903 protein-coding genes, 39 tRNA genes, 6 rRNA genes, 3 other RNA genes, 4 pseudogenes, 1 CRISPR repeat array, 6 riboswitches and 5 other annotated features (2 of these 967 only partly in view) are annotated in these 922,746 nt (G+C 29.6%); of the genes and pseudogenes, 347 read left to right on the plus strand and 608 right to left on the minus strand.

All coding sequences use genetic code 11. From position 1 onward, the window contains the following. From pfkA to AC4PG3_RS05780, 15 genes are all read left to right on the plus strand, one after another. Window positions 1-834, plus strand: the 3' portion of a protein-coding gene (gene pfkA / locus AC4PG3_RS05710) for a 6-phosphofructokinase (RefSeq protein ID WP_492198097.1). Its footprint begins 126 nt before the window's first position; the window shows 834 of its 960 coding nt (coding positions 127-960); the start codon falls outside the window, past its left edge; the stop codon is at window positions 832-834. Between the two features lie 7 nt (window positions 835-841). Continuing rightward, window positions 842-2,602, plus strand: a complete 1,761-nt coding sequence (gene pyk / locus AC4PG3_RS05715) for a pyruvate kinase (RefSeq protein ID WP_492198098.1) — start codon at window positions 842-844, stop codon at window positions 2,600-2,602. Window positions 2,603-2,735: 133 nt separating this feature from the next. Beyond that, entirely contained in the window at window positions 2,736-4,625 is a 1,890-nt protein-coding gene (locus AC4PG3_RS05720; RefSeq protein ID WP_492198099.1) for an ABC-F family ATP-binding cassette domain-containing protein, read from the plus strand. A 14-nt stretch (window positions 4,626-4,639) separates the two neighbouring features. After that, complete coding sequence (locus tag AC4PG3_RS05725; RefSeq protein ID WP_492198100.1) at window positions 4,640-6,817, plus strand: DNA topoisomerase III; 2,178 nt, start codon at window positions 4,640-4,642, stop codon at window positions 6,815-6,817. Between the two features lie 27 nt (window positions 6,818-6,844). Next, on the plus strand, window positions 6,845-7,681 hold the full coding sequence (locus AC4PG3_RS05730; RefSeq protein ID WP_492198101.1) for a CvfB family protein: 837 nt from the start codon (window positions 6,845-6,847) through the stop codon (window positions 7,679-7,681). Window positions 7,682-7,801: 120 nt separating this feature from the next. Then, a riboswitch (purine riboswitch) is annotated at window positions 7,802-7,903 on the plus strand. A gap of 130 nt (window positions 7,904-8,033) precedes the next feature. Continuing rightward, complete coding sequence (locus AC4PG3_RS05735) at window positions 8,034-9,101, plus strand: NCS2 family permease (RefSeq protein WP_492198102.1); 1,068 nt, start codon at window positions 8,034-8,036, stop codon at window positions 9,099-9,101. A gap of 21 nt (window positions 9,102-9,122) precedes the next feature. Beyond that, complete coding sequence (locus tag AC4PG3_RS05740) at window positions 9,123-9,668, plus strand: phosphoribosyltransferase family protein (protein WP_492198103.1); 546 nt, start codon at window positions 9,123-9,125, stop codon at window positions 9,666-9,668. A gap of 107 nt (window positions 9,669-9,775) precedes the next feature. After that, window positions 9,776-11,125, plus strand: coding sequence for an MATE family efflux transporter (locus AC4PG3_RS05745; RefSeq protein WP_492198104.1), 1,350 nt, complete (start codon window positions 9,776-9,778; stop codon window positions 11,123-11,125). Between the two features lie 160 nt (window positions 11,126-11,285). Then, on the plus strand, window positions 11,286-12,482 hold the full coding sequence (locus AC4PG3_RS05750) for an ABC transporter substrate-binding protein (protein WP_492198105.1): 1,197 nt from the start codon (window positions 11,286-11,288) through the stop codon (window positions 12,480-12,482). A 19-nt stretch (window positions 12,483-12,501) separates the two neighbouring features. Then, entirely contained in the window at window positions 12,502-13,401 is a 900-nt protein-coding gene (locus AC4PG3_RS05755; RefSeq protein WP_492198106.1) for a branched-chain amino acid ABC transporter permease, read from the plus strand. A 3-nt stretch (window positions 13,402-13,404) separates the two neighbouring features. Then, window positions 13,405-14,466, plus strand: a complete 1,062-nt coding sequence (locus AC4PG3_RS05760; RefSeq protein ID WP_492198107.1) for a branched-chain amino acid ABC transporter permease — start codon at window positions 13,405-13,407, stop codon at window positions 14,464-14,466. Further along, a complete protein-coding gene (locus tag AC4PG3_RS05765) occupies window positions 14,453-15,220 on the plus strand; it encodes an ABC transporter ATP-binding protein (protein ID WP_492198108.1) in 768 nt (255 codons plus the stop codon). Before AC4PG3_RS05760 ends, AC4PG3_RS05765 begins: the two co-directional genes overlap by 14 nt. After that, window positions 15,220-15,930 (plus strand): ABC transporter ATP-binding protein, encoded by a 711-nt coding sequence (locus AC4PG3_RS05770; RefSeq protein WP_492198109.1) that lies wholly within the window; start codon window positions 15,220-15,222, stop codon window positions 15,928-15,930. Before AC4PG3_RS05765 ends, AC4PG3_RS05770 begins: the two co-directional genes overlap by 1 nt. An 82-nt stretch (window positions 15,931-16,012) precedes the next feature. After that, window positions 16,013-17,449, plus strand: coding sequence for a 23S rRNA (uracil(1939)-C(5))-methyltransferase RlmD (gene rlmD, locus AC4PG3_RS05775; RefSeq protein WP_492198110.1), 1,437 nt, complete (start codon window positions 16,013-16,015; stop codon window positions 17,447-17,449). Window positions 17,450-17,579: 130 nt separating this feature from the next. Next, on the plus strand, window positions 17,580-18,800 hold the full coding sequence (locus AC4PG3_RS05780) for an IS256 family transposase (protein WP_492198111.1): 1,221 nt from the start codon (window positions 17,580-17,582) through the stop codon (window positions 18,798-18,800). Window positions 18,801-19,121: 321 nt separating this feature from the next. On the opposite strand, the gene istB (AC4PG3_RS05785) is transcribed toward AC4PG3_RS05780, so the two are convergent. Both istB (AC4PG3_RS05785) and istA (AC4PG3_RS05790) read right to left on the minus strand, forming a co-directional pair. Then, the gene (istB, locus tag AC4PG3_RS05785) at window positions 19,122-19,835 is read right to left on the minus strand and encodes an IS21-like element helper ATPase IstB (protein WP_492198112.1); all 714 of its coding nucleotides are present in this window, start codon (window positions 19,833-19,835) and stop codon (window positions 19,122-19,124) included. Between the two features lie 55 nt (window positions 19,836-19,890). Beyond that, on the minus strand, window positions 19,891-21,099 hold the full coding sequence (istA, locus tag AC4PG3_RS05790; RefSeq protein WP_492196213.1) for an IS21 family transposase: 1,209 nt from the start codon (window positions 21,097-21,099) through the stop codon (window positions 19,891-19,893). Window positions 21,100-21,483: 384 nt separating this feature from the next. On the opposite strand from istA (AC4PG3_RS05790), the gene AC4PG3_RS05795 reads away from it, so the two are divergent. The 4 genes from AC4PG3_RS05795 (at window position 21,484) to AC4PG3_RS05810 (ending at window position 23,348) form a co-directional block, all read left to right on the plus strand. After that, window positions 21,484-22,128: a hypothetical protein gene (locus AC4PG3_RS05795; protein WP_492198113.1), complete on the plus strand. Its 645-nt coding sequence runs from the start codon at window positions 21,484-21,486 to the stop codon at window positions 22,126-22,128. 259 nt (window positions 22,129-22,387) lie between these two features. After that, complete coding sequence (locus AC4PG3_RS05800) at window positions 22,388-22,588, plus strand: hypothetical protein (protein ID WP_492198114.1); 201 nt, start codon at window positions 22,388-22,390, stop codon at window positions 22,586-22,588. A gap of 319 nt (window positions 22,589-22,907) precedes the next feature. Next, window positions 22,908-23,126 (plus strand): helix-turn-helix transcriptional regulator, encoded by a 219-nt coding sequence (locus AC4PG3_RS05805; RefSeq protein WP_492198115.1) that lies wholly within the window; start codon window positions 22,908-22,910, stop codon window positions 23,124-23,126. 30 nt (window positions 23,127-23,156) lie between these two features. Continuing rightward, window positions 23,157-23,348: a recombinase zinc ribbon domain-containing protein gene (locus AC4PG3_RS05810; protein WP_492198116.1), complete on the plus strand. Its 192-nt coding sequence runs from the start codon at window positions 23,157-23,159 to the stop codon at window positions 23,346-23,348. A 265-nt stretch (window positions 23,349-23,613) separates the two neighbouring features. Here AC4PG3_RS05810 and AC4PG3_RS05815 read toward each other — a convergent pair whose 3' ends face one another. Further along, window positions 23,614-24,645, minus strand: coding sequence for a transposase (locus AC4PG3_RS05815; RefSeq protein ID WP_492198117.1), 1,032 nt, complete (start codon window positions 24,643-24,645; stop codon window positions 23,614-23,616). Window positions 24,646-25,081: 436 nt separating this feature from the next. On the opposite strand from AC4PG3_RS05815, the gene AC4PG3_RS05820 reads away from it, so the two are divergent. From AC4PG3_RS05820 to AC4PG3_RS05845, 6 genes are all read left to right on the plus strand, one after another. Next, entirely contained in the window at window positions 25,082-26,068 is a 987-nt protein-coding gene (locus tag AC4PG3_RS05820; RefSeq protein ID WP_492198118.1) for a DUF7669 domain-containing protein, read from the plus strand. An 85-nt stretch (window positions 26,069-26,153) separates the two neighbouring features. Further along, window positions 26,154-27,077 carry an HNH endonuclease gene (locus AC4PG3_RS05825; protein ID WP_492198119.1) on the plus strand — a complete coding sequence of 308 codons (924 nt, stop codon included), beginning with the start codon at window positions 26,154-26,156 and terminating at the stop codon, window positions 27,075-27,077. A gap of 106 nt (window positions 27,078-27,183) precedes the next feature. Beyond that, window positions 27,184-27,693: a hypothetical protein gene (locus tag AC4PG3_RS05830; RefSeq protein WP_492198120.1), complete on the plus strand. Its 510-nt coding sequence runs from the start codon at window positions 27,184-27,186 to the stop codon at window positions 27,691-27,693. Between the two features lie 722 nt (window positions 27,694-28,415). Beyond that, window positions 28,416-28,670 carry a helix-turn-helix domain-containing protein gene (locus tag AC4PG3_RS05835; protein WP_492198121.1) on the plus strand — a complete coding sequence of 85 codons (255 nt, stop codon included), beginning with the start codon at window positions 28,416-28,418 and terminating at the stop codon, window positions 28,668-28,670. Further along, window positions 28,657-31,593, plus strand: coding sequence for an HsdM family class I SAM-dependent methyltransferase (locus AC4PG3_RS05840; RefSeq protein WP_492198200.1), 2,937 nt, complete (start codon window positions 28,657-28,659; stop codon window positions 31,591-31,593). Before AC4PG3_RS05835 ends, AC4PG3_RS05840 begins: the two co-directional genes overlap by 14 nt. Further along, entirely contained in the window at window positions 31,590-32,285 is a 696-nt protein-coding gene (locus AC4PG3_RS05845; RefSeq protein ID WP_492198122.1) for a hypothetical protein, read from the plus strand. Before AC4PG3_RS05840 ends, AC4PG3_RS05845 begins: the two co-directional genes overlap by 4 nt. A 428-nt stretch (window positions 32,286-32,713) precedes the next feature. Here the strand turns inward: AC4PG3_RS05845 and tnpC (AC4PG3_RS05850) are convergent, their stop codons facing one another. The 3 genes from tnpC (AC4PG3_RS05850) to tnpA (AC4PG3_RS05860) all read right to left on the minus strand — a co-directional run bounded on the left by tnpC (AC4PG3_RS05850) (window position 32,714) and on the right by tnpA (AC4PG3_RS05860) (window position 35,142). After that, on the minus strand, window positions 32,714-34,273 hold the full coding sequence (gene tnpC / locus AC4PG3_RS05850) for an IS66 family transposase (RefSeq protein WP_492198183.1): 1,560 nt from the start codon (window positions 34,271-34,273) through the stop codon (window positions 32,714-32,716). 129 nt (window positions 34,274-34,402) lie between these two features. Next, window positions 34,403-34,759 (minus strand): IS66 family insertion sequence element accessory protein TnpB, encoded by a 357-nt coding sequence (gene tnpB / locus AC4PG3_RS05855; protein ID WP_492196141.1) that lies wholly within the window; start codon window positions 34,757-34,759, stop codon window positions 34,403-34,405. Window positions 34,760-34,761: 2 nt separating this feature from the next. Then, window positions 34,762-35,142 carry an IS66 family insertion sequence element accessory protein TnpA gene (gene tnpA, locus AC4PG3_RS05860; protein WP_492196142.1) on the minus strand — a complete coding sequence of 127 codons (381 nt, stop codon included), beginning with the start codon at window positions 35,140-35,142 and terminating at the stop codon, window positions 34,762-34,764. Between the two features lie 169 nt (window positions 35,143-35,311). Between tnpA (AC4PG3_RS05860) and AC4PG3_RS05865 the strand changes: the two genes are divergently transcribed. The 13 genes from AC4PG3_RS05865 (at window position 35,312) to AC4PG3_RS05925 (ending at window position 52,056) form a co-directional block, all read left to right on the plus strand. Then, on the plus strand, window positions 35,312-36,814 hold the full coding sequence (locus tag AC4PG3_RS05865; RefSeq protein WP_492198123.1) for a hypothetical protein: 1,503 nt from the start codon (window positions 35,312-35,314) through the stop codon (window positions 36,812-36,814). Window positions 36,815-36,883: 69 nt separating this feature from the next. After that, the gene (locus AC4PG3_RS05870) at window positions 36,884-37,252 is read left to right on the plus strand and encodes a hypothetical protein (protein ID WP_492198124.1); all 369 of its coding nucleotides are present in this window, start codon (window positions 36,884-36,886) and stop codon (window positions 37,250-37,252) included. A 1,120-nt stretch (window positions 37,253-38,372) separates the two neighbouring features. Then, a complete protein-coding gene (locus AC4PG3_RS05875; RefSeq protein WP_492198125.1) occupies window positions 38,373-39,434 on the plus strand; it encodes a hypothetical protein in 1,062 nt (353 codons plus the stop codon). A 186-nt stretch (window positions 39,435-39,620) separates the two neighbouring features. After that, window positions 39,621-40,772 (plus strand): hypothetical protein, encoded by a 1,152-nt coding sequence (locus AC4PG3_RS05880; RefSeq protein WP_492198126.1) that lies wholly within the window; start codon window positions 39,621-39,623, stop codon window positions 40,770-40,772. 923 nt (window positions 40,773-41,695) lie between these two features. After that, window positions 41,696-44,548 (plus strand): TrlF family AAA-like ATPase, encoded by a 2,853-nt coding sequence (locus tag AC4PG3_RS05885; protein ID WP_492198127.1) that lies wholly within the window; start codon window positions 41,696-41,698, stop codon window positions 44,546-44,548. A gap of 1,372 nt (window positions 44,549-45,920) precedes the next feature. Next, window positions 45,921-46,691 carry a hypothetical protein gene (locus tag AC4PG3_RS05890; RefSeq protein WP_492198128.1) on the plus strand — a complete coding sequence of 257 codons (771 nt, stop codon included), beginning with the start codon at window positions 45,921-45,923 and terminating at the stop codon, window positions 46,689-46,691. A gap of 85 nt (window positions 46,692-46,776) precedes the next feature. Beyond that, complete coding sequence (locus AC4PG3_RS05895; protein WP_492198129.1) at window positions 46,777-47,373, plus strand: hypothetical protein; 597 nt, start codon at window positions 46,777-46,779, stop codon at window positions 47,371-47,373. Window positions 47,374-47,589: 216 nt separating this feature from the next. Beyond that, a complete protein-coding gene (locus tag AC4PG3_RS05900) occupies window positions 47,590-48,153 on the plus strand; it encodes a hypothetical protein (protein ID WP_492198130.1) in 564 nt (187 codons plus the stop codon). A gap of 33 nt (window positions 48,154-48,186) precedes the next feature. Then, window positions 48,187-48,807, plus strand: coding sequence for a nucleotidyltransferase family protein (locus tag AC4PG3_RS05905; RefSeq protein ID WP_492198131.1), 621 nt, complete (start codon window positions 48,187-48,189; stop codon window positions 48,805-48,807). Beyond that, the gene (locus tag AC4PG3_RS05910) at window positions 48,779-49,000 is read left to right on the plus strand and encodes a DUF6718 family protein (RefSeq protein ID WP_492198132.1); all 222 of its coding nucleotides are present in this window, start codon (window positions 48,779-48,781) and stop codon (window positions 48,998-49,000) included. The genes AC4PG3_RS05905 and AC4PG3_RS05910 overlap by 29 nt, the downstream gene beginning before the upstream one ends. Window positions 49,001-49,275: 275 nt before the next feature. Beyond that, window positions 49,276-49,737, plus strand: a complete 462-nt coding sequence (locus AC4PG3_RS05915; RefSeq protein WP_492198201.1) for an HNH endonuclease — start codon at window positions 49,276-49,278, stop codon at window positions 49,735-49,737. Between the two features lie 252 nt (window positions 49,738-49,989). Further along, a complete protein-coding gene (locus AC4PG3_RS05920; protein WP_492198133.1) occupies window positions 49,990-50,829 on the plus strand; it encodes an AraC family transcriptional regulator in 840 nt (279 codons plus the stop codon). A gap of 9 nt (window positions 50,830-50,838) precedes the next feature. Continuing rightward, on the plus strand, window positions 50,839-52,056 hold the full coding sequence (locus tag AC4PG3_RS05925; protein WP_492198202.1) for an amidohydrolase: 1,218 nt from the start codon (window positions 50,839-50,841) through the stop codon (window positions 52,054-52,056). A gap of 92 nt (window positions 52,057-52,148) precedes the next feature. Here the strand turns inward: AC4PG3_RS05925 and AC4PG3_RS05930 are convergent, their stop codons facing one another. Beyond that, entirely contained in the window at window positions 52,149-52,517 is a 369-nt protein-coding gene (locus tag AC4PG3_RS05930; protein ID WP_492198134.1) for a helix-turn-helix transcriptional regulator, read from the minus strand. 166 nt (window positions 52,518-52,683) lie between these two features. Here AC4PG3_RS05930 and AC4PG3_RS05935 point away from each other — a divergent pair, with 166 nt between their 5' ends. The 7 genes from AC4PG3_RS05935 to AC4PG3_RS05965 all read left to right on the plus strand — a co-directional run bounded on the left by AC4PG3_RS05935 (window position 52,684) and on the right by AC4PG3_RS05965 (window position 58,035). Continuing rightward, window positions 52,684-52,845, plus strand: coding sequence for a Spo0E family sporulation regulatory protein-aspartic acid phosphatase (locus AC4PG3_RS05935; protein ID WP_492198135.1), 162 nt, complete (start codon window positions 52,684-52,686; stop codon window positions 52,843-52,845). Window positions 52,846-53,050: 205 nt separating this feature from the next. Continuing rightward, window positions 53,051-54,403: an alanine/glycine:cation symporter family protein gene (locus AC4PG3_RS05940; protein ID WP_492198136.1), complete on the plus strand. Its 1,353-nt coding sequence runs from the start codon at window positions 53,051-53,053 to the stop codon at window positions 54,401-54,403. Between the two features lie 276 nt (window positions 54,404-54,679). Beyond that, a complete protein-coding gene (locus tag AC4PG3_RS05945; RefSeq protein ID WP_492198137.1) occupies window positions 54,680-55,186 on the plus strand; it encodes an ECF transporter S component in 507 nt (168 codons plus the stop codon). 12 nt (window positions 55,187-55,198) lie between these two features. After that, complete coding sequence (locus tag AC4PG3_RS05950) at window positions 55,199-55,942, plus strand: AIR synthase related protein (protein ID WP_492198138.1); 744 nt, start codon at window positions 55,199-55,201, stop codon at window positions 55,940-55,942. 401 nt (window positions 55,943-56,343) lie between these two features. Continuing rightward, window positions 56,344-56,904 carry a hypothetical protein gene (locus tag AC4PG3_RS05955; RefSeq protein WP_492198139.1) on the plus strand — a complete coding sequence of 187 codons (561 nt, stop codon included), beginning with the start codon at window positions 56,344-56,346 and terminating at the stop codon, window positions 56,902-56,904. Window positions 56,905-56,914: 10 nt separating this feature from the next. Further along, window positions 56,915-57,295, plus strand: a complete 381-nt coding sequence (locus AC4PG3_RS05960) for a hypothetical protein (protein ID WP_492198140.1) — start codon at window positions 56,915-56,917, stop codon at window positions 57,293-57,295. A 17-nt stretch (window positions 57,296-57,312) separates the two neighbouring features. Continuing rightward, complete coding sequence (locus tag AC4PG3_RS05965) at window positions 57,313-58,035, plus strand: Cache 3/Cache 2 fusion domain-containing protein (RefSeq protein ID WP_492198141.1); 723 nt, start codon at window positions 57,313-57,315, stop codon at window positions 58,033-58,035. A 136-nt stretch (window positions 58,036-58,171) separates the two neighbouring features. Here the strand turns inward: AC4PG3_RS05965 and AC4PG3_RS05970 are convergent, their stop codons facing one another. Then, a complete protein-coding gene (locus AC4PG3_RS05970) occupies window positions 58,172-58,879 on the minus strand; it encodes a DUF421 domain-containing protein (RefSeq protein WP_492198142.1) in 708 nt (235 codons plus the stop codon). Between the two features lie 15 nt (window positions 58,880-58,894). Next, window positions 58,895-59,593 carry a DUF421 domain-containing protein gene (locus AC4PG3_RS05975; RefSeq protein WP_492198143.1) on the minus strand — a complete coding sequence of 233 codons (699 nt, stop codon included), beginning with the start codon at window positions 59,591-59,593 and terminating at the stop codon, window positions 58,895-58,897. 349 nt (window positions 59,594-59,942) lie between these two features. Between AC4PG3_RS05975 and AC4PG3_RS05980 the strand changes: the two genes are divergently transcribed. From AC4PG3_RS05980 to AC4PG3_RS06030, 11 genes are all read left to right on the plus strand, one after another. After that, window positions 59,943-60,611, plus strand: coding sequence for a response regulator transcription factor (locus tag AC4PG3_RS05980; protein ID WP_492198144.1), 669 nt, complete (start codon window positions 59,943-59,945; stop codon window positions 60,609-60,611). Continuing rightward, window positions 60,608-61,621: an ATP-binding protein gene (locus AC4PG3_RS05985; protein ID WP_492198145.1), complete on the plus strand. Its 1,014-nt coding sequence runs from the start codon at window positions 60,608-60,610 to the stop codon at window positions 61,619-61,621. Before AC4PG3_RS05980 ends, AC4PG3_RS05985 begins: the two co-directional genes overlap by 4 nt. A 225-nt stretch (window positions 61,622-61,846) precedes the next feature. After that, window positions 61,847-62,614 carry an ABC transporter ATP-binding protein gene (locus AC4PG3_RS05990; protein WP_492198146.1) on the plus strand — a complete coding sequence of 256 codons (768 nt, stop codon included), beginning with the start codon at window positions 61,847-61,849 and terminating at the stop codon, window positions 62,612-62,614. Further along, entirely contained in the window at window positions 62,604-64,607 is a 2,004-nt protein-coding gene (locus tag AC4PG3_RS05995) for an FtsX-like permease family protein (RefSeq protein WP_492198203.1), read from the plus strand. Before AC4PG3_RS05990 ends, AC4PG3_RS05995 begins: the two co-directional genes overlap by 11 nt. A 12-nt stretch (window positions 64,608-64,619) precedes the next feature. After that, complete coding sequence (locus AC4PG3_RS06000; protein WP_492198204.1) at window positions 64,620-64,736, plus strand: DUF3955 domain-containing protein; 117 nt, start codon at window positions 64,620-64,622, stop codon at window positions 64,734-64,736. Window positions 64,737-64,901: 165 nt separating this feature from the next. Continuing rightward, entirely contained in the window at window positions 64,902-66,293 is a 1,392-nt protein-coding gene (locus AC4PG3_RS06005) for an ISLre2 family transposase (RefSeq protein ID WP_492196315.1), read from the plus strand. A gap of 265 nt (window positions 66,294-66,558) precedes the next feature. Next, window positions 66,559-67,638 carry a ribosome small subunit-dependent GTPase A gene (rsgA, locus tag AC4PG3_RS06010; protein WP_492198147.1) on the plus strand — a complete coding sequence of 360 codons (1,080 nt, stop codon included), beginning with the start codon at window positions 66,559-66,561 and terminating at the stop codon, window positions 67,636-67,638. Between the two features lie 104 nt (window positions 67,639-67,742). Next, window positions 67,743-69,395: a hydroxylamine reductase gene (gene hcp, locus AC4PG3_RS06015; protein ID WP_492198148.1), complete on the plus strand. Its 1,653-nt coding sequence runs from the start codon at window positions 67,743-67,745 to the stop codon at window positions 69,393-69,395. Between the two features lie 125 nt (window positions 69,396-69,520). Continuing rightward, complete coding sequence (locus AC4PG3_RS06020; RefSeq protein WP_492198149.1) at window positions 69,521-70,009, plus strand: spore coat protein; 489 nt, start codon at window positions 69,521-69,523, stop codon at window positions 70,007-70,009. 229 nt (window positions 70,010-70,238) lie between these two features. Next, window positions 70,239-70,859: a TetR/AcrR family transcriptional regulator gene (locus AC4PG3_RS06025; RefSeq protein ID WP_492198150.1), complete on the plus strand. Its 621-nt coding sequence runs from the start codon at window positions 70,239-70,241 to the stop codon at window positions 70,857-70,859. Further along, window positions 70,859-72,121 (plus strand): cation:proton antiporter, encoded by a 1,263-nt coding sequence (locus tag AC4PG3_RS06030; protein ID WP_492198151.1) that lies wholly within the window; start codon window positions 70,859-70,861, stop codon window positions 72,119-72,121. The genes AC4PG3_RS06025 and AC4PG3_RS06030 overlap by 1 nt, the downstream gene beginning before the upstream one ends. Before the next feature lie 86 nt (window positions 72,122-72,207). On the opposite strand, the gene AC4PG3_RS06035 is transcribed toward AC4PG3_RS06030, so the two are convergent. Together AC4PG3_RS06035 and AC4PG3_RS06040 are read right to left on the minus strand one after the other, a co-directional pair. Then, a complete protein-coding gene (locus AC4PG3_RS06035; RefSeq protein WP_492198152.1) occupies window positions 72,208-72,702 on the minus strand; it encodes a rubrerythrin family protein in 495 nt (164 codons plus the stop codon). Between the two features lie 20 nt (window positions 72,703-72,722). Beyond that, on the minus strand, window positions 72,723-73,145 hold the full coding sequence (locus AC4PG3_RS06040) for a Fur family transcriptional regulator (RefSeq protein WP_492198153.1): 423 nt from the start codon (window positions 73,143-73,145) through the stop codon (window positions 72,723-72,725). 278 nt (window positions 73,146-73,423) lie between these two features. Between AC4PG3_RS06040 and AC4PG3_RS06045 the strand changes: the two genes are divergently transcribed. The 4 genes from AC4PG3_RS06045 (at window position 73,424) to AC4PG3_RS06060 (ending at window position 76,399) form a co-directional block, all read left to right on the plus strand. Next, the gene (locus AC4PG3_RS06045; RefSeq protein WP_492198154.1) at window positions 73,424-74,350 is read left to right on the plus strand and encodes an alpha/beta hydrolase; all 927 of its coding nucleotides are present in this window, start codon (window positions 73,424-73,426) and stop codon (window positions 74,348-74,350) included. Between the two features lie 151 nt (window positions 74,351-74,501). Further along, window positions 74,502-74,885: a GntR family transcriptional regulator gene (locus AC4PG3_RS06050; protein WP_492198155.1), complete on the plus strand. Its 384-nt coding sequence runs from the start codon at window positions 74,502-74,504 to the stop codon at window positions 74,883-74,885. Window positions 74,886-74,887: 2 nt separating this feature from the next. Beyond that, window positions 74,888-75,739, plus strand: coding sequence for an ABC transporter ATP-binding protein (locus AC4PG3_RS06055; RefSeq protein ID WP_492198156.1), 852 nt, complete (start codon window positions 74,888-74,890; stop codon window positions 75,737-75,739). Between the two features lie 3 nt (window positions 75,740-75,742). Further along, on the plus strand, window positions 75,743-76,399 hold the full coding sequence (locus AC4PG3_RS06060; RefSeq protein ID WP_492198157.1) for an ABC-2 transporter permease: 657 nt from the start codon (window positions 75,743-75,745) through the stop codon (window positions 76,397-76,399). A gap of 67 nt (window positions 76,400-76,466) precedes the next feature. Here the strand turns inward: AC4PG3_RS06060 and aroF are convergent, their stop codons facing one another. Next, entirely contained in the window at window positions 76,467-77,285 is an 819-nt protein-coding gene (gene aroF / locus AC4PG3_RS06065) for a 3-deoxy-7-phosphoheptulonate synthase (protein WP_492198158.1), read from the minus strand. A 182-nt stretch (window positions 77,286-77,467) separates the two neighbouring features. After that, window positions 77,468-78,007 (minus strand): DUF6512 family protein, encoded by a 540-nt coding sequence (locus AC4PG3_RS06070; RefSeq protein ID WP_492198159.1) that lies wholly within the window; start codon window positions 78,005-78,007, stop codon window positions 77,468-77,470. A gap of 214 nt (window positions 78,008-78,221) precedes the next feature. Between AC4PG3_RS06070 and AC4PG3_RS06075 the strand changes: the two genes are divergently transcribed. Then, the gene (locus tag AC4PG3_RS06075; RefSeq protein ID WP_492198160.1) at window positions 78,222-79,805 is read left to right on the plus strand and encodes an NAD(P)/FAD-dependent oxidoreductase; all 1,584 of its coding nucleotides are present in this window, start codon (window positions 78,222-78,224) and stop codon (window positions 79,803-79,805) included. A 67-nt stretch (window positions 79,806-79,872) separates the two neighbouring features. On the opposite strand, the gene AC4PG3_RS06080 is transcribed toward AC4PG3_RS06075, so the two are convergent. The 3 genes and pseudogenes from AC4PG3_RS06080 to AC4PG3_RS06090 all read right to left on the minus strand — a co-directional run. Continuing rightward, window positions 79,873-80,796 (minus strand): IS3 family transposase, encoded by a 924-nt coding sequence (locus tag AC4PG3_RS06080; protein WP_492198205.1) that lies wholly within the window; start codon window positions 80,794-80,796, stop codon window positions 79,873-79,875. Beyond that, complete coding sequence (locus AC4PG3_RS06085; RefSeq protein WP_492198161.1) at window positions 80,730-80,903, minus strand: hypothetical protein; 174 nt, start codon at window positions 80,901-80,903, stop codon at window positions 80,730-80,732. Before AC4PG3_RS06085 ends, AC4PG3_RS06080 begins: the two co-directional genes overlap by 67 nt. Before the next feature lie 18 nt (window positions 80,904-80,921). Then, window positions 80,922-81,005, minus strand: a pseudogene (locus AC4PG3_RS06090) (helix-turn-helix domain-containing protein); the annotation flags it as partial. A 103-nt stretch (window positions 81,006-81,108) separates the two neighbouring features. Here AC4PG3_RS06090 and istA (AC4PG3_RS06095) point away from each other — a divergent pair. Together istA (AC4PG3_RS06095) and istB (AC4PG3_RS06100) are read left to right on the plus strand one after the other, a co-directional pair. After that, entirely contained in the window at window positions 81,109-82,317 is a 1,209-nt protein-coding gene (gene istA, locus AC4PG3_RS06095; protein WP_492196213.1) for an IS21 family transposase, read from the plus strand. 55 nt (window positions 82,318-82,372) lie between these two features. After that, window positions 82,373-83,131, plus strand: a complete 759-nt coding sequence (istB, locus tag AC4PG3_RS06100; RefSeq protein WP_492196212.1) for an IS21-like element helper ATPase IstB — start codon at window positions 82,373-82,375, stop codon at window positions 83,129-83,131. On the opposite strand, the gene AC4PG3_RS06105 is transcribed toward istB (AC4PG3_RS06100), so the two are convergent. The 6 genes from AC4PG3_RS06105 to AC4PG3_RS06130 form a co-directional block, all read right to left on the minus strand. After that, on the minus strand, window positions 83,102-83,440 hold the full coding sequence (locus tag AC4PG3_RS06105; RefSeq protein ID WP_492198162.1) for a helix-turn-helix domain-containing protein: 339 nt from the start codon (window positions 83,438-83,440) through the stop codon (window positions 83,102-83,104). The two genes, istB (AC4PG3_RS06100) and AC4PG3_RS06105, sit on opposite strands and share 30 nt — an antisense overlap. 60 nt (window positions 83,441-83,500) lie before the next feature. Continuing rightward, entirely contained in the window at window positions 83,501-84,472 is a 972-nt protein-coding gene (locus AC4PG3_RS06110) for an ABC transporter ATP-binding protein (protein WP_492198206.1), read from the minus strand. Then, window positions 84,469-85,467, minus strand: coding sequence for an ABC transporter ATP-binding protein (locus AC4PG3_RS06115; RefSeq protein ID WP_492198163.1), 999 nt, complete (start codon window positions 85,465-85,467; stop codon window positions 84,469-84,471). The genes AC4PG3_RS06110 and AC4PG3_RS06115 overlap by 4 nt, the downstream gene beginning before the upstream one ends. Before the next feature lie 13 nt (window positions 85,468-85,480). Next, a complete protein-coding gene (locus AC4PG3_RS06120; protein ID WP_492198164.1) occupies window positions 85,481-86,458 on the minus strand; it encodes an ABC transporter permease in 978 nt (325 codons plus the stop codon). Between the two features lie 2 nt (window positions 86,459-86,460). Then, window positions 86,461-87,390, minus strand: a complete 930-nt coding sequence (locus tag AC4PG3_RS06125) for an ABC transporter permease (RefSeq protein WP_492198165.1) — start codon at window positions 87,388-87,390, stop codon at window positions 86,461-86,463. A 125-nt stretch (window positions 87,391-87,515) separates the two neighbouring features. Beyond that, window positions 87,516-89,324: a peptide ABC transporter substrate-binding protein gene (locus tag AC4PG3_RS06130; protein ID WP_492198166.1), complete on the minus strand. Its 1,809-nt coding sequence runs from the start codon at window positions 89,322-89,324 to the stop codon at window positions 87,516-87,518. Window positions 89,325-89,616: 292 nt separating this feature from the next. Here AC4PG3_RS06130 and AC4PG3_RS06135 point away from each other — a divergent pair, with 292 nt between their 5' ends. Continuing rightward, complete coding sequence (locus AC4PG3_RS06135; RefSeq protein ID WP_492198167.1) at window positions 89,617-89,874, plus strand: putative signal transducing protein; 258 nt, start codon at window positions 89,617-89,619, stop codon at window positions 89,872-89,874. Between the two features lie 343 nt (window positions 89,875-90,217). On the opposite strand, the gene AC4PG3_RS06140 is transcribed toward AC4PG3_RS06135, so the two are convergent. Together AC4PG3_RS06140 and AC4PG3_RS06145 are read right to left on the minus strand one after the other, a co-directional pair. Beyond that, window positions 90,218-90,580, minus strand: a complete 363-nt coding sequence (locus AC4PG3_RS06140; RefSeq protein ID WP_492198168.1) for a hypothetical protein — start codon at window positions 90,578-90,580, stop codon at window positions 90,218-90,220. Between the two features lie 79 nt (window positions 90,581-90,659). Then, window positions 90,660-91,331 (minus strand): BMQ_0737 family morphogenetic spore coat protein, encoded by a 672-nt coding sequence (locus AC4PG3_RS06145; RefSeq protein WP_492198169.1) that lies wholly within the window; start codon window positions 91,329-91,331, stop codon window positions 90,660-90,662. Between the two features lie 430 nt (window positions 91,332-91,761). On the opposite strand from AC4PG3_RS06145, the gene AC4PG3_RS06150 reads away from it, so the two are divergent. The 6 genes from AC4PG3_RS06150 (at window position 91,762) to prxU (ending at window position 96,865) form a co-directional block, all read left to right on the plus strand. Continuing rightward, on the plus strand, window positions 91,762-92,409 hold the full coding sequence (locus tag AC4PG3_RS06150) for an HAD family hydrolase (protein WP_492198170.1): 648 nt from the start codon (window positions 91,762-91,764) through the stop codon (window positions 92,407-92,409). A 285-nt stretch (window positions 92,410-92,694) separates the two neighbouring features. Further along, a complete protein-coding gene (locus AC4PG3_RS06155) occupies window positions 92,695-93,861 on the plus strand; it encodes a quaternary amine ABC transporter ATP-binding protein (protein ID WP_492198171.1) in 1,167 nt (388 codons plus the stop codon). A gap of 15 nt (window positions 93,862-93,876) precedes the next feature. Further along, complete coding sequence (locus AC4PG3_RS06160; protein ID WP_492198172.1) at window positions 93,877-94,707, plus strand: ABC transporter permease; 831 nt, start codon at window positions 93,877-93,879, stop codon at window positions 94,705-94,707. A gap of 81 nt (window positions 94,708-94,788) precedes the next feature. Next, window positions 94,789-95,622 (plus strand): glycine betaine ABC transporter substrate-binding protein, encoded by an 834-nt coding sequence (locus tag AC4PG3_RS06165; protein ID WP_492198173.1) that lies wholly within the window; start codon window positions 94,789-94,791, stop codon window positions 95,620-95,622. A 117-nt stretch (window positions 95,623-95,739) separates the two neighbouring features. After that, window positions 95,740-95,973, plus strand: coding sequence for a glutaredoxin family protein (locus tag AC4PG3_RS06170; protein ID WP_492198174.1), 234 nt, complete (start codon window positions 95,740-95,742; stop codon window positions 95,971-95,973). 280 nt (window positions 95,974-96,253) lie between these two features. Continuing rightward, complete coding sequence (gene prxU / locus AC4PG3_RS06175; protein WP_492198207.1) at window positions 96,254-96,865, plus strand: thioredoxin-dependent peroxiredoxin; 612 nt, start codon at window positions 96,254-96,256, stop codon at window positions 96,863-96,865. A 30-nt stretch (window positions 96,866-96,895) separates the two neighbouring features. Here prxU and AC4PG3_RS06180 read toward each other — a convergent pair whose 3' ends face one another. Continuing rightward, window positions 96,896-97,258 carry a DUF134 domain-containing protein gene (locus AC4PG3_RS06180; protein WP_492198175.1) on the minus strand — a complete coding sequence of 121 codons (363 nt, stop codon included), beginning with the start codon at window positions 97,256-97,258 and terminating at the stop codon, window positions 96,896-96,898. A 262-nt stretch (window positions 97,259-97,520) separates the two neighbouring features. Between AC4PG3_RS06180 and AC4PG3_RS06185 the strand changes: the two genes are divergently transcribed. The 49 genes from AC4PG3_RS06185 to AC4PG3_RS06425 all read left to right on the plus strand — a co-directional run bounded on the left by AC4PG3_RS06185 (window position 97,521) and on the right by AC4PG3_RS06425 (window position 139,615). Continuing rightward, window positions 97,521-97,901: a RidA family protein gene (locus AC4PG3_RS06185; RefSeq protein WP_492198176.1), complete on the plus strand. Its 381-nt coding sequence runs from the start codon at window positions 97,521-97,523 to the stop codon at window positions 97,899-97,901. 13 nt (window positions 97,902-97,914) lie between these two features. Continuing rightward, a complete protein-coding gene (locus AC4PG3_RS06190) occupies window positions 97,915-99,018 on the plus strand; it encodes an alanine racemase (RefSeq protein WP_492198177.1) in 1,104 nt (367 codons plus the stop codon). Window positions 99,019-99,215: 197 nt separating this feature from the next. Further along, window positions 99,216-100,406, plus strand: a complete 1,191-nt coding sequence (locus tag AC4PG3_RS06195; RefSeq protein WP_492195807.1) for a quaternary amine ABC transporter ATP-binding protein — start codon at window positions 99,216-99,218, stop codon at window positions 100,404-100,406. Then, complete coding sequence (locus AC4PG3_RS06200; protein ID WP_492195808.1) at window positions 100,406-101,254, plus strand: ABC transporter permease; 849 nt, start codon at window positions 100,406-100,408, stop codon at window positions 101,252-101,254. The genes AC4PG3_RS06195 and AC4PG3_RS06200 overlap by 1 nt, the downstream gene beginning before the upstream one ends. Window positions 101,255-101,300: 46 nt before the next feature. Continuing rightward, complete coding sequence (locus AC4PG3_RS06205) at window positions 101,301-102,224, plus strand: glycine betaine ABC transporter substrate-binding protein (RefSeq protein ID WP_492195809.1); 924 nt, start codon at window positions 101,301-101,303, stop codon at window positions 102,222-102,224. A gap of 186 nt (window positions 102,225-102,410) precedes the next feature. After that, window positions 102,411-102,929: an adenine phosphoribosyltransferase gene (locus tag AC4PG3_RS06210; protein ID WP_492195810.1), complete on the plus strand. Its 519-nt coding sequence runs from the start codon at window positions 102,411-102,413 to the stop codon at window positions 102,927-102,929. 15 nt (window positions 102,930-102,944) lie between these two features. After that, on the plus strand, window positions 102,945-104,030 hold the full coding sequence (locus tag AC4PG3_RS06215; RefSeq protein WP_492195811.1) for a DNA polymerase IV: 1,086 nt from the start codon (window positions 102,945-102,947) through the stop codon (window positions 104,028-104,030). Window positions 104,031-104,104: 74 nt separating this feature from the next. Next, complete coding sequence (locus AC4PG3_RS06220; RefSeq protein ID WP_492195812.1) at window positions 104,105-104,293, plus strand: ferredoxin; 189 nt, start codon at window positions 104,105-104,107, stop codon at window positions 104,291-104,293. Window positions 104,294-104,419: 126 nt separating this feature from the next. Continuing rightward, the gene (locus tag AC4PG3_RS06225; protein ID WP_492195813.1) at window positions 104,420-105,775 is read left to right on the plus strand and encodes a PTS galactitol transporter subunit IIC; all 1,356 of its coding nucleotides are present in this window, start codon (window positions 104,420-104,422) and stop codon (window positions 105,773-105,775) included. Between the two features lie 619 nt (window positions 105,776-106,394). Then, window positions 106,395-106,892: a PTS sugar transporter subunit IIA gene (locus AC4PG3_RS06230; RefSeq protein ID WP_492195814.1), complete on the plus strand. Its 498-nt coding sequence runs from the start codon at window positions 106,395-106,397 to the stop codon at window positions 106,890-106,892. A 98-nt stretch (window positions 106,893-106,990) separates the two neighbouring features. Beyond that, window positions 106,991-107,887 carry an N-acetylmuramic acid 6-phosphate etherase gene (gene murQ, locus AC4PG3_RS06235; RefSeq protein WP_492195815.1) on the plus strand — a complete coding sequence of 299 codons (897 nt, stop codon included), beginning with the start codon at window positions 106,991-106,993 and terminating at the stop codon, window positions 107,885-107,887. Window positions 107,888-107,897: 10 nt separating this feature from the next. Further along, complete coding sequence (locus AC4PG3_RS06240; RefSeq protein ID WP_492195816.1) at window positions 107,898-108,377, plus strand: methylglyoxal synthase; 480 nt, start codon at window positions 107,898-107,900, stop codon at window positions 108,375-108,377. A gap of 224 nt (window positions 108,378-108,601) precedes the next feature. Then, complete coding sequence (locus AC4PG3_RS06245; protein WP_492195817.1) at window positions 108,602-108,946, plus strand: BMC domain-containing protein; 345 nt, start codon at window positions 108,602-108,604, stop codon at window positions 108,944-108,946. Between the two features lie 16 nt (window positions 108,947-108,962). Beyond that, window positions 108,963-109,403, plus strand: a complete 441-nt coding sequence (locus tag AC4PG3_RS06250) for a EutP/PduV family microcompartment system protein (RefSeq protein WP_492195818.1) — start codon at window positions 108,963-108,965, stop codon at window positions 109,401-109,403. A gap of 2 nt (window positions 109,404-109,405) precedes the next feature. Next, complete coding sequence (locus tag AC4PG3_RS06255; protein WP_492195819.1) at window positions 109,406-109,984, plus strand: cob(I)yrinic acid a,c-diamide adenosyltransferase; 579 nt, start codon at window positions 109,406-109,408, stop codon at window positions 109,982-109,984. Between the two features lie 46 nt (window positions 109,985-110,030). Next, window positions 110,031-111,170: a 1-propanol dehydrogenase PduQ gene (locus tag AC4PG3_RS06260; RefSeq protein WP_492195820.1), complete on the plus strand. Its 1,140-nt coding sequence runs from the start codon at window positions 110,031-110,033 to the stop codon at window positions 111,168-111,170. 24 nt (window positions 111,171-111,194) lie between these two features. Next, window positions 111,195-111,539, plus strand: a complete 345-nt coding sequence (locus AC4PG3_RS06265; protein ID WP_492195821.1) for a BMC domain-containing protein — start codon at window positions 111,195-111,197, stop codon at window positions 111,537-111,539. A gap of 170 nt (window positions 111,540-111,709) precedes the next feature. Then, window positions 111,710-113,140, plus strand: a complete 1,431-nt coding sequence (gene eutA / locus AC4PG3_RS06270; protein WP_492195822.1) for an ethanolamine ammonia-lyase reactivating factor EutA — start codon at window positions 111,710-111,712, stop codon at window positions 113,138-113,140. A 20-nt stretch (window positions 113,141-113,160) separates the two neighbouring features. Then, window positions 113,161-114,528, plus strand: coding sequence for an ethanolamine ammonia-lyase subunit EutB (locus AC4PG3_RS06275; RefSeq protein WP_492195823.1), 1,368 nt, complete (start codon window positions 113,161-113,163; stop codon window positions 114,526-114,528). A gap of 24 nt (window positions 114,529-114,552) precedes the next feature. Continuing rightward, on the plus strand, window positions 114,553-115,458 hold the full coding sequence (gene eutC, locus AC4PG3_RS06280) for an ethanolamine ammonia-lyase subunit EutC (RefSeq protein WP_492195824.1): 906 nt from the start codon (window positions 114,553-114,555) through the stop codon (window positions 115,456-115,458). 31 nt (window positions 115,459-115,489) lie between these two features. Next, window positions 115,490-116,143, plus strand: coding sequence for an ethanolamine utilization microcompartment protein EutL (gene eutL / locus AC4PG3_RS06285; RefSeq protein WP_492195825.1), 654 nt, complete (start codon window positions 115,490-115,492; stop codon window positions 116,141-116,143). A gap of 12 nt (window positions 116,144-116,155) precedes the next feature. After that, window positions 116,156-116,761: a BMC domain-containing protein gene (locus AC4PG3_RS06290; RefSeq protein WP_492195826.1), complete on the plus strand. Its 606-nt coding sequence runs from the start codon at window positions 116,156-116,158 to the stop codon at window positions 116,759-116,761. Next, window positions 116,761-118,239 carry an acetaldehyde dehydrogenase (acetylating) gene (locus AC4PG3_RS06295; protein ID WP_492195827.1) on the plus strand — a complete coding sequence of 493 codons (1,479 nt, stop codon included), beginning with the start codon at window positions 116,761-116,763 and terminating at the stop codon, window positions 118,237-118,239. Before AC4PG3_RS06290 ends, AC4PG3_RS06295 begins: the two co-directional genes overlap by 1 nt. 65 nt (window positions 118,240-118,304) lie before the next feature. Beyond that, window positions 118,305-118,595, plus strand: coding sequence for a BMC domain-containing protein (locus AC4PG3_RS06300; protein WP_492195828.1), 291 nt, complete (start codon window positions 118,305-118,307; stop codon window positions 118,593-118,595). A gap of 113 nt (window positions 118,596-118,708) precedes the next feature. Further along, a complete protein-coding gene (locus tag AC4PG3_RS06305; RefSeq protein WP_492195829.1) occupies window positions 118,709-119,446 on the plus strand; it encodes a hypothetical protein in 738 nt (245 codons plus the stop codon). A gap of 9 nt (window positions 119,447-119,455) precedes the next feature. Next, a complete protein-coding gene (gene eutD, locus AC4PG3_RS06310; RefSeq protein WP_492195830.1) occupies window positions 119,456-120,091 on the plus strand; it encodes an ethanolamine utilization phosphate acetyltransferase EutD in 636 nt (211 codons plus the stop codon). A gap of 5 nt (window positions 120,092-120,096) precedes the next feature. Then, a complete protein-coding gene (locus AC4PG3_RS06315; protein ID WP_492195831.1) occupies window positions 120,097-120,714 on the plus strand; it encodes a hypothetical protein in 618 nt (205 codons plus the stop codon). A gap of 13 nt (window positions 120,715-120,727) precedes the next feature. Then, window positions 120,728-121,000, plus strand: a complete 273-nt coding sequence (locus AC4PG3_RS06320) for a EutN/CcmL family microcompartment protein (protein ID WP_492195832.1) — start codon at window positions 120,728-120,730, stop codon at window positions 120,998-121,000. A 102-nt stretch (window positions 121,001-121,102) separates the two neighbouring features. After that, on the plus strand, window positions 121,103-122,194 hold the full coding sequence (locus AC4PG3_RS06325) for an ethanolamine utilization protein EutH (protein ID WP_492195833.1): 1,092 nt from the start codon (window positions 121,103-121,105) through the stop codon (window positions 122,192-122,194). 33 nt (window positions 122,195-122,227) lie between these two features. Beyond that, entirely contained in the window at window positions 122,228-122,686 is a 459-nt protein-coding gene (locus tag AC4PG3_RS06330; protein WP_492195834.1) for an AraC family ligand binding domain-containing protein, read from the plus strand. Window positions 122,687-123,019: 333 nt separating this feature from the next. After that, window positions 123,020-123,217: a cold shock domain-containing protein gene (locus AC4PG3_RS06335; RefSeq protein ID WP_492195835.1), complete on the plus strand. Its 198-nt coding sequence runs from the start codon at window positions 123,020-123,022 to the stop codon at window positions 123,215-123,217. A gap of 92 nt (window positions 123,218-123,309) precedes the next feature. After that, window positions 123,310-124,056: a peptidylprolyl isomerase gene (locus AC4PG3_RS06340; protein ID WP_492195836.1), complete on the plus strand. Its 747-nt coding sequence runs from the start codon at window positions 123,310-123,312 to the stop codon at window positions 124,054-124,056. A 130-nt stretch (window positions 124,057-124,186) separates the two neighbouring features. Further along, window positions 124,187-125,167, plus strand: coding sequence for an RnfABCDGE type electron transport complex subunit D (locus AC4PG3_RS06345; RefSeq protein ID WP_492195837.1), 981 nt, complete (start codon window positions 124,187-124,189; stop codon window positions 125,165-125,167). Continuing rightward, window positions 125,164-125,769: an RnfABCDGE type electron transport complex subunit G gene (locus tag AC4PG3_RS06350; RefSeq protein ID WP_492195838.1), complete on the plus strand. Its 606-nt coding sequence runs from the start codon at window positions 125,164-125,166 to the stop codon at window positions 125,767-125,769. The genes AC4PG3_RS06345 and AC4PG3_RS06350 overlap by 4 nt, the downstream gene beginning before the upstream one ends. Next, window positions 125,770-126,390: an NADH:ubiquinone reductase (Na(+)-transporting) subunit D gene (locus AC4PG3_RS06355; protein WP_492195839.1), complete on the plus strand. Its 621-nt coding sequence runs from the start codon at window positions 125,770-125,772 to the stop codon at window positions 126,388-126,390. It abuts the gene before it with no gap. After that, window positions 126,387-126,977: an NADH:ubiquinone reductase (Na(+)-transporting) subunit E gene (locus AC4PG3_RS06360; RefSeq protein ID WP_492195840.1), complete on the plus strand. Its 591-nt coding sequence runs from the start codon at window positions 126,387-126,389 to the stop codon at window positions 126,975-126,977. Before AC4PG3_RS06355 ends, AC4PG3_RS06360 begins: the two co-directional genes overlap by 4 nt. 10 nt (window positions 126,978-126,987) lie before the next feature. Further along, the gene (locus tag AC4PG3_RS06365; protein ID WP_492195841.1) at window positions 126,988-128,088 is read left to right on the plus strand and encodes an NADH:ubiquinone reductase (Na(+)-transporting) subunit F; all 1,101 of its coding nucleotides are present in this window, start codon (window positions 126,988-126,990) and stop codon (window positions 128,086-128,088) included. A 94-nt stretch (window positions 128,089-128,182) separates the two neighbouring features. Beyond that, window positions 128,183-129,529 (plus strand): GTP pyrophosphokinase, encoded by a 1,347-nt coding sequence (locus AC4PG3_RS06370; protein ID WP_492195842.1) that lies wholly within the window; start codon window positions 128,183-128,185, stop codon window positions 129,527-129,529. A 132-nt stretch (window positions 129,530-129,661) separates the two neighbouring features. Continuing rightward, window positions 129,662-131,905 carry a formate C-acetyltransferase gene (gene pflB / locus AC4PG3_RS06375; protein ID WP_492195843.1) on the plus strand — a complete coding sequence of 748 codons (2,244 nt, stop codon included), beginning with the start codon at window positions 129,662-129,664 and terminating at the stop codon, window positions 131,903-131,905. Between the two features lie 18 nt (window positions 131,906-131,923). Continuing rightward, window positions 131,924-132,685: a pyruvate formate-lyase-activating protein gene (gene pflA / locus AC4PG3_RS06380; RefSeq protein ID WP_492195844.1), complete on the plus strand. Its 762-nt coding sequence runs from the start codon at window positions 131,924-131,926 to the stop codon at window positions 132,683-132,685. 27 nt (window positions 132,686-132,712) lie between these two features. Beyond that, a complete protein-coding gene (locus AC4PG3_RS06385) occupies window positions 132,713-133,432 on the plus strand; it encodes a Crp/Fnr family transcriptional regulator (protein ID WP_492195845.1) in 720 nt (239 codons plus the stop codon). A gap of 67 nt (window positions 133,433-133,499) precedes the next feature. After that, window positions 133,500-135,272, plus strand: coding sequence for a DUF4153 domain-containing protein (locus tag AC4PG3_RS06390; RefSeq protein ID WP_492195846.1), 1,773 nt, complete (start codon window positions 133,500-133,502; stop codon window positions 135,270-135,272). A gap of 24 nt (window positions 135,273-135,296) precedes the next feature. Further along, the gene (locus tag AC4PG3_RS06395; RefSeq protein WP_492195847.1) at window positions 135,297-135,671 is read left to right on the plus strand and encodes a CidA/LrgA family protein; all 375 of its coding nucleotides are present in this window, start codon (window positions 135,297-135,299) and stop codon (window positions 135,669-135,671) included. Then, entirely contained in the window at window positions 135,652-136,344 is a 693-nt protein-coding gene (locus AC4PG3_RS06400) for an LrgB family protein (protein ID WP_492195848.1), read from the plus strand. Before AC4PG3_RS06395 ends, AC4PG3_RS06400 begins: the two co-directional genes overlap by 20 nt. A gap of 18 nt (window positions 136,345-136,362) precedes the next feature. After that, on the plus strand, window positions 136,363-136,839 hold the full coding sequence (gene msrA / locus AC4PG3_RS06405; RefSeq protein WP_492195849.1) for a peptide-methionine (S)-S-oxide reductase MsrA: 477 nt from the start codon (window positions 136,363-136,365) through the stop codon (window positions 136,837-136,839). A 104-nt stretch (window positions 136,840-136,943) separates the two neighbouring features. Further along, on the plus strand, window positions 136,944-137,285 hold the full coding sequence (locus AC4PG3_RS06410) for a DUF1292 domain-containing protein (protein ID WP_492195850.1): 342 nt from the start codon (window positions 136,944-136,946) through the stop codon (window positions 137,283-137,285). 65 nt (window positions 137,286-137,350) lie between these two features. Beyond that, entirely contained in the window at window positions 137,351-138,193 is an 843-nt protein-coding gene (locus AC4PG3_RS06415; RefSeq protein ID WP_492195851.1) for a Cof-type HAD-IIB family hydrolase, read from the plus strand. Between the two features lie 9 nt (window positions 138,194-138,202). Further along, window positions 138,203-139,153 (plus strand): tRNA modification radical SAM protein MnmL/YtqA, encoded by a 951-nt coding sequence (gene mnmL, locus AC4PG3_RS06420; protein ID WP_492195852.1) that lies wholly within the window; start codon window positions 138,203-138,205, stop codon window positions 139,151-139,153. 39 nt (window positions 139,154-139,192) lie between these two features. Further along, window positions 139,193-139,615, plus strand: a complete 423-nt coding sequence (locus tag AC4PG3_RS06425; RefSeq protein WP_492195853.1) for a hypothetical protein — start codon at window positions 139,193-139,195, stop codon at window positions 139,613-139,615. Between the two features lie 36 nt (window positions 139,616-139,651). Here the strand turns inward: AC4PG3_RS06425 and AC4PG3_RS06430 are convergent, their stop codons facing one another. Continuing rightward, window positions 139,652-139,825 carry a DUF1540 domain-containing protein gene (locus tag AC4PG3_RS06430; protein ID WP_492195854.1) on the minus strand — a complete coding sequence of 58 codons (174 nt, stop codon included), beginning with the start codon at window positions 139,823-139,825 and terminating at the stop codon, window positions 139,652-139,654. An 89-nt stretch (window positions 139,826-139,914) separates the two neighbouring features. Between AC4PG3_RS06430 and AC4PG3_RS06435 the strand changes: the two genes are divergently transcribed. After that, a complete protein-coding gene (locus AC4PG3_RS06435; protein WP_492195855.1) occupies window positions 139,915-140,637 on the plus strand; it encodes a pseudouridine synthase in 723 nt (240 codons plus the stop codon). Between the two features lie 39 nt (window positions 140,638-140,676). Beyond that, window positions 140,677-141,237, plus strand: coding sequence for a DUF6648 family protein (locus tag AC4PG3_RS06440; protein ID WP_492195856.1), 561 nt, complete (start codon window positions 140,677-140,679; stop codon window positions 141,235-141,237). 9 nt (window positions 141,238-141,246) lie between these two features. Here the strand turns inward: AC4PG3_RS06440 and AC4PG3_RS06445 are convergent, their stop codons facing one another. Continuing rightward, window positions 141,247-141,789, minus strand: a complete 543-nt coding sequence (locus AC4PG3_RS06445) for a hypothetical protein (RefSeq protein ID WP_492195857.1) — start codon at window positions 141,787-141,789, stop codon at window positions 141,247-141,249. Window positions 141,790-141,883: 94 nt separating this feature from the next. Here AC4PG3_RS06445 and AC4PG3_RS06450 point away from each other — a divergent pair, with 94 nt between their 5' ends. The 16 genes from AC4PG3_RS06450 (at window position 141,884) to AC4PG3_RS06525 (ending at window position 163,136) form a co-directional block, all read left to right on the plus strand. After that, window positions 141,884-142,852 carry an RluA family pseudouridine synthase gene (locus AC4PG3_RS06450; RefSeq protein ID WP_492195858.1) on the plus strand — a complete coding sequence of 323 codons (969 nt, stop codon included), beginning with the start codon at window positions 141,884-141,886 and terminating at the stop codon, window positions 142,850-142,852. Window positions 142,853-142,861: 9 nt separating this feature from the next. After that, the gene (gene glsA, locus AC4PG3_RS06455; protein WP_492195859.1) at window positions 142,862-143,779 is read left to right on the plus strand and encodes a glutaminase A; all 918 of its coding nucleotides are present in this window, start codon (window positions 142,862-142,864) and stop codon (window positions 143,777-143,779) included. Between the two features lie 94 nt (window positions 143,780-143,873). Further along, window positions 143,874-145,706, plus strand: a complete 1,833-nt coding sequence (locus AC4PG3_RS06460) for a peptide ABC transporter substrate-binding protein (protein ID WP_492195860.1) — start codon at window positions 143,874-143,876, stop codon at window positions 145,704-145,706. 25 nt (window positions 145,707-145,731) lie between these two features. Next, the gene (locus AC4PG3_RS06465; protein WP_492195861.1) at window positions 145,732-146,676 is read left to right on the plus strand and encodes an ABC transporter permease; all 945 of its coding nucleotides are present in this window, start codon (window positions 145,732-145,734) and stop codon (window positions 146,674-146,676) included. Next, window positions 146,676-147,644: an ABC transporter permease gene (locus AC4PG3_RS06470; RefSeq protein WP_492195862.1), complete on the plus strand. Its 969-nt coding sequence runs from the start codon at window positions 146,676-146,678 to the stop codon at window positions 147,642-147,644. The genes AC4PG3_RS06465 and AC4PG3_RS06470 overlap by 1 nt, the downstream gene beginning before the upstream one ends. 10 nt (window positions 147,645-147,654) lie before the next feature. Further along, complete coding sequence (locus tag AC4PG3_RS06475) at window positions 147,655-148,698, plus strand: ABC transporter ATP-binding protein (RefSeq protein ID WP_492195863.1); 1,044 nt, start codon at window positions 147,655-147,657, stop codon at window positions 148,696-148,698. Continuing rightward, complete coding sequence (locus AC4PG3_RS06480) at window positions 148,695-149,630, plus strand: ATP-binding cassette domain-containing protein (RefSeq protein ID WP_492195864.1); 936 nt, start codon at window positions 148,695-148,697, stop codon at window positions 149,628-149,630. The genes AC4PG3_RS06475 and AC4PG3_RS06480 overlap by 4 nt, the downstream gene beginning before the upstream one ends. Window positions 149,631-149,775: 145 nt before the next feature. Further along, window positions 149,776-150,858, plus strand: coding sequence for a beta-N-acetylhexosaminidase (gene nagZ, locus AC4PG3_RS06485; RefSeq protein ID WP_492195865.1), 1,083 nt, complete (start codon window positions 149,776-149,778; stop codon window positions 150,856-150,858). A gap of 23 nt (window positions 150,859-150,881) precedes the next feature. Then, complete coding sequence (locus AC4PG3_RS06490) at window positions 150,882-151,781, plus strand: ROK family protein (protein WP_492195866.1); 900 nt, start codon at window positions 150,882-150,884, stop codon at window positions 151,779-151,781. 4 nt (window positions 151,782-151,785) lie between these two features. Further along, window positions 151,786-154,851, plus strand: coding sequence for a PD-(D/E)XK nuclease family protein (locus tag AC4PG3_RS06495; protein ID WP_492195867.1), 3,066 nt, complete (start codon window positions 151,786-151,788; stop codon window positions 154,849-154,851). After that, window positions 154,851-158,096: a UvrD-helicase domain-containing protein gene (locus AC4PG3_RS06500; protein WP_492195868.1), complete on the plus strand. Its 3,246-nt coding sequence runs from the start codon at window positions 154,851-154,853 to the stop codon at window positions 158,094-158,096. Before AC4PG3_RS06495 ends, AC4PG3_RS06500 begins: the two co-directional genes overlap by 1 nt. A gap of 202 nt (window positions 158,097-158,298) precedes the next feature. Then, window positions 158,299-159,171, plus strand: a complete 873-nt coding sequence (locus AC4PG3_RS06505) for a polysaccharide deacetylase family protein (RefSeq protein ID WP_492195869.1) — start codon at window positions 158,299-158,301, stop codon at window positions 159,169-159,171. Window positions 159,172-159,193: 22 nt separating this feature from the next. Next, window positions 159,194-159,889: a response regulator transcription factor gene (locus AC4PG3_RS06510; protein ID WP_492195870.1), complete on the plus strand. Its 696-nt coding sequence runs from the start codon at window positions 159,194-159,196 to the stop codon at window positions 159,887-159,889. A gap of 9 nt (window positions 159,890-159,898) precedes the next feature. Then, complete coding sequence (locus tag AC4PG3_RS06515) at window positions 159,899-161,299, plus strand: sensor histidine kinase (RefSeq protein ID WP_492195871.1); 1,401 nt, start codon at window positions 159,899-159,901, stop codon at window positions 161,297-161,299. After that, entirely contained in the window at window positions 161,296-162,792 is a 1,497-nt protein-coding gene (locus tag AC4PG3_RS06520) for a hypothetical protein (protein ID WP_492195872.1), read from the plus strand. The genes AC4PG3_RS06515 and AC4PG3_RS06520 overlap by 4 nt, the downstream gene beginning before the upstream one ends. A 23-nt stretch (window positions 162,793-162,815) precedes the next feature. After that, the gene (locus AC4PG3_RS06525) at window positions 162,816-163,136 is read left to right on the plus strand and encodes a hypothetical protein (protein ID WP_492195873.1); all 321 of its coding nucleotides are present in this window, start codon (window positions 162,816-162,818) and stop codon (window positions 163,134-163,136) included. A 54-nt stretch (window positions 163,137-163,190) separates the two neighbouring features. Here AC4PG3_RS06525 and AC4PG3_RS06530 read toward each other — a convergent pair whose 3' ends face one another. Genes AC4PG3_RS06530 through AC4PG3_RS06545 form a run of 4 tightly spaced genes read right to left on the minus strand, consistent with a single transcriptional unit; the run spans window position 163,191 to window position 165,099 of the window. Next, window positions 163,191-163,760 carry a glycerol-3-phosphate responsive antiterminator gene (locus AC4PG3_RS06530; protein ID WP_492195874.1) on the minus strand — a complete coding sequence of 190 codons (570 nt, stop codon included), beginning with the start codon at window positions 163,758-163,760 and terminating at the stop codon, window positions 163,191-163,193. Window positions 163,761-163,784: 24 nt separating this feature from the next. After that, window positions 163,785-164,030: a GIY-YIG nuclease family protein gene (locus AC4PG3_RS06535; RefSeq protein ID WP_492195875.1), complete on the minus strand. Its 246-nt coding sequence runs from the start codon at window positions 164,028-164,030 to the stop codon at window positions 163,785-163,787. Between the two features lie 10 nt (window positions 164,031-164,040). Then, complete coding sequence (locus AC4PG3_RS06540) at window positions 164,041-164,658, minus strand: RecX family transcriptional regulator (RefSeq protein WP_492195876.1); 618 nt, start codon at window positions 164,656-164,658, stop codon at window positions 164,041-164,043. A gap of 21 nt (window positions 164,659-164,679) precedes the next feature. After that, window positions 164,680-165,099, minus strand: coding sequence for a PspC domain-containing protein (locus AC4PG3_RS06545; protein ID WP_492195877.1), 420 nt, complete (start codon window positions 165,097-165,099; stop codon window positions 164,680-164,682). Between the two features lie 131 nt (window positions 165,100-165,230). On the opposite strand from AC4PG3_RS06545, the gene AC4PG3_RS06550 reads away from it, so the two are divergent. Genes AC4PG3_RS06550 through pepF form a run of 4 tightly spaced genes read left to right on the plus strand, consistent with a single transcriptional unit; the run spans window position 165,231 to window position 170,105 of the window. After that, window positions 165,231-165,662, plus strand: a complete 432-nt coding sequence (locus tag AC4PG3_RS06550) for an FHA domain-containing protein (protein ID WP_492195878.1) — start codon at window positions 165,231-165,233, stop codon at window positions 165,660-165,662. Between the two features lie 8 nt (window positions 165,663-165,670). Beyond that, on the plus strand, window positions 165,671-166,909 hold the full coding sequence (locus tag AC4PG3_RS06555; RefSeq protein ID WP_492195879.1) for an FtsW/RodA/SpoVE family cell cycle protein: 1,239 nt from the start codon (window positions 165,671-165,673) through the stop codon (window positions 166,907-166,909). After that, a complete protein-coding gene (locus AC4PG3_RS06560; RefSeq protein WP_492195880.1) occupies window positions 166,902-168,302 on the plus strand; it encodes a peptidoglycan D,D-transpeptidase FtsI family protein in 1,401 nt (466 codons plus the stop codon). Before AC4PG3_RS06555 ends, AC4PG3_RS06560 begins: the two co-directional genes overlap by 8 nt. 12 nt (window positions 168,303-168,314) lie before the next feature. Then, on the plus strand, window positions 168,315-170,105 hold the full coding sequence (gene pepF, locus AC4PG3_RS06565; protein WP_492195881.1) for an oligoendopeptidase F: 1,791 nt from the start codon (window positions 168,315-168,317) through the stop codon (window positions 170,103-170,105). 34 nt (window positions 170,106-170,139) lie between these two features. On the opposite strand, the gene AC4PG3_RS06570 is transcribed toward pepF, so the two are convergent. Next, window positions 170,140-170,952 (minus strand): NAD(+)/NADH kinase, encoded by an 813-nt coding sequence (locus AC4PG3_RS06570; RefSeq protein WP_492195882.1) that lies wholly within the window; start codon window positions 170,950-170,952, stop codon window positions 170,140-170,142. Between the two features lie 76 nt (window positions 170,953-171,028). Further along, complete coding sequence (locus tag AC4PG3_RS06575; RefSeq protein WP_492195883.1) at window positions 171,029-171,640, minus strand: hypothetical protein; 612 nt, start codon at window positions 171,638-171,640, stop codon at window positions 171,029-171,031. Between the two features lie 127 nt (window positions 171,641-171,767). Between AC4PG3_RS06575 and AC4PG3_RS06580 the strand changes: the two genes are divergently transcribed. The 3 genes from AC4PG3_RS06580 to ssrS all read left to right on the plus strand — a co-directional run bounded on the left by AC4PG3_RS06580 (window position 171,768) and on the right by ssrS (window position 174,149). Further along, the gene (locus tag AC4PG3_RS06580) at window positions 171,768-172,049 is read left to right on the plus strand and encodes a hypothetical protein (RefSeq protein WP_492195884.1); all 282 of its coding nucleotides are present in this window, start codon (window positions 171,768-171,770) and stop codon (window positions 172,047-172,049) included. 117 nt (window positions 172,050-172,166) lie between these two features. Then, window positions 172,167-173,903 (plus strand): ATP-dependent metallopeptidase FtsH/Yme1/Tma family protein, encoded by a 1,737-nt coding sequence (locus AC4PG3_RS06585; RefSeq protein ID WP_492195885.1) that lies wholly within the window; start codon window positions 172,167-172,169, stop codon window positions 173,901-173,903. A 72-nt stretch (window positions 173,904-173,975) separates the two neighbouring features. Continuing rightward, a non-coding RNA gene (gene ssrS, locus AC4PG3_RS06590) (6S RNA) lies at window positions 173,976-174,149 on the plus strand. A gap of 53 nt (window positions 174,150-174,202) precedes the next feature. Here the strand turns inward: ssrS and AC4PG3_RS06595 are convergent. Genes AC4PG3_RS06595 through AC4PG3_RS06605 form a run of 3 tightly spaced genes read right to left on the minus strand, consistent with a single transcriptional unit; the run spans window position 174,203 to window position 178,801 of the window. Further along, a complete protein-coding gene (locus tag AC4PG3_RS06595) occupies window positions 174,203-175,000 on the minus strand; it encodes a histidinol-phosphatase HisJ family protein (protein ID WP_492195886.1) in 798 nt (265 codons plus the stop codon). A 25-nt stretch (window positions 175,001-175,025) separates the two neighbouring features. Further along, complete coding sequence (locus tag AC4PG3_RS06600; RefSeq protein ID WP_492195887.1) at window positions 175,026-177,035, minus strand: ABC transporter ATP-binding protein; 2,010 nt, start codon at window positions 177,033-177,035, stop codon at window positions 175,026-175,028. A gap of 2 nt (window positions 177,036-177,037) precedes the next feature. Continuing rightward, window positions 177,038-178,801 carry an ABC transporter ATP-binding protein gene (locus tag AC4PG3_RS06605; protein ID WP_492195888.1) on the minus strand — a complete coding sequence of 588 codons (1,764 nt, stop codon included), beginning with the start codon at window positions 178,799-178,801 and terminating at the stop codon, window positions 177,038-177,040. Window positions 178,802-179,038: 237 nt separating this feature from the next. Here AC4PG3_RS06605 and AC4PG3_RS06610 point away from each other — a divergent pair, with 237 nt between their 5' ends. The 21 genes from AC4PG3_RS06610 (at window position 179,039) to AC4PG3_RS06710 (ending at window position 195,016) form a co-directional block, all read left to right on the plus strand. Next, window positions 179,039-179,491 (plus strand): YtxH domain-containing protein, encoded by a 453-nt coding sequence (locus AC4PG3_RS06610; protein ID WP_492195889.1) that lies wholly within the window; start codon window positions 179,039-179,041, stop codon window positions 179,489-179,491. 48 nt (window positions 179,492-179,539) lie between these two features. Further along, window positions 179,540-180,010, plus strand: a complete 471-nt coding sequence (locus AC4PG3_RS06615; RefSeq protein ID WP_492195890.1) for a hypothetical protein — start codon at window positions 179,540-179,542, stop codon at window positions 180,008-180,010. Window positions 180,011-180,153: 143 nt separating this feature from the next. Continuing rightward, on the plus strand, window positions 180,154-181,038 hold the full coding sequence (locus tag AC4PG3_RS06620; protein ID WP_492195891.1) for a diacylglycerol/lipid kinase family protein: 885 nt from the start codon (window positions 180,154-180,156) through the stop codon (window positions 181,036-181,038). A gap of 58 nt (window positions 181,039-181,096) precedes the next feature. After that, entirely contained in the window at window positions 181,097-186,514 is a 5,418-nt protein-coding gene (locus tag AC4PG3_RS06625; RefSeq protein ID WP_492195892.1) for a diguanylate cyclase, read from the plus strand. Beyond that, window positions 186,486-187,493 (plus strand): LacI family DNA-binding transcriptional regulator, encoded by a 1,008-nt coding sequence (locus AC4PG3_RS06630; protein WP_492195893.1) that lies wholly within the window; start codon window positions 186,486-186,488, stop codon window positions 187,491-187,493. Before AC4PG3_RS06625 ends, AC4PG3_RS06630 begins: the two co-directional genes overlap by 29 nt. Continuing rightward, window positions 187,490-188,161: a response regulator gene (locus AC4PG3_RS06635; protein WP_492195894.1), complete on the plus strand. Its 672-nt coding sequence runs from the start codon at window positions 187,490-187,492 to the stop codon at window positions 188,159-188,161. The genes AC4PG3_RS06630 and AC4PG3_RS06635 overlap by 4 nt, the downstream gene beginning before the upstream one ends. A 344-nt stretch (window positions 188,162-188,505) precedes the next feature. Continuing rightward, a 16S ribosomal RNA gene (locus tag AC4PG3_RS06640) occupies window positions 188,506-190,038 on the plus strand. A gap of 144 nt (window positions 190,039-190,182) precedes the next feature. Next, window positions 190,183-190,258 (plus strand) — tRNA-Ala (locus tag AC4PG3_RS06645). A 191-nt stretch (window positions 190,259-190,449) separates the two neighbouring features. Continuing rightward, window positions 190,450-193,368 (plus strand): 23S ribosomal RNA (locus AC4PG3_RS06650). 35 nt (window positions 193,369-193,403) lie between these two features. Further along, window positions 193,404-193,520: ribosomal RNA gene (gene rrf / locus AC4PG3_RS06655) — 5S ribosomal RNA — on the plus strand. Between the two features lie 110 nt (window positions 193,521-193,630). Then, window positions 193,631-193,705: transfer RNA gene (locus AC4PG3_RS06660), tRNA-Asn, on the plus strand. A 15-nt stretch (window positions 193,706-193,720) separates the two neighbouring features. Continuing rightward, a tRNA-Leu gene (locus AC4PG3_RS06665) sits at window positions 193,721-193,810 on the plus strand. A 36-nt stretch (window positions 193,811-193,846) separates the two neighbouring features. Continuing rightward, window positions 193,847-193,923, plus strand: a tRNA-Met gene (locus AC4PG3_RS06670). A gap of 67 nt (window positions 193,924-193,990) precedes the next feature. Continuing rightward, window positions 193,991-194,067, plus strand: a tRNA-Met gene (locus AC4PG3_RS06675). 37 nt (window positions 194,068-194,104) lie between these two features. Beyond that, window positions 194,105-194,179 (plus strand) — tRNA-Glu (locus AC4PG3_RS06680). Window positions 194,180-194,320: 141 nt separating this feature from the next. After that, window positions 194,321-194,396: transfer RNA gene (locus AC4PG3_RS06685), tRNA-Val, on the plus strand. A gap of 120 nt (window positions 194,397-194,516) precedes the next feature. Beyond that, window positions 194,517-194,593, plus strand: a tRNA-Asp gene (locus tag AC4PG3_RS06690). Between the two features lie 11 nt (window positions 194,594-194,604). Continuing rightward, window positions 194,605-194,680 (plus strand) — tRNA-Thr (locus AC4PG3_RS06695). A gap of 38 nt (window positions 194,681-194,718) precedes the next feature. Then, window positions 194,719-194,803 (plus strand) — tRNA-Tyr (locus AC4PG3_RS06700). A gap of 5 nt (window positions 194,804-194,808) precedes the next feature. Further along, window positions 194,809-194,883 (plus strand) — tRNA-Gly (locus AC4PG3_RS06705). A gap of 56 nt (window positions 194,884-194,939) precedes the next feature. After that, window positions 194,940-195,016, plus strand: a tRNA-Arg gene (locus AC4PG3_RS06710). 126 nt (window positions 195,017-195,142) lie between these two features. On the opposite strand, the gene AC4PG3_RS06715 is transcribed toward AC4PG3_RS06710, so the two are convergent. From AC4PG3_RS06715 to AC4PG3_RS06730, 4 genes are all read right to left on the minus strand, one after another. After that, complete coding sequence (locus AC4PG3_RS06715) at window positions 195,143-195,379, minus strand: hypothetical protein (RefSeq protein ID WP_492195895.1); 237 nt, start codon at window positions 195,377-195,379, stop codon at window positions 195,143-195,145. A 29-nt stretch (window positions 195,380-195,408) separates the two neighbouring features. Beyond that, a complete protein-coding gene (locus tag AC4PG3_RS06720; RefSeq protein WP_492195896.1) occupies window positions 195,409-196,554 on the minus strand; it encodes an IS91 family transposase in 1,146 nt (381 codons plus the stop codon). Window positions 196,555-196,740: 186 nt separating this feature from the next. Beyond that, window positions 196,741-196,977, minus strand: a complete 237-nt coding sequence (locus tag AC4PG3_RS06725) for a hypothetical protein (protein WP_492195895.1) — start codon at window positions 196,975-196,977, stop codon at window positions 196,741-196,743. A 29-nt stretch (window positions 196,978-197,006) separates the two neighbouring features. Continuing rightward, window positions 197,007-198,152: an IS91 family transposase gene (locus AC4PG3_RS06730; protein WP_492195896.1), complete on the minus strand. Its 1,146-nt coding sequence runs from the start codon at window positions 198,150-198,152 to the stop codon at window positions 197,007-197,009. 179 nt (window positions 198,153-198,331) lie between these two features. Between AC4PG3_RS06730 and AC4PG3_RS06735 the strand changes: the two genes are divergently transcribed. From AC4PG3_RS06735 to AC4PG3_RS06845, 23 genes are all read left to right on the plus strand, one after another. Then, complete coding sequence (locus tag AC4PG3_RS06735; RefSeq protein ID WP_492195897.1) at window positions 198,332-198,883, plus strand: O-acetyl-ADP-ribose deacetylase; 552 nt, start codon at window positions 198,332-198,334, stop codon at window positions 198,881-198,883. Window positions 198,884-198,952: 69 nt separating this feature from the next. Further along, entirely contained in the window at window positions 198,953-199,597 is a 645-nt protein-coding gene (locus AC4PG3_RS06740) for a zinc dependent phospholipase C family protein (protein ID WP_492195898.1), read from the plus strand. Between the two features lie 236 nt (window positions 199,598-199,833). Continuing rightward, window positions 199,834-200,568: a hypothetical protein gene (locus AC4PG3_RS06745; protein WP_492195899.1), complete on the plus strand. Its 735-nt coding sequence runs from the start codon at window positions 199,834-199,836 to the stop codon at window positions 200,566-200,568. A gap of 61 nt (window positions 200,569-200,629) precedes the next feature. Next, on the plus strand, window positions 200,630-201,232 hold the full coding sequence (locus tag AC4PG3_RS06750) for a BofC C-terminal domain-containing protein (RefSeq protein ID WP_492195900.1): 603 nt from the start codon (window positions 200,630-200,632) through the stop codon (window positions 201,230-201,232). A gap of 102 nt (window positions 201,233-201,334) precedes the next feature. After that, on the plus strand, window positions 201,335-201,829 hold the full coding sequence (gene ruvC, locus AC4PG3_RS06755) for a crossover junction endodeoxyribonuclease RuvC (protein WP_492195901.1): 495 nt from the start codon (window positions 201,335-201,337) through the stop codon (window positions 201,827-201,829). A gap of 18 nt (window positions 201,830-201,847) precedes the next feature. After that, window positions 201,848-202,438 carry a Holliday junction branch migration protein RuvA gene (ruvA, locus tag AC4PG3_RS06760; RefSeq protein WP_492195902.1) on the plus strand — a complete coding sequence of 197 codons (591 nt, stop codon included), beginning with the start codon at window positions 201,848-201,850 and terminating at the stop codon, window positions 202,436-202,438. Between the two features lie 13 nt (window positions 202,439-202,451). After that, window positions 202,452-203,462, plus strand: a complete 1,011-nt coding sequence (ruvB, locus tag AC4PG3_RS06765; protein WP_492195903.1) for a Holliday junction branch migration DNA helicase RuvB — start codon at window positions 202,452-202,454, stop codon at window positions 203,460-203,462. 24 nt (window positions 203,463-203,486) lie between these two features. Continuing rightward, entirely contained in the window at window positions 203,487-204,845 is a 1,359-nt protein-coding gene (locus AC4PG3_RS06770; RefSeq protein ID WP_492195904.1) for a SpoIID/LytB domain-containing protein, read from the plus strand. Between the two features lie 16 nt (window positions 204,846-204,861). Then, window positions 204,862-205,887: a tRNA preQ1(34) S-adenosylmethionine ribosyltransferase-isomerase QueA gene (gene queA / locus AC4PG3_RS06775; protein WP_492195905.1), complete on the plus strand. Its 1,026-nt coding sequence runs from the start codon at window positions 204,862-204,864 to the stop codon at window positions 205,885-205,887. A gap of 13 nt (window positions 205,888-205,900) precedes the next feature. After that, window positions 205,901-207,016 (plus strand): tRNA guanosine(34) transglycosylase Tgt, encoded by a 1,116-nt coding sequence (tgt, locus tag AC4PG3_RS06780; protein ID WP_492195906.1) that lies wholly within the window; start codon window positions 205,901-205,903, stop codon window positions 207,014-207,016. A gap of 61 nt (window positions 207,017-207,077) precedes the next feature. Next, on the plus strand, window positions 207,078-207,362 hold the full coding sequence (gene yajC / locus AC4PG3_RS06785) for a preprotein translocase subunit YajC (RefSeq protein ID WP_492195907.1): 285 nt from the start codon (window positions 207,078-207,080) through the stop codon (window positions 207,360-207,362). A gap of 124 nt (window positions 207,363-207,486) precedes the next feature. After that, window positions 207,487-207,864, plus strand: coding sequence for a TIGR04086 family membrane protein (locus AC4PG3_RS06790; protein ID WP_492195908.1), 378 nt, complete (start codon window positions 207,487-207,489; stop codon window positions 207,862-207,864). A gap of 267 nt (window positions 207,865-208,131) precedes the next feature. Then, window positions 208,132-209,415, plus strand: a complete 1,284-nt coding sequence (gene secD, locus AC4PG3_RS06795) for a protein translocase subunit SecD (RefSeq protein WP_492195909.1) — start codon at window positions 208,132-208,134, stop codon at window positions 209,413-209,415. Between the two features lie 14 nt (window positions 209,416-209,429). Next, window positions 209,430-210,296 carry a protein translocase subunit SecF gene (secF, locus tag AC4PG3_RS06800; RefSeq protein ID WP_492195910.1) on the plus strand — a complete coding sequence of 289 codons (867 nt, stop codon included), beginning with the start codon at window positions 209,430-209,432 and terminating at the stop codon, window positions 210,294-210,296. A 144-nt stretch (window positions 210,297-210,440) separates the two neighbouring features. Continuing rightward, window positions 210,441-212,174: a single-stranded-DNA-specific exonuclease RecJ gene (gene recJ, locus AC4PG3_RS06805; protein WP_492195911.1), complete on the plus strand. Its 1,734-nt coding sequence runs from the start codon at window positions 210,441-210,443 to the stop codon at window positions 212,172-212,174. Window positions 212,175-212,199: 25 nt separating this feature from the next. After that, window positions 212,200-214,362 (plus strand): RelA/SpoT family protein, encoded by a 2,163-nt coding sequence (locus AC4PG3_RS06810; protein ID WP_492195912.1) that lies wholly within the window; start codon window positions 212,200-212,202, stop codon window positions 214,360-214,362. An 11-nt stretch (window positions 214,363-214,373) separates the two neighbouring features. Continuing rightward, complete coding sequence (gene dtd / locus AC4PG3_RS06815; RefSeq protein WP_492195913.1) at window positions 214,374-214,823, plus strand: D-aminoacyl-tRNA deacylase; 450 nt, start codon at window positions 214,374-214,376, stop codon at window positions 214,821-214,823. 10 nt (window positions 214,824-214,833) lie between these two features. Next, a complete protein-coding gene (locus AC4PG3_RS06820) occupies window positions 214,834-215,454 on the plus strand; it encodes an MBL fold metallo-hydrolase (RefSeq protein WP_492195914.1) in 621 nt (206 codons plus the stop codon). A 130-nt stretch (window positions 215,455-215,584) separates the two neighbouring features. After that, the gene (locus tag AC4PG3_RS06825; RefSeq protein WP_492195915.1) at window positions 215,585-216,757 is read left to right on the plus strand and encodes an NAD(P)-dependent malic enzyme; all 1,173 of its coding nucleotides are present in this window, start codon (window positions 215,585-215,587) and stop codon (window positions 216,755-216,757) included. 46 nt (window positions 216,758-216,803) lie between these two features. Then, window positions 216,804-216,997, plus strand: a binding site (T-box leader). 43 nt (window positions 216,998-217,040) lie between these two features. Next, window positions 217,041-218,828, plus strand: a complete 1,788-nt coding sequence (aspS, locus tag AC4PG3_RS06830; protein WP_492195916.1) for an aspartate--tRNA ligase — start codon at window positions 217,041-217,043, stop codon at window positions 218,826-218,828. Further along, entirely contained in the window at window positions 218,821-219,531 is a 711-nt protein-coding gene (locus AC4PG3_RS06835) for a tRNA threonylcarbamoyladenosine dehydratase (RefSeq protein ID WP_492195917.1), read from the plus strand. The genes aspS and AC4PG3_RS06835 overlap by 8 nt, the downstream gene beginning before the upstream one ends. A 2-nt stretch (window positions 219,532-219,533) precedes the next feature. Further along, window positions 219,534-219,956 carry a SoxR reducing system RseC family protein gene (locus AC4PG3_RS06840; protein WP_492195918.1) on the plus strand — a complete coding sequence of 141 codons (423 nt, stop codon included), beginning with the start codon at window positions 219,534-219,536 and terminating at the stop codon, window positions 219,954-219,956. Between the two features lie 11 nt (window positions 219,957-219,967). Beyond that, window positions 219,968-220,234: a metal-sensitive transcriptional regulator gene (locus AC4PG3_RS06845; protein ID WP_492195919.1), complete on the plus strand. Its 267-nt coding sequence runs from the start codon at window positions 219,968-219,970 to the stop codon at window positions 220,232-220,234. A gap of 5 nt (window positions 220,235-220,239) precedes the next feature. On the opposite strand, the gene AC4PG3_RS06850 is transcribed toward AC4PG3_RS06845, so the two are convergent. Next, the gene (locus AC4PG3_RS06850) at window positions 220,240-220,674 is read right to left on the minus strand and encodes a threonine/serine exporter family protein (protein WP_492195920.1); all 435 of its coding nucleotides are present in this window, start codon (window positions 220,672-220,674) and stop codon (window positions 220,240-220,242) included. 12 nt (window positions 220,675-220,686) lie between these two features. After that, window positions 220,687-221,469, minus strand: coding sequence for a threonine/serine exporter family protein (locus AC4PG3_RS06855; protein ID WP_492198208.1), 783 nt, complete (start codon window positions 221,467-221,469; stop codon window positions 220,687-220,689). A 128-nt stretch (window positions 221,470-221,597) separates the two neighbouring features. Between AC4PG3_RS06855 and glyA the strand changes: the two genes are divergently transcribed. The 6 genes from glyA to spoIVA all read left to right on the plus strand — a co-directional run bounded on the left by glyA (window position 221,598) and on the right by spoIVA (window position 228,777). Beyond that, window positions 221,598-222,827, plus strand: a complete 1,230-nt coding sequence (glyA, locus tag AC4PG3_RS06860; RefSeq protein ID WP_492195921.1) for a serine hydroxymethyltransferase — start codon at window positions 221,598-221,600, stop codon at window positions 222,825-222,827. A gap of 76 nt (window positions 222,828-222,903) precedes the next feature. Continuing rightward, window positions 222,904-224,247 (plus strand): DUF512 domain-containing protein, encoded by a 1,344-nt coding sequence (locus AC4PG3_RS06865; RefSeq protein WP_492195922.1) that lies wholly within the window; start codon window positions 222,904-222,906, stop codon window positions 224,245-224,247. Then, complete coding sequence (gene der, locus AC4PG3_RS06870) at window positions 224,247-225,569, plus strand: ribosome biogenesis GTPase Der (protein ID WP_492195923.1); 1,323 nt, start codon at window positions 224,247-224,249, stop codon at window positions 225,567-225,569. The genes AC4PG3_RS06865 and der overlap by 1 nt, the downstream gene beginning before the upstream one ends. Beyond that, window positions 225,569-226,153: a glycerol-3-phosphate 1-O-acyltransferase PlsY gene (gene plsY / locus AC4PG3_RS06875; protein ID WP_492195924.1), complete on the plus strand. Its 585-nt coding sequence runs from the start codon at window positions 225,569-225,571 to the stop codon at window positions 226,151-226,153. Before der ends, plsY begins: the two co-directional genes overlap by 1 nt. Window positions 226,154-226,157: 4 nt before the next feature. After that, on the plus strand, window positions 226,158-227,186 hold the full coding sequence (locus tag AC4PG3_RS06880; protein WP_492195925.1) for an NAD(P)H-dependent glycerol-3-phosphate dehydrogenase: 1,029 nt from the start codon (window positions 226,158-226,160) through the stop codon (window positions 227,184-227,186). A 112-nt stretch (window positions 227,187-227,298) separates the two neighbouring features. Beyond that, window positions 227,299-228,777: a stage IV sporulation protein A gene (spoIVA, locus tag AC4PG3_RS06885; protein WP_492195926.1), complete on the plus strand. Its 1,479-nt coding sequence runs from the start codon at window positions 227,299-227,301 to the stop codon at window positions 228,775-228,777. 39 nt (window positions 228,778-228,816) lie between these two features. Here spoIVA and AC4PG3_RS06890 read toward each other — a convergent pair. Further along, a tRNA-Pro gene (locus AC4PG3_RS06890) sits at window positions 228,817-228,893 on the minus strand. A gap of 355 nt (window positions 228,894-229,248) precedes the next feature. On the opposite strand from AC4PG3_RS06890, the gene AC4PG3_RS06895 reads away from it, so the two are divergent. The 10 genes from AC4PG3_RS06895 to pyrR all read left to right on the plus strand — a co-directional run bounded on the left by AC4PG3_RS06895 (window position 229,249) and on the right by pyrR (window position 235,635). Beyond that, window positions 229,249-229,614: a hypothetical protein gene (locus tag AC4PG3_RS06895; protein WP_492195927.1), complete on the plus strand. Its 366-nt coding sequence runs from the start codon at window positions 229,249-229,251 to the stop codon at window positions 229,612-229,614. A gap of 13 nt (window positions 229,615-229,627) precedes the next feature. Next, the gene (locus AC4PG3_RS06900; RefSeq protein ID WP_492195928.1) at window positions 229,628-230,887 is read left to right on the plus strand and encodes a biotin/lipoyl attachment domain-containing protein; all 1,260 of its coding nucleotides are present in this window, start codon (window positions 229,628-229,630) and stop codon (window positions 230,885-230,887) included. Window positions 230,888-230,957: 70 nt separating this feature from the next. After that, window positions 230,958-231,590: a YggS family pyridoxal phosphate-dependent enzyme gene (locus AC4PG3_RS06905; RefSeq protein ID WP_492198209.1), complete on the plus strand. Its 633-nt coding sequence runs from the start codon at window positions 230,958-230,960 to the stop codon at window positions 231,588-231,590. Between the two features lie 11 nt (window positions 231,591-231,601). Beyond that, a complete protein-coding gene (locus AC4PG3_RS06910; protein WP_492195929.1) occupies window positions 231,602-232,018 on the plus strand; it encodes a cell division protein SepF in 417 nt (138 codons plus the stop codon). Between the two features lie 21 nt (window positions 232,019-232,039). Then, the gene (locus AC4PG3_RS06915; protein WP_492195930.1) at window positions 232,040-232,306 is read left to right on the plus strand and encodes a YggT family protein; all 267 of its coding nucleotides are present in this window, start codon (window positions 232,040-232,042) and stop codon (window positions 232,304-232,306) included. Beyond that, window positions 232,303-233,097 carry a YlmH family RNA-binding protein gene (locus tag AC4PG3_RS06920; RefSeq protein ID WP_492195931.1) on the plus strand — a complete coding sequence of 265 codons (795 nt, stop codon included), beginning with the start codon at window positions 232,303-232,305 and terminating at the stop codon, window positions 233,095-233,097. Before AC4PG3_RS06915 ends, AC4PG3_RS06920 begins: the two co-directional genes overlap by 4 nt. 13 nt (window positions 233,098-233,110) lie before the next feature. Next, a complete protein-coding gene (locus AC4PG3_RS06925) occupies window positions 233,111-233,638 on the plus strand; it encodes a DivIVA domain-containing protein (protein ID WP_492195932.1) in 528 nt (175 codons plus the stop codon). 86 nt (window positions 233,639-233,724) lie between these two features. Continuing rightward, window positions 233,725-234,180 (plus strand): signal peptidase II, encoded by a 456-nt coding sequence (lspA, locus tag AC4PG3_RS06930; protein WP_492195933.1) that lies wholly within the window; start codon window positions 233,725-233,727, stop codon window positions 234,178-234,180. 8 nt (window positions 234,181-234,188) lie between these two features. Next, a complete protein-coding gene (locus AC4PG3_RS06935; protein ID WP_492195934.1) occupies window positions 234,189-235,097 on the plus strand; it encodes an RluA family pseudouridine synthase in 909 nt (302 codons plus the stop codon). Between the two features lie 4 nt (window positions 235,098-235,101). Next, complete coding sequence (gene pyrR / locus AC4PG3_RS06940; protein ID WP_492195935.1) at window positions 235,102-235,635, plus strand: bifunctional pyr operon transcriptional regulator/uracil phosphoribosyltransferase PyrR; 534 nt, start codon at window positions 235,102-235,104, stop codon at window positions 235,633-235,635. Between the two features lie 4 nt (window positions 235,636-235,639). Here the strand turns inward: pyrR and AC4PG3_RS06945 are convergent, their stop codons facing one another. Then, entirely contained in the window at window positions 235,640-237,415 is a 1,776-nt protein-coding gene (locus AC4PG3_RS06945) for an Rqc2 family fibronectin-binding protein (RefSeq protein ID WP_492195936.1), read from the minus strand. Window positions 237,416-237,663: 248 nt separating this feature from the next. On the opposite strand from AC4PG3_RS06945, the gene AC4PG3_RS06950 reads away from it, so the two are divergent. The 17 genes from AC4PG3_RS06950 to AC4PG3_RS07030 all read left to right on the plus strand — a co-directional run bounded on the left by AC4PG3_RS06950 (window position 237,664) and on the right by AC4PG3_RS07030 (window position 253,236). Next, on the plus strand, window positions 237,664-238,545 hold the full coding sequence (locus AC4PG3_RS06950; RefSeq protein WP_492195937.1) for a YicC/YloC family endoribonuclease: 882 nt from the start codon (window positions 237,664-237,666) through the stop codon (window positions 238,543-238,545). Between the two features lie 12 nt (window positions 238,546-238,557). Beyond that, window positions 238,558-238,815, plus strand: a complete 258-nt coding sequence (remA, locus tag AC4PG3_RS06955) for an extracellular matrix/biofilm regulator RemA (protein ID WP_492195938.1) — start codon at window positions 238,558-238,560, stop codon at window positions 238,813-238,815. A 22-nt stretch (window positions 238,816-238,837) separates the two neighbouring features. Further along, the gene (gmk, locus tag AC4PG3_RS06960) at window positions 238,838-239,452 is read left to right on the plus strand and encodes a guanylate kinase (protein ID WP_492195939.1); all 615 of its coding nucleotides are present in this window, start codon (window positions 238,838-238,840) and stop codon (window positions 239,450-239,452) included. After that, window positions 239,453-239,662: a DNA-directed RNA polymerase subunit omega gene (gene rpoZ, locus AC4PG3_RS06965; protein WP_492195940.1), complete on the plus strand. Its 210-nt coding sequence runs from the start codon at window positions 239,453-239,455 to the stop codon at window positions 239,660-239,662. It abuts the gene before it with no gap. A gap of 8 nt (window positions 239,663-239,670) precedes the next feature. Continuing rightward, window positions 239,671-240,894 carry a bifunctional phosphopantothenoylcysteine decarboxylase/phosphopantothenate--cysteine ligase CoaBC gene (gene coaBC / locus AC4PG3_RS06970; protein WP_492195941.1) on the plus strand — a complete coding sequence of 408 codons (1,224 nt, stop codon included), beginning with the start codon at window positions 239,671-239,673 and terminating at the stop codon, window positions 240,892-240,894. Window positions 240,895-240,933: 39 nt separating this feature from the next. Next, complete coding sequence (priA, locus tag AC4PG3_RS06975; RefSeq protein ID WP_492195942.1) at window positions 240,934-243,396, plus strand: primosomal protein N'; 2,463 nt, start codon at window positions 240,934-240,936, stop codon at window positions 243,394-243,396. 11 nt (window positions 243,397-243,407) lie between these two features. Continuing rightward, entirely contained in the window at window positions 243,408-243,884 is a 477-nt protein-coding gene (gene def, locus AC4PG3_RS06980) for a peptide deformylase (RefSeq protein ID WP_492195943.1), read from the plus strand. 1 nt (window position 243,885) lies between these two features. Continuing rightward, window positions 243,886-244,818 carry a methionyl-tRNA formyltransferase gene (fmt, locus tag AC4PG3_RS06985; protein WP_492195944.1) on the plus strand — a complete coding sequence of 311 codons (933 nt, stop codon included), beginning with the start codon at window positions 243,886-243,888 and terminating at the stop codon, window positions 244,816-244,818. 19 nt (window positions 244,819-244,837) lie between these two features. After that, window positions 244,838-245,530 carry a zinc metallopeptidase gene (locus AC4PG3_RS06990; RefSeq protein ID WP_492195945.1) on the plus strand — a complete coding sequence of 231 codons (693 nt, stop codon included), beginning with the start codon at window positions 244,838-244,840 and terminating at the stop codon, window positions 245,528-245,530. 50 nt (window positions 245,531-245,580) lie between these two features. Beyond that, a complete protein-coding gene (rsmB, locus tag AC4PG3_RS06995) occupies window positions 245,581-246,921 on the plus strand; it encodes a 16S rRNA (cytosine(967)-C(5))-methyltransferase RsmB (protein WP_492195946.1) in 1,341 nt (446 codons plus the stop codon). Between the two features lie 117 nt (window positions 246,922-247,038). Next, window positions 247,039-248,055, plus strand: a complete 1,017-nt coding sequence (gene rlmN, locus AC4PG3_RS07000) for a dual-specificity RNA methyltransferase RlmN (protein WP_492198210.1) — start codon at window positions 247,039-247,041, stop codon at window positions 248,053-248,055. An 18-nt stretch (window positions 248,056-248,073) separates the two neighbouring features. Further along, window positions 248,074-248,802 carry a Stp1/IreP family PP2C-type Ser/Thr phosphatase gene (locus AC4PG3_RS07005; protein ID WP_492195947.1) on the plus strand — a complete coding sequence of 243 codons (729 nt, stop codon included), beginning with the start codon at window positions 248,074-248,076 and terminating at the stop codon, window positions 248,800-248,802. A 13-nt stretch (window positions 248,803-248,815) separates the two neighbouring features. Then, window positions 248,816-250,798, plus strand: coding sequence for a Stk1 family PASTA domain-containing Ser/Thr kinase (pknB, locus tag AC4PG3_RS07010; protein ID WP_492195948.1), 1,983 nt, complete (start codon window positions 248,816-248,818; stop codon window positions 250,796-250,798). 7 nt (window positions 250,799-250,805) lie between these two features. Next, window positions 250,806-251,681 carry a ribosome small subunit-dependent GTPase A gene (gene rsgA, locus AC4PG3_RS07015; RefSeq protein WP_492195949.1) on the plus strand — a complete coding sequence of 292 codons (876 nt, stop codon included), beginning with the start codon at window positions 250,806-250,808 and terminating at the stop codon, window positions 251,679-251,681. A gap of 1 nt (window position 251,682) precedes the next feature. Further along, window positions 251,683-252,336: a ribulose-phosphate 3-epimerase gene (gene rpe, locus AC4PG3_RS07020; protein WP_492195950.1), complete on the plus strand. Its 654-nt coding sequence runs from the start codon at window positions 251,683-251,685 to the stop codon at window positions 252,334-252,336. Between the two features lie 30 nt (window positions 252,337-252,366). Next, window positions 252,367-252,999 (plus strand): thiamine diphosphokinase, encoded by a 633-nt coding sequence (locus AC4PG3_RS07025; protein WP_492195951.1) that lies wholly within the window; start codon window positions 252,367-252,369, stop codon window positions 252,997-252,999. Window positions 253,000-253,068: 69 nt separating this feature from the next. Further along, the gene (locus AC4PG3_RS07030; RefSeq protein WP_492195952.1) at window positions 253,069-253,236 is read left to right on the plus strand and encodes a hypothetical protein; all 168 of its coding nucleotides are present in this window, start codon (window positions 253,069-253,071) and stop codon (window positions 253,234-253,236) included. Between the two features lie 65 nt (window positions 253,237-253,301). Here AC4PG3_RS07030 and rpmB read toward each other — a convergent pair whose 3' ends face one another. Beyond that, window positions 253,302-253,493 (minus strand): 50S ribosomal protein L28, encoded by a 192-nt coding sequence (gene rpmB, locus AC4PG3_RS07035; RefSeq protein WP_492195953.1) that lies wholly within the window; start codon window positions 253,491-253,493, stop codon window positions 253,302-253,304. 202 nt (window positions 253,494-253,695) lie between these two features. Between rpmB and AC4PG3_RS07040 the strand changes: the two genes are divergently transcribed. From AC4PG3_RS07040 to AC4PG3_RS07065, 6 genes are read left to right on the plus strand one after another with little or no spacing between them, the layout of a single operon-like run. Further along, entirely contained in the window at window positions 253,696-254,052 is a 357-nt protein-coding gene (locus tag AC4PG3_RS07040; RefSeq protein ID WP_492195954.1) for an Asp23/Gls24 family envelope stress response protein, read from the plus strand. Window positions 254,053-254,070: 18 nt separating this feature from the next. Then, window positions 254,071-255,717 carry a DAK2 domain-containing protein gene (locus AC4PG3_RS07045; protein WP_492195955.1) on the plus strand — a complete coding sequence of 549 codons (1,647 nt, stop codon included), beginning with the start codon at window positions 254,071-254,073 and terminating at the stop codon, window positions 255,715-255,717. A gap of 46 nt (window positions 255,718-255,763) precedes the next feature. Further along, window positions 255,764-257,824 (plus strand): ATP-dependent DNA helicase RecG, encoded by a 2,061-nt coding sequence (gene recG / locus AC4PG3_RS07050; RefSeq protein WP_492195956.1) that lies wholly within the window; start codon window positions 255,764-255,766, stop codon window positions 257,822-257,824. Window positions 257,825-257,884: 60 nt separating this feature from the next. Further along, window positions 257,885-258,475: a 16S rRNA (guanine(966)-N(2))-methyltransferase RsmD gene (gene rsmD, locus AC4PG3_RS07055; RefSeq protein WP_492195957.1), complete on the plus strand. Its 591-nt coding sequence runs from the start codon at window positions 257,885-257,887 to the stop codon at window positions 258,473-258,475. After that, complete coding sequence (gene coaD, locus AC4PG3_RS07060; RefSeq protein ID WP_492195958.1) at window positions 258,453-258,935, plus strand: pantetheine-phosphate adenylyltransferase; 483 nt, start codon at window positions 258,453-258,455, stop codon at window positions 258,933-258,935. The genes rsmD and coaD overlap by 23 nt, the downstream gene beginning before the upstream one ends. Before the next feature lie 2 nt (window positions 258,936-258,937). Further along, window positions 258,938-259,384, plus strand: a complete 447-nt coding sequence (locus AC4PG3_RS07065; protein WP_492195959.1) for an ATPase — start codon at window positions 258,938-258,940, stop codon at window positions 259,382-259,384. On the opposite strand, the gene ylbJ is transcribed toward AC4PG3_RS07065, so the two are convergent. Both ylbJ and AC4PG3_RS07075 read right to left on the minus strand, forming a co-directional pair. Beyond that, window positions 259,377-260,558 (minus strand): sporulation integral membrane protein YlbJ, encoded by a 1,182-nt coding sequence (gene ylbJ / locus AC4PG3_RS07070; RefSeq protein ID WP_492195960.1) that lies wholly within the window; start codon window positions 260,556-260,558, stop codon window positions 259,377-259,379. The two genes, AC4PG3_RS07065 and ylbJ, sit on opposite strands and share 8 nt — an antisense overlap. A gap of 147 nt (window positions 260,559-260,705) precedes the next feature. After that, window positions 260,706-261,947 carry a nucleotidyltransferase gene (locus AC4PG3_RS07075; RefSeq protein ID WP_492195961.1) on the minus strand — a complete coding sequence of 414 codons (1,242 nt, stop codon included), beginning with the start codon at window positions 261,945-261,947 and terminating at the stop codon, window positions 260,706-260,708. Window positions 261,948-262,088: 141 nt separating this feature from the next. Between AC4PG3_RS07075 and AC4PG3_RS07080 the strand changes: the two genes are divergently transcribed. The 60 genes from AC4PG3_RS07080 to AC4PG3_RS07375 all read left to right on the plus strand — a co-directional run bounded on the left by AC4PG3_RS07080 (window position 262,089) and on the right by AC4PG3_RS07375 (window position 321,967). Continuing rightward, window positions 262,089-263,647 (plus strand): IS3 family transposase gene (locus tag AC4PG3_RS07080; protein ID WP_492195962.1). Its coding sequence is split into 2 segments (ribosomal slippage): window positions 262,089-262,743 and window positions 262,743-263,647, totalling 1,560 coding nucleotides; the frame shifts between segments, so codons are not numbered across the junction. Between the two features lie 123 nt (window positions 263,648-263,770). Continuing rightward, window positions 263,771-264,970, plus strand: coding sequence for an acetate/propionate family kinase (locus AC4PG3_RS07085; RefSeq protein WP_492195963.1), 1,200 nt, complete (start codon window positions 263,771-263,773; stop codon window positions 264,968-264,970). A 59-nt stretch (window positions 264,971-265,029) separates the two neighbouring features. Beyond that, complete coding sequence (locus AC4PG3_RS07090; protein ID WP_492195964.1) at window positions 265,030-265,539, plus strand: YceD family protein; 510 nt, start codon at window positions 265,030-265,032, stop codon at window positions 265,537-265,539. A gap of 12 nt (window positions 265,540-265,551) precedes the next feature. Continuing rightward, entirely contained in the window at window positions 265,552-265,731 is a 180-nt protein-coding gene (gene rpmF / locus AC4PG3_RS07095) for a 50S ribosomal protein L32 (RefSeq protein WP_492195965.1), read from the plus strand. Between the two features lie 111 nt (window positions 265,732-265,842). Then, window positions 265,843-266,838 carry a phosphate acyltransferase PlsX gene (gene plsX / locus AC4PG3_RS07100; RefSeq protein ID WP_492195966.1) on the plus strand — a complete coding sequence of 332 codons (996 nt, stop codon included), beginning with the start codon at window positions 265,843-265,845 and terminating at the stop codon, window positions 266,836-266,838. Next, on the plus strand, window positions 266,831-267,064 hold the full coding sequence (gene acpP, locus AC4PG3_RS07105) for an acyl carrier protein (protein ID WP_492195967.1): 234 nt from the start codon (window positions 266,831-266,833) through the stop codon (window positions 267,062-267,064). The genes plsX and acpP overlap by 8 nt, the downstream gene beginning before the upstream one ends. A 20-nt stretch (window positions 267,065-267,084) precedes the next feature. Further along, entirely contained in the window at window positions 267,085-267,798 is a 714-nt protein-coding gene (gene rnc / locus AC4PG3_RS07110) for a ribonuclease III (RefSeq protein ID WP_492195968.1), read from the plus strand. Beyond that, the gene (locus AC4PG3_RS07115; RefSeq protein ID WP_492195969.1) at window positions 267,795-268,889 is read left to right on the plus strand and encodes an elongator complex protein 3; all 1,095 of its coding nucleotides are present in this window, start codon (window positions 267,795-267,797) and stop codon (window positions 268,887-268,889) included. Before rnc ends, AC4PG3_RS07115 begins: the two co-directional genes overlap by 4 nt. A 16-nt stretch (window positions 268,890-268,905) precedes the next feature. After that, window positions 268,906-272,478, plus strand: a complete 3,573-nt coding sequence (gene smc / locus AC4PG3_RS07120) for a chromosome segregation protein SMC (RefSeq protein ID WP_492195970.1) — start codon at window positions 268,906-268,908, stop codon at window positions 272,476-272,478. A gap of 10 nt (window positions 272,479-272,488) precedes the next feature. Then, complete coding sequence (ftsY, locus tag AC4PG3_RS07125) at window positions 272,489-273,628, plus strand: signal recognition particle-docking protein FtsY (RefSeq protein WP_492195971.1); 1,140 nt, start codon at window positions 272,489-272,491, stop codon at window positions 273,626-273,628. Between the two features lie 104 nt (window positions 273,629-273,732). Then, window positions 273,733-274,116, plus strand: a complete 384-nt coding sequence (gene ylxM / locus AC4PG3_RS07130) for a YlxM family DNA-binding protein (protein ID WP_492195972.1) — start codon at window positions 273,733-273,735, stop codon at window positions 274,114-274,116. Next, a complete protein-coding gene (gene ffh, locus AC4PG3_RS07135; RefSeq protein ID WP_492195973.1) occupies window positions 274,116-275,456 on the plus strand; it encodes a signal recognition particle protein in 1,341 nt (446 codons plus the stop codon). The genes ylxM and ffh overlap by 1 nt, the downstream gene beginning before the upstream one ends. 32 nt (window positions 275,457-275,488) lie before the next feature. Further along, window positions 275,489-275,761, plus strand: coding sequence for a 30S ribosomal protein S16 (rpsP, locus tag AC4PG3_RS07140; protein ID WP_492195974.1), 273 nt, complete (start codon window positions 275,489-275,491; stop codon window positions 275,759-275,761). A gap of 16 nt (window positions 275,762-275,777) precedes the next feature. Next, entirely contained in the window at window positions 275,778-276,008 is a 231-nt protein-coding gene (locus AC4PG3_RS07145; protein ID WP_492195975.1) for a KH domain-containing protein, read from the plus strand. A 12-nt stretch (window positions 276,009-276,020) separates the two neighbouring features. Further along, window positions 276,021-276,524 carry a ribosome maturation factor RimM gene (rimM, locus tag AC4PG3_RS07150; RefSeq protein ID WP_492195976.1) on the plus strand — a complete coding sequence of 168 codons (504 nt, stop codon included), beginning with the start codon at window positions 276,021-276,023 and terminating at the stop codon, window positions 276,522-276,524. After that, on the plus strand, window positions 276,521-277,255 hold the full coding sequence (gene trmD / locus AC4PG3_RS07155) for a tRNA (guanosine(37)-N1)-methyltransferase TrmD (RefSeq protein ID WP_492195977.1): 735 nt from the start codon (window positions 276,521-276,523) through the stop codon (window positions 277,253-277,255). Before rimM ends, trmD begins: the two co-directional genes overlap by 4 nt. Before the next feature lie 99 nt (window positions 277,256-277,354). After that, entirely contained in the window at window positions 277,355-277,702 is a 348-nt protein-coding gene (rplS, locus tag AC4PG3_RS07160) for a 50S ribosomal protein L19 (RefSeq protein ID WP_492195978.1), read from the plus strand. A gap of 51 nt (window positions 277,703-277,753) precedes the next feature. Next, the gene (gene ylqF / locus AC4PG3_RS07165; protein ID WP_492195979.1) at window positions 277,754-278,608 is read left to right on the plus strand and encodes a ribosome biogenesis GTPase YlqF; all 855 of its coding nucleotides are present in this window, start codon (window positions 277,754-277,756) and stop codon (window positions 278,606-278,608) included. Window positions 278,609-278,612: 4 nt separating this feature from the next. Then, the gene (gene rnhB / locus AC4PG3_RS07170) at window positions 278,613-279,221 is read left to right on the plus strand and encodes a ribonuclease HII (RefSeq protein ID WP_492195980.1); all 609 of its coding nucleotides are present in this window, start codon (window positions 278,613-278,615) and stop codon (window positions 279,219-279,221) included. A gap of 19 nt (window positions 279,222-279,240) precedes the next feature. Then, window positions 279,241-279,594 (plus strand): YraN family protein, encoded by a 354-nt coding sequence (locus AC4PG3_RS07175; protein WP_492195981.1) that lies wholly within the window; start codon window positions 279,241-279,243, stop codon window positions 279,592-279,594. 69 nt (window positions 279,595-279,663) lie between these two features. Then, window positions 279,664-281,190 carry a YifB family Mg chelatase-like AAA ATPase gene (locus AC4PG3_RS07180; RefSeq protein ID WP_492195982.1) on the plus strand — a complete coding sequence of 509 codons (1,527 nt, stop codon included), beginning with the start codon at window positions 279,664-279,666 and terminating at the stop codon, window positions 281,188-281,190. Between the two features lie 5 nt (window positions 281,191-281,195). Next, on the plus strand, window positions 281,196-282,287 hold the full coding sequence (gene dprA, locus AC4PG3_RS07185) for a DNA-processing protein DprA (protein ID WP_492195983.1): 1,092 nt from the start codon (window positions 281,196-281,198) through the stop codon (window positions 282,285-282,287). Between the two features lie 20 nt (window positions 282,288-282,307). After that, window positions 282,308-284,398, plus strand: coding sequence for a type I DNA topoisomerase (gene topA, locus AC4PG3_RS07190; RefSeq protein ID WP_492195984.1), 2,091 nt, complete (start codon window positions 282,308-282,310; stop codon window positions 284,396-284,398). Between the two features lie 134 nt (window positions 284,399-284,532). Next, window positions 284,533-285,312, plus strand: coding sequence for a GTP-sensing pleiotropic transcriptional regulator CodY (gene codY / locus AC4PG3_RS07195; protein WP_492195985.1), 780 nt, complete (start codon window positions 284,533-284,535; stop codon window positions 285,310-285,312). Between the two features lie 145 nt (window positions 285,313-285,457). Continuing rightward, complete coding sequence (gene rpsB, locus AC4PG3_RS07200; RefSeq protein WP_492195986.1) at window positions 285,458-286,174, plus strand: 30S ribosomal protein S2; 717 nt, start codon at window positions 285,458-285,460, stop codon at window positions 286,172-286,174. Between the two features lie 68 nt (window positions 286,175-286,242). Beyond that, a complete protein-coding gene (gene tsf / locus AC4PG3_RS07205) occupies window positions 286,243-286,890 on the plus strand; it encodes a translation elongation factor Ts (protein WP_492195987.1) in 648 nt (215 codons plus the stop codon). Between the two features lie 66 nt (window positions 286,891-286,956). Beyond that, complete coding sequence (gene pyrH / locus AC4PG3_RS07210; RefSeq protein WP_492195988.1) at window positions 286,957-287,670, plus strand: UMP kinase; 714 nt, start codon at window positions 286,957-286,959, stop codon at window positions 287,668-287,670. 2 nt (window positions 287,671-287,672) lie between these two features. Continuing rightward, window positions 287,673-288,230: a ribosome recycling factor gene (gene frr, locus AC4PG3_RS07215; protein WP_492195989.1), complete on the plus strand. Its 558-nt coding sequence runs from the start codon at window positions 287,673-287,675 to the stop codon at window positions 288,228-288,230. Between the two features lie 48 nt (window positions 288,231-288,278). Beyond that, window positions 288,279-289,010: an undecaprenyl pyrophosphate synthase gene (gene uppS / locus AC4PG3_RS07220; RefSeq protein WP_492195990.1), complete on the plus strand. Its 732-nt coding sequence runs from the start codon at window positions 288,279-288,281 to the stop codon at window positions 289,008-289,010. Next, the gene (locus AC4PG3_RS07225) at window positions 289,011-289,787 is read left to right on the plus strand and encodes a phosphatidate cytidylyltransferase (protein WP_492195991.1); all 777 of its coding nucleotides are present in this window, start codon (window positions 289,011-289,013) and stop codon (window positions 289,785-289,787) included. 18 nt (window positions 289,788-289,805) lie between these two features. Beyond that, a complete protein-coding gene (gene rseP / locus AC4PG3_RS07230; RefSeq protein WP_492195992.1) occupies window positions 289,806-290,813 on the plus strand; it encodes an RIP metalloprotease RseP in 1,008 nt (335 codons plus the stop codon). Between the two features lie 11 nt (window positions 290,814-290,824). After that, a complete protein-coding gene (ispG, locus tag AC4PG3_RS07235) occupies window positions 290,825-291,874 on the plus strand; it encodes a flavodoxin-dependent (E)-4-hydroxy-3-methylbut-2-enyl-diphosphate synthase (protein ID WP_492195993.1) in 1,050 nt (349 codons plus the stop codon). Between the two features lie 30 nt (window positions 291,875-291,904). Next, window positions 291,905-296,152, plus strand: coding sequence for a PolC-type DNA polymerase III (locus tag AC4PG3_RS07240; RefSeq protein ID WP_492195994.1), 4,248 nt, complete (start codon window positions 291,905-291,907; stop codon window positions 296,150-296,152). Between the two features lie 100 nt (window positions 296,153-296,252). Further along, window positions 296,253-296,717: a ribosome maturation factor RimP gene (rimP, locus tag AC4PG3_RS07245; protein WP_492195995.1), complete on the plus strand. Its 465-nt coding sequence runs from the start codon at window positions 296,253-296,255 to the stop codon at window positions 296,715-296,717. A 12-nt stretch (window positions 296,718-296,729) separates the two neighbouring features. Then, complete coding sequence (gene nusA / locus AC4PG3_RS07250) at window positions 296,730-297,845, plus strand: transcription termination factor NusA (protein WP_492195996.1); 1,116 nt, start codon at window positions 296,730-296,732, stop codon at window positions 297,843-297,845. 13 nt (window positions 297,846-297,858) lie between these two features. Continuing rightward, on the plus strand, window positions 297,859-298,119 hold the full coding sequence (gene rnpM, locus AC4PG3_RS07255; RefSeq protein WP_492195997.1) for an RNase P modulator RnpM: 261 nt from the start codon (window positions 297,859-297,861) through the stop codon (window positions 298,117-298,119). A gap of 37 nt (window positions 298,120-298,156) precedes the next feature. Then, the gene (infB, locus tag AC4PG3_RS07260; protein WP_492195998.1) at window positions 298,157-300,208 is read left to right on the plus strand and encodes a translation initiation factor IF-2; all 2,052 of its coding nucleotides are present in this window, start codon (window positions 298,157-298,159) and stop codon (window positions 300,206-300,208) included. An 11-nt stretch (window positions 300,209-300,219) separates the two neighbouring features. Further along, on the plus strand, window positions 300,220-300,597 hold the full coding sequence (rbfA, locus tag AC4PG3_RS07265) for a 30S ribosome-binding factor RbfA (RefSeq protein ID WP_492195999.1): 378 nt from the start codon (window positions 300,220-300,222) through the stop codon (window positions 300,595-300,597). Then, window positions 300,590-301,570, plus strand: coding sequence for a DHH family phosphoesterase (locus AC4PG3_RS07270; RefSeq protein ID WP_492196000.1), 981 nt, complete (start codon window positions 300,590-300,592; stop codon window positions 301,568-301,570). The genes rbfA and AC4PG3_RS07270 overlap by 8 nt, the downstream gene beginning before the upstream one ends. Beyond that, the gene (gene truB / locus AC4PG3_RS07275; protein ID WP_492196001.1) at window positions 301,571-302,458 is read left to right on the plus strand and encodes a tRNA pseudouridine(55) synthase TruB; all 888 of its coding nucleotides are present in this window, start codon (window positions 301,571-301,573) and stop codon (window positions 302,456-302,458) included. It begins immediately after the preceding gene. A 9-nt stretch (window positions 302,459-302,467) separates the two neighbouring features. Continuing rightward, window positions 302,468-303,376 (plus strand): bifunctional riboflavin kinase/FAD synthetase, encoded by a 909-nt coding sequence (locus tag AC4PG3_RS07280; protein WP_492196002.1) that lies wholly within the window; start codon window positions 302,468-302,470, stop codon window positions 303,374-303,376. A gap of 127 nt (window positions 303,377-303,503) precedes the next feature. Next, the gene (gene rpsO / locus AC4PG3_RS07285) at window positions 303,504-303,770 is read left to right on the plus strand and encodes a 30S ribosomal protein S15 (RefSeq protein WP_492196003.1); all 267 of its coding nucleotides are present in this window, start codon (window positions 303,504-303,506) and stop codon (window positions 303,768-303,770) included. Window positions 303,771-303,867: 97 nt separating this feature from the next. Continuing rightward, window positions 303,868-305,961: a polyribonucleotide nucleotidyltransferase gene (locus tag AC4PG3_RS07290; protein ID WP_492196004.1), complete on the plus strand. Its 2,094-nt coding sequence runs from the start codon at window positions 303,868-303,870 to the stop codon at window positions 305,959-305,961. A gap of 105 nt (window positions 305,962-306,066) precedes the next feature. Then, window positions 306,067-306,771, plus strand: a complete 705-nt coding sequence (locus AC4PG3_RS07295; protein ID WP_492196005.1) for a polysaccharide deacetylase family protein — start codon at window positions 306,067-306,069, stop codon at window positions 306,769-306,771. Window positions 306,772-306,791: 20 nt separating this feature from the next. Then, window positions 306,792-307,223 carry a dUTP diphosphatase gene (dut, locus tag AC4PG3_RS07300; protein ID WP_492196006.1) on the plus strand — a complete coding sequence of 144 codons (432 nt, stop codon included), beginning with the start codon at window positions 306,792-306,794 and terminating at the stop codon, window positions 307,221-307,223. A 94-nt stretch (window positions 307,224-307,317) separates the two neighbouring features. Further along, window positions 307,318-307,560 (plus strand): YlmC/YmxH family sporulation protein, encoded by a 243-nt coding sequence (locus tag AC4PG3_RS07305; RefSeq protein WP_492196007.1) that lies wholly within the window; start codon window positions 307,318-307,320, stop codon window positions 307,558-307,560. A gap of 108 nt (window positions 307,561-307,668) precedes the next feature. Further along, window positions 307,669-308,346: a ClpP family protease gene (locus AC4PG3_RS07310; RefSeq protein WP_492196008.1), complete on the plus strand. Its 678-nt coding sequence runs from the start codon at window positions 307,669-307,671 to the stop codon at window positions 308,344-308,346. Between the two features lie 208 nt (window positions 308,347-308,554). Then, window positions 308,555-310,762: a DNA translocase FtsK gene (locus tag AC4PG3_RS07315; RefSeq protein ID WP_492196009.1), complete on the plus strand. Its 2,208-nt coding sequence runs from the start codon at window positions 308,555-308,557 to the stop codon at window positions 310,760-310,762. A 31-nt stretch (window positions 310,763-310,793) separates the two neighbouring features. Further along, a complete protein-coding gene (gene pgsA / locus AC4PG3_RS07320; RefSeq protein WP_492196010.1) occupies window positions 310,794-311,339 on the plus strand; it encodes a CDP-diacylglycerol--glycerol-3-phosphate 3-phosphatidyltransferase in 546 nt (181 codons plus the stop codon). 14 nt (window positions 311,340-311,353) lie between these two features. After that, entirely contained in the window at window positions 311,354-312,580 is a 1,227-nt protein-coding gene (locus tag AC4PG3_RS07325) for a competence/damage-inducible protein A (RefSeq protein ID WP_492196011.1), read from the plus strand. 99 nt (window positions 312,581-312,679) lie between these two features. Then, the gene (gene recA, locus AC4PG3_RS07330; protein ID WP_492196012.1) at window positions 312,680-313,723 is read left to right on the plus strand and encodes a recombinase RecA; all 1,044 of its coding nucleotides are present in this window, start codon (window positions 312,680-312,682) and stop codon (window positions 313,721-313,723) included. 59 nt (window positions 313,724-313,782) lie between these two features. After that, on the plus strand, window positions 313,783-314,766 hold the full coding sequence (locus AC4PG3_RS07335; RefSeq protein WP_492196013.1) for a metallophosphoesterase family protein: 984 nt from the start codon (window positions 313,783-313,785) through the stop codon (window positions 314,764-314,766). Between the two features lie 2 nt (window positions 314,767-314,768). Continuing rightward, window positions 314,769-316,211: an AAA family ATPase gene (locus AC4PG3_RS07340; RefSeq protein ID WP_492196014.1), complete on the plus strand. Its 1,443-nt coding sequence runs from the start codon at window positions 314,769-314,771 to the stop codon at window positions 316,209-316,211. A gap of 22 nt (window positions 316,212-316,233) precedes the next feature. Then, a complete protein-coding gene (locus AC4PG3_RS07345; RefSeq protein ID WP_492196015.1) occupies window positions 316,234-316,482 on the plus strand; it encodes a hypothetical protein in 249 nt (82 codons plus the stop codon). 4 nt (window positions 316,483-316,486) lie between these two features. Then, window positions 316,487-317,140: an ATPase gene (locus tag AC4PG3_RS07350; protein WP_492196016.1), complete on the plus strand. Its 654-nt coding sequence runs from the start codon at window positions 316,487-316,489 to the stop codon at window positions 317,138-317,140. Between the two features lie 202 nt (window positions 317,141-317,342). Further along, window positions 317,343-318,872, plus strand: a complete 1,530-nt coding sequence (rny, locus tag AC4PG3_RS07355) for a ribonuclease Y (protein ID WP_492198211.1) — start codon at window positions 317,343-317,345, stop codon at window positions 318,870-318,872. Window positions 318,873-318,914: 42 nt separating this feature from the next. Next, complete coding sequence (locus AC4PG3_RS07360) at window positions 318,915-319,175, plus strand: stage V sporulation protein S (protein WP_492196017.1); 261 nt, start codon at window positions 318,915-318,917, stop codon at window positions 319,173-319,175. Between the two features lie 149 nt (window positions 319,176-319,324). Beyond that, entirely contained in the window at window positions 319,325-320,137 is an 813-nt protein-coding gene (locus AC4PG3_RS07365; protein ID WP_492196018.1) for a PHP domain-containing protein, read from the plus strand. After that, complete coding sequence (locus AC4PG3_RS07370; RefSeq protein WP_492196019.1) at window positions 320,138-320,521, plus strand: PadR family transcriptional regulator; 384 nt, start codon at window positions 320,138-320,140, stop codon at window positions 320,519-320,521. Between the two features lie 483 nt (window positions 320,522-321,004). Further along, window positions 321,005-321,967 (plus strand): tyrosine recombinase XerC, encoded by a 963-nt coding sequence (locus AC4PG3_RS07375; protein WP_492196020.1) that lies wholly within the window; start codon window positions 321,005-321,007, stop codon window positions 321,965-321,967. A gap of 90 nt (window positions 321,968-322,057) precedes the next feature. Here AC4PG3_RS07375 and yneA read toward each other — a convergent pair whose 3' ends face one another. Further along, on the minus strand, window positions 322,058-322,360 hold the full coding sequence (gene yneA / locus AC4PG3_RS07380) for a cell division suppressor protein YneA (RefSeq protein WP_492196021.1): 303 nt from the start codon (window positions 322,358-322,360) through the stop codon (window positions 322,058-322,060). 201 nt (window positions 322,361-322,561) lie between these two features. On the opposite strand from yneA, the gene lexA reads away from it, so the two are divergent. The 3 genes from lexA to AC4PG3_RS07395 all read left to right on the plus strand — a co-directional run bounded on the left by lexA (window position 322,562) and on the right by AC4PG3_RS07395 (window position 324,646). After that, window positions 322,562-323,179 (plus strand): transcriptional repressor LexA, encoded by a 618-nt coding sequence (gene lexA / locus AC4PG3_RS07385; protein ID WP_492196022.1) that lies wholly within the window; start codon window positions 322,562-322,564, stop codon window positions 323,177-323,179. A 73-nt stretch (window positions 323,180-323,252) separates the two neighbouring features. Further along, window positions 323,253-323,789 (plus strand): helix-turn-helix domain-containing protein, encoded by a 537-nt coding sequence (locus AC4PG3_RS07390; RefSeq protein ID WP_492196023.1) that lies wholly within the window; start codon window positions 323,253-323,255, stop codon window positions 323,787-323,789. Beyond that, window positions 323,723-324,646, plus strand: a complete 924-nt coding sequence (locus AC4PG3_RS07395; protein ID WP_492198205.1) for an IS3 family transposase — start codon at window positions 323,723-323,725, stop codon at window positions 324,644-324,646. Before AC4PG3_RS07390 ends, AC4PG3_RS07395 begins: the two co-directional genes overlap by 67 nt. A 56-nt stretch (window positions 324,647-324,702) precedes the next feature. On the opposite strand, the gene AC4PG3_RS07400 is transcribed toward AC4PG3_RS07395, so the two are convergent. From AC4PG3_RS07400 to AC4PG3_RS07700, 61 genes are all read right to left on the minus strand, one after another. Next, complete coding sequence (locus AC4PG3_RS07400; protein WP_492196024.1) at window positions 324,703-325,995, minus strand: methionine gamma-lyase family protein; 1,293 nt, start codon at window positions 325,993-325,995, stop codon at window positions 324,703-324,705. A 72-nt stretch (window positions 325,996-326,067) separates the two neighbouring features. Further along, window positions 326,068-326,283 (minus strand): RNA chaperone Hfq, encoded by a 216-nt coding sequence (hfq, locus tag AC4PG3_RS07405; protein ID WP_492196025.1) that lies wholly within the window; start codon window positions 326,281-326,283, stop codon window positions 326,068-326,070. A gap of 19 nt (window positions 326,284-326,302) precedes the next feature. Continuing rightward, window positions 326,303-327,226: a tRNA (adenosine(37)-N6)-dimethylallyltransferase MiaA gene (miaA, locus tag AC4PG3_RS07410; RefSeq protein ID WP_492196026.1), complete on the minus strand. Its 924-nt coding sequence runs from the start codon at window positions 327,224-327,226 to the stop codon at window positions 326,303-326,305. 14 nt (window positions 327,227-327,240) lie between these two features. Further along, on the minus strand, window positions 327,241-329,175 hold the full coding sequence (gene mutL / locus AC4PG3_RS07415; protein WP_492196027.1) for a DNA mismatch repair endonuclease MutL: 1,935 nt from the start codon (window positions 329,173-329,175) through the stop codon (window positions 327,241-327,243). Between the two features lie 2 nt (window positions 329,176-329,177). Next, window positions 329,178-331,787 carry a DNA mismatch repair protein MutS gene (gene mutS, locus AC4PG3_RS07420; RefSeq protein ID WP_492196028.1) on the minus strand — a complete coding sequence of 870 codons (2,610 nt, stop codon included), beginning with the start codon at window positions 331,785-331,787 and terminating at the stop codon, window positions 329,178-329,180. 18 nt (window positions 331,788-331,805) lie between these two features. Continuing rightward, window positions 331,806-333,122, minus strand: coding sequence for a tRNA (N6-isopentenyl adenosine(37)-C2)-methylthiotransferase MiaB (gene miaB / locus AC4PG3_RS07425; RefSeq protein WP_492196029.1), 1,317 nt, complete (start codon window positions 333,120-333,122; stop codon window positions 331,806-331,808). 116 nt (window positions 333,123-333,238) lie between these two features. After that, a complete protein-coding gene (locus AC4PG3_RS07430; RefSeq protein WP_492196030.1) occupies window positions 333,239-333,847 on the minus strand; it encodes a helix-turn-helix domain-containing protein in 609 nt (202 codons plus the stop codon). Between the two features lie 97 nt (window positions 333,848-333,944). Further along, complete coding sequence (locus AC4PG3_RS07435; RefSeq protein WP_492196031.1) at window positions 333,945-334,937, minus strand: M42 family metallopeptidase; 993 nt, start codon at window positions 334,935-334,937, stop codon at window positions 333,945-333,947. Beyond that, window positions 334,937-335,956, minus strand: a complete 1,020-nt coding sequence (locus AC4PG3_RS07440) for a M42 family metallopeptidase (RefSeq protein ID WP_492196032.1) — start codon at window positions 335,954-335,956, stop codon at window positions 334,937-334,939. Before AC4PG3_RS07440 ends, AC4PG3_RS07435 begins: the two co-directional genes overlap by 1 nt. Beyond that, the gene (locus tag AC4PG3_RS07445) at window positions 335,947-337,002 is read right to left on the minus strand and encodes a M42 family metallopeptidase (RefSeq protein WP_492196033.1); all 1,056 of its coding nucleotides are present in this window, start codon (window positions 337,000-337,002) and stop codon (window positions 335,947-335,949) included. The genes AC4PG3_RS07440 and AC4PG3_RS07445 overlap by 10 nt, the downstream gene beginning before the upstream one ends. A gap of 99 nt (window positions 337,003-337,101) precedes the next feature. After that, complete coding sequence (locus AC4PG3_RS07450; RefSeq protein WP_492196034.1) at window positions 337,102-339,069, minus strand: bifunctional 4-hydroxy-3-methylbut-2-enyl diphosphate reductase/30S ribosomal protein S1; 1,968 nt, start codon at window positions 339,067-339,069, stop codon at window positions 337,102-337,104. Then, entirely contained in the window at window positions 339,066-339,659 is a 594-nt protein-coding gene (locus tag AC4PG3_RS07455; RefSeq protein WP_492196035.1) for a lysophospholipid acyltransferase family protein, read from the minus strand. Before AC4PG3_RS07455 ends, AC4PG3_RS07450 begins: the two co-directional genes overlap by 4 nt. Before the next feature lies 1 nt (window position 339,660). Then, window positions 339,661-340,320, minus strand: coding sequence for a (d)CMP kinase (gene cmk, locus AC4PG3_RS07460; RefSeq protein ID WP_492196036.1), 660 nt, complete (start codon window positions 340,318-340,320; stop codon window positions 339,661-339,663). Between the two features lie 115 nt (window positions 340,321-340,435). Continuing rightward, window positions 340,436-341,656: a BaiN/RdsA family NAD(P)/FAD-dependent oxidoreductase gene (locus tag AC4PG3_RS07465; RefSeq protein WP_492196037.1), complete on the minus strand. Its 1,221-nt coding sequence runs from the start codon at window positions 341,654-341,656 to the stop codon at window positions 340,436-340,438. A gap of 60 nt (window positions 341,657-341,716) precedes the next feature. Further along, entirely contained in the window at window positions 341,717-342,586 is an 870-nt protein-coding gene (locus AC4PG3_RS07470; protein ID WP_492196038.1) for a MurR/RpiR family transcriptional regulator, read from the minus strand. Next, a complete protein-coding gene (mnmM, locus tag AC4PG3_RS07475; RefSeq protein WP_492196039.1) occupies window positions 342,570-343,172 on the minus strand; it encodes a tRNA 5-(aminomethyl)-2-thiouridylate-methyltransferase MnmM in 603 nt (200 codons plus the stop codon). The genes AC4PG3_RS07470 and mnmM overlap by 17 nt, the downstream gene beginning before the upstream one ends. Window positions 343,173-343,189: 17 nt before the next feature. After that, window positions 343,190-343,900: a pseudouridine synthase gene (locus tag AC4PG3_RS07480; RefSeq protein ID WP_492196040.1), complete on the minus strand. Its 711-nt coding sequence runs from the start codon at window positions 343,898-343,900 to the stop codon at window positions 343,190-343,192. Between the two features lie 43 nt (window positions 343,901-343,943). Beyond that, window positions 343,944-345,041, minus strand: a complete 1,098-nt coding sequence (locus tag AC4PG3_RS07485; protein WP_492198212.1) for a D-alanyl-D-alanine carboxypeptidase family protein — start codon at window positions 345,039-345,041, stop codon at window positions 343,944-343,946. Window positions 345,042-345,117: 76 nt separating this feature from the next. Beyond that, the gene (gene scpB / locus AC4PG3_RS07490) at window positions 345,118-345,660 is read right to left on the minus strand and encodes an SMC-Scp complex subunit ScpB (RefSeq protein ID WP_492196041.1); all 543 of its coding nucleotides are present in this window, start codon (window positions 345,658-345,660) and stop codon (window positions 345,118-345,120) included. A 17-nt stretch (window positions 345,661-345,677) separates the two neighbouring features. After that, a complete protein-coding gene (locus AC4PG3_RS07495; protein ID WP_492196042.1) occupies window positions 345,678-346,412 on the minus strand; it encodes a segregation and condensation protein A in 735 nt (244 codons plus the stop codon). Window positions 346,413-346,421: 9 nt separating this feature from the next. Further along, window positions 346,422-347,009, minus strand: coding sequence for a site-2 protease family protein (locus AC4PG3_RS07500; RefSeq protein WP_492196043.1), 588 nt, complete (start codon window positions 347,007-347,009; stop codon window positions 346,422-346,424). A gap of 76 nt (window positions 347,010-347,085) precedes the next feature. Continuing rightward, window positions 347,086-348,240, minus strand: coding sequence for a D-alanyl-D-alanine carboxypeptidase family protein (locus AC4PG3_RS07505; RefSeq protein WP_492196044.1), 1,155 nt, complete (start codon window positions 348,238-348,240; stop codon window positions 347,086-347,088). Between the two features lie 82 nt (window positions 348,241-348,322). Next, entirely contained in the window at window positions 348,323-349,633 is a 1,311-nt protein-coding gene (locus AC4PG3_RS07510; protein WP_492196045.1) for a pyrimidine-nucleoside phosphorylase, read from the minus strand. 13 nt (window positions 349,634-349,646) lie between these two features. Continuing rightward, on the minus strand, window positions 349,647-350,465 hold the full coding sequence (locus AC4PG3_RS07515) for a purine-nucleoside phosphorylase (protein WP_492196046.1): 819 nt from the start codon (window positions 350,463-350,465) through the stop codon (window positions 349,647-349,649). Between the two features lie 23 nt (window positions 350,466-350,488). Beyond that, window positions 350,489-351,109, minus strand: a complete 621-nt coding sequence (locus AC4PG3_RS07520) for a stage II sporulation protein M (RefSeq protein ID WP_492196047.1) — start codon at window positions 351,107-351,109, stop codon at window positions 350,489-350,491. 62 nt (window positions 351,110-351,171) lie between these two features. Next, window positions 351,172-351,714, minus strand: a complete 543-nt coding sequence (locus tag AC4PG3_RS07525; RefSeq protein WP_492196048.1) for an NUDIX hydrolase — start codon at window positions 351,712-351,714, stop codon at window positions 351,172-351,174. Between the two features lie 122 nt (window positions 351,715-351,836). After that, window positions 351,837-352,643: a sporulation transcription factor Spo0A gene (spo0A, locus tag AC4PG3_RS07530; RefSeq protein WP_492196049.1), complete on the minus strand. Its 807-nt coding sequence runs from the start codon at window positions 352,641-352,643 to the stop codon at window positions 351,837-351,839. A gap of 130 nt (window positions 352,644-352,773) precedes the next feature. Then, complete coding sequence (gene spoIVB / locus AC4PG3_RS07535; RefSeq protein ID WP_492196050.1) at window positions 352,774-354,045, minus strand: SpoIVB peptidase; 1,272 nt, start codon at window positions 354,043-354,045, stop codon at window positions 352,774-352,776. 189 nt (window positions 354,046-354,234) lie between these two features. Next, the gene (gene recN, locus AC4PG3_RS07540; protein ID WP_492196051.1) at window positions 354,235-355,911 is read right to left on the minus strand and encodes a DNA repair protein RecN; all 1,677 of its coding nucleotides are present in this window, start codon (window positions 355,909-355,911) and stop codon (window positions 354,235-354,237) included. 18 nt (window positions 355,912-355,929) lie between these two features. Further along, window positions 355,930-356,733, minus strand: coding sequence for a TlyA family RNA methyltransferase (locus tag AC4PG3_RS07545; protein ID WP_492196052.1), 804 nt, complete (start codon window positions 356,731-356,733; stop codon window positions 355,930-355,932). A gap of 10 nt (window positions 356,734-356,743) precedes the next feature. Next, window positions 356,744-357,352 carry a hypothetical protein gene (locus tag AC4PG3_RS07550; protein ID WP_492196053.1) on the minus strand — a complete coding sequence of 203 codons (609 nt, stop codon included), beginning with the start codon at window positions 357,350-357,352 and terminating at the stop codon, window positions 356,744-356,746. Between the two features lie 669 nt (window positions 357,353-358,021). Continuing rightward, window positions 358,022-358,858 carry a polyprenyl synthetase family protein gene (locus AC4PG3_RS07555; RefSeq protein WP_492196054.1) on the minus strand — a complete coding sequence of 279 codons (837 nt, stop codon included), beginning with the start codon at window positions 358,856-358,858 and terminating at the stop codon, window positions 358,022-358,024. A 22-nt stretch (window positions 358,859-358,880) separates the two neighbouring features. Then, window positions 358,881-359,126, minus strand: a complete 246-nt coding sequence (xseB, locus tag AC4PG3_RS07560) for an exodeoxyribonuclease VII small subunit (protein ID WP_492196055.1) — start codon at window positions 359,124-359,126, stop codon at window positions 358,881-358,883. Beyond that, window positions 359,116-360,333 carry an exodeoxyribonuclease VII large subunit gene (xseA, locus tag AC4PG3_RS07565; RefSeq protein ID WP_492196056.1) on the minus strand — a complete coding sequence of 406 codons (1,218 nt, stop codon included), beginning with the start codon at window positions 360,331-360,333 and terminating at the stop codon, window positions 359,116-359,118. Before xseA ends, xseB begins: the two co-directional genes overlap by 11 nt. Then, window positions 360,320-360,748, minus strand: coding sequence for a transcription antitermination factor NusB (gene nusB, locus AC4PG3_RS07570; RefSeq protein ID WP_492196057.1), 429 nt, complete (start codon window positions 360,746-360,748; stop codon window positions 360,320-360,322). Before nusB ends, xseA begins: the two co-directional genes overlap by 14 nt. A gap of 81 nt (window positions 360,749-360,829) precedes the next feature. Beyond that, the gene (locus AC4PG3_RS07575; protein WP_492196058.1) at window positions 360,830-361,222 is read right to left on the minus strand and encodes an Asp23/Gls24 family envelope stress response protein; all 393 of its coding nucleotides are present in this window, start codon (window positions 361,220-361,222) and stop codon (window positions 360,830-360,832) included. A 72-nt stretch (window positions 361,223-361,294) separates the two neighbouring features. Beyond that, window positions 361,295-361,948, minus strand: a complete 654-nt coding sequence (locus tag AC4PG3_RS07580; RefSeq protein WP_492196059.1) for a SpoIIIAH-like family protein — start codon at window positions 361,946-361,948, stop codon at window positions 361,295-361,297. Between the two features lie 12 nt (window positions 361,949-361,960). Then, window positions 361,961-362,533 (minus strand): SpoIIIAG-related protein, encoded by a 573-nt coding sequence (locus tag AC4PG3_RS07585; RefSeq protein WP_492196060.1) that lies wholly within the window; start codon window positions 362,531-362,533, stop codon window positions 361,961-361,963. After that, window positions 362,533-363,126, minus strand: a complete 594-nt coding sequence (gene spoIIIAF / locus AC4PG3_RS07590; protein ID WP_492198213.1) for a stage III sporulation protein AF — start codon at window positions 363,124-363,126, stop codon at window positions 362,533-362,535. Before spoIIIAF ends, AC4PG3_RS07585 begins: the two co-directional genes overlap by 1 nt. 14 nt (window positions 363,127-363,140) lie before the next feature. Continuing rightward, on the minus strand, window positions 363,141-364,298 hold the full coding sequence (spoIIIAE, locus tag AC4PG3_RS07595; protein ID WP_492196061.1) for a stage III sporulation protein AE: 1,158 nt from the start codon (window positions 364,296-364,298) through the stop codon (window positions 363,141-363,143). Window positions 364,299-364,303: 5 nt separating this feature from the next. Further along, complete coding sequence (gene spoIIIAD / locus AC4PG3_RS07600) at window positions 364,304-364,696, minus strand: stage III sporulation protein AD (protein WP_492196062.1); 393 nt, start codon at window positions 364,694-364,696, stop codon at window positions 364,304-364,306. A gap of 11 nt (window positions 364,697-364,707) precedes the next feature. Then, the gene (gene spoIIIAC, locus AC4PG3_RS07605; protein WP_492196063.1) at window positions 364,708-364,905 is read right to left on the minus strand and encodes a stage III sporulation protein AC; all 198 of its coding nucleotides are present in this window, start codon (window positions 364,903-364,905) and stop codon (window positions 364,708-364,710) included. A gap of 12 nt (window positions 364,906-364,917) precedes the next feature. After that, window positions 364,918-365,442 carry a stage III sporulation protein SpoIIIAB gene (locus AC4PG3_RS07610; protein WP_492196064.1) on the minus strand — a complete coding sequence of 175 codons (525 nt, stop codon included), beginning with the start codon at window positions 365,440-365,442 and terminating at the stop codon, window positions 364,918-364,920. Further along, a complete protein-coding gene (spoIIIAA, locus tag AC4PG3_RS07615) occupies window positions 365,429-366,424 on the minus strand; it encodes a stage III sporulation protein AA (protein ID WP_492196065.1) in 996 nt (331 codons plus the stop codon). The genes AC4PG3_RS07610 and spoIIIAA overlap by 14 nt, the downstream gene beginning before the upstream one ends. A 115-nt stretch (window positions 366,425-366,539) precedes the next feature. Next, on the minus strand, window positions 366,540-366,860 hold the full coding sequence (locus tag AC4PG3_RS07620; protein ID WP_492196066.1) for a CD1247 N-terminal domain-containing protein: 321 nt from the start codon (window positions 366,858-366,860) through the stop codon (window positions 366,540-366,542). A 31-nt stretch (window positions 366,861-366,891) separates the two neighbouring features. After that, window positions 366,892-367,449 (minus strand): elongation factor P, encoded by a 558-nt coding sequence (efp, locus tag AC4PG3_RS07625; protein WP_492196067.1) that lies wholly within the window; start codon window positions 367,447-367,449, stop codon window positions 366,892-366,894. Window positions 367,450-367,563: 114 nt separating this feature from the next. Then, on the minus strand, window positions 367,564-368,571 hold the full coding sequence (locus AC4PG3_RS07630) for a hypothetical protein (RefSeq protein WP_492196068.1): 1,008 nt from the start codon (window positions 368,569-368,571) through the stop codon (window positions 367,564-367,566). Beyond that, a complete protein-coding gene (locus tag AC4PG3_RS07635) occupies window positions 368,564-369,157 on the minus strand; it encodes a PilW family protein (RefSeq protein ID WP_492196069.1) in 594 nt (197 codons plus the stop codon). Before AC4PG3_RS07635 ends, AC4PG3_RS07630 begins: the two co-directional genes overlap by 8 nt. After that, window positions 369,126-369,512 carry a hypothetical protein gene (locus tag AC4PG3_RS07640; RefSeq protein ID WP_492196070.1) on the minus strand — a complete coding sequence of 129 codons (387 nt, stop codon included), beginning with the start codon at window positions 369,510-369,512 and terminating at the stop codon, window positions 369,126-369,128. The genes AC4PG3_RS07635 and AC4PG3_RS07640 overlap by 32 nt, the downstream gene beginning before the upstream one ends. A 10-nt stretch (window positions 369,513-369,522) precedes the next feature. Then, complete coding sequence (locus tag AC4PG3_RS07645) at window positions 369,523-369,963, minus strand: pilus assembly FimT family protein (protein WP_492196071.1); 441 nt, start codon at window positions 369,961-369,963, stop codon at window positions 369,523-369,525. A gap of 1 nt (window position 369,964) precedes the next feature. Next, complete coding sequence (locus AC4PG3_RS07650; protein WP_492196072.1) at window positions 369,965-371,965, minus strand: S-layer homology domain-containing protein; 2,001 nt, start codon at window positions 371,963-371,965, stop codon at window positions 369,965-369,967. Window positions 371,966-371,977: 12 nt separating this feature from the next. Further along, the gene (locus tag AC4PG3_RS07655) at window positions 371,978-373,408 is read right to left on the minus strand and encodes a LysM peptidoglycan-binding domain-containing protein (RefSeq protein WP_492196073.1); all 1,431 of its coding nucleotides are present in this window, start codon (window positions 373,406-373,408) and stop codon (window positions 371,978-371,980) included. Continuing rightward, the gene (locus AC4PG3_RS07660) at window positions 373,362-373,853 is read right to left on the minus strand and encodes a PilN domain-containing protein (RefSeq protein ID WP_492196074.1); all 492 of its coding nucleotides are present in this window, start codon (window positions 373,851-373,853) and stop codon (window positions 373,362-373,364) included. Before AC4PG3_RS07660 ends, AC4PG3_RS07655 begins: the two co-directional genes overlap by 47 nt. A gap of 100 nt (window positions 373,854-373,953) precedes the next feature. Beyond that, window positions 373,954-375,021 (minus strand): pilus assembly protein PilM, encoded by a 1,068-nt coding sequence (gene pilM, locus AC4PG3_RS07665; RefSeq protein ID WP_492196075.1) that lies wholly within the window; start codon window positions 375,019-375,021, stop codon window positions 373,954-373,956. 144 nt (window positions 375,022-375,165) lie between these two features. Next, entirely contained in the window at window positions 375,166-375,411 is a 246-nt protein-coding gene (locus tag AC4PG3_RS07670; RefSeq protein ID WP_492196076.1) for a hypothetical protein, read from the minus strand. Between the two features lie 702 nt (window positions 375,412-376,113). After that, window positions 376,114-376,425: a prepilin-type N-terminal cleavage/methylation domain-containing protein gene (locus tag AC4PG3_RS07675; RefSeq protein WP_492196077.1), complete on the minus strand. Its 312-nt coding sequence runs from the start codon at window positions 376,423-376,425 to the stop codon at window positions 376,114-376,116. A gap of 91 nt (window positions 376,426-376,516) precedes the next feature. Next, entirely contained in the window at window positions 376,517-377,278 is a 762-nt protein-coding gene (locus AC4PG3_RS07680) for a prepilin peptidase (protein WP_492196078.1), read from the minus strand. A gap of 168 nt (window positions 377,279-377,446) precedes the next feature. After that, the gene (locus AC4PG3_RS07685; RefSeq protein ID WP_492196079.1) at window positions 377,447-377,881 is read right to left on the minus strand and encodes a type II secretion system protein; all 435 of its coding nucleotides are present in this window, start codon (window positions 377,879-377,881) and stop codon (window positions 377,447-377,449) included. Between the two features lie 222 nt (window positions 377,882-378,103). Continuing rightward, window positions 378,104-378,191: riboswitch (cyclic di-GMP riboswitch) on the minus strand. Window positions 378,192-378,280: 89 nt separating this feature from the next. Further along, window positions 378,281-379,480, minus strand: coding sequence for a type II secretion system F family protein (locus AC4PG3_RS07690; RefSeq protein WP_492196080.1), 1,200 nt, complete (start codon window positions 379,478-379,480; stop codon window positions 378,281-378,283). A gap of 8 nt (window positions 379,481-379,488) precedes the next feature. Next, window positions 379,489-380,541, minus strand: a complete 1,053-nt coding sequence (locus AC4PG3_RS07695; RefSeq protein ID WP_492196081.1) for a type IV pilus twitching motility protein PilT — start codon at window positions 380,539-380,541, stop codon at window positions 379,489-379,491. A gap of 14 nt (window positions 380,542-380,555) precedes the next feature. Next, on the minus strand, window positions 380,556-382,238 hold the full coding sequence (locus AC4PG3_RS07700; protein ID WP_492196082.1) for a GspE/PulE family protein: 1,683 nt from the start codon (window positions 382,236-382,238) through the stop codon (window positions 380,556-380,558). A 235-nt stretch (window positions 382,239-382,473) separates the two neighbouring features. On the opposite strand from AC4PG3_RS07700, the gene AC4PG3_RS07705 reads away from it, so the two are divergent. Continuing rightward, window positions 382,474-383,127: a YhcN/YlaJ family sporulation lipoprotein gene (locus tag AC4PG3_RS07705; protein WP_492196083.1), complete on the plus strand. Its 654-nt coding sequence runs from the start codon at window positions 382,474-382,476 to the stop codon at window positions 383,125-383,127. 30 nt (window positions 383,128-383,157) lie between these two features. On the opposite strand, the gene sigK is transcribed toward AC4PG3_RS07705, so the two are convergent. The 18 genes from sigK to AC4PG3_RS07795 all read right to left on the minus strand — a co-directional run bounded on the left by sigK (window position 383,158) and on the right by AC4PG3_RS07795 (window position 399,811). Beyond that, on the minus strand, window positions 383,158-383,862 hold the full coding sequence (gene sigK, locus AC4PG3_RS07710; protein ID WP_492196084.1) for an RNA polymerase sporulation sigma factor SigK: 705 nt from the start codon (window positions 383,860-383,862) through the stop codon (window positions 383,158-383,160). 34 nt (window positions 383,863-383,896) lie between these two features. After that, window positions 383,897-385,555, minus strand: a complete 1,659-nt coding sequence (locus AC4PG3_RS07715; protein WP_492196085.1) for a peptidoglycan D,D-transpeptidase FtsI family protein — start codon at window positions 385,553-385,555, stop codon at window positions 383,897-383,899. A gap of 60 nt (window positions 385,556-385,615) precedes the next feature. Beyond that, window positions 385,616-386,248 (minus strand): uridine kinase, encoded by a 633-nt coding sequence (gene udk, locus AC4PG3_RS07720; RefSeq protein ID WP_492196086.1) that lies wholly within the window; start codon window positions 386,246-386,248, stop codon window positions 385,616-385,618. Window positions 386,249-386,250: 2 nt separating this feature from the next. Beyond that, window positions 386,251-387,480 carry a peptidase U32 family protein gene (locus tag AC4PG3_RS07725; protein WP_492196087.1) on the minus strand — a complete coding sequence of 410 codons (1,230 nt, stop codon included), beginning with the start codon at window positions 387,478-387,480 and terminating at the stop codon, window positions 386,251-386,253. Continuing rightward, window positions 387,477-388,127, minus strand: coding sequence for an O-methyltransferase (locus tag AC4PG3_RS07730; RefSeq protein WP_492196088.1), 651 nt, complete (start codon window positions 388,125-388,127; stop codon window positions 387,477-387,479). The genes AC4PG3_RS07725 and AC4PG3_RS07730 overlap by 4 nt, the downstream gene beginning before the upstream one ends. Before the next feature lie 37 nt (window positions 388,128-388,164). Then, a complete protein-coding gene (locus tag AC4PG3_RS07735; protein WP_492196089.1) occupies window positions 388,165-388,656 on the minus strand; it encodes a QueT transporter family protein in 492 nt (163 codons plus the stop codon). A 100-nt stretch (window positions 388,657-388,756) separates the two neighbouring features. Beyond that, complete coding sequence (locus AC4PG3_RS07740) at window positions 388,757-390,418, minus strand: ribonuclease J (protein WP_492196090.1); 1,662 nt, start codon at window positions 390,416-390,418, stop codon at window positions 388,757-388,759. Between the two features lie 81 nt (window positions 390,419-390,499). Then, window positions 390,500-390,937 (minus strand): Fur family transcriptional regulator, encoded by a 438-nt coding sequence (locus AC4PG3_RS07745; protein WP_492198214.1) that lies wholly within the window; start codon window positions 390,935-390,937, stop codon window positions 390,500-390,502. A 63-nt stretch (window positions 390,938-391,000) separates the two neighbouring features. Continuing rightward, window positions 391,001-391,249 carry a DUF1292 domain-containing protein gene (locus tag AC4PG3_RS07750; protein ID WP_492196091.1) on the minus strand — a complete coding sequence of 83 codons (249 nt, stop codon included), beginning with the start codon at window positions 391,247-391,249 and terminating at the stop codon, window positions 391,001-391,003. A 7-nt stretch (window positions 391,250-391,256) separates the two neighbouring features. Beyond that, a complete protein-coding gene (ruvX, locus tag AC4PG3_RS07755) occupies window positions 391,257-391,673 on the minus strand; it encodes a Holliday junction resolvase RuvX (RefSeq protein ID WP_492196092.1) in 417 nt (138 codons plus the stop codon). A gap of 13 nt (window positions 391,674-391,686) precedes the next feature. Continuing rightward, complete coding sequence (locus tag AC4PG3_RS07760) at window positions 391,687-392,634, minus strand: aldo/keto reductase (RefSeq protein WP_492196093.1); 948 nt, start codon at window positions 392,632-392,634, stop codon at window positions 391,687-391,689. A gap of 95 nt (window positions 392,635-392,729) precedes the next feature. After that, window positions 392,730-392,990: an IreB family regulatory phosphoprotein gene (locus AC4PG3_RS07765; RefSeq protein WP_492196094.1), complete on the minus strand. Its 261-nt coding sequence runs from the start codon at window positions 392,988-392,990 to the stop codon at window positions 392,730-392,732. A 45-nt stretch (window positions 392,991-393,035) separates the two neighbouring features. Continuing rightward, entirely contained in the window at window positions 393,036-395,672 is a 2,637-nt protein-coding gene (alaS, locus tag AC4PG3_RS07770) for an alanine--tRNA ligase (protein WP_492196095.1), read from the minus strand. A gap of 102 nt (window positions 395,673-395,774) precedes the next feature. Then, complete coding sequence (locus AC4PG3_RS07775; protein ID WP_492196096.1) at window positions 395,775-396,980, minus strand: AI-2E family transporter; 1,206 nt, start codon at window positions 396,978-396,980, stop codon at window positions 395,775-395,777. Window positions 396,981-397,031: 51 nt separating this feature from the next. Continuing rightward, window positions 397,032-397,469, minus strand: coding sequence for a Fe-S cluster assembly scaffold protein NifU (nifU, locus tag AC4PG3_RS07780; RefSeq protein WP_492196097.1), 438 nt, complete (start codon window positions 397,467-397,469; stop codon window positions 397,032-397,034). Further along, window positions 397,469-398,647: a cysteine desulfurase NifS gene (nifS, locus tag AC4PG3_RS07785; protein ID WP_492196098.1), complete on the minus strand. Its 1,179-nt coding sequence runs from the start codon at window positions 398,645-398,647 to the stop codon at window positions 397,469-397,471. The genes nifU and nifS overlap by 1 nt, the downstream gene beginning before the upstream one ends. Window positions 398,648-398,657: 10 nt before the next feature. Continuing rightward, complete coding sequence (locus AC4PG3_RS07790) at window positions 398,658-399,083, minus strand: RrF2 family transcriptional regulator (protein WP_492196099.1); 426 nt, start codon at window positions 399,081-399,083, stop codon at window positions 398,658-398,660. 122 nt (window positions 399,084-399,205) lie between these two features. Continuing rightward, on the minus strand, window positions 399,206-399,811 hold the full coding sequence (locus AC4PG3_RS07795) for a hypothetical protein (RefSeq protein WP_492196100.1): 606 nt from the start codon (window positions 399,809-399,811) through the stop codon (window positions 399,206-399,208). An 86-nt stretch (window positions 399,812-399,897) separates the two neighbouring features. Between AC4PG3_RS07795 and AC4PG3_RS07800 the strand changes: the two genes are divergently transcribed. Continuing rightward, entirely contained in the window at window positions 399,898-401,379 is a 1,482-nt protein-coding gene (locus AC4PG3_RS07800; protein WP_492196101.1) for a hypothetical protein, read from the plus strand. Window positions 401,380-401,412: 33 nt separating this feature from the next. Here the strand turns inward: AC4PG3_RS07800 and AC4PG3_RS07805 are convergent, their stop codons facing one another. From AC4PG3_RS07805 to AC4PG3_RS08025, 45 genes are all read right to left on the minus strand, one after another. Next, window positions 401,413-402,366 (minus strand): L-threonine 3-dehydrogenase, encoded by a 954-nt coding sequence (locus AC4PG3_RS07805; protein WP_492196102.1) that lies wholly within the window; start codon window positions 402,364-402,366, stop codon window positions 401,413-401,415. A gap of 93 nt (window positions 402,367-402,459) precedes the next feature. Next, on the minus strand, window positions 402,460-404,871 hold the full coding sequence (gene leuS / locus AC4PG3_RS07810; RefSeq protein WP_492196103.1) for a leucine--tRNA ligase: 2,412 nt from the start codon (window positions 404,869-404,871) through the stop codon (window positions 402,460-402,462). A gap of 48 nt (window positions 404,872-404,919) precedes the next feature. Beyond that, window positions 404,920-405,116: a binding site (T-box leader), on the minus strand. A gap of 45 nt (window positions 405,117-405,161) precedes the next feature. Further along, window positions 405,162-406,550 (minus strand): asparagine--tRNA ligase, encoded by a 1,389-nt coding sequence (gene asnS / locus AC4PG3_RS07815; RefSeq protein ID WP_492196104.1) that lies wholly within the window; start codon window positions 406,548-406,550, stop codon window positions 405,162-405,164. Window positions 406,551-406,622: 72 nt separating this feature from the next. Further along, window positions 406,623-407,948: a replication-associated recombination protein A gene (locus AC4PG3_RS07820; RefSeq protein ID WP_492196105.1), complete on the minus strand. Its 1,326-nt coding sequence runs from the start codon at window positions 407,946-407,948 to the stop codon at window positions 406,623-406,625. A 125-nt stretch (window positions 407,949-408,073) separates the two neighbouring features. Next, window positions 408,074-408,532 (minus strand): transcriptional regulator NrdR, encoded by a 459-nt coding sequence (nrdR, locus tag AC4PG3_RS07825; protein WP_492196106.1) that lies wholly within the window; start codon window positions 408,530-408,532, stop codon window positions 408,074-408,076. Window positions 408,533-408,597: 65 nt separating this feature from the next. Continuing rightward, entirely contained in the window at window positions 408,598-408,837 is a 240-nt protein-coding gene (locus AC4PG3_RS07830) for a YlmC/YmxH family sporulation protein (RefSeq protein WP_492196107.1), read from the minus strand. A gap of 83 nt (window positions 408,838-408,920) precedes the next feature. Further along, window positions 408,921-409,694, minus strand: coding sequence for an RNA polymerase sporulation sigma factor SigG (gene sigG / locus AC4PG3_RS07835; protein WP_492196108.1), 774 nt, complete (start codon window positions 409,692-409,694; stop codon window positions 408,921-408,923). A gap of 104 nt (window positions 409,695-409,798) precedes the next feature. Beyond that, window positions 409,799-410,524 (minus strand): RNA polymerase sporulation sigma factor SigE, encoded by a 726-nt coding sequence (sigE, locus tag AC4PG3_RS07840; RefSeq protein WP_492196109.1) that lies wholly within the window; start codon window positions 410,522-410,524, stop codon window positions 409,799-409,801. Continuing rightward, a complete protein-coding gene (locus tag AC4PG3_RS07845; protein WP_492196110.1) occupies window positions 410,524-411,429 on the minus strand; it encodes a sigma-E processing peptidase SpoIIGA in 906 nt (301 codons plus the stop codon). Before AC4PG3_RS07845 ends, sigE begins: the two co-directional genes overlap by 1 nt. Before the next feature lie 124 nt (window positions 411,430-411,553). Next, the gene (gene ftsZ / locus AC4PG3_RS07850; protein WP_492196111.1) at window positions 411,554-412,636 is read right to left on the minus strand and encodes a cell division protein FtsZ; all 1,083 of its coding nucleotides are present in this window, start codon (window positions 412,634-412,636) and stop codon (window positions 411,554-411,556) included. A 49-nt stretch (window positions 412,637-412,685) separates the two neighbouring features. Further along, entirely contained in the window at window positions 412,686-413,030 is a 345-nt protein-coding gene (locus tag AC4PG3_RS07855) for a small basic family protein (RefSeq protein WP_492196112.1), read from the minus strand. Then, window positions 413,030-413,755: a DUF881 domain-containing protein gene (locus AC4PG3_RS07860; protein WP_492196113.1), complete on the minus strand. Its 726-nt coding sequence runs from the start codon at window positions 413,753-413,755 to the stop codon at window positions 413,030-413,032. Before AC4PG3_RS07860 ends, AC4PG3_RS07855 begins: the two co-directional genes overlap by 1 nt. A gap of 17 nt (window positions 413,756-413,772) precedes the next feature. Continuing rightward, entirely contained in the window at window positions 413,773-414,501 is a 729-nt protein-coding gene (locus AC4PG3_RS07865) for a DUF881 domain-containing protein (RefSeq protein WP_492196114.1), read from the minus strand. A 14-nt stretch (window positions 414,502-414,515) separates the two neighbouring features. Further along, window positions 414,516-415,265, minus strand: coding sequence for a cell division protein FtsQ/DivIB (locus tag AC4PG3_RS07870; protein WP_492196115.1), 750 nt, complete (start codon window positions 415,263-415,265; stop codon window positions 414,516-414,518). Between the two features lie 11 nt (window positions 415,266-415,276). Continuing rightward, window positions 415,277-416,530, minus strand: a complete 1,254-nt coding sequence (murA, locus tag AC4PG3_RS07875; RefSeq protein WP_492196116.1) for a UDP-N-acetylglucosamine 1-carboxyvinyltransferase — start codon at window positions 416,528-416,530, stop codon at window positions 415,277-415,279. A gap of 70 nt (window positions 416,531-416,600) precedes the next feature. Next, entirely contained in the window at window positions 416,601-417,704 is a 1,104-nt protein-coding gene (murG, locus tag AC4PG3_RS07880; RefSeq protein WP_492196117.1) for an undecaprenyldiphospho-muramoylpentapeptide beta-N-acetylglucosaminyltransferase, read from the minus strand. A 10-nt stretch (window positions 417,705-417,714) separates the two neighbouring features. After that, entirely contained in the window at window positions 417,715-418,821 is a 1,107-nt protein-coding gene (gene ftsW, locus AC4PG3_RS07885; protein ID WP_492196118.1) for a putative lipid II flippase FtsW, read from the minus strand. After that, window positions 418,808-420,184, minus strand: coding sequence for a UDP-N-acetylmuramoyl-L-alanine--D-glutamate ligase (murD, locus tag AC4PG3_RS07890; protein WP_492196119.1), 1,377 nt, complete (start codon window positions 420,182-420,184; stop codon window positions 418,808-418,810). The genes ftsW and murD overlap by 14 nt, the downstream gene beginning before the upstream one ends. Before the next feature lie 16 nt (window positions 420,185-420,200). After that, window positions 420,201-421,172 carry a phospho-N-acetylmuramoyl-pentapeptide-transferase gene (gene mraY / locus AC4PG3_RS07895; protein WP_492196120.1) on the minus strand — a complete coding sequence of 324 codons (972 nt, stop codon included), beginning with the start codon at window positions 421,170-421,172 and terminating at the stop codon, window positions 420,201-420,203. Window positions 421,173-421,280: 108 nt separating this feature from the next. Continuing rightward, window positions 421,281-423,458 carry a stage V sporulation protein D gene (locus AC4PG3_RS07900; protein WP_492196121.1) on the minus strand — a complete coding sequence of 726 codons (2,178 nt, stop codon included), beginning with the start codon at window positions 423,456-423,458 and terminating at the stop codon, window positions 421,281-421,283. Between the two features lie 12 nt (window positions 423,459-423,470). Continuing rightward, on the minus strand, window positions 423,471-423,935 hold the full coding sequence (locus AC4PG3_RS07905; protein ID WP_492196122.1) for an FtsB/FtsL family cell division protein: 465 nt from the start codon (window positions 423,933-423,935) through the stop codon (window positions 423,471-423,473). Window positions 423,936-423,964: 29 nt separating this feature from the next. Next, the gene (rsmH, locus tag AC4PG3_RS07910; RefSeq protein WP_492196123.1) at window positions 423,965-424,897 is read right to left on the minus strand and encodes a 16S rRNA (cytosine(1402)-N(4))-methyltransferase RsmH; all 933 of its coding nucleotides are present in this window, start codon (window positions 424,895-424,897) and stop codon (window positions 423,965-423,967) included. A gap of 15 nt (window positions 424,898-424,912) precedes the next feature. Then, complete coding sequence (gene mraZ / locus AC4PG3_RS07915; protein ID WP_492196124.1) at window positions 424,913-425,344, minus strand: division/cell wall cluster transcriptional repressor MraZ; 432 nt, start codon at window positions 425,342-425,344, stop codon at window positions 424,913-424,915. Window positions 425,345-425,526: 182 nt separating this feature from the next. Beyond that, entirely contained in the window at window positions 425,527-426,255 is a 729-nt protein-coding gene (lgt, locus tag AC4PG3_RS07920; RefSeq protein ID WP_492196125.1) for a prolipoprotein diacylglyceryl transferase, read from the minus strand. Window positions 426,256-426,311: 56 nt separating this feature from the next. After that, window positions 426,312-427,604 (minus strand): EF-P 5-aminopentanol modification-associated protein YfmH, encoded by a 1,293-nt coding sequence (gene yfmH, locus AC4PG3_RS07925; RefSeq protein ID WP_492196126.1) that lies wholly within the window; start codon window positions 427,602-427,604, stop codon window positions 426,312-426,314. Between the two features lie 12 nt (window positions 427,605-427,616). After that, a complete protein-coding gene (gene yfmF, locus AC4PG3_RS07930; protein ID WP_492196127.1) occupies window positions 427,617-428,891 on the minus strand; it encodes an EF-P 5-aminopentanol modification-associated protein YfmF in 1,275 nt (424 codons plus the stop codon). 68 nt (window positions 428,892-428,959) lie between these two features. Then, on the minus strand, window positions 428,960-429,412 hold the full coding sequence (locus AC4PG3_RS07935) for a YhcN/YlaJ family sporulation lipoprotein (protein ID WP_492196128.1): 453 nt from the start codon (window positions 429,410-429,412) through the stop codon (window positions 428,960-428,962). A gap of 90 nt (window positions 429,413-429,502) precedes the next feature. Beyond that, complete coding sequence (gene deoC / locus AC4PG3_RS07940) at window positions 429,503-430,153, minus strand: deoxyribose-phosphate aldolase (protein ID WP_492196129.1); 651 nt, start codon at window positions 430,151-430,153, stop codon at window positions 429,503-429,505. An 11-nt stretch (window positions 430,154-430,164) separates the two neighbouring features. After that, window positions 430,165-430,737 (minus strand): phosphate propanoyltransferase, encoded by a 573-nt coding sequence (gene pduL, locus AC4PG3_RS07945; RefSeq protein ID WP_492196130.1) that lies wholly within the window; start codon window positions 430,735-430,737, stop codon window positions 430,165-430,167. An 80-nt stretch (window positions 430,738-430,817) separates the two neighbouring features. Beyond that, window positions 430,818-431,411, minus strand: coding sequence for a flavodoxin family protein (locus AC4PG3_RS07950; protein WP_492196131.1), 594 nt, complete (start codon window positions 431,409-431,411; stop codon window positions 430,818-430,820). Window positions 431,412-431,421: 10 nt separating this feature from the next. Further along, window positions 431,422-431,961: a folate family ECF transporter S component gene (locus tag AC4PG3_RS07955; protein WP_492196132.1), complete on the minus strand. Its 540-nt coding sequence runs from the start codon at window positions 431,959-431,961 to the stop codon at window positions 431,422-431,424. 63 nt (window positions 431,962-432,024) lie between these two features. Then, a riboswitch (THF riboswitch) is annotated at window positions 432,025-432,116 on the minus strand. 42 nt (window positions 432,117-432,158) lie between these two features. Continuing rightward, window positions 432,159-433,076 (minus strand): hypothetical protein, encoded by a 918-nt coding sequence (locus AC4PG3_RS07960; protein ID WP_492196133.1) that lies wholly within the window; start codon window positions 433,074-433,076, stop codon window positions 432,159-432,161. After that, window positions 433,030-433,719 (minus strand): TIGR01906 family membrane protein, encoded by a 690-nt coding sequence (locus AC4PG3_RS07965; RefSeq protein ID WP_492196134.1) that lies wholly within the window; start codon window positions 433,717-433,719, stop codon window positions 433,030-433,032. Before AC4PG3_RS07965 ends, AC4PG3_RS07960 begins: the two co-directional genes overlap by 47 nt. A 58-nt stretch (window positions 433,720-433,777) precedes the next feature. Then, window positions 433,778-433,951 (minus strand): hypothetical protein, encoded by a 174-nt coding sequence (locus AC4PG3_RS07970; protein ID WP_492196135.1) that lies wholly within the window; start codon window positions 433,949-433,951, stop codon window positions 433,778-433,780. A 225-nt stretch (window positions 433,952-434,176) separates the two neighbouring features. After that, the gene (locus tag AC4PG3_RS07975) at window positions 434,177-434,539 is read right to left on the minus strand and encodes a hypothetical protein (RefSeq protein WP_492196136.1); all 363 of its coding nucleotides are present in this window, start codon (window positions 434,537-434,539) and stop codon (window positions 434,177-434,179) included. Window positions 434,540-435,338: 799 nt separating this feature from the next. Further along, the gene (locus AC4PG3_RS07980; protein ID WP_492196137.1) at window positions 435,339-435,629 is read right to left on the minus strand and encodes a PH domain-containing protein; all 291 of its coding nucleotides are present in this window, start codon (window positions 435,627-435,629) and stop codon (window positions 435,339-435,341) included. 88 nt (window positions 435,630-435,717) lie between these two features. Continuing rightward, a complete protein-coding gene (locus AC4PG3_RS07985) occupies window positions 435,718-435,993 on the minus strand; it encodes a DUF3781 domain-containing protein (RefSeq protein WP_492196138.1) in 276 nt (91 codons plus the stop codon). Window positions 435,994-436,113: 120 nt separating this feature from the next. Continuing rightward, complete coding sequence (locus AC4PG3_RS07990) at window positions 436,114-436,647, minus strand: dihydrofolate reductase family protein (protein WP_492196139.1); 534 nt, start codon at window positions 436,645-436,647, stop codon at window positions 436,114-436,116. Between the two features lie 224 nt (window positions 436,648-436,871). Next, window positions 436,872-437,513 carry a lactate utilization protein gene (locus tag AC4PG3_RS07995; RefSeq protein WP_492196140.1) on the minus strand — a complete coding sequence of 214 codons (642 nt, stop codon included), beginning with the start codon at window positions 437,511-437,513 and terminating at the stop codon, window positions 436,872-436,874. A 197-nt stretch (window positions 437,514-437,710) separates the two neighbouring features. Further along, window positions 437,711-439,270, minus strand: coding sequence for an IS66 family transposase (tnpC, locus tag AC4PG3_RS08000; RefSeq protein WP_492198183.1), 1,560 nt, complete (start codon window positions 439,268-439,270; stop codon window positions 437,711-437,713). 129 nt (window positions 439,271-439,399) lie between these two features. Further along, the gene (tnpB, locus tag AC4PG3_RS08005; protein ID WP_492196141.1) at window positions 439,400-439,756 is read right to left on the minus strand and encodes an IS66 family insertion sequence element accessory protein TnpB; all 357 of its coding nucleotides are present in this window, start codon (window positions 439,754-439,756) and stop codon (window positions 439,400-439,402) included. Window positions 439,757-439,758: 2 nt separating this feature from the next. Next, window positions 439,759-440,139 carry an IS66 family insertion sequence element accessory protein TnpA gene (gene tnpA / locus AC4PG3_RS08010; RefSeq protein WP_492196142.1) on the minus strand — a complete coding sequence of 127 codons (381 nt, stop codon included), beginning with the start codon at window positions 440,137-440,139 and terminating at the stop codon, window positions 439,759-439,761. Window positions 440,140-440,489: 350 nt separating this feature from the next. After that, entirely contained in the window at window positions 440,490-440,885 is a 396-nt protein-coding gene (locus tag AC4PG3_RS08015) for a GNAT family N-acetyltransferase (RefSeq protein ID WP_492196143.1), read from the minus strand. A gap of 180 nt (window positions 440,886-441,065) precedes the next feature. Then, a complete protein-coding gene (locus tag AC4PG3_RS08020; protein ID WP_492196144.1) occupies window positions 441,066-441,554 on the minus strand; it encodes a GNAT family N-acetyltransferase in 489 nt (162 codons plus the stop codon). Window positions 441,555-441,976: 422 nt separating this feature from the next. Then, the gene (locus AC4PG3_RS08025) at window positions 441,977-442,705 is read right to left on the minus strand and encodes a YebC/PmpR family DNA-binding transcriptional regulator (protein ID WP_492196145.1); all 729 of its coding nucleotides are present in this window, start codon (window positions 442,703-442,705) and stop codon (window positions 441,977-441,979) included. 158 nt (window positions 442,706-442,863) lie between these two features. Between AC4PG3_RS08025 and AC4PG3_RS08030 the strand changes: the two genes are divergently transcribed. Both AC4PG3_RS08030 and AC4PG3_RS08035 read left to right on the plus strand, forming a co-directional pair. Then, complete coding sequence (locus AC4PG3_RS08030; protein ID WP_492196146.1) at window positions 442,864-443,223, plus strand: sulfite exporter TauE/SafE family protein; 360 nt, start codon at window positions 442,864-442,866, stop codon at window positions 443,221-443,223. Then, window positions 443,220-443,576, plus strand: coding sequence for a sulfite exporter TauE/SafE family protein (locus AC4PG3_RS08035; protein ID WP_492196147.1), 357 nt, complete (start codon window positions 443,220-443,222; stop codon window positions 443,574-443,576). Before AC4PG3_RS08030 ends, AC4PG3_RS08035 begins: the two co-directional genes overlap by 4 nt. Before the next feature lie 8 nt (window positions 443,577-443,584). Here the strand turns inward: AC4PG3_RS08035 and AC4PG3_RS08040 are convergent, their stop codons facing one another. Genes AC4PG3_RS08040 through hflX form a run of 4 tightly spaced genes read right to left on the minus strand, consistent with a single transcriptional unit; the run spans window position 443,585 to window position 446,455 of the window. Further along, a complete protein-coding gene (locus AC4PG3_RS08040; protein ID WP_492196148.1) occupies window positions 443,585-443,986 on the minus strand; it encodes a CoA-binding protein in 402 nt (133 codons plus the stop codon). Between the two features lie 43 nt (window positions 443,987-444,029). Beyond that, the gene (locus tag AC4PG3_RS08045; RefSeq protein ID WP_492196149.1) at window positions 444,030-444,686 is read right to left on the minus strand and encodes a YigZ family protein; all 657 of its coding nucleotides are present in this window, start codon (window positions 444,684-444,686) and stop codon (window positions 444,030-444,032) included. 32 nt (window positions 444,687-444,718) lie between these two features. Then, window positions 444,719-445,159, minus strand: coding sequence for an NUDIX hydrolase (locus AC4PG3_RS08050; protein ID WP_492196150.1), 441 nt, complete (start codon window positions 445,157-445,159; stop codon window positions 444,719-444,721). 15 nt (window positions 445,160-445,174) lie between these two features. Continuing rightward, entirely contained in the window at window positions 445,175-446,455 is a 1,281-nt protein-coding gene (hflX, locus tag AC4PG3_RS08055) for a GTPase HflX (RefSeq protein ID WP_492196151.1), read from the minus strand. A 197-nt stretch (window positions 446,456-446,652) separates the two neighbouring features. Here hflX and AC4PG3_RS08060 point away from each other — a divergent pair, with 197 nt between their 5' ends. Then, window positions 446,653-449,613, plus strand: a complete 2,961-nt coding sequence (locus tag AC4PG3_RS08060) for a penicillin-binding protein 1A (RefSeq protein ID WP_492196152.1) — start codon at window positions 446,653-446,655, stop codon at window positions 449,611-449,613. A gap of 23 nt (window positions 449,614-449,636) precedes the next feature. Here AC4PG3_RS08060 and spoVAE read toward each other — a convergent pair whose 3' ends face one another. From spoVAE to gpr, 50 genes are all read right to left on the minus strand, one after another. After that, the gene (gene spoVAE / locus AC4PG3_RS08065; protein ID WP_492196153.1) at window positions 449,637-449,993 is read right to left on the minus strand and encodes a stage V sporulation protein AE; all 357 of its coding nucleotides are present in this window, start codon (window positions 449,991-449,993) and stop codon (window positions 449,637-449,639) included. 15 nt (window positions 449,994-450,008) lie between these two features. After that, window positions 450,009-451,025 carry a stage V sporulation protein AD gene (gene spoVAD / locus AC4PG3_RS08070; RefSeq protein WP_492196154.1) on the minus strand — a complete coding sequence of 339 codons (1,017 nt, stop codon included), beginning with the start codon at window positions 451,023-451,025 and terminating at the stop codon, window positions 450,009-450,011. 8 nt (window positions 451,026-451,033) lie between these two features. Beyond that, window positions 451,034-451,477 (minus strand): stage V sporulation protein AC, encoded by a 444-nt coding sequence (spoVAC, locus tag AC4PG3_RS08075; protein ID WP_492196155.1) that lies wholly within the window; start codon window positions 451,475-451,477, stop codon window positions 451,034-451,036. Between the two features lie 14 nt (window positions 451,478-451,491). Next, on the minus strand, window positions 451,492-451,908 hold the full coding sequence (locus AC4PG3_RS08080; RefSeq protein WP_492196156.1) for a stage V sporulation protein AB: 417 nt from the start codon (window positions 451,906-451,908) through the stop codon (window positions 451,492-451,494). Window positions 451,909-451,912: 4 nt separating this feature from the next. Beyond that, window positions 451,913-452,542 (minus strand): stage V sporulation protein AA, encoded by a 630-nt coding sequence (locus tag AC4PG3_RS08085; RefSeq protein WP_492196157.1) that lies wholly within the window; start codon window positions 452,540-452,542, stop codon window positions 451,913-451,915. Next, entirely contained in the window at window positions 452,535-452,699 is a 165-nt protein-coding gene (locus AC4PG3_RS08090) for a hypothetical protein (protein ID WP_492196158.1), read from the minus strand. The genes AC4PG3_RS08085 and AC4PG3_RS08090 overlap by 8 nt, the downstream gene beginning before the upstream one ends. Window positions 452,700-452,767: 68 nt before the next feature. Next, window positions 452,768-453,526, minus strand: coding sequence for an RNA polymerase sporulation sigma factor SigF (sigF, locus tag AC4PG3_RS08095; RefSeq protein ID WP_492196159.1), 759 nt, complete (start codon window positions 453,524-453,526; stop codon window positions 452,768-452,770). Between the two features lie 2 nt (window positions 453,527-453,528). Then, window positions 453,529-453,969, minus strand: a complete 441-nt coding sequence (gene spoIIAB, locus AC4PG3_RS08100; protein ID WP_492198215.1) for an anti-sigma F factor — start codon at window positions 453,967-453,969, stop codon at window positions 453,529-453,531. A gap of 10 nt (window positions 453,970-453,979) precedes the next feature. Further along, complete coding sequence (locus AC4PG3_RS08105; protein ID WP_492196160.1) at window positions 453,980-454,315, minus strand: STAS domain-containing protein; 336 nt, start codon at window positions 454,313-454,315, stop codon at window positions 453,980-453,982. Window positions 454,316-454,421: 106 nt separating this feature from the next. Next, entirely contained in the window at window positions 454,422-455,270 is an 849-nt protein-coding gene (locus tag AC4PG3_RS08110) for a bifunctional 5,10-methylenetetrahydrofolate dehydrogenase/5,10-methenyltetrahydrofolate cyclohydrolase (RefSeq protein WP_492196161.1), read from the minus strand. 130 nt (window positions 455,271-455,400) lie between these two features. Beyond that, the gene (locus AC4PG3_RS08115) at window positions 455,401-456,042 is read right to left on the minus strand and encodes a C40 family peptidase (RefSeq protein WP_492196162.1); all 642 of its coding nucleotides are present in this window, start codon (window positions 456,040-456,042) and stop codon (window positions 455,401-455,403) included. Between the two features lie 203 nt (window positions 456,043-456,245). After that, an RNA gene (gene rnpB, locus AC4PG3_RS08120) (RNase P RNA component class A) lies at window positions 456,246-456,581 on the minus strand. Between the two features lie 51 nt (window positions 456,582-456,632). Next, window positions 456,633-457,346, minus strand: coding sequence for a zinc ribbon domain-containing protein (locus AC4PG3_RS08125; protein WP_492196163.1), 714 nt, complete (start codon window positions 457,344-457,346; stop codon window positions 456,633-456,635). Between the two features lie 15 nt (window positions 457,347-457,361). Then, entirely contained in the window at window positions 457,362-458,150 is a 789-nt protein-coding gene (locus AC4PG3_RS08130; protein ID WP_492196164.1) for a Nif3-like dinuclear metal center hexameric protein, read from the minus strand. Window positions 458,151-458,195: 45 nt separating this feature from the next. Beyond that, window positions 458,196-458,885 (minus strand): tRNA (adenine(22)-N(1))-methyltransferase, encoded by a 690-nt coding sequence (locus tag AC4PG3_RS08135; RefSeq protein WP_492196165.1) that lies wholly within the window; start codon window positions 458,883-458,885, stop codon window positions 458,196-458,198. Window positions 458,886-458,941: 56 nt separating this feature from the next. Next, a complete protein-coding gene (gene rpoD / locus AC4PG3_RS08140; protein WP_492198216.1) occupies window positions 458,942-460,024 on the minus strand; it encodes an RNA polymerase sigma factor RpoD in 1,083 nt (360 codons plus the stop codon). 37 nt (window positions 460,025-460,061) lie between these two features. Then, entirely contained in the window at window positions 460,062-461,891 is a 1,830-nt protein-coding gene (dnaG, locus tag AC4PG3_RS08145; RefSeq protein ID WP_492196166.1) for a DNA primase, read from the minus strand. A gap of 89 nt (window positions 461,892-461,980) precedes the next feature. Continuing rightward, the gene (locus AC4PG3_RS08150) at window positions 461,981-462,997 is read right to left on the minus strand and encodes a deoxyguanosinetriphosphate triphosphohydrolase (protein WP_492196167.1); all 1,017 of its coding nucleotides are present in this window, start codon (window positions 462,995-462,997) and stop codon (window positions 461,981-461,983) included. A gap of 130 nt (window positions 462,998-463,127) precedes the next feature. After that, window positions 463,128-463,955 (minus strand): pyruvate, water dikinase regulatory protein, encoded by an 828-nt coding sequence (locus AC4PG3_RS08155; protein WP_492196168.1) that lies wholly within the window; start codon window positions 463,953-463,955, stop codon window positions 463,128-463,130. Between the two features lie 11 nt (window positions 463,956-463,966). Further along, window positions 463,967-464,605, minus strand: coding sequence for a transcriptional regulator CcpN (gene ccpN, locus AC4PG3_RS08160; protein WP_492196169.1), 639 nt, complete (start codon window positions 464,603-464,605; stop codon window positions 463,967-463,969). An 18-nt stretch (window positions 464,606-464,623) separates the two neighbouring features. Continuing rightward, window positions 464,624-466,702 (minus strand): glycine--tRNA ligase subunit beta, encoded by a 2,079-nt coding sequence (gene glyS, locus AC4PG3_RS08165; protein ID WP_492196170.1) that lies wholly within the window; start codon window positions 466,700-466,702, stop codon window positions 464,624-464,626. Next, window positions 466,695-467,582, minus strand: coding sequence for a glycine--tRNA ligase subunit alpha (gene glyQ, locus AC4PG3_RS08170; protein ID WP_492196171.1), 888 nt, complete (start codon window positions 467,580-467,582; stop codon window positions 466,695-466,697). Before glyQ ends, glyS begins: the two co-directional genes overlap by 8 nt. A gap of 85 nt (window positions 467,583-467,667) precedes the next feature. Next, window positions 467,668-468,426: a DNA repair protein RecO gene (gene recO, locus AC4PG3_RS08175; RefSeq protein WP_492196172.1), complete on the minus strand. Its 759-nt coding sequence runs from the start codon at window positions 468,424-468,426 to the stop codon at window positions 467,668-467,670. Between the two features lie 11 nt (window positions 468,427-468,437). After that, window positions 468,438-469,322, minus strand: coding sequence for a GTPase Era (gene era / locus AC4PG3_RS08180; RefSeq protein WP_492196173.1), 885 nt, complete (start codon window positions 469,320-469,322; stop codon window positions 468,438-468,440). Then, entirely contained in the window at window positions 469,315-469,734 is a 420-nt protein-coding gene (locus tag AC4PG3_RS08185; RefSeq protein WP_492196174.1) for a cytidine deaminase, read from the minus strand. The genes era and AC4PG3_RS08185 overlap by 8 nt, the downstream gene beginning before the upstream one ends. A 12-nt stretch (window positions 469,735-469,746) precedes the next feature. After that, window positions 469,747-470,793, minus strand: coding sequence for a DUF3048 domain-containing protein (locus AC4PG3_RS08190; protein ID WP_492196175.1), 1,047 nt, complete (start codon window positions 470,791-470,793; stop codon window positions 469,747-469,749). Between the two features lie 11 nt (window positions 470,794-470,804). Then, complete coding sequence (locus AC4PG3_RS08195) at window positions 470,805-471,506, minus strand: diacylglycerol kinase (RefSeq protein WP_492196176.1); 702 nt, start codon at window positions 471,504-471,506, stop codon at window positions 470,805-470,807. A gap of 11 nt (window positions 471,507-471,517) precedes the next feature. Then, on the minus strand, window positions 471,518-471,967 hold the full coding sequence (ybeY, locus tag AC4PG3_RS08200) for an rRNA maturation RNase YbeY (protein ID WP_492196177.1): 450 nt from the start codon (window positions 471,965-471,967) through the stop codon (window positions 471,518-471,520). A 29-nt stretch (window positions 471,968-471,996) separates the two neighbouring features. Beyond that, window positions 471,997-472,965 carry a PhoH family protein gene (locus AC4PG3_RS08205; RefSeq protein WP_492196178.1) on the minus strand — a complete coding sequence of 323 codons (969 nt, stop codon included), beginning with the start codon at window positions 472,963-472,965 and terminating at the stop codon, window positions 471,997-471,999. A gap of 11 nt (window positions 472,966-472,976) precedes the next feature. Beyond that, window positions 472,977-474,170 carry a sporulation protein YqfD gene (gene yqfD / locus AC4PG3_RS08210; protein ID WP_492196179.1) on the minus strand — a complete coding sequence of 398 codons (1,194 nt, stop codon included), beginning with the start codon at window positions 474,168-474,170 and terminating at the stop codon, window positions 472,977-472,979. 10 nt (window positions 474,171-474,180) lie between these two features. After that, window positions 474,181-474,459: a sporulation protein YqfC gene (yqfC, locus tag AC4PG3_RS08215; RefSeq protein ID WP_492196180.1), complete on the minus strand. Its 279-nt coding sequence runs from the start codon at window positions 474,457-474,459 to the stop codon at window positions 474,181-474,183. Between the two features lie 85 nt (window positions 474,460-474,544). Beyond that, window positions 474,545-475,129, minus strand: coding sequence for a hypothetical protein (locus AC4PG3_RS08220; protein WP_492196181.1), 585 nt, complete (start codon window positions 475,127-475,129; stop codon window positions 474,545-474,547). A 27-nt stretch (window positions 475,130-475,156) separates the two neighbouring features. Beyond that, window positions 475,157-476,149, minus strand: a complete 993-nt coding sequence (gene floA, locus AC4PG3_RS08225; protein WP_492196182.1) for a flotillin-like protein FloA — start codon at window positions 476,147-476,149, stop codon at window positions 475,157-475,159. A gap of 2 nt (window positions 476,150-476,151) precedes the next feature. Continuing rightward, a complete protein-coding gene (locus AC4PG3_RS08230; RefSeq protein WP_492196183.1) occupies window positions 476,152-477,435 on the minus strand; it encodes an NfeD family protein in 1,284 nt (427 codons plus the stop codon). A gap of 91 nt (window positions 477,436-477,526) precedes the next feature. Further along, window positions 477,527-477,970: a GatB/YqeY domain-containing protein gene (locus AC4PG3_RS08235; protein ID WP_492196184.1), complete on the minus strand. Its 444-nt coding sequence runs from the start codon at window positions 477,968-477,970 to the stop codon at window positions 477,527-477,529. A 14-nt stretch (window positions 477,971-477,984) separates the two neighbouring features. Further along, window positions 477,985-478,167, minus strand: a complete 183-nt coding sequence (gene rpsU, locus AC4PG3_RS08240) for a 30S ribosomal protein S21 (protein ID WP_492196185.1) — start codon at window positions 478,165-478,167, stop codon at window positions 477,985-477,987. Window positions 478,168-478,277: 110 nt separating this feature from the next. Further along, window positions 478,278-478,619 carry a histidine triad nucleotide-binding protein gene (locus tag AC4PG3_RS08245; RefSeq protein WP_492196186.1) on the minus strand — a complete coding sequence of 114 codons (342 nt, stop codon included), beginning with the start codon at window positions 478,617-478,619 and terminating at the stop codon, window positions 478,278-478,280. Window positions 478,620-478,623: 4 nt separating this feature from the next. Further along, window positions 478,624-479,922: a tRNA (N(6)-L-threonylcarbamoyladenosine(37)-C(2))-methylthiotransferase MtaB gene (gene mtaB, locus AC4PG3_RS08250; protein WP_492196187.1), complete on the minus strand. Its 1,299-nt coding sequence runs from the start codon at window positions 479,920-479,922 to the stop codon at window positions 478,624-478,626. Then, the gene (locus AC4PG3_RS08255; RefSeq protein WP_492196188.1) at window positions 479,919-480,665 is read right to left on the minus strand and encodes an RsmE family RNA methyltransferase; all 747 of its coding nucleotides are present in this window, start codon (window positions 480,663-480,665) and stop codon (window positions 479,919-479,921) included. The genes mtaB and AC4PG3_RS08255 overlap by 4 nt, the downstream gene beginning before the upstream one ends. Before the next feature lie 9 nt (window positions 480,666-480,674). Further along, window positions 480,675-481,583: a 50S ribosomal protein L11 methyltransferase gene (prmA, locus tag AC4PG3_RS08260; protein ID WP_492196189.1), complete on the minus strand. Its 909-nt coding sequence runs from the start codon at window positions 481,581-481,583 to the stop codon at window positions 480,675-480,677. 112 nt (window positions 481,584-481,695) lie between these two features. Beyond that, a complete protein-coding gene (gene dnaJ, locus AC4PG3_RS08265) occupies window positions 481,696-482,808 on the minus strand; it encodes a molecular chaperone DnaJ (protein ID WP_492196190.1) in 1,113 nt (370 codons plus the stop codon). Between the two features lie 106 nt (window positions 482,809-482,914). Next, window positions 482,915-484,738, minus strand: coding sequence for a molecular chaperone DnaK (gene dnaK, locus AC4PG3_RS08270; RefSeq protein WP_492196191.1), 1,824 nt, complete (start codon window positions 484,736-484,738; stop codon window positions 482,915-482,917). Between the two features lie 34 nt (window positions 484,739-484,772). Next, window positions 484,773-485,303 (minus strand): nucleotide exchange factor GrpE, encoded by a 531-nt coding sequence (grpE, locus tag AC4PG3_RS08275; protein ID WP_492196192.1) that lies wholly within the window; start codon window positions 485,301-485,303, stop codon window positions 484,773-484,775. A 20-nt stretch (window positions 485,304-485,323) separates the two neighbouring features. Further along, a complete protein-coding gene (hrcA, locus tag AC4PG3_RS08280; protein WP_492196193.1) occupies window positions 485,324-486,352 on the minus strand; it encodes a heat-inducible transcriptional repressor HrcA in 1,029 nt (342 codons plus the stop codon). 124 nt (window positions 486,353-486,476) lie between these two features. Continuing rightward, window positions 486,477-487,613 carry a radical SAM family heme chaperone HemW gene (gene hemW, locus AC4PG3_RS08285; RefSeq protein WP_492196194.1) on the minus strand — a complete coding sequence of 379 codons (1,137 nt, stop codon included), beginning with the start codon at window positions 487,611-487,613 and terminating at the stop codon, window positions 486,477-486,479. Window positions 487,614-487,650: 37 nt separating this feature from the next. Further along, the gene (gene lepA / locus AC4PG3_RS08290; RefSeq protein ID WP_492196195.1) at window positions 487,651-489,456 is read right to left on the minus strand and encodes a translation elongation factor 4; all 1,806 of its coding nucleotides are present in this window, start codon (window positions 489,454-489,456) and stop codon (window positions 487,651-487,653) included. 98 nt (window positions 489,457-489,554) lie between these two features. Then, window positions 489,555-489,800: a hypothetical protein gene (locus tag AC4PG3_RS08295; protein WP_492196196.1), complete on the minus strand. Its 246-nt coding sequence runs from the start codon at window positions 489,798-489,800 to the stop codon at window positions 489,555-489,557. 44 nt (window positions 489,801-489,844) lie between these two features. After that, complete coding sequence (gene lepB, locus AC4PG3_RS08300) at window positions 489,845-490,414, minus strand: signal peptidase I (RefSeq protein ID WP_492196197.1); 570 nt, start codon at window positions 490,412-490,414, stop codon at window positions 489,845-489,847. A 63-nt stretch (window positions 490,415-490,477) separates the two neighbouring features. Further along, window positions 490,478-491,500: a stage II sporulation protein P gene (spoIIP, locus tag AC4PG3_RS08305; RefSeq protein ID WP_492196198.1), complete on the minus strand. Its 1,023-nt coding sequence runs from the start codon at window positions 491,498-491,500 to the stop codon at window positions 490,478-490,480. A gap of 65 nt (window positions 491,501-491,565) precedes the next feature. Then, window positions 491,566-492,537 (minus strand): GPR endopeptidase, encoded by a 972-nt coding sequence (gpr, locus tag AC4PG3_RS08310; protein WP_492196199.1) that lies wholly within the window; start codon window positions 492,535-492,537, stop codon window positions 491,566-491,568. A gap of 122 nt (window positions 492,538-492,659) precedes the next feature. On the opposite strand from gpr, the gene rpsT reads away from it, so the two are divergent. After that, a complete protein-coding gene (rpsT, locus tag AC4PG3_RS08315; protein ID WP_492196200.1) occupies window positions 492,660-492,923 on the plus strand; it encodes a 30S ribosomal protein S20 in 264 nt (87 codons plus the stop codon). Between the two features lie 26 nt (window positions 492,924-492,949). Here rpsT and holA read toward each other — a convergent pair whose 3' ends face one another. Continuing rightward, window positions 492,950-493,990 carry a DNA polymerase III subunit delta gene (holA, locus tag AC4PG3_RS08320; RefSeq protein WP_492196201.1) on the minus strand — a complete coding sequence of 347 codons (1,041 nt, stop codon included), beginning with the start codon at window positions 493,988-493,990 and terminating at the stop codon, window positions 492,950-492,952. Beyond that, window positions 493,977-496,373 (minus strand): DNA internalization-related competence protein ComEC/Rec2, encoded by a 2,397-nt coding sequence (locus tag AC4PG3_RS08325; RefSeq protein ID WP_492196202.1) that lies wholly within the window; start codon window positions 496,371-496,373, stop codon window positions 493,977-493,979. The genes holA and AC4PG3_RS08325 overlap by 14 nt, the downstream gene beginning before the upstream one ends. 84 nt (window positions 496,374-496,457) lie before the next feature. Here AC4PG3_RS08325 and AC4PG3_RS08330 point away from each other — a divergent pair, with 84 nt between their 5' ends. After that, window positions 496,458-497,615, plus strand: a complete 1,158-nt coding sequence (locus AC4PG3_RS08330; protein WP_492196203.1) for an alanyl-tRNA editing protein — start codon at window positions 496,458-496,460, stop codon at window positions 497,613-497,615. A 2-nt stretch (window positions 497,616-497,617) separates the two neighbouring features. Here the strand turns inward: AC4PG3_RS08330 and AC4PG3_RS08335 are convergent, their stop codons facing one another. Continuing rightward, on the minus strand, window positions 497,618-498,685 hold the full coding sequence (locus tag AC4PG3_RS08335; RefSeq protein ID WP_492196204.1) for a hypothetical protein: 1,068 nt from the start codon (window positions 498,683-498,685) through the stop codon (window positions 497,618-497,620). 552 nt (window positions 498,686-499,237) lie between these two features. Between AC4PG3_RS08335 and AC4PG3_RS08340 the strand changes: the two genes are divergently transcribed. From AC4PG3_RS08340 to AC4PG3_RS08355, 4 genes are all read left to right on the plus strand, one after another. Continuing rightward, window positions 499,238-500,383, plus strand: coding sequence for an IS91 family transposase (locus AC4PG3_RS08340; protein WP_492195896.1), 1,146 nt, complete (start codon window positions 499,238-499,240; stop codon window positions 500,381-500,383). Between the two features lie 29 nt (window positions 500,384-500,412). Next, window positions 500,413-500,649 carry a hypothetical protein gene (locus AC4PG3_RS08345; RefSeq protein WP_492195895.1) on the plus strand — a complete coding sequence of 79 codons (237 nt, stop codon included), beginning with the start codon at window positions 500,413-500,415 and terminating at the stop codon, window positions 500,647-500,649. A gap of 185 nt (window positions 500,650-500,834) precedes the next feature. Then, on the plus strand, window positions 500,835-501,980 hold the full coding sequence (locus tag AC4PG3_RS08350; RefSeq protein ID WP_492195896.1) for an IS91 family transposase: 1,146 nt from the start codon (window positions 500,835-500,837) through the stop codon (window positions 501,978-501,980). A gap of 29 nt (window positions 501,981-502,009) precedes the next feature. After that, window positions 502,010-502,246, plus strand: coding sequence for a hypothetical protein (locus AC4PG3_RS08355; protein ID WP_492195895.1), 237 nt, complete (start codon window positions 502,010-502,012; stop codon window positions 502,244-502,246). A gap of 224 nt (window positions 502,247-502,470) precedes the next feature. Here AC4PG3_RS08355 and AC4PG3_RS08360 read toward each other — a convergent pair whose 3' ends face one another. The 32 genes from AC4PG3_RS08360 to AC4PG3_RS08515 all read right to left on the minus strand — a co-directional run bounded on the left by AC4PG3_RS08360 (window position 502,471) and on the right by AC4PG3_RS08515 (window position 535,217). Next, window positions 502,471-504,030, minus strand: coding sequence for an RNA-directed DNA polymerase (locus tag AC4PG3_RS08360; protein ID WP_492196205.1), 1,560 nt, complete (start codon window positions 504,028-504,030; stop codon window positions 502,471-502,473). Between the two features lie 22 nt (window positions 504,031-504,052). After that, window positions 504,053-506,092, minus strand: a complete 2,040-nt coding sequence (locus tag AC4PG3_RS08365) for a UvrD-helicase domain-containing protein (protein ID WP_492196206.1) — start codon at window positions 506,090-506,092, stop codon at window positions 504,053-504,055. A 123-nt stretch (window positions 506,093-506,215) separates the two neighbouring features. Then, window positions 506,216-507,844: an ATP-dependent nuclease gene (locus AC4PG3_RS08370; protein ID WP_492196207.1), complete on the minus strand. Its 1,629-nt coding sequence runs from the start codon at window positions 507,842-507,844 to the stop codon at window positions 506,216-506,218. Window positions 507,845-507,991: 147 nt separating this feature from the next. Beyond that, window positions 507,992-508,558 carry a TraC-like domain-containing protein gene (locus tag AC4PG3_RS08375; protein WP_492198217.1) on the minus strand — a complete coding sequence of 189 codons (567 nt, stop codon included), beginning with the start codon at window positions 508,556-508,558 and terminating at the stop codon, window positions 507,992-507,994. Between the two features lie 203 nt (window positions 508,559-508,761). Then, a complete protein-coding gene (locus AC4PG3_RS08380) occupies window positions 508,762-508,860 on the minus strand; it encodes a ParA family protein (protein WP_492196208.1) in 99 nt (32 codons plus the stop codon). A gap of 147 nt (window positions 508,861-509,007) precedes the next feature. Then, on the minus strand, window positions 509,008-509,211 hold the full coding sequence (locus AC4PG3_RS08385; RefSeq protein ID WP_492196209.1) for a hypothetical protein: 204 nt from the start codon (window positions 509,209-509,211) through the stop codon (window positions 509,008-509,010). A gap of 228 nt (window positions 509,212-509,439) precedes the next feature. After that, entirely contained in the window at window positions 509,440-509,898 is a 459-nt protein-coding gene (locus AC4PG3_RS08390; protein ID WP_492196210.1) for a hypothetical protein, read from the minus strand. A gap of 227 nt (window positions 509,899-510,125) precedes the next feature. Further along, window positions 510,126-510,536, minus strand: a complete 411-nt coding sequence (locus AC4PG3_RS08395; protein ID WP_492196211.1) for a hypothetical protein — start codon at window positions 510,534-510,536, stop codon at window positions 510,126-510,128. Between the two features lie 31 nt (window positions 510,537-510,567). Continuing rightward, window positions 510,568-511,326, minus strand: a complete 759-nt coding sequence (gene istB, locus AC4PG3_RS08400; protein ID WP_492196212.1) for an IS21-like element helper ATPase IstB — start codon at window positions 511,324-511,326, stop codon at window positions 510,568-510,570. Between the two features lie 55 nt (window positions 511,327-511,381). Further along, the gene (istA, locus tag AC4PG3_RS08405; protein ID WP_492196213.1) at window positions 511,382-512,590 is read right to left on the minus strand and encodes an IS21 family transposase; all 1,209 of its coding nucleotides are present in this window, start codon (window positions 512,588-512,590) and stop codon (window positions 511,382-511,384) included. A gap of 78 nt (window positions 512,591-512,668) precedes the next feature. After that, window positions 512,669-512,797: a hypothetical protein gene (locus AC4PG3_RS08410; protein ID WP_492196214.1), complete on the minus strand. Its 129-nt coding sequence runs from the start codon at window positions 512,795-512,797 to the stop codon at window positions 512,669-512,671. Between the two features lie 149 nt (window positions 512,798-512,946). Continuing rightward, the gene (locus AC4PG3_RS08415) at window positions 512,947-513,183 is read right to left on the minus strand and encodes a hypothetical protein (RefSeq protein ID WP_492196215.1); all 237 of its coding nucleotides are present in this window, start codon (window positions 513,181-513,183) and stop codon (window positions 512,947-512,949) included. A gap of 191 nt (window positions 513,184-513,374) precedes the next feature. Continuing rightward, window positions 513,375-514,070: a hypothetical protein gene (locus tag AC4PG3_RS08420; protein ID WP_492196216.1), complete on the minus strand. Its 696-nt coding sequence runs from the start codon at window positions 514,068-514,070 to the stop codon at window positions 513,375-513,377. Window positions 514,071-514,073: 3 nt separating this feature from the next. Further along, the gene (locus AC4PG3_RS08425; protein ID WP_492196217.1) at window positions 514,074-515,450 is read right to left on the minus strand and encodes an AAA family ATPase; all 1,377 of its coding nucleotides are present in this window, start codon (window positions 515,448-515,450) and stop codon (window positions 514,074-514,076) included. Between the two features lie 626 nt (window positions 515,451-516,076). Next, window positions 516,077-516,271: a hypothetical protein gene (locus AC4PG3_RS08430; RefSeq protein WP_492196218.1), complete on the minus strand. Its 195-nt coding sequence runs from the start codon at window positions 516,269-516,271 to the stop codon at window positions 516,077-516,079. 121 nt (window positions 516,272-516,392) lie between these two features. Beyond that, a complete protein-coding gene (locus AC4PG3_RS08435; RefSeq protein ID WP_492196219.1) occupies window positions 516,393-516,596 on the minus strand; it encodes a hypothetical protein in 204 nt (67 codons plus the stop codon). Between the two features lie 519 nt (window positions 516,597-517,115). Further along, window positions 517,116-517,439: a flavodoxin domain-containing protein gene (locus tag AC4PG3_RS08440; RefSeq protein WP_492196220.1), complete on the minus strand. Its 324-nt coding sequence runs from the start codon at window positions 517,437-517,439 to the stop codon at window positions 517,116-517,118. A 57-nt stretch (window positions 517,440-517,496) separates the two neighbouring features. Further along, the gene (locus AC4PG3_RS08445; protein WP_492196221.1) at window positions 517,497-517,646 is read right to left on the minus strand and encodes a hypothetical protein; all 150 of its coding nucleotides are present in this window, start codon (window positions 517,644-517,646) and stop codon (window positions 517,497-517,499) included. Window positions 517,647-517,821: 175 nt separating this feature from the next. Further along, window positions 517,822-519,648: an FAD-dependent oxidoreductase gene (locus AC4PG3_RS08450; protein ID WP_492196222.1), complete on the minus strand. Its 1,827-nt coding sequence runs from the start codon at window positions 519,646-519,648 to the stop codon at window positions 517,822-517,824. 402 nt (window positions 519,649-520,050) lie between these two features. Continuing rightward, a complete protein-coding gene (locus AC4PG3_RS08455; protein WP_492196223.1) occupies window positions 520,051-520,905 on the minus strand; it encodes a helix-turn-helix domain-containing protein in 855 nt (284 codons plus the stop codon). 265 nt (window positions 520,906-521,170) lie between these two features. Further along, window positions 521,171-522,355 carry a M20 metallopeptidase family protein gene (locus AC4PG3_RS08460; protein WP_492196224.1) on the minus strand — a complete coding sequence of 395 codons (1,185 nt, stop codon included), beginning with the start codon at window positions 522,353-522,355 and terminating at the stop codon, window positions 521,171-521,173. 78 nt (window positions 522,356-522,433) lie between these two features. Next, window positions 522,434-523,651: an Nramp family divalent metal transporter gene (locus tag AC4PG3_RS08465; RefSeq protein ID WP_492196225.1), complete on the minus strand. Its 1,218-nt coding sequence runs from the start codon at window positions 523,649-523,651 to the stop codon at window positions 522,434-522,436. A gap of 12 nt (window positions 523,652-523,663) precedes the next feature. Next, a complete protein-coding gene (locus AC4PG3_RS08470) occupies window positions 523,664-524,896 on the minus strand; it encodes a beta/alpha barrel domain-containing protein (protein ID WP_492196226.1) in 1,233 nt (410 codons plus the stop codon). A gap of 15 nt (window positions 524,897-524,911) precedes the next feature. Next, window positions 524,912-525,877, minus strand: coding sequence for a dihydrodipicolinate synthase family protein (locus AC4PG3_RS08475; RefSeq protein ID WP_492196227.1), 966 nt, complete (start codon window positions 525,875-525,877; stop codon window positions 524,912-524,914). Window positions 525,878-525,945: 68 nt separating this feature from the next. Continuing rightward, complete coding sequence (locus AC4PG3_RS08480; protein WP_492196228.1) at window positions 525,946-527,250, minus strand: hypothetical protein; 1,305 nt, start codon at window positions 527,248-527,250, stop codon at window positions 525,946-525,948. A 26-nt stretch (window positions 527,251-527,276) separates the two neighbouring features. Further along, entirely contained in the window at window positions 527,277-528,458 is a 1,182-nt protein-coding gene (gene menC / locus AC4PG3_RS08485) for an o-succinylbenzoate synthase (RefSeq protein ID WP_492196229.1), read from the minus strand. Window positions 528,459-528,791: 333 nt separating this feature from the next. After that, window positions 528,792-529,964: an amidohydrolase gene (locus tag AC4PG3_RS08490; RefSeq protein ID WP_492196230.1), complete on the minus strand. Its 1,173-nt coding sequence runs from the start codon at window positions 529,962-529,964 to the stop codon at window positions 528,792-528,794. Next, on the minus strand, window positions 529,942-531,135 hold the full coding sequence (locus AC4PG3_RS08495) for an amidohydrolase (RefSeq protein WP_492196231.1): 1,194 nt from the start codon (window positions 531,133-531,135) through the stop codon (window positions 529,942-529,944). Before AC4PG3_RS08495 ends, AC4PG3_RS08490 begins: the two co-directional genes overlap by 23 nt. Before the next feature lie 156 nt (window positions 531,136-531,291). Then, window positions 531,292-532,809 (minus strand): AbgT family transporter, encoded by a 1,518-nt coding sequence (locus AC4PG3_RS08500; RefSeq protein WP_492198218.1) that lies wholly within the window; start codon window positions 532,807-532,809, stop codon window positions 531,292-531,294. Window positions 532,810-532,815: 6 nt separating this feature from the next. Next, window positions 532,816-533,760 (minus strand): IS3 family transposase, encoded by a 945-nt coding sequence (locus AC4PG3_RS08505; RefSeq protein ID WP_492198188.1) that lies wholly within the window; start codon window positions 533,758-533,760, stop codon window positions 532,816-532,818. Further along, window positions 533,673-534,209, minus strand: coding sequence for a helix-turn-helix domain-containing protein (locus AC4PG3_RS08510; protein ID WP_492196023.1), 537 nt, complete (start codon window positions 534,207-534,209; stop codon window positions 533,673-533,675). The genes AC4PG3_RS08505 and AC4PG3_RS08510 overlap by 88 nt, the downstream gene beginning before the upstream one ends. Before the next feature lie 486 nt (window positions 534,210-534,695). After that, window positions 534,696-535,217 (minus strand): cyclase family protein, encoded by a 522-nt coding sequence (locus tag AC4PG3_RS08515; protein WP_492196232.1) that lies wholly within the window; start codon window positions 535,215-535,217, stop codon window positions 534,696-534,698. A 255-nt stretch (window positions 535,218-535,472) separates the two neighbouring features. Between AC4PG3_RS08515 and AC4PG3_RS08520 the strand changes: the two genes are divergently transcribed. After that, entirely contained in the window at window positions 535,473-536,480 is a 1,008-nt protein-coding gene (locus AC4PG3_RS08520) for a CAP and S-layer homology domain-containing protein (RefSeq protein ID WP_492196233.1), read from the plus strand. A 338-nt stretch (window positions 536,481-536,818) separates the two neighbouring features. Here the strand turns inward: AC4PG3_RS08520 and abc-f are convergent, their stop codons facing one another. From abc-f to cas5, 7 genes are all read right to left on the minus strand, one after another. Beyond that, window positions 536,819-538,462, minus strand: coding sequence for a ribosomal protection-like ABC-F family protein (gene abc-f / locus AC4PG3_RS08525; RefSeq protein ID WP_492196234.1), 1,644 nt, complete (start codon window positions 538,460-538,462; stop codon window positions 536,819-536,821). Between the two features lie 810 nt (window positions 538,463-539,272). Beyond that, a complete protein-coding gene (locus AC4PG3_RS08530; protein ID WP_492196235.1) occupies window positions 539,273-539,620 on the minus strand; it encodes a hypothetical protein in 348 nt (115 codons plus the stop codon). 53 nt (window positions 539,621-539,673) lie between these two features. Then, a CRISPR array of direct repeats spans window positions 539,674-540,762; the repeat unit is 30 nt; unit sequence ATTTATATAGTACTTTACTTAGATTAAAAC. A gap of 193 nt (window positions 540,763-540,955) precedes the next feature. After that, window positions 540,956-542,953, minus strand: coding sequence for a CRISPR-associated helicase Cas3' (gene cas3, locus AC4PG3_RS08535; RefSeq protein ID WP_492196236.1), 1,998 nt, complete (start codon window positions 542,951-542,953; stop codon window positions 540,956-540,958). Between the two features lie 107 nt (window positions 542,954-543,060). Beyond that, window positions 543,061-544,143, minus strand: coding sequence for a DevR family CRISPR-associated autoregulator (locus tag AC4PG3_RS08540; RefSeq protein WP_492196237.1), 1,083 nt, complete (start codon window positions 544,141-544,143; stop codon window positions 543,061-543,063). Beyond that, window positions 544,133-545,284, minus strand: a complete 1,152-nt coding sequence (locus AC4PG3_RS08545) for a hypothetical protein (RefSeq protein WP_492196238.1) — start codon at window positions 545,282-545,284, stop codon at window positions 544,133-544,135. The genes AC4PG3_RS08540 and AC4PG3_RS08545 overlap by 11 nt, the downstream gene beginning before the upstream one ends. Beyond that, entirely contained in the window at window positions 545,277-546,032 is a 756-nt protein-coding gene (gene cas6, locus AC4PG3_RS08550) for a CRISPR-associated endoribonuclease Cas6 (RefSeq protein WP_492196239.1), read from the minus strand. Before cas6 ends, AC4PG3_RS08545 begins: the two co-directional genes overlap by 8 nt. Further along, complete coding sequence (gene cas5, locus AC4PG3_RS08555) at window positions 546,025-546,669, minus strand: CRISPR-associated protein Cas5 (protein WP_492196240.1); 645 nt, start codon at window positions 546,667-546,669, stop codon at window positions 546,025-546,027. The genes cas6 and cas5 overlap by 8 nt, the downstream gene beginning before the upstream one ends. A gap of 256 nt (window positions 546,670-546,925) precedes the next feature. Here cas5 and AC4PG3_RS08560 point away from each other — a divergent pair, with 256 nt between their 5' ends. Then, window positions 546,926-547,330 (plus strand): YoqH family protein, encoded by a 405-nt coding sequence (locus tag AC4PG3_RS08560; RefSeq protein ID WP_492196241.1) that lies wholly within the window; start codon window positions 546,926-546,928, stop codon window positions 547,328-547,330. A gap of 185 nt (window positions 547,331-547,515) precedes the next feature. Here the strand turns inward: AC4PG3_RS08560 and AC4PG3_RS08565 are convergent, their stop codons facing one another. The 16 genes from AC4PG3_RS08565 to AC4PG3_RS08640 form a co-directional block, all read right to left on the minus strand. Next, entirely contained in the window at window positions 547,516-548,259 is a 744-nt protein-coding gene (locus AC4PG3_RS08565) for a hypothetical protein (RefSeq protein WP_492196242.1), read from the minus strand. Window positions 548,260-548,324: 65 nt separating this feature from the next. Then, on the minus strand, window positions 548,325-548,711 hold the full coding sequence (locus tag AC4PG3_RS08570) for a DUF2812 domain-containing protein (RefSeq protein WP_492196243.1): 387 nt from the start codon (window positions 548,709-548,711) through the stop codon (window positions 548,325-548,327). A 229-nt stretch (window positions 548,712-548,940) separates the two neighbouring features. Next, window positions 548,941-550,230, minus strand: coding sequence for a glutamate-1-semialdehyde 2,1-aminomutase (hemL, locus tag AC4PG3_RS08575; RefSeq protein WP_492196244.1), 1,290 nt, complete (start codon window positions 550,228-550,230; stop codon window positions 548,941-548,943). A 20-nt stretch (window positions 550,231-550,250) separates the two neighbouring features. Beyond that, window positions 550,251-551,219 carry a porphobilinogen synthase gene (gene hemB, locus AC4PG3_RS08580; protein ID WP_492196245.1) on the minus strand — a complete coding sequence of 323 codons (969 nt, stop codon included), beginning with the start codon at window positions 551,217-551,219 and terminating at the stop codon, window positions 550,251-550,253. Next, complete coding sequence (cobA, locus tag AC4PG3_RS08585; protein WP_492196246.1) at window positions 551,203-552,723, minus strand: uroporphyrinogen-III C-methyltransferase; 1,521 nt, start codon at window positions 552,721-552,723, stop codon at window positions 551,203-551,205. The genes hemB and cobA overlap by 17 nt, the downstream gene beginning before the upstream one ends. After that, window positions 552,720-553,622, minus strand: a complete 903-nt coding sequence (gene hemC / locus AC4PG3_RS08590) for a hydroxymethylbilane synthase (protein WP_492196247.1) — start codon at window positions 553,620-553,622, stop codon at window positions 552,720-552,722. The genes cobA and hemC overlap by 4 nt, the downstream gene beginning before the upstream one ends. Next, window positions 553,600-554,241: a precorrin-2 dehydrogenase/sirohydrochlorin ferrochelatase family protein gene (locus AC4PG3_RS08595; protein ID WP_492196248.1), complete on the minus strand. Its 642-nt coding sequence runs from the start codon at window positions 554,239-554,241 to the stop codon at window positions 553,600-553,602. The genes hemC and AC4PG3_RS08595 overlap by 23 nt, the downstream gene beginning before the upstream one ends. A gap of 9 nt (window positions 554,242-554,250) precedes the next feature. Beyond that, entirely contained in the window at window positions 554,251-555,483 is a 1,233-nt protein-coding gene (gene hemA, locus AC4PG3_RS08600) for a glutamyl-tRNA reductase (protein ID WP_492196249.1), read from the minus strand. 113 nt (window positions 555,484-555,596) lie between these two features. Continuing rightward, a riboswitch (cobalamin riboswitch) is annotated at window positions 555,597-555,775 on the minus strand. A gap of 63 nt (window positions 555,776-555,838) precedes the next feature. Further along, entirely contained in the window at window positions 555,839-556,417 is a 579-nt protein-coding gene (locus tag AC4PG3_RS08605; protein WP_492196250.1) for a TraR/DksA C4-type zinc finger protein, read from the minus strand. 67 nt (window positions 556,418-556,484) lie between these two features. Then, window positions 556,485-558,236, minus strand: coding sequence for a serine hydrolase (locus AC4PG3_RS08610; RefSeq protein WP_492196251.1), 1,752 nt, complete (start codon window positions 558,234-558,236; stop codon window positions 556,485-556,487). A gap of 119 nt (window positions 558,237-558,355) precedes the next feature. Beyond that, window positions 558,356-558,452 (minus strand) — tRNA-Sec (locus tag AC4PG3_RS08615). A 69-nt stretch (window positions 558,453-558,521) separates the two neighbouring features. After that, entirely contained in the window at window positions 558,522-559,214 is a 693-nt protein-coding gene (locus AC4PG3_RS08620) for a response regulator transcription factor (protein ID WP_492196252.1), read from the minus strand. A gap of 23 nt (window positions 559,215-559,237) precedes the next feature. Further along, window positions 559,238-561,148: a selenocysteine-specific translation elongation factor gene (gene selB, locus AC4PG3_RS08625; protein ID WP_492196253.1), complete on the minus strand. Its 1,911-nt coding sequence runs from the start codon at window positions 561,146-561,148 to the stop codon at window positions 559,238-559,240. Beyond that, the gene (gene selA, locus AC4PG3_RS08630; RefSeq protein ID WP_492196254.1) at window positions 561,145-562,569 is read right to left on the minus strand and encodes an L-seryl-tRNA(Sec) selenium transferase; all 1,425 of its coding nucleotides are present in this window, start codon (window positions 562,567-562,569) and stop codon (window positions 561,145-561,147) included. Before selA ends, selB begins: the two co-directional genes overlap by 4 nt. A gap of 17 nt (window positions 562,570-562,586) precedes the next feature. Further along, window positions 562,587-563,621 carry a selenide, water dikinase SelD gene (gene selD / locus AC4PG3_RS08635; RefSeq protein WP_492196255.1) on the minus strand — a complete coding sequence of 345 codons (1,035 nt, stop codon included), beginning with the start codon at window positions 563,619-563,621 and terminating at the stop codon, window positions 562,587-562,589. A 12-nt stretch (window positions 563,622-563,633) separates the two neighbouring features. Next, window positions 563,634-564,281, minus strand: coding sequence for a helix-hairpin-helix domain-containing protein (locus AC4PG3_RS08640; protein WP_492196256.1), 648 nt, complete (start codon window positions 564,279-564,281; stop codon window positions 563,634-563,636). Window positions 564,282-564,413: 132 nt separating this feature from the next. Here AC4PG3_RS08640 and AC4PG3_RS08645 point away from each other — a divergent pair, with 132 nt between their 5' ends. Next, window positions 564,414-565,682 carry a D-alanyl-D-alanine carboxypeptidase family protein gene (locus AC4PG3_RS08645; RefSeq protein ID WP_492196257.1) on the plus strand — a complete coding sequence of 423 codons (1,269 nt, stop codon included), beginning with the start codon at window positions 564,414-564,416 and terminating at the stop codon, window positions 565,680-565,682. A gap of 181 nt (window positions 565,683-565,863) precedes the next feature. Here AC4PG3_RS08645 and AC4PG3_RS08650 read toward each other — a convergent pair whose 3' ends face one another. The 35 genes from AC4PG3_RS08650 to polA all read right to left on the minus strand — a co-directional run bounded on the left by AC4PG3_RS08650 (window position 565,864) and on the right by polA (window position 596,077). Then, complete coding sequence (locus AC4PG3_RS08650; RefSeq protein WP_492196258.1) at window positions 565,864-566,244, minus strand: RidA family protein; 381 nt, start codon at window positions 566,242-566,244, stop codon at window positions 565,864-565,866. Window positions 566,245-566,264: 20 nt separating this feature from the next. Next, window positions 566,265-566,603 carry a ribosome silencing factor gene (gene rsfS, locus AC4PG3_RS08655; RefSeq protein ID WP_492196259.1) on the minus strand — a complete coding sequence of 113 codons (339 nt, stop codon included), beginning with the start codon at window positions 566,601-566,603 and terminating at the stop codon, window positions 566,265-566,267. Continuing rightward, window positions 566,596-567,180 (minus strand): bis(5'-nucleosyl)-tetraphosphatase (symmetrical) YqeK, encoded by a 585-nt coding sequence (gene yqeK / locus AC4PG3_RS08660; RefSeq protein ID WP_492196260.1) that lies wholly within the window; start codon window positions 567,178-567,180, stop codon window positions 566,596-566,598. Before yqeK ends, rsfS begins: the two co-directional genes overlap by 8 nt. A 13-nt stretch (window positions 567,181-567,193) precedes the next feature. Continuing rightward, window positions 567,194-567,796 carry a nicotinate-nucleotide adenylyltransferase gene (nadD, locus tag AC4PG3_RS08665; RefSeq protein WP_492196261.1) on the minus strand — a complete coding sequence of 201 codons (603 nt, stop codon included), beginning with the start codon at window positions 567,794-567,796 and terminating at the stop codon, window positions 567,194-567,196. Between the two features lie 14 nt (window positions 567,797-567,810). Next, window positions 567,811-568,104: a ribosome assembly RNA-binding protein YhbY gene (yhbY, locus tag AC4PG3_RS08670; protein ID WP_492196262.1), complete on the minus strand. Its 294-nt coding sequence runs from the start codon at window positions 568,102-568,104 to the stop codon at window positions 567,811-567,813. 22 nt (window positions 568,105-568,126) lie between these two features. After that, entirely contained in the window at window positions 568,127-569,398 is a 1,272-nt protein-coding gene (obgE, locus tag AC4PG3_RS08675) for a GTPase ObgE (protein ID WP_492196263.1), read from the minus strand. Between the two features lie 101 nt (window positions 569,399-569,499). Further along, window positions 569,500-569,790 (minus strand): 50S ribosomal protein L27, encoded by a 291-nt coding sequence (gene rpmA / locus AC4PG3_RS08680; RefSeq protein WP_492196264.1) that lies wholly within the window; start codon window positions 569,788-569,790, stop codon window positions 569,500-569,502. 3 nt (window positions 569,791-569,793) lie between these two features. After that, window positions 569,794-570,141 carry a ribosomal-processing cysteine protease Prp gene (locus tag AC4PG3_RS08685; RefSeq protein WP_492196265.1) on the minus strand — a complete coding sequence of 116 codons (348 nt, stop codon included), beginning with the start codon at window positions 570,139-570,141 and terminating at the stop codon, window positions 569,794-569,796. Between the two features lies 1 nt (window position 570,142). Continuing rightward, on the minus strand, window positions 570,143-570,454 hold the full coding sequence (gene rplU, locus AC4PG3_RS08690; RefSeq protein WP_492196266.1) for a 50S ribosomal protein L21: 312 nt from the start codon (window positions 570,452-570,454) through the stop codon (window positions 570,143-570,145). A 109-nt stretch (window positions 570,455-570,563) separates the two neighbouring features. Next, on the minus strand, window positions 570,564-571,799 hold the full coding sequence (locus AC4PG3_RS08695; RefSeq protein WP_492196267.1) for an Rne/Rng family ribonuclease: 1,236 nt from the start codon (window positions 571,797-571,799) through the stop codon (window positions 570,564-570,566). Window positions 571,800-571,810: 11 nt separating this feature from the next. Then, window positions 571,811-572,512 carry a TIGR03936 family radical SAM-associated protein gene (locus tag AC4PG3_RS08700; protein WP_492196268.1) on the minus strand — a complete coding sequence of 234 codons (702 nt, stop codon included), beginning with the start codon at window positions 572,510-572,512 and terminating at the stop codon, window positions 571,811-571,813. Continuing rightward, window positions 572,509-574,353, minus strand: a complete 1,845-nt coding sequence (locus AC4PG3_RS08705; RefSeq protein WP_492196269.1) for a TIGR03960 family B12-binding radical SAM protein — start codon at window positions 574,351-574,353, stop codon at window positions 572,509-572,511. The genes AC4PG3_RS08700 and AC4PG3_RS08705 overlap by 4 nt, the downstream gene beginning before the upstream one ends. Before the next feature lie 86 nt (window positions 574,354-574,439). Further along, window positions 574,440-575,096: a peptidoglycan DD-metalloendopeptidase family protein gene (locus AC4PG3_RS08710; RefSeq protein ID WP_492196270.1), complete on the minus strand. Its 657-nt coding sequence runs from the start codon at window positions 575,094-575,096 to the stop codon at window positions 574,440-574,442. Between the two features lie 76 nt (window positions 575,097-575,172). After that, a complete protein-coding gene (gene minE / locus AC4PG3_RS08715; protein ID WP_492196271.1) occupies window positions 575,173-575,451 on the minus strand; it encodes a cell division topological specificity factor MinE in 279 nt (92 codons plus the stop codon). An 11-nt stretch (window positions 575,452-575,462) separates the two neighbouring features. Beyond that, a complete protein-coding gene (gene minD / locus AC4PG3_RS08720) occupies window positions 575,463-576,275 on the minus strand; it encodes a septum site-determining protein MinD (protein WP_492196272.1) in 813 nt (270 codons plus the stop codon). Between the two features lie 13 nt (window positions 576,276-576,288). Continuing rightward, the gene (minC, locus tag AC4PG3_RS08725) at window positions 576,289-576,918 is read right to left on the minus strand and encodes a septum site-determining protein MinC (RefSeq protein WP_492196273.1); all 630 of its coding nucleotides are present in this window, start codon (window positions 576,916-576,918) and stop codon (window positions 576,289-576,291) included. A gap of 86 nt (window positions 576,919-577,004) precedes the next feature. Next, the gene (locus AC4PG3_RS08730) at window positions 577,005-580,328 is read right to left on the minus strand and encodes a penicillin-binding transpeptidase domain-containing protein (RefSeq protein ID WP_492196274.1); all 3,324 of its coding nucleotides are present in this window, start codon (window positions 580,326-580,328) and stop codon (window positions 577,005-577,007) included. Window positions 580,329-580,339: 11 nt separating this feature from the next. Continuing rightward, window positions 580,340-580,840, minus strand: a complete 501-nt coding sequence (gene mreD / locus AC4PG3_RS08735; protein ID WP_492196275.1) for a rod shape-determining protein MreD — start codon at window positions 580,838-580,840, stop codon at window positions 580,340-580,342. 2 nt (window positions 580,841-580,842) lie between these two features. Next, window positions 580,843-581,691: a rod shape-determining protein MreC gene (mreC, locus tag AC4PG3_RS08740; RefSeq protein WP_492196276.1), complete on the minus strand. Its 849-nt coding sequence runs from the start codon at window positions 581,689-581,691 to the stop codon at window positions 580,843-580,845. Between the two features lie 11 nt (window positions 581,692-581,702). Next, on the minus strand, window positions 581,703-582,734 hold the full coding sequence (locus tag AC4PG3_RS08745) for a rod shape-determining protein (protein WP_492196277.1): 1,032 nt from the start codon (window positions 582,732-582,734) through the stop codon (window positions 581,703-581,705). A gap of 19 nt (window positions 582,735-582,753) precedes the next feature. Further along, entirely contained in the window at window positions 582,754-583,467 is a 714-nt protein-coding gene (radC, locus tag AC4PG3_RS08750; RefSeq protein ID WP_492196278.1) for a RadC family protein, read from the minus strand. A gap of 16 nt (window positions 583,468-583,483) precedes the next feature. After that, a complete protein-coding gene (locus AC4PG3_RS08755; RefSeq protein WP_492196279.1) occupies window positions 583,484-584,062 on the minus strand; it encodes a Maf family protein in 579 nt (192 codons plus the stop codon). A 10-nt stretch (window positions 584,063-584,072) separates the two neighbouring features. After that, window positions 584,073-584,591, minus strand: a complete 519-nt coding sequence (locus tag AC4PG3_RS08760) for a Gx transporter family protein (RefSeq protein ID WP_492196280.1) — start codon at window positions 584,589-584,591, stop codon at window positions 584,073-584,075. Between the two features lie 12 nt (window positions 584,592-584,603). Further along, on the minus strand, window positions 584,604-584,984 hold the full coding sequence (locus tag AC4PG3_RS08765) for a NusG domain II-containing protein (protein ID WP_492196281.1): 381 nt from the start codon (window positions 584,982-584,984) through the stop codon (window positions 584,604-584,606). A 137-nt stretch (window positions 584,985-585,121) separates the two neighbouring features. Then, window positions 585,122-585,934 (minus strand): RnfABCDGE type electron transport complex subunit B, encoded by an 813-nt coding sequence (locus AC4PG3_RS08770; protein WP_492196282.1) that lies wholly within the window; start codon window positions 585,932-585,934, stop codon window positions 585,122-585,124. A gap of 10 nt (window positions 585,935-585,944) precedes the next feature. Next, the gene (gene rsxA, locus AC4PG3_RS08775) at window positions 585,945-586,517 is read right to left on the minus strand and encodes an electron transport complex subunit RsxA (RefSeq protein ID WP_492196283.1); all 573 of its coding nucleotides are present in this window, start codon (window positions 586,515-586,517) and stop codon (window positions 585,945-585,947) included. A gap of 23 nt (window positions 586,518-586,540) precedes the next feature. Then, window positions 586,541-587,155: an electron transport complex subunit RsxE gene (rsxE, locus tag AC4PG3_RS08780; protein WP_492196284.1), complete on the minus strand. Its 615-nt coding sequence runs from the start codon at window positions 587,153-587,155 to the stop codon at window positions 586,541-586,543. A 19-nt stretch (window positions 587,156-587,174) separates the two neighbouring features. Next, a complete protein-coding gene (locus tag AC4PG3_RS08785; RefSeq protein WP_492196285.1) occupies window positions 587,175-587,750 on the minus strand; it encodes an RnfABCDGE type electron transport complex subunit G in 576 nt (191 codons plus the stop codon). Next, window positions 587,751-588,719 (minus strand): RnfABCDGE type electron transport complex subunit D, encoded by a 969-nt coding sequence (locus tag AC4PG3_RS08790; protein ID WP_492196286.1) that lies wholly within the window; start codon window positions 588,717-588,719, stop codon window positions 587,751-587,753. An 18-nt stretch (window positions 588,720-588,737) separates the two neighbouring features. After that, a complete protein-coding gene (gene rsxC / locus AC4PG3_RS08795; RefSeq protein ID WP_492196287.1) occupies window positions 588,738-590,081 on the minus strand; it encodes an electron transport complex subunit RsxC in 1,344 nt (447 codons plus the stop codon). 162 nt (window positions 590,082-590,243) lie between these two features. Further along, window positions 590,244-590,329: transfer RNA gene (locus AC4PG3_RS08800), tRNA-Leu, on the minus strand. 76 nt (window positions 590,330-590,405) lie between these two features. Continuing rightward, entirely contained in the window at window positions 590,406-592,121 is a 1,716-nt protein-coding gene (locus AC4PG3_RS08805; RefSeq protein WP_492196288.1) for a peptide ABC transporter substrate-binding protein, read from the minus strand. Between the two features lie 13 nt (window positions 592,122-592,134). Next, the gene (locus tag AC4PG3_RS08810; protein WP_492196289.1) at window positions 592,135-592,788 is read right to left on the minus strand and encodes a lytic transglycosylase domain-containing protein; all 654 of its coding nucleotides are present in this window, start codon (window positions 592,786-592,788) and stop codon (window positions 592,135-592,137) included. Between the two features lie 15 nt (window positions 592,789-592,803). Continuing rightward, a complete protein-coding gene (gene coaE / locus AC4PG3_RS08815) occupies window positions 592,804-593,421 on the minus strand; it encodes a dephospho-CoA kinase (protein ID WP_492196290.1) in 618 nt (205 codons plus the stop codon). After that, window positions 593,408-596,077, minus strand: coding sequence for a DNA polymerase I (polA, locus tag AC4PG3_RS08820; protein WP_492196291.1), 2,670 nt, complete (start codon window positions 596,075-596,077; stop codon window positions 593,408-593,410). Before polA ends, coaE begins: the two co-directional genes overlap by 14 nt. A 122-nt stretch (window positions 596,078-596,199) precedes the next feature. Between polA and AC4PG3_RS08825 the strand changes: the two genes are divergently transcribed. Then, window positions 596,200-596,286, plus strand: a tRNA-Leu gene (locus tag AC4PG3_RS08825). 106 nt (window positions 596,287-596,392) lie between these two features. Continuing rightward, window positions 596,393-596,563 (plus strand): aspartyl-phosphate phosphatase Spo0E family protein, encoded by a 171-nt coding sequence (locus AC4PG3_RS08830; protein ID WP_492196292.1) that lies wholly within the window; start codon window positions 596,393-596,395, stop codon window positions 596,561-596,563. A 119-nt stretch (window positions 596,564-596,682) separates the two neighbouring features. Here AC4PG3_RS08830 and AC4PG3_RS08835 read toward each other — a convergent pair whose 3' ends face one another. From AC4PG3_RS08835 to glmS, 13 genes are all read right to left on the minus strand, one after another. After that, complete coding sequence (locus AC4PG3_RS08835; protein WP_492196293.1) at window positions 596,683-598,110, minus strand: aspartate ammonia-lyase; 1,428 nt, start codon at window positions 598,108-598,110, stop codon at window positions 596,683-596,685. Window positions 598,111-598,273: 163 nt separating this feature from the next. Next, the gene (locus tag AC4PG3_RS08840) at window positions 598,274-600,646 is read right to left on the minus strand and encodes a glycogen/starch/alpha-glucan phosphorylase (protein WP_492196294.1); all 2,373 of its coding nucleotides are present in this window, start codon (window positions 600,644-600,646) and stop codon (window positions 598,274-598,276) included. Window positions 600,647-600,648: 2 nt separating this feature from the next. Continuing rightward, window positions 600,649-602,124 (minus strand): 4-alpha-glucanotransferase, encoded by a 1,476-nt coding sequence (gene malQ, locus AC4PG3_RS08845; RefSeq protein ID WP_492196295.1) that lies wholly within the window; start codon window positions 602,122-602,124, stop codon window positions 600,649-600,651. Window positions 602,125-602,150: 26 nt separating this feature from the next. Then, a complete protein-coding gene (locus tag AC4PG3_RS08850) occupies window positions 602,151-603,164 on the minus strand; it encodes an adenylyltransferase/cytidyltransferase family protein (RefSeq protein ID WP_492196296.1) in 1,014 nt (337 codons plus the stop codon). 91 nt (window positions 603,165-603,255) lie between these two features. Continuing rightward, a complete protein-coding gene (citF, locus tag AC4PG3_RS08855) occupies window positions 603,256-604,731 on the minus strand; it encodes a citrate lyase subunit alpha (RefSeq protein ID WP_492196297.1) in 1,476 nt (491 codons plus the stop codon). Then, window positions 604,715-605,575: an HpcH/HpaI aldolase/citrate lyase family protein gene (locus AC4PG3_RS08860; protein ID WP_492196298.1), complete on the minus strand. Its 861-nt coding sequence runs from the start codon at window positions 605,573-605,575 to the stop codon at window positions 604,715-604,717. Before AC4PG3_RS08860 ends, citF begins: the two co-directional genes overlap by 17 nt. Further along, complete coding sequence (citD, locus tag AC4PG3_RS08865) at window positions 605,565-605,852, minus strand: citrate lyase acyl carrier protein (RefSeq protein WP_492196299.1); 288 nt, start codon at window positions 605,850-605,852, stop codon at window positions 605,565-605,567. Before citD ends, AC4PG3_RS08860 begins: the two co-directional genes overlap by 11 nt. Next, entirely contained in the window at window positions 605,840-606,397 is a 558-nt protein-coding gene (locus AC4PG3_RS08870) for a Fe-S-containing hydro-lyase (RefSeq protein WP_492196300.1), read from the minus strand. Before AC4PG3_RS08870 ends, citD begins: the two co-directional genes overlap by 13 nt. 10 nt (window positions 606,398-606,407) lie before the next feature. Continuing rightward, window positions 606,408-607,250: a fumarate hydratase gene (locus AC4PG3_RS08875; protein WP_492196301.1), complete on the minus strand. Its 843-nt coding sequence runs from the start codon at window positions 607,248-607,250 to the stop codon at window positions 606,408-606,410. A 97-nt stretch (window positions 607,251-607,347) separates the two neighbouring features. Beyond that, window positions 607,348-608,589 carry a methylaspartate ammonia-lyase gene (locus AC4PG3_RS08880; protein ID WP_492196302.1) on the minus strand — a complete coding sequence of 414 codons (1,242 nt, stop codon included), beginning with the start codon at window positions 608,587-608,589 and terminating at the stop codon, window positions 607,348-607,350. Next, a complete protein-coding gene (locus AC4PG3_RS08885; RefSeq protein ID WP_492196303.1) occupies window positions 608,590-610,047 on the minus strand; it encodes a methylaspartate mutase subunit E in 1,458 nt (485 codons plus the stop codon). Further along, window positions 610,048-611,442, minus strand: coding sequence for a methylaspartate mutase accessory protein GlmL (gene glmL / locus AC4PG3_RS08890; protein ID WP_492196304.1), 1,395 nt, complete (start codon window positions 611,440-611,442; stop codon window positions 610,048-610,050). It abuts the gene before it with no gap. Window positions 611,443-611,452: 10 nt separating this feature from the next. Next, window positions 611,453-611,863, minus strand: a complete 411-nt coding sequence (gene glmS, locus AC4PG3_RS08895) for a methylaspartate mutase subunit S (protein ID WP_492196305.1) — start codon at window positions 611,861-611,863, stop codon at window positions 611,453-611,455. A 462-nt stretch (window positions 611,864-612,325) separates the two neighbouring features. Here glmS and AC4PG3_RS08900 point away from each other — a divergent pair, with 462 nt between their 5' ends. Continuing rightward, window positions 612,326-613,300, plus strand: coding sequence for an NlpC/P60 family protein (locus tag AC4PG3_RS08900; protein ID WP_492196306.1), 975 nt, complete (start codon window positions 612,326-612,328; stop codon window positions 613,298-613,300). A 44-nt stretch (window positions 613,301-613,344) separates the two neighbouring features. Here AC4PG3_RS08900 and lplA read toward each other — a convergent pair whose 3' ends face one another. The 9 genes from lplA to AC4PG3_RS08945 form a co-directional block, all read right to left on the minus strand. Then, complete coding sequence (gene lplA, locus AC4PG3_RS08905) at window positions 613,345-614,337, minus strand: lipoate--protein ligase (protein ID WP_492196307.1); 993 nt, start codon at window positions 614,335-614,337, stop codon at window positions 613,345-613,347. 10 nt (window positions 614,338-614,347) lie between these two features. Then, complete coding sequence (locus tag AC4PG3_RS08910; protein WP_492196308.1) at window positions 614,348-615,979, minus strand: MBL fold metallo-hydrolase RNA specificity domain-containing protein; 1,632 nt, start codon at window positions 615,977-615,979, stop codon at window positions 614,348-614,350. Window positions 615,980-616,121: 142 nt separating this feature from the next. Then, window positions 616,122-617,159 carry an ABC transporter substrate-binding protein gene (locus AC4PG3_RS08915; protein WP_492198219.1) on the minus strand — a complete coding sequence of 346 codons (1,038 nt, stop codon included), beginning with the start codon at window positions 617,157-617,159 and terminating at the stop codon, window positions 616,122-616,124. 7 nt (window positions 617,160-617,166) lie between these two features. Beyond that, on the minus strand, window positions 617,167-617,949 hold the full coding sequence (locus AC4PG3_RS08920) for an ABC transporter permease (RefSeq protein WP_492196309.1): 783 nt from the start codon (window positions 617,947-617,949) through the stop codon (window positions 617,167-617,169). Beyond that, entirely contained in the window at window positions 617,943-618,779 is an 837-nt protein-coding gene (locus AC4PG3_RS08925; RefSeq protein ID WP_492196310.1) for an ABC transporter permease, read from the minus strand. The genes AC4PG3_RS08920 and AC4PG3_RS08925 overlap by 7 nt, the downstream gene beginning before the upstream one ends. A 2-nt stretch (window positions 618,780-618,781) precedes the next feature. Then, window positions 618,782-619,816 carry a spermidine/putrescine ABC transporter ATP-binding protein gene (potA, locus tag AC4PG3_RS08930; RefSeq protein WP_492196311.1) on the minus strand — a complete coding sequence of 345 codons (1,035 nt, stop codon included), beginning with the start codon at window positions 619,814-619,816 and terminating at the stop codon, window positions 618,782-618,784. A 12-nt stretch (window positions 619,817-619,828) separates the two neighbouring features. Next, on the minus strand, window positions 619,829-620,368 hold the full coding sequence (locus tag AC4PG3_RS08935; protein WP_492196312.1) for a helix-turn-helix domain-containing protein: 540 nt from the start codon (window positions 620,366-620,368) through the stop codon (window positions 619,829-619,831). A 336-nt stretch (window positions 620,369-620,704) separates the two neighbouring features. Continuing rightward, window positions 620,705-621,871: a tRNA uracil 4-sulfurtransferase ThiI gene (gene thiI / locus AC4PG3_RS08940; protein WP_492196313.1), complete on the minus strand. Its 1,167-nt coding sequence runs from the start codon at window positions 621,869-621,871 to the stop codon at window positions 620,705-620,707. Between the two features lie 4 nt (window positions 621,872-621,875). Beyond that, the gene (locus AC4PG3_RS08945; RefSeq protein WP_492196314.1) at window positions 621,876-623,030 is read right to left on the minus strand and encodes a cysteine desulfurase family protein; all 1,155 of its coding nucleotides are present in this window, start codon (window positions 623,028-623,030) and stop codon (window positions 621,876-621,878) included. Window positions 623,031-623,246: 216 nt separating this feature from the next. Here AC4PG3_RS08945 and AC4PG3_RS08950 point away from each other — a divergent pair, with 216 nt between their 5' ends. After that, the gene (locus AC4PG3_RS08950; RefSeq protein ID WP_492196315.1) at window positions 623,247-624,638 is read left to right on the plus strand and encodes an ISLre2 family transposase; all 1,392 of its coding nucleotides are present in this window, start codon (window positions 623,247-623,249) and stop codon (window positions 624,636-624,638) included. 225 nt (window positions 624,639-624,863) lie between these two features. Here AC4PG3_RS08950 and AC4PG3_RS08955 read toward each other — a convergent pair whose 3' ends face one another. Together AC4PG3_RS08955 and AC4PG3_RS08960 are read right to left on the minus strand one after the other, a co-directional pair. Then, the gene (locus AC4PG3_RS08955; RefSeq protein ID WP_492196316.1) at window positions 624,864-625,043 is read right to left on the minus strand and encodes a hypothetical protein; all 180 of its coding nucleotides are present in this window, start codon (window positions 625,041-625,043) and stop codon (window positions 624,864-624,866) included. Between the two features lie 2 nt (window positions 625,044-625,045). After that, window positions 625,046-626,113: a hypothetical protein gene (locus AC4PG3_RS08960; RefSeq protein ID WP_492196317.1), complete on the minus strand. Its 1,068-nt coding sequence runs from the start codon at window positions 626,111-626,113 to the stop codon at window positions 625,046-625,048. Window positions 626,114-626,252: 139 nt separating this feature from the next. Between AC4PG3_RS08960 and AC4PG3_RS08965 the strand changes: the two genes are divergently transcribed. After that, window positions 626,253-627,221 (plus strand): hypothetical protein, encoded by a 969-nt coding sequence (locus AC4PG3_RS08965; protein ID WP_492196318.1) that lies wholly within the window; start codon window positions 626,253-626,255, stop codon window positions 627,219-627,221. 44 nt (window positions 627,222-627,265) lie between these two features. Here AC4PG3_RS08965 and AC4PG3_RS08970 read toward each other — a convergent pair whose 3' ends face one another. The 5 genes from AC4PG3_RS08970 to AC4PG3_RS08990 are packed head-to-tail and all read right to left on the minus strand — an operon-like array spanning window position 627,266 to window position 632,027. Then, the gene (locus AC4PG3_RS08970) at window positions 627,266-627,745 is read right to left on the minus strand and encodes a superoxide dismutase family protein (protein WP_492196319.1); all 480 of its coding nucleotides are present in this window, start codon (window positions 627,743-627,745) and stop codon (window positions 627,266-627,268) included. Window positions 627,746-627,798: 53 nt separating this feature from the next. Then, window positions 627,799-629,004: a threonine synthase gene (gene thrC / locus AC4PG3_RS08975; RefSeq protein ID WP_492196320.1), complete on the minus strand. Its 1,206-nt coding sequence runs from the start codon at window positions 629,002-629,004 to the stop codon at window positions 627,799-627,801. A gap of 51 nt (window positions 629,005-629,055) precedes the next feature. Beyond that, a complete protein-coding gene (locus AC4PG3_RS08980; protein ID WP_492196321.1) occupies window positions 629,056-630,006 on the minus strand; it encodes an acyl-CoA dehydratase activase in 951 nt (316 codons plus the stop codon). Then, window positions 629,999-631,090, minus strand: coding sequence for an acyl-CoA dehydratase activase-related protein (locus AC4PG3_RS08985; RefSeq protein WP_492196322.1), 1,092 nt, complete (start codon window positions 631,088-631,090; stop codon window positions 629,999-630,001). Before AC4PG3_RS08985 ends, AC4PG3_RS08980 begins: the two co-directional genes overlap by 8 nt. Next, complete coding sequence (locus AC4PG3_RS08990) at window positions 631,062-632,027, minus strand: acyl-CoA dehydratase activase-related protein (RefSeq protein ID WP_492196323.1); 966 nt, start codon at window positions 632,025-632,027, stop codon at window positions 631,062-631,064. The genes AC4PG3_RS08985 and AC4PG3_RS08990 overlap by 29 nt, the downstream gene beginning before the upstream one ends. 95 nt (window positions 632,028-632,122) lie before the next feature. On the opposite strand from AC4PG3_RS08990, the gene AC4PG3_RS08995 reads away from it, so the two are divergent. Further along, entirely contained in the window at window positions 632,123-633,082 is a 960-nt protein-coding gene (locus AC4PG3_RS08995) for a ribonuclease H-like domain-containing protein (protein ID WP_492196324.1), read from the plus strand. Window positions 633,083-633,184: 102 nt separating this feature from the next. After that, window positions 633,185-634,198 carry a nucleoid-associated protein gene (locus AC4PG3_RS09000; RefSeq protein ID WP_492196325.1) on the plus strand — a complete coding sequence of 338 codons (1,014 nt, stop codon included), beginning with the start codon at window positions 633,185-633,187 and terminating at the stop codon, window positions 634,196-634,198. 271 nt (window positions 634,199-634,469) lie between these two features. On the opposite strand, the gene AC4PG3_RS09005 is transcribed toward AC4PG3_RS09000, so the two are convergent. The 4 genes from AC4PG3_RS09005 to AC4PG3_RS09020 form a co-directional block, all read right to left on the minus strand. Continuing rightward, window positions 634,470-635,057, minus strand: a complete 588-nt coding sequence (locus AC4PG3_RS09005) for a DUF4184 family protein (protein ID WP_492196326.1) — start codon at window positions 635,055-635,057, stop codon at window positions 634,470-634,472. A gap of 193 nt (window positions 635,058-635,250) precedes the next feature. Further along, a complete protein-coding gene (locus AC4PG3_RS09010) occupies window positions 635,251-637,458 on the minus strand; it encodes a multicopper oxidase family protein (RefSeq protein WP_492196327.1) in 2,208 nt (735 codons plus the stop codon). A gap of 372 nt (window positions 637,459-637,830) precedes the next feature. Next, window positions 637,831-638,487, minus strand: coding sequence for a hypothetical protein (locus AC4PG3_RS09015; RefSeq protein WP_492196328.1), 657 nt, complete (start codon window positions 638,485-638,487; stop codon window positions 637,831-637,833). Between the two features lie 450 nt (window positions 638,488-638,937). Further along, window positions 638,938-640,284 (minus strand): MATE family efflux transporter, encoded by a 1,347-nt coding sequence (locus AC4PG3_RS09020; protein WP_492196329.1) that lies wholly within the window; start codon window positions 640,282-640,284, stop codon window positions 638,938-638,940. Window positions 640,285-640,576: 292 nt separating this feature from the next. Between AC4PG3_RS09020 and AC4PG3_RS09025 the strand changes: the two genes are divergently transcribed. Further along, window positions 640,577-641,557 carry a helix-turn-helix domain-containing protein gene (locus AC4PG3_RS09025; protein ID WP_492196330.1) on the plus strand — a complete coding sequence of 327 codons (981 nt, stop codon included), beginning with the start codon at window positions 640,577-640,579 and terminating at the stop codon, window positions 641,555-641,557. Here AC4PG3_RS09025 and AC4PG3_RS09030 read toward each other — a convergent pair. From AC4PG3_RS09030 to AC4PG3_RS09175, 30 genes and pseudogenes are all read right to left on the minus strand, one after another. Beyond that, the gene (locus tag AC4PG3_RS09030; RefSeq protein WP_492196331.1) at window positions 641,545-641,856 is read right to left on the minus strand and encodes an ATP-binding cassette domain-containing protein; all 312 of its coding nucleotides are present in this window, start codon (window positions 641,854-641,856) and stop codon (window positions 641,545-641,547) included. The genes AC4PG3_RS09025 and AC4PG3_RS09030 overlap by 13 nt on opposite strands. A gap of 292 nt (window positions 641,857-642,148) precedes the next feature. Next, a complete protein-coding gene (locus AC4PG3_RS09035; protein ID WP_492196332.1) occupies window positions 642,149-642,664 on the minus strand; it encodes a hypothetical protein in 516 nt (171 codons plus the stop codon). A 224-nt stretch (window positions 642,665-642,888) separates the two neighbouring features. Beyond that, complete coding sequence (yfcE, locus tag AC4PG3_RS09040; protein ID WP_492196333.1) at window positions 642,889-643,434, minus strand: phosphodiesterase; 546 nt, start codon at window positions 643,432-643,434, stop codon at window positions 642,889-642,891. Window positions 643,435-643,537: 103 nt separating this feature from the next. Next, window positions 643,538-643,849 (minus strand): YbjQ family protein, encoded by a 312-nt coding sequence (locus AC4PG3_RS09045; RefSeq protein WP_492196334.1) that lies wholly within the window; start codon window positions 643,847-643,849, stop codon window positions 643,538-643,540. A 131-nt stretch (window positions 643,850-643,980) separates the two neighbouring features. Next, complete coding sequence (locus tag AC4PG3_RS09050) at window positions 643,981-644,574, minus strand: MATE family efflux transporter (RefSeq protein WP_492198220.1); 594 nt, start codon at window positions 644,572-644,574, stop codon at window positions 643,981-643,983. A gap of 204 nt (window positions 644,575-644,778) precedes the next feature. Then, a pseudogene (locus AC4PG3_RS09055) lies at window positions 644,779-645,309 on the minus strand (MATE family efflux transporter); the annotation flags it as partial. Between the two features lie 79 nt (window positions 645,310-645,388). After that, window positions 645,389-646,222, minus strand: a complete 834-nt coding sequence (locus tag AC4PG3_RS09060) for an AraC family transcriptional regulator (protein ID WP_492196335.1) — start codon at window positions 646,220-646,222, stop codon at window positions 645,389-645,391. A 218-nt stretch (window positions 646,223-646,440) separates the two neighbouring features. Then, window positions 646,441-647,181 (minus strand): NADPH-dependent oxidoreductase, encoded by a 741-nt coding sequence (locus AC4PG3_RS09065; RefSeq protein ID WP_492196336.1) that lies wholly within the window; start codon window positions 647,179-647,181, stop codon window positions 646,441-646,443. 344 nt (window positions 647,182-647,525) lie between these two features. After that, window positions 647,526-648,644 carry a DUF3885 domain-containing protein gene (locus tag AC4PG3_RS09070; RefSeq protein WP_492196337.1) on the minus strand — a complete coding sequence of 373 codons (1,119 nt, stop codon included), beginning with the start codon at window positions 648,642-648,644 and terminating at the stop codon, window positions 647,526-647,528. 26 nt (window positions 648,645-648,670) lie between these two features. Further along, window positions 648,671-649,225, minus strand: coding sequence for a YggL 50S ribosome-binding family protein (locus tag AC4PG3_RS09075; RefSeq protein ID WP_492196338.1), 555 nt, complete (start codon window positions 649,223-649,225; stop codon window positions 648,671-648,673). A gap of 425 nt (window positions 649,226-649,650) precedes the next feature. Beyond that, the gene (locus AC4PG3_RS09080; protein WP_492196339.1) at window positions 649,651-652,044 is read right to left on the minus strand and encodes a heavy metal translocating P-type ATPase; all 2,394 of its coding nucleotides are present in this window, start codon (window positions 652,042-652,044) and stop codon (window positions 649,651-649,653) included. A gap of 307 nt (window positions 652,045-652,351) precedes the next feature. After that, window positions 652,352-653,413 (minus strand): stalk domain-containing protein, encoded by a 1,062-nt coding sequence (locus AC4PG3_RS09085; protein WP_492196340.1) that lies wholly within the window; start codon window positions 653,411-653,413, stop codon window positions 652,352-652,354. Window positions 653,414-653,701: 288 nt separating this feature from the next. After that, window positions 653,702-655,042 carry a DUF4830 domain-containing protein gene (locus AC4PG3_RS09090; RefSeq protein ID WP_492196341.1) on the minus strand — a complete coding sequence of 447 codons (1,341 nt, stop codon included), beginning with the start codon at window positions 655,040-655,042 and terminating at the stop codon, window positions 653,702-653,704. 479 nt (window positions 655,043-655,521) lie between these two features. Next, on the minus strand, window positions 655,522-656,208 hold the full coding sequence (locus tag AC4PG3_RS09095; protein ID WP_492196342.1) for a carbohydrate ABC transporter permease: 687 nt from the start codon (window positions 656,206-656,208) through the stop codon (window positions 655,522-655,524). Between the two features lie 44 nt (window positions 656,209-656,252). Beyond that, entirely contained in the window at window positions 656,253-657,254 is a 1,002-nt protein-coding gene (locus tag AC4PG3_RS09100) for a carbohydrate ABC transporter permease (protein WP_492196343.1), read from the minus strand. Between the two features lie 27 nt (window positions 657,255-657,281). After that, window positions 657,282-658,703: an ABC transporter substrate-binding protein gene (locus tag AC4PG3_RS09105; RefSeq protein WP_492196344.1), complete on the minus strand. Its 1,422-nt coding sequence runs from the start codon at window positions 658,701-658,703 to the stop codon at window positions 657,282-657,284. Window positions 658,704-658,770: 67 nt separating this feature from the next. Next, window positions 658,771-659,892: an ABC transporter ATP-binding protein gene (locus AC4PG3_RS09110; protein ID WP_492196345.1), complete on the minus strand. Its 1,122-nt coding sequence runs from the start codon at window positions 659,890-659,892 to the stop codon at window positions 658,771-658,773. Window positions 659,893-660,109: 217 nt separating this feature from the next. Next, the gene (locus AC4PG3_RS09115; RefSeq protein ID WP_492196346.1) at window positions 660,110-661,561 is read right to left on the minus strand and encodes a hypothetical protein; all 1,452 of its coding nucleotides are present in this window, start codon (window positions 661,559-661,561) and stop codon (window positions 660,110-660,112) included. Continuing rightward, on the minus strand, window positions 661,562-662,053 hold the full coding sequence (locus tag AC4PG3_RS09120) for an RNA polymerase sigma factor (RefSeq protein ID WP_492196347.1): 492 nt from the start codon (window positions 662,051-662,053) through the stop codon (window positions 661,562-661,564). Between the two features lie 280 nt (window positions 662,054-662,333). Further along, a complete protein-coding gene (locus AC4PG3_RS09125) occupies window positions 662,334-663,914 on the minus strand; it encodes an IS1182 family transposase (protein ID WP_492196348.1) in 1,581 nt (526 codons plus the stop codon). Between the two features lie 171 nt (window positions 663,915-664,085). Then, window positions 664,086-664,580 (minus strand): immunoglobulin-like domain-containing protein, encoded by a 495-nt coding sequence (locus AC4PG3_RS09130; protein WP_492196349.1) that lies wholly within the window; start codon window positions 664,578-664,580, stop codon window positions 664,086-664,088. A 329-nt stretch (window positions 664,581-664,909) separates the two neighbouring features. Beyond that, a complete protein-coding gene (locus AC4PG3_RS09135; RefSeq protein ID WP_492196350.1) occupies window positions 664,910-665,065 on the minus strand; it encodes a zinc ribbon domain-containing protein in 156 nt (51 codons plus the stop codon). Window positions 665,066-665,084: 19 nt separating this feature from the next. Further along, window positions 665,085-665,213, minus strand: coding sequence for a hypothetical protein (locus AC4PG3_RS09140; RefSeq protein ID WP_492196351.1), 129 nt, complete (start codon window positions 665,211-665,213; stop codon window positions 665,085-665,087). Next, the gene (locus AC4PG3_RS09145) at window positions 665,206-665,343 is read right to left on the minus strand and encodes a hypothetical protein (RefSeq protein ID WP_492196352.1); all 138 of its coding nucleotides are present in this window, start codon (window positions 665,341-665,343) and stop codon (window positions 665,206-665,208) included. Before AC4PG3_RS09145 ends, AC4PG3_RS09140 begins: the two co-directional genes overlap by 8 nt. Before the next feature lie 9 nt (window positions 665,344-665,352). Then, window positions 665,353-665,403, minus strand: a pseudogene (locus tag AC4PG3_RS09150) (hypothetical protein); the annotation flags it as partial. Then, on the minus strand, window positions 665,391-665,675 hold the full coding sequence (locus AC4PG3_RS09155) for an ATP-binding cassette domain-containing protein (RefSeq protein ID WP_492196353.1): 285 nt from the start codon (window positions 665,673-665,675) through the stop codon (window positions 665,391-665,393). The gene AC4PG3_RS09155 and the pseudogene AC4PG3_RS09150, both read right to left, overlap by 13 nt. A gap of 37 nt (window positions 665,676-665,712) precedes the next feature. Continuing rightward, window positions 665,713-666,330 (minus strand): hypothetical protein, encoded by a 618-nt coding sequence (locus AC4PG3_RS09160; RefSeq protein ID WP_492196354.1) that lies wholly within the window; start codon window positions 666,328-666,330, stop codon window positions 665,713-665,715. Between the two features lie 350 nt (window positions 666,331-666,680). Further along, the gene (locus AC4PG3_RS09165; RefSeq protein WP_492196355.1) at window positions 666,681-668,375 is read right to left on the minus strand and encodes a hypothetical protein; all 1,695 of its coding nucleotides are present in this window, start codon (window positions 668,373-668,375) and stop codon (window positions 666,681-666,683) included. Window positions 668,376-668,457: 82 nt separating this feature from the next. Next, window positions 668,458-669,792, minus strand: coding sequence for a sensor histidine kinase (locus AC4PG3_RS09170; RefSeq protein ID WP_492196356.1), 1,335 nt, complete (start codon window positions 669,790-669,792; stop codon window positions 668,458-668,460). Then, window positions 669,789-670,445 carry a response regulator transcription factor gene (locus AC4PG3_RS09175; RefSeq protein WP_492196357.1) on the minus strand — a complete coding sequence of 219 codons (657 nt, stop codon included), beginning with the start codon at window positions 670,443-670,445 and terminating at the stop codon, window positions 669,789-669,791. The genes AC4PG3_RS09170 and AC4PG3_RS09175 overlap by 4 nt, the downstream gene beginning before the upstream one ends. A 447-nt stretch (window positions 670,446-670,892) precedes the next feature. Here AC4PG3_RS09175 and AC4PG3_RS09180 point away from each other — a divergent pair, with 447 nt between their 5' ends. Then, on the plus strand, window positions 670,893-672,086 hold the full coding sequence (locus tag AC4PG3_RS09180) for an MFS transporter (RefSeq protein WP_492196358.1): 1,194 nt from the start codon (window positions 670,893-670,895) through the stop codon (window positions 672,084-672,086). 115 nt (window positions 672,087-672,201) lie between these two features. On the opposite strand, the gene AC4PG3_RS09185 is transcribed toward AC4PG3_RS09180, so the two are convergent. The 10 genes from AC4PG3_RS09185 to AC4PG3_RS09230 form a co-directional block, all read right to left on the minus strand. Continuing rightward, the gene (locus tag AC4PG3_RS09185; protein ID WP_492198188.1) at window positions 672,202-673,146 is read right to left on the minus strand and encodes an IS3 family transposase; all 945 of its coding nucleotides are present in this window, start codon (window positions 673,144-673,146) and stop codon (window positions 672,202-672,204) included. Beyond that, on the minus strand, window positions 673,059-673,595 hold the full coding sequence (locus tag AC4PG3_RS09190) for a helix-turn-helix domain-containing protein (protein WP_492196023.1): 537 nt from the start codon (window positions 673,593-673,595) through the stop codon (window positions 673,059-673,061). Before AC4PG3_RS09190 ends, AC4PG3_RS09185 begins: the two co-directional genes overlap by 88 nt. 80 nt (window positions 673,596-673,675) lie before the next feature. After that, entirely contained in the window at window positions 673,676-675,373 is a 1,698-nt protein-coding gene (locus AC4PG3_RS09195; RefSeq protein WP_492196359.1) for an S-layer homology domain-containing protein, read from the minus strand. A 179-nt stretch (window positions 675,374-675,552) separates the two neighbouring features. Further along, a complete protein-coding gene (preA, locus tag AC4PG3_RS09200; protein ID WP_492196360.1) occupies window positions 675,553-676,806 on the minus strand; it encodes an NAD-dependent dihydropyrimidine dehydrogenase subunit PreA in 1,254 nt (417 codons plus the stop codon). Window position 676,807: 1 nt separating this feature from the next. Further along, entirely contained in the window at window positions 676,808-678,037 is a 1,230-nt protein-coding gene (locus AC4PG3_RS09205) for an FAD-dependent oxidoreductase (RefSeq protein ID WP_492196361.1), read from the minus strand. Between the two features lie 179 nt (window positions 678,038-678,216). After that, entirely contained in the window at window positions 678,217-678,684 is a 468-nt protein-coding gene (locus AC4PG3_RS09210; protein WP_492196362.1) for a DUF1097 domain-containing protein, read from the minus strand. A gap of 498 nt (window positions 678,685-679,182) precedes the next feature. After that, a complete protein-coding gene (locus AC4PG3_RS09215; RefSeq protein ID WP_492196363.1) occupies window positions 679,183-680,721 on the minus strand; it encodes a YfcC family protein in 1,539 nt (512 codons plus the stop codon). Next, window positions 680,721-682,055, minus strand: a complete 1,335-nt coding sequence (locus AC4PG3_RS09220) for a Sapep family Mn(2+)-dependent dipeptidase (RefSeq protein ID WP_492196364.1) — start codon at window positions 682,053-682,055, stop codon at window positions 680,721-680,723. The genes AC4PG3_RS09215 and AC4PG3_RS09220 overlap by 1 nt, the downstream gene beginning before the upstream one ends. 327 nt (window positions 682,056-682,382) lie before the next feature. Continuing rightward, window positions 682,383-683,744, minus strand: coding sequence for an MATE family efflux transporter (locus AC4PG3_RS09225; protein ID WP_492196365.1), 1,362 nt, complete (start codon window positions 683,742-683,744; stop codon window positions 682,383-682,385). 243 nt (window positions 683,745-683,987) lie between these two features. After that, entirely contained in the window at window positions 683,988-684,575 is a 588-nt protein-coding gene (locus tag AC4PG3_RS09230) for a GrpB family protein (RefSeq protein ID WP_492196366.1), read from the minus strand. A gap of 165 nt (window positions 684,576-684,740) precedes the next feature. On the opposite strand from AC4PG3_RS09230, the gene AC4PG3_RS09235 reads away from it, so the two are divergent. The 5 genes from AC4PG3_RS09235 to AC4PG3_RS09255 all read left to right on the plus strand — a co-directional run bounded on the left by AC4PG3_RS09235 (window position 684,741) and on the right by AC4PG3_RS09255 (window position 687,055). Further along, entirely contained in the window at window positions 684,741-685,268 is a 528-nt protein-coding gene (locus AC4PG3_RS09235) for a GNAT family N-acetyltransferase (RefSeq protein WP_492196367.1), read from the plus strand. A gap of 346 nt (window positions 685,269-685,614) precedes the next feature. Next, the gene (locus AC4PG3_RS09240; protein ID WP_492196368.1) at window positions 685,615-685,818 is read left to right on the plus strand and encodes a helix-turn-helix transcriptional regulator; all 204 of its coding nucleotides are present in this window, start codon (window positions 685,615-685,617) and stop codon (window positions 685,816-685,818) included. After that, window positions 685,815-686,231 (plus strand): hypothetical protein, encoded by a 417-nt coding sequence (locus AC4PG3_RS09245; protein WP_492196369.1) that lies wholly within the window; start codon window positions 685,815-685,817, stop codon window positions 686,229-686,231. The genes AC4PG3_RS09240 and AC4PG3_RS09245 overlap by 4 nt, the downstream gene beginning before the upstream one ends. A 191-nt stretch (window positions 686,232-686,422) precedes the next feature. After that, window positions 686,423-686,623, plus strand: a complete 201-nt coding sequence (locus AC4PG3_RS09250; protein WP_492196370.1) for a helix-turn-helix domain-containing protein — start codon at window positions 686,423-686,425, stop codon at window positions 686,621-686,623. Window positions 686,624-686,713: 90 nt separating this feature from the next. Next, window positions 686,714-687,055: a hypothetical protein gene (locus AC4PG3_RS09255; protein ID WP_492196371.1), complete on the plus strand. Its 342-nt coding sequence runs from the start codon at window positions 686,714-686,716 to the stop codon at window positions 687,053-687,055. A 39-nt stretch (window positions 687,056-687,094) separates the two neighbouring features. Here AC4PG3_RS09255 and AC4PG3_RS09260 read toward each other — a convergent pair whose 3' ends face one another. From AC4PG3_RS09260 to AC4PG3_RS09290, 7 genes are all read right to left on the minus strand, one after another. Further along, window positions 687,095-687,838, minus strand: coding sequence for an ABC transporter permease (locus AC4PG3_RS09260; protein ID WP_492196372.1), 744 nt, complete (start codon window positions 687,836-687,838; stop codon window positions 687,095-687,097). Beyond that, window positions 687,825-688,553 carry an ABC transporter ATP-binding protein gene (locus AC4PG3_RS09265; RefSeq protein ID WP_492196373.1) on the minus strand — a complete coding sequence of 243 codons (729 nt, stop codon included), beginning with the start codon at window positions 688,551-688,553 and terminating at the stop codon, window positions 687,825-687,827. Before AC4PG3_RS09265 ends, AC4PG3_RS09260 begins: the two co-directional genes overlap by 14 nt. Before the next feature lie 64 nt (window positions 688,554-688,617). Continuing rightward, window positions 688,618-689,379 carry a MerR family transcriptional regulator gene (locus AC4PG3_RS09270; protein WP_492196374.1) on the minus strand — a complete coding sequence of 254 codons (762 nt, stop codon included), beginning with the start codon at window positions 689,377-689,379 and terminating at the stop codon, window positions 688,618-688,620. 76 nt (window positions 689,380-689,455) lie between these two features. Further along, window positions 689,456-690,136: an N-acetylmuramoyl-L-alanine amidase family protein gene (locus AC4PG3_RS09275; RefSeq protein WP_492196375.1), complete on the minus strand. Its 681-nt coding sequence runs from the start codon at window positions 690,134-690,136 to the stop codon at window positions 689,456-689,458. A gap of 264 nt (window positions 690,137-690,400) precedes the next feature. Next, a complete protein-coding gene (locus tag AC4PG3_RS09280) occupies window positions 690,401-691,351 on the minus strand; it encodes a hypothetical protein (protein WP_492196376.1) in 951 nt (316 codons plus the stop codon). Between the two features lie 169 nt (window positions 691,352-691,520). Further along, window positions 691,521-692,315 carry a hypothetical protein gene (locus AC4PG3_RS09285; RefSeq protein ID WP_492196377.1) on the minus strand — a complete coding sequence of 265 codons (795 nt, stop codon included), beginning with the start codon at window positions 692,313-692,315 and terminating at the stop codon, window positions 691,521-691,523. A gap of 211 nt (window positions 692,316-692,526) precedes the next feature. Beyond that, entirely contained in the window at window positions 692,527-692,772 is a 246-nt protein-coding gene (locus AC4PG3_RS09290) for a hypothetical protein (protein ID WP_492196378.1), read from the minus strand. A 39-nt stretch (window positions 692,773-692,811) separates the two neighbouring features. On the opposite strand from AC4PG3_RS09290, the gene istA (AC4PG3_RS09295) reads away from it, so the two are divergent. Both istA (AC4PG3_RS09295) and istB (AC4PG3_RS09300) read left to right on the plus strand, forming a co-directional pair. Further along, on the plus strand, window positions 692,812-694,020 hold the full coding sequence (gene istA, locus AC4PG3_RS09295; RefSeq protein WP_492196213.1) for an IS21 family transposase: 1,209 nt from the start codon (window positions 692,812-692,814) through the stop codon (window positions 694,018-694,020). Window positions 694,021-694,075: 55 nt separating this feature from the next. Further along, the gene (gene istB / locus AC4PG3_RS09300; protein WP_492196212.1) at window positions 694,076-694,834 is read left to right on the plus strand and encodes an IS21-like element helper ATPase IstB; all 759 of its coding nucleotides are present in this window, start codon (window positions 694,076-694,078) and stop codon (window positions 694,832-694,834) included. Here istB (AC4PG3_RS09300) and ltrA read toward each other — a convergent pair. The 27 genes from ltrA to AC4PG3_RS09435 all read right to left on the minus strand — a co-directional run bounded on the left by ltrA (window position 694,818) and on the right by AC4PG3_RS09435 (window position 707,609). Continuing rightward, entirely contained in the window at window positions 694,818-696,116 is a 1,299-nt protein-coding gene (gene ltrA / locus AC4PG3_RS09305) for a group II intron reverse transcriptase/maturase (protein WP_492196379.1), read from the minus strand. The two genes, istB (AC4PG3_RS09300) and ltrA, sit on opposite strands and share 17 nt — an antisense overlap. A 454-nt stretch (window positions 696,117-696,570) precedes the next feature. After that, window positions 696,571-696,647, minus strand: a tRNA-Ile gene (locus AC4PG3_RS09310). A 40-nt stretch (window positions 696,648-696,687) separates the two neighbouring features. After that, window positions 696,688-696,764: transfer RNA gene (locus AC4PG3_RS09315), tRNA-Ile, on the minus strand. Window positions 696,765-696,804: 40 nt separating this feature from the next. Beyond that, window positions 696,805-696,881, minus strand: a tRNA-Ile gene (locus tag AC4PG3_RS09320). Window positions 696,882-696,896: 15 nt separating this feature from the next. After that, window positions 696,897-696,971 (minus strand) — tRNA-Trp (locus tag AC4PG3_RS09325). Window positions 696,972-696,983: 12 nt separating this feature from the next. Further along, window positions 696,984-697,059: transfer RNA gene (locus tag AC4PG3_RS09330), tRNA-Phe, on the minus strand. 52 nt (window positions 697,060-697,111) lie between these two features. Then, window positions 697,112-697,188, minus strand: a tRNA-Ile gene (locus tag AC4PG3_RS09335). A 54-nt stretch (window positions 697,189-697,242) separates the two neighbouring features. Continuing rightward, window positions 697,243-697,333, minus strand: a tRNA-Ser gene (locus tag AC4PG3_RS09340). Between the two features lie 5 nt (window positions 697,334-697,338). Beyond that, a tRNA-Ser gene (locus AC4PG3_RS09345) sits at window positions 697,339-697,427 on the minus strand. 44 nt (window positions 697,428-697,471) lie between these two features. Further along, window positions 697,472-697,547 (minus strand) — tRNA-Lys (locus AC4PG3_RS09350). Window positions 697,548-697,580: 33 nt separating this feature from the next. Then, window positions 697,581-697,657, minus strand: a tRNA-Gln gene (locus AC4PG3_RS09355). A 4-nt stretch (window positions 697,658-697,661) separates the two neighbouring features. Further along, a tRNA-Arg gene (locus tag AC4PG3_RS09360) sits at window positions 697,662-697,738 on the minus strand. Window positions 697,739-697,760: 22 nt separating this feature from the next. Then, window positions 697,761-697,834, minus strand: a tRNA-Gly gene (locus tag AC4PG3_RS09365). Between the two features lie 9 nt (window positions 697,835-697,843). Further along, window positions 697,844-697,928 (minus strand) — tRNA-Tyr (locus AC4PG3_RS09370). A 36-nt stretch (window positions 697,929-697,964) separates the two neighbouring features. Then, window positions 697,965-698,040, minus strand: a tRNA-Thr gene (locus tag AC4PG3_RS09375). Between the two features lie 11 nt (window positions 698,041-698,051). Next, window positions 698,052-698,128, minus strand: a tRNA-Asp gene (locus AC4PG3_RS09380). 19 nt (window positions 698,129-698,147) lie between these two features. Beyond that, window positions 698,148-698,223: transfer RNA gene (locus tag AC4PG3_RS09385), tRNA-Val, on the minus strand. Window positions 698,224-698,246: 23 nt separating this feature from the next. Next, window positions 698,247-698,321: transfer RNA gene (locus AC4PG3_RS09390), tRNA-Glu, on the minus strand. Window positions 698,322-698,394: 73 nt separating this feature from the next. Beyond that, a tRNA-Met gene (locus AC4PG3_RS09395) sits at window positions 698,395-698,471 on the minus strand. Between the two features lie 36 nt (window positions 698,472-698,507). Further along, window positions 698,508-698,597 (minus strand) — tRNA-Leu (locus AC4PG3_RS09400). Window positions 698,598-698,613: 16 nt separating this feature from the next. Further along, window positions 698,614-698,688: transfer RNA gene (locus AC4PG3_RS09405), tRNA-Asn, on the minus strand. A gap of 110 nt (window positions 698,689-698,798) precedes the next feature. Next, window positions 698,799-698,915 (minus strand): 5S ribosomal RNA (gene rrf, locus AC4PG3_RS09410). 35 nt (window positions 698,916-698,950) lie between these two features. Next, window positions 698,951-701,877, minus strand: a 23S ribosomal RNA gene (locus tag AC4PG3_RS09415). Window positions 701,878-701,991: 114 nt separating this feature from the next. Then, window positions 701,992-703,524, minus strand: a 16S ribosomal RNA gene (locus tag AC4PG3_RS09420). A gap of 416 nt (window positions 703,525-703,940) precedes the next feature. After that, window positions 703,941-705,074 carry a tetratricopeptide repeat protein gene (locus tag AC4PG3_RS09425; protein ID WP_492196380.1) on the minus strand — a complete coding sequence of 378 codons (1,134 nt, stop codon included), beginning with the start codon at window positions 705,072-705,074 and terminating at the stop codon, window positions 703,941-703,943. A 15-nt stretch (window positions 705,075-705,089) separates the two neighbouring features. After that, window positions 705,090-705,842 (minus strand): hypothetical protein, encoded by a 753-nt coding sequence (locus tag AC4PG3_RS09430; RefSeq protein ID WP_492196381.1) that lies wholly within the window; start codon window positions 705,840-705,842, stop codon window positions 705,090-705,092. Beyond that, entirely contained in the window at window positions 705,843-707,609 is a 1,767-nt protein-coding gene (locus AC4PG3_RS09435) for a B12-binding domain-containing radical SAM protein (protein WP_492196382.1), read from the minus strand. 121 nt (window positions 707,610-707,730) lie between these two features. Here AC4PG3_RS09435 and AC4PG3_RS09440 point away from each other — a divergent pair, with 121 nt between their 5' ends. After that, complete coding sequence (locus tag AC4PG3_RS09440; protein WP_492196383.1) at window positions 707,731-707,940, plus strand: hypothetical protein; 210 nt, start codon at window positions 707,731-707,733, stop codon at window positions 707,938-707,940. Here AC4PG3_RS09440 and AC4PG3_RS09445 read toward each other — a convergent pair. From AC4PG3_RS09445 to pepV, 14 genes are all read right to left on the minus strand, one after another. Continuing rightward, window positions 707,937-708,917 (minus strand): hypothetical protein, encoded by a 981-nt coding sequence (locus AC4PG3_RS09445; protein WP_492196384.1) that lies wholly within the window; start codon window positions 708,915-708,917, stop codon window positions 707,937-707,939. The genes AC4PG3_RS09440 and AC4PG3_RS09445 overlap by 4 nt on opposite strands. Window positions 708,918-708,927: 10 nt before the next feature. Next, window positions 708,928-710,628 carry an arginine--tRNA ligase gene (gene argS / locus AC4PG3_RS09450; RefSeq protein ID WP_492196385.1) on the minus strand — a complete coding sequence of 567 codons (1,701 nt, stop codon included), beginning with the start codon at window positions 710,626-710,628 and terminating at the stop codon, window positions 708,928-708,930. 43 nt (window positions 710,629-710,671) lie between these two features. After that, a complete protein-coding gene (locus AC4PG3_RS09455; protein WP_492196386.1) occupies window positions 710,672-713,050 on the minus strand; it encodes an endonuclease MutS2 in 2,379 nt (792 codons plus the stop codon). Between the two features lie 14 nt (window positions 713,051-713,064). Next, window positions 713,065-715,476 carry a U32 family peptidase gene (locus tag AC4PG3_RS09460; RefSeq protein WP_492196387.1) on the minus strand — a complete coding sequence of 804 codons (2,412 nt, stop codon included), beginning with the start codon at window positions 715,474-715,476 and terminating at the stop codon, window positions 713,065-713,067. A gap of 11 nt (window positions 715,477-715,487) precedes the next feature. Next, window positions 715,488-716,045, minus strand: coding sequence for a cell division protein ZapA (locus AC4PG3_RS09465; RefSeq protein ID WP_492196388.1), 558 nt, complete (start codon window positions 716,043-716,045; stop codon window positions 715,488-715,490). 118 nt (window positions 716,046-716,163) lie between these two features. Further along, window positions 716,164-718,557: a phenylalanine--tRNA ligase subunit beta gene (gene pheT, locus AC4PG3_RS09470; protein ID WP_492196389.1), complete on the minus strand. Its 2,394-nt coding sequence runs from the start codon at window positions 718,555-718,557 to the stop codon at window positions 716,164-716,166. A gap of 16 nt (window positions 718,558-718,573) precedes the next feature. After that, window positions 718,574-719,596, minus strand: coding sequence for a phenylalanine--tRNA ligase subunit alpha (gene pheS / locus AC4PG3_RS09475; RefSeq protein ID WP_492196390.1), 1,023 nt, complete (start codon window positions 719,594-719,596; stop codon window positions 718,574-718,576). 32 nt (window positions 719,597-719,628) lie between these two features. Beyond that, window positions 719,629-720,423, minus strand: coding sequence for a 23S rRNA (guanosine(2251)-2'-O)-methyltransferase RlmB (gene rlmB, locus AC4PG3_RS09480; RefSeq protein ID WP_492196391.1), 795 nt, complete (start codon window positions 720,421-720,423; stop codon window positions 719,629-719,631). Between the two features lies 1 nt (window position 720,424). Continuing rightward, window positions 720,425-721,081, minus strand: coding sequence for a potassium channel family protein (locus tag AC4PG3_RS09485; RefSeq protein WP_492196392.1), 657 nt, complete (start codon window positions 721,079-721,081; stop codon window positions 720,425-720,427). A 15-nt stretch (window positions 721,082-721,096) separates the two neighbouring features. Next, on the minus strand, window positions 721,097-722,440 hold the full coding sequence (locus AC4PG3_RS09490) for a TrkH family potassium uptake protein (protein ID WP_492196393.1): 1,344 nt from the start codon (window positions 722,438-722,440) through the stop codon (window positions 721,097-721,099). A 70-nt stretch (window positions 722,441-722,510) separates the two neighbouring features. Further along, window positions 722,511-722,861, minus strand: coding sequence for a 50S ribosomal protein L20 (rplT, locus tag AC4PG3_RS09495; RefSeq protein ID WP_492196394.1), 351 nt, complete (start codon window positions 722,859-722,861; stop codon window positions 722,511-722,513). Between the two features lie 36 nt (window positions 722,862-722,897). Further along, complete coding sequence (rpmI, locus tag AC4PG3_RS09500; protein WP_492196395.1) at window positions 722,898-723,089, minus strand: 50S ribosomal protein L35; 192 nt, start codon at window positions 723,087-723,089, stop codon at window positions 722,898-722,900. An 18-nt stretch (window positions 723,090-723,107) separates the two neighbouring features. After that, window positions 723,108-723,680 (minus strand): translation initiation factor IF-3, encoded by a 573-nt coding sequence (gene infC / locus AC4PG3_RS09505; protein WP_492196396.1) that lies wholly within the window; start codon window positions 723,678-723,680, stop codon window positions 723,108-723,110. Then, window positions 723,642-723,778: a sequence feature (ribosomal protein L20 leader region), on the minus strand. (Overlaps the previous gene by 39 nt.) A gap of 65 nt (window positions 723,779-723,843) precedes the next feature. Next, window positions 723,844-725,229 carry a dipeptidase PepV gene (pepV, locus tag AC4PG3_RS09510; RefSeq protein WP_492196397.1) on the minus strand — a complete coding sequence of 462 codons (1,386 nt, stop codon included), beginning with the start codon at window positions 725,227-725,229 and terminating at the stop codon, window positions 723,844-723,846. 126 nt (window positions 725,230-725,355) lie between these two features. On the opposite strand from pepV, the gene AC4PG3_RS09515 reads away from it, so the two are divergent. Then, window positions 725,356-726,903 carry an ATP-dependent metallopeptidase FtsH/Yme1/Tma family protein gene (locus tag AC4PG3_RS09515; RefSeq protein ID WP_492196398.1) on the plus strand — a complete coding sequence of 516 codons (1,548 nt, stop codon included), beginning with the start codon at window positions 725,356-725,358 and terminating at the stop codon, window positions 726,901-726,903. Window positions 726,904-726,938: 35 nt separating this feature from the next. On the opposite strand, the gene thrS is transcribed toward AC4PG3_RS09515, so the two are convergent. The 17 genes from thrS to AC4PG3_RS09600 all read right to left on the minus strand — a co-directional run bounded on the left by thrS (window position 726,939) and on the right by AC4PG3_RS09600 (window position 739,129). Further along, the gene (gene thrS, locus AC4PG3_RS09520; protein ID WP_492196399.1) at window positions 726,939-728,852 is read right to left on the minus strand and encodes a threonine--tRNA ligase; all 1,914 of its coding nucleotides are present in this window, start codon (window positions 728,850-728,852) and stop codon (window positions 726,939-726,941) included. A gap of 147 nt (window positions 728,853-728,999) precedes the next feature. Beyond that, window positions 729,000-729,201 (minus strand) — a binding site (T-box leader). Window positions 729,202-729,242: 41 nt separating this feature from the next. After that, window positions 729,243-730,547, minus strand: coding sequence for a histidine--tRNA ligase (gene hisS, locus AC4PG3_RS09525; RefSeq protein WP_492196400.1), 1,305 nt, complete (start codon window positions 730,545-730,547; stop codon window positions 729,243-729,245). Window positions 730,548-730,630: 83 nt separating this feature from the next. After that, window positions 730,631-731,485 (minus strand): sporulation protein YtxC, encoded by an 855-nt coding sequence (gene ytxC / locus AC4PG3_RS09530; RefSeq protein ID WP_492196401.1) that lies wholly within the window; start codon window positions 731,483-731,485, stop codon window positions 730,631-730,633. A gap of 64 nt (window positions 731,486-731,549) precedes the next feature. Next, the gene (locus AC4PG3_RS09535) at window positions 731,550-732,296 is read right to left on the minus strand and encodes a DUF6873 family GME fold protein (protein ID WP_492196402.1); all 747 of its coding nucleotides are present in this window, start codon (window positions 732,294-732,296) and stop codon (window positions 731,550-731,552) included. A gap of 52 nt (window positions 732,297-732,348) precedes the next feature. Next, window positions 732,349-732,422 (minus strand) — tRNA-Cys (locus AC4PG3_RS09540). A gap of 52 nt (window positions 732,423-732,474) precedes the next feature. Further along, a tRNA-Gly gene (locus AC4PG3_RS09545) sits at window positions 732,475-732,549 on the minus strand. 16 nt (window positions 732,550-732,565) lie between these two features. After that, window positions 732,566-732,641 (minus strand) — tRNA-Phe (locus AC4PG3_RS09550). Between the two features lie 306 nt (window positions 732,642-732,947). Beyond that, on the minus strand, window positions 732,948-733,823 hold the full coding sequence (gene hslO / locus AC4PG3_RS09555; protein WP_492196403.1) for an Hsp33 family molecular chaperone HslO: 876 nt from the start codon (window positions 733,821-733,823) through the stop codon (window positions 732,948-732,950). A 74-nt stretch (window positions 733,824-733,897) separates the two neighbouring features. After that, window positions 733,898-734,098, minus strand: a complete 201-nt coding sequence (locus tag AC4PG3_RS09560; protein WP_492196404.1) for a cold-shock protein — start codon at window positions 734,096-734,098, stop codon at window positions 733,898-733,900. 129 nt (window positions 734,099-734,227) lie between these two features. Continuing rightward, window positions 734,228-734,968, minus strand: coding sequence for a class I SAM-dependent DNA methyltransferase (locus tag AC4PG3_RS09565; protein WP_492196405.1), 741 nt, complete (start codon window positions 734,966-734,968; stop codon window positions 734,228-734,230). Window positions 734,969-734,976: 8 nt separating this feature from the next. After that, window positions 734,977-735,174 (minus strand): alpha/beta-type small acid-soluble spore protein, encoded by a 198-nt coding sequence (locus AC4PG3_RS09570; protein ID WP_492196406.1) that lies wholly within the window; start codon window positions 735,172-735,174, stop codon window positions 734,977-734,979. Window positions 735,175-735,215: 41 nt separating this feature from the next. Continuing rightward, window positions 735,216-736,151: a CPBP family glutamic-type intramembrane protease gene (locus AC4PG3_RS09575; RefSeq protein WP_492196407.1), complete on the minus strand. Its 936-nt coding sequence runs from the start codon at window positions 736,149-736,151 to the stop codon at window positions 735,216-735,218. A gap of 54 nt (window positions 736,152-736,205) precedes the next feature. After that, window positions 736,206-736,730: a hypoxanthine phosphoribosyltransferase gene (hpt, locus tag AC4PG3_RS09580; RefSeq protein ID WP_492196408.1), complete on the minus strand. Its 525-nt coding sequence runs from the start codon at window positions 736,728-736,730 to the stop codon at window positions 736,206-736,208. A gap of 18 nt (window positions 736,731-736,748) precedes the next feature. Beyond that, entirely contained in the window at window positions 736,749-736,880 is a 132-nt protein-coding gene (locus tag AC4PG3_RS09585) for a hypothetical protein (protein WP_492196409.1), read from the minus strand. 24 nt (window positions 736,881-736,904) lie between these two features. Further along, entirely contained in the window at window positions 736,905-737,561 is a 657-nt protein-coding gene (locus tag AC4PG3_RS09590) for a single-stranded DNA-binding protein (RefSeq protein ID WP_492196410.1), read from the minus strand. Between the two features lie 139 nt (window positions 737,562-737,700). Continuing rightward, the gene (locus tag AC4PG3_RS09595) at window positions 737,701-738,336 is read right to left on the minus strand and encodes a hypothetical protein (protein WP_492196411.1); all 636 of its coding nucleotides are present in this window, start codon (window positions 738,334-738,336) and stop codon (window positions 737,701-737,703) included. A 22-nt stretch (window positions 738,337-738,358) separates the two neighbouring features. Then, window positions 738,359-739,129, minus strand: coding sequence for a polysaccharide deacetylase family protein (locus tag AC4PG3_RS09600; protein ID WP_492196412.1), 771 nt, complete (start codon window positions 739,127-739,129; stop codon window positions 738,359-738,361). 175 nt (window positions 739,130-739,304) lie between these two features. On the opposite strand from AC4PG3_RS09600, the gene AC4PG3_RS09605 reads away from it, so the two are divergent. Continuing rightward, the gene (locus tag AC4PG3_RS09605) at window positions 739,305-739,508 is read left to right on the plus strand and encodes an alpha/beta-type small acid-soluble spore protein (RefSeq protein WP_492196413.1); all 204 of its coding nucleotides are present in this window, start codon (window positions 739,305-739,307) and stop codon (window positions 739,506-739,508) included. Between the two features lie 79 nt (window positions 739,509-739,587). Next, window positions 739,588-740,115, plus strand: a complete 528-nt coding sequence (locus tag AC4PG3_RS09610; protein WP_492196414.1) for a DUF4364 family protein — start codon at window positions 739,588-739,590, stop codon at window positions 740,113-740,115. A gap of 4 nt (window positions 740,116-740,119) precedes the next feature. Here the strand turns inward: AC4PG3_RS09610 and AC4PG3_RS09615 are convergent, their stop codons facing one another. The 4 genes from AC4PG3_RS09615 to pgsA (AC4PG3_RS09630) all read right to left on the minus strand — a co-directional run bounded on the left by AC4PG3_RS09615 (window position 740,120) and on the right by pgsA (AC4PG3_RS09630) (window position 745,905). Beyond that, window positions 740,120-741,052: a YncE family protein gene (locus AC4PG3_RS09615; RefSeq protein ID WP_492196415.1), complete on the minus strand. Its 933-nt coding sequence runs from the start codon at window positions 741,050-741,052 to the stop codon at window positions 740,120-740,122. Between the two features lie 76 nt (window positions 741,053-741,128). Then, the gene (locus AC4PG3_RS09620) at window positions 741,129-742,427 is read right to left on the minus strand and encodes a bifunctional folylpolyglutamate synthase/dihydrofolate synthase (RefSeq protein ID WP_492196416.1); all 1,299 of its coding nucleotides are present in this window, start codon (window positions 742,425-742,427) and stop codon (window positions 741,129-741,131) included. A 12-nt stretch (window positions 742,428-742,439) separates the two neighbouring features. Beyond that, on the minus strand, window positions 742,440-745,088 hold the full coding sequence (locus tag AC4PG3_RS09625; RefSeq protein ID WP_492196417.1) for a valine--tRNA ligase: 2,649 nt from the start codon (window positions 745,086-745,088) through the stop codon (window positions 742,440-742,442). Window positions 745,089-745,123: 35 nt separating this feature from the next. Further along, window positions 745,124-745,333 (minus strand) — a binding site (T-box leader). 44 nt (window positions 745,334-745,377) lie between these two features. Next, window positions 745,378-745,905 (minus strand): CDP-diacylglycerol--glycerol-3-phosphate 3-phosphatidyltransferase, encoded by a 528-nt coding sequence (pgsA, locus tag AC4PG3_RS09630; protein WP_492196418.1) that lies wholly within the window; start codon window positions 745,903-745,905, stop codon window positions 745,378-745,380. A 104-nt stretch (window positions 745,906-746,009) separates the two neighbouring features. Here pgsA (AC4PG3_RS09630) and AC4PG3_RS09635 point away from each other — a divergent pair, with 104 nt between their 5' ends. Next, on the plus strand, window positions 746,010-747,008 hold the full coding sequence (locus AC4PG3_RS09635; protein WP_492196419.1) for an ABC transporter substrate-binding protein: 999 nt from the start codon (window positions 746,010-746,012) through the stop codon (window positions 747,006-747,008). An 87-nt stretch (window positions 747,009-747,095) separates the two neighbouring features. Next, window positions 747,096-748,654 (plus strand): IS3 family transposase gene (locus tag AC4PG3_RS09640; protein ID WP_492195962.1). Its coding sequence is split into 2 segments (ribosomal slippage): window positions 747,096-747,750 and window positions 747,750-748,654, totalling 1,560 coding nucleotides; the frame shifts between segments, so codons are not numbered across the junction. 66 nt (window positions 748,655-748,720) lie between these two features. On the opposite strand, the gene trpS is transcribed toward AC4PG3_RS09640, so the two are convergent. Further along, complete coding sequence (trpS, locus tag AC4PG3_RS09645; protein ID WP_492196420.1) at window positions 748,721-749,713, minus strand: tryptophan--tRNA ligase; 993 nt, start codon at window positions 749,711-749,713, stop codon at window positions 748,721-748,723. A 169-nt stretch (window positions 749,714-749,882) separates the two neighbouring features. On the opposite strand from trpS, the gene AC4PG3_RS09650 reads away from it, so the two are divergent. The 3 genes from AC4PG3_RS09650 (at window position 749,883) to gltS (ending at window position 753,328) form a co-directional block, all read left to right on the plus strand. Next, window positions 749,883-751,118, plus strand: a complete 1,236-nt coding sequence (locus AC4PG3_RS09650) for an ATP-binding protein (RefSeq protein WP_492196421.1) — start codon at window positions 749,883-749,885, stop codon at window positions 751,116-751,118. Between the two features lie 4 nt (window positions 751,119-751,122). Beyond that, window positions 751,123-751,989, plus strand: a complete 867-nt coding sequence (locus AC4PG3_RS09655; protein WP_492196422.1) for a response regulator — start codon at window positions 751,123-751,125, stop codon at window positions 751,987-751,989. Window positions 751,990-752,134: 145 nt separating this feature from the next. After that, complete coding sequence (gltS, locus tag AC4PG3_RS09660) at window positions 752,135-753,328, plus strand: sodium/glutamate symporter (protein WP_492196423.1); 1,194 nt, start codon at window positions 752,135-752,137, stop codon at window positions 753,326-753,328. A gap of 50 nt (window positions 753,329-753,378) precedes the next feature. On the opposite strand, the gene AC4PG3_RS09665 is transcribed toward gltS, so the two are convergent. The 4 genes from AC4PG3_RS09665 to AC4PG3_RS09680 all read right to left on the minus strand — a co-directional run bounded on the left by AC4PG3_RS09665 (window position 753,379) and on the right by AC4PG3_RS09680 (window position 756,588). Beyond that, the gene (locus AC4PG3_RS09665; RefSeq protein ID WP_492196424.1) at window positions 753,379-755,145 is read right to left on the minus strand and encodes a thioredoxin domain-containing protein; all 1,767 of its coding nucleotides are present in this window, start codon (window positions 755,143-755,145) and stop codon (window positions 753,379-753,381) included. A gap of 138 nt (window positions 755,146-755,283) precedes the next feature. Beyond that, window positions 755,284-755,592 (minus strand): hypothetical protein, encoded by a 309-nt coding sequence (locus tag AC4PG3_RS09670; RefSeq protein WP_492196425.1) that lies wholly within the window; start codon window positions 755,590-755,592, stop codon window positions 755,284-755,286. 115 nt (window positions 755,593-755,707) lie between these two features. Continuing rightward, on the minus strand, window positions 755,708-756,034 hold the full coding sequence (locus AC4PG3_RS09675) for a hypothetical protein (RefSeq protein WP_492196426.1): 327 nt from the start codon (window positions 756,032-756,034) through the stop codon (window positions 755,708-755,710). 86 nt (window positions 756,035-756,120) lie between these two features. Beyond that, complete coding sequence (locus tag AC4PG3_RS09680) at window positions 756,121-756,588, minus strand: hypothetical protein (protein WP_492196427.1); 468 nt, start codon at window positions 756,586-756,588, stop codon at window positions 756,121-756,123. A gap of 273 nt (window positions 756,589-756,861) precedes the next feature. Here AC4PG3_RS09680 and AC4PG3_RS09685 point away from each other — a divergent pair, with 273 nt between their 5' ends. Further along, complete coding sequence (locus AC4PG3_RS09685; protein WP_492196428.1) at window positions 756,862-758,040, plus strand: IS110 family RNA-guided transposase; 1,179 nt, start codon at window positions 756,862-756,864, stop codon at window positions 758,038-758,040. A 290-nt stretch (window positions 758,041-758,330) separates the two neighbouring features. On the opposite strand, the gene AC4PG3_RS09690 is transcribed toward AC4PG3_RS09685, so the two are convergent. The 3 genes from AC4PG3_RS09690 to AC4PG3_RS09700 all read right to left on the minus strand — a co-directional run bounded on the left by AC4PG3_RS09690 (window position 758,331) and on the right by AC4PG3_RS09700 (window position 761,606). Further along, window positions 758,331-759,734 carry a hypothetical protein gene (locus AC4PG3_RS09690; protein ID WP_492196429.1) on the minus strand — a complete coding sequence of 468 codons (1,404 nt, stop codon included), beginning with the start codon at window positions 759,732-759,734 and terminating at the stop codon, window positions 758,331-758,333. A 92-nt stretch (window positions 759,735-759,826) separates the two neighbouring features. Then, entirely contained in the window at window positions 759,827-760,822 is a 996-nt protein-coding gene (mltG, locus tag AC4PG3_RS09695) for an endolytic transglycosylase MltG (protein ID WP_492196430.1), read from the minus strand. Between the two features lie 148 nt (window positions 760,823-760,970). Beyond that, window positions 760,971-761,606 (minus strand): DUF3793 family protein, encoded by a 636-nt coding sequence (locus AC4PG3_RS09700; protein WP_492196431.1) that lies wholly within the window; start codon window positions 761,604-761,606, stop codon window positions 760,971-760,973. A 328-nt stretch (window positions 761,607-761,934) separates the two neighbouring features. On the opposite strand from AC4PG3_RS09700, the gene AC4PG3_RS09705 reads away from it, so the two are divergent. Both AC4PG3_RS09705 and AC4PG3_RS09710 read left to right on the plus strand, forming a co-directional pair. Then, window positions 761,935-762,654 carry a radical SAM protein gene (locus AC4PG3_RS09705; RefSeq protein ID WP_492196432.1) on the plus strand — a complete coding sequence of 240 codons (720 nt, stop codon included), beginning with the start codon at window positions 761,935-761,937 and terminating at the stop codon, window positions 762,652-762,654. Beyond that, window positions 762,632-763,117: a QueT transporter family protein gene (locus AC4PG3_RS09710; RefSeq protein ID WP_492196433.1), complete on the plus strand. Its 486-nt coding sequence runs from the start codon at window positions 762,632-762,634 to the stop codon at window positions 763,115-763,117. The genes AC4PG3_RS09705 and AC4PG3_RS09710 overlap by 23 nt, the downstream gene beginning before the upstream one ends. A 23-nt stretch (window positions 763,118-763,140) precedes the next feature. Here AC4PG3_RS09710 and AC4PG3_RS09715 read toward each other — a convergent pair whose 3' ends face one another. Together AC4PG3_RS09715 and mnmH are read right to left on the minus strand one after the other, a co-directional pair. Further along, window positions 763,141-763,410, minus strand: a complete 270-nt coding sequence (locus AC4PG3_RS09715) for a hypothetical protein (protein ID WP_492196434.1) — start codon at window positions 763,408-763,410, stop codon at window positions 763,141-763,143. A gap of 91 nt (window positions 763,411-763,501) precedes the next feature. Further along, window positions 763,502-764,533 (minus strand): tRNA 2-selenouridine(34) synthase MnmH, encoded by a 1,032-nt coding sequence (gene mnmH, locus AC4PG3_RS09720; RefSeq protein WP_492196435.1) that lies wholly within the window; start codon window positions 764,531-764,533, stop codon window positions 763,502-763,504. 168 nt (window positions 764,534-764,701) lie between these two features. On the opposite strand from mnmH, the gene AC4PG3_RS09725 reads away from it, so the two are divergent. Then, window positions 764,702-764,962, plus strand: coding sequence for a late competence development ComFB family protein (locus tag AC4PG3_RS09725; protein ID WP_492196436.1), 261 nt, complete (start codon window positions 764,702-764,704; stop codon window positions 764,960-764,962). 68 nt (window positions 764,963-765,030) lie between these two features. On the opposite strand, the gene AC4PG3_RS09730 is transcribed toward AC4PG3_RS09725, so the two are convergent. Beyond that, window positions 765,031-765,552, minus strand: a complete 522-nt coding sequence (locus tag AC4PG3_RS09730; protein ID WP_492196437.1) for a peroxiredoxin — start codon at window positions 765,550-765,552, stop codon at window positions 765,031-765,033. A gap of 149 nt (window positions 765,553-765,701) precedes the next feature. Here AC4PG3_RS09730 and AC4PG3_RS09735 point away from each other — a divergent pair, with 149 nt between their 5' ends. Next, entirely contained in the window at window positions 765,702-765,926 is a 225-nt protein-coding gene (locus tag AC4PG3_RS09735; protein WP_492196438.1) for a DUF896 domain-containing protein, read from the plus strand. Between the two features lie 38 nt (window positions 765,927-765,964). On the opposite strand, the gene tkt is transcribed toward AC4PG3_RS09735, so the two are convergent. From tkt to AC4PG3_RS09750, 3 genes are read right to left on the minus strand one after another with little or no spacing between them, the layout of a single operon-like run. Continuing rightward, entirely contained in the window at window positions 765,965-767,938 is a 1,974-nt protein-coding gene (tkt, locus tag AC4PG3_RS09740; protein ID WP_492196439.1) for a transketolase, read from the minus strand. Between the two features lie 30 nt (window positions 767,939-767,968). Further along, window positions 767,969-768,817, minus strand: a complete 849-nt coding sequence (locus AC4PG3_RS09745; RefSeq protein ID WP_492196440.1) for a 2-oxoacid:ferredoxin oxidoreductase subunit beta — start codon at window positions 768,815-768,817, stop codon at window positions 767,969-767,971. Then, a complete protein-coding gene (locus tag AC4PG3_RS09750; RefSeq protein ID WP_492196441.1) occupies window positions 768,817-770,490 on the minus strand; it encodes a 2-oxoacid:acceptor oxidoreductase subunit alpha in 1,674 nt (557 codons plus the stop codon). The genes AC4PG3_RS09745 and AC4PG3_RS09750 overlap by 1 nt, the downstream gene beginning before the upstream one ends. Window positions 770,491-770,611: 121 nt before the next feature. On the opposite strand from AC4PG3_RS09750, the gene AC4PG3_RS09755 reads away from it, so the two are divergent. Next, window positions 770,612-771,298, plus strand: coding sequence for a response regulator transcription factor (locus tag AC4PG3_RS09755; protein ID WP_492196442.1), 687 nt, complete (start codon window positions 770,612-770,614; stop codon window positions 771,296-771,298). Window positions 771,299-771,358: 60 nt separating this feature from the next. Here the strand turns inward: AC4PG3_RS09755 and AC4PG3_RS09760 are convergent, their stop codons facing one another. From AC4PG3_RS09760 to AC4PG3_RS09775, 4 genes are read right to left on the minus strand one after another with little or no spacing between them, the layout of a single operon-like run. Next, window positions 771,359-772,303 (minus strand): IS3 family transposase, encoded by a 945-nt coding sequence (locus AC4PG3_RS09760; RefSeq protein WP_492198188.1) that lies wholly within the window; start codon window positions 772,301-772,303, stop codon window positions 771,359-771,361. Beyond that, window positions 772,216-772,752, minus strand: coding sequence for a helix-turn-helix domain-containing protein (locus tag AC4PG3_RS09765; RefSeq protein WP_492196023.1), 537 nt, complete (start codon window positions 772,750-772,752; stop codon window positions 772,216-772,218). The genes AC4PG3_RS09760 and AC4PG3_RS09765 overlap by 88 nt, the downstream gene beginning before the upstream one ends. A 53-nt stretch (window positions 772,753-772,805) precedes the next feature. Continuing rightward, on the minus strand, window positions 772,806-772,934 hold the full coding sequence (locus tag AC4PG3_RS09770) for an LDCC motif putative metal-binding protein (RefSeq protein ID WP_492196443.1): 129 nt from the start codon (window positions 772,932-772,934) through the stop codon (window positions 772,806-772,808). A gap of 33 nt (window positions 772,935-772,967) precedes the next feature. Continuing rightward, on the minus strand, window positions 772,968-773,342 hold the full coding sequence (locus tag AC4PG3_RS09775) for a hypothetical protein (protein ID WP_492196444.1): 375 nt from the start codon (window positions 773,340-773,342) through the stop codon (window positions 772,968-772,970). Between the two features lie 117 nt (window positions 773,343-773,459). Here AC4PG3_RS09775 and AC4PG3_RS09780 point away from each other — a divergent pair, with 117 nt between their 5' ends. Then, a complete protein-coding gene (locus AC4PG3_RS09780; protein ID WP_492196445.1) occupies window positions 773,460-774,836 on the plus strand; it encodes a sensor histidine kinase in 1,377 nt (458 codons plus the stop codon). Window positions 774,837-774,908: 72 nt separating this feature from the next. On the opposite strand, the gene AC4PG3_RS09785 is transcribed toward AC4PG3_RS09780, so the two are convergent. From AC4PG3_RS09785 to AC4PG3_RS09795, 3 genes are read right to left on the minus strand one after another with little or no spacing between them, the layout of a single operon-like run. Continuing rightward, window positions 774,909-775,448: an ECF transporter S component gene (locus AC4PG3_RS09785; RefSeq protein WP_492196446.1), complete on the minus strand. Its 540-nt coding sequence runs from the start codon at window positions 775,446-775,448 to the stop codon at window positions 774,909-774,911. A gap of 14 nt (window positions 775,449-775,462) precedes the next feature. Beyond that, window positions 775,463-775,879, minus strand: a complete 417-nt coding sequence (locus AC4PG3_RS09790; RefSeq protein ID WP_492196447.1) for a DUF1893 domain-containing protein — start codon at window positions 775,877-775,879, stop codon at window positions 775,463-775,465. A gap of 12 nt (window positions 775,880-775,891) precedes the next feature. Then, window positions 775,892-776,326: a GNAT family N-acetyltransferase gene (locus tag AC4PG3_RS09795; protein WP_492196448.1), complete on the minus strand. Its 435-nt coding sequence runs from the start codon at window positions 776,324-776,326 to the stop codon at window positions 775,892-775,894. A gap of 194 nt (window positions 776,327-776,520) precedes the next feature. Between AC4PG3_RS09795 and rpsD the strand changes: the two genes are divergently transcribed. Next, window positions 776,521-777,120, plus strand: a complete 600-nt coding sequence (rpsD, locus tag AC4PG3_RS09800) for a 30S ribosomal protein S4 (RefSeq protein WP_492196449.1) — start codon at window positions 776,521-776,523, stop codon at window positions 777,118-777,120. 23 nt (window positions 777,121-777,143) lie between these two features. On the opposite strand, the gene AC4PG3_RS09805 is transcribed toward rpsD, so the two are convergent. The 12 genes from AC4PG3_RS09805 to AC4PG3_RS09860 all read right to left on the minus strand — a co-directional run bounded on the left by AC4PG3_RS09805 (window position 777,144) and on the right by AC4PG3_RS09860 (window position 791,043). Beyond that, window positions 777,144-778,781 carry a putative ABC transporter permease subunit gene (locus tag AC4PG3_RS09805; protein ID WP_492196450.1) on the minus strand — a complete coding sequence of 546 codons (1,638 nt, stop codon included), beginning with the start codon at window positions 778,779-778,781 and terminating at the stop codon, window positions 777,144-777,146. After that, a complete protein-coding gene (locus tag AC4PG3_RS09810) occupies window positions 778,778-779,500 on the minus strand; it encodes an ABC transporter ATP-binding protein (RefSeq protein ID WP_492196451.1) in 723 nt (240 codons plus the stop codon). The genes AC4PG3_RS09805 and AC4PG3_RS09810 overlap by 4 nt, the downstream gene beginning before the upstream one ends. Before the next feature lie 215 nt (window positions 779,501-779,715). Further along, complete coding sequence (ppsA, locus tag AC4PG3_RS09815; protein WP_492196452.1) at window positions 779,716-782,073, minus strand: phosphoenolpyruvate synthase; 2,358 nt, start codon at window positions 782,071-782,073, stop codon at window positions 779,716-779,718. Window positions 782,074-782,515: 442 nt separating this feature from the next. Next, the gene (locus AC4PG3_RS09820; RefSeq protein WP_492196453.1) at window positions 782,516-782,713 is read right to left on the minus strand and encodes a hypothetical protein; all 198 of its coding nucleotides are present in this window, start codon (window positions 782,711-782,713) and stop codon (window positions 782,516-782,518) included. Between the two features lie 55 nt (window positions 782,714-782,768). Continuing rightward, window positions 782,769-783,314, minus strand: coding sequence for a class IV adenylate cyclase (locus tag AC4PG3_RS09825; protein WP_492196454.1), 546 nt, complete (start codon window positions 783,312-783,314; stop codon window positions 782,769-782,771). Continuing rightward, window positions 783,299-784,465 (minus strand): N-acetylglucosamine-6-phosphate deacetylase, encoded by a 1,167-nt coding sequence (gene nagA / locus AC4PG3_RS09830; protein WP_492196455.1) that lies wholly within the window; start codon window positions 784,463-784,465, stop codon window positions 783,299-783,301. The genes AC4PG3_RS09825 and nagA overlap by 16 nt, the downstream gene beginning before the upstream one ends. After that, window positions 784,422-785,201, minus strand: a complete 780-nt coding sequence (gene nagB, locus AC4PG3_RS09835; RefSeq protein ID WP_492196456.1) for a glucosamine-6-phosphate deaminase — start codon at window positions 785,199-785,201, stop codon at window positions 784,422-784,424. Before nagB ends, nagA begins: the two co-directional genes overlap by 44 nt. Window positions 785,202-785,206: 5 nt before the next feature. After that, window positions 785,207-785,893, minus strand: a complete 687-nt coding sequence (locus AC4PG3_RS09840) for a metallophosphoesterase (RefSeq protein WP_492196457.1) — start codon at window positions 785,891-785,893, stop codon at window positions 785,207-785,209. Between the two features lie 82 nt (window positions 785,894-785,975). After that, window positions 785,976-788,411, minus strand: coding sequence for an ATP-binding protein (locus tag AC4PG3_RS09845; RefSeq protein WP_492196458.1), 2,436 nt, complete (start codon window positions 788,409-788,411; stop codon window positions 785,976-785,978). Next, a complete protein-coding gene (locus tag AC4PG3_RS09850) occupies window positions 788,408-789,496 on the minus strand; it encodes a metallophosphoesterase family protein (protein ID WP_492196459.1) in 1,089 nt (362 codons plus the stop codon). The genes AC4PG3_RS09845 and AC4PG3_RS09850 overlap by 4 nt, the downstream gene beginning before the upstream one ends. Window positions 789,497-789,553: 57 nt before the next feature. Next, window positions 789,554-790,102, minus strand: coding sequence for a hydrolase (locus tag AC4PG3_RS09855; protein ID WP_492196460.1), 549 nt, complete (start codon window positions 790,100-790,102; stop codon window positions 789,554-789,556). An 11-nt stretch (window positions 790,103-790,113) separates the two neighbouring features. Further along, window positions 790,114-791,043 carry a 1-phosphofructokinase family hexose kinase gene (locus AC4PG3_RS09860; RefSeq protein ID WP_492196461.1) on the minus strand — a complete coding sequence of 310 codons (930 nt, stop codon included), beginning with the start codon at window positions 791,041-791,043 and terminating at the stop codon, window positions 790,114-790,116. Window positions 791,044-791,195: 152 nt separating this feature from the next. On the opposite strand from AC4PG3_RS09860, the gene sdaAB reads away from it, so the two are divergent. Next, window positions 791,196-791,864 carry an L-serine ammonia-lyase, iron-sulfur-dependent subunit beta gene (gene sdaAB, locus AC4PG3_RS09865; RefSeq protein ID WP_492196462.1) on the plus strand — a complete coding sequence of 223 codons (669 nt, stop codon included), beginning with the start codon at window positions 791,196-791,198 and terminating at the stop codon, window positions 791,862-791,864. A 4-nt stretch (window positions 791,865-791,868) separates the two neighbouring features. Then, window positions 791,869-792,738, plus strand: a complete 870-nt coding sequence (gene sdaAA, locus AC4PG3_RS09870) for an L-serine ammonia-lyase, iron-sulfur-dependent, subunit alpha (RefSeq protein WP_492196463.1) — start codon at window positions 791,869-791,871, stop codon at window positions 792,736-792,738. Window positions 792,739-792,775: 37 nt separating this feature from the next. Here the strand turns inward: sdaAA and AC4PG3_RS09875 are convergent, their stop codons facing one another. The 4 genes from AC4PG3_RS09875 to AC4PG3_RS09890 form a co-directional block, all read right to left on the minus strand. After that, entirely contained in the window at window positions 792,776-794,464 is a 1,689-nt protein-coding gene (locus AC4PG3_RS09875) for a phospho-sugar mutase (RefSeq protein WP_492196464.1), read from the minus strand. A 10-nt stretch (window positions 794,465-794,474) separates the two neighbouring features. Continuing rightward, window positions 794,475-794,942 carry a Cys-tRNA(Pro) deacylase gene (gene ybaK / locus AC4PG3_RS09880; RefSeq protein ID WP_492196465.1) on the minus strand — a complete coding sequence of 156 codons (468 nt, stop codon included), beginning with the start codon at window positions 794,940-794,942 and terminating at the stop codon, window positions 794,475-794,477. 182 nt (window positions 794,943-795,124) lie between these two features. Continuing rightward, window positions 795,125-796,081: an alpha/beta hydrolase family protein gene (locus AC4PG3_RS09885; RefSeq protein ID WP_492196466.1), complete on the minus strand. Its 957-nt coding sequence runs from the start codon at window positions 796,079-796,081 to the stop codon at window positions 795,125-795,127. Window positions 796,082-796,181: 100 nt separating this feature from the next. Beyond that, complete coding sequence (locus AC4PG3_RS09890) at window positions 796,182-797,180, minus strand: AIR synthase family protein (RefSeq protein WP_492196467.1); 999 nt, start codon at window positions 797,178-797,180, stop codon at window positions 796,182-796,184. Window positions 797,181-797,353: 173 nt separating this feature from the next. Here AC4PG3_RS09890 and AC4PG3_RS09895 point away from each other — a divergent pair, with 173 nt between their 5' ends. The 3 genes from AC4PG3_RS09895 (at window position 797,354) to AC4PG3_RS09905 (ending at window position 800,352) form a co-directional block, all read left to right on the plus strand. Next, complete coding sequence (locus AC4PG3_RS09895) at window positions 797,354-797,788, plus strand: YaiI/YqxD family protein (protein ID WP_492196468.1); 435 nt, start codon at window positions 797,354-797,356, stop codon at window positions 797,786-797,788. Window positions 797,789-797,930: 142 nt separating this feature from the next. Next, entirely contained in the window at window positions 797,931-798,512 is a 582-nt protein-coding gene (locus AC4PG3_RS09900; RefSeq protein WP_492196469.1) for a metal-dependent hydrolase, read from the plus strand. A 220-nt stretch (window positions 798,513-798,732) separates the two neighbouring features. Beyond that, entirely contained in the window at window positions 798,733-800,352 is a 1,620-nt protein-coding gene (locus AC4PG3_RS09905) for a BCCT family transporter (protein ID WP_492196470.1), read from the plus strand. A 190-nt stretch (window positions 800,353-800,542) separates the two neighbouring features. On the opposite strand, the gene pgeF is transcribed toward AC4PG3_RS09905, so the two are convergent. The 4 genes from pgeF to AC4PG3_RS09925 form a co-directional block, all read right to left on the minus strand. After that, on the minus strand, window positions 800,543-801,316 hold the full coding sequence (pgeF, locus tag AC4PG3_RS09910; RefSeq protein ID WP_492196471.1) for a peptidoglycan editing factor PgeF: 774 nt from the start codon (window positions 801,314-801,316) through the stop codon (window positions 800,543-800,545). A 60-nt stretch (window positions 801,317-801,376) separates the two neighbouring features. Then, on the minus strand, window positions 801,377-801,946 hold the full coding sequence (locus AC4PG3_RS09915; RefSeq protein WP_492196472.1) for a xanthine phosphoribosyltransferase: 570 nt from the start codon (window positions 801,944-801,946) through the stop codon (window positions 801,377-801,379). Window positions 801,947-802,143: 197 nt separating this feature from the next. Further along, entirely contained in the window at window positions 802,144-802,797 is a 654-nt protein-coding gene (locus tag AC4PG3_RS09920; protein WP_492198221.1) for a peroxiredoxin, read from the minus strand. Window positions 802,798-802,855: 58 nt separating this feature from the next. After that, window positions 802,856-803,296, minus strand: a complete 441-nt coding sequence (locus AC4PG3_RS09925; RefSeq protein ID WP_492196473.1) for an OsmC family protein — start codon at window positions 803,294-803,296, stop codon at window positions 802,856-802,858. Window positions 803,297-803,503: 207 nt separating this feature from the next. Here AC4PG3_RS09925 and rpoD (AC4PG3_RS09930) point away from each other — a divergent pair. Further along, window positions 803,504-804,331, plus strand: a pseudogene (gene rpoD, locus AC4PG3_RS09930) (RNA polymerase sigma factor RpoD); the annotation flags it as partial. On the opposite strand, the gene AC4PG3_RS09935 reads toward rpoD (AC4PG3_RS09930), so the two are convergent. The 43 genes from AC4PG3_RS09935 to yaaA form a co-directional block, all read right to left on the minus strand. Beyond that, complete coding sequence (locus tag AC4PG3_RS09935; protein WP_492196474.1) at window positions 804,332-805,255, minus strand: FUSC family protein; 924 nt, start codon at window positions 805,253-805,255, stop codon at window positions 804,332-804,334. 60 nt (window positions 805,256-805,315) lie between these two features. Further along, the gene (gene ilvA, locus AC4PG3_RS09940) at window positions 805,316-806,527 is read right to left on the minus strand and encodes a threonine ammonia-lyase (protein ID WP_492196475.1); all 1,212 of its coding nucleotides are present in this window, start codon (window positions 806,525-806,527) and stop codon (window positions 805,316-805,318) included. Between the two features lie 389 nt (window positions 806,528-806,916). Then, complete coding sequence (locus AC4PG3_RS09945; RefSeq protein ID WP_492196476.1) at window positions 806,917-808,911, minus strand: sensor histidine kinase; 1,995 nt, start codon at window positions 808,909-808,911, stop codon at window positions 806,917-806,919. Between the two features lie 189 nt (window positions 808,912-809,100). Continuing rightward, window positions 809,101-811,887: a UPF0182 family membrane protein gene (locus tag AC4PG3_RS09950; protein ID WP_492196477.1), complete on the minus strand. Its 2,787-nt coding sequence runs from the start codon at window positions 811,885-811,887 to the stop codon at window positions 809,101-809,103. 115 nt (window positions 811,888-812,002) lie between these two features. Continuing rightward, window positions 812,003-813,007 (minus strand): questin oxidase family protein, encoded by a 1,005-nt coding sequence (locus AC4PG3_RS09955; RefSeq protein WP_492196478.1) that lies wholly within the window; start codon window positions 813,005-813,007, stop codon window positions 812,003-812,005. A 164-nt stretch (window positions 813,008-813,171) separates the two neighbouring features. Further along, entirely contained in the window at window positions 813,172-813,921 is a 750-nt protein-coding gene (locus tag AC4PG3_RS09960; protein ID WP_492196479.1) for a sugar phosphate isomerase/epimerase family protein, read from the minus strand. Window positions 813,922-813,965: 44 nt separating this feature from the next. Beyond that, the gene (locus AC4PG3_RS09965) at window positions 813,966-814,373 is read right to left on the minus strand and encodes a gamma-glutamylcyclotransferase family protein (protein ID WP_492196480.1); all 408 of its coding nucleotides are present in this window, start codon (window positions 814,371-814,373) and stop codon (window positions 813,966-813,968) included. Window positions 814,374-814,444: 71 nt separating this feature from the next. Continuing rightward, window positions 814,445-815,026, minus strand: a complete 582-nt coding sequence (locus AC4PG3_RS09970) for a histidine phosphatase family protein (RefSeq protein WP_492196481.1) — start codon at window positions 815,024-815,026, stop codon at window positions 814,445-814,447. After that, window positions 815,017-815,754 (minus strand): adenosylcobinamide-GDP ribazoletransferase, encoded by a 738-nt coding sequence (cobS, locus tag AC4PG3_RS09975; protein WP_492196482.1) that lies wholly within the window; start codon window positions 815,752-815,754, stop codon window positions 815,017-815,019. The genes AC4PG3_RS09970 and cobS overlap by 10 nt, the downstream gene beginning before the upstream one ends. After that, window positions 815,751-816,287 (minus strand): bifunctional adenosylcobinamide kinase/adenosylcobinamide-phosphate guanylyltransferase, encoded by a 537-nt coding sequence (cobU, locus tag AC4PG3_RS09980; RefSeq protein ID WP_492196483.1) that lies wholly within the window; start codon window positions 816,285-816,287, stop codon window positions 815,751-815,753. Before cobU ends, cobS begins: the two co-directional genes overlap by 4 nt. 18 nt (window positions 816,288-816,305) lie before the next feature. Further along, a complete protein-coding gene (gene cobT, locus AC4PG3_RS09985; protein ID WP_492196484.1) occupies window positions 816,306-817,379 on the minus strand; it encodes a nicotinate-nucleotide--dimethylbenzimidazole phosphoribosyltransferase in 1,074 nt (357 codons plus the stop codon). Window positions 817,380-817,388: 9 nt separating this feature from the next. After that, on the minus strand, window positions 817,389-818,117 hold the full coding sequence (gene cobK / locus AC4PG3_RS09990) for a precorrin-6A reductase (RefSeq protein ID WP_492196485.1): 729 nt from the start codon (window positions 818,115-818,117) through the stop codon (window positions 817,389-817,391). Beyond that, window positions 818,114-818,836, minus strand: coding sequence for a precorrin-3B C(17)-methyltransferase (gene cobJ / locus AC4PG3_RS09995; protein ID WP_492196486.1), 723 nt, complete (start codon window positions 818,834-818,836; stop codon window positions 818,114-818,116). The genes cobK and cobJ overlap by 4 nt, the downstream gene beginning before the upstream one ends. Window positions 818,837-819,023: 187 nt before the next feature. Continuing rightward, complete coding sequence (gene cbiG / locus AC4PG3_RS10000; RefSeq protein WP_492196487.1) at window positions 819,024-820,037, minus strand: cobalt-precorrin 5A hydrolase; 1,014 nt, start codon at window positions 820,035-820,037, stop codon at window positions 819,024-819,026. Beyond that, window positions 820,034-820,789 (minus strand): precorrin-4 C(11)-methyltransferase, encoded by a 756-nt coding sequence (gene cobM, locus AC4PG3_RS10005; protein ID WP_492196488.1) that lies wholly within the window; start codon window positions 820,787-820,789, stop codon window positions 820,034-820,036. The genes cbiG and cobM overlap by 4 nt, the downstream gene beginning before the upstream one ends. Next, window positions 820,786-821,337: a precorrin-6Y C5,15-methyltransferase (decarboxylating) subunit CbiT gene (gene cbiT, locus AC4PG3_RS10010; protein ID WP_492196489.1), complete on the minus strand. Its 552-nt coding sequence runs from the start codon at window positions 821,335-821,337 to the stop codon at window positions 820,786-820,788. Before cbiT ends, cobM begins: the two co-directional genes overlap by 4 nt. Beyond that, window positions 821,324-821,920, minus strand: a complete 597-nt coding sequence (cbiE, locus tag AC4PG3_RS10015) for a precorrin-6y C5,15-methyltransferase (decarboxylating) subunit CbiE (protein ID WP_492196490.1) — start codon at window positions 821,918-821,920, stop codon at window positions 821,324-821,326. Before cbiE ends, cbiT begins: the two co-directional genes overlap by 14 nt. Beyond that, window positions 821,914-822,990, minus strand: a complete 1,077-nt coding sequence (cbiD, locus tag AC4PG3_RS10020) for a cobalt-precorrin-5B (C(1))-methyltransferase CbiD (protein WP_492196491.1) — start codon at window positions 822,988-822,990, stop codon at window positions 821,914-821,916. Before cbiD ends, cbiE begins: the two co-directional genes overlap by 7 nt. Further along, window positions 822,987-823,607, minus strand: coding sequence for a precorrin-8X methylmutase (locus AC4PG3_RS10025; protein WP_492196492.1), 621 nt, complete (start codon window positions 823,605-823,607; stop codon window positions 822,987-822,989). Before AC4PG3_RS10025 ends, cbiD begins: the two co-directional genes overlap by 4 nt. Continuing rightward, complete coding sequence (locus AC4PG3_RS10030) at window positions 823,597-824,922, minus strand: cobyrinic acid a,c-diamide synthase CobB (RefSeq protein ID WP_492196493.1); 1,326 nt, start codon at window positions 824,920-824,922, stop codon at window positions 823,597-823,599. The genes AC4PG3_RS10025 and AC4PG3_RS10030 overlap by 11 nt, the downstream gene beginning before the upstream one ends. Next, window positions 824,922-825,692, minus strand: coding sequence for a sirohydrochlorin cobaltochelatase (locus AC4PG3_RS10035; protein WP_492196494.1), 771 nt, complete (start codon window positions 825,690-825,692; stop codon window positions 824,922-824,924). The genes AC4PG3_RS10030 and AC4PG3_RS10035 overlap by 1 nt, the downstream gene beginning before the upstream one ends. Then, on the minus strand, window positions 825,677-826,501 hold the full coding sequence (locus AC4PG3_RS10040; RefSeq protein WP_492196495.1) for an energy-coupling factor ABC transporter ATP-binding protein: 825 nt from the start codon (window positions 826,499-826,501) through the stop codon (window positions 825,677-825,679). The genes AC4PG3_RS10035 and AC4PG3_RS10040 overlap by 16 nt, the downstream gene beginning before the upstream one ends. Further along, a complete protein-coding gene (gene cbiQ, locus AC4PG3_RS10045) occupies window positions 826,502-827,185 on the minus strand; it encodes a cobalt ECF transporter T component CbiQ (RefSeq protein WP_492196496.1) in 684 nt (227 codons plus the stop codon). Further along, the gene (locus tag AC4PG3_RS10050; RefSeq protein ID WP_492196497.1) at window positions 827,169-827,462 is read right to left on the minus strand and encodes an energy-coupling factor ABC transporter substrate-binding protein; all 294 of its coding nucleotides are present in this window, start codon (window positions 827,460-827,462) and stop codon (window positions 827,169-827,171) included. Before AC4PG3_RS10050 ends, cbiQ begins: the two co-directional genes overlap by 17 nt. Further along, window positions 827,446-828,177: an energy-coupling factor ABC transporter permease gene (locus AC4PG3_RS10055; RefSeq protein WP_492196498.1), complete on the minus strand. Its 732-nt coding sequence runs from the start codon at window positions 828,175-828,177 to the stop codon at window positions 827,446-827,448. Before AC4PG3_RS10055 ends, AC4PG3_RS10050 begins: the two co-directional genes overlap by 17 nt. A gap of 14 nt (window positions 828,178-828,191) precedes the next feature. Continuing rightward, window positions 828,192-829,235, minus strand: a complete 1,044-nt coding sequence (locus AC4PG3_RS10060) for a pyridoxal phosphate-dependent aminotransferase (RefSeq protein ID WP_492196499.1) — start codon at window positions 829,233-829,235, stop codon at window positions 828,192-828,194. A gap of 11 nt (window positions 829,236-829,246) precedes the next feature. Next, complete coding sequence (locus tag AC4PG3_RS10065; protein WP_492196500.1) at window positions 829,247-830,026, minus strand: ABC transporter ATP-binding protein; 780 nt, start codon at window positions 830,024-830,026, stop codon at window positions 829,247-829,249. Continuing rightward, window positions 830,027-831,028 carry a FecCD family ABC transporter permease gene (locus AC4PG3_RS10070; RefSeq protein ID WP_492196501.1) on the minus strand — a complete coding sequence of 334 codons (1,002 nt, stop codon included), beginning with the start codon at window positions 831,026-831,028 and terminating at the stop codon, window positions 830,027-830,029. Window positions 831,029-831,048: 20 nt separating this feature from the next. After that, window positions 831,049-832,074: an ABC transporter substrate-binding protein gene (locus AC4PG3_RS10075; RefSeq protein ID WP_492196502.1), complete on the minus strand. Its 1,026-nt coding sequence runs from the start codon at window positions 832,072-832,074 to the stop codon at window positions 831,049-831,051. Beyond that, the gene (cobI, locus tag AC4PG3_RS10080; protein ID WP_492196503.1) at window positions 832,064-832,732 is read right to left on the minus strand and encodes a precorrin-2 C(20)-methyltransferase; all 669 of its coding nucleotides are present in this window, start codon (window positions 832,730-832,732) and stop codon (window positions 832,064-832,066) included. The genes AC4PG3_RS10075 and cobI overlap by 11 nt, the downstream gene beginning before the upstream one ends. Before the next feature lie 12 nt (window positions 832,733-832,744). After that, window positions 832,745-833,665 carry an adenosylcobinamide-phosphate synthase CbiB gene (gene cbiB, locus AC4PG3_RS10085; protein WP_492196504.1) on the minus strand — a complete coding sequence of 307 codons (921 nt, stop codon included), beginning with the start codon at window positions 833,663-833,665 and terminating at the stop codon, window positions 832,745-832,747. After that, entirely contained in the window at window positions 833,662-834,504 is an 843-nt protein-coding gene (locus AC4PG3_RS10090; protein ID WP_492196505.1) for a cobyric acid synthase, read from the minus strand. The genes cbiB and AC4PG3_RS10090 overlap by 4 nt, the downstream gene beginning before the upstream one ends. A 230-nt stretch (window positions 834,505-834,734) precedes the next feature. Further along, window positions 834,735-834,908: riboswitch (cobalamin riboswitch) on the minus strand. Between the two features lie 140 nt (window positions 834,909-835,048). Continuing rightward, on the minus strand, window positions 835,049-835,945 hold the full coding sequence (locus tag AC4PG3_RS10095; RefSeq protein WP_492196506.1) for a DMT family transporter: 897 nt from the start codon (window positions 835,943-835,945) through the stop codon (window positions 835,049-835,051). Window positions 835,946-835,969: 24 nt separating this feature from the next. After that, window positions 835,970-836,254 carry a cysteine-rich small domain-containing protein gene (locus AC4PG3_RS10100; protein ID WP_492196507.1) on the minus strand — a complete coding sequence of 95 codons (285 nt, stop codon included), beginning with the start codon at window positions 836,252-836,254 and terminating at the stop codon, window positions 835,970-835,972. Between the two features lie 25 nt (window positions 836,255-836,279). After that, the gene (locus AC4PG3_RS10105) at window positions 836,280-836,789 is read right to left on the minus strand and encodes a YkvA family protein (RefSeq protein WP_492196508.1); all 510 of its coding nucleotides are present in this window, start codon (window positions 836,787-836,789) and stop codon (window positions 836,280-836,282) included. Between the two features lie 42 nt (window positions 836,790-836,831). Beyond that, the gene (locus AC4PG3_RS10110) at window positions 836,832-837,410 is read right to left on the minus strand and encodes an HDIG domain-containing metalloprotein (protein WP_492196509.1); all 579 of its coding nucleotides are present in this window, start codon (window positions 837,408-837,410) and stop codon (window positions 836,832-836,834) included. Window positions 837,411-837,530: 120 nt separating this feature from the next. Then, window positions 837,531-837,872, minus strand: coding sequence for a LysM peptidoglycan-binding domain-containing protein (locus AC4PG3_RS10115; RefSeq protein WP_492196510.1), 342 nt, complete (start codon window positions 837,870-837,872; stop codon window positions 837,531-837,533). 76 nt (window positions 837,873-837,948) lie between these two features. After that, the gene (gene iadA, locus AC4PG3_RS10120; protein WP_492196511.1) at window positions 837,949-839,091 is read right to left on the minus strand and encodes a beta-aspartyl-peptidase; all 1,143 of its coding nucleotides are present in this window, start codon (window positions 839,089-839,091) and stop codon (window positions 837,949-837,951) included. 14 nt (window positions 839,092-839,105) lie between these two features. Next, window positions 839,106-840,539: a Na+/H+ antiporter NhaC gene (nhaC, locus tag AC4PG3_RS10125; RefSeq protein ID WP_492196512.1), complete on the minus strand. Its 1,434-nt coding sequence runs from the start codon at window positions 840,537-840,539 to the stop codon at window positions 839,106-839,108. Between the two features lie 195 nt (window positions 840,540-840,734). Then, the gene (locus AC4PG3_RS10130; RefSeq protein ID WP_492196513.1) at window positions 840,735-842,723 is read right to left on the minus strand and encodes a sigma-54 interaction domain-containing protein; all 1,989 of its coding nucleotides are present in this window, start codon (window positions 842,721-842,723) and stop codon (window positions 840,735-840,737) included. Between the two features lie 23 nt (window positions 842,724-842,746). After that, complete coding sequence (locus AC4PG3_RS10135) at window positions 842,747-843,121, minus strand: GGDEF domain-containing protein (RefSeq protein WP_492196514.1); 375 nt, start codon at window positions 843,119-843,121, stop codon at window positions 842,747-842,749. Between the two features lie 210 nt (window positions 843,122-843,331). Beyond that, complete coding sequence (locus tag AC4PG3_RS10140) at window positions 843,332-844,855, minus strand: copper amine oxidase N-terminal domain-containing protein (RefSeq protein ID WP_492196515.1); 1,524 nt, start codon at window positions 844,853-844,855, stop codon at window positions 843,332-843,334. Between the two features lie 210 nt (window positions 844,856-845,065). After that, window positions 845,066-845,824, minus strand: coding sequence for a peroxide stress protein YaaA (yaaA, locus tag AC4PG3_RS10145; RefSeq protein ID WP_492196516.1), 759 nt, complete (start codon window positions 845,822-845,824; stop codon window positions 845,066-845,068). A gap of 282 nt (window positions 845,825-846,106) precedes the next feature. Between yaaA and AC4PG3_RS10150 the strand changes: the two genes are divergently transcribed. Further along, the gene (locus AC4PG3_RS10150; protein WP_492196517.1) at window positions 846,107-846,514 is read left to right on the plus strand and encodes an LAGLIDADG family homing endonuclease; all 408 of its coding nucleotides are present in this window, start codon (window positions 846,107-846,109) and stop codon (window positions 846,512-846,514) included. A gap of 314 nt (window positions 846,515-846,828) precedes the next feature. Here the strand turns inward: AC4PG3_RS10150 and ssrA are convergent. The 51 genes from ssrA to AC4PG3_RS10405 form a co-directional block, all read right to left on the minus strand. Continuing rightward, window positions 846,829-847,157, minus strand: a transfer-messenger RNA (tmRNA) gene (gene ssrA, locus AC4PG3_RS10155). 116 nt (window positions 847,158-847,273) lie between these two features. Continuing rightward, entirely contained in the window at window positions 847,274-847,735 is a 462-nt protein-coding gene (locus AC4PG3_RS10160; protein WP_492196518.1) for a chemotaxis protein CheX, read from the minus strand. Further along, complete coding sequence (locus AC4PG3_RS10165; protein WP_492196519.1) at window positions 847,735-848,157, minus strand: bacteriohemerythrin; 423 nt, start codon at window positions 848,155-848,157, stop codon at window positions 847,735-847,737. Before AC4PG3_RS10165 ends, AC4PG3_RS10160 begins: the two co-directional genes overlap by 1 nt. A gap of 230 nt (window positions 848,158-848,387) precedes the next feature. Further along, window positions 848,388-848,852, minus strand: coding sequence for an SsrA-binding protein SmpB (gene smpB, locus AC4PG3_RS10170; protein WP_492196520.1), 465 nt, complete (start codon window positions 848,850-848,852; stop codon window positions 848,388-848,390). A gap of 166 nt (window positions 848,853-849,018) precedes the next feature. Further along, window positions 849,019-849,525, minus strand: a complete 507-nt coding sequence (locus AC4PG3_RS10175) for a hypothetical protein (RefSeq protein ID WP_492196521.1) — start codon at window positions 849,523-849,525, stop codon at window positions 849,019-849,021. A 5-nt stretch (window positions 849,526-849,530) separates the two neighbouring features. Continuing rightward, a complete protein-coding gene (locus AC4PG3_RS10180; protein ID WP_492196522.1) occupies window positions 849,531-851,627 on the minus strand; it encodes a DUF4430 domain-containing protein in 2,097 nt (698 codons plus the stop codon). Window positions 851,628-852,013: 386 nt separating this feature from the next. Further along, entirely contained in the window at window positions 852,014-854,143 is a 2,130-nt protein-coding gene (gene rnr, locus AC4PG3_RS10185) for a ribonuclease R (protein WP_492196523.1), read from the minus strand. Between the two features lie 93 nt (window positions 854,144-854,236). Next, window positions 854,237-855,397, minus strand: coding sequence for a D-alanine--D-alanine ligase family protein (locus AC4PG3_RS10190; RefSeq protein WP_492196524.1), 1,161 nt, complete (start codon window positions 855,395-855,397; stop codon window positions 854,237-854,239). 12 nt (window positions 855,398-855,409) lie between these two features. Then, entirely contained in the window at window positions 855,410-856,912 is a 1,503-nt protein-coding gene (locus tag AC4PG3_RS10195) for a UDP-N-acetylmuramoyl-tripeptide--D-alanyl-D-alanine ligase (RefSeq protein WP_492196525.1), read from the minus strand. 24 nt (window positions 856,913-856,936) lie between these two features. Then, a complete protein-coding gene (locus AC4PG3_RS10200; protein ID WP_492196526.1) occupies window positions 856,937-857,692 on the minus strand; it encodes an alpha/beta fold hydrolase in 756 nt (251 codons plus the stop codon). Window positions 857,693-857,904: 212 nt separating this feature from the next. Next, window positions 857,905-859,911: a sodium-translocating pyrophosphatase gene (locus AC4PG3_RS10205; protein ID WP_492196527.1), complete on the minus strand. Its 2,007-nt coding sequence runs from the start codon at window positions 859,909-859,911 to the stop codon at window positions 857,905-857,907. A 16-nt stretch (window positions 859,912-859,927) separates the two neighbouring features. Next, window positions 859,928-860,155 (minus strand): preprotein translocase subunit SecG, encoded by a 228-nt coding sequence (secG, locus tag AC4PG3_RS10210; RefSeq protein WP_492196528.1) that lies wholly within the window; start codon window positions 860,153-860,155, stop codon window positions 859,928-859,930. A gap of 253 nt (window positions 860,156-860,408) precedes the next feature. Further along, window positions 860,409-861,152, minus strand: a complete 744-nt coding sequence (locus AC4PG3_RS10215) for a phosphate ABC transporter ATP-binding protein (RefSeq protein WP_492196529.1) — start codon at window positions 861,150-861,152, stop codon at window positions 860,409-860,411. Beyond that, window positions 861,153-861,989: a PstA family ABC transporter permease gene (locus AC4PG3_RS10220; protein ID WP_492196530.1), complete on the minus strand. Its 837-nt coding sequence runs from the start codon at window positions 861,987-861,989 to the stop codon at window positions 861,153-861,155. A gap of 13 nt (window positions 861,990-862,002) precedes the next feature. Beyond that, window positions 862,003-862,863 carry a phosphate ABC transporter permease subunit PstC gene (gene pstC, locus AC4PG3_RS10225; RefSeq protein WP_492196531.1) on the minus strand — a complete coding sequence of 287 codons (861 nt, stop codon included), beginning with the start codon at window positions 862,861-862,863 and terminating at the stop codon, window positions 862,003-862,005. Window positions 862,864-862,901: 38 nt separating this feature from the next. After that, window positions 862,902-863,813 (minus strand): phosphate ABC transporter substrate-binding protein, encoded by a 912-nt coding sequence (locus AC4PG3_RS10230; protein ID WP_492196532.1) that lies wholly within the window; start codon window positions 863,811-863,813, stop codon window positions 862,902-862,904. A gap of 131 nt (window positions 863,814-863,944) precedes the next feature. Then, window positions 863,945-864,247, minus strand: a complete 303-nt coding sequence (locus tag AC4PG3_RS10235; protein ID WP_492196533.1) for a DUF4491 family protein — start codon at window positions 864,245-864,247, stop codon at window positions 863,945-863,947. A gap of 126 nt (window positions 864,248-864,373) precedes the next feature. Then, on the minus strand, window positions 864,374-865,669 hold the full coding sequence (locus AC4PG3_RS10240) for a nitrogenase component 1 (RefSeq protein ID WP_492196534.1): 1,296 nt from the start codon (window positions 865,667-865,669) through the stop codon (window positions 864,374-864,376). After that, complete coding sequence (locus AC4PG3_RS10245; protein WP_492196535.1) at window positions 865,632-867,842, minus strand: nitrogenase component 1; 2,211 nt, start codon at window positions 867,840-867,842, stop codon at window positions 865,632-865,634. Before AC4PG3_RS10245 ends, AC4PG3_RS10240 begins: the two co-directional genes overlap by 38 nt. Window positions 867,843-867,962: 120 nt before the next feature. Continuing rightward, the gene (gene eno / locus AC4PG3_RS10250) at window positions 867,963-869,252 is read right to left on the minus strand and encodes a phosphopyruvate hydratase (protein WP_492196536.1); all 1,290 of its coding nucleotides are present in this window, start codon (window positions 869,250-869,252) and stop codon (window positions 867,963-867,965) included. A gap of 27 nt (window positions 869,253-869,279) precedes the next feature. After that, a complete protein-coding gene (gene gpmI / locus AC4PG3_RS10255) occupies window positions 869,280-870,803 on the minus strand; it encodes a 2,3-bisphosphoglycerate-independent phosphoglycerate mutase (protein ID WP_492196537.1) in 1,524 nt (507 codons plus the stop codon). Between the two features lie 14 nt (window positions 870,804-870,817). Continuing rightward, window positions 870,818-871,564 (minus strand): triose-phosphate isomerase, encoded by a 747-nt coding sequence (gene tpiA, locus AC4PG3_RS10260; RefSeq protein WP_492196538.1) that lies wholly within the window; start codon window positions 871,562-871,564, stop codon window positions 870,818-870,820. A gap of 12 nt (window positions 871,565-871,576) precedes the next feature. Next, window positions 871,577-872,770 (minus strand): phosphoglycerate kinase, encoded by a 1,194-nt coding sequence (locus tag AC4PG3_RS10265; RefSeq protein WP_492196539.1) that lies wholly within the window; start codon window positions 872,768-872,770, stop codon window positions 871,577-871,579. Window positions 872,771-872,829: 59 nt separating this feature from the next. Beyond that, the gene (gap, locus tag AC4PG3_RS10270; protein ID WP_492196540.1) at window positions 872,830-873,834 is read right to left on the minus strand and encodes a type I glyceraldehyde-3-phosphate dehydrogenase; all 1,005 of its coding nucleotides are present in this window, start codon (window positions 873,832-873,834) and stop codon (window positions 872,830-872,832) included. Between the two features lie 41 nt (window positions 873,835-873,875). Beyond that, on the minus strand, window positions 873,876-874,856 hold the full coding sequence (locus AC4PG3_RS10275; protein ID WP_492198222.1) for a sugar-binding transcriptional regulator: 981 nt from the start codon (window positions 874,854-874,856) through the stop codon (window positions 873,876-873,878). 185 nt (window positions 874,857-875,041) lie between these two features. After that, a complete protein-coding gene (gene rpoN, locus AC4PG3_RS10280) occupies window positions 875,042-876,424 on the minus strand; it encodes an RNA polymerase factor sigma-54 (protein WP_492196541.1) in 1,383 nt (460 codons plus the stop codon). Window positions 876,425-876,525: 101 nt separating this feature from the next. Further along, window positions 876,526-877,458, minus strand: coding sequence for an ABC transporter permease (locus AC4PG3_RS10285; RefSeq protein ID WP_492196542.1), 933 nt, complete (start codon window positions 877,456-877,458; stop codon window positions 876,526-876,528). Beyond that, entirely contained in the window at window positions 877,451-878,557 is a 1,107-nt protein-coding gene (locus tag AC4PG3_RS10290) for an ABC transporter permease (RefSeq protein ID WP_492196543.1), read from the minus strand. The genes AC4PG3_RS10285 and AC4PG3_RS10290 overlap by 8 nt, the downstream gene beginning before the upstream one ends. Continuing rightward, window positions 878,544-880,049 (minus strand): ABC transporter ATP-binding protein, encoded by a 1,506-nt coding sequence (locus AC4PG3_RS10295; protein WP_492198223.1) that lies wholly within the window; start codon window positions 880,047-880,049, stop codon window positions 878,544-878,546. The genes AC4PG3_RS10290 and AC4PG3_RS10295 overlap by 14 nt, the downstream gene beginning before the upstream one ends. Before the next feature lie 104 nt (window positions 880,050-880,153). After that, window positions 880,154-881,269 (minus strand): BMP family lipoprotein, encoded by a 1,116-nt coding sequence (locus tag AC4PG3_RS10300; RefSeq protein WP_492196544.1) that lies wholly within the window; start codon window positions 881,267-881,269, stop codon window positions 880,154-880,156. Window positions 881,270-881,413: 144 nt separating this feature from the next. Further along, a complete protein-coding gene (gene grdD, locus AC4PG3_RS10305; protein ID WP_492196545.1) occupies window positions 881,414-882,589 on the minus strand; it encodes a glycine/sarcosine/betaine reductase complex component C subunit alpha in 1,176 nt (391 codons plus the stop codon). A 10-nt stretch (window positions 882,590-882,599) separates the two neighbouring features. Next, window positions 882,600-884,138 (minus strand): glycine/sarcosine/betaine reductase complex component C subunit beta, encoded by a 1,539-nt coding sequence (gene grdC / locus AC4PG3_RS10310; protein WP_492196546.1) that lies wholly within the window; start codon window positions 884,136-884,138, stop codon window positions 882,600-882,602. A gap of 75 nt (window positions 884,139-884,213) precedes the next feature. After that, complete coding sequence (grdB, locus tag AC4PG3_RS10315; protein WP_492196547.1) at window positions 884,214-885,524, minus strand: glycine reductase complex selenoprotein B; 1,311 nt, start codon at window positions 885,522-885,524, stop codon at window positions 884,214-884,216. A gap of 32 nt (window positions 885,525-885,556) precedes the next feature. Further along, the gene (grdA, locus tag AC4PG3_RS10320; protein WP_492196548.1) at window positions 885,557-886,036 is read right to left on the minus strand and encodes a glycine/sarcosine/betaine reductase complex selenoprotein A; all 480 of its coding nucleotides are present in this window, start codon (window positions 886,034-886,036) and stop codon (window positions 885,557-885,559) included. Between the two features lie 36 nt (window positions 886,037-886,072). Beyond that, on the minus strand, window positions 886,073-887,359 hold the full coding sequence (locus AC4PG3_RS10325; RefSeq protein WP_492196549.1) for a glycine/sarcosine/betaine reductase component B subunit: 1,287 nt from the start codon (window positions 887,357-887,359) through the stop codon (window positions 886,073-886,075). A 57-nt stretch (window positions 887,360-887,416) separates the two neighbouring features. Then, on the minus strand, window positions 887,417-887,734 hold the full coding sequence (trxA, locus tag AC4PG3_RS10330) for a thioredoxin TrxA (RefSeq protein WP_492196550.1): 318 nt from the start codon (window positions 887,732-887,734) through the stop codon (window positions 887,417-887,419). An 18-nt stretch (window positions 887,735-887,752) separates the two neighbouring features. Next, window positions 887,753-888,688, minus strand: coding sequence for a thioredoxin-disulfide reductase (gene trxB, locus AC4PG3_RS10335; protein ID WP_492198224.1), 936 nt, complete (start codon window positions 888,686-888,688; stop codon window positions 887,753-887,755). A 201-nt stretch (window positions 888,689-888,889) separates the two neighbouring features. Further along, window positions 888,890-888,987: riboswitch (glycine riboswitch) on the minus strand. Window positions 888,988-889,075: 88 nt separating this feature from the next. Beyond that, on the minus strand, window positions 889,076-889,447 hold the full coding sequence (locus AC4PG3_RS10340) for a DUF1622 domain-containing protein (RefSeq protein WP_492196551.1): 372 nt from the start codon (window positions 889,445-889,447) through the stop codon (window positions 889,076-889,078). Window positions 889,448-889,471: 24 nt separating this feature from the next. Next, window positions 889,472-891,079 (minus strand): Na/Pi cotransporter family protein, encoded by a 1,608-nt coding sequence (locus AC4PG3_RS10345; protein WP_492196552.1) that lies wholly within the window; start codon window positions 891,077-891,079, stop codon window positions 889,472-889,474. Window positions 891,080-891,124: 45 nt separating this feature from the next. Continuing rightward, window positions 891,125-891,592, minus strand: coding sequence for a tRNA (cytidine(34)-2'-O)-methyltransferase (locus tag AC4PG3_RS10350; RefSeq protein WP_492196553.1), 468 nt, complete (start codon window positions 891,590-891,592; stop codon window positions 891,125-891,127). Continuing rightward, window positions 891,593-892,426, minus strand: coding sequence for a Cof-type HAD-IIB family hydrolase (locus tag AC4PG3_RS10355; RefSeq protein ID WP_492196554.1), 834 nt, complete (start codon window positions 892,424-892,426; stop codon window positions 891,593-891,595). 93 nt (window positions 892,427-892,519) lie between these two features. After that, window positions 892,520-893,773 (minus strand): ABC transporter ATP-binding protein, encoded by a 1,254-nt coding sequence (locus AC4PG3_RS10360; RefSeq protein WP_492196555.1) that lies wholly within the window; start codon window positions 893,771-893,773, stop codon window positions 892,520-892,522. A gap of 32 nt (window positions 893,774-893,805) precedes the next feature. Continuing rightward, window positions 893,806-894,852 carry a FecCD family ABC transporter permease gene (locus tag AC4PG3_RS10365; RefSeq protein WP_492196556.1) on the minus strand — a complete coding sequence of 349 codons (1,047 nt, stop codon included), beginning with the start codon at window positions 894,850-894,852 and terminating at the stop codon, window positions 893,806-893,808. Between the two features lie 11 nt (window positions 894,853-894,863). Next, window positions 894,864-895,832 (minus strand): ABC transporter substrate-binding protein, encoded by a 969-nt coding sequence (locus AC4PG3_RS10370; RefSeq protein ID WP_492196557.1) that lies wholly within the window; start codon window positions 895,830-895,832, stop codon window positions 894,864-894,866. Between the two features lie 10 nt (window positions 895,833-895,842). Beyond that, window positions 895,843-896,346 (minus strand): methylated-DNA--[protein]-cysteine S-methyltransferase, encoded by a 504-nt coding sequence (locus AC4PG3_RS10375; protein WP_492196558.1) that lies wholly within the window; start codon window positions 896,344-896,346, stop codon window positions 895,843-895,845. A gap of 16 nt (window positions 896,347-896,362) precedes the next feature. Further along, complete coding sequence (locus tag AC4PG3_RS10380) at window positions 896,363-897,856, minus strand: VanW family protein (RefSeq protein WP_492196559.1); 1,494 nt, start codon at window positions 897,854-897,856, stop codon at window positions 896,363-896,365. Further along, entirely contained in the window at window positions 897,853-898,494 is a 642-nt protein-coding gene (nth, locus tag AC4PG3_RS10385) for an endonuclease III (RefSeq protein WP_492196560.1), read from the minus strand. The genes AC4PG3_RS10380 and nth overlap by 4 nt, the downstream gene beginning before the upstream one ends. Window positions 898,495-898,511: 17 nt before the next feature. Then, window positions 898,512-898,793: a DUF503 domain-containing protein gene (locus AC4PG3_RS10390; protein ID WP_492196561.1), complete on the minus strand. Its 282-nt coding sequence runs from the start codon at window positions 898,791-898,793 to the stop codon at window positions 898,512-898,514. Between the two features lie 58 nt (window positions 898,794-898,851). Further along, window positions 898,852-900,039 (minus strand): glycine C-acetyltransferase, encoded by a 1,188-nt coding sequence (locus AC4PG3_RS10395; protein WP_492196562.1) that lies wholly within the window; start codon window positions 900,037-900,039, stop codon window positions 898,852-898,854. A gap of 53 nt (window positions 900,040-900,092) precedes the next feature. Beyond that, window positions 900,093-901,106, minus strand: coding sequence for a tRNA epoxyqueuosine(34) reductase QueG (gene queG, locus AC4PG3_RS10400; protein ID WP_492196563.1), 1,014 nt, complete (start codon window positions 901,104-901,106; stop codon window positions 900,093-900,095). Next, window positions 901,096-901,935, minus strand: a complete 840-nt coding sequence (locus AC4PG3_RS10405; protein WP_492196564.1) for a deoxyribonuclease IV — start codon at window positions 901,933-901,935, stop codon at window positions 901,096-901,098. The genes queG and AC4PG3_RS10405 overlap by 11 nt, the downstream gene beginning before the upstream one ends. Window positions 901,936-902,044: 109 nt before the next feature. Between AC4PG3_RS10405 and rodA the strand changes: the two genes are divergently transcribed. Continuing rightward, entirely contained in the window at window positions 902,045-903,151 is a 1,107-nt protein-coding gene (gene rodA, locus AC4PG3_RS10410; RefSeq protein ID WP_492196565.1) for a rod shape-determining protein RodA, read from the plus strand. 96 nt (window positions 903,152-903,247) lie between these two features. On the opposite strand, the gene AC4PG3_RS10415 is transcribed toward rodA, so the two are convergent. From AC4PG3_RS10415 to AC4PG3_RS10470, 12 genes are all read right to left on the minus strand, one after another. Beyond that, window positions 903,248-908,629, minus strand: a complete 5,382-nt coding sequence (locus AC4PG3_RS10415; protein WP_492196566.1) for a collagen binding domain-containing protein — start codon at window positions 908,627-908,629, stop codon at window positions 903,248-903,250. 149 nt (window positions 908,630-908,778) lie between these two features. Then, entirely contained in the window at window positions 908,779-911,313 is a 2,535-nt protein-coding gene (locus AC4PG3_RS10420; protein WP_492196567.1) for a GH39 family glycosyl hydrolase, read from the minus strand. 186 nt (window positions 911,314-911,499) lie between these two features. Beyond that, window positions 911,500-912,588, minus strand: coding sequence for an Ldh family oxidoreductase (locus tag AC4PG3_RS10425; protein ID WP_492196568.1), 1,089 nt, complete (start codon window positions 912,586-912,588; stop codon window positions 911,500-911,502). An 81-nt stretch (window positions 912,589-912,669) separates the two neighbouring features. Beyond that, a complete protein-coding gene (locus AC4PG3_RS10430) occupies window positions 912,670-914,166 on the minus strand; it encodes a tripartite tricarboxylate transporter permease (protein WP_492196569.1) in 1,497 nt (498 codons plus the stop codon). Between the two features lie 13 nt (window positions 914,167-914,179). Then, entirely contained in the window at window positions 914,180-914,662 is a 483-nt protein-coding gene (locus AC4PG3_RS10435; RefSeq protein WP_492196570.1) for a tripartite tricarboxylate transporter TctB family protein, read from the minus strand. A 64-nt stretch (window positions 914,663-914,726) separates the two neighbouring features. After that, complete coding sequence (locus AC4PG3_RS10440; protein ID WP_492196571.1) at window positions 914,727-915,716, minus strand: Bug family tripartite tricarboxylate transporter substrate binding protein; 990 nt, start codon at window positions 915,714-915,716, stop codon at window positions 914,727-914,729. 20 nt (window positions 915,717-915,736) lie between these two features. After that, a complete protein-coding gene (locus AC4PG3_RS10445) occupies window positions 915,737-916,603 on the minus strand; it encodes a fumarate hydratase (RefSeq protein WP_492196572.1) in 867 nt (288 codons plus the stop codon). Between the two features lie 19 nt (window positions 916,604-916,622). Then, the gene (locus tag AC4PG3_RS10450) at window positions 916,623-917,132 is read right to left on the minus strand and encodes a fumarate hydratase C-terminal domain-containing protein (RefSeq protein WP_492196573.1); all 510 of its coding nucleotides are present in this window, start codon (window positions 917,130-917,132) and stop codon (window positions 916,623-916,625) included. 17 nt (window positions 917,133-917,149) lie between these two features. After that, window positions 917,150-917,860 carry an RraA family protein gene (locus AC4PG3_RS10455; RefSeq protein ID WP_492196574.1) on the minus strand — a complete coding sequence of 237 codons (711 nt, stop codon included), beginning with the start codon at window positions 917,858-917,860 and terminating at the stop codon, window positions 917,150-917,152. Beyond that, window positions 917,853-918,752 carry a DUF1932 domain-containing protein gene (locus AC4PG3_RS10460; RefSeq protein ID WP_492196575.1) on the minus strand — a complete coding sequence of 300 codons (900 nt, stop codon included), beginning with the start codon at window positions 918,750-918,752 and terminating at the stop codon, window positions 917,853-917,855. The genes AC4PG3_RS10455 and AC4PG3_RS10460 overlap by 8 nt, the downstream gene beginning before the upstream one ends. 320 nt (window positions 918,753-919,072) lie before the next feature. Then, the gene (locus tag AC4PG3_RS10465) at window positions 919,073-921,034 is read right to left on the minus strand and encodes a sigma 54-interacting transcriptional regulator (protein ID WP_492196576.1); all 1,962 of its coding nucleotides are present in this window, start codon (window positions 921,032-921,034) and stop codon (window positions 919,073-919,075) included. 66 nt (window positions 921,035-921,100) lie between these two features. After that, window positions 921,101-921,712, minus strand: coding sequence for a thymidine kinase (locus tag AC4PG3_RS10470; RefSeq protein ID WP_492196577.1), 612 nt, complete (start codon window positions 921,710-921,712; stop codon window positions 921,101-921,103). A 142-nt stretch (window positions 921,713-921,854) separates the two neighbouring features. Between AC4PG3_RS10470 and AC4PG3_RS10475 the strand changes: the two genes are divergently transcribed. Both AC4PG3_RS10475 and AC4PG3_RS10480 read left to right on the plus strand, forming a co-directional pair. Next, on the plus strand, window positions 921,855-922,631 hold the full coding sequence (locus AC4PG3_RS10475) for an ABC transporter ATP-binding protein (RefSeq protein WP_492196578.1): 777 nt from the start codon (window positions 921,855-921,857) through the stop codon (window positions 922,629-922,631). Then, window positions 922,624-922,746, plus strand: the 5' end (the start) of a protein-coding gene (locus AC4PG3_RS10480) for an ABC transporter permease (RefSeq protein ID WP_492196579.1). 684 nt of this gene lie beyond the right edge of the window; the window shows 123 of its 807 coding nt (coding positions 1-123); it begins with the start codon at window positions 922,624-922,626; its stop codon lies off the right edge, out of view. Before AC4PG3_RS10475 ends, AC4PG3_RS10480 begins: the two co-directional genes overlap by 8 nt.

Genomic DNA, 922,746 nt, shown 5'->3' on the forward strand with positions numbered 1-922,746 from the left:
GGTCTTATCAATGGAAATATAGATGATATGGACCTGTCTTCAGTGGCAGATATTATCCATAGAGGTGGAACTATGTTAAGGAGTAGTAGATCAGAGGAATTTATGACTGAAGAAGGATTTAAAAAGGCCTTAAATGTTTTAGATATATTTGGAATTGATGGTTTAGTAGTTCTAGGTGGAGATGGTACAATGAAAGGTGCCAGTGAATTATCTAAGGCAGGAATTCCTACTGTTGCTATACCTTGTACAATAGATAATGATTTAGGATATACAGATTATACAATTGGATTTTTTACTGCTGTGGATACGGCAGTAGATGCCATTGGAAAAATTAGAGATACCTCCACTTCTCATGGAAGAGCAAATATAGTAGAAGTGATGGGAAGAAACTGTGGAGACATAGCCCTTTATGCAGGACTTGCTGGAGGTGCTGAAAGTATTATAGTTCCAGAAATAGACCTAAATATGGATGAAGTAATCAAAAAAACAATTCAAGGTAAAAATAGAGGGAAATTACATCATATAATAATAGTAGCAGAAGGTGTAGGAAGTCCTTATGATATAGCAAAAAAAATAGAAGAAAGTGCACAAATAGACACTCGTGTAACTATTTTAGGATATATTCAAAGGGGAGGAACACCAGCAGTTTATGATAGAATACTTGCAAGTCAAATGGGTAGAAAGGCAGTAGAATTACTAATAGAGGAAAACTCTGGGAGAGCATTAGGTATTAAATGTAATGAAATCATAGATTTAGAAATTTCTACAGCACTAAAGATTAAAAAAGTCTTTAATAAACAAATGTTTGAGACAACCAAATTATTATCTATCTAGGAGGAATATGATGAAAAAAACTAAAATTGTGGCTACTATAGGTCCAGCTTCAGAATCAGAGGAAATATTAAGAGCATTATTTAAAAATGGGTTAAATGTATGTAGACTAAATTTTTCCCATGGAACCCATGAAGAACATCAAAAGAGAATTGACACCATAAAAAAAATAAGAAAAGAAATGGGATTGCCTATAGCTATAATGCTTGATACTAAAGGGCCTGAGATAAGATTAAAAGACTTTAGAGATGGTGTTATAGAATTAGAGCAGGGTGATATATTTACCTTAACTACAAGGGATATATTGGGAGATAAAAATATAGTAAGTATATCCTATGAAGGATTACCAAAGGATATAGAAGTTGGAAATATGATTTTAATAGATGATGGACTTGTAGAATTAGAAGTTCTTGAAATAATAGATGGCACAGATATAAAATGTATTGCATTAAATAATGGAACACTTAAAAATCATAAGGGAGTAAATGTACCTAATGTAAAGATTAATTTACCTGCAATAATCCAAAAAGATATAGATGATATAGTATTTGGAATAAAGAATGGCATAGATTTTATAGCAGCTTCATTTATCAGGAAACCAGAAGATGTAATGGAAATAAGGAGAATTTTAGAATCAAATGGAGGTCAAAATATCCACATTATATCTAAAATTGAAAATCAAGAAGGTGTGGACAATATGGATGATATACTATTAGCATCCGATGGTATAATGGTGGCTCGTGGAGATCTTGGAGTTGAAATACAAGCAGAAGTCATGCCTTTAGTTCAAAAAGAATTGATAAAGAAGGCCAATATGGCAGGGAAGCCTGTTATAACTGCAACTCAGATGTTAGACTCTATGATGAGAAATCCTCGTCCTACAAGAGCTGAAGTGACAGATGTTGCAAATGCTATATTAGATGGTACAAGTGCAATTATGTTATCTGGTGAGACAGCAGCAGGAAAATACCCTGTAAATTCAGTTAAGACTATGTATAAAATAGCTACTAAAACTGAAGAATCTTTTGACCATGAAAATTTACTTAAATCAAAGTCAAATCAATCAGATATAACAACAACAAATGCCATAGGAAAGGCAACTTGTTATACAGCACAGGATTTAAAAGCAGCAGCTATAGTAACTGCAACTTCTTCAGGACATACATCAAGATCTGTATCTAAGTTCAGACCAAAAGCTCCAATAGTAGCAGTTACAACTACAGAGGAAGTAAGAAGACAATTAGCCCTTGAGTGGGGAGTGTATCCTGTACTAGCAGTAGAGAGTAATTCTACAGATGAAGTAATAGATAATTCGGTAGAAGCAGCTATAGATGCAGGTTATGTAAAAGAGGGAGATCTAATAGTAATCACAGCAGGTATCCCTGTAGGACTATCAGGATCAACCAATTTAATCAAAGTGCATACAGTTGGAAAGATACTTTTAACTGGAAATGGAATAGGACAAAAATCTATATCAGGAAGAGTTTGTGTCATTAGAAATGAATCAGAGATGTTATCAAAGTTTTCTGATGGAGATATATTGGTCACTATAGGTACTGATAAGGATATGATAAGTGTAATGGAAAGGGCATCTGCAATAGTAGCTGAAGAAGGTGGACTAACATCTCATGCAGCTATAGTAGGGCTAAATCTTAATAAGCCAACTATAGTAGGTGCAGAAGATGCTACTACTATATTAAAAGATGGAGATATAGTTACAATAGATGGAACAACAGGACAGATATTTAAAGGCGAAGCAAGAGTGCTTTAGTTTTGATGCTTTAAAAGTTAGTTGAGAACTAGTTCTTAGCTAACTTTTTTATTTTTAATACTTTTTTAGGAGATTCTTTTATAAATGTTTAAATATGATATAATGATAATATCTTAAATAGAGAGGGAAAAAGATGAACCTTATAAATATAGAAAATTTATCAAAGAAATATAATGAAAAACAGATACTAAAAAATATAAACTTTTATATAGATGAAACCGATAAAATTGGACTTATAGGTATAAATGGAACTGGAAAATCTACACTTTTAAAATTAATTGTAGGATTAGAAAAACCAGATGAGGGAGAAATTATAAAAAGTAATAATCTTGATATAGAATATTTATTTCAAGATACAGATTTTGATCCAAAAGCTAGTGTAATAGAACAAGTATTTAATGGAAACTCGGAGAATATAAAAATACTTAGAGATTATACAAAGGCTATTAAAGATTGTAGTTCAAATGAGAAAATTATAAGACTTACAAAAAAGATGGATGAAATAGATGGTTGGAATTTAGAATCTCAAGCAAAATCTATATTGACTCAACTTGGAATTACCAACTTCAAAGAAGAGGTAGGAAAATTGTCAGGAGGGCAAAAAAAGAGGATAGCTTTGGCTTCTGCACTTATAAACCCTTCTAATCTCCTTATATTGGACGAACCTACAAACCATTTAGACAATGAAACAATAGAATGGCTAGAGGACTATTTGAAAAGGAGAAAGGGTGCTCTTTTGATGATCACTCATGATAGATACTTTCTAGATAGAGTAGTTTCTAGTATTGTAGAATTAAGTGATGGTAATCTTTATAAATATGATGGAAACTATAGTTACTTTTTACAAAAAAAGTTTGAAAGAGAAGAAATAGAATTAGCTAGTGAAAGAAAACGAAAATCGATTCTAAAAAAAGAACTAGCCTGGATGAAGCAAGGGGCAAAAGCTAGAAGTACCAAGCAAAAAGCCAGAATTGACCGTTTTCATAAATTAAATGAAACTTCTTTGGATATTTTTGATGAGAAAATTGATATAACAGTTGCAAATAGACGTTTAGGGAAAAAGATAATAGAAATAAGGAACATTAAAAAGGCTTTTAAAGATAAACTTTTAATAGATAAATTTAATTATACTTTCTTAAGAAATGACAGAGTAGGGATAATAGGCGCCAATGGAGCTGGGAAATCTACTCTCTTAAATATTATTTCTAGAAGAATAGAGCCAGATTCTGGTGATATAGATATAGGAGAAACTGTAAAAATAGGAGTATTTTCTCAAGACACAACATCTATGGAAGAAGATATGAGAGTTATAGAATATATAAAAGAAGGTGGAGAATATATATTGACAAATGATGGGGCTAAGATATCGGCTTCACAGATGTTAGAAAGATTTTTATTTACAGGAGAAGCTCAATGGACTCCCATAGAGAAACTCTCAGGTGGAGAAAAAAGAAGACTTCAACTTTTAAGAGTTTTAATAGAGTCTCCCAATGTACTTCTACTAGATGAACCTACAAATGATTTAGATATAGATACCATTAGAATCTTAGAAGATTATTTAGATGAATTTAAAGGTACAGTTGTGGTAGTATCCCATGACAGATACTTTTTAGATAGGACTGTTGAAAAGATATTTGTCTTAGAAGGAGAAGGGAAAATACAACAATACACAGGAAATTATTCATATTATAAAGAAAAAATAAAGGATAGAGAAGAAAAAATAGATACAAAACAAAAACAAGAAAAAACCAATATTAAAATTAAAGATAAACAAGAAAATCAAAATCTAAAATTCTCATACAATGAAAAGAGAGAGTGGGAGAATATAGATGAAAAGATAGCTAATCTTGAAAATGAAATAGACAGTATAGATGAAAAAATACAAGAATCTACCAGTGATTATGTAAAGTTAGAAGAGTTATTAAATGAAAAAAAAGATATGGAAAAGAAATTAGACTATCAAATGGAAAGATGGATATACTTAAGTGAATTAGAGGAAAAGATTGAAAGACAAAAAAGATGAGGAAGGATGTTTAAATGAGTAAAGCTTTAGTACTAGCTGAAAAGCCTTCAGTAGGTAGAGATATAGCGAAGGTATTAAAATGTAATAAAAAAAACAATGGATTTATAGAAGGGGATAAATATATAGTAACCTGGGCCTTAGGGCATTTAGTTACCCTAGGAGATCCAGAAGAATATGAAAAAAGATATAAGACATGGAATCTAGAAGATTTACCTATAATTCCTAGGGAGACTAAATTAGTTGTAATAAAAAATACCTCAAAACAATTTCATACAGTTAAAAAATTAATGTATAGAAAAGATATAAATGAGATAATAATAGCAACAGATGCTGGGAGAGAAGGTGAACTTGTAGCCCGTTGGATTATAGAAAAGTCAAATGTTCATAAAAAGATTAAAAGATTATGGATATCTTCAGTTACAGAAAAGGCAATAAAAGATGGATTTAACAATTTAAAAGATGGCAATAAATACAAAAACCTTTATAATGCAGCTAAAGCTCGTGCTGAAGCTGATTGGATTGTAGGAATAAATGCTACAAGAGCCTTAACAGTAAAGCATAACTCTAGTCTCTCCTGTGGTAGAGTTCAGAGTCCAACATTAAAGATGATATACGATAGGGTAGAAGATATAAAAAGATTTAAACCAAGAGAATATTTTGGTATTAGAGCAGTAACTAAAGATTTAAAATTAATATGGCAAGACAAAAACAACAATAGTAGAAGTTTTGATAAAGCTCTTATAGAAGACAAATTAGAAAATTTAAAGGATAAGGACTTACAAGTAGTAGAAATAAATAAAAAATTAAAAAAGCAGTATCCAAAGCCACTTTATGACTTAACAGATCTTCAAAGAGATGCAAATAAAATATTTAATTTTTCACCAAAAGAGACCCTATCAATAATGCAAAGTCTCTATGAAAGACACAAGATACTTACTTATCCAAGGACTGATTCTAAGTATTTGACTAAGGATATAATCCCTACATTGAAAGATAGATTAAAAGCTGTCAATATAGGACCCTATAAGGAAATGGTATCAAAGATAATAGATAAACCTATAAATTCAAAATTACCCTTTGTAGATGATAAAAAAGTAACTGATCACCATGGAATTATTCCTACTGAAGAAAGACTTTTACTTTCAGAACTTAGTAATAAGGAAAGAAAGGTATATGATTTAGTTATAAAAAGATTTTTAGCAGCAATGTATCCTCCTTTTGAATATGAGCAAACTACAATTATAGGTGAAATAAGTGGAGAAAAATTTATTGCTAAAGGTAAAAGAGTCTTAAAACAGGGTTGGAAATCCATTTATTCTGACATAGAAGATGAAGATTCAGATGAGGATATAAAGGATCAAAATCTTCCTTTGATTAAAAAGGGAGATATCATTAAAATAAAATCCTTAGAAAAGACAAATGACTATACTAAACCACCTGCATACTTCAATGAGGGAACTCTATTAATGGCCATGGAAAACCCTGTAAAACACATGGAAGGCGAGAACAAAGAAATAGCAAAAATATTAGGTGAAACCGGTGGAATAGGTACAGTGGCAACTAGGGCAGATATTATTGAAAAGCTATTTAAAACTTTTTTAATAGAAAATAGGGGAAAAGACATCCACATTACTGGAAAAGGAAGACAGCTTTTAGATTTAGTGCCTAAAGATTTACAGTCTCCTGAATTGACGGGAAAATGGGAAAAGAAGTTGAGCTTAATAGAAGAAGGCAATTTAGGCAAAGACAAATTTCTAGAAGAGATGAAAGTTTATACAAAAACTATTGTAGATGATATAAAGAAAAGTGAAAAGATTTACAAACATGAAAATTTAACTAGAACTAAATGTCCAGATTGTGGAAAATATATGTTGGAAGTGAAAAACAAAAGAGGTAAAATGTATATATGTCAAGATAGAGAATGTGGTAGTAAAATCAATATATCTCAAACTACAAATGCAAGATGTCCAAATTGTAAGAAAAAGTTAGAATTAAGAGGAGAAGGAGAAGGGAGAATATTTACATGTGTATGTGGGTATAGGGAAAAATTGTCTAGTTTTAATAAAAGAAAGAAAAATCAAAAGAATAGATTGAACAAAAAAGAAGTATCTAGATATCTGAAAAAGCAAAATAAACAAGACGAACCTATAAACACAGAACTTGCAGATGCTCTTTCCAAACTAAAATTTTAATTTAGAAAATACTCAAAGAGGTGGAAAATGATAAAATTAGGAGAAATACAAGAATTAGAAATAAAAAGATTTAAACAAATGGGAGCTTTTTTAAACGAAGAAAGTCCAGTAGAGGATGATATTTTATTACCTAAAGCACAAATTTCTAAAGGTGCAAAAGTAGGAGATAAAATAAAAGTATTTGTATACAATGATTCTAAAGATAGAATAATAGCTACAACTAATATGCCTAAGGCAACTGTAGGAGAGATTGTACATTTACCAGTAGTAAGCACTACAAAAATAGGTTCATTTTTAGATATGGGATTAGAAAAGGACTTATTCTTACCATTTTCTGAAACAGTTGGATCTATTCAAAATGGTAAAGAGTATTTAGTTGGTATATATATAGATAAATCAGATAGACTATGTGCTACTATGAAGATTAAAGACATGCTTAGCACAGACTCTCCTTATAAGGAGAATGATATAGTGGAGGGAACTATATATAGTATAAATAGAGATATAGGTGCCTTTGTAGCAGTAGAAGATAAGTATGATGGACTTATTCCTAAAAAAGAGATATTAGGTGCTCATGAAGTAGGAGAAACCATAGAAGTAAGAATAAATCAAGTCTTAGAAGATGGAAAATTAGATCTAAGTTTAAGACATAGATCATATTTACAGATGAATATAGATTCAGATGTAATCTTAGAAAAATTAAAGCAAAATGGTGGGGAATTAAAGCTTAATGATAAAAGTGACCCACAAAAAATCAAAAAACAATTACAAATGAGTAAATCAGGCTTTAAAAGAGCTATAGGTAGGCTTTTAAAAGAAGATATGATAGAGTTTACAAAAGATGGAATCAGATTGAAAGATTAATCTGATTGATTTATAGTCTTTCATCCTTTTATAGGATGGAAGACTTTTTAATTTAATTGGATAAAGAAATTAATGAAAAAATGTTGAAAAATGTCGAATATTTTGTTATAGTTATAAAGTAAAAAATAAAAAAATTGCTCTCATATAATCTCGATAATATGGTTCGAGAGTTTCTACAAGATAACCGTAAATTATTTTACTATGGGTAAGAATAACAGACAAGAACTAAAAAAAGGTAAGCTGGAAATCTTTACCTTATTTTTGCCCTTTAAAGCTGGAATTCTTTCCTAGGAAAGAATTCTAGCTTTTTATTATTACAAATTATTTGAGAGCTATATAAAGGAGAGTATCTATGGAATTATTAAAAGATTTACTTGCAGCCTTAAGTGTTATTCTTAATGGATTGCCTCAAGGACTTTTAGCTTTATCATTTGGATTTGCATCTGTACCAACAGCATTTGCATTTATAGTTGGAGCAATAGGATGCTTGGTTTTTGGTTTAGTAGCACCAGTATCATTTCAAGCAGAGACAATTACACTAGCAGGAACTATGGGAAAAAATATGAAAGAAAGAATTTCTATGGTAATGTTAGGAGCCATAGGTATGGCAATTATAGGTGCTTTAGGGTTATTAGAAAGGATAGTAGATTTTATAGGGCCTGCAATTACTAGTGGTATGATGGCAGGGGTTGGTATTATGTTAACACGTGTTGCAATTGATATGGCGAGAAAAAACAAGATAATAGGATTTACTTCTATAGGTATAAGTTTTATAACCTATATGTTTACACAGGATTTAGTATATACAATTGCATTATCAGTAATAATATCAAGTATTATTGCAATGTTACTAAAGCAAGAATCAGATATAAATATTAATGAAAGAGAAAAAATAGTATTTCAAAAACCAGTTATAAATTTAGAAGTTATGCGTGGAGCATTGGCTATGATTTGTCTAAATATTGGTGCCAATATTGCCTTTGGAAAGATTACTGGTAATATAGCAAATACTGATATAAATATTGACCATTTATCAATTGTAAGTAGTCTTGCAGACTTAGCATCTGCAATGTTTGGAGGAGGTCCAGTTGAATCAATTATTTCTGCAACAGGAGGAGCACCCAATCCATTATTTTCAGGTGTTTTAATGATGGGGATAATGGCAGCAATATTATTTGGGGGATTATTACCTAAGTTAGGAAAGTATATACCTAGTGAATCAATCGCAGGTTTCCTGTTTGTACTTGGAGGAATTGTGACTGTACCAGTTAATGCAATAGCTGCATTAAGTACTACAGGAGTACCTGGTGGTCCAATTGTTGGTGGAATAACTATGACTGTAACAGCCATAACCGATCCATTTCTAGGTATGTTATCAGGGATTATTTTGAAGACTATGGCATCATTTGTAGGGATGTAATAATTAAGGAGGATCAATTAAATGGATAAAACATATAGTTTAAATGTGGCAGGAGTAAGTAGAGAATTACCTATTATACAAATAAATGAAAAACTTAGCATTGCAAGTTTTGTAATACTTGGAGATACTGAACTTATATGTGCAGCAGCTCCAAAAATAGTAAATAGATTGCCAGAAATAGATTTAATAGTAACAGCTGAAGCAAAGGGAATTCCATTAGTGTTTGAAATGTCAAGAATAATGAATATGAAAAAATATATAGTAGCAAGAAAAAGTATAAAGCCCTATATGAACAAACCAGTTGTTGATGAAGTAGTATCAATTACTACACAAAAAGAACAGATATTATGCTTAGATGAAAAAGATGCTGATGAAATAAAAGGCAAGAGAGTAGCTATTGTTGACGATGTGATTAGTACTGGGGAATCTATTCAAGCATTAGAAAGACTTGTAGAGTCTCTAGGAGGTATTATTAGTGCAAAAGCAGCCATATTGGCAGAAGGAGAAGCTGCTGACAGAAAAGATATTATTTTTTTAGAAGCTTTACCTATTTTTGAAAATAAGTAGGTAGAAATCCAAGGGATAAATAAAAAATTAACAACTATATACAAAAAGATTCTAATGTGCTATTATAATATGATTGCATATTAGAATCTTTTTTTTAGGAGGTAAAAATGAAATTTTGGAAAGATAAAATATTTTTAAAATCTATGATAGCAATAGTTATACCTATTGCTTTACAAAACTTAATAACGTCGTCTTTAAACATGATAGATACCTTGATGATAAGTAATATAGGTCAATCTAGTATAGCGGCTGTAGGTCTTGCAAATCAAGTTTTTTTCTTTTTTATATTAATTAATTTTGGAATTAATAGTGGATCTTCAATATTTATCTCTCAATATTGGGGGAAAAGGGATATAGCTAATATAAGAAGAGTGCTAGGTTTTTCTGTTTCACTTAGCACATTTACAGCAATTATATTTACAATAGCTGCATTCTTTTTTCCAGAACATATAATGAGAATATTAATACCTGAACCAGAAGTAATAAGACTGGGAAGTCAATATTTAAAGATAATTTCACTGTCATATATAGTTACAGCTATAGGATTTTCATATGGTATAGCCCTAAGAAGTACTGGAAGAGCAAAAGTGCCTATGAAAGCATCAGCAATATCATTTGTAGTAAATACAGTATTTAACTACCTACTTATATTTGGTAAATTCGGATTTCCAGCTTTGGGAGTAAGAGGTGCAGCAATAGCAACTTTAATGGCTAGAGTTGTAGAATTATTACTTTTACTATATGCAGTATACCATGATATAGGACCTTTAAGTGCTAAATTTAAAGAGCTTATGGATTGGGACAAATCTTTTGTTAAAAAATATATGCAGACTGTATCTCCAGTTATAGTAAATGAAAGTTTTTGGGCCCTAGGTCAAGTTCTATATTCAATAGCATATGCTCGTATTGGAGAAGAAGCTGCAGCAGCAATTCAGCTTACAATAACAATTCAAAATATATTCTTCGTATTGATAAGAGGGCTTGGAAGTGCTTGTGCAGTAATGGTAGGCAACAATATAGGTAAAGGAGATATTAAAAAAACTTATGAATATGCAATGAAGTTTATAGTTATATCAGGAGGATTAGGCTTGGCTTTAGGAATAACAATGGCATTGACTCCAGATTTAATTTTAAAACTTTTTAATAATATAAATCCAAGCTTATATAAAACAGTTAGAAGCTTACTTGTAATAATGGGATTGAGCTTTTTCATAAGAGCAACAGTCTCAACAATTATAGTTGGAGTACTAAGAGGTGGAGGAGATACTAAATTTTCTATGTTCTTAGAAATGGGAGCAGTATGGCTAGTTGGTGTTCCAGCAGCATTTATAGGATCTATGCTTTTAAAATGGCCTATTCAATATGTAGTAATACTTGTTATGTTAGAGGAAATAGTAAAATTTGCAATTGGTGTACCTAGAGTTCTTTCTAAAAAGTGGATAAAACAAATAACTTAAAACACTTCTATTCGAAGTGTTTTTTAATTAACAAAGAATTCTTAATATTCGCAATTGACTTTAGCACATTAGGATAGTATAATAACTTAACAGGAAAATAGTATAATTAAATATATTCCTGTTGGGATATTAATATACTATCATTAAGGGGGAATGTAAAATGAAAAAAAGATTATTACTATTGATTTTATCCAGTATTTTAATCTTCACAACTTTTGTAGGATGTACAAATGAAAGCACTCCAGATGAAGGCGGATCAGAAAATACAGAGAATACAGAGAATACCGATGGAGGAGAAGATGTAATCAAAATTGGAGTATTTGAACCAATGACTGGAGTTGCAGCAGCAGGTGGAGAAATGACAGTAGAGGGTATAGAATTAGCTCATGAAAAGATAGGAGAAGTTTTAGGTAAGAAAATAGAATTAGTAGTATTAGATAATAAATCAGAAAAAGTAGAAGCTGCAAATGCAGTTTCAAGACTAATAGAAAAAAATGATGTAGCTGCAATAATAGGAAGTTATGGTAGCTCTTTATCAATGGCAGCAGGAGATATAGTTAAAAATCAGGAAGTACCTGCAGTAGGATGTTCACCTACAAATCCTCTTGTTACATTAAACAATGATTATTACTTCAGAGTATGCTTTATAGATCCATTCCAAGGAACAGTAATGGCAAATTATGCTATAAATGAACTAGGAGCAGAAACAGCAGCTATAATTCAAGATGTTCAACAGGATTACTCAGTAGGACTATCAAATTATTTTGAAAAGGCATTTACAGCAGAAAAAGGTGAGGAGGCTATACTTGGAAAAGCTTCTTATAATACAGGAGACCAGGACTTTACAGCACAACTTACAAATATTAAATCATTAAATCCAGATGTAATATTTGCCCCAGGAAACTATGGAGAGTCTGCATTACTTATTAAACAATCTAGAGACTTAGGAATGGATACTCCTATACTAGGTGGAGATACTTGGGAATCACCAGACTTTTTAGAAATAGGTGGAGAAGCAGTTGAGGGAGCAGTATATAGTACTCACTTTACAGCAGAAAAGCCAGTAACTGAAGTGTCTGAGACATTCTTAGAAGATTACAAAAATAAATATAATAAAGATGCAAATGCATTTGCAGCCTTAGGATATGATGCATATATGGTAATAGTTGAAGCTATTGACACAGCTGGTTCAGCAGATTCTATAGCCATTAGAGATGAAATAGCAAAAACTGAAGATTTTGTTGGTGCAACTGGAAATATAACATTAGATGAAAATGGAGATGCTGTAAAATCAGCTGTAATAAATAAGGTTGATAATGGAGAATTTGTATACCTTACAACAGTAGAACCAAAATAAATAATATGGAGGCATAAATATGGATATGAGCATACAAGAATTCCTACAACATTTAACTAATGGAATTTCCCTAGGAAGTCTTTATGCTCTTATTGCCATAGGATATACCATGGTATATGGGATACTTAGACTTATAAACTTTGCCCATGGAGATATATTTATGATAGGTGCTTATTTAACCTATTATGGACTTATATATACTCCCATACCATGGTATATAATATTTATATTGGCCCCAGTAATTACTGGGCTTTTGGGAGTATTACTTGAAAAGGCAGCCTATAAACCTCTAAGGGGTGCACCAAGGATAACTGTTTTAATATCAGCTATTGGAGCATCTTTTCTATTGCAAAATTTAGGTATACTTATATTTGGAGGTAGGCCAAAGGGCTTTCCTACTCCAGAAATATTTAATAAGATTGCAAATATAGGTGGAGTTTCTATAGGCCTAATCAATTTTATAATCCCGATTGTCACAGTAATTCTCTTAATTGGATTGAATTTCTTTATTTTAAAGACAAAAACGGGCATGGCAATGAGGGCATTATCAAAGGATTATGAGACCGCAAGTCTTATGGGAATAGATATAAATAAAAGTATATCTATTACATTTTTTATAGGATCTTTATTGGCGGCAGTGGGAGGTATTATGTGGGGAGTTAAATATCCACAACTTATACCACATATGGGTATGTTACCAGGACTTAAATGTTTTATAGCTGCAGTAGTAGGAGGAATAGGAAATATTACAGGTGCTGTATTAGGTGGATTTATTCTAGGACTTGGGGAGATACTGCTTATAGCATTCTTACCTAGTCTGACAGGATATAGAGATGCCTTTGCATTTGTGCTTCTTATACTAATACTTCTCATTAAACCAACAGGTTTGATGGGTGAAAAAATAGCAGAGAAGGTGTAACCCATGAAAAATAATAAAACTCTTTTTAAAATAATAGGAATTATATTAGCATTAATTGTCTTAATTATACTTAATTTATACTTGGATAGTTATCAAATAAGAATTTTAAATCTATGTGGAATTTATGTAATCTTAGCTTTGAGTATGAATCTTATAAATGGATTTACAGGTCTATTTTCTCTAGGTCATGCAGGGTTTATGGCAATAGGAGCATATACTGTAGGTATACTCACTATGCCTACTGCAGTTAAGGAAATGAACTTTTATATGGAGCCTATGGTTCCTAGTTTATTAAATATAAACTTACCCTTTATTGTAGCACTTTTAATAGGAGGACTAATAGCAGCAATATTTGGCTTCTTAGTTGGAGCACCAGTTTTAAAACTTACAGATGATTATTTGGCAATAGCAACTTTAGGATTTTCAGAAATAATAAGAATAGTTATTGTAAATCTTCAAAGTGTAACTAATGGTTCTCTAGGGCTTAAGGGAATTCCACAGGTGGAAAATACTTTTTTTGCTAATTTATTCAATATGAAGCCTAAAACAAATCTACTTTGGGCTTGGGGAATAGCAATACTAACTGTAATATTTCTAAAATTCCTAATGAAAGGTAGTTATGGTAAGGCATTTAAAGCCATTAGAGAAGATGAAATTGCAGCAAGAGCAATGGGGATAAATCTCTTTAAGCATAAAGTTATGAGTTTTACAATAGGTTCCTTTTTTGCAGGTGTTGGTGGTGGACTATTAGCCGCATCTTTAGGAACTATAGATCCTACAGTATTTAAATTTGTATTGACCTTTAATATCCTCCTTATGGTAGTCCTTGGTGGAATGGGAAATATAAATGGAACAGTAGTTGCTGCTATAGTAGTAACTGTTGCAATGGAATTTTTGAGATTCTTAGATGAACCTATAAACTTAGGTTTTACTACAACTTCAGCATTACCAGGACTTAGAATGGTGGTATTTTCTCTTACTTTAATGATAGTGGTAATATTTAAAAAGGACAATGTCTTAAAAGATACCATAGGGAAAGTGAGGAGAAAATATGCTAAAAATTGATAATATAACTATGAGATTTGGTGGAGTTGTAGCTGTAAATGAGTTTAGCACAGAGATAAAAAAAGGTGAAATAATTGGATTGATAGGTCCAAATGGAGCAGGTAAAACCACTGTATTTAATATGGTAACAGGAGTATACACTCCAACAGAGGGAAAGATATCTTTTAATCCAGGTGAAAAAGTTGAGATAATATCTGGGAAGCGTCCAGATCAAATAGCAAAACTTGGGATATGTAGAACATTTCAAAATATAAGACTGTTTAAAGAAATGTCTGTCTTAGAAAATGTATTTATAGGAAGTCATCTAAGACTAAAATCAAATATACTATCTTCTTTAATTAGAATACCAAGCTACACAAAAGAAGAAAAAAAGATGATGGAAAAGGCGGAGTATCTCCTGGAAAAAGTAGATCTATATGAAGAAAGAAATGAAAAATCATTTTCCTTGCCCTATGGTAAACAAAGAAGGCTTGAAATAGCAAGAGCCCTTGCAACTGATCCCAAATTACTCTTATTAGATGAGCCTGCAGCAGGGATGAATCCCCAAGAAACTCAAGATTTAATGGGCTTTATAAAGGATATAAAAAAAGAATTTGATCTTACAATATTTTTAATTGAGCATCATATGGAAGTAGTAATGGGAATTTGTGAGAGAATCCTAGTACTTGATCATGGCATGCTAATAGCTGAAGGAAACCCTGAAGAAATCCAAAAAAACCAAAAAGTTATAGAAGCCTATCTGGGGGTGGAATAATGCTAAATATAAAGGATCTCCATGTAAGCTATGGAGGAATAAAGGCAATTAGAGGAATCAATGTACACATTGAAGAAAATCAAATAGTTACATTGATAGGTGCCAATGGAGCAGGAAAATCATCCACCCTAAGGGCAATTATGAACTTAGAGAAAAAGGAACAAGGTGAAGTAAAATACTATGATGAAGATATAACTAATCTAAAGACTATGGATATAGTTAAAAAGGGAATAGTCTTATCACCAGAGGGGAGAAAGGTATTTGCTAATCTGACTGTAGAGGAAAATCTCATCCTAGGTGCCTATACTAGAAAAGATAAAGTAGAAATAAATAAGGATATGAATAAAATATATGATCTATTTCCAAGGCTTAAAGAAAGATCTTGGCAAAAATCTGGTACTCTATCTGGTGGAGAGCAGCAGATGTTGGCAGTAGGTAGAGCTATGATGATTAGACCTAAAATACTTATGTTAGATGAGCCATCTTTAGGTTTAGCTCCATTACTGGTAAAAGATATATTTGATATAATAAAAGAAATTCATAGTCAGGGAAATACAATACTCCTAGTAGAGCAAAATGCTAAAAAAGCCTTGGAAATAGCTGATTATGCCTATGTATTAGAGACTGGTTCCCTAGTACTTGAAGGTAAAGGAAAAGATCTGTTAAATAATGATAGGGTAAAACAAGCCTATCTAGGCGATAGTGTATAAAAAAGAAGAGAGATATCTCTTCTTTTTTTGTGGATTTTAGGATAAACTAATAGATGAAAAGAGAAAATATACGAGGTGAATTATGGATATAAAATTAGGAGACATACTTGAAGGAGAAATAATAGACTTTACCCATGAGGGAAATGGAGTACTAAAAATAGATAATTTGGCAGTATTTGTGAATGGAGGAGTAATAGGAGATAGGGTAAAAGTAAAAATAACAAAGAAGAAGAAAAACTATGCTCTAGCTAAATTAATAGAAATCATAGTGCCTTCAAAGGACAGAGTAGAATTAGATTTTAATATAGAAGAATCTAGGGGAAGTATACCATTAGTAGAATATGATTATAATAAGCAATTGGAATGGAAAAGACAAAAGGTTAAAAATGATTTAGAAAGAATAGGAGAAATTCAAGATCCCATAGTACATGAAACTATAGGAATGGATAATCCCTATAGATATAGAAACCATGTTCAAATTCCCATAGGAGAAAAGCATGGCAAAGCTAAAATAGGATTCTATAAAAGTGAAAGTAATGAAGTAATAGATATGGAAAAGAGTATACTACATCCTGATATTGGGGATAGGATTATAAAAATAGTTAGGACCTGGATGGACAAGTACAATATAAGGCCCTATAATAAGAAAAATAAAAAGGGGATAATGAGACATTTAGGTATAAGATTTAATAAAAAGGGAGAAGTAATGTTAATCCTAGTTTCCGGAAGTGACAATATTCCTCATAAGGAAGAATTACTGGGTTTATTAAAAGAGGAAAAAGTAATAAGCATATATCAAAATATAAACAAATTAAACTCATCAATTACTTATGGAAATAGATATAAAAAACTATTTGGAACTGACTATATTATAGACTCTATTGGTGAATTAGAATTTAAAATCTCACCAAATAGCTTTTTTCAAGTGAACAGGGTTCAAGCTGAAGCTCTATATAAAAAGGCTTTAGAATACTTAGAATTAAATAACGATGATATAGTCTATGACCTTTATAGTGGTATAGGAACTATTTCTCTATATATAGCGAAAAAAGTTAAAAAGGTAATAGGAATAGAAGTAGTAAAAAAAGCAATAGAAGATGCTAAGGATAATGCAGATTTAAATAATATAAAAAATGCAGAATTCATCTTAGGAAAAGCAGAAGAAGTATTTCCAGAAATGATGAAAAAAGGAATAAAGGCAAATAAATTAGTCCTAGACCCACCTAGAAAAGGGGTTGAAAAAGAAGTATTACAAGCTATTGTAGAGTTAAATCCAGAAAGGGTAGTCTATGTATCATGTAACCCTTCTACCATGGCTAGGGATATGAAGTATTTAGTTGAGAATGGATATAGGGTGGTGGAGGTGCAGCCAGTGGATATGTTTTGTCATACGGCGCACATTGAGTGTGTGGTTCTGATGACTTATTGTGGTCGGAAGGACAAATATATTAATGTCAAGATTATTTTGCATAAATGTGCCAATATTTCTATGTACAGTTTTGCTAATTATCTTTATTAGATATTTTAGATAGAGCAGTAGCTGTTCTATAAGAATTAGGTAGTGTAAAATAATCTGTGCTTTCGAGAAATAAAATTCTCTTTTCTGGCAAGAATCAAAATAAGATTTGAACCAGAAAGGAGAATTTTTTATGTCAACTTTACCAAAAGAAGTTTTAAGAAATATGATTAATGACGGAAATTTAAAAACAGCAGGAGATCTTCATTTGTATCTAAAAGATATGTTTAAAGACGCACTTCAAGAAATGTTGGAAGCAGAGTTAGATATGGAATTAGGATATTCTAAAGGTGATAAAAGAAATAAAAATACTGATAATCGCAGAAATGGATATACTCCAAAAACTGTAAAAACTCAATTTGGTGAGATTCCACTCGATGTACCAAGAGATAGAAAAGGCGAATTTGAGCCAATTGTAATACCTAAGAATAAAAGAGACATCTCTGGTATAGAAGAAAAAGTAATAGCTCTTTATGGTAGGGGTATGTCAACTAGAGATATTCATGAACAGATAAAGGAAATATACGGAATAGAAATATCAGCAGAGATGGTAAGTAAAATGACAGAGAGTATAATTCCACATATAAAAGAATGGCAAAATAGGCCATTAAATCCAATCTATCCTTTTGTTTTTATGGATGCAATACACTACAAGGTAAGAGAAGATGGACAAATAAAAAGCAAAGCAGCTTATGTAGTTTTAGGCGTTAATTTAGATGGATTTAAAGATGTTTTAGGAATTTGGATAGGTGAAAATGAATCTGCAAAGTTTTGGCTTGGAGTTTTAAATGATTTGAAAAATAGAGGTTTGCAAGATGTATTAATATTTAGTGTAGATGGATTAACAGGACTTAAAGAAGCAATAAATGCAGCATATCCTAAATCTGAAATACAAAGATGTGTAATTCATCAACTTAGAAATTCCTTTAAGTTTGTTAGCTATAAGCATTTAAGAGAGTTTGCTAATGACTTTAAATCAGTATATAAGGCCATAAATGAAGAAGAAGCTCTTGATAACCTAGGAGAACTTGAAAGTAAGTGGGGAGATAAATATCCTCATGCAATTAAAAGTTGGGAATCAAATTGGGATGTATTATCTCCATTTTTCAAGTATCCTCAGGAGATTAGAACTATAATGTACACTACAAATATAATAGAAGGTTTCCATAGACAGCTAAGAAAAGTAACCAAGACTAAAACTATGTTCCCATCTGATCAAGCTCTAGAAAAAATACTTTACCTAGCTAGTCAAAATACTATGAAAAAATGGACTCAAAGATATAAAAAATGGGATTTAATCATAAATCAGTTATCTATATTCTTTGAAGAACGAGTAAATATCTATCTTTCATAGAATTATATTAGTTCATGTATGAAAACCTTCTAAACTTGGAATTATGGGCCTTAAAACAGCCTGTAAGGCTGGTTTAAAGCCCATAATTCCAATTAAAAATAAAAAATCTTTTTGCAAAGGTAAGTCCAATATATGTTTACAAAAAGTCATAACATCACTTATATAAAATTATTGCCAAAACTATTGATTTTAATGCATAAAATAAAATAGTCTTGGCAAAGATAAAATTAAGATATTAATTTGTAAATTTTATCCATTTTAATATTTCTTGTCAATTTAGAGATAAGTAGTTCTCTCTGAAGCACAAAGTTATTTACATTCTCAAGAATTACCTAATATATTTACTATACTAGAATGATGGACTAATCTATCTAAGATGGCACTAGCTAACATATTGTCTACAAATATTTCACTCCAATCCGATAAATTTATATTGCTAGTAATTATTGTGCTTTTCTTTTCATATCTTTTATCTATTAGTTGGAAAAACATTTTAGCTTCCATCTCTCCAATAGGAAGATAGCCTATTTCATCAATTATTAACAATTTATATTTGCTAAAATGTTTTATTCTACTGTCTAATTTATTTTCTAAATATGCCTTTTTTAGTTGAGCAATTAAGTCTTGACATTTTATAAAATAAGTGCTAAATCGCTTTTTAGCAGCTGCCATACCAATGGAAGTAGCAAGATGAGTCTTGCCTACCCCACTATTTCCAATTAGTATTATATTACTATTGTTTTCTAAAAATCTTAAACTCTCAAAATCTAAAAATTGTTGTTTATTTATTTTAGGCTGAAACTCAAAATCGAAATCTTTCATTTCTTTTAAATGTGGAAATCCTGCTACTTTAACCATTGCATTTGTAGCATTAAAGTTTTTTATTTCTATTTCTTTTGTAGTAAGCTCATAAAGTGCGTCTACTAGACTTATTTTATCCTCATTTACTTTTGTAATATATTCATCTAGTCTCAAGCTTGTCTGAACTAACTTTAACTCTTTTAGGTTCTCACATAACTTTTGATAATTGTTCATTAAATTTCTCCAATTCTTTTAAATGTTTATCTGCATACTCTGAAACATCTTCTTTTCATTTAAATGTTAATCCTAACATCTTTAAATGATGATCATTGTGATAATTAATCTTTTTTTCTGTTATTCTATGGATTGTAATTAGTTTTTTGTTATAATATACATGTAAGTTATTTTCACTAACTTGTATTGTAACATTTTTACCAATTAAATCTGGTGGAGCTGAATACATATTATGCTTGTATTTAAATAGGCTATTGGTATTCACCTTTGCTTGTACAGTTTCATTTTTGTAAAAAGAACAGATTTTATCATGTGGGAGTGGTAATAGATGTTCTTTTTCTTTGTTAAAAACTAATATAGGTGGTAATCCTGTAGCTTGACATACTCTTGAATTAGCTTCATTTGTGATTACACTCATCTTTTCATGCAATTCTTGTAAATCTTCTAAAACACCATTGTAATTCATAATTTCATCAATTATTCTCATTGGATTTTCAACTTTTGCTTTAGTATTAGGTCTTGCTCTAACACAAGGATATATGCTAAATCCAAAGTCATCAGAAAGTTGCTTAAACTTACTATTTACTTTACCATCTGAACACTCGGTTCTAGCTTTATCCATCATAGTAGAAGCGTTATCAATTACTATTTCTTTTGGCACTCCACCTAATGATTCAAATGAATTAGATAAAAAATCAAATAGATGATTCTGACTTGTTGATGGATATATTGCCCATACCTTGAATCTAGAGGCAGATAAGACTAAGCTACCTACATTTAAAAGCATTTCACTATTATCTTTAAAAGAAAATTTTAATTTCTCTTTCCAATCAAACTGAGCTTGTTTACCAAAAGGTGTTTCAGATTTCACAGAATCTTTTTTTGCTTTTGGTTTAAAATACTCAGCAAATTCACTTTTCTTTAAAATGTAGTAATTAAAATTGCTACGAGAACATTCAAGCCCGTGCTCTCTTACCAGATATCTATAGAGATGAGATTTGTAGTAGAATATCTGCTTGCTTTTTGCTGATAGCAAAGAAGTGATAATATTGTGATAATCATCTATTTTAGATTTCTTCTCTTTTCTTTCTTTTTCCGTATTTCCTTCATAATATTTTTTAACTGTTCTCCTATCAACTCCCAACTCCCTTCCTATTTCACTGAAATTTGGTTTTTCCAAATTATTAACCTCCACTAATGTTTTTAATTTGTTTAAATCTTTTACAGTTTTTATCTCTATTTCTGTATTAATGTTTAAAATCACTTTCATCACCCATTAATACTATAGAGAATTTTGTAAATATTGTACATTAAAATATTGGCAACTTCCTACAATATTATTTTAGCATTTATACAAATAAGAAAGATTCACCACAATATGTAGTGGTTTAGGGATGAGGTTTGGGTCGAAAATAGGTTAAAAATACCTCTTTTTGACCCTTTAAAATTGGGCGTTTGACAGATGACATTGGATAACTTGGGATATTTGAAGAGCAATTGGTTAAATTTGCTTGATGTGATGATAGATAAACTATATACTATAGATTAACATTAGTATATTTATGTTCAATCGCGAAAAAAATATGGACTAATAATTGTTTGTCATACGGATAAATAGGAATTTCTAAAGGAAATGGGGATTATATAAATGAAACCAAAAGATTATATTACAATAACAATTTCATTGATTTCTCTGCTTTTTTCGTTTGGTAGTTTGATATTTACACTGTTAAATTTTAGAAGAAATATAACGAGATTAAAAATTAAACAGTTACATTTTGTTCCTAATCCATTTGCAACTACTGTTAGGCCAAATATATTATATTTAGATAGAGAACAAAGTCCAGATTTGTGGACAGTTATTCCTATGCTTCATTTAATTATGTATATAAAAATAGATAATTTGAGTCATACAGGTATAACAATAAGCAATTTTATAATTAACGATGAATTTCTAGTCTCAAAATTAAACATAGATGAAATGAAAAAAGAATTGACACTTAGTTTTTTTGCTAGTGAAGAATCTCAAAGTAGAGATTTTAAAAAATATGGAAATACAATCCCAGCATCCACCATGACTTTAGAACCTAATGATTATAATTTAATAAATATTGGTGATAGAATAGAATCTAAATCCAGTATAGAGGGTGTAATAATTATTTCAGGAAATTGGAATTTATATAATGCTGTTAACGACGGAATAAACAAGTTGACGATTGTCACACCTGATAAAAAGTTTGATACCAATATTGAAATTAATAAAACAGTTATTCCATATTTTTCTAAAAACTGATTTATAAATGTTTTTTTCAAATTTATAATTAAATGCTTATTGGGTGGTTGAATACATCATGTGAAAGTTAGTAAATTTCAATTTGTAGTGTAACTATTGCGTATAAGTAGATGAAAAGGATAGAAAAGCTTGTATCGAAGGAGCACTAAAACTATTAAAACCAAATGGTATTATAGTTGCTTCATTCCTATCAAATTACGCACCTATACAAAACTACTTAAAAAACTTATATCCAATTGACTCTATTGATGAATTGCTTGTGTTTTTAGATGATGGGATAAATGATGGATATAAGGGATTTATACAAGCATATTTTACTGATCCAAAGGAAGCAAGGGAATTAATGAATAGTTTTGGGTTACAAGAAATAATATTTGCTGGTGTTGAGAATATACTTAATTATAAAGAGAAAGAAATCAATATATTAGAAGAAGAGTATAAAAAATGGTTAGATATTTGATATAGATTAAGTAAAGATAACAATGTAATCGGAACTAGTGAACACTTTCTATATATTGGACGTAAATAAAATTTAAATTTGATAATTCATATAATTAATACTATGTTCACCCAACAAGTAGGAAATATATAAATATTATTTGTATAAACTAAAAACTAAATAATAAAATAAAAATGGCGAAGTTCAGGTCAAACAAAGACCAAATAAACTTCGTCATTTTCTTGTCTCAAAATAAAATATTAATATAATTGCTAAAATTCTTCTTATATAGGAGTTATTGTAAAGGTAAGGAACCTTGGCGAGGGAAGGGTGTGATTACTTGGAAAATAGGGTAGAGTTATTACGTAAAGAAAAAGGGCTCAGTCAGGAGGAATTTGCAAGGGAGGTTCACGTATCAAGGCAAACAATTAGCTTTATTGAAACAGGAAAATATAATCCTTCATTAGAATTAGCATTTGTTATTGCTGACTACTTTGGGAAGAAAATAGAAGAGATTTTTATTTATGAGGGGGAAAAGCAGAATGAGAAGGGAAGATAAATCTTGAAGGAATAAACCTTAAATATATCTATGTCTTTAACTGAAATTTTAATATGTGAAGAATGTGGATATCCCTATAGAAGGGAGGTATGGTCAAAGTATGGACATAAAAGTGCAGTTTGGAGATGCGAAAATAGGCTTAAGAATGGAACAAAATCAAACTGTAAACACTCCCCAACCTTTAAAGAAGAACAAGTCCATGATGCTATAATAAAGCTATAAATAGTGTAGTAGAAGATTCAGGAGGTTTTATAGGAGCATTCAGGGAGAATGTAACAAGGATAATAGGCTGACCTATTGACAGTAAATTGGATAAATCATAACAATAAGGAATAAAATCCATATATTACCTTATATTTACATCAGCAATATATGAATTATTATCCATTCTATCCTTGATATTTATATATATGGTATTTATGGAAATAAAAATAGACATACTTATCCTAAGTATAGCTTAAGTCCATATATCTACCTTTTATTTATACTAAATATCATAGAGGACAAAATTAAATTTTAAATTATATTTCTTTATATTTGAATCATAACATCTATTAAACCAGATCATTCCGCTACTAAATAAGCTATAGATTCTAGTAATTTTGTTTTTTATCTTCTTTGTAGATCCTATTATTTTACTTTTTTTATTTTTAGAACAATCTGTTCCTAATATTATTATCCAAGTATAGACTATACATAAACATAGATATAGATTTTCAAAGTATGTAATCCTTTCTGTCCAAGTATCTTCCATGTTAAAACCATTAGACTTTAAATCCCTAAACATCTCTTCTATATCAAATCTTTTTTTATATTCTTTTTTACTTAGTAAAATATCTTTAAATTTTTTTACTCTACTTTTAATAGGATTTATATCTTTAAGATATTTTACTTTTTTATTATCTTCAATTTTAATAATGATATCATTAGTACATCTTATACAATATTTCCAACCAAGCTCATCTATATATTTAAATAAATCTATGCTCTTAAACCCTCTGTCTGCCAATAACAAAACTTCATAATCATATGACTTGAATATGTCATTGAGTTCAGATATTCCTTGTTTTACATGTTCAAAGTTTCTATTTCCTTTTTCTTTGTAATTAAATATCTTATACCATAGGGGTATTGTTCTTTTTCCTACTTTTAAAGAAAATTGTAATATTAAAAATCTATCATCCAAAGTTGTATGGTCAAAAATTATTACTATTTTGTTAGAATTACTTCTTTTTACATATTTTTTTATTATTTCTTGGATAAAGCAGTAATATATATAATCTGATTTTATTGTTGAAGTTGAAAAGAATCTATATATTCTTTTTATTTTACTTTGCTCTGTTGCATCAGTAAAATTTTCTTTTGATTTTTGTGATATTTCTGAGATTATTACTGATTTAGATAACAATATTCCTGTAATAATTGCTACTAGGTTTTTCAATCTTTTATCTGATATGGGTAATATTTCATGTAGTATTTCTTCTAATTTTGATGTAATATATTCTTGATTGTTTAACATAGTTAAGCCTCCTAAAAATAAGTTTTTTGTGATAAATCTTATTTTAGGGCTTGGCTATGTTTTTTTCTACATATTTTTATTGGTAATTTTATGATAACTTTATATTTATTGCATTTAATGGATAAATTCTTCTTTTTACTGTCCATAGGTCAGGCTAAAGAGGATGAGTTGCTTGGAGAAAGTAAGCATATCTTTGATATAATAGTTGAGGATGAAATCTAATTATATTGGGAGTAAGTTAAAATTTTAAAAAGTTGTATCTTTATATAGAAAAAATTTATAATTAGATAAAAGGGTATAAAATATGAGCCAGTCGAGATGCAGTTTAGAAATCTTAACTGGCTTTGTTTTTGTTAAATTGTGTATTTTTCCAAATAATGCTATAATCTTATGTAAAAAGCACTTGAAAGTAATTACTAAGGTGAGGGGTGTATCTATGGGATTATACATGCTTAAGAATACGGAGACAGACATAGAAGATGGGATTGTTGAAAAAGTTAAGTCGGATTCAATAGATTATGAATGTTATTTTGAATCTTGGCTGGAAAATAGTTCATCATTGCTATTTGATGACGAGGATGATGGAAATACAGTATTATGGATAGGAAGGCAAGTTACAGCTAATGTAGGAGATGTTGGTAAGTTTCCAGATTTAATTGGTATTGATGCATCAGGGGATCTTCTGATAGTAGAGCTAAAAAAAGGAAAAACACCGAGAGAGGTAATCGCTCAAATATTAGAATATGCTGCGTGGGCTTCTAAGCTTGATTACAATGATCTTGATGATATTGCAAGAAGTTATTATGTTAATGATAAAAACAATTCAGGAAAATCTTTAAAAGAAATATTTCAAGAAGTATTTAATATTGAAGATGATGTAACTAGGGAAATTGATTTAAATAGAAGGCAAAAATTATTTATAGTTGCGGAGGAAGTTTCCCCAGTTGTTAGACAAGTTTCAGAATACTTAAAGGATACTTATAAAGTAAACATAAATCATTTAGAGTATCAAGTATTTAGAACAAAAGATGGTGAATATCTAATTAGTGTAGAAAAGACCCTAGGATTTGATATGAATCGAAATAATAATATTAAGTCAGGTATTAATGTATCAACTACTGGTTGGAACGGAAATGAAAAGGTTAAAGATATAATTTATAGAGAATTACTAGATTTCACTAGCGGAAATAAAACAATAACCTTTACTCCTAAAGATATTATTAAGTCACTGATAGAGAAATATCCTAATGTAAATAAATCAACAGTTAGATGTCAATTAATAATGGATTGTGTTAACCATACATCAAGAAAACATTATCCTAGCGGACAACAGGATTATTACTTTCTAGATAATGATTCTTATAGGTTATATGATTCTGATAAAGATGGTAAATGGGATTGGGAAGGAAAGCCGATAATATAATTGTTAATTTATGGGATGGGACAAATATTGAAAATAGGGCTGATTATTTTTTAGGTAGTAGAACAAACATTTATGGAGGTACAATATGGATGAGAAACTTAAAATTTTATTAGATGAATTACCCAAGTGGCAACACAATATTCTCGAATATTTACTTCAAACTGAGAAAGAATATCAGATGTTTATGGAGTTTTATTATAGCAAAGATAATAACTCCTCAGAATTTAGACGTGTATATAGAGCAATGCAAGAATATCGATTAAAACGGATAGATGATTTAAGTATGTCATATGAAGAATTTGAAATGTTATTTAAAGAAGATCCATATAAAGGATTAACTGTACTTTTTCAACACGGATTATCAAAATCACAACTAAAACATGCCCAGAAAAAATTATTATCAGGTGAACACTCTTTGAGAAAATATTATGAATGGGTTCAATATGAACCAGAGCAATTTTTACATCAAATCTTACTGTTGCGATTAGATGATGAATTTATGGATTCGTTAAAAAAGAGACATTGCCGGGAAATGGAAGCTTTTGAAGAACAATATGATGTAAGCATTATAGTACCTGAAGTGCATGGTGACATAGCTAAAACTAATCAAAGGATAAATGAAATTACACTTCAACGTTTAGTAAGAGATACTAAAATGTCCAAGAAAATTAAAAAGCTTTATAAAGGAATATGCCAACTTTGTAAATGTAACTTGAAAAGTGTAGATAACAACTATATTACAGAAGCACATCATATTAGACCTTACAATAAAGTTCATCAGGGTGATGATACTTTTCTTAATTTAATTGTCTTATGTCCTAATTGCCATTCTCGGTTTGATGACTTTTACTTTGCTATCAATCCAGAAACGAATATTGTACATTGTGTTAATCCGAAAGATGAATTGCATTTGACAGAGCTACACATGGAACCTGGGCATTTATTGGGTAGAGAGTATCTTAAGTATACTTGGGAAATCTTTAGTCAAATAAAATATACTAAGGCATAATAAGATTTTAAAAAGGTTATTCAATTTAATTAGGTTTAGAACTATAGAAATTCCTTGACAAATGGTTAATTTAGAGCAATTACTATTTGCCAAGGAGGTATGTAAAATGAATGATGAACAAAAGCAAAGAGTAAAAATATTACGTTTTCAGGGTTTAGGATATAAGCAAATAGCAAATGAAACTTGTCTATCAAGAGACACCATCAGAGGATATTGCGAAAGAAATGGATTAGATGGATTTGGAAAAGAAATATTTAAAGAATATAAGAAAACAATAGAAAAAGAATTTGTTTATATTCTATGCCTTAATTGTGGTGTGGAGCTTGAACAGAATAAGAGGGGTGCTAAGAAAAAGTATTGCTCAAAAAATTGTAAGATGGAATGGGACAATACCCATAGAAAAGAGTATAAATTTATTTGTGAATACTGTGGTAAAGAGTTCAAGGCATTGGGAACCACTAAGAGAAAGTACTGTGATAATACTTGTTATACTAGGGATAGATTCTGGAGAAAAGAAGATGCAGCTGAGGTAGCAGCTAAGATTTTAGAATTGAAGAAAGTGAATAATTTACCTATGTGGCTTAAGAATTTACTCCTAACAGATAAAGATGAGTAGGGGGAATATCTTATTCAATTCGCATAAGAAAAAGCTGGGGTGGGTATGTGCTAATAAGCATATGGGGGTATAAATTTTAATACGAATTGGTAATACCTTATGAAATCAAAGGATTGACAAAATATATGAATTTGGAGAGATTTAGAATTTAACGAAGGAGTCTTAAAAAAACAGAGGGGGGTACTATTTCACAAAACCCCATACTTCTGCGTATTATTATCATCTCTCTGCCCCAACCCATGTGGAGACAGTTGTATCGCTCTTCCACAAAAAGCAGACAGTCATATCAACCTAAATGTGGAGTTTGGTGGCGAGAAAGGACAGATTCCAGTAGACGATATAGCACGGAAAGCTGAAGATTATAGACCAAGTGAAAGAGTAACCTATAAGAAGTAAAGAGAGAGTTAGGCTTACTGATGTATGAAACTCTCAATGCTGTAGAAGAATTAAGCATGAACGAAAACATCCAACCCCTGAAAAAGTAGAGGCAATCAAAGGTGCTCTGAAGTATTTTGGTGTTATATAAGTCAAACAGTATGAATAAAGGTAACTTGTAGATTGTTTCACAGGAGGATAAAGATACTTAATTAAGAAATTAATAGATAATCATTTTATCATAACTAGGAAAACTGGATTTTTTATAAAATATCTTAATGTAACTTATTGTATGTTGACTGATAGTATTCAAATATTTAGAATTATGATAGAGGTGGTATACATTAATGAATATTATAAGTGTTTTTGCAAATAATGTAAAAAAATATAGAACTGAAAAAGGGTTATCGCAAGAAGCTTTTGCAGAAAAAGCTGGTTTGCATAGAACCTATATTAGTGCAATTGAATGTCAAAAGAGAAGTATTGCATTAGAAAACATTCAAAAAATAGCAGATGCTTTAGAGATAGAGTCATATTTATTATTTATTGATATTGAGACGACAAAAAAGAAAGGAGGCTTATTTGAAAATGGGAAGGTATGAACTACCAATAGAAACTGTTATTGCTAGACTTGGTTATAAAAATTCAGAAAACCTCATTTATTATAGTGAATTTAATTATTCTAACTATACTAATCATATAGCCAAAGTAGTTTCTGAAATTAAGCCGTATGCAATATATTTTGTAGATGAAAAACCATTTATTCTTTTTTTTGACAGCCTTTTTGATGATGCGTCCTTTAAAGTAATTAGTAAACAAGTTTGGAACGCTCAAGTTCCCGTTGCTATATTTAGTGATGATCAAACAGTTAAAATTTATAATGGAATGTCTTTAGATTTATCATCTTATATTTTAGAAAAGGCTACAGAAATACCTATAGATAATTGTTCTATTAGTGCAGAATTTTCATATATGGAAATAACTAATCCTCTATTTTGGGAAAAGTTCTCAAGAAAATTTTCAGCTGCTAAGTTAAATCACTTTTTATTATCTAACATTACTTACTTAACTGATCAATTGAAAAATACTTATCATATAGATTTTGCTACAAAGTTAGTTTTAAGACTTATTTTTATAAGATTTTTGATAGATCGAGGTGTTGATTTAGCATATGAAAACTTTTCGAGTAATATTGGGCAGTCCCAGAATGAACTTCTAAAATGCTTGAGGAATAAAGATTCTATATATGACTTGTTTGAACATCTTGGAACGAAATTTAATGGTAATCTTTTTGAACTAGATTATGAGCTTGAATGTCCTGAATTAACACAGGATGTATTTGATTTGCTTGCTAATTTTTTATCTGGAACAATATCAATGAGTGATGGTCAACTGTCATTATTTGCAATGTATGATTTTAATATTATTCCAGTAGAATTAATAAGTAATATTTATGAAATCTTGCTTGGACGGGAAGCTAGAATAAAGGATAATGCTTTTTATACTCCAAATTATCTTGCTGAGTATGTTCTAGATAAAACAACATTAGGGTTTTTGAAAGAACATTCAAAATATACAATCTTAGATCCAGCATGTGGTTCAGGTGTTTTTTTAGTGAATAGTTATCGTCGTATGGTAGAAGAAAATCTAGGTGGTAAAATGTATTGTGATGATAATGATTTACTGAAATCACTCTTAATTAATCATATTTATGGTATTGATATTAATGAAGAGGCGATTGATGTGACAATATTCTCGCTTTATTTAACGATTTTGGACTATAAAGATCCAAAATCATTATCAACTTTTACATTACCATATTTAAAAGGTACTAATTTATTAGTGAGTGATTTTTTTGATGATACGAAACTTAAAGACTTGAAAGCGTTAAAATTTGACTTTATTATTGGAAATCCACCTTGGGGAAATGTAAAATCAGGTCTTCATTTAAAATATTGTGAAGAGAATGGATATAAAGATAAACAACAGAATAATGAAATTTGCAAAAGTTTTGTTTTAAGGGCAAAAGATTTTAGCAATCCTCATACGACATGCTGTTTTATTTTGCATTCTAAACCCGTACTATACAACCAAAAACAGCCATCTAAAAGATTTAGACGCTTCTTATTAGGCGAAACAAAGATTCATAGTATAATTGAAATGTCATCTGTTAGAAAATTGGTCTTTGAAAATGCCGATGCTCCTGCAGTAATAATTTCTTTTAGTTATACAGAAGGAAACAATCTGGAGAATGTCATTAATTATACATCTATAAAGCCAAATATCTTTTTTAGATTGTTTAATATTATTGTTATTGAAAAAAATGATATAAAATATGTAACACAGGGTATGTTATATAAATTTGATTGGGCTTGGAAAACAATTGTATACGGATTTTCAAATGATTTAAGCTTATTAATGAGGCTTAAGAGGTGCTTCCATACAATCCTGGATGAAATAAAGGAACAGAACCCCCCTATTGTTAGGGGAGCAGGAGTGGAATATCATGATGGTGATAAGAAAGATGCCTCTCATTTATTAAATAAAAAATTACTTGAGTCGAAAAATGGAGTAGATCATTTTTTTGTGAACTCAAATAATACTACTCTTTTTTCTAAAAGTAAAGTACACCGTCCAAGGGAAGAAGCGTTATTTATTTCTCCGTATGTATTAATACCAACAGGGGTGAACTGCAACAATTATAAATTGAGAGCAGCTTTTAGTGATGATACATTTGTTTGTAAAAAGGCCATGTATATTATCAAGGGGGCAGAGGAACAAAGATCATTTTTAATGAATTTAGTTGGCTTACTAAACTCCTCATTTTATTCTTATTTGAACCTTATGTTAGGAACTTCAATAGGAATTGAACGAGAACAAAGGTTTATGGAAGAAATATTAAATTATCCCTATATATTTTCTGAAGATATAGTGAATAAGACTGAGAATATCCATAGAGAAAAAAAGAAAGAAGATGTTTTGTATTTTTCAGATATAGACTCAGAAATAATGAAACTTGATAATTTAGTTTTACAAGAGTTTGGATTAAAAAATAATAAATTCATTGATTATGCAATCAATATTCAGATACCAGAATTAACTAATACAAATAATAAAAATATCTATAGAAAAGTATCTATTGAGGAATTGGTAGAATATAGTGAGTGCTTTAAAAAACAATTCGCTTCTATTTATAGCCGTGTAGAGAAACATATTGGCATTAAATTTTATCAAAATCTACTAAACAAGTTTGTGGTATTTGAACTTTCGGTTTTAGATGGTACACCGGATAAGACTACAGATTTTATAGAAGATATTGATAAAGACAAAGAATTATTATCAAGATTTTGCGTGTTTTCACATAATGATAATTTCCATCAAATTAAAGATGTTATTCATTTTAGCGATGATTCATTTTTTATTATTAAACCTAATTTCTATAAGTATTGGCATCCTGCAATTGCAGAACTTGACCTTTCTGATGTTATTGATCAGATCATGAATAATTCGGGAGGTGGTGAATGATGGGGGGCTTTAAACTACAATCTATAAATGAAGATTTCAAAAAGGGGTTTTATGATTCTATTATAGAAACAATAGAAAAATGTTGTAGTCTAATGAAAAAAACTTGTATTTCTTCTGGTCGGAAAGTTAAAAATCATGAAGTGAATATACAAAACCATCTATTCTTTCATTACCTAGATAATAATTCTGCATTGGCTAAATTGGAATGTGATATGTTTCCTATTTCATTCCAAATTGAAACTCCTGAGACATATGATGAGGAAGCGGATAGATTTATGGGTAGGTGTGATATTAAGGTAACATCAAATAATTATTGGGTGAATAGAGATAAAGAAGATTATTATATTATTGAATGTAAACGAATTGATGGAAGCTCCAATCTGAATAATAAGTATATTGATGAAGGAGTTAGCCGTTTTGTAAATGAACCTCCTAAATATCCTTCTCACCATAATAAAAATATTATGTTTGGATTTGTTGTGAAAGATATTGACATTCATGATAATTCTCAAAAACTATCAAAAATCAACCAGGATAGATTTAAAAGAATAGCGCAGGGAGATTTAATTTCAATAAAAACTGATAAGGGTGAAGGATTCTATGAATACATAAGTAATTATGTTCTATCAGATAAGTCATTGGAATTGTTACACATATTTTTTGATTTTTCAAATATAATAAAACTATCATAATTATTTTAAGAATAAAGTGGTTTTTATGCTAAAAGAAAATATATCAAATAAATGTATAATATTAACTTACCATATTTTTATTGTTATCTTAAGGCGTGTGGAGACTATAGTGCCACTATACAAAAGGACTAATTGTACTTGCCCATATACCGCTAAAAAAACAAGTATTTTATGTTTAAGAAAGATATAGCAAATTATAACAATAAGGAACTGAAAGATGAAGTTGTTGTAAGACTTGACTTTTGAATGTGAAATGTAGGGATATAAAAAACTAAATAATGAATGTGAATCCGCTGGTGTAGAATCAGTGGATTTTTATTTGGAATTACTTTCAAATTAAGTTGGGTATGTATTATAATAGTAAGCGTTGAATAAAAGATGTATTGTATAAATATAGGGATATCGGTATGATATCCCTATAATAGTATTTATTCAGATTTACATGATTTTTGGACTAAATCATCCCAAGGCATCATTAGCTCTAGGATTTTAGGATTGGTTTTAAGATTGGATCCTGGTAATATTGACAGGATGTATTCTAAATATTTATAGGGGTTTAGTCCATTTGCTTTTGCTGTTTCTACTAGGGTGTAGACACAGGCACTTGCGTAGGCACCTTTTGGACTTCCGCAGAAGGTCCAATTTTTTCTACCTACTGTAAATGGTCTTATACTGTTTTCTGCAATATTATTGGATATGACACAGTTTCCATCTTCTAAGTAGGTTTCTAATTTTTCTTTATGATTTAGAGCATATTGTAATGCTTGTCCTATTTTAGATTTGGGAAGTACTTTATCATTATTATTTTCTACCCATAACCAAAAGGCCTCTAGAAGTGGTTTTTCTTTTTCTAGACGCTTAATTTTTCTTTTTTCTGGAGTGAGATCTTTAAACTTTCTTTCCCAATCAAAGAGTTTATTACAATATGCTATTCCTTTTGCTGGTAGACTTGCTTCTTCACTTTTTACATCTTTTGGAAGGGCATCTTTAAAGTATCTTCTAAGATGGGCCCAGCACAAACATTGGTGGATATCTTTTACCTTGTTATATCCTGAATATCCATCTGTATGGAGGTAGCCATTGAATCCTTTTAGGAAATCCTTGGCATTGTCTCCTGTTCTACCAGGTGCATATTTAAATATTCTTATTCCTCTCTTTGCATTAACTGAAGTAGAATACACCCACATATATGATTTTGTGGTATTTTTCTTACCTTCTTCATTTAATACTTGAACTGGAGTCTCATCAGCATGTAAATATTTATCTTTTAATAGTTCTTCCCTTAGCTTTTCTACTATGGGATTTAACCATTCTTCTGATGTTTTAATTATCCAGTTGGATAGGGTTGCTCTACTTATGGGAAAGCCCATCTGTTTCCAATCTTTTTCTTGCCTGTATAGTGGTACTGACTGTACAAACTTTTGATACATGGTCCAGGCTACTGATGATGCTGTGGCATAGGAATGCTGAAGTACAGGCTCGGGTGTATTTGGATTAAAGATTCCAGGTCTTCCTTCTTTTTTACATGTTCTACACTCATAATTTTCTTGATATATATTAATTACAGATATTTCTGCCGGTATGTATCTGATTTCTGATCTTACGAATTTTCTTCCTACAACTGAGAGTCTCTTTCCATCAATTGGGCAGATTTGCTGGGATTCTTCCAGCCTAAATATTTGATCTTGGCTAGGTAGGTTTTTAAACAAGTCTTTTCTCTTGTAGCCTTTTCTAGTTCTTTTAATAGGCTCTTCAAATGGAACAGGTTCTTGTATAGAGAAGTCGGCTTCTTTTTCAACTTCGTTAAATAGACCTAATTCCATATCATTAATGATTAATTGGCCGTCTATGGCAGAAGTCTTTTCTGTCTTTCTTCCATAGAGTTTCTTAATTAGGTATTCCATATTTTCATTAGCCTTTTTCAACTCTTCTCTAAGGCCTTCTATGGTTTTATTCTGTAATTCAATTGTATCTTGAAGTGTCTTTATCAAAGAGTTTTCATTCATTGGAATTTAGCCTTTCTAATATGTTTTATTTAAATATATTATATCATTTTCCTAACCTACAAACAACAAAAAAATACTTGAAACTATGTAATTTTGAGCAGTTTCAAGCATCTATATTATCCTTTTGTTATCTATCTTTTGAATGACCTTTTTTTGATCAATTGATAAACCCTCTATTAGCCATCTATATTGCTGAGGAGTAATTTCCCTAACATCTTCTTCAGTTCTTGGCCACTGAAACACCCCGCCTTCAAGCCTTTTGTAGAGAAGAAGAAATCCATCTCCCTCCCAAAGCAACGCTTTTATCCTATCTCTTTTACCTCCACAAAAGAGGAAAAGCGCATTTTCAAATGGATTTAGCTTAAAGTTTTGAGATACTATAGCGGAAAGACCGTCAATTGATTTTCTCATATCAGTCTTACCGCAGGCAATGTATATTCGTATATCATCCGGAAATTTAATTCTCATGATTATTTACCAATTAAATTAATTACTATACCTAATGTATTTGGATCTGCCCCATTTAGAATTTCAATTTCATTTCCATTTGAGCGCAAGATAGCACAGATACCTTTATTGTTAGATTTAGATCCTACTATATTGGCTTTAGCTTCACTTGGCTTAACTTCTATAAATTGAGTTTGACCTGTAACAGCTAGTGTTCCTGCTTTAATTAGGGCTTCTTGTCTGATTACTCGCTGCCAATAGTAGAATTTGGTTCTTGAAATATCATTTTCTTCACACCATTCTTTTATGGACTGGTCACTTTCACTATGCCTTTTAATGATTTCCGACCATTGAGCCTTAAGTATTTCATGTTTAGTAGCTTTCATAGTTGTAATGTTAATCATCTCCCTACACTTTCAATGTTGGCAAAGTTACTTTGTTAACTTTAAAAGTACTTTGTAGAGAGTATTATCTCATGTTACGTAACATTTGTGAATCCATGGGATTATTGATCGCTTACCGTTGAGTGTGTGGATGACATTCAATGGCTTAATTAATGTATAGGAGGTAACCATGGGTATTTTTTCAACAAGAGAAATAGCTACTAGTATTTGGACTATTATTGTTTTTATTGTTATGTTAATTAATAAAAATATTAGAAAATCTGTCATTAATGTTATAAAAATAGTATTTTCAACAAAAATTATTAAGCCATTTATAGTGATAATAATATACTTAGGTTTAATTTTATTATCTTGTTCAAAGTTAGGATTAGTTAAATATGTAAATTTAAAAGATATATTATTATGGGTATTGTTTTCAGGAGTTCCTCTTTGCTATGGCGTAATTAGTAAGATACCTGAAAAAAACTATTTTAGAGAGATTATCAAAGAAAACATAAAATTTATAATTCTTATAGAATTTGTTATAAGTACATTTACATTTTCATTGTTAATAGAAATTATAATAATACCACTATTTACTTTTTTATTTTTATTGGAGATTGTATCTGGTATGAAGGAAGAATATAAAGATGTTAATAAGCTCATTTCATATATTTTGTCAGTTTCAGGATTTATTATATTATACAAATCATTTTCTTTGGCAATACATAATTATAGAGTATTAAATTCAATAGAATCTTTAGTTACTATTGTAACACCAATTATTTTAACTATATTGTACATACCATTAATATTTATATTTAGGATATACTTTAACTACAATAATATTTTATATAGGCTAAAAATTAAGATTAAATTTAGGTTTAAAGTTATAAATAATAAAATTAGTAATAAAAAAAGTTGTAAATATGATTATGAAATAGAAAAAGTTGAAGATATATCAACAGGAGTGGCTAAAAGAAAAAGTATTGCATTGATATTAAAAGAAGAATATGAATATATAGATATAGAAAATATTTGTATAGAACAATTTGATTTATATAATTACAAAAATGATGTGGTATGGATATATGTTGCTACCAGCAAAGAAAATTATATAATATCAAATTGGATAATACAATCTCAATGGATAAATCCCAAATTAGATAATAGATGGAGACCTGGAGAGATAAATGGAGTTAATAAAAATGGAATTCTATTTAGATATAATGACTCATATTATGAAACTGAAAATTATTATAAAGAAAATATTTTTAAAGATAATAAGCTTCTTTTGATAAATAATTTTAAGTTATATGATAAAATTTCGGATAAAGTAGAGATACTATTAAGTTTATTTAATGATGGTAATTATATGGAGTTTTTAGACTCATGTAGGAAATATGAACATTATATAAATGAGGTCTATTTTCAATATGGAAATATAGGTATTTCAAAAGATATTGATTTTGAAGAATATTTACAAGAATTTCAAAACTTCATAGCAATTGTAGATAATATAATACTATATGCGTTAGATGAATCTAGAGAATCAAAAAATAAAGAATATCTAATAAATATGTCAGTTAAAGAGCTAGATAATATAATCAAAAAAATAGAAGATGAAAAAAATTACTGGATGAATAAGTTTAATATTACTGAAAATGAATATGACGAAGCAGTATTTATATAATAATGATTAAAGTAATCCTAATATATATGGATAGTTTTATTAAGAATTAATAAAGAAAATCGAGAAGAGTTGAGTATATTAAATAATAAAACAATCGAATTAAAAGAGCAGGGTCATATTCTAAGTAGAGTAGTATCGAAAGGTTATATAGACTCTGTTATTTTTATAGAGAAACAAAATGCTCTTACACTAGATAGAAGACAAGTATGGTCCAAATATGGACATAAGAGTGCAGTATGCAGATGTGAAACTAGACTTAAGAATGGAATAAAGTCTAGTTGTAAGAGCTCACCTATTTTAAAAAAAGAACCACTACATAATGCTATAATGTTAGCTATAAATAAAGTAGTAGAAAACAATGGAGATTTTATAGGAGCGTTTAGAGAGAATGTCATAAGAGTAATAGGAGGATATTCCATAAAATACATACCTACATAATATGATGAGAAAATGGAAATTTTATAGCAAGAGATGATAAGGTTAATCGAAGAAAACGCAAAACAAGGATCTGTATGAGGATTTTGACGACTAGTATAAAAGGATATCAGAAGAGATAAATGAGCTTAAAGAAGCAAGGATAAGGCTTGTACAGGAAAAGAAGCAGGCAGATAGATATAAGGAAAAGTTAAATGAAATGGATAATACTTTAAAGGATAAACTACCTCAGATAAAAGAATTTGATTAGGATTTAGTAAGAAGATTAATAAAGGCTATTATAGTAAATAAAGGAGAAAAATTGGAGGTACTGTTTGAATCAGGGATAATGATGGAATAGATAGCAGATTATTATGATTAGATATAGATAGTAACAGTAACATAGATATATAGATAGTTACTGCTCTTAAAATAAAGATAATATATCAACGGCAAAAATTTAAGTATTTTAGTGTTGGTGTATTTATTAGATATGGTCAAATGAAATAATTATATTATAGAATTAAGTCTGTATCGATTTATTTAGAAATAGATGTAAGCTTAGGGGAACTGTGCTATAATTCAAATTAAACGACATACGAGACTTATAAAATAAATGGATAGAATATGGAAAATTCAATTAAAAATATTACTTTCAGTGGAATTGTAATATCATTGATTACTGCATATATTTCTTTTATAGAAGTGATACAGGCAAAAAATAATATTAAAGAAATACGCAATGAAATAAATTATAAAAAATTATAGATAAATGAAAATTAGTCAAAAAATATCATGTAAGAACTCTAAAAACATTTATTCAGAGGGAAATATTGAGGTTTGCTGTGATATGAAATGATGATGAAAGAAAAATAAATTCTTTGATAAGGAAAGTATCTAGTGAATATGATAATGTTTCTGTTATTTTAGATGTGGATACTAATAGTAAGAAAATTACTAAGCATCATTGGATGAGAATAAATTAATTAGATAAATCTATCGCAAATGTTGAAGTACATTCATTACCAAGTAATGGGCAAAGTTTTTAAATGGCATCATTATTATCCACTTATAGTACATTGGGACAGTAGAATTGCTATGTTGATAATATTTTATATGCACAAGTATATCTAGGGGGAATTTGATGTTGGAAAAGTTTTTTAGGATAGTAAAAGAAAGTAGGTACTTTGAATGGCGTGAAGCTATTATCAATAATCCAGTAAAATTGATAATTAACGATATAATCTTTATTCTTACCATAATAATAACAATTGTTTCTATAAAGGATTCTTATATAAATTGGCATCAGCGGAGATATGAGACTGATACTGCTGCCTTGGAATATTATCGTATAGGAGAAAAATATTATGCAGACAAAAGCTATGAGGAATCATTAGTTAATTTTGAAAAAGCCTATAATATAAATAAGAATTTATTTGATGTTAAATATTATTATTCCATGTCTTTACTTCATATAAATGAAAAAGATAATTCACAATTTGTAAGGAAAATCTTATATGAAAACAGTGAATTTCTCAATGATAATGAAAAGGTTATCTTTGCATTATTAGAGGTAAACTCGAAAAATTATTCAAATTGTGTAGATATTCTGAATAGCATATCAGATCCTGTTGAATTAAAAAATGAAATATTTAATCACTATATAATAACATCTACAGTTGCAAACTTTGCATTAAATTTTGAAATAGGACAGAATAAAGTATTTAATAATAAAATGTTAATAGATAGAAAGATAAATTCTCTGGGACTTTTGCCTGACAACAATATAAAAAAATTTGATGATGTCACAATTACTTTTGATATGCAGGGTTATTTTAAAGATGAATTTTTCAAAATTAATCAAGGTGCTATGGAAATGTTTATTTTTTATTTAAATGAATGTATGCAACAAAAAGAATACGGAAGAATACTTCCTGTCATGGAAATTGCATCAAGCTATTTTAATGTTTTTTCTACAAAGGAAAGCGTAGCAAAGGATTATCTAAAGCATTTTTATGATTGTATTGGTATGTTTTCCGGATACAATCAAACACATTTAAAAAGCATAGATACAATTATAAAAAATATAGTAAGTAAATTGGAAAATGGTAATAGTGATATATGGGCAGAGGATTTAATTAAGTGTAAACAAATTTATAATAGTATAATTGATGATTATAATACTATATGGATTCCATACAATTAATACGGTAGTCCGCTAAGGCATATTAAATGGATATTTGAAATACCTATACAAGGTAGATTGAGATTATAATTTTGATGATGTATTTTAATTTAGTGGTAATTTTAAATCAAAAAAATGATATTGTTGCCCCTAAAAAGAGAAAATTATAGATGGAATTATTAACATTGTAACAAGGAGGTAATGAATGTGTCAGTTGAAATATCTGGACCTAAAGGATATGATTTTCAGTACTTAAATTCACTATTATTTGCATTAGAATACTTAGATAAAGACGAAGTAGAAATATATATAGAAAAGAAAAATGGTGAAGATGCCCAAATTATTTTTAGGCAGGAAGGAACAAAATATATAATTGATATTCAAGTGAAGAATAGAGATGAGGATATAGATTTACAAAGTTTCGCTAATTGGGTAAGTCATTTTGAAAGTAGGAGCATAAGTTACACTCTATTGAATAAGTTAGATGAGGATAATATAAGATATGCTGTATTTGTTTCTGACGCAAGAAGTAAAGATGATGTTAGCCTATTTGTTGATGAAGGAGAAGTTCACAGAGAATTAAATGTTGGATTTAATAATGAATACTTAAATAAGATAAAAGGATGTATAAAGAGTTGTTATTCAGAAACCAGTTCTATGAGTATATCAAGAAAGGCTTTTTTAGAAGAGTTTATAGATAATACAATAAATAGTAGGTTAAGGAATATATTGAAAAAAGTCAAGTTGAGAGAAAGATATACGGAAGTGTACTCAGCTGAAAAAATAAGATACTTGTTAAATAGAAAATTCTATATACCTCAGAGTAAAACAGATGATGTAAAAATTGAATTGATAGATAAGATAAGACATAGTAGGGGTACTGATTGTTCTATTGTAACTGACTTAATGCATATCATTGATAAGTATAGTGGGAAAATTATTTTTGGAAAGATTTATCCACGACTAGAAGTTGACAATCTTATAAAAAGCCTTAGCGAAAGTATTCTAACGTTATATAAAATGATAAACAATAGTAAAAATACCTTTGAAGGTTTTCCAGATAAAGAGCTAAGCTTATCTATCCAAAAGGTGAATGAAGAAGAAATATTAAAGAGAAATGATGAATTAGAAAAGCTTAAGAACAGTTTTATAGTAAGTATAACCAAGATATATAAGGATAATCCTCCACGATTGTTTTTAAGTAACGAATTTGTGAAGTTTGCTATGGAAGAAATAGAGATTAATTCTCTGGAACTTAAAAATTTAATTGAGAAAAATCGAGTGAGATTAATAGAAATTACAAGTGATTTGAGACAAAAATATGATGATCATTATGATTTAGTAGATTGGATTAGTTAGTGGATTGAGATAAATATTATTTATTTAAGATCAAGCATCCTTCTTTAGAAATATGCCTTTCCACCAAGGGATTAATATAACGCTTTGACATCATTATTGTACTCTCAAGGTATTGTGAGGTTGTATGTAAGTTAGAAAGACAATAAATAGAAAATAGCAATAGTTTAAGCCATTGAATGAATAGATGATGTTCAATGTCTTTCTGTATGTGGGGGACATGTCTACTTGATTTTTAAAATATAGCAGATTAATAAATGGATATAAAAAAGATTTTATTAAAATCGTATAGTATGAAGAATTTAAATGATGACATATTTTGTAGAAATAAGATGACAAAATAATCTATATATTTGGAGAATAATGGGTTTTTGGGTTGAGAAAAGATAGAGTATGCTATAAAATTAAAGTATGGCTATTTCATGCCATAGTCAGTCATTAATATTTATAGTGAGTCGAAAACAAGTTATATAGACTTAAATATTACATTAAATATAATGAATAGAACTAATATATTTAAAGTTCGGTTTGGTCTAAAGATTTACTTTGTGATTATTTGTACATTTTCATTTTACCACTTACAATTAATTTAGCATTTAAAAGACTTAAAGGTTAATATACTGAATTATAGAACAAGTATATTAGTGGAAAAAACAATCCCACTACTTCAAAAAGATAGAAATAGTGACTTTCTTAATGAAGTTTTAAACAACTTATACAAAGCATGCTCTGAATTCTTAGGATTCATAACAAATGAAAAAGAGAACCTACGTTAAGGGAGGAAGTATTGGGAACTTTAAATATAAAAATATTATGATGCTACATCTATAATAAAGGGTACAAGCTTTTTGTTTCAATATATTTAATAGAAAGACACTATAAAATAAAAAGATATTTGTTTTATATTTGTAATTGGAGGGGATATAATGTGTCATGAGATAGGATCAGAATGGAGAAAATGGGATTTACACTTACATACAGCTTCTTCTTATGATTATGAATATAAGGGGGAGAACGCAGATGAATTATTATGCGAAGCCTTAAAGAAGAATAATATAAGTGCTGTTGCTATAACAGATCATTTTTGTATAGATTCAAAAAGAATAGAAAATTTAAGAAATATAGCACCAGATATAATATTTTTTCCAGGAGTAGAGTTAAGAACTGATAAAGGTGCTAATAATATTCATGTTATTCTAATTTTTTCTAATGAATTAGACTTAATTGATTTAGAAAATGATTTTGAATCAATTATGATTAGACATAATGCAAAACCTAAACCTCAAAATGTAAATAGTATAGAAAATGACTCTATATATTGGGATTATAACGATATTATTGATTTTGCAAAAAGTAAAAATGCGATTATTACCATTCATGCAGGTACTAAAACAAATGGAGTAGATGATAAAATAGAAAATGATAACTCTATGAAGATGGCAATTAAATCAGAATATGCTGAAACAGTAGATATTTTCGAGGTTAATAGATTAAGAGATGCTGAGGTTTATAATAATATTATTTTTAAAAATATAACAGAAAGACCAGTAATAATATGTTCAGATAATCATGATTCTAGAAAATATAGTACAAGAGAAAACTTATGGTTTAAATGTGATTTAACATTTGAGGGCTTAAAACAATGCATCTATCATCCGAGCGAGAGAGTATTTGTTGGAGATAAGCCAGTAATATTAAATAACATGGAAAAAAATCCAAGAAATTATATTCAATCAATTTCAATAAATAGAGTTGGAAATCCTAAAAATTCAGAATATGAGTGGTTTGATATTCATATTCCAATAAACATAGGATTAACTTCCATAATTGGTAATAAAGGCAGCGGTAAAAGTGCATTGGCAGATATAATCGCATATACAGGTAATGCGAGTACCATGAAATATGCTTCATTTTTAAATGAAAACAGGTTTAATAAGCATCCTTATAATTTTGCAAATGATTATGAATCTAAATTAGTCTGGTTAGATTCAGAAATACATTATAAAGAGTCTTTGTGGAATAATGATTCGGCTTTACAAAACATTCAATATCTACCACAGAAGTATATAGAAATATTATGTAATGAGTTAGATTCAAGTTTTAAGGATGAAATAAATAATGTTATATTTTCATATTTAGATGAAACACAAAAACTAAATGCGAATAATATGGAAGAATTAATATCTAAAAAAAGTCGAACTTTAGAAAGTAAAATTTGTGAAAAAAAGGATTTAATTAGTCAAATTAATCAAGAAATTTTAAATATTGAACTAAAACTTACGACAGAATATAAAAATAATTTAAAACAAAAACTTGATAAAAAGATTAGTGATATTGATAGGCATAAAAGGAATAAACCCAAAGAGTTAATAGAGCCACAGGAAAACACAGATGCTAAAGAATGTATGAAGGAATTAGAAAAAAGAAAACAAGAATTAGAAGATAATATAAAGATTGCGAATAAAGATTTAACTAAATTGCAAGCTGAAAATATAAATTTGGAATTTTTAATCCAAAGATTAGAAACTTTTGAAAATGATATAGAAGGTTTAAATTATGAGATGAAGGAGATTGAAGGATTAACAAAAGGTGATAAAGAAGTATTTTTAACATCTAATTCATTAGATGTTAAAAAAATACTAGAAGAAAGAATAATTTTAAATAAAGAAAATATAAATAAGTTGTCTGATTTATTAGATATAGACAAAAGTAGTTCTTTGACAAAAAAGTTAGATGAAATTACTGAAAAAATAAATAATTTTATAATAGAGTCAGACCAAAATGAAAAAGCATTCTTCGAATATAAGGAAAATTTAAGAAATTGGGAGGATGAATTAAATATATTAGACGGAGGTTTAGAAAAAGCTGATACTCGAATATATTTAGAGAATGAATATAAATATTTAGAAGAACAGATATGGATAGATTATAAGAATTTATTGGAAGAGAGAAAACTAATAACAGAAAGTATATATTCATTAAAAGTAGAAAAAGTATCAATATATAATGATATATACGAAAAACCTAAAAAACAAATAAATGCAATAATAGGACAAGTTAATAAGGGAGAGAAGGATGGTTCTGATGAATTCATATTCAAACCAGAAATTGATCTAATAGATTTGGAGTTTTTAAAAAGTATATTTGAAGGTATAAACAAAAACTACGGTGGCCAATTTTCAGGAAATATAAAGGCTAATGAATTTTTAGAAACTCTGATGAAAGAAACCAACTTTAATGATAATCAGTCAATATTGAGCTTAATAACAAAAATATATAATGAAATATATTCATATCAGGATAAGGCACATAAAAAGATGAAAAAACCTAAAGAATTTCTAAATTATTTATATAGTTTAGATTATTTAGATGCAACCTATAATTTGAAAGTAGGAGAAAATGATTTAATTGAACTATCACCTGGTGAAAGAGGGATTATATTATTGATTTTTTATCTCGCTTTAAGTCAAGACAATATACCAATAATAATTGACCAACCAGAAGATAATCTTGATAATCAATCTGTTTATTCCAAATTAGTGGATTGTATTAAATTTGCTAAAAAAAGAAGGCAGGTAATAATTGTAACTCATAATCCTAATATAGCTATAGCATGTGATGCAGAGCAAATTATACATTGTAGCTTAGATAAAAAGAATAATGAATTTTATTATATAAGTGGTAGTATAGAAAATTCATTGATAAAGGATAAAGTCGTAGATATTTTAGAAGGAACTGAGCCTGCTTTCAATTTAAGGAAGTTGAAATATAATATATAAGTTGTAAAATCTATATGATTAAAATTTACACTAACATTTGGTTTTTTCATCAGAAAAGGCTTTATTTTTGTAAGAAGTAAAAGATTGTTAATTCAATCCTATCAAAACTAGTAAGAATATTAGATAAAAATAAAGCATCAGTGATGCCAAAAATAATAAACTACCTTATGTACTAAAGTAACATAGTCAGCTTGAAAAAGAAGAGTTAGCTGATGATGAGTATATTTATAAAATGATTAAAATAAAAGCAATAAAGTTTAGTTGCCTTCTAGTAAAGTGCCGTCCTTTTATAGATAGGAATAAGTGAATTGGGATTGATGACAATATTTCTAGAAATCAATGGAATTTAGATCATCTACACATATGAAAAATTAATTGATTAGGATTTAGGAGTCGCAGATGGAACAATTAATGACAACGATTTAATAAATCATAGTTAAATTTATAAGTCTAAGATTCCAGAAAGGGAGTAGTAGTGGCTTACGACATTTTTATTGTCACATCAAGGCATTGCGAGGTAATTGTGAAACTTGAAAAACTATAAGACTTAGTGATACTAATGGTTTGAGAAACTTTAAGGCATTGAATGGACAGATGACATTTAATGCCTTTTCTGTACTTGAGAATATGTCCATTAAAAATATGAGAGTTATGAAGAATCGAGTTTTGTTGTATTCAGGGATTCTTATGTAATCTAAAATTAGGTTACCATTTAACTTTTAAACTGTACAAACTTAGCGTTATGTGTAGATGGTTTTTATTGACTTGATCTTAATTCATTGTAATTTGGTATTTCACGACTTGCAGCTTTCATGGTAGTAATATTAATCATTTTAAACTATAAATTTATATGTAATGGTAGGATTAGATATAAACTTAAAAACATTCGTTCTTTCAGTGTTAATATGGTACAATATTTGTAAATATAAACGCTAGTTAAAAACATATCGTGGGGGAGAACTGCTATGGATAAAGAGAATGGAATTTAGTTATTTGAAAACAAGAAGTTCGTACTGCATGGGATGAAAAAAATGAAACGTACGATAAAATCGTACAGTTGAAAATGACAGTAGCAGATGGTAAAAACAGAATGATAGATGTTGCTAATCCAGAAGAACTTTTACATATAATTCAACCGATTCCTTCTCCAAACGCAGAACCTTTTAAAATGTGGCTTCCGAGGGTGGGCAGTGAAGGAATTTGATCCTATAGGGAAACGATAGCTGGTGTTATTAGAATGGCTTTAAAAAGGTATGCAGATGTGTAGAATTAATTGGGATGTATTGATTGTTTACTGAATTACTAAAAACTTAGGAACGGCATTTTAAATAGATTTGTACAAGTATTATGATAATAGGAAAGGAAATTTACCATGAATAATTTATTATATTATAATGAAAGAGAATTAGAGCTCATCAATGAAAGAGAGTTTGACGAAATTGCAAGGATTATAAGATTATTTATTGATGAAATTGACAAAAGTTTTGAGTCGTGCTTTACAGGTAATATATTTGGCTATCAATGGACAATCAATCTTTGGAGAGATCATGCTCTAGAACTTTCTAAAGAAGCAATGAATAATATGATTATTGGGAACTTTTTTTCTTTGGGTTCTTTAAATAGAACTATAATTGAGTGTTACATATATAGCTACTGTATTAAGAATTTTAAAGAAGAAAAACTATGGGAAACTTGGGTTAGTCACAATATAAATAAAAAGTTAAGTAATCATAAACTTCCAGATAGTAGAGAGAAAGGGTTTGCAAAAGAAGCTTTCAGCAAATTTAAAAGTCATGACATTAAAAAAGGCGAGAATGAATGGCTAAGAGATGTAATTGAAACACATAAAAATAAAAGAATATCCTTTAAGGACATTTGTAATTTAGTTGAATCAAAGGAAGAAAATACAAAGAATATTTATAGTGATTATCAGAAGATGTGTGATTATGTTCATGGGACAGATTTGTCTATCAAGTTGTTAAATTTTACATTTTATGATACATATTATCAGCTAATTATTATAATGTTTAAATATATTTCTAAAAGTTTGATAAACCTATCAGACAATAATGTATCAATAACAAAATTAAATAGAATTGAATTTGTTTTTTACGCACTAATGAATGATATTTTTAATAATTGAATTATAACTTTTGGTGGCATCTAAGGGATTATCGATTCATTTTAGAAAGATATATCCATTGATTATAAAAACAGGAGGATGAAAAATGTTTAAGGAGTTTGAATATACTTGGGAAGAAATTTATAAAGAATGGAATTATATATCTTATTATATTCCGACTATTAATAAAAAACTATATGTTAATAAGATTAAGGTCAATCAGTGGGAAATTGAGAATAAATATTTTTACGGATTAGATTGGGTATTAAATGAGAGTTTTGAAGGCAGAACCAATTATGTTACTGAGCAGCCAATAATGTTTATGTTGAATGGAGAGCATTTAAATAAGGGAACGCTGACTACACTAAGATATTTGATTGATGCAGAAGATAAAGAAACCAGAGCTGCCATATGGATATATGGCTTTATTCGAGATGTGTTGGAATATCAATTAAAAAATTGGCGAGGAGAAGCCTATAGAATGGCTTATGCAATAAAAATGGCAGCAAAGTTTTATTTGAAAGATAAAGGAATGAATTGGCATCATGCAATGAAGAAGTTATTGCCCGATGTTTATTTCACAAATACAATTCTAGGGGCGATTAATATTGAGAATAAAAGAATAGTTCTTGAACTAGCTGCGATGGCAGCAGACTATATTTATATGCATTATAAGGTAGCAGAATATGATTCACGAAAATAACCTTACATAAGCATATAATATATATATAAGCAATTTGAGTTCATTATGATTTTTGAAACGCTATGTTAAATTGATTTTGGTTCAAAAAAGGGTTATAAGAGATTATGAAGTGGATTATCAACCAATTTTTGGACAAAGCTTTTCCTAACATAGATTTTGTTAGATGCCTATGATGTAGCTTTACAACTGTGTTACTTAGAAAGGTGGTTATCGTTAATGGATAATAAGATGAAATTAAAGCAATGGATAGATGTTGATAAAAAGGATTTAGAGCATTTATATTATGAGCAAAACTTGTCAGATCGAGCTATTGCTGAATTATATGGAGTTACAAAAAATAAAGTTAGCTATAAACGCAGAAAATATGGTATTTCCATAAGACACAAAATTATTGATGACATTGCCTCCCATGATGGTGAACTTTTTAGAGATTTGAGTAATAATTCTAAAAATAGACTTTTAAAGTCAGAAAACATAGATGGCCTTGCTAAATCATTAACTCATCATATCTTTAGAAATGGACCTGTAGAGGATATGCATGCTGCTGGGCGATTATCAGAAGAAGATATGAAAACATTAAATAAATATATGGTAAATCGATTAGCAGGAATTTTGCTTGCAGTTTACGAGAACAAGTGGCTACAATTAGAATTGTTGCATGAATTTCTAAAAGGATTTGGTGATGAATGGGACCCAGCGGAACCAGATATGGAAGATTTAAATTTGATTTGGGAGAAAAATATCAATTTGATAAAAAACAACCTTAATATCAAAAAGTAACTTATAATTATATTTTATAGATGGGTGAATTATATGTATATATTAAATAAGTTTGGTTTAACAATTAAAATACTTGAATCATTATCATATAAATCTGAGTTAGGAATTAGCTTTAAGAGGTCCTTGGGAAGATTTAATAAAGATGATGTGATTGAGGAAATTAAAAAGGTTAGGTTATGGTATAACCAACAAAATATAATTGATAGCCTACCAATAGATTCAAGAATAAAAAGTATTGGTTCTGCAATAATAAAATTTGATAAGTATTATCCTGATGTAAACTTTAGTAGTGTTTTTAACGATGTTTTAGGGTTTAGGGCTATTTGTACTGATTATGAAGAAGTTTTTGAATTAGAGCTTGAAAAGAATATTAGAATTGTAGATATGTCAAAAGGAAAATCAAATGATGACGGATATCGTGGAGTTCATGCCTATTATCAAAAAGATAATCATCATTATCCTATAGAAATCCAATTAAATACATATTATGATAGGCAATTTAATGATTGGATGCATGATAAATTCTATAAAAGGGGATTTGATAATAAAATAGGACAGAAGTTGCGAAAAGATTATGAAGATGGTAAAATAAAATCAAGGAAAGAGTTTGAGGAGGTGCTTAAAAATGTGTTATCTAATTGCAAAAAAGTTTAATGAATCTGGTAGTATCGCACTTAAGACAACTAGAGGTGAAGAGTTAGCCTATTTTGTTGATGAACTTCAAGAAAAAATAGGATATGATATCCAATTAGTAACCATAACTAGGCCTTCAGCATACGGTGAATATGAGCCATATCATTTTGTAAATAGTTATGAAGAGTTCAAGAAAGAAGTAAATTTAATGTAATATAGAAGCCGGTTGGGATTAAAAGATATAATCCTGACTGGTTTTTTACTTTTTATAAATATATTCAATTATGTGGAAAATAAAGGTTGATACATATATAATGTAATTAATAATTATAAAAACAAACGAAATTTCTAATTTGATCAAGAAAATTATTTCATAGATGCTTTTGCGAATGAACTGGGTCTATTAGACCTCTAAGCATAAGGATATTTTCTATGGAGTGAATGTGAGAAATTCTAAGGAGATAGAATAGGAAAGGATTTAAAAAAAGTATTCAATTTAAATACTGTGATGAAACTCATGAAAGGTGTTGGAGATGTGGATGTAAAAGAACTTTAGGCAGGTGTCATATTGTTCCATCATCCTTGGGAGGAAGTGATAAACCCTCAAATTTAGTTTTACTTTGTAAAAGATGCCATTTGGAGAATTCAAATGTTACAGACCCTGAAATTATGTGGGATTGGATTCGTGCATATGGAACTACTCTTTATGATATATTTTGGACAATGCAAGGGATAAAAGAATATGAGTTTATCTATAAAAAGTCATTAGAGGAAGAGTTTGAAACAAGAAATATAAGTTATGATGATAATAAATTCGAAAAAATTATTAAAGAAGAAATAAAAAATGCGTCATATCATTATGGGGATCCATATCTAAATAGGGCAACAATAGCTGGTGTTATTAGAATGGCTTTTAAGAAGTATGAAGTGATACAAAATCAATTGGGATAAATAGACTTGTATATTATTTCCGTTGAACATTTTTAAAAGTAGTTTTAAGAATAGAAATTATATTATAAAAAGGATACAGAAATATTAGGATAGCAAGTTTTGTACCGTTTAGATTGATTATGCTCAATCTATTGACATTTTTGTCTTATAAGTATGTTTTATTATGTAAATACATTCTTATATCAATGAAGTATTGTGGTTGAAGGACAAATTTCGGGTCAAAAACTAGGGTTTAAAATGGAGTGAGTTATTATGGATAAAAATCAAATTCAAATTAGCTTAGGGAGTATAGAAAAAGCATTAGGTCATGTGCATAATGGATTTGTATGCTTGCTTGTTGTAAATGGAAGTATCGATGTTGAGGTAGATGGAAAGCCTTCATCCTTGGATACAGATGACATCATAGTTATAAATAGTAATCAATTCCATTCAGTACAAGGAAACATAGGAAATGTTGTTTTGAAATTAAAGGTAGGAAAACAATATTTAGAAAAAGAATGTCATGAGTTTTTAGAATATGATATAAAATGTGACTCCTCTAAATTAGAAGCAAGTGAGGAGCGTAAATACTTTGAGATAAAAAGAATGTTCACTCAGATGTTAATAGTTTACTTGAATAAGAAAGATGGTTATAATCTTGAGTTTAAATCTATATTTTTTAAATTTATCCATATTTTATTTCAGTACTTTAGAGTAGAGAAAAGCTATGATACAAAAATTAAATATAAAGAAAATACAAATTCAATCTCGGATATAATTACCTATATAAATGAGAATTATAAGGAAAATCTGTCCTTGAATGTAGTTGCCAATAAAGCCTACATGTCTCTCCAATACTTTTCAAAGTTCTTTAAAAGAAAAATAGGCATTGGTTTTCTTCAATACCTTACACAAATTAGGCTTGAACATTCAGTCGCAGATTTAACATATACTGATAATTCAATTTTTAAAATAGCTATGAAAAATGGTTTTGCCAATGGGAGATCTTTTGAAAGAATTAATTTGGATAACAGTTTAAACAAGCAATTCCATAAACCTGTAAAAATAATCAATATTGATAATATAAGATCTGCACTAAAGGCTGAAACCTAAGGTTTTACTATAGAAAAAGGTGTAGCAAATATGGATCATTCCTTTATAGCTACATATGGTAAAGGAAAACCTGTTATTGGTATTTTGGCAGAATATGATGCTCTAACAAATTTAAGTCAGGTATGTGATTTACCTAAAAAAGAATTTTTACATGATAATGGGAATGGACATGGATGTGGACATAATGCATTAGGCAGCGGAGCTGTAGCAGGTGCAGTGGGTATTAAAGACTATATGCAGGAAAACAACATGGAAGGAACTATAAAGCTTTTTGGATGCCCTGCTGAAGAGAGTGGATATGGAAAAGCATTTATGGCAAGAGAAGGACTATTTGATGGTTTAGATACAATCCTTACTTGGCATCCAATGGATGTATCAGCAGCTTGGTCTTCAACTTCATTAGCTGTATTCCAGTTGTATTTTAATTTTAAAGGAATATCAGCTCATGCTTCAGCAGCACCAGAGCACGGCAGAAGTGCATTGGATGCAGCAGAGTTGATGAACATTGGTGTGAATTTCCTAAGGGAGCATATGATTGATAGGGCAAGAATCCATTACGCATTTATAGATGCAGGTGGACAATCTGCAAATGTAGTTCAGCCTACAGCAAGTCTTCACTATTTTGTAAGAGCTCCAAAAACATCCCAGGTTCAAGAAATCTATGAGCGTTTAGTGAAGATAGCAGAAGGTGCAGCACTGATGACTGAAACTGAACTTGAGGTAGTATGGGATTCAGCATGCGCTGAATATATTCCAAACAGAGCACTTACAGAGGCTATGTACAATAACTTGAAAATGACATTACCTAAGTTTACAGAAGAAGAAATTGAGTATGAAAGACAATTCTTTAATACATTAAGTGAATCAGTAAGAGAAAGTCTAGGCAATAAGCCTATTAATGACGTATTATTACCGCTTGAATTCAATGGCGAACAATTAGGAGGTTCTACTGATGTAGGAGATACTAGCTGGGTTGCACCTACAGCTCAGGTTCTAGTGACTTCCGTTCCTAATGGAACACCACCTCACTCATGGCAATGGGTTGCAACAGGAAAGTCAAGCGTTATGCACAAAGGTCTTTTATCAGCAGGTCAGACAATCGCTTTAACAGCATATGATGTACTGACAAATCCAGAATTAGTTAAAAAAGCAAAAGAAGAGCATTTAGAAAATCTTGGAGGACAAACATACGAGAGTGCAATTCCAAGTGAAGTTCTACCTAGATAAATTTTTAAAGGAATAAAAAACTAAAAGACATGAGTAGCATTACTACAAGTAATGCTACTCATGTCTTTTTATAACTAATAAGAAATTAATTATTATAGATATTTGCTATTTTTAGAACTATTTTTTTCCATATCTCTAAATTTTAAGAAGTCTATAAAATCACTTAAATCTTTCAAGCTATCAGGAGACAAATTATTAATATCATCTAATAATTTATTGGAGCAGTATGTAGCTTCATTTTCTTTTATGTTTTCAATAGTTCGGCAATTGGACACACCAACTAAATAATCTAAACTAGTATTAAATAATTTTGTTATAATTATTGCATTTTCTAATGTAGGCATTTTCCTGCCATTTTCATAATATGCTATGGTACTTTGTGTTAAGTTAAGCATTTTTGCTAATTGATCTTGAGTTATACCCAAGTCTTCGCGTAGCTTTTTTAGCCGATAAGAAAACATTAAATCACCTCAGTGTTATTATAATATGATTTGATTAACTCATTTATACAATATGACATATAAAAATAATCATTGCATTTTATGACTATAAATCATACAATATATAATAAATGATTGATTATTTTCAAATATTCGAAATTGTTAAATTTATAAATGGAGGAATCAAATGTCACATAAATTAGAATCCTTAAGGAAGGACATTAATAAAATGATAGAATCAGGCTATTATGACAAAAATGAGTTAATAAAAAAGAGCCAAGAATTGGATATATATATAATTAAGTTTATAAAAGAAAAGTTATTGAATAGTAATGAAACTTTGGAATAATAGAGAGTCCCAATCTACAAACAAGATATAGATCCATTTAGCAGACTTGCCCAAGAAGGCAGGGTATTTTTATTAATATTTCAGCAAAACAATTTTGTTAATTGTTTTAATAACCGAAAAATGGTTTATTTTTTTCCTAAAATCATATAATATTAATTAGACGATGATATATCAATGTCTAATTAATTGAAGGGAGAGTTGATTAATGGAGACTATAGTAAAGATTGTGGACATAGTAAATGATTTTGTGTGGGGTTACTTTTTAATTTTTGCACTAATGGGAATTGGGATTCTTTATACTTTTTACTTAGGATTGCCTCAATTTACTAAGATTGGGCAAGCATTTAAGTTTACCTTTGGTGGAGTTTTTTCAAATAGAGAAAAAACAGGTGATGGACAAATGTCTTCGTTTCAGGCTCTAGCTACAGCTATTGCAGCACAAGTAGGAACAGGGAACCTTGCAGGTGTAGCATCAGCTATTTCAACAGGTGGACCAGGAGCAATATTTTGGATGTGGGTTAGTGCATTATTTGGAATGGGGACTATATTTGGAGAAGCAGTACTTGCTCAAAAATATAGTGAAAGAATAGATGGGGAAACTACAGGTGGACCAGCATACTATCTGGCTAAAGGGGTTAATAGTAAGTTTTTAGCTGTTACATTTGCGGTTTTAATAATAATTGCATTAGGATTTGTAGGAAATATGGTTCAATCAAACTCTATAGCTGACGCAGTTAATTCAGCTTTTGGAATAAATAAATTTGTAATTGGGATTGGAATAGCTATTTGTGCAGGGCTAATTCTTATAGGTGGATTAAATCGTATAGCTTCATTTGCTGAACTTGTGGTACCTTTTATGGCAGCTCTTTATATAATTGGTTCAATAGTAATATTAGCTAAAAATAGTTCAGCGATTCTTCCAGCATTTAAAAGTATTTTTGTAGGAGCTTTTAGTACTCAAGCAATTGGTGGAGGTATAGTTGGTGTTACAGTTAAAGAATCTGTAAGATATGGTATAGCAAGAGGTTTATTTTCAAATGAAGCTGGTATGGGTTCAACGCCTCATGCTCACGCAGTAGCAAAAGTAGATCATCCAGCACAACAGGGTATGGTTGCAATGGTTGGAGTAATTATAGATACGTTTGTAGTTTGTACTTTTACAGCACTTATAAACATAGTTACTGGAGCTTACACAGAGGGTTTTGAAGCAGCAGCTATGACTCAAAAAGCATTTGAACTAGGAATTGGTCGATTTGGTGCAATATTTATTGCCATAAGTTTATTTTTCTTTGCATTTACAACTATAATAGGTTGGACTTTCTTTGGAGATTCAAATATAAAGTATTTATTTGGTAAAAAAGGATCAAACCCATATAAATTATTAGTACTTGCGTTTATAGTTCTTGGAGCAACTTTAGACGTAGGATTTGTTTGGAAACTTGCAGATATGTTCAATGGACTTATGGTTATCCCAAACATTATAGGACTATTGATATTAGCTCCACAGGCAAGAAAAATATTAACAGATTATAATAAAAATTATTCAAGATTATCATAAAATAGAAAAAGGATTTGCAGGAAATAAAGTATCAGTGTCTGTCAATAACATATACTGATATATATAAAATCAAGGACCAAAATATACTACTATTGTTATTTAGTGAAAAATAATTAATAGTAGTAATTGTTTTCCAACAATTGCTTTACACTGTCTGGTTAAGATTAAAAATTGATTATATAAAAGCAAATATGATATAATTGAGTTCTCCGAAACCAACTTCAGAAACAATTATAAACAGTTTAACACTAAATATAAGAAACGAGGAGTGATAAGATGAATTCCAGACACATGAAATCAAAAAGTACTACGGTTAAGTTAGTATACATAGCTACATTAGTAGCAATTTCATTTATAGGATCCTTAATAAAAATACAGGGTACTATAGCTTTAGACTCGATGCCAGGATTTTTTGCATCGTTATTTTTAGGACCAATAGCTGGAGCGTTGGTTGGAGGTATGGGGCATTTATTAACTGCACTTACAAGTGGATTTCCCCTAACATTACCTATACATCTAATTATAACATTGCAAATGGCAGTAGTTGTCTATATATTTGGACTAATCTATGAAAAAACAAATGGAGTAGTTGCCTCTATAATTGCTATTATTTTAAATGGTATAGGAACGGTAATAATGTTAGCACCTGTTACTACATGGATGGGTTTCCCATTAAATGGTAAAGCATTTATCTACGCTATGGCTGGACCATTAACTCTAGCTTCTGCAGTAAATATAATTTTAGCATCTGTAATATATAAAATAATGAAAGCTAGAATCTAGCAAGGTGATTATATGAAAATAAGAAAGCATAGGGACTTAACATTAATAGATATAAACAAAGATCAGATTCTAGTAGTTTCATGTGATTCCTCAGGAGGAATAGGAAATAAAGAAAATGATATAGTACAAACCACTCCTGAAATTGTAGGACAATTTACGGCTCAAGTTGGCCTTATGGAGATACTTGCTTTTGGTGCCCAGCCAATTACAATAGTGGATACACTTTCCGTAGAGATGGAGGATACAGGAAGAAGAATACTAGAAGGTATTAAAAAGGCTTTAGAACCTTTAGATTTTGATTTAGACAATGTAATTACGGGAAGTACAGAAGAAAATTTCCCTGTAACTGTAACAGGAATAGGTATAACAATAATAGGAATTATAAATAAAGATAATTGGAAATCACCTATGACAGAAGCTGGATTAATTGCTTCTGTAGTTGGAATTCCAAAGCTTGGAAATGAAGCATTAGATGATAAAGACTCAATAATGGATATACAAAGATTATTAGAGTTAAAAGAAAAGGAATATATAAAAGAAATCCTACCAGTAGGTTCAAAGGGAATATTACATGAATTAGAACAAATGGCTAAAACAAATAATATTAACTTTCAATTAGAAGATAATCAATTGATAGATCTTAAAAAATCTGGTGGACCATCAACCTGTGTAATTGTTTCAATGGAAGAAAATGAGTATGAAAAGTTTAAAAGTGAATTTTCTATACCTGTAAATAGAATTGGTAGATTTATCTAAGTAAAAGTGACATAGGTGACTGTTACTTAACTTATTACAAATATTATAGCAGGGATTGTTTGTTTTGGGGTCTGATTAATAATACGGCTGCTTGGTTCTCCTTAAATGGAAAATCAGGCAGCTGTATTTTTGTTAAAAGGAATTTTTATCAGGTTGTCTAATTTGAAAAGTAATATTAAAAGTGATGATGAAGAATTTGGTAGGATTTGTCAATTGGCCTGGGTTTACATTGATAAATATTCGGAAATATCTTATAATTTAGATTAAGAGTATATATTCAGACAAGCAGCAGATTAAATTATATTTGCATTTAGAAAATATAAAATAAAAAAGGGGGGAGTTACCAAAGGATATATATTAAAAGTATATACTTTTAATATATATCCTTTGGTAGCGATTGAATGAATAAAAATTTATTTAGTAAAAGGGGTACAAGATTATTAGGGCTAATGGCTTTTATTGCAACTGGAGGAGGCTTAATTATTTCAACAGCAGTTAATGAAAGAAATTTATATAAGACAGAAATTTTAATAATTTTTGGATGTTTTTTTGCCATAAGTTTAGTAGATCACTTTAAAAAATTAATAAAAAATGATGTAGAAATCAAATTTAATAAGAGAAGTTTATATATTTTAATATGTTCATTTATAGGTGTTACTTTAACATGGTTTATAAATCATAAGATGGGATATGGAGCAGTTATTGCAAATGGATTAGTAGGTGTAATGGCAGCTATATTTCTTCCAAATGATTTGGCTGGTATAACATATACATCATCCTTTGTTGGAATGAGTTCGTTATCAGTAATACCCTCTATGCTAACAGCCGCAATAGGAAGTTTGATAGTAGGATTAATTCTTTTGACTACTGTGGAAATTTATGCAGGTATTGGAGGCAAAGGTGGAACTACAGCAGCATTGTCTACAATAATTACGAAAGCAATAATAAGGATTTTTATTTAGGAGGTATAATATGGAAGAAGTGATTATTTTAACAATATCAGTAATTGCAGGTATAGCTACTTATATAGTATCCCATATTTTAAAGAGAGGGGCAGTTATTGCTTCAGCCATCATAACATTAGTATCGGGACTTACACTTCCATATTTTTCCCCTCTAATGGGTGGTATGTTGGCAACAGCTGCAGCCTGCGCTTCTTATGCTGGGATGATTTCTATTGAGAATGCACTAAATCTTCTAGAAATGTCAGTAATATCTTTAATGACTGGAATATTGTTTATAGCAGCAATAAATGCATACCCAGGTATTGGTGGAAGACTTGGAACAATAGCGGCGATATCATGTTTCGCATGGCTAGGTTTTAAGAAGGTGTTTGTAGGTTTAGATGAATAATACAGGAGGAACAATTTATGAAAATTAACAAAACAAAATTAATAGCATATTCTGGGATGATAGCATTATTAGCTAGTATGATTGTAGGCCTATTAGGATTTTCAAATAGTGTAAAAGACATCAATGTTGTTAAAAATCGATTGTTAAGAAGGCATGTTGAAAATAATATAAATTTAAAAATGAGATATGTTAAAGATACTTATGGCACATTAACTCAAGGAGATGGAACCTTGCTTGATAGGGATGGCAAAAGTGTAGAAGGTAGCTTTGAAGTTGTCGACAGTATATTAGAAGATGTAGGAGATAAGTCTACTATTTTTGTTAAAGTTGGAGATGACTTTAAAAGAATTTCAACAAATATTATGTCAGATGAAAACGAAAGGGCAACAGATACATTCTTAGGTACTGATCATGCTGCATATAAAACAGTAATGAATGGTAATTTGTATGTAGGAGATGCAGAAATACTAGGTGAAAGCTATTATGCCGCCTATCAGCCTATAAAAGATAAAAATAGCAATGTAATAGGACTATTATTTGTAGGTACTCCAACAAAAATACTCGATGATATGATAAATGTACATGAGGAAGAAATGAGTAATATTGACATATCTATTATTGTATTAAGGACTATTTCATTAGGATCATTAATTGCATTAGTCAGTATGTCAGTAATGGATACAGAATTTAATAGTACTAAAAGACAAAGACCAGATGAGATTTCTGACATATCTGAATAACTATTTATAAGTTTCTATAAAATATAAGGATCTAATTATATTTAATTTAATAATTAGATCTTTCTATTTTTAGTAGCTTTTTAACTGTATTCTTTGATTGATTTATATCCTAAAAATATATGGAAATGAATATATATTAATTGTTTTTTAAAATATATATTTTTTGGGATTTGTCTATAGTTCCTATGAAAACTTCTTTTATATCATTTACATCTTGCATTGCTAATTTACCCATAAGCCATTTTTCATCTATTCCTATTTTAGTTAAATTTTCTTGTATTAATTTACCTTCATTTATTATTATTAATGGTATTTCAGTGGGATTAACTGTAAGATTCATATCTTTAGGAGTGACAGGAGAATGAGGCTCATATTTCATAATACTTATTTGACCATTTGTTTCTAATATTGCATATTTTACTTCAGATATATCAAAAATATTTTTCACTCTTAGCTCAGATAATAATAGATCTATACTTATAAAGTGCTTTTTTAGATTCTTTAGAACTACTTTTCCATTATCAATTAGTATAGCTGGCTTACCGTTAAAGAAGAAGCTAAATTTCCTGTTTTTTAGTGATATGACACTAAATAATATATGCCAGAAAAATAGAGTAAATAGAGGGACTAACATATAAGTAAATGATACTTTGCCATCTAATAGGGGGGATACGGTAATAGCACCTAGAATCCATATTAAAGCAAAGTCATAAGTAGTTAACTGATTAACTGCTCTCTTATAAACTACTCTACCAACAATAAATCCTATAACTCCTACTATTAAAGTTCTAATTAAATATCCAAATAATGTAATTTCACTTATACTTCCAAAAACTTTAGGCAATTAAAATCCTCCCATTTAATTAATATATAATTTATTATCAGTAGTCAAAAGGCCAATGTAAACATTATTTATATCTAATATATTTTGTCTTTTAAGCTCACTATACACCCAGTCCAAGTCAAGATTTTTATCTTTTAATATTCTTTTATCAATAGTTCCTTCATATATTAAAATTTTAGATAATTCTTGTGGTGTTGTCTGAATACCCATAGTAGATTTAGTAATTGGCAATTCATTGGTATTTGATGCTACACTAAAATCTCCATGGGGTTCTGCAATTAAATAATCAACATTTTGTAAATTAAAAACATTTTTTTGCCGTAGTATAGAAAACATATTATCTATGGTGAGCATAGATTTCTTTAAATTATCTTTTTTAACTTTTCCTTTTTCAACTAATATAGTTTGTTTCTTAGAAGTAAAATATGGTGATGCTTTTAAATAACCATAAGAAACTAATAAAACTATGCTTATATAGACAATTGTTATAGCCATTGCATCTACTAGTCGAGATTTAGGTTGCACCATGCGTGAAGCAGCTATGTGACTAATTCCAGCAGCCACTAAGAAATTATATGGAGTTACAATGCCAGGTTGCCTAAAGCCTAGTGATTTATCTGCCAAGAACAATAGAAAATAAAGTATTGTTGTCCGTAAAAATAATTCTATGAAATTTAGGTCTTGCGCTTCAAAAAATAAATTTCTCCAATCCAAAAGAATACTCATCTCCTTAATAGTTCATCTAAACTGTATATAAGAATAACATATTTCTTTTATTTTTCCCTTCATATTTTTAAATATACAGTTCTTGCTTAATAAATATATACTTCTTAGACTAAAAATAAGGTTAATAACTATCCATATTTCAAAAATGTTACATAAAGACTTATTGAAAAATGAATATATTCCATCGGCAGATAATCAACATTGGATCGACAATGAATCGTTAAGAAAATAAAAAAGCATATTTTAGTTGAGGTAATATTTATTAAATGATGATTTTTTAGTATAATATATAATAAGTAGCTAAATAGCTTTAAGCAAGTTGAATTGGAGGATAGATATGCAAAAAATTATTATAATAGAAGATACTGAAACCATAAGAGAAGAACTTAAAATATTTTTATCTAAATATGGTTACCAGGTTGATACTCCAGATGATTTTAACAATATAGTTGAGTATATATATAAATCCAATGCTAATCTAATTTTATTAGATATAAATTTACCTGCTTTTGATGGATATCATATATGTAGAGAAGTTAGAAGAAACTCGGATGTACCAATAATAGTAGTTACAAGTAGAGATAGTGAAACAGATGAACTTATGAGTATAAATTTAGGTGCAGATGATTTTATCACAAAACCATATAATACACAAATACTTTTAGCACGTATTTTAGCGGTTTTAAAGAGAACTTCTAAAAGTAATCCTAGTGATGTATTAGCATACAATGATATGGAATTAAATCTATTAAATGGCAGTATTGTCTATAAAGGAAATACAGAGCAATTAACTAAGAATGAAATAAAAATACTCTCTTATCTTATAAAAAATAAGGGAACCATAGTATCGAGGGAAGAATTAATGGAATATTTGTGGAATTCGGATGTTTTTATTGATGATAATACATTGTCTGTAAATGTAACAAGATTAAGAAAAACACTTGAAAGCATAGGTGTAGAAGATGTAATAGAGACAAGAAGAGGTTTGGGGTATATAATGCCATGAATATAAAGGAGTATTTAAAAGAAAGATTTTTATTCATTTTTATAAACTTAATAGGATTTTTTATTTTGGCTTTTGTACTAGATATACTAGATATAAAAACTATTGTCATATTTTTAATTTTTATTATATGGTTTTTGCCTTTAACGATTTATATTAGTATAGAGTTTTTTAAGCATAAAAAATATTATAATAATATGGAAGAAATATTGCAAAGTCTTGATAAAAAGTACTTATTACCAGAAATCATGGAGAAACCAGACTTTTTAGAAGGAAAACTTTTTTATAATATATTAAAAGTATGTAATAAGGAAATGCATGAGCATGTAAATTATTATAAAAATCTTCAGTCTGAGTATAGAGAATATATTGAGACTTGGGTTCATGAAATTAAAACACCTATTTCATCAAGTATGTTAATTATAGAGAATAATAAAAGCCCTATTATGAATAATATAGGTCAAGAAATAAAGAAAGTAGAAGGATTTGTAGAACAGGCATTATATTATTCAAGAAGCAATGATGTCAGTAAAGATTATATAATAAAGAAGTTTGATTTATCAACAGCTATAAATAATGTTATTAGAAGAAACTCAAAGGACTTTATAAGTAGAAAAATAAATTTACAATTAGATGAAATAGATTCTGTTGTATATAGCGATATAAAGTGGGTACAATTCATAATTAATCAAATAATAAGTAATTCAATTAAGTATATTAAAGATAAAGAAGGTAACATAAGAATATATTCTACCAACAATAAAAATAATGTAGTACTCACAATAGAAGATAATGGAATAGGAATTTCAGATAAAGATATTAATAAAGTTTTTGAAAAAGGCTTTACAGGAGAGCATGGACGAAAATACAATTCATCTACAGGCATGGGATTATATCTTTGCAGAAAACTTTGTGACAAGCTAGGTTTGAAAATAAATATTGAATCTGAATTAGGAGTAGGAACAAAGGTTAATATAATATTTCCCTTAAGTGAGTTTAATTTGGGGATTTGAAAAGTGTAAGTTGAAATACTTACACTTTTTTATTCGAGTTTTTTGATAAATATGTAATAGGATTTATTTCAATGGGAAATGTATAACAAAAGATTATCTTACAAAAATGCAACTTTAATGAAAGCTAATTCGATATGTAATTTCTTAAGAATTCAATATAATAACATCATAAGATATACTGAGAAAAATTAGTAAGTTCAATGAAGTTGAATGGAGGATATAAATATGAAAAACATATTAAGAGTAGAGAATGTTGAAAAATATTATGGAAAAAAAGAAGTTATAACTAAGGCATTAGATGTTATAAGCTTCAAGGTAGATAAAGCTGAGTTTGTTGGAATAATGGGACCATCAGGAAGTGGTAAAACTACTTTACTTAACTGTATTGCAACAATAGACAATGTAACAACTGGTAATATTACTATAAATAATTATGAGATTACAAAGTTAAAATCTAGAAAGTTAGATAAGTTTAGAAGAGATGAATTAGGATTTATATTTCAAGATTTCAATTTACTTGATACATTAACAGGTTATGAAAATATAGCATTAGCTTTAACAATACAGGAAAAAAATCCAAAGGAAATAGATGATTTAATAAAGACGGTTGCAGAAACACTGAGCATTTTAGACATTTTAAATAAATACCCATATCAAATGTCAGGTGGGCAACAGCAGAGGGTAGCTTGTGCTAGAGCAATAGTTACTAATCCATCTTTAATATTGGCAGATGAACCTACAGGTGCTTTAGATTCTAAATCTGCAAGATTGTTACTAGAATCCTTTGAGAAATTAAATAGAGATTTGGAAGCTACTATACTAATGGTAACTCATGATGCTTTCACTGCAAGTTATGCTAATAGGATATTATTTATAAAAGACGGTAAAATATTTAATGAATTAGTTAGGGGAGATGACTCTAGAAAAGAATTTTTCAATAGAATTATCGAAGTAATGATACTTTTGGGAGGTGATATTGATAATGTATTTTAATATAGCTATTAACAATCTAAAAAAGAGCTTTAAAGATTATGGAATATATTTTATAACTTTAACATTAGCAGTATGTATATTCTATAATTTTAACTCAATGAACTCTCAGACAGTAATGAAAGATATTGATATAAATCTTTTAATTCAATCAATATCCTATATATCTATATTTATTTCAATTGTGTTTGGTGGATTAGTTATATATGCAAATAATGCTCTAATAAAGAAAAGGAAAAAAGAATTTGGAATATATACTACTTTAGGTATGTCAAAAAGAAAAGTATCTAAAATATTAACTTATGAGACTTTTATAGTAGGTATCATATCTTTAGGTGTAGGTTTATTAATAGGAATAATACTATCTCAAGGAATTTCAGTAGTTATAGGAAAATTGTTTGAGTTTGACATGGACGAGTATAAATTTATTTTATCTACCAATGCTATTTTAAAAACTATAATATATTTCGGTACAATGTTTATTTTAGTAATGGTATTTAATATAGTAGCTGTATCTAAACATAAGCTAATTGATCTAATAAATGCATCAAAGAAAAGTGAAGAAATAAAAACTAGAAACTCTATAATTTCAATTTTAATATTTATTTTATCTATAGTTACTTTATCAAGAGCTTATTATTTAGGGTGGAAGTTTGCATCTAATCCTAAGAGTATTAACTTTCCGCTATCCATAATATTTGGTAGTATAGGTACTTTATTATTTTTCTTTGGATTAGCTGGATTCACTTTATTTATACTAAAGAAAAACAAACAAATATATTTAAAAAAGCTAAATATATTTGTTATTAAACAATTTAGCAATAAAATAAATACAAACTTTATATCAATGGGAATTATATGTCTTATGTTATTTACTACTATAGTAATGTCTTCATCAAGCTTAAGTATTAAGGCTCAATTAGAAGAAGAGCTAGGAAAACTATCACCCTTTGATGCTAATATAGAATTAGGTATTAGAAGTGACAACCAAGAAGTAACGGATATAGAACAGGCTTTAAAAAAGGTGGATTTTAAGGTAAAACAAACTTATGAATATGCTGTAGTAGATATATATAGTACAAATATAAAAGTAGCGAACTTTTTAGAAGGATATGCAAACCAAGAGTTAAAAGAGAGATTTAAAAAATATGTTGGAAAATTAGGAACTATAGGGGTATCCCAGTACAATGCAATGAGAAAGTTAAAGGGAGATTCAACAATAGAACTAAAACAAAATGAAGTTTTATTGTTAACAAAGGATGAGGATGAAAAACAAGCATTAAATAATTTAATAAAAAGTAAAAATGAAATAAATATTCAGGGAAACAAATATAGTCTAAAGATAGATAAAGACCTAAAAGGTATTGAATATAATTTAATAGCAATAGTACCGGATTCTACTATTGAAAAGATGATTAAAAGTAATTCTACAATGTATATAAATAGTATAAATGACATTAATAAACAAGAAATAGAAGAAGATATTAAAGAGTTAAGAGAAAAATTTGCAAATATAGATTATAATTATGATGAAATCTTAGATAAATATGGCTTTATACTAAGAGCAGAAACCAAAATGCAAGTATATAATGAAACTAAAAATGCTATTGGAACAAGTTTATATATAGGAATGTATCTAGGTGTTGTATTTTTAATAGCCAGTGCTGCAGTATTAGCTATTCAACAGTTAACAGAAGCAAGTGATAGTGCAAATAGATATAAGACACTTAAGAAAATAGGTGTCTCGGATGATATGATAAATAAAACTATATTTACTCAAATTTTAATACATTTTATGGCACCCCTAATGCTAGCAATATCACATTCTATAATGGCACTAGCAATAGTAGGTAAATTATCAAGAAATGTAGGATTAGCTGTTCTTTTTAAGCTTGGGCCAACTATACTTATAACAGGTATTATAGTTATTGGAGTATATGGTTCCTATTTATATGCTGCTTATACTGGATATAAGAATATAGTTAAAAATGGTTAATGAAAAATAAAAATATTTGGAACATCGTCTGAACCATTTTTTCTTATTCCAATAGGAACTTTGTTTGCATTCATAGCTATTGTTTCAGTAGGAATAATTTATATAAAGTCTAAAGTGTCTAAAAGTTAATAGTCGCAGACAATGCAGTTAGTGAAGATACTATTATCCTTTCAACCCATGTTCTTAGTGTAAAATTACATTGGGGAAAATAATCAAAAATAAAATAAGAGCATTCCAAGATATGATAGTATATAGGTGTCCAAACCAAATACACATATAAAAGGAGATGCTCTTATGAATACAATTATACAACAAATTGTAGAAAAAATCATTGAAAGTACAAATAAAAACTTAGAAATAGTATTAAAAGAAGGAAAAGGAATATCAGACTTTGCAATAAATATAAAAAATACACTAAATGAAGTAGGAGTAGATCTAGTTTCTGGGGCGTTAGAAGAAATAGATAAAAGGGTAAAAGAAGATATTAATAGAAAACAAGACTGGATTGTAAAAAGTAAAGATAATGTAAAAAGTTTAGGGACAATATTTGGAGAAGTTAAATACAAAAGGACATATTATGAAAATAAGAAAACAGGTGAATACAAATATTTATCAGATGAAATGCTAGGAATAAAAGCACATGATAAGATAGATACATTAATGAAATCAAAGCTTGTAGAAGAATCAATAGATTCCTCTTACAGAAAAAGTGGAATTCAAGCTAGTGACAATCTAGATATAACAGGTCAAACAGTAATGAATACAATTAGAGAACTTGATGTTGTAGAAAACAATGTAATTCCAATAAAGAAAAGAAATAATGAAATAAAGCTTTTATACATTGAAGCTGATGAAGATCATGTAGCTCTTCAAGTAGGTAAATGTATAGAACCAAAGCTTGTTTATGTTCATGAAGGAAGAGAAAAAGTAAGTAAAGATAGATACAGATTGATAAATAAGAGAGTATTTAGTGGAGTATATAAATCAAGTGAAGATCTATGGCTGGAAGTAGCTGATTACATAGATGAAGCTTATGATATGGATAAAATAGAAAAGATATATCTTTCAGGAGATGGTGCAAGCTGGATAAAACAAGGAGTAGGATGGATAAATAAGTCTGTATATGTATTAGATAGATTTCATTTATCCAAGTATGTAAAGAAAGCTACAGCTCATTTACCACATATAACACATCCCCTATGGAATTATATAAATAGATTAGAGATAGAAAATGTTAAAGAGCTTTTTAAAATAATATTAGAAGAAACAGAAACAGATACAAAGAAAGAATCAGTTAAAGATTCAAAGAGATATATTTTAAACAACTGGGAAGGGATTAAAAATCAGTATAACGATGATTATATAGGCTGCAGTGCAGAAGGTCACATAAGTCATATATTATCAGATAGACTAAGTTCTAGACCTCTTGGATGGTGTGAAGTTGGAGTCAATCAAATGTCAAGATTGAGGGCTTTTAAGGCTAACGGTGGAAATGTATATGAACTATTTAATCAGAGAAGAAAACAGCAGTTAAAAAAAGAAAGAATACTAAAATTAGAAAAGAGAAATATTAGTAAAAAAATAATATCTAAAACAGCAAATGAGGTTATTGGTAACATACCTCTATTAGCTGATGGTAGAAATACTGGCTTAAACACTATACTTAAGTCCTTTAGAGGAGCCTAAGTTTAATACATAAATATATGAAGATGCTTTTATTTATAAAACCCAAAGTAACTTGACACTATCACCCATGTTGAGAAAGTTGTATTTTGAGAGTTTTCGTGATAAAATACTGATAAATTTTAAAAAATAAATAAATTTAAAGGAGATATAGATTTATGTTTATATATGAAATGATGGAGATTGTAGCAAGCTGGGAGGTTTGCGTAAATTAATTTCTACAATAACCTCCCATAAGTTATAAATATAACTTTTAGGAGGATGAAAAATGGATAGAGTAGATATAAAAAAAATAGGATTCACAGATAAGCTTGCAGCTGAAGCTGAATTATATGATGGACTTTATATAGGTCGTGTTTTTTCTCAATATAAGGATATTTATAAGGTTATGTGTGAAAATGGTGAGCTAATGGCAGAGGTTTCCGGTAAGTTTAGATTTGAAGCAAAATTGCAATCTGATTTCCCAGCAGTTGGTGATTTTGTTATGCTTGATCGGGATGAGAATGTAACTGGCAATGCAATTATTCATCATGTACTTTCAAGGAAAAGTGCTTTTATTAGAAAAGCAGCTGGAACATCAAATGTTGAGCAGGTTGTTGCTAGTAATATTGATATGGTTTTCATATGTATGTCTCTTAATAAGGATTTTAATTTGCGTAGATTAGAGCGTTATCTATCTATTGGTTGGGATAGTGGAGCGATTCCTGTTGTTGTTCTAACTAAAGCAGATCTATGTGATGATGTGGAGCAACGACTCTACGAAGTGGAGGCTATTTCTATTGGTGCAGATGTTTTAGTTACTTCAGCCACCCAAGAGCACAGTTATTATCGGGTAATGGAATATATAAAAGAAAGTCAAACCGTTGCGTTTATCGGTTCTTCAGGGGTAGGCAAATCTACAATTATTAATTGTATAATAGGAGAAAAGAGACTGAAAACTAATGGCTTGAGAAATGATGATCAAGGAAAACACACCACCACAAGGCGTGAGCTTATTGTGTTAGAAAGTGGAGGTATGGTTATTGATACTCCTGGCATGAGAGAACTTGGATTGGAAAATACTGATTTATCTATGGCGTTTTCGGATATCGAGGAACTTGCATCTATGTGTAGATTTAATGATTGTACTCACACTGGGGAGCCAGGTTGTGCAGTACAAGAAGCTATTTGTAATGGTATTCTTGATATGAAGAGATTTTCAAACTATGAAAAACTTAAAAAAGAGGCAAAGTATGAAGGACTTACGTTTAAACAAATTGAAACCACAAAAATGAACGAAATGTTTAGAAATGTAGGTGGCATGAAGAATGCTCGAAGATTTTTGAAAGAAAAGTATAAGGGCAAATAAAATTTATTCTTTTTTCAACTCTTAATTTAAGGTTATTTTTGGTTAATATGGTTAATATAATAATATCATTTTTGTCAATATTAAATTATTTAAGAGGTGAAAAAGTGGATAATGTAATGTTTTGTTATCAATGTGAGCAAACTATGGGAGGAAAGGGTTGTACAAAGCAAGGAGTATGCGGAAAAACTTCAGAAGTGGCTAATCTACAAGATTTACTAATATATCAACTAAAAGGAATATCATGCTATGCAAAACCCTTAATAGAAAAAGGGGAGACAATTGACAAGGAGATTGTAGAATTTGTAGAAAATGTTTTATTTACTACTTTAACTAATGTAAACTTTGATGTAGAGGCTCATGTAAAACTACTAAAAGAGTCCCAGAAGATAAAAGAATTTATAAGAAAAAAAGCACCAAAGGGAGACTATCATCATTCAGCTACATATAATCTTAGTGATACTAAAGAAGATATGTTAAAAGATTCAGTAATAGCTGGGATTATGTATGATAAAGATCTTGATGAAGATATTAGGTCTTTAAGATGGACAATAATTTATGGATTAAAAGGTATAAGTGCCTATGGACATCAAGCAAGATTTATTAATTATCATAGTGATCAAGTGGATAATTTTTATTTTATAGGATTAGAAGCTACTACAAATGATAAATTAACCCTTGAAGATCTTATTCGTATGACAATGAGAACAGGAGAAATGAGTATAGAAGTAATGAGAGTATTGGACGAAGCTAATACTGAGACATATGGAAATCCATCTTCAAATAAAGTCAATGTAAATATCAAGAAAGGTCCATTTATAATTGTATCTGGACATGATTTAAGAGATTTAGAAATGATACTTGAACAAACAGAGGGAAAGGGAATTAATGTTTATACCCATGGTGAGATGTTACCATGTCATGGATATCCGTTGCTAAAAAGATATAGACATTTAGTAGGAAATTATGGTTCAACTTGGCAAAATCAACAAAAAGAATTTAATGATATTCCAGGATGTATTTTAATGACTACTAATTGTTTAATGAGGCCAAGGGGATCATATAAAGATAGAATATTTACTACAAATGTTGTAGGATGGGATGGAGTCAAAAATATAAAAGTAAATGAAGATGGTACAAAGGATTTTAGTGAAATCATAGATAAAGCATTAGAATTAGGTGGATTTAGAGAAGGAGAAGAAGAAAAAGAAATTTTAGTAGGATTCGGACACAATGAAACCCTATCTTATGCTGAAGCCATAGTAAATGCAGTAAAGGAAGGGGAAATCAAACATTTCTTCTTAATTGGAGGATGTGATGGTGCTAAACCAGGAAGAAACTATTATACTGAATTTGCTCAAAAAGTTCCCAAAGATTGTATAATCCTTACATTAGCTTGTGGTAAGTATAGATTTAATAAGCTAGATTTCGGAACAGTAGTAGGATTACCTAGATTATTAGATGTAGGACAATGTAATGATGTATACTCGGCTATTAGAATTGCTTCATCTCTTGCAGATGCATTTGATACAGATGTAAATCATCTTCCCCTTACTATAGTGCTTTCTTGGTATGAGCAAAAAGCTGTAGCAGATTTATTAGCATTATTGTCCCTTGGAATAAAAGATATGTTTTTAGGACCAAGTTTACCAGCTTTTATATCTCCAAATGTATTTCAATATTTAGTAGACACCTTCAATATAAAGCCCATTAGTACTCCAGAGGATGATTTAAAAAGTTCACTTAAACAATTGAATTAAGATTGCTAGAAATATTAACTTAGCGAATTGATTTAATTACAATATAATATAAAGCTACTAGGAGTTTAAAATGATTGAATAATAATAACTAGATTTGGAATGATATCTTTTAGGAGGTGTTTTTAATGAATAAAATCAATTTATCACAAAAAGAAAGAATGCTATTAGAAGATCAAAAAAGCCATGAAGAGATATGTATCCAAAAGTATACTAATTATTCTAATCAAGCTCAAGATCCAGAATTAAAGCAATTACTTAAAACCTATGCGCAGGAAGAACAGCAACACTATGATACAATTAATCAAATTTTATCTGGAACTGTCCCAAATATGAATCAACAAGGGCAGCAGCAAAATACACAAATAAGTCAAAGTGGGCAAAATAATTCGCAAAGTACAGGTACTGCAGGTATGTATAATAGCAATGATGCTTCACTTTGTGCTGACTTACTTATGGCTGAGAAGTATATATCTGGAACATATAATACAACAATTTTTGAATGTACAGATACAAATTTACGTAACACACTTAACCACATACAAAAAGAAGAACAGCAGCATGGAGAAGGGATTTTCAATTACATGCAAAGCAGAGGAATGTATAATGTAAAATAATTAGGAGCAAACATAGTTAGTTACTAAAAACCAACAGTTTTATACTGTTGGTTTTTAAATGTGTAGTTTAGTATTCATTATTAAAGGAAAATATAGTGTGACAGAAATACAATATTTCAAAGTTTATATGAAATATTTACCAATAAGATAATGTTGACCGACAAGTCTATTTATGTTAGTATAATAATATTGACTTGCTGGTCAATATTATTATACAGAGGTGAAAAGTTTGAAAAGGGAAGAAAAAAACTTACTTACTAAGCAAAAAATAATCAATAGTGCGATAGTAGAGTTTGGAACTAATAGTTATACAGAAGCATCCTTAAATTCAATTTGTAAAAATGGCAATATATCAAAAGGAATAATTTATCACTATTTCAAAGATAAAGATGATTTATATTTAGTTTGTGTTAGTGAATGTTTTAAAAGTTTTACTACTTTCCTTAGTAGCAAAAAAAACTTACTAGATAATTTTGAAGAAGATATGAAGGCATATCTTGATATGCGGTATCAATTCTTTAGTGAAAATCCTTATTTTAGAAATATATTTGCAAGTGCGGTGCTACAACCACCGAAGCATTTGGTGGAAGAAATAAAGAAAATAAAATCAGAATTAGATAGGTTTAATGTAAATTATTTTAAACAATCTCTTGAAAATATAAACTTAAAAAGTGATATTTGTAATGAAGATGCCATTGAATATTTTTTGATGTTTCAGGAAGGGTTTAATAATTATTTTCATAATGGAATCTTTCAAGATTATAGAAAATCATTTGATGATCATGAGATTAAATTAAGCAAGATATTAAAAATTATGCTTTACGGTATAGCAAAGGAGAAGATAGAATAATGATTAGACTAATAACAAGATTTTTAATAACAATTGTTATTGCATTTTTTATGGGTAAACTTGTATCTAGGATAAAGCTTCCTGCTATTTTAGGTTGGCTTTTAACAGGTATGATTTTAGGGCCTAATGCAATAGGTATAGTAGATGAAACACTATTAAATGCTGGCTGGTATCAAACTATTCTATATACTTTAGAGTGTAGTGTAGGTCTTATGATTGGTACAGAGCTTGTATTTAAAAAGCTAAAGAAATCTGGCAAGCAAATTCTTATAACAACTATGACTCAATCTCTAGGAACTTTTTTTGTAGTAACATTGTGCTTTGGAACAATTTTTTATTTTATAGGTGTACCATTATATGTGGCTTTTATCTTTGGAGGAATTGCACTTGCAACAGCTCCAGCTCCTACTTTATCTATAGTCAAAGAATTTAAAACAGATGGTCCAGTAACTAGGACTTTAATTCCTATGGCGGCTCTTGATGATATTGTTGCAATTATTGTTTTCTTTAGTGTCATTACACTTATTACTGCTAGAAATTCAAATCTATCAGTTCCATTATATTTGATACTAAGTATAATGATATTATTGCCAATTCTAATAGGAGTAGCAGTTGGATTACTTGGAGGAGTTGTGCTTAAAAAGGAATACTCTAAAAAGACAACATTAATTCTTACAGGTATATTTATATTGTTGGCTTCAGGTGTAGGATTTATTTTCAATAATATGATTTTACCACAGCCTGTACTTAATTTTATGCTTATAGGTATGGCTTTTTCTGCTACTTTTGCGAATATGGTATCTGAAGAGAGACTGACACAGATAATGGATGTTTTTAACCCAATTTTAGGAATATCCATGATTATAGTTATTCTAAATCTTGGGGCACCACTTGATTATCACTTAATCATAGATGCAGGAATTTTTACAGTAATATATATAGTTTCCAGGGCAATAGGTAAATATGTAGGTGCTTTTATAGGAGCAAAAATGACAGGTTTACCAAAGACTGTGCAGAAATATTTAGGACTTACACTATTGCCTCATTCTGGAGTTTCTCTTATTTTTACAGGGATTGCAGTTACATCATTAAATGCTTTTGATCCGGTTTCTGGAAATATAATTCAAGGTACAATTGCAGCAGCTGCTGTTATTAATGAGGTTATAGCAGTTATTATATCCAGAAATGCTTTTAAATGGGCTGGGGAGCTTGAAGAAATGTCAAATATAAACAATAGTACTACTACTGTTAGTTATCAGTAATTAGTGGTGAATTAGAAAAAACTCCTCTAGAAGTATAATTTGATTAACTTCTAGAGGAGTTTTTAGTATTATCTAATATTTTTAGACTAGTATTTTATAAATTTGGAACCTGGTACACCACAAATGCTACATTTTTCTGGTGTGAACTTTTCAATATTTCCACAGATAGGGCATAGGTAGTAGAATATTTCTTCTGATTCATCAAGGTTTTCTAAAGCTTCTTTATATAATTTAGCATGAACTTTTTCTGCTTCCATTGCGTAAGTAAATGTTTTAACAGCTGCTTTATTTCCTTCTTCTTTAGCAGTTTCTAAAAATCCAGGGTACATGCTTTCAAATTCGTAAGTTTCTCCATCAACAGCATCTTGTAAGTTTTCAGATGTAGATTTAACTTTATTAGCCACTTCAAAGTGTTTAAGAGCATGTATAGTTTCAGCATCTGATGCAGCTTGGAATAATTTAGCTGCGTTAATATGTCCATCAGCTTTAGCCTTTTTTGAATATGCTAAGTACTTTCTATTTGCTTGGGATTCACCAGCAAATGCCTCCATAAGATTATTAAGTGTTTTGTTGTTTTCCATTTAAATCTCCTCCATTTAATTTATTTATTTTTTCCAATACACATTGGACAAATACCTTTAAAATATATATCTTTTTCAACTACTTTAAAATTACCTAGTTTTTTTGTAACTAATGAATTAAAATCTATGTCGAAATCAAAGATTTCCCCACAGGATTCACATTTAAAATGTCCATGATTATCTGACATAAAATCATATCTAACTTCATTATTTTCAATATTTAATGGTTTTACTAAGTTTGCATCCATTAATATATTTAAAGTGTTATATATAGTTGTCTTTGAAAGTGTAGGAATTTCATTATGAAGATCAGTATATATACGATCTACAGTAGGGTGAACCCTATTATTATACATATACTCTAAGACTTTTAGTCTCTGGTGAGAAAGTCTAATATTTTTTTCTTTTAATTTATTTGTTAAAATATCAAAAGATTGATTCATATAATTCACATCCTTTACACTGATAAATGGAACAACTACTAATTTGTAATGATTACAATCTTATTATAATAACAATCTAGAATAATGTCAAGGGAAATTTAGAATTAATATTATATAGAATTAATATTATATAGAATTTATATATAGGTAATAAAAATTTAGTGATATAAGCTTTATAATTTGTTTTTATCATTATTGAGTTTAGATTTTATAGAAAACAATAGTATAATATAAGATGTAGAATAGAAATAACACTTAATTTTAAAAGGGGGATAATAGTGATAAGTAAAAATTTTATTTTTAAATCAGGAGATGAAACAGATATATTCGTATATAAATGGATACCTGAAGATGTTGAAATTAAGGGAATAGTACAAATATCCCATGGTATGGCAGAAACAGCTAAGAGATACGAAAGATTTGCACAGGTTTTGACAAAGAATGGATATATTGTATATGCAAATGATCATAGAGGACATGGTCAAACCGCTGGAGTTATTGAAAATCTAGGGTATCTTGGAGATAAAGATGGTTTTAACTGGTTAGTACAAGATGTATATGACTTAAGTAAGCTTATAAAAAAAGAGAATCATTCTTTACCTTTATTTTTATTTGGTCATAGTATGGGTTCATTTGTAGCTCAAAAGTATATCATGCTCTATGGTAATGAATTAAAAGGGGTTATACTTTCAGGATCAAATGGGAAACGAGGAATGATCCTTAATATTGGCGCTGGATTAGCAAAGATGGAAATTAAAAAACATGGTAGAAAGAGGCAGAGTCCAAGATTAGATAAACTTTCTTTTGGTAATTTTAATAAGTTTTTTAAACCTAATAGAACTAAATTTGACTGGCTTAGTAGAAGCCATGATGAGGTAGATAAATATGTAAATGATCCTCACTGTGGCGCCATTTTTACTTCAGGATTTTTTTATGATTTTTTTACTGGACTCAAGGAGATTGAAAAGAAAGATAATTTAAAATTGATTCCAAAGAATTTGCCAATTTATATTTTTTCAGGGGATAAGGATCCTGTAGGTAAATTTGGAAAAGGTATTGTAAATCTTTTTAATACATACAAAAGAAATGGTATTAAAGATGTGAGTTATAAACTTTATAAAGATGGAAGGCATGAAATGTTAAATGAAATAAATAAAGATGAAGTTATGAATGATGTAATTGTATGGCTAAATCGTTATATATAGAAATAGTATTTTAGATTCCCTTAGACTTAAGTCTAAGGGAATTTTTATTCCTATCTTAAATAGTATTTAGAATTGAATATTATTTTTCTTGACTAATAAGTGATTGATGTGTATAATGTGATGTATAAACATACACATTGGAGGTGAGAAGTTGGGAGGTCTGAACATTATAATATCGAATACCTCAGAAAAGCCTTTATATGAACAGATTAAAGAACAAATCAAGTCTGCAATTTTAAAAGGAGCTTTAGACAATGGAGAACTACTACCTTCTATTAGAAAGTTTTCTACAGATCTAAATGTCAGTATTTTAACTATTAGACGAGTTTATGATGAGTTAGAAAAAGAAGGATTTGTATCTAGTAAAGCTGGAAAAGGTACATTTGTACTTGCTGGTAATAAGGATTTAATCGAAGACACAAAGAGAGTACTTATAGAAGAAAAGTTAATTGATTTAATTACCCTTGCAAATACCTTAGATATTGATATAGAAGAGTTACATAAAATGCTAGATATAGTTTATGAGGAGGTTTAACCATGGATGATATATTAATAATAAGAAATGTTTCAAAGTATTTTAATACTTTTACTTTGAGTGATGTAAATTTAAGTATAAAAGAGAATTGTATTACTGGTTTTTTAGGTAAAAATGGAGCGGGGAAAACTACATTAATAAAGATTATATTAGGTCTAATTCGTAAAGATCAAGGTAATATTATATATTTCAATAATCCTAATTTAAGTAAAAAAGATATAAAAGATAAAATAGGTGTAGTTTTAGATGATGGATATTTTTATGATAATTTAACATTAGATCAAATGAAAAGCTTAGTTTCATCTACTTATACGAATTGGGAGGAGAATAAATATGAAACTTATATGAAAAGATTTAATTTAAATGGAAAACAGATAATATCAACTCTTTCAAAGGGGATGAAAATGAAGTATGCTTTAAGCTTAGCTTTATCACATAACGCAGATTTATTAATTATGGATGAACCTACATCGGGACTGGACCCAGAAATAAGAAAAGAACTAATGAATATACTAAATGAATATATACAGGAAGATGGGAAAAGTGTATTATTTTCTACTCATATTACATCAGATTTAGAGAGAGTTGCTGATGAAATAATAATAATTAATGATGGTAAGATTTTAGAACAAACTAGCAAGGATGAATTATTAGAAGAGTATAGGCTTATAAAAGGAAATAATGATATATTAGAAAAAATAAATAAAAATGATTTAAGTTTTTTAAATAAAACAAATTATGGATTTAGTGCAATCACAAACGAGTATAAAAAATTAAGTAAAGAATTTCCTGAAATTGTTGTTGAAAGAACAAATTTAGAAGATATTTTTTTAGCAAAAACGGAGGTGCTTTAATCTATGAAACAATTAATAAATTTAGTAAAAAAAGATTTTTTACTTATTAAAAAATATAATATGATAATGCTTTTATTTAGTATAATAGCTCCAATATTTATTTCAATTAAATCTCCTGAAATTCAAGCTAATAGTTTTATTCTTTATATCTTATTAGTTTTAATGCTAACTTTTATGACATATCATATGATTTCAATGGAGGAAATGAAAAATAAAGGAATGATATATGTTCAAACTACTCCAATGTCTAATAGCTTAATTGCATTATCTAAAATAATTGTTGTTACTATATCTTTTTTTACAATTTCAATAGTATATATAATACTATCTAATATAGAGATAACCAAAGTGGGGAGTATAGGATTAGTAGGGATAATGATAGCTTTTTTATTGGTAGAATTATTCTTTTCAATTTATATTCCTTTGACCTTTAAACTTGGATATATTAAGCTTCAAATGGTAAGTGCAGGTATAATTTTTATTAGCCCATTTTTAACTGGGTTGCTATCTAAAAAATTAAGCAATAGTGCATCTATATTTTTAAAATTGCAGAACATATCTAGCAATTTATTAATTGTAATATGTATATTAATAATTATTACTATAGTACTTATAAGTGTAAAATCTACAGCTTTAATTCTTGATAATAAAGAATACTAATTCTTTACGATATGTATTTTCTATTGTTATAAACTAAAAAACTCTCTTATTTTCTAAGAGAGTTTTTTTAAATAGTTTTATTTTCTATAAGAGCTATTTTTCTAAGTGAATTCATAAGATTATCAAATCTTTGTGGTGTAATAGATTGATCTCCATCACATTTTGCATTATCAGGATCATTGTGTACCTCAATAATTAAGCCATCAGCACCTGCAGCTATTGCAGCTTTAGATAGTGGCTCTACTAGCCACCATTTACCACTTGAATGGCTTGGATCTACGATTATAGGAAGATGGCTTAGTTTTTTTATTATTGGTATAGCACTTAAGTCTAGTGTATTTCTAGTATAATTTTCAAAAGTTCTTATACCTCTTTCACATAAGATTATATTTTCATTTCCTTCAGCCATAATATATTCTGCAGCCATCAAAAATTCTTCTATTGTTGAAGCCATACCTCTCTTGAGAAGTATAGGTTTTTTTGTCTTACCAACTTCCTTTAACAATTCATAGTTTTGCATATTTCTTGCACCGATTTGAATTATATCTACATCTTCTATAAATAAATCTAAATAGTCTGTAGACATAAGTTCGGTTACTATAGGCAAGCCTGTTTCTTTTTTAGCTAATTTTAATAATTCAATCCCACTTTCTCTCATACCTTGAAAACTGTAGGGAGAAGTTCTAGGTTTAAAAGCTCCTCCTCTTAAAAAAGCTGCACCAGATTTCTTAACTGATTTGGCAATATCTATTATTTGAGTTTCACTTTCCACAGAGCAGGGACCTGCAATAATAGCAATCTTTTTTCCCCCGATTTGTTCTTTGCCTATGGAAATAATAGAATTTTCCATATGAGAAAGCTCATCATCTTTTTTTCTTATTACCAATGTATCATCTCCTTGTAGATAGAAAAATTAATGAGTTCCCTCGACTACATTTATATTAATAGCTTCAAAAACTTTTATTATATCTTCTATTTTATCCATTTTACATTTTAATTCTTCTAAGTATTACTTATTCCATTTAATATTACTATAGAAATAAATGATAGTCAATCAGTGCTTACAAATTAAGAGTCAATCCCATATTTCCCTGTATTGTTATCCATAAATATAGGTAGTTCAGGAGGAAAAAAAGTAAAGAAGATAAGGATAATCCCTAAAATAATAAATCCTATTAATGAGGTAATATTAGTAATTTTATTAAAATTAATTTTTAGTATTTTCATACTCACTATTTGACAAAGTATAGCCCCTAATACAAAGGAGAAAATGTTCACTATAAGTGATTCTTCACCTACTATAGCATGATAAGAGTAAAATACTATCAAAATAGTAAATGTTAATACTAATATTCCTATAAATTTTCCTATAAAAAAACTAGTAGTATGATTTTTTAAAAAATGATACTCTATAAATATAAAAAATAATAGTGCAAAATATCCTAATTTAAGATGTTCCCAAACACTTTCGTTTACTGGAGAAAAAAAAGCTACCAATTTAGAATTACTAGACCATTCAAAGGTAAAATGTAATAGGCTTCCTACAGTTATTATCCAAACTATTCCCCAAAGCTCCCATTTTTCTATTGTATTTAAGTTTTTGAGCATTTATCTCCCTCCATCTATTTTAATATTATGCCCTTTTTTAAACATAATAAAGATTAACAATATTTTTAAATTCTTAGCAAATAGTTATAAGAAAAGCTTATATTGAAACATTAAAAAATCGGGAAGCTTTTTAGATAAATATTAAAGCGGAAATTTCCTATTTGTTATAAAAAAGGGTATAATAGTAAATAGTCTATATAAAAAAGGAGAAAAAATGTTAAGGATACCAAATATAAAATTAAGAATAAATGATGATGAAGAAAAAACTATTAAAAGGGAAATATTAAAAAAACTCAAAATAAAGGAAGATGATTTAATCGAGTATGAAATCTTCAAAAAATCTATAGATGCTAGGAAAAGAAATGATCTTTACTTTATATACACAGTAGATGTAAAGCTTTTAGATGAAGAAAGTATACTTAGAAAAATAAATGGGAAAGGGGTTAGTAAGACTCCTGACAAGCAATATATTTATGTAAAAAAAGGACAGAAAAATTTAGAGAAAAGACCTATTATAATAGGAGCAGGACCATCTGGAATATTTGCAGGTTTAATACTTTCTAGAATGGGTTATAGACCAATTATAATTGAAAGGGGAAAATCTGTAGAAGATAGAGTTAAAGATATAGATGCATTTTGGGAAACTGGAAAATTAAATATTGAATCAAATGTTCAATTTGGTGAGGGAGGAGCAGGAACTTTTTCAGATGGAAAATTAAACACATTGACAAAAGATTTTAGAAGTAGGAAAGTATTAGAGGAATTTGTACTTCATGGAGCTCCAAAAGAAATTTTATATATAAATAAACCTCATATAGGCACTGATATATTAAGACAAGTGATAATAAATATAAGAAAAACTATTATTAGTTTAGGCGGGGAAGTTAGATTTAATAGTCAATTAACAGATTTGATAATAGAAAATGATAATTTAAAAGGAATAATTATAAATGACAGTGAAGAAATAAAGACAGATCTGATATTGCTTGCATTGGGGCATAGTGCTAGAGATACCTTTGATATGATATATAAAAGGGGACTAGATATATCACAAAAGTCTTTTTCAATAGGAGTAAGAATAGAGCACCCACAAGAAATGATAGATAGAACTCAATATGGAAAATTTGCTAAAAACCCTAAATTAGGGGCTGCTGATTATAAATTGGCTGGTCATTTTGAAAATGGCAGATCAGCATATACATTTTGTATGTGTCCAGGTGGAGAAGTGGTAGCTGCTGCTTCAGAAGAAAATATGGTAGTGACAAATGGAATGAGTTACTATAAAAGAGATCAAGAAAATGCAAATAGTGCCTTGTTAGTAGGAGTATCTCCAAAGGATTTTGAGAGTAGTCATCCTTTAGCAGGAGTAGAGTTTCAAAGAAAGTGGGAAAGTTTAGCATTTAAAGCAGGTGGGGGAGGATATGTAGCTCCAGCTCAATTAGTTGGAGATTTCCTTAAGGGAGAAGCTTCTACAAAATTTAAAACAGTAAAACCTTCTTATAAACCAGGGGTAAAGCTAACAGATTTAAGAAAGTGCTTACCTGAATATGTAATAGAAACTATGAAGATGGCATTAAATGAATTTGATAGAAAGTTAAATGGATTTAAAAATCCAGATGCTATAATGACAGGAGTTGAAACTAGAAGTTCTTCTCCTATTAGAATAAATCGAAATGAAGGATATATGAGCAATATAAAAGGGATATACCCTGTAGGAGAAGGGGCAGGATATGCTGGAGGAATTATATCAGCTGCAGTAGATGGAATAAGAATAGCAGAGCAAATTGCAAGTGAATAGTTTATAAAAAAATGTCAGGGGGAGTCTGATGTGAACCCTTTAATACGGACTTTCGGATAATATTTAATTATGCGGCTTGTTGCCTATACTCAATAGGTGACAGGCCGTTTAATTTCTTCTTTATTCTTTTGTTATTATACCAGTTAATATATTCTGTAATCTTTTTCTCTAACTTCTTAATGGATGTAAATTTTTCTCCATAGTACATTTCTTGCTTCAATATCCCAAAGAAATTTTCCATTGGAGAGTTATCTATACAATTTCCTCTTCTAGACATACTTTGTTCAATATTTCTCTTTTTTAATCTTTTCACCCATTGAGCATGCTGATAATGAAAGCCTTGGTCAGAGTGAATTGTTAATTGATGCTTCTTAGGAAGCTTTTTAAGAGCATTATCTAAGGCATCCGTTGTAAATTTTACTGTAGGAGCTGTAGATAGATTAAATGAAATTATTTCGTTGTTAAAAAGATCCATAATAGGTGATAGATACAGTTTTTGATTACTGCCTTGGATTTTGAATTCAGTTACATCTGTAACCCATACTTTATTAGGAACTGTTACTTGGAATTGCCTATTTAATTTATTCTCTGCTATCTTTCCAACTTCACCTTTAAAAGAACTATAACCTCTAGATCTTCTGGAAAATTTTATGCACTTCATATCATTCTCTTTCATGATTCTATATACTCTTTTATGGTTTATCTTTAAGTCCTTTTGTTTTAGAGCAATGGTAATTCTTCTGTATCCATAAGTTTCATTTGATTCTTCAAATATATTTCTAATAATATTTATCAATTTTAACTCTTCTTTGTTAACTGTTTCTAGTTTTTCTACCCATTCATAGAATGAACTTTTGGGCAAGTTAGCTATCTTAAGCCAGATTCTCAATTTGATTGAAGGGAATTTCTGCCTTAATTCCATTATTACTTTCGTTTTTTCCTTGTTTTTTGCTCTCTTTTTTGGACTAAGGCTTTTAGCTTTTTTTCGTATGCTAAGCTCGCTCTCAGAAATTCATTTTCTTCTCTTAATTTAATTAATTCTTCTTTATCGCTTTTGGTGAGATTTAAAGCATCTTTTTTCTTCTTGTTTTCAGACATAGTACTAGGCCTCCCAATCGACTTATTAAGCCCTTCGAAGCCTTCATCTAAGTATTGCCTTTGCCAATTAGCAATCGTACCCTGATTGCTAATACCAAAGTGATTAGCAGCTTCTTATAAATGCTAAAATAATATTGTAGGAAGTTGCCAATATTTTAATGTACAATATTTACAAAATTCTCTATAGTATTAATGGGTGATGAAAGTGATTTTAAACATTAATACAGAAATAGAGATAAAAACTGTAAAAGATTTAAACAAATTAAAAACATTAGTGGAGGTTAATAATTTGGAAAAACCAAATTTCAGTGAAATAGGAAGGGAGTTGGGAGTTGATAGGAGAACAGTTAAAAAATATTATGAAGGAAATACGGAAAAAGAAAGAAAAGAGAAGAAATCTAAAATAGATGATTATCACAATATTATCACTTCTTTGCTATCAGCAAAAAGCAAGCAGATATTCTACTACAAATCTCATCTCTATAGATATCTGGTAAGAGAGCACGGGCTTGAATGTTCTCGTAGCAATTTTAATTACTACATTTTAAAGAAAAGTGAATTTGCTGAGTATTTTAAACCAAAAGCAAAAAAAGATTCTGTGAAATCTGAAACACCTTTTGGTAAACAAGCTCAGTTTGATTGGAAAGAGAAATTAAAATTTTCTTTTAAAGATAATAGTGAAATGCTTTTAAATGTAGGTAGCTTAGTCTTATCTGCCTCTAGATTCAAGGTATGGGCAATATATCCATCAACAAGTCAGAATCATCTATTTGATTTTTTATCTAATTCATTTGAATCATTAGGTGGAGTGCCAAAAGAAATAGTAATTGATAACGCTTCTACTATGATGGATAAAGCTAGAACCGAGTGTTCAGATGGTAAAGTAAATAGTAAGTTTAAGCAACTTTCTGATGACTTTGGATTTAGCATATATCCTTGTGTTAGAGCAAGACCTAATACTAAAGCAAAAGTTGAAAATCCAATGAGAATAATTGATGAAATTATGAATTACAATGGTGTTTTAGAAGATTTACAAGAATTGCATGAAAAGATGAGTGTAATCACAAATGAAGCTAATTCAAGAGTATGTCAAGCTACAGGATTACCACCTATATTAGTTTTTAACAAAGAAAAAGAACATCTATTACCACTCCCACATGATAAAATCTGTTCTTTTTACAAAAATGAAACTGTACAAGCAAAGGTGAATACCAATAGCCTATTTAAATACAAGCATAATATGTATTCAGCTCCACCAGATTTAATTGGTAAAAATGTTACAATACAAGTTAGTGAAAATAACTTACATGTATATTATAACAAAAAACTAATTACAATCCATAGAATAACAGAAAAAAAGATTAATTATCACAATGATCATCATTTAAAGATGTTAGGATTAACATTTAAATGAAAAGAAGATGTTTCAGAGTATGCAGATAAACATTTAAAAGAATTGGAGAAATTTAATGAACAATTATCAAAAGTTATGTGAGAACCTAAAAGAGTTAAAGTTAGTTCAGACAAGCTTGAGACTAGATGAATATATTACAAAAGTAAATGAGGATAAAATAAGTCTAGTAGACGCACTTTATGAGCTTACTACAAAAGAAATAGAAATAAAAAACTTTAATGCTACAAATGCAATGGTTAAAGTAGCAGGATTTCCACATTTAAAAGAAATGAAAGATTTCGATTTTGAGTTTCAGCCTAAAATAAATAAACAACAATTTTTAGATTTTGAGAGTTTAAGATTTTTAGAAAACAATAGTAATATAATACTAATTGGAAATAGTGGGGTAGGCAAGACTCATCTTGCTACTTCCATTGGTATGGCAGCTGCTAAAAAGCGATTTAGCACTTATTTTATAAAATGTCAAGACTTAATTGCTCAACTAAAAAAGGCATATTTAGAAAATAAATTAGACAGTAGAATAAAACATTTTAGCAAATATAAATTGTTAATAATTGATGAAATAGGCTATCTTCCTATTGGAGAGATGGAAGCTAAAATGTTTTTCCAACTAATAGATAAAAGATATGAAAAGAAAAGCACAATAATTACTAGCAATATAAATTTATCGGATTGGAGTGAAATATTTGTAGACAATATGTTAGCTAGTGCCATCTTAGATAGATTAGTCCATCATTCTAGTATAGTAAATATATTAGGTAATTCTTATAGAACAGCTACTGCTCTATCTAAAATATCTAATAAAGATAATTAGCAAAACTGTACATAGAAATATTGGCACATTTATGCAAAATAATCTTGACATTAATACTTCTCTGTAAGAGCAATTATGGTATTGCCTATATTGTAATACACGTAGCTTAAATTCTCCAGAGTAAAAAGTTTTTGTAGATTTTATTTTTAGTCCTTCTTCTCCGTAGCTTTCATAATTTTTAACCCAATCCCTAACTCGACTAAAATTTGTTATAGCGTATTTTTTTGCTATAGATTCATAACCACCTGTTTCTCCACTTAAATAATCTTTCACTACTTCTAACTTAAACTTAAATGAATATTTAGACATGATAAAACCCCCTAAATCCGTGTCCGGATTTGGGGGGTAACATCAGTCCCCCTGATATTTTTAAATTTCATTTATTTCTTCTGCTCTATGGCATGCTACAAAGTGTTTTGGTTTTAATTCTCTGAAAGAAGGCGTCTCCGCTCTACATTTATCTGATGCGTAGCTACATCTATCTACAAATCTACATCCTTCTTTTGGGTCTATAGGACTTGGTACATCTCCTTCAAGCATTATCCTTTTTTTATTCCTTTGAATTTTAGGATCTGGAATAGGGATTGCTGAAAGAAGAGCCTTTGTATAAGGATGAAGAGCAGAAGTATATAAGCTTTCTGAATCTGAAAGCTCCATCATATGTCCTAAATACATTACACCAACTCTATCTGAAATATATCTTACCATTGAAAGATCATGAGCTATAAATAAATAAGTTAACCCAAGTTTCTTTTGAAGGTCTTTTAGTAGAGTAACTACTTGAGCTTGAATAGATACATCTAGGGCAGAAATAGGCTCATCACATACTATAAATTTAGGATTTAAAGCTAAAGCACGAGCAATACCCACCCTTTGTCTTTGTCCTCCTGAAAACTCATGAGGAAATCTATCAGCATGTTCTTCATTTAATCCTACTAATTCAAGTAAATCAACTACTCTTTTTCTACGTTCCTTACTGTTGTTTGTTATCTTATGAATATCTAAAGGTTCAGCTATAATATCTTCAACAGTCATTCTTGGATTTAAAGAAGCATAGGGATCTTGAAATATCATTTGGAAATTTTTTCTTACTTCCTGCATTTGTCTTTTAGACAAATTATATATATTCTTCCCATTAAATACAACTTCTCCATCTGTAGGTTCATATAGTTTGATTATGGTTCTACCGGCAGTAGTTTTACCACATCCAGATTCTCCAACTAAGCCGAAAGTTTCACCCTTATATACATCAAAACTTATTCCATCTACAGCCTTTAGAGTTCCTTCACCAACATTAAAATGTTTTTTCAAATTCTTAATAGATATAAGTGGTTCCACTATAACTCACCTCCATTAGCTTGTGCCATAGGATGATTTAACCAGCAGCGACTTTTATGACTTTCACTGTGTTTTTCAAAATCTGGCATATTGTCCTTGCAAATATTCATAGCAAAATCACATCTTGCAAAAAATGGGCAACCTTTAGGAGGGATATAAAGATCTGGAGGAGTCCCTTTTATAGAATATAAAGGTTCTTCTCTTGACATATCTAATTTTGGTACAGAAGCTAGAAGTCCTTTAGTATATGGATGTTTAGGATTTTCAAATATTTCTTCTGTTATACCTTCTTCTAAAATTTGTCCTGCATACATTACTTCAACACGATCGCTCATATCAGCTACTACACCTAAATCATGAGTGATTAGGATAATTGACATACCTAATTTATCTTGAATATCCTTCATTAATTCTAAGATTTGAGCCTGTACAGTTACATCTAAAGCTGTAGTAGGTTCATCAGCTATTAAAAGGGTAGGGTCTGAAACCATTGAAAGAGCAATCATAACACGTTGTCTCATTCCACCTGAAAACTCATGGGGATATTGGTGTATTCTCTTTGAAGGTTGAGGAACTGATACTAATTCTAACATTTCAATTGCCTTTTTTTCTGCTTCTTCTTTGGATATATTTCTGTGTTTCATTAGACCTTCTGTTATTTGTTTTCCAATTTTCATGGTAGGGTTTAAAGAGGTCATAGGATCTTGAAACACCATTGCGATTTTATCTCCACGAACTTGTTCCATTTCTCTATCTGTCTTTTTTAAAAGATCTTCTCCATTAAATATTATTTGGCCATTTTTAAAGAAAGCAGGAGGTTTAGGAAGAAGTTGCATTATTGAATTTGCAGTTACACTTTTTCCACATCCTGATTCACCAACTATGGCAACTGTCTGAGATTTTCCTACATCAAAGCTTATACCCCTTACTGCCTCAACTTCTCCAAAGAAGGTTTGAAAGGATACAGCTAAGTCTTTTACTTCTAATACTTTTTCCATTTTTTCACCTCTTCTATTTTCTAAGCCTTGGATCAAGTGCGTCTCTAAGCCCATCTCCCAATACATTAAATGAAAACATTATAAGAGAGATAAATAGGGCAGGGATTAGTATTTGATAAAAATTACCTACGGCCATTCCTGCTAATCCTTCATTTGCTAAAGTACCTAAACTAGATCTAGGAGCTTGAAGTCCCAGTCCTAAAAAGCTTAATGTGGCTTCTGAAAATATTGCTCTAGGTATTGCAAGAGTAACATTTACAAGTATAGGACCTAATGTATTTGGGATAATATGTTTTCGTAGTATCCAACCACTTGAAGCTCCTAAGGATTCACTAGCAAGGGAGTATTCGGCTTCCTTTAATTGTAAAACTTGGCCACGAACTAAAATTGCCATAGGGACCCAAGAAGTAAGACTTAGGGCAAGTACTAAGACAAACATACTAGTTCCAGAACCTACAGTTGAAAAGACTACTGATAAGAGTATTACAACAAGTAAGTAGGGGATAGAGTATATAATCTCAGCGATACGCATCATAATAGAGTCAACTCTACCACTAGCCATACCAGAGATACCACCATATAGTACTCCGACAGTGAAGACTATTAAAGTTGCTAAAAGACCTATAGCAAGGGAGTATCTAGCTCCATACCAAACTCTTGTAAATAAGTCTCTACCTAGTTCGTCAGTGCCGAACCAATGAACACTTCTTAATTCTTCTATACTAAAGCCTTCTCCAATATTTGGATGTTGATTTATTAAATCATAATTTTGTTCAAAGTAAGTATATTTATTTAATAAAGGCCCCAACCAGGATAATATAATCATTATAGTTATAATAACAAGTCCTGTCATGGCTAACTTATTTTGCTTTAATCTTCTCCAAACATCTGGCCAATATTTTATGCTTGGGCGCCTAATTCTTTCAGCACTATCTTCTTCTCTGACTACAGGCTGAAACATCTCAGGATTTAGTTTTTTCATGTCATCCATGATTATCTTCCCTCCTTAGTAAGTTTAATTCTTGGATCTATAAAGATATAGGCGATGTCTACTAAAAATAACATTGCAATTAATATTATAGAATAAAAGATAGTAGTTCCCATTATAAGTGTGTAATCCCTACTAACAATAGATTTTACAAAGAAGGAACCAAGTCCAGGGATACCAAATATTTTTTCAACTACAAAGCTACCTGCAAGAAGATTTGATATAAGTGTACCAAGAACAGATATAATAGGTAAAATTGCATTTCGAACGGCATGCTTTAATATAACAGCTGATCTTTTTATACCTTTAGATTTAGCAGTCTTTATGTAATCTTGTCCTAAAACTTCTAGCATAGAAGATCTCATAAGTCTAGCAGTATATGCAAGTGGCATTAGAGATAATGATAGGGCAGGGAGTAAAGTATGCTTGAAAGTTCCCCATCCTCCTATTGGAATCCAGCTTACATTTTTCGCCACAAATTGAATCAAAAATGTACCCATGATAAAACTTGGAACAGAGATACCTATAATTGCAATCATCATTGACAGATAGTCTGGAAACTTATTTTGATAAAGGGCTGCCATAGCTCCAAGGGCAGGTCCAATAAGTAGAGCGATAAGTAGAGCTTCTGCACCAATATAGGCTGAAACAGGGAAACCTCTTTTTATCATATCATTTACAGTTTCAACTTTTGATTTCATAGAATCTCCAAAATCACCTTTAAGTAAGTTTTTGAGATATATTACATATTGTTCAGATTTAGGTTTATCAAGTCCATATTTTCTTTGAAGATTTTCATATACTGCAGGTGGCATTTTTCCTTCTTGATTAAATGGATTGCCAGGTATAGAATGCATCAAGAAAAATGTGATAGTGATAACAGCCCAAATAGTAATTAAAGACATAATTAGTCTTTTAAAAAGGTATTTTTTCATATAAATTCTCCTTTCTTTAAATTAAAAAGAAAACCGAAGATAAAGTCGACGATTTTCTCTGGGTAATATCCAAAATAAGTAGGACAGATATACCTGCCCTACTTTATTAAAGCTAATCATCTTTTTTATTTTTCTATATCTGCATAAGTTAATTTAGGGTAATTCACTAATGGCTTATACACTCCAGTTACATAAGATTTTTGTGCATAAGGTTGAGTATAGAAATATATTGGAATAACAGGCATATCTTCCATTATCATTTGTTCAGCTTCTCTCATAGCTGCAAATCTAACTTCCTGATCAGCAGTAGATTTAGCCTTAAGAACTAGTTCATCATACTTAGGATTGTTGTAGTTTGCATCATTAAAACTAGATTCGCTCCACCATAAGTCAACAAATGTCATAGGGTCTACATAATCTCCAACCCAACCAGCACGAGAAATATCATAGTCAGCAGCTTTTTCTCTATCAAGTTTTACCTGGAAGTCTACATTTTCAAGTTGTAGTTCAACACCCAAGTTTCTTCTCCACATTTCTTGAGCAGCTTGTGCAATTTTCTTATGACTTTCACTAGTATTGTAAAGTATAACTAAGTCTTTTAAATCTTCTTTAGTCATTCCTTCTTCAGCTAGGCCTTCTTCAAATAATTTTTTACCTTCTTCAACATTATATTCTACCAATTGTCCTACTTTATCTCTATATTCAGATTCAGTTTCATCCATTATACCAAATGGAACTACACCTTCAGCTGGGATTTGACCACCTTGTGCAATTTTAGAAGTGATAGTTTCACGATCTAGAGTCATTGATAATCCTTTTCTAACTTTAACATTGTTAAAGGGTTTTACATTAGGATTAATATTATAATAATAAGTTCCTACCATTTTACCAATTTGAAGTTCAGGATTCTCTTCTTCTAGCATTTGTGCAGTAACAGCTTGTGGAAGCTCTACTAAGAAGTCATAATCTCCACCTTCATATCCTTGCCAAGTAGTATTTGCATCTTCTATTATAGTAAAGTCGATACCGTCAAGATTAACTTTATCTTTATCATAATAATTATCATTTTTTCTTATCTTAATATTTGCGTCATGACTCCATTCAGTTAAACTAAAAGGTCCATTAGATACATGAGTATCAGCATTTTTAGCCCAATCAGCATTTCCTTCTACTACATTTTTATTTACTGGGAAATAAGTGTAGAATGCTGTTAACTCCAAGAAGTATCCTGTAGGAGTTTCTAAAGTTATTTCTAAAGTTGTATTGTCTAGGGCCTTGATACCTACATTTTCTAAGGCTTTTTCTAAACGGTTTTGATAAACCATTTCATTTATTTCCTCTTCACTTTTGCCTGTAGTATCTAGTCCATCTAATTCACCAGGTAATATTTCTTTGATAATTTCTTTTGTATCATCTTCAGGGTCTGTATATTTTCCTGGTTTTTCAACAGCATTATAAGCTTCTGCACCTTTAATATAGAAAAGTTGGAAAGCATAATCCGCAGCTAACTCTGGATTTAAAGCTCTTTTCCAAGAATATTCAAAGTCATGAGCAGTTACAGGGTCTCCGTTTGACCATTTTACATTATCTTTTAATGTGAAAGTATAAGTTAAATCATCATCACTTAACTCATATTTTTCGGCCATACCTGGAGCTATTTTTCCATCTTCATCAAGTTTCATAAGACCTTCAAAGGTATGATTTAATACCCAAGACTCATGAGTTCCTTGAGCAAGTGCAGGATCTAGTGAGCCAGGTTCACTTGCATTGTTTGTTTTTAAAATCTTTTCTCCAGAGTTTCCAGAATCATTATTATCTGGTGCCTCTGTTTCGTTGCCTGTATTAGCATCATCATTAGATCCTGGTACACAACCAGTAAATATGATAGCTGTTACTAAAAGCAAGCTGATTAAAACTAAAAGCTTTTTTTTCATTTTACATCCTCCTTTTAAGTAGATAAATAAAATTATCTTTAACCATTTTTAACATTTTACCACCATAGCGAGATAAAATCAATAGCAATTTAGTATATTCAGATAGTTAACAATATAATGTGGTGATTTAAATCGCTAAATTATGGCAGGGGTGTGATTGTATATTTGTCTATAATAATTATATTAAGGAATCTTTAAGATTAGTATTTATAATAGAATTAATATGTCGCATATAAATTTATTATCTAAAATTTAGGGTATATTTATATATAAATAGGAAAGAGGTGGTCTTGTGTTTTGGAATAGAGATAAAAATACAAATAGGGATGATATAGAATTAGTTTTATTGAGAAGTACTCAAGAACAATATAAATTTATAACTGTGAAATCTATTTTAGAAGAAAATAAGATTCCATTTATAATAAAAGATAGGGGATCAGGAGGATACATGAGAATTGCCAGTGGAATATCATTTTATCCAACAGAGATACTAGTTGAGAAATCAACCTTTGAAAGGGCAAATGAAATTTTAGAAGAATTGAATTTATAGAATAAAAAATATAACCCCTTTTAGAAGATTGAATAGTATAGAGTATCATATATATATATGTGAAATAATTTAAAGATCAATTGAGGCAGATATAAATGAAATAATTGATTTAATCTTTGATTAATTAGATACTTATTTCTCACTTGGATTATATTTACTTGTTACTATTTTAGTTGTTTTTTTCTAATAATATTAAATTTACAATTGTTGATGTAAATTCAGTTATAAATGTTTTTATCTTTGGTATCTTATGGATACTTCTTTATTCAATTATTAGTATATATAAAACCTTGTTTTAAATTGATTTTATATATCAATGTCAATTATTCAAACTTACAATAGATTATGGATTAATTTCATTTTTATTTTTTCTATCTAATTTTGATTGTAGCATACAACTCATTTGAAATTTCCCACCATTAATCTCTTTAAAAAATTCTTGTTGAGAATAGATCTTATTGTCCAGTATAATTTTTGGGGAAGATAGATCATACTTTTGATTTGGAATACTATTATTATGATTATTTATAGTATTATTTTGTACTGGCTGAGTTATTCCATCTCTTAATTCTTTTATTTGAGAATTCAAGTGATTAAAATCTTTTTCTGTTTTTTTATAATGCTGCAGTAAAGTATACTCCTCGAATAGTACAACTCCAATAAATATTAACATGAGTATAGCTGCAATGTAAAGAGAAATAATCATATTAAACACCACCTTATAGATATTTTTTATTATATTGTATGTAGATCATGGGAAGATGTTAATCTTCCCATGGAGATAATTAACTCCCTGGATAAACATTAGGACATTGTTTTGGGAATGTGGTACCCTTGCAATCCAATCCAGAGTCACAATCAATATAATTATCCCTTGGAGTACAGAATCTACCTAGCACTTCAAGTTTAACCTCAGTTTCCACCTGTAAATCTTGGCATACCAAAATTTGAAATATGAATTGTCCATCTACTGGGAAAGATGTCAAGGGAAGAGCTTCAGCACTCTGAATGTGAGTGATAATGTTGTCTGTTGTAAATTCATCTGGGAAACATACTCCAGCTCTTTGAAAAAACTGTAATGTGCTACCAAATGATACTAGAAGAGTTGGAGTGATAATAGGAGCTGCCGGTGTACCTAAATCGAATACGGATATATTCAGATTCACAGTTTTTAAAATTTGTGCACAACCTATTGAGGTATCAACTCCATCGATATCTACAATTTTTCGCGTTACATTAAATACATTAACATCTATATCTGTAGCAGGATCAATTGTTACTACGACATCTAACAGGTTCCCTGCTGCAATAGCCGCATTGATTACTACCAGTTCTGCATCGGGAATTGTAACATTTTTAATTTCATCTACATTCAAGGTTACCCAATCGTACACCTTTGGTACTCTGATACATTCGTTTGTTGGATTCCCAACAGCACGTTCTTTACAATTAGCCATAATTTTATACACCCTTTCTTGAATAATATATTTATCGTGTTACATTATATAGTATGTCCGCTACATCTAATTGTTGATAAAAATAATTAATCATTGACAAACTAGAATTGTTTTGGTTCTTTTTATTGTTAGTTGATTTTGTTTTGCTTTTTTAATATAAAACTTTTATATTAGAATTTTTGAGAAAATAAATTTAAAGTGAAACTTAGTTATATATTTTAAATTTAATATAAAATATTTTTAAGCGATATAATTGTATTGTCTCTAAATGCTATTAAATCAAATATATTATAGGAATAAATATATATAAGAGTTGAGAGTTTCTATTGATATTTATGACTTGTCAATTAGATTTATATATATAAATCTAATTGACTTATTTTTTATAGTAGTATATATTTTATATACTAAATATTTGGGAGTGATAAATTTGAAGGCTATAATATTCGATATGGATGGTGTCATCGTAGATAGCGAACCTTTACATTTCAAGCTAGAAAGAGAATTGCTTAAAGAATTAGGTGGAAATATAGATAAAAAAGAGCATGAAAGATTTGTAGGTAGTACAGATTTTAACATGTGGCATACTTTCAAGAAACAATTTAACTTGAAACCCTCAGTAGAAGAAATGATTGAAATGAAAAGAAACAGATTTATAAAGAATATTTCAAATCTAGAACTTATACCTAATTTTTTAAATTTTATGTTAGAAGTTTACAATAAAGGATATAAAATTGGCTTAGCTTCTTCAAATAATAAAATGGCAGTAAATGTAATAGTAAAAACTTTTAAATTAGATAAATATTTTGACTTTATTATAAGTGGTGAAGAGGTGGAAAATGGAAAGCCTGATCCAGAGATATTTTTAACGGTTGCTGATAAATTAAATGTTAAACCTGAAGAATGTTTAGTAATAGAGGATTCAAAAAATGGAGTAATAGCTGCAAAAGCCGCTAGGATGAAATGCATAGGATTTAAAAGCAAAGGTTCAGGAGACCAGGATCTTGCACAAGCAGATTTAGTAATTGAAGATTTTAATCAACTAAATTTAGGAATTATACAGAATTTGTTTGAGTGAATTCATTTTAAAAATAAAATTAATTTAAGAAATCTAGATCCATTGTAATATGAAGTATAAGACAAATTATGGTAAAAATATTTAGGGCTCTGTATTTGATTCACTTTTAGATATATGATACCGTTATATATGGTTAAATAAAGGACATCTTAATAATTAACACAAATAGAAAACACTAAATGTATTAGATGCTTTGAAAAACTCTAATATATTAGTGTTTATTTGTTGTTTGGAATTATATTGAGATTTGAAACTTAATAAAAATTAAATTGGAGGCTTTGACAGATGTCAAGTATTGAAGTAAAAAATGTAGTGAAAATTTTTGGTGAAAATGAAAAAAGAGCACTCAAGCTTTTGAAAGATGGAAAAACCAAAGAGGAAATACTAGAAAAAACAGGAATGACAGTAGGAGTAAATGATGTAAGTCTGAAAATTAGTGACAATGAAATATTTGTAATGATGGGATTGTCGGGTAGTGGAAAATCTACTTTGCTTAGATGTATAAATAGACTTATAAAACCTACAGCTGGAGAAGTAATTATAGATGGAAAAGATATAGTTAAATTAGATATAAAGGAACTAAGAGAATTAAGAAAAAGAAAGTTCGGAATGGTATTTCAAAATTTTGCACTCTTTCCATTTAGAACAGTACTAGAAAATACTTATTTTGGTTTAGAAGTATATGATATATCAAAAGAAGAAATGGAGCAAAAAGCTAAATCATCACTTAAAAAAGTAGGTTTAGAAGGTTGGGAAGATAAATACCCTGATGAATTAAGTGGAGGGATGCAACAAAGAGTTGGTTTAGCTAGAGCTCTTTCTATAGATCCAGATATACTTTTAATGGACGAGCCCTTTTCTGCACTTGATCCTTTAATTAAAAAAGATATGCAGGATTTACTTCTTGAAATATATGATGAATTAGATAAAACAATAATATTTATTACTCACGATTTAGATGAGGCTCTCCGATTAGGAGATAATATAGCAATAATGAAAGATGGAGAAGTAGTACAATTTGGTACGCCAGAGGAGATATTGACTAATTCTAAAAATGAATATGTAGAGGAATTTGTTAAAAATGTAAATAGATCTCAAATACTTTCAGCTAGAGAAATAATGGTTAATCCATTAGAACTTGTCTATGACAATGATGGGCCAAATACAGCTAGATATAAGATGAATAAAAATGGGATCTCAAGTATTTTTATAGTTGGAAAAAAGAGAAAGCTTAAAGGTCTAGTCACAATAGAAGATGTAAATAAAACAATAGAAGAAGGAAATAAAGAGTTATCAAAGATTATTAAAGAAACTAAAACTGTTAGCCCAGATACTACTTTAAATGAAATATTTGAAGACATAGCTCAAATGGATACTCCACTACCTGTGGTTGAAGATGGATATCTAAAGGGAATAATAGTTAAGGGAACAGTATTATCAAATTTATCATAAATGGAGGTGTTAATTATGAATCTTATACCAATAGGATCAGTTATAGAACAGTTTGTAAATTTTTTACAAGAGAATTATGGAGCATTTTTTGAAGGAATTACAGATATTATAGAAGGATTTATGGGAGGGACACAGACACTTTTGCTTTCCCTACCACCTTTAGTATTTGTAATTATCTTAGCAGTATTGGCATATGTGCTTGCCGATTGGAAGGTAGCTTTATTTACATTTGGAAGTTTAGTATTAGTTTTTTATATAGGAATATGGATATATTTTATTCAAACTTTTGTATTGGTTTTAGTATCGGCTATTATTTCCTTAGCAATAGGATTACCTATAGGAATCTTAATTAGTAGATATAAGAAATTAGATAGAATAATTACTCCTATATTGGATTTTATGCAGACTATGCCTCCTTTTGTATATTTAATACCAGCAGCACTATTGTTTGGAACAGGGGAAGTACCAGGTATTATATCTACAGTGATATTTTCTATGCCACCTGCAATTAGGCTTACAAAATTGGGACTTAATCAAGTACCAGATGAATTGGAAGAAGTTGGTCATAGCTTTGGATTAAACGGAATTCAGATGTTATATAAGATTAAATTGCCAATGGCTTTACCTTCTATAATGGCAGGGGTAAATCAATCCATAATGTTAGCTCTATCTATGGTTGTAATTGCATCAATGATAGGAGCAGAAGGCTTAGGTAGCCAAGTTTTAACTGGAATTCAAAGACTTGAGATAGGAGTTGGATTTGAGGCAGGACTCGGGGTAGTAATTCTTGCAGTAATATTAGATAGAATAACTGGAAGTGTAGATTTAAATAGAAATATAAATTAAAATATGGAGTGATTTGTTATCAAAAATAGTAAATTTTTATTAGTAATTATTACAATATTAATATTTGCTTCAGGTTGTGCTATGCTTGAGCCACCTATATCTCAAGAGGATAGAAATCAAGAGTCAAAAGGTACGGTAAAAATAGGATATGTACAGTGGGCATCAGCAGAAGCATCTACCTATATTGTAAAAGAAGTATTAGAAGAAAAGGTGGGCTATGAAGTAGAAATTCCCCTACTTCAAACAGGACTTATGTATCAGTCAACTGCAACTGGAAAGATAGATGGTTTTGTGTGTTCGTGGCTTCCAGATACAGATACAAATTACTGGGAGAAGTATAAAGATGAAATAGTAGAATTAAACAACAATTATCTATCAGCTCAAATTGGACTTGTAGTTCCAGAATATGTAGAAATAGATAGTATAGCAGAGCTTAAAGACCATAAAGATAAATTTGATGGAAGAATAGTAGGTATTGATCCAGGAGCCGCTCAAATGGTAGTAACAGAAGATAAACTAATGCCACATTATGGTTTAGACAATTGGACACTAGAAGAAAGTGGGGGTCCGGCCATGACTGCAGAATTATCTCGTGCAATTAAAAAAGAAGAGTGGATTGTAGTTACAGGCTGGAAGCCACACTGGAAATGGGCTGAATGGGATCTGAAATTTTTAGAAGATCCTGATAAAATAATGGGAACAGGTGAATATATAAAGAGCATGGGAAAACCCACAATAAGAGAAGATCTTCCTGAAGTGGCAGCTTTTTTAGAAAACTATAGTCTTACTACGGAGCAACTTTCTTCGGTAATGCTGGAAATTCAAAATGGAAAAGATCCAGAAGATGTTGCAAAAGAATTTGTTGAAAATAATGAGGATATAGTGAATGAGTGGATACCAAAAGGTATAGACTAATTTTGCCATTATTTATTATTGAATAGGATTTTTCTAGGATTAAGATTTATAATTTTTTTATGGGGTATATTAGTTACAATAATAGTTTAAATTCAGATAAAATTAGGAGGAGTTAAAGTGAAGAAAGTTATAGTTTATTCTACATCTACATGTCCATGGTGTACAAAGGTAAAGGATTATTTAGACTCTAAAAATGTAAATTATGAGTCATATGATGTAGGGAAAGATTATGATAGAGCTGTAGAGATGGTTGAGAAATCAGGGCAGCAAGGAGTTCCTGTATTAGATATAGAGGGAGATATTGTAATCGGATTTGATAAAAGTAGTATTGATAATTTATTAGGATTATAAAACATAAATAAAAAATGATAGCAAATTTAGCTTTGCTATCATTTTTTTATTTATGAGGAGTGAATTTATGACAAAATATTTTATTGGGAATATTTGTTTTGAAACTTAAATTTGTGGTATATGTAATGTGTAATGTCAAGTTATCTTACAAGAGATATTAAAGGAGGATTTTATGGCTAAAGAATCAGGGATAAGCTGTTCTAGGACAAAGCCTAATAATAGCTTAGATGAAAAATTAAATTTAAATGAAGAAAATATCAAAAAGGGGGAACAGATGAAAATGATTAAAGTTGGAAAACCAGCACCAAATTTCACAGCATCAGCTTTTCATAAAGGTGAATTCACTGAGGTAAGTTTAGAGGATTATAAGGGTAAATGGGTGTTATTATGTTTCTATCCAGGCGACTTCACTTTTGTCTGAGCTACTGAAGTCTCAGCAGTTGCTGAAAAATATCCTGAATTACAAGATTTAGATGTTGAAGTTTTATCTGTAAGTGTAGACTCTGTATTTGTTCATAAAATATGGAATGATAATGAATTATCTAAAATGGTAGGAAAAGATATACCATATCCAATGTTATCAGATCAAGATGGAAGTATTGGTAAAATGTATGGAATATACGATGAAGAGGCTGGTGTAGAAACTAGAGGTAGATTTATAATAGATCCAGATGGAATAGTTCAAGGATTTGAAGTGCTTACACCTCCAGTAGGAAGAAATGTATCTGAAACTGTAAGACAAATCAAGGCTTTCCAATTAGTAAGAAAAACAGGCGGAAAAGAAGTTACTCCTTCAGGTTGGAAACCAGGAAAGACTACTTTAAAGCCAGGTACAGATCTTGTAGGAAATGTTTGGAAAGAGTGGACAGTCAAAGAAGCTTTTGATGAATAATATTTAATTAAAATGAGCCTATTTACTAAATTAAATAGGCTCATTTTTTACTTTTCTCATTCTTTTACATTTTCCACATCCATAATTAGGACCACCTTCACTACAGAGTTTAAAATCTCCACCCTCAATTTTAAGAACTTGTCCGTTTACTAATGATTTTGCTATTTTTTTTCTAGCATCATTATAAATCCTTTGTACAGTAGTTCTAGCTACATTCATCTTGTCAGCACATTGTTCTTGTGTCATCTCTTCCAGATCTATAAGGCGAATAGTCTCATATTCATCTACAGTCATCATAATTATTTCTCTATTTTCCACTTGAGAGTTTATTGGACCATATTCATCTTTTTCAGGTAAAAAACATACTCTTCTCAATTTTCTAGGTCTTGCCATATAATCACCTCTTAAAGTCTTATTATTAGATAAATTATACTAAATTACAGACATATGTCAATATTTAATGTAATTTATTACTTGTAGATGTAAGTATTATTATTTTTGCAAATTGGCAAATATGTAGATTTAATTGAAATATAGCTGAATATTAAATAAATTAAAGTTAATTCATATGAATTGGTCTTTTAAATTGTACAATTTAAGAAAATCCAAGTATAATATATGTAAGGAGAAAATAAAAATTAATAGGGGGTAAATAATGAAATTTATAGATATTAAAGGAGCAAAAAAGAAAAAAGGTCACTACTCGGCAGCGGTACAGGCTGGAGGTTTTATTTGTGTTTCAGGTCAAATCCCTGTAAATCCAATTACAGGTGAAGGGGTAAAGGGAGATATTGTAGAGCAGACAGAAAGAATTTTGAAGAATTTAGATTTGATATTAGATTCAGCAGATGCAAAAAAAGAAGATGTTATGAAGGTAACTATATATGTGTCAGATATATCACTATGGGATAAAGTAAATGAAGTTTATAAAGATTATTTCAAAGAACACAAACCTGCTAGGGTTATTGTACCTACTAGAGAATTACATTATGGATATTTAATAGAATTGGAAGCTCTTATATATAAGGAGGACTAGGAGGTTTATAGTCATGGAAATAAAAAATATAGATACACCATCCCTATTAATAGATCGGGATATAATGATGAAAAATGTGGAGTTTATGCAAGACAAGGCAAACAAGCATAATGTAAATTTAAGGCCTCATACTAAAACTCATAAGATGCCTAAAATAGCAAAGCTACAAGTTGAAAAAGGGGCAAAGGGTATTGCAGTTGCAAAAGTAGATGAAGCCATAGTGATGGCTGAAAATGGATTAAAAGATATTTTTATTGCCAATGAGATAGTAGGAGTAGAAAAATTAGAGAAAATAAAAAAACTTTCAAAAAAAATTGATATATCATTTGGAGTAGATAGTATAGCTCAAGTTGATATTATAGATAAAATTTTTAATAAAGATAATCCAGCTCAAGTACTTATAGAAATTGAAATAGGAGAAAATAGATCAGGGGTAGTTAAGAAAAATGATTATATAGATTTATTAAAGTATATTGACTCAAAAGATAGTATAAATTTAAAAGGAATATTTTCTCATGATGGACATTCCTATAAGGCTAAAGATATAGAAGATTTAAGAATGATTTTTGAACAGGGGGAGAAAAGGACCCTTAAATTTAAGAACATAGCTGAAGATCTAGGTTTTAAAATAGAAGTAGTAAGTATAGGCTCTACTCCTACACTGATGTTTGATTTTGACATTATGGAAGGCATAACTGAAATCCGTATAGGGACTTATATATTTATGGATTCATCTCAAGCTAATGTAATAGGAAGCTATAAAAGATGTGCGGCAACAGTTCTCAGTACCATAATAAGTAAACCTACAGAAGAAAGGGTTATATTAGATGTTGGAGCCAAGGGAATAACTATGCAAAGTAGAAATGAAGGTATCTGTAAGACAAAAGGTCTAGGTTATATAAAGGATTCAAAGGATGTATATATAGATGGAGTTTTTGATGAACATGCTATAATATATAATAAGAACTTCAGAGACAAAGTAAAAGTAGGAGATAAGGTAGAAATAATACCAAATCATATATGTCCAGTTTGTAATCTATATGACAGCGCCTATTTAGTATCAGAGGGTAGAGTATTGGAAGAAATAGATATCTTAGGAAGAGGAAAATTAAGATGAATTTATGCAGAATAAATATCTATTTTTATTATTTTCAAAACGAGTAAAAACCATCTGATAATTCCCTATATTTGCATTCTAAGCCATTGTGTGTTATCATAAAAATATAAGTATTGCTGAAAATCATAAAAACATGTTTATGTACTTATCGTCACAAACATGTTTTTTCTTTTATCTTAAAATAAAAAGGAGGATGTATGTTTAAAATAGAAGTAAAAAATTTAACTAAAATATTTGGGAAATATCCTAATAAAGGATTAAACCTTTTACAAGAAGGAAAAACAAAAGAAGAAATATTAGAAAACACAGGAATGACTGTTGGTGTAAACCAAGTTTCATTTGAGGTAAATTCTAAAGAAATTTTTGTAATAATGGGATTGTCTGGAAGTGGAAAATCTACGCTTATAAGACTTATCAATCGTTTAATTGAACCTACATCAGGTAATATATTAATTGATGGAGAAGATTTATCTAAACTTGATAAGCATGGACTACGAGAAGTAAGAAGAAAAAAATTAGGTATGGTATTTCAAAATTTTGCCCTTTTCCCACATCGGACCGTTTTAGAAAATACTGGTTATGGTTTAGAAATACAAGGTGTTAAAAAAGAACAAATAAATAAAAAATCATATGAATCTTTGGATATGGTAGGTCTTAAAGGATATGAGAATCAATATCCAGATCAATTATCAGGTGGTATGCAACAAAGGGTAGGTCTTGCTAGAGCATTAGCAAATGATCCTGATATATTATTAATGGATGAAGCTTTTTCTGCTTTGGATCCACTAATTAGAAAAGAAATGCAATATGAACTTTTGGAGTTGCAATCAAAAATGAAAAAAACAATTATATTTATAACTCATGATTTAGATGAAGCTCTAAGAATTGGAAATAGAATTGCATTAATGAAGGATGGCGAAATAGTACAAATAGGTACTTCAGAAGAAATAATGACAAATCCTGCAAATGAATATGTAGAAAAGTTTGTTGAAGATGTAGATAAATCTAAAGTGTTTTCTGCAGAACATGTTATGAAGCGTGCAGAAAGTATTGAAATAGAAAAGCATGGTCCAAGGGTAGCTATACAACAAATGAAAAAATTAGGAATTTCAAGTATTCACGTAGTGAATGAACAAAAAGAGTTTATGGGTATTTTAACTGCAGAAGCAGCTTCTAAAGCTATAAAAGAAGATAATAAGAATATTAAAGAAATCATGGAAACGCAAGTTCCTAAAGTGTTTTTAGATACGCCTTTAAGTGATTTATTTGACATAATCCATAATTCGCCTGTTCCAGTAACAGTAATTGATAATAAAAATATCTTAAGAGGAGTAATAGTAAGAGGTGCTGTTATTGCAGCACTATCAAGAAATGGGGTGAATAATTAATGAATAAATTACCTCAACTACCATTAGTGGAATGGGTAGATACACTGGAAGTATGGTTGAAAAATAATGCCAAATGGTTTTTTGAACCTATTAAAAATACATTATCATCATTTGTAGATGGATTAAGTGATTTTTTAATAGCCATACCACCTTTAATTTTTGTGATAATAATTGTTACTTTTACCCTATATATAACTAAGAAAAGATGGGGATTATCTCTATTTATATTATTAGGATTATTATTAATACAAAATCTAGGCTATTGGGAAGATACAATGCTTACACTCTCCTTAATATTGGCTTCTAGTATAATATCTATTGTGATAGGAATTCCTACGGGAATTTGGATGTCAAAGAGTAAGATGGCTAAGTCTATAATAACACCTATATTAGATTTTATGCAGACTATGCCAGCTTTTGTATATTTAATACCTGCAGTTTCCTTTTTTGGAATTGGAATGGTACCTGGAGTAATAGCATCTGTTATTTTTTCAATGCCACCAGTTGTTAGATTAACAGACTTAGGTATTAGATCAGTTCCAAAAGAATTGATTGAGGCGTCAGATGCTTTTGGGTCTACTGGTTTTCAGAAGTTGTTTAGAGTTCAGTTACCTTTAGCAAAAAGTACTATAATGGCAGGAATCAATCAAACAATCATGTTAGCATTATCAATGGTTGTTATCGCTTCTATGATAGGTGCCTCTGGTCTAGGAGTAAAAGTCTTTGGAGCCGTTACTAGAAATCAAGCTGGTAAAGGATTTGCATCAGGAATATCCATAGTTATATTAGCAATAACCTTAGATCGCATTACACAGGCTTTAAACTCAACACAAAGTACTAGAAAGTAATAAGTATATAAATACTATATTTTATAAAAAATAGGAGGAATAATTTATGTTTAAAAGAAATAGAAAAATATTTATGTTAATAATGATGCTTGCTTTATCCGTAGCATTAGTAGGTTGTGGTGGTAGTGATGATAGCAATGGAGATAAGGATACAGGTGCTGAAGAAGCAAAAGACCTTGGAGAACAAATGGACTATCAAATTACAGGAATTGATGCTGGTGCTGGTGTTATGCAAGCAGCTGAGCAAGCTGTAGAAGATTATGATTTAGATTTTGATGTTAAGACTAGTTCTGGCGCTGTTATGACACAAGCACTTGGAGATGCAGTTGAAAATGAAGAACCAATTATAGTTACTGGATGGACTCCGCATTGGAAGTTTGTGGAATATGAATTGAAATATTTAGATGATCCAAAAGAATCATTTGGTGGAGAAGAAACAATTAACACTATTGTTAGATTAGGATTAAAAGAAGATAGTCCAAATGCTTATAAAGTATTAGATCAATTTAATTGGGAAACTGCAGATATGGAATCAGTGATGCTTGAAATAAGCCAAGGCACTGAAGCAGAAGATGCAGCACAAAATTGGATTGAAGATAATCAAGACAAGGTAAATGAATGGATAGATGGGGTAGAAGAAGTAGATGGTAAAGAGATTGAATTAGCATATGTTGCTTGGGATTCAACTATAGCATCTACTAATGTAGTAAAAATAGTATTGGAAGATTTAGGATTTGATGTTACTACTACTCAAGTTGAAGCAGGACCTATGTGGGCTGCAGTAGCAAGTGGAGATGCAGATGCATTTTTGGCAGGTTGGTTACCAATAACTCATGAAGCCTATTTAAATGATTATGCAGATGAAGTAGAAGACCTTGGACCAAATTTAGAAGGTGCAAAAATAGGTTTAGTAGTACCAGTTTATATGGATATTGATTCAATCGAAGATTTAGCAAATTATAAAAAATAATAGCTAAGATTAATAAAAGACTAAGGACGATTAATCGTCCTTAGTCTTTTAAATTTTAGTATAAAAGTATATTTCTTTATTATAGAATAGTATAATGTTGAAAATTGTTGTTGTTAAATCATGTAAAAAAGAGCAAAGTATGTTAAAATTATAGAGTAGTAATAGAATATATTAGGAGGAATTAATTTGGATCTTAAATCTAAAATAAGGGTGATAGAAGACTTTCCAGTAGAAGGGATAAGTTTTAAGGATATAACAACTTTAACAAAGGATAAACTTGCATTTAAAGAGTCTATAGATTTAATAGTGAGGGATTTAAAAGATAGGGAAATAGATTATATAGTTGGGCCAGAGGCGAGAGGTTTTTTATTTGGTGCAGCTGTTGCATATGCTTTAGGTGCAGGGTTCATACCTCTTAGAAAGCCTGGAAAGCTTCCTGCTGAAACAGAAAAATATGAATACGAGTTAGAATATGGGAATAATGTGTTAGAAATTCATAAAGATTCAATTACAAAAGGTGATAAAGTTGCCATAGTAGATGATTTACTTGCAACTGGTGGCACTGTATTTTCTGCTGTTAAATTAATTGAGAAATTAGGTGGAGAAGTAAAAGCTTTAGAGTTTTTAATTGAATTAGAAAGCTTAAATGGCAGAGAAAAGCTTGATGAATACTATGTAAACTCATTAGTCAAATATGATAAATAAATTCATAGTTTAGGAGTGATATATATAAAACCTCTATTAAGGTTATATCAAGATGAAATATTAAATATTATCCATATAGATATGGATGCTTTTTATGCTTCAGTAGAGGAGAGGGATAATCCTAAATTAAAAGGATATCCAGTAATTGTAGGTGGAACTAAAAAACATGGGATAGTGACAACTGCTAATTATGAAGCTAGAAAATTTGGCATACATTCTGCTATGCCTATTTTTATGGCTAAGTCTAAGTGTCCAAATGGAATATTTATTCAAACTCGGATGAAAGAATATCAAAAAGCATCTAAAGAGGTGTTTGATATACTATATAAATTTACAGATTTAGTAGAGCCTGTATCTATAGATGAAGCATATTTGGATATATCTAATATAGGAATGAATCCTGTAGAAGTAGGAGAAAAGATTAAAAAAACTGTATTGGAAGCTACTGGTTTGACAATGTCTATTGGGATTTCTTATAATAAATTTTTAGCTAAAATTGGTTCTGATTGGAACAAGCCAAATGGGATAAAAGTAATAAGTAAAAATATGGTTCCAGATATTTTGATGCCACTTTCAATTTCTAAAGTACACGGAATTGGAAAAAAGACTTCAGAGAAATTAAATAATATTGGAATATATACTGTTAGAGATTTATATAGACTTTCTGAGGAATTTTTAGTAGATTTTTTTGGAAAGTTGGGAAATGAAATATATAATAGAATCCGGGGAATAGATAATAGGGAATTAAATCTTCAAAGAGAAAGAAAATCATTAGGTGTAGAATCTACTTTTTCCTATATTACAAAAGATAGAGATGTTTTAAATTCATATCTAGAGAGTTTTTCAAAGGAACTTTCAGAGGATTTAATGAAGGAAAATTTACAGGGTAGAACTATTACATTGAAGATAAAATATAAAGATTTCAAATTACATACAAAGAGCAAGACATATCAAGAAGAAATCTATAGCTTTGATGATATATATAAGATTTCAAAAATCTTATTAGATGAAATAAATTTAAAAAAAGAAATTAGATTAATAGGACTTAGCATTTCAAATCTTTCATCTATATATATGAAACAACTTTCTATTTATGATTAGATTTTATGTATAATATTGTATCATGGTGAAAAAACTATTAAAATGATACCAAATAAAATAATGGAGGGATTTTCATGAAAGCAGCAGTAGATAGGGAAGCTTGTATAGGCTGTGAACTTTGTACTACAATTTGCCCAGAAGTCTTTGAAATGGATGATGAACAGATAGCAGTTGTAATAGCAGATCCAGTACCATCAGATGTAGAGGATAGTGCACAAGAGGCAGCAGATTCCTGCCCTACAGATGCTATTAGTGTAGAATAAAATTAATTGAATCTATTTAGAAAATAAGGCGATTTATTTAAATGAATTGCCTTATTTTCTTTATGCTTTAGAAAAATATAAAGGGGTATCAATAGTAATCATATTATAAATCATAAGGAGGAAACAATGGAATTTTTAAACAATGGAATTACATACTTATTAAGTTTTGAACCATATGTATTACTTCCTATTATAATTTTCATATTGGGGATGATCTTTAGAATCAAGATAAAAACTACAATTAAATCTTCCCTTCAATTAGGGATTGGATTTGTAGGTATATTTATGGTTTTTGACTATTTTATTGGAATTATACAGCCTGTAGTTTCTGCTATAATAGCAAGATTAGGACTTAATATGGAAGTTTTAGATGTAGGATGGCCACCCCTTGCTGTTATAACTTGGAGTTTTAATCTAGCACCTCTAATACTAGTCATATTGATAGTTATAAATGCGATTATGCTAATTTTAAAATTAACTAAGACAGTTAATATTGATATTTGGAATTATTGGCATATAATTTTTTTAGCTACTATGGTTCAATATGTTACACAAAATTTATTTTTGACCTTTAGTATATCCATAATCAGTTTTATACTTACTCTAAAACTAGCAGAGTGGACTGCACCTATTATAAATCGGCATTCAGGTATGGAAGGCATATGTATACCCCATCTATCTGCGGCCATTCACTATCCACTTGCTTTAGCAGGGAATAAAATTATAGAAAGAATACCTGTATTAAATAATATTGAAGCAAATCCAGAAACTATGAAAAAGAAATTGGGATTATTTGGAGAACCAATGATGATAGGATTTATATTAGGTTTTATATTAGGATTTAGTGCAGGATATGAACTAAAACAGATATTAGAAATAGCTATAAGATTCTCAGCAGTAATATTTATCCTTCCTAAAATGGGAGGTATATTGGGAGAATCTTTAATCCCTATATCTGAGGGGATGAAGGACTTCATAGGGGAAAAACTACCTAATATGGGAGAAACTTATATTGGACTAGATGTAGCAGTATTATTTGGACTTCCTGCTAATATTGTAACTACACTTTTATTGATTCCCACATCTATAGTCCTTGCTATAATACTTCCTGGAGTAAACTTTATTCCCTTAGGAGACCTGACAAATCTTTTAGTTCCCGTGGCATTTATAACTATTGCTACAAATGGAAATATTATAAAATCTTATATATTGGGTATACCCATTGTTATAACTACACTTTATATGGCTTCATGGATAGCACCATTACTTACAGAAATGGCCAGCTCTATAAATTATGAAGTAATAGACAATGGAATGTTTACCAGTTTTTTAGATGGCGGAAATATATATAGAACCTGGATTATAATGATACTTGAGAGAAATATCTTTGCAATAATCTTTATACCTGTAGCTTTATTTTTGATTTATTATACTTATAAATCTTATAAGACTCAGGAAATGAGATATAATAAATCTATATAATATATCTAAAATAAAGTATAGTCTAAATCTAGATTATAAAATAGCTAAGATAATAGGAGACTTTATAAAAGAAAATAAAAACATTTAAAAACAGAAACTATTTAAAATAGTTTCTGTTTTTTAAGATATAAGATTAAGAAAAGTAGGATAATATAATACTAGTAAGGAGATTACAGCGGATATAAAAAACACTATTTTGTTTGTCTTACTAGGATTTTTCTTTTCTATAATAGAATAAGACCAATATAAAAGGCCTCCTGTAATAATAGTAAACAAAGGCTTATATTTACTCATATTTGCAAAATAAGCACTTCCTACGCTCCCTAGACCTAGGGATGTAAGTATTAGTCCACCACTTCAGCATAGGCTAGCAAATATAGCAGTAAAAATGGATGAGATACTTAAAAACTTTTCTTTCACAAAACCACCCCATTCTATGAAATAAATCATATTATTTATCATTAATAAAGTCAAGAGTCAAAACTAATATGAACTATTGTAATTATTATAGATTTAGAGGAGTAATATAGTACTAAGATGTAATTGGGAAAATATATTGTTAATTTCATCAACAAAAGGGTATTTTAATTATATAAATAATAATTCGAGGGGGTAGAAAATGTTTAAAAATCTTTTTAAAAGAAAAGACGATTCTAAAGGGGGCACAGTCGTCTTATCTAATCTAGTTAAGGGGAAAGTTATAAATTTAGAAGATGTACCAGATGAAGTATTTGCACAAAAAATGTTAGGAGATGGATTTGCAGTTGAGCCTTCAGAAGGGGCAATTTATTCACCGGTAGATGGAGAAGTTAAAGTATTGTTTCCTACACTTCATGCTGTAGCTATAGAGACAAAGGAAGGATTAGAGCTACTTATCCATATAGGAATAGATACAGTTGAGTTAAATGGTGAAGGATTTAGCTCTAATATCAAACTAGGGGATAATGTTAAAAAAGGTGATTTATTAGTAAACTTTGATATGGAAATTATAAAAAAAGGAGGCAAAAGTCCTATTACTCCAGTTATTATAACTAATATGGACAAAGTAAAAAAATTAAATGTAGAGTACGGAGATAAAGAATTAGGAGATAAAGTAGCAGATATAGAATTAAAATAAAGATGGAATTCATCTTTATTTTTATCTTTTAAATGGACAAAATTTTAATAATAATAATAATTTATTATTATGGAAGTAAAAGGAGAGAATATATAAGTATGAATCTTGATAAATTGACTACAGAAAAGAGAAATCCTTATACTAAAGATATAGATATGCTAAACACATTTGAGATGATAGAGAAGATAAATCAGGAAGATAAAAAAATTGCTTTTAGTATAGAAAAAGTTATACCTGAGATTTCAGAGGGAGTAGATTTAATATACGATACACTTAAAAGTGGAGGTAGACTTATATATATAGGAGCTGGAACAAGTGGAAGATTAGGCATATTAGATGCTTCAGAAGCACCACCTACATTTGGAGTTAGTGAAAATACTATAAAAGGAGTAATTGCAGGTGGAAAAAGGGCTATAACCAGTGCTATAGAAAATGCAGAAGATAGTAAAAAAGATGCAGAGTATGATTTAAAGGAGATAGATTTTAATAAAGAAGATATATTAGTTGGAATAACTGCAAGTGGTAGAACTCCTTATGTAATAGGAGGCTTACAATATGCGAAATCTATGGGTGCTAGGACTATTGGGATTTCGAATAATAAAAATTCTGAATTATCTAAGTTTGTGGATATATCTATAGAGGTAGAAGTGGGAGCAGAGGTTATCACGGGTTCTACAAGAATGAAATCTGGAACTGCTCAAAAAATGGTCATAAATATGTTAAGTACAGGAGCTATGATAAAATTAGGGAAGGTATATGAGAATTTAATGATAGATTTAAAACCAACTAATTTAAAGTTAAAACAGCGAAGTAAAAATATTATAGTAGAAGCTACAGATATAGATGAATCTAAGGCTCAAGAATATTTAGATCTAACTAATTATGATGTAAAACTATCTATATTTATGATAAAATCAGGATTAGATATGAAAAAGGCTAAAGATATATTAGATGAAAATGAAGGACATATTAGAAAAGCATTAAAATCAATATAGGAGTGATTTTATGGAATATATAGATTCTTATATGGGAAAACAAAAGAGGATAGCATTAGTTGCACATGACAATATGAAAGAACATTTAATTAATTGGATAGAAAAAAATAAAGATATTCTTAAAAAACATTTTTTACTTGGAACAGGAACTACTGCAAAATTAATTTCAGAAAGTGTGGAGCTTCCAGTTAGAGCATTTAAATCTGGACCTATGGGTGGAGATCAGCAACTTGGAGCTCGAATTGCTGAAGAAACCATCGATATATTGATTTTTTTCTGGGATCCTCTAGAAGCCCAGCCTCATGATCCAGATGTAAAGGCATTGCTTAGGATAGCTGTATTATATGATATACCTGTTGCAAATAATAGAGCTACAGCAGATTTCATTCTTTCATCACCACTTATGGATAGCAATTATAATAAACAAGTAGTAGACTATAGTACTTTAATCAAGAAGAGAACCAAACATTTTTTAGATTTAAATGAATAGTTATAGGGGAATTATTACTTACAGAAAAAATCCTGTTTAGATTTAAGAATCTAAACAGGATTTTAATATTTTAGCTATCAAAAAGCAGCAAAAGTATGTACAATTGTGGAATAAATTTTAAATGATTAAAATTTGTTTATAAAGGAAATACTTATACCGACATTAGAAAGCAAAGGATATATAAATAATGTGTATTATATTTTTACTATGAGATGGAGAAAGATATGGATATATTAGAAAGAAAAGTATTTGAATCAGTACCAGGTAAACAAGTGACATTAGCACATGTTATAGCAAATCCAGATGATCGAATCTTTGAAAAGTTAGGCTTGAATGATGAAAAGTATCGTGCAATTGGTATTTTAACCATAACCCCACCAGAGGTTGCAATCATCGCTGTGGATATAGCTAAAAAGACTGCACCTATTAAAATAGGCTTTGTTGATAGGTTTAGCGGGTCAGTATTTATCTTAGGGGATATAGCATCTGTACAATCGGCTATGGAACAGGTCATTATTGATTTAAGAGAACTTATGCAGTTTTCTGTCCCCGAAATAACAAAAACATAATAGGTGGGAATAGAAAATGAAAAAAATCATGTTAATTGGATCAGTTGGAAGTGGGAAAACCACTCTTTGTCAAAGAATTCAAGGAGAAAATATTAAATATAAGAAAACACAATCAGTTGAGTTCTATTCTCAGATGATTGATACACCAGGTGAGTTTGTTTTGCATAGAAGATTCTATAGCGCTTTACAAATGATGGCTGCTAGTTCAGACATCATTGGATTTGTTTGTAGCGTGACAGAATTAGGTCAGACATTTTCACCATACTTTGCACAAAATTTTACAAAACCATGTATAGGAATTATTACAAAGATAGATTTAGCGCCAAACGAAGAAGCTATCATAAATGCTGAGAAAAGATTAGAGTTAGCAGGTGTTAAGAAAATTTTTCATCTCTCCACTGTTAACGATCAAGGAGTAGCAGAGTTGATAGCCTATCTTTCTAAGGAGGAGGAATAAATTTGCAAATTTATACTAGAACTGGTGATAAAGGATATACTAAGATAATCGGTGGTATTCAATTAGCAAAAGATAGTCAACGTATAAAAGCATATGGAACTATTGATGAATTAAATAGTTTTGTAGGATATGCTATTACACTTATAAAAAATAATGATTCGTTGAAAACGGAATTAACAAAGATCCAACAGTATTTATTTGATTGTGGTAACGATTTAGCAACTCCAGCAGGAAAAGGAACCTACCGAGTTACATCTGCTTTGACAGAATGGATTGAAAAGTGTATTGATGTTCATGCAGGGGTTCCTCAAGAAGTGGAATCTTTTATCTTGCCAGGTGGTTCACAAGCGGCAAGTATTTTGCATATTTGTAGAACAATTGCCCGGAGAGCAGAAAGAGAAATCGTAACATTCCAATGGACTAATGATATAAATGAAGAGGTTTTGACATTTGTTAATCGCCTATCAGATTATTTCTTTTCAGTAGCACGTGTTGTAAATGCAAATGAAGGTATTGAAGATGTGCTTTATGAAAGAAGTGGAAAGGTATTCCATATAGATTTGAAAAAAGAAGATTTATAATAAATAGAAATAGATTATGTTTTTTGTTAGAAAGGAGCAACAGACTATGCAAGAAATAAGATTTGGAACAACATTATATATCGGTACAGAAAGTCTAAAAAGATTATCCGATTTCAAGAATGAAAAGATTTTTATAGTAACAGATTCTTTTATTGCTTCCTCGGAGCTACTTCCATGTATTAAAAGCTATATTGATAGTAGCACAGAAACAATGGTATTTTCTGGAGTGGTTCCAGACCCTCCAATTGATAATATCGTTGCCGGGATAGAATATTGCAAAGATTTTCCAGCTACAATTGTATTAGCCATAGGCGGTGGATCTGCTATAGATGCAGCAAAAGCTATACTTTATTTTGGTAAATTGACTGATAGATTTAGTAATATACGATTTATAACTATTCCTACCACAAGTGGAACAGGTTCAGAGGTTACAAATTTTTCCATTATCACCGATGATGAAAGGGGAACAAAGTACCCATTGATTACAGATGAAATATTGCCAGATGAAGCTATTTTAGATTCTGGTCTTGTTGCAGGTTTACCACCTAAACAAACTGCTGATACAGGTATTGATGTTCTTACTCATGCTATAGAAGCTTATGTTTCCACTAGTGCCAATGATATATCTGATGCTTTAAGTGAAAAAGCTATACGCTATGTATTCACTTATTTAGAAAGAGCTTATAAAAATGGAAATGATGAAGAAGCACGTGAAAAAATGCATATGGCATCAACAATGGCTGGAATGGCTTTTACTATAGCTTCACTAGGTTTAAACCATGGTATAGCACATGCAGCAGGAGCACGTTGGCATATTCCCCATGGAAGGATAAATGGGATATTATTACCAAGTATTATTCGCTATAATGCTGGAGTTACTGAAGGCAAATATAATAATAAGACCACACTTGCTGCAAATCGTTATGCAGAAATTGCTAAATTTTTAGGATTAAATGCTGGAAATCCACAAATGGGTGTACGGAGTTTAGTAAATGCAATCCTTGCACTTCAAAGGAGACTATCTATTCCAAGGAGTCTTTCTGAGTGGGGAGTTAGTAAGGAACAATTTGAATCAGATAAAACTGGAATAGCAGAAGCTGCCCTTGCAGATCGTTGCACAGTGACAAACCCTATTGTCCCAACTGAAGAGGATGTAATCAGTATTCTGGGAAAATTATTTATTTAAGTTTTGATTAAATGAGGTGATTACTTGGAGGTAAATGAGAGGATTATACAGGAATATGTTCCTGGTAAGCAAATCACCGTTGCACATGTTATTGCAAAACCTGATTCAGAAATATATGAAAAGATGGGTATAGTACAATCTAGTAATGAAGCAGTCGGCATTTTAACTATAACACCAAGTGAAGCATCAATTATTGCTGTTGATATAGCAACAAAAGCCGCTGAAATAGAAATTGGATTTGTTGATAGATTTTCAGGTGCAGTGGTTATAATAGGGGACGTTTCCTCAGTTAAGATTGCTTTAAAAAATATTTTAGAAACCATGGAAAGGCTTTTAAATTTTACAGTTGTACCTCTATCTAATACTTGAAGGAATAAAAACTATAATTATATTTAAAAAATTAATATGCAAATTATGGCAACAAGGTCATAGATAAAAGTAAGGCGCTTAATAAGGGGACGATTATGGATCTTTTATTAAGCGTTTATATTTTTAAAAAGTATTAAAAATATGGAATATATTCAAAGGGAGTAGATACGATGGCAGAAATTTTATTAAGTGTTGGTATTGATATTGGAACATCAACAACCCAATTGATTTTATCAGAACTTTCAATGGAAAATATGGCTTCAGTTTTTACAATTCCAAGGATTACTATTACAGATAAAAAGGTGATATTTAAGAGTGAAATTATATTTACTCCTATATTAGAAAACAATCTAATAGACTCTGATGGTATAAAGGCATTTGTAGAGGAGCAATATAAAAGAGCAGGAGTAACAAAATCAGATATTCAAACTGGGGCAGTTATTATAACTGGGGAAACAGTTCGAAAAGAAAATGCCCAGACAGTTGCTAAAGCTCTAAGTGGTTTTGCTGGAGATTTTGTTGTAGCAACAGCTGGTCCTGATTTAGAGAGTATTATTGCTGGTAAAGGAGCAGGGACTTATTCCTACTCTGAAAGCCAACACTTGGCGGCAGTAAACCTTGATATTGGAGGTGGAACAACAAATCTAGTAGTATTTAACGATGGGGATATTGAAGATACGGCTTGTTTTGATATTGGGGGTCGCTTGATAAAGGTAGATACTAATGAAATAATTCGTTATATTTCTCCAAAAGTGAAGGAAATCATCAAAAGAGAAGCTTTAGATATTCATCTAAATGAAAAGATAAATCTTAAGGAATTAGATAAACTTTTAGATATATTTATACAGGTACTGGAAAACAGCGTTGGGTTAGGTAAAGAGAGTCCTTATTTTGACTTGTTGATAACCAACAAACCATTAAATACAAAGCTGAAAATCAAATGTATTTCATTTTCAGGTGGAGTAGCAGATGGCATTACAAAAGAAAGTTTACAAAATCCTTTTGTATATGGTGATATTGGACTTTTATTAGGTAAAAAAATAAATAATTCACTCCTTGTGAAAGCTTTTAAGGTAATTCCAACTGTAGAAACTATTCGTGCAACTGTAGTAGGAGCAGGATCACATACCACTGATGTTTCAGGGAGTACAATTACCTATAAGGAAGATATACTCCCACTTAAGAATATTCCTATCTTACAGTTATCTAAAGATGAGGAAAGTACGAATAATTATGGGAATTTAGGGGATATTATTCAAGAAAAAGTAAAATGGTTTATGGTAGATGGGGAAGTACAAATTATTGGATTAGGTGTAGAAGGTGTACATAGCCCATCCTTCCAATTAATTCAGGGATTGGCAAAAGAAATAATAAAGGGTTTAGATATGTTAATTCGGGAGAAATTGCCACTTGTTATCATAGTGAAAGAAGATATGGCAAAGGCACTAGGTAATAGTCTTTATGCACATCTTCCTAAAGATTATCCATTCGTATGTATAGATAGTGTTTATGTACGGAATGGAGATTATATAGATATTGGAAAGCCCGTTGTATCAGGTTCTGTTTTACCAGTAGTAGTAAAGACATTAGTATTTAGTTAAAGATAAAAGGAGGATTTACAATGATTTTAAAGACAAAGCTTTTTGGCAAAACATATCAATTTGCATCTGTAATGGAAGTTATGGGAAAGGCTAATGAAGAAAAATCAGGGGATAATTTAGCTAGAGTTGCAGCAAGTAGCGCTGAAGAAAGAGTTGCAGCTAAAGTTGTTCTATCACAATTAACTCTTTCAGATTTATTTAATAACCCTGCGGTGCCGTATGAAAAGGATGAGGTAACACGTATTATTATTGACAATGTTAATCTTGTAACTTATGAAAAAATTAAAAATTGGACAGTAGCTGAATTAAGAGAATGGATTTTAAATAGCAATACAACAAACTATGATATTCATCGCATATCAAATGGTTTAACTTCTGAAATGGTAGCAGCAGTTGCTAAAATTATGTCCAACTTAGACTTAATAGTAGGAGCCCAAAAGATTACAATAACTAAGACTGCCAATACTACAATTGGTGTTCCAGGAACTTTTTCAACTCGTCTACAACCAAATCATACTACTGATAATGTGGATGGTATTATGGCTTCGGTTATGGAAGGCCTATCCATGGGATCTGGAGATGCAGTAATAGGTTTAAATCCAGTAGATGATACAACAGAAAGTGTAAAACGTATTCTTCATAAATTTAATGATTTTATTAATGAATGGGAAATACCAACACAACATGTTGTGTTAGCACATGTAGGTACTCAGATGGAAGCAATGGAGCAAGGAGCTCCAACAGGATTAGTATTCCAATCTATTGCAGGATCTGAAAAGGGAAATACAGCTTTTGGAATTTCTGAAAAGATGCTTTCAGAAGCAAAGGATATGGCTTTAAAGTTGGGTACAGCAGTAGGCCCAAATGTTATGTACTTTGAGACAGGGCAAGGTTCAGAGCTTTCTTCTGATGCTCATAATGGCGTAGACCAACTGACTATGGAAGCTAGATGTTATGGATTTGCAAAATATTTTGATCCATTCATTGTTAATACAGTTGTTGGATTTATTGGACCAGAATATCTGTATGACTCTAAACAAGTTATTCGTGCAGGTCTAGAGGATCATTTTATGGGCAAGTTAAGTGGTATTTCCATGGGTTGTGATGTTTGTTACACCAACCATATGAAAGCTGATCAAAATGATGCTGAAAACTTAACAGTTCTACTTGCAACAGCCGGTGCAAACTTTATTATGTCTATTCCAAATGGAGATGATATTATGTTGAATTATCAAACTACAGGATACCATGAGGGTGCATCAATTAGACAATTATTAAATAAACGAACAATAAAAGAATTTGACCAATGGTTAGAAAAAATGGGATTCAGTGAAAATGGACGTTTAACTTCTAAAGCTGGTGATGCATCTGTATTCTTGAAGCATTAAATATTTCTAAGAGGAGGGTAACTAATGGATGAATTAAATTTAAAAGAAATGATTAAATCAATTTTAAATGAAATGGTAGATGAAGTATCACCAGCTGTAAATGGTTCAGTTACAAAGTCAACTGTAAGCACAATGGGATCTACTAAACCACAAGAAATTGAAGAGGGATTTATACCAGATATTACAGAAGTAGATATTCGTAAGCAATTTTTAGTACCAAATCCAGCAGATAAAGAAGGATATTTAAAAATGAAATCCTATACACCAGCTCGCTTAGGATTATGGAGAGCAGGTACAAGATATATGACAGAACCTAGTCTCAGATTCCGTGCCGATCATGCTGCTGCACAGGATGCTGTATTCTCTTATGTTAGTGAAGATCTAATTAAAGAACTTGGATTTGTAGAAGTTACCACTGAATGCAAGGATAAAGATGAATATCTTACACGACCAGATTTAGGTCGTAAGTTTTCAAATGAAGCAATAAACACAATAAAAGGTGCTGTAAAGCCAAATCAGAAAGTACAAATTATTGTTGGTGATGGTTTAAGTTCAGCGGCAATAGAGGCAAATATCAAAGATATTTTACCTTCTTTACAACAAGGGCTTAAGATGTTTGGACTTGATTTTGGAGAGGTTGTTTTTATAAAACATTGTCGTGTACCAGCTATGGATTCAATTGGTGAAGCAACAGGAGCTGATGTGGTTTGTCTTTTAATTGGAGAAAGACCAGGTCTTGTTACAGCAGAATCTATGAGTGCATATATAGCTTATAAACCAACCATTGGTATGCCAGAAGCTAGAAGAACTGTAGTTTCCAATATTCACAGACAAGGAACTCCAGCAGTAGAAGCAGGAGCATACATTGCGGAGATTATCAAAAAAATGCTAGATAATAAAGCGTCGGGGTTAGATTTAAAAGAAAAGTAAAAACGGCCTGATTTAAAGAGGAGGTTTCCTAATGAAAAATGAACGATTGGGTGCAAATGTTCTAAGTGTAAAAATCATTCCAAATGTGGATGATGGATTGGCAAAAAAATTAAAATTAGAAACAAACCAAAAAAGTTTAGGGATTATAACATCTGATAGTGATGATGTGACATATGTAGCATTAGATGAAGCAACGAAGGCATCAGATGTAACGGTTGTATATGCAAAAAGCATGTATGCTGGAGCGGCTAATGCTTCTACAAAATTAGCAGGAGAAGTTATTGGAATCTTAGCAGGACCAAGTCCAGCAGAGATACGAAGTGGTCTAGATCGTGCTATTGAAGTAATAGAAAATGAAGCTAGCTTTTATAGTGCAAATGAGGATAATTCAATAATTTATTTTGCTCATTCTGTATCGAGAACAGGTTCTTATCTATCAGAAGGAGCAAATGTTAAAGAAGGAGAAGCTATTGCTTATTTAATAGCACCGCCACTTGAAGCAATTGTAGGTATTGATTCGGCTTTGAAAGCTGCTGATGTAAAGATGAAAGTATTTTATGGACCACCATCTGAAACAAATTTTGCAGGAGCATTACTAACAGGGTCACAATCTGCTTGCAAAGCAGCATGTGAAGCATTTGCTAAAGCTGTTGAAGCTGTTGCTGATAATCCAACTAGTTATTAGGTGGTGATTAATATGGCTAAAGCATTAGGTTCAATTGAAGTAAGTGGAAAGTTAGGAGCAATCCTAGCAGCAGATGCATCTCTAAAGGCAGCAAATGTAACTCTAATTGGAAAGGAACAAATCCGTGGAGGGTTGACAACAATTCATATTATTGGAGATATTGCAGCAGTAAAATCAGCAATTGAGGCAGGTGAAGTTGCGGTGGCAAACAAGAATTGTCTAATTAGTAGTCATGTTATCCCACGTTTGGATGAACAAGTTGAGCGAATGTTGATGAAATCATTTAGTGAAAAGAAAGATAATCCTTCAGATGCAAAAGAATCCAATAAATCTATTAAAGATGAAATAGAGAAAGATGAAATAGAGGAAGAAAAAAAGGATATTTTACTAAGCAATTTTGATGAATCAAAAGAAGTTTTAGAGGAAAACTTAGAAAGTGGAGTAGATGCAATTGTAGATCTATCCTTTGATAAGGCAGAACTAGAAAAAATGAAAGTATCGGATTTACGTTCACTTGCATATAAATTAAATCTTGCTACCATAGAGGAATCAAAAATTAAATCTGCTAAGAAAGCAGTGCTTATTGAAGCATTACTAGATAAAGGAGTTGAGTATTAATGAGATTGATAGATAAAGACCTTGTCTCAGTTCAAGAAACTAGGGATTTACTAAAAAAAGCAAAAGAAGCTCAAAAAGAAATAGCCAAGTTATCTCAAGAACAAATCGATACCATTTGTAAGGCTATAGCAAAGGCGGCTTTTGACAATCGTGTGAAACTAGCTAAAATGGCACAAGAAGAAACAGGATTTGGAAAATGGCAAGATAAAGTCCTTAAAAATGCCTTTGCATCAAGAGATTTATTAAATGCAATTAAAGATATGAAGACAATTGGTTTAATTACAAATAATATAGAAGCTAAATATATGGAAGTAGCTGTTCCTGTTGGAGTAATTGCAGGTCTTATTCCTTCAACAAATCCTACATCAACAGTTATCTACAAAGCACTAATAAGCATCAAAGCAGGAAATGCTATTGTATTTTCCCCCCATCCAAGTGCAGTAAATTGTATCAAGGAAACAGTTAATATTATAAATGAAGCAGGAAGAAGTGTTGGCTTACCAGACGGTGCTATTAGTGTAATTACAAGAGTTACATTACAGGCAACAAATGAATTAATGAAAAATGAAAATACAGATTTAATTCTTGCTACTGGTGGATCTGCAATGGTTCGAGCAGCATATTCTTCTGGAACACCGGCAATTGGAGTTGGGCCAGGTAATGGACCTGCGTTTATAGAACGTAGTGCAAATATTCCGAGAGCAATTGAGCTTATTATTGAATCGAAGACATTTGATAATGGTACAGTTTGTGCCTCTGAACAGTCTATTATTGTTGAAGAAGTGAGTAAAGAAAAAGTGATTTCAGAACTAAAGAAACAAGGCGGTTATTTCTTATCAAAAGAAGATGCCCTAAAACTTGAAAAGTATATACTACGACCAAATGGGACAATGAATCCTAAGATTGTTGGAAGGACTGCCCAGGTTGTTGCTGAATTAGCTGGTATTTCTGTACCAAAGGATGCAAAAATTCTTATTGCAGAAGAAACACGTGTTGGTAACCTTGCACCCTATTCAAGGGAAAAATTATCACCAATTTTAGCTTTTTATACAGTAAATACTTGGGAAGAAGCTCGGGATTTAAGTATTAAGATTTTAAATTTTGAAGGTGCAGGACACACCATGGTTATTCACTCAACAAATAAAAAAATTACAGATGATTTTGCTTTTAAAATACCAGTTTCACGACTACTAATAAACTGTTCGGCTACATTAGGTGGAATAGGAGCAACTACAAACCTTATGCCTGCCTTGACATTAGGTTGTGGAGCTGTAGGAGGAAGTTCTACTTCCGACAATGTTGGTCCACATAATTTATTTAATCTTCGTCGAATTGTTCATGGTGTCAAGACATTAGATGAAATACGTGGAGAAGATATACTTGAAGAAGTTAATGATATAGCTGATGAATGTTTGGGACTTAGTAAAGATGAATTAGTAGATTTACTTGTTGAACGTGTTTTACAAAAACTAAAGTAGGCAAAGAGCAACACAATAAAATCAATAATAAAATAAAAACATAAAAAAATTGAGGAGGAAATTATATGGCTAATACAAACGCATTAGGTATGATAGAAACAAAAGGATTGGTAGCCTCAGTAGAGGCAGCAGATGCAATGGTTAAAGCAGCAAATGTAACATTAATTGGAAAAGAACAAGTAGGCGGAGGATTAGTAACAGTTATGGTTCGTGGAGATGTGGGAGCTGTTAAAGCTGCAACAGATGCTGGAGCAGCAGCTGCAGAAGCAGTTGGGGAACTGATATCTGTTCATGTAATACCACGTCCACATGTGGAAGTAGATGTAATTCTACCAAAATACGATACTCAATCATAACTAGGCTTATAATACTCATGATGAAGGCTTAAAGTTGGAAGAGAAAAAGTGGGGCTGAGGCATAATAAAAGCTTATGCTCAGCCTTTTCTTTATCAAGGGGAAGTGAATACTAATGGCTATTTTAACAGAAAAAAAGATAAAGAAACTACTCCGTACGACAAAATTAAAAGAAACAAAATTCTTAGTTTTAGAACCTGGAACTATGATTACACCTTCTGCAAAAGAATATTTAAAAGATATTACTATTGAATATATGAAAATACCAGAAGAATCTGAGATTGAGAATCAAGAAGCAATCTTCCCAATGAACCAGTCAAAAGTAAAGGAATCAAATAATGGAAAAAATATCCAAGATATTTTAGTATATACCAATGGAAATGGACAGGAAATATGGAAAAGTCACTTAAAATATCAATTTAAAATTAAAATTAATATTACAATAAGTCGTATTTTAAATTTACAAAAGAAAAGTCATAATATAGGAAATATGGAGTTATTAGAGGCTTTGAATACTATATTAATGGTAGTCGAGGGAATATCATTGAAGACTTTATCTTCAAGAAACTTAGAGCTGATACAGGAAATTGAAAAATTGTTGGAAGACAAAAAGCCATATATTGTCAAGCTATATCCAGAAGATTCATTTATTCCAACATATAAAGATGAAGAATATGTTATAGATTTATTTGAGTTACATGCACATTTACAAGAACTAGAACACTTTATTGCTAAAGAAATGAAAGAGATTCTCACATTTGAGGAGTATATAAATTATATTTCAATAGTGACTATTTTAAAGGGTTATTGTTGGGTTTTAATGGTACAGTCAAAAGAAAATTCAGTAGAATAGGGGTGCAATATGGCTAAAAATAATATTGATACAATTGTTGATACAGTTGTATCTCGTATAAAAGAAGTAATGGATCAAACTTTTGAAATTGAAGCAAGTGGGCGTCATATCCATCTAAGTCGCAGGGCAATAGATTACCTCTTTGGAAAAGATTATCAATTACGCCCATCCAAATATTTATCACAAACAGGGGAATTTGCATCAGAAGAACGAGTGAGCATTAAAGGACCCAAAAGCACTATTCATAATGTTATAATTCTTGGACCAGAGCGAAAAAATTGTCAGGTAGAAGTTTCATTAACAGATGCACGTTCATTAGGTGTAAATGCGCCAGTTAAATTAAGTGGAGATATTGAAAATACTCCAGGGATTACTTTGATGAATGGATCTAAATCTTTTGTTTTAGATAGAGGTGTCATAGTTGCAAAACGCCATATTCATGTAAAAGATACAGATGCTGAAAGATTAGGTGTGAAGAATCAAGAGAGAGTATCAGTTCAAGTGTTTAGTGAAAGACCACTTATATTTGATGATGTTATAGTGAGAATAAGTCCTAAGTTTGAGACTTACATGCACATTGATTATGATGAAGCAAATGCTTGTGGCCATAGAAAAGGTGTACGTGGGCGTATTTTTAAGAGGTGATATAGATGGATAATATTGAAATAGTAGTGCAAAAAATCACAGATATCATTATACAACGTTTACAGAAAGAAGAGCTTAGAAAGACTGTTGCATTTTTAGGGGAAGAATATTCAAGTATTCGGATTTATTATGAAAAAAGAGGCTATGAAATAGTACCAGTTAAAGATAAATCAGATATAGACATAGTAATTGTGACCAAGCTAACTATTTTAAATATGAATCGCATAGCACTAGGCCTTCCACAAATAGAAGAAGAAGTAATTATTTGGGAACGTTTATTAAATAAGAAGGAAATTATTTTTTTAGAAGAAGGAATAGAGTTTCAGAAAAGTCAGCATGTGGCTCCACGAGCATTACTACAGGCTCTTGAGAATCATAAAAATCAATTAGTAAGGTACGGTGCTTCTATACTTTCTTTAAAAAATTTTGAAAAGATAAATGAAACTATAAATGGGAAGGTAAAAGATGTAATTGGTAAAAGTTATAAGAAGGAACTTCTTACCATAGGTAAAGTACAGAAACTGAATTTACAACCAGGAGATATCTTTGAAGCAAATAAGAACATCATTATTACAGCATTGGCTAAGGATTATATGCATGATTTAGGTGTTCAAATAGTATAGAAAGGGGCATACTATGTTCATTGGAAAAGTTGTTGGTAGCCTATGGGCTACTCGTAAAGATGAAAAGTTAAATGGTTTAAAGTTCCTACTAATAGAAAAACAACTAAACGAATATGAGATTGATCCTGCTTTAGTTGTTGCAGTAGACCGTGTAGGTGCTGGCATTGGAGAATCTGTACTGATTACCACTGGCAGCTCTGGTCGTCTATCTTTTGAGGGCAAAAGTATTCCGGTTGATATGGTTATTGTTGGGATTATAGACACTGTAGACTATCAAAATCAATGACAAAAGTTGCTATTTATAATAAGGCTAAGACCTCGTTTCAGTGGCATATTGCAATTGTTATATAATTGCTTACTTTACTAAAAATAGAATGGAGTGAAATGAATGAGTATAAATGAAATAATAATTTGGGCTATTACAATTATAATGGTCATAGGTGCAATCGACCGTTCATTAGGTAATAAAATTGGATTAGGTCAACAATTTGAAGAAGGAATACTAGCAATGGGTGCTTTAGCGCTTTCAATGGCCGGTATAATTGTTATAGCACCCAAGTTATCAGATTGGCTAAGTCCTATAGTGGTTCCATTATATAAATTGTTAGGAGCAGACCCAGCAATGTTTGCAGGAACACTATTAGCAAATGATATGGGTGGGTTTTTCTTAGCAGAACAAATGACTACAGACCCACTTATAGTACTTTTCTCAGGTGGTATTTTAGGAGCCATGCTGGGAGCTACAATTGTATTTACAATCCCAGTGGGATTAGGTATTATCAGCAAAGAAGATACAAAGTATCTAGCACAAGGAGTATTATGTGGGATTGTGACGATTCCACTTGGAGCATTAGTTGCAGGAATTATGATGGGTATGCCAGTAGTTAAAGTTTTTATGAATTTAATACCTATAATAATTGTAGCAATTTTAATTGCTGTTGGACTATTTAAAATCCCTGAAGGAATGATTAAAGGGTTCAATATATTTGGCAAAATTATAGTGGCTGTTGCAGCCATTGGGTTGGCAATTGGTGGGTTAGATCTATTATTAGGTATCAAAATATTTGAAAATCAAGATACACTTGAAGTTGGATTCCAAACAGTTGGTAGTATTGCCATAACTTTAGCTGGTGCTTATGGATTAGTGTTCTTGATAACAAAGATATTTAACAAACCATTGATGAAACTAGGTCATTTGTTAGGAATGAATGATGTTGCAGCAGCAGGTCTAATTGCATCTCTTGCCAACAACATCGCCATGTTTCAAACAGTAAAGGACATGGATAAACGTGGGAAGGTGATTAATATTGCTTTCGCAGTTTCAGCATCTTTTACATTTGGTGACCATCTTGGGTTTACGGCTGGTGTTGCACCAGAATTAATTACTCCGATGATTATCGGTAAACTAGTGGGTGGTATTTCTGCTATTATTGTTGCCATATTTCTATCTAACCGTGTATTTAGAATTGAACAAAGCTAATAATATAAAAAAATAAGTACGGATGGAGGTAAGATGTTGAATATAGACAGATCAGAAATTGAAAAATTAGTTCGTAGTATCATAATGGAAGAATATAGTAATAACTTAAATGATTCTTCAAAGAGGCATGTCGACCCTAGTGGTGTAATGTCGATTTCCTTGCCATTGTTTTCTGTAAGTGAAGAAGATCGCTTGGATACAGGAAACCCTAATCATAAAGTGTACACCAAAGATTTGGTATCACTTACTGAAAGTCCTAGATTGGGTTTTGGTCTTATGGTAATGGAGGATACTACCTTCGATTGGACTTTAGGATATGATGAAATAGATTATATTATTGAAGGAACTTTAACTATTGTCATAGATGGACGCCGCATAACTGCAAATCCAGGAGAAGTTATTTTAATTCCAAAGGATTCAAGTATTCAGTTTTCAGTTGAAGGAAGGGCAAGGTTTATCTATGTGACTTATCCAGCTGATTGGCAATCATAAACGAATACTCAGTTCAGAGGGAGTTTTAACTTTTTTTGAACACAAAGTTGGATAATTTATAGGATGAATTTTTAAAAGGGCAATTGATAGATTTAAGCACCATGAATAGAAAAAGTCAGTCATTTAATATTATAACCAGAAAATCAAGAAAAATGTTGAGTTTTACTTGTATTATTTTTCTATTCATGTTATCATATGAATGTAGCTTTAATTCAACGGTAAATTTTTAATACAAATAATTTCTAGCATTAAATCATTAGCTTCATGTATGAGAAATTTTATTTGTGGTATTTTTACAGGGAATTAAAGAAATAAAATTTTGGAGGTATATGCATGAAAGGTACAGTAAAATGGTTTAACGCAGAAAAAGGATACGGATTTATTACTACAGAGGAAGGAAATGATGTATTTGCACATTTCTCTCAAATCAACAAAGACGGCTTCAAGACTTTAGAAGAAGGTCAAGAAGTTGAATTTGATGTAGTTGAAGGTGAAAAAGGGCTACAAGCAGAAGGAATCAGCGTTTTATAATTTCTGAAAAATTAAACCTCTTAAAGACATAATCTTTAAGAGGTTTTTTAGTTGTATACTATATATAATTTCAAATAAGGGGAGAGTTTAATATGGAAGAGAAAAAAGTAGTTGCGAAAGTAAATGAAAAAGAAATAACTCAACAAGATGTAATGAAGTTTTTAAACGATATTGGACCACAAGTTGCAATGCAATTTCAATCACCAGATGGAATTAAAAAAGTAATAGAAGAATTAGTAAATCAAGAATTACTTTTTATAGATGCAAAAGAGACTAATTTAGAGGAAGAAGAAGGATTTAGAGCTATATTAGAAGAAAACAAAAATATTCTTTTAAAAAATTATGCTTTGAATAAATTAATTCAAAATGAAGATGCAAATCAAGATGAATTAAAAAAATATTATGAAGAGCATAAATCATATTTTAAAAAGCCAAAGTCAGCAAAAGCTAGTCATATATTAGTTAAGACAGAAGAAGAAGCTAAGGATATCTTAGAAAAGATAAATGATGGTATGTCCTTTGAAGAAGCTGCAAAAGAATACTCTACTTGTCCTTCTAAAGAAAGAGGTGGAGATTTAGGAGAATTTAATTCAGGACAAATGGTTCCTGAGTTTGAGGCTGTTGTTTTTAGTATGGATGAAGGCAGTATCTCTGATCCAGTTAAGACTCAATTTGGATATCATATAATAAAATTAGTTCATAGATCAGAAGAGGAAGAGAAAACTTTTGAAGATGTAAAAGATGAAGTATATAGTCAAGTAGTAAGATTAAAGCAACAAGAAAAATATTTAGCTAAAATAAGTGAATTGAAAAATAAAAATAAAATTGAGATATTTTAAAAAAGAGAGAATATACTCTCTTTTTTTTTTATAATTGTTTAATTACTTTATATGAGTAATTTAATCTTTAAGTGGTATATATTATATGAGCTTGTATTAAAAAGCAATAAATATTTATGGAGGTGGTTTTTTGTTTGAAGAATCAATATCGAAGATTTTTACCAAGCAAAAGATGATGAGAACTGTAATTCTTTCATTATTACCTATTATTCTTTTTTCAATTTATACATTTGGATGGAGAACTCTACTTTTATTATTAGTAGTAAGTATCTTTGGCATACTGACAGAGTATATATTTGAAAAAAAGAATAATAAAAAAGTATCAGAGGCGGTAATAGTAACTTGTATTTTATATACTATGACATTACCCCCAACTACACCTTACTGGATAGCAGTAGTAGGAATTATATTTGGGGTATTCTTTGGAAAAGAAGTATTTGGTGGCTTCGGTAGAAATGTATTTAACCCAGCTCTAGTAGCTAGAGCATTTGTCTATGTTAGTTTTCCTGCTCCTCTGACAATTTCATGGGCTAAGTCAAGTTTAGGTTTCCCAGGAGGATTTGCTACATATTTAACAGAGGGAGTAGATACAATATCTCAAGCTACGCCTATGCTTATATTTAGGGATACAGGAGATTTAAGTTCTTACTTTGATCTATTATTTGGAAATGTCTCAGGATCTATAGGAGAGACTAGTGCTATTCTTATATTATTAGCAGGTATATATTTAGTATACAAAAAAGTGGCATCATGGGAGATTATAACCGCTTGTTTCACAGGATTTATATTTTTAAGTACTATATTATATCTTTTAGGTAATCCTAATATTCCTAATCCTCTATTTGGAATATTGGCAGGTGGGTTTTTATTTGGTTCAATATTTATGGCCACAGATCCTATATCAGCTCCAAAGACTAAGGAGGGAAAATGGATATATGGGATTCTAATAGGGATTATAACAGTGATAATAAGAGGGTATTCCTTATTTGCAGGCGGGGTAATGTTTGCTATATTAATAATGAATACATTTGTCCCTATAATTGATGAAGGGATAAAAGCTTTTAATAAGAGAAAAAAATCAAAAGACAAAGAGAAGGGGGTAAGCATATGAAAAAATCATTTAGTTATCCTATACTTTTTATGTCTATAATCACAGCTGTATTTACATTTATACTTGCCTTTTTAAATTATAGTACAGCAGATAAAATTGACTTTCTACAGAAAACTGAATTGAGAGAGAAGATTCTCTATGTATTTGATATATCTATACCATCAGATGATCCAGAAGATATAGCTAAGGTATTTGATGAAAATGTAAAAGAAGAAAATTATAATGGAGAAAGTATTTACTATACAGAGGAAAATGGAGAAGTAGATGCTTATGCATTTCCAGTATCAGGATCTGGACTTTGGGGCAGTATAGAAGGTTATGTTGGCATTAGTAGTGACTATGACACAATATTAGGATTAGACTTTGTATCTCATTCTGAAACTCCTGGACTAGGTGGAAGAATATCAGAAGAAGACTATAAAGGACAATTTAGAAACTTAAAACTAACATCCACAGATGATGATATGTATTTGATTTACAATCCAGCTCCTGGGGGAAACTTAGATGCCATAACAGGGGCAACACTTACGTCAAAATCTGTATTGGATTTTCTAAATGAAGACATAAAAGATTTTATACAAAGTAGAAAGGGGAGAGAATAAATGTCTAAAAATGAGATAAAGACAATTTTTAGAATGGGGATTTGGGATGATAATCCAGTTTTTAGGCAGATATTGGGTATATGTTCAGCTTTAGCCGTCACAAATTTAATGCTAAATTCTCTTATTATGGGTTTAGGACTTATATTTGTAACTGCACTTTCTTCATTTACTATATCTGTTATAAGGCAATTTACTCCTAAGCATATTAGGATGATGATTCAGGTACTTATTATTTCTGTATATGTAATCATGGTAGATATATTTCTAAAGGCCTATTATCCTGAAATGAGTAAGGCTTTAGGTCCATATGTTGGGCTTATAATTACTAATTGTATAATAATGGGAAGAGCAGAGGCTTTTGCTCAAAAAAATCCTCCTTTTGCTTCTCTTTTAGACGGGATAGCTGCAGGTTTGGGATATACTTTTGTACTTTTAGTAATATCTTTTTTTAGAGAACTAATGGGATTTGGGACTATATTTGGAATTCCTGTAATGGGTAGTTGGTGGACACCTTGGACTATTATGATAATGCCCCCAGCAGCATTTTTCTTGCTGGCACTTATTATATGGGGAGCATATGAAATACAAAATAAAAAAGAAAAAGAGGTGGCTAAATCATGATAGAAGTCAATCCTTTTGTTATATTTATAGCTGCAATATTTACAAATAATATGATTTTAGCCAATTTCTTAGGTATGTGTTCTTTTATTGCAGTATCTAGAGAAATACCTACAGCTTTAGGCTTAGGACAGGCTGTGACATTTGTACTTACATTTACATCAATATTTAACTATATAATATATAAAAACATATTAGTTCCATTAAAATTAGAATATTTGAGATTTATTGTCTTTATAATTACTATAGCTGCATTTGTTCAATTAATAGAAATGGTATTAGAGAGATATTTACCAAATTTATATTATGCACTTGGTATATTTTTACCTTTAATAACTGTAAATTGTGCTATACTTGGGGTTTCTTTATTTATGATTATTAGAGATTATAATTTTTTACAGTCAGTAGGATTTAGCATAGGTTCAGGTATTGGGTGGACATTGGCGATAGTTGCTATGGCAGGTATTAGACAAAAGATTAAAAATGCTCCCATACCAGAAGGATTACAAGGACCTGGAATTACACTTATAATTACGGGCTTAATGGCTCTTGCTTTTATAGGTTTTTCTGGAATAGTTCAAATTCAGTAGGGAGGTTATTATGGATACTATACTTATTACAACTTTAGCACTTACAATTATTTCAGCTGTATTTGCATTATTACTTACCATAGCTGATAGAACTATAAATAATTATGGAGAAGTGAAGCTTGTTATAAATGAAGATAAAGAATTTACTATAGAAGGGGGAAATTCCCTTTTATCTTCTTTAACAGAAGAAAAGATATTTATACCCTCTGCCTGTGGAGGCAAGGGAACCTGTGGATATTGTAAGGTGAAAATTCAGGAGGGAGGAGGGCCTATACTTCCTACAGAGCTTCCATTTTTGACAAAAGAAGAACTAGACTCTAATACAAGACTCTCCTGTCAATGCAAGGTGAAAGAAGATATAAAAATACAAATACCAGAGGAATTATTTAATGTCAAGGAGTATTTTGCAACTGTAGAAGAGATAGAAGATTTAACAGATGTTATAAAAAGAGTGAGATTAAAACTTCCAGAAGGTGAAGAGATCAAGTTTAGACCTGGTCAATTTATTCAATTTAAAGCTCCTAAATATGATGGAAATAAAGAAGAGGTATACAGAGCTTACTCCATAGCATCTGCTCCTTTTGAGAAAGACATCATAGAGCTATTAATTGGATATGTACTAGATGGTATATGTACAACTTATGTTCATCAACATTTAAAAATAGGAGATACAGTTGAAATCAACGGACCCCATGGTGATTTTTACTTTGATGAGGATAGTGAAAATGAAATAATACTAGTAGCTGCTGGTACGGGAATGGCACCAATACTTGCTATACTCAAGTATATGGAGGAAAATAGTGTAGAGAGAAAAGCTACATTCTATTTTGGAGCTAAAACTCCAGATGACTTGTTTTTCCTTGATTATTTTAAATACCTAGAAGAAACGCTTTATGACTTTAAATTTATTCCTACGCTATCAAGAACTACAGAAGAACATAATTGGACTGGAGAAAAAGGAAGGGTAAATAATGCTATAGATAAATACTTAGATGATTCAGATAATAAAGAAGCTTATCTATGTGGAAGTCCAAAGATGATTCAATCAATGGTTGCATCCCTTACTGACAAGGGAATAGCTAAGGAGTTAATTTATTTTGATGAATTTTAATAATGAAAAATGGGAATCCGAGGATTCCCATTTTTAGAGTATTTTTTAAAACAGACTATGATATAATTAATTATAAGAGTTAAGGGGGGATACTATGAAATTAGAGTTGTTTGATTTTATTGATGATACCTTATTGTTGATAGATAAAAATCAGGATGTATTGGATGATGCAGCAAAAAAACTAGAAAAATTTTTCGATGATAGTCTTTCCATTAAAGATCATTTTTTAAATGTGAATTATAGAATAAAGTCTAAAGAGAGTTTAAGAGAAAAAATACTTAGACATAATTTTTATATAAAGTATGAAAACCCTGAAAATTTATTAGAAAATCTATCAGATTTAATAGGTATTAGAATAGAGTGTAGATTTATAGAGGATGAGAAAAAGATATATAATGATATTTTAAATTTGTTTACTATACAAGAAGAGGATGGGTATTATTCTAATCCATTAAATTCTTCTATAAAATTAAAATTAGGAGAGAAACAGCCTCAAATTCAAAAAAATGGATTTCAGATATATAAGATAGATGGAATGTATCTAAAAAATGGACTTAAAGTTAATTTTGAACTTCAAATTAAGTCATTAGTAAATATTTTTTGGGGAGACATAGATCATAGAATTTTATATAAAAATTTTAATTATATGCTTATAGAAGACTTTTTTAGAGATATAATGTCATCTATAAAAGATAATTTATCTATGATTGATAGGCAACTTATGGTAGTATTTAATCATCTAAATGGAATGGATGCAAGTGATGCGGCAAATAAAAGAGTTCAGCTTAAGGCTCTATTATCAAAGATAATCCATGATATATATATATCTAAAGTTAGAGAAGAAATTGGATTTGTCATAGACTTTAAGAAACAAACAGATGTAATAGTAAACTATTTATTTATGAAGGGGGAACCAGAACAATCTATAAATTATAGTAAAAATTTTTTACGAGTTCTAAATAGATTAAATGAAATAGGAAATGAAAAATTGACATTTAATAAATATATAGATTTTGAAAGGGAAATTTTCTACAGCGATGAATTTACTAGGAAGATTGGCTCTAAAATATTAGGAGTTATAAATAGAGATTTCAAGTGGAATTTATTTTTTAAAGTTATCTTTGACATAGAGCAAAAAGATAAGGCAGAAGATTTTGAAGGATTTTTAATATATTTGAGATATGTATTTCACAAGGGAATAATGGATCAAATTAAATCAAAGGAAATGACAGATGAAAATAAAGAGGAGATAGTTCACTGCATTTTAGATTGTATAGCAAATAATTTTAATGGAGAAATAGATATAAACTTTATAAATGAATGTAGCATAAATAATTTAAATACAAGAATATCTGACTTATTTAAAGATATAGATACTTATAACGCATGGTTAGAAAATAAAAATTATATAGTAGAAGAGATACTAAATCATAAAAATTAAGTACTTAGCCTAGGCTGAGTACTTTTTACTTTAAAAAGTGACCCTGGTCACTGCATCTAAATTTTCTTCCCTGTATAATTAAGTTAAGAAAACAAATTAAAAATTTATATATATAGATAGGAGATGAAGGTTATGGAACAATGGAATGGTTTCAAAACTGGGGAATGGGAAGAAAAGGTAAATGTGAGAGACTTTATACAAAAGAACTACTCTCCATATACTGAAGATGAAGGATTTTTAGCACCAATAAGTGAAAAGACAAAGATTATATGGGATAAAGCAGAAGAGATGATAAAAGAGGAAATATTGTCAAAAAGTGTTGATATTGATACAGATAATTTCTCAGGGATAAACAATTATGGACCTGGATATATAGATAAAGAAAATGAAATGATAGTAGGATTTCAAACTGATAAACCCTTAAAGAGAATCGTAAATCCATATGGGGGATACAGAATGGTAAAAAGCTCCCTTGATGCCTATGGTTATGAAATGGATAAAAAACTAGAAGATAATTTCAATGAATTTAGAAAAACTCATAATCAAGGTGTATTTGATGCTTATACCAAAGAGATGAGAGCTGCAAGAACTGTAGGGCTTTTAACAGGTCTTCCAGATGCATATGGAAGAGGTAGGATTATAGGTGACTACAGAAGGATAGCTCTTTATGGTATAGACTTTTTAAAACAAGAGAAAATAAAAGATAAAAATAGTTTAACAGGAAATGCAGATGAGAATACTTTAAGACTTAGAGAAGAATTATCTGAACAAATAAGAGCCTTAGATGAAATAAAACAAATGGCAGCTTCTTATGGAATTGATATTTCAAATCCAGCTAAAAATGCTCAAGAAGCAGTACAATTTTTATATTTTGGATATTTAGCAGCTATTAAGGAAAATAATGGTGCTGCAATGTCTTTAGGAAGAAATACTACATTCTTAGATATATATATACAAAGAGATTTAGACAAGGGACTAATTACAGAAGAAGACGCACAAGAATTAATAGATCAATTAGTTATAAAACTTAGAATGGCAAGACATCTAAGAACTCCAGAATATAATGAGTTATTTGCAGGAGATCCTAACTGGGTTACAGAATCAATAGGAGGTATGGGGGAAGACGGAAGAACATTAGTAACAAAGAGTTCTTATAGATTTCTTCATACTTTAGAGAACCTTTCACCAGCTCCTGAGCCAAATATGACTGTACTTTGGTCAATAAATCTACCAGAAACATTTAAAAAATATTGTGCTAAAATGAGTATAAAAACTGGCTCTATTCAATATGAAAATGATGACGAAATGAGACCTATATATGGAGATGACTATGGTATAGCTTGCTGTGTATCTGCAATGGAAATAGGTAAACAAATGCAGTTTTTTGGAGCTAGAACTAATTTAGCAAAAGCTTTACTATATGCAATAAATGGTGGAGTTGATGAAGTTAAAAAGTCAAAGGATGGAAAATTAATAAAATTAGTAGATGGTATAGAAAAAATAGATGACGAAATCTTAGACTATGATAAGGTTGTAAATAATTTCAATAAGGTTATGGAATCAGTTGCAAAACTTTATGTAAATACTATGAATACAATCCACTATATGCATGATAAATATGCATATGAAAAAGGTCAAATGGCTCTACATGACTCAATAGTTCATAGATATATGGCCTTTGGAGTGGCAGGTATATCAATAGTAGCAGACTCATTGAGTGCTATAAAGTATGGAAAGGTAAAGCCAATAAGAAATGAAGATGGATTGGCTATAGACTTTGAAATCGAAGGAGAATTTCCGAAGTTTGGAAATGATGATAATAGAGTAGATGATATAGCAGTAGAAGTTTTAAATAAATTTATGGATGAACTTAGAAAAACTCCTACCTATAGGGATTCAGAACATACCCTATCCGTATTAACTATCACATCAAATATAGTTTATGGTAAAAAGACAGGCTCTACTCCAGATGGTAGAAAAAAAGGAGAACCATTTGCTCCAGGTGCAAATCCAATGCATGGTAGAGATGAAAATGGAGCTTTAGCATCACTTAACTCTGTAGCAAAATTACCATACAAAGATGTATGTCAAGACGGTATATCAAATACTTTTTCTATAGTGCCTACAACTTTAGGAAAAGCAGACGAAGATAGAATAAACAATTTAGTAGGAATAATGGATGGATATTTTAGTCAACAAGCATTTCATTTAAATGTAAATGTATTAGATAGAGAACTTTTAATTGAAGCAATGGAAAATCCAGAAAAATATCCAAACCTTACAATAAGAGTATCAGGTTATGCAGTTCACTTTAATAGACTTACAAAGGAACAACAATTAGAAGTTATAAGCAGAACTTTCCACGAGAGAGTGTAGATAGAAAGGGTGATATAAATGACAGAAGCAAGATTACATTCAATTGAGACCATGGGACTTTTAGATGGACCAGGTATAAGGACAGTATTTTTCCTACAAGGATGTCCACTAAGATGTGCCTTTTGCCACAATCCAGACAGTCAAAGCATGTTCTCTAAAAAAAGAATAACTCCTGAAGAAGTGCTACAGACAGCAAAAAAATATCAACCCTACTATAAAAATACTGGTGGAGGAGTCACTTTTTCAGGAGGAGAACCTCTAGTGCAAGGAGAGTTTTTATTAGAAAGTTTAAAATTATTAAAGGCCAATGGATTTAATACTGCTATAGATACTAGTGGATATGGTGATGAAAGATATTATAAAGATATATTGAAATATACAGATGTGATCCTTTTAGATATTAAACATTTTGACAATGAAGGTTACAAAGATTTAACTGAGAAGTCAATGTCAAGATTCTTTAAATTTCTTACCTATTTAAAGGATTTTCATGGTACAATATGGATGAGACATGTCATGGTTCCAACTATAACTGATAATAAGGAGAGTATATATAAGCTCTTTGACAGGATAGCTCACTTGGCACACAAGATTGATAGATTTGAAATACTGCCATATCATAAAATGGGACTAGAAAAATATAAAGAGTTAAATATGGACTATCGCCTTGATGGAGTTCCAGAAATGGATAAAGAAAAGGCGAAAGAATTTGAGATGATTCTTATGGATCTTCTTAAAAGAGAAAAAACAAAGAAAAAAACTCAAAAGGACATTGTCTAATATATCTATAGTTAGTAGGTGATTTAGATGAAAACTTGTACAATTTGTAATACTCAATGTGAAAAATGTAATGGTAGTGGCTGTATTCATGAAATACCTTTGCTCTCAAGTTTAGATGAAGAAGAAATACGAGAGATATCCCAAGGAGTAACAAATATAAACTTTAAAAAAGGAGAGCAAATCTTTAATACAGGTGATAGAGCAGATAAATTGTATATAGTTTGCTCTGGAAAAATGAAAATATATAAATATCTATCTGATGGTAGAGAACAGATATTATATATATATTCTTCTGGAGATTTTGTAGGGGCCTTTAATCTTTTGAAAGAGGACGAATACAAATATAATGCGAAGGCTCTAGAAGATACAGTTATAAGCACTCTATCAAAGAGTAAATTTAATGAAATTGCAATTAAAAACCCAAATATAACTTTAAAGATATTAGAAAAAGCTTATGAAAGGATAAGATGGGCAGAAGATTTAGTCGACAGACTCTCCTCTCATAATGCAGATTCTAAAGTTGCAGGATTGTTATTAGATATGATAGAGGAGTTTGGTGAAGAAACTAAAAAGGGAACAATACTAAATCTCTTTATGAATAGAGAAGATATGGGAAATTATACAGGAATTTCAAGAGAGACTATGACTAGAAAACTACTCTTATTTCAAGAGCTAGGATATATAGAGTTAATAGGAAGTAAAAAAATATTAATATTAGATAAGGCAAAGTTAAAAGAACTATTATAATAGTTCTTTTAACTTTATTTATATTTGGGGAAAAAGGGTAATAATATATTATGGAGGTGTTTTTGAAATGAAACTAAGGCAAAGGACAACAAAGATAGTAAAAGACATACAAAACAGTTTTAGGAGATTTCCTGTAACTATATGGATCTCTTTTATTTTAGTAGCTGTATTGATTTTCTTAATTGAGGAAGAAGCTAATTTACCAAGGGTCATAAGAGATAGAGTGATAAGAGGAAGTATGGTTTTAGGCATGGGAATATTTTTATCTCTTATAATAGGATTAATAAATGAAAGGATCAATTTATCTAAAACTAGAAAATGGATAAATTATATATTAGGAATTATATTTTTAAGTTTATATTATATGTTTTTATTAAAAGATTTTAAAGAGTTTGAAATTATAAGGTATATAGGATTTATGATTACCTTTTTTATCCTTATTTTTTATATAGGAAAAGTTAAAAGAAATGATGGATATGAAAAGTATGTTGTAAGTATATTCTCAAGTATTGCAATAACAATGATATATTCTTTTGTATTATTATTTGGGATATTTTCTATGTTATTTACTATTTCTCAACTTTTTGATATAAGGGTGGATGGAAATTGGTATATATATACTTTTTTAATAATCTTTTTAATATTTGGGGTATCTTATTTTATATCTAAAATACCCTATGGAGATGAGAACTTTAAAGATTATAGCTATTCAAAGGCATTTATTATACTTTTATCTTTTATTGTAATACCACTTATTACAGTGTATTCAGCCATACTATATGCTTATTTTTTCAAGATATTGATTTCATGGCAGTGGCCTAAAGGTTTAGTATCCCATTTAGTTCTTTGGTATTCTAGTTTTAGTGTTGGGGTATTATTTTTAATAAATCCTATTGTAGAAGAAAATAATTTTTTGAAATCATTTAAGAAATATTTCCCTAAATTCATATTACCAATATTAATTATGATGTTTATATCTATAGGTCAAAGAATAAGTCAATATGGATTTACAGAGGAAAGGTATTTTGTAGTTGTTCTAGGAATATGGGTATTTGGTACAATGTTATATTTTTCATTTAAAAAATCTCTTAAAACTATAATAATTCCTATATCTCTATCCATATTAGTTTTAAACTCTGTCATTGGACCTATTAGTAGTTTTCAAATTTCAAAAAACAGCCAAAATTCACGACTTCAAGATATATTAGAGAGAAATAATATGATTGATGAAGGGCAAATAGTAGAGAATCCTGATATATCTAAGGAAGATAAAAGAGAAATAAATAATATAATTTATTATTTTGATAAGAATCATAGTCTGGAGGATATTAAAATTTTAAACAGTGATTATTCTACGGGCCAAACTGAGGAGATATTCGGTTTTAAATATGAGCCAAATATATATTATCAAATAGATACAGGAGAATATTTTTATCTAAATTCAGATTTAAAAAACAAAGTTATCCAAATAGAAGAATTTGACTATCAAATTGATATATCTTCTTGGGGTAATAAAGTAGTAGATCTAGAAATAAAAGAAGGAACAAAACTAAATTATAAAAATGAAATTGGAATATTAGAGATAAAAGATCAAGATGAAATTTTAATCTCTTTAGATCTGAATCAATTTGCCCTAGATATATATGAGGCTGAGAAGATAAAAGGTAATTTAGATATGCCAAATATAAATTATGAAGATATGACCTATGAAATAGATGAAGAAAAGATAAAAGCCAAATTGATATTTAATATTATATCAGGTAAAATAGAAGATGTAGATCATTCCTTTAAAATTGATAAGAATGTAGAGTTTACAATATTTATTGATTTTAGAGATTAGTATATAAGACATGGAGGAAAACTTTTGAATATTTTATCACAATTTGGAATTATATTGAGTATTTTGCTATTTTCCCAGGCAATACAAATATACTTTAATTTATCAATTCCTGCCACTATAATAGGAATGATAATATTATTATCTTTATTGCTCTTGGGAGTGATTAAGCTTAGATTTATAGAAAATATTTCTGACTTATTGCTTAAAAATTTGGCGATTTTATTTATACCAGCAGGTGTTGGGATAATGAAAGAATTACATCTTTTAAAAGGAAATATATTAGCTCTATTGTTTATTCTATTTGTAACCACAGTAGTAGTTATAGTAGTAACAGGGCTTACTACACAATATTTTATAAGAATAAGAGGGAAAAGACAAAATGGAAAAATATCTAAATAACCCTATATTTGGAGTAGCAATAACTATTATATTTTTTAATCTTAGTCAAAAAATAAATAAAAAATTTAGGACACCTATATTGAATCCAGTACTAATAAGTATAGTATCTATTATAGGCTTTCTGTATGTTTTTCGCCTAGACTATAGTGTATATAATAGGGGAGGAAATATTATTAATTTTTTTCTTGGACCTGCAACAGTTGTCTTAGCAGTTCCCTTATTTAGACAAATAAAATTGTTATTGGATAACTTTTTTGCCATAATAATAGGGATATTAGTAGGATCAACTTCAGGCCTCATATCTATAATTTTGTTAAGTAAATTATTTAATTTAGAGAATGTATTGATGTACTCACTTTTACCTAAATCTACTACTTCTGCAATTGCTATGGACATCTCAAAATCAATAGGTGGAAATCCGGCTATTACCATAGGATTTGTAATAATTACAGGAGTCTTTGGGTATATTATTGGTCCTAGCATACTTAAGCTAACAGGGATTAATAATAAGGTAGCAAAAGGAATATCTATGGGAACTGCTGCACATGTTATAGGTACTGCCAAGTCTTTAGAAATAAGTGAAGTAGAAGGAGCTATGGGTTCCCTTGCAATAGGTATTGCAGGACTTATGACTGTGTTTTTAGCACCTGTTTTGTTACTGTATATAAATTAAGATAGGAGGCTATGAAAGATGAAGGAAATATATTTAGCAGGTGGATGCTTTTGGGGAGTAGAAGAATATTTCTCAAGAATAAAAGGGGTATTAGATACAGAAGTAGGTTATGCAAATGGACATAAAGAAAACCCTAGTTATGAAGAAGTCTGCAGTGGAAATACTGGTCATACTGAGACCACATATATAAAGTATGATGAAGAAGAAGTATCTTTAAAATATTTATTAGAAAAGTTTTTTAGCATAATAGAGCCTACAAGTATAAATAAACAGGGCAATGATATAGGTAGCCAATATAGAACTGGTATCTATTATATTGATAAATTGGATTTGGAAATCATAAAAAAAGTATTAGAGCAAGAACAAACAAAATATAAAAAGAAAATCGCAACTGAAATTATGGATTTAAAATCATTTTATAAAGCAGAAGAATATCATCAAGATTATTTAAAGAAAAATCCAGGTGGATATTGTCATATAGATTTAAACAGTTAAACAAGGGAAAATTATTTTTAAAAAATATATTTTTAATAGAAGGATGATAATGTATACATTATATATTAAATAGTGTATTATAATAGTATAGAGGAGGAGATAAAATGAATAATAAAGATAATTTACAAGAGCATAATTGCTGTAACTCTGAAGGATGTGAATGTGGAGAAGGTCATGACCACGATCACGACCACGAAATAATGGTTATAGATATTGAAATGGAGGATGGAAGTAAAATAGAATGTGATGTTTTAGGAACATTTGAAGTAGACTCTAAAGAGTATATGGTATTACTTCCACATGATGAAGATGAGGTTTTACTATTTAAATACGAAGAAGATGAAGAAAATGAAGAGTTTGAATTGAATCCTATAGAGGACGAAGAGGAATTTAAAATTGCATCTGAAGCTTATTATGAGCTATTCTCTGAGGAAGATGAAGAATAGACTATATAGGTAGAAGATTAATTTGAAAAAGCAAGACATATAGTAATTTTTCTAAATAGAAAGGTGTGAGGTCTTTGTACAAGCTAATAGCTATGGATTTAGACGGAACTCTTTTGACAGATGATAAGAGAATATCAAGTGAAAATTTAGATACCATACATAATTTGATAGCTACAGGTTATGAAGTGGTAATAGCAACAGGTAGAAACTATTTTTCTGCTAGGGAACTTACTAAGAATATAGATGATAATTTGGTTTATATTTCAAATAATGGAAATGTAATAAGAGATTCCAAAGATGACAAGGTTATTTTAAATAATTTTTTAGATTTTAATGATTATAAGAAAGTGCTTATAGAAGGAAATCTAAGAAGACTTAAGCCTATAGTATATATAGACTATTTTGAAAAAGGTTATGATCTAATATTTGAAAAAAATAGTGGATATGGAGAATACTTCAACAGTATAACTAAAAATATGAGTAGATATATTGAAGTTGATAATATTTTAGATTATGAAATAGATAGAATACTAGCAGTTGTATACCCTGGCAAAATAGAAACTTTAAATGAATTTTATTTATATATAAAGAGGGAATATCCAAATCTATATAGCTCTCATATAATGGAAAATGTAGTAATGTCAGAAGCTCTTTTAGAAGTGATGCCTCCCTTTGGGACTAAGTGGCATTCACTAAAAGAATATGCTCTTATGAATAATATAGATTCAAAGGAGATAATCACCATAGGTGATGATAATAATGACATTGATATGATAAAAAATGCAGGACTTGGAATAGCCATGTCAAATGGTAGCAAAATCCTAAAAAGCCATGCAGATATAATTACTAAAAGAGATAATAATAACTCAGGCTTGTCTTATGAATTAAATAGAATATTAAATATTTGAGGTGTAATTTTGGCTATAAAGGTATACAATGTGTATTCTGATTATTTAAAATCTAAATATGGTGAGAAGGTTTACAAACTCCCTATAAATCTTCCTTTGACTTGTCCAAATAGAGATGGAGTACTAGGTAAGGGAGGGTGTAGTTTTTGTGGAGAAGAAGGTGGATCCTTTGAAAGCCTTTCTAATCAATTATCAGTAAGAGAACAAATTTCTAGTAATATGGAATATATAAGAGAAAGATATAAAGCAAAGAAGTTTATTGCATATTTTCAAAAATTTTCTAATACATATATGCCAATAGAAAAATTTAAATCTTATATAGAAGAATCAGTATTAGATAATATAGTTGGAATTTCCATATCTACTAGACCTGACTGTATAAATAATTTATATTTAGAGTTCCTACAGGAGATAAGGGATAGATATAATGTAGATATAACCATAGAATTAGGACTTCAAACTGTGAACTATCACAGTTTAGTCAAAATAAATAGGGGACATACATTGGCAGAGTATATAAATTCAGTAAATATTATTAAATCATATGGATTTAGAATCTGTACCCATCTAATATTAAACTTACCTTGGGATGATAGGCTAGATACTATTGAAAATGCTAAGGTAGTGTCTTCACTAAATATAGATGAAATTAAACTACACAGTTTATACATTTTAGAGAATACTGCCCTAGGATTGCAATATAAAAAGGGTAATATAAAAATGGTTTCAAAAGAGGAATACATAGAAAGGGTGATTTTATTTTTAGAATACTTAGATCCTAATATTGTAGTGCAAAGGATAATAGGTAGAGCTCCAAAAGAAAATAGTTTATTTGTAAATTGGGATGAATCCTGGTGGAAGATAAGAGATGAAATAGTAAATATTATGGAGGAAAGAAAGACCTATCAAGGAAAGAAATTTGACTATCTAAATGGCAAAGCGGTGCAAAGATTCATATAATATTGTAAAAATAAAATATGGAAGGGATTGGTGTTTGCAATGGTTAAATTTATTTTAGGTGAAAAAGGCGTAGGAAAGACAAAATGGTTAATAGAAAATGCTAATGATGATATCAAACAGGGAAATAGTAATATTATATTTATTGATGTGGATGATGATCATATATTCACCCTTGATTATAGTGTCAGACTAATTAATGCCGTAGAATTCAATGTATTAGATATTGAATCTTTCTATGGCTTTTTATGTGGAATAATTTCTATGAATTATGATGTGGAAAAAATATATGTAGATGGAATTTATAAGATAATGAATATGGGAGAAAATGAACTTCAATTTTTACTAGATAAATTAGGAAAAATTGGAGATAAATTTAATACGGAATTTTATATAAATGTGGAATATACACTAGAAAACATTCCACAAGATTTTAAATCTTCTTGCATAGAATTAAAAAATTGATATAAAATAGATGCAGGATACCCTGCATCTATTTATTTAATGGATACTTTCCTGTGGACTAAATGTAGCACAATCAGTTTCATTGGATTGGGCAGCATTTCTAGGAGTAATTTCGATTTTTCCAGCTGTACATAGATTTCCTTGTTTGTAGTACTCACAAGTATTTACAACACATTTAACACCAGGAGTAATGTTTTCTCTATTTGGCATAATGATCTCCTTTCAAATGATATTACAAAATTAGTATCTACAAATAAAGATTTATTATACTTCTAAATATTTAAAGAAAAGGTGAAGATATGAGCAACATACAAAGACTAGATAAAATTTTAAGCAATATGGGATATGGAAGCAGAAAAGATGTGAAAAAATATATTAAAGATGGATTGGTAAAGGTAAATGGAAATATTATTTTAGATAATAAGATGAAATTTGATCCATATAAAGATCAAATCTATATTAAAGATGAAAAATTGAATTATAGGGAATATATATACATAATGATGAATAAACCTCAAGGCTATGTGTCATCAACTGATGATCCCTTAAGTAGTACAGTTATAGATTTATTAGAAGATGAGTATCTTTTGTTTAATCCATTTCCAATTGGAAGACTAGATAAGGATACAGAGGGTTTAATGCTTATAAGTAATGATGGAGCTTTAGCTCATAATTTGCTATCTCCAAAAAAAGAAGTAGAAAAAACTTATTATGTAGAAGTTGATGGATGTGTAAAAGAAAATCATAGAGAGATATTTAAAAAGGGAGTTATTATAGATGATGGATATAAGACTCTTCCTGCCAGTTTAGATATAGTATCTTCTGATATAATTTCAAAAGTGTACTTAACTATAAAAGAAGGTAAATTTCACCAGGTAAAGAGAATGTTTAAAAGTTTGGATATGAAAGTTTTGTATTTAAAAAGAGTATCTATGGGACCTTTAAAACTTGACAAAAATTTAAATTTAGGAGAATATAGAGAGTTAAATCAAGAAGAAATAAATTTATTAAAAAATATATAGGATTTGTGATATAATAAATTAGAAAACAGATTAGAATGGGTGTATATATTGAGTTATTTTAAAAAAAAGGGGATATTTAATACTTTCTTTGAACATAGGTCTTCACTTATTGTACAATTTAAAAATGGAGATATCTCTAAAAGAAAATTTTTAGAATATAATTATGATTTAGTTAGAAAGACAAACTTAAAACCATTTTTAAGGGTAGATACCTATGAAAAGGGTATGTATAATTATCAATATTATAATGTTCTTGCTAAATATTATACGATGCTTGCTAAAGAAACAAAAAACACTAGAAAACATCAAAGATATTATACATATTATCTCAATAAAGGAAATAATTATTACCATGAGAAGGATAGAGCTATTTTAAGTTTACTAAAGCTTTTAGAATTTGAAGGAGTAGAGAGTTATTTTGTAAAAGTAGAGTCTAAATTACTAAAAGATAAATTATATGAAATAGTGCTTTTGGATTATAAAGAAGCTATTTTTCACTCTAAAGCTATTTGGCTATTGGATATACTAAAATCTGAAGGGATATTTGTAGAGACAAAGAAGAAATCTCTAATAGATGAGTATATAAATGAAAAATATTGAACCTAGCAATTAATTGCTAGGTTCTTCTTTTGCTATTATTTTTACTATTTTTTCTAAAGAAGCATTATTTGAGATGGTAAAAACTCCAGATTTAAGTTTGGTGTCTAATTGCAAATCTACTGCTTTGTTTATAAAATCTGTACTATTTTCTATTAGACCATTAGATTCTAAAATAGAAGCAATTTGTCCAGGAAAGGACCCTTCTGGTATTTTTATTTCAATATTTTTAATATCTTCTTCTGTTTCTACTATATCTTGATTTGTGTTTTCTTTATTATCTTGTTCTCCAAGTTCATTTTCAATATCTTGAGATTTATCATTGTCTTCTATATTATTATTTGAATCCTTTTCCATTTCTTTGGGTTTCTCTACATTTTTAGGTTCTTCTATTTTTGCTTTATCATCTACTGCAGAGGATATTACATCCTTTTGAAATAAAATATCTAATCTCCAGCCTATTATCAGAACTACAGCCCCTATAATGGCCAACATAATTACATAATCTATAGAGCTATATAATATATCTTTTATTTTTTCTGAAAAACTTTTCATATGTACCACCTTTCTAAATTATAAACAATTAGTTTTTATCTGTTTTTAGTGTATAATATAATTATAACATAAGAATATAGAAAAGGTGAAAATATTGAGAGAATTAATAGTCAATGAAAATGAAAATGAACAGAGAATAGATAGGTTTTTAAGAAAATATTTAGAAGAGGCAAATAGAGGATTTATATATAAGATGCTTAGGAAAAAGAACATTAAACTAAATGGTAAAAAGGCAAAGCCTGAAGACATAGTGTATGAAGGAGATAAAATTCAACTATATTTATCAGAAGAAACAATTGAAAAATTTATGAAGAAACAAGATATAATAGATTCTAAATTGATTCCAGATATAGCCTATGAAGATGAAAATATAATTTTAATAAATAAAAAAGTAGGGATTTTATCACATGGTTCAGGAGGTGATTATGAAGAAAATATAGTAGATAGTATGTTGAATTATTTAATTCAAAAAGGAGATTATGTACCAAGGATTGAGAAAATATTTACACCCTCAATTTGCAATAGGCTTGATAGAAATACTTCGGGAGTAATAGTTGGTGCTAAAAATTATGATGCTTTAAAAGAAATAAATAGGGCTTTCAAAGAGTCAAAAGTAAGAAGATTTTATAAGACTATAGTAAGAGGAGAAATAAAAAAAGATATACAAGCCAAAGCGTATTTAAGTAAAAATGAAAACAGAAATTTAGTTAAGGTACATAAGCAAAATGGTGAAGGATTAAAAGAGATAGAAACTCATATAAATGTGCTAAAAATTAAAAATGGTTATTCTCTTTTAGAGATAGAGTTAAAAACTGGAAGAACTCATCAAATTAGAGCACATTTATCATCACTAGGATACCCTATAATAGGGGATAGGAAGTATGGGAATAGACAGATAAATAGTGAGTTTAAAGAAAAATATAATCTAAATGATCAGTGGTTGCATGGGTATAAAATAGAGTTTCAAGGTCTTAATGGAGATATGGAGTATTTAAATGGTAAAATTTTTACATCTGAAGCAGATAAAAATTATAAAGAAATAGAAAAGGACTTATTTTATTAGGGGGAAGTTATGGAAAAATTATTAAAGCAGATTATTGAAGACAACAAATGTTTTATAAATAAGGGTAAAGTAGCAGATTATATTCCAGCACTTAAAAAGGCAAATAAAGAAGATATTGGCTTATGTATTATTGATACTGAGGGAAATGCTTATAAAATTGGAGATCATAGTAAAAAGTTTACAATTCAAAGTATCTCAAAGGTTGTAGCTCTTATGCAGGCTTTAATAGAAGTAGGGGAAGAGGAGGTATTTAAAAGAGTAGGATATGAAGGGACGGTAGATCCATTTAATACGGCTTATAAACTAGATCTTCCATATATAAAAAAACCTGCAAATCCAATGATAAATGCAGGTGCAATAGCAACCACTTCATGTATATTAGGTAATTATGATGAAAAGTTTGAAAAGATATTAAATCTATTAAAAAAGATAACAAAGAATGATACCCTAAATTATGATGAAGAGGTTTATTTATCTGAAAAATCTACTGGTGATAAAAATAGGGCCTTAGCTTATTTAATGAAGTCAAGAGGTATAATAGATTGTGATGTAGAAGAAATTTTAGATGTTTATTTCAAACAGTGTTCTATTTCTGTAGATTCAATAGATTTAGCTAATATAGGTCTATTTTTAGCCAATGGAGCTAAAGGCCTAGATGATTATGGAAAAATTAAAAGAGAAAGACTTCTATCATTAGTAACTGGAATAATGACAAATTGTGGGATGTATAATTTTAGTGGGAGATATGCAGTGGAGGTAGGTCTACCCTCAAAATCAGGAGTAGCAGGTGGAATAATGAGCGTGGTTCCTAAAAAAATGGGAATAGGAATTTATAGTCCAGCATTAGATGAAAATGGTAATTCAATAGTTGGATACAATATAATGAAAGATTTATCAAATAAATTAAACTTAAGTTTATTTAAATAGCGCATAGGCGCTATTTTTATTTTTAATATTAATAATTTATATTCTATTTTAATATACATATACTTAGAATTAAATATATTTGAAGGAGAAAAGAATGAAAAGAAAAATATCAATAGTACTTATATTAATTATTTTATTGACTGGATGTAGTCCTATAGATAAGTTTTCTAAATATGAAAATTTAGTAGAATATAAATCTGTATATTCAGGAGAAATTAACACCTTAAATTACTTAAAAACTTCTAATACACAAGAATTTGGAGTTATAGCTAATTTAGTAGATCCTCTAATAGACTATGATAAGTATGGGAGAGTTCAACCAGCTCTTGCAGAAACTTGGAAAGTTTCACAGGATAAATTAATATGGAATTTTAAATTGAGAGAAGGAACAAATTGGTTAAGATATGATGGAAGTAAGTATGGAGAAGTTACAGCCTATGATTTTGTAGATTCTATGAAATATATATTAAATAGTTCAAACAATTCGTTAACTGCAAATATTGTCTATAGTGTAATAGAAAATGCAGAAGAATACTATAATAAAGAGATTACAGATTTTTCAAAGGTGGGGGTAAAAGCCAAAAATAAGTATGAATTAGAATATACACTTAAAAAACCTGTTCCCTATTTTTTATCAATGCTTACATATGTTTGTTTTTTTCCAGTAAATGGTAATTTTTTACATGAAGTAGGAGATAAATTTGGGATTGACAATAAAAATATATTATATAATGGGGCATTCGTTATGGATGATTTCCAGCCACAAATTAGAAGAGTTTTAATCAAAAATGAAGCTTATTGGGATAGAAAAAATGTTAATATAGATAGATTAGTATTTACTTATAATAAAGAAGCTACAAACCTTTCAGCTGAATTATTTTTAAGAGGAGAGATAGATTCTACAAATATATCCTCTATCATTTTAGATGATTGGCTAAAAGATAAAGAAAAAAAAGATTTAATAAGACCTAATAGAAATAATTATTATAGTTTTTTTTATTGCTTTAATTTCAATCCATTATTTAAGGAAGAATATGAGCCTGATAACTGGAAAAAGGCAGTAAATAATAAAAACTTTAGAAAGGCTATGTTTCACGGTCTAGATAAAAGAGCAGCAATGATAACTAGTGAACCTTATAGTCCAGAAAAAAGGCTTCAAAATACTATTACTCCAGAAGGATTTATAGATTTTCAAGGGATGGATTATACGGATTTTAATAGATTAAAAGATATAAAGGATGTAGACACATTTAATCCTAGCTTAGCTTTAGAATACAAAAAGAAGGCTCAGAAAGAGTTAAGGGGGGAAGTAGAATTTCCAGTTAAAGTTTTAATGCCTTATAATACATCCCTTTATGAGTGGGCAAATAGAGCACAAGTTATACAGCAGCAAATGGAAAAGCTACTAGGAAGCGACTTTATAGATATAATAATAGATCCTAAGCCTCCTACAGGATTTATAAAAGACGTAAGAAGAGCTGGACAATATGCTTTTTTAGAATGTAATTGGGGACCTGATTATAGAGATCCTCAGACATATACAGACCCCTTTACATCTTCTGGGACATATAATTATCCTCATTTAGCTAAGGGATATACAGAAGAAAATGGTAAGACTAAATATGAAAATTTATTAAATAATGCTAAAGTAGAATTAATAGATATAGAAAAAAGGATGGAGTTATTTGCCAAAGCAGAATCTTTTTTAATAGATGAGGCTTTCATAATTCCTTATGGAGTAGGAGGTGGAGGATATACTGCTTCAAGATTAAATCCTTTTGAAAGTTCTTATTCACCCTTTGGAATCTCCTCTCAAAAATATAAATATAGAAATATAATGGAAAATCCTATGAATAGTGAAGACTTTTATAGAGAATTAAAGCTATGGAAAGAAGAAAGGGCAAATATATTAAAGGAGAATAATTAAGCTTGATTTAAGATGAGGTGATCTGGTGTTAGGATATATTGTTAAAAGAATCCTACAATCTATTATTACTTTATTTATGGTAATTACAATAGTGTTTTTTTTAATGAGGTTTATGCCTGAAGAAGGCTACTTTGGAGAAGGATATGAAAAATTAGATCCAGCTCAAAGGGAAACTATATTAGAAAATATGGGACTTAGAGATCCGTTATATATACAACTTAAAAATTTTTATATTCAAACTCTAAGGGGAGATTTAGGAGAATCAATAATTTATAGACCAGGTGTGGAGATTATAGAAATACTTAAAAATAGGATCCCCTATTCTTTTAAATTTGGACTATTAGCTATGGGGATCTCTTTAAGCGTAGGGATACCACTTGGAGTTTTTATGGCGTTAAATAATAGGGGGGTTATAGATAATTTAGGAACAATATATATTGTATTTATAAATGCTATACCAGCTGCTATTTATTATTTATTTATCCAAATTTATATAACTGATATAACTAAATTGCCTATATTATTTTCCATAGATAACCCTTTTTCTTGGATTTTACCAACTATCTCTATGTCATTAAGTGGGATAGCTATTTATGCCATGTGGATGAGAAGGTATATGCTTGATGAAATAAATAAAGATTATATAAAGTTAGCAAGGGCAAAGGGATTGAAAATGAAGTCCATTATGATAAATCATGTACTTAGAAATGCTTTTGTACCATTGGCTCAATACATACCAAGTGCCATATTATTTACTATAGCAGGGTCTATATATATAGAGTCTCTTTATTCTATTCCAGGTATGGGTGGACTACTTGTACATTCTATTCAAATTCAAGACAATAATTTAGTTCAGGCTTTAGTTCTTATATACTCTTCAATTGGAATTCTAGGTTTGTTTTTAGGAGATATATTTATGGCTATAATAGACCCTAGAATAAATCTAGGTAAAAAGAGAGGTGTTAGATAATGAAGGATAAAAAAATTCATGAATTATCTAGTGAATTAAATAAATCTCTTTTTGAATTTGAAAATTATAATGAAAGAAATATGGAAACTATGAGTTATTCTAACTATTCATATTGGAAATCTACTATAAAAGTGTTTAAAAGCAATCGTATTGCTTTATCTTTTTTTTACTTAATGATTTTTCTAATATGCTTTACAATTTTACAACCGATGTTTCCAAATCAAAAATCTCCCACAGAGATATTTATAGATCCTGATACAAATTTGCAAATAAGAAATCAAACTCCAAATAAAGAATTTATATTTGGAACAAATTCAATAGGGCAGGATCTTTGGTCTAGAATATGGAGTGGTACTAGAACCTCTTTGATTATTGGGATTTTAGTAGGATTATGGGAAGCTATAATAGGTATAATAGTAGGAGCATTTTGGGGATATGTAGAAAAATTAGATAAATTAATAACTGGAATATATAATATATTAAATAATATACCCACCACAATAGTACTTGTACTTTTAACATATATTATGACTCCAGGCATAGGCACTATGATATTTGCAATGTGTATAACAGGGTGGTTAGCAATGGCAAGATTTGTAAGAAATCAAGTAGTAATAATAAGAAATAGAGAATACAATATTGCATCTAGAAGCTTGGGAACTCCAGTAGTGAGGATTGTATATAAAAACCTTCTACCATATTTAGTTTCTGTAATAATGTTAAGAATGGCATTGTCAATACCAGCTGCAATTGGCTCAGAAGTATTTTTAACATATATAGGTTTAGGATTACCTATAAGTATTCCTTCCTTGGGAAATCTTATAAATGAAGGTAGAGGAGTTATGATGGTAGAATCTTTGAGATATCAATTGATATTTCCAGCAATTATATTATCAGCAGTAACTATATCTTTTTATATAGTCGGAAATGCCTTTGCAGATTCAGCTGACCCTAGAAATCATTCATAGGAGGGGTGCTATGGACAGAGAAAAAATATTATCAGTTAAAAATCTAGTAGTGAAATTCAAATTAAGAGATAGGGAGCTAACTGTGTTGCGAGACTTATCTTTAGATTTATATAGAGGTGAGACATTAGCTATAGTAGGTGAATCTGGTTCGGGGAAATCTGTGCTTTCAAAGAGTTTGATGGGTTTATTGGATAAAAATGGATTTATAGAAAATGGTTCTATAATATATTTAGGTAAGGATATTTCAAAATATAATACAGAAAAACAATGGGTAAATATTAGAGGAAGAGAAATTTCAATGGTATTTCAAGAACCAATGACTAGTTTAAATCCTCTCAAGACAATTGGAAAACAAATAGGAGAATCTATAAAGCTACATCAGAGATTAAAAGGTAAGGATATAAAAAGAGAAGTTTTAAAGACACTTAAAGAGGTAGGTATTCCAAATCCTGAAAAGAGGTATTATCAGTATCCACATGAATTTTCTGGTGGTATGAGACAGCGGGTAGTCATAGCAATAGCAATTTCATGCAGGCCCAAAATACTAATTTGTGATGAACCTACTACTGCTTTAGATGTAACAATTCAAGCTCAAATATTAAATTTACTAAAGGAGCTAAAGAAAAAATACAAATTAAGTATTATTTATATAAGCCATGATTTATCAGTAGTATCAAATATAGCGGAAAGAGTAGCTGTAATTTATGCAGGGGATATAGTGGAGATTGGCAGAATGGAAGAAGTATTTTTCAATCCTAAACATCCCTATACTTGGGCACTTTTATCTTCTTTGCCTGAACTTGGAGAGCCAGGCAAACCCTTATATGGAATAACAGGAAATCCTCCAAATTTATTTTTTGAAATAAAAGGAGATGCTTTTGCCATGAGGAATCCAAAAGCTTTAAAAATTGATTTTATGAAAAAACCACCTTATTTTCATATAAGTCCTACCCACAAAGCTAAAACCTGGCTATTAGACCCTAGAGCTCCAAAAGTAAATCCTCCTAAGTCAATTCAAAAATTAAAAAAGAACTTTAGGAGGGAAAAAAATTGAAGGGTAAAAAAGAAATATTATTGGAAGTTAAGAATCTGACAGTAGAGTTTAATATGGGCAGGAGAACTAAATTTAAAGCAGTTGATGGAGTAAGTTTTAATATATACAAGGGAGAGACTTTTGGCTTAGTAGGAGAATCAGGATCAGGTAAATCAACTATTGGTAGAAGTATAATAAGGATAAACCCAGCTACAACGGGAAAGATAATATTTGACGGTGATACAATCTCTGGAAAAATAGATAAAAGACTAGAACAAAAGGTGACAAAGGACATACAGATGATATTTCAAGACCCTATGTCTTCCTTAAATGAAAGGGCAAAAGTAGATTATATAGTTAGTGAAGGACTTTTAAATTTTAAAAAATACTCTTCAGAAGAAATAAGAAAAAAGGTAGAAAATACACTTACTGAAGTAGGATTGTCAAAAGAATTTGCGTCTAGATTTCCCCATGAGTTTTCTGGAGGACAAAGACAGAGAATAGGAATAGCTAGAGCTTTAATCATGGAACCTAAACTAATAATAGGAGATGAGCCCATATCAGCCTTAGATGTATCAATAAGAGCTCAGATTTTAAATCTACTTTTAAAATTACAAAGGCAAAAGAATTTTACATATTTGTTTATCGCACATGATCTTTCAGTGGTAAGATTTTTTACCCATAGACTTGCAGTAATTTATAAGGGGAAGATATTAGAATTAGCTCCTACTGAAGACTTATTTAAAACCCCTATACATCCCTATACAAAAGCTTTACTATCAGCCATACCTTTAATCAATTCTAAAAGTACAAAGAGTAATTTAAAGGTTTATAATCCTAATAATCATAATTATAAATTAGATAAACCAAAATGGATGGAGATTGAAAAGGATCATTTTATTTGGGCAAATAATGAAGAAGTAAAAAGATATAGGAAGTTTGGTAAAATTTAAAAAAGTTATGTATAAAAATGCATAATAATTGTAAATAAAGCCAATCTATTATATTATTAATATAATAGATTGGAATGATTAGATGAAAAAAATATTTTATGTATTAATATGTTTAATTTTAATAGGAACAATAGGGTGTACTAAAATGCAAACTAAAAAAAATGAAGTTCCTATAGAGAGTAAAGAAGAAGAAAATCTAAAAGAAGAAGATCCTATAAAAACAACTATAAATAATATGAGCTTAGAAGAAAAAATAGGTCAATTATTTATAGTGGGCTTTGAAGGAACAGAAATAAATCAGGATTTAGAAAAATTTATAGAACAATATAAAGTATCAGGATTTATCTTCTTTAAGAGGAATATAGGTTCAAAAGAGGACACAATAAAGCTTGTAGATGATTTAAAAAGAGCCAATGCTGTAAATAAAATTCCTCTATTTATATCTACAGACGAAGAAGGAGGAAATGTCTCTAGATTAAACCATATATTTGGTAATATACCTACAGCAGCTCAGGTTGCAAAAAAGGACAATATAGAAGATTCTTTTAAACATGGAAAAGAAATTGGGACAAGACTTTCTACTTTAGGTTTTAATCTAGATTTTGCACCTGTATTAGACATAAATACTAATCCTAAAAACCCTGTAATAGGAAATAGAGCTTTTGGAAACACTCCAGATTCAGTCATAAGTCATGGATTAGAAGTCATGGAAGGGATAAATGAAAAAGGCATCATAGCTTGTGTAAAACACTTTCCAGGCCATGGTGATACTCTTATAGACTCCCATGTAGGATTACCTAGTATAAATAAGACTTTAGAAGAATTAAAAGAATTAGAATTATTACCATTTATAGAAGCAATAAATGAAGATGTGGATATGATAATGGTAGCTCATATACTTTTCCCTAAAATAGGTGGAAAGTATCCAGCATCCATGTCAAAATATATAATATCAGATGTACTAAGAGATGATTTAAACTATGATGGAGTAGTAATAACTGATGATTTAACCATGGGAGGAATAACAAAGAATTATAGAGTAGAAGATTCTGTACTAGAATTTTTTAAAGCTGGTGGAGATATTGCTTTAATTGCTCATAATAAAGAAAACTATATAAATTCAATAGAAGTTTTGAAAAGTGCTATTGAAAATGGAGAAATAGATATTAAAGCTATAGATGAAAAGGTATATAGAATACTTAGTTTAAAAGAAAAATATTCTATATAGGATAAAGAAGGGGGATTTGAAATATGAAAAAGGCAATAGGAATTGATCTAGGTGGCACAAAGATATTAGGTGGAGTAATAGATGAAAATGGACAAATAGAAAAAAGATACGAACTCCCTACTGGTGAAAACCTTGGAAAGGAAGAAGTATTAAATAGAATAGGACAAGTTATAAGGAAGTTAAATGCTAAAGATATAATAGGTATAGGTATAGGCTCCCCTGGATTTATAAATACTGAAGAAGGTAAAGTTTTGGCAGTAGGTGGTAATATTAAGGACTGGGCTAATACAGATATAAAAGGAGAAATAAAAAAAGCGTTTCCTGATATACCTATATTTGTAGAAAATGATGCTAATATTGCAGCAATATGTGAGCATTGGATAGGTTCAGGCAAAGATCTTAATAGCTTTGTAATGATAACATTAGGCACTGGAGTTGGAGGAGCTATATACACAGAAAAAGAGGGGATATGGACTGGCCATAATTATCAAGGTGCAGAACTTGGACATATGATACTATACCCAAATGGAAGACTATGTAATTGTGGGCAAAAAGGCTGTGTAGAAAGATATATAACAGGAACAGCTTTGGAGATAAGCTATGAGGAAGTAACTGGAATAAAATTAAAGGGGAAAGATATATTTAAAAGACAAAAGGAAGAAGCTAAGACTAAGATTTTAATAGATCAATACTGTGAAAATCTGGGAATATATTTGAGTTCTCTTAAAAATATATTTGATCCTGAGGGAATAATTATTGGAGGAGGAGTTATTAATTCGAGAGAATACTGGTGGGATAAAATGATTGAGTATTATAGAGCTTCTTCTAATAATCCAGATGATTTAAAAATTGTTCCAGCACAATACTTAAATGATGCAGGAATGATAGGAGCAGGCAAAATAGTATTTGAAGGTTTGGAGTAGACATATGTTAGGGAAGAGAGTAGTTTATTTAGGACCATTTAATAATTCTAAAAAAGATGATTTAATAAAAAAATCCCTAGACGTTTTAAGCAATAATAAGGGGAATCAGTTTTTTTATATTTTACCAAACGGAAATTTATTGAAAAAATATAGAAGGGATCTTATAGAAAAGATAGAGTGTTCATTTGAAATGAATTTACTAACTTTTGATGATATAGTAGAAAAATTTGTAGATGGTAAAGAGTATATAGACAATGGAATGAAAAATTTAATTATCAAAAATATTCTAATTGATTTGGAATCTAAAGGAGAAATCAAATATTATAAGAGACATAGTAAGATGGAAGGGTTTATTAACTCCTGTAATTATATAATAGGAGAAATAAAGAGATCTTTAGTTTCTCCTAGGGAATATCTAGATAGATGTCCAAGTAAAGATTTTTATTTGGAAATAGGATATATATACAGAGAATATGAAAACTTCTTAAGGAATCTAGGTCTCTTAGATAGAGAAGGAAAATATCTTAATGCAATAGAAAATTTAAAGTTAAAAGATGACATTTTAAAAGATTTAAAATTTATAATAATAGATGAGTTTTACGATTTCAGACCCATTGAAATTGCTATATTAAAAGAGCTATCTAAAAAAGATTTAGATATTTTTATAAATATGCCCTTTGATATGAAAAATAGATCTGATAAATTAAATCAAACCCTTGAAACCTTAAAAGATTTAAATTTCAATATAGAATATGTAGTAAAGGATAGTTTTAATTATTTTGAAAAACTTGCATTTAATTTATTTAATGAAGAAGAAAATAAGATTGAAAAACAAGATAATTTAAATATAATTCAAGGACAAAATAAATATTTAGAGATAAAGCAAATATTTAAAACAATAAAGAGTCTTCATTGTCAAGGCGAAAGATTACAGGATATATCAGTTGTAATATGTCATCCTAATTATATAGATGAAATACATAGAGTTTCCATGGAGGAAGAAATCCCAATAGATATCCCGGGTAAAACTAAATTAAAGAATTTGCCCATGATTAATGAAATCTTAAACATTTTAAGCCTTAAATTTGATAATTCTAGTAAAAATAAAATTATAAATAGAGTTAAATCTAGATATTTTCCTGTTTTAAAGGATAGATTTGAAGAAAAATATGAATACATTTTAAGAAAGTCAAGCTTTAAAGATTTTGATGATCTTAAAAAACTAGTTAAAAGTAATCATAAATTAAATATAGAGGAAGAATATATAAAATATTTAAATGAAATAGTAGATACTATAGAGGACCAAAGGATGAATATAGATAATAAAGGTTCTATTAGATATTATAATGATTATGTATTGAGCCTATTAAAAGAATATAAAGTTATAGAAAATATTTTTGAAAGATATAAAAGCACAAAGAACTACAATCTTTTACAAAGGGACATAAATACAATAAAAAAACTAAAAGAAATTTTAAATAAGATAGAGTATTTAGATGAATATATAGGGGAAGTTTTACTGGAAGATTATTATAATTATTTACTAAATTATTTTAAAGAAGAATTCATAATAGAAAAGTCTGGAGACTTAAATGGTATAAGCATACTAGATCCTGTAAATGCTAGGGGAATTAGAAAAAATGTAGTATTTATAGTAGGTTTAAATGGAGATTATCCTATTATAGAAGATGATAACTACTATATGAATCAATATAATTACAATGAATTGAAAAGGATAAAAATAGATATAAAGTCATATAGACAAAAACTAAGTAATGAAGAACTAAAGTTTTCTTCCATAATTTCCAGTGTGAAAAACTCACTTTACTTAAGCTATAATACAGATGAGATAGAAATAAATTCTATATTTTTAGATGAATTATTATCTCATATAGGTTTAAATAAAGAAGAAAAAATCGAAAAATCATATGTATATATGGATAATTTTATAGACAATAATGTGGAAAACATAACAAATAAAAGAGAATTACTTAGGTTTTTAGTTAGGAATAAATATGTAGAAGACAATAATCCTTATTATGGAGGAATATATGATTTCAAAAAAGAATTAAACATTATACAACAAAAGATAGAGGGAGAATTCTATAGAGAAAAAGGTGAGCTTAGTCATTATAGTGGGCTAATAGGGGATAAAAACATAATAGAAGATTTAAAAATCCGAAAACCTGAAAAATATAGTATTAGTTACTTAGAATCCTATGGAAAATGTCCTTATTCTTTTATGCTTAAAAATATATTTAATATAGAAAAGATAGATCAATCTTTAGAAGAATATAATCCAATAGATCTTGGTATTATTTATCATGAGGTGTTGAGAAAGTTTTATTTAATTAACAAACAATATATCTTAGATTATTTGAAAGCAGATAAAGAATTTAAAAAGGATTATAAAAAAGAAATAGAAGATTTAGTTTTGCAAACTGCCCAGCCACTAAATTTTAATCTTCATTCCAAGAGACATCAAATCATACTTGAAAATACAATGGGTTATCTCATTGAATTTATAGAAGAGGATATAAAGAGGATGAAAAAGTATAATGTATTTCCCTATGAATTTGAAGTGGAATTTGGAAATAAAAATCCTTTTTATATAGAATGTGAAGAAAATTATATTCCGATTTCTGGAAGAATTGATAGAATTGACAAGATGGTAGACAAACAAAAATACATGATAATAGATTATAAATCTAGTACCTATGGAGCAAAAGATATTAATTCTATGCGAGATGGATTGAGCTTTCAATTACCTATATATATTATGTCCCAAAATCATAAAAATGTCATAGCAGGAATCTATGGAATCATAAAGAGTAGTAAATTTGAAATAAAACTAGGAATTTTAGGAGAAAGTCCTATGATAAATAAGAGATTAAAAGGAGCTTTGGATACAGAAGAATGGAATAATTTAATAGAAGAGATAAAGGAAAATGTAAAAAATACTATAAATAGTATACAGGAGGCAAATTTTCCTGTTTATCCTTTAGAATGTTCATCATATTGTATATATAAAGATATCTGTAGATATGAAGAAGTTGTGGAGGTAGAATAATGGAGATAAATAGAGAACAAATAGAAGCTACAAGAAAGATTTCACAAAACATCGGTCTAATAGCAGGAGCTGGTACAGGTAAGACTAAAGTATTGACAGATAGATATATATATATATTGGAACATGGTAATTTAGAGGAATTTAAAGAAATAGAATCTATAGTTGCAATTACTTTTACTAAAAAGGCAAGCTATGAGATGATTTCTAGAATTAGAGAAGAAATAAAAAAGAATTTACATAGAGAGCCAAGATGGCAAAGGTTTTACAAGGATTTAAGCAAGGCAAATATATCTACCATTCACAGTTTTTGTGGGAAAATTTTAAGAGAAAACCCTATAGAAGCAGGAATCGATCCTAATTTTGAAATATTAGATGAATATGTAAGTAGAAAGCTATTAGAAGATAGTATAAACAATATAATAGATAAAAAAATAAATGAAACGAACTTTTATAATATGATTAAAAGTTTTGATGAAAATAATATAAACTCTGTAGTAGATGAATTCACTAAAATATACACAAAAATTAAAACCATGGGTATATCATTAGATGAAGTAAGAGAGACCACTTTAGCTTATTTAGAAAGTCTTAAAATTGATATAGAGGAAATAGAAGAGATAAAAGAAATAATACAGTATTTAATGACAAAGTTAAGCAAAAGAAGTAAGATCCACAGATTAAATGAAAGTGAAGATTGGATAGATTTTCTAAACAATAAGTATAAAAAGGATATTTATACTTATTTGCAGATTATAAAGGAGAATCTAGGGAGTAGCACTAAAGAAAAGGATCATTTTCATAGATTAAACTATTTATTAAATAAAACTTTGATGACTAGACAGAAAGATTATATTTGGGTGTATAAAACACTTTTAAAGACCTTAGAAGAAGTAGAAGAAGAATATCAAATTAAAAAATTAAGGCTTGGAGTTTTAGATTATGATGATTTACAAAATAAAGTATTAAAACTCTTAGATATGGAGTCCGTAAGGAAAAAATATCAAAATAAATATAAGTATTTTATGATTGATGAATTTCAAGATAGCAATGAAATACAGAGAAAAATATTTTATAAGCTAACTAGTAAAAGAGAAGACTTAGATCAAGAAAACTTATTTGTAGTAGGGGATCCTAAACAGTCTATATATGGATTTAGAGGTGGAGATGTAGATGTCTTCTATAGAACGATAGAAGATATAAAAAGATATGGAAAAGAAAACTTAATTACATTAAAAAATAATTATAGAAGTATTGATACTATAATTCAATTTGTAAATTATACTTTTGAAAATTTAATGGAAGATAAATACGATTCCCTAATTCCTAATAGATACAATAAGAAAGGCTTAGATATTGAAATAATACAAAAAGAATCAGAGAATGAAAAGGCTTTAGACAGCATGAAAGATAGTATCTATGAAGCTCGAATGATATCAAAGCGAATAGCCCAATTAGTTTTAGAAGAAGGATATAATTTTAAAGATATTGGAATTTTATTTAGGTCTACAAGTAGAATAACTATATACGAAGAGGCTTTAAAACACTACAATATCCCTTATATAAATTCAAGTAGTAAAAGGTATTTTAAAAGACAAGAAGTATTAGATATAATAAATGCTTTAAAATTTATCAATAATCCATATGATACAATAGCTGGAATAGGATTTCTAAGAGGGCCTATGATTGGACTATCAGATACTACAATATATCACATATTAAGACAATCAGGAGAAAACCTATATAAAAACATACTTAATCTATACAAAGATTCACAATACTTGAAGAGAGAAGAAATTGGCAAATTATTACATTGTATTAAAATCCTAGAGGATTTATTTCATATAAAAGACTTCTATGCAACATCATATTTAGTGGATACTTTATTTCAAAAGACTTATTTCATAGAAGTATTATCTACTCAGTATAATGGAACCCAAAAGATTTTAAATGTATATAAATTTATAGATATAATAAAAAAATTTGTAGAAGAGGATTCAGGTTTGTTAGAAGATTTTATAGATTATATTGAAGATATAAAAGATAGAGATGAACCAGAAGAAATTATTCAATCTAATGATTCTAATTCAGTCAATATACTTACAATTCATAAGTCAAAGGGACTACAGTTCAAAGTTGTAATAATTCCTGAAATGGCAAAATCCATAAATGGTAATTCTCCCAAAATAGTATTTGATAAAAAAATAGGTTTAGGATTTAATACTAAAGATACCCTTGAGCACTATAAAATGATTAATGAAAATCTATCTATAAAAGATGAGGAAGAAGCAAAGAGAATTCTTTATGTTGCAATGACTCGTGCAGAAGATTTATTGATTTTAGGATATCAAGGAAAAGATAAAGGATTTAAAAAAATCCTAAAAGATACTTTAAATATAAGGGATTATAAAGTAATAAAAGATATAGAAATAAAAGAAATTCCAAAGAAAAATATTGATTCTATGAAAATTAAAGATGCTCCGTTGCTATATCCTTTAAAAGAGGAAAATAAATTGATTTTTGAAAGATATAGTATAAGTCAGTATCTTTTATATAGAAATTGTAATAGAAAATTTTATTTAGATTATTATAGAAAAATTGATATGGAAAATTTATTCTTAGAGGAAAGAGAGACTTTAGAATTAAATCAAAATAGATTAAGTCCTTTGGAAAAGGGAGATATAATTCATAAATTTTGTGAAATCTATAGATCTCATCATAATAGAGAAGAATTAATTAAAGAAATTGTCAACTCCTTTGGTATAAATTATACTTATGAAATACAAGAGGATCTAAAAGTATATATAGATAATTATTTAGAAGATTATAATGAAGACTATGATAAAATATATAGAGAAAAGGAATTTTATCTAAAAATAGGGGATAGATACATATATGGAGTCATAGATAGGATAAATATAAAAGATGGATTTGCAGAAGTAATAGATATAAAAACAAATAAAATACATGATATGAAAAAGCTCATTTCATATTATACACCTCAGCTTCAATTGTATGCATATGCAGTTGAAAAAATAATGAATATAAAAGTTAAGAGTGTCAAGGTTTTATTTTTGAAATCAAATAAACAGGTTTTCTTAGATATACAGAAAAGTGAATTAGAAAAAAACTTAAAAAATATAAGTTCTTTCATAGACTTTGTAGAAACTAAAAATAATATAGAAGATTATAAAAAATCTACTAAATGCGATCCAAATTGCAAGTATAGTGATTTTTGTAGACTGTAGCCACAAACTTTTTAAATCCATAAAATTCTGTGTCTTTTTTTCAAATACAGGGTATTAATTATATAAATAAAAACTTGTAGTAATAAGTCAAAATTTGTAATCTATTTGTAAACTATTATTCATCAATTTGTAACTCAAAGACATAGATTATATTATACTATTAATATATTGATACTACAGTGGATTAGGAAGGTGAGACATAATGAAGAGAAGAGGTTTTATAGTTTTAAGTATATTTGTTGTGATAGGATTGGTAATGTGGACTAGATATTTTTTTCCAAAGAAGAATACAAGTTATGCCGTAAATGTGGGGGATACCCTAACTCTTATGGGAAAAGACAATTCTATAAATAAGGCTTTAAGACAGGAAATAGAAACTATAGAAAGGGAAAAAGCTGAAAGAATAATAAAAAAAGCTAGAGAAGAAAGACAAAGAAAAATAGAAGCAAAAAGAAAAACAAGATTAGAAAAAGAAGGACAAAAAAATCATGATTCTAAAACTGCATATCTTACTTTTGATGATGGACCGTCTGCAAAAGCAACTCCTTTAGTTTTAGATATATTAGATGAATACAATATAAAAGCTACATTTTTTGTATTAGGATCTATGGCAGAAAGAAATCCAGAAATATTAAAGAGGATATATGAAGAGGGACATAAAGTAGGAAACCACTCTTATTCACATAAATATAATTATATTTATAAAAATACTGATAATTTTTTACAGGACTTTAAACAATCTGAAGATGTTTTAAAAAGTATATTAGGTAAAGATTTTAATACAGATATTATAAGATTTCCGGGAGGGTCATTTGGAAAGCAAAAATCACCTATGAGAATAGCTGCTAAAGATGCAGGATATACTTATTATGATTGGAATGCTCTAAATGGAGATGCTGAAGGACTAGATTTAAGTAAAGCTTATCTTATGAGAAGATTAAAGGAAACTACTCACAACAAAAAAGTGGCAGTAATCTTAATGCATGATATAGATAGCAAGATGGACACAGTACAAACTCTAAGAGATTCTATAGATTATTTAATACAACAAGGATTCGATTTTAAAGTACTATAATAATAAGTAAAGGGTGGAATAAATGAACAATACAATATTAGTAGTAGAAGATGAAGATTCCATAAGAAAATTTGTAACAATTAATTTAGAAAGAGCAGGTTTTCTAGTAAAGGAAGCAAACAATGCAGAAGATGGAATAAAAATTGCAAGAAATGAAGATATAGATATAGTTATATTAGATGTTATGCTACCAGGAATGGATGGCTTTGAAGCATGTAAGATACTAAGGGAAGAAATGCCTTCCCTTGGGATTATTATGTTGACAGCAAAAACTCAAGATATAGATAAGATCATGGGTTTAGAGCAGGGCAGCGACGATTATATGACTAAGCCATTTAATCCTACAGAGCTAGTATTAAGGGTAAAATCCTTATTTAGAAGAATGGACTTTAAGCAAGAAGATAATAATGATAAGATATTAAAATATGATTGTTTTAAGATAGATAAGTATTCAAGAAAATTTTATAAAGATGATGTAGAGATGGACTTAACTCCTACAGAATTTTCTATTATTAAATTGTTTATAGAGAACCCAGGCCGTGCTTTTAAAAGAGATGAGATATTAAACATTGTATGGGGAAATGACTTCATAGGAGATTCTAAAATAGTAGATGTAAATATTCGAAGACTTAGATCGAAAATTGAAAATGATCCAGGAGAGCCATATTATATTGAGACAATTTGGGGACTAGGCTATAGATGGAAAAAGATAGATTAGGAGAATAGTATGAAGAAAAGCATAAAAACTCGTTTAGTAAAAAACTTTATGCTAGTTATTATTATTTCTGTAGTAATACTGGAAATAGTTCTTACTAATAGTATTAAAAATTATTATTATAAAAATGTAGAAAATATCCTCTCAAGTCAAGTGGAGTATTCTACAGATTTTTATTCTAGATATTTTACATCTTTTGATCTTCAAGATATTGTAATAGATGATATAGATTTATTCTTAAGCTATACTGATGCTCAAGTACAGGTATTGTCTTTAGATGGAGAGCTTTTAATGGATTCTTTAGGTGTAAATTATGATGAACCTATAAATACTGTAGATGTATTGAAAGCTAAAAACTTGGAAAAAGGAGTATGGATAGGGAACGTAGACTATACTCCTAACAGTGTAATGGCTGTATCTATGCCTCTTATGAATAATCAAAAACCCATAGGAATCATAAGATTTATCTCATCTTTGGAGGATACTAATGGGGTAATTAGAAATATAAGTTTTCTTTTAATGGGAATTGGAATAATAGTTATAGTAATATCAGGAGTACTAAGTATATTTTTGGCTAATTCCATTGTAAAACCTCTTTTAGAAGTTACCAAAGTGGCTGAAAAGATGGCAGACGGACAATTGAAAGTGAGGAGTAATGTAAAGGTAGAAGATGAAATAGGGAGACTATCAAATACATTAAATTATATGGCAGAGGAACTATTAAAAAAAGAACAAATTAAAAACGACTTTATATCCTCTATATCACATGAATTAAGGACTCCACTAACCTCAATAAAAGGCTGGGCAATAACTATAAAGCCAGTAGAAAAAGAGGATAATGAATTGTTAATTGATGGTCTTGAAATCATAGAAAAAGAAAGTGATAGATTAGCCGAGATGGTTGAAAATTTACTTGATTTTTCTCGTTTTATCTCTGGAAGGATAGGATTAGAAAAAGATGTATTTAATATAAGGGAAACTTTAAATATGATGTACAAGCAATATATGCCTAAAGCCAAAGAAAATCATATTGAATTTAAATTAAATATATCACAAGATGTGGATTTTTTGCTAGGAGATGAAAACAGAATAAAACAAATTCTTATAAATTTATTAGATAATGCCTTAAGATTTACTGAGGAAAACGGAGAAGTGACATTGTCTTCATATATAGAAGATGAACACATTGCTTTGGAAGTGAAAGATACTGGTATAGGAATCCCAGAAGAGGATTTGCCAAATATAATAGAAAAATTTTATAAAGGTAAGAATAGTAAGTCAAATAGTGGCATAGGTTTGTCTATTTGTAAAGAAATTATAGAACTGCATGAAGGTGAATTAATTATAGAATCAAAGGAAAATGTGGGAACTTTAGTAAAGGTACTGCTTCCTATAAAGGAGGAAGATAGATGAAGTATTTAAAATTGCTTTTTATTTTTGTATTGACATTTTTTCTTATGTCCTGTGGTATAGATAGTGGGAATATAAAGGAAAAAATAGAGGCACCTGATAACGCTAAACCTCCCATAGAAGGGAAATGGATTATAAAGGATTATATAGTAGATGATTCACAAAAAGATTTAAATTTAGAAAAGATAGAAAGATTTATAGACATGGAAGGATTATTTCATAAAGATGCCTTTGTCCTTGGAGACAATTTCTCTCTAGACCCTTCTTTTAAGTTGAAAAAAGTAAAAGCTTACGACTATCTTTTATATAAATATAAAAAAGATCCAAAAAGTTTAGGGATAGAGGACACGCAGATAAAAATAATTACAGTTTCAAATCAAAATCAGATAATATATGAATTCATAAAATTAGATGAAGATAATATACTTTTATATATGGAAGATGTATTTTTTAAATTGGAGAAAACTGTAGACAAAGTTAGTATAGAAGAAATAAATAGATATATTAATGTGGAAGAGACTATGACAAGAAATATAAATGCAATAGATTCTAAAAAGACTGATTCAGGAGTGTTATTAGGGATCAAGATTCCTAATTATGATCAAGATAAGGATGTTCCAGATTGGGAATATAAGACTATTTGGATTAATAGACAAAAAGAAGATATTATAAAATCTTATGAATTAGATGGATTGTTAGTTCCAAGGAAAAATGGTTTTTATACTGTAAATATGATAAGAGAAAGTAATGGAGAGGATATAAGAGATAAAATCTCATTAACCCCATACTTAGAAAAAGGAGAAAAAGTTCAAGATAAAGAAGAGTATAGTTCAAGTAGACAAATATCAAACAGAAGAAATTCTTCTATAATTAAAAATATTTTATTTGTAGGTAATGACTATATATCAATTGAAAATATTGAATTAAAAAATAATAATAAAAAACTTTTAGAAATTCATGTATTAGATAATCTAGAAGATAGTAAGCCAATAAAATTATCAGATATTTTAGGAGAAGAAGGACGAAATATTTTTATAAAAGAGGCTGAAAACTTATTTCCTTTAGATGTAGAGTCTAAAATTGATGAAAGAAATGTAAGCTTAGTAAGAAAAAATGGGTATTGGATTATAAATGGAAGAGTTAATTATATTCAAAATGAAGAGGAATTCTACAAAGATTTTAATGTAAAGGCTATCCCTCCTAAGGAAGTAGTAAGTTTTGATGAATTAGCTATACCTTGGAATAAATTAAAATTAAAGATTCCAGGAATTGTAGATGTATTTTCTTCTCCAAATGAAGACTTTATGATTATAGTAAAAGAAGATAAATTAGTAATTTATGAAATAGAAGATAAAACTCTTAAATTAGAAAACCCATTAAAAGAAATACCCCTAGAAAGCAATTCTAGTGTTGTAATGGCAGAGTGGGCCTTGGGAAAGTATACTGACATATGGGAAGATATGGTTATAAAAAACAAAGGTAGACTTATAGAGTGAAAATAATATATAGGGGGAATTTTATGGAAGATTTACTAGTACACTTTCAATATTCCAAGATTTTACTTTATATTGCTTTAGGAACTATGATTTTAACTTATACAATTCATTTTTTCTTTGGAGAGTCTAAGTATCTAAAGTATTTGCCAGGAAGTTTACTTTTTATTATAGGGATTTTAGTATTAATAACTATTGAGTATGGAACTAAAAAACTTGTTAGAATTGATAATATATTTATGGGAATAGTAGCGTTAGGAAGTGGATTAGTAGGATTGTGCTTTGCTTTAATACTTGGAGTATATAATAAGGAAAAGAAGATTAAAGAAATAGAAAAAAGCAAATAGATATGGGGAAAGACAAATATAAGGCTAAAATACTTAAGTATTTTAGCCTTATATTTAAATTTTTATATTCCAAGTTGTTGGATTGCTAGAAGATATTGCAATGGCACCTGCATCTAAGCAGCTTAATACATCTTCCTTAGTTTTAATTAGCCCACTTGAGATTAGTGGTATCTTAGTTGTATTAACTATGTCTTTTATCACACTTGGAACTATACCTGGAAGTATTTCAAGTGCATGGGGTCGGTCTTCTTTTATAGATCTAAAACAATCATTTAAAGAATATGTATCTAATATATGTATTCTATGAATTGTAAAAACACCCATGGATTTACTTAATTTAATTAGATTTGGTTTTGAACTGATGATTCCATCTAGTTTTATATTTCTAACAATATATTCTAGCCCCCAAGTATCCTTTGAAAAGCCATCTATATTATCTACATATATAAATAAACCTTTTTGCTTAGAATTTACTTTGTTTGAAATCTCTTTTAAATTAAATATATTGCCTGATAATAAAAATATATTCTGACAAGAAGAGTTTAAAGCCATATTTACCTTATCTAAGTCTTTTATAGAAGCGATAATAGGATTTATCAAATTCTTATTGAAAAAAGTGCTCATAAAATCACTCCGAATATCTTTATTTTATTTAGTACTTTGAATCAAATTTAATTTTTCAATACGTGATAATTTTTTTATATGTATTTCTCTTTTCATTGCTTCGCTTTTGCTCTTTAAAACCTCTTTATATACAAGTTTGACAGGTAATCGACCACGGGTATATTTGGCCCCTAAGCCTTTATTATGAACCTTAATTCTTTTATCTATGTCCACAGTATAACCAGTATATAATGTATCATCATTACATTTCAATATATATACATAAAACAATCAAACCATCCTATTCTACTAATTCTCTAAGTACTTTATAAACTATATCATAAGAATATCCTTTTCTTTGCAAAAAGCCTCCTAATTTTCTATAAATAGCATCTTTATTATCATTTTTATATTTATGAATTTTTTTTAGTCCTAATTCTAAAGCCATTTCATATTCTCTATCTTTATCAGTAGTGAGAACTTCATCTATAATATTTTGTGAGACTCCCTTTTTATATAATTCATATCTTATTTTTTTAGGACCATATTTATTTAAATTAGTTTTGTCCCTTATAAAACTTAAAGCAAATTCTTTATCATCTAAGTAACCATGATCTTTACAATAAGTTACGGCTTTTAATATGAGATTATGAGGGTATTCTTTTTGCTTAAGATTTTTATAGAGCTCTTTTTCGGAACGAGCTCTATAGCTTAAAAAATTTAATGCACTATTTAATACTTTTTGTTCTTCTTCTTTCATAAGAATTTCATTTATAAATTCATCGGATATTTCCATATCTACAGAAAGGCCAAATTTAAAGCTTACTTCTTCAGAAATTCCAAAGGAAAACTTATCATCTATATATATGCTTACCCTGTCCTTTTTTCGTTTTTGAGGTTTTATACCAGTTATCTTCATTAAATCACCCTATACCTAAGATTATTTATCTTTTTTTTGATTAAATATTATATATATTCCCAATACTATTAATGATACTGGCCATAATTTCAATGCTTTTCTAAAAATATCATTAATATAAGGAATAATTCTTATATCCCAAACAGGGAAAAACATTTTAAGAAGTAAAAAACTACCCAATACTACTAATCCTATTCCTATAAATAATGAAGTATTATCCTTAGAATCTTTAGGATTGTTTTCTTCATATATAATTCCATCATCTGTAGGAATTATAATACTTGCAATTATATATATAATAAAAAAAGTTGGAAAAGCTCTAAAAGCAAGTACTACATATATAAGTCTTAAAATTATTGGATCAATATCTAAAAAACTTCCTAAACCTCCAAATACACCAGATATTACTTTATCTGAATTAGATTTATATAACTTTTTCACTATTATACCTCCTTGAGCATATATCTTTACTATAACAGATTTTTAAAGATAATAAAATAGATTAAATGAAATATTAACAATTCATAGGCTTTATGATATCATTAGAGAATAGAAACTTTTGGAGGAATTTTATGTTTGAAATTATTTCATTATTATTTAAATATATCTTTATAATAATTATCTATATGTTTATCTTTAGCATAATTAGACTTATATATTTAGATATTAAAAATATGGATTTTAAAAATTTAGAAGCAGATGCTTATCTTAAATTAATAAATAGAAAAGACTCATTACCTTTTAAAATAGATGAGTATTATCCTATAGAAGGTATATTGACACTTGGGAGAAAAAAAGATAATGATATAGTTATAAATGATCTTTTTGTATCTAAAGAACATTTTAAAATTGTAGAAGATGAGGAAGAATATTATTTGGAAGATTTAAATAGTAAAAATGGCACACAACTAAATGGAGAAATAATCCAAGACACGGCCAGGCTAAATAGTGGAGATATAATAAAGACTGGCAATGTAGAATTTTTATTTGTAAATAGAGAGTAGGAAAATATATGCTTAAAAATGAAATTAGTAGTAAAATACCTAGGAGGCTATTGTTTTTATATGAAATATTGGCATTAGGCCTCTTGTTTTTTTATCAAATAGATAGTTTAAATAAAGATATATTTATTACAGGAATAGTATTTATATTAATTATATATATATCAAACTATATATTGTTGAGGGTATCAAGTGGAGATAATTATATATTTTTAATAGTAACTATGTTGCTTTCAATAGGTATAATCATGATATATAGAATAGATCCAGCTATGGGTGTAAAACAATTGATTTGGATATCTCTAGGTATAGTAGTATTTTATTTTTCTTATTTTATATTTAAATATATTAGAATTTGGGATAAAAATTTATATATATATTTAGCTTTCTCTTATGTATTGTTTTTAATGACCTTAATTTTAGGAGAAAGAAGATATGGAGCCATAAATTGGATTAGGATTGGAGGGGTAAGTATCCAACCAGCTGAAATTATAAAAATTCTATTTATATTAATAATAAGTATATATTATTCAAATTATAATAAATATAAACAGAACAAATTCTCATCCTATTATCTTTTAGGAATTTTATATTCTTTTATAGGATTTTTATTTTTACAAAGGGATCTAGGGATGGCACTTATATTTTATGGAATATTTATAGCTTTACAATTTATATATGAAGAAGATAGAAAGTTGATTTTATATAATTTAGGATTATTTTTAGTGGGAAGTGTGGTTTCCTATTTTTTATTTAATCATGTGAAAATAAGAATAGCTACTTGGATAGATCCATGGAAATATATGGATACCACAGGGTATCAAATTACCCAATCTTTATTTGCCATAGCAGAGGGTGGTTTTTTTGGAAAGGGCATAGGTCTAGGTTATCCAAATTTTATTCCCTTGGCTTACAATGACTTTATATTTTCTGCTATTTGTGAGGAGATGGGGATCTTTACTGGTATAGGAATTATTATGTTGTTTTTGATCTTAATATATAGAGGTTTTAAAATTTCTATAAGTCAAAATAATAAATTTTTAAAGATCATGGCCTTAGGTATTAGTATACTTTTTGGTATTCAATCTATAATTATATTAGGTGGAGTTATGAAATTACTCCCACTTACAGGTATAACTTTACCATTTGTGTCATATGGAGGTAGTTCTCTAATATCTAATTTTATAGCCCTTGGAATATTACAAGTTGCATCGGAAGATTTAGATTGGAAGGTAGAAATTGATGAATAGAGAAAATAAACGAATAATTATGGTTTTAACAAGTTTTTGCCTTGTATTTATAATTTTAATTGGATATTTAAGTTATTTTCAAGTTTTTAAGTCAGATACTATAAAGGCAAATTCATATAATAAAAGATTATGGATAAATGAAGAAAATACATTGAGGGGATCTATAATAGATAGAAATGGAAAAGTATTAGTCTATAGTGATAAAGAATCAAATAAAAGATTTTATAAATATGGGAGTCTATATAGCCATATAATTGGATATAGTTATAGAGAATATGGCAAAACAGGATTAGAGTTATCCTTCAATAATGCTTTGTTGGACATAGATGAGAATACAGCTATAAATGAGATAAAAAATTTAGTAGTTAAAAATAGTGTTGGAAATGATATAAAGCTTACTGTAGACCATGGCTTACAAGAGAAATCTAGAAATTTATTAAAAGGAAAAAAAGGCTCCATAATAACTATGAATCCTAAAACAGGTGAGATTTATTCTATGGTTAGTTTGCCTGACTTTGATACCTCTAATTTAAAAGAGAATTGGAAAAACATTGTAGAATCACCTGATAGTCCCCTGTTTAATAGAGCTACTCAAGGACTATATCCTCCAGGGTCTATATTTAAGATAATAAGTTCAGCAGCTATCTTACAAGATTCAGAGATTAATAGAGATTATACTTGTACAGGACAAACAAAGATAGATGGATATATATTTAGTGATTACAATCAAAAGGCACATGGTAATATAAATTTAAAACAGGCACTGGCAAAATCTTGTAATACATATTTTGCTGAAAAGGCTACTGAAGTTGGTAAAGATAATTTAGGGAGAGTATCTGAAGATTTTTTAATAAATAAATCAATAGATTTTAGTCTACCTGTTAAGAAATCTGTATTCCAATATAAAAATAATTTAGGAAAAACTCAAATAGCTGCTTCTGCTATTGGACAGGGAGAAGTACTTGTAACTCCTTTAAATATGTTACTCTCTGTTTCATCTATAGCAAATTATGGGCAGATGGTAAAACCTATATTAGTGAATCAAATAATAAATAAAAATGGAAAAGTAGTTAAAGAGATAGAAACAGAAATCTTATCTAATTCTGTAAATAATATTATAGCTAATGAGATAAAAGAGATGATGGTAGAGGTTGTAAAAACTGGAACTGGTAAAAAGGCTAGTATCAAGAATGTAAAAGTAGCAGGAAAGACAGGAACAGCTCAAAATGCTTCAGAAAAAGATCATGGATGGTTTGTAGGATTTGCCCCTGCAGATGATCCTAAAATAGCAGTTGTAGTAATGCTAGAAGAGGAAGGTTCCACTGGAGGCAGCACTGCAGCACCTATTGCAAGAGAGATTATAATTCATGCTTTAAACAATATTAAATTTTAGGAGGAAATAAGATTGGACATATTAGATAGAAAGGATATAAAATTAGAAGATACTTGGGATTTAGAATCTTTATTTAAAAATAAAGATGAATGGGAAGAGGAGTATCAAGAAGTAACTAAATTAGCTGATGAATTTAAATATCATAAGGATAAATTCACCTTAAATAGTGAAAATTTATTAAAAGCCTTAAAAGATAGAGATGAATTATTTAGAAAAACGGAAAACTTATATGCATATTCACATATGAAATTTGATGAAGATACTCAAAATGTTAATTCTCAAGAATTATCAGATAAGGGTCTAAAACTATATGTAGATATATCAGAAAAAACTTCATTTTTAGTTCCACAGATACTAAATTTAAATAAAGAACAGTTAGAAAAATTTATGAAAGAGAAAGAAGAGTTAAAATTATATAAAAAATTCCTTGAGGATATATTGAGACAAAAATCTCATATTTTATCACCACGGGAAGAGTCAATTTTAGCTCAGATGGGAGAAGTTGGAGGCTCTCCTAGTAAAATATTTTCAATGTTAAATGATGCAGATATGAAATTTCCAATTGTAAGAGATGAAGATGGAAATGATATAGAACTAAGTCATAGTAATTTTATCCCAATGATGGAATCTAAGAATAGAGAAGTAAGTAGAAATGTCTTTGAGACTTTCTATGGAGTTTATGAAAACTTTAAGAATACATTTGCTGCAACTTTAGATGGAGAAATAAAGAATAATATATTTCACACCAAAATAAGAAACTATAATTCATCTAGGGAGGCATCCTTAGATGGTAATAATATTCCAGAAGCTGTATATGATAATTTACTTGAAGCTGTAAGGGGAAAATTAAATACTATGCATAAATATATGGAGCTTAGAAAAAGAGTGTTAAACTTGGAAGAACTTCATATGTATGATATTTATACTCCTCTTGTGGAAGAAGTAGAGTTTAAACCAAGTTATAAAGAGAGTATTCAAAAGATAAAAAAAGCCTTAGAACCCCTTGAGGATGAATATTTAAAAGTTTTAGATGAAGGTTTAAATTCCAGATGGATAGACATACATCCAAATAGAGGGAAAAGATCTGGAGCATATTCAAGTGGGTCCTATGATAGTAAACCATATATTTTACTAAACTATCAGGAAACACTAGATAATATGTTTACAATTGCTCATGAAATGGGACATTCTTTACACAGTTACTTTACTAGAAAAAATCAACCATATATATATGGTAATTATAGCATATTTGTAGCAGAGGTAGCTTCTACTGTAAATGAAGCTATACTTATGGATTATATGATTAAAAATAGTAAGGATAAAAAAGAAAAAGCATATATGTTAAATCATTATGTAGAAAAGTTTAGAACTACTATGTTCAGACAGACCATGTTTGCAGAATTTGAAAATATAATAAATAAACATTTAGAAAGTGGAGGAGCATTGACTGCAGATTATCTAAAGAACACTTATAAAAATTTAAATAGGTCTTATTATGGTAATGACATAGTAATAGATGAAGAAATTGCAATGGAATGGGCTAGAATCCCACACTTTTACTATAATTTCTATGTATTTCAATATGCAACTGGATTTGCGGCAGCCATTTCTCTATCTAAAAAGATACTAAATAGAGAGCCTGGAGCAGTAGCTAAATATATAGACTTCTTAAAAAGTGGTAGCTCAGATTATCCTATTGAAGTATTAAAAAGAGCAGGTGTAGATATGAATACTAAAGAACCTGTAGAAGATGCGCTTAAATTGTTTGAAGAATTAATTGATGAACTAGATAAAACTATATAAGACTATAAAAAAATGCCCTTCTAAGGGCATTTTTTTATAGAAATTTATCTTTTAGATTATTCCAATACATATCTTTATTAAAGTTTAATTTATATATTTTTTTATTTGAAATAAGAAATTCTATGTAAGAAATATTATTATACTTAAATTCCATACCGTCATTTACAACTAGAGTAGAGTTTCTATAATTACTACTAGGTTTTATATTGATGGTTAAATCTCCTGGGACAACTAAACTATTTGGTAAAGATCTATAACTTTTAGAGATAATAGGAGATAAGGGAGTGACTTGCATAGCATTTAATGTAGGGTAGATTATGCTTCCACCACTAGAATAATTATATGCTGTACTCCCAGCTGGAGTAGATATAATAAGTCCATCTCCGCTAAAACTTTCTAAATGATTTCCATTAATGAAAAGGTTTAAATGAAGTACTTTAGATTTATCTCCCTTTATTACAATTTCATTTACACTTTTTAGATAGTAAGATTTATCTTTTGTATGTACCCTTGTTTCTAATAAAAAAATTTCTTCTACAATATAATTTTTATTTATATAATCTACTATAAATTTATCTATTTCAGAAGGTTTAATTTCTTGGAAAAATCCTAAATGTCCAGTGTTTATCCCTATAAATGGTATCTTGGGGAAATTATTTTTGTGGATAGCTCTTAAAAAAGATCCATCACCTCCAACACATATATTTAATTCTGCATTATTGGAATATTTTTCTGACACTAAAAAACCTCTCTGGATTAGTAATTCTCTTAATTTTAGACTTGTCTTTTTTGATTCAAAATTTCTGTTTGATATTATATTAATCTTTCTATTTTCTTTGACTTTCATTGAATACCTCCTGAAGCATAGTTGTATCTATATTATATAATAAATACAACTATTTGTAAGGGGGATAGGAAATTATTTAATCTGTATTAGCAGCTTGGCTTTTATCCTCTTTTTTAGGGGAGTTTAATAAATTGATTATCTGAATCATTTTTTTCATTTCTTTAGTATCTTTTCCATCTTTTTCATCACCCATTAAAGCTTGTGTTATCTCTATTAATTTAGTATTATCTTTTGCTTCACCATTGTCATTATTTAGTTTCATAAACACATTTAGTAAATTTTTATATTTATCTAAATTCATTAAAATATTCATAGCTGTACTCATATTAGTAAAGTCTGTATTTAAAGATTCTTCTTTTAAAATAGCCATTATTTTATTTAATCTATCCTTATTATCTTTTATAGGAACACTAGCATTTTCGATACTTTCAGCATCATCAAATATATTTTTTATTTCAATTATCTTTACCATGCTTAGTGCATATAAAATAGATTGATTTGTAGGTTTAAGATATTTGTTAGGTAGTAATGGAGCTATTTTTTTTACTATATCTATTTTCTTTTGAGTGTAAATAGGGTCAATTTGTATAGTTGTAATATAATCCTTAAGAATATGTAGTTCTTTGCTTTCTTTATCTTTACTATTAAACAAAGTTAAAGCTAGTATTAATATCATTTCAATATTCATAATCTACCTCCTAGTTTTAATCATATTTATATTATATGCTTATAAATCCTATTGTTTACTTTTATAAGTACTATAATAAAAATTTTTATCATAGATTAGTAAAAAGGCTTAGGAGGATTGATAATATATGAATAAAGAAGATATTTTCAAAAATATGAAAGATGAATATTTAGATGAGGAAAAGATGGATAAAATAAAAGATATGACAAAAAAATATGAGGATAAATCTGAAAAGGATATATTTGTTGAAATCATTAGATTGAATGATGAAATGAAGGAAGATATGACTAAAGATGAATATAATTCGATGTTTGACAAATTAGAGAGCATAAGACCTCTATTGTCAGAGGATCAAATTGAAAAGCTTGATAAGGTTTTAGAAATGTTAAATGAAGAAGAGAAAAGCTAGGGGAATCCCTGGCTTTTTTAGGTTTTATCTTCTTGCAATTACAAAACAAGGAAATAGACATCAAATTTTTACAATGATATAATTAAGTATAAACATATAGATAGAAAGGGGATTTATTTGAAAAATAGACACAAATACTTAGCTATATCTTTGCTTTTAATTATTTCAATTATTAGTGGAGTTTTTTATATTAATAAAAATACGAAGACAGAGTATATATCTTTCACAGTATTTTTAGAACAAATGGAAGACGGAAACATAAAAACTGTGAAATTAGGAAACTCTTCTAAAATTGGAGTAATATTAAATGATAATACTAAACTTATAACGGACAATCCTAGGACTTTAGATTTTAAAAAGGAGCTATTGTTAAATAACATAGAAGTAATAGAAGAAGATATGGGGGCAAAAGATATCGCTATATTTTTAATTTTGACAGTAGGACTTTTTCTCTTTATCATCTATTTAAAGAAGAATAGATCTAAAGAAGCAGAAAAGGAAATAAATAGTTTATCTAAAATAGATAGTAGTACTTCAAATACAAGTATAAAATTTAAAGATGTGGCTGGAAATGAAGAAGCAAAAGAATCTTTAAAAGAGATGGTAGATTTTATAAATGATCCTGATATATATAGTAGCTATGGCGCAAGATTACCCAGGGGAGTATTATTATATGGTCCCCCAGGAACTGGTAAGACTTTGCTTGCAAAAGCTTTAGCAGGGGAAGCAGGAGTACCTATATTAGCTGTATCTGGATCTGATTTTGTACAAGTATACGCTGGACTTGGAGCAAGTAGAATAAGAGATCTATTTAAAACTGCTAAAAGCTATGGAAAGTCAGTTATATTTATTGATGAGATAGATTCATTAGGTAAAAAGCGTAAGGGAAGAAATACTTCAGGAAGTGAAGAAGGAGATAGAACCTTAAATGCACTTTTAGCGGAAATGTCTGGTTTTAAAGAAAATCAAGGGGTAATAGTAATAGCCGCAACAAATAGGATAGATGTTTTAGATGAAGCCCTATTAAGACCTGGAAGATTTGACAGGCAAATTGAGGTTACATTACCTGATGTAGATGCAAGAGAAAGTATTTTAAAATTACACAGTAAAAATAAGCCAATCTCAAAAGATATAGATTTTAAAAGATTAGCAAGTGAAACCATTTATTTTAGTGGTGCTAAGCTTGAAAATCTTTTAAATGAATCTGCAATGTTTGCAGTAAAAGATAAATCCTTAAAAATAACAAAGGAACATATAGAGAAGGCATATTTTAAGACTTTAGTTGGAGATGAAAAGAAAAGTAGAGCTAGCTTAAATAAAAAAGATATACAAATCACTGCATTTCATGAAGCTGGACATGCCTTAGTAGCAAAGAAAGTATCAGATAAAAATAGGGTTACAAAAGTAAGTATAATTCCTAGTACGAAAGGTATAGGAGGATTTAGTCTTAATATTCCACCGGAAAAAATGTATCAAAGCAAATCAGATATCTTATCTAATATAAAGATTGCTCTGGGAGGAAGAGCAGCTGAGGATATAATTTATGGAAAGGAAAATATTACAAATGGTGCTAGTTCAGATTTAGAAAAAGCTACAGATATGATTTTAACAATGATAGGTGTTTATGGAATGGATGAATATACAGGATTATTAAACTTAAATGTACTGAGATCTAAAAATTTAAATCAAGATAATAGTTTAATTTCAAGGTCTAGAAAACTACTAGAAGAACTCTATGAGGAAACTATGAATATTTTAAAGTCTAATAAAGATCAATTGGAAAAACTTGCAGGAGAACTTATAAACAAAGAAGTTCTTTCAGAAGATGAAATCAACCAGATTTTGAACATGTAAAAATTTTCAGAAATCAGCACATATAACTTGAAAATTTATGATTTATATTATATAATGTTATCAAAGATAAAAAATGTTCTACGGTGTTCGTGGTTTTAGATAATTCAACCGACATATATAATACGGGATTCTACGTTTGGTATAGGCTAGCATGCCTTTTAGAGGAAGTTAAAATATATCAACAGGAAACCCACCTGCATAATAGCGGGTATGAATTAGATAAAAATGCGGCATTGTGGAAGTTAAAAACACCTTCTAGATTAATCTAGAAGGTGTTTTTATAATCTAATAAAAGCTTTTTATAAATTTATAGGAATTTTTTTTCTCTCTTTAAAAATATAAAACTTTTTAAATCCTAAATTTTTTAGATTATCCTGTACAAGATTGAAATCACTACCTATAAATTCAGGACTATGTGCATCAGAGCCTATAGTTATTATTTCACCACCTAATTCTTTATATAACTTTAAAATAGAAGGCTTGGGGTGGAGATAATCAAGACCATATCTAATGCCACCTGTATTTATTTCTATACCTTTCTTTTTCTCAATAACTACTTTTAAAATATTTTTTATCATAGGTAAAAATCTATCATATTTAGGAATATCTGAGTAGTTTTCAAAATATCTATCTATAAAATCTATATGTCCTAAAACATCATAATTATTAAATGATTTAACGCAATCATACATTACATTATAGTATTCCTCTAGTGCCTTTATAGGATCTGTATAGCTTAAAAACTCATGTATAAACTCAGATTTGTCTCCAAGTGAGTGAATAGACATAATTACAAAATCAAAGTCCGCATTTTTAATAATTTCATCATATCTTTTAAATAGATGGGTCTGCATACCTATTTCTACACCAGTATATACTTGAAGATTGTCACTATATCTATATTTTAAAGACTTTACACTTTTTAAATAGTCAGATATTCTGAATTTAAAATCTAAATTGTTTTTTGTAACAGATAAGTCTATATGGTCTGTAAAACAGATACCTTTTAAATTTTTATCTATAGCCGAAGTACAAATTGAATCCATAGAGGATTTAGAATCCATAGAAAAATCACTGTGAATATGAAAATCATACATTTTTAAATACACTCCTAAGTTTAAATTAGTTTTTGTTTTGATATTGAAGTTTGTACAATTTATAATAGGTTCCTTCTTTATTTAATAATTCTTGATGATTTCCCATTTCCTTTATTTCTCCATTGCTTAACACTATGATATTATCTGCATATTGTATAGTTGAAAGTCTATGGGCAATAGCAATAGAAGTTCGACCCCTGATTAATTTCTTTAAAGCATCTTGGATTAGAATTTCAGTTTCAGTGTCAATATTTGAAGTAGCTTCATCTAGAATCAATATCTTTGGATTATATGCTAAAGTTCTAGCAAATGCAAGTAATTGTTTTTCTCCAGCTGATAGAGTAGAGCCTCTTTCCGTTACAGCTTCATTATACTTATCTGGAAATTTATTTATAAAATTATCTGCATTAACATATTTTGAAACTTTTTTTATCTCTTCCATATTTATATCTTTTTGATTCAATCTAATATTATCCTTAATATCCCCTGTAAAAATGAATACATCCTGCAATACAACTCCAATAGCTTTTCTTAATTCATATTTATCAATATCTTTTATATTTATATCATCGATTAAAATTTCACCATATTGTATATCATAAAATCTAGTTAATAAATTTATTATAGAAGACTTACCAGCACCTGTCGCCCCTACAATAGCAACTGTTTCACCAGGGTTTATTTTGAAATTAATATTTTTTAAAACCCAGTTTTCGCCTTCATATGCAAACCAAACATTTTTAAACTCTATTTTGCCTTTAAAGTCTATAATTTTTTCACCAGGATTATAATTTATTATATGTTCATGTGTATCTAAGACTGAAAATATTCTCTCACTTGCAGCCATTGAAGATTGGAGGATATTATATTTTTCTGCTAAATCTAGAATAGGGACAAAGAACTTTCTCAGATAATTTATAAAAAGATATAATGTTCCAAATTCAATTGAATTTGATATCACTTTTCCTCCTCCAAAATATATAAGTAAAGCTATTCCTAGGGATCTTATTATCTCAATTGAAGGACGAAAAATTGCAAATGCCAGTACTTCTTTTTTTCTTGTTTCCAGATAATCTCTATTTATATCATCAAATTCCTCAGATACCTTTTTTTCCTTATTAAATATTTGAACTATCTTAACACCAGATATATTTTCATTTAAACTTGAATTTATTTTAGCTAATTGGACTCGACCTAATCTATATATCACTCTAATATACTTTCTAAAAATTATAGTTATTAGAAAAATTACAGGTGTTAAAGATAAGGATATGAAAGCTAAGGTATAATCTAATCGTATCATTATAATAATTATACCTAAAATCATGAATATGTCTTTAAACAAATTGATTAGTACAGATGTATACATTTCATTTAAGGTTTCTGTATCGTTGGTTACTCTTGTGACTAATCGACCTACAGGATTTTTATCAAAATATCCAATAGATAAGCTCTTTATATGATTAAATACTTCTTTTCTTATATTAAAAATTATGTTTTGACCTGTATAATTTAAGATATATACTTGTATATAATTAAACATAAAAGTAAAAGATATTACTATAAAGAATAGGATGGAAATTTTCTTTAAACCTTCTATATCAGAACTTCTAAACTCTCTATATTTTTCTATACTTAAACTTTTACCATTTTCTATATTTTCAGCTTCAAAATCCACTAGATAATACTTATCATTATCATTTAGAATCTTCATTTTTTCTTTGGCTTCTAAATGATTTATTTGGCCATTGTCTAAAGATTTTTCATTAATATATTTGTATTCTCCAATGATTATTCCGTCTATAGGATAATCCAGCTCTACTTTATAGATAGCTTTTTGATCCATATTTATATAGTCATCAATAGCTATTTTTAAAAGATAGGGATTTAATAATTCTAAAACAGTTAAAGCTATTAATAATAGTAAAGAAAACAACAAGAATTTCCAGTAGGGAAGTGCATATTTCAAAAGTCTTTTCATAAGTTTAAAATCATATGATTTTTGGTCTTTTTCTTTATATGTTTTTTCGTCCATGCCTATTGCCTCCTTTCATTCTTGCCTATTTTATCTTCTAATAGTTGTTTTTCGTATAAATCCTTATAAAATCCATTTAACAATATCAATTCTTCATGTGTGCCTCGTTCAACAACTTTGCCCTCATCTAAGTATAAAATTTCATCTGCAGATTTTATAGTAGATACTCTATGACTAATGATTATAGTAGTTTTATCCTTAGTAAAGTCCTTTAAATTTTGCAGTATTTTTTCTTCTGTTTGAGTGTCAACTGCTGAAAAACTATCGTCTAATATAAGAATAGAAGGGTTTTTTATAATAGCCCTTGCAATAGATACCCTTTGCTTTTGCCCGCCGGAAAGAGTAACCCCTCGTTCTCCTAAAAGAGTATCAAATTTATCAGGGAAATCTATTATATTATCATAAACTTGTGCAAATTTTGCAGCCTTGTATATTCTCTCATCTGAGATTTGATTCTCAAATCCAAATCCAATATTGTATTTGATGGTTTTAGAGAACAAAAAATTATCTTGAGGAATATAACCTATACTTTCTCTTAAGACTTTTAAATTATAAGATTTAATGTTTTTTTCATCTAATAGTATTTCACCATTATCTATATCGTATAATCTTAACAATGTATTTACTAGAGTAGTCTTACCACTACCGGTTTTTCCTACAATAGCAAGAGTATTGCCAGGCTTTAAAGTAAAGTTAATATTAGATAGGGCATTATATTTTGTATTTTGATATCTAAAATTTACATTTTTAAATTCCACTTTACCAGATAAGGTCTTATTCTCCATTGCATTGGAAGGATTTTGTATTTCGGGTTTTTCATCAAATATTAAGTTTAATCTGTCCATAGAGGCCATACCTCTTTGTAATACATTTATTACTATACCTATTCCTCGTGTAGGAAATGAAAGCAATCCTAAATAAGAGTTAAAAGCTACAAAATCTCCAAGAGAGATATATCCAAGTATGACTTGTCTTCCTCCATAAAATATTGTAATCAAAATACTAATAGAAGCTATAAATTGTAATAAAGGAGTAAAAACTCCGGACATTTTAACTAAGCTTAAGTTTTTTTCTAGATTTTCTTTACTTACTTTCAGAAATTTTTTAGAGATAAGATCATCCTGTACAAAAGATTTAATAACCCTTATTCCTGAAAAACTTTCTTGAGTTATATTTGTTAAGTTTGAAAATGATTCTTGAACCATACGAGACCTTTTATAGATCCTCTTACCAAAATTCCTAGTAAGATAGATTATAATGGGTAAATTAAAAACAGCGAGTATTGTAAGTTTTAAGCTAGTAGTTCTAATCATCATAAATAAAGATAGAATCATTATAAATATAGAGTCTATCATAATTATAATTCCGAAACTTAAAGACATTCTTACAGCATTTATATCATTAGTTGCATGACTCATTAAATCTCCAGTCTTATGATTGTTAAAATAATTTGGAGATAGAGTTAATAGATGATTAAATAATTTTTTTCTCAATTCATACTCTAATACTCTTGAAGTAGAGATTATATTAATTCTCCAAAAGAATCTACCTATTCCTATTAATAATCCAGTTATAATTATATAGAGTGAGTATTTAACAATTAGAGCATTATCTAAAACATTATTGCTAAAATCATCTGTAAGATTTCCGATTATTCTAGGTACTAATAATTGAATTATATCTACAAAGAGTAAAGAAAAAAGTCCTATTATATATTTAAATTTATGTTTTATAAAAAAATCTTTTAATCTATAAAATGAACCCATAAAGTAAAAAACCACCTTTCTATATTACTTATACCATATTAACATTAATTTAAAATTATTTCGATATAAAAGTATGGTAAACTATATATGTATAAAAAAACAAAATAATGTAAATATAATTAAGAAAGGCAAAAGAGATTTATTATACAAATTAGCTCTTTATTGATTGTATTGATAAAATTGGGGTATTATCAGTTATATAATAATTTAAGTTAAACTATAAAAGGAGAGATGGAAATGTTAATAAAGGAAATGATTCAAAGTAAAAAGAAGGAACTTGAAAGAAAGAAAAAAGTTGATACTGCTAAAAAAGTTGTCACTGGAACAGTTATTGGAACAGCTATAGGAGCTGCAACTGGATTACTATTTGCTCCAAAATCTGGTAAAGAAACTAGAGAAGAAATAGCGGAAAAATCTAAAGAAGTTGCTGGAAATGTAAAAGCTACAGTAAATGAAAAAATGGATGAAGTAGAAAAGATTAAAAACAAGGTAACAAGCGAAGTAAAACAAGGTGTTGAAGATTTAAAAACTAAAAAAAACGCAATAAAAGATAATGTAAAATATGCAAAAGAAGATATGGAAGATATTAAAAAAGATGTACAGCAAGACTTAAAGGACGGAATGGAAAGTATAGAAGAAATTGCAAAACAAACCTCTGAAGAAATAAAAAAAGATATTAAAAACAACTAATACTAAAATTTATAAAAAACAAAAGAAAAATAGAAAGAGGGGGAGAGGATGACCGCCAATTTAACTGTACAAGATTTATTTACACTCATATTGTTTTTATTGGGAATAGGTGTTGGTGTATTTTTAATAATGATATTGATGAAAGTAAGTAAAATACTTAGTAATATAAATCAGACCTTAGAAGATAATCAAGCTCAAATAGATACAACTATAAAACAGATACCAGGAATTGCTACAAATGTAAATAACATAACTAGAGAAACAAATGATATGTTAAGAGACATTAAACCAGAGATAACTGAAGTAATTCACAGTGTAAACTCTATAACTGAAAAAGTTGAATCGTCAACAAATGATGTAAAGAATACTGTACAAAAAGTTACAACTAGTGTAGATGAAGTAACTGAAGGTATTGTTGATACTGTAATGAATATAAAATATAATGCTATGAACATTACTGATTATGTAGATTACATTAAGGATATAGTTGATATTATAAGAAAAAAAATGAAAAAATGATTTTGGAACCCTTATTTTAGGGTTCTTTTTGTAAACTATAGTTTTTTTGTTTTTAATTTATAATATTTATTGATTAAGAGTGAAATACTGTTATACTATATATTAAGATAAAATAATATTTGTTTATGAGAGGTTAAATTAAAATGGAGAAAGTAAAGATAATTTTAAACCCATCTTCAGGTAAGCAATTAACGGAGAGAAAAGTAGATTATTTAACGAAATTGCTTTTAGATGATGGCTATACTGTAGCAAAATTCATGACTAAAAAGAAAGATGATGCTATGAAAGAGACTATCAAAACTTGTAATGAAGATTGGGATATAATAATTGCATGTGGTGGAGATGGTACAGTAAATGAGGTGGCTAAAGGAATTGCTAAAAGTCAAAGAAAGGTTCCTGTAGCAATACTATCTACTGGAACAGTAAATGACTTTGCCAACTATCTAAATATACCAAATAATATCAATGACTTTTTTGAAATGATAAAGAGGAGAAAGATTATTGACATTGATATTGGGAAAACTAGTAACGATTATTTTGTTAATGTTGCTGCTGGAGGTATTCTAACAAATGTAGGATATCAAGTACAGCCAGAGGCAAAAGCTTTATTAGGTAGAATGGCTTATTATTTTGAGGGCTTGATAGAATTAGTAAGACAAGGATTAGCACCTATAAATGTAAGGTTTGAAAGTGAAGAATATACTTCAGATGAAAAGATATTATTATTTTTAATATCAAACAGCTCGTCTATAGGAGGATTTAGAAAACTTGCTCCAGATGCAGATGTATTAGATGGATTATTAGATGTACTTATAATTAAAAATTCCGATGTTCCAGAACTTGCAAATATATTTTTTAATGTATTAAGAGGAGGACATATAAATCATCCAAATGTAATTTATTTCAAGACAAAGAGTATTACAATTAAATCAGATAAAGACATAGCTATAGATATAGATGGGGAGTATGGGGGAGAGTTGCCTGCTAATTTTCAAGTCTGCTCTAAAGCCATGAAAATATTTATTTAAGAATATAGAAATATGAATAAAAATAGTTATAAATAGCTTTTATAAAGGGGAAAGCATCATGGAGCTTATAAATGGGAGATATAAAATACAAGGGGTAGTAAATGAAGGACTTTATAATGAGTCTTATATAGTGAGCGATCTTTGGCAAGATAAAAAGAAAAAATTTCTAACTTTATATTTACCTACAAAACAGAAAAATATTCTAGAATATTTTTCTGTTAATTTTATAAAATTTAAAAATATAAATCATAAGAATATATTGAACTGTGAAAAGTTTAACATTGTAGAAACTATAAATTTAAAGAAAAATGATATACCGATGTATTATACCGTAAGCGAATATACTGAAGGTATTGTATTACATAAAGCAATTCATAAATTAGAGTTTAATACTAGGCTTACAATATTATTGGATTTAATGAAAACCATAGATTATCTCCATTATAGAGGGATTAATTATAAAGTTTTAAATCCATTTAATATTTTTCTAAGTAGAGAATATAGAGTTAAGTTAAGAGATTTAGCAAGTGCTGAAGCTATATACGCTGAATCTATGTATAGTGATTTAGAAGAGTGTTTTATAGATCCTCAAATTATTATAAATCCTAATAGGGAAAATAAGGATGTGGACCTCTATTCTTTGGGAATTATGATTAAGTATTTATTTTTTAATCAATCTCATAATGGATTAAAAAATTATGAGTATAGTTTTGAAAGTTTTAGAGATGATTTAAATATAGATGAAAAGACAATTTTAATAAATATTATAAATGAATTAACTGAAAACAATAAAAATCAGCAAGGAGACTTGCTTGCACATATGCAAACTATAATAGATAAGTTTGAATTAGATTATACTATAGATATAGGCTCTGAAAGAAGTCAACTTTTCTATAAAAATCAAATCAGGGGAAGAAAAAAAGAATTAAAAGAGATAATAGACATAGATGATTCTTTAAATATGGGTTTAAATACAAAAAAACTTATAATTGTAAAGGGTAAGAAGGGCGTAGGGAAGTCAAGGTTTTTAAAAGAAGTTAGTTTTAAACTTAAGATTCGAGGGAAAAAAGTATGTAGATTAAATATAGATAGGGAAGATCATTTAGGTGTAATAAGTATTAATAATTTATTTAAAGAAACTGTGAAATTTGCTTCAAATGAAATACTATATAAATATAAAGATGATTTTCATTTTAATACAAGTTTATATACTGATTCACGGGGAAATAAAGAGGATTTATTAGAGATTAATAAAGAATTTAAATTATATAACAGGCTTAGAAGTTATCTTTCAGATTTATCAATAGATGATAAAATATATATAATTATTGACAATATAGATAAAGCAAGTGAAAAATTTATATCTATAATAGAATATTTGGTTTCTAGTCTAGACAATAAAAACATTGCTTTTATTGTGTCGATTTCAAATGAAAATTCAATAAAAAATCATTTTATTATTAATAAGATTAAAGATTATCTAAAAAAGAGAAAAGCTTGTTTATTAAAGCTAGAAGATATAGAAAAGCCAGACTTTGAGAAAGCTATAAAGGATATATTGGGTACTCCATATCTAGATAATGGTGTATTAGAAGATTTGTATAAAAGATCTAAAGGGAATTTGAAAAATCTTATAAACATTGTTAAAAAACTTTATCATAGATGTGAATTATTCATAGATGAATCAGGTAGTTGGCAAATTATAGGAGATGATTTTTTAAGAACTAAAAAAAATATGATCTGTAAAAACGACTTGAAACTTCAATTTAATCAAATGGATAAAAAAACTTTTGAAGTTTTTAAAGTTATGTCTACATTTAATAATTTTTTAGAGAAGGATATTATTGCTAGAATTTTAAATTTTGATAATAAGGAAATAGATAGATGTATAGATAAATTAATCAAAGAAGATATGGTTGGGAAAAATATTGAGGACTTAAAAAGCAGCTACATAATTACTAATACAGAGCTAAAAGAGATAATGTATTTACATATAAACGAGGTTGAAAAAAAATATTTGCATGAAAAAGCTTCAGTTTTTTTGTATGACTTATATCTTATAAATCCTAGTTTATATTTAGAGGAATTACTAAATCATCTATTTAACTCTAATCAACATAAATTAGCATTAAAAACTATACTAGAATACTTAGATAAACAAGAAAATAAATATAGCGAAGAATGTATCTATTTACTAGAAGTTGCAGAGAACACTGCTCAAATGATCAATTCAAAAGAAAAATTTCAAATATTAGAGTACTTAATGGAAATACATCTTCTAAAGGGAAATATGAATGAGTTAGAACACTATATAGAAAAATTAATAGATATTTCTAAAAAAGAAAACAATATAATAAGCTTTATAACAGGAAAACATTATGAGGCAGAATTGCATCTAAATTATAATCAATTGGATGATGCAAAAAAAATAATAGATGAAATTGAAGAATTAATTTTAGAAATCAATTTTAAAGATGAGTATCTAAGGCTTTATATTATTAAGACAAAGTATAATATAAGCACTAATAAATTAGAGTTAATTGAAGAAGATTTAAAAAATGCTATGAATTTATGTAAAAAATCTAATAGTCACTTATGCCAAGGTGTATTTTATAACTTAAAAGGAGTATATGAATATTTAGCAAAAAATCCTAAGACAGCTATAGAAGACTTTAAAACTAGTATAGAACACTTTCGATATACAAAAGATAGTATAAGGATATTAAAACCTATTAACAATATAGGCAATACTTTAGTAAGTTGGTACGGGGATTATGAAGAGGCTATCAAATATTTTAATAGGGGCTATGATATAGCAAACAAATATGGAGTTATAAAAGAATTGTCTATTTTTTCAAATAATATAGGAGAGATATGTCTAGATAAATTTGAGTATGAAAATAGTATAGAGAAGTTTGAAAATAGTGTAACACTCCTAAAAGAAGTGAAAGAATTTAAAGGGATTATTATTGCTAAGTCGAATTTAGGAATAGCTTATTTGCAGATAGGGGAAAATAATAAGGCATTTAGGATATATGGAGAATTAAAAAAGCTCTTTAATAAAAGTAATGTACATGAGAGTGAAACACTTATAAACTATTATAAATTTTTAAGCATTTTCTATGGGAATTTTGGTGAATACAAAAAAGCTATAAAATATTCAGAAAAAGTTGGTGAAGTGTCAAAGGAGAATAATTATAAGGCTTATTTAAACTCTAGATTTATTAGAATCTACTATAAATACTGCCTAAGTGATTCTTTAGATAAAAAAGAGGTAAACCAGGTTTTAGAGGAGTATAACAAAACTAACTTCCTATATGACAAATTTAAATTAATGTTGGTGTTTAGCATAATAGCAGCCATAGAGGGGGACAATTTATTTGCTGCAGAACTATTTTTGAAATATAGAAGTGAAAATAAGGATCTAAAACTTCCTATATTTGATTTTTTAATTGAATTGTCAAAAGTTATTTTAAATCCAAAAGAAGAAAACATAGTAAATTTAGAAAAAAGAATTGACTCTAATAATAGAGATTTATGTAATATAAATTTACAAGCCCATATTATATTGGGCTATAAATGGTTTGAACTTAAGGAGTATAGAAAAGCTATAAAACACTTTATGAAGTCTCTAAATTTGATATTTAAATCTTTAAATTCTATTAAAGACAATAATTTAAAGTTTAAATATATTCAAAATAACAATGGAGATTTGGTCAAAGAATATTTATATCGATCTATAAAGCTACAATTCAATAAAAACATAGAATATATAAAATTAAATGATATAGTAGAATCTAAATTTGATAGTTATTTTGAGTTCAATAATATATTTGAAAATTTAAATGATGATGAATTCAATAGTTTAGCAAGTGTAAAGAATGAAAAAGAAAATTTAAACTCTATAGAAGAGCTGCTTTTAAAAATGGGTGAAGACTATACACAGAATTTGAAGTTAATACTTAGATATATTAAAAAAGAAACTTTGGCAAATAAAGGGTCTATAATAATACAAGACTTAAAGACTGGAGAATATTCCAATGCTATAAATGATGAAGAAGGAGATAGCTATACTAAAAAAATTGGAATATTAAACTTGTCTAACAAGAGCTCTGTTGGAATATTATTAAATAAAATGTTTTCTAATATGAGGGAAAGTAAGTATATGGAGTATTTAGCTAATGATGTGGTAGGTCTTATATGTGTTCCGATTTCAAAATCTATAGAGAGTTTAGATGTTTTAGATAGAAGAAAAAACAATAATTATCTAAATGAAGATTATAGGGTGTATATTTATTTAGAGACGGATAGTTATTTAAATAGATTTGACTTCAAAAGGTTAAAACTCATAAATTCATTATCATATTTAGTATATATAAATATACAAAACAATAAATTGAAACTTGCAAATACTACAGATAAGTTAACTAAAGTATTAACTAGAAAACAGTTTGAAGTTAAATTAGAAGGGGCATTGACTAAGCATAATAAATCTAACGGTTCTTTTAGTCTACTTATGATAGATATAGATGATTTTAAAGATGTAAATGACACATATGGACATATGAAAGGAGATGAAGTATTATCCTTAGTTGGTAAAAAGCTCAAGTCAAGTGTTAGGTCTACTGATTTAGTCGGGAGATATGGTGGTGAAGAGTTTATATTAGCCTTATTAAATACTAATCTTGAAGATGGTAAGAAAATAGCAGAAAAGATAAGGTGTGCGATAGAACAAATCCAAATTCAAGGAATTGATAGAAAGATAACTGCCAGTATAGGATTGTCACAATATCCAATTCATAGTCAATTTAAGAAAATTTTAATTAATAAAGCTGACCAAGCTCTATATCAAGCAAAAGAAAAATTCAACAAAAATAATGTAGTTATATGGGGCCCTAAAATAGGTAAAGGGCTTAGTAAATCTGAGAGATTAGAAGGAATATTGTTTGGAAGTTCTAGTTTAGAATATAGGAATATGACTGCAATACTAGATATACTGAATTTAAATACAAAAAAAGAAAGTTTTGAATATAAAATATATACATTTTTAGAAATACTAAATAACTGTTTAGATTCTAAAGACTCTACACTTTTTATAATAGATGAAGATTCTAGTTGTAAAACAACATTTTATAGCAGTAAAAAAACTTTAGACAGCTATTCAAAAAAAGATTATAATTACAATATCATAGATAGAGTTATAAAAAATAAAATGGGAGAATTTTTAATTGATTGGGAAAACAGCCATAATATAGATGATATATCAGGTATGCCTAATTGGAAATCTGTAATGGTTGTGCCATTAATCATAAGAGAAGAAGTAAAGGCAATTGTTTATTTAAGGGTTTCATTAAAGGAAAAAGAGTTTGATAACTCATCTTTAAATCTTTGTAAACTATTGTCAAATGCATTTTCTCCTAATTTAGAATACAATAAGGAGGGAAAACATGGCAGCAACAATAAAGGATGTAGCTAAGCTGGCAGAAGTCTCAATATCTACAGTATCTAGAGTAATAAATGATTCTAAGCCTGTAAGCCCTGAGGCTAGAAGAAAAGTTTTAAATGCCATAGAAGTCTTGGGCTATGAGCCAAACGAAGTTGCAAGAAGTTTGGTTACTAAAAAATCTAACTTAATAGGCGTGGTTGTAGATGACATTGGGAGCTATTATGTATCTCAAATTGTAAGAGGTATTGAAGAGATAGGAAGGATGTACAATTACGATATTATTTTAAGTAGTAGTTATGGAGATCCTGAAACTGAAATGAGATTTCTTCAATTATTTCGTACAAAACAGGTAGAAGGTATCATATTAGTATCTGAAATCTTAAATGAAAAATTGATTGATTATGTAGAAAATCTTAAGATAGAGTTTATAAATTTAAATAGATATTATAATGTTCCCCAGCTTCCTACTATAAAACTAGATAATAAAGAGGCTGCAAGGTCAATGATGGATTATTTAATAGAATTAGGACATGAGAACATTATGTATATAGCTCAGAAAAAGGATATTGATTTGACAATTGAAAGATGTAAAATAGAATCTTATACAGAATCTATGGAATCTATTAAAAAAGAGGCAATAATTTTTAGTGTAGATAGTCATAAGATTCAAGGTGGATATGAAATAGGAGATGAAGTTAAAAGGTTAATAGAAGATAAAAACATTACAGCAATATTTTGTTCCCAGGATGAAATTGCAATAGGGCTTATGAATTATTTCCATGATAACAATATTAAAGTGCCTGAAGATATATCTGTAGCTGGGTATGGTGATATAAGTGTTGCTTCTATATATAGGCCTACACTTACTACTATAAAAGAGCCTTACTATGATTTAGGTGCTGTCTCTATGAGGAAAATGCTTAAAAATATAGTGGATGAATCAATGCAAGAACAGCGTATAAATCTTCCTATGAGATTGATAAAAAGAGAGAGTTGTAGACAAGTTTGATAAATATAATGCTAGTCGACGACCATAAATTACTAAGACAAGGAATAGGAGAATTAATAGGAAAAACTAATGGAATAAAAATTATAGGTGAAGCAAATAATGGTAAAGAAGCTATAGATGCATTGACATCAGATAAAAAGCCAGATCTAATATTATTAGATATAAATATGCCTATATTGAATGGTATAGAAACATTAAAAAGAATTAGAGCATTGTTTGGGTTGCAAGTTAAGGTAATTATGCTTACAGCTTATCCTAGCAAGCATAATATAATCCAAGCTATTAAATTTGGAGCTAATGGATTTGTAACAAAGGATAAAGGTTTTCTGGATTTATTAGAAATAATAAGGAGTGTAAATAATAATAAAAATTATTTAGATCCTTCATTAACAAAAATTTTATATGAAAAACAAAGTATAGGTTTAAATGACTTGAAAAATTTATCGAAGATAGAGCTTCTGTCATCACGGGAATATGAAATATTAGAGTTTATATCTTTTGGATATAGCAATATAGAAATAGCTAAAAAACTTTTTATTAGTGAAAAGACTGTTAAAAATCATATTACTAATATATATAATAAAATTCAGGTAAACAATAGAGTAGAGGCAGTAATATTTTGCTATGAAAACAATATAAAAGAATTGAAAGAGCATGAAATTAACTAATATATGCCATGCTAAATTATTATGAACTATAGTAATTCAACGCCCTAGAAGCCTTTTATAAATATTATTTTAAAAAACTTTATTTTATATGTTGACAAAGATAAAAATACAGTGTATAGTATTAATAGTCATCAGGGCAACAAAAGATGATGCAGCAACAAAAAAAGTCAACAAAAAAAGAATTTTAAAAAACTGTTGACAAGAAACAAAAGAGATGTTATACTGATAAAGTCGCCTCGAGAGAGCGGCAATGAACTTAGATAATTAAACAGTGTGAAATACTTTGAATCTAAACACACAAAATCAATTAACAACAAATAATTGAGCCAATCAAACTTAAACTTTTAAATGAGAGTTTGATCCTGGCTCAGGACGAACGCTGGCGGCGTGCCTAACACATGCAAGTTGAGCGAAGTTTTAAAAGAAGATTTCTTCGGATTGACTCTTTTATTATCTTAGCGGCGGACGGGTGAGTAACGCGTGAGAAACCTGCCTTTCACAAAGGGATAGCCTCGGGAAACTGGGATTAATACCTTATGATACTTTTAGATAGCATTATTTAAAAGTCAAAGCGTAAAGCGGTGAAAGATGGTCTCGCGTCCCATTAGCTAGTTGGTGAGATAAAAGCTCACCAAGGCAACGATGGGTAACCGGCCTGAGAGGGTGAACGGTCACACTGGAACTGAGACACGGTCCAGACTCCTACGGGAGGCAGCAGTGGGGAATATTGCACAATGGAGGAAACTCTGATGCAGCGACGCCGCGTGAACGATGAAGGCTTTCGAGTCGTAAAGTTCTGTCCTAGGGGACGATAATGACGGTACCCTAGGAGGAAGCCCCGGCTAATTACGTGCCAGCAGCCGCGGTAATACGTAAGGGGCGAGCGTTGTCCGGAATTATTGGGCGTAAAGGGTTCGCAGGCGGCCTTTTAAGTCAGATGTGAAATCTCACGGCTTAACCGTGGTAAGCATTTGAAACTGGAAGGCTTGAGTTAAGGAGAGGAAAGTGGAATTCCTAGTGTAGCGGTGAAATGCGTAGATATTAGGAAGAATACCAGTGGCGAAGGCGACTTTCTGGACTTATACTGACGCTGAGGAACGAAAGCATGGGGAGCAAACAGGATTAGATACCCTGGTAGTCCATGCCGTAAACGATGAGTGCTAGGTGTTGGGGGTCAAACCTCGGTGCCGCAGCTAACGCATTAAGCACTCCGCCTGGGGAGTACGTACGCAAGTATGAAACTCAAAGGAATTGACGGGGACCCGCACAAGCAGCGGAGCATGTGGTTTAATTCGAAGCAACGCGAAGAACCTTACCAGGGCTTGACATGCCTCTGACCACTCTAGAGATAGAGTTTTCCCTTCGGGGACAGAGGACACAGGTGGTGCATGGTTGTCGTCAGCTCGTGTCGTGAGATGTTGGGTTAAGTCCCGCAACGAGCGCAACCCCTATTTTTAGTTGCTAACAAGTTAAGTTGAGCACTCTAGAGAGACTGCCGATGATAAATCGGAGGAAGGTGGGGATGACGTCAAATCATCATGCCCTTTATGTCCTGGGCTACACACGTGCTACAATGGTCGGTACAACGAGGAGCCACTTAGCGATAAGGAGCGAATCTCTAAAAGCCGATCCCAGTTCGGATTGTAGGCTGCAACTCGCCTACATGAAGTTGGAGTTGCTAGTAATCGCGGATCAGAATGCCGCGGTGAATGCGTTCCCGGGTCTTGTACACACCGCCCGTCACACCATGGAAGTTGGCGATACCCGAAGCCAGTGAGCTAACCGCAAGGAAGCAGCTGTCGAAGGTAGGGTCAATGACTAGGGTGAAGTCGTAACAAGGTAGCCGTATCGGAAGGTGCGGCTGGATCACCTCCTTTCTAAGGAGATTATGACCTAACAGAAATCTCTGATTTCGTTGTAGGTCAGATGTCGCGTAGTCTAAATCTTTGATTTAGTCTACGGAGCCGACTCCAAAGTACTCACACTGTTTTTTTATATATATTATCATGTTTTTATAACATGGGGGTGTAGCTCAGTTGGGAGAGCGCCTGCCTTGCAAGCAGGAGGTCAGGAGTTCGACTCTCCTCATCTCCACCACTAATTCACAAGAGATACTGTTGTGAATTTATTAAACTGAACATTGCCTTTTTGTCCAACGAGCATAGCGAGTTGTAGGCAAAACGGACAGTGTAGCGAACTGAAGTGAGCGGAAGAGTGAATGCGTAAACTTTAGTAAGCATGAACGTTGAAAACTACAAAAGCAATAAAAAATAGATCAAAATTTTTAAGGTCAAGTTATTAAGAGCATAGGGCGAATGCCTTGGCACTAAGAGCCGATGAAGGACGGGATAAGCACCGAAATGCTTCGGGGAGTCGCAAATAGACTTTGATCCGGAGATGTCCGAATGGGGAAACCTACTTGAGCAACCCTCAAGTATCATACACTGAATACATAGGTGTATGAAGGAAGACCAGGGGAACTGAAACATCTAAGTACCCTGAGGAAGAGAAAGAAAAATTCGATTTCCTAAGTAGCGGCGAGCGAACGGGAAACAGCCCAAACCAGATTTATCTGGGGTTAAGGAAAAAGCAAAGGATATAAAATTAGTAGACGAAGAAGACTGGAAAGTCTCACCAAAGAAGGTGATAGTCCTGTAGTCGAAACTAAGTTTATACAGGCTTTTCTCCAGAGTACCATGAGACACGAGAAATCTTGTGGGAAGTAGGGAGGACCACCTCCCAAGGCTAAATACTCCTTAGTGACCGATAGAGAATAGTACCGTGAGGGAAAGGTAAAAAGAACCCCGGGAGGGGAGTGAAATAGAACCTGAAACCCTATGCTTACAAGCAGTGGAAGCACTTTATATGTGTGACCACGTACTTTTTGTAGAACGGGCCAGCGAGTTATGGTATGCAGCAAGGTTAAGTAATTAAGTTACGAAGCCGTAGGGAAACCAAGTCTTAATAGGGCGAATTAGTTGTATGCCATAGACCCGAAACTGAGTGATCTATCCATGGGCAGAGTGAAGTTGAAGTAAAATTCAATGGAGGCTCGAACCGGGTAACGTTTAAAAGTTATCGGATGACCTGTGGATAGGGGTGAAAAGCCAATCGAACTCAGAGATAGCTGGTTCTCCTCGAAATAGCTTTAGGGCTAGCCTCAAGATAAAGTGAGATGGAGGTAGAGCACTGACTGGCTAAGGGGCGCATAGCGTTACCAAAGCCTATCAAACTCCGAATGCCATACTCATATACTTGGGAGTCAGACTATGGGGGATAAGCTTCATAGTCGAAAGGGAAAAAGCCCAGACCACCAGCTAAGGTCCCTAAATCCAAATTAAGTGTGAAAGGATGTGGGGTTTCACAGACAACCAGGATGTTGGCTTAGAAGCAGCCATACATTTAAAGAGTGCGTAATAGCTCACTGGTCGAGAGACCCTGCGCCGAAGATTTCCGGGGCTAAATTTGGTACCGAAGCTGTGGATCCGAAAGGATGGTAGAGGAGCATTGTGTTAGGCTTGAAGCTATACCGAAAGGAATGGTGGACTTAACACAAGAGAGAATGCTGGCATAAGTAGCGAAAGGTGAGTGAGAATCTCACCCGTCGAAAGCCCAAGGTTTCCTGAGGAAGGCTCGTCCACTCAGGGTAAGTCGGGACCTAAGCCGAGGCTGAAAAGCGTAGGCGATGGACAACAGGTTATAATTCCTGTACTAGATAAATGCGTTTGAGAGATGTGGTGACGCAGAAGGATAAGTTGAGCGCGCAGTTGGAAAAGCGCGTCTAAGCAAGTAGGAAGTGGGGATAGGCAAATCCGTTCCCATAATTCCAAGATGTGATGGGGATCGAAAAACAAGTAGAGAAGCAACTGACTCCATGCTGCCAAGAAAAGCCACTATCGAGTATTTAACTACCCGTACCGTAAACCGACACAGGTAGGCGAGGAGAGAATCCTAAGACGAGCGGAAGAACCTTTGTTAAGGAACTCGGCAAAATGACCCCGTAACTTCGGGAGAAGGGGTGCCAGAGAAGGATAGATTGCACAATCGAAAGATCATCTGGCCGCAGTGAATAGGCCCAAGCGACTGTTTACCAAAAACACAAGTCTCTGCTAAGTCGAAAGACGAAGTATAGGGGCTGACACCTGCCCGGTGCTGGAAGGTTAAGGGGAAGAGTTAGGAGTAATCCGAAGCTTAGAACTTAAGCCCCAGTAAACGGCGGCCGTAACTATAACGGTCCTAAGGTAGCGAAATTCCTTGTCGGGTAAGTTCCGACCCGCACGAAAGGTGCAACGACTTGGGCACTGTCTCAACAAAGGATCCGGTGAAATTGTAGTACACGTGAAGATGCGTGTTACCCGCGACAGGACGGAAAGACCCCGTGGAGCTTTACTGCAGGCTGACATTGGATTTTGGCATAACATGTACAGAATAGGTGGGAGACTAAGAAACCAGGACGCTAGTCTTGGTGGAGTCAAATGTGGGATACCACTCTTGTTAGGCTAGAATTCTAACCTGGTACCATTATCTGGTATAGGGACACTGTCAGTTGGGCAGTTTGACTGGGGCGGTCGCCTCCTAAAGAGTAACGGAGGCGCTCAAAGGTTTCCTCAGCACGGTCGGAAATCGTGCGAAGAGTGTAAAGGCAAAAGGAAGCTTAACTGCAACACCTACAAGTGGAGCAGTAACGAAAGTTGGACTTAGTGATCCGGTGGTACCGCGTGGAAGGGCCATCGCTCAACGGATAAAAGCTACCCCGGGGATAACAGGCTTATCTCCCCCAAGAGTTCACATCGACGGGGAGGTTTGGCACCTCGATGTCGGCTCGTCTCATCCTGGGGCTGGAGTAGGTCCCAAGGGTTGGGCTGTTCGCCCATTAAAGAGGCACGCGAGCTGGGTTCAGAACGTCGTGAGACAGTTCGGTCCCTATCCGTCGTGGGCGTAGGAAATTTGAGAGGAGCTGTCCTTAGTACGAGAGGACCGGGATGGACAAACCGCTGGTGTATCAGTTGTCTCGCCAGAGGCATGGCTGAGTAGCTAAGTTTGGAAGGGATAAGTGCTGAAGGCATCTAAGCACGAAACCCCCCTCAAGATAAGATTTCCCATCAATAGAGTAAGACTCCAGGAAGACCACCTGGTAGATAGGTCTAAGGTGAAAGAGTAGTAATACTTGAAGCTAAAAGATACTAATAAGTCGAGGACTTGACCAAATAATGATCGAAAATAAATTGCTAAGTAGTTTTCGTCTGGTGACGATAGCAAGAGGGACACACCTGTAACCATACCGAACACAGAAGTTAAGCCTCTTAACGCCGATGGTACTTGGGTGGCAACGCCCTGGGAGAGTAGGAAGTCGCCGGGCTTTATAACCTAACCCAATGAGCAGAAGCGAATTGTAGGTAGGTTAAAGGCAATGAGCACCAAATTTGCACGACTGTAGGAAGTGAACAAATTTGAGTTGCGAAACTGTATTCTTAGGTAGCTCAATGGTGGAGCAACCGGCTGTTAACCGGTAGGCTGTGGGTTCGAGTCCCACCCTGAGAGCCATAGTAAATATAAAGGGCCGGAGTGGCGGAACTGGCAGACGCACAGGACTTAAAATCCTGCGACCCTTAAAAGGTCGTACCGGTTCGATTCCGGTCTCCGGCACCAAGTTTTACTTAAGGTAAGATTAAGTGTGCCACATATCGCGGGATGGAGCAGTCTGGTAGCTCGTCGGGCTCATAACCCGGAGGTCGTAGGTTCAAATCCTGCTCCCGCAACCAAAAATCTTTTTAGATAGTAGTGCCCGATAGGGTGCAACCATAAATCTTTTTGAAACTTTATAAACTTGGCGGCGTAGCTCAGTTGGCTAGAGCATGCGGTTCATACCCGCAGTGTCAGCGGTTCAAATCCGTTCGCCGCTACCATAAGATTTCATATTTGCAAAATACTTATTAATTGTATGGCCCCATGGTCAAGCGGTTAAGACATCGCCCTTTCACGGCGGTATCCGGGGTTCGAATCCCCGTGGGGTCACCATTTTATGACCTAACTTAGCGAACGATAGTGAGTTTTAGTAGGTCAAACGCAACGAGCACCAAATTTATACGAGCATAGCGAGTAAATAAATTTGTCTAGCGAGACTGCGAAAAAACATATGATACAAGTGATATAATTAATGGGCGCATAGCTCAGTTGGGAGAGCACCTGCCTTACAAGCAGGGGGTCACAGGTTCGAGCCCTGTTGTGCCCACCATTTTATAACCTAACTTAACGAAGGATAGTGAGTTCTAGTAGGTTAAACGCAATGAGCACCAAATTTATACGAGCATAGCGAGTTGATAAATTTGTGTAGCGAAACTGCGAAATATTTCGCGGCCTGGTAGTTCAGTTGGTTAGAATGCCAGCCTGTCACGCTGGAGGTCGAGGGTTCGAGTCCCTTCCAGGTCGCCATTTAAAATTATGCTGGCGTAGCTCAGTTGGTAGAGCAACTGACTTGTAATCAGTAGGTCGGGGGTTCAAGTCCTCTTGCCAGCTCCATTTGAATATTATAGTAGTACTCTGTGAGTGCTCCATATGGAGGAGTACCCAAGTGGCTAAAGGGGACGGACTGTAAATCCGTTAGCTCTGCTTTCACTGGTTCAAATCCAGTCTCCTCCACCAGATAGGCGGAAATGGCTCAGTGGTAGAGCATCGCCTTGCCAAGGCGAGGGTCGCGAGTTCGAATCTCGTTTTCCGCTCCAGTGTTCTATTTAATGAATTACTTAGGACCCACCAAATAATATTTGGTGGGTAAAATGTACCCTTAGCTCAGCTGGATAGAGTGTCTGGCTACGAACCAGAAGGTCGGGGGTTCGACTCCCTCAGGGTACGCCATTTAGAAGTTTTCGAGATTAATCTTGAAAACTATTTTTATTTAATAGGAAAGTTCTACTTTCCTATTAAATAAAAATAGGTATGCTCTTAAATTAAAGCATACCAAAAAATCTAATAGAAATTAGATTACTTTTTGTATTCATAGTGAACACCACGAATACCAGTATATGATTTTGGAGTCATAATACCATCACAAACTTGGCAATAAGGCTGTGGTGGAACAGATGGAGCTAGACCATTAAAAATATTATCCTCTTCTAATTGATTTACAATGAAACTAGGAACCCAAAGGGAATAACCACATTTAGTACAAATAAATTCTACTAAATCATCATTTTTAGAAAAACCTTCAAGAATATTCATAAAACACCTCCACAGTGCTAAATTAATTACTAAGCACTATTATACAATTGAGAAGGAAAATTATCAATATACTGGTTTTCTCCTGAATGAAAAATATCAACAAGTTCCATTGTATGCCCACAAGAACACCATAAAGGGTCTACACCGAAAGCAAGAAGAAGTCTAGCACGCCAATTAGAATACTTTTTTCTAAAGTTTTTCTTAGAAACAGTATCCATTAGATAGAGCTTAGAAGAATGAGAATATTTTTTAGCATAAAGACCATAATATCTAATCATTTTAAATTGTGTTTCTGGAATATGAATAATTAAACGCTTAATAAAATCCATAGCATGTATTTTTTCAACTACCCGTTTGTTGTCTTCGTGGCGATCATAGTAAAACTCAACAAATTCACCATCATAATTAATGATACGAGACTGAGCCATAGCAGGACGCCCAGTGTATCGAATAATATACTTAACAGCCTCAGAAGATTTAGAATTAACATTTGGATTAGCATAAACATAGAAACCCTTAGGATAATTTTTAAACAAATATGATTTAAGAGAATAAAAAGAAGAACCAAGGTTTTTATGAAGAAATGAAAGCATAGTAGCTTGCCACCTTTTCCTGAGCATATTAAAAGGAATATGAGAGATTTTTCTCCAAACAGTTCTGTTACCAGAAGCACCTTCAGTTAAAAGCATATGTATATGAGGGTTCCATTTAAGATCACGACCGAAAGTATGCATAGTAGAAATAAACCCAGGCTTCAAATTCTCAGATTTATTTAATTTAAAAAACCAAGTTAGAATAGTATCAGCACTAGCCTTGAAAAATAGATTGAGAAGCTTTCTATCTCTGCTAAAGAAAATTCTAAGCTCTTTAGGAATAGTAAAAACAATATGACGATGTTTGCAATTAATGAGTTTAGAAGAAATTGAAGAAGCACGATCTTGAATATACTTAGCGCCACAAGAGTTACAAAAACGACTTTTACAAGTAAAATAGACATGCTTAAACTTACCACAGTGTTCACAGTGATAAAGTGCGTGTCCCATTGAAGAGTCACCACATTTAATTATTTTATCAACATTTTTTAAAACAGTAGGTCTAATAGGATAACCTTCATTAAGAAAAGCATCCCAATGATCTGCAAAGATATCTTTAATTTTAAAAGAAATATTGGGCATAAATATCACCAAAATATTTATACCCAAATGAAAACAAATTTAATTTTAAAAAGAAAGTTAAAATTTAAGATTTTAACGCGTCGTAGACGCTATTTTTATTTAATAGGAAAGTTCTACTTTCCTATTAAATAAAAAAAAGGTATGCTCTTAAATTAAAGCATACCAAAAAATCTAATAGAAATTAGATTACTTTTTGTATTCATAGTGAACACCACGAATACCAGTATATGATTTTGGAGTCATAATACCATCACAAACTTGGCAATAAGGCTGTGGTGGAACAGATGGAGCTAGACCATTAAAAATATTATCCTCTTCTAATTGATTTACAATGAAACTAGGAACCCAAAGGGAATAACCACATTTAGTACAAATAAATTCTACTAAATCATCATTTTTAGAAAAACCTTCAAGAATATTCATAAAACACCTCCACAGTGCTAAATTAATTACTAAGCACTATTATACAATTGAGAAGGAAAATTATCAATATACTGGTTTTCTCCTGAATGAAAAATATCAACAAGTTCCATTGTATGCCCACAAGAACACCATAAAGGGTCTACACCGAAAGCAAGAAGAAGTCTAGCACGCCAATTAGAATACTTTTTTCTAAAGTTTTTCTTAGAAACAGTATCCATTAGATAGAGCTTAGAAGAATGAGAATATTTTTTAGCATAAAGACCATAATATCTAATCATTTTAAATTGTGTTTCTGGAATATGAATAATTAAACGCTTAATAAAATCCATAGCATGTATTTTTTCAACTACCCGTTTGTTGTCTTCGTGGCGATCATAGTAAAACTCAACAAATTCACCATCATAATTAATGATACGAGACTGAGCCATAGCAGGACGCCCAGTGTATCGAATAATATACTTAACAGCCTCAGAAGATTTAGAATTAACATTTGGATTAGCATAAACATAGAAACCCTTAGGATAATTTTTAAACAAATATGATTTAAGAGAATAAAAAGAAGAACCAAGGTTTTTATGAAGAAATGAAAGCATAGTAGCTTGCCACCTTTTCCTGAGCATATTAAAAGGAATATGAGAGATTTTTCTCCAAACAGTTCTGTTACCAGAAGCACCTTCAGTTAAAAGCATATGTATATGAGGGTTCCATTTAAGATCACGACCGAAAGTATGCATAGTAGAAATAAACCCAGGCTTCAAATTCTCAGATTTATTTAATTTAAAAAACCAAGTTAGAATAGTATCAGCACTAGCCTTGAAAAATAGATTGAGAAGCTTTCTATCTCTGCTAAAGAAAATTCTAAGCTCTTTAGGAATAGTAAAAACAATATGACGATGTTTGCAATTAATGAGTTTAGAAGAAATTGAAGAAGCACGATCTTGAATATACTTAGCGCCACAAGAGTTACAAAAACGACTTTTACAAGTAAAATAGACATGCTTAAACTTACCACAGTGTTCACAGTGATAAAGTGCGTGTCCCATTGAAGAGTCACCACATTTAATTATTTTATCAACATTTTTTAAAACAGTAGGTCTAATAGGATAACCTTCATTAAGAAAAGCATCCCAATGATCTGCAAAGATATCTTTAATTTTAAAAGAAATATTGGGCATAAATATCACCAAAATATTTATACCCAAATGAAAACAAATTTAATTTTAAAAAGAAAGTTAAAATTTAAGATTTTAACGCGTCGTAGACGCTATTTTTATTTTTATTTGTATGTTATAATATAATTTTTTGTATGTTATAATATAATTTAAAGTATATTAAATAAAAGATGAGGGCGCATATGTTAAAGTATAAAAATACAAAGATAGATATAATAAAAGGTGATATAACTGAAATAAAGGCGGATGCAATTGTAAATGCTGCAAACAATACTCTCCTAGGTGGTAGTGGAGTAGATGGAGCTATACATAAAAAAGGTGGAAGTATTATATTAGATCAGTGCAAAAAGATAGGTGGCTGTCCTACAGGAGAGGCTAGAATTACTACAGGTGGAAAATTACATGCTAAATATGTAGTTCATACAGTTGGTCCTATATATAGAAATAGAGATATGGACAGAAAGCTTTTATATAATTCTTATTATAATTCACTAAGATTGGCTTTAGAGTATAATATAAAAACAATAGTTTTCCCATCTATATCTACAGGTGCATATGGTTATCCAATAGAAGAATCTGTTGAAATATCTGTAAAAGCTGTAGTAGATTTTATAGAAGAAAACGAGGGTATAGATGAAATAATTTTTGTTTTACACAATGAAAATGATTTTAAAGTGTATATAGATAATATAAATGATAAAATGGACATGTATAAATTTACCACAACTATATAATAATAATACATTGACTTAATAGTTTTTTTATTATAGTATTTAATATAGTGACAAGTATTTGTAAAGGGGATGTTAAAAATATTTGCAGACACTCATAAAATAATTGCAACCAATATATACGATAATGTATTTGAGATATATGGATTAAAATTGGATAGAGAAAAATTATTATGGGGTTCAATAGCTCCAGATGTACATCCATACTATAAGATGATTAGACATTATAAAAAAGAGAGTATAAACTTTGTAACTAGAGAAATTATGAAAATTATATTTGTAAGCAGATATATTGATTTTGATAAGAAGCTAGACCCTGTAGCTATCACCATATTGAGTAAAAAAATAGGAATTATTTCACATTACCTATCAGATTATGTTTGTTTAGCTCATGCAAATAGGTGGACCTTTTTTAATTCAATGAAGAGACATATAAGATATGAGACCCGCTTAAATGAAATTGCAAGAACTCATACATTTAATAAAAGTATGATATATACTGATGATATAGATATATATGATTCTAGATTTATAAATTTAGGTTCAAAGATAAAAAATTATATAGAAAGTGTGATCGAAGAGTATTCAGTTCATACAGACTATAAAAACGACTTAAATTTTGCAGTTTCTATAAATTCCAAGATAACTTATTTCATATTAGATACTATACAAACTTATTCAGAAGAAATTCATGGACAATTTGCATTTGAACTATAATATTTTAAGATAATCAAAATTTTAGTTTAGCCTTGTGTCAGAAACATAAGGTTAATTTTTTTGTGGATTTTCAAAATTAATATATTAAGTTTTTGTAGGAATTCTATCTATTTTCCCCCTATAATTTTGATGGAAAATGTAGTATAATAATAAATACTGTCGTAGAATTTATCTTGAATTATGTTTACATTATACAAAATATGGAAAGAATCTTTTGTAAAGGAGGGGAATAGATTATGGCATTGTCAGATACTAAAGTTTATGATATATATGAAGAGCTAAAATACAAATTTCTATTTAACAATGACATTAATTGTATACATATACTTTTAAATTTATATGATTTAGAAAATAATATTAGTAATATATTCCCCAAATATATATCTATAAATAAATTGCGAAAACACATTAGTTTACTTCTTAGAAAACGTAGGGGTAATCATCTTATAGCATATAATCTAGGAGAAGTAATACATGAAGATATAAATAGATTAGAACTTTTTTTATACTTAGAAGGATACAGACAAGGATTTCTAGATAACAAACAAGTAAATCTCTTAGAAAAATTAACCATAAAGTATTATTCAATATCTGATCTATATAATATGAAACATTTATTTCACTTTCAAGGTAAGGAAACAGATATAAAACGATTTAAATCTTCTATTGAAAGAGAAATTAGTGAAGATGAAAAGGAAGATAAGTATTTATATAATATTATTTCAAATTATTCTACTAATATAATAAAACCTAAGATTATTAGTTTAAATAAATACTTGGACAAACAATTGGCAATGGATTATACTTATAAAAATATAAATATAAGAGAAGATGAAACACTATTAACTCTTGAAGAATTAGATAAAATATACGGAGTAGTAGAAAAAATTACTTATAAAAATGCAATTATACTATATAAAGAAGCATATTGGAATGGATTAAATGATAGAGTTTTAAAGAGATATAGATAAAGTATAAAAATATAATATATGGAAATAATATCCCTCTAGAGAGATTTCTGGAGGGATATTAATGAAAAAAAATAAATTTTTAATAATATTTGCTTTTTCTATCTCATTATTTTTATTTAGTTTTATATTAGGATACAGTTTTATGGGGAAAAGTATAGAAAAAGATATTGCAAAGCAAAATAATACTGATGGTGAAACAGATTTAGAGATAAATGATTATAGTGATATTCAGATATTAAAAGAGGAAAAAAGAATTTCTCCAAATACATTTATAGAAATGAGAACCAATTATAGAGAATGTGGACATTTAATTTCTAATATAATTTCTCCGGAAGAAGAAATTATAAATATGGAAGAAGAAGAATATAAAAAATATTTGTCTAATAATTATCCAAATTTAAAATTGATATCATTTTCAAATGAACAAATAGTCCTCTGGGGAGAGAGAAATCATCTATGTGAAAATCATTTTATAGTAGGAGAAAAGGATGGAAATATTGCTGTATTTAAAATTGGAGAAGATGGTGAAAGAATAGAGTATAATATATTTGAAAATTATCCAATAGGTATGTTAATGCCTGTAGACAGAGAAAAATTAAAGGAAGGCATAATTGTAGATACAGAAGAAGAGCTATCCGATTTATTAGAAAACTTTATTAGTTGACTAAGTTAAATACTTGACTTAGTCTTTTTTATGCTTAAAATAGGAAGTTTTATATTTAAAAATATGGTACAATATAGTAAGTAGAATTGAAAGGAGTTTTAAATGATTATACTAGGTATTGACCCAGGAATTGCTATAGTAGGCTATAGTATAATTAAATGTATTGGTAATAATTTTAAACCAATAGAGTATGGTTGTATAACAACTAGTTCTAAACTTTCGTCTCCTCAAAGACTTAAGATAATATATGACGATATGGGAAAAATTATAGACAAATACCAACCTGATGAAGTAGCTATAGAAGAGCTATTTTTTAATAAGAATGTTAAGACTGCAATTCAAGTAGGACATGCTAGAGGAGTTGAGGTCTTAGCTGCTGTAAATAAAAATTTGGAAATTTATGAATATACACCACTTCAAATAAAGCAAGCTGTAGTAGGATATGGTAGAGCAGATAAAAAACAGGTACAGGAAATGGTCAAAATGCTTTTAAATTTAAAGGAAATTCCAAAACCAGATGATGCAGCAGATGCATTAGCTGTAGCTATTTGTCATGGAAGTTCCTTAAATTTCAAAGAAAATTTCAAGATGAAATAATATTTAGGAGTTGTTTAAATGTTTGAATACATAATAGGGGATATTGTAAATATAGAAGATGACTATATAGTACTCCAAAATAATGGAATAGGATACAAGATATTTACTTCAATAAAATCTATGATGGATTTAGAAAATGATAAAAAAGGAAAAGTAATATATACACAGCTACATGTAAGAGATGATGGATTATTTTTATATGGATTTACTACTCAAGAGGAGATGAAAATATTTAATCTTCTATTAAAAGTATCAAAAATAGGTCCTAAAATAGGTATAGGAATCTTATCTACATTAACTCCAAATCAAATAAAAATTTCTATATTGAATAGAGATATAGATTCTTTAAATAAATGCCCTGGTGTTGGTAAAAAGACAGCAGAGAGGATAATAGTAGAATTGAAAGATAGAATAGATCCTAATATAGAAGAAGAGGAATTAGGAGAAATACAAGTTAATTCAAATGATTATGATGAAGCAATAGAAGCTTTAATTTCTTTAGGATATAAGAGATATGAAGTTCAAAAAGCTTTAAATAGTATTAAAGATATAAATCTAGATTTAGAAGATATGATAAGAGAAGGACTAAAGAAATTATCAAAGAGTTAAAGGGTGAACAAATGTGATTGAAGAAAACAATAGAATTATATCAGGATGTCAAAAGCTAGAAGATATAGAAGGAGATACTAGTTTAAGACCTAAGTGGATACATGAGTATATAGGACAGGATAAACCAAAGGAAAAACTAGATATATTTATACAGGCAGCAAAAAAAAGAGGGGAATCCCTAGATCATGTTCTTATATACGGTCCTCCTGGACTGGGAAAGACTACCTTAGCAAATATAATTGCAAATGAGATGGGAGTAAATATAAGAATTACATCAGGGCCTGCAATTGAAAGACCAGGAGATTTGGCAAGTATTTTAACTAATTTAGGAGAGGATGATGTTTTATTTATAGATGAAATACACAGGATAAATAGAACTGTTGAGGAAATACTATATCCAGCTATGGAAGATTTTGCATTAGATATAATAATAGGAAAGGGCCCCTCAGCTAGATCTGTTAGACTAGATTTATCAAAATTTACATTAATAGGAGCGACTACACGAGCTGGACTACTTAGCTCTCCATTAAGAGATAGATTTGGTGTAATGATAAATCTAGATTTATATGATATAGAAAGTTTAACAAAAATAGTTTTAAGGTCGGCTTCCATATTAAATATTAAAATTAATGATAAAGGAGCCCTAGAAATTGCAAAGAGATCAAGAGGAACTCCAAGAATTGCCAATAGACTGTTAAAAAGAGTAAGAGATTATGCACAAGTAGTAGAAGATGGAGAAATAACATGGGAAATTGCAAAAAAGGGACTTAAGATTTTAGAGATAGATGAATTAGGCTTAGACCCAGTTGATAGAAAACTTATTAAAACTTTAATAGATAGCTTTAGAGGAGGGCCAGTAGGAGTTGATACCTTATCAGCTGCTACTGGAGAAGAGAGGACAACTATAGAGGATGTATATGAACCATATCTCCTTCAAATAGGTTTTTTAAATAGGACACCTAGAGGAAGAGTAGTAACAAAGAAAGCCTATGATCATTTAAATATTCCATATGTAGAGGAATAAAATCTTTAGAAAGTAGGTACACATATGAAAAAAGTATATTTTTTAATAATGATATTTAGTATTTTACTTGTAAAGCCTGAAAATATAGATGCTACTTCTATGGATATTGAATACTTAGACATATTGATAGATCAATTTAAAATAAATGAGAGTATTGAGTTAAATAGCGATAATGGATTTGAAATAAGATTAAAAGAAGATGAGAAAGATTACGAGTATATAGAAGGAAATTCTATATTTCTAAATTATAAAGATGACAATTTAATGGAAATCCTAGATGAGGAAGCAAATATTATAAAGACAATTCCAATTGATGAGAGTGTTTTAATAAAGGGAGAATTTTATGGAAAAGATATAATCCAAGTTGGAAAGAATAAATATAGAGGATATATAAGTTTTAGTTTAAAGGGAGATAATATCCTTATAATAAATCATATCAAGGTAAATGAGTACTTGTATGGAGTTCTTCCAAGGGAAGTAGGATCAAGTTTTTCTTATGAAGCCTTAAAAGCACAAGCTGTAGCATCTAAGAATTATGCTTTTAGCAATATAAACAAACATGAAAATGATGGATTTCATCTTTGTAATACTACTCATTGTCAAGTCTATGGTGGATATGATTGGGAAGATGGAACTATTAATAAAGCCATAGATGAAACAATAAATATATTTATAACATATAGAGGAGAGCTTATAAGTACACCTTATCATTCTAATAGTGGAGGATATACTGAAAATAGTGAAGATGTATGGGGTGGTACTGTGCCTTATTTAAGGGCAGTAGAAGATGAATTTTCTTTGAATACACCATATAGCACATGGGATATAGAAATGACTCCCTTAGAAATAGGAAAAAAACTATCTCAAAATGGAATTAATATAGGAGAGATTTTAGATTTAGAGATTTTAGAAAAAACATCTGGTGGGAGAATTTCTAAATGTAGAATAAAGGGGAGTAAAGGAGAAGAAATTATAACTGGGGCAAAACTCAGAAGCATATTGGGAAATACCTATTTTAAAAGTACATCCTTTGAAATTCAAAAAAATGGGTTAGAATCTAAAAACTATGTATTTGCAGTATCAGGGGATTCTGATTCTTCCTTAAGGATTGATTTAAACAATTCTTATATATTAAAAGGAAAAGAGTCTCAAATAAGTAATAGAAGTTCAATAAAGAGGGTAGTAAGTAGAAACCAATCTAGAGATATTATAGGACCTACTCCCCAGGCTTCAAGTTTTAAATTTATTGGAAAAGGATATGGACATGGGGTCGGGATGAGTCAATGGGGAGCTAACGAAATGGCAAAAAAAGGACATGATTATAAAGAGATTTTAAAGCATTATTACAATGGTATTGATTTCTTATATGTAAATGAAAATTAGAGTAGAGGATGGGAAGATGAAGACAAAAGATTTTTATTATGAATTACCAGAAGAACTAATTGCACAACACCCAGTAAAAAATAGAGATAATTCTAGACTTTTGGTTCTAGATAAGGATACGAGTAAGATTGAACATAAAAGATTTAAGGATATAATTGAATATTTAAATGAGGGCGACACCATAGTGCTAAATGACACTAGAGTTTTACCAGCTAGACTCTTTGGAAATAGAAAAGATAAAAATGAAAGAATAGAATTTTTACTACTCGAAAGAAAAGAAGATGATACTTGGGAAACACTTGTAAAGCCAGGTAAAAAAGCAAAAATAGGAAATGTTATTTTCTTTGGAGATGGATTATTAGTAGGAGAAATAATAGATATAAAAGAAGGTGGAACTAGACTGATTAAGTTTCAATACAAGGGAATATTTGAGGAAATACTAGATAAATTAGGTGAAATGCCACTGCCTCCATATATAACAGAAAAACTAGATGATAAAGAGAGATATCAAACAGTATATTCTAAACATAATGGATCTGCTGCAGCACCTACTGCTGGACTTCATTTTACAAAAGAGCTACTACAAAAGGTAGAAGAAAAGGGAGTTAATATTGCTTTTATAACTCTACATGTAGGATTAGGGACCTTTAGACCAGTGAAGGTTGACAATATACTAGAACATCATATGCACTCTGAATTCTATCAGGTAGATGAAAGAACTGCAAAAATAATAAATGAAACTAAAAAAAATGGTGGTAAAATTATTTCTGTAGGAACTACTACTACAAGAACCTTAGAGACATTGGGAAGTGAATATAAGGATATAAAAGCAGGGTCAGGATGGACGGATATCTTTATCTATCCAGGCTATGAATTTAAAATAGTAGATAAATTAATAACTAATTTCCATTTACCAGAGTCTACATTGATGATGTTAGTAAGTGCAATGGCCTCAAGGGATTTAATCTTAGAGACATATGAAACTGCTGTAAGGGAAAATTATAGATTTTTTAGTTTTGGAGATGCAATGTTTATAAAATAATTAGGAGGAAAATATGGCTATAAAGTTTGAATTATTAAAAGAAGCAAAAGATTCAAAGGCTAGATTGGGAGTAATCCATACGCCTCATGGAGACATAGAAACTCCAATATTTATGCCTGTAGGTACGAGAGCTACTGTGAAAACAATGACCCCAGAGGAAGTTAAAGATATAGGAGCTCAGATAATATTAGGAAATACTTATCACTTATACCTAAAACCAGGTCATGAATTAATAAAAAAAGCCGGAGGTTTACATAAATTTATGAATTGGGATCTTCCAATTCTAACAGACAGTGGAGGATTTCAAGTTTTTAGTTTAGGTGATTTAAGAAAGATCAATGAGGAAGGGGTAGAGTTTAGATCACATATAGATGGTTCAAAACATTTTATAAGTCCAGAAAAATCTATAGAAATTCAAAATGCCTTAGGTTCTGATATTATGATGTGTTTTGATGAATGTACACCTTATCCAGCTACTTATGAATATGCTAAAAAATCTATGGAGAGAACTACTAGATGGGCTAAAAGATGTAAAGATTATCATACTAATACAGAAAAACAAGGTCTATTTGGAATTGTCCAAGGTGGAATGTATAAAGATCTTAGGGAGCAGAGTGCAAAAGATTTAATCGAACTAGATTTTCCAGGATATGCTATAGGAGGCTTGAGTGTAGGAGAGCCAATAGAGATGATGAATGATATTTTAGATTTCACTGTGCCTTTACTTCCTAAGGATAAGCCTAGGTACAATATGGGGGTAGGGACCCCAGATTATCTATTTGAATCGGTTATAAGGGGAATCGATATGGCAGATTGTGTATTCCCAACTAGAATAGCTAGAAATGGAACTACTTTAACTAGTCAGGGAAGATTAGTTATAAAAAATGCTAAGTATAAAGACGATTTTACGAAATTAGATCCAGAGTGTGATTGTTATACTTGTAGAAATTATTCTAGGGCTTATTTAAGGCACCTATTTAATGTAGATGAAATACTTGGAGCAAGACTTGCTACTTTACACAATTTATACTTTTTAATAAAACTTATGGAAAATATAAGAGAAGCTATAAAAGAAGATAGACTATTAGAATATAAAGAGGAATTTTATAAAAAATATGGATATATTTAAGAAATTTAATGATTTTTTATAAATATCATGTATAATATTATATAAAGGAGGGATATAGTTAATGAATGCACAACAATTACAAGGGCTTATAATACCTATAGGATTTTTAGTTGTATTTTATCTATTTGCTATTAGGCCACAAAAAAAGAGAGAAAATCAAATTAAAGAGATGAGAAACAGTTTAAAAGTAGGGGACAATGTTATTACTATAGGTGGAATTTATGGTAAAATAACTATTGTAAAAGAAGATATGGTATCATTAGAAGTTGGACCAAACAAAACTAGACTTGATGTAACAAAATGGGCTATTGGTTCAGTAGTTGGAAAAGATTCACCAGTTAAATAAGCTAAAAATAATCTTTATATACTTAGATTAAAATGTATAAAAACTTCCTTATGTTTAAGGAAGTTTTTTGTAATATTAAGCTTCTATCTTTAATAAATTTAATATAAAGATGGAGGTGTATAAATTGATAAATTCAAAAATTAAAAAGAACAAGTATCTATTTAAGGCTTTGCTTTTAAGTTTTATAGCTACATTAGTGTTTTTAATTATTATTTCACTATTACTTAGATTTACAAGTCTCAAAGAATCCACTTTACCCCTATTAAATAATTTTGTATTAGTAATTAGTATAGTTTTAGGAAGCTTTTATATTTCAGCAAAAAGAAAAGAAAATGGGTGGATTAATGGAGCCTTAGTAGGGATGTTCTACTATTTACTTATCATAATTGTTAATGTTATATTTATAAAGCAAGTGAATTTTGATATGATTTTATTAGCAAAGTTAATAGCTTCATCAATTATCGGAGCTATAGGTGGAATAATTGGAATTAATTTAACTTAGAAATATCTTTAAAATTTAAAGCATGTATGTTATAATCAAATGACAATAAAAAATAATCATATGAGAAATTTTGCTAATAAATAAGATATAAAGGGTAGTGGAATATCCACTATCTTTTATTTTGTAAAGAAAGATATCAGAAGGTTTTAAGAGTACATCTTAAAGATTTAGTTGAAAAAATTCTAAATAAGGATTATTATATAATAAGACCTTTTTCAAATAAAACAGTTTTAAAATTAGCAAAATTAGATTAGTTGGAGGGAAAAAATGAAAACAAAAAATTTAATTGTTCTTACATTAGTTTTAGCTATAGTAATAAGTGCTTCATATATAGCTATTAATGGAACAAAAATTAATGATTACAAAATTCCAAGTGCACGAGATTCTATTGATTTAGGATTGGATTTAGCTGGAGGGGTTTATGTGGTTTTGGAGGCTCAAACTGATGCAACTGGAGAAGAGCTACAAAAAATAATGAATCAATCTAAAGCAATTATAAATGAGAGAGTAAATGGACTTGGAATATCAGATCCTAATATTGCAATAGAAGGAGATAAAAGGCTTAGAATAGAATTAGCAGGTGTTGAAGACTCTCAAGAAGCTATAGACTTAATAGGTAAAACTGCCCAATTACAGTTTGTAGAACCTAATGGAGATATAGTAATCACAGGTAAAAATGTAAAAGGTACAAATGTGGCTTTTCAACCAAATTCACTGGGAGTTGATGAGCCGGTTGTAACATTAGAGCTTGATAAAGATGGGACAAAGCGCTTTGCAGAAGCTACAGGAAGACTTACATTAGAAGAAAATCTAGAAGATAGAATAATATTTATAGTATTAGATGAACAAGTTATCTCTAGCCCTGCAGTTCAAAGTGAAGCTGAAGGTGGAGGAGCTATAACAGATGGTAAAGCTGTAATATCAGGAAGTTTTGATCCAGAATCTGCAAATGAGCTATCTACTTTGATCAGGGCAGGAGCTCTACCTGTAGAGATGATAGAACATCAAACATCTGTAATAGGACCTACACTTGGATTGGAATCCTTTGACACAAGTATAAAAGCTGGGGGAATTGCACTTTTAGTTATATTTTTGTTTATGATATTAGTTTATAAAATTCCAGGAATAGTAGCATCTATAGCTATTACTGTATATACTTTAATAATAATTTTTACTATGATAGCTTTAAATGTAAAACTAACTCTTCCAGGAATAGCAGGATTGATTTTATCTATCGGAATGGCAGTAGATTCAAATATCTTAATATTTGAGCGTATCAGAGAAGAATTGTTAATTGGCAAGACCATAAGAAGTTCTATTGATTCAGGATTTAGAAGGGCTTTAAGTTCAGTGATAGATTCTAATATAACTACATTAATTGCAGGAATTGTTTTATACTATTTTGGTATAGGACCGATAAAAGGATTTGGGGTAACACTTACCATAGGAATTTTGGCTTCATTAATTACATCAGTTTTATTTACTAAATATCTTTTAAAAATATTTTCAAATATATTCGAAAGCAAAAACTCGAAAATTTATGGAGCATAGTTAGGAGAGGGAAAATGAATATAATAAAAAACAGAAAAATTTATATAATAATTTCTCTAAGTATTATGATATTAGGTTTAATTATGTATTTTGTCAATGGACTTAATTATGGTATAGAATTTACTGGAGGAACGATAATTGAAATAAATGGAGATAAGTTTATTGAAGTTGAAGAGGTAAGAGTTATTACTGATGAATTCGATAAAAATGCTAGTATAATTCATAGTGGAGAGGAACAACAAAATTTAATTATTAAAAGTACCTTAGACCTTTCAAATGATAGTATTACTAAAATAATAAACAGCTTTGAAGAGTCTCATGGTATAGATGTAAAAAACTATCAATCTAAGAAATTTGGACCAACAATGGGAGCAGAAATTAAAAATAAGGCCTTGCTTTCTACTTTTATAGCAACAGCTGCAATGCTTTTATATATTACATTTAGATTTGAATTTAAATTTGGTATATCTGCAATAGTAGCTTTAATACATGATGTAATTATAACTATGTCTATATATGCTATATTTAAATTGCCTATTAATGCTTCATTTATAGCAGCAATACTTACAATAGTAGGTTACTCTATAAATGATACAATTGTAATATTTGATAGGATAAGGGAAGAATTAAAATTAAATCCTAAAGATGGATATGAAAAGGTTATAAATAATAGTATTAGATATTCTTTAAGGAGAACTATAAACACAACTATTACTACTTTATCAGCAGTATTAATATTGTATATAGTAGGAGTGGAGGATGTAAAAGTTCTTGCACTACCATTATTACTAGGAATGATATCTGGTACCTATTCTTCTATATTTATTGCACCACCATTTTGGTATCAATTAAATAATACAAAAATAAAAACTGCTAAATAGCAGTTTTTATTTTATAATTTCTTCATAGAATTTTCATGAATTAATAGTAATTTCTTATATAAAAAAGAAATCACTAGAATTTATTTCTTTAAAATGATAAAATTTAGATATTATGTAAAAGTTATAAAGTGACGGAGTGATTTTTTGGAAAAATGGCTTATTAGAAACAAAAATATAGATCATATTAAAATAGCTAAGGATTTAAAGATAGATCCTATTATAAGCAAGATATTAGTCAATAGAGATATAAGTAATACTAATTCTATAGAGCGATTTTTAAATTATGATTTAAATAAATTATATTCTCCTCATCTTATGAAAGATTTGAAAAAGGGTGGAGACATATTAAAGGACAAGATACAAGAGAATAAAAAGATTAGAATTGTAGGAGATTTTGATGTAGATGGAGTTATGTCAGTATATATACTCTTAAAAGCATTGAGATATTTAGGTGCAAATGTAGACTATGATATACCAAATAGAGTAGATGATGGATATGGTATAAATGAAACTATAGTAAATAGGGCTTGTAGTGAAGGTGTTGATACAATTATAACTTGTGATAATGGAATATCTGCAATAGAGCCAATTGCTCTTGCAAAGGACTTAGGTCTAACTGTTATAGTTACTGATCATCACAACCCACCAGAGGTGACTTCTAAGGCTGATGCAATAATAGATCCTAAAAGAGATGACTGTGAGTATCCATTTAAAATGCTCTGTGGTGCAGGAGTGGCTTTTAAATTAATCCAGTATGTATATGAACTATTTAGTATCTCTAATAATGATTTATATCCCCTATTAGAGTATGTGGCTATAGCTACTATTTGTGATGTTGTAGACTTAGTAGATGAAAATAGAATAATTGTAAAGTATGGATTAGAATTATTAAACTCTACTGAGAATATTGGATTAAAAGCTCTTATTGAGGAGACAGAAATAAATAAAGAAATAAGTGTCTATACTGTTGGATTTGTAATAGGTCCTTGTATAAATGCATCTGGAAGAATAGATACAGCATATGTAGCTTTAAATCTATTTTTAAGTGAAGATATAAATGAAGCGCGACAACTAGCAAAAGAGCTTAAAGGTTTAAATGAAGAAAGAAAAGCTATGACGGAAACTGGGGTAGAACTGGTAAATGAAAATATTGAAAGAAATGGTTTATTAGAAGACAAGATACTTTTAATATATCAACCGGAAATACATGAAAGTGTAGCTGGTATAATAGCAGGTAGAATAAAAGATATCTATTATAGACCTACAATAGTTCTTACAAATGGTAAAGATGGAGTAAAAGGGTCTGCACGATCCATAGAAGAATATGATATATTTAAAGAGTTAACACTGTGTAGGGAACTTTTAGACAGGTTTGGAGGCCATAGTCTTGCTGCAGGGTTATCTTTGAATATAGAGAACATAGATAGACTTAGAATTATGTTAAATAAAAACACAAAATTAACTAAAGAAGATTTAATTCCTAAGATATATATTGACATGGGACTTCCACTAGATTATATTAATTATAAGCTAATCGAAGATTTAAAGATATTAGAGCCTTTTGGAAAGGGAAACCCAAAGCCCTCATTTGGAGAAAGATCCCTATTAATTAAGCGAGGCTTTGTGTTAGGAAAGAATAAGAATGTGATAAAATTAGTTTTAGAATCTAAAAGGGGTTCTGTATTGGAAGGATTAATATTTAATAATACTGGGAGCTTTGAAGAATCTGTAGTATCGAAATATGGAGAAAGTGGATTACAAAATATTTATAGAGGTATAAATAAGGATATATTTATTGATATCTTATATTGGCCTTCAATAAATGAGTATATGGGAAAGACAAATTTACAAGTTGTAGTTCAAAATTATAGGTTTTAAATAAAATATCAAGGAGGTGAAGGCCATGTTAGAAAAATTATTAGCTAAAACAGAACAATATAATCCTCAAGCAGAATTAAGTCAAATCATAAAAGCTTATAGATTTGGTGAGTCGGCTCATGAAGGGCAACTTAGGAATTCAGGTGAGAATTTTTTTATTCATCCAATCCATGTAGCTATGATACTGGCAGACTTGAATATGGATACTGCAACTATAATAGCCGGTCTTCTCCATGATGTAGTTGAAGATACCAAGATAAGTTACGAAGACATAGCAGAGGAATTTGGAGAAGAAGTTGCAAATATAGTAGATGGAGTAACTAAGTTAAAGAAGTTAAAATATAAGACTAAACAAGAAAATCAAGCTGAAAACTTGAGAAAAATGGTTCTTGCAATGTCTAAAGATATAAGAGTTATCATAGTAAAATTAGCTGATAGACTTCACAATATGAGAACCTTAGAATATATGACTCCTGAGAAAAAGAAAGAAAAAGCTCTAGAAACCTTAGAAATTTATGCTCCTTTGGCTCATAGACTTGGGATTTCAAGGATAAAATGGGAACTAGAAGATTTGTCTTTGAGATATTTAGATCCAGAAAAATATTATGATCTAGTAGAAAAGGTATCAAAACGACGAAAAGAAAGAGAAGACTTTATTAAAAATATAATACAGACTTTAAAAGAAAAATTAGATGATGTAGATATAAAAAGTCAAATTGATGGAAGGCCTAAAAGCTTTTATAGTATTTATAAAAAGATGGAATATCAAAATAAAGAGTTTGAACAAATTTTTGACTTGACAGCTATTCGTGTGCTAGTTGACAATATAAAGGACTGCTATGGGGTTTTAGGAATTGTTCATACACTTTGGAAACCATTACCTAGGAGGTTTAAAGACTATATAGCAATGCCTAAACCTAATATGTACCAATCTCTTCATACAACAGTAATAGGAGATAAGGGAGAGATTTTCGAAGTGCAAATACGTACTTGGGAAATGCACAAGACTGCTGAATATGGTATTGCAGCTCACTGGAAATATAAAGAGGGGATCTCTAAGACAGAAAACTTTGATGAAAAGCTTACTTGGTTAAGGCAACTTTTAGAATGGCAAAATGATTTACAAGATCCAAAAGATTTCATGGAGACATTAAAAATTGATTTTTTCACAGATGAGGTATTTGTATTTACTCCTAAGGGAGATGTTATTAATTTACCTGTAGGATCAACACCTATAGACTTTGCCTATAGAGTTCATACTGATGTTGGAAATACTTGTGTAGGTGCAAAAATAGATGGTAGGATAGTACCACTTAACTATAAATTAAAAAATGGAAATATAGTTGAAGTAATAACATCTTCAAATAGTAGTGGGCCTAGCAGAGATTGGTTAAAAATTGTAAAAAGTACCCAAGCTAAATCAAAGATAAAACAATGGTTTAAAACAAAAGATAAAGATACAAATAGAATTAAAGGAAAAGAAATATTAGAAAAAGAATTAAAAAGACAGGGTTATAAGCTATCTGAAATTTTAAGAGAAGAATGGCTAGAAAAGATTGCAAAAAGAGGGAGCATAAGTAATATTGATGATCTTTATGCATCTATTGGATATGGAAATATTAGTGTCAATCAAATAATCACTAAATTAAAAGATTTTTATAATGATTTTTATAGGGAAAGAATAGCAGAGAAGTTTATTGAAGAAAAATCTAAAAAACAAAATTTAAAAAATAGAAATAAGGATCCCCAGGGGGTTTCAGTTAAAGGTATAGAAGGGATAAAAGTTAGATTTTCAAAATGTTGTAATCCGGTACCAGGAGATGAAATAATTGGTTTTATCACTAAGGGAAGAGGGGTATCTATTCATAGAACTGATTGTCCTAATATAGCTCAAGATAAAGAGTCAGAAAGATTTATAGAAGTTAATTGGAATGCTCCGAGAAATGTTTCATTTCATGCAGAAATACAAGTACAGGCAATAGACAGACCAGGACTTTTGGCAGATGTAGCTTTAAAAATGAATGAAGTAGATGTAGGATTAGTTTCTTTAAATGCTAGGACAAATAAAGAAAAGATTGTTATTATAAACATGCTTTTAGAAATAAATGATAAAGAGCAGCTAAAAAATATTATGAAAAAAGTTAAAAATATAAAAAGTGTATTAGATGCTTATAGAGTTACAACTTAGGAGGTATTTAATTGAGAGCAGTTGTGCAAAGAGTTTCTTCCTCAGCAGTAGAAGTTAAAGAAGAAATAGTAGGAAAAATAGATAGAGGATTACTGGTATTTTTAGGAATAGGGGAAGATGATGAACAAAAAGATTTAGAGTATATATGTGACAAGGTAGTTGGACTTCGCATATTTGAAGATGAAAATGATAAAATGAATTTATCAGTAAAGGACATAGGTGGAGAAATTTTAGTAATATCTCAATTTACTTTATATGGAGATGTAAGGAAGGGAAAGCGACCTAGCTTTTCCAAATCTGCTAATCCTGATATTGCAGAGAAACTATATAAAGAATTTATTAAAAAAATCAAGTCTTTAGGAATCCATACAGAAGAGGGAATATTTGGAGCAGATATGGATGTTTCTTTAATAAATGATGGACCTGTAACAATATTACTAGATAGTAAAAAGACTTTTTAGGAGGATAAATTTGAAGATTATTAAAACATCAGTAGGTGTGTATGGAGCTAATAGTTATATTGTGTATTCAGAAAACACAAATGATGCTATTATAATAGATCCAGGTGGAGATGCAGCCTTATTATTTAAAAAAGTAAAAGACAATAATTTAAATGTAAAATATATAGTTTTAACTCATGGCCATGGAGATCATATAGGTGGAGTAGAAGACTTAAAGAGTATGTTAAATGCAAAATTATTAATTCATAGAGATGATGTAGATATGATTAAAGATCCTAGAGTTAATCTCTCAATCATCATGGGGACAGGAGATATATCAATAGAGGCAGATGAAGTTCTTCAAGATGGAGATACTATAGAGTTTGGTGATTTAAAGATAGATGTAATTCATACTCCAGGACATACTAGAGGAGGAATTTGTTTAAAAATAGGTAATCACCTTTTTACGGGAGATACTTTATTTAAAGGGTCTGTAGGTAGAACTGACTTAGCAGGTGGAGACTATAATATGTTAATGAATTCAATAAATGAAAATATATTAACACTAGAAGATGATACTATAGTTTTACCGGGGCATGGAGATAATTCAACTATAGGTGATGAAAAGATTAGAAACCCATACATAATATAAGTATGGGTTTTAAGTTTGATAATATCTTGATAAAGTTTTTAAATTTGATATAATAAATGTGTAATTATAACTAATGTATTTATACATAATACTTAATTAATGTATTTTAACCAAAGAAAGGATGATAAGATTGAATTATTCAGAATTGAGTTTACAAATGCATGAAAAAAACAAAGGTAAGGTTGAAGTTATTTCTAAAGTGAAAGTTGAAACAAGAGATGATTTAAGTATAGCTTATACTCCTGGAGTAGCTGAACCATGTAGGAAGATAAATGAGGATAGGGAAAATGTTTACAGATATACAGCAAAGGGTAATTTGATAGCAGTAATTACCGATGGAACTGCAGTTTTAGGACTTGGAGATATAGGACCTGAAGCTGCCATGCCTGTAATGGAAGGCAAGTCTATATTATTCAAAGAATTTGGGGATGTAGATGCAATTCCAATACTACTTGATACTAAAGATGTAGACGAAATTGTTGAAACTGTAAAGAGAATATCACCTACTTTTGGAGGAATAAATCTTGAAGATATATCTGCTCCTAGATGTTTTGAAATTGAAAAAAGATTAAAAGAAGAACTAGATATACCTGTATTCCATGATGATCAACATGGGACAGCTGTAGTAGTAAGTGCTGGTCTTATAAATGCATTAAGAGTTGTAGACAAAAAAATAGAAGATATAGAAGTTGTAGTAAACGGAAGTGGTGCAGCAGGTGGAGCTATAGTAAAAATGCTTTTAGGATTAGGTGTTAAAAATGTAATTATGTGTGATAGAAAAGGAATTATATACAAAAACTCTCCTACAAATAATAGTGTAAAAGAAGAATTAGCGGAGATAACTAATAAAGAAGACAAAAGAGGAAGTTTAAGGGATGCTATGGTAGGAGCAGATGTGTTTATTGGAGTTTCTGCAGGTAATGTGGTAGACAAAGATATGGTAAGATCTATGAATAAAGATTCTATAATATTTGCAATGGCAAACCCAACACCTGAGATATTTCCTGATGATGCAAAGGATGCAGGAGCTAGAGTGGTAGGTACTGGTAGATCTGATTTTCCAAATCAGATAAATAATGTATTGGCTTTCCCGGGAATATTTAGAGGAGTATTAGATGTTAGAGCAAGTGATATAAATAACACTATAAATATTGCGGCAGCTTATGCTATAGCAGACATGGTAGATGAAAAAGATCTTTCTGAAGAATTTGTAATACCTAATGCTTTAAATAAAGAAGTAGCAGAAAAAGTTGCAGAGGCAGTTAAAAAAGCTGCAAAGGATTCAGGATTAGCTAGAGCTTAGTCTCTTGACATAAACTACAATATGTTTTATAATTATTAAAATCGAATATACTGCTTAGATAAGAAAAGAGATTAAATCCCTTAGTTTTAGAGAGTCAGGAAAGGTGGGACCTGATACTAATATTTAATCTAGACATCTTAGAGCAAACAATTGTAATGATTGTTCGCATATATGCGTTATAAAATTAAGTGAGGATTGCCTAATTAGGGTGGCACCGCGAGTTAACCTCTCGTCCCTGAATTTCAGAGATGAGAGGTTTATATTTTTTTAAAGGAGGAAGATTATGATACAGACAATGGGAAATTTAAGAAGAACCAATATGTGTGGAGATTTGAGAAAAAAGGATATAGGAAAAGAAGTAATACTTATGGGATGGGTACAAAGATCTAGAAACTTAGGTTCTTTGATATTTTTAGATATAAGGGATACATCAGGAATATCTCAGATAGTATTTGATGATACTTTAGATGAAGAAATACTAGAAAAGGCAAATAAATTAAAATCAGAGTATGTTATAGCAATTAGAGGAGAAGTAAGGGAGAGACAGTCTATAAATAAGGATATCCTTACAGGAGAAGTGGAAGTATTAGCAAAAGAACTTAGAATATTAGACGAATCTGAGACTCCACCTATATATATTAAAGATGATGACAGTGTATCAGAATCTATGAGGCTTAAATATAGATATTTAGATTTGAGAAAATCATTTATGCAGGAGAATTTGAAATTAAGATCTAGAGCTGCTAAAGTTATTAGAGATTTCTTTTATGAAAATGGATTTCATGAAATTGAAACTCCCATGCTTACAAAACCAACACCAGAAGGAGCAAGGGATTATTTAGTGCCAAGTAGAGTCAATCCAGGAGAATTTTATGCTTTACCCCAATCACCACAGATAATGAAACAGCTGCTGATGGTATCAGGTATGGATAGATACTTCCAAATAGTAAAATGTTTTAGAGATGAGGATTTAAGAGCGAATAGACAACCTGAGTTTACACAAATAGATGTTGAAATGAGCTTTGTAGATGTAGAAGACATAATAAAAGTAAATGAAAAATTTCTATATAAATTATTCAAAGAATTAAAAGGGATAGAAATAGAACTTCCAATCAAGAGAATGACTTATAAAGAATCAATGGGAAAATATGGATTAGATAAGCCTGATTTAAGATTTGGATTTGAATTAGTCAATATTTCAGACTTAGTTAAAAATAGTGAGTTTAAAGTATTTGCATCAACTATTAACAATGGTGGAAGCATTAGAGGGATAAATGCAAAGGGATATGCAGATAGTTTCACTAGGAAGGATATATCTTCCTTAGAAGAATTTGCAAAGACTTATGGAGCAAAGGGATTAGCCTGGATGAAGATTACTGAAGAAGGTATAACTTCTCCTATTGCTAAGTTTTTAAGTGAGGAAGAGAAAGACAATATTTTAAATAGAATGAATGGAGAAAAAGGAGATTTATTACTATTTGTAGCTGATAAAGATTCTATAGTATATCAAGCACTTGGAAATTTAAGAAATGAAATTGCTAAGAGACTAGATATAATAGATAAAAATGAGATAAATTTAGTTTGGATTACTGAATTCCCATTGTTTGAATATGATGAAGAAGAGAATAGATATGTAGCTAAGCATCATCCTTTTACAAGTCCTATGGAAGATGATATAGAAATATTAGAAACTCATCCTGAAAATGTAAGAGCTAAGGCTTATGATATAGTCATAAATGGAGATGAGATGGGTGGAGGAAGTATAAGGATAAATAACAGTGAACTTCAAAGTAAAATGTTTAAGGCTCTAGGTTTTACAAAAGAAGAAGCAGAAGAAAAGTTTGGATTTTTACTAGAAGCTTTTAAATATGGAGCACCACCTCATGGAGGTATTGCATATGGACTTGATAGATTGATTATGACCCTTACAAACAGTGAAAATATAAGAGATGTAATAGCATTTCCAAAAACTCAATCTGCAACATGTTTGTTAACACAAGCCCCTACAAAAGTTTCTCAAGAGCAATTAAAAGAGACTCATATAAAGGTGGAAATAAAAGAAAATGAATAGTCAATTTTTAAGAACTCAGTTAGTTTTAGGTGAAGAAGCTATGTGCAAACTTTCAAAGGCTAGTGTTGCATTATTTGGAGTAGGTGGAGTAGGTTCTTTTGCTGCGGAGGCATTAGTCAGAAGTGGATTAGGAAAGATTATTTTAATAGATTATGATACAATAGATATAAGTAATCTAAATAGACAAATTCATGCTACGTTTAAAACTATTGGTCATTTTAAAGTTGAAGCTATGAAAGATAGACTTTTGGATATAAATCCAAATTTGGAAATTAAGATTTTTAAAGAAAAGTACGATAAAGATACAAAAGACTATTTAATAGATGAAAATTATAATTATATCATTGATGCTATAGATATGGTTTCTTCTAAAATAGATTTGATAAATACTGCAAAACTTAAAAAAATCCCCATAATTAGTTCTATGGGGGCAGGAAATAAAATATCACCTACTATGCTTAAAGTTGGGGATATATATCAAACTAAAATATGCCCTTTAGCAAAAGTTATGAGAAAAGAACTTAGGAATAGAGGTATAGATAGTCTTAAAGTAGTATGGTCTGATGAAGTTCCACTTAAAATCAATTTAGAGACCAAAGATAGGAGGAAGGCTATACCAGGAAGTGTAGCCTTTGTTCCATCAGTTGCAGGTCTTATAATTGCTTCTGAAGTAATAAAAGATTTAACATTAGAGGAGGTATAATTATGGATCAAATAGGATATGTAACCAAAGTAGATGGTGAAAACATAGAGCTAGAAGTTAAAAGGGTTTCTAGTTGTGGAGATAGCTGTAAAAGCTGTGGGGGGAGCTGTGATGTAAAACCTCATATAATTGTTTTGCCTAATAAGATAAATGCAAAAGAGGGAGATTATGTAGAAGTAAGTGCTGAATCTAAAAACATTTTAAAATATATGGCCATAATATATATGATTCCATTTGCATTTTTTATAGTTGGGATAGCTATAGGAAATAATGTATTTAAGTCTATGGGGAATTCTAATTATGAAATTTTAAGTTTTCTAACTGGTATGATTGCTTTAGTCATTGCATTTTTAGTAGTTAGAATTATAGATAAAAATATTGCAAAGAAAGGGAATTCTACTATTTCTGCAACTAGAATTTTATAAGGAGGAGTACTTTGAAGGAAAAGAATGATATAATTCGAAGACTTAGAAGAGTTGAAGGGCAAATAAAGGGAATTCAAAAGATGGTGGAAGAGGAAAAGACTTGCAAGGATATATTAATTCAGATTTCAGCTGTAAGATCTGCACTAAATAATGCTGGAGGCCTTATACTTGAAAATTATATGAAAAATTGTTTGCAAAATTATGTAGAAGGCCATAGAACAGAGTCTGACTTAAACGATTTAGTGGAAGTATTAGTAAAATACTCAAAGCAAAATTAAAAGATTTATTTTTGTTTAAATCTTTTGATTGAGCGAGAAAACACTGTAGAAAGAATTATTCCTATAGCTATAGAAGCAGCTATAAAAAAAGTTTCTGTTCCAGAGATTGCAGCTTTTATAAAGTCTTCATTCACAATATAAAACATAGTATAATACATGCCAGCGCCAGGGACTAAAGCTATTACTCCAGTAGTGATAAAAATGGTCGCTGGTTTTTTTAATTTAATAGCTAGGGATTCTCCTAATATTCCTACTAGAAATGCAGCCAAAAGTACTCCTAGGATTTTATTATCTAATTCATTTAAAACTATATAGTATAAAACCCATGATACTCCTCCAATTAAGCCAGAATAAAAAACAGACTTAAGTGGAGCATTGAAGTATAGTGCAAAGCTTACAGTTGCAAAAAAAGCCAACGATAGCTGAAATATAATTTCCAAATAAATCTCTCCTTAGATTAAATTTAAAACTATACCTACTCCAAAAGCTATAGATATAGCTGAAAATATGGCTTCTAAGCCTCTAGAAATACCTGTTAAATAATCACCTGACATAGTATCTCTAATTGAATTTGTAATGGCTACTCCTGGAACTAGATGCATAATAGATCCTATTATTATCTTGTCCAAATTGTCTCCTAAATTAAATTTAATACAGATATAAGCAAATAAGGATACTAAAAATGCACCTACAAAATTATTAATGAAAAAACTCAATTTCATTTTGGTAAATTGGTCTAATATTAATAATACTATAATAGTAAGTAGAAAACTAGAAATACCATCTCTGAAATTCCCACCAAATAACATGGAAAAAAATAGTGAAGAAGAACTTCCAGAAAATATTTTTAAGGCTATTTTGTAATCATTCTTTTTATCTATTTCTTTTATAATTTGTATACCTTCATCTAAGGAAATATTTGTACATACAAATTTCCTAGAGAAACTATTTATTAGATGGATTTTATCTAAATTTATATTTGTACTTTTAATTCTATTAATATATGTAAACATTTCACTTTGATATTCTAAGGATAGAAATATACCAGTTTGAGTAACAAATGTGTTTATGTTGTAAACGTTTTTTCGAGAAGAGCATAATCTCTCCATAGTATCTTCAACTCTATATGTTTCTGCACCGTTTTGTAGCATAATTTTCCCTGCAAGAAGAGATAATCTAATTAGTTTTTTTACTTCATCTCTATTTTTCAAAGTAATTTCGTCGATATTTATCACCTCAGTAGCTAATATTGGGTTAAGTATGTTATAATGTATGATAGTAGTTTTTAGATTTCTAACTACTATATTATAATGTTTTAAAAAAATAATCAAATACTATTTAAACTTAGAAAGGAGATAAAATCATGAATTTTGAAAACTTGAAAAAAGAAGATCTACAAATTTCAGATGTAATCCAAAGAGAAATAAAAAGACAACAAGCTCATATTGAATTGATTGCTTCTGAAAACTTTGTATCACCTCAAGTCATGGAAGCAATGGGGAGTCAATTAACAAACAAGTATGCAGAAGGATATCCAGGAAAGAGATACTATGGAGGTTGTGAAGTAGTAGATATAGCTGAGAATATAGCTATAGATAGACTAAAAGAAATATTTGGTGCGGAACATGCAAATGTACAACCTCACTCTGGAGCAAATGCTAATTTAGGAGTTTATTTTGCATTTTTAGAGCCAGGAGACAAGGTTCTTGGAATGAATTTATCCCAAGGTGGTCATTTAACACATGGTAGTCCTGTAAATATTTCTGGAACTTATTATAATTTTATAGAATATGGCGTAGACAAAGAAACTGAAGTCATTGATTATGAAGAAGTTAGAAGGATAGCTCTAAAAGAAAAACCAAAAATGATTGTTGCTGGTGCAAGTGCATATGCTAGAGAAATTGATTTTAAAAAGTTTAGAGAAATTGCCGATGAAGTAGGCGCTTACTTAATGGTAGATATGGCTCATATAGCTGGGTTAGTGGCTGCAGGTTTACATCAAAGTCCTGTACCTCATGCTCACTTTGTGACAACTACTACTCACAAAACTCTAAGAGGTCCTAGAGGTGGAGCAATATTATGTAAAAAAGAATATGCTAAAAAAATAGACAAGGCAATTTTCCCAGGAATTCAAGGTGGACCATTGATGCATGTAATTGCAGCAAAAGCTGTAGCTTTTGGAGAAGCTTTAAAACCTGAATTTAAAGAGTACCAAAAGCAAATAATAAATAATGCTAAAGCTTTAGCAAAAGCTTTAAAGGAAAATGGATTTAGATTAGTAACTGATGGTACAGATAATCATCTAATATTGATAGATGTAAGAACTAAAGGTCTAACTGGAAAACAGGCAGAATCCTTATTAGACGAAGTGAGAGTTGCTACAAATAAAAATACTATTCCATTTGATCCAGAAAGTCCATTTGTAACTAGTGGTATAAGAATAGGTACTCCAGCAGTTACTACTAGGGGAATGAAAGAGGAAGATATGGTAGAAATAGCAAATATAATTACAATGGCTTTAGATGAAACAAAGGATAGAGAAGAAATAAAGGCAAAAGTAAAACAATTGTGTGACAAATATCCTTTATATTAAAGTCTTCTTGACCTGCAAAATTGCAGGTCAAGATGTTTCATTTTAAATACATAATAAATAGCAAAAGGTGAGTTCTATGGAATTAAAAGAAATAAAGGATATAGAAAAACATAAGAATATTATAGAAAAAATAATACCTAATAGTATAGCAGATGAATTAGATATTAATACTGGAGATATACTGTTAACTATAAATGGAAGTAAAGTAAAGGATATTATAGATTATAAATATTTAATATCTGATGAAGTGTTATTAATTGAGATTGAAAAAGAAGAAGGGGAAGTTTGGGAGTATGAAATTGAAAAAGAATATGATGAAGATTTAGGCATAATATTTACTAATCCTTTGATAGACAGGGCTAAATCCTGTAGAAATAAATGTATGTTTTGTTTTATAGACCAACTTCCTCCAAATATGAGAGAGACTTTATATTTTAAAGATGATGATTCAAGATTGTCATTTCTCCAAGGAAACTTTATTACACTTACAAATATGAGTGATGACGAAATAGATAGAATTATAAAATATAAACTTAGTCCTATAAATATATCAGTCCATACTACGAATCCTGAGCTAAGAGTAAAAATGTTAAAAAATAAAAATGCAGGAAAGTTATATGACATACTTAAAAGATTTCATAAGGCAAAATTAAAAGTTAATTGTCAAATAGTTCTTTTAAGAGGGGTAAATGATGGAGAGGAGCTTAATAATACATTAAGTGACTTAATAGATTTATATCCTACTATTGAATCTGTTGCGGTAGTGCCTGTAGGTATTACAAAATATAGGCAAGATTTAGATAAGCTTCTTCCTTTTGATGAAGAATCTAGCAATAGCTTCCTAGAAGATATCTTTAGGCTACAAGATGAGTTTTTGAAAAAAATAGGGACTAGATTTGTATTTCCTTCAGATGAATTCTTTGCTCTTACAAATAGAGAGATTCCTTCTAGAGAATACTATGAGGGATTTCCTCAATTGGAAAATGGAGTGGGTTTAATGAGAAGTCTAGAGGATGAGGCAGTAAGTGAGATAGAAGGTACAAGTGTTCAGAAATCTAATGAAAAGAAAATCTTAGTAGCAACTGGAACTTTGGCATATTCTTTTCTGGAAAACTTAATAGGTATAATTGGGGAAAAATTTAATGGATTGAAAATCAAGGTAATTCCTATAAAGAACAACTTTTTTGGGGATACTATAACAGTCTCAGGGCTTGTAACAGCAGGGGATTTAATTGAACAGGTTAAAGATTTAGACTTTGATACTATATTTATACCAAGGTCTATGATGAAAGCTGGGGAAGATATATTTTTAGACAATCTAACTGTAAAAGAAGTAGAGAAAATATTAGATAGGAAGATTGTAATTTCAGAAGTGAATGGTAAAGACTTAATTGAAAATTTTAAAAAAGAGGTGATTTAATGGATAGAGCAATAGTATGTATAGTTGGTAGACCAAATGTTGGAAAGTCTACTCTATTTAATAAGTTAGTAGGAAGAAGAATAGCAATTACAGAAGATACCCCAGGGGTAACTAGAGATAGAATATATGCTCAAGGGGAGTGGCTTGGAAATCACTTTACAGTTATAGATACAGGTGGATTAGAACCAGAAAATGAAGATATTATAATGTCTAATATAAAAGCACAAGCTCAAATTGCAATAGATACTGCAGATGTAATTCTTTTTGTAGTTGATGGACTTGAAGGTCTTAATTCTACTGATAGAGAAATTGGTAATATGCTTAGAAAATCTGGTAAAAATGTAATACTTGTAGCAAACAAAATAGATACTAGCAAAACTCCTGATCTTATATATGAGTTTTATGAATTGGGACTGGGAGACCCTTCAGTGATATCAGCTGAACAAGGCTTAGGTATAGGAGACCTGTTAGATGGAGTTATAGAAAAGTTTCCAAGTGATAAAAATTTAGAAAAAGAAGAAGATGTAATCAAAGTAACATTTATCGGAAAGCCAAATGTAGGAAAATCTTCTTTAATAAATAATATTATAGGTGAGGAAAGGTCTATTGTAACCAATATAGCTGGAACTACTAGGGACTCAATTGATAGTTATTTTGATCATGGAGAAAATAGGTATTTATTTGTAGATACTGCTGGACTTAGAAGAAAAAGAAGTATATATGAAAAAGTTGAAAGATACTCTGTAGTGAGAACTCTAGCGGCAGTAGATAGATCTGAAATATGTGTACTACTCATAGATGCAAAACAAGGAGTTACAGAACAGGATACAAAAATTGCAGGATATGCTCATGACAATGGAAAAGCTATTATCATAGCAGTAAATAAATGGGATTTAATAAAAAAAGAAAATACTACCTATAGAGAATTCGAAAAAGATATTAGAGAGACTCTAGGATTTATAAGTTATGCCCCAATATTGTTTATTTCTGCATTGACAGGACAAAGAGTAAATAAACTCTTGGACTTAATAAATGTAGTTTATAATAATTATAATTTAAGAATAAGTACAGGAGTTTTAAATGATATAATAAATCAAGCGGTTTTAATGAACCAACCTCCTTCTGATAAAGGTAGAAGATGTAAAATATATTATGGTACTCAAGTATCTACTGCACCTCCTAAATTCTTAATATTTATAAATGATAAAGAATTAATGCATTTTTCGTACAAAAGATATTTAGAAAACCAAATAAGAAATCATTTTGGATTTGCAGGGACTCCGGTTATATTAGAGTTTAGAGAAAAGAGCAGGGAAAGATGATGCTGATTTTAATTTCTATTTTATCTTATATTATTGGTTCTTTTTCATCTTCATATGTAATAGGAAAGGCTATAAAAAATATAGATATTAGAAATTTTGGCAGTGGAAATGCTGGTGCTACGAATTCACTAAGAGTTATGGGGAAAAAACTAGGTATAATCGTAGGTTTAATGGATATAACAAAGGGAATGGTAGCTACCTTAATAGGTCTAAAACTTATGGGATATACTGGTGGTCTAATTGCTGGTCTATTTGTAGTAATTGGTCATGATTGGTCTATTTTCTTAAAACTTAAAGGAGGCAAGGGAATTGCAACATCCTTTGGTACCTTATTAGTGCTTAATTTTCCTACGGCTGTTATATCAATGGCAATAGGACTTATGATAGTTTTTTATACTAAATATGCTTCCTTAGGTTTTTTAATATTCTTATCTATAACCCCAGTAGTTAGTAGTTTAATATCAGAAAGCTTTGATATTAAATTATTTATATTTACTACAATACTTATGGTTTTAGGGTTATGGAGACATAAATCAAATATTAAAAGGCTTTTAAATGGAAATGAAAATAAATTTGGCAGGTGAGAATGTGAACAAAAAAATTGGAATACTTGGAACAGGTAGTTGGGGTACTGCTTTAGGGGTACTACTAGCTAATAAGGGTTTAGATGTGGAGATGTGGGGTAGAAATAAAGCTCAAATAGAAGAAATGATTTATAATAGAGAAAACAAAAAATATTTACCAAATATAAAACTACCTAAAAACTTAAACCTTTCCAATGACTTAGAAAAATCTATTTATAATAAAGATATATTACTTCTATCTATACCAACTCATGGAGTAAGAGAAATTTTAGAAAAATGTAAATCCTCTATAAAGGAAGAACAAATAATTGTAAATGTGGCTAAGGGAATAGAAAATAATACTTTGATGAGAATATCAGAAATTGTAGCAGAAATTTTACCTAAGAATAAATATGCGATTCTTTCAGGTCCTTCTCATGCAGAAGAAGTGGCATTAGATTTACCTACAACTGTTGTTTCTGCAGCTCTTTCTAAAAATGTGGCAGAATATGTGCAAGATATATTTATGACTCCAAGTTTTAGAGTATATACTAATCCTGATATTGTAGGAGTAGAGCTGGGTGGTGCTTTAAAAAATATTATAGCTTTAGGTGCCGGTATTTCAGATGGGTTAAACTACGGAGATAATGCTAAAGCGGCTTTAATGACCAGAGGTGTTTTTGAGATATCTAGATTAGGTGAGAAGATGGGAGCTAGCTCAAGTACCTTTTCTGGACTTGCTGGTATTGGAGACTTAATAGTAACATGTACTAGTAAGCACAGTAGGAATAGGAGAGCAGGAATTTTAATAGGGCAAGGCAAAACTATAGAACAGTCTATAAATGAAGTAGGCATGGTTGTAGAGGGGATAAAGACTACTAAATCTGCATATGAATTAGCTAAAAGAGAAGGTGTAGATATGCCTATTACAAATGAACTATATAATGTATTATATAGAGGAAAAAATGTAAAGGACTCTGTACCAGATTTAATGGGAAGAGATAAAAAATATGAAATGGAAAACATAGTAGTAGATAAAGATATAAAATGGTAAAAACTTGCTAGATTTAGCAGGTTTTTTTATTATGTTTGTAATATTAAAAAAAATCCTACGTATATATATATTATCAAGTATTGTTTAAAAAAAGTAGATAGGAGGGGGAAAAATGAATACCTTTGATATATACGAGGATATAGGGCAAAGAACAGATGGAGATATCTATGCAGGAATAGTAGGCCCTGTACGAACTGGTAAGTCAACCTTTATCAAAAGATTCATGGAGCTTTTAGTATTGCCTAATATTGAAAATGTTCATAAAAAAGAAAGAGCAAAAGATGAATTACCCTTAAGTGGAGCAGGAAAAACGATTATGACAACTGAACCTAAATTTGTTCCAAATGAAGCAGTGGAAATGACCATTAAGGAAAATATAAAATTAAAAGTCAGGATGGTAGATTGTGTAGGTTATTTAGTAAAGGGAGCATTAGGACATGAAGAAGATCAATTACCTAGGATGGTATCAACTCCCTGGTATGATGAAGAAATTCCATTTGAACAAGCTGCAGAAATAGGAACTAAAAAAGTAATTCAAGACCATTCTACAATTGGATTTGTAATAACTACAGATGGATCTATAACAGATATAGACAGGTCAAATTATATTAAAGCAGAAGAAAGAGTTATAGGAGAATTACAAGAATTAGATAAGCCTTTTATAATTATTTTAAATACTAAGCACCCAAATTTAGATACTACTATTGCCTTAAAACAGAGTTTAGAGAATAAGTATGGGATATCTGTTGTACCAATGGATTGTTTAAACATGCAGATTTCAGATGTAGAAAATATATTTGAAAAACTCCTCTATGAATTCCCTGTAAAAGAGATCACAATCAATCTTCCAGGGTGGATTGAAGGATTAAAGAGAAATCACAGAATAAAATCAGGAATTATGAATTCTTTAAAACCGTCAATTAAGGACTTGCAAAAGTTAAATCAAGTAAATCAATGTCTAAACCCATTGAAAGATTTAGATTCTGTAAAAGAAATTTTAATAAAAGAAATAAACTTAGGTGAAGGTGTAGTACATTGTGAGATTGTAGTAGAAGATGGACTATTCTATAGCATATTAAATGAAATTACAGGATATGAAATAGAGGGAGATCACCAAATACTAAGTATGATAACCAAGCTTGCAAATACAAAAAAAGAATATGATAAAATAGAAAAAGCTCTTGTTGAGGCAAGAGAAATTGGCTATGGCTTAGTAAGTCCAAGTTTAGAGGAGTTAGAATTAGAAGAGCCTGAAATATATCGACAAGGAAACAAGTTTGGAGTAAAATTAAAAGCAAAGGCTCCATCTCTTCATGTTATGAGGGCAGATATAACTACGGACGTATCACCTTTAATTGGTTCTGAAAAACAATCGGAGGAGCTGGTACAATACTTCTTATCAGAATTTGAAGGAGAGCCTTCAAAGATATGGCAATCAAACTTATTTGGAAAATCTTTATATGAATTGGTAAACGAACAATTAAGCAGTAAACTAAGTACTATGCCTGAAGATGCAAGACAAAAGTTGAGAAGAGCCTTAGAGAAAATTTTAAATGATGGTAGTGGCGGCTTAATATGTATAATAGTGTAATATAAAAATAAGACTAGATTAATCTAGTCTTATTTTTGTTGGTCGGGATGACAGGATTTGAACCTGCGACCCCAAGTCCCCCAGACTTGTACGCTACCAAACTGCGCTACATCCCGTCATATTTATATTTCCTTATAGTCCAGTTATATACTAGACTGCAAGGTTTTTATTTTTATTGACAATCAATATTATAGCATGTTTGTTTCCAAACTGCAAACCTTTTGCAAGCAACAGAGTTTTTATGTGAAATTTATTACAATATTTAAAAATGTTAGGGTTATATTCATACAAATGAAGATACAATAAACAAAATAATAGAATAAAAAATTAATATGGATCTATAATCATAACAAATCTTATCATAAATGATAAATAAAATATAGTTTTTGAAACTTAAAATAAATATCTTAGTTTAAAAGCAAATTTAATTGTGTTATAATAAAAGTTAAGTAATCATTAGGAGGAAAGAATTTGTTTTTTTACAATTTATTGATAATATTTTTTATAGTTAGTGTATTTGGATACATTTTATCAGTTATAAAAGAAAAAATGTATCTTAAAAAAAATATAATTTTATTAGATAACAAACATGTCACTCAAAGTGATTTAGATCAAATAGATATGAATGAGTTTATATTATATGGTTCAAAAGTTAAAACAGGTGATGAGATAAAAGTTATAACAAAAGAAAAAAAGAGATTTAATGGCATAATTATAGGAGCAAAAAAATCTGAGAAGGCCATACATTTGATTACCCGTAAAAATGAAATAGTAAAATGCAAAGTAGAAAACATTTCTGACTTTAAAATTATAAGTAAATATGGGAGCTTCTTTTAATGAGGGTGATGAGATGTCTTATGAAAAAAGAGAAAAAAGAAGGTTATTAAGAAGAAAACTTCGAATATCTTTAATATTTTTTGTTTTTTTATATTTATTTTTCCGCTCTACTCCAATTATATTTGGAAATAGTTCTAAGACAACCTTGGCTACTTTAGATACTCTCAAAGAAGAATTTCAAGCAGAGGGAGTTATTATAAAACATGAAGAAGTTTTTGAATTTAGTGGACAAGGGGTAGTAGAAAAAAAAATAAATGAAGGTGACAGAGTTCCTGTGGGAGTTAATGTTGCCAATTTAAATTTCTTAAAAGATATGTCTTCTTTAAAATATGAATTAAAAGAAGTTGAAAATTCAATAAGTGTACTAAAGGAAAAAGATAATATAGAGGATGTATTTGAAAAGGATAAAGAAAATATAAATAAAAACAAAAAAGAGTTGATTAGTGACATACAAAATAATATTATAGATGGAAATTTTGATGCTATAACTTCATCAAATAATAGTTTGAATTTTTATGAAAAAAAGGACTCAGAAATTTTCAATAATAAAAACTTAATTAATCAAGGTTTAGAAATGTTGGAAGAAAGAAAAAAGGATTTAGAAGAAAAGATAAGTAAAAATAATGTATATTATAAAACTACATCTTCTGGTATACTTTCTTATGAAATAGATGGCTATGAAAAAATATATATACCTAAGGATTTTGAAAACTATACTTATGAAAACCTAGATTTCTCACAGCAAACAAAATCAAATCTCAAAGGATTTAAAATAATGGATAATTTTAATTGGTATTTAGCTCTTAAGATAGAAGATATAGATGATATTAATCCTTATAAAGTAAATAATTATATGAATATAAGTTTTTTAGATGAAAATAGACAAATAAAAGGAAAAATAATACAAATAAATAAAACAGATAAAAAAGCTGTAGTTATATTAGAGTTCAAAAATTATTTTCAAGATTATTATAAACAAAGGTTTGTAAACTTAAATATATTAAAATCTAGCAAAAATGGGCTTAAAATCCCTACTAATACAATAGTTGAAATTGACAAACAGAAAGGCGTTTATATTAAAGATTTTAATGGGATAGTAAAATTCAAACCTATAATAGTTATAGGGGAAGAGGATGAATATACATATATTGATAGAGGGAAATCTGGATATATAGAGAATTCATCAACAAAAGAACCTGTCAAAACAGTTGAATTATATGATGAAATATTTTTAAAACCAAATAGGGTAAAAGAAGGACAAATTATAAATTGAGGAGGAGATAAAAATTAGTATTAAGGATAATTTAAAATTTGTCTGTGAAGATATAAATAATACTTTAGAAATCTTAGGAAGGAATTCTGAAGATGTAAAGCTTATTGCTGTTACAAAGACTATAGCCCCACAGGCAATACAAGAAGCTTTAGATTTGGGAGTTAGTGATATTGGCGAAAATAGAGTTCAAGAACTTGAGAAAAAGATAGATCACTTTGGTGATAAGGTAAACTATCATATGATTGGACATTTACAAACAAATAAAGTTAAAAATATTATTAATAAAGTTCAATTGATTCATTCCCTTGACAGATTATCTTTAGCAAAAGAATTAGATAAAAGAGCTAAAATAGAGGATATTAAAGTGCAAGCTTTAATACAGGTAAATGTAGCAGAGGAAGAAAGTAAGTTTGGTTTAAGCTTAAAAGAAGTACTTCCCTTTATAGAAAGTATTTTAAAATTTGAAAATATAAAAGTGAAGGGATTAATGACCATAGCACCATATACAGATGATACAAAATTGCTTAGAAATGTATTTAGAAAAATGTACAATTTAAAAGAAAATATTGAAGCTAGAAACTACAAAGATTTAGATATGACCTATTTGTCCATGGGAATGAGCAATGATTATAAAATTGCCATAGAAGAAGGATCAAATATGGTTCGTGTAGGTTCTTCAATCTTTGGGAAAAGAAAATATTAGGAGGATTGATTATGTCTAATTTTATGGAAAAATTCAAGTATTTTATTGGAGTAGATGACTATGAAGAAGATGAGTTCGAAGAAGATATAGAAGTTGGAATACCAACAAAAACAAAAAAAATAAATAATAATGTTGTTAATATCCATACTAATAGTAATATGAAAATTGTAGTACATGAGCCCTTAAGTTATGAGGAAGCACCAGAAATAGTAGATGATTTAAAAACTAGAAAAGCTGTTATAGTAAATTTTGAGCAGCTTGAACAATCATTGAAAAGACAAATATTTGATTTTATAAATGGGGCTTTATATGCAATTGAAGGTAAGATTCAAAAAGTTACAAAAGACATATTTATTTTGGCTCCAAAAAATGTAGAAATTGATGGATTAAAGGAAGAATTACAAAGCAAGGGAATATTCCCTTGGTAAAAAAATTATCGGGAGTTGCATATGATAACTTTATATAGGTCTTTAGGAATTTTTGTTAACTTTGTTGAATTTTTAATAGTAGTAAGGATATTTATGTCTATTTTGCGTATAAACTCTTATAATCCCATAACTAGTTTTGTATATCAACTTACAGAACCAGTACTAGGTATTGGAAGACAAATTATTTCTAAGCTAGGAATAAATACAGGAATGTTTGACTTTTCACCTATAGTAGCAATATTTATATTAAGGTCTATACTTTATGTAGTGAGGATTATATTATTTTGAAGATAACAGATACAAAGTCTGCAAAATATATTTCACATATTAAAGATCCTGATAAATTGGTGAAAATGAGAAGAATATTAGACAAAATTAATATAACAAATAAAAACCATAGTGTGGAGATAACTGATTTTTTAGATCCATATGAGATAGTTTTAGCCAAATCCATATTAAATAAATTTAAAAATATAAATTATGGCGAATATGGGGGTTATGAAGAATCGGAAAGAAAGGTTATATCCATATTTAAGGATTATTATGATGAAAACGACATAGAATATGATTTATGTTGTTTAAAAGTAACCAGTATTTTAAGTAAGTTTAATCATAGAGATTATTTAGGTTCTATACTCAAACTAGGAATAAAAAGGGCGAAAATAGGAGACATTCAAACACATGAAGATTCTGCATTTGTAATTTTAAAAAAGGATATAAAGGACTTTTTGTTGTTTAATCTAGAAAAAGTTGGAAATCAAAATGTGAATGTAGAAGAATTTCCTTTAGAAAAAATCTATTATAAGGAGCCTAAATTTAACGAAGTAAGAGGATTTCTAAATTCTTTAAGGCTTGATTTAGTAGTGAGTTTTGTTTGCAATGTTTCTAGAAATGAAAGTTCTAAAATAATCAATTCTAATAAAGTTAAAGTGAATTGGGAAACTATATACAAGGGTTCTAAAGAATTACAAATAGGTGATATAGTTTCAGTAAAAGGTTTTGGTAGATTTATAATTCATTCATTTGAAGGACATAGTAAGAAGGGAAAGTTAAATATTATTATCAGAATACTTATATAATGGAGTGATACAAATGATTACCCCCTTAGATATTCAAAATAAAGAATTTAATAAATCATTTAGAGGATATAATTCTAAGTCTGTGGATGGGTTTTTGGATGAAATAATAGAAGATTATGAAAAACTTTATAAAGAAAATATAGAGCTAAAGGATAAAGTAAATATGTTGGCAGACCAAATACGTCAATATAATACTCTAGAAGAGACTTTAAAGAGTACATTAGTAGTCGCACAATCTACTGCAGATGAAGTGACTACTGCAGCTAGGAAAAAAGCTGAAAATATAATAGAAGATGCTGAGGCAAGTGGAAGAGAAATAAAAAATAAAGCTAAAGAAGATGTCATAAGTATAAGGGAAGAATATGAAAGTCTCAAGAGAGAAATATTTATGTTTAAAACTAGATATAAATCTTTTATAGAAGCACAACTTCTATCCCTAGAAGATTTTTATGAAAAAATAGATCATCAAGAAGGAGAATTTAATCTGGATATTGATAATGATGACCAAGAGATAGATGATATTCAGGACCTAGGGGCTTAATAGCCCTTATATTTTTTTCAATAGAAATATTTCTATTTTAATTGTATTTATGATACAGAGACATATTTAGACTAGGGGGAAAAAATTTGATATTAGTATTAACTAGTGTGCTGATATTTATAGATCAAATTACAAAGTACACAGCTGTAAAATATTTAAAAGGCAGGCGTCCTTATGTTATAATAAAAGATTTTTTTCAATTTGCTTATGTTGAAAATAGAGGTGCAGCCTTTGGAATTTTAGAGGATAAGAGAGCTTTTTTTATAATTATAACTATGCTTATAATATTATTTTTGACATTTTATTTGATAAAATATAAAAACATTATGAATACTTTGAGCGTCTTAACCTTTTCAATGTTAATTGCAGGTTCTGCTGGAAATTTAATAGACAGAATAAGACTAGGTTATGTTATAGATTTTATTAGCTTTAAATTATTATATGGATATAAATTCCCCGTATTTAATATGGCTGATATATTTATTGTGCTGAGCACTATACTACTAGTATTCTTAGTTATGTTTGATAAATTGGAAATTTAGGTGAAATTATGGATTTTAAATTCAAAGTTGTAAAAGATGGAGATAGATTGGATAGCTACTTATCTAGTAATATGGGAGAATACTCTAGAAGTTTTTTAAAGAAACTTATTAAAGATGGCTATGTATTAGTAAATGAAGTAGTACAGAAACCAAGATATTCTATAAAAGAAGGTGACTTTATAACAGTAAAAATCCCAAAGGAAGCTCCTATAGAGTTAATTCCTCAAAAGATTGATTTTGATATAGTGTATGAGGATGAGGACATAGCTGTTATAAATAAACCTTTAGATCTAGTAGTTCATCCAGGGGACAAAAACCCAGATGGAACACTAGCAAATGGATTAATATACCACTTTGATAAACTATCAGACATAGGTGAGAGCTTGAGACCAGGAATAGTTCATAGACTTGATAAAGATACTTCTGGACTTTTAGTTATTGCTAAAAATAATTTTTCACATAAATTTTTAGCAGATAAATTTAAAAAAAGAGATGTTAAAAGAATATATATATTGATAGTGAAGGGAGTATTAGAGAGAGATAGAGGAACTATAGATGAACCTATTGGTAGAGATGAAAAAAATAGAACAAAGATGGTTGTAAACTATAAAAATGGGAAAGAAGCTATAACCCACTATAAAGTTTTAGAGAGATTTGACAAATTTACTTTGGTAGAAGCAAGTTTAGAGACTGGAAGAACTCACCAAATTAGAGCCCATTTTGCACATATAAACCATCCAGTACTGGGAGATAAGGCATATTTTACTGGAGAGAGTCCGTTTAATATTAGTCATCAATTACTCCACTGTATTAAAATAGGTTTCTTTCATCCAAGAACTAATAAATATATGGAGTTTGAAACGAAGATACCAGTAAGATTTCAAAAGGCAATGCAAAAAATAAAAAAAAGCAGGTGAAATAATGAATATAAAAGCAAAGATATTAGATGAAAAGGCTATGAGAAGAGCTACTGTGCGTATAGCAAATGAAATTATCGAGAGAAATAAAGGTGTAGAAGATCTTATACTAGTTGGTATAAAGACTAGAGGAGTGCCTTTTGCATATAGATTATCTAAAAAGATCAAAGAAATAGAAGAGGTAAGTGTTCCAGTTTATAATCTAGATATAACTCTATATAGAGATGATTTATCAGAAATAGGAACTCAACCAGTTGTAAATGAAGACTTTAATGCAGATATAAGAGATAAAAATATAGTCTTAGTAGATGATGTAATTTATACAGGGAGAACTGTTAGAGCAGCTTTAGAAGCTTTGATAAAGCATGGAAGGCCAAAAAAAGTTCAGCTCGCAGTATTAATAGATAGAGGTCATAGAGAACTTCCAATAAGACCAGATTATGTAGGGAAAAATGTGCCTACTTCTAAGACAGAGATAGTAGATGTAAACTTTGAAGAATTAGACAATATAGATGAAGTAAATATAAAAGAAAGTTAGAAGATTAATCTTCTAACTTTCTTATATTTTCAACTAATTCCTTTTTAGGTCTTATATTTATAGTTTTAAAATTATCGTAAATGACCATTCCTGGTTTAGAGTTTTTAGATTTTCTTACATTTTTTTTCTCTGTAAAGTCTACAGAAACATTATTTGAATATTTAGCCTTACTATAAAAAGCTGCTAAAATTGCTCCTTGCTCTAATGTAGATTCAGGTATCTCATTTGTATCATTTCTGATAATTACATGACTTCCTGGCATATCTTTGACATGCATCCATAGATCATTTTTATTTGCAAATTTAAGTGTCAATTCATCATTCTGTCGATTGTTTTTTCCCACATATATATGATAATTATCTTTTGAAATATAATGATGTGGTTTAGATAATTTTTGTTTTTTATTTTTTCTTTTCTTATCCTTTTTTCCCCTTAAATATCCTTCAGAGATAAGTTCTTCTTTAACTTCATCTAATTCCTCTACTTCTTCAGCATTGTCAATACTATTTAATACATTTTCCAAGTATAAAATCTCATCTTGAGTTTGTGGGATTTGTGATTTTAATAGATTTTCTGCAGTTTTTAATTTAGAATATTTCTTATAATACCTTTGAGCATTTTCTATAGCTGATATCTTGTGATCTAAAGGAATTTTAATCTCCTTCATCTCTTCATCATAAAAATTCTTTAATTCTACATTCTTTGCTCCTTTTCCAATAATATGAGAATTAGCAGAAATCAAATCAGCATATACTTTATATTTCTCACGATCCTTGCTTTCTAGTAATTTAGTTTTTTGTTTCGCTACCTTGTTTAAAGCTCTATCTAATTTAGTTGTTAAAGTCTTTCTTATTGATTGAGATTTTTGATTTACTCTGTCAGAAGTATCTTTTTTTGTGTAGACTTTATCCAACAGTTCGGACACAGAATCGAAATTATATTTTTTATAATTTCCGAATTGATTTATATCCAGGCTATGAAAAGCTATTATACTATTAGATTCATCTAACACATATTGTGGCGAGTATTCATCATTACTTATATTTGCAATTATATTTTTAAAAGTAGTATATAAATCCTTCTTTTGAGTATTAGTTAAATTACTAATAGGTGTATCACCATCTATATTTGCTTTAAAACAGATTTCTCTACTGATTAGAGGGCTAAGACCTATATAATTAAAGTAAAAGAATTTAAATATCTTTATATTAGGTTTTTCACTAGTTAAAGCATTATAATACTTATCTTCTAAGAGATCAAGGGGATTTATTTTTTCACCTTCAGGTGGGAAGCTATACTCTAGTCCTGGCAAAATTTGCCTTACCCTACTCATAGAAATAGTTACTTTTTTTATAGAATCTATTATCTTATTTGTCTCACTGTCTAATAAAATTATATTGCTGTGTTTACCCATTATTTCAATAACAAGAGTCTTTTTAGATAGTTCTCCAAATTCATCTAAAAAAGATACATCAATTAATACAACTCTATCCATAAGATGTTGTCTAATATCTAGTATTTTTCCTCCAATTAAATATTTTCTTAAGACCATACAAAATACAGGAGGAGTTTGAGGATTTTTCTTAGAATGTTCTGTTATATAAATCCTAGGGTTATTACTACTTGAAGATAAGAGTAGTTTATAGTTTTTTCTATTTGAATGAATTAATAATAAAATTTCATCTCTCTCCTGTTGATATACTTTATCTATTCTACCACCTAATAAAAGCTTTCTAGCTTCATCTACTACTGATTTAGTTACTATACCATCAAATGCCATATATTATATTCCTCCAAAATTTATAGATTATTAAGAGTATATCATTTATTTAAGTTTTTATAAACCTTGATAAATTAATAGAGAGTTTTATTTCAATTAGAAAAGAATTTATATTGGGGGATTATAAAAAATAAAAATAGTTTGTTAGAGAATAAAAATATATTAATATTTTGTAATAAACTATAGCTTTAAAAGATAATAACATATATAATAATGAATTAACTTAAGTCATAAAGAGGTGAGAAAATTTGGTAAAGAGTATGACAGGTTATGGTATGGGTGAATATGAAAATCAAGAATATAGGTTTAAAGTAGAAATAAAGACAGTAAACCATAGATATAATGATATTTCAATTAGAATGCCTAGACATATTTCCTTTTTAGAGGATAGTTTAAAGAAAAGAATAAAAGCATATATTAAAAGAGGTAAGGTAGATGTATATATAAACTTAGAATATATAAATGAATCTGCTTTAGATATAAAAGTAGATACACAATTAGCCAAATCTTATAAATTAGCTTTAGAAGATTTAAAAAAAGAATTAAATTTAGAAGACAGTATTAGGCTAAATAATATCTTAAATATCTCAGATATCATAAAGCTTGAGAAAAAAGAAGTAGATAATGATTTAATTAGTGAGAGTCTTTCAAGGGCAATGGAAGTAGCTTTGAATAATTTAGAAGGTATGAGGAAAGCTGAAGGAGAATCTCTAAAACAAGATATATTATTAAAATTGGAATGTACAGAAAAAAATATAGAGATAATAGAAAAAAGAGCTCCTCTAGTAGTATTAGAATATAAAGAAAAGTTACAAGACAGAATAAGAGAATTAGTAGATAAAAATTTAACTCTAGATAAAGAAAGAATTAGCACAGAAATAGCCCTATTTGCAGATAAAAGTAGTATTGATGAAGAATTAGTAAGGCTAAAAAGTCATATAAATCAGTTTAAAGCAATATTTAAAGAAGATGATGCTATAGGAAGAAAATTAGACTTTTTAATTCAAGAATTTAATCGAGAGATAAATACTATTGGAAGCAAATCAAGTGATGTATGTATTTCAAATACTGTAGTAGACTTAAAGTCAATAATAGAAAAGATAAGAGAACAAATTCAAAATATAGAATAAGGGGCTGTTTTCATGTCAATAAAATTAATAAATATTGGTTTTGGAAATGTTGTGTCGGCAAATAGAATAATATCTGTAGTAAGTCCTGAATCTGCTCCTATAAAGAGATTGATACAGGAAAGTAGGGACAAAGGAGTATTAATTGATGCAACTTATGGAAGAAAGACCAGAGCTGTTATAGTTACAGATAGTGAACACATAATACTTACAGCTATTCAACCAGAAACTATTGCAGGTAGATTTAGTTCAAAAAACGAAAATGATGAATAATATAGAAAGATGGTGGATTAAATTGTCTAAAGGATTTTTATTAGTTATTTCAGGCCCTTCAGGATGCGGTAAGGGAACAGTGAGTGAAGCATTATTAAATAGAAATAAAGATATTATATTTTCTATTTCTGCTACTACTAGGAAAAAGCGACCTACTGAAGAAAATGGAGTAAATTACTTTTTTTTAGAAGAAGAAGAATTTAAACAAAAAGTTGAGAACAATGAATTTCTAGAGCATGCCTTTGTTCATAATAATTATTATGGTACTCCTAAGGATTTTGCAATTGAACAAATTGAAAAGGGAGAAATTGTATTATTAGAAATTGATGTCCAAGGTGCTTTACAAGTAAAAAAGAATTATAAAAATGTAGTTTTTGTATTTTTATTACCACCTACAATGGATGAGCTTAAAAATAGAATTATAAAAAGAGGTACAGAGTCTAAAGAAGATATTGAGAGAAGATTTAAAAATGCCTTTAAAGAATTGGACTTTGTAGGTGAATATGATTATTTTGTAGTAAATGACAAAGTAGAAGATGCAGTATTAGATATAGAACACATTATAAAAGCTGAAAAATTAAGAGTGAAGAGACATAGCAATATTAAAAAAGAAATAATAGATAAGGGAGGAATATAAATGCTAAACCCACCATTGGAAAACGCATTAAAAAAAGGAGACAGCAAATATACTTTAGTAATGCTTACATCAAAAAGATCTAGACAATTAATAGCTGGAGCTCAGCCTTTGATAGAAACAGATTCAAAAAAACCTGTAAGTATTGCAATGGAGGAAATATCAGAGGGGAAAGTTACCTATGAAAACCCTTCTAAAAACAGTATAAAGTAGGTGAGATAATGTTAAAGGGAAAAACTATTATTTTAGGTGTAACTGGAGGCATAGCAGCATATAAAGCTTGTGATCTTGTGAGCAAACTTAAAAAGCAAAATGCAACAGTAGAAGTTATAATGACAGAGGCAAGTGAAGAGTTTGTAAATCCATTGACTTTTCAGACTATGTCAAACAATCCAGTTCATACAAGTATGTTTAATAAAATTGATCACTTTGATGTGGAGCATATATCTTTAGCTCAAAAGGCAGATGTGATTTTGATTGCTCCTGCTACGGCAAATACTATAAGTAAAATAGCTAATGGAATAGGAGACAATCTTTTGACTACAGTAGTAATGGCATCTAAATCAAAGATTGTATTTGCTCCTGCAATGAATACTTGCATGTACAATAATCCAATAATTCAAGATAATATGAATAAATTAAAAAGCTTAGATTATGAATTTATAGAACCTGCTACAGGTATCCTTGCATGTGGAGATTATGGAGCGGGTAAAATGGCAGAACCTGTAGATATAGTAAATTATTTAATAAATAGTTTTAACAATGAAATTACAAATAATAAGGATCTCAATAACAAAAAAGTGGTAATAACTGCAGGTCCAACTATAGAATCAATAGACCCAGTGAGATTTATTTCAAATCATTCCAGCGGGAAAATGGGATATTCTTTAGCCAGGGAAAGTTTTCATAGGGGAGCAGAGGTAGTTCTTATATCTGGACCTACATCAATCGATCCTCCAGAAGGAGTAAAACTTGTAAAAGTAAAAACTACCTTAGAAATGTTTGATGCGGTTGGAAAGTACTTTGATGATTGTGACGTTTTAATTAAAGCAGCTGCCCCTTCTGATTATAGGCCAGAGGAGATTAAGGATAAAAAAATCAAAAAAACTTTATCTAAAGATGAAGTTTTAAGTATAAAGCTAGTTAGAAATCCAGATATTTTAAAGCATTATGGAAGTCAAAAAAAGGATCAAGTAATAGTAGGCTTTGCAGCTGAAACAGATAATATAGAAGATTATGCAAAAAAGAAATTAAAGAGTAAAAACTTAGATTTTATAGTTGCAAATGATGTAACAAAAGAAGGCGCAGGGTTTAAAGCAGATACAAATATAATTACGATTATAGATAGGGATAATAATCTAGAGACTTATGAAAAAATGGATAAGTCTCAAGTTGCTAAAGTCATATTAGGTAAGGTTAAAGAAATTATAGATAAGAAGAGCTAGATATGCTAGCTTTTCTTTTTTAAATGAAGGAATGATTATATGGCGAAAAAATATGCTAGAGTAATAGTTGATAATAAATCCTCTCAAGTAGATAGATTATTTACTTACATTGTAGATGAGAAATTTTATGATATACTAAAAGTAGGAATGAGAGTTGTGGTACCTTTTGGGAGAGGGGATAAGTATATTAAGGCTTTAGTAGTTTTTTTAGAAGATGAATTTACAGGTAATTATAGATTAAAGAAAATAATCGATATAATAGATGACAAGCCCTTAGTTAGTAAAAATTTAATAGAGCTAGGCTTGTGGATGAAAAGAGAATATTTATCTTCTTTCAAAGATAGTCTTAAAACTATATTGCCACCAGGAGATTATAAGGATATAAATACTTTTATTAGATTAATAGATAATAATTATAGAGCTAAATCAGAGGAAGAGAAAAAAATAATAGATTATCTAAGCTCTAAAGATGAAGTACTCTTAGATAGGATAAAAAAAGATTTAAAAATTACAAACATAAATATGCATTTAAACCTTTTAGAAAATTTAAATATTATAAGTAATACAATAGATATCCAAACTAGAGTTAGAAAGAAAAAAAAGAAGTGGATAAGATTAGACTTAGAAAGCTATAATTTGGATGAAATAAAAGATATAATTGGAAATAGAGCTAAAAAGCAACTAGAAATAGCAATGTATCTAAATGAAAAAAAAGAAAGCTCTTTAAATCAGATATTAAAGGATTTGAACACTTCTCTTAGCATAGTAAAGCGCTTAGAAGAAAAAAAAGTTGCAATAATCTTTAATAAAGAAGTACAAAGAAGTCCTATAAAAAGAGAAATCTTAGAATATAAAAAGCATATTTTAAATTCTAAGCAACAAATTGTATATGAAAAAATCATATATAATTTAGAAGAAAATAAAAACATAAACTTTTTGTTGCACGGAGTTACAGGAAGTGGAAAGACAGAAATCTATCTACAATTAGTAGAATACATGTTGAATAAAGGCAAAGATACAATTATATTAGTTCCTGAGATATCTCTTACTCCACAGACAATAGATAGGTTCATAGGGAGATTTGGAAATGAGGTAGCTATACTCCATAGCAGATTATCTCAAGGAGAGAGGTTTGATCAATGGAGAAGTATAAAAGAAGGAAAGACTAAGATAGTTGTAGGGGCAAGATCAGCTGTATTTGCACCATTTTCTAATTTAGGATTAGTAATAATAGATGAAGAACATGAATCCACATATAAATCTTCTCAAAACCCTAAATATGACACAATAGAAGTAGCTAAAAAAAGAGGTGAATTAGAAGGCGCAGCTTTAATATTAGGTACTGCCACACCTTCTATGGAGACTTATTATAAAACTGAGATAGGGGAAATTGAGTTACTTGAATTAAAGCATAGAGTAAAAAAGCAAAATATGCCTGATGTAGAAGTAATAGATATGAGAGAAGAACTAAAAGATGGAAATATGGGTATATTTAGTAATACACTATATGAAAGTATAAAAGAGGTTTTACTTTTAAATAAGCAGATAATATTATTTTTAAATAGAAGAGGATTTTCTACATTTGTATCTTGTAGGAATTGTGGATATGTAGTTAAGTGTGATAATTGTGATGTTTCTATGACTTATTATAAAAATGGGAATAGACTTAGATGTAATTATTGTGGAATCACAAAAATGCCACCTAAAATATGTCCTACCTGTGGTAGTAAATATATAAAATATTTTGGAATTGGAACAGAAAAAGTAGAAGAAATTACCAGAGAACTTTTCCCCCATGCTAATATAGTTAGGATGGATAGTGATACTACTACTAAAAAAGGTAGTCATGAAGATATATTAGAAGCTATGAAGAGAAAAGAAATAGATATATTGATTGGAACTCAGATGATTTCTAAAGGCTTAGACTTTAAAGATGTAATTCTAGTTGGAGTGATTGCTGCAGATACTACACTTAATTTGCCAGACTTTAGGTCTGCAGAAAGGGCATTTCAGCTTATAACACAAGTAGCAGGTAGGTCTGGTAGAGGGGATGTAGAAGGTAAGGTAATACTACAGACATATAATCCAGAGCATTACAGTATTGTACATGCTAAAGACCAAGATTATCTTAATTTTTATAAAAAGGAAAGATCTTTAAGAGAAGAATTTTTATATCCTCCCTTTATAAACTTAATTAATATATTGATATATGGAGCTGATAAGACTAAAGTTGTTAAGACTTCAAATAAGATATATAATATAATTGGAAAAGAAACATATGAAATTTATAAGGAAGACTATAGAAAATATATAATAGGTCCTTATCCTGCACCTTTAGAAAGAATAAAAAATAATTTTAGATGGCAGATAATATTAAAAGTAGAAGATGGATATTTGGAGAGGTTTAAAAATAGATTAAAGGAAATATGTATAAATAGAAGTCAAATAGATATAGAGGATATTAAATTAAGTATAGACATTAATCCCAATACAATATTATAGGAGGTAAGAATATGGCATTACGTAAAATAAGATTAGATGGAGATCCAATTCTTAGAAAAAAATCTAGAAAGGTAGAAAATATAGATGATAGAATTTTAACTCTATTAGAGGATATGGAAGAAACTATGAGAGAGGCTGATGGGATTGGACTTGCTGCTCCTCAAGTGGGGATATTAAGAAGAGTGGTAGTAATAGATATAGGTGATGGAATTTTTAAAATGGTAAATCCTGAAATAAAAGAAACAGAAGGAGAAATTGTGGATATGGAAGGGTGTTTATCTGTACCAAGCTTATCAGGAACAGTTAATAGACCTGAAAGGGTAAAACTTCATTATATAAATGAAAACAATGAAGAAATAGAGCTAGAAGCAACAGGACTTTTAGCAAGAGCTATTTGTCATGAAGTAGATCACTTAGATGGGATTCTTTATACAGATAAAGTAATAGAATATATAAGTGATGAGGACGATAGTGAGGAGAATTTATAATATGAAAATAGTATTTATGGGTACTCCTGATTTTGCAGTACCAACTTTAGAATGTTTATTTTATGATGAAAATTATGATATAGATTTAGTTATAACTCAAGGTGATAAGAGAAGGGGAAGAGGTAAAAAAATAAAATTTCCTCCAGTTAAAGAAAAATCCTTAGAATTTCAGCTCCCCGTATATCAGCCTGATGATATAAATAGTGAAGAATCTATAAAAAAGATAAGGGATATTTCTCCTGATTTTATAATAGTAGTAGCTTTTGGGCAAATTCTAAAAAAAGAAATATTATCTATTCCTAAATATGGATGTATAAATGTACACGCTTCTCTTCTTCCTAAATACAGGGGTGCAGCTCCAATTAATTGGGCTATAATAAATGGAGAATTGGAAACAGGAGTTACTATAATGGAAATGGATGAAGGCCTTGATACTGGAGATATGCTAAATAAAAAATCTATAAAAATTTCCCAAGAAGATGATTATCCTAGTTTACATGATAAATTATCTGAATTGGGTGGAGAAGTTCTTATAGAAACTTTAAATATGATAGTACAGAAGAATGTGAAAAGAATAGCTCAAGATGATAGTTTGTCAAACTATGCTCCTATGATATTTAAAAATACAGGGAAAATAGATTGGAATAATTCTTCTCAAGACATTGTAAATAGAGTAAGAGGTCTTAAACCTTGGCCTACTGCTTATACAAGCTATAAAGGTATTTCTATGAAGATTCATAAGGCTAAAGTTTTAGATGAAGAATCTAAAGGTGAAATAGGTGAAGTTACAAAAGTTTGTGATGAAGGTATATATGTATCTACTAAAGATAAGACTTTATTAATAGAGGAGTTACAGTTTCCAAATAAAAGAAGTATGTCTGTTAAAGACTATCTTAAAGGGAATAGTATTGACAAAGGAGTCATTTTAGAGTAATTAGAAAGGAGCATTAAAAATGTATAGAGGGTTTTATGGGTTTTATGATAGCTATTGGTTTATATTGGTCTTGCCTGCCATGCTATTTGCAGCTTATGCTCAGATGAAAATTACTTCTTCTTATGATAAATTTTCTAGGGTAGATAGTAGAACTGGATACACAGGTGCAGAAATAGCCAGAATGATTTTGGATAGAAATGGGTTAAGACATATACAGGTAGTTCCTACTCCAGGAAAACTTACAGATCATTATGATCCAAGGACAAAAGTAGTTAGATTATCAGAAACTATTTATAGAGGAAGCAGCATAGCTTCCATGAGTGTAGCAGCCCATGAAGTTGGTCATGCTATACAGCATGATACAGGCTATTTCCCATTGGTTTTGAGAAGCAATATAGCTCCTTTAGTAAGCATTGGATCAAGACTTGTTTGGCCAATGATACTATTAGGCTTTTTAATTAGTCCCTTTTTTTTAGAACTAGGGGTAATTATATTTGCTGGGGTTGTTGCTTTTCAAATTATAACCTTACCTGTTGAATTTAATGCTAGTAAAAGAGCATTATTACAATTGGAAAATGGAATAGCCAAAAGAGAGACATTAGGGCCTGCTAAGTCTATGTTAAGTGCTGCAGCACTAACCTATGTGGCATCTACATTGGTTGCTTTAGCACAATTATTAAGACTTATTGGAATGTCAAATAGAAGAGATTAATAAGGGGTTAATACCCCTTATTTTTAAGTAATCAAATAGGAGTGGAAAATATGAATCCAAGAGAAATAGCCATGAAAATTTTATTAGATATAGATATTAAAGATGCTTATTCAAACATTCAAATAAATAATTATTTAAATAAAAACCTAGATGTTAGAGATCAGAATTTAGTTAGAGAATTAGTCTATGGTGTATTAGAAAACAAAATATATATTGATTATATGATTTCAAAAGTTTCCAAGATCAAAATTAAAAAAATCCACCCAAATGTTTTAGAGATTTTAAGACTTGGGATATATCAGATAATGTTTATGGACAAAATTCCAGAAAGAGCAGCAGTAGATGAAGGGGTAAAACTTGCTAAAAAGTATAGCAATAGAGGTGCAGCTGGGTATGTCAACGGAGTATTAAGAAATATAATAAGAAATAAGGAAGAAATAAGCAAGATAGACCATAAGGATACTGTTAAATATCTTTCAATAAAGTATTCTCATAATGAGGATTTAGTGAAAAAATGGGTAGAAACTTATGGCTTAGAGTTTACTAAAAATATTTTAAAAAAGAATAATGAGACTCCAGAATTAAATATAAGAGTAAATACTTTGAAAATTAATAGAGAAGACTTAATTAAAAAACTAAGGGAACAAAATATTATTGCTAAACCTCTAAAATACGCAAAGGATGGATTAGTTATTACAAATCCTAAAAATATTACGGGAATAGATGAGTTCAAAAAAGGATACTTTACTATTCAAGATGAAAGTAGTATGCTAGTTGCTCAAGTTATGAATCCTAAGGAGGGTTCAATAGTATTAGATGTATGTAGTGCACCAGGTGGTAAGTCTACCCATATAGCTCAAATGATGAATAATAAAGGTGAAATTATAAGTAGGGATATCTATAAGCATAAATTAGATTTAATTAAGGATACTGTAAATAGATTAGGAATAGATATAATAAAAGTCCAAAATTTTGATGCCTTAAATCTAGATAGAGATTTATTTGAGAAGATAGACTATTGCTTAGTAGATGCACCTTGTTCAGGATTTGGTCTTATTAGAAGAAAACCCGAGATAAAGTATAATAGAGGTAAAGAAGAAATAAAATCTTTATCTAAATTACAATTAGATATTTTAAATACAGCAAAAAACTATGTAAAAAAGGGTGGAATTTTAATTTATAGTACATGTACAATTGAAAGAGAAGAAAATATATTAAATATAGAAAAATTTATAAAGGCAAATGAAGACTTTCAGTTGGTAAGTATTGAAGATGAATTTATCTATAAGGAAAATTTAGACACCTTAAAGGAAGGATATATAGAGCTTTATCCCCATGTTCATGGAACGGATGGATTTTTCATTGCAAAATTACAGAAAAAAAATATATAATATAGAAAAGACTATATAGAAAAACTTTTAATGTAGTTTTTCTTACAATCAATAAAGAAAACTTTTCTATTGATTGTAAAAGATTGGAGGATTGTTGTATTGACCTGGTTAAATAATTTGACTCGACAGGAGACGAAAGAGTATATAAAAAATGTGGGGGAGAAACCCTTCAGAGGAGAACAAATTTTTTTGTACTTTAATAAAAATATGGGGTTGGAAATAGAGAACATAAAAGTATTATCTAAAGACTTAAGAGAAAAATTAAAAAACATGGCTAAGATAAATAAAATAGAAATTTGGAAAAGGTTCGATTCTAATATAGATGGTACAAAAAAATATCTTTTTTTATTAGAAGATGGTAATATTATAGAAAGTGTACTTATGAAGTATAAACACGGGTTCTCAGTTTGTATATCTACTCAAGTTGGATGTAAGATGGGTTGTGGGTTTTGTGCTTCTACTAAAGAGGGATTTATTAGAAACCTAAATTCTGTAGAAATGTTAAATCAGATATATATGATTCAAAAAGACATAGGACAGACTATAAGCAATATAGTCTTAATGGGAAGTGGAGAGCCTTTAGATAATTATGAAAATACTTTAAAGTTTTTAAATATAATACATGATGAAAAAGGACAAAATATAAGCTATAGAAATATAACTATTTCAACTTGTGGCATAGTGCCTAAAATATATGATTTGGCAAAAGAAAAAATTCCAATAACCCTATCTATTTCCCTACATTCACCCTTTGATAAAGAGCGGGAAGAGATTATGCCAATAAATAAACAATATAAAATAAATGAACTGATAAAAGCTTGTAAGTATTATGAAGAGACAACTGGTAGAAGAATAACCTTTGAATATACATTGATTAAAGGTGTAAACGATACTCCTTCTCATATAGAAGAATTATCTAGATTAGTAAGAGGATTAAATGCACATATAAATATTATTCCATTAAATCCAATAAAAGAGTATAATAAAGATAGGCCTAGTAAGTTCCATGTAGAAGATTTTTACAAAAAATTAAAGAAAAAAAATATTCAAGCATCCATTAGAAGGGAAATGGGAGGAGACATAAGCGCTTCTTGTGGTCAGCTTAGGAGAAACTATTTAGAAGAGTTAGAATAGCTTAAATGAGGTGAGACAATGATTATTAGATCAGTCACTGATATAGGACTTAAAAGACAAAAAAATCAAGATTTTATTTTTTCTTCAGATAAAAAAGATTTTCCTCTATTTATATTAGCAGATGGAATGGGAGGACATAATGCTGGAGAAGTTGCTAGCAAATTATGTGTAAAGATTATAAAAGAAGAATTTTTATCTAATAAAGAAAAATTAAAAGATGAAAAAGACCTTATTAAAACAATAAAGAAGTCTATAAAAGATGCAAATAGACAAATACATCTCAAATCTTTAGATTCAAAAGATTTTTATGGAATGGGAACTACTCTTACTCTTGCCTATGTTTTAAACAATAAGATATACATCGGCCATGTTGGAGATAGTCGAGCCTATTTTATAAACAAAAAAGATATAAAGCAAATAACAGAGGATCATTCTCTAGTAAACCAATTGGTTAAAAGTGGGAGTATATCAAGTGAACAGGCGAAAAACCATCCTAAGAGAAATGTTATAACAAAGGCATTAGGTGTAAGTAAAAGTGTAGAGATGGATATATATACATTAGAGTACAAAAAAGAGGATATCTTGATGCTATGCAGTGATGGACTAACAAATATGTTAGATGATAAGGAAATATTTAATATAATACATAGGGAAGATATTGATAAATCAATTAACACTTTAGTTAGTGAATCTAAAAAGAATGGTGGATTAGATAATATTTCTATAATAATAATTAAGTTTATATAAATGAGGTGAAGAAATGATCGGTAAGATTTTAGGTAATAGATATGAAATAATTGAAAACATCGGTGGCGGGGGTATGGCCTTAGTTTATAAGGCAAAATGTAAACTTTTAAATAGATTTGTAGCTATTAAAATACTAAGAGATGAATTTACTGGAGATGAAGAATTTGTAAAGAAGTTTAAAAGGGAGTCCCAAGCTGCAGCAAGTATGTCTCATCCGAATATATTAAATATATATGATGTTGGAGTAGAAGAAATTGATGATAAAACAATTCATTATATTGTAATGGAATATATTGATGGAAATACATTGAAAGAAGTAATAAAGAAAAATGGAAAATTAAAAGAAGATGAGACTCTTTATTATTCTCTACAAATTGCACAAGCTTTAAAACACGCCCATTCAAATCATATTGTACATAGGGATATAAAACCTCAAAACATTATGATAACTAAGGATAATAGAGTTAAAGTAACAGATTTTGGAATTGCAACAGCTGTTACAAGTTCTACTATTATAAATTCTTCAGATATACTAGGATCTGTTCACTATTCCTCTCCAGAACAATTTAGGGGAGGATATGTAGATGAAAAATCAGATATTTATTCTTTAGGAATTGTAATGTATGAAATGATAACAGGTAAAATTCCATTTAATGGAGAAAGTCCTGTATCTGTGGCTTTAAAGCATTCCCAAGAGGAGATAGTCCCTCCTTCTGAAATTAATAGTAGTATATCAAAATATTTAGAATCAATTATTTTGAAAGCTGTTCAAAAGAGGCAGGGAGACAGATATGATAGTGTAGAAAAGATGATTATAGATTTACAAACTTTAAAAAGCTCTAATAAACTTAATGAGCAGATAGATGAAAAAGGGGAATCACCTACACAAGTAATTCCCAATGTAAAAGGTGTTTTAAAAGATAAGGAAGTGAATAGTATGAAAAACACTAAAGCAAAGAAAGGGAAAAAGAACAAATCTGATGGCGGAATCAAGATGATCCTATTAGCTATATTTTTGGCTTTTTTGGTAGTTAGTAGTGTATTTTTTGGATATACAAGATTGAGAGGATATTTTGATGTAGGAGAAGCTATAGTACCTGATTTAAAAGGTATGCAGGAAGAAGAAGCAAGAGACACATTAGAAGATTTAGGTTTAAAATTAAATGTAGTTGGAACTGTTAAAAACTCAGAATTTGGAGAAGGAGAAATTGTAAACCAAAGTGTAGAGAAAAACTCAAAAGTTAAAGAAGGGTTTACTATAGATGTAAATATAAGTGAAGGAAAATCCTTAGTAAAAGTTCCATCTTTAGTAAATAGAACTTTAGAAGAAGCAGAAAGGATATTAAAAGACAGAGGACTGAGTATGGGGACTCCAAAATATGATTATTCAGATATAACTCCTAAAGATGTAGTTATGAAGCAAGAACCAGTAGCTGAACAGCTATTAGAGCCAGGATCAAAGGTAAATGTAGTAGTGAGTCAAGGTGAAGAATTAAAAATGGTTATAATGCCAAATTTAGTAGGAAAAGATATAATAGAAGCAAAGAGTATTATATTGGAGAAGGATCTGGCTATAGGAGAAGTAAGAAAACAATCTAGTGAAGATCAAAAAGAAGGTATAGTAACTTGGCAATCTTATGAAGCGGGATTTGAATTAGAAAATAAAACTGCTGTAGACTTATATGTAAGTTCAGGACTTTCTACTGAAGAAACACCTGAGGAGCCAGAAGAGCCAGAAGAACCATCAGAATCAGGAAACACTGAGCAAGTGGGTAGTGTAAAACCTATTACATTTAATTTGACTCCATTTACAGATAGAGAATCTACAGAGATAAAAATTATATCTAAAAAAGATGGTAATTCCCAAGAAGTTTATAAAAAATCTCATAAAGCTGAAGAGGGAGATATAACCATTGAATTAAAGGGAAATATAGGTACAGAGTTTGAAGTTTATTTTGATGATATATATCAATTTAGCAAATCTATAAAGGAATAGTGAAAATATGATAGAAGGAAGAATAGTCAAAGCCATAGCAGGTTTTTATTATATTAAAACTTCAACAGGAATAATCCAAAGTAGAGCTAGAGGAGTCTTTAGAGATGAAAATCTTACTCCTCTAGTTGGAGATGTTGTAAGGATAAAGATAAGTGAAGAAGATAACACAGGATATATAATCGGAATAGATGATAGAAGTACAAAATTGTTAAGACCACCTGTATCAAATATAACTCAGGCGGTAATAGTGATGAGTGTGAAAAATCCAGAGATAAATACATGGCTATTAGATAAATTTATTGTAATGGCTGAATATGAAAATTTAGATATTGTAATATGTCTCAATAAATGTGATTTAGGAGAAAAAAAGTCTAAGAAACTTAAGGAAAGCTATAGCAAAATAGGATATAAAGTCATACTTACAAGTGTAGTAGATGACATGGGTATAGATGATCTAAGAGAAGAATTAAAAGACAATATAACTGTCTTTGCAGGCCCTTCAGGTGTTGGCAAGTCATCTTTATTAAACTCACTATATCCAGGGTTTAAACTTCAAACAGGAGATATAAGTAGTAAGACAAAAAGAGGTAAGCATACAACTCGACACATAGAGCTATTGGAAGTTGAAGAGAGTACATTTGTATTGGACTCTCCAGGGTTTAGCTCCTTAAAATTAGATTTCATAAAAGAACATGAAAGTCTTAGAAGTTATTTTAAAGAAATAGAGAAATATGGAGAAGATTGTAAGTTTTCAAGCTGTCTACATGATAAAGAGCCAGGTTGCAAAATAAAAGAAAATGTAGAAAAAAATATCATAGATAAAGATAGATATAAAAACTATTTGTCAATTTTAGAAGAAATTAAAAATACTAGGAGGTATTAAGATGGCTATGTTAGCACCTTCTCTATTATCTGCAGATTTTTCAAATCTTAGAGAAGAAATAGAGAAAGTAGAAAAAGGCGGAGCAGAATATTTACATTTAGATATAATGGACGGAATATATGTACCAAATATAACATTTGGAGTTCCAGTTGTAAAAAAACTTAGAAAAATAACTGAATTACCATTTGATACACATTTAATGATAGATAAACCAGAAAGATTTATAGAAGATTTTGCACAAGCTGGGGTAGATATACTTACAATACATGCAGAGGCTACAACACATCTTCATAGAACTATACAGGAGATTAAATCATTTGGGATAAAAGCTGGAGTAAGTTTAAATCCATCAACACCTTTAGAACAACTAAAATATGTTATAGATGATATAGATTTGATCCTTATAATGAGTGTGAATCCTGGATTTGGTGGACAATCATTTATACCTGCTATGAAAGAAAAAATTAAAGAGGCAAGAGAGATGATAGACAAGCATAATCCAAACATCATTTTAGAAGTTGATGGAGGAATAAAATTAGATAGTGTCAAAGAGATAAAAGATCTAGGTACAGATTTAATAGTAGTAGGCTCTGATATATTCGGAGCAGATGATGTAGAAAAGAGAACTAGGGAGTTCAAGGCTAAAATCAAATAGAAGAAATATAAGTGTTTTTAGGAGGACAAAGTGAGAAGTTTAGTAATATCTAGTGGAAAAATTGAAGATTTAGAATCATTAAAAAAAATGGTAGTTGAAAGTGATTTTGTTCTCTGTGCTGATGGAGGAATAGACCACATTAGAAAAATAGGAGAAATTCCAGACTTAGCAGTTGGGGACTTTGATTCTATAAGTAAAGAGGGATTGGATTTTATAAACTATAATAATATAGAAGTGAAAAAGTTTCCCAAGATGAAGGATAAAACAGATACTGAATTAGCCATTGATACCTTAGTTGAAAAAGGATTTAAAGATATTACTATAACTGGGGTAACAGGTTCTAGAATGGATCATACAATGTCTAATATACTATTGTTAAAGAGTTTAAAGAGGTTAGGAATAAATTCAAAAGTAGTTGATGATAATAACACAATATATTTTGTTGATGATTTTTTAAAACTACACAGATCTGCTAATTATATATCTGTAATTCCCATAGACAATGAAGGCATAATTGTATCTTTGAAAGGATTTTTATATCCTTTAGATAAAAAATATATCCCCTTAGGTGCAACTATAGGAATTAGTAATGAAATAAAGGATGATTTTGGACTTATACAGATTCATAGGGGACAAGCATTAATATTTAAATCTAAAGATTAATCTGCATTTCCTGTAACTTTAATTTACTATTGGAATAAAATAGTATAAGGGATATAGGAGGTGTGAATAATGAAAAGATATTTTCATTTTCATAGAAATAAAACTAAGAAGATAGTAGGTATTGCTCTAGGAGTAATTGGGATTTTAATAATAGTAAATCTCCTATCTACTAAATTTCTACTACTTCTAATAGGAGTTTTATTACTATTAATGGGCGCATTATTAGTAATAAAATAAGGCTACCATTAAATATTATGGTAGCCTTATTTTTATGAAAAACTTCATATTTTTTCTTATTTAAATTATAATGCTCTCTCAACATATCCAGATCTTAGACATCTAGTACAAACATTAACTCTTTTTACAGAACCATTTACAACTGCTCTTACTTTTCTAATATTTGGAGCCCAACTTCTTGGATTTTTTCTATTTGAGAAGGTAACTTTATTACCGAAAACCTTACCTTTTCCACATACATCACAAACTTTAGCCATAATAAAACACCTCCTTGGTTGCTACAAGTGTCAATTAGTATTTATATTCTCTATAATAACCTAATATATTCTAACACAATAATAAGGGTAAATGCAACTAAAATATGATATAAGTTGAAATTACCTTCTATATAGTTGAACTATTGGTTTTTTTAAGGTAAAATATTAACTATGATAGAATATAATAGGGAGGAGATTGTCTATGCCAGTAAAAAGTCAAACACAACTTGGAAGTATAATAATCGATGATAATGTTATTGCAAAGATAGCTGGGATATCAGCTATGGAGAGCTATGGTATTGTTGGTATGGCTTCTAAAAATGCAACAGATGGTTTGTTTGAATTGTTAAAAACAGACTATTTAGTTAAGGGAATAAAAGTACATTCGAATGACAATATATTGAATATAGATTTACATGTAATATTAGAATATGGTGTGAAGATATCAGTAGTAGCAAATAATATAATTGAAAGAGTAAAATTCAATGTAGAGAAGTTAACAGGGTGTAAAGTTAATCAAATAAATGTGCATGTACAGGGAATAAGGGTAGAGAAGTAATTTAAGGAGGAAGTATACTTGAAAATAGAAAATATTAATTCGGAGTTGCTTAAAAAAGCATTATCAGGCTCGGCATCTCTGTTAGAAAATAATAAAGAGGAGATAAACTCCTTAAATGTATTTCCTGTACCTGATGGAGATACAGGAACAAATATGTCATTGACTATGAAATCAGCTCTAAAAGAGGGGTTAAATGTAGGAGATGATAGTGTATATAAAATAGCGCTTGCAACTAGCAAGGGTTCTTTAATGGGGGCAAGGGGAAACTCTGGAGTAATTCTTTCTCAGCTTTTTAGAGGGTTTTCAAATGCTCTAAAAGGCAAAGATTCAATAGATGTAAGAACTTTTGCAGAATGTTTACAAAGTGCATCTGATACTGCATATAAAGCTGTTATGAAGCCTACTGAAGGAACTATTCTTACTGTGGCTAGAGAATGTGCTGAATTTGGAATATCAATAAGTAGAGAAGAAAAAGATGTATTAAGATTTTTAAAAAGAGTTATAGAGCATGGTAATAAAACACTTAATAGAACTCCAGAAATGCTTCCTGTTCTTAAGCAAGCAGGGGTTGTAGATGCTGGAGGTAAAGGATTTTTATATGTCTTAACAGGTGCGTATAATGCATTATGTGGAATAGAAGAATTTGAGAATATAGAATTAAAAGAGGACAAATTAAAAACTCAAAAATTGGATAGAGAAGAGATAGATGCGGATAATATTTTATATGGTTATTGTACAGAGTTTATGATAGATACAAAAGACGAAGATATAGAAGAGTTTAGGAATAAATTATCTGTATATGGAGATTCACTTATGGTAGTAGGTGGAGAAGGATTGATAAAAGTCCATATACACACAAATAATCCAGGGGTAGTTTTAGAAAACGCTTTGAAAAAGGGAGAACTAAAAGATATAAAGATAGACAATATGAGATATCAACACGAAGAGATTTTACTAAATACTAGTGCTGAACAGACTCAAGATAAAGATATAAATTCTAATGAAGAGAAGAAATATTCTTTTGTTAGTGTATCTATAGGGGAAGGAATAGATGAAGTTTTTAAAGGACTAAATGTGGATTACATAGTAAAGGGTGGCCAAACTATGAATCCAAGCACACAGGACATATTAAATGCTATAGAAAGCACTAAAGGGGAGCATGTAATTATTCTTCCTAATAACAGCAATATAGTATTAGCTGCTAATCAATGTAAAGATTTAACTAGTAGAAATGTCCATGTATTAGCTACAAAGTCTATTTCAGAGGGCATAGCAGCTTTGCTGGCATTTGATGAAAGCAAAGAAATAAATGACAATTTAAAAGACATGGAAGAAAGTATTAAGGATGTACTCACAGGTCAAGTAACTTATGCAGTCAGAGATACTGAATTTAAAGAAAACAAGATAAGTAAAGACGATATAATCGGAATAGCAAATGGTGATATAGTATCAAAAGGAAAAGATATAAATAGCGTTGGTTTTGAATTAATTCAAAAGATGATAAATGATGATATTTCTATTGTTACCATATTTTATGGTGAAGATACTTCTAAAGATAAGGCAAAAGAACTTGCTGAAACTCTTGAAGATAAATATGAAGATATAGATATTGAAATTGTATTTGGAGGACAGCCACTGTATTATTATATTTTTTCCTTGGAATAGACCCTACTTTTGTGTAGGGTTTATTTGTAGATAAAGAGGTGCAGATATGGACAAGCTAATGACTAATATCCAATATATAAAAGGAGTGGGGCCTAAAAGGGCTCAAAAATTGGGAAAACTAAATATAGAAAATATCAATGATTTATTTTATTTCTTCCCAAAGGACTATGAAGATAGATCTCAATTTGTAAACTTAAGTCAAGTTGTTTTTGGAGAAAAAGCAAGCTTAGAAGTTGAAATTGTAGGTATGGCAAAAGTGACAAGGCTTAGGAAAAATATGTCTATATTAAAGATTCCATTTAAAGATGATAATGGCTATGGAAATTTAACATGGTTTAATCAAGAATATTTAAAAAACAAATTTAAGATTGGAGAAAAGTTTAGAGTAAATGGAATAGTCAAAAAAATAGGAATGGAGATACAAGTTCAAAACCCAGTTGTTGAAAAGATAGAGTCAATGAATAAGGTAGGGCGAATTATCCCTCTCTATTCATTGACTAAAGGATTAAGCAATAATGAACTTATAAAGATAGTTGAAAATGCATTAAAGGCAAATATAGACTATCTAAAGGAAAGTTTACCTGATGGTTTAAGAGAAAAATACAAATTATTACACATTAAGAAAGCTATGAAAGGGATACACTTTCCAGGAAGTAATTTTGAATTAGAAGAAGCAAGGAAAAGACTTGTATTTGAGGAACTTTTATTATTACAATTAGGCCTATTTTTAATTAAAAATAGAAATAGTACAGATGATGCAGGAATAGCTTTTCCTAAAGAAATAAGTTTCTATGAATTTATCAATAATTTACCTTTTAAGCTTACAAATGCTCAAACTAGAGTTGTAGAAGAAATAAAAGATGATATGGAGAGCTCAAAGCAGATGAATAGGCTAGTACAGGGTGATGTAGGATCAGGAAAGACAATAGTAGGTGCTATAGCTATGTTTAAGGCTGTTAAATCTGGATTTCAAGCAGCTCTAATGGCTCCTACTGAAATATTAGCTACTCAACATTTTGAGTCTTTAAAAGGATTGTTTGAGTCCTATGACATAAAATGTGAGCTTTTAGTAGGTTCTTTAACTCAGACAAAAAAACAGGAAGTATTGGATAGGTTAAAAAGTGGGGAAGTAGATATAGCTATAGGTACTCATGCAATTATACAAGAAAATGTAGAATTTTATAAATTAGGTTTAGCTATTACAGATGAACAACATAGATTCGGAGTAAAACAAAGAGCAATTTTAAATCAAAAGGGAAATAATCCAGATATTATGGTTATGACAGCTACTCCAATACCTAGAACTTTGGCTTTAATATTGTATGGAGACTTGGATATTTCTATAATTGATGAATTACCGCCAGGTAGAAAGAAAGTGGAAACTTATGCTGTGGATAGATCTATGTTAGATAGGATATATAAATTTATAGAGAAACAAATTTCACAAGGAAGACAAATCTATGTTGTATGTCCTTTGATTGAAAACTCCGAAAAACTTGACTTAAATTCTGTAGAAACACTGTTTCATGAATTTGACAAGAAAATCTTTAAGTTTTTTAATGTAGCTTTATTACATGGTAAGATGAAAGCAAAAGAGAAAGATAAAATCATGGAAGAGTTTAAGGAAGGGGAAATTCAAATTTTAATTTCCACTACAGTGATAGAAGTTGGAGTAAATGTTCCAAATGCAAATACTATGGTTATATATAATGGAGAAAGATTTGGCTTAGCTCAACTTCATCAATTAAGAGGCAGAGTGGGAAGAGGAGAATATCAAAGTTATTGTATAATTATAAATGAAGGCAAAAACAAAATAGCTAGAGAGAGAATGCGTATACTTCAAAGTTCATCCGATGGATTCAAAATATCTGAAAAAGATTTAGATTTAAGAGGACCAGGAGAGTTTTTTGGCACAAAACAACACGGATTACCAGAGCTTAAAATAGCAAACCTTATAAGAGATATGGAAGTTTTAAAGCTTGTACAAAAGGAAGCTTTAGAGATAATAAGAAAAGATCCAGATCTAAATTCAAGGGAGTTTAAAACTCTAAAAGAAAATATACAAAAATTATTTAAGGGTGCTGGAGATGATTTAATTTTCAATTAAAGTTTATAATCCGGGGTATAATATAGACACAATAATTTCAACAAATAAAAAGGAGAATTTATGAGGGTAATATCAGGAATTAGAAAAGGTCATAAATTGAAAGGACCAAAGGGTAAAAATACAAGACCTACTGAAGATAAAGTGAAGGAATCTTTATTTAATATATTAGGACCTATAGAAGAAGATAGTGTAGTACTTGATTTATTTGCAGGATCTGGATCCATTGGAATTGAATTCTTAAGTAGAGGAGCACAACAATCTTATTTTATAGATAAGTCCTATGAAAGTATAAGCATTATAAAAGAGAATTTAAAACACACTAAATTAGAGGAACAGTCCATAGTTATAAAAGGTGATAGCTTAAATAAGTTAGATTATTTTCAAGAACTCAATATAAAATTTAACTATATATACATTGATCCTCCATACAAATCTAAACAAACCCTTCTAAAGGTATTAGAATCTTTAAATAATAAACCTATATTAAAACCTAGGGGACTTATTATAATAGAGCATGATACGGATTTAGATATGATAAATGAAGGTTTTAGATTTAAAGTAATAGATACCAGAAATTATGGTAATAAAATAATAACTTTTTTAAAAGAGGATTTAGGAGGAAACAAAGATGAAAGTAATATATCCAGGTAGCTTTGATCCTGTTACTAATGGACATCTTGATATAATAAAAAGGTGTTCCCATAAATTTGATTGTGTTATAATTGGAGTATTAAATAATAATTCTAAAAAAGGATTATTTTCTATAGAAGAAAGGTTACATCTACTGAGAGAAACTACCAAAGATTTACATAATGTAGAGGTAGATAGCTTTTCTGGTCTATTGACAGAATTTGCAAAAAAAAAGTATTGCAATACTATGATAAGAGGTTTAAGGGCAGTTTCAGATTTTGAGTATGAAATGCAAATGGCCCTAGTTAATAAAAAGATGCATAATGATATAGAGACTCTATTTATGGTTTCTAATAGTCAATATGTTTACTTAAGTTCAAGTATAGTAAAAGAAATAGCCACATTTGGCGGTAATATTTCCTGCTTTGTTCCTAAAATAGTTGAAGAAAATATAATTGAAAAACTTAAAGGAGGACTTTAAAAATGGATGTTTTAAGTTTAATTAATGAAATCGAGGATATAATTGAAGATGCAAATACTGTTCCATTTTCAAAAAAAATTGTCCTAGACTCAGAAGAATTATTAGAAATTATAAAAGAGATTAGGATACAATTACCTGATGAGATAAAACAAGCAACTTGGATAAAAGATGAAAGACAAAGAATACTTGCAGATGCTCAAAAGGATGCAGACAATATAATAAATGAAGCTGAATACAAATTAGAAGAATTAATTGATGAGGAAAAAATAAGCCAAATGGCTAAAAAGAGGGCAGAAGAAATAATAAACAAAGCTCAAGAAAATGCAAAGGAAATAAGATTAGGGGCTATGGAGTATGCGGATAGTTTGCTACTTGAAAGTCAAGAAAAATTAAAAGAAACTATTGGTTTAATAAATGAAAATAGAAAAGAGCTAAGGGGAGTTAATTAACTCCTTTTTTGTTTGAAAATTGGGATAGTATTATAGCAAATATAAATACAAATAGTACTGTTAAAATAGATATTTTAATAGAATAAAACAAGGTTTGTAAAAAAGTATAATTTGATACTAGATTAATTCCTATATTTTCATTAAATACAGGAAATATTCCAGCTTTTTTATATTTTAATATATATATGATATATGTATAAATACTTGCAAGAATTCCATGGAAGAATTTAGCAAATATATATATTTTTGAATTTATATCTGTTTTATTTATAAAACTCAAAGCTTGACTATGTATAGAGAAACCTCCCCAACCGATTATAAAGTTAATAATTATAATCTTTTGGATAAGTTCAATATTTAAATTAGCTATTTTTTGACAACCGATAGTTATTTCGATTATCCCTGCAAAAATCCCTTCTAATATGCTAGGATTTAAATTTAAGTAATTAGATAAATTTAAAATAATAGAAGCCACAAAGCTTGTTGATAGTAAGGTATTAATTATCACCAAATATATTATTACAAATCCACCTATAGTTATAATGGACTCCAAAGAATCTTTTATACTATTAGAAATTGCAATGCCTATATTTGGAGAATCTAATCTTGGGTCATTATTTTTTATATAGCCTCTATCTTTTGACTCTACTTTATAAAATCTAAATATTAAAGCTAAAGTAAATGTTCCTAGATAATGAGGTGCTATCATAAGAAATTTTAGGTCTGGGCTATTTAACATACCTATTAAAACTGAACCTAGTATGAATAGAGGACCTGAAGTAGATGCGAAGGCTATGAGTCTGTCTGCCTCCAACTTACTGATTAGATCTTTACTTCTTAGCCTTGAGGTTAGCTTTGCTCCTACAGGGTAACCAGACATTACGCTCATCATGACTGGAAAAACCCCCTGACCAGAGATGTTTAAAAGTGGAGAAATTACAGGGTTTAAGAATCTTCCCAATATATCCATAAATCCTAATTCGATTAGAAGATTAGATAATACAAAAAATGGAAATAATGAAGGTACTAGTATATTAAACCAGATACTCATTCCTTCCTTTGCGCTCTTTATTCCCAAATCAGGATTTATTAGTATATTCAATATAATTATAGATGTAAGTAATATAAAAATATTTTTTGAAAATAATTTTATTTTTTTTGTTTTCAAGTTCAAAGTAATCCCTCCTATATAATTATACTTTCACAAAAAAAAATTATGAACAAAATATAAAATAGAAGAAATTTTATAAGGCTATAGATACAAGTATCTATAGCCTTATAAAAATAAAGAAAAACTAAAAGGCTTATTCTTATAACTCTTTTAGTCTTTCTTTATATATGGAGTTTTTAAATAGTCCATTTTACTAAGAGTATTATTGTTTTCTAATCCAATAAAAAATATATCTGTAGCTTTTTCCTCGAATTGTATAAACTCATTAATTAATTTAGAATTATATTTTTTATAATCAGTAAATTTATTTACTATAGGAATATTAGAGCTTTTCTTTATATTATTTATAATTTCCAATCCTTTTTTATTGGATGCTAAAATTCTAATATATGCTGGATCATTATTGTATAATCTTTTTATTGTATCTTTGTCTAATTTATTTAATGTGTGAATTAGTATTCTGTTAATTCTAGTTTTAGTATGTCTCTTAGAGGATATGTTTTCTATAATACTGTCTAAATCTCCATTAGTTCTAAATTTTTCTATAATTCTATTTTCTAAACCTGTTTCCATATCAAATATATTTTTTAAATCTTTTTTATCAGTAGTTAATATTAAGTATTTAAGTATATTACTATAATTATTTAATACATTAAAATGCTTATAATTAGATACATAATCTTCTATTAATTTATATGAAGGATAGGGAAGGAGGCTTTTTACAGAAGATACACCATCTATAAGTATTTTTCTCCTTATGGCTGTAGCAGAAGAATACATTTTATCTATATTTTCATCATTATAATCTGAACCTACCCTTTTTATAGTTAAAGGTTTTATGTTTGAATTTAGTTTCTTTAGAGACTTTAAATATTCTATAGATAAGATATTATTCGATTTGTTTAAAATTTCATCTATAGAATATTTTATATCTTTGGGAGTAAAATCCTTAAGAGCTTTATTTCTAGCTCTAGGAAAAGAAAGACCAAGGTTTAAATTTTCTTTTAAGAGGATTTTATAATTTGAAGGTTCCTCTAATAGAATATTACTAATCATTTTCAATATATTTAATTCTCCAGATTCACTTCCAAAAGAAAGGTAATCTACACAGTTTAAGCTGTTTAAAATTTTGACACCACCTAGTGCAAACAATTCAGCACTTTGGGTTGAATATATAAAGGGGAGCTCTATAACTAAATCTACTCCATTTTCAACTGCCATCTTTGCTCTTGTCCATTTATCTAAAAAAGCAGGCTCTCCTCTTTGGACAAAAGAACTACTCATAATTGCTATACTATGACTACAATTAGCTAAAACTTTAGATTTTTCTAAGTGATATTTATGTCCGAAATGAAAGGGATTATATTCTGTGATAAAACCTAGGATTTTCATAATAACCTCCAATGAATATTTTCTTTATTATATCACAAGATAGTAAAGAAAAATAAATAAAACTAGGATTCTAATGATATGCTCCCCTTAAGGTAGACAGATTTAAAAACAAAAATCTGATACTGAAAGGGGAGTATTTTCATGTCAAAAATAAAATATACAGCAGAAGAAAAATTTAATATATTAATGGAATACGAGAATTCATATATTTCAATTGCAGGCTTGTGTAGATTTTATAGGATTAATGAATCTACTTTTTACCATTGGAAGAAATGCTATGAAAAGTATGGATTTCAAGGATTAGAAAAATCAAAAACATGGAAGAAATATTCAAAGGAATTAAAGGAATCAGCCGTTTTAGATTATCTTTCAGGAGAGTATTCATTAGGTAATATCGCTGATAAATATGAAATATCAGATAAGAGTGTTCTTAGAAAGTGGATTAAGAGGTATAATAGTCATAGGGAATTAAAAGATACTGGAAAAGGAATGAGCCAATCTATGACTAAAGGAAGATCTACCACATTAGAAGAAAGAATTGAAATTGTAAAATATTGCATTGGTAACAATAAAAGCTATCAGCTAACTGCTGAAACATTTGATGTTTCCTATCAGCAAGTTTATGGATGGGTTAGAAAATTTGAAGAATACGGAGAAGATGCTCTTGTAGATAAAAGAGGAAGAAACAAAGTAGAATCAGAGCTTACATCGGAAGAAAAAATTAAACTTGCTATGAAAAGAATAGAAAAGGAAAATGAAAGATTAAGGGCGGAGAATGCATTCTTAAAAAAGCTGCAGGAACTAGAAGGGAGGCGGTATTAAGCAGTATTAGACAAGAAAATAAATATCTTGTAATAAAAAAGCTTAATAAAGAAAACAAATACTCTATATCATTACTATGTAAAGTTGCAAATATTGCTCGTTCTTCATATTATAAGTGGCTTAATAGAGATAAAACGGAGTTAGAAAAAGAAAATGAAATGCTGATAAAAGAAATGATAAGTCTTTATGAAGAAGTAAATGGGATCTATGGCTATAGAAGAATTACCATGCATCTTAATCGCAGATTGAATATGAACTACAATCATAAGCGAATATATCGCTTGATGAGGGTGATTGGACTAAAATCTGTAATTCGTAAAAAAAAGAAAAGGTATGTAAAATCAACACCACTATTTGTTGCAGAAAACATCTTGAATCGAGAATTTTCCGCATCAATACCAAATGAGAAATGGGTTACAGATGTAACAGAACTTAAATATGGATATGGTAAGAAAGCATATTTAAGTGCAATATTAGATCTATATGATAACAGCATAGTGGCTTATGTAGTAGGACATAGAAATGATAATCAATTAGTATTTGAAACATTAGATTTGGCTATAAAATCTAATCCAGGTGCCAATCCTATAATTCATAGCGACAGAGGTTATCAATATACATCTTATGGATTTAAGAAAAGGTTGGAATCAACAGGAATGACCCAAAGCATGTCAAGGGTAGGGAGATGCATTGATAATGGACCTATGGAAGCATTTTGGGGAACTTTGAAATGTGAAAAATATTATTTAAATAAATACAAATCATATGAAGAACTAAAAAATGATATAGATAAATATATTTGTTTTTATAATCATAGGAGACTGCAAAAAAGACTAAACAGCCTCAGCCCGATAGAATATCGAGCCTTGGCTGCTTAAGATTGTTTTTATTATTTCCACTGTCTACTTGACAGGGTGCTGTTCATAATACATATTGTGTTGATTTTTAGACAATAATGTAATACTATTGTAATAGTGAAAGAACTTTTAGGAGGAATGAAGATGAAGATATTAGTAATTAACTGTGGTAGTTCTTCATTAAAATATCAGCTTATTGATATGAATGGGGAAGAAGTACTTGCAAAAGGTCTAGTAGAGAGAATAGGTATAGAAGGATCTAGAATTAAACATGACACTACTGGGAAAGATAGAGTAGTAATTGAAGAGCCAATGAAAAATCACAAAAAGGCCTTAGAATTAGTTTTAGGAGCTATTTCAAATAAAGAGTATGGTGCAGTAAAATCTATGGATGAAATTGGAGCAGTTGGACATAGAGTAGTTCATGGTGGAGAATTTTTCTCTGAATCTGCAATAATAGATGAAGATGTAATGAAAGCAATAGAAAATTGTATTGAGTTGGCTCCATTACATAATCCGCCAAATATTATGGGAATAGAAGCATGTAAAGAGTTGATGCCAAATACACCAATGGTTGCAGTATTTGATACAGCTTTCCATCAAACAATACCTGCTGAAAATTATATTTATCCAATACCATATGAGTTTTATGAAGACTATAAAATCAGAAGATATGGTTTCCACGGAACTTCACATAAATATGTATCTATGAGAGCAGCTAAAATGCTTGGAAAAGATATTAAGGATTTAAACATAGTAACTTGCCATCTTGGTAATGGTTCAAGTGTTACGGCTGTTGAAGGTGGTAAATCAGTAGATACAAGTATGGGCTTTACTCCTCTAGAAGGTTTAGCAATGGGAACTAGATCTGGAGATATTGACCCTGCTATTATACCTTTTATAATGGATAAAAAGGATATGGATTTTGCACAAGTAAATACTCTATTAAATAAAGAATCAGGAGTGCTAGGTATTTCTGGAATAAGTAGTGACTTCAGAGATTTAGAGATTGCTTCATCTGAAGGAAATACAAGAGCTCAATTGGCTTTAGATGTATTTTGTAATAGAGTAACTAAATACATAGGAGCATATTCAGCTCAAATGTGTAGAGTAGATGTATTAGTATTTACAGCTGGAATTGGTGAAAATTCATCATTTATTAGAGAAAAAGTAGCAGATGGCTTACAGTGCTTAGGAATTACAATAGATGAAGAGTTAAACGATACTAGAGGAGAAGAAGCTGTTATAAGTAAAGACTTAGCAGGTGTTAAGGTATTAGTAATACCTACTAATGAAGAACTTATGATTGCTCAGGAAACTTTAGAATTAGTTAATAATATATAGTTCTTGACAAATCTACCCTTGCTTTATATAATAATCTTTGTGGTTTAAGAGGTGAAAACATGGATATTAATTTATCAAAAATCTTTTATAAAGATAAAAAAGTGTATTATTTTGAAGGGGAGCTAGACGAGGAATCCCTACATAATATCACTGAAGAATTTAAGATTATAGGCCCTGTTGTTTACAAGGGAGAAATCTATAAAATGCAGGGAGAATATCTAATAAATGTAGATATAAAATATACTTATAGTACACAATGTGATAGATGTTTAAAGTATATTACAAAAAAAGCAAATACTACTTTATCTGGAAAATTAATAGAAGAAGATGTAGATGAACTTACAGAAGATGAAAATTTAATATATTATGAAAATGGGTTTTTGGATTTGAATAATTATATTTCTATGGAAATAATTTCATCTTTACCTATGAAATCATTATGTGATGAAGAATGTAAGGGTATTTGCCAAAGGTGTGGCAAAGATTTAAATGATGGAGAATGTAATTGCGAAGATGAGGATATAGATCCGAGATTTGAAAAGTTAAAGAATTTTTTGTTGAAAGAATAGGAGGTGTTTTAAATGGCAGTACCAAAGCGAAAAACTTCTAAAGCTAGAAGAGATAAGAGAAGAGCTTCTTCTTATCAGCTAAATAAAGCAACTGTTGTAGAGTGTCCACAATGTCACGAGCCAAAACAACCCCATAGAGTTTGTAGATCATGCGGCTATTATAAAAACAGAGAAGTTATAGAAGTTGAATAATTTTTAAAAGATAGTGAGGAAACTCACTATCTTTTTTAATTAAATATTGATTTTTTCCCCTGTCTAATATATATTATGAATCAGTAGTATAATTATAGGAGATGGTTTTAGATGAAAATAATTGTAGATGCTATGGGTGGGGATAACGCACCTGGGGAAATTGTCAAAGGAACTATAGACGCAGTAGATAAATATAATATAAATGCTTTATTAGTAGGAAAGCAAGAGGCTATAGAAGCAGAGTTAGAGAAATATGACTATAAGAAAGACAAAATAGATATCTTAAATGCAGATGATATAATTACAAATGATGATAATCCCACATACAGTATTCGTAGAAAAAAAGATTCATCCATGGTTATGGGACTTCAAGCCTTAAAAGATGGACTAGGAGATGGGTTTATATCTGCAGGAAGTACAGGTGCTTTACTTGCAGGTGGCATATTTATAATAAAAAGAATAGAAAATATAGAAAGGGCAGCCCTAACTATTGCTTATCCAACTTTGGATAGTTTTTCTCTTTTATTAGACGCAGGGGCAAATGTAGATTGTAAACCAGAATATTTAAAACAATTTGCTGTAATGGGGTCTATATATATGGAAAATGTTTTAAATGTTAAAAATCCAAAAGTAGGTTTAGTAAATATAGGTTCAGAGGTAGATAAGGGAAATCAGCTTACAAAAAACACATATAATCTTTTAAAGGATTCAAATATAAACTTTATAGGTAATATAGAAGGTAGGAATATCCCTACAGGAGAAGCTGATGTATTAGTCTGTGATGGATTTGTGGGAAATATAGCGTTAAAATTGACAGAAGGAGTAGCAATATCTATATTTGATCATTTAAAGAAGGCATTTACAAGTGACTTCAGATCAAAGATAGGTGCTTTGCTGTTAAAACCACAACTTAAAAGTTTAAAAGGCAAACTAGACTATAGAGAGTATGGAGGAGCTCCCTTACTTGGAGTTCAAAAACCCATAGTTAAGGCTCATGGAAGTTCTGATGCATATGCAATAGAAAATGGTATTAAACAATTAATTAAATTTATAGATAATGATGTAATAAAAATAATAGAAGATAATTTGGAGGAAAAAAATGATTAGTGAAAAGGTAATGAAAATAATATCAGAGCAATTTAATACAGAAGAAAAAAATATAGATGAAAATACTTCTTTTAGAGATGACTTAAATGCAGATTCTTTAGACTTAGTTGAATTAATAATGGCCCTAGAAGATGAATTTAATTTGGAAATTGAGGATGATGAAGTCGATGCTATAGTAACTGTTGGTGATGCTATAGATTTTATAATGAGAAATGAAGACAAATAGATTGTTTCGGAGGAAATACTATGAGCATTGACGATAAAATGATAGATAGACTGAGATATGTAGAAAAGAATTTAAATTATAATTTTAAAAATATTCAATTACTGCAAACAGCAATGACACATAGTTCTTATGGAAATGAAAATAATTTAAATCATACTGAAAATAATGAAAGACTAGAATTTCTGGGAGACTCAATATTAAACTTAGTAGTAAGTGAATACCTTTATAAGAAATATCCTGACTATCCAGAAGGGGAATTGACAAAAATAAGGGCAAAAGTTGTATGTGAGTACTCCTTATCTTATGGTGCAAAAAAAATTGGTATAGGAAAGTCTCTTTTACTAGGAAAGGGAGAAGAAATAACCGGTGGAAGAGAAAGAGAATCTATACTAGCAGATGCTACGGAAGCTTTGATTGGGGCCTTATATTTAGATAGTGACTTGAAAAATACAAGAAAAATACTATTAAATAAATTCGAAGAATATATTGTAAAAGCCGTAGCAAAAGGAGATTTATTTACAGATTATAAAACTGAACTCCAAGAAAGGCTTCAAAAAAACCCAAATATAAAAGTAGAGTATATAGTTTCAAAAGAAGAAGGACCAGATCATAATAAAATATTTTATATGGACCTTTATGTAGAAGATAAAAAAATATCTACAGGCAAGGGAAGAAACAAAAAAGAAGCTGAGCAAATGGCAGCTAAAAAAGCTTTAAAGGATTTGTTAAAATGATAGAATCAAAGAAACATTATATTATACCAGTATTTGTACCACATTATGGTTGCCCCCATGATTGTATATTTTGCAATCAGAAAAAAATTACAAATACATCTACAAATACAACTCCAGAAGATGTTGAAAAAGAAATAGAAAGATATCTTGGATATTTTAATAAAGATGCATTTATCGAAGTAGCATTTTATGGGGGGAGTTTTACTGCAATTGATATTGACATACAAAAAAAACTTCTAGAAGTTCCCTATAAATATAAAAAAGATGGAATTATCAATAGCATAAGGGTATCAACTAGACCAGATGCAATAGATGATAAAATATTAGATAATCTTAAAAGCTATGGAGTTGATACTATAGAGTTAGGGGTCCAATCTTTAGATGAGAATGTTCTTACTGCAAGCGAGAGGGGACATAGTGCTGAAGATGTGTATAGAGCCTCTAATTTAATCAAAGAAAAAGGTATTAGATTAGGGCTTCAAATGATGATTGGACTTCCAGAAGATAATAAAGAAAGCATTATGTTTACTGCTAAAGAGTTTATAAACTTAAGTCCAGATTGTGTGCGGATTTATCCTACCTTAGTAATAAAAGATACAAATCTAGAAAAACTTTTTAAAAATGGCAGATATAAATCAATGGATTTAGATGAGGCAATCCATATATCAACTTCTATACTTATGTTGTTTTATTTAAATAATATAAATGTAATTAGAGTTGGACTTCAAGTTACAGATAATATTCAATTTGGAAAAGACGTAATTGCTGGGCCTTTTCATCCTGCTTTTAGACAGTTAGTAGAATCAAATATATTTAGAGTTCTATTAGACTATTATTTAAATGAAAAAAATATTAATACCATGGGTAAATCCTTAAGGATAGGTGCTAATAAAAAAAACATTTCTAATGTGGCAGGTCAAAAGTCTATAAATATAAAATATCTAAAATCTAGATATAATTTAACAAAAGTAAATATTTATGAGGAAGATCTAGATGCGAATGAAATTTCTATTAAAATAGAAAATTTTTATGATAAAATAAATATAAAAAAAATAATGGAATTTTATGTAAATAAAAATATCAACTTATAGTATCGAGGTGTTAAACTTGTATTTAAAAAAAATTGAGATTCAAGGATTTAAATCCTTTGCAAACAAAACAGAAATCAAATTTAAAGACGATATAACTGCTATTGTAGGACCTAATGGAAGTGGTAAAAGCAATATCTCAGATGCTATTAGATGGGTATTAGGAGAGCAAAGTATTAAAAATCTTCGTGGAAACAAAATGGAAGATGTTATATTTGCGGGAACAGATAAGAAAAGAGCTTTAGGCTTTGCGGAAGTTTCAATCTACTTTAATAATGAAGACAATACTATACCCATAGATTATAATGAAGTTGTTGTAACAAGAAGAGTTTTTAGATCAGGCGAAAGTGAGTATTACATAAATAAAAATTCATGTAGGTTAAAAGATGTGAAAAATCTTTTTATGGATACTGGTATCGGAAAAGATGGTTACTCTATAATTGGACAAGGTAGGGTTGATGAAATACTTAGTGATAAACCTGAAGATAGAAGAAATATCTTTGAAGAAGCAGCAGAGATTGTAAAATATAAATCTAAAAAAGACGATTCAGTTAAAAAACTAGAGAAAACTAATTTGAATTTAAACAGAATTAAAGATTTGATTTATGAAATATCTTCTCAAGAAGAAAGTCTAAAAAAGAGTTCCGAAAAGGCAAATAAATTTGTTGTTCTCTATGAGGAGTTAAAAAATCTAGAAATAAGCTTACATACTGAAGAAATTTTAGGTTTAAAAGAAAAAATAAAAGAAAACTCGGAATATATTTTAGAGATTGGTAAAGATATAGATGAAATAGAGAAAAGTAAAAGTGATTTTAAAGAAAAACATGAGGATTTAAAAGGGAAAATAGATAATATAGAAGATAAAATTGAGAGTTTAAGAGAAGAGAAGACAAATAAAATTAAAGACTTAGAAAGTACTAAAAATCAAAAAGTTTTACTACAGGAAAAAGATAATTTCTCTAAAAGTAATTTAAATAGATTAAAAGAAGAACAAGAGAAGATTAAAGAAAAAATAGTAATCTTAACTCAAGATATTAAACTTTGTGAAGAAGAAAAATTAAAGACAATAGAAAATTATAATAGTTTAAATAGTAGTTGTGAAGTAGATAAAGATAAATTAAATGATATATACAAAGAAGTTGTAAGTTTAGAAAATGAAATAGATAAAAAAAGAAAGGTATTTGCAGAGATACAAAATAAAATATATGAATACGAGACAAAGCTTGAAAGCCTTAATTCTTTAAATGAAACTTCTCAAATTAAGATATCAAAAATAGACTCACATATAAAAAATAATTTAAGGGTTATAGAAGAAAAAGCCTTTAAATTAGAAGAGATAAATAATGAAAAACAGGACATTGAAAAACAACTACAAGACTATAAGCTTGAAAGAGATAACAATATAAAACTGAAGGAAGAAATAGAGTATAAGTATAAAGAATTAGAAAAAAATAGAAATAATTTGCAAATAGAGTATGAAAGAAATCTGTCTAAATATAAATTATACAAAGATATGGAAGATAGTTATGAAGGTTATTATAAAGGTGTAAGAGCTTTGCTCAAAAAGTTAGATACTTGTGTTGAGTTGAAAAATGGATATATTGGTATAGTTGCAGATTTATTTAGGGTTAAAAAAGAATTTGAGATAGCTATAGATATTTCCTTAGGAGGAAGTTTACAAAATTTCGTAGTTGAAAATGAGATCCATGCAAAAAAGATGATATCCTACCTAAAGGAAAACAAATTAGGAAGAGTGACATTCTTGCCTTTGAATTCTATAAAATCAAATACTCTAAATCTTAAATTAGATAATGAAAAGGGAGTATTAGGTCTTGCCTATGATTTAATAGAATATGACAAAAAGTACTCAAATATATTTGAAAACTTATTAGGAAGAACGATTATAGTAGATAATATAGATAATGCTATTAAGCTTGCGAGGAAATATAATCATAAGTATAAAATAGTAACTTTGGATGGTGAAGTTTTAAATCCTGGAGGTTCTTTGACAGGGGGAACACATAAAAATAATAATTTGAGCATAGTAAGTAGAAAAAATAGAATTGAAGAGTTAGAGTTGAATTTAAAATCTATAAAAGATATTTTAAATAGTTTATATAATAAAAGTAATAAAACAATAGATAAATTAAAGAAGATAGAAATAGATATAGAAATATTAGAAAATAAAATTATAAAAATACAAAATGAGGTAATAGATAAAAGTAATACTATACAATTTTATAAAAATGAAATAGATTTAATTAATAGGGAAATAAACAATATGAATGAGGAAATTGAAATCCTCAAAAAAGATTCAGAATCATTTTTTATGAATAGAGATAAGTATAAATTAGAAAGTGTAGACTTGAATAATAAATTAAATATCTTAGAAAAAGAAATCTTAGAATTAAGAAAATCTATAAAACACAAAAACACATTAAAATTTGAAGGGGAGCAAGAGTTAACCCAAATGAAAATAAAGTTAAATAATATTAAAAATAGGGTTGACAATATTGAGCAAGAATTAAAAAGAAAAATTAAGGAAAGAGAATCTTTAGAATGTAGTTTAGAAGATTTAGCTGAACAAATAAGGACAATAAATTTTAAAATGGATAGTAGTGATGAGAATATTATATCCTTAGATAAAAAAGTGAATCAAATAGAACAAGAAAATATATCTATAAGTAGTGAAATTGAGAGTTCAATCGTAAAAAAAGAGAAGTTAAAATCTGAATTTGAATTAATTCAAAAACATACAGAAGAATTGAATGATAAATTAAATGTTTTAGAGAAAAAAAGAAATAGCATAGATTTAAATTTAGAAAAGTATAATTTTAAAATAGAAAATCACAAACAAAAACTTTATGATGACTATGAAGTAGAATTTAAAGATGATTTAAAACTAAATTATAATAAAATTGATTTTAAAAATGCTAAAAATAGAATTTCAGGTTTAAAATCTGATATTAAATTTTTAGGAAATGTAAATGTTGCTTCTATTGATGAATATAAAGAAGTTAAAGAAAGACTTGAATTCTTAATTAAGCAACAAGAAGATTTAATAGAGGGAAAGAAAGACTTAGAAAGTGTAATCTATGATATGGAAAAAAAGATGAAGAAACAGTTTTTAAAGTCTTTTAAAATTATAAATGAAAACTTTTCTGAAATATTCTCTAAATTATTTAATGGTGGAAAAGCTAGTTTAGAATTAGATGAAGGTAAAAATATCCTGGAATCAGGAATTCAAATAAAAGTTCAACCTCCAGGCAAAAAACTACAAAATTTAAATTTATTGTCTGGTGGAGAAAAATCTTTAACAGCAGTAGCTCTTTTATTTGCTATATTAAAATCTAAACCATCTCCATTTTGTATTTTAGATGAAATAGATGCGGCGCTAGATGAGTCCAATATTAGTAGATATACAGAATTTTTAAAGCAATTCAATAAAGATACTCAATTTATATTAATAACCCATAGAAAGACTACTATGGAAATTGCAAATGTATTATATGGAGTTACTATGGAGCAAGAAGGGATTAGTAAATTAATTTCCATAAAATTAAAAGACAATTTAGATGAATTGGCAAGTTAGGAGTGATAATGTGTTTAATTGGTTCAAGAAAAAAAATAAAGGAAAAGAAGAAATAAAAGAAGAAATAAAAGAAGAAATAAAAGAAGAAATAAAAGAAGAAGCTATACAGGATATAGAAGAAAATGAGGAATTAACAGATGGACAATCATCAGAGGAAGCAGAAGAAGTAGAAGAAATAGAGCAAGTAGAAGAAACCCATGATGTGAAATCTGTTGAAGAATCTGGAAAAGAGAAGCTTGGATTTTTTAGCAAAATAGTAGAAGGGCTCACTAAAACTAGAAAAGAAATGTCAAATAAAATTGACTCTATTATATCTTCTTATAAAAAAATTGATGAAGAGCTCTTTGAAGATTTAGAAGAAGCATTAATAACAGCAGATGTAGGGGTTTCTACGACTATGAAACTAATTGATAACCTAAGAGATAGGATAAAGCAAGAAAAAATATCAGACCCTTTAGAAGTTAAAAATTTATTGAAAGACGAGATAAAGAAATTAATGAAAGAGTCTGTAGATGATAATTCATTAAATATTGAACCTAGTCCAAGTGTTGTTTTAGTTGTAGGTGTAAATGGAGTTGGAAAGACAACTACAATAGGCAAGCTATCTCATAATTTTAAGAATAAAGGTAAAAAAGTTTTAATAGCTGCAGCTGATACATTTAGGGCAGCAGCTATAGAGCAATTAGAGGAGTGGAGTCAAAGATCAAAAGTAGAATTTATTTCTCACAGTGAAGGTGCAGATCCGGCAGCTGTTATATTTGATGGTATACAGGCAGCAAAAGCAAGAAATACAGATATACTAATATGTGATACTGCAGGTAGGCTCCACAACAAGTCAAACTTGATGAATGAATTAAATAAGATATTTAGAATAGTAGATAGAGAATATAAAAATGCAACAAAAGAAGTATTACTTGTATTAGATGCTACTACAGGACAGAATGCAATAATCCAAGCAAAAACATTTAAAGAAGTTGCAAATATTACAGGAGTAGCCCTTACAAAATTAGATGGAACAGCCAAAGGTGGAGTGGTAATAGCATTACAAGCTGAATTAGGCCTTCCCATAAAGCTAATTGGAGTAGGCGAAGGTATAGAAGATTTACAGCCTTTTGTTGTAGATGATTTTGTAGAGGGGATAATAGAATAAAGTCCAGAAAAATAATTTGAAAAAGTATTGACAATCAAGATAAAATAGTGTAAAGTATTCCTGTCAAGTAAAAACCTTGACAGGAATACTTAGTTGGTGATAAAATGATTGAGAAGACAGTAGAATTAGGATTTTTATTTGACTTTTATGGAAAATTGCTCAGCAAAAGACAATATACAATAATTGAGCTTTTTTATATTTATGACTTATCCCTTACAGAGATAGGGGAGGAGATGGATATAACTAGGCAAGGTGTATATGATACTTTACAAAGGGCTGAACAAAAACTATATAAATATGAAGAAAATTTAGGATTGATAAAAAAATTTAAAAAGATAGAAGATAATTTAGAAAATATATTAAGTGTTTCTAAAGACATAGAAAAGATAGCAAGAGAAAATAATAATAAAACTATTTTATTTAAAACTAAAGAAATACAACAGACGGCTAATCGTATATTGGAAAATAGTGAGGAGGGATTAGACTGATGGTATTTGAAAGTTTATCAGAAAAGCTTCAAAATGCCTTGGGGAAATTAAAAGGAAAAGGGAAACTTTCAGAAAAAGATGTAGACTTAGCTATGAGAGAAGTTAAATTAGCCCTATTAGAAGCTGATGTAAACTTTAAGGTTGTAAAAGATTTTATAAAAAGAACAAAAAATAGAGCTATTGGTTCTGAAGTAATGAATAGTTTAACTCCGGGACAGCATGTAATTAAAATAGTAAATGAAGAACTTACTAATTTGATGGGAGAAAAAGAAACAAAAATAAACTTTGCTTCTACTCCTCCAACTGTTATTCTCATGAGTGGGCTTCAAGGGGCAGGTAAAACTACAACATCAGGTAAATTAGCACTTAAATTAAAAAAACAAAATAAAAGGCCTCTATTAGTAGCTTGTGATGTATATAGGCCAGCAGCTATAAAACAATTAGAAGTAGTTGGGAGACAAGTAGATGTACCTGTTTTTTCAATGGGTAACAAGGTTAATCCTGTAGATATAGCCAAAGCATCTATAGAACATGGTAAAAAACATGGAAATGATGTAATTATAGTTGATACTGCAGGGCGACTTCACATAGATGAAAGTTTGATGAAGGAAATAGAAGAAATTCACAATGCCATAAATCCTCAAGAAGTTTTATTAGTTCTAGATGCTATGACAGGACAGGATGCTGTAAATGTGGCTAAGTCCTTCAATGATAAGTTAGATATCTCAGGAGTTATACTTACAAAACTAGATGGAGATGCAAGAGGTGGTGCAGCACTTTCTTTAAGATCAGTAACTGATAAACCTATTAAATTTGTAGGGATGGGTGAAAAGCTAGATGACTTAGAAACTTTTCATCCAGATAGAATGGCATCAAGAATACTGGGAATGGGAGATGTTTTAAGTCTTATAGAAAAAGCCCAATCAAGCTTTGATGCAGAAAAGGCAATTGAATTAGAAAAGAAAATTAGAACTTCTCAATTCACCTTTGATGACTTTTTAGATCAATTAGAGCAGATGAAAAACATGGGACCTTTGGACCAGATATTAGGAATGATACCTGGTGTAAACTCTAAAGCTTTAAAAGGTTTAGATGTAAGTGAAAAAGACATAAATAGAATTCAAGCTATAATAAAATCCATGACCAAAAAAGAAAAAACAAATCCTGAAATTATAGATAGTAGTAGAAGAAAAAGGATAGCAAATGGTAGTGGAACAAAAGTACAAGAGGTAAATAAATTATTAAAACAATTTAAAGAAACAAAAAAAATGATGAAACAATTTACAAATATGGAAAAAACCATGAAGAAAAAAGGAAAGTTTGGATTACCCTTTTTCTAAATATATATTAAATTTTAAAGGAGGTGAAATAAATGTCAGTAAAGATCAGATTGAAAAGAATGGGAGCTAAGAAAAATCCTTTTTATAGAATAGTTGTAGCTGATTCTCGTTCTCCTAGAGATGGAAGATTTATTGAAGAGATTGGCTATTATAATCCATTAACTGAGCCTAAAACAGTTAAAATAGATAATGAAAGAGCTATGAATTGGTTAAACAATGGAGCTAAACCAACTGATACAGTTAATAGATTGTTTAAAGAAAATGGTATGTATGAAGAATCCGAAACTAAAGTTGATGAGAAATAGTTAGGAGGGTTTTTTAATGAGTGATTTAGTAGAATATATAGCGAAAGCTCTTGTGGATAATCCTGATGAAGTAAGTGTTAATGAAGTTGAGGGTTCTCAATCTATTATTATTGAGCTTAAAGTTGCTGGAGAAGACATGGGTAAAGTAATAGGAAAGCAAGGTAGAATTGCAAAAGCTATAAGAACTGTTGTAAAGGCAGCTGCTATTAAAGAAAACAAGAGAGTTGTAGTTGAGATTATTCAATAGTGGGTGTAAAAAATGGATTATACAATAATAGGTAAGATTATAAATACTCATGGAGTCAGAGGAGAATTAAAAATTCATCCTATGACTGGAGATATAGATAGGTTTTCAGATTTAAAAAAGGTTTATATAGGAGAAGATAAAGAAAATCTTACAGTAGAAAAGGTAAGATATCATAAGTCTTTTGTTATAATAAAATTTGGTGAATATGATAATATAAATCAAGTTATTCCTTTCAAAGAAAAATATATCTATGTAGATGATGGGGATAAGGTTGTCTTACCTAAAGATAGTTACTTTATAGATGATTTAATAGATTGTAAAGTATTTGATTTAGATAATAAAGAAATAGGTCATATAAAAGACATAATATATACTACTAAAGATGATGTGTATATTGTTAAAAGCTCTTTTGACAATAAAGAATATTTGATTCCTGCTATTAAAAAATTTGTAAAAGATGTTGATATAAAAAATAAAATAGTTATCATAGATCCTATAGAAGGAATGATAGAATGAAAATAGATATACTAACTCTATTTCCAGAATTCTTTTCAAGCTTAAACAATTGGAGTATAATTGGAAGGGCTATAAAGAATGATATCCTAGATATAGACTATATTAATATCCGAGACTTCTCTAAGAATAAGCATAAAAATGTGGATGATTATCCATTTGGAGGAGGTCCTGGGATGATAATGACTCCAGAGCCTATTTATGATTGTATATCCAGTGTTAAAAAAGATAGTTCGAAGGTAATCTATCTTTCGCCACAGGGAAAAGTCTTAAATCAAAATATTTTAAATAGATTATCAAAAGAAGATCATCTTGTATTATTATGTGGACATTACGAAGGAATTGATAATAGAATAATAGACAATTATGTTGATGAGGAAATATCCTTAGGTGATTATGTATTAACTGGAGGAGAAATTCCAGCTATGGTACTAGTTGATGGAATATCAAGACTACTAAAGGGAACATTGAGTAGTGAAGAATCTTTTGTAGAAGAATCCCACTATAATGGATTACTTGAGCATCCTCAATATACAAGACCTAGAGAATTTAGAGGAATAAAAGTTCCTGATGTTTTATTATCTGGAAATCATAAAAAAATAAAAGAATGGAAAGAATACCAGTCTTTAAAGACAACTCTTATAAAAAGACCAGACATAATTCACAATCTTAAACTAGATAAAAACAAACAAAATATATTATCTATTATAAAAGATGATATGAATAATAAATAGTTGAATTAGCAAAGAGCGTATGCTATAATACCAAGGTATGAATCAGGATGGTCCTCTGCTAATGAGCAAGAACATCTAAATCGAAGGGAGGTTCGAACAATGGATATTATAAAAATGATAGAAGATGAACAATTAAGAGATGATTTACCTAAATTTAATGTAGGTGATACAATTCAAGTTCACTATAGAGTTATAGAGGGAACACGTGAGAGAATTCAGATATTTGAAGGTACAGTTATTAAGATTCAAGGCGGTGGAGCTAGAAAGACTTTTACCGTAAGAAGATTATCTTATGGAATTGGAGTAGAAAGAACTTTCCCAATACATTCTCCTAGAATTGGCAAGATTGTAGTAGGTAGAAAAGGTAAGGTAAGAAGATCTAAACTTTATTACTTAAGAGACAGACAAGGTAAAGCAGCTAAAGTTAAAGAAAAGAAATTCTATTAATTAAATTGGGACTTGTACAGTCCCTTTTTTATATTCAGGGGTGAATAATTTATGAATATTAATTGGTATCCTGGACATATGAAAAAAACTAGAGAATCTATTAAAAAAAATCTATCCCTAGTAGATATTGTATTTGAATTAATAGATGCAAGAATTCCTTATAGTAGTTCTAATCCAATTATAAGTGATTTGATAGGAGACAAACCAAGAATAATAATACTAAATAAATCAGATTTAGCAAGTCCTAGAGGTAATGCTATTTGGCAAAAGCATTATAATGATCTAGGATTCAATAGTGTTCTTTTGAATTCTATTACTAAAAAAGGCATAGATAAGTTAATACAATTATCTAATGAATTAACAGATGAAAAAAGAGGGAATTATGCAAAAAAAGGAGTAATAAATAAAAAGATAAGAGTAATGATTATAGGCATTCCAAATGTTGGAAAATCTACTTTGATAAATAATATTTCACAGAAAAAAGGTACAAAAACTGGAAATAGACCAGGGATTACTAAGATGAATCAATGGATAAAGACAAGTGGTAATTTAGAATTACTAGATACTCCGGGTATTCTTTGGCCTAAATTTGAAGAGGAAAAGGTAGCTTTAAATTTGGCCTTTACTGGTGCCATAAAAGATGAAATATTAGATACAGAAACTCTTGCCCTTCGACTTATAGAAAGGATAAGAGAAATATCTCCAGAAGAATTATCTAAAAGATATAATTTAGACATTAAAGATGATACTGAATCTTTAGATATAATGATTGAAATAGGGAAAAATAGGGGATGTATTATTAGAGGAGGAGAAATTGATTTTACTAAGACAAGTAAAATTATTTTAGATGAGTTTAGAAAGGGAATTATAGGAAATATAACTTTAGAATTGCCAGAAGATAGGTGATATAGTGTTAGAATTAGAAAATATGATATACTCAAAGGGATATAAAACTATTGCTTGCATAGATGAAGTAGGCAGAGGGTGTCTTTTAGGAGATGTGGTGGCTTGTGCCATAATAATGCCCAGGGGCTTAATAATAGAAGGTGTAAATGATTCAAAGAAATTGTCTCCTAAAAAAAGAGAAGAATTATATGATATTATATTAAAAAATGCAATAGGTATTGGAATAGGGAGGATAGACTCTCAGACAATAGATAAGATAAATATAAAGCAAAGTGCTAGATTAGCTATGAAGTTGGCAGTTGAAAACATAAAAGATAGAGAATTCCAAGATATTACACCGGATTATTTACTTGTAGATGCTGAAAAAGTTGATTTAAATATTGCTCAAGATAATATAGTCAAGGGGGATGCGAAATCACATGGAATAGCTTGTGCTTCAATTGTTGCCAAAGTTTATAGAGACAGACTTTGCTTAGGTTGGGAAGAAGAGTTTAAAGGCTATAATATTAAAAAACATAAAGGATATGGCACAAAAGAGCATAGGGAAAATATTAAAAAATTAGGTTCATGTCCTATCCATAGAAAAACATTTTTAAAAAATATTTTAAAATAAATTAAAACATGGAGAAAAAATGGGAAATATAGATAAAGGGAAATTTGGAGAAAACCTAGCAAAAAAATTTTTAATAAACAAAGGTTATAGAATAATAGAAATGAATTATAAAAACAAAATAGGGGAAATAGATATTATTGCATTAGATAAGGATATTTTGGTTTTCGTTGAAGTTAAATCAAGGACAAGTAATATTTATGGATATCCCTATGAATCTGTGAATTTTAAAAAACAAAGAAAGATAATAAATACATCTATGGTGTATATCAAATATAAAAAAGCTTTAGATATGCAATTGAGATATGATATTATTGAAGTATATTTGACAAAAAAACATAAAATAAATCACATAGAAAATGCTTTTTCTGTTTAAAAAGAAGCAATTTGTCAATTCCTAACTATTGCCTAGGTAATTAAATATTTTTTAAAAGGGATGAAAAAAATGTATTCTAAATTAAATACTTGTGTTTTACAAGGTTTAGATGGAAATATTGTAGAGGTAGAGACAGACTTATCGCGGGGAATGCCTGTATTTAATATAGTAGGATTAGCAGATGTATCTATAAAAGAGTCTAAAGAAAGAGTCAGATCAGCTATAAAAAATAGTGGCTATGAATTTCCCTTAAGTAGAATAACTATAAATTTAGCACCTGCAAATTTGAGAAAAGAAGGTTCACAAATAGACTTAGCAATTGCTGCAGGTATACTTTTATCCAATGGAGTAATAAAAAAGGCTGATTTTTCTGATACTATATTTATAGGAGAATTATCCTTAGATGGGAGAATAAATCCTATAGAAGGTACATTGCCAATGGTAATATCAATGAGACAATCAAACTTAAAAAAATGCATAGTACCCTATGAAAATAGAGAAGAATGTAGTGTGATAAAAGGTATAGAGATAATCCCTGTAAAGACATTAAATGATTTAGTTAATTATTTAAATGGAGAAATCGATATAGATTCTTATGAAAATAAATCTTTTGAAGAAAAAGAACCTATAGACTATGATTTAGATTTTTCTGATATAAAGGGGCAAGAAAGTCTTAAAAGGGTTTTAGAAATAGCTGCGGCTGGATCTCACAATGTTCTAATAATAGGACCACCTGGTTCTGGTAAAACTATGGCTGCCAAGAGATTACCAGGAATATTGCCAAAATTATCCTTTGAAGAATCAATTGAATCAACTAAAATATATAGTATTTGTGGATTATTAAAATCTAAAGATTTAATTCGAGAAAGACCTTTTAGATCTCCCCATCATACTAGTTCCAATATTAGTATGATAGGCGGTGGAAGGATCCCTAAACCTGGAGAAGTTTCACTTGCACACAATGGAGTATTATTTTTAGATGAACTTCCGGAATTTAAAAAAAGCGTATTAGAAGTTTTAAGACAGCCTATGGAGGATGGAGTTGTAAATATTTCAAGAATAAATGCAAGCATCTCTTATCCTTCTAAGTTTATGTTTATAGCAAGTATGAATCCTTGTCCTTGTGGTTATTTGGGAGATCCTCTACATGAATGTACTTGTTCACAAAGAGATATAGATAGATATTTGGGGAAAATAAGCAATCCTTTACTTGATAGAATAGACATACATATAGAAGTATTGCCTGTAGAATATAAAGATTTGCAATTAGAAAAAGGTGGAGAATCATCTTCCGCTATAAGAAATAGAATAGAAAAGGCAAGAAATATTCAATTAAATAGATATAAAAAAAGTAATATTTATAATAATTCACAACTCTCCAGTAAAGAGATAAAAAAGCATTGTAAACTATCTAAAACTTCAGAAAAGATATTTCGACAGGCTTTTGATAAATATAAATTTAGTGCAAGGACTTATAATAAGATATTAAAAGTTGCAAGAACAATTGCAGATTTAGATGAAAAGGAAAACTTAGAAGAACATCATCTATTAGAAGCTATAAGTTACAGGACATTAAATAATAAATACTGGGGGTAGTTTAAATGGAGATTAGGGAAAGGGATATTCTTGTATGGCTGAACTCAAAGGGGGGTAGTAATAAGGCAATTGAAAATTTAAAAGAATACTTCGTAGATTTAAGAGAGATTTTAAATTTAGATAAAAAAGTTGCTTATTATAAAAAAATTAATGGGAAGAGTTTAAAAAGGATCCCTGATAATATAGATAAATATGAAATAGACAATTATATAAATACATTAAAAGAAAAAAATATAGATACAATTACAATATTAGATAATGATTATCCTGAGAAATTAAAAGAAATATATAATAGACCTGTAGTTTTATATAAAAAAGGAAACCTAATAGAAGAAGATAATTTAGCCATAGCAGTAGTAGGTTCTCGAAAGACAACTCCCTATGGAAGGTGGGCTTGTGAAAACTTCACCAAAGAATTGGCAAAATTAGGGGTCACAATAATAAGCGGTATAGCACTTGGTGTAGATACTATAGCCCATAAAACAGCTATAGAAAATGGAGGAAGAACTTTAGGCATAATTGGAAATGGATTAAATATTACTTATCCTAAGTCAAATCAAAAACTATATTGTGAAATAATAGAAAATGGAGCAATTCTCACTGAGTTTCCTCTGAACACTCTTCCACTTTCTTATAATTTCCCTCAACGAAATAGGATAATTTCAGGATTGTCTTGTGGAATTATAGTGGTTGAAGCTAAGGAAAAATCAGGCTCTTTAATTACTGCTCATCATGGACTTGAACAGGGAAAAGATATATTTTCTATTCCTGGCAATATTAATAGTATATATAGCAAAGGAACAAATAAATTGATAAAAGATGGAGCAATCCCATTAATGGATATTGATGATATTTTAAATGAAATATATGAATTCAAAACCATAAAAGAAAGCAAAAATGAGAAGAATTTAGCAAGCATAGACTTAAGTGAGACTGAAAAAAAGATTATAAAAATAATAGAACAAGGGCCTACTCATTGTGATACTATTGTAAATCAGACTGGTATAGATATTTCCACAGTTACAAGTATATTAACAATATTAGAGATAAAAGGCTTAATTAGAGAATCAACTAGTAGAACATTCATGATTTCTTAGTTGATACGGGGGTGTATGCAATGGCAAAAAATTTAGTAATAGTTGAATCTCCAGCAAAAGCAAAGACAATTGGAAAAATTTTAGGTAGAAATTATAAAGTAGTAGCTTCTGTAGGTCATATTAGAGATTTGCCTAAGAGTAAGCTAGGAGTTGATATTGAAGATAATTTCAAGCCAAAATACATTACTATTAGAGGTAAGGGGCCTGTAGTAAAAGAACTTAAAAAAGAGGCTAAAAAATCTAAAAATATATTTTTAGCAACTGACCCTGATAGAGAAGGTGAAGCTATATCATGGCATTTGGCCTATATATTAAATATGGACATGGAAGAAAAAATGAGAGTAGAGTTTAATGAAATAACAAAAGACTCTATTAAAAAAGCAATAAAAACTCCTAGGACTATAGATTATGATCTAGTAGATGCTCAACAAGCAAGGAGAATATTAGATAGATTAGTGGGATATAAAATAAGCCCCTTATTGTGGAGAAAAATCAGCAAAGGGCTTAGTGCTGGAAGGGTTCAATCTGTAACAACTAAACTTATCTGTGATAGAGAAAAAGAAATAGAAGATTTTGTTCCCCAAGAATACTGGAGTATAAATGCTAAATTAAAGAAGAACAATATGGAATTTGAGTCAAAATTTGTAGGGGAATATATAGATGGAAAAGAATCTAAAATTGAATTAAATAATGAAAAAGAAGTAAAACAAATAATAGACAATTTAGATAAAGGTAATTTTATAGTTGAAAAGGTTAAAAAGGGAGTAAGAAGTAGAAATCCTTACAATCCATATACTACAAGTACACTACAGCAAGATGCTTCTAAAAAGTTAGGATTTAGTACTAAAAAAACTATGCGAATAGCTCAACAGTTATATGAAGGAATAGATATAAAAGGTGAAGGTACTTCAGGGTTAATAACCTATATGAGAACAGACTCTACTAGAGTATCTCAAGAGTCTAAAGATTTGGCTAAGGATTATATATTAGAACATTTTGGGGCAGAATATTCAAGTGGTGGAAAGACAAAGGCAAAAAGACAAAAAAAGGATACTCAAGATGCTCATGAGGCAATAAGACCTACTGGGGTTTTTAGATATCCAAATAAGATAAAAGAATTTTTATCTAGAGATCAATATAAATTATATAAATTAATTTGGGAGAGATTTGTGAGTTCTCAAATGACTCCTGCTAAGTATGAAACTTTAAAAATTGATATAACAAGTAATGATTATTTATTTAGAACTACAGGTTCTAAATTGGCCTTTAAAGGATTTTTAGAACTATATTCTAGTGTAGATGAAGAGATTGAAGATAATGAAGTGCCTGATTTAGTTGAAGGTGATAAATTAAAGGCTAAAGAAATAAAACCAAATCAACACTTTACTAAACCTCCAGCTAGATACAACGAAGCTTCACTTATAAAAACTTTAGAGGAAATAGGTGTAGGGAGACCTAGTACATTTGCACCTACAATATCTACAATACTATCTAGAAATTATGTATTATTAGAAAATAAATCCTTTTATCCTACTGAGTTAGGGGTTTTGGTAAACGATTTATTAGAAGAATACTTTAAAGAAATTGTGAATGAAGAATTTACAGCTCAATTAGAGGAAAAATTAGATGATATAGCTGAAGGGAAATATTCTTGGGAAAGTGTAATTAGTGAATTTTATGAGCAATTTCATAAAGTTTTAAAAGTTGCAGAGGAAGAAATAGAAGAAGTCGAAATAGAAGATGAAGTCACAGATGAAATTTGTGAAAAATGTGGGAAAAACCTAGTAATAAAACGAGGGAGATATGGAAAGTTCTTAGCTTGTCCAGGATATCCAGAATGTAAAAATACTAAACCTATACTAGATAAAATAGGAGTAACTTGTCCTCTTTGTGAAAAGGGTGATATAGTTAAAAAGAGGTCAAAAAAGGGGAGAGTGTTTTATGGATGCAGTAATTATCCAGATTGTAAATTTGTCTCCTGGGATGAACCATTATCTGAAAAATGTCCTGTTTGTAATGAATATATGATAATTAAAAGGAATAAAAAGGGAGATACTATTAAATGTAGTAATAAAGAATGCGGATATTTAAAAAAAACAAAAGAAAATTGATAAAAAGACTGTACATTTGACAAAAAATGTAGTATTGTCTATATTAGAATATTCAGAATTGGGTATTTAGATATTAGATATAGAATTTAACAAACTAATATAGAATGTTATACAAAATTTAAGGAGGAAAAATAGTGAAAAAATTATTAGAGAAAACTAGAAGGTTAAACAAAACCTTACAAAGTTATGGTTCTGAACCCGTTTCATTTAATGAATTGAGCAAAATATTAAGTGATATATTAGAGGCAAATGTGTATATAGCAAGTAAAAAAGGTAGAGTTTTAGGATATAAACTTGCAAAGGGATTTGAATGCGATATAATTCAATCAGAAGTATCTAAAACTCAAAGATTTCCAAAGGAATATAATGATGAATTATTGTCTGCATTTGAAACAAAAGAAAATGTAAAGGGATTTAGTGATTGTGTGTTTGATAATGACCAAGAATGCAATCATGAAGGCAAGACAGCTACAATCGTGCCAATAAATAGTGCTGGTGAAAGACTAGGAACTTTATTACTAGCAAGATTTGGAAAAGAATTTACAGAGGCAGATATGATTTTAGCTGAATATAGTGCAACAATAGTTGGAATGGAAATATTAAGATCTAAAACTGAAGAAATAGAGGAAGAATCCAGAAAAAAATCAGTAGTACAAATGGCAATAGGAACTTTATCATATTCAGAATTAGAAGCAATGGAGCATATTTTTAATGAGTTAGATGGAAGTGAAGGACTTTTAGTAGCAAGTAAGATTGCTGACAGAGTTGGTATTACAAGATCTGTGATAGTAAATGCATTAAGGAAGTTCGAAAGTGCTGGTGTCATAGAATCTAGATCCCTAGGTATGAAGGGTACACATATAAAAATATTAAATGATAAGCTTTTAGAAGAATTAAAAAAAGCAAGGGAATAAAAAAACTTAAAAAATAATTGATTATAGTATATTCTTGTGTTATACTACTAAGGTGATTACACACATTCTTGGATATTTAAGGTAGTCCCAAATGGGTCTTTAAGTAAATGAAGAGGATGGAGGAAAAAAACTTGGAGGTGATGGTATGTCAGTGATTACAATGAAAAATCTACTAGAAGCAGGTGTTCATTTCGGACATCAAACTAGAAGATGGAATCCTAAGATGGCTCCTTATATATTTACAGAGAGAAACGGGATTTATATTATTGACTTACAAAAAACGGTAAAAAAGGTAGAACAAGCTTATAATTTCATAAGAGAAATTTCAAGCGAAGGTGGAGAAGTACTATTTGTAGGTACTAAAAAGCAAGCTCAAGAAGCTGTTGAGAGTGAGGCAAAGAGATGTAATATGCCTTATGTCAATCAAAGATGGCTTGGAGGAATGTTAACTAATTATAAGACTATTAAAAAAAGAATTGATAGACTTCATGAATTAGGAAGAATGGAAGAAGAAGGTATATTTGAAATATTGCCTAAAAAAGAAGTAATCCAATTAAAACATGAAGAAGAAAGATTGGAAAAATTCTTAGGTGGAATTAAAAATATGGAGAAAATGCCAGATGCTATATTTATAGTAGACCCAAGAAAAGAAAGAATAGCAGTTAAAGAAGCTGAGATTTTAGGAATACCAGTAATAGCTATAGTTGATACTAACTGTGATCCAGATGAAATTGACCTTGTAATCCCTGGTAATGATGATGCTATTAGAGCTGTAAAATTATTGACAGAGACAATGGCAAATGCAGTCTTAGAAGGTAGACAAGGAGAACAAATAGAAGAAGTAGAAAATATAGAAGAATAATTAAAAGGGTAAGGGCTATTATTAATTTATACCCTTACCATTTTTAACAATCAGGAGGTTTACAAAAAATGAAGATAAGTGCATCATTAGTAAAAGAGCTAAGAGAAACAACAGGAGCAGGTATGTTAGACTGTAAAAAAGCTTTAGTGGAAACTGAAGGTAATATAGAAAAAGCTATTGATTTATTAAGAGAAAAGGGCTTATCTAAAGCTGCAAAAAAAGCAGGTAGGATAGCATCTGAAGGATTAGTTGACTCCTATATACATGGTGGAAGAATTGGAGTTTTAGTTGAAGTTAATTCAGAAACTGACTTTGTTGCTAAAACAGATGAGTTTAAATCTTTTGTTAAAGACATAGCTATGCAAATAGCAGCTGCAAATCCTCAATATGTAACTAGGGAAGAAGTTCCAGAAGATGTTGTTGAAAGAGAGAAATCTGTTTTAAAACACCAAGCTCTTAATGAAGGAAAACCTGAGCATATTGTAGAAAAAATGGTAGAAGGAAGAATAAATAAGTTTTATGAAGAAATTTGTCTTCTAGATCAAAACTACATCAAAGATCCTGATAAAAAGGTAAAAGATCTTTTAAATGAAAAAATTTCTCAAATAGGGGAAAATCTAAAAATTAGAAGATTTGCTAGATTTGAAGTAGGGGAAGGACTAGAGAAAAAAGAAGAAAACTTTGCTGAAGAAGTAGCAAAGCAAATGGGTAATTAATTATAGGAGAACATTAAATGTTCTCCTTTTGAATAATATAGTGATGTACATAAAGGGAGGTATAAAATGGAACCCATTTTTAAAAGGGTTATTTTAAAATTAAGTGGTGAAGCTTTAGCTGGAGGTAAGGGAACAGGAATAGATAGCGAGACTATCTTAAATATAGCAGAGCAAGTAAAAGCTTTACATGAATTAAAGGTTGAGGTAGCTATAGTTGTAGGTGGTGGAAACTTTTGGAGAGGTAGAACTGCTACTACTATGGACAGGACCACATCAGATCATATGGGCATGTTAGGAACTGTTATGAATGCATTAGCTCTACAAGATGCTTTAGAGAGTATAGATGTAATTACAAGAGTTCAGTCTGCTATTGATATGAAACAGATTGCAGAACCATATATTAGAAGGAGAGCTATAAGGCATTTAGAAAAAGGAAGAGTAGTGATATTTGCAGCAGGCTCTGGGAACCCTTATTTTTCAACAGATACTGCAGCAGCCCTAAGAGCTGCTGAAATAGAGGCAGAGGTTATACTATTAGCCAAAAAAGGTGTAGATGGAGTTTATGATAGTGACCCTAAAATAAATAAATCTGCACAAAAATTTGACACATTAAAATATATTGATATACTGAACTTAGGGTTGGGAATAATGGATTCCACAGCAACTTCTTTATGCATGGATAACAATATTCCACTAATAGTTTTTGGTATAGATAGTTCAAATAATATCGTAGATGTAGTATTAGGAAAAGAAATTGGTACACATGTAAAGGAGGATTAATAATGTATTTGGATGTTCACAAAGAAGCTGAAACAAAGATGAAAAAGGCAATTTCGGTTTATAAAGAAGAATTACAAAGTATAAGAGCAGGAAGAGCTAATCCAGCATTATTAGATAGGATTAGTGTAGATTACTATGGACAAATGACTCCATTAAAACAAGTTGGAAGCATATCTGCTCCTGAACCAAGATTGTTAGTTATTCAACCATGGGATCAAAACTTAATTCCTGAGATTGAAAAAGCTATACTTAAATCTGATTTAGGATTAAATCCTTCTAATGATGGAAAGCTTATTAGACTTCAGATTCCACAACTTACAGAAGAAAGAAGAAAAGATTTAATAAAACTTGTAAAAAAGAATGGAGAAAATTCTAAAATAGCCATTAGGAATATTAGAAGAGATGGTATTGATCAAATTAAAAAGATGGAAAAAAGTAAAGATATAACAGAAGATGAAAAAATACAAGCTGAAGATGAAATGCAAAAATTAACAGATAAATATACTAAAGAAGTAGATCTTGTTACTAAGAAGAAAGAAGAAGAACTATTAGAAATTTAATTAAAACCCCTTCTTGCAAGAAGGGGTTTTAATTCTGGAGGATATAATATGAGTTCTAAGTACTTAGAAAAAATAGATTTAAATAGATTGCCTAAACATATAGCTATAATAATGGATGGAAATGGAAGATGGGCAAAAAAAAGATTATTACCTAGAAATGCTGGGCATAAAGAGGGAATGGAAAGGGTAATAGAAGTAGTAGAATCATGCCAAAAAATAGGAATAAAATATTTAACTTTATTTGCTTTTTCTACAGAAAACTGGAAAAGACCTAAAAATGAAGTAGATGGCCTTATGAAAATTTTAATAATATATATACAAAGAGAATTAGACAAATTACATAAGAATAATGTAAAACTCCAAATCTTAGGAGATATTTCAGAACTACATAAATTACCTAGGGAAAAGGTGATTAAAGCTATAGATAAAACTAAGAATAATTCTGGAATGACTTTAAATATAGCTTTAAACTATGGTGGACGAGATGAAATAATTTATGGTGTTAAAAATATATTAAAAGATTTTGAAATGGGTAAAATAGATATAGATGAAATAAATAGTGATAGCTTTTCAAGTTATTTGTATACAAAAGATCAACCATATCCTGATTTACTTATAAGACCTAGTGGTGAATTGAGAATTAGCAATTTTTTACTTTATCAAATAGCTTATACAGAATTTTGGTTTTCTGATGTATTATGGCCAGATTTTAAAGAAGAGGAATTATATAAGGCAATTATAGATTATCAGAGCAGAAATAGAAGGTTTGGAGGAATTTAGGTGAGTTCAATTCAGAAAAGAATTACATCAGGCGTCATTGGAATTATATTATTATTTTTTATTGTTTTAAAAGGTGGATTGTATCTGAGTGTATCTACTTTTTTACTCTCCTTAATAGGTATAAGAGAATTGTTTAATGCTTTTAAAAACATTGGAATTAAACCAATAAATTACATAGGCTATTTAGCTACTTTTTTAATTTACATAAGGAATTATTATACTTCATTATCGATGGGTGATATAATAATATTAATTGTTATTGGATTACTTATATTCTTTGTATTAAATAAAGACATAAGTATTATAGATATAAGTTTAACTTTATTTGGGATTATATATATTCCTTTTTTATTATTTCACTTATTACCTTTAGATGAAACTAAGTATATTTGGTTTGTATTTATTATTTCCTTTGGTACAGATACATTTGCTTACATCTTTGGAAATCTATTTGGCAAAAACAAGCTAGCTCCTAATTTAAGCCCGAATAAGACAATAGAGGGTTCTTTAGGAGGGGTATTAGGTAGTCTAGTACTCACATTGGTTTATGCAATATATATTAAACTTGATATTACATTTAATTTAGTCTTAATGTCTATAATTATATCTATCATTGCTCAGTTAGGAGACTTAACGGCATCTAAAATAAAAAGATGGACAAAAATAAAAGATTATGGATCTATTATGCCAGGACATGGTGGGGTTCTAGATCGTTTTGATAGTATTATTTTTACTATACCTTTAATATATTACTATGTAGAGTATTTTTTAATTTAAATAATAGGTGGTGCTTATATGCAAACAGCAATATCAGCAATATTTGTATTTTTGCTAGTAATATTACTTCATGAATTAGGTCACTTCACAGTTGCAAAATTAGTTGGTATTAAGGTTAATGAATTTTCAATTGGGATGGGTCCTAAAATATTCCAAAGACAAAGTGGAGAAACAAAATATACCCTTAGGATTTTACCCATAGGAGGCTATGTTAAAATGGAAGGAGAGGATGAAGATTCCAGTGATCCTAGAAGCTTTGGAAAATCCAGTCCATTAGCTAGAATGGGTGTTTTATTTGCTGGAGCTTTTATGAATTTTGTGTTGGCAGTTATAGTATTGTCTATAGTAACATTTAATATTGGAGTTCCTACTACTACTATAGATGAAATCGAACCAGACTCTCCTGCCCAATATGCAGATATGATAAAAGGTGATAAAATAGTACAAATTGACAATATTGATATTGATAATTGGGACACTCTAGCTAATACTATAAGCGATTCAAAATCAGGAAAAGAATTGGAGATAGATATAATTAGAGATAATACGGAGCATACAATTACAGTGACTCCAATTGAGCAAGAGGATGGTCGTAAAGTAATTGGGATTAGACCAGAATATGAAAAATCCTTATTGTCCTCTATTAAAGGTGGATTTGAAAAAACAGGAGTATTTTTAAAGTTGATGTTTGAGTTTGTAAATATGATATTTAGAGGCGAAGTTTCAACTAAAGACTTAGCTGGTCCTGTTGGAGTTATAAATCAAGTAGGGGAAGCAGCTAAGATGGGCTTTACTAATCTACTCTTGATGTTAGGATTTATAAGCGTAAATTTAGGATTTTTTAATTTATTACCTATACCAGCTTTAGATGGTAGTAGAATAGTGTTCACATTTATAGAATTAGTAAGGGGAAAACCTGTTAATCCTGAAAAAGAAAACTTTATACATCTAATGGGATTTGTTTTTTTAATTCTTCTGATGTTGGTTGTAACTTATAGAGATTTAATTAGAATAGATATATTATAAAGGGTGGAATTATGAAAAGGAAAAATACAAGAGTAATAAAGGTTGGAGATGTACTAATTGGTGGGAGTAATCCTATTTCAATTCAATCTATGACAAATACTCTGACTAAAGATATAGATAGCACAGTAAATCAAATTAAAAGCTTAGAAAAAGCAGGTTGTGATATTATTAGAATGGCAATATCAGATTTTGATGATGCTAAGGCTATACCTATAATTAGGAGAAAAATAAATATACCTATAATAGCGGATATCCAATATGATTATAAACTTGCATTAGAGTCTATAAAACACGGGGTTGATGGACTTAGAATTAATCCTGGAAATATAGGTAGTTTAGATAGAGTTAAGGAGATAGTAGATGGGTGTAAGCGAAATGAGATATCTATAAGAATAGGAGTGAATTCAGGCTCTATTAAAAGGGAGTATTTAGATAAATACCATGGAGTAAACGAAAATTCCATGGTTTATAGCGCCCTTGAACAGATTAAACTACTAGAAGATTTAAACTTTGATAAGATAAAAATCTCTTTAAAATCTAGCAATGTTTCATTAAGTATCAAAGCTTATGAAAAAATGTCTAAGATATGCGACTATCCTCTACATCTTGGAATTACAGAAGCAGGACCATCTTATCAGGGAATTATCAAGTCTTCTGTTGGTATAGGTTCACTTCTATCAAGGGGAATAGGTGATACTATACGTATATCTCTTACTGAAGACCCAGTAGAAGAAGTCAAAGTAGCTATGGAAATTTTAAGATCATTGGGACTTAGGAAAAAGGGGATAGAAATTATATCGTGTCCTACTTGTGGAAGAACTAAGATAGAATTGATAGAAATGGTGAAGAAGGCTGAAAGAAAACTGGCCAACATAGATAAAGATTTAAAAGTTGCTATTATGGGTTGCCCAGTAAATGGACCTGGTGAGGCAAAGGAAGCAGACATAGGTATTGCAGGTGGAAATGGAGAGGGTTTAATCTTTGTCAAAGGTGAAATTATTAAAAGAGTGAAAGAAGAAGATCTCCTAGATGAATTAATAAGTGAAATAAAAAAAATGTAGTTTTTTATACAGGTTTAGGAGGTGTCTTGTATGGAAAAGATTAGTTTAAATAAATTTATAAACAATGAAAAATATATATATTTAAAAAAATTCAATATAAACATTTTAAAAGTAAAATTGATAAAAGAAGAGATGAAGATTTGTATTTTATTAAATAGTGATAAGCTTTTAAAAAATGAAATTAAATTGGATATAGAAAATCTCTTTAGGGAGAACTTAGAGGACTTCCATATATCTATAGATATAAACTATGATATTGACTTTGAAAAAGCAGAAAATATGGATAAATATATTGAAGAGATAAAAGGTACTATATTAAGGGCTATACCATCGAGTAGCTCTTGGATTGGAAATTTAAATTTTAAAATTCAACAAGATTCATTTTTATTGATATTCCCCAATGAAATGAGTCTTTTTTCAATGAAAAGAAATGGATTTAAAAAAAGATTAGCTGGGAAAATTTTTCGTGAAACAAAATTAAGATTAGATTTAATACTAGAAGAAATAGAAAAAGATGAACAATTTTTAAAAGATAAGCATATTGAGGAAATCGAAATTTCTAAAAAAACATTAATAGCAAGTGAAAATAAGCAGCCAGAAAAGTCTATTAAACCTAAAGAGAATTATTCTTTTGGAAAGCATATAAAAGAAGAATCCACCAATATAAAAAATATAAATCTACAAACTGGAAATGTAGTTGTTAAAGGTGAAATATTTGATATAGCTTCTAGAGACATTAAAGGGAATAAATTATTAATTACTTTTTATATTTCAGATGGAACTGAATCTATACAGGTTAAAAGTTTCTTGAAGAAAGACGAGGGAGAAGAGTTATTATTAAATATAGATGAAGAATCCTATTTATTAGTTAATGGAGATGTTGTATTTGATAATTACATTAAAAGTCAATGTATAATGCTAAAGTCTCTTCAAAAGATAAAAAAGCAAATACGAAGAGATAATGCAAAAGAAAAAAGAGTAGAGCTTCATATGCATACTAAAATGAGTTCAATGGATGGAATAGCTAGTGTAGATAAAATAATAAATAGAGCTAAATATTGGGAACATGAAGCTATCGCCATAACAGATCATGGAGTACTTCAAGCCTTTCCAGAAGCTATGGAAATGGGGAAGAGATTAGGTATAAAAGTTATCTATGGTCTTGAAGGATATTTAGTTAATGATGCTAAAAGAATAATAAATAACTACAATTCTAATATTGACTATGATGAATATGTAGTATTTGATATAGAGACTACAGGACTATCTGCTATTAATGACGAAATTACTGAAATTGGTGCTATAAAATTAAAGGATGGAAAAGTAATAGATGAATTTAGTCAGTTGATAAATCCTAAAAAACCTATACCTGAATTCATTACTAAATTAACAGGAATAACAGACGAAATGGTATCAGATAAGCCTTTTATAGAAGATGTTATAGGTGACTTTAAAGAGTTTATAAAGGATTCAGTTCTTGTAGCTCATAATGCCAGTTTTGATGTAGGTTTTATAAGGGAAAAGCTTAAACTTATAAATTCAAATTTAAATAATCCAATATTAGATACATTAGAACTTGCTAGATCTGTATTTCCAAATCTTAAAAATCATAAACTAAACAATATAGCTAAATACTTAGATATAGAACTTTTGAATCACCATAGGGCAGTAGATGATGCTGTAGCAACTAAAGATATATTACTGAAAATATTAGAATTATTAAAAGAAAAGGGAATTATAAGTTTTGATCAAATCAATAATTTAAAAGATAATAAAGATGTAAGAAAAGATCGGGTATTTCATATAATACTATTAGCAAAGAACAAAATTGGATTGAAAAATCTATATAAAATTGTATCTAAGTCTCATCTAGATTACTTCCACAGAAAACCTAGGATACCTAAATCATTAATATCAGAAAATCGGGAAGGACTTTTAGTAGGAAGTGCTTGTGAAGCAGGAGAACTGTATAAAGCAATATTAAACGGATCCAGTAATTCTGAGCTAAGAAATATTGTTAAATTTTATGACTATCTAGAAATTCAGCCATTAGATAATAATAGTCATTTAGTAAGAAATGGCATTTTAAAGGATAGGGAACAATTAAAAGAAATAAATAGGCAGATATATAAATTGGGCAAAAAAGGGAATAAACTAGTAGTAGCTACAGGGGATGTTCACTTTTTAGATCCAGAAGACGAAATATATAGAAGAATACTAATGAGTGGTCAAGGTTTTAATGATGCAGATTCACAACCACCTCTACACTTTAAAACTACTGATGAGATGTTGGAAGAATTTAATTATTTAGGAGAAGATGTATCTCATGAAGTAGTGATAAAAAATACGAATTTAGTTAATAATATGATTGAAGATATTGTTCCTATACCTGAGGGAACTTATCCTCCTGTAATCGAAGGAGCAGAGGAAGAGCTTAAGGATATAACTTACAAAAAAGCCTATGATTTATATGGAGATCCTCTTCCAAAGATAGTAAAGGACAGGCTAGATAGAGAACTAGAATCAATTATTAAAAATGGATATGCTGTTATGTATATAATAGCTCAAAAACTAGTTTGGAAGTCTCTAGAAGATGGATACCTAGTAGGTTCTCGAGGCTCTGTAGGATCTTCCTTTGTAGCTACAATGAGTGGAATTACTGAAGTAAATCCTTTAGCTCCACATTATGTGTGCCCTAATTGTAAATATAGTGAATTCTTTGAAGATGGAAAGATTGGTTCTGGTTCAGACTTAGAGGATAGAAATTGTCCTAAATGTGATTCTGTTTTACTAAAAGATGGCCATAATATACCCTTTGAGGTTTTTCTTGGTTTTGAAGGGGATAAAGAGCCAGATATTGACTTGAACTTTGCTGGTGAGTATCAATCCACTGCACATAAATATACTGAGGAACTATTTGGAGAAGGTTATGTATTTAGAGCTGGAACTATAGGAACTATTGCTGACAAAACTGCTTATGGATTTGTAAAAAAATATTTTGAATCAAATGAAATAAATATAAGTCCAGCAGAGGTAAATAGATTGTTAAAGGGTTGTACTGGGATAAAAAGAACATCAGGTCAGCACCCAGGAGGAGTTATGATAGTTCCTAAACATATGGATATACACGACTTTAGTCCTATTCAATATCCTGCAGATGATAAAAAGTCAGGTGTAATAACTACTCATTTTGATTATAATGCCATAAGTGGTAGAATATTAAAACTTGATATTCTAGGACATGATACGCCTACTATCATTAGAATGTTAGAAGATATCACAGGGGTAGATTCTATCTCTATACCTTTAGATGAACCATCTACTATGAAATTATTTACTAGTACAGAGCCTCTAGGAATAACAAAAGAAGATATAAAATGTCCTGTAGGGACTCTTGGGATTCCTGAGTTTGGAACTAAATTTGTTAGACAGATGCTTGTGGATACCCAACCAAATGCTTTTTCAGAGCTTGTTAGGATCAGTGGATTATCCCATGGGACAGATGTATGGTTAAACAATGCCCAGGATTTAGTTAGAAAAAAAATGGCTAAATTAGGTGAGGTTATTTCTACTAGGGAAGATATTATGCTATATTTAATAAATGCAGGTTTAGATAAACAAAAATCTTTTAAAATAATGGAAAATGTAAGAAAAGGTAGAGGATTATCTAAAGAAGATGAAGACAGTATGAGAAGTCTTGATTTGCCTTCTTGGTATATTGATTCTTGTAATAAAATAAAGTATATGTTTCCAAAGGCTCATGCTGTAGCTTATGTGATGATGTCGTTTAGAATAGCATATTATAAAGTGCATCATCCAATGGCTTTCTACTCTACCTACTTTACTACCAAGGCAAATGATTTTGATGCACAACTTATACTTAAGGGAGTTGAAGCTGTAGAAGAAAAAATCATAGAATTGGAAAGTTTGGGAAATGATATTACTACAAAGGAAAAAAATCTTTATACAGTTATGGAAGTAGTCCGAGAAATGTATAAAAGAGGATTTAGATTTCAAAATGTAGATTTATATAAATCTCATAGTGATAAATTCTTAATAAATGGAGATAGCATCTTACCTCCACTAAAGAGTTTAGATGGAGTAGGAGAAAATGCTGCTAGAAATATTATGGAGGAAAGGCAATTTTCTAAATTTATTTCTATTGAAGATTTGGTAAAGAGAACTAAAGTATCAAAAACGGTTATAGAAGCTTTAGCTAGTCATGGATGTCTTGTAGGATTGCCAGAAAGCAATCAAATTAGCCTTTTTAGTATTTGATTTTATATATCGTACATGATATAATATTTGTAACAATAACAAGGTTTTTCTGGTAAAGAGTGGGTAATCCCACTCTTGATTTTTTATGGAGGTGACTTATATGAAAAAAAAGGATATTATAAATTTAGTCTACAAAATAGCTGAAAAAATAGCAGATGAACTTAATTATGATTTAGTTGATATTGAGTATGTAAAGGAGTTTGGAAGTTTTTTTCTAAAGGTGTATATTGACAAATTAGGTGGTGTTACAATAGATGATTGTCAAAAGATGAGTGAAATTTTAGGAGATAAATTAGATAAAAATGATCCTATAAAAGAAGCTTATTACTTAGAAGTCTCTTCTCCTGGACTAGATAGACCTTTAAAAAGTGATAAAGATTTTAAAAGGAATATTGATAGAGATGTAGAAATTAAATTATATAAAGCTCTTGAAGACAAAAAAGTTTATGAAGGAATATTAAAAGGCTTTACTGAAGATGTAATCTCAATTTTAGATTATAAAAACAATATCATAGATATACCAAGGGATATGATATCAACTGTAAAGTTAACAATTAAATTTTAGGAGGATTAATATATGAACGAAGATTTTATCAATGCTCTTCGTGAGATAGAAAAAGAAAAAGGGGTATCTAAGGAAATAATATTTGAAGCTATAGAATCAGCTCTTATTTCTAGCTATAAGAAAAACTTTGGGTCATCTCAAAATGTAATAGTAGAAATTGACAAAGAGACAGGTAAATCAAAAGTATTTGCATTAAAAGAAATAGTAGAAGAAGTTCAAGATGAGTCTTCAGAAATAGATTTAGAACAGGCAAATAATATAAAATCTAGCAATGAATTAGGAGATATAATAAGAGTAGAAGTAACACCAAAAGATTTTGGTAGGATAGCAGCTCAGACTGCAAAGCAAGTAGTTATTCAAAGAATTAAAGATGCAGAAAGAGATGTTATTTATGATGAATTCATAAATAGGGAAAATGAAATAATAACAGGATTAATACAGAGAATTTCAAAAAACAATGTATTTATTGATTTAGGAAAGACAGAAGGAATCTTACCACCAATTGAGCAAATAGAAAATGAAACTTACAATCAATCTGATAGATTGAAATTACTAATCTTAGAAGTTAAAAAAACTACTAAGGGACCACAGATAATTTTATCTAGGGCACACCCTAATCTAATAAAAAGGTTATTTGAACTAGAAGTTCCAGAAATTAATAATGGCATTGTAGAAATATTTTCTATATCACGTGAGGCTGGATCTAGAACCAAAATTGCAGTTTACTCTAAAGATCCAGATGTAGATCCACTAGGGGCTTGTGTAGGATTTAAAGGCAGCAGAGTAAAAGCTATAGTAGATGAAATTGGAGGAGAGAAGATAGATATAGTTATCTGGGAAAAAAATCCAGAGATATTTATAGCGAATAGCTTAAGTCCTTCTGATGTTACTAAAGTTGAAATAGATGAAAAGAGAAAATCAGCTTTAGTAGTAGTTCCAGACTATCAACTTTCTTTAGCTATAGGTAAAGAAGGTCAAAATGCAAGATTAGCAGCTAAGCTTACAAATTGGAAGATAGATATAAAATCTGAAAGTCAATATAAAGAGCTTAAAGAAAATGAAAAAGAAGGAAATATAGAAGATTTCGAAGATGTAGAAGAGGCTCAATACAATGAACCATTAGAATAATTGGGGTGAAGATATGAAAAAAAGAAAAATTCCAATAAGAAAATGTTTAGGGTGTGGAGAAAGTAGAGAAAAGAAAGAATTAATTAGAATTGTAAAAACACCAGAAGACAAAATAGTAATAGACTCTACAGGTAAAGTTAACGGCAGAGGTGCATATATTTGTAACAGTTACGAATGCTTTGAGATGGCTTATAAGAAAAAAAACATTTCTAAAAATCTTAAAGCCGATATAACCGATGAAATATATGAAAAATTAAGAGAAGAGATAGAATAAAAAGAACACCTTTTTAATAAAGTAGGGGGTGCAGTATATGGCAAAAATTAGGATATATGAATTAGCAAAAGAATTAAACATGAGTAGTAAAGAACTATTGGAACAAATAGAAGACTTAGATTTAAATATAAGTAGTCATATGAGTTCAATAGATGAGGAAGAAGCTAAATTAATAAAAGAACTATTTATAGAAGAAAAAGAAGAGAAAAAAGAGAAAAAAGTCAAGAAAAATAGAGATACTTCCCATAACAAATCTCAAATGGAAGGTGCTAAAGAAAAATTGAATAGAGATGAATTAAATAATGAGGAAATAGTTGAAGAAACAAATGTAGTAGATATGGAAAATGCTATAGAAGTAGAAGATGAAATAATGGTAAAAGCTTTAGCTGATAAATTAGAAGTAAGCTCTACTGAAGTTATTACAAAGTTAATAGGATTAGGAGTTATGGCAAGTCAAAATCAAAATATAGATTTCGAAACTGCAATAATAGTTGGAGAAGAATTTGGTAAGACTATTATTCACAAACAAAAAGAAGAAGAAATGGATAAATTTGATTTAGATTATGAAGATGATCCTAAAGATTTAAAGCCAAGACCACCTATTGTAACTGTAATGGGTCATGTAGACCATGGAAAGACTTCTTTATTAGATGCTATTCGTGAAACCAGTGTTACAATAGGTGAAGCTGGAGGTATCACTCAACATATAGGAGCTTATGCTGTAAATGTAAAAGATAAAAAAGTAGTTTTCTTAGATACTCCAGGCCATGAAGCCTTTACTTCTATGAGAGCTAGAGGTGCTAAGGTAACAGACATAGCTATTCTTGTAGTAGCAGCTGATGATGGAATAATGCCTCAAACTGTAGAAGCTATAAGCCATGCTAAAGCAGCTAAAGTACCTATAATAGTGGCAATAAATAAAATTGACAAACCTGAAGCAAATATTGAAAAAATAAAGCAAGAATTAACTGAATATGGCTTGGTCCCAGAAGATTGGGGTGGAGACACTATAACAGTTCCCGTATCTGCAAAACAGAGAATGGGTATAGAAGATATACTAGAAATGATTCTTTTAGTTGCAGAAATGCAAGAATTAAAAGCAAACCCAAATAGAAAAGCAGTTGGAACTATAATAGAAGCTCAATTAGATAAAGGTATGGGACCCCTAGCAACTGTATTAGTACAAAAAGGTACTCTTAATGTAGGAGATATGGTTGTAACAGGAACTGCTAGTGGTAGAATTAGAGCCATGTTAGATAATTTTGGTAAAAGAGTGAAAAAAGCTACTCCATCAGTTCCTGTAGTTATATTGGGATTATCAGAAGTGCCGAATGCAGGTGAGTTACTTTATTCAGTAGAAGATGAAAAGACTGCAAGAAATTATGCTAGTGATATGAAAAATGTTTTAAGAAAGCAAAATTTAAAATCAAGTGCACCAGTTTCTCTAGAAGATTTATTTGATAAAATAAAAGAAGGGGAAATAAAAGATTTAAATATTATAATAAAGGGAGATGTGCGTGGTTCTATTGAGGCTCTAGCACAATCTTTACAAAAAATAGATAATGAAGAAGTGAAAATAAATGTAATCCATGGTGGAGTAGGAGGCATAACAGAAAGTGATATAATGCTTGCTACTGCTTCAAATGCTATTGTTATAGGATTCAATGTAAGGCCAAATTTAAACGCTATAGAAGCTGCTAAAAGAGAAAAAATAGATGTTAGAACATACAGAGTAATATATGAGGCTATTGAAGATATTAAGTCTGCTGTAAAAGGGATGTTAACGCCGAAATTAGTAGAAGAAATATTGGGTAGAGCTGAAATGAGAGCTACATTTAGACTTCCAAATGGTAATTCAATAGGAGGAATTTATGTTTTAAATGGTAAAGTCACTAGAAATTCAACTATTAGATTACTGAGAGATGATGTAGTAATATTTGAAGGTAAAGTGTCATCCTTAAAGAGATTTAAAGATGATGTTAGAGAAGTTTTATCTGGATATGAAGGCGGAATAGGACTTGAAAATTATAACGATATAAAAGAAGGAGACATTATAGAAGCTTATATTCTTAAAGAAGTTGAAAGATAAGGAGACTAAGTATGAACAATAAGAGAATAAATAGAATCTCAGAAGAAGTAAAAAAAGTTATTTCTGAACTAATCTATAATGGTCTAAAAGACCCAAGGGTAAGTACGATGACTACAGTAACTGGTGTAGAAGTAACTAGAGATTTAAGCTATGCGAATGTATATGTATCTGTTTTAGGAGATAAAGTAGAAAAAGAAGAAGCATTAAAAGGCTTAGAAAGTGCAAAAGGGTTTATAAGAAAAGAAATAGGTAGAAAAATAGAATTAAGATATATTCCAGAACTTATATTTCATCTAGATGAATCTATTGAAAAGGGAATGTATATGTCTAAATTCATTGAAGAGGTCAATGAAAGAGACAGAAAAAACAGGAGAAAAATAGATGAATGATCTTTTAAATAATGGTTTTAAACAAGTTGAAAACTTAATAAATAAGAGTGAAAATATATTTATTGCTTCCCACATAAATCCTGATGGAGATAATATTGGATCTATACTTGCTATGGGATTAGCTTTGAAAAATATGGGTAAAAATGTAAATGTTTTAAAAACAGATGCAATACCAAAATACTTTGATTTTTTACCAGGTATAGATCTAATAAAGGATTTTGAAGAAAACATGGGGGCGGAAGACTTATTTATAGTCTTAGATTGCAGTGATGAAGATAGATTAGGTCCATTAAAAAAATTGTTGGGAATTACTCAAAACACTATTAACATAGATCATCATGTAAGTAATACAAATTTTGGGAAAGTAAATGTTGTGGATGCATCAGCATGTGCAACTGGAGAAATCATCTACAATTTATTGGATTATATTAATCTGAAAATAGATAAAGATATTGCTACAAATCTATATACTGCAATAAGCACAGATAGTGGAAGCTTTAAATATGAAAGTGTAACAGGAAATACCCATAGAATAATTGCTAATTTATTAGATATAGGTATTGATCATAATAATATTAATATAAATCTATATGAAAAAGTTGGTATTAATAGATTTAAATTGACTAATAATGTCCTTGCTAATTTAAATACCTATAATGATGGGAAAATAGCTATTGCAAAAGTTAATAAGGAGATTCTAGAAAAAACAAATACTAATATGGAAGATACTGAAGCCATAGTTTCATATATTAGAAAAATTGATGGAGTTGAAGTAGCTTGTCTTTTGAAAGAATTTGAACCAAAAGAAATAAAAGTCAGTTTACGAAGTAAGGAATATCTAGATGTTTCAGTGGTTTGTGAAAAATTTGGTGGTGGAGGACATAAAAGAGCTGCTGGATGTAAAATAGAGGAAGATATTGATAGAGCGGAGTCCTTACTGATACAAGAGATAAGAAATTATTTAGGTGATTAAATGAATGGCATAGTAAATTTTTATAAACCAAAAGGAATGACTTCACACGATGCTGTATACTATTTCAGAAGGTTATTTGGGATTAAAAAAATAGGTCACACAGGAACCTTAGATCCTAATGTGGTTGGGGTACTACCTATATGTATAGGTAAGGCTACTAGAATGTCAGAATATGTTTTAGAAGTTAATAAAGAATATATAGGAGAACTTACTCTAGGAATAGAAACAGATACACAAGATTCTGATGGGAAGATAGTTAATCATTCAAAAAAAGAAGTAAAAAGAGAAGAGATATTATCCATATTCAACAAATACATAGGAGAAATTAATCAAATACCTCCTATGTATTCTGCTGTAAAACACAAAGGAAAAAAGTTATATGAATTAGCTAGAGAAGGAAAAATGGTTGAAAGAGCTTCAAGAAAGGCATATATTTATAAATTAGATATATTAAATATAGATAATAACAAAAAAGTGTTATTTTATATTAAGTGTTCTAAAGGAACTTATATTAGAACAATATGCCATGATATAGGTAGAGATTTAAATACATATGGTTATATGAGCCATTTAATTAGAGTGGGAGTAGGAGATTTTAAAATAGAAGATTCCCTTAGTATGGAGTATTTAAACAAAATGGACAAAAATAATCTAAAAGAAGTTTTATTACCTATGGATTTAGCAGCTCCAAATCTTAAAAAAATAGCAATAGAAGATAAACTCTATAATAAATTAATAAATGGAATGAAGATAAATATGGATGATTATCCAGAATTAAAGCTTGAAGAAAAGTATAGAGTGTATTGTAAAGATAAATTTATTGGCGTGGGAAGAATTATAATAAAAGACAATCTAAGAAAATTAAAAATGGATAAAGTATTGGTATAGGTGATAATATTGGATATTATTCAGATAAATAAATTTAAAAAAAAGAAATATAATACATCTATTGCACTTGGAAACTTTGATGGAGTTCATATAGGTCATATGGAATTAATAAAATCTATGATAAGAGATAGCGAGGAGTTAGATTTAAAATCTTCTGTACTTTTATTTGAGAATCATACTAAGTCAATAGTAAAAGGACAAGCTCCAAGTTTACTTACTGATAATGTTCAAAGGACAGAAATTATAGAAGATTTGGGTGTAGATATATTATATAAGACAAACTTTAATTCGCACATAAGAAAGTTATCTCCTAAAGAATTTATAAAAAAGATACTAATAGAAATATTAGATGTCAAAGCTATAACTGTAGGTTATAATTATAAATTTGGATACAAAGCTATGGCAGATGTAAAAGATTTAGAGGATATATGTGGTAAGTATGGAATCAAGGTAACAATAATAAAACCTGTAATGCTAGAAGAAGAAGTTATAAGTAGTACTAAAATAAGAAACTACTTAGAACAAGGAATGATAGAAAAAGCAAATAGTATGTTAGGAAGAAATTATACTATAAGAGGGAAAGTAGTTTCAGGAAAAAGACTTGGTAGCAAATTAGGTTTTCCTACTGCCAATATAGAATTAAATGATAAGTTTTTAATACCTAAAATGGGAGTATATCATACTAGAACTAATATAATGGGTAAATCTTATTTAAGTGTTACTAGTATAGGAAAAAACCCTACTTTTGATGAAAAAAAAGTAAAAATAGAAACTCACATACTAGATTTTGATAAAAAAATCTATGGACAAAATATAGATATAGAGATAATAAAATATTTAAGAAAAGAAGTTAAGTTTAATAATGTGGATGAATTGAAAAATCAAATAAAACTTGATATAAAGAATGTAATAGATTGATAATCATATTTACAATTATAGTAAATTGTGATATTATTGAAATGTTGACAATTACCTTAGGCTCAGTATATCGTATCCTCAACGGTTAACTAGGCTTCAGGTGTACAAAAATATGGAGGTGCAACAAATGTTAAATAAAGAATCAAAAGAAAATATAATCAGCGAGTATCAAAAGCATGAAGGAGATACAGGTTCTCCAGAGGTGCAAATAGCACTTTTGACTTATAGAATCAACTCTGTAAATGAACACTTAAAATCTCATAAAAAAGATCACCATTCTAGAAGAGGATTACTTAAAATGGTAGGTCAAAGAAGAGGTTTATTAAGATATCTACAAGAAAAGGACATAGAAGGATATCGTTCTTTAATTCAAAAATTAGGAATAAGAAGATAATAAATAAGAGCGGGGGAAATCCCGCTCTTATTTATTAAGTAGGACTAATTTGTTTTATAAAGGATACACTATATGTGTACAAAGGAGGAGATAATTCGTGGAAAGAAATTTTCAATATAGCTTAGCAGGCAAAGATTTAAAGGTAACTATTGGAAAAGTAGCGGAGCAAGCAAATGGAGCATGTTTAATCCAATATGGAGAAACTGTAGTTTTAGTAAGTGCTACATCATCTGATGAACCTAGAGAAGGAATAGATTTTTTCCCCCTAAGTGTAGATTATGAGGAAAAATTATATTCTGTAGGTAAAATTCCTGGAGGATTCATAAAAAGGGAAGGTAGACCTAGTGAAAAGGCGATTCTTACATCGAGATTAATTGATAGACCTATTAGACCATTATTTCCAGAAGGATTTAGAAATGATGTACAAGTAATTGCTACTGTATTATCAGTAGATCAAGACTATTCACCAGAGATAACAGCTATGATAGGTTCTTCTGTAGCTTTATCAATCTCAGATATACCATTTGAAGGGCCTACAGCATCTGTATTAGTAGGACTTATTGATGGAGAGTTTGTATTGAATCCTAATAGCGTGGAAAGGGATAAATCTGAAATTCATTTAGTTGTATCTGGAACTAAAGATGCTATTATGATGGTTGAAGCAGGGAGTAATGAAGTAACAGAACAAACTATGTTAGAAGGTATACTATTTGCACATGAAGAGATAAAGAAAATCTGTGGCTTCATAGAAGATATAACAGAAGAAGTAGGAAAAGATAAAAAAGAGTTTTCTATTTTTTATCCTCAAAAGGATTTAAGAGAAAAAATAATATCTTATGGTAGCCAAAAAATGGTAAATGCTATTAATACAATAGAAAAACAAGAAAGACAAGATAATATTGACAATGTATCTACGGAGATTTTAGAATATTTCTTAGAAGAATATCCAGAAAATGAAAAGGATATTAAAAGTATAATAGAAGACATGATAAAATATGAAGTAAGAAGACTTATATTAGAAGAAAATATAAGACCAGATAATAGAAAACCAGAAGAAATAAGAAAAATCACCTGTGAAGTTGGCTTACTGCCAAGGACACATGGATCAGGGCTTTTTACTAGGGGCCAAACTCAAGTTTTAACTATTGCAACACTAGGAGCATCATCAGATGTTCAAATTATAGATGGATTAGGGGAAGAAGAGTCAAAGAGATATATGCATCATTATAATTTCCCGCCTTATTCAGTAGGAGATACAAGACCTCTAAGAGGACCTGGTAGAAGAGAAATTGGACATGGAGCTTTGGCGGAAAGGGCACTAGTACCTGTAATTCCATCAGAAAAAGATTTTCCTTATACTATACGATTAGTATCTGAAGTTCTTAGTTCGAATGGATCTTCATCTCAAGCAAGTATCTGTGGAAGCACACTTTCTTTATTAGATGCAGGAGTTCCCATTAAAAAGCCAGTAGCTGGAATAGCCATGGGACTTATTAAGTCAGATGATAAAGTTGCAATTTTATCAGATATACAGGGGATGGAAGATCATTTAGGAGATATGGATTTCAAAGTAGCAGGAACAAAGGATGGAATAACTGCTATTCAAATGGATATAAAAATAGGCGGAATAGATAAAAAAATATTGGAAGAGGCTTTGGAAAATGCAAGGAAAGGCAGATTGTTTATCCTAGATAAAATGTCTGAAGCTATAAATTCGCCTAGGGAAGAATTATCTGTTTATGCTCCTAGAATTTATACTATGGACATAAATCCAGATAAGATAAGAGACGTTATAGGACCAGGCGGAAAGATGATAAATAAAATAATAGATGAAACTGGAGTTAAAATTGATATAGACGATACTGGACATATATCAATTGCAGCAGAAGATAGTTCTGGTGGGGAAAAAGCTATGGAAATCATAGAAAATCTTGTTAAAGAGGTAGAAAAAGGAGAAATATATCTTGGTAAAGTAACTAAGATTACAAGTTTTGGAGCTTTCTTAGATATATTAAATGGGAAAGAAGGATTATTACACATTTCAAATATTTCTAGAGAAAGAGTAAATAAAGTTGAAGATGTATTAAAAGTAGGAGATGAAGTTTTAGTAAAGGTAATGGAGATTGATAAGCAAGGTAGAATAAATCTTTCGAGAAAAGTATTATTACCTGAAGAATCTAAAAAAGAATAAACATAAATTATATTATACATGAGCCTATAGGGTTCATGTTTTTATTTTTTTTGTATAATATAAATTTATTTGAATATACATTTAAAAAGAACATGGGGGGATACTATGAAACTTATAATTTTAAACAAAAAAACCTTGTATTTAATAATAGCTGTTATTGTATTGGCTAGTATTTGCATTGGTTTATTATTAAGGATTCAATCTACAAAGGATGTATTTAAGCAAGATATATATTATCAAGGGACAAAAGATGAAAAAATAGTAGCTTTTGCCTGCAATATTGATTGGGGAGACGAATATATAGATAGTATGTTAAAAATATTTAATGAGAATAAAATAAAGATAACATTCTTTCCCACTGGTAAATGGGCTGAAAAAAATCCATATATTGTAAAGAAGATATTTGATAAGGGACACGAAATAGGAAATCATGGATATAATCATCTTGACTATGATAAATTAGATTTAGAAGGAAATAAGAAAGAAATTTTAAAATCTCATAATATACTTAAAGATATTATAAATGAAGATCCTACTTACTTTGCTCCTCCTTCAGGAGCATTTAATGACTATACAATAGAAGCTAGCAAAGAATTAAATTATAAACTTATACTATGGAGTGTAGATACTATTGATTGGCGAGAAGATAGTACTAAAGATTTAATTAAAAAAAGAGTAATTGATAAAATTCACAATTCAGCGATTGTATTAATGCATCCTACTGAAGAAACAGTAAAAGCACTACCTGAAATTATTAATTATCTACTTGAAAATGACTATAAAATTGGTACAATAAGTGATGTACTATAATTTTAAGATGAGGTGATTTTTTGTTAATAAAGATAATAAATAATAGCATGTATGATTTACCTAAATATAAGACTACTGGATCAGCAGGAATGGATTTAAAAGCCAATATTTCTAAACCTATGACTATTAAACCTTTTGGGAGAGCCTTAGTACCGACTGGGCTTTTCATGGCCATACCAGAAGGATATGAAGGTCAAATAAGAGGGAGAAGTGGACTAGCCTTAAATCATGGAATTACTCTTGCAAATGGTATAGGAACAATTGATAGTGATTATAGGGGAGAGATAAAGGTAATATTAATTAATCTTGGAGAAGAAGATTTTAAGATTAATAGTGGAGATAGGATAGCTCAGTTTGTATTGAATAAATATGAAAATATTGAATTTGAAGAATTAGAGGTATTGGAAGAAACAAATAGAGGAGAAGGTGGATTTGGCCATACAGGAAAGTAAGATTTACTATCAAGAAAAATCTTATCATAAATGATAAAGAATAATAATAAAATAATTTCATATAATTAAGTATTAAAACTAATAGGAGGATTATATGAGATTAAGTGAATTGGGAAATAAAGAAATAGTAAATCTTAATAATGGAGAAAGATTAGGGTTATTAGAAGACTCTGATATAATATTTGAAGAAGATACAGGTAAAATTATAAGCCTATTATCTTTTAAAAAAAAGTTAGGTTTTAAGCTTCTTGGAATAGATAGTAGTAATATGGAAATACCTTGGGATACTATAAGAAAAATAGGACATGATATGATAATAGTAGAACTGGATTATTAATTCGATTCTAAAAAAAGAAAACATCTTCAGATGTTTTCTTTTTTTAGGCATAATATCTAAATATGTGTAAAAGATAATTATGAATATATTAAATTGGAGGTTCTAAATATGTATAAAAATGAACAAAAAGAAGAGACAAATGATTCCATAGAGAGTATAAAAGAATTTGGAGTCAATTTACCTGGTGAATTTAAATCAAATATACAATTTATATCAATAATAGGAGAAATAGAGGGACATAGTGTAGGTAATTCTAATAAAAAGGCTACTAAATATGAACATATTATTCCATTATTGATAAATAGTCATATAAACCCTAATATTAAAGGTATATTTATAATTTTAAACACTATAGGAGGCGATGTTGAGGCAGGATTAGCGCTTTCAGAAATGATTAGTAGTATAGATAAGCCTACAGTATCCCTAGTATTAGGTGGAGGACATAGTATAGGTGTACCTTTAGCTGTCTCTACTGATTATTCTTTTATAGCCCCAACTGCTACTATGACTATACATCCTATTAGAATGACTGGATTAGTAATAGGAGTACCTCAAACATATAGATACTTTCAAAAAATGCAAGAGAGGATAAATAATTTTGTTATCTCTAATTCTAAAATTAAAAAGGAGGATTTTTCTCGATTAATGTTTGATACCGATGAATTAGCAAATGACATAGGTACCATACTTGTTGGTAAAGAAGCAGTTGAATATGGCCTAATAAATGAAGTAGGTGGGTTAAAGCATGCATTAAGTAAATTAAATGAGTTAATAGATAATAAATAAAATAGAATATCATTGATATATATGCTATAATATCATATATATCAATGACTTAAAGGGGTTTTAAACTAAGATTACTAAACTTTATTTTGTTTATAAAGATAGGGATTTAAATTATATATTTCATTACTATTCTTTACTCTTTTAGAAATCTTAGACATGATAAAAAAATACTATCAGCTACGAACTAAATGTTACAAAGGTGGATTATATGGAAAAACAAAAGAAAAAAAGTAAAAACAAAAGGAAAACAAAGAAAAAAAATTCTATAAATAAGGATATAGTAGGGTCTATAATTATTGGAATAGGTATTATTTGGATGATAAGCTTATTTAGTTTTCAAATGGGAATAGTGGGCTCTTTTATTAGAGGTACTACTTTTATGCTAATGGGATTTGGAGGATATTTTTTTCCGTTGCTACTTATTTCTTCAGGAATTATATTTATAGTGGATAAATATGATAAAAAAGAGAAAACTAAAATTATAAACTTACTAATAATATTTACATTTACACTTGTATTTTTAGATGGAAGAAATATTGAAATAAAAAATTTTATAGAAAGAATTAAAATAGCAAATTCTTTATCTTTATTTAATAAAGGTGGAGGAATTATTGGAGCTATTTTGGGATTTTTTATATATAGTTTATTTGGTAAAATAGGTGGGTATTTAGTTATAGCTCTTGGTATATTAATTAATTTATTAATGCTAACAGAAAAAAAAATAAAAGATGGTTTAAATGCTATAAACTTATCTAAAATAAATGAAATATTGTATAAGGAGCCAGAAGAAAAAATAGAAATTATTGATCCTATAATTAATAATCCTATGGATATTGTAAAACCAAAGAATCAAGATATTAAAATATTAGATTATACTGATGGAGATTTAAAAGAACAAAAAAATTCAGCAAATAAGGTAAAGGTTAAAGAAAAATCTAAAGAGATTGAAATTGAATCACAAATAGAAAATCTTCAAACTAAAAATACAGGTATAATATATAATATTCCAAATATAGATTTGTTAAATATTCCTGAAGAAAGACAAGACCTGAATGAAAGAAAAGATATACTTAAAAATGCTAAGATAATAGAAGATACTATGACTAATTTTGGTATAAAGGGTAAAATAACTCAGATTAATAAAGGTCCTACTATAACCTGCTATGAACTGTCCCCATCACCAGGAATAAAACTTAGCAAGATTGTATCTCTATCTGATAATATAGCATTAAGTCTAGCCTCTTCTGATATTAGAATTGAGGCTCCTATACCAGGCAAATCTGCTGTAGGAATAGAAGTGCCTAACAAAATAAAGGAAAGTGTATTTTTAAGAGAAATATTAAGTTCTAAAGAGTATAAAGAAATAGATTCAAATGTACCTTTAGCACTTGGTAAAGATGTGAGTGGAACACCTATAATATCCTCCATAGATAAAATGCCACATTTATTAATAGCTGGAGCTACAGGCTCGGGAAAAAGTGTATGTATAAACACTATTATAATGAGTATTTTATATAAATCTTCACCTAATGAGGTAAAATTATTATTAATAGATCCAAAAGTTGTAGAGTTAAGCATATACAATGAGATACCACATTTATTAATTCCGGTAGTAACAGATCCTAAAAAAGCTGCTTTTGCACTTAATTGGGCAGTTGAAGAGATGGAAAAAAGATATAAACTATTTGCTCAAAACAGTGTAAGAGATATATTGTCTTATAATAATAAAATGGAGGATAATGAGGAAGAAAAATTATCCAATATAGTTATAATTATAGATGAACTAGCAGACTTAATGATGGTTGCAGCTCAACAGATAGAGGACTATATATGTAGATTAGCGCAAATGGCACGTGCTGCAGGGATTTATCTTATAGTGGCTACTCAAAGACCATCAGTAGATGTAATTACTGGAACTATAAAAGCTAATATTCCATCAAGGATATCATTTGCTGTTTCTTCTCAAGTAGATTCTAGGACTATATTGGATATGGCAGGAGCAGAAAAATTACTTGGAAGAGGTGACATGTTGTTTTATCCTTCATTTTACTCTAAACCTCTTAGGGTCCAGGGAGGATTTATAAGTGATAATGAAGTAGAAAAAGTAGTAAATTTCCTTAAAGAAAACAATAATGCAAATTATAGTGAGGAAATAATTGACATAGTTCAAAATTCTAAAGCTATAAACTTAGCTGATAGTGATGAATTACTAGAAGAGGCAATCAATTTAGTTGTTGAGGAAGGACAAGCATCTATATCCTTTCTTCAAAGAAAACTTAAAATAGGCTACTCAAGAGCTGCTAGGATTGTAGATGAGATGGAAGAAAGAGATATTGTTGGTGGACATGAGGGAAGCAAACCTAGAAAAGTTTTAATTACAAAAGAGGATTTAGCAGAATTGGACAACAGTATATAAAATTTAATTAAAAAGATTGGAGAATTTCAAAATGAATTTAGCAAATAAGATAACTATATTTAGAGTGTTTTTAGTTCCCATATTTATGATTGTATTTTATCTAGATTTTAATAATCATGATATAATAGCTGGAATAATATTTATTATAGCAGCTCTTACAGATACTTTAGATGGATATATTGCAAGAAGTAAAAATCTAGTTACTAATTTCGGGAAATTTATAGATCCTTTGGCTGATAAAGTATTAGTATCTGCAGCACTAATCTTGCTAGTAGAAGCCAATAGAATTCCTGGATGGGTTGTTATAATAATAATAGCAAGAGAATTTACTATAACTGGTTTTAGGATTATAGCAGCATCTGAAGGAATTACAATAGCTGCAAGCTCATTAGGAAAATTTAAAACTATAACTCAGTTAGTAGCTATTGTTTTATTATTGTTTAATAATTATCCTTTTAATAATATTAATTTTCCTATGGATATGATACTTTTATATATTTCATTAATATTTACAGTTTTATCAGGTTTTGACTATATATACAAAAATAAACAGGTAATAAAATTAGATAATAAATAATAGGGGAAGATAATATGAAGGCAGAGATAATTTCAATTGGTACAGAGCTTATGATCGGAAGCACACTAAATACTAATTCTATGTTTCTATCAAAAAAGTTAGTTGAATTAGGAATAGATACATATTATCATTCTAGTGTTGAAGATGATGAATACAGACTAAGCCAGGTAGTAAATATTGCATTAAAAAGAGCGGATTTGATAATTACAACAGGGGGATTAGGACCTACTAAAGATGATTTAACCAAAGAAGTTATTTCCAAATGTTTGAATTTAAAATTAGAATTTGATTCCGAAATGGAACAAAACATTTCAAAGATTTTTTCAAATATGCATAAAAATATGACTAATAATAATAAAAAACAAGCTATGAAACCTGAAGGATCTGAATTTATATTAAATGATATAGGGACAGCTCCTGGGATATTTATAAATAAAAATAATAAGAAAATTATAATGCTCCCAGGACCTCCTAAAGAAATGAGTCTAATGTTTAATAAATATGTTCTACCTTTATTGATAGAAGACCATTCTATAATAATTAGATCTATAAATACCATAGGAATAGGTGAATCCGCATTAGAAACAAAAATTTTATCCTTAGATATACCGAAAGATAGTTTAATAATAAATACTTATGCAAAAGAGGGAATTGTAGAGGTAAAGATAATAGGAAAAGGTAAAAATGAAAAAATTCTTCAAAAAAAGATAGATAATGCTGTAAATATTCTAAAAAAAGAATTAAAGGATTATATTTATGGTTATAATGGTATTAGTATAGAAGAGGTAGTTTTAAATTTACTAATAGAAAAGAATATGAAAATAGGAATATGCGAGTCCTGTACAGGTGGTTTAGTAAGTAGCAAATTAACTAAAATACCAGGGGCTTCAAAAGTTCTAGACAGATCCATTATATCTTATAGCAATAAGTCCAAAGTTGAAGAGTTAAATGTAGATGTGGAGAACTTAAGTAAATACGGTGCAGTCAGTAGAGAAGTTGCTTATGATATGGCCAAGGGCCTACTTGAAAAAAATGATTTAGATATAGTAGCTTCTGTTACGGGAATAGCAGGTCCTACTGGTGGAACAGATAATAAACCTGTAGGACTTGTATATATATGTATTATGACCAAAGAAAGTCATAATATAATTCAGAGAAATTTTAGTGGAAATAGAGAAATAATTCAAAATAAAAGTGCCATAGCTGTTTTAAATGAGATAAGAAAATGTTTACTAAAATAATCTTGACTATTTTTAGAAAATATTATATCATTACCTTAAGAACTAATGTTCCGAAACATAGAATACAGAAAGGGGTGATTCCAGTTTAACTGGAATATTATGGCAGATAAAACAGAAAAAGAAAAATCTTTAGAGTTAGCCTTAAGTCAAATTGAAAAACAATTTGGAAAGGGCTCAGTTATGAAATTGGGCGAAAATACAAAAATGAATTTAGAAATTATTCCTACTGGATCTTTAGATCTTGATATTGCATTGGGTATTGGTGGAATACCTAGAGGAAGAATTATTGAAATTTATGGGCCCGAGTCTTCAGGTAAAACAACCGTATCTTTACACGTGATTGCAGAAGCACAAAAAAAGGGAGGAATTGCTGCATTTATAGATGCAGAACATGCATTGGATCCTGCTTATTCTAAAAAATTAGGTGTAGATATTGATAATTTAATAATATCTCAGCCAGATACAGGAGAGCAAGCTTTAGAAATAGCAGAAGCTTTAGTAAGAAGTGGAGCAATAGATATAGTTGTAGTAGACTCAGTAGCTGCTTTAGTCCCAAAAGCAGAATTAGAAGGTGAAATGGGAGATAGTCATGTAGGTTTACAAGCTAGGTTAATGTCTCAAGCACTAAGAAAATTAGCAGGTGCCATAAATAAGTCTAATACTACATGTATATTTATAAATCAACTAAGAGAAAAAATAGGTATAATGTTTGGAAACCCTGAAACTACATCTGGCGGTAGAGCTCTTAAGTTTTATTCAAGTGTAAGACTTGATGTAAGGAGAATAGAGTCGATAAAACAAGGAGATCAAATCTTAGGAAATAGAACTAGAGTTAGAGTTGTAAAAAATAAAGTTGCTCCTCCTTTTAAAGTGGCTGAATTTGATATTATGTATGGCCAAGGAATATCTAAAGAAGGTAATGTACTAGATGTAGGAGTGTCTTCTGGTATTATAAAAAAATCTGGGTCATGGTATAGTTATGGAGAGCACAGATTAGGTCAAGGAAGGGAAAACTCCAAAGACTTCTTAAAAGAAAATCCTGATATATATGATGAGATAGAACATAAGGTGAGGGTTGAAAATAAGCTAGTAGATGAAGAAGGTCCTGAGAAGGATGATAAAAAAGAAGATACGGATAAATAATAAATAAAAAAAGTAACAAAACCTCCTAAAAAGGAGGTTTTGTATTAGGAGGGATAATAATGAAAATACTTTATTTTACAGATACTCATATAAGAGGAACTTCTCCTAAGAATAGAAAAGATGATTTTATTTTAACTTTAGAAAATAAACTTAATGAAATATCAGATATTATTAAAAAAAATGATGTAGATTTTGTTTTGCATGGAGGAGATTTATTCGATAGGCCAGATGTTTCTGTATCTATTGTAAGTAGATTTTCTAAAATATTAAAAGGAATAAAGGTTCCTATTTACATTATAAGTGGAAATCATGATGTATATGGGCATAATCCTCTAACTATTAATCGTACTATGATAGGACTTTTGAATGAATTAGAAATTTTAAACATAATAAATGAAAAAGAAATAAAAGTACTTGAAAAAGATAATATTAAAGTTCAAATAACAGGGCAACCATATATATATGATATAGACAGTATCACAAATAGAAAATACTATATAGTAAATGAAGTTCAAGAAGATGTAAACTACTCTATACATATGGTACATGGGATGTTACTTGATAAGCCATTTATAAAAGGAGTACCTTATACTCTTATAGATGATATAAAGCATACTAAAGCAGATATCACCTTATCCGGGCATTACCATTCAGGGTTTGAAAAGACTGAGATAGATGGGAAATACTTTATAAATCCTGGGAGTATGGTTCGTATATCAAATAGTCTTAGAGAAATTGATAGAATTCCTAAAGTTGTGTTAATGGAATTTAATGAAGATATAAATATATCTTTTTTAGAACTAAAAACTGCTAAAAATGGAAAGTTGGTATTGGATAGGGATGAAATAGAAAAAAATATATTTAAGAGAGAGCAAATGTATGAATTTAAACAAAGTGTAGACTCTGCTATAAATTTTGAAAAGATGGATATAAATGATGTATTAATAGAGGTGTCCTATGCTGAGGGTTTAAGTGAACATGTGAAAAAAGAGGCATTGAAAAGAATTTCTATGATTCAAATGAAAGGTTTATCAGGTGAATAATTATGAAGTATTTAAAAACTATAATATTAGAAAATTTCCAATCACATAAACATACAATTATGGACTTTAGTGAGGGATTAAATGTAATAGTAGGCCCTTCTGATACAGGTAAATCTGCAATTATACGGGCTATCAAATGGGCCTTATATAATGAACCATCTGGAGACTATTTTATCAGAGAGGGTGAAAGTGATGTTTCTGTAACCCTTATATTTAATGATAAGACGAAGATCAAAAGATATAGAAGTAAGTCTAAAAATCAATATATTCTATATGACAATTTAGGTCAAGAGATAAAATATGAAGGATTTGGATTAGGCGTTCCTGAGGAAATTGTAGAAAAAGTTGGAATTAAAAAGATATATTTAGATAGTGACGAGACAAACTCAATTAATTTAGGTGAACAATTAGATGGAGCATTTTTATTATCAGAAAAAACTAGTACTAGAGCTAGTGCAATAGGTCGATTGATAGGTGTAAATGTTATCGATGACGCATTAAAAGAAACATTAAAAGATGTTCGGAACTCATCTATAGAAAAGAAAAATAAGGATCAGGATATTGTTCTCATTACAAAAGAATTGGAAGCTTTTGATTATCTAAAAGGATTAAATAGTAGACTAAAACAATTAGAGAAAATAAAAGAAAAAATAAAAATTAAAGATGAAAAAAAAGATAAATTAATAAAATTATCTTTAAAATATAACAAATATAATAAGGAATTAAAAACTTTAAATTTTTACTTAGAAAGATTAAATACAATAGAAGAGTTAGATAAAGTTGTTAAACAAATTGAAATAATAAATAAAGATTATAGATACTATACTAATGGAAGTGAAAAACTAAAAAATTGTAAAGATAAAATAAATAAAAATATTTCTATAATAGATAGGCTAAATGGAATAGATCGAATTTTAGAGATTGAAAATTCTTTGGAAATAAATCTAGATTTAAAATCTAAATTATTGGGAATTAAGTCTAAAAACAATTCTATAAATTTGGAAATGAAAAATACTAATAATAAACTATCTAAGCTGGAAAACATACCTAAAATACAAAGTATGATAGATGATTCTAGTATTAAAATAGCGTATCTCCATGAATTGCAAACATTAAATACTGAGTATAAAACTAATCAAGATAGTATAAGGAAAGGGAAGCAGTATATCATAAACTTTAACTATATTGGCACTGTTGATTCTAATTATAATATTTTAGAAAAAAAGATATCTGATATAGTTAATTTGATTGATAAAAAAACTTCTTTAGATAAAGTTAAAAATTATATATCTAGTGAAGAAAATAGATGTAAGGGAATAAATGCTAAGATAGATAAAAACTTAAGTGAATACAAGGACTTATTAAAGCAAAATGAGGTATGTCCTTTATGTCTTAGCAATATAGATGATGAAAAATTAGATCACATTATACAAAATTTAAAATAGGTTTAAATAGGAGGGTTATTTAATGAATTATGATAAAAAACTAAGTGTTCTAAGGGAAGATTTAGAAAATGCTAAATCATTAAAATACAGAGCAGAGGCACGACTAGAACAACTTAAAAATCAAGAAGAAGAAATAACTAAAGAATTAAAAGAACTAGGAGTTAGACCAGAAGACCTAGATATGGAGATAGAAAAATTAACTTTAGAAATAAACCGATTATTTACAGAGGCAGATAGTTTATTACCTAAAGATATATTAGAAAAGAAGTGAGAAGATGATAAATAATCTAACCCAATTAGAAGAAAGTATAGATGAATTAAAAAATTTTATTTCTAAAGAAAGTGGAAAACAAGAAAATTTATTAGAACAGTTAAAAAGGCAAAAACAAGAAGTAGTGAAATTAGAAGAGAACATTGAACTATTAGAAAAAGTAATTATTTTATTTCAAAAAACTTCTGAATTTGCTAGGAGTCAAGCTAAGTTTCAGATAGAAAATTTAGTTACGAAGTGCTTACAATATATATTTGAATCCAATATAAAATTTATTATAGAAATTGAAGAATTAAGGAATAAAGCCAATGCACAATTTTATGTTATAAGTGAGAGTGATGGAATGGAAATAAAAACACGACCAGAAGTCTCACGGGGTGGTGGAGTAGTAGACATTGTTTCCTTAGCTTTAAGAATAGCATTTTTACAAATTCATAATCCTAAAATACAAGGTCCACTGATATTAGATGAGCCAGCTAAGCATGTAAGTCAAGACTATATATACAATGTAGGAGATTTTTTAAAGGAAATATCTGAAATGTTCAATAGACAGATAATAATGGTAACTCACAATCAACATCTATCTGCTTTAAGTGAAAGTAGTTATAGGATAGAACTGAATGGTTCAACTAGCTTAGCAACTAAAGTAGAACCCTAATTCCTTCTTGACAATAGACTCAATAAGTAATAAAATGAAATTGTGTAACCATGCAATTATATAATAATGAACATATCCTGATGAACTGTAATTTATTTAGGATACTACTATGTTTAAGATTCATATAATTTAAGACATAGTTGTTTATGAAATTAAAATGAAGTGTGGAACTTGAAAATTTAATAAATGGAGGTGTTTAGTTATTGAAATTTTATATGCAATAGTTGGAGCAATAGTTGGAGTTATAATTGGATATTATATAAGGAAAAATATTGGTGAAGGCAAAATAAATAGTGCAGAAAATTTAGCTGAAAATATAGTTGAAGATGCTAAAAGAGATGGAGAAGCTCATAAAAAAGAGCTTTTATTAGAAGCCAAAGAAGATATCCATAAACTTAGGACAGAATCGGAAAGAGAAAACCGAGAAAGAAGATTAGAAATTCAAAAGTTAGAAAAAAGAGTTATTAACAAAGAGGAAATAGTAGATAAAAGAGCTGAATCTTTAGAAAAGAAAGAAGAAATGCTTTCTAAAAGAACTAAGCGTTTAGAAGAAAAAGAGTTGTCAATAAATGATCTTTATGATAAACAACTACAAGAATTAGAAAAACTTTCTGGTTTGACTTCTGAGCAAGCAAAATCAATATTGTTAGATGATGTTAAAAAAGAAATAACCCATGAATCTGCAATAATGATTAAAGAAATAGAAAATCAAACAAAGCAAGAAGCAGATAAAAAAGCTAGAGAAATTATTTCCACTGCTATTCAAAGATTTGCTGCTGACCATGTAGCAGAGACAACTGTAACAGTTGTAACTCTTCCGAATGATGAAATGAAAGGAAGAATTATTGGTAGAGAAGGTAGAAATATTAGAGCATTAGAAACATTAACAGGGATAGATCTAATAATAGATGACACTCCTGAAGCAGTAGTTTTATCAGGATTTAATCCTATTAGAAGAGAAGTTGCGAGAATAGCTTTAGAAAAGCTTATTTTAGATGGTAGAATACACCCTGCGAGAATAGAAGAAATGGTTGATAAAGCTCAAAAAGAAGTAGATGATATCATAAAAGAAGAAGGGGAACAAGCCGCATTTGATACTGGAATCCATGGTTTACATCCAGAGATAATAAAATTATTAGGTAGGTTAAAGTACAGAACAAGTTACGGACAAAATGTTTTAAAACATTCTATAGAAGTTGCTCACTTAGCAGGTATGATGGCAGCAGATTTAGGAGTAGATTCAAAAATTGCTAAAAGAGCAGGCTTACTACATGACTTAGGTAAAGCTGTAGACCATGAAGTTGAAGGGCCTCATGTAGAAATAGGTGTAGATTTAGCTAGAAGATATAAGGAGTCTAAAGAGGTTTTACATGCAATGGAAGCTCATCACGGAGATGTTGAGCCTCAAACCATAGAAGCTGTTTTGGTACAAGCTGCAGATGCTATATCGGCAGCAAGGCCTGGAGCTAGAAGAGAAACTTTAGAGTCTTATATAAAAAGGCTTGAAAAACTAGAAGAAATAGCAAACTCTATAGATGGAGTAGAAAGATCCTTTGCCATACAAGCAGGTAGAGAGATTAGAATTATGGTAAGCCCAGATGAAATTAGTGAAAAAGAGACTATTCACACTGCTAGAGAAATTGTAAAGAAAATTGAATCAGAATTAGATTATCCAGGTCAAATAAAAGTTAATGTTATACGTGAAACCAGGTCTATAGAATATGCTAAATAATAAATAAAATATATTTTAAATTTACTATTAGGAGGCTATTGAATGGATATATTAAAAGTATCAGCAAAATCAATTCCAAATGCCGTTGCAGGTGCATTAGCCGGAGTATTGAGAGAAAAAGGTAGTGCAGAAATTCAAGCAATAGGAGCGGGAGCTTTAAATCAAGCAATTAAAGCAGTAGCTATAGCTAGAGGTTTTGTTGCACCTAGTGGGATAGATCTTATTTGTATCCCAGCTTTTATAGATATTCAGATTGATGGAGAAGAACGAACTGCGATTAAACTTATTGTGGAACCTAGATAGTTAAAAAACCTGCCATATGGCAGGTTTTTTTCTAATCTATTCTATTAATAATTCTTTAAAATGCAGATGCTACAATGTTAAGTTTTATATTGTATTTTAAATTTAAAAAATGTTATAAAATATAAATATATGGAATGGGGATGGAGACTTTGAAGTTTGATTTACATGTACATACTAATTGTTCAGATGGTATTTTAAGTCCTGAAGAAGTTGTAGATTTAGCTGTGAAGAGAAACCTGGATGGAATAGCCATAACAGATCATGATTCAGTAAGAGGAATACAAAGAGCAATAGAATATAATAAAAAATTTAAAAAAATTAATATAATACCAGGGATTGAGTTTAGCTGTGTTTATAAAGATGAAGAAGTGCATATATTAGGATATTTTATAAATTACTTTGATAAAGAGTTACTAGAAATTACGAGGGAGTTTAGAGAGTCTAGGAAACAAAGAGCGAGAAAGATTCTAGAGAAATTAGATGGAATGAATATAAATTTAAATTTTCGAAATATATTGATAAAAGGGGATGAGGAATTTATAGGTAGGGCAAATATTGCTAGAGAATTGGTTGCAAAATCCTATGTTAAAAATAAACAAGAAGCTTTTGATAAATATCTAAATAGAGGAAGAGCAGCTTATGTAGAAAGGTTTCATCTAGGTATAAAAAATACTATAAATTTAATAAAGAGAGTAGGAGGGGTTTCGGTTTTAGCTCATCCTGGACTTTTGAAAGATAAATCAATAGTAGACTATTGTATAAGTATGGGTATAGATGGTATAGAATGCATACATTCTAAGCATAGTCCAAATGATGTAAATACTTTTAAAAATATTGCTCAAAATAATAATTTGTTAATTACTGGTGGATCTGACTTTCATGGTGAGAAAGATAATGAAATATTATTAGGGAAATACTATGTAAATTTAAATGATATCCCTAAATTAAAGGAGAGATTATAATTGAGTGAAGGATATACACAGAGACAGAGACAATTTCCAACAACCTTAGGTACTACGACTTTTGTAAGATTATATATCTTACACCTGCTAAACGAAAAAAATCTTTATGGAAATAAAATAAAAGATGAAATAACTAGTAGACTCGACAATAAATGGAGCCCAAGCCCTGGTATGATATATCCACTTTTAAGAGAATTAGAATCAAATGGATATATACAAGGATCATGGGATGAGCCTTTAAAGAGATCGATTAGGAGATATAGGATAACAGATGAAGGAATAAAATACTATAAAATACTCCTTTTGAAAAATAAGTCTTCTTTTGATGATTCTTTAACTATTATAAAAAATGTATTAAAAGATATATATGGAGAAAGTAAATAAACAAAGGACTTTAGTAATATTTTAATATACTGCAAAAATTTCGGCCGTTTCCAAGATTGCATTTAGATATGATAAATAAATATATATACATCTTATGCAATGTCATTAGATAATATAAAATAAGGAATTAATAGAATTTTAAAACATAAAACGAAGAAGAATAATATGTAAAAACTCCAAATCTTAAGATTTGGGTCTGTATGCAATTGTATTGACTTTCATTTAAAATGTCATACAATAACATCTGTAGATGGATAAAAAATCAATATAAGGCATTTTAGAGAGTCGGAATTTACATGTTTAATAAAAATTTCCAATAACAATATGCATATCAATTATATAGTTATATGCATATTGTAAAATGTATATAAAGGGATTAATTTTATTGTATTTAATATTGATAAAATTAATCCCTTATGTTAATATAAGATTAGTCACAAAATAGTTATTTTGTGACTAATCTTATATAGAAAGAGTGATTATATGTCAAATTTACCAATTTTCTTGGAAGATTATTTAAATTATATGGAAACTATTAAAGGGACTTCTCCTAACACTGTTAAAGAATATTATCTTGATTTGCGCACATTTCTAAAATTTATAAAAATGCGATATAAACTAGTTTCTAAAGAAACTGATTTTGAAGATATAAATATTGAAGATATAGATATAAGTTTAATTAAAAAGCTTACTATACAGGACTTACATGCTTATATATCTTATGTGGATAAAAAAAGATATAATGGAAATCATACTAAATCTAGAAAAGTAGCTTCCTTGCGATCCTTCTTTTTTTATTTACACACAAAGATAAATATAATCGAAGATAATCCTGCAAGATTTTTAGAATTCCCCAAAACAGATTCGAGACACCCTGTATATTTGACACTTGACCAAGCAGAAAATTTACTTAATACAGTTTTAAAAAATAAAAATGAAGAATATAGAAAAAGAGATTATGCTATAATAACCCTATTCTTAAATTGTGGATTAAGATTATCTGAATTATCTAGTATTGATATTAATAAAATAACTGATAAGGATACCCTATCCGTTATTGGTAAAGGAAATAAAGAAAGAACTATTTTCTTAAATGAAGCTTGTATAGAAGCTATAAATCAATATTTAGAAGTTAGACCCAAAAAAGCAAATGATGAAAAGGCTTTATTTATTAGTAAAAGAAAAAATAGGATGAGTAACAGAGCTATACAGCATATGATAGATAGATACTTAGAAAGGTCTGGATTAGATACAAGTGTGTATTCTACTCATAAATTAAGGCATACAGCTGCTACTCTGATGTATAAGTATGGAAATGTAGATATTAGGGCCTTACAAGAGATTTTAGGACATGAATCTGTAGCTACTACTCAGATATATACACATATAGATGATGAAAGACTAAGAGATGCAGTTAGCAGTAATCCTCTATCTAAAAGAAAATAAATTTATATTAATAAGGACTAGATTATGTATTAATACACAATCTAGTCCTTATTAATATAATCTTTAAGTCTAATACTATTAAATTCCCTTTTACTCTATAATAGGAATTTTTATTATATCTCCTGGAAATATGTATGAAGTCTTCAGTTTATTCATATTCTTAATTTCATAGATCATCTTTCGTATATCGTATTCTTTTGGCTTATATTTAGCCGAAATATCCCACAAAGTATCCCCTTTTGATATTTGAACTTCTATAAATGGTTGTTCTAATATATCACTATATACCTGATGTGATGGTTTTAAAAGAGTTATAAGGCTAATCATAAAAATAAATGATACCGTTAAAAACATACAAAATCTTTTTTTATTTACTACTTTATATTTTTTCATATCTACACCTCGCACAAGAGTTCTGAACAAAAGTTCTAACTACATTTTACAAAAACATTCGTTCTTTGTCAATAGTTTTAATGAAAAAAAGAACCTTTGTTTGATTTATTTTTATGATTATGTTATAATTACAAGTAATTAAAAATTTAATTAATTTTGTAATCGAATAATTAAAAAATATAAAATTAAGAGGTGTTAAAAATGTATGAAGATCTTTCACAAAAACAGATGGAAATATTACTTTATATAAAAAGCGAAATTCAAAAACAAGGATATCCTCCGGCAGTTAGGGAAATTTGCAAAGGAGTAGGTCTTAAGTCTACTTCAACAGTCCATAGATATCTTGAAAAGTTAGAGTCCATGGGCTATATTAGAAAAGATCCTACTAAACCAAGAGCTATAGAAATACTGGACAAAGAAGATAATTTTTTATTGAGTAAAAAGAAAACAGTAGATGTACCTATCGTTGGTAAGGTAACAGCAGGCAGTCCTATTTTAGCAGTTGAAAATATTGAAGATACATACCCTGTTCCCTACGATGCTGTTGAGGGAAATGATGTATTTATGTTAAAAATCCAAGGGGAAAGTATGATTGATGCAGGCATATTAGATGGGGATTTAGTATTAGTAAAAGAACAAAAAAATGCAAACAATGGAGATATAGTAGTTGCTCTTCTTGGAGAAGAAGCTACAGTAAAAAGATTTTTTAAAGAAAAAGATAAAATCAGATTACAACCTGAAAATCAATTCATGGAACCTATATACTCAAGAGAAGTTAGTGTATTGGGAAAAGTTATAGGTCTATATAGAAGTTTATAAAATAAAAACATACTCAAGAGTTTACCTCTGATGTTACCCCCCAAATCCGGACACGGATTTAGGGGGTTTTATCATGTCTAAATATTCATTTAAGTTTAAGTTAGAAGTAGTGAAAGATTATTTAAGTGGAGAAACAGGTGGTTATGAATCTATAGCAAAAAAATACGCTATAACAAATTTTAGTCGAGTTAGGGATTGGGTTAAAAATTATGAAAGCTACGGAGAAGAAGGACTAAAAATAAAATCTACAAAAACTTTTTACTCTGGAGAATTTAAGCTACGTGTATTACAATATAGGCAATACCATAATTGCTCTTACAGAGAAGCTGCTAATCACTTTGGTATTAGCAATCAGGGTACGATTGCTAATTGGCAAAGGCAATACTTAGATGAAGGCTTCGAAGGGCTTAATAAGTCGATTGGGAGGCCTAGTACTATGTCTGAAAACAAGAAGAAAAAAGATGCTTTAAATCTCACCAAAAGCGATAAAGAAGAATTAATTAAATTAAGAGAAGAAAATGAATTTCTGAGAGCGAGCTTAGCATACGAAAAAAAGCTAAAAGCCTTAGTCCAAAAAAGAGAGCAAAAAACAAGGAAAAAACGAAAGTAATAATGGAATTAAGGCAGAAATTCCCTTCAATCAAATTGAGAATCTGGCTTAAGATAGCTAACTTGCCCAAAAGTTCATTCTATGAATGGGTAGAAAAACTAGAAACAGTTAACAAAGAAGAGTTAAAATTGATAAATATTATTAGAAATATATTTGAAGAATCAAATGAAACTTATGGATACAGAAGAATTACCATTGCTCTAAAACAAAAGGACTTAAAGATAAACCATAAAAGAGTATATAGAATCATGAAAGAGAATGATATGAAGTGCATAAAATTTTCCAGAAGATCTAGAGGTTATAGTTCTTTTAAAGGTGAAGTTGGAAAGATAGCAGAGAATAAATTAAATAGGCAATTCCAAGTAACAGTTCCTAATAAAGTATGGGTTACAGATGTAACTGAATTCAAAATCCAAGGCAGTAATCAAAAACTGTATCTATCACCTATTATGGATCTTTTTAACAACGAAATAATTTCATTTAATCTATCTACAGCTCCTACAGTAAAATTTACAACGGATGCCTTAGATAATGCTCTTAAAAAGCTTCCTAAGAAGCATCAATTAACAATTCACTCTGACCAAGGCTTTCATTATCAGCATGCTCAATGGGTGAAAAGATTAAAAAAGAGAAATATTGAACAAAGTATGTCTAGAAGAGGAAATTGTATAGATAACTCTCCAATGGAAAATTTCTTTGGGATATTGAAGCAAGAAATGTACTATGGAGAAAAATTTACATCCATTAAGAAGTTAGAGAAAAAGATTACAGAATATATTAACTGGTATAATAACAAAAGAATAAAGAAGAAATTAAACGGCCTGTCACCTATTGAGTATAGGCAACAAGCCGCATAATTAAATATTATCCGAAAGTCCGTATTAAAGGGTTCACATCACTCTTGAGTATGTTTTTATTTTATAGATATTAAATTCTTTTTATATAGACGATCTAATGTTTTATATAAGCCTAGTTTACAGTGCTCATAAGTTAACCCACCTTGATAGTATGCATAATAAGGTTCTCTTATAGGACCATCTGCACTTAATTCAATTGAAGATCCATCTACAAATCCTCCAGCGGCCATGACAACTTTATCTTCATATCCTGGCATATTCCAAGGTTCAGGTTTTACATAGTAATCTACTGTAGACGCATCTTGAATTCCTTTACAGAATTCTACAACTCTTTCTTCACTAAGCAATTCTATTCCTTGAATTATATCACTTCTTTCATCGTCTATATCTGGAACTACTTTAAAACCTAAGTTCTTATATATTAAAGCAAATAATAAAGCTCCTTTAACTGCTTCAGTTACAATATGAGGAGATAAAAATAGACCATGTAAAGTACTACGAGTAGTTCCAAATGTCAGACCACAGTCTTTTCCTAATCCTGGAGCTGTAAGTCTATTAGCAATTTGAGTTATTAAATCTTTTTTTCCAACAATATATCCTCCAGATAGTGCCAATCCTCCACCTGGATTTTTTATTAAAGACCCAGCCATAATGTCGGCACCAACATCAGTTGGTTCTTTTATGTTTAAAAATTCACCATAACAATTATCTACCATTATTAAAATATCTTTATTAAATTCTTTGATTTTATCTATTGCATCTTTTATTTCATCAATAGTTAGTGCTCTTCTATCGCTATATCCAGTAGATCTTTGAATCATAAGAAGTTTAGTTTTTTCACCTATTGAGTTTTTGACTTTATCGATATCTACTCTATTATTGACTAAATCTACTTCTTTATAAGTTACACCATATTCCATAAGAGTACCTACTTCATTACCTTTAATTCCTATAACACTCTGTAATGTATCGTATGGAGTCCCAGTTATTGAAATTATCTCATCTCCTGGTCTTAGTATACCAGACAAAGTCAAACTTAGAGCATGGGTTCCTGAAGCTATTGTAGGTCTTACTAGGGCATCTTCAGTATTAAAAATAGAGGCATATATAGATTCTACTTTATCCCTTCCTATATCTCCGTATCCATAGCCTGTAGTCCAATTAAAATCCGTAGCACTCAATTTATGTTTTTGCATTGCTTTTATTACTTTATATTGATTGTATTCTTTTATCTTATTTAGTCTATCAAACTTATCTATTAGTAAATTTTCATTTTTTGCTACAAAATCTAAGACCTCTCTAGAAATAGAAAAATCTGTACATAGTATTTCTTTTATATTGTTATCCATAATTAAAATTTATTCACCTTTCTATCAAATATTAAAAATCAAAATAAAATATACCTTATCTTTATCTTTAAATTACAAATCAATCTTATTTACAGGAATTATTGTTGAGATTGCATGTTTATAAATCAATTGTTGTTTATTATCACATTTTAAAACAATAGTATAATTATCAAAACCCTCTACAGTACCTTTAATCTGATACCCATTGATTAAAAATATAGTTATGCAAGTATTGTCTTTTCTTGCTTTGTTTAAAAACATATCTTGTAGATTTACATGTTGTTTCATTGATATAACCCTCCAGTTATTATATTTGTTTTTGTATATAATTAACTATTTCATTTGTATTTTTAAAATCCTCTACATCTAACCATTTTATTCTCCTGTCTCTTCTAAACCAAGTTAATTGTCTTTTGGCATAGTTTCTACTACCTTTTTTTATCATTTCTATTGCCTCTTCAAGAGAAATCTTATTATCTAAGTACATAATTATTTCTTTATAGCCTATTGCTTTTATAGAAGTTAAATTTTTGTCATAGCCCATGTTCAATATTCCTTCTACTTCTTCTATAAGACCTTGTTCGATCATTTGATCTACCCTTAAATTGATTCTTTCGTATAATTTTTTCCTATTCATATTAAGGCAGAACATTTCTAAATCATAATCTTCATTTTCTCTTCTAAAGTTTTTGTTATACTCCGACATAGTTTTTCCTGTCAATTCATAAATTTCTAAAGCCCTAATAATCCTTTTTAAGTCTCTCGTATTAATTTTTTCATAAGATTCTCTATCTATTTCATACAATTTATCATGTAAATACTTATTTCCATATTTTAAAGCCATATCTTCATATTTGTTTCTAATTTCTTGATCTTTAGCAACAGATGCAAAATCTAATTTATATACTAAAGAATTTATATAAAGTCCAGTACCTCCTACTAACATAGGTAATTTATTTCTAGAATTTATATCTTTTATAAGCTTTTTTGATTCCTTTTGAAAGTTTTGTACACTATAATCTTCATCTGGATAAATTATATCTATCATATGATGAACTATTCCTTGAGTTTCATTTTTTCTTATCTTTGCTGTCCCTATATCCATATATTTATATATTTGCATTGAATCTGCAGAGATAATCTCTCCATTTAATCTTTTAGCTAGTTCAATAGATATAGAGGTCTTTCCTACTGCTGTTGGACCCATTAATACAAATAATTTATCCTTCATTTAAATATCATCCTTTAATTGATTCTTAAAAATTCTTTTTCTATTAATCTTTTATTCATCTCTATCATTGTAGGCCTTCCATGGGGACAAGTATATGGATTATTACAGTTTATTAAGTCTTCTACTAATTTATACATCTCTCTATCATCTAATTTGTCACCACTTTTGATTGCACTTGTACATGATAATTTCATTATTTTTTCTAGACGAAGATCATAACTCGTCTTTATTTCATTCTTTAATCCATCTAATATATCTAAAAATAAATCTTTAGTACTCGGAGATCCAAACACTATAGGTATGCCCCTAATCGCAATACTATTATCTCCAAACTCATCTAAATCAAACCCTATACTTTTAAAAAGACCTATATTTTCCATTAAATTGTTTTTCTCGGTATGGTTCAATTCAATTATTTCAGGAGATAACAATTGCTGAGTATAAATTTTTTCTTCTTCATACTCTTTTTTATACTTCTCATACATGATTCTCTCATGGGCAGCATGCTGATCAATAAAAAATAATTTTTTATCATTTTTACTCTCTGCAATAATATAAGTATTAAAAACCCTTCCAATAATTTCTATATTTAAAAGCATATCATCTATTTTTTGTATTTCTACTGCTTCCTCTGTATCATTTAGTTTTTTTGGAATATCTTCTATAACCATATATTCCACATTATCAATATAAGACTCTTTTATAACCGAGTTTTTAACATCTATATCTTCCATACCTTCATCTTCTATATTTTCAAAATGAGAATCTTTATTTTCAAAATTTTTATTGTATATAGATTCTTCATTTGTAAAATCATAAATGACTATATCCTCAAATTGTTTGTCTATATTAGACTCTCTATTATCTATAGATTCAAATTCAGAAAATAGCTTAGGAAGAGAATCTTCTTTTTTGTCTTTATCATTTTTAGAATCTGCAAAACTCATATGAGGAACTGAAATTGAAGGATTTAGATGTTTATAAATTACATTGCTTATGGTGCCAAATACTATATCTTTTTCAATAAATTTAATTTCTTCTTTAGCTGGATGTATATTTACATCAATTTGATCTGGATTTATAGATATATATAGTACAAATATGGGGAATTTATTTAAAGGAATTAATGATTTATATCTATTTTCTATTACCTTTGAAATTCCCTGATTTACTACATATCTATTATTTACATATAAATATTGATGTCCCCTATTCCCTCTGTATAGAGTGTTATTTGAAATAAATCCTTTGATTTTTAAATTATGATCTTCATATTCTACTGGCAATAAATTACTTGATATATTTTTTCCTAAAATTTTATATATACTATCCAAAGCTTTATTATTTTTTCCAGTATTTAATATGATCTTATTATCTCGAATAAACTTAAATGTTCTATCGAAATTTCCCAATGCTAAATTATTTATAATATTACTAATAAAATTACCCTCAGCTAAATCACTTTTCAAAAATTTTTTTCTGACTGGAATATTATAAAATAAATCCTTTACGATTATAGTAGTGCCCTTGGGACATCCAACAGAGTCAATAGATATAATTTCGCCATTTTCTACAATTGCTCTAATACCACCTAAATCATCTTGAGTTTTAGTTAATACTTCCACCTTAGCTATACTTACTATACTGGATAAAGCTTCACCTCTAAAGCCTAAAGAAAAAATACTATATAAATCTTCTATACTGGACAGTTTAGAAGTGGAATGTCTTTTAAAGGCTAATTCCAAATCTTCTCTTGTCATACCTTCACCATCATCAGTTACCCTAATGTAAGACTTTCCACCATTTTCTATTTCAACCACAATGTTTTTTGCTTTAGCATCAATTGAGTTTTCAACCAATTCCTTTACAATAGAACCTGGTCTTTCAATAACTTCTCCTGCAGCTATCTTTTGTATAGTTAAATCATCTAATAATTTTATTTTAGACATATTTAATTCTCCTTAAATTTCTTAGCTTCATCTATCAAATTGTTTAAAGTTGTCATAGCTTCTATAGGGGTTAAACTATCTATATTTATTCCTATTATTTTATTTAAAAAGTAATCTTTCTTATAGTCTAACAAGCTTATTTGATTTGTTAATTTATTTTTTTTATTCATATCTATCTTATGGCTACCCTCAATATTTAATAGAATATCATTTGCTCTATTTCTTATTTTTTCATTTATTCCTGCTAATTTAGCTACTTGTATACCATAACTTTTATTAGTGCTACCTTTTATAACTTTTCTCAGAAAGATAATATCATCACCTTTTTCTTCAGCAGCAATAGTCATATTTTTTATCTCATTATATTTGTTTTCTAATTGTGTTAATTCATGATAATGAGTTGCAAATAGAGTTTTAGCACCTATGTTTTCTACAATATATTCTACCACAGACCAAGCAATACTAAGTCCATCATAAGTACTTGTACCTCTACCTACCTCATCTAATATAATAAGACTTTCTTTAGTAGCATTTTCTATTATATTGGCAACTTCATTCATCTCAACCATAAAAGTGCTTTCTCCTTGAGAAAGGTTATCAGAAGCTCCTATTCTTGTAAATATTCTATCTACTATAGACACATCTGCTGATTTTGCAGGTACAAATGAACCGATTTGAGCTAAAAGATTGATAAGCGCTACTTGCCTCATATAAGTTGATTTTCCAGCCATATTAGGACCTGTAATTATGTGCAATATATTATCTTTTAAATTTAAGAAGCTATCGTTTGGTATAAATAAATTATTATCAATTGTCTTTTCTACTACTGGATGTCTCCCATCTATGATTTCAAGATTTCCTTTAGTATTTAATTTAGGTCTGACATAATTATTTTTAATAGCAATAGACGCAAAAGAAATTAACACATCAATTTTAGATATTAATTTACTAGTATATTGTATTCTAATGATATAAGTTTTAATCTTTTCTCTAATTTCTTGGAATATATTGTATTCTAGTTCTTTAGACTTTTCATCTGCTCCTAATATTTGGGACTCCATACTTTTTAATTCTTCTGTAAAATATCTTTCAGAATTAGTTAAAGTCTGTTTCCTAATAAAATATTCTGGAACTAAAGAAATATTAGATTTTGTAACTTCAAAATAATAACCTACTACTTTATTAAAACCAATTTTCAAATTTTTAATTCCAGTGTTTTTTCTTTCTCTAGCTTCTAAAGAACTTAACCATTCTTTTCCCTTAGTACTTCCTTCCTTGATTTTATCTAATTCTTTATGATAACCAATTTTTATTATACCTCCATCTTTTACAGATATAGGTGGATCATCTTCTATTGAACTTTCAATAATTTCAAATATATCATCTAATGAATCTATTTTTCTAGATATAGCTTGAATATCAATATTATTGGTTTCATTTAAAATACACTTTAAATCAGGTAAGATTTCAATAGAATTTTTAAGGGAGATTAAATCTCTAGCATTACAATTTCCATTTGCTATCTTAGTAGAAAGCCTTTCTATGTCATATATTCTTTTTAAAAAGCTATTTACTTCATCTAAAACATCTATATTATTAAAGAAATACTCCACTATATTAAGTCTTTTATTAATAGATTTAATATTTATGAGAGGTTGGTCTAGCCAATTTTTTAATAATCTACCTCCCATGGCTGTTGAAGTATTGTCAACTATATTTATTAGAGCTCCTTTTTTATCCTTTGACATAATAGTTTCATGTATCTCTAAATTTATCCTACTATTTATATCTATTATCATATAATCTTTTGGCTTATAATATATTAAATTATTTATATGATTAAGAGAGTTTTTCTGAGTAGTATATAGATAATTTATTAATTTATAAGTAGATATGATAGCATATATCTTTTTATCAATATTTAGGCTATTTAAAGTGTCTACTTGAAATAAATTTAATATTGAATCTTCCATATTTTTTTCAATACTGTGGATATCTTTATATATATTTAAAAATGGATTTATTTTATTTTTTATAATTTTAATATATTTTTTACCTGATAAAAATTCTTCATTACATATAATTTCAGAAGGTAAAATTTTACCTAGTTCATCTATTATAAAATTATAATTATCTTCTCTCTGCCCAATATGTTGTGTAGTATACATTTCACCTGTAGAATTATCTACATAAGATAGCCCAACACCTAATTCATCAAAATAAATAGATACTAAAAAATTATTAGTTTTCTCTTCTAAAGCATTTGAATCTGTAATTGTACCTGGAGTTATAACTTTTATTACATCTCTTTTAACAATTCCCTTTGCTTGTGATGGGTCTTCTAATTGTTCACAAATAGCTACTTTGTATCCCTTTTTTACTAATCTTGATACATATATATCTGAAACATGGTGAGGAACTCCACACATAGGAGCTTTTTCATCCATACCACAATCTCTTTGAGTTAGAGTAATTTCTAATTCTTTAGAGGCAATGAGAGCATCGTCAAAGAACATTTCATAAAAATCTCCAAGTCTAAAAAAGACAATTGCATCTTTATTTCTTTCTTTCACAGACATATATTGCTCCATCATAGGTGTCAATTTTTTCAAAATATTACCTCCATAAATCTATATTAAAACTCCCTCTAAAGTAAATGTCTTTACATTTTGTATTTTAACATTTACAATTGAGCCAATTAATTCTTTGTTTCCTGGAAAATGTACAAGTTTTCCTCCTGTTGTTCTTCCATTTAATATTAATTCGTCATTTTTACTTGTATCTTCTACTAGTATCTCTACTGTCTTACCCAGTAGTTTTTGATTTTTTTCTAATCCAATAGGATGTAGTATATCTAAGAGTCTTTGGAATCTCTCATGTTTTATTTTATCGTCTACTTGTTCATCCATATTAGCAGCAGGCGTCCCCTCTCTTATAGAATATAAAAAAGTAAAAGCTGAGTCAAATTCTACTTGTTTAACTAAGTCTAGAGTTTCTTTGAAATCTTCTTCAGTTTCACCGGGAAATCCAATTATTAAATCTGTAGTTATTGTAATATTAGGATTTACTTTTCTAACTTTATTTATTATATTTAGATATTCTTCTTTTGTATATTTTCTATTCATTTTTTTTAAGATTCTATTACTGCCTGATTGAATAGGTAGATGAAGATGATCACAAAGATTTTCAAGTTTTCCGTAATCAAAAATTAATTCATCAGATATGTCCTTAGGATGAGATGTCATAAATCTTATCCTTTTTATATTATCAATCTCGTTTATATCTTCTAATAAATTCGAAAAATTATAATCTATATCTAAAGTTTTTCCATAAGAATTCACATTTTGTCCAAGTAATGTTACTTCTTTGCATCCATTTTTAGCTAAAGACCTTATTTCTTCTAATATATTTTTAGGTTCTCTGCTCTTTTCTCTACCTCTTGTATATGGAACTATACAATAAGTACAAAAATTATTACACCCATACATAATATTTACAAAAGCCTTATAGTCATATTTCCTATTTGCATCTATACTTTCTTCTATTTCTCTACTATCTTCTACAATATCAACTATGGTCTTATGTGTTTTTGTAAAATTTTCAATTAGCTGAGGAAATTTATGGATATTATTGGTACCAAATATAATATCCACATGCTTATATTTGGTAAGTATATTCTGCCTGATATCATCTCTTTGCATCATACATCCACACACAGCTAAAATTACTTCTGGTTTTCTTCTCTTTAGCTCTTTTAGCTCTCCTAACTGTCCTAGGACTTTTTGTTCTGCTGTCTTTCTAACTGCACATGTATTATAAATTATTAAATTAGCTTCTTCTCTATTAGAGGTTAAAGTATACCCCATTCCTTCAAGTATCCAAGATATCTTTTCGGAGTCATGTTCATTCATTTGACATCCATAAGTTAAAATCATATATTTTTTCATATTTAATTTATTCCTTTCCGTTCTAAACTCTATGCATATTATAACAAATTTTATTAAAAAATAAAGCAATATACTTATTATACCATAAATAATAGAGTGGATATATATCCACTCTATTATTTATGGTTTGAAATATTGAATATCTTTTTTAAAAAACTTTTATTTTTACTTTCAAAACTTTGTATCTTTTCTTTTAGTTTTACATTTTCGTAAGTTTTTTCTTTTAGTTTCATTTTTAATTTGGCATTTTCACATATTAAGATATCTCTTTCTTTAGAATTCATTTCATGTCTCAAAGATATAATTTCTTGTTTTAATTCATTTATCAACTCAGAATTATCAAAATTTTTTTCTTCAATATATATTGATAATCTTTCAAAAAAACTATCTTCAAGAGCTTTAGATATTTCTAAGGCCATATCATTAACTTTGAAATTTAGATTAGTTTCCCGATCTATCTTTATAGAACTATTTTCAGTATTTGAAATAACAGTCTCAGGAGAATTGATTATTATTTTTATTTGTTTGTTACTAAAACCTTGTTCTTGCAGAGATTTAATATATTGTATTAATTCTATTTCTTTATAAGTATAATACCTATGATTAGAATCCTTTCTAGGTATATCTATATCGAATTCTTTTTCATAATATCTAAGGACATGGGTAGCATAACCGGTAATTTCAGCAGCTTCTGAAATAGAATATTCAACTTCGTAGTCTAGCACGATTTGTCCCCCTTTCTCCTAATATATATATTTCTGTAATAATAGGAGAAATCCTTTTAAATTTATAGTAAAATTTAATACAAATTTTTCTGAATTTCTACATTTTATTCTTTAAAAACTCTATTAACAACTTTTTACAAGAATTTATATCATTCTTTGATGCCATTTCTACTGTAGAGTGAACATATCTTGTTGGAATTGAAATTACTCCAGATGGAACTCCACCTTTACTAGTGTGTATAGCTCCAGAATCTGTACCGCCAAATTCTAAAACTTCCATTTGGAATTTTATATTGTTTTCTTTGGCTAATTTTTTTAAATTATCTCTAACTAATGGATGGGAAATCAAAGAGTTATCTTTAACTTTAATAGCAGCTCCTTTATCTAATCCTACAGCAAATCTTTTGGCTTTAGGAGTATCCCCATGAGAAGTTACATCTAATGATATTCCTATGTCTGGATCAATACTATATGCAGCTGTTTTAGCTCCTCTAAGCCCTACTTCTTCTTGTACTGAAAATACAAAATATAAATCATTTTCAGGTGTTTCAATTTCCTTTATAGCTTCTATTGAAATAAAACATCCTACTCTGTCATCTAGATAAGGAGTGAATACTACATTTTCATTCTCTACAAACTGTGAATAGTATATACATATATCTCCTATACTAACTTGTTTTTCAGCATTTTCTTTAGAAAGAGCACCTATATCTATATACATATGTTCTAACTTAAGTTCTGAGGAGTCCTCTAAAGGTTCACTAAATACAGCGCCAATAGTTTTATTTTGAAATATTACCTTTTGTCCCAAGGAATTTTTCGGAGAAATACCACCTACATTTGTAAATCTCAAAAATCCATTTTCATCAATATCTGTAATCATCATTCCAATTTGATCCATATGTGATGAAATCATTATTTTCTTACCTGGACCTTTTTTATGTGCGATTAAATTACCAAGGGAATCTACTCTTATATCATCTACATAATCCTGAATTTCAGCTTTAATAAATTCTCTTATTTCTTCTTCATTGCTAGATGGGCCATAAATAGCGACCAATTCTTTTAATAATTTACTATTAAACTCCACTATAACTCCTCCTTATGGTATTCATATAAGATAGCTTTTACTAATTTAAAAGTATTATTATAATCAATTTTATTCATCACAGAAGTAGGTGAATGTATATATCGACATGGTACTGAAATAGTAGTAGTAATAGCCCCAGATTTAGATAAGTGAATTTTTCCTGAATCATTGCCTCCCATGGAGGTTTTTCTATACTGACACGGTATATTATTCTTATTAGCAATCTGTACTACTTTTTCTCTTAATTCTTTACTATATATAGTAGTTCTATCAATTAGTGATATTGCTGGTCCATTACCTAATTTAGTTGGTACCATATGACTATCGAGTTTAGGCACATCATAACAAAGGGTTCCTTCTAATACTATTCCAATATCTGGATCTATCTCATATGCAGCAGGTCCAGCTCCTATTAGTCCCACTTCTTCCATTACATTAAAAACTCCATAAAAGTCAATGTCTTTAACCTCTTTTATTAAGTTTATTAATATAGAACATCCTACTCTATCATCAAGAGCTTTAGCTTTAACCTGGTTTTCTCCAAATTCAGTATAGGGACTATAAAAGGATACATAGTCACCAATATTAACTATTTTTTCAGCGTCTTCTTTTGATTTAGCTCCAATATCAATATATAACTCTTCTATTTCTAAGGGATTGTTTCGCTCTTCTTTTTTTTGCAAATGTATAGGCTTTGCACCTATAACACCATTAATTTTATTTTTACCTACATTTACAACCTTAGAAACTAAAATTCTTTTATCGATTCCTCCAACAGTTAAAAATTTTAATAGTCCATATGAATCTATATCTGTTATCATCAATCCTACCTCATCCATATGAGCAGCTACCATAAGTTTTTTAGATGTTTTTTTACCTTTTTTATGAACTATTACGTTTCCAATTCTATCAATTTTTATGCTATCTACGTGATCTTTGATTTCAGATATTATAATATCTCTTACTTCCTTTTCATTTCCAGATACTCCAGAGGCTTCTGTAAGTTTTTTTAATAACATAATAATCCCTCCAAATTATTATTTGATATAGAGGATATAAAAAAGGATAATAACTTACCAGTATTATATATATCATCTAAATCAATTATCTCTACAGATGTATGCATATATCTTAGTGGGACGGAAATTACTAAGCATGGTATTCCTGCCCTAGTAATTTGCATGGCTCTAGCATCAGTTCCTGTTGGTCCAGGAGTTACAACTATTTGAGTAGGTATATTGTACTTTTTAGATACATCTATTAATTGCTTTCTAAGTCCAGGGTGAATGTTTCCCCCTAAGGTTATACCTGGACCATCAGATAGATTTATCGTTTTAGATTTATCTAATTCAGGTGTATTTCCAAAACCTACATCTACCGCAATACCAATATCAGGATTTATGTTATATGTAGATGTCAATGCTCCTGCCATACTAACTTCCTCCTGTACTGTAGCTACAAAATAAATATCTGCATCATGCTTTATATTATTAATTTCTTTTAAGGTCTCCAATAAAACCGTAATTCCTGCTTTATTGTCAAGAGATTTTCCTGATACTCTATTATTTCTTAGAGAAATAAATTCTCTATTAATATTTATACTATCTCCTATACTTACAAGTTCTTCTATTTTTTCCTTACTTAATCCCACATCTATAGTCATATCTTCAATCTTAATAGCTTTTTTTTGTTCATTAGAATCTTGTAGATGAGGAGGTTTAGACCCAATAACTCCAAATAAATCTTTTTTTCCATGTACTATAACTTCTTGACCTACTATAGTTCTAGGGTCAATACCACCTATATTTGTAAATCTTAAAAATCCATTTTCCTCTATATCTTTTACCATTAATCCAATTTCATCCATATGAGCAGCTATCATTATCTTAATATTATCTTTATTGTTCCTTCCTTTTTTAAGCCCGATTATATTTCCCATGGGATCTATATCAACTTTATTGCAATATTTTTCAAAGGTAGATACGATAATGGAGCTTGAATTGTTTTCATTTCCTGAAACACTATACCCGTTAGAAAGAGATTCTAAGAAATCTAAAGTTTTCAAATCGAAACCTCCTATTTTAAATTATAGTATATTAAATATAGTACTAAAATTATATGATCATATAACTTTAGTACTATATTATTAGCCATTACTTCCTAATTATTCCTTATTATCTACTATATCTCCTATTGTAACATCTTCTTTTTGTTCTTCTATTTGTTTTATCTGTTCTTCTTCTTCTTTAATTTCTTTCATACTTAAACTAATTTTCTTATCTTCGTAATTGATCTCAAGAATTTTAACCATAACTTCATCGCCCACATTTAAAACATCTGAAGGCTTGGCTATATGCTCTTGTGATATTTGAGATACATGAAGCAAACCATCAACTCCATCTTGTAGTCTTATGAAAGCTCCAAAATCAAGAAGATTTACAACTTTACCATTTAATATATCTCCTATGTCATTATTTTTTTTGAATAATTCCCATGGTTCTTCTATAGTTTGTTTTAATCCTAAAGATATTCTATTTTTTGCTTTATCAAGAGCTAAAACTACAACTTCTATCTTGTCCCCAGGATTAACTACTTCAGAAGGATGTTTTATTCTATTCCATGAAATATCTGATATATGGATTAAACCATCTACTCCTCCTAAGTCTACAAAAGCCCCAAAATCTGTTAATCTCTGTACTACTCCTTCTACAGTTATGCCTTCTTCTAGTTTATCCCATACAGCTTTTTTCTTTTCAGCTAATTCTATTTTTTCTATCTCTTTTCTTGATAAAACTATTCTTCTTTTTTCTTTATCAAAATCTAATATTTTAACCTTGAATTCTTCTCCTACTAATTTTTCTAAATCAGATATATAATTTGCAGAAGCATGAGATGCAGGTATAAAACCATTTAATCCTTTAACAATAGCTATTAATCCACCTTTAACTACTTTTTGAACTTTTGCATCTAAAACTTCTGTATTTTTATAACTTTCTTCAAGCTCATCCCAATTTTTCATTGCTTCTACTCTCTTTGATGAAAGCACTACATTGCCTTCACCATCATCCATTTTCATAACATATACCTTAATATCATCACCTTCTGAAAATAAATCTTTTGGATTTATATCAGGATCATTGGAAAGTTCATCACGAGTAATTATTCCATCTGATTTATAATTAATATTTACCATTACTTCGTCGTTGGTAACAAATATTACTTTTCCTTGAATTACTTCTCCTTTATGAATATTAGTAAATGAACTGTTTATTGCCTCCATCATTTCATCATTATTAAAATTATCCATTGTTTTAATAGCCTCCTTAATTATCCAGTCAGGCGTAGATGCACCTGCTGTTACTCCTATTGTATTAAATTTTTGTATGTCTTGTAAAGTCAAATCTTCAATAGTTTCTATATGAAATACATTTTTGCAATATATTTTACTTACTTCTACCAGCTTTTTAGTATTTGAGCTTTCATATCCTCCAATTACAATCATAACATCAACTACTTTAGATAATTCTTTAGCTGCATTTTGACGATTCTTTGTAGCATTGCAAATTGTATTAAATATCTCCACTGTTTTTGATTTTAACTTTAATTTTTCACTAAAATCATTAAACTTTTCTTCAGTATTAGTAGTTTGAGATACAATACATATTTTATCAAATTCCTTTAATTTTTGTATATCTTCAGCACTATTTATTATATATGCTTTGTTGTCACACCAGCCATTGATACCTTGTACCTCAGGATGTTCAGGATCACCTATAATTATTATAGCATAATCTTTATTATAGTAACTTTCTACCCTTTTATGTACTGATTTAACATAAGGACAAGTGGTATCTACCAATTCTAGATTGCTTTTTAATAAGTTATTTTGCCTATCCTTAGATATACCATGGGATCTAATTATGATTCTACCCTTTTTAAGTTTGCTTATATCATTTGATTTTAAAGGTTTTAAACCTCTATTTTCTAAATCTTTTACTAAATGAGGATTATGAATTAATGGTCCTAAAGAATAGAGTTCATATTTGGATTTATTTATCTCTTCTGTTGCTATTTCAACAGCTCTTTTTACACCAAAGCAAAATCCTGCGTGATTTGCAAGAATAATTTTCAATTTGATTCCTCCAAACTCTTTAAACTATAAATAGTAGATAATATAGTTCGGCTTACCTCTTCATATTCTTTAGAAGATAACTTTTTATTGTAGTAGTTTGACATATCTAAGGGTTTTCCAATATATATATCTACCTTTGAAAAGATTTTATAACTACTATCTATATACACTGGCAAAATAGTTGCCTTAGATTTAACAGCTAATAATCCAGTGCCTGACTTCACTTCATCTAAGTTTATTTTTTTTACTCTAGTACCTTCTGGAAAAATACCTAAAGTTTTTTCATCTTTTAAGATTCTCAAGGCTTTTTTTATTGCTGTTATATCTGCTTCACCTCTATTTACAGGGAAAGCACCTAATTTTTCAATAATCCATGAAAGAGCTTTATTATTAAATAATTCTTTCTTCGCCATCCAATAGACCTGTCTATTAATGGCCATAGAAATAAAAATTGGATCTAGATAATTTGAATGATTTGAGCAAACTATGGTTTTTCCTTCTATGGGTTGGTTTTTACTTCCATAAACTTTTACTCTAAAAAAAATTCTAAGTAAAAATAAAGCTATTAGTTTTGCAAACTTATAAAACAAGTCAACTACCTCCATTTATATATGATACTATAAAATCTACACTTTCACCTAGTGTTTTATAAGTAGTGTCTAATAATATAGAGTCTTTAGCTTTTTTTAGAGGTGAACTTTTTCTATTACTATCTATATCATCTCTTTTCATTATTTCTGCAATCAAGCTTTCAATACTTATCTTTTCTCCAGAAGATATAAGATCTTTGTATCTTCTGTTTGCTCTTTCTTCTACACTAGCTGTTATAAAAAATTTATATTCTGCATCTGGTAATACTACGGTGCCTATATCTCTACCATCCATAATTACACTTTTTTCTTTTGCCATTTCCTGTTGTTTTTTTACCAATTCTTTTCTTATTTCTTCTATTGCTGCTATATATGAAACATTTTTACTTACATCATTAAGTCTTATTTCTTTATCCACTATTTTATTATCTAGATAAATACTCCCGTTGGTAAAATTAATACTAGTATTTTTTAGTAGATTAATTACTGATTTCTCATCTTTAGGATCTATTTTTTCCTTTAACACTTTATATGTTAAGGATCTATACATAGCCCCTGTATCTATATATTCTATATCTAAAATCTGTGAAACTTTTTTAGATATAGTACTTTTGCCTGACCCTGCTGGGCCATCTATAGCAATAGCAAAAATTTTATTCATTTATATCCTCCTAATAAAACTACAACCATTAAATCTAGTTTTATATTTTATGTCTCTAGTCTCTTAATAATTATATATTAAAACAACTCAGTATACAAGTGTTAAAAGCTGCAATTTAGACATTTAGTCCAGCTAAATAGCCAGTAGAATATGCAATTTGCAAATTAAAACCTCCAGTAAGTGCATCCACATCTATTATCTCTCCAGCAAAAAATAAATTAGGTATAATTTTGGATTCCATAGTAGAAGGATTTATTTCCTTAGTAGATATCCCACCAGAAGTTACTATAGCTTCTTCAATAGGCCTAAATTTTTTAAATTTCATTGAAAATTTTTTAATATTATTTATCAATGTGTATCTTTCTTCCTTAGTTATTTGATTTACTATAGTTTCCTCTTTAATTTTTGACATAGATATAACTATAGGAATAATCTTTTGGGGCAATAGATCATTTAAGGCATTTTTAATTTGTTTATTACTATATTTCTCAAAGTCTCTTAAGATTCTCTTGTCTAAAGTTTCAAAATCTAATGCAGGTTTTAAGTCAATTTCAAAATCAAAGTTTAAGTCTTTATACCTACTTAAATAATTGCTAATTGATAAAACTATAGGTCCTGATATACCGAAATGAGTAAATATCATTTCGCCAAATTCTTCATGAAGTAGTTTTCCATCTTTAAAGGCTTTAAGATTTACATTTTTCAGAGAAAGTCCTTGTAAATTTTTTATCCATGAATTCTTTATTTCAATAGGAACTAAGGAAGGTTTAATTTGAGTTATAGTATGTCCCATTTTTTTAGCAAAAATATAACCATCACCTGTTGAGCCAGTAACAGGATATGATTTTCCTCCAGTTGCTAAAATTAACTTATCAAACTGATGAACATGTCCATTTATATTTACTAAAAATTTATTGCCACTATGCTTTACATCTTCAACTTTTGAATTTAATAATATATTTACATTTTTTTTAGATAGTATCTTTTCAAATGTTTTTATTACATCGCTAGATTTATCACTTTTGGGAAATACTCTGTTTCCCCTTTCAATTTTTATATTTAAACCATTTTCTCTTAGTAATCTCATTATATCTTCGTTTGTAAAAGAATATAGGCTACTATACAAAAAGTTTTTATTACTTACTATATATTCGAAAAAATCTTCTATTGGAATAGAATTGGTTATATTACATCTTCCTTTACCAGTTATAAATAGTTTTTTCCCTAATTTATTATTTTTTTCAATTAAATATACTTGATTATTTTCTGAAGAAGCTATTATAGCTGCTAATATTCCTCCAGGGCCTCCACCTATTATTCCGATTTTTTTTCTCATAAATTACCTCTTTTATTTTATTTATATCAATTATGATAATATTTGTTAAGATATCATTATCTAGAAATCTTCTTCTTTATAAATATTATATCTTTTCCATATTTCTTCTAGTTCTTGGAAATATGCATTCAATTCATTTCTCTTTTCTATTCCTAAAGATACTATTAAAGAATTTATTAAACTCATAGGAGCTACAAGAGAATCTACAAAGGATAACATTTCACTACTAGCAATCAAAGATACATCAGCTCTTTCAAATGCTGGAGATAAGAAGCTATCAGTTATTGCAATAATAGTTGCTCCTTTTTCTTTTACATAGTTTAAAACTTCTAATGTCCTCTTAGAATACCTTGGATATGTAATTATTATTATTACATCCTTGGAATTAACTTTTAAAAATTGTTCAAAGACATCATTAGGTCCTGAGCTTACTAATTTTATATTGTCAAATAAAAAATTAAGATAAAAACTTAAATATCCTGCTAAAAATGAAGAACTTCTAAGCCCTACAGTGTATATATTTTCAGCATTTAATATAAGATCAATAGCTTTTTGAAAAGCCTTAGTATCAATCTCATTTACAGTTTTTTTAATATTGTCTAAATCTTTTTCCATTATTTTTATCAAAGTATCTTCATTGGTATCATAATTATTATCTGCTAAGTCTAGCCTTTGTAGTGTAGTTAGTTTGTTTTTTATAAGTTCTTGAAGTTGGTTTTGGAGATCTCTATAGCCTTCATAACCTAGTTTAATTGAAAATCTTACAACTGTAGATTCACTTATATTTAAAGTTTCACCAAGTTTTGCAGCTGTCATAAATGCTGCTTTATCATAATCATTTATAATATAATTAGCGATTATCTTTTGACCCTTGCTCAATTTAGAATAATTTTGTTGAATAATTTTTATTAAATCAGGATACTTTTCCACTAAAACTACCTCCATTTTTTATTTTTTCAATTTTATATACTATAGCAGGATTGTTTCTTTGGTTTATAAATTCGTATTTAAGCACAGTAAACTGCTTTTGATTTAAATTACCAATTAAATCTTCAATGGCTATTTTTTCTTCTAGGCCCCCTGGGTGTCCAGTATATGATGTTATTATTAGTAATCCATTTTCATTTAGTGCTTCAAGGGACTTTTCTATACTACCAATACTAATATCCGCTAATGTTTTGATAGATTTATCTCCCCCAGGCAAATATCCTAAATTATATATAATAAAATCTAGGCCTTCATTTATATATTTGTCGATTTCTAGATGACTTTCTTTTATAAGTGTTACATTTTCAAATAACTTTTTATCTTGAAGTAAAGTTTCTGTGTTTTTTATTGCAATTTCTTGTATATCAAATCCATACACTTTTCCACCTTGTCCTACCTTTTCTGCTAGCAAAACTGTATCATTTCCATTTCCAACTGTAGCATCTAATACAGTATCTCCCTCAGCTACATATTCATTTATTAATTTTCTAGTAATAGCTATGGAATTTCCTTCTGATTTATATTGCATATTATCCCCCTTTTAAATTAGTTTAGCGAACTTAAATATGCTATCTCTTCTTCATTTAAGTATCTCCAATTCCCAACTTCTAATCCTCTTAGATCTATCTCACCTATAGATATCCTTTTTAATTTTTTTATCGGATGGTTTATGGCTTCACACATTTTTTTGATTTGTCTATTTCTTCCTTCTGTAATAGTTATTTCTAATATAGAATCTGTTTCATAATTTTTTACTATTTTTACACTTGCTTTTGCAGTCATTTTTCCATCTATTCTAATTCCATTTCTAAATCTTTCTAATTCTATTTTATTTGGAACCCCTTCTACTATGGCTATATACTTTTTAGGTATTCTATTTTTAGGATGGGTAATATTATAAGCAATTTCACCATCATTTGTTAAAAGAACTAATCCAGTAGTATCAATATCTAATCTACCTACTGGATATATTCTCTCTGTAATTTCTTCTATCAAATCTGTTACTACTGTTCTCCCTTTTTCATCTTTTGCAGAAGTTACTACTCCAACAGGTTTATTTAAAATTACATATATACTATTTTTTTCTAATTTAATCTTTTTACCTTTAACTTTTACTATATCTTTTTTAGGATCTATAATAGTACCTAATCTAGTTATAATCTTATTGTTTACAGTTACAAATCCTTGGGATATAAGCTCTTCAGATTTTCTTCTAGAAGCAACTCCACATTGGGCCATATATTTTTGTAAACGCATATCAAGTCCCCTTTCAAATTATGTTTAAAATTTTATGTTTTTATTAAATATCTTTTACTGTAAATTTGTATAATAATTTATTTAAAAATGATTTTTTTTCAACTGTATATTTTGCTACTAAATTATCTTCTTTAATCAATCTTCCATTTAAATAAGTTTCAATTTTGCCTAATCTATCTCCTTTTATTACAGGAAGAGATATATTACTATCCTTTGTTATTTTAATTTTAATGTTTTTTTGTTCTTCATTTGTTAAAGGATATATAAAATCATCTTTACTTACTAATATTATATCATCTTTTCCATCTTCATTATATATTTGTGCCATAAATTGCCCCTTATTATATATTAAAAATGGTTTATAGTTTTCAAATCCATAGTCAAATAATTTATAATTATCCTCATACCAGTTTGGTGCATTTAAACTTACAGCTATTAACCTCATATTACTTCTTTTTGCAGTTGATACTAAACATCTTCTTGCTCCATGAGTATAGCCAATTTTTACTCCATCTCCTCCTTGATAATCCCAAAGAGTTTTATTCTTATTTAAAAAATAATTTTCTCTATTTCTATCAGCTGTATAACTTTTTGTAGAAGATATATCTCTAAATATCTGATTTTTAAAAGCTTCTCTTGTTATTAAAGCTAAATCATATGCAGTAGTGTAATGTCCACTTTCATCTAGTCCATGAGGGTTGGAAAAACTTGTATCAAATGCACCTATATCTTTAGCCTTTTTATTCATCATCTGTACAAAAGTTTCTGACTCTCCTCCTATGTGTTTGGCTATTGCTACGGCAGAATCATTTCCTGAACGTAACATTAACCCATATAAGAGATCCTTTAGGCTCAATACTTCACCACTTCTTAAGTATATACTAGAACCCTCAACACCTTCACTCTCTGAGTCAATCTTCACCTTGTCTTCTAAATTGCCATTTTCTAATGCTACCAATGTAGTCATAATTTTTGTAGTACTAGCCATAGGAAGCTTTTGCCTAGAATCTTTCTCCATTAAAACTCTTCCAGATACTTCATCTATTAATATAAAACTTTTAGCACTTAAATTTAAATCTTCTGCATAGTTTTTGCTTGGGAATACTAATATTAATATAATTAGTATAAGATATTTTATCATGTTTTTCAATTTTAACACTCCTAATTTTTATATAAGTTTCCCTATTAGTTTCCCAAAAAATAAGGAAAATAATACTTTAGGTATTACTTTCCTCCTTTAATTTTTTCTCAAATTCTTCTAAATTAGGTAAATCTTTTAAACTTTCTAATCCAAATGAAATTAAAAATTCTTTTGTAGTACCATATATTATAGGTCTACCAGTTTTTTCTAATCTACCAACTTCTTTCACTAGTTTTTTTTCCATTAAAGTTAAAATAGACCTATCACATTTAACTCCTCTTATATTTTCTATCTCAGATTTTATAATCGGCTGCCTATAGGCAATTATAGACAAAGTTTCTAATGCTGCGGTAGATAGAGTTTTATTAGTAGAAGAATCTTTTAACTGACTTATCCAAGAAAAATGCTCTGGTCTAGTTCCAATTTGATAATAATTATCTGCTTTTACAATCCTTAGACCTCTTTTATTGTTGTCAAATTCATTTATCATCTCTTCTAATATATTTAAAGCTAAGTTTTCTTTAATATCTAATATCTTGGAAATATCCTTTATATTAAGTGGATCTCCCCAAGCGAAAAGTAAGCCTTCTATTATCGATTTTATTTCTATTTTGTCCATTTATAAATACTCCCCAGTTATTCATCATTATCTAATCTATTGATAAATAAATCAGTAAATGCTTCATCTTGTAATACATATATACTATTTTGTTTTATAAGTTCTAATACTGATAAAAAATATGCTATTATTTCATTTCTACTTGTGCTTTTTTTGAATAAATTACTAAATCTAATCTCTTTTTTATATTTTAATTTATCCAATATATCTTCTATACATTCTTTAATAGAATACTCTTCTCTTTTGATTAACTGCATATCCATAGTTGGTTCTATTATTCCTTTTCTATTCAAGACATTGTTCAAAGAACGAATCAATAGATTTAAATCATAAAAATCAAGTTCATTTTCTATATCTTCTTCAAAATAAAGATCTTCTTGAGGTTTATAAAAAGCTTGGGATTCTATGTTTTTATATTCCCTTAGTTCCTTTGCAGCCTCTTTGTATTTTTTATAGGTGAGTAACTTTAAAACTAATTCTTCCCTAGGATCACTTTCATTATCTTCTTCATCTAAATCTTGTTCTATGGGAAGAAGCATCTTAGACTTTATTTCTAATAGGGTAGCTGCCATTACTACAAACTCACTAGCTAATTCTAAATTTAGATCTTCCATCTTATACATATATGACATATACTGTTCAGTAATATCACTAATAGGTATATCATATATATCTATCTTTGCTTTATCTATTAATTTCAATAAAAGATCTAAGGGACCTTCAAAAATATCAAGTACAATTTTATAATCCATATCTAACTCCTATGTAAAAAATCTTAAAAATAAATTTAAAACAAAATATACTAATGGTCCTAAAATTTTATTTATTATTCCAGTAAATATTAAGATAATTAAAACAAAATAAAAGTATCTCTGATATTTATAGAAAAAATATTCTAATTTTCTTGGAAGTAAGCTTGCAAATATTTTCGAACCATCTAGAGGTGGAAATGGTAAGAGATTAAATACTCCTAGCATTACATTATACCAAAGAGTTATCCTTAAAATTTCAAAGATAATTTGATTTCTTATAATATTTAAGCTCAGCAAAAAAATTACTATTAATGCTATTATAAAATTAGATATGGGACCTGCCAAAGAAACTAATATAGTGTCTCTTCTTCTGGACTTGAATTTTGTAGGATTTATAGGTACAGGCTTGGCCCATCCAAATTTAAAAACAAGCATTGCCATAACTCCTATAGGATCCAAATGTTTGAGTGGATTTAAACTAAGTCTTCCTGAAGACTTGGCTGTATCGTCACCTAGCAAATAAGCTATAAATCCATGGGCCAATTCATGAAATATTATAGCAATAAGTAGTCCTGGTATATTTAATAAAATTTCCATATAAGTCCTTCTTTCTGTGCCATATATATACATTATATAACCTCGACTATATCTTGTCGAGGTTATATAATGTATTTTAAGGATTTATTAAAAAAGTCTTAAAAGTTTTATTAAAAGCATCTAAAAATCCTGCTTTTTCAATTGATTCTTCAGCAACTAAATCTACTCTTTCAACTTCCTTATCATTAACTTCTATAACTAGTTCTCCTATTTTGGAATGTTTAGAAATAGGTGCAGTAAGACTTTCTGGTATAATTATATTCTTATTTATACTTTCTTTAGTAGTACCTTTTGGAAGCAATATATTAACATCATCTTTTAATATTATATTTAAAAAGTCTTTTTTACCCTTTTCTACTAAAATAGTTCCTAATATATCACTTTTTTCTCCTATAGCTAAGGAATCATAATTAGAAAATCCATAATCTAATAATCTTTTAACATCTTCAAATCTCTTTTTAGAACTTTCACTACCTAACAATACAGCTATAAGCTCCAAGTCTCCTCTTTTAGCAGAAGCAGATATGCAATGTTTTGCCTCTCCAGTGTATCCAGTTTTAATACCATTTGCTCCGCTATAATCTTTTATAAGTTGGTTAGTATTTACCATAGTTTGGATACTAGTTTTGGTTTTGCCAACTTGAATATCTTCCATATATGTGTTTAGATATTCTTTTATCTTTTCATGTTTCATTATTTCTTTTGACATCAATGCAATATCAAAAGCTGTAGTATAGTGCTCTTTATCTGGAAGACCACTTGCATTTTTAAAATTTGTATTTTCCATCCCTAACTCTTTTGCTCTTTTGTTCATATGTTCTACAAAAGTACTTTCTGAGCCTGAAATATATTCTGCTAAGGCTACAGCTGCATCATTTGCTGACCTTATGGCAATTGCTTTAATTAAATTCTCTACACTTTGAATTTCTCCAGAGTCTAGATATACTGTAGTTCCTATCATATTCGATGCATGTTCACTAATTCTAACTTCATCATTCAGGCTTATTTCAGAGCTATTTAGCTTCTCCATTGCTATTAAAAGAGTCATGATTTTAGTAATACTTGCTGGGGGCAATTTTTCATGTTCATCAAAACTATAAATCACTTCCCCAGTACTACTATCCATAAGCAAGGCAGATTTAGCTTCTATATCTATTTGTCCATGAATTATTGTGGGACTGAAAATTAATGAAACAATGAGGATAGTGGATAATATTTTTCTTTTCAACATAATACCTCCTATACTATATTTACTTTTATAATATCCAATTTAATCCTCAATAATACCTTTTAACATATACATATATTGTCATTTATAAAGTATTTATTTTACTTAATATAAGTTTTTGCTTAGATGGATTTTTTTCACCTATTTTATAAATATCTAAAATCTTGTCTTTAACTTTTTCTCCATTTTCCAAATCATCTGTATGAATATAGGCTAAAATATCTCCCTGAGATACACTATCATCTATTTTTTTATTTAATATAATCCCTGCACCTAGATTTATTTTACTATCTATAGTCTCTCTACCTGCACCTAATATCAAAGCGCATTTCCCTATTTCTTCTGCATCTATTTCTTTTATATAACCTGTTTTTTTACTTTTTACTTCTAGAACAAATTTAGACTTTGGCAATAAATCAAGATTATTAACTATTTCCATATCTCCATGCTGATTTCTTATCATTTCTTTAAATTTCTCAATTGCCTTTCCTGAATCTATAGTCTCTTTTAACAATGCTCTTCCTTGTTCTATTTTATCAACTCTTTTTGCAAATACTAGCAATTCAGACCCTAATACAAGACATAACTCCAATAAATCATCTGGACCATTTCCCTCCAAAGTTTGAATTGCTTCTTTTACCTCCAAAGCATTGCCAATGGCTTTTCCTAATGGCTGTTCCATATTTGTAATTATGGCCATAGTTTTTCTTCCATAATTATTTCCTATTTTTACCATCTCCAAAGCTAAATTTTCAGCTTCTTTAATAGTCTTCATAAAAGCTCCTTTTCCAACTTTTACATCTAAAACTATGCCATCTGATTCAATTGCAAGTTTTTTGCTCATGATACTACTTGCAATAAGTGAAAGATTATCTACTGTAGCAGTTACATCTCTTAAAGAGTATAATTTTTTATCTGCAGGAGTTATGTTTGCAGTCTGGCTATTTATGGCAATATTTATTTTATTGGCATTATCTATAAATTCATCATCAGATAGATCAACTTTAAAATCTTTTATAGACTCTAATTTGTCCAAAGTACCTCCAGTATGTCCTAATCCTCTCCCAGACATTTTTACAAAGGGCACTCCACAAGCAGCTATCATAGGCCCTAGAACTAATGTGGTGGTATCTCCTACTCCTCCAGTAGAATGCTTATCTACCTTTATGCCATTTATATTAGAAAGATCAACCCTATCACCAGAATTAATTATAGCCCTAGTTAAATCAAGAGTTTCTCTATCATTCATACTATTTAAATAAATAGCCATTAAAAGAGCAGATACTTGATAATCTGGAATATTAAATTTTGTATATTCTTCTATAAAGTAATCTATCTCTTCTTTGCTTAAACTATATCCATCACGTTTTTTTTCTATGATATCATACATTCTCATATACTATCATCCTCTATATATTCTTTAAAGTTTCTATAACTAGATTTTTAAAACTCTTCTTAACTTTTAAAGAAGTTTCTACTACATCTGCATGACTTAGAGGCTTATCCATTATTCCGGCAGCCATATTTGTTATGCAAGATATTCCTAAAACCTTAATCCCTTCATGATTTGCTACTATTACTTCAGGCACTGTAGACATCCCAACTGCATCTGCACCTAAAGCACTTGCTAATTTAACTTCTGCTGGAGTTTCATAAGTTGGTCCAGTAAACCACATATAGACTCCTTCATGTAATTCCAGATTTATCTTTTTAGCTGCATCTTTTAGGATTTTTATTAAATCTTTATCGTATGCATAAGTCATATCTAGAAATCTAGGACCCTTAGAGTTTAAATTTTCTCCAATTAGAGGATTTGTTCCCGTAAAATTAATATGATCCTTTATTATCATTAAATCTCCAGGATTAAAGTCTTTATTAGATCCACCTGCTGCATTTGTTACTATTAAAGTGTCTATTTCTAATCCAGCCATTACTCTTATAGGAAAAGTAATATCTTTTAAAGAATATCCTTCATAAAAATGAAATCTCCCTTGCATAGCAATAACTTCTTTATTTCCTAATTTACCTATTACAATTTGACCTTTATGCCCTTCTACAGTTGATACAGGAAAGTTGGGAATAGATTCATATGGTATTTTTATAGGATTTTCTATAGATTCAGCCAAATCACCAAGTCCTGATCCTAATACCAAGCCTATCTGAGGCTTGGTCTCGATTTTCTCTTTTATATAATTAACACTTTGATTTATTTTGTCTAAATAACTCATTCTTACCTCCTAAGTTTATATATTTATACTAAGTCTATCATGTTTCTTACGCTATTTAAAATATGAGGTGAAAAAAAACCCTCTATTAATGTTCCAATAAATACAATTAGAATAAAAAATAAAGATATATTTGCAATATCATTAATATTATTAAAAATATTTTTATTTGCCGATTTTAATACTCTAAGTGACAAAGTAAAGGATATTACACCTATACCTATAAGTCCTGGAATAATAAATATATTTTGAGGATATATTCCAAATAAAGATGCCATCCATCCTTTAAATCCAAAACTATCTACTAATATTGCAACACTTAAACCTAAACTTATTCCCTTTAAGCAAATTATAATAGGTACTAATATAATTCCAAAGCTAATAAAAGATATAAATATAAATATTATTATTAAAAATAGATTGTTTAGAATAGATGTTTTAAAGACATTTTCAATAGTATATATATTTTTAAAATATGGATTAGATATTTTAAATATAGTTTTAATCAAATCATAATCCATCTTTTTTACAATTATTGAACCAGATATAATTCCAATGAAAAAAGCCGAAAATAAGATGAAATAAACTATAAAATTACTTTGAAAATGTCTTTTTAGTTTTCTTGTTGTATTTACAATAAATAACATAATATCCTCCTTTGTATACAAGCCTCTTTAACCATATTATGCTAAAAAGGAGGATATTATAACTATATTTTATTATTTAAAATATCTTTTGCAACATATGCAGCAATAATAGTTTTACTATCTAAAATTTCTCCTCTATTAATTTTTTTTATTAATTGGTCTATACTAACAGAAGTATTTTCTAAAAACTCTCCTTCTTCTGGTTTATTATCTACTTTTTTTAAATCCTCGGCTAAAAACAGATAAATTTTTTCATTACAATATCCAGGAGAAGTATAAAACTCCATTATATAAGTTAATTTAGAAGATTTAAATCCTGTTTCTTCTTTTAGTTCTCTAATGGCTGTTTCTCTTGGCTCTTCATTTATTTCTAATTTTCCAGCTGGAATTTCTAAAGAAAAATCTTCCAATGCTTTCCTATATTGATTGACTAATAATATTGAACCTTTTTCATCTATAGCAAGAATACCTACTCCTCCCGGATGTTCTATAATCTCTCTTTTAGAATATTTCTTATCTGGAAGTTCTACTGTATCAATTCTTAAGTTTAAAATTTTCCCATCATATATTTTATCTGATTTCATAGTTTTTTCTTCAAATACCAAAGATATCACCTCCTCAAAGTAAAATAGAAAATTCTTATTATGTAGTATTATCAACATTATAACATATATTCTTAAATAGAAAAACATCCTTCCTATGAAAGATGTTTAAACTATAGAATATGTTATGATATATCTTTATTTATTTCCTCATTTTCCAATCTTAATTTATCAGCAATTAGAGCAATAAATTCACTATTAGTGGGCTTTCCCTTATGATTATTAACTGTATAACCAAATATTCTATCGATTGTATCGATTTTTCCTCTATTCCAAGCTACTTCTATTGCATGTCTTATAGCTCTCTCAACTCTACTTGCAGTTGTATTAAATTTTTCTGCAACTCCAGGATATAACTCCTTAGTAACTGCACCTAAATAATCCATATCTTCAACTACCATATTGATAGCTTCTCTTAAATACAAATATCCTTTAATATGGGCTGGAACTCCTATTTCTTGAATTATTTTTGTTATCTTTGTCTCTATATCTTTCTCTTTATTTTTATCTGAGTAACTATTACTATAATCTTCTCTTATAATTCCTCTTTCTACATTGTTTATATTTTCAATTTGTTTTAACCTTTCTATTAAGACATTAAAATCAAAAGGCTTAATCATATAGTAGTATGCTCCTAATTCTATAGCTCTCTGGGTTATTCTATCTTGACCTACAGCCGACAAAACTATTACTTTAGGAAAATAATCAGTATACTTATTTCTTAATTTTTCTAAAACTCCTAGTCCATCTAAATGTGGCATAATGACATCTAATATTAAAATATCTGGCCTTTTTTCCTCGACTAATTCTATAGCCTCTATTCCATCTCTAGCTTTTCCTACGACTTCAAACTCTGCTTCACTTATAAATTTTGAGAGTAAGTGACAAAACTCCCTATTATCATCTGCTATAACAACTTTAACTTTATCCATGATCATCCCCCTTTTAATAATTTATGTGTGTGTATTAAATATTATTCGACATTAATACAGAAATTCCTTTTTTTCCAGAATATTTTTTATTTAATTATCTTAAGAGTAGCTAACGCTACTCTTAAGATAATTAAAATCTGTTTGATTGCTCTAACATCCATTCTATATACAATCCATATCCTTTAGTAGGATCATTTACAAATACATGAGTTACAGCTCCTATAATCCTATTATTTTGAATTATAGGACTACCACTCATACCTTGAACTATTCCACCAGTTTTTTTTAATAACTTTGGATCTGTTACTTTTATCACCATACTCTTTTCATCAGCTTTATTTTGAGAATTTATCTTACTTATCTCAATTTCAAATTCTTCTATTTCATTACTATCTAATGTGGTTAGAATATGAGCTTTGCCTTCTTCTACTTCTTCTTTAAATGCAATAGGAATAGTTCTATTTTTGTTTTTTAAAATGAGGTCATCTTCTATTTTACCATATATTCCAAATTCATTGTTTAATTTTATTTTTCCTAATACTTCATCTGATTTATAAAAGACTCCCTTTATCTCACCAGGAGTTCCTCTCTTTCCTAATTCTATATCAGAAACTTTGGCATCAATAACTAATCCATCTTCTACAGATAATAAACTCTGAGTATCTACATCTATTATCCCATGGCCTAAGGCTCCAAACCCATTATTATTTTCATCTAAATATGTTAAAGTCCCTATTCCCGTTGTTTTATCTCTTACCCAAATTCCAAGTCTATAAGAATTGTCTTGTAAACATTTTACAGGAATCGCAGTAGTTTCAAATTCATTTTTATTTCTTAAAATTGTTAATTTAACTTCTTCATTTTTTATATCATTTAATATTTTTACAACTTCTTCTGCACTTTTTATTTTTATATCATTTATTTTTACTATACTATCTCCAATTTTAAGTCCAGCTTTTTTAGCAGGACTTACTCTATTACCATTTATATCAATTACATCCGTTATAGCTACTACAAGAACGCCTTTGGTGTTTAATCTTACTCCTATGGTGTTTCCTCCTGGTATTAATTCAGGTCTACTTACAACATTAACATCATAGTTCTTAATTGTAAACATACCTAACAGTTTTAATTCTAAATTAGTTCTTCCAGGAGATACTCCATTTAAATTATATTGTTTTTTTAATCCATTAGATCCTTCATTAAATATGGTTTTAACTACATCAGTTCTATCATCTTTTTCCAAGTAAAATGGAAAACTAATACTAATTTTTTTATTTTCACCTTTAATTATTTTTAAATTAGAAGAATGAAATAAAACTTTATTACATATTGCAGTATATATTATTAAGATTGAAATTAAAAAAAGAATTGTTTTTTTATTAAATATTGTTTTTCTCAATAAATCATCCTCCTCTTTTTTTATAATTCACCTCCTTAAATAATTATTTTCATATTATAATTTGACCTTTTTAATGGCTATTTATTCTGATAAAAATATAATAGAAATGTAATATAAATAAGTTTTTCCCAAAAAAATACTAAGTTCTGAAATTAATTTCAAAACTTAGTATTTTTTGATTTTTTATTTTTAAAAATTTAACATTTCTTTTGCTAAATTTAATGTAGTATCTGTTATTTTAACGCCTCCAAGTAGTCTTGATAGCTCTTGTATTCTCTCTTTATGAGAAAGCTTCGTAATACTTGTAATAGTTTTCTCATTTTTTACATCTTTAGAAATTAAATAATGACTATCAGCTAATGCAACAATTTGAGGAAGATGGGATATGGAAATAACTTGATGATTTTTTGATATTTTTTTAATTTTTTCTCCCACTATTTGTGCAGTTATTCCACTTATTCCAGTATCTATTTCATCAAATATTAAAGTTGGTATATTATCATATTCAGCTAATATACTTTTAAAAGCTAACATGATTCTGGACATTTCTCCACCTGATACTATCTTTGATAGAGGCTTTAAATCCTCATCTAAATTAGTAGAAATCATAAATTCTATTAAATCTATACCATTACTAGTGAATACTGAGTTTTCATTAAAAGCTACTTTGAATGTTATATTTTTCATGTTTAACTCACTTAATTCATTTGCAATTTTTTCTTCCAATACTGCAGCTATATCTTTTCTATTTTTGCTAATCTCTTTTGAATTTTTCATTAATTCACTTTTTATTTTTTCAACTTTTTGAGTCTGGATATTTATATATTCTTCATGATTTAAAAGTTTTTCTAATTCCTCTTCTATATTATCCCTAAACTCTAAAATTTTTTCTATATTATTGCCATACTTAGTTTTCAATTTATTTATTAAATTTAATCTATCTTCTATATAAACTAAATTGTTCTCATGAACTTCCATATTATCTATATAGTTTATAAATTCATGATTAAGATCTTCTAGTTCATAATTGATTTCATTTAACCTTTCTAAATATCCACTTAAGTTATTGTCAAAATATACTAAATTATTTAGTGTTGATATATCACTATTTATTAGGTCTAAAATAGAACTATTTTCAAAATTAGATGTTTTAAAAGATTCAATAATTTTACCTATTCCGATCCTTATTTCTTGTGTGTTTTTAAGTTTATTATATGTATTTTCTAACTCTATATCATCTTCTCTTGTCAATTTTGCTTCATCTATTTCTTTTATTTGAAATTTGTATAAATCTATTTGCCTTTCTCTTTCTTGGGAATTAAGATTCATATCTTCTAACACTTTTTTTTCAAGTACATAATCCTCATATAAATACTTAACATTAGATTTTAAGATTTTGAATTCTTCATCTCCAAGGGAATCTATCAAAATTCTATGATTTTGTATATTGAGCAGAGATTGTTGCTCTTGTTGAGCAAATATATCTACTAATTTAGATGATATTTTATTTAGTATAGAAAGGGTTATTGTCTGTCCATTTATTCTTGAAATACTAGGAGATTTAAGTGATATTTCTCTTGTAATTATTACTAGATTATCACTATCTATTGTAATTCCAAATTCATTTAATATATTTTTAATATGTTTTACTTCCTTAAAGGAAAATGTGGCTTGAAGTATTGCTTTTTCTTTGCCAGTTTTTATTAAATCTTTTGTTCCTCTTCCTCCTAAAATAATACCAAGAGCCTCTATTATAATAGACTTTCCTGATCCAGTTTCTCCTGTTAATAGATTTAGCCCCTCAGTAAATTCAACTCTTAAATCTTCTATTATGGCAAAATTTTTAATGTTCAATTCTAAAAGCATATAAACCTCCAAAATCTATTAATTAATTAAGTCATCATGCGCTTTATTTACAATCATCTCTACAATCTCCTTTTTAATCAGAGATTGATTGTCTTTTTTTAAATGTATTAAAAATTCAATATTTCCTTTGGTCCCTGTAACAGGAGAAAAGGATATGCCCATTATTCCAAATCCAATATCTTCGGAAAAATCCACTATAGATTCTAAAACTTCTTTGTGAATTTTTTTATCTCTTATAATTCCCTTTTTGCCCACTTTTTGTCTCCCTGCTTCAAATTGAGGTTTAACTAGAGCTACTAATTCTCCCCCATCTTTGAGTAAGTCTTTAGCAACTGGTAAAACTAATCTTAAGGAAATAAATGAAACATCTATGGATATAAATTCAATTTTATCTTCTATATCTTCTGGCTTCACATACCTTATATTAGTTCTCTCCATCACGACTACTCTTTTATCATTTCTCAATTTCCAATCAAGTTGTCCATATCCTACATCTACTGAATAAACTTTTATTGCTCCATTTTGCAGCATACAGTCTGTAAATCCACCTGTAGAGGCACCTATATCCATAGATACTTTACTTTTTAAATCTACATTAAATTCTTCTATAGCTTTTTCAAGTTTTAACCCACCTCTACTTGCATAGCTTATTGGGTTATCTTTTATATAGACTTCAGATTCCTCATCAATTTTCTCTCCTGCTTTATCTATTCTAACAGTTCCTATATAAACAGAGCCCTCCATGATGACTCTTTTCGCCTTCTCTCTAGACTCTACTAGTCCTTTTTCAAACAAGACAATATCTGCTCTTTTTTTGGCCATTAAATCTCTCCTATTTTTTATTTTTATTTTTAGTTTTCTTATTATTTGGAAATAGTTGCAATCCAAATTTATTTTCAAAAAAATTTAATATCTTTGCAATTTGGTAAACTATACTTTCATCATATATTTGAGCTAAAGATTTACCAAAGGCTTTTCCTCCTACAGTTAATGATGCAATAAGAGCTGTAGAAAGTATAGTTAAAATAGTAGAATTTTTCATATCATATGTATTCACTAATTTATATATAAGTCCACTTCCTACAGCTCCTGATATAATTCCACTAATATCTCCAACTACATCATTGCAAAAGTTAGATACCATTGGAGAGTTTCTAACTAATTTAATTGCAAGTTTTGCCTCATCTATTTTTCTTGAAGCCATTGAGTGAAAAGATTTTTCTTCAGCTCTTGTAACTGCTATTCCTATTGTATCAAATATTATGCCTAATATAATTATAAAAAGTAAAACTAAAAAAGATAGGATAATACTCAAGTTTTTAACAGAGTTTTCAGCCATAATGCTTATTATTACAGCTAATATGAAAGTCCAGATAGATATAAGTAGTACCCATTTAATATTATATTTTTCAAAAAAGTTAATATCTTGTTTTTTCTTCATTTGTAAAATTTCCTCCAGATAGTTAAAAAGCTGATAGCAACTAGCTATCAGCAACATGTGGTGATAATTTAAGTAAATTTTACGGCTTTAGGTCCAGCAGGATTTCCCTAATAAAAACTGTATGTCACCAAAACAGCGGTTTCCCTTTAATTTTATTACAATTTTGTCGCCAAAAATAGAACTGGATTGCCACTTAGTCCGCACTTTAATCCAAAAATTATCTCTTATGAACAGTCTAGGAGTTTTCCTCAACAGCCATTCTATTCCTTAGCCTCTTTTGCAATACAGGTTTCGACAACTGAACTCAATTGTTACTGGGCCCTTGAACATTTGAGTTGATCTTGTCATCCGCCATGTCTCACTCAAGGCAGGCTACTCTGCCTAGTAAATTATATTATACATTGCAGGTTAATCACAATAATTAAATTAATATTATTGCGTCTCCACGAAAGTAGGGTCCACGCCTGCATGCCATTGCAGATCGCCCCATCTCTCTTACTCCCAGAAAAAACCCACGACTGGGCGTCGCAAGCCTTTAAAAGGAACTTCATCGATATGCCCTTTGACGGATTTTTAGCCCCGCCTTCCAGAATAGTTGTGCTGACTAGAATACTATACCACTTTCAGCTAAGGTAATTATATCATATTTATTTTTAAAATACAATATACCTATTTGCTTCTATCTGCAATAAGAATAGTCAATTCTTTTAAAAGACTAGTATCTAGGTTTTCCAATTTGTCCAATAATATTAAACATTTATTTTTAAGTTTTTTAATTTCTTTTTCAGCTTCTTCTCTACCATAAAAACTTAAATAAGTAAATTTGTCTATATCTTCATCTTCTTTAATATCTAATATATCATCTCTAATTTGATATGACAAACCAAGATTTATAGCGAATTCTTCTAATATCTCCATTTGAGTTTGATTGGCACCACCTAATATAGCTCCAGATAATATAGAAGCTTTAAAAAGACCAGCAGTCTTTGTCTCATACATATATATTAATTTTTCTCTAGTCATATTTTCATGATTACAAAATAAATCAACTACCTGTCCACCTATCATACCATTTACTCCTGAATTTCTTAATATATTATCTACAGCCTTTATACTTCTATTATAATCTTCTAGAGTTTTACAATTAGATAGCATATGATTTGTCATTATTTCAACAGATAAGTTTAAAAGTCCATCTCCAGAAAGAATTGCTAATGCTTCACCAAATACAATGTGATTTGTAGGTTTTCCTCTTCTAAAATTATCATTGTCCATACTAGGCAAATCATCATGTATAAGGGAATAAGTATGTATTAATTCTATTGCACTTGAAAATGGTAATATATTGTCTATATTGTCATCAAATAACTTATAAGCAAGAATGCTCATTATTGGTCTAAGTCTTTTCCCATCTGTAAAAATACTATATCTCATACTTTCAATAATCTTATCTTGATAAGGAGTCTTTATAGATAAATGTTTTTCTAAATCTTTCTGAATTATCATTTCAAGTTTTGCTATTTCTTGCTTAATAATTTTCTTCTACCTCCCTGATAAAGTCTAATTGTTCTAAATAGTTGTCTTCATCCTCTAAAACTATCTTTATTTCCCCTTCAGCCTTAGATAGTATTTCATTGCAGTGTTTATATAGTTTTATACCAGTTTTATATTTTTTTAATGATTCATCTAAACTACACTCACCCTTATCTAGTTCTTTTAAAATATTCTCTAGCTCTTTTAAAGCTTCCTCATAGGATAGTTTACTAATCTCCATTTAAAATATCTCCTTTTGTAATTTCCTTTATTTCAGCTAAGATCCTTCCACCTTTTGTTTGGATAAAAATATTTTCTCCTACTGATAAGTCTTCTAAATCTTTTATTACTTTCCCTATTTGATTTGTAATAATCCCTTGTCCCTTTTCAAGTGATAGTGATGGATTTAATATTTCCATTTTTTTATGAAGATCTGAAAGATAAGATGATTTTTTAGATATATAGGAATCAACCTTATATGTTATATCTTTTAGTATCATGTCTATATCTTGTCTTTTTTCTCTTAGACTATGTATAGGGTTATTATATTTTAATTCTATTTTAAATCTATCTATTTCATCATTTTTATCTTCTATATATTTTGAAAAGCTATTTACAGTATAATCATATAAATCATATAGATTATTTCTTAAGTAATTTATATCAGGTACAGCTAACTCAGCTGCTGCTGATGGTGTAGCTGCTCTTAAATCACTTACAAAATCACAAATAGTAAAATCTGTTTCATGGCCTACAGCTGATATGGTAGGTTTTTTAAGTGCAAAGATAACTCTAGCTAATTCTTCATCATTAAATGCAAACAATTCGTCAATAGAACCTCCACCTCTACCAACTATAATTAAATCTATATCAGCAATATTATCTAAATATTTTAGACCTTTAATTATATCTCCAGGGGCTTTTTCTCCTTGAACTAGGGATGGGTATACAAGTATATTACAAGAGGGAAGTCTTCTGTTTATCACAGTGATAATATCTCTTATTGCTGCTCCAGTTGAAGAAGTTACTACTCCTATTTTTTTAGGGATATAAGGTAAACTTTTTTTATGCTTTTCTTGAAATAAGCCTTCCCCTTCCAATTGAGCTTTAAGTAATTCATATTTTTGGTATAATTCGCCTATTCCCTTTTTTACTATGCTTTTTATATAAAATTGATATTCTCCCGTTTTTTCATATATAGATATATATCCTTTAGCTGTTATTTTTTCTCCTTCATTTAATACAAATGAACCTTCATTTATATTACTCCTAAACATTACACACTTTATTCTTCCATTATCATCCTTTAAAGAAAAATAAAGATGTCCACTAAAATGCTTTTTGAAATTAGAAACCTCGCCTTCAATTTCTAAGTTGGATAAAATTATATCTCCAGCAAATACTCTCTTTATATAATTATTAACCTCGCTAACTTTAAGGGGTTTCATTTTCATCACTCATATTATCTAGTTCTCTTACAAACCCTCCTAAAACACCATTTATAAACTTAAAAGAGTCTTCTTTACTATATTTTTTTACGATTTCAATGGCTTCATTTATAGAAACTTCTATAGGTATGTCATCCCTATATAATATTTCATAGATTGCAATCCTAAGTGTAGCTAAATCAACTTTAGCCAATCTATAGATCGTCCACCCTTCTAAATGTCTTTCTATATGCTTATCGATATTTGATAAATTGTTTGTTATATAGTTTATGGCATCTTTTATATATATTTGTTCTTTTTCATCAAATTTAAAATTATCTAAATAAGTATCTAAAGTTTCTTTAGAATAGTCTTTTGTAGATTCCATTTGAAATAATAGCTTCATAGCTCCTTCTCTAGCCTGTTTTCTACTCACTTATTTTCCTCCCTTAAATACAGTAATTACTTGTATTTTAAAACTTAAAATAACCCTCTGAAGCTTCAGAGGGTATGTATATTATTTTAATCTTGATTCACTATCTTTTTCTTTTTTAGGAATTTCAACTCCTTGAATATTTACATTGACCTCTACTACATTTATACCTGTCATAGTTTCAACTGATTTTTTTGTATTTTCTTGCACTTGTTTACCTACCTCAGCAATATTTATACCATACTCTACTATCACAAATATATCAATTTTTGCTTCCCTCTCACCTAATTCTACTTTTACTCCTTTTGAGAAGTTTTTCATTCCTAACATTTCTGTTATGCCACCGGTGAGACTACCACTCATCCCCACTACTCCTTCAATTTCCGTTGCTGCTACTCCAGCAATAATAGCTACAACCTCGTTTGAAATTTTTACACTTCCATGCTCCATAACATCATTTATCGGCTCTTCTGACATATATTACACCTCCAAATTTCCTAACATTCTATAGCTATTATATCAAAGGCGAATGTCATTTACAAACACATTCTATTGTTTATTCATAATTTTAATCTTATCAGTATCGATACCTGTCTCACTTTGTACAACATCTAATATTTTAACCATTTGTTGCTGATTTAAATCATGATTTGAAACTACAACTTTTATTTCTTCTTCGCTTATAAACACTATAGCTTCTTCAAATCCTTTTGCCTTAATTACCCCTTCAATCTGTAACTCTTCCTCTGAAGTCCTTCCTAATTTAATGATTTCTTCCTGAGCTTCCTTCCTAACATCGGATTCTGTATTTTCATTATTTATTATAGTATCTAATCTATCCACTAAATTTGCCCTTAACTTATCTCTAGCTAATCTTTGTTCTACAAAATAGTTTAAATCAAGATTTGTAACCTCATTATCTAAATTTAATTCTATATCATCTTTTTGCTTGTTTAATACTTCTGCTATATTTTGATCATCTAAGTCCATTGAATCTACTATTTCAAACTCATCTTCTTTTTCATTCTCAATTAAATTAGTATCTTTATTTTGATTTTTTACAATTTCTGTCTCTTCATACCTTTGATAATCTTTTGATGTCTTTATTATAGCTTGTTGTGTCAATTGATAATTTAAATATCCTGTAAAAAACAATAATACTAGTAATAGTCCTACAAATATAGGTCTTTTAATTTTAAACATTTTTTAACCCCCTTATTTACTTTTATATACCTGAACTCTATTTGCGGAGATATCAAGTACAGTTTTTACTGCAGTATACATATTCTCAAGAACTAAAGGATCGTCTGCACCTTCAGCTACTACTATAACACCTTTAATATTTGGATTTTTTTCTTTTAATATAACAATGTCATTGGAGATATTTATTAATTGTTTAGATTCATCTTGCCTATTTAGATCTCTAGTCCCCCCCTCTGAATCTACTTCCTTTGTTGTCTCTGATGTCTTGTTAGTATTTAGTGCTGGTACCTTTTCTACACTATCTGCTAGGGTTATCATTACATTAACCCTACCTGCCCCATCTATTTTGCTAAGTATACTAGATAGTTTCCTCTCTAGTAAATTAGAATAATCATCTTCATTATTATATTCAGGTTTTTCTTCATTTAGTACAAAGGAATCCGTATTATCATTTTTATTAGAAAGATTTTTTGTCATAAATAAAAGTATAATTGTTGCTATTAAAATTATAATTAAGTGATTTATAATTTTTTTGTCTTCTAATTCCTTTGCATATTCTTTAATTTTTTTAAATAGATTATCCATTATTTCATCTCCTCTTCTCTTAAGGATATATATATTAGCTCCTCATCTATCCCAAGTTTATTTGAAACTTTCTCTCTAATTTCTTCATATTCTTCATTATCCTTATTATCTTTTTTATGATTTTCTTCTTTTATATTTATTTTCTTTACTTGAATCTTCTCACTCTGAGTATCTTCTCTATCAACGGATAAGATAATATCCATTTTCTTAATTACCCCATAGTTTTCTGTATCTTTTTCAACAGTTGTATCAACGCTTACAACAAAATACTGTTTATTTTCTTCTACTATTTTTTTTACTTCTTCAGAAATTTTTTCTAAATATACCTTTTCTACTAGTTCTTCCTGTTTTTTCGATATATCTTCATAATTCTCTGCATTAAATGATTTAGAATCATAGTTAAATACTTTCTCATCTAAATTTACACTTGTAAGTTTTATAAAAGGGTTTATAAATGTAAAGATTACTATTAATCCTATTATGAAATTTACATATCTTTTCATATTTCCCCTAGGAAGTAACAATTCAACTATTGACAATACAATAAATACAGTTATAATTTGTCTGAGCCAATCATAAACAAATCCACCTATCCCATTTTATTCACCTACCTTAGCATTAATAAATTATTTCCAGTATCCACTGCAATTGTCACAGTTATAAAAAACATAATCCCTATAGCTACTACACTAACTAAAACCATTAATAGAGTTTTAGAAATTTCATCAAAAAAATCCGAGATATTATTAGAAGCTATTGGTTGTATTAAAGCCGCAGTAGCTTTATATATAAATAAAAACACTGCAACTTTTGCTATAGGATTTAAAATAATCAATGCTAAAGATAGAAGTCCTATAATTCCCATCCCATTTTTTAATATAGTAGAAGATCCGATAACTGTATCCATAGCTTCAGATAAAAATCCACCTACTATTGGTACAAAACTATCTATTGCAAATTTTGCAGTTCTTATACTCAAACCATCAATCTTTGTTGATATTCCATATATAGTCAAAATCCCCATAAATATAGTAAATGAAGCTGTAATTATAAAGATTATTGTCTGTCTAGATAATTCTGCAAGCTTTTTTAAATCTCCTCTCTTAGTAAGATTTGATAGTAGGCTTACAATAAAAGAAAAATAAATTAATGGAAAAATAATGTTTTTTATAACCACACCTACTATATTTACACTACCTAGAATTACAGGATGAAATACTATTCTAGCTCCTGGACCTCCTGCAATAACCATTAGAGTTAAAAGTATTGGAAGCAAGAATTGCATAAAATCTACCATTCTATCAACTGATAACTTAGCTATATCAATTATTTCATTAAAACTTGTAAGTACTAAAATAGATATAAGTATATACGTTATATAATTTGCAAATTCGCTTATAACTGAGTTTTCAAAAGCATTTTGTAGATTCATAAGTACAGTTGATATCAAAGTAACTACAAGTATCTTCGAAAGCAAATTCAAAGCTATAATAATTTCTTTAAAAAATATATTATATATACTTTTAGAAATAGACTTTCCATCTATAACTTTTCCACCTTTTATTATGTCAATGAATAAATCCTTGATATTTATATCTAAATTTATTTTGTTTTCTTCCACTAATTCTTTTAATAAATCTTCCATTTCTTCGTATTTATTCATTTCTAAATCATCTATGAATAAAGAATCTGTATTTTCACTTGCATATGCTATATTAGAATATAGTAATACTATTATTGAAAATAAAATAAAGAGTTTTTTCATATTTTTCATCCTTGAGGAAGTATTTTTAATATTAAGTCCATCAATGTTAACAAGATTGGCATAGCTAGTACCATTATTGTAATCTTACCTGCCAATTCAACTTTTAGAGCTATTGAGTTTTCTCCAGCGTCCTTGCAAATTTGTGATCCAAACTCTACTAAATAAGCTATCCCAATTATTTTTAAGAGTATTGAGAAATAAGCTATTTCCACATTACTTCGAAGTGACAAGTCTCTTATGATATCTATAATATAGACTAAATGCTTTATCATCATTGAAAATATTATTATGCCAGTGATAATAGAGATATATATGGCATATTCAGATTTAAAGTTTTTGATTAGATTTATTAGCACAGTTGCTACTATTCCAAGGCCTACAATTTTAAATATCTCCATTTTGAATCACCTCAATATAGATTAAATAATGCTTTTACATCATTAAACAATTCACTGACTAACCTTATTACAACCCCTAATACTACCACTACTCCTACTAAAGTTGTTAAATAGGCATATTCTTCTTTTCCAGATCTAACTAAAACAGTATTCAGTACGGCTATAACTATTCCAATTGCTGCAATTTTAAATATTAAATCTACATCCATATCTATCTCTCCCTATAATAAAATAATTATCATTCCAACTCCTGTTAAAACTCCAAGAGTGGGATAAAGTTTTTGATTCTTCTCCTCTTCCATACCTGCCTCTCGGCTCAATTGACCTATCTGTTCAATTATAAAAGATAAGTTCTTTTCTTGATCAATTCTATTAGATTGGCCTAGAATCTTTCCTAAATATAAAAATAATTCTATATCATCTTCTTTTAAGTAGTATCTGTCTTTTAACAAATCTTTTTTGGAAAGAAAACTTAAATATATATCCTCTATTCTGGCGGTCTCTAGATCTTCCCCTATTTGAGCAAATACACTATAAATACCTTTTTTACTCCTCTTATAAATATCCTTTAAGGCCTTAGGTAGAGGTGTAGATTTTACTAATATTTCGCTTTGTAAAAGTCTTACACAATATTGTAAATCATCAAGATTTTCTCTTCTTCTCTTATATGAAGCTCCATATATATATCCAATAATAGATGGAATTATAAACATTATAAATATTAATAATGTCTTAAATATTACCATGCAGACTCACCCTTTTTAAATGTAAGATATCTCTACCATTTTCGTCTAAGATAAATTTAATAGTACCTACTCCTTTTGAATTATCTAAAATTATATATCTTTTAAAGATTTCTTCATTTATAAGCTTTTCTAAATTCGCTCTATTTTTTATGTCTTCTAAGTTATTGCCATGTACAGTTGCTATAAGTTTAACTCCCGTTCTCAATGCCTCATCTATGGCTTCTATGTCATCTATTCCACCTATTTCATCTACAACTATAATTTCAGGAGACATTGACCTAATAAACATCATAATTCCTTGAGATTTTTTACACCCATCCAGAATATCCGTTCTAATTCCCACATCTTTTTGAGGCATCCCTTGATATATTCCAGAAATTTCCGTTCTTTCATCTATTAAACCTATTTTAAATCCTTTAATCATTTTATAGCCATTGCTTAGGTTTCTAGTTATATCCCTTAATAAAGTGGTCTTCCCACATTGAGGTGGTGATATTATTAAAGTGTTTAAAAATTGTCCTTTATTATCTGTTAAATTGTAAATTAGATTATCTGAGATTCCCTTTTTTTCTCTAGCTATTCTTATGTTTAAAGAAGATATATTTATTATGTTTTCAATTTTTTCACTATCATATAAGACTTTACCTGCAATGCCTACTCTATGCCCTCCTTTAATAGTAATAAACCCACCTTTTATTTCTTCAGAAAAAGCATATATAGAATGATTAGTTATAAGATCAAATGTATTTTTTATATGATAATCTTTTATTATTAGTGGATTATATGGTCTTTTACTTACTTTCCCAAGTATATCTATAAAATAATCACCACCATTTGCATAGATGTTTAAAGGCATATTATTTCTAAATCTAATTTCTTCAATGTTCTTTTTATATTCTATTGGGATATTATTTAAAATTTTTCTTATATCAGAACTTATAATTTCTAATACATCAGAAAAAATTTTTATATCTTCATACACAACCTGTCCCCCCTTATATAAATTCTATGAATTTAGTGGACAAATATTACAAAAATAAAAAGAGTTTAAAACCAAATTTGGTTTTAAACTCTTTTTATTTTTGTACTTATATTTACTATTCTTCGTCACCTTCACAGTAACATTCACAATTTTCATCATCACAACAATCTTCATATTCTTCAAAATCAAAATCATCTTCATCAAAATATTCATCATCATATAATTCATCTTCTACATCTGCAAGATCTTCATCTATGAAATTTACATACTCTTCTAAGTCTACTTGATTTTCTGCAATTTCATCTAAAACATCTGCAAATTCGCCTAATGTGTCGATAATATGAAGCAATAACTTTCCTTCGTTTGACTCTTCAGTTATATCTAATCCTTCAGCTAAGCCTTGTAAATAAGATACCTTTTCAAATAAATAATTCATAATTATCCCTCCATTTATTTTTATATGTTTTTTAAGCTCTAGACATATAGTCTCCTGTTCTAGTATCAATTCTGATTATATCTCCATTATTTATAAATAATGGAACGTTTAAGGTTAAGCCTGTCTCTACAGTTGCAGGCTTTGTAGCTCCTGAAGAAGTATCTCCTCTAATTCCAGGCTCTGTTTCTGTTACTTCTAATTCTACAAAGTTTGGAGGTAGAACTTCAAATACTTTTCCCTGATAAAAACGTACGGTAGCATGATCATTTTCCTTCATATAATTTATTGCATCTTCTATAGTTTCTCTTGCAACGGGAATTTGTTCATATGTGTCTACATCCATAAAATAATATAGCTCTCCATCACTATATAAGTATTGCATTTCTGTAGTTTGAATTTCTGCTTTTTCAAATTTTTCATTTGGGTTAAAAGTTGTCTCTCTAGTAGCTCCTGTTATTACATTTCTTATTTTAGTTCTTACGAATGCTGCTCCTTTACCTGGCTTTACATGCTGGAAATCTACTACTTGGTAAACTGATCCATCTATTTCAAATGTAACGCCTTTTCTAAAATCACCTGCTGAAATCAAATTATATCACTCCTATCTTGAGAAACTCAATATCAATTGAAATAATCTCACTGATATTATACCAATATCTGTTATCTACTACAAGCCTAAACTTAAATAATAATTCTTAACAAATCAATACTTTTTAATAAGTTTTACTTTTGGATTTATATATTCTGGTAAATATGAACCATATAGATATACTTTTTTCTGATTATACTCTAAATTCACTTGATCTAAATTTATATCGTTTTCTCCTTTATAAAATAAAATACCCTCTATATTTAAATTAACTTCATCTTTTATAGATAGACTACCATTATTTATTATGATAATTCCTTCAAAGTCTATATCTTGATTTATAATTAAATTTCCTTCTACATATAATACCCCATTTAATTTCATCTCTTTAGTCTCTTCATTACTTCCTAATATTAACTCTGGTTTAAAATGATTATCTTTATCTTTATTTTTTATATTTAAAAGTAAAGTTTCATTCGTAAAATCAGATATATTTTTAGGAATGTTGTTTTCTAAATTGAGTAATATATTTCTATTACTTTCATTATCGAGAACAATTTTTGCCCTATTATAAACATTTTTCTTTATTGTTCTTGATTCTAGTTTGGCTTCATAGTCAAATATTTTATCTTCTATTAAGTTTATATAAGATTCAAATTCATCCTTTTTATTATGCTCTAAAGTTTGTATATTTATTAAAGGATTATTCATTTCAAAGAAATCATTTAATATTTGAATATCTAAATTAAAAATAATTTCTTTATCATTATAATCAGATTCCAGTAATAAATTTATCTCTTTTCTATATTTATTTGTAATTTCAAATTTGCAAGATTCAAAGTTTTGCTTTTGTTGAATTTCTTTTTCTGCTTTATTATTAGAATAAAATTGTCCTCTTGACTCTTTAAATATGCTTTCACCAAAATACTCTATAAACTTTTCTTTGTCATATATTAATTTATTCACCCGATCTTCTCCAATATAATTAGACTTTATACTTAATCTAGAAAATTTGGAAATCGCAACTTGGAGATTACCTATGTATAGCAAGAAAACTACATTTGTAAATATAAGCATCATTATTAAAAGAGCTATTACAGATATAAAACCTTTTCTATTCATTATCTCCTCCATAGCTTAAATCTATAGGACAATTCAAATACATATCAAATCTAAAATCAAAATCTTCCTTTCCATTATTTAAAGTGAATTTTATATTTAAAATGTTTTTATCTATATTATAATTAAATCTTTCTAGTGTTTTTATTTCACTACATACCTCATTATGCCCTCCAAAAAAGACTTCAGAAGGATATTTAGAATTTATCCTATTGCAGGCTAATCTAATTAATGATCCATCATCCTTTAGATAATAAGTGCTATAGTTATAATTTGTCCTCTTATCTTTAGTAGTTTTTTCTAAGATTACAAATCCTATATTTTGAGGATATGTTTTATCTAAACCTTTAAACTTGGAGATGCAAATAATTTTATCTGCCCTATTTATCTCTTCTTTTATATATAGAACAGCATATCTACCATTTGAAAGAATAGTATCCCTTTTATCATTAGATTTTGTAATATTTATACTAAAATTTAAAATACTATAAAAACACATTAAAAGGATAGAAGTAATAGCTATTCCAAGTATCATTTCTAAAAGAGTAAAGCCATTTTTATTTAGGTATACTTCCTTTAAATTCTTCATAGCTTGTCCCTTCTTTGTCTTGTTTTCTATATATTTTAACTTTTAAACACCAAAGATAATCATTCTCTTCTGTTAGTACTACTTTAGATAAGTATTTATCTTCATACTCTTTTGAAAGTAAATACTCTAATTCCTCTCCTGTATGTAATCTTTCCAGGAAATCTAAACTATCTTTATCTTTAGATTTTAAATTTTCAAAGATTGACTCAGCTATATAGTCAACTTCAATATTTTCTTCTGCTATTTGAAAATATAAAGATGTAGAGCTTAATAGGTTTAAAGATACTATAGAAATAATACCTAGTATAAATATTCCAAAAATTATCTCTAAAAAAACAAATCCATCTCTTTTCATAATTTCTCCATTATTTTACTTTTTCTACACTTATTTTCCCTGTTACAGGTGTTAATACTAGTTTTAATCTTTCATTTTTTCTTGTCTTTATCATCAAAGTATTGCTATCTCCTACTGTTCCATTTCTATTAAATTTAAAACTTACTTTCTCCGATCTATTATTTAACTTTATCCCATTTTTTAAATATACTCTTTTTATTATTTTATGACTTTCACTAGATTGTAAATAATAGGAATTACTCCTGTAGTCAAAGTTTACATAATAATCGATGCCCTCTAAAATAGCACTATTTCTAAAGAACAATAAATCCTTTTTTAACCTATTTAATTCTGCAACTTCTCTCATATTCTTATATATCTCTAAATTTGGAACTATCATACTTAAAAGTATAGAAAAAAGGGCTAATACTAGTAATATTTCTATTAAGGTATAGCCGCTTTTTTCAGTCATTTTAATATCTCCATTCATTTAATATATATAGCATGTATACAATTTCTGCTCTCGTAGCTTTATTATTTATGCTGTTGTAGCTGTTGGATTTCTTTTGCTTTTCATATATCATTTTAGCCGATGTATTATACCATTTAAAATCTGGTAAATCTAGTACTCTTGACATTATAATTTCTACTTCTCTATAAGATATAGTGTCATTAGGTCTAAAGGTATTATCACTATATCCATTTATATACCCTTTTTCTATAGCATAGGATATAACTTTGTCTTTATTTCCAAATTCATCATAGTCTTTAAATTTTTCTATGGTTTTACTATCTTTAAGATTCCAATTATAAACTCTACTTAAAAGGTTTAAGAACTCGGCTCTTGTAACATTTGCATCTGGTTTAAAGTATCCATCACTATATCCATAAATTATATCTCTTCTTAAAAAGGTATCTATCTCATCATTTGCCCAGTTCCCCCTAGCATCAGGGAATACATTTACCTTCTTATCAATTTGCACACAGTATATATTATCTTTTGAAGTTAAAGTAGAGGGACCAATCCATGTAACTATTTTATCTTCTTGAAATGAAGAATTTTTATATAGGAATTTATTATCTACCTTTTTATATACTCCACCTCTATAATCATCATAGTAGTTAAAAGAGAGCTTTATCTTTTTCTCACTATTTATTTCGCCACTCTTATTTGTGATTTCAATATTATATAGTTTAGAAGTTTTGATAAATCTATTATCATTGTTGTATTTAGAATCAGACATAGTCTCTATACTAACACTCACATCATTATAAAAAGTTCCTTTTTCTATTTCTACACTTAATTCTCCATCATTTGTAGTTAAAACTCCTCCTGATTTTGGAATTACTCCTACTACAGATTTTTCTACTACATATTGTTGACTTAAACCATTATAAGCAGCATTGTAGCCTTCAGTAAATCCCTCTTGAAATCCTGATATAAATCCATCCTTATATTCCTTTTCTTGATATACTAAGTTGTACTCAACTATGATTTGAGAGGAAAACACCTTGTTTTTCTTCCAATCATTAGATTTTTTTCCATAGTAGTCATGATTTGCCTGTAGTTCTCCTTTAGATAATCCTGCAGCTTTTCCATCTTCATAAGCTGACTCTGTACTACCTATATTATCCTTTATATTAGTCTCTCTAAAGGATAGATTATAGGACTCTTCAAAGCTTCTCTTAAATCCGATTAAAAAACCTTCCTTATATTCTCTACTATCTTTATTTAAAGAGTAATCTCTTATTATAGAGCTATCCGATGGTTTATTTCTAGAATAATTATTGGTCTTGTTTTCAAAATAATCTTTAGCTCCATAAATAGCTCCTAATATCGTCCCTACGGTTTCTCCATCTGCTATACCTGATTCCATAGTTGTTTTTTCTGATTCTAGATTTGCCTTTTCAAAGCCATCTTCATACGCTTCTTTAAAGCTTTTCTTAAAATCAGTATAAAAACTTGATCTATATTTAGAAGTTTGTTTTTTCAAATTAAACATCTTAATCAAAGTATTATTAGAAGGGCGTGCTTTAGACCAATTAGACCTTACTCCTTTGTTGTAATCCCTAAAACCATATATTTCTCCTAAAAGTCTACCTAGAGAGTCAGCATAATTTGTCTTATTATCCTCTGACTTTGATTCTTTATCTCCAGTTTTATAGTTTTCTTCATATCCACTTTGAAAACCTTCTATATATCCTATATAAAACTCATTTTCATCTTTCCCCTCTAATTCGTCCTTATATTTCTTTTTCATCTCATCTCTACTCAATCTTGCACTACTGTGATGTTCATCTTTATCTTTAGATGAATTTTCTGCACCTTTTATAAGTCCATCAATATAACCTATATCGTACCCAGCTTGTCTAGATTCATCCTTAGTCCCTTCATCCTTTGCAAAGACATTTAGAGATGAATTTACGATTAATATCATTATCATAATTAAAATTAAAAGTTTATTATTTTTCATTTTCTCACCTCACTAATGTCTCTTTAAAATTAAAACCTTTCCAACTGAAGGATCTTCACCAGGTTTTATATCATTTAAATCCATAATTTCTTTTTTATAATTTAGAGTCCCATAATTTTCTTCACATATTTTATTTATATTATCTCCTGGTTTTACTACATAAAAATCATTCATCTCCTCATTTTTATCTATTGATTTATCACTGTTCTCAGGATAAAATGTTTCTAATTTATCTAATAGTATTACTCCATATTCATCCCTGTTATAAGGAATTTCAAAATATATATTTTCTAATTTCAATGGATATAATTTCAAGTCTTCTGGCAAACTAAACTCTATATATTTCCAGCCCATCCAGTTTATACTTTCTGTTATTTTAACATTAACTTTATCTCCAGATTGAGTCTTTAAATTCATTCCTAAAGTACCTGGAGAATAAGAGTAAGAATTTACCCAAACCCCTACTGAACTAGGAGGAATTTTAAATTCTATATCAGGTTTAGACAAGTCCACATATGCCCTATTTTCTTTTTCTAAAGCCAAAATATTATACTCTAATCTAAGGGAATATTTTCCGGATTTTCTATTGGTAAATCTAATTGCACTACCTTTTACTAATGGATTTGAAGGAAGAAAAGAAAAATTATTTAGTTCAAAATCATGGAGTACTTCTCCTGTTTGTTCTTTCAAATTATCTTCACTACAAATTCCATCTATATTGCTACCTATGTCTTCTGAAAAATCTCCATTATTCTCATTGTTTTCATAGCTAAAATCATTTAAGGCTATATCATCATATGGAGAAAAAGGTGTAGTTATTCCATGGTTTGAAGCTTGATCTATATATATTATATCAGGATCAGTTTCTGCTATTCCTTCTAAACTATATATCTTAAGATCTATATTCCCAGCTAATTTACTTCCATTTTGGTCTATACTTATCCTATCTAGGGCAATCCTTCTAGGACTATTGTTCATTGATTTTATAATATTCATAATTCCGTCATATTCTCCAGAAAAGGGAATGCTTACAGACATTTGATTTACATCTATTTCTCCGATATTCTCCATTGAAGGTCTAGTAAAATTCATATTATTTATCTCTACACTATCTTCCTCTATTAGATCATTTAAAAGATATATTATTTGAGCCTGATCTAACTTTGGAAAGTATTTTGAGAGTATCTTATCTCTTTCTCTATCTAATAACTCCCACTCCTTTTCAATTCTTTTTTGTTTTTTTAGAGTAAGAGTATTTTGTAAAATCTTATTTTCATAGTCTATCTTCTGGATTTCAAGTAATTCTATTTTTTTCCCTTGAGGAGTTAAGATAAAGCTAAAAATTGCCCAAATAGATATAACTATTCCTAAAGCAGTAAGTAAGAATTTTTCATTTTTAGTTAGAGATCTGGTCTTGAACTTCTTCAGTTTCATCTTCTGCATTTATATCCTCCTGTGCTAACCTAATATCTAAATTAAAAGTAAATTTATCCTCTTTAGTTGAAATGCTTGAAATATACACATTGTCTAGTCCATCCATAGTATCTAATGCTCGTACAAATTCTGCTATACTCCATTTATCATTAGAAACCCCTAAAAGGTTAATTGAGTCTTCGTATATAGTAATAGATGTAAGATAAGTATCCTTAGGAAGATTGTAAGTTATATTTCTAATAAACTCTTCACTTACTATCTCTTTAGATTCTATAACCTTATCCATATATTGAATCTTTTCTACTTCAGTTTTAAATATGATCATTTCTTCTTCTTTTTCTTTTATTAATATAAACTTATCTACTATACTGGGGTCCTCTGCTTGATTTTTAAGACCATCTACTTGAGAATTAAGTCTCATTATACGAATTTGATTTAAACCTGCATAAATCATAAGAGCTACAAAAAAAACTCCAATAAGAGAATAGATCACTAAAGATTTACTTATTTTAAATTCTTTTTTTTTATAAATGGTTCAAAAAAATTTAAGTCTTTCATCTATGCACCTCATCTCGTCTTATTAGAGCACCTATGGAATTTGCATAAAGTGATATATTCTCATCTAATTTAATCTTATCTAAACTATTTAATTTTACTGTGTTTATATGAAAATGTTTTTTAAATAATTTCTCTATTCCCTCTATATTTGAAAGTCCCCCCTGTAATACTATTAGGTGAACTCTATTCCCAAATTCTCTACTATCATAATATCTTATAATCTTTCCTACCTTATCCATTATTCCTTCCAGAGAAGATTTATATATGATTTCTAATTTATTATCTTCATTTATATCATCTATTTTAGATATATTTTCTATATTCCTGATTTGAATTTCCACTTCATCTTCAGTGAATCCTAAGAATTCATCCATGATTTCATAAATATTTCTTGCACCTGAGTCTATTGCCCTTAAAACTTCGATATTGCTATTTATTGAAATAGTAACTTCAGTCTTTGTATATCCTAAGTCTACAGATACAATAGTATTATCTTTTATAGTGTATTCATTATTTATATTATCATTAAAAGATAATAGCTTTGCTACAGTATTTCCTTGGTGATCTAATGCTACAGGCTCTAATCCTACCTCTTTCATTAAATTAAGATGGCTTAATACAATACCTTTTGGAATGGCAATTAATAGTATATTAAGTTTATCTTCTTCTACCTTATCAAGTAATAGATAGTCTATTACATAGTCTTCAGGATTTATAGGTAAAAATTCCTCTACTTGAAAATTTATTAAGGATGATATTTCACCTTCTTCTACTTTAGGTATATTTATTTCTCTAATTATTATAGAAGAGCTATTTATTACTCCATAGGCCTTTAAATCCATTTTAAACTTATTTGTCTGTAGAAAATCTCTAAAGATATTTATGAGCTTGTCTTCATTTAAAATTCTTCCATCACTATAGACACCTTTTGGTATTTGAAGGGATTGTGATTTAGTGATGTTTATATTAGCCTTTGTAGCTTGTCCCTCTATTACTTTTATTTCAGATGAACCAAAGTCTATGGATATGTTTGGTTTGTTGTTGTTATTGTTGAATAATTTCAAATATATCCCCCTTTTAGTATATTAATTTCCCTAGAATACCTAATATATATTTTTTTCTCCATTAATATTTCCACTACTTTAAAATATAATTGTGTTCAGATATAACAATTATACTTTGAAAATATAATTTTAAAAGATCTTTATTTATTGTTCTCTAATCTTTGATTTAAAAGTAATCTGCACATTATTTTTATTTTTACTATCGTTATTATTTGAACTATCATTCCCACTACAGCTAGTATTAATCGGAATATTTGAACTTTCAAAGTATTCTTCTAAATCTTTCAAGTTAACTGAAGCCCAACCTGAGTAGTTTATCTCCTTATTACTAATTATTAGTCCATTGAAGTTTCCACTAGTATATTTAACTATTCCATCTGGAGCTATCAAGACTCCAGTTAAATCCTTATCTCCTCTAAGAATAATGTCCCCCTTGCTAATTATAACTACTTCACGCTTTATATTTTGCCAGTCAGTATTATTATAATTATTAACAAACCATTTAGCATTTTTTGGTATTTCACTTGTAGTATTAGCCTTTATTTCATATTCTTTGCTTTCATACCAACTATCCTATTTTACAATCAGGGACTTCAAAACTAAAGTCTGGCTCTTTTAAAGCTGGGACAGACTGTCATTCCACCCATTACTATGAAATCTCTATTTGTATAAACATCTCTATACATTTGTCTCTCAGAGTCTAAATTTTTAGCATTTCCATCTAAATAAATATCTCCTGAATCACTTTGGTCTCCATATGTCTGCCCTTAAATAACGCCAGTATCTAATTGCTTAAAATAAATATTTTTTTACATTTATTTCTGCCCCCCCATTCATAGTAGTGTTGTCTTTTTACTATGAACATTGAATTCAGAACCACCAAAGACAAACTTATCAATACTAAACAACAATTTAGAAGGGAGATTTCCAGTTTCTTGATTATTCTAATTTAACGATATAATTGTATTCACTGTTCTTTTAGTATCCCTCATCTCTTCTACTAAAATAATTTTATACTCTCTACAATCTTCCCATTTCTAATAATTGAATAGAAACTTCATCTTTAGGGTATTCAACATTGTTTTTTTGAAATCATTTATAATAATTATATCTTTTGTAAAAAGTTCCTCCAAAAATATTTTCTGATATTTTAGTATAAGCATTATCGTTTAATTTTGCTTCCAAATCCTTATAAGAAATATTTTTACTCAAATAATAAATTAATTCCATAGTGTCTTTTCCAAGATATATTGATTCAAGTGTGGTTTGCGATTTATTATTAGTTTCCACTGACATTGTAAATAATGATAAAAATCCAACAATTATAATTCCAATTATTGCTATGGAAATTATAACTTCTACTAGTGTTAGTCCATTTCTAGATTTTTTAAAATTTTTCACCATAATCTACTCCTTGAATAAATATAATAGGTTGAGAAATTAATATATTATCATGATTTTTTTCGATAGTTAAACTATATATATATCAATTATTTTATTTAAAAAATGTTCCGAAATACCAATTAATCAATTCTTCTCCCCAAAATAAAGTTATCATAAATCCTAATATAATAAATGGAGCAAAAGGAATGGGGTCTTTTCTTGTCTTTAGTTTTGTTGCTAATAAAAATATTGATATAATCCCACCTAATATAAAAGATAAAAATATGGTAAGTAATATATATTTAATTCTTATGGTAAATCCTAAAGCTCCAACTAATGTAACATCTCCTCCACCCATTCCGCCTTTTGATAAGATCATTATAGCTAAGAATAATCCTCCAGCTATTAAAAGTCCTCCAATAGAGTCAATGAAGTTTATAGGTATTTTATATATTATATTATTTGTTAGTTTATGTAATACAGATAGTATTAGAATTGTTATTACTAAACTATCTGGGATAATCATTTCTTTTAAATCTATTAAAGTTATCACTATTAATGTTGATGATATAAGGGCGTAGAATATAAAGTCTATTGATAATTTAAATTTATAAAATAATAATAAGTAAATGATTGCATTAAGTAATTCTATTAATGGATACTGTATTGAAATTTTGTCTTTACAGTATTTACATCTTCCCTTTAAAATTAAATAAGAAAACATGGGTATATTCTCATACCATTTTAAAGGCGTATTACAATTTGGACAATGGGATGATGGGAAAGCTATACTTCCTTCTCTTGGTATTCTATATATGCATACATTTAAAAATGATCCTATTAATAGTCCATATATGAATATAAGTGTAGTCATGAATTGCTCCTTTGATGTAAGATTTATTTTTTATATTATCTAAACAAACGTCCTCAACATCTCTTTACATAATATAATATTCCATACCAGAGGATATTTTCTTTCAGTAATTATCAGAATATTGAATAGGTTATTGGATTATGTAACTAGATCACTTGTTTTATGTCTTTATTCTTCTGATAGATCAAATAATGTATAGTCATCAGCTGTTACACCACTACCATCAGATTTTTTAAATCCAAATTGACCTGCTTTCAAATTAACTGTTGCTCTGTTTTCAACAATTTTATAGGTTACTCCTGAAGGGCCCTTTGGTTCAGCATTTAAATAGCCTAAACCAACAAGACCACCTTTGTTAGAATCAGTAGAATCTTGATCGCTTGGTATATCTATTACTTCTTTTCCATCAGCCTCAGCTATACTTAAAGCACTCTCTATAGTTCTAAGATTTAATCTCACTACGCTTCTATTTGCCTTATCTCTTGATCCAGTCAATCTTGGAACAGCCAATGCAGCTAAAACACCCAATATTCCAATAACAACTACTAATTCTACCAATGTAAAACCTTTCTTGTTTCTTTTTTTGTTAATCCGTTTTAACATAATCATTTTCCTCCTTTTGTTTATAAAAATTTATAATTCCTATTACCCTCGCCCTTTTGCACCACCACCTTTAAAATCGACTTAAATTAAAAATCCTTCGCAAGTTCAGATACAATAGAATGAGAAGCTTGTACTTGATTAAAAAGCTTTCACTCAAGATGCTATACATACACTAAGATTAACAAAATGTATAAAAAACTGCATAAATAACCATTCTGATATTTATGCACCCGAACGATTATCTTATCTTTTGATAATTTAGACTCTGGATTTGCGTCAGTGAGTTTCCCCACCTTTGCCCAGGCAATATTTATTTTTTGACAATTCAATCTATTTTAGAGTACATTAATACAAAGTAAATGTCAATATATGGATTATTTTATGTTATATATTAAATGTCTATATAGTATTTACCATATCAAACATAGGGATTGCCATTGCTATTACTATAAACCCAATAATTATTGCCATTATTACTAGCATTATTGGCTCCATAAGAGTCGTAAGCTTTTGTAGTGATACTTCTAATTCTTCATCATAAAAATCTGCTGTCTTATATAGTATGTCATCTAGAGTACCTGATTCTTCTCCTATTTTTATCATTGAATCTACCATAGGTGGGAATACTCCTACTTCACTTACTGCTCGAGATAGAGAAACTCCCTTTCTCACATCTTCTATAATCTTTTCCATTCTATCTTGAACTACTACATTTCCCACTACTTTTCCAACCACTTCTATTGATTCAAGAAGTGGTATTCCACTTGTAATAAGAGTAGATAGAGTTCTTGTAAATCTTGATGTGACTATTTTTGTAGAGGTATCTTTTAATACTGGGATTTTTAATTTTAGTCCATCAAAAAACCTCATACCATTTGGTGTTTTTTTATAAAATGTAATTGTGAACGTCAATCCAATAAGACCTCCAAAGAATATATACCAATATCTTGTAAGCCAATTGCTCACATTTAAAAGGTTTTGTGTAACTATTGGTAAATCTTGACCGCTAGATTCAAACATTGAGATAAATGTAGGCATAACTGCTACTAATAGAAATATAACTACAGCTATGGATACCACAGCTAGAACTATAGGATAGATCATTGCTGATTTTATTTTGTTTTCAAGCTTATTTTCCTTTTCAAAGTGTACTGCCATTCTCTCCATTATAGTATCCAAATTACCACTTATCTCTCCTGCTTCAACCATATTAATTAATAGAATTGGGAATACATTTCTATGTTTTAGCATTGCTTGAGATAGTATAAATCCCTTTTGTACGTCTCCATGAATATCTTCTAATGCTTTGACAAGTGCTTTGTTTTCTGTTTGCTTTTCAAGTATATCTATACATTTTACTATACCAATACCTGCATCTAGCATGGTATAAAATTGCCTACAAAAAACTGCTAAGTCTTTTTTCTTAACTTTTGGAGAGAATATATCTATCTTTGCATCTGCCTCTATATCCTTTTCTATTTTTACAGGCAAATAATTATTTCCTTTAAGCATAGAAATTACATCTGACTCCTTATCTCCCTCAAAAAAACCTTCTATGGTTTCTCCCGAAAGAGAAACTGCCTTGTATTTGTATATCATATTGCCTCCTATATAATATATCTATTTACATATTCTTTGTTTATAGATTGGTTTAAAATTGACTCTTTTGTTATATATCCTTTTTTATATAATCCTAATAGAGAATTATCCATAGTCTGCATATTAAATTTTGCTCCTGTTTGAATAGCAGTATCAATTTGATGAACTTTACCTTCTCTTATTAAGTTTTTAATGGCTGAAGTAGATCTCATCACCTCAAAGGCTCCTATTCTTCCAAGCCCATCTGCTTTAGGTAATAATTGCTGGGAAACTATGCCTTGTATTACACCTGACAATTGAACTTTAATTTGTTGTTGTTGATGAGGTGGAAACACATCTATAATTCTATCTATGGTTTTTGCAGCCCCTACAGTATGTAGAGTTGATAATACAAGATGCCCTGTCTCTGCTGCAGTTAAAGCTATGGATATAGTATCTAAATCTCTCATCTCTCCCACAAGGATAACATCTGGATCTTGTCTCAAAGCAGCTCTAAGTCCATTGGAAAAACTAAGTGAATCTGAACCAATTTCCCTTTGATTTACTATACTATTTTCATGTCTGTGTAAATACTCAATGGGATCTTCTAAGGTTAATATGTGACAATTCCTCTCTTTATTTATTTGATTTACCATTGCAGCTAGAGTTGTAGACTTCCCGCTACCTGTAGGACCAGTTATAAGGACTAATCCTCTTCTTAGTCGCGCTAATTCTTTAACCACTTCTGGCAATCTTAACTCTTCCATAGATGGTATCTCTAATGGAATTACTCTTAAAGCCATACTATAGCTTCCCCTCTGCTTATATGCATTTATCCTATATCTACCTACACCTGGATTAGAGTAAGAGGTGTCTATTTCTCCTTTTTGTTCTAGAGTTCTAATCAAATTCTCATTTAAAGATGCATGTACTAGTTCTTTGGTTTCTTTAGGTGACAATGGATTTCCCTCTGTTCTGACAAGTTCTCCATTTATCCTAAGTGTAGGTGGCAATCCTACGTTTATATGGATATCAGATGCTTTTTTTTCCATACCTAATCTTAATAATGTTATTAAATCCATTTTATATATCACTCCTATCCTAGGGTAAACCCTACTCTTAATACTTCTTCATATGGGGTTTCTCCTTTTATGGCTCTATTTGATACAGATTCCAATAATGTTTTCATCCCATCTTCTAAAGCCTTTCTTCTTATTACATCTATATTTACTTCTTTATCTATTAATCTTCTTAGATTTTTATTTATAGGCATAACCTCATGTACAGCACCACGACCTTTATATCCATTATTACAAGAACTACAACCTATAGGTTTATAGAGCTTTAATTTTTCTTCTTTTGATATGCCTAATAATTCTTTTTCCATATCACTTGCAAAATATTCTTCTTTACATTTAGGGCAAAGAAGTTTTATTAATCTTTGAGATATTATCCCTATAACTGCAGAGGACACTAAATAAGGTTCTATTCCCATATCTATAATCCTTGCTATAGTCGATGGACTATCATTTGTATGTAGTGTTGATAATACAAGGTGTCCTGTTATGGCGGCTCTAATTGCTATTTCTGCAGTTTCTCCATCTCTAATTTCTCCCACCATTACTATATCAGGGTCTTGTCTTAAAATAGATCTAAGTCCTGTTGCAAAGGTAAGTCCAGATTTTGGATTAGTTTGCACTTGATTTATTCCATTTAATTTATATTCTACTGGATCTTCTACAGTTATTATGTTTTTTTCTATCTTGTTTAGTTCTTGAAGCACTGTATAAAGTGTAGTTGTCTTTCCACTTCCAGTAGGGCCCGTGACTAATATCATTCCATAAGGCTGAGATAATATATTATTAAAATTTTTTAAGTCTTTTTGACTAAAACCTAAAGATTCTTTAGTAAAATTAAAACTTGTCCTATCTAATAGCCTAATTACAGTTTTTTCTCCATAAACTGTTGGCAGTGTAGAAATACGCATATCTATTTCTTTTCCATTGATTTTTGTTTCTACTCTACCATCTTGAGGAATTCTTTTTTCTGCTATATTCATACCACCTATAATCTTTATTCTAGTAATTATTCCAGATAATGTGTTTTTAGATAGAGTCATTATTTCTTTTAAATCTCCATCTATACGAAATCTAACCCTTATATCTCTTTGATAAGGTTCTATATGTATATCTGAAGCCTTCTCTTTTACAGCTTGTTCAATAATTGAATTTAAAAGTTTTACTATAGGTGCTGTAGTAACTTCTAGCATTTCTTCTTCCTCATAATCTAATGTATCTATTGGATTGAATGAGTCTTCAAATTCTTCTAATACTTTTTTAGTTGACTCACTACTATAATATTTATCTATTAAATCTTCAATATCAGATTTATCAGCAATAACTGTCTCAATTTCTCTTTTTGTGTATAATTTTACATCATCTGTTGCAAAAAAATTTAAAGGATCAATCATGGCAACAACAAGTTTTTCACCTTTTTTGTCTATAGCTATAAGTGTATATTTTCTAACTACAGATTCAGGAATTACAGTTACATAATCAAGATTTATTTCATATTTAGCTAAATCAACCCTAGGAAAACCCAATTGATACTCTAAAGCTTCGACTATATCATCTTGTGTTACCCACCCTTTTTTCACTAAAATTTCTCCTGTCTTCATAGAATTATTTTTTTGTTCTCTTATAACTTCCTTTAATTGTTCTGTATTTATTTTTCCTGAATATACGAGTATCTCTCCTAATTTTGAATTTGTATTTTCCATAAAATCACCCTTTAATGAATTAAAAACCATATTATTTTATTATTCTACATTTATTTTGAAAATCCTTCTTTTTTTGAAATTTTTATAAATTTATTATTTTATTTGATTTAAAAATATATCATTTATGATAAGATTTATTATGATGATTAATATGGTTAGTTTATACATTTTAATTAAAAATTAGTTCAAATAAATTATAGATATTGTGCAAGACTATTTATAGGAGGTGGAAAATTTGAAAATTAAAAAATCAAATTTATTTGTTTTAGCTTTAGCATTAGTTCTATCTTTAACTATAGTAGGATGTACTGATAATCCTGATGATACTGGTATGAATGATAGAGATAGACTATCAACTCAAACTAGAATAAACAATAGATGGGATAATGGAGCTAATGATAATTGGAATAGAGATAATAATATGAATGAAGACAATTTAGGAATTAGAAATGATTTAAACAATGGTATGAATAACTCAGGTACAAATGATTATGTAGATGAAAATCTAAATAATGGAATGACTAGATCAGGAAATATGAATAATTTAAATACCATTGCAGAAAATCTATCTAGAGATATAACAGATCTGCCAGAAGTAAGTAAAGCTTCTGTAGTTGTAAGCGATGATACTGCTTTAGTAGGAGTTAGTCTAAGAGGAAAAACTCAAAATACAATGACTACTACATTAAGACGTAAAATTGAAAAGATGGTAAAGGATAAAAGTAACAATATTAAAAACGTTTCTGTAACTACTGATCCAGATTTATATACTAGAATTCAAAGTATGTCTACTAGTATAATGAATGGAAACCCAGTAGATGACTTTACTGATGAAATAGGAGATCTTTTTAGAAGAATGGGTAGAGGTATAAATAATATTGTTAGATAAAAAAAAGCTGAAACTTAAGTTTCAGCTTTTTTATTCTGCTTTTTCCATTGCTCTATTTAATTTTTCTATAGCTCTGCTTTCGATTCTTGATACATACGATCTTGAAATACCCAAACATTTTCCTATTTCCCTTTGAGTTCTATAATGTCCATCTACAAGTCCATATCTTAAGAGTATTATCTTTTTCTCTCTTCCTTCTAAATATCTATTGATACAATTATATAGTTTTTTAGTTTCAAGACGCAAATCCACTTCATCTATTACTATGTCTTTTCCTGTTCCCAGTATATCTAATAGATTTATCTCATTCCCCTCTTTATCTTTCCCTATAGGCTCATGAATTGAATGTTCTAATTTGATTTTTTTTGTAGATCGAATACTCATTAAAATTTCATTATCAATACATCTTGCTGCATATGTAGCAAGCCTTGTTCCCTTGTCAGAGTTATATGTTTCAATTCCCTTTATAAGACCTATAGTTCCTATAGAAATAAGATCATCTATATCCTTCCCTGTATTGTTGTATTTTTTCACTATATGAGCAACTAATCTCAAATTTCTCTCTATAAGTACATCTTTAGCCTCTCTATCCCCCTTTGAATATAAATCTAAGTATTTTTTTTCTTCTTCCCTATTCAAGGGTTGAGGAAATGAATTAGAGCTAATCATATACCCACATAGTATAATAAATGGCTTTAATAAAATACTTGTCAATAAATAGAAAGCATTCTTCACACTAACACCCCCATGATATATTAGTATATGTGCTTTAGGGGTGATTAGTGCTAGTACTATATATAAGTTTTATAATTTTTTCAAATATTGGTGCTGCACTTTGAGATCCAGATATTGAATCTTCAACTAAAACCGTAATGATATACTCTGGATCTAAGCTAGGATAAAATCCGGTAAACCATCCATTTATAACAGGTTTTCCCCTCACAACTGATTGAGCAGATCCAGTTTTACCACCAGCGCTTCCTATGTTTTTTAAATCCATCTTTTTAGCTGTACCTTTTTCTACTACAAGTCTTAGCATTTCCAAAACCTTCTTAGATGACTCTTCTGATATAATTCTTATATCTTCTGATTTTTGATATTCTTTTATGATCTTTCCTTCTTTATTTGTAATTCCCTTCACTAATGTAATTTGCTTTTTTATTCCGCCATTTACTAAGGTAGTCAAAATACTACTCATTTGAAGAGGAGTAACTTCAATTTTTCCTTGCCCTATTGATATATTTCCTATAGCAGCCCCGTACATATCATATTTATCAGGTAAATTCCCCCTTACCTCTTCTGCTAAACCAATACCTATCTTTTCTCCCAATCCAAACTTTTTTGCCATTTCTATAATATTTTTAGCTCCTAACTGTTTTCCAAGCTTTACAAATAATGAATTACATGATATAGCAAATCCATCTTCTAAGCTTATATTCCCATGTTTACCTGTACAATTTATCCTTATTCCATTAACTTCTTCAAAACCTTCACATAGATATGTTTCTTTTATATCTATATCTTCAGCTTCTAGAAGTGTAAGTAATACTATTATTTTAAATATAGAACCAGGAGGATATGAAACTTGAAGAGTTTTATTGTAAAGAGCCATATCTGTAGAATCAAAGAATTTTTCAATTTCATTCTGATCAAAATTTGGTCTGGAGATCATGGCAAGTATTTCTCCAGAATTAGCATTAGATACTAATACGGCCCCATCTATATTTGCTTCATCTAAAATTTTTTCAACTCCCCTTTGGAGTTCATAATCTATAGTAAGCTTTACTCCAGCAGGATCTCTTGGATCTATATTATCTGTTACATATTCTTTACCACCTATTATCATAGACTTATTCCTAGAATATTCAAGTATTAAAGAATTAGTATCTTCTAGTTTTAAAAATTCATCAAAAGTTTTTTCTATACCAGATTCTCCAGTGTTTTCAGCTTTATTTATATATCCAATTACATGGGATAAAATATTTTTATTATTATATCGATTTATCATATCTACTAAAAATAAATTTTCATATTCCTCCGGAAGTTCAAATCCTTGTTGTAATGGTATTTTAAGGGTGTTTTCACTTGAGGATATCATCTCTTTTAATTTATTTTTACTCAAAACAGTATTTTTTTCAATTTCTTTATATAAAACATCATCTTCTTTTAATAAACTTCTTTGTAAAATTAAAGTTGGAACTGTTTTATTATTTGTAAGTTTTACATTTTTTCTATCAAATATAGTTCCTCTTTTAGGTTCTAAAGATATTTTTTGACTTCGCTGTCTTAAAGCAGCATCATAATATTCATCTGATTTATATATTTGAATATAGTATAATCTTAAACTTAAAGCAAAAAAAATTATACAAATCAAAATACTACTGATAATAATTCTCTTTTTAAATATATTTTTTTGAAGTTCATCCATCAAAAAACCTCCTAGACTATGTCAATATTATATTATTAGCATAATCTGTAGGAGGTATTCCTATATATTTTTATTTTTATTTAGTATAGAGTTTATCTTTGTAACTAATATATCTATGGCTACTTTATTGTAACCTCCTTCTGGAATTACGATATCTGCATATCTCTTAGTAGGTTCTATAAATTGAAGATGTGCTGGTCTTACTGTGTTCATATATTGCAATATAACAGACTCTAATGTTCTTCCTCTATCTTTTATATCTCTAAGTATTCTTCTAATAACTCTTACATCAGAATCTGTGTCTACAAATATTTTTATATCTAATAGATCTCTAATTGCTTCTTCAGAAAGAATTAATATCCCCTCTAATATTACTATATCCCTTGGCTCTACAGTAATTGTTTCTTTTTTTCTATTATGAATTTCAAAATCATATATAGGTTTTTCTATTGTGTTTCCCTTTAACAATTCTTTTAAATGTTCTATAAGTAATTCATTATCAAAGGCAAAGGGGTGATCATAATTAGTCTTAATTCTCTCTTCTAGGGAAAGATGGCTTTGATCTTTATAGTATGAATCCTGTTCTATAATAGTTATATCTTCTTTATCTATATATTTAAAAATCTCTGTGGATACTGTAGATTTTCCAGAACCTGTCCCTCCTGTAATTCCAATAAGAATTGGTCTGTTCACAATTATTCCCCCTTAATTTTCCTTAATAAATCAAATTTATTTAGTTCTTTCTCTGTTTTAATCTTAATTATCTGTTGAGCATGGGGTGCTACTTCTATCTCCTCATCTTTTTCATTCCACATTTTATCTATTTTTTGTACAAAAAAGTCTTTATTGGGCCCAAATATTTCTACTTCATCACCTACAAATATTCGATTTCTCTGCTCTAATGTGGCTATTTTCGTATCTTTATCATAATCTATTACCATAGCTACAAAATCATATTCCCTAGTATATCCACTTGTCCCATAATTCTGAGCTTCTGCACCTGGGTTTCCGAAGTAAAAACCTTTAGTAAAATTTCTATAGCTTGCTTTTTTTATCTCTTCTAGCCACTTTGGATTATATTTATAATTATTAGGATCTTTATAGTAATTATCTAAAGCCATTCTATAAGCTCTTATTATAGTTGCAACATAATAGGCACTCTTTACTCTACCTTCTATTTTAAAACTTGTAATTCCTGCTTCTATAAGCTCCTTTATATGTTCTATCATACAAAGATCCTTTGAATTAAATATAAAGGTACCTTCGTCTTCTTCATGAACTGGGAAGTATTCTCCAGGTCTTTTTTCCTCCATGAGATAATATTTATATCTACAAGGATGAGCACAATCTCCTCTATTTGCATCTCTACCTGTCATATAATTACTTAAAAGACATCTACCAGAGTATGACATACACATTGCTCCATGGATAAACGCTTCTATCTCCAAATCTTTTGGAAGTCGTTTTGTAATATTTTTAATTTCTTCAAAAGATAATTCTCTAGCTAAAACTACCCTTCTTACACCTAAATTATACCAAAACATAATAGTTTCATAGTTTGTAACACTAGCCTGAGTACTAATATGTATATTTAGACTTGGCTCTATTTTTCTTATAATCGAAAACATACCTGGATCTGCTACTATTACTCCATCTACCTGGATATTCTTAAGAGATTTTATATAATCTTCAATTCCTTCTAAATCATTATCATGTGGAATTATGTTTAGAGTCACATAGACCTTTTTGCCTCTATGGTGGGCAAATTCTACACCCTTTTTTATATCCTCTAAGGAAAAGTTTTTAGACGCTTTTCTAAGACCAAATGCCTCCCCACCTAGATACACTGCATCTGCTCCGTAGATTATAGCCATTTTTAATTTTTCTAAATCACCTGCTGGTGCCAATAATTCTACTTGATTCAAATTTCTTCCTCCTTATATGTCAATGCCACGCCATCACCTATTGGTATTATAGATGAAATGTAACCATCAATTTGATTTATATATTTTAAAAATTTTCTAAGTCGTTTTACTATAGTTATTTTTCTTCTTTTTACTAATTTATCACTTGCTACCATTCCTCTAAATAATACATTATCAGAAATTATAAGTCCAGAGGGATTTAATAATTTCATAGCATGTTCTAAAAATTCCATATATTGTCCCTTTGCAGCATCTATAAATATTAAGTCATATTTTTCTTCTAAAAGTGGTAACACTTCTCTTGCATCACCCCATATTACATTAATTTTATCTTTATATGGAGATTTAGAAATGTTTTCTTTTGCCATAATTAGCATATTTTCATTTTTCTCAATAGTTGTTATCTTACAGTCTTTTGCTGTTTCTGCCATCACTAAAGCAGAATAACCTATGGCAGTTCCCACCTCTAAAATTTTTTTGGGTTTTAAAAGTTTTAGCTGAAGTCTTAAAAACTGTGCTACTTCTGGCTCAATAATTGGTACATGGTTTTCTTCTGCATAATTTTCCATATCTAAAAAATAAGCATCTCTTTGAGGTAAAACACCTCTTATATAATTTTCTATATAGTCTTCATTTATATTTGTCATTTAATCAACCTACTTACTATATATTTTTAAATTTATATCAATACTCTCTGAAATTAGTAGATTTCTCATATACATATAGGATAATATTTCCAAATAATAAAAGAGATATTAATTCTCCTCCACCTATTCCTAATGCAGTATATAAATAGGGAATCTTTGTAAAGTATGATACCCATATAGGTACTATTAATCCATTTAAAAGTACTGGTGGAATTATTCCAACAAATTTATTTTTGGCCTTAGAAGTTAGATAAGCTGCTAATAAAGTTACTAAACTCCCTCCTATAATATCTACAAGTCCAAAGCCTGAATATGGTGCAAGCAATAAGTTTGAAAGAAGACATCCTATAAATACACCTGGTACTGCTGCAGACTCTACCAAAGGTAAAAGTACTAATCCTTCTGCAATTCTAAGTTGTATAGGTCCAAATGTAAGGCTCGCAAGAGGAAATGGCAATACTTGAATCAGCACTAATACTATGTAGATAGCTGCTATTAAACTTGCCTTTGTTAAATATTTAATATTCATTTTTATCCCTCCATATTTACATACTATATCTAGTATAGCATTTATTAACAAGATTAAAAAGTTGTATCCCTGGTATAATTTTATACCAGGGATACATTATTTATACTTCCATTATGATTGGTAGTATCATTGGATTTCGCTTTATCTTATCATACAGATATGACTTTAGAGAATCTCTAATATTATATTTTAATGTAGCCCAATCTGTAATCTTTTTTTGCTCACATTCATCTAATACTTTTCTAACTACTGCTCTGGCTTCTTCCATAAGATCTTCTGATTCTCTTACATATACAAATCCTCTAGATATTATATCTGGGCCAGATATTACAATCTTTTCTTGCTTACTTATTGTAACTACAATTACAATAAGACCATCTTGAGATAAGTGTTTTCTATCTCTTAATACTATATTACCTACATCGCCAACCCCTAATCCATCTACTAAGATTTTACCTGCTGGTACATTTTTGCCTACTCGAGCACTATCCTCTGTTAATTCAAGGGTTTGCCCATTTTCCATTATAAATATATTTTCTTTTTCACGTCCCATTAATTCTGCAATCTCAGCATGTTTCTTTAGATGTCTAAATTCTCCATGAACAGGTATAAAGTACTTTGGCTTTACCAAAGATTGGATTAATTTTAATTCTTCTTGTCGAGCATGACCTGAAACATGAACTTCTGCTAAGGATTCATATATTACCTTTGTACCATTTTCTATTAATTTATTTATTATATTTGATACTGTTTTTTCATTTCCAGGAATAGGTGTAGCTGATATAACTACTAAATCATCTTCTAAAAGTGAAATCTTTCTATGTTCTGAAAGTGCAATTCTAGTTAAAGCTGACATTGGCTCCCCTTGAGAACCTGTAGTTATTATTGCTAATTCATTTTTATTATATTTGTTCATATCATTTATATCTATTAAAGTATCTTCTTGAACATGTAAATACCCTAAATCCTTTGCAACAGTAGTAGTATTTAACATAGATCTTCCAGATAATACTATTTTTCTGTTATTTAGCTCTGCTGCATCTATTATTTGTTGAATTCTATGAACATTTGAGGCAAAAGTAGCTATTAAAATTCTACCTTCTGCATTGCTAAAAATTTCTCTCAAAGTATTTCCAACGCTACTTTCACTCATAGTGTATCCTGGTCTTTCGGCATTGGTACTATCTGCCATCAAAGCTAATACACCTTTGCTTCCAAGTTCAGCTAGTCTATTTAAATCCATCACATCACCAGTTATAGGTGTAAAATCAATTTTAAAATCTCCTGTGTGTATTACAATTCCAACCGGACTATGGATAGCTACAGCAGCACTATCTGGTATACTGTGGCTAGTTTTTATAAATTCAACATCGAAAACTCCTAAAGATATACTATCACCGTGCTTTACTTCATTTAATCTTACATTATTTAATTTATGCTCTTTAAACTTAGTTTGTATAAGTCCCAAAGTTAGTTTAGTTGCATATATAGGTATATCTAATTTCTTTAATGCATAGGGAATAGCTCCTATATGGTCTTCGTGTCCATGTGTTATTACCATTCCTCTAATTTTGTGTTTATTCTTAAATAGATAAGTAATATCAGGTATAACTATATCTACTCCTAACATTTCATCCTCCGGGAAAGTCATTCCGCAATCCAATATAACTATATCGTCTTTATACTCAAATACAGTTATATTCTTCCCCACTTCTCCCAATCCACCTAAAGGGATTATTTTTAATTTTTCCTTTCGACTCACTCTATCACTCCACTTTCTCTTTCTATTTATATTTAGTATGATTCATTTCCGCAAAAAAATTCTCTAAAATATAGAGAACCCCTAAAGGTTCTCTTTACAGTCACTACAATATCCATAAAATTTTACATTGTGATCTACTATCGTAAAATCTTTATCTTTTTCAATCTCATTTTCCAAGGATTCCAAAAGATCTAATTGCACCTCTATAACTTTCCCACATTTTAGACATAACAAATGATGATGGTGGTGGTCCTCCGTACCTAAATCCAATTCATACCTGCTACACCCATCATCAAAATTTAATTTATAAACTATATTTAATTTTTCAAATAATAATAAGGTTCTATAAACAGTTGCGATACCTATCTCTGGATTTCCTTTAGATATAATACTAAAAATTTCATCACAGCTTAAATGTTTATCATTATTTTCCGCCATAACCTCTAAAATAATTTTCCGTTGGTGAGTTAATTTATATCCCCTATCTTTTAAGATATCTTTATATACTTCAATATCAATTTTCAATTTATTCACCCGTTCATATCTATTTATTAATATATAATACTTTCATAAATTTGTCAACTACTGTAAATTTTCCCTAGAGAGTTCCTCATATATTTCTTGTGCTTCTTTTAATTCTTCATCATCTATACCTACTAAATATTCTTCTCCATTTTCATCTATATCTATCCTTAAAATATAAGTGGGAGTTTGAATATCATCTACAGGCATAAGCGCAACATAATCAGTGTCATCTAAACTAAATTTTGCCTTTACAATAAACTCCACTTCATTTCCTAATTCATCATAAAATAAATGTCTTTCTTTCATTACTATCTCACCTTTCTAAACCATCTAGATATGATTGCAATATAAATACAGCTGCAACCTTATCTATAACTTTCTTTCTATTTTCCCTTCTCATATCCCCTTCAATTAATACTCTTTCTGCCGATACTGTAGTAAGCCTTTCATCTACATAAATTATTTCAACATTAAATTTATTTTTAAGCTTTTGTGCAAACTTCATAGTCTTCTCACTTTGAGCCCCTAGACTTCCATTCATATTTTTCGGAAGGCCTACTACTACTTTTTTTATCTCATATTCATTTATTATATCCTCTAAGGCTTTAAAATCCTTCTTTTTACCTTCTCTTCTAATGGTGGTAACTCCTTGAGCAGTTAATAAAAGTAAATCACTTACTGCTACACCAATAGTCTTATCTCCCACATCTAATCCTAGTATTCTTTCCATTTTACACTCCAATTTAAATTACTTTTATACAAAATTCAGGACATACTGTAGCACAGTACCCACATAGTATACATTTTTCATTTGGAACAGCTTTTTTATTTATTAAACTAATTCCTCCCTGTTTACACCTTTTTTCACAATTACCACAACCTATGCAGTAATCAGCCACTATTAATCTTCTTTCCTTTTTCTTTAAGTGTTCCTTTACAGTTTCAGGTATATAGGAATTTTTAAAAAAACTTACATTTGCATCTATTTCATCTCTCGACTGCATACCGATTGCTATAGAATCTATATATGATAAATCTTTTACAAATTTAAAGGCTGATTCCACATCTTTTATCAAATGTCCTCCACCTAAAGGTTTCATACCATAAATTCCTTTGTTCATCCCATGGACTTCTTCTAAAACTTTTAGCATATCTTCTATATTTCCATCTTGAATTCCTATACCTTCTTTATTAATTATAGGATGAACTACTTCTAACTCTTTTACCTCTTTTAAGGCTAAAGCTCCTGAAATTCTATGAGTAGATATGCCAACAGCTCTTATTTTACCTTCGGATTTAGCTTTAAGTAAATATTCTATAGCTTCAAAATGTCCTCTAACGGTATGTATGCTCTCTTGCTCATGCAAGAGAAATAAATCTATATAGTCTGTATCAATCCTTCTTAAAGCATCCTCTAAACTTTTTTTAGCTAAATCCTTTGTATACGCATAAGTCTTTGTAGCTATAACGTATTTGCTTCTATCTATATATTTTAATGCTTCTTTTATATATTCATAATTGTCATATAACTCAGCTGTATCTAAAAAGTTAATTCCCTTTTCATAGGCATATCTTATTAAATCCGCACCTTTTTTTATACTAAGATTAGCTTGAAAGGGAGTCATAGTAAGACTCCCAAAGCAAAGTCTAGAAACTTCTATATTAGTATTTCCAAGTATTCTCTTTTCCATTAATAAACATCCACCTTAAAATCAAATAAATATAAATATAGAAACAAAACCTTGCCCTATAATACTATTTAATATTCTATCTTACATATAATTTCTTACTTATTACAGTTTAAATATTCCCTTAATATATCTTCTAATAATTCATCTCTTTCTATCTTTCTAATTATATTCCTAGCATTATTATAGCTAGTTATATAAGTAGGGTCTCCAGAAAGAATATATCCTATTATTTGATCTATTGGATCATATCCCTTCTCTTCTAGAGCTGCAAATACTAAATTGAGTATTTCCTTTGGCTCTCTTGTATTTTCTTTAGGCATATCAAACATCATAGTTTCATCAAAATCTTTATTCACCAAATCACTCCTCTAATTTTAGTATATTACATTTTAAAAATTATTTTAAGATTTTATACTTTCCTCTATTAAGGCTGATATATTTTCTAATGCACTATTTAATTTACTAATATCCTTTCCTCCTGCTTGTGCCATATCTGGTCTACCGCCACCATTACCACCTGTAGCTTTAGCAACTTCTCGTACTATATTCCCAGCTAAAATTCCTTTTTTATTTAGATCCTTAGTAACCATTGTTAAAAATAAAATTTTATCATCTACTGTTGATGCTAAAACTATAACTGCCGATTCAATTTTATTCTTTAACTCGTCTCCTAAATTTCTAAGTCCATCCATATCCACATCTTCTAATCTATAAGTAATCAAATTTATCCCTTTTATTTCTTTTTTAGCGTCTAATATTTCTTTTGAGATATCCTTTGACTTTTCCTTTTTCATCTTCTCTATATCACGATCTTTTTGTTTTAATTCATCTACTATACTCTGTGACTTTAATAATAAATTCTCTTTATTTGTCTTTAAAACACTTCCTAGGTCATCTAATTGTTTTTCTAGATCATTTAAATATCTATATGTCTCCATACCTGTTATGGCTTCTATACGTCTTACTCCAGATGCTATACCAGTTTCAGAGATTATTTTAAATAGGCCTATAGCTCCAGTGTTTTTTACATGAGTACCTCCACATAATTCTTGTGAATAGTCTCCCATCTTAATTATTCTTACTTCATCTCCATATTTTCCTTCAAATAATCCTATTGCACCTGTCTCTTTAGCTTCTTTTAAAGATGTTTTTATAGTTTTAACTTCTAAAGCTTCTAATACCTTTTGATTTACTTTTAATTCAATCTCTTTTGTTTCCTCTATAGTTAATCCTTCAAAGTGAGTAAAGTCAAATCTAAGTCTATTAGATAAAACTATGGAACCTGCCTGATTTACATGCTCTCCTAAAGTATCCTTTAGAGCTTGATGTAATAAATGTGTAGCTGAGTGATTTCTCATTAGTGCCAATCTTTCATCTTCATCTACTGTAGAAACAACTTCATAGCCTTCTTCAATCCTTCCACTTACAACTTTAACCATATGAAGAATTGAGTTTTCTGGCCCAATCTTAGTATCATTTACAATAGCACTAAAGTTTTCATTCTCTATAATTCCCTTGTCTCCCACTTGTCCTCCAGATTCACCATAAAAAGGAGTTTCATCTAATACTATAATACCCTCATTTCCAGTTTCTAAATAAGATACTTTTTTGTTATCTTTAAAAAGACCAGTAATAGAAGAGTTAGTTGAAAGAGTTTCATACCCTTTAAAAATAGATTTAAATCCTTTAAATAAATCTTCTTCTTTATTTCCCCATCCACCTTTATCTTCTACTCTTGCTTTTCTTGCTCTATCTTTTTGAGCTTTCATATGTTTATCAAAACTCAATTCATCTACATCCAAGCCTTTTTCTTCTAAGATTTCTCTAGTTAAATCTAAAGGAAATCCAAAGGTATCATATAGTTTAAAAGCATCTTGTCCCTTTAGAATCTTTTCTCCATTTTTATTCATACAAAGTATATAATCTTCTAGTATGTCCATGCCTTGATCTATCGTTTCTTGAAACTTATCTTCTTCAGCTTTTATTATTTTTTTAATTTGAGCTTCTCTTACTTTTAATTCACTATATTCTACTTTCCAAGAGTTAATAACTACCTCTACAACTTCAGTTAAAAACTCTCTATTTATACCAAGCAATTTTCCATGTCTTGCAGCTCTACGAATTAGCCTTCTAAGCACATAGCCTCTTCCTTCATTACTAGGTAAAATTCCATCAGATACCATAAAGGTCATGGCTCTTACATGATCAGTTATAACCCTTATGGATGTATCTTTATCCTTATCAGTTTTATATTTAAATCCACTTATTCTTTCTACAGTGTGTAAAATATCTTGTATTGCCTTTACTTCAAATATATTATCAGCTCTTTCCATAACTGCGGCAATTCTTTCAAGCCCCATACCTGTATCTATATTTGGATGTGATAGTGGATGATATACTCCATTTTCATCTTTGTCAAATTGGGTAAACACTAGGTTCCATACCTCTATAAATCGATCACACTCACAACCAGGTTTACAATTTTTGTCTCCACATCCGTATTCTTCTCCTCTATCAATATATATTTCTGAACAAGGACCAGAAGGTCCTACTTCTAGCTCCCAAAAGTTGTCGGTCTTTCCTAGAGGTACAATTTTTTCTTTCGGTACATTAATTTCTTTATTCCAAATTTCAAAAGCTTCTATATCCTCTTCATATACTGAAACCCATAGATCATTTTCATCTATTTCCATCCTCTCAGTTAAAAATTCCCATGCCCAACTAATAGCTTCACGTTTAAAGTAGTCTCCAAAGGAAAAATTTCCAAGCATCTCGAAAAAAGTCGCATGTCTGTCCGTCTTCCCTACATTCTCTATATCTCCTGTTCTTATACACTTTTGACAGGTAGTCATTCTATTTTGAGGCGGAACAGCTTCTCCAGTAAAATATTTTTTTAATGGAGCCATACCAGCACCAATTAAAAGTAGGGATTTATCATTTTTAGGTATCAAGGAGTAGCTAGGAGCCACAAGATGTTCCTTTTCTTTAAAAAATTCTAAAAATTCTCTTCTTATTTCATGTAATCCAATATTTTTCATAACACACCTCTTCATAATTGTCTAATTTATCAAAAATCTCCCCCAACACTGGAGGAGAGCTAATGTTCTATATTTGAATTATAATTTAATATGTTCTATTTGTCAATTAGAGTTTATCTTATTTTCCTTTATTTTCCCTATTATAAAATTCAATATAATTCTAATGATAGCCACTGATGGTACCGAAAGTATCATACCAAATACTCCAAATATTCCTCCACCTATTATAATTGAAAGAAGAATAATAAGAGGATGCATGTTCATAGTCTCTCCTATTATCTTTGGAGCAAGTAGGTTGTTTTCAGCCCATTGTATAAATACAAAAAATATTGTAACCCAAACTATTTTTATCGGGCTTGATATAGCAGCAAAAAATGCAGCTGGAATATATCCTATAAGAGGGCCTATATATGGTATTATATCTGCAAACCCAGTTATAAATCCTATAACAATCGCAAAATCTATGCCTAATATAAGTAACATAATTGTAGTTGCAATACCTACATATAGTGACATCAAAAGTCTTCCTCTAATGAACAAAGTTAGAGAAAGATCTATTTCCCTCGCTAGAATAATTACATCCTTTTTATATTTTCTAGGAATCATATTTGTTATTCTCTTTTTAAAATATCTTTTATCAACTAAAAAGTAATAAGTAAGTATTGGAGTTAAAATTATATTTACTAGCTTTAATGCCACCCCTATTATACTTCCAGCAAAAACTTCCAGACTATTTATTATCATATTTTCTAATTTTATTATATTCTCCATTACTATATCTTCTACTCCTTGAAATAAAGGCGGAAGTCCTCCTAGAGTAGAATAATATTTTGTGTATATATTGTCTATCATTTCTGATGCTTGCTCTATATATTTTGGTAAATTATTTACTAGTCTTTTAATCTCTGTCCCAGATTTTGGTGCAATTAAAAAAGCAAATATAAAAAATATGGCAAGTATTGATAGATACAATATTAAAATAGCATTTCTTCTTTTAATATTTTTGCTTTCTAGTCTATCTATTATTGGGTTAAAAGTATAAGCTAATATTATAGATATAATCAAGGTAATAAGTATATCATATAAGAAATTATTATATTCAAAAATTTTCATTAAAGTATATAAGCCTATTAGCAAACCTAGACTTTTAAATATTTTTCTATTATTAATTTTTATTTTTTTGTCCTCCGGAATAAATTTATTACCTATATTGATAAGATAATATACTAACAATAATAAAAACAATATAGAAATCATTAATATGGACTTAGCTAGAAAATCCGGTACTGAAGCTATATTTATACTCATATTATCACCTTAATATATTAATAAGGCAGCTTAAAGCTGCCCTATTAATTTTTATTCTTCTTCTATGTGATCATGAAGATGCTCATCATCAAAATCTACATCTTCTAGTCCTTCTATATGAACCCCAGTTTTTTTAGAATAATCTAATAGTGCAGACTTAATAGCCTGCTCAGCTAATACTGAACAGTGCATCTTAACAGGTGGAAGTCCATCTAGTGCATCTGCTACTGCTTTGTTTGTAATCTCCATTGCTTCTTCTATACTTTTCCCTTTTATAAGTTCAGTAGACATACTTGATGAAGCTATAGCAGAACCACATCCAAAAGTTTTAAATTTCACATCCGATATTATATTATCATCTATTTTTAAATACATTTTCATTATATCTCCGCATTTTGCATTTCCAACTTCTCCTACACCATCTGCATTTTCTATTTCCCCCATATTTCTTGGGTGCATAAAGTGATCCATTACCTTTTCACTATACATTATTTTTCCCCCTTAACTTTTTCATATAGTGGTGACATATCCCTCAACCTTTGTACTATTTGTCCTAAATTTTCAACCACATAATCAATTTCTTCTTTTGTATTTTCTTCACTTAAAGAAAGTCTAAGTGATCCATGTGCTATTTCGTGGGATAATCCAATAGCAAGTAATACATGGGATGGATCTAATGATCCTGATGTACAAGCTGAGCCACTAGAGCCTGCTATACCTACCATATCAAGACTTAATAATAAGGATTCTCCTTCTATAAATTGGAAACTAAAATTTACATTCCCAGGAAGTCTCTTATTTCTATGACCATTTAATCTTATATAATCTATGTTTTTTTCTATTTTTTCTATTAAATATTCTCTTAGAGAAATTAATCTTTCTCTATGACTATCTAAATTTTCATAAGCTAATTCTAAAGCTTTACCCATTCCAACAATTGATGGTACATTTTCAGTTCCGGCTCTTTTAGATCTTTCTTGACCTCCACCTATAATAAGAGGATCTATTTTTATGCCTTTTCTAATATATAATGCTCCTATACCCTTAGGACCATTAAACTTATGAGCAGACATTGATAATAAATCTATATTCAATTCATTTACATCTATTTCTATATTCCCCATTGCTTGAACTGCATCTGTGTGAAATAATATTTTATTTTCTTTTGCAATCTCACCTATTTCTTTAATAGGTTGCATGGTACCTATCTCATTATTTGCAAACATTATAGTTATTAGGATAGTAGAGTCTTTAATTGAGCTTTTAAGTTGTTCTAAATCTACTATTCCATCTTCATCTACATCTAAATAAGTAACTTCAAAACCTTGTCTTTCTAAATATTCACATGCATGTAAAACTGCATGATGTTCAATCTTACTTGTTATTATATGATTTCCCTTATTTTTATTATTATACGCAATTCCTTTTATTGCCCAGTTATCTGATTCAGAACCTCCACCAGTAAAGTATATCTCTTTTGATTGAGCATTAAGAACTTTTGCTATTTGATCTCTAGCTTTTTCAACTGCAACCTTAGATTTTGATCCTAAAGAATAAACACTTGAAGGATTCCCATATTTTTCAGTAAAATATGGCATCATAGCTTCTAAAACTTCCTCTTTAACAGGTGTAGTTGCTGCATTATCCATATAAATATAATTCCTCATCATTATCCTCCTAATTTTTAGTTTCCGTATCTTTAATATCATTTATCATATCTTTTAAGGTGATCGAATCTATAACTTCATCTATACTATCTTTTATCTTAACAAATACTATTTTTGATGCACAAGTATCTTCTTTTAAACATTCAGCTTTATCTGTGGCGCAATCTGCAGGAGCTAAATCCCCTTCTAGTGATCTTAAAATATGACCTACAGTGATTTCTTCTGGAGCTCTTGCCAGCATGTATCCACCTTGTGCACCTCTAACACTTGCTAATAATTTATCCCTTCTCAATGTAGAAAATAATTGCTCAAGATAGCTATCTGAAATATTTTGCTTTAAAGCTATATTCTTTAATGGCACTGGTCCATTTCCATATTCTAAAGCCAGTTGAAACATTGCCATTAGTCCATATCTGCCCTTAGTGGATATCTTCATTTTTTCACCTCTTTTAATTCCAAGTAATTTACTTGGTATTCATATTGAAATTATATTATATCCCAGTAACTTTGTCAAGATTATTTATCACAAAAAAAAAGGAGCCTAGGCTCCAAGAGAATTTATTGTGGTAGTTGAGGAGGGAAAAATTCTGGAAAATCTGATTCATCAAATTCTTCACAGATATCTTCAGGGGAGAACTCTGTACACTCCGGTGGTTCTGGACAATATCCAAAAGCTGGAATCCAAAGTTGTACTGTTCCTACTACCTTTACTATAATATATGTTCCTACTGAAAAGCTCAATATATCTCCTGTTTTAATTGGTTGAGCTAATACTATAGAACTAGTCTCTATAACTATTCTAAACTCAAATTCATCTCTTGCATCAGGAATGTATAATATTATATCCTTTTCTATATCTGGTAAAACACTTTCTAAAATTATATTTCCATTTGGATCTAAAACTTGATATGGAATTCTAACCAAAAATCTTACTCTTCTAAAATCAGGTTGTCCTTCTATATCAGTTACTACTAAAGTATTAGGAACTATAAATCCTGGTCTAAATCTAATGCGTCCAAAATCTTCACAGTCTATATCTACTTCTACTTCCGGAAAACACTCTCTTTGTTGACAGCTTGCAAATACTTTATCAACTATAATACAATCTTTATCTATACATCCCAATACTTCCATTTTTTCATCTACTTTTTTTAAATCTTCCATCTATTTCACTCCTATTTTAATATATTTACTTCTAATTACATACTATGTAATAGATAGTATTATGTGATAAAAGGAGAAGTGATTTTATGGAAAATTATATAAAAGATTATTTAGTAATAAATAGTGAAGATAGATTCTTTACTTTTAATTTAAGTTCTAAAAATACTCTAAGCTATAAAATATACAATAATAAATTCAATACAATTGATGAAAATATTTTAAAAGTAAGAAATGTATTGAAATATTCTATAGCTCTAGATAATGAGAATAATACACATATACTATATCTACTTAAATGTGGAACTTTATATCTACAAACTTATAACAATAAAGTATGGAAGGAATCCATAATTGGTAAATTTGATTTAAAATCAAATAAATACTATCAATTAGAACTATTTTTTATAAATGGTAAATTTCACATCATATGTGGATATTCTAATTTAATAAACCCTAATATATGTACTATTGAACACATTATTTATAAGGAAAGTATAGAACAGAGATATAATGTGATAAGATATGTTTCAATAAAAAAGAAACCTGATTTTTCTGTGGACTATGATTCATCTGGAGCTATTCATATACTCTATAACACTACTACAAACACTAAATCATATATATACCATTGCTTTTATAGTCCCTATAGAAAGTCATGGAGCAATAATCCTAAATCACTTTGGGAAGGATTAAATAATGGATTTTCTTATATATTTATAGATAAAATGAAAAGCATACATAGCTTATGGCTTAAAAAATCAAATACTAGCTATGGACTATCCTATAAAAAAATGGATACTACAGGCCAAAATCAATATACTTGGAGAGATATATCTGTAGATAATATGTATATTCCAAAAGATACCCCCTTTACATTATATGAAAAAGATAAAATTCTTTATATTTCTTTTATTGTAGATAGAACTATAAATATTTTTAAATCTCAGGATTACGGAAGTTCCTGGGTAAATGAAAACCAAATAAAATATACTAATATTTCTAAAATAAAGACTCTAGTAAATAAAAATTTATATCCAAATTTAAAAATTAAACATCTACTAGATGATTTTACAGATATAAGTAACTCTAAAACCCTAAAAAAGTTATTTCCCAATTTCAAATCTAATTCTAAAGGAGCAGAACCCTTGTATGTAAAAAATAACAAAGATTTAAATATGGAAAATAAGGATATAGATGAATTAGAAAAAATTATAGAAGATCTATTTATAAATAAAGTATCCGAAAATGATAAATCAGAAGAAGTATTAAAAGATATATTTATAAACAATATCTCTAATTACGGAGAACTGGATTTTCAGCATATAAAAGATGATTTAAATAAAAGCGTAGAAGAAAATATTAAAACAGAAGATAGTTTAGAGCAGTTAAATTTAGAAATAAAAGATATCAAATCACAGATCCAACAAATTTTAAATTCTCAATTGAGTTTAGAGAAAAAAATCAATATACTTTTAGATAAAGGCGATTCTTTTGAAGAAGAAATACTTAAAATTAAGGAGGAAATAAAAGAACTTCCAGTTCCAATGTTAAAAAAATTATTTAAATGAAAAACCTTCCTCAAGACTGAGGAAGGTTTTTCTCTATTTAAGCTTTTCTCTTAGTTTTTCTAACATATCCTTTGTCATACCATCTAAATCATATTTAGGATTCCAGCCCCATTCTCTCCTTGCTGCACTATCATCTAAGGAATTCGGCCAAGAATCTGCAATACTTTGCCTTACCGGATCTACATCATAAGAAAGTTCAAATTCAGGTATAAACTTTCTAATAGAGTTCTTCATATCTTCTGGATCAAAACTCATGGCAGTTACATTGAAAGCATTTCTATTTATTAGCTTTTCACCATCTGCTTCCATAAGACCTATTATTGCATCTAGAGCATCTGGCATATACATCATATCCATCTTAGTCCCTTTATCTATAAAAGATGTATATTTACCATTTTTAATTGCCTCATAGTAAATATGGACTGCATAATCAGTAGTACCTCCACCTGGTAAAGCTTTATATGATATTAGTCCTGGAAATCTAACTCCTCTAGTGTCTACTCCAAATTTCTTATAGTAGTAGTCGCAAAGTAATTCTCCAGCTACCTTTGTTACACCATACATTGTATTGGGTCTTTGGATTGTAACCTGGGGAGTATTGTCCTTTGGTGTAGATGGTCCAAAAGCTGCTATAGAACTTGGAGTAAATATTTGGCAATTTTCTTCTTTCCCCACTTGTAAAACATTATAGAGCCCATTCATATTCGCTTCCCAACAGGCATTAGGTCTTTCTTCCCCCTTGGCAGATAAAATAGCTGCTAAATTTATAATAGTATTTATATTATGTTTCTTAACAACTTCCGATATTTTCTCTCCCTCTATAATATCTAGTTCTTCAAAGGGTCCACTCTCTATTAACTCTTCTTGTCCTTGTTTTCTACTTCTACTACTAGCAATAACATTTTCATTACCATAAATCTCTCTCAATTTAAAAGTTAAATCTGAACCAATTTGTCCTAAAGCTCCAGTAACTAAAATTTTTCTCATATTCTCCCCCTCCATAATTATAAAATATCTATAACTCTAATATTAACTATGTTACAATTATATCATAATTATAGAAATAGTTGAAATATTTTATTACTTTGCTACAATATTATAAATTTTGCCCATTACAAATATTTCTTTTATTATGGTTTTACCTTCTATAAATTTAAGGATTTTTTCATCTTTTAAGGCCTTTTCCCTTGCAATTTCCTTAGTATCATCTACCCCTACTTCAATAGTTCCCCTTACTTTTCCATTTACTTGAACTGGCATATTTATAACTTTGTCTTTAGTCTTTTCTTCATCATATGTGGGCCAAGTTCCTTCATATAAATATCCATCAAGACCTAATATCTCCCAAAGCTCTTCAGTTATATGCGGAGCTACAGGGTTTAGTAAGATTAAAAATGTCTTAAAATCACCTTTTGTGATTTTGCCGTGATCATTAAATTCATTTGATAGAGACATTAAAGCAGCAATACCAGTATTAAATTTCATATTATCAAAATCATCTGAAACCTTTTTAATAGTCTTATGAATACTTGATTCAAGTTCTTTTGTATACCCTTCTCCATCTACTATTAGATCTTGTAATCTCCAAACTCTTTCTAAAAATCTCCTACATCCCTTTACTCCATTTTCAGACCAAGGAGCAGATTTTTCAAAATCCCCTATAAACATCTCATAGGTTCTTAAAGTGTCAGCTCCAAAATCCCTTACTATATCATCAGGATTTACTACATTGCCTCTTGACTTAGACATTTTCTCATTATTATCCCCTAATATCATTCCATGAGAAGTTCTCTTTTTATATGGCTCAGGAGTGCTAACTACTCCAATATCATATAAAAACTTATTCCAAAATCTTGAATATAGTAAATGTAATGTAGTATGTTCCATACCTCCATTATACCAATCTACTGGCATCCAATAGTCTATAGCTTCCTTAGATGCTAAGGCATCATCATTATTAGGATCTAGATATCTTAAAAAATACCATGATGAACCTGCCCAGTTTGGCATAGTATCTGTTTCTCTTTTAGCCTTTGCACCACATTTTGGACAATTAGTGTTCACCCAATCATCTATCTTGGCTAAGGGAGATTCACCAGTATCTGTAGGCTCATAGTTTACTACATCAGGTAACTCAACAGGTAGATCTTCTTCCTTTACTGGTACCCAACCACATTCATCACAATGGATTAAAGGTATAGGTTCTCCCCAGTATCTTTGTCTTGAAAATACCCAGTCTCTAAGTTTAAAATTGATTTTTTTTGAACCTAAATTATTGTCTTCTATCCATTCCATGATAGCTTCTTTAGCTTCTTCGACTTCCATACCATTTAAAAACTCTGAATTTACTAAAGTACCTTTGTCAGTGTTTGTATAAGCCTCTTTCTCTATATCTCCACCCTTTATAACTTCTATAATAGGTAAGTTAAATTTCTTTGCAAACTCCCAGTCTCTTTCATCATGACCTGGAACTGCCATTATCGCACCTGTTCCATAGCTCATTAGGACATAGTCAGATATCCAAATAGGAATTTCTTTCCCTGTTGCTGGATTTATAGCTTTTATACCAATTAATTCTACTCCTGTTTTTTCCTTTGAAAGCTCTGTTCTCTCAAAGTCTGACTTCTTACTAGCCATGTTTTTATATTCTATTACTTCATTATAATTTTTTATATTATCTTTGTATGTTTCTATAAGATAATGCTCTGGAGATATTACCATATAAGTTGCCCCAAAAATAGTATCTGGTCTTGTAGTAAATACTTTTAATTTATCTTCTTTTCCTGCAACTTTAAAATCTAATTCTGCTCCTTCTGATCTTCCTATCCAATTTTTTTGTTGAACTTTAACTCTATCAATAAAATCTAAATCATCTAAATCATCTATAAGTCTATCAGCATATTCGGTAATCTTTAACATCCACTGATTTTTTACTTTTTGAACTACTTCTCCTCCACATCTTTCACAAGATCCTCCTACCACTTCTTCATTTGCCAATCCTATTTTACATGAAGTACACCAGTTTATAGGCATTTCCTCTTTGTAGGCCAAGCCTTTTTCATATAGTTTTAAAAATATCCATTGAGTCCATTTATAATAATTAGGATCAGTAGTATTTATCTCTCTAGACCAATCAAAGGAAAAACCTATAGATTTTAATTGAGATTTAAATCTCGCTATATTTTTTTCTGTTACCTCTTTAGGATGAACCTTATTTTTTATTGCAAAGTTTTCTGTAGGAAGTCCAAAGGCGTCCCAACCCATAGGAAATAATACATTGTATCCTTCGTATCTTCTCTTTCTAGATAATATGTCTAGTGCAGTATATGGTCTTGGGTGACCTACATGTAATCCATTAGCAGATGGATATGGGAACTCTACTAGGGCATAAAACTTTTCTTTAGATTTATCTATTTCAGCTTTATAAACTTGATTTTCATCCCAAATATCTTGCCATTTCTTTTCAATATCTCTCGGTCTATATTCTCTCATTTTTACACTCCTTAAATTCTTTATTTAAAATAAAAAACCCCTCCTCTATAAAGAGACGAAGGGTTAATTCGCGGTACCACTCTTGTTGATATTTCTATCCACTTAAAGATATAACGGTATCTTTCCGATCAAAGTATACTTTGATGACTCTGAGACAAGTTCGAATATTGTAGATACTGTTTTGCACCAAACAACAGCTCTCTATAAACTACAATTTATCTACTACTTCCCATCTATGTCTTTATATTAAGAGTTATTATAGCAAAATTATGTGTATTTTACAAGACAATTTAAAATTCAGCAGATTTTACAGTTCTAGGAAATGATATTACATCTCTAATATTTGTCATACCAGTAATATACATAAGAGCTCTTTCAAAACCTAATCCAAATCCAGAATGCTTTGTACTACCATATTTTCTAAGCTCCAAATACCACCAGTATTCATCTTTTTCCATTCCATTTTCAACAATTTTCTTTTCTAATACATCTAATCTCTCTTCTCTTTGGCTTCCACCTATTATTTCCCCTATACCAGGTACTAATAAGTCCATTGCAGATACAGTTTTATTATCTTCATTTTCTCTCATATAAAATGCTTTTATCTCTTTAGGATAGTCTGTCACAAAAACAGGTTTTTTAAACACTTCTTCAGTAATATATCTTTCATGTTCAGTTTGAAGATCTATTCCCCACTCTACTTTATATTGAAAGTCTTTTTTAGCATCATTCAATATCTCTATTGCCTTTGTATAAGTTATTTTTTCAAAATCAGAATTAACTATATTTTTAAGTCTATCCAGAAGACCCTTATCTACGAAAGAGTTAAAGAATTCCATTTCTTCCTTTGCATTTTCCATTACATAAGAGATTATATATTTTAACATATCCTCTGCTAAGTTCATATTATCTTTTAAATCTGCAAAGGCAATCTCTGGCTCAATCATCCAAAACTCCGCAGCATGTCTTGCAGTATTAGAGTTTTCAGCTCTAAAAGTTGGACCAAAGGTATATACATTTTTAAAAGCTAAAGCATAAACTTCTGCCTCTAATTGACCGCTTACAGTAAGACTTGTTGTTTTCCCAAAAAAGTCTTCACAATTATCTACCTTACCGTCATCAGTCATAGGAAGATTTTCCAAGTCTAAATTAGTCACCCTAAACATTTCCCCTGCTCCCTCAGCGTCAGATGAGGTGATTATAGGAGTATTTACATACACAAAGCCTCTTTCCTGAAAAAATTTGTGTATAGCATAAGCAAGTACTGACCTTACTCTAAAAACTGCACTAAAAGTATTGCTTCTAGGTCTCAGATGAGCAATGGTTCTCAAATACTCAAAGCTATGTCTCTTTTTTTGTAATGGATAGTCAGCAGGAGAATCTCCTTCAACTATAATTTCACTAGCTTTAATTTCAAAATCTTGCTTCGCCTTTGGAGTCTCAACTAATACTCCCTTTACTCTGATTGAAGTACTTAAGTTAAGCTTAGATATTTCTTTGAAATTTGATAAATTTTCTTCGAAAACTATTTGAATTCCTTTAAAAAATGTTCCATCATTTAAATCTATAAATCCAAAAGCCTTTGAAGACCTAATATTTCTAATCCAACCTTCTACTATTACTTCTTTGTTAAAATATTCTTCTTTGTTTTTATAAATAGATCTTATATCTACTTTCATTTTTCCCTCCTATTATGTAAATAACCCCTATATATTATAAAGGTTATTACTTTTATCTAAATTATATTGAGTTTAGTTATTTTTGTCAAACAATTTTCTAAGTCTGTCACTTATAATCTCTTCGTATCCATTTTCTGTAGGACTATAGTAAATTTTATCTCTTATCTCAGCAGGTAGATAATCTTGAGGTATATAGTTGTCCTTAAAATTATGAGGATATTTATAGTTTTGTCCATGTTTTAGAGCTTTAGCCCCAGAATAATGACTATCTTTTAAGTGATTTGGTACCTCTCCTATTTCCTCATTTTTAATATCATCTAAAGCCTTATCTATACCAACATATGCAGCATTACTTTTGGGTGCTGTAGCAACATATATAGCAGCTTGGGCAAGTATTATTCTCCCTTCAGGCATACCTATATTGTTTACTGCATTAAAGGCTGCATTTGCAATTAATAAAGCTTGAGGATCAGCATTGCCTACATCTTCTGCTGCTGCAATTATTATTCGTCTTGCTATAAATTTAGGGTCTTCTCCTGCATTTATCATCTTAGCAAGCCAATATAATGTGGCATTAGGATCTGTACCCCTCATACTCTTTATAAAAGCAGAGATGGTATCAAAGTGTTCATCTCCACCTTTATCATATTTAGCAGTCTTTATCATTATAGATTGTTTTATATCTTCTAGAGATACATTTATAACCCCTTCATTATCTTTAGGAGTTGATAAAACTCCTATCTCTAAAGAATTTAATATAGCTCGCCCATCTCCTTGAGCCACAGTTAATAGATAATCTACTGCCTCATTATCTATATTTATATTGAATCTTCCTAATCCCTTTTCCTCATCTTTTAGCGCTTTAGATATAAGATCTTTTAAATCCTTTCTCTCTAATGGATTTAACTGTATTACCATAGCTCTAGATAAAAGTGCCTTATTCACTTCAAAATAAGGATTTTCTGTAGTGGCACCTATTAAAATTATAATTCCTCTTTCTACAAATGGAAGTAAGGCATCTTGTTGTGATTTATTAAATCTATGAATCTCATCTATAAACAATATACTTCTCTTATTATATAATTTCAAATTTTCTTCTGCCTCAAGTATTACCCTTCTTATGTCTTTTACTCCAGAAGTAACTGCCGATAATTTTTCAAATCTCATATTTGTAGTATTTGCTATAATCATGGCAAGGGTTGTTTTCCCAGTTCCTGGAGGACCATAAAATATCATAGAATTTATTCTATCTGCCTTGATGGCTCTATGTAAAAACTTCCCCTCCCCTATAATATGTCCTTGTCCTACAAAATCTTTTAGAGTTTTAGGCCTCATTCTATCAGCTAAAGGAGCATTTTTCTTTAATTTTTCTTCCATTGAAAGTGTAAATAAATCCATCTCATCACCATTTTCCATAAATTTGAAAAAAGCTTCTGCTTAAGTATAATAATTTAAAATAAAAATTTCAAATTGATTTAAAAAGACAATATATTTGTATAAACAAGTATATTGTCCCAAAATAGTTATTTGTTTTCTGTTAGTATCTTGTTTAATTCTTCCATAAAAGAATTTACATCTTTAAATTGTCTATACACAGATGCAAATCTTACATATGAAACTTCATCTATATGTTTTAGCCTATTCATGACCATTTCTCCGATTTCTTCGGAAGTTATTTCTTTTTCTAATGAATTAGATAGTTCTTTTTCAATATCATCTACTAAATCTTGAATTGTATCCATGGATACAGGCCTTTTTTCACAAGATTTTATAATTCCATTTAAAAGTTTATTCCTATCATAACTCTCTCTATTTTTGTCTTTTTTAACCACAATAATGGGAATCTCTTCTATTTTTTCATATGTGGTAAATCTTTTAGAGCATTTTATACATTCTCTTCTTCTTCTTATGGCTTGTCCTTCGTCTGTAGGTCTTGAATCTACCACCTTAGATTCCTTATATTCACAATAGGGGCATCTCATCCTTCCACCTTCTTTATCTTTAATAGTTTAATTATAATATATAAATTATCTATTGTCTAATTACATTATGAATCTATATAATTAACTAGTATTGTATCTGTACCTATTCTTACTATATCTTCCCAATCTATCACTATATCATCCACTTTTGAAAATAAACCTAATCCCTTAGCCATTCTTGACATAACTATGCCAACAAGTACACCCTTTTCTAAATCAATCTCAAAATCATAAATATATCCAAGTCTTTCCCCATTTGCTATATTTATTACTTCCTTTGTCTTTACATCTGATACTTTCAACATAATCCCACCTCATTATTTATCCTTTATATATTTATATTAAATAAATATATAAATATTACTATAATTTGATGGGATTATATTTATTATATGTGTTTTCTCATTTGTTTTAAGGCATTTTTTTCTAATCTAGAAACTTGGGCTTGGGATATTCCAATTTCATCTGCTACTTCCATTTGGGTCTTACCTTGAAAGAATCTTAAATCCAATATTTCCTTTTCTCTATTGTTTAATTTTTCTAAAGCTTGTTTTATGCTTATATTTCTTAGCCAAAAGCTATCTTCCTCTTTTTCATCTTTCACTTGATCCATAACAAACAAAGGATCTCCACTGTCTTGAAAAACAGGTTCAAAAAGTGAAATTGGTTCTTGTATTGCCTCAAGTGCAAATACTACATCTTCCTTAGCTATTCCCAGTATATCAGCTATTTCTGTTATAGTTGGCTCTTTTGAGTTTTTATATATTAATTGTTCACGAGCTTGAAGAGCTTTATATGCTGTATCTCGTAAAGATCTACTTACTCTAATAGAATTATTATCTCTCAAATATCTTCTTATTTCTCCAATTATCATAGGAACTGCGTAAGTTGAAAATCTAACATTATGACTTAAATCAAAATTATCAATAGCTTTGATAAGTCCTATACAACCTATTTGAAAAAGATCATCTACATCTTCTCCTCGCCTGTTAAATCTTTGTATGATGCTTAAAACAAGTCTTAAATTTCCTTGTATGAATTCTTCTCTAGCTTGTAAATCTCCATTTTTTATTTTAACAAATAATTTTTGCATTTGGTCATTACTTAAAACTTTTAATTTAGCAGTATTTACTCCACAAATTTCAACTTTTGAAGTACGCATCTAGTTTCATCCTCTCATAATTGTTTCCCCTTTCAAATTAAATTATTGCCTTTAGATGTTTTTTTATTCAAAAAAAATATTATTGAGAAAATACCCAATAATATTTATACTAATTTATTCATTTCTTTTTGTAATCTCTTTATAATTCTTTTTTCAAGTCTAGAAATATATGATTGAGATATTCCTAATAGGTCTGCCACTTCTTTTTGAGTCTTTTCTACACCTGTTGCCAATCCAAACCTTAATTTTACAATAGTTTTTTCCCGACTATTTAGCTTCTCTATTGCCTCTTTTAATAGAGATTTGTCTACTTCAGTTTCAATATATTTAAATATTATATCATTTTCTGTACCGAGTATGTCAGATAGGAGAAGTTCATTTCCATCCCAATCAATATTTAATGGTTCATCTAGAGATATCTCACTTTTTAATTTGCTAGTCTTTCTTAGATACATTAGTATTTCATTTTCTATACATTTAGAAGCATATGTAGCCAATTTTATTTTTTTATCTGGATCAAATGTATTTACAGCTTTTATAAGTCCTATGGTTCCTATAGAAATAAGATCTTCTATCGAAATATTTGTATTATCAAATTTTCTAGCTATATATACAACAAGCCTTAGATTTCTCTCTATTAAAACTGACTTTATTGATTCGTCATATTTCAAATTATTTATATAATATTCTTCTTCTTCTGTGTTCAATGGAGGTGGTAAAGTTTCTCCTACTCCAATATAGTCAATTCTATTTACAATTTTAAATTTCTTCATTAAAGAATAGAGTTTTAATTTAAATTTAAATTTCCAATTGTATCTTTTTAATTTCATCAAATACCTCCCTGTGATATTGTTTCAAAGTGTAATAATCCATTATAATTTTTTTCCTCTGATAATCTCCCCTTATATATTCCTATCATTACATTTTTCTTTTTTATGTCTTTCCCCTCTCTATTTATCAATAGATAATCAGGTTTAAATCCCAATATAATACCCGAATCTTCTCCTATTGATTTAAATGGAATAATACTTAAGGAGATATCTTCCATAGATTTGCCTAAAACATATGCTAGATTTTCATAATCTATTGTTTTAGTATTTTCATAAACATCTTGTAAAGACTTAGGAAGAATATTTTTTATTTCCTCATACTCCACAACCATGACTGGGCTTCTTGTAAAAGGTTCTATAAGTGAATTTCCTGTATCAATTAAAGCCATAATAGACATAGCATTTCCCTTATAAAATATTTTTACTGTAGAAATATAATTCCTCCGTATTTTTTTGTTATTGTTATAGTTAAACAACTTTAATGATATTATAGATGCTATAACTATGCCTATTACTATATGCTTAAACTTAAAAATATTGGATAATGAAGTATCTTCAAATAAAAGATTAGAGATATCAGTGGAAAATGAAATTCCAATAATAATTCCTGCAAATATAAAAGATATTATGTAAAATGCAATGAGATCATACAAAAATACCCTTATTCCATAATAATTAAAGCTTATTTTTATTATTAAAATAGATATAATAAATTTCATAAAAGGTGTTGTTAAAAATAATAATTTAGGGAAGAAAAATACTAGGGAATATATTCCACTTAAAATAGCACCTATTATGATTTTCTTCAATTTGACATCTCTTTTGTTTATAGATTTTGTAATATATAATATGAGAAAGTTTATTATAAAATTTTCTAATAAATAGTATTCTAATATTATATACAATAGAAATCTCCTCACTTTTATTATTTAAATATATTATAGGATAAACATCTTAAAAAATTTGTCTATAACAGGGGAATAAAAAAAATGCATCTAATAAATTAGATGCATTTTTCAACAAAATATTTTATTTTCTATCTCTTCTTCTTAAAAATATTGGTATATCAAGATCTTCTACTGAAGAGTCTATATGGATTTCTTCCTCTAACTCTTCATCTTCTTTAGCAGGCTTGTCTACTTTTTTAATATTTTCTTTTTTCATATCAAACCCTGTAGCTATGACTGTTATCTTAATTTCATCTTCTAATGTATCATCTATACCTGCACCAAATATAATATTTGCATCAGGATCTACTGATTGTCTGATTAAATCAGCAGCTTCGTTGACCTCAAATATACCTAAATCTGCCCCACCAGTTATATTTAACAAAACCGATTGAGCCCCTTCTATAGAAGTTTCTAGTAATGGACTTTTTATAGCTTGTTTTGCAGCTTCAGTTGCTCTGTTATCTCCAGCAGCTCGTCCTATTCCCATGTGAGCAATACCTCTATCTAACATAATTGTCTTAACATCAGCAAAATCTAAATTTATAAGATTTGGTATAGATATTAAATCAGAAATACCTTGGATACCTTGTTTTAAAACCTCATCTGCCATCATAAATGCATCAGCCATAGTGGTTTTTTTATCTGCTATTTGTAAAAGCCTATCATTTGGTATAGTTACCAATGTATCTACTTTTGTTTTTAAGTTTTCAACTCCATTTTCTGCTTGAGTTTTCCTCTTGTTTCCTTCAAATGTAAAGGGTTTTGTAACTACACCAACTGTAAGTATACCCATTTCCTTAGCTATTTCTGCTACTACTGGTGCTGCTCCAGTACCAGTTCCTCCACCCATTCCTGCAGTTATAAAAATCATATCAGAGCCTTTTAATTCTTCTGCTATTTCATTTCTATTTTCTTCAGCAGCCTTTGTTCCTATCTCAGGATTTGCTCCAGCACCTAGTCCCTTAGTCAATTTTTCTCCTAATTGCAGTTTAACTTCAGCCTTCGAGGAGTGAAGGGATTGTCTATCAGTATTTAGAGCTATAAACTCTATACCTCTAACTCCATGATCTATCATTCTATTTACTGCATTATTTCCGCCCCCACCTACGCCTATAACCTTTATTCTTGCAAATTCTTCTACATCAACGTCAAAATCAAACATCCTTTTTCCTCCTCATCTTATAGTAAACATAATGTTAATTTCTTTTTAATTATATAGATTTATCTTTAAATAATAATAACCTTCTTATAGTAGCGAAGTTATCAAAAAGTCTGCTTCCAAAAGTCAGTATAGCTGCATAATATAAAGGTACCGCCAACCTATCTCCTATGTAAGCTAAAAATGCAGCTAAAAATGCATTCCCAAAAAAACCTGATATAAATATTTTTATATTAAATTTTTTTTGAAGATTTGCTCTCACACCTCCGAAGACAGAATCTAAGCAGGCCAGTATAGCAATTGTAATATATAGCGAATATGATGTATTATAAGTATAGGGAAGTAAAAACCCTATAACACCTCCTATTAATATTCCAATAAGTGCAAAAAACACCATTAATCACCTTCTCTCTTAGGTATAGCAAATTTAAATGAAAACTTGCCTTCATATCCATGTATCAATATTTTATCTTTTATTTCTGGTTCAAAACCTATTTTATAAACTGTCTTCAAAATATCTCCATATGTTCCGGGAGCGTTTATTGCCGCCATTAAAAGTTTAGGATCACCTATAGCCTTTATCTCAAAAGGTGTAGCTAGACTCTTTTGATTTAGCTTTATAATCGGCCCTCCACATTTAATTTCTGATGATGATATAACTCTTTCATCATTAATACTAATAGCTTCAGCTCCAGCAATCCTCAAATCATTTAATATATTTAATATATCTACATCATGTATTATATCATCATTTGCACTAAATCCCACTATATGGTTACTAGGATTGTCATACATAGTAATCTTTATTCCAGGACCCTCTAGATCTGAATACCCTGCTTTAGCCATATTTAACTCTAAATCTTGATATAAGACATCAATTATGTCCTCATCTCCTTGAGATACATTTTTTAACTTCTCAAGTTCTTGGATTTTTTCTTTTTCCATTTTACTTAATTCTTTTAATTCTTCTTTAACTTGATTTATTTCATTCTTTGTATCTTGTATTGATTTAATTGTTACTGGTGCATATGATTCTACATTTAACTTCATCTGAGTAGATATAAATATACCTATTATGATGCTAAATAGAGTTAGTACTAGTTTAGGATTATTTCTTTTCATAATGTCCTCCTAATCATCTAATTAACATTCTCTTCAACAGGGGAACTATATATAAAATCTTTGATTTTTCTATATTTAGGTATCACTATATTATTATCTTGAGTTAAGTGAACCAAATAATCTAACTTTCTAAGTTGCCAAACTACACCCATCTTTATAGCTAGTGCTGATTCTAAAGTATCTGGATTGCCTATAGCTTTTATTGTAATAGGAGAATTTGTAGATACTCCATTTATTTCTATATGATTGCCAGCTCGTACTATTTCTGTGTATGCCGTATATCTTTGATCATTTATTGATATAGCTTCTGCATCTGCTGCATTTAACACGCTAATTATTTGAAGTATTAAATCCAATTCATCTACTATGCTATAGCTATCACCAAATTGCAAATCTACAGGAGGATCATTTATTTCAAGTAAAATACCAGTTCCTTCTACCTCTTGATATCCAGCTAACATTCTATACTTCATTGCATCTTTATATAAGTTTTCAGTATAAATACTTTTCTCTGATTCACCCTTTTCATACTGCTCTATCTTAGACTCTAATTCTAAAATCCTATTAACTTGAGCTTCTCTTTCACTTTGAAGCTTTTTCAATTCTAAAGCAAGTTGTTGAGATCTTTGAGTGGGTAGCACTCCTTCTCCTACGGATTTATTTATAGTTTTAAATTGAATTGATAAAATTAATCCTAGTAATATAGAGACTAAAACAAGGGCAAATATCTCTTTGGTCCTTTTCATTTTATCACTCTTTCTCAATTCTCAGTAACTAAAATAGGATTTTCTCCCTTATTCATAATTATTTTTGTGAATTTTATGTCTTTTTCTTTTGCATCTTTTAAAATTTCATCTAAAAGTCTTAGCTTATATTTTACATTATCAAGTGTACCAAAGGCAACATAAATTCCATCTTTTAACATTATATTAAGATTATCTTTTGTTTTTAAATCTACTTTATCAAATGTATCCATAAGATTCAAATTTAATGATTCATTGATTAAATCTATTATATCATTATTGAGCTTAGTTGAAAACACATTATCTCCTAAATTCATATTTTCAATGTCTAACCCAATAAATACTGGTAGCTGTTCTTCATTTTCATTTTTTTGTTCAAGTATAAACCCATCTTTATCAATAGCCAAAAAAGTAGATAATTTTTGTATAAGTAAAACAGTTTTCCTTTCTACTACACTTATTTCTACTGTATTAGGCAGCTTTCTATTTATATCAACACTTTTTATGTAAGGTATCTTTTTTATATTACTTTCCGATCTCTTTTTGTGTATTCTAAATATATTTTCTCCTTTGTTTATCATAGAATACTTTATAATGTCATCCTGATTTAACTTTTTATTTCCCTTTATTTGAAATTTATCTATATTGAAGTAACCGGATCTAAAGGAAAATATAAATATAAAAGATATTAAAACTATTATTATAATGAAATCAAAGAAAATTTTTCTAGCTCTTCTTTTTCTCTCTACCCTTGTAAGTTTTTCCATCTAAAGCACTCCTAGTTTTGTCTTTTGATATCTGCTCCTAATTTTTGTAAATCTATATGAAGATTATCATAACCTCTATCTATATGTTCAATATCTTCCACTTCCGTCTCTCCTTGAGCTACAAGTCCTGCTAAAACTAAGGCAGCTCCTCCTCTTAAATCTTTAGCAAATACTCTTGCTCCTGTTAAATTATCTACACCTTTTATAACAGCAACTCTTCCTAGTGTCTTAATATTCGCTCCCATTTTCATAAGTTCTTCAGCATGCTTAAATCTATTTTCAAATATAGTTTCATTTATGATGCTTGTTCCATCTGCTATAGATAAAAGCGTCATAAACTGTGCTTGCATATCAGTTGGAAATCCAGGAAATGGTAGTGTCTTTAACATCTCTATAGGAGATATGACTTCTTTTCCAATAATTTTTACTCTGTGGCTATTACATAGTGCTATAGCACCTGTTTCTCTCAATTTTGCTATAATACTTTGTGTATGATCTACCACAATATCATTTATAAGAACTTCTCCCCTAGTAATTGCAGTTGCCACCATAAATGTTCCCGTAACTATTCTATCGGGTATTATTCTGTGACTACAAGGATTAAACTCCTCTACTCCCTCTATTCTTATTACACTTGTACCAGCTCCCATGACCCTTGCACCAATTCTATTTAAATAATCTTGTAAATCCATAATCTCAGGCTCTCTAGCAGCATTTCTAATTGTAGTTAGTCCCTTAGCTTTTACTGCTGCCAACATTATATTCTCAGTAGCTCCTACTGATGGATAATCAAGTTGGATTTCACATCCTTCAAGCTTTTCAGCTTTACAATATAAAAATCCATGAGATTCTTCAATCTTAGCTCCTAATTGCCTTAGGGATTTAAGATGCAAATCTATAGGTCTTGGACCAATTTCACACCCCCCTGGATAAGATATTCTAACTTCACCCTTTCTAGAAAGTAATGCTCCCATAAGTATTATGGAAGATCTCATTTCTCTTACTAACATCTCTGGTAAATCAACACTAACTATGTCCTTAGAATCTACTATAATAGTATCTTTTTCTTTTTTCATTTTAACTCCAAGTGATTCTAATATATCTATCATAACCTTTACATCTTTTAAATCTGGTATATTGGAAATAACACTTGTTTTACTGCTGATAATAGTAGCAGCTAAAATTGGTAGTACTGCATTTTTTGCTCCAGGAATAGATAATTCCCCTTCTAATCTATTGCCTCCATTAATTATAAATTTTCCCACTATTCCACCTCCACAATTTATAGATTTTACTATACCATTATTTTATGCATAGAAGTGAAATAGGTTACTTTTAAAGGGTTAATTCTCGGATTAACTCTACAATCTTCTTACTTGCATCTAGTTTGCCCATTTTTTTGCTGTTTTTCGACATTTTATTCAATTTTTCTTTGTCTTTTAATAATTCCTTTATATTATAAATCAATATCTTACCATCTAGCTCTTTTTCAAGTATAACAATACTAGCTCCTTGTTTTTCAAAATCTCTAGCATTATATTCCTGATGATTTTCTGCTGTATATGCCTTAGGTATCAATATACTAGGTACCCCTATTGCAGATATTTCTGCAAGTGTTATAGCTCCAGAACTAGATATGACAATATCAGCTATATTTAATGCATCGGGCATCTCGTAGAGATAAGGTAATATTTTTATATTTTCCTTTTCTTTTACATTATTTTTACTTAGGCTACTTTTAAAATCTTCATAAAGTTTTCTACCGGTAATATGTATAAGTTGAATATCATCACCTATATAGTCTTTCTCTATGATATTTAAAATTTCCTTATTCAATTTCCACTGTCCTCCACTTCCTCCAAAGGACAATACCAAAGGTTTATTAGAATCTATATTTAATTTTTTTCTGGCTTCATTTTTATCTATATTTAATATTTCCTTCCTAATAGGATTACCTGTATTTACCACCCTATCTGGATGTTTAAAATATTTAGCAGCTGTATCAAAAGTAACTGCTATCTTATCTACATATCTAGAAAGGATCTTGTTTGTTATACCTGGATAGGCATTTTGCTCATGGATTAAGGTTTTTATATTTCTCCTATTAGCTTTGTATAAAATAGGTCCACTTACATATCCTCCTGTTCCAATTACTATATCTGGTTTAAATTCTTTTAGTATATTATCAGCATCCCTAAGTCCTAAAAACAATTCTTTTATTGCTATAAAAAGCTTTTTATTTATCTTTCTAGGTAAATAATTTACCCTTATAGTCTTAAAATCAAACCCTTCTTTTGGAACTAATTCAGACTCTAAACTGTTTTTTGTTCCCACATATAATATTTTAGCATTTATGTCTATACTTTTTATTTCCTTGGCTATGGCTAAGGCTGGATATATATGTCCCCCTGTACCACCACCTGATATTAAATATTTCATATTTTCACTCCTATCTTGTATGTCTAGAAATATTTAATAATATTCCTATTGCAGCCATATAAATAATCAACGATGTACCTCCATAGCTAACTAGTGGTAGAGTTATTCCTGTAGTGGGTATAGAAGATGTAACTACTGCTATATGAATGATACTCTGTATGGCTAATAAAGCTGTTATTCCCGTTGCTAAAAAACTCCCAAACAAATCTTCTACTCTAAGAGCAATTATTATTCCTCTCCAAATTAACAACATCAAAAGTAGTAATATAGTTAAAGTACCTAAAAATCCTAATTCTTCTCCAATTATTGAAAAAATAAAGTCATTATAGGATTCAGGAATATAAAAAAACTTTTGTCTACTTTTCCCAAGTCCAAGACCAAATACCCCTCCTGAACCAAGGGCATATAGTGATTGTACTGCCTGCCAACCTTCATCTAATTTATAGGCAAAAGGATCCTTAAAAGCCATCCATCTATCCATCCTATATAGATTATCTTTGTCTATAATTGCAAAGTATAATAAAGAAGCTGCTCCACCAGCTAAAGTAAATAGGTGGCTCCACTTCATGCCCGCTATAAAGAACATAGCCATCATAGCACCCGCTAAAGTTACTGTTGTACCTAAATCCTTTTGCAGATATATAAGTCCACAAGAAAGTCCTATATACATAAGTGCAGGTACTGTACCATGCCATAAACCTTTAATTTTATCTTTTTTATTGGATAAAAAAGCAGCAAAAAATATTATAGAACCTAGCTTAATTACATCTGAAGGCATAAATAAAAATCCTATATTAATCCATCTTCGCGCCCCCTTCAATGTAACTCCTATTGGCGAAAATATAAGTAATCCTAGTATTACGGAAACAGTATAGATTATTGGTGATAATTTTTTTAAGTATCTATAGTTGAAATTCATACAAACCAACATGACAATAAATCCTAAAATAGCGGCTATTAATTGCTTTCTCAAAAAATGGTATCCATTATCGAATTCTACCATAGCCCGAGGCCAGCTAGAGCTAAATACCATTATAATTCCAATAAATACTAATAGCATGACTGTTAAAAAAAGAGTAAAGTCTACCGCCTTTTTTCTCCTATTATTTTTTTTCAATATGACCATCTCCTAAAGTATAGACTAGTCTTTTAAAATCTTTACCTCTTTCTTCAAAATTTTTATACATATCCCAACTAGCACAAGCTGGAGATAGTAGTATAGATTCTTTTTCTTTGGCTAAATTATAAGCTAAGTTTACAGCTTCCTTCATAGTATTTACTAATTTTACATCTTTATAATTATGTTTAAGAGCTACATCTTTTATTCTATATTTAGTATCTCCTAACAATATCAGATATTTTACTTTTCCTTTAAAGGAATTTATAAATCCATGAAAATCACTATTTTTTTCATATCCTCCTGCTATTAAAATTATTTTTCCATCTATAGCATCTATAGCTTTTATTGTTGCATTTGGATTAGTGCCTTTAGAGTCATTGAAAAATTTCACCCCATTTATTTCATCTACAAATTCAAGCCTATGTTCTACTCCTTTAAAATTTTCCAATGTATACTTTATAATTTCTACATCTACTCCTAATACTATAGAAACTGCTATTGCTCCTAATGCATTTTCTAAATTGTGTCTTCCTATTATCTTTAAATCATCATAATTCAAAATTTCTTTTTCATACTCTCCATCATTATATACTATGCTTTTACCATTCAAACAAATTCCTTTATTTAAATAACTATCTACGCTAAACCACATTATATTTGAATTTATTTCATCTTCAAATCCTCTTAAAATCTCATCATCATAATTTAAAACTAGGTAATCTTCTTTGTCTTGGTTTTTAAATATTTTCTTTTTGGATTTAACATAGTTTTTATAATCCCCATGCCAATCTAAATGATCTGGACTTAAATTTAATATTAATGCAATTTTCGGCTTAAAAGAATTAGTATGCTCTAATTGAAAACTGCTTAATTCCAACACAAAATAATCATCTACCCTAGAATTAAGCACTTCTTTTAAAAAGCCTATACCTATGTTTCCCGCAATGTGAGGATTTAAATCTGCATTTTTAAATATCTCTCCTACTAATGTAGTTGTCGTTGTCTTACCGTTTGTTCCAGTTATTCCTATGATATTTTGAGCATTAGATAATCTATACCCTAATTCTATATCATTTATAATTTCTATACCTAATTTTTCAGCATCTATTAAAATTTTAGAATTTGGTAGTATACCTGGACTCTTTATAATAAGTTCTACTCCATTTAAATCAATTTCTTCACTACCTAATTTTCTTTCAAAGTTTATATGTTTAATAGAATCCAAATTATCCTTTAGCTCTATTTCATCCTTTGAATCGGTAATAATTATTTTGGCCTTATATTTATTTAAAACTTTAATCGTGGACAATCCGGATATACCAAGCCCCATTACTAAAACTCTTTTGTCTTTAAGATACATATAATCACCCTATTTATTAATTAATTGGCATTCCTAAAATTCCTATTAGACACAAAATAACAGTTACAATCCAGAATACCGTAACTATTTTTGTCTCTTTCCAGCCCTTATGTTCAAAATGATGGTGAAGAGGGCTCATGAGAAAAACTCTTTTTCCTGTAAGTTTAAAGGAAATAACTTGTATAATTACAGATAGAGTTTCTACAAAATATATACCTCCTACTATAGGAAGTACTAAGGGCAAATTTAGCATAATTGCAATTGCCGATACAGCACCGCCTAGAGCCATGGAACCTGTATCACCCATAAAAATTTTAGCTGGATGAGCATTGTGTATTAAAAAACCTAAACAGGCTCCTGCTAAAGCAGTAGAAAAAATAGTTATACTATCCATTCCCCAATTTAGAGAAACTAATCCGAAAAATGACAATACAATAAGTGTTACTCCTGAAGCCAAACCATCTAATCCATCAGTTAGATTAACACTATTTACAGTTCCTACCACCACAAACACAATAAATGGAATATAAAGTATTCCTAGATCTAGGTATTCATGACTTACAAACGGTATTATTAATTTTGTCCCTAATACAGAAGTATTAGACTGATAAACTGCTAAAATTACTGCTAAAATTACTTGAATTATTAACTTTTGATAAGCTCTAAGCCCTAAATTTCTTGTCTTCGCTACCTTTATATAATCATCTAAAAATCCAATCATTCCAAAACCAAAGGTTGATAAAATCAATATATACATGTCATTATTTAATTGTCCAGTTGAAATAACAGTAATTATTAATGATGCAAATATTATAACTCCGCCCATAGTAGGAGTACCTGATTTAGATAAATGTGATTTTGGACCTTCCTCTCTTATACTTTGACCAATTTTAAACTTTTTTAACATAGGAATTATAATAGGTCCTAAAATCAAAGTTATTAAAAAAGAAATTCCTATAGTACGTATTAAATCTATATAATCTATCATTTGTTTTATCCTCCTAAAAAACCTTTTGTGAATATTTTATCACTTATTTTATGTAGTTTATTAAATAATCAAGTATAAGGCAACATAATTATGTTGCCTTATAACAAATTATTGTTCTTCTTCAAATTTTACAGTAATACTTATATCTTTACCATCTAGCTCTTCTCCCGGTAGAGGATTTTGTGAAATTGCCTTACCGGTTCCCTCTAAAGTATAAGAAAGATTCATATCATTGAGTATAGTTATTACTTCCTCCTTAGACTTTCCTACTAAATAGGGCATCTTAGTTTTTTCTTCCAATGGACTATTTATATATAAATCTACTATAGAATCTTTTTGAACTTCTGTCCCAGGTGTAGGGAATTGATCTAATACTATAGAATCATTTGTAAGCTCTAAGTATTCTGTAGTATATCTAAGACCTGCTTTGGTCAAAGTTTCTCCCGCTTGCCCTATTACTTTATTTCTAATATCTGGAACTATTACTTTTTGATTTAGCATTTCTTTTTCTTCTTCTGTATACTTAGGAGGTATTTCTAAATAATTAAATACATCTTCTAGTATAGATTTTGCAGCAGGCGCTGCAGTTATACTTCCATAATTATAGCCTGCACCAGGTTCATCTACTATTACTGAAATTACAAGCTGCGGATCTTCTATGGGAGCTACAGCAACAAAGGAACCTATATATTTCCCCTTTGCATATCTTCCATCAATTATCTTTTGAGCAGTTCCAGTTTTTCCACCTATTCTATAGCCAGGAATATAAGCTCTAGAACCAGTTCCATCTTTTACTACACTTTCTAAAAGACTAAGCATAGTATCAGATGTCTCTTTAGATAGGACTCTTCTCTTTACTACAACTTCTTTTTCTTTTACCGTATTACTATCTTTATCTATTAAACCTTTAACTATTCTCGGCTCCATTAAATTACCACCATTTGAAACTGCAGATACTGCGGTAGCTAATTGAATAGGTGTTATAGCAATTCCATGGCCATAGGACATAGTTGCAAGATTTATTTCTTTTATGACATCTGCATTCATAGGTATGATTCCCAATTGCTCTCCAAGTAATTCTATACCTGTCTTTTCCCCAAATCCAAAAGCCTTTATATACTTATATAAGTTTTCTTTTCCTAAATCTCTACCAATATTAACATATGCAACATTACAAGAATTTTCCATTGTTTCTCTAAGAGTTTGTGATCCATGCGGATTGTACCATTGAGCACATTTTAATACCCTACCACTTACTTTTATAGTTCCACTACAATAGTAGTGTGAATCCAATGTTGAAGTGTTTTCTTCTAAAGCAGCTGCTGCAGTAAATATTTTAAATGTAGAGCCTGGCTCGTATATATCATTTATAGCAAAATTTCTCCATTGTTCATTCCATTTTTCCATTAATTTTTCTGAAGATAAATTTTCCCATTCTTGTTTTAATTCTTCATCTAGTGGCTCTCTAGGATTATTTGGATCATAATCAGGCAGTGTTACCATAGCAAGTATATCACCTGTCTTAGGTTCCATTACTATTATGGATACTCCCTTAGCTTTATTATCAAACAAAGCCTGTTGCGCAGCTTTCTCTGCAAATCTCTGTATAGTTTCATCTATTGTAAGTACTACAGAGGTTCCATCAGTTGGATCATATACCTTTTCTCCGTCATATGGTAATTGCCTATTAGCAGCATCTGTCATTCTGACCCACTTACCTGGTACTCCTGTTAATTCTTCATCATATATCCTTTCTATTCCATATAAACCGTTATTATCTATATCTGTAAAGCCTAAAATATGAGAAGCAAAATCTCCGTATGGATAATATCTTTTGTTATCTTCTACTATACTTATTCCCTTTAAATTAAGTTTTCTAAGAGTATCTGCCTCTTCTTTGGTAATCCACTGTTTTATCTTTTCATTACTACGATTTTTGGTTATCTTTTCATATACAAAATCTTCTTCTAAGTCTAAAACTTCCCCTATAGATTTAGCTACCTCCTCAAGATTTTTATAATTTTTCTTTATATCTGCTGGAGTTGCCCAAACTGTATATGCATTTACACTTAGGGCTAGCTTTTTTCCATTTCTATCATAAATTATTCCTCTTTTTGGCTTTATATCTATAGATTTTCTCCACTGTTCTAAAGCGCCCTTTTTTAATTCTTCTCCTTTAACTATTTGTAAATAACCTAATCTAAGTACTAAACTTATTATTAGTATTAAACAAAAAATCAAAGTACCCTTTAACCTATTTTTAGAGGATTTACTAGGTGATTGCAATAAAAAAACCTCCTAAAACAAACTCGTAATCAAATCAAATACCTTTTTCGTATCCTCTTTTGTATTTTTATCTTCTAAATTATCAAGTGTATTATTTACTGTTATATATGCTATTTGTCCTTCTTTTGGATAACTCATACCCAATTTATTTATTGCTTCTGTCTCTATCTTTTGAGAACTCTTTATCCCTTCTAGTTCGGCTACTAAGTCTGTTTTAACCTTCTCTAGCTCTACCTTTTGTTTCTCTAGCTTAGTTACTTCCATTCTCATCTTAGTTATATTAGCATATCTAAATAAAATAAACAAACTTATTCCCAGTATAATAAGTGCAGAAAATAAAAATGTTATTTTGATAGCTACATTAAAACTTGTTTTTTTCTTGTCTTTTTTTGTATTTTTCTTTTTTCTTGAGTTTTCACTTGGGTTTTCATATACTTCTTCAGGATAATAGTTTAATTCAGCTTTAGTTACTAACAATTTATTCTCCTCCTTATGTTTTTAGAACCTTAAAGTTTTTTAGCTATTCTAAGTTTTGCAGATCTGGACCTTCTATTTTCTTCAATTTCTTTCTTTGATGGGATAATTGGTTTTCTTGTAATTATTTCTATTTCCCTTTTTTTATCACACATACACTGAGGTATCCCAGGTGGACATATACAATTTTTAAATAGATATTTAAAAGTATCCTTTACTATCCTATCTTCTAAAGAATGAAATGTTATAATTACAAGTCTTCCTCCTGGTTTTAAAAGGTTAACCATCATTTCTATAGAGTTTTCTAATACTTCTAACTCCCTATTAACTTCTATTCTTATAGCCTGAAAAGTCTTCTTACCAGGATGTGATCCTTCCATTCTAACTTTTTTAGGTATTGCTTTTTTGATTGTATCTACCAATTCAAAAGTAGTGTCTATAGATTTATTTTTTCTATCTTCTACTATAAATTCTGCTATTCTCTTTGCCCATCGCTCTTCTCCATATTTCCATATGATTTCTTCTAATTGGCTTTTTGAATATTCATTTATCACATTCCAAGCAGAAAAACCATTATCTTTATCCATCCTCATATCTAAAGGAGCATCTTTATTATATGAAAATCCTCTCTCACCTTCATCAAACTGATGGGATGAAACTCCTAAATCAAGAAGTATCCCATCTACTTTAGAAATATTTAATTCTTGTAGAACCTTGTCCATATTTTCATAATTATTATGTACAATTTCCACTTTGTCCCTATACTCACTTAATACTTCTCTAGATTTTCTAAGCGCATTTTCATCTTGATCAATCCCTATTAATTTACCATCTTCTAATTTTTTTACTATTTCTAGGGAGTGTCCCCCACCACCCAGAGTACCATCTACATATATTCCATTCTTTTTTATATCTAAACCTTCAATAACTTCTTCTAATAATATTGATATATGATTAAAGTTCATGTGTAATTCCTCCATTTATATCCCTAATTCAGCCATTTTCTCAGCTATTGAGTCATAGCTTAAATTATCATCTTCATTGTAATCTTTCCACTGTTCCTTGCTCCAAATTTCAATCCTAGTTGCTACTCCTATTACTACAGCATCTTTTTTAAGTTTGGAGTGTTCTCTTAAATTAGATGGAAGAAGTACCCTACCTTGCTTATCTAAACTTACTTCGCTTGCCCCTGAAAAGAAAAAACGTATAAATGCCCTTGCATCCTTGTTTGTAAGTGGTAAGCCTTTTAATTTATCTTGTATTATTTTCCATTCTTCCATAGAATATACAAAGAGGCAGCTGTCTAATCCTTTTGTTATCACGAAACTATCCCCTAAGTCTTCTCTAAATTTAGAGGGTATTATAATTCGTCCTTTAGTATCTAATGTATGTTGATATTCACCTATAAACATTTATATCAACCACCCCAGCTATATTTATACCACTTTGAACCACTTTCTACCACTTATATTATATTCTATACTATTTTAAGGATTCCTTCTATATATTACATAAAAACAGGCTCAATTTTAGGACTTAAGTCCTAATATCGAGCCTGCATAATAAAAAAGTCTCTGTTCCCAGAGACTTTTTTCTAAATTCTTTGTTTTTTCTTCTTATAAAGTATAATAGAAGCAACTGCTATTGTAACAAAACTCACTAATTGTGCTACTCTAATTGGTCCCCACATTAAACTATCTGTTCTCAATGCTTCAATAAAAAATCTTGCAAAAGAATAGAGTATTAAATATAATAGGAAAATCTCTCCATTAGTATCTGATTTTTTTTGATACCAATATAAAAATCCAAATACTAAAAAATTCCAAATTGATTCATACAAAAATGTGGGATGAACCTTGACTCCGTTTATCATTATTCCCCATGGAAGATCTGTTGGGCCACCATGGGCTTCTTTATTTAAATAATTCCCCCATCTACCAATTGCTTGGCCTAATATCAAGCTTGGAGCAGCTATGTCTACTATAGTCCAAAAATTCAACTTTCTAATTCTACAAAATATTATAGTAACAATAACTGCTGCAATTATACTTCCATGTATAGCAAGTCCCCCACCTCTAAAGTTGAAGGCCTCTATAGGATTATCCTTATATTGATCCCAGCTAAACACTACATAATAAAGTCTAGCACCTATTAGAGATATTGGAATTGCAAATAATAATAAATCTAAAAATGTTTCTTCTTCTATACCTTTTCTTTCCGCCTCTTTTAAGGCTAAAATGGTACCTATAATTACACCAGATGCAATAAGTATACCGTACCATTGTATGTCTATGCCAAATACTGTAAAAGCAGTTGGATCCATATAATTCCCCCTTAATATATTAACTTTTGTATTTTATCATATTTTTTCAATATTAGCTATTGTTCTAGGGGATTTATAATAGATAAGGCTAAATTATCTTCTTTAAAATGATCCTTAAATCTATTTAATATATCTTCATATTTTATTTTATCCATTAAATCTAAATAATCCGTCAGTAAAAAATCTTCAAAATATAAGTCTGTAAAATTATTTGCTATAAACTCAATAGAATTTAAGCCCATTAAAAAACTACCTAGATTATCTCTTTTTATTCTTATAAAGGTCTCTCTATCTAAAATTTCTTCAATTGGCCTTTTGATTAATTTAACTATCTCATCATACACCTTTTGTGGATCAGATGACTGTCCAAATATCAAAGAATGACCATAGGTCTTTTTGCCTGTATAATATGCACTAAAACTACTATCTATCAGTCCTGTTTCATAAAATTCATTATAGAACTTTGAACTCTTAGAAAAGAGCATATCTAAAATTATATTCGTAACTATGTCTTTTTTTACCTTTTCTTCACCTATATATCCTACATCTAAATCTTTGAATCCCATATAAAATAAAGTGTTTGCAGTCATCATATTTTGGACTACTACCTTTTTATTTAGTTCCTCTGGTTCATCAGGAAAAATTCTATTAATTTCTTCCTTGTAAACTAAATCTTTTCTTTCTGAACTCTCTACAACCTCTATAATTTTTTCAAAATCTAAATCTCCTACTATAGATAAAACCATATTTGAAGGATTATAGAAAGTATTATAACATTTATAAAGCATTTCTTTATCTATAGTATTTATACTTTCTACAGTTCCTGCAATATCAATCTTTACAGGGTGGTTTAAATACATAGCATCTAATAGATTAAAGAAAACTCTCCAACTTGGATTGTCTTCATACATTCTTATTTCTTGAGCTATAATCCCCTTTTCCTTTTCCACATTTTCATCTGTAAGATATGGATTTTGAACAAACTTTATTAATAACTCCAAACTTTCATAAAAGAAATCTGTGCTATAAAACAAATAAGATGTCTGATCAAAGTTTGTATATGCATTTACATTTGCTCCCATTGTAGAAAACTTTTCAAATATATTAGCTTGTGGTTCTTCAAATAGCTTGTGTTCTAAAAAATGGGCAATTCCTTCTGGTACTTGAATGCTTTTATTATCGTCTATAGATATGAATTCATTGTCTGTAGAACCATAATTAGTTGAAAATATAGCGTATTTTTTTGTATATCCCTTTTTAGGAATAAAGTATATTTTCAATCCGCTTTCAAGCTCTTTAAACATAACTTTTTCCTTTATATTTTTATTTTCAATCTCTTTAATATTCAAATTATACACCTCCTATTCAGTTTTTTTGCCATTCATAAAGTAAACTGTATCTATTTTTATTTTTTCTGCTGCCTGAATTACTTCTTCCTTTGTCACTGAGTTAAAGTCTTCTATAATCTTTTCTAAACTCCTAGTTTCATCAGATAATAATTGGCTAAAGAAAAATTCAGAAATTAAAAATATACTATCTCCTATTGACTCCATAGAAGTTTTAATAGAACTCTTTCCTATATTCATATCTTCTGTTGTAAAATCTCCAGCCTTTAACCCTTCTAATTGCAACTCTATAATATCTTTAGTTTTATTAAAATTATCAAATTCAATTCCACCATCTATTATTATTATAGATTTAAATTTATATACAGATGAAGCTACATAATATGCAAGGCTTTCTTTCTCTCTAACCTCTTTAAACAGTTTAGAATTAGGCCCTCCACCTAATATATTACTAGCTAAAATAAGTCCATTATACAATTTATCTTTATAATCTATACCTGCCTTACACCCTAAGACTAATTTCCCTTGATTTACATCTAGAGATTCTTCTACAAAATTTGTTTTATCACTGGATAAAGATAAAGGTTCTTTTTCTATTTTCACCACATTATTTCTATTTATAGAAAATAACCCCTTCAAATGCTCTACAAATTTTTCATCAAAAGTTCCTACATAAAAGATTTCCATAGGACTAGTCTCTAAAAATTCTTTATAGTGTTGAAACAGATTTTTTTCATCAATTGAATCTAAATCTTCCACATAACCTAAATGATACAAGCTGAATTTTTCACCTTTGCACATTTCCTCTATACATCTTTCTATTGCAAATGATCTTTTATCATCTATTTTACCATTTATTGTTTTTCTTAAATTTTCCTTTTCCTGCTTTACATAGGATGATTTAAAAACTCCATTTTCCAATGCAGGTTTATAGATAATATTTTTTAGTATTTTACTAATTTCATAGTCGTACTCTGGATCATTTAAATAATCTCCATTTGCCCATTCCATAGAAAACCTTACTACTTGGCTATCCCCTCTTTTATTTACAGCTATGCTTAAATTAGCCCCATACATTTCTTCTAATTTCCTTTGCATATCTAAGTTTGTAGGATAATCTTCATTCCCTCTTTTTAATACTAATGGAATTAATGGATTTTTTGTAATTTCTTTCCTATCTAAAGGTCTTATAAAATAGCAACTCAAAAGATTTGACTTGAATTTATTAGTTTTAATAAGATTTAAATTTATATTATTTCCTAAATTTATCCTTTCAGTTTTTAAGGACATTTTATCCCTCCTAAATAAAGACATAGAGATATGATACCCAAAATATGTAAAATATCCCTATATCTTTTTTATTTGTTTTCTCTATCTATTTTCTCCATAATACCACTTATCTCTTTTACGAAATCATCATATGATTTTCCCTGTAAAATTTCTATAATTATATCTTCAGTTTGAGAAAATATCTTTTTATTATCACTTATTTTTACTTCTTCTATATCACTAAAATCCTCTAAAACTTTTTGCTTTATAACTTCTCTTAAATCATCATCTAATTCTTTATCATAGGCTGGCAATATAGATATAAGAGCTTTATTGTTAAAAACTATAGTACTGGCATTATCTATACCAAAAAGCTCTACTACTACATCAGATATATCCTCTGACTTATTCAAAATGTCTAAAGACTCTGCCTTTGTATCTATTGAGATATTTTTAGCTTCTTCATTGTCCTCTATACTGTTTTTACTACAGCCTAATTGCAACATTAAAATTAAACTCAAAAATAATATTCTTTTTTTCATAAAATCCCTCCTATATATAGTTTTACATATTTAAGGAATTTTATAAGTAAAAAGAATTATTTTTAAAAATAAAAAGGGGTTTCCCCCTTTTTATTTCATTTCTTCTATAATTTTAACTCCTGCGCTCATACCAAGTCTACTTGCTCCAGCTTCTATCATAGATTTAGCAGTTTCTAAATCTCTAATTCCTCCAGAAGCCTTTACTTTCATACCTTCTCCCACTACAGACTTCATTAATTTAACATCTGAAACTGTTGCTCCAGCACTACTAAATCCTGTAGATGTCTTAACATAATCTGCTCCTGCCTGTTTTGAAATTTCACAAGCTTTAATTTTTTCTTCTTCTGTTAAAAGGGATGTTTCAATTATTACCTTTACTAGAGCTTTTCCCTTCGATGCCTTAACTACTCCTTTTATGTCTTCTTTAACTATATCATAGTCTTTATCCTTTAAAGCCCCTATATTTATTACCATATCTATCTCAACTGCTCCATTTTCTATGGCATTTTTCGTTTCAAAGACCTTAGCCTCAGAAGTATTTGCACCAAGGGGAAATCCTACTACAGTTGCTAATTTTACATCAGAATCTCTTAAAAGTTCACTGCACATGGATACATAATATGGATTTACACAAACTGCAGCAAATTTATATTTTTTTGCTTCTTCACATAATTTTACTATGGAATGTTTATCAGCTTCAGGTTTTAATATAGTATGATCTATTTTAGACGGTATATCCATTTTATAGCCTCCTATTTTACAAGTACTACTTTATCTCCATTTTTAATTCCACAAGCATTTCCTTCTTCTACATCTACATGCATCTCTAAATCATATTTATCACTTACTCTTACTAATACATTTTCAAAAGTAAGTCCTCTTGGTCCTTCTATTTTAATTTTAACTATATCATTGTCTTTTACCCCAAAATCTTCTGCATGAGAAGTGTTCATGTGAATATGTCTTGCTGCTACTATAGCACCTTTTTCTATTTCAACTTCTCCCTTTGGACCAACTAATTTCACACCTGGAGTACCATCTATATCTCCTGAGTTTCTAATTACTGGTTTTATTCCTAAAGTAAATGCATCAGAAACAGATATCTCAAGCTGAGTAGAACCTCTAACAGGCCCTAATATTCTAACTCCCTTTATAGTTTTTTTAGGTCCAACTATATCAACCTTTTCTTCACTTGCATATTGTCCTGGTTGTGATAAATCTTTAAACTTAGTTAGTTCATATCCCTTTCCAAAAAGTGCATCTAAATCCTCTTGTCCTAAGTGTATATGTCTATTTGACATAGCTATTGGTAATCTTTTTTCCATGTAAATCTCCTCCTAAATCATTTGTTAAAACTTATACTTATAATTATAACTATAAATCTTATAAAATCAAACCCTATATATTATCTATGAATAGTTAAATAGTCTGAATTTAATATATTTCTTCCCAATTCTTCTAATTCTTTATTTACAATTGTTCTTTGTTTAACTGGATTTCTATCTGTATTTGAAATAAAGTAATTTACCTTATAATCAGCATTTATAGACTTAAAGAAAAAATCCATTACAGGAAGGGTTCCTTGAAACTGGTCATGAGTATAAGGAGCTCCCCCTACTGAAATAAAGACCCCAATTCTACCTTGATTTCTTTTGTAGTCTTGTCCATGAGAATATTTTAATGACCAATATTTTTGACATCTATCTATCATATTTTTTGTTAATCCATTTACAGAATTAAAATATAGAGGTGCTGCAAGTATTATAATATCACTATTGTCAAATTTTTCATAGACCTTATCCATTTCATCTTTTTGTACACAACCTACTACATGTCCACAATAATCACAACCTGTACAAGGTGAAATGTCCATATCTTTTAAAAATATTTTAGTAATTTCAAATTTGTCTTTATCCATATTTTTCAGAAAACTATTTAAAGCTATTTCTGTATTTTTATTTTTTCTTGGACTTCCCATTATTGCTAAAACCTTTTTCATATCAACCATCCTAACTTTTAATTTCTTTTTTAAAATACTTAAGAATATTAAATATAATAATTGATCTAATAGGAACATTTATAGCAGTACTTAATAATCTAGCTGGTAGTAAAACTAAATATCCTTTACCAAGGAGTTGAGTAAGCCATAATGTATTTAATACTAAGCCTGTAGTAATTCCTAAAATAGTTTCTGCCAATAAAACTCTAGGAAAAGTTATAGAATTTCCATTTTTAAGTCTCTTCTTGTAGTAAATTCCAAACAATCCTGGAATTGCCCCATTTAAAAAAGCACTAAATGTAAATCCAGGATGAAAAGCTCCCATAGGATTTATAAGTACTCCTATTGAATCTGCAGCTACTCCTGTGATTCCTCCTACTAATGGTCCAAACAAAATACCTGATATAAATATAGGTACTCCACCAAAACCAAGTCTTACACTTGGCAGGATTAGTATGGAAAAAAATCTGGTTAGAACAATAGACACTGCAGTTAAGAAAGCTGCTTTTACCATTGTATTAGTAGTAATTTTCCTCTTATTATTTTGCATAAAAATTCTCCTTTCTCTATTATTTAACAGTTACTGATAATAAAGAAAAGAGCTTCTTTAATAATCAGCGGATGCGGTAAAAAATCGCAGTATTTTACTTCGTCTAAGGGCAACTTCCCATCCCTTAGCACTTGACGCTTTTTACCTACTCTGTTTTCTTATTAGATTATAATACAAATCTCTCATTAAGTAAACGTTTATTTACTATTAATATACATATATTCAGATATATTATAAGCAGCCATTACTGTAGCGAAAATAAAAGATACTACAGCAACAATTTTATAGTATAATTCATATCTTACAAAATAGGACATAAAATAAAATATTACAGATATAATATATAATTGAAATATTTTATTTTTATTTAAGACTTTTATCTCCTTTTTAATAGCGCTTCTTCTATCTAAGAATCTATCAACTATATAATTTTCAATATCTAAATCAGTTGGATATTTATCCAATTTTTTTAACATTTTTACTATATCATCAAAATCATACAGTATTATCTTATCTTTAAATCTAGGTTTATCAATAAAATAAGAGTTAGTGATAAATATAGATTTTTCTATATTTATTTCTCTTAACTGTCTTAAAAATACCCCTATTGCTCTTGAAGGCACCTCATATTCAGATGTAGAGTGTAAACACTTTACTCCATAAATATCTCCTTCCATTGTAAACTTTAAATCCATAGGAGAATTTGCTTCATCTATGCTAACTTTTAAATATTCTCCTAATATATCTTTAATATTATTTATAAAGTCATCCGTACTATAATTAGTATACTCTTTTGATATCTTATCTTCTTTAAGCCTTTCATTTATAATTTCTATTTTTTTCTCTTGTCTTTTTTTACTTATGGAAGAGAAAATTTTAAATAAAAAGATCGTAAACAATATAGAAATAAATATGGACAATAAAAAATTTTGAGACTTAGAAATTAAAAAAATTAGAAGTATTATAGATAAAATAAATAAAAAGAAAAATTTATCAATAAAATTAGCTCTAAATGTCTTTCCTTTTCTCATTTCCTTTGAGTAATAATTATTTAATATTCTCCCCCTATTATTTTTTAAGGAATAATTTCTCATCTTTCTTAGAATATTTTTCATTTATTATCTTTCCTTTCTTTAACAAAAAATAACTTAATATTTGTATTATTGACAAATACAAGAAAAAAGATAATAAGATTTTTATAGCTATACCTATAAAAAACGGTTCCGGCAACATTTGAATAAGTAAATCAGTTTTTGGATTTAATAGCCAAAGATCATTATTAAAAAATATTAGATGAAAGTAAGTGAAATATTTATTAAAATTTGTACTAACTAAAATAGCGAATAATAAAAAAATTATATGATTTGAAAAAAGTCCTAATATAATCCCTTTTTGTAAAAACTTATATTGTCTCTTCATTAAAAAATATAATATTATCCCTAATGATATAATAAATCCAAAATATTTAATCCCTCTAGCTAAATCAAATAACCCCCTGACATCCTCCATATGTAGTATTTCCCTTTGATTATAGTGTGGAGATAAAAGTTCTTCCCCTCCCTTAGCTTTTAGATATAAAATAAGTTTTTCTGTTATTTTTTCTAATTTATCCATAGACATATTAGTAGCTTCTTCCATATTATATTTTTCATAGGATTTAAGATAATATTTTTTGTTATAGGTATTTCTCTCTATACTAACTACCAAAAAACTTAAAGAAATAGATATAATTAATAAAATCGTAAGTATTTTTTTCATAAACTCCTCCTCTAGATATTTTGTAGATTATAAAAAAAAGGATGAAGTTTCCTCCATCCTAAGCCATTGCCTTTTCTAATCTCCCTAGATGTTTTATGGGAAAATATCTTAAAAGCTCTTTATATTGTTCTACAGACAAACCTTGTATTGTAGTATACATTTCAATTTTCTTATCTAAATCTGCCTGTTGAAACCTCTCTAGTATATGGCCAAAACTGTCGTTACTCTCCATAATAAACCCTCCAATATCTATGATATTATTTATTATGTTTAATATTTAATTTATTATGCAGAGCTCTATATTATTCTATCTTCTAATTATAATATACTTTCTGAATAATTAGGATTATATTATAATACATTTATGTTTACTTTACAATGTCTTATAAATCTCTAAGAATACACATAGTCATAAACAGTTTTTTATTATTTTAACTATCTACTTAAAGGGAATCTATTATAACTCAATATTTGCTATGTTTTCACCTTCTAAAATTGCCTGAACATTGACCTTCTTATCTTCGTATTTGTCTTTTAATTTCTTAGCGTATTTTTCAGCTATTTCTTTAGCTTTGTCTTCTGAAGTTCCATCTTCAATGATTATAGTTCCTATAACCCAATCATTTTGAAAATAAACTTGTCCATCAGATATTTCTTTTTCTTTTAATAATTCATCGGTTAATTCTACATCCTGATTTTCATTATATTCAACTTCTTCTTTATTTTCATTGACTAAATTCTCTTTTCCATTTGAGCAAGAGACTAAAGATATGGCGAAAATAAAAATAAATACAATATTAATAATCTTTTTAAATTTCATATACAAATTCCTCCTCATTGAAAAGTATATATGAATAAAATAGGGATTTCAAATTACTTAATATGCTAGTATATACAGTATTATCCTTTTTTATTAGTTCTTTTTTCCTCATTAGTAAAAAGGACATCAAATCAACCATCTAATGTTTGAATTGATATCTGCTGTAAGTACAGCTGGACTTATTTAATTGTTTTTAGCATATTTCTTGACTTCTTTATATATCCTTTTAGTTCTTTAATTTTACATTTTATTTTATTGAATACTTTTTTAGATATAATTGTTGTTACAATATTGAATATAACTGAAATAATTATTGCTATTCTATGGATTTCAAACAATGTCAATAAAATCACTCTCTTCCTTTATCATAAATAATGTATTTTCTTATTAATACTTATGATGTTCAGTTAGTACTCAAGTAATTCTTTATTATTAAATATTGTCTGAATTAATGTCACATAAAAACACCATAAATCCAGTTCTGGATAATACGGTATTTTAATAAAATATTTAGCTTTAACAAGCACAACATTTAATATAAAATAATATCTAACATATCCTTATATTATAATTTAAATTATTTCTTGATAATTTTCGCACAAATTTTCTTGATAATTCAATAGTAAAATATATAATTAATATATTTATTAGTAAAATTACCGGATTTATGGATAATCCCATATTTCCTGTGAAAAGGTTAGCACCAAACCATTTACTTGAAGGTTCAGTCTGAAAAAAGGTTATATAATTCATAGGAAAACCGTATTTATATCGTAATATAGATGTAGACTGAGACTAATTATTTTTGAGAATTTAAAAAACAAATAATCTTTTTACGATTATTAACAACAAAGTCATACTCAGCCCCACTCTTTAAAACTATCTTAATTCCATTTGGTACAATACCTAGAGTATTTCGTTTACATATTGAATCAATATCTTTATATGTAATTTCTGTTTTTCCTTTTTGTATATTTAATACATGAGATTCAAAAACTAAACTATTATTATTAAAGTGAATTTTGCCACCTACACTTTCAGATCCACGAAATAAATTAGCATTAATAAATGTACCTATATAGTTTTTCATTTTAATATTTCTTCCCCCTTAAGTATAATTTATCGTTGCATACTGTAAATGATATTCATCAACTTATTTTAAATCTACAAATTAAAATTTATTTATTTTTAAATTTATGAGCAGTAATTATCGTATAGCTTGAAGCATTCACTGTTATCTCCGAATCAACTGTTTTAATATACCAGTTTTTACCTCTCCTAGCTATACTGCTATTAGATTCTTGAATTCTTTGTCTACACCAATTGACAACATCTTCTACCTCTAAACATAGATTTCTTTTAATTCGTTCTACCCCCAAGTCAGTTGTATGCAGTTTGTCAAGATTTAAAATCAACAGTGTGTTTTTATTGTTATCATTAATCTGTTCTACCATATATTCTCCTTTCAAATTAAAACTACTGTTCATTGAGTATTTTTTGGCTTTCTTAAGTCATCTTTTACTTACCGTCGCGACGCTTTTTATAAATAATGTTCATCTAATATTTTCATTTATTTATTCTCTCTGATAAATACAATCTATCATTCCATTTTCTGCTTTAGTTGCTACTAAATGAAGTTTAATTACCTCGTTTTCATCATCAAATAATCTTATTCCGTCACCTAAAATAATAGGCATTAAGGTTAAGTAATATTCATCAATTATATCTTGTTTAACTAACTGATTCACTATGTTTGCCCCACCACAAATCCAAATATCTTTTCCATCTTCTTTTTTAAGTCTTTTTATTAGTGAAACAACATCTTCATTTAAAAATTGAATTTCATCTGTACTTTCATTTTCCTGATGAGTTAGGATATAACTTTTCATGCCTGAATATGGCCACATATCTGGAGAAAGTTCTGTTACAATTTGTTTATAAGTGTTCATTCCCAAGATAACTGTATCTATATTTTTAATAAATTCATTATATCCATTGTCCCCTTCATAATTTAAATCCTCGCCTCCAAGCCAACTAACACCACCATTTTCATCTGCAATGTAGCCATCAATACTAATCCCAATATATAATACAACTTTTCTTTTCATTTAAATCCTCCTTTAGTATTTTCAAAACAAAGCATATTGTCTATGACAGCTAAATCTACTATCTAGAATTACTCAATATTGTATCATATGCTATAAAAGTATTTGAATTATGTTAAAAATTTTTTTGCTTTTCAACACCGTATTATTCAGTTTTCAATGTTCAATATTTTTATCTTCATTTTCAATAGTTACATCTCACTTTAAACATGATGCGAAACAAATAATTAGTAACCTAACTGCTTTCCTACGATAATTACTTTTATTCTATCTTTGATAAACGGCCCTCTAATTATTGTAAAATCATTACATATTCTATTAGGACTTTTACAATCTACACAATAGCCTAAAGTAGTACATGGAGTGTTTTTCCCCAATCTTTTTGCGTCAATTGGAGCAGAGTAATTCCTAGCTCTTTTTTCTGCTTCTTCTATGTTCTTAACAATCTTATTTATACCAGTTACTAAAACAACCTGTTTAGGACCATAAATCATTGGTGCAACTCTACTTCCATTACCATCAATATTGTAAAGTTCTCCATCTTCGGTTAAGGCATTTGTACTACACATAAAAGTATCAGCAGAAAAGTTTTGTATATATATTTGTTTTTTTTCTTCACTTGTAACACCTTCTCTGTACTTGTCTAAAAAAGTGTAATTCCCTTTACGGAGAAAATCTATAGCACCTGTTTCAAAGAGTGTCATTGAGTCACCTACACCCACTACAGAATTTTCATCTATAAGTTCTTTTAAAAGTGTTTCTAATTCAACATCATCCTTGACGAAAAAACCTGCCATATTGCGTTTTCTTAAATTATTTATAGTTCTTTTAATTTGTTCTTCTAAATACCACAAAACATTATTATCCATCTAAATGTACATCCTTTTCATAAACATAGTTCAACTCTTATTTTTATAATAATATCATACTTCATAATATCCTACTAATATGATTAATATAATAAGCGAATTATACTATATCCTCTATATTGTTACAGCGTAAGCGTTGAATAAAAGATGTATTGTATAAATATAGGGATATCGGTATGATATCCCTATAATAGTATTTATTCAGATTTACATGATTTTTGGACTAAATCATCCCAAGGCATCATTAGCTCTAGGATTTTAGGATTGGTTTTAAGATTGGATCCTGGTAATATTGACAGGATGTATTCTAAATATTTATAGGGGTTTAGTCCATTTGCTTTTGCTGTTTCTACTAGGGTGTAGACACAGGCACTTGCGTAGGCACCTTTTGGACTTCCGCAGAAGGTCCAATTTTTTCTACCTACTGTAAATGGTCTTATACTGTTTTCTGCAATATTATTGGATATGACACAGTTTCCATCTTCTAAGTAGGTTTCTAATTTTTCTTTATGATTTAGAGCATATTGTAATGCTTGTCCTATTTTAGATTTGGGAAGTACTTTATCATTATTATTTTCTACCCATAACCAAAAGGCCTCTAGAAGTGGTTTTTCTTTTTCTAGACGCTTAATTTTTCTTTTTTCTGGAGTGAGATCTTTAAACTTTCTTTCCCAATCAAAGAGTTTATTACAATATGCTATTCCTTTTGCTGGTAGACTTGCTTCTTCACTTTTTACATCTTTTGGAAGGGCATCTTTAAAGTATCTTCTAAGATGGGCCCAGCACAAACATTGGTGGATATCTTTTACCTTGTTATATCCTGAATATCCATCTGTATGGAGGTAGCCATTGAATCCTTTTAGGAAATCCTTGGCATTGTCTCCTGTTCTACCAGGTGCATATTTAAATATTCTTATTCCTCTCTTTGCATTAACTGAAGTAGAATACACCCACATATATGATTTTGTGGTATTTTTCTTACCTTCTTCATTTAATACTTGAACTGGAGTCTCATCAGCATGTAAATATTTATCTTTTAATAGTTCTTCCCTTAGCTTTTCTACTATGGGATTTAACCATTCTTCTGATGTTTTAATTATCCAGTTGGATAGGGTTGCTCTACTTATGGGAAAGCCCATCTGTTTCCAATCTTTTTCTTGCCTGTATAGTGGTACTGACTGTACAAACTTTTGATACATGGTCCAGGCTACTGATGATGCTGTGGCATAGGAATGCTGAAGTACAGGCTCGGGTGTATTTGGATTAAAGATTCCAGGTCTTCCTTCTTTTTTACATGTTCTACACTCATAATTTTCTTGATATATATTAATTACAGATATTTCTGCCGGTATGTATCTGATTTCTGATCTTACGAATTTTCTTCCTACAACTGAGAGTCTCTTTCCATCAATTGGGCAGATTTGCTGGGATTCTTCCAGCCTAAATATTTGATCTTGGCTAGGTAGGTTTTTAAACAAGTCTTTTCTCTTGTAGCCTTTTCTAGTTCTTTTAATAGGCTCTTCAAATGGAACAGGTTCTTGTATAGAGAAGTCGGCTTCTTTTTCAACTTCGTTAAATAGACCTAATTCCATATCATTAATGATTAATTGGCCGTCTATGGCAGAAGTCTTTTCTGTCTTTCTTCCATAGAGTTTCTTAATTAGGTATTCCATATTTTCATTAGCCTTTTTCAACTCTTCTCTAAGGCCTTCTATGGTTTTATTCTGTAATTCAATTGTATCTTGAAGTGTCTTTATCAAAGAGTTTTCATTCATTGGAATTTAGCCTTTCTAATATGTTTTATTTAAATATATTATATCATTTTCCTAACCTACAAACAACAAAAAAATACTTGAAACTATGTAATTTTGAGCAGTTTCAAGCATCTATATTATCCTTTTGTTATCTATCTTTTGAATGACCTTTTTTTGATCAATTGATAAACCCTCTATTAGCCATCTATATTGCTGAGGAGTAATTTCCCTAACATCTTCTTCAGTTCTTGGCCACTGAAACACCCCGCCTTCAAGCCTTTTGTAGAGAAGAAGAAATCCATCTCCCTCCCAAAGCAACGCTTTTATCCTATCTCTTTTACCTCCACAAAAGAGGAAAAGCGCATTTTCAAATGGATTTAGCTTAAAGTTTTGAGATACTATAGCGGAAAGACCGTCAATTGATTTTCTCATATCAGTCTTACCGCAGGCAATGTATATTCGTATATCATCCGGAAATTTAATTCTCATGATTATTTACCAATTAAATTAATTACTATACCTAATGTATTTGGATCTGCCCCATTTAGAATTTCAATTTCATTTCCATTTGAGCGCAAGATAGCACAGATACCTTTATTGTTAGATTTAGATCCTACTATATTGGCTTTAGCTTCACTTGGCTTAACTTCTATAAATTGAGTTTGACCTGTAACAGCTAGTGTTCCTGCTTTAATTAGGGCTTCTTGTCTGATTACTCGCTGCCAATAGTAGAATTTGGTTCTTGAAATATCATTTTCTTCACACCATTCTTTTATGGACTGGTCACTTTCACTATGCCTTTTAATGATTTCCGACCATTGAGCCTTAAGTATTTCATGTTTAGTAGCTTTCATAGTTGTAATGTTAATCATCTCCCTACACTTTTAATGTTGCCAAAGTTACTTTGTTAACTTTAAAAGTACTTTGTAGAGAGTATTATCTCATGTTACGTAACATTTGTGAATCCATGGGATTATTGATCGCTTACGTTACAGCAAATTCTTAATTTTAAAATATCGTATTATTCAGTTTCAAAAGAATGTTATTCCCATTTTAAACCTCAATAGTACATCGCATAATACTTGTAATACAACATTTAAAAATACCGCACAATTCATTTCTGAATAATACGGTATTAAAGTAAAATATTCTGCTTTTTAGTTATTACACTTATTTTAATATTGCATCTTATCTTTATAATTATAACAAAAGAGTAGTGCTTCTATATTTTACTCTTATTTGTTACTTCAAATATTGAGCCTGCTCGCTTGTATCCCTGTTTTTTATAGTACTCATCGACATCAGACATAACATAAACAGTCTGATTTGAATAGTCAGTGTATATACACTCCATCAATTTTCGTCCAATATTTTTTCCTCTATATTCTGGCTTAACCAACAAATCACAAACATACACATAGAAACCGCAATCATCGATAGAACGTGAATACCCGCACAGGACATCACCCTCATATGCTACATAGGTGATTGAGTTTTCTAAAGCCATCCTATATTTTTCAGACACACTACTATCAGAATAGGTCCATCCTTCTTCATTTTCTATCATTTCCATCAATTTGTATTCATCATCAACTTTATTATATACTCTTATTTCCATTTAATCTCCTCCTACTAACACCTTATAAACACCGATTATTTTGCACTTTGAGGCTAATACAATTTATCTAAAATGAATTTAGATTATCATATAATTTTTGTTCAGTTGCATTAATCATTTCTTACTTCCTCCAATTTTAAAAATAAAACACAATAATATTCTCTTATCTAAAATACAAATTTAAAACACTAAAATCATATCATACCATTTAGATCCACCATGTACTGACTTAGATATACCCTTATTTACATATCCGAACTTTGTATAATAATCAATAAGTTTATCTTTACATGTTAGAATAACACCTTTTCTTCCATTTAATCTTGATACCTCTATCATATGATTCATTAATTGTGCAGCAATTCCTTGATTGCGATACTCTGGTATCACATCAAGTCCAAAAATAGTCTGATAATCTCCATCAGGAATATGTAGTGTAGCATCATTAAATAGTTCATCATAAATAACAGTTTCATTGATTATGGCACCATTTATAAAGCCAATTATTTTCCCTTGAATTTCTCCTACAAAAAAGCTTTCTGGAAATGTATTGATTCTTTCTTCCAATGATGACCTCGTAGCAGCCTCTGCCTCTGGAAAGCATCTTGATTCTACTTCTACTACTCCATCTAAATCATCTGCAAGTATTTTTCTAATTTTAATTTCCATTATACTAATCTCCTTTTATTTTAAAGTATAAATAATATTCAGGGTTAAATAAAAATATATTTTAAGTAATTTCTACAGCTTAGAACTGACCTAACTTAAACTTATATTGTTATGAATTATTTATGTGGATATTATACCATATATCATAAGTTGATTTATATTATATGGTACATGGTTTAATACCACAAAGTTCTAATCCAAATATCTAGGAAGACTACCAATATTCCTCTATTCTATATAATACAAAATATATCTTCTACAACATAAAAAATACCCTCCTTATATGTTTTTTCATACATACAAAAAGAGTATTTAGAATGTTCGTGACTCATTTATGTTTTTTAAATCGTATATTATAATTCAAAGGATTTTCCGCTGATTTTCCACAACTTAAATCCCCATAATCATTTAAACTACTACTATTACTCCATATCCCAGTTATGATATACCTCTTGAACATCGTCATTATCTTCAAGCATATCTATTAGTTTTTCCATGTTTTTTATATCTTCTGCATCAGTAAGTTTTATTGTATTTTGAGGAATTTGAGTGATTTCTGCCATAGCAAATTCATATCCTTCTTTAGATAGTCCTTCTTTCACCTCATTGAAATTCTCCACAGATGTAATTATCTCAAAACCCTCGTCTTGAGCAGTAAAATCTTCTGCTCCAAGATCTATAGCTAACATAGTAAGTTCATCTTCATCTATATTATCTGTTCTTTCAATAGCTAACATTCCCACTCTATCAAACATAAAAGATACACAACCTGATTGACCTAAATTTCCACCTGATTTATCAAAAGCATGTCTTACATCGGGAGCTGTCCTATTTCTATTATCTGTTAGAGCTGCTACTAATACAGCTATTCCTGATGGACCATATCCTTCATAAATTATATCTTCATATATTTCTGCTCCTGATTCCCCAGTACCCTTTTTTATAGCTCTTTCAATATTATCATTTGGCATATTTGCAGCCTTAGCTTTAGCAATTGCTGCACTTAATGATGGATTATACTCTGGATCCCCTCCACCTTCCTTTGCAGCTACCATTATATATCTTCCTAATTTTGTAAACTCTTTTGCTCTTTTGGCATCTTCTTTACCTTTTTTATTTTTTATATTATTCCATTTAGAATGTCCTGCCACTAGTTTCATCTCCTTTTAATTATATCCTGTACTATTATACATCTTTCAGCTTGTATCTACAATATAAATTAGACTCTTTTGTGTATAAATGAATATCTTATGTGTTTTTGGTGAAATTAATATAGAATTCTTATTTATTATAACATAAAGGAGAAAAAATGGATAAACTCAAAATAAAATTAATCTTTATTGGTCTATTTGCTGGGTTTATTAACGGTCTATTTGGCTCTGGCGGAGGTACTATTATAGTGCCCTCTTTAATTTTTCTAATAAAACTAAAGGATCATATTGCTCATGCTACTGCCATATCTGTTATATTGCCCTTATCTATAATAAGTACTATTATTTATTTATTTAACAATTCAATACCCTTAGATCTAAGTTTATTAGTAATAATAGGAGGAGTATTTGGAAGTTATCTAGGTGCTAAGTTTTTAAATAAAATTCCCACAAATATTCTAAGAAAAGTATTTGGCAGTGTAATAATATATACTGCTATAAGGATGATTTTAGTATGAAATTAATAATTATAGGCTTTTTATCTGGTATCATAAGTGGAATGGGTATAGGAGGAGGAACTATCTTAATTCCTTCTTTAGTTTTACTTGTGGGTTTAAATCAATTAGAAGCTCAAGGAATAAATTTGATAGTATTTATTCCCATAGGAATAGTAGCTCTTTTAACCCATAAAAAGCAAGGGAATATAGAAAATAAATATACAAAAAAACTTATATTCCCAGGAATATTGGGTTCTGTTTTAGGAGCTTTTCTTGCAACTGGTATAGATTCTAATCATTTAAGAAAATATTTCGGTTTTTTTTTACTTATAGTAGGTATATATGAATTTTTCAAAAAAGAAAAAAAAGAATAGGTTTTATCCTATTCTTTTCTCTTTAAAGTTGCATATATACAATCATTTGTTAAATATTTAAATCCTAAATCATCAGCTTTTTTAACTACTTCATCATCATAAGTTCCCGGCTGAAAAAAGATATACTCTACTCCAAGGTCTTTAGCCTCATCTAAAGTATTTATACTGTGTTTAGGAGGTACTACTATATCAATTACATCTACTTTTTCTGGTAAATCTCTCAAATTATGATATATCTTTTCTCCTTCTATTTCATCGTAATTTGGATTTATACCATAAGTTTCATATCCATGCTTTTTTAATATCTTCCATATCTTATATCCGTACTTTTCTTTTTTTTCAGTTACTCCCACTACCGCCCAAATCTTTTTGTCTAACATTTCCTTTTTCCACTTTTCAAAATCTACCATAAATTATCAACTCCAAATAAAATTATACCCCTTTATTTCTATTTTACCCATCAATGTTTAATTTCATATTGTCTTTTATAGGTAAATACTTTTCATTTAAATCTAAAATGTCTATATTGGCACTTGTCATGTTTATTAATTCTCTTTTAAACTTTTCTATATCTCTATTATCTACATATATACTAATTATTATATTATCTTGGAAATCTATATTTTCAGGAGTATAGTTTTCATTTTGTAGATAATTTTCTATTTTACCATATAGGGTATAATCTACTTTTATCTCCAAATTAGTGTGAAGAACCATATCCACAATTAAACCTGCATCTAGTGCAATTTTGCACCCCTTAGTATAAGCTCTAATTAAGCCTCCGCCACCTAATTTGATTCCCCCAAAATATCTAGTTACAACAACTACTACATCTCTAAGTTCTTCTTTTTTTATTACTTCTAAAACTGGTATTCCAGCTGTTCCTGATGGTTCCCCATCATCATTAAATCTTTGAATATTTGAATTTTCTCCAATTACATAAGCATATACATTATGAGTTGCATCTCTATGTTTAGTTTTTATCTCTTGGATAAACTCCAATGCCTCATCTTCACTCTTAATAGGCTTTACATAGCCTATGAATCTAGACTTATTAATAATTATCTCGTCTTCTCCATATTCAAAAACTGTCTTATATTTTATATCCATCTTGTCACCCTTTTATAATACTTCAAATGATACTAAGCATAATTTAAATTTTGCTCATACTCTTTATATTCTAAGTATCTTTTATATGATAATGATACAAGAGACTTATCTTGACTATAGGTAATCATATTAATCGCTTCTTCTATAGAATAAAATCCGCCTTCTAAAAACCCTTCTTCTAAGTTTATATTGGCGATTTCATCATCAGATTCCATAATATACCATATGATTTTATTGCATACAGCTTGGTGTCTTGAAAGAGAATAAAATTCATAAGCAGTTTCCCCAGCAGATGAAACTATCCTTGCATCTACTCCAGTTTCAAATCCTACCCTATTTACTGCTGTTTCCGAGGGTAAACTCTCTCCTCTAATCTTTCCCTTTGGAAGTACCCATTCATTTTTATCATTCTTTAAGATTAATACCTTATTCTCTTTAAATACTACTCCTCCTGCACAATTCCTAGTCAACATAGTACCATCTCCTTTTTAATTTAAAATATATTTTTTATATTTTTCTTTATCAATATGATTGATACTTAAATGTATATGACTTCCATCTTCTTTGTGTTCTATATCTTTTATATCGTAATTTTTCATAAAGTAATTTAAAATGTATTGTTCATCATAGGGAATATTTATCTCCACCTTTTTATACTCCTGAGGAAGTGTCTTTTCTATTAATTTAAGTAATCCTTCCATACTATTATCTTCTTTGGCAGAAATAAATATCTTTTCTCCTATAATATTTTTGTTCACCATAAGATTTTGGATATCTACTTTATCTTTTTTATTAAAAACTGTAATTATAGGTTTGTCAATGATTTTTAAGTCCTTTAAAATTTTATTTGTAGTATCTATTTGTATGTCTAAATCCTCATTTGAAGCATCTACAACATGTAATAATAAATCTGCATATTCTACTTCTTCTAAGGTGCTTTTAAAGGCCTCTATTAGATGTGTAGGTAGTTTTGATACAAATCCTACTGTGTCTGTTAGAAGATAATCTTGTCCATTTAACAATTTAGCTTTTCTTAGCGAAGTATCTAAAGTAGCAAAGAGCATGTCCTTTACATACACTTCTTTAGAATTTCCTTCTTCATTATTAAATTCAACTAATCTATTTAAAAGAGTAGATTTCCCTGCATTGGTATAGCCCACAAGGGCAACTATAGGTATATTAGAATCTAATCTTTTTTTCCTTTTAATATTTCTATTGGCTTCTACTTCTTTTAATTGTCTTTCTATATTATCAATTTCTCTAAGTATGTGTCTTCTATCTGTTTCTAGCTTTTGTTCCCCAGGTCCCCTTGTTCCTATTCCTCCACCTTCTCTAGAAAGATAATCTCTAAATCCTACTAGCCTAGGCAATCTATATCTCAATTGTGCTAATTTTACTTGTAATTTTCCTTCTCTTGAATTTGCCCGACCTTCAAATATATCTAAGATTAAATTTGTTCTATCTACAATTTTTTTATTTGTATTTTCTTCTAGATTTCTAATTTGTGCTCCTGAGAGTTCATCATTAAAGACAATTGTAGGAATATCTAATTCTTCGCAATAATTCTTTATCTCATTTACCTTACCCTTCCCTATAAAAAATGTAGGGTTTATTTTGTCTACTCTTTGAATAACTCTAGAAGCTACTTCCCCTCCTGCAGCCTTTACTAACTCTTCTAATTCATCTAGGGAGTTTTCTATAGCTATAGAATTATTGTCATAATCCACTCCTACTATTAAAACTCTTTCCATACTAAACTTATCCTGCATCCATTTATCTCCTCCCCTCATAATAATTTAATGCTACTTTAGTATTATTATAACACCTTTTACAATTATTATCTAACAATTATAAAAATTTCCATTTAAATTAAAATTTATTTTATAAAATTAACTTTGTTAACATTATTATTTAACTATGTTATAATATATTTATTCTAGGCCTTTTTTAAAACAAGGAGGAAAAAATGTCTGAAAACAACAATAATAAAAAGAAAAAGAAAAAAACTAAATTTACTTGGTTAAAGGGATTAAAAATATTTCTTATTTCCATTTTGATTATTGGATTCATAGCTGGAGGGGCTGTACTTGGAATGGTATTATCTATAATAAAAGACGCTCCAGAAATTGAACCTAGCAAAATAAACTCATCCTTAAATCAAACTTCATTTATCTATGATTTAGATGGGAACTTAATCGAAAAAATACAAGCTGCAGAACTTAGAACTGTAGTAAGCCTAAGTAAAATGCCAACTCATTTGAAGGATGCCTTTATCTCTATAGAAGATGAAAGATTTGAAGATCATCATGGGGTAGATCCTAAGGGGATTGTAGCAGCCGCTGTAGACAATATAAAAGCTGGAAGAATCGTGCGTGGTGCAAGTACTATTACTCAACAATTAGTAAAAAATCTTTATTTATCACCAGATCAAAATTGGACTAGAAAAATTACAGAAGCTTATCTTGCACTACAGATGGAAAGAGAGCTTCATAAAGATCAAATACTAGAAGCATACTTAAATAGGATTTCATTAGGTCAAAATGCCTATGGAGTTCAAGAAGCTGCTCAAACTTATTTTTCCAAAAATGTTGAGGACTTAACAATTGCTGAATCAGCTCTATTGGCTGGTGTAGTTAAAAGCCCACTAAAATTTCAACCATATATAAGAGTCAGACCTGATAATTTTGACAGCTCACAACAGTTTTCTGTTGGAGAAGCAGATATTTTAGGTGAAAGATATATATTAGTGTATAATGATGAATCAGTAAAAAGACAAAAATTGGTTTTACAAAAAATGTATGAATTACAAACCATTACAAAAGCTGAATATGATCAAGCTTTAGCTGAAGATATAAAAGCTAATCTAAAGCCCGGAGGTAAAAAAAGGGAAGATATTACATCATATTTTTCTGACTATGTAAAAACTGAAGTTGTAAAGGCTCTACAGGAAAATTTTGGATATTCTAAAGAAAAGGCATATGATGAATTGTATACTGGTGGTTTGAAAATTTATTCCACCATTGATGTAAAAATGCAAAAACAATTGGAAGATGTTTATACTAATTTTACTGAAATACTTTTAGGTAATATAAATAATATTAGAGGCCCAGCCCTAATAGATTGGAAGCTTGACAAATATGGCAATGTAATTGATCGATCTGGTAAAATTGTGTATTTTAAAAAAGACAATATTCTAAACTCTGATTACGATTTAGTTATAAACAAAGGAAACTATAGTATAAATGATGGAAATATTACAATCAACAGTAAAGTCTTTACACCTTATCCAAAACATATAGATATAGGTGATTACTATATTATTGATGATAAAAAAAATCTCGTAAGCCATGTTGTAGGTTCTATAGTTATTCCTGAAGATGAATTTAAGGTAAATAGTGGAAATAAAATAGTAATAAGTAAAAAATACTTAGATAAATCTGAAGGATTTTATAGAATAGATGAAAATGAAAGTTTAGTTATAAGTAATAAATATTTCTTTAGAGCTAAAGACGGAATAGTTCAACCTCAATCTGCTTCAGTTATTATGGACTATAGAAATGGACATATAAAAGCAATTGTAGGTGGTAGAGATATAGATGGAACTAGAATATTAAATAGGGCTACAGACTCTCAAAGACAACCTGGATCTGTCATAAAACCTATTTCTGTATACCTACCTGCTTTAGATAATGGTTATAATCTAGCAACTGGTATAGATGATATTCCATTTTATGCAAACGGTAAAAGATGGCCTAAAAACTGGTATAGTGGATATAAAGGCATACAAACTTTAAGACGATCTGTAGAGCAATCTGTAAATGTAAATGCTGTTAAAACTCTAGATGATATAGGTATAAAAACTTCCCTATCATATCTGGAAAAGATGGGGATTGTAAATAAGGCAAATCCAGAAAAAGACAGTATAATAACAGCTGCTGAAAATCCATCTACAAACGATGAGAACCTATCTTCCTTGGCATTAGGTGGAATGACTAAAGGTCTAACACCTCTAGAAGTTACAGCAGCCTTTGGTGCCATAGCAAATGATGGAGTATTTCATGAGCCAATAGCATTTACTAAAGTTTTAGACAAATATGGCAATATACTACTTGAAAAGACTTCTACTGAAACTATAGTGGTTTCACCCCAAATAGCTTATATAATGGGTGATGCCCTAAGAACTACTCTATCTGGCGGATTTGCCGGAAGAGCAAGACTGTCAAATATGGCATCTGCTGGTAAAACAGGTACAACACAAAATCAAGCTGATATTTGGTTTGTTGGATATACCCCATACTATGTAGGTGGAGTCTGGATTGGAAATGACTCTCCTGGTGTGACTTTGAGCAAAGGTAGTGGTACAGCAGCACAACTTTGGAAGAATATAATGACTAGAGCTCATGAAGGCCTAGAAGCAAAAAGTAGTTTTGATAGGCCAGAAGGCATTGTTACAGCTAGTGTATGTACTCAGTCTGGATTACGTCCAACTGAAGAATGTTTAAGTGATCCTAGAGGCGTAGTAAAAACTGAAATTTTTGCTAAAGGAACAGTTCCAAAGACTTACTGTGATAAACATGTATCCCTTGTTATAGATACTACAAATGGTAAGATTGCAAATGAATACTGTCCAAAGGAACTTACAGCTTCCAAAGTATTCATAGAAAGAACACCACCATATCTACCATCTCAAAATAACGGAATTGTCCCAAGTGATTATAACTATAATGCTCCTACAAGCATATGTACTGATCACAGTCTTTTAACTTTATTGGAAGAAGATGATGAAGAGGATAATGAAGATATAGAAGAAGATAATAATCAAGGTAATTCAAATAATAATGGTAACAATGGTAATAAGGGTAATAATGGCAACAACAAAGATAATGAAGAAGATTTTATACCATTAGACCCAATAGAAAACGATTAAAAAACAAAGTCCTAGCTTAAAGCCTAGGACTTTGTTTTTGGATTAAATACTATGGCCATTATATATCCAAATATAATAGCAGCTGCTATCCCACCTGCTGTTGCACTTAGCCCCCCAGTAAAGGCTCCCATTATCCCATCTTGCTTAGCTGCCTCTATAGCTCCCTTTGCAAGAGAATATCCAAATCCTGAAATGGGCACAGTGGCCCCAGCTCCTCCAAACTCTACCAAGGGTTCATATAATCCCATACCACCTAAAATAACTCCTGTAGTAAGAAAAGACACTAATATATGTGCTGGAGTTAATTTTGTTCTATCTAATAAAATTTGACCTATTATACATATTGCTCCTCCCACAATAAAAGCCTTTATATACTCCATTCAATCACCCTCTCTTTATTCTGGATTTACTTCTATGGTTAAAGCATGACCTATACTTGGAATAGATTCACCTTGTTGTGTTATAAGTTTAGAATGCATAGCTCCTGTAGACATAAATAATACTTTTCTAAATCTTCCTTTTTTAATTTCTTTCATAATATATCCTGCCATGACAACTGCTGAACAAGCACATCCACTTCCACCTGAATGGGTATCTTGACTTTTATTAAATATCTCTGCTCCGCAGTCTGTATATATTCCCTCTAAGTCATAGCCTCTTTTTTCCATCATTTCTAAAACTATAGATTTTCCCACCCTACCTAAGTCTCCTGTTATTATTAAATCATAATCACTTGGAGAAAATCCTGTATCTTGAAAATGGTTTATTAATGTGTCTATAGCTGCAGGAGCCATAGCTCCTCCCATATTTCCTACATCTTTAATTCCAGGATCTATTATTCTTCCTGGGGTAATGTAGGTTATATACGGACCGGGTCCTTGAGCAGAAATTACAGCTGCTCCCGAGCCTGTAACAGTCCATTGAGATGAAAATGTCCTTTGTGCTGCATACTCTAAAGGAAATCTAAACTGTCTTTCAGCAGTACTAAAATGACTTGATGTAGCACAAGCTACATTATCTGCAAATCCTCCTTCTACTAACATTGCCCCTAAAGCCATAGACTGGGCCATAGTAGAACAAGCACCATATATGCCAAAGAAAGGTATAGCTAATTGCCTAGCTGAGTATCCTGTAGCTATAATTTGGTTTAATAAATCTCCTGAAATAAGATAGTCTATGTCCCCTAATGAAAGCCCTAAATTATCTATAGCTGCTCTAATTGCAGATTCTTGGATTTTACTCTCAGCCTTTTCCCAAGATTCCTGACCCCATAGATCATCTTCTAATATTTCATCGAAATAATCTTTTAGCGGCCCCTGTCCCTCTTTAGGTCCTACTATACTGTAAGTACTAGATATTGAAGGGGGATTTAATAATCTTATAGTTTGCCTTCCAACCTTTTTTAATGCCATTTTATCACCTACCTTTGAAATAATATGCTAAGTATTCCTACTATAATAGAGCTTCCTACTCCATATACAAGTACAGGTCCAGCTATCATAAACATATTCGCTGCTACTCCAAATATAAATCCTTCCCTTTTAAACTCCATTGCAGGAGCTACTATGGAATTTGCAAAACCTGTTATTGGTACAGCTGCACCTGCACCTCCAAATTTACCTAGTTTATCATAAACTCCTAATCCTGTTAGTAGAGCACCTGAGAAAACTAAAATTATCGCAGTACCTATCCCTACCATTTCTTCTGTATATCCTTGATTAGTTAAAAAATTATTTATCCATTGACCAATAGTACATATAGTTCCTCCTACTAAAAATGCTAATACTATATTTTTAGCATAGGTAGGCTTTGGTATTCTATCTTGAGCCATTTTTTGATATTCTGCCTTATTCATCTTTTCCATTTGTTACCTCCAAATTAATATGTTATCCAATAATATAAAGAGCCTAATACTTTTCCAAGCATTAAAGAATAAATTACATATCTTAAACTATTTTTAAACTTTATCTTTTTACTTAATACTGGTAATACATTTAATACTTCTGCTAATGCTGATGAAAATAAACCTGTAAAAGTACCCATCAATAGGGAAATAGTTAAAACTGAGAGATTTCCTAATTTTAGATGGAAATCATGAAAATATATTGTTATAAATATAATTGAACTCATAACAAAAATATTTTGATATAATTTTACGAACTGATTAGTCTCTGAAATCTGTGCTAAACGAGGAATAATCTGTAATAAAGAATAAAATGCTGCAAATGCTCCTCCAATAACTATTCCTCCACTAAAAGAAATACCTATTGCTAATAATTTCTCTATTATGATCACCTCTTTATTTTTTGATTTTACCCTTTTCTATCATTCTTTCTAAAATACACTCTTCCATATCAGCATCATATAGATATAATTCTATTTCCATTGGACCTGGTTCTTTTTTTCTCCTTATACTTGAACTAATTATCCTATTAAAAAATATAAGCACTCCTAATCCTAGTCCTATAGAATATGGAATAGTCATAATTAATGGATTAGTTTCTTTTTCTCCTGTAATTGTATAGTATAATTTTTCTATGGAATCTATCATATTTACATCTTCATGGAAATTTATTATTGCCATTCCCGTTCCAAATAAGAGCAGTATGCATATTAAAAATACTTTAACAAATTCAATTATAGTACTTTTTTCTTCTTTTGACTTTATTTCAAGTAGTACATTATCAGCACCCAATAAACTCACTCTTATATTTGGATTGTATTCTCCTACTTTGTTTAACACTTCTGTAGAATCAATAAAATCCCAATTTTCTTCCTGAGCTTTTCCATATATCTTTAAATTTTCTACTGCTTTTTTTAATTTTTCATCACTTGCATATACTTGCCCAATATCTTTTATATATACATTTTCCCCTACATCTACTACCTTTTTTTTAGATAATTTTATAAATATATCTTCTTTATTCATAATCTACATTCCCTGTCAAAGTTGCATTTACAAGAGTAGCTTTTTTAGGATAGCTATTATTTGTAATATCTCTCTTAAAAGAAAAGATTACTCCAAATATTACAATTACTACTAACATGAATAAAATACTTTTAAGTCTAAATCTATAAGTTTTCAAGATATCACCTCACCATATAAGTATTATTTACTAAATTAAATTTTTAATTCAAAAAGAGGCATAATATATTATGCCTCTGCAAAAAAAGATTTAATCTCTTGAATTATACTCTTTTCAATTCTAGATACTTGTACTTGTGATATCCCCAATGTCTTTGCAACTTCAGTTTGTGTCTTGTCTTTAAAATATCTTAAAATTATTACTTTTCGATCCCTTGGTTTTAATTTCCCTATTATTTCTTTTAATAAAAGTTTATCTATCATCTCTTCATTTTGATCAGCTTTAAGTGCAATTTTATCAATTAAATAAAGAGGTGCTCCATCATCTTGATGTATAACATTATATAAGTATTCTGGCTGATAAGAAGACTCTAAAGCCAAAACTAATTCTTCCCTCTCTATATCTATTTCCTTTGCTATTTCATCGATTGTTGGTTCTCTACCTAAATTTTTAGATAGTTTTTCCTTTGCTTTTTTTGCATGACCTGCTACTTGTTTTAAAGATCTGCTGACTTTTATCATTCCATCATCTCTTAAAAACCTTTTAATTTCACCCATTATCATAGGTACAGCATATGTAGAAAATCTTACATCAAAGGAACTATCAAATTTATCTATAGCTTTTAAAAGACCAATACTTCCTATTTGAAATAGATCTTCTAAATCATGACCTCTATTTGTAAATCCTCTTAACACCGATCTAATCAAACCTATATTGTGTTCTACTAGTTTTTCTTTTGAATCTTTATCCCCATCTTGAGACTTTTTTATTAATTCCATAGTCTCTTCATGAGATAGTAATCTCCTTTTCTCTTCCCCTAAACCCATATCTATCTCTCCTCATCTGAGAGCTTTTTAAATTTCTTAGTCATTCTTATAGTAGTACCTTCTTTAAATTTACTCTCTACAGTTAATCTATCCATAAAAGTATCCATAACCGTAAACCCCATACCTGATCTCTCCATATCTGGCTTAGATGTATAAAATGGTTCCATAGCTTGTTCAAGATCATTTATTCCATTTCCCTCATCTTTAACTATTATCTCAATTTTGTCTATACTTATTCTAGACTCTATAATTATTAGTCCTTCTCTATGTTCATATCCATGAATTATTGCATTTGTAACTGCTTCAGATACAGCAGTCTTGATATCAGATAATTCTTCTAATGTAGGGTCTAATTGAGATGCAAAAGCTGCCACCACTACTCTAGCAAATGATTCATTATTTGATTTACTTAAAAACTCTAATTTCATATAATTATCCACTATTATCCCCCCTTTATAAATTTTCCATAGCTGTTTCAATCTTAGGGTAAGATTCTACTAATTTTAGTAATCCAGCCATTTTTATTATTCTCTCTACATAAGAATTATCATTTACTATTATCAGCTTTTTATTATTTTTTTCAGTATTTTTATATCTTCCCATGATTAGACCTATACCAGAACTATCCATAAAAGTTAATTCTCTTAAGTCTAAAATAATATTATTTAGATTTTTATCTAAATATACTTTGTCAATCTTTTCCCTTGCCTCTTTAGAACTATGATGATCTAATTCTCCTTTAAAGCTTGCTATTAAATTTCTATTTTTTATCTTAAGCGTTAAATACAAAAATACCCCTCCCTTTTTATATGTTAAGGATATTATTCTATATAAAAACTATTTCTCCTTCATAAAATAAAGACTATTTTTGTCTAAAAAGAGAAAAAAGAGTCTTTTAGACTCTTTTTTCACATGCTTCTACCACTTGTCTCAATAAAATACTTGTAGTTACACTTCCTACACCTGCAGGAACAGGAGTTATCATATCTACAAAATCTATTAGATTATCATAGTCTGCATCTCCACTTATCTTTTTATTATTGTCTAAACTAACTCCAACATCTATAATAATAGAATCCTCATTAAAATACTTTTTATCTAAAAATTTAGCTTTGCCTAGAGCAGTTATAACTATATCTGACCTATTAGTTATTTCTTGTAAATTTTTAGTTCTAGAATGTGCAATAGTCACAGTTGCATTTTCCTCTAGTAGCATCATTACTAAAGGTTTTCCAACTACCATAGACCTATTTATCACTACAACATCTTTGCCTTCTAAATCAATATCATAATAATTTAATATCTCCATTGCACTCTTTGGAGTACATGGTACAAATCCTGTCATATCTCCTTCAAATATCTTCTCCAGATTTAATGGGTGCATACAGTCTACATCCTTGTTTGGATCAATTGTATTTTTAATTTTGTCTTCATCAATATGTTTAGGTAAAGGTCTAAATACAAGTATACCTGATATATCTTTATCTTTATTCAATCTTTCTATAGTTTCTATTAAGTCTTCAGTACTAATTGATTCTTTTTCTTCTATCACTTTACTTCTAATCCCTACACTATCGCAGTTTTTAATTATACTTTTTTCATAGGAGATATCTCCAGGGTTTTTTCCTAATCTTACTATTCCTAAAGTAGGAATTTCGTCTTGTTTTTTTAATTCTTTTACTTTCTTAACAATATCTTCTTTGATCTTATCCCCTACGATTTTCCCTTTTAAAATTTTTGTCAATTAAATCACTCCTATTTACTTATTTAATTGCTTGTTATATTTATAACTTAATCTAAATTATAACATACTTTACACCTTATTCCAGCTAAAAAAGGTTAAAATCTAAACTTAGATTTTAACCTTTTTTGATTTATCTTATTATTCTTCTAGCAGTTACATATCTAGACTTAAAATAATCTGAATCTATTTTAGCTATAATTATCTTTTTGCTCTTAGAAGAAGCATGTATCATCTCCCCATCGCCTATATAAATTCCAACATGAGATATATCTTTTCCAGAAGTATTAAAGAAAACCAAATCTCCTGGTATCAAATCCTTTTTCTCTACTAAATATCCATTTTCACTCTGTTGTTTTGAAGTCCTATTTAATTTAATATCTAAAGAATTTGAATATATATAAGAAGTAAATCCTGAACAATCATAGGAGCTAGGACCTGTTTTCCCATATGAATATGGTTTTCCAAGTTCATCATAGGCCTTTTCTACTATTTTAGAGATAGAATTGTTTCTTCTAGAATCAATTGATCTACTTACTTCTTCTTTTTTATCTTTTATCTGTATAAAATTTTCTTCTACTATATCATGATTTATGTGTTCTTTTTCTTCAATAAAATTTTCTTCATTTGAATCTTCATATACACTATCTATATATTCACCAGTTTGAATCTTATCATCTAAATTGTTTTGTGCCTTAGTATATCTTAGACTTATAAATCCAATGAAAAATATTGTAAATACTACTATAGCAATTTTCGTCTTTTTATAAAGCATTTTTTCACCTCTATTTAGAAGATCTTCTATCAATACATTAGAAAATTTCTATTAAAGCTAATAAATAAAAGTTATCCATATAAATATTAGATAAATTATGTCTATACTATTTATACTTCTAGGTGAAAGATTTTATTACAATTTTTCATAGAAATACAAAAAGACATCTAATATTAGATGTCTTTTTGTATTTCTATGATATGTATAAGAGTAAATCTGTAAGCCGTGTTCTGTTTTTATGGTCATCTATCTAGACCTATTGTTACCAATAGGTTCATGCAACCTACCATTGGAACAGTGGCGAGCAACCACTTCTTTTAAGTTCCCTCTTGGTCTTGCTCCAGATGGGGTTTACATAGCCGCTTAGTCACCTAAGCGCTGGTGAGCTCTTACCTCGCCTTTCCACCCTTACCTATATATAGGCGGTATCTCTCTGTTGCACTATCCTTAGGGTCACCCCCACTGGACGTTATCCAGCATCTTGCTCTATGGAGCACGGACTTTCCTCATGCAAAGCATGCGACCATTCAACTTACTCTATTTTATGATACTAATATATCATATTTTGTCCTTTTTTGCAAAGGCAATATTTAGGGAATATCTATATATAAAATCCTTCCACATGACTCACACACTATGATTTCACTACTTTCACTCAATATATTTTTTTGATAAGCTGGTATTCTCATATGGCAACCAGTACATATATTGTCTTTTAAGGCTACTATAGGATTAGACTTTTGACTTCTAATTTTTTTATATAAATTTAATGAACTCCTATCAATTTTTAAGGATATAGAGGAAATATAATTTGTCTTTTCAAATATATTTTTTTCTAGGCTTTCCATCTCTATTTCTCTTTCTTCTACTTCTCTTTTTATAATTTCTCTTACGTAAAAGATTTCTTTTTGCATTTTTTTTAATTCTACTTCTATTAAGTCCATTTCTTGTAGATTATTTATTATCTCTGATTCAATACTATCTATAAGATTTTTTATTTCTTTTTCTTCTCTATCTAGTTGTTCCAATTGTTTTATATCAATGATACTACCCTGATAAAGCAAGTTTTTCTTTTCATTGTGCAAAAATTCTTGTTCCTTTAATTGGTTTTCCGACTTTCTTATCATCTCTTTTATATTTTCTAGCATAGCTTTTTGATTAATATATTTATCCTCTATATTCTTTAATCTTGTTTGTAAATTTTTGATCTTCACATTATCCTTTAAGACTTTTAATCTAGTTTGAGATTCAGATAAACTTAGATTATAGGATTGTAATTCCATTAATAATTTCAAAGTATCCATACAGCCATCTCCTTTTTAGTATATTAGATGAGGCAAACTAGGTTCCATAATTACTTTTGTACTTAGCTTATATTCAAATTCTATATCTAAATATCTTTTAATTTCAGGAAGTACTATCTTTTCACTATGAAAATGTCCTGGATCTATAATTGTAATTCCTAATTCATGAGCAAGTTGAGCTTCATGGTACTTGATATCTCCAGTTATATATGCCTTTGCACCGAGCCTATAGGCATCTAATATAAAGTCACTACCACTGCCTCCACATACTGCTAATTTATCTATATACCTATCTGTATATCCATAGATATTTATATTCTGTATATTCAGCTTTTCTTTGAGCTTATCTCCTAAGTCTAAAACAGAAATATCTTCTATTTCACCTATTCTTCCATATCCATATATATCTGTATCTGAATTTATAAGTCTTAATGGTCTTGGATTTTTTATATCTAATAAATTTGAAAGTACATCATTTACTCCCCCTATAGCCAAATCAAGATTTGAATGAGCATTATATACTACTATATCATTCTTAATAATCTTTAAAATCAAATCTTCTTTAGGATTTTGTGATGTAATAGATTTAAGAGGGGAAAATATAATTGGATGGTGTGTTATTATCATTTCATATTTTTCTTTTATTGCAATATCTAGTATCTTCTCGTCTAAATCTAAGGCAATTAATACCCTTTCTACTTCCCTATCTCCATCACCTACTTGAAATCCTGTATTATCCCAAACATCTATTAGCTCACTTTTTGCCCATTTTTCCATCTTGTTTATTATATCTACAGCTTTCAAAATTTCACATCCTTTTTAATAATAAATTTATACAATTATCTTAATTTAAATAGATTCTAGTATTTCAATATATTTATTCTTATTTTCCTCTACTTCTTTATATCTTTCTTGACTCTTAGGAGATATTCCATCTTTTAATTTATCTAAGATTTCATCTTGTTTTTTTATCTTAAAGTTTAAAAATTCCTTTAATAGGGGATGTTTTTTTTCTATTAATCTATTACTTATCTCTAAATATATTTCATCTTCTATATAGCTCAATTCTTTTTTAGCATAAATTATTTCATAAAATTTATCCCCCTCCTTTGCTAAACTCTCATCTACTATATTAAATTTATTTTCTATTAAATATTCTCTAAGCTCTTTAGATGCTATCATAGGTTGAAATATAAAATTAGTTATGGAATCTGTTACATTCTTATTCTTTTCTAATATGTCCTTTATAAGTAACCCACCCATTCCTGCTACTACTAAAGTATCTACTTCAAATGGTTTTATCACATCTAAACCATCTCCTAATCTAGTGATTATCTTTTCTTTTAATCCTTTATCTTCCACATAGTTTATAATCTTATCTAAGGATTTTTTACTAATATCTGTAGCTATGACTAATTTACTTATATTATTTTCCATTAAATATACTGGAAGATATCCGTGATCTGTACCTATATCTCCTACTATGGAATTATTGTTGATAAACTTAGATATCTCCATTAATCTGTTTGACAATATCATATTATTCCTCCTTAAATAACAATAAAGATTCGCAAAAAACTTGCGAATCCACATTATTATTCTAAAAAATCTTTTAATTTTTTGCTTCTACTTGGATGTCTTAATTTTCTCAAGGCTTTTGCCTCTATTTGTCTAATTCTCTCCCTTGTAACTTCAAACTCTTTTCCTACTTCTTCTAATGTTCTAGCTCTTCCATCATCAAGTCCAAATCTTAATCTTAAAACCTTTTGTTCTCTTGGAGTAAGGGAGCAAAGTACATCTATTAATTGTTCTCTCAACATAGTAAAAGTAGCAGCATCAGCTGGAGCTAGTACCTCTTCATCCGGTATAAAGTCTCCTAGATGACTATCTTCTTCTTCACCTATAGGAGTTTCTAGAGATACAGGTTCTTGAGCTATTTTCATGATTTCTCTAACTCTTTCTACATCTAAATCCATTTCTTTTGCTATTTCCTCAGGTAATGGATCTCTTCCAAGTTCTTGGACTAATTGTCTTTGAACCCTAACTAATTTATTTATAGTTTCTACCATATGAACAGGTATCCTAATAGTTCTAGCTTGATCTGCTATGGCACGAGTTATTGCCTGTCTAATCCACCAAGTAGCATAGGTACTAAATTTGAATCCTTTCCTATATTCAAACTTCTCTACAGCCTTCATAAGGCCAAGATTTCCTTCTTGAATAAGGTCTAGAAACAACATACCACGACCTACATATCTTTTAGCAATACTTACTACCAATCTTAAATTGGCTTCAGCTAATTTCCTCTTTGCTATTACATCTCCTTCTTCCATTTTCTTTGCAAGATTTACTTCTTCTTGTCCAGTTAAAAGTGGAATTTTACCTATTTCTTTTAGATACATCCTTACAGGGTCGTCTACACTAATTCCTTTAGGTACAGAAATTTCCCCAGTCTTACTTTCTGCTAAATCATCTTCTTCAATTTCATCTTCATCTTTTTCTTCAATAATATCTATATTTAAGTCTTCAAACCTTTGATATATTTCATCCATCTCTTCTGCTTCTATTTTTATCTCCTCTAGAGCATCTACTACTTCTTTATAGGTTAAAACTCCTGTCTTTTTACCTTTTTCAATTAATGCCTTTATTGATGCTACTTTATCTTTTGGTCTCTCTATTTTTTTAGTCCTCTTATTATCCAACAGACTACCTCCTCTACTCATTTCCTATGAGCTTTATTTCATTGTTTAATTTTGTTAATTCCAAACATAGATTCTTAAAATATATATTATCTTCCCCAGTCTTGTCAACCTTTTTATCTATTTTTTCTATATCTTGAATTATTCTTTTTCTCTTTCTCTCTAAATTAGAAGAAATTACTGTGTTTATTAAATCATTTAGTATATCATCAATTTTTGTTGGTTCATAATAAAATTCAAAGTCATTTATATTATTTTCTATGTTTTTGTTTCCATCTTCTAAGAGTCTTATCTCCTTTCTTATATCTTCAATTTCTATATTTTCATACTTACTATATAAATTATTAATTATATTATATAAAGTCTTAGTATCTTCAGAGTAAAACTCACTTACTTTTATCTTATTACTTATTTGCTCATAATAGTCCTTGTGGTAGACCATAAATTTTATTAAGTCTAATTCTGCCTTTATATAACCATGGACTACCTTTGTATCTATAGGGTCAATAGTTTGTTTTTTATTTTCTTTATTTGAATATGTTTTTACCCATTTTTTATTATTATATTTATTAGAATTTATTTCTTCTTTGATGGCCTCTATAGAGATTCCTGTATCATTAGATACTTTTTTAATATATACATCTTGCTCTATAGAGCTCTTTAAAGATTTAATTAGATTGGCGATTTCTAAGGTGAAATTTATTTTATCTTGTGTATCATTTAAGTTATAATCTTTCTTTTTTATGAAAATTTTATAGTCTATATAATCCATTGCCTGTGTAAATAATCTTTCAAATTTTATCAATCCAGCCTTATTTATATATTCATCTGGATCCATATCATTTGGAAATTGTATAATTTTAGGCTTTATCTCTTCTTCCAAAAGAATATCAATTGCCTTTAAAGTTGCCTTTGTTCCTGCTGTATCTGAATCAAAAGCTATGTATACCTCTTCTCCATACCTTTTAAGCAGTTTAGATTGCTCTTTAGTTAAAGCGGTACCTAAACTAGCTACTGTATAATTTATTCCTTTAGAAAATATAGATATTACATCCATATATCCTTCTACTAATAATATCCTACTTCTATCTGAAAGCTTTTTTACTAGGTTTAAACCATAGAGATTGTATCCTTTGTTAAATACTATGGTTTCCTTAGAGTTTAAATACTTAGGCTTACTATCATCTAATACTCTACCTCCAAAACCTATAACTCGCCCTTTAGTATCTATTATAGGAAATATTATTCTATTTCTAAACCTATCATAGAATCCATTATTCCCATTTTTCCTTGCTATCAGTCCTACTTTCTCCAATTCTTCATGTGTATATCCTTTTTTTGTCAAAAATCGCTCTAAACTATTCCAACTATCTAAAGCAAATCCTAATCCAAAGCGTATTATATCTCTTTTTTTAACTTGTCTATTATACAAATACTCTAAAACTTTAGGATTATTTATCAAATTATTATAAAAAAACCTTGCAGCCTCTTTATTTACTTCATAAGCTTTATTCTTTTCTTCCATATATTTATTATTTTGTGATTTCTGATCCTCTATCTCTATTCCTAATTTGTCAGCCATAAATTTTACAGCTTCTTGAAAATCTAAATTTTCCTTTTTCATAATAAAACTAATGCTATCTCCACTTTCTCCACATCCAAAACAGTGAAAAAATTGTTTTGAATCTGAAACTGTAAATGAAGGCGTTTTTTCATTGTGAAAAGGACATAGGCCTACATAATTCGACCCAGTTTTTTTTAATCTTATATAGTCAGATACTACATCTACTATATTAGAGCTATCTTTAATTTTTTCAATTACTTCATCATCAATATAATAACTCATATTATCACCTATATTTCACCGCTATTAAATGGTTTACATCTATTCAGTATATAATATTCGACATGAATTTACAATTCCCTTTTTTATATTTAAAATTTTTTCCATGGTTCTGGTAAAAAAAGTTTAGTAAATATGTTTATTGCATATCTATCAGTCATTCCTGCTATATAATCGCATATTTTATCTTCCTTGGAACTATATATATTACTATAAGACTTTAAATACTCTTTAGGTAATTTTTCATAATTCTCTAGATAATATTTATATAATTCTCTTAATACATACTCTGCCTTGTCCTCTTCAGATTTTGCATTGGAATTTAAATATACCTTATCAAACATAAACTCTCTAAGTTCCATTGTATTTTTCGCTATTTTCTCGCTCATTCTTATTCTATTTTTATTATAGCTATTTTCTATTATATCTACTATCATAGTATTTATTCTAATTCCATGTGTATCTCCAAGTGTCTTTACAACTTCTTTTGGTAAATCACTTTTAGATATTACCTTTGCTCTGATTGCATCATCTATATCATGATTGATATAGGCAATTCTGTCTGAAAAATGTACTACTTGTCCTTCTAATGTTTCACTTAGTTTATCTCCAGAATGCTTCATTATACCTTCTAGTACTTCATATGTCAAGTTTAAACCTATCCTATTTTCATCTTGTTCTAAAAAGTCTACTATTCTAATACTTTGTTCTTTGTGATTAAAACCTCTAGGGTTTAGAGAATTCAGTACTCTTTCACCAGTATGGCCAAAAGGTGTATGTCCTAAATCATGTCCTAGAGCTATAGCTTCTACTAAATCTTCATTTAGATTTAAGGCCCTGGCCAATGTCCTACCTATTTGAGATACTTCTAAAGTATGGGTAAGCCTAGTTCTAAAATGATCTCCCTCAGGAGCTAAAAAAACTTGAGTTTTATGTTTTAATCTTCTAAATGCCTTTGAATGGAGAATCCTATCCCTATCCTTTTGAAATTCTGTTCTTATCATACATTTTTCTTCTTTTACTTTTCTTCCTTTAGAATCTGAACTCAATTTGGCAAATTTGGATAATTTATACTTTTCATAGTCTTCAGTTTGAACTCGAATATTCATTTTAGATTTACCTCATTTCTAGATAAATATTTCCTATTTAGTATATATACCACATATAAACCTAAAATCCTTTTTTATTTGAAAAATATTTTATTTTTATTTAAATTAAAATAGAGGTGTCAAAACACCTCTATTTTAATATTTCATCTCCAAAAGCCTTAGTCATATGGTCTAATACTATATTAGCAGTTTCTTCTATCGCTTTATTAGAAACATCTATTTGTATACAGTTTAGTTTTGACATAATTTCTTTAGAGTATTCAAGCTCTTGTCTTATTCTATCTACATTTGCATAATTTGCAGTATTATCAAGTCCTAAAGCCTTAAGTCTTTCTTGTCTTATTTCATTTAGTTTTGTAGGGTTTGCGATCAAACCTATAACCCTTCTACTATCTTTAGCAAATATTTCATGAGGGGCTGGCACTTCTGGTATCAAAGGCACATTAGCAACTTTAAAGTTTTTATGAGCTAAATACATACTCAAAGGTGTCTTTGAAGTTCTAGATATTCCAACTAAACATATATCTGCTTTTTTTATACCTCTAGGATCCTTGCCATCATCATATTTTACAGCAAATTCTACAGCTTCCACTTTTTTAAAGTAATTTTTATCGAGCCTTCTTATTATTCCTGACTCCCTCTTTGGAGCATACCCTAGAACACTTTCTAAAGCATCCATAGGTGGTGACATAACATCTACAGTGGGAATATTAAATTCTTTTCCCATTTTTTCAAATAAGTTTCTATTTTTTTCTGAAACTGTTGTATAAACAATTACAGATTTTGTCAATTTAGCTTCAGCAAAAATCTCCTGGATCTGTTCTTCTTTTTCAATATATGGATATCTTCTAATCTCGTACTTATCAGGCTTAAATTGTCTTATAGCTGCCCTTGCAATTAACTCTCCAGTCTCACCTATAGAGTCAGATACAGCATATAATGTAATATGTTTCTCCATACAATCACCCCTTAATCTTCGGTACCTAATTCTACAAATAAATTGGTAACACTAGTTTTAGTTATTCGTCCTATTACTTTATATTTAATAATTTCATCTTCATATTTTTCTACAACTGGCAAACTATCAACTTCATGGTCTATAAGTTTTCTAGCTGCATTCACCACAGTTTCCTTTGGATTTACATGTATGATATTGGGCATTCTTGTCATTATCAATCCTATGGGTGTCTTATATAAATTAATATTTCCTATGGCAGTTTTTATTATATCTTTTCTTGATACCACTCCAGATAAAAATCCATTGTCAGTAATATATATAGAACCTATATCCTCTAAAAACATAAAGACTATCCCATCATATATAGATGTATTTTCATCTAGAACCATTGGAACAGATTGGATTTCTTCTACTAAAATTTTATTTATCTTTTCACATACTAGATTTAGTCCTGTTCGACCTGTGAAAAAGTACCCTACTCTAGGTCTTGCTTCAAGTATTCCCGACATGGTAAGAATTGATAAGTCTGGCCTCAAAGTAGATCTAGTTAGATTTAATTTATTGGCTATATTTTCACTAGTTATAGGTTGATTTCTTTTAACAATTTCTATTATCTGTTCTTGCCTTTCGCTAAATTCTATATTACTCACCGCCTATATGCACTCTTTCTATTGATTTACAATTTTTGATAGATCACAAACTAATATCATCTTATCATAGATTTTTTTAATTAATGCTAATCTATTTTGTTTTAATTCTTCATCCTCTACCATTACCATTACATTTTCAAAGAAATTGTCTATTGGATCCTTTAGACTAGACAATAAATCTAGTGCTACTCCATATTCTTTATCTTCAATTGAGCCTTCAACCTTTTCTTCAATATCATTATATTTATTATATAATTCTAAACCATATTCAGTTAATAGGTCTCTTGATACTTCACTTGACTCTGATTTTTTAGCTAATGTGGATACCCTATTAAAAGCTGTTAAAACTTGAGATATATCTTCATTTTGAAGCCAAGTGTTTATTTTGTTTGCTCTTACTTCCATATCGCATATATCATCTATATCAGTGTTTATAACTGATTCAATTATGTCATATCTGATTTCCATATCTGAAAACATATTTTTTATTCTTCCTACAAAGAAATTCCAAATTTCTTCTTTAACCTTATTATAATCAAAAGCTAAACCATTTTCTTCCACATATATATATAAAGCAAAGTCTATTAATTCCATCATAGATAAATGTAATCTTTTTTCTAGGATGATATTTATTATTCCTAAGGCACTTCTCCTAAGTGCAAATGGGTCTTGAGAGCCTGTAGGATGAATTCCTATGGCAAATAGTCCAGCTATGGAGTCAAGTTTGTCTGCAATGCTCAAAATGGATCCTGCAGTGGTAGAAGGTAATTCATCCTTTGCAAATCTTGGGAGATATTGCTCATATATAGCTAAGCTTACTATTTCATTTTCTCCTGCTATTTTAGCATATTCCATACCCATTTTTCCTTGTAGTTCCGTAAATTCTGTTACCATTTTAGTAAGTAAATCTGATTTTGAAAGATAACTTGCCCTTTCAAGATTTTTTTCCGTCTCTTCTCCAACTTCTAGATACTTGGCTATTTTATCAGATAGTTTTTGAATTCTAATAGTCTTTTCATATAGAGTACCTAATTTTTCTTGGAAAACTATATTTTTTAAAGAATCTACATAATCGTCTAAAGGTCTGCTTATATCTTCTTCAAAGAAAAACTTAGCATCTTCTAGCCTAGCTCCTAAAACTTTTTCATTTCCCTTTACTACAGTATCTAAATGATCTTCATTTCCATTTCTTACAGTAATAAAGTATGGAAGTAATCTATTCTTGCTATCTACTACAGGGAAATATCTTAAATGTTCCTTCATAGGAGTTATTATTACATCCTTTGGTAATTTTAAATATTCATCTTTTATCCTACCTATAATAGGAGTAGGGTACTCTACTAAATTAGTTACCTCATCTAGAAGTTCTTTATCTTCTACTAATTTTCCACCTTTTTCCCTTACTAATCTCTCTGCCTTCATCTCGATAATTTCTTTTCTTTCATTCTGATCCACTATAACACAGTTTTCTAAAAGTAAATCCATATAATTATCTACATGGTCTATTTTAATATTTGATTTTCCTAAAAATCTATGACCCTTAGTTTCATTAGATACTTTTATACCTTCTAGTTCAAATTCTAAGACTCTACTCTCAAACATAGATACAATCCATCTAATAGGTCTTGCAAATCTAATATCCTTTCCTCCCCATTTCATAGACTTAGGAAAACTAATAGATTTAATCATTTTAGCCATATTATCAGATAAAATTTCTTCTATCTTTTTACCCTTCTTTTTCTTCTTACCATATATATACTCTTCACCTTTTATTTCTTCTATGGTAATATCACTTTCTTCTAATCCTTGACCTCTCATAAATCCTAAAAGAGCATTAGTTGGATTGCCTTCTGCATCATATGCAATTTTTTTAGAAGGCCCCTTTACTTCTATTTCTACATCTTTTTGATACTCTTCTAAACCACTTATTATAACTGTAAGTCTTCTAGGAGTCGCATAAGTTTTTATTTCTTTATAATCTATACTTTCAGTTTTAAATATTTCTTTAAATTTATTCTTTAATTGGTTTAATGCATCATCTATATATTGGGCTGGCAGTTCTTCTACGCCTATTTCAAGTAAATATTTATTACTCATGTTCTACACTCTCCTTTTTAAGTAGAGGAAATCCCATTTCTTCTCTTTGTTCTACATATTTAGAAGCTACAATTCTAGCTAAATTTCTAACTCTACTAATATAGTTTGTCCTCTGAGATACAGATATAGCTCCTCTAGCATCTAAAACATTAAAAGTATGAGAACATTTTAATACATAGTCATAACTTGGAAATACCAGATTTTCATCTAGAGCTTTATTTGCCTCTTTTTCATAAGTGTTGAATAAGTCTTTTAAAGTATCTATATCAGCTTTTTCAAAGCTGTATACAGAGTGCTCATATTCTGCTTGATTAAAAATATCTCTATAAGTAAAGTCCTTGTTCCATTGTATATCAAATATATTGTCAACATCTTGAAGATACATTGCAATTCTCTCTAATCCATAAGTTATCTCAGCAGACTCTAATTGACAATTGATACTTCCTACTTGTTGAAAATAAGTAAATTGAGTAATTTCCATACCATCTAGCCAAACTTCCCAACCAAGTCCCCATGCTCCAAGTGTAGGGGCTTCCCAGTTATCTTCTACAAATCTTATATCGTGTTTTAGAGGGTCTATACCTATGGCCCTTAAGCTATCTAAATATAAATCTTGCACATCTTCTGCTGATGGTTTTAGTATTACTTGCAATTGATGGTGTTGATATACTCTATTTGGATTTTCTCCATATCTAGCATCTGCAGGTCTTCTAGATGGCTCTACATATACCACCTTCCAAGGTTCTGGCCCTAAAGACCTTAAGAATGTATGCGGACTCATAGTCCCTGCTCCTTTTTCAATATCATAAGGTTCCATTATTATGCAACCCTTTTCTCCCCAGTAATTGAGTAATTTCAACATTAAATCTTGAAAATACATAAAAACCCTCCTCTTAATAGTAAAAAATACAAAACTATGCCATAGGTTGACATGTTTTATAATTTAACAAATAAATAATTCTTTGTCAATATAGTGTGTCTATATTCATCAATCTAAACTGCTTTAAACATTTAAATTTTTTCCTATCTATACTATACAATATATAGTCTTCTAATATATCTTGAATTTTAAGTAAGTTCTCCCCATTTATAGATATCTCATCTAATTTATCTAAGGGAGCATATAGTAGTTTATTGATTTCATTTCTTAAACTTATATCTATAGCCTTAGATGTTAAATCACTAGAAAAACAATTGTGGCATATTATTCCACCTTGAATATTACTAAACTTAATATCATTTAAAATCTTTTTTTCTCCACAGTTAACACAGTTTTCTAAATATGGTCTATATCCTAAAAATGATATATACTTTAATTCAAAAGCTATTATGAACTTTAAAAATCCTCTTTCCAATTCTGATAATATATCTAAGGCCTTTACTAATAGTAAAAATAGTTTTTCATTGGGTTCTTCATCAGGGACAGCTTTTTCTATTAATTCTAGTATAAAAAAACCTAATAAAATTCGATCCATACTATTTCTAATATTATAAAAACTATTTATTATATCTCCCTGATTTATATAATAGAAACTTCTTCCCTTGTGAAATATATAGTGATTATACGAAAAACTCTGGGTATTTGCCATCAATTGTGACTTAGGTTTATATGCTCCCTTTGCCATAACACTTATTTTCCCAACTTTTTTTGTAAATATATTTAATATTTTGCTGGTGTCTTTATACCTAATTTCACTTAATACGACACCCTCAGTTCTTAGCATCTAATCCCATCCTATTTATATCCAAAGTATTTAACTTTATTTTCTTTGTCTCTCCAATTCTTCTCTACTTTAACCCATAGCTGTAAATTTACCTTGCTGCCTAATAACTTTTCTATATCATCCCTTGACTGCATACCTATAAGCTTTAACATCTTTCCTTTTTTACCAATAACTATTCCTTTATGAGACTCTTTCTCAACATATATATTTGCAAATACATCTATAAGATCTTTATCTTCTCTAGCCTTCACTCCATCTACTGATACATATATTCCATGCGGAACTTCTTCCTCTAAATTTATAAGTGCTTTTTCTCTGATCATCTCTGCTATTACAAATCTCTCAGGCTGATCAGTTATAGTATCTTCTGGGAAATACTGAGGTCCTTCTGGAAACATCTTTCTTAATGTTTGAATATATCTATCTATATTGTCATCTTCTAAAGCAGATATAGGAATTATTTCTTTGAATAAATCCATTTTATCATATTTAACTATTAATTCACCAATTTCTTCTTTATTTAATTGATCAGTTTTATTTATTAAAAGTATAATTGGGGTTGATACATCCCTCAATTGTTCAATAATATAATTATCCATTTTACCAATTTCCATACTATGATCTATCATAAAGGTTATAATATCGACTTCCTCTAATGATTTTTTGGAAATATTTAACATATACTCTCCCAATTTATTTTTAGGCATCTGAATACCAGGTGTGTCTAAAAATACTGCTTGAAAATTTTCTTCACTATGAACTAGTAATATCTGATTTCTAGTAGTTTGAGGTTTATCTGATATTATAGAAATCTTTTCTCCTATTATCTTATTTAGTAAAGTAGATTTTCCTACATTTGGCCTACCAATTATGCTTACAAATCCTGATTTATACATGTTTTTCATCCTCTTTTTTATTTATATCTAAATCCTCAGGTCCAAAACTATGAGGAAGTAGTTGATCTGTTGTATATATTTTATAATCATCTTGAGAATTTGCAATTATAATTTCTGCATTTCCCCCAAATTCTCTAATTACCTGTCTACAGACTCCACATGGAAAAGTAGATTCAGCATCTCCAACTACTGCTATCTTTTTTATCTTGTGACTTCCCTCTGAAACAGCTTTAAAAATAGCTGTTCTCTCAGCACAAAGAGTCGGTGAATAGGATGCTATTTCAATATTGCATCCTGTATATGTCTTGCCATCTTCTGTAAGTACTGCTGCTCCTACCTTAAACTTTGAATAAGGTGAATATGAGTTTCCTTGAGCTTCCATAGCTTTTTTTATAAGTTCTTTATTCTCCATTTTATCCTCCTATTAATTTATGATTACTTCTGTAGTAGGTCTAATTATTTGAATCCAAGTAACTCCAGGATTCAAAAATAACTCTTGTCCATTTTCATCATAATATATAGTTTTTCCTTTTCTACTGTCTTTTACCCATTTAATATTAATTCCAGCACCATTTGTAAAGTATCTTCCTTCTCCACTGCCTAAAAGATCTATAGATAATCTACCTATATTGTCTATAATCCTAGTTTGTGCTTCTTGTATTATTATATTTTTAGCTGTCAATTTACTACTATCTTCTTCATCTATATGCTCGTCTCCATCTTTAAATCTAAAGTATAACTTTTCATCTTCATTATAAACGTAGCTAGTAGTATTATTTTTATTATATTTAATCTCTATACTAGAAGCTATTTCTCCTCTTATATCCTTATCTTCTTCAAAAAACAAGAATTTAAAATCTTTTCCCTTTTCTCTGTAGCCTCTTTCTTTTGCAGCATTTCTTATGGCTTCCAAGCTTGTATAGAGATTATTAGGCATTCTTTTATGTGTCTTTCTCCAAAACACTTTAGAAGAACTAGAAACACTATCTATATCAGCAATCCCTAAATTTCTTATATCATCCTTTGCAGCTTCACTTCCCCCAGCTCTAACATATAAAGAGTCAAATTCAAGTGCTTTGGTCACAAAATATGGTCTAGCACTTCTTATAGGACCTAAATTTTTAGGATCATTTATTAAATAGAATCCTAAATATCTAGTATAGGGAGCCTCTACTTCAAATTCATAGATTATCTCCGCATCCTTTAGACCTGCTTGCCACCTAGCCCTTGGATGATTGTCAAACATAACTCCTACTATTCTTCTATCTATCTTTTCTTCCTCAGCATATATACCACTTAAAGGAGAGGGAATTCCTTTATTCTCTGGTTCTTTTTCCTCTTCATTAGATACATATTTTTCTACTTCTACTTCTGGTACTTCTAATTCTTCATTTTTTATATCTTCATCTTTTTTACACCCAGTTAATAATACAAATAATAATATAAAAATTGTTATTTTATAAAGCTTCATTCACCTTCTCCTTATCTTATGACTTTGAATATTAAAATACCAACTAAAGTACCTAATATAGCACCTAAAACAACTTCCAGTTTAGAGTGGATTTTACCCTCTATTCTACTTTCTCCAACTAAAAGAGCTAAACTAAATGTAAGGGTAGTTATAATCATATGCTCAGCTAAAAATGCCACAATAGTTGCAATGCAAAACGCTACAGCAGAATGACCACTTACCACTCCACCTTGGAAATGTGTGCCTCTACCTCTATAGTACTTAGCCTTAAGCCCTATAGTTATTAAAACTACTAATATAAGAGCTACAAAAGTCATATGTATAGGAGAATTTTGTATTTTGAAAATGATTACATCACCAAATAAATTTAGTCTATCAAAAAACAAAAGATAACCAACAACCATAGCATTTATTGCACTTACAAGTACAGCTCCTGCAGCTATATCCTTTACAAGTCTTGCAAATGGATGGTACTCCTTGGTTATCATATCTATTGTCTTTTCTATAGCAGTATTTATCATTTCCATTACTATAACTAAACTAGTAGCAAATAAAAGAATTAGAAATTCAGTCCTTGAAAAATCAAAAAATAAACTTAAACCCATTACGCTTATGGCTATTATATAATGTATCACCATATTCCGCTCTGATTTAATAGTTAAAATAATTCCATTTACAGCATTATTAAAGCTACTTATTATACTCCGCTTCATAATTTGCTCCTTTAATCTTTAAATAGATTTAAACTCTTCATAACTTCTTTTTCCTTTTGTCTCATGATTTTTTTCTCATCTTCTTCCATATGATCATAGCCCATGAGATGGAACATACTATGGGCAGTCAAATACCCTATTTCCCTATTTAAATCATGACCATACTCCTTAGACTGTTCTAGGGCCTTTTCTAAGGATATTATTATGTCCCCTAATATGGGGACAGGTACTAAAAAATCATCCTCTGCTGGAAAAGAAAGCACATCTGTCGCTTTATCTACTCCTCTAAAATCTCTATTCAAGTTTCTTATCTCCATATTGTCCACTAAAGACACACTTATTTCATAGTTTAAAGCCTTTTTCTCTTTTAAAAGACATTCTTTTATTACCATTTTTATTAAATCATATGTTTCATTGTTGATTTCAATTTTATCTTGTCTATTGTCTATATATACTTCCATTTAATGTCCTCTTTTCATCCATAGTATAATTAAGATTTATCTTCTAGTTTTTCATAAGCTTCTATTATCCTTTGTACTAAAGGATGTCTCACTATATCTAATTTGGAAAGATTTATTATATCTATTCCCTTAACGTCTTTAAGGATATCAGAGGCAGTTTTAAGCCCTGATTGTTTGCCACGAGGCAAGTCTACTTGAGTTATATCTCCCGTTATAATTGCCTTTGAACCAAATCCAAGTCTTGTTAAAAACATCTTCATCTGTTCATTAGTAGTATTTTGCCCTTCATCTAATATTACATAGGCATAATCAAGAGTTCTACCTCTCATATATGCAAGAGGCGCTATTTCTATTAGTCCTTTTTCCATGTATCTTGTATAATTGTCAACCCCTATTATTTCAAACAAGGCATCGTAAATAGGTCTTAAATATGGGTCAACTTTTTCTTGTAAGTCCCCTGGCAAAAACCCTAAACTCTCTCCTGCTTCAACTGCTGGTCTAGTTAAGATTATCCTATTTACCTCTTTGTTTTTAAATGCCTGTAGAGCCATAGCCATAGCTAGATAAGTTTTACCTGTTCCTGCAGGACCTATTCCAAATACTATATCATTTTTATTTATAGAATCTACATATCTTTTTTGTCCTAGAGTCTTGGGCTTTATGCTTTTACCATTTGAAGTTATGCAAATCACCTGATTTAATAGCTCCTTTATCTTTTCGCCTTCTCCCTTTAATACTAAGTCTATTGCATATCTTAAATCTTGAGCATCTAATTTATTTTGAATTTTCACTATATCTATTAAATTATATATTAAATTTTCTCCTAAATCTACAGCTTTATCTTCACCATATATTTTGATTTTCCCATCTCTAATAGTTATATCTACATCTAGTCTTTCCTTAATTATATCTATATGTTCATCTAATTTCCCAAAAATTTGAGAAACTAGATGTTGATTTTCTATATTTATCTCCTTGTGACTTAAGTTATTTGACAAATGTATGCCTCCTAGTCTGATATTATTTCTACTTTTGTTATATCCTCCAAAGTCTCTATGACTATTTTCGCTGATAGAGTATTGTCATTTATGGTATAAATAGTATTTTTTGATATTATATCACTATGTTCAGATAATGATTCATTTATCTTCTCTATTCCTTCTAATTGTGCTGCCTTTTTTAAAAAATCTATCTCTCTTCTAACTTCTTTTATCTTTACTTCCCTATATTTATATTTAACTAAACTCAAAGGAATATCTATCTTAGGCCATTTTAATTTTATCAGTTTTTTCTCTTCAATTTCTTCAACAAATTCATCATAGGGAACCTCTCCACTTAAGAACTTTATTCCCTTATCTTTTACCTTGACCCCTCTTTGCCTATAAACTCTGCCAGTCTCTTCTTTTATAGTCTTAACTATGGGAAGATCTACTGTAGTAGTATATCTAGTTTGAGCTAAGACTTCTCCTTGAGCATGGACTAAATAGCTATCTTGAATTATTTCATTATCTATAGCTCCAGAGATAAGTACCTGACCTTCCTCTACTATCTCGCCTTTTTTAACTAAGGCCTTTCCCTCTTTTACTATGATTTTTGTAATAACACCCTTTTTCTTTGCAACTAAGTTTGCTGGATAACTCTTATCCACCTTTTCTATTGGAATAGGCTCTTCCTTAAGATTTATAACAAGCTTTATACCATTTATCCTCACATCTAAAAAGGATATATAATTAAATTCTTTTAAAATTATATCTCGTACTTTTTCTGAATCTATATGTTTTTTAAACTTACCAAGTTCTATATCATTTTTCTTTAATTCTTTTATTATTTCTTCTTTTGGTATCTGTTCTGATCCATTAATTTCTATTTCCCAAAGCATGGAAGAAAATAAACTAATGAGTATTATAGAGATTAATAGGCCTAAACCTAACATTTTTCTTTTTTTAATCCTATAAAATAAAAAAGGAACTCCTATATTATCTTTTATCTCTACTTTACATCCTAATTTTTTAACTAATTTTTCTAAATCCTTTAACCCCTCTAGACTTAAAGAGACTTGTACTTCTAGATTACTAAGTCTTTTTACATCCCATAAGTAAATATTATTTACCAATGCAAGATTAAGTACTCTTTCTAGAGTCAAACCTTCAATTTTAATAATAACATATCCTTTTATATATTTCCATAGCTTTATGGCTAGCATCTTGCCACCCCTAATTAATTATTTCTACATTCTTTACTTTTCCATTTATATTTATCTCCTCTGATAGTATGTTTTTTATTTCCAAAGCTTCTCCTATTATTTTTATTATTCCAATCTTGGAATTTATCCTTATTATATTAGAGGTGTACTCTATAATTCCCTTATGATTTTGTATATCTACTTTTAAATCACCTACAATTGTAATTTTTGGTATGTCAAACGCTATATCTAATGGCAATTCAAGTGCATCTGATAGATTCAGCTTGAAATTTTGTATATTTTTACTCATGATATTCCCCCCTATTAATAGTATGCAAAACCACAATTTACTATTACAATAAGAAAAAGAAGCATATAGAATATGCTTCTTTTTCTTATTGTTTGCTCTTTGGTTTTGAAAGGATTTCAGAGTATATGATACCTGTTAAGATTTGTTCTTGCATACTCATACCGCTTTTTTTATCCATAATAGGTATGTCTTTTTCTCTCCTATTATAAAAATTCTCATCTCTTTTTTTATATGTTTTTCCCTCTAGAGTATTATTTTTTCTATCATAAGTCTCATATGGTTTATCATACTCTGTAACATATCTTCCAGATTTATATTCTTTCCCTTCTAATGTTCCCTTTCCATTGTAAATTTCATAGGGTTCATCATAATCTGTTAGATATCTATCCTTCTTATTTAAACTATTTGTCTTTTCCATTATAGGCTTTTCTTCTACATTTTTAGATTCAGTAGGTTTCATATTTTTTTCTAAGTTTACATAACCCTTTTCTATTTCTTCTTTTATCTTATCACCAAAACTCTTAGGTTTTTGACTTTGAGTTTGAGTTTGAGAAGGAGAGAGAGTTTCCATTCTTTTTCTTCTTGCTTCCTGAATATTTTTTTGATCCTTTTTAGTTTTAAAAATCTTCTCTAATACAGATATTACAACAAAGATGATTAAAAGTTCCATTAAATCACATCCTGTTTAAATTCATAACTATTTATCTTTGTTACCTTCATTACTAAGTTTTGATATGGATGATCTCATATCAGTATCAGCTAAAAGGTTTTTCATATTATAGTAATCCATAACTCCTAATTTTCCATCTTTTAAAGCTGTAGCTAAAGCTAGTGGTACTTGTGATTCCGCTTCTACTACTTTGGCTCTCATTGATTGAACCTCGGCTTTCATCTCCTGCTCTTTTGCTACAGCCATGGCTCTTCTTTCTTCAGCTTTTGCTTCTGCGATACGCTTATCTGCCTCTGCTTGATCCATTTGAAGTCTAGCACCTATATTTCTACCAACATCTACATCGGCTATATCTATAGATAGAATTTCAAAAGCAGTACCAGAATCAAGCCCCTTGCTCAATACAGTTTTGGATATACTATCAGGATTCTCAAGTACATTCTTATGGCTATCAGAACTACCTACAGTGGTTACTATACCTTCACCTACACGAGCTATTATAGTCTCCTCACCAGCTCCCCCAACTAATCTCTCTATATTGGCTCTTACTGTTACTCTCGCCTTAGCTACTACTTCTATACCATCTCTAGAAACTGCTGCAATCTGAGGAGTCTCTATTACTTTAGGATTTACACTTACCTGTACAGCTTCTAGCACATTTCTACCTGCTAAGTCTATTGCTGCTGCCCTCTCAAACTCTAGGGGTATATTTGCCCTTTGTGCAGCTATTAAAGCGTCTACTACAGTGTTTACATTTCCACCTGCTAAATAATGGGCTTCTAATTCATCTATATGCAAGTTTAGTCCTGCCTTTGTTGCCTTAATCATAGGGCTTACTATTCTATTTGGAGCAACCCTTCTAAGCCTCATACCTATTAAAGTAGATATTTTTACTTTAACTCCTGAGAAAAAGGCTGTAACCCAAAGTCCTACTGGTATAAATGTAAAGAATAGCATAACTAAAATAATTATAATTAATGCAATTCCTAATGTAAAAAATACTGATGCACTTTCAAACATAATCATATCCTCCTAACAAATATTTTTGAACCTTCTACTTTTACTACTTTTATAGGGACATTTTTAGAAATATATCCATGTAAAGCTAGAGCGTCAAGCCTATCTCCATCTATATCTATATACCCACTTGGTCTCATCTCTGAGATGGTAGTTCCCTCTTTTAATAAATACATATCCATAGAATTAGAGCTAAAATATCCCTTATCTCCGTCATGTTTAGCATCTAACACAACCGAGCTAAATAACTTACTTCTAAATCCTCGCTTTATGAGAATTATAGATACTGCTGTTGTTATTATTATGGCAGTACTTAAGGATAATATTGCAAGTTTTAAAGAATCCATTGCAAGTATTGTTCCTATGAGTACAAATAGTATTCCACTTATACCTGGAAGTCCAAATCCTGGGACTATACCCTCTACTACTAAAAGAATAAGTCCAGTAACAAATAGAGCTAAAGAAGTCCAATTTGAATTTCCAGCTAAGATATTCCCTCCAAAATAAAGTCCAAATCCTATTATACTTATAGTACCACCTATTCCAAATCCAGGTGTCATAATCTCAAGTACCAATCCTACAAAAGCTATTGTGAGTAAAAAACTACTTAAATACGGGCTAGAAATATACTTTGCAAGCTTTATTTGAAGTCCTTCTCTTACCTCTACTATTTCTAATCCCTCTAAGTTTGTGCCTTTTATAATATCACTATAATCATTTGCAATCTTATCTGCTATGGCATATTCTTTAGCCTCCTTGGAGGTTAAATTTACTAAACTCCCCTTCTTAGTTAAGCCTTCTATCTCCATATCCTTATCTGCCATAGCTTGAATTATCTCACTATCTCTATTTCTATATTGAGCTGTATCTCTTAGAACTGCTTTCCACATACTTAGTATCTTTTCTGTATTTGGTATGGTTTCTGCTGAGCCTATAGTAGCTCCTGGTGCCACTGCTACATTTTCTGAAGCTATAGTTATTAACACTCCTGCTGATTCAGCCTTATTATTAACATATGATATAGTAGGTATATTTAAAGAAATTATCAAGTCTTTAATTTTAATTGCCTGATCAATTAAACCACCATAAGTGTCAATTTCAAATATTATACCTTCTACATTTTCATCTTCTATATCTTCTATAACATCCTTCAGATAATTTGTGGTAGCTTTGTTTATCTCTCCTTTGATAGGTATCACATATACTTTTCCATTATCTTGTGCAAAGCTAAAACTACTAAATATTAAAATAAAAATTAAACTAATTGTAAAAATAATCTTTTTGTTCAAAAAATCACCCCCTACAACTATTATTATACAGTATATGGAGATATAATTATACCCTAATTTCGGATAAAAAAAACCTGAGAAATTTCTCAGGTTAATTTAATAATTGTTTTACTATTTTACTAACTATATTTCCATCTGTCTTGCCCTTAACTTTAGGCATTACAGTTTTCATTACTAGTCCAATGTCCTTCATAGATGTAGCATTTATTTCTTCGATTGTATCTTTGACGATAATTTCAACTTCTTCTTCAGTAAGTTGCTTAGGTAAATATGGAAGTAGTATATCTATTTCTTTTTCTGTTAGCTCTACTAAATCTTCTCTACCACCTCTTTTAAATTCGCCAATGACATTTTTCTTTTCTTTTAATTGCTTAGAGATAATTTCAATTATTTCCTCTTCAGATACCTTTTTTCTTTCATCTACTTCTTTTTGTTTGATAGCTGCTCTAACCATAGTAATAGTATTTTTTCTAATGGTATCTTTGTTTTTCATGGATATTTTTAAATCTTCCATTAATCTACTTTCAAGGGACATCTTTTTTCACCTTCTTATTTATATCTAGCTTTCTTTTTCCTAGCTGCTTCAGACTTTTTCTTTCTTTTAACGCTCGGCTTTTCGTAGTGTTCTCTCTTTCTAACTTCTCCTATAACACCAGAACGAGCACATTGTTTCTTAAATCTTCTTAAAGCATTGTCTAGAGATTCATTATCTCCTACTTTGATTTCTGACATAGATTTATCCCTCCCCTCTCTACCTATAGAATGTTACCCATACTATTCTTGGTAAAGGCTTGCACACTCACATATTATACATTAAAACAAATATAATTTCAACTTAAATTTTAACCTGGTGGCCATAACATTTGTCTTCCACCTAATAAATGAAAATGAATATGGTTTACTGTTTGCCCACCATCTTCTTTACAATTATTTACTATCCTATAGCCTTTTTCAAGTCCAAAGTCCTTAGCAATTTGACTTGCAACTCTAAATATATGACCTACCAGATGTTGGTTTTCCTCATCTATATTGTCAGCTGACTCTATATGAATCTTTGGTACTAATAGCAGATGTACATCTGCTTGTGGATCTATATCTTTAAAAACTACAATTTTATCATCTTCATAAATAAAATCTGATGGAATCTCCCCTTTTATAATTTTACAAAAGATGCAATCATTCATGCCTTCACCTCCCAATCTCTCCTATTAAATATATATCTTCAATATCAAAAATATTGGTAGCTATATCCTGATTTATCAAATCCTCTTTTGACCTTGTCTTTACTCTTATATAATTTGTAGTATATCCTTCATAAATATCTTCTTCTCTGTTTTCTTCATATAAAACTTTTAGTACATCACCTGTAAATTTAGAATTAAAAGATTTAGTTAAATTCTCTGCTAATTGGATTAAAACTTTGCTTCGTTCGTTTTTTACATTTCCATTTACTTGATCTTTGCGTTTAGCTGCAGGAGTTCCTTCTCTTTTTGAATACTTAAATACATGTATCTTAGAAAAATGAATATTCTTTACAAAGTCTAAAGTTTCTTCAAATTCTTTGTCTGTCTCCCCAGGAAATCCAACTATAATATCTGTAGTAATTCCTGCGTTTGGCATATATTCTCTTATGAGATTTACTTTTTCCATATATTCTTCCCTAGTATATTTCCTATTCATTCTTCTAAGGACTGTATTTGATCCACTTTGCAAGGAAAGATGAAAATGATCACATACCTTTTTCGTCCTAACTATTTTTTCTAAAAATTCTCTAGTTATTAAATTTTGTTCTACCGAGCTAAGTCTAATCCTCTCTATTCCTTCTATCTTAGATATCTCTTCTATTAAAATTCCTAAATCCACATCAATTAAGTCTTTTCCATAACTTGCAACATGGATCCCTGTTAAAACTATTTCTTTAAATCCTAAATCTGAAAGTCTCTTAGCTTCATTTATGACATCTTCCATGACCCTACTTCTAATGGGACCTCTAGCATATGGAATTATACAATAGGAGCAATACTGATTACACCCATCTTGAATCTTTATGTATGCACGAGTTTTAGATTTTATATCTTCTATACTTATATCTTCAAACTCATAGTATTCTCTTATATCTCTAACTATATTTATTTTCTTTTTTTCTATTTTAGCCTGCTCACATAATTCTACTATTTTATTTCTCTCAGTGGTTCCTATGATTACATCTACTTCATCAATTTTGGATACTTCCTCAGGAGACACTTGAGAATAGCAACCTACCACAGCTATTATAGAATCTGGATTTATTTTTTTTGACCTTCTTATAAATTGTCTAGACTTTCTATCAGACAAATTGGTCACAGTGCATGTATTTATAACATATACATCTGCCACATCATTATCTTCAACTACTATATATCCACTTTCTTCAAACAGTTTTTCCATAGCTTCTGTTTCATATTGGTTTACTTTGCAACCTAGAGTATGAAAACCTACTCTTTTCATATGCTCACTCCTAAATCTCCCAATTCATATAGTATAATACTAGCTGTCACTACTCCCGCAGTCTCTGTCCTCAAAATCCTAGGCCCTAAACTTACAATTTTAGCCCCTATTTCCTTTAATTTTTCTATCTCTTCCATTTCAAATCCACCCTCTGGACCTATTACTAGATTTATCTTTTCTCCATTTATAGTCTTTAGAGTATCTTTAAAATTATTATTTGATTCATCTTCATAGGGTACTATAATATTAGCTTCGCCCTTAAGTTTATTTATCATATCTTGAAATCCAAATATATTCTCTACCTTTGGTATATAGTCTCTTTTACTTTGTTTAGCCGCTTCTTTTATTATAGCATTCAATCTATCTATTTTAGATAGTTTCTTTTTATCATCTTTAAACTTTACTATGGACCTATGGGTAAGTACACCATAAAAATCTTTTATACCTATTTCCGTTCCCTTTTGAACTATAAGATCCATCTTACTACCCTTTGGAAACCCTTGATATAAAACTATATCTATAGGAGGCTCTGAAGATTTTAAAGAATTAGAAATCATCTCACATACTGCATAATCATCTTTTATTGCTTCTATGGCGCATAAATAGCTTTTGCCTTCAGAAGATACAATTATTTCATCCCCACTTTTAAGCCTTAAAACCCTATCTATATGTCTTAAATCATTTCCAGTTATAAAAACTTTTCCATCTTTTATCTGTGGTTTTTCTACGAAAAACTTATGCATATATTCACCTTAATTCTTCCTTGCAACTATACAAGCCCAATCTCCTTGTATATCTACTTTATCTATTTTAAAATTATTATCCTTTAATGCTTCTTCCACTAAGGAAACTTTGTCTGATATTATTCCAGAACCAATAAATACACCATCATCTTTTAAAAATCCAGATAAATCTTTAGACATTACAACTATTACTTCTGCAATTATATTTGCAACTATTACATCTGCCTCTCCATTTAATTGATTAAATAAATTGCCTTCAAATATTTCTACTCTATCTTCCACATTATTTATCTTTACATTTTCCGTGGCAACTCTTACACTGTTTGAATCTAAATCTACTCCTATAACTTTGGATGCACCTAGCTTAGCTGATACTATACTTAATATTCCACTTCCACAGCCAATATCATACACAAGGTCTCCCTCTTTTAAATGTTCTTCTAAGGCCTCTGTACACATCCTTGTAGTTTCATGGGTTCCTGTACCAAATGCCATACCTGGGTCCAAATGTATTATTAAATTTCCTTCTTCTTTTTTATATTCTTCCCAAGAAGGCTTTATAATTATATCTTTACCTATTTTAAAAGGTTTATAATATTTTTTATATGATTCTTCCCATTCTGTTGGATCTATCTGATTAACATTTACTATACAATTAGGTATGTTTTTTCTTATATATGCTATTTTTTCCTCTACACCCTTTGTCTGTTGAAAATATGCCTTTATAGTCAGTACATCCTTATCTAATTCTAATAGCTCTAAGTCTATAAAGTCCCAATCTGATTCACTTTTAGACAGTTCTATTATATCATTTGGATCTTCAATAGCTAAGCCTGTAGCACCTACGCTATATAGGACATTTTGAACATGGTCCTCTCTTTCAGGACAAGATTCTACTACGATTTCAACCCATTCCATATATTCACATCCTTAGTATTTATTTATAACGAATAGGAAATTTCTACTTCAATTAACCCGTTGATAGACTCTTTTCTTATAATTATATCCTAAATACTTTTGAAATACTAGTTTAATTGAAGGCATCTTTTACCTTTTCAAAAAAACCTTTTTTGTGAGCTTTATATTTTTGGCCTGATTCTTTGGCAAATTCAATAAGTAATTCTTTTTGCTTATCTGTAACTTTAGATGGGATATTTACCTTTACTGTAAATATAAGATCTCCTCTACCTGCACCTCTTAAATTTGGTACTCCCTTATTTTTAATTCTAAATCTAGTTTCGCTTTGAGTTCCAGGTGGTATACTCCTTTTTTCCACACTTTCTAAAGTAGGCACTTCTATCTCCGCACCTAGAGTTGCTTCAGTGATACTTATAGGTATATCTATATAAAGATCATTTCCTTTTCTAGTATATACTGGATCCTTTTTAACATTTATAAATACATAGAGATCTCCAGCTGGACCACCCTTTTCTCCATCTTCCCCTTCTCCTCTTACTAAAATCCTAGAACCTGTATCAACTCCTGGTGGTACATTTATCTTTATCTTTTTAGATTTATTTACTCTTCCAGCACCTTCACATGTAGGACATTTTTCCTTTATAATTTCTCCAGTTCCATCACATTCATCACAGGTACCAACTCTTACAAATTGGCCAAAGGGTGTTTGCTGAGCATATCTAACTTCACCTGTACCATTACATTTATTACAAGTAGTTTTTTCTGTGCCAGATTTAGCCCCACTTCCATTACAACTAGCACAGGTCTCCATTTTTCTTATCTGAATCTCTTTTTCTTCTCCAAATACTGCTTCTTTAAATTCTAAATTTAAATCGTAGCGTAAATCAGCTCCCCTAACAGGACCAGATTTTCTTCTGCCTCCCTGTGAAAAACCTCCTCCAAATATATCAAATATATCTTCAAAGATATCTCCAAAGCCTCCAAAGTCTCCTCCACCTGCTTGAGGATCTACACCTGCATGACCATATCTATCATATCTGGAACGCTTCTCAGGATTGCTAAGTATTTCATATGCACTTGTGGCCTCTTTAAATTTTTGTTCTGCTTCTTTATTATCAGGATTTAAATCTGGATGATATTTTTTTGCAAGCCTTCTATAGGCTCTTTTTATATCGTCTTCTGTAGCATTTTTTTCCAAACCCAATATTTCATAAAAATCTCTCAAATAAACTCACCGACCTTACTATATTTTCATAAAACTATTTTAACAAAATTCAAAGCTAAATCAAGTGATTTAGCTTTGATATTTTGTTATTTTTTATTATTGTTTCTTATTCTTCGTCTTCATCTACAACTTCATAGTCTGCATCTACTACATCTTCGTCTGCAGTTTGACCTTGTGCTCCTTCTCCACCTTGAGCTTCTTGTTGATATAGTTTTTCTGATATCTTATAGAATTCTTGTTGTAATTCTTCTGTCTTAGCTTTGATATCATCCATATTATCTGTTTCTAAAGATTTTTTCAATGCTTCTAATCTTTCTTCTACTTTTGCTTTTTCATCTTCTGAAATCTTACCTTCTAAATCTTTAAGAGTTTTTTCTGTTTGATATACTAGTGAATCTCCAGTATTTCTTATTTCAATACCTTCTTTTTTCTTTTTATCTTCTTCTGCATGCTTTTCAGCTTCTCTTACTTTTTTCTCGATTTCTTCATCGCTCATTGTAGTTGAAGAAGTTATAGTGATTCTTTGTTCTTTTCCTGTTCCCTTATCCTTTGCACTTACATTTACTATACCATTTGCATCTATATCAAATGTTACTTCAATTTGTGGAACTCCTCTTGGTGCTGAAGGTATTCCTGTAAGTTGGAATCTTCCTAGAGTAGTATTATCAGCTGCCATCTCTCTTTCACCTTGTAGTACATGTATGTCTACAGATGTTTGACTGTCTGCTGCCGTAGTAAATACTTGAGATTTTTTAGTTGGGATAGTAGTATTTCTTTCTATTAATTTAGTAGTAACTCCACCTAGAGTTTCAATTCCTAGGGAAAGAGGTGCAACATCTAATAAAAGTAAATCTTTTACTTCTCCACTTAATACTCCACCTTGAACAGCTGCTCCTAGAGAAACACTTTCATCTGGGTTTATATCCCTTTGTGGGTCCTTACCTATTATCTTTTTAACTGCATCTTGTACTGCTGGTATTCTTGTAGATCCTCCTACTAATAGTACCTTTTCAATAGCTGATGCTTCTAATCCTGCATCTTTAAGTGCTGATTTTACTGGTTCTATAGTCTTATCTACTAAATCAGAAGTAAGTTCATCAAACTTAGCTCTTGTAATATCCATATTTAAATGAAGTGGTCCTGATTGAGTTGCTGTAATAAATGGTAGATTTATATTTGTACTCATAGTACTTGATAATTCTTTTTTAGCCTTTTCTGCAGCTTCTTTTAATCTCTGTAAGCTCATTTTATCCTTTGTTAAATCTATTCCATTTTCTTTTTGGAATTCTTGATTTATATAATTCATAACTCTTTCATCAAAGTCATCTCCACCAAGACTATTATTACCCCTAGTAGATACTACTTCAAATACTCCATCACCTACATCAAGTATAGATACGTCAAATGTACCTCCACCTAAGTCAAATACCATTATCTTGTGTTGACCTTCCATTTTGTCTACACCATATGATAAAGCTGCTGCTGTAGGCTCATTTATAATTCTCTTTACTTCTAGGCCAGCTATTTTACCAGCGTCTTTAGTAGCTTGCCTTTGGCTATCTGTAAAGTATGCAGGTACAGTTATAACTGCCTCTGTAACTTTCTCTCCAAGATAGTCTTCTGCATCTGACTTAAGTTTTTGTAAAATCATAGCTGATATCTCTTCTGGAGAATAGCCCTTATCATCTATTTTCACTTCATAATCAGTACCCATTTCTCTTTTTATAGATTGAATAGTTCTTTCTGGATTTGTAATTGCCTGTCTCTTAGCAGTTTCTCCTACTAGTCTTTCTCCGTCTTTAGTAAATGCTACTATTGATGGAGTGGTTCTATTTCCCTCTGAACTTGGAATTATAGTGGCTTCTCCACCTTCCATTACTGCTACTGCAGAGTTAGTAGTTCCTAAATCAATTCCTATTATTTTTCCCATTTAAATTTCCTCCTTAAAATTTCTAATCTATTTCTCATTTTGAAACTTTAACCATTGATGGTCTTATAACTTTGTCATTTAATGTATATCCTTTTTGTAAAACTCCAGTAACTATACCTTCGTCTACACCTTCTACATCTTCTAATACTATGGCATTGTGACAATTAGGATCAAAATTTTCATCTAATGACTCTATTTCTTTTACACCATGTTTCCTTAAAAGCTCTATCAATTGATTTTCAATCATTTCAATGCCTTTGTAAAACTCATTTTCCTGTTCAATTTCACTTTCCATCGCCCTTTGAAAATTATCTAATATAGGCAATAGTTCACAAACAAAGTTTTCTATACCATAATTAATAAGATTTTGCTTTTCTCTTTCAGTTCTCTTTTTATAATTTACAAAGTCTGCTTGTAGTCTTGCAAGGCTTGTTTTGTACTCTTCTATTTCTTTTTCAAGCTCACTAGTTTCAGGAGCTTCTTCTTGAACTTGCTCTTGTTCCTCTTCTAAATCCTTTTCAATTTCTTCATTGACTTCCTCATTATGCTCATCTTTTTTAACCATTTTTTCACCTCATTTACTCTTTAATCATTTAAAATATTGTTTATATTAAAAGAAAATGACTTTATTATATTTATAAGATTTAAATAGTCCATTCTAGTAGGTCCTATTAATCCAACTTTTCCTATTATCTTATCACCTATTGTATAAGTTGTAGTGATAATACTCAAATCCTTAATAGGAGCATAGATATTTTCACTTCCAATTATAATATCTATTTCATCAGATTTTAAATCCTTAAACAATATATCTAACAAAAGATCCCTATCTTCTACAAATGATATAAATGACTTTGCCTTATCTATATCTTTATACTCTGGAAAATTTAAAATATTAGTGATTCCATCTAGATATAAATCTACTGTTACAAAGTCTCTTATAACTTCACATATAACTGGAATCATTTTTTTAAATACATCTCTAAACTCAATTAAATCATTAGAGATTTCTTCATCAAGTATGCAAAGTATTTCATCTATGGATAGATTGTCAAACTTTTCATTTAAAAAGTTAGATATAGTATTTAAATCATTTGATGATAAAGGCATATCTATTTTAAAAATAGTATTTTTAACAATGCCTGAATTACTTATTATTATCATCAATACTTTTGATCCATCTATTGAAAGTAATTGGATCCTTTTTATAATGCTATTTTTCATCTTGGGTGAGGCTACAACAGTAGTATAGTTTGTAAGTTTTGACAATATCTTTGCAAGATTTTGAATCAAATCATCTATTTCCCAGGTTTGTCTATTTAAAGTATCTATAATCATTTTATCATCTATAGAATTTAACAATTTACACTGTGTCTTTAATAGAGTATCTACATACAATCTATATGCCTTATCTGAGGGAATTCTTCCTGCTGAAGAATATGGCTTAGTCAAATATCCTTGCTCTTCTAAATCAGACATTTCATTTCTGATAGTAGCTGAACTTATACCCAAGTCATATTGTTTAGAAATAGTTCTAGATCCTATGGGCTCCGCACTATCTATATAATTACTAATTATAGCATATAAGATGTTTAATTTTCTTTCATCCAACATAATTCTCACCTCGAGCATTCTACTTTTGGATGTTGTTAGCAATCTACTTCATTGAGTGCTAATGCTTATAAGTATAAATTACCACTTGTAGTCTATTTTGTCAATACCTATATGAAAATTTTTCCTATAATATAAAATCCACTTCTACTATATTAGCTAAATCTAAGCCTTTTTGAGAAAGATATACGTATATATCATCTTCTATTAATAAATTATTCTTTATATGTTTATCTATCACTGTCTTATAAATATCCCTAAATTTTAAATTAAACCTCTCTTTAAATTCTTTTTTGTTTATTCCTTTTATCAATCTTAAACCCATTATGGAATATTCACTTATCTTAGTATTTAAATCTATGACTTCTTCTCCTTTTATTGGAAATTTGCCTTTCTCTAATCTTTCGTTATAATCAATCATACTATCTACATTCCAATATCTTTTATTGTCTATATTGGAGTGACTTCCAATGCCTATGCCTACATAGGCATTTAATTTCCAATATACCATATTGTGTTTGCACTCAAAGCCTAGAAGAGAAAAATTTGATATTTCGTAATGGATGTATCCTTTTTCCTTTAAAAATTTTATCCCATCATGATACATCTGTCTTTCCATATCTTCTGAAGGTAGATTTAACTTATTATCTAAGTACATTTTTTTCATCTTAGTCCCATCTTCTAGGATTAGACCATAATAAGATATATGCTTTATTCCAATATCTGTTAAAATATTAAAATCCCTTATTATATGATCATTTCTTTGATTTGGTAATCCAAACATTAGATCCACATTTATATTGTCTATGCCTGAATTCAATAATAGATTATAAGAATTATAAAAATCATCTACTCCATGAATTCTTCCTATAGACTTTAGAATATCTTCATCAAAACTTTGCATACCCATGCTTACTCTATTTACTCCACTTTCTTTATATATCTCTACCTTTTCCTTATTTAATGTTCCAGGATTTGCCTCTATACTAACTTCTACTAGGGCTTCAGTATTGAAATTCTCTTTAATATATTTTAATATACTATAAATATATTTTCCATCTATGGAAGAAGGAGTTCCTCCTCCTATAAATATGGTGTAAATACTATAATTTTTTAATCTTTCTTTATAAAGTGAAAGTTCTAATAGTATATTATCTATATATCCTTTTATATTTATACTATCTTTCTTAAAGGATAAAAAATCACAATAATAACATTTACTTTCACAAAAAGGAATATGAATATACAAGCTTATCTTTTCCATCTTCTTCTCCCATTAAAAATGCACACAATTGTGTGCATTATTTTTCGTCATATTTTAATACAGATAAAAAAGCTTCTTGAGGAACTTCTACTGAACCAATTTGTCTCATTTTCTTTTTACCCTCTTTTTGCTTTTCTAAAAGTTTTCTCTTTCTAGATATATCTCCACCATAACATTTAGCAAGTACATCTTTTCTAAGAGCTCTTATGGTTTCACGAGCTATTATCTTTCCACCTACACTTGCTTGTATAGGAACTGCAAACTGATGCCTTGGAATTACATCTACAAGTCTTTCAGCTATACTTCTGCCTCTTTCATAAGCCTTTTCACGATGTACTATAAGTGAAAAAGCATCAACTAATTCTTCATTTATGAGTATATCTAGTTTCACTAAATCAGATTTCACGTAAGTTTTAAACTCATAATCAAAACTTGCATATCCTCTAGTTCTAGATTTTAAAGCATCAAAAAAATCATATATAACTTCATTTAAAGGTAGTTCATAATGTATAACTACACGAGTTTCTTCTAAATACTCCATATTTATAAAAGTACCTCTTTTATTTTGACACAATTCCATTATTGTACCTACATAGTCTGTAGGAGTCATAATAGAAGCTGTAACTATTGGTTCTTCCATATACTCAATTTCTGTAGTAGGAGGCATATCTGAAGGATTTTGAATCTCTACTACTTCCCCCCCATTTTTTTTGATTTTATAAATTACACTTGGAGTTGTAGTTATTATATTTAAGTCAAATTCCCTCTCTAGTCTCTCTTGGATTATCTCCATATGAAGTAATCCTAAAAATCCACATCTAAAACCAAAACCTAAAGCAATAGATGTCTCAGGTTCAAATGCCAACGCTGCATCATTTACTTGTAGCTTTTCTAAAGCTTCTCTTACAGAGTTAAAGTCTTCTCCCTCAGCTGGGTATATTCCGCAGTATACCATTGGTATTACCTTTTTATAACCTGGTAAAGGAGTTTCTGTAGGATTGTTGTAATCAGTAATAGTATCTCCAACTCTAGCTTCCTTTACATTTTTTATACTGGCAGTTACAAATCCAACTTCTCCAGGTCCTAAACTATCAAGTACTATATGCTTTGAAGTGTTTACCCCTACTTCATTCACTTCAAAATGTTTGCCATTTGCCATCATTTTGATTTCCATGCCTGGCTTTATAGTCCCTTCAAAGACACGAATATAACATATAACTCCCTTATAAGCATCATAATAGGAATCAAATATTAGGGCCTTTAGGGGAGCATCTTTATCTCCCTGTGGTGCAGGTACTTCTTTTACTATGGATTCTAATACATCTTCTATATTTAAATTTTCCTTTGCTGAAATCAAAGGAGCATTTTCACAATCTATACCTATTATTTCTTCAACTTCTTCTTTTATCTCATCTGGTCTTGCACCTGGCAAATCTATCTTGTTTATAACAGGAGTAATCTCTAAATCTTGTTCTAAAGCTAAATATACATTTGCCAATGTCTGGGCTTCTACACCTTGACTTGCATCTACTACTAATACAGCACCTTCACAAGCAGCAAGAGATCTTGAGACTTCATATGTAAAGTCCACATGTCCTGGTGTATCTATCAGATTTAATATATATTCTTCTCCATCTTTAGCCTTATATACTAATCTTACAGCCTTTAATTTTATAGTGATACCTCTTTCCCTTTCTAAATCCATACTATCTAATACTTGAGATTGCATTTCTCTAGAAGTCAACATACCAGTTTTTTCTATTAATCTATCGGCTAAAGTAGACTTACCATGATCAATATGAGCAATTATTGAAAAGTTTCTTATATTATTTTTATTTATCATGTATTTATACTTCCTCCTTCGAAGATTGGATAACCTTAGCTAATTATAGCAAATTTACCCTTATATGTAAAACAAAAGACTAGAAATATACATTATCTCTAGTCAGATTTTAAAACCTCTAAATTTATAAAATATCTTTGACCTAAAAATTCTAATTTTTTATTTTTAAAATCAAAGCCAAGCAATTTAGTGTTTTCTATACAGTTTAAACTCTCTATATTTTTATTTACTATATTGACTCCCATAAGCATTAAAAATACTAAAGTTAAAAACACTATAGACTTTACTATCTTTTTAATCTTGGCTAATTTTTCCCTTTTGTTCTTTTCTAATCTAGTTTCCAATTAGACCACCCTTAATAGGGTAACCTATTTTTTAAAAAAATATTCTAATTTATCTTCCCAAATCTATCATCTAGTGGAAAATACCTAAAACCTGTAATCCCCTTTGTTGAATCTACAGAAACAGGTCCAAAGATTCTACTATCCTTACTGGCACCATCTGCTCTATTGTCACCAAGAACAAATATTTCTCCTTCTGAAACTATCCAAGTATCTTCATCATAAGTTTGAGTGTAGGATCCTTCATCTATATAATCTTCCTGTAAAATTTTTCCATTTAAATAGACATTTCCATCTACAATCTCAACCTTATCTCCCTCTATACCTATGACTCTCTTTATATAGTCCTTATTTGTATCATCTGGAGCTGAGATTACTACTACATCACCTCTAGATGGTCCAGAGAAATACAAAGGTACTTTCATTGCAAATAGTCTGTCCTTTTCATGCAATGTAGGATGCATAGAATTTCCAAGTACATAGGTGGAGTTAAATATAAATGTCTTAATAAAAACTGCCACTACTACTGCTATTACAATACTCTTTATCCATTCTATCACTTCGCTCGAAGACTCCTTGTTATTTTTTTTATTATCTCTTTGGTTGTTCTCTTCCATGTATAAACCTCCTTTTTCCTAAGGTTAAGTTTATTATATCACTTTTAAACCTAGAATAAAAGTTTATTCTGATATACTGTTTATAACTAAATCTAAAATTTCACCAACAATTTTTGCTGATTCATTTGCCTCTTCTATAGTATTTAAATTGCTACCTATTTCGAAAAGTGCTGCATAATCTGATATATATAAATTGTACTTGCCCACAGGTTTTACAATTATATCCTTAAATAACCCTGGATACAATGTGTCTGATACTACTTTTATATATTTTGCAAAGGCTAATACCTCTTCATAGTTTGGAGTATCTGGGCCTAATACTAGGGAAAAAGTAGCCACATCTACTCCATTTATTTCTACTTTAGACCTTTTTAAAGCTTTCTCATAATAGCTAGCACTTTCGTCTATACCATCCCTATGTATATCAAAGAAAAATTTCAAATTATTATTTTCCTTAAGTGCTTTGCTTATGGTTTGAGAAGATCTAGAATAGGATTTATTATAAGAGGGCCTATCATGATGAGTCTTTACATCTATTACATTATGAGACTTAGCTTGTAAGACTTTTGTCATGGTCTCTCCTACAGTTGTCACATTCATATTATTATCCTCTGTATGAAAGGCATCTGTTTTAAAAGGTTTATATCCTTCTGTAGCATGAGTATGATATATCATTATATAAGGTTTAGTTTTGTCAATTTTTATTTTTTTAATATTTAATGGTGGTGGGATATTTTCAATTCGCCCTTTATTCAATGAGTCCCTCACTATTATTAAGTTTTCATATTCTTTCATATCTGTGATTATAAAGTCCTCATACTTTGGGTTGTTTTCCTTTTCTTCATCTACATTTAATTCTTGTCCTTCAACTTCCTCTTCTTGTATGAATTTAAAGATTGGAATAGAAATCTCATTAAAAAAATCCTTTATATTAAATGCAGGATAAGTGAGCTTTGTGTTAAAAAACTTGATTCCTAAAAACCCTACATTTAATAATAAAAGGCATACTAATGCTAAGACAAGGTAACTTCCCTTATTATTTCTGTTATTTCTATAATAATATCTTTTACTTCTTTTTCTTCTCATTTTATACACCCCTATTTTATCTCTCATTAAAAAATATATTCAAAATAGAGATGCTTTATGATGATTTATCTTATATATCTATTTACATCTTTTAAGTCAATTCCTGGATGAAGGGAAATATTTAATCCATTAGCAATTATAATTGCTATATCATCTATTACTACATTTATATCCTTTGGAGTAACTACTACATCCCCTCCAAAAGGTGAAAGCATCTCTTGTATAAGAGAATATTTTTCTTCCTTGGATAGTTCATCTAATATAGAATAAAATTCTGAGCCAATTCTAGAATTTTTTTTCATAGAATCTATAATCAAATCCATTGTGTCATTTATCATAGTAGCAGCATTTACAACTGTAGGAACTCCTATGGCAATCACAGGTACACCAAGGGTCTCCTTAGTAAGCCCTACCCTTTTATTTCCTACTCCACTACCTGGAGCTATACCTGAATCTGAAATTTGAATTGTAGTACTTACTCTGCTCATATTTCTAGAAGCTAGAGCATCTATTACTATACATATATCTGGCTTTGTCTTCTCTACTACTCCCTTAACTATATCACTTGTCTCTATACCAGTTATACCAAGAACTCCTGGAGACATGGCAGATACATTTGACATGGTTTCATCTTTTTCCTTTTTAAAGTTTATAAAGTAATGCCCTGTGACATAGACCCTATCTACTACCTTAGGTCCTAGGGCATCTGATGTAATGTTCTTATTTCCTAAACCTATTACCAATATTTTATCCCTTTTATAATCTTTTAGAAGATCCTTTAACCTTTTTGCAAGTATTACTATAATCTCATCCTTTAAATCTTCATCTGTATTTGCCAAATCAGGTACATCTATAGTGATATAAGTACCCATAGGCTTTTGAACTTTTTCACTCCCCTGTTCATTTAATACCTTTACATCTGTTATAGAATAATTTTTATCTTTCTTTATTTCTACAGACACACCTTCTACCTCAGCATTTCTACTTCCATATATCTCTTTACTTTCTACTGCCAAATCAGTATAAATATGATTCATCCATTGAACCTCCCCAAATTAATTTTACTATTATTCTTGACTATATATAGATTATTTATCCTTGCAATTTAGCTAACATCGTGATAAAATATCTGTTGTTAGACTACGAGGAGGTGAATCAATTGGCAAATATTAAATCTGCTAAGAAAAGAATAGATGTTACTAGAAAGAAAACTGAATTAAATAAAGCTAATAAAACTGCAATTAAGACATATATCAAAAAATTTGAAGCTGCTTTAGATAGTGAAAATATGGACGAAGCAAAAGAGCTATTAAAAGTTATAGACAAGAAATTAAAAAGAGCTGCTCACAAAAATATTTTACACAAAAACAGTGCTTCTAGAAAAATGAGTACCTTAACTAAGAAATTAAATAAGGCAATGTAACATAAAAACTTCGGCTAACCGAAGTTTTATTTTTTATCCTTTTTTAAATTTAAATTAACCAAAAACATTTCCATTACAAGCTTATCATCCATAGAGGTTGATTTAATCTTTCTATCAGCTTCTAATAAATCCTCCATTAAATTATTTAATAAAGATATACTAAATCTGTTTGATACAGCCGAAATCTTCTTTCCCTCATAGGACTTAATTCCTAATTTATCTTGAATACTTTTGTCAGTATAGCCCTTTTCCCTATATAGCTTATATCCGAGTATAAGCCTTATATGCCTTATTATCATAAATAATATCTTTGGTATAGGTTCATTGTCCATATACATTTGATTTAAAATATGTAAAGACTTATCATTGTCAAAATTATCTATAGCATCTAAAAGTTGAAATATATTTGTATCTATAGACCTTATTAAAATTTCATCTATAGTTCCCCTATTTATAGTCTCTTCTTTTTCACGAGCTATTATTTTAAAAAGTTGGTTTTCCAAATCATATAAGTTCAAATTAACATTTCTACTATTATAAGAGCTTTCATTTATAAAATAATCAATATCAATTTGAGTCATTTTCTTTTTATGGTTCTTTAATATGGAATTTATCCAATTATTTAGATCTCTTCCCCTGAGTTTAGAAAACTCTACAACTTGATCTTTCTTCTTGAAAAATTTATATAATTTCCTAGTTTTCTTTAGAGAATTGTCACTATCCATAAATATGAGGATTAAAAAGTCTCCTAGATTTTCCATGTATTTATATACTTCATCTTCCCTTGTTTTATCTAGATTTTCTATAAATTTACTGACATCTTTTAATACTACTAGTTTTTTTTCATTCATAAACGGTAGGGTCTCACAAGGATCTATAAGGGAGTCCAAATCTGTATCTTTTCCTTCTAAAACAATATAATTTAAAGTCTCAAAGCTTTTATCTATGTATTTTTCTTTTAATATCCCAAGGGCATGTTTCATTAAATATTCCTCATCTCCTATAAATAGATATGAAGATGAAATCTCATCATTTGAAACAGCTTTTAAAAAACTATTGTAGTTCAAATCTACTTCTCCTCTCCAATTTAGCATAAATTCTTGTAAATATATATGATAACATAAAATATACAATATAGTATAAAAAATAAATTTCTATATAATCTTTTTTCTCTAAAAATTCTTCTATATATATTTCTTTATCATTTAAAACTATTTTTATCATACCCATTTCATCAGTTCTATAAATTTTAGTGCCTATATCACCATATCTTTCTAATACTTTATCATTAGGGTGATTATATAGATTATTTCTACCTACAGATATAACCCCTATATCTGGTCTTGTCTTTTCTAGAAAATCCTTAGTAGATGAAGTATTACTTCCATGATGGGGAACTTTTATAATATCTATATTCTCATCTATATAAGGTATTAGCTGTTCTTCAACTTCCCTTTCCATATCTCCAGTAAAGAGAATATCATGCTTTCCATAATTTAGTACTGCCACCAAAGAATTATTGTTTTCATTTTGACTTTTTCCTTTAGACCAAAGTATCTCTATATTTAAGCCATTTCTCAAATTCAGACTATCTCCTCTTGCCAATAATAAAAGAGGAATATCTCTTTTTTCTATCTCTTTTAAGATATCTTTTCCCTCTGGAAGATAAGATACAAAAATATGATCTATATTTAATTTATCCAATAGGGCATATAGCCCTTTATAATGATCTTCATGAAAATGACTTATAAAAACTCCCTTAAGATTTTTCACTCCTAGTTTTTCTAGATATGGAAGTGTTATATTTTCTCCTATATCAAAATTCCCAAGGAGATTGCCACCTGTATCTATTAAATAGTCATCTTCCTTACTTCTTATTAAGATACTATCTCCCTGTCCCACATCTATAAAATGTATCTCTGCTCTATTACTTAATTCAATACAGGTAAAGTTTACTCCAATAAAAATCAAAAGATAAAAGGAAATACTTTTCACTAATCTTTTATCCCAATTTTCCACTTCAATAATTTTAAATATTAGAAGGATAAATAGATAATAAATCACAATGCTAAATATATTTGGAGAAGCTAAATTTATATCTTTAAAGTAAAATTTATTCAATCCATTTACTAAGATAAATTGAATATCTAAGATAGTATTTAATATAGGAGAAAGAAACAAATTGAAACTAGGAAGGATAAAACTCATACCTAACATCAAAAACCCAAGTACAATAGAAAGAGATAATAAGGGCACCACAAGAAAGTTTCCAAATAAACTAAGCAAAGGTATTGAATTAAAATAATAGGCTAAAACTGGAAATATCCCAATTTGTACTCCGATTATTCCAGATAAGGTATATGTAATCCTATTCTCATAGGGATAAAAAACATCCATTATCCTAGGTGTTAAAATTATAATAGATATGGTAGCCACAAAAGACAGTATAAATCCTATACTAAATATGAAGTATGGATTTATAATTAATAGAAAAAACATAGCAAAAAATATTCCATTTAAAACATCATAGGGTTCATGGAACATTTGAGAATAAAGGAAAATACTAAGCATAATATTTGCCCTTAAAATAGATGGTGGAAATCCAACTATAAAAGCATATCCCCAGACAAGTACCAAAGTAATAATTATACTTATCCTTCTATTTATAGCTAATCTAGATAATAAGAACAATAAAAACCCAGCAATAATCCCAATATGTAGTCCAGATATAGCAAGTATATGGGCTAGTCCTAAATCTCTGTACTTATTTAAATCCTCTTCATTTAAATAGTTTGAATCTCCTAGAAGCATACTCTTTATCAAAGAACTATTTTTATCAATTAAATAAGTATCATAAAGACTATCAATTCTATTTATCATAGTTCTCTTAAAATTATGTACTAAAGAACTATTCGGAACTATGTCTTCTATATTATAATCCTTAATATTTATAGTGGTAAAAATATTTTTACTTAAAAGGTACTCCCTGTAATTAAAAAGGTGTGGGTTTGTATTTCTATTTGGAAAAGTAAGTTTCCCCTTAAAATCTACCCTCTCTCCTAATTCTAAATCTGTATTTCCAAAGATAGTAAGCATAGTCTTTTCTCTTTTTATCTCCATATTATCTACATTATCAATAGAAACTATAAATCTCTTTTTATCTTTCTCATCCTCTACAATGTCTATTACCCTTCCTGAAAAATCCTTTAACTCATCTATATAGGATATTAAATTACTCTTAGAATGAAATATCTCTAAAAAAATACCTATAAATAAAAATATAAAGATTATGTGAGTTTTATTTAACTTTTTTTCTAATATATTGTAAAATGAATATACACATATAAATATAAACAAAAGAGAAACAAGAAAAACATTAAAATTAAAATAATATGAAGATAATATGCCAATTATCATACTAAAACTAATCCATAGAAATACTCTGTTCATAGTTTTCTCCTAAATAGTTTATTTGTATTTATTATAGCATATTCATCTCCATATTTTACATAACTGAAAGGTTTGGTGATATTTTTGACTGAAAAAACATATATTCAGAATCCCTATTTAAAAAACTTGCAAAGCAATGTCTTAGAAACTGAATTCAAAAATGGACTTTATTATATAATTTTAGATAAGACTATATTTTATCCACATTTAGCTGGAGGACAACCTAGAGATAAAGGAAGTATAGAGAATATAAAAGTTTTAGATGTATATGAAAAAGAAGACAATATAGTACATGTAGTAGATAAGAAGATAAATACAAAAAATGTAAAACTATCCATAGATTGGGATAATAGATTTGATATTATGCAGCAACACACAGGACAACATATACTATCCCTAGCCATAGACAAACTATTTCATGGAAAAACCACAGGCTTTCATATTGGAGAGGACTATACAAGTATAGACATTGATCTAAAGGATCTAGAAGAAACACAAATAAGACAAATAGAACTCCTTGGAAATACGATCATACAGTCAAATTTTAAGATTAAAAACTATTTTAAAGAAGATGATGAAAATTTACGAATAGTAGAAATAGAAGATATGGACTATAATCCCTGTTGTGGTACCCATCTATATAATACAGGTGAAGTTGGTATGTTAAAAATAATAAAGAGTTCAAATTATAAAGGTGGAACCCGCCTAGAGTTTTTATGTGGTATGAGAGCTATAATGGATTATAACTTTAAAGATAAAAGTATAAGAAATATTGCCAAATTCTTATCTTCAAATGATAAAGAAGCATATGAAAAAACAAAAAAATTATTTGAGCAAAATAAAGACTTAGAAAAAGAAAATAGAGATTTAAGAAAAGAATTATACAAAGCAAAAGGAGAAATTTTTCTAAGGGATGCAAAAGAAGTCCAAGGAACAAATTATATAGTTAAAGAATTAAAAGACATGGAATTAAAAGAAGTATCCATCATAGCTTCAAATATAAATGAAAAAAACACAATTCAAATTTACAATATAAAAAACTGTGATACAGGGTATTTTTTCCTAAGTAGAAGCAATGATATATCTATAGATTTAAAAGAAATATTAGAGGAAGTATCTGAAAATATAATACTAAAAGGAGGGGGAAACTCCAGAAGTATCCAAGGTAAATCTTCTATATATTTATTAGATAGAGCCATTCAAATGTTTTATAATAAGATTAGAGAAAAAATTAAGGCCTAAATTTAGGCCTTAATTTTTCCCATAATTTCATCTAATATTTCAGCTTTTACTTTGTCTACTCCTGTATAATCTACAGATGGTATATATGTCTTTTCTAATATAAGATGATTGTTTTTAGCATTACTTAAACTATCTATTCCATTTCTCCTTAGGATTTCATATACTTCATAATTGGACCTATCTATTTTATCTATATCCATATACTTATTTAAATCTACTACTGTATTGTCATATTTTTCAGCATGTTCATTCGAAGTAATTATTGTGTCTATTTCTTTTATATATAGGGACTCTATCTTCTCTGGTATCATTGAATTATGATATATTTCTATATGATAATTCATAAGACTTGCTGTTTCACTTAAAGCGCTCATTAATCTTGAAGTTCCCGTACCTATATCTCCAGATACATAATAAATATCTTCTACACCAGCAAGTATACTGTCTGTATAGTCAATAAATCCTCCTGGAGTATTAGCTGTTGAAAGCAGATGTCTTTCCTTAAATCCATTTAATTTGATATTCATTTTATTTTTAGAAAATACTTTTTGGGTTAAGTTTAATATCTCTTTATTAACTCCACCTTCATTTACTAATTGTCTATTAGCTGCTTCTATTTCTCTATGGATTATTCCTGCAGCATTAAAGTAGCTAAAGGCTTTTCTATAGGCATTTTTATTGTCTTTTTTAGCCTTTTTTATTATTTCTTGTTTATCTATTAATTTATCTGAATTGATAAATTTAGCTAAGTCTATTGTTTTATCTGTTAATCCTGGATATACAGGATCCATAATGTGAGGAGCAGTTCCATCTACAATTGCTATTTTATACTTATTTATTACTAGCCCATCTATTGAATTTGCATCCGAAGGACAATGGTGAAATTCTACATCTATCTCCATACTTGATATTTTATTTCCTACTTCTTTCATAAGAGAGGACTTACCGCCTCCTGGCATTCCCTTTAAAATATATAGTGCATTTCTATCTTCACTTATTATATTGTGATGAAGGGAATAAAATCCTTGGGATGTATTTCCTCCAGTAAACATTTTTCGAACTTTTGCCATATAAATTCCTCCTAAAAAGATTATATATATTAATTTATTCCTTTAGAATTATTATGTGCATAATGATGGAGAAGAACTCTTGAAGATAAGATAATCCTCCTTTAGCTGCTTTTTCAGCTCTAGAACGGGTTAAAGGGTATTTGCCTGAATTTGCTACCCCTCTGTTTCTATTTATGCTACGAAATATGTTTTGAATGAAGATGCTACTATGTATTGGAGTAAATTTTATAGAGCATATTGTTCCAGGAATATTGGTTATCTTATATAGCCAAGCATATTCTAAGTCTTGAGGATATTTTACTATGCCATAGACTTTTCCTGTGTTTTCTCCTAGTATTATGCTGTTCCTTTTTATTTCTAATCCTATGGGAAGATTATGTTTAGTAGGGTGTTGTTGATTGATATTTGTTTGGATTTTTTCAATTTTATCAATCCTTTCTGTTGGTTATTGGGATAAAAATAGCGTCTACGACGCGTTAAAATCTTAAATTTTAACTTTCTTTTTAAAATTAAATTTGTTTTCATTTGGGTATAAATATTTTGGTGATATTTATGCCCAATATTTCTTTTAAAATTAAAGATATCTTTGCAGATCATTGGGATGCTTTTCTTAATGAAGGTTATCCTATTAGACCTACTGTTTTAAAAAATGTTGATAAAATAATTAAATGTGGTGACTCTTCAATGGGACACGCACTTTATCACTGTGAACACTGTGGTAAGTTTAAGCATGTCTATTTTACTTGTAAAAGTCGTTTTTGTAACTCTTGTGGCGCTAAGTATATTCAAGATCGTGCTTCTTCAATTTCTTCTAAACTCATTAATTGCAAACATCGTCATATTGTTTTTACTATTCCTAAAGAGCTTAGAATTTTCTTTAGCAGAGATAGAAAGCTTCTCAATCTATTTTTCAAGGCTAGTGCTGATACTATTCTAACTTGGTTTTTTAAATTAAATAAATCTGAGAATTTGAAGCCTGGGTTTATTTCTACTATGCATACTTTCGGTCGTGATCTTAAATGGAACCCTCATATACATATGCTTTTAACTGAAGGTGCTTCTGGTAACAGAACTGTTTGGAGAAAAATCTCTCATATTCCTTTTAATATGCTCAGGAAAAGGTGGCAAGCTACTATGCTTTCATTTCTTCATAAAAACCTTGGTTCTTCTTTTTATTCTCTTAAATCATATTTGTTTAAAAATTATCCTAAGGGTTTCTATGTTTATGCTAATCCAAATGTTAATTCTAAATCTTCTGAGGCTGTTAAGTATATTATTCGATACACTGGGCGTCCTGCTATGGCTCAGTCTCGTATCATTAATTATGATGGTGAATTTGTTGAGTTTTACTATGATCGCCACGAAGACAACAAACGGGTAGTTGAAAAAATACATGCTATGGATTTTATTAAGCGTTTAATTATTCATATTCCAGAAACACAATTTAAAATGATTAGATATTATGGTCTTTATGCTAAAAAATATTCTCATTCTTCTAAGCTCTATCTAATGGATACTGTTTCTAAGAAAAACTTTAGAAAAAAGTATTCTAATTGGCGTGCTAGACTTCTTCTTGCTTTCGGTGTAGACCCTTTATGGTGTTCTTGTGGGCATACAATGGAACTTGTTGATATTTTTCATTCAGGAGAAAACCAGTATATTGATAATTTTCCTTCTCAATTGTATAATAGTGCTTAGTAATTAATTTAGCACTGTGGAGGTGTTTTATGAATATTCTTGAAGGTTTTTCTAAAAATGATGATTTAGTAGAATTTATTTGTACTAAATGTGGTTATTCCCTTTGGGTTCCTAGTTTCATTGTAAATCAATTAGAAGAGGATAATATTTTTAATGGTCTAGCTCCATCTGTTCCACCACAGCCTTATTGCCAAGTTTGTGATGGTATTATGACTCCAAAATCATATACTGGTATTCGTGGTGTTCACTATGAATACAAAAAGTAATCTAATTTCTATTAGATTTTTTGGTATGCTTTAATTTAAGAGCATACCTATTTTTATTTAATAGGAAAGTAGAACTTTCCTATTAAATAAAAATAGCGTCTACGACGCGTTAAAATCTTAAATTTTAACTTTCTTTTTAAAATTAAATTTGTTTTCATTTGGGTATAAATATTTTGGTGATATTTATGCCCAATATTTCTTTTAAAATTAAAGATATCTTTGCAGATCATTGGGATGCTTTTCTTAATGAAGGTTATCCTATTAGACCTACTGTTTTAAAAAATGTTGATAAAATAATTAAATGTGGTGACTCTTCAATGGGACACGCACTTTATCACTGTGAACACTGTGGTAAGTTTAAGCATGTCTATTTTACTTGTAAAAGTCGTTTTTGTAACTCTTGTGGCGCTAAGTATATTCAAGATCGTGCTTCTTCAATTTCTTCTAAACTCATTAATTGCAAACATCGTCATATTGTTTTTACTATTCCTAAAGAGCTTAGAATTTTCTTTAGCAGAGATAGAAAGCTTCTCAATCTATTTTTCAAGGCTAGTGCTGATACTATTCTAACTTGGTTTTTTAAATTAAATAAATCTGAGAATTTGAAGCCTGGGTTTATTTCTACTATGCATACTTTCGGTCGTGATCTTAAATGGAACCCTCATATACATATGCTTTTAACTGAAGGTGCTTCTGGTAACAGAACTGTTTGGAGAAAAATCTCTCATATTCCTTTTAATATGCTCAGGAAAAGGTGGCAAGCTACTATGCTTTCATTTCTTCATAAAAACCTTGGTTCTTCTTTTTATTCTCTTAAATCATATTTGTTTAAAAATTATCCTAAGGGTTTCTATGTTTATGCTAATCCAAATGTTAATTCTAAATCTTCTGAGGCTGTTAAGTATATTATTCGATACACTGGGCGTCCTGCTATGGCTCAGTCTCGTATCATTAATTATGATGGTGAATTTGTTGAGTTTTACTATGATCGCCACGAAGACAACAAACGGGTAGTTGAAAAAATACATGCTATGGATTTTATTAAGCGTTTAATTATTCATATTCCAGAAACACAATTTAAAATGATTAGATATTATGGTCTTTATGCTAAAAAATATTCTCATTCTTCTAAGCTCTATCTAATGGATACTGTTTCTAAGAAAAACTTTAGAAAAAAGTATTCTAATTGGCGTGCTAGACTTCTTCTTGCTTTCGGTGTAGACCCTTTATGGTGTTCTTGTGGGCATACAATGGAACTTGTTGATATTTTTCATTCAGGAGAAAACCAGTATATTGATAATTTTCCTTCTCAATTGTATAATAGTGCTTAGTAATTAATTTAGCACTGTGGAGGTGTTTTATGAATATTCTTGAAGGTTTTTCTAAAAATGATGATTTAGTAGAATTTATTTGTACTAAATGTGGTTATTCCCTTTGGGTTCCTAGTTTCATTGTAAATCAATTAGAAGAGGATAATATTTTTAATGGTCTAGCTCCATCTGTTCCACCACAGCCTTATTGCCAAGTTTGTGATGGTATTATGACTCCAAAATCATATACTGGTATTCGTGGTGTTCACTATGAATACAAAAAGTAATCTAATTTCTATTAGATTTTTTGGTATGCTTTAATTTAAGAGCATACCTATTTTTATTTAATAGGAAAGTAGAACTTTCCTATTAAATGAAAAAAAGAGCTAACCCTTAATTCTGGGTAAGGTTTAGCTCTTGTATTTTATAGAACATAGTTGTTTTGGAAATTGCTTTTTATTTAATTTCTCATCTAATAAAGCATCTACCTCATATTATAAACTGAAAGTATTTATTGAATCTTTGACCACTTAATTATTAATTTGGTCATAATATCTTTATCATCTGTTTTCTCATTTATTCTGTTTAAATAATATTTCCTTTCGTCAGCAGGAAAAATACTACAAGCTATCAAAAATGCTCGTCTAGTCCATAACTCCATTCTTTGATATTCTTCTTTTAGTTCTCGAATCCAAGACTCAGCATCTGCTTCATAACAAGCTAATATAATTTTTCTTTTTAATCCTTCAGGTACATTTTGATACTTTCTTATCAACTTATCAATATGGTTTAATTTATTATTATTAACAAATAAACTGAGTATAGATATTTGAAAATATTCATTTGTTTTTACTAGCTCATCTTCTAGTAATTCAATAACACGTTCTCCAGTTGAATGCCATGTCTTCGACTCATTACTTTCAACAGTAGCTATAAAATATTGACACACATCACTAATTGCAGGGACTAATTCATTAAATTTTTCTATTGAAATATCTATAGCATTTTGTGTGCCAACCTGAGCTAAACGTCTATAAAACCATCTTAGCCTTGAAAAATTAGGAAACTTTTGATTTAAATATTGCTCTATTAAGTCTTTTAATACATCTTCAGAAAATATATCTTTTTCTGATTGAGATAAATTTTCTAATTTAACTCTACTGTATGGATTCCCACTCGAGTGTTTATTCAAGGTTTTTAAAATATCCTTTTCTTTTTGATTTATTGGATTGTCCTTTAATATACTATCATATTTTTGACGAAATTCTTTTGATTCCATAATTTGGGTCTTCTGTCTTTGTAGCATCAATCTTTGTTGTTTATCTAAAATTTTTGCTAACTCATATATCATAGTTATTGCTTTATTTTCAGAATCACAAAATAATAATATATCATCAGAATATCTACAAAAATCAAATCCTTTTAAAATCATACTTTCATCAATTGGAATTAATGTCATCTCAGCAAGAATATGAGCTGAATGTGGCCCAATAGGAATTCCACGAGATACACCTTCGGTTAATGATTCTAATAAAGACATCACTGACTTTTTAATTTGATTTGGAAAATTACATCTTATTAATTGATTTTCAACTGTATGATGATATATTTGATTATAAAAATCAGCGATATCTAAATATACCACATAATTATAAGCTCTAGATTTATTAATTGAACTTTCCCAGAAGTTTTTCCAAGCATTATCATCTTTATAGAGCTTACCTTCTTCATCTTTTTCAAGTCTATAGCTAAATACACGATTATGTTCATATAAATCTCTTTTCTCTTCAATTTTATGACCATATTCATAAATAATCGCAGACAATATAACGCTATCTATAGGATCCAACTGCGTTGAAACTCTATAAGAAAACTCTGACTTTGGAATTATAAATCTTCTTGAAGAATTCCATTTATAATTAGAAATATCGATATTTGACAGATCTTTAATAACTTTATTACTTAATTCCTCTATAACTGTTATTTCTTTAGGCTTTGGAAATAAGTCTGTATCACTTTCTTTTGACAGATGTTTAATCGCCCATCTTATTGAATCTTGTGATAATTTCATTTTACCACCCCTCTAATTACTATCACTCAACTAAAATAACTTCCCATTCTTCTAGATTTATATTATCTTTTAAATACTTATTATAATTTTGCCTGCTTATTCCATATCCCACAATACTTTTTGCACGTGTTAATGCAACATAAACTAATCTAGAATATTGTCTCTTGTTTTTAATTTGTGATTCGATTTTTTTGATTTTATCTTTTTTAGTTTTAATTCCTCTTTCTTTGCCTTTAGCTTCTATACCAGTAATTTCATCTTCAAGTTTTTTGACTTGTTGTAAATCTTGCTGTATAGATTCAAAAATAGTTTTCCCACATAATACTTCATGCAGTATATCAGACTCATATTTTTTATTATGAAATGATTCTAGAAATAAGGTAGCATCATGGGTCTCCCCTTTAACAGAATGAACACTATTTACAGTAGGAGTATTATTTATAACATCACATCCGTTACATCTTTTATTTGGACTATCTGGCTCTCTTATGAATTCAAATTCATTTTCTTCAATAGTTAATAAATGGTCCCGGTTGACATTATAATCAAATAATTCTACTAGTTCTTCTAAATATGAATTAATCTCCTGATAAAACAAATTATAATTTTCATCAATCAAAAAATTTATGCAATTATATATGCATGATTTATATTTATTATATTTTTCATCTTCTAATTCTCTTAAATAATTAGTTAATAAGCTTTTCGTTATATCTTGTCCCTCTATTTTAGCATCAATTTTATTTAATTTTTCTACTATTTTATCTCTTATAATTTGATTTGCTGTATAGTAATCAAAATTTTTATTTGGTGATACTCCTAAATTACCATTATTACCACTAATGTTCACATTCTTTGGACAGTAAGAAGAAAGTACTATTTTATCCTTATCTTTATCTTTATGATGGCGTCTCCACGAAACAACTTTATAATTTATATCACTAAATCTTTCTTCTCTTTCAAATAATTCATTTAAATATTGTGAAAACCTTTTAATGACAGAGCATTCAACTTTATCCTGATTATACACCAATAAAACAGGCTTATATATTTTATCTACAGTGTTCAATCCCTTGATACATGAATTATCTATAGAAAATCTAGAGGCTAATTTTGCATTTATTCTAGTTAGCCTATTACTGCCACTAATAATGTGTACTTTACTTCTACTTTGCCAGATAATATCATAATTAACCTTATTGCTGTATATTGCTTGATTGTTATCTCCTAGTCTCTGAAATGAAGTAGTGGATACATCATGATTTGAAAATATCTCTTCTAATAATCTATATTGATGAATACCCATATCTTGCATTTCATCAACAAAAATATAACTAAATCTTTTCTGTAAAAGTTTGATTATTCTTGGATTTTCCTTAATATAGTTCATGGCAAGATAATATGCATCATCATAATGTAAATTCCCAGATTCAAGTAAATTTTTCTTCATTCGCTTCAAACCTTTGTAACTTGTGCCTGATTTATCCTTTAAAATAAACTTTTCCTCTGTACCATTTATACCAGTAACTAAATTATCGTTCTCATTAAGCCTTATTCCTTTTAAAATTTCAATTGGTTCATGTTTTCTATTCAACCAGGCTTTTAGTCCATAATTTTTCATTGAATTATAATATTCTTCAATATATTTATAATATCTTTTATCATCGATACTTTTTATTTTTTTATTATAAGTCTTTTCATAAAATGGTAAAGCTAAATATTTATTTACAAAAATTTGAATTGTTCCTACAAAATTTGGATAACAAAATAATCTGGGACAAAATCTCTTTATTTTATCTTTTATTTCATTAACAGCTGTATTCGTATGGGATAATACTAAAATTCCCGTATTATCATCAAAGGGTAGATTTTTTTCTACGATTAGTAATTTTGCTAAAAGCAAAGTTGTTTTACCACTTCCAGGTACAGCTTGTAAATCTGAAGTGCTAAAATCTTTTATATAGTTTCGTCTTGCTTCATCAAATCTTTTTCCATCTTCCAGTAATATTTTCTCTGTAAACTCAATATCTTCATCTTGAACAACTATATTATTCACATGCATATTTTATCGCCTCTACTATATGCTTCATAGTTTGATCATTCTCTAATTCATTAAATTTAATTTCACTATTTTTATCCATTTCCTGTGCCATTCTATAGGCTATTTCAGATTTATTAAGTGTTTTTAAAAAAGTTTTTTAGCAAGCTCCTTCTGGAAATCTGACCAATCACTTCCACTATGGATATCTTGTGCTATTTTCTTAAAGGTATCACTTAAAACTAAAGATTTCATCAGGCACCATTCTAAGGTCCATTCGTCTGCAATAAATGGCTTAACAGTATCGTCATAAGCTTCAGACTTCTCTTGAACGGCATCTTGACACATTGAAGTATATAGAGTTTTATCTATTTTACTATATGACTTTACATTATCTATAATTTCTTCTTTATACTCTCGTACATCACAATCTGTAATAATAGAAATGTTTATATCCATGTCTTTTCCATCTTTTCTTGAGAAGATTTTATAATAATTTGAAAAGCCAAGATTTCCTACATTTATAATTGAAACCTCATTGTCAATTAAATTATAACCTATCTTATCTGCTATAATAGGTATTATAAGTTCTTCAGACCACCCTTCTACCAAAATTAATCCTTTTGCAAAAAGTAAGTTTGACTTTGTAACATCAAGAAACTTTTCTAAAAACACATAATTTGTTGAATCTAAATTAGTGTATTCTTCTGAAAGAGAATATGCAGAATTATTTCTACATATTATTTGATTTTTCAATGGCACTTTAGAAGCAAGGTTTGGACTATGCGTAGTTAATATCAACTGAGTGTTTTTCTGTTTTAATAAACTCTTAATTACTTTTAACTGTACCTGTGGATGTAAATGTGCTTCAATTTCTTCTATTAATCCCAGCCTTAATCCACTCCAGTTTTCTTTGTTTAAATGAATAAGTTCTGATGCCATAAATAGCCTGTTTAAGGATCCTAGTCCTGGATTATCTACTCCTAGTATCGTTAATCTAAGACTTTCTAGAATTCTTTTAATATCTGCATTAGTAGTTTCAATATTAGATTCACTATCTTTATCAAAAAAATCTTTTATAGTATCGTCAATACTTTGTTTTAACATTTTACCATTTTGATCTTCTGAAAGAGGTTCTCCAGTATTGTCTTTGCCTTCAAAATAAAATTTTATGGATTCGTTAAATTCTTCATATAACTTTACTAATAAATGTGATTCAGCTGTTTTGAATGCTTCATGGCCTTGAAATATTTGTGATAATCTTGAATTTCTTTTAGGTATCAATTCAGACTGTACATTTCTTAAAGGCTTTAGATAAGTAACTTTTAATAGTTCTCTAACCTCTGCTGGTATTGGTTTTTCAACCCCTCCAGTTCCTGCTTTTATATCTGATGTGAAGACTTTACCATTTCGTATATCTGCTGTTAAATTTAAATTAAGAACTTGCTCTACTCCATCATCAAATTCTTTATCCCTAAAATAAGCTATAAAATTCTTTCCCTCATCTTCTGAAATATCCCTAAATAATAGTTCTATCCTTAGTTTTTCCGATGAATTATAAAAATCAGAATCTGATATATATACCCAATCATAACTTGATGTTTTAAGTGCTAGCTTTATCGCATCAATGATTGCTGTTTTACCAGAATCATTTTCTCCAGTTAAAAGATTTAATCCATTATTGAAAAATACATCTAAATTAGGTTTTTCCAAGTTAATTTCTCCATCAGATCCATATTTTCTAAAATTCCATAACTTTAAGTTATATAAATACATGTTTATCTCCTTCCCCCCTATAGTTCTTTAATTATATATTATTAGTCTAAATTCTTTGATATATTATTATGGCTTATATACATATATTCGATATAACTTTTGAAATACCTTCTTTTCTTACAAATATTTACATTTATCTTATTTAAATTACATATTTATATCAAACTTTGCTAAAAATTCCCCCTTCAAAATCGGCATCTCCACATCAAAACTTGTCCCTTCCAAATTAACATAAGCAGGGTTATTTATCAGATTACATAGTCTGACTATTTTACTTTGATTTAAGATACTGCACTTGACTCCACTTGATTCTAGTTTTGATAGGAAGTCCATAGTTCTTTTTAGTAGGTCTCTTTCTATTCCTTCTTCATATTTTTCCCATAGCATTATATAGAATTGTCTTTGGACTACTTCTCCAGATATAGCAAAGTTACTTATTGAGTACATTTCTTGTATTATGAGTTCTTTTTGTTTTATATCTTTTGTAGTTGAGATTATGTTTTGGTATTCAGTTAGTAGAAGGGATATGTCTACTGGTCTTGATACTGCTATGAATTTAAATGTCTTTCTTTCTGAGGTTAGTTCTGCTGTTAATGTTTTTGCTAATAACTGTTTTTCTATTTTACTTAGTAGGTTTATGTCTATTGGATTTATTTGAATATAGGATATTATATTTCCATCTCTTGTATATATAAATTTATCTTTTATATCTATTACATTTGTTCTTCATTATCGATATATCCATAGCCTCCTGAGCAGACTTCTCTAGAGCTTCCATATACATTAGGGGTTTTCTATGCTTAGAAATATAACTGATGACTGTATGGCTTCTTTTATTCCTGATACTATTAGTTTTAGCCTTAGATATTCTGACACTCCTGCAAATATAATAAAGAAAGATAAGATTATAGCTATGGTTAATGGTAATACACCTCGCTACTTTCAGATAATGCATATCCTAGATTTAAAGCTGTTATAGTCTTCCCCTGACCACCCTTTTGATTTATTTTTGCCATTGCTTTTCCTCCTTTTTTTGGTATTAAAAAAGAGCCCTAAAATTTGGCCCTAGTGGTATTAAAGTAATATTTATATTCTTTAAATTTGCTAACAAAATAAATGAACTCATTGAACTCTTTCGAATTAAATTTTTGATAATTATTTATTTAAATAAACCTTTTAAATACTTCTATAAATTTAGTGAATTCTTCTCCAACTTCTTTACTATAGCTTTGGATTTCTCTATTTTTATCAATGGAAATAGTATAAAATACTCTTAACCAATTACTATTTTTACTGCCTTCTCTTGCTACTAATGAATGGTTTAATTCCCTTTGAATTTGCTCTTTGTTTTCATTGAATATATCCAATATTTTTTAGATAATACACTATTTCTTGCTGATAATTTAGGTCTAAATGCATTTTCCATCTTACTACATACAAGGCCAAATTTCAATTTGCTATCTACTTCAGAACTTACCTTCATATAAGGTTTTCTAGCATAATAATATGTCCTATGTCCCTTTGAATCTATCAGTGATGTTACTTTCTTGAAGAATTCTATAAGATCATCAGGTTGAACTAATTTACCTTTAGACTTATCTATGTTTTTTGCTTATAAAATAATCATTTATATCATAAACTGGAATTATTTGATTTATATCGATTAATATTTCTTCTTTATTGTCTGTTAAATATGGAACTATAGTAATGCACTTTATATCTATGTTATTTTTTGATAACCAAGCAGCTGACGAAAGGATCCTTTTGTCTATTTCTCCACCTGCTATAATAATCCTTTGATAGGTGTTTAATATGTTGTTTAATATATCTTCTGAGTCTACCTCTAAAAAGTTCATTATATTTTCTATAGGATCTTCTTGAATATCAAACTTTTCTAGATATTCTTTATATATTTCAATTATTTGTTCAGGAGTTAAAGTAGAACAATAAGAACAATATTTTAACGATTGAAAATCTACACTTCCACCAGTATTATCTCTTTTCACTTCTATAATAACTAAATTACCATCTTTGTCTATTGCTAATAAGTCCAAGCGTTCATTTACTTCAAATTTATCATATTCATGAGCTATTACAATTAATTCTTCTCCTAAAATTCAGGGGTCTTTCCTAATCCATTCTTGTATATTAGCTCTTTCCATAATATCATTTTCTTTAAATGAGGTTCTTTTTATCTTATCTAATCTATTGTCTTTAATATTAAACTTATACATAATATTTTGAATACCTCCAAATTTGATTTTGGAATTATATTTTATATTTATTTCTCTATTCCAATCCATTGTTTTATAAAGTCCCAATCTTTAACTGTACCATCTTCATTTAGTATTCCTAGATAAACGCCATCTCCTTTTCCTACTTGCCATATTGCCTGTGCCGAATTGTTTTTATCTGATATCTGTGTATCCTTTACATAGCTAAAAAATTTATCTTTACCAGATCCATATGTTTCACAAAAATAAGCTACTAAATAAATATCTATGCAACTTGCTCCAAAATTAGATGGATTTTTGCTTAGAATATGCTCTCTAATTATATCTTTCCATCCACTTTCTTTTGAAGCTATAATTTCTTCTGCAATGTCACTAATGAGATATGCTTTGTAACTTCTTTTTTCCCACTGTTTTAATTTTGAATAGTCTCCTTTATTAATGTCAAGATTATTTTGCATAAATGTGCCAATATTTCTATGTACAGTTTTGCTAATTATCTTTATTAGATATTTTAGATAGAGCAGTAGCTGTTCTATAAGAATTACCTAATATATTTACTATACTAGAATGATGGACTAATCTATCTAAGATGGCACTAGCTAACATATTGTCTACAAATATTTCACTCCAATCCGATAAATTTATATTGCTAGTAATTATTGTGCTTTTCTTTTCATATCTTTTATCTATTAGTTGGAAAAACATTTTAGCTTCCATCTCTCCAATAGGAAGATAGCCTATTTCATCAATTATTAACAATTTATATTTGCTAAAATGTTTTATTCTACTGTCTAATTTATTTTCTAAATATGCCTTTTTTAGTTGAGCAATTAAGTCTTGACATTTTATAAAATAAGTGCTAAATCGCTTTTTAGCAGCTGCCATACCAATGGAAGTAGCAAGATGAGTCTTGCCTACCCCACTATTTCCAATTAGTATTATATTACTATTGTTTTCTAAAAATCTTAAACTCTCAAAATCTAAAAATTGTTGTTTATTTATTTTAGGCTGAAACTCAAAATCGAAATCTTTCATTTCTTTTAAATGTGGAAATCCTGCTACTTTAACCATTGCATTTGTAGCATTAAAGTTTTTTATTTCTATTTCTTTTGTAGTAAGCTCATAAAGTGCGTCTACTAGACTTATTTTATCCTCATTTACTTTTGTAATATATTCATCTAGTCTCAAGCTTGTCTGAACTAACTTTAACTCTTTTAGGTTCTCACATAACTTTTGATAATTGTTCATTAAATTTCTCCAATTCTTTTAAATGTTTATCTGCATACTCTGAAACATCTTCTTTTCATTTAAATGTTAATCCTAACATCTTTAAATGATGATCATTGTGATAATTAATCTTTTTTTCTGTTATTCTATGGATTGTAATTAGTTTTTTGTTATAATATACATGTAAGTTATTTTCACTAACTTGTATTGTAACATTTTTACCAATTAAATCTGGTGGAGCTGAATACATATTATGCTTGTATTTAAATAGGCTATTGGTATTCACCTTTGCTTGTACAGTTTCATTTTTGTAAAAAGAACAGATTTTATCATGTGGGAGTGGTAATAGATGTTCTTTTTCTTTGTTAAAAACTAATATAGGTGGTAATCCTGTAGCTTGACATACTCTTGAATTAGCTTCATTTGTGATTACACTCATCTTTTCATGCAATTCTTGTAAATCTTCTAAAACACCATTGTAATTCATAATTTCATCAATTATTCTCATTGGATTTTCAACTTTTGCTTTAGTATTAGGTCTTGCTCTAACACAAGGATATATGCTAAATCCAAAGTCATCAGAAAGTTGCTTAAACTTACTATTTACTTTACCATCTGAACACTCGGTTCTAGCTTTATCCATCATAGTAGAAGCGTTATCAATTACTATTTCTTTTGGCACTCCACCTAATGATTCAAATGAATTAGATAAAAAATCAAATAGATGATTCTGACTTGTTGATGGATATATTGCCCATACCTTGAATCTAGAGGCAGATAAGACTAAGCTACCTACATTTAAAAGCATTTCACTATTATCTTTAAAAGAAAATTTTAATTTCTCTTTCCAATCAAACTGAGCTTGTTTACCAAAAGGTGTTTCAGATTTCACAGAATCTTTTTTTGCTTTTGGTTTAAAATACTCAGCAAATTCACTTTTCTTTAAAATGTAGTAATTAAAATTGCTACGAGAACATTCAAGCCCGTGCTCTCTTACCAGATATCTATAGAGATGAGATTTGTAGTAGAATATCTGCTTGCTTTTTGCTGATAGCAAAGAAGTGATAATATTGTGATAATCATCTATTTTAGATTTCTTCTCTTTTCTTTCTTTTTCCGTATTTCCTTCATAATATTTTTTAACTGTTCTCCTATCAACTCCCAACTCCCTTCCTATTTCACTGAAATTTGGTTTTTCCAAATTATTAACCTCCACTAATGTTTTTAATTTGTTTAAATCTTTTACAGTTTTTATCTCTATTTCTGTATTAATGTTTAAAATCACTTTCATCACCCATTAATACTATAGAGAATTTTGTAAATATTGTACATTAAAATATTGGCAACTTCCTACAATATTATTTTAGCATTTATATCCTTTAACTTCTACTCGTCTATTTAACATGTTTTCTAAATTGCATACTGTAGGGATTACCTTAACATATAAATTCCTACCTTTTAAATTATTAGGCAACTTAATTTGATCAACCATATTTACACCTCAATTTTTTTTAATCTTTATCGTGATTTACAACAATATCTTGTTATGCAGACTTTGCCTAGATTTGCTTTTATTTTCTATCTTTATAACATTATACATCACATAAGGATTGTGTACTACTTTCTAAACAATTCTTCTTCCTATTGTCTTATCTTTTTATAAGTAGTATTTCTACTTTTATATCCCAACAGCTTTGTAAATTCAACTCCTGTTATCGTTCCTTGTTTCCACCTATTATATAAGCTAGGAAAGTTTTTTGGTAGCTCAGTAGGTTTTCTTCCCTTGTATTTACCTTGTCTTTTAGCTATTTCAATTCCTTCTCTTTGTCTTTCTGAATTTTGCTCCTTACTAGAAACTCTGATATATCCAAATATCATTTTGAACACCTCCTTGTGTACTTTTAGGGTATGTAAGATTATGAGTACAGATTTGATAAATATATTTATTTAAAATTTATCTATAGGTATATTTTATTGCATTAAAATAGTGTACTCTTTAAAGTACACTATAATAGGACAGATATATTTTATGTTCTAAAATAGATAGATTTACTTTTCAGATTTTACAATTATTTATTCAAATAATCCTTTAATAAAATATTGAAGTTGGTAAATCTTTTAATCGAGTTATTATCTTTTTTTATAAATTCCCAACTATCTTCATACTCCTTGTCCACAGTAAAAGTACTATTACATATTAAGTCTACAAATTCATCTAAATCATCAATATATTTGTCTTGAAAATCTCTAGCATACTTTATCTTTAATTTTTCCTCAACTTCTATTTCATTGTGAAGCACATGTTCTAAATTGCAAGAAAAATAAAAAACTCTATAGGGAACAGATTTATATACTTTATTTGTAGATAATAATAAATTTAATAAGCCCTTCTTTTTATTATTTCTTTTGATTACACTTTCAATATTTCTTGCATATATACCATCTTCTTTATAAACGAATCTATTAGTAGATTCATCTTTATATATATTATCTTCTGAAATAAATGCAGCATCCATATCAACTAAATGAATTACTTCTAAATAGTCACTAGGTTTAAATTTTCTTTTTCCACCACCTTTAATTATATCAGTAATTTTACTTTTAATATTTTTATTATCTACATCGTTGCTTGAAGTAATATCTCCATCTACTACTTCAAATATTACTTGATTATTATCTTGAATAAATTCTTCTAATAATAATTCTAAACTCTCTTGGTCTGTAATACCTTCAACTATAAATAAAACTACTTTTTTTCTAGCCAAAATCTATTCACCAGCCTTTCGAAAAGCTCTAGTTATTTTAGCTGAATTGGTTTTATCATATATAACTTCGTCTTGTCCTCCTAAAATTAAATCTCTATAATACATGTCCCTTAAGTTATTATTAGTCTGTACATATTTTAGTTTAATGTATCTATTGTCAGCATTGGTTGTTGTAAATACTAAATTATTTTTATTTAACACTTCTAATGGTCTTAAATTATGTGATGTAAAAACTAACTGTCCTTTTCCTCTTTTTTCTAGTATTTCAAGTATTTCTCCTAATAAATATTCAAATATACCTGAGTCTAATTCATCAACTAATACTGACATCGACTTATAATTAAACATCGCTATCAGCAGATGAAGAACTGCTACTATTTTTTTTATACCATCCGATTCATATCTTATCGGAATCTCTACATTTCCCCTGCATGAAAAAAGTTCTACTAATACTTCCTCTTCTCCAGATTCAGAAGTTTGTATTTTTAATTCTTTTAATTTTATTTTTAGTTCTGGTATTATTTCACTTATTACTTTATTAGATGCTTCAATGCTAGTTTTTATTTGAGTAACAGCTTCTCTAGGTAAGTAAGTAGATTCATCAAGGCCTATTGGCATAACTCCCATTGAAATATTTTCATTGCTGATATAATTTTTAAAATTCATAGGTAGTACAATATTTGCATCACTAAGAGCTAAGCGTTTGTTATCTATAATAAATAAATTTGAAAAAGCATAGTGTTTTAATATGCTCAGTATTTCATATTCTCCACCTATATCTTTAGGGTTTTCATTTATCAAATCAATCAGTTCTTCTGAAAAAATAAGACTTTTATGATCTTTAAATTTCATTTTCTTATTGACAATAAAGTCATTCTCATCATCATATAATTTCAATATCTCTTCATTTCTATATTTAGGGAATATATTATTCTTGTTATATACATTTCTAATTAATCCCTTTACTCTATCCCAACCATCATTGATATTCTCTTTATACCAATAATCTATGGACTCTTCTTTTATAAATATATCTTCATTATCTTTTAAAAGGGTTATTTTGTATTTTACTTTATATCTTTTGTCACCATTCTTTATATAAAACAAAGAATCTATCTCAGATTCGTTTTGGCCATACATAATGTATTCTTCAATATCTTTAGGCAATGATTTTCCAGTAAACATGTCTTGAACAATTCTTACAGCACTAATGATTGAAGTCTTACCTGAACCATTTTGCCCATAGATTCCAAGGATATCTCCCAGACCATCTTCTATATTTTGAATACTAGCCATTTTAACAGTTCCATTAGATATATTTTTATAGTTCTTAAGATTAACTTCTAGAATTCTAACTAAATTATCATCTGAATTATACATAATCCCACACCCTTTCACTTACATTATAATACTAGCAAAAGATATAAACAAGCTTATTTTCCATTTTCAATACATTTTGTTTGTTTATTATTGTACGCATTAAAAATTATATATATTCATATTCTATTTTAGAGCTTTATTTCCATAAATCTAAAATAAACCTTAAATCACATTTTCTAATCTCTACTCCTTTTTATTTTTCTATAAGCATCTTTCATGGCCAAAGTATTAGCTCTTATCATTTCTTCAGTTTCAAGAAATTAATCTCCTATACTATAATACTCATAAAGAGCTTTAAAAGTAACTTCTTCATCTTTATATATTTCAGCATCTAATATTTCTACGATATCTACTTCATACTCTTCCATACAAATCAAACATAATTTATTTTCACTTTTTATCTTTTTTTATATTCCACCTCTTTTTTTGTATATACATAATCTATCTTATTAAAAAAGAACCTAAAATATTAGGCTCTAAAATAAAATTATTTCTTATTTTTTAATCTTGCTATATATGAATAATTACTAGCTGCGACTATTTCCACTGTGGATAAATCTTTTTTAATTTGATCAATAGTTTCCTTTAACTCTAAATACCTATTAGCATCTTTTTGATCAAATTCTTCAATTAGAACCTTTGTTTCTTTTTACCCTTTTTCCAGTTTTTTCTCCTATCTCTAACTTTTCTTGTCCTGCTTCTAATTTCTCTTGTCCCACTTCTAACTTTTCAAGACGTCCTTCCACTCCATCTAACCAAGTATTAGTTTCTTTTCTAAATTCTTGTATTTCATTTTTCACTTCATTCCTAAATTCTTGCATTTCTATCTTCACTTATTATATTGTGATGAAGGGAATAAAATCCTTGTGATGTATTTCCTCTAGAGGAAATTTCAATTAGAATTTGGGGCAATTTTAGGATATTATAAATAAAAACATGGATTTAACTAGCTAAACTCATGTTTTGTATTATTATGAATATCAATAATATTATGATTCTAGTTTCACATGAGTGAATATATTTTATTATTTCTTCTTCAAAATTATTTGAATTTATTTTTTCCTTAATATTAGAAAAACTTTTAGAACTATAATGAGATGACCAAATGATAATTCCACCTAAAATAAGTTTTAGAAAATTCGACATAATTATATCAGCTCCTTTTTTATAAATAAAAGTATTTATTAAATTAGATTGTAACATATATTTTAAAATTTTACTTATTCTGTAAGTATATGTTACAATTTAGTATCTTTAGAGTCTGAGCTTTGAAAGTAAAACAGGAGGAAAAATAATGAAAACAAATTACTATATTATACATTTAGAAACACCTGCTGATTATCAGGAGGTTGAGAACTTAACACGGGAAGTATTTTGAAATGTTTATCGCCCAGGATGCTTGGAACACTATGTACTCCACGGTTATCGTGACAGAGAGGATTTTATACCGGAACTTGATTTTGTAATGGAAAAAGACGGTAAAATCATCGGTCATATTATGTATGTACATGCGGAGCTTCATCGACTTTTGTTTATCTATAAATACACATTTTGGTCATTTATAATTTTTGATTCTAATGTACTGAAAATTTTATAACTATATAGGCTAGTAATTAAAGCTTTATTAATATCTTTAACTTTCTAAAAATAATAATAATGGTTTTATCATATTTTTATCAGTAAAATCAACTTTTTTCCGTATGTAGCTAAAAATTCTCTATCATCATCAGACAATTCATCTGAACCCTTCTTAGACACTACAGTTTTCAGCATTGCCATCATGGATTTATGAATTATTCCTAATTTCTTATAATCAATTCCACTTTCATATAATCCACCACCATAAATAATAGTATCATATTCCATTAGTGTCTTATGTTCTATTCCTGAGCATTCAAAACAATCTGCTTTAGCTTCTTCAGCTATCCATTGAGCATACCTTTTAGTGCTACCATATTTAGACTTATATATTACAGCTATATTATTCATATATTTTTACTCCTCATCTTTACATTTACTTAAAATATCCATTTAATTGTCCTCATTTTAATTATTTAATATATTTCTATTAGCTATTCTTAATACTATTTCTTTTGAATAAAAGCTAATCAAATTATCTCTTTGTTCATCTCCTCTATCTCTCGTTCTCTTCTTTTTTCTATAGTCATTATTCCACTCCTTATCTTTGTTTAACATCGTTTAACTATTGTACAGTGTTCAGTAGCTAAAAATGTAACACTTAACAGGACTATTGTCAATATAAAAATTAGATAAGAAAAACCTGCCCCTATAAAAGGGACAGGTTTAATTCCTGTAATATCACCTAATTTAAATTTATGATAAAATACAGTTTAGTACACTACTATTATTTCTACTGTATATTAGTTAAGATTTCTCCTATTAAATATCCTGAGGTAATTGCCCAACCTATATCCGCTCCAGGAACAGAGTCATCTCCACGCACCCCTCCAGCTGCATCTCCTACAGAATATAAACCTTTTATAACTTCACCATTAGTATTGATTACCTCTAAATCTGAATTTATTAGTAATCCTCCTAAAGTTGTTGCATATCTCGGTCTTTGTTCAACTAAATAATAAGGTCCTTCACCGATTTTCTCGTTTAAGTATTCAGCTGCTCTACCAAACTCTTCATCTTTACCATTTTCAACATACTTATTGTATTTTTCTATGGTTTCTTCTAATCCAGCTGCATCTACGCCTACAATTTCTGCAACTTCTTCAATACTTTTGCCATTAGCAAAAATAGGACCTTCTTTACCATTATTTTCTACCCAAGAATCTAACATTTCTTGAGAAATTCCTGTACCACCTATATTCTCGCTAAAATTATCAAAAGTAGCTTGATCCATAAGCAAAAATAATGTTCCATCTGGTTGTGCCTCTTGTTGCTTGACGATTGATATACCTGATCCTCTTTCATTCACAACCCTTTGCCCATTACGATCTACTAAAATTCCACTAACATTCCATGCAGCCATTGAGCCATTGTAAGTAGATTTAGCTATACCACGTTTCCACTCAACACCATTCTCAAATAACTCCACATATCCCATATTAACAGTATCTGCTCCGACTTCCTGTCCCATAATCAAACCTTCACCATTTGATAAAGATGCACCATAATAAAGAAAGTTTTCTAAGGATTCAGGTAGCAAATCTTTACGAGCAGCATAACCACCTGTAGCAAGAACAGTTGATTTCGCATTGATTTTATATGTGGTACCATCTTCAGCCTTGGCTTCAACTCCAATTACTTCATTTCCATCAGTCAATAAAGTCGTTGCCTTTGTATCTAAGTAAAGATCAACCGTTGTTTCTTTTAACTTGTTTGACATTGCATCGATTAAACCTGCTCCACTTCCTTCATAAAACAGACCTCTATCAATTGAATTTTCACCAAGTTTTGTTAACTTATCAGGTACTTTTGCTCCAACATAGTCCACAGTCCAATCAGTTGATTCTCCCATGTTTTCACTATATAATTTTAGAAGTTCAGGAACACTCTTTTCTCCTCCATTTTTCATCATATCTTCATAAGCCTTTTCAGGAGTATCATTAGTAACTCCCAATCTTTCTTGAAGTTTTGATCCTGTAATAAGAGTAAGACCTCCACTTAATGCTGTATGTCCACCTAACACTCCATTTTTCTCTAATAAAATAACAGATAATCCATTTTGTTCTGCTGATAATGCAGCAGATAAACCAGCACTTCCTCCTCCTATAACGACTACATCAGTATTTAACTCAACTGTTTCAGTCTTCAATTCCTTTGTAGGTGCTTTGTTTAATAGTTTTGGGTCACCTTTTGCTTTAACGACAGCATCAGCAATAGCATTTTTTAATGCAATAGAAGTTATCGTTGCTCCAGATATAGAATCAACCTTTAAGGATTGTTCTTCAATCACTTGGGCAGGGATATTTTCAAAAACCGGTTTAGCTAAATGTTCAGTTTCTCCACTGTTAACAATATTAACTGCTAAAATTTCATCTTCAGAAAACTCAACTTCCACTTCTAAGGAACCATTATGCCCTTCAGCTGTACCATTATACTTGCCAGGTTCAAAAGATACACTCTGACTATCTCCAGATTCTGATTCTTTTTGTGTTGGCTTAGTGCAACCTACTAATGTGAAAATCAACACTAATGCCATAGTAATACTAATAAATTTTTTCATTACACATCCTCCTATTTTTTATGATTTATAAATTATGTGATAAAACTATTGATGTCTCAAAGGATGTCAATAAATATAATATTAATACCTTAAGATATATTTAATAAATAGTTATTTTTTTGACACTCTAATACATCCAAATTAGATTATAAGGGAATATGTATATATTTGTCAATGAATACATTATTAAACATATGTCAAATACAAAATACAGTTTAATTTAGTCTCAAGTCAAACATGATAAAATTGTTGCAAAATCAATCTCTTCACTAAAATAATATTACATGAAATATTATAAACTGGTTTCTTTTTTTATCTTCTAATTGCCCACAGGAAACTGATACAGCACATTAAGACAAGTAGGATGAAAACAAGCATAATCTCTTTTGTCACGATATTTCTCTACATAATTAAATCACGCAAGGCATTGATTACATGAGTGAAAGGATTAAGCTTGACTGCAATTACTAATCCACCAGAATAGGATGAAACAGGGTATTTCAAGTATTGCTCTAATCCAAAGCAGGAAATTAGTATCTCCATACGTTTCCTTGCTTCAACTTTTGGCACCTTGTACAGCTTACTTTGAAACATCATATTTTCTGTAAGAGACAAATGGGTATCAATGGAAATCCGCTGTGACACGCAAGATATTTGTGTACGAATCTCAGGGGCTTCACTATAAATGTCTTTTCCAAACATGGTAACATTCTCTTTTTCCTTTTTTATAGCAATCCATACTTCAGAATGCCCCTTTTCCGGTCTTTCCCGGCTAAAAGGCGGAACCAGTTTTTGGTTTTCCTCCATGTCCTCTGTTAATGGAATTCGGATACCTACAATCCTCATAGACTTTTTTTCTTCCATACGATATGCCATAGCATCACCTCCTGTAACTTTAACGGAAAATTTAATAGGGGGATAGGCATGAAGCACACTCCCTTGATATTTGGCCGAAGAAGGAGTAATTCCATGAACACTCTGAAATGCACGGTTAAATGATGTTGGAGAAGCGTATCCATACTTTAGTGCAACATCCAATACCTTTGTATCCCTGGACTGTAATTCAAATGCAGCCTGTGTCATTCTCCGATGGCGAATATATTCAGACAATGAAATACCAGCTACATAGGTAAACATGCGCTGAAAATAATAGGATGAGCAGCATGCGATTTTTGCCGCTTCATCATAAGAAATCTCATTGTCTAAGTTATTTTCAATATATTCAATAGCGCTACTTAATTTCTTCAACCACTCCATTTTTTAACCTCCTTATAAAAATCATACTATGTAAAGCAAATTTATTCCTCGCTTTTTGTGTCCTCTTTTGTAAACTTTACTTTATCTCAATAAAATTTATATATCAACTATAATTATTAAACTACCTCTCTTTGCCTAGTTAAATTTAGTTGACAAAATCAATCACAAGGAAGTATGGAGCACTTTCAATCATAAATGTACTCATTTTTAGGTATTAAAAAAGAGCCCTAGGGCTCTTTGTGCTTATAGAGGATTATCACTGAAATCAAGCTAAATGCTCATATATATAATTTACAAATGTATAAACTACTTTCCATAATTCCTTTTCATCTATATTGAATTTAGAATTATGATGATTGTACCTTTCTCCATCTACTTCTTTTAAATTACTCAAATAGAAAAATACTCCCGGTACTTTTTCTAAATAAAAAGCCATATCTTCTCCACCCATTAAAGGATTCTTAATTTTTGTAATATGGTCTTTTAATATACTGTTTTCTAAGATAGTTTCTAATCTTTCTACCTCTTCATCATTATTTATAAGAGGAGGATATTTAAACTCATATTCATAATCATAATCTCCCCCATGTGATGATGTTACATTTTTTACTACTTCTTCTATTCTTTTGCTTATATATACTTGTAAATCTTTATTTAAGGCTCTAACAGTTCCTTCAATCTCAACAGAATCAGGAATTATATTTTGATTAATACCTCCATTCATTCTACATATGGATATTACACAAGGCTCTATTGCCGATATTTCTCTGCTTTTAATATTCTGTATTCCTTGTATTATCTCAGTAGTCATGACTATGGGATCTATCCCTAGCTCTGGATATGCACCATGACATCCCTTACCTTTTATATTTACATAAAATCTATCCATAGATGCCATCATAGGTCCATACTTTATACCTATATTCCCAAACTCTACTTCCTTAGATAATTGACCTATATGTGAACCAATTATGAAGTCTACCTTAGGATTTTCTAAAACGCCTTCCTCTATCATAGGTTTAGCACCACCAGGATACTCTTCTCCTGGTTGAAATATAAGTTTTACACATCCCTTTAGATTTGATTTGTTCTTATTTAAAATTTTAGCAGTAGCAAGTAATGATGCCATATGTCCATCATGGCCACATGCATGCATATTTCCATTTTCTGAAGAAAACTCAAGACCTGTTTCCTCTTTTATTGGAAGTCCATCCATATCCGCTCTTATACCAATTGTTTTTCCATTTTCATTCCCTTTTATTAATCCAACTATACCATTTCCATTTAACAGAGTCTCATACTCTATTCCCATCTTATCTAGTTCATTTTGTATATACTCACTAGTCTTAGGCAAGTCTAATCCTAGTTCTGGAATTTTGTGAAGCTCTTCTCTCCATCTTTTAATATCTAACTCTATGTTTTTTATATCTTTAAATAAATTATCAGTCATATCTTCACCTCTAATAAATCTTACCATATATATACTAAAAAATTAACTGTTAGTTAATTTTTTAGTAGTTTTATTTTATTAACCAATAAATTGTTTTAATTGATTAAATGATAAGAATAATAACCAAGCAATTGATATTACACCGATTATATTTAAGAATAAGGGGTTTTTATGTTCCTTCATTATTTCTTCATCATTTGCCAATAACATTATAACTATTGCTATTATTGGAACTGCTAACATAGTAGTTCCTTGTGCTAAAACTAATAATTGAATTGGGTTTTTTCCAAATATTATTGTAGCTGTGGTTCCTAAAATCATTACAAAAGATGCAAATATTTTTGCCCATTTGCTTTCCATTTTTGATCCTATTCCTAAGCCATCTGCTAGTAATGTACCACCTATCATAGCATTACCAATAAATGATGAAAATGCTGCTGACCAGAATCCTAATAGGAACAACCATTTAGCTAGTGCCCCTAAGAATGGTTCCAATTGTATGGCCATATCTATAGCACTATTAACTTCTATTCCTGCTGGTTTTAAAACTGTAGCTGCTGTAATCATTATTACCACAGTAATCGTAGCTAAAATTGCAGTACCTGCATATGAGCTTTTTAATCCTTCATCTAAATCTTTTAATTTCCACCCCTTTGATTTAACTGAATAAGCTTGGAATGCTGCTGCAGCAACACTAAAGCTTGTTCCTGATATTGATATTATAAGTCCTAAATTTTCTGGTTTAGTTGGTATAAATCCTTTTGCTACTTCCCCTAAGTCAGGTTTTATAAAGAATACATTTCCTATAAAAGTAATAATCATAACAAATACTAAAGCTGTCATTAATTTTTCTAAGTAACCGTACATATCCTTGAATCCCCACATAAATAGCATTGCTACTCCTGTGAATATAACTGCCCACATTCCTACTGTTCCTCCAAATACAGTACTAAATGCAAGACCTGCACCTATATTATTTCCTGTTTGGAATCCTGCTATTATAAAGAATCCTCCAAGTCCTATGACTACAGATAATAATTTTCCATATTTATCTCTAACTGTTTCTAATAATGACTTTTCAGACATAATACCTATTACAGTACCCATTTTTGAGAAAGCTGCCATCATTATTGCTGCAAATAATACTGCCCATAATGCTGAATATCCCATAGTGGCGCCTATCTTACTTGCTACTGTTATACTTCCTGGTCCCATTACTATAGCTGCTGTAATTAAACCTGGCCCTACAATTGATATCATGCGCCTAAAAAATCCTTGTTCTCTTTCTTTTTCCATGTTAAACCCTCCTTATTTTGTTGTGGTATATAGTTTTTTTATATCTAAAAATCTTAAAACTTCATCTTGAGAAAGATTGAATTTCGATTTTAAGTCTAACATAACTGGTACTAAACCATCTTTAGGATTAAACATTAACTCATGAAGAGCTCTTCTAGTCTTGCTCCCATCTTTTAGATTATAATTATCATTTGGTAGTTGGAAATAGGTGTGCATTTGACCTGATGTTGCACCTCTTAGGGCGTACTCTATCATCATTCTGCCTGAATTCACATTTCCAGTTGCACTTATGGATATATCTTTTCCATTGTTCTTGCGGAATTTGTCAAGCACCCTTAAATTTCTATCGCTCAAATCATAACCACCATAAGCTATTCCTTTTTTCCCTTCAAACTCTTTATCTCTATCAAATAATCTATTAAATGCTGCTGTAGTATTTACAAGAGTCTTTAGATTATTTAACTCTTCTAACATTTGAATTTGGAACTCATCCCCCAATGGAGGGTTGAATAATTTCATTCCAAATATAAAGTTATTTGTCTTAACATACTTATTTACTAATCTAGGAACCTGTCTTACCCATCTCAAAACTTGTTCTTTAGAATTATCCATACTAGATAGAGTAGCACTAAAATCTTGTTCTATAATAAAAGGCAATTTAGTATCTGAGTTTTCCCATACTTCTTCAATCTTTCTAGTAGTGTATTCATATTCACCTTCTTTAAATTCCTCATGAATTTCTGGTAAGTGATATTGAACTGATGGAATTACTGGTATATTGTATTGTTCCGATACTTTGTAGGATCCTTCTACTAGTTTTAAATAATCTTCAAAAGACTTATCCCATCCTCTGCCTTTCCATGTGACTGTATATCCAACTTCACCTTGTTTGCTTGTAATTTTTTCTACTACCATCCTGGGTGCAGAAACTTTCCACTCTTGCATCTCTGATTCATTTAAATCATCTTGAGATATTACAGTTTTTAAAACTACAAATCCTAAACCATCCCTAGCATCTGTTTGGACTTGTTTTAATGTGGATGATAATTGACCTGATGCCTTTCCAAATGGATTCCTAATCTCTAAATCTCCATATTTCCCAGTGACATCTAGCTTATATTTTTCTAGTATATATCTTTCCAAATTATCTATTTCATAAATAGCATTTTCATAATCATTAATTATCATCTTCTTTAATTTATCATCAATATTTAATTCTTCATTTAATTTATATATAGGATTCATAATATACTCCTCTCTTTACATATCTCCTAACTTAGATATAAATTTGTCAATTCTAACTCTTTCACTCTCCTCTACTCCTGGTCCATATGGATCGTTTACTGCTTCTTCTGCTATAATACCTTTTTTAGCTAATATATATAGCACTCTTTCGATATACCCTTCCATAGGAGCATAAAAAGTATGTTCAGCTAAATTATCTACTAGTTCTGATTTCTCAATAAAGGTCTTATAGTCTTCTTCAAAATATGCATTTACCATATCTTTTTGTAATTTTGTATAAACGCTACTTAAACCTATTAATGCACCTTTGGCTCCACGCATCATAGTATATCCAAACATTCTATCTTCCCCAGTTATAAGGGCCACATCTAAGTTTTCTTCTTTAATCATATTGCTTACATCTTGATATGTCATAACTGAATCTAATGTAGCCATTTTTATAGCTATTACATTTTCTATTTTAAATAATTCTCTAAGTAGATCTAATGAATAATTTACTCCACCTGCTGCATCATATAAGAAAAATGCTACCATTGGTAATCCAACCTCTGCAATTTCTTTATGATATTTTAAAATCATTTCATCTTGATCTTCTCTACCTCTAAATAATGTTGGAGCATATGGCATAATTAAATCCGCTCCTAAATCCTTAGCTTCTTTAGCCATATCTACAGCCTCTTTGATATAATCTTCATCACTTATACAATCTTTTACATTAGCTCCTACACCACATAGTATTATTTTCTCAGGATCTAATCCATTTCTCCATTCATTGAAAACTACTGCCCTTTGTTCCTTGGATAGATTTAAACCTCTCCCAGTGTGTGCCCATATTGCTACTGCATTTACAGGCTGTTTATTCATCCATTTAACATAATTTCTTTGAGATTCTAAATGAATCTCACCATTCTCTAAAACTGGAACTGGAACTGCCGGTAGTATATCCCCAACTATTCTTGCTTGTATTTCTTTAAAATTCATAATTAATCCTCCTTTAATGGCTTATCTTTATTCCTATGTCTTTAATAGGTCTTTAAATAATTAAAATTTTAATCCCATTTAATTCTATACAATTTTTTAGGTCTTCCTCTACCACCAGCTTGTTCTAACCCTACTTCTGTAGCTAATCCACCATCAACTAATTTCTTCATAATTCTATTTGCTGATCTAAGGGTTATATCTAGTCCATTTTGTATGTCTCCTGCTGAGATAGAGTCTGTTTGTAATTTTTTAATAAGACTTTTTATCATAGTAATATTTGAAATACTTACTCCTGTTTTATCTGCCCAATAGAGTAATTCTTTATTTTCAGTCTTTAGTTTATACTCTAATTTATTAGCTGATCCGATTGGTCCTACAACTTCTTTTTCTTGATTTATTAAAAAACTAGCTGATTCTTTATGCTTTTTAGATAATTCTAATGCTTTTCTAGCATTATCTTCCGCCTCTAAAGCATTTGTTCCCATTCCAATACCTATATTTATCTCCATGGAAAACTTAGATTTAATTTCATTTACAATAGGAATATTCTCATAGGAATTTGTATACTCTTGAAAAATTCCTTTTGTTATAAGTAGTATAAACTCTTCACTCCCTGCTGAAGAAAATACTGATGCTTGATACATTCTACTATAATCCAATAATTCCTGATGTAATTGTAATCTTTTGCTTTGTTTCTCTATCTTTGAAAGTTTTTCTCCATTTAATGTGTATTCTGCTATATCTATTATCATTATTAAAATTTGATTTCTTTTAGCAATTTGTGTATTACTTGCCATAGAAATTATTTTAAATATATTCCTCATAGTGTATTTGGTTGGCTCTATTTTAAATGCTGGAACTCCTAATTTTACTAATTCCATATATACGGAATTTATTGAAGTTATAGCACCTTTTGTCCTACCAGAGTTGTATAAATCATAATGAAAGTTTATATAGTCTTCTTTTTTATAATTAGATAAATGAGCCTCGTTTATAAATAAATTCTTACTATATATTTTCAAATCATCATAAACCTCACGTACTTCTCTCTCTTCTAAAGTATCTATACTTATTTTCGATATATCTATATCATAATTATTTTTCATCTTTAATAAAATTCTATATAAAGCTGATCCCAATATTGGATAATAGAAAATATCTTTATTCGTTAATTGCTTATGTTTAACATGATAGTAAGGCAAGAAACCTGTAAATAAAAATGCATCTACCTCTGACTGTATCTGACTTATATTTTCTTCTGTATTACTTTCACTTGCATAAGGCATGGCAATCATTTCAATTTGTTTATACTTTTTTCCTACTTGAATACTTTTGTTAACTAAGTCTTCTGGTCCTATAATTCCTAATTTCATATGTGCCTCCAATAAATAATTAATGATTAATATGACTTGCTATCATAAACTATTGTACCATATTTATCATAGTTTTCTTTATTGATTTCCCCAACACCTATTTCTTCTTTGTAATAGATTTTGCCTTCCTTATCCATTATCATTTCTTTTATATCTTTTCCTTTACCATACCACCTTTCACTTGGCTCTATACAAGCTGGATATTTAAATCCTTTAAATGTAGATAAAGCTAATATAGCAACTCCACCAACACCACTTTCTGGCATTGTCCCACCCCATACTTCTATATTATTTTGAGAGGCTATTGCATATATTTTAAGTGCTTCAAGTAATCCTCCAACTCTTTGTACCTTAATATTCCAAATCTTAGGTCCATCTATTTCTATAATTTGTTTTGCTATTTTATATGATTTTAAGGATTCATCAAAACATATTCGTGTTTTAATATTTTTAGCTAATTTTGTATGATCTAATATGTCATTACTGTCTAATGGTTGTTCAATAAAGGTACATCCAAATTTATCCATAGCTTTGAATAAATCTAAATCCTTATCAAAATCATATGCAGCATTTGCATCGGGCCATAAAATAAAGTCATCACCTATTTCTTCTCTAGTAACTTCTAAGGCCTTTAAATCCCAACCTGGTTTAATCTTTATTTTAACCCTTTTATAACCTTCTTCTACATATCCTTTAACCATTTCTTTTAGTGTTTCATAACTATTATCTTCTGGTATCCCTACTGAAACCCCCGAATATATATAGTCATTGTTTTTTAAGTACTCATCTGTTGTTCCTAATTCCTTTAATTTATAAAGTATTAAATCCTTCATACTTATATTATTTTTCTTTGCAACTAAATCCCAATAAGCAGTTTCTATACCTGCTTTAGCAAAATTATTGCCTCTTATGTTTTCATTTAATAGGAAATTTATCTGTTCAATTGAATCTATCTCCCTTCCTATAACTTTGGGAATTAAGTCTTCTATTAATATGGATTTTGCTGTAGATATGGTTTCTGATGAATAAAATGGTGACTCAAATGGTGCCGATTCTCCATATGCAACTATATCTCCTGAATGTATCTCTATAATTAATGATTTTCTTGTATAACTAATACCTCCACTTATTTGAAAAGGTACAGCATAGGGAATATCAATCTCTATTATCTTGATACTATCTATTTGAAAATTCTCTCTAACTTCCATATTTCCACCTCCTAATATTCTTATTTAAAGTCAATGTCTTTAAATAGTCTTTATTTAAATATATCATATAACTAAAATTTTACATTGTCAACTCTTTTTCAAATTTATTTTTATAAATAAAAAACTATATTTCACAGGGATAGATAGTTTCAGCATACTAGAAAAGCGAAAAAAGATTTCAAAAAAATAGGATGTATGGCTCCTCTAAAATATCAGAACCATACATCCTATCTACAATATACCAAATAAAAAGATTCATTAAAAAATCCTTTTATGATTTTTCTACATTTCTACTACCCTTTATCTCACCAGTCATGATGGTTAATAAGCTATTTACCTAACTGAATCTCCTAAAACAACTTTACCATCAATAATAACTATATTTGGTGATGAATAATAGTCTAAAGGTTCTCCATCCCAAATTAAGATATCTGCGTCTTTACCTACCTCAATACTACCTACCTGTTTGTCCAGTCCTACTGATTTTGCAGCATTTATGGTCATACCTCTTAAGGCCTTCTCTCTAGATAGACCTTTTCGAAGCATCATAATTGGTTGAATCATTGTCAAATCAATATTTATATCTGGATGTCCTGAAGATATACTAAATTCTATATTGTTTTCTTCTAATACTTTTCCAATTACTACATCTTGGTTTCTAACTTCATGTGTTCTCTTACCACCATAGGATGGCCCAACAACTAAATTCACATTATGTTGTTTTAAATCTTCTGTGATTAAATATGCTTCAGAACATTTATCTACAGTATAATTAAGATTAAATTCTTCTGCAATTCTAACAGCAGTCATAATGTCATAAGTCTGTTGAGCATGAAATTTTACAAGCATTCCGTCAAAAACTCTGCTCAAAGAACTTAATTTCATATCAAATTTTGGTGGAGTCTTGCTTTCACCAGTTTTATATTTTTGAACACTACTATGATATTCCTTTGCCTTATATAGGGCTTCTCTTATCATTGCAGCATTTGCTAGTCTTGTTTTAGGCGCCTTCCCTTTTCCACCATAAAATCCTTTTGGAACATTTCCCAGAGAAAATTTAAAAGCAATCTCATCGATTATACTCATCTTTTCAACAGTATTTCCATAGGTTTTAATAGCTGCAAAAGTACCGCCAATAAGATTCATATTTCCAGGTCCAGTTACTGCTGTTGTTACACCTGCATTTAAAGCCATTTGGAATCCTTCATCTTCAGGATTAATTGCATCTATACCTCTTAATTGTGGTGTTATTGGATCAGTAGTTTCATTTGAATCTGCACCTTCTACTCTATATACTTGTTCTCGAATACCTAATTCACAATGAGGCTCTACGATACCAGGTGTCACAATTTTATTCATTGCATCTATTACTTCAACTGCTTTATCTTTAGGAACTTCAATATTATCATCAACTTTTACAATTTTACCATCTTCAATCAAAATATCTTTCTTTTCTCCATAAATCAAATTCATATCATATAGATTAGTATTTTTTATAATCAACACCTGAAACTTCCTCCTCTCTTGTATATGCAATTTCTCCATTAACAATTACCATATTAGTTTCGCTCATTGTCTCTAATGGTCCAACTTCCCAAATAACAATATCCGCATCTTTTCCAACTTCAATACTTCCAACCCATTTATCAATATCTATATTTTTAGCTGCATTTATTGTTACAGCTTTTAAAGCCATTTTTCTTGAAACACCATTTTTAACATATAATGCTAATTGCATCAATAGTCCTTCAATAGGAATAACTGGATGATCTGTGGTAATAGAGAACTCAACACCACGTTCCTCAAGTAACTTACCTAACTCAAAACCTTTATTTTTTAATTCAAACTTACTTTTCCCACCTGCTGTAGGCCCGATAATGCAATCTACCTTATGATTAACTAATTCATCTACTATATTTGCTCCACCAGTACAGTGGTCAATTGTATAATTTAACCCAAATTCCTCACAAATTCTAATTCCAGTCATAATATCATCTGCTTGATGGGCATGAATTTTAACACGTAAACCATCAAAAACTCTCATTAAAGAATGTAAGTGTAGATCAAATTTATATGAGTCTTTTTCTTTATTTTTATAAGCAATATAATCCTCATGATATTCTTTAGCCTTAAAGAAATATTCCCTCATTAATGCAGCACTCATCATCCTAGTTTTAGGTGCTAAACCTTTGCCACCGTAAAATGTTTTTGGATTTTCTCCTAATGCCATCTTCATTGCAACTTCTGGTACAATCACATTTTTATCCAAACTTTTACCAGCTGTTTTCATTGCTGTAAATGTACCGCCCATGACATTAGCACTTCCAGGTCCACATGCAACCGTTGTGACTCCATGCTTCAATGCCACATCATATGCTGGATCTAGTGGATCAATTGCATCAATAGCTCTCAAACCTGGTAGTACAGGATTAGTAGTTTCATTTCCATCAATTCCTTCCGGAACTGCCGTTTCATATATTCCCATATGACAGTGACTCTCTATCAATCCTGGAGTAACTAATTTTCCATCTACATCTATTACAGTAACATCTGTATCCCCATTTACTTCAATAGAGCTACTTATCTCTTTAATTGTTTTTCCTTCTATCAATATATCATATTTTTCTTCATAGATATCTGACATATTAATTAAATTACAGTTTTTTAGTAATAACATGATTTCACCTCTCTGATATTTAATGCTAAGCTCTTACTCTTTCTAAGATATAATTTACTAAAATGTATCTTGTTTTTTAAAAAGATTAATTTCTAGTCAAAAGACTAGAAATTAATCCTAATTAAAATAATATATTTTACATTTTCAAATTAAAATTTATAGGAAAATAGTAGCCCCAGGTCCTAATGGCCAGTCAAGTAATACCCAAGCAATAAGCATAATTGACATTGCAACTAATATACCTATGGCATAAGGTAATGTCAATGAGATTACTGTACCTATACCAATATTTCCATCTTCTTCTCTCTTATATTGTTCCATTATACCAATGACAACAGCTAGAGAAGATGAGACAGGTGATATAATATTTGTAGATGAATCACCTATTCTATAAGCTACTTGTGCTATTGCCGGCGATAATCCTAAGAATGATAACATAGGAATAAAGATTGGTGCTAATATTAACCACTTTGATGAACCACTAGTCATAAATAAATTAGTAAGAGTTACAATAAGTATAAATGATAATAATAATGGTATAGTACCCATATTAATCTTTTCAAGTAACTGTGAACCATTTACAGCAATTATAGTAGTTAAATTACTTCTTGAGAATTGATTTATAAACTGAGCCGAAGGTAATGTAACTACTAAAAATGTTAAAGCCCCTCCTAGTGACTTTTTCATGATTCTACTTAAATCCTTTTCTGATTTAATATCCCCCACTGTTTTTCCATAGGCAATACCTACACTTAAAAACATGAAAAATAAAAGTGGTACAATCCCTGAAATTAAAGGTGATTTTGGTAGTATATCTCCATTTTCTGCCCTTAATAAACCAGTCTTAGGAATAGATCCTGCTAAAATTATTGCAACAAAAATAACAAATGTGATTCCTGCATTTCTAATTCCTCTTTGTTCTGCTTCAGTTAATTTTTGTTGCTCTAGATTAGTATCATCTGATAAGCTTGTCCTATAATCAATTCTAGGTATTGTATATTTTTCTGTAATTAATGTAACAACTAAAGTAACTACAAATGTAGCTGCAGCCATAAAAAAGTAGTTCATTAAAGGATGTATTGTAACATCTAGTCCTAAACCTGCTGAAGCTGAATCACTAATACCTGATAATAAAGCATCTGTACCAGCTACAAATAGATTTGCAGTAAATCCACCTGAACCTGCTGCAAAACCTATAACAATACCAATAAAGGGATTCCTTCCCAGTGCTTTAAATAATGCAGCACCTATTGATGCTGTAAATATCATACCTGCATCTGATGCAATATTTGCATTTACTCCGACAAAAGATAATAATAAAGTAACAAGTATGGATGGTGCTCCTAATAAAGTTTTTCTCATAATTGCATTAATAAATCCAGTGTGCTCCACAAATCCTATACCCATCATCATAACAAGAACTAATCCTAAAGGTGGAAAACTCACAAATGTTTTTACAAAATTTGATAAAGTATATTGTAGTTCTGCTTTACTTAGTAAGTTTACTACACCAACAGTTACTTCTTCCAAGCCACTACCATCTCTAGCAGCTGCCATATATGTTACAGAAACTCCTGCTTTTGATAATACAAAAGATAACACCATTACAAGAACAGTTAAATAAACAAACAACATAAATTGATGTGAACCCTTTAATCCGGACTTTCGGATAATATTTAATTATGCGGCTTGTTGCCTATACTCAATAGGTGACAGGCCGTTTAATTTCTTCTTTATTCTTTTGTTATTATACCAGTTAATATATTCTGTAATCTTTTTCTCTAACTTCTTAATGGATGTAAATTTTTCTCCATAGTACATTTCTTGTTTCAATATCCCAAAGAAATTTTCCATTGGAGAGTTATCTATACAATTTCCTCTTCTAGACATACTTTGTTCAATATTTCTCTTTTTTAATCTTTTCACCCATTGAGCATGCTGATAATGAAAGCCTTGGTCAGAGTGAATTGTTAATTGATGCTTCTTAGGAAGCTTTTTAAGAGCATTATCTAAGGCATCCGTTGTAAATTTTACTGTAGGAGCTGTAGATAGATTAAATGAAATTATTTCGTTGTTAAAAAGATCCATAATAGGTGATAGATACAGTTTTTGATTACTGCCTTGGATTTTGAATTCAGTTACATCTGTAACCCATACTTTATTAGGAACTGTTACTTGGAATTGCCTATTTAATTTATTCTCTGCTATCTTTCCAACTTCACCTTTAAAAGAACTATAACCTCTAGATCTTCTGGAAAATTTTATGCACTTCATATCATTCTCTTTCATGATTCTATATACTCTTTTATGGTTTATCTTTAAGTCCTTTTGTTTTAGAGCAATGGTAATTCTTCTGTATCCATAAGTTTCATTTGATTCTTCAAATATATTTCTAATAATATTTATCAATTTTAACTCTTCTTTGTTAACTGTTTCTAGTTTTTCTACCCATTCATAGAATGAACTTTTGGGCAAGTTAGCTATCTTAAGCCAGATTCTCAATTTGATTGAAGGGAATTTCTGCCTTAATTCCATTATTACTTTCGTTTTTTCCTTGTTTTTTGCTCTCTTTTTTGGACTAAGGCTTTTAGCTTTTTTTCGTATGCTAAGCTCGCTCTCAGAAATTCATTTTCTTCTCTTAATTTAATTAATTCTTCTTTATCGCTTTTGGTGAGATTTAAAGCATCTTTTTTCTTCTTGTTTTCAGACATAGTACTAGGCCTCCCAATCGACTTATTAAGCCCTTCGAAGCCTTCATCTAAGTATTGCCTTTGCCAATTAGCAATCGTACCCTGATTGCTAATACCAAAGTGATTAGCAGCTTCTCTGTAAGAGCAATTATGGTATTGCCTATATTGTAATACACGTAGCTTAAATTCTCCAGAGTAAAAAGTTTTTGTAGATTTTATTTTTAGTCCTTCTTCTCCGTAGCTTTCATAATTTTTAACCCAATCCCTAACTCGACTAAAATTTGTTATAGCGTATTTTTTTGCTATAGATTCATAACCACCTGTTTCTCCACTTAAATAATCTTTCACTACTTCTAACTTAAACTTAAATGAATATTTAGACATGATAAAACCCCCTAAATCCGTGTCCGGATTTGGGGGGTAACATCAAAATGGACTTGGTAATTTGTTTCCTACTTTTTCAATACCATTAATAAACTTGTCAAACCCAGATTTCTTAGCTTTCTTATCCATAATGATTTAATTCTCCCTTCTAATTTAAACTTATTTCTATACTTTAATTACTATATTATACATATCCCCCCTTTAAATTATATTTTGAAAATTAAAATATAGTAATTTAATATAACAAATTGAGTATAAACCCAATATTGTACTATTTAATAAATTTATTGATAAAACTTCTATTTTATACCGAGAAAACGATTTCATATTATTAATCTCTCTTTGAATATTTAGTAAATTGGTATCAAATAAAAAATCTGAAAAAAATTAATAATTAAATTATTATCACACCACCTTAATATAACACATATGTGTAAATATGACAACAAGATTTATTAATCGACACCATTCTTTCTACTACATATACTAATCTTCAATAATTGCAATGGCTCTAACCGGAGAACCATCACCAGACTTAATCTTCAATGGTAATCCATAAAACATAAATGTCTTCCCTCTTGGTATTAATTCTAAATTAACTAATCCTGTATAAGTAATAATTTCTTTACCTAATAAAGACCTTTCTAAATCTTCTGTTATGTTTCCACCTACGAACCCTGGATTCAAATCAACTATTCTGTTTAACTCTCCTATCCCTATTTCTTCTGTAAAAAATAATCCTGTTTCTCTTGGCCATTCTTGAGATAGTTCAACGACTTGTGCCTTGCCAAAAAACCTTTCAATAGGTATCTCATCTAATGTTTCTTTACCTTCATGCATATGAGAATATGCATCAACATGAGTTCCCGTATGTGAACCCATACTCAAATGTGTCAACTTCCATGTATCACTTTCGTATGTATGTACTACACTTATCTCTACTTCTGGATCTCCTGGAAAAACATCCATGCCTGTATATAATGGCATGGATAAATCAATAGCTTTCATATTCAACCTCCTAATTTTTTTCCTTCACTAAATAATATTATATACTATAAATTCCAACCATAGCAAAAATCATACTTATGTTTAAGTTTTACATTCTATCTTAGGTCTATGAGTATGGTCAAGTTCTGTTCCAATTAATATAGGATCTCTCATTCTTTTTTTGAAGTCTTCTACCTATATTTTTATTTTTATGGAATAAAATGTTATATAGTGATATCATATAAAGTGAAATGAAGCAAATTGTAGGAGGATTAAATGAAAAGAAAAACTAGTTTGTTTTTATTTGTCTTATCTTTAGTAATATTAGGTAATTCAGTCTATGCCCAGGGAAATAATTTATTTACAGATACAAATTCTCAAGATTGGTTCATGGATGATTTATCTGTACTTGTAAAATTAAAAGGTATATCTGGATATCCTGATGGAAGTTTCAGACCTAATAATCATATTAAAAAATCTGAATTTATTAAGACTTTAGTTTCCTCTATTGGATATCCTAATCTAGCTAAAACTGAAAAGCACTGGGCTAGTGGATATATAGATAAAGCTTTAAATTTAAAAATAATCAATGAAGAAAATATAATTGATTTAGATAAACCAATTACAAGATATGAAATGGCTACTATTATATCTAATACTTTAGACTACAAAAAGGAACCTATCCCAAAGGATATTTACAAGTATGAGTCTATGATAAAAGATATTCATGAAATAGATGAGGAGTCTTTATATAATAGTGTTTTAACAACTTATGTAAAGGGAATAATTTCTGGATACCCTGACGGGAACTTTTCAGGAAATAGAAGTCTATCCAGAGCAGAGGCTTCAAGTGTAATCCTTCGTCTAATAAATAAAAATTCACGAATAAAACAAAGTCTAGAAGTAAATATTGACTTTGCTTTACAAGTATTAAATCTGATAAACGCTGAAAGACAAAAGGTAAATGTGCACAATCTTGTATTTTGCGAAGATTTAAATTCTATAGCTAATTTAAAGTCAAAAGATATGTATAACAGCAATTATTTTAGTCATAAATCTCCTAATTATGGTAGCTTTTTTGATATGCTAAAGGATAGAAATATAGACTATAGAATAGCTGGAGAAAATATTGCTGTTGGACAGAAAACACCAGAAAAAGTAGTAAAGGCTTGGATGAACTCCCCTAGACACAGAGAAAATATATTAAATCCAGATTTTAATAAAACAGGAATTGGTATTTATTCTGGAGACAAAATATACTGGACTCAAACTTTCACAAATTAAAAATATAGTAAAATTGTAACCTAGTATAAATAGCAACCTCCAAATTGGAAGTTGCTATTTATACTAGGTTTGTGTATTATTTAATTTTATTTTTAGTAATTTTTTTATGAGCAATATATGCATTTATAAATGACATTATGATTGCTATGATTGACAATATAGACTGAGCATAATGAACCTTTCCCTCAGAAAGATTAATAACAAATCCTAATATAAAACATACCCCAGCAAAATACCAAGTATTTCTTTGAAATCTCAATTTTTTTATAAAAATCACCCTCTTTACATAATAATTTGATACACAAAATCTAACTGCTATATAATTTTATTTATATATCTTATTTTAAGCTTCTTAATTCTTGTAATTTTTCTTTATATTTTTTATCTAATTCTTTTTTATCGCTTTCATTTTCTTCCGTTGAAATTTTACTTAATAATAATGAGATTTGGGTTTCTAATATCATCTTTTTTTCTTCTATTTCTTTTTCTTTTATATTTAGTTTTGGTTTGTTTTTATTCCTTAAATATTCTATATAGTTTCCTTTGAAGTTTCTTATCTTATTATTTTCTATTATTAGTAATTCCTCAGCTATATTTTCTATAAACCTTCTATCATGAGATACTAAAAGAATAGTTCCATCATAATTTATAAGAAGATTTTCTATAACTTCTAAGCTATTTATATCTAAATAATTTGTTGGTTCATCTAAGATTAAAAAATTAATATCTTCTAAAATCATCTTAGCAAAAGAAACCTTTACTCTTTCTCCGCCACTAAGAACTTCTAACTTTTCATAAATCTTATCACCTTTTATTAGTAACCTAGCTAAAATAAGTCTTGCAAAACCTTCATCATGGATACTTTTTTCCATTGCATTTTCTAGTATAGTTTTCCTTTCGTCTAATATGTCCATGGATTGGCTAAAGTAGCCTATTCTAACATTTTTACTTGTATTTATACTTTCTCTATTTAATATCATATTGATAAGTGTAGTTTTTCCACTACCATTTGCCCCTATTAAAGCTATCTTCTTCCCATTATAAATACTGAAATTTGCATGTTTAAATATTATATGTTCTCCATAAGATTTATTAATATCTCTTCCCGATACTAGTATTTTACTATGTGGCTTAGTGGAATCTAATATTTTTATCTTTATTATATCTTGTTCTATAGGTTTTTCTTTCTCTTCTAAATGATTTATTCTAGTTTCTATAGATTTAGCAAAATTATCTAAATTTTTCTTAGAATTTTGCCCACCCATTTTATGAAGTCTAGCCTCTGAGTTTCCCATTCTACTAGGTGTAGTATTTATTGTTGAGGATTTGTTTTCTATATTTCTTTTTAAATTAGTAAGCCTCTTCTTTTCTTTAATGAATTCTTCATATTCAAATCCTTTCCTACTTATCTCTTTTTCCTTTAGCTCTATATACTTACTATAATTACCATTATAAAGTTTACCCTTTCCATTTTCAATTTCTAATATTTTATTACATACTGTATCTAAAAAATTCCTATCATGGGATACTACCAAAAATGTATCACTATATTCCCTAAAGTTATTTGTTATTAATTCTATTCCATTAATATCTAAATTGCTTGTAGGTTCATCTACAAGCATTAAACAACCTTGATTTTCAAAGCCTTCTGCCAGTTTAAATCTAGTTTTTTCTCCACCACTCATATTAACATCCCACTTGTTTTCAACTTGAAATATTGAGGCATATTTCCCACTAATTGTTTTTTTACTTGGTTCTTCTAATTGTGAGATGTATTTAATAGTAGTATCTTTATTTATAAATAGATCACCACTATCATAATCTATATCTCTATTAACAATCTTTAATAATGTGGTTTTCCCTACCCCATTTACTCCTACTATCCCTATTTTATCACCTTTATAAACCTTTAATTGTTCCATATCTAAAACTAGTCTAGATCCATAATATTTTTTTATATTTTTCATATTAATTTTAAGCATAAAAAATCCTCCTTTTAAAAAAGAGAGGATAGCATATCTATAGATAAACTATAAATTTGTACATAAAAGCACTATTTAAACAAACTATCCACTCATAATAAAAATAGACACAAATATATTAGGTTAAATGTTATTTTCTAATATATTTTGTTTTCTTTATAATAATGGATTATTTGATCATTTTTATTAATAGTTCACCCTTTCGATTATATTTATTAGTTCTTAATCATAAAAAATTAGCTTTAATTATTCTAAATTTCAGCTTATTTTACTATATAAATTATATCAAATAATTCATATAAAATCTAATATTTTTTCTTAATAGATAGTTTAAAGTTACTTTGGAAGTATCATATCACTCATTAGAACTATCTTTATCTTTTTTTTAATATTTTTCAATTTTATATCCTAATATTGATATTATTATATATAATGGTGAAAATAAAAATACTGCAATTTCAAAAGGATAATTCTTGTAAAAAAACAAATAAGCAAAAAGTAGTGAATTTTAAAAAAGCTACTATTAACCTTGTTTTAAAAGACATATGTCTATATTCAAACATATAAATCCCCTATCATATTTAATATTAAATTTATAGTCTAATTATATATTTTTATATTTATTTTTCTATAACCTCAACTAATTTATAATTTGAAATTCCTATATTCTATTGATGCTGGTCCTCTGTCAAGAAAAAGGATAAATATTAGTAATATATCAAAGTTAGTGATAAAGAGTAAAATTGTGCTTTTATAAATATGTTTAATTTTTCATCCTTGTCTCAGATATAGTATTTTTAAATATATATATTATTTATTATCTGATTTAATTTGATATAGTAAATATAATGTATATATTAATATTCCAATGAAGGATATTATAAATTTGTGTTTTATTTGAATCGATTCACTTATAATTAATCCTAAGTATATATTGAAAGTTATAACAATTAATAAACTATGAGTTATTGTTAAATAAGGCTTTTTATATACATCTTTAAAGTAGGGTATCAAAGCGAATTTCTTTATTAATAACAATAAAAAAGGTAAAAAGCTTATTTTTATATTTCCATATATTAAGATATATATTAATGTTGTAGCAAATAATATTGTAACAATATAATCAAGTATGAGATATATTAACCTTTTATTATTCATTTGATAACCCCTCGATTAATTATATTTAATAATTATCTTCCACTACTAACTTCCATTATATAGTACTTTACTTAGATTAAAACACCAATTAAAAAAGCCTTTCAGAATATCAGCGTCATATTTATATAGTACTTTACTTAGATTAAAACTAACCTGTATTGACACTTAGTACAACATTTTCTACATATTTATATAGTACTTTACTTAGATTAAAACTAGTATCAGTAGTAGTATTTGCTATATTAGCAATAAAATTTATATAGTACTTTACTTAGATTAAAACGTTTTCAGGTGGAGTTGCACTTACCACAACCTGAATATTTATATAGTACTTTACTTAGATTAAAACGCTGCAAGAGCTGCAAATGTAAAGACAGATGTAGAAATTTATATAGTACTTTACTTAGATTAAAACGAGCATATAACAAGTGAACCAAAATTAGCAGATCGTATTTATATAGTACTTTACTTAGATTAAAACGCATCATTTTCTGTATTATGAACTACTATTCCCTCATTTATATAGTACTTTACTTAGATTAAAACCATCATACTAATACCCCCTTTCCTATATCTGTTTCTGATTTATATAGTACTTTACTTAGATTAAAACTTTGTGAACCTTGCTCAAACTTATAAGTGGGTCCTTATTTATATAGTACTTTACTTAGATTAAAACCTCAAAGAAGTAAAAGCAGCAGCTCAAAGAGTACAAATTTATATAGTACTTTACTTAGATTAAAACGATTTAATATAGCAGGTATAACTTTTTCTTCAATCGCATTTATATAGTACTTTACTTAGATTAAAACCTAAGTTTGAATTTAGAGAATGTAATTGCTCCTGATTTATATAGTACTTTACTTAGATTAAAACTGAAAATATGTCAAATGCTCCCCCTAGTCGAGATTAATTTATATAGTACTTTACTTAGATTAAAACAAAAGTAATGAAGATCTAATACGATTCATACAAAACACATTTATATAGTACTTTACTTAGATTAAAACTCGGGGAAGAAATAAATAAGCAACTTAGTTTATTTTATTTATATAGTACTTTACTTAGATTAAAACTAAAGATACTTTTTCAAGTTCTTCTGTTTCTTCCATATTTATATAGTACTTTACTTAGATTAAAACCCTTGCCTTTCTAACCTAGATAAATACATGGTTGGTAGAAGCATTCCTGTCTACCTCCATTCTTAACAAAAATTCTTATCATTATCTAATAGTTAATTGGTGAATTTTACTTCCTATATGGCTATTTTGCATACTTTGTCTATCTCCAGTAATTTTTGCACTATTAAGGTTAGACAATGATATTCAAAATATATTAACTTTCTTTTTCTCCTAGTAATAATCCTTCCTTACTATTGTATTTATATAATATCACATATGTATCCCTTTTTCCAAAATTATCACTAACTATAACACCCTCTCTTTTAGCTTTATCAAATTGCCAACAAGAGATATTCACTATCAAGCTATTTGCTTCATAGTATTTCTTTTCTTCTAGCAATTTCCTGTATTCTTTCTCCAAACATTTTGGTATTACACTTGCTCCAGTAAAATTAATATAATCCTTATCTGGTTCCCATTTTCCCATCTGCACGTTTCTTAATATTTTTTGCATTTCCTTTTTATATTTCTTATAATCTTCTAACTCCTCAGTATATACTGAGTCTAAATACCTTTGTATATCTTTTTCTTCTATATTTTTTAAGCTTTTTAGCAATACTTTTGTTCTCTCTATTAAAACTTCATTGTATATCTTGCTTTCTGTGTTATAGATATATATATTCTTTCTTTCTATTAAATTTTCTGGCCTTTTTCTATTTATTCTTCCCCACCTTTGGATTTGACTATCTATCACACTAATCTCTGTATACATTTCATCAAAATCTATATTTAAACTTACTTCTATTGCTTGTGTACCTATTAATAGTTTTGAATCCTTCAATCTCTTTTCTATTTTCTCTCTGTCTCGTGCATTAAAGTATGAGTTTATAAGTATAACTTCATCCTCTTTTACAGCACTATATAACAATCTATACATTTCTAGGGATTTAGCTACTGTATTTACACATACTATTATTCTTTTTCCCTTTTTTAATGCTTCTTTTATTTTCTGTATATCTTCTTCTATATTTTTATCTCTATATTCTATTTTATGTCTTTTTATCTCATTAAGTTCTTTATCATTTAATCTTAATTGTTTAGTGATTTCTAACTCTTCTATTAGTAGATTTTTAAGTTTCGATGGTATGCTTGCACTCATTACACATATTCTAATATTATAATTTTCTTTTAGGTACTTTAGTGTTTGTACTATTAAAGCTGTTTCTTTTTCATTATAACTATGTATTTCATCTATTATAAATGTTGAACCTTCAAATCTTGAAAGTAGCATTTCATTAAACTTGCAATTAAATACTGCTTTAAATATTTGGTGTGTAGTCGTTACTGTTATATGCTTTGTGAAATATCTGTATGCTTGATATTCTTCTTTAGTTTTATAAATATTTTTCAACTGTTTATATAGATTATAGGACGCTTTTGCATGTAACATACCTACACTTATTTTTTCTTCTTTTAAGCGATTATACATTGCTGTTATAGAAGCGCAATAAGGTAATACATAGAAGATTCTTTTATTGTTTTTTTCATCTATATTACTTGCCCAGTAAAGACTTGCTTCTGTTTTACCACTTCCTGTTGCAGCAATTAACAATATATCTTCATCTTCATTTTTTGCTTCTTCTTGTACTGAAGTATATTTGTCAAATACTAATGATTTTCTTATATCTTTTCCTTTTTCTATTTCTATTGTATTGGAGCTTCCTAGGTGATCACAATAATTTAGTATTCCTTTTAATTCTATTATGTTTTTTGTTTTTAATATTTTATCTGTACTTATTCTGCTATACTTTTTTAATTTATCTCTAATGTCTATCATTTTTATTCCTAGTTTTTCTTCCACTTCTTTAAGTTCTCTTTGGTACTCTTCAGGATATCTATCAAATCTAGATATTATTTCTTTTAAAGGCTTATGATGAGTTAATATTACAAGCATCTCTTCTTCTGTTAAAGACTCTACACTTGCTGATAACATTTCATGTCTTATTTCTCTATGATTATTTGTTATATCATCCTGAAAACTTGAAACTATTTTTCCTATATCGTGATATGTTATTATTTTTCGCATTTGTTCTTTAAGTGGAATTGACAATTCCAACTGATTTAATATGTATTCTAGATCTTTATTGTGTTGATAAATTGTAGTTTTATCTTCCTTTGCTTTATAAGTTTTTAATTTTTCTTGTATTGACATTATTGTAAACCTCTTTCTTCATGATCTTTAGTAAATTACTTTGATTAAAATTAATTACTTTTTTAAATTTTATTTATATAGCACTCTGCTTAAATTAAATTTTAATATTAAACTTCTAAATCCCTTGTATATTCCCCTATTACTTCATCTACTGAAGATATTACAAATCTGTTATCATCACTAAATGCTCTTTCTATTATTTCTTTCAAATACTCTTCGTTTTCTTCTGACACTTCCTGTTTGAAATACTCACTTCTTACTCCGATATAAATTTTTGATTGTCTATATGGTTCATTTTCTTCTATTGCTTCCTTTAAATAGTCTAATTTTAACTTATTATCCTCAAATATATTATTAAATATTGAGTTCCCAATAGAGTACTCACCAAATATCACAAACTTAGCAGATAAATCCTCTAAATTATTTGTCATTGTTGTTCTACTTTGTAATAATTGTAAACCTTTTATTGTATCCACTATTCTTTTCTTTTTTATTTCTTTGTCTAGTTTAATCTTGTTATTTTCATCTACTTCCAAACCTAAACTTTTAACATCAAGGTTAGTATAATCCCTATAAGCCGAAACATTGTCGCTATTATCAAATACACCTATATGTTTTATATCCAATATAAAAGATGAACTCATATCTGCTGCATATACCTCTTTTGAATACAAAATTGGTGTAGAATCTGTTTCTCTTGTGCTAAACTCATCTACTAGTATTGTATTTCCTACTGCTTGCATCGCTGACAACATAAGATTTGACCTTCTCTTAACGGTTACATTCTGTTTATACCCTTCTTTTCCAGCTTTTTTCCAACCTTTCTTATCTTCTTTACTTAATTCATTATACCTTTCTGCTGATATTAATTCATTTTTTGCAATCATAAAGCCCATTACATCTTCTTCATAGTTTTTTAAAGGATGTCCATCGCTTTCTGCTTCAGTAGTGGAAATAGCTTTTACATCACTTATATTATGCCCCAGACTTTTTGCATACTCTTTTATTGCTTTCTTTTGCCACTGAGCAGATGCATAGGGGAATGTCTTTCCATTTTTTCTTATTTTTTTTACATAAGTTTTGTTTTTCATTCCACTTTTAAAAATCTCATTATCTGCATTATTACAATTAAGCCTTGCATTTCTTACCTCCCTCATTATATTTCCAACTAAAAATCTGTTATTCTCCATTATTATTTCCTCCTTTATCTTCTTTTTGTTCTTTCATTTGAATTGCAAGCCTTATATAGTCACCATATTCTCTATATCTTTGTATTATTGTGTCAATTTGCATCAAACTTATTTTTAAATCCATATCAGCTGTATATTTTATCAATAATTCTCTAAAACCTTGTTGATTTTTAACTATTTTAAATTCTTTTAGAACCTCTTCTGCTCCGTACTGCTCTGTCAATTTGTCTGCTAAACTTTCTATTAGTTTTATTTCATCTTTACTCATAACTTCCTCCTTTATAATATTGTATAAATCAATACTAAATTCTTTTTCTGTTTTTGCTAATTGTCTTACAAGGTTATTTCCCCTCATAATGTGATAAAATAATCCTAAGTTGTAAAATTCATTTATTAACCCTTTATCCTTTACTCGCAATATAAAATCAAGACTTTTTTTAGAGATTTCTGTATCTCTGAAAAAGTTGGTTTTTCCATTGGCATATTGTATCAAACTTATATAAGTTAAATCTTCATATACTCCTTTAGCCCTAGCACCTATAAGTTCTGACATAATAGGTATAAAGTTTTGTGCCATTTTTTCTTGCTTTATGTCTAGCATAATGTTTTTTGAAACTTCTTCTTCTTGTACTCTTTTAGTTATATCTCTCATAAATTCGTCACTATCTGAAATATATACAAAAGGATAGCTTATCTTTTGAGTATTTAAAAAGCTTAACATCGAATAAAACAGGCATATTGGACAAACATCTACTGTTCTTAAATTATTTCCTCTGTTCATAAATTTATTATGCGAAGCTAATCCATACAACAAGGACGAATAAGGTAAGTCTGCTTCAGTATTAACTCTTTTTCCATTACATATCATACAGTTTTTATCATTTCCTATACTGTCAAGAAGTAAAATTAGTTGTTTTTCTATTCTCTTTTTTCTTTCATTTGTTTTACCCTGAGTTAAGGATGTATTTAAATGCGATGAAAAACTTAAACTGCTTATTTCATTATATTCTTGTAATTTCTCAGCTAGTAATGCCACATTATCTCTCAAATCTTCTTCTGTTATTTCTTGATATTCCTTTTCTAAATAATATTCAGCTACAAAAATACCATTGTCTACTTGAAAATTATAAGTTCTATTCATTTTCACTCACTCCAGTTATAAAACTAAGACACCCACAACCCATTGAACTGTTTTGACCCAGCCCCAGATAATAAATTATCTTTTGCATATCTTTTGATGCTTGAATCCATATAGAATATTCTTGTCCCTTAACTCCACCTTTTTTTATCTGAATAAATTTATCTCTCATTTCTAGTAGATTATCTATTTCAAAAAATATCTCATCTTTATATTCTTTATTATATATGAGCTTATATTTTCTCTTTAAATTGTTTACTAAGTTTTCAAAATATCTTGGGTCATATGGTGTAAGGTATTCTATATCTCCGTCATCTGTCTTTGTACTAGTTACAACAGCTGAGAGAGTTTTATATAATGTTACTTCTTTTAAACTTATTTTTTTATCGTCTTCTACACCTTCAAATTTAAATACCATATCATCTATTACTATCTTTGGTTCTACTAATAAGCCTCTTAAAATGTTTTCTACTATAGACTTTTTACCACTTATAATTAACTTAATTTTAGTTTTATCTTTACATAAAATTCCTGTTTTTGTAAATACAGCATCTTCAAACAATAACGTGTAGTTAAACAATTTAAAAACATGACCACTCTCTGCTTTATAGCCTTTATTATGTATCATCTTTGTCTTTTCAATATCTGCTAGCTTCATTAGGCTATAAATGTTTTTTAATACTTGATGCTGATAATTATATGTTATCTCTGAATCCCCATTTACTCTAAACTTTATTTGTTTTCTAATCATAAAACTCTACACCTCCCTTATCGTATTGCCAGAGTACTACATTATGATCTAAATCTCTATCATAATTCTTGTTATATAGAAATTCTTTATTCAATCTTAATGGTGATACCTGTACATCATAAGAATTATATCTTAGATTATACCTTGTAACTAAATTTATTGGTCTTATCTTTCCCGTTCCAATACTTATAGGAGTATATTGATTGTATCCTTTTCCATTTTCTTGTTTTAATTCTACTTTCTCTATGGGTAGTCTAAGTCTTGCAGGATTACCTGACTTCCCCATACATAAAGCATATTCCATTTTTAATTCCTTTTTTAAATCTGTATATATTATTAGTTCACATTCATAATGGTTTTCTATACTTCTGCAATCCGTAGTTACAACGCTTTTTTTTGTTTTTCTTTGATATCCTTCATTAGTATGCTTGTATATAGTTATATCATCTAAATACTTTGTAGCGCTATTAAAGGTATATCCAAATACAAATGTTTCATCTTCTATTTCATCTCCAAATAATACCTTTAATATCCCTATTACTGTACTTGGTGGTGGAGTATCATGGGTTAGTCTATCATCTACTCCTAATACTTCCCCAAAATGGCCAGTTTGGGATGTTATCCTTATCCTTTGCATCTAATTTCATCTCCTTTACTATTTTAAATTTTAGGTTTTAAATTGATAACATATAAATATATAAAATTAATATTTAAGATATTCTCTAGATCTGCTCCTTAGTATACCCATAGTTTTTTAGCTTTTAGAAAATAAAATATGTTACTCATCATTATGAATATTTTATTTCATCTTAAAATATCCTATGTTTTAAAATAATGTCACAATACTTGTCTATTAACATATTATATATTGTATAACAAAAGGAGGAGATATAGTGGAAAAAAATGTATTACAAAATAATATTGAGAATCAAGATTTCATAGAAGTTAATGCACTACTACCAACGGGACCTGCTGAAGAGCTATTTATTGCAGGAGCTTCTGTTTTTGAAATAACAACATTTACCCCACCAATTCAACGTGTAACTATATTAGGTATTAATTTACCAGATCCAGATACCTTTGGACCTTTTGATAGTTATACTGCTACATTAACTACCCCTGACTCAGATGTACCATTAAGTACCTTGTACTTGATTCCTACCTTCGATAATCAAAATTGGGTAGCTAACACCTTCTTAGATTTTGGTGGTACAATTCCTAATATAGAAGTTACTGTAAGACCTGTTTCAAATGACCGCATAGGTGAGATTATACTTCATGGACCTTTATTTCCGTAAAGTAAAAAACTATTGATAGTTGTTAACAACTATCAATAGTTTTTTAATAAAATATTACTTATTTTTTTATACTACTATACTAAAATTATATTTTCGCTTTATGACTCAATATTATTATAATGTTTTTCTATGTTATCATGTTTTATTAAATGATTAATTGTTCATTACTAATTTATTAACTGCTACTATTTATCCGATTCTATTTTTTCTATAACTGAGTCTAGTATTTGTTCTAAGGAAGCTCTTCCATTTTCGTATCTCAAAAATAAAACCTCTTTATCCTTTCTAAATAATAAGTGAATAATGTTTTGTTCTTCTAGTCCATATGCACTTATATTTTCTCTTTTGATTTTTTTAAGTTCCCTATTATATTCATCTTTTTCTTTTGATAAAATATCTTTCTCTAATCCTTCTGCAATAAAGTCAAACCTAGTCAAGTAATAATTAACATTTAAATGAGCAACTGACTTTTTATTTTCCTCTTCATCATATAAGCTTGCAGTCTCTATTAATTCATAGTCCTTTGGTATTAGGATATTCCAATCTTTATATAATATATTTCCATAGTCTTTATGATACTCTGTTCTATACTCACTATCTCTTTCATGCTCATAATTACCATCTTCTATATTTTCAACTGTTACCATAGGTAAACTTTGTAAATCATCTATTTTGTTAAGTTCCACACTCTCATTTTGAGTTGATTTATAATATAAAATTCCTATTACAATTAATAATACTAATGCAAATAGGATGTTTTTAATAATTGTCTTTGTCTTAAGCCAAGAATAATCTCCTTGATGGCTTAAAAATCTACCTGATTCTAATATTTCTTCTATTCTTTTTAAATTCCTTCTCTCACTATCTATAAAGTAAAAAGGAATAAGTGTGAAAAAGATAAATTTATAAAAGCCTGTACCTTCTGACATAGAAAGATACAAACCATCGTTCAATTTTATTCGAAAATATGTGAATCCTAATAAAAATATAATACCTACCGCTTGAGATATAGTGTTCTTATAATTTTTTTTATTTTTTCTTCCTGTACTTCCATTAATGAAAGTCTTTGACTTTCTGGGGTTAAATATAGTTCTTTTAAATGAGATCCTTCTTCTGAGGAAAAAATTAAATATAAATTCATATCTGCAACAAATTCCCAACCATTTTCCTTACGCTTTTCAATTACCTTTTGTTTTTCATCTTCTTTTGCCATATCAATTCTGTAATTTAAGTTTTTAGGATTTTCATCTTTAAAATAAGCAAAATATTTACCTATTTCTTCTAAATGAAATCCTTTCTTAGACATATCAGAAAAATATTCTTCATATTCTTCAATGTATGATAAGTCACCAAAAATAATTCTTCGAATTCTTTTGCTCATATTTCTCCCTCTTTTTAAAATTTATTTAGTGAATTAACAATTAATTTTCCATTTATAAATTCTAAATAACCCAACGAATTACTTTAATTAGACTGTCTACTTCAGAAGTATCATATCATAAAAATGACTATTTTGATAGTTTCCCATTCCAGCTATATCAGAAACAAATTAAGATAAATAAAAGACCATCTACAAATATATTACATTTATAGATGATCTCTATTTAGATTTATAAAATTGCCTTTAGAGCTTCATAATTTGCTTTAATAGTATATTCTATATCTTCATCTGAATGGGCTGTAGATAAAAACATACATTCAAATTGAGCTGGTGGAAGCATTATTCCTTTGTTTAACATTGCTTTAAAGTATTTTCCATATAGCTTTGTATCAGCATTTTGTATATCATCATAGTTTTTAAATGGACCTTGTCCAAAGAATAGAGTAAGCATATTTCTAAATCTAACTATGGTAAAGTTTAGACCTAGTTCTTTAATATTAGACTTAATACCCTCTTCTAGTCTAATAGCTTTATCTATTAAATCCTCGTATATATCTTCATTATCCTTTAGTATATTTAAGGCCTTATATCCTATATTCATAGCTAGAGGATTACCTGATAGTGTACCTGCTTGATATACTCCACCAAGCGGAGATACCATTTCCATTATTTCTCTTTTTCCACCATAAGCACCTACTGGAAGACCTCCACCTATAATTTTTCCAAAACAAGCTATATCTGGTTTAATATCATATACTTCACTAGCTCCTCCATAGGCTATTCTAAATCCAGTTATGACTTCATCGAATATAAGTACTGAATTGTACTCTTTAGTTATTTCTCTTAATCCTTGTAAAAACTCTTTGTCTCCTGGAACTAGTCCCATATTTCCTGCTACAGGCTCTATTATAACCCCTGCTATATCATCTTTAAATTCTTCAAAAGTATTTCTTACATCTTCTATATCATTATATCTACAAACTATTGTATTTTTTATAATTTCTTCTGGAACTCCAAGACTTGTTGGAACTCCATAGGTAATAGTTCCAGATCCTGATTTTACAAGTAGTGAATCACTGTGACCGTGGTAACAACCTTCAAACTTTATTATTTTATCTTTTCCTGTATATCCTCTAGCTACTCTTATTGCACTCATAGTTGCCTCTGTACCTGAGTTGACCATTCTTACCATATCCATTGATGGATATGCTTCTACCATGAGTTTTGCCATTTCTACTTCTATTTTAGTAGGAAGACCAAAACTTAATCCATTGTTTATAGTCTCATGAATTCCCTTTAATAAATCTTCATTTCCATGTCCTAAAATTGATGGTCCCCAGGAACATATATAGTCAATATAGGTATTTCCATCTTCATCTTCTATCTTGCTTCCCTGACCTTTTTTTATAAATATAGGATCTCCATCTACAGATTTAAAAGCTCTTACAGGACTGTTTACTCCTCCAGGAATATAGTTTACTCCTTCATCATATATGTTTTTTGATTTTTTAAATTCCATATTATTTGCTCCTTTTAAGTTTACTTAAGTGATTTTGCTATATCCTTTGCAAAATAAGATATCAAAAGATCTGCTCCTGCTCTTTTAATAGAAAGTAGGGACTCTATTATAGCTTCTTCACTTAATACATTGTTTTCTACTGCTAATTTTAGCATAGAGTATTCTCCACTTACATTATATGCTGCTATTGGTATATTAAAATTATCTTTAGCTCTTCTTATTATATCTAGATAAGATAGAGCTGGTTTTACTATTATAATATCTGCCCCTTCTTCTATATCGTATTGAATCTCTCTTAGGGCTTCATCAGTATTTCCAGGGTCCATTTGATAAGACTTTCTATCTCCAAAAGCTGGTGCTGATTCTGCTGCTTCTCTAAATGGTCCATAAAAAGAAGATGCATATTTAGCACTATAAGACATTATAGGTATATTTTCAAATCCTTTATTGTCTAATGCCTCTCTTATATATTTAACTCTTCCATCCATCATATCAGAGGGAGCTATCATATCTGCTCCTGCTAATGCCTGGCTTATGGCAATTTTACCTAAATATTCTAAAGTTTGATCATTATGAACTTCTCCACCTTCTGTTAAGATGCCACAGTGACCATGAGAGGTATATTCACACATACATAGATCTGTGATTACATACATTTGTGGGAATTCACTTTTTATAGCTTTTACTGCCCTTTGAATAATTCCATCTATTGCATAGGCTTGTGTCCCTATTTCATCTTTATCATCAGGTATTCCAAATAATAATACTGATTTTATGCCTAAATCTAAAAGTTCTTCAACTTCTATTAATAAATTATCTATTGAAAAGTGATAGATTCCTTTCATAGATGAAATTTCTTTTTTTATCCCTTCTCCTTCTACTACAAATAGGGGATATACAAAGTCCTCTACTGATAATTTAGTTTCTCTTACCATAGTTCTTATAGTTGGATTTTTCCTAAGTCTTCTAGTTCTATTTATATTGTTCATCTTTAATCTCCTCCCCAAGTAGCATTTCTAGTATTCCATCAAAGGTGTAATGATCTGGTTGAAGATATATTTCATAGCCATTATCTCTTATAGTCTTTGATGTAACTGGTCCAATAGATATTATCTTTGATTTATCTAAAATATTTCCCTTGTCTTCTCCTAATATTTTATTAAAATTTATAAAGGTTGTAGGACTGGAAAATAATATATAATAGGAGTCCAATTCTTTTAAACTATCTATTATATCTCCATTGTCTTGTGTTGACTTAACTGTTTCATAAGTTTGTATTTCATCTATACTACAAATCTTAGACAGTTCTTCTACTAAATAAGCCCTTCCATTTTTAGACCTTGGGATTAACACCCTGTCCTGTTTTTTAAGTCTAGGTTTTAATTCTGCCACTAATTCTTCACCTACATATGTCCTTGGCATAAAATCTGGATTTATTCCATATTGTCTTACTGAATCTGATGTACTTGGACCTACTGTGCTAATCTTTATATTAAATAGATGTCTTGCATCATATCCTAATTCAAAGAGTCTCTCAAAAAATATATTTACTCCATTTATACTGGTAAACACAATGTGATTGTATTTATTTAGATTTTTAATTGACTCATCTAACTTGTCATTTGGGCTTATTTTTTTTATTTCTATTGTTGGAATAGATATGACATTTGCTCCTAATCCTCTTAGTTTTTTTATTATATCTGTTCTCTGGGTGGTTCCCCTAGTTATTACTATATTTTTCCCCAATAGAGGTTTATTTTCATAGAAGTTTAGACTGTCTCTCAAGGCTACTACATCACCTATTACTATTAAGCTAGGTGGTTTTATCCCTTCATTTATAGCTATTTCATATATATCTTTTAAAGTTCCCTGAACCACCTTTTGTCTCGGAAGAGTTCCCCAGTTAATAATGGCAGCTGGAGTATCTTCTTTTTTCCCATTTGCTATTAAATTTTCAGATATATTTTTCAAATTTGAAACTCCCATTAGAAATACCATGGTTCCATTTAAAGCTGCCAGAGCTTTCCAATTTAGTTCTTCCTCTTCATCTTTTAGATGTCCTGTAATCACATGAAAAGATGTAGCAATGCCTCTATGCGTTATAGGTATTCCTCCATATGCAAGTCCACCAATTGCAGATGTTATACCAGGCACTACTTCAAAATCAATGTCTCTTTCATAGAGATACTTACCTTCTTCTCCTCCTCTACCAAATACATATGGGTCTCCACCTTTTAGTCTTGCTACAGTTTTACCTTCTTTAGCTTCTTGAAATAATATTTCATTTATTTCATCTTGAGTTTTTGTATGGTTTTTTGAGGATTTGCCTACATATATTAATTTAGAGTTTTCCCTTTTTCCTTCTAATAATATTGGATTTGCAAGCCTATCATAGACTATTGTATCTGCTTTTTTTAAACATTCCATACCCTTTAATGTTATTAACTCTGGATCTCCTGGTCCTGCACCTATTAAATAAACTATCCCTTTCATATTTTATCTATCTCCCCAAGTATATCTTTTGCCAATTTTTCTCCAATACCCCTATAGGAATTTATATCTACTGATATGGATTTTTTTATTAAACTTACCTCTTCTTCTTTTCCCAATATGCCCTCTAATATAATTTTATCCTCTAAAACTTCACAATAGGCTCCTACTGGTATTTTACAACTTCCACCTACTCCTTTTAAAAATTCTCTTTCTACTATTGCTTGGATTTCTGTTTGCCTATGGGATAGACTCTTAAGTATATCTGCTATTTTCTTGTCTGACTCTCTAACTTCAATGGCCAATATTCCTTGAGCTGGAGATGGAAGCATAATCTCCTTATCTAGATAGAAAATTCTATCTCCCAGGTCTAATCCTAGTCTTTTGATTCCAGCAGCTGCTAATATTACTCCATCTAGATTTTCTGTTTCTATTTTTTTAATTCTAGTTTCCACATTTCCTCTTATTTGTAATATGTTTAAATCTGGTCTGTGTTTTAAGATTTGATATTTTCTTCTTTTACTTCCTGTACCTATTTTAGCTCCTTTAGGTAATTGATCTAAACTGCTTATTCCCTTTTTAAACACAATTACATCTCGATAATCTTCCCTTTTAGGGGTAAATGATAGTTTAAGTCCTGGTGGAAGTTCTCCTGGCATATCCTTCATACTGTGAACTGCCATGTCTATACTTCCATCTAAAAGTTGTGCTTCTATTTCCTTTACAAATATTTCTTTTCCACCTAATTCATATATAGGTTTATCTTTTAGTATATCTCCCTTCGTCTTTATCACCTTTACTTCAAATTCTAATTGAGGGTATGCTTTTTTTATCATATCAATCACTAAATTTGTTTGACTCAATGCTAAATTGCTCCCTCTAGTTCCTACTACTATTTTCATCATAGACCTCCTTATAAATGTCTTTATCTATTAATTTATTAACAAATTCTTTAAGTTCATGGATATTTAAATTTATTGCATAATTGAATATCTCTTCTTTTTTATCTTTATATTTTAATAGTACTATCTCCCTAGTTTTTTCTAATAATTCTAGATACTCCTCATTGTATTTAGAGTAATTTTTTCTTAAATCATTTTTTATTTTTTTACTTAAAAAGGGAAATTTACCCATAGTTGAGATAGAAATTATTAAGCCATCTTTATTTGCAATACCTTGAGATATAAAACTTGAGTCCTCTTGTCTATCTACTATATTGGATAAAATATTTAGTCTCTTTGTATCTATCGAGATTTGATTGTTTATTTCTCTAGAAGAAGTAGCTCCTATGACCATCAGGGCATTTTTTATATATTCTACTTTGTAATAATCCTTTATAAGAAATAAAGTTTTTTTATACTGGGTTTTTAATACATAAAATTCTTCTATGAATTCGGGACTTATAGCTAGAACTTGTCCGCCAAATTCTAATAGTGTTTTGGCCTTTCTATAGCCAATCTTTCCGCCGCCTATTACTACTATTTTTTTATCTTTTATATCTATCATTATAGGATAAAACATAAATCACCTCTAAATCTGGAATAAGTCCTTTACAATTTCCATATACTGGTCTGGATCTTTTATCTGAGTGGTTTTTAAAGTTTTTATAGGTTCTCTTATGACACTTTTTAGGGCAGATGTAATCATTTTGTCTACTATCTTTTTTTCCCTAGGATCTAAATCAATTTTACGGTTTATGTATTCTAAAGTATTGTTTTTTATAGAAAAGCATCTTTCATTTAGAGACTTTAAAATCGGATCCACCTTTATGGTGTTTAACCAGTCAATATAGGCATCTACATCTTCTTCTATCATAAGAAGTCCTTGTTTTGATAATTTTTCTCTTTCCAACAGATTTTCATTTGAAACCTTTTTTAAATCATCAATATGATATAGGCTTATATTTCCCTTTTCCTTTACGCTATCATCTACATCTCTTGGTATGGCTAAGTCCATAATATATAATGGTTTTTTTATTTCTTTCATATGCTCATTTAAGATAATAGTATGAGGTGCACCAGTTGCTGTTATTAGTATATCTACTTTTTCTAAAATGTCATATCTATTTTTGTACTCTACAGGACTTAGATTTTCATATTCTTCAAATATTTCCTTCAGTTTTCCATGGGTTCTATTGGTATGATATATTTCTTCTAAATCCTCTTCTAATAAATATTTTAATGCAAGCTTAGAAATCTCTCCAGCTCCAATTACTAATGCTCTTTTCCCTTTTAATGAGCCCATCTTTTCTTTTAATAGTTTTATTCCAATATAACTAGTTGATAGTGGTATCTCTGATATCTTCATATGAGTCCTTATTTTTTTCCCTTCAGTTAAGGCACACATAAACAGTCTATTTAGAATTTTTTTACTAAATCCCAGCTCTATGGAGAAATTCATAGCCTCTTTTATTTGGCATAGAATTTGATCTTCTCCCAATACTACAGAGTCAAGTCCTGCAGCCACTGTATATATATGTGATATAACATCTTTTCCCTTTTTTGTAAATAAGTATTCTTCTACTTCTGGAAAATTGAAAAAGCCTTTATAAAAACCTTTTACTTCTTCTATTGCTATATCAATATTTTCACTTACTATATATATTTCACTCCTATTACATGTAGAGATAATTATTAATTCTTCTATAGATTTATCTAAAAGCAAATTTGCCCCTTCTATTTTTTCCGATGTTGTAAAGGATAATTTTTCCCTAACTTCTATAGGAGAAGTGTTATGGCTTACTCCTATTACTCCTAAATTCATATTCTCCCTCCAATTAATACCAACACAAAAACCCCTGACCGATTTAGTCAGGGGTTTAATATATTTAACACATAAAACGACATATATATAAGTCCCACTTCCCGCCGAAGGTCACTTTATACAAACAATTAGGCAGGTATCCTGACTTGTGGATCATCCTACTCTTAACACCTTCCTAGATATGATCTAGTGGTATAAGTTAATTTCGTACCCATTTACAGTAGCGGGGGCTGTATCGGTTTTTCACCGATTTCCCTATTATTCTAAAAGAACCTATTGTTTATAATATTTTATTCTCAATTTTCTTTATCATCTTATCATAGTATTTGGATTTTAGCAATATTAATAAATCACTCTATACTAGATTTTCATTTTCGTCGAATATTCCCATATTATCTCCTGTAGAAAATGATGGATCTTTTAGTACTAAATTATCTTGCATTGTATCTTGGTAAATATCATTTTTGTCATAACCTACATTGTCTTTTCTAGGGTTTATAGAGTAATCCAAGGTTTCATATCTTCTGGATTTAAAACCTCTATTATCTAATACTTCTTTTCTATTTTTACCTTCTTTGTCTTCATCTGAACATTTCAAACAGGTCTTCGCATATGGAATTATTTCTAATCTTTCTTCACCAATCATCTTGTCACAATTTGAACAATACCCATAGTTGTTATCTTCTATATCTTCTAGTGATCTATCTATTTCTTCTATTGTATCTATATATTGATCTTCAAATCCCTTGTCTTGTTCCATCATATATACTTCAGTAGCTATATCCGCTGGATGATTATCATAAGATGATAACTCCCTATCTTGAAACTCTAGAGTATTCTCTTTATTATTTTGTCTACCTTCTAAAGCTTCTAGTACATTCTTTCTCTCTTCTAGTAGTCTATTTTTAAAGTATTCAAGTTTTTTATTGTACATTTAAATTCTCCTTTACATATCTATATCTAATAATATGCCCACTAAAGATATAAATATATAAAGAGCTTTAATTTATCTTTATAGCTTCCATATCATAGTTAAATTGGTTTAATACTAGAGAATTTACTTTCTCATCTTCTTTTATAAAGGTAATCTTTGCATCAACTATTTTATAAAAGAACCTATTTTCATCCATGGGAAATATTGGATATTTTTCTTGTCCCGTAAGCTGGGCAAAAAGGGCCTCATCTTCCCTTGTAATATATACAATTACTCCACCACCCATATCATATTCCCCTACATAACTATCATATATGGAATAGTCTTCTATCTTTACTTCTTCTAACTTCTCAGGGATCTCATAGGGTTTATCAAATATTATATTTAAAATTGTATTTGAAAGGGTTTCTGTATCATACATAGCATTATTTGTTAGGATAATGATTGTGACATCTGAATCTCTAAGGTTTTCTATATATGCAGTAGAACCAAAGGTATTGCCTCCATGGAATATTTGTCTTCCAAAGGGTGACTGTCTTATCATCCATCCATATCCATAACTTATCCCTGGAACCATCTCTATATGCTCTTTAAATATCTTATCTAATGTCTCTTCCTTTACTAATTTTCCCTCTTTTAATGCTCTATCCCATCTATACAGATCCTCTACTGTAGAGTGAATATTTCCTGCCCCATATGCTTGAGTTAAAATAAGTCTATCATCTACTGGTAAGACTTCTAAAAATCCTCCATAAGTATTTACATCTGGGACTTCCACGTCTTTTCCATATGCCACATTTGTATCATTCATATCTAATGGATTAAATATATTTTCTTTTAAATATTCTTCATAGCTCATATTTGATACCTTTTCTACTATTATTCCTAGGATTAGATAGTTTGTATTACTATAATTATATTTTTCTCCTGGGGTAAAGAGTAATGGCTTATCCTCTACTAGTTTAAGCATATTTAAAGGGTCTTTATTATTTAAGTCTGAAATGAAAAATTCCAATGTACTAGTGTAATTTTCTAAACCTGAAGTATGGGTTAATAAATTGTGAATAGTAATTTTATCTCCATTTGGAAAATTAGGTAAATATTTTGATACTCTATCCTCCACATCTAATAGATCCTTTTCATCAAGTTGCATAATGGCCATAGCTGTAATTTGTTTTGTTATAGATCCTATGGAAAATTTAGTTTGAGACTTATTTTCTATATTTTCTTCAAAGCTTGAAGGTCCATATCCTTTATTTAATAGAACTTCTCCATCTTTTGCAATTAATATACTTCCATGGAAATTTCTATTTTCCTCTAGTTTTTTCATATATAAGTCTAAATTTGAACTAAGTGTAGTATCTTTAGATTTATAAAAAAAATCTTCCTTATTATCTTCTATTGTTCTAAATTTCAATACATTATAATTAGGACTAATAATAAGATCTAGGCCATTGCTGAAGAACTCCAATGGAACATATGTCTTTTCACCTTTTATAATGGGAAGGGTTTCCAAATTAAAAGACCCATCTTCTGTTTTTACTTCTTCATTGCCTATTTTAAAGTTTATAAACTCTGATATTTTAGCCAGGGTTACCTCTTTATCTTTGCTGTTCCACACTACTTTATAGTTTAATTTATCAGCTATCTGCCTAAGAGGAATCATTTTTATGCCATCCTCATTTATGTAAATATCATTTTGTAAATAAATTTCTCTACCATTTAAAATTATATCTGGATTTTGATACTCTCCAAAGGCAATGCTATTAGTCAATAAAACTAAAGCTAATATAAGTACTAATATCTTTTTGTTTTTCAATACAAACCCTCCCTAATCTTATGTTTTGTCTACTTTATAAATATACCCTTTATTTGTAAAATAAATAAGTTTTTTAAAAAAGAGTAAAAAAAAAGACGATATCTCGTCTTTTAAAGTTTTGGCGGGAATATGTGGGAATCGAACCCACCTAAGGAGCTCCTAACCCCTCATACTAGTTTTGAAGACTAGAGGCCACACCAGAAGCCATCTATTCCCATAATTCACTGCCGTCAACTCTACTATAGTATAACAAAACATATGAATTTGTCAAGGACTAATATTCCTCTAAGAAGTATGATCAAAATAATATCCGACTCCCCATTTTGTCATTATATATTGGGTATCTTTTAAATTTTTCTCTATCTTTTCTCTTATTCTTCTTATATGTACATCTACAGTCCTCAAATCTCCATAGTATGCATAACCCCATACTGATTTTAACAATTCTTCCCTTGTAAATACTTTTCCAGGACTTGTAGATAAAATATAAAATAAATCAAATTCTTTTCCTGTTAAATTTATCTCCATATCTTTTACAGATATCTTTCTTTTTAGGGTGTTTATTTTTACATCTTTTATATTTAGTATATGTTTTTTTGACTCTTGGCTAGAGTATTCTATTCTTCTAAATATTGATTTAATCCTAGCTTTTAATTCTAATATATTAAAGGGCTTTGTTAGATAATCATCTACTCCATAATCAAAAGCTAGAATCTTTGATATATCATCATTATTTTCAGAAATTACTATTATAGGTATTAATGAGACTTCTCTTATCTTTTTACATAAGTCAAAGCCTTTTATATCTGGTGTATCTGAATCTATTATAACTATATCATATGTTTTTTGTTTTATTTTTCCCAATACTTCTTTTGTGTCTTCCACTATATCTACATTGTGATTGTCTTGTTCTAAATTATATTTCATTGAATTTATAAAGAGCTTGTCTCTTTCTACAATGAGTATATTGTCTTTCATTCTTTCACCTCATGGAAATCAAGTTAATTATTTAACTCTCTTTTATCTTCTATTCTTTTAGTTATTTTTTTACTATCAAAATACTCAAGTATAGCAATAGTAGTCTTTCTATTTGACTCTAGTAGATCTCTATATTCACCTATTGATACTGTCTTATTTTTATTTAGAAACTCCTTTAATAATCTAAGGGCAGTTTCATAGTCTTCCACAGTAAAAAATATTTCTTCACTTACTTTGATTATTAGTCCATTATTTACCATAGAGTTAAATACTTCTAATATATCCTTTTCCTTAAATGGGAGTTTTGTCTTTATCTCTTCTCTTTTAAGGGGAAGGTATTTATTTGCTTTCATCAGTTTAATAATTTGTGACTTTATCTGTTTTTGTTCTTCAGAGTATTCTATAGTAAAGTCTTTAAGCTTTATATATTGGTCTATAACTTCTATATGATTATCTTCTATTAATTTTTCTATAAATAATTCATATATCCTAGATTTTACATCTTTAAAAAACTTGCTTTTAAATTCTTCTTTTACAATCCCAGCTCGAAGAGGATATAAATCATGAAATTTTTCCAATTCATCTATTATATTTTTTTTGATATTATTAAAATTTTCTCTATGAATTAGATAAGAATCATTTGTAAGTTGAAACTTTAGTACCTTATCTTCATCTATTAGAATTTCTATATTTTCTTTTAACTTATCTTCTAGCATAGAAGTTTTTATGGAAAGTTCCTTTATACTTGGAAACTCTATTTTTGACTTTAGGATAATGTTTTCTATTAGATCTTTAGGGCTCCCCTGTTCCTTAATCTTTAATTGCTCTATTAAATTTTCTTCAAATCTCTTCTTTTTACTTGGATTTGGATCTAATACTTCTCCCCCACCAATGGTAAACATAGGAGAATAAAATCTTATGATAAATTTATCCTTCCATTTGGCAACTATCTCTTCTTCAAGTCTTAACTGAGCATAGGATTCTTCCCCTGGAAGAAGCTCTTCACGATCGAGTAAGACAACTCTACAGAGCACTTCTTTAGTTCCTATATACAGTCTAACTCTAGTCCTATTTTTTATGGACTTATCAATTGATTTTAATAGTTTTAGTTTCACATCTAACATCATAGTATCTTCCATAGATCCTACAGGAGCTATGACGCTTCCTCTATCTACTTCCTCTTTTTTTACACCTGCTAAATTCATTGCAACTCTTTGACCAGCATAAGCTACTTCTGCATCTTTATCATGAACTTGTAGTGTTCTAACTCTTGCCTTTGTTTGTCCTGGAAATATTTGTACTTCATCTCCTATTTTCAAAGTTCCAGATAGAAGTGTACCTGTCACTATAGTGCCAAATCCTGAGATGACAAAGGCTCTATCTACAGGTAATCTAGATATCTCTTGTAGATTCCTTGGCTCTATATCTTTACTATAAGTCTCCAATAAATCTATTATACCTTTTAAACTGTCCTTATCCTTAGAAGAAGCCTTTAATATAGGTTGATTTTCTAAAAAACTACCTTTTATTCCTTCTTTTATCTCTTCTTCTATTAATTCTATCCACTCTTCTTCTACTAAATCAGTTTTAGTGATTACTATAAAACCCTTTTGTATTCCAAGTAAATCTAAAATCTGAAGGTGTTCATGGGTTTGAGGCATAATTCCCTCATCAGCTGCCACTACTAATATTACAATATCTATACCTATTATTCCAGCAAGCATATTCTTTATAAATTTTTCATGGCCTGGAACATCTATTATACCTGCTCTTTGTCCACTAGGCAAATCAAAGTAGGTAAATCCTAATTCTATGGATATACCTCTTTTTTGTTCTTCTTTTAATCTGTCTGTGTTTCTACCAGTTAAAGCTCTTATAAGGGTAGTTTTGCCATGATCTATATGTCCTGCAGTTCCAATGATTATATGTTTCATTTCTCCACTCCTAGATTCTCCATTGCAAATTCTATAGCTTCTTTTATGATTTTTATTTCAGATTCTTTTATAGTTCTTAAGTCCATATATATTTTATCTCTATATACCCTAGTTATAATAGGGACTTTGTACTCTCTTAATTGATCTTCAAATCTTTGGGTACTTAAATTTTTCAAGTTTAGAACCACACATTTTGTAGGCAATTCTTCAAGAGGAAGAGACCCTCCACCTACTTCTGAAAAATCATCTTCTATATCTATATCTATCCATTTTTCAAGATCTAAGCTTTCTATTGAATCTCTTAATTTATAGCTCATTTCTTCTATTTCAGATATATTTTTAGTTAACATATTTAAAGTAGGAATTTCTCCAACTGCAATTTCTTCTTCCAGATAGTATTTTAAAGTTGCCTCTAATGCACTTATAGTAAATTTATCTATTCTAAAAGCCCTTGTCAGAGGATTTCTTTTCATCTCTTCAATATATTTCTTTTTACCTACTATGATTCCAGCTTGAGGTCCTCCTAAAAGCTTATCTCCACTAAAGGTTACTACATCTACACCCTTATTTAAAGACTCCTGAACTGTAGCTTCATGCTCTAATCCATACTTTGCTAAATCAATTAGAACTCCACTTCCCAAGTCCTCAATGACAGGAATATCATATTTTTTCTTTAAATCCATAAGCTCACTTGAGTCTACTTCAGATGTAAATCCAAGTATACGATAATTAGAAGTATGGACCTTTAGTAGAGCTTTAGTTTCTTCATTTATAGCTTTTTCATAGTCTCTCAAATGGGTTTTGTTTGTGGTGCCTACTTCTCTAAGTTTTGCACCAGATAGCTCCATAACTTCAGGAATTCTAAAGGATCCTCCAATTTCTATTAATTCACCTCTAGATACTATTACCTCCTTATCTTTAGCTAAGGTACTTAAAACTAACATAACTGCTGCTGCGTTGTTATTTACCACCATTGCTGATTCTGCGCCAGTTATCTCTTTTAAGATATCTTCTAAATGGGAGTATCTAGACCCTCTTCTCCCACTACTTAACTCATACTCTAAATTTGAATAACTTGAACCAAGATTAGTCAAATTTTCTATAACTTTAGAATTAAGTAATGATCTTCCTAAATTAGTATGGATTACAACACCAGTGGCATTTACCACTGGTATTAAATTATATCTATCTTTTTTTTCTGATTTTAGTTTTATGTTTTTAGATAATTGTTTTATACTTGAGATTATTTCTTCTTTAGAGAGTGTATCTTCTTTTATATGATTTCTAATTCTCTCTATTTCTGATCTTATAGAGTCTAAAACTATTTTCCTTGGAATTTTTTCTAATAAATTATTTATTTCATCTTTTTTTAGAATATCATCTACCTTGGGAATAAGGCTAAATAAGTCATTGTTTTTCATATAATCCCTCTTTTTAATTATTTCACCTTTAATATGTACTCTCCTCTTTTTTCTACTTTTCCTATTATAGCACATTTTGTAGGTGAGTTATCTAATTCTTTTAAAAGCTCTTTAGACTTTTCTTCAGATATAGATATAAGTAGTCCACCTGAAGTCTGTGGATCATAAAGTATATCTTTCAAAATTGGATCTACATCTTCAAAAACTACCTTATCTCCAATATGGTCTCTATTTCCATATGCTCCTGCTGGAATAAGTCCCATATTTGCGTATTCTTTTGCATTTTTCATAGTTGGAATATTTTCACTCCAGATTTCAAAGCTAACTCCACTTCCTTCTGCCATTTCCAGTGCATGTCCTAGAAGTCCAAAGCCTGTTATATCTGTTACGCTATTTATATTTCCTATTTTATCCATAGCTTTTTTTCCAAATTTATTCAATGTAGCCATAGTATTTACTGCATCATCATAGCTTTCCTTATCTGCTAAACCACCTTTTATAGCAGTATTTATAATCCCAGATCCTAGGGGTTTAGTAAGTATTAGTACATCACCAGGCTTTGAATTGTTGTTTCCAAGTACCTTTTCTGGATGAACAAAGCCTGATACAGATAGTCCATATTTTGGCTCATCATCTGATACACTATGACCTCCTACTAGTATTGCTCCTGCTTCTATTACTTTGTCATGCCCTCCCTTTAAGATTTCACTTAAAACTGAAGGGTCTAAACAATCTGGAAAAGCTACTATATTCATAGCAAGCTTTGGCTCTCCACCCATAGCATATATATCACTTAAAGCATTTGCAGCAGCTATTTGTCCAAATACATATGGATCATCTACTACAGGAGTAAAAAAATCTAGGGTTTGAATTAAAGCTATCTCATCGTTTATCTTGTATACTGCAGCATCATCTGAAGTATCTAAACCTATTATTAAATTTTCATCATCTGTTGTTGGTAAATGGCACAAGACCTGTGCCAATATATCGGGAGCGATTTTGCCAGCTCAGCCAGAGTTTTTTGTAAGTTCTGTAAGTCTTTTTCTATCCATTTTTATACCTCGCTATCTTACTGTTATCAATTCCTTTATACTTGAAAACTTTTTCTCTCCTATTCCAGAAACATCCATTATATCTTCTATTGTTTTAAATGAATTATTACTTCTATAGTCTAAAATCTTCCCTGCAGTAGCTTCACCTATGCCCGGCAGAGAAACTAATTCTTCTTTTGTACATTTATTTATATTTATCTTTGCCTTTAAATTACTATTTACATCTTCACTACTAGTTGACAGAGTTTGGATTTCAGCATCTATAGCTTCTCCTATTTTAGGTATGTAAACTTTGTCCTCATCTTGTAATTTCTTTGCTAAGTTAATTTTATCTAAGTCTGCCTCTTTTTTCAAGCCTCCTGCCAATTCTACTGCATCTATTAATCTTTTACCTAATTCTAGCTTTATTAATCCAGGATTATATACTTGTCCACTTATATGGATCATTATTTCATCCGGTTCTTCTTCTGGAGCTTCTTCTAGAGCTTCCTTTGTAGATATAAGTTCTAAATCTGTACTTGTATCCTCCTCTAGTTCTGCTCTTTTTATTTCAAATTCTTCATTAGGGCTATTAAGAAATTTAAATCCTAATATAAAAACTATTAACAAAGCCAATACCAGTATAACTATTTGTTCTTTTTTTGTAAAGTGATTATCCATTTTCTCCCTCCCTTATCTCCATATTAATATATTCGACTAATTTTTCTTTTTTCCTTTTTAAAAATAAAATTTTCACCTTAAAAAACTAGCTATTTTCTGATATAATGTAATTTATTAAAAGGTGGTGATAATTTGAAGAAAATTCTATTATTTGTACTCATATCTATTATGATGATAAATACATATGCCTTTGCCCAAGAAGATATAAATTTAACTGGAGAAGCTGCTATCTTAATAGATATTGATTGCGATGAAATCCTCTATGAAAAAAATGCTCATGAAAAATTATATCCTGCAAGTACTACAAAGATAATGACGGCCATACTTGCTATTGAAAATGGAAATATGAAGGATATGGTTATGGTTGATGATGAGATCATAAGTTTAACTGAGGGGGCTCATATATCCCTAGATTATGATGAGGAAGTCCTATTTGAAGATCTTTTAAATGCTATGCTTATAGCCTCTGGTAACGATGCTGCACTAGCTCTTGGAAAGCATGTAGCTGGGTCTATCGATGGATTTGTTAAAATGATGAATGATAAAGCTAAAGAGTTGGGAGCTAAAAACACTCATTTTGTAAATCCAAATGGACTTCATGATGACAATCATTATTCTACTGCCTATGATCTTTCCTTAATTGCTAGATATGCAATGAAGAATAAAACCTTTAGAGAAATAGTGCAAAAATCTAGCTATGTAATCGGACCTACAAATAAGAAAACTGAATCAAGATATCTATATAACACAAATAAATTTTTATATGGAAATGAAAAGATGAATCTTGATGGAAAAATTGTACCTATAGAGTACGAAGGGATATCTGGTGTTAAGACTGGAACCACATCTCATGCTAAAAGCTGTCTAGTAAGCTTTGCAAATAGAGCCGATAGGAATTTACTTAGTGTAGTTTTAAAATCTAGCTATACAGGTGTATATGCTGATACTACAAAACTATTTAATCATGGATTTAATGATTTTCAAAGGAGCATAATAGGTCGTGCCAATGAATTTATAGACAATATTTATATTGAAAATGGTGAGTTACCATATGTTTCAGCTATTTTAGATAAAAATCTTTTTTATTCATTGAATAAAAATAGTGAAAGCAAAGTAGAAAAAGTTATAACTATGAATAAGAATATAGAGGCACCCATTACAAAGGGGGATGTCCTAGGTAAGGCTGAATACTATCTCAATGGAACTCTTATAGGCCAATTAGATATTGTGTCTACTCTTGATGTAAATGCTCTACCACCTCTAAGTTTTTTTAGTATATTACTTGATAAATGGTATCTATTTGTATTTGCTTTTTTAATACTTTTTAGAATTCTATATCTATATAATAAATCAAAGCGAAGAAAGAGAAGATTCAAGAGAAATTATTCACAATACTATTAAAAAAATTATTCTATACTGTCATTAGATAAACAAACTAAGTGATCAGCACCAATCAAAGATTGGGCTGCCTACTTATCTGAACATAGTGAAGAATCTTATGTATTTAAAAGAAAGATCCTTCGACAAGCTCAGGATAAATAAATAAAAAATTCTGGTCCCTGGACCAGAATTTTTTATTTATTTATTTTATTGCTATTGCTTCTATTTCTATTTCTCCTCCTAGTGGAAGTTTTGAAACTTCTACTAGACTTCTAGCTGGCTTATGGCTTGAGAAATATTGTCCATAAACTTCATTTATATCTGAAAATTTGTTTATGTCTGCTACAAATACTGTAACTTTAACTACATCTTCTAAAGTAGCACCTGCTGATTCTAAAACTGCTTTAACATTTTCTAAGCTCATTTTAGCTTGTTCTTTTATGTCTCCTGTAAGTAATTTACCAGTCTCTGGATTTATTGGAAGTTGTCCAGATGTATAAATTATATTCTCTGCTTTAACTCCTTGAGAATATGGACCTACTGCTGCTGGAGCATTATCAGTTTTTAATAGTTCTAATTTCATTTTTTCACCCCCTTTTACTTTTAGTTGGAACTTCTATCTTCACTCCACAATCTCTCTAGATTATAGTATTCTCTTTCTTCCCTATGAAATACATGGACGATTATATCTCCAAAATCTAATAATACCCATCTACCACTTCTATATCCTTCTTTTTCTATATGATCGTATCCAGCTTCTACCATTTTATCTTCAACTTCATCTGCTATACTCTGTACTTGAGTAGAAGAGTTTCCACTTACTATTACAAAATGATCTGCTATAGTACTAAATTTAGAAATATCTAACAGGGTAATATCATTACCTTTTTTATCTTCACAAGCTTTAGTTATAATTGACAGTTTCTTTTCTAATTCAGTCAATATCCATTTCCCCTCTCTTAATAATTTCTAATTTTAAATAATTTAATGCTTTTACTGTATTTATATGAATTAATTTATCATTATCTACTAAAAATTTTATATTTTGTTCCATAGCTAATATGATAGCCCTATTTAAATCAGTTTCAACTAAATCTCTAACTTTTTCTATTCCTTCAAAATTTCTCATAGGCTCTATATAATCAGCAATAAATATTAATTTTTCAAGTATTGCCATATCTTCTCTGCCTGTTGTATGATACTTTATGGAATTTAACACTTCAACATTTTTTATCCCATAAATTTTTTCCGCCATTTTAAATCCTAACTCTCCATGGATTAATTGCATATTGTATATCATCATATCATCTAAAATTATACCAAAATCATTGACAAGTTTCAATAAATTATCTGGGTTTTTAAGTTTACCACAATCATGTAATAATCCTGCTAAAAATATTTTGTCGTCATCTAAATTATATTTCTTACCAATTCTAACAGCTGTTTGGGCTACCCTTATGCTATGCAGAAGTCTTTTTTCTCCAATATCATCTAATAGCCTATTCCTTATGTTCTCCATATATTTACTGTCCTTAGTCAATGTAAAGCCCTTCTTTTAATATATAATTTTCTACCTTTTCTGGAACTAAATATTTAATAGATTTTCCCTGTTTTAATTTATCTCTAATCTCTGTAGATGATATATCTATTATTGGGGTGTTTATACTGATGATTTTTTTCTTTGTCTCTTTATTTAATCTATGGATTTCACTTACAACTGGCTCTCCACAAGCACCATATCTATCTGCTACTACTATATTTATTTCAGATATTAATTCTTTAAATCCCTTCCAAGTATGAAGGCTAAGCAAAGAATCTCCTCCTATTATCATATGAAAGTCAATTTGAGAGTTTTTTTCTTTTAAAGTATTTATAGTATCTATAGTATAACAAATATCTCTTTTTTCTATTTCTATATTACAAAGTTGAAATTTAGGATTTGACTCTATGGCAAGTGAGACCATTTCACCTCTAATTTCTCCCTCTAAGACTTCACCTCTTTTTTTATGAGGAGGTATACCAGTTGGTATAAATATAGTCTTTTCAAAGTTTAAGGTTTCTCTTATATATTCTGCTATGATTAAATGACCATTGTGAATAGGATTAAATGTGCCTCCTAGTATACCGACTTTCATCTTTTCACCTACTTTTATTTTGGAAGATTTATTTCTTTATTTTCTTTTGACTCTCTGTAGATTACTATTTTATTTCCAATACTTTGTACAAATTCTGAATTTGTTTTTTCTGTCAATTCTCTAGCTACTTCATCTGAGTCTAACATACTATTATTTAATATATTTATTTTTATTAACTCTCTATTTTCTAAGTCTTCATTAACTTGTTTAATAAAGTTTTCTGTAAGTCCATTTTTACCTATTTGAAGTGTAGGATCCATAGTATTTGCCATGGACTTTAAAAAGCTTCTCTGTTTTCCTGTTAACATATTTCCTCTCCTTTTCTCCATATTAGTGGAAGAATTCAAATTCATATCCAGCTATGAATACAGACTCTCCTTCCTCTATTCCTAAGCTTTCTAGTTCTTCTACGATGCCTTTTTTCCTAAGTGTATCTTGGAAAAATCTTAAAGAATCCACATCATCAAAATATATTGATTCTAGTAGCTCCTCTACAAAGCTTCCCTCTACTATATATTCGCCCTTTTCTTTTCTTACAATTATTTCTTCTTCTTCTTTTGTTTCTTCAAAGATATACTCTTCATCATAAGTTTCATATTCTATCTCTGTATTTTCAAGTAATCTCCATATTGCATATTTTAATTCCTTTATACCCTCTGATGTAGCTGCAGAAACAGGATAAACTTCAAATCCCTTTGGTTCAAATTCTTTTTGTATCTTTTCTAATCCTTCTTCTGAACCAGGTAAATCCATCTTGTTTGCAACTATTATTTCAGGCTTATTTGAAAGTTTTGCATTATACTTAATCAATTCATCTTTTATATCATAAAAATCTTTTACTGGGTCCCTGTGTTCACTTCCTGAGGCATCTAATACATGAACTAACACTCTAGTCCTCTCTACATGTCTTAAGAAATCATAACCCAATCCTACTCCTTCTGAAGCCCCTTCTATAAGACCAGGTATGTCTGCTATTACAAAACTCTTTTCTTCAGCAATTTTTACTACTCCTAAATTTGGTTTTAGAGTTGTGAAATGATAATTGGCTATCTTAGGTTTAGCAGCTGATACTAAAGACAATATAGTAGATTTACCTACATTGGGAAATCCTACTAATCCTACATCTGCAAGAAGTTTTAGCTCTAGTACAATCTCTCTTTGTTCAGCTTTTTTACCTTGTTCTGCAAATCCTGGAGCCTGCCTTGTAGCAGTGGCAAATCTAGCATTTCCCCTGCCACCTCTACCTCCCTTTGCAATTACAAATTCTTGATCTTTTTCTTTTAAATCTACTATGACTCTTCCAGTTTCTACATCCTTTACTAGGGTGCCTATTGGTACTTTTAAAAGTATATCTTCTCCATCTTTACCAATTTGTCTTTTGGATCTGCCATCCTCGCCATTTTCAGCAACATACATTCTCTTATATTTGAAGTCCATCAAAGTTCTTATACCTGAATCTGTCTTTAATATTACACTACCACCATGTCCACCATCTCCACCATATGGTCCTCCTGATGGCTCGTATTTTTCTCTTCTCCAAGCTACAATACCATTTCCACCTTTTCCAGCTTTAACTGTTATCTTGGCCTTATCAATAAACATATTATCAACATCCCTATTATTAAATTCTATTATTATATGAATACCCATATAGTGGTCAGTTTATTAAAAAAAGCTTACCATAAGGTAAGCTTAAATATATATTATGCTAATTCTTCAGAAGGATAAACACTTACTTTCTTTCTATCCTTGCCTAGTCTTTCAAACTTAACTACACCATCAACTGTTGCAAAAAGAGTATCATCGCTTCCCTTTCCTACATTAGTACCAGGGTGGATTTTAGTACCTCTTTGTCTAACAAGGATATTTCCTGACAATACTGTTTGGCCATCTCCCTTTTTAACACCTAATCTCTTTCCTTCACTATCTCTACCGTTTCTAGAACTACCTACTCCTTTTTTTGAAGCAAATAACTGTAAGTTCAATTTAATCATCAATTACACCTCCCCATATTTGAGAGTAACATATTTAGAATAATTTTCTTGTATAGACTTTACTCCTAATTCAAAAGTCTTTAATACTATTTGTGAGTCTTTAAATTCTTTAGAATCTAAGCCTTCTTTTAAAATTACTCTTAAATAACCTGTCTGTTCTTCTATACTATATTGGATATCTTCTTCTTTTATACCACATACATCTACTAGAGACATAAGGGTTGTCTGAGCTAATATTGATATAGCTGAACATACTATGTCTTTGCCATATTCATCATATTCTGCGTGACCAAAGACTTCATATCCATTTATATTTTCATGCTTATCTTTAAATATTTCAACAATGATCATACTAACCTACTATTTTTTCAATTTTAACTTTTGTAAATGGTTGACGATGACCTTGTTTCTTTTTATAGTTTTTCTTTGCTTTATATTTGAAAACTATTATTTTTTTAGCTTTTCCTTGAGCTAGTACATTTGCTTCTACTTTTGCTCCTTCTACATATGGACTACCTACTGATAATTCTCCTTCATTAGATAGTATAAGTACTTTGTCAAAGCTAACTGATTGACCTTCTTCTGCATCAAGTTTTTCTACAAAAAGAGTGTCTCCTTCTTGAACTCTATATTGTTTTCCACCAGTTTCTATTACTGCGTACATATTGCGGCACCTCCTCTTACCTAGTCTCGCCAATGTCAGGTGACTATGCTTTAAAACCCACATTGTGCGGCTCTACACCCAAATATTCTAACAGATAATAAAGGCTTTGTCAATCTCTTATTTTTTTAACTTTACCTATTCCATAACAATTTTCGCAATTTTTCAAGAGCTTCGAACTCAATGGAGGGCCAACTCTTTTTCTAGTAACTTCAGCAAGTCCTAGTTTTGTAATCCCTATTAAATTAGGTTTATTTTTATCTTTTTTAAAATACTCTTTTAAACTTATAAGGACCTCAGAAATATCTTTTTTACTTTTCATATCTATAAAATCTATAATTATTATACCACCTATATTTCTAAGCCTAATCTGTCTAGCTATTTCTTCACAGGCTTCCAAGTTTGTCCTAAGTACTGTCCCCTTTAAAGAATAGGATCCTGTATATTTTCCAGTATTCACATCTATAGCTGTCAAGGCTTCTGTTTCATCTATTACAATATATCCACCACTATCTAATGGCACATTCCTATTTAAAGCTATACTTAAATCCCTATTTATAATAGGATTAGTGTCTACACTAAAATTCTTTTTGTATCCTATATTTTCACTTATGCTTTGAGAAAAGCTATCTTCTAATTCTAAGATTTCTCTATAAGTTTCCTTATCATTTACTATTATTTTATATTTTTTTTCATTGTAGATATCTCTTATTAGCTTTAATGATGTATCTGCTTCTCTATAAAGTAATTTGGGAGTTGGCGAGAAATTTCTTTCCCTTTGAATTTTTTTATATATTTTTACTAATTTCTTATATTCTGCTATAAGCATATCCTCATCTACATCTTTAGAGTTGGTCCTAAATATAACTCCCATATTTTCTTGAACCATTTCTTTGCCTAAGTTTTTTAGTCTTTTTATCTCAGATTTTTCTTCAATTTTTTTAGATATATTTATATTTCTAGAATAAGGTGTTAATACCATAAATCTTGCAGGTATACTTATATGGGTTGTCAGCTTAGGCCCCTTATTTCCAACAGCATCCTTTATGACCTGTACTATTACATCTTCTCCTTGGGTTAAAACTTGATTTATTTTAAATTTTTTATGGCTATACATCTGTTCTAGGTTCAAAGCATCCTTTACATAGAGATAGGCATTTTTCCCTTCACCTATATCTAAAAAAGCTGCATCCATTCCCTTTAACACATTTAGTATTCTTGCTCTATATATATTTCCAACTAATGTTTGATTCTTCTTTTCTTCTATAAAATATTCTACTAATCTATCTTCTTCTACTATTCCCATTTTCTTAGTATCTTCTTTTGAGTCAATGAAAATATAATTCATATATAACTCTCCTAATTTACAATTTTAAAAATTTCTATCCCATCTCCTATTAAAAGTTGTTCTCTCTTTATCTCTACTAAATCTAATTCTCCTTGTAAATAATTATCTCTCATGAGAGCCTTTACAAAATCAAAGGGTCTTAGATTTTTGTCACTACCAGTTTTTAACATTACTTCAACCTTCACTGTATCTTTGTCTATATCTATAATCTTAAATTCTCTTATTAAATCACTTATATTTTCCTGCTTTAATACCTTTTGTTTTTTCTTTTTTCTAAGTCTTTCTATTATTATCTCATCTTGTTGTATCCAGTTTACAAGGCTATTTCTTACTTTTTCTATATCTATATTATCTTCTTGTTTGATTATAATATTGTATTTAGCCCAAGTAATAAGGGAGGCTATGGTCTTTTTATCATCTGTATACTTTGCTTCTAAAATTTGAATATCCTTTGGAAGTGCAGAGTTTAGCTTAGATTTAAATTCCTCTAGACTCATTTGTTCACTTAATTCAATATCCATATACTCTTCTTCACTTTCAATCCCTAGGGATATAGGGCTTGCTATTGAAAACTTTGGGTGAGGGTTAAAACCTTGAGAAAACTCTACAGGAATACCTCCCCTTTTAAAAGCTCTCTCAAATAATCTCATAGTGTCTAAATGAGAAATATATTTCAAATAATTTTTTTTATTAAACTTTACTCTTAAACTCAACTATATACACCTCTCATGCTACAATCTTCTATTCCACAGGCATTACAATTTATCCTACAGTCTAGAGTTGTCTCTTCTTTTACTGCCTTTTTGTATTCCCTTATAAGATACTCTTTTTTTACACCTGGATCTATAAAATCCCAAGGAAATACTTCCTCTAATTCTCTTTTTCTTCTTGCATAAAAGTCTCCATCTATATTTAAATCTTCCATAGCTTTTAGCCAATTGTCAAATTTAAAGTGTTCAGACCATCCATCAAGTTTACAACCTGATTTATAAGCTTTTTCTAATAATTGAGATAGTTTTCTATCACCTCTGGCAAATATAGCTTCCATATAACTTAGCTCTGCATTGTGATAATTAAATACTATTTTTTTCTCTTTTATACTATCTTTTATTAATAAGGATTTTCTTTTAAATTCGTCTATAGAATCTTGAGCTACCCATTGAAAAGGAGTAAAAGGCTTAGGAACAAAACAAGATGCACTTACTGTAACTCTAAAGTTTCCTCTTATCTCTTCCTTTGGCCTATTGAAAAATGTATTCCTTACATCATAAGCCATATCTTTTATGCCTAATAGATCTTCATCCGTTTCTGTAGGTAGACCTATCATAAAGTATAATTTTACCCTAGACCACCCTTCTTTAAAGGCATATCCTACTGCTGTACTTAAGTCTTCCTCTGTTATTCCTTTATTTATTACATCACGAAGTCTTTGAGTTCCTGCTTCAGGTGCGAAGGTTAATCCAGTCTTTCTTACCTTTTCTATTTCTTTTAATATGTCTATACTAAAGGAATCTAGTCTTAGAGATGGAAGAGATACTCCTACTTTTTTATCTTTGTACTCTTCTATAAGACTTTTTATTATAAATTGAATTTGGCTATAATCACAAGAACTTAGAGATGACAAGGATATATCATCATATCCTGTAGATTCTACTAAATCCTTTGCAGTCTTCATTAAGTTTTCTGGTGATTTTTCCCTTATAGGTCTATAAAGCATCCCTGCTTGGCAAAATCTACATCCCTTTGTACATCCTCTAAATATTTCTAGTACCACTCTATCATGAACTGTCTCTATAAATGGAACTATAATTTTATCCTGTACATACATATTTTCAACATCTTGAACAAAAGCCTTTTCTATTTTTGTAGGTATATCATCAATTAATGGATACATCTTTTCTATAGTATTATCTGCTTTGTATTTCACATCATAAAACTTTGGTACATATACACCTTTTAAATTTGCTATAGACTTTAGAAAACTATCTCTATCCCAAGATTTTTCCTTCATCTCTTTATATATATCTAAAATCTCTACTATTAGTTCTTCTGCTTCACCTATTACAAAAAAGTCAATAAAATCTGCTATAGGTTCAGGATTATATGCACAAGGCCCTCCTCCTATTATAAAAGGGTAAGTATCATCTCTATCTTTAGAGTAGAAGGGAATATTCGAAAGGTCTAGCATATTTAGTATATTCGTATAGCTCATCTCATATTGTAGTGTAAAACCTAAAAAATCAAAACTTCTTAGTTCCTCTTTGCTTTCCAAAGTAAATAATGGTAAGTCTTCTCGCCTCATTTCTTCCTCCATATCTACCCAAGGAGCAAATACTCTTTCACAGGCGAAATCTTCCTTACTATTTATAAGATTATATAGTATATGAAGTCCTAAATGGGACATGCCAACTTCATATATATCTGGATATGAAAAGGCAAATTTTACCTTTACTTTATTTAAATCTTTTATAATAGAGTTTTGTTCCATACCTATATATCTAGCAGGCTTCTCCACTCGCTTTAATACTTTTTCTAATTTATCTTTATTTATCATTAAATCACCTTGTCTATTAGTATATTCATATATTATAATATCATTTATTTTTTAATTAGTATAGTTTAAATAAAATGGTCTCAGTACTAAGTACTGAGACTATTTTTAATTTCTATATACTTTTCTGGATCAACTATCTCCATATCAATTTCAATCTCTAATCTTAAATATTTTTTATCATCCTTATTTTTACCTAATTTCCCTATTGGATCTAAAGTATTTATTGAATCTCCCTTAGCTACATATACCTTAGATAAATATCCATAGGTGATTAGCATATTATCCCTTTCTACTGTCACGAAGTATCCCTTTTTTTCATCTATCTTTATTTCTTTTACTACTCCATCTGTAATAGATACGGGATCCTTTCCATCTAAAGACAATATATCTATACCTTTATTTTCCCCCGATTTAAAAGGCCTATATATTTCTCCATTAATTGGCGAAGATAGTTTATCTATATCTTCTTCATTAAAGGTGCTAATAAATTTAGAAGAATCATAGATAATTTGTTCTACTTTTTTAAAAATCCTATTCCCTTGATCTTTTATATTGAAATCTTGAGATATAACATAATCAATCTTTCCTAATACTTTATTAGTATTTGGTATATTTATCTTTTTAAGCAATAAGACAAAAATTATAACAGAAACCACTATGAAGACTTTTAACAAAAATTTATTTAAATATTTAAATTTATGTAAGTTTAAACTTCCTATAAATTTCTCTATTCTCCTCTTCATATAAACACCTACCTTAATACTATAAATATTTACAAGCAGTAGGTTTTATGACAAATTTCTGTTTTTTATTTTTTAATTATTCCTTATTTTTCAACTTAACTATAGGAATATTAGCTACTAGAGCTGATAATGGTGAAGATTCATTATCTTTTTTCATTCTGGTAACTTTTATATCCATCTCATTTTCATCAATATCCACATATTCAGAAATGACTCTAATGATATCGCTTTTCATCATATCTAAAAGTTTAGGTGACAAATCTGATCTATCATGAACCAATACTAATTTAAGTCTTTCCTTTGCTTTGTTTTTACTGTTTTCTTTTTTTAAATTAAATATCTTAAGAAAATCCAAGAATACCCCTCCTATTTACCAAATAGTAATTTTAAAATCTTACTAAATTTGTTCTCTCCATTTTCTTCTAAATTTAATAGTTCTACCTCTTGGCCATCTATTCTATTTGCAATGTTCATATAAGCTTTACCTGCCAATGATCTAGCCTCTATGACTGCTGGCTCACCTTTATTTGACGATATAACTATTTCTTCATCATCTGGTACTATACCTATTAAATCAATAGCAAGGATATCTTTTATATCCTCCATGTTCATCATATCTCCACGCTTTACCATATCAGGTCTAATCCTATTTATGATAAGTTCTGGATTATTTAGTCCATTTGCCTCTAATATGCCTATTACCCTATCTGCGTCTCTTACGGCTGATATTTCTGGTGTAGTAACTATAATAGCCTTATCTGCACCTGCTATAGAATATTGAAAACCTTGCTCTATTCCCGCTGGAGAGTCTATTATGATATATTCAAACTCCTTCTTCAAATCATTTACTAACTCCATCATTTGTTCTGGTTTTACTGCAGACTTGTCCTTAGTTTGAGCTGCAGGAAGTAAATATAGTTTATCAAATCGCTTGTCCTTTATAAGCCCTTGTTTCAATCTACAGTTTTTTTCTACTACATCTACTATGTCATAGACTATCCTATTTTCTAAACCCATTATTACATCTAAATTTCTAAGTCCTATATCTGCATCCACCACGACTACAGATTTACCTTTCATAGCAAGTCCAGTGCCTATATTGGCACTAGTAGTAGTTTTACCAACTCCACCTTTGCCTGAGGTAATTACTATGGAAGTACCTAAGCTTTCTTTACTCATCTATTTCCCTCCTTTATTTATTAGGTAAATAAGGTTCAATGATAACTTCATCATTATATATTTTAGCTACTTCAGGAACCTTTGACGACGATAGATCTCCATCTGGAGCTCTAACTATTAAATCTCCAATTCTAAGCTGAGTAGGCATTAAATGATAAGCTGCAACTATAGAATTCACATCTCCATTTAATCCTGCTTGAGCTACTCCTCTTAGTGATCCTAATACAATTATATTGCCACTTGCCTTTAAAATAGCTCCTGGATTTACATCCCCTATAACTATGATATTACCATTATATTCTATCTCTTGTCCAGACCTAAGTGTTCTATATACAAATTTAGTCAACTCTTCATCAGGATCTATAGATTTCTCATCTTCTTTTGACTCAGCGGAAGAAAAATCTATATCTTCCAAAGATATTTGGAAGTCATATTTATATTTTAATATAAGCTCTAATTCTAAGATTTCTTTAGGACTTAAATCTTCTGACTTAATATATAAAAACTTAGTCCCTTGGAAAAAACCTGGAGAACTTTTTATTTTTTTATCTAATTCATCCTTTATCTCTTGTATATTAGAACCATTTATTTCTAAATATATTCCTTGTGAAACACCTTTAAAAGCAATAGTTTCTCTTTCCAATTTGGAATTTCCCTCCATTAGTACATAGTGTACTATATAAATTTTATATCAAAAAAACTAATGTGTAAACTCTTCTAACAAAGTTTTTAATCTTTTGATAGAACTCTGTCAAAAGGCATATCTTCTTTTATACCTTGATTATTTAATCCCAAATATTCTCCTATGACATCTCTAACCATAGGACCTGCATATCCACCACTACCACCCTGAAAAATGACAGCAGCTACAGCTATTTCTGGATCTTCATATGGCCCAAAGGCTACAAACCAAGAAAACTCATCATATGTCTCCCCAGTATCTGGATTTATACCATCTTTTTGAGCAGTTCCTGTCTTTGAACCAGTTTCTATTGGGAATTTTTCAAAAACACGTCTTGCACTACCTTCTTTAGACACTAAATTCATTCCCTTTTTTATATGTTCTAAGTTCTCGTAATCATTTAACTCAATTCTCATTGGATTTACTTCATGGCTATAGTTTATATTCGAATTCTTATAGTCCTTTATATTATCCACTAATGTTAAATTATGTCTATATCCTCCATTTACAACAGTAGCTATATAATTTGCTATTTGTATTGGGGTATATGAGTTTTCTCCTTGGCCTATAGTTACATTTAGAGTATCTGTAATATTCCATCCTGCAAAGTTGATATAGGTATATTTAATCTTATCTGCTAAGCCCTCCCTCTCACCAGGAAGTTTTTTTTCTGAGTCTATACCAAAGCTTTCAAGTCTTCTTATTACTTCATTTCTACTTAATTTTTCTTCTAATTCTAGCCAAGATATAATTTCTTCTATTATATCTTCTACATATTTATCATCATATTCATAGTCTTCTTTAAAATATTTCTCTATATTATTATTTAAATAAGACTTTAAAATGTATTTAGTATTTATGATTTTTCGTTGTGGGTTTGGAACTCCACCAGATACTTCTCTTGGGATATTAATTTCAATTCCAGTTCTATCATTTAATCCTAGTTTTTTAGACATATCTGCTATATCATCTATATTTATCTGTGTCTCCAAACTCTCTCCTGTCTTTTGATTCTTACCTAAAGCTAAAGAATAGAAATAATAGTTACAAGAATCTCTCAAGGCTTCATATATATTTTCATAACCATGAGTAGTTCTAAAAAGGGTCCAAACCAAACAATTAAAAGACTTAGGACCTATATCTACCTGTCCCATATCTCTAATCTTAGTATCAGGGCTTAAGCCCTTTTCTAAAGCTGTTAATCCTGTAACCATTTTAAATACAGAACCTGGTTGAACTGAAGTTTGGGTTACAATATTATATAGGGGTCTAGGAGCTAGGATATCATTTTCTTGTTCTGGGAATAGGCTAATCCAATCACTATTTGATATTCCTGTTGAAAATAAATTCGGGTCATAGGATGGATAACTAGCACTTGCAAGGACTTGTCCTGTCTTTACATCTATAGCTACTATAGCCCCAGATGTTGCATTTTTATATGGTCTTCCCTTACTCTTATTAATCCCAAACTTATAATCTCCCCATGGACTTTCATAAGTACCGCCTACTTGTAACTTCTCAAGGGTCTGCTTTAAAGATTCTTCAGCTTTTTTTTGTAAATTTAAATCTATAGTCAAATATAGATTATCTCCTGGAATCGGTCTTTCTTCATTCACTACATTAGTAGTATTTCCCATAGAGTCTATCTCTACTCTTTTTATTCCGTTTTCACCTCTTAATTCGTCTTCAAAACTTTCTTCTATTCCAGTTTTTCCTATGATTTCATTGGGAGAATAATCTTTTTCCTCTATATATTTTTTTATTTCTTCAGGTTGACTTATCTTTCCTAAATATCCCAATATATGTGATGCCGTCTTTTCTTCAGGATAGTATCTTATTGGCTCTACAGAAATATTTACTCCTGGAAGTTCTGTCAGGCTTTCTGTTATCTTCGCAACAGTTGAATCCTTTATTCCATATGCTATATTTATGGGTTCATATGCCATGTACCCTTGTTTTTTAAGTTGAGTATACAGCACCATTACTCCTCTGGCTTCATAATCACTTATATTTTCTTTTATGGAATAATTTTCTTTTAAAACCTTAAAAGCTTCTTCAACAGAAGTATTTTCTTCAATATTATTTCCCTTATAAAAATTTTTCAGATTGTTTATATCTACATACTCAATATCTTTAGATATTGATATTTTAGGATTTATTCCATCCTTCAAAAGTTGTGATTGAGCTAAAGATTTAATATCATCATGGACTATAAAGTCATCTAAGACCTTATTTTCTTTGCTATGTCTTATGATCATGTCTACTAAGTTTTCTTCACTCATTATTTCTTTTCCTGTATATTTATAAATTACTGATAGCCCATCTTCACTTACCTCTGCACTAATAGGAAGATTGTCTCCCTTCTCCTTGTTTAATTCTAAAAGAAACTCTCCAGGTAAAATTTCTTTATCAGCTATAAGTATAGGGTCTTGTAAAAATTTTTTAAGGGAATTTTTTTTGAATATATTTATAAAATCATCTTTTGCACTTGACTCCATAGTAACTTCTGGAAAAGACTTTTTTAAACTTCTTTTTATGTTTAAATAATTTTCCATATATGAAATAGAGTAATCCTTTAATTTTAAATTTCCAAGAAGTCCTTTAGAATCTAATGTATTATATACTAACTTTCTTGATATGGAATGATCAATAGTTTTTCTAAGAATAGCCTTGTCAGTTTTTATTAATTTTTCTAAAGCAGTAATAGCTAAGTCATCCGCACCTATATTATATTGCTTTTTCCAATTTTCAATATTTTGACTTTGATTATAATCTATTGAAACTCTTCCATCTTTATATTTAACATCTATGGGTACATCTATACCCTTTTGTTTAAGAGCATTTATCCCTCTATTGGCAACCATAAACTTATAATGCTCATCATAGTTTTCGTTTATATAGTATGAATTTAATACATCAGGAAGAAGATTATGATCAATTATTAGATTTAAAACTTTATCCATTGGACTCAATTCTTCTGATAAATAATCTTGATCACCATATGTAAATACATTTAGCTCAATGGGAAAGTCATCTACATAATTTGCTCCATCTTCTTCTAAAAATCTTATAAGTGTTAAAAATGAATCCGTCTTTTTTTCAACATCCTTTATATTCAATTCATCTTTTAATAATTGTACAGTAAAACTAGGCTTATTCCCCGCTAATAGCCTTCCATGTCGATCTCTTATCTCTCCCCTTGGTGGGGTAGTTCTAATTTCTTTTAACCTCTTATTATCTGCAATATGTCTATAATAGTCTCCCTGTGCTATAGTGAGTATTGCAAGTCTTACAGATAAAGTTAACATCAAAATTATCAATATAATTCTAATAATATTATATCTATCACTTAATTTTTCTTTTAAATTCAATAATATCACCTCTACCTATTGCCAAACTTAAGTCCAGGAACTTTAAAAACTCTTGATAATAATTTATATATTAAAATTGATATGAGAAAGTTTAAGATTATCTCTATGGAAAGAGTATTTCTAATCATTATAGAAAGGCTGATTTCTCTAGATAGGAAATAGATAAATATAGCATATAAAAAATTATATACTATAGTTGCTATACTAGAAAATAAAGTTGGCACTATTATATTTTCAGTATTTAGTATGTTTTGTATTAAACCAATAGAATATCCAATCATCGAGTATAAAAACCCATTTATGCCTATTGCTGTTCCAAATAGAATATCTTGAACTAGTCCTATAGCCAATCCAAAAAATAAACCATAGTATCTACCCCTTAACATTGCAATAACCACAGTAAATACTAAAGCTGTATTTGGTAAAAATCCAAATATACTAAAATAATGTAAAATAGTGGTTTGGAAAACCGTATTTAAAATTATGATTAAACTTAATACTAAAATAATCAATATTATCCCTCAAGTCCATCTAATATTACAAAGGTTTTATATATTTTCTTAAAGTTTATAGCTGGCTTTATAACTATTTTTTTCATTAAATCTTCTTGAATATCTATGATTTCTTCTACTTCTCCAATATATATATCCTTTACAAAGTTTTCACCAAGACCAGATGTATATAGCTTGTCTCCTACAATAATATCTGCCTTATTGTCAAATAAATAACCAGTTAAAGTGCCATCTATACTACCAGAAATTATACCTCCATCTTGTGTTCTAATAATTTTAAAAGAAGTACTATTTAATTCGTCTACAATAGAAATGATTTTTGACCAATTATCTCCTACATCTACTACTCGTCCTATTATACCTTCAACAATTTCGCCTTTTTCTCCTTCTATGCCTTGTATAACTGTTTGACCTTTTTTCACTCCGTGTTTTATACCTTTATCAATTACAAACCTATCATACCAGTTTCCAGGTTCTTTGCTTATGACCTGCGCATTTAATAGGTTTAAGCTTGTATTCTCTAAAAGCTCTGCTTCCCTCTTTAAGTAATCAGTCTTTCCTATTATATTTTGTAAATCTCTATTTTCTTCTCTTAGGATCTCTATTTCTTTTTTTAAGTCTTCATTTTCTTTTAAAGTCTTTGATAAGTTTTTTATAGTATAAAAAAATCCAGAAGATTTTTCCCCAAAGTTAAAAGACACCTTATTTATTGGAGATAAAATATTTCCTACTATTTTTTCAAATTTACTAATAGATACTCTTTCAGTATTTGTAATACCTATTATAATGAGTAGAATGATAGCAACTGCTGTCACCATCATTCTATCTTTGTATTTTCTAAAGAAATACATATTATCACCACTTAACCTATTCTTTTACTACTTGTTATAGTTCTCTTAAGTATTTCTATACTATCTATAGCTATACCTGTACCTATTGCAACACAATCTAGAGGACTTTCTGCAATTTTTACTGGCATACCTGTTTCAGCTGCTATTATCCTATCTAAACCTTCTAATAGTGCTCCACCACCTGTAAGCATTATTCCCTGCTCCATTATATCTGAAGCTAGTTCTGGTGGAGTCTTTTCTAAAGTTGATTTTATTGAATCAATTATGTTAACTATTGGTTCTGACATAGCATCATTTATTTCCTTTGAACTTATTTCAATAGTCTTTGGAAGTCCCGTTATAAGATCTCTACCTCTAATATCCATAGTCTTTAATTCAGAGTTTTTATCAGCTGTTCCAATTGTTATCTTTATATCTTCAGCTGTTCTTTCACCTATCATCAAACTATATTCCCTCTTTATATAATTTACAATAGATTCATCTAGTTCGTCTCCACCAACTCTTATAGACTTACTTGTAACTATACCTCCAAGGGATATTACAGCTACCTCTGTAGTTCCTCCTCCAATATCTACAATAAGGCTTCCTGTAGCATCTTGCACTGGAAGACCTGCTCCAATAGCTGCAGCCATTGGTTCTTCTATCAAATAAGCATCTCTAGCTCCAGCATGAATAGCAGCTTCTTCTACTGCTCTTTTTTCTACTTCAGTAACTCCACTAGGCACACATACTACTACTCTAGGCTGAAATAAAAATCTCTTTTTATATGCTTTTCTTATGAAGTACTTTAACATGCTTTGAGTTATGTCAAAATCTGCTATTACTCCATCTTTTAAAGGTCTAATAGCAACTATATTCCCAGGTGTTCTACCTATCATTTTTTTAGCTTCTTCTCCAACAGCTAAAACTTCTTTTGTATTCGTATCAATAGCAACTACTGAAGGTTCTCTAGCTACTATTTCTTTGCCTTTTATATAAACTAAAGTGTTTGCAGTACCTAAATCTATTCCCATATCTTTTTTAAAGCCATTAAATAATCCCATTTTTTTCTCCTTCCAAAACTTAAATTAAATTTTTCTCTTTAAAACTTATATATCTATTATCTCCCATAATGATATGATCCAATACTTTAATACCTACAATCTCTCCTACTTCTACCAATCTATTAGTTACATTTATATCTTCATTGCTAGGAGTAGGATCTCCACTTGGATGATTGTGTACGAGAATGATTGAGTTTGCATGTCTCTTTATGGCTGCATTAAACACATCTCTTGGATGAACTATAGAGGCATTTAAAGTACCAACTGATATATTTTCTATTTTTATTATTTGATTTTTGGTATCAAGTAATAGTATTTTAAAATGTTCTTGATTTAAGTATCTCAGCTCGTCCATCATTAGATTAACAATTTTACTAGGTGAATCAATCCTTATTTTATTGTGAATATTTCTAGTTCTTATTCTCTTTCCAATTTCTATTGCAGAGAGAATTTGACAAGCCTTACACTCCCCAATACCCTTTACTTTCATTAAATCTTCTAATGATATATCTACTAAAGAAGCTAGTCCCCTATTGTCTATCTTAAGAAGATTTTGCGCAACTTCTATTGCCGTTTGTCTTCTGTCACCTGTTCTAATAATTACTGCCAACAATTCAGCATTTGAAAGAGATTCTACACCATAATTAATAATCTTTTCCCTAGGTCTTTCGCTAAAGGGAAGATCCTTGATTGTATAACTCTTTTCACTTTTCATGCCTAAATTAGTTTTCATTAATTCACCCACTTATTTATAATATACTTATATTAAAATACTTATACAATAATATTTGTAACTTTGAAAGTGGCAAACCAACAACATTAAGATAACAACCTTCTATTTTTTCAACTAATAATGCCCCATACCCTTGGATTCCATAAGCTCCTGCTTTATCTAAAGGTTCCTTAGTATTTACATATTTTTTAATAAATACTTCTTCTAAATTTCTAAATTTTACTTTTGTCTCTTCATATTCAATTACTTTTATATTTTTATTTAAATGAATCAAACTAATCCCTGTTATTACATTATGTTCTTTTCCATTTAAAATTTTTAACATCTTAATTGCTTCATCTTCATCTTTAGGCTTTCCTAATATCATTCCTTTATATTCTACAATTGTATCAGCTCCAATTACTATGCTATCCTTATAATCTAAAGCAATACTATGAGCTTTTTGAAAAGCTAATGACATTGCTATTTCTCTTGGCTCCTTATTGGCGTCTATTTTTTCACTAATATTGCTTTTTACTACTCTATGCTTTATATTATAGTCTTCTAATATTTGTCTTCTCCTAGGAGAAGCTGAAGCTAAAACTATTGTATCCATAAATTAATCCTCACTTTTGAAATAAAACTTTAAAATTAGCCTTCAAATTCTTTATTATATATATAGAGGAAATTCCCACAAAATATCCTGTGAAAATACTAGTTAACATTAAAAAAGGTAAATAAGTATATATCCTCATATTATTCATAATAAAGCTTGCCACACTAACCTGAGCAAGATTATGAAATAAAGCTCCTATTATACTTACGCCTATTAGGCTAAAAACTCCTGAAAAATATTTGTAGCTTAGGCTCATGGCAACTGAGCTAAGTAGAGCTCCAGATATACTATATATGAAGCTTGAAACACTTCCTGTAACTAACATAAGTACAATACTTTTTAAAATCGATACAACTATGCCCTCTTTAAATCCAAATACTACTAATGTAACTAATACTACCATATTAGAGAGTCCAAGTCTTGCCCCTGGAATCATAATTGGTAAAGGAATAGAAGATTCTATGACACTAAGTCCAAGGCCTATAGATACTAATAGGGACAAAAACACTATTTTTTTTATCTTTTTCATAATTACCTCTTTCTAATAATTTATCATATCTATTTCATTATCCTTATCCATTCCCTTTATTTCTACTACCAATTTATTCGGCAAACACACTATGGTCTCACCTATATTTGATATGTATCCTTGCTTTACATCTATTTGATCTGGACAACTGGCTTCTATAACTCTGATTTTTTCATCTCCAATTTCCAGTAAATTATATCCATATTCTGTTTCAATAGGAATAGTTTTTCCAATGATTTTTTTATCATAAATTATCTTTTTTATCTCTTTTCCATCTACTTGAACACTTATATATTTACTATCATTTGAGAGTGCTTGTCTTTTTATAAAACCCAGTGATATAACTGTCAAAATTAAAACAAGTACAATCAAATATTTATCTCCTTTTGTCATGTTTATCACCTTTTTTAGACATTTTACCTGATTTTCCATCTATACACACATTATAGTTTATCATTAATAAATTTTATTTACAAGCAAGAAATTTTTGGATTAAACAAAAAAATAGAGCTTAAGCTCTATTTTTTTATTTAATCTTCAACTACTGGACCATTGTCAGTAGAATGAATACATTTTGTAGGACATTTTTCCACGCATACTCCACAATTTGTACATTTATCATAATCTATTCTAGCTAAATTATTTTCAAATATAAATGCATCTTCTGGACAGTTCTTAACACATATTTTACATCCTATACATCCTATTGAACAATATCCTCTTACGTCTTTACCTTTGTCTTCACTCTTACATTTTACTACTACTTTATTATCATATGGTACCAATTTTATAATATTCTTTGGACATATATCTATACATTTCATACAAGCCGTACACTTTTCTTTATCTATTACGGCAATACCATCTACCATATTTATAGCATCAAATGGACATACATCATAGCATGTTCCACATCCAAGACAGCCATAAGGACATGCCTTAGATCCATCTGCTAAATTCGTTTGAACCCTACAGTCATTTATACCTTCATATTCATATTTCTCTTTTGCTTTCTCACAATCTCCTTGGCATAAAACTGTAGCTACATTTTTCTCTACATTAGCTGCGTTTAACCCCATAATATCTGCTACATTATCTGCTACCTTTTGACCTCCTATTGGACATGCATTTACTGGAGCTTCTCCATTTGCTATGGCAGTTGCTAATCCTTCACATCCAGGAAATCCGCATGCACCACAGTTTGCTCCTGGTAATGCATCTAAAACTTCACCTATCTTAGGATCAATTTTAACAGCAAATACTTTAGAGGCTATGGACAATAGGACACCAAATAGTAATCCTAGTCCTGCTAGTACTAATATTGGATATATAATATTTGTCATTTTTTACCTCCTAAACTAATCCATTAAAGCCTAAAAAGGCAATGGACATTAATCCTGCAGATATTAATGCAATAGGAAATCCTTGCAAAGGTTTAGGAATATCTGCTAATTCTAATTTTTCTCTAACTCCTGCTATAAGTACTAATGCTAAGAAGAATCCTAAAGACGCTCCAATTCCGCTGGTCATAGTCTCTATAAAGCTATATCCTTCTTGAATATTTAATATAGTTACACCTAATACCATACAGTTTGTAGTAATAAGAGGTAAAAATACTCCCATTCCACTATAAAGAGTAGGGCTTAGTTTTCTTATTGCAAGTTCAACAAATTGTACTAATGAAGCTATAACTAATATAAATACAATTGTCTGTAAGTACTGAATTTCTAAAGGATTTAAAACATATTTTTGTATAACCCAAGTAATTGCTGATGCAAAACTTGTAACAAATGTTACTGCAAGTCCCATACCTGTTGAAGTTTCCATTTTACTTGATACTCCAAGGAAAGGACATATACCTAGAAATCTTGCAAATACATAGTTATTTACAAAGATTGTAGATACTAATATAGTAAACAAATTCATACTGATTCCCTCCTATATTTAAACTAACTAGCTTTTTTTCTCATTGTGATTGCTTTGAAGATAGCAACTATAATACCTAAAGCAATAAAAGCTCCTGCTGGACCTACAAACACAGCTATAGGTTGATATTTATCTCCAAATACATTTATTACATAATCTGTACCTGCTAAAAAAGTTCCTGAACCTAAGATCTCTCTTACAGCTCCTAATATTACTACTGCTACTGTATAACCTATTCCCATACCTAAACCATCCACTATAGATGGAAGTACTTTATTTTTATAGGCAAATGATTCCGAACGAGCAAGTATAGCACAGTTTACAACTATCAAAGGTATAAATATACCTAATGATTGGTATATAGGCTGTGCAAAAGCTTCCATAAACATTTCTACCATAGTTACGAAAGTTGCTATAATAACGATAAAAGCTGGGATACGTATTTTTTTAGGTATAAAATTTCTAAATAATGAAACTACTAAGTTTGAAGCTGTTATTACTGCTATTACTGCTAATCCCATTGATATACTATTTAAAACAGTATTAGTTATTGCTAATACTGAACACAAACCAACTAATTGAACTAAAACTGGATTTTCAGTAGAAATTCCGTTTTTAAATGTATTGAACAAATTCAAGTTTTCCACCTCCACTTATTTAATTAGAAAAGAACTCTACGAATGCTTCTCTAGCTCCATTTACACCTTTTACTACAGCTACAGTCGACACTGTTGCACCACTTATAGCTTGAACTTCATTTTCAGCTGAAGGACTACCAACTGCAACTAATTCAGATTCAGTAGACTTTTCTTTAAAAGAGCTTGCAAAGCTTTCTTCTTCAATTTTAGTACCTAATCCTGGTGTCTCACTGTTTTCTACGACTTTGATACCAGCTATCTTGCCATCTTCATATACTCCTACCATAGTAGCTACATCTCCTCCGTAACCACCTGTTACAACTTTAAAAGCATATCCGATTACAGTATCGCCTTCTAGAGCCTGATTTACTTCAGTAACAACTTCATTGCTAGCTATTATTTCTTCTAACTGAGCTTCATCTACTGGTTGGAAGTCATCAGCATCTGGGAATATTTCTAACAATGCACCAAAACTACTCTCTCTCCTAATTTCTTCAATTATAGGTCCAGTAAAGCTATTAGTTCCAGCTAATACTGCCCCTGATATTGCGGTTATTAATAATAATGTAAGACCTAATTTTATTGTTTCCTTCATTTATTTTACCTCCCCAAAAACTTTTGGTTTTGTAAACTTTTCAATTATTGGAGATGCTATATTCATAAGTAATATTGAATATGAAACTCCCTCTGGCATTCCGCCTTTTACTCTAATTATTGCAGTTAATATACCACATCCTAATGCAAATATAATTTTACCCTTTATTGTAACTGGTGATGAAGAATAATCTGTTGCCATAAAGAAAGCTCCTAAGATAAGTCCTCCACCTAATATATGATATGATATAAGGCTAGTATCTACTCCTAATAATAGTAATACTATTGCAGTTGTACCTATATAAATTACTGGTATATGCCAGCTTATAACTTTTCTAATTATAAGATATACTCCACCTATTAATAATAAAACTGCTGCAGTTTCACCTAGTGAACCTCCAATATCACCCATCAACATTCTAGTCATTGATGGAAGTGCTGTACTTCCACTTTTTATAATTCCTAAAGGAGTTGCACTTGCAATTCCATCTGGATTTACATAACTTGACATAATTCCTGGCCAAGAAGCTACTAAAGCAGCTCTTGCAGCTAAAGCAGGGTTCATGAAGTTTGAACCTATACCTCCAAAACACTCTTTTACAAGAATAATAGCAAATCCAGTACCAAATACTGCTACCCACCAAGGAGCGTTTGCTGGTAGATTAAAAGCTAATAATATCCCTGTTACTACTGCACTTAAGTCTCCAATTAAGATATCTTTTTTAAACAGCTTTTGAGTACCTGCTTCAAAAAACACTGCTGAAGCTACCGATACTAAAATAAGTATTAAAGCCTGAATTCCAAAATAGTAAACACTAGCTATCATGGCTGGAGTTAGGGCAATAATAACATCTAACATTATCCTTCTAGTAGTCTCATTAGCCCTTAAATGAGGAGCTAGTGAACCAGTTAAAGTTTTATCCAATACTAATGGGTCCATTTGATTTGAACCTGTAACCTTACCTTCCATTGTATTTCCTCCTAACAACTATGATTTTTTCTTATCTGCTTTTAATTTCCTCTTTGATTTTATTTCTTTTTTCCCATAGGTAATTGACTCTGTAAGAGGTCTTTTAGCAGGACAAATATATGAACAACTTCCACATTGAATACAAGCCAAAGCACCTAAATCTTCTGCTGCATCAAATCTATCATTTAAAATGTTTTTACTTATATATAGTGGTTCTAAAAATGCAGGACATACTTCTAAGCATTTTCCACATTTTATACAAGGTAGTGATTTTACAGACTTAGTTTCCTCTTCTGTAAACACTATAATACCTGTAGTCCCCTTTGTTACAGGAGTATCTAATGTGAATTGTGCACATCCAGTCATAGGTCCACCTACTACGATTTTTCCAGGAGTTCCCTTAAATCCACCACATTGAGCAATTATATCCCCAATAGTTGTCCCAATCTTAACTAGTAAATTTTTTGGCTCAGCCACACCATTTCCTGTTACTGTAACTACCCTTTCATATAAAGGTTTGTTTTCTAATACAGCTTCAGAAACTGCCAAAGCAGTACCTACATTGTTTACATAAGAATTTACATCATTAGTTCTTCCGCCTCTAGGAACAATCCTATTTAAAACTGAATGGATAATTCTATAGGAATCTCCTTGTGGAAATTTTGTCTTAAGGCTTGCAATTCCAATATTACTATTTTCTACTTTAGATTTTAGATTTTCGATTGCGTCTTTTTTATTGTCTTCGACAGCTATGTAACCCTTTTCCACATTTAAATATTTCATCATAATTTCAAGACCCTTAATTATCTTTTCAGGCTTTTCTAACATGATTCTATGATCACAAGTTAAATAAGGTTCGCACTCGGCTCCATTTAGAACTATGGTATCAACATTAGCATCTTTTGCTAAAGCTAGTTTTGAGTCTGTAGGAAAAGCAGCTCCCCCAAGACCAACTACTCCTTTGTCCATTAATATTTCCATTATTTCTTCATTGGATATATCATTTAAATTTCTTTTGATATTTAAAGATTCATCCATTTCATTTAGACCATCAGATTCAATAGTAACACATTCTACTCTGTATCCATCTGGAGTATACATTAAATCTATACTCTTTACTTTTCCTGAAACACTAGAGTGAATTGAAGCTGTTAGAGACGCTTCAGACTCTCCAATCTTCTGACCTACTTTTACACTATCTCCTTTCTTTACTAAAGACTTAGCAGCTACACCTACATGTTGATGTAAAGGAATATGTACTATCTTAGGCTCTATTGCCTTTTCTATAGCTTTACTTTTAGTAAATTCTTTGTATTCCTCTATGTGTACTCCGCCTTTAAAAGTGAGATTTTCAAGTTTCATTGACATTCCACCTCTTTATTGTTTTATAGTGATAAAATTAAAGAATTAAGCATAAATCATGCTTAACACTTTTTTAATTATAACATTAATTGTTAAAAAAGTACACAAGTCTTCCAATAAACCCGCATCTTATAAATATTTTTTTAACAATTCTTTATAAATTGGTGCAGGGAAAGGGATTCGAACCCTCACACCCTTAAGAGCAATAGCCCCTCAAGCTATCGTGTCTGCCATTCCACCATCCCTGCACAAATGTACTATATAATATTATAAACCTTTATGTCAATTTTTCAAGGAATAAGTTCATTTTTAATGTTTTATATCTCAATTTTCTTGTGGTAAAATAAAACAATTTTGCAATCCATCATATAGATTGAAAAATTTAGGACTTAATTCTCCTACTATCTTTGAATCCGCTAGTAAAGCTTCATTTTTATAAAACAGACTTATATATGGTAATTTCTCTAAGATATGTTCTTGTAAATTATTATAACTGTCCGCTTTTTTTTCTATACTATTGTTTAGGGTTAATCCTAATAGTTTGTCCATATTTTCATCTTGATATTTTATAAAATTAGTGTCTAATAATTTTGAACTGTGAAACATATAAGAAATATTTGGAATTACAGAAGTTTTCCATCCTAGAAGGACTATATCATAGTTTCCTTTATTTAAACTGCCTTGGAGATTACTCCACTGAATATCTTTTTGTTCTTCTGAGATTGAAGTACTTTGATTACCATTTTCAACTAAGACTAAATCTATTCCTATCTTTTTTACGTCTTCTATTATTAATTCTGCAGTTCTAAATCTCAGTAAATTATAAGTATTTGTTAATAATGTAAATCTTAGAGGATTTCCATTTTCATCTTCTAAGATACCATCTTCATCCCTATCTATATATCCAGCATTTTTTAACTCTTCCTTGGCAAAATTTAAATTGTACCCATATAAACTTGAAAAGTCAGATATTAAATAGGAATTTGGATGAATCGGAACATCCACTTGAGTAGAATGTCCTAAGTATTGATTTTGTATAATATTTTGCCTATCTATGGCATAACTTATAGCTTTTCTAACAGCAATTGACTGTTGTTGTGTAGAAAATTTACCATTTTGAAAATTAAATCCTAAGAACTCATAATTAGAAGATGGATATTCATATACCTCTATCCTATCATTTTGTCTATACTTGTCCCAATCCACACCAATACTAAACGCAAAATCAATTTGTCCCGTCTCAAAGGATGTGAGAATCAATTCCTTATCATCTAATACTTTTCCTATTATACTGCTAATATAGATAGGTCCATCCCAATAATTTTCATTCTTTTTTAATTTAACAGTTTTGAATTTTTCATAGTCTATAAATTTAAAGGGTCCAGTGCCCATAGGATTATAATTTTCAACTACTAAAGCATTATCTATATTTGAAAAAGCATGCTTTGGTATTATAGGAAATGTCAATACATCTAAGGAATGGGAAAATTCTCTATCAAAAATAATTTCAATATTATTTCCATCTATTATCCTTGTATTTACAAAGGAATTTAAATCTAAATCACCATTGATCAATGCTGCATCTTTAAATACTTTTCCATATGTGCCTTCAATACCAGCTCTTTTTATAGCTTCAATTGTAAAGGCCACATCTTCAGATTTAAGAGACTCTCCATCATGCCATTTTATTCCTTCTTTTAACTTTATTTGTATCCTCTTTCCATCCTCTGATATAGTGTAGGATTCTGCTAACTTTGGATAAGGATTTAGACTTTCATCAAATTCAAATAAGCTTTCAAATATCAATTTACTAAAATGATAATAACTAGAATTATCTGTCAACAAAGGGTTTAATGTCGTAAAATTAGTAAGGGGAAGAGATAATTCTCCACCTTCAATAGGATCTATTTTGCTTAAATCTTCTTTATTGTCTAAATCTTGGGGGGTATCAAAATTTTCATAGTCTTGAATTTTACATCCAACTAAAAAAATGAAAATAAGGATTGTGAATAAAGACAATATTTTCTTTTTGTATTTCATCTTTGCACCTCATCTATTTAACCTTAATGTTTTGCTTTAAAAAAGTTCTAGTCTTATTTATAATCTCCATATATATTGTATCGTCTATAAAGGATTTGTGAATAAAAGGTTTATAAAATGTACTATATATTTTATAATCTTTTTTTACTTTTTCTACATATTCCTCTGTTTCTTTAAAGGGAATATTATAAAGATTTATATTGTCCCTAGAATGTTCTATATCATCTAGCCATTTAGAAACATTTCCACTTCCTGCATTATATGCAGCTAATATAGTATCTACATTACCATTAAATTCAGCATCTAATTTAGTCAAATACCAAGTGCCTATTTTAATATTGGTCTCAGGATCAAATAATAAATCTTCACTATAATTATTTATTCCTAATTCTTCTTTTGCCCATAAACCTGTCTGAGGACCTATTTGCATAAGCCCTCTAGCATCTTTAGGCGATATTGCATCCTTATTATAATTACTCTCAACATTTATTATAGCAGCTACTAAGAATGGGTCTAAATCATTTTCAAAAGAATATTTTTTTATATATTCTTTATATCCCATAGGATATAAAATTGAACCTACTAAGCCAATTATCAAAGTTGAAACTATTATAAATACAAATAGATTTATTATTTTTTTAAATAGTTTTTTTATAGAAAAAAACAAAAATATCCCTCCAGGTCAATTTACATCATCTAATAGGTCTTGTGCATACTCTTCTAAGCTTATTAAATCTTTTGTATTATATATAACTTTATCTGCCAATTTCTTCTTATCCTTCATAGGAATTTGAGCATTTATCTTTTTAATAGCTTCATCTAATTGAATATTATCTCTATCCATTAATCTTTTTATTTGAGTATCCATATCTACATACAATAACCATATTTCATCTAAATAAATTCCATACTCCACTAATTTATCATATTTTTCATATAATAATGGAATATCAATAAAAATTAAATCTTGTGATTTTAAATATACATCTATGAGTCTTCTTATTTCTTTAAATATAGGTGGATGTAAAATTTGTTCTAGAATATCCCTACATTTTTTATCTTGAAATATGATTTTAGCTAAAAATTTTCTATTTAGATTACGATCTTTATCTAAAATTTCTCTTCCAAATTTTTTTACTATTTCATTATATTGTTTATTATCTTTTTGTACAAGAGACCTAGAAATCTTATCAGCATCAATTACAATGCATCCTTTTTTTATTAATATATTTGAAAATGTAGTTTTACCAGAAGCTATTCCACCTGTAATTCCTATTATTTTACAATTAGTGAGTGTCATACCAACTATCTCCCATTTCCATGTCTACTTTAAGGGGTACACTTAATTTTGCTGCATCTTCCATAATTTCTTTTAACATCTCCAGAACTTCTTCTGATTCATCTTTATATGTTTCAATTATTAATTCATCATGAATTTGAAGAATTAATCTAGATTTTAAATTTCTATTTTTAATTTCATTGTATACTCTAACCATTGCAATTTTAATAATATCTGCTGCACTTCCTTGGATAGGAGTATTCATTGCTATTCTTTCACCGAAGGATCTAATATTATAGTTTTTAGCATTTAACTCTTTTATATACCTTCTTCTATTAAATATAGTTTCTACATAACCTTGTTTTTTTGCCTGTTCTACTATATCAATCATAAATTGTCGTATATCTTTATAGTTTTCTAAATAATTATCTATATACTCCTTTGCTTGCTTTCTAGAAATGTTTAAATCTCTAGATAATCCATAATCTGAAATCCCATATACAATACCAAAATTTACTGCCTTGGCATTAGATCTCAATTCACTTGTAACTTCATCTACTGGAACATGGAATACTTCTGAAGCAGTTTTTGTATGAATATCTTGATTTTCTTTAAAAGCTTCTATCATTTTCTCATCATTTGATATATGAGCTAGTATTCTAAGTTCTATTTGAGAATAGTCTGCATCCACTAATTTATAGTCTGGAAGTTTTGCTATAAATGCTTTTCTTATCTTTCTTCCATCTTCTGTCCTTATAGGTATATTTTGCAGATTAGGCTCTGTACTTGAAATCCTTCCTGTGGTAGTTATAGTTTGATTGAAACTAGAATGAATTCTACCTGTATTTTCATTTATTAAATTTATAAGTCCATCTATATATGTGGATTTTAATTTTACAATTTGTCTATATCTAAAAATCTTATTAATTATAGGATGTTCATCCATAAGCTTTTCAAGTACTTCTACATTTGTAGAATAACCTGTCTTTGTCTTTTTTATAACTGGAAGCTCTAGATCTTCAAATAAGACTTTTCCCATTTGTTTAGGAGAATTTATATTGAAATCACTTCCTGCTAGTTCATGTATTTCACTTGTCAGTGTATCTATCTCTTCTTGATATTGTTCTCCTAGATTTTGAAGTTCATTCTCATCTATTTGAACTCCAAAATATTCCATACTACTTAAAACTTCCACTAGGGGTAATTCCATTTCATAGTAAAGAGATTCCATCCCTTGTGATTTTATCTTTTCTTTCATAGTTTTTTCTAATTCATATACAGTATCTAAAACAAAAGATAAATAATCTATCCTTTGTGTTTCTTCAAGCTGAGAAAATGAAAGCTTTGATTTTCCTTTGCCTAATAGCATCTCTTCATCTACTCCATAGTATTCCAAGTATTTTTCACTTATTTTATTTATGGAATATTCACTTTCACTTGGATTTATAATGTATTCAGCTATTTCTGAGTCAAAAGTATAATTTGAGATTTTTATTCCCGATCTAAATAATACTATTATATCCTTTTTTAAATTATGACCAATTTTTTCTATATTTTCATCTTCAAATAAAGGTTTTAATAATTCATAATATTTTTTTTGGTTTTCTTCAAATTCCATATAATAAGTAGGACTAGAATTTAATTTTATTCCTAGGGAAATAATCCTATCTTCAATAATATTTGAATCCTCTACTATAAATTTAAATGCAAACTTCTTTTCTTCCTTTATTTTTGTGATTACATCTTCTAGTTCTTTCACACCTATTTTCTCAGATTTGAACTCTCTTATTATCTCTTCTTTTTGTGTATGTTCATTTGGAAGTCTATCTATTAAACTCTTAAATTCATATTTTTCATAAAGACTTAATAGCCTTTCCCATTCTGGATCTTTTGTAAGTAAATCATCTAAATTTATATCTAGATTTATATTTGTTATGATTTCTCCTAGTTTTTTGCTTAAATAAGCAATTGTTTGATTTTCTATTAATTTTTCTTTTAGTTTCTTTCCACTAACCTCATCTATATTTTTGTATATATTTTCTATATTATTAAATTGTTTTAAAAGTTTTAAACCTGTCTTTTCTCCAACACCTGGTATACCTGGTATATTATCTGACTTATCTCCCATAAGACCTTTCAAATCAATAAATTGCTTTGGCTCAATTCCATATTCTTCTATTATCTTTTCAGAGTCAAATATCTCCAGTTCTGAAATTCCCTTTCTTGTAAGTAGTACCTTTGTATTTTCCGTAGCCAATTGTAAGTAGTCCTTATCTCCAGTTACCAATATAATCTCTAGGGAGTTTTTCTCCCCCATATTTGCAAGAGTTCCCGCTATATCATCTGCTTCATATTCGTCCATCTCTAGTCTCTTTATATTCATAGCATCTAATATATCTCTAATTATTGGAAATTGTTGTGCTAATTCTGATGGGGAAGATTTCCTAGTTCCCTTATATTCTTTGTACTCTCTATGTCTAAAGGTTGGGCCTTTTTTATCAAAGGCTACACATAGATAGTCTGGATTATATTCATCTTTTATTCTATATAGCATAGTTAAAAATCCATATACTCCATTCGTGTAAATTCCTTCCTTTGTAGACAAAAGTGGCAATGCATAAAAGGCTCTATGTAAAAGTGAACTCCCATCTATTATCATAAATTTTTTATTATCCATATATCACAACTCCTATTCTTGATATATTTAAGTATAACCTAAATTAGCCCATGAGTAAACAAGGCTAAATAATTTTCCTTGATAAATATATTTATTTATGGTATTATATTTATTGTTATCAAGCCGGTGTGTCGGAACTGGCAGACGAGACAGACTCAAAATCTGTTATCCGCAAGGGTGTGTGGGTTCGAGTCCCACCACCGGCACCATATTTAAAACAGCTCTTAAATTTAAGAGCTGTTTTATTTTTTAAAAAAACATTTCATATGCATAATTATCCCTATTTAAGAAATCCTATTTATGGGAGGTTTAATTATGTCTGAATTAAAAGATTTATTAAGAGATATTGAAACTTTAAAGAAAAGCTTAAATGAATTGATTGAAAAAAAGGGATTCGATTTAAAAAACCCTGAAATTATCAAGGCAAGTCAAGAGCTAAACACTGCCATCACAAATTACAATGACTTAATTAATAAAAATCTATAATTTGTAAACTGTAACGAAAAATAGTACTATGAGTTTTATTATACTGATTATATACTAAACAAAATCAAATAAAGAAATGTTGCCTAAATCTAGGTCAACATTTCTTTATTTTTATCTACTTATTCTGCTAAAAGATGCTTTGCTGCAATTCCAGGTTCTGTCATTGCAAAAGGATCTAGGATTTCATCTAGTTCAGCTTCTGTTAGAAGTTTTTCTTTTAAAACTAATTCTCTAACTGGTTGTCCAGTTTCTATAGCAACTTTAGCAACCTTTGCAGCGTTTTTATATCCAACATGTGGTACTATAGCTGTTATAGTTCCAACACTACCATCTACTAATTCTTTACATCTATCAATATTCGCTGTAACATCACATACTAGGTTTTCTCTAAATGTAGCTACACCATTTCCTAAAGTTTCTATTGATTCGTATAAATTATATAGTAATACTGGCTCAAATACATTTAATTCTAATTGTCCAGCTTCTGCAGCCATAGTTACAGCTACATCATTTCCTATAATATTAAATGCAACTTGACTCATAACTTCAGCTATTACTGGATTAACTTTTCCAGGCATTATAGAAGATCCTGCTTGTTTTTCTGGTAAGTTTAATTCTCCAAATCCACATCTTGGACCTGATGCCATTAATCTCATATCATTTCCCATCTTTGAAAGATTTACTGCAGCTGTTTTTAATGATGCTGATAGAAATACAAAGCCATCTAAATTGTTTGTACCGTCTACTAAATCATCTGTTTGTACTAATCCTAAATCATTTATCTTGTTTAAATTAGGTACTATTACTCTTAGATATTCTGTGTCTACGTTTATACCTGTTCCAACTGCAGATGCTCCCATATTTACTACTCTAAGTCCATCTAAAGCAGTTTCTATTCTATTTATATCTCTTTTTATTACAGAACTATAGCCATGAAATTCTTGCCCTAATCTAATAGGTACAGCGTCTTGAAGGTGAGTTCTTCCCATTTTAATAATAGGATCGAATTCTTCAGCTTTTTTAAGTAAAGCTTCGTGTAATTTTTTTAATTCACCAAGAGTCTTTTCACCAAGTTTTAAAGCTGCTATTTTTGCTGCTGTTGGAAATGCATCATTTGTGGATTGACCCATATTTACATGGTCATTTGGATGTACTTTATCGTAATCTCCTAAATTACCACCTAAAATTTCATTTGCTCTATTGGCTATAACTTCGTTGGCGTTCATATTTGCTGATGTACCTGCTCCGCCTTGAATTGGATCTACTATGAACTCTTCATGAAATTTACCTTCTATTATTTCATCACTTGCTTGTTCAATAGCATTTTTAACCTCTTCTGTCATTATTCCAGCTTCAAAGTTAGATATAGCACATGCTTTTTTTACTTCAGCAAGACCTATAATTAATTCTTTATTAATCACTTTTCCTGTAATATGAAAGTTTTGGGATGCTCTTATTGCATTAGCTCCATAATATGCATCTACAGGAACTTCTATATCCCCTATAGAATCACTTTCTAACCTAAATTCTTTAGCACATGTAGTCATTAATATCCCCCTCTAAGTAATATTATAATATTTAATTAATTGTATTTTTAAACATGTTTTTTGGTTCAAAAGACGAATCCATCTTTTGAACTAAAGCATTAACTCTCATCTACATACTACACCTAGAATTTAAAACTGTCAACTGCATTTGAAAATGTTTTCCTTAACCTATTTGTCTTTTTATTCTCCATATATTATTTGCATATTCTTCTATAGTTCTATCAGAACTAAACTTCCCAGCATTTGCTATATTCATCCAACATTTTTTAGCCCATTCTATTTTATTTTTGTACTCATAACTTACTATCTCTTGAGCTTTTCTATAGGATTCAAAATCCTTTAGTACATAATATACATCTGCTCTTTCCCAATTTACTCCATTTACTAAAGAATCATATATTTCTCTAAATATTCCCGTGTTATTATCACTAAAAGTTCCATCTATTAAAGTATCTACAACTCTTTTTAATCCGTGTATATTTTCATAGTAATATTTAGGATTATAGTTGGACTCTATCTCTTTTATTTCTTCAACAGTAAGCCCAAATATGAAATTATTCTCCATACCTGCTTCTTCTACAATCTCTATATTTGCTCCATCTAATGTACCAAGTGTGGGAGCTCCATTTAACATAAATTTCATATTTCCTGTCCCTGAAGCTTCTTTTCCTGCAGTAGAAATCTGTTCGGATATATCTGCAGCTGGAAATAGCTTTTCACCATAGGATACATCATAATTAGTGGCAAATACTACTTTTATCCTGCCATGTATATCAGGATCATTGTTTATAAGATTTTTGATTTCATTTATAAATTTAATAATCCCTTTAGCCCTAGTATATCCTGGTGCTGCTTTAGCTCCAAATATAAATGTTCTATTTGGAATATCTAGTTTTGGATTTTCCTTTATTCTAAAATATAAATCTAAGACATGAAAAGCATTTAACAACTGTCTTTTATATTCATGAAGTCTCTTAATTTGAATATCAAATATTGACTGACAATCTATATCTATATTTTCTACCTTCTTAATATATTGAGCCAGTTCCTGTTTTTTAGTTTGCTTTATATCTAAAAATTTCCTAAGCACTTCATCATTATCTTTGAACCTTTCCAAAGCTTTCAATTGCTTTAGATTAGTAATCCAACTATCATTTCCAAGTAATTCAGTGACAAAAGATGAAAGTTCAGGATTTGATTGAACTAACCATCTCCTTTGAGTTATACCGTTTGTCTTATTATTAAATCTTTCAGGATATATTTCATACCAATTTTTTAATTCCCTATTTTTCAATATATCAGAATGAAGCTGTGCTACCCCATTTGTTGAATATGAGCCATGGATTGCAAGATATGCCATTCTAATCTGATTATCATTTATTATACTGTAATCCTTTAAGCTATCTTCTCCTATGCCTCTTTGTTTTAAGTCTTCTATTAGGTCATAGTTTATCTTTTCTATCATCTCATATACATTAGGTAGTAACGATCTATAAAAGTTCACAGGCCATTGTTCTAGAGCTTCTTTTAGTATAGTATGATTTGTATATGCAAAGGTATTTTTTACTATATTCCAAGCTTTGTTCCATTCTATATGATAAACTTGGGTAAATATCCTCATCAATTCTGGAATTGCTACAACTGGATGGGTATCATTCAATTGAATAGCATGAAACAAGTCAAAATTACTCAAATCACCATGTTTATTTAAATGTTTTCTAACTAAATCTTGTAAAGATGCACTTACAAAAAAGTATTGCTGCTTAAGTCTTAGGATTTTACCTGATTCTGTAGAATCATTTGGATACAATACCTTTGATATGGTCTCTGCTGCATTTTTATCCTTTACAGAACCTTCGTAGTTTTGTCTGTTAAATTCTTGAAAATCAAAGGATTCTATAGCTCTTGATTCCCAAAGTCTAAGAGTATTTATGGTTCTTCCTCCATATCCTACAATAGGTGTATCATATGGAACAGCCAATACATCACCATCTGAAAAACTAACTCTTACAGAATCTGATTCCTTTTTTATGGACCAAGGATCTCCGTACTTTAACCAATTGTCAGCTTTTTCATATTGAAATCCATCTTTAAATGTCTGTATAAATATTCCATACTCATATCTAATACCATATCCTGTTAAGGAATAATCCAAAGTAGCTGCTGAATCTAAAAAACAAGCGGCTAATCTCCCAAGTCCACCATTACCTAGACCTGCATCTTCTTCAGCATCCTCTATTTCATTATAATTTATATTTAATTCATCTAATATCTCTTTTATTTCATCTTTAAACCCCATATTAATTAGATTATTACTAAGGGCTCTCCCCATAAGATATTCGGCTGAAAAATAGTATCCTCTTTTTTTATCACTAAATTTTTCATTTGATTTTAGCCATATCGGTAAAATTATTTCCATAATAGCTTTAGATACAACTATAAATTTTTCTTTTTGGTTGCAATCTTCCAAGTCTTTTCTAAAGGTAGATAAAGAATTTCTCTTTATACTTTCTATGACTCTTTCCTTATTTAACATAATTACCTCCAATATGTTTTAGTCAATTCCATAATCTTATCAGCTAATTCCAAACTCAAATCTTTTCTTTCTATTCTCCAGGCCCAATTGTCTCCAAGGGTAGATGGAGTATTCATTCTAGCCCAATTATCAAAGTCTAAAAAATCTTGTAAGGGAGCAATTGCAAGATAAGAAGAGCTAGCCCATGCCCCTCTTATAATACCCCAATTTAATCCTTCATCATAATTAAGCTTTAGGTATTTTACAATATATTCAAATTCTTCTCTATTTAAACTGTTAATCCAAGTTCTGACAGTTGGATTGTCATGTGTTCCTGTGTATACTACACTTCTTTTTTCAATATTGTGGGGTAGATAGTCACTTTCTTCATATAGGTTAAATGCAAATTGCAATACATTCATATTTGGAAATCCTGTATCTTCTACTAATTTTTTCACTTCCCATGTATTAAGCCCTAAGTCCTCTACTATTATATCTAAGTTTCCCAATTCTTCTCTTATCTTGTTAAATAAACTTATACCAGGACCCTTCCTCCATGTTCCATTTATAGCATCCTGTGAGCCATATGGAACCTCCCAATATGATTCAAAACCTCTAAAGTGATCTATTCTCACTTTATCAAATAATTTAAAGCTATGCTCTATTCTCTTAATCCACCATTCATAGCCATTGTCTTTCATCTGCTCCCAATTATATATAGGATTACCCCATAACTGTCCCTTTTCGCTAAAGTCATCTGGAGGGCATCCAGATACAACTTTTGGTATGTAGTTTTCATGTAGTTTGAAAAGTTCAGGATTTCTCCATAAATCGCTACTATCTTCTGATACATATATAGGTAAGTCTCCTATGATTTTTATATCTTTTTTATTTGCATATTTTTTCAATCTCATCCACTGATTAATAAAAAAATACTGAGTAAATATCCAAAAAAATATTTCATCTGAATTTTCTCTTTCAAAATCTTCTACTCTTTTAGAATTAAATAATTTATAGTCTATATCCCAATTTATCCAAGAATTGTTCCCATGAAGTGATTTTATAGACATGAAAATTGAAAATCCCCTTACCCAATCTATATTTTCATTATAGAAGTTTATTAATTCATCTTTAAGTATATGCTTTGAATTTTCATAGGCTATTTTTAAAAGACTTAATTTGTTTTCATATAATAATCCATAATTAACCCTTGATGGATTATTACCCAAAGTTCGACTTGCTATATCTTCTTTTTTTAAATATCCTAGATTTAAAAACTCATCTAAATCAATAAAATAAGGATTTCCTGCAAAGGCAGAAAAACTTTGATAAGGGGAATCCCCAAAGCCTGTAGGTCCTAAAGGAAGTATCTGCCAACTCTTTTGTCCTGCTCTTTCTAAAAAGTCTACAAAATTATATGCTTCTTTTCCAAAATCACCTATGCCATATTCTCCAGGTAGAGAAGATATATGCATAAGTATCCCACTACTTCTTTTCATATCCTCACCTCTAGATATTAGTTATACTATTTAAGCTTCTCTATAATCTTTTTACCCGAATCACTTTCTAAATAATCTATAGTGCTCTTTGGAAGATATTTATATGCCTCTTTTATTTTCCCATCTCCTAATAGTTTTCTTACATAGGAAGCACTTACTACTATCTCATCTAATTTTTTTCTTTCTATAATCTCTACTTTTATATTACTATTTTCTAGTATTTTTTTGAGAGAAGTATTGTATGCTAGAGTAACTAAATCTTTAGGCTCTGAACCAAAAAACCTAATATCTACTTCTAAATCTTTTCCTATTTTCTCCGCAAATATCTTGCCATCTAACTCTGTATATATGTCTAACATCTCATCTTTCTTTTTTATAAAGTAAGTTGGAAATGTAGCCTGTGAAATTATATAAGGTCCTCCCTTTATCACATTTACTTTATCATAGTCTTTTAATTCATTTTTTATTATATTAAATCTATCTTCGAAGGGGAAAATTGACTTATCTTCTTCTACGACAAAGATTAATAAATTATCAACTTTTTCTAAAGCTCTTTCTATTAAATATTTGTGACCAAGTGTCATAGGATTACAATTTACTACTATAGCACCTCTAGTATTTCCTTTATTTGGAATTAAATTCTTAGTCTTTTCTATCCATTTATTATAATTATAAAATCCTCCCTCAAATAAAGATACTCTATCTGTTGAGCATACTTCATTTAATCCTAGTGATCTAAAGATAACTCTATTATTTGGAGTAGTAAATACAAAAAAGGAGTCATATCCTCTTTCTAATAGGTGGTTTAAAAGTCCATTATAAAGTATATTTAAAAGTCCTTCACCTTTGTACTCTTCTTTTAAGAAAAAGTATTTTAAGATATTTCCCTTTGCCGAACCTGTTCCTATTATCTTACCCTTATCTCTTATTATAAAAGTTTTATCTGGAACATCATATTTTATATTAAATTGATCTAGAAATTCTCTTATTTCTTCTACTTCTTTTTCATTTTTTAAATTTAATTCATCACTAAAAAACATTGTCATCACTCTCTTATATTTTTTATGTAGCTTTTAACTCATTATACAATTAAAGAGTTGCCTTAGGCAACTCTTTAATTTGTCAATACATCTATTTAACTTCATATATATAATCTAATATCTGTCCATCTCTATATTCAGATAAACCTATGATTCTCTCACCTTTTTCAATTACTTGTGGTTTACCCATTATACTTTCAGCATACTCTTTTAATTCTTTTATAGCTACTACTTTTAATCCTTTTTCTTCAAACTTCTCTATTAAGTCTGTTCTTCTAGGATTTACACAAATTCCTCTTTCAGTAACTAATACATCTACTGTAGATCCTGGAGTAGTTATTACATCTACTCTATCTTTTATAAGAGGTATTCTTGAGGAGAATAGCTTAGATACAATTATAGATACTTTACTACCTGCTGCTGTATCTTGATGTCCACCAGAACCACCCATAAGAACTCCATCTGCACCTGTTGATACATTTACATTGAAGTCTAAGTCTATCTCAGTAGCACCTAAGATTACAATATCTAGATTATCTACTACTGAAGATACTTCTGGATTTCCATATTGAGATGCACTCATTCTTAAATGCCCTTTATTTCTCTTTAGAGACTCTATGGCTTCAAGATCAAAACATTGTACATCAAATAGACTATCAAATAGTCCTTCTTCTAGCATATTTGTAAGATATCCTGTAATACCACCAGAAGCAAAGCTTCCTTTTATATTATTTTTAATCATATATTCTTTTAAGAATGAAGTAACAGCTAGGGATATTCCTCCAGCACCACTTTGGAAACTTAGTCCATCTTTTAATAAACCAGTAGCTTCCATAACTTTTAAAGTGTCCTTAGCTATTTTAAGTCCTATAGGATCTTTTGTAATCTTAGTAGTTCCTGAAACTATACCTTCTTTTCTTCCTATAGAGTCTACTAGAACTATGTAGTCTACGTAGTCTTCAGTAATATCTGCAGGATAGTTAGGATATTCAAATATAGAGTCTGTTACTGCTACTACTTTTTCTGCCTTTATACTATCTGCAATAGCATATCCTAGTACTCCACATGAGTTTTCACCATTTACTCCAGATATATTTCCTTTGTTATCTGTGCTAGGAGCTGCTATAAATGCTGCATCTATTTTTAACTCTTCATCTAAGATGCTTCTAGCTCTTCCACCATGAGATTGCATTATAAGATTTCCCTTTAGCTTTCCATGACTAATAGCCTTTGCAACTTCTCCTGATATATATGATGTAACCACATTTTTGATAGTACCATCTTCCATAAGAGGAATTATCTCTTCATGAACTGGAAATATAGAACTTGAAGCTACTGTTAAGTCTTTGATTCCTAATTTATGAATTTCTTTCATTACAGTATTTAACACTTTATCACCATTTCTTAGGTGATGATGAAATGATACTACTGCCCCATCTTTTAAGTCTAATGCTTTTATTGTTTCAGCCAAATCATTTGAAACTTTATCTGTAGCTTTAACTTTAGAAGGAAACTCTGATTTTTCAAGGACTTTAACCTCATTAAGATCATTATTTAAGTAATTCATCGTATTCCTCCTTATAATCTCCACTGATTTTCAAAAGATTTACTGCTCTTTGAATAATTGGTTTATCAATCATTTTACCTTCTAATGAGAAAGCTCCTAAACCTTTTTCTTTGGCAGATTTTACTCCTTCTAATACTCTTATTGCATAATCTATTTCCGCCTCAGAAGGTGAGAACATTTCATTTACATCATCAACATGTCTTGGACTTATAACTGCCTTACCAGTCATACCTAAGTCTTTTGCATTTAAAGTGTCTATTCTTAATCCTTCTATATCATCTGTATCAGTGAAAGGCGTATCTATAGCTTGAATTCCCATAGCTTTAGATGCTGCAATAACCTTTGCCCTTGCATACTCTATTTCTTTAGAAGCCTTTGTTCTCTTAGCTCCCAAGTCTAAAGTTAAATCTTCTGCACCTAGGAAAATTCCTATTACTCTATCAGAAGCTTGCACTATATTTAGGGACATCTCTAAACCTAGAGCTGTCTCTACTAGAGCTATAACTTTAAAATCAGAGTTAATTTTATTTAAGTATTCATCTAGTTTTTCCATAGGCTCTATTCCAGCTTTAGGAAGTACTATTCCTTTAATGTTTGCATCTTTAAATTCTTCTAGATCGTCATAGAAATATGGACTATCTAAAGGATTTATTCTTACAAATACATCTACATCTCTATCAAATGTAGATAGATATTCTTTAACTAAGATTCTTGCAGAATCCTTTTCACTTAATGCTACTGCATCTTCTAAATCTATTATAATTCCATCTGCTCCTAGGATATTAGAATTTTGAAGCATACCTGGATTATTTCCTGGAATAAAGAGTAATGTTCTATAATTCATCTATATCACCGCTTCCTCTTTTAATAGCAGTTTTAACTCTAGCTTTTATTGTAAAGTCTAAGGCACCCTTATCCTTTGCAATTAATTTTACATCTTCTACATTTAATTCTTTTAATGTATCTTCTATAACTCTTTTAATATCTTCACCATATTGTTGTTTTACTACACTTTCAAGATCTATATCAACTTGTCCTTCTCCTTTAGATACCATAATTAGAATATCGTTGGATTCAACAGATCCTGCTGTAGCCATTTTTTTAATTTCTACTTTTCCCATTCTAAATATTCCTTTCTTCCTTGCTGATATAGATCATTTCCCTTTGAATCATTTATTACAGTAACAGGAAAGTCTTCAACATATAATTTTCTTACAGCTTCTGCACCTAAATCTTCATAAGCTATAACTTCTGCAGATTTTACTGATTTTGCTATTAGAGCTGCTGCTCCACCAATAGCTGCAAAATAAGTAGCTCCATTTTTTACTATGCTATCTTTTACTTCTTGATCTCTTTTACCCTTACCTATCATTCCCTTTAGACCTGCATCTAACATTTGTGGAGTATAAGAATCCATTCTATAGCTTGTAGTTGGTCCAGCAGAACCTATAGGGTTTCCTGGCTTAGCAGGAGCAGGTCCTACATAGTAAATAATTGCTCCTACAGGGTCAAAAGGAAGTTCTTTTCCTTCTTCAAGTAATTTTACTAATCTAGCATGTGCTGCATCTCTTGCAGTGTACACATATCCAGTTATATATACATCGTCCCCTGCTTTTAAATCTTTTAAGTCTTCTGCAGTTAAAGGTGTTTTTAAAGTTTTTTTCATGTTTACCCTCCTAAAGAATAACTTGCTTGTGTCTAGTTGCATGACAGTTTATATTTACTGCAACAGGTAATCCTGCAATATGTGTAGGATAATATTCTATATTAACCTTAAATGCAGTTGTCTTTCCACCAAAACCTTGAGGCCCTATGCCTAATTTATTTATTTCTTCAAGCAATTCTTTTTCTAAGTTTTCATAGAAAGGATTATCTGAATACTCATCCATCTCTCTCATCAATGACTTCTTAGCTAGAAAAGCAGCTTTTTCAAATGTACCTCCTATTCCAACTCCAACAACTGTTGGTGGGCAAGGATTAGGTCCTGCTAATTCTACAGATTCTAATATAAAGTCTTTAACTCCTTGTAAACCTTCAGCTGGCTTTAACATTTTTATTCTAGACATATTTTCAGATCCGAATCCCTTTGGTGCAACCATGATACTTAATTTGTCTCCTGGAACTATTTGATAATGGAATATGCCTGGAGTATTGTCCTTAGTATTTACTCTATCTAGTGGATCTTTAACAACTGATTTTCTTAAATATCCTTCTTCATATCCTTCTCTTATACCTTGGTTAATAGCATCTTCTAAATATCCATTAACTACATGAACATCTTGTCCAACCTCTACAAAGACTACAACCATCCCTGTATCTTGGCACATAGGAACTTTATTGTCTTTAGCTATTCCAGCATTGTCAATTATTTTTCCTATAGTAGATGCAGCAAGTTCCCATTCTTCTCCTTCTTTTGCCTCTTTTAATTTGTTTAATACATCTTCAGGTAAAAAGAAATTAGCCTCCATAACTAATCTCTTTACTTCTTTTGTTATTAAGCTTGCATCAATTTCCCTCATTTTTTAATAACCACCTTTGTATTTTAATTGTCTTAATTACTTAATAAACCGCCTCAATTGAGGCGGCATATTTAGTTTTCTAAGCTCTATAGGTTAATTATGCTCTTTTATTAACTAGGGCTAAAACTCTATTCATTTCGTTGTTTACAATCATGATTCCTTCATCTACACCCATACCTGGTTTAGCAAGAACTTGAGTAGCTCCACATGCTATACCGATATTAGTACAGATTTCAGCACTTCTGCTTGTTTCGTTACAAGTACCACCTAGATATGCTCCTACACCATTTTCATTACAGAATAGTATAGCTTCTATAGAGTTATTTACTCCTCCTAAGTCTGGAGTTTTAACTTGGATCATATGTCCAGCTTTGTTTTCTGCAAAGTATTTTACATCATCTAGAGTATTACACCATTCATCTGCTACTAACTCTACACTTATTCCTTTTGAATCAAGGCTAGCTCTTAAATCTCTCATAGCTTCCATTTGAGCAGTTCTGCTACCTACGTCCATAGGTCCTTCAATTCTTAATGTGAATGGTTTAGCAGCCTCTTCAAGTTCAGCTAAGTAATTAGTCATTTTTTCTGTATCATTATCTAGTAATTCCCCTATAGTACCATATACATCTATGTGGAATACTGGATTATAGTCTTCTCTTGTTCTATTGTTTAATACTCTTTCTCTTAACCAAATGATATAATCTTTTAACTTCTCACCTTTAAGTCCTAATTTTTCTTCAACATTGTTGAATAATCCGTGAGGCATTACATCTGCTTCTTTGATAATCATTTTATCAGCATTAGTATATCTGTCATCACCTGATTGAGTAAATATAGGAACTCTTTTTAATTCAACGCCTGTTCCATACTCTTCTTTTACTACTTCTGCCATTGTTACTTTTTTAGCTTTAGCAGATGCATCTAAAAGAGCTTGAGTTAAACCATATCTTATAGCTGTGTGAAGTCTTTTTCCATCTATTTCCATGTGATCTACTTCTTCAGCTAATTCTTTGAAGTTTTTAGTTTCTTTGTTTAATAACTGCTCTTTGATAGGTCCTTCAATAACTGGAATAAATTCTTCAGCTAAGAATAATGGATCTCTTCCGCCTGCTCCTGAGTATTGTACTGCTGCACAATCACCAAAAGCTACTTGTCCATCTTCTAAAACTATCATTACAGAGATGCTCTCACCTGGTTGTCTAATAGAAGTAAATCCTTCTGTTTGTGGCTCTCCTAGGTAAAACATACCATCATGTTTAGCACCTTTTTTGATTGCCTTTTGGTCGTCGAAATAAAAACCTGTTTTTCCTGCTGAGCAAATAATATCAACTATTTTCATTTACTTTCCCTCCGGTCTTCCTATTAATTTTCCTTTACCAACAGCAAATATATCATCAACTGTCATTTGGAATCCTACTTCTCTGTTTTCAAATTGACCTCTTTGTTCTAATCTTTCTCTATTGAAGTCTTTTAATTCTTTTGTGAATGGTATATTACCAGTCATTAGGTATCTAACTGCACCTTCATTATCTCTAGCTGGCATCATTTTACCATAGTTATACTTAGAAGGTCCAAATGGTATATCTATAACACCTTGTTCAAATCCTTTTACAGTACCTATAGCTAAATCTCCATTACCTAATTCTAGCATTTTATCTACCATACATTTTGTTTCTGCTTTTATTACTTTTATTTCTGCTGCTAATTTGTCACTCATAGGCATCCTTTGTCCAGCTAATAAATTAAGTGCCATTTTTGTAGCTTTAATTCCTGAAGCATTTGCTTCTTTTGTTGGTATACCTATAGCTTCATGTGGTGTTTTAACTATTACTTTTGTAGCACCTGCAAGTCCTGCAGCTATGGAACCTAGAGATATAACTCCAAATGCTTTTGCTTCATCTTCTGGGAAACCACCCATCCATTGATGGAATACTGTAGTAACAACTACATTCTTATAACCAAATTTTGCAAGGTATTCTTCTGTTTGCTCTTCTAAAGCTCTTACAGCTGCAACGTCTTGAACTAAGTTACCACATTGTCCATATCCAACAGTGATACTCTTAACCCCTTGTTCTGCTGCAAGTAAAGCTTCTATTACCGCTACTGCATTAGATGTAGAAGGAGGTACTAAAGTTCCTGTTAATGGTCCAAATGGTTCTCTGTTTATGCTGATTCCTTGTTCTTCATAAAATCCAACAAGTCTATCGCAATATTGCCAGTCTTTAAGAGTTTTTTCTATAGATACTGATTTTGCATATGGAATATTATAGCTTATTCCTCCACCCTCATTTGATGTCCAACCTGAAGCGTGGATTATTTCTGCTAATAGTCTAGAATCTGGAGTACCGTGTCTTGCTTGTAATGGAAGATTAACGCTTTCAAATACTTTTCTTCCACCTTTTACACCATGGTTTACCCCAGGAAATCCATTAAGTAAAGATCTTCCTGCTTTTACTGATTCTTCTATACCTACTTCACACTCATTATATCTATTTTGTCTAGTATATGAGTCAATAGTTGAAGGTAATAAATCAGCTCCACCTTCTTTATCTAAGAAATTTAACAACTCTATATGTTCATCTAATAAAGCAACACCCGCTCTAGGTTGTGCTAAAGTAATATTCGCTTTTTTAGCTTTTTCTAGTTTTTTTGCAAAGTTCTTTTCTTCAGGAACTTTTTTCAAATAATCTACAGCTTCTTGAAGATCTACTTCTTTTCCTGTAGGCCATTGATTTAAGACTTCTTCTCTTGTTTTAAAAAACTCTTGTTCAGAAAGTTTCTTATTCTTTAAATCCATCTATATTACCTCCGTATTTACTATATATTTTTTAAGCATTCTCACTGCCATATTTTTATCTACCATCGATAATAAGCCTAAAGCAGATAGTACATATTCTCTATCAATTAAGCATTTAGGATTTTTTGGTTTTAATGATGTAGGATCTTCCACAGAAAAAGTTGCTGCTTTTAAAATCTCTTCGGGATTTTTGCTATTAACTATTACTCCTCCTGTACCTACTAAATAAGGTAAATTCATTAAATCCTTACCAGTCTGAGCATATAAAGCTCCCATCGGAGAATACATAGACTCAATTTCTCCTGCATGTCTTTTCATTGAGATATTAGCACAAACCTTAGCCATAGCCTCATCGAATTTAGTATCTTTTTCTTCTTCTGGAATAAAATCAGTATGTTCGTATCTTTTTTTGAATTCTGATTCTATATCATATTCCTTAATATCTAAATATTTTTTCATCATTCTATTTCCAGCTGCTTCATAAACTGATATAGAAGAATATCTCATACCTAAGTCACCTTCTACAGTTCTCTTAGAGATTGGCTCTTCAAGGCCTCTTAACACAACTGAAGGCTGAGTTGGAGCTCCTTCTCCTATAGAGTGAATATCTGTAGTAGCTCCTCCTATATCTACAACTACTAAGTCTCCAATTCCCTCTTCATCTCTTGATCCCATTGAAAGGGTTTCAGCTGCCTTTAATACAGCTGCTGGAGTTGGCATTAATATTTCAGAAATTGTTTCTTCTACATTTTCCATTCCCTTAGCATTTATAATTTGTTTCATGAATATACTTCTTATAGTTTCTCTTGCTGGTATTACATTTATATGATTTAACTTTGGCATAACATTTTCAGTTACATAGAACTCTATATTATCTCCAAATGTTTCTCTTATTTCATCATTACAGCTTTTATTTCCAGCTACTACTACCGGTATTTTGATTTCTGCTTCTCTTAACATTGAAGCATTGTGGGTTATACATATATTGTTCCCACCATCAGTTCCCCCTGCTAGTAGTATCATATCTGCATTAGAGTTTTTAATTTCTTCTACTTCACTTTTATTTAAATTGTGACTATAAGTTTTTATTACTCTAGCTCCTGCTCCTAAAGCTGCTCTTTTTGCCGCTTCTGCTGTAAGTTCTGGAACTAAACCAATTGCTATGATCTTAAGTCCACCTGCTGCAGAAGAACATGCATATTTACCTACTATATCTATATCTTCTCTTTTTATATTCGAAAATAATTTATCTAAGGCGTTTCTATATCCTATGGTAACATCAGTTTCTACAGTTGTATAAGATTTATCATGTGCAACTATTACTTCTTTTTCTATATCAACTAAAGTTACTTTAGTATAGGTGCTACCAAAATCTATAAAAAGATAACATTTCATTTTATCCCCTCTATTTATATAAGTCTTCTTTTAAGTCGCTAATTGAAGTCTCAACAGATGTTCCAGGTGGATATACCCTGTCAAATCCCATATCTTTAAATCTCTTATGAACATCTTCCCAGTTTTGTTTTCCAACTACTATATTTCCACCTACATATAATAAAATATCTTTTAAACCTGCTTCTTCTATCTTTTCTCTCATACCTCTACAATCGATTTCCCCGTGTCCATATAATGAAGAAACCAAAATAGCATCAGCATTAGTCTCAACTGCTGCGTTGATAAAGTCTTCTTGTGGTGATAAAACTCCTATGTTTACAACATTAAAACCTGCAGCTGTCAAGGAATGATCTAAGATTTTGTTACCAACTGCATGACAGTCAGAACCTATAACTCCAAGTACAATGGTTTTTTTATCCATTTTTGCTACCTCCTTAAATTAATTAATAAGTTTGATTTTAAAACAATGATATCCTTAAATATCTTTGTCTTTGTTTTACCTATCTTCACATTTATAATACCATAACTATTTATAAAGACAACCTTTTTTTTTGAGTTTTTTTAATTTTTTTTTGGCTTTGAATAGCTATTTATAGCCCTTTTGAATGTGTTGGTATTTTTTCTTTCAATTGTGTTAGAATTAACTGATAATTCAATGGTTAAATTTTCTCTTTTTGCAACTCACACTATATCGAGTTGCAAAAAAACTTTTTTAAGTAAAATTTCAGACTCTATATTTTTTGTCAAATTTTATCATATTTGATAAAATTTTAAATTATTTAAGAAAAGTTACAAAAAAGTTACATTTCCTCTTTATTTTTTCATATATATAATATATAATGAAGAAGGACAAGCAACTAATTAGAAAAAGGAGATGACTTTTTTGAAATTAAATAACTTTAAAAATACTGTAATGACATTTACCATGGTTTCCATATTAGCTGCTAATGCAGTTCCTTCCTATGCTGCTTTAGGTGATACTACTTTAAAATATGATATGAAAAATGAAGATATAAAAACCCTTAAAAAAGAGCTACAAGATTTTGGATATTTAAGTTCAGATGATTCACTTAGTACATACTACGGAAAAACTACCATAGATGCAATTCAAGCTTTACAAAAAGACCATGATTTAGAGATAAATGGCATCTATGACAGCAATACACATGAAAAATTATCAGATTTAAAACAAAAGAGATTTGAGGAATATAAACTATCTTATAATGAAGACTTAAGTTTAGAAGATGAAAATGCTGATGTAAACGCTTTGCAAAAAGCATTAAAAGAATTAGACTTCCTAGTTATTGAAAATTGTACTGATTATTTTGGTTCTATGACAGAAAGAGCTTTAATATCTTTTCAAAGAGCTGTTGGAATTACTCCAGATGGAATTGCTGGAGCTAGAACAATTCAAATGCTAAATAAAGCTCTAGCAGGAGAAGATGTATTTATTCAAGTTGCAAATAGAGGTGGAGAAAGAAATTCCCTTGCACAAAATATAATAAATACAGGTAAAAAATACTTAGGAGCTCCATATAGATCTGGACAATCTGGACCTAGTGGATTTGACTGTTCAGGATTTACTCAATATGTATATAAGCAAAACGGAATAAGTATTTCTCGTTCATCTAGTACTCAAGCCAATGATGGTACATGGGTAGCTAAAGGTGATTTGCAACCAGGTGATCTTTTAATCTTTAGTAATACTTATAAAAAAGGTCCTAGTCATACTGGAATTTATATAGGTGATGGTCAATTCATACATTCAAGTAGTGTCCGTAGTGGTGGGGTAAAAATTTCAAGTTTGAATGAAAACTATTATAGAAGCCACTTTTCCTATGGTAGAAGAGTTTATTAATATATCTAAATATAAAATGGACAATCATCAGATTGTCCATTTGCTTATTCAAATAATAAGTCTATAAAGCTTTCTATATCTATATCTCCAAAATAATCCTTTAAATCTATATCTAATAAACTCATTTTCATTTCTTCTTTTTCATATTTTAACCCAATTAACTTATCCTCAATATCTTTCACATCTTTGGTGCCAAAGAAGTCTCCATATATTTTCATTTCTTTTATTATTCCATTTTTTACCTCTAATCCTATTTCTATAAATCCAAATGGAAATTTCTTTGTATTTGTATAATTAAATTTAGGAGATTTTCCATAGTTCCAATCCCAAGTATTATACTTCTCTTGGAATAATTGCTCTACCCTTTCCATTTCATCTTTAGTCAATTCATATTTACTAAAATTTTCACCTTCAAATTCAAAGACATATTCTACAAGCAATTCTCTAAGCTTATTTATATCTATATCTTCTTTTATAGAAGGTTTAATATTTGTAACCCTAGATTTTACTGACTTTACTCCCTTAGATTTGAATTTATCAGGCTTTACATTTAGAGCCTTACTCAAAGTGTCTAATTTAGTATCAAATAAAATTGTACCGTGGTTTAATACTCTTTTATTCCACACTGATTGTGCTATACCTGAAAACTTTTTGCCTTCTACAGTTAAGTCATTTCTACCTGATAATTCACAATTAACCCCTAGTTTCTTTAATGATTTTAATATGGGTATATTATATTTTTTAAAATCTATTACATCTTTTCCTTCAGTGTTCTTTATAATAGAAAAATTCAAATTGCCAAGGTCGTGATAGACAGCCCCTCCGCCTGTAATTCTTCTAACAACTTTTATATCATTCGCCTCTATATAATCTCTGTTTACTTCTTCAGTTGTATTTTGATTTTTCCCTACAATAATTGCTGGAGAATTTATCCATAGTATTACATAGTCTTCATTTCTATCTAAGTACTTAAAACAAAATTCTTCAAAAGCAAGATTGTAATAGGGATTGTTTGAATAGTTTTCTATATATTTCAATTTAGTCCTCCTAGTTTTTATTTAATAATATGTTTATATCCATTAAGCTATTTTGCAAATCAATCAATTTGTTTTTAATTTGATCATAATTTTTCTCAACTACTTTATCTGAATATATTTCCCCTGTTCTTCCCATTAAAACTCCAAATTGCCTGTATACAGTTTGTAGCTCTTCTTCTATGTCTTCTTTTAGTAGTGCCTCCTCTATTTTAATTCCCTTTTTCAATTCTACTTCATTTTGAGATATATTAAATTTATCTCCCAGCTCCGGTATAATTGTCTCTATCTTAAACTTTGACTCTATTATTTGAGATAATAAATTAGCGGATTCCTCTTCTCCATGTACTAAAAATATCTTTTTAGGTTTGTATTTAAAATGATCTATCCAGTCTATCAATGTATCTTGATCAGCATGACCGGAAAATCCTTCTAAATCATAAATTTCAAGAGATACATCTATCCTTTCTCCTAAAAGCTTTACATTTTTTACCCCATCTAATAGAATTCTTCCTAGGGTCCCCTCTGCTTGATATCCTACAAATACAAGACTATTTTTAGGATTCCATAAATTATGTTTTAAATGATGTCTTATCCTACCTGCTGTTGCCATTCCACTTGAAGATATAATAACCTTAGGATAATCTGATTTATTTAGAGTCATAGACTCCTCTTGACTTCTAATGTATCTTAGATTTGAAAATTCAAATGGATTGTCGCCACTTAATACTAAATCCTGTGCTTCTTCATTAAAGCTATTCGAATTCTTTTGAAAAGCTTCAGTAGCATTCACTGCCATTGGACTATCAATATATATTGGGATCTTCATATATTCTTCCACATCATTATATTCATAGTATTTGTTTAACTCATATATTAGTTCCTGAGTACGCCCAACTGCAAAAGAAGGTATAAGAACACTTCCACCTCTTAAAGCAGTTTTATTTATAATGTCTATTAGTTTTTTAGTGCTTTCTTTAAATGGTTCATGGTTTTTATCTCCATAGGTAGACTCCATGATTAAATAATCTGCATCTTCTATAAACTCTGGCTCTCTAAGTATGGGTCTTCCAGGCATACCTAAATCTCCAGAAAATACTAATTTTGTAGTCTCTGAATCTTCCTTTATCCAAATTTCTAAAATTGAAGAACCAAGTATATGACCTGCATCTTTAAACCTAATTTGAATATCTTCATTTAAGTTTATCTTTTGATCATAGTAATAAGTCTCAAAATATTTAAGACTTTCCTCGGCATCTTCCATAGTATATAAAGGTTGTATTTCTTTTTGCCCCCCTCTCTGTCTCTTTCTATTCTCCCACTTTGCATCTGTTTCATGGATTTTGCCACTATCTAATAACATTATTTCACATAAATCATAGGTCCCCTTAGTACAAATTATATCACCTTTAAACCCATCTTTCACTAATTTAGGAATTCTTCCACTATGATCAATATGGGCATGGGTCAATATTAAGTAATCTATTTCTTTTAAATTATAAGGAAAATCTTCAAAGTTCATCTTTTCCTTTTCACTATTTCCTTGAAAAAGTCCACAATCAACTAGTATTTTATGCTCATTTGTAGTTATTAAATAATTAGATCCAGTAACTAATTTTGCTGCACCAAAAAACTGAATATCCATATTCTACCTCCTAGTATTTATAAGATTACATTTCCTTTAGTTTATATTATAAAATAATCAATAAATTTATACCCAAGCTATGAATTATTATACAAAAAAGTAGTTAATTACAATTAAATTTAATTGTAATTAACTACTTTGTCTATTGAGCAGAAGTTATTTCAGTCCATATTCTATCATATTCTCCAATGATATCACTTGGATCTTTGAATATTTCAGCATTATCTAAACTCTCTTTAACTGGATAAGCTACTTCTGAATTTTTGATATCCTCTGGCAACATTTCTATAGCCTCAGGTATAGGTGTAGAATATCCTATATAATCAGTATTTTTAACTGCAATATCTGGTCTAGTCATAAAGTTTATAAACTTTTCTGCCGCTTCTTTATTTTCTGTGTCCTTAGGTATTACCATATTATCAAACCATAAATTTGTACCCTCTTTAGGGATTGCATAGTTCAAATCAGGATTTTCCCTCATCATATAAACTGCATCTCCTGACCAAACTACTGCTAGGGCAGCTTCTCCACTTATCATAGCTCCTTTTATATCGTCTCCTAAATATGCAGATACTAAAGGTTTTTGCTCTATTAAAATTTGTTTTGCCTCTTCTAATTCTTCTACATCTCTAGTATTCATTGAATACCCTAGTTTTTTTAGAGCAACTGCTAAGGTATCTCTTTGGCTATTTAACATAAATATTTCATCAGTATATTTTTCATCCCAAAGTATATCCCAACTATCTACTTCTTCATCTACCATAGTAGTATTATATATTATTCCTACAGTTCCCCACATATATGGCACTGAATAGTCATTATTTGGATCAAAATCCAAGTCTAGAAAATATTCATCCACCTTTTCTAAATTTGGTATATTCTCCTTATCAATCTTAGCAAGCATATCTTCTTTTATCATTCTCTCTATCATATAATCAGAAGGAAATGCTACATCATAACTACTTCCACCTTGCTTTAATTTAATATACATATCTTCATTTGTTTCAAACATATCATATTTTACTTCTATTCCATATTCTTCTTCAAACTCTTTTAGCACATCTTTATCTATATAGTCCCCCCAGTTATAAACACTTATACTAGGCTTTTTCTCTCCACACGCTGAAACAAAAACTGAAATTAACAACATAGAAATTACTAGTAAAACCCTTTTTTTCATTTTCAATCTAAACACCTCTTTCTAAATTTTTTGAATTTCTTTTATTTATTATTAAAAGCAATACAATCATACTTATAAACATCAAAGTTGATAAAGCATTTATTATAGGATTTATACCCTTTCTCGACATTGCAAATATTGAAATACTAAGATTTGTAACTCCATTTCCTGTGTTGAAAAAACTTATTACAAAATCATCTATAGATAAGGTAAAGGCCATCAACCCTCCTGTAATTATCCCTGGCATAATCTCTGGTATAATCACCTTTCTTAAGGTATAAAATGGAGTAGCTCCAAGGTCCATAGCTGCCTCTGCCAAGTGAACATTCATCTGTTTTAGTTTAGGTAAAACAGAAAGTATAACATAGGGTATACAAAATACTATATGAGAAAGCAACATTGTAACTAAGCCAAACTCAATCTTTAAAAATCTGAATAAAGCCATTAAAGAAACTGCTGTAACTATATCTGGGTTTAGTACTGGAAGATAATTTAAATTTAAAAATATCCCCTTTCCAATACCTTTAATATCATGTATTCCAATTGCTGCAAAGGTACCTATTATTGTAGATATAATAGCTGCCAATGTAGCTACCAAAATAGTATTGTATAAAGCTTTTAAGATTTCTTGATCTTTAAATAACTCTATATACCATTTTAAAGTAAATCCAGACCATACTCCCCTTGATTTTGAATTATTAAAGGAGAAAATTATTAGTATGATAATGGGGGCATATAAGAATAAAAATATAGCACATGTATATATTTTTTCTAAATATTTTTTCACCATAATCCCCCTCCTTCTTCTTTTTCTTTGTCAAATTTAGATGTAATGGCTATAGTAATAAGTATAAATACCATAAGTATTACTGACATTGAAGATCCAAAATGCCAATCTCCTGTCCATCTAAACTGCTGTTCTATAAGATTACCTATTAAATTATATTTATTCCCCCCAAGTAGACTTGATATGACAAATGTACTCATAGCTGGTATAAATACCATTGTAATCCCTGTAACTATACCTGGAAGACTTAATGGAAATATAATTTTTCTAAATACATATATGCTATTTCCTCCTAAATCCTCAGCAGCTTCAATTAGATTTCTATCTAATTTAGTCATTACAGAGTAAATTGGTAAGACCATAAATGGCAAAAAATTATATACCATTCCAAGTAATACTGCTTTTTCATTGTATAATAGGTCCCAAGGCTGAAAACCTAATTTAGTTATTACATAATTTATAAATCCATTTTTACCTAAAAGAGTAAGCCAAGCATAAGTCCTAAGCAAAAAATTCATCCACATTGGGATTACAAACATTAAAATCATAGTATTTCTCTTGCTTTTACTCTTTTTAGAAATTATATAAGCTATAGGATAACCTACTATTAATGTTATAACAGTAGATATAAAAGCTAAGTTTACTGATCTAATTAGTACCTGTAAATAAGTCTTTGAAAAAAACTTTTTAAAGTTTTCTAAGCTAAATTCAAATGTAGAGAAATTTTGACTATCTCCAGTGGTAAAGGCAAAGTATATAACCAACAAAAGTGGTATAACTATAAATATTGCCATCCATATCATATAGGGATATGATGCTCGTTTCATCTTCATATTTATTCCTCCCTTTTCATAATGTGGATATTATCTGGAGCAATCTCCATGCCTATTTCTGTATCTACAGGCTTCATAATAGTACTGTGTATCATCCAAAAATAATCATCTGATCTTACTATCATTTCATAGTGAACTCCTTTAAATATAATAGATTCTACTATTCCTTTAATCTGACTATTTTCCGCTGAGACAATATTTATATCCTCTGGTCGTATCACAACATCTACTTCTTCATCACTTTTAAAACCTTTGTCTACACATTTAAAGATTTTATTGTTAAATTCTACTAAAAAGTCTTCATGCATTATTCCTGGGATTATATTGCTTTCTCCAATAAACTTAGCTACAAAAGAATTTTTAGGTTCATTATAGATATCTATTGGTGTTCCTATTTGTTGTATTTCTCCTTTATTCATTACTACTATAGTATCAGACATTGTAAGAGCTTCTTCTTGGTCATGAGTTACATATATAAAGGTTATCCCAACTCTTTTTTGCATATTTTTTAATTCTATTTGCATCTCTTTTCTAAGTTTTAAATCTAATGCCCCTAAAGGTTCATCTAAAAGTAAGACCTTTGGTTCATTGACTAAGGCTCTAGCAATTGCAATCCTCTGTTGTTGCCCTCCACTTAAAGATTCTATACTTCTATTTTCAAATCCCTGTAGATTTACAAGTCTTAACATCTCTGATACTTTTGAATCAATAACATCTTTTGGCAGTTTTTTTATTCTAAGACCAAATGCTATATTTTCATAAATATTCATATGGGGAAATAGTGCATACTTTTGAAAAACTGTGTTTATTTGTCTCTTGTAGGGAGCTACATTAGTTATATCCTCATCTTCAAAAATTACTCTACCCTCTGTAGGTTGTTCAAATCCTCCTATAATTCTTAAAGTAGTAGTCTTTCCGCATCCACTAGGTCCTAAAAGTGTTAAAAATTCATTTTTCCTAATGAATAAATTTATGTCTTCTAATACTTTTACTCCGTCAAATTCCTTCGATATATTTTTTAATTCTATAGTATTCATTTATATCCCCCTTTAAAAACTAGGTGGTGTACTCACCCATATAATATTCGCCTTAGATTTCCCGTTATTTGATATATAGTGATTTGAGTTTGCCTTATAATAAAAGCTTTCACCTTTTTTTGCTTTATATTGTTTATCTCCTATATGCAAATTAACTCTCCCACTTATAACATACCCAAACTCTTCTCCTTCATGAGGACTATCTTCTTTAGTCTTTCCTCCAGGTTCAATTTCTATAAATATAGGCTCCATTGAGTTTTTTTGAGCATTTGGAATAATCCACTTTATTATATAATTTAAATCTTCATTTTCTGTTTCAAAAAAATCTTCCTTTGAAAATACAATTTTTTCATCTACACTGTCACTAAAAAAATCTTTTAAATTCGTGCCTAATCCTTCTAGTATATCTATTAGGGTTGTAATAGATGGGGAAGTTAGGTCTCTTTCAACTTGAGAGATAAATCCTTTGGTAAGTTCGCATCTATCTGCTAACTCTTCTTGAGTTAAAGAATTTTTCACTCTAATTCTCTTTATTTTTTCACCAATATTCAAAATATCCCTCCTCAGTTTAAACATTATATATTAAGTATCTAGTTTATTATTACTAAACTTTTCAAATTTCTATACTATTATAATCAATTCTTCTATATATTGTCAATAGAAAAATAAAATTATTTTTATTCTTCTAAGCCTTGTAATTAAAAGCTTTTTAATGTACTACTAAACTTTTTGTTTAATAAAGGTAATAAAACTATTTGTAAAAATTATCAGATAAATATATTGTGTTTTTTATTGATTAATCTAAATTATTTTAAAATAATAATTAAATTGTCAATTAAAAAAAGGTATATCAAGGAGGAAACTTGATATACCTTTTTTTAAAAAGTTTTAATTTATATTTGTTATAGTCATATTATCAATAGCATTCTGAATTAAGTCTTCTATATCTAGTGACTCTTCAGACTTTCTTATGTCTTTTATCTTTGGATTTGTAACTGGATGTTTTGGTAAAAATACAGTACAACAATCTTCAAAGGGCATTATAGATGTATCATAAGTTTCAATATCTCTAGCTATTTTCATTATATCTACCTTGTCTGTACCTATAAGCGGTCTAAATATAGGTAAATCTACAGCATCGTTAGTTACAGCTATCCCTTCCATGGTTTGACTTGCGACTTGACCTAGACTTTCTCCAGTTATCAAAGCCTTACACCCATCTTTTTCTGCTATCTTTTCTCCAATTCGCATCATAAATCTTCTAGAAAGTATAGTCATTTCTTTTTCTGGGCAATTTTCATTTATGGCTTTTTGTATTTCTAGTATATTTACACTAAAAAGTTTTATTTTGCCAACATATCTGGATAAAATCTTTGCTAAGTCCTTAACTTTTTCCTCAGCCCTTTCTGATGTAAATGGATATGAGTGAAAATGTAGGCAATTGATGGAAAGCCCTCTATTTGCCATCATAAAACCTGCTACAGGACTATCTATCCCTCCAGAAAGAAGTAGTAATGCCTTACCATTTGAACCTACTGGCAAACCTCCATGACCCTTTATTTTATCAGTATATATATATACTTTTTGTTTTATATCTATATATAAAAATGTATCTGGATTGTGTATATCTACTTTTAAATCAGGGACTTCATCTAATAAAATTCCACCTATTTCCCTAGATACCTCTGGAGATGTATAAGAGAATTTTTTATCTGCCCTATTTGTCTTTACTTTAAATGTCTTTATATCTGTATTTTCTTTTAACTCTTTCATAGCCATTATGGAGCTTTCGATGATTTTGTCCATATCTTTTTCAAGCCTTATACATATACTAATATATACTATTCCAAATACCTTTTTTAATCTATTTACCATTTGAGGATAATCTTTTTCTTCCCCTTCAATATAAATTTTACCTATTTCTTTATATATTTTTTCATAACCTATATCTTTTATTACTCTTATTATTTCCTTCATTAATTTGTCTTCAAAGTATTTCCTGTTTAAGCCTTTTAATGCTATTTCTCCAAAACTAATACTTATTACCTTTTCCAATTTATCACCTCATAATTATCTTTCTAATTTCATCTACTGAAGTTTTAAGTACATCTACTACATAATCTAAATCTTCATTTTTTATATCATAAGAAAAGCACATTCTAATTGCACCTTCCATATCTTCAGATTTTAGACCTATGGACTTTAAAACATGGCTTTTTTTAGTTCCTTTAGAAGAGCATGCAGAAGCTGTAGACACATATATTTTCTTTTGCTCTAAAAAATGTAGTAAGACCTCACCCCTTGTATGTTTAAAGGAAATATTTAATATATAGGGAGAAGCTTTTAAATCAAGGGGAGAATTAATCCTTATATCTTCTATATTTTCTTTTATTTTTTTAGACATATATTCTTTTAAGCTCTTTATATGATCTAATTCTTCATCTTGCTTTTCTTTTATTATCTTAACCGCTTCACCCATTCCTACTATTCCAGTTAAGTTTTCAGTTCCAGACCTAATTCCTGATTCTTGATTTCCCCCAAATAAAATAGGCTTTAGATTTAGTTTATCTTTAATAAACAGTCCTCCTATCCCTTTAGGACCATAAATCTTATGACCACTAAAAGAAAATGTATCTACACCTAAATCCCTTAGTGAAAATTTAATCTTTCCAAAGGATTGAATCCCATCTACATGAAATAGAGTATTTGGATTTTTATTCTTGATAATATTTTTTATCTCTTTTATATCTTGAATAGTACCTATTTCATTGTTTACATGAATTATAGACACAAGTATAGTATCTTTACAAATGGATTCTTGTAATTGTTTTAAATCAATTCTTCCATCTTTATCCACATCTAAATATGTAACCCTAAATCCATTTTGTTCAAAATATTTCATTGTATTTAAAACTGAAGCATGTTCTATCTTTGTGGTAATTATATGTTTTCCCCTATCTGAAAGCTTATTTACAATACTCTGAATTGCAATATTATTACTTTCTGTGCCTCCTGATGTAAAATAAATTTCAGATGGTTTAACATCTAAAAAATCACCTATAATGGTTCTGGAATTTTTTATCTTTTTTTCTGAATCCAAACCTAAACGATGTAGGGAAGAAGGATTGCCAAAATCTTCTTTTAGGCTTGTATACATTTTTTCAAGGACTTCACTTCTTATTTTAGTTGTTGCACAGTTATCTAAATATATCATTTTATCCACCTTTATTCTATTTAAATTACTATTATGACTATAACCATTATAAGATAAAAACAAACTATATTAAAGTATTATATAAAAATTTAAGTTTTTAATAACTTAGTGTAAAATTACATTGGGGAAAATAATCAAAAATAAAATAAGAGCATTCCAAGATATGATAGTATATAGGTGTCCAAACCAAATACACATATAAAAGGAGATGCTCTTATGAATACAATTATACAACAAATTGTAGAAAAAATCATTGAAAGTACAAATAAAAACTTAGAAATAGTATTAAAAGAAGGAAAAGGAATATCAGACTTTGCAATAAATATAAAAAATACACTAAATGAAGTAGGAGTAGATCTAGTTTCTGGGGCGTTAGAAGAAATAGATAAAAGGGTAAAAGAAGATATTAATAGAAAACAAGACTGGATTGTAAAAAGTAAAGATAATGTAAAAAGTTTAGGGACAATATTTGGAGAAGTTAAATACAAAAGGACATATTATGAAAATAAGAAAACAGGTGAATACAAATATTTATCAGATGAAATGCTAGGAATAAAAGCACATGATAAGATAGATACATTAATGAAATCAAAGCTTGTAGAAGAATCAATAGATTCCTCTTACAGAAAAAGTGGAATTCAAGCTAGTGACAATCTAGATATAACAGGTCAAACAGTAATGAATACAATTAGAGAACTTGATGTTGTAGAAAACAATGTAATTCCAATAAAGAAAAGAAATAATGAAATAAAGCTTTTATACATTGAAGCTGATGAAGATCATGTAGCTCTTCAAGTAGGTAAATGTATAGAACCAAAGCTTGTTTATGTTCATGAAGGAAGAGAAAAAGTAAGTAAAGATAGATACAGATTGATAAATAAGAGAGTATTTAGTGGAGTATATAAATCAAGTGAAGATCTATGGCTGGAAGTAGCTGATTACATAGATGAAGCTTATGATATGGATAAAATAGAAAAGATATATCTTTCAGGAGATGGTGCAAGCTGGATAAAACAAGGAGTAGGATGGATAAATAAGTCTGTATATGTATTAGATAGATTTCATTTATCCAAGTATGTAAAGAAAGCTACAGCTCATTTACCACATATAACACATCCCCTATGGAATTATATAAATAGATTAGAGATAGAAAATGTTAAAGAGCTTTTTAAAATAATATTAGAAGAAACAGAAACAGATACAAAGAAAGAATCAGTTAAAGATTCAAAGAGATATATTTTAAACAACTGGGAAGGGATTAAAAATCAGTATAACGATGATTATATAGGCTGCAGTGCAGAAGGTCACATAAGTCATATATTATCAGATAGACTAAGTTCTAGACCTCTTGGATGGTGTGAAGTTGGAGTCAATCAAATGTCAAGATTGAGGGCTTTTAAGGCTAACGGTGGAAATGTATATGAACTATTTAATCAGAGAAGAAAACAGCAGTTAAAAAAAGAAAGAATACTAAAATTAGAAAAGAGAAATATTAGTAAAAAAATAATATCTAAAACAGCAAATGAGGTTATTGGTAACATACCTCTATTAGCTGATGGTAGAAATACTGGCTTAAACACTATACTTAAGTCCTTTAGAGGAGCCTAAGTTTAATACATAAATATATGAAGATGCTTTTATTTATAAAACCCAAAGTAACTTGACACTATCTTTTAATAAATTATACTTGCATATATTGTCGATTTTTGTTATAATCTTTTTAGGTTATCCCCCTGATAACCTATGAGAAAGATCTCTATTCCCAATACCCCTTTTGAACAATTTTGTTCCATCCGTAATGGATGAAAGACTCCCTGAGGAGTCTTTTTTTTATTATTTTTTACTGTTTTTTGTTTTTAAATATCTTTCATAATTCCCTCTAGTATAATTTATTAAAAACTGTTCTATATCTTTAAGCCTATAATCTATCTCCCTTAAATTATTTATTTCTTCTTTAGTATGTACTATCTCCTTTTCTAAACTTTCTATCTTCTCTTTATAGTCTATATCCATGTCTATACCCTCCTCCTTCTTCTTATCATTGTTGGATAAATAGCTTGATTTTGCAGTTTTTTTTTATCTATTTCCTCTACATTTTCCAATGCTCCAAAACCTAAAAATTTTATATCCTCTCCTAGAGTACCAAAACAATAGTCTAGGTTTAGACTAGTATCATTTCTATTATCCACATATTTATATCTTGCAAAATCTTCTTTCTTTACATCCTTCCATAAATAGATTGGACTCCAAGTATTTCCATAGTCTTCACTATATCTACTATAAAGATTTAAAGATTCATTCCATACTATCCAAATTTTCTCATCATAGATTAGTAGTGTTGGATTAGTTGGATTTATACCATAGGAAATATACTCTTCCCTAGATTTTTGTAAGTTTTCTTTAAGATTATATCTAATATATTTTATCTCTAAGTTTTCTTTTATAAATTCACAATAACTTAAATGTAAATATTCTTCACTAATAATTCCATCTATATATAATTTTTTATTATTATCTGTAAGCATTTTTGATTCTTCCCAGAATTTATCTTTTAAATTAAATTTTTTTATACAAATAGCATTTTCATGATAATATAATAATAAAAAATCTTCTTTGTCTCTTATTATTTTTATTGGATTTAAAATTCCATCAGTTACTATATCTTCTACATCAAAGGAATTCCAACTGTCCTTTATTAATATATGATGTTTTATACTGTATGTATTTTCTTTTATTCCTCTTGTTAAATAAATTATATTCGTATATGTATCTACTTCAAATAAATTTATTTGAAATACTTTGCTTATTTTCTCATCTGTTAAATTAATAGATTTGCTATTGGCTTTACTTACTTCTAATATCTTTAAATTGTATTCTAAGCTTTGATATATTAAGTATATATTTCCATCTTCCATTAACATTACATCAAATTCATCTAATAAATCATCTATTAGCACTTCATCCACACTATTTTCTTCTTTGTTGTAATAGTCCATAATTATAATATTTTTATTTTTTTTGAAAACATATATCTCATCTTCATTTGTATGAGATATAACTACTTCATTATTATAAAATGCCATTCTATCACTTCCTTTTATTTTATATTATTAATATTTATTTCTTTTTATGCTCCTTTTAGGTAACACAAGCCTGAAGATTTGAATATATTATCTATGAGTAAGTTTTTAATTCACTATATTATATGAAAGGAGAAAAATTATGAATTTAAATAAAAATTCAGATCTTGATTCTAACAACTTATTATCCATAAGCGATCCCTGCTGTAAAGGTAATACTGGATGCGAATGGGATGGAACTTTAAGAAAAGTAGTTGCTGAACCTGTATTTGTTCAAAAGGTATACGATGCTACACTTGTAAATCTTCAAGCATTGAGTACGCTAAACAATGTTAGATTTACTCCTAATCTACCAGAAGACAGTACTATATTAAGTATTAGAAACATAAAATGCAGAAGATTTTTCAATCCAGAAAATATTAAAGATCCTCGTAATTTCTTCTTAGAGCCAGAAACTGATTTATCAGGTGGAAGTTTCTTGAAAAAGGAAAATGGTGATTATGTAGAAGTAGTAGGTCCAGATGGATTATCTACAGAGAGAATCATATATGCTGATACAAGTGATTGTGGTGAGAAGAATAAGGGTACACCAGTATTTGGTACTCAAAGGATTAGAATTAAAGGAAATGTAGTAGTAGAAATTGAACTTGTAATTCTAGATTCAAATGACAAGAGAAGAAAATTTACAGTATCAGCAAATATTCCAATTGCACCACATACACAACCATTAATCCTAACTAATTTCTTTGAACTATGTATACCATCAATCTGTGACTCAGCCTTCTTCCCAAGATTTGCAGAGTTTTGCAATGTTCTTTGTGAAGCTAGACTAGCTACAAATAGTATTGAAAGAGATATAACTATATGTCCTGAAACTGGTCACATAAAAATTGATTTAATTATTGCCCTTTGTATTACTTGTGAAAAGAAAATAATACTTCCTGTACAGCTTTGTGTACTTTCTACAGGATTCCCTGAATTATCTCCAGAAGTATCTCCAATATGTACCACTTTCCCAACTCTATTTCCAAAACAGATAGATGGTACAAAACCACCCCATAGACCAGGATGTAGAACTACCCTAGAAGATCTAGAAGAGATAGAAGAATAGACTAAACTTAAAAATCGGTTATACTCAATGAGTATAACCGATTTTTATTCTATTCCACATATTATACCGCAGGCTATTCTCTTTCCTGCATCACCAGAAGGTTGCGTCCTATAGTCATCTGGGTTTTGATGTATTATTACAGATCTTCCTATGATATCTTTAGGTCTAAACTTATTTGTAAAAAAGCTCATTCTAGCATATCCATCATTTGAAAATATAACTGGAAAATCTCCTGCATGATTTCCATGGGGCTGATTATATGGATTATAATGACCCCCTGCTGAAGAAAATGGATTATTAGGATCATCTATTTTACATATGCCATATTCATGAACATGAAAGGCAAATGGACCTATGGGATTTATTTCTTCATTCCCAGGTTTATACATAGGTAAGCCATATACTTCAATACTTACTTGTGTACCACAATCTACATCCCTAAAATGGACTACACCGTCAATTTCAGGATATATATTGCCTCCTTTAATTCTAGCAAGTGCATTTAGCTTTTTTAATTCACACATATAAATTCCTCCTTCAAATATATTTTATTCCATATATTCGAATTTGTTCTATATTATATGTTTTTAATAAAGTCACTTAGATCTTCAAGCTTACTTGAACTAACTTCTAATTCGTGTTCGTCTAGTGCCTTAGTATATTTTAACCCTGAAGCAGTTACTATACATACAACTGTGTCTTCTTCTTTAAAGTAGTTTTCTTCTTTTAATTTCTTCACAGCTGCTAGAGAAGTAGCTGATGCTGGTTGCCCAAATATTCCTACTTCTGCCATTTCTCTTTGAGCATCTAGTATTTCTTTTTCATTTACTGCAACAACTCTGCCTCCATTTTTGTTTATCATTCTCAGAACTTCATTTCCACTTGGAGGATATGGATTTTCTATGGCATGGGCTATTGTATTTGGATTTTCAAATCTATCAATAGTTTCCTTATTCTCTTTAAAAGCTTGATATATAGGAGAGCATCCTTCGCTTTGAACTGCTATAAATTTAGGTATATTATCTATTAGACCCGAGTTTTTAAATTCTTTAAATCCTTTTTCAATTCCCCTAATATCTCCACCAGCACTAGTAGGTACTACTACATATTCTGGAATATCAAAGTTTAATTGCTCACAAATTTCAAAGGCTATAGTCTTATACCCCTCTACTCTAAATGGTACATCTGAATTTATAAAATAAATTTTATTTTCCTTTCCTATTTTCAAGCTTTCATAATAAAGTTTACCATAGTCACCTTTTACTTTTATAAGCTTAGGATTATATACCGCTATAGGCTTTAATTTCTCATCGGCTATAGTGTCTTTAACCAATATATATGTATCCATATTATACATTGCTCCATAAGCTGCAACTGAAGTAGCCATATTTCCAGTAGATACAGTACCTATTTTTTCATAACCTAAGTCCTTTGCCCTAAGTACGCCTGTCAAAGTTCCTCTATCTTTAAAAGACCAAGTAGGATTCTGAGATTCATTTTTAAAAAGTAAGTTTTTAATCCCATATTTAACTGCTAATTTTTGATTTCTAACTAAAGGGGTGAATCCTTCTTCTAATGATAAAATACTGTCTTCACATAAATAGGGATAAAAGTCTTTATACCTTTCAATTGTATTTTGTTGTAATACATTTCCCTCTGTTATTTTTCCATCTTCAATTTCTTCTAATCCTAATGGTTCATGACATTTCTCACATCTAAAGTCTTCAGTTTCTTCAGAATAAACTTCATTGCAATTAGTACATATAAGATTGTAGTTTTTCATGATATCCTCCTAAAAAATGATATATATTAACTATATCATTTTTCCCAATGATTAAAAAGACCATTTTCCACACTTGTCTCCATATCTAGAGAGTATTTTCTCATCTTCTTTTATTTCAAGGATTTCACAAGAATTTGAACAATCATTGCAATCTATTGTACTTACATCATATTTATTTTTATATATATTTATACCTTTAAATTTAGTGTAACCTTGAATCTCTGCTCTTTCCTTGCCCAATATGGCTGCGCCTATAGCACCCATTACATCATAATTTGGTGGAACTAGTACTTCTTCTCTTAATTGTTCTTCAAAAGCTTTTTTTATCCCCTCATTAGCAGCTACTCCTCCCTGAAATACTATTGGAGATAATATTTCTTTTCCCTTTGCCACATTACTTAAATAATTTCTAACCAAGGCTTCACAAAGACCTCTGATTATGTCTTCTTGACTATGACCTAATTGTTGTTTATGAATCATATCAGATTCTGCAAATACAGCACATCTACCTGCTATTCTTACAGTTTTTTTAGATTTTAATGCTTTTTTACCAAATTCACTTATATCTATTCCAAGTCTTAATGCTTGCCTATCTAAAAATGAGCCTGTTCCAGCAGCACATACACTATTCATTGCAAAATCTATTACTATCTTATCTCTTAATATAACTATCTTAGAATCTTGTCCTCCAATTTCTACTATTGTTTTCGCTTCTGGATTATAATCTAAAACAGATATAGAATGGCAAGTGATCTCATTTTTCACTATATCTGCTCCTACTATAATAGAAGCAAGTGATCTACCACTACCAGTAGCTCCTGCTCCAGATATAGTAGCTTCTCCATATTCTTGTTCAAGTTCTTTAATTCCCTTTTGTATCATCTCTATTGGTCTTCCTTGGGTTCTTAAATATCTTTTAAAAACCAAATTATTGTCTTCATTAATCAATACTATATTGGTACTTACGGAACCCACATCTATTCCTAAATAAAGTTTATCCAATTAACTCTTTCTCCTTTCTTCTTGCTATCAAATCTATAAAGGCCTCTAATCTAGTTATAAATCCTGCCTCTCCAGTCATTTCATCTACTATTAAAGTTAAAATAGGAAAATCTATACCTTTGCCAACTGACTTTAATATGCTCTTAGCTACTATTTCTGGCATACAATTCAAGGGTAATATTTGTATTACTCCATCATATCCCATATTTTTATAATAAATTGCACTTCCTACTGTCTCTCTTCCGTGACCTCCAACCTGGGATTTTAAATAGGGTTTGGCTAATTTATATTTCTCATTTTCCCCCTTTGACCCAAAGGGATAAGAAAATACATGGTGTTCTAACCATTTTGTAGGAGTTAGAGATTTATCTACTAACACTCCTAATTCTCCTAACTTCTTTTCCACTTCCAAGTTTACAAAAGGTTCTATAATTGTATATATCTCTCCTATTATTCCAATCTTTATAGGATTATAGTTTTTGTCTATTTCTATATTTTTTAATTTGTACTCTGTATCTTTTATAAGGTTTAATATGCCTTCAACTCCATTTACCTTTGTAGCATTTATATAATAATTGTTCATAATTTTATTTACCTCTGATTTATCCTTTGCATAAGCTCTAGTATAATTACATAAATCAGTTAGTTCGTCTGCTGTCTTTATGAGCTTTAGAGCTAGTTTACTATTTTTAATAATATCCTTTGGACTATTTGAATTACTTAATTTCTTTATATTGTCAAAGAATTTTTTTCTACCCTCTCCTATAGGTTCTACAACTAATATCTCAGCATCAATATCAAGATTTTCTAATATATCCTTTTGTAATAATGAATATAGACCATATCTACACGGACCACAGCTTCCCGTAATCAATATGGTATCTGCACCTCTTTCTATACTTTCTAAATAATTTCCTATGAATATCTTAAAAGGCAGACACATCATATCTGGTGAATGTTTAATTCCTAATTCAAGGGTTCTCTTGCTACAAACAGGTGGTGGAATAACAGTATGTCCTAACTCTTCTAAAAATACCTTTGCTACAATATATACATTACCAAAGTGAGGAAATGTTATTTTCATCTTTTCTCCTCCATTTCATCATATCTAAAAAAGCTTCTAATCTAGTATTAAATCCTGCTTCTCCTGTCTGTTCATCTAAAGTAATCGTCATAAAAGGGATATTATTATCTTGAGCTTTTTTCTCTGTTAAATGAACTAATACAGAATCAAGACCACATCCAAATGAACTTAAGTAAATTATTCCCTGTATTTGTCTTCTATCTATAAGACTAAAGGCAGAACCCACTATATTTATCCCGTGAGTCCAAAATATTCGCTTAGGCAATAAATTAGAAAAGCTCCTCTTTTCTTCTTCTGATACATCTTCAGGTACAAATATATTTATATTTTCTTTTTCTAGTTTTTTTACTATCATTAAATTCATAAATTCATCATAAATATTGTAAGAATGTCCAATTAACAATATATTTAAATCATTTTTATCGCTATACTTATATAAATTTTCTTTAAAAGTATTAGAATATAACCATTTTTTATGATTTTTTTTACTCTCTAATCCCTTTTTATATGCTGTATTTATAGAGCTTTTATCCATATTCAAATACTTTCCTATGGATACATAACTATCTTTGAATTCTCTTTTAGAATTATATATAAATTCTTCATCAATAATATCAGGTAAATCATCTATACTATGTTTTATCATATCAGGAAGTCCTAAAATCTTTGGACAACAATATTCCTTTTTATATAGCTTTGTTATCTTAGGTATAAATATATAGTCAACCTTATCTTTTAAATACTCAACATGTCCATGAAAAATCTTTACAGGTAGACATGCTTCATCTACACATGAAGCTATTCCCATATTTAATATGTCCTTATTTGTATCTGTTGAAGAAACTACATCATAATTTAAACTTTCAAAGAATCCTTTCCACATGGAATAATTTTCATAGTATAGCATCCCTTTAGGTAGACCTATTGTCTTTGTCATATTCTCCCCTCCACTTCCAAAGTATTGACAATTAATATCTTTAATATAACTGTACAATGAATTAAAATTAAGATAATATTGATTTAGGTGATAAAATGGAAATTATAGTAAACAAAATATATAAAGATTTAGATTTAGAGAAATATAATTTAGATGAAAATTCTTGTTTTTTAGATATTGAAACTACAGGATTAAATAGAAATAAAGATAAAATATATTTAATTGGAGTAATATATTTTGATTTTGACATAAACACATGGGTATTAAATCAAATTTTTGCAGAGAATTTGAATGAAGAAAGAGAAATACTATTAGAAACCATTAATCTATTAAAAAAATATCATACCATTATAAATTATAATGGTAGTTCTTTTGATATTCCTTTTTTAAATAAAAAATTTGAATACTACAATATGAATTATTTTATAAAAGAAAATAGATCATTTGACATATATAGACTAATTAGATCTGATAAAATGTTTTTAAATCTAGAAAATTTAAAATTAAAAACCATAGAAAAGTATTTGGGAATTGAAAGAGAGGATGTTTACTCTGGAGGAGATTGTATACAGTTTTATTTGGATTATGTATCAACTAAGGATGAAGTCTTAAAAAGTAGGATAATAAACCATAATAGTGAGGATCTTTGTTATATGTTAGATATAATAAAAATCCTAGAAGTTTTAAAAAACAAAAAGACATTTAGTGTCTTAGATAAGAAACAAAATTATCAATTTTATATAGAAAGTATTGATTTAAAAAACAATTTTTTAACTGTTCAAGGACTTATAAATAAAAGCTTTCATAGGACAATTATATATTATGATGCAAACTACTCTATAAAAATAGAAGATAAGTCTTTTTCTCTTTCCATAGAAACAAATAAAGCTTTTGTAAGTCCTGGTAAGATTGGGGATTTTGTATATTTAAATAGATATATAAAAGATATTAAAAATAAGGTTTTAGTATTAAATGTTGAAAAAACCTTTATAATTAAAAATATCAAAAGTCTTATGCAATTACTGATAAAAAATTCATATAAAATATTAGATTAAAATCTAAAAAAACATCATAATATTTTCATCTATGAAATATTACTTATTTTATGATAATATAAATACTGTATTTAAATAGACAATTTATAAAAGGAGAACATTATGATAAACGGAATAGAAATAGAAAAAATAATCTTACATATCCTAGATCCTTCCATAGGATTGCCTGTTTTTTCAGAAGAAGAACATCCCCATAGTAGAGAAATTATGGAGTTTATACATATTCATATAGAAAAAATATTTGAGGATATCAATATTAAAAAATCCTACTTTCTTGATGAAAACAATCTAGCGAAAAAATTATCTATAGATATCTCGAAGGAAAATGATTTATTTATAGAGAGAACAAAGGAACTTTCCCATATGATGTATAATATACTTGAACAAAATGTAAGTATTCCTCCATGTGATCTGATTTGTTCATTATTTAAAAAAGATGGTAAAAAATACTTAGGATGTTTTATATTTAATTATAAAACATCTTATATTCACTATGTAGAAGAGCTAGAAACCGGAAGATTAAATACAGTTGTAAAACAAAGTACAACTCTACCTAATATAAATCAAAAAATAGATGAATTTTTCATAATAGATTTAGAAGATTATTCAATCCTTTTAAAGGAAAAGAAATATGAAATCAACGGAGAGAAAGTTTACTATCTTTCTAAACATCTATTAAAATCAGTAGACTTATTATCAAATAAGGAAAAAGTAGATATTGTAAATAAAGTATCTAAAAAAATAATTAAAGAATACTATGAGGATGATATTGGAAAACTAGCAGAGATTAAGAGTGCTATGGTAGAAAGTGTTGAAGAAACTAACTCCATAGATTTGGAACATATTAAAACCAAAGTATTTAAAAATAATTTAGATATTAAGAGAATCTATGATGAAGAAATAGAAAAAAAGGGATTAACAGATAAAATTATAGAAGTAAATGAAAACTTAATAAAAAAAATACCTACTACTCAAAAGCTAGTCATGGATAATGGAATAGAAATAAAGGTACCTATTGAATATTTAGATGGCAATGATACAGTAGAGTTTCTAAATAATACTGATGGCACTTTATCAGTAATACTTAAAAACATAAGGGATATACAAGGAAAGTAGATGCTACAAATAGACGAGGAAGATGATCTCCTCATCTTTAAAATAGCCAATAAAACTACTCTAAAACTCATATTCTATACCCCTAACTTGTAAATAACAGCTAAATTAATCTGTCAACAATGCATTTTATTATACATGCTACTCCAAAATACAGATACTATTAAGACAGCGAAAAATAATGAATTCATTTATGAATTCATTATAGAAATAACCAATGCTCCAATTGTTAAGCTTTCAATAAATAAAAATATACTTAATAATATAAATAATGCTAGTATGGATATATATATATACAATACTTAATTTCTGAATTTAAACTAACCTTAGGAACCTCTCTATTTTTCAGGTTCTTAATATATAGAGCTATTATAGTAATCCCTAATAAAGTTGAACCATGTTGTAAAAATTTGTAAATATAAATTCCAAATACTTTATTATTTAGTATACTGAAAATATTTACAAAAAATCCTCCATTATGGGTAAATCCATCCCAAAGTATATGAGTAAACATGCCAAGTAAAGCTGACAAAATAAAAACAATATAGTCTGTAGTATTTGTTAAATTTATCTTATCCACATATAAACTTCCTAATTTTTTATTAATTTTATCAGGTAAATGTTTTATTAAAGGATCTTTAATAAATTTATAAAATAAAAAGTAAACTAGAAAAACAAGGGCTAAGTTTAAAGTAAGACAACGTATTAATTTATGTCCTATAATGCTTTTGGGTTTTAAGAAAATAAAATATTCAAAGTCTGGAGCCATTGATCCAATTATTAATGCTCCATTGTTATAATATTTCCTGTCCTTCTTCACTATACCTAATACAGCAGCTGGATGTGCTAAAGTAAATGCCATAAAATACCTCTTTCTATTTAAATATTTAAAAATACATAGATTTTATATTTTTTACACATCATTATAGCACATTTCTTTTATAAAGTTCCATAACAAAATCCATTCTTAAATATCAAGAAAAACTAGTAAAACCGAGGTGTTTCATAACTTATTTATAAATTATGAAACACCTCGGTTCCTTATATTACCTCTACTAATCTTTCCTTATACACAATTTAACCAAATCTTTTTCTGCAAATCTATAAGCCACCTTCTCACTTGTAAAGCAGTTTTGACCAAAATTTTTAGCATGTTCATATACATTACATTGTAGTTCTATACCAGTAATAATAAAATTATCACATTTATTAGCATCTTCTCTATCTATCTTACAATTAAAAGGTATATCATTAATTACAGTAGTTGGTTCCTTTGTTCCATCTTCTAAAACTGCTGTATATGAGATATTTTTTCTGATAAACCCACCTATAATAACTTTACCTGGGCATACAGACTCTATGTTAGCAAAAATTTTACTTTGGCTAATTATAGGCTCAGCCTCAAGAGCAGGTGGAAGTAGCTCTGTACTTCCTTTTACCATGACTTCACAACAAGTTTGAGGATTAGCAATAGGAATAGGATTATCTGTAACTATAAGTGGTCTCATCATTTCATTATCCTCATGGTCTACTATATGACAATGCCATACATATCCAGGACCTATAGTAGGATCAAATGGAAATAAATTTACTCCTGGTTTAACCTCATTAGGTTTAGCATCTTGTGGCGCAAATCTAAGCTTAAGTCTAGTAACTCTTCCAGGCAATGCTAATACAGTATCTTTCCATCCCCTTTCATTTAAAGGAGGATCAATAGGATTTCCAATAAGAAATGGTTCCACTGGTAGTGGTATGGTAGGATGAGATAACGGAGGTTGACCATTGAGTTGTGTCCAGGCATCCCTGTAATTTCTAGTATCAAATTCCTGACTATTGTCAATCAAAAACTGAATTAAATGAATGTGAATTGGATGTGCTCCTCCAGTAAGATTAACTATCTCCCATTCAACTGTTGAACCTACAATTGCTATTTCTGTAATAGGTGCACTCCATTTTTGTCCATCTAGAAATAATCCAAGGGCTCCACTAGATCCTCTTACAACATTTAAAGTTAAAATTTTCTTAGGCACATCTGGAGTTAATATTGGAATTTCATTTAATTTATTTGGAATCTCTTTTGGTGGGACTGAAGGTGTATCTAATATGCTAAATTGCATAATCTGTCCATCTGTTTCTGGATCAGGCGTGGCACCATTTGGGTAAGGTGCATTTGCATCATTAGTCATAATTATAGTAGTATAAGGTTCTATGATTGAAAAATCTATCAAAATATCAGCACGTTCAGCTGGTGAAATGAGTAATTCTGTTAGTTCAACAGGATATGGTAGATAACCTCCATCAGAACCAATTTGAATAAAAGGCTGATCGTTTGAAAGTTTAATATTATAAGTTCTAGTGTTTGAGCCATTAAGAATTCTAAAACGATATTGCCTACGTTCCACATCTAAATTAGGCCATGCTTTACCATTTACTACGATTGTATTTCCTATAAATGCTGGTCTCCAGTATGGGTGAATATCAGGATTATTTCCATTAGCAGGAAATAAAAGTGAACCATCTTCATTGAATGATCTATCTTGAATAACTATGGGAATTTCATATTCTCCACTGGGAATAAGAGGAGCTATATCATCATCTAAATCTCTTAATAAATAAAATCCAGAAAGCCCTGCATATACACCAAGACGAGTCATTCCCATTACATGATCATGATACCAAAGTGTAGTAGGTTCTTGTTGATTTGGATAGGTATAGCGTGATTTCGAAAAATCTGATCCTATTTTCTCTTCTCCAGCCGTAAACCATGAATTTGGTCCACCGTCAGAATCAGATCTAACTTCACCACCGTGAAGATGGGTAACTATAGGAACAGGACCCTGTGCTAAAGGAAATCCAGGTGGATACTGTGGATATGGTGGAATAGGCTTTTCCATATCATTTGGATTTGCCCAATGCAAAGTAGGGTCTACTGCAAACAAATTATAATTCGTAAGATTATTTACCCACTGTACATTAATTGGAATGTCCCGAATAGCTTCAAATGTAGGCCCAGGAGAGCTACGCTTGTATACTAATTCACAAGTATCAGGGTCAATAACTATACCTTCATATCCAAATACCTTTGTTTTTGGATATGAAGGTGGCAATATCTGTTGCTTGAATTCACTTACAGTAACTGTGTAATTATGACTTGTTTCTTTACCTGTTACAGAGTCAGTTACTATGGTAGGTTTGAATACAAGCGGTTTAACCAATTGATTAACATATTTAGGAATTAATTTAGGATCTAAGGGGTTAGTCATCTATAATTGCCTTCTTTCATTCATCTTTTTATTTAAAAGAAGATACTGTTGATATCTTTATTTATATATTATGTAGATTTATTTTAACTGTGTTTATTAAATCCAAAAATTTAAATATGTAGTAACTAGTATTTTTCCGTCTTGATTTTCCCAAGGAATTTAAACTTCCATGGTCTATTCTCCTTAATACATTTTAAAGAATCTAGCCCTTCTGATACTTTATTTATATTTGTGTCATTATTTTAAGCTTAACTATATTTACCTTTTTTATAAAAATAAAAAAACTGTATACTAACAAAAGTATACAGTAAAAATAAACCTTCCCTATCTAAATCCCTTCATTGGCATTACTCAAATTATTATATCAATCAACTATAGTGCAAACATAATAAACAATAATATATATGTTTTCTTTATGTCTCTATTCACGAGTAAATAAGTTACTCCTAGCAGAAATCCCAAGAAAATTCCTTGTAATCCAATCCATATACTACCTTTTGTAAATGCATGGGCCAATCCCCATGTAATTCCACAGATTATTCCTCCATATGGTATGTTTTTTCTTTTATACCATACCTCAAATGCCTTCTGAGTAAAAATTATGATAAGCATGAATAACACTGTTTCAAATGCATAATATATATATTGAAAAACGAATAATAATAGCCCTTTAATCTGAAACTCTCTGATAATCTTAAATCCATTCCAATCTATGTAACTTGAAACTAATGCTATAATAACACAAAATATGACAGATACCCATTGCCATTTTGCCATCTTATCTGCTGTTTCAAAAAGATTAAACTGATATTTCTTCCTAGATGCAAAAATGAGCAAATAACCTATTATCCCCCAAGAAATGCAGGTTATAACCCAATGAGCGATCATCTGACTTGTATTCCAGTCCTGTATTGTTACTCCATATATCATCGGCTCTAATACAAAAGCATATATCACTTCTAGCCCTAATCCTGCGAATGCAGACATTCCTAAAGAAAAATAATCCCACCCAGTAACTTTTTTCCCCATATCTAATTTCCTCTCTTCTTTATATTTTTTAATATTTGATTAGCATTTTTCACCTCCCATATATTTCTCAAATATTTCATAGAATTCTTTTTAAAGGTTCTATTTAAAATAAGCACTTCCCCATTTTCCATAATCAAACGCATTCTCATATTTGAATCTGCTTTAACAATAATTTCACCATCTTTCTAACTATAAAATATATCCACCCGATTTTCATCTATCATTTTATCTTCATAATAATTGACCTTCAATTTTTTTCCTCCTTCCATATAAATCATATCAATTCTCTTATTAATTACAACTATTTTCTGCTTATTTTACAATCTCAAATGTCTAAGTTGCACAGATAGATGAAATACATTTATGCTAATTAAACTTTCCTATATTATATATTTAATTTTAATTTAAAAACAACAAAAGCACTAAGATTTTTACTTCTCAGTGCTTTTGCTATTTTAACATATTTAGTTTTTTATTAGCTTTTATTGCCAAGGGAATAGTTATAATAGTTGCAATAATATCTGCCACAGGTTGGGCAAAAATAACTCCATTCATTCCTAATATTCTAGGTAATATAATAATTACGGGAATTAGAAACAAACCTTGTCTCCCAATATTTAAAATTCCTCCTGCAATTGCTTTTCCCATGGACAAATAAAGGGTAGCATAAGTAAATTGGAAACCAAAAGTAAAAAACATCAGAGTATTTACCTTCAAAGCCTTTGTTCCTATACCTATTACCTCAGAATCATCTATCATAAATGTCATTATATTTTTATAGAATAAGAAAACTACTACTGTCCAAAGAACACAATAAAAAGTTGACCACTGCATTGCTTTTTTTGTTATATCTAAAGTTCTCTTATAATTTTTTGCTCCATAATTATATCCTACAAAGGGTTGATATCCTTTCATAAAACCAAATACAACATTAGTTCCAAGTGTTACAATTCTCAAAATAATTCCCATAGCAGATACAGCTGCATCGCCATATAAACTGGAATTTCGAGAAATCAATGACATAGAAAATCCCGTAAGTCCTTGTAGCAAGAACATAGAAATACCAACCTTTATAATTTCCTTGTAGATTGAAATACTGGGTTTGAAATCTCTCCAATTCATTGTAATATAACTATTCTTTCCAAAGAAGAACCTTAAATAGATTATAGTAGTTACAATTTGAGAAATCAGTGTTGCAATTGCTGCTCCTTTTACTCCTAAATTCATTTCATTAATCAAAATTGGATCTAATATCATGTTTAACACTGCTCCCACAATCATTGCCTTCAATGTTATTGAAGCTTCTCCCTGTGCAATTGCCAAGTTTCCTGTTGATACATTTATGGTTGTAAAAAACATACTTACAATAAAGATATTTGCATACTCAAGTGCATAGGGTAAAATTGTTTCTGTAGCTCCCATTGAAATTAGAACTTGCTCTGTAAATAAAAGCAATATTATCATTAACACCATTCCAATTATTCCAGCCGTATAAAAAGCCACTGAAGCTACTCGATTAGCCTCTTTAATTTTCTTTTCCCCTAAAAGCCTAGAAATATATGAAGCTGCCCCAACTCCAAAAGTTAACCCCAATCCAGAAAAGTATAGTGATATTGGGAAGGCAATGGAAACAGCTCCTGATTGCTGAGTACCTAAATTTGATACAAAATATGTATCTACAACATTATATAAAGCTGTTACAAGCATACTTATTACCATAGGTATTCCTAATTTAAAAAGAGTTTTTGTAATATCTCCTTTTTCTATCATCATAATGCGTGGGTTTTTCTCACTCATTTTTATCCTCCTATTGCTTTTGACTTATTCTTTCCCATAAAGGAAAATAATCTTCTAATTTAAAATTTATTGTTCATAGGTCATCCTCCTTATTGGCATCTATTATACATAATTTGATTATAAATTGAAATAGATAAGTGTTTTTGATTTAGATTTTACTTCATTACATATTTCCTTTATTTTTCAATGTTTAAGCATAATTTTTAAAATATTTTTTTACGTTTTCATGATGATTTTATAGTTTATAGTGTTTATATTTTATGTTATTATAATATATAAGGAGGAGTAAATCATGACCAGTAAAAGTGTAATAGAATACTTTATACAAGCTCCAAAAGAGTTTAACTTTATCTATATTCCAGAGCTTTCAACGGAATATGAAAAATACTATCGAATGAATCCAGATTATGGAGACGGTTTTTTTCGAATAATAAACTCTAATAATGAATTTATTATATTAATCGCAAGCTATACCCCTAACTATGACTTTGAAAAAGTATCTGAAATTGAAGAAGAATATATTGAAATAAGTAAGTTTGATACAACTTCTAGCTCTTATCAAGTTGGAAAGCGAAAAATCAAAAAAGTTGATACAGGAATCTTATGCTATATAAATACAAATAAATTAGTCCATGTATTCTGTGAAAAAAACAAGTTAATAGAATTTACTAAGGTAATTCTTACTAGAAATTATTTTGATCGTTTTCTTAAAAATCGCTATGGTGACAGTTATAAAGACTTTACAACTGCTTTTAAGTACCTTGCAAAAAATCCTGTATCACCAGAACTTAATTTTATTTTTAATCAGATTAAAACATGTAAAGCTAAAGGAATATCCCAAAAAATCTATTCAGAAAGTAAAATCTTAGAAATATTATCTTTAGTTACCCATGACAAGGATCAAAAGTGGGAAAAAGAACATATCTCTGTAAGACTTAATAAAACTGATAAACGCCTTTTAAAAAATGTAGAGAAATATCTTCAAAATAATATTGGAAGTTATCCAAGTCTCGAAGAACTAGCTAAAATCTCTAAAATGAGTACATCAAGACTTCTATTGGCTTTTAGGGATTATTTTGGTACTACACCATATCAATATCTCAAAGATTTAAGAATGAATGCAGCCTTAACACTTTTATTAAATACAGAAGATAGCATTACATCCATTGCAAAGGAACTAGGCTACAAAAATAGCGGCCATTTTTCAGGGCTTTTTAAAAGCTATTATGGTATAAATCCAGGTGAATACAGAAGAACTCATTATGTAAAATAGGAGTCCCTTTTCTGGACTCCTATTTTTATACTCCCTGATGGAATATCCCAATATCTTGCAATTAACTTAACAAGTGTAGACTTTCCACTACAACTTGGACCTACAAATGCATTCTGTGTATTTTCTTTAATTTTCATATCTATTCCATGTATTATTTCCTTGTCATTATCATAGCCAAAGCAAATATTTTCAAGATTTATATTAAAATCCTTCAAAATAACTTCTTCATTTTTATGAATCTGTTCCTCACCTTTCAATCTCTGAAATGTAATGCCTTTTTGTTCCAAAACATCATACATTTTATAAGTATCCTGTATCTCCGTTTTACCATCCAAATCTGTAAAATCAACATCCCTCGTCCCATCAGAACATTGCAGCAAGAGCTTAAAGGATTCAAAATTATCATTAGCTAATCTGAAACAAAATGTCTAAGGTTTATTTTTTATTTTCTCAACGATTTTAAATTATTTACCGTATACAAATAACCTTATAACAGCTGTTTTAGCCATTATAAGGTTATTGCCTCTTGCTCTAATAAATCTATTTATATTTATATTGTAAAATTCTATATTATAATATAAGTGTAATTTATTAATTTTTATTCTTTTCCTTATTTTCCCTATATAAATCAATATAGTTTCTTACACCTATTTCTTCAATTTGAGCACTCCCATCTATAGGGCTTACTAAAATATAATAGGATTTTCCAGCCTTTTCTCCTTCATAAAAATAAGCCTTTCCTACTAATTTGTTTATTTTTAGGCGAGAAGGAAATATAGATTTTTCTTTTGTTTCTTTTATATTAGAGTATCCTAAATTATTTACTATTTCTAGCCCTTCTTTATATGTATAATCAGGTTTTAATAAAAATATTAGTATAAGTGTTAATAGTATTATAAATACTGTAAATACCCTAAATCCACCTTTACTTTTTACTTCTTTTTTCCAGTTTATTAAAGAAACCATTATTAAACTAACAGGTAATGAAGCTATAAATCCAATATTCATAGTTTTCCCATATGTAAAATCCATAGTTAAATAAATAAAAGCTATTAGAAAAATACAAGCTACTATTTCTCCAATTAATATGTATTTTTGCTTTTTCAAAATTTAACCCTCCTAAGTATGTATGATAATATTTTATATTGTCATTTTATCATACATATTTAATCTTTTAACAGTTTCCATATCATTTTATATTCTATCACTAGAGTTAAATTCCCCCCTACAAATATATGCAGAAAAAAATTTAGGAGGTTTTTATAACGAAAATACTGATTTATTGGTAACTTTGACTCAACACGAGAGAGATTCAAATAATATCACTATTATTAAATAATATCTATTTCCTTAATAATATTTCCAGCTAAATCTTTTATTTTAAAGCTACTATTTTCTAATACTCCATAAGTATGGGGATTATTTTCCTTAGGTAATGTTATGCTTCCTGGGTTCAAAAAATATATATTATCTTTTTTATCTGCTCTTAAAATATGAGTATGTCCATAAATAAAAGCAGAACCTTCATTTATTTTTATCATATTATCTTCATTGTATATATGTCCATGGGTTAAAAAAAGCCTTTTATCATTATATATAATATTAGAATAAGTTGACATAATAGGAAAATCTAGTACCATTTCATCAACTTCACTATCACAATTCCCTCTAACTGCAATTATCTTATCTGAATAATTATTTAAAATATTTATAACTCCCTTTGGATTGTATTCTTTAGGCAATGGATTCCTTGCTCCATGATATAGAATATCTCCTAGTATGACAATATAATCTGCCCCTTCTTCTTCATATCTTTCCATGACTTCATTTAAGTAATATACAGATCCATGTATATCTGAAATAAAAAATAGTTTCATAGGTATCCTCCTTAATGCAAATATTTATATTAAAAAGCCTAATAATATGTCAAAATGAATATTATCAGGCCTTATTTACTTATATAGTTACATAAACTTCTTATTATTTAAATTTAACTGCCGTTCCATATGCAATCACTTCTGCAGCTCCTCCCATGATTGCAGAAGATGAATATTTAATATTTACAACTGCATCTGCTCCCAAATCTGTTGCTTCTTCAACCATTCTTTTAGTTGCAATAGCCCTAGCTTCATTCATCATCTCATTATAAGCCTTAAGTTCTCCACCTATAAGAGTTTTAAATCCCTGTGAAATGTCTTTACCTACATTTTTAGATTGAATAGTACTGCCCTTTACTAAGCCAAGCATCTCAAGATCTTTTCCAGATATATAATCAGTATTTACTAAGATCATCTTCTTCTCCTCCTTTTATTTCCTTAATTCTTTCAATTAACATATAAATTACTAATACTATTAAAGTCATAGGAAAAACAACTAATAGTATTTTCATTTTACTTTAATTCGGTAAATAATACAATATCTGTTTAATTATTTATAATATTTATTTTCTCTTCTTTTCCTATAAAAAACAAGCTCAAAAGTAAGGTTAGTACTTCTGTAATCGGTGCCACAAGCCATACTCCTGTCATACCCAACAGTGGTGGCAAAGTGAAGATACAAATCAGAAGAATTACCAATCCTCGTGAAGAAGATATGATGGCTGACTCCTTTGCCTTTCCAATTGATGTAAAGTAAAAAGAAGAAATTGTATTAATCCCCGAAAACAGAAAGGAAACTGCATAGATTATTCCCCCTGAATGAACCATCTGCTCCACGACTTCGCCTTTAACGAACAGACTGCTGTACCACTTGGAACCAACTAATACTAGGAAAAGCACCATTACTCCAGTAATCAGCACCATGAAGTTGGTTATCTTACGTAGGCTTCTTGCAAGGAAATCTTCCTTTGCTCCATAAGTAAAGCTAATAAGGGTACTTGCCCCCTGACCAAAACCTATTATCACCATGCTGAAGATATAGGCAATATAACCCACGATGGTAAATGCAGTCACACCATCTACACCGACATTTTTTAGTATTACATAGTTATAGGCAAACATAGAAATGCTCATTGACATTTCGCCCACAAATTCTGAGCTGCCATTGAATAATGTTCTACTCAACACCTTCCTAGAAAAAGTGAATCCGTGGAATTTATACACCTTTGACTTCTTGATAAAAAAGTAAAGAATACACAAAAGGGTAACAAGGGCAGAGATCAAAGAGGCAACAGCTACACCCTTTACACCCCAGCTAACCCAGCGGACAAACAAATAATCAAGCAAAATGTTAAGTAATACATTTAAAATGTTAACCTGCATAAAATACTGTGGTTTACCCTCTCCTCTGATAAACATACCAAAGGATGTGTTTATCACCATAATGGGAAGCTCCAGTAGCATAATGCCATAATAGTCCTTGAAAAATCCCGCCACCTGTATATCAGCATTTAAAAGTTGAAGCATAGGCTCAATGCAAGGCAGTATAATGATGCTAAGCAAAATGGTGGAAACCATTGCCGTACATATAGTCTAATTAAAAACACTGTTGCACTTTTTGATGTCCCTACTTCCAAGTGACATTCCAGCAATTGCCACACCACCTACAGACACCATAAGACCTACTGCAAGGTGTAAATAGACAATGGGTAGCCCTAAGTTAACCGCAGCAAGGCCTTCTTTTCCCACATAGTTTCCAATAAAAAAACCATCAACAACTGTAATCAGTGAGGTCAGCACCATTGCAATAATCGATGGAATGGAAAACTGTAAAATTGTCTTGATTTTGTTGTTTTGAATGCTCTCTAAGTTCATTTTTATTTCCTCCCTATATTCATCGTTCACACCATATAGGATAAAGGAATAAAAAGAAAAATACTTCTGTTTTTGTGCTCTATTTGATTGGGATACAAAAATCAATTTCCATATACATAGAATCACAGTCTATCTTTCTGTAAATCTCAAAGCCGTAGCGTTCATCAATCTCATTGTCACTCTTAGGTAACCAGACATTGAAAATACTTTGGTAAGAGGTATATATCTCTTTTACCAAACCTTTGAAGTGATAAATAGCGAATTTCCCACCTTTCAGCACATATGTATTTTCAAGTTTACAGCCTTCTGGGGCAGTCATGCAGATATCATATAGGCATTCATTTATATTGGTAATGGACGGGTCATCATAGGTACGTTCAAGAAACAATGTTAACTCGGTGATATATTCCTTATATTTTTCTTGAAATGCTCCCCACTGAACGGATAAGTCTCCATAGTTTCCTTTATGCCGTTGATATATAACAGGACAATCCTCAAGAACTTCTATAGAAATTTTTTTGTTGCATTCCTCAAATGACTCTAACCCTATATCAGCATCACTAAATATTGGGTTTACTAAAGATTCTTGCGTAATACTACGCCTAAATTCCCTTGGAGATTTATTGTGATGTTGCTTAAAAGCATAGCTGTAGTTTGATGAACTGTAACCATAATCACAGCTTATATCCGTGATACTTCTGGTTTTATCAACCTTTAAGCGAAACGCACTTTGTTCCATTTTCACTCGTTTGATAAATTCATATATGCTTTCTCCAGTTTCCATTTTAAACATTCTAGAAAAGTAATATCTTGAAAAATTGCAATGAGAGGCAATCTCATCAACAGATATATTTTCATTAATATGATTTAATATATAGTCTATTGCTCGATTTATATATGCATTGGTTCTCATTTTTTCTCCCTTTATTTTAGAAATTTATTTGCAATTGTTTAATAATTATAACTTTGAATTTAATATGTATCATATATTTATACACGTGAAGAGATTTTAAAAATACAGAATAAACCTTCCTATGAGTTTATTCTGTATTTTAGCCAAGTATGACTTTCTGTGATATTTTTTAATTCTTCTATTATATATTCATGTAAAATATTTTTGTATATTTTAGGCTATTTTTCGTTTTTAAAACCTTGTTCTTTTAATGTTGGATAAACCTTTGGGAAGTACACATTTTGATAAATATTACTTGTATTGTTACTCCAATTTATTTTCTCTCTTCTTCCACCCTCTTCTAGATATTTTGACATGATTTCATCATAATCATCTATGGTTGATGGTAAAATTTCTTTATTATATTTTTCCATGTGACAATATGCTTCTTTTCCCATTCTTGGCTTTGGAGCTGAATTATCTTCAGGATATCCTAAACATAAGCCAACAACTGGATAAGTATATTCTGGAAGCTCTAATATTTTTATCATTTCTGAAGGATTATTTCTAATTCCTCCAATACATACAGTGCCTAATCCTAAGGATTCTGCAGCAGTAATTACATTCTGCATACTAAGTCCTACATCTACAGAACCTACCATTATAGACTCTACACTATCAGTTATTGTCTGGGTTCTTTTATTTTTTTCAGCTGCTAACTTAGTCTTATAAAAATCCATTACAAAAACTAAAAATACTGGACACTCTTCAATCCAAGGTTGGCCACCTGCATATTCAGCAATTTTCTTTTTTGTATCTTTATCTTTGATTACAATAACCGTACTTTGTTGTCCATTAATTGAATTTGGAGCATGTTGAGCTACATCTATTAAATTATTTAATATCTCATCAGATATCATTTGATTTTTATACTTTCTTATTGACCTATGTTCCTTCATTACTTTAATTACTTCATTCAATTTATTTCATCTCCTTTTGTTGAATAAAATTTTAAAAAATACTTATGATATTTTTACCCAATATTTATTATATCCAACAACTAAGATTACATTTAAAATCTTTTAAAAGATAAATATTATCACTTTGATTAGTTATATTTTTTATTTATTGTTATAAAAAATAAATCAGCATTTTTATCTTTAATATATAATGCACCTTGTTGCATTGGAAATTTATAACTTTCTGTTGTTTTGCCAAAAGCCACTAATACTTGTTCTAAGCTATAGGAAGCATACCAAGCATTGTATTTTCTTTATCATTGAGTGAATATCTGTCTAAATCTTTATCTAATATTTTTTATACCTTATATCAAAAAAGTTCTCTCTTTTAAGTCCTCCCATTCTCTCCAAAAGGCAAGATAACCCTCCCTATCCATTTTATCTTCTGGTAAAACTCTCTTTCCTGCTTTTTTATAAAAGTTTTCTACTTGCTTTATAAAATTTAAGACTTCTTTTTTATATTGTAAGTAATAGTAGGTAGTTTTTAAATTCTCATCTGCTTCTATAGTCACAAAACCATCTTTATGACTAATAGCCCAATCTAATCCTTGGTCACATCCTATTATTTCAACCTTATCCAATTTTTCATTAGCTATCATAGTATTTCCACAACAAGGGAAGAGATGTTCTCCTTTGCCTCCATGATGGTCTGTAAACAGAGATCTTAATAGCCTTAACCCTGTTGCACTTACTGTAGGGGAATATTCAACTATTTCATTATTTAATCTTATTTCTAGATCTCCATGCAAACAAAGGTCTTCTTTGTTGTCCTGACTGCCATCTATCCAATAAAGTTCTTTTATCTTTATTTCAAAGTCATGGCAGTCCTCGAAGAAATAGGCTGGCAGACACTCCCATAGGTCCTGGAGGATTTTTCCCTCCCTTGCCATTATGTAGAGCCCCCTATCATCATAGAAATAAAATATTGTCTTGCTTTCCAAGTCTATAATAAAAATTGATGAGACTAGGTCATAGTCTCCACCAATATCCGACCGTCCTATTTGGCCAAAAAGCTCCTCTACTTTTAGAGCTTCCACCTGGTAGAGTCTTCTGATAGGCTTAAGAAGTTCTTCCCCATCCTCATAAAACCATTCATAAGTATATTCTTCCTTTCTTTTAGGATTTACTAAGATTGTTTCTATGAAGTTTACCTCTTTCTCAGTATTAATATTAAATACATTATCATAGACCAGGAGCAAGTCTCCTTTAAAATTAAGCTGCTTAAAAATCTCACTAGCTTTCTCAAGAGTTGCATCAATATAGTCCTCGTCCAAATCTCCATTTTCTAAATATGGAGATCGATCTGTTAAGGCACTATGTAATCTTAGCTTGCTAGTCAACCTAAATAAGGGACCAGCTTCAAAATCATATTCATCTAGTATCCCCCTTAAAATATCTTTTAAGCTTTTATCCCTGTCTGTCATAATTTTCTCTCCTCTTATCTCTATACTTATTCAGAAAATTTTTCAAATAGTTGGTCTAGGAGACTTTCATCTCCTACATCTTTAAAGCTTTTAAACCTTTCAACTACCACATCTCCATCTGGGGAAAATTCTACTTCCCATCTTTGACCAGGGACAGCTACTTCTACCATTATATAATTATTTCTAACTGTATCTAATTTGTAGAATATTTTATTTTCTTCCAGTCTATTTAAAAATCTAGTCAGTTTCCTAAAGCTATTGCCCCATAGTCTTTTGGACAAGTCTTCCACATATGTTTGTGCTTCTTTCTTATCTGCCCCTCTCAATTCCATGTATATATCTACTGCTTTTTTATTATTACCTTGGTAAATCAAGTCTTTTAGATCCTGGTCTAATACATGGTCTCTATTTCTTCCATCTTCATTTATATAGAAACCATCAATAATTTCATTTATTCCACCACCAAAAGACCAATTATTAGCCTCTATAAAATCAATGAATTTATCCCAAAAGTCATCATAGCTTAAATCTTCTGGTACTGAAACACATCCATTTATTTCAAATTCTTTTTCTCTTTTCATCCTTATCCTCCTAGAAATTTAAAATTAAAATATAACTAGCTTTCATTGTAAGTTTCCAAGTTTTCACTTAAAAGAAAATTAAGTCTAAAATCATTAAGTCAGAGTAAAATTACTTTAAAAGGTTTATCAGTATTTTTCCTAATGTCCAATACTCCTTTTACAATTCCAGCAATTCCTCCTTGTACTTTGTCTATTTAACAAAACTAACCTTTGGATATTCAGGAGATATTATATCAATCATTAGATTTGTCATACATATAAAAAAATGACATGTTTTTTCAGGTACAAGATAATTTTTTTGTCTAAATTTATTTAGAGAATCAAAGGAAGCATTAGATAAGGAGAGTTAAAAACTCTCCTTATCTAATGCATTTTTTTAGAACGGCTTATATGACGATTCACACCATAACTTATCTTTTAAAAAACTATGCTTTTAAAACTCTCATTGCATTAAATACAGCAAGTAAAGCTACTCCAACGTCTCCTATAACAGCTAACCACATTGGTGCTATACCAATGAAAGCTAAAACCATAATTACAAACTTAATTGATAGTGACAAGAATATATTTTCTGTTACAATTTTTTTGGTTTTCTTTGCTATATCTATAGCCTTTCTTATTTTACTTAAATCATCATCCATTATTATCATGTCTGCTGCTTCTATGGCTGCATCAGAACCTACTCCACCCATAGCTATACCTACATCTGCTCTGGCTAAAACTGGTGCATCGTTGATACCGTCACCAACAAATAATAAAGCATCTTCATCTTTTTTCCTTGAAAACAGATTTTCAACTTCATTCACTTTATCATCAGGTAATAACTCATATCTATAGTTTTTGATGCCAACCTTTTTAGCCACTTCCTCTGCAGTACTTTTTCTATCTCCAGTAAGCATAAGGATATCTAGCTCTGGAAGACTTTTTATTGCTTCATAAGAAGTTTCTTTTAATTCATCTTTAATGACTATATATCCTGCAAATGCATTGTCCACTCCTACATATACTATAGTTCCATTATCCTTACTTTCTTTAACACCTTTTATTTCACTTCCAACAAAATCAAAATTTCCACATATAACTTCTTTATCTCCAACTAAAGCTTTAATACCTTTTCCTTTAATCTCTTTATAATTAGTTATAATTTCTTGATCAACATTATTCTTAAATTCTTTTACTATTGATTTAGCTATTGGATGGGTAGAAAAGCTTTCAGCATAAGCTGCATACTCCAAAACTTTTTCATTATTAAACTCATTAAAAGCTTGAATCTTCTCTACGTTGAAATTCCCCTTAGTTATTGTACCTGTTTTATCAAGTACAAGATATTTTGAATTTGCTAAACTTTCTAAATAATTTCCACCTTTTACTAATATACCATTTCTAGATGAAGCTCCAATACCAGCAAAGTAAGTCATTGGTACTGATATTACTAAGGCACAAGGACAAGACACTACTAAGAAAGTCGCTCCTCTAAGCACCCAAGTAGACCACTCCCCACTAAATAATAAAGGTGGTATTACAGCAGTTAAGAAACCTATTAAAACTACTATTGGTGTATATACTCTAGCAAATCTAGTTATTCTTAACTCAGTTTTTGCTTTTTTAGAACTTGCATTTTCAACTAAATTTAATATTTTACTTACAGTTGAGTCACCAAACTCTTTAGTTACCTTAACTTGTATCAAGCCATCTATATTCAAAGATCCACTTAATACTTGATCTTCTTCATTTACAAATCTTGGATCTGACTCTCCTGTTAAAGCCTTTGTATCTAAATAAGTCTCGCCCTTTACAACTACACCATCTAAAGCTATCTTCTCACCAGGCTTAACAATTATAATATCTCCTAGTTTTACATCCTCTGGACTAACTTTTTTAATATTCTCTCCAATAATTACATTTGCATAGTCAGGTCTAATATTCATAAGGTTTGCTATTGATTGTCTTGAAGATTCTACTGCCTTACCTTGGAAATATTCTCCAATTTGATACAATAACATAACCATTATAGCTTCTGGATATTCTCCTAATGCCATGGCACTTATAGAAGCTATAGACATTAGGAAGTTTTCATCAAATATTTCTCCACGTTTTATATTTTTATATGATCTATTGATAATATCATATCCAATTACTATATATGATACTAAAAAAGGAATAATCTGTAAATTGCTTCCTAGTTTTCTAAATACAAATCCTATAATTAAAAATATTACTGATAAGCCCATCCTCATTTGCAATGTATTTTTAGGCTTTTCAACTTCTGTCTTTTGATTTTCATCTATAACTTTAACATCTGGTTCAAGTTCAGTTACAATTTTGGTTATTTCCTTTGTTATATCATTTTTATTTTTATCTACCTTTACTTCCAAAGTTGAAAGGTTGAAATTTAATTCACTTTCATAAACCCCATCTAAATCGCCTACTATTCTCTCTATTTTCCCAGCACAGCTTGCACAATTAAGACCTTTAAGAGAATATTTTTTTACAATGTGTCTTCCTGTATCTACTATACACTCAACATCTGGCTCCAGGTCATTTACTATTTTAATTATATTTTTAGTTACTTCATCTTTATTACCTTGAAATCTAACTTTTAATGCAGATGTTGTAGAATTCAAATTCATATCTATTGTTGAATCCAACTTTTTAATTCTATCTTCTATCTTACCTGCACAACTTGAACAAGCTAAGCCTTTTAACTTCATAGATAAAAGTTCACCCTCGCCAGAGTCTAATATCTGATTTTGACTAAAAGATGCATGTTCATGATCGTGATCATGATGGTGAGCACTGCAAGAATTATCTTTACACATAATATCCCTTCTTTCTAAATATATCTATATAATAAAACCTTATGTACATTTGAACAGATGAACATTCATTCATATGTTTGAGTTTATAATACTACCTTTTTCTAAAATTGTCAACATGATTTTTATTAACGATTAAAAATTTATGCCAGTTTACTCTGTAATCAGTAAATAACTACATGTATAAACTGTACAAAAAAGGCAGTCATTTTTTGACTGCCTAGCCTAGGTTATCTTAGTTATTTAATTTTACACTAAATTATTTTTTCTCTACAGGAATCCATATTTCATTGCAATATCAATTACTTTCCTATCTGACATTATCAATTCTTGATCTGCCATTTAATATTATTCCTTCTACTGTTTTTACATTTTCAATATCATTCCTCTTAATCCCAAATAGACAGATTAGGGTTGCCATGTCACTTGTACCTTCCTCTGGGACTATGTGGTCCATGAAAAGATTTAATTTATCTTCTTTAATTTCAGCTCGTTGCACTGTAAGACTATTTGAGCCACTTCCTTCACTTTTTATATAGGCATATACCAATCTCTCCTTGAAAAATTCATCATTATAATTCTGTTGCAGTATATTAACATTCTTTAGTTCTGGAGGATATTTCTTAAGAAAGTTTATCCACTCAGTGTAGTTATCAATTAGTATTGGGGTCTCATATTTATAACTACTTTCCCAAATTGCCCGATATTCCTTACTTACCAAGTCTAATATAATAGGAGATTGTTCAATATATGTTTCTTCACTTTTCATAGAATTTTTAAAATAAGACTTTTCTGATAGCATATATCTATTTTCTTCATCTTCAAAAGACAATGAAAATACTACTTTATAAGTTTCACTAGAATTCAAATTTAAGTCTTTTAAATCTACTTTATTATTCACTTTGAGATATCCATCTCTAGGAATTTTTTCTTCTTTGACTACAGGTATAGAAATAGGGAATTTCTTTTGGTAGTTATATACTTCAGATTCATTCTCATCATATATGATGAAATTATAATAAGGATGATGTAAGGCAATTATGTTTTCTTCATTTTCTATGTTTTTTAACTGAAACTCCAACTCTAGAAAATCATCCTCAACCATTGTAATCAAAGCTGTTTTAAATGCTTTATGCTTATTATAATAATTATTAATTTTATTATCTTTATCTCTAATGTTAATATTTATTTCACTATCCCATCTTAAATCCTTGTCTAAAATCTCTATAAGTTTTCTCAAAGGAACATAAGTGGTATCGTTGTAAATGAAGTGTTGAATATTTGGTTTCTCTACTTTAGATGCTAATATAATATTTGTAAACAAAATACATATGACAAATACTAAAATGAAAATTTTAAATATTTTTTTCATAATTTTCATCCTCTCATTGAAATATAAGCCTTAATTATACATCTAAATCCTAACGACGTCTTTATATACATATATACATTATAGTATATATGTATATGCTAATCTATTAATCCATAACTTCATCTTTAAAATTATTTATTTCAAAAGAATGACTTCTGAATTCAGATAAGCTAGTATTACTAGTTAAAAAGAGTAAATCTATCCTTTTTTCAAAACATTTCTGCAAATACTGAAATACTTGGATTTAAAATAGACTAATAATTCGTTCCAAAAATCATTATTAGCCTTCTAATGTCCAAACCCTTCTATTTTCCATCCTGTCTGAGGAGATTCATAAACCATTTGACAATCCCAATCTTGTTGTCCACTTCCTATAGTTACCTCTTTATTATATTGGAGATCTACAGTTACTCTAAATATTTTTGTGTTTTTATCGTGTTCATCAATCAATTCAGTTTTTAATAGTTTTGCAGACTTCAAATTATCAAAGTTTGATTTAGCTCCAATATCTACCTCTGTTAAGGGCAACCCAATCCCTTCGTTAAATAATTCCTCATTTGGCATATTGGAAGCCAAATTCCCTAATAGAGCTTTTCTTGAGATACAGCATCCCGAGGTCTTAGCATCCTTTTTATCAAGAGACATAAAATATTCTGCTATAACCTGCTCTGGTTCTAATTTCGATAATCTTTTTTCGATACTATCATCTAGCTTAGTCATCTTTGAAAACCACTCATTAAGTGTTAAATCCGTCACTTTTTCAAAACTATTCCCTTTTAGACTACAAGCATTAAAAGTACTATGACGCCCAGCGCTAATAAAGGCACCAATTATTTTGTCATTATCTTTCAAAACAATACCTCTACCATCATGTATTGGATAGAATTCCTGTGGCATACTTTCATGAACCCTATAAATTTTAATGTCTATATCTGTAGTATCAGAGTATTCACTCATGTCCAAACCAATATCCTTTGAGAGTTCATTGTTATAAGCGAAATAATATGAATTGGGATTAAAACCAGTCAAGACTTTTATATTACCAAGCTTATCTTTCATTGAATTAATCTGGTAATCAACCGTCCATCCATATGTCTGAAATAAAGCTATCGCATCAGCATCTATATGAAAATCAATTTTCCTATTCTCCATAAAGGAATCAATATATCGTGCAAAATCTGTCCCTATCTCATAAAGGGCACCATCTTTCACAACATATGCCTTATCATATAATGTATCATAATAGAGTACACAACTATATCCACCAATGTCATTAGACAATTCTATTCTATATTGATTTGTATAATTATTATTCAAGTCATCCTCTTGGGCAGAAGTTATACTAGTCTTAAGTGTTGAATCTATATATGCTACTGTTCGCGAATCATTTATTTCAAATTCATTTGTTGACTTAAATCCAATCATGTCGGATAGAAAATCGATTTTCACCTTATCATACTCCGTATCATATAAAGCTTCTGGTGTATCTGATAAACTTCCCGCTAAATCATCCTTCCTTTGAGTCGTATTTCCCTGCTTTGGTTTTGTAACAAATGCAATTCCTAAAGCAATAATAATTATAAATGATGTAATCATCACCCAAAACCTTGTTTTCTTATAGTTTAGCACGTTTCTAATCCTCCTTTTTATATTACCCTCTCCAAAAGCTAAGGGGCTTACGTTGAAAATATCCTTTCCAGTAGCTAGAGAAAATACCTAGATTGAATAGCAATTTCTTCAACGGAAATAGTCTACTCCAAAATCATATATTCAATATTTCTCTATTTTCTTAATTAAGATATAAGTACTCAATGTATTAAACATAAATAGTAATTTATAAATTAAGATTTTACCAATAGTTATATTAGAAATCCTAATTTAGCATCAATTTCCAAAATCTCTCTTATATGCATTATATAATCTCTCTTTCACCCAATCAAGCTATTACTCCATATATCACCTCAATTTTTATCATTTCTACCTTGGCATCACTGAAATAATAATATGTCTCTATCTTCCAGCATATTTTAAAAGAATAAAAAACGGTATTTTTCCACGGATTTTTGCCCCCAAGTATCTGGCTGTTTCTTGGTGCGTAACATTATGAATTAAAAGTATTTTTCTAGAAATAAAAAAACTAGGAAAATAGGTATTAAGTATAAACATGATGTAGCAAAAAACACCCCTATATTCTTATCTACAATTTGTGATAAATATATTGACATAGGTTCTAAACTAGAAGTTTTAAGTATAACGATTCCTTGTTCTATCACATTCCAATATTCTGTAAATATTAATACTATTAATATAACAATAGCTGGTTTAATGTTTGGTAAAACAATATCCTTGAATACCTGAAAATGTGTCGCTCCACTATTTTGTCCAGCTTCAATACATTCCTTTGGAAATCCTTTTAGCTGTAATCGAATAATAAATACACCTATAGGATTAAATATTGCAGGAAGTATGATTGCTAAATGATTATCTACAAGACCTAAACAATCTGCAACAAGATAATTTGGCACCAACAGAACTTGAAGTGGCATTAGCATTATTAATATATAGATAAAGAATAGTCCTTCTTTATACTTCCATTTACTATATTCAAATCCATATGCAGCCAATGGTGATACTATACATTGACCTATTAAGACAGGTATAGTAATTTTTATGGAGTTTAAATAGGCTTTTAAATACTCTGATTTATTAAATACATCTAGATAGTTTCCCATAGTAAATTTGTCTGGGAAAAACCCTATATTAACAAAATGCATATTCCCTGCTATTAAATCCATTGTATTATACTCTGTAATCTCCTTCGTATATCTACTAATAATCTCTATATCCCCCATAAATGAATTGAAAATATAAAGATTAAAGGCAGTAAAAAAATCAATCCCATCATAATTGTAAAGCTATTCCCAAAGTAAATAGATATTTTACTATATGTACTTTTATGATTTCCATCAAAATTTAATGTATTAAAAGTATCTGAATACCGTTTTTGTAATAAAAACATAATGAATATAAATAACCCAATTATAATAAACAGTATATATGATGCTGTAATTAATTTTTGCAAGTTTAATCTAAAAAAATGACTATTCATATAATGTTGTAATAGGTATATATTTTCATCAGGATAATTACCAAAGAGCAAGTAAATCTCTTTAAATATCTTAAAGGAATTAACTACTAATAAAAGTATTGAAATAAAAATAATTGGTGTCAGATATACTAATGTGATTTTATAAAATCTCTGAAATCTATTTATCCCTTCTATATCTGATATTTCGTAATATTCTTTAGGTATTTGATTAAGACCTAAATATAATATTAAACTTGTAACTCCAATGTTTTTCCAAATAAATATAATAACAGCTATAGCCATAACCCATTTGCTATTGTACCAATTAACCATAGGAATATTTAAAGAATATAGTACCTTATTAGCAAGTCCATTAACATCAAAGATACATTTCCAAAAATATATACTAGTTCCTGATGGAACTACGAAGGGTATGATTGATATTAAAAATATAAATTTCTTACCTTTGTTTAATTTTCTTATTTGTAATGCAAAAAACAAAGCTAAAATAAGGCATAAAGGAACAGCAATAGCTATAAAAAGGCTTTGATTTGATAAGCCTCTTTGAAACATTGGATTTTGTAATGTTTCTGAGAAGTTTTTTAAGCCTATGAATTTTTTCTGCCCCATATTATTTAACAGCGAATAATAAAAAGATAGTATAAAAGGGATAATATAAAAAAATAATATCCCACATAAACTAGGCAATATATAAGGCAATAATTTATCTTTTTTCATAAGTTTAACTTTCATATACTTTTCCTTTCACTTATTTAAATTTTATTCATTTAAATAAGAATTTACTTTATTTTGAATAATTTTTGCTGTTTCTTCTGCTGTTGCTAAATCATAATAGTAGTAGTTTCGCAGTTCTTCCTTTAGCAAAGTTGATAATTCCCGATTACCTACTAATACATTCCTCTCCTTGTTCCATTTATGTATTTGATTTAATGTGTTTTTAAAAATTTCTTCTTTTTCCTCTTCATTTGTAAATTTCCAGTTGCCATCAAGACCATTTTCTTCATACCATACCACCTCAGAATCAAAAACATGTCTAAAATGAGTATGAAAATTCTCAATATTTATTGGTATATTTCCCCAAAACATAAAAAAATATTTTTCTTCATCTTCTTTTGTTTCAAATGCAGGTAGTTCTTTAGCAGATGCACAATATTTTAAGAATTCCCATGCCAGTTCTTTATTTTCACTATTATTAGAAATAGCATATGTTGAAAGCAAATTGCTAAATGGCGTCTTTCCTTCACTACTTATAAATGGTATAGGACTTATTGTATTTTCAAATTCAACCATCATATTTTTCAGATCTATGTCAGTCGTTGTAAATTTAGAAAACATAAAATCTTTCATTAAAAAATCTTCATTTCTCACTCCCACACGAGTAAAATCCCATTCTTGAGTGTCTGGATGATAAACTGTATTCAACTTTTTTGTAAGTTTCAAATGTTGTATAAATTCATTGCTATCAAAATTGGCATCCCCTGTTTTAATATCAAAAAAATCAACAGATTCATAATTAAAAAAAGATTCTTTTACAACACCAGGCATAAGATAAAATTCATCTGGCGAAGGATGATTCTTTTTAACCTTTTCATATATATCAATCATTTCAGTATAGCTAATGTAATTATAATTTTCGTAGTCTAAACCTATACTCTCTGCTAGAGGCTTACTAATATACACCATATCATAATTAAATGATAATGGCATGGCATATAAGCCACCTTCATATTCCATAGCTTCAAAAATATTAGTATAATAGTCTGATTTATTAAAATCAGGATCACTATCCATAAAATCATACATATTGACCAATAGACCACTTTGAGCTTTATGATTTATATCCAAGGTACTTAAATCTATCAAGTCACTAGCCCTACCGCTTAATAAATCTATAGCTATTCGATACATATATGAAACCCTATTACCATCGGGTCTTTCTACTATAATCTCCACATTAGGATGCATGTCCATAAATTCCTCTGCAAATGTATCAATATATCCATCAAAGACAGTTGATACTGTCAGTGTTCCACTTAGTTCTTTATTTTCTTCTGCTATTGGTTGTTTGCTGTCTTCTAAGGCAGGAATATTATTATCTAAATTTTCATTCTTTGAACATCCTGATATCATAATTACTACCATACAGATTAAAATGATTTTATTTATTAGTTTATATTTCAATTTAGCTATAGCTCCCTTCTTTTTATATTTATTTAAATGCTAATGACCTTTCATCCTTTTCTAAGGACTAAATAATTCTTAATTCTGTATCATAATCAAATAAGTGCATCTTTCGTTCATCTATATGAAAAGAGATATTATCACCAATTCTAATCTTATTATCTATATTAGTTTTTATAACCCAGTTTTTATCATCTATATCGAAATAAATATAGGTATCTAAACCCATTCTCTCTACCATATTAACATATGCTTTTAATATATTTGAATCCTCTTTATCTCTAATCTTTATATTATCAGGTCTTATTCCTATCTTTATAGCCTTATTTATATAATTATTATCCTGTAACATCTTTTGCTTGTTTTTATGTAGCTTAAGATAGATCATATTATCCTCATTATCATTCTCAATATATATTTTGATTTGCACCTCATCTTCATTTATAACAACTGTTCCGTCAAATACATTCATTGACGGGCTCCCTATAAATCGTGCCACAAATATATCATTTGGTTTTTCATAAACCTCTTGTGGTGTTCCAATCTGATGTATCTCTCCATTTTCCATTATTACAATTCTTGTCCCCATAGTCATGGCTTCCGTTTGGTCATGAGTAACATAAATGAAAGTAGCATCAAGTTTTCTATGAAGTTTAGATATTTCTATACGCATTTGAGTTCTTAGTTTAGAATCCAAATTTGAAAGAGGTTCGTCCATTAGAAAAACTTTAGGGTTTCTAACTATTGCTCTTCCTAATGCTACCCTTTGCTTTTGCCCCCCTGATAAAGTATTAGGTTTCTTATCAAGAAGAGTCCCTACATCTAATATATCTGCCACAGTTTTAACCTTATTATAAATTTCTTTCTTTGATAATTTATTTATTTTTAGTGGGAAAGACATATTTTCATATACTGTCAAATGAGGGAAAAGGGCATAATTTTGAAATACCATTGCTATATCCCTATCCTTCGCAGCCATATGATTCATAGGAGAATCATCCATATATAGCTTCCCCTCGGTAATGTTTTCAAGACCTGCTATCATTCTCAGTACTGTGGTTTTACCACATCCAGATGGTCCAACAAGAACTATAAATTCTCCATCTTCTATTTTTAGATCAAAATCTTTTACCGCATGAAATCCATTATCGAAAATTTTATTAATTTGTTTTAGTTCTAAATTTGCCATATGTATAACTCCTTATTTTATATATATTGTAGCTATTTTGTTATCGTCTAATAAAATAGCTACAATATAATCTACAGATTTTGATGTCCCCCCCTAAATCTGGATATGGATTTAGAAGTGGGACAGCACTTTCACTTCATTAGATTCTCAACCTTCTCTTGGTACAATGATAATCTCACTTATGCTAAAAATTATACTTTAAAGTTCCCGATATAAACTATTTAATTGGAATTCGGATATCATTTACAATTATAGCTGTGACTTTCGCAACATCAAAAGGTTTCGTAGTATCCCAACTTGAAAAGAAAGTATTTTTATCAGAATTTTTACTTCCTCCACCATATTCTAAAGAAATCATACCATCCACAGTTTCAATTTCAACTACCATTTCACTGGCTCTACAATCATCCCCTTTGTAAGTACCTATTGTCTCTAATCCTAACGGACTGAATGTTATATATTCAAATAGGTGCCCTTCAACAGAAATGTCATTTGTCCATGTGCGAATATCTTGATTTGAATTACTTAAATTTGCAGCTACCTTCCAATTACCTTCAACACCAGAATAGACTCTTCCTGTATAGTAAATAGTATATTTACTAAGTTCTTCTGTGGCTATTGGGAATATGAATTCTTTATATTTATTAACAGCATCAGAATAATCATTTTTCCCATGATCAAGTAGATGATCTTTCTCATCATTGAAGAATACTAAACTATAATCAAATGGAATTATATTGCCTTCTTCATCCTTTAGGGAAAGATTTGGATCATTAGGGCCAAATTCTTTATTAAAAACCTTCCCTATTTGCACATGCAATTTTTCGTCTATAATTCCTATATTTGAAACCCACTGATCTTTTTCACCATGGGGCATTCTCCCATAATTTCCTGGTCTCATTACTTCTGTAATTGAATATAGATTATCAGGTAAATTATTTCCACCCCAAATCTGTACTTCATTAATGGGCATAGTATCTGTGCCTTCAATTTCTGTAAGTGGTAAATTAATTGGTTCATCGTCATAGTTTTTTTGATCAAAATAAATAATGAAACTACCAAGTTCCAAAGGATCTGACAATGGTGAGTTTGAATCAGCAGTTATATTAAACTCATAATAAATGGTATTTGTATCCTCATTAAAGTGAAGCATTTTTTGTTGCCATGACATACCTGCTATGACCTCATCTCCACCTGTAGTTCCTTCTGTAATCTTTGGCTTCATTGTAACACTAAACCCATCTCTAAATCCAGTTTTTTCTGTCAGACGATTTTGACCTGTCATATCTTGAAGAGATAGATATACAATTGCCCTATTCTCATATTTCTGTGCACCTATAACCTCCATTCGAATTCCCTGATCTTCACTATAAACCTCAACTGGTTCAACAATATTCCCAAAATCCGGATTGAATTTCTCTATAAAGCAATCAAATTTCCCTAAAACACCAGCAGTTACACTCACAGCCAACAACAATGATATAGCTATTCCAGCAACCATTGACTTTGTCCATCGTCTGTAATTCCTAATATGCTTATTATTATTTTCTTCTATATTATTTCTCTTTAATTTATTTTTTTCATCTATAATTTTATTATAAATTTCTTCCTTTTTATCATTTCCTGGCTCTAATTTTCGAAAGAGTTTATTAATATCATCTTTATTCATTTAATTCCCTCCTAAATTAATTTTTATTCTGTTTCTTCCCCTAGATAATTGAGTTTGAATGGTGCTTTCTTTTCTTTTTAACATTTTCGAAATTCCTTTTACTGAATATTCTTCAAAATAATAGAGATATAAAACAGTTTTATATTTTTCTGGAAGAAGAAGTAGTTTTTCTAGTACCTCGCTTGATTCCTCTTTTCTATCCCAATGAGGTATATCAGGCAAAACTTCTAAATCTATTCTACGAGACTTCCACCAATTTCTTAAAATATCTCTACAATGGTTTCTTGTTATAATAATAAACCAAGCTTTTTCATGTTCACAATCATTAAATTTTTTATTAGAATTTAAAAACTTTAAAAATATATCTTGTACAGCATCTTCAACATCACTAGATTTTCTTAAAGTTATATAGGCTATCCGATAGACTGTATCTATATTTCTTTCATATAATTCTTTAAATTCTTCATCTGTTAGCGATTCATAATTTTTCAATAACTTTCACCCCCTATATATAACACGATTGAAACCCACAAAATATCCCAGAATATAATATTTAAAATTAAATATTATAAAAGTTCTAAAATAAAATTGATGGGGCTGTTTCATAACTGATAAATCAGTTATGAAACGCCTCATTTTTTATCCCAAGCTAACAACTGCATTGTATAAGGATCTTAAATATTGACATATATGCTTTTGAGATTAAATTTGAATATGCAAATAAAGCTTAGATTTTTTCTAAACTTAGTTATTTTTATATTGTTCTTTATTTCTAAATAGCCTCTTTGTATTTAATAAAACCTAGCTTATCTGACTTTATTTTGCTACTTAGTTTGTTAATATTTATTGCAATACTTAATAATTTCATTTCTGAAATGATTCTTTGCATATTTCTATGTTTAAATCTTGTATATTGCATTCCTGATTTTATATATGAAAATATTCCTTCTGCTTGAATGGAACGATTGAGTCTTTCTGTAATTCCTTCTTTTGTAGTTATATTTTCTTCTGATTCTTTTCTCAACCTTTCAAATTGTTCTGAAATATATATGCGCTTTAGTCCAGATTTGTTTTTTGTTTTAATACAATCATTGGAATATCCACAATCTAGACAATCTTTACATAGATAAACTTTAGACTCATTTTTGTAACCATATTGATTTTTTCTATGTATTATCTTTTCAAATTCAAGTTTCTTATTATTATGACAAAGATAGTAATCTTCAGATTCAAGATAAACCATATTCTCTTTTCTTGAGATATCATTTTTGTATTTTCTTTTCTTCTTTACTTCGTAATTTAATGGTTTTATGAAGGGGGTTATTTCTTTTTCTTTTAGGTAAAGATAATTCTCTTCATTTTCATAACCTGAATCTGCTACCACTTTATTTATCTTTGTATCATACCTTTCTAAGAGTTTATCCATAAATGGAATCAAAGTTCTTACATCTGCTGGATTACTGAATCCTTCTATACCTATGATGTATCCACCATTTGTTGCACATTGAATATTGTAAGTAGGTTTTGATTGTCCATTTTTCATATGGTCATCTTTTAATCTCATAAATGTTGCATCTTTATCTGTCTTTGAATAACTATTTCTTTCACCAAGTATATTTAAATGTTCTTCATATATTTTTAACTTATCAAGCCATTCTTCAAACATTTCATATTTCTTTTGTTCTTCTGATTTCCTCTTTCCACTACCATAATTAAATACTATATTCTTTGATTTACAGATATTTCTTATATTATTGAACTCAATTAAAACAAGTTTTTTACAATCCTTACCAGATAATTCTTTACCAATTTTGAAGTATTCTAGTATTTTTTGTACTAATTGATCTTGATATTTAAGTATAGATTTCTTCCATACAAATGTGTATTTATTGGCATTTGCTTCAATTTTTGTTCCATCTATGTAGATGCTTTTTAAATCTATCTCCACTTGTTTAACTAGTAGGTCAATTAGCTGATTTAATATTTCGTCCATGAATGGATATATTTTATTCCTGAATCTATTGATTGTTACATGATCAGGAGATTTTCCATTATTCAAAAGCGATCTAAATCGAAGATCATATTTACAAGAATCTTCAATATCTCTAGATGAGTATCTTCTATTTATATATGCAAGAACTAAAATTTTTAACATGATCCTCGGCTCTACTGCTGGCTTTCTACCTTTGTTAAGGTAGGCATTATCTAAAAAACTTAAGTTCATCTCCTCAATAATATTATGCACCAGGAAAACCTCATCATCCATATCAAAATTATTAGTTAAATCAAAACTAAAAGTTAGTTGCATTTTTTTGATTTTAGCTTTATGATTAAATTTAGTATGATTTTTCATCGCAGTTAAATTATACTAAAAAACAGGTCTTAGAGCTATTGCTCTTTGAACTGTTTTACTTTTATGGGCTTTTTATTTTGAAACAGCCCCATCAATTTTATGATTAATTAGGTGAGTTTACAAATTATTTAGCAATTCACAATATTGAAAATGTAATTAAATATTATAAAATTAGTCTTCTACTTCGAAAATAACATAATAAATTTTTGTATCATAATCACCTGTATTTCGGAAATTCGTAATCTCTTTACTGATTCTATATCTTCCAATAGGAAGTTCACCATATAACCACTCCCAATCAACTTCCCGCTCTACAGTGTTATTCATAGGAATAGTCCAAGCTTCATCTGTCCAAGCCAAATCATGTTCCAAATCCAATTTGTCTACTTCTAACCACTCTCCCTCTATTTTTTCTTCTAAAAAATAGTAGCTACCAGTACGCAAGTCTCCTATATGCTCTCTTTCAGATTGGTTACATATTAATGACATTCCTGTAGGAGTAATATTTCTTGCACTTAATTGAATACCCCAAATATCAGTAGTTTCACCTTCTTTTAGATTGATTTCAACCTCTATAAGTTCTTTATCTGTGTTTTGCATAGTACAACCTGATAGTAGAAATGTAAATATAAGCGATATTACAGTTAACATCTTAATTTTTTTCATGATAAAACCTCCATATTAACATTTGGTGACCCATTTTCTTACAAATATTCATCTATAGTATATAATTTGCCTACCATAATATAAACCAAATTTAACCATTATAAGTCTGTACTTTCTCTTTTATATTTAGTTTGACGCTCCACGGGGCAAGCCCGTGTGGATTCCTTATTCATAGAACCTAGCCTTTTTACAGTTAATCTCAAGGATTAAGTGTAAACTGGTCTTACAAGTTCTCCAAAAGCTTAAATTTCTGTCCGCCCAACAGTATATAGTCTAGCTACTAGCTAATTGTAGTTGTAAACCTTGTTGCAATATGTTCTTACTAGCATTTATACTCTATCGTGAATTGAATGACACTTCGGACATTCCCATTTACGAACACTTAAATCTTTGACCTTTTTATTTTGATATCCACATTCACTACAAAGTTGACTTGAAGGGAAAAATGTATCAATTTTAAAATGATAAGAAGATTGCTTCTTCAATTACAACCTTTTTTAAAAACTATAAAATTTTATCTATTTTATCCAAATATCTGAGAGCAGTATCAATGCTACCTGAATCATCTGCAATATAGTAGATTATATCTCTTAGTTGATCTTCTGACTTGTCCGTTCTCATAATTTTATACATTTTCATTCTTCCTATTTACCAAAGATTCACGAAGTTCATCAAAAGATTCCTGCATAGAGCCCACTTTTCCATTTTGTACGTCATATTCTGCTTCTGAAAGAGTTCGAAGTAATTCTAGTTCAGCTTTCATTTGCTTATAATCCTGTAATCCAAGAACAGCTGTATCACCACGACCATTTACAGTAATAATAACCTCCTCTCTAGTATCCCTACACTGTTTAGATATTTCATCAAAAAAACTTTAGGATTTCTTACAATAGCTCTTCCTAATGCCACTCTTTGTCTTTGACCTCCTGATATAGTATTTGGTTTTTTATTAAGAAATGTTTCTGTTTCCAGCATTTCAGCAATTTCTTTAACCTTATTGTAAATCTCTTCCTTTGATAAATTGTTTATTTTTAATGTAAAAACTATATTTTCGTAAGCTGTCAAATGAGGAAAAAGGGCGTAATTTTGCCACATACAGACGGTCCAACAAGAACAATAAATTCTCCATCTTCTATTTTAATGCTAAAATCTTTAACCACTTGAAAACCATTATCAAAAATATTATTATAAAAATTGCTGAAATTGCCCCTAAGACAAGTTTATTATTAGTAAAATAAGATTGTATTTTACTATTTTTTAATTTCAATGCATCATCATCTTCTATAGTGTTAGAATTAATTGACTCTATTTCTTCTTCATCTATTTTCTTTTGTGCTTCAAAGTATTTTCCTTCATTGATATATTCTTGATATCGAACTACCATATCATACTTCTCACTTACAAGATTTAAGGATTTATAGTCATCAGAGGTGGCTTTAAACACCCACTGTTCGTCTATCTTATTGTCATCTAACAATACAGCTACAATATAATCTCCAGCTTTAGGTTTTTTATCTGTTCCATAATAATTGTCAAATATTCTAATTTGTACCTCTGATTGGGTAATGCTTCCCATCATGATAGTAGATGGTATTATTATAATTGTATCTTCATTAATAGAAGTTATTTCTCCTACAAAGAGTGCTTTTTGATGACCCGACATAATTCCTTCGGGTATATCCCCTGCGAAAACATTTATACTTATAAATAATAATAATATAGAAATAACTATAGAAAACTTTTTTACCATATACTCACTCTCCTATTTATCTTTTTTATATCTTTAGATTCTTAAAAAATCTTAAGATATAAATTATCTGCAATGTATTAACTAGATTGTATATGTAAATTTTTCAATAATTCTGAGAACTTTTCCATCTTTCAATAGCAGTAGTAAAATGATATTGAGATGTTTTTTCAAAAAAATCCCCTCCCGTTATTTTAATAATTTCAATTCGCCTAATACTATCAATACCAAATGCTGTAACGCCATATCGTAGGGATGAACGTCCCCGTCCACCCCTACGATATTAATAAATGCAACACTAACAGAACTGTTTACCATTGTTATTATCAATGGTAAAATACAATGAATTTCCATTAGTTGAATATATTATATTTTATATTTATTGAAACATCTTCAGACATATTTTTTAAAACTACTAAATAATATTTTACACCACTTATTTTAGTATCCAATTCATATAGTCCAGTATCATGATTGAATTCAGATTTAATTTTACCACAATATTCCCCGCTCTCTAAATAAAATTCAGCTTCAAAGTCTTTTTCTGATTGTGCAACAAAAATTCCCTTTTCTAATTTATAAGGCAATATTTGCTTAGTCTTTAATTCTTCCAGATAACCTTCAAATGGATATTTATTAACTGTGTCTAGCTTTGTCTTCGTTAGATCAACTTTATCCTTAGCCTCATACTTTATTGCCCCTATCCTAAAATCCATTCTCATTCCAGTATCTTTAAATATTTCATCAGATATTTTTTTCTGCTGTGCAAAAAGTGTATTTTCAGGATCGTATTTAATATCTCCTTCTAAGGCAATAATCTTTGATCCATCTTTTAATTGAAGATGCTTAGAATTAGCAGGAATCCTTCTTCCATCATCCTCTAATACCGTAATCTTATTTGTTATAATATAACCTATAGATTCTTGTTCTCTCTCATTAATCTTTTCATTTAGCATTACTGGGTCATCATAGAAAAATAATGCAACCATTCTTTTACTACCATATAAAAATTCAAATTCTATATATTTGTCCTCTGCCTTATATACTAAATTCAAACTTTTGCTAATTATATCTTCTTTAAACAAATTACCTGGTTTTCTAGTATATGCTTTCTGGAATTCTATATTATTCGCATTTAATCTATTCTTTAGAACATCCTCTGCAATATCTTTATGCTCATCTATATTATTTAAATCTGCTTTTGCTGATTCCTTTGTTTCCTCTACTTGATTACTATAATAGGAATCCACATAATCTACTTTGCCACTGTGAATATCCACCTTTACAAAATACATCCAATAGAGTTTTTCTTGTTCCCTTAAAATCTCCATGTTTTTAGGCTGAAATACAAGCCTCCAAGAACTTTCATTATGATATTCATCTGCATCGAATGTGCAACTAACCTTCATATTGTCAAGTTCCACATTATATATTCTCTGTACTGCATCTATAGCTGATTCTATCGCTTCTTCTTCTGTAATCTTTATGTCTGTATTTTCCATCTCATTCTGTATATATGCTTCATAAAACTTTGCAAATGCTTTATCTAGCTTTGCATCAAAATCTATGATCTGAAGTAATTGCTCATCTGTCATTTCTTCTTCAGGATAATAATATGTTTCATTTTCTGGGTTAAAATATGGTTTCTCCAAATTTTCTCCTATTGGAAGTGTTTTTCCACTCTTAATACTTCCTTTCCTAAACATCTTTCTTAGCTCTATCATTCTACTTGACTCTATTTCACTTAACTCCCGATTTTTTGGTGATATTAATAATGTGGATTTTTGTAGTAATAAAACGATATCATCAAAAATCTTTTCTTCTTCCTCTGTTATAGTGATAATGTCTTCTACTTTAATTTCATCTTGATTTTTCTCTAAAATTAAATCTGGTATTTTTGATAAATTAACCTTTAGATTCTTGGCACCATTTTCCATCCCTTTAACTTGACTCTTCTCTGCCAATACAGGAAAAATTGTTGCTGATACTAACAACATTATTGCTACAGCAATAACTGGAATTGATTTAAAACTTTTATCTTTTTTCATTTCTATAACACCCTTTCTTGTTCTTAATATTAGTACTTGCTTGCTATTAAGATGTTATAAACTTGTAATAGAGTTGTAAATTTTAAATTGTTTTTAATGATATATATATTTCAGTCCCTATATTTTTTTGACTTTTAATTTCTATATCTCCGTCATGCAAATCTATAATCTTTTTAGATAGACTTAACCCCAAGCCTGCCCCCCTATAAACAGCAGATCTATTTTTATCTGATTTATAAAAAGGCTCAAAAATATAAGCTAGGTCTTTGTCATCTATTCCTTGCCCTTGGTCTGATATTTTAATAATGGTTTTGTCATCCTCAGAATAAGCAATAACTTCAATAATGGAATTATCTTTTGACGCATTAATAGCATTATCTACCAAATTTGTCAATACAACTAAGATTAAATATTCATCTGCATAAAAATACTCTGTTTTAATAATTGTTTTAAGTTCTATATTTTTTGTTTTTAATTTTTGAAACTCTATTTTTCTTATTGTATCAAATATTTGGTCCAAGTTTAGCTTCTCTATTTTTAAGCTTTCTTTTTTTAATGTCATTAAATCAAACATTTTATTGATAAGCTCTTTCAATCGATTTGTTTCTTCATTTATATGATTAAGTGCCACTAATCTATCTTCCTTTGATGCATTTGCCCTCATAAGATATTCGCTAAATCCTTGAATGCTTGTAAGTGGTGTCCTCATTTCATGGGTCAAGTTATCTAAGAGCCATTGTTTTTGAACTGAGCTTTCTTTAATCATTTCCATATTGTTATTTAATAAATCAACCATTAAATTAAACTTCATACTCAGTTCTCCTACTTCATCATTGGCTATTATAGGAATTTTTTCATTTGAGTTTTCAAATATTATTTCTTCTGTTTTATCAATTAAATTATCTAAAGGTTTGAATATCTTGTCAATTATAATCATTAGTACAAAGACCAATATTCCCGATAGAATTAAGTATATCTTTATAAAAAAACTATTCCAGCTTTTTTGCAACTCATAAATATCTTGAAAACTCTTTTTAAAAACAAGAGCAATATTTTCAAAGGGCTCATTAAAACTATTTTGAATTATAATACTTCCTTCTTCTGTATCTAGAGACACCCTATTCTCACTTTTATCATCCCTATAATTCAAACTAATATCTTGATTTATATAATATCTTTTATAAATCTCAATAATTGAAATTAAACTATCTCTGTTATAAGCTCCACCTCTGGCCTGTAAGTCTTTTGCATAGTTTTCAATGCTATTGATAATAAAATTCATTTCATTTTTTGCTGAATTTATTTCCCGTTCTATGAACAATGAATTATACTGACTTATGGCAATACCTGCTACAATATTTATTGTGATGATAAAAACTAATATAATAACTAAAATTAATTTATATTTTATTTTCATTTACTTGCCTCAAGTCTATATCCCATTTTGTAAACAGTTTTAATAACATTGTCAAAATCTAACTTCTTGCGTAGTTTCATAATATGTACATCTACTGTTCTAGTATCGCCTTCAAAATTGTAACCCCAAACAAGTTCTAGTAGCTTTTCTCTAGATAAAGCTATGTTTTTATTTATGACAAGTGTTTCTAATAAATTGTACTCCAAAATAGTTAAGTCAACTTCTTCACTAGATTTTAATACCTTATGTTCCCTTAGTCTAATTTCCACATCTTTTATTTTTATATTATCTTGACTATCATCATTTTTAAGTGCAACCTTAACTCTAGCAATCAATTCTAGCATTTCAAATGGTTTTACTATGTAATCACAGGCTCCAAGATTAAAAGCTTCTAGTTTGTCTTTTAAGTCTCCCTTTGCAGTAATCAATATCACTTTGGTATTCTCAGATATATTTGTCTTTAATAAATCGATACCACTAATTCCAGGTAACATAATATCCAATAGTATTAAATCATAGGTATTATTCTTTATCATTTCCATTGCCATGTTGCCGTCAAATACCTTTTTACAATCATAGCCAATAATAGAAAGATTCATTGCTATCAGATCATTTATAGACTTATCATCTTCAACAATTAAAATCTTTGCCATGTTTATGTCCCCCTTTATCCCCAAAATAGCCTCTACTACCTCTAAAATTATAATATAAACTTGATTAAAACAACTTCATCTGAAATTCCTCTCCTATCCACCATTATAATTTACAGACAATTCTTTGTCCATAAATTCCCAATTTTTTTAATATTAGAATCAATATTATTCCATAATTATATTTTATAGTTCAACGGAAAATTTTTGGGGAATATAAAAAACATAAAAGTCTTATCTAAAAGACAAATATGAAACTTTTAATTATTTACCATATCTACTTGACATGATGTACTTCATTTATATTTTTGATAATTTGCAAGAGGACTAGATTTTGCAAGAATGTCTTTTAAATTAATTAAAACATATAGACAATAGTAGAACAATATTTACTTAATCGAAAGCTAAACCTTAATTGATTCTTTTGTTAATTAGTTGTACAATCAATATATGAACTATAAAAATTTAAATTCAATTATAAAAAAATTCATATTAGTAGTTTTCTTGTATGAACTTACTTCTGCTTCATTTAACGGTTTTTTTGGGATATATGTAAAAGAACTAGGATATCAAGAGAGTTTTGTAGGATTGATTCTTTCCTTGAGAAGATTATCTGTAGCTATATGTACATTTCTTATTGCCATTATGGCAGAAAGAATTGGTCATAAAAGAACTCTTTTAATAGGACTTTTCGTCGTAGGAATTAGTAGTATAATGATTGTTGTAGTAGAAAATATACATATAATGAAAATTATTGCAATAATCTTTGGATTTGGTCAAGCAGCTATGTTGACAGTTGAATCTCCCTTTATCTATGACCAAAGTGAAGCAGAAGAAAGAGTCCATGCATTTAGTTTAGCCTTCGCTACAAGAAATGCATCCTTTGTAACAGGCTCATTACTTACAGGCTTTTTAGCTAATTATTTTTCTAAAAATATTGGTTCAGGTCCAATATCTCTAAGATATGCGCTTATTGTAGTTAGTGCCATAAGCCTAATTGCTATATTCCCACTAAGTATGTTAAAACCAAAACCTGTAAAGAAACATACAAAACTTAATCTTCAGGAGGTTAGAGGCTTTTTTACTAAAAGAAATATTTTATTTTTACTTTATACAGGTTTTATTGGACTTGGAGCTGGCCTTGTAGTTCCTTTTTTTGGTGTTTATTTAAAATACATGTTAGATACTACAGAAAGCATTGTAGGATTAATCCTTAGCTTTGCCCAGCTAGGTACCGTATTAGGAGGTCTTAGTGTACCTTTCATAAGTAGAAAAATTGGAAACTATAAAACCATAGTTATAACTCAGCTTTTAAGTATACCTTTGCTAATTGCCATTGGATTTCCTCAAGGAATCATTGTTGTAGCAATTGCTTTTTTCTTAAGAAGTTCTCTAATGAATATGGGGCAGCCTATTATTAGAAATATATCCATGCATATAGTAGATGAACAGCACAGACCATTAATGAGTGCAATGAGAGCTATGTCAAATAATTCAACAAGGGCTTTAGGTATATTTTTAGGTGGAAGTATTATGGAAACCTTTACATATAATACACCCTATGCCTTCACAATTTTATTTTATCTTATAGGAACATCTATATTCTTTAATTTATTTAAAGATAAAATTCTAAAAAAAGCTTAAGATGGAATACTTAAACTTATAGTAAAATGACTATATATTAATTTAATTCTAAAAAAACCATTGACTTATATATTTGATGTGAACCCTTTAATACGGACTTTCGGATAATATTTAATTATGCGGCTTGTTGCCTATACTCAATAGGTGACAGGCCGTTTAATTTCTTCTTTATTCTTTTGTTATTATACCAGTTAATATATTCTGTAATCTTTTTCTCTAACTTCTTAATGGATGTAAATTTTTCTCCATAGTACATTTCTTGCTTCAATATCCCAAAGAAATTTTCCATTGGAGAGTTATCTATACAATTTCCTCTTCTAGACATACTTTGTTCAATATTTCTCTTTTTTAATCTTTTCACCCATTGAGCATGCTGATAATGAAAGCCTTGGTCAGAGTGAATTGTTAATTGATGCTTCTTAGGAAGCTTTTTAAGAGCATTATCTAAGGCATCCGTTGTAAATTTTACTGTAGGAGCTGTAGATAGATTAAATGAAATTATTTCGTTGTTAAAAAGATCCATAATAGGTGATAGATACAGTTTTTGATTACTGCCTTGGATTTTGAATTCAGTTACATCTGTAACCCATACTTTATTAGGAACTGTTACTTGGAATTGCCTATTTAATTTATTCTCTGCTATCTTTCCAACTTCACCTTTAAAAGAACTATAACCTCTAGATCTTCTGGAAAATTTTATGCACTTCATATCATTCTCTTTCATGATTCTATATACTCTTTTATGGTTTATCTTTAAGTCCTTTTGTTTTAGAGCAATGGTAATTCTTCTGTATCCATAAGTTTCATTTGATTCTTCAAATATATTTCTAATAATATTTATCAATTTTAACTCTTCTTTGTTAACTGTTTCTAGTTTTTCTACCCATTCATAGAATGAACTTTTGGGCAAGTTAGCTATCTTAAGCCAGATTCTCAATTTGATTGAAGGGAATTTCTGCCTTAATTCCATTATTACTTTCGTTTTTTCCTTGTTTTTTGCTCTCTTTTTTGGACTAAGGCTTTTAGCTTTTTTTCGTATGCTAAGCTCGCTCTCAGAAATTCATTTTCTTCTCTTAATTTAATTAATTCTTCTTTATCGCTTTTGGTGAGATTTAAAGCATCTTTTTTCTTCTTGTTTTCAGACATAGTACTAGGCCTCCCAATCGACTTATTAAGCCCTTCGAAGCCTTCATCTAAGTATTGCCTTTGCCAATTAGCAATCGTACCCTGATTGCTAATACCAAAGTGATTAGCAGCTTCTCTGTAAGAGCAATTATGGTATTGCCTATATTGTAATACACGTAGCTTAAATTCTCCAGAGTAAAAAGTTTTTGTAGATTTTATTTTTAGTCCTTCTTCTCCGTAGCTTTCATAATTTTTAACCCAATCCCTAACTCGACTAAAATTTGTTATAGCGTATTTTTTTGCTATAGATTCATAACCACCTGTTTCTCCACTTAAATAATCTTTCACTACTTCTAACTTAAACTTAAATGAATATTTAGACATGATAAAACCCCCTAAATCCGTGTCCGGATTTGGGGGGTAACATCAATTTGCTTATAAGTCAATGGTTTTTAATCATTACTTTACTTGATATTTTCTAATATATCTTTTACTTTTTCAATTGTGATATGATTTTTGGGATTGAATTTTTTATCTTCTAATTCTAAATATCCCATATTTACTATTCTTTGTACACTATCTTGTGCCCATATACTTATATCTCTTTCATCATCATATGAAATCTTTTGTTTTTCTAATGATTCTATATCCCTATAAGATATAAATCTATCTAATACAACAGCCAATTCTTCTCTTGTTAATAGATCAGAAGGTGCAAAGCTATTAGAAGATTTTCCTACCATTATATTATTTTTTATTGCCCAACGACTAGCCTTTTCATAATAAGTGAAGAATAGAACGTCCGCTGGTGTTTCTTTTTCATATTCTAAAGATTGATCATTTTCAAGAGTTATATTATACAACAAATGTGCTAATTTCCCTCGTGACATATATAAGCTTTTATCATCATTAACTTTTAATCTTCCAGTATTATTCTTGATATAGTTAACTACTGTATCTATACCTTTTATATAATCATTATAAGTCTGCTCTTTTGTGATATCAGGTCTAATTGGCTCTATACCATAAGGAATACCGCTATCAAAAAATCTATCAATATCTATATATTTTGTAGAATATCCCACTTTTATATTTGAATAAGGCAAATCAAATTGATTAAATGACCCATAATGGTCAACACTTCCACCACTGTAAGTACCTAATAAAATACCTCCCATTTCTTTTATCATCATAGCATTTATTGTAGCAGAAGAATAAGTATTTTTACCAATAATCCCTACTATTTCTATATCATTATTATCTTGATACTCATTTAGTGCATACAATAAAGGAATAATTACTCCATCAGACCCACCAGTATTATTCCTTAAATCAATAATAATAGTTTGATAGTCATTTTTTTCTAAATCTTTTTGAACATTTAAACTAAATGTTTCCATAGGCAAGTTTTTATCTTCTCTACAAGAATTATATTGAATATAATAAACATTTTCATTTAATGGCATAGAAAAATAAATTTTAGATTTATCCCTACTTGTTTTTGGTATTTGAATACGTTTATCAGCTAAATATGCCACATCTACTGTATCTGATGAAATACTTATACTATCAAGAGAAATTACTTTTTCCTTATTTTTATTTTGTAATGTTATTTCTAATTTATCATCTTCTACAATACCTACATAATTAAGAATTTCTTTAATATTAATAATTTGTCGTAATTGTCTTTTAAGCCATATATCATTGTCATGACTAATAATAGAAGACATTTTATTTTTTACAGTTTCCATATCGTATCCATTTAAAGACACAACTTCCCACCCAAGATATTCTTCATACTTTGTTTCAACAACATCTAATATCCAATTTTCCATATATCTAATGCTGAAAGGATAGAAATGTACATCTTCTAAAACACGACCTATATTTACACTTGTATGGGAGTCTTTAACCATAGCAACTAAACTCTGTAAATCAAGAATGTATTCTACATTTGATTTTTGATTTATATTTTTCTTGATTTCTGCTTTTCTCTCTATAAATTCTTTTTCTGAAGTATTATAAAATATATTTGGATGACTTTCTTTTAATGTTTCATACAAGAAGTCTAAGTTTTCTTCCCTTTCCGTAGCTTTACTAGCATGAACTACTGGGGAAATACATAATAGAATAGCTAAAGTTACAATTATTAGTTTTTTCACTTTCATCTCTCCTTAAATTAAGTATTGATTTGTTTTGCCATATGTACTTTAATATATAAGCATATAAAATCTTATTCTCGAATTATATTTTAACATAAAAAGGAGTTGTTTCATAACTTTTCCTAGCTATAAAACAACTCCTTAGAAAATTTTATACTTTATTTATAATACATTAAAATCTATCTATAGTTCCTTTGAAGCTGAACATCTCTTTCTTTAGCTCCTTCTTTAAACTTAAGTTCTCCAGGAGTTATACATCCCAATACAGGGCATACATTTAAGCATAGATGACATCCAACACAATTATCATTTATATTTGGTAATCTTTCTTCTTCCTTCCAGTCTATAGCTTGATGTCCTGCATCATAACAAGAAACATAACATCTTCCACATCCTACACATGATTCTTCATCTATATTTGGAATTACCATGAAATCCCTATCTAAATCTTCTGCTGGTATGATTTGGTCTAATGCTCTCCCAACAAGTTCTTCTAATTTATCTACACCTTGCTCTTCCATATAGTATGATAAACCACTCTTTAAGTCTTCTACTATTCTATAACCATATTGCATAACACTTGTAGTTACTTGCAGATTACTTGATCCAAGCAATATATATTCTAAAGCATCTTTCCATGTTTCTATACCGCCCATACCACTTATTGGTATATGTTTTACATCTGGGTGTGTTTTTAATTCATGAATAAATCTTAATCCTATAGGTTTAACAGCTGCTCCTGAATATCCTGATACTGATGACTTACCATCTACTACTGGCATTGCTGTCATATTATCTAAATCTATATTTGCGATTGATTTTACTGTATTTATTGCTGATATAGCATCTGCTCCTGCTTCTATAGCAGCTTTTGCAGGAACATACATATTTCCAATATTTGGAGTCATTTTTGCTATTACTGGCACATGAGTAGATTCTTTTACAGCTTTCGTATATTTGTATACTAATTCTGGATTTTGTCCAACATCTGATCCCATTGCATGAGATGTCATTTGAGGACATGAAAAGTTAAGTTCTATTAAATCTGCTCCTGCTTCAGTTACTTTTTTAGCTAAAGTTATCCATTCTTCTTCAGTACTTCCCATTATACTAACACCTAATACTTTAGTTGGATAATCTTTTTTAAGTCTTCTTAAGTATTCTAAATTAGTTTCTAAAGGTTTATCAGATATTTGCTCCATATTTTTAAATCCTGTCCAAGGAGTTCCTTCTTTAGAAGTTATATCAAACCTAGGTGAACATTCATTAGGTAAAAATATTCCTATTGTTTTATAAAATACTCCTCCCCAACCCATATCAAAGGCTTTTGCAACCATATCATAATTACTACAAACTGGTGAAGATGATAAGAAAAAAGGATTTTCACATTTTACACCTAAAAATTCTATTGATAAATCTTTTTCAAAACTCATATTATTTTTCCTCCTTTGCGCTAATGTATTCTATCATTTTTAATGCAACTTCTTTACCTTCGGCTACCGCTTGTACAACAGTATCTCCGTTGTTTTTAATATCTCCTGATGAGAATACACCATCTGATTCTACAAAATCTGCAAAGTCTTCAGATCTTTTTTGTCCAATTGCAAATATAAGTTTTGAAGCTTTTAATTCCATATTTGATGAATTATCTCTGGATTCAAATTTTACAGATACTAGGTCTTTTCCTTGTCCTACTGTTTCTACTGGTGAAAACTCTGTTATTACTGGAATACCCATAGCTTGAATCGTACTTAATTCTTCTATATTAGCTGGCGCTTCTTCCATACTTCTTCTATAGACTATTTTAGTATTAGCTCCTAATTGATGAGCAGTTAAAGCACAGTCCATAGCCACATCTCCCCCACCAATTATAACTACATTTTCACCTTCAAGGGATTTTAATTCTCTAGTTCTAGCTTCTTTTAAAAACTTAAGTGCTGATTCTACTCCTTTTAATTCAGTATCAATCTTTTCACTTACGATTAATTTTGACTCGCAAAGCCCTACTCCTACATGAATTACATCATATTCATTTTTAAGATTTTCAATTTCATCTTTTGAAATTCTTTTATTACATATTATTTTTACTCCTAATTCTTCAATTAAACTAATATCATAATCAACTATTTCTTGATCTATCCTTGATGGATTTATACCATATGTAAGTATTCCACCTGGCTTTTCTTCTGCTTCAAATACAGTAACTTCATATCCTTCTCTCGCCAATACACTAGCACAAGTCAATGATGCAGGTCCAGAACCAATGCAAGCCACTTTTTTCCCATTAGATTTTTCAGGTTTTTTCATAACTTTCATATCATGGATTCTTTCTTGTTCTACTGCAAATTCTTGTAATTTCCCAATATTTATTGGCTTATCAATATTTGTCCTACTGCAAGCTTCTTCACATAATTTAGCATGTGGACAAATCAAGCTGCAACTTCCACCAAATGGATTATTTTTTCTTATAGTTTCTGCTGCTCCTTTAAAATTTCTAAATCTTAAGGATCTGATGAATTTACCAGGATCTGTATTTGCTGGACACGCTTCACTACATGGTGCATCATAGCAAAGTAAGCAACGTGAAGCTTCTTCCATAGCAGTCCTAATATTGTAAGATGTTTCTTTTTTTTCTTCATAAGCTATATTAAGTACTTTAGTCATATAATTCTCTCCTTTAATTTCTTGTAAAAAATTATAGAATAAAATACAATGCTATATCACGGTATAGAATATATTATAAATATAATATACATTTTCTTTATTGTATTTAGTATAATTTGTCTTTATGTTTGACAATAAAATATCAAACATCTTTAAAAATTTTTCTCCTTAGATGATTATTAATTATTAGTAGCTTTTCTTCTAGTTAATTTATAGAATGATTTTCCCATTAAATCACAGGCAACACCCAGTAAAGCTCCTACTATTAATGTTGGTACTAATATTTTCCATTCTCCATTACTGGCAAAAGTTGAAAAACAACCTACGAATGTACCTGGTATAAATGAAAGACTTTTATATCTTCCTACTATGCACATAACAAATGTTAAAAGACCACTATATAAAACTTGGTCTAATGAAAATGGAAACTTTGTAGATAATAAAATAATAGTCATACCACATACTACACCAAACATATTTTGCCTTACGGTAACTACAAATCCTTCTAATCCATGTTTACCAGATGCGAAATAAGTAGTACAACCTGCAAATCCTGCCCAGGTTATCAATCCAATTACTGGTGCAAATTGAGACCATAACCCACAGAGCAATCCTGTGACTATGCTTAAAGCCATAAGCTCTGTCATGTCTTCCTCCTTTCATAAATATTAAATTGTTAATTTATATACATTCTACTACCTCGTTATAGTTTTGTCAATGTTTTTCCCTAAATTTGGACAAAATTCAACAAAGTGTACTAAATTCATAAAATCTCTTTTATTAAAAATTTTTCATTCCCTCATAAAACTTATTTAACTAAAAAGGGGCTGTTTCATAATTAAATAATGAAATATTCCAATGCAAATCTTTTTGTTCCCGCATATTTCTATTTTATGACGAATTAATGTAACTACAATAACCTGATCTTGATATTTCAGCTACTTTGCATAAATGACTAATTATATTCTTAAAATTATATCTAGATATGATTTGCTCAATAAATTTGAGGATAATAGCTGCCTTTAATTTACCTTTATATTGTACAAAAAAAGATCCTATAATAATAGGCTTTTTAAAAATTGTCTATTCTATAGGATCCATTTTATATCTACTCTGTCTTTAAGTTTATATATTTTGTTTGTATATTACTGTACTAATCCTATATATGGAGCAACACCTATTATTACTCCAGATATTAATAATAATGTTACCATTATTGGTACCATAAATTTTAAATATCTATTATAAGGTACATTAGCAAGTTCTAGCGATCCCATTATTGTAGCTGATGGATACAAAGATGATACAAAGTTAACACCAGCTGTAAATGCACTTATTAGGATAATTTGTCCACCTGCACTACCTAGATCAGTTCCAATAAATAGGGCTGATGCAACAGCACCTAGTATAGGCATTGTAATTCCAGCTACTCCACTTGTTGATTGTAAGAATATACCAATTAACACATATGCTCCCATAGCTAAAACACCGAATATCCAAATTGGAACAGATGACAATGCATTTGATATCCAATAAATGAAGGTAATAGACATACCTGCTGAAGAGTTACCCATTATAATTGCAATACCTCTAGATATAGCAAGTATAAGAACAACACCAAGTAAATCTTTCATACCAGCAATAAATACATCGATAAATTCTTTTTCTTTCATTTTATTTATAAATAATAAAAGAATTGATCCTGCAAAGAAAAGGAAAGCGAATTCATCAAAGTACCAAGTTCCAAATAATGATATATGAGAAGCTCCTAGTAATGTTCCTAGAACAGGTATCTTAGACAATCCTCTAATTGGTGCGTTTACAATGTTAAAGCCTACTTCACCAGTCAATTCTTCCCAAGGAATAAATCCTATTATCATTAATACTATTATTACTAAAAAAACAGCTACAGAAGCTCTTCTTCTACCAGTTAATTCAGGTAGTGACTGTTGATCTTCTACAAGAGTATTTATTTCTCTAATACCATGTACAACAGATGTTGTAGGGTCTTTTTTTACTTTATTTGCATATTTTATCAAATACATAGTACCTACTATATAAAGAATAATAAATATTATAAAACGTAGTACTATACCAGAACCTATGGATAATTCAGGATTACCAATAGCTGATACAGCAGCTCCAGTTGCGAATGGATTTACTAAACTTGACATATTACCTATAGTTGATCCAATGAACAGTACGCCTAAACCAACAATGACATCATATCCTGCCAATACAAAGGTAGGAATGATTACTACTGCAAATGCAACTATTTCTTCCCAGAATCCGAAGGAAGTACCTAGTAGAGCAAAAGCAAAAGTCATAACTGCTATTAAGAAAGAACCTTTAAATTTCTTTAATAGAGAACCTATACCAGCTTCTAGAGCCCCAGTATAGCTTAATACACCTAAGAAACCTCCAGCCATTAAGATACCAATACCTACATTGGCTCCAGATTGGAATCCTTTTATGGGAGCTATAATGACATCCCAAAGTCCATATGGTTGAAGTCCAGTTCCTTCAGCTATTTCTCCATCATCTGTAAAAGTTGCATCAAATACAATTTCACCAGTTTCTGGATTAATAACTGATTGTGGTACAAAGTAAGATATAATAGCTGTTACTATTAAAGCTATTATAACTATTGTATAAGCCGTTGGCATTTTAAATTTCTTTTTCATTATTTATTCACCACCAAATTCATGAAAGCTTCTATATAAACTTCCATAGCTATTTTCATATCATCTATAATTATATATTCATTAGCTTGATGTTCTGTTTTTTCTCTACCTGGAAGCAATGCTCCAAATGCAACAACATTATCCATAGCACGGGCATAAGTCGCTCCACCACTAACTCTTGGTTCTGAAATTAAGTCTCTAGTAATATCCTGATAAGCCTTCATAAGACCTTTAACAAGTTCTGAATCACGCTCAATATAAACAGATGGTAGATAGTCATATTCTTCAACTCTTATATTGTTTTCTTTACCTACTTCTTTTAATTTTTTATCAATATCTTCTTTTGAATAGGTAACAGGTATTCTCATATCAATACCTACTTTTTGAGAGTTTTCATTAAATTCTACATCTCCTACTGTTAGCATTAATTTACCTGAAACTTCGTCTTCAACTACTCCATAAACACCTTCTCCATTAGGATTAGCTAAAGCATTAACGATAAAATCAACCATATTATTGGATTTACCTGCTTTTTTTAGTGCTTGTGCAGCATAAACTATTGCATTTTCACCTTGATCAGCAGCCATAGCATGGACAGCTTTACCATAGACAACTAAATCATTATCTATATGCTCATATCTATAGTTGAATTCTTTTAAGGCTTTTTCTACTTCTGGGTCATAGTCAACACGAGCTTGTTCAGCTACAGCGTTAAGTTGTCCTCCACCTTCTAATCTTATATTAGATTTTTCATCAGAGTGTAAATAATATTGAATTAATCCCTTTTCAGCATAATTTAAAGGGAATGATGAATCCGGTGTAAATCCCATAGAAGGTATTTCTTCTTTTGCAGTATAGGCTTTCATACAACGCCATAGAGATTCTTCATCAGTTCCAATAATAAAACGTACACGTTGATTTAATTCATAGCCCTCATCTAATATAGCTTTTAAAGCATACATAGATGCAAGCATAGGTCCTTTATCATCAGATGCTCCACGTCCATATAATTTTCCATCTTTTTCAGTAAGTTCAAAAGGATCATTATTCCAGTTATTAATATCACCTACAGATACAACATCTGTATGTCCAAGTACTCCAAATAACTTTTCGCCTTCACCGATTTCAGCATATCCATAATAACCTTCTGGATCTATAGTTGTTTTAAAACCAAATTTATCTGCAACCCTTAAAACCTCTTCTAAAGCATCTTGTATCGATTTTCCAAATGGTTTTTGACCATCTTTTTCAAGTATACTATCAATAGCTACCAACTTTCTTAAGTCCTCTTTGTATTCTGGAAATAATTCATTAATAATTTTTTTTGCATCCATTATTTAAATCCCCCTTTATGATAATTGATAAAACAAAGTATTGAATGATACTTCACTATATATTGTAGTACATCTTTCGTGAAATAGATACCCTCAGTTAGTCTTAAGATAAGTATGTAAAGACAGTGGCTACAGTATATAAAGGGCATTTAAAATGATTTAATTTAGTATTTATAGACATTACAAACTTAAGATACTAAAAAACACCGAAAAAAATCAAGAGATTTTTTTCGGTGTTTTATTTTTATTTGGAATGTTTCATTATTTAATTATGAAACATTCCCTTTTTAATATCCTTATTAAATTTTGTATTACTACTGTATAAAATTATTCTGGCAATATGTCTATATATCTCTCTACTACCTTGTTTTTTAATATGACAGATACTATTGTTGAAATAATCTCAGCTATGGGGTAAGCCGCCCATATCCAATTTAGACCTATGAATGACAATACATATGCCACTGGCACTATTATAATTAACTGTCTTAAAGAAGTTACTATTAAGCTATAGCTTCCTAAACCTACAGCTTGGAAAAGTGTTGAATTAGTTATTCCTATTGCTGCAAATATAAAAGAAATTGATATAATTCTTAAAGTATAAACTCCCATATTTATCATCTCTTGATTATCAGCAAATATACCCATTAGTTGTTTGGGAAATATCTGAAATAAAATAGTTCCTGCTGCCATCATAATAGCAGTCAAGGTCATTCCCCATTTAAATGCCTCTTTTACTCTCTGTTTATTTTCTGCACCATAATTGTATCCAATTAAAGGTAGTATACCTTGATTTAATCCGAATACTGGCAAGAAAATAAAGGATTGCAATTTGAAATATATTCCTAAAATTGATACTGCCATCTCAGAATGCCTTATTAAAATTAGATTCATTATTATAGTTACTAAAGCTGTTATTGACTGCATCATTATACTTGGAAATCCTACATTATATATTTGTTTTATAATACTCTTTGAAAATTTGAACTTTGAAAAATTTACATTTAAGTCTACTTTATTTGAAAATAATACAATTACTCCAATTATCGCTCCAACACCTTGTCCTATTAGAGTTGCCAATGCTGCACCTTTTATACCCATAGCAGGTAATCCAAACATTCCAAAAATGAATATTGGATCTAAGATGATATTTATCACTGCTCCCACTAGTTGTATTACCATGGTCCAAATCATTTTTCCAGTCCCTTGAATTGCCTTTTCTATTGTAATTTGTATAATTGAAAGAAAAGCAAAATTACTTATTAGGCTTAAATATTCTATACCCATGTATTTAACTTCAATATCTTTTGTAAAATAGTTAAAAAAGTTATCTATTAATGTGTATCTAAATACAATAAATATCATTGAAGATAAAGCAGCCATAATAAGTCCATGCATTACAGCCTGATCAGCTTTCTCTTGTTTCTTTGAACCAAGTAATCTTGAAATTAGAGAATTTAATCCAGTTCCTGTACCTACTCCTAGAGCTATTATTATTATTTGAATTGGATAAGCTAGTGAAGTTGCTCTTAAAGCTTTCTCACTTAATTTTGCCACGAAATATGAATCAACTACATTATATAATGATTGTATTAACATAGATAAAATAACAGGCAAAGACATTTTTATAAGTAAGGACAGAATATTTTCATATTCCATAGGGTTTCTTTTTTCACAATTTTGTTTCATTTAATTCCTCCTAAATTTATAAAGATTAACTATACTATATTACCAGATTAAGTAGATTAAATCCACTTAAAGTATATTATTCTTTTTTCATACACTAATTTCACCTCCCCATGCTTAATTCTTTAACTTTCGCTATAGTTAAAGAATTAAGCATGGGTTCAAACAATTCTAAAAGCCATATAAAAAATTTTATATGGCTAATTTTCTTCTAAATTTATATATGATCATGATATTAAGAAAGCTTTAATCCTTAGGATTATATCTATCTTCAAATTCTTCCCTTGCTTTCTCTGTATATTTTTTAATAAAATCTGTCTTTGCTTCGGTGTATCCATCACGATTATTCTTATATTTTGGCAACAAACTTAGCTTAAACTTCCCATACTCCTTAGCAATATCATTATGCATTAAAAGATAATCTCTGAAGTAAAGCTCGTCCCAGTCATCAAAATATCGAATATGAAGATGATATACCTTTTCAGCAAATCCATCAAGTGTATACCCCTTATTAAGTATAATTCCTTCATTTGCCTTATTTCCTTCATGCATTAGTATCCACCCATTATCTACAAGACTTATTTTTATTTGGTCCATATCTACATTTCTATTAATCTCCATTAGAATATCTACAGTGGGTTTTGAAATCAAACCACTTACTGCACTGCTTCCAATATGGTTAATTCGCTTAATGTTTTCTAAGCCTACATACTTTATGATATTTTTCTTTTCCAATTCATACCACTTACTATAGTCTGGATTATACGCTTTTAAGATAATAGGAAATAAGGTCCATAATTCTTCTAAAGTCATTTGTGATAATTGTTTATTCACGAATATCTCTCCTTTGCTACTATTATTTTACACGACCTTATTTTTATTGTCTAGTTCATTGTAATCTGTTTTTTTGCATTCACAATGCTATAATTATTATGTAAGCTCCATTACTTAAATTTTTTTAATTTATAAATGATTTATATTTACATAGGAGGAAATCATATGAAAATTGTAATTGAAACAGGCTCTTTGTCGGATGTGGATGAATTAGAGTTGCTATACAATGATTTAAACGATTATCTATCAACAACAACAAATTATCCAGGATGGTTAAAAGGAGTATATCCTGTTAGAGAAAATGCTATTGCAGGTATTAATAATAATAATTTATATGTGGCAAAGTACAATGACAAAATTATAGGATCTGTAATTCTTAGCCATGAACCAGAAGATGCATATCATGAAGTAAAATGGAACATAGATACAGATTATAGTAATATTTTTGTTATACATACCTTTGTAGTTCACCCTGATTTTTTAAGAGCTGGCATTGGAAAAAATTTGATGGACTTTTCCATTAAATTAGGGAGAGAAATGCAAATGAAATCAATCCGTTTAGATGTTTTCGAAAAAAATATTCCTGCCATTGCTCTATATGAAAAAATTGGTTTTAAATATATTGATACTGCTGATTTAGGTCTTAGAGACTATGGATTAGATTGGTTTAAGTTATATGAAATGATATTGTAGATATGAATATACCATAATTAAGTTATTAAGCCAATAAAATTTAATACATTCTAAAAATATAGCAATAATTCAAAACCGAGTTATTGCTTTTCTTCTTTCCTACTATTCATATTTAAATGATTGAATCTATCCTAATGATAAAGTAAAATGACAATAAAATACTACTGTGCAAAATTTATATGAAATCATAGTCAATGAAGGTACTGCTAATACAGGGAATTTGTATAATTTTGAGTAGATTAACTATTCAATCTGCTCTTTTTATGGAAAGTTAGCTTGATATTTATGAATTATATGGTATATTAAATCTATGGAAAGTATACTTTCCATAGAAAGGAGCATAATTTTGAAAAACCGATTAGAAGAAATACGTAAATCAAAAGGAATGAACCAAGAAGATTTGGCATTTGCTCTTGAAGTTTCAAGGCAAACCATAGGTTCACTTGAAAATGGTAGATATAATCCATCAATTATACTTGCTTTTAAAATTGCTCGATTCTTTAAAATGAACATAGAAGAAATTTTTATTTATGAGGAGGAAGAAAAATGAAAAAATATTTTAATTGGGCTTTAATAATATTTGGAATAATACTTTTGTTAGGCGGACTTTTGTTATATGGGTTGAAAATCCATGAAATACTTCCTGTTCCTCGTCCTGATTTTATTCCTTTGGCAACAAGTTTTTTCGGAATTATTGCAATTATTTCAGGTACATGTGAGCTTTTATTTAAGAAAACAAAAGAAATGCAAATCGAAGAATTGGATGAAAGAAATATAGTAATAGCCAATACCGCTAAAGCTACTGGATTCGATGTGATGACATCTTTATTTTCCACTATAATTCTTATCATGGCATTACTCGGATATTTAACTAAGATTGTATTCTTTACTTTCTTTGGAGTATTTGCTATTGCTCAAATATCCTTTATCACTCGCTTATGGTATTTACAAAGGAAAATGTAATAATTCTTGAACTACACAATATATGGGTAGTAAGTTGTACCGGACACATATCAAGGAATAAATCTGATTATCAAAAGTGAGTATTTATCAGTGTTGCAACTATTGGTTGACAAATATCCAATACAAGATGGTGGCATGGCAACCATAATTTTTGCTATTGTAATATTATTACATAGAAAGGAGTATCAGTTATGAATATAGCAGACAGGATTCAACACTTAAGAAAATTAAAAGGAATTTCACAGGAGGAACTAGCTGATAAAACTGGCGTTTCACGACAGGCAGTATCTAAATGGGAGAGTGAGCAAAGTACACCTAATATTGAAAAAATAATCATTATGAGTGATTTTTTTGAAGTAACTACAGATTATCTCCTCAAAGGAATCGAGTAGAATAATGAGGATAATGAGCAGAAATTTAATGCTGGTATATTTGCACTTATTGGTACAGCCTTAAATTTTATAGGCCTAGTTGCAGCTGCTATGATATGGCAGGGAGAGCAAGAAGAAATCTCTGTAGCAATCGGACTGATTATCATGACAGTAGGTTGTATGATTTTCGGTATTGGAATGATGGTAGGATCACCTGAGACAAAATCTCAAGCAAAAAAACATTTCTATTTAGTGAACTTATGGATACTTAGTCTTATCCCTCTTTCGGCTTGTTATAATTTATTAGATGGCCTATTTGGTGGCTATGTTGGCTTAATTGCACCCTATCCCCTATTTGGGAATTCATTTATAAGATATGGCTCGTTTTGGATATTATATTTTGGAATTTGCATTGCAGGTAATTTACTTATCCTTAGAAAAACCAGAATATAAATATCCAACCACTTGCCATATTACTTTAATCTCTTATAATTATTCCCACTTGAAAAACCTGATAGAAATACCTATACATATAATGGCAATTATAGTCATTATGAAAATGGATACCAATACACTATCCATTGGTAATTCAAGTGATATTGCCTTTAGAAGTTTAATTCCTTGTGTAAGTGGTAAGATGTTAGCAACACTCTGAAGTGTTGCTGGCATAACTTCATAGGGCAAAGTGGCACCTGAAAAAATAAGCATTGGAAAATACAATACACTAGCTAATACACTTGCTATTTTAATATTAGGTGCAATCCCACCTACTAATATCCCAATGCTAAACATAGAAATCATTACTAAAAAATATGCACCTAAGAACTGAAACCAGGAGCCACTTAATTGATAATCAAAGAAAACTGTTGCTGTCAAATAAACAAGTATAAGAGATACTATAGAATAAAGTGCATAGATTGTAACTTGCACTGCTAAAATTATACTTGGACTAATAGGAGTTACTTTAAACCGCTTTAAAATTTTCCTTTGTCTATAATCTGATACAACTAAGGGAAGTCCCATTACACCACCAGCACATATAGCAATAGTTGTTATTGCGCCAAAGGATTGCTCTAAGAAAGTATACCCTGCACCTTCAAAAGCCACCTTGTTGCCATAAATGATTCCAAGAATAACCAATACTACCACTGGCATGCAAATTGCAAAAATAAACATATCCATACCACGTAAGGATAACTTTGATTCTATTTTAAACATTGTTCTAAATGATTTCATTTTTCTCCTCCTCTGTATACCAAAGATAAGCATCCTCAAGTTTATCAAAGGGACTAGATGCAATAGCTTCTTGTACTGTACCATAAAATATACTTTTTCCCTTTTTTAAAATATTGATTTTATCGCACAGTTCCTCCACCTCATCCATAAAATGAGAGGTCATAAAAATGGTCAGACCTTTTGTTTTTAGGAAAGAAAGATATTTCCATACATCTCTTCTTGCCCTTGCATCCAGTCCCGTAGTCAGTTCATCTAAAAATACAACTTCTGGGTTAGGAATTAAAGCCAATACAATAAATAAACGCTGCCTTTCTCCTCCTGACAATTCACCCACTTGACTTTTCAATTTATCTGAAATTCTAAATTGTTCTAATAAATCTAAGTATTTTAATGGTTTTTTATAAAGAGATTGTGTAACCTGGCAAAGTTCCCCCACTGTTATTTTTTCTTGATAATTTGCTTCCTGAAATTGAACACCTACCCTCTCAAACAACTTTTTCCCATTTTTTAGAGGATTCATCCTCAAAATAGACACAGTACCAGAATCCTGCTTTTTTGTGCCTAAAATACATTCAATAGTAGTACTTTTACCTGCTCCGTTTGCGCCCAGTAAACCGAATACTTCACCACGACAAACTGAAATATCTACGTTTTCAATTGCCCTGATATTCCCATACTTCTTGCACAGTTTTTCTACTTTAATTGTTGTTTCCACCTTATCAAACCCCTCCTATTATTTTCTTTCTTTAAAAATAATAACACCAGAACAAAGTCTGGTGTTAAACTGTATGGTTTGTTGTAAACCTTTTTTTCATATTTTTAAGATGAATGAGCATATCTTTTCCATTCTGTTCAACATATTCTAAGGATGTGAGTAACTTATCACATACAGATATGATGTCATCATTTTCTTTTGGTGTATCGATAACCTCACGAATATCAACTTGCGGGTTCTTAGAGAGTGCAGTAAGCATCCTTAATATAGCTGCAAGGGAATAATTCCCACAACGTAGGGAACGAATAATCTTTAGTCTATTGATATCTTCATCAGTATACACACGATAGCCATTTTGTTTTCGCTTGACAGTCAGCAAACCATTCATTTCCCAATTTCGTAAAGTATCTATTGAGACTTCTAGTAAATCAGCAGTTTCCTTTCTAGTTAAAGACATTTCCTTCGTTTCCTGTTTACTGTCTGATAATAGTCTTTCTACAATTGCTATGGCTTCTTGGGCATTTCTTTGTTCATTTTTAATTTGTTGCAAATAGCTCTCTGTAAAGCAAATTGCTTTATCAAAATCTCCGGTGGCTAAGATTTTTATAATGTTGATTACCTTTTTTCGCAAACCATTTTGTAGAACCTCTACTTGAAGAGCCGTTCTTGCAAATTTAAATTGCTCTAAATGGAAATCTGTAAATATTCGATAGCCATTTGCTTCTCTTTCCGGCTTAGAAATAAGTCCAAGTTCATCGTAAAGTCTCACTGTATTGGGGTGAATTCCAATACTACGTGCAATTTCTGATGTTTTATAAGTATTCATCTGATCAAATCGCCTCCAACCTTACTAATATCATAACATCATATAAAAGTCTGGTGTTATAGTGGAGTGTTCTAAATTATTTATCTAAATTCAAAATAAAGTACTTTTCCAACCCATCTATTATTGAATCCACTATCTTATTTTGATAATCATCTGTTAGTAAAAGCTTTTCTTCATTTTCATTGGATAAAAATCCACATTCAATCATTATAGCTGGCATCTTTGTCTGATTCAATACGATTAAATCTCCTCTTTCTATTATTCCCCTATCCGTAGCACCAGTTCCATTGATTATTGAATTCATCATAATTTGTGCCAATTCATTATTATTTAAATCACCAATCGTACTTTCTCTATCTGGATAATAAAGTACCTGAACTCCATCCACAGAATTATTATCTTCCATAGAATTCCCGTGGATACTAATAAATACCCTACTTCTCCTTTTATTTGCTAATTCTGCTCTTGCAATATTGTCTACATATTCATCACTATTCCTAGTTAAAATAACTTTATAACCTCTTGACTTTAAATTTCCTCTTAATTTTTTAGAAATCTCTAGATTTATATCCTTTTCGTAACTACCGTTGAAACCAATAGTACCTGGATCTTTCCCCCCATGTCCAGCATCAATTACTACAACTTTCTCTGAAGATTTAAAATCACCATATATAAAGGGAATCCCTTTGAATACAATAAATATAACCAAAGCTAATAAAACAATTAATAAAAATATTACTTTAATTCTTCTAAACAATAAATTTCCCCCTTATTCTAATTAATCTGTCATAAGTATTAACTATGAGATACATGTACTTCTTTTTCACCTTCTTAAAAAAACATCTATTGAACAATTTTTATTTGTGTTTTCCATTGTTTTCTATAAAAATATTATACCATTTTCCATCTTGCTTTTTATAGGTTATTTGAAATGGGTGCACAATAGTAAATACCTTTATATCTAGATATAAAGGTATTTACTGTTTTATTCTTTGTCTAAAATTGTGTGTACTTTTAAAATTTAATCTAATTTTCTAATTTTACATCTAAAATTCTTTGTCCTATATGTATTGACAAACATAGAACCAGCTCCAAAGGCAGTAAAAAGATACCCTTTCATTAGATTCCCATAATAAGAGCTTCTAAATTCTTTGACTTCTTCCAAGAAAAAGCGTACTGAACGTATTCCTTCAAATATATTTATACCATCTGTATCTTTAAATACAGTATAAATATCATACCCATGGGAAAGGTAATTAGCAACAAACACCATAACTATAGTAATAAGTGTTGTTATAGTTATTCCTACTCTATCTAATTTCCCCCCTAGTTTTTCATATCCCTTAAGGGTACATACTGCAAGAGCTATGCCACATATAGCAGCAATATACCCTATGGCATAGACAACAACCCACAGTACAACACCTATTAAAGAGCCTAAAAAAGCCCCTACTATCCCCGCTACTATATTGTTTTTTTGATTTCTAAAATTAACTTGTGCATCATGAAAGGTATTTATAATATCTTTATAACATTTTTCGCAAATATCTAATGGATTTTCATTAATCAAATAAACTGATGTATCAATATCTTCTCCACAGGATTCACAACATTTCTTATAATAATTGCTTTTCAAAAAATTCTCTACCCTATTTAAAGTATCCATAATATTAGGGATATCTTTTTTTACTTTATTTATTTTTCCTACATGTATTTTTAAACAATAGTCTTCATAGAATGCCTTAAAAATAAACTTTTCTTGTTCTAATACTTCACCTATAAATTTCTCTAAATCTTCTTTTTGACTTAATTCAGTTAGTTTTATAGGAAAGTTAATGTAAAAACGACGTTCTTTACTATTCTCTTGGATTACTACTTTATATCCTTTATATAATCCATATGCAACTTTTCCTTTTCCATCATAATGAAGATGTAAATCTTCAGAAACTTTTTTAATTATTTTAGCCGACATATATTTATTTCCTCCTACTTAATTTTCATGATTACACAATATACCCTAGTACAAAGAATTCAATACACACCAAACATATATCGGCAGTTTTCTTATTTTTTAAAGAAGATATTTATAAATATTTGCTAATGTATCTTTCCCCCTTATTCTAATTAATTCTCCTTAATTATTAACTATCAAATTTAACATAATAGAATCTATTTTCATCTAAATCTATCAACCCTATACTATAGTTATTAGAATATCTATCTAATAACTCCTCTCTTCCTACATGTCTTCTTTCATTTCCCTGTCTATCTATAAAAATCCAATACCCATTTTTAATATCTCCTATTTCTAACCTCAAAGCTAGATTTGATTCATAATCTGGACCTCCATATAATATAGTATCTAATTCTTTTTCTAAAGGATATTTCACCCAATACCGTTCAGAGCCTTTTAAGATTTTATTTATATCCTTATCTGTTAATTCTGTTCTTGCTAATGTTATTCCATCACCAAGAAACCCTCCATGGCTATCTGTATATTGAAAGTCTAAAGTATATGGAATATTTATATCTAAATCTTTAGAAATACGCCTATTGATCTTTGTCTTTTTCATAAAATATGACATAAATATTAATCCTAAAACTAACACTATGATAATTTGTTTTTTATATTTTATATTTTCTCCTTTAATTAGTATTTGTCTAATTAATCTATATGTAATATCCACTACATTTAAAATAACTCCAATACCTATTAATATAAATGAAGTAAAAATTCCTACTAAAGCTCCTCCATGACATACATTTTCTGGAATATCCTTAGTTAGTAAAAGTATAAATAAATAAAGTAATACTCCGAATAGCAAAGGTAATAAAGTAATTATCAGTCTAAGCTTTCTATTTCTATTATTTCTAATTAAGACATAAACTAATATTATCAATATAATTATTCCAATAATACTCAAACTTTTTATCATTATTTATTTCCTCCTTAATTATAGTATACATTGTTTTTATTATAATTCAACAATTATTTGTTGAATAACAATAAATAATTGTTGAAGCTATAGTTTTATTTTCAAATTATATCCTCTATAATGAAATAACGAATCGAGTAGGAGGAAAATAATTATTTTATTTTCCGTCCTCTCACACCACCGTACGTACCGTTCGGTATACGGCGGTTCATTAAGACAGTCTAGCTTTTTCATACTGTGAAGATAAACTTTTAAAACCATGACTAATCAGTCTTTGATTAGTTATGGTTTTACTTAGTATTGGACTAATTGATGTTCTCCAGTAACTTTTCCTTGTATTTGCATACTCCCAAGCCTTGTATTTAGGTACTCCTAGTTTCATTAGATTCTTAAATCTTGTTCTACCTATAAATGCTAAAATAATATTGTAGGAAGTTGCCAATATTTTAATGTACAATATTTACAAAATTCTCTATAGTATTAATGGGTGATGAAAGTGATTTTAAACATTAATACAGAAATAGAGATAAAAACTGTAAAAGATTTAAACAAATTAAAAACATTAGTGGAGGTTAATAATTTGGAAAAACCAAATTTCAGTGAAATAGGAAGGGAGTTGGGAGTTGATAGGAGAACAGTTAAAAAATATTATGAAGGAAATACGGAAAAAGAAAGAAAAGAGAAGAAATCTAAAATAGATGATTATCACAATATTATCACTTCTTTGCTATCAGCAAAAAGCAAGCAGATATTCTACTACAAATCTCATCTCTATAGATATCTGGTAAGAGAGCACGGGCTTGAATGTTCTCGTAGCAATTTTAATTACTACATTTTAAAGAAAAGTGAATTTGCTGAGTATTTTAAACCAAAAGCAAAAAAAGATTCTGTGAAATCTGAAACACCTTTTGGTAAACAAGCTCAGTTTGATTGGAAAGAGAAATTAAAATTTTCTTTTAAAGATAATAGTGAAATGCTTTTAAATGTAGGTAGCTTAGTCTTATCTGCCTCTAGATTCAAGGTATGGGCAATATATCCATCAACAAGTCAGAATCATCTATTTGATTTTTTATCTAATTCATTTGAATCATTAGGTGGAGTGCCAAAAGAAATAGTAATTGATAACGCTTCTACTATGATGGATAAAGCTAGAACCGAGTGTTCAGATGGTAAAGTAAATAGTAAGTTTAAGCAACTTTCTGATGACTTTGGATTTAGCATATATCCTTGTGTTAGAGCAAGACCTAATACTAAAGCAAAAGTTGAAAATCCAATGAGAATAATTGATGAAATTATGAATTACAATGGTGTTTTAGAAGATTTACAAGAATTGCATGAAAAGATGAGTGTAATCACAAATGAAGCTAATTCAAGAGTATGTCAAGCTACAGGATTACCACCTATATTAGTTTTTAACAAAGAAAAAGAACATCTATTACCACTCCCACATGATAAAATCTGTTCTTTTTACAAAAATGAAACTGTACAAGCAAAGGTGAATACCAATAGCCTATTTAAATACAAGCATAATATGTATTCAGCTCCACCAGATTTAATTGGTAAAAATGTTACAATACAAGTTAGTGAAAATAACTTACATGTATATTATAACAAAAAACTAATTACAATCCATAGAATAACAGAAAAAAAGATTAATTATCACAATGATCATCATTTAAAGATGTTAGGATTAACATTTAAATGAAAAGAAGATGTTTCAGAGTATGCAGATAAACATTTAAAAGAATTGGAGAAATTTAATGAACAATTATCAAAAGTTATGTGAGAACCTAAAAGAGTTAAAGTTAGTTCAGACAAGCTTGAGACTAGATGAATATATTACAAAAGTAAATGAGGATAAAATAAGTCTAGTAGACGCACTTTATGAGCTTACTACAAAAGAAATAGAAATAAAAAACTTTAATGCTACAAATGCAATGGTTAAAGTAGCAGGATTTCCACATTTAAAAGAAATGAAAGATTTCGATTTTGAGTTTCAGCCTAAAATAAATAAACAACAATTTTTAGATTTTGAGAGTTTAAGATTTTTAGAAAACAATAGTAATATAATACTAATTGGAAATAGTGGGGTAGGCAAGACTCATCTTGCTACTTCCATTGGTATGGCAGCTGCTAAAAAGCGATTTAGCACTTATTTTATAAAATGTCAAGACTTAATTGCTCAACTAAAAAAGGCATATTTAGAAAATAAATTAGACAGTAGAATAAAACATTTTAGCAAATATAAATTGTTAATAATTGATGAAATAGGCTATCTTCCTATTGGAGAGATGGAAGCTAAAATGTTTTTCCAACTAATAGATAAAAGATATGAAAAGAAAAGCACAATAATTACTAGCAATATAAATTTATCGGATTGGAGTGAAATATTTGTAGACAATATGTTAGCTAGTGCCATCTTAGATAGATTAGTCCATCATTCTAGTATAGTAAATATATTAGGTAATTCTTATAGAACAGCTACTGCTCTATCTAAAATATCTAATAAAGATAATTAGCAAAACTGTACATAGAAATATTGGCACATTTATGCAAAATAATCTTGACATTAATACTACCTAGTTTCCATGTTTTCCATACACAAGCTCTAAGTCGCCTTCGTACCCATTTGTCTAGTTCTGTTAGTTTAGTCTTCATATCTGCCAGTTTAAAGTAATTTACCCAACCTACAATTATTTCATTTAGTTTCTTAATTCTATAATCAAAATTCATGTTTATATTTCTATTAGTAATCTTTCTAATCTTTTCTTTAAGTCTTTCATAACTCTTGTTATGGGTTCTAAATCTAATTTTACCTTTTGAGTAGTAGAAACTGTATCCTAGAAATTTTCTTTTAGTTAGTGGAGATACTGCTGATTTCTCAGTATTTACTTTTAGTTTTAGTTTTCTTCCTAGAAATTTAGTGATGCTCTTAAGGACTCTTTCTCCTGCTCTTGTGCTTTTAACATAGATATTACAATCATCAGCGTAACGGCAGAATTTATGTCCTCTTATTTCTAATTCTTTATCTAATTCATCAAGTAATATATTGCTGAGTAATGGGCTTAAAGGACCACCTTGGGGTGCTCCTTGTTCTGATTTGACTGCTATACCATTTAACATTATCCCTGAGTTTAAATACTTCCTTATTAATTTTAATACTCTTTTGTCTTGTATCTTTCTTGATACTAAGTTCATTAATATGTCATGGTTTACATTGTCAAAGAACTTTTCTAAGTCCATATCTACAACTTGTTTGTATCCTTCATTTATATATGTTTGAGCTTGTTTTAGAGCCATGTGTGCACTTCTTCCTGGTCTAAATCCATAGCTATTATTTGAAAATGCTCTATCGAATATCGGATTAATCACTTGGTTTATTGCTTGCTGGATTAATCTATCTACTACTGTTGGTATTCCAAGGAGTCTTATGCCTCCATTGGGTTTGGGTATTTCTACTCTTTTTACTGGTTGTACTTTGTATTTTCCATCTAACAGATTTGCTTTCAAAGTTTCGTAGTTTTCTTTCAGGTAGGTTAGAAGTTCATCTACTCTCATTCCATCTATTCCACTACTTCCTTTGTTAGCTAGTACTCTTTTGTATGCTTCAAAGATATTTCTCTTATCTACAATCTTTTCGAGTAGATTTTCAGTATTAAATCCCGACTTGGTTTTCAGATTTGACTTCGCCGACAAATCACTATACGCTCCCTGTTTACCTTGAGTTTCCATCTCTACTTCCACAGTCCAGCCCAAATCTTTGGTTTTCTGTATTCTTTTCATGTTTGTTGAGATTGCCAAACTTACTCACCTCCCTAATGTTCAGTCCTTCCAAGATTATCATGATTAATCTTGTACTATGACTTCTGCTGACTTCTGATAATTCAGTTACATATCACTATGTAGTTTGTCATGTAGACCGTAGTCTTTTATGACTTATCTATCAGACCTCCCCAGGTAAGAATACAAACTTTCTCTCCATATATCTGCTACATTTACTTCCCCTGTTTCGGATAGTTTAGGACTTTGGTTTGTATTGCAACCTCATCCACAAGGTCAAGCCTCAAATGTAGTTCGTGTACCTCAGACCGGAGTTTTGCCGCCGACTTCCTTCAGATTCCACCTCACAGTGGACACCCTTGTCTTAAGCTAACGGTTGGCACTATCAACCCCCGTATCGGACTTTCACCGACTAGTTTGCGTCCATGCTGGGCGCACAATAAAAAAAAGTACACTTACAAGTGTACTTTTTCCATGGTGGGCCTTCAGGGACTCGAACCCCAGACCTACCGGTTATGAGCCGGGCGCTCTAACCAACTGAGCTAAAGGCCCCTAGTAAATAGGGTATTATTCGTTAAATTAGTTTATAATATGGTGGGCCTAGGTGGACTCGAACCACCGACCTCACGCTTATCAGGCGTGCGCTCTAACCACCTGAGCTACAGGCCCCTAGTAAATAGGGTATCATTCGTTAAATTAGTTTATAATATGGTGGGCCTGGGTGGACTCGAACCACCGACCTCACGCTTATCAGGCGTGCGCTCTAACCACCTGAGCTACAGGCCCTAAAGTCTAATTCTATGGCAGGGGTGGCAGGATTTGAACCCACGGCATTCGGTTTTGGAGACCGACGTTCTACCACTGAACTACACCCCTATTTTTTTAATTTGGTGCCCAGAGCCGGAATCGAACCAGCGACACGTAGATTTTCAGTCTACTGCTCTACCGACTGAGCTATCTGGGCTAAAAATGAAACTTTTTCATTATCACTCTGCTTATATGTAGATAAAAAAAAATGGTGGGCCTTCAGGGACTCGAACCCCGGACCTACCGGTTATGAGCCGGGCGCTCTAACCAACTGAGCTAAAGGCCCCAATATATTATGGGCAACTTCAAATATCCACCTTGTTTTTACGAGAAGTGTTAATGGCGGAGAAGGAGGGATTTGAACCCTCGCGCCCCGTGAAGGACCTACTCCCTTAGCAGGGGAGCCTCTTCAGCCACTTGAGTACTTCTCCATCTTTGGCGGAGAGGGTGGGATTCGAACCCACGTGGGCTTGCACCCTAACGGTTTTCAAGACCGCCCCGTTATGACCACTTCGGTACCTCTCCAGGTATTAGAAAACTAAAATTTGTCTATGGCTTTAGACAAATTATGGTGATCCATCGGGGATTCGAACCCCGGACACCCTGATTAAAAGTCAGGTGCTCTACCGGCTGAGCTAATGGATCATGAAAATGCATTACTAAAAAATCATATTTATTTGGCTGGGGTGACAGGACTCGAACCTGTGGAATGCTAGAGTCAAAGTCTAGTGCCTTACCGACTTGGCTACACCCCAATAATGGCGCGCCTAGGAGGATTCGAACCCCCGGCACATGGATTAGAAGTCCATTGCTCTATCCTGCTGAGCTATAGGCGCATAATTAATAAAATGTTTTTATTGGAGCGGGTGAAGGGGATCGAACCCTCGCAACCAGCTTGGAAGGCTGGGGCTCTACCACTGAGCTACACCCGCATGGTATAATGGTGGAGGAGACTGGATTTGAACCAGTGAAAGCAGAGCTAACGGATTTACAGTCCGTCCCCTTTAGCCACTTGGGTACTCCTCCCTATGTAGTATCTAAATGATACTACTATTATTTTGTTGGAGCTGGCAAGAGGACTTGAACCCCCGACCTACTGATTACAAGTCAGTTGCTCTACCAACTGAGCTACGCCAGCATAATTTAAAATGGCGACCTGGAAGGGACTCGAACCCTCGACCTCCAGCGTGACAGGCTGGCATTCTAACCAACTGAACTACCAGGCCGCGAATAATACTAAATTAATGGTGGGCACAACAGGGCTCGAACCTGTGACCCCCTGCTTGTAAGGCAGGTGCTCTCCCAACTGAGCTATGCGCCCATTAATTATATAAAGTTTTAAAATGGTGACCCCACGGGGATTCGAACCCCGGATACCGCCGTGAAAGGGCGATGTCTTAACCGCTTGACCATGGGGCCATACAATTAATAAGTATTTTATAAAGATTTTTGGTTGCACTCATAGAGTACTACTATCTTAAAAGAGTTTTTATGGTTGCGGGAGCAGGATTTGAACCTACGACCTCCGGGTTATGAGCCCGACGAGCTACCAGACTGCTCCATCCCGCGATATGTGGCACACTTAATCTTACTTTAAGTAAAACTTGGTGCCGGAGACCGGAATCGAACCGGTACGACCTTTTAAGGGTCGCAGGATTTTAAGTCCTGTGCGTCTGCCAGTTCCGCCACTCCGGCCCTTCAATTTATACTATGGCTCTCAGGGTGGGACTCGAACCCACAGCCTACCGGTTAACAGCCGGTTGCTCCACCATTGAGCTACCTAAGAATGCAGTTTCGCAACTCAAATTTGTTCACTTCCTACGGTCGTGCAAATTTGGTGCTCATTGCCTTTAACCTACCTACAATTCGCTTTTGCTCATTGGGTTAGGTTATAAAGCCCGGCGACTTCCTACTCTCCCAGGGCGTTGCCACCCAAGTACCATCGGCGTTAAGAGGCTTAACTTCTGTGTTCGGTATGGTTACAGGTGTGTCCCTCTTGCTATCGTCACCAGACGAAAACTACTTAGCAATTTATCTTTGATCATTATTTGGTCAAGTCCTCGACTTATTAGTATCTTTTAGCTTCAAGTATTACTACTCTTTCACCTTAGACCTATCTACCAGGTGGTCTTCCTGGAGTCTTACTCTATTGATGGGAAATCTTATCTTGAGGGGGGTTTCGTGCTTAGATGCCTTCAGCACTTATCCCTTCCAAACTTAGCTACTCAGCCATGCCTCTGGCGAGACAACTGATACACCAGCGGTTTGTCCATCCCGGTCCTCTCGTACTAAGGACAGCTCCTCTCAAATTTCCTACGCCCACGACGGATAGGGACCGAACTGTCTCACGACGTTCTGAACCCAGCTCGCGTGCCTCTTTAATGGGCGAACAGCCCAACCCTTGGGACCTACTCCAGCCCCAGGATGAGACGAGCCGACATCGAGGTGCCAAACCTCCCCGTCGATGTGAACTCTTGGGGGAGATAAGCCTGTTATCCCCGGGGTAGCTTTTATCCGTTGAGCGATGGCCCTTCCACGCGGTACCACCGGATCACTAAGTCCAACTTTCGTTACTGCTCCACTTGTAGGTGTTGCAGTTAAGCTTCCTTTTGCCTTTACACTCTTCGCACGATTTCCGACCGTGCTGAGGAAACCTTTGAGCGCCTCCGTTACTCTTTAGGAGGCGACCGCCCCAGTCAAACTGCCCAACTGACAGTGTCCCTATACCAGATAATGGTACCAGGTTAGAATTCTAGCCTAACAAGAGTGGTATCCCACATTTGACTCCACCAAGACTAGCGTCCTGGTTTCTTAGTCTCCCACCTATTCTGTACATGTTATGCCAAAATCCAATGTCAGCCTGCAGTAAAGCTCCACGGGGTCTTTCCGTCCTGTCGCGGGTAACACGCATCTTCACGTGTACTACAATTTCACCGGATCCTTTGTTGAGACAGTGCCCAAGTCGTTGCACCTTTCGTGCGGGTCGGAACTTACCCGACAAGGAATTTCGCTACCTTAGGACCGTTATAGTTACGGCCGCCGTTTACTGGGGCTTAAGTTCTAAGCTTCGGATTACTCCTAACTCTTCCCCTTAACCTTCCAGCACCGGGCAGGTGTCAGCCCCTATACTTCGTCTTTCGACTTAGCAGAGACTTGTGTTTTTGGTAAACAGTCGCTTGGGCCTATTCACTGCGGCCAGATGATCTTTCGATTGTGCAATCTATCCTTCTCTGGCACCCCTTCTCCCGAAGTTACGGGGTCATTTTGCCGAGTTCCTTAACAAAGGTTCTTCCGCTCGTCTTAGGATTCTCTCCTCGCCTACCTGTGTCGGTTTACGGTACGGGTAGTTAAATACTCGATAGTGGCTTTTCTTGGCAGCATGGAGTCAGTTGCTTCTCTACTTGTTTTTCGATCCCCATCACATCTTGGAATTATGGGAACGGATTTGCCTATCCCCACTTCCTACTTGCTTAGACGCGCTTTTCCAACTGCGCGCTCAACTTATCCTTCTGCGTCACCACATCTCTCAAACGCATTTATCTAGTACAGGAATTATAACCTGTTGTCCATCGCCTACGCTTTTCAGCCTCGGCTTAGGTCCCGACTTACCCTGAGTGGACGAGCCTTCCTCAGGAAACCTTGGGCTTTCGACGGGTGAGATTCTCACTCACCTTTCGCTACTTATGCCAGCATTCTCTCTTGTGTTAAGTCCACCATTCCTTCCGGTATAGCTTCAAGCCTAACACAATGCTCCTCTACCACTGATACCATTGTATCAATCCACAGCTTCGGTACCAAATTTAGCCCCGGAAATCTTCGGCGCAGGGTCTCTCGACCAGTGAGCTATTACGCACTCTTTAAATGTATGGCTGCTTCTAAGCCAACATCCTGGTTGTCTGTGAAACCCCACATCCTTTCACACTTAATTTGGATTTAGGGACCTTAGCTGGTGGTCTGGGCTTTTTCCCTTTCGACTATGAAGCTTATCCCCCATAGTCTGACTCCCAAGTATATGAGTATGGCATTCGGAGTTTGATAGGCTTTGGTAACGCTATGCGCCCCTTAGCCAGTCAGTGCTCTACCTCCATCTCACTTTATCTTGAGGCTAGCCCTAAAGCTATTTCGAGGAGAACCAGCTATCTCTGAGTTCGATTGGCTTTTCACCCCTATCCACAGGTCATCCGATAACTTTTAAACGTTACCCGGTTCGAGCCTCCATTGAATTTTACTTCAACTTCACTCTGCCCATGGATAGATCACTCAGTTTCGGGTCTATGGCATACAACTAATTCGCCCTATTAAGACTTGGTTTCCCTACGGCTTCGTAACTTAATTACTTAACCTTGCTGCATACCATAACTCGCTGGCCCGTTCTACAAAAAGTACGTGGTCACACATATAAAGTGCTTCCACTGCTTGTAAGCATAGGGTTTCAGGTTCTATTTCACTCCCCTCCCGGGGTTCTTTTTACCTTTCCCTCACGGTACTATTCTCTATCGGTCACTAAGGAGTATTTAGCCTTGGGAGGTGGTCCTCCCTACTTCCCACAAGATTTCTCGTGTCTCATGGTACTCTGGAGAAAAGCCTGTATAAACTTAGTTTCGACTACAGGACTATCACCTTCTTTGGTGAGACTTTCCAGTCTTCTTCGTCTACTAATTTTATATCCTTTGCTTTTTCCTTAACCCCAGATAAATCTGGTTTGGGCTGTTTCCCGTTCGCTCGCCGCTACTTAGGAAATCGAATTTTTCTTTCTCTTCCTCAGGGTACTTAGATGTTTCAGTTCCCCTGGTCTTCCTTCATACACCTATGTATTCAGTGTATGATACTTGAGGGTTGCTCAAGTAGGTTTCCCCATTCGGACATCTCCGGATCAAAGTCTATTTGCGACTCCCCGAAGCATTTCGGTGCTTATCCCGTCCTTCATCGGCTCTTAGTGCCAAGGCATTCGCCCTATGCTCTTAATAACTTGACCTTAAAAATTTTGATCTATTTTTTATTGCTTTTGTAGTTTTCAATGTTCAGTGTAACTTAATTTAATAAGTTAATATATATAAGAAAACAGTGTGAGTACTTTGTTTCTCCTTAGAAAGGAGGTGATCCAGCCGCACCTTCCGATACGGCTACCTTGTTACGACTTCACCCTAGTCATTGACCCTACCTTCGACAGCTGCTTCCTTGCGGTTAGCTCACTGGCTTCGGGTATCGCCAACTTCCATGGTGTGACGGGCGGTGTGTACAAGACCCGGGAACGCATTCACCGCGGCATTCTGATCCGCGATTACTAGCAACTCCAACTTCATGTAGGCGAGTTGCAGCCTACAATCCGAACTGGGATCGGCTTTTAGAGATTCGCTCCTTATCGCTAAGTGGCTCCTCGTTGTACCGACCATTGTAGCACGTGTGTAGCCCAGGACATAAAGGGCATGATGATTTGACGTCATCCCCACCTTCCTCCGATTTATCATCGGCAGTCTCTCTAGAGTGCTCAACTTAACTTGTTAGCAACTAAAAATAGGGGTTGCGCTCGTTGCGGGACTTAACCCAACATCTCACGACACGAGCTGACGACAACCATGCACCACCTGTGTCCTCTGTCCCCGAAGGGAAAACTCTATCTCTAGAGTGGTCAGAGGCATGTCAAGCCCTGGTAAGGTTCTTCGCGTTGCTTCGAATTAAACCACATGCTCCGCTGCTTGTGCGGGTCCCCGTCAATTCCTTTGAGTTTCATACTTGCGTACGTACTCCCCAGGCGGAGTGCTTAATGCGTTAGCTGCGGCACCGAGGTTTGACCCCCAACACCTAGCACTCATCGTTTACGGCATGGACTACCAGGGTATCTAATCCTGTTTGCTCCCCATGCTTTCGTTCCTCAGCGTCAGTATAAGTCCAGAAAGTCGCCTTCGCCACTGGTATTCTTCCTAATATCTACGCATTTCACCGCTACACTAGGAATTCCACTTTCCTCTCCTTAACTCAAGCCTTCCAGTTTCAAATGCTTACCACGGTTAAGCCGTGAGATTTCACATCTGACTTAAAAGGCCGCCTGCGAACCCTTTACGCCCAATAATTCCGGACAACGCTCGCCCCTTACGTATTACCGCGGCTGCTGGCACGTAATTAGCCGGGGCTTCCTCCTAGGGTACCGTCATTATCGTCCCCTAGGACAGAACTTTACGACTCGAAAGCCTTCATCGTTCACGCGGCGTCGCTGCATCAGAGTTTCCTCCATTGTGCAATATTCCCCACTGCTGCCTCCCGTAGGAGTCTGGACCGTGTCTCAGTTCCAGTGTGACCGTTCACCCTCTCAGGCCGGTTACCCATCGTTGCCTTGGTGAGCTTTTATCTCACCAACTAGCTAATGGGACGCGAGACCATCTTTCACCGCTTTACGCTTTGACTTTTAAATAATGCTATCTAAAAGTATCATAAGGTATTAATCCCAGTTTCCCGAGGCTATCCCTTTGTGAAAGGCAGGTTTCTCACGCGTTACTCACCCGTCCGCCGCTAAGATAATAAAAGAGTCAATCCGAAGAAATCTTCTTTTAAAACTTCGCTCAACTTGCATGTGTTAGGCACGCCGCCAGCGTTCGTCCTGAGCCAGGATCAAACTCTCATTTAAAAGTTTAAGTTTGATTGGCTCAATTATTTGTTGTTAATTGATTTTGTGTGTTTAGATTCAAAGTATTTCACACTGTTTAATTATCTAAGTTCATTGCCGCTCTCTCGAGGCGACTTTATTAGTATAACAAATCTTTTCTTTCTTGTCAACAGTTTTTTTAAAAAAACTTTTTTGTTGACTTTTTGTTGCTGTGTTGACTTTGTTACTTTGTTGAATTTTGTCTGCATTTGTTTTGCCGACTTTTAATATGATACTATGTTTCTTCTTGTTTGTCAACCCTTTTCTCAATTTATTTTTTAAGAAGTTTTGTGCTGTTTTCCTGCACTCCCTAGCTGACTTATACTATGATACATTGTTTTATAATAAATGTCAAGAATATTTATCAACATTTTTATTTATATCCTAATTTCAGAATATTATACATTATCCATGCTTGATTTTAACTGCTCTAAATAGGATTTTACCCTTTCATCTTCAGGTTGTAATTTATTTGCAAAGCCTATATCCTTTAGTGCTTTTTCATATTTACCTTCCTGAATAAACAATAATCCTCTATTAAAATATAGTGTATATTCTTTTTCTAATTTATCTATTCCATAGTTAAAAATATCTATGGCCTTCTTTATATCTCCCATATTCATATACATAATACCTAAGCTATTATATATATCTACTATATCATCCTTTAATTCTAAAGCCTTAGACATATGAGAAGTAGCTAGATCAAACTGATTTATCCCATTATAAGTTTGTCCTAGTAAATAATTTACATTCCAATTTTCTTCATACTTTGGCAATAGTTTTAAAAATGCGTCTAAAGCTTTATTATAATCTTTGTAACTTAGATAAGTAAGTCCCATCTCCAAATTAGAATCATCATCTATAGTATTTAATTCCTCTCTAATTTCTTGTGACAATATTTCATCATCACTCATTTGAAGAAACTTCTCCCATATTAGTCTAGCCTTTAAATAATTCTCAAAGTACTTATAATGAAAGCCTAATTTATAGTAAGCTAATTTAAAGCTATCATCTATCTTTAATATTTCATTTAATATATCACTTGATTTTTTAATAAATTCGTCTGCCTTTTTCAAGTTCTCTTTTTCTAAAAATCCAAGCCCTAACTTCTCTAATACCAAAGAATAATTAAATAGCCCCCTTATATTGCCTTCATCAATAGATAATAATGCTCTTGAATAAATACCACTTTCATTGTAATCCCCTTCTTCATAAAGCTTTATAGATCTATATAATATATAATCCACTATGTTTTTATCATAGCTCATTAGTATATTTTTATATTCATCATTATATATAAACAAAGGATCCACCCCTAGAGTATATATAATTCCATCTATTATAGATCTTACTTTTATTTCATCTATATCTTCTGTATAGATCTTTTTTGCTAAATCTTTTGTAATTATAGGCAAAGATATCCCAGATTTTATCTTAAATCTATCAATAAGTATATGGGAGTCTTCTTTTATCTCAATAAAAGTTATATCTTTATTCTTTTTTTTGAAGTATTCATTTATATATTTCATTTTATCACCTTTTTATTAAAATTTTCTCATATACATTCTCTTTCTTCTTGTACTACCACTTAGCATTTTATATAGATATCCTCTATATAACATCATAAAAGAAAATATAGTTTGACCTATAAAGTAAAATAATACACTTCTAACATTAAATAATGCACTATAAGAAATATATGTATTAAACAAGCCAGATAATATATTTCCAGTAACTAAATATATTAATGTATAAAAAACTATATTAGGTATTAGCCAATTCACCCAATTTTCCTGCATAAATTCTATTGTTTTTACTATACTACCCCATGCATCATAACTTTTTATATATAGGGTTTCAGGTAATGGATTCAAAAGTATTATAATTGTTAAGCTTATAATCATATTTAGAAAATCAGCTCCCGGTCCTACAATTCTAAATATAAAAGACAATAAGTAACTCCCTATGAACCCTATAAAGAGTACTCCATATATTTTCCATAGGAAATAAGAAAATCCATCTTTAAAATTTTGAAAGCTTAATCTATTATAATTAACTATATTAAATAATAAGTACAGATAGTTAGATATTAAGCTACTACTTACAACAGCCGATAGAATCCCTCCAAATATTGAAAAGGGTCCCCTTAAGATAAACCCTAATAAATTATATATAGCAGCACTTAGGGTAATATATATAATTCCTGTAAAAATTAGAATCCAATTCTTTTTGAAACTATTTATCGTACTCTTTAAAACATTTTTATTAATATATATAAAATCCCTTATTATATCCAATTAGCACAACTCCTTTACTTGCTTTGTAACATCATAAGTATTACAGTTTAGCATTACTGAATCTCTATATTTAAATAATATATAGGTTTCTTCTTTTTTAATATGTGAGGTATAGTTCCCATCTATTATTTCAAGTACATTATATTGAAATTTGTTTATAGATGTTTTATTTATTACTTTTTTAGTAGGAGTATCTCTATACTCTACTAAATAATTAGAAAGAATTTCTTCCTCCTTTAATAATCTATGGACTTCATTTTGTTTAATCTCTTCATGATTCTCCCTAAGCTCTTTAGGTAATTGAGATCTTTTGTTATTTGAAATATAGTCATACTTCAGTATAGCCCCTATTATTCCCCCATCTTTATAACCCTTGAAATCTATATAATTCTTTAGTATGATATATAGATTTTTTTTGCTATGTGACACTTCGTGGTGTTTTTTTATCTCCCAATAATTTGCAAATTCTTCATAGAATAAAAATGCACTTCTATAATGGTTCTTAATCATATATTCTAAGGTATGTTTAAAGTTTCCTTCATTATAATATTTTTCTACTAAATCCTCTATACTCTTTAATAGTATAAGATCGCCAAATGTAATATAGTTATTTTCTAAAACTTCATATGGGGGTTCATTTAAATATTTATACCCATATTCTTCCTCTTTTAGTCTTAAGTCTGATCCCTTCAATAATTTTAAAAATCCTAACTGCAACTTTTCAGGTCTTAAATCATATACATCATTAAATGATTTTTTAAAACTTTCATAATCTTCATAGGGTAATCCTGCTATTAAATCTAAATGTTGATGAATATTATTATATGAACTTATAGTTTTTGTAACTTGTGTAAGCTTACGGAAGTCTGTAGTTCTACCTATAGCTTCTATAGTCTTAGGATTTGTAGACTGTACTCCTATTTCAAATTGAAATAATCCTTCCTTAGCGGTTTTTAAAAACTCTAGCATCTCATCATCTATAAGATGTGCTGTAACTTCAAAATGAAAGTTTATATCCTTAGGATCTCTATCCATTATAAACTGCATAATCTCCATAGCATATTTTTTATTGGCATTAAATGTTCTATCTACAAATTTAACCTGTCTTACCCTATTATCTATCAATACACTTAAATCCCTTTTTACCCTCTCTAAATCAAAATACCTCACACCCTTTAAAGTAGAAGATAAACAAAATTTACAGTTAAATGGGCATCCCCTAGAACTTTCATAATATACGATTTTATTTTCAAAGTTTTTAAAATCTAATTTATATGGTGATGGAATAGTGTTTAAATTATTAATAAATTCCCTTTCCCCATTTTTTATTATAGTCTCATTATCTCTATATATAATTCCCTTTATATTATTTAGAGGATCTTTTTTATTAATTGAAGAAAGAAGCTCTTTAAATGTCAACTCTCCTTCTCCATAAACTATAATATCTATATAGGGGTTTTCCTCCATAAGTTTTTCTCCTTCAAATGATACCTCTGGTCCCCCTAAAATTATCTTTAGTTTAGGATTTATTATCTTTAGTATTTTGCTAATCTTTAAGGTTTCATTTAAATTCCATATGTAAGTAGAAAATCCTACAATATCAGGATTCAACTTATATATTTCCTTGGAAATATAGTCTATATTTTGATTTATTGTGAACTCTAAAACATCAGTTTTAAAATCATCCTCTACATAGGTAGATAAATATCTAATGGCTAAGTTTGAATGTATATATTTAGAGTTTAGTGTTGTAAGTATTGTCTTCATATTTTCCTCTCTTTCTCTTTCTTTTTTATTAAATTAATTTTAACCTTTAGTTTCTAGTGTTGATTGTTTATGTCAAAAGATGTAGAATATAATATATATTATCTATGAGAGGAGTCAAAAAATGCATAGTTTTGATAAAATATCTATTCAAGAAATGTCCAAAGGAGACATGTTGTTAATTATAAAAGCACTAGAATACACAGGTGTTAATACTAAAATAGAAGATTTCTTAGAATTAAGAGATAGCTTTATAGATGAACTTTCTTCTCTATCTGAGTTATCTAAGGAGACCTTCATGGAATATCTAGAAAAAGAAACCCAATCTATTTAGAAAGGGTCTCTCTTAAATAAATACATACCTGATTTTGTTTGAACCAAAGAAGTTAGAACATTATTTCTAACTTCTTTTTTTATTACCCTTCCATTATTAATTAAAGAATGGAAAAATACATCCCCTTCTTTAAAGCTAAATATATCCGGTAAATTATACTTATCTATTATTAAGTCTTCTGGATCTATTCTACTTTTCCTAAGCTTTAAAATATATTCATTCATATTTAGATAAAACTTAGGCAAATCAATATCTAAATCAATATCTAAATCCATATCCTTATTAGAACTTATTATAATCTTAGATAAAGTAGTCTCTGGATCTTGTCCTTTTAATATTCCTAATATATCTAAAACCTGCTTATACCCATTCATATGGATTCCATTTAAAATATTTATCAAGTCAATTCTATTTTTTTCAAATTCAATCTTGAAATTCCCAGGATAATCATCTAAGGAAAACCTATAGAATCTTCCATGCTTCTCTAAATAATCTACTTGAGCAAAACCTATTATATAGTCCTTTACATCTTGTACTATATTGTTTTCTTGTCTTATAAGATTATAGATTACTCTAATATTAAATATCCAGGTCCATAAAGTTTTTAAATCTCCAGTTGTATATAGCAAGTTTTTAACAACTTCTTTTTCCATCAGCTCATATTCAGGATTAGCAACAATAATTGGAAGAATTCTAGAATATAAGGTTTTATCTTTGTATTTAAAATAATCCCAAGTATTTGTATCTTTTATAATTTTATCAATATCCTCATTTCTTCTAATTCTATAGTGTTTCCATAGTTTTAACTCTTCTTTAAATCTTCTATAGTCTATAGAATTACCTACCCTTTTTTCATTAGGTAAAAGAGATTTTATTGTCATAGTAGCTATCTGAGATATATTTGTGATTTCTTTGTGAACTTTTATGTCATTTTTGAACACATTTATAATTATTTTTTCTAAATCTATTTGTAACATTCATACACTCCTACATTACATTAGGTGATTCTATCCCCAACAGAGCTAAGCCTGTCTTTATAACTGTCTTTGTTATATAACATAACATTAGTCTAGCATCTTTAAGTTCTTTATCTTCTACTAAAATCTGAGAGCTATTGTAGAATTTGTTAAAGGACTTAGCAATTTCTACTAAATGTCTAGTAATAAAATAAGGTTCATTTTTACTACAAGAGTCAACTATTATTCTAGGGAAATCATATATAAGTCTAATTATATCTATTTCAGCCTCTGAACTTAGTAAACTATAATCAATTTCAATTTCTTGATTGAACTCTCCTTTTTTTAGTAAAGATACTATTCTTGCATGAGTATATTGTACATAAGGCCCTGTTTCACCTTCAAAACTAAGGGTTCTGTCTAATGAGAATACATAATCTTTTATCCTCTGATTAAATAATTCCTGGAATATAATCGCTCCTATTCCTACTTGTTTGGAGATTTTTTCTTTGTCTTCAAGATTTGGATTTCTATTATCTATTATTTCTAAAGTCTTTTCAACAGCATTATTTAATACATCTTCCAAGAATACTACTCTACCTTTTCTAGTTGATAAAGTTCCTTCTTCTAAGCTTACCATTCCAAACGGTACATGGATACAATCCTTTGCCCAGGAGTATCCCATAAGCTCTACTACTTTCATCCATTGTTTAAAGTGTAAATTTTGTTGAGATCCTACTACATATATATTTTTGTAAAAGTCATAAGTATTTTTTCTATAAAAAGCAGCTGCTATATCTCTAGTTGTATAAAGTGTAGATCCATCTTTTTTCTTTATAAGTGCTGGAGGCATGTCATATTCTTCTAAATTAACTAAGTAAGCCCCTTCTGATTGTTCTAATAAATTTTTCTCTTCTAATTCATCTACTATACTAGCCATCTTGTCACTATAGAAACTTTCCCCTGTAAAATAATCAAATTTAATATTAAGCATGTCATATACTCTATTAAATTCCTTCAAACTTATGTCTCTAATCCAATTCCAAAGTTGTAAAGCTTCTTCATGACCGTTTTCTAATTCATGGAACCAATATCTAGCTTCATCCTTTAATGACTCATCATCTTCTGCTTCTTTGTTAAATCTTACATAGAGCTTTAGTAGTTCCTTTATAGGGTTTGATTCTATAACTCCCCTATCTCCCCATTTCTTATAAGCAGAAATAAGCATACCAAATTGAGTCCCATAGTCTCCTAAATGATTTATTGCTAGAGTATTATAGCCTAAAAATTTGTATATTTTATATAGAGAGTTTCCTATTACAGTAGATCTAATATGGCCTATGTGAAAAGGTTTAGCAATATTTGGTGAAGAAAATTCTACTATTACTGTCTTATCTTTTCCTAAATTAGAGGAACCATATTCTTCTTGTTTTTCATTAACTTCTTTTATAACTGTTTCAACTAATTTATCTCTCTTTATAAAAAAGTTAATATACGGTCCTTTATTTTCTATCTTTTGAAAATACTCGCTACCTTGCATTTCAAGGGCTAACTCTTGTGCTATGATATTTGGAGATTTTCTAAAAACCTTTGCCAATCTAAAAGTAGGAAAAGCATAATCACCCATTTCATAAGATGGAGGTGTTTCTATTAATTTTGATATTTCATCTTTATCTAAATCCTCTATATGTTCTTTTAATAACTTTATCACTTGTTCTTTAAAGTTTATCATTTTGTTATCCTCCTAAATTACTAATTCTTTTAAGCTCTATAGTTTATTTTATTTGTAATACAGTTACGCCATGTCCTCCCTCGCCATATTCTCCATATCTATAAGATTTAACAAGTCTATGTTTTTTAAAATATGGTATAAGTCCTTTCTTCAACGCTCCTGTCCCTTTGCCATGAATTACATATACCTCTTTTAGTCCTGCAATATATGAATCATCTAAATATTTATCTAGATCCATTATAGCTTCTTCTATGTTTTTTCCCCTTAAATCTATTTCATTTTTTATATATTTTGATTTTGACTCTATTATATTTTTAGATCTTATTTTAGATGCTTCCTTTTCCACAGTTTGAGCCCGTCTCAATGTGGAAATATTTACATTAACCTTCATAATTCCAACTTGTACATTTAAATTTCCACTTTCATCAGGAAGTGTCAGAACTTTACCCATCTGATTTAAAGATAAAACTTCAACATCTTCTCCTATTTTAAGATTTTTAGGTGGTTTTTTTGCCTTTACATTTAAAACAGCATCTGTAAGAGACTTGTCTACTTCATCAATTTTGACCTTCATCAATTCTTTAGCCTGTTGAACTTTTCTACTTCTCTCTCTACCCAATTCATTTGATATATCTTTTAATTCACTTATTATTAACTCAGAAGTCTCTTTTGCATCTTTAAGTATCTCTCGAGCTTCTTGTTTAGATTTTTGAATAATCTTATCTCGCATTTCTTCAGTCTTAGTTTTTTCTCTTTTTAAATCCTCTTTCAGGTTCTGGATTTCTAATTTTAACTTCTCAGATTCTAATTTATTTTCTTCTGTCTGTCTTCTATCTTTTTCTATTGTCTGTAAGACATCTTCAAATTCTATGTTTTCCTGGGAGATTAAGTCTCTAGCATAATCTATTATATGTTCTTGTAATCCCAATCTTCTAGATATCTCAAAGGCATTTGACTTTCCAGCAACCCCTATCATAAGTCTATAGGTAGGACTTAAAGTATCTATATCAAACTCTACAGATGCATTTTGTACTTTTTCCCTAGTAAGGGCATATAATTTTAATTGACTATAATGAGTAGTTGCTATAACTCTAGTATTTAATTTAAGTAAATAATCTAGTATAGACATAGCCAAGGCTGCCCCTTCAGTTGGATCAGTTCCTGCTCCTAATTCATCAAATAATATAAGACTATTTTCTTCTGCATTCTCCAATATATCAACTATATTAGTCATATGAGATGAAAATGTGGATAGAGATTGTTCAATACTTTGTTCATCTCCTATATCTGCAAACACTTTATTGAATATAGCCATTGAAGAATTAGACTCAGATGGTATTAAAAGTCCTGATTGCACCATAAGAGTAAATAGGCCTACAGTTTTTAATGTAACTGTTTTACCACCTGTATTAGGACCTGTGATTATTAATGAATTAAAATCCTTACCTATATATATATCTGTAGGGACTATTGTCTTCTCTTTTAGGAGAGGGTGTCTACCTTTTTTTATATTTATATATCCATCAGTATTTATTATAGGTTTTGTAGCATTCATTTCAAGACCTAATTTTCCCTTTGCAAATATAAAGTCTACATCTTGTAGTATTTCTTGATTTAATCTTATATCCAAAGCTTTAGCTGCTACCATTTGAGACAATTCAAATAGTATTTTTTCAATCTCTTTTATCTCTTGTATCTCTAATTCTCTTAACTCATTGTTTAATTCTACTACTACCATAGGTTCAATAAATACTGTAGCACCACTTGAACTAATATCATGGACCATACCAGGCACGTTAGATTTATTTTCTTGCTTTACAGGGACTACATACCTTCCTTCTCTCATGGTAATTACACTATCTTGAAGATATTTTCTATAAGCTTGAGAATTTACTATGGAATTTAACTTAGATTTGATTGATTCATTTTTATTTGTTATCTGTCTTCTAATACTTCTCAAGTTTGCACTTGCATTATCTGATACTTCATTTTCATTTATAATTGCAATATTTATCTTATCCTCTATATCTTTGTGTACTACTAAATTCTCTATCATACCTTCTATAATAGGATATCTAGAAAATTTATCTGAATCATTATCTCTTATATAAGATTTCAATGATCTAGCAACTCTTAGGATATCTGAAATTTTAAGTAATCCCTCCGGAGATAGACTACCTCCTATCTCTGTTCTCTTTAATTCTCTAGTTACATCTTTTATACCAAACAGAGGGGGATTTCCTCTTTTTATTAAAAGAGTAAGGGCTTGATCTGTCTCTTCAATCCAAGAAGTTATTTCATCTTTATCAGTTGAAATTTCTAAATTTCTAATCTTTTGTTTACCCAATTCAGATTCAGCTTTTTCTTCTAGTCTTTTCAATATTTTATTATATTCTAGTGCCTTTAAAGTTTTTTTGTTCAATTACATCACCTCTTTTAAATTACCCCTCTGTAATAGTGTCCCTTTGTTATATCTTTATGCTTTTTAAATTCTTCCACTAAATCTTTTGCCAATTTCTCCTCTATAGAACCATTTGCAAAATCATAAAACCAATCTTGGATTTCTCTTATATTGTCTTCTTCTATGGTAAAATCAATTCTAATCATGGAAGCACCAGCTTTATATATATCATTTAAACTGTCTAAAACCATTAAAGGAACTGAATTATAGGTAATTGTATATCCATTATCTCTTACTACTGGAAATATCATATCCATTCTATCTTTTAATCCATATCCAGTAGCTAAATTACAATTTTTACAATCACTATCATCTTTACATCCTTTTAATAGAGCTAATGGACAAGTCTTCATAATCATACTTGGCAAATATCCGTAGACCACAGATTCTAAATTCCCATTAGATAATTTATCTATCTCTTTTATTTCTTTTAAATTTAATTCAGGTGATAAAGACATACTATCTACCCCAATTGAATTTAAATAATTTATAGTATAAGAATTTAATATATTTAAACCTATATCTGTATGAATTTTAAAATCAAATCTATCTTTTACATATTTTAAAGTCCCTAGATTAGATACACTTACTCCATGGATTAAATCTTTAAATTTATTTAAAAATTTTCCTAATTTCTCAAAACCTTTGCTATGAAGTATCCTTTGAGTTGATATATACACTTCTATCTGTCTATAATTTAAATCTTTTAATACATCCTCTATCTCCTCATAAAATTCAAGGTATATTCTATCTACCTTATCTAAATCTAATTTTTCAAATTGAGATCTGTCCCTGACTTTAATTGATACTTTTCTGTTATATGATTTTACTATAGGTGTTAGACTTAAAGCATCTTCTTTTAAAGATTTATAAGCTTTGTCATCTATTATATGTCTATTGTTAAAATTCAAAAGAATTTTATCTAGTTTTTCTACAGCTTCTCTTCTCAAATTATTTATGACCCCTAGAGGTAAAAAAGAATTTTCCTCTAGATTTATCTCTATATTCTCTAAATAATAATTAGTATTTCCCAATTTAGATAATTGTTCTTTTAAGGTTTTTTCATCTAGAGAGAGTTTATTTGCATTTTCCACTTTAAAATCTCCAACTGTATCTATAGAAATATCTTTGTACCTTAGTCTTAAACTTGGAAATTCACCTATGCTAATATCTATCTCCATATCTATAGGCTTTTTATCTATTTTATAAGATATATCGGCAGAATTAAGCAAATCTATACTTGAAGTCTTGTATACAGGAGAATTTTTTAAAATATACTTAGGTTTTTCTAACTTTACAGTACTTCCCTTTTTCCCAGATATTCTTGATCTTTCTCCTTTATATTTCCCATTTGATAGCATATACTCTATGCCATCACCTTCTTTTAAGTCTTCTTCTAATTTTAAATATGCAAATTTATTGTCAATATTTTGTATTCTCCCTAATAATATTCCTCTATTGTCAGGTCTCTCAGTAGATACAAAATTCTTTCCAAAATCTCCCAAGGTTATACCTTTAGTAAACTCCCTATTGAAAATTTGATAGATATCTTTTTTATCTCTTTTACTAATAGAGCCTTTCCCTTGATCTAAAGCTTTCCTATAAGTCTTTACTACAGTTGCAACATATTCTGGCCTCTTCATTCTGCCTTCAATTTTTAAGGAAGTAACTCCACTGTCTATTATTTGATCTAAATATTCTAATGTATTTAAATCTCTTGTACTTATAATATGAGAGTTTTTAGATGATTTAATAGAATTCTTCTTTAAATCTACTAGACTATATTTCATTCTACAAGGTTGTGCGCAAGTTCCTCTATTACCACTTCTCCCACCTATAAAGCTACTCATGAGGCATGCTCCAGAATACGCAACACATAGTGCACCATGAACAAAGCTTTCAATTTCAATATTTGTATTTTCTCGTATAAGTTTTATTTCTTCTATAGGAGTTTCTCTAGCTAAAACTACTCTTTTAAATCCCATATCTTCTAAAAATTTAGCCCCATATAAATTGTGTATTGTCATTTGTGTACTAGCATGTATGTTCATATCTGGAAATACCTTTTTAACTAAATCTGCAACTCCTAAATCTTGTACTATAATAGCATCCACATCTATTTCATATAAAAACTTAATATAATCTAATATTTTACTGATTTCTCTATTGTGAATTAATATATTCACAGTCACATATACCTTTACACCATTAAAATGTGCAAATTCTACTGCCTTCTTAAGTTCTTCAAAATCGAAGTTTGAGGCAAATTGTCTAGCATTAAATAATTTACCACCTAGGTATACTGCATCAGCCCCATTATTTATAGCGGCATATAAAGATTCTTTACTTCCAACTGGAGCTAACAGTTCTATTTTTTTATTCACCATAATTTCCTCTCTTATTTGTCATCACTTGTCTCTAAGTCTAATAATCTTATATATTCTTTTAATTCTTTCTTAATCTCAACTATCTCAATTTGATTTTTAAAATTTTTGTCTTGTAATAGCTTAATAGTTGATTCTAATTTTTTAATCTTTTCTTCCATTTTCTTATTAGAATTAATATAATTTTGCATTTGTTTTTCTATTGTAGACTTTTCATTGTTTAAATTTAAAATTTCATCCTTATATTCAATAGCTTCCTTTTTCAATATCCCTATTTCTTCATTTGATTTTTCCAAATTTATTTTTACATTTTCATAATTTTCTAAGGGCTCTTTTGTCTTTTTCTCTAAATCATCTAATTTTTCTCTAGTTTTAAACAGCTCATCTGTAATATTTAGTGCTGCTAAAGTTGCAGACATGGTTTGACTAAGATAGCTATTTTTATTTGCCAATCTTTTTATATTTTTATCTACAAATTTTGCCAGAGTTAAAATATATTCCTCATTTTCATCGCCAACTACTGTAAAGTTACGACCATCAATCATAACATTTATTTTGTTTTTCTTAGTCATAACTACCCTCCTCATATTTATAAATATAATCTTTATACTTATATTTGTAAATATAATATTCTACAAATTTTATATTTTCCCTCTTATTTTAGAAAAAAGAGGTAGATAATCTACCTCTTTAACTTCTAAGTTTAGCTCCTAAATTTTCTTCTAAATCTTTTATTATTATCTCTTGTATATCATTTATTTGTTTTTCTTCTAATGTCTTTTCTAAAGATCTATAAATTATTGAAAAAGCTATACTTTTCATATTTTCAGGTATTTGATCACCAGTATATATGTCAAATAGTTCTAGTTTTTCTATAAGATCTTTTCCATGTTTTAATATTATCTTTTCGATATCTCCTACTAGGATATCCTCTTTTACTATTACTGCTATATCTCTTTTTATTGAAGGATATTTAGGTAATGGTCTATATTTTTTATCAAAATTAGTCAATTTAACTATCATATCAAAGTCTAATTGTGCTACATAAACCCTTCTATCTATATCATAATTCTCACAGACATCTATATGAACTTCTCCAATTGTACCCAAGTTTTTTCCATCTATAATGATATTTGCAGTTCTACCTGGATGGAATAAAGGATTATTTTCTTCCCTAGTATAGTCTAATCTTTTTATACCTAGTATGTTTAATAATTTTTCTACAGTCTCTTTTAAATAATAAAAATCTTCTTCTGCATAAAAACCTATAGATAAAACTTTCTTTTCCATAGGTAAATCTACTACTGGCAATTCCTTAGGAATAAATATATTTCCAATTTCATATGCAAAAATAGAGTCCACATTTCTATTGTAATTTCTACTAAGTAAATCCATCATATTTGGAATAAGTGTTGTTCTCATAACACTATAATCCTCTCCAAGAGGATTTAAAAGCTTTATATATTTTCTTAAATCATTATCTTTTGGAGTATTTATTTTATCATATGCCTTAGGACTTATAAAAGAATATGTCATTACTTCATTATATCCTAGTCCAGTCAGTATTTCCTTAGCTTTATTTTCTATAATCTTTTCATATGGTTTTTGACCTCGAGTCAATTTCCCTCTTAAAGCTTTACTCTCTATATTATGAAATCCAAAAAGCCTACCTATCTCTTCTATTAAATCTGCTTCTATGGATAAATCCAATCTATAAGTTGGAATAGTACTTGAAATTAATCCATCTTTGTAAGTAGATTTTAAGCCTAAAGAATTTAAATATCCTAGCATGTCTTCTATGCTTATATTTATTCCCAACAAACTATTAACTCTTTCAGGGCGAATATCTACAGTTTTTTCTTCTCTTTTATTCTTGTATATATCCATATTTTCACTTACTACGGTTCCTGCCCCTATTAGTTCTACTAGTTGACAAACTCTATCTACAGCAGTGCTACATAAATTTGGATCTATTCCCTTTTCAAACCTATTTGATGCTTCTGTTCTAAGACCAAACTTTTTAGAAGTAAGTCTTACACTCTTTTCATCAAAATTGGCACCTTCTAGTAATACTATTTTTGTATCATTGGAGATTTCAGAGTCTAATCCACCCATTACACCTGCTATTGCAATAGGGTCTTTTCCATCTGCTATGATTAAATCATTTTCATCTAATTTTCTCTCTACATCATCTAGAGTTGCTATACTTTCTCCTTCTTCTGCTTGACGTACTATTATCTTTTTCTCCTTTAATGTCTCTAAATCAAAGGCATGTAGCGGCTCTCCATATTCAAGCATTACATAATTAGTTACATCAACTATATTATTTACAGGTCTCATACCAGCTTCCATAAGTCTTTGCTCTAACCAATTAGGAGATTTACCTATTTTTACATCTTTTATAACTCTAGCATAGTATCTATTACATTTTTCACTTTCTATTTTTATATCATTTAAATAATCCGAGATACTGTCCTCTTCATTTTTTATATCTATTTTTGGTTCTTTTATGTCTAATTTAAAGGTAGCTGCAGTTTCCCTTGCCATTCCCAGTATACTCAAACAATCTGGTCTATTTGGAGTTATTTCAAACTCTATAACCTCATCTGTTAATCCTAATACAGATTTTATATCTGTACCTAGGGGATATTCTCTATCTAATATATGAATTCCCTCTTTGGATTTTTTTGAAACAACATTGTCACTATACCCTAATTCGTTTAAAGAGCAAAGCATCCCAAAGGAATCAAGTCCCCTAAAATCTGTTTTATCAATAACTATTTCTCCTGGCAATACAGATCCTATTTTAGCTACAGGTACAAGATCACCTATTTTAAGATTTTTAGCACCAGTTACTATTTGTAAAACTTCACTGCCTACATCTACTCTACATACAACTAATTTATCTGCATTTTCATGAGGCTTTAAATCTGAAATCTTACCTACCACTACTCCTTCTACACCTTTGTCTAAAGAAATAATAGATTCAACATGGGAGCCTGATAATGTAAGACCATCTGCTAATTCTCTTGTTGTTTTCTCTGTATCTATATAATCTTTTAACCATTCTATAGGTAATAACATAATTTATCTCCCTCCTTTAAAACTGTTTTAAAAATCTATTATCATTTTCGAACAATAATCTAATATTATCTATACCGTATTTTACCATGGTAATCCTGTCTATTCCCATTCCAAAGGCAAATCCTGTATATTTTTCAGAATCAATTCCACAATTTTCTAATACTTGAGGATGTACCATACCACAGCCTAGAAGTTCCATGCTCCATCCTGTAAAGTTACAAAGCTCACAGCCTTTCCCCTTACATTTTATACAAGATACATCGACTTCCGCACTAGGCTCAGTAAATGGAAAATGATGAGGTCTATATCTAGTCTTCATATCACTACCAAAGAGTTCTTTAATAAAGATATCTAAAGTATAGATAAGATTTGCCATTGAAACTCCTTCATCTATTACTAATCCTTCCAATTGATGAAACATTGGAGAGTGAGTATCATCCACATCGTCAAATCTAAAAGTTCTACCAGCAGATATCATCTTTAAAGGAGCTCCCATTTCTTTCATTGCCCTAATTTGTACTGGTGAAGTATGGGTTCTAAGTAAAAGATCATCATTTATATAAAATGTATCAGAAAAGTCCCTAGATGGATGGTTTTCAGGTGAATTTAAATCGTCAAAGTTATTTTGTATAGTCTCTATTTCAGGTCCAGTTATTACACTAAATCCCATACTTACAAATAGATCTTCTAATTCATCTACAGTAGAAAGTAAAGGATGTCTATGTCCTAATTTAAGATTATTCTTTGAAATTGTTATATCGATTTTTTCTTTTTCCATCTTTTGTTTTTTTTCTTTTTCCTTTAAGTCCTTTTTAATCAGATCAATCCTAGCTTCTATTTCCCCTCTTACTTCATTGGCTAACTGTCCCATGATAGGTCTTTCTTCTTTGGACAATTTTCCCATACCCCTTAGAAGATATGTCAATTCTCCCTTTTTACCTAAAAACTTAACTCTTAATTCTTCTAACTCTTTAATGTTTTTTACTGCTTCCAAGTTTTCAAAAGATCTTTCTTTTATATCTTGCAATTTATCCTTCATTTAATTCCCTCCAATAGTAGATAATAATATCTCTATAGTGATTTTGATTTCATATTTTCATACATTATAATAGATGCAGCAACACCTACATTTAAAGACTCAGCCTTACCTGTCATAGGTATTTTAATATTTTGGTCACATATATGTATAATTTTAGGATCTACTCCTTTTGATTCATTGCCAATGACAAAAATAGTTCCACCTGTCTTTTCATATTTATAAATATCTTCTCCCTCTGGAGATGTGGACACGATTTTAAAATTCTTTTCCTTTAAAGAATTTATACAATTAAATGAATCATTACAAAAATACATGGGTGTTCTAAATATAGAACCCATAGTAGACCTGACTACCTTGGTATTATAAGGATCTACAGTCCCTTTCCCTAGTATTATACCATCAAGATTAAAGGCGTCTGCAGACCTTATTATAGTTCCTAAATTACCTGGATCTTGAACTTCATCAAGAAAGAGGAGTACAGGATCTTTAAGTAAGCTTACGGTGTCTAAATCCTTTATATCAAAATCTACTACCGCTAATATTCCTTGAGGATTTTCAGTGTGAGATATTTCCTTAAATATATTATCTTCTACTTTTATAAGTTTGTATTTATCTTCTATCTCTTTTAAAAAGTTTTTATTCTCATCTATATTGAAAAAACTATGGTTAAATATAATATTATCTATATCTATATTTTCCATTATGGCTTCTTCTATAATCTTTAATCCTTCTATTATAAATTTTTTGTTTTCCCATCTGATTTTTTTCTTAGATAGATTTTTAATGTTTTTTATTGTAGGATTTTTATTAGACTTAATTTCTAGCATACTATTTACCAGCTCTTATTTCAATTTTCTTAATATCCTTTGAATCACCTATCATAACAATTATATCCTCTTTTTTTATGATATTTTCAGAGGAAGGTGAAATGTTTACGCCTGTACCATCTTTAATAGCTATAATATTAACTCCATATTTATTTCTAAGACGTAATTCTTTTAATGTCTTTCCTTGCCAAGATTCTAATGCCCCTATTTCTAGGATAGAAAAATCAGGAGATAATTCTATATAGTCTAAAATATTAGTAGATGTTAGGTTATGAGCTACTCTGGTCCCCATATCCCTTTCAGGAAATACTACCTTATCTGCACCTATCTTTTTTAGTACTTTGCCATGTAATTCAGCTTGAGCTTTAGCTATTACCTTTTTTACTCCCATCTCTTTAGCTAATAAAGTGGCCATTATAGACGCCTCTATATCAGAGCCGATACTTACTATTACCACATCAAAATTTCTTAGTCCCAATTCTTTTAAAATAGACTCATCCATGACATCTGCCTCAACTGCATGAGTCACAAATTCTGAAATTTCTTGTATTCTTTCTGGGCTTTTATCTATTGCTAAAACTTCATTACCTAGTTCTGTAAGTGTTTTAGCTACAGATTCTCCAAATCTTCCAACTCCTATTATAGCAAATGACTTCATCTACTCCACTCCTTTCTATCCTACCATAATATTTTCTTCTGCATATCTATATTTTCTCTTATTCTTTCCTTGCCCAAATGCAAAGGCCATAGTAAGAGGTCCAACTCTTCCAATATACATAGTTAACATTATAATTGTCTTTCCTATATTGCTTAAATTAGGCGTTACTCCTCTACTAAGTCCTACTGTACCAAATGCTGAAGTGGATTCAAATAATAGCTCTAAAAATGCTACATCCTCTGTTACTGTTAGGATAAAAGATACTATTATTATAAGAGTTGTACTTATTACTAAAATTGCCAATGATTTTTGAACTACATCATTTGATATCCTCTTTTTAAATACGACTACATCCTTCTCTCCTTTTACAGAAGTTATAGTAGCCAGTACTATTGAACCAAAAGTTGTAACTTTAATACCTCCACCTGTAGATCCAGGAGATGCTCCTATGAACATAAGTATAACAAATAAAAAGGCAGAAGTATCTCTAATAAGGCCAGTATCCACAGAATTAAATCCAGCTGTCCTAGTAACTACAGATTGGAAAAAGGATGCTACTACTTTTCCTTTCTCGTCTAAACTCCCCAGAGAGTCAGGATTATTCATTTCTATTAGATAAAACATAACCGTTCCTAAAATTAATAATGTAATTGTCATAGTAAGTACTATTTTCGAATGTAAACTAATTTTAGAAAATTTTCTGTTTTTAGATATGTCAAATATAACGGTAAATCCTATTCCACCTATTATAATTAAAGCAGAGATTACTAAATTTATAAATACATCATTTTGAAAAGGAACCATACTGTTACCAGTTATATCAAATCCAGCATTGCAAAAAGCTGATATTGAATGAAATATAGAAAACCATATTCCCTTGGACCAGTCATACATAGGAACGAACTTAGTAGCTAGGAGAATAGCTCCAATAGCCTCAACAGAAAATGTAAGAAATACTACATATCTTGTAAGTCTAACTAATCCGCTCATTGTACTTTGATTTAATTGTTCCTTTATTATTAATCGTTCTTTTAAACTAATTTTTTTCCCTAAAATTAGTGCTACTATAGTAGCCATTGTCATAAATCCTAATCCACCCATTTGGATTAATACAATAATTACAATTTGACCAAATAAAGACCAAAATTCTCCAGTATTTACAACAACAAGACCTGTCACACAAACGGCTGAAGATGATGTAAATAAAGCATTTAAATATCCAATGCTTTCTCCGCTTTTAGTTGCCATGGGTAGATTTAATAAAATCGAACCAATTAATATTAAACTGGCAAAACCTATGGCTAAAACAGCTGGTGGTTTTAATTTAAATTGTCGTATTCTATGTTTCAAGCTTGCCATATAAACACCTCATATATAATAATCTTATATATAATAAACCTGTAGAAAAAAAAGTTCCCATCAGGAACTTTTAAGCATTCTTTGCTATTTCAACTAATTTTGAAAAACCTTCTGTATCATGAATAGCCATTTCTGATAACATTTTTCTATTTACTTCTATATTAGACTTTTTAAGTCCATTGATAAATTTGCTATAGCTCATGCCATTTGCTCTAGCTGCTGCATTTATTCTTGCTATCCACATTTTTCTAAAATCTCTTTTTCTAGTCTTTCTTCCTATATATGAATAATTTAATGATTTCATAACAGCTTGATTTGCTGGTCTAAATAATTTACTTTTTGCTCCAAAATAACCTTTAGCTTGTTTCAATACCTTCTTATGTCTTTTTTTAGCGTTTACGCCTCTTTTAACTCTAGCCATTACTGTAACTCCTCCTATAATTAAATATATATTGTACTACGGTATCATTGAATCTATTCTTCTTTGATCTCCTTTGCTTACTAAAGCACTTTTTCTTAATCTTCTTATTCTTTTTTGAGATTTTTTACCAGTTAAGTGACTTGCATAAGCCTTATGTCTTTTTAACTTTCCTGAACCCGTTCTTTTGAACCTCTTTGCTGATCCTCTATGTGTTTTCATTTTTCCCATGAATATTTCCTCCTAAACTTACTCTGATTTTGGTGATAAAAACATTGTCATATTTCTACCTTCCATTTTTGCCTTCTTTTCTACATTTCCAAATTCTTTTGTCAATTCTACAAAATCATCTAAAACTACTCTACCCATATTAGTATGGCCCATCTCTCTACCTCTAAATCTTACAGAAACTTTGACCTTGTCACCTGACTTTAAGAAATCATTGGCTCTTTTAGCCTTTACATTTAAATCATGGCTTTCAATATTAGGTGTCAAACGTATTTCTTTTATATTTATAGTTTTTTGTTTTTTCCTAGCTTCTTTTTCCTTTTTTGTTGCTTCATACTTGTATTTCCCATAGTCCATTATTTTACATACTGGCGGTTTTGCATTGGGAGCTACTTTTACTAAGTCCAGTTTTCTTTCATCAGCTTTTTTTAAGGCATCTCTAGTTGAAACAACTCCTAATTGACCACCATCGACATCTATTAACCTTACTTCTCTTTCTCTGATTTCCTCATTGATCTGAAGATCTTTAATAACCCAGCACCTCCTATTTATTTTAAACAATATTAAAAGCGGGTATAAAATACCCGCTTGCATACAAAAATAATCTAAAGACAATCCAAAGATTATATAATTAATTGTAACCTTATGAGCTCTAGCTATAAGGTGAGAAGCGGATACTTCTACTTTAACCGTTTAATATTCAACTCGCTTTACTATTATATGCTAATAATAAATATTTGTCAAATATTTATTATTTCTATTTTGCTAATTCATATAGAGCTTTTGCATATATCCTTGTTAGCTTCATTAAATGATCAATACTTATATGTTCATCCTTTTGATGAGCTAATTCTTTTTGTCCTGGAAACATTGGACCAAATGCAACTGCATTTTTTATAGCTCTTGCATAAGTCCCACCACCAATTGTTATTGGCTCAGAAGACTCATCACCTGTTTCTTCTCTATATACTTTCATCAGTTTTTGAACTAAAAAGTTATCCTTAGGGACATATAAAGGTTCTTTATGACTCTTACCTTCTATTAATTCTATATTGGTGTCTTTTAAATTATTCCTCATTCCATCATATACTTCTTCTTTACTAGATTTTATAGGATATCTAATATTTATAGTTAAAATAATTTTATCCTCTTCTAATTTTATAACTCCTGGATTAAAATTTAATTTACCTGATATATCATCTTCTAATCCACATCCTATTTTTTCTCCATAGTGAAATAAGCCTATTCTTTCATTATAAATTTTTATAAATTCATCTAATTTATCTTTTCCAGTAAATACATATCCTAAAAATTTCATCAAATGTGTGATTGCATTTTCTCCTTTTTCTGGAGTGCTACCATGGGCTGAAGTACCTGTCGCTATCACTTTCACCTTTTTACCCTGTCTTTCTATCTCTATAGGATTATTATATTTGCCTTTGAAATTAGAATATAAACTGTCAAATTCTTCCATATCGTCTACTTCTATTATGGCTTCACAATAATCTGGAACCATATTAGCAGCACTTCCACCTTTTAAATCTAAAAGCTTTGTATTTTTATCTATAGATGCCACTAGATCGAAGACAAGTATTCCTTTTTCTCCATAAATTACTGGAAAATCTGCATCTGGTGTAAAGGCCATAGTTGGTGGTTCAACATTTTTAAAGTAATATTTCATTCCTCCCCATCCAGTTTCCTCATTTGCACCAAATATTATTCTTATCTTTCTTTTTAAGTCTACTTTTGACTCTTTTAAAGCTTTCATTGCATACATAGCTGCTATAGCTGGTCCTTTATCGTCTAAAGTCCCTCGACCATATATCTTGTCCTCGTGGATTTCCCCTCCATATGGAGGATATGTCCAACCATTTCCCTCTGGAACTACATCTACATGAGCTAAAACTCCTACTATTTCTTCTCCTTCTCCTATATCCCCATGAGCTGCATAAGCATCGAAGTTTTTTGTGTCAAATCCCATTTCTTCAGATAAATTGGTTACATATTCAATTGCATCAAAGGCACCTTTACCAAATGGCATACCTTCTCTAGGAGCTTCTTCTACTGATTTTATCCTAACTATTTCCTGAGTAGATTTAATTATATCTTCCCTATATTCTTCAATTAATTTTAAAAATTCCAATTTTCCATCTCCTCTCTTTATATAATTATATCCATATATTGACTTTCAAACAACAAAATTTTAATTATATAAATTTACTAAATGGTTACACTAAGGTTAGAAATAGTTTAAGGAGGCGATAATTGGATGAAAAAGAAAAAATTTGTCTTTTTCTTTTTAGTCTTTGGAATAATAATGTCTATAGCCCTATTATTTCAAGACTTTTTATTTATAGAGACTTTAGAAAATTTTAGGATGATTGATAAATTATTGGTTTGGGCTATCACCATAATTCTTTTAGTTTATTACTTAAATGTAGACTCCAAACCTCAACTAGTACCTTCTATTCTCACAGTAGAAAAGGAGACTAATAAAGAAAAGGATAAACCTAACATATTATTTAAAGATGTTGCAGGTCTGGAAGAAATAAAGGAAGAGTTGTCAGAAACTATAGATTTTATAAACAATCCTCTAAAATATAAAAAAATGGGAGCTAAGATACCAAAGGGTATACTTTTTCATGGACCTCCAGGAACGGGAAAAACTTTACTGGCAAAGGCAGTTGCCGGAGAAACAAATGCTAGTTTTTTATATGCTAGTGGTTCAGAATTTGTAGAAAAATATGTAGGTGTAGGAGCAAAGAGAGTAAGAACACTCTTTGAAAAGGCTAAAAAGGATGCTCCTAGTATCATATTTATAGATGAAATTGATGCCATTGGTACTAAGAGAAACCTAGAATCAAATAATGAAAAAGATCAGACTTTAAATCAATTACTAGTAGAATTAGACGGATTTAATACAGGTGAAACTGTAGTAGTCATAGGCGCTACTAATAGACTTGATCTCCTAGATGATGCTCTATTAAGACCTGGTAGATTTGATAGACATATTTTTGTGGGTAATCCAAATATAACAGCTAGAGAAAAAATACTTGAAGTCCATACAAATAATAAACCCCTTGACCGGTCATTGTCTATAAAAGATTTAGCTAAAAAGACAACTGGACTTTCTGGTGCTCAACTCGCAAATATTGCAAATGAAGCTGCTATAATTGCGGTTCGAAAGAACAAAAATACAATTTCTCTTTTAGAATTTGATGCAGCTATAGAAAGGGTTATTGCTGGTCTAGAAGTTAAAAACTCTAAAATATTAGATAAGGAAAGAAAGACTGTCGCCTTTCACGAGGCAGGTCATGCATTAGTTTCAAAGATGTTGGATACAGATATGGTCCAAAAAATTTCAATAGTACCGAGAGGCCAAGCTCTTGGATATGTAATGAAGTTCCCAGATGAAGAAAGGTATCTATTAACCAAAAGGGATCTAGAGTATAAGATAACTGGTCTATTAGCAGGTAGGGCTGCTGAAGAATTGATTTTTAAAGAAGTAACCACAGGAGCAAAAGATGATTTAAACAAGGCTACAGATATAGCAAGACAGATGATATGTAGTTATGGTATGAGTCCTATGGGGAATTTAGCCTTAGATGAAATGTATATAAGATATAATTCAAATAACATTAGAGTAGAAATCAAAAAAATAACTGATAAGGCTTATGAAGAAGCTAAAAGAATTATAGGGGATAATATTGACATTCTATATGAAATAGCCAACAATCTTTTAGAAAATGAAACTATAGATAGTAATGGCTTAAATAAGATATTTAAAATGTATAAGAAAGCATCGATTAAAAATTAAAAGGTAGAGAAAATTTTCCCTACCTTTTATATGTTTTATAAAGATTTTTCTTCTGTTTCTTTTAGAACATCTTCTATAAATTTATCTACCTTTATTCCACCTATATCTCCTTGACCCATTTTCCTAACAGATACCATATTTTCATTTACTTCTTTTTCTCCTACTATTAACATATAAGGAATTCTTTTATTTCTTGCTTCTCTTATTTTATATCCTATTTTTTCTGCTCTATCATCTACAGTAATTCTAATATTTTTTTCTTTCATCTTATCTTTTATTTCATAGGCATATTCATTAAATTTATCTGAAATAGGTAGTACAGTTACTTGAACTGGAGCTAGCCAAGTTGGGAATTTACCTGCATAGTGTTCTATTAATATTCCCATAAATCTTTCCATACTTCCAAATATTGTTCTATGGATCATTACAGGTCTTTTCTTTTCATTATCCTTATCTATATAGCTTATATCAAATCTCTCAGGCATTTGGAAGTCTAACTGGATAGTTCCACATTGCCAAGTTCTACCTATAGCATCTTCTAGATGAAAATCTATCTTAGGACCATAAAAAGCTCCGTCACCTTCATTTAAGATATATTTAACATTCTTTTCTTCCAAAGCTTCCCTAAGTCCATTTGTAGCAATTTCCCACTGCTCTTCTGTTCCCATAGAATTTTCTGGCCTAGTAGATAGTTCTACATGATATTTAAATCCAAATATATTATATATACGATCTGCTAGTTCTATTATTCCTATTAGTTCTTCTTTTATTTGACTAGGAAGAGTGTATAGATGGGCATCATCTTGAGTAAAACTTCTAACTCTCATAAGTCCATGCAGCGCTCCTGATAATTCATGTCTATGAACAAGTCCTAACTCTCCCCATCTAAGTGGAAGATCTCTATAGCTGTGCATATCTGATTTATATACTAATATAGACCCTGGACAGTTCATGGGTTTAATGGCAAAGTCCTCTTCATCTATTTTAGTAAAGTACATATTTTCTTGATAATGATCCCAATGTCCTGACTGATGCCATAGAGATTCATTTAGTATAATAGGTGTCTTAATTTCTTCATACCCATTTTTTATATGCTCTTCTCTCCAAAAGTTTTCTAATGTATTTCTTATTACCATACCATTTGGATGGAAAAATGGAAATCCTGGACCCTCTTCATGCATAGTAAATAAGTCTAGTTCTTTACCTAATTTTCTATGATCTCTTTTTTTAGCTTCTTCTAATCTATTTAAATATGCTTCTAAATCTTTTTTCTTTTCATAAGTTGTTCCATAAATCCTTTGAAGCATCTTATTGTTTTCATCTCCACGCCAATATGCCCCTGCTATACTTAAAAGTTTGATAGCCTTTACCTTCTTAGTATTATATAAATGTGGTCCTGCACATAGATCTGTAAAGTCTCCTAATTTATAAAAAGATATTTCTTCATCTTCTGGCAAATTTTCTATCAAATCAACTTTGTATTCTTCATCTCTATCCTTAAAATATTTTAAAGCTTCATCTTTAGGCATTACAAATCTTTCTAAAGTATGATCTTCTTTGGCAATTTTTTTCATTTCTACTTCAATTTTTTCTAAATCCTCTGGAGTAAATCTATGCTCAGTATCAAAGTCATAATAAAATCCATTATCTATAGCTGGCCCTATGGCAAATTTAACATCCGGGAATAATTTTTGCACAGCTAAAGCCATAATATGTGCTGAAGTATGCCAAAAGATTTGTTTTCCCTCTTTATCTTCAAATTTCACAACTTTAAAATCAGCATCTTCATTTATCTCTTCTTGCATTCCTTTAGTCTTACCATTTACCACAGCTCCTAAAGATGCTCTTGCTAAACCTTCTGATATATCTTTGGCTACATCATATACTTTTATACCCTTTTCATATTCTCTTATGGAGCCATCTGGCAAAGTAATCTTTATATTTTCCATCTTTATCCTCCTATTTCTAAATTATATTTAATATTTATTATATTTAAATTTACTAAAGCTCACTATTCCTCGCTAAGTTAGTCATGCGCAGTCTCGCTACGCTTGTTGTGTTAGGTCATAAAAAAACCTATCATCTCTACAAAAAATTGTAGGGACGATAGGTTTTAACTTCGTGGTTCCACCCTAATTGATTCTCATTTAAATAACGCCTTTAGCGAAAACCTATTAATACTTAATAAGTTTTGACTCAGGGGTGGTTTTCAATTAACTCATCATAAGAAGATTTCCAGCCAAGATCTTCCCTCTCTGAATGATTCGGAAAATTTACTCTTCCCTTCAATGTCTTTTATATTTTCTTATATTTAATTAAATTATATCACAAAATTTTAATTAAAACAACGAAATTACTTCTTCAATAGTGAGATCTTTTTGCTCTCCTGATTTCATATCCCTAAAGGAATATACATTATTTTTTACTTCTTCTTCTCCGATTATTATTACATACGGAATATTTAATTTATCTGCATATGCAAATTTCTTACCTAATTTACCGCTTTCTAAATATACTTGGCTTTTAATTCCATTATCTCTTAAAGTACCTACAGCTTTTATAGCTTCTTTAGCATACCCCTTCATAGGAATTATTAAAACATCTGTTAGAGATTGCTTTTCCGTTTGTATTATATTCCCTTCACGAAGTTGGTAAAATAGCCTTGTAAGACCTATAGATATACCTACACCCGGCAATTTCTGATTAGTATAGTAAGTGGCTAAATCATCGTATCTACCACCTGAGCATACGCTTCCAATTCCAGGATAGTCATTTAAAAGAGTCTCATATACAGTTCCTGTATAATAATCTAAGCCTCTAGCAATAGTTAAGTCAATTACAAAATTTTCTTCTGGTACTTTAAAGGTTCTAATATAAGCAATTACTATCTCTAATTCTTCTAAACCTTCTTTGAATACTTCATCTTGAATATTTAATTTTTTCAAACTATCTAATATATCATCATTATTCCCTTTAATCTTTATAAAATCCATTATCTTATCTACAGAAGTAGAATCTATACCTTGACCTTCTAATTCTTCTCTAGTTTTATCAATTCCTATTTTCTCTAATTTGTCCACTGTTCTAAGTACCATTTTAGAATCATTTATATTTAAACTACTAAAAAAACCCTTTAAAACTTTTCTATTATTTATTTTAATAGTAAAACTATCAAATCCTAAATCTTTGAATGTAGAATAAATTACTACAGGAATTTCTGCATCATTGCCAATATCTAATTTCCCATTTCCTACAATATCTATATCACATTGATAAAACTCTCTAAATCTTCCCCTTTGATTCCTTTCTCCTCTATATACTTTCCCAATGTGGTATCTTCTAAAAGGAAAGTTCAATTCAGAATAGTGTTGACTAACATATCTAGCTAAAGGAACTGTAAGATCGAATCTAAGTGCCATATCAGTAGATCCTTTTTCAAATCTATATATCTGCTTTTCTGTCTCCCCTCCACCTTTAGCTAACAAAACTTCTGATTTTTCAATAACAGGTGTATCTATTGGAAGAAATCCAAATTTTTCATAATTAAATCTTATAGTGTCCATTATCTTATTAAATAAAATTTGTTCTTCTGGAATCAACTCCATGAATCCTGGTAAAATCGATGGTTTAACTATTTGACTCATAAACGTACCTCCATTAATTTCTTTCTTATAATAATATCATTTATTATTAATTTGTCAAAGAAAAAAGAGTTGAAAACTCAACTCTACTTCTCCTTATTATTATCATATTTTTCTTTTCTGCATTTACTACATCCTAAACAATTTTTAATTCTATCTCCAAAAACTTTCTCTATTACTAATAGTAATTTATCATCTGTACATCCTTTATTGTGTAAAATTATATTATCAGGAGCTAAATTTATTAATGTAGTAATAAGTATATCTCCCTGTGTTAAATCATCATAATAAATTTCTTCTAAAATTTCACTAATAGAATCTCTTTTTACAACTTTATTATCTTTGTCTAATAATTGAAATTTATCTTTTTCAACTATTAAATTTACTGTATCAATCCTAGGAGGCTGATTTGCTAAGAAATGCTTTAATATATCTATAAACTCAGAGTATTCAATTTCAAGCTGCATATCTCCAATGACTCTTTTAATTGACTTTTCTATTAAATTATAAAGATTTTTATTTCTAAACCTTATATATCCATCTACTATCAAAGTATCATTTTGAAATAAAAAATCTAATATTTCTTCTTTTATTTCTTCTTTTTCACTTATGAAATGTCGATCTTCTATTAATAATGTATATACTTCTTGTATTATTTCTTTCTTTTCTATATTTCCTATATCTCTCAAGAGTTTATATACATGATTTTCTACTAGATCTATAGCATGAAATTTTATCATTATCTCATATACAAAGTCTGCCAAAATATTGAAAAATGCTATTTCTTCTGTATGTTTATGTTTTTTCAAAAAAAAGGAATAAATAGATCTATCCTCATAATCTTTATATTCCACATTTATATTTTTTTTCATTGGTATCTTTTTAATCATACAATCTATTTCTTCAAAAGGTATACTACTATAAATCTTAATAGCATCCATATTTTCACTCCTCTTTTAATAGTATGTGCTCTTTAAAATGGCATATACTATATAAAAGTTTACTTTAATTACAATAAAGACTAATTATAGTTCCAATATCTGTTATCTTTTTTTTAGATAAATATTCTATATTTCTATTTTTAGAGCGTATAAACATTTCTATCTTTTCCTTTTCTGGATGTTCTGTTAAAACTCCAGAAAAAACAAGTAAATCTTTAGAAATATTACCTGTACATCCTCCTATAAATCCATAATTTTGGCCTTTTAAATCTATAAATCCTGGCTTTATATTTAATACATCAAAGCCTAAATTTTTTAATTTTAAATATATAGGTCTATCAGAAGTTATAATACTTCTTTCATCTACTATAGACATAGAACATTTAGAATAACCCTGTTTTACATCTATGAAATTTAAACCTTCTTTAAGAAGATAAAACTTCAACAATTCATCTGTATATCTAAAATTATGAATTGCATTTCTATATATTCTTCCTACATTATATGCAATATCTCCAGGATATTTACAAATTAATTTCCTTTCTCCCTTTATTAAATTTATATTCAAACCCTTTAATTTATCTTTATAATAATAAAATACATTTGGTGCAATTATAAGAGTGTTGTAGTTGATAGGATGCATAACTATATCTGGGTGATAAGCTATAGATTCATCTACATCTTCACATTTAATTGTTTTTATAACTTTTATATTTTTATTTTCTAATTTATTTATTATATCTATATCTGCATTTCCCGCTACAATTGCTATGTTTGCCTTTTTAATAGGTATAAACGGATTATTAAACATATTTATCTCCTTACATGAAAAAACCTTCTAAATTAATTTAGAAGGTTGAATTTGGAGGCGGCACCCAGATTTGAACTGGGGATAAAGGCTTTGCAGGCCTCTGCCTTACCACTTGGCCATGCCGCCATATATGGAGCACTCGAAGAGTACATCTATCTTAAAATGCAAAATACTTTAATGGAGCGGAAGACGAGATTCGAACTCGCGACCCTCGCCTTGGCAAGGCGATGCTCTACCACTGAGCCACTTCCGCATATTCACAATTACTTTGGTGCCCAGAGCCGGAATCGAACCAGCGACACGTAGATTTTCAGTCTACTGCTCTACCGACTGAGCTATCTGGGCTTAATAAGTAATTTCTACTTACAGTAAGTCAATCTATTTCCCTTGTTTAGCTTTACTATGCGGACTAAGTGATGCTCACAAAATCGAAATTCACGATTTTGGATCCCTACTTATACCGACTGAGCTATCTGGGCTAATGTGAAAGTTATCTGTGCTTAATCACAATGACTAGTATACCTTAAATAACCTTAATTGTCAACAATAAATTTTATTAAACTTCCCAAAAATTTCAAACTGTTAAATTTAGCTCGGAAATAATATAATTTTAACAAATCATATTATTTCTCTTGTGCTATTTTTTCCATCTTATTCATCAAGCAAAGCTTGTAATTGTTCTTTGCTAAACTGATACTTCGTATTACAAAAATGACAAACTAACTCTGCCTTCTCGTCTTCTTCTATTATATTTTTAATTTCTTCTTTACCTAAACTCTTTAGTACCCTTTGTATCCTATCTCTATCACAATCACATTCATATGAAATATCAATTTTATCTAAGACCTTCATTTCAAAATCTTTTAAAACCTCATCCATAATTTGTTCTAATGTATATCCTGAATCTATCATTGTTGATATAGGTTTTATATCCTTTAAGCTATTCTCTATTTTTTCTATATCTTCTTCAGATACACCTGGAAGCAATTGAATTATATATCCACCTGATGCCTTTATAGAAATATCCCTATCAACTAAAACTCCTAGACTAACAACAGATGGGGTTTGTTCTGATTGATAATAATAATTTGCAAGATCTTCTGCTATTTCACCTGTAATCAAATTTGAACTGCCTACATATGGCTCTTTAAGACCTAAGTCCATGATAACTGTTATATTACCATTTTTACCTACTAAAGTCCCTACATCTAATTTTCCATCTAATCTACTAGGAACATCAGCAGCAGGATTTGTCATTTCACCTTTTACTTTACCATTATTTTTAGCAACAACAAATATGGTTCCTCCTGGCCCATCTCCAGAGATTTTTAAGGTCATTACATCCTTTTCATTTTTCATCATACTTCCCATAATCACTCCTGCAGTTAAGCTTCTTCCCAAAGCTGCTGAGGCTGTAGGCGATGTGCTATGGATATTTCTTGCATCCTCTACTAAATTTGTAGTAGATGCTAGTATTATTCTAATTGATCCAGTTTTATCTATAGCTTTTATTAGATAATCTTTCATAATCTACCTCCATAATTAGAAAAGCCCCATACGGGGCTTTAAATTACAATAAAATTATATATCTAAAGATATTATTATAATTTTGTAACATTAGTAGCTTGAGGACCTTTTTCTCCTTCTACTACTTCAAACTCTACTTGATCTCCCTCATCTAAAGTTTTAAATCCATCTGTTTGGATAGCTGAAAAGTGTACGAATACATCGTCTCCTTCTTCAGTTGAGATAAATCCAAATCCTTTTGTAGCATTAAACCATTTAACTGTACCTGTTTTCATTTTATACATTCCTCCAATTAACTTTACAATGGAAATATACCCATCTTTGATAGTATAGTACCACAATTTATCATTATTTGTCAATAAAATTCTAAGTATTCAGCTAAATATTATTATATCCCATTTTTATTATTTTATAGCCACAAAATTAATTCGTTCTGATTGGGTCTTAGGTTCCGTAAATGTGAACCCTTCATAAATATCTATTAATTTAAACCCTGCACTTCGAAGAAGACTTTCTATTTCTTCTATCTTATATGCCCTTTCTCTATGAAATTCATCAAATCTTCTAAAGGCATGTCCATTTTCACTATGAAAAAAGGTTAAATAGAAATTAGATATATCTTTATCTTCTTCATATTCATTTTGCCATATGTAATATATATTTTCTCTATCTTCTACAAAAGTATTATTCCCGATAATGTTTTTAAGTTTATAATAAGAGTTTATATCAAATATAAAAATTCCATTCTCTTCTAAATGTCCATATACATTTTTAAAAGTTTTAAATAGATCCTCTGAGTCTAAAATATAGTTGATACTATCACATAGAGAAACCACACTTTCAAATTTATCATTTACTTTAAAATCTATCATATTTTGGTTTAATAGTTTCACATTTTTAAACTTATTCAATTTACCATAAGCTTTAGATAACATATCATCGGAAATATCAAAGGAAGTCAATTTATATCCATTACTTGCAAAATAATAAGATATATTGCCAGTCCCACAGGCCATCTCTAATATCTTTTTAGGAGATTTTTCATATTTTTTAAAAATTTCCTCTATATATTCAAACCATCTATTATAATCAAAATCATCCATAAGTTCATCGTAAATTTCTGCAAATTCATTGTAAATATCCATGGTTTACCTCAATTCTTAATTTTGTCCTTTTGCTTTTTTCTCTTTCTAGAAGTCATAATTCCTCCAATTTTCCCCGATTCCTTAGCTGTAAGTCCTCCCCAACCCAATTTATCAATTTTATCTATTAATCCTAATTCTTGTGCTATTTCATATTTCATTCTATCGTCTTCTGTTAATATCTTTTTCTTTTTCTTGTTTTTCGTCATTTTAATCCCTCCATAATATATTATGGAGAATTTATAAAAATTTATACTAAGCTTACAATATACTTAAAGTTCATATAAAAAAACATGAAAATTACTATTACTATGGGCAGATACTTTAATAAACTAGATATCTCTTTGTGTTTTTCTACTTCTTTTGATCCATTTTGATTTATATGATCAGATATATCTCCCAAATGTTTTAAAGCTTTTTTTACTATTAAAAAGCTAATTGTTAAAAATCCTAGCCCTATAAAAGTCGATATCATAAGTGAACTTTTAGAAATTGTATCTATGCCTTCAGAAGTCTCATTTAATATATATGAATATTTATTTACAAAGTATAAAATACTTAGGGCTATAGCATTATTGAGACTATGAGCTATTATAGATGTATAAAGAGAATTGGTCTTGTATACCATTATCCCAAATACAATTCCGAGTACCAATGGTCCTATGAAATTGACTAACGTAAAGTGAAACATGGCAAATAGTACGGATGTTATTATGATACTTTTTTTATATCCTAGTTTGTCATAAGCATTTAAGATTACTCCTCTAAACATTATCTCTTCACATATACCAGGTGTTATGGCCATTACAAATAGTCCGTATAAATATGCCTTTAAATCTGTTGGAGCTGGTATTTCATTTGGGACAAACTCTGTAAAATTATCTAATAAAGTTAAGAATATCCCTTGTAAGAATACAGCTAAAGGATATGTAAATATGGTAATTATGATTACTAAAAATATTTGTTTAAGACTAATCTTATTTAATCTTAAAGATCTCTTTATTGGTATTTTATTAATTACAATTAATACTAAACTTGGGAGCAGTATAAGTATATATTCTGTGAATAATAAGCCTCTAATTACATCTATACCTTGTACTATAGCCCCTATATTGATAAAAGCAATAGCCAAAAATAAATATAATACATTAACTTGAAATATTGACAATCTTCTTCTTTTATACAATTGAGTTTCCTCCTTTGCTTTAAATATACCTACAGAATTCTGTAGGTATAAAAATTACTCAAAGGTAAAGATATAGGGGATATTTCTATAGTAATTCCCATAATTTAATCCATATCCTACAATAAATATATCTGGTATGCTAAAACCTAAAAAGTCTGGAGAAAGATTTATTTTTCTTCTACTTGGTTTATCTAGCATTACACATGTTTTTATAGATTTAGGGTTTCTGGATTCTAAATGCTTTATAATCCTTTCCATAGTATATCCCGAATCAATTATATCATCGACTATCAAAATATCTTTTCTCTCTATGTCAATCCTTAAATCTTGTACAATTTCAACCTTCCCCTGAGACACTTCTTTATTTCCATAACTAGATGTGGTCATAAAGTCGATTTCAACTGGTATGGAAATCTCCCTAACTAAATCAGATGCAAATATAAAACTTCCTCGAAGTAAGGATATTATAACTAAATCTTTATCACTATATTTACTACTAATTTCTTTACCTAAAACTTTTATTCTTTCATTTATCTCTTCTCTATTAAATAAAATCTTTTTTCTTTTGTTTGAGTCCAAAGTTTTTTCCTCCTTTTATTAAAGTTCTTTACTTTTGTTAATTAAAATAGATTTAATATGTCTTAGTTCTTTTAAAATTAGATTTAAGGTGTATTGGAAACTTATTAATATAATAAATATTATAACACCTATTACTATTTTTGTATCCATAGTTTATCTGCCTTTCTAAAAACTTTATTCTATACGATTATTGTCATCTTCTATAAACTCTAATTTTGAAATTGAAACCTCATATGCTACTCTAGTTTCAGATTCTCCTGTTTCTAATCTCTTTTGATAAGTTCTACTTTGAATCCTACCCCATATTTTTATATGATCTCCTATAATTAAGTTCTCACAAAATCTAGCATTCCTTCCCCAAGCAATACTAGGTATATAATCTGATTTATTGTATGCTCTATTTACTGCCAAAAGTATATCTGTTATCTCCCTGCCAAAAGGTGTTACCCTATAAATCGGCTTTTTACATATATACCCATCTAAATATATTTCATTTGGACTTCTAAGACTTTCTGAAAGTTCATCCTCATCAGGTATATATAAGCTCCTAGCAAATATGGTTAAAATCAATCTGTTTGATCCCTCAATAAATCTATTATAAGATCTTAGTTGTCCTTCAATAATAACATACTCACCTATGTTTAAGTCAACATTAATTAATAATCTTTCTGAAATTGTTATAGGTAATATATCTACAGAATCACTTAATCTTGGAACACCTAAATTCAAATTATAAAACTTTTCTCCAAATAACTCATGACTATACTCCTTTTCCCCACATACCTTTCCTAAGATTTTCACTGTGTTTGTTTCAATAATATTATCTAACATTTTTAGCCTCCCTATTCTTGTGTATTAATAATCTCTAATCTATAGATATTCTTGTGTTTTTAAAATTATGATAGATAATATTATTTAAATATGTACTCTTTTTCATCTAAAAAGATGACGACTAATTAGCCATCATCTTTTAGATAGATATTTTTATTATATTGTTAGGACTATTAGTCCATATATTATTTCCTAAAATTAAACTCAATGTGGAAGCTGCCAAGATTGAATAAATATTGTTTATATGATTTTTATTAGACTGGATTATAAATTCTTGTGGTTCAATTTTTTCTCCTTTTAAAGTTTTTAACTCTCTTTGCAAATATAAATTAACATTTATATTGTCCTCAGTATTATAGCTTGAAACTGTTAAACTAGCTTTATTATTAAATCCATATGTCATTAATATCCCATTTAGACTCTTTAGAGGTAAAGATATTAAATCTCTATAATCTCCATTTAATATACAATAATCACAGTTTGAAATTTGTTCTGTTATAAAATTTTGTCTATAATTTTTCTGTTCAATAAAATTATAGATTAATAAATCTAAATCAATCCCCATATATTTTTGAAAAATCCCTATATCTTTAGGTTTTATATATATGAGTACTAGAAATTCTTCATCATTATGTAAACATAATATATTTCCATTATTATTTGAATAAACTAGTATATAGTTAGATTGAATTAGAAAATTTTTAAGAAATTTCAATGTGTTTTTATCAGCTTTGTCTTCTACAATACCTATAAAGATAATCTTTTTATTTTCCACTAAATCCCCTCTAATAAATTATTTAATCTTTAGTTTTTATTTGTTTTCCTGCATTATCTATAGTAAAGTTATCATAATAAATTAATTCGGATATAGGTACTATTTCATAGCCCTCTGATATTAGTCTTTCAATTACTATAGGTAAATATTCCCTTACATATTTAGCATTATTATGAAATAAAATTATTGATCCACTTTCAACATTTCTTGTAACCCTATCTACTACAGACTGTACTCCTAATTCTTTCCAATCTATAGAATCTATATCCCACTGTATTGGATAATATCCATTTTCTCTACAGACCTGTATTAGAGCGTCATTATAATCTCCAAAGGGTGGCCTAAAGAGAAAGGGTTCTTTTTCTGTTAATTCATAAATAGCATCATCAGTAGATTTTAGCTCATTTAAAATATCCTCCTTAGACAATTGACTCATATTAGGATGTGTAGCTGAATGATTTCCAATATCATGCCCCCTACTTGCAATATCCTTTACTTGATTTGGAAATTTATCTACCCAAAATTTAACTAAAAAAAATGTACTCTTTATATTATATTTATCTAGTGTATCCAATATATCCTGGGTATATTCATCACCATATGCAGCATCAAAGGATATTGCAATTTTATTATCATCTCTTTCCACACTATAAATAGGTAATTGCTTTGTTTGTGAAAATACATCTTTAACACTATAATTTTTATTTACAGTTATAACAATTATTGAAATTATTAGTATTATTAAAACTATTATAATTCTACATATTAAATAATAATTTCTATTTTTTTTCAAATAAATCCCTCCTCATCATGTACTATAAATACTTATTATTTGAAAATAAATTTTATTACATTTTTATAGAATAATTGTTATAAACTACTAGTATATTAATTTTTGAAAGGGTTAAATTAATGTTACAACAATGATAATTAAATAAATCATATTTGTTGTAGAGGAGGAAGAAAAAATGGCTACAAATAATAAAATAGTTGTACCAGAAGCTAGAGCAGCTTTAGATCAAATGAAGTTAGAAATAGCTAATGAACTTGGTATCCAAAACTATAATGGTATAGATAAAGGAAATTTATCATCAAGACAAAATGGGTATGTTGGTGGCTATATGGTTAAGAAATTAGTAGAATCTGCTCAAAATCAAATGTCTGGTAAATAACAATCTCAATTAGAGAAGTGAATTTCACTTCTCTAATTTTTATGCTATAATTAAGATAATAATACTATGAGGTGATCAGATGTTTTCAAATAATACAGAGGAGCTTGCTCAAAATAAATTGATTTTATTATACATAATAAAAAAATTCCCAAATAATTTTACTAAAAATCAGCTAACAGAATTTATTTTGAAAAAAAATTATTTAAACTTTTTTTTAATTCAACAATATCTAAGTGAATTAATTGAGTCAGAATTCATAAAAATATCCACTATTAATAACGAAGAAAAGTATTCTCTGTCTGAAAAAGGAGAGATTGCATTAAACTACTTTGATTCTAAGATACCATCAAATATAAAAGAAGATTTAAATACAGAAAAAAAAGTTTATAAATCTATTAAAAAAGAAGAAACTCAGATTGTAGCTGAATTCTTTGAAAAGGAAGATAAACAATATTTAGTTAATTTAAAACTTGTAGAAAATACAAAAACATTATTTAGTCTATATATTGATGTTGCATCTGAAGAACAAGCTAAATTGGTTTGTGATGCTTGGAAAAATAAAACTGAATTTATATACTCAAATATTATAAATTTATTTACAGAATAATCCTTTATAATATTATAAAGGATTCTGGATTTTTACCTGTCTTAATTACTGACTCTATCCTTTCTTCTAATATGTCAATTATCATAATTTCATTTTTTAAGAGATTATTTATAAATAATCTCTTAGGATAAATGTATATGGCCTTAGTTGAAAGACCTCCTATATATACAATTTTTTCTATAACCCTTTCAACTATATTTAATTTATATAAATATCCATCTTCTGTATTAAAAAGATAAAAAACATCTAAATGATCTAATTTTATAAAGTTATAAAATAGTCCCTTTACATTATATGTTTTTATTAATTTATTATCCACCTGTCTAAACTCTTTTATTTGGCTATACCCTATATCTTCATCTACATAATTTATCAATACGAATATACTATCTTGTCCTAAAATAACCTTTCTAGGTTGACCATCTAATCTTACATTCTCATTTTCATTTTCTCTTATAGAAATAATATTCATACTAAAATCCTGTAAATTAGAAGTGTATATTTTTTCGTTCAAATTATCTATTTCCATATCTATAGGATTTGCTCCAACACTTATATTTCCTATTAATTTAAAATCTGGATTTTCAATAATTGATATTGAATTTGAATCACTATTTAATATATATATTTTATTTTTATAAGATTTTATACTTGTAGGAAATCTACCAACCTTTAATATGTCTTTTAATTTTCCTTTTTTCATATCTATTTTAAAAACAGAATCGTCATAGGAGTTTAAAACCAATAGATCTTCTCCATTGTCTAAGCATAAATCCATAGGCCCCAAACTATATCCTAAGTTTTTAGAGTATTTTTTTTTACTTTCTTTTAATATATCTATTAAATAAATTACATCTTTTTTGAAATTTTTATTTATCCATATTATCTCTAAAGTATCATCACCAGAATTTGTAGTTATTATTTTATTGAATGGCAAATTTACACCTCCTACACCATATATTAATTTTATTTTATGCTATATCCTGTGTAAAAGTGCAAAAAAACCTTCCTATTTATAAATAGGAAGGTTTTACTAAACTTCTTACTTCTCCAATCATGTAAAGTGAGCCAGCAAACACTATTAAATCATCTTCATTTGCCAATTCTGTAGCTTCTTTTATAGCATCTTTTATTTCAGATTGAATGTATATTTCTTTATTGTATTTTTCTATCTTTTTAGCCAATTCTACTGCTGGTAGTTTTCTTGGCATATTAACTTGTGTTACAATTATTTTATCCGCAAGGGGTATTAGAGAATTTAGCATCTTATCTACATCCTTATCCTTTAGAATACCCACTCCTAGTATCAGTTTATTATATTTAAATAGACTTAAAGTTTTAGATAAATTTTTTATCCCTTGTACATTGTGAGCCCCATCTATTAAAAATGTAGGCTTTCTCTTTATAACTTCTAGTCTCCCTTTCCATTTAGTTTTATATAGTCCATCATAAATATCTTTATCTTCTATATTTATAAGACCCTTTTCTCTTAAAACTAAAATAGTAGTTAAGGCTAAAGCTGCGTTATAAACTTGATAGTGACCTAACATGGAAATTTTTAAATCCTTATAAGAGAAATCTTTATATTTGTAGTCAAATATACTTCCAAATTCTGTCTCCTCTTTTACGTTTACATTTTCTTCTTGACTAATATATAATGAAGCGTTCATCTCATCACATACTTCTTTTATAGTATTTAGAGCTTCCTTTTTTTGATCATAAGATATTACTAAGCCACTTTCTTTAACAATACCAGCCTTCTGATAGGCTATCTTTTCTAAAGTATCTCCTAATTCGTTTATATGATCAAAGTCTATAGTAGTAATCACAGAAGCTATAGATTTAGAAATTATATTTGTAGAGTCAAATCTTCCTCCTAAACCTACTTCTAAAACTACATAATCCACATTTTGTTCATAGAAATATATAAATGATATAGCTGTTACTATTTCAAAGGTAGTAGGATGTTCTAATCCTTTTTCTACCATATTATCTGCAGCCTGTTTTACTTTTTCTGTAATATTTGCCAAGTCCTCATCTGGGATATTTTTCCCATTCATCTGAATTCTTTCATTGAACCTTTCAAGATAGGGTGATGTAAATAGTCCTACCTTGTATCCAGCTTCTCCAAGGATATTTGATAGATATGAGGAAGTAGAACCCTTACCATTAGTACCTGCAACATGTATAAATTTAAGTTTATCTTGAGGGTTATTTAAATTATTCATCAATTCTCTTATAGAATCTAATCCTAATCGAGATCCAAATTTATTTTTGTCATTTATATAAGCCAGCGCTTCTTTATAATTCATATCAATTCCGCCTTATAAGTTATTTTTAAGACTTTCTAATCTTTCAAGTACTTTTTCCATCATATTTTCATACTTAACTTGTTTTTCTCTTTCTTCATTAACTACTTTTTCTGGAGCCTTTTCTACAAACTTCTTATTTGAAAGTTTTCCCTTAACTCTTTTTAATTCTGAGTCTAGTCTTTCTCTTTCCTTTTCTAATCTCTCTATTTCTTTTTCATAATCTATTAGCTCTTTTAGTGGTAAAAACACTTCACATTTATCAAGGACTATAGATATATTATCTTCTCCCAAAGAATCTTTACTATCTAAAATTTCTACGGTTTCTGCACTAGCAAGATTTATAAAGTATCTTTTATGCTCAGAAATAAGGGTTTTTAAATCTTCTTCCTTTGTAACAAATATTGTATTAGCCTTTCTAGAAGGTGCTATATTCATCTCTGCTCTAGCATTTCTAATGGATTTAATAGCAGTTTTTACAAATTCTATAGAGTTTTCAGCTTCTTTAAACTCTAATTCTTCTCTAAATTCTGGCCAATTTGAAATAATAAGAGCTTCATCATTATTTGGTAGATGTTGCCATATTTCTTCAGTTATAAATGGCATAAATGGATGTAATAATTTATTTATATCCTTTAACACATATAATAAAACCTTTTGAGCAGTAGTTTTACTTTTTTCTTTTTCTCCATAAAGTCTGGATTTCACCATCTCTATATACCAATCACAATAGTCTTCCCAAATAAAGTCATATACCCTTTGGGCAGCTAATCCTATTTCATATTTTTCCAGATTATTCTCCACAGCTTTTATTGTCCTATTAAGTCTAGATAATATCCATTTATCTTCTTGTTCTAAGCTTTCAATTTCAAGTTTAGAATCTATATCTTCATCTAGATTCATAAGTACAAATCTAGTTGCATTCCACAACTTATTTGCAAAGTTTCTATTTGATTCTACTCTTTCATTAGAAAATCTCATATCATTACCTGGAGTATTCCCAGTAACTAGGGTAAATCTCAAAGCATCTGCTCCATAAATATCAATTATCTCTAATGGATCTATTCCATTTCCAAGGGACTTACTCATCTTTCTACCTTGACTATCACGAACTAATCCAGTTAAGAATACATCTTTAAATGGCACTTCATCCATTTGCTCTATACTTGAAAATACCATTCTAATTATCCAGAAGAATATAATATCATATCCCGTTACCAATACATCAGTAGGGAAAAAGTATTTTAAATCTGGAGTTTCATCTGGCCAACCTAAAGTTGAAAAAGGCCAAAGGGCAGAAGAAAACCAAGTATCTAATGTGTCATTATCTTGAATAATATTTTTGCTATTACACTTATCACATTTATCAGGTGTTTCTCTGGAAACTATAATCTCTCCACAATCTTGACAATAGTATACAGGAAGCCTATGTCCCCACCAAAGCTGTCTAGAAATACACCAATCTCTTATGTTTTCTAACCAGTTAATATATATTTTACCAAATCTTTCAGGTATAAAGTTTAATTCTCCATTTCTAAATGCCTCTAGAGCTGGTTCTGCTAAGGGTTTCATCTTTACAAACCACTGTTTAGATATTAAAGGTTCAATAATAGTATTACATCTTTCGCAATGTCCCACTGCATTTTCATGCTCTTTTATTTCTTTTAAATATCCATTTTCTTTTAAATCTTCTACTATTTTCTTTCTAGCTTCAAACCTATCTAAACCTTCATATTTTCCACCATTTTTATTTATATGTCCCTTTTCATCTATTACAATACACTGACCTAGTCCAAATCTCTCTCCTACTTCAAAGTCATTTGGGTCATGAGAAGGTGTTATTTTTAAAGCTCCAGTACCAAATTCCATTTCAACATATTCATCAGCTATAATAGGTATTTCTCTATTTGATAAAGGAAGTATGGCAGTTTTACCAACTAAGTCCTTATATCTATCATCATTTGGATGTACTGCTATAGCTAAGTCTCCTAACATAGTCTCAGGTCTTGTAGTAGCTATGGTAATTGATCTATCGCTATCTTTCACAGGATAGCTTATATGCCAAATATAACTCTTACTATCTTCATGCTCTACCTCTGCATCAGATATTGCTGTAGCACAACTTGGACACCAATTTATAATCCTATCTCCTCTATATATAAGCCCTTTATCATATAGCCTTATAAATACTTCTTCAACAGCATTACTTAAATTTTCATCTAAAGTAAAACTATCTCTACTCCAATCACAGGATACACCTAGTTTTTTAAGTTGATTTTTAATATTTCCACCATATAACTCTGTCCATTCCCAAGCTTTTTCTAAGAACTTCTCTCTTCCTAGGCTTTCTTTGTCTATTCCCTCTTTTTTTAATTTCTCAACTACCTTAGCTTCTGTAGAAATACTTGCATGGTCTGTTCCTGGAAGCCATAATGCCTCATATCCCTTCATTCTTTTCCATCTAGTTAATATATCTTGAATAGTATTATTTAAAGCATGACCCATATGAAGATTTCCAGTAACATTTGGAGGTGGCATCATTATAGTAAATGCTTCCTTTTCTTCATTGACATTTGCCTTAAAATAATTATTTTGATTCCAAAATTTATAAAGTCTGTCTTCAAAATCCTTTGGGTTATAAGTCTTTTGTAAATTCTCTAACATAATATTCCTCCTAAATAAAAAATCCCTCAATCCTATAAAAGGACGAAGGGTAAATTCGCGGTACCACCTTAATTCCATGAACTTCATGGCTCTTAAATGTATAACGGCTTAACCGTTTAAGCTTACTTAGTTTCAGCTCAAATGCTCAAAAGCTACTTTCAATAGATATAGCTTAAAGGCCTTTCAACCTGGGACCTTTTCTCTGTATAAGGTATCTATTTACTCCTCTTTTTCTATGCAAGTATAAAATTGTTAAATCAATTATATAAATATTGTCATACTTTGTCAACTAGCTCTTTTCAGTCATTTTAATATACAATATCAAATAATTTATAAATGCTAATATATTTAAACCTACTGTAATTAAAAAAAGTACTAAAGAAGCCATTTCTCCTAATTTAAATACTACAGAAAGTGCAGCAATATAGAAGGATACTGTAGCAAGTTTTCCATATTTATTCGAAGGCAGAACTTGTTTTCCTTTGAATAAATACAAAATTCCTCCACCTAATATAAGTAGTATTTCCTTTATTCCCAAAGCTATTAAAATCCAAAACGGTATAAGACCTCCATATGTAAAGCTTATAAGAACGGCAAATGTCATCATCTTATCTGCGATAGGATCTAGGACTATCCCCAGTTTTGTTATTAAATTATATTTTCTTGCAATTTTCCCATCGAGTAAATCTGTTATTCCAGCTAATAAAAATATTAATCCAGAAACCAATAATTTGTTTTCTATATTGGAAAAAAATGCAAATAAATAAATAGGAACTAAAGTTATCCTTAGAATTGTCAATAGATTAGGTATATTCATAGAAAAACCTCCTAATTTAAAATTTAGTAACCATTGAATTCATAAAAGAATACTATATCATTATATAGCACTATATTACTAATTACAATATAAGGAGTGATTTCATGTCTAGGTTTTTGAAAAAAATATCAATAATCTGTGTATTTGTCATAATGCTAGCTGTTATCTCCACAGCTTGTAAGGATGACTCAATGGAGAAGATTAAACTTATGGAGGTTACACATTCAGTATTTTATGCACCCCAATATGTAGCCATAACTCAAGGTTTTTTTGAAGAAGAAGGCTTTGAAATAGAATTAATAAATGGAAAAGGCGCGGATAAAGTTATGGCTTCCCTTTTAAGTGGAGAAACGGACATCGGCTTTATGGGACCAGAAGCATCTGTATATGTATACAATCAAGACAGAGATAACTATGTAGTAAACTTTGCTCAACTTACTCAAAGAGATGGATCATTTTTAGTAAGTAGAGAGAAAGATGAGAATTTCACATTTGATAAACTAAGAGGAACTACAGTGATCGGTGGAAGAAAAGGTGGAATGCCTGAGATGACTTTAGAATATGTGTTAAAATCTCATGGTCTTAAACTAGGTGAAGATGTGGAAGTTAGAACTGATATACAGTTTAGTGCTATGGCAGGAGCATTTCTGGGAGGAGAGGGAGATTATGTAACCCTATTTGAACCTGTTGCTTCCTCATTAGAAAAAGAAGGCAAAGGATATATTGTAGCCTCTATAGGCGAAGAAGGAGGATATCTTCCATACACATGTTATTCTGCAACTAAAGAATATATAGAGAAAAATCCAGATACTATACAAAGATTTACAAATGCTCTATATAATGGTATGGTATGGGTTCAAGAGAGTTCTACAGAGAAAATCGCAGAGGCCATCAGACCACAGTTTCCTGATACAGATAAGGATATTTTAATGTCCTTAATAGATAGATACAAAGCTCAAGATACATGGAAGCCTGATTTAATATTAAAAGAAGAAGGACTTGAGCGTATGATGGACATAATGGAATTAGCAGGAGAGTTAGAAAAAAGAGCAGATTATGAAAAAATAGTAAATACAGAATTTGCAAAAAAAGCAATGGAATAAATTTATAACCCATATGGATATGATATGCTCCCCTTAAGGTAGACAGATTTAAAAACAAAAATCTGATACTGAAAGGGGAGTATTTTCATGTCAAAAATAAAATATACAGCAGAAGAAAAATTTAATATATTAATGGAATACGAGAATTCATATATTTCAATTGCAGGCTTGTGTAGATTTTATAGGATTAATGAATCTACTTTTTACCATTGGAAGAAATGCTATGAAAAGTATGGATTTCAAGGATTAGAAAAATCAAAAACATGGAAGAAATATTCAAAGGAATTAAAGGAATCAGCCGTTTTAGATTATCTTTCAGGAGAGTATTCATTAGGTAATATCGCTGATAAATATGAAATATCAGATAAGAGTGTTCTTAGAAAGTGGATTAAGAGGTATAATAGTCATAGGGAATTAAAAGATACTGGAAAAGGAATGAGCCAATCTATGACTAAAGGAAGATCTACCACATTAGAAGAAAGAATTGAAATTGTAAAATATTGCATTGGTAACAATAAAAGCTATCAGCTAACTGCTGAAACATTTGATGTTTCCTATCAGCAAGTTTATGGATGGGTTAGAAAATTTGAAGAATACGGAGAAGATGCTCTTGTAGATAAAAGAGGAAGAAACAAAGTAGAATCAGAGCTTACATCGGAAGAAAAAATTAAACTTGCTATGAAAAGAATAGAAAAGGAAAATGAAAGATTAAGGGCGGAGAATGCATTCTTAAAAAAGCTGCAGGAACTAGAAGGGAGGCGGTATTAAGCAGTATTAGACAAGAAAATAAATATCTTGTAATAAAAAAGCTTAATAAAGAAAACAAATACTCTATATCATTACTATGTAAAGTTGCAAATATTGCTCGTTCTTCATATTATAAGTGGCTTAATAGAGATAAAACGGAGTTAGAAAAAGAAAATGAAATGCTGATAAAAGAAATGATAAGTCTTTATGAAGAAGTAAATGGGATCTATGGCTATAGAAGAATTACCATGCATCTTAATCGCAGATTGAATATGAACTACAATCATAAGCGAATATATCGCTTGATGAGGGTGATTGGACTAAAATCTGTAATTCGTAAAAAAAAGAAAAGGTATGTAAAATCAACACCACTATTTGTTGCAGAAAACATCTTGAATCGAGAATTTTCCGCATCAATACCAAATGAGAAATGGGTTACAGATGTAACAGAACTTAAATATGGATATGGTAAGAAAGCATATTTAAGTGCAATATTAGATCTATATGATAACAGCATAGTGGCTTATGTAGTAGGACATAGAAATGATAATCAATTAGTATTTGAAACATTAGATTTGGCTATAAAATCTAATCCAGGTGCCAATCCTATAATTCATAGCGACAGAGGTTATCAATATACATCTTATGGATTTAAGAAAAGGTTGGAATCAACAGGAATGACCCAAAGCATGTCAAGGGTAGGGAGATGCATTGATAATGGACCTATGGAAGCATTTTGGGGAACTTTGAAATGTGAAAAATATTATTTAAATAAATACAAATCATATGAAGAACTAAAAAATGATATAGATAAATATATTTGTTTTTATAATCATAGGAGACTGCAAAAAAGACTAAACAGCCTCAGCCCGATAGAATATCGAGCCTTGGCTGCTTAAGATTGTTTTTATTATTTCCACTGTCTACTTGACAGGGTGCTGTTCAGATATCCATATGGGTTATTTTTATCTTGGAATGAAACCAACTTTTTTATAAACTTTTCTCAAGGTCTTCAAGGCTGTATATCCAGCTTTTTCAGCCCCTTGTCTATATATACTTTCTAAATAATCCTTATTCTCCATTAAATATTTATATTCCCTTTGTATAGGATCTAATCCTTCTATTACTACTTCTGCTAAATCTTCCTTAAATTTACCGTAACCACTGCCCTCGTATCTTCCTACTATTTTTTCTATATCTTCATTTGTAAAGACAGAATAAATATTTAATAGATTTTTTATTCCAATTTGTTCATCATTATATGAAACCTTAGCCAAGGAGTCAGTTACTGCTCTTTTTATTTTTCTCCTTATTGAATCCTTTGAATCTAGTAGAAGTATATATCCATTTTCATCACTATCAGATTTACTCATCTTAGATTCAGGTTTTTGTAAACTCATTATTCTAGCACCAAAATCTTTTATTAAAGGATCTGGAACTTTAAATGTATCACTATATTTATTGTTAAATCTCTCAGCTAAATCTCTTGCAAGTTCTAAATGTTGTTTTTGATCTTCACCAACAGGAACTAAATCCGCTTGATAAAGAAGTATGTCTGCTGCCATTAATACCGGATATGTAAATAATCCAGCATTTAAATTTTCTTCAGATCTTCTAGACTTTTCTTTATACTGAGTCATTCTATTTAATTGTCCCATATAGGTTATACTATTTAGTACCCAAGATAATTGGGAATGCTCAGGAACGTGAGATTGGATAAATAGAGTTGATTTTTCAGGATCAATTCCACAAGATAATAATAAAGCTAATACATCTAAAGTATTTTTTCTTAAATCCTTTGGTATTTGTGGCACAGTTATAGCATGCTGATCTACTACACAATAGTAACACTCATATTCATCTTGTAACTCTACCCAATTTTTAATTGCACCTATATAGTTTCCCAAAGTTAATACACCTGAAGGTTGAACACCACTAAAAACTTTTTTCTTTTCCATATATGTAATCCCTCTCTTATTTAAAAATAAACTATGTGATATCGTTAATTTCAATTGTTATTATATATTATACACTATTTAAAAACCTTGTAAATGATATATTCTTTGATTATTTTGTGATTTATTATTATAATTAAATTATTGTAAATACTTATAATGGAGGAATAAAGTGAATACTAAAAAAAAATATATAGCATCTGTAGTGGTTATAGCTTTACTAGGAGAGTTATACTTTTATCCATTTCAAGGTGATTTTAGATTTTCAGCAGGTGTTATAGCCCTTAGCTTAACCCTTTTATTAAAAGAAGATTTAAAAGAAACAACATTGGGAATTTCAAGTGCAATTTCAGTATTATTATTTCGTGGACTTATAAGCTCATTGTCTTCTTCTAAATTTATCTTAGAAATAATTAAAATGGATTTACCTGGTGCCATTTATTATTTTTTATTTGCTATTTTAGCATACCTATCGAATCTTAGAAAAAATAGAGATAATCCTATTACTGCAATACCGCAAATTTTTATAATAGATATATTTTGTAATGTTGTTGAATCAATTCTAAGAAATAATTTAGACTATAAACTCTTTACTTATATACTTTTAGTAGCATTAATTCGTAGTTTAATTTCATATGGTATTTTTATAGTATTTAGAAATCAGGAGTTCATTATAAGAAAAAAAGAACATCAAAAGAGATACATCCAATTAAACACTATTATTTCAAATATTCAAGCTGAAATGTTTTATTTGAAAAAATCAATGAAAGATATTGAAGATGTCATGGGAAAAAGCCATAAACTCTATGAAGAAAATAAAGATAATCCTAGTTTAAAAGATGCTGCACTTGATATAGCTAGAGAAGTTCATGAAATAAAAAAAGATTATTATCGTGTCTTGGCAGGACTGGAAAATTTTATGGAAACCTTTACCCAAAATGATTCTATGAGATTTAAAGATATTGTCTACATAATAGAAGATAATATAAATAGGTATATATACCAAAAAAATAAAAATATAATAATAAGTTTCAAAATTAAAGATGATATTTTTATAAAAAATTACTATCTTCTATTTACAATATTAAATAATTTAATTGTAAACTCAATAGATGCCATAAATGATATAGGTAAAATATCTATTTCAGAGGAGATAGATGACTTATATTTAGTATTAATTGTAAGGGATGATGGAGATGGTATAGAAGAAGATATCTTAGATTATATATTTAACCCAGGATTTACTACAAAATTTAATAATAAAACTGGGGAATCTTCTACAGGCATAGGTTTATCTCATGTAGAAAATATAATAAAAAACTTAAATGGAAATATAACTGTAAAATCCAATATAGATTTCGGAACAGAATTTATGGTGAAAATCCCATTAAATTTATTAAGAGGGTGATAACATGTCAAATACTTTTGTAATAATAGATGATGATTTTAGCATAGTGAAGATGCTAAAATCTCTTATTGAAAAAAATAACTTAGGAAAAGTTGTAGGAGAGCTACATAGCGGAGAGCATGCAGTAGAAGAGATTCTATTTTACAATCCTGATATTGTATTAATAGATTATTTATTACCTAAAAAAGATGGTGTGGAAATTTTAAGTGAAATTTTAAATAAAGGATATAAGGGAAAGGTTATAATGATATCTCAGGTAGAAGATGAACCTATGGTAGCCAGTGCATATCATATGGGAGTCCTATTTTTTATAAAAAAGCCTATAAATTCTATTGAAGTTTTAACTATTATCAAAAATGTAAGTTATAATATTCAATTAGAGAAATCTATGTCTTTGATACAAAATGCTTTAACTAATGTTGGAAAAGAAGAAATCCCACCTTCAATAAATCCCAACACCCAAATCGAAAGTATACTTTCAGACATAGGTATAATTGGAGATTTAGGTTCTATAGACTTAATCAATCTTATAAATAAGGTTATAAAGCATAAAAATATCTATTCAAACTCCCAATACAAATTGCATAAAATATATGAAGAAATTGCAAAAGAAAAATCACAAGACAATTCTTTAAATTTAAGTGCAAGTGCAATCGAACAGAGAATTAGGCGAATAATCCAAAAATCGCTGTCGAATATTGCAGAAATGGGACTTGATGATTATTATAATGCAAAATTCACAGACTACTCTACACTTTTATTTGACTTTAAGCAAGTAAAACAAGAAATGAATTATATTGAAAACCAGTCAAGGCACAGAGGAAAAGTAAATATAAGAAAATTTATAGAAGGTATAATATCAAAGATTTAAAAAATAATTTTCAGATAATTGATGTTTGTTTTGTATAAAAATTCAAAATCTAAAATTATTTTTGTAGTATTCAGTAGTATGTTGTAAGTTATTGTCATGAGACTCCTATAATTGAAACATAAAATAAATTATATGGAGGTATATTATGTTATTAGAATTAGACATGGTACAATCTATTGCTCTAGCAGTAGTATTACTATTATTTGGTGAGTTTCTAGTAAGAAAGATAAACTTTTTATCCAAATATTGCATACCAGCTCCAGTAGTTGGAGGACTTAGTTTCGCAATTTTAGCATTATTTCTTAAACAATCAGGAATTATGGAGTTTCAAATTAATGACACTTTACAAACTTTAACAATGACAATGTTCTTTACATCAGTTGGTTTTAGTGCAAGTTTTAAGCTCCTTAAAAAAGGTGGAGTTAAAGTAATCATATTTTTAGGTTTATCTATAGTGCTGTTAACAGTTCAAAATATAATAGGTGTAGCTTTTGCATCTATGTTTGACTTAAATCCATTATTAGGTATGGCTACAGGTTCAGTTCCTCTAGTAGGTGGACACGGTACAGCAGCTGCCATCGGTGGAGATCTAGAAGCTGCAGGAATGATGGGAGCTAGTTCACTGGCTGTTGCAGCAGCAACTTTTGGTTTAGTAGCAGGTGGTATGATTGGTGGCCCAGTAGGAAAACGATTGATTGAAAAACATAATCTATCTGGTAAAAAAGATGATAAAGAAAGTTATGAATTAGATTCAAATTCTAATGAAAAGAAATTATTAGAATCTAGAAATTTCTATGTTGGTACTTTTGAAATATTAATTGCAATGGGTTTAGGTACTATTATTTCCCCATGGTTAGAAAATGTTATTGGTGCCAGTTTCCCTGTTTACATAGGTGCTATGGTTGCAGGAGCAATTATTAGAAATATATCTGATGTCTTTAAGGTATATGATGTACCTAAAGTTGAAATCGATATCATTGGTGGAGTTAGTCTTTCACTGTTCTTATCAATGGCACTTATGTCTTTAAGACTATGGGAGTTAGCAGAACTTGCAATACCTATGATAGCAGTTCTTGTAGCTCAAGTAGTATTTATGTTCTTATTTGCTTATTTTGTTACATTTAAAGTAATGGGTAAAGACTATGATGCAGCAGTGCTTGCAGCTGGACACTGTGGATTTGGTTTAGGTGCAACTCCAAATGGAATTGCAAACATGAACTCAGTAACAGAAAAATTCGGACCAGCTCCAGCAGCATTCTTTATATTACCATTAGTAGGAAGCTTGTTTATAGACTTCTTCAATATAACAATAATAGCAGCTTTCATAAACTTCTTTTAATTAAGAAGAATTTAACCCGTAAAGGATATCCTTTACGGGTTTTTTAATGCCTATATAAAGTCTCCAAGAGATATTATGGAATATAAATGTGCCAATGGATTTTCATTTATATCTCTTCCAAAACTATAAATTATTTCTTTAGCCTTCAGACTATATTTTTCTTCTTTTGTAATTAAATATAGTTTTATTAAATCTATTAGGATAAATGATACTCCAGATGGTATTGCCCCATCATATATATCCTTTGGCCTTAAAGCTAGTTTTTCAGAAATATCACTATAAAAGTACAAACCATTATCAACTTTATCTTGAAATAATTCTAATGCCCTGCCCATAAGCTTTTTAGCTATTTTCAAATATTTTGCTCCTTCATTTGCCTTATATATATTTAATAGTCCATATATAAAGAAGGAATAATCATCTAAATATCCTAGATTATAAGACTCTTCTTCTATATTAACAGATAATAAATTTCCATGTTCATCTATAGAATTGTCTAGTATAAAGTCTGCTGCTTCTTTAGCCTTCTTAATATAAAATTCATTGTCAAATAAATTCCCTGCATAAGCTAAGCTACCTATCATAAGTCCATTCCAAGAAGTAAGGATTTTTTCATCTCTATGGGGGCTAATTCTCTTTTCTCGATAGCTAAATAACATGTCTATCATACTATCTAAAGCAAAATTTTTATTTGATTTTAACGATTCTAAATCTTTTCCGATTAAATTTGGAATATTACTTCCTTCAAAGTTTCCCCTGTCTGTAATGTCATAATGCTGAGTAAAATCCTCTCCCCATTCTTCTCCTAATAATTCTATAATCTCTTCTTTACTAAATAGATAAAATTTACCCTCTACACCTTCCGAATCTGCATCCAGGGCAGAATAAAACCCTCCTCCTTCTGACAACATATCACGAATTATAAACTCAAATATCTTATCTGTTACTTCTTTATATAAGTCCTTTCCTGTTATCTCATAGGCCTTTGTATATGCTAGGGATAACAGAGCATTGTCATATAGCATCTTTTCAAAATGTGGGACTAGCCATTTTTCATCTGTAGAGTATCTAAAAAAACCATAGCCTATATGATCAAATAGACCTCCTTTGTACATCTTTTGTAGGGTATCCTCAGCCATTTCTAAAGCTAATTCATCCCTTTGTTCATCTGCATATTTAAGAAGGTACAATATATATTGAGGCATTGGAAATTTAGGTCTGTTCCCAAAACCACCATAAATCTCATCATAAATCTTTTCTAAAGATTCTTTAGCTCCTTTAATTTTATCTTCATGTATATTACCATGTTTTATATTGCTTGATATTTTTTTTACTTCTTTTAATATTAGATAACTTTCTCTAATAATCCTTTTATAGTCATATTTCCATAAATCTTTTATTTTGTTTAAATAATTTATTAACCCTGTCATACCTGTTGTATCATTTTTTGGCAAATAAGTTATTATACTAAATGGATTTCCATCAGGTGTAGCTAATATATTTAAAGGCCATCCTCCGCTGCCTGTCATAGCCTGAGAAAACTCCATATATACCTTGTCTATATCTGGTCTCTCTTCCCTATCTACTTTTATAGGGATGAAGTATTCATTTAATATAGTAGCTACTTCCATATCACTAAAAGACTCTCTATTCATCACATGACACCAATGACAGGTTGAGTAACCTATAGATATGAATAATGGCTTGTTTTCTTTCTTAGCCCTATTTAGAGCTTCAGAACCCCATGAATACCAATCTACTGGATTATCTTTGTGTTGAAGAAGATAGGGGGACTTTTCATTTGATAATCTATTCATAATATCACTATCCTTTTTTGGTTTATTATGGATAGTATACCCAATTGAGATAATGAATATTGGTAAATAAAAATAAGATATATTTGAATTATATATCTTATTTTTATTTATATTTTTTTGGGTTAGGTACATATAATTCTAAAGATGTGCTTGTAACGGAAATGTTACGAATAAAAATATCACTGTCAAAACAAATGAAAAAATTGACGTTATAGCTCCCGAGTAATGAATGTCTGGAAAGACTTTATTTTGATATGTAGGTATAAATATAAAATATAGGGGATAAATAAATCCAATTCCAAGCCCTTTATAAATGGCACCAAATGGTGGAGTAAAGCTTGGACAAACTATCCCCATAAAATAAACCCATCCAAAAATACCAAAAAGAATTATCATAAATATTAATCTTATTATAACTTTTAACTTATTTTGATTATTGTTTTTCATTTTAGATTTCCTCCTGCATTTAATATCTTTTAAAAGACACACTTTTCTACCTCCACGACGGTATTTTCTAAATATGTTTCTTAGACTCAAATGCTGATTATACCTCTAATAAGTGCTATGAGTTATCTTTCGCATTTCCTTTTTTATAAATCAAGTAACCACAAATTACATAATAGAGCAAAATGACAATCCCGAGTGGAAATTCTATATCAACTACTTGTCCAGTATCCTGTGTGCTCATATAAATCAAATTAATTCCAGGCAGTATACCTAATAACCCTCCCCAAAACTTATCCTTACTTAATAAAAAACTACTTATTAAAAATAAAACAATCCAAACAATTACAATAGGAGATATTGAACTAACCCCATATATAGCTGACATTAATCCGAAAAAAATGGTAAATATAATTGTTGGTATATAAAATATAACCTTATTCATAAAATCCTCCTTCTTTTTATACTTTTTTAATTCGTTTTATATAAAAACTATGAATTAAGCTAAGGTCCATTTTTAAATATCTTAGCTTAATAAGCCTTTTTTATATCAAGAATCAGATTGTATTCAAACCTTTCTCCATTCAGTAATTTCCCACTTAATGAAAAGTTTAATGAATCCTTTACTAATTCTAAATCATTGCCATAAAACAAGTCTTCACTGCTTATTGAACCAAGCTCTGAGTGAATCCTTTGACCTTCAGTAGTACCTTGCAATGCTACAGAGTTACTTGAAATAGTAGATTCATTACCTTCTTTATAAAAGAAGAAGTTTCCAGAATAACTTTGAACATCTGTTGGTTCTTCAGCATTAAATGATAAATCTCCACCAATAAACTTTTCTATATCGTCAGTAACAATAATTAATCCATTATTTATTGTTATAGTTTCATTTTCTCCACTAAAAGAGTAAATTTCAACCTTGTTTTTTGGTTTTGCACAAGATGTAATAAGGGTTAATATAATTACACTTAAAGTAATAACTGTTAATCTTTTCATTACTATTACCTCCTCGTATAATAAAGTTATAGTTATTAAACTATAATCTCTTTTCTATCTCACTAATCTTGTGAGATAATAGTTGTACAGATAGGGGTCGTAGTCTACCTCCTTGAAGCGTTGTCTTCCTTAAATAGGGTTACGCCTCTTCTTTACATCCACATGCGAATGAGCTGGATAGTACCTAGTTACTGAATATCTAACGAGGTTGTATTGTGTAAAGTAGAGAGGTTCTAGACTTTATCTGTTAATATTTTAAAAGCTGGTGATTTTATGTTTTATGTTGGTATTGATATTGCTAAGAAAAACCACGAAGCTTCTATTATTAATTCTAATGGTGAGCTTCTCGCTAAAAGTATTTCTTTCTCAAATTCTCAAGCTGGCTGTGCTAAATTAGCAGCTTTACTTGATAAGTTTGAAGCTGATACCTCTAAGGTAATTATTGGTATGGAAGCTACTGGTCATTATTGGGTTAGCCTGTATTCTTATCTAATTGATCTTGGATTTACTGTTTATGTTATCAATCCTATTCAATCAGATGCTTTTAGAAAAATGTATATTAGGCAAACCAAGAATGATTCTAAAGATTCTTTTATCATTGCTCAAATTATGCGTTTCGGACAGTTTTCATCCACATCTTTGGCGAATGAGGATATTATGGCTTTACGTCAATTATCTCGGTATCGCCTTGCCTTAGTAGATGAATGTTCTGATTGGAAACGCAAGTGTATTGCTCTTTTAGATCAAGTTTTTCCTGAATACTCCAAGCTCTTTTCAGATACCTTTGGAGTAACTTCTAGAGAACTTCTTTCAAAATATCCAACTCCTGAAGATATGGTATCTGTTGATACTGATACTCTTACAGTACTTTTATCAGAAGCAAGCAGAGGCCGTTTTGGTTTGTCTAAAGCTTCTGAAATACAAGAATCAGCTATTAATACTTTTGGAGTCAGTTTTGCTAAAGATGCATTTGCATTTCAAATTAAGCAAATTATTGCTCAAATTAACTTTATTGAAGAACAATTAAAAGAACTAGAAATCGAAATTTCAACCTTGCTACATCAAACCAATCAAGTTATCACAACTATTACCGGTATTGGTGATGTTCTTGGAGCCATAATCATTGGAGAAATTGGTGATATCTCACGCTTTGAAACTGCTCCTAAACTTGTTGCTTATGCTGGCCTTGATGTTGCTGTAAAACAGTCTGGTGATTTTGTTGGTACACAGACTAAAATTTCTAAACGTGGTTCTCCGTATCTTCGTAGAGCAATTTGGTTAGCAGCTACAGTAGCTGCATTTAAAGATCCGGCATTATCTGTCTATTATCAGTCACTCAAAGCACGTGGTAAACACCATTTAACTGCAGTTGGTGCAGTTGCTAGAAAAATGTGTAATATTATATTTGCTGTATTGCGTGATAATGAACCTTATGTGCCTGATATCAAGTAACAATCACTTGTATAGCTTATTTATCATCCTAAATTTTGTACACACAGTTTAGGCTTATTTGTTTTGCCTAATTTTACATAAGAATTTATGGCAGGTTCTGTCAAGGGGCTCTTTTTCCCTTGACGGGTTCTGACAGAAATTCTATAATCACAAAGGTAAAATAAATTAAATTATTTATTGACTTTTAATAGCTGGTCTATTATATAAATAATCTTTGTTCGTTAAATTCTTCTAAAGTGTCTAAACCAAATGCTTATTTACAATGGATAAATAAAATATATAATTCTAATTTACCCTTTTAATTTATTATAAATTCTTTTAATAATAAAAACTATTAAATATATTAATACTATTGATGACCATTTTACTAAAGGAATTATAAAATATGAATTCCTCCTTAGAAATCCTTTTATCTTATCAAGCCTAGTTATTTCTTCATTATAATATAAGGAAAAAAATAAATCTTCATCAGGTAATGTTTCAAAATTTCCAGTATATATTCCATCCTCTTTTCTTATTAAGTTTAAACTGCTATCTATTATATATGGACTTGTAGAAGGTGGCCTTATCTCTATATTCAGATCATTGAAGGATGCCCAATTTTTTGCTGGGTTTAGAATATAAGTAAAAGTATGAATAGGCTCCATAGTATTTCTTGTATCCATAGTACCACTAGAATCATAGCTTACACTTACATCCTTTGTGCTATAAGGATCAAAATCCACTTCATAAATAAGTACAAAAAACATATCCATATAATCACTTGAAAGAAGTGAATCCATACTCAGGTTAATTATATCATTTTCAATATGTTCATCTAATTGTTTTGCAAATAGATTAAAAATCTGATTGTCAGCAAGATAATCTAGATAATCCACCTCATCCTTAAATATTTCTACCCCATCATTTAGATAATCTCTAATAGATATCTCCTTAGTCCTTATATCTAGTGAATACTCCTCTGTTTCATTTGAAAGCTCTATATCTGAATAAGCTTTAAATTTAAAATCTATATCCTCCCCTAATAGGAATATTTGAAATTCTTCATCTTTAACATTTCTAGCAACAAAACTTTCAATGCCATTAACTATTTGATAACCATTGAATCCCTTAGTCATAACTTTACTTTTACTTTTGTCATAAGAATGATCTATGACAATATTTAAATTATCCTCACTATTTGAAACAATATCATAAGTATATAAAGTACCCCTCTCATCTAAATTATAATTTTTAGGAGTATATTCTGAGCTACTAATAGACTTTGCAATAGAGCTAAAGTCAAATTTAGCATCATCATCTTTTCCTCCAGTTCTAGAATGGAGCATATCCCCTAAAAATATTTGAAAGTCAATTTTTTCATCATCTATTTTTATACTAATACCTTCAGGATTAAAATCTTGAATAGACGATATAAGAGGGAATGCCATTTGTACAGTTTCACTATTTTCACTATCATTAGACATGATGTATTGTGCTGTAACCTTACTTGATATACTATAATCCTTATATTCTTCATCAGTAAAATCAAATACTAAATTTTCTTTTTTAACTGAAATCGGAGTATTATCTTCAATGGTTAGTATTTCAGATGACTGCTTACCCTGCCAATATGTAGGTCCTGAATTTGCATATGTAGATGTGCTTATTATTAATATACAAAATATTAGAGCCATAGTTGTTATTTTCTTCATCTAAAAAATCCTCCTATTCTAATTCAAATCTATAGTTCCATTATATGTATAAAAAGAAGATATACTTGGGTCAATATATCTTCTTTGGGCGTTTAATTTCTTATATATTTATTTACATTTTTTAAATGTTCATTATATGTTTCACTAAATACATGCTTACTACCATCAAATACATAGTAGATATATTCATGATCCTTTGGAAAAAGAGCTGCTTCTATAGAAACTATCCCTGGGGAACCTATGGGCCCTGGAGGTAATTTACTATATTTATAAGTATTATATGGGGAATCAAATTCTAAATCTTCATATAGTACTCTATTTATATGCCCTTCACCTTTTTTAATTGCATAAATAACTGAGGCATCTATTTGTAGTCTCATACCTAAGTTTAATCTATTTTGTATTACTCCAGAAATATCTTTTTTCTCACCATCTGTAGCAGCTTCCCTCTCTATAAGAGATGCTATGGTAAGAACATCATTTATAGAAAGTCCTAGTTCTTCTGCCCTTTGTTTGTACTCTTTAGAAAATAGTGCATCTAGTCTATTCATAGCCATATCTATAATTTGTCTACTAGTATAATCATTTGGAATATAATAAGTATCAGGATAGAGATATCCTTCTAATGCATAGTGAATATTTTCTAAATTGTCCTCTGAGTTCTCATCTAATCCTTCCCTAGCTAATTGTAAAAATTCTTCTTTATCCCCTAGTCCTTTTTGTTCTAATAATTCTCCAATTTGATATACAGTATAGCCTTCTGGAATTGTTACTACTGTGTATTCAGCTTCAGGATTTTGGAGAGTTTCTAGCAATGCATCTAATTTTATTTCTGGTGAAATAATAAACTTTCCAGCTTGGATATTGCTTTCTAAGCCCTTCATTTTTGCATATAGAATAAAAAAGTTTGCAGAATCAATTATCTCTTGCTCTTCTAAATCTCCAGCAATTTTATTAAGACCAGAACCTGATTCTATTTGAAAGGGCTTGTCCTCAATATTTTTTGTAATGCTAAATGTATTATAAACTGTAATAGTCCCTAATACTAATACTAAAAGTACAGTTATTAAAACAATAATTTTCTTCATAAACTACCATCCAATCACTAAATATTTTATTTTAACTTCTATGTTTAGTCTATGCTATAAATAAGATTTTTTCAATACTGAATTAGTTTTTATTTAATATTTATTAAATGTATAAAAAAAGTAGAGGTGTTGTAATACCTCTACTTTTTTAGCTATCATAATTATATAGAGCTTTTCTATGACTTACATATAAATCTTTCATACTATTTTTGTTGTTTTGAAAAGTATTTAAAATATAAAGTTCCTTTGACCTACAGTATAAATTAAAAATTTCATTATACCTATGCTTATCAGCATATACCTTCCAATACCCACTAAATAGACATTTATCATTGTTTATAAATCCAACTACATCTTCATAGGGTATGCCTAAAAATATACCACTTTCATGGGGAAATTCTTCTCTTTTAATTCTTTGTTTTAAGCTATCTAAACAACTTTCTAATTTATCTACATCCTTATATCCAAATTCAGATAACAATTTATAATTATTATCCAAATTTAAATGTTGATAGAGATTTTTTCTATCATATACAAGTAATACCATTCCTTCTGTGTTTTCTGTAAGTATTATAAAATCTAATTTATATTTATTAAGAATATTATCTCCATATTTATTCCAATAATCATAAAGTTTTCTTTTACAATGCTTTAATGTTATAGTAGATGCTGGCTTTATCCCTGTAATAACTGGAGATAATAAATATTCAATAAATTTTTCTGCCTGCTCTTTTTCATTTAATAATTCTATTTCATCTAAAAAAGATATTAGTAAATTTTTCATTTTATTAACTTCCTATTCTATAATTTTATAATAATATTTCTATTTATTTAAGTTCTACCTTTATCATTTCCCATACAATAATTTTTATTTAGTTCTCTTCTTTCCTGGTTGATATTGATAGTGATTATCATTTAATCTTATTATACTACAAATCCTAAAATTCTTTTTAAAGAAAATATGATTTTATTTAATCTTTATATGATTTCAAAATAAATCTTCCAGATTTTATTTCCTTGAAGTTTTAATCTATATATGTTAAATTAGTATAGTCTTTTTATAATTTTAAATGTTTCCTTGGTACCCATTTTAAAAACAAGGAGTTGATATTTTGGTAAGATATAATAAAATTTTGGATAAAAACCAGCGAGAAATTGTACTTTTAAAATCTAGCCCCTGCAAATGGGGCCATTGTTCTTTTTGCGATTATATTGATGATAATTCTTTAAATGAAAAAGAGATTATCCTATTTAATCGAGAAGTTTTAAAAAATGTAACAGGAGAATTTAGAAAATTAGAAGTTATAAATTCAGCAAGCGTATTTGAATTACCTAAGGAATGTTTAAGAGATATAAAAGACATAGTATCATCTAAAGGCATAGAGAAGTTATATTTTGAAAGTCACTATAGTTATAAGGATAGACTAAGGGAAATAACTAATTATTTTAAAGGTGTGGATATAACCTTTAAATGTGGAATTGAAACCTTTGATGACAACTTTAGAAATAAGTATCTCAAAAAAGGTGTGAATTTTAAAGATTATAAAGAAGTAGGAAAATACTTTCAATCAATATGCTTATTAGTAGGAATTCAAGGTCAGACTAAAGAAATGATTACAAGAGATATGGAAATATCTAAGAATTATTTTGACCATGTATGTATCAATATATATGTGAATAATTCTACTTCTGTAAAAAGAGATGATAAATTAGTAGATTGGTTCAAAGAAGAATATTCTTATTTAGATAAATATGATAATATTGAAATTCTATGGAATAATACAGATTTTGGAGTAGGAGGGGATGAAGATGACTTCAAAAAAACTTGTTAGAATATCCCTTATAGCATCTCTATACGCTGTATTAACCTATGCACTACCTACATTGTCTTATGGGCCAATACAATTTAGACTATCAGAAGTAATGACACTCTTAGCGTTTCTTGATCCATTTTATATACTACCACTTACCCTTGGATGTGCTATAGCAAATATAGCAAGTCCTTTTGGAATTATTGATGTAGTAGTGGGTAGTTTTGCAAGTTTCATATCTCTATATGCTATGAGTAAAACTAAAAATATATATCTAGCTAGTCTTTGGCCATCAGTTTTTTCATTTATTATAGGTTTAGAAATAGTCTTACTATCAAATGAACCTATTAATTTCTTTTTAATTACTGGTCAAATAATGATTTCTGAATTTATAGTTGTATCTATAGTAGGAATAAGTTTGTTTAAAATATTAGACAAAAATGATTATATGATAAATATGTTAAAAAACATCCCTGAGTCTTAAAGCTCAAGGATGTTTTTACTATTTTAATATAAAGGATAATCTGTATGAGTATTTCCCAGGTAATTTATATTTGCGTAAATTCTAATTATATTATCTGCATCTTTTTGAATTTTTACATCTGTAGCTCTTCCATCATCGCCTCTATTTATCAAATGAGAATTTACAATTTCAGAGGCTATTTCACTATTATAGTCCTCATAGGACGTATTAAAATCATCTTCTGATATCTCTAAAACTAAACTATGATTTCCCGCATCTACTATTCTTTTTTCTATAATATTATTTAATAACATATTTTCCCCTCCAAGATAAAATCAAATTTTAAATTTAATATTATCTTGTGTAAAAAATATTTTATTAAACATGTTTTTAAAATTTTTATGTTTAAATTAAATTTTCATTTTTAGCATATTCGATTAATTCAACTGCTGTTTTAGAGCTATCTTCTGAATAAAATACTTTTTTATATTTATGTTTATTATGTTGATATAGAGGATCATAGTATCTTATCATAAGTTCTTTTCCTACTTCTTTAAATTCGCCCTTATTTATTAATTGGATATACTTATCTATATTTTTATTCCCTACATGTTTTCTAAGATAATTAAGGGATTCAATAATCTCATTACTAGTATCTGCTACATAATCTTCTAATAGATTTTTTATCCTAGTTTCTTCACTTGCTTCAATTTTTAAATGAATTCCTTCTCTCATCTTTTTAAATAGACTCTCTGGAATAACATCTTTTCCAATCCGCCTACTTTCACCTTCTATAAAAATAGTATTTGAATTTCGTCTTTTTAGTTCCTCATATATTAGAGATTCAAATTTCTTCTGGCTATTCTGTTCTCCTAAGCCTACGCTTCCTAAAATTGAACCTCTATGATTTGCATATCCTTCTAAATCTAAAATATCAATTCCATTTTTCTTTAATTCCTTTAATATTTTAGTCTTTCCTGTTCCTGTATTTCCATATAGTACAATCAATTCTATTTCTTCTGCTAATTTATCTAATTCAGATATAACATATTTTCTATATGCTTTATATCCACCTTCTAATTTAAAAACATGAAAACCTAATGGAGCTAATAGAGATACAAGTACTGTACTTCTAAAACCTCCCCTTGAACAAAATAGCACAAGTTCTTTATCATTTTTATTTAACTCTTGAATTTGTTTATATATTTGGGGAAGATTTTTAGATCCTGCATTTATTCCTATCGCTTTAGCTTTCTCTATGCTTTCATTTTTATAAACTGTACCTATTTCAGCTCTTTCTTTATTTGTAAAAAGTGGTATATTTACTGCTCCAGGGATAGTGCTACTTTCATATTCACCTGAAGTTCTAACATCTACTAATATATAATTTTTATCTAGATTTTTATCTAGATTTTCGTATTTTATAGTTTGATACATAAAGCTTCCTTTCTAATTACAGCAATATAATTGATTCCATCCCTAATTATATATGATTTTTAAATAAAATGCTAAGTTTTTTTACATAATTAAACCTAATAATTAAATTGTAAATATATAGAAATTTTAGTATAATTTAATTACTATAGCGGGTAAAGGGGATATTATATGATTAAAAATTATATGGAGATCATAGTAGAAGATATGCTAGAGAAAATTTTACAAAAAGAAGATTTAAAATGTAAATGTGAAATATGTAAGGATGACATCAAGGCTATAACTTTAAACAATTTAAAACCTATCTATGTGGCAACGGAAAAAGGGATTTTATATACAAAGATAAATGAATTTAGCCTTCAATTTAAGACAGATGTTATGCAGGAGCTTCTCATATCTATAGAAAAAGTAAATAAAAATCCTAGGCATTAATTAATAACTATAAATAGATAATTTATAGAATTAAAAAACTAGTCCCCTAATTGAGAACTAGTTTTTTTCTATAGTAAGTCTTCACCTTCCATCCAATCTGCTGGACAAAGTCCTCCAGTTTGTAAAGCTTTTAAAACTCTCAGAGTTTCATCTACACTTCTGCCTACATTTAAGTCGTGAATCACTGAATATTTAACTACTCCATTAGGATCAATAATAAATAATCCTCTAAGAGCAACTCCCTCTTCTTCTATTAATACTCCATAGTCCTTTGCTACAGACTTAGTCATATCTGATGCTATTGGAAAGTTTACCTTCCCAAGGTCCCCATTTATCCATGCTTTATGAGAATGTTCACTATCTACACTTACAGCCAATACTTCAGCATTTAAATCTTTAAAATCATCTATTCTTTTACTATATGAAGTGATTTCAGTTGGACATACAAAAGTAAAATCTAAAGGATAAAAAAACATTACCAACCATTTACCCTTGTAATCATTTAAAGAAACTTCTCCAAATTTACTACCATCACCAGAACAAGACTTCATATTAAAATCTGGCGCATTAGTTCCTACAAATCTTTCCATAAATTAAACCTCCATTATCTATATGTTCTTCGGACTCTATAGTATTTATATCCTAAAAAAACATTTTTAAACAATATTGATATTAATTATCAATAAAGTTTATTGAAATTATATGTATAAAGATGATATATTATATAGGAGGTGATATTTTGAAAGATATAAGAGAAAGAATAAACGAATTGGCAAATAAATCTAAAACCATTGGATTAACTAAACTAGAAAAGGAAGAGCAAGAAGTCTTAAGAAAAAAATATATTGAAAGATTTAGAAATTCTTTTAAAAATACTCTTTTGAATACTACGATAATTGATCCTAAGGGAAATGATGTAACCCCAGCGAAATTAAAAAAAGAACAAAATAAGAAGAAAAATTAAAATAGAAGTTCTCTTAAAAAGGAGAACTTCTATTTTTTCTATATAAGCTTTAAAGCTTCTTTTACAATGTTTTCAACTGTAAATCCAAATTTCTCAAATATTTTATCTCCAGGTCCAGATGCACCGAAGCTTTCCATAGCCATAACTTTACCATCTAATCCTGTATATTTATACCATCCTAATGAAGCTCCAGCTTCTACTGCTAATCTCTTATTTATATCCCTTGGAAGAACTTCTTTTTTGTATTCTTCACTTTGAGATTCAAATAGTTCCCAAGATGGCATACTTACTACTCTAGTTCCTATTCCTTTTTCTTCTAATTCTTTAGCTGCTTCATATATAAGATGAACTTCAGAACCAGAAGCCATAAGGATTAGTTGTAAATCATTTGACTCTTTTTTAAGAGTATATCCACCCTTTAGAGCATTTTTCCCTGTTCCATCTAATAAAGGAAGATTCTGTCTTGATAGAATAAGCCCTGTAGGACTAGTCTTTTCTGTTAATGCTGCATACCATCCTGCAGCTGTTTCTCTAGAATCTGCAGGCCTAAAGGTAATGAAATTCGGAACTGCTCTAAGCATAGCTAAATGTTCTATTGGTTGATGAGTAGGTCCATCTTCTCCTACTCCAATACTATCATGAGTCAATACATATGTTACAGGTAAATTCATAAGAGCTGATAATCTCATAGAAGGTTTCATGTAATCAGAAAATACAAAGAATGTAGATCCAAATACTTCTAAACCACCATGTACACACATTCCATTTAAGATTCCACCCATTGCATGTTCTCTTATTCCAAACCTAATATTTGAACCCTTATAGTTTTCTTTAGAGAAATCATCTCTCTCTTCCATGTATGTTTTAGTAGAAGGAGCTAAATCTGCAGAACCTCCAATTAAATTTGGTATTTTATCTGTCAATCTATTTATAATGGTGCCTGAAGCTCCCCTAGTAGAGTTAGACTTTTCAAAATTCCAGAACTCTTCACTTTCTAAATAGTCCATAGGAACTTCTTCACTTAACCAAGCTTCTAATTCTTTAGCTAATTGAGGAAACTCTTTCTTATATTCTTCATATTTTTCATTCCATAATTCTTCTTTTTCTATTCCATCTTTTATTAATTTTTCTAAATGTGCTTTTACATCTTGAGGAACTGTAAATCTTTCTTCTTTCCAACCTAAAAATTCTTTAGTTCCTTGTAGGTCTTCTTCTCCTAGTGGTGAACCATGAGCTGAATTTTTACCTTGATTTTTAGGACTTCCATAGCCTATCTCTGTAGTAATTTGAATCAATGTAGGTTGAGATAGATTTTTCTTTGCCATTTCTATTTTTTCTTCTATCTTTTGTATATCATTTCCATCTTCTACTTTAAAAGTTTCCCATCCTAAGGCTTCATATCTTTTACATACATCTTCAGTAAAAGCTAATTCAGTGCTTCCTTCTATTGTTATACTATTTGAATCATATAAAACTATAAGTTTTCCTAGACCTAATGTTCCCGCTAGTGAGCTAGCCTCATAAGCAATTCCTTCCATTAAATCTCCATCTCCAGCTATTACATATGTGTAATGATCAATAAGCTTATGTCCTTCTCTATTGAATGTAGCAGCTAAATGAGCTTCTGCCATAGCCATTCCTACAGAGTTTGCTATCCCCTGTCCTAGAGGACCTGTAGTTACCTCTACCCCTGTGGTATGTCCATATTCTGGATGCCCTGGAGTAAGACTACCTAATTGTCTAAATTCCTTTAAATCATCCATTGTAAGTCCATAATCAAAAAGGTGTAAAAGTGAATATAAAAGTGCAGAACCATGTCCTGCAGATAGGATAAATCTATCCCTATTTATCCACTTAGGATTTTTAGAATTATGATTCATTATATTTGCCCAGAGAGTATATGCCATAGGTGCTGCCCCTAATGGTAATCCTGGATGTCCTGAGTTTGCCTCTTGTATTGCTTCAGCAGACAAGATTCTCAAAGTGTTGATAGTATTTTGTTCAATACTCATTTTTGTCTCTCCTTTTAATTATTAAAACTCCTAGATGAAATCATTCATCAATTCCTTTGCATCTAGAGGATTTAATTCTCTATCTACTAAGGGTATTCCTTCTTTAATGAATTGGAATGAATCACCATAGGTCGGTTTTTCAACTTTGTATAAAACCCCAATTGGAATTTTATTGCCAAATTCTCTTGCTTTCTCATATGCTGATTTATAATTGGTATAATCATGGTCATCAGATAATTTGTATACTCTATCTTTATACCATCCAAAGGTATTTACTTTATTCCAAACTACACATGGTTGGAGTATGTCTAAATGAGCATAGCCTCTAAATTTGATAGCTTCCTTCATAAGCTCTACAAGATGAGGTATATCTCCAGAAAAACCTCTAGCTACAAAACCTGCACCTAAAGTTAAAGATAAAGCTAAAGGTTCTAAAGGCTTATTTTTAACACCATCAAATTGTAAAGTGGTGATTTGCCCCTCTGCTGTAGTTGGAGAACCTTGTCCCTTTGTAAGGCCATATATCTGGTTATTGTGGACAAAATGCGCTACATCTATGTTTCTTCTAACTGCATGCATAAAGTGATTTCCACCTTCACCATAGTTATCTCCATCTCCAGATTCTACTATTACCTTTAGATTTTTATTTGATAGTTTGATAGCTATTGCTGGCGGCATCGCCCTACCATGTAAACCATTAAAGCCATTTACTCCTATATAATGTGGAATCTTTGCTGCTTGACCTATACCAGATGAAATTACAGCTTTATGTGGTGGTATTTCTAATTCTTCTAAGGCCTGTTTTAAAGCAGTTCTTATCATATAATTTCCACATCCTGGACACCAGGATGGTTCATATAGATTATATCCTTTTTCCATTATAATACCTCCTCCTTTAATCTATCATAAATTTCCTCTCCAGAAAAGGCTCTACCGTCATATTTTAATATTTTATAGTTACATTTTATTAATAATTCTTCTCTTATCAAACTATCTAGCTGAGCTGTTGAGTTTTGTTCAACTGAAATTAAGTTTTTAGCAGTTTTATACATTTTAGATAACTTCTCCTTAGGAAATGGCCATATATCTCCATATATTAAAGCTCCTATTGAAATTCCTTCTGAATTAAGTTTTTCCACTGCTTCTTTTACAGCTCCATATAATGATCCCCATGCAACTATTAGATGCTCTGGATTTTCTTTTCCTATAAACCAGGGTTCTTCCACTTCTTTTTTGAGGTTTTCAAATTTCTTAGCTCTCTTATCTACCATTTTAGTTCTAACTTCTGCCGACTCAGTTATATTTCCATATTCATCATGTTCATCACTATCTACTAATACTACTTGATTTTCAATTTTACCAGGTATTATTCTAGGGGAAACTCCATCATCTGTGTACTTATATCTCTTATACCTTTCTCCTTCTTTTATCGACTCTTCACCTGAAAGATATCTATCTATACTTATCTTATTAAATTCAAAAGGTTTGCAAGTAACCATAGAATCAGCTAAATTTTGATCACTCAATAATATAACTGGAATTTGATACTTTTCAGCTAAATTAAATGCTCTAGCTGTTTGATAAAAAGCATCTTCTCCATTTCTTAAAGATATTACCATCTTAGGAAATTCTCCATGTCCTAAATGGATTACAAATCTTAAGTCTGCTTGTTCAGTTCTAGTTGGTAGTCCTGTAGCAGGCCCTGGTCTTTGAACATTTATTACTACTACTGGTGTTTCTATTATTCCAGCTAAACTAAAAGCCTCACCCATTAAGGCTATTCCACCTCCAGATGAGCCTGTCATAGCTCTAACTCCAGCATAGGAAGCTCCAAGTGCCATATTTAAAGCTGCCACTTCATCTTCTACCTGATCTATAACTATCCCCATTTCCTGGGATTTAAGTGACATATAGTTTAATACACCTGTAGATGGAGTCATAGGATAACCACAATAATACTTGCATCCTGCAGCAATAGCACCTAAGGCAACTGCTTTATTTCCATTTATTAAAATATTTTCATCTTCTTTTGTCTCTAATTTATATTTTGAATCTATTAAATTATACCCTTCATCTAATGCTTTTATATTTATATCTGCTATTTTTTCATTAAATTCCTCTTTAATTATTTTTATAGTCTCGTCTTTTGGAAGACCAAAATACTTTAAAATAGCACCTAAGCCTATTGTAGAAGATACCTTTACATTTTTTAAATCTCTAGCAATTTTTTGCAAAGGTAAGTGAATAAGCTGTTTTTCCTTAAATATCTCTTCATCCAATATTATAATCCCATCATCTTTCAACTTATCTTCATGGATGTCAACGGTTTCTTCATTTAGAGCAAATATAATATCTGCTTTTGGAGTATAAGTTGATATAGGCTTGTCTGAAAATCTAATTTTTATAAAATTATGTCCACCTCTTACCCTAGACATATAATCACTATGGCTAAATATATAAAATCCACATCTTTTAAGTGATTTTTGTAATATGTTGGCAAAGGTATCCATTCCTTGGCCTGCTGCCCCACCTACTAATATAGTAAAATCCATTTTACCCTAACCTCCTCTTTATTCTCAGTTATTCATATATGCTAGTAATAATTATACCCTATTGCTTAATGTATAAATCATCCTTAAAATATGTTACAATTATATAAGGTAGGTGAATATTATGGAGCACAAGAATATATTAATAGTTGAAGATGAAAAAAATATTTCTGATGTAATAAAAGCTTATTTAGAAAAAGAAGGATATAAGACTTTTATTGCCTATGATGGAAAAGAAGCTCTAGATTTATTTTCAAAAGAAAAAATTGATTTGATTATTCTAGATCTTATGCTGCCTAAGATTTCAGGGGAAGAAGTCTGCACTAGAATTAGAAGTACCTCTCAAGTACCTATCATCATGTTGACAGCAAAGAGCCAAGAAGATGATAAGATTGAAGGTCTATCCTTTGGCGCTGATGATTATGTAGTAAAGCCCTTTAGTACTAGAGAATTAGTAGGAAGAGTAAAAGCTATAATTAGGCGAACCTATAGAACAGGACCATTAGCAGAAAAATTAATATTTAAAAATGGTTTAGAAATTGATATTGATAAACATAATGTAACCAAAAACAGCTCATTAGTTGATTTAACATCTAATGAATTTAAAGTATTAAAAGTTTTAGTATCGAATCCCCAATCTGTATTTTCAAGAAGTCAATTAATAGAAAAAGCCTTTGGGTATGAATATGAAGGATTTGATAGAACTGTAGATGCCTATATAAAAAATATTCGTCATAAAATAGAATCAGACCCTAAGAATCCAGAATATATCTTAACTGTCTATGGTGCTGGATATAAATTTGATGGATAAAAAACAAGCTAATGTTTTTTGATGTGAACCCTTTAATACGGACTTTCGGATAATATTTAATTATGCGGCTTGTTGCCTATACTCAATAGGTGACAGGCCGTTTAATTTCTTCTTTATTCTTTTGTTATTATACCAGTTAATATATTCTGTAATCTTTTTCTCTAACTTCTTAATGGATGTAAATTTTTCTCCATAGTACATTTCTTGCTTCAATATCCCAAAGAAATTTTCCATTGGAGAGTTATCTATACAATTTCCTCTTCTAGACATACTTTGTTCAATATTTCTCTTTTTTAATCTTTTCACCCATTGAGCATGCTGATAATGAAAGCCTTGGTCAGAGTGAATTGTTAATTGATGCTTCTTAGGAAGCTTTTTAAGAGCATTATCTAAGGCATCCGTTGTAAATTTTACTGTAGGAGCTGTAGATAGATTAAATGAAATTATTTCGTTGTTAAAAAGATCCATAATAGGTGATAGATACAGTTTTTGATTACTGCCTTGGATTTTGAATTCAGTTACATCTGTAACCCATACTTTATTAGGAACTGTTACTTGGAATTGCCTATTTAATTTATTCTCTGCTATCTTTCCAACTTCACCTTTAAAAGAACTATAACCTCTAGATCTTCTGGAAAATTTTATGCACTTCATATCATTCTCTTTCATGATTCTATATACTCTTTTATGGTTTATCTTTAAGTCCTTTTGTTTTAGAGCAATGGTAATTCTTCTGTATCCATAAGTTTCATTTGATTCTTCAAATATATTTCTAATAATATTTATCAATTTTAACTCTTCTTTGTTAACTGTTTCTAGTTTTTCTACCCATTCATAGAATGAACTTTTGGGCAAGTTAGCTATCTTAAGCCAGATTCTCAATTTGATTGAAGGGAATTTCTGCCTTAATTCCATTATTACTTTCGTTTTTTCCTTGTTTTTTGCTCTCTTTTTTGGACTAAGGCTTTTAGCTTTTTTTCGTATGCTAAGCTCGCTCTCAGAAATTCATTTTCTTCTCTTAATTTAATTAATTCTTCTTTATCGCTTTTGGTGAGATTTAAAGCATCTTTTTTCTTCTTGTTTTCAGACATAGTACTAGGCCTCCCAATCGACTTATTAAGCCCTTCGAAGCCTTCATCTAAGTATTGCCTTTGCCAATTAGCAATCGTACCCTGATTGCTAATACCAAAGTGATTAGCAGCTTCTCTGTAAGAGCAATTATGGTATTGCCTATATTGTAATACACGTAGCTTAAATTCTCCAGAGTAAAAAGTTTTTGTAGATTTTATTTTTAGTCCTTCTTCTCCGTAGCTTTCATAATTTTTAACCCAATCCCTAACTCGACTAAAATTTGTTATAGCGTATTTTTTTGCTATAGATTCATAACCACCTGTTTCTCCACTTAAATAATCTTTCACTACTTCTAACTTAAACTTAAATGAATATTTAGACATGATAAAACCCCCTAAATCCGTGTCCGGATTTGGGGGGTAACATCATTTTCACATTAGCTTGTTTTTTTATTATCTTTATTTCGGCTTTTACCTACTTGGCAACAGTCTAATCTTTCATTTCCAAATTCCTTTTCATTAGCTTTTGCTAATTTTTCAAAGAATTTTTTTATTTTATCTTTCATATAAATAACCTCCTTGGTTATTTAGGTAAAAGATTACCAACCCATGTGATGTCTTCCCATTCCTCTTCCATTTCCTCTATTGAATCCGCCACCACAATGACCACCTAGATATCCATTTTCTTCATGGAATTCATCCATATATTCAAAATGCTCTTCCCAAACTTTAGCTTCTTCTTCTGTTATAAGTTTTTCTTCAACAGCTTCTTTTAGATTATCTTTTTGATACTCTAATCTCTCTTCTCTCCATTGTTGAAACTCTTCGCTATCAACATCTAATTCTTGTCTATTCCAATTTCCAAACCTTCCCATTGTAAACTCTGGATCTACCTCTGGGCTATCAGCATATGCAAATGCTGAGAACAAACCAACTACTAAAGCTAAACTAAGTGCTACCATTCCTTTTTTCATTTTATATCTCCTCCTTAATTTCTTTAATCAAATTATAGTATAAGATTATGAAGGAATTATGAAGATATATATTTTTTTAAAAAATTAATGTATAATATTATTTAATGAGGTGAATTTATGAAATTATCAAAGAAACTAACTTTAAGCTTTTTATTTTTAATAATTGTATCTATAATTATTATCTCAATAATATCAAATTTTATGATAAACAAAAGATTTGATACCTATCTAATAAGAGAGAGGGAAAATAAATTTTTAAGAATCCAAGAAGAAATAAATACACTATTAGTAGAAAATAATGATACCCTTGATAAAATGGATTTAAAACATTTAGCTCTTACTGAGGATATAAATATTACAATTAAAGATATTAATAATGAGACAATATATACTTCAAATACTAGAAATATTTTCCAAAATAGAAAAGGTATGAAAAGTCATATGGGCATGATGAAAGGTATGCAAAATATAGAAAATGGCAGTTATGAAGAAAAAACTTACGATTTATATAGTAAGGATAGAAAACTAGGTTCTTTAATTATAGGATATATAGATAATTCTTATTTCACTGAAAGTGCTATAATATTTAAAGGTACCTTATTAAATTCTCTTATACTATCAGGATTTATTGCTATTTTAATTGGATTTGCAGTCAGTATATTTGTATCCCAAGGACTTACAAAGCCTCTTATAAATATAAGAAATACGGCAAATGAAATTAGAAAGGGAAATCTATCTGCCAAATCCCATATAGATACTAATACAAGTGAAATCATAGATTTATCTAAATCTATAAATTATCTTGGTGCTACTCTTTTAAACCATGAAAAAAGCAGAAAAAGATATGCTTCAGATATCTCCCATGAACTTAGGACTCCTATTACTACCCTTAAAACTCATCTTGAGGCAATAACAGATGGAGTATGGGAGCCTAATAAGGAACATATAGATATATTGATGAATGAAACCCTTAGGCTTTCTAAATTAGTTGATGATTTAAAGGATTCCTTTAATTTAGAAGAATATAATTTACAATTAAACAAGACAAATTTTAATTTATCTAAAGAGCTAAACAATATAATAACTGCATATACTCCTATATATAGTGCTGACAATCACAAATTAGATGGCTCCATTGCAGAAAATATCTATATTGTAATGGATAAGGATAAATTAAATCAAATAATGAACAATCTATTATCAAATGCAAAGAAATATTTAAATAATGATGGTAAAGTTCTAGTAGTTTTAAAAGAAACTAGTGATAAAATTATTATAAAAGTAAAAGACAATGGAATAGGAATAAAAGATGAAGATTTAAAATTCATTTTTAATCGGTTTTATAGAGTAGATACTTCAAGAAATAAGTCCACAGGTGGAAGTGGTCTAGGTCTTGCCATAGTACATTCTATGGTAAAAGCTCATAATGGTGTAATCAATATAGAAAGTAATTACGGAGATGGCACTGAAGTTACAATTGAATTTCCAAAATAATAAGACTAGCATGTTACAGTACTGTAACATGCTAGTCTTATTATTTTTATGTTTTAATTAATTTAAATACTTCTAATCTAAATTAATAGTGGTATATCTGTTTATGGCATAGATCAATGTAGGTATTAAAATTAATTGTATTATAATTCCAGGTAATCCTGTTATCACTGCTGTTTTTACAAAAATTATAGGATCCATCTGCACAGTAAATAATATTACTAATAGAAAAACTACTACTCCTGCCGTAATTCTTCCAATAATCATAGATATAACAAGAGATAAAAGAATAGTCCCATTTAATTTTCTATACATTACAGAAGCTATAAACCCATATATACCTAATTCAAAAGTCATGATTAAAACCATAGGAAATAAAGGTGGCATACCTGTAATTAGATTGTTTACTATAGGTGTCAAAGCTCCAAGTAAAAAAGCCAAAGATGGTGGAAGTAAAAATCCTCCCAATAAGACTCCAATATGCATAGGTAAAAAAACAGTGCCAGGAATTCCTGTAGTATGAAAAATACTTGGTATTATTATTCCTATAGCTAATAATAACCCTGCTGTAACTAATTTCTTTGTGCTTATTTTATTACTTACTTTTCTTTTCATTTTATCCTCCAAATTTATCTTTTTAAAAATTTACCTAATTTACCCAAAAGTACAACAGGATTATCAATATCACTTGCCATTTCTTCAATGGGACAAGAACCTGTTTTACTTCTATTTTTGATATATTCACAACAACTCTCAAATTCATATGCTATATTATGTTTTGTTAAAACTTCTCTTGCTGATATAGAAATCAAATTAGCATACAATCTTTTAATCCCAATATGAGCACAAAGTAATGCTGCACCTTTTCCTATGACCTTATCAGCAATTACTGCCCCTTTAGCCAAATCTCTCTTTTCTGTAGCTAATATGTACATAGGTTTTATACCTCTTTCACTACTTTCAAAGATTATTTCTCCATCCTTCACAGCTACTAGAGTCAAATTTTTTTCTTCTAATGTATTCATTGCCAGTTCTATATCTTTCATTTTTACACCTCACTATAAAGTTTTTTCCATATTTACATGAGCTATAGTATGATAATCAAAGGGTTCACTAATAGTCTTATACCCAATTTTATTATAAAAAACTTCAGCAGAAACCCTTCCCATTAAATTCACTTTAGTAAATCCTTGTTTTCTAGATAGTTCTTCTGCATAATCCATTAGATATTTTCCTAATCCCATTCTTTGATATTCTTCTAAAATAGCTACATTTTTAATTCTAGCTGTTTTTTCATCATCATTAGTTAAAAATACAGTAGCTATCATCTCTCCATCTAAATATGCCCCATACATGTCCATAGCCTTGTCAACTGTCAAATCTTCATCTCTAATATCAAGTCCCCAAGGCTTTCTAAATACTTCATTTCTAATATCTATAGACCTTTCATAATCATCGCTTCCATATTTAATTTTTTTAATCAAAACATCCACAGTCTCAACTCCCTATTATTAAATATTTTTAGTAATTAGAATCTTTATACCATTATAACACAAACCTTGATATATACTTTATTTATTACAAAAAATATGCAATTGATATTTATTATCATTTACAAAATTATTATTTTATGCTATATTTATATTGGCTCTAAATTATCGCGGCAAATAATTTAGGAGATGATTGTATGAGCAAAATGATGGGCCCTAGATTTAAACAATCTAGAAGATTAGGTCTAAATGTATGTGGACATCCAAAGGCTATGAATAGAGCTACTAAGGGAAGTTCAAGAGCAGATAAAAAATTATCTGAATATGGTATGCAACTTTTAGAAAAACAAAGACTGAGAGCATACTACGGTGTAGTTGAAAAACAATTTGCTAAGTATGTTAAAGATGCCAAAAGATCCTCTGAACAAACAGGTCATGCTCTAATTAAAACTTTAGAGGTAAGATTAGACAATTTAGTTTATAGAATGGGTTTGGCATTATCTATTAGACAAGCTAGGCAAATGGTAGTCCATGGTCATGTAGTGGTTAATGGACAAAAAGTAAATATTCCTTCCTATTTAGTAAATGTTGGAGATGAAATTTCATTAAGGGATAAATCGAAGAATATAGAATTATTTAGTGATAATTTTAAGGATAATCTATTAAATAATTATCCTTATATACAAAAAGATGAGGATAATTTCTCAGCTAAACTTACAAGTATTCCAAATAGAGAAGATATACCAATAGAAATAAATGATCAATTAGTTATAGAATTTTATTCTAGATCAATGTAAAGGACCCTACAATGGGTCCTTTCTTATTGCAACTCTCTAAATTGTCTTCCTATTAATCTCTCTAATATCTTGTATAAAATTATTGTTGATACAATAAACATTGATATCAATAATAAAAATATTATATTTATATGGATCTTATCTATAGATATAAATGTTAAATATCCTATACCTCCTAGGTAAATAAATCCTATCCCCATGCCTATTAACACATTTAGATTTTGTTTCATGGCTCTTTGAGGATTATCCCAATTTAGATAAGGTCTTATTATATCTATTACCATTCCTAATTGAGTCATGGGTATGCTTCCTAAAAGCCCTATAAAACCTATTAACAATATAGTCTTTATTTTAAGTTTTACAATAAACATTAGACTAATTATAACAGCTACTAAACCTATACTTTGAACCGCCAAAGATGATAGAATTCTTCCCTTTATTTGATCTCCAACCTTTATAGGCAATACCCTCTGAATCCAAAGATTTTTTCCTTCTCTGGAAAATGTAGTTGCTCCTATGCTATTTATCATTCCTAAAGAAACTATAAATCCTATTCCTCCTATAGAGTCAATGATTAAGTCTATCCCCTCACCTCCACCAGTCATGATTATTAGTATAGGGAGTATTATTACACCTCCAATTGCATTTAAAAGGTATACAGGAGTCTTAAATAGCATTATAAGTTCTTTTTTTGCCAAGGCCATATATGGCTTTCCCTGTCTTGATAAATTTCTTACTGATATTTCTTTCCCAGCTTTACCCTTGGAAGCTGAAACTTCAATATTTCCTATCAATCCACTGAAAAATATTTTTTCTCCTAATGATATCATTATAATAAAGGCCATAATCCCAACTACAATAAAAGTAAATAGATAATAAAATCCAAATATATTACCGTAGTTATATAGGGATAAAGTTGCCCACATACTTGGTGGAAATACTAATCCAAGCCTTTTTACTAGTAAACTTGAATCTTTTACTAATTCAAATAAAATATTTTCATTCATCAGAGATCTTTCAACTATATTTTGAATTTTAAATTGAATAAATATTATAAGCCCTAAAAAAACTACTCCTCCTATTACTCTTAGTAAATCTTTTCTTCTACCAATATTTGTATATTTCATAAATACCATTACAAATACTGATGCTAAGACTAATGGGATAATTGGAAGGCTAAGGATTAGTAATATGGAATACAACCAATAAAGCATGCCTTCTTCTCCCTTTGTTCCATATATATATATAAATGGTAATATAATTGGTAAAGAAGTCAAATATTCACTAATAATTAGAGTGACAAATTTAGATCCTAAAATATAGGATGGCTTTATGGGTAGTGGGACTAAATGGTTTAAGTCATTTGAGAAATAATATTTACTCATTACATATAGTAGACCAAAAAAGAATATTAGTAATTGACTAATTAAAAATCCTGATAACAAAAACATAGATTCTTGGCCTACTTCACTATATATACTAAACATTCCATTTAAGGATTTGAGTATTAAAATATAAGAAGGCAAAAGGGATAATATGGCTATACCAAATATAATTATCTGCCACCTATCTTTCTTTGATTTGAAATTATAAGCTATTGAAGATAGTCCATAGGTAGTATTTAAATCGGTTCTAATTAAGGAGTATATTTTTTTCATCATTTGGTCATCTCCAAGAATATATTTTCTAAAGATTGACTTTTTTTAGCATGTATTCTTAAATCCTCCATTGTTCCTAAGGCTATTATTTTCCCTTTATTTATTATAGCTATTCGATCACATAATTTTTCTGCTACTTCAAGCACATGGGTAGAAAAAAATACTGTTTTCCCTTTATCACACATTTTTCTCATTACTTCTTTAAGATTAAAGGAAGATTTTGGATCCAATCCTACCATAGGCTCATCTAATATAAAAAGTTCTGGATTAGTTAATAAGGCGGAAGTCAGTACTATCTTTTGCTTCATACCATGTGAGTAGCTCCCTATTATATCACCAACAGCATCTTTTATATCAAATAATTCAAGATAGTAGTCCATGTTTTCAATTCTATCAGACTTTGAAATTTCATACATATCACCAATAAAATTTAGATACTCTATCCCCTTTAATTTATCATAAATTTCCGGATTATCTGGTACATAGCTAATTTTTCTTTTAGCCTCCAAAGGATTTTCCCAAGCATTTATATCTTTTACAAGAACCTTACCACTATCTGGTTTTAAAAGTCCCACTATCATCTTTATGGTAGTAGTTTTGCCTGCCCCATTTGGACCTAAAAATCCAAAAATTTCTCCAGGTTTAACTTCTAAATTAATATTTTCAACAGCTTTTATATCTCCTTTACCATATGACTTTGATATGTTTTCTAATTTTAACAATAAGCTCCCCTCCTTGACCTAATTTTATAATTATAATTATTGTTCCAATTATTATAATTCCTGTAATAAATAAATTTATAATATTAAATAATATAATGTTTCTAAATATATCTATAACCATTATATTAGAAAATAAAAGTAATATCTTAAATAAAATCAAAAATATTATAAAAAAAAGGATATTATTTAAATAATATCCTTTTTTCTAGTATTTATTATCCTCTTAAACTTTTTAAGATTATTTTTTGTTCTACTGATGCTACTAATCTTCTTGTATATGCCACAGTATCAGGATTTACACTCATACTATCAATACCTTGTTCTACTAAAAACTCTGCAAACTCTGGATATTGACTAGGTCCTTGACCACAAATAGATACTGTCTTTCCATATTTATGCGCTGCCTTTATAAGTATGGAAATAGCCTTTTTAACTGGTGCATTTCTCTCATCGAAGTATCCCATATTGTTTAGTATACCAGAATCTCTATCCGCACCCATTATAAGTTGTGTTAGGTCGTTACTACCTATACTAAATCCATCTACTAATTGGGCAAATTCTTCAGCTTGTAATACTACTGCTGGAACCTCTGCCATTATCCATATCTTAAAGTTTTTATTTTGTTTAAGTCCTTCTTCTGCCATTATTTCTTTAGCCTTTATAAGCTCTTCTGTAGTTCTTACAAATGGTAGCATTACTATTACATTTGTAAGTCCATATTCTTCTCTTACCTTTTTAATAGCTCTACATTCAAGTCTAAATCCTTCTTCATACTCAGGAGATACGTATCTAGATACACCTCTCCAACCTATCATTGGATTTGCCTCTATAGGTTCTACTTCTTCTCCACCTTTTAGTCCTCTGAATTCATTTGTTCTAAAATCTGATAGACGAACCACTAAATTTTTAGGGAAAATTTCTCTTGCTACATTCATTATTCCCTCACTCATTTTATCTACTAGAAGTTGACCTTGACCTGTCTTTACTAAATACATAGGATGAGCACCTATCATATGTGTAAAGATAAATTCTGTTCTCATTAAACCTATTCCATCCATAGGTAAATCTTTATATTTTCCTATTAAAGAAGGTTCTCCTAAGTTCATATATATTTTAGTCCCAGTAATAGGAGCAAGATTAGCTAAGATTTCTTTTGATAGTGCTTTTGTATCTTCTTTTTGATCTGTAGCTTTAGTCTCTATTTTAGCAACTTCCTTTTCCTTTATATATCCTTTGTATACTATTCCCATTGTAGAATCTACACTTACTTCCATACCATCTTTTAATACTACAGAAGCATTCTTTGCACCAACAATACATGGGATTTGTAGTTCACGAGATACTATAGCTGCATGACAAGTTCTACCACCTTCATCTGTAACTACTGCAGCTGCCCTTCTCATTGCAGGAACCATATCTGGGTTTGTCATGGCAGTAACCATTATGTCACCTTCTTGAACTAAAGCAATTTCAGATATATCTTTTATATTTCTTACCTTCCCCATTCCAAAACCAGGAGATGCAGGTAGACCTTTAGCTAATACTTTTAATTCCTTAACTACCTTGCCTTTATTTTCATCATTATTTAAAGTTGTTATAGGTCTTGATTGTAATATATATAGTTCTTTTGTATCAGCATCAAATCCCCACTCTATATCTTGGTAACTGCCATACATCTCTTCTACTTTAATTCCATAGTTTATCAATGTATTTAGTTCATCATCACTTAGGGATTCTTCTTTTACTTTTTCTTCACCTAGATAATCTTTAACCTTTACTTCTAATGTACCGACTTTATCTTCATCTCTTATTACCATTACATTCTTATCTGATATGAATTTATCTATTATAAGTTTTTTCTTTTTATCAATAGTATATTCATCAGGAGTAACAATTCCTGATACTACAGCTTCACCTAGACCCCAACTAGAATTAATCATCATCTCATCTGGATTATTATTTATAGGGTTTGCTGTAAACATTACTCCGGATTTTTCACTATTTACCATTTTTTGTACTACTACAGATAAGGACACATAAAAATGATCAAAATTTTGCTTTACTCTATAGTATATAGCTCTAGAAGTCCAAAGAGAAGCCCAACACATTTTTATATGCTTTAATAATTCTTCTTCTCCTCTTATGTGTAGATAAGTATCTTGTTGTCCTGCAAAGGAGGCTTCTGGTAAATCCTCAGCAGTTGCAGAGCTTCTTACAGCTACTTCTGGGTTTTCTAAATTTAACCTTTTACTAAATTCTCTATAGGCATCTAATATTTCTTGTCTTAACTTATCTGGAGTTTCTGCTTCTACTATTATTTTTTTGATTTGATTGCTTACACTTTGTAAGGTTTCAGAATCCTCTTCATCTAATCCATACATTAATGTTTTAATAACTTCATCTAATTCATTTTCTTCAATAAATTCTGTATAAGAATCAGCAGTTACGCAAAATCCTGGAGGTACATTTAGTCCCTTTTGAGTTAGTTCTCCTAGATTTGCTCCCTTGCCTCCTACTGTAGGTATATCTTCTTTATTTACATCATTAAACCACTTTATATAATCAAAATTCATAGGATATCCCTCCTTATTAATTATATAAAGTATAACACATTCTCTCCAATGTGTCATCACATTTATTTATTTTTAAACAAAAAAAATCCCAATTAAGGGATTTTAAGTAAATACTACAAGCAGCAACCACTACCGCTAAGTAATATTACTAACAATAGTACGAAGAATAATAGTGACTCATCATGACAATCGAAAATATCACAACTTTGTAATAGGAAAATCACTATTAAGAAGAAAAACAACATTGAACTATTGTCTCCAAATGCTCCAAATAAACCTTTGTTAGTAGTTTTGTTTAAGCTCATATCTTCAACCATAAAATATTACCTCCTTAATTTATTGTTCAATTTATCTTATGTTGAAGCTATGGTTTTGGTTACTGTTTTTTATAATTTAAAAGACACAGTTAATTCTGTGCCTTTTAAATCTATATTTATTTTTATTAGCAGCATCCACCATTATCTCCAAGTAGGAAGAATAATAAAATTATCCATATCCAACTGTCTCCACCACAGCCGCCTCCACAGCCATCATGGTGTCCATCTCCACATCCATTAAATCCACCACAACACAACAAAATTATTAGAATTAGAAATATATCATTATTGTCTCCACAGCCACCAAATAAATTATTTAACATATTATTACCTCCTAATTTTAGATTTAATATATCTTATTCATTAGGAGGCTATGTGTTACACTAGTTTTATTTCTTTTCTTAATTGTACTATAGATTTAAAGGATACATTATCTTGTGGAATTTCTAAAATTGCTATTATTTCATTTAATTTTTTTAGACTATCCACTTCTATCTCCATATAAGGATATGGATAAATTTTTTCATCCCAAGTATCAAAATCAAATCTTACTCCATTTAGAGTATAAGACTTTCTATGTTTATAACCAACTTCATTAAAATCAAATTCTAATTCATTTAAAATCTTAAGCATAGATTCTCTATCTTTTATTTCTGTAGTGTATTCTATATTGTCTCTTAATCCCTTTGTAGATATGTTTTTTTTAAGGGTCAATTCTGTCTTTTTAGTATTATTTAAAAGATCTTCAATCTCTCTAATTCTTAAATATGCATTTAGATAAGACTTAATTGGAGTCTTATTTGAATCAATTAAAGTATTTATTTGATTTTCTTCTCCAATTAAATTTCCACCTAATAGTAAAATTTTTTGTTCTAATTTATTAAAATCCATATTTAAAATTTTCACTTCTAATTCTTTTTCCACGCTAATTTTCCTCCAAGAAATACTTTGTCTATTTCTATATTTTCATCAAATATTAAAAGATCCGCTTCTTTCCCTATTTCAATACTTCCTAATTTATCATCAACACCTATAGCCCTAGCTGGATTTAAACTAGCCATTTTCACCGCTTCATTTATAGGAACTTGAAGATAATTTATCATATTGAATACAGCCTTTTTTAAGTTTAGGGTAGAACCTGCTATATTACCTGATTCTAATCTAGGTTTTCCATCCTTTACAGTTACCTTTTGTCCACCTAAATCATATTTTCCATCCTTTAATCCAGCTGCCCTCATTGCATCTGAGACTAAGATAATCTTATCATAACCTTTCATAGTAAGGGCTATCTGAGTAGCTGCATCATGGAGGTGAAATCTATCATATATAATCTCACAGTAAACTCTATCATCTGTAAGAGAGGCTCCTACTACTCCTGGTTCTCTATGGTTAAAGTTTCTCATTCCATTATATAGATGTGTGGCAATTCTAGCCCCATTTTCTATCCCAAGTTTTGCCTCTGCAAATGTGGCATTAGTGTGAGCCATAGCTACTTTTATATCTTTTTCTTTTAAAATGTTTATTATGTCTAAAGCACCTTCAAGTTCTGGAGCTAAGGATACCATCCTTAGCTTTCCTTTAGATATCTCTATTATTTTGTCAATCATATCTATATCGGGATCTTCAATATATTTATCTGGTTGAGCCCCTTTTTTGTCTATATTAAAAAATGGACCTTCCAGATGGATACCTATTATTTTAGATGCATCACTCTTATTTTTATAATCATTTATATTTTCTATCCCATTTATCATATTCTCATAGGATGAAGTTATTACAGTCCCCAAATATGAAGTTACTCCATTTGATATATGATATCTTCCCATCTCATCTAGAGCCTCTTCATTACTATCCATTATATCGTATCCAGAATTCCCATGATTGTGTATATCTATAAAACCAGGTGAAAGATATTTATCTTCACCATCTATAATTTTAAAATGTCTAATATCCTCTTCTTTTATAGAGGCCATATCCCTTATACTTTCAATCTTACCATTAGAAATTACAACCATCTTATCTCTTAAAACTTCATATGGTGAAATTATCCTCACATTCCTTATTATTGTCTTCATTATCTAACTCCTTTCCAGTATATGCCTCTTTATCTATTATAATAGTAACATCTGGATGAGCTCTTAAAAATGATACAGGAAATTCAGTATAAATAGTAGTCTCATTTAATAATTTATTTACAGCTTTATACTTACTTTTACCACTTGCTAAAAGAATTATCTTTTTTGCCTTTAATATACTACCTACACCCATTGTAATTGCAGTTATTGGAACTTCTTCCATGCTATCAAAAAATCTTGAATTATCTTTTATAGTAGATTCTGTCAAATTAACTTCTGTAGTTCCAGCTGATAATTTATCTGCTGGCTCATTAAAAGCTATATGACCATTTGTACCTAATCCTAAAATTTGAATATCTATGCCTCCTGCATTTTTAATCATCTTGTCGTAATCTTTTCCATGAACTTCTATGTCACTGGCATTCCCATTAGGAACCATAGTATTTTCTTTTTTTATATTTATGTGATTAAAAAGATTTTCATTCATAAAATATCTGTAACTATTGGGATTGTCTACATCAATACCTACATACTCATCTAGATTGAAACTTCTCACCTCTGAGAAATCTAGATCTCCTTCTTTGCATCTTCTAATGAGTTCTTTATAAGTTCCTACAGGTGTACTACCTGTTGCCAGACCTAATACAATATCTTTTTTTTCTCTTATTTCTGTTGCTAATAAGTCTGCTGCTGTTTTACTTAAGTTTTCATAGTTCTTCTCAATAATTACATTCATCTTTTTCACTCTCCTAATATTATTTTGGGATTGAAGTCAATAAAATCACTTGATACACAATGGAAATTTATCCCTTCTATATTCCCTTCTATAGCATATTTATGGCCTTCTGAATGGAGATGGCCATAAATGCATATATCTACATTGTACTTCTTCATTATGTTTACAAATTCATTAGGATTTAAAGAAAAATCAAATGGTGGATAATGTAGCATGACTATTTTTTTCTTATACTTTCCCTTTATATTAGATAAAGACATATCAAGTCTAAGAAGCTCTCTATTGAATATTTTTTTATCTTCTTTAGAAGATTCACTGTCTATGCTCATCCACCCTCTAGTTCCTCCTATAAAAATATCCTCATAAATATAATGATTGTTTTGGATAAAAGATATGCTTTCAAGCTTTAAATCTTTCATTTTTTTTAAACTTTGCCACCAGTAATCATGATTGCCCTTAGACAATATTTTATTCCCTGGCAATTCATCTATTTTATTTAAATCATACTTTGCCTCATTTAATCTTAATGCCCAGGATATATCCCCTGGAATTAAAACTAAATCTCTATCTGTAACTTTATTCTCCCAATTTTTAATTATCTTTTCTTCATGACCTATCCAATTTTCTCCAAATATATCCATAGGTTTAGACTTTGAATGGTCAAAATGTAAGTCTCCGATTGCATAAATCATTTACCCACCTCAGTTAATGTTAATCTTTTACTTTAAGTTTGTAAAACTGCATTTTAGGCCATTTTTACCTTAAAGTTTAAGTTTAACTTAAATTAATTAAATTAAATTTAAACTTAAGTTTATTTAATATAGATATCTCTCTTTTATGACAAGTAAATAATATTATTTGTCTATTTTTACTCTTATCTATTAAAAATTTCATTATATTTTCTAATCTATTGTCATCATATTGAATAAAACAATCATCTAATATTAATGGTAGAGTTTTTCTATTAAAAGAATCTATAATTCCAAATCTTAAAGCAAAATATAGTTGATCTATTGTGCCACCACTTAAAGAGTTAATGTCCACAATCTCGCCAGTATCAGGCCTTATGACTCCTACTTCAAGTTTATCATTAACTTTAACATTAACATATTTTCCACCAGTTATTTCTTCTACTATGGTACCTACTCTATCATTTAATTTAGGTGCAAATTCTTTATGGATGTTTTTAGATAATTTATTTAATGTATCTATAGCTAACTCTATGGATTCCCTTTTCTTATCTAATAATGATAATCGTCTTTCTCTTTTATCAATATTTTCTTCGACTTCTACTAGTTTAGCTATCTTATTGTTTAAGTAATTTAATTTTTCATCTAATGCACTTTTTTCAATTTTAATATTTGAAATCTCTTCTGATTTATTATTTATATCTTCTTTTAAGTCTTCTATATTATTAAATTTATCTATATTTGAAATGTCTTTTTTATAAGATTCTATCTCTAATTTTAAATTTTCTAAAGTATTATTATTTAAAACTCTATTTAAAATTTGTTTTTTGTTTTCAATACTTGTAACTGAAGTTTCATATATTTTTTTATACTTTAATCCTTCTTCTAAATCTTTTAAGTTTGTAGATATATTATTTTCAAATATATTTTTTAATTCCTTATGGTTTAAATCTAAATTTTCTTTTAAACTTAAAATTGTATGTTCTAATTTATTTACTTCCTTATCTATGCTTATTAAGTTTTCTTCTTTATCTTCTCTTTGATAAATTTTGATTTGTATTCTCTGTTGTAAACTTTTAAATTCAGATTTTGAATTTAAATCTAAGGAACGTAAAATTTGGCTTTGCTTTTTTTCAATTTCCATCAACAAATTCTTATTAGTCTTTTCTAATTCCTCACCTTGGTTTATCTGTACTTTAATATTATTTACAGTCTGTTTTTTTTCTTTAAACCTTATAAATGAAAATATGCTCAATGGTATACTTACAAAATTTATTGCAAAAAATAAATAATTTTTTAAAAATATACCTCCTAGGATAGATCCTATTAATACAAATACTGTAATCCCTAAAGTAGATTCATATTTATCTTTTGATTTCTTGTTTTCGTCAAAATCCCTTTTTAAGAATTCAAGATGATTTGAGTTTTCTCTAGTATCTATATCTTCTTTTTCCTCTTCTAAATTTTCATATTCTATATATTTATCTATTATTTCTTTTTCTTCTTTTGAATCATAGTCTTTTTCAGATATAAGTAAATCCTTTTTATTAAACAAATTTTTTAGGCTTTCTTCATACTCTAAAATTTTCTCTTCTAAATTTTTAATCATATTATTGATTTGTATTGCATCTAAATAGGCATTGTTTTCTATATGTTTATATTTTCCATATAAATCTATTCTCTTTTGAATTTCTTTTATATCTTTTTCTAAACTTAAAGCTTCATCATATATACTTTTTTTACTAAGTATTTCTACTTCATGCAAAGTTTCTTTTAGGTCTTTTAATTCATTTAATTGTAAATCTAGACTCTTTTTTAAATCTTCATTTTTTCTCAATGCATCCCTATATTCTTCTCTATAATTTAAAATATGGTCTCTTTCTATCCTGTCTTCATTTAATCCTTCATATATACTCCCATATAAACTCTTGCTAGCTCTTTTACTGCCGATATTTCTTAAAGCTTTTTCTAAACTACTAATAGCTTTTTCAACTGATAATTCATCATCTAATGTAGTACTTATGTTAATAAGCTTATCTCTAACCTCATTTGCCAATAGTTCTTCTGTTTGATTTTCTAATTGGCTAATGGATATAGTATTTGAATAAACACCATTATTAAATCCAAAAAAATGATTACCTGGTTGTAAAATTCTACCACTATTGCCATTATCTATAGAATTTGTAATATCTTCTCCAGTTTTATCCAGAAAAACTTTAGTACTTTCATTGTTTTTAGTAAATTCCCTTTGAATTTGATAATTTTCCCCATCATAGGAAAACTTTATAATCCCACTGTATTTTAAACTATCCCAAGGATTGTATCTATCATGCTCATCTAAATATATTGTTCTTTTTACATATGGCTTTAAAAAACCGTAAAACATTCCATTTATAAAACTGTGTATGGTTGTCTTTCCCTGTTCATTTTCACCATAGATTATATTTATGCCCTCTTTTAAGGGAATTCTTTTATTTTCAAACTTACCAAATCCAGTTAGATTTAACTCTTTTATTATCATAAATCAACTCTCTCCTTTAAAAGAGCATCTAATCCATAATAAAGTGCATCTTTTACTTTTTTATTCTCTAATCCCATATCCTTCATAGCACAGACAAATTCTCCTAAAATAGTATGCTTGTATTCTGCTTCCATCCATTCTAAATCATAATCTGGTAAAGTATCATCTTTTATCTCAATGTGATAAAATTCATCTTCTAAATCATGTTTTAAACCCCTTAGGTTTAAATCGCTATCTATATATCCCTTTAAACTTATCCTAAAAAAATCTTTATATCTAATAGTTTTTTCTATATCAGTGAACTCTTTTATTATGTCTGAATAGGACATATTTGGGTTTAAATTTATATCAATTTGTCTAAACTCCCTTTTGCTAAATGGAATAAAATTTACTTTTGTGCCATCTTCTGAGATTTCCCCCTCATAAAAGCCATGTTCTCCTAATTCTCCAAAGTCTAATGGCTCTAAAGATCCACAATATACAATATTGTGTCTAAGCTTTTCTGGCTTATGTATATGTCCTAAAGCTATATAATCCATATTAAGACTTTCTAATTCTTTTAAATCTAATGGAAGATACCTTGATTCTCTATTTATATCTCCATGGATTATAAGTACCTTTTTAAAATCTTCGCACTCATTTTTAAAATTATCAAATAAATGGTTCTCCTTCATTTGAATCTGGTCCCAACTATATCCATATACTACAGTATCTAGATCTTTATATATCTTTTTATCTAAACCATTTCCAGTAAATATAGTAATATTTTCAGACCAATGAACTCTATTATAAAGAGAGTCTTTATCTAAGAAGTCATGATTTCCTGCTACTATGATTATATTTACATCTTCAATAGAATTTAAAATATCTGCTAATCTTTTCATATCTCCTAAGGTAAAAAATCTATTTTCAAACAGGTCTCCTGCAATAAATAGAAAGTCCTTATTGTTCTCTTTAGTATATTGCACTACTCTTTCAAAGCTTGACCATAATTCCCTACGCCTATCCATAGCTTTTTTATGGTTTAAACTAAAATTAAATTGTAATCCTAAATGAATATCCCCTATGTGAACAAAGCGAATCAATCATATCACCTCTAAGATAAATTATATCACAAAAATAAAACCAACCCTAGGGTGGTTTTATTTTATTAATTTAGAAATAATCTTAAACTCAGGAGTCCCTGATTTTTTCAATAAATCAAAAAGTATTGTTTCTGTATTATTTATTACTCCACCCATTTCCCTTATTAACTCTAATCCATTTTCATAGTTTGAATTAGTTCTAGATGATACAGCGTCCTTTACTATATACACATCATATCCTGCAAGGATTAAATCTCTACTAGTTTGAAGAACACACACATGGGTTTCCATACCAGTTATGATAATTTTTTTCCTGCCTAAGCTTTTAAGCTCCTCTTTTACTCCCTCTATATAAGCTGTGAAACTATTTTTTTCAAATACCTTTACATCTTCTCTACTCTCTTTTATTTCTTCTATAGTATCTCCAAGCCCCTTCGGATATTGTTCAGTAATAATTACAGGAATATTTAATACCTTTGAACTCTCTAATAATATAGAAGTGTTCTTAACTACTCTATCCTTATTCTCCATAACTCTCACAAGTCTCTCTTGAATATCAATTACTAATAAAACACAGTCTTCCCTATTTAATGTAAATTTTTCCATTATTTTTCCTCCTAATAATTTATCTTTCTAACTTCAATATCCTTCATCTTCTTTTTTATATCGCTCATATCTATAACATTTGTATAGTCATTATTACTATAAATAATTCTCATTGATTGTCCTAATTTTACAATTGTTTCCAAATCATATTTTCTACTTAGCCCTAATGCATATCCTGCTACCATATATCCATTGTCTTCTTTTAGTTTTTCATCTATATTTGTAATTTCTACCCTATAACCGAAATTTTCTGTAAGTACTATACTACCTTTTTCCTCTAAATCAATTACAATAATTTTGATTCCCCTTTCAATATAAGCATAGGCTAGTTTTATTATTTCACTTTCAAAATTAGTATTTACTTTGCTTAGCTCTTCTAAATCTTCTAGCTTTAATTTAACCATAAATGGAATTGCTTCAATTCCAAGAGATAGTTCTTCTCCACTTGCATCTAATATTACCCTTCTCCTATGTTCTTTAGCTATTTTGATTAAGTTAAAATATATATCCTTAGGCATCCCAACTGGGATTTCACCTAGAGCACATATAAACTCAAATTTATAAACTATATCTTCATATAATTTGTAAAAATATGCCAATTCTTCTCTAGTTACTCTAGGAATTGGTTCTTCAAGCTTAAATAAGAACTCTTTATCTTGGAAAACTGATATATTCAGTGGAGTTTCGTCTCTTATATTGATAAAATCGTTGTAAATATTTAAGGCTTTTAAACCTTCATAAATAAATCTACCATTTAATCCACCTAAAAAACCTGTAATAAAGACATCAAAATTTAAGTCTTTCAAAGTTCTAGCAGCATTTAAAGATTTTCCACCTAAATTAGGTTCTACAAGGTTAACTTGATTATCTTTAAATTGATTATATTCATCTAAATAATATCTCTTTTCTAGAAAAGAATCAAACCCTACAGTAAATATCATAAATATCACCTCATATTTAGTCCTACTCTTATTATACCAATAAAGTATACTTATAAATCTCTAAACTTAAAGATTCATCTTGTTTTAAATGTTTGCTAAAAATACATATAAATAATATAATTGAGTTGAGAATATATAAGGAGGGGGATTTAATGAAAAACTACGGTACTTTTGATATTTTAGGGCCTATAATGGTAGGACCATCAAGCTCTCATACTGCTGGTGCAGTTAAGATTTCAAAAACTGCAAAAGAAATCGCTGGAGTTGGTTTCTATGAAGTAGAATTTATGCTACATGGTTCTTTTGCAAAGACATATAAGGGACATGGTACAGATAAAGCTTTAGTAGCTGGAATCTTAGGAATGGATCCATCTGATGAAGATATAAAAAATTCCTTTGAATTAATTGAGAAGAAAAATATAAATATAATTTTTAGCGAAAAAGATTTAGGTTACACCCATCCCAACACAGTTAAAGTAGTCTTTAGATATAAAGATAAGGATGATTTTTATATAATAGGTTCTTCTATAGGTGGGGGAAGTATAGTTATAAATAATATAAATGGAAATAATGTAGAGTTAACTGGAGATAATCCAACTATACTTCTTAAATATAAGGACCGAAAAGGAGTTGTAAGTGAATTAAGTTCTATACTGGCAAGTGAAAGTTTGAATATAGCTACTATGAAAGTTAGCAGAGAAAAAGATATAGCTACTTTAGTGTGTGAGCTAGATTCAATTTTAAATCAAGATGTGATGAATAAAATTTCTAGTTTAACAGGAATGTCCTACATTAAGTTCATAAATCCAATTACGAGGTGAAAAGATGTTTTTTAAAGCAGCAGAAATTATAAATTTATGTAAAGATGAACAATTAGATATTTGGGAACTTGTAGTTAAAAAAGAAGCAGAGTCTAAAAACATATCATCTGAAGAAGTTATATTAAAAATGGAAGAAGTATTGGATGTAATGAAGACTTCAGCAAATGCAGCTTTAGATAAAGAAATATTGTCTGTATCTGGATTGACAGGTGGAGATGCTAAAAAGGTTGAAAACTACAAAAAAAACAATAAAACTTTAAGTGGTGATTTAATAAATTCCGCTATGGCAAAAGCACTATCTACATCTGAAGTAAATGCTTCTATGGGAAAAATTGTGGCAGCACCTACTGCTGGTGCTTCTGGTATACTTCCCAGTGCACTTATCTCTGCTAGTGAAAAGTTAAATTTGAAAGATGAAGATATCATCCATGGGCTATTTACAGCATCTGCAATAGGTCAAATAATAGCTAAAAATGCTACTGTCTCTGGAGCAGAAGGTGGATGTCAAGCAGAATGTGGAGCCGCTGCGTCTATGGCTGCAGGAGCAATTGTAAGTATGGCTGGTGGGAGTATAGATTCTGTTTTCCACGCAGCTAGCTTTGCACTTATAAATATTATGGGACTAGTATGTGATCCTGTAGGAGGACTAGTTGAGTATCCTTGTGCCCTTAGAAATGCATCTGGAGTTGTTAATGCCTTTACATCTGCAGATTTAGCATTAGCTGGAGTCGAATCTCTTGTTCCCTTTGACGAAGTTGTAAATTCTATGTATGAAGTAGGTAAAGCACTGCCTAACTCTCTAAAGGAAACTGCTATGGGTGGAGTTGCTACTGCACCTACAGCTTTAAAAAGGATGCAAAATTTAAAGAAATAATTTTTAGGAGGAAGGGTAACCCTTCCTCCTAATTTCTTTAGTCTATACTATATAATTGATTTAAAACTACCTTTTCTATTTCCTTTACTTTTTCATTAGCCTTGTTTTCATCTTTATCCTTAGAATATATATATATTTTAATCTTTGGCTCTGTTCCTGAAGGCCTTACTGCATACCAGGATCCATCATCCATATAGTATTTTAATACATTACTCTTTTCGTTTCCTGTATCATCTAATAAATAATCTATAGTTTTTTCTAATTTCATATCTCCTATTTCTTCTATAGGATTAGCTCTAAAGTAATCCATCATTCGTTTTATTCTGCTCTTTCCTTCCAATCCCTCTAGTACAACTGAAATTAGATTTTCCTTATAGTATCCATGCTTAATATATATATCTTCTAGTACTTCCAACAGACTCTTTCCTATTTTCTTATAATATGCTGCCATCTCAACTATTATCATAGTGGTAATAACAGCATCTTTATCTCTTACAAGCGTTCCATAGGTATAGCCTATGCTCTCTTCATATCCAAAGACAAAATTATGTTCATTTGTATTTTCCCACTCATTTGCCTTAGCACAAATATGTTTAAATCCTGTTAGAGTTTCAAATGTGTCTATTCCGTAATTTTTTCCAATGGCTCTTCCCAAATCTCCAGTTACAATACTCTTTACTATGGCAGGATTATCTGGTAGATTTCCCTTTTTATATCTTTCACTAAATATATAATTTATAAGCAATGCCCCTGTTTGATTTCCATTTAAAAACAGATACTCTCCTTTTTTATCTTTCACCATCATAGCTATTCTATCTGCATCTGGATCTGTAGCAACTAAAATATCAGCGCCTTTTTCTTTTCCAAATTTCTTTGCATACTCAAATGCTTTAGGATCCTCTGGGTTTGGATATCCTACAGTAGTAAAATTAGAATCAGGATTTTCTTGCTCTTTAACTACAAATATATTTTTAAATCCTCTATCTTTTAATACCCTTCTAACTGGAATATTTCCAGTTCCATTAAGTGGAGTGTATACTACTCTTATATCTTTATCTATATTCTCATTTATGGCTTTTTCTAATATACTTTGATTATATTTATCATCTATTTCCTTACCTATATACTTTATAAGCCCTTTATCAATTGCTTCGTCTAGGTCCATAATTTTAATCTCATCAAAGTCTTTAACCTTATCAATTTCACTCATTATTTCATTTGCAATTTCATCTAGTATCTGAGAACCCTCTTCCCAGTATACCTTATAACCATTGTATTCCTTTGGATTATGACTGGCTGTTACAACAATCCCTGAAATAGTATTTAGTTCTCTAACTGTAAAAGACAATAATGGTGTAGGCCTAATTCCATCAAATAAGTATGTCTTTATTCCGTTTGCAGCCAATACTCTCCCAGCAATTTCTGCAAATTCATCTGAATATTTTCTTACATCATAGGCTATGGCAACTCCTCTATCCATTGCTTCTTGCCCTTTGTTTACAATGGTCTTAGCTAAACCATAAGTAGCCATTGAAACAGTATATCTATTCATTCTATTTGTACCTGCACCAATTTTCCCTCTTAGCCCAGCTGTACCAAATTTTAAATCACTATAAAATCTTTCTTCTATTTCTCTTAAATCAGAAATAGATTTTAATTCTAACTTTGTCTTTTCATCAAAATAATCACTTTCTAACCAGTGATTATATTTCTCCATATAATTCATATAAACCCTCCTATTCTATTATATCCACAAAATCCATTGAAACAATATTTGATAAATCTCTTGGATTTAGTTGGATTTGTAAGCCAATTTTTCCACCACTTACTATAATTTTTTCTAAATTTAAGCTCTCCTCTTGAATAAAACTTGGATAAAGTTTTCTCATTCCAATGGGTGAGCAACCTCCTCTTATATATCCAGTAAGTTTAAGCATATCACTTACATGGATAAGCTCTATCTTTTTTTCATCTGTAACTTTTGCTGCTTTTTTTAAATCTAAGTGTTTGTCTACAGGTATTATAAATACATAAATTAATTTTTTCCCTTTAGCTATTAATGTCTTATAGACTTCCTCTGTATCTTTACCTATTTTTCTAGCTACAGATTCTCCATCTATGAGATTATCATCAATACTATAGGATATAATATCATACGGGATTTTTTTCGAATCCAATAATCTCATTGCATTTGTCTTTTTCATAATATCTCCTTTTAAACTTTATACCCATATCTATACAACATAATAATATATGGAAGTATTTTATATTATATTACAATATTATCACAAGTAAAATGACTTATCATGATAATTCTTATGATATAATATATTCCCCATAAAAACACCTCCAAATTAATTTAGCTTTAACTTGGAGGTGTTTTTTCCTATTCTTTTATAAAATCTATAATCACTTCTTTTAATCTTGGATGTAGAGGTTCATTTGGCTTATTGTACATTTTTATATTTTTCTTTTTATCTCTAGGTGAGTCCTTAAGCACATGATTCATACCTTCTATTATAGCTAAATCTCCCTCTGACGCCTCTTTTAAGACTTCCGCATCCTTTATCATTACTTGAAGGTCATTGTCCCCTTGTATAATCAAAATAGGAGCATTTACCTTTTTTAAAATTGCAGTAGGATTATATTTAAACCAGGATATTAAATATGGCTGAACACTTCTTCTAAATACATCTTCTAAATCCTTCGGAACCTCAGAAACTAAGTTCCCCTGTTTTAATTCATCAATAATATTTATACTTTTATCGTATAGGTATTGGGGAAGTTGTTGCAATTGCCTTTCTAAAGCACTGTATGCAGGTGTACCCACTCCAGCAATTGAAATGTATCCATCTAATTTTGTATCTCTGGCTACAACTCCACCTATAAGTGCACCTTCACTATGTCCTATTACATAGTATTCATTAAACCTTTCATCTTTTTTTAATTTATCCATCCACTTTACTCCATCATCTATGTAGTCTTCAAAGATAAGGTCTTCTTCATTTTTGACAATCCCTAAACTCTCACCAATTCCTCTTTTGTCATATCTTACTGAGGCAATTCCTTCCTTAGCTAGAGATATGGCTAACATCTTTAAGCTATTATTCTCCCCGGCAATAGCATTATTTCCATCCCTATCTGTAGGGCCAGAGCCTTGAATAATTAAAGCTACTGGAAATTTTTCTTCTCCAGAAGGTAAGGTCAATGTACCATATAAAGTTCCTTTCTCAATTTCTAAATTATATTCTTCCATTGTAGCTGTTTCTAGATTTAAATCATCTGGTTTCACACAAGCAGTAGTAAATATTAGCAATAATACAATCAATAATAATTTTTTCATATAGTACTCAATCCCTTCTCTCAAATATTATTGTGATTTTAACTTTTCATATTATTCACTCTACTTATAGATTCTATATTAATTGTATAATTCCTTGTTTTTATTTTTTTAATTTTTCTATAGCCTTATATAATTCATCTGCTTCAGGTGGTTGTATAGATTTAAGCTCTCCTTCTTTCTCTATAAATACACCTTCCTCAACTACTTCTCCTATTATGTGTCCTTTAATTCCTTCTTTATTAATTTTTTTTAATAATTTATTTATTTGTTGATCATCTCCAATTATTAACATACTCCCACTAGAAATCAATCTTAGTGGATTTATATCTATAGACTTTGATAATCTTTTAGTAACTTCAGTTAGAGGTATTAAATCTTCTTTAATCTTTATACCCTTATTTATAGCTTTAGCAGCTTCCCAAACAGCTCCTAAAACTCCACCTTCTGTAATATCGTGCATATAGTTAATTCCTATTTCTCCACCTATTTTCCCCTCTTTTAAAACGGATAACATATCTCCATAACTTTTTCCTTCTAATATCATATCTTTGGTCATTTTGTCTTTAAAATAGGATTCAAAATCATTTAAAATTATGGAAGTCCCTTCCATACCAACCCATTTTGTAACTAATATCTTATCTCCAACTTTTATATTTTCTATTTTTTGTAAGTTTTTCTTTTTTATTTTTCCAATTGCTGTAGTGGAGATTACAATCTTATTTACTGCATCTGTGATCTCTGTATGTCCTCCTATTATTTCTACATTTAATTTTGCAGCAGTTTCTCCTGCATCTTTCATAATTTTTTCTATATCTTCATAAGTAGTCTCTGGTGGTGCTAATATTGTAATAAGTATACCTATCGGTTCTTCTCCACTAGTTGATATATCATTACAGGATATTTGTATTGCTAATTTCCCTATATCCTGAGCTGCCCCAGTTATAGGATCTGTAGATAGTATAGCCACCTCATCACCAAAATCCACTAATGCGTTATCTTCACCTACAGCTGCTCCAGTTATGATATCTTTTCTCTTATGATATATGTATTTAAATACTAAATCCTCTAATACATCATTTGGTAATTTTCCAGAAACCATTCTGTCTTCCTCCCCATATGTGATTTATATAAATCAGGAAAATATTTTCCTAATTTATATAATACTTTATTTTTATTCCCCAATCAATGAATGTGATACTATGTTATAATTATAAGCAGAAATGTATTGGTACAGTATAAAATTATTTAGACTAGATTGGAGAATGTTTTATTATGAAAATATATATAGATGCTGATGGATGTCCAGTGGTAGATATTGTTGTAAATTCGGGGAAAAAATATAATCTAGAAGTAATTATAGTTAAAAATTATGCCCATAGGATAATTGATGATTATGCTAAAATAATATCTGTAGATATATCTAATGATAGCGCAGATTTTTATATTGTAAACAAAATAGAAAAAGGAGATATAGTTGTCACCCAAGATTATGGTTTAGCAGCAATGTGTCTTTCTAAAGAAGCTATTCCCATAAACCAAAATGGTTTAATTTATACTAATAACAATATAGAGGGTATGCTAAGTAATAGACATATAAATAAAGAATTAAGAAGGCAGGGAAAATATCATACTAAATCTAAAAAAAGAAAAACCCAAGCTAATGTGGAATTTGAGAATAAATTAGAAAGATTAATAAATAGTTTATAAGCAAGAGCAATAAGTATTTCATATCTTTATAAAGATACAATTTAAAATAAATCCTATTTAAAGCTTGAATATATGTTCTCAAACATATATTATTAAAAGTAACTATTAATACTATAAAAGCCTAATCATCTAGGAGGAATTTATGACAGGAAAAACACATATGGCTATAGGAGTAGCTTTAGGACTTAATTTAGCTAAAAATCAGCCTATAAATCAACAATTAATTATAGTAGGAGTAGCAGCTCTTGGTTCACTTCTTCCAGATTTAGACCATCCTAAAGCAAAACTAAATCAAAAAATCTTATTGTTTAAAAATAAATCATTTAGCATATTCTTTTATTTATCTATATCAGTATTACTTTTATATTATTTCTTTACAAATGGAGACGGTATATTTTTACTCTTAGCTTTAACTATATTGCTTACAGGATTGTCTACCCACAGAGGGTTTACTCATAGCATACTTGGATACTTATTAGTATCCAATATAGCTAGACTTATAATTTATAAATATAATTTAAGTTTTATAATATATAAATCATTTACCTTAGGATATTTATCACATTTATTTGCAGATTTTTTAACTCCTAAAGGTATTCAAATGTTTTATCCTTTTGGAAAAAATATAGCTTCTCCTTTGACTATAAATACTAAAAGTGGAATTGATGAAACTATATTTGGATTTCTTAGTATATATTGCTTTTTATTGTTATATAAAAATTAAACTAATATTTATTAACTTTATATTTAAATAAGCTAATATTTCAGATCTAATATAATAGATTTTAAACTGCCACAACCCTTATATCACTAGGATACAAAGGTTGTGGCAGTTTGCTAAATTTGACATAGTGAAAAGTTTTATGATAACGTATTATGGTGTTACCAATCTTTTTATGGATATAATTCATATTAAGTAATAAATAAATTAAAGGAGTTAATATATGAATTTAGAAAAAGAAAAAGAGAAACTCTATTCTAGAAACTTCACTAAGTTTGGATTAGATCTGAATGTATTTGTATCTCTTGTTACTGCTGTTTTAGTGCTTATCTTTATTGTATTTACTATTTTGAAACCAAATATGTCTGCTGAATTTTTCTCAGGAATTAATAGTACTTTAAATAAAAATTTTAATTGGCTATATGTAATTACTATTAATGGATCATTTATGTTCCTTATTTTTATGGGATTTTCTAAATTTGGAAACATACGACTAGGAGGGTATACATCCACTCCAGAATATCCTGATTTACCATGGTATGCCATGATGTTTAGTGCAGGTATAGGGATAGGTATATTTTTCTATGGTGTAGCAGAACCAATCTCTCACTTAAATATACCTTCAGCTCTTGAAAGTTCTTCAGTTTTTGATAACTTTAAGATTATGCATCTTCATTGGGGAGCTCATGCATGGGCAGTATATGGTCTACTCGCAATAGGTCTTGGATACTTTTCATATAACAAAGGTTTACCATTTGCAATTAGAAGTCTTTTTTATCCAATATTAAAAGAAAGGATCTATGGTATATTAGGAGATATTATAGATACAATAGCTACTCTTTCAGTTTTATTTGGACTTGCTACATCCTTAGGACTTGGTGCACAACAAATAAACTCAGGACTTAATTATGTATTTGGAATTCCTAATTCATCAAATGTACAAATTATACTTATAGTTTGTATAACATTTGTAGCAACACTTTCTGTTGTAAGTGGAGTTTCAAAAGGAATAAAATGGCTAAGTGAGGCAAATCTAATAGTAAGCGGTCTTTTATTATTAGGAATAACTTTAATAGGACCTACAGTATATATATTATCTACTTATTTATCAAGTATGGGGATATATTTAAAAGATTTCCTAGATATAGGACTATTTACAGCTATTGATCCCAAAGATGTAGCTTGGCAAGGAGATTGGACAATATTTTACTGGGCATGGTGGATTTCTTGGTCACCTTTCGTAGGTACATTTATTGCTAGAATCTCTAAAGGCAGAACTATTAAACAAATAGCCTTTGGTGTTGTTGTACTTCCAACCATTACTATAACACTTGCTATGACCATACTTGGAGCTAGTGGCATGTATATAAACCAGATTCATAATGGAGTTATAGAAAGAGCTGTTAATGCTAATATAGCTACATCAATGTTTGAAATGTTTACTTACCTTAGTAGTTCTACTCTTCTTCAAGGATTTTTATCTATAGTTGCAGTAGTAGCTATTATTATATTCTTTGTAACTAGTAGTGACTCAGGTTCACTTGTGGTTAGTAGCCTTACAAGCGGTGGAAGATCAAATCCTCCCAAAGCACAAAGAATATTTTGGGCTCTTATGGAAGGAACTATAGCTCTTTCAGTTTTGCTTATAGGAGGAGAGAAAGCTCTTACAACTATTCAATCTGCTGTAGTCATACTCGGACTTCCATTTTCAATCATATTCATTATGATTATGATGTCCCTAGGTAAAGAACTTCAACAAAGCTATGTAAAATACAACTATAATAGAACTATTACACTTAAAAGACGACTTAAAAAAATTAAAGATGATACAGAATACAAATAGAAAAATACTACTTATATAAGTAGTATTTTTTGTTCTTAAAATCTAATTGTATCTCATTATATATTTTATTACTATATGATATTTATACCTAATTATCCTTTTGATGGTACAAATAGTATTATCTTTGCTGCTAAATTTGTAATTGACATTATTTTATTTATACAATAATTTAACGCTTCATGCTATCAAGCTATAGATAAGTAACTAATCCCATAAGCCCAAAATTTTCTCCATCTCTTCTATAGGAGTGAAGAAAATCATTTGAGTATGTTGATAAATCTATAGTAGTAATATTTTCTTCCTTAATCCCTGTAGCAATAAGCATATCTTTATTGATTTTTTGTAGATCTATTAAGTATTTTTTATCATTTTTCTTCTTAATGATATCTCTATAAGATTTAAACTTATCCTTAAACTTAAGCATTACATCAATATCTACTTCAAAGTCATCTTTGCCTATAGTAGGTCCTATTACTACAATTATATCTTTAGGATTAGAATCATACTTATTTATCAGAATATCTATCCCATTACTTGCAATTTCTTGTAGTGTCCCCTTCCAACCCGAATGTATATTAGCATGTATTTTTCTTATGGGATCAAATAAAATTATTGGAGTACAATCTGCAAATCTAGTTATAAGTGCAATTCCTTCTTTATTAGTGACCAAACCATCTGTATCTGGAAAAAATCTTCCAAATTTATTTATTTCTCCTTGTTTATCATTTTTAATATTTTCTATGTTTCTAGAATGAATTTGATATCCTGAATACAAAATCTTAGGTTCTATATTTAAAAACTTATATATATTATTAAAGTTTTCTTTAAGGCTTTCTAATGACTTGTTAGTATGTGATCCAATATCCATAGTTTTAGTTGTAAAACAATGTTTTAGTCCCAAATCTCTCAACCTTGGGATTACAATATAGGAATTATGCTTTTCTTTTATTATTTCATATTGCACTTAAATTTTCACCCTTTCAAAAAATCTTTATTATGTTTAGATTTAAGCTAATATTTATATCTATCTAAACTTAATTTCTCCTTCTTTTATAGAATCTATAATCGCTAAAGATTCTAGTTTTACTCCACTATTTCTTAAGTTTTTTCCACCTTCTTGAAATCCCTTTTCTATTGCTACTCCTACACCTATTAAGTTTGACTTTGATTTATTTACTATATCTATTAGAGCTTCTACAGCTTTTCCATTAGCTAAAAAATCATCTATAATAATTATATTTTCATTTTCTTTTAAGTATTTTTTTGATACCATTATTTTATAAGTTTTTTCTTTAGTATAAGAATAAACTTCGCTTTCATATTTATCTTTGTCTAAATTTTTAGATTCTGTTTTTCTTGCAAATACCATATCTACTTTGAAATATTGAGCTACTATGGCTGCTATAGCTATGCCGGATACTTCTGCTGTTAATATTTTATCTATTTTATAATCTTTAAACCTCTCTTTAAATTCCAATCCTATTTTATTTAATAATTCTATATCAACTTGATGATTTAAAAAACTATCTACTTTTATTATATCTCCGTTTAGAATCTTTCCTTGTTCTATTATCTTATTTTTTAAAATTTCCATATTGTTTTCTCCTCTTCTATTAGTAATCTCAGGACAAAAAGTCTAGATTTGTCTCATTTATTTATATTATTATACCATATATTCTTTTAAAAAATAAAAAGTAACTTTTCAATAGTTTAAATGGAATTAAAAGTAAATATTATTTAAAACAAGAAAAAAGATCTCCTATTTAAAATAAGAAGATCTTTTTGTGTATACTAAATTTCCTTAAAACATAAATACCAGTCCATACAATCATATTCTCCTTGTTCTACCCTCTTTAATAATTCATCATAAGTTTGAGGTGCAGGTACTACTACAGGTTGGCCTGGGAACCAATCTGCTGGAGTTGCTACTTTTTCTCTTTCAGTAGTCTGTAGTGCCACAACTAATCTTAGTATTTCAGGTATATATCTACCATTTGATAGTGGATAGATGAGTATAGCTCTTATTATTCCATGTGGGTCAATTATAAATACGTTTCTTACTGTAGTGTTTGTACTTATATCTGGAGCTATCATGCCATACATCCTAGCTATTTCCATAGTCTTATCTGAAACTACTGGAAATGGTATATGAATTCCAGTGTTTTTATAAATATCATAAACCCATGCTAAATGACTTGAATTGCTATCTAAACTTAATCCTATAAGTTGAGTGTCTCTTTCCAAGAAACTATGATATTGCTCTGCAAAAGCAATAAACTCAGTGGTTCAGACAGGAGTAAAGTCTCCAGGATGAGAAAATAATACTACCCACTTTCCTCTATAATCTGATAAGCTCATCTGACCAAATGTAGATTGAGCTGTAAAATCAGGAGCTTTCATACCTAGTGTCAAACAATTACTTTTATTCACTTTTTTCACCACCATATTATATTATTCTATATATAATATGACGAATATAATATTTAAGTGAATTTATATTAAATTATTTAACAACCAATTCAGTCTCTAATTTTGGTGAATTGTGAAGGGTATCAGCTACAGGACAAGTTCTATCTATAAAGTCTACAAACTCTTGTAGTTTTTCTTTAGGGGAATCTGACTCTATATATATCTTAGTTCTTATAGTTGTAAACCCAATCTTAGCATCTTTATTTTTGCCCATAAATCCATCAGGATCTAAGTCTCCTTCTAACTCTATCCTTATATCCTTTAAATCTATTTTATGAAGTCTTGCAAAACATCTTGCAACTATACATTTACAAGCGCCAAGTGAAGACAATAGTGCCTCAACTGGGTTCATGCCTGTATCTGTTCCGCCTAATTGTTTAGGTTCATCTAATAAAAATTTGTGACCTCTAGCTTCACATTCTACTTGCATACCTTCTTTTAATTGAGTAGTACTTTTAAAAACTTCTATAGCCATTATATTTCCTCCTTAAATGTTATCGTTATATTTTTGTCATATGTTTATTATAGTACTTTGAGCTTTTATTGTCAATGTTTTAACTATGGTAAATAATAAAATATATAAATAAATATAATCTAAAATTACCATAAGTAAATATATATGATACAATATATATAGGAACATAAGGAGTGATCTTTTATGAATAGTAATAAGCAAAACACAATAAATTCAGATGATCCTATTAAGGTATACTTATATGAAATAGGAAAAGTCCCACTTCTTAGTAGAGAAGAAGAAATAGAATTAGCTAAGAAAATTCAAAAAGGTGATCAATCTGCAAAGGACAAGCTTGCAGAATCAAACCTGAGACTAGTAGTTAGCATAGCAAAAAAATATATAGGTCGTGGTATCTCATTTTTAGATTTAATTCAAGAAGGAAATATGGGTTTAATGAGAGCTGTTGAGAAATTTGAATACAAAAAAGGATATAAGTTTAGTACCTATGCCACTTGGTGGATTAGACAAGGTGTAACCCGTGCTATAGCTGATCAAGGAAGAACTATACGAGTTCCAGTTCATATGATAGAAAATATCAATAAATTAAATAAAATCCAAAGACAATTAGTGATTGATTTAGGATATGAGCCTACAGATGAAGATATTTCAGAGATAATGGGAATTGAAGTTGAAAAGGTTCAAGAAATAAAACGGGTTGCACAAAAACCTGTATCTATAGAAACACCAATCGGAGAAGAAGATGATAGCCAACTTGGAGATTTTATTGAAGATATCCATGTTGAAACTCCACATGAGGCCACTGACAATTTAATTCTTAGGGAAGAGCTAACTTCTATTTTAGATACATTATCTACTAGAGAAGCTGAAATTTTAAGACTTAGATTTGGATTAAATGATGATACTCCTATGACTTTAGAGGAAGTAGGGCAAATATTTCATGTTACAAGGGAACGAATTAGACAAATTGAAGCAAAAGCACTGAGAAAGCTTAGACATCCTAAAAAAACTGAAAAACTTAAAGACTTCTTATAATTAAGAGTCTTTAAGTTTTTTCTTATTTTCTAGCATAGTTTCTATACAATTTAAAGTAGATAAAATGTTCTTTAAATGATAATTATATATTATATCTAAATCATCAGTTCCTGTCGTTTCATCATCACTTAATAAATTTTCTTTTTTCGGAACTTCTTTTGCAAACATCTTTTCTAAAGCATCTTTATTTTCTTCATTTATAGAAATCTTATTATTTATTGGATTTATTACAACTAAATGATTTTGAACTCTTTCAAATAAATTAAATAAATGTCTATAATTAGTGATATTTTCTTTCAAATCAACATTGTACCTTATTTCTTTTCTCACAGCTTTATAATTTTCATCTATATCGAATATCCTATTTCTCAAATCCTCAGTTCTAACTTGTTCTTCTTTCCAAATTAAATTTTCTAATATATCTTTAACTTCTAAATACATAGTATTTAAAGCATTTTCTAATTTTCCCTCTACTTTTGGTGGTCTTAAAAAGTAATTAATAGAGGTTCCAACGATTACACCCACAAATGTATCAAATGTTCTATTTAGAGCATAAGTAAATCTATAACCTTCTTCATAATCAAGAATTATCACTAGAAATACTATCATAGACATTCTAACAGCTTGTTCCCATTTAAACATATTGCATATATATATTATAATTATTAAACCAATTCCTATAATTATAAAATTTTCAGGTGCAATAAAGGTTATAATTAACCCTACTACAGCTCCTAAAACTGTACCATACATCCTATATTTTCCTGTTATAAATGATTCTGATACTGTGGTTTCTATAGTCATTATAGCAGCAATTCCTGCTAATATGGGACTATTCAGGTTAAAAAAATCAGCTATTGCCAAAGTTAAAAGTACAGCTATTACTGTCTTTATAGTTCTCATACCTATTTTTGATAATTTCATGAAAATTCTCCTTAAAAGTAATATTATAAAATACTATTCAATTACTTTTATAATACCCTTTTATTGACTACAATTCAATCTTTTTATCTCATATCCATCTTTATTTAATTCTTCTATAATCTTTGCTATATGTTCTTCTCCATTTGTCTCTACAGTTACTTGAAGTTCTACTTCATGAAACCTATCAAGATTTTTAAATTGATTATGATCAAGTTTTATTACATTAGCATTTAAACTTGCAAGTATTTCTGAAATATTTACTAATTGTCCAGGTTTATCTGGAAGGTTTACTGAAAAACTAAATATTCTTCCCCTTTCTATTAATCCTTTACTTATCATTGAAGAAATAGTTAATACATCGATATTCCCTCCACTTACTACTGAAACTATCTTTTTATTTTTTATATTTAATTTTTTTAATCCAGCTACAGAAAGTATACCTGCATTTTCAGCTATGATCTTATGTTTCTCTACTAATAATAAAAATGCTTCCATAAGTTCGTAGTCAGAAACTGTTATGATCTCATCCACATATTCATTTATATATTTAAAATTCATCTCACCTATTTTTTTTACTGCTGCTCCATCTGCAATAGTACTAGCTCCTTTTAACTCTACAACTTTTCCCTGTTTTATAGATCTAGTTGCACTTGCTGCACCTTCTGGTTCAACACCTATTATCTTGATTTCTGGATTTTTAAGTTTAGCAGCAGCAGCAATCCCAGAAACCAATCCTCCTCCTCCTAATGGTACTAGTATAATATCTGTATCTGGAGCTTCTTCCAATACTTCTAATGCTATAGTTCCTTGCCCTTCTATTATGTCTTCATCATTAAAGGGATGTACAAAAGTATATCCGTGCTTTTCTTGCAATTCTAAAGCTTTATTATAAGCATCATCATATACCTCTCCATGTAAAACTACTTCTGCACCATATTCTCTAGTTGCCTGAACTTTTATTAGAGGAGTATGTTTTGGCATTACAATTATAGATTTAAGCCCTAATTTTTTAGCAGCTAATGCCACTCCTTGAGCATGATTACCTGCTGATGAGGATATTACCCCCTTTTGCTTTTCCTCTTTAGATAATTTTGATATTTTGTTAAATGCTCCCCTGATTTTAAAAGAACCTGTCTTTTGTAAATTTTCTGGCTTTATATAAACTTGATTTCCAGTTTCTTTAGAAAAAACAGTGCTATGGATAAGTTCTGTTCTAGTGAGTACCGTCCCTAATCTTTCTCTTGCTTCAATAAAGTTATATAGTCTAAGCATGTTTTCCATCTCCTTTTTAAATTAAAATAAAAAATCCCTAGTATATAAATATACTAGGGACGAAATTTTCGTGGTACCACCCATCTTTACACTTTGTTTGCACAAAATGTCTTTTAAGGCCCAAAGATTGTCTTTTAGCCCTAGCCATATAACGGTGGCACTTCTTCCAAGAAAGAATACCGATAAAGACTACTCTTATAATTTCGTCTTTACAGTCTTAGAGTGATCATTATACAAGTTTAATCCTGACTCTCACCATATATCAGTTCTCTGTAATTAAATTCATTGTATTTTTGTCTCTAAGATTACTTTTATATTTTAAATTATTTTAATTCTATTATATTAGTTTTAAAAAAGCAAGGGTTTTTTTACATATAATTTAATTAATCTTAAATATCTGATAATTCTACACTAAGTCTTCTCATATCTAAATCATAATTCATAATATTTTTATCATTAGAGATTTTATTTGTAGGAAGCTCTATTATAAATTCTGTACCACTATAATACTTATCATTTATGTAGATCTTCCCCCCATGTTCTTCCACTAAAAATTTGACTAAAGATAATCCTATACCACTACCTTCCTTTTCTCTTTTAGTAAAACCACCTACTTGTTTAAATGGGCCGAATATACTTTTATGCATCTCTTTTGGTATTCCTACACCACTATCTTTAATCGAGATAATTACTAAATCTTCTTTATCTTCAATACTCACTTTTATTTCTCCACCCTTTGGTGTGAATTTTATAGCATTTGATAAGAGATTTAATATAATCCTTTCAATAGAATCACTATGACATCTAATAATTTTTTCCTCTGTATTTGTGTCAAATATTAGATTGATTTCTTCCCGTTTTGCATAATTTGATACCGACATAGTTATATCCTCAACAAGAGATATTATATTATAATTGCTAAGTTTTAATTCCATGTATTCTCTACTTATTTTTGTCAAATCTATAAGATTATTTGTGAGCTTTAAAACCCTTAGACAATTTTGCTTTATAGTTCTAAAATTATCTTTAGTAAAATTATAATCCCCATAATTACCTGTTTTTTCATATCTCATATCCCATAGCTCTATAGTACTCATAATTACAGTTATTGGAGTTCTAAAGTCATGTGTTACTCTTCCTACAAATTCTGTTTTTAAACTATCCAATTCTTTTAAGTTTGCTATTTTATCTTTTTCTTCTTCTAATCTCTCTTTTAGTTTTTTTAATTTATAGCTTTCAGTTATATTTAAAAAACTTATTATCCTTCCTATACTTTCACCCTCAATACTAAATTCGAAGGACCTAATTTTATATACTTCACCATTTTTAAAAAAGATATTAGCTTCATTATCTTTTCCAGTCCCAAGTGGGTCTAAAATTTGTCTTCTTAATGTTTCTGGATTTTTTACATTTTTGACTAATATTTCAATAACTTTACTATATTTTAGATTTTTAATGTTTTTTTTGTAATCTAATATATGGTTAAAAATATCATTACTATAGAGAATTCTATTATCCATTCCAATAATTATAGTCCCTTCTAGAGATGACTTTAAAGCATATTCTAATATATCTCTTTTATTTAAATTAGCTATCTTTCTATCATAATCAGATTTAAATACTCCTTTTTTTATAAAATCAAATATTAAATAATATGAAATAAATTTTGTACTCAATATTATAAAATTCATGAGATTTCTTTGATATGTTATTCCCCTAAATTTCATATCAAAAATAAAGTTAAGTAATATCACAAAAATTAAAAGTTTATTCTCCTTTACACCTATTACTTTGGTTTTAAAAATATGATAGGACAGTGTAAATAGATTTAAGCCAAGTACAATATATTTTATAAATGTTATAAATCTTGTATATCCACTATACTCAATCCATAAATAGGGTAAAATATCAGTATTTAATATTAGGTGTACACTAAGTAAAAATACTGATAAATAGATTAAAAATACACTTTTTAATCTAATAGTCTTTGGTACTTTTATACTCACCATAAAAAATGAAATACTTTCAACAAATCTAGCTATTGTCCACAATTTAATAGCAGTATCTTCATTGTATAAAATCAGACTATCAATTCCACCTGTAAAGGCTACAGACAATATGTCGTATATTGCAACAATGCCTAAGGAAATCCCTAAAAATATTATTCCTGGATATCTTGTTCTTTCATATATGTATAAGGAAAAAACTATGAAAATAAATGTTATAATTGCTCTAATAAATATCAATAAATCATAATATAACTTAATATCATAGAAGAAAATTTTTATAAAATATACTAAAAAAATTAAAAATGAAATTAATTTTATAAATTTTATATCATCTCCTAAGTTTTCTTTTATAGCTGTCAATTTTTGTCTAATCATAATCCTCCCCCTCCTAATATAGATTATATTACATTAATCTATATTATGTTGTCGAAACGCGTAATAGTACTTATATAACTATTTAAATATTCAGAATTATACTCCGTATTTTTATACTTATTTTTTACTCACAAAATTAAAAGAATCGAGAGTCTAATTTTCTAAAATCTCGATTCTTTATTTTAAGATTTAATTTTTTTCTTCCATTAATTTATCTAGTTGACCAAGTACATTTTCTAATTCTCTTATATACTCCCCATATTTAGCCCAATCACCATCTTGAGAAGCTTTCTTAGAATCTTCAAAGAGTTTGTTTGCCCTTTGTATTAATTTACTTATATCTTTATCTTCAAGATTTATCTCTTCATCTTTTTCTGGTTTATCTTCTTTTAATTGATCCGTTTCATCATCTATTTCTTCAGATATACCAAATATCTTTTCTAAAGCTTTATCTAGATTTCTTTCCATTACTATTTTATCTTTAAAAGATACTATAACTCTCTTCATTTCTGGAAGGCTATTTTCATTATCAGCTTGTAAATATATAGGTTCTACATATAAAAGGGAGTTTTCTATTGGAACCGTAATCACATTTCCTCTTAAAACACTGGACCCTTTTTGGCTCCAAAGGGTCAATTGCTCAGATATATCTGTATTTTGGTCTATCCTAGATTCTATCATCATAGGTCCATCTATAGTTTTGCCCTTAGGGAATTTATATATATATAGTTTTCCATATTCCTCACCATCATTTCTGGCTACAAATAGTGATGTCATATTTGGCTTAGTCTTTGGAGTATATGGTACAGTAAGCAAAAATTCAATATCTTCTTCACCTGGAAGTTTGAACATCTGGTAAATAGGTTCTACATATCCTACATTCTCCATATATTTTTCCTGAGCAATATCCCATAGGTCTTCTTCATTATAAAATACCATTGGATTATCTACATGATATGTCTTATATATCTCTGCCTGGATATTAAAAAGAGTATGTGGATACCTAGTTTGTTCTATTAAGCCTTTTGGCATCTCTGATTTATCTAAAAATAAATCTGGAAATATTTTTTTGTAAGTGTTTATAATAGGATCTGTGTCATCAAATACATAAAATTTAGTAGTTCCATCATAAGCATCTATTACTACTTTTACAGAATTTCTTATATAATTAATCTTTGAATCCTGTGAAAAAGGTTCTGAGTATGGATATTTGTCACTTATAGTATATCCATCTATTATCCAGTATAAATTAGAATCATCTTGATTAATTGCTATATAAGGATTTTTATCATATTCTATAAAAGGTGCTATTTTTCTTATTCTTTCATTTATGTTTCTATGCATTATGATTTTACTATCAGAATTTATATTATTTGAAATAAGCATTTTAAAACTTCTATGTTTTATTGCAAATAAAAGCTTATTTATCCCACTTAATTCAATCCCTGCATCTCCTTCATAAACAGACTCTTTATTATTTGAACCCTCTGGATAATCAAATTCTTTTTCATCAGTATTGGTTATTATATAATCATTTGGAGTTTCTCCAAAGTATATTTCAGGTCTTGTTATTTTTAAATCTTTTTGACTTTCTGGTGGAATGTTTTTTACAAGGAATTCTGGTTGTCCATCAGATGTTACCGCATTTACAGGAGAAACTACCATTCCATATCCATGTGTATATTTTAAGTATTTATTTACCCAAGTTTTAGTTTGAAGATTTCTTTGATCTAGTTCTCTTGCAGATAAAAATACTTGTGTATATTTGTCATCTATCATATATCTGCCCACATCTACACTATTAAAAGAATAGTATAGTCTTATTGCTTGAAGTTGATTATATACTTGTATTAAAGGTCTATAGTCATTTATCCTTATGTTGTTTACAGTATCTTGATTTTTAAGAATATCTTCTTTATTTAAGTTTTGATCTACTGGAAATTCATCTACCTCTACTTCATCTAGTCCATAGGCCTTTTGAGTATATTCTATATTGTATTCTAGATATTTTTTTTCTTTTGATATTTCATCTGGCTCTACTATAAATTTTTGTACAACTACACTTCCTATATTCCCTACAACTATTATTAAAAATAGTACACTAGCTGGTATTAAAGCTCCTTTTAGATCTTCTTTTATCATCTTAAATAAAAACCATGGTGCTGAAATAAGTGAAGATATCGCCATTATTCTATATATCCATAGGCTTATATTGACATCAGTATAACTTGCCCCATACGCAACTCCTCTTGGAGAATATAGAAGGTCATAAGTATTTAAATAGTAGTTAAATGATATTAATAAAAAAAGTATAAACCCTAGTATGCCTATATTTGACATTATAGTTTGAAATATACTTTTGTCAAATATATTTCCTACCTTTTTTCCCTTAATATCAAATATATTCTCCCTGTGAAATGTCTCCTGTGTAGACCTTCTAAAGGCAAACATTACCATGTAAAAGATAAATGTAACAATTATTAAAATTACTAAAATAAGTAATAATAGCCCTGCTATAGATTTAAATAGTGGCAATGAAAACATATAAAATGATAAGTCTTTTCCAAATACAGGATCTTCTAATTTAAAATCTGTTCGATTTAGGTATTTAAGAATAGTAAACCAAAGATTATTAGCAAATATTAAGCTTAAAAAAAATGATACTAGCCCTGTTATCATTCCAAACCCTAAATTTATTTTTTTCTCTCCACTTTTGCTACTACGTATATTTACCTTTTTATAGTATCTTTTTTTCATAAACATTAGATACATATATATTGCAAGAAATACAATTATAAATGTAGGTATTCCAATCTTTAAGATAGTTGTAAATCTAGTTAAAAAGGTCTTTGTGTACCCTAATTCTTCAAACCAATTATAGTCAACAATAAAATCAATTATACTGCTAAAAAAGGTAATTAGAAGAAATAACAGAATGAAAAATGTACTAATTATGTATCCTTTCTTTTTCTTCAAATAAAAAACTCCTCTCTATTTTCTTAAATATAATTATACTATTACCCTCTTATTTTTACAAACATAAAAGACCCTCATAATATATTTCAGGGTCTTACTAAATCTATATTTTTTTTTAATTATGTCTTATCCTCTTTAAAACAGATTCTTTTAATCTTGGTATATCATATAGGGTGTCTAGTATGCATCCGCTATATGTAAGCTTTATTGTGTGAATATCTTCTAATTCACATGCTTTACTCATTATACATCTCCAAGACAATTCACTTGTCTCAGCTATTTTATCTTCTATATCTAATTTATTTAATGTAAGTAAATGAGTGATTATAGTAGTTGTCAAGATATCTATTGCTCTGTTAAAATCCTCAAAATACTCTTTTAACATAACTAAAGCATGGATAGAGGTTATACAATGGATTATTACTATATTTCCAGTATTGTCAAAAGCAGATATCAAAAGATTTACAAGGGTTCTAATCTTTTCTTCCTCACTTCCTGCTATTGTAAATCCCTTTTCCATATAATATGTATCACTATAAAGTCCCCTTAGTTTTAGACCTAGGGTTTCATTTGCATCGACTATTTTTAGTATATGATTATCCTTTCCTAATTCTCCTAATTCAGAAATAAACTCTTCTTTAGATACTTTTCTAGTAAATATAGCTGCTTCTCTATATGCAGTTATATAATAAGCCAAGGCCCTGGCTACTTCCTCTAATAGTTCTTCTTGTAGATTATAACCTTCCACAGCATATCCAAGCCTTATTAATGTATGAAATAGACCTGCAGACATACCTAAAGGATATGTATTTAATACATATCTTACTAATTGATCTTTATCTTCTATTTTTAACTTTTCTATTATTAAATCTAGACATGGTTCGTATAAATCTCTATTTCCTAAAGTTTCTTCTATGGAATTAACTTTATTATAATTTTTATTTATATAAGGAATTTCTCTCCTCTTTATATATTCTCTTGAAAATTCATTAACCTTTTTTACATCCTTTGACATTTGGTAAATCGCTAACTGTGCCATTGGTAGATGGTTAACTAATCCTCTTTTCGTATAGGGAGAACGATTTCTGCCGTATTTATTTATTATACTACTAATCTTCATTCCTATTATTCCTCCATTCATGTACCAGGTAGACTAAACACTTTAAGTATGTATACCCTTCTTTAAATTACTAAAACACTTTTTATAAGGAATAAAAATTTAATCTATAGATATATCAAGAAATTATAAATTAGTTTTAAATACTACCATAGAAGTTTTTATTATCATCTATACTTCTTTAATTCTAATTCTAAGTTTTCTATTTTGTATTCTAAAGCCAATGGCAGATTCAAACTATACTTATCTAGAATCTCATATAGACCTTTTATTTCCTCCATATTTAAACTCTTATGGGAATCATATTTTCCATCATTTGAATGTATATGCATGTATCCTATATGGTCTTTTAATTCCCTAATCCATGTCTCTAAAGAAACCTTTCCCAGCTTAGCATGACCTATATCTAGATTTATCTTTATATTGTCTAAGTTTATAGCTTCAATATGTTTTTTTAATATAAAGGGCTCTTCTTCAAATATGTTTTCTATAAGTATAGTTCCTTTAAAATACTTTACTTCTTTTAAAATTTTATGCCAAAATTCACTATTTTGCCTATTATTTAGATCTATTAAATATGGATGATTTAAATATGGATTTATTTGACTGTGAAATACTACATAGTCTATATCAAGCTCTGTGGCTATGTGAAGTGTATCTAAATACCTTTTATAACTTACTTGTCTAATCAATGGGTCTGGACTAGCTGGTTTTAAATCTAAAAATGGTCCATGAAGGGATTTAATCCCCTTAAATTTTTTAAATTCTTTCCTATATTTATCCATTATCTTTATAATTTCTTTTTGTGTTAAATTAGGCTCTGTAAAGTCTTGTATTTCTACTCCAATTTTCAATTTATTGTATTCTTCTAAATTAAATTCATCTATTATATCTATACAGTTTAAAATTTTGTTCAATATAGCACTCCCTTTTTTAAAAATAATAATACAAGGAAAATACCTTAAGATATTTTCCTTGCTTTTTCTAAATAGTCTATGGGTAATTCCCAATCTTCATATCCTTGAACTAACATATTATAATAATGCTCTGGTGGTTGCTCTATATTTTTATCTATCATAGTATATACTATGGCATCATATAAATTACCCTTTTCATCTTCTACTTCTATTTCCATTCTAGTATATAGATCTGGATATCCTTCTAGCTTATCTAATTGCCTTAGCTCATCTTTTGAAATAACATAAAGAGCACCTAAAACCATATCTCCTTCTGATTCTAGAATATCTGCCAATTGATTGAATACAAGCTTATAATTTTTTAAAGCAACCTTTTTGACAGGTACAGAATCAGGACATCTTGAATTCATATAATCTTTAGATAAATTACTTGCATAGGCAAAATATAACAATTAAAGCACCTCCTAAGAACAGTCTTATCTTTTAATATTTTTACCCTAAATATATATAATAAATCAAAATCCTAGGAAGAAATCCTAGGATTATAGTTTGTTTTTTTTATATATTTATAATTATCTTCTATGGACACTATGTTTATACTTGCATTTTCCACTTTAAATTTAAAAAAGTATTCTATATCATCAAATACCCAGGAAAGTATTAATCTTATAACTCCTGCATGGGTTACCAATAATACATCCTCATCCTTTTTTATTAATTCTTCTAAGAACTCTTTTACTCTTTCATAATTCTGAATCAAACTTTCCCCTTCAGGAAGTACATAGCCATAAAGATCATCTTCCCACATTTTAGATTCTTCTGAGAAATCTTTTTCTATCTCTTGAAAGCTTCTTCCTGAAAACATACCAAAGTTTAATTCTCTGATTCGAAGATCCCCTATTCCCTCTAGCCCTAAATGATTTAAAGTTTCAGTAGTTCTAACTAATGGACTGTAGTAAACCTTTGAGTATGAAAAATCTTTTAAATTTTCTCTTGCAATTTTCACTTGTTCTATGCCTTTTTTTGATAAGTTTGTACTATCTCTTCCATATACTCCTGCAACATTGTCTTCTGACTCCCCATGCCTTATCATGATTATATCCAATTTAATACCCCCCAAAATACTAGTAAGGAAAAACTTTCTACTATTTCAATAGTAGCACCATACACATCTCCTGTAAAGCCACCTATCTTTTTATATGTATATATTGAAATCATTTCTCCTACTAAAAAGGAAATTATCAAGGGGATTAAAAATTTATATCCTAAATATATATTTAAAAAAATAAAAATAATACTACTTGTAAGTATATAATACTTTGGATTTGAGCTATGTAACATATCTCCAAGTCCACCTGGTCTAGCCATTTTCTTAAAAGCTATTTGTATTAAAACTACCAGTCTAGCATTTGCCATGGAAAACATAAGAGCAATTGGTAGTCCAATTTCAAAGTTAGAAATTATCACATATTTAAATAAAATCAATAATATAAGGCTTAAAACTCCAAAGGCTCCTATTCTACTATCCTTCATTATACTTAGGACATCTTCTCTTTCTCTGTTTGAGAAAAATCCATCTGCTGTATCAGATAGACCATCTAGATGTAGTCCTCCTGTTAGGAATATCATTAAAAAAAGTGTTAAAATAGATGCTATATCTCTATTTTGTTCAGCTAGAAAATAATATGGAATTGATGCTATAAATCCCAATAATATACCAATATAAGGAAAGAAAAAAGTGCTTTTTTTAATATTTTCTCCCTTAAAGTCCACATTAATATTTATAGGAATTCTTGTTAAAAATTGTAGTGTAATTATAAATCCTTTTATCATTTGATCTTCACCGGTATCCCACAACTTACCAAATACACATTATCACTTAAACTTCCTATCCTTTGATTGATTCTACCTTGAATATCTCTAAACACCCTAGATAAATGATGTTCTGGAACAATTCCACAGCCTAATTCATTTGTAACCATAACTAGTTCATAGTTTTTTTCTTTAATCTCTTGAATTAATTTTTTTATTTCTATTATTATGGTATCTTCTATCTGTTTTTGAAGTTTATAATCTATGTACTCTTCTTCTTTTGTTATGTCAAACATTATATTTGAACTAAGTACAGTTATACAGTCTAGGAGATAATATTTCTCATTTTTTACTGCATTGTATAGATTATAGTTCCCTTCAAAGGTTCTCCAATCACTATCTCTACTCTCTCTATGGAGCTTTACTCTTTCTTCCATTTCTTTCCCTGTTATTTTAGATGTTGCCATATATACTACATCTTTTTTGCCTTTATATAGTCCTTCAGCGAAACTACTTTTACCACTTCTAGCGCCACCTGTAACTAAAGTAATCATCTAAACACCCTCATAAATTTATTCTTCTCTCATATCAAGTAAAATTGAACTATCTATAGTCGCATCTTTAAAAGTTCCCATATTTCCTTCTGCAAATAGACTTGCTTCTATGACTCCAAATGCCAATGGACATCCTGATCCCTCACCTAGTCTCATATTAAGATTTAAAATAGGATTCAATTTTAGTTCTTTAAACATATATTTAGCACCTGGTTCATATGATAGATGTGAAGGGATAATATAGTCCTTCACCGCTGGGTTTAATTTAATTGCACAAAGTGCTGCAGCCGAAGATATAAAACCATCCATTACTATAGGTTTTTGATTTTTGGCTGCCGACAAAAATAATCCACACATACCTCCAATATCATAGCCACCTACTTTAGATAATACATCTATAGGATCTTCTTTATTAGGTTTATTTACCTCTATCCCCTTTAGAATTGCATTTTTCTTATCTCTATATTGTTGTTCAGTGACTCCTCCACCTTTGCCGCATATAATTTCTACATCTAATCCACTAAATACATTCAAGATAGCTGTACTTGTAGTAGTATTTCCCATTCCTAATTCCCCAGTACCTAGTATGCCATATCCGTTGGAATATAAACTATCTCCTATTTCAATTCCTATTTCAATAGATTTTATAGCTTGTTCATAAGTCATAGCAGGTCCTTTGGTAAAATTTTTAGTACCATTTGAAATCCTCTTATATATAACCCTATCATCTCTAAAATCATTATCAAGTCCAATATCTACTGTGATAGTATCAGCATTTGCAAATTTATTTAATGTGGCTACCCCTGTAATTTTTTTCGCCATAGCCTCTGTTAAAAGAGTTGTAAATACTTTTGGTGATGAGCTTACATTTTCTTCTAAGACTCCATTGTCACTTGAAAAAACTACTACTGCTTTTTTTCCTATTTTATAGTCTAATGTTCTAGTTATTCCTGCAATTTGCATTCCTATTTCTTCTAAAGCACCTAAACTACCTAAAGGCTTTACCAAACTATCCCATTTTTCTTTAGACTTTTGTCTATAATCTTCATCTATCCCTTTGATTTCTTTTAATGTGCTTTTTAATAAATTCATATTTTCCTCCTAATGTTCTTGTCTCAAAATCTGTTCTATTCTATCTAAACTGTCTATACCTTTTTCTTCTCTTCTCCCAATTACAATTGGTGTAATACCAAGCTCTTCACATGCTCTTAATTTTTCTAAAGTACCACCTTTTTCTCCACTGTCTTTCATTATAACATAATCTGAATTGTATTCCTTAAACATTATCTTATTATATTCTTTAGAAAATGGTCCTAATATAGCTACTATATCTCTTAAGTGAATGTTATTTTTTTTACAAATTTCTATACTCTCTATGGCCGGCAACACTCTATAGATATATCTATTGTTTTTCCTTACTTCTTCAAAGTCTTCTATATTTTTAGACCCTGTAGTAAAAAACATTGTTCCATCTAAATTCTTTAAATATTCATAGGCATCTTCATATGAATCTAAATATACTCCCTCTGACATTAAAGATTTTTTTCTAATATATCGTATATATTTTATGCCCCTATCATCAGCAGCAGATTTTGCATTTTCTGAAACTATTGTAGCGTAGGGATGAGACATATCCACAAGAGTAGATATATTATTTTCATCTATAAAGTCTTTCATTTCTTCAGTATTCATTCTACCTATTTGGAGATTTTCAATATCTAAAAACTCTTTTCCACTTTCAGTTGCAACAGTTACAATAAAGTTTTCTAAATCCTTTATTTTCTGGACTAATTGACGTGCTTCACTTGTACCACCTATTATCCAAATCATTTTATCTCATACCCTCTAGGCGTTATCATAGTATCTCTTTCCACATAGGTATTACTGTTTCCTATTATTAAAACACTTAGCATATCAACTTTTTCATAGTCCATATCCTTTATATTTGTGATAATTATATTTTTATCATCTCTTCCAGAATTTCTAACTATTCCAACTGGAGTGTTTTCATCTCTATGTTTTCTTATTATATCCATTGCCTTCTCTAGATGATCTGGCCTACCTTTAGATTTTGGATTGTATATAGTAATTACAAAATCACCTTCACTGGCTTTTTCTATTCTTTTTAATATTACTTCCCATGGGGTAAGTAAGTCACTTAGGGATATAGAAGCATAGTCATGCATTATGGGAGAACCTAATTCTGAAGCTGCTGAAAATGCTGCTGTTACCCCTGGAATTATTTCCACATCTATATCTTCTATTAATTCTAATATCGGACCTGCCATACCATATAAACCTGCATCTCCTGTACTGATAATGGCAGTGTTTTTCCCTTGTCTAACTTTTTCTATGGCATACTTACATCTTTCTATCTCACCCCTCATACCAGTAGAGAAAATTTCTTTATCCTTTGTTAAATCTTCTATATATCCTATATAGGGTTTATATCCTACTATAACTTCGCTTTTCTCTATTCTATCTATGGCCCTAAGAGTCATATTTTCTCTACCACCAGGCCCTATACCTATTACATATAATTTAGCCATTTTTTATCTCCTTTGCTCTTTTAGCATAAATTATAAAAATAAGACTCGTAATTATGAAAAATTTTATAGAAGTATTCACCAAGCAAAAAAATTGTTTAGGTCTGCACTGTCTGAGCACAGCGAGTTTGCAGACCTATTTTTTTGTGTGTGATTATACTTCTTAAATTTCGAATCTGAGAATCGTTTTTTATAATTTATCTTTATTCTCCTTTGAAATCGATATTGTTATGCCATTGTGCTTAGCTTTAGCAGACAAAATTTCCCCACCTAATAAATATGCACATGGTTCAGAAACACAGGATACTCCTATGGTTTTCTTAACAAAATCTGACCCATCAAAATTTTTTTCTACTTTTTTTAACTCTTCTATTGTAAATATCCTTAAGGGACAATTATAGTGTTTTGAAGCCTCTATAATTCCCTGTTCATCCTTTTTAATCTCTACTGTGCCTATTTCCTTTATACTCTTATTGGATAAATTTAGATGATCTAATTCTCTTTCTATAGCCTCTATTATCCTAATTTTTGAAACTCCTCTTTTGCAGCCTATACCTATATTTATATTTTTAGGTCTTAAAACTATATAGGGAATATCTAGGTTTAAATTCTCTACCTTTTCAGAGCTTATCAAGATCAAGGCCTCTACATCCCCTAGGTTTCCCATATCCTGTATAAGCTTTAGATGGGGATAATCTATAATTTTCTTTTCCTGGGAAATAAATCCTATCTTCTTTTCATTTACCATCATTCCCATAATCTTAGTTAGATTTTTTTTATCTTCTATATGATAATTATTTTTCTTTGCAAATAAGTCGAGAGCTTCCATTCCTCTAATATCTGAAGCTGTAGATATGACTGGAATACTTCCTATGTGTTTTGCAATAATATTTGCTAAATCATTTGCTCCACCTACATGTCCTGATAAAAGACTTATAGTAAATCTACCTAGATCATCTATTGAAATTATAGCTGGGTCTTTGGTCTTGTGTTCTATATATGGGGCCACTAATCTTATGGCTATTCCTGTAGCACATATAAATACTACTCCATCGTAGTCCTTTATGGCTTTTTTTATTATAGATTTGACCCCTCCATCTATATCCTTATTCCTATAGTGAACAATATTATATAGATCAATTTTCTTTATCTTATCCCCTAATTCTCCACCTTTTTTAGTAAATGAAAAAACTGCTATATTCATTTACTTGCCTTTCTATATTCATGAGAAAATCCTGGATGATATAGTTGTGATCTTTCATAATCTCCTTCTATAAATCCTCCAACTAATATTTGAGCTGTTTTCTTTATTCCTTTTTCTTTTACCTTTTCTCCTATATCTCTTAATGTACCAAATACTATGTCTTCATCTTTCCAAGAAGCCTTATATACAATAGCCACAGGTGTATCCAAGGAGCCATAACCCTTTGCAAGCTTTTCCACAACTCTATCTATATCTTGTACTGATAAAAATATAGCCATAGATGCCCTATGTCTTGCTAATTCTTCTAAATCTTCTCCCTCTGGAACTGGAGTCCTTCCCTCTATCCTAGTTAATATTATGGTTTGACTGACATTTGGCAAGGTAAATTCTTTTTTTATTGAAGCACAAGCTGCTGTAAAAGAGCTAACCCCCGGTACTACTTCATATGAAATATTTAATTTATCTAATTCATCCATCTGCTCTCTTATGGCACCATATATAGTAGGGTCTCCAGTGTGTAGTCTTACTATTTTTTTATCCTGTTTTAAATCTGTTTTCATTACATCTATTACTTCTTCTAAGGTCATAGATGCACTATTATAAAACTTTGCTCCTGATTTAGAAAAATTCAAATGCTCACTTGACACTAAACTACCTGCATATATAATAGTATCAGCTTCTTCTAAAAGCCTTCTTCCCTTTATAGTTATTAAATCAACATCTCCTGGTCCTGCACCTACAAAACTGATCATTTAACTTTCACTCCTTTAGTTATAAATATTGGATTATGACTTCTCATAAGTCCTATATGGTCTATGAAAGATACTTGAATTAATTGAGTTTCTATTTTCTCATATCCATTTTCTTTCATCAATTTATTAAATTTATATAAGTTTTCAAGTTTAATAAAATTTGCACATAGAATTCCATCTTTTTTTAAGTTTCTATTTAAGTATAAGAATATTTCATCTAATTTCCCTCCACTCCCACCTACAAAACACTTATCAAATAATACATCTGGTAAGTCCTTGGGAGCAGATCCCTTTATTATATTTAAATTCACATTGAATTTTTCACTGTTTTTTTTAATTAAATCAATTCCCTCTGATTCTCTTTCAATAGTCCAAACCTTTGCCTTATTTAGTGCTCCTTGTATAGATATGGAGCCTGTTCCTCCACCGATATCTAAAAATTTATCTCCAGCTTTAATATCTAAATATCCAATTGTAAGCATTCTTATATTAAACTTAGTCATGGGGATATCTCCCCTTATAAATTCTTCATCTCTAATCCATGTCATTTTCAATCACCACCACTGCAAGAGAAGAAATATCTTTTATATCTTCACCTATATTTATTTCCTTTATAAACTCATTTTCATGAGATAAATTAAATCCAATATACATTTTTCCACTTATATTTATATCTTTTAATCTCCTTGATATATAAGAAGGACTATGTTTTTTATCTGTTAATACTATTGCTAGAGGATATTTTTTTATATCTTCTAATGCATCTTCTCTTCCATGTAAAGATAAAAACTTTGCATTATTCCAGGATTTTTGTAATTTTGCCATAAGATATTGAAAGGATGATAATCCAGGGATTACCCGTTTTATACCTATATCTTTCTTTTTTATAAAATCTACTATACCATAAAAATTAGGGTCTCCTGTTGCAAGAAGTATTATCTCCTTGTCTTTATTTAAATAATCTATTACATCATCAACCTTATTTATTAAAATAATGTGTTTATTTATGCTCTCTAGAGCCCTTCCAACTCTTTCAAAGGCCAATACATATTCTCCATCTTTGATAATTTCAAATGCCTCTGCTGTTAGATACTTAGGGTTTCCAGGACCTACACCGACTATAGTTAGCATATATACCTACCCCTTTCCATAGAATAAATAATTACCTCTATATCCAAGCTATCATCTTTTAGATATGTTTTTATTCTATTTTCAGCTCCTATTTCCATATGTCTTATAACTTCTCCATATCCTTTTTCTATACATAAGTTCATAGCTTCTTCTGCTGTCAAAGTCTCTTCTACTTTTTCTATGAATTCCTTTGGAGCATCTAGTTTAGATAGATAGTATACAAAGGACTCCATTCTAGTATCACTTACATTACTATGTGTATTAAATATTCCAATAGCCAATTTAGAAAACTTCCCTATATGTCCTAAAAGTTTTATGGACTTAAAGCCTTTTTCATATATATATAACAAGCTATCTCCCACATAATTTGATATCTTCACCCTTGGAATCTTTATATCCATTGAATCTGCTAACTTTTCTCCATAATTTCCTGGTATAAGTAAAATTTCCTGTATTCCTTGATTTTTAGCTATAGTGTCTACTTCCATATATATAGTCTTTAAAAGAGCTTCTTCAGACATAGGGTATACTATTCCCTTAGTCCCAATAATGGAAATACCTCCTTCAATACCAATGTTTTTATTAAAGGTTCTTTTAGCTATAAGCTCTCCCTTGGGACAATATATGGTAATATTGTATCCTGATTTAGATATGGATTTAACCTCAGATTTTATCATCTTCTTTGGAACTTCATTTATGGCAGCCTGTCCGACTTCTCCGAAAAAACTTTTAGAATTTATCCTACCTATTCCCACTCCGCCATCTATCTTTATATTATCATCATTTCTTTTTTCTACCTTGGCAAATATCTTTATTCCATCTGTAACATCAGGATCATCTCCAGCATCCTTTATAATTGAGCAACTGACTCTTCCATCTTCTATAGATATATCTGAAACAGGTAGTTTTAATCTAATCCCTGCTGGAGTATCAATTTCTATATAGTCTATCTTCTCTCTATTCTCCAACATAAATACAGCAGCCTTAGCTGCAGCTGTGGCACAAGATCCAGTTGTATATCCACATCTTAAATTTTTTCCTTCCTTTATCACATATAAATCTAAAGTCATCTTCCTGCCACCATATATAGTAGTGCATTTACTATGGAGGCTGCCACATTGCTTCCTCCTTTATTTCCTACTGTAGAAATTTGTGGAATATCAAATTCTCTTAAATATTCTTTTGACTCACTTGCACCTACAAATCCTACTGGTACACCAACTACAAATTTAGGATTGATTTTCCCTTCCTTTACAAGTTCTAACACTCTAAATAGGGCTGTTGGAGCATTTCCTATTACAAATATATCTATCCCCTCTTCTACAGCTAAATCAACTGCACAGGAAGATCTAGTAGTTTTCAATTCTTTAGATAATTTATATACTCTTTCATCATCTATGAAACACGCTAATTTACATCCAGCCCTTTCTAATGCAGGTTTATTTATTCCCATATATGCCATTCTAGTATCGGTAAAAATAGTCCCACCATTTTTTATAGCTTCCTTAGCCGCATTGATAAAATCTGCTTTAAAGTCAATTATCTTTCTATATTCAAAGTCTCCTGTAGTATGAATCATTCTCTTTGCTATTATCATCTGTTCTTCATTAAAATCTGTATCACTCATTACTTCATCTATAATGCTCATACTCTTATTTTCAATTTCCATCGGATTTTTAATATACATTTTTATCACTCCTATTTTTCTCCAAAGTATCTAGTAAATGCTCAAGGGCTGTTTTATTTCCCAAGAAATTTACATGTTGAAAATACCCTAGAACATTTTTATATTTATAGCCACAAGTCCAATTTCTTTTACTCTTTGGCTTAGTTATCTTAAGTATTTCCTTTTCACTAGTGTGTATTTTTGTCTTATGAAACTCCTGTCCTCTTAATATATCTCCTGCTTTTCCTAATATATTGTCTTCCATAATCTCCATATTTACATATCCAAATCTTTGTAGTTTTTCTGTACTACTCCCTTCCCCTTTTAAAATGCCCGTCATCTCTTTTTCTTCCATTTTATCTACGAGATAAATAAGACCTGCAGATTCAGCCAATATAAACTTACCTTCATCGGCCATTTCCTTTAGTTTGACTCTCATCTCTTTGTTTTTATTTAGCTTTTCTTTATAATTTTCTATATATCCTCCGCCTATATATATTAAATCAGCCTTAGGAATTGACTTATCATTTAATGGGGAAAAATATTCTACATCACATATATTTTCAACAAGATTTAAATTCTCTCTATAGTAAAAATTAAAGACCTCATCATAAGCTATTGCTATTTTTATATCTCTTTTTTCAGGATATTTATATGGCTTTAAATCTATAGCTCTTCCTAAATCAAGTAAACTCTCTATATCTATATTTTCTTCAACTACTTGTGCTAAATAATCTAAATAGTCATCTGCATCTTTATCTTCTGAAAATATATCTAATCCTAGGGTAGAGTTTTCTATCTTTATTCTTTCATCCTTTGGAAGATAACCTAGTACTTTTATTCCTATATATTTTTCTATCTGTTCTTTTAAAAGCAAATACATGGATTTACTTGTATTATTTAATATTATTCCTTCTATTTTAGATTCTTCAAACTCTACCATTCCCTTTATCTTAGGAATAGCTGAAAACATTTCTCCCTTAGGAGTATAAACTAATATTGCAGGTATATCTAATTTCTTAGAAATATCATAACTTGAATTTTCAAAAGTATTATATATTCCATCAAAATAACCCATTACACCCTCTACTATGCCTATTTCTCCTATGTTCATAGACATACTCATCTTAATTCCATCTTCTCCCATAAGATGAATATCTAAGTTATTTGAATGTTTTTTTGAGGCTATCTCCATAAGCTTTGTATCAATAAAATCCGGCCCTACTTTAAAGGCAGAAACATCTATATTTCTGTTTTTTAAGGCTCTTATTACACCTAAACTTAGGGTTGTCTTTCCTGAGTTACTATTTGGAGCTACTATCATTAAGTTTTTCATTATATCATTCTCTCTAAGTATTCAATAAATATATCTTGTATACCCTTTAATTCTCCCAAACTAGTCATATCCACTTCTACTTCTATATCTTCTTTCTCTAATATACTCTTCCAAGAATCCTCTTCATTTGAAGCCATATCATTTGTAGCATGGTCTCCGGCCACTAGCATAAAAGGTCTAAGTGTCACTTTTTTTATATCTTCTTTCTTCAACTTTTCCAACACATTTTCTAAGCTAATTTCTCCTTCAACTGTAGCTACATATACATTGTTATAATTTTTATCTATTTCTCTTTGCAATTTCTCATAAGAATCATCTGCTATATGATCTGATCCATGTCCCATAAACAGGGTTCCAGAGTTTTTTGAGCCTTCTTTTAAATCTAAAGTCTTTGCGACCTTTTCATAATCACCAGGATGTTCTAATAGGGGCTGTCCCAAACTTATCTTCATATCTCTATATTGTGATTTAATTTCTTCCATTGCATTTACAATTTTTTCGTATTCATGTCCTTTAATTATGTGAAGGGGTTGGATATAGACTTTTTTTATTCCCTCTTCTATCATCTTTTCTAGAGCTTCCTTTACATCATATATATGTAAATTGTCTCTTTTTTTAAGCCTTTTCATTACTATTTTTGAAGTAAAAGCTCTAAGAACTAGACTATCTTTAAATTTATCTTTTATCTTATTTTCTATGCTTTCAATAGAAACTCTTCTAGCCCTTTCATAAGTTGTACCAAAACTAGCTACTATTATTCCTCTTTCCATATCTTATATCCTCCTTTTTGTTCCTGTTTATTTATGAATTCCTCTTCATTTCTGTAGAGTGGTATATTCAAATGTTCATGTACCTTTACTAACCAGGGCTTATCTAATAGGGCTTCTTTTAACAAATCTCCCTTTAGAAAAACTTTATCTGTATGTCCTTCTCCTATTATTTCTCCATTCTTTAATATATAGATATAATCACATATCTCATATATAAAATCCATATCATGACTTGATACTACTAGCTTTTTATCTTTCTTTAATTCTTTAATTATATTTTTCATTTGTTTTGTGATTTCTGGATCTAGTCCTGAAGTAGGCTCATCTAATAAAATTACATCTTGCTCCATAACTAATACTCCAGCTATGGCTACTCGCTTTTTTTGTCCAAAGCTTAAAAAATGACTAGGTTTTTCTACTAACTCTTCTGCTTTCACATTTTTTAAAGCTTCTGCCACTCTTATTTTTATCTCTTCTTCACTATAGTTTAAATTTCTAAGACTAAAAGCTATATCATCATAAACTCTAGAGTAGAAAATTTGCTTTTCTGGATCTTGAAATACTATTCCTACTCTTTTTCTATACTCTCTTAGGGATTTTTTATCATATTTTAATTTAGCACCATTAAATTCTATAAAGCCTTTATTAGGCTTTAATATACCTAATATGTTTAAAAAAAGTGTAGATTTTCCCGATCCATTTGCACCAATTATTCCTATGGTATTTCCCTTTTTTAGGTCTATATTTATATTTTTCAAAGCAGCTTTTCCATCTTCATATCTATAATCTAATCCCATTATCTCTATCATTTAATCACCTATTTTAAATTCTCCGTTATATAATTTTGTATCTAGTGAAACTGTCATATCTTCATATCTTAAAATTACTCTTAAAAATAGACTCCTTATAAGTAAAGAGATTGATTTAATAGAGTTTTTAAAATTTAAATATCCAAATCTAATTTCTTGTGATAAATATATTTCTCTGGATTCTTCTAAAAATATAAATATAAATCTATAAGTTAAGACTAAAAGCTCTATTATAATATTTGGAATATAAATTTTTTTTAATACTTTTATAATATCAGTCAATGGAGTAGTTAGAGCCAAAAAGAAACTTGCAGACATTGAAGCAATAACCCTAGTTATGGTTTTTATAGCTACTGTTAATGATTCATCTGTAATACCTATATATCCATTGAAAATCTTCAAGCTATACAAAAATATATCTTCTGTAGAAATAGATATAAGTATTGTAATTAGACTAATTAATAAAAACCCTAGAGGAATACTAAATATTTTTATATAGTTATTTATTGGAATTCTAGCAATTTGTATAGTTAAAAATAGCATCATCCCTAAAACAGCTAAATTTATCCAATTGTTCTCAAAACCTATAATAAGGAGTAAAGACACAATGACTAATCCAAGTTTTAAGCTTGGATTAGTCTTAGATAGTCTATTCGTATATGCATATTTATCTATTATTAGCAATTTTTTTCTTCTCTCTAAATGTACCTAAAATATAACCTATAGTCCCTGCTCCAATGGCTACTTGTAGTGAAAATAACAGACTTTCAATTTCACCACTTGGTGGTTCCCATAGAGGTTCAAACCAGGGCTCATAATTTGGATTTATTTCTGTAATTACACCTTCTGCTTCTCCATCTGCTCCACCAAATTCTGAATCACCCATAAATAATAAAGGTATGATAGCTATTACCACTATTGCTAACAACAGAATCAAATTTGTTTTAGTTGATTTTTTCAAGACTTATCACTCCTTGTCTGTTATATTCTGCTAAAAGATTTATAACTATTACAGTAAGCATCCCCTCAATAATAGCTAAAGGAATTTGGGTTAAGGCAAAGACTGATAAAAACTTAGTCATTGAAGCTGTAATTCCACCAACCGAATCAGGATATGCAAAGGATAATTGTAAAGCTGTAACTACATAGGTCATTAAATTTCCCAAAGATGCTGCTAAAAATACTACAAAACTTCTATTCATTCCTTTATCCTTAAGTAATTTATAAATTCCATAAGATACAAAGGGGCCTACTATTCCCATAGAAAATGTATTTGCTCCTAATGTTGTAATTCCACCATGGGCAAGTAATAAGGCTTGGAAAAGTAGTACAATCACTCCAATAACTGTCATTGCAGTAGGACCAAATAATATAGCTCCTAATCCTACACCTGTTGGATGAGAACAACTTCCAGTTACTGAAGGTATTTTAAGTGCAGATAGCACAAATACAAATCCTCCTGCTAAGGCCAATAAAACCTTTTTATTTGTATCTTCTTTAAATATTTTATTTACTCTTTTTATACCAAAGAGTAAGAATGGTAATGATACTAATGTCCATCCTATTGACCAATTCATAGGAAGAAATCCCTCCATAATATGCATACCATGACTAATACTTGGTGTACTAAGTAATAATAAGAATACAAATAAACCTAAATATTTCTTGTTTTTCATGAGCAATTCTCCTCTTATTTTATTTTTTTAAATATATTTATAAGTTTTTTATTATAATCCCTATTTTTTATAGCTACTCTTATATAGTCACCCTCTAAACCTTCAAAAGTACTACATTTTCTTATTAATATTCCATTTTTTAAAAAGTGATCAAATATTTCCTCTTCAGTATAATCTAATAATTTTATAAGCATATAATTGGTGTGAGTAGGATAAGCTTTTATTCCTTTAATATTATTTAATTCATCTATTAAATAATCTCTTTCATTTTGTATGTACTCCTTACTTGCTTCAATATATCCTTCTTTTTTAAATATAAATTGTCCAGCTATATTGGCAAGGGCATTGACACTCCAAGGCAATTCTACCTTTCTCATGTCTTCTGCCTTTTTCTTAGAAACACAAGCATATCCTAGTCTAATCCCAGGTAGAGCAAAAAACTTTGTAGCTGCCCTTATAATTCCTAGATTTTCATACTTATACTTTTTAAAGATCTCTATACTGTCATAATCCATAGGAGCAAATTCATAAAAGGCTTCATCCAATAATAGATATGCTCCTTTTTTAGATATTACTTTATATATTTTTTTAAGTGTATCTTCATCTATTCTAAGACCTGTAGGATTGTTAGGATTTCCAATTATTAAAAGATCATCTTTTTTTATATTTCTTTCTATTTCTTCTATATCAATGGTAAAATCATCTCTATAGTATAATTTTTTTACATCTATATTATTTGCATATGCTCTTTTTTCATATTCTGAAAATGAAGGCTTAATAACTACTACTCTATTTGCATTTATTATAAAATTATTTATAAGTTCAACTGCTCCATTTCCAACTAAAACTTCTTCCCTATTACAATTTAGATATTTTGAAATCTCAGATCTCAATTCTCTATATTTTATATCTGGATACCTATCTAAATCTTTAAACCCTTTTAAAAGCTCTTCTTCTAATCCACTTGGAATTCCTAAGGGATTTATATTACTACTAAAATCAATTAGAGGATTATCATACACCTCTTTATATGTAATTAAATCTCCACCGTGTTCCATATATACCTCCTTTAATTTACTTTTTGTGCTATAAAATAGGGGCAATTATTTATTTCATCTCTATAAATATGAGCATCTATCCTAAATACATCTTTTAGTAAATCCTTATTTATAATATCTTTAGGTGAACCACATTCACATATCTTTCCTTCTTGAAGTACATAAATTCTGTGAGAATACCTTGCCGCATGATTTAAGTCATGTAAAACCATAATTACAGTGATCCCCAATGTATTATTTAATTCTTTTACTAATTCTAGAATCTCCATTTGATAAGATATATCTAAATATGTAGTAGGTTCATCAAGTATTAATATCTCAGGCTTTTGAGCTAATGCCATTGCTATCCAAGCCCTTTGTCTTTCTCCTCCAGATAAATTTGCTACAAATCTTTTTTTAAAATTTTTAAGTCCAGTTTTTTCTATAGCCCAGTCTATAATTTCCCTATCTACATTGCTTAACCTTTTTCCAAAATTTAAATGTGGATATCTTCCATAAGAAACTAAATTTTCAACAGTTATATCTGAAGAATGGTGTTTGCTCTGTGGAAGAATTGCCATCTGCTTAGCTATCTTTTTAGTAGGAATATCTCTTATATCTTCCCCATTCAACAATATACTTCCACCCTTAGGCTTTAGACATCTAGACAATGTCTTTATAAGTGTAGATTTCCCAGATCCGTTTGGTCCTATTATGGTTACTATTTCTCCTTTTTCAACCCTTAGACTCGCATCTTTGATTATTAATTTATGTCCGTAGGCAACTTTCAAGTTTTTTGTTTGTATACTCATCTATCTAACCCCTTCCTTTTTTCTCAATAAATATAGAAAAAATGGTGCTCCAAGGGCCGACATTATAACTCCTACAGGAATTTCCATAGGTGCAAATAATGTCCTTGCCAAGGTATCACAAATCATAACCATTGAGCCACCTACAAAAACTGTGGCTGGAAATAAATATCTATAATCTGAACCTATAAAAATCCTAGTCATATGCGGTACTATAAGCCCTACAAATCCTAAAAGTCCAACTACAGATACTGCCGAACCTGCAAGTAAAGCTGCAATTATTATAAATATGAATCTAGTCTTTTCAACAGAAAGTCCTAAACCTGTGGCTACTTCATCACCTAGCATCAATATATTTAATTTATTTGAAATAAAGATTAAAATAATAATTCCAACAATTGTATATGGAATAATCATCCTTACATCCTTCCAAGTAATTGCTGCTAATCCACCTACCATAAATCCAAGAACTCCCTGGACTCTATCAGGGAAAAAAGTTATAAGACTGTTAGTCCCTGCACTAAAAAGCGAAGATACTGCCACACCTGCTAGTATAAGTCTGGTTGGTAGCACTCCCTGCTTCCAAGACAATGTATATATAAATAATGTAGCTAATAAAGCTCCAATAAATGCCCCTAGAGGTACTAGATAGTAATAGTCTGGAAATATAATTAATATAATATATGCAAAAAATCCTCCTCCAGATGATACTCCTATTATATTTGGACTTGCAAGGGGATTTCTCATTATACCTTGGAGTATGGCCCCTGATATAGATAGGGATATACCAACTAACATAGCCACAATAGTTCTTGGAAGTCTTACATTCCATATTATTTGATAACTAACTGATTCTTCTTGGCTTAGTATTATCCTCAATATATCTAAAGGCTTTATTTTAACAGCTCCACTTCCCACACTATATAAAAAACTAGCTATGAATATAAAGATAAATACTATAAGTATAAAATTTTTCTCCGATGCCTTTTTAATCTTTTTAGTCATAACTACTCCTTATTATCATTTTAGTTAAATATTTCTGGATATAATTTTTCTGCTAATCCTCTATACGCCTCTTCATATCTATGATTTGCTTTATAAGTATATAATTCTTTTGGCAATACTATATATCTATCATTTTTCACTGCTGAAAGCGAACTCCATGCAGGGTTTGATTCAAATTCTGATTTAATATGTGCTTTAACTGCATCTAAATCTGAACCCATTGTCTGAACAAATATATAATCTGGATCTTCTTGTAAAATTGTCTCTAAACTAAAATCTAAACTTCCCTTTTTATCATTATTAGGATCAGCTATATTTTTTACTTTTAAATCTTTAAACATTTCACCTATAGTTGTATCTGCCGTTCTAAGGGATAATTTATTTGTAGTATTTAAAATTACAGCAGCTGTTGGATTGTCTTCATTTGGTATCTTATCTATTATTGCTTGAATTTCATTTTTGATTTTTAAAGCTTCTTCTTCATATAAATACTCTTTATCGTTTATAGCAGCAAATAATTTTGCAGTTTTAAAATAATCATCTTTAAGAGAATAGTCAATTGCCAAAATCTGAGCTCCCGTTTGTTCTAATGCATCCATAATTTCTAAATCAAATCCAGTATTTGAACTCATTACTACTAAATCTGGATTAAGAGCTATTATATCTTCTATACTTAGAGAAGCTCTTTTCCCCACTATTTTTATATTTTCTGCATTTGGTATATCCATCCACTCACTTGGCTCTATCATTCCTACCATTTCTCCACCATTTCTAGTCCATATATCTAGATATGAACCAAATAAGACAACTGCTCTTTCTGGGTTTTTGTCTATAGTTACTTCTTTTCCTCTTCCATCTACAAAGGTAACATCTGTATCAGTAACTTTTATTCCATATTCATCTTCTGTTTGTTGTTCTTCTATTTGGTCTTGATTTTCTCCTTGATCCTCTGTACTAGTATCTATTTCTCCTGATTTACAAGCTGTGAATATTGACACAATTAAAACCACTACTAAACCTAATATAATTATTTTTTTATTCCTCATCTTTTCCCCCTACCCTTGCTAAAATTAAGGATATATAATCTCTATCATTTAAAATTTCTTCCCTATTTTCTAATATTTGCTCTTCTTTTAAACTGGCCCTTTTTATATACTTATAATCAAATCCTTTATCTTCTAAAGCATTTAATATGTTTTCTTTTTCTTTAAAGGTCTTTAATATAGCTATTGAATCTACTTTTTCTAGAATATCTTCATCATATTCATCACATAATAAGAACTTTTCTCCTTTTACTGTTAAAGCTCTTTTACTAGATGCAGCTCCTGCTACAAAAGAAGGAATCCCTGATACTATTTCTATATCAATATCAACTCCCTCTAGTTCCTCCATAATATATATAAATGTACTATATACCATAGGATCTCCAATAGTTAAGAAAGCTCCAGAATCTCCCTCTTCTATCTCATTGTAAATTATATCTGCTGCCTTTTTATAATCATCCCTAGTTACATGTCCCATGGGAAAATCTATTAATACAATCTTTTTATCTGCTACATACTCCCTTGCTGTATCTAAGGCCATATTAGTTCCCTTATTGTTTGGTGCAAATATTACTTTAGATTCTTTTATTTTCTCTACTGCTTTAAGTGTTAATAGCTCTGGATCTCCTGGCCCAGTTCCTATACCATATATCTTCTTCATAATTCCTCCTATTTAAATAAAAATAATTATATATAATAATAGAAATAGAACTTCACTTCTATACATTATTTCGATTGAATTATCTATATCCTTTATTGTTATTTTATTTATCTTATCTCCAATATTAGGTTTTTCAACTAGCACTCCATGATAATAATTACTTCCACCTAGCCTTATCCCTAGTAGACCTGCCGTAGCTGATTCAGGATAGCCACTATTTGGACTTTTGTGTTTCAACCTATCTCTCAATAGTATTTTAAATCCTCTTTTAACATCAAATTTACCAATAGATGATATGATCATAAGCAAGGCTGTAATTCTTGCAGGGATAAAGTTTAATATATCATCCACTTTAGCAGGGAAATATCCTATATCCTTGTATTTTTCATCCATATACCCAAGCATTGAATCCATTGTATTTACAAATTTATACATCATGCCTCCTGGAGCTCCAAATAATATTATAAAAAATAAAGGAGCTATAATTCCATCTGATGTGTTCTCACTTATGGTCTCTACAGTAGCATTGATTATTTCTTCTTCATTTAAATTTTTAGTATCTCTACCAACTATATAAGATAATCGATTTCTACCTTGATCTATTCCTTCATTAAGAGCTTGTACTATCTTTCTCCCTTCAAAGGCTAAAGACTTGGCTGCTATAGCTGTATAGATTAAGTAAATATTCACAATATAATATGCTACATCATAAGGTTTTAAAATCTTTAATATGTAAAAGGTCATAAAAAACCCTAAGAATATATTTATAATTACTATAAAAAATCCCACAAGCTTTAGTGAATCCTCAAAAAACTTTCTAGCTAATCTTTCCTCAAAACCAATTACTTTTCCCATAAGCTTGACAGGATGAGGAAAGCTATAGGGATCTCCTATGAAAAAATCTAATATTGATCCCAATATTACACTAATCATTTTTCAATTCCCATTAATTTATATATATATTTTATGTCCATATTCTCCCTTAATACATTAGATAGTTTATCTAATTCATTTTCCAATTCTTCATCACTTTGAGGATTATTATTACATCTTTTGTCATAATCTATAAGAGTATCTTCATCTACTAGTTCTAATTTTACATATGGAATTGTGCCTACTACAGGGATGTTTAACATCTCTTCTATCATCTTTATCCCTGAATCTAAAAGAGTTCTATCTCCTCTAAACTTATTAATTATAAGTCCCTTTATCCTTTGTCTTTCATCTTCTTCTAAAAGCATAACTGTTCCATATAAAGATGCAAATACACCGCCTCTGTCTATGTCAGCAACTAGCAATACTGGTGAATCCGCCATCTTAGCCATTCCCATATTGACTATATCATTTTGCTTTAAATTTATTTCAGCAGGACTTCCCGCTCCCTCTATAACGACAATATCATTTTCTTTTTCTATTTTATGAAAAGTTTCCTTTATCATGTCTTTTAAACTATTTTTAAATTCAAAGTATTCCCTAGCATCCATCTCATATTTTTCTTCACCTTTTATAATTACCTTTGACTTTCTGTCTGTTTGGGGTTGTAATAGTATTGGATTCATATCTGGATGAGGGTCTACCCCTGCTGCTTTTGCCTGTAGAGCTTGAGCTGTACTCATTTTTGCACCTTCAGCAGTCTGGAAATATTTAGAAGACATGTTTTGAGATTTAAAAGGTATGACATTATACCCATCTTCTCTAAACATCTTACACAATCCTGTGACCATTAAGCTCTTCCCTGCTGAAGAAGTAGTTCCTTGAACCATTATATTCATTGTTTTCCTCCTATAAATAAAAATAATATTAGTCTAAGAAAGATTTTGACCTTTAAGGAGGTAACCCATTATATGGATTTTAGAAGATAGATACTCTCTTAGACTATTATTTATTATTGATTGAATTAAAAAAGTCCTTTTCTCTAGAGAAAAGGACTGGCATATACTAATATAATTAAGCAAAGTAAATCATATTTTGCACATTAAAACCATGACTTCCCTCCGAAGTTGTTTTACTCATCTATTAGGCAGGTCTCCTGACTTATGAATCATACCAAACCGACACCTTCCCAGATTTCTCCAGTGGCATTAAGTTGATTTAGTCATCATTTACAGTAACGGGGGTTGCATGGGATTTTCACCCATTTCCCTTTTAATTTTAAAACCTAAAGATATTATTTAATTTTCAAGTTTATCTTAACATATAAAAATACTATTTGCAAACATTATTTTTTATTAATTTAGACAATATTTTTACATTTATACCTATATGATTAACATTCATAAATAATATTATATAAATAATAACTTTTGCTGTAATCCCTTATTTTAAGAATAAAATAGACACCCCTACTATGGAAATAACAGCTCCTAGGACTTCTCTAAACTTTAGTTTTTCCTTATATAAAAATATGGAAAATGGAATTATAGTAACAGGCATTATAGAGGTTATAGTAGCAGATATGCCTGCTGTAGTCTTTTGTAATGAAAATAATTGCAAAGAAACTCCTAAAAATGGACCAAAAAGTGCTCCTAAACTTATGTAAGTCATAGCTTTTTTATTTTTAATTGCTATTTTCAAATCTCCCCATTTACCTAGATATAAAAAAAGTAGTATAAATCCAATAAATCCCGATATAATTCTAATTTGAGTAGCTGCAAAAGGACTATAATCTCCTATTCCTATTTTACTAAATATCATTCCCACAGATTGCCCTACAACTCCTATAAATGCATATGTAAGTCCCTTAACGCTGTGATTTATCTTTATCTTTTTTTCATTTGTATCTTTTCCCAAGATTACAATTGAAATACCAAACATAGTTAACATCATACCTAAGATTCCCACAAGAGAAACCTTCTCTCCTAAAAACAAAAATGCCAATAATGCTGTTATAGGAGGACTTGCAGCAGTCATTAGCATCCCTACTCTAGTACCTATTTCTAAATAAGATTGAAATAAAAATAGATCTCCTATAAAAAAACCTACTAATCCTGAAATTCCAAGAAAAGTCCAATTATGTAAACTAGCATCTAGGGGTAGTAATTGCCCCCTGTAAAAATAAGTAAACACACTTAACAAAAAAAATCCTATTATCAATCTAATAAAATTAACTGCTAAAGTTCCTACCTTTCTACCAGCTATTTCAAAGCATACTCCATTTAGTGTATAGCAAATGGCTGTCCCTAAGGCAGCCATTTCTCCAATCAAAGCTAACATTTATTTTCCCCACTTTATTATTTTCTATTTTTCATCTTCAATGTCTATTCCCAATCTTTCCATTACTCTTTTTTCGTTTATCTCTGATATTTTTTTGTTTATATAGTCATATCCATTTGGTCTATGTGGAATAAGACAAGCACTACAGTCTTTTATTCCATGTTTATCTTTATAATTTCCTCCACACTCTTCCAAGAAATAAAGTGGACAATAACAAAACATACAGTTAAATTCCTCCACATTATCTACATTATGACAAGGTAAAAATTGACACGCCTTATTAGTATAAAATTTATATGAATTTTCCAAGTCTATCTCCTTTCTATCTTCCTAATTAATTTTCATCTACAAACATATCTTCATCTGCAAACATGTCTTCATCTACAAACATGTCTTCATCTGCAGAGGTTTCTTCATCTTTAAACATATCTTCATCATCTAAATCATCCAAATCTACTATATCATCTGCAGAATTTTTCCACTCTTTATATTTTTCTAGCTCATGCTCCATCTTCTTGAATATATATGCAAATACAGCTACATCATCTAAGAATCCTCCTACTATAAAATCAGGAATTATATCTATTGGAGTGACTAAATAGATAAATCCAATAATAATCATGATCAAATAATTTTTTGAAAAATCTTTGTAAGCACCTTTATTCCAATCACTAATTAAATCTATTGAAAGCTTTAAATCATTTAACAAATCTCTAAAAACTTCATTTTCTTCAATCTTCTTTTTTCCATTTTGAATTAAATTTCTTAATCCATCATTATCTTCTAATATTTGATTTGCCTTTTTACTTAAATTGTTTAAAATCCCTTCAAAGTCAATTTTCATAGATTTATCATCTCCATATTCTATCAAAATTCTATAAAGCCATTAAAGATTGCCCTTTAATCCTATCTCCTCAGCTACCATTTGCATAGCTTTTATTGTTTCATCTATGACTTCATTCAATTCCATATCTAACATATCTACACCTCTAGATATTACATCTCTATCAACACCTGCAGCAAAACTTTTTTGTTTCCATTTTTTCTTCACAGATTTTACTTTTAAATCAAGTATGCTTTTACTAGGTCTCATAAGTGCAGTTGCATAGATTAATCCTGTTAGCTCATCTACTGTATAAATCACTTTTTCCATTATATGTTTCGGCTCTACATCTGTACAAGTTATCCACCCATGGCTCATTACCCCTCTTATGTAGTCATCAGGCCAATTCTCTTTTTCTAAAATTTCTTTTGTGATTTTGCAATGCTGATCTGGATATTTTTCAAAATCAAGGTCATGGATTAGACCTATTACACTCCACTTTTCAACATCTTCACCAAATTTTTCTGCAAAATGGGCCATTGCAGCTTCTACACTTAGGCTATGATTAATGAGACTTTCATCCTGTACATGTTTTCTAAGTAATTCATAAGCATCTTCTCTACTTGGAATATAGTGTGACATCTAAGCCCTTCTTTCTATTATATTTATTTCAATTTTATCCTATTGAGTTTAAAAATTCAATACCTCTAAGTATTTATCAAACAAAATCTGCCAGGATATTAATATCCTGGCAGATTTTGTCTAATATTGTGGTATGCAAATTACTTCTCCTATAGTTAAATTGTCAGGTTGTATGCCTGGATTGGCTTGAATTATTTTATCTACTGATACATTGTACTCTATACTAATTTTATAAATAGTATCACCTTTTTTTATCATATATGCAGTAGTGCCATAAGAACAAGCTGCTGGAACACATATCACTTGACCTACATATAGTTTTTCCGGTTTTACTCCTGGATTAGCTGCCATTAATGATTCTACAGAAATACCAAAAGTCTTTGCAATTAGATAAAATGTATCTCCACTTTTAATTGTATAAGGCATTGTACCCTTTGGACATGACATCTTATTATTAGCCATTTTACCCACACCTTTACTTTATAATATATTTCTATTTATTATATTCAAAGTAAAAGCCTTTGGTGAAAATTAAATTTTATTCGTATGTTCCCTTTATCAATATCTTTGAATCATCCATCATCAATTTACCTTTTGATATTACTGATTTTAATTCCATATCTCTATTTAAAATTAATAAATCAGCATCAGAATTTTCTCTTACTATTCCCTTTTTAGGATATAAACTTAAAGCCTTTGACACATTTATAGTAAAAAATCTCAAAGCTTCTTCGAGGTCAAAGTTTTCTTCTTTAACCATTTTCTTTAATTCTTCTAAAAGACTATTAACTGAAGATACTCCTATATTTAAAAGGTTCCCATATTTATCGTAATTTGAAAAACTTCCATATCCGTCAGAACTAACCAATATATTTTCTAAAGGTACCCCATTTTCCTTGGCTTGTTTTAGAGCTTTTCTTGGAGATAATTCATCATATATACCACAGGTCAGATCAATAATTCCACCTTTTTTTGCATATTCAAATCCTTCTAGTAATAATTCCTTTTTTCTATTTATGTGTGTAGGTCTAATGGTTCTAATTGGAATCTCAGTTTTTTCTAAAACCCTGTTTATTAGACCTAATCCCTCATTCCCACTACCCATATGAGCTACTACAATACCTGCCTTACCTGATATCATTCCTGCTACCCTAGCATCTGATGCAAGACGAGCTAATTCATCTTCATTTAAACTTGAAGATCTATGATCAGAAAGTGCTATTTTTACCCCTATTATTTCTTCAATAAATGCTATGTCCTTTTTTACTTCCTTTGTTAATGTAGTTGATGGATAGCCGTATGCTCCTGTATGAACATAAACAGATACTCCTTCTTCTTTTAAAGCTTTAGCCTTAGCTACTAAGTTCTCAATAGATCTGGTTGTAGAATCTGTGCCAAGAAGTCCTATAACTGTGGTAATTCCACCTTGTATCAACTTTGATAGGGTAATCTCTGGAACTCTAGTTTTAAAACTTCCTTCACCACCTCCACCTGTTATATGAACATGATTGTCGATTAGACCTGGAACTAATATCCTGTCCTTTCCATCTATTACTTTTATCTTTTCACTAAATTTTTCTATATTATCTTCTATTAAAGTTATTTTTTCATTTGTAATTAATACATCTTTTTCCCCTAGATATTCGGGAGAATAAACTTCTATATTTTTTATTAGTATCATATTAAAGCTCCTTTCTAAGCTTCTTTTTCATCTACCTTGTTTGGATCAAGCTTTGTTATACCTATACCTGTAAAGGCAAGTATGATTGCAAATACTATCCCCATATAGTTTAAAACTGCCCAAGGTATATACTCTATAGTTGAAACTCCAAGGGTAGCGCTCATATAAGCTCCTGCTGCTGACCAAGGTATAAGTGGAACCAAAACTGTACCTGAGTCTTCTAGTGTTCTAGATAAATTTTTAGGATGTAGATTTCTTATTTTATAAGCTTCTTTGAATAATTCTCCAGGAATTAATATTGATAAATAAGAGCTACCTGTTACAAATGCAACTGTAAAACAAGAAGCAATGGTAGAAAGAATTATTCCTGCCGTAGTCTTTACTTTGCTTAATAAAGCCTCTAAAACTACATCTAACATTCCTGAAGCACTTATTATCCCTGCAAAACCCATAGCTGAAAATATAAGTACTGTAGTCATAGTTACAGATACTACCCCACCCCTATTTATAAGAGTAGTGACTACGGAAGATACTTCTCCTTCAAATCCAGTCATTCCTACATTAAATCCTTGAATCAGAGATACAAAACCATTTTTTAAGCTAAATCCTTGAACAAGCATCCCTATAATTACAGATATTAAACTTGTGCCTAACATGGTAGGTATAGTTGGTAATTTAAATAGAGAACCTCCTATAATAAGTAAAACAGGTAATAATAAAATAATATTCCAATTAAACATACTGCTTAATTCACTTTGTAATGTAATAACAGTTTCAGGAGTAGTAGCTGAACCACTTGATCCCATACCTACAATAAAATATACTATTAAAGATACAATCATTGCAGGTACTGTTGTATAAAGCATATGTTTTATATGTTCGTATAATTCTGCGCCTGCAGCAATCGGAGCTAAATTTGTAGTATCAGAAAGTGGAGAAAGTTTATCTCCAAAATATGCTCCTGCTACTACTGCTCCCGCTGTTGCTGGAAGAGAAACGCCAAGACCTCCAGCTATTCCCATTATTGCAACTCCTATAGTACCTGCTGATCCCCACGAAGTTCCTGTTACAGTAGAAAGTATAGCAGATATAATAAATGCTGTTACTAAAAGATATTTTGGATTGACAATTTCTACACCATAGTAAATAATCATAGGGACTGTTCCTGAATACATCCAAGAGCCTATCAATAATCCTACACTCCATAAAATCAATGTAGCAGGAAGTGCCCTAGCAATCTTTTCGATAATCCCTTTTTGCATATCTTCCCAAGTATAACCTAAATGCCATGCAATAGCTCCTGCTACAAAAGCTGAAACTATTATTATTGGCTCTGTCCTAAGCTTTAAAAATCCTACGCCAAAGGTCAATGCAACAACCATAAATAATAAAGGTATAATTCCTTGTACAAGTGTAGGTTTTCTCTTTTCTCTCTGTTTCTTAGCCATTCTATTCACTCCTTAATATAAATTTCATTATTATATTGCAATTTACATGCCAATATTGAAATTTAATAAAATAAAATACCATATTGAATTTTCAATACATTGTAGATATGTATATTCCTAAAATTTAATTTAATACTTAATATCCGGATATAAAAATCCATAGCATGGTCAAAATTGACCATGCTATGGATTTATTTAATTATTTAAGACTTTTTTACCTCTACTATTTATCTTGCACCCTTTATTTTTTATAGTATCTATTAACCCATACTCTTTTAGGGTTTCTATTATTCTTCTAATTTTACCTTCACCAATATCTACCTTTTCATAAATTGCAATTTCTTTTAATTTAACTCTACCTAAAACTTCTCCCTTTTCATCTAATTTATTTAACACCCATAATTCATCTCTGTTTAATCGTATGTCTTTTTGTTTTGAAAGAGACTTTCTCATATAGTGATGTAATGAATTTATCCCCAAAGGTTCTCCATCATATATAAGGACTAAATATTCTACCAGATTAATTAATTCTCTCACATTCCCAATCCATTTATAATTGTTTAGAAATTCTATAGTCTCTAATTTAAGAAATTCTTCTAATGAATCTATTTTTTTACCCAAATTAATATTTATAAAATATTTTAATAGATAATTTATATCTTCTTTTCTGTTTCTAAGGGGTATAGTATAGAGTGGAAGTATATTTAGCCTGAAAAATAAGTCTATCCTAAATTTACCTTCTTCTACTAATTCTAAAAGGTTTTTGTTTGTTGCAGCTATAATTCTAACATCTATGGATATTTCTTCAAAACCTCCGACTTTTCTAATTCTCTTTTCTTCTAAAACCCTTAAAAGTTTTGACTGAACCTCTAAAGGTGTATCCCCTATTTCATCTATAAATATAGTTCCTCCATCTGCCATTTGAAAAAGCCCTATTTTTCCACCTTTAACTGCCCCTGTAAATGTACCTTCTTCATATCCAAATAGTTCACTTTCCAATATACTAGCTGATATAGTTGTCATGTTTATAGGAATAAATACATTGTTTCTCCTATATGAGTTCATATGTATAGCTTGAGCTAAGATTTCTTTTCCAGTACCATTTTCCCCTTCTATTAGAATAGTTGATTCTGTTCGTGAAAATTTTTTAGCTCTTCTAATCATATTTATAGCATTTTGGTTTACGCTCAAATAATCATTAAAATCATGTAATTTTCTTTTTATTATATCCTTATATTTGTTTTCATTTTTAACCCTAATACTATCAATTCTATCAATATTTTTAAAATACATTATATATCCAAATTCAGTAGAAAAACTCACTTTTCTAGTTTCTATAAATACTATTCTATTTTCTATTTCAATAGTTTTACTCATTTCTCTTAATTTTTCAATATTCATATCAGGTAAAAAGTATTGAATATTTTTATTTAAAATGTCCTTTTTCTTTTTTCCAAATATATATTCAAATTTAGAATTCAATCTTATTATATTACCATTGTGGTCTATAAACCCTATACCGTATTCTAAGCTATCAACTATTGTTTCTAATATTTTTTCTGATTCTTGAGTTTCTTTTCTAGATTCATCAATTGACTTTGATATCTCTACAATATCTCTTATATAATTTGTTACTAAGCTATAGTCTATAGTTTGCTCAATCCCTAAAATATACAATATATTATGTATTGACTTTATATCTAATACTCTAGTGTTTATATTTATTAGCTTTTTAGGGGTATAGGGAATTAGTTGTGGCTCACCTGGCGTTATAATTATTTCTAATTTTGGATAAGATATACACCCAGGATAGTAAGGATAGTATTTAATATGACCTAGACCTAACTCTATCAATTGTTCTATTGCTTTTTTTGATGTAGAGTAATTATCATTTACGAGCAATACATGTTCACCTTTTTTGATACTTATTATTTCTTCTATATTTTTATAATCAATTACCCTTTGTCCTACTAAGGAGGGAATGGAGATGTCAATATACTTAGTAGATCTTTCTTTTACATGCTCTGTAGTAAATAATATCAAATCTCCATAAACCTTTTTAAAATCTATTTCAGATAGAAGTATATTTTCAATATCTACAAATTGACTAATTAAAGGTCTTAATTGATTTATTAATCTAGTTCCAGTATTTTTTCCTTCGCTTATTATAATTAATTTTTTCAAAATAGTACACCCTCTTTGACTTTTTAAAAAGCTTTTATAATAGTTCTATTTCTCCCCATATCCTTTGCAATGTAAACAAACTCCGCTCCTCCATATCTGGCAAAAATATGATCCGTATTTCGTTGAGTGTTTTTAATTGAATTTGCTATTTTCTTAATGCATATATCTCCTTGGGAGTGTCCCCAATAATCATTATATTTTTTAAATTTATCAATATCCATCATAAATATTGCAATAGGATTATCCTTTAAAGAAGCTTCTTGAAAAATGGTATTTAAAGATATATTAAAACCTCTCCTATTAGAAATGTCTGTAAGTTCATCTTCATAAGCCTTTTTTTCTAATATTTTATTTCTCCTTTTTATATCTTCTAATTCTTCTTTTGTTTTGTCCTTCATAATTATCAAATCTCCAATATAATTATTATCTACTATTTGCTATTTATTTAAATTATATTATATGATTTAATTTTTTACTACGACTATATCTTTTTATTTGTAATATTTTCCTATTTTAAAAAATTATATATATTTAAAAAGTTAAATAAGAGTATATAAAAAAGGTGAAAGATTAAATTAAATCCTTCACCTTTTAGTTAATTTTAAAATTTATTTTGCATAGATTGAAATAATTCTATACTCTGCATCCCAATCAATATCAAATCCTAAGCTTTCAGCTACAAATCTCAATGGCACAAATCCAGTTTCGCCTTGAGCTACAATTTTAGATTCTAAATCTACCTTTTCTCCATTTTTAACAGCTACATCACTATTTAGATTAAAAGCTAGTACAGTGTCATCTTTTGTGATAGTTATTTCCTTTGTACTTTCATTCCAATCCACCTCAGCCCCTAATCCTGCTGCAATATCTCTTGAAGCTACATAGATGCTTTTATCTATATGCAATGGTTGTTTTGTTAAATCTAAAAATTCATCTTCTACAATTATTAGAACTGATGAATCATCTTCTATTTCTGGTGTCATATCTTCCATTAATGTTGCAAAATCTATAGAGTTCTCATCTGTAGTTTCAGGTAAAACAACATCTATATCTTCGTTTATGCTTGTAATTTTTGTATCATAAGAAATTACAAAGTTTATTGCTTGTGATGGCATAGTAGATAAGTCTTCTTTTACTTCATCAGAACTTAAACTCATAATACTTTCCGTATCAATTAAAAGGTCAATTTTACCTTCTTCACTTATAATAAAGCCATCTTTATTAACACCATAGTTGATAACTATACCATCTTTACCAAGTATATTAACTTTTTTAAATGTCTCAAAAAATTCCTTAGTCTCTTCAACTAATTTTGGAATATCCTTTGTTAAATCAATATCTTCAGATATTATTTGACCATTTAATGCCATTAATTCAGACATATAATCTTTAAATAAAGGTGCTATTTCTTTATCTTCTAAAATGCTTATAATGTTATACTTAAGGAATTTCTTAAATGAATCATCATCAAATTTAACTTGATAAATATCAACTGATTCTCCATCAATAACTTTGTCATCAAGTTTAGTAACTAATGAAAGATTTGGATCATAATTTTTTACATATTCTTTAAAAACATCAACAAACTTTTCTTGATATTTAACTACTATTTCCATCATTTCATTATAATTTACAGGAACACCCATATTTTCATAAGCTTCGTCCATTGTATCAAAATCTAATACAAGATATTCCTTATTACCCATTTCTTCTCCCATTGAAGCTTTAAGTAATGAAGGCAATTTAAAAATTTCCTTGAAAACCATCTCATTACCACTAAAGTCTAAATCTATCCATACAGAAGATTCAAAAGTTATATCATCTAATTTAACCTTAGCATCAACCTGCCCCTTCGCCATTGTTTGCTCTTCGTCAGATAGAGACTTTTGTTTTAGTTTTATATTTAGATTATTAATTGTGTTAGCAACACTATCAAAAGAAACTTGCTCTTCTTCTGATAATCCAGTACTACTTAAATCAAATTTTAAATCTGTAGTGCTTTCAACACTTAAAATCTCTTGATTTTTAATGAAAGCATCTGCTAAACCTTTTTCCTCAATAGTACATCCAGAAAATAAGGATGCAAATAATGCAAAAGCTAATAGTAAAGATAACTTTTTAATTTTTTTCACGATACTACCTCCTAATATTTTATTCGACCAAATATTTACTACATATGTCAAGAAAATAACACTGTAATAAATATACCATATGTTTCCTCTAGTTTCAAGAACTTAGATTATTATTTATTTACACATATAGATAATTGACAAAACTATATTAATAATTAGTAGGATAGATTGTCCAGAAATTACTTAGCTCTTGGTATATTTCTTTGTCTGCTATCCTTCAATCTTAATAAATACATAATTATTCTCATCAGATAATTCCTTTTTATAAACATAATTTAATCTATTAAATTTTTTAATGTTTTCTACTTCTTTAATATTGTTTTCTGCCATAAATCGTACCATTTCTCCTCTTGCCATCTTTGCTAAAGTTCCCTTTTGGATTACCTTTCCATTAATTATCTCACCAAATACACAATTTATAAACCTTATATTTCTAGTTAAATATTTAGAAATACATTTACTATATTCTTCTGATGCTAAATTTATAATGTAATGGCTTTCTGAGAAGATACTTTTGGCAATTTTATCTTTCCAAAACTCATATAGTGTTCTATATTCCCAATCTAGTAGTTTAGATTGCATTTCTAATCTATAGGGCTTAATTCCATCAAATGGTTTTAATATGCCATAAAAACCTGATAAAATTCTCAAATGTTTTTCAATATAATCTAATTGCTTATATGTTAAGACTTCTGATCCCATATATTGATATTGTAATCCTTCAAAAGATAGTATTGCAGGTGTTAAATTATTGTGTAAATCCATATTTTTAATTATATCAAAGTTTTGTCCTGCAAGTTTATCACTACATTTCCAAATGGATTTTAGTTCTTCATAGTCTAAGTTCTGTAAATAATCTAGTAATATTTTAGATTCTTTTAAAAATATAGGCATCTGTCTATGGACAAAAGCATCATTATCTATTTTCATTTTTTTAGCAGGTGAAATAATAATCTTAATGTATATCACTCCATTTCATTTAATATAGACACTTAGGCTTAATATAATAAAATTTAAAGTATATGTAAATTTTAATTTTGTTAAAAATATATATTATTTTTTTGATATTCAAGTTTAACTTATAATAATTATATCATATTTATTTAAGAATTATATGATACAGTTATTCTCTTATTGAATACCCCTCTTAACTTTAAGTGAATTAATAAATATATCATCATGATTTCTAGACATATTGTGTTTTATAAACTATAATAGATATAAGAACTTATGTTTGATGGGAGGGGTTAAATGAAAGATACAGAAAAAGCCTATTTAGCGGGTATTATTGATGGAGAAGGTAGTATAATGTTGACGAGATTCCATAGAAATGAATATCATTCACCCTGTGTATCTATTGCTTCTACAGATTTAGAATTATTAGAGTGGGTGAAGTCAACTGTCAAATCTGGTAAAATTACTTCAAAGAAAAATTATAATGAAGAAAGACATAAAGATTCATATTCTTATACAATAATATATGATGACGCAATAAACCTTTTAAAGGAAATTGAACCATATTTAGTAATATTCAAAAAACGAGCTCGGGCTCAACATATAATTTCTAAATATAAACTAGTTACACTTAGAAATGGAAGATACAATGAAAAACAAAGATTAGCAAAAGAACAATTTTATAAAGACTTCATTGCATTATAAAAGCTTTGATTCTAATATTAGAATCAAAGCTTTTATCCACCTATGTATGGTGGAGGCGGTGGGACATGTAATCCAATAGTTTCCTAAAGGCACTGACTATATCTTAAGGTCATAGACCTCTTTGGCGTATTATAGAAGTATATTATAGTTTTTACCTTCTATCCTAGTACTGCATATCAATTTGACTTAGCAGCCTATAAGTCGATAGATCGCTGAAAGATTTCTCCTCATACGACTCGGTATTAGCATTTCAAAGCTTTCACCGATAAAGCCAAATTTTCACCTATGAATTGCTTCATAGGGCGACTCCTACTTGAATCGAACCCACGTCCGAAAACACTTCCACAAGAGCTTCTCCGAGTGCATTCAGTAATTTGACATTCCCTCCACTTGACTCCTACTGACAGGATTCAAGCTTTAGTAGCTTCATAGTTTCCGTTCTTAGCTCAAAGCTTTGCTAAGCTCGGTTCCCCGCTAGATTGACGTTCTATCCCAAGTCACGGGATACCTAGGTAGAACGGACAGCTTTAACTAAGCTGCAAATGCGTAATTATTGTTGTCGTTTCTTTTTTGGTGCCACTTTTTACGTTGTTTGGCGACAACGACTCGCTACTCCTGATTCCACATCTCCGTCGAAACCAAATTCGCCCCCATAATTAACTACAGACACTTCTGCCTATAATTAATTATAACAATATCTTAATTGCATGTCAACTCAACTACCCAGATAAGCATATTGGCTTTTCCTTAAATTTTACTTTAATTTCCGCTTAAAAATATAGATATACTGAATTCACCAATAGAAGTATTTAGTGGAATGAGTAATGCCTGTTTATTTGCCATAGAAACAGATCTATGTTCCCCAACAATAATTTGCGGAGGAGTTATATCACATGTATAATCATATGATGATAAATTTGTTATAGCATTTCCACTAATAATATTTGCAATTTCTCCTAAAGCAGATGATACAAAAACATCTATTTCATCCATCTCCATTCCTGCCATGATTTGAACTATTTCTAAAGCCATAGCCTTAGTAAAGCTAAAGAATACAGTTCCTTTTATGTCTCCAGTAACCCCTAGCATAATATTAGCGTCTCCATTAGATGATAAACCTTGTATTAATTGTAAATCTCCTCTTTCTACTTTTTGATCTAACATAAGTTTAAATACTTCTTTAGTCGCACCATAAAAAGAGTTTATATATTCTGCCTTCATTATGCATCAACTCCTTTATGATTAATATATTCTCCAATTTTTTGATCCATTTTCCCTACATGCATAATTAACCAAGCCATTAATTTAGCACTGAATTCTTGCATTTTCTCTTCAGTAAAACCTCCATTTATAAAAATTTCTACATATTCATTTATACCTGCTTTAAACTTTCTATGAGCTTCCTTATGAATATCAATATCTGGATAATTTATACTTTCTTGAAATTTCTCTTCATCATCAAAATGAAATACCACATAGTCTTGTAAAAAACTTAATACTTCCTTTGCTTTACTCAACCTATCCTCCCATTCAACATCCTTATTCCGAACTATTTGTATAAACTCTTCTAAGCGTTTAAATAATTCATAATGTTGGTCATCAATTGACTCAACTCCAACCTTGTATTTATCTTTCCACATCATTAAATTTAGTCCCCTCTTTTCTTCAAATTATATATCAATTAATTATATTTAGAATTATAATATTGTTAATTATAATTTAGTTAAGTATAGAAATCTAAATATTTCCTTACGTATTTATATATCGGTTACAGTAATTATTTTTTAACAATTATTATAAATATTATCCTCGACTCCAAAGTAGAAGAATAAAATAGAGCTTTAGTCTTATAAGACTAAAGCTCTATTTTATTCTAAATATATTTTTGACTTAATTGTTGTCTAATTCTTCTATCTGCATCTTTTTTAGCTATATCTTGTCTCTTGTCATATAGTTTTTTACCCTTTGCTGTAGCTAACTCTAGTTTTATCTTCCCATCTTTTAAATACATAGATAGAGGAATCAGGGTAAGTCCCTTTAAATTTAAGTCTGCTGCAAGTTTTCTTATCTCCCTTTTGTGAAGTAAGAGTTTTCTCTTTCTTAAAGGATCTACATTATAAATATTTCCTTGTTCATAGGGGCTTATATGACAACCATATATATATACTTCTCCATTGTCTATTGTAGCGTAGCTCTCTTTTAAATTTACTTTTCCCTGTCTTATAGATTTAACTTCAGTGCCTTTTAGAGCTATACCAGCTTCTATAGTGTCTTCTATAAAGTATTCATGTCTTGCTTTTCTATTACTTGCTAAAATTTTCCTATCTGGTTTTTTCATATAATCCCCCTTGTTCTTTAATACAATTAGTCTAGCAAATCTATTTATTCATGTCAATCTCCTTGGACATGAGGATATTGTCAATTAATTCTTATAAAACAATTGTAAATACTTTTATAAGAAAATTAGAATAAGATAAAATTCCTATCTTATTCTCTTCCGTACTCTACTTCACTTCAACATATGGATAACTTATCCTTTTCTCCACTTTACTTTCATCTGATTCAGGATATTTTACACAAAACCATTCATAATGCTCTACTATACTAGTTCCTGGCTCCGTAAATTTTATATGACGATTGCAGCGTATCCCTCTACCATCAGCTGGAGAATATACGCTCATACTTATATCCATCACATTCATCGATAAGAGTTGCTCCATTTCATAATACATATATTGGTCAATTTTTTCACATACATCATATCCCATTTGATATATCTCTTCATCTGTCAGCTCTTCTCCTACTATCCTTACTTTAAAGATAGTAGTCGGGCTAGGTCCATAACTAAGATTTGTCTCTGTAATAGCCTCTTTATTTGGAATATCTATCATTTTTTTAATAAGCTCTTGATATCTCCAGTTATAGTTGTTTTTATACCTTACTACTACAACCATAACTACAACTGCAAATATAAAAGTAATAATGAATGTTTTTCTAGATGGCTTTTTCATATTCCCTACTCTCCCTTCGGGTATAATTTATAAGCATAAAAATTAGAATAATAATTCCCCATTTTATTTACTAGCAATTCACCACTTATGGAAAATCTCCTTCCCCATGAGGAAAATGCCACAAACTTATCTCCAGTTATCCCATTCTTAAAATACTTGGTAATTGTCATCCAATGTAATTTAAAATCTGAGTCTTTTAAAATTTTAAGTTTCTCACTTTGCTCAATATCATTTAACAAATACCTTGTTTCAATGGAGGGTTCTAGCCCATTAAACATCATTATGGGAATATCATCATTCAACTGTTCTATAAAAAATGCCTCTACAGTATTTGGCTTCTTATTATTTGGCTCAGATACTGTAAAATCAAATCCTGTTATGTATTTCAATGAATCAAAAACAGATCTCATATCTCCAGTAGTCACTCCCCAGTAATTGGGGATTTGTGCAAGATCTGCATAGAAATCTAGAAATTTTAAATATTCTGCTCTAGTAAAGGACTTATTTCTCAAATTATAATTGAATGTCTTATCAAAATTTTCCTTTTTATAATCGTGATTAGGTATCAGATTAGGCTTCTTCATTCTATTCATATCAGTATACTTCAGTAAGTCCTTAAAACCATGATAATCCTTCCCTATATGATACATAATCACATCTCCAAAAGCTACAGCACCACAACCCCTTTCATTTAGACATTCTCCTGTTTTCCCTGTCTTACTAACAAAACCGTCTGTATTCTTCCACCATAATTGCCGTCCTCCATAGCTGCATATGGATTCATCATATATATTTACATATTCCTTATTGTTCTCACTACTTTGCCTTTCACTTTTAAGTTCTGCCACTGTATGGCTAATAGATGAGTCTAACGACTTCATTTTTTGCTCCATTATATAGTCTAAAAGTTTCTCATTGGACTCACGATAGTTTTTAACCTCATATAGTTTTTTTTCCTTGTATTCTTCATTTCTTGTGATACCATTTGAATTTTGTCCTGTTTCAATATAGTAAGCAAAGGGAGGACTGTATCTAACTTGCTCTCCTAAATCCGTGTACTGTTTAATCTGGCCGTAATTATATGGAAATGGGTCAATAATATAAAGAGTCAATTTATCACGTAATGCTCCAATATTTAAATGTCCGGAAATCTCTCCATTACTATCCTTATATGGAACTGCATATACGAATAAATCTCCATCTTCATCATATAAAGGTCTTTTTTCTCTAATAATTGTATTATCTTTACCATTTAAATCCCAAAGATAATTTTCTGCAAGTCTATATACCTCTTCTGAAGAAAAATACATGCTTCCCGTCTCTTGAAGTGCATTATCAATATCTTCTTGTGTGGCCAAAGGATTTGTTAAAATATCCCAAGCTTCATAGTATCCAGGGCTTTCTAGAGAAAATTCTCCATTAGCCATGACTTTTATTAGATTATCCTTATTTCCTGCTTGCTGTGCAATACTGGGCATACCCCAATCTATATCTGCATTAATATCTGCTCCATATCCATAGATTGTATATTGCCATCTTACCACATCTCCATCTTCTAGAAAATAGTCTGCTGCCCCTATGTTAGGAAATGAATTGTTTACACTATACATCCAACCACTCATATCAGTATAATCAAATTCACCTAAATATCCCATATGATAATCTTCAGGTTCACCTATAATATCAGTTATATATTTAGGTATTTGTACATCATAATCATAATCTTCTACACTGCTGAGATAAAACCCGTTGTCGATTGTTCCTGTCATAGTATAATCTCTGTCTACACTTTCAAGGATATCTGTAATAACTTTAGAAACTCTAGTACCTTCTGGAACAGTCACAAGGACCGGTTCAATAATATATCCCTGCCCTATTGTAAATTTCTCCATGGTCACTACTACTGTAATATACTCTTCTGATAAAGCATCTGCTTTAAGATTTGGATTTTGGTTTATATCCTCTTCTACATGTTTTTCTTCATGATTAAATATCATATTGGCTAAAGATTGTAAGTTATCAGCATAAGCTATACCAATTGTGTTAAAAATTAATACAAAAACGAGAAAAGATACTGTAAATAATTTTCTAGCAAAATTCATTACTACCCCTCCCTTGGTAATTTTGACAATTTTAAATACTTATACATCCCATGTGTTCTAACTTAGTATCGGAGTCTCCTTTACTACTACTCCTTCACAATAGCGGTAATATTCAGAATTTCGATTCCGATTCCTTACCTTGATGATAAATAGTATAAAACGTTTTCAACTTGATTACATATTATACCATCTGTATAACAATATATCAATTTTAAGATTTTTTATGATAGTATCTATTACTATTGACTTTTATAATAATAATTAAAATAATATATGTATAATTACATAATATAATAGAATTAATAGAGAATTCCTCCTTTAGGTATGACTTTTGTCGATTATATTATACCAAATGTGGAGTAATTCTCTATTTTTTTATCCTACACTTATTTTACGCTAAATTCTTCATCTATTATTTGAAAATCTATACTTCTTCTTGAGATATCTGCATCTATTACTTCTATCCTCACTGTATCTCCTAATCTATATATTCTTTTACTTCTTTCCCCTATTACATAGTAATTTTCTTCATCAAATACATAATAATCATCTATCATATTATTAAAGTGTACTAAACCTTCTATGGTGTTTTCAAGTTGAACAAATATACCAAAGCTTGTCAAAGAAGATATAATCCCATCATACTCTTCTCCGATTCTATTACTCATATACTGAGCAATCTTTAAATCTTCTACTTCTCTTTCAGCCTCTTCTGCTCTTCTTTCAGTCATAGAAGTGTGGTCTGCTATCTCAGGCATATCTTTTTTTAATTTTTCTTGTTTTTTATCTGTAAGTTTTCCATTTACATACTGTTTTATTATTCTATGAATTACTAAGTCTGGATACCTTCTAATAGGTGCAGTAAAGTGAGAATAATACTTTGAAGCTAATCCAAAGTGTATGTCTGCTTCACTACTATATTTAGCTTTTCTTAGAGATCTAAGTAGAAGGGTATTTATTAGAGGTTCTTCTTTTTTACCTTCTACTTCTTCAACTAGCATTTGTAAATCTTTAGGATGTACTTCTTTTCCCTTTATTACATATCCAAAATTATGAATTAGTTTATTGAAAGCTTCAATTTTTTCTTCTGCTGGATTCTCATGTATTCTATATAAAAATGGTATCTCTGACCAGAAGAATCTTTCAGCTACAGTTTCATTTGTAACTAGCATAAACTCTTCAATCAATCTATTTGCTATTCGTCTTTCTGCCTTCTTTATCTCTACAGGTCTACCTTTTTCATCTAGTGTGATTTGAGTTTCTGGAAAATTAAAGTCTATACTACCTCTATTTTTTCTCTTGTCATATAATATCTTCATTAATTCTTCCATCAATTTTAATTCATCTAATAGATCTTTTAATTTTTCCTTTGAAGCTTCATCCTCATTCTCTAGATAGTCTGATACATCCTCATAGATTAATCTAGCTTTACTTTTTATAACTCCTTCTACTATTTCATGATCTACTACATTCCCTTTAGAGTCTATCTCCATAAATACTGAAAGGGATAGTCTATCTTCATCTGGATTTAAAGAGCAAATACCATTTGATAGTTCCTCAGGTAGCATAGGAACTACTCTATCAATTAAATATACAGAGGTTCCCCTCTTGTATGCTTCTTCATCTAAATCATTTCCTTCTCTTACATAATGAGATACATCTGCTATATGGACTCCTAATTTGAAATTATTATTTTCTAGTTTTTCAATTGAAATAGCATCATCTAAGTCCTTAGCATCTGCTCCATCAATTGTAAAGGTCTTTAAATCTCTCAAATCAACCCTGTTTTCTATGTCTTTTTCTGGGATAATTTGAGGAATTCTTTGAGCAAACTCTCTGACCTTATTTGGAAATTCTTCAGGTAGTTCAAATTGTCTTATTATTGATAATACATCTGTCCCCTTCTCATCTATATATCCTAGCACCTCTATTACTTTACCTTCTGGATTTCTACGCGCCTCTGGCCATTTTGTTATCTCTACTACTACCTTCTGTCTATTCTTGGCACCATTTATGTGGGATTTAGGAATAAATACATCATAAAATATTTTTTTATCATCTGGTATTAAGAACCCAAAATTTTTGCTCTCCTCAAAAGTTCCTACTAAATATGTGTTTTCCCTCTCAAGTATCCTTATTATTTCTCCTTCAGCTCTTCTATCTGCAGAAGATCTATTGATAATATTTACTATTACCTTATCTCCATTCATTGCACCTGACATATTTTCTGCAGGTATAAAAATATCATCTCTATCTGAATCTTTATTTATTACAAACCCAAAACCCTTTTCATGTCCTTGCAAAGTTCCCACTAATAGAAAAGAACTATCTAAGATATTATATCTTTCATCCTTTGATTTAATTATCATACCTTCTTTTTCTAAGCTATCTAATACTTGATAAAACTCTTTCTTATCAGCTTTTCCTAAATCAAAGGCAATTAAGAGTTGTTCTTTTAACATAGGCTTATATCCTGATTGATTCATGTATTCTAAAATTTTTTCTCTTATACTCATTGTGAATTCTCCTTTAAAATTTATTATAATCTCTTATACTAGTATTTACCCTTTTCCTATAAAAAAATGTAAGATATTTAAATATCTTACATTTTAAGCTTTTCCTCCATATTGAATTCTATTAAAAAGATTAGAATCAAAATTGTACATATTTCCTTGTTTTTCTTTACTTCTCTTAAGAGCAATATTTATAAGTTCATCTATTAAATCTTTAAAGGAATATCCTTTCTTTTCCCATAAGTAAAATCCAATTGAACCTGGCAATGTATTTATCTCATTTACATAGACATTTTCATCTTTATCTATTAAGAAATCTATTCTAGAAGTTCCACTACCATCTATGGAAATAAAGACTTTTTTAGCTAAGTCTTCTATTGTCTCTCTTAACTTATCTTCTATATCTGCTGGAATTATCCTTCTTTCTCCTGATGATTTTCCTCCTTTTGAGTTACTTTTTATATATTTATCTTCAAAAGTCAGTACTTCTTTCCAACCTAATGGTTCTTCACATAGAGAAGTCACCACTTCCCTATCATATCCTAGTACAGCACAGTTTATCTCCCTTGGGTTTTCTACTGCATTTTCTATTATGATTTTCCTATCATAATTTACTGCTATTTCTATTGCAGCTATTAAAGCTTCCTTATCTTTAGCAATATTTATTCCTATACTAGAACCTAAATTTGCAGGCTTCACAAATAGAGGATATTTCAAGCTATCTTCCACACTCTTTAAGACATTATCTCTATTTTCATTCCAATCTGATCTATAAAACCAATAATAGTCAACTACAGGAAGTGAATTTGATTTAAATACATCCTTCATAAGTATTTTATCCATACCTACACTTGATGCTAATACTCCACCACCTATATAAGGGATATCCATAAGCTCAAAAAGACCTTGGATAGCGCCATCTTCTCCATGAGTTCCATGTAAAGCTAAAAAAGCTATGTCTATATTGTCTACTACCTTTTTCCCAAACATTCCTAAATCATTTGGATTCCTATATAGATTAAAATCACCAGGCTTATGTGCCATAAAAACTTCAATTGCATCATTTAGATTATTATTCTTAAAGTTTTTAAAATCCATTAGACAATCACCTGTAAGCCACTTACCGTCTTTGGTTATATATATGGGAATTGGCTTGTATTTTGTTTTGTCTATATTTTCTATTACTTGCATTCCTGTAATAACAGAGACCTCATGTTCAACACTTCGTCCCCCAAATATTACGCCTACTTTTTTCATTCAAAAATCCCCCTATTCACTATAATTGTCTGGTAAATCATTTTCAAATAGCACAACATCTTTTGGTTTTCCAATATTGGCTAAATGGTTTGAAGCTTCATCTAGAGTATTTACTATAAATATATTTGATGGGTTAAAATTAGACTCCATTAATCCTTCATATATAGGCTTTGATCGTTTTTCCCCTATTAATATTGCAAAGTCACAAGTTTTACCTATATTTCTGCCAAATTCTTTATTTGCTTCTTCTTCCATATCTCCTAATTCTACCATGCCTGGAGTTACTATTATCTTTCTACCTTCTTTGAATTGACCTAAAACTTCTAAAGCAGCCTTTGTACCTATTGGATTTGAATTAAAGGCATCATCTATGATTATCATACCAGTGCCAGGATTAATAATATTTAATCTGTGAGGAATCGGGTCTATCTTTTCTATACCTCTAGCTATCTCTTCAAAAGTTAGTCCTAAAATTTTGGCTACACTTGCTCCTGCAAGGATATTATAGATATTATGCTTACCAAGAAGCTTAGTTGTACATCTTATACTGCTACCTTCTTTATCCTTAAGTGTAAAGGAGGATCCAAACTCTGAAACTTCTATTTCATCTGCATATATACCTGGCTCTTCTTTATTATCTAAACTATAAACTAATTTTTCTTTAAAAGTCTTATCAGCTAATTTTTTTACATAATTATTATCATAATTAAATATAGCTACACCTTCCGTAGGTAATTCTTCAATTAATTCATACTTAGTTTTCATTATAGTATCTATGTTCTTAAAAGTTTCCATATGAACTGGACCTATGGCTGTTATAACCCCTATATCTGGCTGTACTAACTTAGCTACTTCTCTTATCTCACCAGGTATTCTTGCACCTAGTTCTGCTATAAATATTTCATGTTCTTCATTTAATTCATTATTTATAACCTTTGATAATCCCATAGGAGTATTATATGACTCTGGAGTGTTTAAAACATTAAACTTTTCCGCCAATATAGTTCCTATAATAAATTTAGTACTAGTCTTTCCAAAGCTACCAGTTATACCAACTACAGTTAAATCTTCCATTGACTTTATCTTCTCTTGTGCCTGTGTATAAAATCCTAAATTTATATTTTTTTCTATGGGAACCATTATAAAATTAGATATTAGCATGGTTAGTGCTTCAAACTTATAAACTAAAAATCCTATTAGAAAAAGTAAAATATAGGATGACCATATATTTTTGCTTAAAAGTAAAACAATAACTGGAATTAAGAGTATTACTTCATTTACCACTAAATTTGTTCTATATAGTCTTGTTGCTCTCTGTGTAAATACAAGAGGTTTTTTTACTGGTTTATCATCTCTTTTAAGATTAAAAGTTCTAGCTTTATTTTGAAAGATCCATTTTTTATAATTATCATTATCATATTCTTCTAACTGTAACATGTGTAGTGAAAACTTTGACCTCTGAGATATAAAATACAATATAACAAAACTCAAAATCAAAATTATAGCAATTTCCATATTATCCCTCCAAAAAATCTCTTATTAGAAAAAAGAATTTATAACATTTTTAAATTTATAATAGTCATCTAAATAAGAGTAATGACCTGTGTCTTTTAATACTACTAATCCACTGTCTTTTATGTGTTTTTCCATTATTTCACCCATATATAAAGGAGTATCTTCATCTTTGTCTCCCCAAATCAAAAGAGTAGGTGCTTTTATATCTTTTAATATAGGGCTCAAATCTTCATTTACAACCTTTACAAGGATCTTTCTCATAATACCACTTGAGTCTTGATAGTCATCAGAGCCAAACTTCTTATAAAACTTCTCCATTTTTTCTTCATCTTTTATCCAAAAAAATAAATTTCTATAAATAAATTTCAAACTTTTAAAGCTATATACCTTGATATAATAGTCTATTCCCCTTTTTGGAATTAGTCCTGCACTATCTATAAGTACTATCTTCTCTACCAATTCAGGATATTTAGATCCTAGTATAATTGATAATTTCCCTCCAAAAGAATGTCCTATAAGTTTAACTTTTGATAGTTTTTCATCTTCTATGAATTTTTTTACTATCTCTGCGTATTCAAATGAATCTATTACATCCATAGGCTCATCTGATTTTCCAAAGCCTGGTAAATCCATTGCATATACTTTGTATCTATCTTTTAATATGTTAACTATGGGAATTACTGTATCTATATTGGCTCCCCAACCATGAAGAACTACTATAGCTTCTCCAGTTCCTTCTGTTATGTAATTAATATTTAATCCATTTATCACTTTATTCATATAATCTTCCTTATATATATCTATTATATTATATACTATTACTTATAATAATATTATTATTACCAATTTAACATTATATCATATTATGTAAGATTTATACAGTTTTAAAATTTTATTAAACCATTGTCATTATATGGTATAAAGACTTTTAACAAATAAAAAAGTGACCAATAAATTTAACTCTATCGGCCACTTTTTATTTACTTTATCTCTTAGAATAACATACCACCATAATTTACGAATAATTGAGCAAATACTAAAGATACTATTGTCATTAATTTTATCAATATATTTAATGATGGTCCAGATGTATCTTTGAAAGGATCTCCTACAGTGTCCCCAGTAACTGCAGCTTTGTGAGCTTCACTACCTTTTCCACCATGATTTCCTTCTTCAATATATTTTTTAGCATTATCCCATGCTCCACCTGCATTACTCATGAAAATCGCCATTAATACACCAGTAACAAGGGCTCCTGCTAAAAGTCCACCTAAAGCTTCTGCTCCTAATAATAGACCTATTAAAACTGGTGCTATTACTGCCATAATTCCTGGAATTACCATCTCTTGTAGAGCTGATTTTGTACTTATATCTACACAAGTTCCATATTCAGGAGTAGCTTTACCTTCCATGATTCCTGGAATTTCTTTAAACTGTCTTCTTACTTCTTCTATCATAGCAAAAGCTGCTTTTCCTACAGCGTCCATTGTCATTGCTGCAAATAAGAATGGAAGCATTCCACCTATAAATGCACCTGCTATAACAGTTGGCTTTGTTAAATCTATACCACTAAGACCTACAGCTTGTGTATAGGATGCAAATAAAGCTAGTGCAGTCAAAGCTGCTGAACCTATTGCAAAACCTTTACCTATAGCTGCAGTAGTGTTTCCTACAGAGTCAAGTTTATCTGTAATTTCTCTAACTTCTTCTGGTAATTCACACATCTCTGCAATTCCACCAGCATTATCAGCTATTGGTCCATAAGCATCTACTGCTATAGTCATACCTGCTGTAGAAAGCATACCTACTGCCGCTAATGAAATACCATATAGTCCTTGAGCTGGATTTGCATCCCCACCTGATACATAGTATGCTACTAAAATACCAACTGCAATTACTAATATTGGTCCTGCTGTAGATATCATACCAACTGAAAGACCACCTATTATGTTTGTAGATGCTCCTGTTTCAGATTCTGCAGCTATTCTCTTAACTGGATTATGATCTGCTGATGTATAGTATTCTGTCATTCTTGCTATTATTAATCCTACTACAAGTCCTGCAAGTATTGATACAAAAGGCTTGTATGAACTTAATATATAATTGCTTAAAAAGAAACCCGCTACTATTGTAATCAATGAACTAACTAAAGTACCATTGTTTAATAGCTTTTGAGGATCCTTGTCTCCTCTTACAAAATAAACACCTATGATTGATGCTATAATTCCCACTGACGCTAGAGCAATTGCAAAATATACTCCCTCTTCTTGATATGCAACTAATCCCAATGTGATTGCTGATATCAATGCTCCTACATAGGATTCAAAAAGGTCTGCACCCATTCCTGCTACGTCTCCAACATTGTCTCCAACATTGTCTGCTATAACAGCTGGATTTCTAGGATCATCCTCTGGAATTCCTGCTTCAACTTTACCTACTAAGTCTGCTCCTACATCGGCTGCTTTTGTGTATATACCTCCACCTACTCTTGCAAATAAAGCTATAGATGAAGCTCCCAATCCAAATCCTGTTATAATGCTTGGATCTTTAAATAATAAGTAAAATACACCTACTCCTATAAGTCCTAGACCTACAACACTCATACCCATTACTGCTCCACCAGAAAATGCTACATTTAAAGCTTTGTTCATTCCTGATTCCATAGCTGCATTAGCAGTTCTTACATTCGCCTTTGTAGCTACTCTCATACCAAAATAACCTGCAAAAACTGAAAATAATGCCCCAAATAAAAAGCATATTGCTGCTTTAAATCCAAGTCCAGGTACAAATATCAAAATTACAAAAAGTGCTGCTACAAATATTCCTAAAGAAGTATATTGTCTCTTTAAAAAAGCCATAGATCCATCTTGAATATATGTAGAAATCTCTTTCATCCTTGCATTCCCTGGATTAACCTTATTAATACTGCTTGCCTTATAAAAAGCAAAAAGCAAAGCCAATATACCTACTATTGGCGCTAAAACTAAAACAAAATCCATTGTTTCTCCTCCTCTGTTATTTAGCTGCTAATATGATAGTCGATATCATAAATAGAACAGCTGCGATAATTGTTATTCTCTGTAAAATAGCTTCCTTACTTGTACCTTTATTTTTACCCCATAATGCACTTGGGCCTCCGCCGCCTATGGTGCCTATTCCACCTTCGCTACCTTCTTGTAACAATACACTTATGATAACTACCAGTGCTGATGCCAATAAAACAATTGAAAAAAATGTTTGCATTACTACACCTCCCGTTTATAACTATATTAAAATTTCATTCCTAGTTAACATTAATATTCTAACATAGAGGATAAGAAAACTCAACATAGTTTTTTTATACGATGAAATATTTTGATTATATTTTAACTAACATTATTGATATTAATTCTGCATATGCAAAATTAATAGTTCTTTTCCTCAACTAATCCATATTTTATCTTTATACGATCTAATTTTTCAAGCATGGGTTCTCCCGTTTTATGGGTGCTTTGCTCTAGCCATATAATCCTTCTAAATATTCCTTTGTCCGTTTATCTTTTGGATTAGAGAATACTTCTTCCGTCTCACCATATTCTACTAATTCTCCATCTAATATAAATGCAGTGTAGTCAGATATTCTTTTAGCTTGATGTAAATTATGAGTCACAATTATTATAGTATATTCACGAGAAAACTTTAACAACATGCCTTCTATAATTCTAGTGTTTTTTACATCCAATGCAGAACAAGGCTCATCTAGTAATAGAACTTCTGGCTCTACCGTCAATGCTCTTGCTATTGAAAGTCTTTGCTGTTGCCCTCCAGATAATTTCATGGCTGACATATTTAAATCATTATTTATCTCATCAAAAAGTCCTACTCTTTTTAAATTTCTTTCAACTATATCCTTTAACTTATTCTTTCCTTTTACTCCATAATATATAGGTCCATAAGTCATATTTTTATATATAGACATAGGAAAAGGTGTAGGTTTTTGAAAAACCATTCCTATCATTTGTCTTATACTTTCTTTATTATAGTCTTTAATTTCTTTATCCCTAAAAATAATCTCTCCAGTATATTTGCCTCCATGCTCCTCTAGCATTAAATTAAGAGTAGTAAGAAAAGTAGATTTCCCACAACCTGATGGTCCTATAATAGCTGTAATTTTATTTTTCTTAAAAGTCATAGATAAGTTTTTTAATACTAATTTATTATCATAACTTACATTCAAATTATTTACCTCTATTATTTTCATCTATCTATGCTCCTTTCTTTTTCTATCAAAAGTTAAAAATAAAATATTTATTAGAAGAAGCACAATAATAAGAACTGCAGCAGTACCATAAGCTTTTTCCATAGATATTCCTTCACCTACTAATATATATAGATGAAAAGGTAATGCCATAACAGGTGAATATATAGACTTTGGTATTGGAGCAAAAATCACAGCACCAGTTAATATTATAGGTGCAGTAGCCCCCATTGCAAATCCTCCTGCTAGAAGTATGGTTGAAATGATATCCCTCTTATATACTGGCAATATTAATTTAAATATAGTATAAAATTTTGATATACCCAATGAATAGGATGAATTAACAATACTTGTATCTATTTCATTTAATATCTTCTCTATCCTAACTTCAATATAAGGAAATATCATAATTCCCAGTGTTATTCCTGCTGTTAAAAGAGATCTATGAATATTTAAATATACTATTAATAATGTATATCCAAACATACCTAAAATTATAGAAGGAATTCCAGCCATACATTGTATTATCATATGAATTATACCGCTTATTCTTTTTGATTTACAATAAAATACAGTGTATATAGCTGTTGCAATAGCCGAAAAGGCAGCAAAAAAACAAGCGGTAAACATTAAGAATAAACTCCCTATAATAGCAGGTAGTATGCCACCTTCTACCCCTAATGGAATACCCTTTGGCTTACTAAAAATAAATTCTAAATTAATTGAACTTAACCCCTTTGTAAAGATAAATCCAATAATAAATAGTACAATTGTAGCTACTATACAAACACTTAATGTAATCCATAATTTGAAAATATTATCTTGAATTTTTTTCTTCATATTATTTCAACCTTTATATTAACTTTCTTTTAATTATATATATTATAATGTTAATAATAAGCAAAATCATCATCAATACAAAACCTGAAGCATAAAGAGCATGGTAATGTAAACTTCCAATCTCTGCCATACCCATTTCAAGTGCTATTAATGATGGTATGGTTTGGCATTTTCCCAGTAGTTTAGGCATAATCGGAGCATTTCCTACTACCATCATTACGGCCATTGTTTCCCCCAAACCTCTACTCAGTGCCAATACAGCTGCAATCAAAATGCTCCTTTTACTATTTGGTAAAACTATATTTCTTATCATATATCTTTTAGAAACTCCTAAAGCATTGGAATACTTAGCATATTCATTGTAGGTTTTCTCCATTGATTCTTCACATGTGGAGATAATAAAGGGTAACATCATAACAGAAATAACTATACCACCTGCTAAAACTGATTCTCCTGTGGAAAAGGATAATTTTGTTTCAAAGAACTTTACTACAACTTGCAATCCAATAAAGCCGTAAATAACTGAGGGTATTCCTGCTAATATATCTACAACTCGCCTAATTATTTGCTTAGCCTTCATGTTTGTATAACTCGACAGGAAAACAGCATTACCTACTCCTATGGGTAGTGCTATAATTAGTCCCAAAACTGAAATATACACGGTTCCTAATATAATAGGAAATATAGATAACTTATCTGCTGAATTAAGTGGATTCCATTTTCTTCCAAACATAAAGTTTTTTATTGGTACTTCTTTAAAGAATACAATACTCTCCTTTAAAATAAAAAATACAATAAAGGAAAGTATCAATAAAGAAAATAATGTTAAAATATTTACTATTACTTTGAAAATCTTATTTTCTAAAGTTCGCACTTAATCACCTCAAAAAAGGGACCCTAGAGTCCCCTTTTCTAATTTGCTGGTACAAATCCCATTTTTTCAATAATAGCTGAGCCCTCATCTGATAATACAAAATTCATAAATTCTTGTTGTTCAGATGTTAATTCTCCATCTTTGATTACCAATAAAGGTCTTGATACCTTATATGAGCCATTCACTATGTTTTCTTCTGTTGCTTCTATGCCATCAACTTTTAAAGGTATAAGTTTACCTTCATTTTGATTTACCATACCATAAGACGCATATCCTATTGCATCTTTATTTTCCATAATCTTTGTAACTAAAGCACCCATTGAAGGAGACTGAATAGCATCTTCTCTTACTTGAACATCTCCCATTATACTTTTTTGGAATACTTCATGTGCCCCTCCACCTAAGTCTCTAATAACAACAACTATCTCTTTATGCTCTAGACTTTCATCTAATTCATCCCAGTATTTATATTCCCCTGAGAATATTTTCATTATTTCTTCTGTAGTTAAATCATCTTTTATATCTACTAATGGGTTTTCAGGATTTACAGAAATAGTTAAAGCATCTATTCCTAGAGTAAACTCTTTCATATCATCAATTTTTTCTTTTTCTGTATCCTTTACTCCTCTAGCTAACATACCAAAGTCACTAGTGCCTTCTATAACTGATTTTGCACCTGCTCCTGAGCCACCAGCAGATACATATATTGATATGTTTTTTTCTGGAAAATCAGGGCTAACCTTGTCCCATGTACCATTACTTTCAATAAAATCTGTTGCTATGGCAGATATTACTGGCGCTAAAGTAGAGGAACCATTAAAAGTCATTTCCGCTTTAAATTCATTTTCTTCAGTTGTTGTATTGTTTGTACCAGTTGTGTCATTTCCACATCCTGATAAAGACGTTACAATTACTAACATAATTAATAATAAACTTATCTTCCTTTTCATAATTACCTCCATGTGTATGTAATATTTTTAACAATCTAAATACAGTATACACTCTTATTACAGATATTTCCACCTAAACAACATTTGTTTTTTCTATATTAAAATAAATCCTATTGATAAAATTTATACCTCTATCTTTTCTTTTCATCATAATTTCTATTAGGATTTTTAGGAAATCTTCCTTGCAAAACTCTTTGCTCTTGTTCTATAACCTCTTTGATGCTCCAAAAACAACAAAAGGCAAGTATTCCCAAAGAACTTGAAATAGTTATATTGTACGTAATTAAAGAACCAATCAAAGATATAAACCCTGCTATTATAAAAATAATTATACTTTTTCTTCCTAAATAATATTCTGCTTTTATTACAATAGGATGAAATATTCCTATTAATATAAATGTAATTAAACCATGTAAAGCTCCTAAATAATTCATTTGTTCTCTCCTCATGTGTATATTTACTTAAAGTATCTGTTAATTTAAAGTGATTATTAAAAAGGAATAAAAAATCCAGAAGTCCCTATTATCCATATCTTAAAACCTGGCACCTTTAATCATTATTTAATTAAATATCAATCCATTTAGCACTTGCTCTACTATTATAAGGGCTCCCTTTAGACCTAGATGAGTCTTTGGAAGTACATCTATATAGCCTAAGGAGGGCAAAGATATCTCAATACCACTAAAATTGTGTTTTCTTAATTTAAGTTTAGCAATGGTGTTTCCACTTCCAAAGACTAGTTCGCTTTTAGTCTTTAGTATATCCCTGTTAATAGTATCATAGATATTTAAATCCTTTAGAAAATCATCGGTTCGTTCTTTGAATGTATCCGTATTTTCATTCAATACGGATACAGTTTCTAGTATCATTCCAAAATAATGAACTAGAAACATAGAGTAAGAATATACTTCTGAATAATTGCCTTCTATTGCAAAATTTACTCCCTTAGGCAATCCAGTCATAGAATTTACCCTTGAAATATGTACATAGGCATCAGCTCTGGATTTCTCGCTTTCCTCCATAAATTTACTGTTGTCTTTATTTAATATATTACATATATCTTCTATAAACTTTTCCGTAGCACTAAATCCTATAGGAGGTCCATCACAGATATAATAAGGTATACCATAGATTTCTTCTAGCAACAATGCGGTATTATATCCGTACTCAGGGTTTATTACTACATTAAGGCTTCCTTTAGATATATTTTTTATGTCTTCTAAGGATGATTTTGAGCATAAAAAGCAATTTACCTTTATACCACACATATTAAGCAATCTTTCAATTTCTTCTATATCCCCTATATGGTCTCTATGGAATATGGATATACCCAATATATTTACTGTATCGGGCAATTTTTTTAGTTTAGGGATGTCTAGCTGTTTAAATATTTCCATAGCAGCCCTTTCATATCCCTGACATATATCATCGGAAAATCCTGAAGTCTCTATAACTATAAATTTCTTTTCTTCTATATATTGACCTACTATGCCTTTCAAATCATCTCCAATAAGTGAAGCCCCAGGGGAATTTATTACAACTAATAAATCAAAAGGGACTTTTTCATTTAGAAAATTAAGAGTCTCTTCTAATTTTTCTTTGCTTCCATATACATAATCCTTAGAGTCCAAAAATGTACAAGGTACTCTAGGCTGACCAAAATAATACCTGTCTGGATATTTTAAAGGATCAAATTCATGTTGATGAATACTTTGACTGTCTGAAATAGCACTATGATAAAACTTACATCCTGTAGGTCCATTTATTAAAACCACAGTACGGTGAATTCCTTCCATGGCAAATATCAAACCTGTAAAACTATCTGGTGTAATATTTTTTAAATAATCTTTCATCATTTGCCCATTCTCCTTTTACATTTAACTTGATAAGCTTTGCCCACCTCTGAGCTATTTTTACTCCAGAATAAAATCCAGTATCCGGACACATAGGTATAGTATCAGAAATATAATCTCCATGATATAGTGAAGATGCATAATTCGCAAGGAGTATATCAGGACTATATGTTTTTATATCCCTCTCTATATTTTCCTTATTATAATTTAAATCTACATTTAAATTTAGATTTAAATTTGTTCTAAACCCTATATCTTGAGAAAAATTCAATATCCCTATCTTTACTATCTCCACACCAATATCTGAAACAGTTTTTAATATCCAGTCTAGGCTGTGATTGTATGTGATAATTAGAAGTTTTTTCCCTTTTAATATGGGTTTAAGCTCCTGTATATATTGATTATATTGTTTTTCATTGCTCTCTATAATATCTAGCGCCTGTCTTTCCTTATGAAAAACTCTGCCTACAGTTCTCATCCATGTTTTAGTTTCTTCAAAACCAATAGGAAAGGGCTTCTCTAGGAATTCACAATCATATTCTCTTTGAAAAAAGTCCTTAAGTACCCTACCAGTATAATCATCATATCCCAAGATATTGATAGGGGCTGTCAAAAAGTTCTCTATTTTTTCATAGGTAGTTTCACAAATAAATCTGCAATTAACTGTAATCTCCATTTGATTTAGATATTCTTCTACAGTTTCAAAATTGGTATTGTTGTTTTTTGCAATGACCTTTTCAAATACTATATTTACAGTATCAGGTGTTTTTTTCACATCTGATTTTATGGCATTTTTAGCTATGGTCATATAGCTCATGAGCATACCTTGTAAATAATCCCCTGCTATATTTCCATCAGCTTTAATAGTGATTATTGGAGTATCATCATCACCTAAGGATTTTACCATATGAATATCATCTCCTATGATTCCTGAAGGACATGCGCTTATCACTATAATAGCCTTGGGAGAATCAGCTTTGATTTTCTTTACTTTCTCCGTCAAAACCTCCATTCCTCCAAAAACCATATCTACCTCTTTCATATATGTACATTCAAAATTAGGGGATATAGAAACAGGAAGTAAAGCACCTCTTTCAAATAAACCTCTTCTTCCTGGAGAAGTTATAGATTGATAGGATATATATGTACAGCTTTTAGGAGCATGGGCAAGGACTACAGCATCTTTAATATGTATACTCATAGAAACAGCACCATTAAAAGCACAGCCATGAAGAGGCTCTTCAGTAATCATACTCTTAGATAGATATCTATTTGGACTTGTAGCATCTATTTCATCCATATGCCTGGTTTCATCTTTTAAAATTTCCTTTTCTTCTTTACTTAAAGGATTATTCTTAATTGAAATCAATCTTTTATTTAAAAGTATGATATCTTCTATATCTTCCTCTGGAATAGGATTGGATTTATGTAATTCTATTCCTTTTATTATTTCCTTTGCAAAATCCTTAAATATATCTTTTATCTTCGATTGTTCAAATTTTTCAATCAAAGTCATATTCCCTTTTTCAGATATTGAAAACTCATCACTTCTGGGTATGTCCATAAATATAGGTAGTTTTACAGCCTCTACAAATCTCCTTACCCTATTATCCTCATCATGTACATTTCTCCTATTATATATGATGCCGCCTATTCTTTTTCCACTATTTTCATAGTTTTGGATACCTCTTAAAATATTATTTGCAGCATATAAAGACATGTACTCCCCTGATGTGACTATAAATATAGTATCTGCATATTCTTCCCTTATGGGCACAGCAAAACCTCCACATACCACATCCCCTAATACATCATAGATGATATAATCGTAATTACCCTTTATATTAAAACTATCCAATAGCTCAAATGTAGTGATGATACCCCTTCCTGCACATCCTACACCTGGAGTAGGTCCACCTGCTTCTACACAGCCTATTCCCTTATATCCATGAAATAATATATCTTCAACTGTATAATCCAAAGGATTGGTACTTCTTATATAGTCCAATACTGTAGTTATATTTTTTCCCTGCATAAGTAATCTTGTAGAATCATGCTTAGGGTCACATCCTATTTGAAGGACTTTCTTATTATATATTGAAATGGCTGCAGATAAATTTGCACTTATAGTTGATTTTCCAATGCCACCTTTTCCATATATGGCTATTTGTTTCATATGTATACCTCCTTATACAAAAATAGTCTTAGCTTCACAGAGCTAAGACTATTGCTTTTATCTTTATATACAAAGAACATAAACTACATCTGTCTCAATCCTGGAAGGTTTCAATTCATTTTACTTTATATTATAAAAAGTATTTTTACCTTTATACTGAGAAACTTCTCCTAGATTATCTTCTATTCTTAATAATTGATTATATTTTGCAACCCTATCAGTTCTAGAAGGAGCACCTGTTTTAATTTGACCTGCATTTGTTGCTACTGCTAAATCTGCAATAGTTGTATCTTCAGTTTCTCCGGATCTATGAGAAATTACTGCTGTATATCCATGAGTTTTAGCTAATTCTATAGCATCTAGAGTTTCAGTTATTGTACCTATTTGGTTTAATTTTATTAAGATTGAATTAGAAATTCCAAGCTCAATTCCTTTATTTAATCTCTCTGTATTAGTTACAAATAAGTCGTCTCCTACTAATTGGATTTTATCTCCTAATCTTTCAGTAAGAGCTTTCCATCCATCCCAATCTTCTTCATCTAGTCCATCTTCTATGGAAATAATTGGATACTTCTCAACTAAATCTGCATAGAAATCTATCATTTCTTCTACAGTTAATTCTCTGCCTTCACCTGCTAGAGAGTATATTTTCTTATCTTTATCATACATTTCTGTAGCTGCAACATCAAGGGCTAACATTACCTCTTCACCTGGTTTATATCCAGCTTTTTCTATTGCAGATACTATTGTAGATAAAGCTTCCTCGTTGCTTGATAAGTTTGGAGCAAATCCACCTTCATCACCTACTGCAGTATTTAATCCCTTAGATTTTAATTCTGATTTAAGGCTATGGAATATTTCTGCACCCATTCTTAAAGCTTCTTTAAAATTCTTTGCTCCAACTGGCATTACCATAAATTCTTGTATATCCACATTGTTATCTGCATGCTCTCCACCATTTAATATATTCATCATCGGTACAGGGATTGTTTTAGAGTTTACTCCACCTATATAATTATATAAAGGCATACCTAATTCTTCTGATGCTGCTCTTGCAACTGCCATAGAAACACCTAGTATAGCATTAGCTCCTAATTTACCTTTATTATCTGTTCCATCTAATTCTATCATGAATTTGTCTATGCCTAATTGATCAAATACATTCATTCCTATTATTTCATCTGCAATAACATCATTTACATTTGCTACAGCATCTAATACACCTTTACCTAGGTATCTTGATTTATCTCCGTCCCTTAGTTCTACAGCTTCAAATGCTCCTGTGGAAGCTCCAGAAGGTACTATTGCTCTTCCAAATGAACCTGTTTCTGTAATTACTTCTACTTCTACAGTTGGGTTTCCTCTTGAATCAAGTACTTCTCTTGCGTATACATCTACTATTATACTCAAATTTATCATCCTTCCATCTTTTATTATTTAAACTAACAGTGAATTTCCAGTCATTTCTTTAGGCGTTTCTAATCCCATAAGCTCTAGTAGGGTAGGTGCAATATCTGCAAGCTTTCCTTCTTTTAATTGTCTATCTTCTCCTACTAATATTAAAGGTACTTTATTTGTAGTATGGGCTGTAAATACATTCCCATTTTCATCTAACAATTTTTCTGCATTTCCATGATCTGCTGTTATAAGTGCTATACCATTTTTTTCATTTAAAACCTCTATTACTTCTCCCATACATCTGTCTACAGTTTCAACTGCCTTTATAACTGCAGGCATTATGCCAGTGTGTCCTACCATGTCTGAATTTGCAAAGTTTACCACTATCAAATCATATTTATCCATATTTAATCTATTTATGACTTCTTCTTTTACCTCTTTGGCACTCATCTCCGGCTTCAAGTCATAGGTTGCAACTTTGGGAGAAGGAATCAATGCTCTATCCTCATTCATATAGGGTTTTTCAATTCCTCCATTTAAGAAAAAGGTTACATGGGCATATTTTTCCGTCTCAGCTATTTTAACTTGATTTAGTCCACTAGTACTTACAAACTGTGATAGAGTGTTTAAAGGTGTTTCACTTCTATATAGCACATTTACATTTGGCATAGTAGTATCGTATTCTGTCATAGTAATATAAAAAGTACTTACTGTCTTTTTTCTTTTAAATCCTATGAAGTTTTGATCTACAATAGCTCTAGTAATTTGTCTAGCTCTATCTGGTCTAAAATTAAAGAATATCACAGTATCACTATCTTCAATAGTTCCAACAGGTTTTCCATCTTCTACTATCAATGTTGGCAACATAAATTCATCTGTGATTTCTTCATTATATGAATTCTCAATTGCAACAATAGGATCTATATTCTTCTCACCTTGACCTAAAACCATGGCATCATATGCTAATTCTGTTCTTTCCCATCTCTTATCTCTATCCATAGTGTAGTACCTACCCGATACCGTAGCAATCTTACCTACACCTATTTCATCCATTTTTCGTTGTAATTCTTCTACTTGAGATTTCCCAGCTGTAGGAAGTACATCTCTACCATCTAAAATCACATGGACATAGACCTGTTTTACATCATTCTTTTTCATCATTTCAAGTAATCCATAGAGATGCTTTACATGACTATGAACACCTCCGTCTGAAACTAAACCTATAAGGTGTACCTTAGAATTATTTGTCTTTATATTTTGCAAACCTGCTAGAATTCCTTCATTTTTAAAAAACTCTCCACTCTCAATGGCCTTAGTTATTCTAGGCAATTCTTGATATACTACTCTTCCCGCTCCTATATTTAAATGTCCTACTTCAGAATTTCCCATCTGTCCTTGGGGAAGACCTACATATTGGCCACTTGCATCTAGACTTGTATTAGGATATTTAGATATTAATCTATCGAAGTTTGGAGTGTTTGCAAGTTTTACACCATTTCCCGGGTAATCTTCTCCTATACCCCAGCCATCTAATATCATTAACATTACTGGTTTTTTTGCCATGAATATTCCTCCAGTTAATAATTTACTAATTGTACAAAGTCATCTGCTTTTAAACTTGCTCCCCCAACTAATGCTCCATCTATCTCAGATTTCCCCATCAATTCTACAACATTATTTGGTTTTACGCTTCCTCCATATTGGATTCTTATTTTTTCTGATTGAGTCTCACTATATAGATTTTTTATAGTATCTCTTATAAATCCAATCATATTGTTGGCATCATCAGCTGAAGCAGTTTTTCCTGTACCTATTGCCCATATAGGTTCATAGGCTATAACTATATCTGTTACCTTTTCTACATCTATATCTTTTAAATCTTTTGTAATTTGAGTTTTAACTACTTCTTCTGCTTCTCCTGACTCCCTTTGTTCTAGAGTCTCCCCTACACAAAGTATTGGTTTTATATCATAATTTAAAGCAGTCTTAATCTTTTTATTTACAGTTTCATCTGTTTCATTGAAATATTGTCTTCTCTCTGAATGTCCTATTATTACATAATCTACCCCTAATTCTTTTAACATTAAAGGGGATATCTCACCTGTATATGCTCCATTATCTTCCCAATGCATATTTTGAGCACCAAGTTTTATATCTGTATCTTTTATAGCTTTTTTTACATCTTTTATATCTGTAAAAGGAACACATACAACAGTTTCCACATCTTTACTTAATTTATGAGATTTTATCTCTTCTACTAATTTTAAAGCTTCATCAATAGTTTTATTCATCTTCCAATTTCCTGCAATTATAGGAGTTCTCATATTATCCCACCTTTACTTTTCGCTTATTGCCTCTATTCCTGGCAATTTTTTACCTTCTAACAATTCTAAACTAGCTCCCCCACCTGTTGATACATGGCTCATATCCTTAGAATATCCAGCTTTTTCAACGGCAGAAGCAGAATCTCCTCCACCTATTATAGTAGTACCTTTAGAGTTTGCCATTGCTTTAGCAATGCCAAAGGTACCTTTAGAGAAGTTTTCCATTTCAAATACCCCCATAGGTCCATTCCAAACTATAGTTTCTCCATTTACTATTTCTTCAGAGAATCTTTCTATAGTTTCTTCTCCTATATCTAATCCCATCATATCTTCAGGTATACTATCTATTTTAACAGTTTTAAATTCTGTATCATTTTTAAATTCTTTAGCTACTACAATATCCACTGGCAGTAGTAAATTGACATTAATTTTCTTTGCCTTTTCCAATAATTCTTTTGCCAACTCTATCTTGTCTTCTTCAAGTAGTGACTGTCCTATTTCATATCCTTGAGCCTTTAAAAAAGTATAGGCCATTCCTCCACCTATTAATATTGAATCTACTTTATTTAATAAGTTTTCAATTACACCAATCTTATCTGATACTTTAGCTCCACCTAATATAGCAATAAATGGTCTCTTAGGTTCTTCTATAGATTTTCCCATTACATTTATTTCTTTCTCAACTAAAAATCCTACTGCTGAAGGAAGTAAGGATGATACACCTACATTTGAGGCATGGGCTCTATGGGATGTTCCAAAGGCATCATTTACATATAGCTCTCCTAAGGATGCCAGCTCTTTTGCAAAGTTTTCTCCATTCTTTGTTTCTTCTTTTCTAAATCTCGTATTTTGGAGTAAAGCTATATCACCATCTTTTAAGGAATTTATTTCTTCTCTAACCTTATCTGACACCACATTGTCATCTTTGGCAAATACTATATCTTTATCTAATAGTTCTTTTAATCTATTTGCAACAGGCTGTAAACTGAATTCTTCTTTTGCTTCACCTTTTGGTCTGCCTAAATGAGACATTAGTACAACTCTTGCTCCTTCTTTTACTAAATATTCAATCGTAGGAAGAGAGCTTCTAATTCTTTTATCATCAGTTATATTTCCATCTTTATCCATAGGAACATTGAAGTCACATCGCACAATTACCTTTTTCCCTTTTACATCTAAATCTTTTAAACCCTTTTTATTTAGCATATAATCACCCTCTCTTATAGTAAATAGTCGGGTCTTTTAAAAGACCCGACTTTAATGAATTACTTAGTAGCTACTAATTTTGCAAGGTCTAAAACTCTTTCTGAATATCCCCACTCATTATCATACCAAGATACAACCTTGACCATATTACCTATTACCATAGTTGATAATCCATCTACTATTGATGATCTTGGGTCCCCTACATAGTCTGATGACACTAGAGGCTCCTCTGAGAATCCAAGAATTCCCTTTAGTTCATTTTCACTTGCTTCTTTTAATAATTTATTTACTTCTTCTGCAGTAGTTTCTTTTTCTACTTCAAATGTTACATCTACAATAGATCCTGTAGGAACTGGAACTCTTATTGCGAATCCATTTAATTTACCTTTTAATTCTGGTAATACTAGAGCAACTGCCTTTGCTGCACCTGTAGTAGTTGGTACTACATTTACTGCTGCAGCCCTTGCACGTCTAGGATCTTTATGTCTTTTGTCTAGTATTTGTTGGTCTCCTGTATAAGCATGAATTGTAGTCATTAGACCTTTTTTAACTCCTAGTTTTTCTAATATTACTTTAGCAACAGGTGCTAAACAGTTAGTAGTACAGGATGCATTAGATATAATATTGTGATTTTCCGGATCATATTTTTCATCATTTACACCTAATACAACTGTAATATCTTCTCCTTTTGCTGGTGCAGTTACTATAACTTTTTTTGCTCCAGCTTCCAAATGTTTAGATAGACCTTCCCTATCTCTAAATGCTCCTGTTGAATCAATTGCCAATTCTACTCCTAATTCCTTCCAAGGAATTTCAGCTGGATCTCTATGAGCTATTACTTTAACTTTTTTACCATTTATTATAAATCCTTCCTCATCTGTTTCAATAGTACCATTGAATTTTCCATATACTGAATCATATTTAAACAAATGAGCTAAATCTTCTATATTTCCTGATGCATTTATAGCAACTAGTTCAAAATCTTCTACTCCACCTTCAAAATACGCTCTTACAAAATCTCTACCTATTCTACCAAATCCGCTTACTCCAACTTTCATACTCATTAAAAATTCCTCCTCTTATTAATTAAATTTTATTTATGTTTTCAAAATATCCTCAATATCTCTTTTGCTGCTTTTTCATCTGTTATTAAAGTCAAATTAGGATTTAATGTGGATACCGCTATTATAGCTTCAGCTTTTTCTTCACCTCCTGCTACCCCAATTAAATTTTTTAAATTCTTAAATCTATCTAAAGAGAGACCTATTGTCTTGTGTTCCCAGACTTCTTCCCCCTTGATGTTAAAATAATGGCCAAATGCTTCAGAAACTGCCATCTGATTTTTAAGTTTTTCTACCGTGGATTCTTTTAAATTTCTTCTACTTGCCATAGTATCTGCTCTACCAATTCCAAATACTAGGATATTAATGTTTTCTATGATTTTTTTAGATTCTTTTATTTCTTCATTTTTTAATACATGCTCCAAAGCATCTACATCTAAAGTATCTGGAACATTTAGTAGTTTATAGTTACCCCCTAATTTCTTAGCCAATTTTGCAGATATAGAATTAGATTGATTTTCAACATCAGAACCTAATGCTCCACGAGCAGGAATGACTAAGATATTTCTGGTCTTATCATCATATTCTTCTTCTTCTACTACTTTTGCCATAGTAGAGCCACCAGTTATCCCAATAACATCTTTTTCTTTTAGAGTTTCTTTTAATACCTTAAAGGTAATTTTACCCATATCTTTTAAAATTATCTGACTTTCATTAGAATCTCCAGGGATAATTTTTACTTTTTTTATACCCAATATATTCTTTAACTTTTCCTCTAATATCGGTATATCTTTTAAGTTAGCATATATTGGCTCTAAATCCCTTAGTATTTTTTTACCTTTTTCACTTGTATACATACCCTTAAAATCAATTTTTATTAAATCTAAATTTTTAAGAATTTCTACCTCATCTCTGACTTTTCTTTCTTTCATATTTAATTGTTTAGATAACATCCTTCTACCAATAGGTTGGTTATGAGATATGAATCTTAAAATCAAATATCTTGTATAGACTAATTCAACCATTTCTGGCAATATCTCTCTTATAATGTTTAAAGTTTCGATCTTTTCACCTCCAAGAGTACTACCGGGACAATTTATGTACCTCTACTTGTTTTTTTGTCCCATGTTATCTAAATAAATAGCAGAGTTTAAAACTCCACTATCTATAGTATACCTTATTAGGATAAATTATGCAATAATTATGATTTTCAGGAAAACCTTTTTCTTAGAGAAGAACTAGGTATATTTAATTCTTCTCTATATTTAGCTACAGTTCTTCTAGATATATTTGAGCCCTTTTCCTTTAATATATCTGCAATTTTTTGATCACTATAGGGCTTTTTATTATCTTCTTCATTTATTATATCTTTTATTATTGCCTTAATCCTTGTAGAGGAAGATATCCCTCCTAATTGATTTCCTACTCCACTTGAGAAAAAATATTTTAATTCGTAAAGTCCTCTTGGAGTTTGTACATATTTTCCATTTGTAGCCCTAGATACTGTGGATTCATGCATATCTATACAATCTGCTACTTCTTTTAATGTAAGAGGCACTAAAGCCTTTTCCCCATTTTTAAAAAATTCTATTTGAAACTTCAATATAGCTTCTATTACATTATAAATCGTTTGCCTTCTCTGCTGTATACTTTTAATAATCCACATAGCCTTATTAAGTCTTTCTGAAAGAAATTCTTTAGTATTATCATCCCTATTGTTTTTCATAAGACTTAAATAATAATCACTTATATTTAATCTAGGACCAGTTATATCATTTAAAAGAATAATATACTCCCCTTCTATTAATTCAATACTGGCATCTGGAACGATAAACTTTGTCTGATCCAGAGAATCATCAAATCCACTTCCTGGTTTCGGATTCAATGTCTTTATAGAATCACATGCTTTTTGTATTTGAGATGTGTCTATATTTAACTCCTTAGAAATCTTCATAATTCTATTGCATGATAAATCTTCTAAGTAATTCTCTATTACATCTATTACTACCTGCTCTACATCTTCCTTTGCCTTTAATTGAATTAAAAGACATTCTTTTAGGTTTCTTGCACCAACGCCTGCAGGATCAAATCCTTGTATTATCTCAAGTACCTTTTCTACTATATCAATATTGACTTCAAAATAAGTTTTTATTTCTTCTAAAGTAGTCATTAGATATCCATTTTTATCTATATTTTCAATTATATATTTTCCTATAAGATAATTTTCATCTTCTAATATAGTTAAATTAAGCTGACCCATCAGATAATCTTTCAAATTTTCTTTATGAGTTACAAAGGATTCAAAATTGTATTCATTCTGGTTTCTATTTATTTCTGACTTATAACTTATATCATCGTACCTCTCAGCAAGATCCTTTAAATCTATTTCATCCTTTTTCTCATCTTTTTTTATATTTTCGATTTCTCTATTTACAGATTCCATTTCCAACATTGGATTTTCTTCTATTTGATCTTTTATATATTCATTTAACTCTAAGCTATTATACTGGAGTAATTGAATAGCTTGCCTCAATTCTTGTGTCATTATTAATTTTTGAGTTTGTTCTAATTTTAAATTATACTCAAGTTTCATCAATTATTCCTCCATTCTAAATATAATTATATCAAATATTTCGAAATATACAAAATATTTTTATATAAAAAAAAGATGGAGAAATTTTCTCCATCTAAAAATTATTTTTCATACTGTATACCATTAGCCTTTGGTCCATTTCCTTCTCCTACTACAAATATCAATACTAAAAGGGTTATTACATATGGAACCATTGCTAGTAAGGCTGAGGGAACCTGAAAGGATGTACTACCTACATAGGTTATAAGTCCTTGTGCAGCTCCAAAAAGTAGACATGCCCACATAGCACCTTCTGGCTTCCATTTACCAAATATCATGGCAGCCAAGGCTATAAATCCTTGACCTGATATAAGAGTAACTCTGTAATTTGCTACAACTGCTAAACTCATAGCAGCTCCACCAAAACCTGCAAAAACTCCTGATAATATAACTGCTATATATTTTATTAAATATACATTTACTCCTAGTGTGTCCGCAGCTCGTGGATGTTCACCTACAGATCTGATTCTAAGCCCTAGCTTAGTCTTATATAGTAAAAACCATACTAATCCTACCATTATAAATGCTAAATAAACAGTGTCATATTGATTAAATACATAATTGAAAAATCCTTCTTCTGGCAATATAGCATTTAAAGATTTAGGAATCTTATGATCAAAATCTATAGGTAATGTCATAGATGCCCCATCAAAAAATATTCTACTTAAAAATACTGCTAATCCTGGTCCAATAAAGTTTATAGCAATACCTGATACTACATGATCAGCTGTAAAATGCACTGTTGCTATGGCATGAAATAATGCAAGAACTCCACCTGCTAAGCCTGCGGCTAAAAAAGCAAACCAAGGGTTTAATGTATAATAACCAACAGCTGCTCCAGTAAAAGCTCCTATGGTCATCATACCTTCTAGTCCTATATTTACTACTCCTGAATTCTCAGATAAAACTCCTCCTAAAGCTGTGTATATAAGAGGTGCTGCATACATAAGTGATATTCCCAATATAATACCTATATTATCAATTACACTATTCAACCTTATCACCTCTTTTATTCTTTTTAAATACTGAACTCATCATATAAATTAATTTAGGCATAGCTACAAAGAAAATTATAGTACCTATGGTTATATCTATTATTTCAGATGGCACACTTATAAGGGAGTTTAATTTCCCTCCACCATACTTTAGCCCCCCAAATAAAAGTCCTGCTGGGATAGTTGCTAAAGGATTATTGGCAGCTATTAGAGATACTCCTATACCATCAAAGCCATAACCTGGACCAGCATCTAGTAAACTAACTTGCCCTTCTACTCCTAATACTTGAGTAGCACCTGCTATTCCTGCTATTGCTCCTGCTATAAAAAGTGACAAAACTACATTTTTATTTATATTTATCCCTGCATATTCAGCTGCATCTCTATTGTATCCTACAGCTTTAAGTTGATACCCTAAAGTTGTATTTTTAAGTATATAGAAAGCCCCAATAGCCACTAATATGGCTATAAACATACCATAATTCACCGGAGGATTTAAAAGCCCCTTTAATATTTCATGATCTTTTAAAAATGCTCTCCCTACTTCTGATAATTTCCACTCTCCCAATATTCTAGTGCTGGCACTATCAAGTATTTTAAATGATGAATCAGAATTTGGTCTTCTAAAACTTTCAAAGGTTAAAAAGTAATTATTTAAGTAAATAGCTATCCAGTTCATCATTATAGATGAAATAACTTCATGAACTCCAAACTTTGCCTTTAATATACCAATTATTCCACCCCATATACCTGCAGCCAATGTTCCTATTAGTATAGCTACTATTACATGTATAAATGGAGGTAGATCTAAAAAGTATCCTGCCATAGTGGCAAAGATGGACCCTACTATAAATTGCCCTTCTGCACCTATATTAAATAATCCTGTTCTAAATGCAAAGGCTACAGAAATACCTGTAAGAATGATAGGTGTAGATCTAACTATAGTCCAAGCTATATACTTAGGTTTACTGAATATCCCAAGTATCATAGTTTTATATGTTTCTACTGGATCAAACCCACCTATTAACAATATAATTGCACCTACAACTAATCCTAATAAAATGGAGACAAAGGTAACTAGAAATCTATTTTTCTTCATGTGTACTCCCTCCTCCTGCCATTAAAAGACCTAGTGTCTTTTCATCTGCATCCTTTGCATCTATTATGTCTACTATTTTTCCATTGTATATAACTGCTATCCTATCTGATAAGGCTATTACTTCATCTAATTCAAAGGATATAAGAAGCACTGCTTTCTCCTTATCTCTTTGCTTTACTAGATACTCTTGTACAAATTCAATGGCACCTACATCTAGACCTCTAGTAGGCTGTGCTGCTATTAAAACTTCTGGATTATTTGTAATTTCTCTAGCAATTATTACCTTTTGTTGATTACCCCCGGATAATGCTCCAGCTAAATGATGTGGATCCTGGGGTCTAATATCAAAATCTTTTATAAGTCCATTTGTAAACTCATCTATCTTCTTATGATTTAATATCCCTTTGTTAGAAAAAGGTTCTTTATAATAATTTTCTAATACCATATTTTCTGCTACAGTAAAATCTAGAACCAGTCCTCTTCTCTGTCTATCTTCAGGGATAGTACTTATACCACTATTAATAACTTCATATGGAGAGCTCTTTGTAATGTCCTGGCCATTTAGGATAACTTGTCCACTTTCTATATCCCTAAGACCTGTAAGTCCATCTATAAGTTCTGATTGTCCATTTCCATCTACACCTGCTATTCCTAATATTTCTCCAGAATATAGATCTAATGATAGCCCATCTACTGCATTTAACTTTCTATTATCCTTAATTACAAGATCCTTTAATTCTAATACTTTTTTACCCTTTTCTAATAATTGTTTTTCTACATTAAAATTTACTTCTCTACCTACCATCATTTCTGCAAGTTCGTCTATGCTTACATCTGAAACCTTAACTGTATCTATTTTTTTACCTCTTCTAATGATAGTGCAATAATCAGCCGCTGCTTTTATCTCTTTTAATTTATGAGTTATTATAATTATAGTTTTCCCTTGCTCTGATAAGCCCTTTAGTATGGTGATTAATTCTTCTATTTCCTGAGGTGTTAAAACTGCTGTAGGTTCATCTAGTATTAGAATATCAGCACCTCTGTATAGGGATTTTAATATTTCTACCCTTTGCTGCATACCAACAGTGATATCTTCTATTTTTGCATCAGGCTCTATATATAGACCATATTTTTCCGAAAGTTCTTTTAACTCTTTTGTAGCTCTATCTATATCTAATACAATGCCCTTTGTAGTTTCCATACCTAAGATTATATTTTCTACAACTGAAAATGATTCTACAAGCATAAAATGTTGATGGACCATTCCTATACCTTTAGATATTGCTATATTGGGATTATTGATCTTTGTCTTTTCCTCATTTATGTATATTTCTCCAGAGCTAGGTTGTAAAAGACCATAGAGTATATTCATAAGAGTACTCTTACCTGCTCCATTTTCACCTAGAAGAGCATGAATCTCTCCCTTAGCTACTGTTAAGTCTATATTGTCATTTGCAGTAAAGCTACCAAATCTCTTAGTAATATTTTTCATTACTATTGCGTTTTCAGGTTTATTTTCCAACAGGGTTTCCTCCTATCTAGATTTAAAAAGCTTAAGGCCATGGCCTTAAGCTTTTTAATTTTATTTACTACTGCTTACTTAAGTTCCTCCATATATACTTCATATGTCTCTTCATTGAATGGAACTACTATTTTACCATCTATGATTTCTTGTTTTAATTCTTCTACTTTATCAAGGATTTCTGCTGGTACATATTTGTCAGAAGTTGGTGCTATATCTACAGCTCCACCATCTTCTAATCCATACACTATAGTTTCTCCACCTGGGAATTCTCCCTTATTTAATAGTTCTACTACATTGTACACACCAACATCTACTCTCTTCATAGCTGAAGTCAACACATTTTCAGGTGCTAAATAACTTTGGTCTCTGTCTACACCTATTACCCATTTGTCCTGCTCTTTAGCTGCTTCTATAACTCCATCTCCAGCTCCACCTGCTGCATGGAATACTACATCTATGCCTTGTTGATACATATTAGTAGCTGCAGCTTTAGCCTTAGTTGTTTCAGAGAATGTTTCTATATACTGTGATAATACATCTATCTCTTTACCTTGTTCTTTGGCAGCATACTGAATTCCTGCTTGGAATCCATAGTCAAATCCCCAGATTACATCTCCTTCTCTACCACCTACAAAACCTATTTTATCTGTTTCAGTCATCATTCCTGCAATATATCCAACTAAGAATGATGGTTGCTCTGCTTTAAACACAACTCCTACAGTATTATCTGGAGTCTCATCTCCATATGAGAAGTCAACTATACCATATAGTTTGTCAGGATTGTTTGTTGCAGCTTCCTTTACTGCATCTGCTAATTTATATCCTACACCCCACATTAAATCATTTTCAGCATCTAGTACTGTTTCAAAGTTCGGTGCATAATCAGCATCATTGTGTGACTCTTGGTAGCTTACTTCTATATTATCAAAATCTTCATCTGCTTTTTGTAGTCCTTCCCAAGCTGACTCATTGAAAGATTGGTCACTTATTCCACCTTCATCAGTAACCATAGCTACTTTATAAGTCTCTTCTGCATCTCCAGTGTCACCTGTATCCTCTGTATCAGGTGTCTCCTCTTCATTTCCTGGTGCTGGATCGTCAGCCACATCGCCATCATCATTTGAACAAGCTGCTAATGTAAATATTAAGATTAGCGCTAGTCCTAAAGCTAACCACTTCTTATTCATTTATAATCCCCCTTAAATTTTAAGTATTAGAATAGTTTCTAAACTATTTATACCCTAATACTTTTTTAATATAACAAGTTTATTATAATTGATTTAAGAATTTATTTCAACATTTAAAACAATTATGTTGATTATTATGATTGTTTAACAAATACTCCTATCTTCTACTGCATAGCCTGATTCTTTTAATACTTTTATAGCATCACAGAGTTTAGCCTCATTTATCATGACTATAGGTCCTGTACACCCCATACCTGATTCTGCATATATATTATTTTTCCACAATTCTTTAACCGCATCTTCTAATTCCATAATATCTATTCCACCTATAGTCTCTGTCACCATTTCCTTTGATGGAGGAGATATTTCTTCTTCATTTTTTTCTTTATCTTTAGTTGCTGCTTTTAATATATCTTTTAAACCTGCTTTATTCGCCTTTTTAAATTCTTCTTTTTTAATAGAGTTTAAATCTCCCTTAATCAATTCTCCTGCGTACAGGATGGCATTTGAAACTACTGGACTTCCAGACGCTCTAGAAAGAATTAAAACTACTGGATCATAATTTTCTCCTATCCCTGGCCCATATCCATAGCCTGAAGACTCAAAGCTTCCACCAGTTGTAAATGAGGAGAACATCTTCATTAGGATATTTCCTGTAAGTGTATCATTTATCATTATATCAGGAACTCCTTTTAAAAGGTCATTTCCTCTCATTACAAATCCTCCATCAGATCTACTGGATTCAGTAAAGTTTACATCGTATCCATTTTCTATTAGCTTTTTAAATGTTTTTTCTACTTGTCTTGCTCCATCTACATTTAAAATTCCTACAGTAGGATTATCTATGCCCATGGATTTTGCAGTTATTATTCCATTTATTCCATTTAAAACCATGGCCTCTATTCTGTGTGATGATGATGTTCCTGTAGTAGTTGCTATGAACATTTCTTTTCCAAGGGCAGGAGTTATAGTTCTACCTACTGTAGAAACTCCTATTGGGAAATTATAGTGCATAGTAACTGCAGCATCTATTTCTCCTGTATCTAAAAGTTTCTCCATTTTTTCATAAACTTCATCTTCTGTGTCTGCTATTTCCTGAGTCAAGGGAGAATCTGACTTTGGCCCAATTAATACTACTTCTATAGAAGGGTCTTTTTTTGCCGCCATTTCAGCACCTTTTATAAGATTATCCATACCAAGTTCACTTCCAATGGTAGTTATGCCTACTCTAACTCTTTGGCTAAATTGACCTGTTTCTATACCTTGTGCAATATCATTAAAAACCTTGCCTATCATAGATTTTACATGTTTTTCACTCATATTATCACCTCTAATCCTTTAGTAGATGACTAGCAAAATCCTTCATAGCTTCAGCCACCAATTTCTTTACCTCTTCTTCTGATATCCCCTTTTCTTCTTCTACTTTTCCTGGATTTTTTTCCATTACTATGGATATACCATCAAAGAGATTTGTCATTCTGCCTAAGAATAGACTACCTTTTCCAACTATCATAGCTCTTTTTATATTTCCCTCTAAAATTTCATCTCTACCAAAACCTACATATGGTACTCCTGAAGGTATATGTCCTTGAGTAGGCGCCCATCCTTCCATACCATGTTTTTGAATAAAGTTTAGTAGCTCTTTTTTCTCTAAATCTCCTCTTTTAACACCTAAAGCTCCAATCATCTTATAATTAGCTGTAGGTACATCTCCTGCTCCTGCAGGTTTTGTAACATCAGGATTTTGCATCTCTACAGAATATTTGTCTATATCCGTTATCTTTAATCCCATATTATCTAAAGGATTAGTAACTAAGGATGTAATAACAGCTTGAGGTGATGAACCAGTTCCTACTGTGTGTCTTCCAACTATATCTGTTCTAAGAATTGGATTTTTACTGTCATTTTCTGAAATAAGAACTGCAAAACCTCCAAGTACATCTTCTAATACAGGCATGTCTTTTTTAACATGATCCTTTCCATTCATTCCTAGTTTAGCAGTTGAACCTCCTGCAACTATCATAACATTTTTAAATGTACCTGCTTGAACCAAAGATGCTGCTAGAACCATGGCATGAGCTGGTGCTGCACAGAATCCTCTAGCATCTGAACCTGTAGCATTTTTAAGTCCTGCCATTTCAGCTATAGCCTTTGCAAAGTTTCCTCCACCTCTTTGATTCATATCTCCGCAAGCCTCTTCTGAACACTCTATTACATAGTCTATATCTTCAGGATTTATTCCATTTTTGTCAATCAAGTGTAGTGCTGAAAGCACTCCAGAAGCCTTTGAAACTAGATTTTCAAATAGTATATGAGCAGATAGATTTACATCTACATCATGGGCTCTTTTTACACATCCTACTAATTCTTTATTGTGATATAGAGCTTCTGCCTCTTGATTTTCTATTAAATTTTTAATATCTTCTATGGTCTCTCCTACTTTAAGTCTTGAGACTAATTCCTCATTTATTAAAGGATGATTTTCCAAATCTTTTTTTGCATCTTCAGTAAATTCATTTGTAAGCTTTACAAGGTCAAATACATCTACTATTTTCATAAGGCCTATAAATTCTCTTTGTGGCATTATCTCTCCAAATTTACCTATTCTTTTGCTTCCCTCTACTTTTTCTTTATACCAAGGCTGAGAAATTTTCTTTAAGTCTTCTGGCTTATTGTTTCCTATATAAACTTGGTTTGGTAGATAATCTATTACTTCTTCATAATTTCTTAGATGGTCCTCTAGTTTTTTTAAATATTCTGAATCTGGATTTAATTGTCTTTCTGTTGTTTGAGTTGTACCATTGTGAATAATCATATCTGGGGTATGTACTAAGACATAGCTAGACCCCTTTACTACTGAATAATTCATCTTTGCACCTCCAAATTTTTATATTATCTTTAATAAAAGGGTGATATGATATCACCCTTTTATTAAGTTTTTTATTTACTTGTCAAATACATTTTGTCCTTCTACTTCAGTTGCTAGGGCATCTAAAGCTTTTTCAACTAATTTCCTTCTAAGAGCCTTTTCATCTTTAGGGTCAAGTTTTGGATCTCCTAATGGATGAGGTATAGCTATAGCAGGAACTATTCTATTTGCTCCTACAGTTAATGATATAGGAACTACTGTACATACATGTACTACGGGAATACCCGCTCTTTCAATTTCTTTTACCATTGTTGCACCGCAACGTGTACAGGTGCCTCAGGTAGAAGTTAAAATAACTGCATCTACTCCATCTTCTTTTAGCTCTTTACTAAATTCTTCAGCATAAGCTTTAGAACTTGCTACTGAGGTTCCGTTTCCTACAGTTGCATAGTAGTATTTGTGAAGTTTGCCTATTTTACCTTCTTTTTCTAAATCTCTTAATACATCAACTGGAAGAACTCTATCTGCATCTTCATTTGCATATACAGGATCGTGTCCTCCATGAGCTGTTTCATGAGTTTCGCTTGTAAGGTCATCTAAACCTGATATATCATATTTACCATATTTTGAGGCTGATGAAGACTCTATATGGTCAGGATTTCCCTTTGGTACAATACCTCCAGATGTAACTAATGCTATAGTTGCATTTTTCAAATCCTTTACTGCAGGATTTGGATCTACTCTGTCAAAATCAGGCATAGGATATTCGGTTTCGAATTCTTCACCTTTTAATTTTTTAACTAGCATATCTACTGCTCTCTTTGATCCTCTTTCATCTGCGAAGTAATTTTCTCTTAAACCTCTTTCTAGATAACCTTCTTCTTCAGCACTACCTATTTCTTCACCTTTTACAAGTTTTAGAGCCAAGGGTACCATCTTTTTAACAGCATCTCTCATTCCTACTGCACTATCTTTTGTGGAAATAATATATACAGATTTTTTGAACATATCTGCACCTGGATTTTCTTCATACATTCCAGTTATAACAGGTATACCTAATTTTTTTTGTACTTCATCTGCCATAGTGGCACATGCAAATCCATATCTACCTGCATTAAAAGCTGGACCGGCGATAAATAAATCTGGATCCTTAGACTTTATCATTTCAAGGATTTCTTTTTTAGCTTCTTCAGTGTTTTCTCCAAAATAAGTGTCTCCACATATAACAGTGGCAACTATTTCAGCTTCACCTTTAAATCCTCCATTTATGGCCATACCAGGCCCTACTACTCCATCTCTTATTTCAGGTTTAATATCTGCCTTTTCTTCTCCACCTATACCGGCAAAGAACTGATTTATATAATGTACAACCTTTATTTTATCCACATATTCCCCTCCTTTCTCATTTTAAGTTCTATTTAATCGTTATATTTTCCGTATTCTTTTCTCATAGAACTAACTTCTTCAATTATTTCATCTACTTCAAGTACCATTTCCATCATACCAATTTGATCTTCGTAAACTTCAGCGTCTACACTTTCTTTAAACTCTGGTTCTACTGCATGATATACTCTAAGTCCCAACGGAACTCCTGCTAATGGACCTGCATAAGTTGGGTCACCTGCAGTTACAGTTTCAGCTGCTAATCCTGCTGCTTCTGCTTCTGCTCCACCGATAACTACGATTATATTTTCTGCACCGTATTTATCAGCTGTTTCTTTAACCCTTTTTTGATTTTCCAAATCCATTGCGCCTGCAGCCGTTCAGACAAAACATTCAGTTGCTGAAAAAACTATCTCTGCAGGTGTGGTCTTTATACATTCTTCCATTGCTGGTCCAGGTATACCATCTCTATCTCCGATGATCATAACTTTTTTGTCAGCGTCGAATATAGACATATTTCCACATCCTCTCTCTATTTTATTTATTATATATTATTTTGTCTTTGCAGACATTTTGTTAAAGCCTAATTCATTTGTTGCTCCAGTGATAGCTTGGATTTCAACAGTAATTTCTCCTGTCTTATCTAAACTACCATCAAATCCACCAGCTATTATATCTGTATAATCTAAACTTCCTATGACCTTATCAAGTTTAGGTAATGTTATTACTTCATTTGCATTACCTCCAGTTACAACAGCATCTGCTAGAGGATCAGCATCTGCTAGAGACTGACTTGCCCCATCTCTTCCTGCATATTCATCAGTTATTATAACTGTCTTAATACCTTTTTTCTCAATTTTTTTACAATTCATAATAAGATCTGTATCAGGATTACCAAATCCCTCTTGAGAAATCACAACACCATCTAAATTTAAAAATTCTGCTAATTTTGCTGTCCAATCTGAAGATCTTTCTTTATCTGCAAGATATACGTTTTCGTTTGTAATTATAACTCCAACGAAGTTTAATTCCTTGCCATGTTTTTCAAATAGGTCATGAACCACAGGATTGTTTAGATGATGATAAGTTGTATTTTTATCACATGCAGATACACAGTTACCACTTAATATAGCTCCATCCATTATTTCAGTTGGATATAGTATTGTAGGAACTATCTGCTTTGCATCTACTCCATATACATAGGTATCATGAAGTAATCCCTGAGATTGAAGCATTTGCACATACGCTACCTTAGGTAAATCTTTGTATTTATTTATCTGTTCTAAAAGTGGTAGTGTTTCAAATACTTCTACATTATCAGGTTCAATATCTTTTGCAGCTTGTGCTAGATAATTAGCAGCTTTAAAGCCTGCAAATCTAACAGCTCTTTCATGATCATGAGCTTTTAAGCCTTCAACAGGTTCACAAATTAAAACTAAATTGTTTAATTTTGAAAATGGAGTATATTCAGCTCCAACTCCTGTCATATCAATTATACCCTCTTGGAAACCTACTATCTTACCTGTAGTTACTACTGCTGCTCCCTTTAATACATTAGTCTTTCCAGAACCTACAGTTTCCACCTTTGATAACACCCCTGGAAATATACCTCCAGGACCTTCAGTTTTAACTCTTGGTTCAATAACATCTTTTACTGGAGTAATCCTAATACTTTCACCAGGTCTTGCAATTTCTACGTCTACAAATGAAAGATGCTCATCTTCTTTTATAAGATTTATCAATTCTTCTTTATTTACATGAAGCACCCCATTATCAATTTTGGTTTCTTCACCAAATTGAATGTTTTTAATTAGCACTTGGCCTAATTCTAGACGCATAATTTCACCTCCCCATATACAGTTATATTTTAAATCTGGTTTTCCAGAATTAAAACCTTAAGCATACTTCTTAATCATTTCTTCTACTGAATTTTTGTTTGCTTTATCTGCTACTACTGAATCAACTTTTTCCCCATCTTTATATATTGCTATAACTGGTAAACCCAGTACTTTTTGTCCAATAGCCACTCTTCTTGCTTTTGTAATGTCTAAAGATGCAAATTTAATACTGCTTCCATATTCTTCTTCAAAATTTTCTACATGTGGCATTAAGGCTTTGCATGGTTCACAACTTGGACTCCAAAAATCTACTAATACATATCCACTAGATTTTAAAACTTCCTCTTCAAAATTTTCTTTGTTTAACTCTAACATACTAAATCCCTCCAATTATTATTCTTCAAAATTATTTTCTATATACTTCTCAGCTTGAACAGCTGCTATTGCCCCATCAGCAGTTGCAGTTACAACTTGTCTTAAGGATTTAATTCTATTATCTCCTGCTGCAAATACGCCTTCTATGTTTGTCTTCATATTATCGTCTGTAACTATATAGTTTCTTTCCATTTCTATCATATCTTTAAATAAATCTGTAGCTGGTAAGTACCCTACAAATACAAATAGTCCAAAAGCTCCATCTTCTTCATCAGGGAAGATTTCTTTTTCTTCCTCTGTTTTTAGATTTTTAACTACAAAGGATTCTAACATTCCGTCTCCCTTAATCTCTGTAATTACAGTATCAAACATAAAATCTATTTTTTCATTTTTAAAGGCTTTTTCTTGTATGGATTTAGCTGCTCTTAGTTCATCTCTACGATGTATAATAGTTACTTTCTTAGCAAATTTAGTTAAAAATATTGCTTCTTCAACAGCTGAGTCTCCTCCACCCATTACATATACTTCTAAATCTTCAAAGAATGCCCCATCACAAGTAGCACAATATGAAACGCCTCTTCCTGTAAGCTCCCTTTCACCTGGTACTCCTAGTGTCCTTGGCACAGCCCCTGTAGCTATAATAACTGTTTTAGCTTGATACGTCTCTTCTCCTGTTTTAACAATTTTAATCTTTTCGCTCAAATCTACTTCTGTAACTTTTCCTGAAATTCTTTTGGCTCCAAATTTTTCTACTTGTTCTGCCATCCTCTTTACTAGACTAGGTCCTGTGTCTCCTTCTATTGCTCCAGGATAGTTTTCAACCTCGTCAGTCGTAGCTATTTGTCCGCCATCTGTATCTTTCTCAATTATTAGTGTATTTAATCTAGCCCTAGCAGCATATAATCCTGCGGATAATCCTGCTGGTCCCGCTCCTATAATTATTACATCATAAATCATAAAATTCCTCCTTAATTACTTTATATATAATTTTAATATACTCATCTCAATATTCTTACCCATTTTTCTGATTTCTAACTATAAAACTATAAAAAAACAGAGTAAATAGAACTTAGCCTATTTACTCTGTTTTTTTACCTGAGAGATTCCCCAATAATTATGGCTTGCTCCTTCGGTGCTTTTAGCTTTCCAGAGTTCTGTCAAAATACGGTCCTTTTACCTGAGATTTTCCATATAGTTTGCAAAACTATATGTTCTTCCTTCGGTGCTTTAAAAGTCTCTCCCATATTTATCATCCAATTTATTGTTATTCATTTAACATTGTATCTTCATTATAACTTAACTTTAAATAATATTCAATATATTTCTATTATTTTGTTAAAATTATTTATTTATTTCTATATCTATATCACAAATATCTGTGTCTTTTATATTTTTAGCTCCACTTTTAAGTTCCCAGTGTAATACAAAACTTAGTACCACTCTAAGTATGGCTACTGATGCAAGAATTACAAATTCATCTAGAGTTCTTATTACTACAGTTTTTATTATCTCTGCAGCTAATTTAAATTCTAAACTAAGAGACATTGCCTTTGCAAAGTCAATAGCTACATAATCATCCTTAAAATCAAATCCATTTTTAAAAAACTTTATTACCCCTCTTATAGCTGCTATGGTAATTATAGTAACCCCTATTAGTTCTAAAACACTAGTAATATAAGGTATAATCATTTCTAAATAATGTTCTACTATCAACAATCTCTCTCCTCTTTAAAGTAATTATTTTTTGAATTTATCTAATACAGTCATGACTACATTTACTGAATGATCTGCTACTCTCTCAAGATTGCTAAGAGCATCTAAGAAAAGTATTCCTGGCTCTGTCTGACAATCTTTTTTATTTAATCTGTCAATATGCTCAGCCCTATTTCTACTTTCTATTTCATCTACTTCATCTTCTAAGACTAATACTCTATTTGCTAAATCAAAATCGGTATTTGTAAATGCTAAAATAGATTTGTTATAGGTCTCTTCACATTTATCAAACATCTCATGAAGCCCATTTATTGCCTCATTACTAAAGTATAAGCTCTTTTCTTCTTTTAATTGAGCTAATTCTGTTAAGTTTTCTACATGGTCTCCTACTCTTTCTATATCATTTATAATATATAATAGATTATTTACTTCTTGATGCTGTTCATCAGATAATGTGGCATTTGATAACTGGACTAAATAATGAGTTATTTCTCTTTCTATTTTATTTATTAGAGCTTCTCTTTCTAATATATTTTCTATCCCTTCATAATTTTCATCTGCTAATACCTCTCTAGATTTAGCAAGATTTTCAGCTACTAACTCTCCCATTCTTAATACTTCTTTATTGGCTTGACCTAAAGCTATGGAAGGAGTTTCTATAATTCTTTCATCTAGATATATAGCTGCTTCTATACTTGGAACCTCTTCTCCCTTTACTAAGAACTCTGCAGCTTTTACAAGATATTTAGCAAATGGGAACTGAATTACAACATTTATTAAATTAAATATAGTATGTGCATTTGCAATTTGAGCTTTTATATTATTAGGCGTAATTAATAGTACTAACCATTCTATAGGTTTCCAAAGAATAGTCATAAAGATAATAGTTCCTACTAAATTGAATAAAAAATGTATTATAGCTGCTCTTTTAGCTGTCTTATTTGCACCTATACTAGACAAAAGTGCAGTTGTAGTAGTACCTATATTCTGCCCAAACAAAATCGGAAAAGCTATATGTACACCTATTAATCCTTCTCCTGCAAGAGCCTGTAGAAGTCCTATGGAAGCACTACTGCTTTGTACTATAGTAGTCAATAGTAATCCTGCTAAAGCTCCTAATATCGGATTATTTAAACTAGTCATTATATTTGAAAAGGCTTCAAGCTCTGCTAATGGCTTTAATCCTTTTCCCATCATATCCATACCTATAAAAAGAATTCCAAAACCTATTAATATCTCTGCTATATTATTAATTTTTTCTTTAGATGAAAATATAAACAAAGCTACACCTATAGCCACAGCTATTGGAGCATATTCTGCAACATTTAAAGCTATAATTTGAGAAGTAATTGTAGTACCTAGGTTTGCTCCCATTATTACTCCAGTTGCTTGCCCTAAAGTCATAAGGCCAGCATTTACAAATCCTATAACCATTACTGTAGTAGCACTACTACTTTGAACTAATACTGTTACTACAGCACCTACAATAACCCCCATAAATCTATTAGTAGTTAAAACTTCTATCAATCTATTTAAGCGTCTGCCTGCAACTTTTTCTAAGCCGGCTCCCATTATATTCATACCATATAAGAATAGGGCCAATCCACCAATTATAGGTAAAACATTATTCATCTTAATCCTCCTAGTTTTTCTTTAGTCTATATGTGGAATTTAAAATTAATCTAAAAAAGGAAAATCTAACTGTCTCAGAGCTTCATAAAGAATTATATTTGCTGAATTAGATAGATTAAGAGATCTTTTTATATCTCTTTTCATAGGGATTTTTATGGCTTTATCCATATTGTCCTTTAGTATTTCTTCAGATAAGCCCTTTGTTTCTTTCCCAAACACAAAAAAGCTATTATCCTTATATGAGAAATCACTATGAAAGTTTTCAGCTTTAGTTGTTGCATAATAAAAGTCTCCATTTGGATATTTATCTTTTAATTCATCAAAGCTATCATAATAATTTATATCTACTAAATGCCAATAGTCAAGTCCTGCCCTTTTTAAATATTTATCATCTACCCTAAAACCTAAAGGTCTTACTAAATGTAATCGAGTATTTGTAAGTGCACAAGTCCTTGCTATGCTCCCTGTATTATGGGGTATCTCTGGTTCTACTAAAACTATATTTAAAGACATCTAGATTTCATCTCCTGTTTCAAGTATATACTTCTCTATTACCTTGGCAACTCCATCTTCGTCATTACTATGGGTAATAATATCTGCGTGTTTTTTAGTTTTTTCTACTGCATTTCCCATAGCTACTCCAAGTCCTGCATAATTTAACATAGAAATATCATTTTCATTATCTCCTATTGCTATTATCTCTTCCTTTGAGATATCTAATCTATTTGACAGATAATCTAGTCCATAACCTTTTGAAACTTCCATATCCATTACTTCAATATTATTTTCCCAGGAACTACATACATTTATCCCGTTTATTAGTTTCATTTTTTCTCTTAAGAATTTTAATTTATCTATATCTGTATCAATAAATAAAAATTTACACACTTCTATATTATTGTCAAATATCTCTTTTGAATCTTTAAATATATTCATTCTTATTTGTTTTTTTTCATCTTTTGTATTAGGATCATTATAAAATTTTATGATATCTTCAATATGCACATTTGAATATAAATCTGTATCGCTATAAAAATGATAATATATATCATGCTTTTTACCTAATTCCATTATGTCTTTTGCAATATCTATATTAATACTTTTTTTATATATAATATTTTGATTTTCATCTGTTATTACTGCTCCATTGCAAGATATTATAGGATTTCCAAGTGCTAAACTTTCAGAATAATTTATAGCTGATTTAAGTATTCTTCCAGTTGATAAAACTATTTCCACTCCCTTCTTTTTAGCATTTTGAATTGCCTCATTAGTTCTTTTACTTATTTGATTTTCACTATTTAATAAGGTACCATCCATATCAATAGCTACCAACTTATAATTCAATTAAATCCTCCTTTAAATAGTCCCAATTTAATATACCATAAATTAAAGGAAATTCAAATTAAAAAAATAAGGTTCTAATGAAAATAGTAAACCTTATTTTAGTAAATCGATTTCCTCCATTACTTCTCCTATATTGTACTTTATTTTCATTCCTTTTTGTTCCATTTCTCTTAATATCTTCATACCCTCACCCTTAGTATAATCTATATTTAGATTATGGTTTTTCAAATAAAAAACTTCCTTTCCATTTTCCAAGGCTTTTTTTGCTGCAAGTAAGTTTTTTAAATTGCCTGTCCCTATGGGCATATCAGTTATTACAACTATATCAGAATCTAGTACAAAATCTATATTTTCCAAATGAGCTTCTTCACTTATTTTAGTAAAGGGAGATTCTTCTACTATTCTTAGGTTTAAACTCTTAGCATGTTCCCAATCACTATCACCTACATTTAGAACTCCTAAAGAAAGTGAAAATCCTTCTCTATAAAATCTGTTTATTACCTCTGATGCAGTTCCCCCTCCAGATATTATGTGTACTTTATGGGATTGAGATGGCTTTGTCCTTTTCTTAATATTTATAGGTGTAAGGTATAGGGAATTTGTGTATTTGTTTTTTTCTATAATTGTATTTATATTATAAGACTTTTCTATGTTTTTAATGCTTATGACTTCATCTGCCATTCCTTTACTTAATATCTTTCCATCTTTTAAAAGTATAAGTTCATCAGAGTATCTAGCTGCTAAATTTATATCGTGTATAACCAGGATTATAGTAGTCTTCTCTCTTTCATTTAACTCTTTTAAAAGATCTAATATCTCTATTTGATGATTTATATCTAAGCTTGATGTTGGTTCATCTAATAAAATGATCTGTGATTTTTGAGCTAAGGCCTTTGATATTATAACCCTTTGTCTTTCTCCACCTGAAAGTTCATTTATATATCTTTTTCTAAGATCAATAGTATTAGTCATTTTAAGAGAATCTCTCACTATAGTATAATCTTCTTCGCTTTCTTTTTGAAATCTAGTTTTATAAGGATATCTTCCCATAAGAACTATATCTTCTACTGTAAAATTATAATCTATTTGTGTGTTTTGAGGTACTAAAGCCATTTTTTTGGCGAGTTCTTTTTTCTTAAAATTATTTATATCTTTACCATTGACCTTTATATTTCCTCTATTTGGAGTATATATATTGTTTAAAGTCTTTAATAAGGTGGATTTTCCAGAACCATTTGGACCTATTATACTTGTGAAACTTCCTTTTTTGATATTAAATGATACACTATTTAATACTAAATCATTGTCAAATCCAAATTCTATATTTTTTGCCTCTAAAGCATACATCGAATTCCACCTCTGTTTTCTAAATTGAATCTTTATAGATTTTTTCTTGATTTTAAAAGATATATAAAAAATGGTCCTCCAAATAATGCGGTTATTATACCTACAGGGATTTCCGTTGGAGATATTAAAGTTCTAGCCATAGTATCAGCAAATATCATAAATATCCCTCCAAATAATGCAGATGCAGGAAGAAGTATTCTATGATCTGGTCCTATTAAAATCCTTACAATATGAGGAATTATAAGACCTACAAATCCTATTATTCCACTTACAGAAACAACTAAAGAAGTAATAAGTGTCCCAAGAACTAATATATATATCTTTGTCTTTTCCACATCTACTCCTAAACTCTGAGCAGATTCTTCACCAGTTAACATTATATTTAGATCCTTAGCAAAATAATTTAAAAGTAACATAACTAGTATCACAGGTATTGCTATAGATTTTACTGGAGCCCAACCTTTGCCTGATAGACTTCCTAGAGTCCAATAAATTATCTTTGTCATATCCTTATTGTATAAAACCATTAAAAAACTCATTATTGAAGTGAAAAACTGTCCTGTGGCAACCCCTGCTAATAGTAAATATGTAACTGGAATCTTATTTTTAACTTTAGCAATATTATATACTATGGTCACAGCAAGAAGTGCCCCTAAAAATGAAAATACAGTTATTATAGGTATATTAAAAATATTTATATCTAGTTTTAATATAATAGCTACAGCTGCACCTAAAGCTGCTCCAGATGATATACCTATGACATATGGATCTGCCATGGGATTTTTAAACATACCTTGAAAAGCAGCGCCAGCAGTAGAAAGACTGGCGCCTACAAGAACTCCCAATATAACCCTAGGTAATCTTATATTCCAAATAATAGTATCTAAGGTTGTAGATATATCCCTTGTATCAATTTTATTTTTCAAAAATGGTATTTTTGACCCTATTATTTTAAATGTATTAATTGGATTTACATCTGCTGTTCCAATTGTTGAAAATACTCCAATTGAAATTATCAATAGTAAAAATAAAACTATTATTGTAATACTATATACATTTTTATTTAAAGTTTTTTTCATAAAATCCCAACTTATTTAAATATTTCCGGATGTATTGATTTTGCTACTATTTCAAGTGCTTCTACTATCCTTGGTCCAGGTCTTGAGGTTATATTTCCATCTAACAGATAGATATTTCCCTGTTTTATAGCAGTTATCCCTTCATATCCTGGTCTATCTTCTATTGTCTCTTTAGTTTTTTCTGGTAAATCATTAGAAGTTAAATAAACTTCTGGATCTTTTTCTATAAGAGCTTCTAAATCATAATTGGAATATGCTCCTTCTGCATCTGATGCTATATTAATACCTCCAGAAAGAGTAATTAATTCATCCATAAAAGAGCCTGGTCCTGCAGCCATTAGTGGTTCATGCCATATCTCATAAAACACTCTCTTTTTTTCTAAACCTTCTACTTTTTTCACTATCTCATCTCGCTTGTTTTCCATATCTGTTATGATTTCGTCTGCTTGTTTTTCTGTATTTGTAATTTGGCCTATTTTTTTAATTGTTTGTATTACTTCATCTATAGTCTCAGGCTCAAATCCTAATACTTTTATTCCTGCTTCTTTTAATCTTGACAATTCTTCATTGTCTGTAAAACCATAATTTAAAACTAAATCTGGCTCTAATTCTATAATTCTTTCTAAATTTATTCCTTGGACATCCCCGATTTTATCTTTTTCTAGTGCGGCCTCTGGGTAGTCAGCAAAGGAAGTAACTCCTACTATCTTTTCATCTAATCCAAGTGCAAATAATATTTCTGTATGACTTGGAGCTAGAGAGATTATTCTATTTGGTTCTTCTTCAATAGTCCACTCTTCTCCAAATCCATCTTCAACCTTTAATGGATATAAATCTGAAGTTTCATCTACTATTTCTTCTTTTTCATTTGTATCTTCTTCTAATTTACCTGAATCATCTTCCTTACTACAAGCTACTCCTATTGAAAATATAATTGCAATAACAAGTATCATAGATACTCTTTTGATATATTTCTCCATTTTATCTCTCCTAAGCTTTTTGTGTATCTTTCTTCTCTAAGTTTAATAGTTTTTCTTTTAAATCTATTCCTCCACCAAATCCAGTCAAGTTTCCATTACTCCCTATTACTCTATGGCAAGGTATCACTATACTAATAGGGTTTTTATTCAAGGCCCCTCCTGCTGCTCTATAAGCCTTAGGGTTTCCTATCCTATTTGCCATTTCTTTATAAGTTATAGTTTCTCCATATGGAATATTTAGAAGTTCCTTCCAAACCCTATTTTGAAAAGGAGTCCCAAAGAATTTTACCGGTATGGAAAACTCTTTTAATTCACCATTTAAATATTTTTTTATCTGTTCTGTATATCCATAATTTTCATCTACAACTTTTGAAATTTCACCAATATTTTTGTTTATATATTTTTCTATTCTCTTATTTCTTTCTCCATTAAAGGAGAGTCCATATAAAAAATTGGAATCAAAATATATATTTATATCACAAATATTAGTTTGAAATGTATAAAAACTTACCATGGTAAACCTCCTAGGATTAAGGGTTTTGTTCTATAGGATCTAATGAAATATTTTCATCTTCTACTTTTTGTGATTGTTCTTGTTTAGTTTCTTCTGTTTGATCTTGTTTTGGAGCCATTGTTTCTTGGGACTGTTCAGGCTCTTGTGGTTCTGGTTCTATTTTCGGTTTTTCAGGAACTTTAGGTCCATGTTTTACAATATGCTGTCTTTCTCTATAGTAATCTGAGTTTATTTGCTTTGAACTTATTACTTTTCCATTTTTTACAATGGATTTATAAGTCTTTGACTTATATCCATTTCTTCCTTGTTGTACTACTTCTCTAGCTCCAGGTGCCATTGTTTCATCTAATACTTCCTTTGTAGTAAAGGGTCTAAAATCTACTACTTCTTCACTTATTTTAACTTTATAATCTCTAGATAGAGCATCTCCATACACGTAGAAATATACCCTAGTACCTACCACTTTAGAAGTCATATATATAGGATAGTCAAAGTCATTTCTAAATTTTAAATCTAAATATCCAGAGGCAACTGCTGCATCTCTTCCAAAGTTTACATAATTTGGTGGAATTGAATGAGGTGACCTTTCTGTTATAGTCAAGTCCGCAAGTAAAAGGGTATTATACAGAGTGGTAGATGTCTGACATACTCCACCACCTAATCCTGGTACTAATTCTCCTCCAACTATTACTGGTGCTTCTTTATATCCATACTCTTTTCGCTTCGGTCCAGTAATCTCATTGTATGATACCTCTTGCCCAGGATGAATTAATAGATTGTTAAATGCCCTAGCTGAAAGCTTTATATTTTCAATCCTACCGCTAGAACTTCCTTTAAATGAAGTCGAATATTCTCCTAATAATCCATTTACCCTACTATAATAATCTTCTGTATATTTTGGATTTATTATTTCTGTGGGTATATTTATATCCTTTAGTTCAACTATGTTTTCTTCTATCAAATTTGTAAGCTCATCTTTTTTTACACTTATACCTGTTTGTTCAGGGCTTACGGTAAAAGTCCCATTAGCAAAATTAATTTTTGCATCTACTGCTTCTTGATTTATTTCCTCGGCAATCTTTTCAACCTCTGCCACAATTTTACTTTCACTATAATCATGTTCTAAGGGTATTCTATAGTTTTCATTTTTTATCTTCTTAATCTCTCCATATCTAGTAAATGGATTCCCTGTTCTGGCTACTTCATATGCTTTTTCTACTGCCTGACTGTAATTATAACTAAAACCTATATCATTTAATGATAAACTATACTCTATATCACCATGGCTTAAATTCAAGGATTTGTCCTTTAATTCTTGTGTTTTTTCTTTCTCTATATATTTTAAGGCTTCTTCCTTTGTCATTTTACCTACATCATATTCTTCTATATAAATTCCTTCATATATAGTATCTATATTTACAACATTTTCATAGAAATAGTAAGCTGTTCCTGATAATACACCTAGTATAATAATTACTGAGGCAATTATCCATAAAGTCTTTTTTTTCATCTATCTACCTCATTTCTATAATAGATACAATACTCTGTTAATGGACATTTATCACACATTGGCTTTCTAGATTTGCATATTCTTCTACCATGGAATATCAATAAATGATGTGCTTTAGTCCACATGTCTTTAGGGATATTTTCCATTAAATCCTTCTCTGTGTCAAGTACATTTTTACTATCTGCAATACCTATTCTATTTGAAACTCTAAATACATGGGTATCTACTGCAATGGCAGGAACCCCATATGCATTACTAGCTACCACATTGGCAGTTTTTCTTCCAACACCTGGTAGTTTCATGAGTTCATCTATATCTCCAGGGACTTCTTCATTATATTTTTCAATTAAAATTTTACTTGTCTCCAATATGCTCTTACTTTTGTTTTTATAAAAACCACAGCTATATATCATTTTCCCGAGTTCAGCTTCACTTAATTTGACAAAATCCTTTGGAGTATTATATTTTTTAAACAATTCTCCTGTAATTTTATTTACTCTTACATCTGTACATTGGGCTGATAAAATAGTTGCTACTAAAAGTTCAAAAGGAGTAGTAAAATCTAATTCAGCTTTTGCATCAGGATAAGTTTTTAAAAGTATCTGAATTACTCTATCTATTTGTTTTTGGTCTAACATTATTTTTCTCTTTCTCCCTATAGTATTTCTATATTATAATCAATTATTTCAACTCTACCATCCATATCTATAAAGTTTATAACTTTATTTATTATTTTATTTGCATATACAGTGTCATTAGTAACACATGCAAAACCTATTATGGCACTTTTTAAGCTATCATTTAAATCTATTTCTGCAATAGATATATTAAATCTATTTTTTAATCTTTCTATTATACTTTTAATAATATGCCTTTTATATTTTAAAGAATCTGATTCAAATATCATCAATTCTAATGAACAAGTACCTATTATCACTAGATCACCTCAAAACATTTGAGATTCTTCATAGAGAAGAATCTCATCTAATTTAATTTTATAATATATTCATTTCTTCTCCTACTTTTTTAAATACTTCTACGGCTCTATCTAATTGATCTTTAGTATGAGCAGCACTAATCATACATCTAACTCTACCTGTACCTTTTGGAACTGTTGGAAATACTATACCTGATACAAAGACTCCATTTTCTAAGAGCTTTCTACTAAATTCCATAGTCTTTGCCTCATCGCCTATTATAACTGGAGTTATTGGAGTTTTACTATTTCCAGTATTAAATCCTAATTCTCCTAATTTTTTCTTAAAGTGATCTGCATTATCCCATAGTCTTTCAGTGTACTCAGTAGATTCCATTAGCATTTTAAGAGCTTCAGTTATAGCTCCGATTACTGCCGGTGGTAGAGATGTACTAAATAGTACAGGTCTTGCTCTATGGCTTAGCCACTCATACATTGTATTTGAACCTGCTACATATCCTCCTATTACTCCTATCGCTTTAGATAATGTACCCATACTAAAGTCTACCCTTCCATGAAGGTCAAAGTGATCCACTGTACCCCTTCCACTTTCTCCTAAGACTCCAGATCCATGTGCATCATCTACATAAGTCATAGCTTCATATTTTTCTGCTAAGTTTACTATATCTGGTAGGTTTGCTATATCCCCATCCATACTAAATACACCATCTGTAATAATTAACATTCTTTTGTATTTATCTCTATTTTCTTTTAAAACTTGTTCTAAGCTATCCATGTCACTATGTTTATATATAGCTTTATCAGCTCTTGAAAGTCTACTTCCATCTATTATAGATGCATGATTTAATTCATCAGATATTATGATATCTCCCTTTTCAGTAATTGCTTGGATTGTCCCAGCATTACAGTTAAATCCTGATTGAAATAAAAATGCTCTTTCTTCTCTTTTAAATTCTGCTAAAACTTTTTCTAATTCCTCATGTATATCCATATTTCCAACTATAGTTCTTACAGCACCTGAACCTACACCATACTCTTCTACTGCTTTTATTGCAGCTTTTTTAAGTCTTGGGTGATTTGAAAATCCTAAATAATTGTTTGCAGAAAGATTTATTACCTTTTTCCCATTTAGTATTATTTCGGGTTCATTTGGAGTCTCTAAGACCGGGAGTTTTCTGTATACCCCACCATCTTTTAATTCTTGAATCTTTTCCTTTAAAAATTTTAATTCATGAACATTTTCCACAATTATCCCTCCTAAATTTATAGATAAATATATTATAACATACTTATCATACATTAATTACCATGTTTTTTAATTGCCCAATCTATATATTCTATTAAATTAGGATTGTTTTTATCCTTTTCCTCTAATAATAAGGGTAGATTTTTTTTATCTTTTATATTCCCAAGGGCTATAATGGCATTCCTCTTTAAGGTGTTTTTCCCTCTCCAACTTCCAGCCATATGTCCATATTTATTTTTAAATTCTCTATTAGACATGGAAAAAAGCTGATTTATATCTATACTACCTCCTGTGTTTATAGGTATGAATTCCTTGTGATTGGGAATTTTTATCCCTTTATTTTTAGGGCATACCATTTGACAAGTGTCACATCCATAGACTTTTATACCCATTTTTTCTCTTAAGTCTTCTGGAATTTCTTCTTTTGTCTGAGTTAGATAAGAGATACATTTTTTAGGGTTCAATGTATATTCTGATTCTAAAGCTCCTGTAGGGCAAGCTCTAATACATAAGTCACAATCTCCACAATCATCATCTATATAAATTTCATCTATATCTAATTCTAAATCTGTGAGTATATATGAGATAAATATAAAAGATCCGTATTCTTTATTTATTATGGAACAATTCTTACCATAATATCCTAAACCAGATTTTTTAGCCAACTCTCTATCTACTAGTGGTCCTGTATCTACAAAGGCTTTATATTCAAAATCCTTTATCTTTTTTAATTCCTCAATTAAACTCTCCATTTTCCTATTTAATACTCTATGATAGTCCTCCCCCCAAGAAGACCTGGATAGGCTTCCCTTTAGGGGGTGCTTTTCTATTTTTAAATCCGTATTATAAGAAATACCAAGTACAATTATAGATTTACAATTAGGAAAGGTTTCTTTTGGATCTATCCTCTTTTTTATATCCTCTTCTTCAAAACTTGTAGATAATTTATTTTTCTTTCTATATATAAGGTATTCTTCTAAATTTATAAAAGGACTACAATTTGTAAAATAAACCATATCAATTCCCATATTATGAGCAGTATCTATTATATATCTTTTAAGATCCATTTTTATAATTCTCTCTTAAAAACTTGATTTCCTCTTTATATCCCTCTAATTCATTGGGAGTCTCTAGATTAAATACCTTATCTTTTAATAAGGGATGATTAATCACATTTATAATAGCTTGTTTTCCTATTGTTCCCTCACCAATTTTTTCATGTCTATCTTTATTTGAACCTAGTTCTACTTTACTATCATTTAAGTGTATAGCTTTTAATCTATCTAATCCTATTAAATCGTCAATTTCTTTTAAAACTCCATCTAAATTATTTACTATATCATATCCACTGGAATACAAATGGCAGGTATCTATACATATACCCATATTTTCATTGTATTTAACTCCATCTATTATCTTCTTTAATTCTTCCATACTTCTACCTATTTCTGTACCCTTACCAGACATCCCCTCTAAGAGTATGGTAGTATCATTGTCTTTTTTTATTGCTTCATTTAAAGCATCTACTATTAATTCTATACCCTTTTCACTTCCTTGGCCTACATGTGAACCTGGATGAAATACATAATAGGCATTTCCTATTTCTTTAAGTCTTTCTAAATCATCCTTTAATATCATATTTGCAAATTCCCTAGTATGAGCCTTATCAGAGGCTAAATTCATAGTATAAGCACCATGTGCAAACAATGGAGCAAAGTTTTTTTCTTTCATGATACTTTTAAGATTTTTCATATCTTCTGGATCTAAATCCTTAGCTTTTCCACCTCGTGGATTTCTTGTGAAAAACTGAAATGTATTGGCATCTATTGAAACGGCCTCTTTGATAGCCTGGGTAAATCTCTTTGAAATGGATAGATGACATCCTATTTTTAACATTTAATCACTCCCTATATTAATGATACCACATTTAGAATATTTATATCTATTTATACAATTTTTTTCATAATATGATATAATTATTCTAGTTAAATGAAAGGAAGATAAGATGTTTAATTTTAAGAAAAAATCATTTAAAAAATTTGACTTTGTTTTGTTTTTTACAGTATTAATAATGTGTGGATTTGGGATTTTAATGATTAAATCTACTACCTTAAGCTTTGATACAAATAGATTTGTTAAAAGTCAAAGTATAGCTTTGGTACTTGGACTTTTTGCAATACTTGCTTTAGTATTAATTGATTATGAATTTTTAGGTAAATTGTACATACCTATTTATATAGCCTCTAATTTACTTTTAGTAGCCACAGTTATATGGGGCTTTGGAAAAGAGCAATGGGGATCAGATTCTTGGCTTTCAATTGGAGGTTTTGTATTTCAACCTGCTGAATTTGTAAAGATAGGTCTTATTATATCTTTGGCTAAGTTTATAGATAAAAATAGAGAAACTATAAATCAACCCTTTACCCTCATTAAGATATTAGCCTTTGCAGGATTTCCAGTACTTCTTATTATGATGCAACCTGATGCTGGAACTGCTATGGTATTTGTATTTTTTATTGCACTAATGTTATTTGTTGCAGATATAAAATGGTCTTATATTGGGTATGCCTTTGGAGCTTTTATGCTATCTTTACCTGCCATATGGTTTAAACTAGATAAATATCAAAGAGATAGATTTTTTGACTTTTTAGAACCTGAAAGGGACCCTATTGGTACAGGATATCAAGCAATCCAGGCAAAGATTGCAATAGGTTCTGGGAAAATTTTTGGTAGAGGATTGCATAAGGGGGTTCAAACCCAGTATAACTATATACCTGAAAAAGAAACTGACTTTATATATGCATCCTTAGTAGAAGAGCTTGGATTTATAGGAGGAATGTCGGTTATAGTTCTTTATTTCATATTTTTAAATAGGCTTATTAAAATTGCTAAAAACAGTAATGATTTATTTGGAACTTTGATGGTTACAGGTATAGCTGCCATGTTTGTATTCCATATCTGGGAAAATATAGGTATGAATATGGGGCTAATGCCTATCACAGGTATACCTCTTCCCTTCTTCAGTCAAGGTGGAACTTTTTTACTTATAAGTATGGTAAGTGTAGGAATATCCCTTAGTGTGGGGATGAAGAGAGAAGGACTAAATTTTTAAATTGTTTTTCAACAAAAATGACATAAAAAATAGTGTGGTAAAATTTACCACACTATTTTTTATGTCTATTTATTTATTCCCCAATATCCCTTTTTCCTAACCATTTTGTTTTGTCTTTTTTCTCAAGGCAAATCCTATTAGAATTGATGCTAAACCTATTACATAGAAGACAATATTGTCTTTTGATCCTGTAGTAGGTAGTGATGGTCTATCTTTTGGTAAATTACCATCTACATCAATCTCTTCACTTGGGTCCTCAGATGAATCTTTATCTGTATCTATATCAGGTCTTCCCTCTGGAGTATTTCCGTTTATATCTACTTCTTCATCCGGATCTTTAGGATCCTCTGGTTTCTCAGTAATTTCTAGATCTTCTGGATCTACAGGCTCCTCTGGGTCTGTTGGATCTTTAGGATCTGGATTTGTTGGATTATCAGGGTCGTCTAATTCATTGTATACAACAACTTCCTGACTCACTCCATAGGTCACTGTCTTTTTTATCACTCTATCATTTAATATATATCCTTCTGGCGCTTTTACTTCTTCAATTTTATAATCTCCTAATGGTAAATCTTTTGATACTGCCCTACCTTTTCTATCTGTTGTAAGAGTATCTACTACTTTACCCTTAGAATTTATTATATCAAACTCTGCACCTTCTAATAGAGCATTTGTATCATATGCTTTTTTTAGTATCTTTATTCTTCCTGTTTTATTATCCGGACCTGGATCTGAACCACCTGAATCAGATGGTGGGTTATAGATATTAGTTATTGTTAGACCATCAGCTGATATTTCTTTATCATATCTATATGGTACTCTTACTTCATCCACAGTATAGATATATACTTTTCCATTTATATCAGTTTTATCTAGATTTGTCCAAGTATAAATAGTTTCTCCATCTTCTAATTTGATTGGTTCACCATACGCTTTGTCATCTCTATATAATTGTAATTCTATATTTGGTCTTGGGGTTGATCCATTTACCCATTTTTTAATTCCTGTTACTTCTGTCTTTGGTATAACATAAGTGTTTGTTACTGTTAATCCTTCCTCTGACTTCTTATAGTTTTCTGGTATATTTACTTCTTTTACTGTATAAGTGTAATTCTTAGCATTTTTATCAGTTCTATCTAAGTCTTTCCAAATATACTCTGTTTCTCCATTTTTTAATGTTACTGATTCTCCATAAGCAACTCCATCTCTATATAATTGTAATTCTATATTTGGTCTTGGAGTTGGTCCATTTTCCCATATTTTTCTTCCTACTACATCTGTTTTTGGACTATTATAAGTGTTTGTTATAGTTAATTTATCATCAGAATATGATTTGCCATAGTTTTTCAAACTATCTTTTTCAACTTCTTCTTCACCTATGGTATAAATATATTCTTTTCCATCTGTATTAGTTTTTGCTAAATCTGTCCAAGTATATTCTGTTTTTCCATCTTCTAATGTTACTGATTCTCCATAAGCAACTCCATCTCTATATAATTGTAATTTTATATCTGGCTTTACTTCTGGTCCATTTATCCATATTTTTTTACCTGTTACTTGTATTTTCTCAACATTTATTACAGATATTTTTTCAATATTGCTAACCTCATTTCCAAATGCTGTTTCAACCTTTATTTTAAAACGTTCATTGCTTTTCAAATATCCTTCTGGAGCTTTTATCTCCTCTAAATAATATGTTTTACCTAAAGCTAAATTCCCAATTTCTACTTCTCCATCTGTAGTTTCAAAGTTCTTATTTTGAAACTTTTGATATTCTCCATTTAGTTCATACCATAGTGCAAATGTAGCTTCTGAACTAGTAATTTTAACTCCATTTTCATCTTGTTTGATTATTTTTATTTTTCCTTTTGCAGGATCTCCTCCAGTAGAAGAGAATTGTGTAGCTTGTAGCTTTTCAGTTTCTACTGAGTCAACAGTTATGTTGTCTCCACTAAATGCTACAGTATTATTAACTATACCGTTTTCTTCAGTTACAACTGTAGTGTATTTTATCAAATGGGTTGAATCAATAGGACTATTAAATTCTATTTTTAATTCTGTTTTTGGAGCACTTGTTGTAGTGTCAACACTTAATTTATAGTCTGTACCTTCAGTTAGCTTAAATTCTGAACCTTTTTCAAGTCTATATATCTCCATGGTATCCTTTAAATACACTAGTCCATCACTTATAGTATCTGTTATTACAACATTTTCTATAATTGACATACTTTCATTTATTAAGACTTCCCATTTAAGTTCGTCATCTGTATATACCTTACTATTTCCATCTAAGCCAAGTGCCTCTTTCGATAAATTGTCATTCCATTGATCAAAACTTACAGTTCCTGTATATGTGTGTCCTTTATCTCCTACTTTTTCTCCTGTAGTAGTTGCTGTATTTGTATAGGTTTCACTAGATATATTCGGTACAGATGTTGTGTATATTATTACATATCTTTCGTTTACTTCTTCTTTAAAGTTTAATGTGAAGCATTCTCTATCAGCATCAATTTCCACGTCATATTTATCCTTGTCAAGTGTAGTACCATTTTCATATGAAGTATTTCCATTAGCATCAACAGTGTATGTCTTTACCTGTATGCTATCTTCATCTATCTTTCCTTCATATCCCAGTGTATCCTCTACACTTACTTCAGTTCCAAGTGATTGTTCTAAATAGTTTATATACACTTTCCACTCAAGTTTTCGTGTATAGCCACTATGCCAACCTTTTACAACATTACCTTCCTTATCAACACTGATTAATCTTCCTTCTTTTTTCCCACTATTCCATGATGAATCTATTACTTTTTTATTAACAGGTACAATTTCTTCTCCACTTCTAGTATTAGTTTGCCAAATAAATTTAGCTTGATTGCTATATAAGTTGTTGTCTATATTTTCATTTGGTTCTATTCCTTCTTTGGGGTCAAATGAAGTTTTGTATTCTACAGTAATCTCTTGATTTAAAAGATCACTATCAATTATTTCAGGAAAATCTAAAGTAAATCCTTTTTGATACCCAGTTACATTGTCTTCTGCATCTGTATAGGGTTTAAGAATATAATCTCCATTATTGCTACCATCATCTCTTATTAATGGTTGTTCTCCCTCTCCCTGTTTAACAACTAAAGTTTTCTCTATTAATATTAACCCTTTCTTAGGGAAGGTATCTATAATCTCAAGTTTTTTTATTGGCTCTCTTTTAGGATCTACAGTTAATTTCCATGATATAGTCTTATTATTATAATCTATTGATGTTGACTCTTTTTTATATTCATTTCCCCCTACACTTATTGTGTTGGTATCGTAGTTCCAACTAGTACCAATACCTTCTCCTGATATATAAGCTTCATTTGGGAAATTAGCTTTTCCAAAGTCTGTGATATCAACAGTGTATTGTATTTTATAGTGATTTCGGCCTATATCTCCTAAATTCATTGTTACTTTTGTTTTTGTTGAATCTTCTGTATCAGGTTCTATCGTTATATTTCCATCTAATATATTAGATGAGTTATCATCTGAATCTAATACTTTAATATTTCCCACTTCAATTTTCAGTCCTGCTGGTAAAGTATCTACTATCTTTACTCCATTCATAAGATGTTTTGCTTTATTTATTTCCAATTGCCAAGTAAGAGTTTTGTCGGTATAAGATATATTTGATATCTCTGTCTTTTCTATAATTGGATGTCTGTCTATACCACTAACAGTTTTTTCAGCATCTCCTAGTTTACTCTCTCCATCTTTTAGTGTAACTTTATTTAAAAACTCATTGTCTATACCTTTATAAATTCCACCGTTTACTTTAGAATAATCTATACTTGTTTTAAACTTAATTCTATAAGCTCTATCTTGTTCTACTTCTCCTAAGTTTATTGTTGGAAAATCTGATTCTACAATTGTCTTATCACTTGCTATTCCATTTTCTCCCCATTTATCACCAGTCTTTATAAGATCATATACCTTTAAAGTATCTTCTACTAATTCTAATCCCGGTGGAAGTTCTTCTATTATTACAGCATTATTTATTCCAACTAATGGTTTATTTACATCTATAAACCATTCTATTCTATCTTCGTCTTTGCCTAGATAGCTTCCATCTTTTTCTATAAGATTACTTCTTTTAAGTCCACTTACAGTTGCTTCAGCATCAGGTTCACCTTCAGCATTCTTATTAAAATATACTTTATTTGTAAATTCTGTTTTGCTAAAATCTGTAATTTCTGTATTATACTCTATTTGATATCCACTATAGCTATCTATACTATCAAATTTTAATTTAAATCCACTATCTGTTTTTTCTTCTGGAGTTATAGTTACTTCACTACCTTTAGTCTTCCTTCCCTCTAAACCTAAAGATAAGTCATAAACTTTTATATCTCCTAATTTTAGTCCATCTGGTAATAAATCTTCTAGTGTAGCATTAGTTAACGGTGTGTCTTCTAAATTTAATATGTCTACAGTCCAATTAATGTTTTTTGCATCTTCTGTTGAATCTGGTTCTCCTTTTTTAAATATACCAGCAACAGTTGTCTTTGGCTTTGCAACAATAGTCAAAGTCTTATCTTCTTCAGTATTAAATTCTATCTTCTGGATTACATCTTCTCTAAATTTCTCCATATTAAAGCTTAATCCAAAGTTTAAATGACCATTTTCAACATCTTTACCATTTTCATTAAATACAATCCTTAGTTTTCCATTGTCTGTGCTCCATTTTCCGGCAACAGTTGTACCATCAGATAGCAGAAGGTCTTTATCATTAAAATTAGCCACAGTAAATATATCTGGAATTTGTATCTCTACTGTGTCTCCACTTTCAACACCCTTATTAACTGTATTCCATTTGTAACTAAGTTCTACCTTAGTACCATCTTTGATTTCTGGTATTATTTCTCCATCCTTAACTTCTTCACCATTTACAGTCAATTTCACACTTGTAAATATATTGTCCAAATCATTAGGCGCTGAATAGAGCTTAATTTCCTCCTCTATCATAGGTCCAATAAAAGGTTCTTCTTCATCTTCTATAGGTTGTTTTTCTTCTGGTTCTGGTTCTTCTTCATCAGTAGACTCCTGATTATTTTCATCCTCTGTTTCTTCTACTTCTTCTTTGTCCACTGGATTTTGGATGTCCTCTTTGTTATCAGAATCCTTATCTTGTTCTTCTTGATTTTCTTGCTCTTCTTCATCTGTTTGCCTAGATTCAACATTATCATTTTTACCTTGGTTCTCTTCTTGGTATTCTGCTTCTACTGATTCATCAGGCTTTGACTGGTTTTCTGATTCTTCATCTGGTTCTTCTCCCTCTTCTGGCAGCTCTATATCTACCGAAGAATCTTTCTGCCCTATATCTTCTTCTACTACATCTTTTGCATATACATAATTTTCTGCTATTGGTCCAGCTATTTGTATCAATAATGAAAATATCAATAGAAAAACTATAGTAAACTTACTTTTGTTATACATAAATTTCATGGCAATCTCCTCCCTATCTTAATATTTTAATATTTTACCTACTATGATAATTTATATAAATTATCATATCTACACCTAATTTGCTATAATCATTGTATTATTTTGCTATATTAGTATTTTTTTCAATAGAACTGCTGGTTTTGATAAATTTATAATCTTTTTTCTATTGTTATTAACTCTATTCCATGAACCGGGATATATAATTTGTCTTTATATTCTTCTTTTATTTCTAAATTACATACAGTCATTTTAGGCTGAGATACCCCTTTTAAATATTCTATTTCTTCTTTATTCATATTTTCTGGTGCACCTATTTTGAGCCACTGATCAAATACTGAACCATGTTCCCTATTTAATTGGTATTTAGTAATCTTATAATTCCCAGAAAGTCCTTTTATCTTAATTTCTAATTCTTTTAAGGGCTTTTCTTCATATATTTCATATCTATTTTTATCCATCAATGCAGATGTATGTCCACTTAAAAATAATTTATCAAAATATACATAGTTATAAGCCAATATTTGGATATCCTCATTGTTTTTTGTAACTATATAGTCTTTACCCTGATTTATTATAAATAAACCTAATTTATTTAATAGATAATAGGCATAGTAAGAAGCCTTTTTAAATCCATCTTTATTTATCAATCCAAATCCTCCATAAAAATGTGGTGCTCTCAACTTTTCTTCTTCAAATATATCTGTAAAAGTCCAATATCCTATGGAATCTACAAGATTTATACATTGCAATATATTTTTAATTATAAAGGTGGATACATAAGCTGTATCGTGGATTAAATTTCCTAGTAATGATGAGGCGCTCCACTCTGTTATGTGTATTTCTGATTTATATCCTAGTTTATTATCTATTTTCTTATTTATCTGTTCATTTATATTTAAAGTGTGATCATCATTATGATAAATGTCCTTTACCTTCAATAATTCTTCTATGCTAAGTCTTCCCTCTGTATAATCTTTATAAGCTACACTTACTTTTTCTTGATTGATATACTCTGGATATATGTGAGCAGATAGGAAGTCTAGTATAATCCCTTCCTTATTACAATACAATAAAAAATCATCTAGCCAATTACTATCTATTATAGCTCCATAGGTTATAGAAGGGCCTCCTACTTTTAGTTTTTTAGAAATAGACTTAATTGCCATCGAAGTTTCTTTATAGAATTCAAAGTATTCTTCCTTAGTACCAGCCCAAAAAACATTTCTATACTCTGGCTCATTCCATACTTCAAAATACCAGGTCTCTACTTCTTGTAACCCATATCTATTTATGCAATGTTTTATAAATTCCTTTACTAAGTCAGTCCATAATTTTATATCCTTTGGAGGAGAGATATTTCCTTTCCACCAAAAAACAGTTTCATCTGATCTCTTTAATTCTGATGGCATAAATCCTAGTTCAACAAAAGGCTTTATATTTACATCCATAAAAAAATCAAATAGTTCATCTACATATGTCCAATTATAAGAAACTATGCCATCTTTATTTGAATTATATATCATCATCTCATCCATAAAAATACCATGAAATCTAATATATTCAAACCCAATTTCCCTTTGCATTTCTCTAAGCTGATTTTGAACACTAGACCTAAGCCCCTCTTTTGCTCTTCCAAATGTGGTCAACCTTTTCCAATAGGGTTTATAAAGAGTTTTTTCTTTCTGATGTGCATCAATAAATATCTCTTTTTTAATTTCTCCCACCATATTTTTATAATTTGATTCATTTACTTTAGGGTCTAAATATGAAAACAACTTTTTAAAAGCTGCTTTTCTATCCACATCTAAATAGGTCTTGCTTTTTATTTTATCTATATCTTGAATTTTATTTAATGTAATATTTTCTTCTCTATATTCAGTTGGAGTACAATCATACTTTTCTTTAAAAATTTTATTAAAATAATTGGTACTAGAAAATCCACATTTAAAGACTATCTCTGTTACTGTTTTATCAGTAGTTGTCAACAGTTTTGTTGCCATTTCTAATCTTATGATATTAATATATTCTTGAAGGGTTATACCTGTCTTTCTCTTAAAAAAATGTGATAAATAATAAGAATTTATATCTTGATTTTCAGCAATTTCTTTAAGAAATATTTTCTTTTCTATGTTTTCATTTATATAAACTATTATCTCTTCCATTCTTTTCATATCTTTATAATTAGTCTTATCTTTTTCCTCATGAGTTTGTGAAGAAGTAAAATTACTTATTAGATATGATGTTAATAAATTTATTTTACTCCCTATTATCAACTCATATCCTTTTTTCTTTTTATTTATCTCCCATAAAATTTCTGCTAAAGAATGTCTAATTACATCAAATTTTTCTTGTTCATTAGATAGGATAGAATCACAATCAAATACTATATTGGAAAACTCTGGATAGATTTCACTATAATAATTGGGGCTAATTTGTAGGGCCAACAGAATATTGTCCTCTTTTATCTTATTTATACTATGCATTTCCATACTATTGATTACTATTAAATCATTTTCTTTAAGTAAATATTCTTTTCTTCCTATTGTTATATTTACAATTCCTTTTAAAACAAGTAGAATCTCTAGTTCATTATGCCAATGCATTTCAAATTTATTTACACTATGAACAAAGGTCTTTATAGGAAATCCTTTCTCATTTCTTATTATTTCATAGAACTCAGACATCTGCTTCTCTCCTTATGCATGTAATCTTTGCCTTTAATTTTAATTACTTCAATATTCACATAGAATTTACCCATAAATTGAAATATATAACAAAATTGTATTCATAAAAAGATATAGACAGTAGATAATTATCTACTGTCTATATCTTTTTAACTCTAGATTCAAATTCAGTGGGGGTACTGATTTTTATCTAGAAATTTCTTTGGCAATTTCTTGTAAAGATTGCTCTTTATTGATGATATCATATTCTTTAGCTACTTTTTCTAAATATAAGTATGCATTCTCATTTAATTCTAAACCTTTTTCCATATTTAATTTTAATCTATTATATTCTATCTCTCCAGGAACAAATATCTCACTAACACTTTCTTTCTTTTTGCTACCTTTAATAAGGTTTACATATTCATCTACATCAGATTTAAATTTCTCTTTTGAACCAAACTTAGATATATCTATGGCCAGCATTATATGTCCGACCCCTTCACTACAAATATCTTCACCTTTTGCTCTCATGCTAACAATATCTTTGCCAGCTTTAGCATTTCCTAATGCAAAACATAAAATATCTACTATTAAAGATAGACCGTAACCTTTATGTTTTGCCATTGGCATCAGCATTCCATTACCACTTTTAACAACATTAGGATTTAGAGTAACATTACCACTTAAATCCATGGCCCAGTTTGGTTCTAAATCCATATTATTTAAGGCAAATTGCTCTATTACTCCAAAAGCAATTGCACTAGTGGCCATATCTAGAACTATAGGCTTGTCACTTCCAGTTGGTATACTTATAACTATAGGATTTGTGCCTAAAAGTTTTTCTACTCCCCCGTAAGGTGCCATATGGGGTGTGGAATTTGTTATTACGATTCCAATCAGATCATTTTCTGCAATTTTGCCACCATAATAATTTCCTACCCCAAAGTGATTGCTATTGTTTATTGTTACACAGGATATTCCATGTTTCTTAGCTGCATTTATACACTTATCTAGAGCCTTTGGTGCCACAACTAATCCTAGACCATTGTCTCCATCTAGTTTAATAAGTTTTTCATCTTCATTAAGCTGTTTTATTTTTGGATGGGTATTTATTTTGCCTTCACTTAGTTTATAAACATAATTTTCTAATCTACTTAGTCCATGTGATTTTACTCCTGTTAAATCAGATCTTAATAGTACTTCACTAGCTGTATTTGCATCATCTTCTTCAAGTCCTATTTTTTTAAATACTTCGCTAACTATTTTCTTCAAAAAATCATATTGAAATTTCATTTTTATACTTCTCCTTTAACACTAAAATTTAATTCTATTAAAATGGATAATATCTTCCATCTCTAATCTTCACAATAATTACTATAATTCATTTTTCTTCTTAGCAATGATATTTTTTATCATTGGATTAAGGAAAGCTACTATGGAAATTATTAAAATTATTAATGATAATGGTCTCGTAACAAAACCTAACCAGCTACCATTATCTATAATTAATTGTTTTCTCAAGGAACTCTCTGCTATCTCACCAAGAATTAAGCCCAATATAAAGGCAGAACTAGAATAATTAAATTTGTTGAAAAAATATCCTACAAAGCTAAATCCAAATAATATAAGTACATCTGTAAAATTATTTCTTAAAGAATACGCTCCTACTACGCCTAATACCATAATTAAAATGGCCAATAGTGGATATGGTAAATCTAGTATTCTAGCAAATTCCTTAGAAATATATTTACCTAATACTACCATTAAAAGAGCACTCACTATTATAGCTATAAATATGCTATAGAGCATACTTGGTTGTTGTTTTATCAATAGAGGTCCTGGTGTCAATCCATGTAGCATAAACGCAGCCATTATAATTGCTGCAACAGGACTTCCTGGAATACCCAATGTCAATGTAGGTACTAAGCTTCCTCCAACAGCTCCATTATTAGATGCTTCCGGAGCAATTATTCCCTCATCTATTCCAGTTCCAAATAGTTCTGGAGTTTTACTTGTTCTTGCTGCTTCACCATATGCTATAAATGCTGCTATTGAACCTCCAGCAGCAGGTATGATTCCTACAACTGTTCCTATTATGGCTGATTTTAGATATGTTTTCCATTTGCTGAGTATTTCTTTGAACTTTACAAATTCAAATTTAGCATTCTTCTCTATTTTTCCTTCTGGAATTTCATCTCCACAATTTATAGATATATTTTTATATACTTCAGCTATTGCATAGGCACCAATCATTACAGGGATATAGTCAATACCTCCATATAACCAAGATTGACCAAATATAAATCTTTCAGCACCGTTAATTGAGTCTAATCCAATTGTTGACAATAACAATCCTAGAGTCCCTGATAATATTGCTTTAGCTTGATTCTTAGAACCCAAGCTGGATATACAACTCAAACCCAATAAAGCCAATACAAAGTACTCTGCACTCTGAAACTTCAGAGCAAACTTAGCTAATAAAGGAGCTGATACTAACATGGCAATTGCTGAGAAAATACTACCAAAAGCTGATGCTGTAAAAGCTAAACCTAGAGCCCTACCTGCTTTTCCCTGAGAGGCCATAGGATATCCATCAAAAGTTGTGGCTATAGAACTTGCCGTTCCTGGTACCTTTAAAAGTATGGAGGATATACTCCCCCCTGCTTGAGCACCAACATTTACTGCTACTAATGTAATTATTCCGACAATTGGATCCATGGTATAAGTGAAGGGCAAAAGTAATATAACTGCCATAGAAGGCCCCAGACCTGGCAATGCTCCACTAATCATTCCAAAGGTAGTTGCTAAAAACATAAATATCAAAGACAAAGGACTAAACACTGTCCCAAACGCCTGTACTATAAACTCCATTTCTTCACCCCACTCAATATATTAAGTAACTGATCTCTCTGAGAAATCCTATACCTCTGGGCAACCCAACAAAAAACAGTTTCCCAAAAATCAAGGTAACACCTACTGTAAGTCCTAAGGAAAATATTATAGTTTTAAAGGTTTTATTATATCTCATTATCTTAGCTGCTAAGATTGAGAATATAAAGGTTCCAAGGATAAATCCAATAATATTCATAGTAAATATATAGGCTGCTAATAATCCCATACTCATGAGCATTACTTTAAAACCTTTATCTTTAAAGTTAAATTTATCTTCCTTTTTACTCTGCTTAAGATTCTTAATATTTTTATATGATATAAATATTAAAAGTATAAAACTTATGGCTATAATAATTTGAGGAAATCCACTGGCTCCTATTCTGTCACTAGATATAGTCATTCCATCAATTTGCTTTGAAGCTATAAAAAATATGATTAGCACAATTGCAATAAAACCATTAAATAAAAGTTCCATAAATTCACTCCCCCATTTACTAATTTTCCTAAGGTACTCCCAGGAGTACCTTAGGGTTTTATAATTACTTTACTAAAATTTTCTTAAACTTTGTTATTTCATCATTCCACATTTTTCCATATTCTTCTGGCGCTATATATCCTGGAATTATATTTGACATTTCTTTTGCTGAAGCTTCTTTATAGGCTTCAGAATTATAGACCTTTTCAATTGCATCTGCTAGATAATCCTTTATTTCTTGTGGAGTACCTTTCTTAACTGCAAATCCTCTCCAAGAACCCTGTGTAAATTCTATACCTTTTTCAACTGTAGTAGGTACATCTTTTAATTCTTCTATCATTTCCAATCTTTCATCATGCAAAACTACTAAGGGCTTGATATCGCCTGATTTTACCATAGTTAAAAATGATATTATTTTATCTTGGTATATATCTAATTCTCCACCTAGTACCGCTGCCTTAGTTTCTGCTGCACTCTTATACGGAACATACGTTATATCTATTCCAGCTGCATCTGCAAAGCCATCTGCCATATAATTGTCTAACCCTCCTGGTGAAGTCCCACCAATTTTTAATTCACCTGGATTTTCTTTTGCATATTCTAATAATTCTTCTATTGTGTCAAAAGGACTGTCCTTTGCAACACCAAAAATTTGTATATCCTTTTGGAAATTTCCTATTGGTTCAAATCCAGTTGTCAATTCTGCATTTGGTCTCTCTAGAGCTTCTGCAATTGCATGAGATGGAGTTATTTGAAGCACTGTATATCCATCTGCTGGAGCTTGAGCTACATAGTTCATTCCATCTATTCCACCACTACCAGCTTTATTAATAACATTTACTGGCTTATCTACAAATTCATCCATCATATTAGCTACTTGGCGAGTCATCATATCTGCTGAGCCACCAGGTCCAAATGGAACTACAAACTCTATTGCCCTCTTTGGATAATCTAAAGCTACCTTGTCATTTCCATCATTATTATTAGAGCTACCACAGGCTACCAAACTCAGCATTAAAACTATCACTATTAATATACTAATTACCTTTTTCATCTGTAACCCTCCATATTTTTTTATTTTAATACTATTGTTGCCTTTCTAGGTTCAACAGAACAACTAAGTCTTACAGTTAATACTCTTATTCCACTGGCTCTTGCCTCTCCTATTTTTATAAATGAACCTAGTGCTGTTGTTCTACCTCCTAAGCCTAGAGGTCCTACACCACTTTCATTTAGCTTGTCCGTTATATAGTTTTCTAAATCACTTTGCACATCAAAATTTCCATTAATCATTGCATCTAACATCATAGAAGTAGCTTCATAATGTGTTCTTCCTATCCCTATAGATGGAACACAAGGAGTACATCCTAATTTCCCTACCATATCCAATGACCATTGTAAAGCTGTATCTATCAACTTCATCTCTTCATGTTTATGAAATACATGGTAAGTTTTTGAGCGGATTTCAGGACCTCCACCTTGCATTAGTACAGTTATCTTTATTTCATCTCCATCTATTATTCTGACACTAGTTGGTGCTGGCAAAAGCATCCCTGGATCATCGTAAAGTCCATGTTTTTGAGACATCCTCTCTAATCCTTCACCCTTTACAGCCATTGGCCTTGTCGGTAACCCTCTCAAACCATCAGTTACTCCTAATTCTATTGCCTCTAATATCTGATACATGGAACCATCTACAATTGCATCTTTTCCTATTTCTACAAAAGGATGGGGTATTCCTGTATCATCGCACAATGCAACTTGTTCACCTTCACTTATCTGGGAATTTTCCAATGTTTTTTCCAATACCCATTTAGATTTTTTATCAGTTTCTTTTTCTATTGCTCTTTCATAAGCTCTTATTTGATCTGGTCTAAAGGTGCTACTACCTTTAACAACTGCCTTACAACTTGCCTTTCTAATATCCTTAATGGTTATCATTTATTCACCTCCATTTAAACTAAAATATTGACTTCCCATGAGCTATTGCTACAATCCCTGGAAATTTATCTACTTCAAGTTTCCAAAAGGCTTCCATGCCTTCTTCTTGAAAAGCTGCTACTTCCCTATTCAAGGTTTTATTGGTTAAATATGCTGAAATAGGTGGAATTACTACAAATATAGAATTATTTTCATTTAGTGCTTTTACTGTTTCTGGCAATAAAGAACCTTTTCCTAAATGTAATTTTACACCTGCCTGGGATAATTTTGGTATATTTCCTTCTATCTCTTCTTTGTTGCTAGAAGTAGGCCCCAATCCTGCAACACTTACTGCTGAATGAAATATTACTCCCCCTTGGAGATCTATATCATATTCATCTAGTTTATTTTCTTCTATTAGCTTTACTATTCTAGGTAATACAGCATCTCTTCCCACGTATATAGTTCCACTAATTTCTATTGCATCTCCAGCCTTTAATTTATCGATATCTTGATTTGTAATAGGAGTTTTTAGCTCTATTGCACTCATAAATACACCTCCACTATTTATCTATATAAATCTTCCAGCATCTCATTTACCCATCCTGGGGCTAAATCTGGAAGTTCTCCACCTTCCGCCTTACATCTTCTATACTCTGCTATTTGTTTTCTTCTATTTATCTCATAGACATTTTTCTTTTCAGCTTTTTCTAATACTTCTTCTATTCTATCTCTAGGTATTACTGTTACACCATCTGCATCTCCAAATACTAGATCACCAGGATCTACTTTTATTCCTCCACAAGTAACTGTAGTATTTATCTCTCCTGGACCTTTTTTACCTGGTCCTCTTTGCATCAATCCCCTTGAATAGACCGGCATACCTAATTCTTTTAAACCTAATTTATCCCTTACAAACCCATCTACTACTACACCTTCAAATCCTATAGCATCTGCTGCTGCTCCCATTAAATCTCCTATATAAGCTTTCTCTTCATAAGCCTTTCCTGCTATCAATAGTACATAACCTGGTTTCCCTTGGTAAATTGCCAAATGAATAGGAAAGTTATCACCTTCTTGTGTGTCTACAGTATATGCTGTACCAATCATCACTTCACTATCTTCTATTGGTAAAATACTTCCATCCATAGCACCTTCTCTAAATATTCCTAATTCTTTCATTCCATCACATAATAGAGCAGGACTTAATTTTGATACTCTTTCAATAATTTCATTTGATATTAATTCTGGCATCTTATTGTATTTAACTTTATTCATATTTTATATTCTCCTCTTTCATCAGTATTTTAATAGCATCTCTAAAGTCCATATCTCCTTTTGGACCTACTATATCTACATATTCTTTTTCTGCCAATTGTTCTAATTTATATTGGGTAGCCTTGGACATAGATGCATCTAATCCCATTCCTTCCAATGTTAAAACCGCATCTGCCATTTCCTTTGATCTCCTCTCAGCATGAACCATAGTCCTAGCAATGAACACTTGAGATAAGTCTTCTATAGTCTTACCTACTAAGGTTCCATTTAAGGAATCAATTAAAGTATCTAAAACGCCAAATCTTGCTGCTGGGACCATGGATTCTATCATCACTTGGGGTAATCCCTTCATAAATACACTTCTAAACATTTTTATTGCAGAAGATGCACCGATAGGAGCCTCTAAATCTTTTAAATTCATTCCATATTCTATTAATTCTAAATAAAATTCTTTAGCACCATCTCCCGATAAAAATATTGGTACTTTATGACCATTCCCTGGTACCGTTGTCATTACAGCTGCATCACAGACTAACACTCCATTTTCCCTATTAATACTATCTATTTCTTCTTTGATACTTGGGGCTGCAGAGTTCATATCTACAAATACTTGTCCTGACTTTAAATTAGGTATAATTCCTTTTGCTACTTTATGAGCAACCTTTGCACTGGTTAGAGAAATAATAAATCTTGATGTATCGTAGGCTTCCTCTAGAGAATTAGCTAAGACTATACCAGCTTCCCTTGCTCTATTTCTAATTATCTTTCCTCTTTCTTCATGGTCCTGATTTACATCATAAGCTATGATATCTTTTAAACCTTCTGATTTTAATCCATTAGCTATATGAAAAGCTGCTTCTCCAAAACCTATAAAAGAAACTAAATTTTTCATAAAATCACCTCAACTTATATTAATATTATTATTTGAGAATTAGATTATTATAAATTTATTCCAATTCACACTATTATAAAATTTCACTATAATACTTATGCAATTAATATGCCAAGTTGAATTTTACCAATAATAAATTAAAAATAAACCAAGTATCCTTCAGGCATGTCACCTAGATACTTGGTTTATTTTTAGTATATGAACATTAAAAAGATTTTCAAAGTTAATTTACTTCTATTCAGAAAATAGAAAAATGAAATTCTTCGAAACTATTTGAAATGTTCTGAAACATGTTGAAACTTTTGGAATGTTTTGTGATTTCAAAGTTCTGTATTTCCATATTTAACTCTTTTTAAGAAATCTTCATCTATACTCTTGTACTTATTGATCTTTCTCCACAGAGTAGTCACACTTATTCCCAAGATCTCTGCTGTATTTTTCCTGTTTCCTTTAGTTTCTATGAGAGCTCTTTTTATTAACTCTTCTTCTGTTAAATTTTCTTTTATTTTTATTTCTATTTCATTTTTTACAGATTTGGAATCATATTTGAATCTATCCCTTTGAATATAATCTAATACTTCATTGACCATATCAGAATCTATTATTCCATCACTACTCATAATAATTAAACGCTCTATTATATTATTTAACTGCCTTACATTTCCAGGCCATTTAGCTTCTTTTAATATTTTTAAAGCTTTATTAGTGATTAAATCTACAGGAACTTCACTTTCCTCCATAAAATGATGGATTAAATAAGGTATATCCTCTTTCCTTTTTTCCAATATTGGAATTTTTAATTCTAATACACAAATTCTATAGTAAAGATCTTCTCTAAATAATCCTTTTTCTACTTGTTCTTTTAAATCTTTGTTTGTGGCAGCTATTATCCTAACATCAATTGGGATTACTTTGTCATCACCTATTCTTACTATCTTTCTTTCTTGAATAATTCTAAGTAATTTCAATTGAACTTCTAATGGTGCTTCACTTATTTCATCTAGAAAAATAGTTCCTCCATGGGCTAATTCAAATATTCCAGCTTTACCTTCACTTAGTGCTCCTGTAAAAGCACCTTTTACATATCCAAATAACTCACTTTCTAATAAGTTTTGTGGAAATGCTCCTAGATTTATAGCTACAAAGGGTTTGTCCATTCTATTGCTATAATTATGTATACTTTGGGCAAATAGTTCTTTTCCAGTTCCTGTTTCACCAAAAATTAAAACTGTACTATCCACCTTAGCATATTTTTTAGCTATTTCTTTAACTTGACTTATTTCATTACTTTTACCTAATATATCTTCAAATCTATTGTATGCAATATGACCCTTTTTAAGCATGCTATTTCTTATTTTTTGCTCTAAGGCCTGTATTTGTTTAGATTTTTGTAAAGTTGCTACTGATCCCACAACTTTAGAACCTACCTTAATAGGCTCTAAATTTAGTACTAGGGACATCTTATTTATATCAATAATTTCATTACTAATTTTCTTTCCTTTATTTATAGATTTTATAAATAAATCAGATGGAATAAATTCCTTTACATTTTTATTTAATATATTTTTACCTAATATTTTTATTGCATTATGATTAGCATTTGTTATTGAACCTTTTCCATCATAACTTATCACTCCATCAGATACACAGTTTAATATAGAGTTTATCATTTCATATCTATTTTGAAGTTCTATTCTTCTTTCTTCTCTTTCTAATTCTATTCTGGATAAATGAAATGCCTCTTCTAGAGCTTGATCTATAGCTTCTTCATCTGCTTCACTCATTACATACTCTATACCTAATTTTTTTATTTTTGATTGTAAAGTTAACCCCCCTATAGCTACTTCTATCCCCTTATCAGCTAATTTTTGTAATCTCTCATCTATTATCTCTGAATTTTCCGTCAAATCTATGGGAACGATTTCAATTCCCTTTAAGAATTCTTTGCTTCTAAATAGGATACTTTCAAAACTCTTAGAACTTGCCAAAAATGCTATTCTATTGGATATCTTTCTAGCTTTATTATAAGCTATATAACAATCAAAAAAAGTGTGTCTAACATCTACTATAGGTATATCCAAACTTTCTCTCAAGACTGCAGCAGTATGTCCTCTGCTTATTAGGACCTTAATTCCCTTTAAAATTAACTCTTCAGCTTCATTTATAGCATCATCTGTAAAAGCTTGTTTTACAATGATATCAAGATTTCTTTTTTTTATTTCTTCCTCCATTTTTTTTGTTAAAATACTTGATGGAGAAATAACAGCAATTTCACATTTCATAATATCCCTCCAAATTTAGTAATCTAAAAACAATTAAAAACAGAATAGATTTTCCATCTCTAATGCTTACAGTTCAAAGCTTACTTGATTTTTATTTAGTATATCTTCTTCTATCTTCCTTTCTTCTACAAAACATCTTCTGCATAATGGCTCATATTCTTTACTTGCCCCTATGACAACTCTCTCCTTATCTTTAATCTTTCTGTGACTTACCCAAGCATCTGTACCACATTTGACACATACTGCATGGTGTTTATGTAAATAATCTGCAATTGGCATTAGTTCTTTTACTATCTCAAAGGCTTGTCCCGTAAAGTCTAAATCAAGTCCAGCTAATATAATTGTTACATTTTTCTTTAGACAATCATTTATAGTATCTAATATCTCTTGTGTTTCTCCACCTAAAAACTGAATTTCATCTATAGCTATTACAGCTGGATTTACTTCTTGGCAATATTTTTTAATATCCTTTATCCCTTCTACTAAAATTGCATCTAGGGAAGTCTTATCATGGGTTGTTATTTTAGAATTTTCATATCTAGTATCTACTGCTGGCTTAAAGGCAATAGTTTTATATCCTGCTATTTTAAATCTATTTACATCTTTTTCTAAACTTGAAGTTTTACCTGAAAACATAGATCCTGTATGTATTATTAGTTTTCCTTTATATTGATGCATAGTCTACCTCCTTAAAGTCTTTGACTTTTATTATTATATCATTTATAAATATATTTTACTAATAGATAAATCTCAATAAACTCACCAAAAAATTAGTCCAGAATATAATAATTACTATATAGATTCTTGTGGGAGTGATGAGATGGACAAAAACTTAATTGTACAAATTGATGATATAAGTATCACCTACTATACTTTAGCCGAAGAAACCGAAGCTTTAAAAAATTTAAGTTTAAATATCTATGAAGATGAAATAGTGGGTATAGTTGGTCCAAGTGGATGTGGAAAGTCTACTCTATTATCTATTGTTTCAGGTTTAATAAAGCCAACTAAGGGAAATGTTAAGGTAAATGGGAAAATAGTAGATAAACCTTTAAAAAATATAGGTTATATGTTTCAAAGAGATCATCTTTTTGAATGGAGAAATATTTTAGATAATGTATTAATAGGACTTGAAATACAAAATAAATTAAATGACAAATTAGTCCAAAAGGCTAAAGATATGTTGACTGATTATGGATTAGGCGACTTCATATATTCCTTTCCAAATCAATTATCTGGAGGTATGCGTCAAAGAGTAGCTTTAATAAGAACCCTTATACTAGAGCCTGATTTATTACTTTTAGATGAGCCTTTTTCTGCCTTAGACTATCAAACTAGACTTGCTATATCAGATGAAATAGGAATTATATTAAAAGAAAACAAAAAGACAGCTATCATGGTTACCCATGATATAGCAGAAGCTATAAGCATGTGTGATAGAGTTGTTATGCTAAGTAATAGGCCAGGTACAGTTAAGGAAATTATAGAAATAGTCTTGACCTGTCCTGAGGGTAAATCTCCTTTGAAATGTAGAGAAGCCCAAGAGTTTAGGCACTATTTCAATAGGATATGGAAGGAGTTGGATATCCATGTCTAATAAAGAGATGTCAAAGGAGCATTTAGAATATATAAAAGACATTAAGAAGAAAAATAAGATAATAACTACCACTCAAATAAGTTTAATTATATTAGCTTTAATCCTTTGGGAATTA

This window comes from Tissierella sp. QWL-11, from assembly GCF_058683765.1.

Bases quoted from the DNA above. Each gene is read 5' to 3' on its own strand.
- pyk (WP_492198098.1), top strand. From the start codon at position 842: ATGATGAAAAAAACTAAAATTGTGGCTACTATAGGTCCAGCTTCAGAA.
- AC4PG3_RS05720 (WP_492198099.1), top strand. From the start codon at position 2,736: ATGAACCTTATAAATATAGAAAATTTATCAAAGAAATATAATGAAAAA.
- AC4PG3_RS05725 (WP_492198100.1), top strand. From the start codon at position 4,640: ATGAGTAAAGCTTTAGTACTAGCTGAAAAGCCTTCAGTAGGTAGAGAT.
- AC4PG3_RS05730 (WP_492198101.1), top strand. From the start codon at position 6,845: ATGATAAAATTAGGAGAAATACAAGAATTAGAAATAAAAAGATTTAAA.
- AC4PG3_RS05735 (WP_492198102.1), top strand. From the start codon at position 8,034: ATGGAATTATTAAAAGATTTACTTGCAGCCTTAAGTGTTATTCTTAAT.
- AC4PG3_RS05740 (WP_492198103.1), top strand. From the start codon at position 9,123: ATGGATAAAACATATAGTTTAAATGTGGCAGGAGTAAGTAGAGAATTA.
- AC4PG3_RS05745 (WP_492198104.1), top strand. From the start codon at position 9,776: ATGAAATTTTGGAAAGATAAAATATTTTTAAAATCTATGATAGCAATA.
- AC4PG3_RS05750 (WP_492198105.1), top strand. From the start codon at position 11,286: ATGAAAAAAAGATTATTACTATTGATTTTATCCAGTATTTTAATCTTC.
- AC4PG3_RS05755 (WP_492198106.1), top strand. From the start codon at position 12,502: ATGGATATGAGCATACAAGAATTCCTACAACATTTAACTAATGGAATT.
- AC4PG3_RS05760 (WP_492198107.1), top strand. From the start codon at position 13,405: ATGAAAAATAATAAAACTCTTTTTAAAATAATAGGAATTATATTAGCA.
- AC4PG3_RS05765 (WP_492198108.1), top strand. From the start codon at position 14,453: ATGCTAAAAATTGATAATATAACTATGAGATTTGGTGGAGTTGTAGCT.
- AC4PG3_RS05770 (WP_492198109.1), top strand. From the start codon at position 15,220: ATGCTAAATATAAAGGATCTCCATGTAAGCTATGGAGGAATAAAGGCA.
- rlmD (WP_492198110.1), top strand. From the start codon at position 16,013: ATGGATATAAAATTAGGAGACATACTTGAAGGAGAAATAATAGACTTT.
- AC4PG3_RS05780 (WP_492198111.1), top strand. From the start codon at position 17,580: ATGTCAACTTTACCAAAAGAAGTTTTAAGAAATATGATTAATGACGGA.
- istB (WP_492198112.1), bottom strand. From the start codon at position 19,835: ATGAACAATTATCAAAAGTTATGTGAGAACCTAAAAGAGTTAAAGTTA.
- AC4PG3_RS05795 (WP_492198113.1), top strand. From the start codon at position 21,484: ATGAAACCAAAAGATTATATTACAATAACAATTTCATTGATTTCTCTG.
- AC4PG3_RS05810 (WP_492198116.1), top strand. From the start codon at position 23,157: ATGTCTTTAACTGAAATTTTAATATGTGAAGAATGTGGATATCCCTAT.
- AC4PG3_RS05815 (WP_492198117.1), bottom strand. From the start codon at position 24,645: ATGTTAAACAATCAAGAATATATTACATCAAAATTAGAAGAAATACTA.
- AC4PG3_RS05820 (WP_492198118.1), top strand. From the start codon at position 25,082: ATGGGATTATACATGCTTAAGAATACGGAGACAGACATAGAAGATGGG.
- AC4PG3_RS05825 (WP_492198119.1), top strand. From the start codon at position 26,154: ATGGATGAGAAACTTAAAATTTTATTAGATGAATTACCCAAGTGGCAA.
- AC4PG3_RS05830 (WP_492198120.1), top strand. From the start codon at position 27,184: ATGAATGATGAACAAAAGCAAAGAGTAAAAATATTACGTTTTCAGGGT.
- AC4PG3_RS05835 (WP_492198121.1), top strand. From the start codon at position 28,416: ATGAATATTATAAGTGTTTTTGCAAATAATGTAAAAAAATATAGAACT.
- AC4PG3_RS05840 (WP_492198200.1), top strand. From the start codon at position 28,657: ATGGGAAGGTATGAACTACCAATAGAAACTGTTATTGCTAGACTTGGT.
- AC4PG3_RS05845 (WP_492198122.1), top strand. From the start codon at position 31,590: ATGATGGGGGGCTTTAAACTACAATCTATAAATGAAGATTTCAAAAAG.
- tnpB (WP_492196141.1), bottom strand. From the start codon at position 34,759: ATGAGAATTAAATTTCCGGATGATATACGAATATACATTGCCTGCGGT.
- tnpA (WP_492196142.1), bottom strand. From the start codon at position 35,142: ATGATTAACATTACAACTATGAAAGCTACTAAACATGAAATACTTAAG.
- AC4PG3_RS05865 (WP_492198123.1), top strand. From the start codon at position 35,312: ATGGGTATTTTTTCAACAAGAGAAATAGCTACTAGTATTTGGACTATT.
- AC4PG3_RS05875 (WP_492198125.1), top strand. From the start codon at position 38,373: ATGTTGGAAAAGTTTTTTAGGATAGTAAAAGAAAGTAGGTACTTTGAA.
- AC4PG3_RS05885 (WP_492198127.1), top strand. From the start codon at position 41,696: ATGTGTCATGAGATAGGATCAGAATGGAGAAAATGGGATTTACACTTA.
- AC4PG3_RS05890 (WP_492198128.1), top strand. From the start codon at position 45,921: ATGAATAATTTATTATATTATAATGAAAGAGAATTAGAGCTCATCAAT.
- AC4PG3_RS05895 (WP_492198129.1), top strand. From the start codon at position 46,777: ATGTTTAAGGAGTTTGAATATACTTGGGAAGAAATTTATAAAGAATGG.
- AC4PG3_RS05900 (WP_492198130.1), top strand. From the start codon at position 47,590: ATGGATAATAAGATGAAATTAAAGCAATGGATAGATGTTGATAAAAAG.
- AC4PG3_RS05905 (WP_492198131.1), top strand. From the start codon at position 48,187: ATGTATATATTAAATAAGTTTGGTTTAACAATTAAAATACTTGAATCA.
- AC4PG3_RS05910 (WP_492198132.1), top strand. From the start codon at position 48,779: ATGTGTTATCTAATTGCAAAAAAGTTTAATGAATCTGGTAGTATCGCA.
- AC4PG3_RS05920 (WP_492198133.1), top strand. From the start codon at position 49,990: ATGGATAAAAATCAAATTCAAATTAGCTTAGGGAGTATAGAAAAAGCA.
- AC4PG3_RS05930 (WP_492198134.1), bottom strand. From the start codon at position 52,517: ATGTTTTCTTATCGGCTAAAAAAGCTACGCGAAGACTTGGGTATAACT.
- AC4PG3_RS05935 (WP_492198135.1), top strand. From the start codon at position 52,684: ATGTCACATAAATTAGAATCCTTAAGGAAGGACATTAATAAAATGATA.
- AC4PG3_RS05940 (WP_492198136.1), top strand. From the start codon at position 53,051: ATGGAGACTATAGTAAAGATTGTGGACATAGTAAATGATTTTGTGTGG.
- AC4PG3_RS05945 (WP_492198137.1), top strand. From the start codon at position 54,680: ATGAATTCCAGACACATGAAATCAAAAAGTACTACGGTTAAGTTAGTA.
- AC4PG3_RS05950 (WP_492198138.1), top strand. From the start codon at position 55,199: ATGAAAATAAGAAAGCATAGGGACTTAACATTAATAGATATAAACAAA.
- AC4PG3_RS05955 (WP_492198139.1), top strand. From the start codon at position 56,344: ATGAATAAAAATTTATTTAGTAAAAGGGGTACAAGATTATTAGGGCTA.
- AC4PG3_RS05960 (WP_492198140.1), top strand. From the start codon at position 56,915: ATGGAAGAAGTGATTATTTTAACAATATCAGTAATTGCAGGTATAGCT.
- AC4PG3_RS05965 (WP_492198141.1), top strand. From the start codon at position 57,313: ATGAAAATTAACAAAACAAAATTAATAGCATATTCTGGGATGATAGCA.
- AC4PG3_RS05980 (WP_492198144.1), top strand. From the start codon at position 59,943: ATGCAAAAAATTATTATAATAGAAGATACTGAAACCATAAGAGAAGAA.
- AC4PG3_RS05985 (WP_492198145.1), top strand. From the start codon at position 60,608: ATGAATATAAAGGAGTATTTAAAAGAAAGATTTTTATTCATTTTTATA.
- AC4PG3_RS05990 (WP_492198146.1), top strand. From the start codon at position 61,847: ATGAAAAACATATTAAGAGTAGAGAATGTTGAAAAATATTATGGAAAA.
- AC4PG3_RS05995 (WP_492198203.1), top strand. From the start codon at position 62,604: ATGTATTTTAATATAGCTATTAACAATCTAAAAAAGAGCTTTAAAGAT.
- AC4PG3_RS06005 (WP_492196315.1), top strand. From the start codon at position 64,902: ATGAATACAATTATACAACAAATTGTAGAAAAAATCATTGAAAGTACA.
- rsgA (WP_492198147.1), top strand. From the start codon at position 66,559: ATGGATAGAGTAGATATAAAAAAAATAGGATTCACAGATAAGCTTGCA.
- AC4PG3_RS06020 (WP_492198149.1), top strand. From the start codon at position 69,521: ATGAATAAAATCAATTTATCACAAAAAGAAAGAATGCTATTAGAAGAT.
- AC4PG3_RS06030 (WP_492198151.1), top strand. From the start codon at position 70,859: ATGATTAGACTAATAACAAGATTTTTAATAACAATTGTTATTGCATTT.
- AC4PG3_RS06035 (WP_492198152.1), bottom strand. From the start codon at position 72,702: ATGGAAAACAACAAAACACTTAATAATCTTATGGAGGCATTTGCTGGT.
- AC4PG3_RS06040 (WP_492198153.1), bottom strand. From the start codon at position 73,145: ATGAATCAATCTTTTGATATTTTAACAAATAAATTAAAAGAAAAAAAT.
- AC4PG3_RS06055 (WP_492198156.1), top strand. From the start codon at position 74,888: ATGGATGATATATTAATAATAAGAAATGTTTCAAAGTATTTTAATACT.
- AC4PG3_RS06060 (WP_492198157.1), top strand. From the start codon at position 75,743: ATGAAACAATTAATAAATTTAGTAAAAAAAGATTTTTTACTTATTAAA.
- AC4PG3_RS06070 (WP_492198159.1), bottom strand. From the start codon at position 78,007: ATGCTCAAAAACTTAAATACAATAGAAAAATGGGAGCTTTGGGGAATA.
- AC4PG3_RS06075 (WP_492198160.1), top strand. From the start codon at position 78,222: ATGTTAAGGATACCAAATATAAAATTAAGAATAAATGATGATGAAGAA.
- AC4PG3_RS06085 (WP_492198161.1), bottom strand. From the start codon at position 80,903: ATGTCTGAAAACAAGAAGAAAAAAGATGCTTTAAATCTCACCAAAAGC.
- istB (WP_492196212.1), top strand. From the start codon at position 82,373: ATGAACAATTATCAAAAGTTATGTGAGAACCTAAAAGAGTTAAAGTTA.
- AC4PG3_RS06105 (WP_492198162.1), bottom strand. From the start codon at position 83,440: ATGTCTAAATATTCATTTAAGTTTAAGTTAGAAGTAGTGAAAGATTAT.
- AC4PG3_RS06115 (WP_492198163.1), bottom strand. From the start codon at position 85,467: ATGGAAAAAGTATTAGAAGTAAAAGACTTAGCTGTATCCTTTCAAACC.
- AC4PG3_RS06120 (WP_492198164.1), bottom strand. From the start codon at position 86,458: ATGGATGACATGAAAAAACTAAATCCTGAGATGTTTCAGCCTGTAGTC.
- AC4PG3_RS06125 (WP_492198165.1), bottom strand. From the start codon at position 87,390: ATGAAAAAATACCTTTTTAAAAGACTAATTATGTCTTTAATTACTATT.
- AC4PG3_RS06130 (WP_492198166.1), bottom strand. From the start codon at position 89,324: ATGAAAAAAAAGCTTTTAGTTTTAATCAGCTTGCTTTTAGTAACAGCT.
- AC4PG3_RS06140 (WP_492198168.1), bottom strand. From the start codon at position 90,580: ATGATTATTTCTCTTTACATTGCAGCTATACTCATGTTAATATTTATT.
- AC4PG3_RS06145 (WP_492198169.1), bottom strand. From the start codon at position 91,331: ATGGCTAATTGTAAAGAACGTGCTGTTGGGAATCCAACAAACGAATGT.
- AC4PG3_RS06155 (WP_492198171.1), top strand. From the start codon at position 92,695: ATGTCAAGTATTGAAGTAAAAAATGTAGTGAAAATTTTTGGTGAAAAT.
- AC4PG3_RS06160 (WP_492198172.1), top strand. From the start codon at position 93,877: ATGAATCTTATACCAATAGGATCAGTTATAGAACAGTTTGTAAATTTT.
- AC4PG3_RS06165 (WP_492198173.1), top strand. From the start codon at position 94,789: ATGCTTGAGCCACCTATATCTCAAGAGGATAGAAATCAAGAGTCAAAA.
- AC4PG3_RS06180 (WP_492198175.1), bottom strand. From the start codon at position 97,258: ATGGCAAGACCTAGAAAATTGAGAAGAGTATGTTTTTTACCTGAAAAA.
- AC4PG3_RS06185 (WP_492198176.1), top strand. From the start codon at position 97,521: ATGAAATTTATAGATATTAAAGGAGCAAAAAAGAAAAAAGGTCACTAC.
- AC4PG3_RS06190 (WP_492198177.1), top strand. From the start codon at position 97,915: ATGGAAATAAAAAATATAGATACACCATCCCTATTAATAGATCGGGAT.
- AC4PG3_RS06195 (WP_492195807.1), top strand. From the start codon at position 99,216: ATGTTTAAAATAGAAGTAAAAAATTTAACTAAAATATTTGGGAAATAT.
- AC4PG3_RS06200 (WP_492195808.1), top strand. From the start codon at position 100,406: ATGAATAAATTACCTCAACTACCATTAGTGGAATGGGTAGATACACTG.
- AC4PG3_RS06205 (WP_492195809.1), top strand. From the start codon at position 101,301: ATGTTTAAAAGAAATAGAAAAATATTTATGTTAATAATGATGCTTGCT.
- AC4PG3_RS06220 (WP_492195812.1), top strand. From the start codon at position 104,105: ATGAAAGCAGCAGTAGATAGGGAAGCTTGTATAGGCTGTGAACTTTGT.
- AC4PG3_RS06225 (WP_492195813.1), top strand. From the start codon at position 104,420: ATGGAATTTTTAAACAATGGAATTACATACTTATTAAGTTTTGAACCA.
- AC4PG3_RS06230 (WP_492195814.1), top strand. From the start codon at position 106,395: ATGTTTAAAAATCTTTTTAAAAGAAAAGACGATTCTAAAGGGGGCACA.
- murQ (WP_492195815.1), top strand. From the start codon at position 106,991: ATGAATCTTGATAAATTGACTACAGAAAAGAGAAATCCTTATACTAAA.
- AC4PG3_RS06240 (WP_492195816.1), top strand. From the start codon at position 107,898: ATGGAATATATAGATTCTTATATGGGAAAACAAAAGAGGATAGCATTA.
- AC4PG3_RS06245 (WP_492195817.1), top strand. From the start codon at position 108,602: ATGGATATATTAGAAAGAAAAGTATTTGAATCAGTACCAGGTAAACAA.
- AC4PG3_RS06250 (WP_492195818.1), top strand. From the start codon at position 108,963: ATGAAAAAAATCATGTTAATTGGATCAGTTGGAAGTGGGAAAACCACT.
- AC4PG3_RS06260 (WP_492195820.1), top strand. From the start codon at position 110,031: ATGCAAGAAATAAGATTTGGAACAACATTATATATCGGTACAGAAAGT.
- eutA (WP_492195822.1), top strand. From the start codon at position 111,710: ATGGCAGAAATTTTATTAAGTGTTGGTATTGATATTGGAACATCAACA.
- AC4PG3_RS06275 (WP_492195823.1), top strand. From the start codon at position 113,161: ATGATTTTAAAGACAAAGCTTTTTGGCAAAACATATCAATTTGCATCT.
- eutC (WP_492195824.1), top strand. From the start codon at position 114,553: ATGGATGAATTAAATTTAAAAGAAATGATTAAATCAATTTTAAATGAA.
- eutL (WP_492195825.1), top strand. From the start codon at position 115,490: ATGAAAAATGAACGATTGGGTGCAAATGTTCTAAGTGTAAAAATCATT.
- AC4PG3_RS06290 (WP_492195826.1), top strand. From the start codon at position 116,156: ATGGCTAAAGCATTAGGTTCAATTGAAGTAAGTGGAAAGTTAGGAGCA.
- AC4PG3_RS06295 (WP_492195827.1), top strand. From the start codon at position 116,761: ATGAGATTGATAGATAAAGACCTTGTCTCAGTTCAAGAAACTAGGGAT.
- AC4PG3_RS06300 (WP_492195828.1), top strand. From the start codon at position 118,305: ATGGCTAATACAAACGCATTAGGTATGATAGAAACAAAAGGATTGGTA.
- AC4PG3_RS06305 (WP_492195829.1), top strand. From the start codon at position 118,709: ATGGCTATTTTAACAGAAAAAAAGATAAAGAAACTACTCCGTACGACA.
- eutD (WP_492195830.1), top strand. From the start codon at position 119,456: ATGGCTAAAAATAATATTGATACAATTGTTGATACAGTTGTATCTCGT.
- AC4PG3_RS06315 (WP_492195831.1), top strand. From the start codon at position 120,097: ATGGATAATATTGAAATAGTAGTGCAAAAAATCACAGATATCATTATA.
- AC4PG3_RS06320 (WP_492195832.1), top strand. From the start codon at position 120,728: ATGTTCATTGGAAAAGTTGTTGGTAGCCTATGGGCTACTCGTAAAGAT.
- AC4PG3_RS06325 (WP_492195833.1), top strand. From the start codon at position 121,103: ATGAGTATAAATGAAATAATAATTTGGGCTATTACAATTATAATGGTC.
- AC4PG3_RS06330 (WP_492195834.1), top strand. From the start codon at position 122,228: ATGTTGAATATAGACAGATCAGAAATTGAAAAATTAGTTCGTAGTATC.
- AC4PG3_RS06335 (WP_492195835.1), top strand. From the start codon at position 123,020: ATGAAAGGTACAGTAAAATGGTTTAACGCAGAAAAAGGATACGGATTT.
- AC4PG3_RS06340 (WP_492195836.1), top strand. From the start codon at position 123,310: ATGGAAGAGAAAAAAGTAGTTGCGAAAGTAAATGAAAAAGAAATAACT.
- AC4PG3_RS06350 (WP_492195838.1), top strand. From the start codon at position 125,164: ATGAAAAAATCATTTAGTTATCCTATACTTTTTATGTCTATAATCACA.
- AC4PG3_RS06355 (WP_492195839.1), top strand. From the start codon at position 125,770: ATGTCTAAAAATGAGATAAAGACAATTTTTAGAATGGGGATTTGGGAT.
- AC4PG3_RS06360 (WP_492195840.1), top strand. From the start codon at position 126,387: ATGATAGAAGTCAATCCTTTTGTTATATTTATAGCTGCAATATTTACA.
- AC4PG3_RS06365 (WP_492195841.1), top strand. From the start codon at position 126,988: ATGGATACTATACTTATTACAACTTTAGCACTTACAATTATTTCAGCT.
- AC4PG3_RS06370 (WP_492195842.1), top strand. From the start codon at position 128,183: ATGAAATTAGAGTTGTTTGATTTTATTGATGATACCTTATTGTTGATA.
- pflB (WP_492195843.1), top strand. From the start codon at position 129,662: ATGGAACAATGGAATGGTTTCAAAACTGGGGAATGGGAAGAAAAGGTA.
- pflA (WP_492195844.1), top strand. From the start codon at position 131,924: ATGACAGAAGCAAGATTACATTCAATTGAGACCATGGGACTTTTAGAT.
- AC4PG3_RS06385 (WP_492195845.1), top strand. From the start codon at position 132,713: ATGAAAACTTGTACAATTTGTAATACTCAATGTGAAAAATGTAATGGT.
- AC4PG3_RS06390 (WP_492195846.1), top strand. From the start codon at position 133,500: ATGAAACTAAGGCAAAGGACAACAAAGATAGTAAAAGACATACAAAAC.
- AC4PG3_RS06400 (WP_492195848.1), top strand. From the start codon at position 135,652: ATGGAAAAATATCTAAATAACCCTATATTTGGAGTAGCAATAACTATT.
- msrA (WP_492195849.1), top strand. From the start codon at position 136,363: ATGAAGGAAATATATTTAGCAGGTGGATGCTTTTGGGGAGTAGAAGAA.
- AC4PG3_RS06410 (WP_492195850.1), top strand. From the start codon at position 136,944: ATGAATAATAAAGATAATTTACAAGAGCATAATTGCTGTAACTCTGAA.
- AC4PG3_RS06425 (WP_492195853.1), top strand. From the start codon at position 139,193: ATGGTTAAATTTATTTTAGGTGAAAAAGGCGTAGGAAAGACAAAATGG.
- AC4PG3_RS06430 (WP_492195854.1), bottom strand. From the start codon at position 139,825: ATGCCAAATAGAGAAAACATTACTCCTGGTGTTAAATGTGTTGTAAAT.
- AC4PG3_RS06435 (WP_492195855.1), top strand. From the start codon at position 139,915: ATGAGCAACATACAAAGACTAGATAAAATTTTAAGCAATATGGGATAT.
- AC4PG3_RS06445 (WP_492195857.1), bottom strand. From the start codon at position 141,789: ATGAAAAGTTTTTCAGAAAAAATAAAAGATATATTATATAGCTCTATA.
- glsA (WP_492195859.1), top strand. From the start codon at position 142,862: ATGGAAAAATTATTAAAGCAGATTATTGAAGACAACAAATGTTTTATA.
- AC4PG3_RS06460 (WP_492195860.1), top strand. From the start codon at position 143,874: ATGAAAAGAAAAATATCAATAGTACTTATATTAATTATTTTATTGACT.
- AC4PG3_RS06470 (WP_492195862.1), top strand. From the start codon at position 146,676: ATGAAGGATAAAAAAATTCATGAATTATCTAGTGAATTAAATAAATCT.
- AC4PG3_RS06475 (WP_492195863.1), top strand. From the start codon at position 147,655: ATGGACAGAGAAAAAATATTATCAGTTAAAAATCTAGTAGTGAAATTC.
- nagZ (WP_492195865.1), top strand. From the start codon at position 149,776: ATGCAAACTAAAAAAAATGAAGTTCCTATAGAGAGTAAAGAAGAAGAA.
- AC4PG3_RS06490 (WP_492195866.1), top strand. From the start codon at position 150,882: ATGAAAAAGGCAATAGGAATTGATCTAGGTGGCACAAAGATATTAGGT.
- AC4PG3_RS06495 (WP_492195867.1), top strand. From the start codon at position 151,786: ATGTTAGGGAAGAGAGTAGTTTATTTAGGACCATTTAATAATTCTAAA.
- AC4PG3_RS06500 (WP_492195868.1), top strand. From the start codon at position 154,851: ATGGAGATAAATAGAGAACAAATAGAAGCTACAAGAAAGATTTCACAA.
- AC4PG3_RS06505 (WP_492195869.1), top strand. From the start codon at position 158,299: ATGAAGAGAAGAGGTTTTATAGTTTTAAGTATATTTGTTGTGATAGGA.
- AC4PG3_RS06510 (WP_492195870.1), top strand. From the start codon at position 159,194: ATGAACAATACAATATTAGTAGTAGAAGATGAAGATTCCATAAGAAAA.
- AC4PG3_RS06515 (WP_492195871.1), top strand. From the start codon at position 159,899: ATGAAGAAAAGCATAAAAACTCGTTTAGTAAAAAACTTTATGCTAGTT.
- AC4PG3_RS06520 (WP_492195872.1), top strand. From the start codon at position 161,296: ATGAAGTATTTAAAATTGCTTTTTATTTTTGTATTGACATTTTTTCTT.
- AC4PG3_RS06525 (WP_492195873.1), top strand. From the start codon at position 162,816: ATGGAAGATTTACTAGTACACTTTCAATATTCCAAGATTTTACTTTAT.
- AC4PG3_RS06530 (WP_492195874.1), bottom strand. From the start codon at position 163,760: ATGAGCACTTTTTTCAATAAGAATTTGATAAATCCTATTATCGCTTCT.
- AC4PG3_RS06540 (WP_492195876.1), bottom strand. From the start codon at position 164,658: ATGAAGATAACTGGTATAAAACCTCAAAAACGAAAAAAGGACAGGGTA.
- AC4PG3_RS06550 (WP_492195878.1), top strand. From the start codon at position 165,231: ATGTTTGAAATTATTTCATTATTATTTAAATATATCTTTATAATAATT.
- AC4PG3_RS06555 (WP_492195879.1), top strand. From the start codon at position 165,671: ATGCTTAAAAATGAAATTAGTAGTAAAATACCTAGGAGGCTATTGTTT.
- AC4PG3_RS06560 (WP_492195880.1), top strand. From the start codon at position 166,902: ATGAATAGAGAAAATAAACGAATAATTATGGTTTTAACAAGTTTTTGC.
- AC4PG3_RS06570 (WP_492195882.1), bottom strand. From the start codon at position 170,952: ATGAAAGTCAAAGAAAATAGAAAGATTAATATAATATCAAACAGAAAT.
- AC4PG3_RS06575 (WP_492195883.1), bottom strand. From the start codon at position 171,640: ATGAATATTGAAATGATATTAATACTAGCTTTAACTTTGTTTAATAGT.
- AC4PG3_RS06580 (WP_492195884.1), top strand. From the start codon at position 171,768: ATGAATAAAGAAGATATTTTCAAAAATATGAAAGATGAATATTTAGAT.
- AC4PG3_RS06595 (WP_492195886.1), bottom strand. From the start codon at position 175,000: ATGTATGATTTTCATATTCACAGTGATTTTTCTATGGATTCTAAATCC.
- AC4PG3_RS06600 (WP_492195887.1), bottom strand. From the start codon at position 177,035: ATGGACGAAAAAACATATAAAGAAAAAGACCAAAAATCATATGATTTT.
- AC4PG3_RS06605 (WP_492195888.1), bottom strand. From the start codon at position 178,801: ATGGGTTCATTTTATAGATTAAAAGATTTTTTTATAAAACATAAATTT.
- AC4PG3_RS06610 (WP_492195889.1), top strand. From the start codon at position 179,039: ATGTTAATAAAGGAAATGATTCAAAGTAAAAAGAAGGAACTTGAAAGA.
- AC4PG3_RS06615 (WP_492195890.1), top strand. From the start codon at position 179,540: ATGACCGCCAATTTAACTGTACAAGATTTATTTACACTCATATTGTTT.
- AC4PG3_RS06620 (WP_492195891.1), top strand. From the start codon at position 180,154: ATGGAGAAAGTAAAGATAATTTTAAACCCATCTTCAGGTAAGCAATTA.
- AC4PG3_RS06625 (WP_492195892.1), top strand. From the start codon at position 181,097: ATGGAGCTTATAAATGGGAGATATAAAATACAAGGGGTAGTAAATGAA.
- AC4PG3_RS06630 (WP_492195893.1), top strand. From the start codon at position 186,486: ATGGCAGCAACAATAAAGGATGTAGCTAAGCTGGCAGAAGTCTCAATA.
- AC4PG3_RS06715 (WP_492195895.1), bottom strand. From the start codon at position 195,379: ATGAATATTCTTGAAGGTTTTTCTAAAAATGATGATTTAGTAGAATTT.
- AC4PG3_RS06720 (WP_492195896.1), bottom strand. From the start codon at position 196,554: ATGCCCAATATTTCTTTTAAAATTAAAGATATCTTTGCAGATCATTGG.
- AC4PG3_RS06725 (WP_492195895.1), bottom strand. From the start codon at position 196,977: ATGAATATTCTTGAAGGTTTTTCTAAAAATGATGATTTAGTAGAATTT.
- AC4PG3_RS06730 (WP_492195896.1), bottom strand. From the start codon at position 198,152: ATGCCCAATATTTCTTTTAAAATTAAAGATATCTTTGCAGATCATTGG.
- AC4PG3_RS06735 (WP_492195897.1), top strand. From the start codon at position 198,332: ATGTTAAAGTATAAAAATACAAAGATAGATATAATAAAAGGTGATATA.
- AC4PG3_RS06740 (WP_492195898.1), top strand. From the start codon at position 198,953: ATGTTAAAAATATTTGCAGACACTCATAAAATAATTGCAACCAATATA.
- AC4PG3_RS06745 (WP_492195899.1), top strand. From the start codon at position 199,834: ATGGCATTGTCAGATACTAAAGTTTATGATATATATGAAGAGCTAAAA.
- AC4PG3_RS06750 (WP_492195900.1), top strand. From the start codon at position 200,630: ATGAAAAAAAATAAATTTTTAATAATATTTGCTTTTTCTATCTCATTA.
- ruvC (WP_492195901.1), top strand. From the start codon at position 201,335: ATGATTATACTAGGTATTGACCCAGGAATTGCTATAGTAGGCTATAGT.
- ruvA (WP_492195902.1), top strand. From the start codon at position 201,848: ATGTTTGAATACATAATAGGGGATATTGTAAATATAGAAGATGACTAT.
- AC4PG3_RS06770 (WP_492195904.1), top strand. From the start codon at position 203,487: ATGAAAAAAGTATATTTTTTAATAATGATATTTAGTATTTTACTTGTA.
- queA (WP_492195905.1), top strand. From the start codon at position 204,862: ATGAAGACAAAAGATTTTTATTATGAATTACCAGAAGAACTAATTGCA.
- tgt (WP_492195906.1), top strand. From the start codon at position 205,901: ATGGCTATAAAGTTTGAATTATTAAAAGAAGCAAAAGATTCAAAGGCT.
- yajC (WP_492195907.1), top strand. From the start codon at position 207,078: ATGAATGCACAACAATTACAAGGGCTTATAATACCTATAGGATTTTTA.
- secD (WP_492195909.1), top strand. From the start codon at position 208,132: ATGAAAACAAAAAATTTAATTGTTCTTACATTAGTTTTAGCTATAGTA.
- secF (WP_492195910.1), top strand. From the start codon at position 209,430: ATGAATATAATAAAAAACAGAAAAATTTATATAATAATTTCTCTAAGT.
- AC4PG3_RS06810 (WP_492195912.1), top strand. From the start codon at position 212,200: ATGTTAGAAAAATTATTAGCTAAAACAGAACAATATAATCCTCAAGCA.
- aspS (WP_492195916.1), top strand. From the start codon at position 217,041: ATGATACAGACAATGGGAAATTTAAGAAGAACCAATATGTGTGGAGAT.
- AC4PG3_RS06835 (WP_492195917.1), top strand. From the start codon at position 218,821: ATGAATAGTCAATTTTTAAGAACTCAGTTAGTTTTAGGTGAAGAAGCT.
- AC4PG3_RS06840 (WP_492195918.1), top strand. From the start codon at position 219,534: ATGGATCAAATAGGATATGTAACCAAAGTAGATGGTGAAAACATAGAG.
- glyA (WP_492195921.1), top strand. From the start codon at position 221,598: ATGAATTTTGAAAACTTGAAAAAAGAAGATCTACAAATTTCAGATGTA.
- AC4PG3_RS06865 (WP_492195922.1), top strand. From the start codon at position 222,904: ATGGAATTAAAAGAAATAAAGGATATAGAAAAACATAAGAATATTATA.
- der (WP_492195923.1), top strand. From the start codon at position 224,247: ATGGATAGAGCAATAGTATGTATAGTTGGTAGACCAAATGTTGGAAAG.
- plsY (WP_492195924.1), top strand. From the start codon at position 225,569: ATGCTGATTTTAATTTCTATTTTATCTTATATTATTGGTTCTTTTTCA.
- spoIVA (WP_492195926.1), top strand. From the start codon at position 227,299: ATGAATACCTTTGATATATACGAGGATATAGGGCAAAGAACAGATGGA.
- AC4PG3_RS06900 (WP_492195928.1), top strand. From the start codon at position 229,628: ATGTCTTATGAAAAAAGAGAAAAAAGAAGGTTATTAAGAAGAAAACTT.
- AC4PG3_RS06910 (WP_492195929.1), top strand. From the start codon at position 231,602: ATGTCTAATTTTATGGAAAAATTCAAGTATTTTATTGGAGTAGATGAC.
- AC4PG3_RS06915 (WP_492195930.1), top strand. From the start codon at position 232,040: ATGATAACTTTATATAGGTCTTTAGGAATTTTTGTTAACTTTGTTGAA.
- AC4PG3_RS06925 (WP_492195932.1), top strand. From the start codon at position 233,111: ATGATTACCCCCTTAGATATTCAAAATAAAGAATTTAATAAATCATTT.
- AC4PG3_RS06935 (WP_492195934.1), top strand. From the start codon at position 234,189: ATGGATTTTAAATTCAAAGTTGTAAAAGATGGAGATAGATTGGATAGC.
- pyrR (WP_492195935.1), top strand. From the start codon at position 235,102: ATGAATATAAAAGCAAAGATATTAGATGAAAAGGCTATGAGAAGAGCT.
- AC4PG3_RS06945 (WP_492195936.1), bottom strand. From the start codon at position 237,415: ATGGCATTTGATGGTATAGTAACTAAATCAGTAGTAGATGAAGCTAGA.
- remA (WP_492195938.1), top strand. From the start codon at position 238,558: ATGTCAATAAAATTAATAAATATTGGTTTTGGAAATGTTGTGTCGGCA.
- rpoZ (WP_492195940.1), top strand. From the start codon at position 239,453: ATGCTAAACCCACCATTGGAAAACGCATTAAAAAAAGGAGACAGCAAA.
- coaBC (WP_492195941.1), top strand. From the start codon at position 239,671: ATGTTAAAGGGAAAAACTATTATTTTAGGTGTAACTGGAGGCATAGCA.
- priA (WP_492195942.1), top strand. From the start codon at position 240,934: ATGGCGAAAAAATATGCTAGAGTAATAGTTGATAATAAATCCTCTCAA.
- def (WP_492195943.1), top strand. From the start codon at position 243,408: ATGGCATTACGTAAAATAAGATTAGATGGAGATCCAATTCTTAGAAAA.
- fmt (WP_492195944.1), top strand. From the start codon at position 243,886: ATGAAAATAGTATTTATGGGTACTCCTGATTTTGCAGTACCAACTTTA.
- AC4PG3_RS06990 (WP_492195945.1), top strand. From the start codon at position 244,838: ATGTATAGAGGGTTTTATGGGTTTTATGATAGCTATTGGTTTATATTG.
- rsmB (WP_492195946.1), top strand. From the start codon at position 245,581: ATGAATCCAAGAGAAATAGCCATGAAAATTTTATTAGATATAGATATT.
- AC4PG3_RS07005 (WP_492195947.1), top strand. From the start codon at position 248,074: ATGATTATTAGATCAGTCACTGATATAGGACTTAAAAGACAAAAAAAT.
- pknB (WP_492195948.1), top strand. From the start codon at position 248,816: ATGATCGGTAAGATTTTAGGTAATAGATATGAAATAATTGAAAACATC.
- rsgA (WP_492195949.1), top strand. From the start codon at position 250,806: ATGATAGAAGGAAGAATAGTCAAAGCCATAGCAGGTTTTTATTATATT.
- rpe (WP_492195950.1), top strand. From the start codon at position 251,683: ATGGCTATGTTAGCACCTTCTCTATTATCTGCAGATTTTTCAAATCTT.
- AC4PG3_RS07030 (WP_492195952.1), top strand. From the start codon at position 253,069: ATGAAAAGATATTTTCATTTTCATAGAAATAAAACTAAGAAGATAGTA.
- rpmB (WP_492195953.1), bottom strand. From the start codon at position 253,493: ATGGCTAAAGTTTGTGATGTATGTGGAAAAGGTAAGGTTTTCGGTAAT.
- AC4PG3_RS07040 (WP_492195954.1), top strand. From the start codon at position 253,696: ATGCCAGTAAAAAGTCAAACACAACTTGGAAGTATAATAATCGATGAT.
- recG (WP_492195956.1), top strand. From the start codon at position 255,764: ATGGACAAGCTAATGACTAATATCCAATATATAAAAGGAGTGGGGCCT.
- rsmD (WP_492195957.1), top strand. From the start codon at position 257,885: ATGAGGGTAATATCAGGAATTAGAAAAGGTCATAAATTGAAAGGACCA.
- coaD (WP_492195958.1), top strand. From the start codon at position 258,453: ATGAAAGTAATATATCCAGGTAGCTTTGATCCTGTTACTAATGGACAT.
- AC4PG3_RS07065 (WP_492195959.1), top strand. From the start codon at position 258,938: ATGGATGTTTTAAGTTTAATTAATGAAATCGAGGATATAATTGAAGAT.
- AC4PG3_RS07075 (WP_492195961.1), bottom strand. From the start codon at position 261,947: ATGAAAATCCTAGGTTTTATCACAGAATATAATCCCTTTCATTTCGGA.
- AC4PG3_RS07085 (WP_492195963.1), top strand. From the start codon at position 263,771: ATGAAGATATTAGTAATTAACTGTGGTAGTTCTTCATTAAAATATCAG.
- AC4PG3_RS07090 (WP_492195964.1), top strand. From the start codon at position 265,030: ATGGATATTAATTTATCAAAAATCTTTTATAAAGATAAAAAAGTGTAT.
- rpmF (WP_492195965.1), top strand. From the start codon at position 265,552: ATGGCAGTACCAAAGCGAAAAACTTCTAAAGCTAGAAGAGATAAGAGA.
- plsX (WP_492195966.1), top strand. From the start codon at position 265,843: ATGAAAATAATTGTAGATGCTATGGGTGGGGATAACGCACCTGGGGAA.
- acpP (WP_492195967.1), top strand. From the start codon at position 266,831: ATGATTAGTGAAAAGGTAATGAAAATAATATCAGAGCAATTTAATACA.
- rnc (WP_492195968.1), top strand. From the start codon at position 267,085: ATGAGCATTGACGATAAAATGATAGATAGACTGAGATATGTAGAAAAG.
- AC4PG3_RS07115 (WP_492195969.1), top strand. From the start codon at position 267,795: ATGATAGAATCAAAGAAACATTATATTATACCAGTATTTGTACCACAT.
- ylxM (WP_492195972.1), top strand. From the start codon at position 273,733: ATGATTGAGAAGACAGTAGAATTAGGATTTTTATTTGACTTTTATGGA.
- ffh (WP_492195973.1), top strand. From the start codon at position 274,116: ATGGTATTTGAAAGTTTATCAGAAAAGCTTCAAAATGCCTTGGGGAAA.
- rpsP (WP_492195974.1), top strand. From the start codon at position 275,489: ATGTCAGTAAAGATCAGATTGAAAAGAATGGGAGCTAAGAAAAATCCT.
- AC4PG3_RS07145 (WP_492195975.1), top strand. From the start codon at position 275,778: ATGAGTGATTTAGTAGAATATATAGCGAAAGCTCTTGTGGATAATCCT.
- rimM (WP_492195976.1), top strand. From the start codon at position 276,021: ATGGATTATACAATAATAGGTAAGATTATAAATACTCATGGAGTCAGA.
- trmD (WP_492195977.1), top strand. From the start codon at position 276,521: ATGAAAATAGATATACTAACTCTATTTCCAGAATTCTTTTCAAGCTTA.
- rplS (WP_492195978.1), top strand. From the start codon at position 277,355: ATGGATATTATAAAAATGATAGAAGATGAACAATTAAGAGATGATTTA.
- ylqF (WP_492195979.1), top strand. From the start codon at position 277,754: ATGAATATTAATTGGTATCCTGGACATATGAAAAAAACTAGAGAATCT.
- AC4PG3_RS07175 (WP_492195981.1), top strand. From the start codon at position 279,241: ATGGGAAATATAGATAAAGGGAAATTTGGAGAAAACCTAGCAAAAAAA.
- AC4PG3_RS07180 (WP_492195982.1), top strand. From the start codon at position 279,664: ATGTATTCTAAATTAAATACTTGTGTTTTACAAGGTTTAGATGGAAAT.
- dprA (WP_492195983.1), top strand. From the start codon at position 281,196: ATGGAGATTAGGGAAAGGGATATTCTTGTATGGCTGAACTCAAAGGGG.
- topA (WP_492195984.1), top strand. From the start codon at position 282,308: ATGGCAAAAAATTTAGTAATAGTTGAATCTCCAGCAAAAGCAAAGACA.
- rpsB (WP_492195986.1), top strand. From the start codon at position 285,458: ATGTCAGTGATTACAATGAAAAATCTACTAGAAGCAGGTGTTCATTTC.
- tsf (WP_492195987.1), top strand. From the start codon at position 286,243: ATGAAGATAAGTGCATCATTAGTAAAAGAGCTAAGAGAAACAACAGGA.
- pyrH (WP_492195988.1), top strand. From the start codon at position 286,957: ATGGAACCCATTTTTAAAAGGGTTATTTTAAAATTAAGTGGTGAAGCT.
- frr (WP_492195989.1), top strand. From the start codon at position 287,673: ATGTATTTGGATGTTCACAAAGAAGCTGAAACAAAGATGAAAAAGGCA.
- uppS (WP_492195990.1), top strand. From the start codon at position 288,279: ATGAGTTCTAAGTACTTAGAAAAAATAGATTTAAATAGATTGCCTAAA.
- rseP (WP_492195992.1), top strand. From the start codon at position 289,806: ATGCAAACAGCAATATCAGCAATATTTGTATTTTTGCTAGTAATATTA.
- ispG (WP_492195993.1), top strand. From the start codon at position 290,825: ATGAAAAGGAAAAATACAAGAGTAATAAAGGTTGGAGATGTACTAATT.
- AC4PG3_RS07240 (WP_492195994.1), top strand. From the start codon at position 291,905: ATGGAAAAGATTAGTTTAAATAAATTTATAAACAATGAAAAATATATA.
- rimP (WP_492195995.1), top strand. From the start codon at position 296,253: ATGAAAAAAAAGGATATTATAAATTTAGTCTACAAAATAGCTGAAAAA.
- nusA (WP_492195996.1), top strand. From the start codon at position 296,730: ATGAACGAAGATTTTATCAATGCTCTTCGTGAGATAGAAAAAGAAAAA.
- rnpM (WP_492195997.1), top strand. From the start codon at position 297,859: ATGAAAAAAAGAAAAATTCCAATAAGAAAATGTTTAGGGTGTGGAGAA.
- infB (WP_492195998.1), top strand. From the start codon at position 298,157: ATGGCAAAAATTAGGATATATGAATTAGCAAAAGAATTAAACATGAGT.
- rbfA (WP_492195999.1), top strand. From the start codon at position 300,220: ATGAACAATAAGAGAATAAATAGAATCTCAGAAGAAGTAAAAAAAGTT.
- AC4PG3_RS07270 (WP_492196000.1), top strand. From the start codon at position 300,590: ATGAATGATCTTTTAAATAATGGTTTTAAACAAGTTGAAAACTTAATA.
- truB (WP_492196001.1), top strand. From the start codon at position 301,571: ATGAATGGCATAGTAAATTTTTATAAACCAAAAGGAATGACTTCACAC.
- rpsO (WP_492196003.1), top strand. From the start codon at position 303,504: ATGTTAAATAAAGAATCAAAAGAAAATATAATCAGCGAGTATCAAAAG.
- AC4PG3_RS07295 (WP_492196005.1), top strand. From the start codon at position 306,067: ATGAAACTTATAATTTTAAACAAAAAAACCTTGTATTTAATAATAGCT.
- AC4PG3_RS07305 (WP_492196007.1), top strand. From the start codon at position 307,318: ATGAGATTAAGTGAATTGGGAAATAAAGAAATAGTAAATCTTAATAAT.
- AC4PG3_RS07310 (WP_492196008.1), top strand. From the start codon at position 307,669: ATGTATAAAAATGAACAAAAAGAAGAGACAAATGATTCCATAGAGAGT.
- AC4PG3_RS07315 (WP_492196009.1), top strand. From the start codon at position 308,555: ATGGAAAAACAAAAGAAAAAAAGTAAAAACAAAAGGAAAACAAAGAAA.
- pgsA (WP_492196010.1), top strand. From the start codon at position 310,794: ATGAATTTAGCAAATAAGATAACTATATTTAGAGTGTTTTTAGTTCCC.
- AC4PG3_RS07325 (WP_492196011.1), top strand. From the start codon at position 311,354: ATGAAGGCAGAGATAATTTCAATTGGTACAGAGCTTATGATCGGAAGC.
- recA (WP_492196012.1), top strand. From the start codon at position 312,680: ATGGCAGATAAAACAGAAAAAGAAAAATCTTTAGAGTTAGCCTTAAGT.
- AC4PG3_RS07335 (WP_492196013.1), top strand. From the start codon at position 313,783: ATGAAAATACTTTATTTTACAGATACTCATATAAGAGGAACTTCTCCT.
- AC4PG3_RS07340 (WP_492196014.1), top strand. From the start codon at position 314,769: ATGAAGTATTTAAAAACTATAATATTAGAAAATTTCCAATCACATAAA.
- AC4PG3_RS07345 (WP_492196015.1), top strand. From the start codon at position 316,234: ATGAATTATGATAAAAAACTAAGTGTTCTAAGGGAAGATTTAGAAAAT.
- AC4PG3_RS07350 (WP_492196016.1), top strand. From the start codon at position 316,487: ATGATAAATAATCTAACCCAATTAGAAGAAAGTATAGATGAATTAAAA.
- AC4PG3_RS07360 (WP_492196017.1), top strand. From the start codon at position 318,915: ATGGATATATTAAAAGTATCAGCAAAATCAATTCCAAATGCCGTTGCA.
- AC4PG3_RS07375 (WP_492196020.1), top strand. From the start codon at position 321,005: ATGTCAAATTTACCAATTTTCTTGGAAGATTATTTAAATTATATGGAA.
- yneA (WP_492196021.1), bottom strand. From the start codon at position 322,360: ATGAAAAAATATAAAGTAGTAAATAAAAAAAGATTTTGTATGTTTTTA.
- lexA (WP_492196022.1), top strand. From the start codon at position 322,562: ATGTATGAAGATCTTTCACAAAAACAGATGGAAATATTACTTTATATA.
- AC4PG3_RS07390 (WP_492196023.1), top strand. From the start codon at position 323,253: ATGTCTAAATATTCATTTAAGTTTAAGTTAGAAGTAGTGAAAGATTAT.
- AC4PG3_RS07400 (WP_492196024.1), bottom strand. From the start codon at position 325,995: ATGGATAACAATATAAAAGAAATACTATGTACAGATTTTTCTATTTCT.
- hfq (WP_492196025.1), bottom strand. From the start codon at position 326,283: ATGAAACAACATGTAAATCTACAAGATATGTTTTTAAACAAAGCAAGA.
- miaA (WP_492196026.1), bottom strand. From the start codon at position 327,226: ATGAAGGATAAATTATTTGTATTAATGGGTCCAACAGCAGTAGGAAAG.
- mutL (WP_492196027.1), bottom strand. From the start codon at position 329,175: ATGTCTAAAATAAAATTATTAGATGATTTAACTATACAAAAGATAGCT.
- miaB (WP_492196029.1), bottom strand. From the start codon at position 333,122: ATGAAAAAATATATGATTTTAACTTATGGATGTCAAATGAATGAACAT.
- AC4PG3_RS07440 (WP_492196032.1), bottom strand. From the start codon at position 335,956: ATGTTATTAAAAAAACTTACAGAAGCCTCTGGAGTATCTGGAAATGAA.
- cmk (WP_492196036.1), bottom strand. From the start codon at position 340,320: ATGAATAAAATTTTTGCTATTGCTATAGATGGCCCAGCAGGGTCAGGC.
- AC4PG3_RS07465 (WP_492196037.1), bottom strand. From the start codon at position 341,656: ATGAGAAAAAAAATCGGAATAATAGGTGGAGGCCCTGGAGGAATATTA.
- mnmM (WP_492196039.1), bottom strand. From the start codon at position 343,172: ATGCAATATAAATCAGAAGGAAATTCCATAGCTATTACTAGAAAATTA.
- AC4PG3_RS07480 (WP_492196040.1), bottom strand. From the start codon at position 343,900: ATGCGTTTACAAAAATATATGGCCCAATGTGGAGTTGCTTCTAGAAGA.
- AC4PG3_RS07485 (WP_492198212.1), bottom strand. From the start codon at position 345,041: ATGATAAAATATCTTATACTAATTATATTAATATTAGTATTCCCAAGC.
- scpB (WP_492196041.1), bottom strand. From the start codon at position 345,660: ATGGACAAAATAGAAATAAAATCGATAATAGAAGGCTTACTTTTCGCT.
- AC4PG3_RS07495 (WP_492196042.1), bottom strand. From the start codon at position 346,412: ATGGATTATAAAATTGTACTTGATATTTTTGAAGGTCCCTTAGATCTT.
- AC4PG3_RS07500 (WP_492196043.1), bottom strand. From the start codon at position 347,009: ATGGAAATTTTATTAAATATACCAGGACTACTTATTGCTATAATATTT.
- AC4PG3_RS07505 (WP_492196044.1), bottom strand. From the start codon at position 348,240: ATGTTGAAAAGAAAAATATTATCCACTATCCTCATTGTTTCATTAATT.
- AC4PG3_RS07510 (WP_492196045.1), bottom strand. From the start codon at position 349,633: ATGAGAATGTATGATATCATAGAAAAAAAACGTGATGGATATAGTTTA.
- AC4PG3_RS07515 (WP_492196046.1), bottom strand. From the start codon at position 350,465: ATGAGTTATTTAGACAAAATAAATCAAAGTGTTAATTATATAAAAGAG.
- AC4PG3_RS07520 (WP_492196047.1), bottom strand. From the start codon at position 351,109: ATGTTATTTATTGTAAATACAACAAGAAAACTAAAAAGACATTTTCAA.
- spo0A (WP_492196049.1), bottom strand. From the start codon at position 352,643: ATGGATAAAGTTAAAGTTGTTATAGCAGATGATAATAGGGAGTTTTGT.
- recN (WP_492196051.1), bottom strand. From the start codon at position 355,911: ATGCTTTTAGAATTGAACATTAAAAATTTTGCCATAATAGAAGATTTA.
- AC4PG3_RS07545 (WP_492196052.1), bottom strand. From the start codon at position 356,733: ATGGCCAAAAAAAGAGCAGATATTGTCTTGTTTGAAAAAGGACTAGTA.
- AC4PG3_RS07550 (WP_492196053.1), bottom strand. From the start codon at position 357,352: ATGAAGAAAAAACAAGATATTAACTTTTTTGAAAAATATAATATTAAA.
- AC4PG3_RS07555 (WP_492196054.1), bottom strand. From the start codon at position 358,858: ATGATAATTCAGAAAGATTTAGAAAAACATTTATCTATAAAGACTCCT.
- xseB (WP_492196055.1), bottom strand. From the start codon at position 359,126: ATGGAGATTAGTAAACTATCCTATGAGGAAGCTTTAAAAGAGCTAGAG.
- xseA (WP_492196056.1), bottom strand. From the start codon at position 360,333: ATGAAACCCCTTAAAGTTAGCGAGGTTAATAATTATATAAAGAGAGTA.
- AC4PG3_RS07575 (WP_492196058.1), bottom strand. From the start codon at position 361,222: ATGTCAGAAGAGCCGATAAATGATGTTATGGAGCATGGAAGTGTAAAA.
- AC4PG3_RS07580 (WP_492196059.1), bottom strand. From the start codon at position 361,948: ATGTTTAAAATTAAAAGACCTATATTTGTAGGACTATTACTAGTATTA.
- AC4PG3_RS07585 (WP_492196060.1), bottom strand. From the start codon at position 362,533: ATGGATAATCTATTTAAAAAAATTAAAGAATATGCAAAGGAATTAGAA.
- spoIIIAE (WP_492196061.1), bottom strand. From the start codon at position 364,298: ATGAAAAAACTCTTTATTTTATTTTCAATAATAGTATTACTATATTCT.
- spoIIIAD (WP_492196062.1), bottom strand. From the start codon at position 364,696: ATGGAGATATTTAAAATTGTAGGCCTTGGAATAGTAGCAACTGTGCTA.
- spoIIIAC (WP_492196063.1), bottom strand. From the start codon at position 364,905: ATGGATGTAGATTTAATATTTAAAATTGCAGCAATTGGAATAGTTATA.
- AC4PG3_RS07610 (WP_492196064.1), bottom strand. From the start codon at position 365,442: ATGGTAATATTTAAGACATTATTAATATTTATAATGTTTATAATTCCA.
- AC4PG3_RS07620 (WP_492196066.1), bottom strand. From the start codon at position 366,860: ATGAATTATTTATTTGAAAAGGTATCTTATTTACAAGGCTTAGCTGAA.
- AC4PG3_RS07630 (WP_492196068.1), bottom strand. From the start codon at position 368,571: ATGAATAGAAAAGGTTTTATATCTGTAATAGCTCTTTTAATAATGATG.
- AC4PG3_RS07635 (WP_492196069.1), bottom strand. From the start codon at position 369,157: ATGAAGAATTTAAAGGAAGTATACCTAAATAAAAATGGCTTTACTCTT.
- AC4PG3_RS07640 (WP_492196070.1), bottom strand. From the start codon at position 369,512: ATGAAAAGAGATGGATTTGTTTTTTTAGAGATAATTTTTGGAATATTT.
- AC4PG3_RS07645 (WP_492196071.1), bottom strand. From the start codon at position 369,963: ATGACTGAAAAAAGCGGCTATACCTTAATAGAAATATTACTAGTATTA.
- AC4PG3_RS07650 (WP_492196072.1), bottom strand. From the start codon at position 371,965: ATGAAAAATAATAAACTTTTAATTTTAATTATGATAATGATATTAATC.
- AC4PG3_RS07655 (WP_492196073.1), bottom strand. From the start codon at position 373,408: ATGCAGAAGATGAAACTGAAGAAGTTCAAGACCAGATCTCTAACTAAA.
- AC4PG3_RS07660 (WP_492196074.1), bottom strand. From the start codon at position 373,853: ATGATTTATGCAGGTTTAAATCAAATTCGTATAATGAGACTTAATTCT.
- AC4PG3_RS07675 (WP_492196077.1), bottom strand. From the start codon at position 376,425: ATGGTGAAAAATTTTAAAAAATCTAGAAATGGACTAACACTAGTAGAA.
- AC4PG3_RS07680 (WP_492196078.1), bottom strand. From the start codon at position 377,278: ATGACTACACTTATATTCATATATGGACTATTAATAGGATCATTTTTA.
- AC4PG3_RS07685 (WP_492196079.1), bottom strand. From the start codon at position 377,881: ATGTTAAAACGGATTAACAAAAAAAGAAACAAGAAAGGTTTTACATTG.
- AC4PG3_RS07690 (WP_492196080.1), bottom strand. From the start codon at position 379,480: ATGATATACAAATACAAGGCAGTTTCTCTTTCGGGAGAAACCATAGAA.
- AC4PG3_RS07695 (WP_492196081.1), bottom strand. From the start codon at position 380,541: ATGGATTTAATAACATTATTAAGATTAGGTATGGAAAAAAAAGCATCT.
- AC4PG3_RS07700 (WP_492196082.1), bottom strand. From the start codon at position 382,238: ATGGAAAATACAAATTCAAAATTAGGAGAGATACTCGTATATTCAGGA.
- AC4PG3_RS07715 (WP_492196085.1), bottom strand. From the start codon at position 385,555: ATGGATGAACTTCAAAAAAATATATTTAAAAAGAGAATTATTATCAGT.
- AC4PG3_RS07730 (WP_492196088.1), bottom strand. From the start codon at position 388,127: ATGACAAATATAAATGAAGACTATATAGAAAATTATATAAGAGGTGTT.
- AC4PG3_RS07735 (WP_492196089.1), bottom strand. From the start codon at position 388,656: ATGAATATTAAATATTTAACAAAGGCAAGTTTAATAGCAGCTATCTAC.
- AC4PG3_RS07750 (WP_492196091.1), bottom strand. From the start codon at position 391,249: ATGAAAGAAAGACATTTATTTTATGATGAATTAGGAAATGAAGTGGAG.
- ruvX (WP_492196092.1), bottom strand. From the start codon at position 391,673: ATGGAAAGAATACTAGGATTAGATGTGGGAGATAAGACTATTGGTGTA.
- AC4PG3_RS07760 (WP_492196093.1), bottom strand. From the start codon at position 392,634: ATGGAAAAGAGAATACTTGGAAATACTAATATAGAAGTTTCTAGACTT.
- alaS (WP_492196095.1), bottom strand. From the start codon at position 395,672: ATGAAAAATATTGGATTACATGAAATAAGAAGAGAATTTTTAGAATTT.
- AC4PG3_RS07775 (WP_492196096.1), bottom strand. From the start codon at position 396,980: ATGAGTATAAATATAGCTTCAGTACCGGATTTTCTAGCTAAGTCCATA.
- nifU (WP_492196097.1), bottom strand. From the start codon at position 397,469: ATGTATAGTGAAAAGGTAATGGATCACTTTATGCACCCAAGAAATATG.
- nifS (WP_492196098.1), bottom strand. From the start codon at position 398,647: ATGAGGAATTATATTTATATGGATAATGCAGCAACTACACCTGTTAAA.
- AC4PG3_RS07790 (WP_492196099.1), bottom strand. From the start codon at position 399,083: ATGAAGATATCCACTAAGGGCAGATATGGACTAATGGCAATGTTTCAA.
- AC4PG3_RS07795 (WP_492196100.1), bottom strand. From the start codon at position 399,811: ATGGAAGATTTAAAAAAAGTAGATGAAAAAATGGAAGTATTGGGATGT.
- AC4PG3_RS07800 (WP_492196101.1), top strand. From the start codon at position 399,898: ATGGAAAATTATATAAAAGATTATTTAGTAATAAATAGTGAAGATAGA.
- AC4PG3_RS07805 (WP_492196102.1), bottom strand. From the start codon at position 402,366: ATGAGAAAAATTTTAGTTACTGGAGCTTTAGGACAAATTGGTTCAGAT.
- leuS (WP_492196103.1), bottom strand. From the start codon at position 404,871: ATGAGAGAATATAGACCGAGAGATATTGAAAAGAAATGGCAAGATATT.
- asnS (WP_492196104.1), bottom strand. From the start codon at position 406,550: ATGAAAGTAGATATAAGATCTATTTATAAAAACAAAGAAGAATATTTT.
- AC4PG3_RS07820 (WP_492196105.1), bottom strand. From the start codon at position 407,948: ATGGATTTATTTACACTTTCAATGGAAGAAAAATTAAAGAAAAATGCT.
- nrdR (WP_492196106.1), bottom strand. From the start codon at position 408,532: ATGAGATGCCCCTATTGTGAATATAAGGAATCTAAGGTGGTAGATTCA.
- AC4PG3_RS07830 (WP_492196107.1), bottom strand. From the start codon at position 408,837: ATGTTGAAAGTATCAGATGTAAAGACAAAGGAAGTAATAAATATAGCA.
- sigG (WP_492196108.1), bottom strand. From the start codon at position 409,694: ATGCGTACTTCAAAAGTTGAAATTTGTGGAGTAAATACTGCTAAATTA.
- sigE (WP_492196109.1), bottom strand. From the start codon at position 410,524: ATGAAATTAAAAAGATACAATTGGAAATTTAAATTTAAATTAAAACTC.
- ftsZ (WP_492196111.1), bottom strand. From the start codon at position 412,636: ATGTTTGATTTTGACGTTGATGTAGAAGAATTTGCAAGAATAAAGGTT.
- AC4PG3_RS07855 (WP_492196112.1), bottom strand. From the start codon at position 413,030: ATGGTGTTTTTTGCACTTATTGGAATATTAATAGGAGGTGTTATAGGG.
- AC4PG3_RS07860 (WP_492196113.1), bottom strand. From the start codon at position 413,755: ATGAAAAGAAATAATCCTAAACTAGTACTAACTCTATTTAGCATCATA.
- AC4PG3_RS07865 (WP_492196114.1), bottom strand. From the start codon at position 414,501: ATGAAAAGGACCAAAGAGATATTTGCCCTTGTTTTAGTCTCTATATTA.
- AC4PG3_RS07870 (WP_492196115.1), bottom strand. From the start codon at position 415,265: ATGGAAAAACTTACAAGGGTAGAGAGAAAAAGAAGAGCTAGAAAAATT.
- murG (WP_492196117.1), bottom strand. From the start codon at position 417,704: ATGAAATATTTAATATCAGGTGGTGGTACAGGGGGACATATATATCCA.
- murD (WP_492196119.1), bottom strand. From the start codon at position 420,184: ATGTATCTTAAAGACAAAAGAGTTTTAGTAATGGGGCTTGGTATATCC.
- mraY (WP_492196120.1), bottom strand. From the start codon at position 421,172: ATGATAGATTATATAGATTTAATACGTACTATAGGAATTTCTTTTTTA.
- rsmH (WP_492196123.1), bottom strand. From the start codon at position 424,897: ATGAACTTTAATCATATATCAATATTATTAGAAGAAGTTATTGAAGGT.
- mraZ (WP_492196124.1), bottom strand. From the start codon at position 425,344: ATGTTTATAGGTGAATATCAACATACATTAGATACTAAAGGACGAATT.
- lgt (WP_492196125.1), bottom strand. From the start codon at position 426,255: ATGGATCCAACTGCTTTTACAGTATTTGGCATAGACATACAATGGTAC.
- yfmF (WP_492196127.1), bottom strand. From the start codon at position 428,891: ATGTCCTTAAAAACTGAAAGGATAAATTTAGGAAATAATATAAATTTA.
- AC4PG3_RS07935 (WP_492196128.1), bottom strand. From the start codon at position 429,412: ATGAAAAAAAGAATATTATTTTTGAGTTTAATTTTAATGTTGCAATTA.
- deoC (WP_492196129.1), bottom strand. From the start codon at position 430,153: ATGGATATACCGTCTAAAATAGATCATACTATATTAAAACCTGAAGCT.
- pduL (WP_492196130.1), bottom strand. From the start codon at position 430,737: ATGGAAAAAAGATTACCAATAGCTATGTCAAATAGACATATACACTTA.
- AC4PG3_RS07950 (WP_492196131.1), bottom strand. From the start codon at position 431,411: ATGAAAAAGGTTTTAGCAATAATGGGAAGTCCAAGAAAAAATAAAAAT.
- AC4PG3_RS07955 (WP_492196132.1), bottom strand. From the start codon at position 431,961: ATGCAAAATAATAAGAGGAAAATTACTACTAATACAATGGTAAAAGCA.
- AC4PG3_RS07960 (WP_492196133.1), bottom strand. From the start codon at position 433,076: ATGAAAAATATTCTAAGAAAGATGAGAAATTATTCCTTAAAAAATAAT.
- AC4PG3_RS07965 (WP_492196134.1), bottom strand. From the start codon at position 433,719: ATGAAAAAAATACTTACGATTTTATTAATTATATCTATTTCTTTAAGT.
- AC4PG3_RS07970 (WP_492196135.1), bottom strand. From the start codon at position 433,951: ATGGAGAGTAACGACAGTTTTGGCCATATACTAGAGAGGTTTCAACAG.
- AC4PG3_RS07975 (WP_492196136.1), bottom strand. From the start codon at position 434,539: ATGAAATTTAAAAAGATTATTAATATTGTATTTATTTTTATTTTCGCC.
- AC4PG3_RS07980 (WP_492196137.1), bottom strand. From the start codon at position 435,629: ATGAAAAACTATATAGGTACATTTATTAATGCTAATTTATTTCGTGGA.
- AC4PG3_RS07985 (WP_492196138.1), bottom strand. From the start codon at position 435,993: ATGGTAGAACAGATTAATGATAACAATAAAAACACACTGTTGATTTTA.
- AC4PG3_RS07990 (WP_492196139.1), bottom strand. From the start codon at position 436,647: ATGAAAAGAAAAGTTGTATTATATATTGGGATTAGTATTGATGGCTAC.
- AC4PG3_RS07995 (WP_492196140.1), bottom strand. From the start codon at position 437,513: ATGGATAATAATGTTTTGTGGTATTTAGAAGAACAAATTAAAAGAACT.
- tnpB (WP_492196141.1), bottom strand. From the start codon at position 439,756: ATGAGAATTAAATTTCCGGATGATATACGAATATACATTGCCTGCGGT.
- tnpA (WP_492196142.1), bottom strand. From the start codon at position 440,139: ATGATTAACATTACAACTATGAAAGCTACTAAACATGAAATACTTAAG.
- AC4PG3_RS08015 (WP_492196143.1), bottom strand. From the start codon at position 440,885: ATGGAAATAAGAGTATATAATAAAGTTGATGATGAATACAAATTGATG.
- AC4PG3_RS08020 (WP_492196144.1), bottom strand. From the start codon at position 441,554: ATGGAAATTAAAATTAGAAAAATACTTGCAGATGATTTAGATGGAGTA.
- AC4PG3_RS08030 (WP_492196146.1), top strand. From the start codon at position 442,864: ATGGATAAACTCAAAATAAAATTAATCTTTATTGGTCTATTTGCTGGG.
- AC4PG3_RS08035 (WP_492196147.1), top strand. From the start codon at position 443,220: ATGAAATTAATAATTATAGGCTTTTTATCTGGTATCATAAGTGGAATG.
- AC4PG3_RS08040 (WP_492196148.1), bottom strand. From the start codon at position 443,986: ATGGTAGATTTTGAAAAGTGGAAAAAGGAAATGTTAGACAAAAAGATT.
- AC4PG3_RS08045 (WP_492196149.1), bottom strand. From the start codon at position 444,686: ATGGATATAAAATATAAGACAGTTTTTGAATATGGAGAAGACGAGATA.
- AC4PG3_RS08050 (WP_492196150.1), bottom strand. From the start codon at position 445,159: ATGTTGACTAGGAATTGTGCAGGAGGAGTAGTATTTAAAGAGAATAAG.
- hflX (WP_492196151.1), bottom strand. From the start codon at position 446,455: ATGCAGGATAAGTTTAGTATGGAAAGAGTTTTAATAGTAGGAGTGGAT.
- AC4PG3_RS08060 (WP_492196152.1), top strand. From the start codon at position 446,653: ATGTCTGAAAACAACAATAATAAAAAGAAAAAGAAAAAAACTAAATTT.
- spoVAE (WP_492196153.1), bottom strand. From the start codon at position 449,993: ATGGAGTATATAAAGGCTTTTATTGTGGGAGGAGCAATATGTATAATA.
- spoVAD (WP_492196154.1), bottom strand. From the start codon at position 451,025: ATGGCATTAAAAAAGGTTGGAAGGCAAACTATAAGATTATTAAATCCC.
- spoVAC (WP_492196155.1), bottom strand. From the start codon at position 451,477: ATGGAAAAGATGAATAAGGCAGAATATCAAAAAATGGCTCAAGATAGA.
- AC4PG3_RS08085 (WP_492196157.1), bottom strand. From the start codon at position 452,542: ATGAATAAAGAAGATATATTTATAAAATTATCTAAAAAAAAGGTAGTA.
- sigF (WP_492196159.1), bottom strand. From the start codon at position 453,526: ATGGGTTTAGGGGAAGAGAAAAGGAGATTACTATCTCATGAAGAGACT.
- AC4PG3_RS08115 (WP_492196162.1), bottom strand. From the start codon at position 456,042: ATGCTTTATAAAAAGACGAAAATTGCTATAGTAGTATTTACAATATTT.
- AC4PG3_RS08125 (WP_492196163.1), bottom strand. From the start codon at position 457,346: ATGGATACTTTGAAATTATTAATGGAATTACAATCCTATAATCTAAGT.
- AC4PG3_RS08135 (WP_492196165.1), bottom strand. From the start codon at position 458,885: ATGATATTGTCAAACAGATTAATGGAGATATCTAAGTTTATCAACAAT.
- dnaG (WP_492196166.1), bottom strand. From the start codon at position 461,891: ATGAGTTATTATATTGATGATGAAGTAATTGAAAAAATTAAAGATAGC.
- AC4PG3_RS08150 (WP_492196167.1), bottom strand. From the start codon at position 462,997: ATGAATATTCGAGTTCAAACTGAAGACTATGAAAAGTATAAATTATCC.
- AC4PG3_RS08155 (WP_492196168.1), bottom strand. From the start codon at position 463,955: ATGGAGAAACATATTACATTATATGCTGTATCTGACTCTATAGGTGAG.
- glyS (WP_492196170.1), bottom strand. From the start codon at position 466,702: ATGAGTAATAAATATTTACTTGAAATAGGCGTAGAAGAACTGCCAGCC.
- glyQ (WP_492196171.1), bottom strand. From the start codon at position 467,582: ATGTATTTTCAAGATTTAATGTTGAAATTACTCAATTACTGGGGAGAA.
- recO (WP_492196172.1), bottom strand. From the start codon at position 468,426: ATGCTAAGAACTGAGGGTGTCGTATTAAGTGAAATTAGGTATAAAGAC.
- era (WP_492196173.1), bottom strand. From the start codon at position 469,322: ATGTATAAATCAGGATTTGTAAGCATAATTGGTAGGCCAAATGTAGGA.
- AC4PG3_RS08185 (WP_492196174.1), bottom strand. From the start codon at position 469,734: ATGGAGAATAAAGAACTTATAAAAAAAGCTATGGAAGCTCAAGGAAAC.
- AC4PG3_RS08190 (WP_492196175.1), bottom strand. From the start codon at position 470,793: ATGAAGCTTTATAAAATAACAATTTTTATATTATTATTTGTATTATTA.
- AC4PG3_RS08195 (WP_492196176.1), bottom strand. From the start codon at position 471,506: ATGAAGCGGAGTATAATAAGTAGCTTTAATAATGCTGTAAATGGAATT.
- ybeY (WP_492196177.1), bottom strand. From the start codon at position 471,967: ATGGAAGTATATATAGACAATAGACAAGATAAAATTGAAATCAACAAT.
- yqfD (WP_492196179.1), bottom strand. From the start codon at position 474,170: ATGCTAGCCATAAAGCTATGGAAATATATAAAAGGATATGTTATTATT.
- yqfC (WP_492196180.1), bottom strand. From the start codon at position 474,459: ATGAGTAAAAATATACAAAATTTCAAGCTGAATCTATCAGATGCACTT.
- AC4PG3_RS08220 (WP_492196181.1), bottom strand. From the start codon at position 475,129: ATGGAACTTTTAATCATCTTTGTTGTAATATCTGTATTAGAGAAGATT.
- floA (WP_492196182.1), bottom strand. From the start codon at position 476,149: ATGTTTGAAAGTGCATCAGTATTTTTTACATTAGGAATTGCATTAATT.
- AC4PG3_RS08235 (WP_492196184.1), bottom strand. From the start codon at position 477,970: ATGTCCCTTGAAAGTAGATTAATGGAAGATTTAAAAATATCCATGAAA.
- rpsU (WP_492196185.1), bottom strand. From the start codon at position 478,167: ATGTCAGAAATCAAAGTAGGAGATAATGAATCTCTAGACAATGCTTTA.
- AC4PG3_RS08245 (WP_492196186.1), bottom strand. From the start codon at position 478,619: ATGAATGATTGCATCTTTTGTAAAATTATAAAAGGGGAGATTCCATCA.
- mtaB (WP_492196187.1), bottom strand. From the start codon at position 479,922: ATGAAAAGAGTAGGTTTTCATACTCTAGGTTGCAAAGTAAACCAATAT.
- AC4PG3_RS08255 (WP_492196188.1), bottom strand. From the start codon at position 480,665: ATGCATAAGTTTTTCGTAGAAAAACCACAGATAAAAGATGGAAAAGTT.
- prmA (WP_492196189.1), bottom strand. From the start codon at position 481,583: ATGGAATGGGTTGAAATCGTAGTAGAATCTTGTCCTGAAAGAGAGGAC.
- dnaK (WP_492196191.1), bottom strand. From the start codon at position 484,738: ATGGGAAAAATAATAGGAATTGATTTAGGAACTACTAACTCTGCAGTA.
- grpE (WP_492196192.1), bottom strand. From the start codon at position 485,303: ATGGTTAAAAAAGATGAGCATAATGAGGAAGTCAATGAAGAAATTGAA.
- hrcA (WP_492196193.1), bottom strand. From the start codon at position 486,352: ATGTTGGATGAAAGAAAATTAAACATCTTATATGCTATAATTAGTAAT.
- hemW (WP_492196194.1), bottom strand. From the start codon at position 487,613: ATGGAAAAGATAAGCTTGTATATTCATATTCCTTTTTGTGAAAGTAAA.
- lepA (WP_492196195.1), bottom strand. From the start codon at position 489,456: ATGATAAATAAAAATAATATAAGAAACTTTTCAATAATTGCTCATATT.
- lepB (WP_492196197.1), bottom strand. From the start codon at position 490,414: ATGGAAGAGAACAACCAAAGAGATAATAAAAAAAATAACAAGGAGTCT.
- spoIIP (WP_492196198.1), bottom strand. From the start codon at position 491,500: ATGAGAAGAAAAAGAAGTAAAAGATATTATTATAGAAATAACAGAAAT.
- gpr (WP_492196199.1), bottom strand. From the start codon at position 492,537: ATGAATCATATTTATACTGATTTGGCAGTAGAAAGTAAAGAGATATAT.
- AC4PG3_RS08325 (WP_492196202.1), bottom strand. From the start codon at position 496,373: ATGAACAGAGTATTTCTATGGATTAGTTTTAGTATGATAATTGGCATA.
- AC4PG3_RS08335 (WP_492196204.1), bottom strand. From the start codon at position 498,685: ATGGCAAAAGTTCGAAAAATGTTTACTGGAGGAAATACATCCCAAGGA.
- AC4PG3_RS08340 (WP_492195896.1), top strand. From the start codon at position 499,238: ATGCCCAATATTTCTTTTAAAATTAAAGATATCTTTGCAGATCATTGG.
- AC4PG3_RS08345 (WP_492195895.1), top strand. From the start codon at position 500,413: ATGAATATTCTTGAAGGTTTTTCTAAAAATGATGATTTAGTAGAATTT.
- AC4PG3_RS08350 (WP_492195896.1), top strand. From the start codon at position 500,835: ATGCCCAATATTTCTTTTAAAATTAAAGATATCTTTGCAGATCATTGG.
- AC4PG3_RS08355 (WP_492195895.1), top strand. From the start codon at position 502,010: ATGAATATTCTTGAAGGTTTTTCTAAAAATGATGATTTAGTAGAATTT.
- AC4PG3_RS08360 (WP_492196205.1), bottom strand. From the start codon at position 504,030: ATGAAATTATCACAAGATTCAATAAGATGGGCGATTAAACATCTGTCA.
- AC4PG3_RS08365 (WP_492196206.1), bottom strand. From the start codon at position 506,092: ATGCATGTGAATAATATAGTTGTTCAAGATGAAGATATTGAGTTTACA.
- AC4PG3_RS08370 (WP_492196207.1), bottom strand. From the start codon at position 507,844: ATGTATTTATATAACTTAAAGTTATGGAATTTTAGAAAATATGGATCT.
- AC4PG3_RS08380 (WP_492196208.1), bottom strand. From the start codon at position 508,860: ATGGCAAAAATAAATCAAAAGGGTGGTCAGGGGAAGACTATAACAGCT.
- AC4PG3_RS08395 (WP_492196211.1), bottom strand. From the start codon at position 510,536: ATGCAAAATAATCTTGACATTAATAAAGGAGACTATTCAAAATTAAAA.
- istB (WP_492196212.1), bottom strand. From the start codon at position 511,326: ATGAACAATTATCAAAAGTTATGTGAGAACCTAAAAGAGTTAAAGTTA.
- AC4PG3_RS08410 (WP_492196214.1), bottom strand. From the start codon at position 512,797: ATGGTTGATCAAATTAAGTTGCCTAATAATTTAAAAGGTAGGAATTTA.
- AC4PG3_RS08415 (WP_492196215.1), bottom strand. From the start codon at position 513,183: ATGATATTTGGATATATCAGAGTTTCTAGTAAGGAGCAAAATTCAGAA.
- AC4PG3_RS08425 (WP_492196217.1), bottom strand. From the start codon at position 515,450: ATGTATAATTCAGATGATAATTTAGTTAGAATTCTAGAAGTTAATCTT.
- AC4PG3_RS08430 (WP_492196218.1), bottom strand. From the start codon at position 516,271: ATGCAAGAATTTAGGAATGAAGTGAAAAATGAAATACAAGAATTTAGA.
- AC4PG3_RS08435 (WP_492196219.1), bottom strand. From the start codon at position 516,596: ATGTCGAATTTTCTAAAACTTATTTTAGGTGGAATTATCATTTGGTCA.
- AC4PG3_RS08440 (WP_492196220.1), bottom strand. From the start codon at position 517,439: ATGAATAATATAGCTGTAATATATAAGTCTAAATATGGTAGCACTAAA.
- AC4PG3_RS08445 (WP_492196221.1), bottom strand. From the start codon at position 517,646: ATGTTAAACAAAGATAAGGAGTGGAATAATGACTATAGAAAAAAGAAG.
- AC4PG3_RS08450 (WP_492196222.1), bottom strand. From the start codon at position 519,648: ATGAAAAAATTTATTAGTATTACTATGGCATTAGTGTTGATTTTCACA.
- AC4PG3_RS08455 (WP_492196223.1), bottom strand. From the start codon at position 520,905: ATGGAGTGGTTGAAGAAATTAAGTAGCGCTATTGAATATATTGAAAAT.
- AC4PG3_RS08460 (WP_492196224.1), bottom strand. From the start codon at position 522,355: ATGACTGATAATTTATTTAAAGATATAAAAAACATAGAGTTAGATATT.
- AC4PG3_RS08465 (WP_492196225.1), bottom strand. From the start codon at position 523,651: ATGGAAAAAGAAAGAGAACAAGGATTTTTTAGGCGCATGATATCAATT.
- AC4PG3_RS08470 (WP_492196226.1), bottom strand. From the start codon at position 524,896: ATGAATCCTATATATAAATTAAATGAAGAATTAAATATTGATGATAAA.
- AC4PG3_RS08475 (WP_492196227.1), bottom strand. From the start codon at position 525,877: ATGAATTTTAAAGAAATACAAGCAAGAATAGTTGGGGATATACTACCG.
- AC4PG3_RS08480 (WP_492196228.1), bottom strand. From the start codon at position 527,250: ATGAAATTAGGAATTATAGGACCAGAAGACTTAGTTAACAAAAGTATT.
- menC (WP_492196229.1), bottom strand. From the start codon at position 528,458: ATGGAAGTTAGAGAGAATTTTCAAATAGATAGTATCAAGATAATAGAG.
- AC4PG3_RS08495 (WP_492196231.1), bottom strand. From the start codon at position 531,135: ATGTTATTACTAAAAAACTGTAATTTAATTAATATGTCAGATATCTAT.
- AC4PG3_RS08510 (WP_492196023.1), bottom strand. From the start codon at position 534,209: ATGTCTAAATATTCATTTAAGTTTAAGTTAGAAGTAGTGAAAGATTAT.
- AC4PG3_RS08515 (WP_492196232.1), bottom strand. From the start codon at position 535,217: ATGAAAGCTATTGATTTATCCATGCCATTATATACAGGCATGGATGTT.
- AC4PG3_RS08520 (WP_492196233.1), top strand. From the start codon at position 535,473: ATGAAAAGAAAAACTAGTTTGTTTTTATTTGTCTTATCTTTAGTAATA.
- abc-f (WP_492196234.1), bottom strand. From the start codon at position 538,462: ATGCTTAAAATTAATATGAAAAATATAAAAAAATATTATGGATCTAGA.
- AC4PG3_RS08530 (WP_492196235.1), bottom strand. From the start codon at position 539,620: ATGAATAATAAAAGGTTAATATATCTCATACTTGATTATATTGTTACA.
- cas3 (WP_492196236.1), bottom strand. From the start codon at position 542,953: ATGTCAATACAAGAAAAATTAAAAACTTATAAAGCAAAGGAAGATAAA.
- AC4PG3_RS08540 (WP_492196237.1), bottom strand. From the start codon at position 544,143: ATGGAGAATAACAGATTTTTAGTTGGAAATATAATGAGGGAGGTAAGA.
- AC4PG3_RS08545 (WP_492196238.1), bottom strand. From the start codon at position 545,284: ATGAATAGAACTTATAATTTTCAAGTAGACAATGGTATTTTTGTAGCT.
- cas6 (WP_492196239.1), bottom strand. From the start codon at position 546,032: ATGATTAGAAAACAAATAAAGTTTAGAGTAAATGGGGATTCAGAGATA.
- cas5 (WP_492196240.1), bottom strand. From the start codon at position 546,669: ATGCAAAGGATAAGGATAACATCCCAAACTGGCCATTTTGGGGAAGTA.
- AC4PG3_RS08565 (WP_492196242.1), bottom strand. From the start codon at position 548,259: ATGTCAGAAGGTACAGGCTTTTATAAATTTATCTTTTTCACACTTATT.
- AC4PG3_RS08570 (WP_492196243.1), bottom strand. From the start codon at position 548,711: ATGAGCAAAAGAATTCGAAGAATTATTTTTGGTGACTTATCATACATT.
- hemL (WP_492196244.1), bottom strand. From the start codon at position 550,230: ATGGAATTTAAAAAATCAAAAAACATATATGATGAAGGAGTAAACTAT.
- hemB (WP_492196245.1), bottom strand. From the start codon at position 551,219: ATGAACAATATAAATAGAACTAGAAGACTTAGGAAAAATCCAACTATA.
- cobA (WP_492196246.1), bottom strand. From the start codon at position 552,723: ATGAAAGGGATAGTTTATTTAATAGGTGCAGGACCAGGAGATCCAGAG.
- hemC (WP_492196247.1), bottom strand. From the start codon at position 553,622: ATGAAAATAGTAGTAGGAACTAGAGGGAGCAATTTAGCATTGAGTCAA.
- AC4PG3_RS08595 (WP_492196248.1), bottom strand. From the start codon at position 554,241: ATGTTTTATCCTATAATGATAGATATAAAAGATAAAAAAATAGTAGTA.
- hemA (WP_492196249.1), bottom strand. From the start codon at position 555,483: ATGAATTTAGGAGTAATAGGAGTAAGCCATAACACTTCTCCTATAGAA.
- AC4PG3_RS08605 (WP_492196250.1), bottom strand. From the start codon at position 556,417: ATGTACAATAAAAAACTTGAATACTTTAAAAATAGACTACTAGAAGAG.
- AC4PG3_RS08620 (WP_492196252.1), bottom strand. From the start codon at position 559,214: ATGAAAGACAATATACTCATTGTAGAAAGAGACAAGCTCTTTATAAAT.
- selB (WP_492196253.1), bottom strand. From the start codon at position 561,148: ATGAAACATATAATCATTGGAACTGCAGGACATATAGATCATGGCAAA.
- selA (WP_492196254.1), bottom strand. From the start codon at position 562,569: ATGAAAAACAATGACTTATTTAGCCTTATTCCCAAGGTAGATGATATT.
- AC4PG3_RS08640 (WP_492196256.1), bottom strand. From the start codon at position 564,281: ATGGATAATCACTTTACAAAAAAAGAACAAATAGTTATACTGGTATTG.
- AC4PG3_RS08650 (WP_492196258.1), bottom strand. From the start codon at position 566,244: ATGAAATTAGAACTATTAAAAACTGATAATGCTCCAGCAGCAGTAGGT.
- yqeK (WP_492196260.1), bottom strand. From the start codon at position 567,180: ATGGAGAACATAAGGAATAGGCTATTAGATGATATTGGAGAAAAAAGA.
- nadD (WP_492196261.1), bottom strand. From the start codon at position 567,796: ATGAAAGTCGGTATACTAGGAGGCACATTTAATCCTATTCACAATGGT.
- yhbY (WP_492196262.1), bottom strand. From the start codon at position 568,104: ATGTTAACAGGAAAACAGAGAAGCTTTTTAAAGTCCATGGCAAATACT.
- obgE (WP_492196263.1), bottom strand. From the start codon at position 569,398: ATGTTTATTGATAAGGCCAAGATAACAGTTAAAGCTGGAAAAGGTGGA.
- rpmA (WP_492196264.1), bottom strand. From the start codon at position 569,790: ATGATTAAATTGAACTTACAGTTATTTGCTTCAAAAAAAGGAGTAGGT.
- AC4PG3_RS08685 (WP_492196265.1), bottom strand. From the start codon at position 570,141: ATGATCATTGTTGAAATATTTAAAGATAAGCATGAAAATATAAATGGA.
- rplU (WP_492196266.1), bottom strand. From the start codon at position 570,454: ATGTACGCAGTAATAGAAACTGGTGGAAAACAATATAGAGTTCAAGAA.
- AC4PG3_RS08695 (WP_492196267.1), bottom strand. From the start codon at position 571,799: ATGAATTATATTTTCATTGACTCAAAAGAAGATACTAAGAAAATGGGA.
- AC4PG3_RS08705 (WP_492196269.1), bottom strand. From the start codon at position 574,353: ATGATAAATAAAGATAAATTAGAAAAAGTATTAAAGCGAGTGGAGAAG.
- AC4PG3_RS08710 (WP_492196270.1), bottom strand. From the start codon at position 575,096: ATGAAGAGGAGAATAGAGAAATTTATAGGAAGTTTAAACTTACATAAA.
- minD (WP_492196272.1), bottom strand. From the start codon at position 576,275: ATGAGTAAAGAAAGCTTAGGTACTTCCATAGTAATTACCTCAGGCAAA.
- mreC (WP_492196276.1), bottom strand. From the start codon at position 581,691: ATGTATTTCTTTAGAAAATACAAAGATAGAATGATGGTGACAGCAGTT.
- AC4PG3_RS08745 (WP_492196277.1), bottom strand. From the start codon at position 582,734: ATGGGATTATTTAATGGCTTTAAAAAAGATATGGGAATAGATTTAGGT.
- radC (WP_492196278.1), bottom strand. From the start codon at position 583,467: ATGAAAACTAATTTAGGCATGAAAAGTGAAAAGAGTTATACAATCAAG.
- AC4PG3_RS08755 (WP_492196279.1), bottom strand. From the start codon at position 584,062: ATGGATACAATAGTTTTAGCTTCAGCTTCTCCTAGGAGAAGACAAATA.
- AC4PG3_RS08760 (WP_492196280.1), bottom strand. From the start codon at position 584,591: ATGAAAAAGATAAAAAAAATAGTGTTTTTGTCCCTATTAGTATCTATA.
- AC4PG3_RS08765 (WP_492196281.1), bottom strand. From the start codon at position 584,984: ATGACAAAAGGAGATAAATATTTGATTGTACTTGTTTTAATTTTGACA.
- AC4PG3_RS08770 (WP_492196282.1), bottom strand. From the start codon at position 585,934: ATGACAAATATTATATATCCAATATTAGTACTAGCAGGACTAGGATTA.
- rsxA (WP_492196283.1), bottom strand. From the start codon at position 586,517: ATGAATTTGTTTACTATATTAGTATCTACAATCTTTGTAAATAACTAT.
- AC4PG3_RS08785 (WP_492196285.1), bottom strand. From the start codon at position 587,750: ATGAAGGAAACAATAAAATTAGGTCTTACATTATTATTAATAACCGCA.
- AC4PG3_RS08790 (WP_492196286.1), bottom strand. From the start codon at position 588,719: ATGGAAGGTAAGGTTACAGGTTCAAATCAAATGGACCCATTAGTATTG.
- rsxC (WP_492196287.1), bottom strand. From the start codon at position 590,081: ATGAAACTTGAAAATCTCACTTTTAAAGGCGGAGTACACATAGAGGAA.
- AC4PG3_RS08805 (WP_492196288.1), bottom strand. From the start codon at position 592,121: ATGAAATACAAAAAGAAAATATTGTCTTTATTCACAATCCTTATTTTC.
- coaE (WP_492196290.1), bottom strand. From the start codon at position 593,421: ATGACACTCACTAATTGTAAAATAATAGGAATTACAGGTGGAATAGCT.
- polA (WP_492196291.1), bottom strand. From the start codon at position 596,077: ATGGATAATAAAAAATTTATGATAATAGATGGGAGTTCACTTTTACAT.
- AC4PG3_RS08830 (WP_492196292.1), top strand. From the start codon at position 596,393: ATGTCTGAATTAAAAGATTTATTAAGAGATATTGAAACTTTAAAGAAA.
- AC4PG3_RS08835 (WP_492196293.1), bottom strand. From the start codon at position 598,110: ATGACTACATGTGCTAAAGAATTTAGGTTAGAAAGTGATTCTATAGGG.
- AC4PG3_RS08840 (WP_492196294.1), bottom strand. From the start codon at position 600,646: ATGTTAAATAAGGAAAGAGTCATAGAAAGTATAAAGAGAAATTCTTTA.
- malQ (WP_492196295.1), bottom strand. From the start codon at position 602,124: ATGAAAAGAAGTAGTGGGATACTTATGCATATATCTTCTCTACCTGGA.
- AC4PG3_RS08850 (WP_492196296.1), bottom strand. From the start codon at position 603,164: ATGTTTTTTAGTGATGAATTAAATTTAAAAAATGAAAAAGAAGTAGAA.
- citF (WP_492196297.1), bottom strand. From the start codon at position 604,731: ATGAATTACTTAAATAATGATCTTAATGAGGTTAAAGTCCTTGAAAAA.
- AC4PG3_RS08860 (WP_492196298.1), bottom strand. From the start codon at position 605,575: ATGAATTATAGAACATTACTCTTTATTCCAGGAAATAATCCAGGTATG.
- citD (WP_492196299.1), bottom strand. From the start codon at position 605,852: ATGGGAAAAGTAGAAATTAAAAAAATGGCTACAGCAGGATCTGTTGAA.
- AC4PG3_RS08870 (WP_492196300.1), bottom strand. From the start codon at position 606,397: ATGAAAAAAACTTTAAAAACACCTTTAACTGCAGAAGACTTAAAAGAT.
- AC4PG3_RS08875 (WP_492196301.1), bottom strand. From the start codon at position 607,250: ATGAGGGAAATTGATGCAAGCTTAATAACAAAAGAAGTAAAGAGATTA.
- AC4PG3_RS08880 (WP_492196302.1), bottom strand. From the start codon at position 608,589: ATGAAAATAGTTGATATTATTTGCTCAGCAGGAAAAACAGGTTTTTAT.
- AC4PG3_RS08885 (WP_492196303.1), bottom strand. From the start codon at position 610,047: ATGGATTTAAAGAATAAGAAACTTTCTGAACAAGAGTTTTTTAAAACA.
- glmL (WP_492196304.1), bottom strand. From the start codon at position 611,442: ATGAAATGTTATCTTTTTATAGATTTTGGTAGCACCTATACTAAAGTA.
- glmS (WP_492196305.1), bottom strand. From the start codon at position 611,863: ATGGATAAAAAAACCATTGTACTTGGAGTTATAGGTTCTGACTGTCAT.
- AC4PG3_RS08910 (WP_492196308.1), bottom strand. From the start codon at position 615,979: ATGGATATTCAGTTTTTTGGTGCAGCAAAATTAGTTACTGGATCTAAT.
- AC4PG3_RS08915 (WP_492198219.1), bottom strand. From the start codon at position 617,159: ATGAAAAAAAGGGTTTTACTAGTAATTTCTATGTTGTTAATTTCAGTT.
- AC4PG3_RS08920 (WP_492196309.1), bottom strand. From the start codon at position 617,949: ATGGTGAAAAAATATTTAGAAAAAATATATACATGTGCTATATTTTTA.
- AC4PG3_RS08925 (WP_492196310.1), bottom strand. From the start codon at position 618,779: ATGAAGATGAAACGAGCATCATATCCCTATATGATATGGATGGCAATA.
- potA (WP_492196311.1), bottom strand. From the start codon at position 619,816: ATGAATACTATAGAATTAAAAAATATATCGAAGGAATTTGACGGAGTA.
- AC4PG3_RS08945 (WP_492196314.1), bottom strand. From the start codon at position 623,030: ATGATATATTTAGATAACTGTGCAACAACTAAAATAAGAAGTGAAGTC.
- AC4PG3_RS08950 (WP_492196315.1), top strand. From the start codon at position 623,247: ATGAATACAATTATACAACAAATTGTAGAAAAAATCATTGAAAGTACA.
- AC4PG3_RS08955 (WP_492196316.1), bottom strand. From the start codon at position 625,043: ATGGATATAGACTATAAAGAGAAGATAGAAAGTTTAGAAAAGGAGATA.
- AC4PG3_RS08960 (WP_492196317.1), bottom strand. From the start codon at position 626,113: ATGGCATTTTATAATAATGAAGTAGTTATATCTCATACAAATGAAGAT.
- AC4PG3_RS08965 (WP_492196318.1), top strand. From the start codon at position 626,253: ATGAATTTAAATAAAAATTCAGATCTTGATTCTAACAACTTATTATCC.
- AC4PG3_RS08970 (WP_492196319.1), bottom strand. From the start codon at position 627,745: ATGTGTGAATTAAAAAAGCTAAATGCACTTGCTAGAATTAAAGGAGGC.
- thrC (WP_492196320.1), bottom strand. From the start codon at position 629,004: ATGAAAAACTACAATCTTATATGTACTAATTGCAATGAAGTTTATTCT.
- AC4PG3_RS08985 (WP_492196322.1), bottom strand. From the start codon at position 631,090: ATGAAAATAACATTTCCTCACTTTGGTAATGTATATATTGTAGCAAAG.
- AC4PG3_RS08990 (WP_492196323.1), bottom strand. From the start codon at position 632,027: ATGACAAAGACAATAGGTCTACCTAAAGGGATGCTATACTATGAAAAT.
- AC4PG3_RS08995 (WP_492196324.1), top strand. From the start codon at position 632,123: ATGGAAATTATAGTAAACAAAATATATAAAGATTTAGATTTAGAGAAA.
- AC4PG3_RS09000 (WP_492196325.1), top strand. From the start codon at position 633,185: ATGATAAACGGAATAGAAATAGAAAAAATAATCTTACATATCCTAGAT.
- AC4PG3_RS09005 (WP_492196326.1), bottom strand. From the start codon at position 635,057: ATGGCATTTACTTTAGCACATCCAGCTGCTGTATTAGGTATAGTGAAG.
- AC4PG3_RS09010 (WP_492196327.1), bottom strand. From the start codon at position 637,458: ATGACTAACCCCTTAGATCCTAAATTAATTCCTAAATATGTTAATCAA.
- AC4PG3_RS09015 (WP_492196328.1), bottom strand. From the start codon at position 638,487: ATGGGGAAAAAAGTTACTGGGTGGGATTATTTTTCTTTAGGAATGTCT.
- AC4PG3_RS09020 (WP_492196329.1), bottom strand. From the start codon at position 640,284: ATGAGTGAGAAAAACCCACGCATTATGATGATAGAAAAAGGAGATATT.
- AC4PG3_RS09025 (WP_492196330.1), top strand. From the start codon at position 640,577: ATGACCAGTAAAAGTGTAATAGAATACTTTATACAAGCTCCAAAAGAG.
- AC4PG3_RS09030 (WP_492196331.1), bottom strand. From the start codon at position 641,856: ATGTATGATGTTTTGGAACAAAAAGGCATTACATTTCAGAGATTGAAA.
- yfcE (WP_492196333.1), bottom strand. From the start codon at position 643,434: ATGAAACTATTTTTTATTTCAGATATACATGGATCTGTATATTACTTA.
- AC4PG3_RS09045 (WP_492196334.1), bottom strand. From the start codon at position 643,849: ATGATCTTAGTAAATACTGATTATATATCTGGAAAAGATCTTGAGATG.
- AC4PG3_RS09050 (WP_492198220.1), bottom strand. From the start codon at position 644,574: ATGTCAATGAGCATTTCTATGTTTGCCTATAACTATGTAATACTAAAA.
- AC4PG3_RS09060 (WP_492196335.1), bottom strand. From the start codon at position 646,222: ATGAGAACCAATGCATATATAAATCGAGCAATAGACTATATATTAAAT.
- AC4PG3_RS09070 (WP_492196337.1), bottom strand. From the start codon at position 648,644: ATGACAGACAGGGATAAAAGCTTAAAAGATATTTTAAGGGGGATACTA.
- AC4PG3_RS09075 (WP_492196338.1), bottom strand. From the start codon at position 649,225: ATGAAAAGAGAAAAAGAATTTGAAATAAATGGATGTGTTTCAGTACCA.
- AC4PG3_RS09080 (WP_492196339.1), bottom strand. From the start codon at position 652,044: ATGTGTAAAGATAATTCTTGCAGTGCTCACCATCATGATCACGATCAT.
- AC4PG3_RS09085 (WP_492196340.1), bottom strand. From the start codon at position 653,413: ATGAAAAAAATATTTAAAATTTTCATTTTAGTATTTGTCATATGTATT.
- AC4PG3_RS09095 (WP_492196342.1), bottom strand. From the start codon at position 656,208: ATGGATTTAATAGCAGGGAATATGCATTTTGTTAATATAGGGTTTTTC.
- AC4PG3_RS09100 (WP_492196343.1), bottom strand. From the start codon at position 657,254: ATGAAAGTTAAACTTATGAAAAAAGATAAATTATTGCCTTATATATTG.
- AC4PG3_RS09110 (WP_492196345.1), bottom strand. From the start codon at position 659,892: ATGGCAAATTTAGAACTAAAACAAATTAATAAAATTTTCGATAATGGA.
- AC4PG3_RS09115 (WP_492196346.1), bottom strand. From the start codon at position 661,561: ATGAATAAAGATGATATTAATAAACTCTTTCGAAAATTAGAGCCAGGA.
- AC4PG3_RS09125 (WP_492196348.1), bottom strand. From the start codon at position 663,914: ATGAAAAATCATACTAAATTTAATCATAAAGCTAAAATCAAAAAAATG.
- AC4PG3_RS09130 (WP_492196349.1), bottom strand. From the start codon at position 664,580: ATGAAAAAAATTAAGATGTTAACTGTAATATCGCTTATATTTACATTT.
- AC4PG3_RS09140 (WP_492196351.1), bottom strand. From the start codon at position 665,213: ATGTATAAAATTATGAGAACGGACAAGTCAGAAGATCAACTAAGAGAT.
- AC4PG3_RS09145 (WP_492196352.1), bottom strand. From the start codon at position 665,343: ATGAAAGCTGAACTAGAATTACTTCGAACTCTTTCAGAAGCAGAATAT.
- AC4PG3_RS09155 (WP_492196353.1), bottom strand. From the start codon at position 665,675: ATGTGGCAAAATTACGCCCTTTTTCCTCATTTGACAGCTTACGAAAAT.
- AC4PG3_RS09160 (WP_492196354.1), bottom strand. From the start codon at position 666,330: ATGGTAAAAAAGTTTTCTATAGTTATTTCTATATTATTATTATTTATA.
- AC4PG3_RS09165 (WP_492196355.1), bottom strand. From the start codon at position 668,375: ATGAAAAAAGATAAAAGTTTTAAATCAATTCCAGTTATTGCTGTAGCA.
- AC4PG3_RS09170 (WP_492196356.1), bottom strand. From the start codon at position 669,792: ATGAAAATAAAATATAAATTAATTTTAGTTATTATATTAGTTTTTATC.
- AC4PG3_RS09175 (WP_492196357.1), bottom strand. From the start codon at position 670,445: ATGGCAAAGATTTTAATTGTTGAAGATGATAAGTCTATAAATGATCTG.
- AC4PG3_RS09180 (WP_492196358.1), top strand. From the start codon at position 670,893: ATGAACTATAAAAATTTAAATTCAATTATAAAAAAATTCATATTAGTA.
- AC4PG3_RS09190 (WP_492196023.1), bottom strand. From the start codon at position 673,595: ATGTCTAAATATTCATTTAAGTTTAAGTTAGAAGTAGTGAAAGATTAT.
- preA (WP_492196360.1), bottom strand. From the start codon at position 676,806: ATGAGTTTTGAAAAAGATTTATCAATAGAATTTTTAGGTGTAAAATGT.
- AC4PG3_RS09205 (WP_492196361.1), bottom strand. From the start codon at position 678,037: ATGACTAAAGTACTTAATATAGCTTATGAAGAAAAAAAAGAAACATCT.
- AC4PG3_RS09210 (WP_492196362.1), bottom strand. From the start codon at position 678,684: ATGACAGAGCTTATGGCTTTAAGCATAGTCACAGGATTGCTCTGTGGG.
- AC4PG3_RS09215 (WP_492196363.1), bottom strand. From the start codon at position 680,721: ATGAAAAAGAAATTTAAAATGCCAACGGCTTATACAATAGTTATAATA.
- AC4PG3_RS09220 (WP_492196364.1), bottom strand. From the start codon at position 682,055: ATGGATGCAAAAAAAATTATTAATGAATTATTTCCAGAATACAAAGAG.
- AC4PG3_RS09225 (WP_492196365.1), bottom strand. From the start codon at position 683,744: ATGAAACAAAATTGTGAAAAAAGAAACCCTATGGAATATGAAAATATT.
- AC4PG3_RS09235 (WP_492196367.1), top strand. From the start codon at position 684,741: ATGAAAATTGTAATTGAAACAGGCTCTTTGTCGGATGTGGATGAATTA.
- AC4PG3_RS09245 (WP_492196369.1), top strand. From the start codon at position 685,815: ATGAAAAAATATTTTAATTGGGCTTTAATAATATTTGGAATAATACTT.
- AC4PG3_RS09250 (WP_492196370.1), top strand. From the start codon at position 686,423: ATGAATATAGCAGACAGGATTCAACACTTAAGAAAATTAAAAGGAATT.
- AC4PG3_RS09255 (WP_492196371.1), top strand. From the start codon at position 686,714: ATGATATGGCAGGGAGAGCAAGAAGAAATCTCTGTAGCAATCGGACTG.
- AC4PG3_RS09260 (WP_492196372.1), bottom strand. From the start codon at position 687,838: ATGAAATCATTTAGAACAATGTTTAAAATAGAATCAAAGTTATCCTTA.
- AC4PG3_RS09270 (WP_492196374.1), bottom strand. From the start codon at position 689,379: ATGAATACTTATAAAACATCAGAAATTGCACGTAGTATTGGAATTCAC.
- AC4PG3_RS09280 (WP_492196376.1), bottom strand. From the start codon at position 691,351: ATGTCGGCTAAAATAATTAAAAAAGTTTCTGAAGATTTACATCTTCAT.
- AC4PG3_RS09285 (WP_492196377.1), bottom strand. From the start codon at position 692,315: ATGATAAAAAGTTTGAGTATTATTGGAATAATTATATTGATAATATTA.
- istB (WP_492196212.1), top strand. From the start codon at position 694,076: ATGAACAATTATCAAAAGTTATGTGAGAACCTAAAAGAGTTAAAGTTA.
- AC4PG3_RS09425 (WP_492196380.1), bottom strand. From the start codon at position 705,074: ATGAAATATATAAATGAATACTTCAAAAAAAAGAATAAAGATATAACT.
- AC4PG3_RS09435 (WP_492196382.1), bottom strand. From the start codon at position 707,609: ATGAAGACAATACTTACAACACTAAACTCTAAATATATACATTCAAAC.
- AC4PG3_RS09440 (WP_492196383.1), top strand. From the start codon at position 707,731: ATGCATAGTTTTGATAAAATATCTATTCAAGAAATGTCCAAAGGAGAC.
- AC4PG3_RS09445 (WP_492196384.1), bottom strand. From the start codon at position 708,917: ATGTTACAAATAGATTTAGAAAAAATAATTATAAATGTGTTCAAAAAT.
- argS (WP_492196385.1), bottom strand. From the start codon at position 710,628: ATGATAAACTTTAAAGAACAAGTGATAAAGTTATTAAAAGAACATATA.
- AC4PG3_RS09460 (WP_492196387.1), bottom strand. From the start codon at position 715,476: ATGGTGAATAAAAAAATAGAACTGTTAGCTCCAGTTGGAAGTAAAGAA.
- AC4PG3_RS09465 (WP_492196388.1), bottom strand. From the start codon at position 716,045: ATGACTAAGAAAAACAAAATAAATGTTATGATTGATGGTCGTAACTTT.
- pheT (WP_492196389.1), bottom strand. From the start codon at position 718,557: ATGTTATTACCTATAGAATGGTTAAAAGATTATATAGATACAGAGAAA.
- pheS (WP_492196390.1), bottom strand. From the start codon at position 719,596: ATGAAGGATAAATTGCAAGATATAAAAGAAAGATCTTTTGAAAACTTG.
- rlmB (WP_492196391.1), bottom strand. From the start codon at position 720,423: ATGCTAGAAATTAAGTCTAATAAAAATCCTACAATAAAAAACATTAAA.
- AC4PG3_RS09485 (WP_492196392.1), bottom strand. From the start codon at position 721,081: ATGAAGTCATTTGCTATAATAGGAGTTGGAAGATTTGGAGAATCTGTA.
- AC4PG3_RS09490 (WP_492196393.1), bottom strand. From the start codon at position 722,440: ATGGCAAGCTTGAAACATAGAATACGACAATTTAAATTAAAACCACCA.
- rplT (WP_492196394.1), bottom strand. From the start codon at position 722,861: ATGGCTAGAGTTAAAAGAGGCGTAAACGCTAAAAAAAGACATAAGAAG.
- rpmI (WP_492196395.1), bottom strand. From the start codon at position 723,089: ATGGGAAAAATGAAAACACATAGAGGATCAGCAAAGAGGTTCAAAAGA.
- infC (WP_492196396.1), bottom strand. From the start codon at position 723,680: ATGCAAGCGGGTATTTTATACCCGCTTTTAATATTGTTTAAAATAAAT.
- AC4PG3_RS09515 (WP_492196398.1), top strand. From the start codon at position 725,356: ATGAAAAAGAAAAAATTTGTCTTTTTCTTTTTAGTCTTTGGAATAATA.
- thrS (WP_492196399.1), bottom strand. From the start codon at position 728,852: ATGGAAAATATAAAGATTACTTTGCCAGATGGCTCCATAAGAGAATAT.
- hisS (WP_492196400.1), bottom strand. From the start codon at position 730,547: ATGAGTCAAATAGTTAAACCATCGATTTTACCAGGATTCATGGAGTTG.
- ytxC (WP_492196401.1), bottom strand. From the start codon at position 731,485: ATGGATGCTATTAAGATTTATAGTAGTATACCTTTTGAAGAAATAGAT.
- AC4PG3_RS09535 (WP_492196402.1), bottom strand. From the start codon at position 732,296: ATGTTTAATAATCCGTTTATACCTATTAAAAAGGCAAACATAGCAATT.
- hslO (WP_492196403.1), bottom strand. From the start codon at position 733,823: ATGAAAGATTATCTAATAAAAGCTATAGATAAAACTGGATCAATTAGA.
- AC4PG3_RS09560 (WP_492196404.1), bottom strand. From the start codon at position 734,098: ATGAAAACAGGTACAGTTAAATGGTTTAATGCTACAAAAGGATTTGGA.
- AC4PG3_RS09565 (WP_492196405.1), bottom strand. From the start codon at position 734,968: ATGGATATTTACAATGAATTTGCAGAAATTTACGATGAACTTATGGAT.
- AC4PG3_RS09570 (WP_492196406.1), bottom strand. From the start codon at position 735,174: ATGACGAAAAACAAGAAAAAGAAAAAGATATTAACAGAAGACGATAGA.
- AC4PG3_RS09585 (WP_492196409.1), bottom strand. From the start codon at position 736,880: ATGGATACAAAAATAGTAATAGGTGTTATAATATTTATTATATTAATA.
- AC4PG3_RS09590 (WP_492196410.1), bottom strand. From the start codon at position 737,561: ATGTTAGATAATATTATTGAAACAAACACAGTGAAAATCTTAGGAAAG.
- AC4PG3_RS09605 (WP_492196413.1), top strand. From the start codon at position 739,305: ATGGCTACAAATAATAAAATAGTTGTACCAGAAGCTAGAGCAGCTTTA.
- AC4PG3_RS09610 (WP_492196414.1), top strand. From the start codon at position 739,588: ATGTTTTCAAATAATACAGAGGAGCTTGCTCAAAATAAATTGATTTTA.
- AC4PG3_RS09620 (WP_492196416.1), bottom strand. From the start codon at position 742,427: ATGAATTATAAAGAAGCGCTGGCTTATATAAATGACAAAAATAAATTT.
- AC4PG3_RS09625 (WP_492196417.1), bottom strand. From the start codon at position 745,088: ATGTTAGAGAATTTACAAAAGACTTATAACCCAAAGGATTTTGAAGAC.
- pgsA (WP_492196418.1), bottom strand. From the start codon at position 745,905: ATGAATATACCTAATCTATTGACAATTCTAAGGATAACTTTAGTTCCT.
- AC4PG3_RS09635 (WP_492196419.1), top strand. From the start codon at position 746,010: ATGTCTAGGTTTTTGAAAAAAATATCAATAATCTGTGTATTTGTCATA.
- trpS (WP_492196420.1), bottom strand. From the start codon at position 749,713: ATGGAAAAGAAAAAAGTTTTTAGTGGTGTTCAACCTTCAGGTGTATTA.
- AC4PG3_RS09655 (WP_492196422.1), top strand. From the start codon at position 751,123: ATGTCAAATACTTTTGTAATAATAGATGATGATTTTAGCATAGTGAAG.
- gltS (WP_492196423.1), top strand. From the start codon at position 752,135: ATGTTATTAGAATTAGACATGGTACAATCTATTGCTCTAGCAGTAGTA.
- AC4PG3_RS09665 (WP_492196424.1), bottom strand. From the start codon at position 755,145: ATGAATAGATTATCAAATGAAAAGTCCCCCTATCTTCTTCAACACAAA.
- AC4PG3_RS09670 (WP_492196425.1), bottom strand. From the start codon at position 755,592: ATGAAAAACAATAATCAAAATAAGTTAAAAGTTATAATAAGATTAATA.
- AC4PG3_RS09675 (WP_492196426.1), bottom strand. From the start codon at position 756,034: ATGAATAAGGTTATATTTTATATACCAACAATTATATTTACCATTTTT.
- AC4PG3_RS09680 (WP_492196427.1), bottom strand. From the start codon at position 756,588: ATGAAAAGATTAACAGTTATTACTTTAAGTGTAATTATATTAACCCTT.
- AC4PG3_RS09685 (WP_492196428.1), top strand. From the start codon at position 756,862: ATGTTTTATGTTGGTATTGATATTGCTAAGAAAAACCACGAAGCTTCT.
- AC4PG3_RS09690 (WP_492196429.1), bottom strand. From the start codon at position 759,734: ATGAAGAAAATAACAACTATGGCTCTAATATTTTGTATATTAATAATA.
- mltG (WP_492196430.1), bottom strand. From the start codon at position 760,822: ATGAAGAAAATTATTGTTTTAATAACTGTACTTTTAGTATTAGTATTA.
- AC4PG3_RS09700 (WP_492196431.1), bottom strand. From the start codon at position 761,606: ATGAAAAATTTACTAATATCTTTTTTAGATGAAATAGAATTATTAAAT.
- AC4PG3_RS09710 (WP_492196433.1), top strand. From the start codon at position 762,632: ATGACTTCAAAAAAACTTGTTAGAATATCCCTTATAGCATCTCTATAC.
- AC4PG3_RS09715 (WP_492196434.1), bottom strand. From the start codon at position 763,410: ATGTTATTAAATAATATTATAGAAAAAAGAATAGTAGATGCGGGAAAT.
- mnmH (WP_492196435.1), bottom strand. From the start codon at position 764,533: ATGTATCAAACTATAAAATACGAAAATCTAGATAAAAATCTAGATAAA.
- AC4PG3_RS09725 (WP_492196436.1), top strand. From the start codon at position 764,702: ATGATTAAAAATTATATGGAGATCATAGTAGAAGATATGCTAGAGAAA.
- AC4PG3_RS09730 (WP_492196437.1), bottom strand. From the start codon at position 765,552: ATGGAAAGATTTGTAGGAACTAATGCGCCAGATTTTAATATGAAGTCT.
- tkt (WP_492196439.1), bottom strand. From the start codon at position 767,938: ATGAGTATTGAACAAAATACTATCAACACTTTGAGAATCTTGTCTGCT.
- AC4PG3_RS09745 (WP_492196440.1), bottom strand. From the start codon at position 768,817: ATGGAAAAAGGATATAATCTATATGAACCATCCTGGTGTCCAGGATGT.
- AC4PG3_RS09750 (WP_492196441.1), bottom strand. From the start codon at position 770,490: ATGGATTTTACTATATTAGTAGGTGGGGCAGCAGGCCAAGGAATGGAT.
- AC4PG3_RS09755 (WP_492196442.1), top strand. From the start codon at position 770,612: ATGGAGCACAAGAATATATTAATAGTTGAAGATGAAAAAAATATTTCT.
- AC4PG3_RS09765 (WP_492196023.1), bottom strand. From the start codon at position 772,752: ATGTCTAAATATTCATTTAAGTTTAAGTTAGAAGTAGTGAAAGATTAT.
- AC4PG3_RS09770 (WP_492196443.1), bottom strand. From the start codon at position 772,934: ATGAAAGATAAAATAAAAAAATTCTTTGAAAAATTAGCAAAAGCTAAT.
- AC4PG3_RS09775 (WP_492196444.1), bottom strand. From the start codon at position 773,342: ATGAAAAAAGGAATGGTAGCACTTAGTTTAGCTTTAGTAGTTGGTTTG.
- AC4PG3_RS09780 (WP_492196445.1), top strand. From the start codon at position 773,460: ATGAAATTATCAAAGAAACTAACTTTAAGCTTTTTATTTTTAATAATT.
- AC4PG3_RS09785 (WP_492196446.1), bottom strand. From the start codon at position 775,448: ATGAAAAGAAAAGTAAGTAATAAAATAAGCACAAAGAAATTAGTTACA.
- AC4PG3_RS09790 (WP_492196447.1), bottom strand. From the start codon at position 775,879: ATGAAAGATATAGAACTGGCAATGAATACATTAGAAGAAAAAAATTTG.
- rpsD (WP_492196449.1), top strand. From the start codon at position 776,521: ATGAGCAAAATGATGGGCCCTAGATTTAAACAATCTAGAAGATTAGGT.
- AC4PG3_RS09805 (WP_492196450.1), bottom strand. From the start codon at position 778,781: ATGATGAAAAAAATATACTCCTTAATTAGAACCGATTTAAATACTACC.
- ppsA (WP_492196452.1), bottom strand. From the start codon at position 782,073: ATGAATTTTGATTATATAAAGTGGTTTAATGATGTAAATAAAGAAGAT.
- AC4PG3_RS09820 (WP_492196453.1), bottom strand. From the start codon at position 782,713: ATGTTAAATAATTTATTTGGTGGCTGTGGAGACAATAATGATATATTT.
- nagA (WP_492196455.1), bottom strand. From the start codon at position 784,465: ATGAAGACAATAATAAGGAATGTGAGGATAATTTCACCATATGAAGTT.
- nagB (WP_492196456.1), bottom strand. From the start codon at position 785,201: ATGAATGTAATTATTGAGAAGAACTATGAAAACTTAAGTAAAACAGCA.
- AC4PG3_RS09840 (WP_492196457.1), bottom strand. From the start codon at position 785,893: ATGATTTATGCAATCGGAGACTTACATTTTGACCATTCAAAGTCTAAA.
- AC4PG3_RS09845 (WP_492196458.1), bottom strand. From the start codon at position 788,411: ATGATAATAAAAGAGTTAAATCTAACTGGATTTGGTAAGTTTGAAAAT.
- AC4PG3_RS09855 (WP_492196460.1), bottom strand. From the start codon at position 790,102: ATGGAAAAATTTACATTAAATAGGGAAGACTGTGTTTTATTAGTAATT.
- AC4PG3_RS09860 (WP_492196461.1), bottom strand. From the start codon at position 791,043: ATGATATTTACTGTAGGGTTTGATTCTTTTCTAGAAAAGAGATATTAT.
- sdaAB (WP_492196462.1), top strand. From the start codon at position 791,196: ATGAAAAACTACGGTACTTTTGATATTTTAGGGCCTATAATGGTAGGA.
- sdaAA (WP_492196463.1), top strand. From the start codon at position 791,869: ATGTTTTTTAAAGCAGCAGAAATTATAAATTTATGTAAAGATGAACAA.
- AC4PG3_RS09875 (WP_492196464.1), bottom strand. From the start codon at position 794,464: ATGAATTATATGGAGAAATATAATCACTGGTTAGAAAGTGATTATTTT.
- ybaK (WP_492196465.1), bottom strand. From the start codon at position 794,942: ATGAAAAAGACAAATGCAATGAGATTATTGGATTCGAAAAAAATCCCG.
- AC4PG3_RS09885 (WP_492196466.1), bottom strand. From the start codon at position 796,081: ATGAAAAAATTATTATTGATTGTATTATTGCTAATATTTACTACTGCT.
- AC4PG3_RS09890 (WP_492196467.1), bottom strand. From the start codon at position 797,180: ATGGTTTCTGGAAAATTACCAAATGATGTATTAGAGGATTTAGTATTT.
- AC4PG3_RS09895 (WP_492196468.1), top strand. From the start codon at position 797,354: ATGAAAATATATATAGATGCTGATGGATGTCCAGTGGTAGATATTGTT.
- AC4PG3_RS09900 (WP_492196469.1), top strand. From the start codon at position 797,931: ATGACAGGAAAAACACATATGGCTATAGGAGTAGCTTTAGGACTTAAT.
- AC4PG3_RS09905 (WP_492196470.1), top strand. From the start codon at position 798,733: ATGAATTTAGAAAAAGAAAAAGAGAAACTCTATTCTAGAAACTTCACT.
- AC4PG3_RS09915 (WP_492196472.1), bottom strand. From the start codon at position 801,946: ATGGAAATTTTAAAAAATAAGATAATAGAACAAGGAAAGATTCTAAAC.
- AC4PG3_RS09925 (WP_492196473.1), bottom strand. From the start codon at position 803,296: ATGGCTATAGAAGTTTTTAAAAGTACTACTCAATTAAAAGAAGGTATG.
- AC4PG3_RS09935 (WP_492196474.1), bottom strand. From the start codon at position 805,255: ATGAAATTATCAAAAATAGGTATGAGAACTATAAAGACAGTAATAGCT.
- ilvA (WP_492196475.1), bottom strand. From the start codon at position 806,527: ATGCTTAGACTATATAACTTTATTGAAGCAAGAGAAAGATTAGGGACG.
- AC4PG3_RS09945 (WP_492196476.1), bottom strand. From the start codon at position 808,911: ATGATTAGACAAAAATTGACAGCTATAAAAGAAAACTTAGGAGATGAT.
- AC4PG3_RS09955 (WP_492196478.1), bottom strand. From the start codon at position 813,007: ATGAAGATTAGTAGTATAATAAATAAATACGGCAGAAATCGTTCTCCC.
- cobS (WP_492196482.1), bottom strand. From the start codon at position 815,754: ATGATAAAAGGATTTATAATTACACTACAATTTTTAACAAGAATTCCT.
- cobU (WP_492196483.1), bottom strand. From the start codon at position 816,287: ATGATTACTTTAGTTACAGGTGGCGCTAGAAGTGGTAAAAGTAGTTTC.
- cobT (WP_492196484.1), bottom strand. From the start codon at position 817,379: ATGAATTTATTAAAAAGCACATTAAAAGAAATCAAAGGGATAGATGAA.
- cobK (WP_492196485.1), bottom strand. From the start codon at position 818,117: ATGATTTGGATAATAGGTGGTACAAGTGAAGCACGTCAATTAGTCCAG.
- cobJ (WP_492196486.1), bottom strand. From the start codon at position 818,836: ATGGCTAAATTATATGTAATAGGTATAGGGCCTGGTGGTAGAGAAAAT.
- cbiG (WP_492196487.1), bottom strand. From the start codon at position 820,037: ATGAATATAGCAGTTTTTTCATTTACTAAAAAAGGTGGAGAATTAGGG.
- cobM (WP_492196488.1), bottom strand. From the start codon at position 820,789: ATGATCAGTTTTGTAGGTGCAGGACCAGGAGATGTTGATTTAATAACT.
- cbiT (WP_492196489.1), bottom strand. From the start codon at position 821,337: ATGACATGGATTAGAGATGAAGAATTTATAAGGGGAGATATCCCCATG.
- cbiE (WP_492196490.1), bottom strand. From the start codon at position 821,920: ATGCTAACTATAGTCGGTGTAGGTCCTGGAAACCCTAAGTATCTAACA.
- cbiD (WP_492196491.1), bottom strand. From the start codon at position 822,990: ATGACTTTAGATTTATATGTGATAAAGGAAGGAAAAAATTTAAGATGT.
- AC4PG3_RS10025 (WP_492196492.1), bottom strand. From the start codon at position 823,607: ATGTATATTAAAAATCCGATGGAAATTGAAAATAAGAGTATGAGCATT.
- AC4PG3_RS10030 (WP_492196493.1), bottom strand. From the start codon at position 824,922: ATGAAAAACTTAATGATAGTAGCTCCAAATAGTAACTCAGGAAAGACA.
- AC4PG3_RS10035 (WP_492196494.1), bottom strand. From the start codon at position 825,692: ATGGAAAGAGGAATAATAGTAGCTAGTTTTGGTACAACTTATGAAAGG.
- AC4PG3_RS10040 (WP_492196495.1), bottom strand. From the start codon at position 826,501: ATGATAGAGATAATGGGATTAGATTATAGATATGAAGATGGAAAAGCT.
- AC4PG3_RS10055 (WP_492196498.1), bottom strand. From the start codon at position 828,177: ATGAAAAACAAGAAATATTTAGGTTTATTTGTATTCTTATTATTACTT.
- AC4PG3_RS10060 (WP_492196499.1), bottom strand. From the start codon at position 829,235: ATGGAACACGGTGGAGATTTAATTACATATAAAGAGGTGTATGATAAT.
- AC4PG3_RS10065 (WP_492196500.1), bottom strand. From the start codon at position 830,026: ATGAGTATACAAACAAAAAACTTGAAAGTTGCCTACGGACATAAATTA.
- AC4PG3_RS10070 (WP_492196501.1), bottom strand. From the start codon at position 831,028: ATGACTAAAAAGATTAAAAAGGCATCGGAGAAAAATTTTATACTTATA.
- AC4PG3_RS10075 (WP_492196502.1), bottom strand. From the start codon at position 832,074: ATGAGGAATAAAAAAATAATTATATTAGGTTTAGTAGTGGTTTTAATT.
- cobI (WP_492196503.1), bottom strand. From the start codon at position 832,732: ATGAAGAAGATATATGGTATAGGAACTGGGCCAGGAGATCCAGAGCTA.
- cbiB (WP_492196504.1), bottom strand. From the start codon at position 833,665: ATGATTAGTGTAATATTGGGATCAATATTAGATTTTTTCATAGGAGAT.
- AC4PG3_RS10090 (WP_492196505.1), bottom strand. From the start codon at position 834,504: ATGAATATAATGGTTCAAGGAACTACTTCTTCAGCAGGGAAGAGCTTA.
- AC4PG3_RS10095 (WP_492196506.1), bottom strand. From the start codon at position 835,945: ATGTTAGCTTTGATTGGAGAAATGGCTGCCTTAGGGACAGCCATTTGC.
- AC4PG3_RS10105 (WP_492196508.1), bottom strand. From the start codon at position 836,789: ATGAAAATTGACTTTGAAGGGATTTTAAACAATTTAAGTAAAAAGGCA.
- AC4PG3_RS10110 (WP_492196509.1), bottom strand. From the start codon at position 837,410: ATGTCACACTATATTCCAAGTAGAGAAGATGCTTATGAATTACTTAGA.
- AC4PG3_RS10115 (WP_492196510.1), bottom strand. From the start codon at position 837,872: ATGGCTAATAATAAGATGTCATGTCCAAAGGGTACAATGCCTTATACA.
- iadA (WP_492196511.1), bottom strand. From the start codon at position 839,091: ATGATACTAATAAAAAATATAGAAGTTTATTCTCCCGAATATCTAGGG.
- nhaC (WP_492196512.1), bottom strand. From the start codon at position 840,539: ATGGCTAAGAAACAGAGAGAAAAGAGAAAACCTACACTTGTACAAGGA.
- AC4PG3_RS10135 (WP_492196514.1), bottom strand. From the start codon at position 843,121: ATGAAGGACAAAACAAAAGAAGAATTAGAAGATATAAAAAGGAGAAAT.
- AC4PG3_RS10150 (WP_492196517.1), top strand. From the start codon at position 846,107: ATGAAAGATACAGAAAAAGCCTATTTAGCGGGTATTATTGATGGAGAA.
- AC4PG3_RS10160 (WP_492196518.1), bottom strand. From the start codon at position 847,735: ATGAAGGCAGAATATATAAACTCTTTTTATGGTGCGACTAAAGAAGTA.
- AC4PG3_RS10165 (WP_492196519.1), bottom strand. From the start codon at position 848,157: ATGATGTGGAAAGATAAATACAAGGTTGGAGTTGAGTCAATTGATGAC.
- smpB (WP_492196520.1), bottom strand. From the start codon at position 848,852: ATGAAAAAACCAGATAGGAAAATTTTAGCAAGTAATAGAAAAGCAAGA.
- AC4PG3_RS10175 (WP_492196521.1), bottom strand. From the start codon at position 849,525: ATGAAAAAGCCATCTAGAAAAACATTCATTATTACTTTTATATTTGCA.
- AC4PG3_RS10180 (WP_492196522.1), bottom strand. From the start codon at position 851,627: ATGAATTTTGCTAGAAAATTATTTACAGTATCTTTTCTCGTTTTTGTA.
- rnr (WP_492196523.1), bottom strand. From the start codon at position 854,143: ATGAGTATAAGAGAAAAAATTTTAGAATACATGAATCAATCAGGATAT.
- AC4PG3_RS10190 (WP_492196524.1), bottom strand. From the start codon at position 855,397: ATGAAAAAAGTAGGCGTAATATTTGGGGGACGAAGTGTTGAACATGAG.
- AC4PG3_RS10195 (WP_492196525.1), bottom strand. From the start codon at position 856,912: ATGGAAATTGCTATAATTTTGATTTTGAGTTTTGTTATATTGTATTTT.
- AC4PG3_RS10200 (WP_492196526.1), bottom strand. From the start codon at position 857,692: ATGAATAAAGTGATAAATGGATTAAATATTAATTACATAACAGAAGGA.
- AC4PG3_RS10205 (WP_492196527.1), bottom strand. From the start codon at position 859,911: ATGGATTTTGTTTTAGTTTTAGCGCCAATAGTAGGTATATTGGCTTTG.
- secG (WP_492196528.1), bottom strand. From the start codon at position 860,155: ATGCAAACATTTTTTTCAATTGTTTTATTGGCATCAGCACTGGTAGTT.
- AC4PG3_RS10215 (WP_492196529.1), bottom strand. From the start codon at position 861,152: ATGAAAATAATAGAGGTAAATAATTTGAATGTAAGTTATGATAATAAA.
- AC4PG3_RS10220 (WP_492196530.1), bottom strand. From the start codon at position 861,989: ATGAAGAAAAAAATTCAAGATAATATTTTCAAATTATGGATTACATTA.
- AC4PG3_RS10230 (WP_492196532.1), bottom strand. From the start codon at position 863,813: ATGAAAAGGAAGATAAGTTTATTATTAATTATGTTAGTAATTGTAACG.
- AC4PG3_RS10235 (WP_492196533.1), bottom strand. From the start codon at position 864,247: ATGAATTATTTAGGAGCTTTACATGGTTTAATTACATTTATATTAATA.
- AC4PG3_RS10240 (WP_492196534.1), bottom strand. From the start codon at position 865,669: ATGATGAAAGATTATTTAAAAAATATTACACCAGATAGTTTTACAGGT.
- AC4PG3_RS10245 (WP_492196535.1), bottom strand. From the start codon at position 867,842: ATGAAACAAATAGCCATATATGGAAAAGGTGGCATTGGAAAATCAACT.
- gpmI (WP_492196537.1), bottom strand. From the start codon at position 870,803: ATGGCAAAAAAACCAGTAATGTTAATGATATTAGATGGCTGGGGTATA.
- tpiA (WP_492196538.1), bottom strand. From the start codon at position 871,564: ATGAGAACTCCTATAATTGCAGGAAATTGGAAGATGAATAAAACTATT.
- AC4PG3_RS10265 (WP_492196539.1), bottom strand. From the start codon at position 872,770: ATGCTAAATAAAAAGGGTTTAAAAGATTTAGATGTAAAAGGGAAAAAG.
- gap (WP_492196540.1), bottom strand. From the start codon at position 873,834: ATGAGTATGAAAGTTGGAGTAAGCGGATTTGGTAGAATAGGTAGAGAT.
- AC4PG3_RS10275 (WP_492198222.1), bottom strand. From the start codon at position 874,856: ATGGTTGAATTAGTCTATACAAGATATTTGATTTTAAGATTCATATCT.
- rpoN (WP_492196541.1), bottom strand. From the start codon at position 876,424: ATGAAACTTGAGTATAATTTAAAATTAGAACAAACTCAAAAATTAATA.
- AC4PG3_RS10290 (WP_492196543.1), bottom strand. From the start codon at position 878,557: ATGAAGAAAAATAGATTTCTAGTTACCTTTGTCTCCATTTTATTAGGA.
- AC4PG3_RS10295 (WP_492198223.1), bottom strand. From the start codon at position 880,049: ATGAAAAATATTACTAAGAGATTTGGTAGCTTTACTGCAAATGACAAT.
- AC4PG3_RS10300 (WP_492196544.1), bottom strand. From the start codon at position 881,269: ATGAATAAGAAGTGGTTAGCTTTAGGACTAGCGCTAATCTTAATATTT.
- grdD (WP_492196545.1), bottom strand. From the start codon at position 882,589: ATGAGTGAAAAACATGTAAAATCTATGATAGGCAAGGTTTTTAATGAT.
- grdC (WP_492196546.1), bottom strand. From the start codon at position 884,138: ATGAATTATTCAGTAGTAAAGGGGTCTAGCTATGTCTTAGTACATACC.
- AC4PG3_RS10325 (WP_492196549.1), bottom strand. From the start codon at position 887,359: ATGCGTCTAGAATTAGGCCAAGTGCTAATTAAAAACATTCAATTTGGT.
- trxA (WP_492196550.1), bottom strand. From the start codon at position 887,734: ATGTTAGAGTTAAACAAAGAAAATTTTGAAGAGGAAGTTTTAAAATCT.
- AC4PG3_RS10345 (WP_492196552.1), bottom strand. From the start codon at position 891,079: ATGAATAATGTTTTACCTATAATTGGTGGATTGGCCCTATTCTTATAT.
- AC4PG3_RS10350 (WP_492196553.1), bottom strand. From the start codon at position 891,592: ATGTCTTTAAATATAGTTTTAGTAGAACCAGAGATACCCCATAATACA.
- AC4PG3_RS10360 (WP_492196555.1), bottom strand. From the start codon at position 893,773: ATGTATGCTTTAGAGGCAAAAAATATAGAATTTGGATTTGACAATGAT.
- AC4PG3_RS10365 (WP_492196556.1), bottom strand. From the start codon at position 894,852: ATGAAAAAAACTTTAAATAAAAATGTATATAGTATTACAATAATAGTT.
- AC4PG3_RS10370 (WP_492196557.1), bottom strand. From the start codon at position 895,832: ATGGAGAAATATATCAAAAGAGTATCTATGATACTTGTTATTGCAATT.
- AC4PG3_RS10375 (WP_492196558.1), bottom strand. From the start codon at position 896,346: ATGGTAAGTTTTTATACATTTCAAACTAATATTTGTGATATAAATATA.
- AC4PG3_RS10380 (WP_492196559.1), bottom strand. From the start codon at position 897,856: ATGAAAAAAAAGACTTTATGGATAATTGCCTCAGTAATTATTATACTA.
- nth (WP_492196560.1), bottom strand. From the start codon at position 898,494: ATGTTAGACCAAAAACAAATAGATAGAGTAATTCAGATACTTTTAAAA.
- queG (WP_492196563.1), bottom strand. From the start codon at position 901,106: ATGGATCTTAAAAGATATATAATAGATACTGCTCATAATATGGGAATT.
- AC4PG3_RS10405 (WP_492196564.1), bottom strand. From the start codon at position 901,935: ATGTTAAAAATAGGATGTCATCTATCCATTTCAAAGAGATTTACCCAG.
- rodA (WP_492196565.1), top strand. From the start codon at position 902,045: ATGTTTAATTTTAAGAAAAAATCATTTAAAAAATTTGACTTTGTTTTG.
- AC4PG3_RS10415 (WP_492196566.1), bottom strand. From the start codon at position 908,629: ATGAAATTTATGTATAACAAAAGTAAGTTTACTATAGTTTTTCTATTG.
- AC4PG3_RS10420 (WP_492196567.1), bottom strand. From the start codon at position 911,313: ATGTCTGAGTTCTATGAAATAATAAGAAATGAGAAAGGATTTCCTATA.
- AC4PG3_RS10425 (WP_492196568.1), bottom strand. From the start codon at position 912,588: ATGAAATTTCAATATGATTTTTTGAAGAAAATAGTTAGCGAAGTATTT.
- AC4PG3_RS10430 (WP_492196569.1), bottom strand. From the start codon at position 914,166: ATGGAGTTTATAGTACAGGCGTTTGGGACAGTGTTTAGTCCTTTGTCT.
- AC4PG3_RS10435 (WP_492196570.1), bottom strand. From the start codon at position 914,662: ATGGAACTTTTATTTAATGGTTTTATTGCAATTGTGCTAATCATATTT.
- AC4PG3_RS10440 (WP_492196571.1), bottom strand. From the start codon at position 915,716: ATGAAAAAGGTAATTAGTATATTAATAGTGATAGTTTTAATGCTGAGT.
- AC4PG3_RS10445 (WP_492196572.1), bottom strand. From the start codon at position 916,603: ATGATAACCATTAAGGATATTAGAAAGGCAAGTTGTAAGGCAGTTGTT.
- AC4PG3_RS10450 (WP_492196573.1), bottom strand. From the start codon at position 917,132: ATGAGTGCAATAGAGCTAAAAACTCCTATTACAAATCAAGATATCGAT.
- AC4PG3_RS10455 (WP_492196574.1), bottom strand. From the start codon at position 917,860: ATGAATAAAGTTAAATACAATAAGATGCCAGAATTAATATCAAATGAA.
- AC4PG3_RS10460 (WP_492196575.1), bottom strand. From the start codon at position 918,752: ATGAAAAATTTAGTTTCTTTTATAGGTTTTGGAGAAGCAGCTTTTCAT.
- AC4PG3_RS10465 (WP_492196576.1), bottom strand. From the start codon at position 921,034: ATGAAATGTGAAATTGCTGTTATTTCTCCATCAAGTATTTTAACAAAA.
- AC4PG3_RS10470 (WP_492196577.1), bottom strand. From the start codon at position 921,712: ATGCATCAATATAAAGGAAAACTAATAATACATACAGGATCTATGTTT.
- AC4PG3_RS10475 (WP_492196578.1), top strand. From the start codon at position 921,855: ATGGACAAAAACTTAATTGTACAAATTGATGATATAAGTATCACCTAC.